The following is a 916,388-nucleotide window of genomic DNA, read 5'->3' as shown; positions in this document are numbered from 1 at the left end:
CGGCGACATCGTGAACATCGCCTCGGTCTCCGGCAAACGCCCGCTGGCGCGGCGCACTCCCTACTGCGCCTCGAAGATGGCCGTCATCGGGCTCACCACCACGCTCGCCGCCGAGGCGGGACCGCACGGCATCATGGTGAACTCCCTGTCCCCCGGGCCTGTTTCCGGCCCCCGGATGGAGCGCAACTTCAGGCTGGAGGCAGAACGCACGGGCAGCTCCCCCGCCCAGGCCGAGCAGGCGTTCGTGGCCCGCTCCGCCCTGGGGCGGATGGTGACCGAGGACGAGGTCGGCGAGGCCGTCACCGCGATGCTGCGCATGGGCGGTCTCTGCGGGGCCGACATCGACCTCTCGGCCGGGATGGTGGCCCGGTGACGGCGCGCGGCACACCCCGCCGCGGCCTCAAGCAGCGCCTTGCGGACGGCGAGCGGTTGCGGGGCGCCCTGCTGCGGCTCCCGTCGGAGACACTGGTGGAGATGGCGGGGGTCGCCGGACTCGACTACGTCGTGATCGACTGCGAGCACGGGCCGGCCGACCTGACCCTGCTCCAGCATCACCTCACGGCCGCGGCGGCACACGGACTGGACGTCCTGGTCCGCGTCGGTTCGGCCGAGCCGGCCCTCGCGCTGCGCTGCCTCGACCTGGGCGCCGCCGGGCTGATCCACCCCCACGTCGACACCCGCGAGGACGCCCGGCGTGCGGTGGCCGCCAGCCACTACCCGCCGTGGGGAGAGCGCGGTTTCGCCACGTACAGCAGAGCGGGCCGGTTCGGTACCGTCGGCGCGGCCGAGCATGTGGCCGCGTCCCGCGAGACCCTGGTCGTGGCGATGGTCGAGACGCGGCGCGCCTGCGACGCCGCCGACGCCATCGCCGCCACCGAGGGGGTGGACGCGGTCCTGGTGGGCCCCGCCGACCTCGCCGCCGACTGCGGCTTTCCGGACCCCGGCGTGGTCGACGCCCTGATCTCGCGGGCGCACGACGCGACGCGCGCCAACGGGCGGGCCGTCATGGCGATCGTGCCGGACCTCGACGCCGCCCGGGCCGCCGAGCGGCGGGGCGCACAGCTCGTCGTCTACAACATGGCCCACGTACTCATGGACACCCTGCGCTCCCTGACCGCGCCCGGGACGACGGACGCGACCGGGGACCCGGCCTGACGGGGCGAACCCTTGACGCCCCCCGCACGGATCCTTAGTGTTCACCAGCAGTTCATACGTATGCACACCTAACCTGCATCCTCATCCCCTCTCTCCCCCTCCCCCTGCGCGATCGGAGAAGCCATGTCCGCCGCAGCACCGGCCTCCCCAGCAGTCGGCTCTCCCCAGTCCGACACGGACAAGCGTCACGCGATACGCCGAGCCATCGGCGCCGGCAGCATCGGCAATTTCGTCGAACAGTTCGACTACGGCCTGTACGGCTACATGGCCCCCATCATGGCCCCGGCGTTCTTCCCCGAGAGCGACCGGACCGTGGCGGTGCTGGGCACGTACGCGATCATCGCCATCGCCTGCCTGTTCCGCCCGATCGGCGGCACCCTCGTGGGCCGCTGGGGCGACCGGGTCGGCCGCAAGAAGACCCTGTTGTGGACCATCGTCGCCATGGGCGTGACCACCGCCCTGATCGGCATGCTGCCCACGTACCAGCAGATCGGCATCGGTGCGCCGCTCCTGCTCCTGCTGCTCCGGGTCGTCCAGGGCGCGGTCTCGGGCGGCGAGTACGTGGGGGCCGTCGCCTTCATCGTGGAGTGGGCGGAGCCGAACCGCCGCGCCTACTACACGTCGTACGCCTCCAATAGTTGCTTCGTCGGCACCCTCGCCGGCGCCGGTACGGCGGCCCTGACCAGCTGGGTGTTCCAGGGCGAGGCCCTGGACTCGTACGGGTGGCGACTGCCGTTCCTGCTGGCGATCCCGCTCAGCCTGGTCGGGGTGTGGCTGCGTCGCCACATCGAGGAGACCCCGGAGTTCGTGCGCGCGACGGCGGAGGGCGCGGACGTCGTCAAGTCGCCGGTCCGTGAGGCGCTGCGCTCGCAGTGGCGGCCGATCCTGGTCTTCTGCGGGATCTCGATCATGCTCGCGATCCTGTCCTACAGCTGGGTCACGTTCTATCCGCAGTACCTCACCGACACGCTCGGTCTGCCGCGCTGGATGGGCCTGGCCTCGAACGCCATCTCCATCGCGGTCCTCATCCCCCTCCTGCCGCTGGCCGGCATGCTGTCCGACCGGATCGGGCGCAAGCCGATGCTGGTGACGGGTGCCATCGCCTGCATCGTGCTGGTCCCGCTCGCCTTCCGGGTGGGCGAGGAGGGCACCTTCGGGGCCGCGGTGGCCAGTCAACTCATCTACATCGTGCCGGAGTTCTTCCTCACCGGCATCGTCACCGTCTGCGCGGCCGAGCTGTTCTCCACGCGCACCAGGTTCAGCGCGAGCGCCATCGCGTACAACAGCTCGTTCTCCATCTTCATGGGCATCACGCCCTTCGTCGCGACGCTGCTGGTCAGCACCTTCGACACCATCTACGCCGTCTGGGCCTACCTGGCGGCGGGCGCCCTCCTGGCGCTGGTCGTCGTGAGCGCCTTCATGACGGAGACGTACCGGAGCCACCTGGGCGCGGACAAGTTCGCCGCCCGCCAGTGAGCGAGTCGGTACATACGCATTCAGTACATCCGCATTCACGCCCACCCGCACAGATGTCATCGATTCACAGGAACGGATAGCACCATGCCTCTCGACCCCGTCGCATACCTCCCCTACAAGGACCCGGACGACTTCATCCGCGAGGTGACCGATCGCATCTGGGTCGACCGGGACATCGCCCACATCGTCGACAACTACGAGCCCGACTCGATCGTGCACACCAGCCTCGGCACCGTCGTCGGCCGTGACGGCGTCATCGAGGGCACCACCATCCGCATGGGCAGCACGCCGGGCCACATCGGCCAGGCGGAGGACGTGGTCTGGGAGGCACGCGGCGACGACGCCTTCCTCAGCTCCCACCTGGTCTTCTCCGCCGACGAGCACCTGGTGGACGGCCGCAGCATCCGCATCCGCAAGCGCACGGTGGCCAACTGCCTTTACCGCAGGGGCCGGATGGTGGAGGAGTGGGTGGTACGCGACGAGCTGGCCGACTGCCTCCAGCGCGGCGTCGATCCCGCCGAGGCGGCGCGCCGGCTCACCTTCCAGGGCTACAGCGGCTCCATGCTCGACGAACCGCCGACGGACGTGCTGCTCGAAGGCGTCAGCGGCGCCCGCCAGGACGAGTACCGCCCTGAGTGCGAGATGGTGCTGCAGTTCATCGACGAGGTGTGGACGCGGCGCCAGTTGCACCGGGTCAACGACTTCATGGTCCGCGACCTGTTCCTGCACACGGTCGGCGACCGTACCGTCATCCGCCCCGAGCGCTACCAGAGCGACCTCCTCGCCATGGTCGGCCCCTTCCCCGACGCGCGGTTCGCCGTCCGGGACATCCAGACCAACCACTCCCCGCGCTACGCGGGCCTGCGCGTCGCCGTCCTGTGGACCATGCACGGCACCTACCGCGGCACCCCCGCCTTCGGCCCCCTCACCGGACGGCCGGTGACGGTGCTCGGGGTGTCGCAGTTCCTGATCCAGGACGGCCGCATCGTGAAGGAGGTCCGCGTCTACGACGAGATCTCGCTCCGCGCGCAGATCGACGCGGGACGCGAGGAGGGCCCTCAGGTGGAGGCCAACATCTACTGAGCCTCCCCCCTGCCGTGGGCGGCGCGGCGCTCGAGTGCCGGGCCGCCCCACGAGGTAGCGGTGGAGCACGGCCATCGGCTCGTCCTCGAAGCGGTGCGGGCCGACAGGGCCGGGCGAGGCCACGCTCTTGTGGACCACCACCTCGACCGTGGTCACCACGCGTCGGGTGGCGGCCTCGTAGGTCTCCACCTTCGCGAGGAGTTCGGGTGCCCTCGGGGCCTGTTCGGCCACGACGCGCAGGAGTCGCGGGACGTCGGCGGCTACTGCGGCGGGTTGAGCTTGCGGAAGTAGGTCCAGCTCGTCTCGTTCGGCTCGCTCCACTTCTCCGGGGCGTGTGCGAACTCCGGATGGCGGTCCGCGATGTACGCGCGGGTGCGCTCGGGAACCTCGGTGTAGGCGCCGAGCTTGCGGCCCCGGCAGTGGAAGGTGAGGCCGCCGGGCCGCTGTCCGCGGGCCATCCACGGGAGCCACGGGGACATCCGGGACCACGACATGGTCGCCGGGACACTGGGTGCGGGGCCCGCCAGGTCGGCACGGTCGGCGAAGAACTGGAAGAGCTCCAGAGCCCTGTACGTGTCGCCGGCCGAGTGGACCGGGTACTGGGCCACGGGCAGCGGCGAGGGGTAGGCGAGCGGGATCTCCAGGCTGAAGCAGACCTGTCCGCCGAGTTCGGTCGTCGGGACGGGGAAGGGTCGCCACTTCTGGTTCGCCGGATCGTTCCAGACGTGCACGACCGGCAGGTCCCGCCAGGTCTCCAGGATCTCGCGGCTGACGGGGTCGAGGTAGAAGGCGGCCTCACGGGTGAGCAGACGGTAGGCGTCCGGGCCTCCGTCGGCGTCCTGGACTAGGCGGGCGACGTTGACCCCCTCGAAACCGAAGAGACGCTCGTACGGCTCGTCGGGGGCCCAGGCGTACACGTCACCGGTCCACCAGTAGGTGACCTCCTCGCCGTCCAGCGAGGCACGGGTGCGGGCGAGGGCGCGGAGCTGTTCTGCGGGTGTCGTCATGGGAAGTACTCTGCGCGATCACCGCCGTGACGCGGCGCCGATCGCCCCGGCATGGCCCGGAATTGACCAGAAGGAAAGCTTCACCTGTCGGGTGACAGCGAGACGGACACCGGCCGCCGCCGGGGGTCGTCCGGGGTGCCGTCAGGGGTCGCTCGGGGGTCTCCCCGATGTTCCGCGCCCGGCCGGTCGGCAGTGTGGGGACATGACCTCAACGCACATGTCACGAAGGGCATTCGGGCACGTGGCGGTCGCCGGGACCGCCGCAGTGGCCACCGGCCTGGCACTGCACGGGCAACCCGCCGGTGCCGCGCCGATGTCGCCACAGCCGCTGCCGCCCTTGGACCCCGCCGCGCTTCAGGCGGTCATCGATGACCGCGCGGCCCCTCCGTCGACCGCGGCGCAGCTCCGGATCGGCGGGACGGCCGGCCACTGGCGCGGCACCTCGGGCCTCGCCGACCTCGGGAGCCGGCGTCCGGTGCGGGCGGGTGACAGGCTCCGGATCGGCAGCGTGACCAAGGTCTTCGTCGCCACGGTCGTCCTCCAGCTGGTGGCGGAGCGCCGGTTGACGCTGGACACGCCGGTGCGGCGGATCCTGCCGGGCCTGCTGCCGGACCAGTACGGCGCGATCACCGTGGCGCACCTGCTGAACCACACCAGCGGGCTGCCCGACCACGTCGGCATCCCGGAGCCGGAGACGGCCGAGGAGGTGTTCCGGCACCGCTTCGACCACTGGACACCGCGCGAGTGGGTGGCGACGGCGACGCACGGCCCGCTGAAGTTCGCGCCGGGTACCCGGCAGGAGTACCGCGGCATCAACTACGTGCTGGCCGCCCTGATCATCGACACGCTGACCGGGTGCCCGTACGGGGAGGCGGTGGCGGCCCGCGTCCTGCGCCCTCTGGGCCTGACCCGCACCTCCGTGCCGGGAGACGACCCGCGCATCCGTGGCCGGCATGTGCACGGATACCTCAGGACGGCGGACGGCAGGCTGCGGGACATCACCGAGTACGACCAGTCGTCGGCCCGGGGCGAGGGCGACATGATCTCCACGGTGGAGGACGTGGACCGGCTGCTCACCGCACTGTTCTCGGGCGAACTGCTGCCGCCACGACTGCTCCGGCTGATGTTCACCCTGCCCCCGGACGAGGTGCGCATGCTCGACGGCAGCCCGGCCCGCTACAGCACCGGACTCCAACAGGCCGCCGTCAACGGCGTCGTCCTGTGGGGCAAGACCGGCGAGACGTACGGCTACAAGAACGCCGCGTTCTCCACCCGCGACCTGCGCCGCCGCTTCGTCCTCGCCCACCACCCGACGACGGTCCGCGACGGTACGGAGAGCCAGATGATCGCCCGGGTCGCCGACCTGCTGACGCGGGAAGCCGGCGGCGCCGGGTGACGCCCTCCAGTCACGGTGGCGGCGACCCGGCGGACGGGCCGGTCTCCGGGGACGGGCGGAGGAAGGCGCGGGCCCGGGGTGTGTGCTGGTAGTGGACGTGCCGGCCGGAGCGGGTGCGGTGCACCAGGTCGGCGGCGAGGAGGCGGGTCAGGTGGAAGGAGACCGTCGCGGGGGCGAGGTGGTGCAGGGCGGCCAGCGCCGTGGTGGTGCGCGGTTCGGTCAGGCTGTGGAGAATCGCCAGTCGAGTGGCGCCGAGGACGGGCGCGATGCGCGGGCCCGGGTGGCGTGCGGCGCCCATGGGGACGGCGAGCTGGGCTTCCTCGCGTCGCAGGGGGGCGTGCAGACCGACCCGGTCCAGGAAGAGGCTCGGGATGAGCGTGAGGGGGTGCGTGCCGCCGACCTCGCCCTCGTAGGCCGAGGTGACCTGTAGTGCGCCGTCCTGCCAGCGCAGGGAGGAGTGCAGGGCCGCGAGGGCACCGCCGAGTCCCTCCCGGGCCGCGACGGCGCCATGCCGTTCCACGAAGCCCTCGAAGCTCGCGGTGGTCTCGGACCAGCGCGGTGCCATGGTCTTCGACCACAGCCAGTGCAACTCGCGGGCGAGACGCTCCCGCAGTTCGCTCTCGCCGACCTCGATCCTGGGCCGGACCCGCTCCTCGGCCCGTTCGAGCTGGCCTTCGCGCAGCCAGGGGCAGCGCCTGCCCCGCGCCTGTCCCCCGGCCAGGAAGGCGGTGAACTGGGTCCCCACCGTGCGCGTCGGGGTGGTGGCGACGGCGTGCAACTGGTCCTCGACGGACGGCAGGAAGGTGCGGGGCGCCGGAGTGAGCAGTTCCGGGAGGTAGGCGGTGTATCCGCGGGCCACGGCGGCGAGCGTCGGCAGCCGGCCGGAGGACAGCAGGGCCCCGACCCGACGGAGGGCGGGCGGAGGTCTCCGGACCTCGGACACCGCTACCAGCGCGGCCGCCAACTCCCCCACGGGTGACACGGCCCAGCGCAGACCGGCCAGCCGCTCGGCGGGCATGTGCACGCGAATCACGGGTCCGCTCCCCTGTGTGTCTCAACCCCGGTGAACGGTTCGTCGCAGACCGGCTTTCGAACCTGATCGAATCAACGCGTCAGGCAGGCGTTCGGTTCCTAGGCTCCGGGGACCACCATCACAGCCCTTGGAAAGGCATGACCCTGTGCACCAGCAGATGATCTTCGTGAACCTGGCCACCAACGACCTCGACGCGGCCAGGAAGTTCTTCGCCGAACTGGGCTTCGCCGCCGACGACAGCTTCAGCGACGACACGACGGCCGCGATTCCCCTCAGCGACACCATCAACGTCATGCTGCACACCCACCGCAAGTACGCCGAGTTCACGAAGAAGCGCATCGTGGACTCGACCTCGTCCAGCGAGGTGCTGCTCGCCCTGAGCGCCGCCAGTCGGGAAGAGGTCGACGCGCTGGTCGAGAAGGCGGTGGCCGCGGGGGGCTCGGTCACCGGTGAGCCCCAGGACCACGGCTTCATGTACGGCCGCGCCTTCGACGACCTCGACGGGCACACCTGGGAGGTGATGTGGATGGATCCGACGGCGGCGCAGGGGTGATTCCGGCGGTCGTCGCGGTCACTCCGACGCCGGGGCGTGCGGGCCGGTCGCCGGTGGTTCGGCCGGACGGTCCCGTCCGCCGTCGCGGCCGGACACCACCACGACCAGGAGACCCACGACGACGGCGGCGGCGACGAGGCGTCCGGCGGCTCGCGTCGTCCATCCCGCCCGGGACGCGCCCTCGCGCGTCCCGGGCGCGCCCAGTCGCTCGGCGCGCCGGGCGGGTCGCATCAGACGCAGCAGCAGCAAGGCTGCGACGGGGAGTTGCAACAGCCACAGCCCGGTGCGCGGCCACTCTCCGTACCAGACGTTGGTCCCGTACAGCAGGGTGTGCCAGACGCTCAGCACGTACACGACGACGACGAACCGGTGCAGTCGCCGCCAGGTGTTCGCGCCGATGCGGTGCCGGACGTAGAACAACAGGCCCAGCGGGACGGCCAGGTAAAGGGCGGCCTGGCCGATGGGGATGGCGATCCGGCCGGTGCCGGAGTCGTACCAGCCGGGCACGAAGCTGTCCGCGAAGGCGACCCAGAGCCGCTCGGCCCACCCCACCTTCGTTTCGTAGCGCACGAGTTCGGCCGCGAACATCAGCGCGTGCGCGAACATCAGGGCCATGGTGGTCAGGCTGGTCGTCCGATGCCAGCGTTCCAGCACCTGCCGGGAGACGGGCAGTCCGGTGGGGCGCGGTCCGGACAGCAGCAGTCCGAGCATCACCGTGCCCCACGCCCACAGCAGGCCGGACCAGCCGAAAGCCTGGCTGAGCAGGTACATCCAGTAGGTGCCCGGGTCGTCCATGAACGGCATGACCGCGACGGTGGCCGAGTCCCCCGACCCCATGCGTGCGTAGAGGAAGGCGAACACGGCCGCGGTGACCACCACCGCGGCGCCGGCGTCGGGCACCGCGGACCTCAGATCGCCCCGGAGGGCGGGGCGGTCGGCGGGACGGCGGTCGCGTCCGGTCCGCGCGGCGGCCGGCCCGTCCTCCTCGGGCCTCGCGTTGGACAGCATCAGGGACCTCCCGGGCGCCGCCGCCGCCGCGACGGTGCGCGTGCGTCGTGGGGCCATCAGTCTGGCCGACGGGACAGCGGGGCACCGAGTCGCGATCAAGCCAGTGCGCCGGGAGTGTGCGGCCGAAAAGGCACGGTGGCGCCGGTGCTTGGCGGCGCGCCGCGCTCAGCGGGAACCGTGGTTCGTGACCGGACAGCGCACGAAGGTGCTGCTGTTCTGGTCGATGAGCAGCCCTCGGCCGAGCTGTGGCGCGCCCCGCTGGGAGCAGTCGAGGCGCGCACAGACGCGACAGCCCATGCCGATGCGGGGTCGCGGCGGTGGCGTTGCCGAGCTCGAGGCCGCCCGAGCAGACAAGCCGGTGGGCGTGGCGGGTCTCGCAGCCGAGGCCGATGGCGTACAACCTGCCGGATTCGTTCCACGGGCCGCTGCGGCCGGCCCGATCTCATCGGTCTGGACACCGTCGGCGCGATCGCTGAGTCGCTGTACGACGGGTTCCGCGAGCAGGTGTACGCCCCGCCGCCGCTGCTCCAGCGCATGGTGGAGGCGGGACTCCTCGGCCGGAAGACCGGCCGGGGATTCCACACCTACGACCGGGTCCGACCGCCGGATTCCGGCGCGGCGCCGGTCGGGGTGGCGAGCCCGAGTTCGCGCTGGCCGAGGGGGGTGAAGAAGCGCTCGACGTCCGCGTCGGTGACGTCGGCGAGGGTGGCCGGCGTCCAGCGGGGGTTGCGGTCCTTGTCGATGATCTGGGCGCGGATGCCCTCGACCAGGTCGGGTGCGGTCAGTGCCGCGCAGGAGACGCGGTACTCCTGGTCCAGGACCCGTTCCAGGGAGCCGAGCCCGCGAGCGCGGCGTACGGCGGCCAGGGTGACCTTGAGGGAGGTCGGCGACCTGGTGAGCAGGGTCTCGGCGGCCTCCTTGGCGGCCGGATCGCCGTGGTCGTACAGCCGCCGCACGGCCTCCTCGACGCCGTCCGTCGCGTAGCAGGCGTCGATCCAGGTCCGGTGCGCGGCCAGGACACCCGGTGGGGGCGCCTGCGCGTACCGGGCCAGGGCCTCGGCGGCGGGCAGCTCGGCCAGCTCGTCGACGAGCTCGCCCAGCACGGCGGAGGGCACGTAGTGGTCGGCGAGTCCGCAGAGCAGCGCGTCGGCGGCGCCGATCTGCGTGCCGGTCAGGGCGAGGTGGGTGCCGAGTTCGCCGGGGGCGCGGGCGAGCAGGTGGGTGCCGCCGACGTCGGGGACGAAGCCGATGCCGGTCTCGGGCATGGCGATCCGGGAGCGTTCGGTGACGATCCGGACACCGCCGTGCGCGGAGATGCCGACGCCACCGCCCATGACGATGCCGTCCATCACGGCGACGTACGGCTTCGAGTAGCGGGCGATGCGGGCGTTGAGCCGGTACTCGTCACGCCAGAAGGCGGCCGAGGCGGTGCCGTCGCCGTCGCGGGCGTCGTCGTGAATGGTCCGGATGTCGCCGCCCGCGCACAGGCCGCGCTCGCCGGCGCCGGTGACGACGACGGTCTCGACGGCCGGGTCCCGCTCCCAGGCGGTCAGCGCCTCGTCGACGCGGAGCACCATCTCGTGGGTGAGGGAGTTCAGGGCCCGGGGCCGGTTGAGGGTGATGTGCGCGGCCCGGCCGGTGGTGTGCAGGAGGACGGGTGCGTCGGTGCCGTTCATCTCGACACCGTACTCGGCGGCACGCGATGAGAGGGCTCCGCCCACCGGCGGAGCCCCCTCCTGGCCGTCACCGGTCGCCGGCGAACCAGTCCTTCTGCGGGGTCTTGGCAGCGAGCGCGCCGCAGTTGGAGCCGTAGTTCCAGGCCTGCAGGTTGTCGATGACGCCGCCCCACTCCACGCAGGCACCCCGCGCGAAGGCGTACACCGGCCCCGCGTACGAGCGGTACTCGCCCGCGTCGTACATGTCCTCGCTGCTGTCGACGTTGCGCACGTAGGCCACCATGTACTTCGGTGCGCCGGTGCTGTTGCGGATGGTCACCGTGCAGTTCCTGCCCGTTGACGAGTTGTAGGTGAGGTAGACCGTGCCGGTCTTCCCGATCGGCATGGAGTTCACCACCTTGTAGCCGGAGCCGCAGACCCCGTTGTACGCGGCGGTCGCGCCGTTGGTGGCCGCGCCGGCGGCGGGGGCGGACACCAACAGCCCCGCTCCGATGGCCCCGACGGCGATCAACGACGTACCCACCGCTTGCATGGAACGCTTCATGGCACCTCGATCCGTGAATCGGACTGGCCTCCCCATGGTGTTACTGAAGCCACCCGTTGAGACCTTTGCGCCCGTTCGGTGGTTGTACGCCGTTGACGACTGTTTAAGGCCATTCGCGAAGAAGATCGCGGAGTGGCACCTACTTTCCGTGCGGGTCGGTCGCGTTGAGTGCGGCCACGACCTGGTCGTAGTCGCCGCGGGCCTCCCCGTAGCGCAGGAACTTCACGCGCTCGACCTGGATCTCCCGGGCGTCGGGCTCGGCCTCGATCAGGCCGACGACCTCCGCGACGAACTCGTCGAGCGGCATGGCGTGCTCGTTGTCCTCCTGGCCGGGCAGCAGCGCGGTGCGCACGGACGGCGGTACGAGTTCGACGACCTTCACCGAGGTGTCGGCCAGCTGGAGCCGGACGGACTCGCTGAGCATGTGGATCGCGGCCTTCGACGCGTTGTAGCTGGGCGTGACCTTGAGCGGTGTGAAGGCCAGGCCCGAGGAGACGGTCATGATCGTGGCGTCCGGGCGGGTCCGCAGGTGTTCGACGAAGGCGGCGATGAGCCGGATCGGGCCGAGCACGTTGGTCGCCACCGTGGCCTCCGCGGTGGCGAGGAAGGTGGCGGGATCGCGCCAGTCCTCGGCGTGCATCACGCCGGCCATCGTGACGAGTACGTTGAGGTCCGGATGGTCCGCGAGCACCTGCTTGGCGGCGGTCGCGATGCTCGCGGCGTCCGTGGTGTCGATCCGCACGGTGTCGATGCCGGGGTGGTCGGCCGCGATCCGTGCGAGCAGTTCGCCACGCCGCCCGCCGACGATGACCTTGTTCCCGCGCGCCTGCAGCTCGAGGGCGAGGGCGAGGCCGATACCGCTGGTGGAGCCCGGGATGAAGATGGTGTTTCCGGAGATGTCCATGCCTCGATCGTGGCCGGTGCGCGGGCCCGGGTGCAGAGACCGCTTGTCGGGGGATCGGCGATCCCTGGCTCACTCTTCGGCGCCGGACGACAATCGACCGCATGGACCGTGCAGCACTGGCCGACTTCCTGCGCAGCCGCCGTGAGGCGCTCCGACCGGAGGACACCGGACTTCCCACAGGCCCCCGCCGGCGGGCGAAGGGGCTGCGGCGTGAGGAGGTCGCCTCCCTGGCCGTGATGTCGACCGACTACTACACCCGGCTGGAGCAGCGGCGCGGCCCGCAGCCCAGTGAGCACATGCTGGCCTCGCTGGCCCGTGCGCTGCGGCTCACCGGCACCGAGCGCGACTACCTGTACCGGGTGGCCGGGCACAACGCGCCGACGTCACTGTCGGCCACCACCCATGTCGCCCCGGCACTCCTCAGGGTCCTCGACCGGCTCGACGACACCCCGGCGCTCGTCCTGACCGACCTGGGCGAGACGCTGGTGCAGAACCGGATGGCCGCGGCCCTGTTCGGGGACGCGTCCCGGCACACCGGAGCGGCGCGCAGCGCGATCTACCGCTGGTTCACCGACCCGGCGGAGCGTTCCCTCTATCCCGAGGCCGACCGGGACCGGCAGAGCCGCGCCCAGGTGGCGAACCTGCGCGCCGCCTACGGCCTGCGGGGTGCGCGGTCGCGGGCCGGCGAACTCGTACGGACGCTGGAGAAGGCGAGCGAGGAGTTCGCCGAGCTGTGGGCCCGGCACGAGGTCGCGCGGCGCTTCGAGGACCACAAGACGCTCATCCACCCGGAGCTGGGCCCGATCGAGGTGGACTGCCAGGCACTGTTCACCGAGGACCAGCAGCAGACGCTCCTGGTCCTCACCGCTCCCCCACGCACGGAGGGCTACGAGAAACTGCGCCTGCTGGCCGTACTGGGCCTCGACACCTTCACGGAGGCGGACCGCTGACCACGGGCCCACGCCCACTCACTCGCCCCCGCCGGCCCCTGCCAGCTCGTCCAGTTCGCGGACGATCGAGGCGCGCAGTACGTCATGTCGCGGACCCAGCCGGAACCGGTCGCCGCTCCACCGGTCCCGGGGATGCAGCCAGACGGGGGCCCCGATCAGGTCGGCCGGCTCCCAGTCGTAGCGCGGCCATACGTGCGCGTGCAGGAAGGGGTCCGTGTTGCCGAGGATCTCCAGGTTGACGCGGCGGAAGGCGGGGTCCAGGTGTCGGCAGGCACGTTCCACCGCTTCGCCGAGCCGGTCCATGTCGGACAGGAACGCCAGCCGTTTCGCCCTCGGCAGGTCGGAAAGCCGCTGCACATCCGGCTCGTCGACGAGGAGTACCGAGTAGCCCGGCAGGAACTGGACGTCCCCGATCACCGCGAACCCCGCCGCCAGTCGTCGCATCACGGTCGGGTTCTCACCCCTCAGCGCGGCCCCGATCCGATCCGTCCGCCAGTCATCAGCCATGGCCTGAACCTACCTTTGCCGCCACCGCCTCGACCCGGGGTCTGGAGCACTGACGCCGTGACCGCGGCCTCGAATCAGCCGTAGGGGCCGAGTCGGCCGAGGGTTTCCTCGGGGGTCGCGCCGGGGCGCGTCCACTGGGGAACGGGGCGGCTGGTCGGGCCAGGTGGCGTTGCCGCCCGCGTCCGAGCGCCACGAACAGCACGGCTCGCCGCCCTCGGGCCAGCCCTCGGGCTTGTCCTCCCACGCCTCGCCGCGACCGTACGGCGTGATGTCGAGCAGGGCGAGGGAGCCGTTGACCCGCTCGGTGCCGCGGCCCGTCGTGGAGTAGGTGAGGAAGACGCGGTCGCCCTCGCGCAGGTAGGAGGTGAGGTAGCCCATTTCGCCGCCGGCCGGTCCCTCCACACCGCGGACCGAGTACCAGGGCTGGGTGTAGCCCATGAACTCGACGTAGGCGGCGACCTCCTCCCAGCGGCCCGTGGTCACGACGGCGAACGAGACGCCGCGGGCGTTGAGGTAGACGGGGTCCTTCAGGTGCCAGACCGTGGTGGTGCAGCCCTCGCACTGCCCCTGGTGCGGTGCGCCGTCGTACCACATGTGTTTGTAGACCACGAGCTCGTCGCGGCCCTGGAAGAGGTCCAGGAAGGGGACCGTCCCGTCGGGTCCGACGACCTCGACCGTCCCGTCGAACTCGACCATCGGCAGCCGGCGACGGGCCGCCGCGAGGGCGTCACCGGCACGGGTGTGTGCCTTCTCGAGGACCAGCAGCTCGTCACGCGCGGCCTGCCAGGTGGTCTGGTCCGCCACGGGCGGACGGCCGGACGGCGCGGTGGTCGGGTCACTCGGCGTGTGCGTCATGGCATCCTCCGTGGTGTCTCGTGCCGGGCGGCGTCGCGCGCGGGCTGCGACGCTCACCGGGTTCAGACTCGCGCCGCGGCCGGAACTCATCGCGGATGCCGTTCACCAGGTTCATGGGCGCACCGCCCGACTGGACGGTGGTGGCCCCTGGCCACCGGGGTCCCGTGGTGGCTACAGCACCGTCGCCACGAGACGGCGGGCGTGGGCGGCGTCGAGGCCGTCGGGGCGGAAGAGGATGCGGTACATCAGGGGGGCCACGACGTGGTCGACGACCGTCTCGGTGTCGGGTGTCCGCTCGCCGCGCGCGGTGGCGCGGGTGAGGATGACGTCGATCTGCTCGGCGGCGTAGGCGGAGCACTGTCCGGCGTTGCTGCCGTCCGGATCGCCGAGCAGGGCGTCGCGTACGTAGGCGCGGCCGGAGGGGGAGGCCATCTCGTCCAGGAACTGCTCGGCCCACGCGGTCAGGTCGGCGCTCAGGTCGCCGATGTCCGCGGGTGCCGTCTCGGGGCGCAGCCGCTCGACCGCGACGTCGGAGAGCAGCTCCTGGAGGTCGCCCCAGCGCCGGTAGACCGTCGACGGCGTCACACCGGCGCGCTGGGCGATCATCGGGACGGTCAGGGCGTCCCGGCCCACTTCCGACGCGAGTTCGCGTACGGCGGCGTGGACCGAGGCCTGGACTCGGGCGCTGCGCCCGCCGGGGCGCACCATCGGGCGACTCATGGCTCCAGCCTAAAGCAAACGCGTTGCGTCTACGGGGCCCATATCCACGTCGCTCATGCCACCGGAGCCGGCTTGCGGGCGGGCATGGTCGCCTCGTACGCGCGACCCGCCCGCAGCAGCACGCTCTCGCCGAAGGGCCGGGCCATCAACTGCATGCCCACCGGCAGGCCCGCGGAGTCGTGGCCGACCGGAACGGACAGGGACGGGAGCCCGGTGATGTTGGCCGGGGAGGACAGCCGCACGTAGGCGTCGGAGACACTCTCGACGGTGCCGTCGGGCCAGGTGATGGTCTCGCTGCCGGCGGTCACGGCGGTGGCCGGGACCGTGGGGGCGGCGACGACGTCGACCTCGTCCAGCAGACGGGCCCAGGCCTGCCGCATGAGCGTGCGGGCGCGTTGGGCGCGCAAGTAGTCACCGGCGGGCATGAGTTCTCCGGCCTCGAGGAGGACGCGGACGTCCGCCTGGTACAGCTCGGGGACCGTGCGCAGGGTCCGTTCGTGGTAGGCGGTGGCCTCCGGCACCAACAGCCCCCAGTGGGTGGCCTGGACGTGGCGTGCCATCGGGATGTCCACGTCGACGAGGAGCGCGCCGAGGTCCTGGAGCCGGGCGATCGCGTGCCGTACGGCCGCCTCCACCTCGGGGTCGACGTGGTCGAAGTAGTAGTTGCCCGGTACGCCGACGCGCAGCCCGGTCAGGTCCGCGCCCTCGCCCGGCCGGTGGTCCGATCGTGGTGCGGGCACCGAGGCGGGGTCGCCGGGGTCGTGTCCGACCAGCGCCGGCAGGACCAGGGCCGCGTCCGCCACCGTCCGGGTGACGGGGCCGACGTGGTCCAGGGACCAGGACAGTGAGGTGACGCCGGTGCGGGGGACGAGGCCGTAGGTCGGCTTGAGCCCGACGACGCCGTTGAGCGCGACGGGCACCCGGATGGATCCGCCGGTGTCGGTCCCCAGGGCGAAGGTGGCGGCACCGGCCGCGACGGCGACGGCGGAACCGCCGCTGGAGCCGCCGGCGATCCGGTCGGGGGCCCAGGCGTTGCTGGTCTGCGGGGTGGTCAGGCCGTAGGCGAACTCGTGGGTGTGGGTCTTGCCGACCAGGACGGCGCCCGCGGCCGACAGACGCGCGGCCACGGTGCTGTCGCTCGGCGCGCTGTGGTCCGCGCGGACCCGGGAGCCGGCGGAGGTCGCGCTACCGGCGACGTCGATCAGGTCCTTCAGCCCCAGCGGGATCCCGTGCAGCGGTCCCCGGTGGCGTCCGGCCGCCATGTCCTCCGCCGCCCGGTGGGCGGCGCGGCGGGCCTGCTCGCCCACGACGGTGGCATACGCGTTCAGGTGCGGCTCCACCTCGTCGATCCGGTCGAGGACGGAGTCCACCAGCTCGACCGGGGACAGCCGTCGCGACCGGATCGCGTCGGCGGCGGCGGTCAGGGTCAGTTCATACGGCCGCATCGGGCTTCTCCTCCCCCGCGCGGTAGGCGGGTGCGGGCGGGGTGTCCCCGAAGTCGATCTCCCGGAGGGCCGCGACCACGGAGTGGATGTGGCCGGCTGTGGCCGCGACCGCGTCGAGGCGGTCGGCCGGAAGCGGGAGCCCTGCGCGGGCAGCCCAGTGGTACGCCTCGGACGGCGTGAGTTCATCGGCGGACACGGGCGTTTCTCCTGATCGGGTGGAGGACGAGCGACAAGCGCAACGCGTGTGCCGCTGCGCCAAAAGCCAACTGTTTGCTTTAGTCGACCATAGGACCTACGGTTCTTTAAAGCAAACGGATTGCTTTTAGCCTGCCGGGCGCCCTCACACCGTCCGGACACCGAACGAAGGACCGCGATCGACCATGCCGACTCCCTCCTGGACCGTGGGCGACGTCACCGTCCACCGCGTCGACGAGATCCCCCTGCCGCCCGCGACCGGCCCCTGGCTGCTGCCCGGCGCGACCACGGAGGTCGTCTCACAACACCCCTGGCTGCGACCCGACTTCGCCGACCCGGACGGCACCCTGCGCCTGGACAGTCACAGCTTCGCCTTCGTCGTGGACGGGCTGCGGGTCCTCGTCGACACCGGCATCGGCAACGGCAAGGAGCGGGCCAACCCCGCCTGGCACGACCTGCGCACGGACTTCGTCGAACGCCTCGCCGCCGCCGGATTCCCCCCGGACTCCGTCGACCTGGTGATCCTCACCCACCTGCACGCCGACCACGTCGGCTGGAACACGCGCGAGGTGAACGGCGCGTGGATCCCCACCTTCCCCAACGCCCGCTACGTCACCTCACGCACCGAGCGGGAGTTCTGGGCCACGTACGACATGGAGGAGGCCCGCCGGCAGATGTTCCGCGACTCCGTGATCCCCGTCGAGGAGGCGGGCCTGCTCGACCTCATCGACGTGCCGGGCGAGGGCGTCGGGATCACACCGGGCCTGCGCCTGGTCCCCACCCCGGGCCACACCCCCGGCCACGTCGCCGTAGAGCTGACCGCGCGGGGGCGGAAGGCGCTCATCAGCGGCGACTGCCTCCACCACCCCGTCCAGCTCGCCCGCCCCGGGATCGGGGCCTGCGTGGACATCGACCCGAAGCAGGCCGAGGCCACCCGCCGCCGGCTGCTGGGCGACCTCGCCGACACGGACACGCTGCTGCTCGGCACCCACTTCGCACCGCCCACCGCGGGCCGCGTCCGCACGCACGGGGACGCCTACCGTCTGGCGCCGGTGACGTAGCGGACGGCGGGGTCGGGCGGACGGTCCGCCGGGGCGATCTCTTGTGGTTACTCGGAAACCGTAGGAGAGTATGGGCGAATGAGTTCCAGACAGCTACTCAAGGGACTGCCCGAGGACGCCGACCTCAGGCGCGCGGACTCCCTCGCCCGGGAGATCTTCTCCGACGTCGCCAACAAGTGGGCGCTCCTCATCATCGAGGCGCTCGGTGAACGCACCCTGCGCTTCAGCGAGTTGCGGAACGAGGTCGAGGGCGTCAGCCACAAGATGCTCACGCAGAACCTCCGCATGCTGGAGCGCAACGGCCTGGTCGAGCGGACGGTGCACCCCACCGTCCCGCCACGGGTCGAGTACACCCTCACCGAGCCGGGGCGGGCGCTGCGCGCCACGGTCGACGCCATGTGCGGCTGGACCCAGCGGTACCTCGGCCACATCGAGGACGCACGCGGTCGCTTCGGCGGCTGACGGGCGCCAGGGGGGAAGGGCAGGCCGATGAAGGCGGTGGTCCAGGAGCGCTTCGGCCCGCCCGAGGTGCTGCGGGTCGAGGAGATCGACCGGCCCCGGCCGGCGGACGGTCAGGTGCTGGTACGAGTGCGCGCCGCCTCGGTGAACCCGTACGACTGGCACATGATGCGCGGGGACCCGTACGCGGCACGGCTGACGGGTGGCATGGGGTTCAGGCGTCCGAAGAGCCGGGTCGCCGGCATCGACGTCGCCGGGGTGGTGGAGGGTGTTGGCGCGGGTGTGGAGGGGCTCGGCCCCGGCAGCGAGGTGCTGGGCTTCTGTCCCGGTTCCTTCGCCGAGTACGGGTGCGGCCCCGCCGGGCTGCTGGTGCCCAAGCCGACCGGCCTCACCTTCGAGCAGGCCGCCGCCGTACCGATGGCCGCGGTCACCGCCCTGCGCGGCGTCCGGACCGTGGGCCGGGTCCGGTCCGGGCAGCGGGTGCTGGTCAACGGCGCGGGCGGCGGCGTGGGCACCTTCGCCGTGCAGATCGCCGCGGTGCTGGGCGCCGAGGTCACCGGAGTCTGCGGCGCCGGCAACGCCGACCTGGTGCGTTCCCTGGGCGCCGCGCACGTCGTCGACCACGCCCGACAGGACTTCACCGACGGAGGAGTTCGCTACGACGTGATCCTGGACAACGTGGGCAACCACCCGCCCGGCCGACTGCGCCGGGCGCTCACCCCCACCGGAGTCCTGGTGGCCAACGGGGGCGGCTCGCCCGGCCGGGTCTTCGGCGCGATCGGCTCCATGCTGAGGGTGACGGCGGCCAACGCCTTCACCCGGCAGCGGCTGGGTCCGATCCTCCCGGCGACCCCGGCCGGACCGGCGCGCGCGGACCTGCTCGCCGTCACCGCCCTCATCGAGGCCGGGCAGGTCGTCCCCGTGGTCGGCCGGACGTACGCGCTGGCCGACACGGCGGACGGCGTCCGCCACGTGGAGCGGGGCCACGCCCGCGGCAAGACCGTGATCGCCGTGTCCGGCGACGTCAGTGGAACCCCGTCCGGTCCGCCGTGACCTCGATGGTGTCCTTCACCATCGCCAGGGCCGCCCCCGTCGGACTCGACCGTCCACCGCTCACGGTCACGTCGCCCGCGTCCGGGCAGCCGAAGACCACGGCCTTCTCCGGCCCGGTGAGCGCGTGCAGCGGATCCCCGGGTTCCGTCTCCTCCAGGCGTACGTCCACGAGGAGGGGCCGGTCCAGGGAGGCGACGGCGACCGCCCGCAGGCGACGCGAGCGGGAGGACGCGCTCAGGGCCGCGCCGGCGGTGCCCTCGTCGACGGGCTGTGCGCGCACGCGCACCGACGCCGGGTCCCAGCCCCAGGCCAGTGCGGCGAGCAGCCGCACCTTGGTGGCGGAGTCCGCGCCGGACAGGTCGGCCGACGGGTCCGCCTCGGCGATCCCGCGCCGACGCGCCTCGCCCACCGCGTCGTCCAGCGAGTCGCCCTCGGCGAGGCGGTCGAGGACGAAGGTCACGGTGCCGTTGGGGCAGGCCCGGATGGTCCGGCAGCCCATGCCGCGCAGGGCGGTGCGCGACAGGTCGCCCGCGGGCAGCGCAGCCCCGGTCGCGCCGGAGATCCTGATCATGCCCCGCCCGGCGCGGGCCGCCGCACCGAGGTCTCCCCAGTGGGTGAGCAGATGGCTCTTGGTGGCCGTCACGACGTGGACGCCCCGGCGCAGCGCGGTGACCGCCTCGCGCGCGGCGAGCGCGCGCAGCTCGGGCGAGGAGGGCAGCGCCTGCGCGAACACGGCGGCGCCGGTCCGGTCGAGCGTCTCGTCCAGTGGCTCCGGCGGGTCCCAGGACGGGCGCGGTGGCACCGGCTGCCCGTCGTCTCCCAGCAGGCACTGGCCCGAGCTCGCGCGAACGGCGCGGACCACCGGGCGTACGCCGTGCAGGCGGGCGAGTCCGTCCCCGTGCCCGGCCAGGTGGTCGACGTACGCCCGGCCGACCGGGCCGTATCCGGAAAGGACCACGCCGGTCCGCGTCGCTTCGCCCATCGATCCGGGCTCCTCTCGCCTCGTGCCGCCGGTCCGCCGAGTGGCGCCCGACCCGGATGAGATCACACCATCGGAAGGGTGACGGCGCGAGGGCCCGGCGGGCCCTGCACGCCCGAACCGAATCGAACGAACCGAGGTGAGGACCGTTGGTGACCGAGTCCGTGCGGTACCCGAGTGCGATCGTGCCCGTCGGGCACGTGGAGCCCGTGCCGCGCCGTGTCCGTGGGCTGGTAGGCGGCCGTGCCGTCTTCGACACGCGGCGTGCGCTGTACGTCTGGGAGTGGCCCCCGTATCCGCAGTTCGGCATCCCGCTCGACGACCTGGCCGAGGGGGTGGTGCTGACCGCCGACGGCGAGACCCGGACCCTGGGTGCCTGGCCCGCCCGGCGCCACTCGCTGCGCTTCGGGTCCGAGGTCCGCGAGGCGGCGGTCTGGGTCTGGGACTACGAGGCGCCGGAGCGGGTGCGCGGCACCGTCCGCTTCGAATGGGAGGCGCTGGACAACTGGTTCGAGGAGGACGAGCCGGTCTTCGTGCATCCGCGGAGCCCGTACTCGCGGGTGGACGCGCTGCGCTCGTCCAGCAGCGTCCGCGTGGAGCTGAACGGCGAGGTGCTGGCGGACGCACCGCACTGCGTGACCCTGTTCGAGACGGGGCTGCCCACGCGCTACTACCTCGACCGCGCGTACGTCGACTGGACGCGGCTCCTGCCCTCGGACACGGTCACCCGCTGCCCGTACAAGGGGACGACGAGCGGCTACTGGTCCCTGCGCTCCGATCCCGGGGCCCACCCGGACCTGCTCTGGGCGTACGACTTCCCGACCCCGCAGGTCCAACGGATCGCCGGTCTGGTCGCGTTCTACGGCGAACAGGTCGACCTCCGCGTGGACGGGAGGCCGGGCTGACGTCCGGGTCAGTCCGCCCGCCCCTCCCCCGTGCCGCGCATGTCCACGACGGTGGCCGCGAAGGCGAGCGGGCCGGGGAGCAGCGGAATCAGTACGGGTATCGACCAGGCGAGCAGCGCGGCCAGCACCACCGCCGCGGCCAGCAGCAGGGTGCCGCGAGGGCCCGCGACGGAGCGCAGGAAGCCCTCGCGAGGCGAGAACCGGTGCGGGGCCGGCAGTGCGGTGGTGCGCAGGGCGACCACCGCCAGGCCGAGGGTGAGCAGAACCAGCGCCGGGGCCATGAGGCCCGCCCCGGGCAGGCTGCCGCGGATCAGCGCCGAGTCGACCAGCAGGGCGACGACCAGCAGCGGTACGGCCAGGCCGCCGGCGAGCGAGCGCGCTGTCAGGTGGGCGCGCAGGTGCCCCAGGTAGCCGCCCGCCCCTACGGACGCGCCGTCCTCCGCGGCCCGGCGCAGGGTCGCGGACGCGGCGGCGAAGGCGGCCGGCGCGGTGACGACGGGAAGGCAGGCGACGCTGGTGAGCACCCCCACCAGCAGCACGTCCGCGAAGAGGGTGAACCCGGCCGAGAAGACCTCCCCGGGTTCGCGGCGGTCGCCGGGCGGCAGGATCGGTGCCTGGGTCATGGTGTCAGCCCTTCAGTCCGGAGGTGGCCATGCCCTGCACGAGGTAGCGCTGGAAGACGAAGAAGAACAGCACGATCGGCAGCACGGAGATCACCGACATCGCGAACATGGGCCCGTACGCCGAGGTGCTGGACTGGTCGACGAAGCTGCGCAGGGCCAGGGTGATGGTGAACTTCTCCGGGGCGAACAGGTAGATCATCTGTGTGAAGAAGTCGTTCCACGTCCAGATGAAGGTGAAGATCGCCGTGGTGATCAGCGCCGGCCGGCTCAGCGGCAGCGTCACCGACCAGTAGGTGCGGAAGGCGCCGCAGCCGTCGATGCGGGCGGACTCCTCCAGCTCGCGCGGCAGTCCGCGCATGAACTGGACGATGAGGAAGACGAAGAACGCCTCCGTGGCCAGGAACTTCGGCAGGATCAGCGGCCAGTAGGTGTCCACCATGCCGAGCCGGTTGAAGATGATGTACTGCGGGATGAGCACGACGTGGTGCGGAAGCATCAGCGTCGCCACCATGAAGGCGAACATCACCTTGCTCATCCTGAAGCGCAGCCGGGCGAACGCGTAGGCGGCCAGCGAGCAGGAGAGCACGTTGCCGACCACCGCGCCGCCGGCGATCAGCACGGTGTTCCGGAGCAGCCGGGTCACGGGGACCCCGGACACGCCGTCGAGGGCGGTCGTGTAGTTCGACCACTCCAGGTGGCTGGGCCACAGGTCGAGGCTGGTCACCACCTCGTCCGCCGGCTTGAGCGACGTGGCGAGCAGCCAGGCCAGGGGGTACAGCAGGACGAGCAGGCCCACGACGGCGATCGTGTGCGGGATCCATCGCCTGGTGGTGAGGTTCATCGTCCCTCCTCGTCCGCGTAGAAGACCCAGGACCTGGACGTCCTGAACAGGATCAGGGTGATGATGCCGATGGCGATGAGCAGCAGCCAGGCCATGGCCGCGGCGTAGCCCATGTGGGAGGCGGTGAAGCCGCGTTCGTAGAGGTAGAGCGTGTAGAACATGGTCGAGTCGGCGGGGCCGCCCTCACCACCGCTGACCGCGAAGGCCGGAGTGAACACCTGGAAGGACTGGATCATCTCCAGGACCAGGTTGAAGAAGACCACCGGGGACAGCATCGGCACGGTGACGGAGACGAACTGCCGCCAGCGGCCCGCGCCGTCCAGCGCCGCCGCCTCGTACAGCTCGGGCGAGATCTGCTGGAGGCCGGCGAGGAAGATCACCATGGGGGCGCCGAACTGCCACACGGTCAGCAGGACGATGACGTAGATCGCGAGGTCGGGGTTGCCGACCCAGCCGCCGGTGTCGATGCCGACGGAGCCGAGGATGTCGACGACCGAGCCGCCGTCGTTGAACAGCGCGCGCCACACCAGGGCGATCGTCATGCTCGCCCCGAGCAGGGAGGGCGCGTAGAAGGCGGAGCGGTAGAAGGCGCGGCCCCGGCCGAGGTTCTTCAGGAGCATCGCCGCCCCGAGTGCGAGGAGCAGCTTGAGCGGGACGGCGACCACGACGTACAGCAGCGTGGTGCCGACCGACCGCCAGAACCGGGGGTCCTCGGTGAGCATCTCCTGGTAGTTGCGCAGGCCCACCCACTGCGGCGGGTCGAACAGGTTGTAGTCCGTGAACGACAGGTAGAGCGACACGGCCATCGGCACCAGCGTCAGCACCGCCGCGCCGAGCATCCACGGGGTCAGGAACACATAGGCGGGCCACTGCTGTTCGCGGCGGCGGGGGCGGCGGCGTTTGGCCGGCGGCCGCGACTGGGCCGGGCGGTCGGCGCGTGCGGGCGCCCTGGTCGACACTGTGCTCATGACCGCAGCTCCCGTTCGGCCTCGTCGATGAATTCCCGCGCCGCCTCGCGCGGCGAGGTCAGTTCGTACATCACGCGGTGGTAGGCGCGCTTGAACGCGGTCTGGATGGCGACGTCGCCCCGCGGCGGTGCGGGGGGCGGGGCGTCCAGACCGTACGACTCCATCTTCTGCGCGTACTCGTAGATCTCCTTCTCCGCGCCTTCGAGGGTCTTGGCGACGCGGGCGGCGATCGTCCGGTTGGGGGGTGTGGAGCGGGTGAAGCCGAGGATGTCGCCGGCCCGCTCGTCGTTGAGCAGGAAGTCGACCAACTCGGCTGCTTCCTCGGGGTGTTCGCTGTTGGACCCGACCCCGAGGAGCATGGAGGGCTTGAAGTACGCGCCCTGGCGTCCGTCGGCGGTGGGGACGGGTGCGAAGTGGACCTGGTCGCCGAGGAGTGCGGGGTACCCGGGGAAGGGCGCGTCCCAGGTGAAGTCGGCGGCGGCGAGCCCTCGGCCCATGGGCGACAGCTCGGTGGTGCTGGCCTGCGAGGTGTCCTTGGCCTCGGCGACGACACCTTCCTCGCGCAGCTTGTCGCAGAAGGTCCAGAACTCGGTGAGGTCGTCCTCGGTGAAGCCGAGTTCCGTCTGGCTCTTGTAGAGCTTTCCGCCGCGGCTGCGCAGCCAGTCCTCGAAGATGTCCTCGTTGACACCGTTGTCGTTGGCGCCCACCATGTCGCGTCCGTCGGGGGACTTCAGTCCCAGGGCGGCGATCCTCCGGTTGGCCTGCGCCCACTCCTCCCAGGTCCAGCCGGGCTGCGGGGTGGGGATGCCGGCCTTCTGGTAGACGGTGGAGTCGTAGGCGTAGCCGGTGATGCCGCGGCCCATCGGCAGGGCGTACTGCTTGCCCTCGAAGGTGCCCGTGCGGACGAACTCCTCGTCCATCTCGGAGGTGCGGATCGTGCCGTTCTCGACGGAATCGCCCAGCGGCAGGAGCGTGCCACCGCCCGCGTACTGGGAGATCTGCCGGTAGTCGAGCTGGGCCACGTCCGGGATGCCGCCGCCCGCCGCCTGGGTGGCCAGCTTCTGCATGTACGAGCCGAAGTCCGCGTTGGAGGTGCGGACCTCGACGCCGGGGTGTTCCTTCTCGAACAGCTCCACCGCCTTCCTGGTGCGTGCGGCGCGGTCGTCGTTGCCCCACCAGGAGAACGTGAGGGTGACGCCGCCGGACGACACGTCACCGGAGGAGGAGCACGCGCTGAGCGACGCCGTCAGTGCGGTGCTGAGACCGACGGCTGCCGCGGCCAGGACGGCCCGGCGGCTCAGGGGCCGGCGCCGGCCGCTTCGGGGCTCGGGCATGGGTGCCTTCCCAGGGTTGCGAGGACGGGTGGACGAGGGCGGGCGGCGGGCGGCGTGGACCGGGCCCGCCGGGACGCCGCAGGAGGCGGCCGGTGGGATGCCGGGGTGGGTGCCCGGTCAGATGCCGGGATAGACGGCCAGCCGGCCGCACATGCCGAAGCGGCCGCTCGCCCTGGGGCCGGTGGCGGACACCCGGGCCTCGGCCAGGTGCCCGTCGTCGTTGCCGCGCAGTGCGTCGAGTTGGGCCCGGGTGGCCTCGGCGGCGGCGTGCGCGCCGTCGAGCCAGCGCTGTTCCCAGTCGTCCAGGCGGGGCCGCACCAGGTCGGCCGCCGCCCGCTGGAACGCGGCCAGGGGCTCCGGGTCGCCCTTCTCGGTCGCCTCGCGCAACTCCAGGAAGCGCCGCGTCGCCAGATCACGGCGGGCGCGAGCGATCCGCGCCTGCTCGGCCTCGGGGGCGTCGGCGGGGATACGGACGGCTTCGGTGTACGCGTCGGCGTCGGTGAGCAGGTCCTGGGGCAGGGTGAGCACCGCGTCACCCGCCTCGGGCAGTCCGCTGTTCTGCATCACGACGGTGATCTCGAGACCGCCGTCGTTGACCAGGCGGTGGATCGTGCCGGGCGTGAACCAGGCGACCGTGCCGGGCTCCAGCGGCGTCTCCCGGAAACCCGAGGTGGTGAGGGTCTGCACGGCCCCCCGGCCCGCCGTGACCACGTACCCCTCGCTGCACGTGAGGTGCAGGTGCGGGGTGCCTCCGCCGGGCAGTCCCTCGACGGTCGGCCAGTCGTACACGGTCAGGCGGGAGACGCCCACCGCGCCGGGAAAGCCGTCGTACGCCGTGCTCACCACGTGAGTCCCTCCAGGTGTGCGGCGACCTGTGCGCGGTCCCAGGCGCCGTCGGCGACGACCACGCGGTAGGCGCGCGCGAGCGTCTCGCCGGGCGGGAGGACCAGCTCCTCGTGGAACGCCCAGGACGGGGCGACCGCGGCGAACGGGTCGCTGCGCACGAACCAGTGCGCCGGGTGCGTGCCCTTCTCTCCCAAGTGGTCGTTGGAGGGCGCGTGTTCGAAGACGACCGTGGCGTGGCCGTCGCGTCCGTCGTGCTCGCCGACGTAGGCGAGCCACGGGGCCTGGGTGCCCATCAGGTCGCCGTCGGAGGAGCCGGCGGACTCGGCGGACTCGGCGGTGAAGACCCGGCCGTCGCGGAAGGCGCGGGGGCCGCGCCAGAAGAGGCCGGTGTATCCGGCGGCCGGACGGCCGTGGGTGGTGGGGCTGCCGAACCGCAGGTCCTCGTCGCGCCGGTTGGTCACCGCAGACGTCCAGGTGAGCGTCCAGCTGCCGGTCTCGGTGTCGACGTCGCGCACCTCGACGCGGCGCTCCTCCTCGGCCCACAGTTCACCGTCGTGCGGGTGCCAGGTCAGCCGCTCGGCGATGACGGCGCGGTCGCCCGAGGCGCTGACCTCCTCGAAGGACACGTGGGCCATCGAGCCGACCTTCTCGGGCAGGGCGAGGTACCCGTCGCCGTGCACGTAGGTGTTGCCGCCCCACAGGTTCTGGCCCGACAGGTGGGAGGCGGTCAGCTGGAGTCCCTTGTGCCAACGGTGGTCGTTGGGACGGTAGTCGGTGACGAGACCCCCGGAGAGGGTGCGGACCGGGTGCAGGTACGGCTTCGGCGCCTCCCAGCCGGCCTCCGGCCGGTACACGTACGAGAACAGCTCGGTGCCGGCCGCCCCGTGGGCCACGGTGATCCGGTCGCCGTGGACGTGGGTCAGTGAGAGCGTCATGCCTGGTCCTCCTCCTCGCGGGTACCGGCCGGCGCCCAGCCCGGGGCGCCGCCGTGCAGTTCGGTGTAGTACGGGTCGCCGGGGCCGATGTCGCCCGCGCGCACGGTCGTGTCGGTGAACGCCGACTTGTACAGGGCGGTGATCAGCTCCAGCGTGCGACGGCCGCCCGCGCCGCTGGTCGCGTGGCGCCGGCCGTTCCTGATGTCGTCGACCAGGACGCGCAGCTGGGCCAGGTGCGAACTGGGTTCGTCGGCGCCGAAGTCGCGCCAGGCCGCCGCGGTCTCCTCGGGGACGCCGGGCGCGGGGATGATGCGCCAGTCGGCGTTGCGGTAGCCGTACAGGTGGGTCACCTCGACCGTGGCCAGTTCGCAGTCGATGCGTATCCGGCTGACCTCGTCGGGGCTCAGCACGCTGTTGACGAGGGTCGCGACGGCTCCGTCGGCGAAGCGGACCAGGGCGGTGGAGACGTCCTCGGTCTCCACGTCGTGCACGAGCCGGGCCGCCATGCCGCGCAGTTCGGTCCACGGGCCCATCAGGTCGAGGAGCAGGTCGGTCTGGTGGATGCCGTGGCCCATGGCCGGGCCGCCGCCCTCGGTGGCCCAACGGCCCCGCCACGGCACCGCGTAGTAGGCCTTGTCGCGGTACCAGGTGGTCTGGCAGTGGGCCACCAGCGGCCGGCCCAGCGCACCGCCGCGCAGCAGGGCGCGGACGTGCCGTGCGCCCGAACCGAAGCGGTGCTGGAACACGATGGAGGCGTACGGCGCCGCGTCGTCTCCCGACTCGGCCGCCTCGACGGCGTCGTAGTCGGCCAGCGAGGGGCAGGGCGGCTTCTCGCACCACACCCAGGCACCGGCCCGGAGCGCGGCCACCGACTGGTCCCGGTGCACGGCGGGCGGGGTGCACAGCACGACGAGGTCGGGACGCACCTCGGACAGCATCGCGTCGAGGTCCGTGGACGCGTGCGCGATCCCGTACTCGTCGGCGAACGCGCGCGCCGCATCGCCGTTCACGTCCACCGCGGCCACGATCTCCACCTCGCCGTCGGCGGCCAGTTTCTGCAGGGCGGGCAGATGGCTGGACCGCGCGATGGATCCCGTACCGACCACCGCCGTACGCAGTGGTGCGGGCGAAACGTGCGAAGACATGCGGACCCTCTCGTGAGCCGGACGGGCGAGCACTGCGGGCACAGTGGTGATGTGCTGAGGTGGGGCGGCCCCGGATACGGATCACCGGGCGGCAACCCGCTCGTAGCAACCGCTTGCTATCGTGTTCCAACGTTGTAACCGCCGTGCGTCCGCAAGGTCAACCCTCTGTCCGGAAAAGACTCGACGTCGTTTTCCGCGTCCTGACAAGTGGGGTCCACGGGGGCATAATCTGCGAAAAACTGGGTGAGGGGGACGGACAGTGGCCGCGGCGACACTCAAGGACGTGGCGGAGCGCGCAGGGGTTTCGATCAAGACGGTGTCCAACGTTGTACGCGGCGTCCCGCGGGTCTCGGACGCGACCCGTTCGCGGGTGCTGCGGGCGGTGGAGGAACTCGGCTACCGGCCCAATCCCTCGGCCCGCAGGCTCCGTACGGGCCGCAGCGGTCTGATCGCCCTGGTCGTCCCCGAGCTGGCCACTCCGTACTTCGCCGAACTCGCCCACCACGTGCGCAGGGAGGCCACCCTGCTGGGCCTGACCGTCCTGACGGAGGAGTCGCTGGGGGACACCGCGGAGGAACTGCGTCTGGCCAACGGGGTGGGCGCGTCGCTGCTCGACGGTGTGATCCTCTCCCCGCTGCGGGTCACCCCCGCCGAACTCGCCGCCGTCACGGACGAGTTCCCGCTGGTCCTGCTCGGTGAGCGCACCTATGGACGGGACCGGGTCGTCGCCGACCACGTCCTCATCGACAACGTCGCCGCGGCCCGGGACATCACGGCCCACCTGGTCGGGCTGGGGCGGCGCCGGATCGCCGCGATCGGCGTGGACCACCAGGGCTCGGCGACCAGCCGGCAGCGCCTTGAGGGGTACCAGCAGGCCCTGCACGCCGCCGGACTGCCCTTCGACCCGCGGCTGGCGCCCCGCGTGGAGGAGTTCGACCGCCGCAACGGCCTGCTGGCGATGCGCTCCCTCGTCCCCCTGCCCGCCGCCGATCGGCCCGACGCGGTCTTCTGTTTCAGCGACCTGCTGGCGATCGGCGCGCAACGCGCGTTGCACGAGGCCGGCCTGGACATCCCCGGCGACGTGGCGGTGGCCGGCATCGACGGCTCCGAGGAGGCGCGGTACAGCACCCCCTCCCTCACCTCCGTGGTCCCCGACAAGGCGGCCATCGCCGCACTGGCCGTCAAGTGCCTGGCGGCGCGCATACGGTCGCGGGCACCGCTGCCGTTCGAGGTTCATGTGGCGCCGCACTGGCTGGAGGCCAGGGAGTCCACGCTGGGCGGGTGTCACGCGGTCCGCGCCTGAGCGGTGCACATGATCGTGAGGGCAGAAATCCTTGCCCTCACCGCTGCGCAAGGGCGCTCGACGAGACACTGAGCGCCGCGACTCGTCCTCCTAGGCTCTGCGACCATGGACATCCCTAGACGCCTCGTCGAACTCCAGCTGGCCGTAGAGGCGGCAGAGAATCGCTACCGCAACAACTCCGGAGACAACGCCACGATCGCACTGGCCGTCTGGTCCGACGCCACCGCCGCACTGGTCCGGGGCATCACCGCCCTCTCCGAAGAGACGGGTGTACCGCGCCGGGAGCTGGAAGTGGCGGTGGAGCGCGCGGCACGGCCCCTGGCCCCGGCCCTGCCACCGGCGCCCCGCCCCGCGGGCGCGAAACGTGGCCGTCATGCCGCGGAGAGCGACGGGTAACGCGCCACACCTACGGTCGTCCGCCATGGACACGACGAGGGCGCAGGACGCGCGGGTGACGAGCGCGGCGCCGCACACGGCGGAGACCACCGGAGCGGAGCCCGGCCGGAAGACCGGACCGGGCACCGACCAGGCCGTACGGGAGACCCTGGAGGACTACACCCTGCGCTTCGCGCCGCGCAGTTACCGGCGCTGGAGCCCGATGGTCGTGGCCACCACCGCACTGGGCGGGATCGCCTACATGGCGGACTTCTCCATCGGCGCGGGCATCGGTCTCACCCATGGCACCGGGAACGCCCTACTGGCGATCACGGTGGCCGCCGTGGTCATCTTCGTCACCGGCTTCCCGCTCGCCTACTACGGCGCCCGCTACAACATCGACCTCGATCTGATCACCCGCGGCTCCGGTTTCGGCTACTACGGGTCGGTCCTCACCAGTGTCATCTTCGCCAGCTTCACCTTCATCTTCTTCGCCCTGGAAGGGTCGATCATGGCCCAGGGCCTGGAGTACGGCCTGGGGATGCCCCTGTGGCTGGGCTATCTGGTCTCCACCGTCATGGTGATCCCGCTGGTGATCTACGGCATGAAGGCGCTGAGCAGGCTCCAGGTGTGGACGACCCCCGTCTGGCTGCTGCTGATGGTCGCGCCGCTGGTCTACCTGGTCGCCACCGACCCCGGTTCGGTCGACCGCTTCCTCGCCCACGCGGGGACGGACGGCGACGGCGGGGTCAACACCGCTTCGGTACTGCTGGGCGCGGGCGTCTGCCTGTCGCTCATCGCCCAGATCGGCGAGCAGATCGACTACCTGCGCTTCATGCCGCCCAGGACCGAGGCGAACAAGCGCGGTTGGTGGACGGCGGTCGTCATGGCCGGGCCCGGCTGGGTGGTGCTGGGCGCGCTCAAGCAGGCCATCGGCGTCTTCCTCGCCGTGTACGTCCTGGCCGAGGTCGGGCCGGCCACCGCGACCGAGCCCATCCAGCAGTTCAGGAGCGCGCTGGACGCGATGCTGCCGTCCTGGACGGTGGTTCCGCTGGCGGTGGCGCTCGTCGTGATCAGCCAGATCAAGATCAACGTCACCAACGCCTACTCCGGTTCGCTGGCCTGGACGAACTCCTTCACCCGGGTGACCGGGAACTACCCCGGGCGTCTCGTCTTCGTCCTGGTCAACCTGGGCTTCGCCCTCGCGTTGATGGAGGCCGACATGTTCAGCTTCCTCAACAGCCTCCTCGGGTTCTACTCGAACTGCGCGATCGCCTGGGTGGTCACGGTGGCCACCGACATCGGCGTCAACAAGTACCTGCTCAAGCTGTCCCCGCACGCACCCGAGTTCCGGCGCGGCATGCTGTACGCCGTGAACCCGGTCGGAGTGGTGTCCTTCGTCGCCGCCTCCGGACTGTCCATCGCGATGTACTTCCACGCCCTGGGCGACGCCATGCAGCCCTACTCCCCCGTCGCCGCGGCGGTGATCGCCTTCGTGCTCACGCCCGTCACGGCCGTCGCCACCAGGGGCCGGTACTACCTGCGGCGCACCGACGACGGCATCGCGGAGCCGCCGCTGGACCCGGAGGGCAACCCCAGCGCGGTCACCCTGGAGTGCCACGTCTGCGGGGAGCGCTACGAGCGACCCGACATGACGGCCTGCCAGGCCCATGCCGCGTTCGTCTGCTCACTGTGCCTGAGCACCGACAAGGCAGCCGTCCACGTGCTGCCCCCGTCCCCGGCGTCCGCCTGAGCGGGGTCGTCCGTTGACAGTGGGGGCTAACAGCAATAGCTTGGAGCTAACAACGTTAGCCGCTGCTGGTTCACCACGGGGAGTGTCATGACCGAGTACCTGGCCGTCGACGGCGGCACGATCGCATACGAGGTGTCGGGCTCTGGGCCGCTGATCGTCCTCGCGCACGGCATGGGCGACAGCCGCGCCGCTTACCGTGCCGTGGTCCCGCCCCTGGTGGAGGCCGGTTTCCGGGTCTCCACGGTCGATCTGCGCGGCTGCGGCGAATCCAGCGTCGACTGGCCGGCCTGGAGCCGCACCGACATCGCCGGCGACCTGCTCGCCGTGGTGCGTCATCTGGGCGGCCCGGCCGTGCTCGTCGGCCACTCGATCTCCGGCGGCGCCGCCACGGTCGCGGCGGCCCGCGAGCCCTCGCTGATCACCTCGGTGGTGGAGCTGGCGCCGTTCACGCGAGCCCAGTCGGTCCGCCTCGGCGATCTGCGCGTACGGCGTGTGCGGCGGGGCATGCTGCGGCTGCTCGGCGCCGGCGTATTCGGCAGCCGGCCGCTGTGGCGCTCGTACCTCGACGTCGCCTATCCGGGCCCGAAGCCGGCCGACTGGGCGGAGCGGACGGGCCGGATCGACGCGATGCTGCGCGAGCCCGGCCGCATGAAAGCCCTCCAGGGCATGGGCCGCAGCACCCCGGGCGACGCCGGCGCGCAGCTGGCCAACGTGCGCTGCCCCGTCCTGGTGGTGATGGGCACGCTGGACCCCGACTGGGCCGACCCGCGCGCCGAGGGCACGGCCGTCGTCGACGCCCTCCCCCCGGGACTCGGGCGCCTGGAGATGATCGAGGGCGCCGGGCACTACCCGCACCACCAGTTCCCGGAGCGAGTGGTCTCCCTCGTCCTCGACTTCGTGCGGACGGACGCCGCGCGCGCCTAGGTGTGCCGTCCCGGGACGTTGTGACGGGCGTGCCGGACGCAGCCCCTCGTACCGGGCGCACTCGGAGCTTCGCCCGGTACGGCGAGAGTGCGTGCCGGGCGCCGCGGGGCTGAGGCACCTCCCGGCCGGAGGCTGGGGGGAAGGACTTTGCGGACACGACCTTGGCATCGTGCACGAGTGGCCGGTGTCCCGGGAGGCGACCACACTGGGGAGGGCGTGCCATCCGGAACCTCCGAAGGGAGGACGCCGCTGTGACCTCCTTCTCACCCGGCTTCCACGGACGCCCCCGCGCCCTCGCCGACCGGCTGCCGCCCGGTCAGTACCCCACCGAGTCCTTCCCGGTGCTCTCGGCCGGCCCGACGCCCCGCGTCCCGACCGAGACGTGGACCTTCACCCTCACCACGGAGACGGGTGCCACGCACAGCTGGACGTGGGACGAGATGATGGCGCTGCCGCAGCAGGAGACGGTGCACGACATCCACTGCGTGACCCGGTGGTCGAAGTTCGACACCCACTGGCGGGGCGTGCCCCTTACGGCCTTCCTCGACGACGTCGAGACCGCGGCCGACCACGTGGTGGCCGAGGCGTACGGCGGCTACACCACCAACCTCCCGTTGGAGGACGTCCTCGACGGCCGGGCGTGGGTGGCGCACACCTACGACGGCTACCCGCTCTCCCCCGAACACGGCGGACCCGCCCGCCTGCTCGTGCCACACCTGTACTTCTGGAAGTCGGCGAAGTGGGTGAGCGGCCTGCGCCTCACGGTCGAGGACGAGCCGGGCTTCTGGGAGTCGGTCGGCTACCACAACTACGGCGACCCCTGGCGCGAGCAGCGCAACTGGGGCGACTGAGCGTGGCGGGCCACTGGTTCGGTGCCCGGCTCGTGGAGCGCCGCGCGCAGACCGCGACCGGCCGCACCCTCGTCCTCGACGTACCCGGCTGGCCGGGCCACCTGCCCGGGCAGCACGTCGACGTGCGGCTGACCGCGGACGACGGCTACCAGGCCGTGCGCAGCTACTCCCTGGCCGCCCCCGCCGACGGGGAGCGGGTCGAGCTGGGCGTCCAGGCCGTCCGGGACGGCGAGGTGTCGCCCTACCTGGCCGACGTGCTGCCGACGGGCGCGCGGGTGGAGCTGCGCGGGCCGCTCGGCCAGTGGTTCGTGTGGCGGACCGGGCAGAGCGGTCCGGTGCTGCTGGTCGCGGGCGGGTCGGGGGTCGTGCCGGTCACGGCGATGCTCCGCGCCCACCGCGCGGTGCGCTCGGACAGTGCGTTCAGCCTGCTGTACTCGGTGCGCGGTCCCGACGAGGTCTGGTACCGCGAGGAACTCGCCGCCCGGGACGACCGGCTCGACGTGCGCGTCCTCTACACCCGGCGCGCGCCTCGCGGCGAGGTGAGACCGCCGGGACGTGTCTCGGCGGCCGACCTCGGCACGACGCCGACCGGGCCCGGGACCGTGTACGTCTGCGGCCCCACCGGCTTCGTGGAGTCCGTCGCCGACCTGCTCGTCGGTCTGGGGCGGCCCGCCGCCGACATCCGCACCGAGCGGTTCGGGTGAACCGCACGCACCCACGGGAGACGCTCATGGCACAGGACACCGGCCGTCCGTCCGGGACCCATCAAGACGGCAACCGCCTCGCCGGCCCCCTCTCGGAGATCCTGCGCGCGGAAGCCACCACCGCCTGGTGGCGCTGCCCCGACTGCGGCCGCTCGGGCCCGCTGGCCGAACTGCACGTCTACGGCCCGGAACCGGGCCTCACCGCCCGCTGCCCCGCCTGCTCACGCGTCGCCCTGCGCATGGTGCCCGAGGAGGGGCACATGTGGCTGAGCCTGGGCGGCGCGACCGGGGCCTTCCGGTTCCGCACGGCCTGACGCGGGGTCACGTCCAAGAGCACCGGCGGAGCGTGCCGGCCCGGAACGCTCAGCCGAGCGGCACGTCCGCGTAACGGCTCCGGACGGCATCCAGGGAGGCGAGAGCCGCGCTGTCGAGGGCGACTTCGCCCACCTCGATGTTCGCGACCAAGTGGGCGGCATCGGCGGTGCCCGGGATGAGCAGCACGTTGGGTGCATGGTGGAGCAGCCAGGCGAGACCCACCTGGGCCGGCGCGCGACCGAGGGACCGGGCCGCGGCGTGCACCGCGGGCTGACGGCCGCCGAGGACGACCCGTCGCGCACCGGCCGGCTCCTCGACCTCGTCATGGACGCGCTGCGTCCGCCGGTCCCGTCGCCGTGACGCCCTGAGCGGGCGAGACCACGGCAGGCACCGGGCACCGGCTCACAGCAGTCCGGCCTCCCTCGCCGTCCACACCGAGGGGACCAGGGGCCGGTAGCCGAGCTCGCGCCGGATGCGGTCGGTGGACAGCACGCCGTGCCAGGGATCCGTGGTCTCGCGGTCATGGACCTCCCCCGGCACGGGAAGACCGTTCAGCAGGAACAGGTCGACCGTGGTGACCGGGGCGTCGTCCGCGATGTTGTAGACGCCCCGCGCGCCCGGCGCGTACAGCAGCCTTCGGAGGCCCTGCGCCACGTCCACGTGGTGACCCATGTGCAGGCGCTGCATCGCGGGCCACCGCGGAGCCCACGCCATCACGTCGGTGAGATGCGGGTCGCCCTCGCCGTAGACGAAGGGCAGCCGGGCGATGCGCAGGTCCCTCAGGCCGTCCAGCCGGGCGAGCGCGCGCTCCGCCTCCCACTTGGACTCGGGATAGGCGCCCCACAGATGCGTGCCCGGCACGGTCTCGTCGCTCTCGACCAGCGGCCTGCCCCTCCCGGCGCCGTAGACCAGTCCGGTGCTGACCTGGACGAACCGCCCCACCCCCGAGGCGGCCGCCGCCCGGCCCAGCTCCACGGCGGCGTCGTGGTTGACCGCCCGCGCCTCCTCGTCCGGGACACCGCGGAACGCGGCGGCGACGTTGACCACCGCGTCCACGCCCGCCGTGGCCCTGCCCAGCACCCCCGTGTCGCGCAGGTCGCCCACCAGCACCTCGGCCCCGAGCGCGGCGAGACGCTCGCCGTGCGCCGCGTCCCGTACCAGCACCCGCAGCCGCTCTCCGGGGGCCGCGCTCTGCAGCAGCCTCGGCACGAACCGCCGTCCCACCTGCCCCGTCGCTCCCGTCACCAGGGTCAGCATGGCCGCCTCCTCATATGTCGTATCCATGTCCGAAGCGTGGCGCCGCCACGGCCGCGGCGGGAGAGACGCGGTCATCCAGGGAGCGGCTCTCCCTGGTTACCCGGCCCGGTCGGGAGGGATGCTGGAGCCATGGATCGCACCGGTCTGGCCGACTTCCTGCGGCGCGCCCGCACCCGTCTCAACCCGGGGGACGTGGGTCTCAGCGCCGGCCCACGACGCCGTACTCCCGGGCTGCGCCGCGAGGAGGTCGCGCTCCTGGCAGGGATGTCCACGGACTACTACGCGCGTCTGGAACAGCGGCGCGGGTCGCACCCCTCCCGGCAGATGCTGACCGCTCTCGCCCGCGCGCTGCGCCTCACGGACGCCGAGCGGGACCACCTGTTCCACCTCGCGGGCGAGGAACCGCCCCGGCCCGGTGGTTCCTCGGATCACGTCCGCCCGGGCCTGCTGCTGATCCTGGACCGCCTGCACGACCTGCCGGCCGCGGTCGTGAGCGACTGGGGCGTGATGCTGGCGCAGAACGCGATGTCCGTCGCCCTCACCGGTGAGCACACCGGCACGAACCTCATCCGGCGCTGGTTCACGGTCCCCGGCTCGCGGGACATCGCGCCACCGGAGAACCACGCCCAGCACACCCGGGCACACGTGGCGTGCCTGCGAGCCGTCACCGCGGCCCGCCCCGACGACCCGGGCCCGGCCGCCCTCGTGGCCGAACTCCGCTCCCGGTCGGCGGAGTTCGAGGCGCTCTGGCTGGAGCACGACGTGGTGGTGCGCCGCCCGTCGCCGAAGACCTTCGTTCATCCGGTCGTCGGCGTCCTCGATCTCGACTGCGAGGTACTGCTCAGCGACGGCCACAGCCAGCAGCTGATCGTCCACTCCGCGCGTCCAGGCACACCGGCGTACGAGCGGCTGGCACTGCTGCGCGTGATCGGTGTGCAGGACCTCGCCCCCGGCCGTAGGGAGGCGGTACGGGACGGCGGTACGGGGCCGAGGAGCCGGACCGGGCGGTGAGGGCCGCTGGGCGCAGCCCCCGGTCCGCGAACACGCGAACGCCCGCCCCGGGCCGTCCCAGGGCGGGCGAGAGGGCGGGCATGGGGCGGGGCACACCGGGTCCCGTCGCACAGGAGACCCGCTGACACGCCGCCCTTCGGTCAAGACCGTGACGACAGGGCTCAGTTGGTGGCCAGCATGCCCTCCCGCAGGCGTCCCAGGAGGCGCGAGATCAGCCGGGAGACGTGCATCTGCGAGACGCCGAGCCGCTCGCCGATCTCCTTCTGGGTCAGCTCCTCGACGAAGCGCCAGTGGATGATCTGCCGGTCCCGCTCGTCCAGCTCGGCGATCATCGGGGCGAGCGCGTGGAAGTCGTCCACGAGCGCCAGCGCGGCGTCGTCGGTGCCGATGAAGTCGGCCAGGGCCCCCTCGCCGTCCTCACTGCCACTGATGGCCGCGTCCAGGGACGAGGAGTTGTAGCCGTTGGAGGCCAGCCGCGCCTCGCGGACCTCCTCCTCCGGCAGGCTCATCAGCTCGGACAGCTCCCTGGTCGTGGGAGTGCGCCCGAGCCGGCTGCGCAGCTCCTCGGTGGCGCGGGCCAGCTGGACACGGGCCTCCTGAAGGCGCCTCGGGACGTGCACGGCCCACGAGGTGTCCCGGAAGAAGCGCTTCATCTCGCCGACGATGTACGGCACGGCGAATGAGGTGAACTCCACCTCGCGCGATATCTCGAACCGGTCGATCGCCTTGATCAGACCGATCATGCCGACCTGGACGATGTCCTCCATCTCCTCCGGGCCGCGGCTGCGGAACCGGCCGGCCGCGAACCGGACCAGCGACATGTTCATCTCTATGAGGGTGTTGCGCGCGTACTGGTATTCGGGCGTGCCCTCCTCCAGCACGGCCAGCTGGTCGAAGAACAGTCTCGACAGCTCCCGGGCGTCCTTGGGCGCCACTTTGGACGGATCCGCCACTTCCGGCATCGCGGCGCGGCACCCTGCCGCCTGCACGGTCGTCGCCATCATTCTTACCCTCCGCATCGCTCCGGCGGTCGCCGGACCGTGAAATTGACCTTGCAGGGCGTACCCCGCCCTTCCCACCCCATGCCTGCCGACTTCGTCCGTGAGTCGAGGCTCACGTCGGACGACGGTCCGACCAGGTGAGAGGCCTGCCGGCAGGCCCTCGTACGACCGGTGGGTCCGACCGGGGACCAACCCGCCTCGGACCCAGGTCTGATCCCTGCCTGGCCCACGGTCGGGGCTGAGGACGTCCGCACGGCCGATGTGCCGGCCGGAGCCGGTGCGCAGACTCGTCACGTGCCGGTCCGGCCCCCCACAGGAGGACACCTCATGCGCCGAAGTATGTCCCTGGCCCTCACCGCCGCAGCCTTGGCGGCCACCGCGCTGCCGGCGGCCGCCTCGTCGGCGGCCGACACCGGGACACCACCACCGAGCACCTTGGAGTGGGGCCCGTGCCCCGAGGGCGCCGACGTGCCGCGCCTGCGGTGCTCGACCCTCGAAGTCCCGCTGGACTACCGCGATCCGGACGGCCGGCGGATCGAGATCGCCGTCTCCCGGCTGGCGAGCGAGAAGCCGTCCCGGCGGCGTGGCGTCCTGATCACCAACCCGGGCGGTCCCGGCGGGTCGGGACTGACGTATCCGGCCGTCCTCGCCGCCTCGGGCCTACCGCGCAGCGTCCTCGACTCCTACGACATCATCGGCTTCGACCCGCGCGGGGTCGGCCGCAGCGCACCCGTGACCTGTGACCTGACGCAGGAACAGCAGTGGCGCGGCAACTTCCCTCCGTACGCGCGCACCGCGGCCGACGTGACCCGCGAGGTCCCGTACGCGCGGAAGATCGCCGAACAGTGCGCGAGCTCGCGGACGGCGTGGATGCTGCCGCACACCACCACCGCCAACACCGCGCGGGACATGGACCGCCTGCGCGCGGCCCTGGGCGAGAAGAAGGTCTCCTACCTCGGCGCCTCGTACGGCAGTTACCTCGGCGCGGTCTACGCGACGCTCTTCCCGCGGCGCGGCGACCGCATCGTCCTCGACAGCAACATGGGGCCCGGCGGGTACGACATCACGGCCATGCGGCTGCTCGCCCGGGGAATGGAGGACCGTTTCCCCGACTTCGCCGCGTTCGCCGCCGCCCACCCCGAGTACGGTCTGGGCTCCACGCCGGGGCAGATCAAGGCCAAGTTCTACGAACTGGTGGAGCGGCTGGACACCGAGCCCGTGCAGGGCGTCAACGGGATCGCCTTCCGCGGGCACACCTTCGAACAGCTCTACGCGGACGGCTCCATGCCGAAGCTCGCCGAGTTCTGGCAGGCGGTCGACACGGGTGCCGAACTACCGGTCCCCGAACCGCCCGCGACCCTGGAGAACCTGCTGGCCTCGCGCTTCGCCGTGGTCTGCGGTGACTCGCGCTGGCCGGGTGCGGTCCGCCAGTATCAGCGCAACGTCGCCGTCGACCGGCTCAAGTACCCGATGCTCGGCGGCTCCACGGCGAGCATCAACCCCTGCGCCTTCTGGCCGAGGGAGCGGACCGAACCGCCGGTGCGCATCACCGGCCGGGGGCCCTCGAACGTGCTGATGCTGCAGAACGAGCGCGACCCGGGCACCCCGCTGGCCGGCGCCCGGAAACTCCGGCGGGCGTTCGGCGAGCGGGCCACGATGGTGACCGCCGACCAGGGCGGCCACGGCGTCTATCCTTACGGCCGCAACACGTGCGCCAACGACGCGGCGACGGCCTTCCTGACCACCGGGGAACGCCCCGAGCGCGATCTCGCCTGCGCCGCCCGGCCGTAGTGCCGCCGGCCCTCAGGGTGCGGTGAGCCGCTTCACGACGGTCCCGGTGTCGGGGGCCGTCGTGAAGACGCCGTCGAGCCCCGAGAGTGTGAACAGACGCCGCACCGTCGGCCTGAGCGGCCCCGCGATGATCAGAGCGGGCAGCCGGCGGTGGGCGCGGAGAAGAGCGTTGAGGACGGCGGAGTCGCCGAAGACGAGCCCGGAGAGGTCGACTGCGGAACGTCACAGCGGCAGGCAGGCCACTATCGTCTTGCCGCCGCCGTGCGGCAGCGGCCGGACGTAGAGGGTGCGGCACAGACGGCTCGCCAGCGCCCAGCCGAAGCCGCCCGGCGTGCTGTGCTCCGCCTCCAGCACATGGGGCGAGAGCGGGCTGCGGTCGGTGATCTGGAGCATCAGCTCACCATGCACGACATGTGCGCTGAACGCCGTGAGACCGCCGCCGTGCCGGTTGGCGTTGGTCACCAACTCGCTGGTCACCAGCAGCGCGTCCGCCACCTCGGTGCCGGACGGCTCGCCCCGAACCCCGTAATGGTCGTCGAGCAGTCGCCGGACGGTGTCCCGCGCCTCACCCGCCGTCGTCGGCGGCGAACCTCCCGGAGCCCGCGGAACGAGCGGCGCCACCCCCTCGGGGGGTGTCCGCGTCAGATCCCCGCCGTGCGAATCCATCACAAACCTCCCGGTAGACCACCGGGAAAGCCATCCCGGCCCGATTTGTCCCTACCTCCTGCCCCCACCCCACCAGTTCAATGCCGGCCCCCGGCGTATCACGCTCGACATACGCCTGAAGGTGGGCACTTGACGGCTCGTGAGAGGATGGTGGGACAAGAGTCCGACCTTCCCTCTGGACCTGAGGGGGCCATCGGATCCGGGCGTTGCCCTCACCACGGGAAACCGGATCTGCCACCGCACGGCCGCGACCATCCGGCCGGGCTGTCGCAGGTGGTGGACTCACACGACCCCCATGAAGGGGGGCGAGCATGAGCATCCCCATCACAATTGACGGCGACCGTGCCGTGATATCTCCGCGCGGAGCGATCGACCAGGACACCCGCCCCGGACTGTACACCGCGGCGGACTCGCTGCCGGCCTCGGTCACCTCGGTGACCTGGGACCTGCGCGAGGTCGTCTTCATGGACTCCACGGGGCTGCACCTGTTGGAGGACCAGCACCGTACCGTCCGCCGGAGTGGCGGCAGCCTCACCCTGACCGGCCCGCAGCCCCAGCCGCTGCACCTGCTGCGACTGGCCGCACGGATGTACCCGGCGGGCCCGTGGAGCCCGCTTCTCGCCGGGCTCCCGCCGGCGGACGCGGCCTGAACCCGGCCGCACCCCGCCGCTCCTTGACGCTCGCCACGCCGTCGCCGCCGTCCGCCCGCCCCACCCTCCCGGTACCGTCCGGGACGCCGGGTCAGGCAGCCGGACGGGAGACGCGGCGCCCTCCCTGCCTACGCCGTCGGCCCACCGACACGGCGGCCGTCCCCTCCTGCCAGTCCTCCTCGGCCCTCTCCGCCGCCTCGCCCCGGTAGGCCGGGGCCAGGAAAAGGTTCTCCCACTGCGGCGCCGACGCCACTCGCTGCTCACTCAACCGTTCACGCATACGCACACCTTCACTCACCGGCGGACGACCGGCTGCGGGCCACGACCGCGCCCGCACGCGCGGCCACACCTCCGATGTCCCGCACACCGGCGTGTAAACGTCCGGTGGGCGCGCGGACACCGGACGTGACGAGACGCCATCGCCTCCGCCGAGCCCAACCACCCCTCGACACCCGCCATTTCCGCCTCCTCCACAACCATCCCCTCCCACCTCACGGGAACCCCCACCGGACGCCGCACTCCCGTGCGGGCAGTGGAGCCTGAACGTCGCCGAGCCGCTCGACAGGGCCGGCGGCGCCGACGACGGGCCGTACCTCCGCTGCTCCGACAGCCTCCCCCGAGGACGGCTGGTGCGGCCGGCTCGCCGGGGTGCGCGTGGAGACATCGAGCTGACCCGGCCCGCGGGTCGCCGACCCGTGGACAGCCCCCAACCTGCTGTGATGTGATCCGTGCGGCGGACGGACGGGTCCGTCCCCCCTCAGGCTCGAAAGTTCCGTACACATGCAGAAGACCAAGGCCGCACTCTGGGAATTCCTCCAGGGGCTCGGCAAGACGTTCATGCTCCCGGTGGCCCTGCTCGCGTTCTGCGGCATCATGCTCGGCATCGGCTCCTCCCTGTCCAGCGAGGCGGTCACTGACAACGTTGCCTTTCTGAGGGGCGAGGGCTGGCACCTCGTCTTCACCTGGATGGCCAACACCGGTCTGGTCGCCTTCACGTTCCTCCCGGTGCTCTTCGCGATGGCGATTCCGCTCGGTCTCGCGCGTGAGGACAAGGGGGTGGCGGCCTTCTCGGGTTTCGTCGGCTTCGCCGCCATGAACCTCGCGGTGAACTTCTATCTCACCGCGAAGGGCGTCGACTTCGAGGACGAGAAGGCGATCGAGCACTACGGCATAGCCGACGTGCTGGGCGTGCAGTCCATCGACACGGGACTGCTCGGCGCCGTGGCCGTTGGCATCGTTGTCAGCCTGCTCCACCGGCGCTTCCGTACCCAGCGGATGCCCGACGCGCTCGCCTTCTTCGGCGGGCTGCGCTTCGTCCCGATCGTCTCCGCCCTGGCCCTGAGCGTGCTCGGTCTCCTCATCCCGCTGGTCTGGCCGACGTTCAACGGCTGGATCACCGCCGTAGGCCGGGGCATCGGGCACACGGGGGTCTTCGGGCCCTTCTTTCTCGGCATGGGAGAGGTCCTGCTGCGGCCGATCGGGCTGCACCACATCCTGGTGGCCATGTTCCGCTTCACCGACGTCGGCGGCTCCGGTGCCGTCTGCGGCGACCACGTCTCCGGCGCCCTGAACATGTTCTACGCCCAGTTGGACTGCTCGGCCGCGCCGGGCTCCGCCGTCACGGACGCGACGCACTTCCTCTCCCAGGGCAAGATGGCGGCCTACCTGGGCGGTCTGCCGGGCGCCGCGCTGGCGATGTACCACTGCGCGAAGCGGCGGATGCGCCCGGAGATCAAGGCCCTGCTCGTGTCCGGCGTCGTCGCCTGCGTCGTGGGCGGCATCACCGAGCCGCTGGAGTTCCTGTTCCTCTTCGTCGCCCCGTGGCTGTACGCCGTCCACGCGGTCCTCGTCGGTCTCGGATTCCTCACGGCGGCCGTGCTCGGCGTCTACATCGGCAACACCGACGGCAACGTCATCGACTGGCTGGTCTTCGGCGTGCTCCAGGGCTCGACGACCAAGTGGTACCTGATTCCGGTCATCGCGGCGGTGTGGTTCGCGGTGTACTACTTCCTCTTCCGCTGGGCCATCAGGCGCTTCGACCTCAAGACTCCCGGCCGCGAGGACGACCCGGACGAGGGCGCCGAGAAGGACGCGGAGCAGCGGGACGAGGACGACGGCGCGGCGCCCGCCGGCTCCGCCGAGAAGGCCGCGCCCCCGCGTGAGCTGGTGGCGGGGAAGTACGACGCCGTCGCCATCCTCGACGCGATCGGCGGCGCCGACAACATCCGATCCCTGGACAACTGCATCACCCGCCTGCGCATGACGGTCGAGGACGCCGAACGGGTCGACGACGCACGGCTGAAGAAGCTGGGTGCCGTGGGGGTCGTCAAGCTCGACGCACACAGCGTGCAGGTCATCATCGGCCCGCAGGTGCAGTCGGTGAAGGACGCCATCGCCACGATGATCCCGGTGGGCTGACCATGGCCTCGTCACCGCCCTACGACTTCGACACGCCGGTGGACCGGCGCGGCACCTGGTGCACGCAGTGGGACTACGTCCAGGACCGGTTCGGCGTGCCGGACCTGCTGCCCTTCACGATCTCCGACATGGACTTCGAGACGGCCCCGGAGATCCTCGCCGCGCTCCGCGACCGCCTGGACCACGGAGTGCTCGGTTACTCGCGCTGGCGCCAGAGCGACTTCCTCTCCGCGATCACGCACTGGTACGCCACGCGGCACGGCACGGAGGTGGACCCGGATGCCATCGTGTACGCCCCTTCCGTCGTCTATCAGGTCTCGCAGCTGCTGCGCCTGTGGTCGCGGCCCGGTGACGGCGTGGTCGCGCACACCCCGATGTATGACGCCTTTCCGAAGACGGTGGCGGCCAACGGGCGCCGGCTGCGGGAGTGCCCCCTGGACGACTGGGAGGAGTTCGAACGGCTCCTGGCCCTCCCCGACACGGCCGTGCTGCTGCTGTGCTCGCCGCACAATCCCACGGGCCGGGTGTGGTCCGAGGCGGAGCTGGACCGGGTGGCCCGGCTGTGCGCGCGGTACGGCGTCGCGGTCGTCAGCGACGAGATCCACTCCGACCTGGCGTACGCCCCGCACGTGCACCGCCCGTGGGCCCGGCACGGCGGCGAGGGCCGCTGGGCCGTGCTCAGTTCGGCATCCAAGTCGTTCAACATCCCTGCGCTGAGCGGGAGTTACGGGATCATCGGCGACGCGCCCTCCCGCGAGGCGTATCTGCGGCAGCTCAAGGACGCCGACGGGCTCTCCTCCCCCGCGGTGCTGTCGCTGGTCGGGCACATCGCCGCGTACCGGAGCGGGGCACCCTGGCTGGACGCCCTGCGCGGGTACCTCGGGGGCAATCTCGCGATGGTCGCGGACCGGCTGCGCGCGGCGTTCCCGGCGCTGGGCTGGGAGCCCCCGCAGGCCGGGTACCTGGCCTGGATCGACCTGCGCCCCCTAGGGATCGACGACGACGCGCTCCAGCGCGAGTTGGTGGAGGTGGAGAAGGTGGCCGTCATGCCGGGGGCCGCCTACGGCTCCCCGGGTCTGGTACGGCTCAACGTCGGGTGCCCCCGGTCCAAGGCGGAGGCGGGCGTCGAAGCGCTGGTGCGGGCGGTGCGGCGGGTCGCATCCGATTCCCAATGAACATGATTTTCATGTAGCGTCGGGGACCGGCCCTGCTCCGTCGCGCGCCGGGCGCGCGGAGCTCCGTCGGCCGTCTCCCGAGAGGACCCGTTCCATGGCCGTTCCCAAGCGCAAGATGTCCCGCAGCAACACCCGCCACCGCCGCGCCCAGTGGAAGGCGAGCACGCCCGCCCTGGTGCCCGTGACGGTGGACGGGGTGACCCACCGGGTCCCGCAGCACCTGGTGCCCGCCTACCGTCGGGGCCTGCTGCGGCCGGAGGACTGAGCGCGGCCCACGAGGGCGCCGCACCGCCCCCGCGTTGCAGCCGCCCATGTCCCGGCGGACACTGGCCGGAACTGGCAGCCTGCCGGAGAGGGCCTGGACGATGGGTGACTACGCGGACCTTCCTGGCGTCAGGACCTGGTACGAGAGCGAGGGGACCGGCGATCCGCTGGTCCTGCTGCACGGCGGCTTCTGCACCAATGACACCTGGGGAGCGCAGCGCGCCGATCTCGCCGCCGCGTACCGTGTCCTGCTGCCCGAGCGGCGCGCCCACGGGCACACCCCCGACGTCGACGGGCCGCTGACGTACCAGGACATGGCCGACGACACGGTGGCGTTCCTGGAAACGGTGGTGGCCGCGCCCGCGCACCTGGTCGGCTGGAGCGACGGGGCCGTCGTCGCGCTGCTCGTCGCCCTCGCCCGGCCGGACCTGGTGCGCCGGGTCGTGCTGATCGGGGCCAACTTCCGGCCCGGCGGAGAGTGCTTCGTCGAGCCGGGCATGCTCGACGCGATGACGCCCGACAGTCCGGACATGGCGTTCTTCCGCGAGATGTACGAGCCCGTGTCGCCGGACGGTGCGGACCACTGGCCGGTGGTGGCGGTGAAGATGATCGACATGTGGCGCACCCAGCCGACCCTCACCGAGCGCGAGCTGGGCCGGATCACCGCGCCCACCCTGGTCGTGACCGGCGACGACGACCTGATGACGCTGGAGCACACGACCGCCCTGTACCGCGCGCTTCCCGACGCGCGGCTTGCCGTGCTGCCCGGTGCCTCCCACCTGGTGCCGCTGGAGAAGCCGGCCCTGGTCAACGGGCTGGTCCTGGACCACCTCGGGCAGGAGGCGGCGGTCGAGACGATGATGCCGGTCCGCCGCCGGAGCGGGTGACCCGGCGTCAGGGCCGGGCGACCGGGTCGAGGGCCAGGGCGGCGAACGTGGCCAGCCAGTGGTCGGTGGTGAAGTCGCCGCGCTCCACCGCCGGCATGCCCGCCGCGAGGTGTGCCTGCGCCGCCGCGTCCAGGCGGGCGCGGACGGGGCCGTCGGACAGGGCGTCCGCGAGGGCGCGCAGCGCCGCCGCACGGCTGAGCGTCAGGCCGAGCAGGTGGCCGATCTGCGGGTCGGCGTGGTCGGAGACCACCGGCACCTCCAGCAGCGGGCAGGGCGCACCGGAGGCGAGCGCGGGCAGGAAGCGGTCCAGCCATGCCGCGAACCGGTCTTGCGGCAGCACCCTGCGCATCGCGTCGGCCTCGGTCAGCGCCGGGGAGAGGAAGTCCTGTCCGGACGGCTCCCAGTGCGCGGGCGCGTCGTGGTCGTCGGCGAACCAGGTGAGCAGACGATCCCGGACGGCCCGGTCGGTCCCGGCGGACAGTTCCCCCGAGTCGAGCGCGAGGCTCAGCGCGAACGCGCTGTTGGGGTGGTTGCCGTGGCGTACGGGATAGGTGGCCTTGGGCAGCCAGCCGGCCAGCAGCTCGTCGACCGCGGTGACGGCGGGGGCCAGTACCCCGGTCCAGCGGGTGCCCGCCGGTCCGCCGTGGGCGCGGCACTCGGCGGCCAGGGCGAGCAGCCACGCCCAGCCGTAGGGCCGCTCGAAGGCGGGGTGGTCGCGGAGGTAGGTGGCCTCGGCGGCCAGGTTGTCGGGGGTGAGGTGGCGGTCCAGCGCGTCGAGGGCCGGTGCGGTGTCCGGCAGTTCGGGGGTGCCGCCGTGGCGGCGGAGCAGCCGGACGAGCAGCCAGTGCATGTGCACCGAGGAGTGCCAGTCGTAGGCGCCGTAGAAGGCGGGGTGCAGGGAGGTGGGCGCGGGGTTCTCCCGCGCGGAAGTGATCAGGTGGGCCGGGAAGTTGGGGTATGCGCGGGTGATGTTGGCCAGGGCGATCCTGGCGAACGGGGCCGCGTGGGCGCCGAGCGGCATCAGTGGGTGGCTCCTTCGGTGACTTTCAGGTCGTGCTCGGCCGGGGTGCGGGCCGCGGTGGCCAGCAGGGCGCGCAGACCGTGGGCGACGGTGGCGGGCGGCAGCGACGGGGCGGTGCCGTCGGCGACCTGTTCCGGCGCCCAGGGCACGTGCGCGAACCCGCCCCTCACGTGCGGGAACTCGGTGGCTATGAGGTGGCCGAGGCCGTAGGCCACGTGATTGCAGACGAAGGTGCCGGCCGTGTTGGAGACGGCGGCCGGGACGCCCGCCTCGCGCATCGCGGCGACGCACGCCTTGACGGGAAGGGTGGAGAAGTAGGCGGCGGGGCCGTCCGGGACCACCGGTTCGTCGATGGGCTGTCCGCCGGCGTTGTCGGGGATGCGTGCGTCGTCGACGTTGATGCCGACGCGTTCGACGGTGACGCCGGGGCGGCCGCCCGCCTGGCCCAGGCAGAGGACCAGGTCGGGGCGGGCCGCCCGGACGGCGTCGCGCAGGGCGTCGAGGGACTCGCCGAAGACGCAGGGCAGTTCGGCGGCGGTGACGGTGAGCCCGGCGGGCGGTTCGGCGGCCACCAGGGTCGCCGCCTGCCAGGACGGGTTCACGCGTTCGCCGCCGAAGGGGGCGAAGCCGGTAATGAGGACGCGGGTCATGGGCGTTCCTTGCCGTGCGGGTCGGGTGGCCGGGGTCAGAAGGCGAAGAGCGCCATGATGACGGTGCAGCAGCCGAGCAGGGCGATGCCCGTCGGCAGCTGTGCCTTGATCGGGCCGTACTGGTCCTTCAGTTCGAGCAGTGTGGCCGGGACGATGTTGAAGTTCGCGGCCATCGGGGTGCACAGGGTGCCGGCGAACCCGGCCAGCATGCCGATGGCGAGGACGGCCGGCTCGTTGCCGTGCATCTGCTGGATCAGTACGGGCCAGCCGATCGCCGCCGTCATGACGGGGAACGCGGCGAACGCGTTGCCCATGATGACGGTGAACAGGAACATGCCCACGCAGTACGCGATGACGGCGAGGTACTTGGAGTCGTCCGGGAGGACCTTGTTCATGATGTCGCCGACCTGATCGCCGACGCCGGCGACGGCGAAGATCGAGCCCAGCACGGCCAGCAGCTGGGGCAGCAGCAGGGCGGAGCCCATCGCCTCCAGCATGGAGCGGCCGGAGTGGACCGGGACGGACAGCTTCTTCTCGCCGGTGACCAGCATGCCGACGACGAGCGCGACGACGCAGCCGAGGCCGAGTCCCAGGAGGGTGGCCTTGCCGGTCTCGAACAGGCCGGACTCGTCCAGCACCGAGGCGCAGACGATGGCGACGAGCGGGATGGTCAGCGCCGGGACGAAGATCTTGTTGCCGAGCCGGGCGGCGGAGGCCTCGCGCTGCTCACCGGTGGTGGTGACCGGGACGCCCTTGCCGAGGAAGTTGAAGCCGGCGAGCACGATCAGGGCGAGGACCGCGACGCCGAGCGGTTCGGCGGGCAGGGTCCAGTCGCCGTTCTTCGCGGTGGCGTTGGCGACGCCGGTGCCGTAGGGAAAGGTGAGACCGAGCAGTCCCCAGAACGCGGCGGACGTCCACCGCTTGGGGTTGCTGCGGTCGGCGGCCATCTGCACGGCCATGACGACGAAGACGAGACCTATCAGCCAGTAGAGCCACTCGACCTTGATCACTTGTCGGCCCCCTCGGGAAGCGGCAGGTCGTGTTCGGCGGCGGCGACCGCCATCTCGCGCTCCAACTGCCGGTCCATGAGCAGCAGCCGGGCACCGTGGATGACGAAGGCGCAGACGGCCAGCGGGATCGCCCACAGGGCCAGCTGGGTCGGTTCGATGTCCTGGTGGTACGTCGAGTTCACGAAGCCGGTGATCAGGAGGATCGAGCCGATCGCGATGAAGCAGTCCTCGCCGAAGAACACACCCACGGTGTCGGCCGACGCCGAGTAGGAGCGCACCTTCTCGCGCCAGCGCTCGGGCAGCTTGGCCCCCGTGGAGCGTTCGGCGGCCGCCTCGGCCATGGGCGCGACCAGGGGCCGCACGGTCTGGGCCGGGCCGCCGATGCTGTTGAGCCCGAACGCCGCGGTGACCTGCCGGACCAGCAGGTAGACGGTGAGGAACCGGCCGGCGCTGAGCCGGCCCAGGCGCCCGATGAGATTTCGGGCCTGTTCGCGCAGGCCGTAGCGCTCCAGCAGGCCGATCACCGGAAGCACGATGGCGTAGACGGTGACCGAGCGGCTGTCGGCGAAGGACCGGCCGAAGGCCGCGAGGACCTCCAGAGGGTCCATCCTGCCGAGCAGTCCGGTGACGATACCGGCGACGCCCACCACGAGGACGGGGTTGCGGCGCGTGACGAATCCGAGGATCACCACGACCACACCGAGGAGAACGATCATTCGGTGGCCTTCTTCAGGCATGAGGGGGCGGGGCAGCACGGATCCGGAGCTTTCGGAGCCGTGGCTTCAGCGGTCCCCGGACCATAGCTCCAGATACGTGGCAGATGCACGGACACTAGCGATCGTTCAACGATCTAACAAGAGGTGGATTTCCCTCGTCCGCTTGGACGGCCACCATCGCGCCTTGTCGGATCGTTCAACGATCGTCTACTTTCGGCATGTGATCGACCTCAACGCAGACCTCGGCGAGGGCTTCGGCCGCTGGACCCTCACCGACGACGACGCCCTGCTCTCCGTCGTCACCAGCGCCAACGTCGCCTGCGGCTTCCACGCGGGCGATCCCTCCGTGATGCGGCGCGTCTGCGCCCTCGCCGCCGAGCGCGGGGTCCGGATCGGGGCGCAGGTGTCCTACCGCGACCTGGCGGGCTTCGGACGGCGCGCCATGGACGTACCGGCGGGCGAGCTGGCGGCCGAGGTCGCCTACCAGATCGGCGCCCTCAGGGTGTTCGCCGAGGCCGCCGGGTCCGAGGTGGCCTACGTGAAACCGCACGGCGCGCTCTACAACCGCACCGTCCACGACGCCGAGCAGGCCCGCGCCGTCGTGGCGGGGGTCCGGCTGGCGGGCGGCGCGCTGCCCGTGCTGGGCCTGCCGGGCTCGCGACTGCTCGACGCCGCCGGGGAGGCGGGGCTCACCGGTGTCCCGGAGGCCTTCGCGGACCGCGCCTACACCGCGCGGGGCACCCTCGTCCCCCGCGGTGAGGCGGATTCCGTGGTGACCGACGCGGACGCGGTGGTCGGCCGTGCGCTGGGGTTCGCGGTGCGGGGCGAGGTCGAGGCGGTGGACGGCACGACCGTCGCGGTCGCCGCCCGTTCGCTGTGCGTGCACGGCGACACCCCGGGCGCGGCCCGGATCGCGGCCCGGGTGCGCGAGGCACTGGAGGCGGCCGGGACCGGCATCGGGGCGTTCGCGTGACGGACGCCCGGTCCCGCTCGGCCCGCCCCGCCGGCCGCCACGCGCTCCTCGTCGAACTGCCCGACGCCGAACACACCGCGGCCTTCCACGCCGAAGTGCTGTCCCGGCGCGCCGCCGGGACCCTGCCGCCGGTGACGGAGGTGGTCCCGGGGGCACGGACCGTGCTGCTCGACGGGGTGCCGGACCCGGAGGCGCTGGGCCGCGAGGTCGCCGGGTGGGAGGTACCGCCGGTCCCCGACGACGACGGGGACGTGGTGGAGGTTCCCGTGCGCTACGACGGTCCGGACCTGGCCGACGTGGCGGCTCTGTGGGGAGTCGCTCCCGACGAGGTCTCCGCCCTGCACGGTTCCCGGACCTACCGGGTCGCGTTCTGCGGGTTCGCGCCCGGCTTCGGCTATCTCACCGGCCTGCCACCTCGCCTCCACGTCCCCCGCAGGGCCACACCGAGGACCCGCGTGCCGGCCGGCGCGGTCGCGTTGGCCGGCCCCTACAGCGCGGTGTACCCGCGCTCCACGCCGGGCGGCTGGCAGCTGATCGGTACCATGCCGGACCCGCGGCCGCTGTGGGATCCGGCGCGTGGGCGTGCGGCGCTCCTCACGCCGGGGACCCGGGTGCGATTTGTCACAGCGGACGGCGCCTCGAGGGAGGCAGCCGCATGACGGCCACGTTCACGACCGTGCGCGCCGGGGCGCTCACCACCGTGCAGGACGCGGGCCGGCCCGGCCACGCCCACCTGGGCGTGCCGCGTTCCGGAGCGCTGGACGCGCCGGCGATGCGCCTCGCCAACCGACTGCTGGGCAACGATCCGGACACCGCCGTCCTGGAGACCACGCTGACCGGGTGCGCCCTGCGGGCCGACCGCGGCGTCACCGTGGTCGTCGGCGGCGCGCCCTGCCCCGTGACCGTCGACGGGCGGCCCGCCGCCTGGGGCGCCCCGGTGCGGGTGCCCGCGGGCGCGGTCCTGGACGTGGGGGCGGCCGCCACGGGGGTCAGGTCGTACGTGGCCGTCGCCGGGGGCATCGCCGTCGATGCCGTCCTCGGCAGCCGCTCGACCGACCTCCTGTCCGGGCTGGGGCCTCTCCCTCTGCGGGACGGCGACGTCCTCCCGGTGGGCACGCCCGCACGAACGGTGCCGCCGCCCATGACCGCCCCCTGGCCAGGTCCGCCCGCCGAACTGGTCCTGCCGGTACGCCTGGGCCCCCGCGCCGACTGGTTCTCCCCGGCCGCCCTGCGCACCCTCATGTCGGCCGCCTACCGCGTCTCGCCGCACAGCAACCGCATCGGCCTGCGCACGGAGGGCCCGCCGCTGGAACGCGCCGCGACGGGCGAACTGCCCAGCGAGGGCATGGTTCTGGGCGCCGTTCAGGCCCCGCCGGACGGGCGCCCCGTGATCTTCCTGCACGACCATCCGACAACCGGGGGTTACCCGGTCGTCGCGGTCGTCGCGGAACCGGCCCTCGCGGCGGCGGCGCAGGCCGCGACCGGAACCCCGGTGCGTTTCACGCCCGGCTGACGGCTGCCCACCACTGACGCCCTATGGCGTACGCGCGTAGACCTCGGGCACCATCGTGCTGCACCGCATGCTCAACCACCCCACAGGAAGCATGACGTTCTGCATGGAGGTTCCATCATGAGGTCTCCAACCACGCGCATCCGGGCGGTCGTCACGGCGCTCGCCCTGGTCGCCGCACCGGGCGCGGTCGTCGTCGCCGGCGCCGGCGACGCCTTCGCGGCCACGAAGATCAGTCACGCCACCGCCACGTCGATGTTCCGCGACGTCGGCATCACCTGGTCGTCCTCCGGCAACTGCTCCAACCGGAACAACGGCACCTGTACGTCGTTCGACCAGCTCAACCTCGCCACCGCGCAGGGCGCGCAGACCCTCAAGCGGGCCAGCGGGTGCGCGCTGAACATCACCGGCGGTACCGAGACCGGGCACGCCTCAGGCACCTACTCGCACTGGAACGGCTACAAGCTCGACTTCGGCAAGTACACCTGTGTCGGCAACTACATCAAGAACACCTTCACCTACATCGGCCTGCGCGGCGACGGCGCTCCGCAGTGGCGGTCCGGTTCGGGCAACGTCTACGCCGACGAGGGCAACCACTGGGACGTCACCTACTACAACTGTGGCGGCTGCTGAGCCGTGACCGCGGTCGGCAGGGGGAGGCACGGTGCTTCACGTGGACTTCGACGAGGGCGCGTTGACCCGGATGCGCGTGGCCCGGGGCGCCGACCCGTTGTGGGAGACGGTGCTGAGCCTCCACCTGCTGCAGACCAGCCAGGAGCCCCTGGCCTACGACCCCTGGCGGCGCGAGGTGCGCGGCGCCCTGCACCGTGGTGGACTCGCCGGCGACGTACGGGCGTTGATGCGGCTGTGCCCGCCCACCGGGTACTTCCCGGACTTCCTGACGCCCGGTCGCGGCGACCTGGACCTGGCGCAGGGCGTGGACCGGGTGCGCTCGACACCCCGGAGCAGACTCGTCGCCGAACTCACCCGGCTCTGCGCGGACCCGCGCGGCCCGGTGCCGCGCAGTGTGCGGTGGGTGGCCTCCGGGGACGCGACCGCGCTGCGCTGGCTGGGCGGCACGCTGCGCCGCTACCACGCCGTGGCCGTGGCGCCCTACCTGCCCGTGATCCGTGCCCGGGCCGGGGAGGACCGCGCCCGGCGTGCCGAGGCGGCGCTGAGCGGTGGCGCCGAGGCCCTGCTCGCGAGTTACACGGACCTGCCGGGCTGGCGGCAGGACGGCACCCTGCTCGCCGCCCCCTACCCCGAGCCCCGGTCGCTCAGGCTGGGCGGGCGCCCGCTGACGTTGGTGCCCGCCTTCTTCTGCGTACGGACGCCGCTGGCCCTGGTGGACGAGTCGCTGCCGCCGGTGCTGGTGCACCCGCTGCGCCCGGAGCCGGGCTGGCTGCCGCGCCTGCGCGCCGGTGCGGCGAGGCCCTCCGTCGACCGGCTGACCGGGCCGTCGCGGGCCCGGATGCTGGAGTCGCTGGAGACGCCGATGACCACGACGTCGCTCGCCGCGGCGCTGTGCCTGGCACCGTCCACGGCGAGCCGCCACGCCGCCGTACTGCGTGAGGCGGGGCTGGTGGCGACCCGCCGCGAGGGCAACCGGGTACTGCACCGGCGTACCGCACTGGGGTCGGCGCTGCTGGACGGGGCCGTTCAGCAGGTGGGCACGCCGGGGAGCCATGAGTCGGCGACGTCGATGAAGATGTTGGAGACGTAGCCACCGTAGTCGGGCAGGTAGGACCAGGCGTCGTTGCTGTATCCGTCGTGGTTCACCAGCTCGCCGTGCACCTGGCAGCGGACCCGGACGGTCGTCGGTCCGGCCAGGCTCGCCACCCGGGTGGAGCCGGTGGTCGCCTGCTGACGGATGCTCACGTCGGTGCCCCAGGTCGGGAACGACGTGGTGTCTCCGCCGGCGTCGGTCCACAGGTAGGTGACGGTCACCCAGCCGTTGTCGTTGAGGCCCACGTTGTAGAAGGTGCCGTCGGCCAGGTCGATGCCGGCCGGATTGGCGACCTGGCGGCCGAACTCGTCGCGACCGCCGTTGTAGCCGTCCTCGTACGCCGCCTGTGCCTCGGGCCGGCCGCGCGGCAGGTCCTTCCACTGCTCGCGCTGCGTGGAGGGGTTCCAATGGTCGTCGTGCGTGTTCCACGGGCCGACGTCCCACACCGGCGCCGTCTCGCAGCGGGCGGGACCGCACACCTGCACCGAGTACTGTCCGCTGCCCTTGGGCGACAGGGCCCTCCGGGAGGGGAGCGCCACGAAGTGGTCGTTCGCCTTGATGACGTGGCCGTTGGCCGTGGTGTGGCCGACGAGGCCCTCGCGGGTGGCGTAGACGCGGGCGGAGAAGGCGGCGGCCGTCGGTGCGGACCCGGCTGAGACGCTGCCCGTGTCGTCCGCCGTCAGGGTCAGGGCGCGGACGGCGGCCGTGGCCTCGCCCTCGGCGTTCCACAGGGTGAGCCGGGCCTGGACGTCGACGACGTCGCGCGGCAGTCGCGCCGGGCTGCCGGCCGCCGCCCGCCGCCACTCGGTCCAGGTTCCGTCGGCGGCCCGTCCGCGCACGTCGACCTCGACGTCCGCCGCCTCGGGCACGGTCGCGTCGAGGTCCACGGTGACCCGGTTCACCGGCCGTTCCACGTGGTGGGTCTCCAGGACGGCGGAGGCGTAGCCGCGGTCCCGGTCCAGGGAGGCGGGGCTGACGGAGCCGTCCCGCACCCGCAGGGCGCCCTCCCCGTACCGCACGTTGACGTCGTCGCCGCCTGCCGGGGACAGGTCGGGGCGCCAGGACTCCGAGGCGGGCGCGGCGGTGGTGTCGGCGGCCGGCGCGGGAGCCGCGGCCAGTGCCGTGCCGGCGAGGGCGAGCAGGCACACGGTGCCGGTCAGGGCACGCGTGGGACGCGCCCCGCGGCGCGGGACGGAACCCGGGCGCGGGGTGGGAGGGGTCAGCATGTGGGCACTCCTGGGAGCCAGGCGTCGTCGACGTCGATGAAGATGTTGGACACGTATCCGCCGTAGTCCGGCAGGTACGACCAGGCATCGTTGCTGTAGCCGTCGTACTCGACGAGCCCGCCGTGGACCTGGCAGGCCACGCGGACGGAGGTCGGGCCGGGCAGACTCGCCACCCGGGCGGAGTCCGTCGTCGGCTGCTGACGGACGCTCACGTCCGTGCCCCACGTCGGGAACGGGGTGCCCGTGCCGCCGTCGTCGCCGCGGACCAGGCTCATGTAGTAGGCCCAGTCCCAGTGCGGGCCGGGGTCGGTGTGGTCGTTGCCGGGCACCTCGCTGTGTCCCACGATGTGCGCGCGGTCCCGGGGGATGCCGTACCTGTCGGTGAGGTGACGGGTCAGCGCCGCCGACGAGCGGTACATGGCGTCGGTGAACCAGGCGGGGTCGCTGACGTACCCCTCGTGTTCCACTCCCACGGAGTAGGGGTTGGCCGAGCGCGCGTGCCAGGCGGTGTCGCCCTCGCGGACGCTCTGGGTGATCTGGCCGTCGGAGGACCGCACCACGTAGTGGGCGCTGACCTGAGCCGACGGGTTCTGGAACCAGCTGATGGAGCCCGCGTAGGAGCCCTGCGTGACATGGACGACCACGGTGGTGATCGCCGAGTTGCGGCCCGCGGTGTAGTTGCCGGAGTACGCCGGGTTCCAGAGGGCCGGCGGGTAGTCGGCGGACGCGCTCGCCCCGGCACCGGTGTCGGTCCCGGCGTACTCTCCGCGCTGGGGCCGGACCTCGCGCGGGGCGACGGTGACCTGCTCGCCGCCGTCCACGCGGGTCCGGACGCCGTCGCCGAGGACGTCGTAGACGGCATCGGCGTACAGGCGCGCGGCGGCGTCGCTGCCGGAGGCCCCGTAGCGGGCGGCGGCCGGATACCAGGCGCCGAGGCGGTCCCGGTCCTCGGCGTCGAGGCCGGCCTCGTCGGCCAGGGCGCGCAGCACGGCGGCGCCGCCGCGGATGTTGGCGTCGCTGTCGCGTTTCAGGTCGGCGACGCTCTCGCCGGTGAGTCGTGCGGCTTGTTCCAGGGTGTGCCGTTCCGGGTTGCTGACCAGGTGCATCATGCCGTAGCCGTTGTCCTGGCTGGGCAGGCCGTCGTGGCCGTCCAGGCGGGTCTCGCCGTAGCCGACGGCGACCAGCAGGTCCCGGGGGACGTCGTAGGCGACGGCCGCGCGTGCGAATGCCTGGTTGACGGAGTCGTCCGGTGCGTTGGGCGCGGGTGCGGCGAGGGCCGGGGACGGCTGGCCGGTGAGGGCCAGTGCGGCCGCGGCGACCGCGGCGCACAGTGCGGTTCTCGCCCGTCCGGCGGGGAGTGAGGAGGACATGTGGGGGTGCTCCGCTCTCTCCGGTGCCCACGGGGTGTGGGGGCGGTTCGCGTGCGGCCGGGAGTCTTCTGCGGGCGGCCCGGCGGTGGCCGCGCGGGCACCGGGGGTGCGCGGCCGACCGGTCTCGCGAACGGGCCCGCGCGGGAGAGGAGTTCGCGCACACCGGTCGCCGCATGATGGATCGCCCGACTTGTCGTGAGCAAGTCATTGCAGCCTGAGCGAAAGACCGCGCCCCCGTGCTGTCCGCGCTCCCCTCAGCCGGCGCCGGGACGGACGACCACCGCGACGGCCTCGATCCGGCCGCTGTGTTCGAAGCGCAGGGTGAACGGCACCAGGTCTCCGTCGCGCCAGCCTTCCCGCGCCGGGACGGTCACGTCGCTGGTGTGCGGCGACATGTCGAGGGCGGCGCCCACGGGGACGGACGGCGCGTCCGTCCCCTGGCGGTACGCGGCTCCGCCGGGCGTCGTCCGGTGCCTGCTGAAGGTGATGTCCCCGGTGACCTCGGGGGGAGGTCACCTCGACCAGGCGGTCCTGCGCGCCCCCGCCATTGCCGATCGTGAAGAACGCGGCGGTCTCCGGGATTCCGGGCGAGGGCAGGTAGAGCCGGGCCTCGGTGACCTCGATGCGGGGAGGGCTGCCGGCGTGGCCGTACGCGGTCCAGACCGAGAGGGCGCCGAGCGCCGGGACGGCGGCGCAGAACGGGGCGAGGGCGGCCGAGGCCCGTACGACGAAGACCTGGCCCACCCGGAGGTCTTCGAGACGACGACGGGCGCGGTTAGGACGAAGCACCGCCGCGCACGTCATACCGCCGACGGCGATCTCGGTCACGACCTCGACGGAGACCGGTTCGGTGGCCATCAGTGTCCGTGCCCCCCGCCCATGTCCATGTCGTCCGTGCCGCCCTGGTCGCCGTCGCCGGTGCCGCCGTCCGTCGTTGCGGGACCGTGCATGCCCGGCGCGACCGGGCCGACGCTCCTGCCCACTCCGTAGGACACCGCGAACACCAGCACCAGCAGCACCAGGAACCCGCACAGCGCGGGTGGGGGAAGGTAGCTGCGCGGCGGGGCGGTCGCCGGACTGGATGCGGGGTGCCGGCTCTGCGTCATCTGTCCCATCTCCCGATCAGGTCGTACGGCTTCCGCCTGATCGGGCCGTACCGGTACAGGAGTCGGGACGATCCGGCTCCGGGTTCCGGGCGGGACGCGGGAAAATTGGTCTGCCCGTCGGCCGTGGCGACGGATGCAATGGCCAACGATCAACCGAGGAGACGTGGTCGCGTGAACACCCCCTTCGAAGCAGCGCGGGCCGGCGGGTCGTCCGTCCGGATCGGCGCCCTCGTTCCACTGACCCGGCCGGGCTGGGTCGAGGCGGGCCGCCATCTGCTCGCCGGCCTCGAACTGGCCGTGGACGAGGTCAACGACAGTGGCGGGGTGGCCGGTGGGCCGCTCGAGCTGGTGGTCCGGGACACCGCGGCCGATCCGGCGAAGGCCGCGGCGGCCGTGGAGGAGCTGGCCGGCCTGGGCGTGGCCGCCCTGGCCGGTGAGTACCACAGCGTCGTCGCCCGTGCCGCGGCTTCGAGAGCCGACGCGCTCGGCGTGCCGTACCTCTGCTCGTCGGCGGTACTGGACACGCTCACCGAACGGCCCACGGACCGGGTGGCGCGGCTCGCCCCGGCGCAGTCCCACGGGTGGCGCATCTACGGGGACTTCCTGCTCGGCGCGGGCCACCGCCGTGTCGCCGTGGCGACCCAGCCGAGTGTGTACTGGTCGTCCGGGACTCGCCTCCTGCGGGAGCACCTGGCTCCCCGCGGCGCCACCGTCACCGAGTTCGACATGAGCGCGCTCTCCCCCGCGGCCCTGTGCGACGCGCTCGCCGACCACGGCGCGACGGCCCTTCTCCTTCTGCTCGGCCACCCGGATCCGGCGGTCCCCGTGGTCAGGGCCGTGCGCCGCGACCCGCGACTGGCCGGGCTGACGCTCGGTGCCCCGGCCGGGCAGCCGGAGTTCGCCGAATGGGCCGGGGCGCTGGGCGCCGACGGTTCCGGGGTCCCGTTCCTGCGCTACCTGCCCGAGCGGCTCGGCCCGCTCGGCGCGCGGGTCGAGGCGGCCCTTCGCGCACGGCTGGACGAGGCGCCTTCCTTCGTCGCCTTCGAGGGCTACGACACGGTCGCCGTCCTCGCCGACGTGCTGCGCGGGGGCGGTGCGGAACCGGCGGGCACCGCCGGGTCCTGGTCCCGGGTCGACGTCGAAGGCACCCGGGGGCGGATCCGGTTCACCCGCACGCCCGGCATCGGCGTCGTGCAGTGGGCCTGGCCGCCGGTCCAGGTCGTGGACCGGGATCCGGCGCGCCCCGACCACTTCCGCGTCCTGCGCACCGGCTGAGCCCGCACGGAGCCGGCCGGCCCCACGCGTGACGGCGCCAGGACCCACCAGGGCAGTCCGGTACCGGGCATGAGGACGTGTCCCACGGCGGCGAGCACCACACCGACGGCCGCGAACATCGCGGCCCGCACGATGCGCAGAACCCCGCCGGCAGACATGACGCCTCGTCCTGGCACCCGGCGGGCGGGGCGTCCGGGGCGACGAAGGCAGGTGGGAGCGCACGCCTCAGGTGCCCGGCGACGAAACGGTGTGCGCCGCCTCACGGTCCGCGAGGGGCCGCGCGTCGTAGGTGACGCGGATGACGCCGTCCGCGTGCCGCTCCGTGGTCCCGCGCACGCCGAACACCTCGGCGAGGGTCTTCGGGGTCAGGACGTCCAGGACGGGTCCGGCCGCCACCACGGTTCCGTCGTGCAGGACGACCAGGTGGTCGCAGAGCCGGGGCGGCGAGGCCGAGGTCGTGGAGGACGGCGAGGGTGGTGATCCCGGTGGCGCGGATCAGGTCCAGCAGAGCGAAGCGGGCCCGGATGTCGAGGTGGTTGGTCGGTTCGTCCAGGACGAGCAGGCGCGGGCGCTGGACGAGCGCCCGTGCCAGCAGGACGCGTTGGTGCTCGACGCCGGCCAGTGAGGCGAAGTCCCGTTCTGCGTAGGGGCGTACGCCGCAGAGGTCGACGGCGTCGGCCACGGCCCGGTGGTCGGCGCCGTCGCGCCCCAGCAGCCCGCGGTGCGGGGCCCGGGCGAAGCCGGGCCGGGCCGGCAAATTATACAGGTTTATCTGTACAGCTGAGGCTGTGGAAGTTAACCTGTGCGCATGAGCGAGAACCAGTACCTGTCGCCGTCGGCGGTCGAGGCGTCCCGCGAGGTCCGCGCGGTCATCAGGCGTCTGCGGCGCCGCATCCTGAAGGCGTCCGAGGCGGAGGACATCACCGTGGGACAGGCGACCCTCCTCGCCCGCCTGTCCGACCGCGGCGGGGTCACGGCCAGCGAACTCGCCGCCGGCGAAGGGGTGCGGCACCAGTCGATGACGGCGACCATCGCTCCGCTGGCCGCCCTGGGACTGGTGGAGCGGCGGCCCGACCCGGACGACGGGCGGCGCCTGCTGATCACGCTGACCGCCGAGGGCCGTCGGCGGGTCGAAGAGGACCGGCAGGCACGCAAGGAGTGGCTCGCCGGCCAGTTGCAGGACAAGTGCACGGAGGAAGAGCGCCGGGCGGTGATCGCGGCCATGGCCGTCCTGGAGCGACTCACCCGTGACTGAGCAGACGGCGGCCCGGACGCGCGAGGAGGACCGGCCCGGCTTCGACCGGCGGCTGCTGCCGCCGATGCTGCTCGGTTCGGTCCTCAACCCGGTCAACTCGACGATCATCGCCGTCGCCCTCGTCCCCATCGGCAGCGCCCTGGGAGCGCCGGCCTCGCAGACCGCCTGGCTGGTCTCCGCGCTCTACCTGGCCACCTCGCTCGGACAGCCGGTCGTGGGCCGGCTCATCGACCTCTTCGGCCCGCGCAGGCTCTTCCTCCTCAGTACCGGCCTGGTCGGCGCGGCCGGAGTCGTCGGCGCCCTGGCACCGAACCTCGGCGTACTGATCGCCGCGCGGGTCCTGCTCGGCTTCGGCACCTGCGCCGGCTACCCCGCGGCGATGGCGCTGCTGCGTGGCGAGGCCGAGCGCACCGGGCGGGACAGTCCCGGCGGGGTACTGACCGCGCTGGCGGTCGCCAACCAGACCATCGCCGTCGTCGGCCCGCTGCTGGGCGGTCTGCTGATCGCCGCCGGGGGCTGGCGCACCACGTTCGCGCTGAACGTGCCCCTGGCCGTCGCCGCGGTGGTACTGGGGATGCTGCGCCTGCCCAAGCCGGCCGACGGGGCCGGGCGCCCGCGGCACGGACGGACGGCCGCGCAGCTCGACCTGCCCGGCATGGCGCTGTTCGCCGCGACGCTCGTCTCGCTGCTGCTCTTCCTGATGAACCTGCACCTGCGCGACTGGTACCTGATGGCGATCACCGTCGCCGCGGGCGCGGCCTTCGCGGCCCGGGAGCTGCGGGCCGCCACCCCCTTCATCGACCTGCGGGTCCTGGGCGGCAACACCCCGCTGCTCGCCACGTACGGGCGCGCGCTCGTGGCCTACGTCGTCGCGTACGCCTTCCGCTACGGCTTCACCCAGTGGACGGAGGAGGGCTTCGGGCTGTCGCCCTTCCGTGCCGGGCTGGCGCAGATCCCGATGTTCCTGCTGGCGATCGGCGTCTCGGTCGTCTCCGGGCGCAGCCGGAGTGTGCGCGGGAAGCTGCTGCTCGGCGCGGCGGGGCAGATCGTCGCCTGCGTGCTGATCCTCACGCTCACGGCTGAGAGCCCGCTGTGGATGCTGCTCCTGGTCGCCCTGGTCTTCGGCGTCCCGCAGGGGCTCAACAACCTGGCCTTGCAGAACTCGGTCTACTTCCAGGCCGATCCCGAGCGCACGGCGTCCTCCGCCGGTCTGCTGCGGACCTTCGCCTACGTAGGCTCCATGATCGCCTCTGCCGCGAGCGCGGCGGCCTTCGGGCAGCACGCGGACACCGGCGGCATGCACACGCTGGCCTGGGTCATGCTCGGCGCCGGGGTGGTGTTCCTCCTGCTGACCGTCTTCGACCGCACCCTGGGCCGCGGGACGGCACCGGACACACGGACGGCGTGAGGCTCACCGGCGCCGGCGCCCCCGACGACATGCGCCCGTGCACAGGGGACGGGACCGTGGTGCCCTTCCTGCTGTGGGACCCGGCCAAGCTCGGGGAGCCTGCGGGGCACGCCGCCGCCGCGCTCAGCGGACGTCCCCGCCGGGTGCCCCCGGGTTCTGGGAGCCCCCGGCGTTCAGGTGCTGCAAGGCCTCGACCAGCTCCTTGCAGGCCCGTTCCACCGACCGCCGGGTGTTGAGCTGCTCGCTGATCACCGCGGACAGCAGGAGCGCGGTGAGCCCCAGCGTGCCGTTGAACGCCTGGAGTCTCATCAACGTCTCGATGTCACTGAGCGCGCCGAAGGCGCCGACCTCCTCCCGGGCCACGACGGTGGCCGTCACCGAGGCGAAAAGGGCGCACGGTATGGCGCCCGCCAGCTGGAAGCGCAGCACGGAAAGGATCAGCAGGGGGTAGACCAGGAAGAGCAGGCTGACCGTGCTGTACATGATCAGCGGGACCAGTACGCCGACGACGACGGCGAGCCCCACGGCCTCGGTCCACCGGGCGGACGGCGGCGGCAGCCGCGCGCGGTGCAGGAGCAGCAGCAGCGGCGTGACGAGCACGACGCCCGTCGCGTCGCCGACCCACCACGCGAGCCAGACGAGCCAGAGGTCGCTCGACGGCAGCTTGTCCGACAGGACGAGCATCCCGACGCCCACCGCCGAACTGATCAGCATGGCCGTCAGCGCACCCAGGAAGACCAGCGACAGCCCGTCGCGCAGGCGGCTCAGGCTCACGCGGAAACCGACCGCCCGCAGCATCAGGTAGGAGCAGACGGGGGCCGCGGTGTTGCCGGCCACGATCCCGACGGCCGAGAGTCCGGGCCTGCCGAGGGAGACGATGACGAGCAGCGCGCCGAGCGCGATGCCGGGCACGCACCGTGGTCCGAAGAGCAGCAGACAGGCCACCGCGAGGCCGGTGGGCGGCCAGATGGGCGTGACGATCGCCCCGTCGGCGGTCAGCTGCTGCGACAGGCCCAGTCGCCCCGCCGCGTAGTAGAAACCGGCGACGAGCAGCGTCTCGCAGAGGAGGACGACCGGTCGCGGCCATGCACGGATATCCACCACGGAGCCATCAGACACCGGCCCCGGCCGGTCAGCGAGGTGAGAGGCGCCCCGTCCCGCCCTACGGCGTAACGGCGGGTCCGCCATGGCCGACGACGAGTACGGCGGCGTCGTCCTCGTGTCCGATCAGCTCGGCGTTCTTGAGCACGGCGGCCGCGAGGGACTGCGCATCCATGCCGGCGACGGCCGCGAGGCCCGCCAGCCGCGCCACCCTGTCGAGCCCGTCGTCGATGCTGAGGGACGGCCCCTCCACGACGCCGTCCGTGACCAGGACGAGCACGCCGCCCGCGGCGAGCCGGTACCGGGTCACCGGATACTCGGCCCCCTCCAGGACGCCCAGCGGCGGCCCGCCCTCGTCGTGGCAGACCTCGGCCCTGCCGTCCGCGGCGGCCCGGACACAGGGGATGTGGCCGGCCCGCGCGCTCTCCAGGACGCCCGTGGCCGGGTCGAAGCGGATGAAGGTGCAGGTGGCGAAGAGGTCCTTGTTCAGGGACAGGACGAGGTCGTTGGTCCAGGCGAGCAGGTCCCCCGGCTGACTCGTCACGGAGGCGAGCGCCCGCAGGCCGACGCGGACCTGGCCCATGAACGCCGCCGCGTCGATGGCGTGGCCCTGCACGTCACCGACGGAGAGCCCGACGCGGCCGTCGGGCAGCTCGAAGGCGTCGTACCAGTCGCCGCCCACGTTGAGTCCGGCGTACGCGGGCGCGTAGCAGGCGGCCAGGTGGAAGCCGGGGACCGTGGGAAGGTCGGCGGGCAGCATGTCGCGTTGCAGGGCGATCGCGAGCTCCATCTGGGACCTGCGCAGTTCGGCCAGCTCCCGGGCCTGAGTGGTCAGCGACGCCAGCCGGGCCAGCAGCTCTTCACCGTCAGGTGCGGGACGCTTGCGGAACATCGACCACTCCCGGACCAGGACGCCTCCGTACGGGCGTCAGCCACCCGCGGGCCTGGCCAGTGCAAGTGTGTCACCCGGCCCGGGGAAGGGCATGTCGGAGCGGGTCGCCGGGCGCGGCCGGGGGTGGGTCGCCCGGCGCGGCCCGGCGCGGTTCGACCAGCGCGGGCCGCAGCCGCACCCAGCAGGCACCGGGCACGTCCCGGTCCCCGCCCGAAGCGAACAACGGACACGCCCCGGCGTCCGGAAGGGCGCCCGGTTTCCGTACCCTTGCCGCATGCGTATGCGGCCCACTCTGAGCTGGACCCCGGGAGCGGACCTGCCGCCGGGCACGACGGACCTGGAGCCCGTCGCCGACGCGCTGGGCGCCGGTGGGGTGGTGGTGCTCAGCGGGGCCGGGATCTCGACGGAGTCGGGGATTCCCGACTACCGGGGCGAGGGCGGCAGCCTGAGCCGGCACACGCCGATGACGTACCAGGACTTCACCGGCAGCGCGGCGGCCCGGCGTCGCTACTGGGCCCGCAGTCACCTCGGCTGGCGCACCTTCGGCCGGGCGCGGCCCAACGCCGGGCACCGGTCCGTGGCCGCGTTCGGGGACCGGGGCCTGCTCGCCGGCGTGATCACCCAGAACGTCGACGGTCTGCACCAGGCCGCCGGCAGCGAGGACGTCGTCGAACTGCACGGCAGCCTGGACCGCGTCGTCTGCCTGACCTGCGGCGCGTTCAGCCCGCGGCGCGAACTCGCCCGGCGGCTGGAGGCGGCCAACCCGGGCTTCGAGCCGGTGGCCGCCGGGATCAATCCGGACGGCGACGCCGATCTCACCGACGACCAGGTCGGGGACTTCCGCGTGGTGCCCTGCGCACTGTGCGGCGGCGTCCTCAAACCGGACGTGGTGTTCTTCGGCGAGGCCGTCCCGCCCGCACGCGTGGAGCACTGCCGCGAACTGGTCCGGGGTGCCACCACTCTGCTGGTCCTGGGCTCCTCGCTGACGGTGATGTCGGGGCTGCGGTTCGTCCGCCAGGCGGCCCGCGCCGGCACGCCGGTGCTGATCGTCAACCGGGACCCGACCCGCGGTGACCGGGAGGCCGTCGTACGGGTCGCGCTCCCGCTGGGCGCGGCCCTCACCACCGTGGCCGGCCGGCTCGGGATCGCCGCCGACGACACCGCGACGGCCTGACCGGACCCGTCGAAGTCCCCGGCGTCACCCCCTTGACCGCGGTCCCTCCACTCCATATGGTCCTCGCACCTCACGAGGTACATCGATTAACCAATCGTTAACCGCTTGGTTGGAGACCCCCGCTGTGCGCTCTTCGCTGACTCGGCGCGACCTGTTCGCCGCCGGTTCCGGCCTGGCTGCGGCCGTTGCCCTGCCCGCTCTGTCCGGCTGTTCGTCGTTGGCGTCGGCGGACTCCGATCCGGACACCCTCGTCGTCCACACCCAGCTCGGCACGACCGCGCCGGGCTCCCCCACCTACCTCGCGGCCGTCGACCGCTTCCGCGAGGAGAACCCGGGGCTGAAGGTCAAGAACCTCGTCAACGGCGACGACCTCGGCCAGGTGTACGAGACCTCCCGGCTGGCCCGCAAGGAGGCCGACGTCGTGATGGTCAACCTCTACGACAAGACGCTGGCCTGGACGGACGTCGGCGCGACCGTCGACGTCCGCCCCTACCTCGACGACTGGGGGCTGCGCGACCGGGTGCTGCCCGCCGCCCTGGCCGACTGGACCGACGACGAGGGCCGGGTCAGGGCGTTCCCCTACTTCGCCACGAACTGGCCCGTCGCCTACAACCGCGCCCTGCTCGACCGGGCCGGCGTCGACGAGATCCCCACCACGGGGGACGCGTTGATCGCCGCGGCACGCAAGCTCCGCGCCAAGGGCATCGCCCCCGTGACCGTCGGCGGCAACGACTGGACCGGGCAGAAACTGATGGCGCAGATCATCCAGACGTTCCTGTCGCAGGAGGAGGCCCGGCACGTCTACTCCACCGGCGACTTCGGCGGCCGCGGCGCCCGCCGGGGCATCGAGTACTTCACGCACCTGCGCGACGCAGGAGTCTTCGCGGACAAGGCGCAGGGGCTCACGTCCGACTCGATGAACACGCAGTTCAACACCGAGGAGGCGGCGGTCCAGTCGGCGATGTCCTCGGCGCTCGCCAAGGTGCCGGAGAAGGTGGCCCGGCACACCGAGGTGGGCGGCTGGCCCCTGGCCGACGGCGCGGCGCACGAGGGCCCGACCGTCATCCGCGCCTACACCCTCATCGGTTTCTGGATCAGCCCCAACGGCGTGCGCAAGATCGAGCAGGTCGAGAAGTTCCTGCGGTTCATGTACCGGCCCGACACGGTGGCCCGGTTCGTGACGGAGAGCGGCCGGGACATGGCCCTTCGCACGGACGCCGTGAGTAACGACTTCCCCCTCGTGGGTGCGGCCCAGCGGCTCGGTTCCGAGGTGAGCCAGGTCCTCCTCCCCGACGTGTACGTGCCGCCCGCCGCAGCGCAGCAGCTGATCACCGCGACCAGCACGTCCTTCACCCGGGGCACCGGCGCGGCCCGCGTGCGCGCCGCCCTCGAGTCCGCGTACCGGTCCGCATGAACCGCCCGGTCCCCCTCGTATCCGCCCCCCGTACTCCGGGAGTCACCGCATGACGACGCTCACGACGACGCCGGACGGCAGCGCGGCCCGTCGGTCCGCACCCCCGCCCTCGCCCGCCTCCGCACCGCGCGGGCGCCGGCGGCAGGGCGGCACCGTCCTCGCGGTCCCCGCACTCGCGTGGTACCTCGTGTTCATGGTCGGGCCGCTGCTCGCGATCTTCGTGATCGCGGCCCTGCACTGGCCGGGCATGCTCCAGCCGGTGTCCTTCGCGGGCCTCGACAACGTCCGGGTGGTCCTGGACGACCCGGTGTTCTGGGACGCGGTCCGCAACACGGTCGTACAACTGGCCGTCGCCCTGCCCGTGATGATCGTGTGCGCGTACATGCTGGGGTACTACGTCGCCCAACGGCCGCCCGGGCACCGCGTCCTGCGGTACCTGCTCTTCATCCCGGGGCTGATCTCGACGCCCGCGAAGGCGATGGTCTTCTACGCCGCCCTGTCCCCGGACGGCCTGCTCAACGGGGCGTTGACGGGCATCGGCCTGGGTTCGCTCACCGACGCGTGGCTGGCCTCGCCCTCGACGGCGCTGGCGTGTCTGATCGCCCTGGACGTCTGGAGCGGCATCGGCTTCACCGCCGTCCTGTTCGCGGCCCGGCTGGGCAGTGTGCCGGACGAGCTGGGCGAGGCCGCACAGCTGGACGGGGCGGGCCACTGGCGGACGATGTGGTCGGTGCACTTCCCGGTGATCCGCGACTACGTGGGCGTGGTGACGATGCTCCAGTTCCTGTGGACGCTGTTCGGCTCGGCGCAGCACGTGCTGCTGCTGACACAGGGCGGTCCGGGGACGTCGTCCACCACCCTGTCGTTCCTCGTCTACCAGAAGGCGTTCATCGCCGCGGACCTCGGCTACAGCCAGACGGTGGGCGTCCTGCTCTTCCTCGCCGGCCTCGTCGGGCTGCTGACGATCCGCCGTGTCTTCCGCCAGAACTACTGATCGGAGCAGCACTCATGAAGCTCGGCAAGCGCTGGCTCCCGGCCCACGTCCTGGTGTGGACGTACGCGGTGCTGCTCGTCGTCCCGCTGTACTACTTCCTCGCCTCGGCGTTCAAGTCGAACGAGGAGATCTTCGCCCACCCCTTCGCCCCGCCCACCTCGCTGGGCCTGGACAACTTCCGGACCGCGTTCGACAGCGCCGACCTGGGGCTCGCGGTGGTCAACTCCGCGCTGGTGACGGTGTTCTCGCTGGCGCTGACGCTGCTGCTGGCGATCCCGGCCGCGTTCGCCCTGGCCCGTTCGACCGGGCGGCTGGCGGGGCTGGTGGAGAAGGTCTTCTCCCTGGGCTTCCTGATCCCCACCTTCGCCGCGCTCTTCCCCACCTTCCTGCTGGCGGCGGCCACCGGGCTGTTCCACACCCGGATCTTCATGGTGCTCTTCCTGCCGGCGACGGCGCTGCCGCTGTCGGTGGTGATCCTGGTGCAGTTCATGCGCACCATCCCGCCGGAGATGGAGGAGGCCGCCCGGCTGGACGGGGCGTCGACCTTCGCGGTGCTGCGCCACGTCTACACGCCGATGTGCCTGCCGGGCATCGCCACGGTGCTGCTGCTGAACTTCCTGACCTTCTGGAACGAGTACCTGTACTCGCTGGTCATCATCGGTCCGGACCCGGCGCAGCGCACGGTCCAGGTGGCGCTGCCCACGCTCAAGTCGATCACCGGCACGGACTACGGCGTCCTGACGGCGGGCACGGTGCTGACCCTGGTGCCGGTGTGGATCGTCTACACGGTGCTCCAGAAGCGCATGCAGCAGGCCCTGGTCAGCGGGGCGGTGAAGTCGTGAGCGTGTCCACCGAGCGGCCGGGCCGACGGCCGACGATCAAGGAGGTCGCCGCCGCGGCCGGCGTGTCGACCGCCGCCGTCTCGCAGGCGTTCAACAACAAGGGCCGGCTCTCCGAGGCGACGCGCCGCCGCATCCTCGACGCCGCGCTGGAGCTGGGGTGGAGCCCCAACGCCCCGGCGGCGGCGCTGCGCAACGCCCGTACCCGCAGCCTGGCCCTGGTGGTCCGGCGGCCCACCGACGTGCTGGGCTCCGACCCGCACTTCAGTGAGCTGATCACCGGCATAGAGGGCGAGCTGGCGCCGCGCGGCTACGGTCTGCTGCTGCACCTGGTGAGCGGTCATCGGGAGGAGTACGCGCTCTACGAACGGCTCGCGGCCGAGGGCCGGGTGGACGGGGCGGTGCTCACCGACGCCCGCGACGAGGACGCCCGCCCCGCCCTACTGGACCGGCTGGGGCTGCCCGCGGTGCTGCTGGGCGCGCCGGACGGCACGGGCGTCGTGCCGCGGGTCGGCCTGCGGGACCAGGGGGCGGGGATCGCCGAGGCCGTCGCACATCTGCTGGAGCTCGGCCACCGGCGCGTCGCCTACGTCAGCGGGCCACCGGAGCTCCAGCACACCCGGGTGCGCAGGGCCGCCTTCGAGGACGCCCTGCGCGCGGCCGGGCTGCGCCCCTTCGCGGTCCTGCCGACCGACTTCAGCGAGCGGCACGCCGTCGGAGCCACCGAGGCGCTGCTCGCGGCGGACGACCGGCCCACCGCGCTGGTGTACGCGAACGACTCGATGGCGGTGTGCGGCATCGGCACCGCGCAGCGCGCCGGGCTGGCCGTACCCCGGGACGTGTCCGTGGTCGGCTACGACAACCTGCCGCTCGGCAGCTGGCTCCATCCCCGGCTGACCACCGTCGACCAGCAGGTGCAGCGGGTCGGCGCGGCAGCCGCCCGCATGCTGCTGGCCCTGTGCGGCGAGCCGGTCGAGGAGACCGGCCTGGACGGGCGGCCGCGGCTGGTCGTCCGTGAGTCCACCGGCCCCGCCCCGCCCGGGGGCGGCGCCACGGGCCACCCCGGCTGACCCCACGGCCGCGACGCACCCGCGGCCACGCACCACCCGAACCCCCACCACGCGAGAAGGACCATGCGACGCGACAGCGCCCAGCTCACCCACCAGCCCGCCGTCCTGCCCTGGCTCGGCGCCAACTTCTGGTCCCGCACCGGCGGTCCGCTGATGTGGCGCAACTACGACCCGAAGACCGTCCGCGAGGAACTGCGCGTACTGGGCGACCACGGACTGAACATGACCCGGTCGTTCTTCTACTGGCCCGACTTCCACCCGGAGCCGGACCGCGTCGACGACGAACTGTGCGCGCGGTTCGACGACTTCCTGGACGCCCACCTCGAAGCGGGCATGGGGACGGTACCCACGTTCATCGTCGGCCACATGTCCGGTGAGAACTGGGACCCGGCCTGGCGCGGCAACCGCGATTTGTACGAGGACGTGTGGATGGTCGGCCGCCAGGCGTGGTTCGTCTCCCGCATGGCACGCCGTTTCAAGGACCACCCGGCGGTCGCGGGCTGGCTGATCACGAACGAGATGCCCGGCTACGGGCGGATCTACCAGGTGGACCCGCCGTCGGCCGACGTGGTGACCGCCTGGGCCCAGGCCATGTGCAACGCGGTGCGCGCGACCGGGGCGACGCAGCCGGTGTCGCTGGGCGACGGGGCGTGGGGCATCGAGGTCACCGGCCGCGACAACGGCTTCTCGCTGCGGGAGACCGCCGAGTACGTCGACTTCGTCGGCCCGCACGTGTACCGCTCCGACACCGACCGGCCGCGGCAGCACTACCGCGCGGCCTTCGAGTGCGAGCTGGCCGCGGTGACCGGGCAGCCCGTGGTGCTGGAGGAGTTCGGGCTGTCCACCGACACCGTCTCGGCCGCCAACGCGGGCCATTTCTACCGCCAGACCCTGCACAACTCGCTGCTGGGCGGGGCCACCGGCTGGATCGCCTGGAACAACACCGACTACGACGACCTGTGGGACCAGTCCCCCTACGACCACCACCCCTTCGAGATGCACTTCGGCATCACCGACTCCACGGGCGCGCCCAAGGAACCGCTGCGTGAACTGGCCGCCTTCGCCGACGTGCTGAAGGCCGTGGACTTCCCGAACTGCGCCCGCACGGAGGCCGACGCCGCGCTGGTGGTGCCCGCCTTCCTGGAACGCGGTTACCCGTACAGCCGCCCCGCCGACCGGCCGCTCATCTTCACGTCCCTGCACCAGGGTTACGTCACGGCGCGCGCCGCCGACCTTCCCGTCGCCCTCACGCGCGAGGCCGACGGGCTGCCCGGCGAGGCGTCGCTCTACCTGCTGCCCGCGACCCGGCAGCTCACCACGCGTACCCGCCGGGAGCTGGCCCGCCGGGCCGCCGACGGCGCCACCGTGTACCTGTCGTTCTGCTCCGGCGAGCACCCGGGCACGCGTGGCCCCTGGTTCGACGACCTGGACGGGCTCTTCGGGGTGGAGCTGCAGTTGTCCTACGGCGTCGCCGAGCCGATCGAGGACGACATGCTGGAGATGACGTTCACCGAGGACTTCGGCGGCCTGCGCGCCGGAGAGGTGCTGCGCTTCCCGGTCGCGGGGAACGAGGACAGCCGCGCCTACCTGCCCGTGGTGCCGCGCGCGGGCCGGGTCGTCGCCGTGGACGCGCACGGCCGGCCCGCCCTGGTGGTGCACGAGACCGGCACGGGCCGTACCGTGCTGGCCACCTACCCGCTGGAGCACATGGCGGCCCGGACGGCGCGCGTCAACCCGGATGCCACACACCGGCTGTACGCCGCGCTGGCCCGGGTGTCGGGCGCGCGGCGGCCCGTCACGGTGGCCGATCCGCACGTCTCGGCGGACGTCGTCGCGCACGCGGACGGCCGCCGCTTCGTCTGGCTGGTCAGTCAGAGCGACGGGCCGCTGGTGGTCCGCCCGGAGACCGAGGGGAAGCTGCACGGCCTGGCCGACGGCGAACCCGTGGAGGACGTGCGGATCGACGCGTACGGCGTCGCCGTCCTGGAGCTGCGATGACCGTCCCCCGCTACCTCGACCCGGCGGCGCCGGTGCCGGAACGCGTCCGCGACCTGCTGGACCGCATGACCCCGGCGGAGAAGGTGGGCCAGCTCAACCAGCGCATGTACGGCTGGCACGCCTACGAGCGCGGCCCGGACGGCCACCGCCTCACGGACGCGTTCCGCGAGGAGATCGCCGCCTTCGACGGCATGGGCGCGCTGTACGGACTCCAGCGGGCGGACGCCTGGTCGGGCGTCGGGCTCGAGGACGGCCTGGACGCCCGGGACGGCGCCCTGACGGCGGCGGCCGTCCAGCGGCACGTCAGGGACCACACCCGGCTGGGCATCCCCGTCCTGCTGGTCGAGGAGATGCCGCACGGCCACCAGGCGCTGGACGGCACGGTGCTGCCGGTCAACCTGGCGGCCGGCGCCACCTGGGATCCGGAGCTGTACGCGGATGCCGTGGCCGGCGCGGGCGCCGAACTGCGGGCCCGGGGCGCGCACGTCGCCCTGGTGTCCGCGCTGGACCTCGTACGTGATCCGCGCTGGGGGCGCAGCGAGGAGTGCTTCGCCGAGGACCCCTACCTCGCGGCACGGATGACCGAGGCGCTGGTCGAGGGTGCGCGGCGGGCGGGTGTCGCCGTGGTGCTGAAGCACTTCGCCGGCCAGGGCGCCACGGTCGGCGGGCGCAACAGCGCGGCGACGGAGCTGGGCCACCGCGAGCTGCACGAGATCCACCTCGCGGCGGCCCGGGCCGGGGTGGCGGCGGGCGCGGCCGGGGTGATGGCCGCCTACAACGAGTTCGACGGCGTGCCGTGCGTGGCCAACCGGTATCTGCTGACCGAACTGCTGCGCGACGAGTGGGGCTTCGACGGTGTCGTGATGGCGGACGGAACCGCGATCGACCGGCTGGTGCGGCTGACGGGTGACCCCGTGTCGGCAGCGGCCCTGGCCCTGGACGCCGGCTGCGATCTGGGTCTGTGGGACGACTGCTTCTCCCGGCTGGGCGAGGCCGTGGAACGGGGGCTGGTGTCCGAGGGCGCGTTGGACGCCGCGGTGGCGCGGGTGCTCACGCTGAAGTTCCGCCTCGGTCTGTTCGAGCGGCCGGGGCCCGAGGACGGGCCAGGGCGTCCCGGCCGGCCGGACGTCGGCGGCCTGGGCGAGCGGATCGCCCGTGCCTCGGTGACGCTGCTCGCGCACGAGGGCGGGGTCCTGCCGCTGTCCCGGGCCGCGCGGCGGATCGCGGTGCTCGGGCCCAACGCGGATTCCGTCGCCCAGCAGATCGGCGACTACACGGCACCGCAGCGGCCCGGTGACGGCGTCACCGTCCTGGACGGCATCCGTGCCGCCGTCACGCCCGGCACCGAAGTGGGGTACGCCCGTGGGTGCGAGCTGGTGGGGGACGACGTGTCGCGGGTGCCCGAGGCCGTGGCACTGGCCGCCGGCGCGGACGTCGCCGTGCTGGTGCTGGGCGGTTCCAGTGCCCGCACCGCCGGCACCGCCTTCGAGGAGAACGGGGCGGCCGTCACCGGGGCCGGAGCGCCGTCCGGCATGACGTGCGGTGAGGGCGTCGACCTCGCGGACCTTGCCCTGCCACCGGCGCAGCGGGCCCTGCTGGCCGCGGTGTCGGCGACCGGGACGCCGGTCGTGGTGGTGCTGGTGCAGGGCCGGCCGCACGCCCTGCCCGAGGTCGGCGCACCGGTCTCGGCGGTGCTGAGTACCTGGTACCCGGGGCCGCGGGGCGGGCGCGCCGTGGCCGAGGTGCTGTTCGGCGACGCCGAGCCGCGCGGGCGGCTGCCGGTGTCCGTGCCCCGCTCGGCCGCCCAACTGCCCGTCTTCTACAACGGCAAGGACCACCGCTACCGCGGCTACGTCGACCAGAGCGCGACGCCCCGCTACGCCTTCGGGCACGGACTGTCGTACACGAGCGTCGAGTACGGGGCGCCGCGCCTGTCGCGGGCCCGGGTCGCCGTGGACGCGCCCCGCCTGACCTGCCGGGTCGCCGTCCGCAACACCGGGACGCGGCCGGCCGACGAGACGGTGCAGCTGTACCTGCGCCGGGTGTCGGGAGGCACGTCCTGGCCACGGGTGCGCGAGCTGCGGGGGTTCGTCCGCGTGCGCCTCGCGCCGGGCGAGCGGGCCGACGCGGTCTTCGACGTGGACGCGGCGACGCTGGCGTCCGTGGGGCGCGACCTGCGCCTTGCCGTCGAGGCGGGCGTGGTCGAACTGGAGACGGGACCGGCGTCCGACCGCACCCGGGGGGCGCGTCTGGAGATCACCGACTCGGAATCGCACGCAACTTAGGCTAGCCTTCCCTTCATGGCGAAGGTTCGTCGGCTCACGCCCCAGCAGCCCGAGATGTTCCGCGCCCGCGTGGTGCGGACCGAGCGGGTCACCCCGTCCATGCAGCGCGTCACGGTCACCGGACCGGGGCTCGGCGACTTCCCGTGGTTGGGGTACGACCACTGGTTCCGCCTCTTCCTCCAGCTCCCCCACCAACGCACCCTCAGGCTCCCGGAGTTCACCGGCGCCCAGTGGTGGCAGCCGTACCTGGCCATCCCCGAGGCCGAACGGCCGCACTGCGCCAACTACTCCGTGGCCGGCTTCCGCCGCGATGGCGCGGAGATGGACATCGACTTCGTGGTCCACCGCGGGCCCACGGGCGAGATCGAGGGCCGGGCCGCGATCTGGGCCTGTGCCGCCCGGCCCGGCGACGCGCTCGCCGTGCTCGACCAGGGGATCCTCTTCGACTGCCCGCGGGACGCCTCCGAGGTCACCGTCGTGGCCGACGAGACGGGCCTGCCCGCGACGGCGGGCATCCTGCGCTCTCTCCCCGCCGACGCGGTGGGCCGGCTCATCCAGGAGATCCCCACCGCGGCCGACCGGCGCGAGCTGCACGCCCCGCCCGGCGTGACCGTCACCTGGGTCGTGCGCGAGGACAGCACCTCCGTCCCCGGCGTCGCCGCCCTGGGCGCACTGCGCCGGGTCACCCGCGCCGAGGCCACGGGGTACGCCTTCGTCGTCGGCGAGTCGACGCTGGCCACCGAGGGCCGCAGGCACCTGCACCGCCTCGGCCTGCCGAAGGAACGCATCACGTTCTCGGGCTTCTGGAAGCACGAGAAGGCGCGGGCCGCGGCCTGAGGGGTTCAGGACTGGGCGTCCTTGACCCGCTGGTAGTGGCGCCGGGCCTTCATCCGGTTCCCGCACTCGGCCATGGAGCACCACCGGGCGCTGTTGGGCTTGCTCCGGTCCAGCAGGAAGAGCCGGCACTCGGGGTTCCCGCACGGCTTGAGCCGTCCCGGCCTCGCCTCCTGCAGATGCGCCCAGGCCAGTACGGACTCCACCGCGAGACGCCGCGCCGCGGGCACCCGTAGCGACCACTCCAGCCTGCCGTCCTCGATGCCGGGCACGCTGTCGACCCCGTCGAGGAACCCGCGCAGGGACTCCGGCGCGCGCTCGCCCCGGACGACACCCTGAAGCGCGTCCCGCACCTCGGCGAGGAAGGCGATCTCCTCACGCGTCCCGGCCCCGCCGTGGTCGCGCACCCAGGCGCGGGCCTCGTCGGGCGCGCCCAGGGCGTCGTGCACAGTGCCCTCCACGACGGGCGTCGTATTGAGCAGCTCCAGGAGCCTCTCCTCGGCCGCCCTGTCGATCATCACATCCACTGCCTAACCCCTCTTCGCAGACTGACAGGTTACAGCCGTCCGCATATTCTAACCCCTTACATGCGCTTGACAGGTTATCCACGGGATGCTCCACTGAAGCTAACCACTTAAAGCCACCAAAGGGGTTACGATGAATGCCACCGTCCATCACCGCACCGCCACCATCGACGGCCTGGACGTCTTCTACCGCGAGGCCGGGGACCCGCAGGCGCCCGCCGTCGTGCTGCTCCACGGCTTCCCGACCAGCTCCCGCATGTTCCGGAACCTGATCCCGAAGCTCGCGGACACCTACCACGTCATCGCGCCGGACATGATCGGCTTCGGGCACTCGGCCATGCCCCGGGTCGACGAGTTCGACTACGACTTCGACTCCCTCACCGACGTGACCGTCGGCCTGCTGGACCACCTCGGCGTCGACCGGTTCGCGGTGTACGTGCAGGACTACGGGGCGCCCGTCGCCTGGCGGATCGCCACACGGTCACCGCGGCGCATCTCCGCGGTCATCACGCAGAACGGCAACGCGTACACCGACGGCTTCGTCAAGACGTTCTGGGACGGACTCTTCGCCTACACCGACCACCCGACCCCCGAGACCGAGGCGCCGGTCCGTGCGGCACTGTCCCCCGAGATGATCCGGTGGCAGTACGTGAACGGGGTGGCGGACCCGACCGTCGTCAGCCCGGACAACTGGACCGTCGACCAGGCCCTGCTCGACCGGCCGGGCAACGACGCCATCCAGCTCACGCTGTTCCGCGACTATCCGACCAACGTCGCTCTCTACCCCCGGCTCCACCAGTACTTCCGCGACTCCCAGGTGCCGCTGCTGGCCGTCTGGGGCGCCAACGACGAGATCTTCGGACCCGACGGAGCCCGCGCCTTCCAGCGCGACCTGCCGGACGCCGAGATCCACCTCCTCGACACCGGGCACTTCGCCCTGGAGAGCCACCTGGAGGAGATCACCGGTCACATCCGCGGCTTCCTCACCCGCGTCGCCCCCTGACCGGCGCCCGCCGAGCCGGGACCTCACGCGTGGCCGGCCGGGCGCCCCATGGCATAGGGGGCCAGGACGTCGGCCACCGTGCGGTTGCGCGGGACCGGGATGCCGAGACGGTCGGCGAGGTCCGCCACTCCCCCGCTGAGCCAGGGCAGTTCCAGGCGGTTGCCCTGCTCCAGGTCGTGGTGCATGGAGGAGGTCATGTCCGCGGGAAGCGTGTCGCAGAAGTCGAGTCGGTCGTCCGCGAACCCGCTGTCCAGCCGCACGCCGGACGCCTGGGCCACGGCCACCGTCTCGGCCATCACCTCGCGCAGCAGGCGGCGGCTCTCCTCGTGGGCCCGCACGACCCCGATGGGCCCGCGGACGGCCGTCGTGGTCGCCGACAGGCCGACCAGGAAGACGAACTTCTCCCAGACGACCCGCTCGATGTCGTCGCTCGTCTCCACGTCGATCCCGGCGTCCCGGAACGTGGCGAGTACGGCGTCACTGATCGCCTTCTGACCGTCGTGGTAGGGGCCGAGCACGATCCTCTGCAGCGTGCCGTTGTGGACCACGACCCCGGGCTCCCGGATGAACGCGGAGATGAAGCAGACACCGCCCAGGACCTGTTCGTCCGTCAGCCGGTCACGGAGGATGCCGTCCGCGTGCACCCCGTTCTGGAGGGACAGCACCGGCGCCATGTGCGCCGCCGACGACCGCAGTTGTTCGGCGACGTCCTCGGTGTCCCAGAGCTTGACAGCGACCAGGACCACGTCGGCGGGGCCGAGTTCGGAGATGCTCCCGACCACCGAGGCGGGCGGCGCCCGGAACTCGCCCAGCGGGCTGCGCACGACCAGCCCCGACCGGCGTATCGCTTCGAGGTGGGCGCCGCGGGCCACGAAGGTCACCTCGTTCCCGGCGGCGGCCAGCCGCGCTCCGAAGTACCCACCGACGCCGCCTGCCCCGATCACCGCGATGCGCATGAATCCGCCCGACTCCCCTTGGTAACCATTCGAACGGTTACTATCAAACCATGGACGGTGAGCAGCGGGACGCGCCTCGTCGAAGGGTCACCGCGCGACTCCGGGAGCTGCGTTTCGACGCGGGGGCCCTCTCCCTGAACCTCGTGGCGACGGTGGGCCGCAGGCCCGGCGTCCCGGTCGAGCGGATGGGGGACGCGGCACGCCTCGACGCCTGGTGCCGCGGCGTGGGAATGGTGCCGGCGGAGGGGCAGGACCCGCAGGAGATGCTGCGCTCGCTGCACGCCCTGCGCGCGGCGGCGTACGACATCGCCTCCTCCGCGCTCGACGGCCACCGCCCCCGGCCCGGGTCGGTGGACCTGGTCAACCAACTGGCCCGGAGCGAGCCGCCGGTGCCGCGACTGGAACCGGCGGCCGCCGGCGGCTGGGTCCCGAAGGACGGCCGGGCGCTCACCCGGGAAGCACTGCTGTCGCTCGTCGCACGGGACCTGATCGACCTCGTGACGGACGGGGCCCGAAGCTCCCGCCTCACCGCGTGCGCCTTCGAGGTGTGCCGGATGCTGTTCCTCGACTCCGGCGGCGGCAGGCCGCGCAAATGGTGTTCCATGCGGCGCTGCGGCAACCAGGCCAAGGCGGCCGGCCACCGGTCGAGGGCCGGCGGTCCCCGGTGAGCCGTCCGCTATGACTTCACGAAGGCCAGGAGGTCGGGATTGACGACCTCCGCGTGGGTCGAGTGCATGCCGTGCGGGAATCCCTCGTACGACTTGAGGGTGCCGTGCTTGAGGATCTCGGCGGACAGCGGCCCCGCGTCCGCGTAGGGCACGACCTGGTCGTCCGTGCCGTGCGCGACGAGGACCGGTACGTCGATCCGCTCGAGGTCCTCGGTGAAGTCGGTCTCGGAGAACGCCTTGATGCACTCGTAGTGGGCGTTGGCCGCGCCCCTCATCCCCTGGCGCCACCAGTTGTCGATGAGGCCCTGCGACACCTTCGCCCCCTCCCGGTTGAAGCCGTAGAAGGGCCCGGACGGCACCTCGATGTAGAACTGCGCTCGGTTGGCGGCGAGGGCCGCGCGGAACTCGTCGAAGACCTCGATCGGCGTGCCGCCGGGATTGGACTCGGACTTGACCATGATCGGGGGGACGGCGCTCAGGAGCACGGCCTTCGCGACCCGGCCCGGCTTGGCACGCGCCACGTAGTGCGCGACCTCGCCGCCGCCGGTCGAATGCCCGATGTGCACGGCGTTCTTCAGGTCGAGCGCGTCGGTCACGGCCGCCACGTCGGCGGCGTAGGTGTCCATGTCGTGGCCGGTCGCGGACTGGCCGGAACGCCCGTGACCGCGCCGGTCGTGGGCGATCACGCGGTAGCCGTGCGAGAGGAAGAACAACATCTGGTTGTCCCAGTCGTCCCCGCTGAGCGGCCAGCCGTGGTGGAAGACGATCGGCTGCGCGTCGCGCGGCCCCCAGTCCTTGTAGAAGATGGTGGTGCCGTCCGAGGTGGTGACCGTGCCCATTGCTGATCCTTCCGCGTCCGGGGCAGGAGAGAGTGCCGGACCCTGGCCGGGGCCGGAGGCCGTGGCCGAGTCCGTCCCCGCCACACTACGTCTATGTCGGACATGCCACATTTTCACCCGTAATGATGAGCCGACATTCGTACAAGACGCGCGACCGGGGCCGACCGCACCATCGCAGGCATGAAGGAGAACGGCACCCGCACTCACCTCTCGCACGGCCTGCACGTGGTGCGCGACGGCCCGCCACAGGCGCCGCCGCTGCTGCTCGTCCACGGCACCGGAGCCTCGGGCGCGTCCTGGGGCCCCGTGATCCCCGCACTCGCCGCCCGACATCACGTCGTCCGGGTCGACCTACCGGGCTGCGGTCAGTCCCCGCCCGCGGAGTCGTACGAGGTGCCCGCGCAGGCGGATCGCGTCGCGGCGCTCCTCGACGACCTGGGGCTTCGCTCCGTGACCGTGGCCGGGCACTCCAGCGGCGGGTACGTCGCGACGGCGCTCGCCGAGCGGCGCCCAGAACTGGTGGGGGCCGTAGCGCTGGTCAGCACGGGACCGGACATGGACGCGTTCCGCACGCAGCCGCTCGTCCTCCGCCTGCTGCTGGGCCCGCCGTTCGGCCGCCTGCTGTGGTCGCGCCGCACGGACGCGATGATCCGCAAGGGGATCGGCGCGACGGCCGCCCGACCCGTGGACGTCCCGGACGGGATGATCGACGATCTGCGGAACACCTCGTACCGGGCGTTCCGGACGCTGTCGCGCCGGAACATCGCGTACATCACCGAGCGCGCCGTGCCCGAGCGCCTCGCGGCGCTCCGCCTCCCGGTGCTGGCCGTCTTCGGCGACGCCGACCCCCGTTGGGAACCGGCGTCGGCACACCGGTACGGCGTCGTGCCCGGCACGCGGGTCGAGATGCTGCCGGGGGTGGGGCACCTTCCCCCGCTCGAAGCGCCCGCGGCGACCGCCGAACTGCTGCTGCGTTTCGCCGCGAGGGGCGCCGGCGCTCCGCCCGTCGCCCACTGAGACCTAGACTGGTTCCGTGTTGCCGCCGGACGCGCCACCCGACTGGACGAGCGTGGACATCGCCGTCCCGCGCCCCTCGGCCCGGCTGCCGGGCATCAGCATGGCCGGCTTTCGGCAGCCCGTCCCTTCCTTCACGGACATCGCGATGGTCGCGCACCCGTCCGTCACCCTGCTCATCGACCTGAGCGAGGGCGACGGCATCCGGTACGGCGCCCACGGCCGGCACCGTCACGGCAGCTTCGTCGCCGGTCTCCTCCCGGGCGAGCTGCGGGCGTCGGGACGGGTGGGCGAGTGCCTCCAGATCCGGCTGGAGCCCGCCGTGGCGACCGCCGTGCTGGGCTGGTCGACCGACCTCAGCGGGCGGGTCGAGTCCTTCGCCGACGTCTGGGGCCGGGACGCGGAACGGACCGAGGAGGAACTGCGCGCCGCGGGGTCGTGGGACGAACGGTTCGCCCTCGCGGCGCGCATGCTGCTCCGCCGGACGGCTCACCGGCGTCCGGTCGACCCGGAGGTCGCCCACACCTGGCGGCGGACGCTCACCGGCCGGGGGCGCGTACGGGTCGACGGCCTCGCCGGCGAGGTCGGTTGGAGCCGCAAGCACCTGTCGGCGCGTTTCACGGCCCAGCTCGGCATCACGCCCAAGCGCGCCGCGCGTCTCGTCCGCTTCGACCACGCCGCCCACCTCCTCGCGGCGGGCCTCACCCCGGCCGCCGCGGCCACGGAGGGCGGCTACGCCGACCAGTCCCACCTCCACCGCGAGGTGCGGGCGTTCACCGGTCTCACCCCCACCGCCCTGGCCGCCGCGCCGTGGCTGGCGATCGACGACGTCGCCTGGCCCGGCTCGTCACCGGGCCGGTCCGTCCCGCGTGCGGGTGTCACACGGCGTTGACCGGGTGCCGCACGACCGCGTCGAACAGGTAGCCCTGCGTGTTGTGGACGGTCGCGTCGGGCTGGGTCCGGCCCGCGCTGTCCGTCGCCCGCGCGAGCAGGGTGTACGGGCCCGGCGTCGCCGGGCGCCAGCGGGTGGACCAGCGGACCCAGCCGTCGCGCCGGGGCGCGTCGTGGAGCCGGGCCCTGTTCCAGGTGGCGCCTCCGTCAGTGCTGACGTCCACGCGGACGACTCCACCCGCGCCGGACCAGGAACGGCCGGTGAGCCGGTGGGTGACCCCGGCCGCCAGGTTCGCCGGCACGTCCAGCTCCCAGGCGCTCTTGACCGTCTGCCGGGTGAGCGGCGCGGTCCCCCCGTCCGGGTACGCGTCCCCGAACAGTCGGTAGAAGTCGGTGTTCCAGGGCGAGTACAGCGGCTCGGCGGAGACCTCGATGTCGCCGACCCACTTGATGGACGCGATGCCGATCCAGGACGGGACGAGGACGCGCACGGGGTGTCCGTGGTCGGGCGGCAGTGGTTCGCCGTTCATCTCGTAGGCGAGCAGGACGTCGTCGAGCGCCTTGGACAGCGGGAGCGGGCGGCGGACCCGTCCGAGGCCGGCGCCGTCGGCGGTGACGTAGTCGGCGTCGAGGCCGCGGGGCATCACGTCCACGGCCCGGCGGCTCAGCCCCGCGCGCCTGAGGACGTCCGCCAGGCGGACCCCGCGCCACCGGGCGACACCGATGGCGCCGAGGGCCCAGGACGTCCCGCCGACGGTCTGGCCCTGCTGACCGGTGAAGAGGCTGCGCCCGTTGCCCGCGCACTCCACGAACGCGCTGTGGGTGACGGACGGCAGTTTCCTCAGATCGGCCAGGGAGAAGTCGACGGTCCGGTCGCGGGTGAGGCCGTCGCCGTGCACGGTGAGGGCCCAGTCGGCCGCCGAGAGGACGGGGGTCGAGGTGTGATTGCGTACGAAGAAGCGGTCGTTGGGCGTGTGGTAACCGGTACCCGCGAGTGCGGCGAACCGTGTCTCGGCGTTCGTGCCGCGGACGGTGAACAGCTCCTCGGGCAGGGGCTTGACGATGCCGGGCGCCGTAGCGGCGGCACGGGCCGGTGTGCCCAGGGCCACGGGTGCGGCCCCGGCTGCTCCGGCAGCGGCGAGGAGCCGGAGCATGTCGCGCCGGGAGACGCCGTCGGCCCGGGCCTCGCCGGCCAGCCACTGGCGCAGTCTGCGGCGGTCGTAGGCGGATTCGTGGGTACGCATGACGGCCTGCCTTTCGCAGGGAGGGCGCGGGCGGTCCCGCGCGGAGACAAGAGGGTGCCCGCACGCAAGGCGGGCAGGGAGACGGCGGTACCGGTCCCGTGAGCGCGGCGGCGAACGGCCGTCTCCCCCGGGGAACTAAGCGGTGCGGATCAACAACAGCCGTGGAGCACGAGCACACGGAACCGCGGGGCGGCGAGGCGGCGTCGGCTGCGGATCATGGCGACATCGTACGGAAGGTGGGCTCTCCGTGGGCGCCGGTGTCGGGAAGTCGCGGGAAACAACGCCGCCTTCGCTTCTCGTCCGCCGGCTCCTCGGCGACGTAACGTCCGGCCGTATGGAATCCTCCTCCGTCACTTCCCGGCCCCGGGCGCGTGACCTCGGTGTCGTCATCGGGTCCGGCGCCCCCGGGCCCCGCAACGCCATCACCGACGTGCCGGGCGTCCGCGTCGGGCACACCACCGTGCGGCGGCCGCCGGACGTCCACAGCGGAGTCACCGCCGTCGTGCCCGACCTGGTCGGCCCCCTGACCCCGCTGCCGGCCGGGGTGTTCAGCGGCAACGGCTACGGCAAGCTCATCGGCACCACCCAGCTCACCGAACTGGGCGCGCTGGAGACCCCGGTCCTGCTCACCTCCACCCTGTCGGCCTTCCGGGTAGCGGACGCGCTGGTCGGCTGGATGCTGCGGCGGCCCGGATGCGAGGAGGTGCGCAGTCTCAACCCCGTGGTGGGCGAGTGCAACGACGGCTTCCTGTCGGACATCCGGGCACGTCCCGTCCACGAGGACCATGTGCGCGCCGCCCTGGACAGCGCCGCCGGCGGGTCCGTGGCCGAGGGGTGCGTCGGCGCCGGAACCGGCACCGTGGCGCTGGGTTTCAAGGCGGGTGTCGGCACCGCCTCGCGCACTCCGGAAGCGGGTGGCCGGCGCCGCACGGTGGGCGTCCTGGTGCAGGCGAACTTCGGCGGCACGCTCCGGGTGCTCGGCCGGACCCTCACCCCGCGCTCCCTGGGCGTCCTCGGGGCGGACAGTGCGGGGCCGGTCGCGGACGCGGGCTCGTGCATGATCGTGGTGGCCACCGACGCGCCGCTCGACGCCCGGCAGCTCACCCGGGTCGCCCGGCGCGCGGTGTTCGCGTTGGCACGCACCGGCGCCGCGTACAGCCACGGCAGCGGTGACTACGCCGTCGCCTTCGCCACCCGCCCGGGCGGCGCCCCGGTGGCCGACGCCGACCTGAACCCGCTGTTCGAAGCGGTGCTCGACGCCGTCGAGGAGGCGGTGCTCAACTCCCTGCTGGCAGCGACCACGACCACCGGCCTCGACGGCCGAACGGCCCCCGCGCTGCCGGCGGAGTCCCTGGTCCGCGCCCTCTCCGGCCCTCCGGCGCCGGGCGCCTGGACGACCAGAGGTTGATAGGCAAGCCGCTACTTGCCTATGGTGGGGCCATGACGCAGGATGTGTTCAAGGCCCTGGCCGACCCCACCCGTCGGCGCATCCTTGACGAACTGGCGGAACGGGACGGCCAGAGCCTGTTCGAGATATGCGCCCGCCTGACCACCAAGCACGGCCTGGGCCTGTCCCGGCAGGCGGTCAGCCAGCATCTGGCCGTGCTGGAGGCGGCGGGCCTGGTCATCCCGAGGCGTGAGGGCCGGTACAAGTTCCACGACCTCGACACCGAACCCCTGGAGCGCATCGTGACCCGATGGCTCAGACCCGACGCACCGGAGAGCACCCCATGAAAATCCATCTCACCAGCGTGTTCGTAGACGACCAGGAGAACGCCCTGCGCTTCTACACCGATGTTCTGGGCTTCGTGAAGAAGCACGACGTCCCCATGGGCACGGACCGGTGGCTGACCGTGGTCTCACCGGAGGCCCCCGACGGAACCGAGCTTCTGCTGGAGCCCTCCGGCCACCCCGCGGTGCGGCCCTACAAGGAGGCGCTGGCCCACGACGGCATCCCGGCCGCCTCCTTCGCCGTGGACGACGTGCCGGCGGAGTTCGACCGGCTGCGCGCGCTCGGGGTGCGCTTCACCCAGGAACCTCTGGAGATGGGGGCCATCACCACCGCGGTGCTGGACGACACCTGCGGCAACCTGATCCAGATCGTGCACAGCAAGTAGCGGAGCGCGTCACGTCCCCGGCGGGCGGAACCGGGGGCCGTAGTTGCCCCCGCCGTCCGGAAGGGCGGTCTCCATCAGCCTCAGCGCGGGGCCTTCCATCGCGCCCATGGCGCGGACGGCCGAGCGCAGGGTGCGCGGGTCCCCGTCGGTCCACGCCGCGTCCAGGGTGCTCAGCACCTTGGCGTAGGTGGTGTCGAACTGGTCGAGCAGGCCCTGGACGGCCGTGGACGCCCCGGACCAGCCGCCCGCCGGGACACGGGCCATGGGGCGCGTGGCGGGGAAGGGGACGGGGGCGCCGGTGAACTGCCAGCCGTCCTCCGTCTCGCGCAGCTGCCGCCCGTGGTAGATCTCGCCGAAGGCGTAGTAGTGGGCGGGGTGGTCGTCACCGAAGGCTTCCGCCGGGGAGCTGGCGGTGCCCTCGCCCTGCTCCTTGATGATCTCGATCGAGCGCTCGACGCCGTCGAGGTCGGTCACGGGTTCCATGACGTCGTTGCCGATGCGCTCGGAGAGCTGCCCCCGCGCCGTCATCCCGGGCTCCGCGGCCTTGAACGCGCCCAGCAGGGCGTCGTAGAAGTCACCGATGCTGGGCGCGTCCTCCACCTGCCGGGCGAGCGGCACGTCGGGGGCTTCGATCGCCATCATCACGTCGTGCACGTACGAGCGGGTGAGGCCCGACAGGTAGACGTTCACGTCGGCGCGCACCCCGCCGGGGAGCGGCCCGGGATAGGCGAGTGCCGCGTCCGCGATGCGTGGCCGGCCGCCGACGGCCACCAGCAGGTTGCAGACCACGCCCATGTGGTACATCTCGTCGGCGAGGATGCGCCGGATCAGCCGTGCCGCCTGGCTCGAGCGGTCCTCGATGGACCACCAGCCGCACAAGTACGGCGGGATCGTGGCGAGTTCGAGCGCCACGGCCACCTGCAGGGACTCCTTGAGCCACTCGACGTCCCGGCCGTCCTTGGGGACGGCGAGCAGCGACGCCACCGACGGGCAGGGGCCCGTGGCGACCGGGCAGCCGGCCGCCGGGACGGGAGCGGCCACCGCCGAGGGAGTGGCCGCCGCCACCGGAGCGGCCGCCGTCAGAGCGGCCGACGCCATGAAGGTCCTCCGCCCGAACGGGGCCCGTGCCCCCGACGATTCCGCGCGCACATCTGTCACCCGCTGCTCCCTCGCATGTCAATGGCGCCTCGGACCGAGGCGTCCGCTTTCCTCCGACGGCTGGCGAAACTAGCAGCGCGGACGCCGTTTCCCCGGCGCGCGCCGCCGAGTGCGGCCTCCCCCACCCGGTCGGCCGTATCGGTGGCGTGCCCGGCCGGGGCGGGCCCCGGTGGTCTCGGGGTCAGGAACCGGTCGTCGCGTCGGCCGGTTCCGGTCCGTCCGCCTGGGCGGGGCCGGGGCGCCGCGGGCCCCGGGCGAGGACGCAGACGGAGAGGACCGCCATGACGGCGACGCCCGCCCACATGGCCTGCTGCCGGCCGTCGACGAACGACTTCCGGGCCACGTCCGCCACCGCCCGCGTGCGCGGCCCCGCCCGGTGCGCGGCGTCGAGCGCGTTGGCGACCCCTTCGCGCGCGGTCTCCGCGGTCGCGCCGGGGACACCGTCGAGCCGGGCGTCGATGGCATTGCGGTAGCCCGCGGAGAGCAGGGCTCCGAGGAGGGCGACGCCGAGCGCGGTGCCGAATTCGCGGGTGACGTCGTTGAGCGCGGACGCGACGCCCTGGTGCTCACGCGGGAGGGCGCTGGTGATGGCCTCCGTGGAGGGTGTCATCGCGAGGCCCGTGCCCGCACCCATGGCGAGCATGCCGGGCAGGACGGACAGGTAGCCGCCGTCGACGGAGACGACGCCGGCCATCAGCGCGAGCCCGGCACCCGCCAGGAGGGTTCCGGAGGCCATGGCCGCCCGCGGCCGGCTCAGCCAGTCCACGCTCAGCCGCATCGAGACCGGCCATCGCCGCCTCGCCCTGGACCAGCTCGTCACCCTGGCCCGCGCACTGGACACGTCCCTCGACCAGCTCGTCGAGACCGCCGCCGACGACGTCGTCTCCTCCCCGATGATCGACGCCGCTCACGGGCTGATGCGGTGGCCCATCAAGGCCGAGCCCGGCATGACCGTCGTGCGCCGGCGCATGACCGAGCCCGCGTCCGACCATCCCGCGCGCATGCGGGCCCACCCGGGGCGCGAATGGCTGGTCGTCCTGTCGGGCACCGCGACGCCGCTCCTCGGCAACCGGCGGTTCCGGGTGGAGACCCACCAGGCGGCGGAGTTCCCCACCATGCTCCCGCACAGCATCGGCGTCGAGGGCGGGCCCTGCGAGATCCTCGGCATCTTCGACCGCGACGCCCGGCGCGGCCACCAGCCCGGCGAGACGGGGACCCCCGCACGGTGATCCTGGACCCCACGCAACACTCTTGACACGCTCACGTCGACCGCTTGTATGGTCTAGTCCAACAGAACTCGCCGCTCCGTTTGAGGAGTTGACCCCTGCCCGGGGCCGCACTCCCCGCGGGGACGGCGAGCGCGCGTCACCTTCGCGCCTCTTGGCCCCACCCACGAGAGGCCGTACTCGGCGTGCGCGGTCACCCCCACACACGACCGCGCGCCGCCCTGGAACGGCCTGATGTGAAGGAGTTCCGCATGCACGCACGCAGGAAGACCGCCGCGCTGATCGGCGCGGCCCTCGCTCCCGTCGTCGCCGTCAGCCTCCCCGCGTCCTCGGCGAGCGCACACGGCTACATCTCCGATCCGCCCAGCCGCCAGGCCCAGTGTGCCGCCGGCACCGTGTCCTGCGGTGACATCCAGTACGAGCCGCAGAGCGTCGAAGGGCCCAAGGGCCTGACCAGTTGCAGCGGCGGCAACAGCCGCTTCTCGGAACTGGACGACGACAGCAAGGGCTGGGCCGTCACCCCGGTGTCGAAGAACACGACGTTCTCCTGGAAACTCACCGCGCAGCACAACACCAGCACCTGGGAGTACTACGTCGGCGGGCAGCGGATCGCGCTGTTCGACGACGGCGGCGCCAAGCCCGGCGCGGTGGTGAACCACCAGGTCGACTTCGGCGGCCTCTCCGGCCAGCAGAAGGTGCTCGCCGTGTGGAACGTCGCCGACACGTCCAACGCGTTCTACGCCTGCATCGACGTCAACGTCGGCGGCTGACGGACCGATCGGAGCAGGGCGTGAGCGGTCGCACTCCCCCTGAGGGCCGCGACCGCTCCCCCTCCTCCCGCCCCTCCGTGCCGTTCCCCCCACCGAGCAGGAGTCGACAACCGTGCAGCACCGCAAACTCGCACTGCTGGCCGCCACCGGCGCGGCCGCCGCCCTCTGCAGCCTGACCCTGGCGCCGTCGGCCCTCGCCCAGAAGTCCGACGCCCCCGAGTCCGACGCACGGGCTGCCGCCGAATTCGTGCTCAGCGAGGCCCAGTTCAACCAGATGTTCCCGAACAGGAACTCGTTCTACACCTACAGCGGACTCACCGCGGCGCTCAGCGCCTACCCGGGGTTCACCAACACGGGCAGTGACACGGTGAAGAAGCAGGAGGCCGCCGCCTTCCTCGCCAACGTCAGCCACGAGACCGGCGGGCTGCAGTACGTGGTCGAGCAGAACGAGGCCAACTACCCCCACTACTGCGACGCCAGCCAGCCGTACGGCTGTCCGGCCGGCACCGCCAAGTACTACGGACGCGGTCCGGTCCAGCTCAGCTGGAACTTCAACTACAAGGCCGCCGGGGACGCCCTGGGCATCGACCTGCTCAACAACCCCGACCTGGTCCAGAACGACGCGGCCGTGGCCTGGAAGACCGGCCTCTGGTACTGGAACACGCAGAGCGGGCCCGGGACCATGACACCGCACGACGCCATGGTCAACGGCGCGGGATTCGGCGAGACCATCCGCGCCATCAACGGCAGCCTGGAGTGCAACGGGGGCAACCCCGGTCAGGTCCAGAGCCGGATCGACAACTACCAGCGCTTCACGCAGGCCCTCGGCGTCGAGCCCGGCGGCAACCTCAGCTGCTAGCCGAGGCCACCGGCCCCTCGCGATCAGCGGCACCACCGATCGCGAGGGGTCGCCGCGCTGTCGCCCCGGGGACGAGCGCCTCTAACCGGAGAGAGTGGCGCGCAGCCGCCACAGGTCGCGGAGGACCGCGATCTCGGACATGTGGTGGATGAACTCGAGGTTGGCGCCCGCCACCACGCTGATGTAGGGATCGTCCGGGTCGGACCCGTACGGGTACTGCGAGAAGCCGACCGTGTCGAGTTGCTCGTCGGTGACGGTGGCGACGTCGGCGCGCCAGCGGTCGATCAGCGACCAGAAGCGGGCGAGCGCCACGTCGGCGGAGGGAGAGAAGTCGACCAGCTGCCTCGGCTCCCGCCGGCGTTCGCCGAAGGTCCACTCCCACTGGCCCGCGAAGCAGGAGTGCAGGTGCCCGAGCCGCCAGGCGAGGGTGGTGAACGGCGCCTCGTCCGGGGGCGGTTCACCGGTGTGGGCGAGCACCTGCTCGACGCGCTCGACGCTCACGCTCCAGTCCACGGCGATCTTGGCGACCGACATGCCGCCGGCGGCCTGCCGCGCCACCTCGGCGTACTCGTTGGCCGGGATGTCCGGGGCACCCTTGTCCAGCACCCACTCACCCGGCCCGTACGCCCGGGGCGTCGCCGCTTCGGACCTGCGCCGGATCGACCAGCAGCCGCGTACCGGCTCCCACAGGTACTCCTCGTCGCCGAGTCCCGCCAGTCGCACCTGCGCCATCTCCCTGGCCTGGTCGAACTGGTCGAGCAGGCACCCCAACCGGTCGGTGCGCGCACTCTCGGTCTCCATGTCCGGCTCCCCTCGTGACACCCCGCGCCCTCACGGCGTTCAGGCGGAGGCTAGCGAGTCCCCACCGGGGGTGCGACCGGATTTCGGCGCCCGAGGAGTTCACGGGGACGGCGTGACCCCGGCCGCGGCGGGGCGGCCGTCGACGTAGGTGGCCACCACCTCGATGCCGCCGATGCGCGAGGCGTCGACGTGCCGCGGGTCGTCGCCGAGCACGGCCAGGTCGGCGCGCTTGCCCGGGGTGAGGCTGCCCAGGTCGTCCTCCCAGTGGCAGGCGTGGGCGCCGGCGACGGTGTAGGCGTGCAGGGCCTCGTCGACGGTGACGCCCTCGGCGGGGCCGATCCGCCGGCCGGACACGGAGGCGCGTTCGACCATGAACTGGACGGCGCGCAGCGGGGATCCGTCGGTGACGGGGCGGTCGGAGCTGCCGACCAGCGGGATGCCGTGGTCCAGGAACGCCCTGCCCCGGTAGAGCCACGGGGCGCGTTCCGCACCCATGATCGCGGCGTAGTCGTCGCCGAAGTAGCGCAGGAAGTTGGGCTGGACGACCGCGGTGACTCCGAGCCGGGCGAAGCGCGGGAGCTGGTCGGGGCGGATCAGCCCGGCGTGCTCGATGCGGTGCCGGGCGGCCTGCCGGGGGCGGAGGGTCTGGGCGCGTTCCAGCGCGTCCAGGGCGACGTCGGCCGCGCGGTCGCCGATCGCGTGGACGGCGAGCTGCCAGCCGGCGAGGTGTCCGTCGACGATGGTCCGGGCCAGCACGTCGGGGTCGTCCTGCAACTGGCCCGCGTGGTCGAGCCCTTCGTAGGGGCTGCTGAGCGCGGCGGTCCTGGCCATCATGCCGCCGTCGGTGAACACCTTCAGCGCGCCCACGGAGAGCCGGTCGTCGCCGAAGCCGGTGCGCAGTCCGAGGTCGAGGGCCCGGGGAATGCCGTCGGTCGCGTGGGCGTCGACGGGGTGCAGCCGGTCCGCGGACACCATGAGCTGCACCCGCAGCGGCAGCAGGCCCCGGTCCCGGGCGAGTTGGTAGGCGCCCAGCTCGACCGGGCTGTGGCCCAGGAGGGTGCCGCCGATGCCCGCTTCGGCGCAGGCGGTGACGCCCTCGGTGAGGCAGGTGCGCGCGGCCCGTCCGATCGCCTCGGCCAACTCGTCCTGGGCGTGCGGCAGGCGCAGGGCGCGGGCGGCGCCCATCGCGCCCTCGGCGAGGAAGCCGTTGTCGTGCGGGGTGCCGGCGGGGAGCAGGTCGAGAACGGCCGAGTTGACGGCACAGCCGTGCCCGGAGTCGTGCATCACGTAGAGCAGGTGTCCGTGGCTGACCCGGTCCAGTTCGGCGGCGGTCAGGTGGCGGCCGAGGGCCCGCTGGTCGTAGCCGGCGATGCTCACCCAGGAGCCGGGGGTGCCCTTGCGGGTGACGGCCTCCGCCACGACCGCGAGGGCGTCCTCGGTCCGGGTGAGTCCGGCGATGCTCGGGGTGCTCTGCTTGAACCCGGTCCAGGCCAGGTGTACATGGGCATCGATGAAGCCCGGCAGTACGGTGGCGCCCTGGAGGTCGACGACTTCGCGGACGGGCAGGGAGGTCACGGCCTCGTCCAGGCCGACGATCCGGCCCCGCCAGATCCCCAGGTCGTGGGCGACGGGGTGGTCCGGGTCCATGGTGAGGAAGCGCGCGTTCGTCAGTCTGGTGCAGAGCATCGGGGGTCGGGTCCCTCCTGAGGCGTTAGGTTAGGCTCGCCTAATGGATGGCGAGCTTAGCCGTCCCATTTTCCGCTCCACAAGGAGACGTTCATGAGGCTGCTGGGGGAAGAACCCTTCGCCGCGTACGGGCTCTCCGGCGCGCCCGGCACCGACGCCTTCTGGGCCGGAGCGCGGACTCCCGCGTCGTTGGCCGACGGCGACGGCTGGACGACCCTGTTCCTGCGGCGCGGCGGGGAGGCGGCCGGCATCGGCTTCGAGAGCTGGTCGGACCCGGTGCCGTTGCGCAGGTGGGGGCTCACGGACTGCTGGTACGCCGAGGTCCGCATGCCGGCGCGGCTGCGCGTGACGTACCAGTTCCTCGTGGGCGACGAGGCGTACGCGGACCCGTGCAATCCGGTGGGCGCGGGCGGCGAGCGGTCCATCGCCGCGACGCCGGACGCCCCGCCGCAGCCGCACTGGCCCGTGGTCGGCGCCGACGACGTCCTGCCCCTCCCCCGCACCCGGCTGCGCTGGACCAGCGAACGTCTCGGTGGGCGGCGCACCATTCGGGTCCACGAGGTGGGCGGGGGCGGGCCGGTGATCCTGCTGCTCGACGGGGACGACTGGCTGTATCTGCATCCGGCGGCGGCCGCCTTCGACTCGGCGGTCACCAGCGGCGAGATGCCGCCGGTCACGCTGGTGTTCCTGCCGGCCAAGGACCGGCAGACCGAGTTCGGGTGCCGGCCCGCCCTGTGGGAGGCGGTCCGGGACGAGCTGCTGCCCCTGGTGGCGGAGAGCGCCGTGCACGCCGACCCGGACCGGCTGGTGGTCGCGGGCCAGAGCCTCGGCGGACTGAGCGCGCTGTACGCCGCGCTGGAGTTCCCGGACCTGGTGTCCCGGGTGGCGTGCCAGTCGCCGTCGTTCTGGTGGACGCCGGACGCCGCGCACCTGCCGGACCCGCTGGGCGGCCCGGTCGGCGGCACCGTCGCGGCACGGCTGCGCAGCCGTCCGGACCTGTCCGGGCTCCGGATCGCGTTCGACGTGGGGGAGCACGAGACGCGGATGCTCCCGCACTGCTCCCTGGTGGAGACCCTGACCGAACAGGCCGGTGCGACGGTGCTCGTCTCCCGCTCGGCCTCGCACCACGACCGGGCGGGCTGGCGGCACGCCCTGCTCCGGGACGTCGCCTGGGCGCTCGCCTAGGGGTGTCGCCGAACTCAGGGCCTACGACGCGCCGACGACGGAGAGGTCGAGGGCGCGGTCGGCGTCGCGCGGGCGGAGGACCCGCATGATGCCCTCCAGCAGGTAGTAGTCGGCGTAGGGAAGGGATATCTCGACGCCGTCCTCGGCCGGGCGGTTGCGCGTGCAGCGGGCGACCACCGCCTCGGCCCGCGTCGACCGCCGCGTGAGACACGTCCGGGCCAGCGCGGTGAGCAGCCGCAGGGCGGTCTCGCGGTACTCCCGCCTGCCGGTGGCCGTGGCGAGGTCGAGCAGACCGCAGGCCATGACCGCACCGGCCGAGGCGTCCTTGACGTCGTACGGCTGCTGCGGCGCCCGGTAGTCCCACACGGGGACGTGGTCCTCGGTCAGGGCGCCCGTCGCGAAGGCGGCCAGGCCACGGGCGGTGGTCAGGAAGGCGCGGTCGCCGGTCCTGCGGTACATCGTCGTGAAGCCGTAGATGCCCCAGGCCTGGCCGCGCGCCCAGCACGACGTGGGGCTGTACCCCTGCACGGTGCCGGGGCCGACGGGCGCGCCGCTGTCCGGGTCGAAGTCGTAGACGTGCGGGGTCGATCCGTCGGGGCGGGGGAAGACCCGCTGCGTGGTCCTGGCGTGCTCGGTGGCGATGTCCAGGTACTTCCCGTCCCCCGTCTCCCGGCTCGCGAAGGCCAGCAGGTCGAGGTTCATCATGGTGTCGATGATGACCCGTCCCGCGTTCCCGGGGTCGGAGAGCGCGCCCCACGCTCGAATGAAGCGGCCGCGCGGGTTGTACCGCTGGATGAGGGAGTCGGCCGCCCTGATCGCCCCGTCCTTCCAGGCGGCGTCGCCCGTCAGACGCCAGGCAGTGACCCAGGACGGGTAGAAGAGGAAGCCCAGGTCGTGGGTGGAGGTGTCGTACCGGCGTGGCGCGAGTCCCCGCGCCGAGTCGAGCGCCAGGGTGCGGAAGTCCTCGTCGCCGCTATGGAGATACGCCATCCAGAGCGTCCCGGGCCAGAACCCGCCCACCCAGTCGCCGTTCTTGGAGTAGACCCACTTCTCGAACTTCGTCCCGACCGGGAAGTCGCTCACCCCCGGCGCGACGACGCGGAGCTTCGCGACGGCGTAGTCCGCCGCCTCCCGCAGGACGCGGTCGGTGGCCGGCGCGGGCGCCCCGGCGTCGACGGCGGCCGCGGTCTGCTGTGACAGGGCGTGAACGCCCACGCCACCGGTGGCCGAGGCCAGCACGGTTCGACGGGAAACACTCATGGGCGGTCGTCCTCCAACTGGGCGACGGGACCTGGGAGTTGTCCGAGCGTGGCACACGGCATCACGGGTGTACACCCTTGGGCGCCGTTCCTGTACATGAACGGAAGCGATCACTCAGGGATTGCGCGGGCGGTCTTTCCGACTCGGTACGGACGTGCCATGCTCCCCGGATCTCCACCGCGAACCTGATTCACATACATGTCTGACGGAGCAACGGAGAAGGGGCGGGTATGTCTCACGACAAGAGCCACGGCAGCGCGGGCGGTCACGCCGGGCCGGTCACCAGGCGGGGTCTGCTCGGCGGTGCCGTGGTCGTGGCCGCGGGCGCCGTGGCCGGGGCGGCGCCGTCGGCCCTCGCCGCGGCCGGGGCACCGCCCGGGGTGGTGCCGCCCCTGTGGCGTGAGTTCGCCCGGTCCCCCTTCACCCACCCCCAGATCCCCTTCGTCGGCCGGGCCGGCTGTCTCGGCGGGGCCGCACGGCTCCCCCGGCGCCCCGTGGTCGCCGACGTCCGCGACTTCGGTGCGGTGGCGGACGGCACGACCGACTGCGCCCCGGCGATCAATCGCGCCCTCGCCGTCGCCGGGCGGGCCGGCGGCGGCACGGTCACCCTGCCGCCCGGCACCCTCCGCATCGACGGCCTGATCCGCGTCGGCCACTCGAACGTCGTGCTGCGCGGCGCCGGCAGCGACCGCACGACACTGCGCGCCACCAAGCACCTCACCGAACTCGTCGGCGCCTACGGGTCCCGGTACGGCGGCGACAAGTCCTCCTGGTCCTGGGCAGGCGGCCTGATCTGGCTGGCCCCCGAGGCCCGCTGGAACTCCCTCACCGACGCCATCAGAGCGAAGGAGTGGCCGTTCGAGGGCTGGACCGGCAACCGGCGCGACGAGTGGCACACGCTGACCACCGTCGCCCCCGCCCGACGGGGCTCGTGGACGGTCCGGGTGAGCGCCCCCTCACGGCTCCGTCCCGGCGACCTCGTCCTGCTGCGACTCGCCGACGACGCGGACCACACCCTGCTCGCCCACATGGCGGGCGGCGGCCCGGGCGCCGAGTCCTACACCTGGGGCGACAAGACGAAGCTGACGTCGTACGTGCCCTACGAGTGGCCGGTCCGCCTCACGGAAGTACACGGCCGGCGCGTCACCCTGGAGCGCCCGCTGCCGCTCGACCTCCGCCCCGAGTGGGACCCCCGGCTGACGACCCACGTCGGTGAGTTGACCGGCGCCGGGGTCGAGGGGCTGACCCTGGAGGCGCCCGACGTTCCCCAGCAGCCGCACCTGCTGGACCGCGGGTACAACGGCGTCGTGCTTCAGTGCGCCTACGACTGCCGGGTGGACGACGTGACCGTGCGCCACGTCGACAACGGGTTCGGACTGGTCGCCGCCTCGGCGTGCACCCTGAGCCGCACCAAGGTGGCCGGGCGCGGTTCCCACCATCCGTACTTCTGCCGCGAGGGGTCCCACGACAACCTGATCGAGGACTTCACCGTCGAGGAACGCACCACGCCCGCCCCCGCCGGCACCCAGTTGCACGGCATCAACGTGGAGGGGCTCTCCTCGCACAACGTCTGGTCACGCGGTGTGATGGAGATGGGCACCTTCGACAGTCACCGCGGCATGCCCTTCGCGAACGTGCGCACCGACATCACCGTGGACAACAACGGCCGCCACGGCGGCGACGCGAGCGCGGGCCCACTCTTCGGAGCCCGTTTCGCCCACTGGAACATCAGGGTGACGAACGGCCGGGCCGGTCTGATGAAGATCGACGGTCTGGCTCCCTGGTCTGCCACCGTCGGGATCAACGAAGTGCGCGAGTTCGACCAGATCGACGTCCCCGACTTCGCCGGGGACCTGCACGCTCGCCTGGAGCTGTACGGCACGACCGGCGCCGTACGCCCGCGGAACCTGTACGAGGCTCAGCGCGGGCCGGAGCGGTAGGCCCCGCACACGCGTCGGGTGGGTGGCGTTCGCCACCCACCCGATACGACGGGACGTCCTCAGCTCTGCGGACGGCTACCGTGGTTGGCGCCGTTCTTGCGGCGGGCCTTCTTCTTGCGACGTCGCTTCGAGGACATCGAAACCTCCTTGCTACTCACTTTTGCCACGCTGTGCACCGGATTGTCGGCTCCGGTGATCACAGGACCCCTTTCCCGTCCGTGCCACGGCAAACATCCGGAACGGGTGTATCGGGAGACACACGTGCGAGACCGCCGAGACACATGGTCAGCGGGTCAGCGGGTCACCGCCAGGCGGTACTCCTCGTCGGTGGCGAGCAGGTTGCGGTGCGTGTCCTCGGCCGTGATGACGCCCTCGTCGAGGACGAGGACGCGGTCGGCGGCGTCCAGGAGGGCGGGGCTACTGGTGATCACCAGGGTGGTGCGGCCCCGGCGCAGCTTGGCGACGTTGCGGGCGATGAGCTGTTCGGTGACCGCGTCGACGGCCGTGGTCGGGTCGCGCAGGACGAGGACGTCGGTGTCGGCGGCGAGGGCGCGGGCCAGGGAGAGCCGCTGGCGCTGTCCCCCGGAGAGGTTGGCGCCGCGGTCGCGGACGGCGTAGTCGAGCCCTTCGCGGTGCAGGGCGACGACGTCGGTCAGCATCGACGCCTCGACCGCCTCGGGGACCGTCCGACCGGTGCCCGACGGGTCGATGTTCGTACGGAGGGTGCCCGCGAAGATCTCCGCGTCGTACGGGTTGACCAGCAGATGCTCGCGGACCGCCTCGACCGTGAGGTCGGCCAGGTCGCGTCCGCCGAGCCGCACGCTCCCGTCGTACCCGTCGGGCGGTACGTGCAGCGCCAGGACCGAGGCCAGGTCGGCGGCGGCGCTCGGCTGGTAGGCGGCGATCGCGACGAACTCGCCGGCGCCCACCCGGAACCGCACCTTGCGCAGCGTCCCGTGCCGTACGCAGTCGACCTCCAGGTCCGCGCCCGCGGCCGGCCGGCCCGTGCCCGGTGTGGTCACCGGCGGCGCGCTGAGCACCAGCGCCATCCGTTCGGCCGAGGCCCGGGCGATCATCACGTACTTCGGCATCTCCGAGAACAGCCTCAGCGGCTCCATGATGAACTGCGCGAGCCCCACGGCCATGACGAGTTCGCCGATGTTGATCCGGCCGGCGAAGGCCAGCCAGCCCGCCGTCAGGGTCACCGCGGCGGCGAGCACCGCGTTGAGGCCCAGCGCGGTGCCCGCGTAGACGCCGTTCACCCGGGCGACGGTGATGGACTGGTGCTTCGCCTCCGTGCTGACCCTCCGGTACGAACGGAAGGCGGCGTGGTTGCCGCCGAAGCCGTGCAGCGGACGGAGCCCGATGATCAGGTCCGCGACCTTGGCGCCCGCCCGGGCCACCCGGGCCTGCTGTTCACGGGTGCTGGAGCCGATCCGTCTGGACATGACGCTCAGGACCGACAGGATGGCGGCGGTCCCCACGATCACCAGCAGGCCGAGCCGGATGTCGGCCAGGCCGAGCGCGACCGCCGCGATCAGCACGGCGACCAGCGAGCTGATCAGCAGCGGCACCACCTCGATGATGTCGGCGGTCTGGTCGGCGTCCTCGGTGGCGATGGTCAGCACCTCGCCGGACTTGAGGTCGATGTCCTGGGCCACGGGCTGGAGTCCGCGACCCGCGACCCGCACCCGCCAGCGGTGCGCCTCGGTCGTGTTGGCCTTCTGGAGCACCCGCATCCCGTACCGCCACGACAGCGACACGGTCGTGATGATCACGGCCAGCGCGCCGATGGAGACACCGAGTCTGCCGGGGCTCAGGTCCCGCATGGTGTGTTCGACGATCAGTCCGAGCGCGATGGGGAAGGCGGTCTCGGCGGCCTGGTAGAGGCCCATGAGGAGGGTGCCCCAGGCCATGGCGCCGAGGTTGCGCCGCAGGGCGGTGCGGAGGATGTCGGACCCCTGGCGGGTCCGCTGCTTGTCAGGATTCTTCATCGAGGTGACGGGCAATCGCTTCCGGGGTTCGCAGGGTGAACAGATCGCGGATCGTGATCACTGGACCGTACTCCCGGCGGAGCAGTCCGGTCAGCCGTACCGCCAGCATGGAGTGCCCGCCGAGGGCCGTGAAGTCGCTGACCGCGCTCACCTCGTCGTCGTCCAGGTCCAGTGCCTCGGCGAAGAACTCGCACACGGTGGTCTCGGTCTCCGTCTCCGGGCCGCGCTCCCCCGCCGTGGTCAGCGCGCCCAGCGGCCTGGCCTCGGGCAGCGCCTTGGTGTCGGCCTTCCCGTTCACGGTCAGCGGGATGGCGTCGACCTGCGCGTAGTGCGTGGGGCGCAGGAAGTCCGGCAGCCCGGCGCCGACCTCGGCCGCGACCGCCGCCAGGTCGGCGCCGTCCAGCACGAGGTAGGCGGCGAGCCGGTGGGCGCCGTCGACCTGCGGGTCGGGCTGGGCTACGGCGGCGACGAACCGCACCGCCGGGTGCGCGGCGAACACGGCCTCGACCTCGCCGAGTTCGACCCGGTGGCCGCGGATCTTGACCTGCTGGTCGGTGCGGCCGAGGTACGTCAGGTTGCCGTCGGGGCGGCGCAGCACGAGGTCGCCGGTGCGGTACATCCGGGCGCCGGGGGCGCCGAAGGGGCAGGCGACGAAGCGGTGCGCGGTCTGCGCCGGCTGCCCGAGATAGCCGCGCGCGATGCCGATGCCGGCCACGTACAGCTCGCCGGGGACGCCGTCGGGCAGCGGCCGCAGCCACGGGTCCAGGACGTACACGTCCGTGTTGTCGATGGCGACCCCGACGACCGGGTCCTGGCATTCGAAGGTGCCGACGCCGAGGGTGTTGATGGTGTACTCGGTGGGCCCGTACAGGTTGTAGCCCACGGTCCCCTCGGTCTCGGCGAGCCGCTGCCACAGGGCCGGGGTGACGGCCTCGCCGCCCAGCAGCACCAGCGCGGGCCGGCGGGCCGGGTCGTCGAGCAGTCCCTCGGCGACCAGTTGCTGCGCGTAGGTCGGGGTCACGTTGATGACGTCGATGCCGTGCCGGAGGCAGTACTCGACCAGGCGGGGCGCGTCACGGCGCAGTTCCTCGTCGCAGATGTGCACCTCGTGGCCGTCGGCCAGCCACAGCAGTTCCTCCCACGACATGTCGAAGGCGAACGACACGGTGTGGGCGATCCGGAAGGTGCGGTGGCCGTGTTCGGCCAGTACCGGTTCGAAGATTCGGCGCTGGTGGTTGACCAGCATGTTGGTCAGCCCGGCGTACTCGGTCACCACGCCCTTGGGCTTCCCGGTCGATCCGGAGGTGTAGATGGTGTACGCGGGGTGCCGCAGCCGGTCCGGGTCGTCCGGCGCGAAGGTGCGGTACGGCTCCGCCTCGGGCAGCGGGCGGTCCAGCTCGATCAGGTCGCCGGTCAGCCGGGGCGAGACGGCGCTCACGGTGAGGATGACGTCCGGGCGGGCGTCCGCCACGATCGCGGCGATCCGCTCGTCGGGGTGGTCCAGCTCCAGCGGCACGTAGGCGGCACCGACGCGCAGTACGGCGAACAGGGCCACGATGTAGTCGAGCGAGCGCGGGACCGCGATGGCCACGTTCGTCTCGGGTCCGATGCCGCGCCCGGCGAGGACGCCCGCCACCGCGCGGCTGCGGTCGCGGAGTTCCGCGAAGGTCATCGTGGAGCCGTCGGCGACGAGCGCCACCCGCTGCGGGTCGTGGTCCGCCGCCCGGTCGAACCGGTCGACGACGGTGTCGGTGCCGACGTCGGTGCGTTCGACGGGGCGGGGCTCGGAGGCCAGGCCGCGCAGCGCGCCCACCGGGCCCGTGGACCGGGCCAGGTCGTCCAGGACTTGCAGGTAGTCGTCGAGTAGGCGCCGGGCGTTCGCGGTGTCGTGGTCGCGGTACTCCAGCTTGACGGTGAGCCGGTCTCCGGGGGTGACGACCCAGGTGAACGGATAGTGGGTCGAGTCATCGGCGCGCACGGAGGTGATGCCGTGCCGGGCGTTCATCTCGGCGAAGGCGTCCAGGTCGAGGAAGTTCTGGAGCACGAACAGGTTGTCGAAGAGGGTGTCGTGGCCGCCCGCCCGCTGGATCTCGCCGAGCCCGAGGTGTTCGTGCTCCATGGCCTCGACCCTGGCCGTCTGGACCGCCGTGAGGTAGTCGCGGACCGTGTCGTGCGGCCGGGCCCGGGTCCAGGTGGGCACGGTGTTGAGCAGCACGCCCACGATGTCGGCGAGCCCCTCGCCGTCGCGGCCGGAGACGGTCACGCCGAACACGGCGTCGGTGCGGCCGGTCCGGGCGGCCAGGAGCAGGCCGAACGCGCCGGTGAGGACGGTGTTCAGGGTGACCCCGTGCGTCCTGGCCGCCGCCCGCAGCAGTTCCGACTCCTCGGCGCCCAGGGTGTGGACGAGTGCGCGCGGCAGGTCGTCCGCGAGGGCCGGGGCGGGTCCGGCCAGCAGGGTCGGGCCGGGGAGCCCGGCCAGGTGCTCCGCCCAGAAGCGTTCGGAGGCGGCGGGGTCCTTGGCGGCGAGTGCCCGCACGTGGTCCTCGAAGCCGGGCGTGGCCGGGACCGCGACGGGGAGCGTGCCCGCGAGGACGGCCCGGTAGGCGTCGAAGAGGTCCCGCAGCACGATCTCGCGCGACCAGCCGTCCCACAGCAGCAGGTGGTAGCTGAGCAGCAGGCCGTCGCGGTCGTCGGGCAGGCGCACCACGGTCAGCCGGATCAGCGGTGGTTCGCCCGGGTCGAATCCCGTGTCCCGGTCGGCCAGCCGCAGGGCCTCGACCTCCGCGTCCGTGGCCGCGTCGACGGTGCGGACGCCGACCCGCCGTCCGGCGGCGAGGACCTGGACGGGGGCGCCGTCGTCGTCCGTGGTGAAGCGGGCGCCCACGGCCGGGTGCCGGGCGATCACGAAGGCCATCGCCTCGGCCAACGCGTCGGTGTCCAGACGCCGTTCGAAGGTGAAGTAGCTCTGGGCGACGTAGTGCCCGGTCGAGCCGGCCAGCTGGGCCTGGAAGAACAGGCCCCGCTGGAGGGGGGTGACCGGCGCGGTGCGCTCGGCGGTCCCGGCGGCGTCCGCGATCTGTTCGAGTGCCGTCAGCCAGTGCCCGGTGATCGCGTCGGGTACGCCCTTTGCGAGGGTGAACTCCGCGTGCAGGGCGCCGGTGGCCGCGTCGGTCCACGCGTTCACCTCGACGGCGTACGGGCTGTGACCGTCCTCGCCGGTCAGGCGGGGCGCCTCGGATTCACCACCGCGGCCCAGGTAGTTGAACAGCACCTGCGGGTGGGTGTCGAAGAGCGGGGCGGTCTGCGGATTGAGGTACCTGAGCCGGCCGTAGGCGGCGTGCGCGTCCTCGTCGGGCTGCCGTTCGGTGATCTCGTGCGCGGCGGCGACGGGGTCGCTGTGCGGGGTGAGCCGTACCGGCGCGATGGCGGTGAACCAGCCGACGGTGCGGGTGTAGTCGTGGTGTGCGAGGGCCGGGGCGCGGCCGTGCCGCTCCAGGTCGATCGCCAGGTCGGTGGGCGACGCCTGGACTCGGGTGAGCGCTGTGCGCAGCGCGCCGCACAGCAGCTCGGTGAGACCGAGGCCGAGTGCGGCGGGCGCGGTACGTGTCAGGCGTTCGCTCACCTCGGGCGGGAGGACGGCCGTGGTCTCACGCAGCCCGGTGGCCGGGGGCAGGGGCCTGGGGGCAGCGAGTGTGGTGAGCCAGTGGTCCAGGTCGTCGACGTCGGTGGCGGCCCGGTACGTCAGCGCTTCGGCGTACTCGGCGTAGGAGGTGGTCGGCGGTGCCGGGGGCGTCCCGCGCAGGGCGCCGGCCAGGTCGTCCAGCAGGATCAGCCAGGACACGGCGTCCACGGCGAGGTGGTGCACGACGACGACCAGGGTGCGGCTCGCCTCCAGCCAGGTGAACGCGACGACCTCGCCGGACTCGGGGTCGAGCCGTCCGGCGGCCAGGTCGGCGGCGGCCGTCGCGTCGGTCCCGTCCGTGCGGACGACCGTCACCTCGCGGTCGGGCTCCGTGGTCAGGGACCACACGCCGTGCCGGACGCGCAGGCGCATCCTGAGCGCCGGGTGCGCGCCCACGACGGCCCGGGCGGCGCGTCGCACGTCGGCGGGTCCGGCTTCCTCGGGGACGGTGAGCGTCCTGGCCTGGGCGAACCGGGCGAGCGGGCCGCCCAGTCGGCGTTGCCGCAGGATGATCGGCGTGAGGGGCAGCGGGCCGTCCTCGCGGGGAGCGGGTGCGGGGGTCTCGGGGTGCGGGGCGCCGGTCGTGCCGAGGTGGTCGGCCAGGGCGCGCGGTGTCCTCAGCAGGAACACGTCGCGCGGGGTGATCGGCAGGCCGAGCGCCCTGGCCCGGTTGATCACGGTGATGGCGACGATGCTGTCGCCGCCGGCCGTGAAGAAGTCGGTGTCGGCGTCCACGGCCGCGCCGGGCAGCGTCTCGCTGAAGATGCCGACGAGCGGGGCGAGGGCGTCGGCGCCCGGGTCCGTCACCGGCGGCACTCCGGGCCGGCGGGCCCCGGCCGTGTCCTGGGGCGGCACCGCGTCGCGGTACGCCGCGGCGGCGCGCGCGGTCAGGGCCCCGCGGTCCAGTTTTCCGTTGACCGTCAGCGGGATCGCTTCCACTGGCAGCACCCGGCCCGGCACCATGTGCGCGGGCAGCTTCGCCGCCAGGAGGGCGGTGAGGTCGTCGGGCACCCGGCCCACGACGTGGGCCACCAGGTGGTCGCCGGTGTCCGCGACCGTGACGGCCGCGTCCACCACGCCGTCGAGGTCCCGGAGCGCGGACTCCACCTCGCCGGGCTCGATGCGGAACCCCTTGAGCTGCACCTGGTCGTCGGCGCGGCCCGCGAACTCCAGCTCGCCGTCGAGCGTGCGGCGGGCGAGGTCGCCCGTGTGGTACATGCGGGAGCCGTCACCGGCGAACGGGTCGGCCACGAAACGCCCGGCGGTGAGCCCCGGCCGGCCCAGGTAGCCCAGGGACACCTGGTCGCCGGCGACGTAGATGGCGCCCACCCGCCCCGGCGGTACCGGCCGGAGCCGGTCGTCGAGCAGGTGGGTGACCAGGCCGGGGATCGGGCCGCCGATGGGGCTGGCGTCGTCGCCGGGGCCGAAGTCCGCGTCGGTCAGGACCCGGTGGGTGACGTGGACCGTGGTCTCGGTGATGCCGTACATGTTGACCAGCTCGGGCGAAGCGGTGCCGTGCCGGTCGACCCAGCCGCGCAGGCGCCCGAGGTCCAGCGGTTCGCCGCCGAAGATGATCCTGCGCAGTGCGGGCAGCGGTACGCCGGCGTGCCGGTCGGCCTCGGCGAACTGGTGGAACGCGGACGGCGTCTGGTTGAGCACGGTCACCTCGCGCTCGCGGACCAGCCGGTGGAAGTCGACCGGGGAACGGGTCAGCGCGTAGTCGGGCACCAGCAGTTCGGCGCCGTGGGCCAGCGCGCCCCACAGTTCCCAGACCGCGAAGTCGAAGGAGAAGGAGTGGAACTGGACCCACACGTCGTGCGGGCCGAACTCCATGGCGGGCCGGGTGTGGGCGAGCAGGGTCACCACGGCGGCGTGCGGGACGACGACGCCCTTGGGCCGGCCCGTCGAGCCGGACGTGTAGATGACGTAGGCGGGGTCGCGCCAGTCGGCCTCGGGGCCCGGCCCGGTGCCGGCCGGTGCCGGTACGGGCTCCTCCCCCTGTACGAGCACCCGGGCCGTGACGCCCGCGCGGTCCAGCAGCCGGGAGAAGCGGTCGCGCTGTTCCGGGGCCACGAGGACGACCTGCGGCGCGGCGTCGGCCAGGACGTACTCCAGCCGCTCGTCCGGGTAGGCCAGGTCCAGCGGCACGTACGCTGCGCCCGCGCCGACCACCGCGACCAGGGCGACGACCTGCTCCGCGGAGCGCGGGACGGCGACGGCGACGCGCCCGCCCGGTGCCACGCCGGCCGCGCGCAGGACGGCGGCGAGATCGTCCTTGGCGTGCGCCAGTTCGCCGTAGGTGAGGGACCGGGTGGTGCCGTCGAGGGCGCACTGGGTGACGGCGGTGGCGGCGGGGTCGCGGCGTGCGGCGGCGTCGAAGAGCCCGCCCAGGGTGGCCGGGGTGACCGGTTCGACGCGCGAGGACGCCGCCATGGCGAGGTGGCCGACCGGGGTGTCCGGGCGGGTGAGCAGGCCGGTGAGGGTGCGGGTGAAGGCGTGCAGGATGCGTCGGGCCCGGGGTTCGCGCAGCAGCTCACCGTCGTGGATGAGGTTGAAGCGCGGTCGGCCGTCGGGGGTGCGTTCCACCACCAGCGTCAGGGGGTAGTGCGGGGCGCCCTCGTTCACGATGTCGGTGACGGCCAGCGTGTCGCCGGGTCGCCGCAGGTCCGCGGTGTCGGTCGCGACGTCGAACACCACGAGGGTGTCGAAGAGGGGGCCGGCGCCGGTCCGCCGGGTGATCCCGGCGAGGGGGACGTGCTGGTGCGGCAGGACCGCGCTCTGGTGCTCCCGGACGGCGGCGAGCAGGTCCCGTGCGGTCGTGGTGCCGGTCCACCGGGCGCGCAGGGGGATGGTGTTGATGAAGAGGCCGACCATGTCCTCGATGCCGGGCACGTCGGCGTCGCGCCCGGAGACCGTCGAGCCGAACACGACGTCGTCGCGGCCCAGGACGGAGCCCAGGGTCAGGGCCCAGGCGCCGTGCACGGCGACGCTGAGCGGCACGCCGGCCGCGCGGGCGGCGGCCTCGACGTCGGTCTCCGGCACCACGGCGGTGTCCGCGAAGCGGTCGGAGGGCGTGTGGCCCTCGGCGACCAGGGAGGGGCCGGGCAGTCCGGCGAGCTGCGAGCGCCAGACCCGGTCGCTCTCCTCGTCGTCGCGTGCGGCGAGGCGGCGCACGTGGTCGGGGAAGCCGCCGAGCGGGTGGACGGTGCCCGGCGCGTGGTACTCGGCGAGGAGGGTGCGCAGCATGGGCGGCACCGACCAGCCGTCGGCGATGATGTGGTGCACCGTCTGCACCAGGACGTGCCGGCCCTCGCCCGCGCGGACGAGGGTGTACCGCATCAGCGGGCCGGTGGCCAGGTCGAACCCGGCGCGGCGGTCGCGCTCGGCGTGCTCGCGGATCTCGTCGTCGGTGATGCCGGGGCGGTCGAGCACGGTGAAGGGCGCCTGGACGCCGTTCTCCAGGACGGAGACCACCCGGCCGTCGTCGAGGGCCACGAACCGTGCGGTCAGGTTCGGGTACAGGCTGAGCAGGCGGGTGGCCGCCGTGGCGAGCCGGTCGGTGTCGACCTCGCCGTCCAGGGTCAGCAGTTGCTGCTCGACGTAGCTGCCGTTCGCGTCGTCGTCGTAGACCGAGTGGAAGTACAGGCCCTCCTGCAGGGGGGTCAGCGGGAGGATGTCCCGCAGCGCGGGTCCGTCCAGGGTGTCGACGTCGGCCTGGGTGAGGGACAGGGGCCGGAAGTCGCTGGGTGTGTGGCCGCCTGCGTCGAGTGCGGCCAGGCCGCTCAGCGCGTCCAGGTAGTAGCCGCCGAGGGTGGTGATGTCCTCGTCGGTGAACATGCCGTCGGGCCAGGAGACGGTGGTGACGAGCTGGTACGCGCCGTCCGTGCCGGGTTCGGCGACGGCGTTGAACTCCAGGGCGCGCGGCAGGCGCATCCGCGGATCGCGCTTCTCGCCCAGCTGTTCCGTGTTGCGCGCCAGCTGCCACTCGCCGGAGCCTCCGGCTGCGAACCGGCCGAGGTAGTTGAAGAGCACCTGGGGTGCCGGTGCGTCGAAGGAGACTCCGGCCAGGTGGCGGAGGGCGCCGTAGGAGACGCCGTTGTCGGGTACGCGCGCGAGGTCTTCCTTCACCGCCTTGAGCGCGGTGGCCAGGTAGGCGGGTGCGGTCGGGTCGGGGGCGGTGCCGGGGTCCACGGTGACCGGGAAGAGAGTGGTGAACCAGCCGACGGTCCGCGAGAGTTCGGGCTCGAATCCGGCCGACGGAGCGACGAAACGTCCCTCGCGGCCGTGGCCCTCCAGCTCGATGTGCGCGAAGGTCTGGGACTGGCCGAGGTCGCGGCGCCACCGGGCGAGGGCGACGGCGAGTGCGGTCAGCAGGACGTCGTTGACGCCCGCGTGGAATCTGGCGGGTGTCTCGCCGAGGACGGCGGCGGTGGCACCCGCGTCGAGCGACACGGTGCGTACCCGTTCCCTCGCCACGGTGTCGGTCGCGGCCGGGGCGCGGCGGCCCAGCGGTTCGTCGGGGCCCGGCAGCGGGCGCCGGAAGGGAGCGCTGTCGGCGTCGAAGGCGGCGCGCTCGAGCAGCTGGGTCCAGCGCCGGAACGACGTCCCCTCGGGGGGAAGTTCGACGGCTGCGCCCGAGGAGAACTGCCGCCAGGCCGTGGCCAGGTCCTCCATGAGCACCCGCCAGGACACACCGTCGATCACGACGTGGTGGACGACCACGACCAGCTGCCGTGCCGCGCGCCGCCAGACGGCGCTCAGCATGGCGCCGGACTCGGGGTCCAGTGCCTCGGTGGCGAGGGTGACGCACGCGTCGAGGGGCCGGTCGCTCTCCTGCCAGAGGGCCGCGGCCGGGGCCGCGTCGGGGATGTCGAAGCCCCAGCGGTCGCCGCGCACCAGCCGCGCGCGGAGCATGGGGTGCCGGCCGGTCAGGGCGGTGAGGACCTCGTCGAGGGCGTCCGGCCCGAGGTCGGCCGGGGTGTTCAGGACGACCGACTGCACGAAGCCGTCGACGGCGTCGGTGGTCTCGCCGAGCCACTGCACGACGGGGGACCCCACCACGGTGCCGGTCGGGACGTCGCGGTGGTCCACGGCCGTGGTGTCCTCGCGGCTCGCCACGGCGGCCAGCGCTCCCACTGTGCTGTGGGTGAAGATCTGCCGTGCCGTGACGTAGAGGCCCGCCTCGCGCAGCGCGCCGAGCAGGGAGATCGCCAGGATGCTGTCCCCGCCGAGCTGGAAGAAGTCCTGGTCGACGCCGACCTCGTCCAGTCGCAGGAGCGCCGCGACCGCCGCGCACACCGCGCGTTCGTTCTCGGTGGCGGGCGGCACGGACGCCGCGGCACCGGTCACGGGCTCCGGCAGCGCGTGGCGGTCGATCTTGCCGTTGGCGGTGAGCGGGAACCCGGTCGTCACGACGATGTGGGTGGGCACCATGTACTCGACCATGTGCGCGCCGGCCCACGCCTTGACGTCGTCGGCACGGAGGTCCTCGTGGCCGGCGGCGGGGATGACGTAGCCCACGAGGTAGGTGCCGCCCGCGGCGTTCTTCCTGGCGACGACGCAGGTGTGGCGCACCCCGGGGTGTTCCGCGAGGCCGATCTCGACATCCTCGATCTCCAGGCGCATGCCGCGGATCTTGACCTGGTTGTCCGCGCGGCCGAGGAAGTCCAGCGAGCCGTCGGGGGCGTAGCGCGCGAGGTCTCCGGTCCGGTAGAGCCTGGACCCGTCGTCGGCGAAGGGGTTGGCCACGAACCGGGACGCGGTCAGGCCGGGTGCGCCCACGTACCCGCGGCCCAGGAGGAAGCCGCCGACGTACAGTTCGCCGCCGACGCCGACCGGGACGGGGCGCAGTTCGTCGTCGAGGACGTAGAGCTGGGTGTTGGGGTTGGCCTTTCCGATGGACGTCGACAGGCGTTCCGCCGCGCCCCGGTACACGACGTGGGAGACGCCGATGGTCGTCTCCGCCGGTCCGTAGCCGTGGTAGAGGGGGATGTCGAGCCGGGTGCGGAAGCGTTCGTACAGCTCGGGGGTCAGCACCTCGCCGCCGCACCACACGTGGCGCAGGCTGTCGAGTCGCCCGGAGTCGCCCGCCATCTCCAGCAGGACGTCCAGCATGGACGAGACGAGGTAGGTGAAGGTGACGCGCTGTTCGGCGATGACGCCGAGCAGATGGTGGGGGTCGCGTTCGCCGCCCGGGCGCAGGACCACGAGCCGGCCGCCGCGGACCAGCGGCAGGAAGATCTCGTTGACGGAGATGTCGAAGGACAGCGGCGCCTTGAACAGCGACACGTCGTCGGGGCCGAAGCCCAGGATGTCCTGGGCCTGCCACAGCAGCCGTTCGCTGATCGCCTCGTGGCGGATCATGGCGCCCTTGGGCCGTCCGGTCGACCCGGAGGTGAAGATGACGTAGGCGAGGGCGTCGCCCCGGACGGAGGTCTCCGGCGCCTCGGCGGGGTGGGCCCCGTGGCGCCAGTCGCCGAGGTCCACGGCGAGGGCCTCGGGTTCGTCCGGGGCGTGTTCGCCGGTGGCGTTGAGCTGTACGACGACCCCGGCGTCCTCGATGACGACGGCCCGGCGCTCGGCCGGCCAGTGCGGATCGAGCGGTACGAACGCGCAGCCCGCCCGGAGCACGCCGAGCAGCCCGACGACCATGTCGGCGGAGCGCTCCAGGGAGATGCCCACGGCGTCTTCCGCGGTGAGCCCGCTTCCGGTCAGCCGGTGGGCCAGCTGGGCCGACAGGGCCGCCGTCTGACGGTAGGTCAGTGAGCGGTGCTCGTCGACCACGGCGACGGCGTCCGGTCTGGTGCGGGCCTGGGCGAGGAACATCTCCACGAGCGTGGGACGCGCCCGGTCGGCGTCGGTGTCGTTCCAGGCGGCCAGGCTCGCCAGCCGGGCCGCCGGGCCGGAGGGGCCGATGGTGCCGAGGGGCCGGTCCGGGAAGTCGGCCAGGTCGTCGAGCGCGAGCTGCGCGTCGTCCGGTACGACGCCGTCCGGGAGGGTGATGCTCCGGCCGTCCGTCGCGACCTCCCAACCGCCGGGCGTGGCGCCTCCGTTGGCGACCCAGCCGAGCACGTCGCCGAAGAGGGTGCCCGCGGTGAGGTCGAGTCCGGCGGGGCTCCGGCCCGTCGCCCAGTACGACAGTCCGATGGCGCACGCCGCGGCGATGGTCCGGTCGGCGAAGTCCCCGGTGCGCCTGCGGATGTCGGTCAGGTGCCGGGGGGAGAGCAGTACGAGACGAGCGGTCGGTTCCATCATCGAAGAATCCACGCCCTTCCAAGGAATGAAGGCAGGCTAACCTAACTAAGGCTTGCCTAACCACCCTTGTCTAACTGCCCTCTCGCCAGGCCTGCCACAGCCGCGCGTACCGGCCGCCCAGCGCCACCAGTTCCTCGTGTGTCCCCTCCTCCACGACCCGCCCGGCGTCGAGGACCGCGATCCGGTCCGCCGCCATCGCCTGGGTGAGCCGGTGCGCCACGAACAGCGTGGTCCGGCCGGCGCACGCGGCGAGCACGGCACGTTCCAGCTCGGCGGCGCCCTCGCTGCCCGCCTCCGCCGTGGACTCGTCCAGCACCACCACGGGTGAGCGGCTCAACACCAGCCGGGCGAGGGCGACCTGGGCGACCTTGGTCACGTCGAGGCGCTCACCGCCCTCCCCCACCAGGGTGTCCAGTCCCTCGGGCAGGGTGTCGACCCACCTGTCGGCGCCCACCGTCCGCAGGGCGTCGATGAGTTCGGCGTCGGTGGCCTCCGGCGCGGCCAGCCGCAGGTCGTCGGCGAGCGGCCCGGAGAAGACGTGTGTCTCCTGGGTGAGGATGGTCACCAGGGACCGCGCCCCGGCCTCGTCCAGTCCGGCCAGGTCGGTCGGCCCGACCCGCACCGACCCCGCCTGCGGAGTCCCGATGCCCGCGATCAGCGCGGCCAGCGTCGTCTTCCCCGCGCCCGTGGCGCCGACCAGGGCGAGCGAACCACCGGCGGGGATCGTCAGGTCGACGTCCCTGAGCACCGGCTCCTCGGCGCCCGGGTAGGTGAACGTCAGCCCCTCCACCCGCACCGGGTGGGCGCCGGCCGCCGCGGGCCCGACGGAGGCGTCGCCCACCAGCCGGTCCTCGGCGTCCTCGCCCACCACCCCGACCAGCCGGGTCAGGCTCGCACCCGACTTCTGCGCCTCGTCGAAGGTGAACATGATGGCGCCCAGCGGGGTGAACAGCCGGTGGAAGAGCAGCGGGGCCGCCGACACCTCGCCGAGCGTCGCGGCGTCGGCCTCCAGCAGGGCGTACCCGACCACCAGGATGAGCGTCAGGCCGATGAACTCGGCGCGGTTCTCCCGGCCGACGAACCGTCCGAAGAACCGGAACACCTCGATCCCGAGATCGCGCACCCGCCACGACTCACGGGTGACCTGCTCGCGGAAGGCGCCCTCCAGCCGGTAGGCCCGCACCGTGTCGATGCCGTTGAGACCACTGATCAGGGCCTGGGCGCGGTCGGCCTGGGCCACCCGCTGCCGCTGGTAGAGCGGGGCCGAGCGCGGGAGGTACCAGCGCAGGGCCAGCGCGTACGCGGGCAGCGCGCCCGCGCCCGCGAGACCGAGCCGCCAGTCCAGGCCGAACATGCCGGCCGTGGCGATGACGACCAGCACCCCCGCCGAGAAGACCGTGGGGACGGCCGTACGGATGCCCTTGGAGAGGACGGCCACGTCGTCGCCGACGCGGGACAGCACGTCGCCGCGGCCGACCTGCTCGACACGGGCGCTGGGCATGGCCAGCACCGCGCGGACGGCGCCCTCCCGCAGCCGCGCGAGCAGGTCGGCGCCGAGCCGCCCGATCAGATACGTCGACACCGCGGTGGCGGCCGCGCCGAGCAGCGCGGCCGCCACCATCACGGCGCCGATCGTGACCAGGACCGAGCGCGACTCGCCGCCGACGACAGCGTCGACCACCTGGCCGAGCAGCAGTACCGGGAGTACCTGGAGAGCCGCTCCGGCCACCGTGGTGAGTGCCGTGGCGAGGGTCAGCCACGGCACCTCACGGCAGTGCGCCCCGACCCAGCTGGTGGCTTCGCGTCCGGTCGCCGTACGCAGGGCGGCCGGGGCGACCCGGGTGTCCGTGGCGCTCACACCTACCCGGCCGACTTGACGAGTTCGTCGACCGCGTACGGCATCGACAGCAGGGTGCCCTGGGAGATGGCCGCGCCGACCGCCGGACCCTCGCTGTCCAGCAGGTAGGTCACCTTGCCGTTCTTCACGGCGTCGAGGTTGGTGAAGAGCTTGAACTTCTTCAACGCGTCCTGGTCCGCCTTGTCGTTGATGACGAAGACACGGTCGACGTCGACCAGGTCGACGCGTTCGGGCGAGAGCGTGGTGTAGAAGTCGCCGCCGGCGACCTCGTCGATCTTGGTCTGGTACTTGAAGCCGATGCCCGTCAGCAGGCGTCCGCGCACGTCGGTGGAGGTGAAGGGGGCCACCGAGTCCTTGTACCAGGAGAGTGCGACGGCGGTCTGGTCCGCGAACTCGGGATGGGCCTTCTTGGCCGTGTCGAGCTTGCCCTGGATGTCGGCGACCATCTTCTCGCCCTCCTCGGCCTTGCCGAGGGCCTTGGCGATGTGCAGGGCGTTGTCCTGCCACGGGGCGCTGAACGGCTCCTTCTCCGCCTTGGTGCGTCCCACGGTCGGCGCGATCTTGGAGAGCTTGTCGTAGGCGGCCTGGTCGACCTCGGAGTACACCGCGATGATCAGGTCGGGGCGCAGTGCGGCGATCTTCTCGAAATTGGGGCCGGTGTCACCGTTCTTCATGACGACCTCGGGCTTGGTGTCGCCCCACTTCTCCTTCACCCACGGCCACTGGGTGTTGATGTCGGGGCTCTGACCGGCCGGGTTCGGGTACTGGTCGACCATGCCGACGGGCTTGACGCCGAAGGCCAGGACGGTCTGGTCGTCCGTGTAGCCGACGGTGACGACCCGCTCGGGCGCCTTGGCGACCTTCGTGGTTCCGAACGCGTGCTCCACGGTGACGGGGAACGCGCCGGCACCGGCGGTCGACTTGTCGCCGCCCGCGCTGTCCGACGAATCGTCCGAGTCGGAACCGCACCCCGCGAGGAGGCCGACGCCGAGCGCGGCGGCGGAGAGTGCCGCAGCCAGTCGTCGCCATGGCGTCATACGCGTCGTTCTGAGGAGCATCCGGAGATCCCTTGCTGTCGCGCCGTCCACTGCGCCCCGTTCTGAGGGCAGCAGACCTTATCGCGCCCGAGTGAGGTTAGCCTACCCTCACCGCGACAACTCTGGGGAAACGGGGTCCAGTTCCACGTGGGCCCGCCCGATGGGCACGATGAGGGGCCGGTCCCCCACGGGGTCGTCGATCACCTTGGCGCGCAGCCCGAAGGCCTCGTGCAGCAGTTCGGCGGTGATGACCTCCCGCGGATGCCCCTGGGCCAGGATCGCCCCGTCCCGCATCACGACGAGGTTGTCGCTGTAGCGGGTGGCGAGGTTGAGGTCGTGCAGCACCATGACGACCGTGCACCCGGACTCGTGCAGGTCGTCCACCAGGTCGAGCACGTCGATGGCGTGCGCCAGGTCCAGGTAGGTGGTCGGCTCGTCGAGGAGCAGCAGGTCGGTCCCCTGGGCCAGGGTCATGGAGATCCAGACGCGCTGGCGCTGACCGCCGGAGAGCGAGTCGACCGGACGGTTCGCGAGGTCGGACACCCCGGTCATGGCCAGTGCGCGACCCACCACGGCCGCGTCGTCCGACGACCACTGCCGGAGCCAGCTCTGGTGCGGGTGGCGGCCCCTGGCGACCAGGTCCGACACCGTCAGGCCCTCCGGCGCGACCGGTGCCTGCGGCAGCAGTCCGAGCTTCCTGGCGACGTCCCGGGTCCTGAGCCCCGCGATGTCCTCGCCGTCCAGCACGACCGTGCCGCTGGTCGGCTTCAGCAGCCGGGACAGGGTTCGCAACAGGGTCGACTTTCCACAGCCGTTGGGGCCGATGATGGTGGTGATCACCCCCGGCGGGATCGCCACGTCGAGCCCGTCGATGACCGGCCGGGCCCCGTACCCGACCGCCACTCCCCTGGCGGCCAGCCGCGTGGCGCCGACCGCCGTCCCGGCCCCGGTGATGGACTCAACGGCCACAAGGCCCCCCTCTATTAGGCTCGCCTTACTTTGTACCAGCTATCGGCGGTTCGCCCGCACCAGCAGGTAGACGAGGAAGGGACCGCCGATCGCCGCGGTGACCACACCGACGGGCAGCGAGACCGGCGGTGCCGTGCGCGCCACCAGGTCCGATCCGGTCAGCAGCAGGGCGCCCACCATGCCGGAGGCCGCCAGCGGCGGCGTCGGACACCTCGCCAGCCGCATCGCCACCTGGGGCGCCACCAGGGCCACGAACGGCACCGGTCCGGCCGCGCTCACGGCCACGCCGGCCAGCAGCACGGCGCACAGCAGCAGGACCGCGCGCACCGCCCCGTAGCGGACGCCGAGACCCGCGGCGATCTCGTCACCGAAGTGCATCGGCTTGAACTGGAAGGCGGCGCACGCCACGACGGCCAGGAGTGCGAGCGTGCACCAGAGCGCCACCCGCACCTCGTCCCAGGACCGGTTGTCCAGCGAACCCACCAGCCACGCCTGGGCCCGGGCCACATCCCTGATGTCGGCGGTGACCAGCAGCCAGGTCGTGATCGCCTGCATGACGGCGGTCACCGAGATGCCGATGAGGATCAGCCGGAAGCCGTCGATCCCGCGGCGCCACGCCAGGAAGTAGACCAGCAGGCCGGTCCCGAGCCCGCCCGCGAGCGCCGCCGCCGACAGGCCCACGGAGTCGACGACGGCCGTCGCGGCGCCGCCCGACACCGTCACCAGGAACACCGCCACCGCGCCCGCGCCGCTGGTGATGCCGAGGACGTCGGGGCTGGCCAGGGGGTTGCGCGCGATGGACTGGGTGAGCGCGCCGGACACCCCGAGCGCGATGCCCACCACGAGCCCGGCCAGCGCGCGGGGCATCCGCAGGTCCAGGATGACGAACTCGTCGACCTGCTCGCCCCGGCCGACGATCGTGGCGAGGACCCGGGGCAGCCCGATGGGGAAGTCCCCGACGCCGATGGACAGGCAGAACACCAGGAAGGCCGCCGCCGCCAGCAGCAGCGTGACGCCCGCGGTCCAGGGCCGCCACACGAACGACACACCGCCGAGCCGCACTCCCGGCGCCACCGACGCGCTCACGTCCGCCCCGCCCGGCCGCACGTCCGTCCCGTCTGCCTTCACGCCCGCCCCGCTCACGTGTTCTTGAACTTTCCGCGCCACACCAGTACGGCGAAGAACGGCGCCCCCAGCAGCGAGACGACGACCCCGGCGTCCAGTTCCCCCGGCCGCACCACCAGGCGCCCCACGATGTCGCAGACCAGCAGCACCACCGCGCCGAGCAGACCGGCGTACGGCACCAGCCAGCGGTAGTCCGGCCCGGTGAGGTACCGCGCGACATGGGCCACCATGAGCCCGAGGAAGGCGATGGGGCCGCAGGCCGCGGTGGCCGCGCCCGCCAGCAGGGTGATGGCGACGACGCCGGCCGTCCGGCTCCGCGCGACGTTCACCCCGAGCCCGCGCGCCACGTCCTCACCGAGGTTGAGGAGGTTGACGGCGGGCAGCGTGGTGAGCGCGAGCAGCAGCCCGGCGGCGATGAACGCGGACACCGGCCCGATGACGTCGAATCCGACGCCGGCCAGCGAGCCCGCGTTCCAGAACCGCAGCGCGTTCAGCGAGGCCTTGTCCGTCAGTGAGACCGCCGTGGTCATCGCCGCGAGGAAGACCGCGATCCCCTGGCCGGCCAGGGCGAGCGTCAGCGGGTTGCCGGCCCCCCGGCCGATGCTCGACAGCCCGAACACCACGGCACCGGCGAGCCCGGCGCCGAGGAACGCGAGCCAGACGTACAGGAACGGGTCGGTCAGGCCGAGCAGGGCGATCCCCGACACCACGGCGAACGAGGCGCCGGCGTTGATCCCCAGCAGCCCGGTGTCGGCGATCGGGTTGCGGGTGTATCCCTGGATCAGTGCCCCGGCGGCCCCGAGGGCGATGCCGGCCACGACCGCGAGGACCGTGCGGGGCACCCGCACGGTTCGCACGATGAGCCTGATCTCGGTGAGCCGCTGGTCGGCCTCGGGTGCGGCCGTCAGCCCGTGCCAGACCTCGGCGGGGGTCAGCGCCCGCGCGCCGACGGCCAACGAGGCCGCCGCCGCGAGCACGAGCAGCACCGCCAGTACGCCCAAACCGGCAACCCGTCGGCGACGGGCCTCCGTCGTGTCCCCGGGCGCGGGGCGCTCAACCGCAGTCGTGGTCATGGCGACGTACACTAACGCGCGCCGCCGCCGGCTCCGTCGGCGATGGTCCGGGCTTCGTCGGAGGCGGACTTCAGGTTCCGGTCGACCAGGGACTCCAGGATCTCGCCCACCCTGATCGCGGTGTTGGAGAGCAGCGACGACGTGATGCCGTGCGTGTGCTCCGTGCCGCCCTGGAGGTAGATGCCGCAGCGCAGTGCGGGGTCGGTGGCGACGCGGTAGTCGCGCTCGACGCGCACCAGGCCCTCGTCGTCGCGCAGGCAGCGGTCCGCGACCTCGCCGAGCAGCCCGAGGGGGTCGGCCGGGAGGTAGCCGGTGGCGAAGACCACGACGTCCGCGTCGAGGAGCGTCTCCTCGCCGGTGACCAGGGAGGTCACGGTGGCACGGACCCGGTCGGAGGTCTCCTTGACGTCGGTGAGCCGGGAGACGTTCAGGAAGCGCAGCCGCTCAGTGCCGAGGACCTTCTCCCGGTACATCTGCCGGTACAGGTCGTCGATCAGGTCGATGTCCACCACGGAGTAGTTGGTGTTGCCGTGGTAGTCCATCAGCCGGCGTTTGACGCTGCCGGGCGCGGCGAAGTAGTCGTCCACGGCGGCCGGGTCGAAGATCCGGTTGGCGAAGCCGCTGTCGTCGGCGGGACTGTAGCCGTAGCGGGCGAAGACCGCGCACACCTCGGCGCCGGGGAAGCGGCGGTGCAGGTAGGCGACGTTCTCGGCGGCGCTCTGCCCGGCGCCGACGACCACGAACCGGGAGGGCGTGGTGCCCTCCAACGCGTCGACCCGCGCCAGCAGTTCGGAGTTGTGCCAGACCCGGTCGCCGCGCTCGACGCCCTCCGGCATCAGGGGGCGCAGGCCGGTGCCGACGACGAGGTTGCGCGCGCGGTGCACCTCCAGTCCCTGGCCCGAACGGACCGTCACCTCGAGGTGGTCGACGGCTCCGTCGCGCTCCACGGGTGCGACACCGACCACCTCGTGGCCGTAGGAGACCTGGTCGTCGACCTTGGCGGCGGCCCACTCGAAGTAGTCGTGGAACTCCACACGCAGTGGGAAGAGGTTCTTGTGGTTGATGAAGTCGATCAGCCGGCCCTTGCTCTGCAGGTAGCAGAGGAAGCTGAACTCGCTGGCCGGGTTCCTCAGTGTCACCAGGTCCTTGAGGAAGGACACCTGCATCGTCGCGTCGTCGATCAGCATGCCGCGGTGCCAGCCGAAGCGGGGCTGCTGCTCGAAGAAGCGGGCGCTGACCGCCTCCTGACTGCCGGCCTGTGCGTTGTGCTCGCGGATCGCGATCGCCATGGCGACATTGGACGGGCCGAAGCCGATGCCAATGAGGTCGTGGACCAGCGGTGCGTCATCAGGAAGAACCTGTGACATGTCACTCCCATCGTGCGGGACAGTCGCCTGTGAGGCCTGAGGGGTGCCGGAATGGGACATGCCGACGGAGCTGCCCGCCGGAAACTTAGGTTAGCCTAAGCTAATGATCTGAAGCTGTCGATAGGGCGAACCGGAGGGCACGGCCACCAACTGGGGTGTTGCGCACCGACGTTGCACACTAAGGTACGCCTTGCTCAACTTGCCGGGTCAGCCCCTGCCTTGAGGAGGTACCCCATGCGGGTCGTCATGTTCGGTTACCAGACCTGGGGGCACCGGACCCTGCAAGCCCTCCTGGACTCCGAGCACGACGTGGTACTGGTCGTGACCCACCCCAAGAGCGAGCACGCCTACGAGAAGATCTGGAGCGACTCCGTCGCCGACCTCGCCGAGGAGCACGGCGTCCCGGTGCTGATCCGCAACCGCCCCGACGACGACGAGTTGTTCGAGCGCCTCAAGGACGCGGACCCGGACATCATCGTGGCCAACAACTGGCGGACCTGGATCCCCCCGCGCATCTTCGGGCTGCCCCGTCACGGCACGCTCAACGTGCACGACTCGCTGCTGCCGAAGTACGCCGGGTTCTCCCCGCTGATCTGGGCCCTGCTCAACGGCGAGTCCGAAGTGGGCGTCACCGCGCACATGATGAACGACGAGCTGGACGCCGGCGACATCGTCCGGCAGGAGGCGGTGCCGGTCGGACCGACGGACACCGCGACCGACCTGTTCCACAAGACGGTCGACCTCATCGCCCCGGTCACCGTGGGCGCCTTGGGTCTCATCGCCGCCGGGCAGACCGAGTTCACCAAGCAGGACCGGTCGCAGGCGAGCTTCTTCCACAAGCGGTCCGCCGAGGACATCCGGATCGACTGGAACTGGCCGGCCGAGGATCTGGAGCGCCTGGTCCGTGCCCAGTCCGAGCCCTACCCCAGCGCCTTCACCTTCCACCGGGGCAGGCGGCTGGAGGTGCTCGCCGCGGTGGTCTCGCAGGGCCGCTACGGCGGTACGCCCGGCCGCGTCTTCTACCGCGAGGGCGACGGCGTGGTGATCGTCGCCGGAGCCGACGCGCGGGCGGGCCGCTGTCACGGCCTGGCCATCACGCGGGTGCGGACGGAGGACGGCCGGGAGCTGTCCGCGGCCGAGTACTTCACCTCGATGGGCGGCTACCTGACCAGCCGTCCGTGACCGGCCTCGCATGACGGACGGGGCCCGGCCGTGCTGCCACGGTCGGGCCCCGCCGCGTAGGACCGGTCGCGGCCTCAGCCGCTCTTGCGCCGGAACGACCGCTGGCTGGCGGCCGGACCGTGGGTGCCGCGGATCTTCGCCACGTCGGCGTTCGCGGCGAGGGCCGCGGCCTCCGCCTGTTTGCCGCGCTTGCGCTCCAGGGCCTCGCGGAACTTGCCCTTCAGGTCGTACTGACCGTCCTCGTCGGGTGTCAGGGCGGGGCGCTCGTCCTCCGCCGGTTCCGAACCTGCCTGCGATGAAGACTCTTCAGTCATGACGACCTCCTGGGCTCGGACAATCAGGAGCACAGCTTGTCACGGCCGGCGACCCGGAACCACCGAAAATGTCCCGGGCCCGGCCGGAAGGGTCACCGTGTACTGACTCAGGTAGGTGTCCAGGTACGGCGAACGGTCACCGGGGGTGGCGACGTCGTCGGCCGGATCGTCGAGGGCGAGCCGCAGCCTGGCGTCACTGACCCGGATCGTCTCGCCGGAGGGAGTGTCCCGCCAGGACCCGGTCTGGACCGACCCGATCTCCACGGCCAGCACGTGCCCCGCGGCCAGGGTCCAGTCGGTGGCCTTCAGGTCGACGGTCAGGCGGCCGGAGTCCACCAGGGAGACCTGTTCGTCGAACATGACGGCGGTGCCGTCCGGGGCGACGTCGTACAGCTTGAGCATGACGTTGCCCTCGCCCTTCGCCTTCAGGGACAGCCGAGGGGTGCCGGTGACCCGTACGGGCCTCTTCAGCGGCTCGGACCACACGAAGAAGCTGGAGGCGACCTCACCGTCCCGCTGACGCTCCGCCAGCTCCGCGGCCAGTCCTTCCGGGGCCGGGCGCTCGATCGCGGGGGCGTTCTCCATGTCCCACCGGCCGGTCGGCTGCGGCGGTGCCGCGGGCGTCGGCCGCCCCGGTGCGGCCAGCGCCGCGCGGGCGGACGCCCCGCCGTCGTCGACGTAGGAGCCGTCGCCGAGCGGAAGGGTCACCGACCGCTCCGTGACCGGCCAGGTGCGCTGGGCACGCCAGGCGCCGGTGGAGTCCTCGACGGCGTAGGCCGGATAACGCACCGACGGCCGCACGCCCTTGAGGTACTGGTCGTAGAACGACAGGGTCTCGTCGTACCAGCCCTCGCGGCCCATCGCCAGGCGGCCGTCACCGGTGCGGTCCCCGCCGCGCACGTGGTCCCACTGGCCGACCCAGCCGCGCTCGGGGCCCCTGTGGTTGTCGAGGTACTCCTCCATCTCCTCGGGCTTGGTGTTGTTCTCGATGAAGCCCTGCGTGACGAACAGCGGGGTGTCGCTGCCCTTCGCCATCCTCGCCAGGTCGCGGGAGGTCCAGTGCTCGTCCCGCTGGTCGGATATCCGGTAGCCGGCCGAGTTCTCGGTCAGGCACTCCGGATGGCTCTCCTCGTGCCGCGCGGCCGCTTGGTAGCGCGGGTCGTCGTCCGGCATGGGCGCCATGGTGGCGATGGAGTTGTAGGCGTTGGCCGTTCCGGTCACGTTCGGGCGGGGCACGCCGTTGGAGTAGATGTACTGGTACATGTCCCACAGCGGCTCTTGGGCGACGACGGCCTTGAGCGCGCGCTGGTCCAGGTTGTTGCCGATGAGTCCGGTGACGGCGTCGTACGACTTGCCGTACATGCCCACCGCGCCGGTGGACCACGGCTGCCTGGACGCCCAGTCGATCGCCGCCCGGACGTCCGCCTGTTCGCCCGGGCCGCCCCAGTCGAGGCACCCGGTGGAGCCGCCGAAGCCGCGCAGGTCCACCATGACGAAGGCGTAGCCCTGGTCGAACAGGTCGGTGCCCTCGATGAAGTCCTGGAAGCGGGCGGACGGGCCGGTGTGGGTCCAGCCCTCCGGCCCGGTCTGGCCCGCGTGGGCGAAGTACGGGCCGACGGACAGGATCACCGGCACCTTCTCACGCCGTGTCAGCCCCTCGGGCAGCAGGACGTCGGCGTGGAGCCGGGTGCCGGAGCGGTCGGCGGACGGGAAGTAGTGCTGGGTCCAGACCGAGCCCTCCGGGACGCGGTCGTTCTCCTCGTGCGTGACGGGGTCGGCCGTGGTGGCGGCGGGCCGGGCCTCCTCCTCGTGCGCGGCGACGGCGGGGCCGGCTGGACCGGCGGTCAGGGCGAGGGCGGCGACCAGTGCCGAGGCGCCTCGGACGGCGGCGCGACGTGCTCTCACATGCTCCTCCTTGGACGGTGGGTGCAGGTGGTGCAGGTGGTGCAAGCGGTGCAGGTGGTACCGACGGTGCAGGCTGCTGTGCAGGTTTAGCAGTGAAGCCCTCGCACGTCGATGGGGCGTCCGACTCCGGCTCTGCCGTGGGCAGATGCCGGCCGTCCCGCTCACGCTCCCCGTGACCATGGGGAGATGGCGACGAACACGGTGGTGCTCCGTCTCGACCTGGGACATTTCATCCGGCCGGCCGAGGAGACCGGCGGGCCGCGGCCGCGCGTCGAGCCCGTGCTCGCGTATCTGGTGCGGCACGAGCGGGGGCTCCTCCTCTTCGACACCGGGATGGGTGACGCCGCCGCCGGGACCGAGGCGCACTACCGGCCCCGGCGGCGGGCGCTGCGGACGGCGCTGTCGGCGGCGGGAGTCGCCCCCGACGAGATCACCCTGGTCGTCAACTGGCACCTGCACTTCGACCACTGCGGCGGGAACCCCTGCTGGCCGGCCGGCCGATCCTGGTGCAGGCCCTGGAGCCGGCCACCGCCCGCGCGGGCGGCCACACCTTCGACGAACTCGTCGACTTCCCCGGCGCGCGCTGTATGAGGAGCCCACCGGCGAGGCCGAGGTGGGGCCGGGTGTCCGGATCGTCCCGGCCCCCGGGCACACCGCGGGGCACCAGTCGCTGGTCGTCGGGCGGGACGACGGCACCGTGATCCTCGCGGGGCAGGCACACGACTTCGGTCGGAGTTCGGCTCGGACCAGCTGGCCCGCGAGGCCGCGCCGCACGGCACGGCACCGCCGCTGCCGGAGTACCGGCCCTGGCTGGACCGGCTCGCCGGCTTCGACCCCCGGCGCGTCCTCTTCGCCCACGACTGCTCGGTCTGGGAACCCTCACGCCCGTCCGGAATCGCCCGCACCGCGAACCCTGCCTAGGGTTGAGGACGCCGACCGAACCGGAGATCTTGCCGATCGCGATCGCGGGAGAGTGGGGCGACATGGCGCGCGGTGTCGAATCGATCCGGCGGACCGCACTCGGTGCCGTCGGCGCCGTTCTGCTGGTGATCGGCGTCGCCCTCCTGGTGCTGCCCGGCCCGGGCCTGCTGCTCGTCTTCGCGGGGGTGTTGCTGCTCTCGCGCGCGATCCCGGCGCTGGACCGGTTCGTCGCCCCCGCCCGGGCGCGGGCGATGCGCGCCGCCGAGGAGAGCGTCTCCTCCCGCTGGCGGATCGCCGGGGCGGTGCTCGTGGGTCTGTTCCTCCTCGCCGCCGGCGTGGTGTGGGGCCTCTTCCCCGAGCTGCCGTTCTCCGGATGGGCCACCGGGGCGAGTCTGATCATCTCCGGCTGCGTCCTCTTCGCCCTGCTCGTGTGGAGTCACCGCCGCGTTCAGGCGCAGCGCCGGGAGGCAGAGCCTCCCGCGGACCGCGCGCGTTGACCAAACGGGACAGTGTTCCGTATATTAAACGGGACATTGTTTCGTTTCCTGCCGCGCGAAGGACACCTCACCGTGCACGCCACGCTTCCCACACCCGTGCTCTCCGTCGCCCCGGTCACGCTGCCCGCCCCCGGCCGCGCCGTGGACCTCCAGGTCCGGGTCTCCGCGCCTGTCACCGGCAGCGAGCTGCCGGTCGTGCTCCTCTCGCACGGACAGGGCCAGTCGAACCACCTCTCCTCCCTCAACGGCTACGCACCCCTCGCCCACTACTGGGCGGCACACGGCTTCGTCGTGATCCAGCCGACCCACCTCAGCTCCAGGAGCCTCGGCCTGGACCCCGGCACCCCCGGCGCACCCCTGTTCTGGCGCTCCCGCGCCGAGGACATGACGCACGTCCTCGACCGGCTCAACGTCCTGGAGGAGGCGGTCCCCCAGCTCTCCGGCCGACTGGACCGGGGCCGGGTCGCCGTGGCCGGGCACTCGATGGGCGGGCACACCGCGAGCCTGCTGCTGGGCGCCCGGCTCACCGATCCGGACGACGGCACGGAGGTGGACCTCACCGAGCCCCGCATCAAGGCGGGCGTCCTGCTGGCCGCGCCCGGCCGGGGCGGCGACGCCCTCAGCGGGTGGGCGGCGGCCAATCTGCCGTTCCTGCTGACCACGGACTTCTCCACGATGACGACGCCCGCGCTCGTGGTCGCCGGCGACAAGGACGACTCGCCCCACCTCACGGCCGGCGGGCCCGAGTGGCACGCCGACCCCTACTTCCTCGCCCCGGGCCCCAAGTCCCTGCTCACCCTCTTCGACGCCGAGCACGGGCTCGGCGGGATCGCCGGGTACGACGTCGCCGAGACCACCGACGAGAACCCCGGGCGGGTGGCCGCGGTGCAGCGGCTCACCTGGGCCTACCTGCGCGGCGCGCTGTACGCGGGGGACACGGCCTGGCGGTCGGCTTGCGCGGAGCTGACGGCCGGACCGAACGCGTCCGCGCGCCTCGAGTCCAAGTAGTAGCCCCAACCACGCTTCGGAGCAGCCCACTTCGAGCGCCGAGAACTTTGAACACATCGATGACAAAGTATGGACATGCCAAGCGGAAGTCTCCTACCTTTGCGGCGGAACCACCGTCCTGCCGCTCATGACCGGAGCGATTTCCGGCACGGTCCGGTCCCCACTCACTGGAGGACCAATGCCCCCACGGCTGTTCTCGCGCGCCCGAAGACACCTCATCCTCCTGCTGGCGTCAGCAGTGTCCGCCGGCGGCGTCCTGGCGGCCCCGGCCTCCTCCGCGGCCCCGGCGGACATCCCGCCGCAGGAACCCGGGGTCACCATGCGGGTGTTCGACGTCCAGACGCCCCTGAACGAGCTGTGCACCCTCAAACCGGGCCAGACCCCCAACCACGACAAGCTGATGCCGACGGTCGACTGGTCCAGTACGGCCGACTTCGGCGGCATCGCCGACAACTTCGTGACGGAGGCGTCCGGTTACCTGGTCGCCCCCCGCGACGGCACCTACGCGTTCCGGCTCGTCAGCGACGACGGCTCCCGGCTCACGCTGGACGGCGCCACGGTGATCGACCACGACGGCCTGCACGGCGCCGAGCCGAAGGACGGCACGGCCGAGCTCACCGCCGGCGCGCACCCGCTGCGCGTCGAGCACTTCGACCGCGGCGGCGGCCAGCAGCTGCAACTGTCCTGGATGCCGCCGGGAGAGAGCGGCTTCAGCGTCGTCCCGCAGGAGGCGCTGAGCACCGACGCCGGGGTCGTCCGGGTGACGGCGCCGGGCCGCAAGGAGTGCGAGGCGGGCACCGACACCCCCGGCGACGGTCTGCCGCTGAACTCGGTACGCCCCGACCTGACCCTCACCGACCTGCGCCCCGACGGATTCGAGCCCCAGGTCAGCGGCATGGACTGGCTGCCCGACGGACGTCTCGCGATCAGCACCTGGGGCGGCACCGACAACGTTGCCGGGGAGGTGTATCTCCTCGACAACGTCACCGGCGCGACCAGCCGCGACAAGGTCACCGTCAAGAAGGTGGCCGAGGGGCTGCGCGAGCCGATGGGCATCAAGTACGTCGACGGCGCGCTCTACGTGTCCCAGAAGCACGAACTCACCCGGCTGGTCGACGAGGACGGCGACGAGGTGACCGACGAGTACCGCACGGTCGCCACCTGGCCGTACGGCGGCAACTTCCACGAGTTCGCCTTCGGGCTGCTCTACCGCGACGGGTACTTCTACGTGAACCTCTCCGTCGCCATCGACCTCGGCGGCGCGACCACCACACCGCAGCCCGCGCCGGGCCGCGGGACGACGTACAGGGTCAGCAAGAAGACCGGGAAGATCAGCCCGGTCGCGGGCGGGCTGCGCACGCCCAACGGCATCGGCTGGGGCCCCGGCGGCGACCTCTTCGCCACCGACAACCAGGGCGGATGGCTGCCGTCCTCGAAGCTCGTCCACGTCAAGCAGGACCGCTTCTTCAACCACTACACCGAGCCCGCGGGCCCCTTCGAGAAGTCCCCGGTCACCGAACCGGTGCTGTGGCTGCCGCAGAACGAGATCGGCAACTCGCCCTCCACGCCGCAGTACGTGAGCAAGGGCACCTTCGCCGGTCAGATGCTGATCGGCGACGTCACCTACGGCGGCCTCCAGCGCGCCTACCTGGAGAAGGTGAGGGGCCAGTACCAGGGCGCCGTCTTCCGCTACACCCAGGGCCTGGAGGCCGGGGTCAACCGGATCTCCGTGGGCCCCGACGGCGCGGTCTACGCCGGCGGTCTCGGCGCGGACGGCAACTGGGGACAGGAGGGCAAGCTGAAGTTCGGTCTGCAGAAGCTGACGCCGAACGGCGGCAACACCTTCGACATCCAGAAGATGCGGGCCGTACCGGGCGGCTTCGACCTCACGTACACCCAGCCGGTCTCCGAGGAGACCGCCGCGGAACTCGCCGACCGCTACCGGGTCGAGCAGTGGGGCTACACGCCGACCGCCGACTACGGCGGCCCGAAGATCGCCGAGGAGGAGCTGGCCGTGCGGTCGGCGACCCTCTCCGGCGACGGGCGGACCGTGCGGCTGCGGCTGGACGGGCTCAAGCCGGACCGCGTGGTGCACGTGCGCTCCCCGCGTCCCTTCAGCTCGGAGTCCGGTGAGGCGCTGTGGAGCACCGAGGCCTGGTACACGCTCAACGAGATGCCCGGCAAGCAGCCCCCGCCGGCCACCCTGTACGAGGCCGAGGAGGCCCGCCTGACGGGCAAGGCCGGCATCGACACCGACCACGCCGGCTACTCCGGCAGCGGGTTCGTCGACCGCTACGCCACCGAGGGCGGGGTAGCCACGACGTTCGACGTGACCGTCCCGAAGTCGGGCACCTACGACGTGGGCCTGCGCTACTCCAACGGCCCGAACCCCTTCGAGGGCACCAAGTCGCTGTCCCTGTACGCCAACGGGAAGAAGGTGCGGCAGACGCGGCTCGAGTCCACCGGGGACTGGGACACCTGGTCCACGCGCACCGAGCGGCTGAAGCTGCGCGCGGGCCACAACACGGTGTCCTACCGGTACGACGCCGGGGACACCGGCCACGTCAACCTCGACCTGGTGACCGTGCACCCGCGGGGCGCCCGCGTCGCCCTGTTCGACGGCACCGCGGCCTCGCAGGAGCAGTGGCAGCACACGGACGGGCGGCGGGTGGCCTGGCCGCTCGCCGAGGAGAAGTCGATGGAGGTGTGCTGCGGTGACATCCGTACCAAGGACGCCTACCAGGACTTCAAACTGCACGTGGAGTTCCGCGTCCCCCTGCTGCCGCCCGACGTGACCGGCCAGGACCGCGGCAACAGCGGCATCTTCCTCCAGGACCGCTACGAGCTGCAGATCCTCGACTCCTACGGTGACACCACCCTGGACACCAACGAGGCAGGTGCGATCTATCTCAAGAAGGCGCCCGACACCAACGCGGCCGCGGCCCCGGAGACCTGGCAGACGTACGACGTCGTCTTCCGTGCCGCCCGCTTCGACGACGGCGGCCGCAAGACCGCCGACGCGCGGGTGACGGTGGTCTGGAACGGCCAGAAGGTCCACGACGACATCGTCCTCGACGGGCCCACCGCCTCCGGCCGGGCCGAGACACCGTCGGCCGGGGCGATCCGGTTGCAGGACCACGGGAACAAGGTCCGTTTCCGGAACATCCGGGTGGAACCCCTCACCTGACCGGCGAGCGTGCGGGGCGGCCCCTGACGGCCGCCCCGCACCTCCCGCTCCGGGTCGGAGGGCGTCGCTCGGTAGGGTGAGTGACCGAGGCCCTGCACATCGAACAAGGAGCGGCATGAGCGAGCCGGCGTCCATCGCCCTGCAACTGGAGATCGCCCGGGAACTCGAGGTCGCGGAGACCTTCGACGCCGACCGGGAGATCGAACGCCGGGTGGCCTTCCTGGCCGACCGGCTGACCTCCACCGGGCTGCGGTCCCTCGTGCTCGGCATCAGCGGAGGCGTCGACTCCACCACCGCGGGCCGGCTGTGCCAGCTCGCCGTGGAGCGGGCCCGGGCCGCCGGCCACGAGGCGCGCTTCTACGCGATGCGGCTGCCGCACGGCGTCCAGGCCGACGAGCACCACGCCCAGCTCGCGCTCTCCTTCATCCAGGCCGACCAGGTGCTGACCGTCGACGTGAGGCCCGCGAGCGACGCGGCGCTCGACGCCCTGCTCGCCGCCGACGTGGCGTTCCGCGACGACCACCACCAGGACTTCGTGCACGGGAACATCAAGGCCCGGCAGCGCATGATCGCCCAGTACGCGGTGGCCGGGGCGCACCAGGGCCTCGTCGTCGGCACCGACCACGCGGCCGAGGCGGTCTCCGGATTCTTCACCAAGTTCGGCGACGGCGCCGCCGACCTGGTGCCGCTGACCGGTCTCACCAAGCGCCGTGTGCGTGCCCTGGCGGACCGGCTGGGGGCGCCCGCCGAGCTGGTGGGCAAGGTGCCGACGGCCGACCTGGAGTCCCTCGCCCCCGGCAAGGCCGACGAGGACGCCCTCGGCGTCACCTACGAGGAGATCGACGACTTCCTGGAGGGCAAGCCGGTCAAGGACGAGGCCTTCCAGAGGATCGTCACCCGCTACCGTCAGACCGACCACAAACGCATGCTGCCGATCGCGCCCTGAGCGGCCGGTCTCAGACGGCCGTGGACGAAAGCGGGTACCGGACGCCGGTCAGCCGCTCCGACAGGTCCCACAGCCGGCGGCCGGTGGCTTCGTCGTCCGCCGCCGGCGACAGCCGTACCCGCGTCGGTCCACCCCTCAGCTCGCCCGGTCCGTCCGGGCCCATGAAGTCGCCGCTCAGCGCGCCCGGGTCGGTCGCCGCGTACAGCTGCGGGAGGGCGCCCCGCTCGGCGGACTGGGCCAGGGGGAGGAGAAGGCGGCCGAACAGGAACCGCACGGCGGCGACCGGCGCGCTCGTCTGCAGGCCGGTGGCGCTGTAGCCCGGGTGCGCGAGGACGCTGCGCACCGGGCTGCCCGCCCTGGCCAGTCGCCGGTGCAGCTCCCGTCCGAAGACGGCGTTCGCGAACTTCGACTGGTTGTAGAACCCCATGGGTGAGTAGTGGCGTTCACCGGTGAGGTCGTCGAGGAAGAGGCGCCCCTGCCGGTGGTTGGCGGACGTCACCGTCACCACGCGGGGGTCCCGCGCTCCGGCCAGCAGGTCGATCAGCAGGCCGGTGAGCGCGAAGTGGCCCAGGTGGTTGCAGGCGAACTGCGACTCGTGCCCCTGCGCGCTCAGTCGCCGGGGCGGCGCCATGATGCCGGCGTTGTTGACGAGCACGTCGACCCTCGGATGGTCGGCACGCACCCCCTGGGCGAAGGCCCGCACCGATTCGAGGTCGGCCAGGTCGAGCCGGCGCACCTCCAGGCGGCCGCCCGGCGTCCCGGCGGAGATCCGCGCGGCCGCCCGCCGTCCCTTCTCCTCGTCACGCACGGCGAGGATCACGTGTCCGCCCCGCTCGGCGAGGGCCCGGGTGGTCGCCAGGCCCAGGCCGCTGCCGGCTCCGGTGACGACGAACACCCGTGCGCTCTGGTCCGCGATCCGCTCGGTGGTCCAACATCGCTGTTGTGTCATGTGGCTCACCATGCCGCTGATGGCACCGAGTGTCAACAAGGTAACCCGGTGCCATGCGAGGCATGGGGTTACGATGAGCCGGTGAACACTCGCCCCGAAGCCAGCCTGGCCCAGCGCAAGCGTCAACTCGTCTCGGACGAACTGACCGAGGCGGCGCTGCAACTGCTGGCCTCGAAGGGGTTCGACGCGGTCACCATCGACGAGATCGCGAGCACCGCGGGAGTGTCCAAGAGGACGTTCTTCCGGTACTTCGCGTCCAAGGAGGACGTGGTCGTTCAGTTCCTGACCGACATGGGCGCCGGCATCCATCAGGAGCTGGCCGACCGCCCCACCACCGAACGCCCTTCCCTGGCGTTGCGGAACGCCCTTTCGGCCCCCATCGCCGCCTGCGCCGATCACTCGGACAGAGCACTGCGGGTGGTCCAGCTGATTCTGCGCACCCCGGCCCTGCACGCCCGCTTCCTGGAGCGGCAGGGACAGTGGCGCGAGGACCTGACGGCGGAGCTGGCCCTCCGTCCGGGCCCCGCCGCGGACGTCGACCTCTATCCCCAACTGGCCGCGGGGATGGCGCTGACCGCGTTCAACACCGTGCTGCACCGCTGGAGCGAGAGCGACGGCACCGAGGATCCGGTGGCACTGACCGAGCGGGCCTTCGCCGTCATCGCCCCGGCGCTCGACGCCGTCCGCCCGGAGGCGTGAGAGGAAACGCACGGCACCCGCGTACGAGGTGACCGCTCGTCACGCTTGTCCTCTATGTGCGGTTTGTCGGAAGTGACCTTAGTCTGTCCGAGGAGATGCTCGAACAGTCGACAGCCGGTCATGCCGGCGGAAGGTGAGCTTCCATGGCTGAGCGGCTCAAAAGACACGGTCTGATCGGTGAAGTGTCGGCCGAATTCGCCGGCACGATGATCCTTATCCTCTTCGGCTGCGGCGTGGTCGCCCAGGTCGCGGCGGGCGGTGCCCTCACCGACCCCGCCGGCGGCCTCGGGGACCACGACAGCATCGCCTGGGCGTGGGGCTTCGGTGTCACGCTCGGCGTCTATGTGGCGGCCCGGCTGAGTGGCGCCCACCTCAACCCGGCGGTGACCCTCGCCCTCGCCACCTTCAAGGGCTTCCCCTGGCGCAAGGTGCTCCCGTACGCACTGGCCCAGACGGCGGGCGCCTTCGTGGCGGCGCTCATCGTCCGCTGGAACTACAGCGAGGCCCTGGCGAAGGCCGACCCCGGGCTCACCATCAAGACGCAGACGGTGTTCTCCACCCTGCCCGCCAACGGCAACCCGGCGCTCCCGGTGCACGAGTGGGGCGCGTTCCGCGACCAGGTCATCGGCACCGCCATCCTGCTGCTGCTGATCCTGGCCGTCACGGACATGCTGAACACCCCGCCGGGCGCGAACCTGGGCGCCTTCATCATCGGCCTGATCGTGGTCGCGATCGGCATGGCCTACGGCACCAACGCCGGCTACGCCATCAACCCGGCCCGTGACTTCGGTCCCCGGCTGGCCAGCTTCCTCACCGGGTACGGGGGCGCGTGGCGAGATCAGTACGGAAATCTCTACTTCTGGGTGCCGATCCTCGGCCCGCTGATCGGAGGCGTGCTCGGCGCCGGTCTGTACAAGGTGTTCGTCGGCCGGTTCCTGCCGACCGCCGAGCCCGAACCGCCGGGGCGTGTCCCGGCATCAGAAGGCTGACACCGGCCGGAGAGGCGGCACAACCATGGCGGACTTCATCGGCGCGGTGGACCAGGGGACCACCAGCACCCGATTCATGATCTTCGACCACGGCGGCAACGAGGTCGCGAAGCACCAACTGGAGCACGAGCAGATCCTCCCGCGCTCCGGATGGGTGGAGCACGACCCGGTCGAGATCTGGGAGCGCACCAACTCGGTGATGCAGAACGCGCTGCGCAACGGCGGCCTGTCGGGCAGCGACCTGGCGGCCATCGGCATCACCAACCAGCGCGAGACCACGGTGGTCTGGGACCCCCGCACCGGGCGTCCCTACTACAACGCCATCGTGTGGCAGGACACCCGCACCGACGCCATCGCGGCCAACCTGGAGCGCTCGGGACGGGGCGACGTCATCCGCCGCAAGGCCGGGCTGCCCCCGGCGACGTACTTCTCCGGCGGAAAGATCCAGTGGATCCTGGAGAACGTCGACGGCGTCCGCGAGGCGGCCGAACAGGGCCACGCCGTGTTCGGCAACACGGACTGCTGGGTGCTGTGGAACCTGACCGGCGGTCCCGACGGCGGCATCCACGCCACCGACGTGACCAACGCGAGCCGCACCATGCTGATGAACCTGGAGACGCTCGACTGGGACGACGAACTGCTGGGCTTCTTCGGGATCCCGCGGAGCATGCTGCCCACCATCAACCCGTCCTCGCACCGGGAGGCGTACGGCACCACCCGGACCTCCCGGCCGCTGCGCGCCGCCGTTCCCATCACCGGCGTCCTCGGCGACCAGCACGCGGCGACCGTCGGGCAGGTCTGCTTCTCGCCCGGCGAGGCCAAGAACACCTACGGCACCGGCAACTTCCTGGTCCTCAACACCGGCACCGAACTGGTTCGTTCGGAGCACGGCCTGCTCACCACGGTGGCCTACCAGTTCGGCGACAGCCCGGCGGTCTACGCGCTGGAGGGCTCCATCGCGGTGACGGGTTCGGCGGTGCAGTGGCTGCGCGACCAGATGAAGATCATCAAGACCGCGGCCGAGAGCGAGGAACTGGCCCGTTCCGTCGAGGACAACGGCGGCATGTACTTCGTCCCCGCCTTCTCCGGCCTGTTCGCCCCCTACTGGCGCTCCGACGCCCGAGGCGCGATCGTCGGGCTCGCCCGGTACAACGACAACGCGCACCTGGCACGGGCGACGCTGGAGGCCATCTGCTACCAGAGCCGCGACGTGGTCGTGGCCATGGAGCAGGACTCCGGCGTCCACCTGGACGTGCTCAGGGTCGACGGCGGTGTGACCGCCAACGACCTCTGCATGCAGATCCAGGCCGACGTCCTCGGCGTCCCGGTCAGCCGCCCGGTCGTCGCGGAGACCACCGCGCTCGGCGCGGCCTACGCGGCGGGGCTCGCGACGGGCTTCTGGCGGGATACCGACGAACTGCGCACGCACTGGCGCGAGTCGAGGCGCTGGGAACCCCAGTGGTCCGAGGAGCGGCGCGCGGAAGGTTACGCCGGCTGGAAGATGGCCGTGGAGCGCACCCTCGACTGGGTCAAGGTGCCCGAGAGCTGAGCACAGCGCGGGTTCCCGCGGAGACCCTCACGCCCGGGGACGGCGGGGCTTGCCCATAGGGTGGCCCCCATGTCTGCCAGATTGAGTTCCGCGAGGACCCGCGCCGCGCTGCGCACCGGCGCCCGCGTCTCTGCCGAGTTGCTGCTCATACTCGTCATGCTCGCGGTGGCCCTGTGGCTCCTCGGCCGCATGTGGTCGGTCGTGTGGCCCCTGATAGTCGGCCTGCTGTTGACCACGCTGACCTGGCCCGCGGCCCGCTTCCTGCGCCGGCACGGCTGGCGCCCCGCGCTCGCCGCGGCGACGGTCACGGTCGGGTTCCTGCTCGCCCTCCTCGGCATCGTGGCGCTGATCGCGGTACCGATGTCGTCCCAGACCGGGGAGTTGACCGACGGTGTGGTCGAGGGCATCGAGCGGCTGCGCGAGTGGGCCGCCGGTCCGCCGCTGAACATCGGCGACGATCAGATCACGGGTGCGCTCGACTCGGCCATGGCCCGCCTCCAGGACAGCGTCGGCAGTGTGGTGACCGCCGTGACCACGGGGGTGAGCGTCGTGGTCAACGGTCTGATCACCGCGGTGCTGGGCCTCTTCCTGATGTTCTTCTTCCTCAAGGACGGACCGCGGTTCCTGCCGTGGCTCACCCGTCAGCTGCCCGGCCGGCTGGCCACCGACGTCCCGGCCGTGGCCCTGCGTGCCTGGGAGACCCTGGGCTCCTTCGTCCGCTCGCAGGCACTGGTGGGCCTGCTCGACGCGGTCTTCATCGGACTCGGGCTGTGGATCCTGGGTGTGCCCCTGGTCCTGCCGCTGGCGGTGCTGACGTTCGTGTCCGCGTTCGTGCCCATCGTGGGAGCCCTGTTCGCGGGCTTCGTCGCGGTGCTCATCGCGCTGGTGTCCAACGGGCTGACGGACGCGCTGCTCGTGCTGGCGATCATCGTCGTCGTACAGCAGTTGGAGGGCAACGTGTTCCAGCCCATCATCCAGAGCCGCGGCCTCGGTCTGCACGCGGCGGTGATCCTGCTGGCGGTGACGCTGGGCGGCAGCCTGGCCGGGATCGTGGGCAGTCTGCTCGCGGTGCCGATCGCGGCGCTGATCGCGGTGGTCTGGAACTACGTGCGCGAGCAACTCGTCGAACCACCGGAGGAACCCGCTCAGGCACCGGCGGCGCCTGCGGGGGCCTGAGCGGCCGGGCGGGCGGCGGCGGGCGGGAAACCGGTCGCCGCGGCGGCACGGGTGCTGTTGGCTTGCGGTCATGGAGCTCTTCACCAGCTCATGGGCGGCCCTGCGCACGGCCGTCGCCGAGCTCGCCGACGAGGACTTCGCACGGCCGTCCGGCTGCACCGGCTGGCTCGTCCGGGACCTGGTGTGCCACCTGGTCATCGACGCCCAGGACGTGCTGATCACCCTGGCCACCCCGGCCTCGGCGGAGCCGACCCGGTCCGCGGCGACCTACTGGAACGTCGTCGAGACCCCCACGGGCGACGACCCGTTGGACGCGCTGACCGTCCGGCTGGCAGCCGCCTACCAGGAGCCGTGGCTGCTCACGTTCCATCTGGACGACGTGGGTTCGGCCGCCGGCCGCGCCGCCGGACTCGCGGACCCCGCCGCCCGCGTGGAGACCCAGGACCAGGTGCTCACAGCGGGCGACTACCTCTCGGCATACGTCCTGGAGTGGTCGCTGCACCACCTCGACCTCGTCGCCCACCTCCCGGAGGCGGCCGCGCCTCCCGCCGAGGCGCTGGCCGGGGCCCGGGCGCTGCTGGAGCGGGTCGTCGGGGAGGAGTTCCCCCGGTCGTTCGGCGACGCGGACGCGCTGCTGGTGGGCACGGGCCGGCGTGCCCCGACCGCGGCGGAGACGACGGCACTGGGCGGGCTCGCCGCGCGGCTCCCCTTCGCGCTGGGCTGAGACGGCACCGGTACCCCGTCCCGTCGTCCGACGGGGGCCAACCGATCGGACGACGGACACCGAGGCCTGCGGCGGCTCCGGCGCCCGGGAACTGGTCAAGCTCGCGTCACTGTCCCGCGCGCCGGCGGAGGCGCTGCGCCGCCGCGACGTGGACGACCTGACCGCGGAGCTGACGGCCGAGACCGCGGTCACGGTCCTGTAGGTGGCCGTCGGGCGCTGGATGAACGGGCCCGTGGAACGGCCGGTGCGCGAACTCGTCGACGACTGCCTCGACGTGCTGCGCGCCCTGCTCGCCGGCCGCGGCGCCGGTTAACTCCGCGGCCCGGTGCGCCGCCGGGTGGCGTGGAGGGTGCCGAGCAGGTCGAGGGCGTGGGCGCTCGGGCCGCCGGGCTCGGCGTGGTAGATCACGAGCTGCTGGCCGGGTGCGTCGCGCACGTCGAAGGCCTGGTAGGTGAGGGCGAGGGCGCCGACCTCGGGGTGGCGGAGGTTCTTGGCGTCCTGGGTCTTGCCGCGCACGGCGTGGGCGTTCCACAGGCGGGTGAAGTCCGCGCTGTGCTCGGTGAGGGTGCCGACCAGACGGCGCAGCCGTGGGCTGTCCGGATCGAACCCGGCCGCCTGGCGCAGGTTGGCGACGGTGGCCTGGGCCGCCCGCTCCCAGTCTGCGTAGAAGGCCCGGCCCGCGGGGTCGAGGAACACCATGCGGGCCAGGTTGTCGGCCGGCTCGAACGGCTCGAAGAGGGCTTCGGCCAGGGCGTTGGCTGCCAGCAGGTCCAGGGTGCGGCTCAGCACGAACGCCGGGGTGTGCGGGTAGCCGTCCATCAACTGGCGCAGCGCGGGACTGACTTCCTCCGCGGCGAAGGCGGGGGGTGCCTCGCCCGGTGCGCCGCCGACGAGGCGGAACAGGTGTGCCCGGGCGTCGGTGTCCAGGCGCAGGGCGCGGGCGAGGGCGTCGAGGACCTGGGGGGAGGGGTTGCGTTCGCGGCCCTGTTCCAGGCGGGTGTAGTAGTCGCCGTTGACTCCGGCGAGGACCGCGACCTCCTCGCGGCGCAGCCCGGCGACCCTGCGGGTGCCGTGGCTGACCATGCCGACGTCCCGCGGCCGCAGTCCGGCCCGGCGTGCGCGCAGGAACTCGCCCAGGTGGTTCTCGTCCATGGCGTCCAGGTTAGGCGGCGGCCCCGGTCCCTGCCCGGGTGTGTCGCACCCAGGCAGGGACCGTCCTGGCACCTGGCCGCTGACCTGCACAGACTCGGTGGAGCAAGGCCGGAAACCGAGAGGACGCACTGTCATGACACACATCGCGAAGGTCGTACTGGTCACCGGGGCGAGCAGCGGGATCGGTGAGGCGACGGCCCACCGCCTGGCCGCCGACGGCCACCGGGTGTTCCTGGGCGCCCGCCGCACCGACCGGCTGGAGAAGCTGGCCGGGCGCATCACGGCCGAGGGCGGCACGGCCGCCTTCCGACGGCTGGACGTCACCGACGCCGCCGACGTGCGGGCGTTCGTGTCGGCCGCCGCCGAACGCTGGGGCCGGGTGGACGTGCTGGTCAACAACGCCGGGGTGATGCCGCTCTCGCCGCTCGCGGCCCTGAAGGTGGACGAGTGGGACCGGATGATCGACGTGAACGTGCGCGGGGTCCTGCACGGCGTCGCGGCCGCGCTGCCGGTCATGCGGCGGCAGGGCGGCGGACACGTCGTGAACATCGCGTCGGTCGGCGCGTACGAGGTGGTGCCCACCGCCGCCGTGTACTGCGCGACCAAGTTCGCGGTGCGGGCCCTGTCCGAGGGGCTGCGCCAGGAGTCGGACGGAAGCATCCGGGTGAGCGTCGTCTCCCCCGGCGTCACCGAGTCGGAGCTGGCCGCCTCCATCTCCGACCCGCGTGCGCGGAAGGACATGGAGACCTACCGTTCGGTGGCCCTCCCCGCCTCCGCCATCGCGGACGCCGTCGCGTTCGCCGTGTCCCGGGCCGCCGGGGTCGACGTCAACGAGATCGTCGTACGCCCGGCGGGCAGCGCCCAGTAGCCGGGTGGGCCCAAACCTGCGGGTCAGCTCCAGGCCCGCCGCTCCGCGCCGCGGGGGTCGTCGACCGGCGTCCATTCCGCGTCGATGCGCATGGTCGTCCGGCGCCGGGTGTCGTAGGCGTCCCAGCCCGGGTCGCCGGTGCTCGCGAACCTGATCCAGGCCGCGTGCGTGCGGGCGGCGAGGTCCGCCGGTGGTTCGTCGGGGCCGAGCAGACGGCCGGGTCCGCGCAGCTCCGGCAGGCCGGTGCGGTCGAAGACGAAGGGCAGTTCCATGGTGTGGGTGGCGCCGAGCAGTCCGTCCAGGGCGTGCGAGCGCCAGGCGAACTCGTAGGCGTGGGTGGAGGAGGCCGGATGCGCGGCGTGCGCGTCGGCCAGGGCGCGGCTGCCGGCGCCGAAGAGGGCGTCGCCCATGATGGCGGACCGCAGTTCGCCGGGGCTCGCTCCGGGGCGTGCCGTGCGGTACGTCCCGACGAGCCGCGCCGGGTCCGGGTGCGAGCGCGCGGCCGTGGCGTCGACGTCGTGGGCGTCGGAGGTGGTGTACCGGTCGACGGGAACCAGGTAGAGGTTGCCCTCCTCGCTGTTGGTTCCGATGAGCAGGTCGGTGCCCGCACCGGCCCCCGCGGCGACGGACAGCGCGGGCTGGGTGTCGAGGACCAGGCTGAAGGGGCTGAGGCCGAGCAGCGGGTCGCGGTGGGTCGGGGTCCGCAGGTCGAGGCCGGCCAGGCCGTCCGCGGCGTCGACCAAGCGGTCGTCGGGGATCTCCGCGAAGGCGTCGGCCCGGGGCGCCACGCCGAGGGCGTCGGCCGCCGCCGCGGTGACGCGGGCGGCCTGCTCGGTGGTGAACGCGCCCAAGCCGCTGCCGCTCTGGACGATCGCCCGGCGCAGGAGCCCGGCGGCCCCGGGGTCGGCGAGGACACCGCCCACGATCGTCGCCCCGGCCGACTGGCCGAAGAGGGTGACGCGGTGCGGGTCTCCGCCGAAGGCGGCGATGTTCTCGTGCACCCACCGCAGTGCGGCGACGACGTCCAGCAGGCCGCGGTTGGCGGGCGCTCCGGGGAGGTCGAGGAATCCGGCGATGCCCAGCCGGTAGTTGAGGGTGACGAGGACGACCCCGTCGCGGGCGAACGCGGACCCGTCGTACATCGGGGACCGGGTCGATCCGGCGACGAATCCCCCGCCGTGGACGAACACCATGACGGGCAGGGCGCCGCTCGTGATCTCGGGCGTCCACACGTTGACGGTCAGGTGGTCGTCGCCGGGGATCCGGCCGGGGCCGAAGTAGGCCGACATGTCGACACGGCCGAGTCTGCGCTCGGCCTGCGGTGCGGTGGGCCCCGGCCGGGTGGCGTCGCGTACGCCGTCCCAGCTCTCGTGCGGCCGTGGCGGTGCGAAGCGGCCGGGGCCCCGGGGCGGGGCGGCGTAGGGGATGTTCAGGAAGACGGCGGTGCCGTCCTTGAGGGTTCCGCGTACGGCGCCCCGGTCCGTGGTCACGACGGGGTCGTGGTGGTTCACTTCGTGCCCTTCCGGTGGTCTCGGCGCTGCTCGGTGTACGGGTCGAAGGGCGCCCAGCCCTTGATGGCGAACTTGTCCGCGTCGCGCACCACTTCGGCGGCCCCGTGGCCGGCCAGGTGTGCCGGGAACAGGAGGGCGTGGTGGTCGGCGGCCCAGCCCAGGAGCCTGCGGCGGGTGGCGCGGGCGACGGCGGGGTCCTCGCAGAAGCAGCTGTTGTGGTCCGGTTCGAGGATCTGGACCGGAGAGTGCAGCAGGTCCCCGACGAAGAGCGCGCGGTCCGTCCCGGAGTCGAGGGTGAGCACGCTGGAGCCCGGGGTGTGACCGGGGGCCGGGTCCAGCCGCAGGTTGCCGTCGATCCGGTGGCCGCCCTCCCACAGCACGGTCTGTCCGGCCCGGTGCACCGGGGCCACGCTGTCCTCGAACACGTTCTGGTTGCCGCGGCCGAGCAGCGGACGGTGACCGTTCTCGGGGTTCCAGAATTCGAAGTCGTCGCGCGGCATCAGATACGTGGCGTTCGGGAACGTGGGCACCCAGTTCCGCCCGTCCAGATACGTGTTCCAGCCGACGTGGTCGATGTGGAGATGCGTGTTGATCACGACGTCCACGTCCTCCGGTTGGACGCCGGCCCGTGCGAGGTTGGCGAGGAAATCGGTGTCGAGCCGGCTCCAGACCGGCGCGTAGGGGCGTTCCTTGTGGTTGCCCACACCGGTGTCGACGAGGATGTTCCTGCCCTCGCTGCGCAGCAGCCAGGTCTGGATCGCCGAGTTCACGATGTTGGTCCGGGAATCCAGGAAATGCGGTTCGAGCCAGTCCCGGCGGCGGTCCCACACGTCTTTCGGGACTTCCGGGAAGAACGTCTCGGGTGTCATTTCCACGGGCCCGAAGTATTCCCACACCCGGGTGACACTGACCTTCCCGAGTTCGATCCGTTCCATGACGCTCCTTGGTGAGGCGAGGACATTACGGGGCCCGACCGAAAACCTACGGAGGCTCCGACGGGCGCGGTATCCGTCACCTGACTGCACCCGCGCCGGGCAGCCGACGCCGCTTGTAGCCTTGGCGGCGTGGACGAGCGCGCAGGGAAGGCGGGTGCCGCCGCGGACCCGGGGCCGGACACCGGCGAGCCGGTCGTGGGCCGGGACGCGGAGTGGGCACGCCTCCTTCGTGCGGTGGACCCGGCGTCGCCCGAGCGGGTGCTGCTGCTCCTGGGCGAGGCGGGCACGGGCAAGAGCACGCTGCTGGACTCCGTGGCGCGGCGGGCCGCGGCGAGCGGTGCGCGCGTGCTGCGGGCCACCGGGAGCGAGTCGGAGTCGGACCTCGCGTTCTCCGCGCTGCACCAACTGCTGCGGCCGGTGCGCGCCGAGGCGGAGCGCCTGCCGGAAGGACAGCGCGCGGCGCTGGGCGGCGCCCTCGGCGCGGGGCGGGACGCGGCGCCGCCCGACCTCATGCTCGTCGGCGTGGCCGTCCTGAACCTGCTCTCCGAGCTGGGCGGGCCCTCCCCCGTGCTGGTGCTCCTCGACGACGCGCCGCTGTTCGACCGCGCCTCCCTCACCGTGCTGTCCTTCGTGGCCCGGCGGCTGGCGGGCGAGTCGGTGACGATGCTGGTCGGTGCCCGTACGGGCGAACACCTCCCGGGCTTCGACGGGCACACGCCGGTCCTCGGCCTCGGACCGCTGGACGACGCCTCGGCCCACCGTCTCCTGGACCTCCAGCCGCGGAGTCCCGCCGGCCGGACCCGGGCGCGGGTCCTCGACCAGGCCGTCGGCAACCCGCTGGCGCTGGTGGAACTGGCGAGGTCCGCCCGGGACCCGGACCGGGAGCCGCCGCCCGCCGGACCACTGCCGCTCACCGACCACCTGGAGCGGGTCTTCGCGGCCCGTCTCGACGGCCTCCCCTCCCCCACCGCACGGGCCCTGCTGCTCCTGGCCGCCATGGACACCGGCGACTCCGCGCTCGCCCTGCCGGCCGGGCTGCCCGGTGCCGGGGACGACGCGTGGCTGCCCGCCGAGGCGGCCGGGCTGATCCGGCGGACCGGCTCCGGTCTCCGGTTCCGCCACCCGCTGATGCGGTCCGCGGTGTATCACGCGGCGTCCTCCGAGGCCCGCCGTGCGGCGCACCTGGCCCTGGCCGACCTGCTGCGTACCGAGCCGGACCGGCGTGCCTGGCACCGTGCCGCCGCCGCCCCGCACGCGGACGCGGACGTGTCGGCGGACCTGGTGCGCACCGCCGGGCGGGCCAGCCGCCGGGGCGGCCACGCGGCGGCGGCGAAGGCGCTGCAACGGGCCGCCGAACTCGCCCCGCGCCCCGAGGACGGCGCCCGGCTGCTGGTGGCGGCCGCCCGGGCGGCGGTGCTCACCGGGGACCTGTCCTGGGTCGAGGAACTGGTCGCGGCCGTCCGTGCGCGCACGGACGACGTGGGCCTGCGGGCCGAGGCGGCCGCGCAGGCCGGGCGGCTGGCGGTGCTGACCGCGCGTCACTCCGCGGTCTTCGCCCGGCTGACCGACACCGCCGAGGGGCTGGCCCGCTCCCGGCCCGCCGCCGCGCTGGATCTGCTGACGGACGCCGCGGTGGTCCGCTTCTACGCCGGACGCGCAGACCAACTGCACCGGCTCGAAGAGGTGTTGGCGGAGCTGCCGGAGGACGTGCCGGACCCGTGGCCGGGCGTCTGGGTCAGGGCCGTGTCCGACCCCTTCGGGAGCCGGGCGTGGCTCGTCCCCCGACTGCCCCGGCTGGCCGACGAGTCCGCGGGCCGGCCCGAACGGCTCACCGCGGTGGGCGTCATGGCGTGGCTCATGGACGAGACACCGCTCGCCGTCCGCGCCTTCGACGAGGCCTTCGACCACTGGGAGGCGCACGGGGCGCTCCCCGACGGCATGGGCGGCGCGGCGGCCTGGGCCTATCTGGAACAGGGGCGCTGGGGACGGGCCCGCGAGGCATGTGCCCGCGTCACCGCGGTCGGCTCGGCGCTGGGCCTGGACCACGCCGTGGCGTGCGCGGCCGCGGTGGACGCGATGCTGCTCGCCCTCCAGGGGGACAGTGAGCCGGCGCGCGCCCGGGCGGCGGACGCGCTCGCCCTCGTCGATCCGCTGGAGAGCCGCTCGGTCGCGGTCTACGCCCGGCGCGCGCTCGCGGCCGCCGCGGCGGCCGACGGTGCCCACGAGACGGCGTACGACCAACTGCGCGCGGTCTTCACGGCGGACGGCTCCCCCGTGCACTACCACGCGTCCTACCCGGCGCTCGCGGACCTGGCCGCGGCCGCCGTGCGCGCGGGGCGGCGCGAGGAGGCCGCCGCGATCGTCGAGCGCGCCGCGCGCGCACTCGCCGGGAACGCCTCTCCCCGTCTGCGCGCCCTGACCGAGCGGGCCCGCGGTCTCCTCGCGGACCCGGAGGACGCCGAAGCCCGCTTCCGGGCGGCCCTCGCCGACCCGGACTCGGCGCACCGGCCCTTCGAGCGCGCGCAGGCCCTGCTGGACCTAGCCGAGTGGCTGCGCCGCCGGCGGAGGATCACCGAGGCGCGTGCGCCGCTCGCCGAGGCCCTGGAGACCTTCCGGCGGCTGGGCGCGCGCCCCTGGGCCGAACGGGCCCTGGCCGAGTCGCGGGCCGCCGGACTCGACGTCGCCGGCACGGACCCCGGCTCGCTGGCCGGGCTCTCTCCGCAACAGCGGCAGATCATCGGGCTCGCCGCCCGCGGGCTGACCAACCGTGAGATCGGCGAGCGGCTCTTCCTCTCCCCGCGCACGGTCGGCTCGCACCTGTACCGCAGCTTCCCCAAGCTGGGCATCACGGCCCGCTCGCAGCTCCGCGACCTCGTGGAGCGGGCGGGCGGCAACCGGTCGTGAGGCCGTGCGGCGTCCGGGCTACCGTCGACGTTCCCGGTACAGGTCGCGGAGCAGGGCGATCTCGGCCCCGTGATGGAGCACCTCCTGATCGACCCACCAGACGATGTCGGCGAACGGCTCCTCCGCGTCACTGCCGTGGGGGTACGTGGACCGGCCGACGGCGTCCAGTGCCGCGTCGTCGATGCTCAGCAGGGCCTTCCGCCAGGCCGCGGCGCCCGCCTCGAAAGCGGCGGCCCCCTCCTTCGCGCCGCCCGCGACGGCGTACACGTCGCGGGTGAGGTGCGGGTGCCCGCCGTGTGGTCGGCCCGCAGGAGCAGCATCTCGGCGAGGTGGCTGAGCCGCCAGGCGAGGGTCGTGAAGAGCGGCGGTGCGGGATGCGGGTGGGGCGCGGCGTCCCTGCCCCACTCACCGGTGCCGGTGAGCAGCGTGGCCCGCGGACCGGGCCTTCCGCCCGCCGCCGCACCGACCAGCAGCCCGGCACCGGCTCCCAGGAGAACTCCTCGTCCGTCACCGGAGCGACCGGCGTCCGGGTCCCGTCTCCGCTGTCCAGTCCGGGCCGGTCAGACGGCCGGTGAGGCGCTCGCACGCGAAGTCGAACTGTTCGATCAGGGGGATCAGACGGGGCCGTGTCATCGGACGCTCCTGCCGTGTACCGGACGGGGCCGGTGGGGAATTCGTGCTGCCGGCCCGCCGGCCTGGCACGACCGCCCCGCGTCGTGCGCCCGGATTTCCGCGGAGCCCTCGGTTCCGCCCGGGCTGTGGGTGAACCGGTGTACAGGGAAAGGCCGTTGCGACGTAGGTTGTGGGAAAGCACCCACGCCTCGGCTGAAAGACGGACCGCCACCATGAACGACCCTGCGACGACGCCCGGTCACTCGGCACACCAGAAGATCGACACCTCGGTGCCGCACTCGGCCCGGATCTGGAACTACTGGCTGGGCGGGAAGGACAACTACCCCGTGGACGAGGCGGCCGGCGACGCGTACACCGCCGTCTTCCCCGGCATCGTCACCATCGCCCGCAGCAGCCGGGCCTTCCTGCGCCGCAACATCACCCATCTGGTCGCCGAGGCGGGCATCCGGCAGTTCCTCGACATCGGCACCGGTCTGCCGACCGCCGACAACACCCACGAGGTCGCCCAGCGCCTCGCGCCCGAGGCGCGCGTCGTCTACGTGGACAACGACCCGATGGTCCTCGCCCACGCCCGCGCGCTGCTGTACTCCACCCCGGAGGGCGCGACCGCCTACATCGACGCCGACGTGCTCGACCCGGACACGGTCCTGGCGGCCGCCGCCGAGACCCTGGACCTCGACCGGCCGGTCGCCCTCATCCTCAGCAACATCCTGGGCCACGTCGCCGACTACGACCGGGCGCGTTCCATCGCCACCCGGCTGATGGACGCCCTGCCGTCCGGCAGCCACCTCTCGGTCAACGACGGCTCGCGGGGCACGGACCCGGAGTTCGAGCGGGCGCAGGACGCCTACAACGAGAGCGGCGCCGCGCCGTACATCCTGCGCACCGTCGACCAGATCACGGGATACTTCGACGGCCTGGAGCTCTTGGAGCCGGGCGTGGTTCCGGTGACCCTGTGGCGTCCCGAGGCCGGCGGCCCCGCCCCGGAGCCCATCGGCGAACACGGCGGTCTCGCGCGCAAGCCGTGACGCCACGCGCGGCGTCCGGCGCCGGGCACCCGACCGAGAGGAGCACTCCCTGATGTCCGCATGGCAGCTGCCCGAGTCGTACCGCAGCGGCTCGGGCACCGTGCGCTGGAACCGGCTGGGCGCCCCGGACGGGCGCCCGCTGGTCCTGCTGCACGGGACGCCGTTCTCCTCGTACGTCTGGCGTGCGGTGGCCCGTTCGCTGGCGCGTGACCACCAGGTGTTCGTGTGGGACATGCCCGGCTACGGGCTGTCCGAGAAGTTCCCGGGCCAGGACGTGTCGCTGGCGGCGCAGGGCAGGGTCTTCACCGAGCTGCTGGACCACTGGGACCTGGCTGAGCCCCTGGTCGTCGCGCACGACTTCGGGGGCGCCGTCGCACTGCGGGCCCATCTGCTGCACGACGCCCGCTACCGGGCGCTGGCCCTGGTCGATCCGGTCGCGCTGGCGCCCTGGGGGTCGCCGTTCTTCCGGCTGGTCCGCGAGCACGCCGAGGTCTTCGAGCAGCTGCCCCCGGCGCTCCACGGGGCGCTGGTGCGCGAGTACGTGGGTTCCACGGGCGGTCCCGGACTGCACCCGGCGGTGCTGGACCATCTCGTCCGGCCCTGGCTCGGCGAGACGGGGCAGCCGGCCTTCTACCGGCAGATCGCCCAGGCGGACCAGCGGTACACCGACGAGATCCAGGACCGGTATCCCCGGATCGGCGTACCGACACTGATCTGCTGGGGTGAGGACGACGCCTGGATTCCCGTGGCGAAGGGGCGCGAACTCGCCGCCGCCGTGCCAGGCGCTCGGTGGGAGCCGATCGCCCAAGCGGGTCATCTGGTCCAGGAGGACGCGCCCGCCGAGCTGACCGCCGCACTGCTCGGCTTCCTGCGCGACGTTCCCTGACGGCATACCGCAGGGCAGGGTGCCCGGAGACGCGCGGTCTCCGGGCACCCTGCCCTGTTCGGCAGTCTGCCGGTCAGGCGGGGGTGATGTTCTCCGCCTGCGGGCCCTTCTGGCCCTGGGTGATGTCGAAGGTGACGGCCTGGCCTTCCTGGAGCTCGCGGTAGCCCTGGGCGTTGATGTTGGAGTAGTGCGCGAAGACGTCGGGACCGCCGCCGTCCTGCGCGATGAAGCCGAAGCCCTTTTCAGAGTTGAACCACTTGACAGTTCCGCTGGCCATGCCTTTTGCCTTTCAGCCGTTATCGGATCCGCACCGCGCGAACCCGGAGGTGGTCGTCCTGGTCCTCCGGCATTGCACAGCAAACCGCCCGCACTCCGGGGCGGGCGGTCTGGGCGAACCACGACATCTGCTGCTGACGCTACACGGCATGTCCGAGCCCCACCAGTGAGTAAGGGGTGTGAGCGGCAACGATGTTGCGTACAGGGGCCCGGAAAGGCCGCCGTGCGGGTCCCCTCTGCGCCATCCGGGGGAGACGTCGGGGCGAGCGGACACCCCGGTTCCGTATGTGGTCTAGCTATGAGTAGTCCACCCACGGAGTCGGAGATCGATATGACCGTCAGGAAAGCGCTGGCCCTGGTGATCGGCGCTGCCGTGTGCACCGTCGTGCTGGGGACCGGCTGCGCCCGGCAGCAAGCGGACGCCTCCTTGCAGGACGCGCACGCGCCGGGCAGTTCGGCGGCCCAGCCGGTGTCCCCCCGCCCCGCTCCCCCGCGCCACTTCCCCCGCCCGCTTCCCGGGGTCGGGCCGGTCATGCGGGACCTGCTCCCGCCCGGTACGCGGCAGGCCCTGGTGGTCACCGGCGAGTCGGAGACCTCGTCGCAGGCGCGGGTGGTGCTCTACGAGCGGGATCCCGCCCGGGGCTGGCGGGCGGTCGCGGGTCCCTGGTCCGCGCACAACGGCCTGCGCGGCTGGACCGACGACCACGAGGCGGGCGACCTGCACTCACCCATCGGTGTCTTCGGCCTCAGCGACGCGGGCGGCCGGCTGCCGGACCCGGGCAGCCTGCTCCCGTACGACGAGGATCCGGAGTTCGCCGTGTCGGGCACCGGGCATCTGGGTGAGCCGCTGGAGGGGTCCTTCGACTACGTGATCGCCATCGACTACAACCGGGTGCCGGGCACCACCCCGCTGGACCTGACCCGCCCCGAGGGGGAGGACAAGGGCGGCGGCGTCTGGATCCACGTGGACCACGACGGGCCGACCAACGCCTGCGTGTCCCTGAGCGAGGAGCACATGCGCGCGTTGCTGACCGCCGTGGACCCGGACAAGGAGCCGGTGGTCGTCATGGGCCCGAGCGAGGTCCTGGCGCGGTAGCGCACCCCGCGAGCGTCCACCCCGCGTAGACGCCCGGTGCGAGAGGGCAACGGAGCACGACGTCACCGGACCGGGCCGGACGGACCGGTTCGGACGGTGCGGTCTTGACGGGACGGAGCGCGGTCGGCCTACTGGAGAGCCAACTGGGCGTATGCGGGGGACTGGACCAATGTCGGCCCGCGGTCCGCCCCGGCCGGGACTGAGGTCAGGAGTCCGACAGTGCGGCGTCGACGGGCAGCGGCGGCAGTCCTGCTGGCGTGGGCGCTGCTGTATCTCCTCACCCCCCGGCCGCCGGTGCTCGCCGAGGCGTCCGCGGAGCGTGCGGCGGTCACGGTCGCCGTGGTGGCCGACACCGCGGGGGAATCCGGCCCGTGCGAGGAGGACTCCCGGGCCCGTCACGTCGCCGTCCGCGCGCCGAGGGCCGCGGGCACGGCGGGCGCCGACGACGGGGACGCCGCCCGCGCCCCGGCACATGCCCACGCCGCCCGGCGGGACGGGACGGCGGCCGGCCGTCCGTATCCGGCCCGCGGGAGGGTGACCGACGAGGGCGCCCGGGGCGTGGCCGCACTGCGGCCGTTTCGCTGCTGAGCGAGGCGGTACCGAGCAGGCCTGCGCCGCGCGGCCCGGGTGACCACCCGCCGCGACCCGGCGTCCAGCAGGCCGTCGTGTGTCCTCTGTTCCGACGACGCAGGAGGCAGTCGCGTGTCCGGTAAGCGCATCGACGTGATCGGGCCGGGGCGGCTCGACGCGGACGACCACAAGATCTGGCGGGAGATCAGGGCCGCCTCCCGAGCACCGGCGAACCCGTTCCTGGACCCGGCGTTCACGACGGCCGTGGGGCTGGTCAGGCCGCGGGCCGAGGTGGCGGTCCTGCGGGAGGACGGCGTCCCGGTGGGGTACTTCCCGTACGAGCGGGGCTTCGCGGGCCAGGGGCGGGCCATCGGGCTCGGGGTGTCGGACAGCCAGGGCGCCGTGCTGCGGGAGGGCATCCGTCTCGACCCCCGCGCGCTGCTGCGGGCCTGTTCGCTGTCGTCCTGGGAGTTCGACAACCTGGAGTCGGACCAGGACATGTTCCTGCCGCACACGGCCGAGGCGCTGGCCTCGCCGGTCGTCGACCTGGGTGACGGCTTCGACCGGTACGCGCGGGCCCTGCGCGCCGGGTCGCCCGGGTTCCTGAAGCAGACCCTCGCCAAGGAGCGAAGACTCGCCCGGCAGGTCGGCGAAGTCCGCTTCGTGTACGACGAACAGGACCCCGCGGCGCTGGGCACGCTCATGCGCTGGAAGTCCGCGCAGTACCGGCGCACCGGCCGGCGCGACCGGTTCGCGCAGACCTGGATCAACGGGCTGGTGGAGTTGCTCGCCCGGAGCGAGGATCCCGGGTGCCGTGGTGTGCTGTCGGTGCTGCACGCCGGCGGCCGGCCGGTGGCCGCCCACTTCGGGCTGCGCTCGCCGACGGTCCTGTCCTGGTGGTTCCCGGCGTACGACCGCGCGTACGGCAAGTACTCCCCCGGCCTTCTGCTGCTGTTGCGGATGCTGGAGGCGGCGGCCGCGGACGGGATCGGGACGGTGGACCTGGGCAGTGGCCCGGCCCGCTACAAGGAGTCGTTCAAGACGCGCGACCTGCGGGTGTACGAGGGTGCGGTGGTGCGTCCCGGGCCGGGCGGCGCCGTCCACCGGATGCGTCGGGATCCGGTGCGGGCCGCCCGGCGCTTCGTGCGGGACCGGCCGCGGCTGGCGCGCACCGCGGCCCGGGCGCTGGAGGAGCTGGGCCGGGTGCGCGACCACTGACGCGGGCCGGGGGTGCGCGGCGGGGGTTCAGCGCACGGGCGGCATCTCGGTGGGCGTCGAGTCGAGGCCGGGCCTGCGCTCGCGCCAGGCACCCCGGGTGAAGTCGGGGATCTCGACCGGGCGGCCGCCCCGGGCCAGGGAGGTGACGCTCAGCGGGACCGGCGCGCACCAGGCGGCCGAGTCGTAGACGTCGATGTCCGGCACCAGCCCCACCCGCATGAGCTGGACCAGGCGCCACTGGAGGACGTAGTCCATGCCGCCGTGACCGCCGTTGTTCGCGGCGTCGTCGCCGACCTTCTGCCACAGCCAGTGGTCGTACTCCTTGCGGTAGGCCTCGAAGTCCCGCCAGGTGTGGCCGCTGTGGTCCGGTTCGACGTAGATCCGGGCACCGGTCGGGGCTGCTCCGGCGTAGTCCTCGACGATGCCCCGGCTGCCGGCGAGGGTGTTGATGCGGCTGTACGGGCGGGGCGAACTCACGTCGTGCTCCGCCCGGATGGTCCGGCCCCTCGCCGTTTCGATCATGCAGGTGACCAGGTCACCGTTGATGTAGTTCTCCTTCCAGGAGGGGTGGGCCCGGGGGACGAAACGCGCCCGGTAGTCGGCCAGGCCCTTCGGCGCGGTCGAGGTGGCGGTCAGGGTGGCCATGCGGTCGCCGCGGTTGACGTCCATGGCCGCCGCGATGGGCGCCAGACCGTGCATCGGGTAGAAGGAGGCGGTGCTGCGGGTGTGCCAGAGCCGGCGCCAGGAGTCGGTGTAATAGGTGTCGGAGAAGAGGAGTTCCCGCAGGTCGTGGAGGTAGCCTCCGTGACCGTTGGTGAGGTCTCCGAACAGGCCGTCGTGGGCCGCCTTCAGCATGGCCAGCTCGTTGCGGCCGTAGCTGCAGTTCTCGGACAGGAGCAGGTGCCTGCGGGTGCGCTCGGAGGTGTCCACGAGGTCCCACAGCTGGCGCAGTTCGGTCGCGACGGGGAGCTCCACCAGGGCGTGCTTGCCGCTGAGCAGGGCCGCTCTCCCCTGCTCGTAGTGGAACTCCCACGGCGTGGCGATGTACACGAGGTCGATGTCGTCGCGCCTGAGCATCCGGGCGTAGGAGTCGGCCGAGCCGCCGTATTCGGCGGGCCGCGGGTGGCCCTTGCCCGCCAGCCGGTCGGCGGCGCTCTTGGCGCGGTCGGCGCGGATGTCGCAGACGGCGGTCACCGTACAGCCGGGTACGGCGGCCCAGCCGGTGATCATGCCGCCGCCCCGGTTGCCGAGGCCGATGACGCCGACGCGGACGGTTCTGTGGGCCTCGAAGGGCACGCCGATCATCGACTTCTGGCCGGGCCGGCGGCGGGGCGGCGCCGGCTCGGCCGCCGACGCGGACGGGGCGGCCGCGGTCATCCCGGCGGCGGCCGCTCCGGTGGCGACGGCGGAGCCCAGCAGCAGTCGGCGTGAGACAGCGGGCTTTTCGGACATGACGGCAACACTCCTCGTGGGCGGTCGGCTGCACGGTGGGGGCGCGGACGGGCGTTGTCGAGCACTGTCGGGGCATGACTCTGCGACGTCAGCCCTGACATGTCAATACGTGCTCGATACAAAGCCGTTCCGAGCATCTCCACGCACCGGAGGGTGCTCTTCGTCGCATCTACATGCCGTCCTGGACCACTCCGCGGGTCGAGAGCGTGACGGGGTCCTTGGTGGTGAAGTCCCCGGGCGGGATGCCCGGATGGTGCCCCTGGCCCGGGGGCGGGGCCTGGTCGCGCGGGCCCAGGGTGAGGCGGGAGACGATGCGGTAGCGGTCGCCCCGGTAGAGCGAGTGCACGTACTCGACGGGGCGGCCCAGCGTGTCGGTGGTCAGGCGCTCGAAAAGGAGCGCCGGGGAGAGTTCGGGGACGTCGAGGAGGTCGGCCTCGGCCCGGGTGACCACGGTGGGCTCGATCGACTGGACGGCCTCGCTGACCCGGACGTCGTGCCGCTCGGCCAGGTGCGCGTACAGGTCGCCCTGCTCCAGTTCCTCACTGGTCAGGTCCGAGACGAGGTCGGCCGGTACGTGCAGGTACTCGATGGCCATGGGCACCCCGTCGACCAGTCGCAGCCTGGCCACGTAGTGGATCCGCGCCGCCGGCGACATGCGCAGCTTGCGGCCCACCCGGGCGCCCGCGGGGAGGGTGCGGACCTCCAGGAGCCTGCTGGTCCAGGCGCCCGCGGCCTGCAGGAGGCTGAAGGCCCGCCGGTCCGAGACCAGTTCCTGGGTGATCTTCTCGGCGGCGACGAACATGCCCCGGCCGTGCTCGCGCACCAGCAGTCCGGCGACCACCAGTTCGTCGACCGCGGCACGCAACGTGGGCCGGGACACACCGAGTTCGGCGCACAGGGTGCGTTCGGAGGGGATGGCGTCCCCCGGGCGCCGTTCCTCGACGAGTTCCAGGATCGCGTCGCGGACGCGCTCCCGCTTGAGCACCGCACCGGAGGCGGCGGCGTCGATCTCCATGCAGTACTCCCATAACTGGTCTACTGGTCAGCCGAGCTTACCTGTCCACCTCGCTCGTGATCCAGCCACCCGTCAGGCCTACACGGCTGAAATCCCGTACATACGCGAGGGGTTGACGCCCTCATTGGTCCATGCCACCTTCGACCAACGCCGACTGGTAAGCCCTGCGCCCCTTACTGGTCAAGTGTGGGTGCGTCGTCCCTTCCAGCTCTCCCAGAGGTGAACCGTGAAGTACCGCTCCCTCGCCCTGTTCTCCACGCTGGTGCTCGGTGCCGGGCTCGCCGCCTGTTCCTCCGGCGACTCCTCGGACGGCGCCGGGTCCGGCCGGACCGCCCTCGACGTGTGGCTCATGCGCGACAGCGTCTCGGCCGGCTTCCAGAAGGAGTTCGAGGCGGGCTTCGAGAAGGCCCATCCCGGCATTGACCTGAAGATCCAGATCCAGGAGTGGGAGGGCATCGGCGAGAAGGTCACGGCCGCACTGGCCAGCAACGACGCCCCCGACGTCATCGAGGTCGGCAACACCCAGGTCGCCCAGTACGCCCAGAGCGGCGGCCTCACCGACTTCTCGGACCGGGTGGACGAACTGGGCGGCGGCGACTGGCTGAAGGGGCTCGCGGAGCCCGGGTCGTACGACGGGAAGCAGTACGGCATCCCCTACTACGCCGCCAACCGGGTCGTCGTCCACCGCACCGACCTGTTCGAGAAGGCGGGGGTGGACCCCGCCTCGATCAGGACCAGGGACCAGTGGATCGCCGCCACCCGCAAGCTCGACGAGGGCGGCACCCAGGGGATCTATCTGCCGGGCCAGAACTGGTACGTCCTGTCCGGGTTCGTCTGGGACGAGGGCGGCGACCTGGCCGTGAAGTCGGGCGGCGGGTGGAAGGGCGGCCTCGACAGCCCCGGGGCGCTGCGGGCCATGGACTTCTACCAGCGCCTCCAGGCCCTCGGCAAGGGCCCCAAGGACTCCGACGAGTCCCAGCCGCCGCAGGCGGAGGTGATGGCCAAGGGGCAGGTCGCGCAGATCATCGCCGTCCCCGGCGGTGCCAAGGTCATCGAGGAGAAGAACCCCGAACTCAAGGGAAAACTGGGCTTCTTCCCGATCCCCGGCAAGACCGCGGACCGGCCCGGCGCGGTCTTCACCGGCGGTTCCGACCTGGTCGTCCCGGCCGTCGCCGCGCACCAGGAGGAGGCGTTCACCTTCATCCGGGAACTGACGGGCGACGTCTGGCAGAAGAAGCTCGCGGTCGCCATGAGCTACGTACCGAACAAGACCACGCTGGCGGACGCCGTCTCGGGCGACCCGGGGACCGCGGCCATGGCCGCCGGTGCCGCGAACGGACACGCCACGCCCAACACCCCGCAGTGGGCGGCGGTCGAGGCCAAGAACCCGGTCAAGGAGTACATGACCGCCGTCCTCACCGGCGAGGACGCCGCGTCCGGGGCCGCGAAGGCGTCCCGGACCATCACCGACACCCTCAACAGCGACTCCTGACCACGACCCCGACGACCCGAGGGAACAGGAGGCGCCGTGTCGACCGTCCGTGAGCGGAGCGTGCCGCGCGAGGCAGCCCGTCGCCGTCCGCCCGCCCCGTCCGGGCCCGCGCGGCGACGCGGCGGGTCGGGCCGGGGCTCGCCGTGGCCGTACCTGCTGATCGCGCCCGCCGTGCTGGGCATGGTCTACCTGCTGCTCTATCCGCTGGCCCGCGCGGTGCTCATCTCCGTGCAGGACTTCCGGCTGCGCCAGCTCATTCTGGGCGATGCCGAGTTCGTGGGGCTGCGCAACTACCGGACGCTGCTCGGCGACCCGGAGTTCTGGGAGGTGGTGCGCCGCACCTTCGTCTTCATGGCGGTCTGCGTGGTCGCGATCATGGTCCTGTCGACCCTGGTCGCGCTGATGACCGAGCGGCTGGGCAGGGTGGCCAGGACCGTGCTCCTCAGCTCCCTGGTCCTGGTCTGGGCGGTCCCGGTGGTCGCGGCCACCACCGTCTTCCAGTGGCTGTTCCACTCCGAGTTCGGCATCGTCAACGAGACCCTGACCGGCCTCGGCCTCGACTCGTACGAGGGATACACCTGGTTCGCGCACGGCGGCACCGCGTTCGCCATCGTGGTGGTGCTGATCGTCTGGCAGTCCGTGCCGTTCGCGGCGATCACGCTCTACTCGGCGCTGGTCACCGTGCCGGCCGAGCTGTACGAGTCGGCGCGCATGGACGGCGCGGGCGGCGCGCGCGTCTTCCGCTCCGTCACCTTCCCGCTGATCCGGCCGATCTTCATGCTCGTCCTGTCGCTCGAGGTCATCTGGACGTTCAAGGCGTTCGTGCAGATCTGGGTGATGACCCGGGGCGGCCCCGGCGAGGCCACCACCATCCTGCCGGTGTACGCCGTGCAGACCGCGCTGGCCGGGCAGCGCTACGACCTGGGGTCGGCCGCCTCGATGCTCACGGTGCTGCTGATGAGCGGCGTCCTCGTCCTGTACTTCCGCCAACTCTTCCGTCAGGAGGGCGAGCAGCTGTGAGCACCCCGCGCCCCTCACCGCGCCGCGCGCTGCGCCGCCTCCCGCTCAACGCGGCGGCCCTGCTCACCGTCGTGGTCTGCCTGTTCCCCGTGTACTGGATGGTCACGACGGCCCTCAAACCGTCCACGGACATCCAGTCGTACGACCCCCGGCTGATCCCCGGCGCGTGGACGCTCGACCACTTCCGGCGGGCCGTCGGCGCCGACGGGTTCGCGCTGTTCTGGCGCAACAGCATCCTGGTCACCCTCAGCGCCGTGCTCCTCGCCCTGCTGGTCGCCCTCGGCGCCGCCTACGCCGTGGCCCGGATGCGCTGGCGCGGGCGCCGGCAGTTCATGCTGGCGGTGTTCATCGCGCAGATGGCGCCCTGGGAGTCGCTGATCATCCCGATCTACATCATCTCCCGCGACACCGGCATGCTCGACCGCCTGCCGACGCTGACGCTCGTCTACTTCATGATCACACTGCCGTTCACGGTGGTGGTGCTGCGCGGCTTCATCGCGGGCATCCCGCCCGAGCTGGAGGAGGCCGCGCAGGTCGACGGGTGCACCCGGGGCGCCGCCTTCCGCAAGGTCGCGTTCCCGCTGCTGGCGCCCGGTCTGATGGCCACCTCGCTGTTCGGCTTCATCACCGCCTGGAACGAGTTCACCTACGCCAACTTCCTCATCATCAAGCAGCAGGACAGCCGGACGCTGCCGGTCTGGCTCTCCTCGTTCCAGTCGACCTTCGGCACCGACTGGGGAGCCACCATGGCGGCCTCCACCCTCTTCGCCCTCCCCGCGCTGGTCGTCTTCCTCGCCCTGCAACGCCATGTGACGGCCGGGCTCGCCTCGGGAGGCGTCAAGGGCTGACCCGCACGGCCCTCCCCGCCCTCCCCCACACGCCGCGCACCGCCGACCACCGGAGCCGTCCCGTGGACCTGCCACGCCCCGAACTGGCCCTCGTACCCCGCCCCCGACGTCTCTCCACCCGTGCCGGCCGCTTCCGCCTCGACGACACGACCCGGCTGCGGGTCACCCCGGGCGCCGGACCCGCCGCCGCCCTGCTGCGCACCCTCCTCGCCCCCGCCACGGGGCTGCCCCTGCCAACGGCCGCAGACGGCGCCTTCGTCCTCGCTCTCGACCCCGCCCTGACCGGCCTCGGCGACGAGGGCTACGGCCTGACCGTCAGCCCGCAGGGCGTCCTCCTGCGCGCCGCCCGCCCGGCCGGACTCCTGCGCGGCGTGCAGACGGTGCGGCAACTCCTGCCGTACGAGGCCCTGTCCGGGCGGCCGGTGCGCGGGGTGCCGTGGGAGCTGCCCGCGGTGGAGATCACCGACGTGCCCCGGTACGCCTGGCGCGGCTCCATGCTCGACGTGGCCCGGCACTTCCAGCCGGTGTCCTACCTGCGGCGCTACGTCGACCTGATGGCGCTGCACAAGCTGAACGTGTGCCATCTCCATCTCACCGACGACCAGGGCTGGCGGATGCCGGTGGCCGCGTATCCGCGGCTCACCGAGGTCGGCGGAGCGCGGGCGGAGTCGATGGCGGGGCCCGCGGGCAGCGACCGCTTCGACGGCGTCCCGCACGGCGGGTCCTACACCCGGGCGGAGCTGCGGGACCTGGTGGCGTACGCGGCCGACCGCGGTGTGAGTGTGCTCCCGGAGATCGGGTTGCCCGGGCATGTCCGCGCCGCGCTGGCCGCCCACCCCGAGCTGGGCACCGATCCCGGACGGCGTCTGGGCGTGTGGACGCACTGGGGGGTGTGCGACAACGTCCTGGGCACCGACGACCACGTCCTGGACTTCTTCCGCACCGTCCTGGACGAGGTGATGGACGTCTTCCCCTCGCCGTACGTCCACATCGGGGGCGACGAGTGCCCCACCGCCGAGTGGGAGCGCAGTGCGGCGGCGCGCGCCCGGACCGCTCGGGAAGGGCTGCCGGGCCCCCGCGCCCTGCACCCCTGGTTCATCGCCCGCATGTCCGAGCACCTGGTGCGGGCGGGCCGCCGGCCGGTCGTGTGGGCCGAGAACGGCGTCGCCCTCCCCCTGGACTGCACGGTGATGAGCTGGCGCGAACCCGGCCACGCGCACGCGGCGGCACGGCGCGGGCACGAGGTCGTGCACGCCGACCACCGTGCGACCTACTTCGACTACCCGCGCGGCCCCGGCCCCGGTGAACCGCCCGGACAGCCCGGCGGGATCGTCGACCTGCGGGCGGTGTACGACGTGGATCTCACCGCGCCCGCGCCGGAGGCCGCGTCCCGGGTGCTGGGCGCCCAGGGCCAGTTGTGGACCGAGTTCGTGCCCACCGGGGCGCACGTCGAGTACCTCACCTACCCGCGGCTGTGCGCGCTCGCCGAGCGGGTCTGGGACGGCGCGTCCGGCTGGCGGGACTTCACGTCCCGGCTGGCCGGGCACCGGGCCCGCCTGGACGCCCTGGACGTGCCGCACGCCGACCCGCCGGCCCCTGTGCCGACACTCCACGCCCCGAGCTTCACACCCCCCACGCTCCCGCACCCGCGGGAGCCCTGCCGAAAGGATTCCCGATGAGCAACCGACCCACCGGCCGTCTCACGAGCCGATCCACCGGCCGAACCGGCCCCGGGCGCGCCCGACTCGCGCTCGCCCTGGCGGCACTCCTGGGCGGCGGCGCCCTGACCGCCCTCCCCGCCCAGGCCGCCCCCGCGGCGGACGGCCTCAGCGTCCAGTACCGCACCAGCGCGGCCGGGGCCACCGCGGACCAGACGGAACCCTGGCTGAAGGTCCGCAACACCGGCTCCTCCCCCGTCCAGCTCAGCCAGGTGAAGGTCCGCTACTACTTCAAGGCCGACTCGCCGGGCGACTCCTACCGCTTCGCCTGCTCCTGGGCGGTGCGCGGCTGCTCGGTCGTCACCGGCACGTTCGGCACGCTGAGCAACCCGACGGCGACCGCCGACCGCTACCTGGAGATCGGCTTCACCCAGGCGGCCGGCACGCTGGCGCCGGGCGCGGACACCGGCGATCTCCAGCTGCGGTTCCACCGGACCAACTGGCAGACGGTCCGGCAGAGCGACGACTACTCCTTCAACGGCGCCCAGACGTCGTACGCGAACTGGGACAGGGTCACCGCTCAGCTCGCCGGTGCCACCGTGTGGGGCACGGCCCCCGAGGGCAACGACCCGACCGACCCCACCGATCCCACGGACCCGCCCGGCGACGGGCAGGCGCTGTTCGACGACTTCGACTACAGCTCGCACACCGACCCCGCGATCTCCGCGCACGGCTGGAGCGTGCGCGCCAACTCCGGCGGCCCGGGCGTCCCCGGCGCCACCTGGGACCCGTCGAAGGTCACCTTCGTGTCGTCCGGGGGCAACTCGGTGATGAACCTGGAGACCTCCACGGCGGGCACCGGCGCGTCCACCACCCACACCGAGGTCCTCACGCGGGCCACGAAGTTCCGGAACGGCACCTACGCCGCGCGCGTGAAGTTCTCCGACGCGCCGAAGTCGGGGCCCGACGGGGACCACCTGGTGCAGACGTTCTTCACCATCAACGACCTCAAGGCGCCGATGGCCGACGACTACGCCGAGTACGACTTCGAGTACCTGCCCAACGGGGGGTGGGGCGAGCCGGCGAACATCCTGTACACGACCTCCTGGGAAACCTACAACCCCGACCCCTGGCAGGCCGTCAACCAGCACTCCGAGCAGCGCCGGAGCTACGCGGGCTGGCACGACCTGGTCGTCACGATCGACGACAGCGCCATCACGTACTACGTGGACGGGCAGCACTTCGGCACCCACGACGCGCGGTATCTGCCCGAGCGGCCGATGTCGATCAACTTCAACCAGTGGCTGATCGACCTGAACGGCCAGACGTCGACGACAGCGCGCGCCTACGACCAGCAGGTCGACTACGTCCTGCACGTCAAGGACCGGGTGCTCACCCCGGCCCAGGTGGCCGCGAAGGTGGCCGGGTACCGGGACGCCGGTACGGACTTCGTGGACGAGGTCCCCGCCCCCTGACCCCTGGCGGGGACGGTCAGAACAGCCGCTCCTGGGCGGGTGCGGGCCGTCCCCGCCGGTTGCGGGGCCGGGTGCCCGGCGCGGGCGCCTCCTCCCCGAACAGGGGGGCGGTGCCGTACTCGTCCGGCTCGGCCGGCACGGTGGCGGGGCCGGTGCCCACGTTGAGGACCAGCGGGGCGTCCCGGTCGAAGTCGCCCGGTGTCATCGCCACCCACTCACGGTCCTGCCGCTCTCCCACGCACCGACACCTCTCTCGCGCCGCCCGCCGCGACCACGCGACGCTACCAGCCCCGCGACCACCCGGTGATCACGGCTCCGACCTGGCTCCCTCCCATCGTTCCCGGCGCTCCGCCGACCGACGCATCATGATTGTTTCTGCGCTGAATGATGGTTCTTCGATCAGCTTCGTGCACGGACTCTCTCATTTCGAACCCTTGACAGGGGCTGGATCCGGTCGATTTACTCCCGATCAACGCCGATGCCATGCGATCGGCGGCAGAGGTACGCCCAGCCGGTAGCTGGCTCGACGCCAGGAGTCCGGACTGAGTCGCCAGGACTGCCATGCGCGTCCGAGGCGGGGCCGTGCCCACCACCCTCCGGAGCTCGAACCATGAGCCGCACGCAGGTGCACACCTCGAAGAAGCCGGTTCTGGCGGGCGTTTGCGCCGCCGCCGTCCTCGCCACCGCCGCCGCCCTCGTCCCGGGCAGCACCCCGGCCGAGGCCGCGGTACCGGCCCCGCCCCCCGCGCACGCGGACTTCGACTACCAGATCGGCGGCGCCTACACCCCGCCGTCCGGCGTACGGGTCGTCAGCCGCGACCACACGGCCTCCCCCGCGGCGGGCCTCTACAACATCTGCTACGTCAACGCCTTCCAGGCGCAGCGCGGTGCCGAGGACGAGTGGGACGACGACCTGCTGCTGCGCGACGCGGGCGGCGACATCGTGTACGACACCGAGTGGAAGGAGGCCCTGCTCGACCTGCGCACCGCCGACAAGCGCGAGCGCGTCGCCGAGAAGATCGGCACCTGGATCGACAGCTGCGGGGAGAAGGGTTTCCAGGCGGTCGAGCCGGACAACTACGACAGCTACACCCGCTCGGAGAAGCTCCTCGACGCCGCCGACGCCCAGGCGTTCGTCAAGCTGCTCGCGGAGCGCGCGCACGCCGACGGGCTGGCCATCGGACAGAAGAACACCGTCGAACTCGCCGGGAACCGCGTGGCGAACGGTCTGGACTTCGCCGTGGCCGAGGAGTGCGGCGAGTGGGACGAGTGCGGCGACTACACGGCCGAGTTCGGCGACCACGTCATCGTCATCGAGTACACCGCCAAGGGCCTCTCGAAGGCCTGCTCCGGGTTCGCGGACACGCTCAGCATCGTCCGGCGCGACCTGGACGTCTCGCCGAAGGGCAGCAGCTCGTACGTCCGTGAGACCTGCTGACTTCACCCGACGGCCAGTCCTTGGAGGTACAGATGGATGCGGTCCGACGTGCCGCAGGACCCTCCCGCAGGAGGGTGCTGCGGTCGGCCGGAGGCGCGGCGCTCACCGCGGTCGCGGGCACCGCGCTGGCCGGCTGCGGAGCCGGTGGGGATGACGGCGTCGCCCCCGACGGCACGGTCACCATCGAGATGTGGCACGGCCAGGCCGACACCGCGAAGAAGGTCCTGCAGGGCCTGGTGGCCGACTTCGAGCGCAGCCACCCGCGCATCAAGGTGTCGATGGGCGGCGGGGTGCTGTCGGACGTGATGCTCCAGAAGGTGACCGCCGCCCTCGCCGCCGGGTCCTACCCGGACATCGCCTACATCTTCGGCTCGGACCTGGCGCGGGTGGCCCGCAGCCCGCAGGTCGTCGATCTGACCGAGGAGGTCGAGTCCGGTCCCGTGCCGTGGAAGAACCACTGGGCGGCGGCCCGGGAGGCCGTGACGATCAACGGGCAGGTCAGGGCCGCTCCGGCACTGCTCGACTCACTCGCCGTGGTCTGCAACAAGAAGCTGTTCCGCGAGGCCGGCCTGCCGCTGCCGGAGGCCGGCTGGAGCTGGCAGGACTTCGTCACCTGCGCGCGTCGCCTGACCGACAGCGGCCGAGGCCGGTTCGGCACCGGCTGGCCCGGCACGGGCGACGAGGACACCGTGTGGCGCCTGTGGCCGATGATCTGGGACCTCGGCGGCGACGTCGTCGACGACAGCGGCAAGGGCATCGGCTTCGCCGACTCCGGCACCCGCGCGCTGGAGGTGGTGGCCGACCTGGTCCGCGACAAGAGCGTCTACATCGACCCCAAGCCCGGCAGCGAGCAGATGTACCAGGTGTTCCTGTCCGGCCGCATGGGCATGGTGGTCACCGGCCCTTGGCAGCTGCCCGACGTCGAGCACGCGGAGATCGACTACCACGTCGCTCCACTGCCGACCTTCAGCGGGCGCCCGGTGACCATCTCGGGACCCGACACCTGGACCGTGTTCGACAACGGCGAGGCGCGGTCCCGCGCCGCCCGCACCTTCCTGGACTGGCTCTCGCGGCCCGAGCAGGACGTGCGCTGGGACATCGAGGCGGGCAGCCTCCCGCTCAGCCGCCGCACCGAGTCCCTGCCCGCCTGGCAGGACAAGGTCGCCCGCACCGAGGGCCTGGCCGTGTTCACCAAGGCCCTGGAGACGGCGCGCGTGCGCCCCGTCCACCCCGCGTACCCGGAGGTCTCGCAGGCGCTGGGGCAGGCGATCGTCGCCGTGCTCCTGGGGCGCGGCACTCCCGAGAAGGCGTTGCGCGCCTGCGCCGACGACGCCAACGCCGCCCTGCTCATACCGCGCTGAGGAGCCACACCGCCATGCCGCGCCTCCCCCAACCCATCACCCTCGCGGGTCCGCCGCCGGAGCCACGGGCCCTGCGCCGCAAGCGCCGGCGCGAGACGGGCACCGCCTGGGCCTTCGTCTCACCGGCGGTCCTCATCGTCCTGGGCCTGAGCATCGTGCCCGTGATCTGGTCGCTGCTGCTGTCCTTCCAGGCCAGTGACCTGGTGACGCCGAGCCGCTGGGTCGGCCTCGACAACTACCGCGCCCTCGCCCAGGACCCCAACTTCAGTCAGGCGGTCCGCAACACCCTGCTCTACACGGTCCTGTACGTGCCGCTGAGCATGTTCTTCGGACTGGTCCTGGCCCTGGTGCTGAACCGGCGTATCCGTCTGGTCGGCCTCTACCGCACCCTGATCTTCGTGCCGTTCGTCCTGTCGGCGACCGCGCAGGGCGTGCTGTTCTCCTTCATCCTGGACCCGGAGTTCGGCGCCGCCAACTCGGTGCTGCACCGCCTCGGCATCTCGTCGCAGGGCTTCCTCTCCGATCCGTCCCAGGCGCTGCTGGTGCTGGTGGCGATCACTCTGTGGAGTGGCACCGGGTTCTGTGTCGTCGTCTATCTCGCCGCCCTCCAGGACGTGCCGCAGTCCCTCGTCGAGGCGGCCCGCCTCGACGGCGCCGGCCGCCGGCACTTGCTGCGCCACGTCACGCTGCCCACCCTCACCCCGGTCACCGTCTTCCTGGTGGTGTGGCAGGCCATCCAGTCCCTCCAGGTCTTCGACCTCGTGTACGTCACCACCAAGGGCGGCCCGCTCGGCTCGACCACGGTGATCGTCTACTTCATCTGGGAGCAGGCGTTCAAGAACGCCACCGCCGGATACGGGGCCTCGGCCGCGTACGTCCTGGCCGTCGCCCTCGCCCTGGTCGCCGGGTCCGTCCGCATCGTCCGGCGTCGGGGACGCCACCGTCTCGAAGGGGCCCGATCATGACGGCGACCTCCACCCGGCCCGACACCGTCCACGCCCTCGCGGCGAAGCCCGCCACCGAACGGCGCCGGCGGCGGCTCCCGTTCAGTCCGTGGCACCTGCTGCTCGCGCCACTCGCCCTCACCTTCGCCGTGCCGCTGGTCTGGCTGCTGCTGAGTTCGGTGATGAGCAACGCGGAGATCAACCGCTTCCCGCCGGCCCTGTGGCCGTCCGGCATCGATCTGGGCGGCTACCGCTACGTGCTGGGCAACGCGATGTTCCCCCGCTGGTTCGCCAACTCGCTGATCGTCTCGGCCGTCACCGTCACCGCGAACCTCGTCTTCGGCTCGCTCGCCGGGTACGCCTTCGCCCGGATGCGGTTCGCGGGGTCCCGGGTGCTACTGGGGCTGATGCTCGCCACCATGGCGGTGCCGTTCCAGCTGACGATGATCCCGACGTTCCTGGTGATGAAGAAGTTCGGGCTCATCGACACCCTGGGCGCGCTGATCGTGCCGTCGCTGGTCACCCCGTTCGCGGTCTTCCTGCTGCGGCAGTTCTTCCTCTCGCTGCCCAGGGAGCTGGAGGAGGCCGCCTGGATCGACGGCTGCTCCCGGCTGCGGGTGCTGTTCCGCATCGTGCTGCCGCTGTCGCGGCCGGCGCTGAGCACGGTGGCCGTGCTCACCTTCCTCACCACGTGGAACGACCTGACCTGGCCGCTGATCGCGATCAACCACGACACGCAGTACACGCTCCAGCTGGGCCTGACCACCTTCCAGGGACAGCACCACACCCAGTGGGCCGCGGTCATGGCCGGCAACGTCATCACCGTGCTGCCGGTGCTGCTCGCCTTCCTCGGCGCGCAGAAGACCTTCATCCAGTCGATCACCTCCAGCGGTCTCAAGGGCTGACGTCCCGCCACGTCCCTGCCCTCCCGCACCGCAGTCACCTCCGTCATCCCAGGGAAGACCCATGCCGCACACCCTCGACCTGCTCGTCGTCGGCGACGCCAATCCCGACGTCGTCCTCGGGCCGCTCGACGCCCCGCTCGCCTTCGGGCAGCGCGAACACCTCGTGGCCGACGGCGCCCTCACCCTCGGCGGCTCCGCCGCGATCATGGCGTGCGGCGCGGCCCGCCTCGGTCTGCGGGTGGCGTTCGCCGGACGCGTCGGCGACGACGACGCGGGCCGCTACATGCGCGACAGCCTCCGCTCGCACGGCGTCGACACCACCGCCCTGTACACCGATCCGCGCCTGCCCACGCCGCTCACCGTCGTCCTGACCAGGGCCGAGGGGGACCGCGCCATCGTGACGGCGCCGGGCACCCTGCGGTCCACGACGGCCTCCGACGTCCCGGCCGACCTGCTGGCCGCGGCCCGGCACGTGCACGCCGCGTCGTACTTCCTGCTGCCCGGCCTCGCCGCCGGTCTGCCCGGCCTGCTGCGCACCGCGCGCTCGAACGGCGCGACGACCTCCCTCGACACGAACGACGACCCCTCGGGGCGCTGGGACCCGCCCGGTCTCGACGCCGTGCTCGCCCACACCGACTACCTGCTGCCCAACGCGGCCGAGGCGCGGCGGCTCGCCGGAGTCGACACCGCCGACCTCGGCGAGTCCGCCGCCGCCCTCGCGAAGCGAGGACCGACGGTCGTCGTCAAGAACGGGGCCGAGGGCGCCCTGTGCCACGACGGCCGCACCCTGCTCGCCACGCCGGGCATCCCGGCGCGGCCCGTCGACACGGTGGGCGCCGGCGACAGCTTCGACGCCGGGTTCGTCGCCGCCCTCCTCGCCGGGCTCGCCCTGCCCGACGCCCTCGAACTCGCCGCCGTCTGCGGCGCGCTGTCCACCCGCGCCCACGGCGGCACGACCGCCCAGCCCACCTGGGACGAAGCGTTCGCCCAGGTCACCCGTAACGGAGAGAACCCCGCATGAGCACCGCCCAGCCGACCGCCCCCAAGATCACCTTCATCGGAGCCGGCAGCGTCGTCTTCACCCAGGGCCTGCTCGCCGACCTCTTCGCGTTCGACGAGCTGAAGTCCGCGCACATCGCGCTGCACGACATCGACGCGGAGCGCCTGTCCACCGCGCGGGCCGCGGCCGAGTACATCGCCGCCGAACGCGGCGCCCGCCCCCGTGTCACCGCGCACGCCGACCGCCGCGAGGCCCTCGCCGGCGCCGACTTCGTCATCAACATCGTGCAGGTCGGCATGCGGGAGGCGACCCGCACCGACTTCGAGGTACCGGCCCGGTACGGGCTGCGCCAGACCATCGGCGACACCCTCGGCGTCGGCGGCATCTTCCGCGCCCTGCGCACCTTCCCGCTCCTCAGGGAGCTGGGGCGGGACATCGCCGAGCTGTGCCCGGACGCCTGGCTGCTCAACTACACCAACCCGATGGCGATGAACGTCCAGTACCTCGCCGAGGCGACCGGCCTGACGCGGGTCGTGGGACTGTGCCACTCCGTCTACTGGACCATCCAGAGCCTGTGCGATCTGCTCAAGGTCCCCTACGAGGAGGTCACCTACCGGGCCGCGGGCGTCAACCACCAGGCGTGGGTGCTCCGTCTGGAGCACGGCGGCAATGACCTGTACCCGCGGCTCGACGCCCTGATCGCCGAGGACGAGCAGTTGCGCCGGCGGGTCCGCGTCGACATGTACCGGCGCCTGGGCGCGTACCCGACCGAGACCAGCGAGCACTCCTCCGAGTACGTCCCCTGGTACCTGCACCACGACAGCGAGATCGACCGGCTGCGGCTGCCCGTCGGCGCCTACCTGGACATCGTGGACGAGAACGTCGCCGAGTACGAGCGGACCCGGGACGCGCTGGCCTGCGGCGCCCCGCTCACCGTCGAGGGCACCATGGAGTACGCCCCGCAGATCATCCACAGCATCGTGACCGGCACGCCCCGCACGATCTACGGCAACGTGCCCAACCACGGCCTGATCGACAACCTCCCCGCCCGCGGCGCCGTCGAAGTCCCGTGCCTGGTCGACTCCTCGGGCATCCAGCCCACCCGGATCGGCGCGCTGCCCCCGCAGCTGGCGGCCCTCAACCGCACCTACCTGAGCACCACCGACCTGGTGGTGCGGGCCGCGACGGAGGACGACCCGCGGCACATCAGGCACGCCGCGATGACCGACCCGGCGACGGCGGCGACGCTGCGGGTCGAGCAGATCTGGGAGCTGTGCGACGACATGGTCCGTGCCCACGGTGACCGGCTCCAGCCGGGGCTGCGGGCGGTGCTCGCACGCTGAGCCGACGCGACCGGCGCGACGAACACGACGAGGGACCAACACGACGAGGGAGGCGGGACGATGCCCCGAGTGACGCTGGCACTGGTCGGTGCCGGTCTGCGCGGGCTGACGTACGCACGCCACGCCCAGGCCACCGGCGCGGGCGAGGTGGTGGCGGTGGCCGAACCGGACCCCGTGCGCCGGGCCGCGGCCGGACGGGAGTTCGGCGTGCCGGCGCACCATCTGTACACCGGCTGGGAGGAGCTGGCGGGGCGGGAACGGCTGGCGGACGCGGCGGTGGTCGCCACCCAGGACCGCCTGCACACGGCGCCCGCGGTCCGGCTGGCGGGGCTCGGCTACCACCTGCTGCTGGAGAAGCCGATGGCGACCGGGGAGCGGGAGGCGACGGCCATCGCCGAGGCCGCGGAGCGGGCCGGAATCATGCTCGCGGTCTGTCACGTCCTGCGGTACACGCCCTACACGCGGGCCCTCAAGTCCCTGCTGGACAACGGCCGGATCGGCAGGCTGACGAGTGTGGAGCACCTGGAGCCGGTCGGCTGGTGGCACCAGGCGCACTCGTTCGTGCGCGGCAACTGGCGCCGAAGCGACACCTCGGCGCCGATGCTGCTCACCAAGGCGTGTCACGACGTGGACTGGCTGGTCCACCTCGTCGGCAGCGCCCCGCGGCGGGTCTCGTCCTTCGGCTCGCTCACCCATTTCCGCGCCGACGCCGCGCCCGCCGGTGCGGCCGCACGCTGCCTGGACTGCTCGGTCGAGGCGGACTGCCCGTACTCGGCCAAGCGGCTCTACCTCGGCTGTCTGGGCGACGCGGACAGCGAGTTCTGGCCGCTGTCGGCGGTGACGGACACCTTCACCGAGGAGGGCGTGGAGCGGGCGCTGCGCACCGGTCCCTACGGGCGTTGCGTGTACGCCTGCGACAACGACGTCGTGGACCACCAGGTCGTCGCCATGGAGTTCGCCGACGGCGCCACCTGCTCGTTCACCATGAGCGCCTTCACCCCGATGGGGCACCGGCGCACGCGGCTGCACGGCACGCACGGCTTCGCCGAAGGGGACGGGACGAGCATCCGGCTGGTCGACTTCCGCACGGGCGCCGAGTCGGTGGTCGATCCCGAGGTCACGGCGGGGGCTTCGGCGGCCGACGGGCACGGTGGCGGGGACGAGGCGCTGGTCGACGCGTTCCTCGACGCGGTCGCCACCGGTGACGCGAGCGCCCTGGCGTCGGACGCGGCCGCGAGTCTGGCGACCCACCGGGTCGTCTGGGCCGCGGAACGGGCCCGCCGTACTGGCGAGGTGGTCACGATCGGCTCGTGACGCGGACGCTTGGCGCGGCCCCGCGTACGGGGGATGACACGGGGCCGCACCAGCAAACTATCGAAGTAATCCGCGCCCGGCCAGACCCGGCGCCCCCGCGGTCGCCGCACTTGGCCGGCTCTGCCCGTTCGGGCAGCCCCTTCTGCCTCGGCGTCTCCTGACTCCCCGGCACCGCCGCGTTACCTTCCTCCGGTGAGCATCACGTCCCGGCGAGCGGCCAGGTGAACGACGAGCGGCTGACCGTGGCGGAGGCGACCGGCCACACGGACGAGGCAGCGCCGGAGCAGGCGGAGCAGCCCCCGAAGCGGAAGCGGAAGCGCCGGGCCCCCGGCCTCTTCACCCTGCTGCTGTTGCCGGCCCTGGTGACCGTCATCGGTGTGGCCTCCTTCCTCGCGCTGACGGGCGGACTGCCGAACCCCTGGCCCGACGACCCGGACTCGAAACGGTCCTCGGGAGTCGATGTCGACCCCTCCTACATCCCGTGGCTGCGCAAGGCGGCCTCGGCCTGCACCGTCCTCGACCCGTCCGTGCTCGCCGCCCAGATCGACCAGCTCTCCGGCTGGAGCGACGACACGGACGAACTGTCGGGGCAGAAGGGCATCGCCGCCTTCACCGACTCCGAGTGGCGGACCTGGGGCAAGGACGACGACGGCAACGGCAAGGCCTCGCCGCGCGAACCGGCGGACGCCATCATGGCGCTGGGCCGGCGGGACTGCTCCCTGGCCGAGGAGGTGACCGAGCTGCGCACCGAGGGCCGGGTCAACGGCGACCTCGTGGACCTGACGCTGGCCGCGTATGCGACCGGAACGGACGCCGTGACGAAGGCGGGACGCGTCCCGGCGGAGGCGGAGACCTATCTCGCCGAGGTCCACAAGCTCCTCCCCCGCTACGAGGCGCTCGACCGGGAGGACCCCGCCGGTGCGGGCGGGGCGGCCGGCGCCCTGCTGACCGCCCCGGTCAGCCCGCTCACCATCACCTCGCCCTACGGATCTCGCGAGCATCCGCTGACCGGCGTGACCAAGCTGCACACCGGCGTGGACTTCGCGGCGCCCCAGGGTGCGCAGGTCGTCGCCGCGCGTGGAGGGCGCGTGGTGTTCGCGGCGCCGACCAGCGCGTACGGCAACCGTGTCGTGGTGGACCACGGGACCATCCAGGGCAAACGGCTGGAGACGACGTACAGCCACCTGTCCGCCCTGGAGACCGCCGTCGGGCAGTCGGTGGAGGCCGGGACACCGATCGGCCGGGTCGGCTCCACCGGCCTGTCCACCGGCCCGCACCTCCACTTCGAGGTCGTCCTCGACGGCTACTACAACGACCCGCGGCCCTGGCTCGTCAGCGGCGGCTAGCCGCCGCCGGACAGGGAACTCCTTACAAGGGGGGCGGGTATGCCCTCTCCGCCCGGCGCGGTGTCACTCCCGCCGCGCGCGTTTGATCCGCCGGATACCGTCCAGGGACACAACATGACCCAGTCGAAGCACGAGACAGAACGAAAGTACGAGCCCGCCACCCGCGGCCCCGGCGGGCTGCCCGACCTCACCGGTGTCGGTCCGATCGCCTCGGTCACCGAGGCCGCGTCCGAGAAGCTGGACGCGGTGTACCACGACACCGAGGATCTGCGTCTCGTCGCGACCTCAGCCACGCTGCGCCGCCGGACGGGCGGTGCGGACGCCGGCTGGCATCTGAAACTGCCGCTGACCGGGGACACCCGGGAGGAGGTACGGGCCCCGCTGTCCGACGAGGTACCCCAGGCACTGCGCGAGCTGGCCCTGTCCCGCACCCGGGGCGCCCACCTGCGCCCGGTCGTCCGGATCCGCTCCACCCGGGCCGTGCGACACCTGCGCGACGCGGAGGGCAGGGTGCTCGCCGAGCTGAGCCTCGACGACGTGCGCGCCGACTCGCTGCTGCCGGGCGGCGGCCGTGCCGAGTGGAGCGAGCTGGAGGTCGAACTCGCGGACGGGACCGACGCCGGTCTGCTGGACCGCGTGGAGAAGAAGCTCCGCAAGAAGGGCGTCGTCCGGTCCGACAGCCCCTCCAAGCTGTCCCGCGCCCTGCGGGACACCGGATCGGGAACGGGGCGGGAGGTGCCGCACCCGGCCGCGGTGGCCGCCGCCTCCCCCGGCTCGTATGTGCTCGGGTATCTGCGCGAGCAGGTGGGCAAGCTGGTCGCCCTGGACCCGGCGGTCCGGCGCGACCTGCCCGACGCCGTGCACCAGATGCGCGTCACGTGCCGCCGTCTGCGCAGCTGCCTGCGCTCGTACCGGTCGGTGCTCGACCGGCGGACCACCGATCCGGTGCGCGCGGAACTCAAGTGGCTGGCGGGTGAGCTGGGAGTGGCGCGGGACCAGGAGGTACTGCGCGAACGCATCGGCACCGCGCTGGACGAGCTGCCCGACGACCTGGTGCTCGGCCCCGTCGCCGCCCGGCTGCGGGTGTGGGACGTGTCCCGCGGCGGCGACGCCCTGACCCGGACGCGCGAGGCCCTGGATTCGCCCCGCTACCTGCTGCTCCTCGACGCGCTGGAGGGGCTGCTGCGGGAGCCGCCGCTGCGGGCCAAGGCGTCGGGGAAGCCGGCCCGGACGATGGCGGCGGCGGTGCTGAAGGAGTACGGCCGCCTCGCCGGGCGGATGGAGCACGCCTTCGCGCAGGAGTCCGGCCCCGCGCGGGCGACGGCTCTGCACGAGGCCCGCAAGGAGGCCAAGAAGGTCCGCTACGCGGCCGAGGTCGCGCGTCCCGCGCTCGGCAAGCCCGTCGCCCGGCTCGGCAAGCGGGTCAAGAAGGTGCAGAAGGTGCTCGGCGAGCACCAGGACGCGGTCGTCGCCCAGGAAGCCCTGCGGGCGCTGGGCGTGGCGGCGCACGCCGCCGGCGAGTCCGCTTTCACCTGGGGGCTGCTGCACGGCAGGGAGCGGGCGGGCGCGGAGGCGCGGCGGCGGGAGCTGCCGGAGGTGTGGGGGACGGCCTCGGACCCGGCGCTGCGCGCTCCGCTGGAGCACTGAGCGCCGTCCGGCCCCTCGGAAGCAGTGCTTCGGAGGGGCCGCCGTCCGGCCCGTCTCAGTCCGTCGATTCCGGGTGGAGCCCTGGGCCGTCGCCGTGCTCCGCCAGGGGTGTCGGCGAGAGGTCGGCCGGTTCCTCGTCGGCCTCCAGCAGGGTGTCGGCGGGGCCCACGATCAGCGGGTCGGGCCGGCCCACGGCCCGGTGGTCCTTGGCGGGGTAGTCGCAGCGGTCCAGCAGGCTGCGCATCGCCTCCAGCCGGCCGCGGCGCTTGTCGTTGTTCTTGACCACCGTCCAGGGCGCGTGTTCGGTGTCGGTGGCCCGGAACATGTCGACCTTCGCGGCGGTGTAGTCGTCCCAGCGGTCCAGCGAGGCGAGGTCCGTCGGCGACAGCTTCCAGCGGCGTACCGGGTCGACCCGGCGGATCGCGAAACGGGTCCGCTGTTCGGCCTGGGAGACGGAGAACCAGAACTTCACCAGCAGGATGCCGTCATCGGTGAGCATGCGCTCGAACAGCGGCGCCTGCTGAAGGAATGCGCGGTACTCGTCCTCCGTGCAGAATCCCATCACGCGTTCGACGCCCGCCCGGTTGTACCAGGAGCGGTCGAAGAAGACGATCTCGCCGCGGGCGGGGAGGTGGGCGACGTAGCGCTGGAAATACCACTGCCCGGCCTCCCTCTCGGTCGGTTTGTCCAGTGCGACCACGCGTGCGCCGCGGGGGTTGAGACGTTCGGTGAAGCGCTGGATGGTGCCGCCCTTGCCGGCCGCGTCACGGCCTTCGCACAGCACCACGATCCGCTGTCCGGACTCCTTGACCCAGCGCTGCATCTTGAGCAGCTCGATCTGCAGGACCCGCTTCTCCCGCTCGTAGTCGGTCCTGCGCACCTTGCGGTCGTAGGGGTGGTTCTCCCGCCAGGTGTCGATGGGGGTCCGGTCGGCGTTGAGGAGGACCGGCTTCTCCGGTCTGCGCTCGTCGATCCGCAGGCCGTCGAGGAGGTCCGCCTCGGTGGGCTCTTCGCCGCGCCGCGTCCCGTCCTCGCGCCCCGCCCCGTCCCCGCTCACGCGGCGCGCTCCCGCCGGGGAAGCGCGCGCACGGCTGCGGCCGGTGTGCGGGCGGCGCGCACGCGGTACGTCGTCCGCGCCGGGTCGGCGACGGGATCGCCGAGGGTGATCCGCCCGGCGGCGTGCAGCGCGTCGCACTCGGCGGTGGGCAGCGCGACGTAGCAGCCGCCTCTGCCGGTGACGGAGTCCAGCGGACGCCAGTAGCTGTACCGGCGGCGCCCGCCCTCGCGCACGGTGACGAAGACGGGGGTGCGCGCGTCGGTGACTATCCGCAGGACCTCGGCCTCACCCTGGCCGAGCGGGGTGTGGCGTGCGGTCGCACGGGAGGCGGTGGTCCGTGGTCGGACGGCGTGAAGCGGCATCGGCATTGGCCCTTCCAGGTCAGTGACTCGAGACCGCCTACCCGGTCCGGCCGGTGTTGATCTCGGTTACCCGCATTCTGCGGCACCACACTGACAATGACGTGGTCGGCCCGCCGGAACTCCCAGGTCAGCCGAGAGCGGAGGCGCTCACGTGGCCGCCCGCTCGGCTCAGGGGGTGCGGATTGACCCGGGCGAAGCCCTCCTGGCGCTCGTAGGGGAAGTACGGGTAGGGGGCGGCCTTGGCGCTCGCGGTGTCGAGCCGGGCCACCTGGTCCTCGGTCAGGGACCATCCCACGGCGCCGAGGTTCTGCCTGAGCTGGTCCTCGTTGCGGGCGCCGATGAGGACCGAGGAGACGGTCGGGCGCCGCAGCAGCCAGTTGATGGCGATCTGCGGGACGGTCCGGCCGGTCTCCTCCGCGATGGCGTCGAGGCAGTCCGTGACGCGGAAGAGGAGGTCGTCCGCCACGGGCGGCCCGTAGTCGGCGGTGGCGTGCAGCCGGCTGCCGGGCGGCAGGGGCCGGCCGCGACCGATCCGGCCGGTGAGCCGCCCCCATCCGAGAGGGCTCCAGACGACGGCTCCGACTCCCTGGTCGACGGCCAGCGGCATCAGCTCCCACTCGTAGTCCCGTCCGACGAGGGAGTAGTAGACCTGGTGCGCGGCGTAGCGCTGGTACCCGTGGGCGTCCGCGTCGGCCAGCGACTTCATCAGCTGCCAGCCGCTGAAGTTCGAGACGCCGGTGTAGCGGAGCTTCCCGGCGCGTACGAGGTCGTCGAGGGTGGCCAGCACCTCGTGCACCGGGGTGCCCGCGTCGTAGGCGTGCAGTTGGAAGAGGTCGATGTAGTCCGTGCCGAGCCGGCGCAGGGCCTGGTCGACGGCTTTGATCAGACGCGTCCGCGAGGTGCCGGCGTCCCCCGGGCCGTCCCCCGTCGGCAGACCGGCCTTGGTGGAGATCAGCACCTGGTCGCGGCGCCCCTTGACGGCGGCGCCGAGCACTTCCTCCGAGGCGCCCGCGGAGTAGACGTCGGCGGTGTCGAACATGGTCACGCCCGCTTCCAGGCAGATGTCGACCAGCCGGCGTGCCTCGGCCGCGTCCGTGTCGCCCCAGGCGCCGAACAGCTCGCCGCGCCCGCCGAAGGTGCCCGCGCCGAAGCTCAGTGCCGGGACCATGAGCCCGGACGTTCCCAGTCTCCTGTGTTCCACAACCGCATCCCCTCGTCCGGCCGTCGCGCACGACGGCGGCTTTTAACGGGACTCTTGTTCCGTTAATGTGGGACACACGCTAACACCAGTCACCTCATTAATGGAACAGGAGTCCCGTTATGGCGCCCGAGAGCACAGGCCACGGCACCGTTCGGCCCGGCGGCCGCACCGCCCGGGTGCGGTCCGCCGTACTCCGGGCGGCCGGCGACGCACTGGCGGATCACGGACTGGCCGGCCTCGACCTGGCCGACGTGGCGCGCCGCGCGGAGGTCGGCAGGACGACGGTCTACCGCCGCTGGGGAACCCCGGCCCACCTGGTCGCCGACCTGCTCGCGGACATGGCCGAGCAGTCACTGCCCCGCACCGAGTCGGGCTCACTCCTCGGCGACCTGCGGGCGAACGCCCGGCTGGTGCAGCGCACGCTGGCCGATCCCCGCCAAGGCGCCCTGTTCAAGGCCGTCCTGGCGGCCGCCACCTGCGACCCGCAGACGGCGGCCGCCCTGCAGCGGTTCTACGAGGTCCGCGTCGCGGAGTGGGAGCCCTGCGCCCGGCAGGCGGTGGAACGCGGCGAACTCCCGGAGGCCACCGACACCCGCGAGGTGATCCGGGCCGTCTCCGCCCCCCTCTACTACCGCCTGCTGACCACCGACGACCCGCTCGACGAGGCGGCGGCCGACCGCGCCGCGGAGGCCGCCGCGACGGCGGCACGGGCCGGGGTCTTCACCCGGCCGACGACCTGACGGTCGGCCCGAACGGAGCCGCCCCGGCCGAAGAGTTGCCCGAACTCTTGCCCGGACTCTTGCCCGATCGAGGTCTCACTACTTAAATCACACCTTGAACTAAGCCGCCGCGTACTGCGGTTGGCGCTGGGCCACTCCTTGTCCGCACCCGCAGAAAGCCCACAGATGAGACTCAGATCCTTGGGTGTCGCGCTCGTCGCCACGGCGGCGCTCGTCACCCTTCCCGCGCCCGTCACGGCCACCGCGGCCGACACGCCCCTCTCCCAGGGCCGCACGGCCACGTCGTCGTCGGCCGAGAACGCCGGAACGCCCTCCGGCAACGCCGTCGACGGGAACGCGAACACCCGTTGGTCGTCGGCCGCGAGCGACGACCAGTGGCTCCAGGTCGACCTGGGCGCCACCGCCTCCGTCACCCGGGTCGTCCTCGACTGGGAGGCGGCCTACGGCAAGGACTACAGGATCCAGCTCTCCCCGGACGGGAGCACCTGGACCGACGCGAAGACGGTGACCGGCGGCGACGGCGGCACCGACACCCTGGACGTCTCGGGCCAGGGACGGTACGTCCGCATGCAGGGCGTTCACCGGGCCACCGACTGGGGTTACTCCCTGTGGGAGTTCCAGGTCTTCGGCACCACCGGCCCCGCCGCCCCCGGCTCCTGCGACAGCGCCGACGCCGCCCGCGGCAAGCCCGCCTCCGCCTCCTCCGTCGAGAACGCCGGGACACCCGCCGCCGCGGCCTTCGACGGCGACGCCGGCACCCGCTGGTCCAGCCAGGCCTCGGATCCGCAGTGGCTGCGGGTCGACCTGGGCGCGGTGCGCGACCTGTGCAAGGTGGACCTGCACTGGGAGGCCGCCCACGCCAAGGAGTTCCGGATCGAGGCCTCCTCGGACGGACAGAGCTGGCACACGCTGAAGAGCGTCACCGGCGCCACCGGGGGCAAGGCCTCCTACGACGTCAGCGGCTCGGGCCGGTACGTCCGCGTGTACGGCACCGCGCGTGCCACGGGCTACGGCTACTCGCTCTGGGAGTTCGCCGTGCACACCGGCACGACCGGCGCTCCACCGATCGAGGGCGGCGGCGACCTGGGCCCGAACGTCATCGTGGTCGACCCCTCGACCCCGAACCTCCAGCAGCGCTTCGACCAGGTCTTCGCCCAGCAGGAGTCGTCCCAGTTCGGCAGCGGGCGCTACCAGTTCCTGCTGAAGCCGGGCACCTACAACGGGATCAACGCCCAACTCGGCTTCTACACCTCGGTCTCCGGCCTGGGCCTCAACCCGGACGACGTCCAGCTCAACGGCGACATCACCGTGGACGCCGGCTGGTTCAACGGCAACGCCACCCAGAACTTCTGGCGTTCGGCCGAGAACCTCGCCATCCGGCCCGTCAACGGCACCAACCGCTGGGCTGTGGCCCAGGCGGCGCCCTTCCGCCGCATCCACGTCCAGGGCGGCCTCAACCTCGCCCCCAACGGCTACGGCTGGGCCTCCGGCGGCTACATCGCCGACTCGAAGGTCGACGGCACGGTGGGCCCCTATTCGCAGCAGCAGTGGTACACCCGCGACAGCTCGGTGGGCGGCTGGACCAACGGCGTCTGGAACATGACCTTCACGGGCGTCCAGGGCGCGCCCGCGAGCAACTTCGAGACCGGCCCGTACACCACGCTCGACACGACGCCGATCTCCCGCGAGAAGCCGTTCCTCCACCTGGACGGCGACGAGTACAAGGTGCGGGTGCCGGCCAAGCGCACCAACGCCCGCGGCGTCTCCTGGCCCGCCAACGCGGGCGGCACCTCGCTGCCGCTCAGCCAGTTCTACGTGGTCAAGCCGGGCGCGACGGCCACGACCATCAACGCCGCGCTCGACCAGGGCCTCAACCTGCTCTTCACGCCCGGCGTCTACCACATCGACAAGACCATCGAGGTCGACCGCGCCAACACCGTCGTGCTCGGCCTCGGCCTGGCCACGATCATCCCGGACGGCGGCGTCGACGCCATGCACGTGGCCGACGTGGACGGGGTGCGGCTCGCGGGCTTCCTGATCGACGCGGGCCCGCAGAACTCCGACACGCTGCTGCGGATCGGGGCGCCCGGTGCGAACGCCGATCACGCGGCCAACCCCACCACCATGCAGGACGTGTTCATCCGCATCGGCGGCGCGGGACCGGGCCGGGCCACCGACTCCGTCGTGGTCAACAGCGACGACGTCCTGATCGACCACACCTGGATCTGGCGGGCGGACCACGGTGAAGGCGTCGGCTGGGAGACCAACCGCGCCGACTACGGTCTGCGCGTCAACGGCGACGACGTCCTCGCGACCGGCCTGTTCGTCGAGCACTTCAACAAGTACGACGTGTACTGGAGCGGCGAGCGCGGCCGGACCATCTTCTTCCAGAACGAGAAGGCGTACGACGCCCCGAACGAGGCCGCCATCACCCACGACGGCATCGTCGGCTACGCGGCCTACAAGGTCGCCGACTCGGTGAACGAGCACGAGGCCGTGGCCCTGGGCAGCTACTGCAACTACACGTCCGATCCGGGCATCGTCCAGCACCACGGGTTCCAGGTGCCGGTCAAACCGGGCGTCAGGATGCGGAACCTCCAAGTGGTCTCACTCGGTGGCATGGGCCAGTACCGGCACGTCATCAACGACACCGGCGCGCCCACGTCGGGGACGAGCACCGTGCCGTCCAAGGTCACCCAGTTCCCGTGACCGGAGGGTAGGACGCGGCGGCCCGCGCGTCCGGGGGTGGGCCCCGGACGCACGGGCCGCCGGCGGGTCAGGCGAGTTGCACGAGCAGGTCGCCGCCCTCGACCTGCTGGATGCGGTTGATGGCGAGACGGCTCACCGTGCCGGCCTTCTGGGCGGTGATCGTGGCCTCCATCTTCATCGCCTCGATGGTGGCCACCGTGGCACCGGCCGTCACCTCGTCGCCCTCGGCGACGGCCAGGGTCACCACACCCGCGAAGGGCGCCGCCACGTGGCCGGGGTCGGTCCGGTCCGCCTTCTCGGTGACCGGGACGTCGGAGGCCGCCGAGCGGTCGCGGACCTGGATGGGCCGGATCTGCCCGTTGAGCGAGGACATCACGGTGCGCATGCCGCGTTCGTCGGCGTCGCCGACCGCCTGGAGTTCGATGAGCAGCCGGACGCCGGGGTCCAGGTCGACCGTGTACTCCTTGCCCGGGCGCAGCCCGTAGAAGAAGTCCTTGCTGTCCAGGACGCTGGTGTCGCCGAACGACGCCCGGTGGGTGTCGAACTCGCGCGCAGGCCCGGGGAACAGCAGCCGGTTGAGGGTCGCCCGGCGCTCCTTGGCCAGCCCCGTGCGGTCGTCGGCGCTCAGCTCGGGCACCGGCTTGGCCTCGGCCCGGCCCCGCAGCGCCTTGCTGCGGAACGGCTCGGGCCAGCCGCCGGGCGGGGTGCCCAGCTCGCCGCGCAGGAAGCCGACGACCGAGTCGGGGATGTCGAAGCGGTCCGGCTCCGCCTCGAAGTCCGCCGGGGAGACGCCGGCGCCCACCAGGTGCAGGGCCAGGTCGCCGACCACCTTGGAGGAGGGCGTGACCTTCACCAGGCGGCCCAGCATCCGGTCGGCGGCCTCGTACATCGCCTCGATGTCCTCGAAGCGGTCGCCGAGACCGAGCGCGATGGCCTGGGTGCGCAGGTTGGAGAGCTGCCCGCCGGGGATCTCGTGGTCGTAGACGCGGCCGGTCGGCGAGGCGAGGCCCGCCTCGAAGGGGGCATAGACCTTGCGGACGCTCTCCCAGTACGGCTCCAGGTCGCCGACGGCCCTGAGGTCGAGGCCGGTGGGCCGATCCGTGTGGTCGGTGGCGGCCACGATCGCCGACAGGGACGGCTGCGAGGTGGTACCGGCCATGGATGCCACCGCTCCGTCCACGGCGTCCGCGCCGGCCTGAATGGCGGCCAGGTAGGTGGCGAGCTGGCCGCCGGTGGTGTCGTGGGTGTGCAGGTGCACCGGCAGGTCGAACTCGCGGCGCAGCGCCGACACCAGGGTCGCCGCGGCCGGGGCGCGCAGCAGGCCGGCCATGTCCTTGATCGCGAGGACGTGCGCGCCGGCGTCCACGATCTGCTCGGCGAGGCGCAGGTAGTAGTCGAGGGTGTAGAGCCGCTCGGCGGGGTCGGACAGGTCGGCGGTGTAGCAGAGGGCCACTTCCGCGACGGACGTCCCCGTCTGCCGTACGGCCTCGATGGCGGGGCGCATCTGCTCGACGTCGTTGAGGGCGTCGAAGATGCGGAAGATGTCGATGCCGGTGGCGGCGGCCTCCTGCACGAAGGCGTCGGTCACCTCGGTCGGATACGGGGTGTAGCCCACCGTGTTGCGGCCGCGCAGCAGCATCTGGAGGCAGATGTTGGGCACGGCCTCGCGCAGGGCGGCCAGCCGCTCCCACGGGTCCTCGGCGAGGAAGCGCAGCGCCACGTCGTAGGTGGCACCGCCCCAGCACTCCAGGGACAGCAGTTCGGGCAGGGTGTGGGCGACCACCGGGGCGACGGCGAGCATGTCCTTGGTGCGCACCCGGGTGGCGAGCAGCGACTGGTGCGCGTCGCGGAAGGTGGTGTCCGTGACGCCGATGGTGGACGACTCGCGCAGCCGGCGGGCGAAGCCCTCGGGGCCCAGCTCGGCCAGCAGTTGCCGGGACCCGGCCGGGGGCTCCCCCGCGGGTACCGCGCGCAGCTTGGTCATCGGGTCGACCAGCTCGGGGCGCTCGCCGTGCGGCTTGTTCACGGTGACGTCGGCGAGGTAGGTCAGCAGCTTCGTGCCGCGGTCGGCGGAGTGCCGGGCGGTGAGCAGGTGCGGGCGCTGCTCGATGAACGAGGTGGTGACCCGGCCCGCCTGGAAGTCCGGGTCGTCCAGGACCGCCTGGAGGAACGGGATGTTGGTGGCGACACCGCGGATGCGGAACTCGGCCACGGCGCGCCGGGCGCGGTTCACGGCGGTGGTGAAGTCCCGGCCGCGGCAGGAGAGTTTGACCAGCATCGAGTCGAAGTGGGCGCTGATCTCCGTACCGGCGTGGGTGGTGCCGCCGTCGAGACGGATGCCCGAGCCGCCGGGCGAGCGGTAGGCGCTGATCTGCCCGGTGTCGGGGCGGAAGCCGTTGGCCGGGTCCTCGGTGGTGATGCGGCACTGGAGGGCGGCGCCGCGCAGGGTGATGTTCTCCTGCGCGAGCCCGAGGTCCGCCAGCGTCTCACCGGCGGCGATGCGCAGCTGGGACTGGACGAGGTCGACGTCGGTGACCTCCTCGGTCACCGTGTGCTCGACCTGGATGCGGGGGTTCATCTCGATGAAGACGTGGTTGCCGTCGCGGTCGACGAGGAACTCCACGGTGCCGGCGTTGCGGTAGCCGATCTGCCGGGCGAAGTTCACCGCGTCCGCGCAGATCCGCTCGCGCAGGGCGGGGTCGAGGTTGGGCGCGGGCGCCAGCTCGATCACCTTCTGGTGGCGGCGCTGCACCGAGCAGTCCCGCTCGAAGAGGTGGATGACGTCGCCCTGCCCGTCGGCGAGGATCTGCACCTCGATGTGGCGGGGCTCCACGACCGCCTTCTCCAGGAAGACCGTGGAGTCGCCGAAGGCGGAGGCGGCCTCCCGGGAGGCCGCCTCGATGGCCTCGCGCAGCTGCTCGGGGTCCTCGACCCGGCGCATGCCGCGCCCGCCACCGCCGGCGACCGCCTTGACGAACACCGGGAAACCGATGTCGTCGGCGGCGCGGACGAGTTCGTCCACGTCGGTGGAGGGCGCGGAGGAGCCGAGGACCGGTACGCCGGCCTCGCGTGCGGCGGCCACGGCACGGGCCTTGTTGCCGGTCAGTTCCAGGATCCTGGTGCTGGGTCCGACGAAGGTGATGCCGGCCTCTTCGCAGGCACGTGCCAGCTCGGGGTTCTCCGACAGGAATCCGTAGCCCGGGTACACGGCGTCGGCCCCGGCGCGGAGCGCGGCGCGGACGATCTCCTGCACGGAGAGATACGCGCGCACCGGGTGCCCCGGCTCCCCGATCTCATAGGCCTCGTCGGCCTTCAGCCGGTGCAGCGAGTTGCGGTCCTCGTGCGGGAAGACGGCGACGGTGCGCGCGCCGAGCTCGTAGCCCGCCCGAAACGCGCGGATCGCGATCTCACCGCGGTTGGCGACCAGCACCTTGCGGAACATTCTTGATCCCTTCAGCCTGCCGGGTGACGACACCATCGTGTCGGCGCCACCTCCGGTACGCCATGTGAGCCGGGCCACTCCCGGACCGGGGCACCCGGGCGGTGTGCCGTCGCGGACGTGGTCGCGTCAGACGTCGGAATCGATTCCGGTGACCAGCGTCGGTCCGAGCGGCGCGCTGTCGCGGTCCAGGCCTGCCGTGCGCAGGGCGGAGTCCGCGATCTCCTTGGCACGGCTCTCCGCGTGCGCGGCGGTGTCCGCCTCGACGGTGAGGCGAATGGTGAAGGTGCCGTCGTCGTTGACCGAGAGGGCGTCCAGGTCCTCCTCGTCTCCCAGGTGGGTCCCGTGCGGGTCGTCGGGGCGCAGGGCGCGGGTGAGCTCGTCCGTCGTGGCGTCCTGGACCGTACCGGTGAACGTGCCCGGCACCGAGATGACGTATGTCGTCATGGCACTCCTCCTTCTGATCCCCTCCGCCTACCCGGATAAGGCCGCGGGACCCGGCCGGAGGCGTTACGTCACCCCAGGGCGGCGGCGAGTCGGTGGCGCAGGCGGTCCACGCCGACCGGAGTGCGGAAGGGAGCCGCGACGGCGCAGCCCGGGAGTCCCGCCCTGGCCAGGGTGGACAGCAGGGCCCGGGGGCCGCTGTCGAGGTAGGTGGTGAATCCCGCCCGGCGCAGCGCGTGCAGCGTGCGGTGGAAGGCCATGGGCTCGGTGAGGTGGGCGGCGGCCACGGCGCGCAGCTGTGCCGGGGTGTCCAGGGGACGGTCCGTGACAGTCGTGTACACGGCGAGAGCGGGTGGTGCGACGGGCTGCGCGCGCAGGAGGCGGCGGAAGGACCGGTGGACGTCGGTGAGCAGGGGGTGGTGGTAGGCGGTGCGGCTGGTCAGCGGCGTGGCGCGGTGGCCGAGTGCGCGGGCCGCGCACGCCGCGGTGGCCAGTTGGTCGTCGGGGCCGGCCAGGACCGTCTGGGTGGGCGCGTTGCGGGCGGCGATCCGCACCCCGGCCAGCGCCTGGGTGCGCAGCAGCTCCGCTGCCCGGTCGGCGGTCAGGTCGGTGGACAGCAGGCCCGCCGCCGGCAGCGCGGCGTCGCGCAGCAGCCGGTCGCGCTGGTGCAGCAGCCGGACGCCTTGTTCCAGGGTGAGCGCCCCGGCGGCGGTGAGTGCCGCGAGGTCGCCCATGCTGTGGCCGAGCACCGCGTGGACGGGCCGGGCGACGAGGTCGAGCAGGAGGGCGGCCAGGGCGGTCACCGCGGTGTAGGTGGCCAGGTCGAAGGCGAGGGGGTCGGTGAGCAGGAGCTGGTCGGGGCCGGGCGCGCAGGGGTCGGTGAGGAGACGGGCGACGGGTGACCCGGCGGCGCCGAGGGCGGTGCTGTGGGCGTCCACCCTCCGCAGTACTTCCGCCACGGTCGGCAGGTCCCGCAGGTGGCGCAGCGCGCCGGGGAGGTAGGCCCCCTGGCCGGGGCACATCAGCACGGTGCGCGGTGTGCCTCCGGTGGGGGCCCGACCGCCGTGGCTCATGAGGCGCCGGTGAAGGCGAGTGCGACGTTGTGGCCGCCGAAACCCATGCTCGTGGTGACGGCCGCGAGGGGTCCGGAAGGCAGTGGCGCGGGGCTGGGTCCCACGACGTTCAGGTCGATCTCGGCGACCTCGGGGTCGAGGCGCTCGAGACTGCACGCGGGCGGGGCGGTCCGCTCGCGCAGCGCGAGCACGGTGAGGACGGCCTCGATGGCGCCGGCCGCCCCGAGGGTGTGCCCGAAGGCGGCCTTGGTGGCGCTGACCGCCACATGCTTGAGGCCCCCGGCGAAGATCCGGCGCAGAGCCTGTGCCTCGCCGAGGTCGCCGAGCGGTGTCGACGTGGCGTGGGCGTTGACGTGCCGGACCTGCCCCGGACGGAGACCGGCGTCGCTCAGGGCCTCGTCGACGGCGGCGGCGCAGCCCGTTCCGCCGGGCGCGGGCTGTGCGACGTGGTGGCTGTCGTTGGTGATGCCGGCTCCGGTCAGCCGGCCGTGTACGCGGGCGCCGCGGGCGGCGGCGTGCGCGACGCTCTCCACGACGAGCATGCCGGCGCCCTCGCCCATCACGAAGCCGTCCCGTTCGGCGTCGAAGGGTCTCGACGCGCCCTTGGGGTCGTCCAGGCGCCGGGAGAGTGCCCGCAGCCGCGCGAACCCGGCGAGGGCGAGCGGATGCAGGGCTGCTTCGGCACCGCCCGCGACGACGATGTCGGCACGGCCGTCCCGGATCATGCCGAGGGCCTGGGCGAGGGCCTCGGCGCCGGAGGCACAGGCGCTGACCGGGGCGTGCACCCCGGCCTTGGCGCCCACCATCAGTCCCACCTCGGCCGCCGGGTGGTTGGGCAGCATGACGGGGATGGCGCGCGGGCTCACCCGCCCCGGGCCCCGGGTCCGGAGGCGGTGGTCGTGCTCCAGGATGCTGGTGAAGCCGCCCAGCCCGGTCCCTACGACCACGGCCACCCGCGAACCGCCCGCGGAGAGGGACGAGGGGTCCTCGAATCCGGCGTCGCGCGTGGCCTCCCGCGCGGCGACCAGGGCGAACTGCGCCGAGCGGTCGCAGTGCGCCGCCTTGGCGGAGGGCAGGGCCGCGCCGGGATCGACCGCCGCGGGCGCCGCGAGGTAGGTCTGCGCGGGGCCGTCCGGCGTCGCGAATTCGACGCGCTCGATGCCGCACACGCCGTCCAGCAGGGCCCGCCAGGTGGTGGTGACGTCGCCGCCCAGCGCGGTCGTCATGCCCAGTCCGGTGACGACGGCGTCCCGCTCGTGGTGGGCCGGGCCGGCCGCGTGCCGTGGGCTCACGCGGTACCGCCCGCGGGAGCGGCGTCGCTCTTGGCCAGGTGGGCGGCGATCTGCCGGACCGTCGTGAGCTGTTCCGCCTGTTCCTGGGACACCTCGATCTGCCAGCGGTCCTCGATCGCGGCGATCAGCTCCAGCATGGCCAGCGAGTCGACGCCCAGGTCGTCCTTCAGGGAGGAGTCCGGTACGACTTCCTCCACGGACAGGTCCTCGACCGTGGCGGCCAGCAGTTCCCGCAGTTCGTCGAGCAGTTCTCGTTCCTCGGCGGTGGATGTCATCTCGGTTCCTCCTTCTCGTCCGGCGACCTGCCGGTAGCACGCCGACAGACTGTCCGGCCCTCCGGCACGGCAAGCGCTCCGCAGGGGGTGACGGCGGGGTGCCGGGAGCACGTGAGGGGCGTCGGCGGAACCCCCGTGTCCTCCCTTCACGTTGAGGCGCCCCGCCGCGGGGCGAGGGCGGCGGGCGGTGAGCGCGTAAAGAGACCGCGTAGACCGGCCGGCCGGGGCCGTCCGTTCCTCAGCGGACTTTGGCGGCTCTTTTAAGGCTTTCTGAAGATGACCTTCGAACGGTCGTTTGCCGCCGTTCGGGTCCTAGGCTCTCGAACACCCCCCACAGTCCCGGTGGGCGCGGTCGCGTCCACCGGGTCCGGGTGCGGGGTTCCGACAGCCGACAGACAAGCCGAGGTGTCCTGCGTATGGGTTCCCGCCGAGCCGCTCGCCCGTCCCGCTCCCACGCCCGCCCCCGCGGCGGGTTCCGGACCCGCGGTACCGCGCTGGTGCTCGGCGCGGTCACCCTGACGGCGGGCGTGGGGATCACCCTGGCGGTCGCGGACGGCGACGACGGCGGGGCCTCGGACCAGGTGAGCGCGAACGCCGCCGGACAGACGCCGGACGCCGAGGACGCGGCGGGCGGCGCGTCGCCCCTCACGTCCCCGTCGGCGAGCCCGAGCACCACGGCGAGCGGTTCACCGAGCGCGAGCGCGGAGCCGACGAAGCAGCCGAAGAAGACGGCGAGCCCGTCCACCAGCGCCGCGAAGGCGGACCCTCCCGCGTCCCGCACGCCCGAGAAGGCGACGGCGAAGAGCGGCGCCGACCGCTCGGCGGGCGGCGGCACGGGGTCGGACAGCGGGTCGGGTTCGGGTTCGGGCTCCGGTGGGCCGGGCGGGCCCGAGGCCCAGGTCCTCGCGCTGGTGAACAAGGAGCGGGCCGCCGCCGGCTGCTCGCCCGTCACCGCCAACGACAAGCTGACCCGGGCCGCGGACGACTACAGCGACGTCATGGCGAGCAGCGGCGTGATGTCCCACACGGGGCCGGACGGCTCCACCATGACGAGCCGCGTCGAGGCCGCGGGTTACCAGTGGTCCACGCTCGGCGAGAACATAGCCCGCGGACAGGCGGACGCGGCGGCGGTGATGGACTCGTGGATGAACAGCGAGGGCCACCGCGCGAACATACTCAACTGCTCCTTCAAGGAGCTGGGCGTCGGCGTCCACGTCGGTGACGGCGGCCCCTGGTGGACCCAGAACTTCGGCGCGAGCCGCTGACCCGCGTCACCGCTGAGCGTCCTCGCGGACGCCGGCCAGCACGAACGACACCCGCACCCGCGCACCGCCCATCGGCGCGCGGGTGATCGTCAGTTCACCGTCCGCCGCGCGGGCCGCCCGGGCCACGATGTCGAGCCCGAGCCCGGTGGAGCCGCCGACGCTGACGCCCCGGGTGAGCGCCGCCTCGGGATCCGCCACGCCCGGCCCGGCGTCGTCGACGGTGAGGAAGACGTACCGCTCCTGCCGCTCCACGAGCACCGTGAAGGCCGTGCCCTGCGGTGTGTGCCGGAAGACGTTGCCGATCAGGGCGTCGACGACGGCCGCGAGGTCGTCCTCGGGGAACGCGACCGGTGCCGGACGCGGAGTCAGGGAGCGCTGGTACGCCCGGCCCTGCTGGCCCGCGAGGACGGACCAGAACTCCAGGCGCGTCGCGACCACCTCGGCGACGTCGCACGGTTTCCCCGTGCCCGCCGCACCGCCGAGCTGCGCCGCGGCCAGGGGCGTACGCGCCGCCGCGATGATCGCGTCGAGCTCGCTCTCCAGCTGCCCGGCCGCTTCCGTGACCCGCCGGGCGCTCGGGGTCGCGCCCATCCGGTCGGCCTCCAGGTAGAGGGCGGTCAGCGGGGTGCGCAGCCGGTGGGAGAGGTCGGCGACCAGTTCGCGTTCCACGGCCAGCAGGTCCACGACCCGGTCGGCCATGCTGTTGAACGCCACTCCGGCCTCCTGCAGTTCGGGCGGCCCGTCCGGTTCCACCCGTACGTCGAGATCGCCGGAGCCGAGGGCCAGCGAGGCGCGCTTGAGGCCGCGCGAGGAGCGGACGACGCGGGCGCCGAGCCGGTCGGCGACCAGCACCGAGCCACCGACCAGGCCGAGGGCGAGCAGGGCCATGACGCCCCACGAGGCGGCGACGCCCCGGGTGAGGTCGGCGGCGGGGACGTACGCCTCGACGACCGCGACCCGGTCGCCGCGCAGGACGACGGGCTGGAGGTAGACCCAGCCGTCGTCGGTGTCGACGGCGAGCGTCTCGCGCCCCCGTACGGCCCGGTCGAGCGCGCTCTCGGGGGCGTGCGGGGTGCCGACGAAGCCGCCGTCGGGGAGCCGGACCACGAGTTGGTCGGACGAGCCCAGCTCGGCGACGGCCTGCTGCACGTCGGCGCGCCGGGTGGTGAGGGCGAGCACCGGCGACAGGGCGGAGGCGCGCTGCTCGGCGGCGGTGGTGACCCGGTCCCGGGCCTGTTCGCGCACGAGCAGGGCGAGCGGGATGAGGAACGACAGCGCCACCATCGAGGTGACGGCCAGGGCGATCCCGGCGAGGGCACGTCTCATGGCGAGCTGACCAGTTTGATTCCGATGCCGCGCACGGTGTGGAGATAGCGGGGCTTTCGCGCCTTCTCCCCCAGTTTGCGGCGGAGTGCGGAGAGGTGGACGTCCACCGTCTGGTCCTCCACGTACGGCTGCTGCCACACCTCGGCGAGTATCCGCTGCCGGGACATGACCTGGTCGGCGTTGGCGGCGAGGTAGGCGAGCAGGTCGAACTCGCGGCGGGTCAGGGGCAGTTCCCGGCCGGCGAGGTGCGCGGTGCGGGCGGTGGCGTCGATGCGCAGGTCGGCGACCTGGAGGACGGGCTGTCGCGCCGCGCGGACGTCGGCGGGCACCGAGCGGCGCAGCACGGCGGCGAGGCGGGCGGCGAGCTGGCCGCCGGAGAAGGGCTTGACCATGTAGTCGTCGGCCCCCGCGTTGAGCAGCCGGATCACCTCGGTGTCGTCGTCGCGCGCGGTGGCGACCAGCACCGGGACGCGGGAGATGCCGCGGATCATCCGCAGCACGTCGAGCCCGTCGAGGTCGGGCAGCCCGAGGTCGAGCACGACGATGTCCGGCGGGCTCTGGGTGATCTCGCGCAACGCCTCGAAACCCTGGTGCGCGGTCTTCACGGCGTAGCCGTGCCCGGTCAGGACCTCGATCAGCGCGGCCCGGATCACGGGGTCGTCCTCGACGACAAGTACGGAGGCCATGGGCAGGCACGTTAGCCGGTCCGTCACTATGGTGTCGTGTCCCGCCTTCTGCGCTACCTGATCATCTGGCTGTCGTGCACGGCGGCCAGTGTCACGGCCGTCATCATCACGATCCACTTCGTGGTGGGCTCGACCCGGCCGACGGCACCGGTCGCGCAGTCGGCACCGAAGGAGCCGCCGGCCTCCCCCGCGCCCAGGCCGTCCCAGACCGCGAAGCCCTCCCCCAGTGCCTCGCCCACCAGCCGGAAGCCCAGCCCGACGCCGTCCCGTACGAGCACGAAGCCGCCGAGCCCGACCGCGAAGCCCACGCCGACCGCGCCCACCACCTCCCCGCGGCCGCCGGGCGGCGGAGGCGACCCGGGGTGCGAGGAGGGCGGCGCGGGCGTGTACACGGTGCCTTCGGAGGGCGGCAAGGCGACCGTGCGGTTCGGCGGTTCCGGGGTGTGTCTGATCTCGGCGGTGCCGAACCAGGGCTTCACCGTGAGTACGGAGCAGAGCGAGCCGGAGAAGCTGACGGTGACGTTCTCGGCGAGCCGCCACCGCTCGGAGGTCACCGCGACGACGCGGCCGCAGAGCCAGGCCAACGTCCGTGAGGTGTCGTGGTGACGTCGGTCACGCCCTGGCGCAGTCGGACCCGTTCAGGCGGAACGCGGCCGGGGCGGTGTTGGCGGCGCCCTTCTCGGCCGTGAAGCCGAGGGTGACCGTGGAGCCGGCCGGGATGGTGGCGGTGTAGGAGGCGGGGGCGACGCTCACCGCGCCGGCGTTCTGGGTGGCGGTGCCGCCCCACATGTTGGTGACGGTCTGGCCGTCCGCGAAGGCGAACGCCAGCGTCCAGGGGGCGATGGCGGCGGTGCCGGTGTTGCGGACGGCGATCTCGCCCTGGAAGCCGCCCGGCCACTCGCCGACGACCCGGTATCCGACGGAGCAGGCCGCGCCCGGAGTGCCGCCCTCGTCGGTGGTGACGTCGACGGTGGCCGAGCGGGCGGAGCGGTTGCCCGCCGCGTCCCGGGCGTGGACGGCGAAGGTGTAGGCCGTGCCCGCGGTGAGGCCGGTCACCGTGGCGGTGGTGCTCGTGGACGCGGCGACCCGGATCTCGGCGCCGCCGGCGACGCGGACGACGTCGTAGCCGGTCACGCCGGTGTCGTCGGTGGACGCGGCCCAGGTGAGCGTGACCGACGTGTCCGTGACCGCGGAGGCGGCGGGCGCTCCGGGTGCCGTCGGGGCCTCGGTGTCGCCCGGGGTGCCGCCGCCGTAGACGGTGGCCTCCTCGGCGGTCTGGGCGATGCCGTTGACGCCGTGGAAGATGCGCTCGCCCCAGGAGCTGAGCCGGCCGGGGTCGAAGTCGAGGGCGAGGTCGAGGACCGGGTCGGTGTTGCCGCTCCAGGACCAGGCCAGGTAGCCGAGGCCGAGCTGCTCGGCGGTGGCCATCATGGTGTCCTCGTCCGGGTCGCCCCACTGGTCGGCGGGGCCGCCGAACTCGCCGATGAGGATGGGCAGTCCGGCGTCGACGAAGGCGTTCAGGTAGTCGGTGATCTCCTGGGCCGTGTCGTAGACGCTGTACATGTGGATCGAGAAGATCAGGTTGCCGGTGGGGTCGGCCTCGTACACGGACCGCGCGTTGGCCCGCATGACGCCCTGCCAGTCCTGGCCCCAGTTGGGCGCGTCCACCATGATCGTGTGCTGGAAGCCAGCGTCGCGCAGCTTCTCGACCGCCGCGACGGTCGGCCCGGTCCAGCCGGCGGGGTCGGTGTTGCCCCAGGGCTCGTTGCCGATGTTGACGACGACGTAGTCCTCCTGACCGGCCAGCACGTCCTTGAGGCCGATCCAGTAGTCGGCCGCGTGGTCGAGGGTGCCGGCCGCGGCGTCCTCGCCGTAGCCGGTGGTGTCGTGCACCTCCAGCACGCAGATCAGCCGGTTGGCCTTGCACTGTCCGACGACGGCGGCGACGTCCTCGGGGCTGTTCTCGCTCCAGCGGTGCCCGTCGGACAGGACGACGCGGACGGTGTTGGCGCCCAGCGCCTTCACGTCCGCGAGGGACTGCGTCTCGCCGGGGTACCAGGTGTGGGCGTGGTTGACCCCGCGCATGACGAAGTCGTTGCCATTGCCCTCCAGTAACCGGCCGTCGCCGATGTGCAGGCCGGTCCCCTGCGCGCCGACCGCCGACCGGGCCACTGCCGTGGAGGGGCAGAGAGCGCCGAAGAGGACCAGCCCGATCAGGGCTGCCAGCCCTGCCACGAGTCGGGCCAGGGGGCGCTTCGGCGTGTCTCGTCTTGCTGTACGCACGGCGACTCCAGGAGTAGTGCGGATACGGGAAGATGGGGAGCGTGGGAGCGCTCCCACACCACGACCCATCCACTCACTGCGCCGCGTACACGTCAAGACGTCGCACAGAAAACGCTTGCTCCGCCGTCCGGTGGCATCCGGACGGCGGGGCGGGCCGGCGCGGCGGCCGCGTCCGCGGGTCAGCCCTCTTCGCGCAGGCCCCAGGGAGAGCCGTACTCGGTGAGGAGGTCGAGGAAGGGGCGCGGCGGGAACGCCTCGGGACCGAGGACCCCGGTGCCCTGCCAGGCGCCGGTGGCGAGGAGTTCGAGGGCGACCACCGGGTTGACGGCGGTCTGCCAGACGACGGCCTGGGAACCGTACTCGCGCATCGAACACTCGTTGTCGACGACGTGGTACAGGTACACCTCGCGCGCCGCGCCGCCCCGGGTGCCCCTGACCCAGGTGCCGGCGCAGGTCTTGCCGGTCATCCGGTCGCCCAGGGTGGCCGGGTCGGGCAGGCAGGCGGCGACCACGTCGCGGGGGGACACGCCGACCGGGCCGTCCGCGCCGGGCACGGTCACCTTGGCGGTGGAGTCCAGGCCGAGTTCGTGGAGGGTCCGCAGCTTGGCGATGAAGTCCTCCCCGAGGCCGTACTTGAACGTCACGCGGCGGGTGTCCACCCAGCGCGGGATGAGCAGCACCTCCTCGTGCTCGACGTTCACGCACTCCACGGGGCCGATGCCCTCGGGGAAGTCGAAGGTCTCGGGCTCGCTGAACGGCGCGGTGGTGAACCAGCCGCGGTCCTTCTCGAAGACGACCGGCGGGTTGAGGCACTCCTCGATGGTGGTCCAGATGTTGAAGGACGGCGCGAAGTCGTAACCCTCGACGGTCAGGTTCGCGCCGTCGCGGACCCCGATCTCCTCGATGTCGTCGAAGAGTTCGTCGGCGGCGTACCGGGCGAAGACGTCGGACAGGCCGGGCTCCACGCCCATGCCGACCAGGGCGACCCGGCCGGACTCGTCCCAGCGGCCGGTCAGGGCGAACTGGTCGTCGCCGAGCTTCACACCGCACTCCTCGTGCGGGCGGGAGGGGTGCGGGACGGACAGCGACATCGCCATGTCGAGGTAGTGCGTCCCGGCCGCCAGCGCCGCCTCGAACAGGGGCATCACGAAGCGCGGGTCCGTCGCGTTGAGCACGACGTCGCAGCGCTGCTCGGTGAGCATCCGGCGTACGGACTCGCCGTCCGAGGCGTCCAGCCGCCGGGCGCTGAAACGGTCGCCGTCGTCGCCGAGCGCGGCGACCGCGGCCTCGGCACGGGCGAGGTCGTAGTCGGCCACGACCATGTGGGTCAGGAACCGCCTGCGGGCCGCGATCCTGGTGACGGCGGTACCGACACCGCCCGCGCCGACGAGAAGTACACGCATGTCGGACACCTTTCTGGCTCGTCACGGAAGACGGGCGCCTCCCGGGTACCCCCGATGGAACGGGAGCCCGAACGGTAAGGTCAACCGTGTTGGCATAAGGCTGCCGAGGTGGCGGTGAAGAGGAGGAGTGCGATGCCGAAGCCGGTGGTACGGGACGAGGCGCGGCGCAGGCGGCGGCCGACCCGGCAGGGCACGGTGCTGTCCGAGACGCTCATCGTGGACACCGCGCTGCGGCTGCTGCGCGAGCACGGCGGCAGCGGACTGACCGCGCGGCGCCTGGGTCTGGCGCTGGGCGCGGATCCGAGCACCCTCTACCGGTACTTCGCGGGGATGGACGACCTCACGCGGGCCATCGGCGACGAGCTGATGGGCCGGGCCCTGGAGAGCTGGACGGCGACCGGTCGGTGGCGTGCCGACCTGCGGGCCCTGGGCCTCGCCATCCACTCCGCCTACCTGGCCCACCCGCAGGCCGCCGTGCTCACCGCGAGCCGGGTCACCGGGCGTCCCCGGGAGATCGCGGTGGACGAGACCATCCTCGGCATCCTGCGCGGCGCCGGTCTGCCGGACGAGGACGCGGCCCGGATCTACCACACCTTCATCGACCAGAGCCTGGCCTTCGCGGCGCTCGACGCCGGGGCGCTCGCGCTGACGGAGGAGAGCCGGACCGCGGACGAGGACATGTGGGCCACCACGTACACGCGCCTGCCGGCGACGTCGCACCCCCACATCGCCGCCACGGCCCCACTCCTGGCCCGGCGGATGCCGCACAGCGCCTACCCGGTCGCCCTGGAGATGCTGCTGGACCACATGGCGGCGCGCCTGGGGCCGTGAGGGACGCGCCCTCACGGCGGAAGGACGGCTGGGCCCCGCTCAGTCCACCGTCACCACCACGGAGTGCCACCCGCTCGCGCCGTCCGGCACGGTCCTGGTGCGCTTCTCGGTCTGTACCTCGCCGGTGCGGTCGGTGGCCCGGACGGTCAGGGTGTGGCCGCCCTTCGTCGCCTTCCAGGAGTAGGACCACTGGCGCCAGGTGTCGCGGGAGTCCTCGGCGGCGAGGGTGGCCTCCTGCCAGGGGCCGTCGTCGACGCGGATCTCCACCTTGTCGATGCCCCGGTGCTGGGCCCAGGCGACGCCCGCGACCATCACCGTGCCGGCCTCGGGCCGGCCGAAGGGCTTCGGCGTGTCGATCCGGGACTGGGTCTTGATGGGGGCCTCGCGGGCCCAGTCGCGTTTGACCCAGTACGAGTCGTAGTCGTCGAACGTCGTCAGTTCGATGTCCTTGATCCACTTGCAGGCCGAGACATAGCCGTAGAGGCCGGGCACGAGCATGCGGACCGGGAACCCGTGCTCGAAGGGCAGGGGTTGGCCGTTCATCCCGACGACGAGCATCGCGTCGCGGCCGTCCATGACGTCCTCCACCGGGCTGCCGATGGTCATGCCGTCCGTGGAGCGGGCGACGAGCTGATCGGCGGGCCCGCCGGCCGACGGCGGCCTTACGCCGCACTCCTCCAGGAGGCCGGCCAGCCGGACGCCGATCCAGCGGGCATTGCCCACGTACGGGCCGCCGACCTCGTTGGAGACACAGGTGAGGGTGATGTCGCGTTCGATCAGCTCGCGCCGCAGCAGGTCGTCGAAGGTCAGGGTCTTCTCGCGGGTGACTCCCTTGCCGTGGACGCGCAGCTTCCAGGTCGTCGCGTCCACCTTGGGGACCACCAGGGCGGTGTCGACGCGGTAGAAGTCGCTGTTGGGCGTGAAGAAGGAGCTGACCCCGTCCACCCGTACCCGGGCGCGCCGGGGCACGGCGGGGGCGCCCGAGGCGGGCCGCGGGAGGGTGATGCTCTCGCGGGACGCGACGGCGTCGCGGCCGCCCGCGCCGCTCAGGGCCCGGCCCAGGACACCGGCCCCGGCCGAGGCGGCGGCAGCGGCGGTCGCCGCGATCACGAAGCGGCGCCGGTCCCAGTCCTCGCCCTGCCCCTCCGGGACGTCCCGGCCCGGTGCGGGCAGGCGGCCGGCGAGGAAGTACAGGAGAAGGGCGCCGACGACCCCGCCCAGCACGGAGGGCAAGGCGTCCGTGACACCCGTGGAGTCGGGCCGGCCGAGGGCGGCGGCGGCGCCGACGACGCCGAAGACCAGGACGCCCGCGGCTCCCGTACGCCGGTGGCGGAGGGCGAGCACGCCGAGGGCCAGGCCGAACAGCGTCAGGACGGCGAGGATGCCGAGCTGGAGGACCAGCTTGTCGTCGGCCCCGAAGGAGCGGATCGCCCAGTCCTTGACGGCGGCCGGCGTGCGGTCGATGGCGGCACCGCCGACCGCGACGACCGGACCGGCCTGCGGTCGCACGGCCACCGCCGCCAACTCGGCGGCGGCGAGCGCCGCGCCGCCCGCCAGCAGACCGCTCAGCGCCCCCGGTCCGAGACGCGTCCATGCTGGGGCCGGAAGATTCCGCGGGGTCCTGTCGTCGTCACTCACGTCGGTAATCCGGGGCCGGGCGGCGGGCGGATTGGTGACCGCGCGTGTCCGGCCCGAAGGCGAGGCGCAGGACCGAACGCATGGCGTGGCGTATCGCCGCGCGTGCCTCGTCGGTCCGGTCGATGGTCTCGAAGTTGTGGTGGCCGTGCGGTACGTCGACCACCTCCACGTCCGCGCCGTGGTCCTTCGCCGCCGCCAGGAACTCCTCCACGGTGGCGGCGATCTCGGGCATCTCCCGTCCCACCCGGGTGAGTACGAAGGGCGGCGCCCCGGCGTTCGCCAGCGCCCGCGCCGGGTGGAAGCGGGTGCCGGACAGGCCCCAGTTGGGCAGCGGGGCGAGGACCGGGTAGGTGGCGGCGACGCAGCGCAGCCACGCCGGGGGCGCGGCCAGCCAGTCGACGGTGAGCAGACCGCCGCCGGAGAAGAACCACAGCGCGATCCGGTCGGCGTCCACCCTGGGATCGCCCCGGACCAGTTCCACGGCGGCGGCGACGTCGGCGGCGGCCCGCTCGTAGTCGCCGAGGTCGTGCAGTCGGTGGTCGAGGAGCACCCCCACCGCGCCTTCCCCGGCCGCGTACCGGGCGTACCCGGTCAGTCCCGGCCAGCCGCGCGGTGTCGGGGTCGCGTCGGCGGGCACCGGGCCGCCGTGCACGAACACCACGGCGGGGCGCGGCTCCTCGGCGTCGGGCAGGTACAGGTCGACGTTGCCGTGCCGTTCCCGGGGGACTTCGGGGACGTCCAGCAGGAACGGCCGCAGGTGCGGGGGCGGTTCGGCGGCGTCGACGGGCGTCAGGCGGTGTCCCTCGCCGGCCGCGGCCCGCAGCAGTACGTCGACGAGTTCGGCCGGGCGGGAGAGCATCGGCCAGTGTCCGGTGGGGAGTTCGAAGAACGTCACGCGCGGGTCGGTCAGGGCGCGCAGCGCGGGGTCGCCGAGGCCCACCAGCATCTGGATCAGTTCGATGCTGGTGCCGTTGCCGGTGCAGAGCACTCCGGTGGAGGGCACCGTGTCGACGGCGCCGGTCAGCCGCAGCGGCTGGAGCAGGGTGCCGAGCGGCTGCGGGGCGGCCAGTGCGGTGAGCCGGTCCAGGGCCGCGGCCGGGACGCCCTCGGTGCTGCCCCAGCGCTGCCACGCGTCGTGGGCCGGGGGCGGCAGCGGTCCGTCGTGGCTCTCCTCCCCGCCCACCCGTTCGCGCAGGGACTGGTCGGGCACCGCGGCCAGCGCCGGGACGCCGTCCCGCGGCAGGCCCGAGTCGAGGTGCACGATCCGGGCGACGCGGTCCGCGCGCCGGTCGGCGGCGCCGACGGCCGGGTGGATGCCGTAGTCGTGCCCGACCAGGACGACCTTCCGGTCGGGCCCGGTCTCCACCGAGTCGATCACCGCGAGTACGTCCGCGATGTGGGTCTCCAGGTCGACGCCGGTGCCCGGCGCGGCGCGCGGCCCGTCGAGCCCGGTGAGGGCGACGGTGTGCGCCCGCGCGCCGGCGGCGGTGAGGCGCGCGGCGGTGTCCTGCCAGATGTGGGTGCCGGTGAACATGCCCGATACCAGGATGAACGTGGTCATGGTCGCTCCCTCGTCGCGGAGTCCGGTACGGCGTCGTCGCGATGCCGTACGTCCGCGGACCGTGCCGATCACCGGTCCGCGTTCGCCGGTACGGTAGGAACTCCCCCTGAGGGAGGTTCAAGTGGTCACGTCGTACGACGGTCTGTGCGGCATCGGCGAACTCGCCGAGCGGGCGGGTGTCACCGTCAAGACCGTCCGCTTCTACTCCGATCGCGATCTGCTGCCGGAAGCCTCCCGCAGCGCGGGCGGGCACCGGCGGTACGGCCCCGAGGCGCTCGACCGGCTGCGGTTGATCCGGTCGCTGCGCGCGCTGGGTCTGTCCGTGCCCGAGGTGCACCGGGTTCTCGAGGAGGAGGACGCGACCGGCGGGCCGGGCGGCGACGGCGGGACGCTGGAGGCCGCGGTCGCCGGACGGCTGCGCGAACTCGGCTCGGAGCTGCGGGCGATGCGGTGGCGGGAGGCGGCGCTGCGGCTGGTGCAGGAGTGCCCGCCGGGGGAACGAGCCGGCCGGCTGCGGCTGATCGGCGCCGTGTCCCTGCCGCCCAGCACGGCGCCGCTGGTCCGGTTCTGGCGCGGCTGGCTGCCGGCCCGCATGCCGGCGCCCGCGGCCGGGGCGTTCCTGGACGTGGCGGTTCCGCAGCCGCCCGACGACCCGGCCCCGGGCCAGCTCCTGGCCTTCGCCCGTCTCAACGCCCTCACGCTCGCCCCGTGCCCGGGCACCGCGCAGCCGCAGCCCGAGGCGCACCGGGTCTCCGGGGCCCGGGGTGCGGCCGTGCTGTACGCGGGGCTGGCGGAGGCGTACGAGCTGGCCGGTGTGCACCTGCGCCGGGACCGGGAGCCGCGTCCCGGCGAGGCGCTGGACGGTTTCGTCGCCGCGTACACGAGCGCCTACGGGGTCCGGGACACGCCGGGCTTCCGGCACCGGCTGGCCGGGCAACTCGCCGCCGACCCACGGCTCGACACCTACTGGGAACTGGTCTCCGAGGTGCGTACGCCGCCGGGCGGCAGGCCGGAGCCGACCCCCGGGGCCGCGCACGACTGGCTGCTCGCGGCGCTGGCCGCGGAGACCGGGGCGTTCGGGAAGACCAGGGAGGCCGTGGGTCAGGGCACGTCGCCGCGCCAGTCGAAGCGGCGTGGGTCCCCCGGCCTGGGGGCGTACGCGGAGCGGCCGCCCGCGCCGTAGTGGCCGATCTCGGTGGCCAGGGACACGCCCCGGCCGCGCTCCTGGTCGGCGAGGTCGGTGACGTCCAGCAGCAGGCCGTCCAGGGGACCGCCCACCAGTTGCGCGTACACGCGTCCGGCGCGTGGTCCGGGGCTGTCGTGGTCGGCGCCGTAGACCCTGCCCCGCATGAACTCCACTTCATCCATGACGCGCAGCCTCGCATCCGCCACTGACAACGGCCGGGTTCCCGGGGGCCGGGCTAGAGCGGCGGGGCGTCGAGGAGTTCCAGGAGGCAGCGGGCGGCCGCCTCGGCGGTGGCGGCACCGGTGGCGCCGGACGCGGTGGGGAACAGCCTGCCGTAGGCGGCCGCGCGGCTGAGCGCGCTGAGCCGCCAGGCGAGGCTCACCGCCCGCCGCAGGTCCGCCGTGCTCCGGCCGGCGCCGGTCCAGGGCTCAAGGTAGGCGTCGCGCAGGCGGGGCAGTACCCGCGGCCCGTGCTCCTCGAGGGCCCGGCGGGCGGGGACGGCCAGGCTCGCGAAGGGGTGGGAGACGACGGCGTCGCCCCAGTCGAAGAACGTGAACCTGCCGGGCCCGGGGCGGAACACCTGGCCGTCGTGCAGGTCGGCGTGGTCGAGGGAGTCCGGGACGCCCAGGGCCGTGAGCTCCGCGCACCAGTCCGGCAGGCGGGGGCGCAGTTCCCGCAGGCTCTGGCGTTCGTGCGGTGGCAGCGGGGTGTCGTCGACCCGGTCGAAGACGCCGGGCAGCGCGGTGACGGGAACACCGGGCACGCCCAGCCGCGTGATCCTGGGGGTGTGCGGGGTGAGGGCGTGCTGCACGGCCGCGTACTGGCGGACCAGTTCCTCCCACACACCGGGGCCGGTCGTCCCCCGTGCGAGGACGTCCCGGAAGAGCGGTCCTCCGTCGGGGAGCAGCGACCAGCCGCGGCGGGCGTCCACGGCCAGCGGCTCCAGTACCCGCCCGGGCACCCAGCGGGCCAGTGCCTCGGTCAGCGCGCCTTCGAAGGCACTGGCCGGCGGATTGGCCTTGAACCAGACCGCGTCACGGCCCTCGACGGGCACGCGTACCAGGACGGACCACGGGCGCAGCCGCACCCGCCACTCCCCCGCCGGTCGCAGGCCCCGCCCGGCCAGCGCGCCCGCGGTCCAGGCGAGCGCGTCGGTCCGCCAGGACCGCTCCTCCCAGGGGGTCACGGCATCCTGGTACCGCCCCCGCTCCACCACCACCGGCACATCACCGAGCATCCCGCCATCCCAGCACCGTGTGCCGCGGGCGGCCACCGATTTCCGCACCCGTCCGGGCCGGCCGGCCGGTATCGACCGGCCGGCCCGGACGCCGGTGGATCAGGCCAGGTCGAAGCGGTCCAGGTTCATGACCTTCACCCAGGCGGCGACGAAGTCCTGCACGAACTTCTCCTTGGCGTCGTCGCTCGCGTAGACCTCGGCCAGCGCCCGCAGCTCGGAGTTCGAGCCGAAGACCAGGTCGGCGCGGCTGCCCGCCCACTTGACCTCGCCCGTGTCGGCGTCACGGCCCTCGAACGTGGTCTGGTCCTCGGACGTCGACTTCCACGTGGTGCCCAGGTCGAGCAGGTTGACGAAGAAGTCGTTGGTCAGCACGCCGGGCGTCCGGGTGAGGGCACCGAGCTGGGACTGCTGGTGGTTGGCGCCCAGGACCCGCAGTCCGCCGACCAGTACGGTCATCTCGGGGGCGCTCAGGGTCAGCAGGTTCGCCCGGTCGAGCAGCAGGTACTCGGCCGGCAGTCGGTTGCCCTTGCCGTGGTAGTTGCGGAAGCCGTCGGCGACCGGCTCCAGCGCCTCGAACGACTCGGCGTCGGTGTGCTCCTCCGTCGCGTCGACGCGGCCCGCGGTGAAGGGGACCTCCACCTGGAAGCCGGCCTCCTTGGCCGCCTTCTCCACGGCGGCGGAGCCGCCCAGGACGATCAGGTCGGCGAGGGAGACCTTCTTGCCGCCGGAGTTGAACTCCTGCTGGACGCCCTCCAGAACCCGCAGCACCTGCGCCAGCTCGTCGGGCTCGTTGACCTCCCAGCCGCGCTGCGGCTGCAGGCGGATGCGGGCGCCGTTGGCGCCGCCGCGCTTGTCGCTGCCGCGGAAGGTGGACGCCGAGGCCCACGCGGTGGACACCAGCTGCGCGACGGACAGGCCCGACTCGAGGAGCTTGGTCTTGAGCGTCGCGACGTCCTCGGCGCCGATGGCCTCACCCTCGGGCTCCGGCAGCGGGTCCTGCCACAGCAGGGTCTCCTGCGGGACCTCCGGGCCGAGGTACAGGGACTTCGGGCCCATGTCGCGGTGGGTCAGCTTGTACCAGGCGCGGGCGAACGCGTCCGCGAATTCCTCCGGGTTCTCGTAGAACCGGCGGGAGATCGGCTCGTAGACCGGGTCGAAGCGCAGCGACAGGTCGGTGGTGAGCATCTTCGGGCGGTGCTTCTTCGACGAGTCGTGCGCGTCCGGGACGATCTCCGGGGCGTCCTTCGCCACCCACTGGTTGGCGCCGGCCGGGCTCTGCTCCAGCTCGTACTCGTACTCGAAGAGGTTCTTGAAGAACCCGTTGCTCCACTGGGTGGGGGTCGTGGTCCAGGTGACCTCCAGGCCGGAGGTGATGGCGTCCCCTCCCTTGCCCGTGCCGTGGGTGCTCTTCCAGCCCAGGCCCTGCTGCTCCATGGAGGCGGCCTCGGGGTCGTCGCCGACGGCGTCGGCGGGGCCGGCGCCGTGGGTCTTGCCGAAGGTGTGGCCGCCGGCGATCAGCGCGACGGTCTCCTCGTCGTTCATCGCCATGCGGCGGAACGTCTCACGGATGTCGCGGGCGGCGGCGATCGGGTCCGGGTTGCCGTTCGGGCCCTCCGGGTTGACGTAGATCAGGCCCATCTGGACAGCGCCGAGCGGGTTCTCCAGCTCGCGGTCGCCGGTGTAGCGCTGGTCGTCGAGCCAGGTGGTCTCGGGGCCCCAGTAGACGTCCTCCTCGGCCTCCCAGACGTCGGCGCGGCCACCGGCGAAGCCGAAGGTCTCGAAGCCCATCTGCTCCAGGGCGACGTTCCCGGTGAGGACCAGCAGGTCGGCCCAGGAGATGCTCTGGCCGTACTTCTTCTTGACCGGCCACAGCAGGCGGCGGGCCTTGTCGAGGTTGCCGTTGTCCGGCCAGCTGTTGAGCGGGGCGAAGCGCTGCTGGCCGGCGCCGGCGCCGCCGCGGCCGTCGCTGATGCGGTAGGTGCCGGCGCTGTGCCAGGCCATGCGGATCATCAGGGGGCCGTAGTGGCCGAAGTCGGCGGGCCACCAGTCCTGGGAGGTGGTGAGCACCTCGGCGATGTCCTGCTTCACGGCGGACAGGTCGAGGTTCCCGAAGGCCTCGGCGTAGTCGAACTCCTCACCGAGCGGGTTGGCCACGGCGGGGTTCTTGGCGAGGATCTTCAGGTTGAGCCGCTCCGGCCACCACTGACGGTTGCCGCCGCCCTGCGTGGGGTGCGCGGCCCGTCCGTGGGCGACCGGGCAGCCCCCCGTCTCCTCGGTTTTCGCGTCGGTGACGATGGCGTCGTGGTTCTCGGACATGGGAGGGAAATCCTTCCGAACGGGGCGGATCAAGGTGCTGGGGAACTGCCGGGGGTGGAGCAGTCGGGGCACAGGCCCCGGTAGATGACCTCGGCCTCGTCTATCGCGAAGCCGTGGTCGTCGGAGGCGGTCAGACAGGGCGCGTCGCCGACGGCGCAGTCGACGTCGGCGAGGGCTCCGCAGGACCGGCACAGGACGTGGTGGTGGTTGTCGCCGACCCGCCCCTCGAACCGCGCCGGGCTCCCGGGTGGCTCGATACGGCGCACGAGGCGTGCCGCGGTGAGCGCGTGCAGGGCCTCGTACACCGCCTGGAGCGAGACCTGCCCGACGCGTCGGCGCACCCCGGACGCGACCGCCTCGGCGTCGAGGTGGCCGCCCTCCCGGACCGTCTCCAGCAGCGCGACGCGGGCGGCGGTCACCCGCAGGCCCACCGCGCGCAGCTCGGCGGCGGTGGTCTGGTTCCGGGAGTGCCGGGATGCCGTCATGGCCGTGAACCTACTCCCTGGAACACGAATGACTCAAGGAAACGAACGATTCCATTCTTGGCTGTCGTCCAGGGCATCGTCCGGCACCGGCTGTCCGGGTCCTGTCCGGCCGGGGCCGGATGATCGTGGTAGACAACCTGCGTGGCGGGCACTGGCACGGGAGGCCCCACCCGCACGTGACGACAGGAATGAGTGGCCGGTGCTTCTGAAGACGTTCCGCTGGGCTTTCGCCGTCACCGCCCTCGGCCTGGCCGTGGGCGTGCTCTACGACGGCTGGACGGCGCTCGGCATCGTGGCGATCCTCTCCGTGCTGGAGGTCTCGCTGTCCTTCGACAACGCGGTGATCAACGCCGGGATCCTGAAGAAGATGAACGCCTTCTGGCAGAAGATCTTCCTCACCGTTGGCATCGTGATCGCCGTGTTCGGGATGCGGCTGGTCTTCCCGGTGGTGATCGTGGCGATCAGCGCGCGGCTGAGTCCGTGGAGCGCGGTGCATCTCGCGCTCACGGACAAGGAGCGCTATCAGGAGCTGGTGACGGACGCGCATCCGTCGATCGCCGCCTTCGGTGGCATGTTCCTCCTGATGATCTTCCTCGACTTCGTCCTCGAGGACCGGGAGATCAAGTGGCTCGGTTGGCTGGAGCGCCCGCTGGCCAAGCTCGGCAAGGTCGACATGCTGTCGGTCTGCGTCGCCCTGATCCTGCTGCTCGTCTCCGCGATCACCTTCGGCGCCCACGCCCACCAGCACGGCGGCATCCATGCCGACAAGACGGAGACCGTCCTGCTGGCCGGTGTCGGCGGTCTGATCACCTACATGGTCGTCGGCGGGCTCTCCGGCTTCTTTGAGCAGAAGCTGGAGGACGAGGAGGAGCGCGAGCACGAGGCGGAGCGGCGGGCGGAGCGCGGCGGAGGCTCCGGTTCACCGGTCAAGCTGGCCGGCAAGGCCGCGTTCTTCATGTTCCTCTACCTGGAGGTCCTGGACGCGTCGTTCTCCTTCGACGGTGTCATCGGCGCCTTCGCCATCACCAACGACATCGTGCTGATGGCCCTCGGACTCGGCATCGGCGCCATGTACGTCCGGTCGCTGACCGTCTACCTGGTCCGCCAGGGCACCCTCGACGACTACGTCTACCTGGAGCACGGCGCCCACTACGCCATCGGCGCCCTGTCGGTCATCCTGCTGGTGACCATCCAGTACGAGATCAACGAGATCGTCACGGGTCTGGTCGGCGTGGTCCTGATCGGCTCCTCCTTCTGGTCCTCGGTACGCCGCAACCGCGCGCTGCGGACCGCCTCCTGACGCTCCGGTCGGGTGCGCTACATTTTGCATCGCCTTGACCACGATCATTCGCGATCCCTCAACCCAACGGAGCCGGCTACCCCATGAGCGACATCGTCAACGGACTTGGCCGGGCCGCCGCTTACGGCGGCCTGGGTCTGGTCCTCCTGGTGCTCGGGATCGTCCTCGTCGATCTGCTGACCCCCGGAAAGCTCGGCCGGCAGATCTGGGAGCAGCGCAACCGCAACGCCGCCCTGGTGCTCAGCTCCGCGCTGCTCGGCATCGGGGGCATCGTCTTCACCTCCATCTGGACCACGTACGAGGACTTCGGCAAGGGCCTGGTGTCGACGGCGGTCTTCGGGCTGCTGGGGCTCGTCATGATGGCCGTGGCCTTCCTGGTGGTCGACCTGATCACCCCGGGGCGGCTGGGCGCGACGCTGGTCGAGCAGGAGCCGCACCCCGCGGTGTGGGTGACGGCGTCCTGCAACGTCGCGGTCTCCGCGGTCATAGCGGCGTCGATAGCCTGACGCCGCCGCCCGGTCACTGCAGGCGCCTGATGTCCCCGCGCACCCGGTAGAAGCCACCCGAGGCGGCGTGCAGCGCGTCGACCACGTACCGCGCGCCGGGCTCCCGTATCGCCCTCGGGAACTGGACGTTCCAGGAACGGTCGTACCCCTCCGACACCACGTGGATGCGGGTCCGGCCGTTCTCCTGGACGCACTCCACGACGACGGAGCCCGCAGGCGCCACGGCGACGGTCGTGACGGCGCCGGCCGCGGTGGCGGGCGCGTACGTCGGCAGGGTGGCGGCGAGCTTGACGTCGCGGGCGACGGGCACCGAGCCCCGCTCCGCCGCCCTCACCGCGGTCTCGCTCGCGTCCACGCAGGCCAGGGAGCCGTCCGTGGTGACCAGGAACAGCCGCTCGTCGCGGTACTGCATCGAGAGCGCGGAGCCGCCGCCGGTGCCCAGCTTCCACAGCCGCGTGCCGTCCCGGTCGAAGCAGTAGACCGAGGAGGCGGAGTCGCCCGCGAACACGTACCGGCCGCCGGGCGAGGTGGCGCAGGAGTAGACCGGGCTGTCGCAGCGGTAGGTCGCCTCGATGGTGCCGGTCGCCTTCGACAGCCGCTGGACCGTGTGACGCGCCGTGCCCGCGTACACGGCGTCGTCCTCCTGCCAGCCGAAGAGCACGGCCCCCTGGGTGGGCGTGTGCCACAACTCGGTGCCGCCGTCCGGGGCGTGGGCCGTCACACCGCGCGTGTGCCCGTGGTAGACGGCCCGGTCGTCGGCGCGCACCATCCAGGCGTGCTCACCGCGCCCGCCGCGCGCCCACTGGTGCTCGTCCTCGTGGTCGATGACGGTGAGGCGCCCGGCGCGGTCCGCGACGTTCAGCACGCCCTCGTGGATGTCGAGCCAGAAGATGTCGACGTCGGCGGCGATGTCGTAGGCGGCGAACGGGAGTTTGGACGACAGGTCGTACACCCGGCCGTCGTCGCAGCCGGCGTAGATCCAGAAGTCGTCGGCGACCAGGCACTTGACGCCGTCCGGCAGCTGGTAGTGGGCGAGGACCTCGCCGCCGTGCGCCAGGGTGTAGACGTCGCCCGACTGGTTGCCCACCCAGCAGCGCTCCTCGTCGATGTGGATGCCGAACGCGGCGGAGCCGGTGCGGAAGCGCCACAGGACCGGGGCGACCGCGCGGGCCGTGGAGGGCGCGGAGGCCACCTGCCGGCGGGTGACGGCGCGAGGCGCGCGCTGCCCCTGGACGGCCGGGGCGTACCCCTTGCGGACCTTCTCGCCTATCTTCTTCGCGGCGGCGGCCGCGGCCTTCTGAGCGGTGGGGAAGGTCGACGTCTGGGTCTGTCCGGCGGCGCCGATCCTGCCGTAGCGCACCGACACGACCTGTCCCTGGACGGTGACTTCGTAGAACTTGTGCGCGCTCCCGTCGTCCTGTGACAGCTCCAGGTACGTCTTCGACATGTCAGACCTCTCCCCGCCCGGTCCCGCGGCGTGTTCCGCGGGTCCCACTGCCTGAACCGTAGGAGATCCCACTGACAATCGGTCCGTCGACCGCGTGGCCCGGCCGTTCAGGAGACGGTCGTGGGCGGCGGGGCCCAGCGCCTGGTGCGGGCGGCGGCCCCGCAGACGCCGTACTCCTCTTTCAGATGTTCGGGGATGGCGTAGTGCATCACGCGTCCACGCGTCAGGGAGGACAGCTCCAGGACGGTGGTGAGATGGCCGAGCCGGTCCAGGGCCCACGAGCCGAGCGGTGAACGGTCCTCGATCGTCTCCAGGACGCCGAGGAGGTGCGGGGCGGCGCGCACCAGGGTGTCCCAGGCGGTGCTCGGTACGCCCAGCCAGTCGGCGCAGGTGTCACCTACGAGGTGGCGGATCAGCGCGGAGACGACCGGGTCGAAGAGGGTGCCCGGGACGACTTCCTCGTACAGGTCGATCAGCTGCCTCGTCAGGTGGACGCCCTCCTCGGAGGGGCCCATGTGGCGCAGCATGTACAGGTCGAGGAAACGGCGTGCCTCGTCGAGCGTGGCCGGGACCGCCGACTGGTCGACGCCGAGGATCGCGCCGACGACGCGCCAGGCGTAGAAGTAGGCCTCCGCTCCTTCGACGGACATGTGGATGCCGAGTCGGTGGAGGCTGTCCAGGACGAGCAGGGAGAAGAACATCTGCCCGCCGATCATGTCCTCCTGGCAGATCGGCACGCCGAGGGCCTTGGTGTCCCAGCGGTCCTCCCGCTTCAGGTGGTGACGGATGGCGGCGTGCAGCAGGCGTACCTTCTGGGCGGCCGGGATGAAGCGTCCGCCGGCCTCGAAGGCGTCCGGCTGCATGAGGTAGACGGTGAACTGGCCGGTCTCGGCCATGCGTTTGGAGGGGTAGTCCAGCCCGTGGGTGGCCGACAGCAGCCGGGCGACGTGGGGGACGACGTAGCAGGCGGGCATGGACGCGAACGACAGCGCGGTGGAGATGTGCACGTTGTTGTCGAGGAAGAAGGCGCGGGCTCGTTCCATCTCCTCCCAGTCGACCCAGTCGGGCGGCGTGCCGGTCGTCCGCAGGTACTCCCGGGCCACGCCGGGAAGGCCGTCCGGCAGTTGCTGACCGGTGGTGGAGACGTAGCGCATCAGCGAGTTGAACTTGCCGACTTCGCCGCGCTCGAACAGCGTGGCGACGACCGCGTCGGCCAGTTCGTCACCGCTGTGGCGCAGGGCGTCCATCGACGTCTCGGTACAGGTCATCGCGGGCTCCTCGTCAGTGCGTGCGGTCGGTGGCATGGAGGGCGAGTTCGCGCAGTGCCCGGCGGGCGTGCGGCGGTGTCCCTCCGGCGTCCAGGGCACGGGTGGCGCGCTCCACACGCGCGGCGATCATCCGCTCGATCCGTTGTGGCGCCTTCAGCTCGAGCATGAGACGGCGCACGTCGCGCAGATGGGTTCCGTCCAGGTCGTCGCGGCCCAGCAGGCCGCGCAGCCAGCCCCGTTGAGAGTCGTCGGCCGCCTTCCACGTCTCGGCCAGCAGAGCGGTCGGCCGGTGGCCGCGCACGTCGTCCAGGCCCGACTTCCCGGTGCGTTCCCGGTCCCCGAACAGGCCGAGCAGGTCGTCACGGAGCTGGAAGGCCTCCCCGAGCGGCAGGCCGTAGTTGCGGAAGGTGTCCCGCAACGCGGGGGCGGCACCGCCGAGCAGGCCACCGATGAGCAGGGGGTGTTCGACGGTGTACTTGGCGGTCTTGTACCGGACGACCTTCAAGGAGGTGTCGGTGTCCGGTCGTCCACCGGTGTGCAGGATCTCCAGGCACTCACCGGCGATGAGTTCCCGGGCGAGGGCGGCCCACAGGTCCCGGGCCCGCGCCAGATAGGCGGCCGGCAGACCACTCGTGGTGAACAACCGGCCCGCGAGGGCCATCAGGTGGTCGCCCACCAGCATGGCCAGGGACCGCGCGGCCGTGTGGGCCTCGTGGCGGCCGCCCCGGACGAGCACGGCTTCCAGGGCGACGTGGGCGGTGGGCAGGCCGTGGCGCAGGCGACTGTCGTCGATGAGGTCGTCGTGCACGATCGCGGCAGCGTGCACCAGCTCCATGGAGGCCGCCGCTCTGACCAGCGCGTCGCTTTCGGGCTGTCCGGTTGCCCGCCAGCCCCAGTAGCAGAAGGCCGCCCGCAGTCGTTTGCCGTGCCCGGCCGACGTCCGCAGCTGCTCGGCCACGGGCGCGAGAGCGTCGTCGACCGCCACGAGCAGGCGCCCCTCCTCGTCCAGGAAGTTCCGCAGGACGCCGTCGACGCGGGTTCTGAAGGCGTCCGGGTCCCAGCGCTCAGACATCGCCGCCGTCGGCCGTCCGCCGGGCCTTCACGTGCTGGGCCAGAACCTCCAGGTGGGCGGGGGGCACTCTCGTGTACCGGTCCAGGGCCAGTCTGCCCCGGGCCCGGAGGTCCCCTTCCACGTCGCGCACCAGGTCGGCGGTGTCCGAACGGCCGAGGAGCCCACGGAGCCCGCCCACCGCCGAGCCGACCGTGCTCACCGCCAGGTCGGCCAGGCCGGCGACCAGCAGCACGGCCCGTTCGTCCCTGCCCGAGCCCCGTCGTGTCGCGTCCGTCATGCTTCTCCCCACCGGTCACGTCATCGGCACGGATGCACCTGGTCGGCGGAGCATCCGGTCCGAGCATGGCCGGGCATACGGGGCGGAAGATCCTGAATACCCCTTTGAGTGACGTGGGGAACTGGTGTCAGGCGGCCCGCTCCACGCTCCACCCGGGCAGCCGCTCGAAGAACGCCACCGCGTCCTCGCGCCACCGCGGCCGCCAGCCCCGCGCCACCAGGCGGGCCTGCTCGGCGTACTGCGCCATCTCGGCGCGCATGCGGTCGGCGACCCCCCGACGCTCGCCGATCGCACGGATCTCGGCGACGGTCGCCGGCGTGCAGCCGGGGTCGCCCAGGGCCTCCCGCACGAAGTCCCGCTCGGGGCCGCTCACGGCGGACAGGAGCCGGACGACGGCGTAGGTGTGCCTGCCCTCGCGAAGGTCGGTACCGGTCGGCTTGCCCATCGTGTCCGCGTCGCCGAACAGGTCGAGGTAGTCGTCGCGCATCTGTCCGCAGATGCCGACCAGGCGCGAGTAGCGCCGCAACTCGCCCTCGTGGGCCGTCGGTTCCTCGCCCGCGGCGAGGAGCCCGAGGGTCATGGGGGCGAGGATCGAGTACCGGGCCGACTTGCGGTCGGCGACGTCGTGCAGCACCTCGTCGTCCGGGACCGTGTCGGTGAAGTCGCGTTCGAGGTCGGCGATCTGGCCCACGAAGGTGTCGGCCGCGGCCCGCGTCTGCACCTCGACCATGGCCTGGCGCACCTCGGCGGGCAGCCCGGCGTCCAGCAGCGCTCGCAGCGAGAGGGCGAGCGCGAGGTCGCCGGCGAGCACGGTGAGGGCGAGCGCCGCCCGCGGCTGCCCGGGGAACCTCTCCCGGTAGGCGTAGTACGTCGTCGGGCCGCCCCTGCGGGTCGCGCTGTCGTCGATCAGGTCGTCGTGGACGAGGCCGTGGGTCTGGAGCAGCTCCACGCTCAGGGCGGCGGCGTCCAGCCCCTCGACGGGCCCGTCGGTGACCAGCCGGGCGGCCTCGTGCAGCAGCACGACCCGCATCCGCTTGCCGCCGCGCAGGGACAGCTCACGCAGCAACTGCACGCACTCAGGGGTGAAGCGGCTGAAGGACGGCGCGTCCAGCGTCCGGGCGAGGTCGTCGAAGTACTCCGTGAAGAGCCTGTCGAACCGGCGCCCGTGGCGGGCGAGGCGGGCCGGCGGCTGCTCGGTCATGACGAAGTCCTCCTGAGGGCGGGCGAGTGACGCGCTCAGCAGTGTGTCAGCCGACGCTCGCGGCTCCGCCTGGCGGGCTGCCGTCCGGCACGGGCGACCGGTCCGCACCGTGAGCGCAAGGGGGCCCGGCCCCGCGATCGCGGGGCCGGGCCGGGGACACGGGGCCGCTCAGCCCTGCCGGGCCTTGAAGCGCGGGTCCTTCTTGTTGATCACGTAGGTCACGCCCCGGCGGCGCACCACCTGCGCGCCGGGCCTGGCCTTGAGGGAGCGGAGGGAATTGCGCACCTTCATGGGTTCCTCCTCGTTCCGTGCCGGGGCGGGGTCAGCGGTCCTCGCGGAACGCCACGTGCGCCCCCGCGACCGGGTCGTACTTGCGCAGCACGAGGCGGTCGGGGTCGTTGAGCCGGTTCTTGCGCGTCACGTAGGTGACGCCGGTGCCCGCCGTCGACTTCAGCCTGACGACCGGGCGTGCGGTACTGCGTGCCATGGGTGCTCCTTCCGACCGAGCCCGCGGTGTCCGTTCCTGTTCTGACCCGCGCATGTCAGTCGGACCTCAACACCGTCCCCCGCCGGTACATTCCCGCGGTCGAGGGGGCCTGATGGGCGGGGATCAGCAGTCCTGCCACAACCGCGTCATCACCCGCACCCCGAACCGCAGCCCCTCCAGCGGCACCCGCTCGTCCACGCCGTGGAAGAGGCGGCCGTAGTCGAGGTCGTGGGGCAGCTTCAGGCCCTTGAAGCCGAAGCAGCGGATGTCCAGCTTGGTAAAGGCCTTCGCGTCGGTGCCGCCCGGGTTGCAGTACGGCACCGGGTGGCCGTCGGGGTCCTCGGCGCGCACCGCGGCGCACATGGCGTCGACGAGGGGGCCGTCGAAGGACGTCTCCATCGCGATGTCGTGGTTGACCCACTGGCGGGACACCGAGGGCAGGAGCAGGGCGTCGATCGCGTCGACCAGTTCCTGTTCGTGGCCCGGCAGGAAGCGGCCGTCCACGCGGGCCGTGGCCCGGCCGGGGATGACGTTGGTCTGGTACCCGGCCGTGAACATGGTGGGGTTGGCCGAGTTGCGGAGCACGACCTGCACGAAGTCGGCCACGTGACCGAGCTTGGCCAGTTCGGCGTCCAGGTCCTCGGCGTCGAGGTCGAGGTCGATGCCCTGGAGGCGTGCGGCCTCGGCGAGCAGGGCGCGTACCGGCTCGATCAGCCGGACGGGGAAGGTGTGCCGGCCGATGCGGGTCAGGGACTCGGCGAGGTCGGTGACGGCGTTCTCGTCGTTCGGGGAGGAGCCGTGGCCGGCTCGGCCGCTGGCCGTCAGTTCCATCCAGGCCATGCCGCGCTGGGCGTTCTCGATCGGGTAGAGGCGCCGGGTGTCGTCCAGGGCGTAGCTGAAGCCGCCGCCCTCGCCGATCGCCTCGGTCACGCCGGCGAACAGGTCGGGCCGGTGCTCGACCAGCCAGTGGGCACCGAACCTGCCGCCCGCCTCCTCGTCGGCGAGGAAGGCGAGGACGATCTCGCGGGCGGGCCGGGTGCCGGTGCGGGCGAAGTGCCGGGCGGTGGCCAGCATGACGGCCACGGTGTCCTTCATGTCGATGGCGCCCCGGCCCCACAGGTAGCCGTCGCGGATCTCCCCGGAGAACGGCGGCACCCGCCATTCGGCCGGGTCGGCGGGTACGACGTCCAGGTGGCCGTGGACCAGCAGGGCGCCGCGTGCCGGGTCGGCGCCCGGGATGCGGGCGACGACGTTGGCGCGGCCGGGGGCGCTCTCCACCAGTTCGGAGGCGATGCCGGCCTCGGCGAGGAGTTCGACGACCCGGTCGGCGCAGGCGCGCTCGTCGCTGGTGGGGTTGGAGGTGTCGAAGCGGATCAGTTCCGCGCACAGCTCGACGACTTCCCGCTGCGCCTCCTCGGAGGCCGGGACGAGGGCGGGGGCGGTGGTGCTCACGGTGCTCCTACGGGGGCCGTGCCGGAGGCGGCCGGGGTGGGTTCGGTGGCGTCGTCGAGGGCGGTGGTGCCGTACGTCCTGATCCAGCCGGCCAGTCCGAGGGCGCAGTAGAGGACGAACGCGGTCAGCAGCGAGTTCAGGGCGGGGATGCCGCCGTCGTAGAACTTGCCGACACAGAAGGCGACCGCCCAGATGACCAGGGACATCGGCACCCAGGTCGGTGAGGTGGCGGGCAGGGTCCCGGCCTCGCGGGTGGCGTCCAGGGGCGCCCGCATGCGGCGCACGACCCAGTACTCGGCGACGATGATGCCGCCCACCGGCGGGATGGCGACGCCCAGCACGGACAGGAAGTCGGTGAAGTGGGTCATCATGCCGACGGCGGACAGCAGGGTGCCGGCGATGCCGAGGGCGATGGTGACCGCGCCCCGGTGCAGACGCCTGTTGAAGACGACCTGGAAGAAGTTGACGACGCCGAGGGAGGAGCCGTACAGGTTCCAGTCGTTGATCTTCGCGGTGGACATCAGGACGACGAGCACGCCGAAGACGCCGGAGGTGGAGAGCACGATCTGGGAGACCTGGCCGCTGCCGACCATGTGGCCGAGCAGGACGCCGGTCAGGCCGACGATGTACTCGGAGAGGATCATCGACGACGCGCTCTGCAGGAAGACGTGGCTGCCCTTGCGGTTGTAGCGGGTCATCTCCGGGGAGACGATCGCGCCGGTCATGAAGCCGCCCGCGATGGCGGTCGCCGCGACGGCGAGCGGGATGGTCTCGCCGGGCGCCGGCGAGTTGATCAGCTCGGAGAGCGAGTGGTCGCTCAGCGCGTCGGTCACCGACCAGGCGACCATCGCGAAGAACAGCGGGGTGACGATCTTCGCGAAGACGGCCATGTACTTGAAGCCGAAGATCACCAGGACGGTGATGCCGACCCCGGCCGCCACGCACCACAGCCACGAGGGGCCGCCGACCAGCGCGGAGACGCTGTCACCGAAGATCGTGTTCTGGACGCCGAACCAGCCGACCAGGCTGACCGAGATGACCAGACTGACCAGGGCCGAGCCGTTGCGGCCGAAGCCGGCCCAGCGGGTGAGCAGCGGGGTGGCCAGGCCCTCGCGCATGCCGGCCAGGCCGATCGCGAAGATGACGACCTCCAGGATCACCGCGCCGAGGGTGAAGGCGAGGAAGGCGTCCCCGAAGGTCATGCCGACGCCGATGGTGGCGCCGAGGGTGAACTGGGAGATGGAGCCGGACTGGGCGAGCCACTGGAGCAGCATCGTCCAGAAGCCGAGCCGCTTGTCGCGCGGGACGCGGGACAGGGCGTAGTCGTCGCTGCCGACGGCGCGGGTGGCGCCCGCCTCGGGCGCGGTGCCGGTGTTCTTGTGCGCGGCCATGATCACGACTCCCCGGGTTCGCGGCCGAGGGTCTGCAGCCGGGTCAGTGAGCCGTAACGGGACACGAGCGCGTCGAACTCCTGGTCGTCGTGGAAGTCGATCCGTCCGCCGCCGTAGGACTTCGCGGTCTCGACGGCGAACCGGGCCGCCGCCGCGATGTCCGTCTCGTGGCTGGCGCCCGTCTGACAGCCCGGCACGGCCGCCGCGGAGGTGATCGCGAGGCCGACGACCGGAGCGGCCGTCGCCGTGGCCGGCTGAAGAATCGAATTGATGTGGTGTACACCGTTACCGTACGGGGTGATGTCCTGGGTGGTCACCGGGTACGTGACCAACGGCTCACCGGTCACCACGGCCAGCAGCTCCCCGAGCTGCTCGCTGACCTTGAGCACCCAGCCCTCCTTGACGGTGGGCGACAGGGCGAGGCCCTTGTGGTTGATGATCCGGTTGCCCTTGGTGGTGTCGACGGAGAGCACGGCCTCCATCTCGCCGGTGACCTCGTGCCGGTTCATGGTCGCGATGTCGACGGGCGAGTCCATGAAGGGCACCGGGTCGTGCGGTGCCGTCGGGGCGTTCGGGCAGATGTGCGTGGCGATGATCACGTCACCGTCGAGCACGTCGCCGCGGCGGCGCATGTCGAGGAGCTTGGCGGCGGTGGCGAGCGCGGCGACCGCGCCGTCGGCGTCGGAGACCAGGCCGGTCGTCTCCGGGCGGGCCCCGATACCGCCGAGCCGCCCCACCACGCCCAGGGTGCGCGCCTGGCCGCCGCGGGTGCGGCCGTCCCGGCCGGGGATCCGCACGAGCACGAAGTCCGTCGAGCCGCGCTCGCCGGTGACGGTGGTGACCTCGGCACCGGAGCCCTCGGGCCCCGCCACGGAGTCGAGGTGGGCGGCGACGCGCTTGCCGTCGGCGTCGGGATCGTCCAGCAGATCCACGAGGTCCAGGACGTACTTCAACATGGGCAGTTCTCCTGATCCGCACCGGGAGCGGTGCTGACAGCAGGTTCGGGATCGACTAACGTTCTCCGCAACTGTTTCCCGTTATCTGCAATACGCGTCTGAATGGCGAGATGGAGAGGAGTCACCGTGGCCGACCCGCCGGTACAGCCCGCGGACCGGAAGACCCCGGCCGGGGCGCTTCAGACCGTCGACCGTGCCCTGCTGGTGCTGCTGGCCTTCGAGCGCACCCGGCCGGACTGGGGCGTCACCGAGATCGCCGCCGAGTTCGGCTGGGACACCTCGGTCGCCCAGCGCCTGCTGTCCACGCTCGCGGGCCGCGGCTTCCTGGTCTCCGACCCGGCGACCCGCCGCTACCGCATCGGTCCGACCGCCCTGCGCCTGGGCCGTCTCTGGGAGCGCTCGGGCTCCCTGGAGCTGCTCGCCGAGCCCGTCCTCCAGGAGCTGCGGGCGGCGACCGGCGACACGGTGCTCTTCTGCCTGCCCGACAACTTCCACATGCGCTGCGTCGCGGCCGTCGAGGGCGAGGAGGGGCCGCTGCGCTACTACCCGCTGGTCGGCGAGCTGTACCCGGCGCACGCCGGGGCCACCAGCAAGTCGTTCTACGCCTTCCTGCCCGACGACCAGCGCCACCGCCTGTTCCGCGGACGCCCCATGGCCCGCTTCACCGAGCGCACCGTCACCGACGCCGACCAGCTGGAACGCGAGTTCCGCCAGGTCCGCGCGCAGGGCTACGCCTGGACGGTCGGCGAGTACGACGCCGGCATCGGCACCGTCGCCCTGCCCGTGTTCCTCGGCGCGGAGCCCTACGGCAGCCTCAGTCTCGGCGCCGCCAAGGAGCGCTTTCCCGAGGGCCCCGAGGACCGTCTGGAGGTGCTGCGCCGGGCCGCCCGGCTGCTGGAGCAGCGCCTGACGCATCCGCCCCAGCACCACCGGCGCCCGCGCTCACCGCGCACCGCCTGACCCGCACCACCGATCCACCCCCGTCGACGAGGACCACCCCGTGAATCTCCTGCTCCTGTCCAACTCCACCCAGCACGGCCGCGGTTACCTGGAACACGCCATGGACACCGTGACCGGCTTCCTGCCCGCGGGCGGGCGACTGGTCTTCGTGCCGTACGCCCTCGCCGACCACGACGCCTACACCGCGCAGGTGCGAGGCGCGCTCGCCGGGGCGGGGATCGACGTGCGGGGCGTGCACGAGGGCGGCGACCCGCTCGCGAGGCTCGGCGAGGCGGACGCCGTGTTCGTCGGCGGCGGCAACTCGTTCCGGCTGCTCTCCGCGCTGTACCGCACGGGGCTGCGGGAGGCGCTGACCAAGGCCGTCGGCGCGGGACTGCCGTACATGGGTGCCAGCGCCGGCACGAACATGGCAGCGCCGTCGCTGCGCACCACCAACGACATGCCGATCGTCGAGCCGCCCTCCTTCGAGGCGCTCGGCCTGGTCCCGTTCCAGATCAACCCGCACTACCTCGACCCGGACCCGGCGTCCACGCACAAGGGCGAGACCCGCGAGGAACGGCTGACGGAGTTCCTGGAGGAGAACGACGTGCCGGTCCTCGGCCTGCGGGAGGGCTCCTGGCTGCGCGTCGACGGCGGGCGCGCGACCCTCGGCGGCGCGCGCGACGCCCGTCTCTTCCGCCGCGCCACCGCTGCCCGCGAGATCGAGGTGGGCGCCGACCTCTCCGAACTGCTCGACATCACCCCGGCGTTCGACTCGGGGGCGTAGACGGGCGCGCCCGCGCACGTCCCGGCGGAAACGCTAGCGGCGGATCTCCTTGATCTTCAGCATGCGGGTGATGACCTTGTCCAGCTCCTCGTCGTCGAAGACCTTCTTCCAGTCCTCGCGGACGATGGACTCACGGCCGTAGTCCATGGCGATCAGGCAGGCGTCCGAGAAGGGGTTGGAACCCTTCAGCGTGTTCGCCAGCGCGACCTGGGTGTGGCCGAGCAGCATCGCGCGGGCGGCCTTCTCCGGGACTCCGACCGTGTGGACGGTCTCGTGCAGCGCCTCGGTCAGCAGGGCGCCGACCATGCAGGCGATGGTCTCCACGAGGGTCGGCTCCAGCACGGCGAGCTGCTTGACGGTGACCCAGTGGACGTCGACGACCGGGGCGTACATGACCCGGATGACGGCGTCGGCGAGCTCCTGCTTGGTCTCGTCCCCGCCCTCGTAGGCGGCGACGACCTCCTGGGGCGCGGCGATGCCGCCGAAGGTGTCCTGCCACTCCTCCTTGGTGGTCCGTTCCAGGAACACCGAGGGGTGGCAGGGGTGTGCACAGGCGTAGTGGACGTCCTCGCGGACGTGCAGCAGGCCGGCGTAGGCGGCGGCCGGGTCGAGGGTGAGGACGACGGTGCCGGGCTTCATCAGCGGCACGAGTTCCTCGGAGACCTTGCCGAGAACCACGTCGGGCACGGCGAGGATGACGACGTCGGCCTCGGCGACGGCGTCGGCCGACTCGGTCAGTTCGCGGCCGAGGCCGCGGATCAGCTCCTGGCCCGCCGGCGACGCCTCGCTGAAGAGCACCCGGAATTCGCTCTCGACCAGGTTGTCGGAGACGCGCCGGCCCATCTTGCCGGCGGCCCCGATGACGGCGACGGTCGTGACGTCGGGCCGGGTGTGGATCTCGGTGGGCATTACTCGCTCCTCAGGAGGGTGTTGATGCTGTGCTGCGTCCACTGGTGTTCGAGCCGGGCGGTGGCGTCGTAACCGCCGTCCTGCCACGGGAGCCAGTGCTCCACGATCTGGTTGATGCCACGCTCCCCGGGGCGTACGGCGGCGACCATGCCGGCGTGGTCCAGGAGGCCCTCGCCGAGCGGGCAGCCGGCGTAGGTGAAGCCGACCCAGCCGTCGCGGCGGGTGAAGGCGAAGTCCTTGACGTGGATGTTGACCACGTACGGCGCGGTGGCGGCCACGACGTCGGCGGGGCGTTCCAGCCGGGCGACGCTGTTGCCCGGGTCCAGGACGATGCCGAGACGCGGGCTGTCGACGGCGCGTACGACGCTCACCAGATCGTCGGTGGCGACCTGCTCGTAGGTCTCCAGGCCGAGGGTCACGCCCGCGTCGGCGTAGCGGGGCACCGCCTCCTTCAGCAGGGCGACCGCCTCGGCGGTGTCCGGCCGGTGGTCGGCGGTGTTCAGCATGGAGCGGACCAGGGTGACCCCCAGTTCGCCCGCCATGTCGAGGTACGTGAGCAGGTGGCCGGGGCGGATGCCGCGGGTGCCGAGTTCCAGGGTGAGGCCGAGGTCGTCGGCGGTGGCGCGGAGGTCGGCGAGCCGCGCGCGGTCGTAGGTCTCGACGGGCGCGTAGTCGCAGATCTGGAAGACCCGGCCGCCGAGTTCCGCGGTGTCGCGCAGCATCGCGGGCAGGGTCATCGGCTCGGGGGCGAGGGCGGAGTGACGCCAGAAGTACGCGTAGGTGCTGATCCCGTACGCCATCACGCCACCGCCGCCGGGGCCGGGGCCGGGGAGCGGATCTCGTCGAGGACGGCCTCCACGTTCGCCGGGTCGTGGGCGAAGCGGCCCAGGAACAGGCCCTCGGCCGTGCCGGCCAGCCGGGTCAGCAGTCCCGGGCCCGCGCTGCCGCCGTAGATGACGGTGGAACCGGCGTGCCGCGGACGGCGGTCGAGCCAGTCGCGCAGGGCGGTGCAGACGGTCGCGATGTGCTCGGCGGAGGCGGGTTCGGGGGCGCCGATGGCCCACTGGGGTTCGTAGGCGAGGACGACCGCGCCGTCCAGGCCGTGCAGCAGGCGTTCCGCCTCGGCGACCGTGCGGGCCGCCGCGTCGGCCGGGCCGGCCTCGTCGCGTTCGCCGACGCACAGGACGGGCGTGAGGCCGTTGCGCAGGGCGGCGGCGGTCTTGGCGGCGACGACCGTGTCGCCCTCGCCGTAGAGGCGGCGGCGTTCGGCGTGGCCGACCTCGGCGTAGCGGCAGCCGATCTCCCTGAGGACGGGGCCGCCGACCTCGCCGGTGTAGGGGCCGCTGTCCTCGGTCGCGATGTCCTGGGCGCCGAGGGCGACGCCGTAGGGGGCGAGGATGCCGGTGGCGGGCACGAGGGCCGGGAAGGCGGGGAGCACGAAGAGGCGGGCGGCGCCGGAGGTGACGGCGGGGTGCCGCTCGGCGAGAGCGGCGATCCGGCGGGCCCAGTTCAGCGTCTGGTGGTGGCCGAAGTACATCTTCAGGCTCACCCCCAGCAGTACGGGGGACGGCGCGGGGGCGGGCATCAGGCGGCCGCCCCGTCGCCCGAGGCGGTCTCGTAGTCGCACATCAGCTGGACCTTGGCGGCCGACGCCGAGCTCTCGTCGAAGCGGTAGGTGAGCCATTCGGCGGCCAGGCGGCGGGCGAGTTCGAGGCCGACGACGCGCTGCCCGAAGGTCAGGATCTGCGCGTTGTTGGAGAGGACCGCCCGCTCGACGGAGAAGGAGTCGTGGGCGGTGACGGCGCGGATGCCCCTGACCTTGTTGGCGGCGATGGCGACGCCGAGCCCGGTGCCGCACACCAGCAGGGCGCGGTCGGCGTCGCCGCGGGCGACCATCTCGGCGGCGGCGATGGCGACCTTGGGGTAGGCGGTGTGGCCGTCGGCGTCGACACCCACGTCCGTGACGGCGGCGACCAGGCCGCTGCTCTCCAGGTCCTGCTTGAGGGCTTCCTTGTACTGGTAACCGGCGTCGTCGGACCCGACGACGATGCGGAGCTTGTCGGTCATCTCGGCTTTCCTCAGTGGTGGTCGTGGGGGTGGTCGAGCAGGGCGCCGTGGACGGCACGGGTGATCAGGGCGAGGGAGTGGGCGCCGGCGTCGGGGGTGCCGAGGGACTTCTCGGCGTGCGGTCGGGCCCGGCCCATGCGGGGCAGCAGGCGGGCGGTGGCGGCGGCCGCGTCGGTGGCCGTGGTGGCGGCGCGGTCCCAGGCTTCGGCGAGGGGCAGGCCCTCGGCCGTGGCGGCGGCCAGCGCGTCGGCGAAGGGCACGAGGACGTCGACCATGGTCTTGTCGCCGACTTCCGCGCCGCCGAGCCTGCGCACGGCCGCGGAGGCGTCCGCGACCCCGCCGGTGACGCGGGCGGCGTCCGGGGCGTCCCGGTCGCCGAGGGCGGTGCCGAGGGAGCGCAGGACGGTGCCCCACAGGGCGCCGGAGGTGCCGCCCGCCCGGTCGGCCCAGGCGTCGCCGGCGCGGGTCAGGACGGTGCCGGCGCCCGCGCCGCGCTCGTGGGCGTCGGCGGCGGCCCCGCGGGCGGCGGTGGAGCCGCGCAGCATGCCGATGCCGTGGTCTCCGTCGCCGGCGACGGCGTCGATCCGGCCGAGTTCGTCGGCGTGCGCCTCGACCACGGCGGCCACCGCGTCCAGAGCGGCCAGGACGGTGCGGGCGGCGTGCCGTGAGGCATCCGCGGCCGGGGGCGGGCCGGCGTCCGGGAGCGGGGCGGTCTCCGGGCGTACGGGGGTCCGCGGACGTACGGCGGTGCCGGGCTCGGCGGCGTCGAGGGCGCCCTTGCGGTAGGCGGGCGTGTCGGCGGGGGCCCGCCACAGCTCCTCCAGGCCCTCGTCCAGCCAGGTCAGGGTGAGGGAGACACCGGCCATGTCGAAGCTGGTGACGAGTTCGCCGACCTCGGGGTCGACGATCTCGACGCCCGCCTCGCCGAGCAGGGCCGCGACCTTGCGGTAGACGACGAACAGTTCCTCGTACTTGACCGAGCCGAGCCCGTTGAGGACGACGGCGGCGCGCTGTCCCGCCGGGCCGGGGACGTCCTCGGGGAGTTCCTTCAGCAGCGTCCCGACCAGGAGCCGCGCCGCCTCGTCGGCGGTGGGCAGGTCCTCCTCGCCGATGCCGGGCTCCCCGTGGATGCCGAGGCCGACCGCCATGCGGGCGTCGGGGACGGTGAACAGGGGGTGGTCGGCGCCGGGCAGGGTGCAGCCGGAGAAGGCGATGCCGAAGGACCGGGTGCGGGCGCCCGCCCGTTCGGCGGCGCGCACCACCTCGTCCAGGGGCAGGCCCTGCTCGGCCGCGGCGGCGGCGGCCTTGAAGACGGGCAGGTCACCGGCGATGCCGCGCCGCTTGGCCGACTCGTCCGGTCCCGCGCTGGAGATGTCGTCGGCGACGGCGAAGGTACGGGCGTCGATGCCGTCGGCGGCCAGCCGCTCGGCGGCCTGGCCGAAGTGCAGGACGTCCCCGGCGTAGTTGCCGTACATCAGCAGGACTCCGGCGCCGCCGTGCGCCGCCCGCGCCACGGAGCGGATCTGCTGGGCGGAGGGCGAGGCGAAGACGTTGCCGACGGCCGCGCCGTGCGCCAGGCCGCGGCCGACCAGGCCGGAGAAGGCCGGATAGTGGCCCGATCCGCCGCCGATCACCACGGCCACCTGGCCGGCCGGGGTGGCGGTGGCCCGGACGACTCCGCCGGTGACCGGCCGGACCCAGCGCCGGTGCGCGGCGGCGAAGCCCTCCAGCGCCTCGTCGGCGAAGGCGGCGGGGTCGTTGAACAGGCGGGTCATCGCACGGCCTCCTTGGCCTGGTGGTCGGGGGCGGGAGCCGGTTCGTCGGTGCGGTGGCGGGCGGCGAGCCACACCATCAGCGCGGCGGACAGCAGCATGAAGAAGCCGACGAGGTAGAGCGGTACGTAGTACGCGCCCGTCAGGTCCTTGAGCCAGCCGGTGATGTAGCTGGAGGCGAAGCCCGCCACGTTTCCGGCGGTGTTGATCAGGGCGATGCCGGCCGCGGCGGCGGCTCCGGTCAGGAAGCGGGAGGGCACCGACCAGAAGACCGGCAGGGCGGCGAAGATGGCGCAGGCGGTGACGGTGATCACGGCGACCGTGGCGGCCGGGGAGCCCATGTAGAGGGCGAGCGGGATGGAGACACCGCCGACGACGGCCGGTCCCGCCACGTGCCAGGTGCGGGTGCCGTGGCGGGTGGCGTGCCGGGTCCAGAAGAAGAGGACGACGGCGGCCGGCAGGTACGGGATGGCGGTGATCCAGGCCTTGTCCATCACGCTGAACGTGGTGTCGTACTGGTCCTGGAAGCCGTTGATGATCGTCGGCAGGAAGAAGGCGAGGGCGTACAGGCCGTACACGAAGCCGAAGTAGACGACCGCGAGGATCCAGACCCGGCCGCTGCTGAAGGCGGTCTTCAGGTCGCCCTTGGCGTGCTTGCTCTCGTGCCCGGCCTTCTGGGCGTTCTCGGCGGCGAGTTCGGCCGTCAGCCAGTCGCGTTCGGCCGGCGTGAGCCACTTGGCGTCGGCGGGCCTGTCGATCAGGTAGAACCAGGCGACGACGCCCAGGATGATCGCGGGCAGCGACACGAACAGGAACATCACGCGCCAGCCCTCGAGGCCGAACAGGCCGTGGCGGCCGATCAGCCAGCCCGCGAGCGGGGCGCCGAACACGGTGGTCAGCGGCTGGGCGAGGTAGAACAGGCCGAGGATCTTGGTGCGGTGGCGGGACGGCACCCACTGGCTGAGGAAGAGGATCGCGCCCGGGAAGAAGCCCGCTTCGGCGACACCGAGCAGAAAACGCAGCGTGTACAGCTGGCCGCTGCTGCTGACCCAGGTGAACAGCAGTGAGACGACACCCCAGGTCACCATGATCCTGGCCAGCCACCGGCGGGCCCCGAAGCGGTGCAGGGCCATGTTGCTGGGGACCTCGAGCACGATGTAGCCGAGGAAGAAGATCCCGGACGCGAAACCGAACTGGGCGGCGGTCAGGGCGAGGTCCTGTCCCATGCCGTTGGGTTCGGCGAACGAGACGGCCGTGCGGTCCAGGTAGTTCACGAAGAACATCAGCGCCACGAACGGGACGAGGCGGACTGAGACCTTCTTGATGGCAGTTCTCTCGACTGCCGCGGATGGCGCTTGGGCACCCATGGGCGACTCCTCGGCTCGCCCGGACAGCTCCGTCCGGGGTCGGTCACACCGGATGTCCGCCGCGGAAGGCGGCCGACCGGTTCGCCCTCACGCTATGCCTCGGATCAAAATTGGTCACCAATTTACCAGTGTGGCGAGCGTCATAGATCCCCTACTGGCCCAACTCTTGACAAATCGCAGCCATGGCCGGGGTGAACTGCCTGGTCAGCCGGGTCGGCGCGGCATCTGGTTGACTGGTGACCGTGACCAGTCAGCCTGATCAGCACAGCTCCGCGGCCGCTCCGGACCTCGCGCGGCTGCTGCGGCCCGTCGTGCGCGAGTCGTCCGTCAGTGAGGTCGCCAAACGGCTCCTCGACCACCTCTCGGCCGGTGACATCCGGCCCGGCACGCGGCTGCCCGCCGAGCGTCAGCTGGCCGAGGCGCTGGGTGTCGCACGCTCCAGCGTGCGCGGCGCGCTCTCCGCCCTGGACGTCCTCGGGATCATCGAGATCCGGCCGGGCTCCGGCTCCTACGTGCGCGAGGGCACCTCGGAGTTCCTGCCCCGCGCGATCAACTGGGGGCTGATGCTGGGCCAGCGCCGCACCCAGGACCTGGTCGAGGTGCGCACGTACATGGAAGGGGTGTCCGCCCGGCTGGCGGCGGAGCGCGCCGACGACGAGGACGTGGCACGACTGGAGGAGCACCTCCAGCACATGCGCGACGCGGGCGGCGACGTCACGGCGTTCATCGACGCCGACATCGCCTTCCACCTGGAGACGGCCCGCATCGCGCGCAACACCGTCCTCAGCGACATCCTGCACAGCATCAGGGCGCTGCTCCAGGTCTGGATGGAGCGCGTCAGCGACATCGAGGGCACCGTCAGCGGCACGCTCTGCGAGCACGACGCGGTGCTCCGGGCGATCCGCGCGCGTGATCCGGAGGCCGCGGACCGGGCGATGGCCGAACACATGCGGATGGCCAGCGCCCGGCTGCGCGCCTCGGTGGACGGCGGCGGCGCCTGACCGGGGCCTCGTCCCGTCCGCGGTCTGTCGGTGTCGTCGCGTCGTCAATAGCCTGGTGCCGTAAGGCCGTTGTCGACCGAGGAGTCCCATGTCCACCGCGCCGCAGGTCCCCGACATCCTCTCCCCCGAGTTCGCGGCGAACCCCTATCCGGTCTACCGGGCGATGCGGGAGAGCGCGCCCCTGGTCTGGCACGAGGCCACGCGGAGCTGGATCGTCTCGCGCTACGACGACGTGGAGCGTGCCTTCAAGGACCGGAACGGGCAGTTCACGACCGAGAACTACGACTGGCAGCTCGAGCCCGTGCACGGCAGGACGATCCTCCAGCTGAGCGGCCGGGAGCACGCGGTCCGGCGCGCGCTGGTCGCGCCGGCGTTCCGGGGCGCCGATCTCCAGGACCGGTTCCTGCCGGTGATCGAGCGCAACTCCCGCGAGCTGATCGACGCGTTCCGGCACACCGGACGCGCCGACCTGGTCGCCGACTACGCGACCCGCTTCCCGGTCAACGTCATCGCGGACATGCTGGGTCTGGACAAGGCGGACCACGACCGGTTCCACGGCTGGTACACGTCGGTCATCGCCTTCCTGGGCAACCTCTCGGGGGACCAGGAGGTGGCGGCCGCCGGTGCGCGCACCCGCGTGGAGTTCGCCGAGTACATGATCCCGATCATCCAGGAGCGCCGCGAGAATCCGGGCGACGACCTGCTGTCCTCCCTGTGCGCGGCGGAGGTCGACGGGGTCCGGATGAGCGACGAGGACATCAAGGCGTTCTGCAGCCTGCTGCTCGCGGCGGGCGGTGAGACCACGGACAAGGCGATCGCCAGTATCTTCGCCAACCTGCTCGCCCACCCGGAGCAGTTGGCCGCCGTGCGCGAGGACCGGACCCTGATACCGCGCGCCTTCGCGGAGACGCTGCGCTACACCCCGCCGGTGCACATGATCATGCGTCAGTCGGCGTCCGAGGTGGAGCTGAGCGGCGGCACCATACCGGCGGGCGACACCGTCACGTGTCTCATCGGCGCGGCCAACCGGGACGGGAGCCGCTACCGCGACCCGGACCGCTTCGACCTCCACCGCGAGGACCTGACCACGACGACCGCCTTCTCGGCCGCCGCCGACCATCTCGCCTTCGCGCTGGGCCGGCACTTCTGCGTCGGAGCGCTGCTGGCGAAGGCGGAGGTCGAGATCGGCGTGGGGCAGCTGCTGGACGCCATGCCGGATCTGCGGCCGGACGACGGCTTCGACGCGGTGGAGCGCGGGGTGTTCACCCGGGGCCCGCAGTCCCTGCCGGTGCGGTTCACGCCGCGCGCGGGCTGACGCGGGCACGCCCTGTCAGACCACCACGGGGGTGAACAGGGCGGGCAGGGCGGTGAGTCCGCGCATCCAGATCGACGGACGCCAGGTCAGTTCCTCGGGCTCCACCGCGAGGACGAGGTCGGGGAGGCGTTCCAGCAGGGTCTCGACCGCGGTGCGGGCGACGACGTCGGCGAGCAGCGGTGCCGGGTACGGGCACCGGTGCTCGCCGTTGCTGAAGGACAGGTGCGCGGAGTTCTCGGCGCCGACGTGGGCCTCGGGCCAGAGCTGCGGGTCGGTGTTGGCCGCGGCCAGGCCGAGGACGAGGCAGTCGCCGGCGCGGATCTGCCGGCCGCCCAGCTGGATGTCGTTCACGGCCCAGCGGCCGATGAAGTTCTGTGTGGGCGTGTCCAGCCACAGCACCTCGTTGAGCGCCTCCCCCACGCTGAGCCGCCCGCCCGACACGTTGAGGGCGAAGCGTTCGTCGGTGAGCAGCAGCCGTAGCGTGTTCCCGATCCAGTTGGCGGTGGGCTGCTGGGCCGCGGCGATGACGGAGATCAGGTCCTGCACCGTCTCCTCGTCGGTCAGGCCCGCCGGATGGGTCAGCATCCGCGAGGTGACGTCGGGGCCGGGCCGCAGGCGCTTGTGCCGGACCAGGCCGTGGATGCGCTCGCCCACACGCGTGTACGCCGCGACCGGGTCGTCGCCCTCCGCCGCGTCGAGGGAGACGCGCAGGTCCTCGACGAGGTGCTGGGTCTCGGCACCCCCGTGCGGCATCCCGCACATGCGTACCGCGGCGCGCATGGGCAGGGCGTGCGCGTAGGCGCTCATCAGCTCGGCCCGGCCGCTGCCGGCGAAGCCTGCGATGAGCCGGTCGGCGAGCTGCCGGCAGTCCCGGGCCAGCTCGAACTGGTCGACGCCGGCCAGGGCCTGGGTGATCACGTCGGCCCGGCGCCGGTGTTCCTCGCCCTCGGTGAACAGCACCGAGGGCTGATGTCCGACGTAGGGCATGAGCGGCCAGTCGGGCGGGATGCGGTCCCACTGGTTCCAGCGCCGCGAGTCCCGGGCGAACAGCTCGTCGTGGCTGGTCACGTAGCTGACCTCGGGGTAGCCGAGGACCAGCCACGCGGGTACCCCGCCGTCGAGGAGCACCGGTGCGACGGCGCCGTGCTCGCCCCGCAGTCCGCGGTACAGCTCCGACGGCGTCTGCTGGTACGCGAGACCGGCCAGCGGGACGGCGTCCGGGTGGGCGGGGCAGCCCGGCGCGGCGACGGGGTGCGGAGCGGGGTCGATGTCGGTCACGGTGCGCCCTCCTGGGCCAGGGCCAGTCGGTAGAGGTGGTCCACAAGGGTGACCAGCACGTGCTTGCCGGACGCGCGTACCCGGGCGTCGCAGTCGACCAGTGGTACGCGCTCCGGCAGCGCGAGGGCCAGGCGGATCTCGTCCAGGGAGTGCCGGGCGGTGTCGTCGTCGAAGCGGTTGACGGCCACGACGAACGGGGTGCCGTGGTGTTCCAGCCGGTCTATCGCGTACCAGGAGGCGTCCATGCGGCGGGTGTCGACGAGGACGACGGCGCCGAGGGTGCCGGAGAAGAGGCGGTCCCACAGGAACCAGAAGCGTTCCTGGCCGGGCGCGCCGAACAGGTACAGCACCATGCGGTCGTTGAGGCTGATCCGGCCGAAGTCGAAGGCCACCGTGGTGGTGGTCTTCGCGGTGACGTCGCCGGTCTCGTCGACGCCTGCGCCGGCCTGGGTCATCACCTCCTCCGTGTTGAGGGGCCGGATCTCGCTGACGGAGCGGACCAGGGTGGTCTTGCCGACGCCGAACCCGCCCACGACGACGATCTTCAGGCCGGTCTCCGCGGCGTCGGTCAGGGGTGTGCGGCCGGAGGCGGCGAGGTGCGCGGGGGCCGGCGTGTCAGAGGTTGCGGAGCCCATGGAGCACCTCCTGGAGAAGGGCGGTATCGGGGCGGTGCGACGCGGCGGACCGCCCCAGGCGCGGATGGCGGGCGGTGATCCTCCCGGTGGCGAGCAGGTCGCCGAGCAGGATGCGGACCACCGTGATCGGCAGTGCCAGTTCGGCGGCGAGTTCCACCACGGCCGTGGGGTGCCGGCACAGTTCCAGGATCCGGATGTGTTCCGACTGCATGCCGGCCGACGGTTCGCACTCGCCGACCACCAGGGTGACGAGGTCGAAGGAGTCGCCGGCGCGGCTGCGTCCGCCCGTGACCGTGTAGAGCCGGTCGGGTGCGCCGGTGTCCACGGGCCTGCGCGTCACGACGAGCCGCTCCCGCGGAGGGCGTGGCGCGGGGCGGCCCGCAGGTGCTCGCCGATCTGCTCGACCAACTCGGTCATCTGGTGGCCCACCACGCCGGGGTCGGCGTCCTCCACCGCGACGACGGCCAGGTGCGCGCCCTCGCCCGCCTCGACGATGAACAGCAGCCCTCCGTGGAACTCGGTCATGGAGTGCCGGACGCCACCGGTTCCGTTGCCGAACTCGACGGAGGCACCCTGGGCGAGGGCCTGGATGCCGGAGCAGATGGCGGCGAGCTGGTCGGCCCGGTCCAGGGTGAGGTGTTCGGTCCAGCAGAGCCGGAGGCCGTCGCGGGACAGGACGAGGGCGTGGCGGGTGCCGGGGGTGCTGTCCAGGAGGTTCTGGAGGAGCCAGGTGAGGCTGTTGTCGGTGGTCTGCATGATGGGTGAGGGGACGGTGGGTGCTGCTCCGGTCACCGGCCCGTTCCTCCAATCTCACGAACTCGGGGGCGAGGGGGCGCCGTTACGCGCCGTGCGGTGGGGCGCGCTGTCTACCCCGACGCGGGCGGTTCCGGCGTCGACGCCCCGCCGGCCGCCCCGGACCGGCGGCCGCGGTGGAAGGCACCGAAGCTGGACCCGGCGTCGCGGGACGCCGTCGCCGGCCGGTCGGTGGGCCGCGGGGCCGGGTCGCGCCGTTCGCGCTCTGCCTCGGCCATGGTCCGGCCCGGGGAGCGCACGGGCAGTCCGCCCGGCGTCGCGGACGGCGGGCGGGTTGCCGGCGCCTGCTCGGGAGGTACGGTCCGCTCGGCGTCCCGGACGTCCGGGAGGCGCGAGGCGGCCAGGGGCGCCTCCGCGGCGGGCGCGGGTCCGGGGACCGGGACGCGGGCCGCGCCGCCGAGGGTGCGGCCGGTCAGTGCGGGCCCCGGGTCCCGCTGCTGGGCGAGCAGTTGCGGTGGCACCAGGACGACGACGCCCGTGCCGCCGCGGGACGAGGGACGGTAGCTCACGCCGACGCCGTACTTGGCGGCGAGCCGTCCGACCACGGCCAGGCCGAGCCGGGTTCCCTGGAGCGAGGCCAGGTCGGTCGCCCGTCCCGACACGGCCTCCTCGGCATGGCGCATGGCGGCGTCGGCCATCTTGAGTCCGCTGTCCTCGATGGTGATGACGATCCCGGCGGTACGTTCCTCCACGTACACGTGGACCTCGTCGATGGGTGGCGAGAAGTTGGCGGCGTTGTCCATCAGTTCGGCCAGGAGGTGCATGACGCCCTCGGCCGCGTGGCCGGAGATCGCGGCGGTGGTGGAGCAGTGCATGCGGACGCGCTGGTAGGCGGCGATGCGGCCGACGGCACCGCGCAGGATGCTCTCCATCACGATGGGCTTGTTCCAGGCGCGGCTGGAGCGGCCGCCCATCAACAGGGCCAGGCGGTCGGTGATGAGGCCGAGCTGGGAAGTGCTGTGGTCGAGCCGCAGGAGGTCGCCCAGGACCTCCTCTCCGTGACGGTCCTGCATGTCCCGCAGGTCGGCGAGCATGCGTACGGCCTTGGCCTGGACACGGCCGAGGGACTTGGCGGAGGCGGCCTCGGCGGCCGCGGTGCGCCGTTCGCTGTGGGCCAGTTCCCGGACGAACAGTTCGGCGCAGGCACGCAGATGCGGCCGCCGGGGCCAGTCCAGCTCGGCGAGGACGGCCTCCGCCGAGGTGCCGCCGCGCAGTTTCCGCACCGCGGCGGGCAGGGTGCTGCTCGTCAGGTGTTCCAGCTCCCCGGTGGCGCTGCGCGTCTCACGGAGCGCCTCCTGGTGCCGGGTCTCGGCCTCCGTGGTGTGCCGTACGGCGTCGGCCATGAGGGAGGCGAAGCTCTGAACGACCTCACGCAGGTGCGGCCCGGGGGCGGGGGCGGTGCGGGCGACGGCCTCGTCGGCGCCGGCACCCTCGCGCACCTGCCGGGCGACGCCCGGCAGCGCGACGTTGACGAGGTGCACCAGGCCGGCGTTCTCCTGGGCGAGCCGGGCCTTGAGGGTGCCGATCTCGGCTCTGCGGTCGGCCGCGGTACGGCGGGCCCGTCCGACCAGGTGGGAGGCGAGGACCACGGTGACGGCGACGCAGAGCCAGGACGTCACGGCGAGGGTCGCGGTCCAGCCCCGGGCGGCATCGGGCGCCGCGGCCCAGGCGGCACCGGCGCCCGCGGCGGTGGCGGGCAGCACGACCAGGGCGACGGCGGGGGTGCGGTGGGGGGCATTCTGCGTCCGGGGCGGGGTGGGGGGTGCAGACACTGACATTCCGCGGTCCCTCTGGTCCTTGAGAGCGGGGAAGGGCCGATCGACATGGGTCGGCCCGCGGATCGGAGCCGTGCCACCGGGTTCCTGTTGATCACTCCGATGGGCTTTGGGCTCATGCTAGTCAGCGTCACGGACACGTATGCCCGACCCGCCGGGAACCCCACCGAGGAGCGAACTTCCCGCGCATCCCGCCGATCGAAAGCACCGATGTGATACGGGCGTTCGCACCCGGTCAGTGGCCTGCTCGCGCGGTGGCCGGACGGGCCGGGCCCGGACGCGGCGACACCATCTGGGTGACTGTGGGATGCGGTGGCGCGCGACAGCGGATCGTATGGGTGCCATGCGCAGACCCATAGCCGTGGCTTCAAGCCACTCACGCCTGCTCACGACAGGCGTGCTCCTCGCCTCCCAGTCACTCCTGCTGACCCTGTCGGCGGTCCCCGCGACCGCCGGAGACGCCGGGTCACCCGTCCGCGGTACCGCCTACATGGGCCGGGGTGTCCTCGCCCACGAAGGTGTCCAGGGGCGGCCCGTCGAAACCCGCGCCAGTCAGATCGAGGGCGTGGACGTCTCCAGCCACCAGGGCAACGTCGCCTGGTCGACCCTGTGGAAGAGCGGGGTCAAGTGGGCCTATGTGAAGGCCACCGAGGGGACCTCCTACCGCAACCCGTACTTCGCCCAGCAGTACGGCGGCTCCTACGACACCGGCATGATCCGCGGCGCGTACCACTTCGCGACCCCGGACACCTCCGGCGGCAAGGCCCAGGCCGACTACTTCGTCGACCACGGCGGCGCCTGGTCGAAGGACGGCAAGACCCTGCCGGGCGTCCTCGACATCGAGTACAACCCGTACGGGGCGACCTGTTACGGAAAGACCAAGGCCCAGATGGTGAGCTGGATCAAGAGCTTCGTGGACCGGTACGAGGCGCGCACCGGGCGCGAGGCCGCCATCTACACCTCCACCAACTGGTGGACGCAGTGCACCGGCAACTCCAGCGCCTTCGGCGCGAACAACCCACTGTGGGTGGCCCGGTACGCCTCGTCCGTGGGGGCCCTGCCGGCGGGCTGGGACTTCCACACGATGTGGCAGTACACCTCGACCGGAAAGACCGTCGGGGACCACAACAAGTTCAACGGATCGCTGGACCGCGTCAAGGCCCTGGCCAAGGGCTGACGGGGACCTGCCGTCGGGCGCCGGTCGCGGTGTCAGCGGCCGGCGAGGGGTTCCAGGATGCCGGCCACCTGCTCGCGCATCACGTCGCGGGCAGCGGGCGGCAGTCCGCCGAGATCCGTACCCTCCAGGGCGTCGACGGCCTCGTCGGCGCCCCCGTCGCACGCGGCGCTGCCGCCGACCACCTCGTAGCCGTCCCGGACGGCGACCCGCAGCCGGGGCCGGCCGTCGCCTTCGGTGTGCACGGCCGTGGCGACGACCAGCGGCGGCGGCCCGCCCGCCGCCGCGGGCTCCTTGCGGTAGCCGCTGGCGGTCGGGGTGCGCCAGCGCAGACCGAGCAGCAGGTGGCGCTTGGCCACCACCTCGGCCAGGTCGGTCTCGTAGGAGCCGTCGGAGCCCAGCACGGTGGCGCGGGCGTCCAGCACGAGGGCCGCGGGCAGCAGGCAACGCAGGGTGCTGCCCACGAGGTTGCCGCCGACCGTCGCCGCGCGGCGCACGGCTCCGGTGCCCACCGAGCCCGCCGCGCGGCGCAGCACCTCCGGCACCCGCTCGTCGATGCGGTGCAGCAGTACGGCCGCGCCCAGGGCCTCGGGTTCGAGGACGGTCGCCTCCGGCAGCTCGCGCAGGGACATGGCCAGTTCGGGGAAGCCGTCGCGTTGCCAGGCGGCCCACACGAGCGTGGCGCCGCCGACGGGCACCGCTCCGTCCGCCAGGCACTCCTGCGCCTCGGACACGGACGTGGGCAGACGCAAGTGCATGCTGATCGACCTGCTTTCCCGGCAGTCGGCGGTGGGACGACGAGGCGGCCCCCCGCCGCGTGATCACGGCCACCGTGATTGTCCGCACCGTCAACGGGGCGCGTACAGGGCTCACTCGGTTCCGATGTGCGCCCCCCACGCGCCGGTGCATCTCCTACGGGTGCGCTACGCGCGTCGTGCCAGGAAGACGAGTTCGCGGCCCCGGCGGTCGGGGGCGTCGCGCACCTCCCGGACCTCGAAGCCCCGACCGGTCAGGTCGGCCTCCACCTCAGCCCGGTCGCGGAAGCGCAACGTCGAGTCGGAGGTCAGCACTTCGCCGTCCGCGGTGAAGACGTAGGTCCAGCGGAAGGTGACCAGCGGGCCGCTCACGTCCAACAAGTCGCACCAGCTCTCCACCGCACCCGCGCCGGGGATCTCCACGACCCGGTGCGTGTGCTCGCGGTCCCACTCCTCCCAGGCGCGCCGGGCCGGGTCCCGTGTCTCGAACACCAGGTGCCCGCCGGGCCGCAGGGCCTCGTACGCCCCCTGGAGTGTCCCCTGCCACGCCCGTGGCCCGGTGATCGCCTGGGCGACGTTCGCCGTCATGGTCGCCAGGTCCGCCCGCAGCGGGGGCAGCGAGGCCGCGTCCCCCTCGATCCAGCGCACCCGGGCGGCGCCCGGCTTCCCCCGGGCCACGTCGAGGGAGGCCGCGGCGGGGTCCAGGCCGACCACCTCGATCCCCCGGTCGGCCAGCAGCAGGGCGAACACCCCCGTACCGCAGCCGATGTCCAGCACGCGCCGGGCGCCGAACTCGCCGGCCACGCGCAGGTACGCGTCCAGGTCGCCGCGATCGGTGTCCAGCGCGTCGTAGACGGCGGCGAGCCGCGGATGCCGGAAGCACTCGTCAGCCATACGGCCGACGATAACTCCCACTCGCGCGCGTGCGGTCGGCTCGCGTGCGTGCGGTCGGCTTCGCGCGCATGCGTGCGTACGTGCGTGCGGTCGGCTCGCGCGCGTCGCGCGCGTGCGTGCGGTCGGACGGAATCCCCGCCGGGTTCCCGGCCGGCCCCGCCGAGCCGGTGCGGTGGGAGCGGACGCGGGGAGCACCGGCGCACCGGGCGCCGTCCGGCGTGCCTCGGTGCGGGGCGCCGGTGCGCGTTCGCGGGGGTCGCAGGGGGTATCACCCAGGCGGGCCCCCGAGACCGCCGCCCCGGACACCCGCGCGGTCACCCGTCTCCCACGGAAGGCGCACCGACATGACCGAGCCTCACGGCCTGGAGCCCGTCGCGACGTTCTGCGGCAACTGCGACTGCGGCTGTCCCCAGTTGTTCGTCGACCCCCAGGCACCGGCGGAGCGGCGGGTCGTCCTGACCGACGACTTCGGCCAGCGCGTGCAGATGAGCGCCGACCAGTTCTCGTCGCTGGTCGACGACGCCAAGCAGGGCAAGCTGGACGGCGTCGCCCTGCCCTGACCGGTCCGCCGGACAGCCGCGGGGCCTTCCGGGTGAACGACCCCGCGCTTCCCCGGTCGGCCTCCGTCGACCGGGGAACAAGGACGGGCATGCGCGCACTCGTCATCAACTGCACCCTGAAGCCCTCCCCCGCGCCGTCCAACACCGAGGCCCTCGCCTCCACGGTCATCGCGGCCCTGAAGGGCCACGGAGCCGAGGTGGACGTCGTCCGGGCCGTCGACCTGAACCTGAGACCGGGCGTCGAGACCGACATGGGCGACGGCGACGACTGGCCCCAGGTGCACGAGAAGCTCCTGGCCTCCCAGATCCTGATCATCGGGTCGCCCACCTGGCTCGGCCGTCCGTCCTCCGTGGCCCAGCGGGTCCTCGAACGGATGGACGCCATGCTGAGCGAGACCGACGACGAGGACCGCCCCGTCGCCTACAACCGCGTCGCCGGCGTCCTGGTGACCGGCAACGAGGACGGCGCGCACCACGTCATCAGCGAGATCAGCGGCGGACTCGCGGACATCGGCTACACCATCCCGGGACAGGCCTGGACCTACTGGCACCTCGGTCCCGGGCCCGGACCCGACTTCCTCGACGACGAGCGCGGCCACGACTGGGCGCTCTCCACCGGCCGGGCGATGGCGTCCAACCTCGTGCACGCCGCGCGCGCCCTCGCCGCGCTGCCCGTGCCCGCCCCGCCGTCCTGACCTCGCAGGCCCTCGTACGGCGCCCATGGTCACCGACCTGGCCCGCGGGTGTCTGAGGGTCCCGATACGGGGCATTCGTGCATGAGCAACGACGTACGACACACATGAGGAGCTGAGGTCCGCCATGACGCACGACCTGACCCCGAAGTACACGGTCCCCGGCATCGAGCGCGAGGCCGCCGGACGGCTGATCGGTGTGCTGCGACTGCGCCTGCACGCCCTCAACGATCTGCACCTGACCCTCAAGCACGTGCACTGGAACGTCGTCGGGCCGCACTTCATCGCCGTGCACGAGATGATCGACCCGCAGGTCGACCAGGTACGTGACATGGCCGACGACGTCGCGGAGCGCATCGCCGCGCTCGGCGGTGTGGCACAGGGCACGCCCGGGGCCCTGGTGTCGGAGCGGAAGTGGGACGACTACTCCATCGGCCGGGCCGACGCGATCGCCCACCTCGGCGCGCTCGACCTGGTCTACACGGGCGTGGTGGAGGGCATGCGCGCGGCCGTCGAGGAGGCCGGCAAGATCGACACCGCCACGGAGGACCTCCTGATCGGCCAGCTCCGGGACCTGGAGCAGTTCCAGTGGTTCGTGCGGGCCCACCTGGAGAGCGCCGGAGGCACCCTGGCGACGGGCAGCGCGGAGTCCGAGAAGGAGGCGGCGGCCCGCGGCGCCGAGATCGGCTGACGGCCGGCCCCGCCGGACGCGGGGCGCGCCGGGCCCGCCGTGATCGGCGCCCGGCCGCCCCCTCGGACGGCTCGGCCCGGACGGTTCAGCGCCGGCCGAGCCGCCGTTCGCCTCGGCTGCCCTGCTCGTACGGCAGCTTGTAGTGCTCGAAGACCGCGCCCTCCTCCTCGGCCGCGAGCTCACCGTCCTGATCGATCCCCGGGGCGTCCTTGACCAGCGACTTGTCGTAGGTCACCTTCACATAGCCCGGTCCGACGGTGGCCTTCTCCACCGGCACGAAGACGAGACGACGCCGGGTCGGCAGCCCGACCGTGACCGTCGCGAACGCCGGGCGGTCGGTCAGCGTGTCGAAGTAGATGGACTCGAGAGTCCCGATCTTGCGGCCGTCGTGGTCGACGACGTCCTGGCCGCGCCAGTCACGAATGTTTTCGGCTTCAAACATGCCCACTCTCCCCTTCCGAGAACGCGCTCCCTCTCTAGTTCCCCGCTTCACACGTCTGTCGCGCCTCTGTCGCCCCACCGGCCCAGGACCTGTCCGGCACCGGCGAAAATCGAGGGGTGTGCGGCGCGTGACCCGGGGTAGGCGGTCCTTCGTCGGCCGACAAGGTGACGACGACGGGGGCCGATCGACAGGGAGGGCACATCATGGCGACGACGACCGCACAGGCGACGCACACCACCACGGACATGCCGGAGATCACGGACCCGTCCAAGGTGGCGCCCAAGGACGCGCGGGAGTTGTCGAAGCTCTTCTTCGAGCAGCTCACGGTGCTGGAGGAAGGCACTCCCGAATACCAGTACGCCCGCAACACCCTGATCGAGATGAACATGTCCCTCGTCCGCTTCGCGGCCGGCCGGTTCCGCAGCCGCGGCCCGGAGGAGATGGAGGACATCGTCCAGGTCGGCATGATCGGCCTGATCAAGGCGATCGACCGGTTCGAGCTCACCCGTGAGGTCGAGTTCACCTCGTTCGCCGTGCCGTACATCGTCGGGGAGATCAAGCGGTTCTTCCGGGACACCTCGTGGGCGGTGCACGTCCCGCGGCGGCTCCAGGAGGCGCGCGTCCAGCTGGCGCGGGCCACCGAGGAGCTGCGCAGCCGTCTGGGCCGCAACCCCACCACGCAGGAGCTGTCCGAGCTGATGAGCCTGCCGGAGGACGAGGTCGTCGAGGCCCGCCTGGCGGCCAACGGCTACAACTCCGCCTCCCTGGACGCCGCCATCAACGGCAGCGAGGACGGCGAGTCGGCGCTCGCGGACTTCATCGGCACCGACGACGCCGCTCTGGCGCTCGTGGACGACTTCCACGCCCTCGCCCCGATGATCGCCCAGCTGGACGAGCGCGACCGGCAGATCATCCACTGGCGGTTCGTCGAGGAGCTCACCCAGAAGGACATCGGCGAGCGGCTCGGCGTCTCGCAGATGCACGTGTCCCGGCTGATCTCGCGTCTGCTGGGCCGCCTGCGGGAGGGCATGCTCAGCACGACCTGAGCGGCTGATCGGCGGTGCGCCGCCTGAGCCGGGTCTCCGGCTCAGGCGGCGCTCTTCTTCTTGCGGCGGCCGCCGGCTCCGGTGAGCGCGTCGACGAGCTGGCCGCGGCTCATCTTCGAGCGTCCGGCGATGTCCTGTTCGGTGGCCCGCTGGTACAGCTCGGCCTTGCTCAGCTCCCGCAGTTCGGACCGCTTGGGCCGGGCCCCGCGAGAGGGGGCGGCGGCCTTCTTCCGCGGTGCGGACGGCCGCTTGCCGCCCGCGCCCCGCGCCTGTTCCAGGCTGCCCCGCAGTACGTCCATCAGGTCGACGACGTCGGTGGCCCGCGGTGCCTCCTCCGCGACGGCGATCTCCTCGCCCTCGGCCTTGGCCCGGACCAGCTCGCGGACCTTCTCCTGGTACGTGTCGCGGTAGCGGGCCGGGTCCCAGGGGCCGCTGAGGGCGTCGACCAGCCGCAGCGCCATGTCCAGTTCCTTGCCGCGGCCCACGCGGCCCGTCGGCAGCTCCGGCAGTTCCTCGACCGGGTCGCGGACCTCGTCGGCCCAGTGCAGCGTCTGGAGCAGCAGGACCCGGTCCTCGGCCCGGAGCGCGGTGAGGTACTGCCGGTTGCGCATCACGAAGGTGGCGACGCCGGCCTTGCCCGTCTCGGCGAGGGCGGTGCGCAGCAACTCGTAGACCTTGAGGTACTCCTCACCGCGCGGGGCGACGTAGTAGGTGCGGCCGAAGTACACCGGCTCGATCCGGTCCAGGTCGACGAAGTCGGTGATCTCCAGGGTGCGGGAGCGGCCCGGCGCGATCTCGTCGAGTTCGCCGGGCTCCACGACGACGTACTCGCCGTCACTCACCTCGAATCCCTTGACGATGTCGGCGGCGTCGACCTCGTCGCCGGTGCGCTGGTTGACCCGCCGGTTGCGGATCCGGTCCGAGGTGCCGCGCTGCAGCTGGTGGAAGTGGACCGTGTGGTCCTCGGTCGCGGTGAAGAGGCCGACGGGCACGGAGACCAGCCCGAACGTGATCACACCGGTCCAGATCGCCCGTGCCATGGCCATTCGCTCCTTCCGGTCCCGCACCGTCCGTGGGGGATCTCACGTTCCGCGTCACCGTGGCCCGGCTCCACTGGGCCGGGCCTGTCGGCGACCACCACAGCACACGTGATCCACCTGCTGTCCCGACACCCGGCCGACTGGAGCCCGTCCCGGTTCCGGCGCCGGCGCACCCAACACACCGTCTCCCGCATCGGGGAATGGCGCCACTGGTACGAACACGACCACCTGTCCCCTCAGGACATCGCCGACCGCGAAGGGACGAGCCCGGCCACCGTGGCGCTGTGCGAGGCGCACGTCGCGACGGCGTCGGGGCGCACGGCGGGACCTCAGCGTCGCTGGTGGGTGGGCTTTGCCGTCGGGGTGCGGGTGGCCGCCAGACCGGCGAGGAGCTTGAGGCGGCCTTCGGAGGTGCCGCCCGGTTCAGCGGTGTAGAGGCTCAGGTCGTGCACGGCCCGCTGGGACACCGGCAGATCCACGGACTGGTAGGTCAGCTCCAGCTCGCCGACGTCGGGGTGCTGGAGCCGCTTGACGCCGTCGTGGCGGATGCGGACATCGTGCGCCGCCCACAGGGTGCGGAAGTCCTGGCTGAGGGTGGACAGCTCGCCGATCAGTTCACGCAGGGGCCGGTCGTGCGGTTCGCGCCCGGCCTCGGCGCGCAGCAGGGCGACGGCGGCGGCGGCGCCCGAGTCCCAGTCGATGAAGAAGTCGTGGGAGGTGTCGTCGGGGAAGTGGTAGCGGGCGAAGTCGGGACGGCCGTGTCTGTCGGTGGTGGGGCTGTCGAACATCGGGGCGTGCAAGGCCCGGCCGAGGGCGCAAGACCCTCCCGGCCGACGCCGACCCGATCACGGGGAGCTTCTTCACCCTGCGCCGTGACCATGAGCCCGGCCACACCCACGGAGACCTGGAGGCTCTCGCTGAGCGGAGTGAGCAGGCCGATCGGCATCAGTTCGGTGGTGAGGAAGACGAACAGACTGGCGGTGATGGCAGCCACACCCAGCCATACCCGAGTCCGGGACGCCTGCTTACGCGACGCGGCGGAGGCGCTTGTGTCTTCTTGAAGGGTCATGTCATCTCTCCGGATGTGGTCAGACGTGGTACGCGCATGCCTCATGGAGCCCCGGCCCGGCGGGGAGGTCATGGCGCGGGGAGGTGCGAGTCGGTGGCACGGGCCGGAGCCGAGGGGGTCTCCTCGGACTTCGGTTCGGGTGGGCGCGGCCGGCCGAGCATGACCGCCAGGAAGATGACGGCCATGCCGGCGATCTGGAGGACGGACGGTGTCTGTTCCATGACGAGGTGGCCCAGCAGGGTCGCCACGACCGGGCTGCCCAGCGCGAGGAAGGAGACCGCCACGGCCGGCAGGCGCTCGATGCCGCGGAACCAGACGATGTAGCTCAGGACCGCGCCGAAGACGATGAGGTGGGCGAACCCGATGACGTTGGATCCGGTGAGACGGTCGGGCAGGTCTTCCAGCGACAGCCAGCAGGGCAGCAGGACCAGGCCGCCTGCCGTGAGTTGCCATCCGGTGAACGTGAGCAGGCCGACACCTTCCGGCCGGCCCCACCGTTTGGTCAGGACGATGCCCGAGGCCATGCACAGGGCTCCGCCGACTGCGGCGAGCACTCCGGCGGTGTCGAGCGACCCCGCTCCATCGAAGACGAGCAGCACAACGCCCCCGGTGCCCATCACGCAGGCCAGGGCGTGGACGACTCTGATCCTGTCACCGAGGAAGAAGGCGGCGAGGATCACGACGAACATGGGCTGTGCGGACATGATCACGGCGGCGATTCCGCCCGGAAGCCGGTAGGCCGCGACGAAGAGCAGGAAGTTGAAGGCGCCGATGTTCAGCACGCCCAGCACCAGCGCGCGCCACCACCAGACGCCGACCGGAATCTTCCGGCCGAGGGCCAGCAGGAACAGGCCGCCGGGCAGGGTCCGCACGGTGGTCGCCAGGAGCGGCCGGTCCGGTGGCAGCAACTCGGTGGTGATCAGGTAGGTGCTGCCCCAGACGGCCGGAGCCAGGGCTGTCAGGGCCACCGTGAGCCCGCTCTGCGTGCTCTTCATCGTGCCTCAAATCCCTTATGCACTACCGCGGTTGCCGACGTCGGTTGCATCACGGAGTGCCGGCCTCGGAACCGACCGGCTCGATCCCCGCGCGGTGCTCGGCCCGCAGCGGCTCGTCCCAGGAGGTGTCGTCCGCGGCCTCCATCAGGCCGGCGGACAGGCCCGCCTCCTCCGGGGCGGCGCGGATCATGTCGTGCCCGAGCCCGGCCTTCCCGTGGTGGATCAGGCGGCCCATGGCGTCGTAGAGGGGACGGGGCACCGCGTTGCCGTACCGGTGCTGTGCCGCAACGCACACGCGTACGCAGGCCCAGCCGTCGATCATGCCCTGGCGGTACCTCTCCGGGACCTCGCGACCCTGGTTGAGGACCTCGGTGCGCGGTGGAGCGGTCATGGCGGTCACTCGTCCTATCGGTGCTGCGGGCGCGAGGGCGCCAGGGTGTGCCCCGGCGGCGTGCGCCCGGGTGCGGGAGGCAGGGAGGGGCCGGCGGAAGCATGGCTCCCGGTCATGCCGCAGGACCTCAAGTCGACGGCCTGGACGGTGGAGTTGGCCCGAGGAGGAGGTTCCCGCCGTGTGCGTTGTCACCAGTGTCGGACCTGGAGCATCAATGAGTCCAACACATGCTTGTCACGCGATGCATCTCGAATCACGATGGATCGATGGAGCTTCAGCAGATGCGGTATTTGATCGCCGTGGCCGAGACGAACAGCTTCACGAGGGCTGCCCAGCGCTGCCTGGTGGTCCAGTCCGCGCTGAGCCACCAGATCGCGCGCCTGGAGAAGGAACTGGGTGCGCGACTCTTCGAACGCACCAGCCGCCGGGTCCGGTTGACCCCGGCGGGCGCTGCCTTCCTTCCCGCGGCCCGCCAGTGCCTGGACGCGGCGGAGCGGGCCGCCGCCGAAGTCGCGGCGGTCGTCGGGGAGGTTCGCGGACGCCTCGCGGTGGGGCTGATCCCCACCGTCGCCGCCGTGGATGTTCCGAACGTCCTCAAGGACTTCCACCAGCGCCATCCGAAGGCTCGGATCAGTCTCAGTGTGGGAGCGAGCGACGAGCTCGTCGAACGGGTCAGGCAGGGCGAGATCGAGGTGGCCTTCCTCGGCATCCCGGTCACGGCCCGCCCCCGGGGTGTCATGGCCCGGGAGCTGGCCCGGGAGCGGCTGGTCGCCGTGGTCTCCCCGGACCATCCGCTCGCCGGTGAGACCTCGGTCGACCTGCGCCGGCTGTCCTCGGAGGTGTTCGTGGACCTTCCGGCGAAGACCGCCGGCCGGGCGCAGCCCGATCTGGCCTTCACCGCCGCCGGCCTCACCCGCCATGTCGCCTTCGAGGTGACCAACGCGGACTACCTGGCCCGTTTGGTCGGCGCGGGCCTCGGCGTGGCCCTGCTCCCGCCGACGTACGTGGCGGGCCTGGCCGGGATGGCCACGATCGAGGTCACGGACGCACCGGCCCGCGCCGAGTACGTGATCTGGGGCCGGGAGGGCCTCACCCCGGCTGCCGCGGCCTTCCTGAAGCTGCTGGGCATCGAGGAGGAGGAACACGTACGGACGAGCGGTGCGCGCGCCGTCCCGAGGGGCATGCGGGGTGCCGCGCGCGTCAGCGCGTCGGAACACGACGTGAGTCACGAGAACCTCCACCGGGGCGGCCCGAACGGCCGGTAGCCCGCGCGGATCGGCCGCCGCCGGTATTCCCTGTGAGGAGGGGACGGCGGCCCCACCGACCCCGTCGACCGTCTCCCCCACCCAACGACGTCGAACGAAGGGGCGCCGCCCATGAGCCGGCACGTGAAGGTGATCAGCCGCGAGGAACACCTGCGTTTCGTCGCGGCCCGGCCGTCCGTGAGCCATCTCCAGACCCCCGCGTGGGGAGACGTGAAACCCGACTGGCGTGCCGAGAGCCTGGGCTGGTTCGACGAGGACGGCACTCTCGTGGGCGCCGGGCTGGTGCTGATGCGGCCGTTGCCGAGGCTGCGTCGCTGTCTGGCGTACCTGCCCGAGGGCCCGGTCATCGACTGGGGCGCCGCGGACCTGGAGGGCCTGCTGGAGCCGATGCTCGCCCATCTGCGCTCGCGGGGCGCCTTCTCGGTGAAGATGGGCCCCCCGGTGGTGGCCCGGCGCTGGAGCGCGGACGCGGTGAAGGCCGCGATCGCCGACCCGGGAGCCCGGCGCCTCGGTGATGTGGAGGCCACGGTGCGGGAGGCCGGGGCGGACGAGATCGCGGGACGACTGCGCGGGATGGGCTGGCGGCGCGCCGAAGCGGGCAGCGAGGACGCCTTCGCGGTGGGCCAGCCGCGCTACGTCTGCCAGGTGCCGCTCGCGGGTCGGTCGCTGGAGGATGTGCACAACGGCCTCAACCAGCAGTGGCGCCGCAACATCAAGAAGGCGGAGAAGGCGGGCGTGAAGGTGGTCCGGGGCGACCAGGAGGACCTGGGCGCGTTCCACGAGCTGTACGTCGAGACCGCGGAACGGGACCGGTTCGTCCCGCGGCCGCTCGACTACTTCCGGCGCATGTGGACCGCGCTGACGGCCGAGGACCCTGACCGTATGCGTCTCTACCTCGCCCATCACGACGGGGAGGTGCTGGCCGCGGCCACCATGCTGACCGTCGGGGAACACGTCTGGTACTCCTACGGCGCGTCCACCGCCCGCCGGCGCGAGGTGCAGCCCAGCAGCGCCCTGCAGTGGCGGATGATGTGCGACGCCCACGAAGGGGGCGCGGCCGTCTACGACTTCCGCGGCATCACCGACACCCTGGACGAGGACAACCACCTGCTGGGACTGGTGCGGTTCAAGGTCGGCGCGGGCGGGCAGGCGGTCGAGTACCTCGGCGAGTGGGACTACCCGCTCAACAGGGTGCTGCACAAGGCTCTGAGTCTGTACATGTCGCGCAGGTGAGGCGCGGGAGCGTGGGGGTGGGCGATGCCGCGGGTGCTCGTGGTGCAGAACCATGCCGGTGGCGGGCCGGGCCGGCTCGGTGACTGGCTGGTCGCGGAGGGGCTCTCGCTGGACGTGGTCCACGCTTACGCCGGTGCGCCACTCCCCCGGCGTGCGGAGCACGAGGGCGTGGTGGTGCTCGGCGGCGGCTATCTGCCCGACGACGACGAGCGGGCGCCCTGGCTCGCGCCGACCCGCGCGGTGGTCGCGGAGGCGGTGGAGCGGGGTGCCGCCGTGTTCGGGATCTGTCTGGGCGGGCAGTTGCTCGCCCGGGTCGCCGGTGGGACCGTGCGGGGCGACCACGGCGAACCGGAGTTCGGGAGCACGCCGCTGAGCCTGCGGTCCGAGGCCGGGGACGATCCGCTCCTGCGGGGGCTGCCGTCACGGGTGACGGCGGTCGAGCACCACAAGGACGCCGTCACCTCCCTGCCGCCCGGCGCCACCTGGCTGATGGAGAGCGAGCGGTGCCCGTACCAGGCGTTCCGCGTCGGTGAGCGGGCGTGGGGCGTGCAGTTCCATCCCGAGGCCGGGGCGGACCGGGTCCGGGCGTGGGACGCCGGGCGGCTCCGGGCGAGAGGACTGGACCCGGTGGAGCTGTCCCGCCGGGCGGAGCGCGACGAGCCCGCGGCCGAGGCGGTCTGGCACGAGGTCGCCCGGCGCTTCGCCGCGGTCGTCGGGGCGTGAGTGGCCGGGGTCAGCCGCTGAAGGCGCCCTGGTCGGCGAAGGCCAGCTCGGCGAAGCGTTCGCCCATGCTCCGGTGGGTGGCCGCGTCCGGGTGGAGGCCGTCGGGCAGGGGCAGCTCGGCGGTGTCGGCCTCGCCGTAGAGTTCGCGGCCGTCCAGGTAGTGCAGGTGCGGGTCGGTGGCGGACCGCTGCGCCACGATCCTGGCCAGCTCGTCCCGGATGACGTTCAGGGTCAGCTTCCCGCTCGCGCGCTCCGCCGGGTCGCCCGTGGCCACCCAGCTCATCCGTCCCTCGGCGACGCCGGAGAAGTCGGGGGCGAGGGGGCCGGGGGTGTCCTCGTGGACGGGGCAGAGAATGGGCGAGACGACCAGCAGCGGAACGGTGGGATGACCGTCGCGGATGGTGTCGAGGAAGCCGTGCACGGCCGGGCCGAAGGCACGCAGGCGCATGAGATCGGCGTTGACCACGTTGATGCCGATCTTCACGCTGATCAGGTCGGCCGGGGTGTCGCGCATGGCGCGCGCGGTGAACGGGTCGAGCAGGGCACTGCCGGCCAGTCCGAGGTTGACGAGTTCGACGCCGCCGAGAGTGGCGGCGAGCGCCGGCCAGGTGGTGGTGGGGCCCGCGGCGTCGGAGCCGTGGCTGATCGAGCTGCCGTGGTGCAGCCAGACCCTGCGGCCGTGGTCCGGGACGGGCTCGACGGGGGCGTTGGTGCGCAGGGCGACGAGTTCGGTCGTCTCGTTGTGCGGCAGCCAGATCTCGATGTCCTTGTCGCCCTCGGGCAGATCGGCGAAGCGCAGGGTGCCGACCGGGCCGCGCTCGACGTCCGTCGTGCCGGTGGTCATGTCGATGGTCAGGGTGTTGCCGCCCGCGACGGTGCCCCGGCCCGACGGGCGGCCGTCGACGAGCAGTTCGTAGACCCCCTCCGGGCGTGGCGGGGCGCCGACGTAGGACCGCTTGGTGGGCAGGGCGTCCAGTTCGAGCGCGGTGGCGCGGGTGCGCAGGACCAGGCGTACGCCGGAGGGCTGGGACTCGGCCATGGCCAGCTGTCCGTCGGTGTTCTGGGCGCGGGCCGCGGCGGGGAGCCGGTGGGGCAGCAGGCCGTGCTCCGTGCGCTCCAAGTCGAGGGCGCCCCGCAGGAGATCCCCGGTGAGGGGCGTGGTGATCCAGCCGTCCGTGGTGTGCATGTCGCCTCCGGCGATGGTGGTGCGTCGCGCTTTCCTTCGTCGATTATGCGCTTGCCTAATTCGATTAGGCAAACTGGGTGCCGCTCCGGTCGCGGGGCGTGCGGGGTGACCGTAGACAGGAGGTACGAGCGCGGGCCCCGAGGGAGGAGGCGGGAGGGCATGCGGCGCAGGAGCGGGCAGGGCGGGAAGGCCGGCGCCCCCGACACGGGCTCGGTCGAGTCGGTCCTCGACGAGCTGTACGCGACACCGCCGCCCGACTTCGTCTCCCGCCGCGAGGAGCGCGCCGCCGCCGCGAGGACGGACGGCCGCAAGGAGGACGCGCGGCTGATCCACGCCGCCCGCAGACCCACGCTCGCGGCCTGGGCGGCGAACCTGCTGGCCCGCTCCCAGCCGGAGGAGAGCCGACGGTTCCTGGAACTGGGGCAGTCACTGCGGGAGGCGCACCGCACCCTGGACGCCGCCGGACTCAGGGAGCTGTCGGCGCAGCGGCGGCGCATCGTCGCCGCCCTGTCCCGGCAGGCCGCGCACCTCGCCGACGAGGCCGGGCACCGGTTGTCCCAGGGGGCGCAGCGGGAGGTCGAGTCGACCCTGCGCGCGGTCCTCGCCGACCAGGACGCGGCCGACCGGTGGTCCGGCGGTCGCCTGGAGGTCGCGCTCACCCCGCCGTCGGAGTTCCCCTCGGACACCTCACCGGCCGCACCCGCGACACCCGCACCCGCGAAACCCGCACCGGCGCCCCGTAAGGAACCTGCCGGCACCGGGGCCAAGGACGAACTCGCCGAGCGGCGCCGCAAACGCCAGGAGGAGCTCGCCCGAGCCGAACAGGAGGCGGAGCGGGCCGCGGAACAACTGCGGGACGCACAGGCGCGGCAGGCGGACGCCGAGACGCTGCTCCGGCGGGCGGACGGGGAACACGACCGGGCCCGCGAGGCGGTGTCGGCCGCGGAGGACGAACTGCGCACGGCACGCGAGGACCTCGACCGGACCGGGCGGGAACGGCGGGACGCCGAGGAAGCGGCCCGTACGGCCCGGAAGTCGGCGACCGGGGCGGAGCGGGAGGCACGCGCGGCGGCGCGCCGGGTGGACCGTCTGGTCACGCGCGTCGGGCAGCGGGACACGTCCGACTGAGTATCCGTACTCATGATGTGTCCCACACGTCGCGGGAGGCTTGGGTCATCAGTCACCCGAGGGAGCCAATCGTGCGTACCGGCAAGCGAGTTCATCTGGTCCTGGCCTGTGTGGCCGCGGCGGCGGCCATGACCGGCTGCTCTGTCGAGGAGGCGACCTGCGGCGGCGGCGAGTACCCGGTCCTGTCCGTCGGCGGCACCGGCAGCGCATGTGTGTCCAACGACGAGGAACCGCCCAAGGGTTACACCCGGTACCCCGAGGGCAAGGTGCCCGAGCACGTCGGCGACGAGTGGGACACCTACTGGCAGACACACACCGTCGACGAGGACGGAAAGATCGTGGAGGTGCCCCAGGGCGGGTGAACGCGGGGCCATGTGTTCCGAACACACACACGAGATTGCGGCGGCACATACCACGTCGGCGGCCATACGTGGTATACCGGCCCGGCAGCAAACAGGGGAACAACAGACGCTGTTCGTCCGTACTATCTGTGTGTCCCGCCGTTCCTCACGAGCCTTCACGGCCGCGAATCGAGGAGAGTCACCCTCATGTCCGAGAGCACGACGCAGTCCGCCACCCAACTGGCGTCGCAGTACAGCGTCCAGGTCACCGACGACCTGGAGCGCAACGTCAAGGAGCAGGAACGTGTCAGCGCGGAGCTCACCGCGCTCCAGCAGCAGTTGGCCGCGCTGCAGCACGACCACGCCCTGCTGGTGAGCGTGCAGCAGGCGCTCGGCATCGCCGCGCCCGAGCCCGCGACCGGTGCGGCCACCGTGCCCGCGCCGCGCGACAGCGCCCCCGCCGAGCCGGCCACCCGCGGGCGTTCGCGCGGCAAGAAGGCCGCCACCGCGCCCAAGCGGGCCGCCGCACCGAAGCCGGGCGTCAAGCAGGCCACCAAGCCGTCGGCGACGAAGCCCGCCGCCAAGCAGGCCGCCAAGGCCGGCACCAAGCAGGCCGGCAAGGCGGCCACCAAGGCCGCCGCCAAGCCCGCGGCGAAGAAGGCACCCGCGCCGGCCACCACCCAGCCCACGCTCGTCGAACTGGTACGGACCCACCTCGTCGAGGCGAGCGAGCCGCGGTCCGCCGCGGAAGTCACCACGGCGCTGGGCAAGGCCCACGCCGAGCGCAACGTCAAGACCACGGTCGTGCGCACCACCCTCGAAGGGCTCGTCGCCAAGAACCTGGCCCAGCGCACCAAGCAGGGTTCCTCGGTCTACTACACCGCCACCGACGCCGCCGCGCCGAAGCAGAAGCAGGACACCGCGAGCGCGGAGCCGTCCGCGCAGGGCGGCAGCTGAGCACACCGACCCCCGGGGCGCGGTGCGGCGCGCGGCCGGGGGGAATCGGGGTGAGTATCGGTGGATGGGCTTTGTGCTGCCGGTGCTCTTCGCACTCGTCGCCGCGTTCAGCAACGCGCTGGCCACCGTGCTCCAGCGGCGTGCCGCGCTGAGCGTGCCGCAGTCACAGGGTTTCCGCCCGGGGCTCGTCCTCGACCTGCTCCGGCGGCCCGTGTGGCTCGGCGGCATGCTGGCCGTCGTGGTGGCCGGTGTGGGGCAGGCGGTGGCACTGGCGACGGGGCCGCTGTCACTCGTACAGCCCCTGTTCGTGCTGGAGCTTCCGCTGGCCCTGCTGCTCGCCTCGCTGATGACCGGCGGCAAGCTGCCCCAGGTCATGTGGCTCGCCGTGGGCGCGGTGGTCGTCGGGCTGGGTGTCGCGCTGGTCTCGGCGGCACCGGACCACGGCGAGGAGGACGTGCCGCTGGACCGCTGGGTGCCCGCGCTGGCGGCATGTGCCGGGGCGGCCGTGCTGCTCGCGGCGGCCGGACTGAAGCGGCCCGTCGGCAAGGCCCGCGCCGGATGCCTCGGCGCGGCCACCGCGGTGTGCTACGCGCTGACGGCCGGTCTGATGAAGGACTCCATGCGCGTCCTGGACTCCGACGGCGTGAACGGATTCCTGACCGCCTGGCAGACCTACGGGTTCGCCGTGGCCGGGGTGTGTGCCGTGCTGCTCCTTGAGCACGCCATGCAGGGCGGCCCGCTCGTCGCCTCCCAGCCCGCCCTGACCCTGGGCGACGCGACGGTCAGCCTGCTGCTCGGCGTGATCCTGTACCGCGAGGACGTGCGCGGTGACTGGTGGGTCGTGCCGCAGCTGCTCGGTGTGGGCCTGATCGTCATGGGTGTCCTCAGCCTGGCCCGGCGCGGCACCGACCTGCGTACCGCGCAGTGAACGGCGCCCCGGCCGGGATGCCCGCCTCCGCCACCTGAGGCACAGTGGTCCCAGTCGCCCAGCCACCCGGAGGGACGGCATGTCGCAGGCCGCTGCTTCCGACGCCGACGGCGCATCCCCGCCCACCGCCAAACTGCCGTTGTTCACCCTGACCGCCATGGTGGTCGGGTCGATGGTGGGCGCAGGTGTGTTCTCACTGCCGGGGCGGTTCGCCGAGGAGACCGGCGTCGCCGGGGCGCTCATCGCGTGGGCGATCGCCGGTACCGGCATGCTGATGCTGGCCTTCGTCTTCCAGTCCCTGGCCGTACGCCGGCCCGACCTCGACGCGGGTGTCTACGCGTACGCCAAGGCGGGCTTCGGCGAGTACCTGGGTTTCTTCGCCGCCTTCGGCTACTGGGCCAGCACCTGTGTGGGCAACGTGACCTACTGGGTCCTCATCATGTCGACCGTGGGCTCCGTCTGGCCGGCCCTCGGCGACGGGGACACCGCCCTCGCGGTCGTCCTGTCCTCCCTCGGGCTGTGGGCCTTCTTCTGGATCATCCGGCGCGGTGTGAAGGAGGCGACCGCCATCAACAAGGTCGTCACCGTCGCCAAGCTCGTCCCCATCGTCATCTTCGTCATCCTGGCCCTGGTCTACTTCGAACCGGGTGTGTTCGCCGACAACTTCGGCGGCGCCGACTACGCCGGTTCGCTGTTCACACAGGTGCGCGGCACCATGCTGGCCACCGTCTTCGTCTTCCTCGGCGTCGAGGGCGCCAGTGTCTACTCCCGGCACGCCAGACGCCGCTCCGACGTGGGCCGGGCGACGGTGCTGGGCTTCCTCAGCGTCTTCGCCGTCTTCGCGTCGGTCACCATCGTGTCGTACGGCATCATGCCGATGGACGAGATCGCCGGCCTGCGCCAGCCGTCCATGGCGGGCGTGCTGGAGTCGGCCGTCGGCACCTGGGGCAGGGTGTTCATCAGCGTCGGCCCGATCGTGTCGGTGCTGGGTGCCTACCTGGCCTGGACACTGATGGCGGCGGAGGTCCTCTTCGTCGCGGCCAAGGACGACGACATGCCGCGCTTCCTGCGCCGTGCCAACGCCGTGGACGTGCCCGTGCCGGCGCTGCTGATGACCTCGCTGCTCACCCAGGTGGTGCTGATCGCCACCAGTTTCTCGGACGACGCGTTCAACTTCGCGCTCAACCTGACCAGCGCCCTCTCCCTGGTCCCGTACCTGCTGGCGGCGGCGTTCGCGGTGCGGATCGGCAGCCGGGACGATCCGCGCACCGAGGGCGGCCGCACCTCCCGGCGGGAACTGACCTGCGCGGTCGTCGCGACCCTGTACACGGCGTTCTTGCTGTACGCGGCCGGTCTGAAGTTCCTGTTGGTGTCCTTCATCCTCTACGCCCCGGCGACCGCCCTGTTCGTGATGGCCCGCCGCGAAAGGGGCCGGCGGCTGTTCTCGCCCGGCGAACTGGTCGTCCTGGCCGTTTCCGTGGTGGGTGCCGTACTCGGTCTCGTCGCCCTGGCGGCCGGGTGGATCAGCCTGTGAATCCTTCTCAAGGAGGCAGTGTGACCAGCAACGAGAGCGCCGCGCAGCCCGCGCTCGGCGTCCACTCCGAGGTCGGCAGACTGCGCAAGGTCCTGGTCTGTTCGCCGGGTCTCGCGCACCGGCGGCTCACCCCCACCAACTCCGACGACCTGCTCTTCGACGACGTGATGTGGGTGGAGAACGCCCAGCGCGACCACGCCGCGTTCGTCGGCGAACTGCGCAAGCGCGGAGTGGAGGTGGTGGAACTGCACGACCTGCTGGCGCAGATCATGGCGGTCCCGGAGGCGAAGGCATGGCTCCTCGACCGGAAGATCGTCGCCAACCGGGTCGGCGTCGGCCTCGTCGACGCGACCCGCGCCTACCTGGAGACCCTGTCGCCCCGCGAACTCGCGGAGTACCTGGTCGGCGGTCTCGCCACCGGTGACCTGCCCGAGGACTTCCGCTCGCCGTACCTCGCGCTCGCCCGGGAGTCGACCGGCGCGCGCGAGTACCTGATGCCGCCGCTGCCCAACACCCTGTACACCCGCGACACCACCTGCTGGCTGTACGGCGGACTCACCCTGAACCCGCTCTACTGGCCCGCGCGGCACGACGAGACACTGCTCATGAAGGCGATCTACACCTTCCACCCCGACTTCAAGGGCTCGACGGTGTGGTGGGGCGACCCCGAACGCGACTGGGGGCAGGCCACCTTCGAGGGCGGGGACATCATGCCGGTGGGCAACGGCGTCGTCCTCATGGGCATGAGCGAGCGCACCTCGCGCCAGGCGATCACCCAGGTCGCAGGCGCGCTGCTCCGCAACGGCGCGGCCGAGCACGTCGTGGTCGCCGGGATGCCGAAGCTGCGGTCCGCCATGCACCTGGACACGGTGTTCACCTTCGCCGACCGCGACGTCGTCACCGTCTATCCGCGCATCATGGACGGGGTCCACACCTTCTCGCTGCGCCCCGCCGACCGGGCACCGGGCTTCGACGTCGTCGACGAGGGCACGACCCCCTTCGTCGACGTCGTCGCCAAGGCGCTCGGCCTGTCCACGCTGCGCGTGGTGGAGACGGGCGGCGACGCCTACGCCTCCGAACGCCAGCAGTGGGACAGCGGCAACAACGCCGTGGCGGTGGAACCGGGCGTGGTCTTCACCTACGACCGCAACACCGCCACCAACGCCCTGCTCCGCGAGGCCCGCGTCGAGGTCGTCCCGATCGTGGGCGCGGAACTGGGCCGCGGCCGGGGCGGGGGGCACTGCATGACGTGTCCACTGGTACGTGATCCGGTGGACTTCTGACCCGGGGCGCGACGGTAGTCCGCCGCCGGCCGGTCACGGTACTCCGTACGAGTGGTGCGATTCATGGCCCGGCCGTACGGTCGTACGGGGAAAGGAGAGCGGAGACAAGCGATCCCGAGACGGCTGGGAGCAGACATGGGCAGGAACCCGATGAGGGCCGCGGTCACGCTGTGCGCCGCCGCCGCGCTCGCAGTACCCCTGGGCACGGCCACCGCCGCACCGACGGCACCGGCCCGGCAGACGACGGACCCGGTGCTGGTGGACTGCGCCGGGCAGCCGGAGGTGCGGCCGGGGACGTTCATCCTGGCCTGCGGGGACGGCAACAGCCGCCTGGTGTCGATGCACTGGTACCGCTGGGACGCCGAGGCCGCGGTGGGCCGGGGCAGCAACGCCGTCAACGACTGCGACCCCTACTGTGCCGCGGGCGCGTTCCGCTCGTACCCCGTGACCGTCCGGCTCGACCGGCCCACGGCCTCGGACGGGGACCCGGGTGAGCGGCACTTCAGCCGGATCACCCTGACCTACACCGACGGCAGGCCGGACGGGTCGCCGCGCACGGTGACCCACCCGCTGCCGGGCTGACGGCCCCCCGGCGTCAGTCGGGAAGCGCGAGCCGGCAGGTGTCGCCCGGCTGGAGTCGCACCTCGCGGTCCGGCAGCCGTACGTCGATCGGCCGCGGTCCGGACTCGGGTACCGCGATCTCCAGCCGGCCGTGCTCCAGCCGGAACCGGACGCCCCAGTGGCCCTGGTAGCGGATGGAGAACCCGTACGAGGACAGTTCCGGCAGCGGCACCGGGTTCAGCCACAGGGCGCCCCCGCGGGTCTCCAGGCCGGTCAGGCCGCGCTGGACGAGGTCGAGGGTGCCCGCCATGGCGCCGAGGTGGATGCCCTCGCCGGTGGTGCCGCCCTGGAGGTCGGCGACGTCGCCCTTGAGCGCCTCCTGGCAGAAGGTCCAGGCTTCGGCGCGCCGGGCGCGGGCCAGGATCCAGCCGTGGACCAGTCCGCTGAGGGTGGAGCCGTGGCTGGTGCGGGCCAGGTAGTAGTCGACGGTGCGCCGCCAGATCTCCTCGTCCAGGTGGTAGCCCAGCCTGCCGAAGAGGGACAGGAGTTCGGCCGGCGAGAACAGGTAGCCCAGCATCAGCACGTCGGCCTGTTTGGACGCCTGGTAGTTGTTCACGCTGTCGTTCTCGGCCTCCAGGACGCGGTCGAGGCGCCGGATGTCGCCGTAGCGCTCGCGGTAGCCGTCCCAGTCGAGTTCGGCGAGGTCGCCGTATCCCTCGAACTGGCTGACGACGCCTTTGTGGAAGGGGACGTGGAGGGTGCGGGAGACGCTGTCCCACTGTTCGAGTTCGCCGTCGCCCAGGCCGGTGCGTTCGACGAGTTCGCGGCGGCGGGGTTCGGGGAGATCGGCCAGGACCTCCAGGGTGCGGGTGAGGACCCACGCGGCGGTGACGTTGGTGTAGGCGTTGTCGTCGAGGCCGGGGAGACGGGCGCCGGGGTAGGCCTCGTGGTACTCGTCGGGGCCGACGACGCCCCGGATGCGGTGGCGTCGGAGCCCGTCGTCCCAGACGGCGGAGTCGGCCCAGAAGCGGGCGATCTGGAGCAGTGTCTCGGCCCCCTTGGTGTGCAGGAACTCGGCGTCGCCGCTGGCCTCGCAGTACTGCCACACGTTGTACGCGATCGCCGAGCCCACATGGTGCTGGAGGTGGGAGTGGTCCGGCAGCCAGCGGCCGGAGCGCGGGTTGAGGTGCAGTTGCGGCGTCTCCTCCCGGCCGTCGCTGCCGCTCTGCCAGGGGTAGAGCGCGCCGCGCCGGCCGATCGCGCGGGCTGCGGCGCGGGCCCGTTCCAGGCGGCGGTGCCGGTAGTGGAGCAGGGCCCGGGACACCTCGGGGAAGTGGAGGTTGAGGTAGGGCAGGACGAACAGCTCGTCCCAGAAGACGTGCCCGCGGTAGGCCTCGCCGTGCAGTCCGCGCGCGGGTACGCCCACGTCGAGGTCGGCGGTGTGCGGGGAGAGGGTCTGGAGTACGTGGAAGAGGTGCAGGCGCAGGATGCTGCCCGCCTCACCGGGCACGTCGAGTTCGGCCCGGCGCCACAGCTGGCCCCAGGCGGTCCGGTGCGTCAGCAGCAGTTCGTCGAAGCTTGGGGCGGCGGCCACCCGGTCGATCGCGGCCTGGAGCGGGTCGCTGATCGCCGGGTCGTGTGAGGTGTGCAGGGCCACGATCTTGTCGACGGTGACGGTGCGGCCGGGTTCCGTGCGCGGGTTCGTGCGCTGGGTGACGCACAGGTGCTCGCGCGCCTGGGTGACGGGCGCCTCGGCGGTGGTGCGGGCCGCCATGCCCACCCGGATGTCCGAGGTGCGGGTGCGGCAGCGCAGCCACACGGTGCCGCCGTCGGCGCTTCCGGTGTGCACGTGGATCAGATGGCGGCCGTCCAGGTCCCGGTAGCGCGACACCCCGGAGTTGGTGACGCCGCCGTCGAGGGCCGACTCCACCTCCAGGTCGACCGGGCCGCCCTCCGCCGTGAACTCCGTTCGCAGGGCGGCGAGATGGGGATCGGCCATGTGGACCAGGCGCAGCTGCCGCACCGACAGCACGCGGCCCCCGCCCAGGCCGAAGCGGGTGCGGCGCTCCAGCACGCCCGAGTCCAGGTGCACGGTCTGGCGGTGGTCGAGGACTTCGGCGGTGTCCGGCGTGAGCCAGTTCTCCCCGGCGGGCCTGAACCGCAGGGGCAGCCAGTTGGGGAGGTTGACCATGTCCTCGTTTTCCACGTGCCCCACCTCGCGTCCGGCGACGGTGGAGGTGAGCCGGTTGTAGCAGCCGGCGACATAGGTGCCCGGGTAGTGCGTGTCGTCCGCGGCGCACTCGGGCAGCGCGCCGCGCGTGGCGAAGTAGCCGTTGCCGAGCGTGCACAGCGACTCGCGCAGCCGCTCCTCGCCGGCGTCGTAGTGGACGTAGTCCCAGGTCGACGGGGTGGCGGTCACCGCGGGCCCTCCCAGCTCCAGTCGGCGACCTCGGGCAGGTCCACCCCGTGTTCGCGGATCCAGTCGTGGTGCCGCTGCCGTACGTCCGCCATCCGCTGCCGTACGTCCGCGGCGCGCACGGCGAGGCCGGGCACCCGGTCGATGACGTCCATGACGAGGCGGTAGCGGTCCATGTCGTTGCCGACCACCATGTCGAACGGCGTGGTGGTGGTGCCGATCTCCTTGTAGCCGCGCACATGCAGGTGGGGGTGGCCGGTCCGCCGGTAGGCGAGCCGGTGGATCAGCCAGGGGTACCCGTGGTACGCGAAGATCACCGGCTTGTCGGCGGTGAACAGGCCGTCGTACTCGAAGTCGCTCATGCCGTGCGGGTGTTCGCCGCTGGGCAGCAGGCGGGCGATGTCCACGACGTTGACGACGCGCACGGCGAGCGAGGGCAGGTGGCGGCGGAGGAGCTGGGCGGCGGCCAGCACCTCCTGGGTCGGTACGTCACCGGCGCAGGCGAGCACCACGTCGGGTTCGCGGCCGCCGTCCTCGGTGCCGGCCCAGTCCCAGATGCCGGCGCCCCGCGCGCAGTGTGTCCTCGCCTCGTCCATGGACAGCCAGTCGAAGCAGGGCTGCTTGCCGGCGACGATCACGTTGACGTAGTCGCGGCTGCGCAGCGCGTGGTCGGCGACGGAGAGCAGGGTGTTGGCGTCCGGCGGCAGGTAGACCCGTACGGCCTCGGGGCTCTTGTTGAGGATGTGGTCCACGAAGCCGGGGTCCTGATGGGAGAAGCCGTTGTGGTCCTGGCGCCAGACGTGGGAGGTGAGCAGGTAGTTGAGCGAGGCGATCGGTGCCCGCCAGGGCAGGCGGCGGGTCACGCGCAGCCACTTGACGTGCTGGTTGACCATCGAGTCGACGATGTGGACGAAGGCCTCGTAGCAGGAGAAGAGGCCGTGCCGTCCGGTGAGGAGGTAGCCCTCCAGCCAGCCCTGGCAGGTGTGTTCGGACAGGATCTCCATGACGCGCCCGTGCCGGTCCAGGTCCTCGTCGACGGGCAGCGTCCGTTCCTGCCATGCCTTGCCGCTGGCGGCGTAGACGGCCTGGAGGCGGTTGGAGGCGGTCTCGTCGGGGCCGACGAGCCGGAAGTCGCGCCGGTCGGCGGTGGCGTCCATGACGTCCCGGAGCAGGTCGCCGAGGACGCCGGTGGGTTCGTGCGTGGCGGCGCCCGGCGCGTCCACGGTCACGGCGTACTTCTCCAGCGGGGGCAGGGGGAGTTCCCGCAGGAGCAGGCCGCCGTTGGCGTACGGGGTGGCGCCCAGCCGCCGGGTGCCCTCCGGGACGGCGGCGAGGACGGCGGGCCGCGGGGCTCCGGTGTCGTCGAACAGTTCCTCGGGCCGGTAGGAGCGCAGCCACCGCTCCAGTTGCGCGAGGTGGTCCGGGTCGGTCCTGACGCCGGAGAGGGGGACCTGGTGGGCACGCCAGGTGTTCTCCACCGGCAGTCCGTCGACCTCGGCCGGTCCGGTCCAGCCCTTGGGCGTGCGCAGCACGATCATCGGCCAGCGGGGGCGGTCGGTGGCCCCGCCCTCCCGGGCGGCGCGCTGGATGGCGGCGATGCGGTCCAGGGCGGTGTCCATGGCCCGCGCCGTGGCGCGGTGGACGGCGGCGGGGTCGTCGCCGCTGACGTGGAGCGGGTCGTGGCCGTAGCCGCGCAGCAGCGTGTCGAGTTCGTCCTCGGGGAGCCGGGCCAGGACCGTCGGGTTGGCGATCTTGTAACCGTTGAGGTGCAGGATGGGCAGGACCGCGCCGTCGTGCACCGGGTCGAGGAACTTGTTGGAGTGCCAGGAGGCGGCCAGCGGGCCCGTCTCCGCCTCGCCGTCGCCGATGACGCAGGCGACCAGCAGGTCGGGGTGGTCGAAGGCGGCGCCGTAGGCGTGCGAGAGGGAGTAGCCCAGCTCGCCGCCCTCGTGGATCGAGCCCGGCGTCTCGGGTGCCACGTGGCTCGGCACCCCGCCGGGGAACGAGAACTGCCGGAACAGCCGGGCCATCCCCGCCGCGTCCCTCCCGACGTCCGGGTAGGTCTCGCTGTACGACCCCTCGAGCCACGCGTTGGCCAGTACGGCGGGCCCTCCGTGGCCGGGCCCCCAGACGCACAGCGCGTCGAGGTCGCGCGCCTTGATCACCCGGTTGAGGTGGGTGTGGACCAGGTTGAGTCCCGGTGAGGTGCCCCAGTGGCCGAGGAGCCGGGGCTTCACGTGCTCGGGGCGGAGCGGTTCGGCCAGCAGGGGGTTGGCCATCAGGTAGATCTGACCGACGGAGAGGTAGTTCGCGGCGCGCCAGTGGGCGTCCAGGCCCGCGAGCTCCTCGTCGGTGGGCCCGGGGGGCGCCTGCTGCGTGTCGGCGGACATCGGGGGTCCTTTCCGGGTCGGGACAGCGGTCGGGCGGCGAGGGCGCGGGGTCCCGTGCACATCCCAACCCCGCGCCGACCGGCCGGGTACCCGAGCGGGCCGTTCGGGTCACGTCGCGTTCCGGACGGAGTGCCGGGAGGGCGCGCGGACGCGAGCAGCGCGGCCGTCACCGGCGCCGACCCCGGTGTCGGCCGCACTGCTGCCCGGTGTACCCCAACTTCGCCTCCGGACACAGAAGTTGCTCGTGCTCTGTGACAAAGAGCGGCATCGCGCCGACTGAACCACGCGTCAATTTTGCATACCGTGCATCTTTGCATACCATGCAACTTATGTCGGAGAAGAGTGCCGCGGGAGGCGGCCTGCGGGAGCGGAAGAAGCGGGCGACGCGTGCCGCCCTCGCCGAGGCCGCCGTACGCCTCGCCGCCGAGCACGGGGCGGAGAAGGTCACCGTCGAGGCGATCAGCGCCGCGGCCGGGGTGTCGGTGCGCACGTTCTTCAACTACTTCGACACGCGTGACGACGCCTTCGTCGTGATCGACGCGGACGCGGGGGCGCGCATGCGGCGCGCCGTCCTGGACGCGCCGCCCGCACTCTCCCCGCTGGAGGCCCTGCGCGAGGCCATGGCGGCGGAACTGGCCGAGGCGGAGCAACAGCACGAGCTGTGGCGACTGCACGCCGAGGTGCTGCACGCCTCGCCGCACCTCCTGGCCCGCGGCGTCGGCGCCCACATGGCGGCCGAGGCCGATCTGGCCGACGCGCTCGCCGAACGCCTCCGCGGCACCGGCGCCCAGGGGGCCGCGTCCGGTCTCTACCCGCGGCTGCTGGCCGCGGTGGCGGGCGCCGCGGTGCGGACCAGCGTGGAGCACTGGTCCACCCATCAGCAGGAAGCCGCCTTCATCGACGTCTTCCACGAGGTGTTCACCCTCCTCGCCGCCGGCCTGCCGGCACCCTCCGCGTAGCCTCCGCGCCGGGCTCGCGACCCACCACCACCACCGAAAGAGATGTCGTGACCACACCCCAGGCGCCCGCCGACGCGCCTCCCACCTCGATGACCCACCGGCAGATACTCCAGGCCATGTCCGGCCTGATGGCCGGCATGTTCGTCGCGATCCTGGCCGGCACGGTCGTGGCCAACGCGCTGCCCACGATCATCGCCGACCTGGGCGCCAGCCAGTCCTCCTACACCTGGGTCGTCACCTCCGAACTGCTGGCGATGACCGCGACGGTCCCGCTGTGGGGCAAGCTGTCCGACCTCTTCAACAAGAAGCTGCTGCTCCAGCTGTCGCTCGCCATGTTCGTCGTCGGCTCGCTGCTGGCCGGCTTCTCGCACGGTGTCGGCCTGCTGATCTTCAGCCGGGTCGTGCAGGGCATCGGCGCGGGCGGTCTGACCGCCCTCGCGCAGGTCGTGATGGCCTCCGTCATCCCGCCCCGCCAGCTGGGCAAGTACGCCGGCATCTTCGGTGCCGTCTTCGCCGTGGGCACGGTGGCCGGACCGCTGGTCGGCGGTGTCCTGGTGGACACCTCGTGGCTGGGCTGGCGCTGGTGCTTCTTCATCGGTGTCCCCTTCGCGCTGCTCGCCATCGCCCTGCTCCAGCGCACCCTGAGCCTGCCGACCACGCGGCGCGAGGTGCGCATCGACTGGCTCGGCGCCTTCCTGATCGTCGCCGGTGTCTGCGCGCTGCTCATCTGGGTGTCCCTGGCCGGCAACGAGTTCGACTGGGCCTCCTGGCAGACCGCCGCGCTGGCCGGTGGCGGTGTGCTGCTGCTGGTCGCCGCGGTCTTCGTCGAGGCCCGCACGCCCGAGCCGGTCATCCCGCTCGACATCTTCCGCAACCGCACCGTCACCCTGACCACGGTCGCCAGCCTCCTGGTCGGTGTCGCCATGTTCGGCGGGACCGTCTTCCTCTCGCAGTACTTCCAGGTCTCGCTGGGCAAGTCGCCGACCGTCGCGGGTCTGATGAGCCTGCCGATGATCCTCGGCCTGCTGGTGTCGTCCACCGTCGCCGGACAGGTGATCAGCCGGACCGGCAAGTGGAAGCGGTACCTGGTGGCGGGTGCGGTCACCATGGCCGTCGGCCTCGCGCTGCTGGCCACCATCGACGCCAAGACGCACTTCGGGCTGCTCAGCCTCTACATGGCGGTGCTCGGCGTCGGCGTCGGCATGCTGATGCAGAACCTGGTGCTGGCCGCCCAGAACGACGTGCCCGCCGCCGACCTGGGCGCCGCGACCTCCGTGCTGTCCTTCTTCCGCAGCATGGGCGGCACCATCGGGGTCAGCGTCCTCGGCGCGATCCTCGCCAACCGGGTCGCCAGTGAGATGACCAAGGGACTCAGCGGCGCGGGCATCACCGTGCCCGGCGGTGAGGCCTCGGGCGAGAGCAGCGTCCCGGACATGTCCACGCTGCCCGCGCCGATGCGGACGATCGTCGAGCACGCCTACGCCGTCGCCACGGCCGACCTGTTCCTCATCGCCACGCCGTTCGCGGTGCTCGCGCTGGTCGCCGTCGTGTTCATCAAGGAGAAGCCGCTGAAGACCACCAGCGGCATGGAGCGCCTGGCGGAGGAGGCGGCCGGGACGGACGCCGCCCCGGCCGGCAAGGACCCGGCGGCGCCCGTCGCCTGACCCGGCCGATCCCACGGGGCCGCCCGTCCGCTTCGGACGGGCGGCCCCTTCGTCGTGGAGGGGGTGTGTCAGCCGCGGGCCATCGCGATCGATCCGGCCAGCCGCTCACCCGCCTCGTAGATCATGTACGGCACCCCGCCGTCCGTGCCGAAGGAGGGCGCCGCGGCGCGGCCGTTCTCCGGCGCGGAGCCGCGGGAGTCGTAGAAGACGCCGAGGTGCCTGCGGAGCGAGAAGTCGTTGCCGACCTCGGTGATCATCAGGTCGCCGCCGCTCTCCTTGTCCTTGTTGTAGACGACATAGGTGCTGTTGTTCCGGTGCAGCAGGTGCGGTCCCCCCACGTTGACCGCGCCGACGTCGCCGTGGCGCACCAGGGGCTGCTGGGCGAACGACCAGGTGCGGCCGTCGGCGGACCAGCCCCAGCCGATGTCGCGGTGGTTGGTCGTGTTGTTCAGCATGAACACCATGACGTAGCGGGCGCCGCGCGAGGGCAGGTCGTGCCGGAAGACCCGCGCGTACGAGGTCTCCGTGGTGCCGGACGGCAGCATCGAGGTGGTCAGCACCACCTTGTCGTAGGTGAAGTTCACCCCGTCCTTGGAGCGGGCGAGGCGGGTGGTGGTGTTCTCCCCGTGGAAGTACAGCCACATCTCCCGCTCTTCCGCGTTCCACATGACGTGCGGCGAGGAGACGTGGCTGACGGAGTAGTGCGGCGACCACTTGTTGGAGACGATCGGGTTGTCCGGGTACTCCGTGAACGGTCCCTCCAGTGAGTCGCCGTAGGCCAGGCAGATGCCGCCGGGGGCGTCGTGCGGGGCGTAGTACAGGTAGTAGCGGCCCAGCCGGCCGCTCGCGGGCAGCCGGTCGTAGACACCCCGGACGGTCGGGAAGATGATCTCGCCGGTGGGGTTGTAGGCGAGCTGGGACGGCGTCAGCAGGGTGCGGACGTGGGTGTAGTCGGGGAAGCCGCCGGGCGCGGCGGAGGCGGCGGGTACGGCGGTGGCGCCCAGCGCGAGGGCGGCGCCGGTGACGGCCGTGCCCTTCAGGAACAGACGGCGGTCGAGGTGCGGCTCGTGCATGTCGACTCCTGGGGAGAGGGAGGGGTCAGAGGTACAGGGCGGCGGTGACGCACATGCCGCCGAGGGCGACCAGCCACACGTAGGGCAGGGTGCGGACCATGACCTGCTGCGGGCTGACACCCGCGTACTGGGCGGCCCACACCGTCTGCGTGCTGGTCGGGTCGGCCACGCCGAAGACCTGGTTGTACGAGGTGGCCATGCCGAGGACGGCGACGGCCGGGTAGATGCCGGTGGCGATGAGGACGCCCGCGATGCCCGCGCCGAGACCGAACACGTTCAGCGGGCCGCGGTACAGGCAGAGCGGTACCAGCAGGGTGAAGACGAGGACGAACAGCACCGGGTTCTGCGGGCTGACCGCCTTCATCAGCGGCTCCAGCGCCTCGACGGCGCCGGGGAGTTTGACGGCGGCGAGCAGGATGCCGATCGCGACGAACAGGGCGAGCGGGGGCGCCGCCACCTCGAAGCCGCCGTACAGGGTGCGCAGCAGCCGCTTGTTCATCTCGCCGGGCCGGGTGGTGGTGACCAGCGCGTAGAGCACGCCCGCGAGCAGGGAGGGGATGATGGCCACTTCCAGGCCGAGGGCCAGCACCAGCGGGACGGCGGGGGCGAGCAGCGCGTACCAGGGCGCGTCGCCGAGGCGTTCGCGGCGCGACGGCGGCCGGGCGGTCACCGACTTCAGGGACCATGCGTGCTCGGTGCCGCGCCGCCGGTTCTCGATCACCACGTAGGCGACGGCGGCGACCAGCGCGAACGGGAACAGCTTCACCATGAAGCCGCGCACCGTGTCGACCGGCAGGTCCAGCGCGGTGGAGAAGAACTGCCAGACGGGCAGTTCGAAGGGCACCCCGACCGCGATGCCCATCAGCACGGTCCCCGCCGCCGTCACCTTCGGCACGCCGACGGCGACCATGGCGGGGATGCCGATGATGCCGGCCAGCATCGCCGCGGGCGCCGATCCGGTGACCGTGCCGACGAGCGCGGAGACGGCCAGGACGCCCAGGGCGACGACGGTGGGACGGTCGCCGCCGAACTCCACGATCTTGCGGACGAGGGTGCCGGCGATGCCGGTCTCGTCGAGCAGTCTGCCCAGCCAGGAGCCGAGGATGATGGCGACCATGGTGGCCGCGAGCGCCGGGGCGCCTTCCTGGAGGACCGTGTCCAGGACGCTGTCCTCACCGGTCAGGGGGGCGCCGGAGAGGAAGGCGATGACCACGGCCAGCAGGACCAGGGCGAAGGCGGTGGGGAGCTTGCGGGTGAGCATCGCGGCGACGCCGGCCGCCATGACGAGGAGGATGACGACACCCATGGGTCAGTTCTCTCTTCTTGCGTCACGTGCGAGTGAGGTGAGGTTTCCGGTCTCGGCCTCGGCGGCCAGCGCGGCGGTCAGCAGCAGGGGGCTGCGGCCGAGTCCGCAGACGGTGCGGGCGTAGGCGTGCGCGGCCACCTCCTCGGCGCCGGCGACGTGGCCGGGCACCCGCAGGCGGCCCAGGCGCAGGGCGTGGTGGCCGAGGGCGCGCTTCAGGTCGGCGCGGGCGGGACCGTGGTGGAGGTGGGCGTGCACCGCCTCGTGGGCGAGGGCGGCGGCCCGTACGGAGCCCGCCGGGTACCAGGCGCGCCAGCCGCGGGCGTCGACGACGCCTTCGGCGAGCGCGATGGTGTCGGTGTACAGCTCGACCGTGGGCGGTCTGGAGGTGTAGCGGGCCAGCAGGCCGTGTGCGAGGCCGCCGTCGCTCTCCACGACTCTCGCCGCGCACGGGACGGGCGCGAGGGCGGAGCCGAACGCGTCGGCGGTGCGGGCCCAGTGGCGCAGCAGCTCCGGGTCGCGGTGCTCGTGGGTGGGGGTGGCCGCCAGCAGCCGTACCGCCCACCCGATGTCGTCCGTGGCGGCGGGGTCCGCCGTCGCGAGGGCGTCCTGGACGGTCATTCCCGCACCTCCAGGACGGCGACGACGGGTTCGTCGGCGGCGCGGGAGCGCAGCTCGCTCCGGGCGAGGGCGAGCAGCGGCGCCGGGTCGAGGACGCCGGAGAGGTCGGCGATGCGGGAGCCGACCAGCAGGCGCACGGCGGGGGCGCGGACGCCTCCGTCGCCGTAGGAGGTGGCCTCGGTCACCAGCTTGGCCAGCACCTCGGGGGCGCTCGCGACGGTGGTCGCCTCGACCCGGGCGTCGGCCGCGTGGTGGCGCACGACGCCGTCGGCGTCCACGACCCGCACCGGGTGGCGGACGGGGCGGAAGCGGCGGTGCACCTCGGTGCCGTAGACGGTGTGCGCGGGGGTACCCGCGAGCACGTCCACCTTGGACGGCTCGGTCCTGAGGCTGGTGGCGGCCAGGCGCAGCCGTTCCCCGTCGTCGGCGCGGTGGGCCCGGTCCTGGGTGCGCAGTTCGGTCGCGCCGGTGGCGATGGCGCGTACGACGTTGGTCTGCGGGTCGACGGTGACCTCGACCTCGACGCCGTCGGCGGCGGCGCCCTGTTCGACCACGGCACGTTCGGCCTCGGCGCGGACGGCGAGGATCTGCTCCTGGGTCGCGCCGGGCACGATCCGCTCGACCTGTTCGCGGACCAGGGCGAGGGCGACGCCGATGGGGCTGATGACCTCGTTGTTCCGGGCGATGCGGCCGGTCATGCCGGTGCGGTCGGCCAGGTGCGGGGTGACGGAGGCCGCGCCGCCGCCTCCCCCGACCAGGACGGCGGTGTCGGTGTCGAGGCGGTACTCGCGGACCAGGTCGTCCACGACGGCCTTCACCTGGTCGGTGCCGGCGTCCAGGAGCCGGGCGGCGGCGGTGGGCACGTCGGTGCCGAGGGCGGCGGCGAGCGGGGCCAGCGCGGCACGGGCGGTGCCGGGGTCGGCGTGCGCGAAGTCGCCCTCGGGGACCCGGCCGAGCGCGTTGGCGGCGCAGGTCATGGTGAGCGCGAACCGGCCGCCCGCGGCGTCGAGCACCGCGTAGTCGGCGGGGTCGCCGGGCAGCGGGCTGACCGTGGTGAGCGTCGCGTCCCGCAGGTCGGCCGGGTCGGCGAAGCAGGCGTACGGCAGGCCCGCGATGTGCGCGCTGCGCGGTCCGGTGCCGGTGACGCGGCCGCCGGAGACGCGCACCATGGAGCCGCCGCCGACGCCGACCGTGCGCACGTCGAGGGCGTTGAGGTACGAGGTGCGGCCGAGGATGGTGGCGTGGCGGACCGCGACCTTGCCGCGCTTGACGACGCTGATGTCGGTGGAGGTGCCGCCCGTCTCCAGGAACACGCCCTCGCTGACGCGCTCCTGCATCAGTGCCCCGGCCACCCCGGCCGCGGGACCCGACAGCACGGTCAGCAGGGGCCTGCGGCGCATCTCGTCGAGGGACATCACTCCCCCGTCGCAGCGCATCACCATCAGCGGCGCGGTGACGCCCGCCTTGGTGATGGAGGCGTCGACGAGGTCGGCGGTGGCCAGCATGCGCGGCAGGATCGCCGCGTTGACCACGGCGGTGCGGGTGCGCTTGCGCAGTCCGTACAGCGAGGTGATCTCGTGGGCCGCGGTGGTCGGAAGTCCGGTCGCGCGGGCCGCCTCGGCGACCGCGGTCTCGCCCTCGGGCCGGTCGACGCCGAACGGTTCGCTGGCCACGAGCGCCTCCGCGCCTGCCGCGGTGAGCCGTTCGACGGCGGTCCGTACGGCGGTCGCGTCGTCGGGGTCGGGCACGTGCGCGTAGTGCAGCGGCAGCCGTTTGCCGGGGGTGAGTTCGAGCTTGGCGAGCGAGGCCAGGCGGCGGGTGAAGTACGTCCCGCCGCCGGTGCCGATGCCGAGCAGGCCGACGGTGGCGACGTCGCCCTCCAGCAGGGCGTTGGTAGCCTGGGTCGTGCCGTGTGCCAGGAAGGCGACGTCGGCGGGTGCGTGTCCGGTCTGCGTCAACAGCCGGTCGAGCGCTTCGACGATGCCGTGAGCGACGCCGTCCTCGTGATGGTGGCTCGTGGGGACCTTCACCTGGCCCACGAGCCGGAGCGTCGTGGCGTCGACCGCCACGGCGTCGGTGAAGGTTCCGCCCACGTCGATGCCGACGCGGATGCGGTGGGTGGTCATGTCCGGGCACCTCCTTGTGCTGGGTCGGTCCGCACGCGGGCGGTCACCGGGCGGGGCAGGTGGAGCTGCCCCGCCCGAACTCGCCCCGCGCGCGGGGTCGTTCAGTAGCCCCTGACGTCGGGCCAGTGACGCTGCACGCCGCCGCGGTCGAGGACCTTGGCGAACTCGTCGTACCTCTTGTCCTCGGCCTGCACCTGGTGCGGCTCGACGTTCTCGGTGAGGCAGTGGGCGGCGAGGGCTCCGGCGACCTCGCCGATGTTCCACTCCACCGGGTGCAGCCGGTAGCAGCCGTTGGTGATGTGCGTGGTGCCGAGGTTCTTGCCGGCCGGCAGCAGGTTGCGCACCCGGCGCGGCACCAGCGCCCCGAGCGGGATCTCGAAGGGCACGGAGCCGATGTCGACGTAGTTGTCACCGCCGGTGGACGGGTGCAGGTCGATGCGGTAGTTGCCGACGCCCACGGAGTCCCGGTGGCGGGTACCGCCGTAGGGGCCGACCAGGTCGATGGCGACGTCGTGTTCGGTGACGGTGGTGACCGCCTTGATCCGGCGGGACTCGCGGACGTACGCCGCCTTGGCGAGCCCGTCGGGGGTGCCGGTCACGTCGGGTCGCGGACGCAGCCCGGGGAATCCGGTGCCGCCGTCGGGGCGGGGCGCCTCGGTCTGGAGCCAGTACAGCACCGAGAGGGACAACTGCCGTGCCTCGCGCAGGGCTTCGGCCTCCTGGCCGATGTAGGGCTTCAGCCAGTAGTCGTTGAGCGGCCAGTTGACGAGGGTGATGTCGGAGTCGAAGGCGCCGTCGGTGTGCAGCCTGCGGGCGAGGATGCGGCGGAAGCCCCACAGCTCCTTGTCGCCCGCGTCGGCGCTCTGGTCGGCGCTGACGGCCAGCGGGTCGAGATCGGGGTTGGGCTCGAAGGTGCGCGGCACCGGTTCCAGGGTGCGCGGGTCGGGGGCCTCGAAGCCGAGCAGCGGGCCGGGCCAGAAGTCGGGCCGGTAGGAGCGCCAGAAGTCGTAGTCTGCGGGGCGGTCGACGGTGTGGTCCTCGCCCTCGTGGTGGGAGAGGGCGAAGCAGACGGTGATGCCCTGCTGGTTGTCCGGCTGGGCGTGCACGGGGGCGTGGGGTTCGTCGAACTCGGCCCTGGACTCGGCCCCGTTCGCGTGCTCGACGCCCGCGAGGTGGAGGAGTTCGCCGGTCTCGGTGGCGTCCAGGACGTAGCGGGCGGGGACGGTGCGGCGGGTGCCGTCGCGCAGGTCCTCCAGGGTGACGGCGCGCACGACATCGTTGTCCGACGCGGCGGCCACGGGGCGGTGTTCGGTGAGGACGGTGAGGCGTCCGGCCGCCAGGTGCGGGGCGAGCATGCCCTCCAGGACGGCGAGGGCGGCCTTCGGCTCGTGGCACAGCTTGCTGACCCGCCCGGCGCCCGGGTTGAGGTCGGTGAGCGCCAGGGCCTCGGCGCGCAGGGGGTACCACTGGCGGTAGTACTGGCGGATGCCCTCGCGCAGTCGACGGTAGGTGGCGGTGGTGCCGAACTGCTCGACCCACGGGTGTTCGTCCGGCGGGACGGCCTGGCTGGTGAGCTGGCCGCCGATCCAGTCCGTCTCCTCGGTCAGGACGACGCTGCGGCCGGCCCGGCAGGCGGCGAGGGCCGCGGCGACGCCGCCGAGGCCGCCGCCGACGACGAGGATGTCGGGTTCCGGTATCACGCTGCTCCTCTGGTGGTGCGGTTCGTGCAGGGGATGGGGTGAAGGGCAATCAGGGACCAGCCGGTGGGCCGGCGGTGGTGCCCGGCCGGAAGGCGCAGGCGACGAGCGTGCCCCTGGCGGGTTCGCCCGCGACGCGGGCGGCGAGCAGCCGCACCGCCTCGGCGCCCAGCGTGGGGCGGGGGATGTCGAAGCCCATGGGGGCCGGTTCGTCGGCGAGGTCGGCGGGCGGGCTGCCGAGCAGTGCCAGCGACACCCGGCCGGGGCAGTCCAGGCCGGCCGCGTCGACGGCCGTGCGCAGCGCCCGCCAGGCGGTGCCGGTGTCGGTCTCCTCGGCGACGAACGCGGTCACACCGTCGGCCAGCCAGGCGCGGACGCGGTCGGCGGTGAGGTCGCGGCGCAGGTCGCCGGAGCGGAACACGGCGTCGGGGCCGGCGGGCAGTCCGCTCAATGACAGGCCGTCCAGGAAGCCGCGTTCGCGGTCACTGGAGGCGGGCGCCTCGTCGTCCTCGCGGACCAGCATGACCCGCCGGTGGCCGAGTCCGGCGAGGGTGGTGACGACCTCGCGGCTCGCGCTGACGTAGTCGGCGCCGACCCAGGCGAGGCCCTCCGCGTCGTCGGGGCGGCCGACGTGGACGACCGGGAAGTCGTCGGCCACCAGCCGGCGCAGTTCGTCCGCGGGGGCGTGGCGGCCCAGGAAGAGACAACCGTCCGCCAGCCGCACCCGGTTGAGCGCGCCGGCGCCGGAGGCGCCCGCTCCCCCGCTGCTGGAGCCGGTGAACAGCACCAGGTCGTAGCCCTGCGCCGCGGCCTCCTGCTCGACGCCGACGAGGAAGGGGTAGTACGAGTGCCGGACGTCGGTCGGGAAGGTCGCGGTGAAGCTGAAGACGCCGAGCAGGTTGTTGCGGGCGGCGGCGAGGCGGCTGGCGGCCGGGTCGGGGACGTAGCCGAGGCTGCGGGCGGCGTCGAGGACCTTGCCGCGGGTCTCCGCCGAGATCGGCCGGCCGGTCGCGATGTCGCGTCCGGAGAGCACCAGGGACACCGTCGCCTGCGACACACCCGCGAGCCGGGCGACCTCCGCCTGCCTCGGCCGGCCCCGTCGGCCGGGCGGCGCGGGGGCCCGCCCCGGCTTCGCCCGCCCTGTGGCTTCCTTCGCCACCACTGCTCCCCTCGGTCGCGTTAATGCGCATTACCTAATGCGCATTAACCAGTAATGTGAAGGAGCCCGGGCACGGGGTCAAGGGTTTGGACCGAGGAAAATGCCGTGCGCCGGCGGGAGGGAGTCCCGCCGGCACACGGTGTGTCGGATCAGTGCCGGATGGGTCGCGGGATCAGATACCGAAGGGCGCCGCGTACCGGACGGTCCCGGCGGGCAGCGGGTGGGCGGCGTCCAGCGTGAGGGCCATGAGGGCCTCGTCCGGGACGTCGATGGTCAGGCCGATGCCGTGGGCCGAGGCCCGGGTGAAGCCGAACCGGGGGTAGTACTCGGGGTGCCCGAGGACGACGACATGGTGCTCGCCGAGCCGCTCGGCCGCCGCCAGCGCGGCTCGGACGGCGGCCGCACCGGCGCCGCTCCGCTGCGATCCGGGCCGGACGGCGACGGGTGCCAGGCAGAGCGCCGGGTGCTCCCCGATGTGGCAGCGGGTCAGCAGAGCGTGGCCCACGGGGCGGTCGGCGTCGTCGACCGCGACCACGGACAGGCCCTCGATCCAGGCCCCGGGGTCGGCGCGCAGCGCGTCGACCAGGGCGGCCTCCTCCGGGGCGGGGAAGGCGGCGCGGACGATGTCGCGGACGACGGGGATGTCGGCGCCGGTCTCGGCGCGGGTGTGCCAGGTGTGAGGCATGACGGGACGGGGATCCGTTTCTGGTATCTGCGTTCGTGGGGTGCGGGGTCAGGCCGCCGCTCGGGACGCGAGGGAGATCCGGGCGCAGCGAAGGGCGGCGTCGAGCACGGTCATCAACCTCACCTCCCTTTCCTCCCGCTCCGTGGAGCCGATCGAACGCGAACGGGACCCAGTGTACCCGTGGGAGGGTGGGCGTCGGGCGAGGTCACCGCGTCCTTCGGCGGTCCGGCGACCAATCCGCCGGACGTCCGGCCCCGGATTACGCGGGGACATGCCCGCCCGTCGCGTTCTTTTGGAGAAACCGTCGTGAAGGAAGCCGTACACATCGGCAGAAATCCATCGTCACAGCCCGACCTGCAGCAGCTGATCCGTGAGGTGGCCCTCGGCGATCAGGAGGCCTTCGCCGCGGTGTACGACGCGATGGCGGGATCCGTGCTCGGGGTCGCCCGGGCGGTGCTGCGCGACCAGGCGCAGTCCGAGGAGGTCGCACAGGAGGTGCTGGTCGAGGTGTGGCGCACGGCGCCGCGCTACCGGCCAGAGCGGGGCACGGTGGTGAACTGGATCCTGACCCTGGCCCACCGGCGGGCGGTGGACCGGGTGCGGTCGGTGGAGGCCGCCGCGGCCCGCGACCACAGGGCCGCCCTGCTCGACCGTACGCCCGAGTTCGACGAGGTGACGGAACAGGTGGAGGCCCGGCTGGAGAGGGAGCAGGTGCGGCGCTGTCTGCGCACCCTGACCGAGATCCAGCGCCAGGGCGTCACGCTGGCCTACTACCGCGGCCTGACCTACCGGGAGGTGGCCGAGGCGCTCGCGCTGCCGCTGGGCACGGTCAAGACGCGGCTCCGTGACGGCCTCGTCCGACTCCGCGACTGCCTGGGGGTGAGTGCGTGATGCGCACCGAGGACCTGCACAGCCTGACGGGCGCCTACGCCCTGCACGCGCTGCCCGACGACGAGCGGGCCGCCTTCGAACGGCATCTGGCGCAGTGCGCCCCCTGTGAGCGGGAGACCGGTGAGTTCGCCGCCGCCACGGCCCGGCTGGGGCTGGCCGCGACGCTCGTGCCGGGCCCCGCGATGAGGGACCGGGTACTGCACCAAGTCGCGACCGTGCGCCAGGTCCCGCCGGGTGGCGGCACGGTCGGGAAGGCACGCCGCGTCGTACCCCGGGGGCGCGGTCTGGGCCGTTGGGCGCTGGCCGCCTGCCTGGCCGCCGCGGCGGGGCTGGGCGGCACGGCGGTGTGGCAGTACGAGCGGGCGCAGGACGCCGGGGAGCGGGCGGCACAGGCCGAGCAGCGGGCCGAGACCCTGGCCGGGGTACTGGCCGCGCCGGACGCCGAGTCGCGTACCGCCCGCCTGGCCGACGGGGCCACCGGGACCGTGGTGGTCTCCGGGGACCAGGACCGGGCCGTGTTCCTGGCCTCCGGCATGGCCGAGCCGCCGCGGGGCAAGGTGTACCAGCTCTGGTTCGACGACCACGGGGCGATGCGGTCGGCGGGCCTGATGGATCCGGGCCGGTCCAGTCAGGCGGTGCTGATGGAGGGAGCCGTCGACGGTGCGGGCGGCGTTGGCATCACCGTGGAACCGGCGGGCGGGTCGCCGCAGCCGACCTCCGACCCGGTCGCCCTGATGAGCATGCCGGCCTGATGAGCATGCCGGCCTGAACGGGGTGAGGGCCCGGGCGCGAGCCCTCACAGGGCGGTGACCGCGTCGCACGACCACACGGCGGAGACCACGGGCGTCATGAAGTGGGCGCGGAAGCAGGCCGGGAAGCCCTCGCGGTCGAGGAACTCGCCGAGGGTCAGCGCCTGGTCGGCGCGGTGGTCCTGCTGGGGCACTCCATGGGCGGCCGGGCCGCCCTGCGCGCCGCGGAGGCCGCCCAGGTACGGGGTGTGGCGGCCCTCGCCCCGTGGGTGCCGCCCGGCGAGCCGGTCGCCCAGCTGCGGGGCCGGCGGGTGCTCGTCCTGCACGGCAGCCGCGACCGCGTCACCGACCCGGCGGAATCCGCCAGGTACGTCTCCCGCGCCCGCACGGCGGGCGCCCGGGCCGACCTCCTCGTCGTGGCGGGCGGCGACCACGCCATGCTCCGCCACCACACCCACTGGCACCGCACGGCGACGACCGCGGTCACCGACCTGCTCACCCGGCTCGACCCGGACGACGCTCCGGGGCCGTCTCCGGCGGCCGGACGCTGAGCGTCGGACCCTCCCGCGGGGTGCCCCGCCGCGAAGCGCCGGGTGAGTCCGCGCGGGGACCGGCGGCGCGGCCGCTACCCCCTCAGCGTGCCCAGGAAGCGGACGTGCGGGCGGTCGTCGGGGCCGGTGCGGGTGACCTCGGCGTGGACGCCGTAGACCTCCGCGACCAGGGCGGCGGTCAGGACCTCCGCCGGTTCGCCGTGGGCCACGACACGCCCCTCGGACAGCACGACGAGGTGGTCGCAGTACATCGAGGCGAGGTTGAGGTCGTGCAGGGCGACGACGCTGGTGACGGGCAGGGCGACGACGAGGGCCAGCACGTCCAGCTGGTGCTGGATGTCGAGGTGGTTGGTGGGTTCGTCCAGCAGGAGTTCGCGTGGCTGCTGGGCCAGGGCGCGGGCGATCTGGACGCGTTGGCGTTCGCCGCCGGAGAGAGTGTGCCAGTGCCGGTCGGCCTGCCCGGTGAGACCGGTGCGCGCGAGGGCGTCCGCGACCACCTCCTCGTCGGCCGCCGACGCCGGTGTCCAGGCGCGGCGGTGCGGGATCCGGCCGAGCCGGACGACGTCGCGGACCGACACCTCCACCAGCGTGTCCGCCTGCTGTTCGACGACGGCCACACGCCGGGCGACGTCGCGGCGGCCCATCCGGTCCAGCGGGCGGCCGTCCAGGGTGACGACGCCGGAGGTGGGGGCGAGCACGCCGGCCAGCAGCCGCAACAGGGTGGACTTGCCCGACCCGTTGGGGCCGAGCAGGCCGGTCATGGCGCCGGGCCGGGGGCTGAGATCGACGCCGTCCAGGATCAGCCGCCCCCCGGCGGCGCGGGAGACCCGCTCGGCGCTCAGCGTCACCGTGCCCTCCGGGTGCGGTACAGGACGAGGACGAAGGCGGGTACGCCGATCAGCGAGGTCACCACGCCCACCGGGACCTCCTTGGGGGCGAGGACGGTTCGGGCCAGGGTGTCGGCCCACACCAGGAACACGGCCCCGGCGAGGGCGCAGACCGGCAGGAGGCGGGCGTGCCCGGGACCGGTGAACGCCCGCACGGCGTGCGGCAGCACCAGTCCGACGAAACCGATGGCACCGGCCGAGGCGACCAGGGCGGCGGTGAGCAGGGCGGTGGCGCACAGCAGGACCAGCCGGGTGCGGGCCACGTGGACGCCGAGGGTTGCCGCGGCGTCCTGGCCGAAGGCGAAGGCGTCCAGCGTCCTGCCGTGGCCGAGGCACACGGCGAGGACCAGCACCAGGACCGCCGTACCGGTCCACACGTCCGTCCAGCCGGCCCCGGCGAGCGAGCCGAGCAGCCAGAAGAGCACTCCGCGGGTGGTCTCGGAGTCGGCCGCGGTCATCACCACGAAGGAGGTGAGCGAGGAGAACAGCTGCATCGCCGCCACGCCCGCGAGGACCACCCGGTCCGGGGTGCCGCCGAGGCTGTGGCTGAGCACCATCACCAACGCGAAGGAGCACACGGCGCCGAGGAACGCCCCGCCGGGGACGGACAGCGCGCCGCCGCCCACGCCGAGCACGACGACCAGGACGGCGCCGGTCGAGGCACCGGAGGAGACGCCGAGCACGAAGGGGTCGGCGAGCGGGTTGCGCAGCAGGGACTGGAGGACGGCGCCGCACACGGCGAGTCCGGCGCCGCACACCGCGGCGAGCAGGGTCCGGGGCAGCCGCAGGTCCCAGACGATGCCGTCGCGGATGGGGGTGACGTCGGCGGCGGGGCCTGCGCCGAGATGGGCGACGATCACGGACCACACGTCGGCCACGCCGATGTCCGCCGGTCCGATGGTGACGGCGACGGCCACGGAGGCGCACAGGGCGACGACGCCGGTCAGCGCCCACAGGGGGTAGGCACGGCGGCCGGCCGTGCGTATGCCCGAGGCCGGCCGCTCCCCGGACGCGGCCCGGTCCTCGGACACGGCCCGGTCCTCGGATGCGGCCCGGTCCTCGGATGGCGCCCGGCTCGCGGACGTCACTGGGTGAGGCCGAACTCGCGCAGCGCGGCCGCCACCTGTTCGACGCCCTCGACGGTGCGGATGGTGGGGTTCATGGCCTGTCCGCTGAGCAGGACGTACCGCTTCTCGCGGACGGCCGTCATGTTCCGGGTGACGGGGTCGGACTCCAGGAACTCGATCTTCTTCGCGGCGGTCTCGGCCGTCTGCGACCTGCGGGTGAGGTCGCCGAGGACGAGCACGTCGGGGTCCCGGTCGGCGACGGTCTCCCAGCCGACCTGCGGCCATTCGTCGTGGGTGTCGTCCATGGCGTTCCTGGCCCCGACCGCGCGGGTCATCACGCCGGGGGCGCCGCAGCAGCCGCCCATGTAGGGCGACGTGGAGTTGGCGAACCAGTACATGAGGGTGACGTCGGAGGCGTCGACGCCGGACGTCGCCTTCTTCACCCGGGACTTCAGGTCGGCGACCAGCTTCTCGCCGCGTTCCTCGACGTCGAACAGCCGGGCCAGGTCGCGGACCTCGCGGTAGACGGTGTCCATGGTGAAGGGCTCGCTGCGGACGCCGTCGCCGTCGCCGCTGTTGTCCTTGCCGACGCAGTCGGACGGGGAGAGGTAGGCCGGCACGCCGAGTTCGCCGAACTGCTCGGGGGCGGCCACTCCCCCGGTGCCGAGGGTGGAGGCGAAGGAGGCGGCCACGAAGTCGGGTTCGGCGTCCAGGACCGTCTCGAAGGACGGCATGTCGTCGGCGAGCCGGGGCACGCCTTCGTTCGCCTTCTCCAGCCCCTTCATGACCGGGTCGGTCCACGTGGCGGTGCCCGCCATGCGGTCGGCCAGGCCGAGGGAGAGCAGGATCTCGGTGGTGCCCTGGTTGAGGGAGACCGCTCGCCGCGGAGGCGCGGCGACCTCGACCTCGCGGCCGCAGTCACGGACGGTGCGCGGGTAGCCGGCCGCCGGGTCCGGCGCGGCGGAGTCGCCGCCGGTGTCCGTCCCGGAACCGCAGCCGGTGGCCAGCAGGGCACCGGCCAGGAGCGGCACCAGGCCGCGGACGGCGCGGCGGGAGGTGGGGAGGCGTCGGAAGCCGACGGGGCGCGCTGCGCGCGAGGAGGCGGGCAAGGGGGATCCTCTGGCGTCGAGGGCTCGTACGCGAAGCCCGTTCGTACGGTGTGTCCCCGCGCCGTACGCGGCGCGGGTGCCAGCAGGTCTTCGGACTCGGGATCGACCGGGCGGGACGCCTTCCCGGGCGGCCTCCGCCGTCCAGTGGCCCGTGTCCCGCCCGTCACCCTCACCGCTGCGCGTCAGCTCCGGATTCGCACCGGATTCCCTGACCCACCAGGTGGGTTCGACTGGCTTCCGCAAGCTACCACAGGGCCCTCGCGCCGCCTGGGGCGGGCGGCTGCCTCACCCGCCCCCGGCGCCGACGCGCCCGACCGCGTCAGCTCTTGGGCATCAGGACGCTGTCGATGATGTAGACGTTGGCGTTGGCGGTCTTGACGTTGCCGCAGACCACGTTGGCGGAGTCGTTGACCTTGTAGACCTCGTCCGAGCCGGAGGTGGTGAGCTTGGACTTCTGCAGGGTGTCGAACGAGCCGTTCTCCAGGTCCTTGGGGGCGAGCTTCTGGCCCACGACGTGGTAGGTCAGGATGTCGGTGAGCATCGCCTTGTCGTTGAGGACCTTGTCCAGGTCGGCCTTCGGAATCTTGGCGAAGGCGTCGTTGGTCGGCGCGAACACCGTGATGTTCTCGGCGTTGTTGAGGGTGTCGACCAGACCCGCCTTCTTCACCGCCGACACCAGCGTGGACAGGGCCGGGTTGTTCGAGGCGGCGGTGGCGACCGGGTCCTTCGCCATGCCGTCGAACGAACCGGCGCCCTCCTTGGGCACGGTGGAGCAGGCCGGGCCGAACGGCTCGTCGGCGCCGGACATGCCCCCCGAGGTGTCCTCGGACTGCTCGTCGGTGGCCGCGGGGGCCGAGGACTCGGCCTGCGCGGAGTCCGAGGAGCCGCTGTCGCCGTCGTCGGAACAGGCGGCCAGCGACAGGGGCAGGACGGCGGCCGCGACGACGGCGACGGCGGAACGACGGATACGGGCGTTCATGGATATCTCCCTGCAAATCGGCAGCACTGAGGCAGCGCTGATGTAGTGATGTGGAGCTCGGTGCGCGTCGAGGTGGAGCGGTGGTCCGCTCGGTGAGCTGTCCGCCCGGCGAGCGGTTCCTATACGTGTGGGGGCCGAGCCGCCCTGCGTAACGCAGGCAGGGAGCGCAGGCGGGCGGTCCGCTGTCGGTGTGGTCCCGGTTCTTCCCTCACACGGGGAATCCGGAGCAGGGCGGCTTCCGGATTGGCCGATCACCCGATCGAGTGGGGAAGTTTCTCGGGCATCTCTGTGACCGGCGGATTTTCCCCCAGGGTGCCGTCAACATGACGGGGACTCAGACCGTGTCCTACGTGGTGATCGCTCGTTGGGCTGTCTATGGGGCGGGGTACGTGGAGTTGGATTGTTCCGGACGGGCTGTGGGAGATCGCCGAGCCGCTGATCCCGCCGTCGAAGGTGCGACCGCAGGGTGGCGGAACGCAGGACACACCTGATGAGACGCTGTTCGCGGCGATCATCTACGTGCTGGTCAGCGGTTGCGCCTGGCGGGCTCTGCCGCCGTGCTTCGGGATATCGAAGTCGACTGCGCACCGCCGGTTCCTGATCTGGTCCAGAGCCGGTGTCTGGGGCCGTCTGCACGAGGCCGTGCTGCACCGGCTCGACGACGCCGGCCTGATCGACGTCACCCGCGTCGTACTCGACACCGCCCACGTCCGGGCCAAAAAGGGGGCGAACACACAGGTCCGAGCCCCGTGGACCGGGGCAAGCCGGGTTCCAAGATGCACATCCTGTCGGACGCGAACGGCCTGCCCCTCGTTGTCGGTGTCTCCGCCGGCAACACCCACGACAGCGAAGGACTGAAGCCGATGGTGGAGGGTCACCAAACGAGACACGCCCCCATCGCGACCGCCACTTCAAGCCCCAGCGCCTGCACGCCGACAAGGCGTACGACATCCCCCACCTGCGGAAATGGTTACGCGGCAAGCGCATTGGCGTCCGCATCGCCCGCAAGGGCATCGAGTCCAGCGAACGATTAGGACGCCGACGCTGGGTCATCGAGCGCACCATGTCGTGGCTGTCCGGCTACCGCAGACTCAGCCCGCGCTACGAGCGCGACCCCCGCAACTACCTGGCATTTCTCGGCCTAGCCGCCGCCCTCTGCTGCTACAAACGACTCATCCGCCTCACCACGTAGGACACGGTCTCAGAGCGGGGTGGCGGCCCGCAGGATGAGGAACATGGTGACGGCGGAGTTCGCCGACGACATCGCCGACACGGCCGTTCCGGCGGCCGCGGCCCACGCGGCCAGTCCCACCGAGGTGAACAGTGAGGGCCAGGTGCGGACGGCGGGCGCGGGACCCAGCAGGGCCGCCACGCGGCGCGGCACGGGTCCGGGCGCCGCGAGGCCGGCCAGGGTCGCGACCGGGGTGCCCCGGGACACGAGGGCCGCCTTGCCGATCGCGGTCGCCACGGTGCGACGGTCGCCGACCACCTTGGCGGCCGCCTCGTCGGCCCAGCGTTCGGCCGTGTAGGAGACGGCGGTGCGCAGGGGGCGCAGGAACGGGTTGGCCAGCGCGGCGAGCCGGACGGCCAGCAGGAAGCGGTGGTGGCGGGCGGCGAGGTGGGCCCGCTCGTGGGCGAACAGCGCGCGCCGCTCGGCCGGTTCGAGGCAGTCGAGCAGCGCGGTGGTGACCACCACCCGGTCCCGGCCTCCGCCGGGCAGCGCGTACGCGTAGGGCACGTCGTCCGGCAGTACGGCCACGCCGGTGCCCCGCAGTCCGGCGAGGGCGCGGTGGGCCCGGCGGCGCACCCGGCCGTGCCGCCACAGCGCCCGGACCGAGACCAGGAGTACGGCGCACAGTGCGGGAATCGCCGCCTTGCCGACGACCTCGTCGTAGGGCACCGCCGCCCGCACCTCGGGGTCCGACCAGCCGTCGGGCAGCGGGTTGCCGGGCAGTTGCGCGGTGCCGACCACCATCACTAGCGCCAGGCACACGGTGCTGCACAGCGCCATGACGGCGGCGACCGCGGTGAGCAGCCGGGTCGCGGTGCGCGGGTGCAGACGCTGCTCGGCCAGCCGGGCGACGGGCCATGCCGTCAGCGGCAGGACCAGTGGCAGGAAGACGAAGACCCCCATGGCGGTGTCAGCCGTCCTCCGCGCCGTGCGCGTGCCCGAGCAGGTCGCGCAGCAGCCGCTCGTCGTCCGGGTCGAGGCCGGTGACGAAGCTGGCCAGCACCGCCTCCCGGTCGCTCTCGGCGTCCAGGACCTTGCGCATCCTGCGCGCGGCCAGACCGGCCTGGTCCGCGGGTGTCCAGGCGAAGGACCGGCCCGCCCGCTCACGGCTGACGGCACCCTTCTCCAGGAGCCGGGTCAGGATCGTGATCACCGTGGTGTAGGCGAGGTCGCCGCCCAGGCGCTCCTGCACCCAGCCGGCCGTCGCGGGCCCCTCCGCCTCGCGCAGCGCCGTCAGCACCAGGGCCTCCAGCTCGCCCTGACCCCGCCGCCGCGACCGCCGGTGATCCGTCACGGGCCGCCTCCTTCCGCCGCTGTGGCTCTCTGCGACAGCCATCGTATAGAAACCCGATTTCTACAGTGTTGTAGATTAAACGGTGGACACGCAGTCGGCACGACGAAGGAGAACGCAGTGGGAGTTTCCCTGGCCAAGGGCGGCAACGTCTCGCTCAGCAAGGAGGCGCCCGGCCTGACCGCCGTCCTGGTCGGTCTGGGCTGGGACGTGCGCACCACGACCGGCACCGACTACGACCTCGACGCCTCGGCGCTGCTCCTGGACGCCTCCGGCAAGGTGCTCTCGGACGGGCACTTCGTCTTCTACAACAACCTCACCAGCCCGGACGGCTCGGTCGAGCACACCGGCGACAACCTGACCGGTGAGGGCGAGGGGGACGACGAGGCGGTCAAGGTGAACCTGGTCGCCGTCCCGGCGGAGGTGGACCGGATCGTCTTCCCCGTCTCCATCCACGACGCGGAGAACCGCGGCCAGAGCTTCGGCCAGGTCCGCAACGCCTTCATCCGGGTCGTCAACCAGGCGGGCGGCCAGGAGATCGCCCGCTACGACCTGTCCGAGGACGCGTCGACCGAGACCGCCATGGTCTTCGGCGAGCTGTACCGGCACGGCGCCGAGTGGAAGTTCCGTGCGGTCGGGCAGGGTTACGCCTCCGGCCTCGCCGGCATCGCCGCGGACTTCGGCGTCGACATCTGACCCGTTCCCGGCCCGGTCACCGGTCCGTGGCGCAGCAGCCGCCCGCCCCACCGGGGGCCGGCGCGGTGTCGAGGCGGCAGAAGCAGGACGCCGCGACCGGCACGTCCGCGAGGGCGGCGGCGAGCCTCAGCTGCTGCGCCACGATCCGCGCCTCCCCCGCCCGGTCGAGCCGCACCAGGCACTCGTGGAGGCCGTGCAGCGCCCAGACGTTGCCCGGGTGCTGGAGGGCGCGGGGCAGGGTGTCGTCCAGCCCCAGGTCGGCCCGGTAGACCGCCTCGGCCTCCGCGACCCGGTCCTGTTCCAGGAGCAGGGCGCCGTACGCGTGCCGGGTGGGCTGCATCCAGCCCCACGGCTCGTCGTAGGGGAGGCTGTCGTCCAGGCCGATCGAGCGTTCCAGGGCGGCGAAGGCGGCGGCGTGGTCGCCCTTGCGGTACTCCAGTTCGCCGTCGAGCATGGCGGAGGCGATGGCGAGGATGTCGGCGCAGGTGTTGTTGAACAGCATGCGGGAGTCCGGCACCCGGGCGACCGCGTCGCGGAACAGGACGCGTTCGGCCTCCGCCTCGGCGATCCGGCCGGTGGCCGAGAGGGCGACGCCGCGGGCGTAGTGCAGCATCGCGGTGGTCACGCGGTACAGCCCCGGATCGGCCGGCATCGGCAGGGCGAGGATGTCGGCCCAGCGGCCGAAGCGGATCAGGACATGTACCCGCATGGCCAGGAAGCCCTCCAGCCAGTCTGCCATGGGCGGGCTCTGCACGCGCAGCAGCTCCTCGGGGACGGACGCCTCCAGTCGGGCGGCGGTGTCGAGGGCGATGTCGTACCGGCCCAGGAACATCGCGCCGTAGATCCTGAAGTGGTAGTTGTGCGTCCGGTAGAGGGTGTAGAAGTTCATCGCCCCGGCCCGCGCGCGGTACTTCTCGTCGGCGGCGATGGCGGCGCTGTTGTCCGACACCACGCGCCGGTAGTCGCCGCACAGCACTTCGAGGTGGGACGGCATGTGCAGGAGGTGCCCCGCGTCGGGGACCAGGCCGCGCAGCCGGTCCGCGACGGTGAGGGCCGCCTCGGGGGTCGGTGACATCTCCATCAGGTGGACGTAGAGGTGCAGGACACCGGGGTGTTCGAGTCCCCCTTCGGCGGCCAGGGCCCGATCGAGGACCTCCTTCGCCGCCAGGGTGCGGGCCCCCTCGGCGGGCAGCCCCGTGCGCAGGTCCCACAGCTGCCACGGCGTCAGGTTCATCAGGGCGTCGGCGTAGAGGGTGGCCACGTCGAGGTCGTCCGGGGCGAGCTCGTGGACGGCGCGCATACTGTCGGCAAAGGGCGGGTTCCAGACCGAGCAGTCCTCGACGGCGCGCGGCTGCGGGTAGCGGGCGCGCAGGGCGCCGATGAGGGCGCGTTCGACGGGGGTGGCCCGGCCTGCCTTGGCGTGGGCGTGTTCGACCGCGGCGTGCGCGCGGTCGACGGTCCGGGTCAGTTCGTCGGCGTCGAATGCCTCCCAGGGCTTGTTGTAGTTGGGGCCGAGGGCGTAGGCGATGCCCCAGTGGGCCATCGCGCAGTCCGGGTCGGCCGCCAACGCCCTCTCGAAGCACGCGACGGCCTCCTCGTGGTGGAAGGCGTACGTCCACACCAGCCCGCGGTCGAACCAGCGCTGGGCCTCGGGCGACGAGGTGGTCACGGGTCGGCCGTGGACGCCGAGGTCGTAGTAGTCCATGTACGGACGTATACCGCACTCCGGGACGGCCGCGGAGTACTGCGCGGAAGGTCGTGGCGCGCGGTGTCCCCGCCGGACGCGGCGCGCGCCGCGTCCGGCGGGGGTGGGGGGGGACCGGCGGGGGCGTGATCAGCCGAAGTCCACGTCACTGCAGAGGAAGTACGTCTGGTCCATGTGCGACGCCTGCCAGATCGTGTAGACGACGTGCCGGCCGCTCAGGCCCGACGTACTCACCGGGATCTCGTAGTTCTGACTGGGCGCGTAGCTGCCCGTACGCGCCACCTGCTGGAGGTCGCCCCAGGTCAGGGCCTGGGTGGTGGGGTCGAAGCCCTGCCGGGTGACGTAGACCAGGAAGTAGTCGGCGCCGTGGCTGGCCTGGTCGTACAGCTTGACGGTGAAGTCGTCGGCGACGTCCGTGGTCCGCCACGCGCCCACGGTGTCCAGGGAGTCGTAGCGACCGCTCTCGGTCCGGCCCCCGCTGCACAGCTGACCGTCGGGCACGACGGCCTGGAAGTCACCGGCGGAGCCGTTGCGGTAGAGGCCGTTCCAGTTCCACATGGCGTTCGGGTCGTCCTGCCAGGCCTGCCAGCACATGGGGTCTTCCTGTGCCATGGCGGGGTTCTGGAAGTCGTCGCCCCAGCGGTCCCAGCAGCCGTAGTTGCGGGACGCGGGGTCGACGACCGAGCCGTGGGCGAAGGCGGTGCCGCTCCACGGGATCAGGGTGAGGAGGACCGCGGCCAGGGCGCTGAGGGCGAGGGTCGTCGTGCGGCGGACCCGCTTCACCGGATGCGCCGCATTGTCGTGATCATGACAAGTCATGGTGTCTTCTTCCGTGGGGGGACAGTGTCCAGGCGGGGAGGGGGCGCACGAGTGGGAGCGCTCCCAAAGCCTCGCGGAGTCCAGGCTGCGCCCGCGTGCACCCCTTGGCAACATCCGAAACGAGCCAGTTCGCGCGAGGGGCGGGCGGGAGAAGTCCCGCCCGCCCGTCGTCGTACCGGTGCCGGAGTCCGCGTCAGAGCGCGCGCCGCCTGGAACGGATCAACAGCACGCAGCCGCCCGCGAAGAGGACGCCGCCGACCGCGGCGGGCCACAGTCCGAGGCCGGAGCCGGTCTCGGCGAGTCCGCCCTGCGCCTGGGGCTGCGTGGCGGCGCCGCCGCCGTTGCCCTGTGTGGCCTCGGGGGCCGGCACGGCGCCGCCCGCCTCGTCCGGGGCGTCGGCCGGTGTCGTGGCGGCCTTGGGCGCGGCGCTCGGGGAGGCGTCGGCGTCCTGGCCGGCGGCCGGGGGCGCGGACTGCTCCGCTTCGTTCTGTCCCTCGTCCTGTCCGCCGTTCTGCCCCTGGTTCTGCTCCTTCTGCCCGTCGTCCCGGCCGTCGTCCTGCCCGGGGGCCTTGCCGTCGTTCCCGCCACCGTTCTGGTCGTCGCGGCCGTCCTGACCGTCCTGGCCGCCGTCCTGGCCGGATTCCGCGGGTGCCGAGGCCGTGGCGGTCTGCTCGGCCGGGGGCGCGGAGGGCTGCTCGCCGCCGTCGCCGCCGGGCTGCTCCTCGCCCTTGCCGTCGTCCGGTGCCTCGGAGGCGCCGGGGTCCTCCCCCTGGCCCGGACCGGAGCCCGGCGGGGGCGTGTCCGCACCGCACTCGCGGCCGGAGTTGATGCAGTCCGTCATCTCCCGCATCAGGCCCTCGTCGAAGACGTTGATGAAGTCGCTGTGATCGGTGACGGGCTTGTGCAGCTGCTCGGGGAAGGAGTCCACGGCGAACAACGGGACCGTCCGGCCGCCGTCCTGGAGGCTGGGCGCGTCCACGTCGTACACGACCCGCTGGACCAGCCGCGGAACGGCCTTGAAGCCCTCCGGGCAGCCGCCGTCGGCGGTGGCGAAGGCCATGTGGGTGCGGTGGTTGGCGCTGTCGATGTTGCGGCCGTCCCAGCAGCTCTGGAAGGTGAAGGTGCGCACCACGTCGCTGCCGGAGGGGCAGAGCGGGTACTTGTCCTTCAGCTGGCGGTCCTCGAAGCCGGTGCAGCTCCAGGAGGCGTTCGCGTTGGCGTTGCCGTTGACGAACGCCTTCGCGTCACCGGTGATGATGCGCAGCAGCCGCGGCATCTCGGCGACCTTGCCGCGCTCGTTGCCCTCGAAGGTGAGCGTGACCTCGGCCGGTGTGACGATCTCGCCGGCGTTGCCCTCGATGCCGCCGCCGGGTGACTGGGCGTCCTGTTCGGCGGTGCCGTTCTGGAGCCGGACCACGGGCCAGTAGTACGAGGACTTGTCGCCCGGGTCGGCGCAGCTGGTGTCGGCCGCCGCCAGGTCCTCGTCGCTGGAGAGGGCGTCGTTGTCCTGGTTGCCGACGTAGTCGTGGAAGTGGTGGGCGCCGTTGCTGACGCCGGGCGCGGCGATGAGGTTGTCCGAGTTGAACAGGCCCTCGGCGTTGACACCGCAGCTGGTGCTGAAGGAGCCGTTCGACGCGTTCTTCTGGCGGGGCGCCTTCACCACGTTCGGCTGGACGGACTTGATGTCGACGTAGTCGGCCGCCACCGGGCCGTTGCCCGCCTGGCCGCCGTTTCCGGCCGCGCCGCCGTCACCCTCGCCCTGCTGCTGTCCCTGCCCCTGCCCCTGTCCCTGTTCTTGGTCTTGTCCCTGGTCCTGCTGCTCCTGCTGGTCCGGGCTGCCGCTCTGCGCCGGCTCCGTCGCGACCTCGGTGCGGCGCAGCGTGCACTCCGCGAGCGTGTCCAGTCCCTCGGGGCGGTCCCCGGCCTTGGCGACGGCGGCGGCGATGCGCTCGATGGTCGCCGCCCGGTCCTCCTTCAAGGGGTCCAGGATGGCGGCCTCGTCGAGGGAGCCGTCGTCCGCGGTGCGGGCGGCTTCCTGGAGTTGGCGGTACGCGGTGGCGATCTGCTCGTCGAGCTGGGCCAGTTCGGTGTCGACCTCCTGCCTGGCAGGTTCCGGCACGGTGGTCAGCCGCTCGGTCAGGTCGGGGCAGTCGACGGTCGCCGCGACTCCGGAACTGCCCAGGGGAACGGCGGTGTTGCCGGATTCGGTCGCGGAGGCGAAGACGTTCACGGCCACCAGGCCGCCGCCCCCCAGTATCAGCGCGACCGCTCCGAAGGTCGCGCGCCGCGCCCCGGTCGGGCGTCTGCGCCTGTTGTGTCCCAAGGCGTGCTCCTGTGTCGTGACGGACTCGGGCATGGGATGCCCCCGGCTCCATACGGAGGAGCGGGCCGGAGCGTTCAGCCGTCCCCGGGATTCTCAGGAATCCCTCACCTCGTGGGCGCGCCTGGGCGGGGCCTCGACTCGTGCGTCACACATCCGGCAGCCGCGCGGCAGGGGACGCGAGGCCGTGGCGGCCGCTCCCTCCACGGGCGTCGACACCCTCACCGGTGAGGGGCTGGCGCAGGCTCTCGCGGGGGCGGGCGCGGGCGGGGGCGTGGGCGTCGACGTGCCGGCGGCCGCGCCCGGTGGTCCGATCGAGCGGCTTGGGCATCGGACGGCAGCGGCAGGAGGATGGAAAGGGCAGGGACAGCGAGGGACGAACGGAACGCCACCACGAGTGATCCCAGGAGCCGCTGATGTCCGAGAAGCCGAGCGAGACACATCCGCCGGTGGTCGACCGTGCGACCTTCGAGCAGCGCCTGGAGGGGTTGCGGTCCAGGGAGAAGGCCCACACCCGCGAAGGGGACGCGATCGCCGCCGCGCGCCGCAGGCTCCCGATGGTCGAGGTGGCCGCGGACAGCCCTCTGCTGGGACCTGACGGCCCCGTGACGCTCCTGGACGCGTTCGAGGGGCGACGCCAGATGATCGCCTACTACTTCATGTGGTGGCCCGGGCGGCCGGCTGCCGATCAGTGCGAAGGCTGCACCTGGGTGCTGAGCCACGTGGGTGAGCCGGCCTACCTCCACTCCCGCGACATCACCTTCGCCGTGTTCTCCCAGGGGCGGAACGTCGGTTACGGATTCGCGGACGCGCAGACGTCGTACGGGGAGAGCCTGCGCTACCGCGCCTTCATGGGCTGGACGATGCCGTGGTACTCCGCGCAGCCCTCGCTCGAAACGCTCCTGGTCGGCCGGGAGCCGGGCCTGTTCCACCTGGTGTGCTACCTGCGTGACGGCGACCGTGTCTTCGAGACGTACTGGACCAGACGCCGTGGGGCGGAGGCGGTGGACTACAGCTACGCGCTCATGGACCTCACGGCGTTCGGGCGTCAGGAGCCGTGGGAGGACTCCCCGGCGGGCCGGCCGCGCCTCGGACAGGCCACGCGGACTCTCAGCGGGGCCCCGGACTGGCGGCCGCTCCGGGACGGACAGGGTGGACGTCCCACAGCACACTGGCCACGCGTCGACGCCGGCCGCTCCGACGACCTGGGGGCCACCGGCACCAGCCGGCCGGCCGATTCCGAGCACTGAGCCGCGCTGCGGGGCGGGAAGTGCCGGGGCCGCCGCAGGGGGACGGTGCGATCGGGGCGCTGTTCGCCCTTGAGGGGTCCTTGTCGGCGGCTCGGTCCCGGTGGAACGATGCGGACGGCACCGCCTCAGCGCAGCGAAGGGACCCGTCGTGACCGACGACCACAACCGGCCGCACCCCGCCGCCGCGTTCGACGCGCTGGGCGCCTCGTACGAGAAGGCGTTCGCCGGGTCGAGGACGCACCGGCGCTCGCTGGAGTGGCTGCTCGGGCGGCTCACGCAGGGCAGCCGGGTGCTGGACGTGGGCAGCGGGACCGGCCGCCCCACCGCCGAGACCCTCGCGGCCGCCGGCCACGACGTGCTGGGCGTCGACGTCTCGCCGGTCATGGTCGAGCTGGCGGCCCGGCAGGTGCCGGACGCCACGTTCCGGTGCGCCGACATCCACGACGTACCGCTCGAGGACGCTTCGTTCGACGCCGTTTGCGTGTACTTCTCGCTGCTCCAGCTGGACCGGCGGGAGCAGGCGGCGCTCATCGGGCGTCTGACGCGGGTGCTGAAGCCGGGGGGTTACCTGGTCCTGGCGACCGTGCCGCTGGACGTGGAGGGCGTCGACGCCGTCTTCATGGGACAGCCGGTGCGCGTGACCAGCTTCACCGCGCAGGCCCTCGCCACCGTGGCCGAGGAGGCCGGTCTTGAGGTGGTGACGGAGGAGGCGACGCTGTTCACGCCCGCCCACCCGGATGCCCGGCCTGAACCGCACCTCTTCCTGCACTGCCGCCGCCCCGCCGCCACCGCGCCGGACGCCTGACCCACCGGTCCCGCGGCAGGCGGCCGGCCCCGGCACCGCCCCGGATGGGGTAACCCCGCACGCGCGCACCGGGCCCCGCGGTCAAAGTGGGCAGCATGACAGAGCCTGGCGAGCGACGGCGCCGCACGACTTCCACCGCCACCCGCGAACGTCCCGCACGCGGTGCCCGGGACGCGGCCCGGCGTGCCGCGGACGCCCTCTCCGAGCTGATCCGGCACCACCTGGAGGGCGTCTCCGCGGTGTGCCGGAGCGAGGACGACGGGTGGATCGTCAACGTGGACGTGCTCGAAGTGGCCCGCATCCCGGACACCACCAGTCTGCTCGCCACCTACGAGGTCGAACTGGACTCCGCGGGCGACCTCGTGCAATACCGCAGGATCGCGCGCTACCGGCGCGGTGCCCAGGACCAGTGAGCCGACGGTGAGGCGCGTACCCGGAAGGACCACCGCATGATCACGTACGACGACGAGGTCATCTGCGCGCCCCGCGCCGGAACCCTCTACGACGTCCTCGAACTCATCCTCGACCGCGGCATGGTGATCGACGTCTTCGTGCGCGTCTCCCTGGTCGGCATCGAGATCCTCAAGGTGGACGCGCGCATCGTGGTCGCGAGCGTCGACACCTACCTGCGGTTCGCCGAGGCCTGCAACCGGCTGGACCTGGAGCACGACGCGCGCTCCAAGACCGTGCCCGAGTTGTTCGGCGGCCCGGTCGCCAAGTCCGTCGGCAGGGCGGGCGCGAAGCGGACGGCGCGCTCGCTGACCGACAAGGTGCGCGACGTCCTCGCGCCGGACGAGGAGGCGGACGAGGAGACGGACGAGGAGGAAGCACTCCCCCGCGGGCGCTCCTCGGCACGGCGCCGTACCGAGGAGGACCGCCCGCGCGACCGACCCCGCCGCCGCACCCGTAAGGAGGACACATGACCGCGCCCGTCACCGCCACCGCCCCCGGCACCGAGCTGAAGTCGCTCTACGTCTACGGCATCACGCCCGCCGGGATCCGCGCCCCCCGCTCCCCCGGGGTCGACGGCGCCCCGGTGCGGCTGCTGACCGACTCCGGCCTGTGCGCCGCGGTGTCGGACGCGCCGGCGCGGCTCCTGCCCCGGCGCCGCGACCTGCTGGCCCACCAGGCCGTCCTGGACGAACTGGCGGCGCAGGGACCGCTGCTGCCCATGCGGTTCGCCGTGCTCAGCCCCCGGACCGACACCCTGCTCGACCAACTGCGCGCCGACTCGGCCCACTTGACGCACCAGCTCGAAGAGGTGCGGGGATGCGTCGAACTCAACGTGAAGGGCACGGTGGTGCCGGGGCACTTCGCCGATCTGGTACGCCGGGACGAGAGCCTGCGATCCATGGCGCTGCGGACCCGGCGCCGTCCCGACTACGAGGCCAACGTCCGGCTGGGAGAGGCGCTCGCGCTCGGCGTACGCCGGGAGGCACGGCGCGCCGCGCGGGAGGTCCTGGACCGTCTGACACCGCTGGCGGTGTGCACGGCCGGGGGCACGACCGACGGCGATCAGGTTCTCAGCGCGTCGTTCCTGCTGCGCGCGGGCGACGAGCGCCGTTTCCGGGAGGCGGTGGACACGGTGGCCCGTGCCTGCGGTGACCGGCTGGCTCTCAGCGTGACCGGCCCCCTGCCCTGCTACAGCTTCGTCGAACCGAGTCCCGCGACGGCGGGGCGGTGACGGCGTGGGCATCGTGAGCGGGCTCCTCCTGCTGCCCCTCGCGCCGGTGCGCGGCACGGCGTGGATCGCCGACCACCTGCTCGAGGAGGCCCGGCGCCAGGTCCACGACCCGCGCGCCGTGCAGGCCAGGCTGGCCGCGCTGAACCGGGCCCTGGACGAGGGCGCCATCGACGAGGCGGCCTTCGAACGGGAGGAGGAGCGGCTGCTCGCCCGCCTCGAACGGGCCCGTCCGAGCGGCCGTACGACCACCATGGACCGAGCGCAGAGAAGGCACGTATGAGCGACAGCAAGACGGCCCTGGCGGCAGCCATGGCAGGCGGATACCTCCTGGGGCGCACGAAGAAGGCCAAGCTCGCCTTCGCCGTCGGCTCCTACCTCGCGGGACGGCGCATCGGCCTGTCGCCGGGCGACCTGCTGTCCCAGGGACTGGGCGGGCTCCAGCAGGCGCCGCAGATCCGCGAACTCACCGAGCAGCTGCGCGGGGAACTGCTGACCGCCGGGCGCGCGGCCGCCGGCGCCGCGGCGAACCGACGGCTCATCGGTCTCGCGGACTCCCTCCGCGACCGTACCGACGCGCTCACCGGCGAGGGCCGGAGGGACGACGGGGACGAGGAGGGCCCGGACGAGGACACGGAGGACGAGGACGCCTACTTCGACGAGGAGGACCAGGAGGAGGACCGCGAGCCCGAACCCGCGCCGCGTCGGCGTACGGCGAGGAAGGCTCCGCCGCGCAAGGCCGCGCCTCCCGCGAAGAAGACGGCCAAGAAGGCCGCGAAGAAGACCGCGAAGAGCCCGGCGAAGAAGGCAGCGCCCGCGAAGAAGGCGGCTCCCGCGAAGAAGACCTCCGCTTCACGCAGGCGGGGAGGGGGACGCGGATGACCCCCGACCGGCAGGACAAGGACACGCCGTCCCCTCTCGGGGGCCTCAAGGACGCTCTCGGCGGGTACCTCTCCGCCCGGGGGCACAGCCTCGTCGGCAAGGCGGGGGAACGGATCGGCGGCCTCACCGATCGCCTCACCGCCTCCGCAAACGGCAACGGCAACGGCAACGGCAACGGCGGAGACAACGGCGGCGGTGACGGCGGCTCCAAGCGCGGGGGCGGTGGCAAGAGCGGCGCCGGCAGTATCAAGGCGACGCACATCATGGAGGTCGTCGACATCGGCGTCCCCCTGCGCGTCGTCTACGACCAGTGGACCCAGCTCCAGGAGTTCAGCGACTTCACCAAGGGCGTCCGCAGCGTCAGCGCCGAGGACGAGGTGACCAGCAACTGGAACCTCAAGGTCGGCCCGTCCAGCCGGAGCTGGAAGGCGACCGTTCAGGAACAGGTCCCCGACGAGCGGATCGTGTGGACCTCCGAGGGCGCCAAGGGCAGCACGCGCGGCGTGGTCACCTTCCACGAGCTGGCGCCCCGGCTGACCCGGGTGGTCGTGGTCTGCGAGTACTACCCGTCGGGCTTCTTCGAGAAGACCGGCAACCTCTGGCGCGCCCAGGGACGCCGGCTGCGGCTGGACCTGAAGCACTTCGCGCGGCACGTGACGCTGGTGGACGAGGAGGAGGTCGAGGGCTGGCGCGGCGAGATCCGTGACGGCGAGGTCGTCCGGACCCACGAGGAGGCCCTGGAGGAGGAGAACGGCGACGAGGAGGACGAGTACGCGGACGACGAGGAAGAGGACGACGAGGAAGACGAAGACGAGGCCGAGGACGGTGACTACGAGGACGAGGACGAGGACGGCGAGTACGAAGACGATGAGGATGAAGAGGACGAGGACGAGGACGAGGACGAGGAAGACGACCGTGCCCGCCGACGCCGCTGACGGGGCGAGGAGCGTCCGGTGACCGACCTCGACCACCGGTACGCGGACCCGGACCCCCTGGCCTGCCCGCCCGCCACCGGGAGCCTCGCCGACCTCCTCGAACGGGTCCTCGACAAGGGCATCGTCATCGCCGGCGACATCAAGATCGACCTCCTCGACATCGAGCTGCTCACCATCCGGCTGCGGCTGTTCATCGCCTCGGTGGACACCGCGAAGAAGGCGGGCATCGACTGGTGGGAGACCGACCCGGCCCTGTCGTCCCGGGCCGCGCGGGACGCTCTCGTCGAGGAGAACGCGCGCCTGCGGGCCCGGCTCGACGCCCTGGACGATGCCCCGGAGCACGACGAGGAGGACGGCGTGGCGGCCGCGGTCGAGGAGACGTCGGGAGCCGCCCGGTGAGCGCGGACGCGGGAGTGGCACCCGGCATCGTCTGTGCCTTCGCCGTCACCGGTACCCCGCCGGACCCCGCCGCGCTCGCCTCGACGACCGGTCACGAGGAGGGCGGTCCGCTGCGCGTGCTCGACGCGGGCGGCGGTCTGTGCCTGGTCGTCCAGGACGTCCCCGCGGCCTTGTTCGACGAGGAGGCCCTGGCGGAACGCCTCAACCGGCCCACCGACCTGGAACGCTGCGCCCGCGCCCACCACCGGGCCGTCGAGGCAGCGGCGGGGCGGGGTGCGGTCGTACCCCTGCCGATGGCGACGCTGTACCGCGGCGACCGGTCGGCGGTACGGGCCGTCTCCGACCGGCGGCCGGTGCTGGAGGCGCTGCTCGACCGTCTCCGGAACCGCACCGAGTGGGCGGTGAAGGTGCACGCCGCCGAGGGAACGCCGGACCATCTCCCCATGGCCCCCGCCGACCCCGGCACCGGCTCCGGTGGCCGTGCCTACCTGAGCCGGGCCAGCTCACAGCGGCGCGTCCGGCAGCAGGCGCACGGGAGGGCGCGGGCCGAGGCGGAGGCCGTCGACGCGGAGCTGCGGCGGTACGCCGTCGCCGCGACCCGGCACCGGCCGCAGAGCGAGCGGCTGACGGGCCGCCGCACCCCGCAACTCCTCAACGCCGCCTACCTGGTGGAGGACGCCGACCGCGCCGCCTTCACCCGCGCTCTGGCCGGGCTCACCGCCGAGGGGCGGCATCCTGCCGTACGGGCCGACGCGTCGGGACCGTGGATCCCGTACTCCTTCGCGCGCTGGGACGAGGAAGACGAGGCACCGTACGCCCACCCCGGCCAGGAGGTCTCCGCATGACGGTCGCGGACACCCGTACGCCGGGGCCGGCACCCGTACCCTGGGGCGGCCCGGAACAGTACGCGCCGGTCGGGGTGCCCCTCGTCGACCTGCTGGACCGGGTGCTGGCGACCGGGGTCGTGGTCAGTGGCGACCTGGTCCTGGCCATCGCGGACGTGCCGCTGGTGCGGATCTCCCTGCACGCGCTGCTGGCGTCGGTGAGCGAGCGGGTGCCCGCTCCGTGGCCGGACAGCGGTCCGCTGTGACCGGGCGCCGGGAGCACTCCCTCGACCTGGACCCCGAGCGGGTCACGAACGACCTGGCCGCCCTGGTGCTCACGGTCGTCGAGCTGCTGCGCCAGCTCATGGAGCGCCAGGCCGTGCGCCGCTTCGACGAGGGCACCCTCAGCGCGGCGCAGGAGGACCGGCTCGGCACGGCGCTCATGCTGCTCGACGAACGGATGGACGACCTGTGCGCCCAGCACGGCCTGAGCCGTGCCGACCTGAACCTCGACCTGGGCCCGCTGGGTCCCCTCCTCGCTGATCCCGAACCCTAGGGCCCCCGGGAACGCGCGGGCACCCCGCACGAGCGATCGCTATGATGGCGAAGAATCGCTCAAACGAACATTCACGGGTGGGGAGACCTGATGCGGGAGCCGGTCGATCTCAGGCGCCAGCGGATCCTGGCGGCGGTGCAGGCGCGCGGTACCGCGCGGGTGCGGGACCTCGCCGACGAGTTGCAGGTCTCGGTGGTCACCGTGCGCCGGGACGTGGAGGAGCTGACGCGTGAGGGCCGGCTGGCGCGCGGGCACGGGGTCGTCCGGTCCACGCTGCCGGACCGGGAGGTGCCCGCGGAGCCCGGCGGGGCGGCCGGGGACCGGGTGGCGGTGGTGGTTCCGGTGCGGCACTCCTACCTCACCGAGACCCTGCACGGCGCGCGCACGGTCCTGGAGGAGTCGGGGCTGCGCATCGCCCTGCACCTCGCGCCGCAGGCCTCCGGCGCCGAACGGCCCCTGGTGGAGCGGGCGCTGGCGGACGGCGCGCAGGGGCTGCTGATCGCCCCGCGCTGGCGCGGCCGGGCCGAGGAGGCCGCCGACCACGAGTGGCTCGCCGGTACCGGGGTGCCGACGGTGCTGATGGAGCGCCGCCCGTGGCGGGGCAGCGCGCTGCACGCCCTGGACTCGGTGTGCTCGGACCACTGGTACGGCGCGCACCTGGCGGTGGAGCACCTGGTGGGCCTCGGTCACCGGCGCATCGTGTTCGCCACGCGGCACGACAGTCCGACCGCCCGGTCGCTGCGCGCCGCGTTCACCGAGATCGCCGGGGCGCACCCCCTGGTGGAACGGTGGGCGTGGACCCTCGTCTCGCCGGAGGCCGGGGTGGACGGGCCGTACACGGCGGACGAGACGGCCGAGCCGCCCGCGCTGACGCGCAAGCTGGGGGCGACCGCCATGGTGCTGCACGGCGACGTGGACGCGCTGATGATCGTCCAGCGGCTGGCGGAGGAGGGGGTGCGGGTGCCGGAGGACTGCTCGGTCGTGGCGTACGACGACGTGGTGGCCGGGCTGGGTTCGCCGCCGCTGACGGCCGTGGCGCCGCCGAAGGCCGAGGTCGGACGCATGGCGGCGGAACTGTTGCTCCAGCGGCTGTCCGAGCCGCCCGGGACCCGGCCGGGCCGGCGCGTCGAGCTGCTGCCGCGGCTGATGGTGCGCGGATCGACGAATACCTTTCCGAGCAGCTGACCGAGCTGCCGACCGCGCAGCCGCCCGAGTGAGCGTTTGATCGTTTCATTTTCTTCTGATCGATCTCTTGACCGTTTCGGTCGGGGCGTTCAGGATTCCCGTGTCCCGAACAGTCGTGGCCGCACCCCCGCGGACACGCAGGAGCCGCGGGAGGCGCCATGCCCGGACGACAGAGCCGTCGGTCCGTGCTCGCCGCGATGGCCGCCGTACCCCTGACAGGAGCCGTGAGCGCCTGCAGCGGGGGGAACGGGGCATCGTCGGCCCGCACCGGAACCACCACGCGCGTCACCTTCTGGTCCGCCCTGCGCGGCAGCCAGGAGGTGGTCGACGCCTTCAACCGCACACACCGCACCATCCAGGTCGACTTCCAGCAGATCCCCTCCGGCGGGCAGGGCGGTTACGCCAAGCTCAGCAACGCCGCCCGGGCGGGCAACGCGCCCGACGTCGCCACCATCGAGTATCCGCAGGTCCCGGGGTACGCCATCGACGGAGTCGCACGCGACATCACCGACCTGGTGAGCGAGCGCCTGCGCCGCAAGCTGCTGCCGCAGGCGCTCGGACTGACCACGTTCGAGGACCGCGTGTTCGCCGTGCCGCTGGACGTCGAACCCATGGTCATGCACTACCGCGCCGACCTGTTCGACCGCTACGGCCTCGACGTCGCGCGCACCTGGGACGAGTTCGCCGAGCAGGCCGCGACCGTGCGCCGCAAGGCACCGGACCGGCGGCTGGTGCTCTTCCCGACCGACGGCATGACGCAGTTCGCCTGCTACGCCTGGCAGGCGGGCGCCCAGTGGTTCGACACCTCCAAGGGCGCCTGGAACGTGTCCCTCGCCGACGCGACGTCCCGGCGGGTCGCGGACTACTGGCAGCGGCTCATCGACCGCGACCACGTCTTCATGAACGCGGTCGAGAGCCGGCAGTCCGACGCGCAGATCGGCAACGGGCTGGTCCTCACCCGGCTCAGCGGCGCGTGGGACGCCGGCGCGCAGATGAACGCGCGGCCCGGGCAGAAGGGCCAGTGGCGGATCGCGCCGCTGCCGCAGTGGGACCCCGGCAGCCCGTCCGCCGGCACGCACGGCGGGTCGACCTTCGCGGTCACCAAGGACAGCCGGCACCCCGAGGCCGCCATGGAGTTCATCGAGTGGCAGGTCTCCCACCCCGACGCGCTGCGCGCCCGCCTCTCCAGCGGCACCAGCAGCCAGTACCCGGCCGCACCCGACCTGGTGTCGGTGGGACGGGACGCCTTCGACCGCACGTACTACGGGGGGCAGGACATCTACACCCTGTTCGAGCAGGAGGCCGAGAAGATCGGCGAGCAGTGGCTGTGGGGGCCGCGGATGAGCGCGACCCAGAAGGTCATGCAGGACTCGTTCGCCCGCGTCGGCGGCGGCCAGGGCAGCCTCGTCGAATCGCTCCGCACCGCGCAGGAGGGCACCATGCCCGACCTGAAGGCCCTCGGCCTGTCCACCACCCAGCGCAGCACCTGAGCCGACGAAAGGCAGGTGACACCCATGACCACGACGACCCACTCACGGGTGCCGGCCGGCGCGACCCGCGCCGCCGCCCCGGAGCCCTCCACCTCCGGCATCCGCGCCCGCAGAGCCGCCAAGCGGCGCCAACTGGCCGCCTGCGGCGTCCTGATGACGCCGTTCTTCGCCCTGCTGGTCACCGTCTTCCTGATCCCCGTCGGTACCGCCGTCTACCTCAGCTTCTACAGCGACGACCAGCCCGGACTCGGCTTCGGCCCCGAGCGCACGGTCTTCGTCGGACTGCGCTCCTACGCCGCCGTGCTCACCGACCCCACCTTCCTCGGCGGGCTCGGCACGGTCGCCCTGTACTGCCTGATCTACATCCCGCTGATGGTGGTCGGCGCGCTCGTCCTCGCCCTGCTGCTGGACTCCGGCGTGGTCCGGCTGCGCGCCCTCGCCCAGCTCGGCCTGTTCCTGCCGCACGCGGTGCCCGGCATCATCGCCGCGCTGATCTGGCTGTACCTGTACACGCCCGGCATCAGTCCGGTCATCGAGCTGTTCGCCAAGGGCGACGTCACGATCGACTTCCTGGGCGTGCACACGGTGATCCCGTCCATCGTGAACATCGCGCTGTGGAGCAACCTCGGCTACAACATGGTGGTCTTCTACGCCGCTCTCCAGGCCGTCCCGCGCGAGGTGATCGAGGCGTCCGTCGTGGACGGCGCGGGGCCGGTGCGCACCGCGCTCCAGGTCAAGACGCCACTGGTGCGAGCCTCCATCGTGATGGTGGCGATCTTCACGCTGATCTGGGCGCTCCAGCTGTTCACCGAGCCGATGCTGCTCAGCCAGTCCTCCCCGATGATCAACTCCCGGTTCTCGCCCAGCATGTACATCTACGACGCGGCCTTCACCCGCAACAACTACAGTCTCGCGGCGGCCGCCTCGGTCGTCCTGCTGGTGTGCACCATCGCCCTGTCCTACGGCGTCACCCGCTTCACCAGCCGCGCCGACGCCGAGGAGGCCCGATGAGCGCCACCGACAGTTCGCTGCTCCGCCCGAGACTGCTGGGCCGCCTCACGGTCAACGTGGTGGTCGCCGTCTCCGTCCTCTACACGCTGCTGCCCGTGCTGTGGCTGGTGCTCGCCTCCAGCAAGACGCGGGACGCCCTGTTCAGCAGCGACCTGCTCTCCCTGAGCGACTTCTCGTTCCTGCAGAACCTCGGCGACCTGTTCGCCATGGACGGCGGGCTGTACGGCCGCTGGTACGTCAACAGCCTGCTGTACGCCGTCCTCGGAGCGGCCCTGGGCGCGCTGGTGAGCGTGGCCTGCGGCTACGCCTTCGACAAGTACCGCTTCCGGCACAAGGAGAAGCTGTTCGGGCTGGTGCTGGCGGCGGTCATGGTGCCGCAGACGGTCCTGGCGCTGCCGCTGTACCTGATGGCGTCCGAGGCCGGCCTGGTGAACACCTTCTGGGCGGTGTTCATCCCGGTGCTGTTCAACCCGTTCGGCGTCTACCTGGGCCGGATCTTCGCGCGTGGCTACGTGCCCGACGAGGTGCTGGAGGCGGCGCGCGTGGACGGGGCGGGCGAGCTGACCACGTACGTCCGGGTGGCGCTGCGGATGCTGGGGCCGGGCCTGATCACCGTCTTCCTCTTCCAGCTGACCGCGATCTGGAACAACTTCTTCCTGCCCATGGTGATGCTGTCCGACCAGGACCTGTATCCCGTCAGTCTCGGCCTGTACCAGTGGAACAGTTCGGCGTCCGTGTCGCCGGAGTACTACCCCGTGGTGATCATGGGTTCACTGCTCGCCGTACTGCCGCTCATCCTCGCCTTCGTGCTGCTCCAGCGATTCTGGCGCAGCGGCCTGACCGCCGGAGCCGTCAAGTGACCCCGTACGCCCCCGGACCCGGCTTCCGGCCCCGTGCCGCCGTGGCCATGTCCCCGGACGCCGCCTCGGCCGTCCTCGACCCCCAGTCGCTCGGCGCGTTCCGCCGGGTCTGCGAACTCGCGCCGTTCCCGGTGCTGGACGACCTGTCCACCCCGCGGGCCCGCTCGGTGCTGGCCGACGTGGACCTGCTGGTCACCGGCTGGGGCTGTCCGCCGCTGGACGCGGACGTGCTGAGGGCGGCTCCGGCGCTGCGGGCCGTGGTGCACACGGCGGGCAGTGTCCGCGGGCATGTCACCGACGCGTGCTGGCAGCGGGGCATCGAGGTCTCCTCGGCCGCCGCGGCCAACGCGCTGCCGGTCGCGGAGTACACCCTGGGCATGATCCTGCTCAGCGGCAAGCGGGTGCTGGAGCGGGCCCGCGACTACCGGGCCACCCGGACCCGGGGCAACTGGCTGCGCACCTCGCGCGGTGTCGGCAACTACCGGCGCACGGTCGGCATCCTGTCGGCCTCGCTGATCGGCCGCCGGGTCGTGGAACTGCTGCGGCCGCACGACATCGGGGTACTGCTGCACGACCCGTACGTCAGCGACGCGGAGGCCGCCGAACTGGGCGTGGAACGCGTCGAGTTGCCGGAGCTGTTCGCGCGCTGCGACACCGTCAGCGTGCACACCCCGCTGCTGCCCACCACCCGCGGGCTGGTCGGCCGCGCGCTGATCGAGTCGATGCCGGCCGACGCGGTGCTGATCAACACCTCCCGCGGGGCGGTCGTCGACCAGGAGGCGCTCACCGACGCCGTCGTGGCCGGCCGGATCCGGGCCGTGCTGGACGTCACCGACCCCGAGGCGCTGCCGCCGGACCATCCGCTGTGGGACTGCGAGCACGCCCTGATCACCCCGCACCTCGCCGGCTCCGAGGGCAACGAGTGGCGCCGCCTGGCCGACCTCGCGCTCGCCGAGACGACCCGCTGGGCGTCCGGAGCCGGCTTCCTCCATCCCGTACGACGCGAAAGGCTGGCGTTCCTGGCATGAGCATCCCGTTCGAACTGCCCACCGAGGACCGTGCGTCGAGCCCGTACACCGGCTGGACCCGGGCTCACTGGGAGGCCGTCGCCGACGGGCTGCTGTGGGCCGCGTGGCGCTGGAGCACCCCGGGCGGCGCCCTGCTCGACCTGCCGGGACGCCCGTCGCGTTCCGGTGTGCGCTCCGACGGCCTGGAGGGCTTCGCGCGGACGTTCCTCGCGGCCGCCTTCCGGGTCGCGGGCGCCGACGGCGCGGACCCGCACGACTGGCTGGGCCGCTACGCGCGCGGCCTCGCCTCGGGCACCCTCACCCCCGGCCGCGACGACACCGAGTCCTGGCCGCTGATCCTCGACCACGACGTGCAGGGCCAGCCGATGGTCGAGTCGGCGTCGGTCGCGCTCGGGCTGCGGCTGACCGCGCCGTGGCTGTGGAAGAACCTCGACGCCGGGGTCCAGGACCGGGTCGAGGAGTGGCTGCGCGGCGCGCTGCGGCACGTGCCGGCGCCGAACAACTGGTACCTGTTCCCGTACACGGTCGCCGGGTTCCTGGAGTCGGTCGGCCGCGGCGACGCGGAGACGGCCGCGGCACGGGAGCGGGCGCTGGAGCTGATGGAGGGCTGGTACCGGGGCGGGGGCTGGTACGCCGACGGCGACGGTCGCGCCTTCGACCACTACAACGGCTGGGCGCTGCACCTGTACCCGGTGCTCGACGCCCACCTCGGCGGCGACGCCGACGCCCTCGGCCGGTACGGGGAGCGGCTGCGGGCCCACCTGGAAGGGTTCGCCCTGATGTTCGGCGCCGACGGCGCGCCGCTGCACTACGGCCGCTCGCTCACCTACCGCTTCGCGGCGTCGTCCGCCGTGGGCCTTGGCGCGCTGACCGGGCACACCCCGCTGTCGCCGGGTGCCTCGCGGCGGCTGGTGAGCGGCAGCCTGCGGTACTTCATGGACCGCGGGGCGCTGAGCGACGAGGGGCTGCTGAGCCTGGGGTGGTTCGGCCCGCACGAGGCGACCCTCCAGCCGTACTCGGGACCGGCCTCCCCGTACTGGGCGTCGAAGGCCTTCGTGTCACTCCTCGCCCCGGCCGGCCACCCGCTGTGGACGGCGCCCGAGGGACCGGCGCCGGTGGAGGAGGCGGACCGCGTGCTCGCCCTCGCCCCGCCGGGGCTGCTGGTGCAGTCGACGCGCGAGGACGGGATCGTCCGGCTGCACAACCACGGCAGCGACCATGTCCGGCCGCACGAGGGCGAGTCGGCGGACCAGGACGACCCGCACTACGGCCGGCAGGCCTACTCGACCCGGACCGGCCCCACGGCCGGGGAGAACGCCGCGGACAACCACCTGTCGGTCGAGGTGGGCGGCCGGGGCAGCGTCCGGCGCCGCATCCACCCGCTCGGCGCCGGGCAGGGCGACGGCTGGGGCTGGGCGGCGTCCTGGCACCGGCCCGTCTTCACCGGCGGCGCCCCGATGGTGCCGGGGCTGCGGGTGGAGAGCGTGACGGTGGCCCGGGGTCCGTACGAACTGCGGGTGCACCGGGTCGTCGGGGCGCCGCGGGGGGCCCGGGTCACGCACACCGGGTGGGCCACCGGTCCCGAGGAGCCCCTGGTCTCCGCGCTGCACGGACTGCACGGCTGGCTGGCCGGGACCGAGACGGTGCGTGCCCCGCAGGGCACGGCGTACGTGCCGTGGGCCGAGCTGCCCCGGCTGTCCGGCGAGGCGGGCGGGACCTCCCTGCACGTCTGCCTGGCGGCACTCACCGGTGAGCCGGTGAACGTGTCGGTCGCCGACGCCGTCACGGAGGTCGTGCCGGCTGAGAGCCACGTCGACGTGGTCTGGGCGGACGACGGCGGCCGCACCCGGGTCTCGTTCGGTCCGGTCGCGGTGACGCACTCCGCAGACTAGGAGGTACGCGCGGGTTCCGTCAGCACGCGCAGGGCGCCGGGCAGTACCCGGGCGGTGACGGGGACGGCGGCCTCGACCTCTCCGTCGGCGCCGTAGGGTATCGCCCGGTCCGCCTCGATGCGGATCTCCCTGCCGCGCAGGACGCGGACCTGGGGGCGGTGGACGTGGGCGCCCGTCTCGAGTTCGTTCATCAGCTTGAAGAACAGCCACCGCGGCGCGTCGTGGATCATCACCACCTCCAGCAGACCGTCGTCCACCTCGGCAGCGGGCGCGATGAGCCGGTTGAAGCCGTAGTAGCCGGAGTTGGCGGCCACCACGGTGTAGCCGGTGAAGGCGTGCTCCTCGCCGTCGACCGTGACCCGGTAGCGGGTCGCGCGCCAGCCGGCGACGGCGCGCAGCGCGCCCGCGTAGTAGGAGGCCGTGCCGCGCAGCAGGCGCGCGCTGTTGGCGTGGTGGTTGGCGAGCGCGTCGACACCGGCGTAGACGCTGCCGAGCACGACGGCGCGGTCGTGGACGGCGGAGGTGACCTCGATGGTGTCGACGGAGCGGGGTTCGCCGTCGAGCAGTACCCGGGCGAGCCCGGCCGGGTCGGTGGGCAGCTTCAGCGCGCGGGCGAAGTCGTTGCCGCGCCCGGCCGGGACGAGGCCGAGCAGGGCCCCGGTGCCGCTGAGCGCGCCGCCGATCCCGCCCGCCATCCCGTCGCCGCCGACGGCGAGCACCACCCGGCCGCGGTCACCGGCGCGCCGGGCGAGTTCCCGGGCGTGCGCGAGGCTGTGGCTGTACTCGGCCTCCAGCCCGGCGCCCGCCTCCCGCAGCAGCCGGGCCACCCCGAGCAGCGCGGCGGCCGAGGTGGCGCCGCCCGCGGTGGGGTTGACGACGGCGGTGAACTGTCGCATCGATGTGCCTCCGGGCTGACGGATGGTGCCGGACTGTTGTCTCACGGGTGCGCGGGGTGCCGGTCGGCGGGGTCAGTCCGACGGCAGCAGGACGCCCGGGCTGAGCACGCCGGCGGGGTCCAGGCTGCGCTTGACCGCGCGCAGGGCCGCGATGCCGAGGGGGCCGGCCTCCTGGACGTACCAGTCGCGGTGGTCGGTGCCGACGCCGTGGTGGTGGGTGATGGTGCCGCCCGCGGCGAGGATCGCCTCGTTGGCCGCGTGCTTGGCGCGGGTCCAGTGCGCCACGGCGTCGTCGCCCTGGGCGGAGACGACGGTGAAGTAGAGGGAGGCGCCGTTCTCGTAGACGTGCGAGATGTGGCACATGACCAGCGGCGGGGTGCCGGCGTCGGTGAGGGTGCCGGTGAGCGCGTCGCGGACGGCGGCGTAGAGGGCGGGGACGCGGGACCAGTAGGTCGCGGTCTCCAGGGTCTCGGCGAGCGCCCCGGCGTCGAGCAGCGAGTCCCGCAGGTACGGCGCCGAGTAGCGGCCGTGGGCCCAGCGCTCCCCCGGCTCCTCGCCCGCGAAGGTGCCCCCGCTCTCACGCAGGACGGCGGCGGCCTCCTCGCGGCGGTGCGCGGTGTCCGCCTCGGTGCCCTCGAAGCCGACGACGGCCAGGCATCCGGCGTCCTGCCGGTCGAGGGAGGAGCCGAGGGCGTCGGGCTGGGCGAGGCCGATCAGGGTCTCGGTCTCGTCGGAGAGCCGCAGCACCGTGGGGCGCGGGCCGTCCTGGGCGAGCCTGCGCAGTGCGGCGGTGCCCGCGTCGAAGGAGGCGAAGCGCCAGCCCTCGTAGCGGCGGACCTCGGGCACGGGCCGCACGCGGACGGTGACGGAGGTGATGACGCCGAAGGCGCCCTCCGAGCCCAGTACGAGCTGACGCAGGTCGGGTCCGGCGGCCGAGCGCGGGGCGCGGCCCGTGACGAGGGTGCCTTCGGGGGTGGCGAGGGTGAGGCCGAGGACCATCTCGTCGAAGCGGCCGTAGCCGGCGGAGGCCTGTCCGCTGGAGCGGGTGGCTGCGAAGCCGCCGATGGTGGCCCACTCGTAGGACTGCGGGAAGTGGCCGAGGGTGTACCCGTGCGCGGCGAGCAGCGCCTCGGCCTCGGGGGCGCGCAGGCCGGGTTGCAGGCGGGCGGTGCGGGAGACCTCGTCGAGTTCGAGCAGGCGGTTCATGCGGCGCGGGTCGAGGGCGACGAAGGCGCCGCGGTGCCCGGGAGCGAGGCCGCCCACCACGGAGGTGCCGCCGCCGAAGGGGACGACGGGCAGCCGGTGCTCGGCACAGGCCTCCAGCACGGCCAGCACCTCGTCGTGGCCGTCGGGCAGGACCACGGCGGCCGGGGTGTCGGTGACGTCGCCGCTCCGCATCAGCAGCAGGTCGGGGGTGGACTTGCCGCGGGTGTGCCGCACGCGGGTCTCCGCGTCGGTGCGCACGTCGTCCGCACGGCCGCCGACCGCCGCCGTGAGGGCCCGGCGGGCGGCCTCGTCCAGGGGCGAGGCGGGGACGTCGATCTCCGCCAGCGGGAGCGGGGCGGCGTCGCGGGGCTTGACGCCGAGCAGTTCGCGCAGCAGCCCGGTCACCGTGTCCGGCAGCGATGTCGCCCTGGCCGGGTCGCCCCAGCCGTTCCACAGCATGTCCATGGCCTGTCGTCCTCACGGTCGCTTCGGGGGATGCCTGCCGCACCACCCGGCGGGGCGTTACACTGTTACACATGACGCCTAACCGTCACAACCACTCGGGCCGGCCGAACCCCTCGGACAACGACACGGTGCTCGACGCCGTGCGCGACTGCGTGATGGCCGTCGGGGTCCGCCGGACGACGATGACCGACGTCGCCCGCCGCGCCGGCGTCTCCCGGATGACCCTGTACCGGCGCTGGCCGGACGTGCGGTCCCTGGTCGGCGACCTGATGACCCGCGAGTGGATCTCGGTGGCGACCGGGGCGATCCCGGAGCCCCGGCCGGGCACCGGGACGCGCCCGCGCGTCGTCGAGGGGCTGGTGGCCGGGGTGGAGAGGTTCCGCGCGCACCCGCTCTTCCGCAAGATCGTCGACGTCGATCCCGAGCTGCTCCTGCCCTACGTCCTGGACCGGCGCGGAGCGAGCCAGGAGGCCCTGCTGGAGTTGCTGGAGGACGCGCTGGGCCAGGGCCACGCCGACGGTTCGGTGCGCCGGACGCACCCCGAGCGGCAGGCGCGGTCCGTGCTGCTGGTCGTCCAGTCCTTCGCCCTGTCGCTGCGGACCATGACCGACGAGGACGACGACGAGCTGACCTCCGCGGCCTTCCTCGCGGAGCTGCGGACCATCCTGGAGAGGACCCTCACCCCATGAGCCCCACCAGCAGCCCCGCCGGGGCCGCCTCCGCCTCCCTGTCCGCCGCACGGCGCGCCCGCGAGCTGGCCGACACCGTGGGCGGACCCGTCGTGGACGTGCTGGTCGTCGGCCTCGGCGCGACCGGCGCGGGGGCCGCCCTGGACGCGGCGGCCCGCGGGCTGAGCGTCGTCGCCGTGGACGCCCACGACCTGGCCTTCGGCACCTCCCGCTGGAGCTCCAAGCTCATCCACGGCGGCCTGCGCTACCTCGCCTCCGCACAGCTCGACGTCGCCCACGAGAGCGCGGTGGAGCGCGGGGTGCTGATGGAGCGCACCGCTCCCCATCTGGTGCGCGCCCAGCCCTTCGTGCTGCCGCTGACGCCGCTGGTCTCCCGCGGCCAGTCCGCGCTGGCGTGGGCCGGCTTCCGGGCCGGCGACACCCTGCGGCTCGCGGCGCGCACGGCCCGGGCCACGCTGCCCGCGCCGCGCCGGCTGTCCGCCGTGGAGACCCGGCACCTCGCGCCGGCCCTGCGCTCCGACCGGCTGCGCGGCGGCCTGCTGTCCTGGGACGGCCGGCTCACCGACGACGCCCGGCTGGTGACCGCGCTCGCCCGCACCGCCGCCGCCCGCGGCGCCCGGATCCTGACCCGGACCAAGGCGCTGGAACTGACCTCGTACGGCGCCCGGATACGCGACGAGCTGACCGGCGAGGAGGGTGTGGTGCGGGCCCGCGCGGTGATCAACGCCTCCGGGGTCTGGGCCGGCGGCCTGGTGGACGGCATCCGGGTCCGCCCCTCCCGCGGCACCCACCTCGTCCTGCGCTCCGAACACCTCGGCCCGCTCCCCGCGGGCCTACACGTACCGGTCCCCGGGGAGACCAACCGCTTCGTCCTGGTCCTGCCCCAGGGGGACGGCCGGGTCTACGTCGGCCTGACCGACGAACCCGTGGAGGGCGACGTTCCGGACGTGCCGGAGGCGCCCGAGACAGACGTCGGCTTCCTGCTCGACGTGCTCGGTTCGGTACTGGACGTCCCGGTGCACCGCGAGGACGTGGTGGGCACCTTCGCCGGTCTGCGTCCCCTGCTGGACACCACCTCGCCGGACCGGGCGGGCGGCGGGCCCCGCACGGCGGACGTCTCACGCAGGCACGCCGTGCTCACCTCGTCGGAGGGCGTGGTCACCGTGGTCGGCGGCAAGCTCACCACGTACCGGCGCATGGCCGAGGACGCCGTGAACGCCGCCGTCGCCGCCCGCGGCCTGACCGCGGGCCCCTCCCCCACCGCCGCCCTGCCCCTGGTCGGCGCCGCCGCCCCGCACGCCCTGGCCACGGTGCGGGCGCCGGACCGCCTGGTGCGGCGCTACGGCACCGAGGCGCCCGACGTGCAGGCCCTCGCCGCCCGGGACCCGCGGCTCGCCGAGCGGCTACTGCCGGGTCACCCCGTCACCGGCGCCGAACTGCTGTGGGCGCTGCGTCACGAGGGCGCCCTCGACGAGGCGGACCTCCTCGACCGGCGCACCCGCATCGGCCTGGTGCCGGAGGACCGCGCGGCGGCCCTGGACGCCGTACGGGACCTGGTCGGCGAGACCGTGGCGCGGCGGGACTGACGGCGGCCGCACCCGCGTCGATCCCGGTCAGGAGCCCTGCATACCGTCCTGGACGGCCTTGCGGACGTTCGCCTCGATCTTGTGCCGGGACCGGCCTCCCTCCTTGACGTACTCCGACATCGCGGTCCGCGCGTCCCGGTCCAGGTCGCGCCAGGCCCGCACGGCGGTCTCGTAGGTGTGGGACTGCCGCGGGGTCCACCGATGCTGCGTGGGAGGCCCGTACGAATCACGCAGTTCCTCGACCCGGTGCTGTGCCAGGTCCGCCGCGCGACGCTTGTGCACGAGCTCCTCGAATGTATGAGCCACCACACCTCGACGGTAGTCAGAGGAACGCCGTCGCGCGCGTCGAAACCGGGGGCCGACGGTCCCGTCGGCCCGGGTCCGCACAAGTGGACCCCGCGGACCGCGAAGACCCTTACCATCAAGCCACCAAGGACGGCCGGGCATATGCGAGAAGTGAGGGCAGCGTGGCGGACACCGAGGGACCGGCAGTACCCGAGCGGCTGCTGATCACCCGTACCACCACGGGCGACGGCGTCAGCATCGTCATCCTCGCCGGAGAGGTCGATCTCGACGGCAGCGGCCAGTTGCGCGACGTCCTGCTGTCCTCGGTGCAGTCGGCACCGGGCACGGTCGTCGACTTCGGCGAGGTGGGCTTCCTGGACTCCAGCGGCATCAACGCGCTCATATCCGCCCACCAGGAGGCCGAGTCCCGCGGGGTGTGGCTGCGGCTCGCGGCACCGCGGGACGCCGTCGAGCGGGTGCTGCGGCTGGTCGGCGTCGACGGGCTCATCGCCTGCTTCCCGAGCGTCGAACAGGCGCTGACCGACTGAGGGAGGAGGTCAGGTCAGCGGCAGGCGCGCGTACACGGTCTTCCCCTTGGCGTGCGGCTTGGTGATCACCTCGCCGCACAGGCGGGTCACGATCTCCAAACCGTGCCGACCGACCCGCAGGGGGTCGCGGGGCAGGAACGTGGGAAAGGCGTCCCCGGTGTCGGAGACCGCGATCTCCACCCGGTCGTCCACCAGGGTCAGCCTGAGCCGGCAGGGTCCTGGCGCGTGCCGCAGCGCGTTCGTCACCAGTTCGCTGGCGACCAGGCGGGCGGTGTCCAGGAAGGTGTCGGCCAGGTCGACGCCCAGCTCGGCAAGCCGGATGACGAAGCGGTGCACGACGTCCCGGGCGGCCGGGATCATCGCCGAACCGCCCCTGAACTCCACCACCGTGGACACGTCGGAGGTGTCCGCGGCATCGGGTCCGTGCGCCGGAGTCATACAGAGCCTCACCGTCCGGTCGGGGCCGTGTGGGGAGCGAGGTCCCGGACCCTCACGATACGCAAGGGCGAGGCTTTCCCGGTCCCTCTGTCCCAACTTCCGCCGGACACGCCGTTTTTCGGACAGGCGCGGCCCGGTGCGCCGGACCGCCCGGGCCCTCTCGGGCGGTGGGCGGTCCGGCGCACGGGACCGGTCAGGAGGCGGTGCAGCCGCCGACCGTGGGCGCGGCGCCGCTGCCGTTCTTCGCCACGGTGAATCCGAAGCTGGTCGACGCCCCGGCCGCCAGGGTGCCGTTCCAGCTCGGGCGGACGGTCATGACGGTGCCCGTCCAGGTGGGAGTGCCGTTCCAGAGGGACGAGACGGACTGCGGCGAGGGCAGGGTGACCGTCGCGGTCCAGGAGCTGATCGGCGCGTCGCCGGCCGTGATGGTGACCTGGCCGTTGTAGCCGCTGCTCCAGTCCGCGGTCCTGGTGTAGGCGGCCGTGCAACTCGCCGCGGGGTCGCCCGGGTCACCGGGACCACCCGGGTCGCCCGAGCCGCCCAGGGCGGTCAGGACGGCGTCGTAGGCGGGCTTCTTCCGGTAGTCGCCGTCGAAGAGCAGCGGGGTGCCGCCGCTGCGCCACGAGTACTTGTCGGTGACGCCCCAGACGGTGATGCCGGTGCAGCGGTCGACGGCGAGGCAGGCGTCGACCACCTTGGTGTAGCTGGCGGCCTGGGCCGATCCGGAGCCCTCGATGTCGAGCTCCGTGATCTGCACGTCGACGCCGAGGTCGGCGAAGCGCTGCAGGTTCTGCCGGTAGTCGGCGGGGACCGGGGAGGCGCTGTTGAAGTGGGACTGGAAGCCGACGCAGTCGATGGGCACACCGCGGGACCTGAAGTCCTTCACCATGGCGTAGACGGCATTGCTCTTCGCGTTGACGCCGTCGGTGTTGTAGTCGTTGTAGCAGAGCTTGGCGGCCGGGTCGGCGGCGCGGGCGGTGCGGAACGCCTCCTCGATGAAGCCGTCGCCGAGCCTGTCCTGGAAGGGCGAGCTGCGCCGGGCGCCGCTGCCGCCGTCCTGGAACGCCTCGTTGACGACGTCCCAGCTGTGGATCTCGCCCTTGTAGTGGCCCATCAGGCCGTTGATGTGGCCGTTCATCGCGGTGCGCAGGTCGGCGGCGCCCAGCGTGCCCACCCAGGAGGGCAGCTGGGAGTGCCAGACGAGGGTGTGGCCGCGCACGTCCATGCCACGGCTTCGGGCGTGGGCCACGACCCGGTCGGCGGCGGCGAAGGTGAAGGTGCCGCGGCTGGGTTCGGTGGCGTCCCACTTCATCTCGTTCTCGGGCGTCGCCGAGGTGAACTCGCGGTCCAGCGTGGCGGCGTAGTCGGCCTCGCCGAGGTGGTTCGCGGCGACGGCGGCGCCGAAGTAGCGGCCTTGGCCGGCCGCGGCGGACCCGAGCGTGTCGGCGGCTTCGGCTTCGGCGGTGTGGCCCGCGGTCGTCAGTGCGGCCACGGCCACGAGTCCGGCGCCGACCGTTCTCGCCAGGCATCTCAAAGGCATGGTCATGTCATCCCGTTCCTTGAATCGGTGTGCGGGGGCCGTTCGGAAGGGCGGAGATCATGGATCACGATCACGATCATGGATCATGATCGCCGAAACTTTCGGAATGCTTTCCGAATGTCGCGGGAGGAGGTTACGGATCGCCGTCCGCGGGGTCAACGCCCGGCACGCTCACCCGTGCGGACCGACCACGTGCGCGACCCGGGTGCGGTGGCGCATTCTTGCTGTGTCGCCCCGCGCGGCGGCGCACGGACGAGGTGGGGCCGATGAGTGCAGGCGCCGAGGAAGCGGACCGGACGCCCGGACGGCTGACGGCGCTGCTGATCGACGCCTGCGCCCGGGCGATCGACGCGGCCGGCGGCCGGGCGGGCGGGGTCTACCTGCCCTCCGGCACGCCCGGCCTCCTGCGGCTCGCCGTGCTCGCCGGACTGCCCGGGCGGTTGTTCCGGCCCTGGTGGCGCCTGCACGCCGACAGCCCGTTCCCGGTCGCCGACGCCTACCGGCTGGGTGTCCGCGTCGTGCTGCCCAACGCCGCGGAGACCATGCGCCGCTACCCGCAGTTCGCGGCCGGCCTGCCGTTCCCTTTCGGGTCGCTGTACGTGCCCGTCGCCGGGGCGAGGCGGACCTACGGGGTCCTGACCGTCCTGCGCCCCGCCGCCTCGGACGCCGCCGAGGTGCTGGAGGGCGCCGACCGGATGGCGGGGCTCGCGCAGGACCTGGGCGCGGCCCTGGAGCGCCTGGACGAGGACAGCGACGCGCCGCCGGTCCTCTGGGAGGGCGAACCGCTGTGCGTCCGGCCGCCCCCCGCCGGACGGCACCCGCAGCACGCCGGGAGCTTCGCCTGGGATCCGGTCACCGGCACCGTCACCCTCGACGAACCGCTGTGCCTCCTGCTCGGCATGCCCGCGGGCGCCGCCGGACCGACCACCGCGCTCGGGTCGCTCACCGCCGTCCTGTCGCCCGACGACGGGCACCGGCTCGCCGCGGCCCTGCGGGAGACCGCCGCCGGCCGGCCGCCGCGGCTGCCCCTGTACGTGCGTGCGGCGGACGGGGCGCTGCGCCTGGTCGAGCTGTGGCGGCCGCAGGCGGCCCGGGCCGACGGCGTGACCGTACGGGGAGCGGTCCGCGACCCCTTCGCCGGCACCGTGGCCGACGCCGCCGCCGACCTGCTGCCGGAGGGCGTTTTCTGCGTGGACCGGCTGGGCACGGTCGTCTACGCCAACCCGCGCGCCGCCCGGCTGCTGGGCCGACCCCGCGCCGGGCTGCTCGGCCGCTCGCTGTGGGAGGCCGTTCCCTGGCTGGACCAGGCCGCCTACGAGGACCATCTGCGCGGTGCGCTGCTCTCCCCCGACCCGGTCCGCTTCCACGTCCGGCGCCCGCCCGACGGCAGCCGCCGCAGCGCCCCGCAGCCCTTCGAGGGCGACTGGCTGGCCGTCTCCGTCTACCCCGGCCCCGACCTCCTGACGGGCACGCTCCGGCCCGCCAACCGGGTGGCCGACGCGTCGGCCGGCCTCATCCCCGGGCACGGGGTGCCGGAGGCGGAGCCCGAGGCCGGCGACCCCGCCCCGCCGATCGCCTCGACGGCCCCCGAGTACCGCCCGATCGTGCTGGCCGTCGCCCTGACCGAGGCGGTCACCGCACGCCAGGTGTCCGCCGTGGTCGTGCGGGAGCTGCTGTCCGCCTTCGGTGGCCGCCGGCTCGCCATCTACCTGCTCCAGGACCGCCACCTCCACCTGGCCTGGGAGACGGGTTTCCCGCCGGGCTTCCTCGCGCCCTTCGAGGGCGTCGCGCTGGACGCCCGGCTCCCCGGCGTCGAGACGCTGACCAGCGGCCGGCCGCTCTTCTTCGACTCCATGCAGGATCTGGCCGCCGCGTATCCGGGCATCCCGCTGGACGCCACGGAGGGCGCCCGCGCCTTCCTGCCGCTGATCGCCTCCGGACGCCCGGTCGGCTCCTGCATCCTCGGCTTCGACCGCGCGCGCGGCTTCAGTACCGAGGAACGCTCCGTGCTCACCGCGCTGGCCGGGCTGATCGCCCACGCGATGGAGAAGGCCCGGCGCTACGAGTCCGAGACCGCGCTGGCCCGGGGCCTCCAGGGAGTGCTGCTGCCCCGCCGGCTGCCCTCCCATCCCCTGCTGGAGACCGCCGGACGCTATCTGCCGGGCACCCAGGGCATGGAGGTGGGCGGCGACTGGTACGACGTCGTCGCCTCCGGGGACGGCATGGCCCTGGTCATCGGCGACGTGCAGGGGCACGGCGTGCAGGCCGCGGCCACGATGGGGCAACTCCGCAGCGCCGTACGCGCCTTCGCCCTCGGCGACCGGCCGCCCGACGAGGTGATGAGCGGCGTCAACCACCTGCTGGCCGACCTGGACCCGGGCCTGTTCGCGAGCTGCTGCTACATCCGGCTCGACCCCGCCACCGGACGGGCCCTCGCCTCCCGCGCGGGCCACCCGCCGCCGCTCCTGCGCCACCCGGACGGACGCACCGAGGCCCTGGACCTGCCCGGTGGGGTGGTGCTCGGCGTGGACTCCGGGGCGCCCTATCCGCTGACCGAGTTCCGCGTCGAGCCGGGTGCCGTCCTCGCCCTCTACACGGACGGGCTGGTGGAGCGGCCCGGCAGCGACATCGACGACGGCATCACCGCCCTGCGGCTGGCCCTGGCCAGAACGGGAGCGCCCGCCGCGCGACCCGGCAGGCGCGCGCTGGCCGGCGTCGCGGACCGCCTCATCGTGAGCTCCCGCCACGCGACGGACCGCGCCGACGACATCGCCCTGCTGCTCGCCACCCGACGTCCCCGCCCCGGGAGCCCTCGATGACCCCACCCACGGCCTCCCGTCCGGCGGACCCCGTCGGCACAGGGGGTGCCCCTCGCCTCACGGAGCCCGGCAGTGTAGACATGGGCACATGGTCCGACTGAGGGGTCGATCGGGAGAACGGTCACCCCGTCGTCCCAGCGGCCCGCTCGCCCGACACCGGAGGGACGCGGACCCGACACGGCGGGGGGCGGACGCGGGGCGGCGTCACCCGGCACTGCGCCGGGCGCTGTCCGGACGCAGCGTGGCCGCCCAGGTCTTCGTCATGAACGTGGTCATCGTGCTGCTGCTGGTGGTGGCCGCGGCGGTGGCGCTGGTGCTCCAGGTCCGGCACGACAGCACCGTGGAGGCCCGCAACCGGTCCGTCGCGGTGGCCGAGACGTTCGCCAACTCCCCCGGCATCCTCGCGGCGCTGCGCTCCCCCGACCCCACGGCTGTGCTCCAGCCCCGGGCCGAGGCGGCGCGCAAGGCGACCGGTGTGGACTTCGTGGTCGTCACGAACACCGACGGCATCCGCTACACCCATCCCAAGCCCGACCGCATCGGCCGGGAGTTCGTGGGAAACATCGCCCCCGCCCTGGCCGGGGAGACGGTGACCGAGGAGGTCGACGGGACCCTCGGACCGCTGGTCCAGGCCATCGTGCCGGTCGAGGAGCCCGACGGCACGGTCGTGGGCCTGGTCTCGGCCGGCATCACCACGGAGAACGTCGGCGGCGCCGCCGAACGGCAGCTGCCGCTGGTGCTGATCGTGGCGGCGGTCGGCATGGTCGTGGCGACGGCGGGTACCGCGCTCGTCAGCCGGCGGCTGCTGCGCCAGACGCACGGTCTGGGACCTCGCGAGATGACCCGGATGTACGAACATCACGACGCGGTCCTGCACAGCGTGCGCGAGGGCGTGCTCATCGTCGGCCCGAAGGGCCGGCTGCTGCTCGCCAACGACGAGGCCGAGCGCCTGCTCAACCTGCCCCCCGACGCCGAGGGGCGACACGTCCTCGACCTCGGTCTGCCGGCCGACACCGCGGAGCTGCTGGCCTCCGGCCGGGTCGCGACCGACGAGGTGCACCGGGTCAAGGACCGGCTGCTGGCGGTCAACCAGCGGCCCACGGACGTCCGGGGCGGCCCCGCGGGCAGCGTCGCCACCCTCCGCGACTCCACGGAGCTGCGGGCCCTGTCCGGCCGCGCCGAGACCGCGCGGGAACGCCTGGACATGCTGTACGACGCGGGCGTGGGCATCGGCACCAGCCTGGACGTCACGCGCACCGCCGAGGAGCTGGCGGAGCTGGCCGTGCCCCGGTTCGCGGACCACGTCAGCGTGGACCTGTTCGACGCGGTGCTGGCGGGCGGCCAGCCGGAGGGCGTCACGGCGCTGCGCCGCACCGCGGTCAGCGGGGCACCGGAGGCCCCGCTGTACCCGGTGGGCCGGCAGCTGCGCTACGTGGACTCCTCCCCGCAGGGCCGGACACTGCGGACCGGCACGCCGGTCCTGGAGCCCCGCCTCGACGTCGCGTCCGGCTGGCAGGCGCAGGACCTCGAACGCACCGCGCAGATCCTGGAGTACGGCATCCACTCGCTGATCACGGTGCCGCTGCGCGCGGGCACACTGGTGCTCGGGGTGGTCAGTTTCTGGCGTTCCGAGACGCCCGAGCCGTTCGACGAGGACGAACTGGCCCTCGCCGAGGAACTGGTCGCGCGGGCCGCGGTCTCCATCGACAACGCCCGGCGCTACACGCGCGAGCACAGCATGGCGGTGACCCTCCAGCGCAGTCTGCTGCCCCGCCGGATGCCGGACCAGAACGCCCTGGACGTCGCCTACCGGTACCTGCCCGCGCAGGCCGGGGTGGGCGGCGACTGGTTCGACGTACTGCCCCTGTCGGGCGCCCGGGTCGCGCTGGTGGTCGGCGACGTCGTCGGGCACGGGCTGCACGCGGCGGCCACCATGGGCCGGCTGCGCACGGCGGTGCACAACTTCAGCGCCCTCGACCTGCCGCCCGACGAACTGCTCGGCCTGCTGGACGAGCTGGTCGGCCGCATCGACCAGGACGAGCAGACCGACGACAGCACCGCCCCGGTCACCGGCGCGACCTGCCTCTACGCGATCTACGACCCGGTCGCCGGCACCTGTGTGGTGGCCCGGGCGGGCCACCCGCCACCCGCGCTGATCCGGCCCGACGGCGGCGTGGAGTTCCCCGAGGTGCCCGCCGGTCCCCCGCTGGGGCTGGGCGGCCTGCCGTTCGAGACGGCCGAGCTGCGGCTGGCGGAGGGCAGCCGGCTGGTGCTGTACACCGACGGGTTGGTGGAGGAACGGGGGCACGACATCGACGTCGGTCTGGCGCACCTGCGCCAGGCGCTGGAGACGGCCGGCGAGTCGCCCGAGGAGACCTGCCGGACCGTCCTGGACGCCCGGCTCCCGGACCGGCCGGGCGACGACATCGCCCTGCTCGTGGCCCGTACCCGCACCCTCGGACCCGACCACGTCGCCGAGTGGCAGGTGCCGTCCGACCCGGCGGCCGTCGGCGAGGTGCGCTCCCAGGTCACCCGGCAGCTCGCCGAGTGGGGTCTTGACGACCTGGCGTTCTCCACGGAGCTGATCCTGAGCGAGCTGGTCACCAACGCGATCCGGTACGGCGGTGAGACCGTCCACGTCCGGATGCTGCGCGACCGCAGCCTGGTCTGCGAGGTGTTCGACAGCAGCAGCACCTCGCCCCATCTGCGCTACGCGGCCATGACGGACGAGGGCGGGCGCGGGCTCTTCCTGGTCGCGCAGCTCGCCGAGCGCTGGGGCACCCGCTACACGCCGGCCGGCAAGGTCATCTGGGCGGAGCAGCCGATGCCGTGACCGTGGCGGGCGCCGCCGCCCTCGGTCCGTACCAATTTCGTGCCCGACGGGTGCCCAGTACGCCCCACGTCTGGTAGGAAACTTTCCTATCAGTGCCCGGCACTCCCAACCCCCCCACCACCGACTGGAGATTCCGTGAGGCACCCCTTCAGCGACCCCGCGCCCCGCGCGGGCCTCTCGCGCCGTACCGTGCTCGCCATGGCATGCGCGTCCCTGGCGACCATCCCCCTGCTTACCCCCTCGCGGGCCACGGCTGCGTCCGTGCGCGCGGCGGGGCTCGACGACCCGGCGAAGAAGGAGATCGCCATGCAGCTCGTGTCGAGCGCGGAGAACTCCTCGCTCGACTGGAAGGCGCAGTACCGGTACATCGAGGACATCGGCGACGGCCGCGGCTACACCGCGGGCATCATCGGCTTCTGCTCCGGCACCGGCGACATGCTCGACATGGTGGAGCTGTACAGCGACCGCAGCCCCGGCAATGTGCTCGCCCGCTATCTGCCGGCGCTGCGCCGGGTCGACGGTTCCGACTCGCACGAGGGTCTGGACCCCGGATATCCCGACGACTGGCGCCGGGCGGCGGGCGATCCCGAGTTCCGCCGCGCGCAGGACGACGAGCGCGACCGCGTCTACTTCGGCCCGGCCGTGCGTCAGGGCAAGGCGGACGGGCTGCGCACGCTGGGTCAGTTCGCGTACTACGACGCGATCGTCATGCACGGCGGCGGCGGTGACCGGCTGAGCTTCGGCAGCATCCGCGAGCGTGCCCTGGGCCGGGCCCGGCCGCCGGCCCAGGGCGGCGACGAGGTCACCTACCTGCACGCCTTCCTCGACGAGCGGGTGTGGGCGATGAGGCAGGAGGAGGCGCACAGCGACACCAGCCGGGTCGACACGGCGCAGCGCGTCTTCCTCCACGAGGGCAACCTGGACCTCGACCCGCCGCTGGACTGGAAGGTGTACGGGGACAGTTATCACATCGGCTGAGGGCGGCCCGTCCCCGGGCGACGAGCACGACGCGGGCCGCGGAGCCGGCCGTGTGCCGGACTCCGCGGCCCGCGCCGCGGGGGATGCGCCCCCGGTGTCAGTGCCGGAAGGCGTCCTTGCCCTTCTCCTTGGCCTGCCGGGCGTCCCCCTTGGACTGCTCGGCGCGGCCCTCGGCCGTCATCTTCTCGTTGCCGACGGCCCGGCCAACCGCTTCCTTGGCCTTTCCCTTGGCCTGCTCCATCTTGGCCTTGGACTTCTGGTTGTCGGCCACAGTGCCTCACCTCTCGGCGTTCGTGTGCGATGGTCTGCCCTGCGGGTGCCCACTGGGACGGCGTCAAACGTGCGCGGTGGCGGCAGGGGTGTTCGCGGGTCCCCGGGGTAGAGGACGGTCAGAGCAGGGACCGTCGTCGACTCGGAGGAACGTCATGGCCGGAATCCTGGACCGGATCAAGCGGTTCGCGCGCAGCCCGCAGGGGCGCAGGGCCACCGAGCAGGTGCGCCGCGCGGCCGCGGACCCGCGCCGCCGCGCGCAGGCCCAGCAGATGCTGCGGAGGTTCGGCAGCAAGCGGCGCTGACCGCGTCCGCACAAGGGGCCGTCCGGTCAGCCCTGACCGGCGTGGGTGTGGCTGTGGGACGTCTCCGGCGGGCAGCCCCGCTCGTCGCCCGGGCGGTCCCGGCGCCAGTCGCGGACCGCGACGGTCAGCGCGCACAGCATCGCGGCGACGCCGCACCCCACGGACAGGGCCACCGCCTCCTGGTAGTCCTCGTGGGTGGCGTTCAGCGTCAGGTAGAACAGGCCGGGAAGCGCGGCGGTGCCCACGGCTCCGCCGAGCCGCTGCCCCGTCTGGAGGGCGCCTCCCGCGGCACCGGCCATCCGCACGGGGACATCGCGCAGGGTCATCGTGATGTTCGGGGAGATCACACAGCCGCTCCCGAGACCGCCGAGCAACAGGGCCGGCACCGCGAACCAGACGGCTCGGTCCGGCGGCGCGAGCCAGAGCAGCAGGGCGGTGGTGCCCAGGCCCGTCATCACGGCGACGAGTCCCCAGACCGTCAGCAGCCTTCCCAGCCGCTCGACCAGCCGGCCCGCCACGGCCGCGGCGGCGGCCGATCCGACGGCGAACGGGGTGACCGCCAGGCCGGACATCAGGGGCGAGTAGCCCAGGCCGTTCTGGAAGAAGAGCGCGAAGACCAGCCACACCCCGCTGAACCCGACGAAGTACAGCGCGGCCAGGCCCGCGCCGGTGGCGTAGCCGCGGGTCTCGGTGAGCAGGCCGGGTTCCAGCAGCGGCTGCCCGCCGCGACGGGCGATCCGCCGCTCCCACCACGCGAAGGCCACCAGGACGGCGGCCCCCGCCGGGAACAGCCACCACACCCGGGTCAGGCCGCCGGACTCGGCGAGGACCAGCGGCAGCATCAGGGCGAGGATCCCGGTACCGAGGAGCGCCACGCCCACCGGGTCCAGCCGTCCGGGGCCGCCCGGAGCCACCCGGGGCAGCAGGCGGAAGCCCAGCACCAGCGCGACCACGCCGACCGGCACGTTCACGTAGAAGATCCACCGCCAGCCCTCAGGGCCGGCGAGGGCCAGGATCGCCCCGCCGACGACGGGTCCCACGGCGCTGGAGACGCCGACGGTGGCGCCGAAGAGCCCGAAGGCGCGTCCGCGTTCCGCGCCCTGGAAGAGTTGCTGGATCAGCGCCGAGTTCTGCGGTGCGAGGCTGCCCGCGGCGACACCCTGGAAGATCCGGGCGAGCACCAGCAGCCCGATGCCCGGCGCGGCTCCGGCGGCGGCGCTGAAGAGCACGAAGGCGGCGAGGGCGGTCAGGAAGACGCGGCGCCTGCCGAACGCGTCGCCGATCCGGCCGGCGGTCACCAGGGTCAGGGCGAAGGCGAGCGCGTAGCCGGAGACGACCCACTGCACGGACGCCGCCGACGCGTGCAGTCCCTGTTGCATGGAGGGCAGGGCGACGGCGACGATCGTCACGTCCAGGAGGGTCATGAAACCGGCGACCAGCGTGACCCAGAGGGCTCGCCACCGGTTCGGATCCGAGCTGTCGTCCGGACGCTGCACGCGGGCTCCCCTCGTGAGGCGGCACGGGACGCGATCAACCGGCGCCCCACGCATGCGTCACCCGTGACGAGGAGTTCAAACCCGACGGCAAAGCCCAACGATGAGATCCCATAAGCTGCACTTATGGCCTCATAGACTGGACCCGCGTACCGACTTAGGCTTGCCTTAGCTTAGGCTTCCCCGAGAGTCGATCTGTCACCGCTCGAAGGGAACCTGAACATGCCCCGCCCTCTGCGGGTAGCCATCGTCGGATCCGGCCCCGCCGGGATCTACGCGGCCGACGCCCTGCTCAAGTCCGAGGTGGCCGCCGACCCCGGCGTTTCCATCGACATCTTCGAGCGCATGCCCGCCCCGTTCGGACTCATCCGTTACGGCGTCGCGCCCGACCACCCGCGGATCAAGGGCATCATCACCGCCCTGCACCAGGTGCTCGACAAGCCGCAGATCCGTCTCTTCGGCAACGTGAACTACCCGACCGACGTCAGCCTGGACGATCTGCGGGCCTTCTACGACGGTGTGATCTTCGCCACGGGCGCCACGGCCGACCGCGACCTCAAGGTCCCCGGCTTCGAGCTCGACGGCTCCTACGGCGCCGCCGACTTCGTCGCCTGGTACGACGGCCACCCCGACTACCCGCGCACCTGGCCGCTGGAGGCCGAGAAGGTCGCCGTCCTCGGCGTCGGCAACGTGGCCCTGGACATCGCGCGCGTCCTGGCGAAGACCGCGGACGAGCTGCTGCCCACCGAGATCCCGCCGAACGTGTACGAGGGCCTCAAGGCCAACAAGGCGCTGGAGGTCCACGTCTTCGGCCGCCGCGGCCCGGCGCAGGCGAAGTTCAGCCCGATGGAGCTGCGGGAGCTGGACCACTCCCCCACCATCGAGGTCATCGTCGACCCCGAGGACATCGACTACGACGACGGCTCGATCGCGACCCGGCGCGGCAACAAGCAGGCCGACATGGTCGCCAAGACCCTGGAGAACTGGGCGATCCGCGACGTCGGCGACCGGCCGCACAAGCTGTTCCTGCACTTCTTCGAGTCGCCCTCCGAGATCCTCGGCGAGGACGGCAAGGTGGTCGGCCTGCGCACCGAGCGCACCGCGCTGGACGGCACCGGCAACGTCAAGGGCACCGGCGAGTTCAAGGACTGGGACGTCCAGGCCGTCTACCGGGCGGTCGGCTACCTGTCCGACCAGCTGCCCAAGCTGCCCTGGGACATCGACTCGGGCACGGTCCCGGATCAGGGCGGCCGGGTCGTCCAGGAGTCCGGCGAGCACCTGCAGTCGACGTACGTCACCGGCTGGATCCGGCGCGGCCCGGTCGGCCTCATCGGCCACACCAAGGGCGACGCCAACGAGACGGTGTCCAACCTGCTGGACGACTACAAGAACGGCCGTCTCCAGACGCCCGACTCGCCCGCTCCGGAGGCCGTGGACGCCTTCCTGGCCGAGCGGAACGTCCGCTTCACCACCTGGGACGGCTGGTACCGCCTCGACGCCGCGGAGAAGGCGCAGGGCGTGCCGTTCGGGCGGGAGCGCATCAAGCTCGTCGAGCGCGAGGACATGCTCCGCGAGAGCGGCGCCTGATCCGTCGTACCCGGGCCGCTTCGGCCCGGTGGCCGGGCCCGGCGGGGAGTCTCCCGCCGGGCCCGCGGCCGTCAGACCTCCAGCTCGCTCTCGATCCGGCGCAGTTGGTGGCGGGCCATCGCGAGGTTCGCGCGGCTCGCGTCCAGCACCAGGTAGAGGAACAGCCCGTTGCCGCCGCGCCCCCTGAGCAGGCGGATCATGTGGTACTGGGTGTTCAGGGTGATCAGGATGTCCTCGATCTCCTCCTTGAGACCGAGGTGTTCCATGGTGCGCAGTTTGGCCCGTACGACGTCGGTGTTCCCGGCGGCGGCGACCTCGAGGTTGAACTCCTTGGTCCCGCCCAGCGTGCCGAGCGCCATGCCGCTGGTGTAGTCGACCAGCGCGGCGGCGGTCGCTCCGTCGATGGAGCTGAGGCATTCCTTGAGCGAGGTCTCCAGGTTGGCCATGGTGGTTCCTTTCCGGACGTGATCGGTACGCGATCGGTGGTCAGGTCGGCCGGCGGTGGCCGCCGGCCTGGGGGGTCGGTCGGTGTGCGGGGCGCTGCGGGGTGCGCACCGGCAGGGTGCCGATGGGCCGGGCGGTGCCCGCGGCGGGGGGCGGGGCGGGTTCCACGGCGGCCGGGGCGCGGCCGCGGTCGTGGCCGATGTGGGCGGCGACCAGCTCCCCGATGCGGGCGCCGCTGCGCCGGCCCTCCAGGTGCAGCCGGCCCACGTTGACCCGCCCGTCGGCGAGCAGGGTGAGCACGGCGGCGGGACCGGCCGCGTAGGTGGCGACGTAGCCGTCCGCCCCGCGCAGCAGCAGCTCGCGGAAGCCGCCGCGCGAGGTGGCCTCGGCCATGCGGTGCGCGACGCCGAGGGCGGCGGCGGTGAGCGCGGCGAGACCCTCGGGTTCGGTGCCGGGCGCGTCGTGGGCGAGGACCAGTCCGTCCACGGTGGCCGCGAGTGACCCGGTCAGCTGGGGCACGCGGTTGCGCAGTCGGTGCAGTTCGTCCAGGACGTCGCTCTCGACGGCCAGTCGGGTAGCCGGAGGGCGTTGCCGCCCTCCGGCCCCCTCAGAACCGGACGTGCGGCTGTTCACCGCATCCGGCTCAAGCGGGCCCCTGGAGTCACGCGGGTCGGTCATCTTGCTTGGCCCTTCTGTGGTCGCCGGCGTGGTGCTGGCGATGGCAGTCGGCGTGTACGAGGCGAAGATTCGTCCGCTCGTCCGAGCCGCCGTCGCGCCGGTAGATGAAGTGGTGCTTGTGCAGCGGCTTCATCGATGCCGAGAACCACGCGGCCCACTCGCGGGGGTTGTCCGGTGTGTACTCGGCGTCGGGGATCAACGGCTGTTTGCACAGCGGGCAGATCCCCTTCTGGCGGGATGCGAGAGTGATGGTCCACCTGTCGGCGGTCCCGGGCACCCTTTTGCGTCGGCGGCTCGCCCAGTAGTCGGCCAGCGAGGGGTCGTCAGGGGAGTTGCCCTCCTTGACGATCACGTGCCGGACGATTCTGGTCCAGTTGAACTTGTAGAGATAGGTGCCGGTGTCCCGGTCACCGAAGACCCACTGGTCCTTCCGGGTCGAGTTGAAGACGCCGTAGTGCTTGGCCAGTCGCCAGCTCTTCGGCTTGTTCGGGTGGGAGTGCTTGACCCACTTCTGCGTGAGCGTCCACACGTAGAAGTCCAGGGACTTGAAGGTCTCCTTGGACACCACCGTCCGGTAGTAGGTGGCCCACCCCTTGATGATCGGGTTGAGCCTCCTCACCACGGCTCCAGCGTTCGCCCCTCGCAGGCCGATCACTTCACTGCGGAGCCGCTCCCGGACCCTCTTCACAGCCGCCTTGCTCGGCTTGATCAGCAGAGTCCCGCTGTACCGCCGGATGTTGAACCCGAGGAAGTCGAAGCCTTCTTCAAGGTGGAGGACCGATGTTTTCTCCTCGTTGAAGGCGCCCCCGCGCGGGGCCATCCAGACAGCCAGCTGCTCCTTGACCCGGTGCGCTTCGTCTTCGCTGTGGCAGAACACCGCGAAGTCATCTGCGTACCGGACCAGGACCGGAACGTCTCTTCGGGACTTGTGGGAACGTCCCTCTGTGAGGTGCCCGGCCGCCGTTTCCATGCCGTGCAAGGCCACGTTGAGCAGCAGCGGGCTGATCACACCACCCTGAGGGGTTCCCTCATCGGTGGGTGAAAACCGTCCGCAGTCCATCACTCCCGCCTTGAGCCACCCCCGGATCGCTTCCCGCGCTGGGAAGGTACCGATGAGGCTCATCAGGTGGTCGTGCGAAATACGGTCGAACGCCGCTGTCAGATCAGCGTCGAGCACCCATAGCCGCTTGGCCCGTTTCTGGCCTGCGATATTGAAGATGGCGCCGATCGCGTCATGACAGCCCCGGCCGGGGCGGAAGCCGTAACTCCGCTGTTCGAACCGGGCTTCCCACTCGGGTTCCAGTGCGTTCTTGACGCGGGCCTGGCGGACCCGGTCACGGATGACTGGAATGCCCAAGGGGCGCTGCCTTCCGTTGGCTTTGGGAATGTACACACGCCGGACGGGCAGGGGTTTTCCAGGCGAGCGTTCCGCTGTGGTCTCAGCGGCCAGCCGTCCTCGCGCGTTCGGAGTGAGCGCACGTTCCTGGTCGATCCCGGCCGTCCGACGGCCTGTGCTCTGCTGCGTCACCCGCTTCACGCTTACGAGCGTGTTCGAGTGGGAGCGCAGCATGAGCTTCTGCAAGTTTCGGACCTTCTTCAGGTCCCCTTCCTGCGCGGCTGTGAAGATGCGCTGCCTCAGTCGCCGTACCGACGCCTCTGCCTTGGCCCAGTCGATGCTGTGCCAGGTCTGGGCGTGGTCCTCCGGTCCGTTCGCCGTCGTGGGAGGCATCGCCGCCACGGCGGTCACTGCCACACCTTCCTTCGGCATCCAACTTGCCCTTCGGTTCGGGTCTCTTCGCAGTTCTTCTTCACGGGCCTACCTGATCCGCGTGGGCTCCCTTTCGGGCCGAGGCATCACCTCGTGTCCGACGAGTTATGGGACGCGGCTGAGGTCTCCACGTCCTTTTCCTCTGGGCTTTCGCCCTGTCGGCGTTCGCTTCTCGGATCATCCTGTCCCGCTGGAGGATTGGTCCTTCGTTGCCTCCGGCTTACCGGGATCACTCCCGGACTCCAACGGGGTTTCCACGTTCCGCTCCCACAAGATGCGACCGGGGTGGGCTCCCTCTTAATCCCGGGCCCGACGGTGTCCTCCCCCTTCGGCGCCAATCCTCTGGGGTCGTCGTGCGCTCTTCCGCGCCAGGGCCTGTCTGCCGCCGACAGCTCACCATCGACGCGGCACAGGAGTTACGAGATGTCGTCAAGGGTTCATTTTCATTAGCCCGTCCGGCCTTCCCCTCGCCTGTTGCGGTCCGATGGCCGTGCCGCTCTTGGGCTTGCGCTTCCGGCTTCACACCCCGCCGTTACCAGCGACGCATGCGGAAGTGGGGACGGACCTTGGACACTGGTCCGAGATGGCCTGCTCATGACCTCTTTTCCTCACACAGACCATCTACTTGGGTGGAGCGACTTCGTGTCGCACTGAGCAGTCTCCTTTCGGCACGCTGACGGCGCGCGCGGATCACAGGGCCTCCAGGGCGTGTCGGAGCCGTCGCAGCAGGGCGGTGTCCGGGTCGTCCCACACGGTGCCGCCCGGGTCGGGTCCCGGTGCGGGGGGCGGGGCGACGGGCGGCGGGGCGGCGACGACGAGGCCGTCGGCGGCCAGGCGGCGCAGTTCGACGAGGGTGTGGTACGTGCGGCAGGCGAGCGACGAGGCGATCTGCGCGGCGGTGCGCACGCCGTCGACCTGCGTCAGGGTCCGGCCGCGCCGCACCGGCAGGTCGGACCGGCCGGCGCCCGGCACCCGGGTCAGCGGGACGGTGTCGATGGCGGGGTCCGGCCAGATGCGGTCCAGCAGGGCGCGCCGGCGTCCGGACTCGCGGACGACCGCGTCCACCGGCACGGAGCGGACCGCGCCGAGCCAGTGCACCGCGCCGGGCCGGAAGCGGTGCGCGCGCGTGTCGTGGGCGAGGACGAAGTACGCGGCGTCGAACAGCGCGCCCAGGTGGCAGACCTCCAGCGCGCCGGCCGAGAGCCGTCCGCTGTCCACGAGCCGGTGTCCCACCCGGTGCTGGGCTCCGCCCCGGTCGACGGCGTCCCACCAGCCGTCGGAGGGGACCGCGCCGCTGCGGGTGAGCAGCGCGCCGAGGTCCGGGGTGAAGGCCGACTCGACGTGCACGACCCGGCCGGCCGAGAGGTAGACGATGCCCCGCTCGCCCGAGAGCGCGCCGGTCGCCCCCTCGGCGGCGAGCGCGCCGAGGGCGGCCGACGTCGTCTCCTGCGTGGCCCAGGTGGTGGTCACTCTGGTCATCCGAGCACCAGGCGGTCCGCCATCTCCGCCAGCCGGATGCGGGCCAGGGCGAGGTTTCCGTCGTCGCGGCCCAGCCAGAGGTGGAGGAAGACCGTGCTGTCGAAGGGGGTACTGACGAACCGGAGCAGGTGGTAGGCGTCGCCGGTGGTGGCGATCAGGTCCTCCACCGGGGGCGCCTTGCCCGGGTCGACGGCGGTACCGGTCTCGCCGGCCGCCAGGGAGCCGCTCTCGGCGATGTGCCGGGCCAGTTCGGCGGTCTCGGCCGCCGTGGCCTCCCAGTCGCCGCCCGGTGCCTCGCCGACGGCGCCCAGGGCGAGCCCGCTGATCCAGTCGACCAGCGACGCGCCCCGCGCGCCGGGCAGTCGCATGGCTTCCAGCAGACTCTCGTCGATTCCGGGCACGCCGGATCCCCTCCCCCTGCACGGCTGTACCGCGAACGTGACGCCGAGACTACGGAAAGTGCACGCGTCTGGTGAGCGCTTTGGCATTTTCCAGAGGAACGTGCACGCGCTCCGGCATACTGCGGTATTTCGGCCCCGACAGGGGCCGGTCGGTGCGTGCCGGCGGGGTGGGCGCGGGCAGGCCCGCCCCGATGCGGATGGTGGGCGGACCTGCCCGCGGGGCCCATTGTGCGGACGCCGGAGCCGTGCCGGCCACGGGTGAACCGGCGCCGTCCCGGGTGCCCGCCGCACACCCGGCGCGCGTCGGTCGGCACCCGAGGGGCGTGCCCCGGCCGGGACGGGCAACCCGAACCCCCATGGCCCGACTGCACCTTCCCCACATCCGTAAGCACCCCAAGGACGACCGAGCGGACGAGACGCCGGACGAGGCGGCGCCCGAGGACTACGGTCCGGACGCAGCCACCGAGCGCGCCGCCCCCGACTCCCCGGTCGAACTGCCGGGCCGCTCCTGGACCTCGCTGCTGCGGCGGGTGGTCGCCGAGTTCCAGGAGGACGAACTCACCGACCGGGCCGCGGCCCTGACCTACTACGGCGTGCTGTCCATGTTCCCGGCCCTGCTGGTGCTGGTCTCCCTGCTCGGCGTCGCCGGGCCCTCCGCCACCCAGGAGGTGCTGGAGAACATCCAGCAGCTCACGCCCGGTTCCGTGCGGGACATCGTCACCGACGCGGTGGAGCAGTTGCAGGCCAGGGCGGGGCTCGGCTCCGTGCTGGCGGTGGCCGGTCTGGCGGGCGCCGTCTGGTCGGCGTCCGGCTACGTGGCCGCGTTCATCCGCGCGGCGAACGCGGTCTACGACGTGCCCGAGGGGCGCCCGATGTGGAAGGTGCTGCCGCTGCGGGTGGCCCTGACCGTGGTGCTGCTGGTGCTGGCCGTGGTGAGCGCGCTCATCGTCGTGTTCACCGGCGGTCTGGCCCGGCAGGCGGGCACCGCGCTCGGCATCGGCGACACCGCGCTGACGGTGTGGTCCCTCGCCAAGTGGCCGGTGCTGGTCGTGCTCGTCACCTTCATGATCGCGATCCTGTACTGGGCCACGCCGAACGCCCGGGTCAAGGGCTTCAAGTGGGTCTCCCTCGGCAGTGTGGTCGCGCTGCTGATCTGGCTGGCCGCCTCCGCCGGGTTCGCCTTCTACGTGGCCAACTTCGGTTCGTACAACAAGACGTACGGGACCCTGGCCGGTGTCATCGTCTTCCTGGTCTGGCTGTGGGTGACGAACCTGGCCATCCTGCTGGGCCTGGAGTTCGACGCCGAACTGGCCCGGCAGCGGGTCATCGACGGCGGCCACCCGCCCGAGGAGGAGCCCTACGTGGAGCCGCGCGACACCAGGGCCTGGGACGACGCGGACCACCGGGAGGCCGCCCCGGGCAAGTGAGCCGGCGTGTCCCTAGGGCAGGATCGAGTCGACGTAGCCGCCGTCCACGCGGACGGCGGCTCCCGTCGTGGCGGAGGCGAGGGGGGAGCTGAGGTACACCACGAGGTTGGCGATCTCCTCCGGTTCGATCAGCCGCTGGAGCAGGGACTGCGGGCGGTGCTCGCGCATGAAGACGCGCTGCGCCTCGTCCCAGGGCAGCTCCCGGTCGACCAGTTGGTAGACGAAGTCCTCGACGCCCTCCGTGTGGGTGGGACCCGCGATGACGCAGTTCACCGTGACGCCACTGCCCGCGGCCTCCTTGGCGAAGCCGCGGCCGACCCCGAGCAGCGCCGTCTTGGAGACGCCGTAGTGGATCATCTCGGCGGGGACGACGACGGCCGAGTCACTCGCGATGTACAGCACCCGGCCCCAGCCCCGTTCCCTCATCCGGGGGAGATGGGCCCGCGTCAGCCTGACGCCCGCGAGGACGTTGATCTCGAAGTAGCGCCGCCACTCGTCGTCGCTGATCTCCAGCGCCGGCACCGCGCCGAAGACACCGAGGTTGTTCACCAGGATGTCGACGTCGGGCATCGCCTCCATGGCCCGCGCGGCGCCCTCCTCGGTGCCGAGGTCGGCCACGACCGGCACGAACACGCCGTCCGGCACCTCGGCCCGCAGTTTCGCGACGCCCTCCTCCAAGCGGCCCGCGTCGCGCCCGTTGACACCGACGGTGGCCCCGGCCCGGGCCAGGCCGGCGGCGATCGCCGCACCGATGCCCTGCGAGGATCCGGTCACCAGTGCGGTTCGTCCGCCGAGGTCGAGATTCATCGGGTCACTCCTTGTCGTGCCGTACGGTCGGTCGCGGTACTCCTGCCCACCCTCGCCCACCACCCACCCCCGCCGCTCCGGCCGCACCCCGCACCACGCCGCGGCCCGCCCGGTCGGCGGACCCCCGGCTGCTCCCCGCCGACCTGCGGCGTCGATACTTGCCTACGTCCGTGTCCCTGCTGCCCGATGGACCCATGCCACCCTCTCCCAGCGCCCGCCCCACGACTCCGCCCACGCTGTGGGCCGCCCGCGGCCGCCACGTCGGCTCCGCGGCCGAGGACACCGTCCGGCACACGCTGGAGCGGCTGAAGAAGGACCTCGTCCTCGACGACTTCCTGGAGCCTCCCGACGAGCCGCCGGCCGACGGGCTCCCCGGCCGCCGCGTCTTCGAGGCCCGCTGGAAGGTTCCCGAGGCCGTGACCGTCCGGGCCAGGCTGATCCTGGAGCCCGGCTCGGCGGGCGGTCAGGAGTGGACGCTGCTGGCCGAGGCGGAGGAGGCATGGGATCTCGAGTGGCCCTCCCCCGCCACCATGTTCTGGCCCGACGACCCGGACGTCACCTGGGACCGCGACGCCGCCACGGGACTGCGGCTGCGGGGCATCAACGCACTGCCGGACGACGACAAGGCCGTACGCCGGCTGATCAAGGAGTCCGGGCGCAGCCCCTGGAACATCCACGTCGTGGTGCACGAGGCGATGACCACCGACCACCGCGGCCGGGTGCCGCTGGCCCGGCGGCTGCCCCCCGGTCTGCGGCACCGGGTGGTCGAGCACCGCGCCGCGCCGCAGCAGCTGCGGGTCGTGAACTGGGCGCTGGAGGACTTCGGCGTCCAGGTGCCGCGCGGCGGCGCCGTGGTGCTGCCCGGCACCCCGGCCCCGGCCGACTACGACGCCGACGCGTTCTCCGTCCGCACGGTCTTCCTGGACGGCTCCGAGCCGACCGGGCTGATCGAGGCGGTGACGTCCTTCGACGCCCTGGACAGGCCGCTGCCCGACGACGCGGTGGCGGACCTCGCCTCGCTGCGGGAGGAGTGGCGGCTGCTGACCCTCCAGGAGGAGCTGGAGCGCGAGCGCAGGCTGGTGGCCATGTACGCCGAGGCGCTGGAGGCCATGACGCAGTCCCGGGACCTGTACCGGGAGGCGGCCGAACGCGCGGCCGAGGCGCTGGCCGGGTACCGGGAGTCGGCCGGGGCGGTTCCGGCCGCGCCGCCGCCCGCCGAGGCCTCCCCGGCGTCCCCGCTGCGGGGACTCACCCGCACGCTGGAGCGCTTCAGGGGCGCCGCCCGTCCGCCACGGCAGCAAGCGCGGACGGAGACGCCGCCCGGCACACCGCCCGGGGCGGAGAGCCGGGAGACGTCCCGTCCACCGGGCGGGACCACCGACTGAGGGCACCCTCACGTGTCATCCGGCGTCAGGTGGATACGCGGACGGCCACAGCACCAGGGCCCGTCCCGGAAGGTCATCGACGCCATGGACAGCCAGCACGAGAGCGACCCCGCCTCCCGCCCCCCGGAGTCCGCCCGCTCGCAGACCACGCTCCGGGTCAACGGGAAACCGCACACCCTCATCGTCGACCACCGCCGCGTCCTGCTGGACCTCCTGCGGGAGGATCTGGGGCTCGCGGGCGCCAAGAAGGGCTGCGACCACGGGCAGTGCGGCGCCTGCACGGTCCTGGTGGACGGCCGGCGCATGAACGGCTGCCTGCTCCTCGCGGTCGCCCTGGACGGCTGCGAGATCACCACCATCGAGGGCCTCGCGGGGGACGGCGAGGAGCTGCACCCGATGCAGCGGGCCTTCCTGGACCGCGACGCCTACCAGTGCGGATACTGCACCCCGGGCCAGATCTGCTCGGCGGTCGGCGTGCTCGCCGAGGCCGCGGCCGGCCACCCGTCCCACGTCACCGACCCGGCGACGCCCTCCGGGGAGCCGGTCGCGCTGGGCCGGGAGGAGATCCGGGAGCGGATGAGCGGCAACCTGTGCCGCTGCGGCGCGTATCCGCGGATCGCCGACGCGGTCGAGGACGTGATCCCGTGAAGCCCCTCGCGTACGTACGCGCCGACAGCGTCGACGAGGCCACCGAAGCGTTCGCGGCCCACCCCGGCGCCCGCTACCTCGGCGGCGGCACCAACCTCGTGGACCTCATGAAGCTCGGTGTGGAGACGCCGAGCGCCCTCGTCGACGTCACCCGGCTGCCGCTGGACACGGTGGAGGAGCTGCCCGACGGGGCGCTGCGGGTCGGCGCGACGGTCCGCAACAGCGACCTCGCCGCCCACCCCGTCGTCCGCGACCGCTACCCCGCGCTGTCCCAGGCACTGCTGGCGGGCGCCTCGGGGCAGTTGCGCAACGCCGCCACCACGGCCGGCAACCTGCTCCAGCGCACCCGCTGCCCGTACTTCCAGGACCCCTCCAAGCCCTGCAACAAGCGGGAGCCCGGCACCGGGTGCGGCGCCCTGGAGGGGGTGCACCGCGACCACGCCGTGCTGGGTCACTCCGACAAGTGCATCGCCACCAACCCGTCGGACATGGCGGTGGCGCTGGCCGCCCTCGACGCGCGCGTGGAGCTGACCGGCGCCGAGGGCACCCGGGTCGTGCCCGCCGCCGACTTCCACCGGCTGCCGGGCATGCACCCGGAGCGGGACACGGAGATCCGCCCCGGCGAGCTGATCACCGGCGTGGTCCTGCCCGCCGCCACGGCCGGTCTGCCCTCGGCGTACCGCAAGGCCCGCGACCGGGCGTCGTACGCCTTCGCGCTGGCCTCCGTCGCCGCCGTGCTGCACATCGACGACGGGGTGGTGGTGCGGGCCGGGATCGCCTTCGGGGCGCTGGCCCACCGGCCCTGGCGCGCGCGGCGTGCCGAGGACGCCCTGACCGGCGCCGCGCCCACGACGGCGGCCTTCGAGCACGCCGTCGACCTGGAGCTGGCCGCCGCCGAACCGCTGCGGGACAACGCCTACAAGGTGCCCCTGGCCCGCCGGCTCGCCCTCGACGTACTGGGCCGGCTCGCCCCGCCGGCCACGACCTGAACCCGGCGTCCCCGAGGAGAACCCCATGACCGCCACCGAGACCGTCCTGGGCGCTCCCGCCGAGCGCCGGGAGGGGCGGCAGAAGGTCACCGGCACCGCCCGGTACGCCGCCGAGTACGACGCCCCCGACCACGCCCAGGCCTGGCCCGTTCCGGCGACGGTCGCCCGGGGCCGGGTGACCGCCGTCGACACCGCCGCCGCGCTCGCGCTGCCCGGCGTGCTCGCGGTGCTCACCCACGAGAACGCGGCCCGCCTCGGGGACCCCGACGACCCCGTGCTGGCCGTGCTCCAGAGCCCGCGGGTGCCGCACCGGGGCTGGTTCGTGGGCCTGGTGGTGGCCGAGACGCTGGAGGCGGCCCGAGCGGGTGCCGCCGCCGTCCGCGTCACGTACGAGACCGAGGGCCACGACGTGACCCTCACCGCCTCGCACCCGGAGGCGTACGTCCCCGAGACGGCCAACGGCGGATACCCGGCCGTCACCGAACTGGGCGACCCGGACGCTGCCTTCACGTCCTCGGCGACCCGGCTCGACGTCGGGTACCGCGTGCCGCCGCTGCACAACCATCCGATGGAACCGCACGCCAGTACGGCGCGGTGGGACGACGACCGGCTGACGGTGCACTCCTCCAGCCAGGGCACCTCGGCCGTCCGCGCGGAACTCGCCCGGATGTTCGGCATGCCGGAGGACCGGATCACGGTGCGCTCGGAGCACGTGGGCGGCGGCTTCGGGTCGAAGGGCACGCCGCGCCCCGACGTGGTGCTCGCCGCGATGGCGGCGCGGGAGACCGGCCGTGCGGTGACCGTCGCGCTGCCGCGCCGCTACCTGCCCGCGGTCGTCGGGCACCGCGCGCCGACCCTGCACCGGCTGCGGATCGGTGCCGACGCCGACGGCCGGCTCACCGCCCTGACGCACGAGGTGACCACGTACACCTCGCGGGTGAAGGAGTTCGTGGAGCAGGCCGCGGTGCCCGCGCGCGTGATGTACGCAGCTCCGACGATGCGCACGCTCCACCGGGTGGCCCCGCTGGACGTGCCCACGCCGTCGTGGATGCGCGCGCCCGGCGAGTGTCCCGGCATGTACGCCCTCGAGTCGGCCATGGACGAGCTGGCCGTCGAACTCGGCGTCGACCCGGTGGAGCTGAGGATCCGCAACGAACCGGAGACCGAGCCCGAGAGCGGAAAGCCCTTCAGCAGCAGGCATCTGGTGGAGTGTCTGCGCGACGGCGCCCGCCGCTTCGGCTGGGAGGGGCGCGATCCGCGCCCGCGTTCCCGCGCGGCCGGCCCACTGCTGATCGGCACCGGGGTGGCCTCGGCCACCTATCCCGTCCTGGTGGGGCCCGGCGTGGCATCGGCGCGGGCGCTGCCCGGAGGCGGCTTCCTGGTCCGGGTCAATGCCACCGACATCGGCACGGGTGCCCGGACGGTGCTCGCGCAGATCGCGGCCGACGCCCTCGGCGCGCCGCTGGACGCGGTCCGGGTGGAGATCGCCGACAGCGACATCGGTTTCGGCTCGGTGGCCGGCGGTTCCTCGGGCACCGCGTCCTGGGGGTCGGCGGTGCACGCGGCATGCGTCCGGCTGACCGGTCTGCTGGCCGGGCGCTCGGAGCCGCTGCCCGAGGAGGGGCTGGTGGCCGAGGCCGACACCTCGGGCACGGTCGACGCCGAGAGTGCGTACGCCCGGCACGCGTTCGGCGCGCACTTCGCCGAGGTCGCCGTCGACACGGTCTCCGGCGAGGTACGGGTGACGCGGCTGCTGGGCGTCTTCGCCGCGGGGCGCATCCTCAACGCCCGCACGGCCCGCTCCCAGTTCATCGGGGGCATGACGATGGGCCTGGGCATGGCGCTGACCGAGGACAGCACGATGGACCCGGCGTTCGGCGACTTCACCCAGTCCGACCTGGCCTCGTACCACGTACCCGCGCACGCCGACGTCGTGGCCCCGGAGGCGTACTGGGTCGACGAGGCCGACGACCACCTCAACCCCATGGGCAGCAAGGGGATCGGCGAGATCGGCATCGTCGGCACGGCCGCGGCCGTCGGCAACGCCGTCCACCACGCCACCGGCATCCGCATCCGCGAACTCCCCCTCACACCGGACCGGGTACTCACCGCCCTCCTCGAACACGAGCATCCGGCGGGCATGCTGGGGGCGTGAGGACGGCCCACGGTCCGCGCCGGAAGCTCCTCCCGGCGCGGACCACGAGGTGGACGGGGTCAGTCCGCGGCGCGCGCCGCGGTGATCCGGCGGGGCGGTCGGTGCCGTCGGGTGGTGTCCTGTGAGGCCACCCGCACGCACAGGGCGGTGAGCGCGACGAGCGCGGCCGTCACGGCGACCGCCACCGCGACCCAGGTGGGGGCCAGCGTCAGGTCCGCGGCCCGGGAGACCGGGGACGACGGGGTCACGCTGCCGTAGAGCTTGGCCGCGGCCAGCGCCGCCGGCCCCACGACCGCCGCGGCGAGCAGCGCCACGGCCGGCCGCACGGTCAGCAGCAGGGCCAGCACCAGGCAGAGCGCCGACAGGCCGAGGGCGACGCCGTAGACGGGGGCCGAGGCATCGGCGCGGTGGAGGGGGAAGAAGGCCACGCCGCAGCCGGCCAGGACGGCGACGGTGAGCCAGGCGGGCCAGACCGGGCCGCGCGCGGACCGGCGGGCGGCGCGGTCGTCGCGGTGGGCGCGGCCTTCGGACGCGCGGTCGCGGTCCCGGCGGGCCGGGCGCGGTGTCCTGCGGCGCTCTCGGCCGCGGCGGTCCGCCGCGCCGAAGACGCGAGACCGTCGTGCCGGACGGTCGGCGGGCTCCCGCCCGTGGCTCTCGCGGCCGCCCTCCTCGTCGTCCGCGTCCTGGGCCGCCCGCAACTGCCGGGCGTCGGGCCGCTCCGGGCGTTCGTGTCCGTCCTCGGCGAGCCGGCCGATCAGGTCGACGAGTTCCTCGACGGGCCGGCCGGTGGCGGCGGCCCGTACGGCCTCCCGGCCGCAGTGCGGCTCCAGGGGCGTGCGGTGCAGCAGTGCCATCAGCCGGGTCACGTCCTCCACCGAGCGGCATTCGGCGGCGGCCCGGATCGCCTCGTCGGCGCTGTCCGGGTGGCGGGGCGGCCGGGTCAGCAGGCCGACCAGCCGGGTCACGTCCTCCACCGACCGGTTGACACCGACCGCGCGGAGCGCGTCGACGGTGGCCTGCGCGTACTGCGGGGACCGCTCCAGCGTGGTGATCAGGTCGACGACCTCGTCCAGCGGGCGGTCGGCCACGGCGGCGCGCACGAGGTCGCCGACAGGGTCCCCGTAGGAGCGCTCCTGCGTGCCGTCGGCGGCGCGTTCGAGGCGGCCGGCCTCGCGGGGGTCGGACTCGTGGCGGCCGGACCCGGGGTGGTCGGGGTCGAGGAGGTCGTCGTCGAGCATGTCGTCGTCGAGCAGGTCGGAGTCGGGGAAGTCGGAGTCGGGGACGTCGGGCTCAGGGCGGTCGGTGCCGTCGGCGCGGGGGTCGCCGAGGTCGGACTCCCAGACGTCCGCGTACCGGGCGTCCGCTTCCCGGACGGAGGAGTTCCGGGCGCCGGGAGCCCCGCCGGGTGGACGCGTCGTGCCCGTGCCCGTCGTCGTCTCCCCGGTGGGCAGGTCCAGGGCGGATATGGCGTATTCGGGCGAACGGGGTGATGAAGAGCCGGTGGTCATGGTCCCTCCGTGTGCTGGGGGTGCGGCCGCCCTGCGTCCCCGACATGCGACTCGCGCTGTGCTGACCATTACTAGGCACGTCCGGCGCGCGCTGCCACTCCGGGTGGGCCACAGGAATGAGAGACGTCACACACCGGTCTTGCCGTCGCCCCGAACGGGCATCCGGGAAAGTGGGTGCGCGCCGCGCAGCCCGAAGGAGGGGACCGGTGGACACGACGACAGTGGTGATCTTGGTGGCGGCGCTGCTCGCCGCGCTGGTCCTCGCGGCGGCGGTGGCCGTCCTGGTGCGGCTGGTCCGCACCCGACGGGACCTCAGACGAGCCGGGCTCCCCACGGGCCCGCGCTGGGTCTTCTGGGGCGCCGTCCTCTATCTGGTGCTCCCCGCGGACCTGGTGCCCGACCCGGTCTATCTGGACGACATCGGCGTACTGCTCCTCGCACTGCGTTCCGCACGCGGCTCTCTCGGCGGCCGGCGGGACGGCACGGACCGGCGACAGGGCACCGGCCCGCCCGGTGATTACGCAGCGTAAGGAAACCAATCACCCGTTCGATTCGTATAAGTCTCTGGAAGCCGAAGGAAGTCGGCGGACCAGGAGACGGCGCGATGGGGTCGTCAACTGATCGGCGCAGCACCGACTAGGGAGAGACGATGCAACCGTTCGCGCTCAACTACGCACGGCCCGCAGTGGAGTTGGAAGCCACCACTCCGTACGTCTACGACTCCGGGCTGCAGTTGAACGTGCTGTTGGACGGGCGGGTCGCCGCCTGCGACCACGCGCTGCTGAGGGAGTTGGGTACCACGACCTCAACCGCGGGGTCGAAGACCCACTTCGACGACTGAACACGGACCGCTGAGAATGACCGTGTTGATCCTGACCAGTGAAGAGGACGTCACCGCGGACATGGTGGTGGTGCACCTGAACGCGTCGGGAGTACCGGTGGTCCGCCTGGACCCCGCGGATCTGCCCGATTCCGTCGCGCTCTCCGGCGAGTTCGTGCACGGTGCCTTCCGGGGCCATCTGTCCTCGGGCGGCCGTCTGGTGAGCATCGGCGGGCTGCGGTCCGTCTGGGTGCGCAGGCCGGGCGGTGCGGCCACCCGGGCCGCCCAGCCGTCCGCGTGGCTGACCGAGGAGGCCGGTCAGGCGCTGTACGGCATGCTCCGCGGCAGCGGGGCACGCTGGATGAACCAGCCGGACGCGGCGCACCGGGCGCGCTACAAGCCCTGGCAGCTGCGTCTGGCCCAGCGGTGCGGGCTGCCCGTGCCGGCCACGCTGATCACGACCTTTCCGCGGGCGGCGCGCGAATTCGCCGAGCGGTATCCGGATCTGGTGGTCAAGCCCGTCTCGGGCGCGCACCCCCAGGATCCGCCCCTGGCGGTGCCGACCAGCCGGGTTCCGCCCGAGGCCGACTTCGGCGCCGTGGCGCACGGTCCGACGCTGCTGCAGCGCCGGGTCGCCAAGCGTGCGGACATCCGGCTGACCGCCGTCGGCGACGAGTTGCTGGCGGCCCGGAAGAGTGCCCTGGCGGAACCGGACACGGCCGAAGTGGACGTCCGCTTCGCGGAGTCCGGCGAGCCGTGGCGGCCGGTGGAGGTGCCGCCGCGGGTGGCCGAGACGGTCCGCGCCTATCTCCGCGCGGCGGGGCTCGCCTACGGGGCCCTCGACTTCGCCGAGGACGGCGACGGCACCTGGTGGTTCCTGGAGTGCAACCAGTCGGGGCAGTTCGGCTTCGTGGAGGTGGACACGGGCCAGCCGATCGCCCGCACCATCGCCGAGTGGCTGGCGCGGCCGGGCGCGGAGGACGCGATGGACGCGGACGGCCCGGGTACGACGGCCGCGGGGTGAGGTCTGGGCGGTGCCGCCTCGGCGCCGCCCGTCAGTGCGGGCGCGGGCCGGGCAGCAGGGCGGTGCGCTGCCAGCCGGCGCCCGGGGACGGCTGCCGCCCGGTGCCGGGCAGGTGACCGGGCGCGTGCAGCGGGCGCATGACCACCTCCAGCTCCCTGCTCACGCGCTCGGCATCCCGTCGCACCTGCTCGGGAACGTCACCGCGTTCGGCGACAAGTCGGTCGTAGATGGGGGAATCCTGGAACACCCGTCAACGTGCCTTTCGTGTCGTCCGCCCCCGTACGGGGGCGCGACTGAGCATTCTAGGCGCCCCTCCACCCGGGGGTGCGCATTCCACCCAGGAGGTGACAGCGGCTCAGGCGCCGGTCGTCGAACCGGGCCGGACGATCATGAGGACCGTCACCGTGGCCCACAGCAGGTTGAACAGGCCGGTGAACATGGCGAGCCGCGCCGTGCGGGCGTGTTCCACGGGCCGCCGGTCGGCCAGTTCCTCGAGCAGTTCCTCCTGGCGGGGCAGCACGAAGGCGATCAGGAGGCCGGCGGCGGCCGCGGTGAGGGTGATGGACGCGATGAGCCAGGCGTCACCGAGGACGCCCATGGCGGCCGCGGTGGCGAGGCCGAGGACCGGCACCGCGATGCCGAGTCCGGCGTAGACCCGGCAGATGCGGTGCAGCAGCCGGACGGTGCTCACGTCACCGGGGCCTGCCGCCTCCCCCGCCCCCGCTCCCGCGGGCAGGGCCACCGGCACCTTCCGGACGGCGGCCGGGTACATGCTGGCCGCGACGGTGACGGGCCCGACGGCGATGATGGCGGCCAGGACGTGGAGGGACAACAGGATCTTGGTCATCGGTCGGGGCTCCGGGGGCGGGATCGGTCGATGCGGTACTGGAAGGCCACGCTAGGAAGCGGACGCTTGATCCCACAGAGGCTGAAACGACAGCTTCCAACGGATTCTCGCCAACGCCCCCAGCAGGCCGTTTCCGGCACCGCGAGCGGACGGGCGGGGCCCGACACGGGGTTCTGCGTGCGGCGGGAATCCGCCTAGGGTGGCGGCCATGCACACCGTGGCGATCCTGGTCCTCGACGACGTGGTGCCGTTCGACATGGCGGCACCCATGCAGACGTTCGACTGGACGCGGCTGCCCGACGGGCGCAGTCCGTACCGGGTGATCCTGTGCGCGGAGTCACCGGAGGTGCGCACCGAGGGGCTCACCATGCGGATCGAACGCGGCCTGGAGGCGCTGGAGAGCGCGGACACGATCATCGTGCCGGGTCGCTCCGAGGAGTCCGGCCCGCCCTCCGAGCGCGTCCTGTCGGCGCTGCGGCAGGCCGCGGCCGCCGGTACGCGGATCGCGTCCGTGTGCGTGGGCGCCTTCGTGCTCGCGGAGGCAGGGCTGCTGGACGGGCTGCGCGCCACCACCCACTGGATCGCCGCGGCGGAACTGGCCCGGCGTCACCCCCGCGTCGACGTGCGGCCGGACGTGCTCTATGTCGACAACGGGCAGATCCTCACGTCGGCCGGGGCCGCGGCCGGGCTGGACATGTGCCTGCACATGATCCGCCGGGATCTGGGCTCGGCGGTCGCCGCGCACGCCGCCCGGATGTGTGTCGTACCGCTGGAACGGGAGGGCGGCCAGGCCCAGTTCATCATCCACGAGCATCCGCCCGTGCCGCGCGGCTCGGACCTGGAGCCGCTGCTGGAGTGGATCGAGGACAACCTGGCCGGGGAGGTCACCCTCGCCGCGATGGCGGCGCGCTCGGGCATGAGCGAGCGCACCTTCAGCCGCCGGTTCCGCGAGCAGACGGGGACCACTCCGCTGCAGTGGCTGCTGCGGGCGCGGGTGCGGCGGGCCCAGTACCTCCTGGAGAACGGCGACCACTCGGTCGAACGGATCGCCCGGCAGGCGGGGTTCGGCTCGCCGACGGCCTTCCGGGAGCGGTTCCGCCGGGTGGTCGGCACCACCCCGTACGCCTATCGGGCGGCGTTCCACGGGCGGCCGCCCACCGGGGCCGGGCGCCCGTAGGGCCCGCGCCGCGGACCGGGACGCTGCCTCTGGTCCGGTCCGTGGCGCGGGCCCCGGGTGCGGCGGGTCAGACGGCCAGCGACAGGCCGCGCTCCTCGTCGGGGTCCACCGTGGGGGCCTCCGCTGCCGTCCGCCCCTTGGCGAGCAGCAGTACGTCCGCCTTCGCCACCGCGTCGTGGACTCCGGTCGTCGCCATCATCACGCACAGCGTGTAGCTGACGTCCGCCAGCTCCCGCGCCGTCGCCGGGTTCTCCCTCTCCGCCTGAGCGATCCGCAGCGACGCGTACCGCGTCAGCAATTCCCTGACGACCTTCGGGTCGGGTTCGAGCACGAAGCGCCCCTCTCTCGATTTTCGCTCCGTATGCCCGAACCCGGTCGAAACAATCACATACACGGGTGCCGCTGCTCGCAATTGACGAGATCCTGTCGTCGGCTGTCCGGCCGCGACCCTCAATGTTCGACGAGTTGATGGAAAAGCGGTCACTGGTCAGGCGACCTGGCCGCCGTGCAGTGCCGTGTACGCCCCTCCCCTGGCCAGCAGTTCCTCGTGGGCGCCGGCCTCCTGGATGCGCCCCTCGCCCATCACCACGATCCGGTCCGCGCCCCGCACGGTGGACAGCCGGTGCGCCACGACGAACGTGGTACGCCCGCGCAGCAGCCGGGCCAGCGCCTCCTGCACCAGCGCCTCCGAACGGGTGTCCAGCGCGGAGGTCGCCTCGTCGAGGATCAGCACCCGGGGGTCCCGGATCAGGGCGCGGGCGATGGCGAGGCGCTGGCGCTGCCCGCCGGACAGCCGGGCCCCGTGCTCGCCGACCAGGGTGTCCAGGCCCCGGGGCAGCCGGTCGACGAACTCCAGGGCGTTGGCGTCGCGCAGGGCCGTTCGCACCGACTCCTCGTCGGCGTCGTCCATGCCGTAGGCGACGTTGTCCCGGATCGTGCCGTCGAACAGGATGGACTCCTGCGGCACCACCGAGACGAACCGTCGGTACGTGCGCAGGTCGAGGGTGCCCATGTCGGTGCCGTCGAGCAGCAGCCGGCCCGAGGTGGGCCGAAGGAAGCCGATGACCAGGTTGAGCACGGTGGACTTGCCGGCGCCTGACGCGCCCACCAGCGCGACCGTCTCGCCCGGTTCGACCGCGAGCGTGAAGTCCTCCACCGCGGGCCGGCCGTCGCCCTCGTAGAAGTGCGCGACACCTTCGAAGGCGACGGCGCCGCGCAGTCCGGTCAGCTCGTCCTTGCCCTCGTTGTCCTCCAGTTCCGGGGCCTGGAGCACCTCGCCGACCGAACGGACGGACTCCAGGCCCTTGGTGATGACCGGGGCGAGTGATGCCAGCGTGGTCGTGGAGGTGGTGAGCGTGGTCAGGAAGGCGCTGAGCATGACGACGTCGCCGGCGGTGACTCCCCAGACGTCGTAGTAGGAGATCAGCGCGGCACCCGCGAGCACCAGGACGCCGACCACGTTGAGGACGACCCAGGAGAGCGAGCCGAAGCGGCCGTTGACCAGGTCCAGGCGCAGGCCGGAGGTCAGCAGGCGGTCCAGGGTGCCGTCCATGCGGCGCAGCGCCTTGCCCTCCAGGCCGTGGGCGCGGGTGACCGGGATGAGCCGGGTCATCTCCGTGACCCGGGAGGACAGCGTCTCGACCTCGTGGCGGAAGTGCTCGTTGTGGGTGCGCAGCCGGGCCCGGAGCCGGGCGACGAGGAGGGAGGCGGCGGGTACGACGACGAGGAAGACGGGCAGGAACTCCGGGGTGCGCACGGCGATGATGACCAGGCCGCCGGTGAGCACGGTGAGCGCGCCGAGTCCGGTCTCGGCGGTCTGCTGCACCATCTGCTCCACCGTCTCCACGTCCCGGACGACCTTGGCCTGCAGGACGCCCGCGCTGACCCGGGAGTGGTAGCCGATGGAGAGCTGCTGCATCCGCGTGCACAGCGCGGAGCGCAGACCGGTGCCCATGCGGCGGACGCTGCCGTACAGGAGGCGCACGTACAGCAGGTGCAGCGGGTAGTTGACCAGCAGGATGAACATGATGATCCCGGTGCTGGTCCACAGGTCGCCGATCGGACCGTGCTGGACGACGGTGTCGATGATGGTCGCGGTGATGAGGGGCAGCAGCCAGATGGGGCTGTGCTTCACGGTGAACACGACGACCGCTCCGGCCAGTGGGCGGCGGTCGGCACTGAGCAGGTAGACGAGCGTGCGTATCGGGTGTTCGCCCCGGTAGCGGTGATCGAGCGGCTTTGCGGGTGGCGACGCCATCGGCGTGGTCCTCCAGGTGACCGAGTGGGGCAAGCGCTTACTCCGCGCGCTTTCCTACCCCGTCGGCAAGGAGTTCGCCACACCGTCCCGCGCCTTGGATCCCGTGCCTCCGGTCCCGCGTCCTGGAGGGGAGACCCGCGCCTTCTCCCCCGTGGAGGGCGCGGGTCTCAGTCTCCGAGCGTGCGGGCGAGTTCGGTCGTGGCGCGCGTGATCTCGCTGTCGTCGTCGGCCAGCAGCCGCTCCAGCCCGTCCCGCCGGGCGCGGACCGCCTGCCGCGCCGCGCGCTCCCACGCCACCGGGTTCTCACGGTGGTTGAGCAGTTTGGGGTAGGCGGTGGCGGTGGTCTCCCACTGCCGGGCGTCCGCGATGTTCTTGAGCAGCTGGATGATCTGCGCCCGGCAGCTCACCTGGGGCCGCTGTGCGAGCTCCCAGAGGAAGGGCACGGTGGCCGCGGTGGCCTGCTCCACGACGAAGCCGTACTGGCAGATGCGTTTCCGCAGGTCTGTGAGAGCGGCTCGGGCGGTCTCGGCATCACCCCAGGCGACCTTGCGCAGCAGCCGGGGAATGGCGGCGGCCGAGCCGCTGGAGTCCTGGATCTCACCCCAGGGCACGCCGTCGAGCCCGGCGAGAAGGGCGGCGGTGCGGTGCGAGCCGTGCGGCTGTCGGTCGGTGCGCCGGGTGCTCGGCTCGGGTGTCGGAGCGCTGCGCATGGTGGGGGGCCCTTCCGCGGCAGTCGGGGTCAGGTGAGGGGGCGGGTCGGCAACTTGGCCCAGACCGTCTTGCCCGCCGGAGGCCTCGGGGTCCAGCCCCACTCCTCCGCGAGCGCGTCGACGATGTACAGGCCGCGTCCGTGCTCCCGGAGTGCGGAGTCGTCGAACGGCTGGAACACGGGCGCGTCGTCCCCGGGGTCGGAGACGGTCAGCGTCAGGTGGCCGGGGTCCAGGGCGAGTCCCAGCCGGACCTCGGGCTCGCTGCCCGCCGCCGCCGAGGGAACGGCGTGCGCCACGGCGTTGGAGACGAGTTCGGTGATCACCAGGACCGCGTCGTCACCGCAGTGGTCGACGGACCACGCGCGCAGCGTGTCCCGGGTGAACACCCGGGCCCGGGCGAAGCCCTCCCCGCTGCACGCGACGCGCAGCACCGCGGAAGCCGGCCGATCGCCGCCCGGGACGGGGCACTTGGCGTACGGAGCGGTGAACGGGCGCGCGGCGCGTTCGCCGGGCGACCGGAGCCTTGGATGCGCAGGTGACGGCACTGCATCTCCCTGATGCGACATCAGAATCTGACGTCCACCGAGGGGTTGACGCCACGGCTATTATCCACGCTGAGAGCGCTCGCGTGCAATTGCACGAGAAATTGCGCGAAAAAATCGGATGGGAGCGCACGGGACCGGAAGTACTCGGTCCGCTCCCCCGAACGGCAAGGAGACCGCGGTGCCACCAGTGCGCAACGGAGTGCAGGCCAGCCTGTTGGACGCCTGCTGGAAGAAGAGTCGGCACAGCAACGCCGAGGGCAACTGCGTCGAAGTGGCCCTCGTGGACGGGGGCATCGCGATGCGCAACTCCCGCGATCCGGACGGCCCCGCGCTCGTCTACACCTCCGCCGAGGTGGCCGCCTTCCTGGCCGGGGCGAAGGAGGGCGAGTTCGACCACCTGCTGTGAGGCGGGGCAGCGGCGAGAAGCGGAGCCCAACTACCCTTTTTCCGCGGGTGGATGCGTCCGGACACGGTGGGATGAGATAGTCTTTCCCTCAAGTCTGCCGGTCTGCTGGGAGTCAGGATGTCCGCCGCGTCGCATCGCATCTCCCGTCTCGAACCCTATCTGGACCGGGCCGAGCCGGCTCCGACTCTGCTGAAGATGCTCGTCGGCGTTCAGCTGGCGGGCTTCCGCGAGGACGCCGGCCTCTCCCAGGACCAGGCGGCCCGCGCCCTCGGGTTCAGCCCGGCGAAGCTGTCGCGCATCGAGTCCGGCAAGGGCCGCAGGCCTCCGACGGAGACCGACGTCCGCGCGCTGCTGGAGAAGTACGGCACCGACCCCTACGAGGCCTCGGTCCTGCTCAAGCTGTTGCAGCGCGCCGGCGAACCGGGCTGGTGGCAGCGTTATGACAAGCGGCTGATGCCCGAGTGGTTCGACCGCCTGGTCGGCCTTCAGGAGGCCGCGGCCACCATCCGTACGTTCGAGATCCAGTACGTCCCCGGCCTGCTCCAGACCGCGGCCTACACCCGGGCCGTGGTCGAGCGCGGTCTGCCGAACGCGCCCGCCGGCGAGGTCGGCCGCCGCGTCGAGCTGCGTATGCGCCGTGCGGAGCTGCTGGCGCGCAAGGACGCGCCACAGCTGTGGGCGATCATCGACGAGTCGGTGCTGCTGCGCGTACTGGGCAGCCGCGAGGTCATGCGCGAGCAGCTCACGCACCTCGTCGACATGGCCCAGCGGCCCCATGTGACGCTTCAGGTCGTGCCGCTGGACGTGACCAACGCGTCGGCTCCCGCGATACCCGTCACCTATCTGCGCTTCGGCGGCGCCGACCTGCCCGACGTCGTCTACCTGGAGCACATCAGGAGCGCCAACTTCCTGGAGGACCGGGACGAGACCGAGGAGTACCGGGTCGCCCTGGACCGGCTCGCCGACGAGGCTCTGACCCCGCGCGAGACCCTGGACCTGCTGCGCCGGGCGATGGCGGAGCGCTACGCGGCGAAGTAGCGCCACGCACCAGGACGGTAGGCACGGAGGAGGGGCCCCGCACACGAGGTGCGGGGCCCCTCCTCCGTGCCGTTCGGGTGGGTCAGCGCAGGCGGCCCAGGCCGCCGAACTCGATCCACTCGTCAGTGAGCTGACGCGGCGCCACCTCGGTGTCCGGACGCCAGGTGGAGACCTCCACCAGGCCCGGCTCCAGGATGTCCATGCCCTCGAAGAACCCCTCGACGTCCTTCGGCTCGCGGACCCGGCCCCAATGTCCCTGCGTCGCCTGGTCCATGAACTCGGTGACGAACTTCCGCACCTCGGCGTCCTCGCTGACCAGTTGGCACATCACGGCGTAGCTGCCGGGGACGAGCCGCTCGGTCACCCGGCGGACGACCGCCAGAGGGCCGTCGGTGTCGCTGTCCGGGATGCAGTGGAACACCGAGTTGAACAGGACGGCGACCGGCTGCGAGAAGTCGATGAGCCGCTGGGTCTCCGGGTGGGAGAATATCTCGTCCGTCGACCGCATGTCGGCGTGGATGACGGCGGTCCGGTCGTTCTGGTCGAGCAGCGCCCGGCCGTGGACCAGCACCATCGGGTCGTTGTCGACGTAGACGACGCGGGAGTCCGGGGCGACGCGCTGGGCGACCTGGTGCACGTTGTCCTGGGTGGGCAGGCCGGATCCGTGGTCCAGGAACTGGCGGATGCCGTAGTCCTGGGCGAGGGTCCGGACGACCCGCTGGAGGAAGCGCCGGTTGTTCAGCGCGAGGCGGCGGGTGCTGGGGACGACCTTGTCGAGTTCGGCGACCGCGGCCCGGTCGGCCGCGTAGTTGTCCTTGCCGCCCAGGTAGTAGTCGTACATCCGTGCGGCCGTGGGCACGTTGGAGTCGATCTCCGTGGACAACTGCTTGTCGGCTTGCATCGTTCCCCCAGCTCCGTACGGGTGCCAACTGGACTGGCATGACAGAGAGTACATCCTAGGGACCGGGTGGTCAGCCAAACCAGGGGGCTGATCAAGTGGCCGTCAAAACCGTTGCTGTACAGCGGAGTTGACGGCCACGCGCTCCGGTCAGCCGCGGTTGGCCAGGTACGCGTCCGCACCGGGGGCCTTGTGGGCCTCCTCCACGCCGACCACTCCGCCGACGGCCTTCGCGTCGGGCTTCAGGACGTACGTCTCCCGGCTGGCCGGGGCGGTCACGAGGGTGAAGTCCTGCGGGGTGCCGAGACCGGTGTCGGCGTTCTTCTGGGAGCGGTGCGCCTTGACGACGTCCGCACGGGCGAGGCTGCCGCCCTCACACGCCTTCTTCAGGTCGGCGCCTATCAGTTTGGCGGCGTTGTAGCCGGAGAGCACGCCGGAGTCGACCAGTTCCCCGGGGTACTTCTTTCCGTAGTCGGCGACCATCTTCTTCACGCCGGGCAGGTCGGAGCTGACCGCCGGTGCCGCGCTGACCACGTGGACCATGGCCGCCAGGGCCGCCGCCGCGGGCGTCTTCATCAGCTGCGGGGCGTAGCCGGGGGCACTGCTGACGATCGGCACCTTCAGGCCGCGGGCGGCCGCCACGCCGGCCAGCGAGGCGGTCTGCGCGGGGCCCGCGCTGATCAGCACCGCCTTCACGCCGGCCTTGCTCAGCGCGGAGACCTGTGCGGACAGATCGGTGTCCGTGGCCTTGATCTTCTGCCCGACCACCTTCATCCCCGCCTCCTCGGCGGCCCACTCCGAGCCCTCCAGGGCGTTGGTGCCGTAGTCGCCCTCGAAGTACACGTGGCCGATGGTGTCGCCCTTGGCGAGCTTCTTGGTGCGGGTCAGGAAGTCGACGGCGGCGATCATGTCGAGGTCGTAGGTGGTGCCCAGGACCTGGACGGAGTCCCGGCCCAGCAGGGATGCGGCCCAGGCCTGCGGGAAGGTCAGCATGTGGTCCCGCTCGATGTCGTCCAGCAGGGCCGCGACCACCGGGGAGCCGATGACCTGGGGCAGGGCGACGACGTCCGGCGCGATGTCGGCGTAGGCGGTGACCGCCTTCTGCACGTCGTAACCGTGGTCCTTGACGACGATCTCGACCTGTCTGCCGCAGATGCCGCCCGCGGCGTTGGTCTCGTCGGCCCACATCTGCTGGGCCTGCACGATGCTCTTGCCGAGGGTGGCGTAGGGGCCGGTGAGGTCGGTGAGCGCCCCCAGCTTGATGGTCTTCTCGCTGACGCCGGGGCCGGCCTTGACGCCGTCCGCGGCGTCGTCGGTGCTCCCGCCGTCCGCCTTGGAGCTGCAGGCGGTGCCCGCGAGCAGCACGGCGGCCAGTGCCGCCGCCAGGGCGGCGGTCCGGGCGGTGCGGGGCCTGGGGTGCGTGACGTTCACGGGGTGTGCTCCTTGGCTCGTGCGGCGTTGGCGGTGGTGGTCGGGGAGGAGGGCGGGGCCCCGCCGTCGGGCGGGGCGGTGACGGACGGCCGGCGGCGCAGGCGGGCACGGGTGCGGCGGGCCAGTCCGTGCAGGCCGTCGGGGGCGTAGAGGAGGATCACGACGATCGCGGCGCCGTAGAGGTAGCGGGACGCCTCGGTCGGGCCGATCGATCCGCCGCCGGAGCCCGGGGTCGCCACCAGCGGCAGCTGGTCGGCGTAGCGGGTCATCAGCAGGGGCAGCGCGGTGACGAAGACGGCTCCCGCGGTGGCTCCGGCGACCGAGCCCAGTCCGCCGATGACGATCATGGCGAGGTAGTCGACGGAGAGGGCGAGGGAGAAGTAGTCGGGGACGACGCGGCGGAAGGAGAGCGCGAGCAGGACGCCCGCCAGGCCCGCGTACATGGAGGAGACGACGAACGCCGCCGAGCGGTACCGCGCCACGTGTACGCCCATCACCGACGCCGCGGTCTCGCTGTCGCGCAGCGCCACCAGGGCGCGGCCGGGCCGCCCGCGCAGCAGTCCGCGGGCGGTGAACCAGGTGACGGCGAACAGGACCAGGTCCAGGTACCAGAGCCGCTCCTCGGCACCGAACGGCACGCCCAGGAGCGTCAGTTCCGGGTCGGTCTCGGCGAAGGTGAACCCACCCAGCTCCAGCGGCGGCACCGAACGCCCGTTGAAGCCGCCGGTGACCGAGTCCGCGGTGAGCAGGACGTGGTGGCCGAGGAAGACCAGGGCGAGGGTGGCCACGCCCAGGTAGATGCCCTTGACCCGGCCGGCGACGGGACTGAACAGGCCGCCGGCCGCCCCGGCCAGGAGTACGGCGAGCAGCGCGGCGAGGGAGGGCGGCAGCCCGGGGCCGGGCTCGCCCGCCAGCCACACGTAGCCGTACGCGCCGACCGCGAGGAAGAAGGCGTGCCCGAGGGAGAGCTGGCCGGCGGTGCCGCTGAGCAGGCCGAGACCGACGGCTCCGATGGCGGCGGCCATCGAGAACAGGCCGATGCGCAGCCAGAAGGCGTCCAGGTAGAACGGCAGGGCGCACAGGAGGAGGGCGGGCAGGAGGAGGCCGCCGCGTCGCAGGAGACCGGAGAGTCGGTCAGACACGGGCCGCTCCCTTCGCCGCGAAGAGTCCGGCGGGGCGCACCAGCAGGACCAGCACCATCACGGCGTACGGCGCGACGTCGCCGAAGCCCTCGCCGAGGACGTGCAGGTCGGACTGGTAGCCGGCGACGAACGCCTCGGTGAGGCCGATCAGCATGCTGCCGACGAGGGCGCCGACCGGGGAGGCCATGCCGCCGAGGATGGCGGCCGGGAAGGCCTTCAGGGCGATCTGCCCGGTGGTGCGCTCGAGACCGGGTGCCGGGAAGGCGACCAGGAAGACCGCGGCGAGCGCGGCGAGGCCGCCGGCCAGGCACCAGGCGGCGGTGCGCACCCGGGTCAGCCGCACGCCCATCAGGGCGGCGGCCTCCGAGTCCTCGGCGGCGGCGCGCAGCGAGAGGCCCCACGGGGTGAACCGGAAGAGGGCGAAGGCGCCGCCGATGGCGAGGGCGGAGACCAGGATCGCGGCGACGCGGCTGTCGGCCACGGTCACCGGGCCGAGGTCGGTCACGGCGTCGCCCCAGGGGTCGCCGAGCGGCAGCAGGTCGCCGCCGATGCGCCGGGCCAGGTCGGTGACCAGGACGATGTCGATACCGATGGTGACGATGGTCTGGACGTGCGCGGCGTGCGGGTCGCCGCCGCCGACCGGCTGGAGCAGCAGCCGGTCCAGCGCCCCCGCCACGGCCGCCGTCACGAGGACCGCGACGGCCAGCGCCCCGGCGAAGCCGAGGTCGTCGTGGAGGACGGCGACGAGGTAGCCGCCGAGCAGCAGCAGGGAGCCGTGGGCGAAGTTCAGTACGCCGGACGCCTTGAAGATGGTGACGAAGCCGAGTGCGATCAGGGCGTAGACGGAGCCGAGGGCGAGACCGTTGAGGAGGTTGTCGAGGAAGCCGCTCATGCCGCGTCCTCTCCGGTGGTGCCGGTGCCGAGGTAGGCGCGCAGCACCTCGGGGTCGCGCCGGACCTCGTCGGGGGTGCCGTGGGCGATGGCCTTGCCGAAGTCGAGGACGGTGACCTCGTCGGCGAGCCGCATCACCAGTCCCATGTCGTGTTCGACCAGGACGACGGAGAGGCCGAGTTCGGCACGGATCTCCCGGACGACCTCGGTCATGCGGGCGCGTTCGGCGGCGTTCATGCCGGCCACGGGTTCGTCGAGCAGCAGGACACGGGGCTCCAGACAGAGGGCGCGGGCGAGTTCGACGCGCTTGCGGTCGCCGTAGGAGAGCAGGGCGACGGGCGAGGTGAAGTGGGGCCCGAGGCCGACGAGTTCGGCGATCTCCCGGGCCTTGGCGAGGTGATCGCGCTGTTCGCGCACGGCACGCGGCAGGCGCAGGGCGCTGGCGGCGAAACCGGCGCGGGACAGGGCGTGGCGGCCGAGCATCAGGTTGTCGGCGACGGTGCCCTGGGTGGTGACGATGTTCTGGAAGGTGCGTGCCACGCCGAGCGCCGCGATCCGGTGCGGGGCGAGGCGCGTCAGCTCGGCGTCGCCGAGTCGTACGGTGCCGGTGGTGGGGCGGTACAGACCCGACAGGACGTTGAAGCAGGTGGACTTGCCGGCGCCGTTGGGGCCGATGACGGCGTGCAGGGTGCCGGGGGCGACGGTGAAGGAGACGTCGTCGAGGGCGACGAGTCCGGCGAAGCGCACGGTCACGCCCCGGACGTGGAGCGCGTCGGGGGCGGTCACGCGGCCCCCTGGTCGTCGCTGGTCTCGCCCAGGTAGAGGCGGCGTACGGCGTCGGTCCGGGCGAGTTCCGCGGCGGGGCCGGAGAGCCGGACCTCGCCGACCTCCAGGACGTGTGCCTCTTCGGCGAGGGACAGGGCCATGCCGGCGTTCTGTTCGACGAGCAGGACGGCGGTGCCCTGGGCGTTGATCTCGCGGACGACGCCGGCGATGCGGTCCACCATCATCGGGGCGAGGCCGAGGGAGGGTTCGTCCAGGAGGAGCAGGCGGGGCGCTGCCATCAGGGCGCGGCCGATGGCCAGCATCTGCTGCTCCCCGCCGGAGAGCAGGCCGGCGGCCTGGCGGGTGCGCTCGGCGAGCCGGGGGAAGAGCGCGAAGACGCGGTCCCTGCCCTCGCGGACCTGGGCCGGGGCGCGTCGGCCGAGGCCGAGCCCGCCGGCCCGCAGGTTCTCGTCGACGGTGAGTCCGGCGAACACCCGCCTGCCCTCGGGCACCTGTACGACTCCGGCACGTACGGCGGCGACCGGGTCACGGCCGTCGAGTTCCGTGTGACCGTAGCGGACACGGCCGGCCGTGATCGCCCCTCGGTGCAGGCGCAGTGTGCCCGAGACGGCCCGCAGCAGCGTCGTCTTGCCGGCGCCGTTGGCACCGAGGAGCGCGACGACGGCGCCGTGCGGGACGGTCAGGGACACGGAGCGGAGGGCGGACAGTGCGCGCCCGTACGTCACGTCGAGGCTCTCGACGTGCAGCGCGGGCGCACCGTCCGGTGGTGCTGCGGGCATCGCGGCTCCTTGGGACCGGCCGAATCGGCACGGTGACGGGTGAATGGGGGGAGCTCACGACAGCACGGACACGGGTGCCCGTACAGGGCACCTGGGCCGGGTCGCTGCGGCGTCCCAGTCCGGGGGCGGAGAGTCTGTGCCGATGCCCAGGCAGGGGGGCTGCAGGGGTGCGGGATGGTGGGGCGGGTGGGGCCGCGGGAGCGGGCGGGAGTGCGGTGGCGGCGGCGAGGCCTGGCCGACCGCGGCGGAAGCCCGGCGGCCCGCGAGGCTGTGGGAACGGGTGGGTCCACGGCGGTGGGGCGGCTGGGCCCACCCGTGGGCGGGAGCGGGTCGGACCGCCCGGGGCGGTGAGCGGGGCAGGCCTGCCGCGGGGAGGCGGCGTACCCGTTCGCGCGCGGCGGGAGCGGGTTGTCGCTCGGCGCGCGGCGGCCGCGGGGCGGCGGGACCGGGCGGGGCAGCCGGCCCGCCGTGCGCGCGGCGGGCGGGGTCCGCCTCGGTGGAACGGTGGGGGTGGTGCGTGTGGGACGCGGATGGACGCTCAACGCCGCCGCCACGCCCACCGTCCGTGAGGGGTTCGGGCTCGCCCGGCTCAGTCGTGGAGTACCTGGCGTGCCGTCAGCGCCAGGCTGATCTCGACGACGTCGGCCGGGCGGGCCAGGGAGCGGCCGGTCAGTTGTTCGCAGCGGCGGAGGCGGTTGAGGACCGTGTTGCGGTGGCAGTAGAGGCGTTCTCCGGCCCGCTGGGCCGAACCGTCGCAGTCCAGCCACGTGGTGAGGGTGTCGAGCAGCACCTCTCGGTCGGCGGCCTCGAGGCGGAGCAGGGGGCCGAGCACCCGGTCCGCGAGGGCCCGGCCCAGCTCGGGGCTGGAGACGACCAGGGCGGCGGGAAGCTCATCGGCCAGCCGCACCGTGCCGCCGGCCGGCGGGCAGATCTCCAGGGCGGTGTCCGCCAACCTGCGGGCGTCGCCGACGGCGGCGAGCCCGTCGACCGGGCTGCCGACTCCGATACGCAGGCCGGGGAAGGGGCAGTGCGGTTCGGGGAGCCCGTCGTCGGCGTCCGTCAGGACGATGCCGTAGTCGACCTCCGCCCCCGCGTGCCAGTGGACGCGGGTGCCCGGCGGCAGGGCGGCGGCGCGGGCCGCGTCGGGACGGACGGTCGGTCCTCCGGCGACCGCGACCACGACGTACCGGCCCTGTTCCGGCAGGTCCAGCACCTGGGCGGCCTCCGGCAGGTCGGCGATGCGGCTGGTGCCGTCGAGCAGGCCGGCCGCCAGCAGCCGGGCCCGGTTCTCGCGGCGCCGGCCGAGCTGCCACTCGGTCTGCCGGTAGGCGTCCGCGACGAGCGTGCAGTGCTCGTCGACGAAGTTCCACACGTCGGCGGCCACGTGCACGAGCAGGCGGACGTCCTCCGGCGCGGTCCTGGACGTCTCCTCGACCAGCCGCTGCCACACCAGGGAGCCGCCGAGGCGGAAGGCGTGCAGCAGGGCGTCCAGCGGGAGGCCCTGTTCCGCGCGGGTGGCGCCGATCCGCCAGGAGCAGCGCCGGGCGGCGTCCCTTGCGCCGCGCGGGTCGAGCAGCGAAGCGACGCTGTGCCGCAGCGAGCGGTGGGCCTCCTGCCAGGTCGCCGAGGGATCCTTGGTGAGGGCCGTGCGGTACGCCGGTTCCTGTTCCTCCAGCAGGGCCACCAGCCGGTCGGTGAGGTCGGGCAGGTCGTCCAGCAGGGCGCGGGCGGCCCGGTGCAGGACGCGTACGGCGTCGGCGTCCATCAACGACGCGACGCTCGGTGTCCGCGGGCGTGGAACGGGCGTCAGCCCGATGCGGATCGCTGCTCGTGACCGTACGGCGTGCTGCATCGCGGTCCTCCCCAGGGCAGGGCTCGCGGAGGTGCCCCGCGGCGGGCCGTCCCGCCCGCGCCGGGCCTGCCCCCTGACTCGTCCTGCCCCGAAGGATGGCATACCGTCCGGTCGGTCCCTAGGGGCGTGCACCGGTCTTTTCGACGGGTTCGGCCTGTTCGGCCTGCTCGACCATGCGGGCCAGCTCCAGGCGGGAGCGTACGCCGAGCGCGGCGAAGACCTTGCGGAGGTGGTAGTCGACGGTGCGGGTGCTGACCGCCAGGGTCAGGGCGACCTCCCGGTTGGTGGCGCCCTCGGCGACGTGCCGCGCGATGCGCAGTTGCTGGGGCGTGAGACGGGTGAGGTTCCCGGTGTCCGCGCCGTCCGACAGCGCCCCCAGCGCGCGCAGCTCGCCGCGCGCCTGCGCCGCCCAGACGCCGGCGCCGCAGCGGTCGAAGCCGGCCAGCGCGGTTCCGAGCCGGCCGCGGGCCTCGCGGGGTCTGCGGCGGCGCCGCAGCCACTTGCCGTGGAGCAGCGCGGTGCGGGCCCGTTCGAAGTCGCCGCCCGCCTCGTCGTGCCGGGCGAGGGCGTGCCGGTAGAGGCCGTCCGCGCGGTCCGGCGGGGCGAGAAGGGCGTGGCAGCGGGCGAGTTGGGCGGCGGCCTGCGGGTCGGCGCCGAACGCCGCCCAGCCCGCGAAGTCCGTGAGCACCTCGCGGGTCTCCTCGTGGCGTCCGGCGAGGACCGCGGCCTCCACGAAGCACGGCACCGCGAGCCGCCACACCGCGAAGTGACCGCGTCCGGGTCCCGGCAGGACGAGGAGGCCGAGCCGGTCGGCGGCGTCGAAGGGGCGTCCCCGGCCGAGGTCGGCCCGGGCCGTCGCCCACTCCGCGAGGGTGGCCACCTGGGCCAGTCCGTGGCGCCGGGCGGTGTTCAGCGCGGCGGTGACGTGCCGGGCGACGACGTCCGGCTCCTCCTCGATCGACGCGGCGAGGGCGAGGATCGCCCGGTGGTGGGCGGCGGTGTTGCGCTGTCCGGTACGCAGGGCGGTGCGCAGTCCCTCCTCCGCGTGGGTGCGGGCCTGCGGGTGCCGCCCGGCGCGGAGTTCGGCGTAGGCGAGGTACTCCAGCGCCTGCGGCACCAGCGCGTCCGACCCGAACCGGCGGGCGGCGGCCAGCGCCCGGGCCCCGCCCCGGCGGGCGGCGTCCACGTCCCCGAGCAGCAGCGCGGCCGCCGCCGATCGCAGCAGCCCCTCGGGCCGGTCGTCGGTCCTCCCCCGCTCCACCACCTGCCCGAGCGGCGCGACGGCCCGGTCGATCCGCCCTTCGAGCATCGCCCGCATCCCGACGCGGTGCTCACGCACGACGGCTGCGAGGTGTCCTGCGGCGCGCAGGGGCGCGGGGTTCAGGTGGGCAGGGAGGTCGTTGTCCGGCTCCGGCTCGAGCGCCGCCAGGCACGCCGGCAGGTCGCCCGCCGCCCAGGCCGCGTCGGCGGCGGCCAGGGTGGCGGTGTCGGCGGCGGTGGGGGCGTCGGGGGCGAGGAGGGAGGCGGCGAGCAGCAGGGACTGGTGGGCGTCGCCGACGGGTCCGTCCCGCAGTTCCGTCAGTCCCCGCACCAGTTCGGCGCGGCCCCGGACAGCGGCGGGGGCGGCGCTGTCGCGGGCGGCGGTGAGCAGCGGGCGGGCCCGCTCGGGGCGGCCGGCGAGCAGGGCCTGCTCGGCCGCGGCCGTGTACCGCTCGGCACGCGTGGCCGCGTCGGCCGTCAGCTCGGCGGCACGGGCGTACGCCGTCGCGCGCAGCCCGTACGGCGCGGGCACCGTGCCGTCGGCCGCCGCCGCCAACCGGTCCGCGAGCCGGGGCGCGGGTGCCGGTCCGGCCAGTGACCAGGACCGGTGCAGCAGCGCCGGGAGCAGGTCGCCGCCCGTCTCCAGTACGTCGGCCAGCGCGCGGTGCGCGGCGCGGCGCCGGTCCGGCGCGGCGGTGGCGAGGACCGCGCGGCGGACCAGCGCGCCGTGGAAGCGCAGCCGGTCGCCGGTCAGGGCGAGTTGCTCCGGCAGCGGTGCCGGACGGGGGCCGGACCCGGGCTCCGGGCGCAGGCGGCGTACGGCGTCGAGGACCGTCCCGGCGTCGGCGTCCGGCCCGTCCGAGGCCCGCACGGCGGCCGCCACCGTCAGCAGCAGGTCCCGCGCGTCGCCGCACGGGCCGGTCGGCGCGTCGCCCGCCACCTCGGCGAGGGTCGCCGCGTCTGCCAGGGGGCCGGGCAGGGCCAGGTGCCCGCGCAGTTCGGCGGGTGACAGCCGGCGGACCAGGGCGTGCAGCAGGGCCGGGTTGCCCTCGGCCTCGGCCAGGAGCCGCTCGCGGACGGCCGGCGCCACGGCGCCGTCGGTCAGGTCGTCGAGCAGGTCGGCGGCCACCGGCGGGCTCAGCGGGTCCAGGCGGACGACGGGCAGGTGGGCGAAGTCCGGGTCGAGGGCCCGGTGTCCGGCGACGGTGAGGAGGACTCCGGTCGGGCCGGCGGGTCGCAGGCGCTGCGTCGCGCGGCTCAGCGCGATCCGGGCCGGGGCGTCGCACAGGTGGGCGTCGTCCACGCACACGAGCACCGGGGCCGGGCCGGGCACCTCCCGCAGGGTGTCGAGCAGGTGCTCGACGGTGGCGGGGGCGTCCGGTCCGGGCCCGGGCCCGAGGCGGAGTACGGGACCGGCCCGGAAGGAGCGGGCGGCCCATTGGAGCAGGGTGGTCCGGCCCAGTCCGGGTTCGCCGGTCACCACGAGGTGGCCGCCCCGGGCGGGCATGCCGTCCAACAGCGCGCGCACCGCGTCCTGTTGTGCGCTGCGGCCGTGGATCCGCACGGCCGTACGTACGGTCGTCTCTCCGGTCATCCCCGGGAGGTTACGCGCGCGTGACCTGGTGCGGAAGGCATCGGTCCGCAGTCGCCGGACGGCACCTCGGCTCTGCCACCTGCACCGGTGTGCCGGCGCCCAACCGGCAGGCGCACGGGCCGTGCCCCGGCACAGCGAACCGGCGGCGGCCGCGACGTCCCCGCGACCACCGCCGGCCGGTACCGGACGGACCGTCAGGAACGGTGCGGGCAGTTGCCGCGGTACTCCTCGATGGTCAGGCTCGGGCGGGGCAGCGGGCACAGGAACTGCTCGTAGCGGGTGTCGTTGTCGATGAACCGCTTGAGCCAGGAAATGCTGTACTTCGCGATCGTCGTGTTCGACGTGTTCGGCGAGAAGTGCGTGGCGTTGTTCAGCTCCAGGTAGGCGCGGTCCGTCCCGGACGGCAGGCCGGAGTAGAAGGGCTCGGCGTGGGAGGAGACCGGGGCGACCGTGTCGCCGTCGGCGCCGAAGATCAGCGTGGGTGTGCTGACCTCGGGCCAGCTCTTGTCCGTGTTCCAGGGGGTGAGCGGGATCGCCGCCTGGAGCGACGGCCGGGACTTGGCGGCCTCCAGGCTGCCGCCGCCGCCCATCGAGTGGCCCATGACGCCGAGCCGGCTGCTGTCGATCCGGCTGCGCACGGAGCTGCGTTCGGTCAGGTAGTCCAGGGCGGCGAGCAGTTGCCGGCCGCGGGAGTCGGGCTGGTCGAGGGTGGTGTTGGTGTCGATGGTGAACACGACGAAGCCCTGCGAGGCCAGCCGTGCGCCCAGCCAGGAGATGGAGGACTGGTACGCGGTGAAGCCCGGCGAGATCACGACGGCGCCGAACGTGCCGTCGCTGGTGCTGGTCGGGTAGTAGATGGTGCCGCCGCCGAAGCCGGTGACCGCGAGCGAGGAGACGCTGGTGTCCGCCACGGAGTACGGCCCGCGCAGTGCCTCGATGCTGGACTCGGTGGGGGCCGGGCCGCGCTCGTAGGGGTTGTCGGCGGCCTGGGCGCCGGGCCCGGTGAGGGTGCCGAGCGCGAGGACGGCGGTCACGGCCGCCGTGAGGCCGGCGAGCCGCCGCCGGGTGCTGCGGGACCCGGGCGCGGCGTGGGTGTGGGGGTTCTGCTGCACGAGGGATGGTCCTCTCTGTCGTGGCGAGGGGCCCGGCCGGTGGTCGCACACGTTCCGGGGCACGTGGGGTCGCGTCCCGGGACATCCGCCGGAGGGTGTCGCCGATGAGCTGGCGGTGCCACTGTCGAGGGGTGGTGCGGCCGGGGGGATCGGCAGAATCACCGGTCTCGTGCGGCGTGAAGGGCGATGCGGGGGCGACGTGAGGGCGACGCGGTGGGGCGGGCCGGGGCCGCCGGGGGTCCTCGTGGCGGGCCCGCGTCGGCCTCGGCCGGCACGCTGTCCGCGGGCGGGGCCGGTGTGACACGCTCGGCGTCGGCCGGGCTGTGACACGCCGGTCGTCATGGGAACGTCGGCGGGCCCCCCGAGCGGGGTCCGGCACCGTGGAGAGGCGACGGCATGCGTATCGGACTGCTCGGCACCGGCCCCTGGGCCGACATGGCACACGCCCCGGCTCTGGGCGGGCACGACGGCCTGGACTTCGTCGGGGTGTGGGGGCGGCGACCGGACGCCGCCAAGGAGCTGGCGGAGCGGCACGGCACCCGCGCCTACGACGACGTCGACACCCTGCTCGCCGACGTGGATGCCGTCGCCGTAGCGCTGCCCCCGGGCGTGCAGGCCGAGCTGGCCGTGCGCGCGGCACGGGCCGGGCGCCATCTCCTGCTCGACAAGCCGCTCGCGCCGACGGTGGCGCAGGGGCGGGCGGTGGTGGAGGCGGTGCGTGCGGCGGGCGTGGCCTCGGTCGTCTTCTTCACCGCCCGGTTCCAGCCCGAGACCGAGGCGTGGATCACCGAACAGGCCGAGAAGGACGGCTGGTTCACCGCGCGGGCGCAGTGGCTCGGCTCCGTCTTCGGCGGCGACGACAGCCCCTTCGCGCACTCGCCGTGGCGCCGGGAGAAGGGCGCCCTGTGGGACGTGGGTCCGCACGCCCTGTCCGTGCTGCTGCCGGTCCTCGGGGACGCCCGGCGCGTGTCGGCGGCGGTGCCGGGTTCCGGGGACACCGTCCATCTGGTCCTGGACCACTCCGGCGGGGCGTCGAGCACCCTCACGCTCAGCCTGACGGCGCCGCCCGCCGCGGCCGGGGCGACGGTGGAACTGCGCGGGCGGGCCGGTGTGACGCTTCTTCCGGAAGCCGTGGAGGGGCCGGTGCCCGCGCTGCGGCGGGCCGCGGACGCGCTGCTCGGAGCGGCCGGCGGTGGGCGGCCGTCACCGTGCGACGCCGCGTTCGGGCTGCGGGTCACGGAGATCCTCGCCGAGGCGGAGGCCCTGCTGACCGACCGCCGGTGACCCGGCTCAGCCGTCGTCGCCCGTCCGTTCGCACGGTTCGTCGCTCCATCGGAACCACGCGCGGTGGCCCTCGATGTGCGGCAGGAACCCGGCGACCGGGCCGTCCGGCGAAAGCGGCGCGCGCTTTGCCCCCTCACCGCAGTCGCGGGACCGCACCTGCCGGGTCTCGCCCCCGAACCCCGCATCGCCCGCGCCGCGCACGCCGGTGATCACCGGCCCGCCACCGGCGGACGGAAGTCGATCCGCTCGCGCACCACGGGGTAGCCGGCCTTGGCGAAGTTGGCGGCCATCGGATGGTTCCCCCGGTCCGTGGCGGCGGACACGAACTCGGCGCCCCGCTCCACCAGGACGTGGGTGCACTCGACGAGCAGGTCGTAGGCGTACCCCCGACCGCGGTGCTCCGGCAGGACGCCGATGAAGGCGACGCACGGGCCGGACGGATTGTGCGCGGGGATGTGGATGCCCGCGAGCTCGCCCTCCGCCGTGTACGCCACTTGCCACCACGCGCGCGGCGAGGGGCACCAGTGGAAGAAGTCCAGCTCGGCCTGGGCGGCCCGGTCGAGGCCGTGCTCCTCGATCTCCCTCAGCGCGTGGGCGTCGAGCGTGACGGAGTGGATGCGGCGCAGCGCGTCGAGGAACACCGCGTCGTCCGGTTCGGGCCGGAAGTCCAGGCGTCCGGGCCGGGCGGGGAGCCCGCACTCCGGGGTCCAGCGGTACAGGAAGCGTTCTACCAGGGGGACGTAACCGGCCGCCTTGGCCGCGGTGAGGCGGGCCTCGACGGCGGCCCGCAGGGCGGGGTCGTCGTGCCAGGTGCCGGGCGCGTTCAGTTCGAGTTCGACCTGCCAGGGGGCGGTGCGCAGGAGTTCGGCTCCCGCGTCCTCCTCGCCCTCGGCCACGTCGAACCAGTTGACGTTGACGGGTTCGGTGTCGTCGGGGCCGCCCCACCAGGCGGCGCGGGCGACCACGGTGCCGTCGCGCAGGGCGACCCGCTTCCAGTCGGGGCGGTGCCGGGTGAGCCGGTGGCCCTCACGGGCGGCCAGCGGGTCGGGCATGGCGTCGAAGAGAGCGACGTTGCTCGCGTCGAGTGTGCGGATGACCGGCTCGGTCACGGAACCTCCGGGGTGCGACGGGCGCTCGCGTGACCCGGACGGCCCCGCGTGGGCCGAACGGTACGGGAGCCGTACGCGAGCGGCCACCGGATTCGAGGCGGGAATTAAGCGGGCCTTAAGCACCGGTTAAGCGTTCCTCTCCGGCGACCCGGGCACCAAGTCCCATCAGGAACAACGCACTTGAGCGGACACGGAGCCGGTTGGCCGGCCCGTCTCCCGTGCGTACCATCGGCGCACCGCGTGAGAGCGCTCTCAGGAGCCCTGCCGGATCCCCACTCCCACGCCGTCTTGTCCCGATCACTCTGGAGACCCCCCCACATGACTCCTCGTCACCAGCGTCCGCTCGCCCGTCGCAAGCTGCTCGTCGCCCTCGGCGGAGCCGTCGTGGCCGCGCCCGTCGCGGCGGCCGTCGCCCCGCACGCCCTCGCCGGCGTCGGCTCGGACGACGCCGCGGACTCCCCCGCGACCAAGGCCGCCGGTGCCCTGCCGCTGACGATCGTCAACAGCACCGGCGCCTTCGGCAACGCGGACGTCCACGTCTACATCGTCGGCAACCTGGACGGCCGGCAGGTCCGCGTCACCCCCGACGGGTCCGTCGCCCCGGTGGCGCTGTCGGACAACGGCGCCGACGGATACACCGACTACGCCATCGGCCTCGCCGGCAGCGGTGAGACGAAGCTGAACCTGCCGTACCTCTCCGGGCGGATCTACGTGTCCCTCGGCGAGAAGCTGAAGTTCAAGGTGGTCGCGGACGGCGCCGGAAACCCCGCCCTCCAGTACCCGGCGGGCTGGGTCGAGTCCGACCCCAACCACGGCGTGCTGCACGACTGCGCCGAGTTCACGTACAACTCCTCCGGCATGTTCTGCAACACCACGATGGTCGACATGTTCAGCGTGCCGCTCGCCATCCGGCTGACCGGCGCCAAGGACCAGACCACCGGGACCGTGCGCCCGGGCGGACGGGCGGCGGTGTTCGACGCGCTGCGCCGGGTCGAGGAGTTCGCGCCGCTCGTCGTGGACGACACCCGGGTGATCGCCCCGGGGCACGGGCTGGACGCCGGTCTGTTCGCGAAGGACTACCTCGCCCCGTACATCGACGAGGTCTGGAGCACCTACACCGGCAAGGACCTGCGGATCACCACCAACGCCGGCACCTTCACCGGCCGGGTGCGCGGCGGGCGGCTGACCTTCGACGGTCCCGCCCAGGTGTCCTTCGCCAAGCCGTCCACCCGGGACGTGCTGTTCTGCGACGGTGCCCTCGCCGCGCCCAACGACGGCACGACCGGCCCCGTCGCGGCGGTCCTCGGCGCCGGTTTCAACCGCTCCACGCTGGTGTCCTCTGCCGAGCAGCCCACGACCGACCCGGCGACGTTCTACGGGACCGGCCTGACCAACCACTACTCCAAGGCGGTGCACGCGGCCACCGAGGACGGCAGGGCGTACGGCTTCGCCTTCGACGACGTGGCCGATTTCGCCTCGTACATCCAGGACACGGCACCGACCGGCTTCCGGCTCACGCTGACCGCGTTCTAACCACCCGCCGCGCGCCGCGGCCCGCGTGGTTCGGCGTGCGGGCGGCGGGGCGGCGTAGGAGCGTGGTGGTGTGCGAATGGTGTCCGGCCCGCCGCTGCGCCCGGGCGAGGACCGGCGGAACTGGCTCAGCGGGGCCCCGCCGCCCCGCTGGGTGCGGGTGCTGCCGCCGGCCCTCATCCTGCTGATCTGCCTGGCGACGCTGCTCAGTGACGACCGTCTGGACATCGGTTTCCTGCTGGGCGCCATCCCGCCGCTGGCCGTGCTGTCGTACAGCCCGCTGGCGACGGCCGCGCTGTGCGGCGCCGTGGTCGCGCTGCTGACCGTGCCGGTCTTCCAGCTCGACCGGCCGGGCGAGGCCGACCTGTTGACCGTCGTCTTCGTCGCGGTGCTGAGCGTGTTCGTGTCCTTCGTGCGCAGTCGGCGCGACGCCCAGCTGGGGCTGGAGCGCACGGTCGCCGAGGCCGCGCAGCGTGCGGTGGTGCCCCCGCTGCCCGAGCGGGTGGGGGCGGTGCGCTGCGCCGGGCTGTACCGGGCGGCGCAGCGCGGGACGCTGGTCGGGGGCGACTTCTTCGACGTGCGGGACGGCCCGTTCGGCGTACGGGTGGTGACGGGGGACGTGCAGGGGCACGGGCTGTCGGCGGTGTCGACGGTCGCCTCGCTGCTGGGCGCGTTCCGGGAGGCGGTGCTGGACCGGCCGGACCTCGCGTCGGTGGCGGGGCGGCTGGACCGCAGGCTGCTGGTGGACTCGGCGGACGCGCGGCACGCGGAGCTGTTCGCGACGGCCGCGCTGCTGGAGTTCTCCGCTGACGGCCTGGAGGCGCGCGTCGTGGTCTGCGGCAACCCGCCGCCGCTGCTGCTGCGGGACGGGCGGGCCACGGAGCTGGAGGTCGCCCCGTGGACGCCGCTCGGGCTCGGACTGGCGGACGCGGGAGCCATCGAGGTGTGCACGGTGCGGCTGCGCCCCGGTGACCTTCTCTTCCTCGCCTCCGACGGCGTGGTCGAGGCCCGCGGCGACGGCGGCGCCTTCTACCCGCTGGCCGAACGGCTGGCCGCGCTCGCGGGCGCCGATCCGTCCGCGCTCCCCGGGCTGGTCTGGGCCGACCTGCTGAGGTTCTGCCCGGACGTGCAGGACGACGTCACGATGCTCGTCCTCACCCCTGCGCCGCCCGCCCGGGGCTGACGCCCCCTTCGTGCTCGCCCTCCGCGTCGATGTGCGGGAGGATCCGGTCGAGCCACCGAGGAGTCCACCAGGCGTGCCGTCCGAGCAGCGTCATCACGGCGGGCACCAGGAGCAGGCGGACGATCGTCGCGTCGATGAGCACGCTCACGGCGAGGCCCAGGCCGAGCATCTTGACCACGATGTTGTCGCTGATGACGAACGCGGCGAAGACGCTCACCATGATCAGGGCCGCACAGGTGATGACCCGCGCGGTGATCTCCAGGGCGTGGGCCACCGAGTCCTTCGCGTTCCCCGTGCGCAGCCAGGCCTCGTGGACCCGGGAGAGCAGGAAGATCTCGTAGTCCATGCTGAGTCCGAAGATGATCGCGAACATCATCATCGGGACGTAGCTCTCGATGGGCACCGTGCCGGAGACCCCGAGCGCGGGTCCGCCCCACCCCCACTGGAAGACGGCCACCACGACGCCGTAGGAGGCGGCGATCGACAGCACGTTGAGGACGGCGGCCTTGAGGGCGACCAGCGGGCCGCGGAAGACCGCCAGGATGATCAGGAAGGCCAGCGCGACCACCACGCCGATGATCAGCGGCAGGCGTTCGGCGACGATGTCGCGGAAGTCCACCTGCGAGGCGGTGGCCCCGGTGACGTAGCCCTCGGCGTCCGTGCCGGCGACGGCGTCGGGCAGGGTGCTGTCGACCAGCCGGTTGGCCAGGTCGGTGGTGGCGGCGCTCTGCGTGGCGTCCTTCGGGTACACCGTGGCGAGCAGCACGTCGCCGTCCTGGGTGGGGGTCACCGGTGTCACCGCGGCCGTGCCGGAGACGCCGTCGAGGCTCTTGGTGACCTGCGAGGAGAGGTCCGAGCGCTGCGACTGGGGTACGCCGCTCTGGTCGACGACGACGGTCAGCGGGCCGTTGGAGCCGGGCCCGAAGGCGTCGGACATCAGGTCGTAGGCCCGCCGGTCGGTGAAGGACGTGGGGTCGGCGCCGTCGTCGATGTGGCCGAGCTGGAGGGAGAACACGGGGACGGCCAGCACGACGAGGGCCGCCACGCCCGCGGCCAGGAAGCGCCACGGCCGCCGCTCCACCCGCCGTGCGTAGCGGTGCCAGGTGCCGTGCGGTTCGGTGCCGGGCTCGGCGTCGGTCTCGGCGACCGGGCGGCGTACCCGCAGCCGGTCGATGTGCCGGCCGACGAGCCCGAGCAGGGCGGGCACCAGGGTCAGGGCGCCGAGGACGGCCGAGACGACGGTCACCGCGGCGGCGATACCGAGCTTGCCGATGAAGGACACCCCGGACGCGTACAGGCCAAGGAGCGCGACGATCACCGTGCAGCCGGAGACGAGGACCGCCCGGCCGCTGGTACCGGTGGCGTGACCGGCCGCCCGCACCGGGTCGGCGCCGTCCATGAGGTTCTGCCGGTGCCGGGTGATCAGGAACAGGGCGTAGTCGATGCCGACGCCCAGGCCGATCATGGTCGCCAGGGTCGGGGAGACGGTGGCGAAGGTGAACGCCGCCGCGAGCAGGCCGAGGCAGGCCAGCCCGCCGACCACCCCGATCAACGCGGTGACCAGGGGCGCGACCGCGGCGAGCACGCTGCCGAAGCCGATCAGCAGGACGACGACGGCGACGCCGAAGCCGATGAGTTCACTCACCCGGTCGTCGGCCGCCGGACGGGCCAGCTCACCGAGCGATCCGCCGTACTCGACCTCGGCGCCCGCCGAGCGCAGCGGGGCGACGGCGTCGTCCACGCCGTCGAGGTAGCCGTCGCCCAGCTGGGCGGGCTGGATGTCGAAACGGACGGTGACGTAGCCGGTGCGGCCGTCCGTCGAGACGGGGCCCACGTTCTGCTGGGAGGAACCGGACTGCGGGGTGGCGGTGAGCGGGTTCTGGGCGGACAGGACGTGCGGGAGCTTCCCCAGATCGCTCACGGTGGTGGACATCTGGGAGCTGAGCGAGGTCAGCCCTTTGTCGTCGTGCACGACGATCTGGCTGCTGTAGCCGCCGGCCGCCGGATCGTGCCGCTCCAGGACGTCCAGGCCCTGCTGGGACTGGGAGGAGGGCAGGTTGAAGTCGTCGGCGTAGTCACCGCCGAAGGAGCGGTTCGTCAGGGTCAGCGCGACCAGTGCGGCCAGCCAGGCGACGACGACGATCGCTCCGTGCCGGGCACACCACTCGCCCCACCGCCGCAGTCCTCCCCCGCCACCTGGCCCCCGTCCCGCGGCGCCGGTGCGCCTTCGTGCCATGGCCGTGGTCCTTCTGCCGGGCGACAGATTCGATCGGTCCGATGTCGCGTGCCCTCCATTACACGCCGGGGCACCCCCGGCGGCACGTCGGATCGTCCGGCACTCCGGATGCGCGGGAGGAATCCGCATTGAATGGTGTTATCGGGATATTCGGGACCGACAACAGCACGGCACCGAAGCAGCGATCCGGATCCGAGGAGCACCGATATGTCGACGTCACAGCCCGACGCCTCCCGACCGTCCGAAGCCCGTACCGGCGACGACCGCGCCACGCCGGACGACCTGCTCCACGCGCGCACCGGCACGGAGGTGTCCCCGGAGGACGTCGTCCTGGCGGCCGGCCGGGACGTCACGCCGGAGAACCTGGAATGGGCCAGGCGCAAGCTGGCCGACGAGGGCCCCGCGGCCCTCGACAAGCTGCTGCCCTGACCCTGCGGGCCCGGGTTCGCCCGGCCCCGGCGGGTCAGCCCGTCCGGCCGGGGCCCGTCCCGTCGTCCTCGGGGTCCGCGGACTCCGTCTCGTCCGGTACGACGTGCATGGCGGCCTCCTCGGCGCCGGCGGCTCCGCCGTCGATGCCCACGTCCTCGGCGACCGTCTCCTTGGTGGTGTCGGCGCGTACACCCTCGTCGGGGGCGACCAGGCGCCCCGAGCGTTCCGTGCCCGCCTCCGCGTCGACCGGTTCCCCCTCGCCGCCGGGTTGGTCGCCCACGCCGTCGCCGTCCGGCACCGCGACGTCGGGCACCTCCTCGGCGAGCCGCTCGTCGAGGCTCTCGCCGTCGTGCTGCTCGGCGGCCGTGGTGCCGTGCCGGTTGACGCCGAGGGGCTTCTCCGGCGGGGAGTAGCCCTCGTCGAGCGTGTCGTCGTAGGTCCGCTCGTCGACGGCGTCCTGGAGGTCGAGGGGCGCGGCGTCGGCCTGCTCCTCGTTGGTTCCGGTGGGCTGGTAGGCGTCGTCCGCCATGGGGTCGGTGCCCATCACTGCCTCCCTCTCGCGCTGCGTCGGACGTCTCGTTGCCCGGTTCGCGTTTCCCGATACGCGATCTCTAACCCGGGGGTGCGACGCGGACGCTCAGGTCGGTGATGCGGTGCGGGGTCCAGTCGCGGGCGTAGCCGGGCACGGTGCCGCCCGGGCCGGTGATCGCGGCGACCGGGATCCTGGTCGCGGTGTCCACGATCTCGGCGGCGGTGGTGTTCCCGTTGTTGCCGCTGGTCTCGCCGGACGAGCAGCCGGTGTAGTACCCGATGGGGATCGACTCGTGGCCGGTGATCAGGCAGGGCGGGCGCACCCCGAGCCGGTGCAGTTCGTCGGCGACGCGGGTCCAGTCCTGGCGGCTGTCGACGTTGCGGTTCACGGTGCCCACGAGAACGGCCGTCTGGGCCGCGAGATGCCCGGCCAGGGCGAGTGCCACCAGCGGCGCGAGCACCGGCCGCCACCGGTCGCGCCCGTTCCTGACCAGATGCCACAGCGCGTCGGCGACGGGGACGGCCAGCAGGGCGTAGGCGGGCTGGAGGAAGCGGGGCGCCGCGTACCCGATCATGAACAGGTACGGCAGCGCGGACGTCACGGCGCAGACGAAGGGGACCAGGGCCGTCGCGGTCCGCCGTGCCCGGACCGCGACGGCGACGCCGAGGGCGGCGACCAGCGGGAGCACCACCCACCACAGGGTGACCAGCGGGTTCGGCATCGCTCCGGTGCAGGGGCGGCACAGTCCACGGCCGCCCAGGCTGCGCAGCTGGTCGTCGACGGCGAAGTTCCAGCCGAGGCCGCCCTGGATCTCGGAGGCCCTCGACAGCCGCTCGCCGAGGCCGCCGTACCAGGCGTACGCCTCGATCACCCATTCAAGTCCCCCGGCGGCCAGGCCGCCCGCCAGCGCGAGCAGCAGCATCCAGTGGCGGCGTAAGAGGACGAGCAGCAGCAGGGGTACGGCCACCCAGACGGCGTCGGTCGGCCGCATCAGGGCCATCAGGAGGGCGCCGGCCGCCACGCCCCAGAGCGCACGCCGGCCGGACTCGCCCCGCAGGACCCGGAGGAAGCAGCCGACGCAGATCAGGGCGCCGACGGCGACCCAGTAGTTGGGCATGGCCTGCGGACCGTAGAAGAGGGTCACCCACAGGGTGGCGAAGAAGGCTCCGGCCGTGGCCAGGACGTGGGAGGGGAACAGGCCGCGCCAGGCGCGCAGCGCGAGATACAGGCCCAGGCCGGAGAGCACGGCCAGGTAGACGCGCAGCAGTTCGGTGGAGGCCGACCAGGAGGCGACGGGCGCCACCAGCAGGGGGACGCCCCGGGAACGCGGTGCGCTGAAGAAGGCGGCGGGGTGATGGGTGGTGACCTGGCTGACGTAGACCGTCTCGTCCCAGCCGAGGCCCATCGAGGGGTGGACCAGGACCAGTTGGGCGACGGTGAAGACGGCGGCCACCGCCGCGAGCAGGAGGTCCACGGGCAGGCGCCGGGGAGTGCCGGACGTCGCCGTCTCGCCCCGCCGTCCGCCGACGAGAATGGCGTTCGCGCCGCCGGCCATCGTGCACCCCTCACCCCCGCACCTCGCGGGGTCGCTCGGTCCTCACCTCCTGCCGCCCGTGGCGGGAGCCCGGAAACCCGGAAATCAAGGTCAAACTAACCTGCGGTCCAGCGAAGTGCAGGGTGGAACTCGGCCAGTCGGGCCGTGTCGTGCGTCACGGTGTCCGAGGGCTCGACGCCGTCCGGTCAGAGGTCGTTGGGGCGCCGGTGCAGGGGCTGTTCGGGTGTCGGGCGCCGCTTCGGCGCCGGGACGGGGAGGGTGACGGGACCGTCCCCGTTCACGTGGACCTCCGTCCCGTGGTGACGGATGGTCAGGGGATCGCCGGTCAGCAGCCTGTACGTGGCCCGGTCGGAGTCGATCTCCACGCTCAGGCACCGGCCGCGGAACTGGAGCCGGAAGGCGAGGCGGCTGAACTTCTCGGGCAGGCGCGGTGTGAACCGGAGGCTGTCGCCGTCCCTGCGGGTGCCGCCGAACCCGGCGACCAGGGCCATCCACGTACCGGCCAGCGAGGCGATGTGGAGTCCGTCGCGGGTGTTGTGCTCCAGGTCCGCCAGGTCCATCAGGGCGGCCTCGGCGGCGTAGTCGTAGGCCAGGCGCAGATGCCCGGTCTGGGCGGCGACGACGGCCTGGCAGCACGCGGACAGCGAGGAGTCCCGCACGGTCAGCGACTCGTAGTAGGCGAAGTTCGCGGCGATCTGGTCCTCGTCGCAGTGGGCGTCGAACCAACTGCCGCAGGTGTACATCGCCAGCACCAGGTCGGACTGTTTGATCACCTGCTTGCGGTACAGGTCGAAGTAGGGGAAGTGCAGCATCAGCGGGTACTGGTCCGCCTCGGTGGCGGCGAAGTCCCAGCGCTGGTGCCGGGTGAAGCCCGCGTGCTGCTCGTGGACGCCGAGCTCCTCGTTGTAGGAGATGTGCACGGACTCGGCGGCGTCCCGCCAGGCGGCGCTCTCCTCGTCGTCGACGCCGAGGTGGGTCGCCTCGTCCGGGTGGCGTTCGCAGGCGTCGGCCGCGGCGAGGAGGTTCGAGCGGGCCATGAGGTTGGTGTAGGTGTTGTCGTCGGCGATGGCGCTGTACTCGTCCGGGCCGGTGACGCCGTCGATGTGGAAGACGCCGTGGTGGTCGTGGTGGCCCAGGGAGCGCCACAGGCGTGCCGTCTCCACCAGGAGTTCCAGGGCGGTGTCGCGTTCGAAATCCGTGTCGCCGGTCGCCGCCGTGTAGCGCACCGCGGCGTGCGCGATGTCGGCGGCCACGTGGAACGCGGCGGTGCCGGCCGGCCAGTACGCGGAGCCCTCCGACCCGTCGATCGTGCGCCACGGGAAGGCGGCGCCGCGCAGTCCGAGTTGGGTGGCGCGGTCCCGGGCGGCGGGCAAGGTGTCCTGGCGCCAGCGCAGTGCCTCGGCGACGGCCTTGGGGGCGGTGTAGGTGAGCACGGGCAGCACGAACATCTCGGTGTCCCAGAACGCGTGCCCGTCATATCCGGAACCGGTGAGTCCCTTGGCCGGAATCGCCCGCTGTTCGGCGCGGGCCCCGGCCTGGAGGACGTGGAACAGGGCGAACCGCACCGCCTGCTGGATCTCCTCGTCGCCGTGCACCTCGACGTCCGCGGTGGCCCAGAAGTCGTCCAGGTAGGCGCGCTGTTCGGCGACCAGGCCGTCCCAGCCGCCGTGCGCGGCGGCGGCCAGCGCCGCCTCGACCTGGTCGCTCATCGCGGGCCGGGAGCGGGCGCCCGACCAGCCGTGGGCGACCGTCTTCTGCACCCGCAGCCGCTGTCCCGGCTCCAGGACGGAGGTGATGGTCAGCCGGGCCACGTCGTCGTTGCTCTCCACCCCGGTGTTGATCTCCCCGGGGGCGTCCACCACGTGGTCGGCGGCCACGGCGACCCTGAGCCCGCTCTCCCGGGTGCGGTGGACCAGACGCAACCGCGTGCCCAGGGCCAGGTGCTCCTCCGGCTCCAGCGGGGACTGGAGCGCCTTGGCCGCCCTGGGGTCGCCGTCGGGGTTGGGCAGGCTCTCGTTGGTGACGAGTTCGGACTGGATGACCACCCGGGTCCGGCTGTCGAGGGGCTCGACCTCGTACTCCACGGCGGCGATGGCGCGCTGGGTGAGGGAGACCAGCCGGGTGGAGCGCACTCGGATGGTCGTACCGGCCGGGGAGGTCCACTCGCAGGTCCGCTCCAGGACGCCGCGCCTGAGGTCCAGGGTGCGTTCGTGCTTGCGGAGCCGTCCGTAGCGCAGGTCGAAGGGTTCGTCGTCGACGAGGAGCCGCAGCAGTTTGCCGTTGGTGACGTTGATGACGGTCTGGCCGGCCTCGGGGTAGCCGTAGCCCGCTTCGGCGTACGGCAGCGGGTGCAGTTCGTACACGCCGTTGAGGTAGCTGCCGGGCAGGCCGTTGGGTTCGCCCTCGTCGAGGTTGCCGCGCCAGCCGACGTGTCCGTTGGACAGGGCGAAGACGGACTCGCTCTGGGCCAGGAGGTCGAGGTTGAGGGAGGTCTCGCGCACGCGCCACGGTTCCACGCTGTACGTCCGGTTGGTGATCACGCGCGGCCTCCCAGCTCGGCGAGGTCCTTGACGACGCGGTCGGCGCCGTGGGCGTAGAGGGCGTCGGTCTGGCCGACGCGGTCGACGCCGACGACGAAGCCGAAGTGTCCGGAGCGGCCCGCGTCCATGCCGGCCAGCGCGTCCTCGAAGACGGCGGCGCGGGACGGGTCGACGCCGAGGTCGCGGGCGGCGGCGAGGAAGGTGTCGGGGTGGGGCTTGCCCGGCAGCTTCCGTTCCCGGGCGACCACGCCGTCGATCCGCACGTCGAACAGGCCCTCGGCGTCGATGGAGTGGAGCACGTCCCGGGTGTTGGCGCTGGAGGAGACGATCGCGGTGGCGAGGCCGGCGGCGCGGACCGCGTCGATGTAGCGCAGGGTGCCCTCGTACGGCTCCACGCCGTCGTTGCGGATCTTCGCCAGCAGCAGTTCGTTCTTGCGGTTGCCGACGCCGTTGACGGTGGGCGCGTCCGGTGGGTCGTCGGGTCCGCCCTCTGGCAGATCGACGCCCCGGGAGGCGAGGAAGGAGCGGACGCCGTCGGCGCGGGGGCGGCCGTCGACGTACTCGTCGTAGTCGGAGTCGGAGAAGGGGCGGAAGTCCGCGCCGTCGCGCTCGCGCAGGAAGGCGTCGAACGTCTCCTTCCAGGCGGCGGCGTGCACCACCGCCGTCCTGGTGACGACCCCGTCGAGGTCGAAGAGACAGGCCTGGATGTCCTCGGGAAGTCCCAGCTGCGTACTCATACACCCCACAGTTCCCCGCCGGGGCCCGTCCCATCGGGTGACACACTGTGCGGTGTGCCGCTGACCTTCGACGACCTCCTCGCCCGTGCCCGCGCCCTCCCGTCCGGCGGACGGCGCGCGGTCCTGGGCATCGCGGGCTCCCCCGGCGCCGGGAAGTCGACGCTCGCCGAGCGTCTGGTGCGGGAGCTGAACGGCGCGGGAGAGCCCTGGGCGGCGCACGTCCCCATGGACGGTTTCCACCTCGCGGACGCCGAACTGGACCGGCTGGGCCGCCGGGACCGCAAGGGCGCGCCGGACACCTTCGACGCGGCCGGGTACGCGGCGCTCCTTGGCCGGCTGCGCGAGGAGGACGGCGACGGCATCGTGTACGCGCCCGGCTTCGAGCGGGTGCTGGAGCAGCCCGTCGCCGGGGCCGTGCCCGTGCCGCCGTCGGCGCGGCTGGTCGTGACGGAGGGCAACTACCTGCTCCTCGAGACCGGCGCGTGGCGGCGGGTGCGGTCCCGGCTCGACGAGGTGTGGTTCTGCGGGCTCACCGAGGCGGAGCGGATCCGCCGGCTGGTCGCCCGGCACGAGCGGTTCGGCAAGACCCCCGAACAGGCGCGCGCCTGGGCCCTCGGCACCGACCAGGCCAACGCGGACCTGGTCGCCGCGAGCGGGCACCGGGCGGACCTGGTGGTACCGGCGGAGGTGATGGGCGGCTAAGGCCTGTTGGGCGGGCGGGTCACTCCTCGGCGTAGTCGTCCGGGCGGACGTGCGCCTCCTCCAGGGCCTCGCGCAAGGTCCGGCCGGTGCCGCCCGGCGGGCGCGTCGGCTCGTCCTCGCGCCGGTCCGGGGCGGCTTCGGTGGTGTCGGTCTTCGGCCGGTTCTCTTCCGGGACGGTCATGACCGGGGCTCCTCGTCCGTGTCCGCGTGCTGTTCCGTGTCCGCGGGCCGCACGGGCCGGCGGGACCTTCCGTCGCGGCGGGTTCCCGGACGGCGCGCCGCTATCCCCCCTCCGTGGTGAGCTCGTCGGACCGCCGTGCCCACCACGGGGGGTGAGCTATGTTGACCTTCGTGGGAGACAAAGGAGGCGCACCCGTGCCATCGCCGCAGCAGGCACGCGCACAGGCATCGGCGATCACCTCGGGACGGGCGGCCCCGGAGGCGGCGGCCTCCCCCACCTCCCGGCTCCGGACGCTGTTCGACCGGCCCCGCCTCTCCCCGGGACAGCGGCGCATCGCCCAGTACCTGATCGAGCACCTGCACGAGGCGGCGTTCCTGTCGATCACCGACCTCGCCGACCGGGTCGGGGTGAGCCAGCCCTCGGTGACGCGGTTCGCGTCGGCGGTCGGCTTCAGCGGATACCCGGCGCTGCGCGAGCGGCTCCAGTCGATCGCGCTGGGCAGCCGGGGCACGGTGGCGGCCGAGGAGAACCGGGGCAACGAACTCCAGGCGGCCGTGGACGCCGAGATCGAGAACCTGGAGAACCTGCGGCGCGACTTCGCCGACGCGGACCGGGTGATCGACGTCGGCCGCAAGCTGGCCGCCTCCGCGCCGCTGACCGTCCTCGGGCTGCGCATCTCCGTCTCGCTCGCCGAGTACTTCGCCTACGCGGCCCGCCGGGTCCATCCCGACGTACGCCTGGTGACCCGGGGCGGCACCGTCGCCTACGACGCCCTGCTCCAGTCCCGGGAGGCGGGCGGCACCTGGGTGCTGGCGTTCTCCATGCCCCGGCACGCCCACGAGACCCTGGGCGCCGTACGCGTGGCACGCGGCGCCGGCCTCAAGGTGGCGCTGATCACCGACCTGGCGCTCGGCCCGGTGGTGGACGAGGCCGACGTCACCTTCGCCACCGGCACCGGTTCGCGGCTGGTCTTCGACTCGTACGCGGCGCCGGGCGTGATGTGCGCGGCGCTGCTCCAGGCCATGACCGACGCCGATCCGGAACGGACGCAGGCGCGGCTGGAGGAGTACGAGCAGGTCGCCGACCAGCACCACTTCTTCCTGCGGGACTGAGCCGCGGGGACGGGTCGTCTCCTCGACGAGGGGGCGGCGTGGAGATTGGTCGGCGCATACGGGGGCCATCCACGGCAAAGCAGGCATGAATGTTTTCATACGTCTTGCAAAGCGGATGGCATATATAAATACTGCTCACGGATCGCGACCCGGCCGTCCCGGACCGCGTCCACACCTGCCGCGAACATCTCCGGACGCCGATTCCTACCCGCTCCGGCGCACCGGGATGTTCCGGTCGGGCATCGCCTGCGCGAGCGCCCGCGGCGGTCCCGGTCGTCCCCTGGACCGGGACCGCCCCCACCCGTCGCCCACCCCGTCGACGCCGCACACCCGGAAGCGATGATCATGCCCCTGACGACCACGCGCATCAGCCCGGACTGGCCCTGCCAGGTCAAGGCCCCCGGCAGCTACGACTGGGAACGCTCGGCGGCCAAGTGGCTGCGCGAACTGGTGCCGGCCCGGTACGCCGGTTATCCGGCGCTGATCCGGCACCCCGTGCTGCTCGCCCGCCACGCGCAGATCCAGGTGCAGCACGAGATCCGGGTGGCGCGCACCGCGCTGCAGACCGCGCGGGCGGACCTGCCGCGGCTCGGTCTGCACGAGGGGGTCATCGAGCACACCATCAAGCTGTACGCGGCGGAGGTGCTCCAGTTGCAGCACATCGCGCGCAGCGTGCGGGCCGTCACCGAGGCCCTGGTCGAACGGGGCTCCGCCGGACGCTGACCCCGCGCCCGGGTCAGTCCACCGGGTGGCCGGGGCGGATGGCGCGGGCGTCGTCGAGGCGCAGCAGCGGTCCGGCGGACGTCTCGCGCCCGCCCCACTCGACCGGTTCGAGGACGAAACCCACGTGGTCGCCCCCGGGTGCCCGCGCCACCACCCGCCCGACGAACCACGCCTCGGCGTCCTCCAGCACGACGGCCCCGCCGTACCCCTCGCGCCGGCGGACCCCCTGGAACTTGTCGACGTCGTCGCCGGTCCGCCCGCCGAACAGCTCGGCGGTTCCGCGCTGGTCGCGGGCGAGGAGATGCACGGCCAGGACGTCGGCGGACGACGCCACCCGGTAGGTCCGGTTGACCTCGGAGAGCCACACGACGTACCGGACGGGGTCGATGGAGCACTGCGAGGAGAACCCGACCAGGCACCCCGCCCGCTCCCCGCCCGCCGCGGCCGTCACCACGCACATGTCGGGGTCGAGCCGGTGCAGGAAGACGTCCATGGCGGCCATGACCGCCATGCTAGGTCCTGTCGGCCTCGGCGGGCCGGGTCGCCAGGAGCCGCCGCAGGGCGGTGCGCAGGGCGCCGACGAACGCGTCGCGGCCCGGTTCGTCCAGGGCGTCGAGCGACAGGTACGGGTTGAGGTCCTCCAGTTCGACCAGCAGCAGCTCACCGCCGGGCGCCCGGCAGGCGTCCACGCGCTGGACGCCGTGGTCGACGCCGTTCCACTCGATGAACCGCCGTGCGAAGTCGAGGTCGGCCACGGTGGCGTCGTACGGCTCCAGTTGCCAGCGCCGTTCGGGACGCGGTGCGTACAGGGCGTACTGGAAGTCGTGGTCGACGAAGTAGAAGGACACCTCGTAGGCGAAGTCCACGCGCGGCTGGACGAGCAGCTCCCCGGCGCCGGTGCCCAGCGCCTCGCGCACCCGGCTCGCGGGCACGATCCCGAGGCCCGCCGAGTCCGCCCCGAGCCTGGGCTTGACGACGTACTCGTCGGCAGCGGGCAGCAGGTGCAGGTCCTCGGCCCGGTCGGCGGTGGGGATGACCGGGAACCCGGCGGCGGTCAGGTCGAGCAGGTACTGCTTGCCGGCCATGTCGGCCCGGCCGGTGAGCTGGTTGTAGACGAGGGTTCCGCGCTCGGCCGCCCGCTCGCGGAAGGCGTCGTACGCGGCCTTGTGGCCCAGCACCGGGCCGCTGTTGCGGACGACGACGGCGTCGAAGGCGTCCAGCAGCGCGGCGGCGTCCCGCGGATGGCACAGGGCCAGGTCGAACTCCTCGCGCAGCCGGGAGGTCAGGAAGATGTCCTCGTCGCAGTAGCGCCGTCCGCGTGCCTCGTAGGCCAGGTCGGTGACGTACAGGAGGCGGGGGCGGGCGGACGGCATGCGGACTCCTCGTTGCTGATCGGAAGTGATCGTATGCGACCGGGAGCGCCCGGCGACGAGCGCACTCAGTTCCCTCTGCCGGCTGCACTCAGTGCCATGCTCGTCGGTGAGCTGCTACGTTCCCCCTCATGAGCACCAGCAGTGCGGCGCCCCGCCGCGGGGACGGGACGGACGCGCCGGGTGCCCGGCCGCCGATGCGGGAGGCGCTGGTCGCGGCGGCCTTCCGGCTGTTCCTGGAGCGCGGCTACGAACAGACCACCGTCGACGACATCGTCGCCCTGGCCGGCGTCGGACGGCGGTCCTTCTTCCGCTACTTCCCGTCCAAGGAGGACGTGGTCTTCCCGGACCACGAGCGGTGCCTGGCAGACATGACGGCCTTCCTGGCGGCCTCGCCCGAGGACGCCGACCCCGTGCGGCGGGTCTGCGACGCCGCCCGTCTGGTACTGCGCATGTACGCCGAGAACCCGGACTTCTCGGTGCAGCGCTACCACCTCACCAAGCAGGTCGCCGGGTTGCGCGCCTACGAGCTGTCGGTGGTGTGGCGCTACGAGCGGGCCCTCGCCGAGTATCTGCGCGGGCGCCTGGGCGGACGGCCGGACGGCCGCCTGCGCGCCGACGTGATCGCGGCCGCGGTGGTCGCGGCGCACAACAACGCCCTGCGGAGCTGGCTCCGTTCGGACGGGCGGGACGACGCGGGCGCCGCGGTGGACCACGCGCTCGGCTATGCCCAGTCCACGTTCGGAGACGTTCCGGTGGCACCCCGGGGCGGGTCGCCCGAGGACCTGGTGGTCGTGGCCGCGCGACGCGGGACGCCCCTGTGGCAGGTCCTCCGGGAGATCGAGACGGCCTTCACGGACGACCGAACACCCAATTGAGGGTACGGAGTGCCTTTACGTGTGACACTGAGTGCCATACGCTCGTCGCGTGCACGGTGGCACGGACCAGCCGCGCACACGCGTGCCCGGTGACCGCGCACGCGGGATTCCGGCCCGAGTGCAGGGAGTTGGCCAGCGTGTACCACCACTCAGGAAACGTCGCTCAGCGGACAGCCGGCTCCCCGACGGGCGTGCTGGATCCGCAGACGCCCGACACCGAGGCCGTCTTCTTCCAGCGCTGCACCTGGTGCGGCACCGCGATGTACCACCGGGTGCTGTGCCCGGTCTGTCGCGGCAGCGAGCTGCGCACCGAACGCAGCGAGGGCACCGGCACGGTGCGCCACGCCACGGTGGTGCACCGCAACAGCCCCGCCGCGCGCAACGTGTCCCTGATAGAGATGGCCGAGGGCTTCGTGCTGCGCGGCCGCGTCATGGGCCCGCTCATCGGCATCCACAGCGGCGACCGGGTGCGCCTGTCCACGGCCAAGGACCCGGTGCGGGGCGAGCCGGTCTTCCAGCTGGTCGACGAGCCGTACCGGGCCTGGACCTGAGGGGCGGTCAGGGCCCGGGCGGGGCGGGCGTGATGCGGATGCCCAGGGTGCCGTCCAGCCCCCGGCGCAGCCGGCTGCCGAAGAGGGTGAGCCTGCCGAGGACGCCGTACTTGCGGGCGAGCAGTTTCCGGTAGCGGGCGGTGGTGGCCGCGTCGCAGATCTCCGCCGTCCCCGGCACCTGGTCGCCGGTGGGCCGGCCGCGCACGTCGCAGGGACCGATCAACACGTCGGCGCGGTTGCGCACGCGCTTGACCTTCCAGGAGTCGGCGGCGGTCCAGACGCCGAGCGCGTCGCCGTCCCGTACGACCCACACCGGGGTGGCCACCTGGGTGCCGTTCTTCCGGTAGGTGGTGACCAGCAGGTACTTGCCGGCGCCGAGCCGGTCCAGTGACGCGTCGTCCATGGTCCCGAAGTCTAGGCCCGGGCCCCCGGTTCACACCGTCCGCCCGGCACCCCGTCCTTCACCCCAGGGCTGCCCGCATCCGCCGCACCGCCTCCGTGATCACCTCCGGCGAGGTCGCCAGGTTGAGCCGCAGGTGCCCCGCCCCTCCGGTGCCGAAGGGGATGCCGGAGCTGAGGGCCACCCGCCCCCGGTCGAGGAAGACCCGCGCCGGGTCGTCGCCGAGACCGAGCGCGCGGCAGTCGAGCCATGCCAGGTAGGTCGCCTCCCCGGCGCGGTGGACGACCCCGGGGAGCTGCTCGGCGAGCAGGCCGGTGAGCAGCCGCCGGTTCTCGTCGAGCCCCGCGAGTACCGCGTCCAGCCAGTCGGTGCCGTCGCGCAGGGCGGCGGTGTGGGCGAGCACACCCACGTGGCTCGGCCCGTGGCCGACCTCCTCCGGCATCCGGGCCAGGTCGTCGGCGGCGCCGGGGCCGGCGAGGGCGAGCGCCGCCTTCAGCCCGGCCAGGTTCCAGCCCTTGGACGCGGACATCAGCGCGAGCCCTTGCCCGGCGCCGGGGACGCTCAGGTAGGGCACGAACCGCGCGTCCCCGGTGACGACCGGCGCGTGGATCTCGTCGGCGACGACCCGGACGCCGTGGCGCTCCGCGAGGGCGGCGACGGCGGCCAGCTCGTCGGCGGTGTGCACGGTGCCGGTCGGGTTGTGCGGGCTGCACAGCAGGTAGGCGGCCCGCCCACCGCCGGTCACGGCCCGCCGGAACGCCTCCTCCAGCGCCCCGAGGTCGATCCGCAGGTCGGGGCCGAGCGGCGCCTCGACGATCCGCCGGTCCATGTGGCCGACGAACTGGTAGAACGGCGGGTACACGGGCGGGTTGACGATCACGGGGTCGCCGGGCCCCGTGACGAGCTTGAGCATCTCGACGACGCCCAGCATCACGTCGGGCACGATCGCCGTGCGCTCCACCGCCAGGTCGTCCCAGCCCCACCTCTTGCCGGCGAAGTCCGCGAGGGCCTCGGCGTAGGCGGTGCCGGCGGGGTAGCCGGTGTCGCCGAGTTCCATCGCCTCGGTGACCGCGCGCACGACGGCGGGGGCGAGCGGCACGTCCATCTCGGCCACCCACAGCGGCAGTACGTCGGCGGGGTGGGTGCGCCACTTCATGCTCGTACGGCGGCGCAGCTGGTCCAGGGTGAGGGCGCGCAGGGGGTCGGGGTCACCGGGCCGGTCGTGCGGGATGCGGGTCATGGGGCACAAGATAGGCCGCCCCGCCGGAGCGGGGAAACAAGGCCGCCGGCCCGGTGAACACCGGCGTGTCCGTCCCCGTATGGGAGGAGGGCGCTCGACGTCCGGAGGCCCCCGCGGTGGTGACACCGCGTGTCGGGGTTCGGGAGCGCACGCATGAGGCACGCACGACGACGCATGGTCCGGCGAGTGGCACGGCTGGCGGCCGTCGGCGGACTGCTGGTCGGGGGGACGATGGTCACCCGGGCCGTGGCGAGCGAACCGCCCGACGGGTCGGCGGCGCCGCGCACCCTGGCGCAGACGGCGTCCGGCGCCGGTGCCGGCCTGGTGTCGGATCTGGGCGACGAGCGCACGGCGGGCCACTGGGTCGGTGCCGACGGGCGGCCGGTCGTCGCGGTCACCGACGAGCGCACGGCGGAGACGGTGCGGCGGGCCGGTGCCGAGGCGAAGGTCGTGCGGCACAGCATGTCGGAGCTGAGGACGGCGACCTCGACGCTGCGTTCGGCGCCCCGGGTGCCGGGCACGGCGTGGGCGCTCGACTACCGGTCGAACGAGGTGGTGGTCCGCGGTGACCGCACCGTCTCCACGTCGGACTGGTCGCGGCTGACGGGGGTGGCACAGGGCATCGGCGGCTTCGTCCGCATGGAGCGCACCGAGGGGGCGTTCACCACGCGTCTGAACGGCGCGGTGCCGATCCTGTCCACCGCGGGGCGCTGTTCGGCGGGGTTCAACGTGACCGACGGGCGCAGTGAGTTCATCCTGACCGCCGGTCACTGCGGGCCGACGGGGTCGGTCTGGTTCGGTGACGGCGGCGGTGACCGGCAGGTCGGCAAGACCGTCGCGGGCAGCTTTCCCGGGGACGACTTCTCCCTGGTGGAGTACGCGAACGGCAAGGCGGGCGACGGCGCCGACGTGGTGGCGGTGGGCGACGGCAAGGGGGTGCGGATCACGGGCGTCGGCGAACCGGCCGTCGGACAGCGGGTGTTCCGCAGCGGCAGCACCAGCGGGCTGCGGGACGGGCAGGTCACGGCGTTGGACGCGACGGTCAACTATCCGGAGGGCACGGTCACCGGGCTGATCGAGACCGACGTGTGCGCCGAACCCGGGGACAGCGGTGGGCCGATGTTCTCCGAGGGCGTCGCGCTGGGAGTGACCTCGGGCGGCAACGGCGACTGCGCGAAGGGCGGTACGACGTTCTTCCAGCCGCTGCCGGAGGCCATGGAGTCGCTCGGCGTCCGCCTGATCGTGGCCGGGCAGGAGGGGTCCGGGCCGGGCGCCGCGCCCTCGGCGCCGGCCGCCGGTGGCGGCGCTCCCGGCGCCGCGGCACCGGGGGCGGCGGCTCCCGTGACGGGCGTCGACGGCTCGACGCTGCTCGCCCGGCTGACGGACCGACGCAACGTGGGCCCGGGTCTGCTGGTCGTGGCGGGCAGTCTCATGGCCCTGGTGGCCACGCGGTGGATCCGCGCCGAGGCGGACCGCAAGGCGTACCGGCGGCACTACTCGGCGACGTGGGGCTGAGCCGGGGGCGACGAGAAGGGCGCCCGCGTGGGGCGGACGCCGCGGGCCGGGGGCGCAGAAGCGCCGAGGAGGCTCGGACGGCGGTCAGGCGGCCTTCGCCGCCTCCGGGGCCGCGTTGGCCCACTCCATGACGAGCCGCTGGTACTCCGCGCGCTGCTCGACGCTCAGTGTCCCGCCCGACCTGAGCCAGAGGGCCCGGATCTCCTCGTTGACCTCGGCAGCCGATCGCTCGGAGGAGGGTTCAACAGTGGTGGACATGCTGTGAAGCATACGGCGACGGACGTGAAGACGATGTGAGCAATCGCGAGCCAAACGGACATATCGGACCGTGTTGCTGGTCACGTCGTATGACTCATCTGTCAAGGCCCACCTGCGAGTTCGTTGCCGCCGCATGTGTTCCACCGCACACGGATGCCGACTTCAGGCCTGCGCGGCCCCCAGCACCAGTACCTGGATGGCCAGTACGGCCGCGCCGCGCGCCCAGTCGTGGAAGTCGGACACCTTGGTCTCCAGGGCGACCGGCGCGGCCCGCGGGTGCCGGTTGTCGCGGACGGCGTCCTCGACCACCTTTCCGGCCACGTCCATCAGCCCCACCCCCTCCCCCGCGAGCAGGATCTTCTGCGGCATCACGAAGTTGGCGATCTGGGCCACCAGGGTGCCCAGGGCGCGTCCGGCCTCCTCGATCACCCGGGCGGCCATGGGCTCCTCGGCGGCGGCGGCCGCGAGGATCTCCTCCCAGGTCAGGTCGTGTCCGGTGGCCGCCCGGACCTGGTAGCGGATGTTGGGGATGGTCAGCAGCGACACCGCGCTGCCGCGCCGCCCGTCGGGGGTGAGCGGGCCGTGCGGGTCGACGATCCAGTGGCGCCCGAAGCCCCGGTCCTCGTCCCCCGCGTACGGCACCCGCCTGCCGCCGAGCACGAGCCCGTAGCCGATGCCGGCGCCGATGGTGAGGACGACGAACCGGTCCAGACCGCGCCCCGCCCCGAACCAGGTCTCGGCCTCCACGAAGGCGGCCGTGTCGTTCTCCACGACGACCGGCAGCCCGGTCCGCTCCTCGACGAGTGCGGCGAGCGGCACACTCCGCCAGCCCAGGAAGGGTGACTCGCCGACCACGGCACGGTCCTCGACGAGTCCGCCGACACCGACGCCGATCCCGGCGACCCCGGGGCGCCCGCGCGACAGCTCGTCGGTCATCCGCGCCAGCAGCGCGGCGACCTCGGCGGGATCGCGGGTGGTCAGCGGCCGGTCGTGCCGGGCGACGATCTCACTGCGGAGGGTGGTAACAACGCCGTACACCATGTCCTGGGTGATCTTGAAGCCGACGAAGTAGCGGGAGTCCGCGACCACGTCGAGCGGCTGGGACGGGCGCCCCTGCCGCACCTCGGCCACCCCGCCCGACTCGGGGACCTCCACCAGCAGTCGCGACTCGATGAGCGGCTTGGTCAGCCGGGTGAGGCTGCCGGGTGACAGGCCCAGCCGCCGGGCGATCTCGGTCCGGGACAGCGGGCCGTGCACGAGCACCTCGATCGCCACGGAACGCTCACCGGGGCTCAGCGGGGGCCAGCTGGAAGCGGCTGCGGTCATCAAGATCGAACCTCTTTTTTCCGTACCGGAAACAACATGGCCAGACTACGACCGGACAGCCGGCCCGGAAAAGATGTTTGCACGCCCCTTGACGGCTTAATTGTTCCGCCTCAAAAGTATGTGACGCCAGGACGAGCCGCCGCCCCTGCGAGGGAGTCCCCCGATGACCGTCGTCTCCAACAGTCCGCCGTCCCGCCTACGGGGTGACGGACGCCTCGCCGTCCTGTTCGTCGCACCGGCGCTCCTGGGCTTCGTGGTCTTCCTCCTCTGGCCGACCCTGCGCGGCGTCTATCTGAGCTTCACCAGCTTCAACCTGCTGACTCCCGCGGAATGGGTGGGCCTGGACAACTACGTGCGGATGGTCCACGACCCCATCTTCTGGGACTCGCTGCGGGTGACCGTCGTCTACGTGGTCGTCAACATCGGGGTGCAGACGGTCTCGGCCCTGGCCATCGCCGTCCTGCTCCAGCGGCTGACGCAGTCCTCGGTGCTGCGCGGGATCGTGCTCACGCCGTACCTGATGTCCAACGTGGTGGCCGGCGTCGTCTGGCTGTGGATCCTGGACACCCAGCTCGGCATCGGCAACGAGATCGTCGCGGGCCTGGGTCTCGACCGCATCCCGTTCCTCGCCGACGAGACCTGGGCGGTTCCGGTCATCGCCCTGATCAACGTGTGGCGGCACGTGGGCTACACGGCGCTGCTGCTGTTCGCGGGGCTCCAGGCCATCCCCAACGACATGTACGAGGCCGCGAAGGTGGACGGCGCGAGCGAGTGGCGGATGTTCTGGCGGATCACGATGCCGCTGCTGCGGCCGGTCCTCGCGGTCGTCCTGATCATGACGGTGATCGGCTCGTTCCAGGTCTTCGACACGGTCGCCGTGACCACCGCCGGCGGCCCGGCGAACGCCACCAACGTGCTCCAGTACTACATCTACGGCGCTGCCTTCGGCCGCTTCCAGTTCGGCTACGCCTCGGCCATGTCCGTAGCGCTGCTCGTCGTGCTGAGCGCCATCACCTTCGTCCAGTACCGGCTCACCCGGGCCGGACAGACCGACCTCGGCTGACCGGGAGGAGACCGAGATGACCGAGACGACCTCCGTGGCCGGCCCGCCCCCGGTGACCCGGACGGCCACCGCGGCCGGCCCCGCGACGGCACGGCGCGACGGGCGCCGCCTCTCCCCCGGGCGGATCGTGGCCTGGACGGTGATGGCCGCGATCGTGCTCATCACCGTGCTGCCGTTCTACTGGATCCTGCGCACCGCGCTGTCCACCAACACGGGCCTGGCCGCGCACCCGGCCGGCCCGCTGCCGGTCGACCCGACCGCCGGCGGCTTCGAACGGGCCCTGGGCCTGCAGTCCGCCGAGGAGGCGATCGCGCAGGGCGGCGCGGGCGGCGGGCTCAAGTTCTGGCGGTACCTGCTCAACTCGGCACTCGTCTCGACCCTGATCACCGTCTGCCAGATCCTCTTCTCCGCGATGGCCGCCTACGCCTTCGCCCGGCTGCGCTGGCGGGGCCGGGACACGGTGTTCGCCCTCTTCCTGGCCGGGCTGATGGTGCCGGCCGTCTTCACCCTGCTGCCGAACTTCGTTCTCATCAAGGAACTCGGCCTGGTGGACTCGCTGCTGGGCATCGCCCTGCCGACGATGTTCATGACGCCCTTCGCGGTGTTCTTCCTGCGGCAGTTCTTCATGAACGTCCCCCGGGAGGTCGAGGAGGCGGCCCTGCTGGACGGCGCGGGCAAGGTGCGGGTCTTCTTCCGGGTCCTGCTGCCGATGGCGTCGGCACCCGTCCTGACGCTGTCCGTACTGACCTACATCACGTCCTGGAACGACTACTTCTGGCCGCTGATGGTCTCCTACAGCGACAGCTCCCGCGTGCTGACCGTGGCGCTGGCCGTCTTCCGCGCCCAGAACCCGCAGAGCGGCACCGACTGGTCGGGGCTGATGGCGGCCACGCTCATCGCGGCACTGCCGATGCTGCTGCTCTTCGGCGTCTTCGCGCGCCGCATCGTCGGCACCATCGGCTTCACCGGCATCAAGTGAGGGGACGGGCATGCGATTTCGTACGGTCGCGGCGCTGACCGGGGCGCTGACACTGTCCCTGGTGAGCGGCTGCGCGCAGGGCGGCTCCACCGGGGGTTCCGGGAACACGGTCACGTACTGGCTGTGGGACGCCAACCAACTGCCCGCGTATCAGGCGTGCGCGAAGGACTTCGAGCGGCGCAACCCGGGCCTGGACGTGAAGATCACGCAGATGGGCTGGGACGACTACTGGACCAAGCTCACCGCGAGCCTCATCGCCGGCACCCAGCCGGACGTCTTCACCGACCACGTACAGAAGTTCGGCCAGTTCGCCGACCTGGAGGTGCTGGAACCGCTGGACGGCCTCGGCATCGAGGACGCCGACTACCAGCCGGGCCTGGCCGCCGGCTGGCTCGGCCGGGACGGTCACCGCTACGGCGCCCCGAAGGACTGGGACACCGTCGCCCTCTTCTACAACGAGGGGATGGCGAAGGACGCCGGACTCAGCGCCGACGAGCTGAACGGCCTCTCCTGGAACCCCGAGGACGGCGGCACCTTCGAGAAGGCCGTCGCGCACCTGACCGTGGACGAGCGGGGCAGGCGGGGCGACGAACCCGGCTTCGACAAGGACCACGTCAAGGTCTACGGCCTCGCCTCGGGCGGCGGCGGGGACGGCGACGGCCAGACCACCTGGAGCTCCTTCGCCGCGTCCGCGGGCTGGACCTACACCGACCAGGAGCGGTGGGGCACCGAGTACCGGTACGACGACGCCACCTTCCAGTCGGTCGTCGACTGGTACTTCGGGCTGGCGGACAAGGGCTACATGGCCCCGCTCAGCGACTACAGCTCCAAGTCCAACCCGGCCAACGCGCAGGTGGCCGCGGGCCGGGCGGCGACGGCCTTCGACGGGGCGTGGATGATCTCGACCTACGCCGGTCTCCAGGACATGGACATCGCGACCGCGGTCAACCCGGCCGGCCCGACCGGCGAGCGGGCCACGATGATGAACGGCCTCGCGGACTCCGTCACCAAGAACGCCCGCAACAAGCCGGGCGCCCTGAAATGGGTGAAGTACCTGGCCTCCGAGGAGTGCCAGAACACCGTGGGCCGGTACGGCATCGTCTTCCCGGCCACGCCGGAGGGCACCGACGCCGCCGTCGCGGCGTACGAGAAGAAGGGCGTCGACGTGTCGGCCTTCACGCGTCCCGTCGACGACACGGAGGGCTTCCGGACCTTCACCTACCCGATCACGGACAACGCCGCGGACGTGCTGGCCCTCATGCAACCCGCCATGCAGGACGTCTACGGCGGCGGCAAGCCGGTCGGCAGCCTCGACGCGACCAACGACCAGATCAATCTCATCCTCGACCAGTGAAGGGCATCCCCTCCATGACGTTCTCCCTCGGCATCGTCGGTGCCGGCCAGTTCTCCGGCCAGTTCGCCAGGCTGTTCCTGGCCCACCCAGGTGTGCGCGACGTGTACGTCACCGACCTGCTGCCGGAGCGGGCCGAGCGGCTCGCCGCCGCCGAAGGCCTCGCCGGCACCTTCCCCAGCTACGAGGCGATGCTGGAGTCCCCGGCGGTCGACGCCGTCGCAATCTTCACCCAGCGCTGGACCCACGGCCCGCTGGTCCTCCAGGGCCTGGGCGCGGGCAAGCACGTGTACTCGGCGGTCCCCATGGCGATCAGTACGCAGGAGATCGCGGAGATCATCGACGCGGTCAAGGCGACCGGCCTGACGTACATGATGGGTGAGACCAGCCAGTACAACCCGGCGACCGTGCACGCCCGCAACAAGATCGCCGAGGGGGCCTTCGGACGGCTCTTCTACGCCGAGGGCGACTACGTCCACGACATGGACCTGGGCTTCTACGAGGCGTACCAGTACAGCGGCGGCGAGGAGTGGAAGGCCACCGCCAGCTATCCGCCGCTGCTGTACCCGACGCACTCGGTGGGCGGGGTGCTGGGCGCGTGGGGGACGCACGCGGTGAGCGTCTCGGCGCTCGGTGTGGTGGACGAGCGCGGCGACGGCGTCTTCGACCGGTCGGTCAGCCGGTTCGACAACGACGTGTCCAACGCGACGGCGCTGTTCGAGGTGGCCGGCGGCGGGTCGTTCCGCACCAACGAGTTCCGCCGGGTCGGCTACCCCTCGCACATCCGGGAGTCCCGTTTCCGGTTCTTCGGCACGGAGGCGAGCATGGAGCAGCTGGCGACCGTGGCGCTGTGGCAGGACAAGACCGGGGTCGAGGACATCAGCGAGTTGCTGGAGCCCAAGCCGACCATGGCGCCGGACGACCCCTCGCTCCAGCACATCGCGCCGGAGCTGCGGGCCGCCTTCACCTCGGGTTCGGCGCCGGTGCACGACCGGGCGCGGCTGCCCCGGGCGTTCGACCACCTGCACAACGGCCACGAGGGCAGCCACCATTTCCTGGTGGACGACTTCGTGACCGCCGTGAACTCCCGGACCCTGCCGTCCGTGAACGCGTGGGTCGCCGCCCGCTACACCCTGCCGGGCATCGTCGCGCACGAGTCCGCGCGGCAGGGCGGGGTCAGGCTGGAGATCCCGGACTTCGGGGACGCGCCCCGGCCGTGAGGCCGTCGCGCGAGCCGGGTGCCCGTCGGTCTCAGGTGCCCGGCTTGCGGCCGTACACGTAGACGTCGTCGTTCTTCTTCAGCAGCGACCAGTACTTCTTGGCGTCGGTCTTCGTCATGTTGACGCAGCCGTGCGAGCCCGGCGGGCTCCACACGCTGACGCCGACGGAGTGGAAGGCCTGGCCGCCGTCGAAGAACTGGCTGTAGGGCATCGGCACGTCGTAGATGGTCGAGTGGTGGTTGAGGTTGCGCCAGTAGACCTTCTTCAGGCCGGTGCGGGTCTCGTAGCCGTTGCGGCCGGTGCGGACCGGCACGGGGCCGTAGACCAGCTTCTTGCCGTCCTGGATCCAGCTGAGCTGGAGGGTGAGGTCGACGCAGGCGATACGGCCCTTGTTGACCGGGCATTTGCCGGATTTGTTCGGGTTCTTGCCGACGGCCTTCTGCTTCGTCATCAGGTCCATCACGCCCCACGTGATGGGGCCCGCGTAGCCGGCGTTCGGCGTGATGCCGTGCTTGGTCTGGAAGGCGCGGATGGCCTGGCAGTCGGCGGTGGACTGCTTGCCGTCGGCCGTCCGGCCGAGGAACTTCTCCACCTTCTTCTGGTACGGACCCGTCGTCGCGGTGCAGCTCGCGGCCTGGGCCGGCGCGGCCGTGATCACGAGCGTGAGCGGTGCCACCAGTGCGGTGACGCCGAGTGCGACGACTCCTCGTCTGCGTATGTCCCCCATGGCCGGCCTTTCCCGAAGCGGTGAGGTGGTGGGAGGTCGCCGTGGTGCGCCCCCTGCCTGATAGACAGCCGCCGGGCGGATTCGGTTGCCCTGCCGCGCCCACTGGCCACGAAAGCGTGACAAACGCCACCGGGTTTGCGCCATCCCTCAGTCCGTCCCGCCCCACGCGCGCATGGCCTGCCGGAACCCCGTGTTGACCGCGGTCAGACCGCCGTCGACCGCCAGCGTGGTGCCGGTGATCCACGACGCGTCGCGCGAGGCCAGGAAGGCGACGGCCGCCGCGATGTCCTCCGGCTCGCCGACCCGGCCCAGCGGGTACAGGTCCCGTACCGCCGCCAGTTCCTCGTCCCGGCCCTCCCAGGCCGTGGTGCGCACCGTGCCCGGCGTCACGAGGTTGACGCGGACGCCGCGCGCGGCGGCGTGTCCGGCGAGGGTGCGGGTCAGCGAGCCGAGGCCGGCCTTGGCGGCGCTGTAGGCGTGGTTGCCGAAGTCCTGGACGCCGTTGACCGAGCCGACGCTCACGATCGCGCCGCGTCCGGTGGCCGCGAGGTGGGGCAGCGCGGCCCGGCAGCAGCGGTAGGCGCCGGTGAGGGTCACGTCGAGGTCGCGGGCCCAGACCTCGTCGGGTTCGTCCTCGAAGAGCGGGGCGTCGGGGGTGCAGGCGTAGGCGTTGTTGACCAGGACGTCGAGTGCGCCGAAGGTGTCCACGGCGTGCGCGACGGCCGCTTCGACGGACGCCCGGTCGCCGACGTCGCAGGCGAACGCCTCGGCGGTGAGTCCCTGTTCGGTCAGCGCGTCCGCAGTGCGCCGCGCGGCGGGCAGGTCGATGTCGGTCAGCAGCACCTTCGCCCCCTCGGTCGCCAGCCGGCGTGCGGTGGCCGCGCCGATGCCCCGGGCGGCGCCGGTGACGAGTACTCCGTGGTCCGTGAAACGCCTGATGTCCGTCATGGGCCCGACCGTAGTGCCGGGGCGATCACCGGGCGGTTACCGTGCCGCCATGTCCGAATTTCTGCAGCAACTCCCCGCGCTCCTGGGTGTCGTGATCGGCGCGCTCGGTTCGTATCTCGCCGTGGTCCGCAGTGACCGGGCCCGGCTGCGGCGGGAGACCGAGGCCCGCTGGGAGGAGCGCAGGCTGGCGGTGTACGCCGACTACGCGCGGGTCCTGAAGACCTCGATCACGCTGACCTACCGGATAGCCGCCCACCTCGGCAACGACCCGCACCCGCACCCCCTCGACCCGCGCGATGCCGCCGCCGCGCAGGCCGAGGCGGCGGCATCGCGGGATCCCGCCGGGGAGGCGCTGCTGCTGCTGGGCAGCAGGCAGGTGGTGGAGAAGGCGCGGGTGTGGGTCGTCGCGGTGCTGGACATGGAGCGTTTCCTGCGCGAGGAGACGCGTGACCCCGCCGCCTGGCAGGCCCTGCTGGAGCGGCACCGGGCCGCGCGGGAGGGCTACTACGCGGCGGTGCGCGAGGATCTGGCCCTGCCGCCGGGGCACGGTGCCCGGTGGGTGCTGCCGCCCGTCAGCGATACCCGGTGACGTCGGCCGGACGGCCGGCGTCCTGCACCTCGACGAGGTAGCGCCAGGCGTCCGGGCGGCTGCCGTCGAGGTCGGTGAAGCCGTACTCCTGGGCGAGCCCTCCGCTGGAGAGGGAGCGGCCGTTGAACCGCGCCACGGCCGGGTCGGTGGCCAGCGCGGCCACGGCCCGGCCCACGTAGCGGGGCGTCTCGGAGATGGCGAAGTGTGGGACGCGGTCGAGGGCGTCGCGCCAGTTGTCCTCGCGTACGCCGAAGTGGTCGAGCATGATCTCGGAGCGCAGCCAGCCCGGGGTCAGCGCCACGGCGGTGGCGCCGCGCGGTCCGAGTTCGTGGCCGAGCGCGAAGGCCATGCGCACGACGGACGTCTTGGCCAGGTCGTAGAAGAAGGAGTTGCGGTAGTGGTCGCGGTTGTAGTCGTCGGTGCCGTCGGTGACCTCGACGACCAGTCCGCCCGACCCGCGCAGCAGCAGCGGCAGGGCGTGGTGGCTGGTGACGGCGTGCGTCTCGACCGCGAGGCGCAGCAGCCGCAGTCCTTTGTCGAGGTCGTGCTCCCACACGGGGCTGGCCCACTCGAAGAGGTTCTCGCCGCCCCAGATGTCGTTGACCAGGATGTCGAGGCGCCCCTGCTCGCGGGAGACGCGGTCGACGAGCCGGGCGACCTGCTCCGGTTCGAGGTGGTCGGTGGGCACCGCGACGCCGTGCCCGCCGGCCTCGGTGACCAGGTCGGCGGTGTCCTCGATGGTCTCGGGGCGGTCGTACTCCGAGCGCCGGCCGCGGGTGCTGCGGCCGGTGACGTAGACGGTGGCACCGGCCGCGCCCAGTTCGACGGCGATGCCCCGTCCGGCGCCCCGGGTGGCTCCCGCGACGAGTGCGACCCTGCCCGCCAGCGGACTTTTCGGTGACTGTGCCATGTCCGGCTTCCCGTTCCTCTCCCGCACGAATGCTGTCGAGTCCGAGGGTGCCCGGGAAGCCGGACATCTTCTGTCACCTTTTCCGCGTGTCCCGCACGGAGGTCAGTGCCCCCGGTCGATCCACTCCTTCAGGTGCGGGGCCTCGGCGCCGATGGTGGTGGCGTCGCCGTGTCCGGTGCGGACCTCGGTCTCCGGCGGGAGCACCAGCAGCCGGTCGCGGATCGAGTCGATGATGGTCGGGAAGTCGGAGTAGGACCGGCCGGTGGCGCCGGGTCCGCCCTGGAAGAGGGTGTCACCGGTGAAGACGGTCCCGAGGCCGGGGTCGTACAGGCAGACCGCGCCGGGGGCGTGTCCGGGGGTGTGCAGGACGGTCAGGTCGGCGCCGGCGGCCTCGATGACCTGGCCGTCGGTCAGCCAGGCGTCGGGGTCCCGGTCGGGGTGGGTCTGCCGCCACAGCGGCAGGTCGTCGCGGTGCAGCCAGATGGTGGCACCGGTGCGGTCGGCCACTGCGGGCGCCGCGCCCACGTGGTCGTTGTGACCGTGCGTGCAGACGATGGCGGTGAGGCGCCGGTCGCCGACGGCCTCGGCGATCGCCTCGGCGTCGTGGGCGGCGTCGATGACGACCACCTCGTGGTCGTCGCCGACCAGCCAGACGTTGTTGTCGACGTCCCAGGTGCCGCCGTCGAGCTTGAACTGGCCGGAGGTGATGAGGCGTTCGATGCGCGCGGACATCAGAGCACCACCACCGAGCGGAGCACGTCGCCGGCGTGCATGCGGTCGAAGGCCTGCTCGACCTCGTCCAGCCGGATGGTCTCGGTGACGAACTTGTCCAGCGCGAGGCGGCCCTGGAGGTGCAGGTCGATGAGCATCGGGAAGTCCCGGGAGGGCAGGCAGTCGCCGTACCAGGAGGACTTCAGCGCACCGCCGCGCCCGAAGACGTCCAGCAGCGGCAGTTCCAGCTTCATCTCGGGCGTCGGCACACCGACCAGGACGACGGTGCCGGCCAGGTCGCGGGCGTAGAAGGCCTGCCGGTAGGTCTCGGGACGGCCGACCGCCTCGATGACGACGTCGGCGCCGAAGCCGCCGGTCAGTTCGCGGACGGCCTCGACGGGATCGGTCTCGCGGGAGTTGACGGTGTGGGTGGCGCCCATGGAGCGGGCGGTCTCCAGCTTGCGGTCGTCGATGTCCACGGCGATCACCTTCGCGGCCCCCGCCAGGTGGGAGCCGGCGATGGCCGCGTCGCCGACGCCGCCGCAGCCGATGACGGCGACGGTGTCACCGCGCCCGACGTTGCCGGTGTTGATGGCGGCGCCGATGCCGGCCATCACCCCGCAGCCCAGCAGACCGGCCACCTGCGCGGAGACGGCCGGGTCGACCTTGGTGCACTGCCCGGCGGCGACCAGGGTCTTCTCCGCGAAGGCGCCGATGCCGAGGGCCGGGGACAGCTCCTGCCCGGTCGAGGCCAGGGTCATCTTCTGCTCGGCGTTGTGGGTGTCGAAGCAGTACCAGGGGCGACCGCGCAGACAGGCCCGGCAGGTGCCGCACACGGCACGCCAGTTGAGGATCACGAAGTCGCCGGGGGCCACGTCGGTGACGCCCGCGCCGACCGACTCCACGACACCGGCGGCCTCGTGGCCGAGCAGGAAGGGGTAGTCGTCGCTGATACCGCCCTGCTTGTAGTGCAGGTCGGTGTGGCACACCCCGCAGGCCTGGACCTTGACCACGGCCTCGCCGGGGCCGGGATCGGGCACGACGATCGTCTCGATCCGGACCGGCTCGTCCTTGCCCGGTGCGATCACGCCGCGTACTTCCTGCGCCATGCTTGTGACCCTTTCCTCGGCCGTTCAGCGTCCCTCCCGACCCTACGCGCAACAGATCGGTAAGGGGGGCTTCGGCGCCCTGCCGGGCCCACGTAGCCTGAGGCGTCGCCCGCCTGCCGAGGGAGTCCCGTGAGCGCCGCCGATCCGGAAGCCGGTCCGCCCGCCTGGCGGCTTCTCCTGTCGTACGTACGGCCGCACCGGCGCGCCCTGTTCGCGGGCGCCCTGCTCTCGCTGGTCACGGGCGGCACGGGGCTGCTGCTGCCGCTGGTGGCGCGGGAGCTGATCGACGACCTGGCCCACGACCGGGCCATCACCGGTGCGCTGCTGGCCATGTCGGGGCTCGTGGTCGCCAACGCGGCACTCGGGGCGCTCGGTTCGTACGTGCTGCGGCGCACCGCCGAGTCGGTGGTGCTCGGGGCGCGGCGCACGCTGTCGTCGTATCTGCTGCGGCTGCGCGTCTCGGCGGTGGACCGCACCGAGCCCGGCGACCTGATGGCCCGGATCACCTCCGACACCACCCTGCTGCGCGAGGTCACCACCGACTCCCTGATCGGCGTGGGCACCGGCGGGCTCACGCTGGTGGCGACGCTGGTGATGATGGGCGTGGTCGACCCGGTGCTCCTCGGGGTCACGCTGGCGGTGGTCGTCGGGGCCGGCCTGGTGCTGGGCCTGATCGTGCCGCGCATCAACCGGGCGAGCCGCCGGGCGCAGGACGCGGTCGGGGTGATGGGCGCCGCGTTGGAGCGGATCCTGGGCGCGCTGCGCACGGTGAAGGCGTCCGGCGCCGAGCCCCGGGAGGAACGGGCGCTGCACGAGGCCGCCGAGGAGTCGTGGCGGCAGAGCGTGCGGGCCGCCAAGTGGTCGGCCGCCGCGGGCAACACGGCGGGGCTGGCGATGCAGATCGCGTTCATCACGGTGCTCGCGGTGGGCGGGGCGCGGGTGGCGACGGGCGCGATCGACGTCGGCACGCTGGTGGCGTTCCTGCTGTTCGTCTTCTATCTGATGTCACCGATACAGGAGGTCGTCGGCGCGGTCACGCAGTACCAGACGGGCCGGGCGGCGCTCGCCCGGATCCACGAGGCGATGCGGCTGCCCGCCGAGCCGACGCTCCACCCCGCTCCGCTGCCCTCGCCGGGCGCGGAACCGGCGTCCGTCGCCTTCCGCGACGTCCGCTTCCGGTACGCCGACGATCTGCCGTACATCCACCACGGGGTGACCTTCGACGTGCCGGGCCGGGGGCTGACGGCGTTCGTCGGCCCGTCGGGGGCGGGGAAGACCACCGTGTTCTCGCTCATCGAGCGGTTCTACGACCCGGGGTCCGGGGAGATCACGCTGGACGGCCGGAGTCTGGCGGACTGGGAACTGGCCTCGCTGCGCGCCTCGATCGGCTACGTGGAGCAGGACGCCCCGGTGCTGTCCGGTTCGCTGCGGGACAACCTGCTGCTGGGCAGTCCCGAGGCGGACGAGGACGCCGTCCGTACGGTCCTCAAAACCACCCGCCTCGACGCTCTGGTCGCCCGGCTGCCGAACGGTCTGGAGACACTGGTGGGGCACCGCGGCACCAAGCTGTCCGGCGGTGAGCGCCAGAGGGTGGCGATCGCCCGCGCGCTGCTGCGCCGCCCACGGCTGCTGCTGCTCGACGAGGCCACCTCGCAGCTGGACGCGGTGAACGAGGCGGCGCTGCGCGACACGGTGGCCGAAGTGGCCCGTACGACGACGGTGCTGGTCGTCGCCCACCGGCTGTCCACGGTGACGACGGCCGACCGGATCGTGGTGATGGACGCGGGGCGGGTCCGCGCGGTCGGCACGCACCGGGAACTGGTCACCGCGGATCCGCTGTACGCGGAGCTGGCGGCGACCCAGTTCCTGGCGGCCGGCGGCTGAGCGCGCCGGCCTCAAGGGCTCAGCCCAGGGCGGGGACGGCACCGAACAGCGGCGACACCAGGTCGGTGACCTGCTGGAGCTGGTCGAGGTCGTTGAGCCGGTTCAGCTGCTGGGAGGGGAGCGGCACCTGGGCGCGGTCCTCGGCGGGCATGTCGTTGACCGCGAGCGAGTCGAGGGTGCTGGTCACGCTGAGCTTCTCGGTGCCCAGCGGGCCCCCGCCTGCCGCGCTCGCCATCGGGGCGGCGAGAGCGGTGACACCGGCGGCGAGCCCGACAACGGCGACGATACGTCGTGTGGAGATCATGCCGTGAGCAACGCCGACGGGCCGCGGGCGGACACGGGCGGCCCACTCCACTCACCCGTGAGGCGCAATGGTCCGGCCGCGATTGCCCCGGGAGCCCGGACGGAGGAAGCTCGGAGGAGAGGGCCACGACGGCCCGTCACCCCTTCGGGCCCGGTCCCTCGAAGGAGGTCGTCATGGGTACCACCACAGGCCGGGGCTTCGACGCCGAAGCGCTGCGCCGGGGCATCGAAGGAGACTCGGCGGACCCACTCGTGTCGCTGTACGCGCCGGACGCCCGGGTCCGCATCGTCGACCGGTACGACCAGCCGAGCCGTCCCAAGGTGCTGCACGGCCGGCAGCAGATCGCCGAGATGCTCGACGACGTCTACAGCCGTGACATGACCCACCGGATGGAACGCTGTGTCGTCCAGGGTGACAACGTCGCGTTCACCGAGGAGTGCACGTACCCGGACGGTGTGCGGGTCCTCGCCGAGTCGATGCTGTCGTTGCGGGACGGGGAAATCGTGGAGCAGACCACCATCCAGGCCTGGGACGAGTAGCCCGGGGCGCCGCGGTCAGCGGGTCCAGGCGCGGTACTCCATGACGTCGCCGGCCCGCACGCCGTACTCGGGCTGGTCCGCGGTGAAGGTGGTCTCCAGGCCGAGGACGGCGCCGGTGGCCGGGTTCACGATCAGCATGCGGCGCACGCCGGTCCCCTCGTACACGTAGGCGTGGCCGGGCCGGCCGAGGCGGTCGGTGACCCGTCCGGCAGGACGCAGCCCGCCGTCGTCCGCCAGGAGCCGGGTGAGCGCCGCCGACTCGCGGGCGCCCAGGGTCCAGTTGTCGAGCAGGAGCGCGGTGGCGTCGAGCATTTCGGGGGTTTCGAGGGTCTCGCCGTGTTGTGCCTCCTCCAGGTAGGCGCGCAGGCGTGCGGCGTCGTGCGGCGGCGGGGACTCGGGCGGGGCGTCGCTCCAGCTCGGCGGGTGGGTCCGGCGGCTGATGACGTGGCCGTCCTCGACCAGGCGGGGCGTGCCGTCCTCGTCCTCGCCGAGGACCGGGCGTCCCGGGTGGCGCGGATCGGTGGCCACGACCAGCTCGGTGGAGCGGCCGTCGGCCGTCCAGCGCACGACGCGCTCCTCGGGGAGCGTGACCGGGGGTGCGTCGTCGGACATGCCCAGGCTCCAGGACCGCACGTGCGTGCCCTTGCGCAGTGCGGGTCCGCCGTCCGCCGCGGCCCGTTCGGCACGGTCGGCGAGCCGGTCCAGCGGCAGGGGCCTGGCGTCGGCGAGCACGGCCAGCGGTCGGGGCGCGGCGACGGCGGGCGCGGTGGTGGGGCCGCCGAGCAGCAGCGCCGACACGGTCACGGCGACGACGGCACCGGCGGCCAGGGCCCAGGTCACGCGGACGCGGCGCCGGGCGGGCCGCGCGCACCACCGGGGCGGCCGGTCCGGGGTCGCCGGCAGCCCGTGCAGCAGCCCTTCGAGGTGGCGTTCGGCGCGGGGGCCGAGGGGGCCGTCGCCGAGGCGCGGGGCGTCGGCGGGGACCGGGTTGGCGCGGCGCAGGAGGTCGAGTTCGTCAGCCATGGCCGTGTTCCTTCGCGGGGATGGCGTCGGCGGTGGTCGCCGGGTGCGGGGGCCGCCGTGCGGCGTGCGGGACGGCCGTCGAGGGCCGGCCCATGCGGTCGATCTCCGTTCTCAGCCGGGCACGGGCGCGGTGCAGCCGCATCGACGCGGCCCGGCTGCCGCAGCCGAGGGCGACGGCCAGTTCGTCCACGCCGAGTTCCTCCCAGGCGGTCAGCCGCAGCACCTCCTGGTCCTTGTCCGGGAGCCTGGCCAGCGCCTCGTGCACCCAGCCGCCGGGCGGTTCCGCCTCGGGTCCGGAGGTGAGGTGCCGGCCGTGCGCGGCGTGGTCGTTGCCGAGCCGGTCGAGGAGCCGGCGTCGGCGGCCCCGGCCGCGCACCGCGTTGGCCAGGCAGTTGCGTGCCACCCCGTACAGCCAGGGCAGCGGGGTGTGCGGCAGCTCGGCGCGGCGGCGCCAGGCCACCGTGAACACCTCCGCCACCACTTCCTCGACCTCGCCGGTGCGCCCGTCCAGCCGTCGCGCCACATAGCGGCTGACCGCCCAGTAGTGCTCGCGGTAGGCAGCGGCGAAGATCTCGTCGTTGCTCATGTCGTGTTCGTGTCCGGCACCCTCGTGATCGTCACAGGTGATTTCGTGACGCTCGTCTCGTCGTACGAGTGTGACGTCCCCGCGGGGCGCGGACACAGGCGGGGCGTGAGGAACCTCAAGAGCATCAAGTGGCTGACGACCACTGACCACAAGACGATCGGCACGCTGTATCTGGTGACGTCGTTCGCCTTCTTCTGCATCGGCGGCGTGATGGCGCTCTTCATGCGCGCCGAGCTGGCCCGGCCGGGTCTGCAGATCATGTCGAACGAGCAGTTCAACCAGGCGTTCACGATGCACGGCACGATCATGCTGCTGATGTTCGCGACGCCGCTGTTCGCCGGCTTCACGAACTGGATCATGCCGCTGCAGATCGGTGCGCCGGACGTGGCGTTCCCGCGGCTGAACATGTTCGCCTACTGGCTGTACCTGTTCGGCTCGACCATCGCGGTGGGCGGGTTCCTGACCCCGCAGGGCGCGGCCGACTTCGGCTGGTTCGCCTACTCCCCGCTGTCCGACGCGGTGCACTCGCCCGGCATCGGCGGCGACCTGTGGATCATGGGTCTGGCCTTCTCCGGCTTCGGCACCATCCTCGGCGCGGTCAACTTCATCACCACGATCATCTGCATGCGCGCGCCCGGCATGACGATGTTCCGGATGCCGATCTTCACCTGGAACGTGCTGCTCACCGCGGTGCTGGTCCTGCTGGCCTTCCCGGTGCTGGCCGCGGCCCTGTTCGCGCTGGAGGCGGACCGCAAGTTCGGTGCGCACATCTTCGACTCGGCCAACGGCGGGGCGCTGCTGTGGCAGCACCTGTTCTGGTTCTTCGGCCATCCCGAGGTGTACATCATCGCGCTGCCGTTCTTCGGCATCGTCAGTGAGATCATCCCGGTCTTCTCCCGCAAGCCGATCTTCGGTTACACGGGTCTGGTCGCGGCGACCATCGCGATCGCGGGTCTGTCGGTGACGGTGTGGGCGCACCACATGTACGTCACGGGCGGCGTGCTGTTGCCGTTCTTCTCCTTCATGACCTTCCTGATCGCGGTCCCGACCGGTGTGAAGTTCTTCAACTGGATCGGCACCATGTGGAAGGGCTCGCTGTCCTTCGAGACACCGATGCTGTGGTCCACCGGCTTCCTGATCACGTTCCTGTTCGGGGGCCTGACGGGGGTGATGCTGGCGTCGCCCCCCATCGACTTCCACGTCTCGGACTCGTACTTCGTGGTGGCGCACTTCCACTACGTGGTGTTCGGCACGGTGGTGTTCGCGATGTTCGCGGGCTTCCACTTCTGGTGGCCGAAGTTCACCGGCAAGCTGCTCGACGAGCGCCTGGGCAAGATCACGTTCTGGACGCTCTTCGTCGGCTTCCACGGCACGTTCCTGGTCCAGCACTGGCTGGGCGCGAACGGCATGCAGCGCCGGATCCCGGACTATCTGGCGGTGGAGGGCCTGACCCCGCTGAACACCGTCTCCAGCGTCTTCTCCTTCCTGCTCGGCATGTCGCTCCTGCCGTTCTTCTACAACGTCTGGAAGACGGCCAAGTACGGCGAGCCCGTCGGTACTGACGACCCCTGGGGTTACGGCCGTTCGCTGGAGTGGGCGACGTCCTGCCCGCCGCCGCGGCACAACTTCCTCACCCTGCCGCGCATCCGCAGCGAGTCGCCCGCCTTCGACCTGCACCACTCCCCCGCCGCCGGGGCGGAGCGGGAGCTGACGCTCCGGTGACGGGCAAAGGCGTCCGCCCGACGGCCGCCCGGGCGCTCATCAACGAGATCGAGGGGCACCTGCTGGTGGCCGCCACCCGCGAGGAGGGGCGGACGGCCGCCGCCCGTTTCTCCGCCTCCCTCGACCTGCTGACGGGGCATCAGCTCCGGCAGGTGGAGGACCGCTTCGAGGCCGAGTACCTCGCGCTCAGCCGTGCCTCCTGGCAGCGCACGGCCGAACGTGCCGGGCGGCTGCGCGGGGAGTACGAGGCGCGGTACCGGGCGCTGCGGCGGCGGTTGCTGACCGGGTGCCTGCTGGGATGGTGCGCGGTCCTCGGGTGCGTGGGCACGCTGCTCCTGGGACGGGCGTAGCCGCCCGGTGCCACGGCTCAGCGCCGGGGCAGCCTGTGCAGTTCCACGTCCGCGAGCCGGCCGTCGGCGACCGAGGCCGTCATGTAGGTGCAGTACGGCTGGCGGCGCCGGTCCGTCGGCGAGCCCGGGTTCAGCAGGCGCGGGCCGCCGGGCGCGGTGGTGTCCCACGGGATGTGGCTGTGCCCGAAGACGAGGACGTCGAGGCCGGGGAAGCGCGCGGCGCAGCGGGCCTCGCGCCCCTGGGCCGCGCCCGTCTCGTGCACGACTCCGAAACGCAGGCCGCCGAGGTCGGCGTACGCCACCTCGGGGAGGCGGGCGCGCAGTCCCGGTCCGTCGTTGTTGCCGTACACCGCGACGAGCCGTTGGCTGCTGCTCTCCAGCAGATCGAGGGTGGCCGTGTCGACCCAGTCCCCCGCGTGCAGCACGACGTCGGCGCGCGGGATCTCCGCCAGCAGGGGCGCCGGCAGTTCCCTCGCCCGCTTGGGCAGGTGGGTGTCGGACATGAGGAGCAGACGCACGGGTCCAGGGTAGCAATCAACAGGTAAAACTGTGCAGTCTTAACTGGACAGTCTTAGCTGTAGAAATTAGCGTGCCGGTATGGAGGCGAAAGGTCTCCGGCGTTCCGCGAAGCATCCGAAAGGCACCCCCTGATGGCCGTCACCACCCTCGACCCCCGCACCGCCCTCGTCGTGATCGACCTCCAGGCGGGCACCGTCGCCGCACCGACCGAGCCCTTCGGCGGGGCCGACGTCGTCGCCCGGAGCGTCGAGCTGGCGAACGCGTTCCGCGCCCGTGACCTGCCCGTTGTCCTGGTCCGGGTCTCCTTCGCCGCCGACGGGGCGGACGCCGTGCCCGGCCGCACGGAGACCGGACCCGGCGGGGCCCGGCCCGAGGGCTGGGACGTCGTCGTCGACGAGCTGGCCGGGCACCCCGGCGACCTCACCGTCACCAAGCGCAACTGGGGCGCCTTCCACGGCACCGGCCTCGACGTCCAGCTGCGCCGCCGCGGGGTCACCCAGATCGTGCTGACCGGCATCGCCACCAGCATCGGCGTGGAGTCCACGGCCCGCGCCGCCCACGAGCACGGCTACCACGTCACGCTCGCCACCGACGCGATGAGCGACATGAACGCGGAGGCGCACCGCAACAGCGTCGAGCGGATCTTCCCGCGGCTCGGGGAGACGGGCACGACGGCGGAGATCCTGGAGCTGCTGGCCAAGGGCCACTGAGCCCCTCGACCCTCACTCCGCGCCGACGCGCCGCTTCAGCGGCTCCCACCAGGCCCGGTTGTCCCGGTACCAGGCGACGGTTCCGGCCAGCCCGGCCGCGAGGTCCCTGCGGGGACGGTAGTCCAGCTCGTCGCGGGCCTTGCCCCAGTCGACCGAGTAGCGCAGGTCGTGCCCCTTGCGGTCCTCGACGTGCACGACCCGGTCCCACCCGGCACCGCAGGCGTCGAGGAGCAGGCCGGTGAGGTCGCGGTTGCTCAGCTCGGTGCCGCCGCCGATGTTGTAGACCTCGCCGGCCCGGCCCCGGGTACGCACCAGGTCGACACCCCGGCAGTGGTCGTCGACGTGCAGCCAGTCGCGTACGTTGCGCCCGTCGCCGTAGAGCGGCACGCTCAGCCCGTCCAGGAGGCGGGTGACGAACAGCGGCACGATCTTCTCGGGGAACTGGTGCGGGCCGTAGTTGTTCGAGCACCGGGTCACCCGTACGTCCAGGCCGTGGGTGCGGTGGTACGAGAGGGCCAGCAGGTCGCCCGAGGCCTTCGAGGCGGAGTAGGGGGAACTGGGCCGCAGCGGGTGCTCCTCGGTCGCCGAACCGGTGTCCACGGAGCCGTAGACCTCGTCGGTGGAGACGTGCACGAAGGGGCCCACACCGTGCCTCAGGGCCGCGTCCAGCAGGGTCTGGGTCCCGACGACGTTGGTGAGGACGAAGTCCGCGGCGGCGTCGATCGAGCGGTCCACGTGCGACTCGGCGGCGAAGTGCACCACTTGGTCGGCGTCGGCCATCAGCTTGTCGACGAGTCCGGCGTCACGGATGTCCCCGTGCACGAAGTGCAGCCGGGGGTGGCCCACTTCGAGGTTGGTGAGGGTGCCCGCGTAGGTGAGGCCGTCCAGCACCGTGATGTGCGGCGCTCCGGGAGCGTCGGAGGCGAGGAGCGTCCGGACGTACCGGGAGCCGATGAAGCCGGCGGCGCCGGTGACCAGGAGGTGCATGAACGGTGCCTTGCTGCGGTCGGGAGGAGGTACGGGACGGTACCGACGTTACCCACGTGCCCCCTGTGGTCCGCTGCCGGGCGGGCTCAGTCCTCGCCCCGCACGATGTTCGACTCCTGGCCCGTGCGCGGTGCGCGGGGAACTCCGCGGTCCTCGACGGCGGGTATGCAGGTGCGCATGGCACCCCTGGCGCGCAGCCGACGGGCCTTCGACCAGCCCGTCTCCGGCCTCCGGACGACGATGTGCTCGCTGGTGTCCGTTCTCACGGGGTTTCATCCTCCTAGTGTCCGTTCTGTCTGCCTTCCTCGGGTCCCCGGGCAGGAGGCCGCGAAACACCGGGCACACGGGCCACACGGCCACTACGGGCCCGGTGTGGCGCGGGTCACCACTCGCGTGCGGCGTTCAGCAGGTGGTCCCGGACGAGGGGCACGTGCGGGTTGTCGAAGGCGCCGGGGCGGTGCACCAGGTAGGCGGTGTTGATCGGCGCGTCCTCGGGTTCGTCGAGCAGGGCGAGCGCGCCGGAGTCCAGTTCCGCGGCGCACAGGTACCGCGGCAGGACGCTGAACCCGGACCCGGCGGCGACCATCGCGACGACCGCCCGCAGGTCGGGGACGGAGACGGCGGCCCGGCAGGTCAGGCGCCGGCCGAAGACGTGCCGCCAGTAGCGGCGGACGATCGGGAGGTCCTCGGCATAGCTGATCAGGGGGGCCTCGTGCAGGGCACCGGGTCCCTCGGCGGCGAGGGCGGGCCGCAGCCGGTCGGCCAGGGCCGGGGCGGCGACCAGGACGAACTCCTCGTCCGCCAAGGGCACCGCGGACAGTCCGCGGCCGCGCGGGCGGCTCGTGGCGATCACCAGGTCGTGCCGCCCGGCCCGCAGCTCGTCGAGGAGCGGGTCGGTCAGACCGGGCCCCACTCGCAGCCGTACGCCGTCGGCGACCAGGCCGGAGAGCGCGGGCAGGGCACGGGTGGAGAGCAGTTCGGCGGGTCCGGCCAGGTGGACCGGCCCGGGCCGGGTGCGGCCGGTCGGGTCGTGCCCGGCGGCCGCCGCGAGCGCGTCGAGGGGCCCGGCGACACGCGCGGCGAGTTCGTCCGCCACCGCGGTCGGGGCGACTCCGCGCGGCAGTCGCTCGAAGAGTTCGCGGCCGGTCTGCCGCTCCAGGGCGCGCATCTGCGTGGTGACGGTCGGCTGGGACAGGCCGAGGAGCTGGGCCGCGGCCGTGAAGGACCCGGCGCGGTGGACCGCGAGGAAGGTCCGCAGCAGGTTGAGGTCGGGCGGCGCGGCGGCCGGGGTCGTGGCGCCGGCGGGGTCCGTCGCGGGGTCACTGTGTCGCACCCCTGAACCCTACGGCGGTACGGCAGGACGCTGCCATACGGATTCCTATGGCTGTCATCGGCCGTGGCATTGGCGATGCGCAGGGCTCGGGCCCTAGTTTCGGACGCAGCGCCGCGTACGACGGATCGCGGCCCGTCCTTCCGGGAGACCCCACATGTCGAAGATCCTCTTTGTCCTCACCGGCGCCGACCACTGGACGCTGGCCGACGGCACCCGGCACCCGACGGGCTTCTGGGCGGAGGAGGCCGTCGCCCCGTACGAGGCGTTCACCGCCGCCGGTCACGAGGTCGTCGTGGCCACGCCGGGCGGGGTCGTGCCGCCCGTCGACCGGGCGTCGCTGGCCCCCGAGGTCAACGGCGGCCAGGAGAACGCCGACCGGATCTCCCGCGCACTGGAGGGCTTCACGGAGCTGCGGCACCCGGTGAGCCTCTCCGAGGTCCGGCTGCGGGACTACGCGGCGGTCTTCTACCCCGGCGGCCACGGCCCCATGGAGGACCTCGCCGTCGACGCCGACTCCGGCCGGCTGCTGACCGAGGCGCTGCGTGCCGGGACCCTGCTCGGAGTGGTCTGCCACGGCCCGGCCGCGCTGCTGGCCGCCGTGGACGCCGAGGGGGCCAATGCCTTCGCGGGCCTGGAGGTGACCGCGTTCACCAACGAGGAGGAGACGCAGGGCGGCCTCGCGGAGCGGGCCTCGTGGCTGCTGGAGGACCGGCTCGGCCAGGCCGGGATCGTCGTCCGCGCGGCCGAGCCGTGGGCCCCGCACCTGGTCGCCGACCGGAACCTGGTCACCGGCCAGAACCCGGCGTCCGCCGCCCCGCTCGCCGAAGAGCTGCTGAAGCGGCTCGGCTGAACCGGCAGGGGGACGCTCACGGGTTCAGCGGGATCTCGCTCCAGACCAGCTTGCCCCCGCCGACCGGCAGCGTCCCCCACGTCGCCGACATCGCCTCGACCAGGAGGATGCCGCGCCCGCCCGTGGCCTCCCAGCCGATGCTGGTCGGCTTGACCGGCGTACGCGGTGAGGCGTCGGCGACCGCCACCCGCATCCGGCCGCCGATCAGGGCGAGGTCGAGCCGGACCCGGCCGTCGGTGTGCACCAGGGCGTTGGTGACCAGCTCGGAGACGATCAGGAGCACCGCGTCGATGCCGTCGTCGGGCACGCCCCAGGAGCGCAGCGTGCGCCGGGTGAAGCGGCGGGCGTGCCGCACGGCCTCCGGCAGCCGCCACACGGACCAGCTCTCCCGCAGCGGGCGCAGGGCCATCCCGTCGTAGCGCACCAGGAGCAGGGCGACGTCGTCGCTGCGTCGGGCGTTGCCGAGCAGCGCGTCGGCGACGAGCCCGAGGTGGGCGGGGTCCGACGCGGCCAGCGCGTGCGCGAACCGGTCCATTCCCTCGTCGATGTCGGCGTCGGGGGACTCCACGAGACCGTCGGTGGTGAGGGCGATCAGCGTGCCGGGCCGCAGCCGCAGCGCGCTCATCGGGAAGGCGGCCTGCGTCACCACGCCGAGCGGTGGGCCACCGGGCACCTCGGCGATGTCCGTGCTGCCGTCGGGGTGGCGCAGCACCGGCGGCAGATGACCGGCCCGGACGCACCAGGCCGAGCCCTCCTCCATGTCGAGGTCGACGTAGACGCAGGTGGCGAAGAGGTCGGTCTCCATGCCCGTCAGCAGCCGGTTGGCGCGGGAGACCACGACGTCCGGCGGGTGGCCCTCGACGGCGTAGGCGCGCAGGGCGGTGCGCATCTGGCCCATCAGGGTGGCCGCGCCGGCGCTGTGGCCCTGGACGTCGCCGATCACGAGGGCGACGTGGTGGTCGGGCAGCGGGATGACGTCGTACCAGTCGCCGCCCAGCTCGAGCCCGGCCGTGCTGGGCAGGTACCGGGCGACGGCGACCGCGCCGGGCAGCTTCGGCAGCCGGCGCGGCAGCAGCTGGCGCTGGAGCATGCCGACGAGTTCGTGCTCGGCGTCGAAGGCGCGGGCGCGGGTCAGGGCCTGTCCGGCGAGGCCGGCGGAGGCGGTGAGCAGGGCGCGCTCGTCGGGGCCGAAGTCGTGCGGGGTGTCCCAGCCGATCAGACAGGCGCCGGCCATGCGGCCGGCGGCGGGCAGCGGCAGTACGGCGAGGCCGCCGGGGCCGACGTCGGCGAGGGCGGGTTCCAGGTCGCCGGTGCCGGCGGGCCAGATCCGGGCGCGTCCCTCGCGCAGCGCGGCGGCGAGGGTGGGCATGGCCCGGACCGGCGCGTCCGGCCACTCGGTGCGCCACTCCAGCCGCCACAGCTCGGGCCAGGACTCCGGTTCGGGCGGGTCCAGGACGGTGACGACGAGCCGGTCGTTCTCCAGCTCGGCCAGGGCGATCCGGTCGGCGCGCAGCGGTCTGCGCAGGGCGGCGACCACGGCCTGGCCGACGTCGCGGACGGTACCGGCGGTGGCCAGCGCGGCGGCGAGCCGCTGCACGCGGGCCACGTCGGTCACGTCCGGGCGCAGGGTCGATGCGTCGGCGACGGTGCCCACCAGGCGGGTCGGACGCCCCTCGCCGCCGGGCAGCAGGCGGCCACTCAGCCGGAGCCACTTCGGCGGGCCGGCCGGTTGCAGCACCCGGAACTCCAGCTCGCGGTCGCCGATGGTCATGTGGTCGGACTCGGTCACCGACATCAGGGACGGCAGGTCCTCCGGCACGGTGAGGCCGAGCAGTGTCTCCACCTTGCCGTCGAACTCGCCGGGGGCGAGCCCGAACAGGCGCAGGATGTCGTCGCCGACCTCGACGCGGCCGGTGTCCATCGCCAGGCTGAAGGAGTCCGGCAGCAACTCCTCGTCCTCCTCGGCTGCCTCGGCCGGGGCGGGACAGGTCAGTGCCTCGGCGACCAGTTCGAGGCAGGCCCGGTCCTCCGCGTCGAACCCGCCGGGGCGCTCGGTCAGGGCGAGCAGGCAGCCGCCGCCGTCCCCGCGCACCGGCAGGGTGGCGAGGGAGAAACCGCTGGAGGGCACGTGCCGCGACTCGGCCGATCCGGCGAACTCCTCGGGGCCGACCCACACCGCCTCGCCGCCGCGGTGGGCGTCCGCGACCGGGGAGCCGCCGGAGGCCGGGTAGCTGTCGCGTACTCCGTACAGGGTCCGCGGCACACCGGCCGAGGCGGACAGGCAGAGCAGCTCGGGGTCGTCGCCGGGGGTGTAGAGGGCGGCGAGGGAGGCGCCCGCGAAGACCAGCGCCTGTTCGAGGATCCGGCGGGGCCGCTCCTCCTGCTCCGGGCCGGACGCGATCGCCTTCAGGGCACCCTCGGCACGCAGCGTCCTCGATCCGCGTTCCGCAGCGCCCTGTCCGACCACCTCGCCATTACAGCGCTTATAGGACATCCGCGCAGCCCTTGGGGCCGGCCTGAATGGTCAGGCGGGCCCTGAGGCCCGGGGAGCGGCGAGCAATGGTCCGATGACGCGAAGGGGCGGCCCGGTCCTCCCGCCGGAGGTCCGGACCGCCCGTCGGTGTGCGGTCAGCCGGTGAGACCGGAGCCGTCGTCGGCACCCGTCCCGTCGTCGGCGCCGCCGACGCCGCTGCCGGTACCGGCACCCGCGTCGCCGGCGCCCGCGTCACCTGCGCCCGCGTCACCACCGGCCTGCTCGCCACCTGCCTCCTCACCGCCGGCGGCGTCGCCGCCCCCGGCCTCCTCGCCGCCCGCCTCTCCACCGCCGGCCTGGTCGCCCGCGCCTCCCGCCGCGTCGCCGCCGAGGGTGGCGCCGACCGCCTCCAGGGCGGTGGTGACCGGCTGGAAGAACGTCTCGCCGCCGACCGTGCAGTCACCGCTGCCGCCGGAGGTCAGGCCGATCGCCTGTCCGTCCTGGGTGAACAGGGAGCCGCCGCTGTCGCCGGGCTCGGCGCAGACGTCGGTCTGTATGAGGCCCGTGACCGTGCCCTCGGGGTAGTTGACGGTGGCGTCCAGGCCGAGGACCTGACCGTCCGCCAGTCCGGTCGTGCTGCCCATGCGGAAGACCTGCTGACCGACCGTCGCCTCGGCGGCCTGGCCGATCGCGAGGGTCTGGTCGCCGAGATTGACCTCGCTCGGCGCCTCGGTCGCCGGGTCGTCGTACTTGACGAGGGCGAAGTCGCCCTCGCCCGGGAAGACCGCCTGGTCGACGGTGCCGATCGGCGCCCCGTCCTGGGCGTCGGACCACTGTTCGGCGGCGACCCCGCAGTGACCGGCCGTCAGGAAGGCCGGGGAGCCGTCGCCGGCGGTGACGTTGAAGCCGAGGGAGCAGCGCGCGCCGCCGCCGAAGACGGCGTCGCCGCCCGAGACGAAGGTCCGGAAGGTGCCGGCGGACTTCTCCAGGGTGGCCATGCCGGAGCCGAGGCCCTGGACGGTGGACTCCAGCTTGTCCCACTTCTCGCCGGTGACGGTGGAGTCGGCGGTCACCAGGATCTTGTTGGTGCGGGGGTCGATCGCCCAGGAGGTGCCGGGGATGGTCGCCTCGGACTTCAGTGTCGACGCGCCGCCGCGCAGCTCGCCCATGCTGTTGTCGACCTCGCGGACGTCCGCGCCCGCCTTCTTCGCCTCCACGATGACCTGGTTGTTGTCACCGGGTACGACGTTCACCACGAGCTGCTGCTCGCCGGTGTCGTAGTACGAGCCGGCGAAGGCGTCGCCCAGCATCCCGGCGAGTTGGGAGGCGAGATCCGACGCGTCCGCCGCCTTGAGGGTCCTCGGCGCGACCGCGGCGTCCGAAGACCCGCCGTCCTGGGAGGCGTTGGCGTTCGGGAGGAGGATGGCGGCCGCGCCGAGCGCCACCACACCGCCCGCCGCCATCGCGGCCCTGCGCTTCGGAATTCGCTTGTGACTCAACCTACTCGACCTCCTGGGACCGGGACGGTGCCGCGGTCCGGCAGCTGTTGGGGGGGCGCCCGGACGGCAGTTGGTACGCACGCACCCGGCGGGGCGTTCAGCCGGACCCTCCGATCCCGACCGGTCGGCACCCTCCGCGCCCGAGCGGACACGCACGGTGCCGATCACGGAGCGGAATCCCTGCTTCAGCGAATCTGCACATCGAATGCCCAACCCGGTCACCCCGGCTGGGGGATCTGCACAACCGCGCGGCGCCACCCATGCCTTTGGGGCGGGAGTGTCCCAATCGGTCCGGTGCGGGCAAGGGGTCGCGCGGGGTGATGTCGCCCGCGGTGTGAAGAAGTGGCCGCGAAGCCGTGCACGCGCGTGCACCTTTGGGTGCCCCTTGGTCGCAAGAGCCCTGATGGGAGGGGGTGAGTGATTGGAAGCCCGGACCGGCCGCGTGCTTTGATCCATCGCACCGCGGGAGCCGCGGAGGCTCCGGAAACGGGCGTCCGGCACCCGCGGTCGCGGCCGTCATCTGTCCCCAGAGGGGGCCGCTCCCCCCTTGTGAAAATGGCTATACGAAGGGAAGTTCCATCATGAACTCCACCCCCCAGGTTGAGACCGTCGAGATCTCCGACGCGGACCTCGACAACGTCTCCGGCGGCCTGAACGTGAACGCCGTCGGCACCGTCACCGGCCTGGTGGACGGCATTGCCCCGGTTTCCGGTCTGCTCAACACGGCCGTCGGCACCGTCGAGGGTGTCACCGGCCTGAACACCGCCCCGGTCACCGGCCTGGTCGCCGGTCTCTGAATCGCGCCCCTGTGCCGCTGAGTCCCGGAGCCACCCAGGCTCCGGGACTTTTCGGCCGTTCCTCACAAGCATCTCCGGCCTCCGGGGCGTCCCCTCGCAGGCTTTCTCCGGGAATCACTGGGATACGTCCGACGTGCAGTTCCGCCAGCAGGCCCTCTCCAAGCTCCAGTCACCGGAGGAACTAGACCTTCCGGTGCGTTTCGCCCGCCCGCAGGGCTGGCTGGTGCTGTCCGTGACCGTGGTCGCGATGGCCGCCGCGTCCGTGTGGGCGGTGGGCGGCTCGGTGACCTCCACCGTCGGCGCACCCGCCATCCTCACCCACGGGCAGGGCAGTTACCTCCTGCAGAGCCCCGTCTCGGGGCAGGTCACGGCGGTCCTCGCGCGCCCGGGCCAGCGGCTCGCCGCCGACTCCCCCGTGCTGAAGGTGCGGACCGCCGACGGCGAGAGCGTGGTCCGCGCCGTCGACGCCGGACGGGTCAGCGCCCTCGCGGCGACCGTCGGGCAGATCATCCGGACCGGCGCGAACGTCGCCTCCGTCGAGAAGGTCGCCGACCCCGGCGATCCGCTCTACGCCACCGTCTACGTACCCGCCGAGAAGGCCGCCGCGATCCCCGCGCACGCCTCCGTCGACCTGACCGTCCAGTCGGTGCCGACCCAGCAGTACGGCGTCCTGCACGGAAAGGTGAAGTCGGTGGACCGCTCCGCGCAGTCGGCGCAGACCATCTCCGCGTTCCTCGGGGACAGCCAGCTCGGCGAGCAGTTCACCGAGGACGGCAGGCCGGTGGCCGTGACGGTCCGGCTGGACACCTCCAAGTCCACGAAGAGCGGCTACGCGTGGTCGTCCGCCGACGGGCCGCCGTTCGAGCTGACCTCCATGACCATGGCAACCGGTTCCATCCGGCTCGCCGACCAGCGTCCCGTCGATTGGCTGCTGCCGTGAGCACCGCACAGGAGACCCGGGGCCGGCGCCGGGCCGCCCCGCCGGGGCGCCGCGCGCCCAGGAGCAGCGCGAAGACCGTCCGCACGCCCACCGTGCTCCAGATGGAGGCCGTCGAGTGCGGCGCCGCCTCCCTCGCGATGGTGCTCGGCCACTACGGCCGGCACGTTCCGCTGGAGGAGCTGCGCATCGCCTGCGGTGTCTCCCGCGACGGCTCGCGCGCCAGCAACCTGCTGAAGGCGGCGCGCGGTTACGGTCTGACGGCCAAGGGCATGCAGATGGACGTGGCCGCCCTCGCCGAGGTGACGACGCCGGCCATCCTGTTCTGGGAGTTCAACCACTACGTCGTCTACGACGGCATCGGGCGCCGCTTCGGCCGGCGCGGGGTGTTCATCAACGACCCGGGCAAGGGCCGCCGCTTCGTGACCCTGGAGGACTTCGACGGGTCCTTCACCGGGGTCGTGCTGACCATGGAGCCCGGCGAGGACTTCACCCGGGGCGGCCGCAAGCCCGGCGTGCTCGGCGCGATGCCCGCCCGGCTGCGCGGCACCGCGGGCACGCTGCCCGCCGCCGTGCTGGCGAGCCTGCTGCTGGTGGCGGTCGGGGCGGCGGTGCCCGCGCTCAGCCGCACCTACATCGACATGTTCCTGATCGGGAAACAGACCTCGCTGCTCGGCGTGCTGTTCGCCTCGATGGGGGCCTGCGTGCTGCTCACGGTGGTGCTGACCTGGCTCCAGCAGGCCAACCTGCTGCACGGCCGCATCATCTCCTCCACTCTCTCCAGCGCCCGCTTCCTGCGCCATCTGCTGCGGCTGCCGGTGACGTTCTTCTCCCAGCGCAGCCCGGCCGACCTGGTGCAGCGGCTCCAGTCCAACGACGCCGTCGCCGAGACGCTGGCCCGCGACCTCGCCGCCGCGGGTGTGGACGCGATCGTCGTCGTCCTGTACGCCGTGCTGCTGTACACGTACGACCCCCAGCTCACCTTCGTCGGCATCGGGGTGGCGCTGCTCAACATCCTCGCGATGCGGATCGTCATCCGGCTGCGCGCGACCCGTACGGCGAAGCTGCGGGCGGACACGGCACGGCTGACCAACACCGCGTACACCGGCCTCCAGCTGATCGAGACGATGAAGGCGACCGGCGGCGAGGACGGCTACTTCCGCAAGTGGGCGGGGCAGCACGCCACCACCCTGGAGGAGCAGCAGCGGCTCGGGGTGCCGAGCGCCTGGCTGGGTGTGGTCGCGCCGACGCTGGCGACGCTCAACAGCGGTCTGATCCTGTGGATCGGCGGCATGCGGGCGGTCGAGGGGCACATCTCGGTCGGTCTGCTGGTCGCGTTCCAGGCGCTGGTGGTCCGCTTCACGGCCCCGCTGACCCGGCTGAACGGCGTCGCGGGCCGGATCCAGGACTTCGCGGCGGACGTGGCGCGGCTGAAGGACGTGGAGAACTTCCGGGCCGACCCGCTCTACGACCGTCCCGGCGGCGCCGACTCCACCCGGCGGCTGCGCGGACAGGTCGAGCTGCAGAACGTCTCCTTCGGCTACAACCCGCTCGACAAGCCCCTGCTCACCGGCTTCGACCTCACCGTCGGGCCGGGGCAGCAGGTGGCCCTGGTGGGCGGCTCGGGCAGCGGCAAGTCCACGGTGTCCCGGCTGATCTCGGGCCTCTACGCCCCCTGGGACGGTGTGATCCGCATCGACGGGCAGCGGCTGGAGGACATCCCGCGCGGGGCGCTGGCGTCCTCCGTCTCCTTCGTCGACCAGGACGTTTTCCTCTTCGAGGGCTCCGTGCGCGACAACATCGCCCTGTGGGATCCCTCGGTCCCCGACAGCGCGGTGGTGGACGCGCTCAAGGACGCCGCACTGTACGACGTCGTGATGCGCCGGCCGGGCGGCATCCACAGCCCGGTCGAGCAGGACGGCCGCAACTTCTCCGGCGGGCAGCGCCAGCGGCTGGAGATCGCGCGGGCGCTGGTGCGCCGGCCGAGCATCCTCGTCCTGGACGAGGTGACCAGCGCGCTGGACGCCGAGACCGAGCAGGTCGTCATGGACAACCTGCGGCGACGCGGCTGCGCCTGCGTGGTGATCGCGCACCGGCTCAGCACCGTGCGGGACAGCGACGAGATCGTCGTGCTGGCGCACGGCACGGTCGTGGAGCGCGGCCGGCACGGGGAACTGGTGGCGCACGGCGGCGCCTACGCGGCACTGGTCAGGGAGCGCTGAGATGACGACCGTGCACGAAGGACAGGGCGACCTCGTCCTCGGGGCGCTCGGTTCGCTGGGCACCCGCGTGGACTGCGCCGGGTTCAACCGCCTCGACCTGGAAGGCCCCCAGGTGCTGTGGCTGGTGGTGTCCGGCGCGGTCGACCTGTTCGCGGTCGACGCCGGGGAGCAGGGCCACTGGCACCACCTCGGGCGTCTGGAGGCGGGCTCGGTGCTGCTCGGGCCGGTCGCCGGGCCGCAGCACACGCTGGTCGCGCGTCCGCTGCGGGACTGCGTGGTGCACCGCATCGGGCTGCGCGAGCTGTACCAGCCGGCGAACACGCAGACCTGGTCGTACGACGAGTACGGCAACCCCCAGTACGTGCCGCCGACGACGAGCCCGCTGGAGTACGGGCTCGCCCTGGGGGTGGGCCGGGGACTGACCGTGCTCTTCCAGGCGCCGATGGCGAGCGAGCGGGCGGCGGCGCCCACCGACGACGACGTGTTCTGGATGCAGGTGCCGCCGGGCAGCGTGCAGTACGGGTCGCTGTATGGCGAGGAGGCCGCCGCCGACCTGCTGATGGACCCGGCGCTGTGGCAGAGCCTGGTCGACCAGCAGCACCGGCTGCTGACCACGCTCGACCGCTGGATCGAGCAACTGGAACGCACCCACGAGACCCGGACGGCGGCCGGCATCAAGGCCGGTGAGGCGGTGCGCGCGCAGGCCGACCGGACGCTGCTGGCGTCGATCGGCAAGCGGTCGGCCGGGCGCACCACGGCCGCCGACGCCGACGCCACGTACGCGGCGTGCCGGCTGGTCGCCGGTGCCGCCGGCATCGCGCTCGCCGAGCCCGCGCAGAACGGCACCGAGAGCGAGCGGCTCGATCCGGTGGAGCGGGTCGCCCTGGCCTCGCGCGTACGCACCCGCGGCGTGCGGCTGGAGGACGGCTGGTGGCGGGACGACGTGGGTCCGCTGGTCGGGCACCGCACCCTGTCGGGGGCTCCGGTGGCGCTGCTGTGGCGGCGCGGCGGCTATGTGGCCGTGCATCCCGGGACCGGCCGGGAGACCCCGGTGGAGAAGGCGAACGCCGAGGAGTTCGAGCCGCGCGCGGTGATGTTCTACCGGCCGCTGCCCGAACGCCGGCTCAGTCCGCTGCGGCTGCTGCGGTTCTGTCTCCAGGGCACCCGCCGTGATCTGACCGGTCTGCTGCTCGCCGGGCTGGTGACGGTGGCGCTCGGCGCGCTGGTGCCGGTCGCGACCGGCAAGGTGCTCGGTGAGTTCGTGCCGAAGGCGCAGACCGGGCTGATCGTGCAGGTGTGTCTCGCGGTGATGCTGAGCAGTGTCGTCGCGGCGGCTTTCATGCTGATGCAGAACCTCACCATCCTGCGCCTCGAGGGCCGGATCGAGGCGACCCTCCAGCCCGCCGTGTGGGACAGGCTGCTGCGGCTGCCGACGAAGTTCTTCACCGAGCGGTCCACCGGCGAGCTGGCGAGCGCCGCCATGGGCATCAGCGCGATCCGCAGACTGCTGGCGGGCGTCGGTCCGACGGTGGCGCAGTCGGTGACCGTCGGGGCGATGAACCTGGGGCTGCTGCTCTGGTACAGCGTGCCGATGGCGCTCGCGGCGATCGGCATGCTGGTGGTCGTCGCCGGTGTCTTCCTGGCGCTCGGGCTGTGGCAGGTGCGCTGGCAGCGGCGGCTGGTCAAGCTCACCAACAAGCTGAACAACCAGGCGTTCCAGACCCTGCGCGGGCTGCCGAAGCTGCGGGTGGCCGCCGCCGAGAACTACGCCTACGCGGCGTGGGCGGAACGCTTCGCGCACAGCCGCGAGCTCCAGCAGCGGGCGGGACGGATCAAGAACCTCAACGCGGTGCTGGGCGCGGTGTACCTGCCGCTGTGCACACTGCTGATGTTCATGCTGCTGGCGGGTCCGGCGCGCGGTTCGATGTCGGCCGCGGAGTTCCTGACCTTCAACGCCTCGGTGACGATGCTGCTGACCTCGGTCACGCAGCTGACCGGCTCCTTCGTGTCGGCGGTGGCCGCGCTGCCGCTGTTCGAGGAGATCCGTCCGGTGCTGGACGCGACACCCGAGGTGCGCACCGCCAGCACCCGTCCGGGTCCGCTGTCCGGCGGGATCGAGGCGCGGCGGCTGTCGTTCCGGTACACCGACGACGGGCCGCTGGTCCTGGACGACGTGTCCTTCGAGGTGCGGCCGGGCGAGTTCGTGGCGGTCGTCGGCCCCAGCGGCTGCGGCAAGTCGACCCTGCTGCGGCTGCTCATCGGCTTCGACCGGCCGCTGTCGGGCAGTGTCCTGTACGACGGACAGGACCTGGCCGCGCTGGACCAGTCGGCGGTGCGGCGGCAGTGCGGGGTGGTGCTCCAGCACGCGCAGCCGTTCACCGGATCGATCCTGGACGTCATCTGCGGTACCGAGCCGTACACGCCGGAGGAGGCGATGGCGGCGGCCGAGATGGCGGGGCTGGCGGAGGACATCAAGCGGATGCCGATGGGCCTGCACACCATCGTGTCGGGCAGCGGTGCCGTCTCCGGGGGCCAGCGGCAGCGGCTGATGATCGCGCAGGCGCTGATCCGCCGGCCGCGCATCCTCTTCTTCGACGAGGCGACCAGCGCCCTGGACAACGAGACGCAGCGCACCGTGATCGAGTCCACCAAGGCGCTCAACGCGACCCGGATCGTCATCGCGCACCGGCTCTCCACGGTGCTGGACGCCGACCGCGTGATCGTGATGGAGGACGGGAAGGTCGCCCAGCAGGGGCCGCCCGCCCAGTTGCTCGCGGACACCGGCGGCCGGCTGCACGAGCTGGTGCGGCGGCAGCTGGCCTGACCGGCCGGCGGGCCGCCCGGTTTCCGGTCGTGCCGTCCCGGACCGCGTTGGACCGGCGCTCGGATGGGTACGTGGCCCCTCATGCGGATCAGCGTGGTGGATGTGGGGTCGAACACGGTCCGGCTCATGGTGGCGGACGCGGAGGGCGGGGTGCCGCTGCCGGTGCACACCGAGAAGTGGCGACTGCGGCTGTCGGAGCAGGTCAAGCCGGGTGCCCCGGTCCCGGAGGAGGCCGTGGAGCGGCTGGTGGCGGCGGTGGCCGAGGCGAGCCGGACCGCGGACCGGTGGGGGGCGTCGAACCCGCCGGCCTTCGCGACCGCCGTGGTGCGTGCCGCGCCGAACCGGCAGGAGGTGCTGCGCGCCGTGCGCGCCCGCACCGGGGTGGCCCTGTGCACCCTGCCCGGCGAGGTGGAGGCGGAGCTGACGTTCCTCGGGGCCCGGCGCTGGATGGGCTGGCGGGCCGGGCCGCTCGCGCTGCTGGACATCGGCGGCGGATCGCTGGAGGTCGCCTTCGGGCGCGGCCGGCTGCCCGGCTTCGTGGCCTCGCTGCCCCTGGGCGCGGCGCGGCTCACCCACGAGTTCCTGGCGGGCGGCCAGGACCCGGCGTCGCCGGAGCAGATCAGGGCGCTGCGCCGCAAGGTCCGGCATCAGCTGCGGGACGTCGCGGCGCGGATCCGCTGGGAGGGCCCGCGTACCGCGGTGGCCACCTCCCGGACCTTTCAGCAGCTGGGACGGCTGTGCGGGGCCTCGCCGGGCCGGCACGGGCCGTTCGTGGAGCGGCGGATGCGCTGCGCGGACCTCGGGGACGCCGTCGGCAGGCTGGCCGCCCTGTCCGCCGCCGAGCGGTCCCGGCTGCCCGGCATCTCCGCACCGCGGGCCGCGCAGAGCGTGGCCGGGGCGGTGGTCGGGCACACGGCCATGAAGCTCACCGGAGTGGACGCGGTCACGCTGTGTCCCTGGGCGATCCGCGAGGGCATCCTGCTGCGCCACATGGAGGAGGGCCCGTCCTGGTGGAAGGAGGTCGTCCGCCTCAGCGACGAGGCCGCGGCGCAGCCACCGGCGCCCCTCCGCGTCGCGTCCACGCCGGGCTGACCGCGGTCCAGGTGCCACGGAGGTCTCCGGGGGTACTCGCGGCGCATGGAGTACGACGACGAGGGACCACCGCTTCCGGCAGCCCGGGGCCCGCTGTCCGCGGCCGTCGGTGCGTGTCTGCTCGGGACCGGGCCGCCGCCCGGCCCGGAGGAGGCCGCCACCGCCGACGCGTACGGTGACGATCTCCAGCTCGCGCTGTACCAGTGCTACGAGCTGCACTACCGGGGTTTCGCCGGTGTCTCCCCCGCCCTGGAGTGGGATCCCGGCCTGTTGCGCCTCCGAGCCGCGCTGGAGCGGCGCTTCCTGGCCGCACTGCGGGCCGACACGCCGGTCCACGACAGCGTGGAGGACGCGATCGGGGCGCTGCTCGTCGAGCCCGTGCACGGGGAGGGCGTCAGCCATTTCCTGCGCGACGAGGGAGAGTTGTGGCAGCTGCGGGAGTACGCGGCCCAGCGCTCCCTGTACCACCTCAAGGAGGCCGACCCGCACGCCTGGGTGCTGCCGCGGCTGTGGGGGCGCGCGAAGGCGGCGATGGCGGCGGTCGAGTTCGACGAGTACGGCGGCGGCCGCGCCGACCGGGTGCACGCCCACCTGTTCGCCCGTCTGATGACGGACCTGGGGCTGGACACGACGTACGGACGCCATCTCGACGCGGCCTCGGCCGAGTGCCTGGTCACGGTGAACATGATGTCGCTGTTCGGCCTGCACCGGGCGCTGCGCGGGGCCCTGGTGGGTCATTTCGCGGCGGTGGAGATCACGTCCTCGCCCGGCTCCCGGCGGCTCGCGGAGGCGATGCGCCGCACCGGCGCCGGGCCGGCCGCCGAGCACTTCTACGACGAGCACGTCGAGGCGGACGCGGTGCACGAGCAGATCGTGCGGCACGAGGTGATCGACGGCCTGCTGGAACAGGAGCCGCACCTCGCGGCGGACGTCGTGTTCGGTGTCGACGCCACCTGTCACGTCGAAGACCTGTTCGGTGCCCGGCTGCTGGCCGACTGGCGGGCCGGACGGTCGTCACTGCGCGTCCCGCTCCCCGGACCGGCTCACCAGGATTCCGGCATTTCCTTTATTTCATGACCTTCTGGGTACCTGACTGACGTGAATTTCATGGTGCTGCCGGGCGTCTACGCCCCCCAGGAGGACACCGCCCTGCTGGCCGGGGTGCTGTCCGGTGAGTCGTTTTCCCCGGGTGCGGCGGTCCTCGACGTGGGGACCGGCACCGGTGCGCTCGCGCTGGCCGCGGCGGTGCGGGGCGGCCGGGTGACCGCGGTGGACGTGTCGTGGCGCGCGGTGTGGGCCGCGCGGCTGAACGCCGCCCGTGCGGGGCTGCGGATCCGCGTCCTGCACGGCAATCTCTTCACCCCGGTGCGCGGCGCGTCGTTCGACCTCGTGCTGGCCAATCCGCCGTACGTGCCCTCCCCGGCCGGCGGGCGTCGCCCGCGCGGTGCGGCCCGGGCCTGGGACGCGGGCCGCGACGGGAGGCTGGTGCTGGACCGGATCTGCCGTGAGGCGCCCGCCATGCTGCGGCCCGGCGGAGTGCTGCTGCTCGTGCAGTCGGGGCTCAGCGATCCCGGCCGCACCGTCGCTCTGCTGCGCGAGGCGGGACTGAAGGCCGCGGTGGTCCGGCGGCGGCGGATCGCGTTCGGTCCGGTGGTGCGCGGCCGGGAGCGCTGGCTGCGGCAGCGCGGACTGCTGCCCTTGGCCGAGAACGAGGAGGAGTTGGTGGTCGTCCGTGCCGAACTCCCCGTCTGACGACGCCCGTACGCCCGGTGCCGCTCGCCGGGTCAAGGTCCAGCGGCAGGGGCCGCTCCTGGTGGAGGGCCCGGTGGAGGTGGAACTGGAGGACGGGACCACGGTGTTCTCCGACCGCTTCCGGGTCGCGCTGTGCACCTGCCGGCGCAGCCGGCGCTTCCCCTGGTGCGACACCAGCCACCGCGCCAGATCCGCCGGGCCGGGCGACGGGCCGACGGCGGACTGAGTCCCGCTGTGACGCTCGCTCGTACCGGGAGGACGGCGGACGGCCCCACTCCGTCCGCCGCCCCCGGTGCGGGACCGCGGGCCCGTACGGTGGCGCTCGCACTCCCCAGTAGCGAGCAGCCAGTCACGCCGCACGGGCCGGGCGGCCCCGGTCCCTCAGAACGTGAAGACGCTCGCGCTGCCCGCGTTCTTCACGCACTCGTTGGCGAAGGTCCGCTCGTAGGAGAGGCGCCGGCCCTGCCAGACTCCGTCGACGGTGACGGTCACGGGGGCGTACTCCCGCGTGCACATCACCCCGTCGGCGGCGGACAGGGCGTCGAAGTCGCCACCGGCGTGGCGGAGTTCGGCGCAGGCCGCGTCGGCCGCGGGGTGGGTCCCGGTGGCCGTCGGGGCGCAGGTGAGAGTGACCGCGCGGAGCGGTGAAGTGGTGGCAGCGCTCTCTCCGTGACCCACCGTCAGCACCAGGGCCGAGGGGGCGTAGAGCGACGCGGGGGCGGGGGCCGGGGAGGCGAGTGACGCCCCGGCGAGGGGCCCGCAGACGGCGGTGGCCGTCAGGCCCAGAGTCGCTGCCCAGCGCGCGGTGTTCCGCATTGTGTGCATCCTTCCGCTCTTTCGAGGGTGTTGATGCCGGCCCGGCTCGGTTGGTGCCGGAACGGCGAGCGCGAGTCTGCCGAGTCCGGCACCGAAACTCATCTCGACCCCCTGGATTTCGGTAACCTTGCGTATTGAATCAGTGGCTCGAAGTCACAGAATTCGAACGTTCCAAGTCCGGAACAGAGCGGTTCTTGATCGGTTCTTGAGGCTTGAACTGGCCGAATGGCGTGATCCAAGCGTTCGCCAATCGGCCTGAAACACCCCCGAAACATGCCTGTTCACCCTGGCGGACGACCCCGGCATACCAGCGAGTACGGTGCTGGCGACGCGAACTCGACGACGAGAGGCGACGTGGGATGGCGAAGCACTGGGCGGACTTCCAGTACGAGATCTACCTGAACGGCATGACGGGGGCCGTGCCGAGGCTCCCCACCGACCTGACCCGGCTGGAGGAGCTGGCCGAGCACCGGCTGGGCCCCGGCCCCGTCGGGTACGTCGCCGGCAGCGCGGGGGACGGCAGCACCGCACGCGCCAACCGGGCGGCGCTGGACCGGCGGCGGATCGTCCCGCGCATGCTGCGGGACGTGCACGAGCGCGACCTCTCGGTCGAGGTGCTGGGGCGGCCGCTGCCGGCGCCGCTGGCGCTGGCCCCGGTGGGCGTCCTGTCGATCATGCACCCGGACGCGGAGCCGGCGGCGGCCCGGGCCTCCGCCGCGCAGGGCGTGCCGTACATCCTGTCCTCGGCGTCCAGCACGCCCATGGAGCAGGTGGCCGAGGCGATGGGCGACGCCGAGCGCTGGTTCCAGCTGTACTGGCCCAAGGACCGCGAGGTGGCCCGCAGTTTCCTGGACCGGGCGAAGGCGGCCGGGTACGGCGCGCTGTTCGTCACGCTGGACACACCGCTGCTGTCCTGGCGCCCGCGCGACCTCGACCGGGCGTATCTGCCGTTCCTGCACGGCGTGGGCACCGCGAACTACTTCTCCGACCCGGCGTTCCTGGCGGGTCTGGCCAAGCCGGTGCACGAGGATCCGAACGCGGCGGTGATGCATTTCGTCGGCATGTTCTCCGATCCCGCCAAGTCCTGGCCGGACCTGGCGTTCCTGCGGGAGAACTGGGACGGGCCGATCGTCCTCAAGGGCGTCCTGCACCCGGACGACGCCCGGCTCGCCGCCGACGCCGGAATGGACGGCGTGGTGGTGTCCAACCACGGCGGCCGCCAGGTGGCCGGCGCGGTCGCTGCGGCCGACGCGCTGCCCCGGGTGGCGGAGGCGGTCGGCGACCGGCTCACCGTGCTCTTCGACAGCGGCGTCCGCACCGGCGACGACGTCTTCAAGGCACTCGCGCTCGGCGCCCGCGCGGTGCTCCTCGGCCGCCCCTACGTCTACGGTCTGGGCCTGGACGGACAGGCGGGCGTCGAGCACGTCGTCCGCTGCCTGCTCGCCGAACTCGACCTCACCCTGGCCCTGTCCGGCCACGCCTCCCCGGCCACCCCGGGCCCCGCCGACCTCGTCGAGGGCCCGGTGTAGTCCGACGGCGACGGCGCCCGGACGGACCACACCCGGCCTCGCCGGCCGCCCGACGGGCTCAGCCGCCGGGCAGTTCCACCGAGCGGGCGGGCGGGCCGTCGGTGCGGGCGATCGACAGGGAGCCCTCCGCCGTCGGCAGCGGGTCGCTGCGCCAGCGCTGGACGTCCGAGCCGTCGTGCAGCTTGACCACGACGTCGGCACCGGGTGCGACGGCGGTGGCGGCGAGGGCGAGCTGCCGCTCCCGGCGCGGGATCAGCCGCCCCCGGTCGGTCAGGTCGTACCGCACGTCGTCGCCCCGCTCGGTGCCCTCGTCGGCGCAGGTACCGAGAATGACGACTCCGGCGTCCGCCTGCGAGTCGAGACACAGCCCCGGGTCGGCGACGCTGCGCAGCAGCCCGTCGTCCTCGTAGGTCCACTGCTGGGTCCACGCCTCGGAGCACGCCGCCAGGCGGGCGCCCGTCCCGGCCTTCGGCTCGCCGCGGACGTCGAGGCACAGGTCGGCGCCCACGTTCCGCAGCCGGGTCCGGTCGGCGCCCGTGGGCAGCCCGGCCGCGCCGGGCGGTTTGGGGCGGCTGGTGGCGGACGTCTCGCCGTCGCCGCCGACGGCACTGGTGGAGGCGGCCGGATCGGCGCCGCCGCCGTCGTACGACCACACACTGACCACCAGCACGATGGCGAGCACTCCGGCGGAGGCGGCGCCGAGCTGCCGGAGCGGCGACCGGCCGGAACCGGGACGGCCCGGGGCCCGGCGCACGGGGACGGGGATGCGGGCCAGCAGCCCGGTGCGTCCGCCCCGGTGCCGGGCGGAGCCCTTGGTGAGGCCGCCCAGCGTGGCCCGGCCGGGACGGGAGTCGAGATAGCGCCGGGCTCCCCAGCCGAGCACCGCTTCGGCGATCAGCGTGCCCAGTTCCCGCTCGAAGTGGCCGAGTTGATCGGCCGCGTGCCGGCAGTGGCGGCAGTCGACCAGGTGCTTGCGGACATCCGGCAGCAGGGCTCCGCCCCGGCGGATCGGCACGTCGAGCAGGCGGCTGTGGAAGCGGCAGTCCTGGCTCGGCGCGAGCTGCCTGTGGGCGTGCAGACAACCCTCGCGGAATTTCTCACGCGCTTGTTCGAGGGTGGCCGACGCGGTGTCGGTATCCATGCCGAGGAGACCGGCTGGGACACTTATGGACTCGCCTTCGACCTCCGTGTGCCACAGCAAACAACGGGCCGGTCCGGGAAGGGAGGAGAATGCCCGCGCGGCCAGGGTCCGGTTTTCCGGGGTCAGGGACTTGGCCGCCAGCATGCCGCGTCCGCCGGCGGGCTTGAGCAACTGCGGCAGTACACCGGAGGTGTCCGGGTCGGCGGCCCACTGGCGGACCGTGTCGCGCACGGCGACCAGCAGGCGCGGACGCAGCGCGGTGGCCGGCTCGCCCTCGGCGAGACGGTCCAGCACCCGGTGCCAGGCGGCGGCCGTGACCATGGCGGTGACCTGGGTCGACGTGGCGAGGCAGATGGTCGCGTAGTCGTGCGCGGGCTGCCAGTGGCGTGCCATCAGCAGCGCGGCTACCCGGGCGGCCTCGTTCTCCGGGCCGTCCCTGAGCCGCGCGGCCAGCAACTCGTCGGACGCCCCGGGATCCCCGCCCGGGGGCGGGTACGCGGGACGAGGGGGGTGGGGGGTGGGCACTGAGATGTTCCTTCCCACGCGCTGTGACTCAGACGTTCCGATCGCCGAAAAGGGACCCCGGATTGGTGTGTACCTCTTGGGCGCGGTGTGGGGAGCGTGAATTCGCCATGGCGAAATCGAACCTGGTCCTTCAAAGCGCGTGCGAGACCCGGCCTTTACCCCCCGCACGGGTGCTTCACTCTCGCACAAACCACTCATGGTCAACAAGGCGAGCGGGCAACATCGGCTCGCCTTTGAAAGAAGGTCAGATTCCGTCGCAACTCATGAAACGCGCAACGACTTTCCGTATTCTCCGCGCGCGCGTGCGAACCCCGGGTCAGATCTGCCAGGAGCGCAGCCGGTCCGCCGCGGCGTAGACGTCGGCCTTGCCGGACATCAGGTCGCGCGCGAGGTCGACCAGGGCGCCGTAGGGCGGGTCGATGCCGGTGCCGGCGGCGAACATGTAGGCCACGGCCGTCGCACAGGCGAAGCGCGCGTTGGCCGAGGGCAGCGGCTTGAGGACGGCGAGGGTGTGCAGCAGCGCGGCGGCCCGCCAGGCCGGGTCGGAGTCCACCCCGAGGCGGGGCGGGTCCACGCGGTGCCGGGCGACGGCGGCCACCAGTGCGGAGAAGTCGTTGACCGTGGGCTGCTCCGGCAGCACTTCCTCGTGGCGCTGAAGCAGCCACGGCACGTCGATGTGCAGGACCGGGGACATGGGTCAGGCGGCCCGCCCCTCGCCCCGGACGGGCGGTGCTTCGTCGTCGGGAAAGGCGGCCGCGAATTCGTCGGCGTGGGCCGAGAAGAACCGGCGGAACGCCTCCGCCCCCTCCTGCAGTGCCCGGTGCCGGGCTATGTCGGCGGCGGCCGCGTCCCGCACGAGCGCCTTCATCGACGTACCGCGTTCCTTGGCGATCTGCCGCAGGTCCTCGAGCTCGCGGTCGCTGAACTCCACGTTCAGAGCTGGCATGCCCCCACGGTACCGCTCCGGTACTGACCCGTAAATAGACCCAGGTCAGAGCCACAAGGAGGCGGTACCGCGACGGGCATGCAGGCGGTCAGCCCTGGTCCGCCACGAAGGAGGCCATCCGGGCCAGCGCGGCGTTCCAGTTGATCGTGTGCTCGTTGGTCGACCAGGACTGGATGTCGTCGATGAAGCAGAACTGGCCGACACAGCCCTGGAGCTTGCTCTGCGCGTAGGGGTCCTGAATGCTCGAGTTCGGCCCGCCGGACAGGGTGCCGTCGGGCGGGCTGGGCAGCGCGGGGTCGAGCTGGTGGGCGTACCAGCGGCTGTGCTGGTTGTGCGCGTTGACCTCGCCGTACCCGGTGACGTACGACATGTTCAGCGCGTTGCGGCCCAGGATGTAGTCCATGCTCTGGACGGCGCCGTCACGGTACTTGGAGCCGCCGGTGATGTCGTAGGCGGTGGCGAGGACGACGGCGTTGTTCAGGACCTGGTGGCTTGAGCCCCAGTCGTACAGGTTGCCGTCGGGCGCGTAGGGCATGCCGTACGGGTGCGCCCGCAGGGTCGCCAGGTAGCCGTCGGCGCCGCGGACGACGGAGCGGCGCACCTCGTCGCGGCCGGGGAGCCGGTTCGGGACGGTCGCCAGGTCCAGCCGGGCGGCCGCCGCCGTGCGCGCCCAGTCGAAGCCGATCGGGCCGAAGATGTCGGCGGTGTGGACCGGGGAGTTCAGCACGTACTCCTTGAAGTCCCGCTCCCCCGTGGTCAGGTACAGCTCGGCCGCGGCCCAGTAGAACTCGTCGTCGACCCGGCTGTCGGGGTAGGCGCCGCCGCCGATGCCGTCGCTCTCGTCGGCGAGCACGTCCGGGTGGGCCAGCGCCGCCGCCCAGGCGGTGCGGGCGGCGTCCAGCGCCTTCGCGGCGAAGTCCCGGTCGTACGAGCGGTACAGGCGGGCCGCCTGTGCGGCCGTCGCCGCCAGGTTCAGGGTCGCCGCGGTGGTCGGCGGGTGGAGTTCGCGCTTCTGCGGGTCGTCGCTCGGCAGCAGCGGCAGCCCGGTCCACTGCTCGTCGTGGATCTTGTGATGGGCCATGCCGGCCAGCGGCTGCCCCTCGGGTACCTGCATCTTCAGCAGGAACTCCAGTTCCCAGCGGGCCTCGTCGAGGACGTCCGGCACCTTGTTGCCGCTCTCGGGGATGTCGAGGGTGCCGTCACCGAGCTTCGCGGGTTCCCCGGTCCGGGCGTGCAGCGAGCGCTCGTGGGTGCTCAGCAGCTCCCAGGTGGAGATGCCGCCGTTGACGACGTACTTGCCGTGGTCGCCGGCGTCGTACCAGCCGCCGGAGACGTCGAGGCTGTAGTCGCACACGCCGGGCTGGCAGGGCACCTCGGTGTCGCCCAGGTTGGGTGCCACGCCCACGTGCCCGGCGGGGCGGCCGTAGCCGGGGCGGAGTCCGTCGCTGATGGCGACGCCGCTGCGCTGCGTGTAGTAGTACTTCGCGGAGTCGGTGCGCAGCCGTTCGTAGGCGGCCGTGCCGATGTCGAACGGGCGGCTGGTCTCGCCGTCGGCGGTCAGCGTGTAGCCCTCGCCGCGTTTCCTGTGGCCGCCGAAGTCGATCGAGTGAACGTTCTGTCCGGAGGAGGCGTCCACGCCGCGCGGCGTGCTGCGGCCGTGGGCGACGACCCGGCCGCCGGCGTCCTTGAGCTGCCAGGGCAGGGCGGCGGTCGCGTCGGTGACGAGGGTGGCGTTCTTCGGTCCGGCGGGCAGGTAGCCGACCTGGTTGACGCGGACCCGCGGTCCGGTGTCGGGGACGTGCGGCTCGGGCTCCACGCCGCCCAGCAGGGACACGTCGTCCACGCAGAACCGCCAGGCGTCGGGCGTGCCGCCGAGCTGGAAGCCGACCTGGCCCTGGGTGGTGTCGACGGGCGAGGTGAAGGTGTACGCGTAGGTGTCGCCGGAGACGCTGAGCTGCGGGCTGACCTCGTAGTACGTGTCGTACGGGGCGACCGACAGGCCGACGATCGCGCGGACCACGTGGTCGGCGGGCGTGCCGGTCGCGGTGAAGGAGAACCGGTACGACTCCCCCGCGACCAGGGTGATGTCGTTCTGGCCGATCGCGGCGTCCCAGCGGTTGCTGGTGCCGCCGGGCGCGTCGGCGCACAGGCGGCCGTCGGACACCGCAGCCGTGACGTTGCTGCCGGCCCACCAGGATGCGGTGCCGTTGTCGAAGGTGCCGTTGCTGACCTGCTCGGTCTCGTCGGCCCCGGCCGGTGCGGCGGGCAGCGCGGTGACGGCCGCAGCCAGCAGGGCCGTCAGGGAGATGAGCGCGGTTCTGCGTCTTTTCACGTCCGGGCTCCTCGGGGGAGGTGGCGCTCGCCGTGATGGGAGCGCTCCCAAATGCGGTCGCAGGCCATGCTTGTGGCAGACATGACATGCCGTCAACGGTCCGGACGGAACTGGTTTCCCGTCCGGACCGGCGCGTGACGGCTCAGACGGCGGGCGCCTCCAGGCGGCTGACGCGGATGGCGCCCCGCACCTCTCCGGGGTGCCGGCTGGTCAGCGTGAGACGGACACCCGAGCCCCGTACCGCGTCGAAGGTGACCACGGTGGGCGCGTCGGACGACGTGGCCCAGTCGGTCTCGGTGCCCCCGGCCGCCCGCCAGGCGCGGCCGTCCCAGACGGCGACCTCGACGGCCGCGGGCAGGCTGTGCGCGTCGTCGACCGTGAAGGAGACCTCGATCCGGCCGTAGCGGCGGGTGCGGCCGTGGGCGAGCGAGATCCAGTCCTCTGGGCGGGCGCCGTCGAAGGCGGGCAGCAGGGCGGTGGCCGCCTTGCGGAAGCCGTTGGACCAGCCGGTCGCGGGGTCACCGTCGATCATGGCGGCGGGGAGGGTGTCGGGGCGGCCGGAGTAGCTCGCGTCCGCGTGCGGGTGGTCCACGGGCGCGGGGTGCTCGGGGCGGAACTCGGGCGCGGGTGTGGTCGCCGGGTCCGGCGCCCGCCGGGCGCCCACGGTCGCCGTGCCCGTGCGCAGGCCGTGCGCGCGGGCGGACACCCGCAGCACGCCGGGCCGGGTGCCGGAGCGCACGATGGCGAGCGCCTTGCCGTGGAAGGCGGTGCGGGTACTGGCCTGGTAGCGCTCGGCGCTCTCCTGGCGGCCGTTGTCGAGTCCGGCCAGTGAGCCGCCCGCGACGTCGAAGGTGATCAGGTGCTCGGCGCCGGGCACCAGCACGCCGTGCCGGTCGACCACCTCGGCGGTCACGAAGACCAGGGACCGGCCGTCGGCGGCGACGGTCTCGCGGTCCGGGGTGAGGCGTACGGCGTGTGCCTCCCCGGCGGTGCGCAGGACGTCGGTGGCGACGGTCCTGCCCTCGCGCCGGGCGACGGCCTTCAGCTCCCCCGGCTCGAAGGGCACCCGCCAGGTCAGGTGGAGCTTGCCGGCGCTGCCGGTGGGGCTGGTGTAGCTGCCCGGGTAGGGGCCGTCGGTGAAGGTCTTGTCGTCACCGGTGGCCTCGGTGGTCTCCAGGTACGTCCGGCCGTCGGCGGTCCGCTTGGTGTCGAACCGGCGGGTACCGAGGGACCGCCCGTTCAGGAACAGCTCGACCGTGTCGACGTTGGCGTACGCCCATACCTCCACGGTGTCGCCCTCGCGGTGGTTCCAGGTCTCCGGCAGCAGGTGGACCATGGGCTCGTCCGTCCACTGGCTGCGGAACAGGTGGTACATGTCCTTCGGGAAGCCGGCGGTGTCGACCGCGCCGAAGAAGGACGCCTTGACCGGGAAGACGTCGTACGGCGTGGGTTCCCCGATGTAGTCGATGCCGGACCACAGGAACTGGCCGGCGAACCACCTGCGGTCCCGGTCCTTCTTGTGGCCGTACTCGCCGCTCATGGTCCAGGAGGCGAGGTTGTTGTCGTAGGACGAGGTGGCCCGGCGTCCCGGGGTGTGGTTCTCGCCGGTGTTCAGGCGCTCCGGCTCCTGGTAGGTGCCGCGCGTGGAGGTCTCGGACGACGACTCGGACTCGAAGAGGAAGAGGTGCGGGTAGGCCGCGTGCAGGTCGTCGACGGACTTGGCGGTGTTGTAGTTGAGGCCCAGTCCGTCCAGCTTGGCCAGCATGAGGTCGGCCGCGGAGCCCTTGGCCGGCATTCCGCGGTACTTGTCGGAGCCGATGACGAGCGGCCGGGTGGCGTCGGCGGCCCGGATCGCGTCGATGATCCGGTCGGCCATGGCGAGTCCGGCGGTGGAGGTGGAGTCGGGGACCTCGTTGCCGATAGACCACATGACGACGGCGGGCGAGTTGCGGGCCGCGAGCACCATCTCGGTGGCGTCGCGCTCGCACCACTCGTTGAAGAAGCGGCCGTAGTCGTAGGGGTTCTTGCCGGTGCGCCAGCAGTCGAATGCCTCCACCAGCATCACGATGCCCAGTTCCTCGCAGACCTCGATCATCTCGGGCGAGGGCGGGTTGTGGGAGGTGCGGAAGGCGTTGACGCCCATCGACTTCATGATCGTCATCTGGCGGCGGATCGCGTCGGCGCTGACGGCGGCGCCGAGTGCGCCGAGGTCGTGGTGGAGGTCGACGCCCTTGATCTTGGCGTACCTCCCGTTGAGGTGGAAGCCCTCCTCGGGGTCGACGCGGCAGGTGCGGATGCCGAAGGGGGTGCGGTAGGTGTCGACGGTCCGGCCGGCGACGCGCAGTTCGGTGTGCAGGATGTACCGGTGCGGGTCCGCGAAGTCCCAGGTCCGGGGGCGGGCGACGGTGAGTTCGTGGGTCTCGCTCGCCTCGTCGGTCACCCGGGCCGTGGAGGCGGCCCGGGCCACCGTGCGTCCGTCGGCGTCCTCGACGGACGACCTGACCTCGACCTCGCGCGCGGCGCCCGAGGTGTTGACGACGGCCGTCTCCACCCGGACGACGGCGCGTTCCGCGCTCACCCGGGGCGTGGTGACGTACGTGCCCCAGCGCCGTACGTGCACGGGCTCGGTGACCACGAGGCGGGCCTCGCGGTAGATGCCGCTGCCGGAGTACCAGCGGCTGCTCGGCAGCCGGTTGCGCACCTGCACCGCGAGGACGTTCTCGGTGCGGCCGTCGGTGTGCACCAGGTCGGTCAGGTCGAGGGCGAATCCGGTGTAGCCGTAGGGGTGGCGGCCGGCCTCCCGGCCGTTGCAGTGGACGCGGGCGTCCATGTAGACGCCGTCGAACTCGACCGAGATCCGCTTGCCGGACAGGGCTGGCGGCAGGGTGAAGGCGAGCCGGTACCAGCCGAGGCCGCCGGGCAGGAAGCCGGTCCCGCTGGTGGTGCCGTGCTCGGTGGTGGGCGTCTGTTCGATGCTCCAGTCGTGCGGGACGGCGACCTCCCGCCATGCCGCGTCGTCGTACGCGGGGTCGGCGGGGGCGGTGGAACCGTCGGCGGCCCCGTCGGGATCGGCGAGCCGGAAGCGCCAGCCGTCGCGCAGGGCGACGGTCCGGCGGCCCGGGGCACCACCCGTCGCGTCCGCGGCCGACGCCGTGGGGGCGGCGAGGACCGCCCCGGCCGCGGGCGTGGCCGCGGAGGCGATCAGTACCGATCTGCGCGTGACCGTCATGACGCATCTCCCTCATCGGGGCCCAGAAGTACTCACAACTGATCGTGACCAAACAGATTCTGACGTCCTGGCATACGCGCTCGTCAAGGCCACGGAAAGCACTTTCTGTCGCGGGTGTCCCGACCCGCCCGGTGGCCCCGCGGCCATGGAGCAGCGTGGGCCCGGTGGTTCGGGTCCGCACGGGGCCCGGACGCACTAGGCTGGGAAGCAGGTGACGCGCTGTTCACAGTGGGTGTGCGCAATGGAGTGGCGACGATGAGTCCGGTCAACCCGTTCGACGATGCCGCCACCGCCCGCGTCGTAGTGGACGACTCCGGCACCTTGCGGGAGTGGAACGAGGGCGCCCACCTGCTGCTCGGCCACCCCGCCGCCGACGTCGTCGGACGCCCCGCCGCCGCGCTGCTGGCCGACGGCGCCGAACCCGCTCCCCCCGGCCTCGACGCCGACCAGTGGAGCGGCACCCTGGAGCTGCGGCACCGGGACGGGCACACCGTGTCGGTGTGGGTGCTCGCCCACCGCAGACCGTCGCAGGACGGCTCGCCGGACACCTGGCTCGCCGCGGCGCCCCTGGAGGTGAACCCCGAGCCTGCGGACGACCCTCTGGTCAGAGCGGCGCTCACCCAGTCACCCTGCGCCATGATGATCTTCGATGACCGGCTCCTGCTGCGCGGAGTAAACGACGCGATGGCACAGCTCGTGGGACTTCCGCGGGACGGGCTGCGCGGCCTGCGGGCCACCGACATCAGCAGCCGTCGGCAGAACAGCGAACTCGAGCGGCACATGCGGCAGGTCCTGGAGACCGGCCGCCGGTCCGACATGCAGACCCATCTCAGGGCCGTCGGCGAGAGCCGCGCCCACGCGTGGAACGCGCGGGTCGCACCCCTGACCGCCCCGGACGGCCGCGTGATCGGCGTCTGCGTGAGCGCCCACGACTTCACCGAGCAGCACCTCGCCCGGCAGCGGCTGCAACTGGTCAACGAGGCCAGCGTGCGCATCGGCAGCACCCTCGACGTCACCCGTACGGCACAGGAACTGGCGGACGTGTGCGTGCCCGCACTCGCCGACCTCGTCACCGTCGACCTGCTGGACCCGCGCGAGAACGGCGGCGAGCCCGCCACCGTGGTCGAACCGCCGGTGGCATTGCGCAGGACGGCCCAGCGGTCGGTCACCCCGGACCACCCGCCGGCGGTGGCCGAGACCGGCGAACTGGACGTCTACCCGGCCGGTTCGCCACAGGCCGAGTGCCTGCTCTCGGGCCAGGCGATCGTGGCCTCGGAGACCTCCGGCGACCTCGAACACTGGCTGGAGTGGGACCCGGTCCGGCTCCAGCGGGTGCGGGAGTTCGGCGTCCACTCCCTGATGTCGGTGCCGCTCCAGGCCCGCGGCACCACCCTCGGCGTGGCGGTCTTCACCCGGTTCCGGCGCCCCTACCCGTTCACCCACGACGACGTCCTGCTGGCCGAGGAGGTCACCGCCCGCGCCGCCGTCTGCATCGACAACGCCCGCCGCTACTCCCGCGAGCGCGAGGCCACGCTCACCCTCCAGCGCAGCCTGCTCCCCCGGTGGCTGCCGCCCACCGCCGCGGTGGAGGCGGCCTCCCGCTACCTGCCGGCCGCCCGCGCGGGAGTCGGCGGCGACTGGTTCGACGTCATCCCGCTGTCCGGGATGCGGGTGGCCGTGGTCGTCGGGGACGTCGTCGGCCACGGCATCCAGGCGTCGGCGACGATGGGCCGGCTGCGCACCGCCGTCCGCACCCTCGCCGACATCGACCTGACACCCGAGGAACTGCTCACCCACCTCGACGACCTGGTGGTCCGGCTCTCCGAGGAGTCGGGCGAGGACAGCGCGGGCGAGGTCGGCGCCACCTGCCTGTACGCGGTGTACGACCCGGTCTCGCGGCAGTGCGCCCTGGCCCGGGCCGGGCATCCGGCGCCCGTCCTGGTACCGCCCCACGGACCGCCCCGGCTGCTCGAGCTGCCCTCGGGGCCGCCGCTGGGCGTGGGCGGGCTGCCGTTCGAGTCTGCTGAGCTGGAGCTGCGCGAGGGCAGCGTGCTGGCGCTCTACACCGACGGCCTGGTCGAGAGCCGGGACCGGGACGCCGACGCCGGCCAGTCGCTGCTCCGCGAGGCGCTGTCGACCCCGGCCGACTCCCTGGACGTCACCTGCGACCGCGTGCTGCGCACCCTGCTCCCGTCGGGCAGCGCGGCCGACGACGTGGCACTGCTGCTGGCCCGCACCCGGGGGCTGCCCGCCGGACAGGTCGCCACCTGGGACATCCCCGCCGACCCCTCGCTGGTCGCCCCGGTGCGCAAGCAGGTCCTCGAACAGCTGTCCACCTGGAGCCTGCTGGAGGCGTCCTTCACCGCCGAACTGGTGGTGAGCGAGCTGGTCACCAACGCCATCCGGTACGGCTCCCCGCCCATCCGGCTGCGGCTGATCCACGACGCGGCCACGCTGATCTGCGAGGTCTCCGACACCAGCCACACCGCGCCCCACCTGCGCCGGGCCAAGACCTGGGACGAGGGCGGGCGCGGCCTGCTGCTGGTCGCCCAGCTCACCCAGCGCTGGGGCAGCCGGCACACGACCGACGGCAAGACGATCTGGGCGGAGCTGGGGCTGCTCGACGAGGAATGAGGCCCCCGTTTCCCGGGCGGTGTGACGGGACACCCGTGGGGAACAGGGCGTACGGCGCCGCGTCGGGGCGCGCTGTGCGCGAGACCTGACGGGAGTGTGGAAAGCGATGGCGAACACGTCCCAGCCGCTGCGCCGGACGGCCCTGCTCGCGAGCGGGGCCGCGCTTCTCGGCCTGCTGAGCGCCTGCGGCACCGAGAGCGGTACGTCGAGCACCCCGCGGCCCGCCGAGTCCGCCCGCACGACCGGTACGGACCCCGGGGCCGCGACGGACCCCGGTACCGCGACCGACACCGCGCCCGCGGTCGGCGCCGCGCCGAGCGACACCGCGGGGTCGGCCTCCGCCTCGGGCCGTACCGACGGCCGCTGCCACACCTCCGAGCTGCGCGCCACGGTCGGCCGCGTCGACCCGGGCGCCGGCCAGCGGAACTTCCCGGTGGTGCTGACCAACACCGCCGACCGCACCTGCACGTTGTACGGCCATCCCGGCGCCGCCTTCCTGGACGCGTCCGGCAAGCAGTTGGGCCCGGACCCGGAACGCACGCCCGCCTCCCCGCGCACCGTCACGCTGACGCCGGGCGAGAGCGCCTGGGCCGGGCTGTCGTTCTCCAGCCCGCAGATCAGCGGCGCCCGCACGGCCACCCCGGCGGCCCTGCTCGTCACCCCGCCGGACGAGCACGATCCCCTCAAGGTGAAGTGGACGGCCGGTGAGGTCCCGGTGGGCGGCGACGAGTCGTCGGTGTCCGTCACCGCCCTGGAGGCGGGCACGGGCCCCTGAGGCGCCCGTTGCGGGATCAGTGGCCGGCGATCGGGTGGGGCGCGTAGGGGCGCTCCAGCTCCTCGGTCTCCTTCTCACTGAGCGTCAGTTCCACCGCTGCCACGGCGTCCTCGAGGTGCCCCGGCTTCGACGCGCCGACGATCGGCGCGGTCACCGTGTCCTGGTGCAGCAGCCAGGCGAGGGCGACCTGGGCGCGCGGTACTCCGCGCTCGGCGGCGATGCGGGTGACGGCCTCGACCACGGCTCGGTCGCCCTCCTGGTAGAGGGTGCTGCCGAAGTTGTCGGTGGCGCTGCGCTCGGTGGCGGTGTCCCAGTCGCGGGTGAGCCGGCCGCGGGCGAGCGGGCTCCAGGGCAGCACGCCGACGCCCTGGTCCGCGCAGAGGGGCAGCATCTCGCGCTCCTCCTCGCGGTAGACGAGGTTGTAGTGGTTCTGCATCGACACGAACCTCGTCCAGCCGTGCCGCTCGGCGGTGTACTGCATCTTGGAGAACTGCCAGGCGTACATCGAACTGGCCCCGATGTAACGGACCTTGCCCGCCTTCACCAGGTCGTGCAGGGCCTCCATCGTCTCCTCGACCGGGGTGTCCTGGTCGTAGCGGTGGATCTGGTAGAGGTCGACGTAGTCGGTGCCCAGCCGCCGGAGGCTGTGGTCGATCTCGGTCATGATCGCCTTGCGGGACAGGCCGGCCCCGTTGGGTCCGGGACGCATCCGGCCGTTGACCTTGGTCGCGAGCACGATGTCGTCACGGCGGGCGAAGTCTCGCAGCGCCTTGCCGACGATCTCCTCACTGGTGCCGTCGGAGTAGACGTTGGCGGTGTCGAAGAAGGTGATGCCGGCCTCCAGCGCCTGCCGGACGAGCGGACGCGATGCCTCCTCGTCGAGCGTCCACTCGTGCGTGCCGCGGTCCGAGACTCCGTACGTCATGCAGCCCAGGCAGATCCGCGACACGTCCAGGCCCGTCGAACCGAGCTTCACGTACTGCATCGTTGCTGCTCCTGTCTTCCGGATCATCCGTACCAGGGCGAGCGTACGTCTTCGCGCGCGCTCGAACCCCGGCCCCGATATTCCGCCGATAACGCCCACGGCTAGCTTTTCGGCGTCCCTGTCGCGTCCGGTGAAAGGCATCCCGTGAAGAAACTGGCCTCCGCCCTCCTCGCCGCCGTGTTCCTCGGCGGCATGTCCGTCGCCGCCGCGCCCGCGGCCTCGGCGGCCACCGCGCCGGGCGCCACCGCGTCGGCGGCGCCCGGCTGCGTCACCGAGACCCAGAAGGTGAGCAAGGGCTACGGAACGATCACCGTCTGTGTCAACGAGGACGGGACCGCCCGGGCCTACGGCGACCTCCACTGCACCGCGTTCGGCGCCGTCCTGGTGATGTGGGACGTCGCCTGGCAGACGACCTCCGGTGTCAAGATCTCGAACGTGGCGACCGCCGGCTGGGGCGACGACGACGTCGTGTTCGACGTCGACCCCGCGGCCGGCGACGACGGGATCACCGGGATCACCGGGGTGGACGACATCGTCCTGTCCACGATCTACATGTGATCCCCGGCCCGCGCGGGCACGGTGTCAGCCCACCCGCTCCGACACGGTGATGGCGCCGACGGGGCACGCGCGGGCGGCCTCCCGCACCAGGGCGCTGCCGCCCCCGTCCTCCCGGCCGGGGCGGAGCGCGCTGTAGCCGTCGTCGTCCTGGGTGAAGACCTCCGGGGCGGTCAGGGCGCACTGCCCCGCCCCGATGCAGGTGTTCCGGTCGATACCGATGTGCATGTGCGGACCCTCCTACCAGGCCACGGGGAGTTCCAGCATCCCCTGGATCGTGTCGCCGGGCTTGAAGGGAATCTCCTCCGCCGGGGCGGCCAGGCGCAGTTCGGGCAGCCGCTCGAAGAGGCTGCGCAGGGCGATCTCCAGTTCGGCGCGGGCCAGGTTCTGGCCCAGGCACTGGTGGATGCCGAACCCGAAGGCGACGTGATGGCGGGCCGGACGGTGCCAGTCCAGGGCGTCCGGCTCGGGGTAGACCGTCTCGTCCCGGTTGATGACGGAGGTGGCGAAGACGACCCCGTCTCCGGCCCGGATGGTCAGCCCCTCCACCTCGATGTCCTCGACGGCCGTCCGGAGCAGCCCGTCCGCGATCGAGAGCACCCGCATCAGTTCCTCGACGGCGCCGGGCAGGAGCCCGGGATCCGCGCGCAGTTCGGCCAGGCGCCCGGGGTTCCGCAGGAGCGTGAAGGTGCCCAGGGAGATCATGTTGGCGGTGGTCTCGTGGCCGGCGACCAGTAGGATGACCGCGAAGGCGATCAACTGGTCACGGTCCAGGGCCCCTTCGCTCAGCTGCTGCCGGACCAGGTCGTCCAGCAGACCCTCGCCGGGCTCCTTCCGCTTGCGGTCGACCAACTCCCCCAGGTACGACTCCAGTCGGTCGCGCGCCTCGAGGGTGTCTTCGGGCCGGGGGCCGCGCAGCAGCCGGCGGGACTGCTCCTCGAAGAAGTCGTGGTCGGCGTAGGGGACGCCGAGCAGCGCGCAGATCACCATCGAGGGCACCGGCAGCGCGAAGGCCGGCACCAGGTCGGCGGACCGGCCCTGCGCGATCATCGCGTCGAGCCGTTCGTCGACGATCTCCTGGATGCGCGGGCGCATGGCGGCGGCGCGCTTGAGGGTGAACTCCGGGATCACCATCCTGCGTTGGGCGCGGTGTTCCGGGTCGTCGACGCCGAGCAGGGCGGGACTGCGCCCCCGTACCGCGGTGAGCCGTGCCGAGGTGGCGGGGAAGCCGTCGCGGGTGCGGTCGGTCGACAGGCGCTGGTCGGCCAGCAGCCGGCGGGCGGTGGTGTGTCCGGTGACGAGCCAGACGGGGCGGCCGTCGAAGAGGGTGACGCGGGCCAGCGGGCGGGTGGCGCGCAGTGGGTCGTAGGCGGCGGGCGGGTGGTAGGGACAGGTCCGGTCCTGCGGGAAGGCGACGGGGTGCGTCGTGTCCGTGTCCGTCATGGAAGACCTCGCAGACGAAGAGTGCGTCGTGCCGATCTTCATTAGATGCCTCGGGCATCTATGCGGCGACGCCAAGTTCGGCCAGATCGGTGACGGGGGCAGACTGGCCGGGGATCACCGGGTGCGGGGCGCCAGGCGGGCCCCGCGGGGCCGGGCGCGCCGGGTTCGTGGCGCGATCGGGCCGTCCGGGAGCGCCGATCGCCCGCCGGATCCGGCCGGGCGGCACGGTGCCCGGTGGTTCGGGGGCAGGATGCGGTATGGATGGGACGGGTCCGCACCGGTCGGTGACGTACACCGGGCCGGTCGTCGGCCCGACGAAGCGACTGAGCGACTGAGCGACTGAGCGACGACGGAACGGATGCACACATGCCTCTGGACGGCGAGTACGAACCCAGCCCGACGAAGTGGGTGCGTGAACAGGTCGAGCTGTACGAGAGCTCGGGCGGCACGAAGGGCACGACCCTGCAGAACACGGGCCTGCCCGTGATCGTGCTGACCACCCGGGGCGCCAAGAGCGGGAAGATCCGCAAGACGCCGCTGATGCGGGTCGAGCAGGACGGCACGTACGCCGTGGTGGCCTCCCTGGGCGGCGCCCCCAAGCACCCGGTCTGGTACTTCAACGTGAAGTCCGATCCCCACGTGGAACTGCAGGACGGCCCGGTGCGGCGCGACATGACGGCCCGTGAGGTCACCGGCGTGGAGAAGGCCGAGTGGTGGGAGCGAGCGGTCGCGGCGTACCCGCCGTACGCCGACTACCAGAAGAAGACGGACCGGGAGATTCCCGTCTTCGTCCTGGAGCCGGCCGACGGAAGCTGATCCGGGCGCACCGGATTCCCGGCGACGGCGTGCATGGAGCGCCGGATTCCGGGCACCCGAGGGTCAGGCCCCGCCGCGTTCCCCCGTCGCGGCGGGGCTTTCCGCTGCCTCGCGCGCGGGGCGGTCGGTGACGTCGAGGAAGATCTCCCCCGCCTCGGGAACGGTGTGGGCGATGGAGCGCTTGATGCGCACCGCGGCCTCCTCCACCCGTTCGCTGTCCATGCCCGGCATCAGGTCGACGCGCGCGGCCACCAGGGTGGAATCCAGGCCGGTCTTCATGGTGAACAGCGCCTCGACGCTGTCGATCTCCGGCTGCGCCTCCAGCAGGGCGCAGATCCGGCCGCTGGCCTCGGGGTCGGCGGCCTCGCCGATCAGCTGGTCGCGGGCCTCGCGGCCCAGCCGGTAGGCGACGTACACGAGCAGTCCGCCGATCGCGAGCGAGGCGCAGGCCTCCCAGACCACCTGGCCGGTGACCATGTGCAGGACCATGCCGGCCATGGCCAGGGTCACCCCGAGCACCGCGGTGCCGTCCTCGGCGACGACCGTGCGCAGGGCCGGGTCGCGCAGCCCGGTGGCGATGCCGCCCTGGCCCCGGACCTGGTACAGGGCCCGCAGCAGCGAGGCACCCTCGGCGAGCAGGGCGACGCCGAGCACGACGAGTCCGGCGACGTAACCGCTCAGTTCCTCGTCGGCGCCGCTGCGCAGGGCCTCGACGCCCTGGTAGAAGGAGAAGCAGCCGCCCATGACGAAGATGCCGACGGCCGCGAGGAGCGACCAGAAGAAGCGTTCCTTGCCGTAGCCGAAGGGGTGCTTGCGGTCGGCGGGGCGGCGGCTGCGGCGCAGGGCGGCGAGGAGGAAGACCTCGTTCATGCTGTCCGCCACCGAGTGCGCGGCCTCCGACAACAGCGCGGGCGATCCCGCGAGGAATCCGCCGATCGCCTTGGCGACGGCGATCACCAGATTGGCCGCGAGGGCGACCAGCACGGTGATGCGTGTCTTGCGGTCCGCCTTCGTCTCCGCGCTCACGTCCCCTCCGTCACTGCCGTCCCCGTCCTTCCCGTAGTCCACTCGGCCGCCCTCGCGGCCCGGCTTCTCCTGCGCGGCTGTCCCAGTCACGAAGGGCCGAATGCCCGTGGCGGCAGCACTCACACCCGGCCTTGTGGGTGGCCCACCAGTGCCGACGGCCGAAAACGGGGAACGCGTCCACCAGGGCACCCGGAAGACTGGAGGCAGGCCCATGAGCGGTGACGGCGGGACGCCGGGCAACAGCGGGTACGGCAGGAAGCCGTTCAAGCGGTCCAAGAGCCACTTCGCGGACCGGATCACCGCGGACGGCCGCGACGGCTGGCCGGTGGAGTCGGGCCGGTACCGCCTGGTGGTCAGCCGAGCCTGTCCGTGGGCGAGCCGGGCCCTGGTCTCGCGGCGGCTTCTCGGGCTGGAGGACGCCCTGTCGCTGGCGGTCGCCGATCCGATCCAGGACGACCGCAGCTGGCGGTTCACGCTGGACCCGGACGGCCGCGACCCGGTCCTCGGCATCCGCTACCTGGGCGAGGCCTACGACCGGCGGGAGACCGGCTATCCGGGCGGGGTGAGCGTTCCCGCGATCGTGGACGTGCCCACCGGGGCGCTGGTCACCAACGACTACCAGCGGATCACCCTGGACCTCGCCACCGAGTGGACTTCGCTGCACCGGCCGGGCGCACCCGACCTGTATCCCGAGTCGCGGCGCGACGAGATCGACGAGGTGATGGCCGGGGTCTACGAGGACGTCAACAACGGCGTGTACCGGGCGGGCTTCGCGACCGGCCAGGAGGAGTACGAGGCCGCGTGCGCGGGCGTGTTCCGGCGGCTGGAGCAGCTGGCGCCCCGACTGGAGCGGCAGCGCTATCTGGTCGGTGACACCGTCACCGAGGCCGACATCCGGCTGTTCACGACGCTGGTCCGGTTCGACGCCGTCTACCACGGCCACTTCAAGTGCAACCGCTGGAAGCTGGCGGAGCACCCGGTGCTGTGGGGGTACGTCCGCGACCTGTTCCAGACGCCCGGGTTCGGGGACACCGTCGACTTCGACCACATCAAGCGCCACTACTACCAGGTGCACACCGGCATCAATCCGACGGCGATCGTGCCCCTGGGCCCGGACCTCGCCGGCTGGCTCACGCCCCACCACCGGGAGGAGCTGGGCGGGCGGCCGTTCGGTGACGGCACTCCGCCGGGGCCCGTCCGGGCCGGCGAGGAGGTGCCGGTACCGGGCCGGCCCTGACCCTTCCGCACACACCACGCACCCCACGCAAGGAGAGATACGCATGGCGAAGGTCAAGAAGAAGAAGCTCCCGCTCGCCTACAAGCCCGTCGGGTTCGCGCTCGGCTGGGTGGGCGGCACGCTGGCCGGGATGGCGTTCCAGAAGACCTGGAAGCTGATCCGGCACGAGGACGACGCGCCCGACGCGCTGGACCGGGACCGCGGCTGGGGCGAGATCCTGCTGGCCGCCGCGATCCAGGGCGCCATCTTCGCGGCGGTGCGCAGCGCCGTGGACCGTACGGGCGCCAAGGCCATCGAGCGCTCGACCGGTGTGTGGCCGGTCGACAAGGGCGGAAGGGACTGACCGCGTCGCAGTCCCCTCCTCCCCGCTCCCCCGCGACGGCGCCCGGCAGGCTGTGGTCAGCCCTGCTTGGGTGCCGTCGGCGCGGTGGACAGGCGCACGGTGAAGGAGTGCCCCGCCGGGTCGGAGAAGCCGCGCTCCTCGTGCGGACCGGCCGGGTCCTTCGCCTCCACGGGGCGTCCGCCGAGCCCCACGATCGCGCGTTCGGCCTCGTCCAGCTCCGCCACCACGAAGTCCAGGTGGACCTGGAGGGAGTTCTCGGGACGGGGCCAGCTCGGCGGGGTCGCGTTGACGTCCCGCCGGAAGGCCATGCGGAAGCCGCGCGGGCCCTCGATCTCGACCCGGTTGGCGGTCGCCTCGGTCTCTTCCGCCCCCAGCAGGCCCTTGTAGAACTCGGCGAGCTTCTCGGGCTCGGCGCAGTCGAGTACCACGACGCCCGCGTTGACCGTTGCCATGTCTCCTCCGAAGGATTCCGGGCGCGGGGCCGACGTGCTCCGTGCCCTCTACCTAGCTGATATCCCGGCGGGGCCGATTCAGTCGGCGACGGCGGGCTCCTGAGGCGGGGTCATGGCCGTCCTGGGTCGACGCATCCCCCTGCCGACCAGGGCATCCGGATGCCGTGCCGCCCAGGGAATGACACGATCTCGTCGGAGGTTGCAGACCGTGCCCCTGGAACCACTCCCTATTCTGCGAGGTTCTCGATGAACACCATGCGCGCCATCGGCCAGGACGTCCTCGGCGGCCCCGAGGTCCTGAAGGAGGTACGGCCCCCGCGCCCCGAGCCGCGCCCGAACGAGGTGCTGGTGCGGGTGCGCGCCGCCGGAGTGAACCCGACCGACTGGAAGCACCGGGCGAACGGCGGCTTCCTCGGTGAGCCGCCCTTCGTACTGGGTTGGGACGTCTCGGGCACGGTGGAGGCGGTGGGGATCGGCGTGGCCGCCTTCGCGCCCGGCGACGAGGTCTTCGGCATGCTCTCGTACCCCTTCGGCCACGGCTCCCACGCGGAGTACGTCACCGCTCCCGCACGCACCTTCACGCACAAGCCGGCCGGGATCGACCACGTCCAGGCGGGCGCGCTCCCCCTGGTGTCGCTGACGGCGTGGCAGGCGCTGGTGGAGCGGGCCGACGTCCGGCCGGGACAGCGGGTGCTGATCCACGCGGCGGCCGGCGGTGTGGGCCATGTGGCGGTACAGATCGCCAAGGCCCGGGGCGCCCATGTGATCGGCACCGCCAGCGCGGGCAAGCACGAGTTCCTGCGCTCCCTGGGCGCGGACGAGACCGTGGACTACCGGGAGACGGACTTCACCGAGGCGGTGAAGGACGTGGACGTCGTGCTGGACACGATCGGCGGCGACACGTCCCTGCGCTCGCTGCGCGTACTGCGCCCCGGCGGGGTGGTGGTCTCGATCCTGCCGGTCGGGTCGGACGAGTTCTTCGAGGAGGCCGGGCGGCTCGGCGTGCGCGCGGTGCGGATGCTGGTGGACGCCGACCGGGCGGACATGGAGGCGATCGCGGCCCTGGTCGAGGCCGGGAAGCTGAAGGCCACCATCGAGAAGACGTTCCCGCTGGCCGACGCGGCCGAGGCGCACGCGCTCGGCGAGACCGGCCGCACGACGGGCAAGATCGTTCTCGTTGTCGACTGATCGACCCGGCTGTGAGATTTCGATGACATATGTCAATCGAACATGCTCATATTCGCTCGATCGGGGTAACTTTTCGTGCGGGCTGGCTGGTTGAGCCCTCCGGAAACAGGCCGGAAGCAGGCCGGAACAACCTGGAGGCAAGTTTCGTGCGGCAGGAATCGGCGTCGCCCACCCGGCATCTGCGCGTGCGCCACGACCGGGGGCACACGGTGCTGGAGTTCCACGGCGAGATCGACATCGCGTCGGCCGCGGAGATCACGCCCCATCTGGACCGGGAGACCCGGCGCCCCGGCGCCCGGGTCGTCCTGGACCTCGGCGGGATCGAGTTCTTCGACTGCTCCGGCCTGCGGCTGCTCCACCGGGCCCGCGGCCAGGTGCTCGACGGAGGCGGACAGGTCCACCTGGTGTGCGCCCACCCGCTGACCCTGCGGATGCTGCGGATCACCGGCCTGACCCGGCTGCTGCCGCCCCGGCCGACACTGGACGAGGTGCTGGGCGTCAGCCTGCCGGCCGCGCGTCGAACAGGGCGCTGACCGACTCACCGTTGTGGATGCGGCGCACGGCCTCGGCCAGTGCCGGGGCGATGGACAGGATCCGCAGCTTGTCCGTGTGGTCGTCGACGGGCACCGGCACGGTGTTGGTGCACACGATCTCCAGCACGTCCGGCTGCTCGCTGAGCCGCCCCAGCGCACCGGCCGCGAACAGCCCGTGCGTGCAGGCGAGGCGGATGGTGCGCGGACCCGACTCCCGGAGCCGGTCCAGGAGTTCCAGCACCGTACTGCCCTTGGCGATCTCGTCGTCGAGCACGATGACGTCACGCCCGGCGACGTCCCCGATCACGGCGCTGATGCTGACCCGGTCGTCGGCGTACCGCTGCTTGGCGCCGGCCGCCACCTGGGCGCCGAGCATCCGGGCGAAGGCGGCGGCCTCCTTGGCGTTGCCCAGGTCCGGCGAGACGACGGTGGTGCGGGACAGGTCGTACTGCCGGAAGTGCGCGGCCAGTTCCCGCAGCGCGTGCAGGTGGTCGACCGGGACCGGGAAGAAGCCGTGCACCTGGGGCGAGTGCAGGGTCATCGCGAGGACCCGGCCGGCGCCGGCCGCGACCAGCAGATCGGCGACCAGGCGGCCGCCCAGGGAGATGCGCGGGGCGTCCTTCTTGTCGGATCGGGCGTAGGAGTAGTGCGGCATGACGACGGTGATGCGGCCGGCCGACGCGCCGCGGGCCGCGTCGCACATCAGCAGCAGCTCGACCAGATGCTCCTGGACCGGCTTGACCAGCGGCTGGACCAGGAAGACGTCCCGCTCCCGGCAGTTGGCAAGGAGCTGCACCTCCAGGCAGTCGTTGGCGAACCGGCTGACCCGGGTGGGGCTGAGCGGCACCCCCAGCTGTGCGCAGACCTCCTCGGCCAGCTCGGGATGGGCACTACCGCTGAACACGGCGATGTCTCGCACGGCCCGCTCCTCGCGTGATCCTGTCCGGCCGGGATCCTCAGCTTACGGAAATCCGGTTGCGCCGGCCCGGGCAGCCGACGGCATGATGGCGCCGTCCGTGTTCTCCCAGGTCCCTGGGACCTCTCAGGTCAGGATCCCCCGCATGCGCCGACTCCTCGGAATCCCCCAGTGCCCCTTCCGGCCCACGGTTCCCGAGGACGCGACCGCTCATGCACCCCACGCACACCCTGAACATCGGCATTCTGGCCCACGTCGACGCCGGTAAGACCAGCCTCACCGAACGGCTGCTCTTCGACCACGGCGCGGTCGACCGGCTCGGCAGCGTCGACGCCGGTGACACCCGTACGGACGACGGCGGCATCGAGCGGCGCCGCGGCATCACCATCCGCTCCGCCGTCGCGGCGTTCACCGTCGGCGACACGCAGGTCAACCTGATCGACACCCCGGGACACTCCGACTTCGTCGCCGAGGTCGAGCGGGCCCTGGAGGTGCTCGACGGCGCGGTGCTGCTGCTCTCCGCCGTGGAGGGGGTGCAGGCGCGGACCCGCGTGCTGCTGCGCACCCTGCGACGGCTGCGGCTGCCCACGCTCGTGTTCGTCAACAAGGTCGACCGGGCCGGGGCGCGGCCCGAGGGCCTGCTCGACGACGTGCGGCGCCTGCTGACTCCGCACGTCGCGCCGCTCACGGCGGTGACGGGCGCGGGCACCGCCGACGCCCGGGTCGTGGCCCGCCCGCCGGACGAGCGGACCGCCGAGGCGCTCGCCGAGGTCGATCCGGACATCCTGGCGGCCCTGGTGGACGGTCCCGAGCCGACGCCGCACGATCTCGCCACGGCCCTCGCCGCCCGCACCGCCGACGGCTCCCTCCACCCGCTGTACCACGGCTCCGCGCTCGGCGGTCAGGGCGTCTCCGAACTGGTCGAGGGCCTGGTCTCACTGGTCCCGGCGGCCGCCGCACCGGTACGGGCCGCCTCCACGGCGCCACGCGGTACGGTCTTCGCCGTGCGCCCGGAGCCCGGCGGCGGACGGACGGCGTACCTGCGCCTTTACGACGGTGAGGTGCGCCCGCGCGAGCGGCTGGCGTTCCTGCGGCGCGAGGCCGACGGCCGGACCATCGAGGTCTCCGGCCGGGTGACCCGCCTCGACGTCGTCGGCGGGGGCGCCACGCTCACCGCCGGGAACATCGCCGCGCTCACCGTGCCGGGCGGCCTGCGCGTCGGCGACCGGCTCGGCGACCTCACCGACCGTGCGCCGCAGTTCGCGGCGCCGACGCTGCAGACCCTGGTCCGGGCGCGGCGCCCGGAGCAGGCGGCGCCGCTGCGCTCCGCGCTGCTCGCGCTGGCCGACCAGGACCCGCTGCTGCACGCCCGCCCGGCGGCGTCCGGCGCGACGGCCCTGCTGCTGTACGGCGAGGTCCAGATGGAGGTGCTGGCGGCGACGCTGGCCGAGGATTTCGGTGTCGAGGCGGAGTTCACGCCCGGCCGGGTGCGGTTGCTGGAGCGACCGGCCGGGACGGGTGAGGCGGCGGAGGAGATGCCGTGGCTCGACCACACCCGGTACTGGGCGACGGTCGGACTGCGGGTCGAGCCGGGTCCGCGCGGCTCGGGCGTGGTGTTCGCCCACGAGACGGAGCTGGGCGCCCTTCCCCGCGCCTTCCACCAGGCGGTGGAGGAGACCGTCCACGCCTCGCTGCTGACCGGGCCGGCCGGGGCGGCGGTCACCGACTGCCGGGTGACGCTGATCCGCTCCGGTTTCAGCTCGCCGCTCAGCACCGCGGCCGACTTCCGCGGGCTGACACCGATCGTGCTGCGCCGCGCCCTGCGCCGGGCGGGAACCGTGCTCTACGAGCCGTACCACGCCTTCGAGGCGGAGATCCCGCCGGACGCGCTGGCCGCCGTGACGGCTCGGCTCGCCGCGCTGGGCGCCGACTTCACCGGCACGACGGGCGGCGACCCCGCCTGGATCCTCACCGGCGAGCTGCCGGCCCGGCGGGTCCGGGAGGCCGAACTGCGACTGCCGGGACTCACCCACGGGGAGGCGGTGTGGTCGTCCCGCCCCTGCACGGACCGCCCGCTGAAGCGGCGGCGCTGAGCCGTCGTACGCCCCGCCGTACCCCCGCCCCCTGCCCTCGTCCCCCAACTGTTCTGTCTGGCGGGGGAGATGGGGGGCATCAGGGTCAGTAGGAAGGAGGGCCGTCGCCATGACGACTCCCGTCAAGAATCCCACGCGTCCCGTCGAGAGGCCCGCGAGGCGCATGCCCGGCTGGGCGAAGGTGCTGACCGCGGTCGTGGTGGTCCTCGCCGTGCTGTTCGCGGGGCTCCGGCTGAGCGTCATACCGGGCCTGAACGACCTGTTCGGCACCGAGACCAAGGACCGCTCGGGCCCCGCGCTGCTCAAGTCCATCCAGGACATCAGCCATTACGAGGCAGCCTCCGGCAACTTCCAGGTCGTCGTGGACCTGGAGAAGGACACCAAGTTCCTGCCCGACGCCGTCCGCGGCTCCCGCACCCTGTACGTCGGGGCGGGCACCGTCGACGCCTACGTCGACCTCGGGAAGGTGGGCGAGGACGACGTGACGGTCAACGACGACCGGACGTCCGCCACGCTGCGGCTGCCGCACGCCGCGCTCGGCGAGCCGGCCCTGGACCCCGACCGCTCGTACGCGGTGTCCAAGCAGCGCGGACTCCTCGACCGCCTCGGCGACCTGTTCTCGGACAACCCGAACAGCGAGCAGGCCGTGCAGAAGCTCGCGGCCCGGCACATCGGCGAGGCCGCCAAGGACAGCGAGCTGAAGACCCGCGCCGAGAGCAACACCACGGCGATGCTCCAGGGTCTGCTGCGCTCCCTCGGCTTCAAGGAGGTGCGGGTGGCCTACGGGACCTGAGCGGACCCCCCGGACCGCCGGGCATCCTCGGCGGTCCGGGGGGTAATAGCTCCGCCACGCGGGGATGTCGACTACTGGAGGAATCAAATGGCTCGTGCCGCCTCAGGGCTGCGTTTTCCGCCTCGCCCCCGCGCCGGCAAGGCGCAGGCGAAGGACGCCGACCAGCACGAACGGCGCCCGCTCCCGCTGCCGCTGCGCCTGCTGGCGACACTGTGCGCGTTCGTCTTCATGGTCGCGTTCGCCGTGGTGCTGGCCCGGCTGACCCTGAACCCCTCCCCCGCGTCCGAGGCGCTGACGCACACCAACCTGCATCCCGGGCGCTCGCTGCAGGCGTACCTGGACCAGCCGGCGCTGCGTGACGCCGTCAAGCAGGTCGGCGGGAACATCCTGCTGGGCGTGCCGTTCGGCGTGCTGGTCCCGGTCGTCGCCCCGCGCACGCGCGGGCTCCTGAAGGTGCTGCTGCTGACCGCGGTGGTGATGCTGCTGGTGGAGTTCGCACAGGGCGCCCTGGTCACCGGGCGGGCCTTCGACATCGACGACGTCATCCTCAACACCAGCGGTGCGCTGATCGGTTACCTGCTGCTGGGTCGGCGGATGAGCCGCGCGGTGCACGCGCGCAAGGTGCGGAAGGCCCGCACGTGAGGGTTCTTCAACCGCGCGAACAACCCTGCGGGCCTTTGGTGTGCTCGTAGACGTCGCCGCCGTAGCCGCGCCGCGCTCACCAGGACGGTCCACGCATGCGCCCGTCGAACCCTCCTGGTCAACCCCGTTCACCGGGCCGAGTCCACGGATCGTCCCGGATTGACCGACGCCTGACCGGTCAATCCGGGATCGAGACGAGTCCTCACGGAGACTGTTCACCATGAACGTCCCGCGTCTGCCGTCGCTACTGGGGGTGTTCGCGCACCCGGACGACGAGAGCCTCCTGGCCGGCGGCGTGCTCGCCCAGCACCACTCCGACGGCGCCCGTACCGCGTCGTCACCGCGACCTGGGCGCCCGACAGCCGCCGCACGCCCGAACTCATCGACGCGCTGCGTGTCCTGAGCGCCGGCACCCCACGCCTGCCCGGCTACGACGACGCACGCAATCCCGAGGCAGCCCCCGGCCGGCCTCGACTCGTCGACGCTCCCCTCGACGAAGTGGTCAGCCGCTCGTCACCCACATCCGAGGCTTCCGACCCGACATCGTCGTCGGGCACGACGCCCTGGGCCGGCTGACCGGCCATCCCGACCACGTACGCACGCACCAAGTCACCCTGCTCGCCGTCGAGGCGGCCGGCCTCGCCCACCTGTACCCCGAAGCGGGCCCGCCCCGGCAGCCAACGGCCCTGTACGCGGCCACGCACCCCGAGTCCGGTGTGGGCCCGCTCGGCCCGCTACGCGAAGGGGCGGGCAAATCCATCCTTGCGGTGCCGGACTCGTACGTGACCACCAGCGTCGACGTCACACGCTGGGCCGACCTGAAGTGGCGGGCGATCCTCGCGCACCGCGGCGAAGTCACACGCAAGCGGTCTCTGCCCGGCATCCTCGCCCGCCTTCCCGAAGCCGACCGCAACCGGATCTCGAGACCGAGCACTTCACCCGCCTCACCCCCGGCCCTGGAGGCGCCGTGAGGGGAACGAGTCTCGTGGGGTAGCGACTCCGAGTCCGGCCGCAGCGGATGATCGACAGGAGAGCTACCGCACTCGCGGGCGGCATGTCGCACGGGAGGTCGCGGCATACCTCGACGTAAAGCTGACCATCTGCACGAAGTGCTCCGTGGGTACACGGGGCCTGGCACCACCCGGCCGACGAAGCAGCCCGAGGAGTAGCAGTGCACCATTTCGCGGCGCCGGCGACGGCGATCTACCTGCCTGACTCGGGGAGCCTGCCACCATGGGTGGGGATCGTCCTGGGCGCCGTGGTCGTCGCGGTGGCCGGCCTGCGGCTGTACCGGCTTTGGCGGTCGTGGCGGCGACGCCGCTAGCGGCCGTACCCCGCGCCGGAAGTGAGTCCGCCCCCGGCCGGGGGAGCCACGGGTTGGCATTGAGCCGGGGGCGGTGAGGGCCACAGGGAGGAACCCTCACCTGGGCTTCCCGGCGGCCGGCCGGGGCGGACGCAGGGCGCAGCGGGATTCACCCGCGTGAGTGACCTGGCTCGCGGCGGATCGACAGCCGCTCCGCGTGCACGCCCGGCAGGGCGCCGTGGGGCTGCCCGCCATCCCCGTGCCGGTATGGCTCCCACGCACCCCCCTCGCCCCCCCGTCGGCCCCGAGGGTGACGAGACCGGGGCGCGCCCGGTGCAGGCTCCGGGCTCTGTAGTACATACTTCCGGCTTGTCCTCTCGGGCGGTGTACCCTGTCAGGGATCACATGCGGCGGGGCTCTCCGCCGTCCCCATCGACGCGTTCGGCGTCGACGCGCACCGCGCGCCCCGGCCGGAAGGAGGCGAGAGACATGGACCGTTCTGAAGCTGTTGCGGCCATAGTTGCCCCCGGCCGTGTGCCCTCGTTCCTCTGCGGCGCGCGGTAAGAATTCCCAAGCCACTCCCTGCGGCATCTGCCTGAGTTGCCTTCACCCGTGCGGTCTGCGTACGGGGTCGCAGGGCTACGCGCCCATGGACGGGGCTCCTCGCCGGTCGCCATGACGTCGGCCTGCTCCGAAGTCGCCTCAGCGGCACGCGGACGCCCTGTCCCTCGGCAGGCCCGTCGTAGACCGGTGAAACAGCAGCACTCCTGACCACACGCGAGCAGCCCACGCACGGGCCGGCCCGCACGTCGGCATGCCCTCCTGCCGGCGGCCGCCATGCCGCTCAGGGCGACGCTGCTCCGCCCGACCCGCGCGACGCCCCCTGCCCGGCTGACTCGACAGCACCCTGACCCGAAATGTGATCACCATGAGAGAACGTCACCACAGGGCATCCGCCTCTGACGGAACGGCCCCCGACAGCGCGTCAACCGACCCGCACTTCCCCGACGGGTCCACGGATGCCGGCCGGCCACCAGCGACGGCCCGCGTCTCCGACACCCCCACCACGGCCGCACCCGATCCCAAGCGCTGGTGGGCACTCGTCCCCATCTCACTCGCGCAGCTGATGGTGATCCTGGACGGGACCATCGTGAACATCGCCCTGCCCTCCGCTCAGCGCGACCTGGCCATCTCGGACTCCGGCCGGCAATGGGTGATCACCGCCTACACGCTGGCCTTCGGCGGTCTGCTGCTGCTCGGCGGCCGCGTGGCCGACCTGGTGGGCCGCAAGCGCACCTTCCTCATCGGCCTCATCGGCTTCGCCGCCGCCTCGGCGCTGGGCGGTGCGGCGGTCGATCCCTGGACGCTTTTCGCGGCGCGTGCCCTTCAGGGCGTGTTCGCTGCCCTCCTGGCACCCTCCGCACTGTCGCTGCTGACGACGACGTTCACCGAGCCCGGGGACCGCGGCAAGGCGTTCGGTGTCTACGGCGCGCTGGCGGGCGGCGGCAGCGCTCTCGGCCTCGTGCTGGGCGGCCTGCTGACCGAGTACCTGAACTGGCGCTGGTCCCTGTACGTCAACGTGCCCATCGCCGTGGCCGCGTTCCTCGGTGCTCTCGCCTTCCTGGAGCACCGCCCCAGCCTTCCGGGCGTACGCCTGGACGTGTCCGGCGCGCTGCTGGGCTGCGGCGGACTCCTCGCCATCGTGTACGGCGTCAGCGAGACCGAACTCCGCGGCTGGACAAGTCCGCTGATCCTCTCCCCACTCGCGGGCGGCACTGTCCTGCTCGCCGCCTTCGTGGTGCGACAGAGCCGCGGGGACAGTCCGCTGCTGCCCCTGCGGATCCTGAAGGACCGCACCCGGATGGGGGCGTTCGTCACGATGGGCCTGGCCACGGCCGGCATGTTCGGCGCATTCCTGTTCCTGACGTACTACTTGCAGGCCGTCCTCGGCTACTCGCCCGTCAAAACGGGGCTGGCGTTCCTGCCCATGTCGGCGGCGATCGCCGTGGGTGCGGCACAGGTCGCGGCCCGGCTGCTGCCGCGCACGGCGCCGCGGGTGCTGATGACGTCCGGCATGGTGCTGGCGGCCGCGGGCATGGTGGTGCTGACTCGTCTGGACGTGCACTCCACTTATGTCACCCACGTCCTGCCCGCGCTTTTGGTGCTCGGCCTGGGAATGGGCCTGACGTTCATGCCGGTCTACGCGACGGCGACGGCCGGAGTGGCGCCGGAGGACTCGGGCATCACGTCCGCGACGGTCACCACCTTCCAGCAGGTGGGCGGTTCCCTCGGCACGGTGCTCCTGAACAGCATCGCCGCGAGCGCCGCCGCCCGATACGTCGCCGGGCGACTGCGGGGCCCGGACCCGAAGGATCCGGTCGCAGCCGAAGGCATGGTGCACGGCTTCACCGTTGCGAGCCGGTGGTCGGCGGGCCTCCTGCTGCTCGCGGCTCTGGTGGCGGCGTGCGCGGTCACGGCCAGGGCCCCCAAGCGCTCTGAGCGCGAAATGAGGGCCTAGCCCGGCACCGCCGTAGCTCACGTCCGCCGTCTCCCCTCTCCTCGACCCTCGACTCGTCCGGCAACCGAAGGAACCCACGTCATGAATCCCCTGACCGAACACGACATCCGCACCTCGTTCGTCAACTGCTCCAAGGGAGAGGCCAAACGCCTCCCCCTGCCCAAGGACCTGGCCGACATCGACCACTGGGGCGACCTGGACTTCCTGGGGTGGTGCGATCTGTCGGCGCCCGCCCGCAGCTACCTCGTCGCCGAACGCGAGGGCGTACCGGTCGGCGTGACCCTGCGCTCGTCGTCCGCCACCCGCGGATTCCTGCGCCGCAGCATGTGCTCGCTCTGCCTGACGACCCACCCCGGCAGCGGCGTCGCCCTGATGAGCGCCCGCAAGGCGGGATCGGCCGGGCGGGAGGGAAACTCCGTCGGCCTCTACATCTGCACCGACCTCGACTGTCCGCTCTACGTACGGGGCAAGAAGAAGCCCGCACCCGGCGGACGGATGGAGGAGACCCTCACCGTCGAGCAGCAGATCGACCGCACCCGCGCCAACCTCGACGCGTTCCTGGACCGGCTCTTCAGCTGAGGCGGCCCGGCACCGTCCGGCCACATCTCGGTGATGGGCCGCATGCGGAGGTGATCGTCTTCCTGGTCGCGCCGCCGACCACGACACCGCGCTCGACTTTGGCGCGAATTTGGTCCGTACCAACGTCTTGACCACCCCTTATCTCACTACTTGAATCAAGAGGCGACACCTCAACCCCCCACCTCGGTCGGCGCCCCTCCCCGGACGCCGTACGGAAGGGAGAGCCGTGGTCCGTCCACGCCTGCTCCGCAGATGTCTCCTCGCCGCCGCCCTGTCCGCGGGGCTCGCCGCGTCCCTCGTGTCGGGCCCCGCACAGGCGGAACCCGATTCCCGTGCCGCCGACGCCGCGGCCGCCGCCGTGACGTTCTCCGACACCTTCGACGGCCCGGCCGGTTCGGCCGTCGACTCCTCGAAGTGGCAGATCGAGACCGGCGACAACGTCAACAACCACGAACGGCAGTACTACACCGCGGGCAACCGGAACGCCTCGCTGAACGGCCAGGGCCAGCTGGTCATCACGGCCCGCAAGGAGAACCCCGCCAACTACCAGTGCTGGTACGGCACCTGCCAGTACACCTCGGCCCGCCTCAACACCTCGGGCAAGTTCACGGCGCAGTACGGACATGTCGAGGCCCGGATGAAGGTGCCGCGCGGGCAGGGCATGTGGCCGGCGTTCTGGATGCTCGGCACCCCGGTGAACTGGCCGGACTCCGGCGAGATCGACATCATGGAGAACGTCGGTTTCGAACCCTCCACCGTGCACGGCACGATCCACGGCCCCGGCTACTCGGGCGCGGGCGGCATCGGCGCCGGCTACACCCTGCCGGGCGGCCAGGCCTTCGCGGACGGCTTCCACACCTTCGCGGTCGACTGGGCGCCCGACTCGATCACCTGGTCGGTGGACGGCAACGTCTACCAGCGGCGCACCCCGGCCGACCTGGGCGGGAAGCAGTGGGTGTTCAACCGTCCGTACTTCCTGATCCTCAACCTGGCGGTCGGCGGCTACTGGCCCGGCGACCCGGACGCCTCCACGGTCTTCCCGCAGTCGCTGGTGGTGGACCACGTGTCGGTGACGACGAGCGACTCCGGCACCGGCGGCGCGATCCGGGGTCTGGCCGGCAAGTGCGTGGACGTCGCCGCGGCGGGGACCGCCAACGGCACCCCCGTACAGCTCTACGACTGCAACGGCACCGCCGCCCAGCGGTGGACGGTGGGCTCCGACGGCACGATCCGGGCGCTGGGCAAGTGCCTGGACGTCAACGCGGGCGGCACGGCGGACGGCACGGTGGTCCAGCTGTGGGACTGCAACGGCAGTGCCGCCCAGCGGTGGGTCGTCACCGGCGCCCGGGACATCGTCAATCCGCAGGCCGACAAGTGCCTCGACGTCACCGGCGACAATGCGGCCAACGGCACCCGGCTGCAGATCTGGACCTGCTCGGGCGGCGCCAACCAGAAGTGGACGGTCGGCTGAGCCGCCCCCGAAGGGCCCGGGCCCGTCCCTCCTAGTGCACTGTCCAGGTGAACTTGTCCCCACCCACCCAGCGGACCACGTCCGGGTCGTCGAGGTCGTGGACCGTGATGCCGAAGGCCGCCGCGGCCTCCAGTACGTCGGTGACGGCCCTGGCCTCACCGACGACCTGGCCGTCGATCTCCACGATCCGGAACGGAGGCGTGCCCGGCTGCACCCGGAGCACGAGGATCCGCGGAGCGCCGATGTGCGGGCTGTCGATTTCGGTCATGCCTCGAGGGTAGGCCGCAACGCGCTGGCGCGAGGATCGGACCGGGCCGGGGTGCGGGTCCCGGGACGCTGGGGAACCCTGGACGTGCGGAGGAGGTCGCGGGAGGAGGTGCGGATGGAGCCCGTCGAGGCACTGGAGCGGATCGCGTTCCTCCTGGAGCGCTCCCAGGCGCCCACCTACCGGGTCCGCGCCTTCCGCACCGCCGCCCGGGTGCTCGGCGGGCTGAGCGCCGACGAGCTGCGCGAGCGGGCCGGGTCGCTGGAGTCGATGAAGGGCATCGGCCCCAAGACGGCGCAGGTGGCACGCGAGGCGCTGGCCGGGCGGACGCCCGGCTACCTGGAGAAGCTGGAGAGCGAGCCGGAGGCCCCGCGCGCGGAGGGCGGCGAGGCGCTGCGGGAGCTGCTGCGCGGCGACTGCCATCTGCACTCCGACTGGTCCGACGGCGGCAGCCCGATCGAGGAGATGGGCCGCACCGCCGCCGCGCTCGGCCACGCGTGGGCGGCGCTGACCGACCACTCGCCACGGCTGACGGTGGCGCGCGGGCTCTCCCCCGAGCGGCTGCGCGAGCAACTGGACGTGGTGGCCGGGCTGAACGAGACCTGGGCGCCGTTCCGGCTGCTGACCGGCATCGAGTGCGACATCCTCGAGGACGGTTCGCTGGACCAGGAGCCGGAGCTGCTGGAGCGGCTCGACGTGGTGGTGGTGTCCGTGCACTCCAAGCTGCGGATGGACGCCCGCAGCATGACCCGCCGCATGGTGAAGGCCGTGCGCGACCCGCACGCGGACGTCCTCGGGCACTGCACCGGGCGGCTGCTGAGCGGGCGGGGCCGGCCCGAGTCGGAGTTCGACGCGGACGAGGTGTTCGCCGCCTGCGCGGAGTCCGGCACCGCCGTGGAGATCAACAGCCGGCCCGAGCGCCTCGACCCCCCGCGGCGGCTGCTGCGCCGCGCGGTGGCGGCGGGCGTGCTGTTCTCGGTCGACACCGACGCGCACGCGCCCGGCCAGCTGGACTGGCAGATCAACGGGTGCGCGCGGGCGGAGGAGTGCGGGGTGCCGCCCGAACGGGTCGTCACCACCTGGTCCCTGGACGACCTGCTGGCCTGGACGCGGGAGGGCCGTACGCCGTCCGGCGTGGCCGGCGGGTGACGTGGTACCCGGCGGGAGGCCGGTGACCGCCGCCGGCCGGAAAGCGAGGGCGCATGGACCGCGCAGCGGTGTTCGACGTCGACGGGACCCTCGTCGACACCAATCATCTGCACGTCGTCTCCTGGTGGGAGGCGTTCCGGCAGGCCGGGCACGAGGTGTCGATGCACGCCCTGCACCGGGCCGTCGGGCTGCCCTCCTCGGACCTCGTGGGGCGGCTGCTGGGCGAGGACCGGGACAGGGACCGGGACGCGGAGCTGAGCGCCGCGCACAAGGCGCTCTACGGGCAGTACTTCGACCGCCTGCCCGCGCTGCCGGACGCCGGGAAACTGCTGCGCCGCCTGGCCGGCGACGGCTGGACGGTGGTGCTCGCCACCTCCGCCGGCGGCGCGGAGCTGGGTGCGCTGCGGCGGGCGATCGACGCGGACGACGCGATCGCGGCCACCGCGAGCGCGGACGACGTGGAGGCGGGCAAACCGTCGCCGGAGCCGGTCGAGCACGCCCTGGAGCTGGCCGGGGTGCCCGCGGAACGGGCCGTTTTCGTGGGCGACACGGTGTGGGACATGCGCGCCGGCAGCCGCGCCGGGGTGCGCTGCGTAGCGGTGCTCTGCGGCGGTCTGCCCCGCGCCGACCTGGAGGAGGCGGGCGCCGACGCCGTCTACGCCGATCCGGCCGAACTGCTGGCCTCCCTGGACCGGAGCCCGCTCGCCTGAGGCGCCGTGCCGTGACACACCTCACCCGGGGGAAGGGCCGGACGGAGGAACACCGGACGCCGCTGTCCCGTTGCAGAGGGCGTGGGTACGGATGGGACAGTGTCCCCGGGCCTCACCTATTGCCCACAGGGACGATCGTTCGGCTGAAGCCCTGTGGAGCCCTTCGCCGAGAGGCGACCGCCATCCGTACCCGCCTCAGAGCCGCCCCGGCCGTGATTCCCCCGTCGCGGTCGGGGCTTCCTTCTGTCCGCGCCCGAGTCCCGCGTGCCTTTCCGGCGCGCTGGGTACCCGGTCACCTCGTGCGGCGAACGGCCGGGAGGAGCGCAGGGTGAGCGGTGGAGCGGGAAGCAGGATCGTGGTCACGGGTGCCACCGGCAACGTGGGCACCAGCGTGGTGAGGCTTCTGTCGGAGGATCCGGAGGTGGGGTCCGTCCTGGGGCTGGCCCGGCGGATCCCCGGGTGGTCGCCGGAGCGGACGGAGTGGGCCGCGGTCGACCTGGCCTCGGACCGGGCCGACCTGAGCGCGCACTTCGCGGGCGCCGACGCGGTGGTGCACCTCGCCTGGGCCTTCCAGCCGACGCACGACCCGGCGACGACCTGGCGCACGAACGTCCTCGGCTCCATCCGGGTCTTCGAGGCGGTGGCCGCCGCCGGGGTGCCGGCGCTGGTGCACGCCTCGTCGGTGGGAGCGTACTCACCGGGGCCGAAGGACCGCGCGGTGGACGAGTCGTGGCCGACGCACGGCTGGCCGGACGCGGCATACTGCCGGGAGAAGGCCTACCTGGAACGCACCCTGGACATCTTCGAGCGGGACCACCCGGGGATCAGGGTGGTGCGGATGCGTCCCGCGTTCCTGTTCAAGCGGGAGTCGGCCAGTGAGCAGCGCCGGATCTTCGGCGGCAGGTTCCTGCCGGGCCCGGCGGCCCGCCCCGGGGCGCTGCCCTTCCTGCCGGACGTCCCCGGTCTGCGGGTGCAGGCGCTGCACACCGACGACGCGGCCCACGCCTATCGGCTGGCGGTGCGCTCCGAGGACGCGCGGGGTCCCTACAACCTCGCCGCGGAGCCGGTCGTGGACGCGGAGGTGCTGGGCGAGATGTTCGGTGCGCGTCCGGTCCGGCTGCCCCGGACCGCGGCCCGTTCGGCGATCGCCGCCGCGTGGGGGCTGCGGCTGCTGCCGGCGTCGCCGCACCTGTTCGACGCGGTGCTGCGGCTGCCGCTGATGGACTGCACGCGGGCTCGGGTGGAGCTGGGCTGGCGCGCGACGCGTTCGGCCACGGAGGTGCTGGAGGAGTTCCTGGACGGCCTGCGCGAGGGCGCGGGCGCGGACACGGCACCGATGCGGGGACGCAAGGTCGGCTGAGCGGCGCCCGCCCCGTGGGGGCGCGGCACGCTTCAGGGGGCGGGCACCTGGCCCGCCCCCTGATCCGTCTTCGTGCGCCGTCAGCCGGAGGACTCGTCGGGCACCGGGTGCTCCGGGTGGACCGCGGCCGAGTGCGGCGCGCCCTGGCGACCGGTTCCGGCCTCGTCCGTGTCGGGGACGTCGTCGGCGGGTTCGGCAGCGTCCTCGCCACTCTCCTCGCCGCCGGTCCCGGTGTCCTCGTCGCGGCCCGCCGCGTCCGCCGGGTCGCCCTGCAGGTGCTCGCGCTGCTCGCGGGTGGGCGCCGCGGCCTCCCACGGGTCGTCGCCGGTCCCGGCTTGCTGGTCCGGCAGGTCCCGGGGAACGGGGGCGCCGTCCTCGCCCGGACCCTCCTGGCGGTGGTCGGTCACTGCGCGCTCCTTCCGGTGGTGCTCCTCCACGTCCGGCCGCACCGGGTACCCCGCGCCACCTCGCGTAACCTCAGTGCGGCGTCCGCTCCTCCAGCGCCGTACGCCAGGCGGGGACCGGGTATTCGGGGGCCGGCTCGGGGCGTCGGCCGCCGCGCGCGAAGAAGTCGGCCAGGGGCAGGATCGCGGCGCCCACGGTGACGGCGTCCGGGCCGAGCCGCCCCAGGTCGACCGTCACCTTCCGGGCCGGGTGGCGCAGCGCGTACGACACGGCGTGGCGGCGGACGGCGGGCAGGAAGCGGGTGCCGAGCTGGAGGCCCGCCCAGCCGCCGATGAGGATGCGCTCGGGCTGGAAGAGGTTGATCAGGTCGGACAGGCCGGCGCCCAGGTACTCGGCGGTCTCCTCCAGGACGGCGAGCGCGACCGGGTCGGGCGCCTCGCCCTCCGGCGGATAGGCGGCGGCGAGCATGGCGGTCAGGGCGGTCTCCTCGTCGGCGCCCCCGGGCACCGAACCGCCCTCCTCCCGCCAGCGGGCCAGCAGCGACTCGGCGCCCGCGTACGCCTCCAGGCAGCCGAGCGCGCCGCAGCGGCAGCGGCGTCCCCTGACCCGGACCGTCAGGTGCCCCCATTCGACCGCCCGGCCCTGCTCGGCCTCGGGCGTGACGAGGCTGGCGCCGACGCCGGACCCGAAGAGGACGACGACGGCGTTGCGGGCACCGCGTCCGGCGCCGAACCACATCTCGGCCTGGCCGAGGGTCTTGGCGCCGTTGTCGATGAAATGGGGAACGGTGTCGGGCAGCGGGGACCCGGCGCGCAGCAGGGCCTCCAGCGGGACCGCGTCCCAGCCGATGGTCTGGCCGTGCACCACGGCGCCGAGGTCCTCGGTGTGCTCGACGATGCCGGGGACACCGATCCCGGCGCCGAGCAGCCGCTCCGGCGGGAGACCGGCCGCGGCCAGCACCTCGGCGATGCCGTCGCGGATGTGGCCGACGATGACCTCGACGTCGTAGCCCTGCTGGGTCAGCGGGCGTTCGGCGCGGGCGAGTTCGGTGAGCGTCAGGTCGAACAGTTCGACGCGCACCCGGGTCTCGCCGACGTCCACGCCGATCATGTGGCCGCTGGCGGGGGCCACCCGCAGCAGGGTGCGGGGCCTGCCGCCGTCGGAGTCGACGCTGCCGGCCTCCTCCACCAGGCCGTCGGCGACGAGGTCGGCGACGACGTTGCTGACGGAGCCGGAGCTGAGTCCGGTCGCCGGGCCCAGTTCGAAGCGGCTGAGCGGTCCGTCGAAGTAGAGCCGCTGGAGTACGGCCGTACGGTTGGCCCTTCTCAGGTCGCGCACCGTGCGCCCGTTCCGCCCCGCCATGTGGCTCCTTCCGTACCGTGCCCGGTGTGCAACATACCTCTGACGCGCGGCAGCACGCGACTTCCCTCTGCCCTTAATTCATGCTATGAAATCCCGCTCGCCGAAATGCGGTGGCCCTTCCGCTGGCGACTATCTACGCTAGGCGAAAACCTAGGGCATCTAGGTTTGGCCATCCAGGTCTTCCACTCCGGCACCCGAAGGGGAGGCTCCCCCATGAGAGCACTCGTCGAGCAGGACATCCGCACCTCTTTCATCAACTGCTCCAAGGGAGAGGCGAAGCGCCTGCCCCTCCCGCGCGATCTCGGCGAACGCCCCTGGGACGATCTCGACTTCCTCGGCTGGCGGGATCCCGGGGCACCCGACCGCAGTTATCTGGTCGCGGACCTGGACGGACGGCTGACCGGCCTGTCGCTGCGGTTCCAGCAGGCCCGGGCCGGTTACTTCCAGCGCAGCCTGTGCGCGCTGTGCCTGACCACCCACCCCCGGGGCGGCGTGTCGCTGATGACGGCGCGCAGGGCCGGGGCGGCCGGACGCGAGGGCAACTCGGTCGGCCTGTACATGTGCACCGACCTGGCCTGCTCGCTGTACCTGCGGGGCAGGAAGGTGTCGCAGAGTGGCGCCCGTTTCGAGGAGAGCCTCACCCTGGAGGAACAGATCGAGCGGACCCTGGGCAATCTGTCCGCCTTCCTCGCCAAGGTGACCGCCTGACGAGCGCGGCCAACGCCGACGCAGGCCGCCGTACGGCGCGTAGGAACCACTCCCATCCCCTTTGTCCGGTTACCGTCCTGTCCGGAACACGTTCGAGGCGCCCGGGGAAGGGAACAGCCCGAGGATGCGTGATGTACGGGAGGCCGCGAAGTCGGCTCTGCGGCGGGTGAAGTGGCTCAGGGACCCCATGGTCGTGCAGGCCCTGCGCTCGGCCGCCGCCGCCTCGATCGCCTATGTCATCGCGGTGCGGCTGAGCCCGGACAAGTCGGCGGCACCGCTCACCGCGCCCCTGACCGCGCTTCTGGTCGTCCAGGTCACGCTGTACGCCACGCTCAAGATGAGCTTCCGCAGGGTGAACGCCGTGGTGGCCGGAGTGCTGGTCGCCATCGCCTTCAGCCAGTTGGTCGGGCTGAGCTGGTGGAGCCTGGCCCTGCTGATCGTGGCGGCGCTGGGCGTCGGGCATCTGGTGCGGGCGCACGAGTTCGTGGCCGAGGTGGCGATCAGCGCGATGCTGGTGCTCGGTGTGACCTCGCACGGCAGCCTCGCGTGGGCCCGGGTGGTGGAGACCCTGATCGGGGCGATCGTCGGACTGTCCTTCAACCTGGTCCTCGCCCCTCCGGTCTGGGTGGAGCAGGCGGGCGAGTCCATCGAGGAACTGGCCCGGCGGGTGCGCCAGCTGATGCTGCGTATGGGCGAGGAGGCCGCCGACAGCACGCCGTTCCACGAGGCGGCGGCCCGGCTGCACGAGGCGCGCCGGCTGGACCACGACATCGGGGAGGTGGACGAGGACCTGCGGCAGGCCGAGGACAGTCTGCGGCTCAACCCCCGGGTGCGGGAGGGACTGCTGCACCGGGTGGTGCTGCGCACCGGTCTGGACACCCTGGAGATCTGCACGGTGGTCATGCGGGTGCTCGCGCGCAGCTTCACCGACCTCGCGAAGGAACGTGAGCCCGAGCCCCTGTTCCCACCGGAGACGGGCGCCACCATCCAGCAGTTGCTGTCCGAGATCGCCGACGCCGTGGTGAGCTTCGCGGTGCTGGTCACCACCAGCGCCAGCGAGAACGCCGAGTCCGCGGAGGAGCGCCTCTCCAGCGAGCTGCGCCAGGCGGCGGCCACCCGGGACCGGCTGGCCGAACTGCTCCTGGAGGAGGTCAGGCGCGACTCCCGACAGTGGCAGCTGCGGGGCGCGGTGCTGGCCGAGGTCAACCGGATCATCGACGAGATGGACACCGAGCACCGCTCGCGGCGGCTCCTGGAGGAGCTGGACCGGCACACGCGCGAGCTGCGTGAACGCATGCCTCGGCTGACCCGGCTGCGGGACCGGGGACGGGCGGTGCTGCGGAAGCGGAACCGCAGCGGCGCCGCGCGGCGTTCCCCTTGAGGAAGAGCGGACGACGACGAGGGGGCGTACGGATGACCGACACCAGCGTGCGGATCGACGGGAACCGGCTGCTGCTGCCGGGCGGGGCCGCGGTGCGGTTCATCCGCACCCTGCGGCTGCCCGAGCAGGGCACCCACCCGCTGCCGCCCGGGCTCGGCGAGTTCCCGGTCCGCCGCGTCGCCGACTACGCAGACACGGTCCCCGAGTCCTGGCGGGCCCGCGGCGGCGTGATGCTGCCGGTGTACCTGCGGGAGGCCATGTGGCTGAGTTTCGCGGGCACGCGGGAGCCCACCGCGCTCCAGGTCGGGGTGGGCAAGGTGTGCGCGGTCTCGGGCAGGCCCTGGAGCGCCCGGCTGTCCCGCGATCCGCAGAACTACGTGGTCCTGCCCCGCCAGCCCTGGCTGGACGGCATCAACTCCGGGACGGGCACGGTGCGGCAGTTCGTGGCGGTGCCGCTCGGCATGGGGGCGACCGTCGAGGGCCAGGTCACCGGCGAGGAGGTCTGGGGCGGGGTCCAGTTGCAGGACTTCCGTCTCAACGACCGGGAACGGGAGCGGTGGCGGGAGGCGGAGCGGCGGCGCGCCGAGTTCGCGCGCCGGGCGGCCCCTCCCGGTGGTGCCTTCGGGGCGGCGATGCCGGCTCCGGCCGCCCCCGGCGCGGCCGCCGCCTACGGGGGCGCGGCCCGGTCCCGGTCCGCGCCCGCGATGGGGCTGGGCGTCGGCGGGTCCATGCGCCAGGAGGTGTACCGGGACGAACGGCCGCTGGAACACTGGGCCGACAGCCCGGCGGGCCGGGTCTTCGTGCACCTGGTGACGCCGCCGGAGTGGCGTCGGGTCACGGGCGAGGAGCCGCCGCCGTCCCCGGTGGACCGGGCCGCGTACACACGGGCGGGCCTGCCCTGGTACGACTACTACGACCAGGACTCCCAGGACCTCGCGCCCACCGAGCCGCTGCGGGACGTCAAGCCGGTCGGCGAGTGGCTCGGGGACGACCACGAGCCGTGGCAGGCACCCGGGCAGCAGCAGGTCCGGCCGTTGAAGGACGCGCAGGGCAAGCCGGTGGAGGACGGGGACTGGTAGGAGGCGGCGGGCCGGTGGGAGAGCCAACGGGAGCGATGCGAGGAGCAGGCGCGTGAGCGGTGACGGCTGGAGCAGGCGGCGGTTCGTCGGGCTGCTCGCCCGGACGGCCGGGGCGGCGGCGCTGCCCGCGGCGGCGGGGTGCGGCGGTGCGCCGGACCCGTCGTCTCCGGCGCCCTCCCCGACACCCACGGCGCCGGGCGCGGGCGCCTCGGGCAGACAGGGCGACTCCACCGGCCCGCGCCCGCTGTACATCGGCACGTACACCTCGGCCGAAGACGGCGGCAAGGGCGTCGGCCTCGCCGACTACGACCCCGGCACCGGGCGGACGACCGGCCGTGGCGTCCTCACCGGCGTCGGCGATCCCTCGTACCTCGCGGCGCATCCCGACGGGCGCACCCTGTACGCGGTGAGCGAGCGCGAGGAGGGAGCGGTGACCGCCGTCCGGCTGTCCGACCGGACGGTCCTGGGCAGCCGGAGCACCGGAGGCGCCGCGCCCTGTCACCTGTCCGTGCATCCGGGCGGGCGCTGGCTGCTCAGCGCCAACTACGGTTCGGGCAGTGTCGCCGTGCACCCGATCGACGCCTCGGGCGCGCTCGGGGAGCGCACCGACCTGGTGGCCCACTCCACTCCCCCGCCCGGCCCCGGACAACAGGGGCCGCACGCGCACCAGATCGTCACCGCTCCCGACGGCGGCCACGTCCTCGCGGTGGACCTCGGCACGGACACCGTGTACACCTACCGGCTGGACGAGGCGTCGGGCAGGCTCACCGAGGTCGCGCGGGCCCGGACCCGGCCGGGTGCCGGACCCCGCCACCTCACCTTCCACCCCGGCGGCCGCCACGCCTACCTCGCCAACGAGGTCGACGACACGGTCGCGGTCTGCTCCTACGACCCCGGGACGGGCCGCCTGACCGTCGGCGAGGCGCAGTCCACGGGCACGGGGTCCGGCACCAATCACCCGGCGCAGATCCTGGTGACGGCGGACGGCTCGCACGCCTTCCTCGCCAACCGGGGGCACAACAGCCTCGCGCGCTACGCGGTGGAGGCGGACGGCGCCCGGCTGCGGCTGCTCGGCACGGTGCCGGTGGGCGGCGACTTCCCGCGGCAGATCGCCTTCTCCCCGGACGGCGGCCTGCTCTTCGCGGCGAACCAGAGATCCGGCACCGTCAGCGTCTTCCGCGTGTCCGAGGGCGGTGAACTGCGCTCCGCCGGGGAGCCGTTCGCCTCACCCGTCGCCGTCTGTGCGCTGCCGCTGTAGGGCCCGGGGGCAGGAGGCGGCGCTCGCCTGCGACAGCAGCACGTGCACCCGCTCCGTGAGCTGCCCGATGTCGTCGGCCGGCGCGTGGAAGGGCAGGCGTACGTCGCCGTGGGCGCGGGCGCGCTCGATGCGCAGGGTCAGCCCGTGCCGGTCGACGGCGAGCGGCCGCACCCGGACCGCGCCGTGCAGGCTGTCGGCCTCGACCAGCCGGGTCAGGCGCTCCACCGCGTCGCCGTGGCAGTCCGCGAGGTGGGTCAGCAGCCGGGCCTCGGCCGACGCCAGCGGGTCGGGCTCGGCGGCGGCGAACTCGTCGAGGTCGACCACCACCGAACCGGACGGCCGCCGCAGCACCACACGCGTGGGCCGGAACGCCAAGTGCCCGTCCGCCACGGCGAACCACCCGGCGAGCCAGAGCCGGGCCCTGATCCGGCCCCGCACCGGGACGGGCGCCACGTCGGCGAACTCCAGCACGGCGGACGGCTCTCCGCGCGGCGCGCAGATCGCCGCCCCGAGCAGGGCGCTGTCCTCGGGCACGTGCAGGAACACCTGGCCGTCGTCGCCGACCGTGTGCGCGCCGACGAACTCCTCGCGGCCGCCTTCCGCGGTCACCGCGCAGGACCAGGCGGCGGCGAGTACGGAGCGGGCCTGCTCCGCCGCGGCAGGCGCGGCCGTCCAGGCGTGGCTGTCACCCATCCTCAACCTCCGTCATCATTTCATTAGGTAAGGCTCACCTAACCTATCGGAGTTCGAGGCGTGCGCCAACCAGGACGCGTGATCTTTGCGAGACCTTTTCAGCGTGCCGGACGGCGCACGTCAGCGGCCCGGGGGCGCGTTCCGGAGTGCAACGCGGGCGCTCAGGGGGCGATGGCGCCGAGCAGCGCCCGCGCACACAGGTCGCGCACCTGCTCCCGGTCGGGCTCCGGATCCCGCAGCCATTCCAGGCAGACCGCGGTGGTGAACGCCAGCCAGCCGCGCACCGCGAGCCGCACGTCGCCGCGCTCCTCGAAGGCCGGGCCGAACTCCGGGTCGGCGGCCAGGGCCGCGAGGATCTGCCGCTCCTGCGCGGCGAGCGCCTGCCGGTAGACCCGGCGCACCGCCTGGTCGCCGGTCGCGTCGGCGCGATGGAAGGCGCGGTAGCCGTGCGCGTGGGCGCGGACGTACTCCAGGTACGCGTCGAGCCCCGCGGTGAGCTGCTCGCGGACCGGTACCCCCGGCACGGCCGCCGTCATCCGCAGCATGCGCTCGCTCTCGCGCTCGACGACCGCCGCGAAGAAGTCCCGCTTGGCCGGGAAGTAGTGGTACAGCAACCCGCGGGAGACCCCGGCGATCTCGGCGACCTGCTCGATCCAGACCTCGTCGTACGGGCTCTCCGAGAACAGCCGCGCCCCCACCGACAGCAACTGCTCCCGGCGCTCGCCGGTGCTGAGCCGGCGGCGTGTGCGCTCGCCCTGTTTCGCGGCCATGTCCGCACCTTACTTGACGCCGGTTCAACAACGGGACGAGACTGGGAGCCGCTATTGAATCCATGTACAACACGCTTGCCCCAGGTGGGCAACACGCCGCCGCGTCAAGGGAGATCGCGCATGGCCCGGACGACGAACGAGACGGCCCGGGACGGCCTGCCCAAGGGCTTCCGCAGCGCCGAGCTGGGCTGGCCCGAACTGCGCCGCATACCCCGGCCGCCGTACCGCGTCCCCCTGCTGGGGGACGTGATCGGGGCGAGCCGGCGCACACCGATGCAGGACTCGCTGCGGTACGCGCGGCAGCTGGGGCCGATCTTCCGGCGGCGGGCCTTCGGCAAGGAGTTCGTGTTCGTCTGGGGCGCCGGGCTCGCCGCCGACCTGGCGGACGAGTCGCGCTTCGCCAAGCACGTGGGGCTCGGCGTGGCCAACCTGCGGCCGGTGGCCGGGGACGGCCTGTTCACGGCGTACAACCACGAGCCCAACTGGCAGCTCGCGCACGACGTGCTGGCGCCCGGCTTCAGCCGCGAGGCCATGGCCGGATACCACGTGATGATGCTGGACGTGGCCTCGCGGCTCACCGACCACTGGGACCGGGCCCGGGCCGCGGGACGGGCGGTGGACGTGCCGGGCGACATGACCAAGCTGACGCTGGAGACCATCGCGCGCACCGGGTTCGGGCACGACTTCGGGTCCTTCGAGCGCTCCCGCCCGCACCCCTTCGTCTCCGCGATGGTGGGCACGCTCACCTACGCGCAGCGGCTCAACACGGTGCCCGCGCCGCTCGCCCCCTGGCTGCTGCGCGACGCCGGCCGCCGCAACGCCGCCGACATCGCCCACCTCAACCGCACCGTGGACGACCTCGTCCGCGAACGCCGGGCCGCGGCGGGCGGCGAGGGCGACCTGCTCGACCGGATGCTGGAGACGACCCATCCCGTCACCGGTGAGCGGCTGTCACCGGAGAACGTCCGCCGGCAGGTCATCACCTTCCTGGTCGCCGGGCACGAGACCACCTCGGGCGCGCTCTCCTTCGCCCTGCACTACCTCGCCCAGCACCCCGACGTCGCCGCCCGGGTCCGGGACGAGGTGGACCGCGTCTGGGGCGACACCGAGGCACCCGGCTACGAGCAGGTGGCCAGGCTGCGCTACACGCGCCGGGTGCTGGACGAGTCGCTGCGGCTGTGGCCGACCGCCCCCGCCTTCGCACGGGAGGCCCGCGAGGACACGGTGCTGGGCGGCGCGTACCCGATGCGGCGCGGGGCCTGGGCACTGGTGCTCACCGGGATGCTGCACCGCGACCCCGACGTGTGGGGCCCGGACGCCGAGCGCTTCGACCCGGACCGCTTCGACGCGAAGGCCGTACGGTCGCGCGCCCCGCACACCTTCAAGCCGTTCGGGACGGGGGCGCGGGCCTGCATCGGGCGGCAGTTCGCGCTGCACGAGGCGACGCTGGTCCTGGGTCTGCTGCTGCGCCGCTACGAGCTGCGGCCCGAGCCCGGTTACCGGCTGCGGGTGACCGAGCGGCTGACGCTGATGCCGGAGGGGCTGCGGCTGCGGCTGGAGCGGCGCACCGCGTCCGGCGGTCCCGGCCCGGCGCCGGAGGGCGGCGCCCGCACCGAGGCCACCGACGACGCCGGGGACGCCGCGTCAGCGGCCCGCTGTCCAGTGCACCGGGCGGGTGACTGAGTCCGGCAGCCTGGTACCGGCTCCGCCCCGGGCCGCGGTGAGCTGCGGCTGGGTCAGGAAGAAGGCTCCCGTCAGGTCCGCGTCCGTCAGGTCGGCGTCACGCAGGTCCGCGCCGATCAGGTCGGCGCCCCGCAGGTCCGCACCGGTGAGGTCGGCGGCGATGAGGTAGGCGCCGCGCAGATCGGCCCCGGCGAGGTCGGCGCCCCTGAGGCGGGCGCCCATCAGGTCGGCGTTGCGGCGGTTCTTCTTCCGGCCGCGGGTGCCGGACCGCATCAGTTCGCTGGCGCGCAGCAGGAGCGCGTTGACCCGCTGCCGGTGCGCGGCCACATCGAGGGCCGCCAGTTCCTCGGGGGTCCCGTCGGTGAGCCGCTCGGTCTCCGCCAGGGCGCGGCGCAGGTCGGGGTGGACCGGGCGGGCGGCGGGCAGGGTGAGCGCCTCGGTCAGGTACCAGAGCAGTTCGTGCAGCTGGCGGACGACCGGGAAGACGTCGAAGACGAGGCGGGCGCGCTCCGGCGGGCCGGTGCGCCAGTCCTGTCCGCCGAAGGTGACCTGCGAGACCTGCTGCCCGGCGCCGAAGCAGTCGTAGACCGTGCAGCCGGTGAAGCCGCGGTCCCGCAGCTCGGCGTGGATGCCGCAGCGGTGGTCGGTGCCGAGGTTCGGGCAGGGCTTCCCCGCGTCCTTGTCGATGGCGAAGTCCGCCGAGCGGGCGAACGGAAGGGCCACGCAGCACAGACCGAAGCACTGCCCGCAGTCGGCGCGCAGCGCGGCCCGGTCCACCGTGTGTTCTCGCATGTCACCGAGGATACGGGCCGTCGGCACGCCCCCCGTGCCGACGGCTCCCGGCCCCGGTCAGGCCTCCAGCGCGGAGAGGTCGAGGCGGGCCAGCCGCTCGGGGTCGGAGAGGATGTACAGGCCGGTGATGAGCCCGTCGGCGACGGTGACGTACGTGACCGACCGCGGACGTCCCTCGGTGACGGCGACGGTGCCCACCGCGCCGTTGACCAGGGCGAGGCGTGCCGCCCCCGCGAGGTGGCGGAAGTGGAAGGCGCCGGTGGCGACCGTCCGGGCGCCGGCGACGACCTTGGACGCGGCCGGGCCCCGGCCCAGCGCACCGGCGTCTGCGCGCAGCACCACGTCCGGGTGGAGCACGGACACCAGCGCCTCGAAGTCCCCGGCGCGGCTCGCGGCGAGGAACGCCTCCACCGCCCGGCGCTGCCGGCCCAGGTCCGGGTCGGCGGCGGGGGTGGCGTCCCGCACCCGGCGCCGGGCCCGGCTGGCCAGCTGCCGGGTGGCGGCCGGGCTGCGCTCGACGATCCGCGCGATGTCGTCGAAGGGCACGGCGAACATGTCGTGCAGCACGAACGCCAGCCGCTCGGCCGGTTCCAGGGCCTCCAGTACCACCAGCAGGGCGATGCCCACCGAGTCGGTGTGCAGGGCCTCCTGCTCCGGATCGGCCTGCGGCAGCGCCCGCACCACCGGGTCGGGCACGAAGGTGTCGAAGCCCTCGGCCATCGGCTCCTCGCGGCGCGCGGTCCGGGAGCGCAGCAGGTCCAGGCAGACCCGCCCGGTCACCGTGGTCAGCCAGGCGCCCAGGTTGTCGATGCCGTCGGCGCCGGTGCGGTCGAGGCGCAGCCACGCCTCCTGCACGGCGTCCTCCGCCTCGGCCGCCGAACCGAGCATGCGGTAGGCGACCGCCTTCAGCTGCCCCCGGTGCTCCTCGAACCGCTCGGCGAGCCGCCCCTGCCCCGGCTCACCCCACTCCCCCGCCATGCCGCTACCGCCCGAAGACTTCGAAGGTCACCGCCGGCTTTCCGCCGAACCGCTCCCCCGCGGACTGGGCGAAGCCGGTGAGGAAGCCGCGCACGTACGTCTCCGGGTCCTCCTCGGTCAGCACCTCGATGTACGTCCGGTGTTCGAGCAGCGAGCGCACCGCGCGCTCCAGGCCCGGCGTGGCGTCCACGGCGTGCGTGGGCGAGGCGGAACCGGCGACCGCGACCCAGCGCACGCCGTCCCAGGGTTCGAGGCCCCGCTCGGTCAGCTCGGGGAAGATCCACCGGTTGCCCGCGTCGGACGCCGCGTCCAGCGTGGCGCGGCCCACGGCGACGTGGTCCGGGGTGTTCCAGGCGACGCCGCCCCAGGTGTCCCGGTGGTTGAGGGTGATGACCAGCTCGGGCCGGTACCGGCGGATCGCGGCGGCGATGTCGCGGCGCAGCGGAACGCCGTACTCGATGACACCGTCCCGGTGGTCGAGGAACTCCACCTCGCGCACGCCGACGACCGCGGCGCTCGCCCGCTGCTCCCGTTCGCGCAGCGGGGCGCACTCGGCGGGCGCCATGGTGTCGATGCCCGCCTCGCCCCGGGTGGCGAGCAGGTAGGTGACCTCCCGGCCCTCGTCGGTCCAGCCGGCGATCGCCGCCGAGCAGCCGTACTCCAGGTCGTCCGGGTGGGCGACGACGGCGAGAGCGCGGCTCCAGTCGCCGGGCATGGGCTCCAGTTGCGTGATCGTCGGCTCCGTCATGCCCGCACACTAACCCGCGCCGCCGGCATCCCACCCGGATATTCGGCCGCGCTCCGGTCAGGCCTCGTCGCGGGCCAGCGCGAGCAGCCGGTCCAGGACGCGGGGGCCGCCGGCCCGGACGCCGTCGTGCTCGAACTCGTCGGTCACCCAGGTGCGCAGTCCGCGGATCGCGCGGGCGGTGGTCAGGGCGTGGGCGGTGTCGACGTACATGTCGTCGTGGTAGACGGCCGCGGCGGCCGGTACCTCGTTGGCGGCGAGGCGGGCGCGGTCGTACAGGGGCGTCCAGTCGGTGCGGGCGGCGAGCAGGCCGGCGGTCTCGCGCAGCGGGCGCAGCGCCGGGTCGCAGTCGAACATCCAGGGGTGGACCGACTCGCCGGTGAACATCAGCGGTTCGTCGCCGGCGAGTGCCTTGGCCGCGTCGAAGCGGGGGAACTCGGCGCGGACCCGCTCCGCCGACCAGTCGGTGGGGCGGCCGTCCTGGCCGTAGATGGCCTCGTGGACGAGGGCGTACAGCGGGTGGCCGGCGTACGACAGCAGGCCCTGCACCTGCTCCTGGAAGTCGTCGGAGAGTTCGTGTCCGCCCGGGGTGCGGACGAACGCGTCCTCCAGGAGGAAGTGCAGGCGGTGGCTGCCCTCGCTGCCGCCGAGCAGGATGCCGAGGGACTGGAAGGCCTCGACGGTCAGCCGGTAGCCGCCCGGCAGGACCACGTCGTGGGTGAGCAGGTGGTCGGCGATGCGGCGGGCGCGTTCGACGTCCTGCGGGTAGCGGGCGTAGTGCGCGGCGACCTTGCGTTCGACACGGGGGTAGGCGGCCCGGTAGATCTCGTCGGCGTGGGCGTCCAGAGAGGGCAGGCCGCCGGTGATCAGGGCGGTGCTCAGGCCCTCGGGGGCGAGCGACAGGTAGGCGACGGTGCAGAAGCCGCCGAAGCTCTGGCCGAGGACGGTCCAGGGGGCGCCGCCGGTGACCTGGGGGCGGATGGCCTCGCAGTCGCGGACGATGGCGTCGGCGCGGAAGTGGGTGAGGTAGTCGGCCTGCTCGGCCGGGCCACCGCGCAGCGGGAGGGTCTGGCGGTTGGCCGGGGTGGAGGCGCCGGTGCCGCGCTGGTCGAGGAGCAGGACGCGGAACTCCTTGAGGGCTCGGCCGAGCCAGGCGGGACGGCCGATGAAACGGTTCGCCCCGAAGCCGGGACCGCCCTGGAGGTAGACCAGCCACGGAAGGTCCTGGTGCGCCTTGTCGCTCGCGACGGCCTCGCGCGCGTACAGCTCGATCGTCTCCCCGGAGGGGTCGCGGTGGTCGAGGGGCACGGTGAAACGGCGGTCGGTGAGGACGACACCTGGCTGGCGGTAGCTGACGCTCAACGGGGCTCCCGGAACGGACGGATGTGACGGTCGGATTTCTCGGCCGTGTCCCAGTTCAGCACACGGTCTTGCGGCGGCGGACCCCCGGGATCATGAAATCGTTCCGGGCGGCCGGTCAGCGGGCGGCGAGGCTGGAGCGCCGCACCACCAGTTCGGGCTGGAGTACGACCCTGCGGTGCGGGTGGGTCCGGTCGGTGCCGTCCAGCTCCGTCTCCTCCAGGAGCAGCTCGGCCGCCATCGCGCCCATGGTGACGGCGGGCTGGCGCACGGAGGTGAGCGGGACGGCCGCCGCGGCGGCGAACTCGATGTCGTCGTAGCCGACGATCGCGAGGTCGTCGGGGACGCTCACCCCGGCCGCGTACAGGGCCTGGAGGACGCCCAGGGCGAGCAGGTCGTTGGCGCAGAAGACGGCGGTCGGCCGGTCCGCGAGCCCGAGCAGGCGGGCGCCGGCGTCGCGCCCGGCGGAGACGTCCAGGCGTTCGGTGGGCAGTTCGCGCAGTGCGTCGGGGCCGAGGCCGGCCTCGGCGAGCGCGGCGAGGGCGCCGGTACGGCGGTCGCGCACCTGGTTGAGTCCCGGCGGGCCGCTGACGTAGGCGATGGAGCGGTGTCCGGCGTCCACCAGGTGGCGCACGGCCAGCGCGCCGCCGGCGACGTCGTCGACGGAGACCGAGCACTCGGTGGTGCCCTCGGCGACCCGGTCGACGAGCACGAAGGGGATGTTGTGGCGCCGGAAGCCCGCGATGTTGCGGCCGGTGGCGTCGGCGGGGGTGAGCAGGACGCCCCGGACCCGCTGCTCGGCGAAGAGCGAGAGGTACTCGGCCTCCTCGCCGGGGTTCTGGGCGCTGTTGCAGACCATCACGCCGAGCCCGGCGTCCCGCGCCGCCCGCTCGGCGCCGCGCGCGACGTCGACGAAGAAGGGGTTGCCCATGTCGAGGACGAGCAGCCCCATGATCCGGCTGCGGCCCGCGCGCAGCTGGCGCGCGGACTCGCTGCGGACGTAGCCGAGCCGGTCGATCGCGGACAGCACCCGCGCGCGGGTCTCGGTCGCGACGGTGTCGGGCCGGTTGATGACGTTGGAGACCGTGCCCACGGAAACTCCGGCGGCGCGGGCGACGTCCTTGATACCCACGGAATGGGCCATCGGGCAGGGACCTCCGAGGTCGGGCCGGGTACGGGTGGGCGGCCGCAGGCCCTTCACACTACCTGCGCCGCCCCGGGAAGAGTCTTCTCAGGCGAGGTGGAACACCTCGGTGAGGGGCTTCATCGCCTCGTCGGGACGCGTCCCGTCCAGGGACTCGAAGAGCGGCCCCATCTCCGCCTGCCACCGGGCGTTCACCTCGGTGGCCTCCATGCCGGCCCGGGCCGCGGCGAAGTCCTCGGTCTCCAGGTAGCCGACGAGCAGGCCGTCGTCGCGCAGGAAGAGCGAGTAGTTGTGCCAGCCGGTGGCGGAGAGCGCCTCGCACATCTCCGGCCACACGGCTGCGTGGCGTTCGCGGTACTCCGCGATGCGGTCCCGGCGGACCTTGAGCAGGAAACAGACGCGTCGCATGAAGTACCGCTCCCGTACGCGAGGTGGAGGCTAGAAGTTGAACCGGTCGACGTTCTCGGCGGTGAACACGGTCGGCTTGCCGAGGTTGATCACGCCGTCCTTGCCGATGGTGTACTCGCCCATGGCGCCGGCCTTGAAGGTCTCGCCCTCCTTGCCGGTGATCTGCCCGGAGGACAGGGCGACGGCGGTGCGCGCGGCCAGTTCACCGAGCTTGGCCGGGTCCCACAGCTCGAACGCCTCGACGGTGCCGTTCTTGACGTACTTGCGCATGTCGTTGGGCGTGCCGAGGCCGGTCAGCCTGACCTTGCCCTTGTACTTGGAGCCGGACAGGTACTGGGCGGCGGCCTTGATGCCGACGGTGGTCGGGGAGATGATCCCCTTCAGGTTCGGGTGCTCCTGGAGCAGGCCCTGGGTCTGCTGGAAGGACTTCTGCGCGTCGTCGTCGCCGTAGGCGACCGTGACCAGCTTGATGTCCTTGTACTTCGGGTCCTTCAGCTCGTCCTTCATGATGTCGATCCAGGCGTTCTGGTTCGTCGCGGTCTGCGCGGCGGAGAGGATCGCGATCTCGCCCTTGTTGCCGATCTGCTCGGCGAGCAGCTGCACCTGGGTGCGGCCGAGGTCGTCGGCGGACGCCTGGGAGATGAAGGCGTTGCGGCACTCGGGGTTGGTGTCCGAGTCGTAGGTGACGACCTTGATCTCGTTCTTCATGGCCTGCTTGAGCGCGGTGCACAGGGCGCCCGGGTCCTGCGCGGAGACGGCCATGGCGTCGACCTGCTGCTGGGTGAGCGTGTTGACGTAGGAGACCTGGCCGGCGGTGTCGGTGCCGCTGGAGGTGCCGACCTCCTTGTAACTGGAGCCGAGTTCCTTCAGCGCCTTCTCGCCGCCCTTGTCGGCGACGGTGAAGTAGGGGTTGTTGACCTGCTTGGGCAGGAAGCCGACGGTCAGCCCCTTCTTCGTCTCGGCGTTGGGATCGGCCTTCCCGGCGGTGGCGGCCTTGCCACCCTCGTCCTTGACGTCCTCCTTGGTGGTGCCACCGCAGGCGGTGGCGGCGAGGGCGAGGGAGGTGACGGCGGCCAGGGCCGCGCAGGTACGGCGGAGCGATTGCTTGCGCATAGTGGGTTCCTTCGTGAACGAGGTGACTGAGGCGCGCCCCGAAGGGGCGCGGGGCGGTGTCGATGTGCGGCTCCGCCGCGTGGTCGCGACCAGCCACAGACGGCCCGCAGCATGTGAACGGCGCGGCTACGTCAGCCTCTGCGCCCTTGCCAGTGAAACCTGCCGTGCAACCCGGGGCCCCAGCACGGACAGAACCAACAACACACCGGTCACGACAATCTGCGACTGCGCGGAAACATCCTGAAGACTCATCACGTTCTGCAACGCCCCGAGCAGAAACACCCCGGCGATCGCGCCGCCCAACGTGCCCTTCCCGCCGTCGAAGTCGATGCCGCCCAGCAACACGGCCGCGACGACGGACAGTTCGAGCCCCGTGGCGTTGTCGTACCGCGCACTCGCGTAGTGCAGCGCCCAGAAGACCCCGGTCAGCGCGGACATCAGCCCGGTCAGCGTGAAGAGGATCAGCTTCTGCCGCCGGACCCGGATCCCGGCGAACCGCGCGGCCTCCTCGCTGGCGCCGACCGCGAACAGCGCCCGGCCGAACGGCATGGCGTGCAGGGCGACCACGGCGATGGCCAGCAGCACGAGGAACGGCAGGAAGGCGTACGGGACGAACGTGTCGCCGATCCGGCCGGACGCGAAGTCCAGGTACTGCGACGGGAAGTCGGTGACCGCGTCGGAGCCGAGCACGATCTGCGCGATGCCCCGGTAGGCCGCCAGGGTGCCGATCGTCACGGCGAGGGAGGGCAGGCCGAGCCGGGTGACCAGCAGCCCGTTGACCAGGCCGCAGACGACGCCGAGCAGCAGGCAGATCGGGATGATCGCCTCGATGGTCATGCCCTGGTTCCACAGGGCGCCCATCACCGCGCCGGACAGACCGGCGGTGGAGGCGACCGACAGGTCGATCTCTCCGGAGACGACGAGCAGGGTCATCGGCAGGGCGATGAGCGCGATCGGCAGGGTGTTGCCGATGAGGAAGGACAGGTTGAGGGCGTTGCCGAAGCCGTCGACGAAGCCGAAGGAGAACAGCAGCACCACGATGAGGAGGGCGCCCACGGCCCCGTCCCACCGCAAAGAGGCGGACCGGCGGATCGCTCGCGCGATTGAGCTGTCAGCCATGGCGGGCGTTCCTCTTCTTCAGGGCGTTGGCCACGCGCAGCGCGACGATCCGGTCGACGGCGATGGCGAGGATGAGCAGGATGCCGTTGATGGCCAGCACCCACACGGAGCTGACCCCGAGCGCGGGGAGCACGCTGTTGATCGAGGTCAGCAGCAGCGCGCCGAGGGCCGCGCCGTAGACGCTGCCGGAGCCGCCGGTAAAGACGACGCCGCCGACCACCACCGCGCTGACGACGGTCAGTTCGTAGCCGTTGCCGGTGCCGGAGTCGACGTTGCCGAAGCGCGCCAGGTAGAGGGCGCCGGCGAGGCCGGCGAGGGCACCGCAGAAGGTGTACGCGGCGAGGATCCGCTTGCGCACGGGGATGCCGGCCAGCCGGGCGGCCTCCGGGTTGGAACCGAGCGCGTACAGCTCCCGTCCGCCGCCGAAGTGCTTGAGGTAGTACGCCGTGGCGACCAGCACGGCGAGCGCGATCAGCGCCAGCCACGGCACGGCCCAGATGCCGCCGGAGCCGAAGTCGACGAAGCCGCCGGGCAGGTCGGCCGCGGTGATCTGGCGGGAGCCGACCCAGATGGAGTCGATGCCGCGGATGATGTAGAGGGTGCCGAGGGTGACGACCAGCGCCGGGACCTGGCCGAGGCTGACGAGCAGGCCGTTGAGGAGGCCGAAGCCGACGCCCGTCAGGACCGCGAGGACCACGGCGACGAACGAGTTGCCGCCGCCCTGGAGGTACGTACCGGCGGTGAAGGCGCTGATGCCGAGGGTGGAGCCGACCGACAGGTCGACGTTGCGGGTGATGACGACCAGCGACTGGCCGGTGGCGACCAGCACCAGGATGGTCGCGTTGAGCAGCAGGTCCTTGATGCCCTGTTCGGACAGGAACTCGCTGTTGCCGGCCTGGGTGACGCCGATCATCACCAGGAAGACCAGCAGGATGGCCAGTTCGCGCATCTTGAAGATGCGGTCGACCAGCCGGGTGGCGCCGGCCTTGGGGATGTCGGCCACGGGGCTCCGGTCGGGTGCGGTCACCGTCATGCGGCTGCCCTCCCCGTGGCTGCGGCCATCACGGTCTCCTCGGTGGCGTCGGTGCGGGGTATCTCGGCGGTCAGCCGCCCCTCGTGCATCACGAGGACGCGGTCGGCCATGCCGAGGACCTCGGGCAGGTCGGAGGAGATCATCAGTACGGCCACGCCGTCGGCGGCCAGTTCGCTCAGCAGCCGGTGCACCTCGGCCTTGGTGCCGACGTCGATGCCGCGGGTCGGCTCGTCGACGATCAGCACCTTGGGTCCGGTGGCCAGCCACTTGGCCAGGACGACCTTCTGCTGGTTTCCGCCGGAGAGGGTCGAGACGGTGTCGGCGATGCGGGCGTACTTGACCTGGAGCCTGACGGCCCAGTCGAGGGAGCGGCTGCGTTCGGCGCCGCGGTCCATGAACCCGCCCCGCACCGTCGTACGGAGCCCGGTGAGGCCGATGTTGCGCTCGATGGACATGCCCATCACCAGGCCCTGCGCGCGCCGGTCCTCCGGGACGAGGGCGAGGCCGGCGGCCATCGCGGTGGACGGGGCGCCGTTGACCAGCGCCCTGCCGTCGACCTCCACCGTCCCGGCGTCCCAGCGGTCGACGCCGAAGACGGAGCGGGCGACCTCGGTGCGCCCGGCGCCGACCAGTCCGGCGAGCGCGACGATCTCACCGCGGCGCACCTCGAAGGAGACGTCGGTGAACACGCCCTCGCGGGTCAGCCGGCGCACGCTGAGGGCGACTTCGCCGGCCCGGACCTCCTGCTTCGGGTACAGCTCGTCGAGGTCGCGGCCGACCATGCGGCGCACCAGGTCGTCCTCGGTCATGCCGTCCAGCGGCTCGCTGGAGATCCGGGCGCCGTCCCGCAGCGTGGTGACACGGGCGCAGATGCGGAAGATCTCCTCCAGGCGGTGGGAGATGAACAGCACGGCGGCGTCCTGCTCGCGCAGGCTGCGTACGACGCCGAAGAGCCGGGCCACCTCGCTGCCGGTGAGGGCGGCGGTCGGCTCGTCCATGATCAGGACGCGGGCGTCGAACGAGAGGGCCTTGGCGATCTCCACGATCTGCTGGTCCGCGATGGACAGACCGCGCGCGGGACGGTCGGGGTCCAGCTCGACGCCGAGGCGCCGCATCAGGTCCGCGGTGGCGTCGTGGGTCGCCCGGTGGTCGATGCGGCCGAGGGCGCGCCGGGGCCGGCGGCCCATGAAGATGTTCTCGGCGATCGACAGGTCGGGGAAGAGGGTGGGCTCCTGGTAGATCACGGCGATGCCGGCGTCGCGGGCGTCGCCGGGACCGTGGAAGACGACCGGCGCGCCGTCGAGCAGCACCTGGCCGGCGTCCGGCCGGTGCACGCCGGCGAGCGTCTTGATGAGGGTCGACTTTCCGGCACCGTTCTCGCCGGCGAGGGCGTGCACCTCGCCGGGGAACAGTTCCAGGGAGACGTCCCGCAGCGCGCGGACCGCGCCGAAGGACTTGGAGACGTCCCTGAGCGCCAGAACCGGGGCCGTACCCGTGTCGGACGGGTGGGTCATTGGGGGCTCCTCGACGACGCCGGCGGGACGGCCCTCACGGCGTCGTGAAAGGTTTCAACTCGGTTGCCGGGGACGTTAGGCAGCGAGGCCATGGCACGTCAATGGTTCCGGGTCGAAAAACTTGCGAAGACCAAAGGTCACGACCGAGTCACGGCCAGCGGGGTCGGCCGGAAGGGTTGACACCCCTTCGGGCGACTCATAGCTTCGCGTTCTGAATCGTTTCACAGTTGGTCGTGCGCACAGCGGGCCACGACCCGACGTCACAGGAGCCCCGAAGTGACCGAACCAGCCGCGGTGAAGGCAGCGCTCAAGACCCAGGCCGTCGAGACGCCGTCGTGGGCGTACGGGAACTCGGGCACCCGCTTCAAGGTGTTCGCCCAGGCCGGCGTCCCGCGCGACCCGTTCGAGAAACTGGACGACGCGGCCAAGGTGCACGAGTTCACCGGCGTCGCCCCGACCGTGGCCCTGCACATCCCGTGGGACCGGGTCGGGAACTACGCCGCGCTGGCCAGGCACGCCGAGGACCGCGGGGTCCGGATCGGCGCCATCAACTCGAACACCTTCCAGGACGACGACTACAAACTGGGCAGCATCTGCCACCCCGACGCGGTCGTGCGCAGGAAGGCCGTCGACCACCTGCTGGAGTGCGTCGACATCATGGACGCCACCGGGTCCCGGGACCTGAAGCTGTGGTTCGCCGACGGCACGAACTATCCGGGTCAGGACGACATCCGGTCCCGGCAGGACCGGCTCGCCGAGGGACTGGCCGAGGTGTACGAGCGGCTCGGCGAGGGCCAGCGGATGCTGCTGGAGTACAAGCTCTTCGAGCCGGCGTTCTACACGACGGACGTGCCGGACTGGGGCACGGCGTACGCGCACTGCCTGAAGCTGGGCGAGAAGGCGCAGGTCGTGGTCGACACGGGGCACCACGCGCCGGGCACGAACATCGAGTTCATCGTGGCGACGCTGCTGCGGGAGGGGAAGCTCGGCGGGTTCGACTTCAACTCGCGCTTCTACGCGGACGACGACCTGATGGTGGGCGCGGCCGATCCGTTCCAGCTGTTCCGGATCATGTACGAGGTGGTGCGTGGGGGCGGGTTCTCGTCGGACGTGGCGTTCATGCTCGACCAGTGCCACAACATCGAGGCGAAGATTCCGGCGATCATCCGGTCGGTGACGAACGTGCAGGAGGCCACGGCGAAGGCGCTGCTGGTCGATGCGGGGGCGCTGGCCGCCGCGCAGGCCGCCGGGGACGTGCTGGAGGCCAACGCCGTGCTGATGGACGCGTACAACACGGACGTGCGTCCGCTGCTTCGTGAGGTGCGGGCGGAGATGGGTCTCGACCCCGAGCCCATGAAGGCGTACCGCGCCTGCGGGTGGGCCGAGAAGGTCGTCGCCGAGCGGGTCGGTGGGCAGCAGGCGGGGTGGGGGGCGTAGGCGTCCGCCGGGTTCGTGTTGTTCGCGGGCCGCGGGTTGTTCGTGGTTGATCGCGCCCACGCGGCGGAGCCGCACATCGAAACTGTCCCGCGCCCCTGACGGGGCGCTTCTCCCTCCCTCTCTCGTAAGGACTGGAAGACATGGCTGTCCACCCCGAAGCCGCCGCACTCCTCGCCCGTTCGCATCGGCTCGGTGCGGATCCGCGGAACACCAACTACGCGGGTGGCAACGCCTCCGCGAAGGGCAGTGGGACCGATCCCGTCACGGGGGGTGATGTCGAGCTGATGTGGGTCAAGGGGTCCGGTGGGGATCTCGGTACGCTCACCGAGGGCGGGCTCGCGGTGTTGCGGCTGGACCGGATGCGGGCGCTCAAGGACGTCTACCCGGGCGTCGGGCGTGAGGACGAGATGGTCGCCGCCTTCGACTACTGCCTGCACGGCAAGGGCGGCGCGGCGCCCTCCATCGACACGGCGATGCACGGGCTGGTCGAAGCCGCGCACGTGGACCACCTCCATCCCGACTCCGGGATCGCGCTGGCCTGCGCGGCCGACGGCGAGAAGCTGACCGCCGAGTGCTTCGGCGACACCGTGGTGTGGGTGCCGTGGCGGCGGCCCGGATTCCAGCTGGGGCTGGACATCGCGGCGGTCAAGGAGGCCAATCCGGGGGCGATCGGGTGTGTGCTCGGCGGGCACGGCATCACCGCCTGGGGCGACACCTCCGAGGAGTGCGAGCGCAATTCGCTGCACATCGTCCGCACCGCGGAGCGGTTCCTCGAGGAGCGCGGGAAGGCCGAGCCGTTCGGGCCGGTGATCGAGGGCTACGAGGCGTTGGCCGACGGCGACCGGCGGGAGCGGGCGGCGGCGCTGGCGCCGTACGTGCGCTCTCTCGCCTCCCGGGACCGGCCGCAGGTCGGCCACTTCACCGACGCGGACGTGGTGCTCGACTTCCTCGCGCGTGCCGAACACCCGCGGCTCGCCGCCCTCGGCACCTCCTGCCCCGACCACTTCCTGCGCACCAAGGTCCGCCCGCTGGTCCTGGACCTGCCCCCGAGCGCCCCGCTGGACGAGACGGTGGCGCGGCTGAAGGAGCTGCACGCCGCCTACCGCGAGGAGTACGCCGCCTACTACCACCGGCACGCCGAACCCGGTTCGCCCGCGATGCGCGGCGCCGACCCGGCGATCGTGCTGGTGCCGGGCGTCGGCATGTTCAGCTTCGGCAAGGACAAGCAGACCGCCCGGGTGGCCGGCGAGTTCTACGTCAACGCGATCAACGTGATGCGCGGCGCGGAGGCCGTGTCGGCGTACGCGCCGATCGAGGAGACGGAGAAGTTCCGCATCGAGTACTGGGCGCTGGAGGAGGCCAAGCTCCAGCGGATGCCGAGGCCCAAGCCGCTGGCGACACGGATCGCGCTGGTCACCGGCGCGGGCAGCGGGATCGGGAAGGCGATCGCGCGACGGCTGGCCGACGAGGGCGCCTGCGTGGTGGTGGCCGACCTGAACGCCGGGAACGCGGCGGAGGTGGCCGAGGAGCTGGGCGGGGCGGACCGGGCCGTCGCGGTGACCGTCGACGTCACCTCCGAGGAGCAGATCGCCGACGCCTTCAGGGCGGCGGTGCTCGCCTTCGGCGGCGTCGACCTGGTGGTCAACAACGCGGGGATCTCCATCTCCAAGCCGCTGCTGGAGACCTCCGCCAAGGACTGGGACCTCCAGCACGGCATCATGGCCCGCGGCTCCTTCCTGGTCTCGCGCGAGGCGGCGCGGGTGATGACCGCGCAGGAACTCGGCGGCGACATCGTCTACATCGCCTCGAAGAACGCGGTCTTCGCCGGGCCGAACAACATCGCCTACTCCGCGACCAAGGCCGACCAGGCCCACCAGGTGCGGCTGCTCGCCGCCGAGCTGGGCGAGCACGGCATCCGGGTCAACGGCGTCAACCCGGACGGTGTGGTGCGCGGTTCCGGCATCTTCGCGGGCGGCTGGGGCGCCCAGCGGGCCGCCGTGTACGGGGTGCCGGAGGAGAAGCTGGGCGAGTTCTACGCGCAGCGCACACTGCTCAAGCGCGAGGTGCTGCCCGAGCACGTCGCGAACGCCGTGTTCGCGCTGACCGGCGGCGACCTGACCCACACCACCGGCCTGCACGTCCCGGTGGACGCCGGCGTGGCCGCCGCGTTCCTGCGATGAGCGGTGCGAGGGACGCCGGCACCAAGGCGTACGCCGCGGTCGACCTCGGCGCGTCCAGCGGGCGCGTCATGGTCGGCCGCGTCGGCCCCGACCGGCTGGAGCTGACCGAGGCGCACCGCTTCCCCAACCGTCCGGTCCGCACGCCCGAAGGGCTGCACTGGGACATCCTGGGGCTGTACGCCGGCGTGCTGGACGGCCTGCGGGCGGCGGGGCCGGTGGACTCGGTGGGCGTCGACAGCTGGGCCGTCGACCACGGCCTGCTCGACGCGGACGGAGGGCTCCTCGGCAACCCGGTGCACTACCGCGACCCCCGCACCGAGGGCGTCGCGCAGCGGGTGTGGGAGACACTGCCCGCCCGGGAGCTGTACGCGGCGACCGGGTTGCAGTACGCGCCCTTCAACACCCTGTACCAGCTCGTCGCCGCCCGCGGCACGGCCCGGTTCGCGGCCGCCCGGCGACTGTTGCTGGTGCCGGACCTGCTGACCTACTGGCTGACCGGGGAACAGGGCACGGAGCTGACCAACGCCTCCACCACCCAGCTGATCGACCCCCGCACCCGGGACTGGTCGCGGGAGGTGGCGGACCGGGCGGGCATCGACCTCGGCCTGTTCGCGCCGCTGCGGCGGCCGGGAGAAGCGGCGGGCCTGCTGCGGCCCGAGGTGCTGGAGGAGACGGGGCTCACCGGGCCCGTGCCGGTGACGGCGGTCGGCTCGCACGACACCGCGTCCGCGGTGGCCGCCGTACCGGCCGCGGACGAGCGGTTCGCCTACATCTGCACCGGCACCTGGTCGCTGGCGGGTCTGGAGCTGACCGCTCCCGTCCTGACCGAGGAGAGCCGCGCCGCCAACTTCACCAATGAGCTGGGGCTGGACGGCACGGTCCGCTACCTGCGCAACATCATGGGTCTGTGGCTGCTCCAGGAGTGCGTACGGGCGTGGGGCGAGCCCGATCTGGGCGGACTGCTGCGCGCGGCGGCACGGGTGCCCGCGCTGCGGTCGGTGGTGGACGCGGGCGACCCTGCGTTCCTGGCGCCCGGGCGGATGCCGGAGCGGATCGCCGAGGCGTGCCGTGCCTCCGGACAGCCCGTGCCCGCGTCGCCCCCCGAGGTGACCCGCTGCATCCTCGACTCGCTGGCGCTGGCCCATCGCAGGGCGGTCGAGGACGCCCAGCGGCTCGCCGGGCACCCGGTGGACGTCGTGCACGTCGTCGGCGGGGGCACCCGCAACGCGCTGCTGTGCCAACTGACGGCCGACGCCTGCGGACTGCCCGTGGTGGCGGGGCCGACGGAGGCCGCCGCACTCGGCAACGTCCTCGTGCAGGCGCGCGCCCACGGCCTGGTGGACGATCTCGCCGGAACACGGCGGCTGCTGGCCCGCACACAGTCGCCGACCCGCTACGAGCCGCGCGGTGGCACGGCACGCTGGCGGGCGGCCGAGGCCCGACTCGCCGACCGGTGAACCGGGACTCCCCCGGCGCCGCCGTGCGGACTAACCTGCACCCATCATTCATCCGATGATCGAACACGAGGAGTCGCGATGCGTGTCGCCCTGTTCCTGACCTGCGTCAACGACACGCTCTATCCGGACACCGGCCGTGCCGTGCTGAGACTGCTCACCAGACTGGGCGTCGACGTCGACTTCCCGATGGGGCAGACCTGTTGCGGGCAGGCGCACTACAACACCGGTTACCGGCACGAGGCCGAGCCGCTGGCCCGGCGATTCGCAGACGTCTTCGCGGAGTACGACGCGGTCGTGACGCCGTCGGGTTCGTGCGGCGCGATGGTGCGGGAGCTGTATCCGCGCATGGGTGAGCGGGCGCGCGCGGAGGGGCGCGGGGACACGCTCGCGGCGACGCTGGCGCCGGTGGTGCCGAAGACGTACGAGCTGACGGAGTTCCTCGTGGACGTGCTCGGGGTGACGGACGTCGGGGCGTACTACCCGCACACGGTGACCTACCACCCGACCTGCCACGGGCTGCGGAGCCTGGGCCTGGGCGACCGGCCCCGGCGGCTCCTGGAGGCGGTGAAGGGCCTGGAACTGCTGGAGTTGCCGGGGGCCGAGGAGTGCTGCGGCTTCGGCGGCACCTTCGCCGTGAAGAACTCCGACGTGTCGGCGGCGATGGGCGCGGACAAGGTGCGCAACGCCGAGTCGACGGGCGCCGACGTGCTGTGCGCCGCGGACAACTCCTGTCTGATGCACATCGGCGGGACGATGACGCGGCTGCGCACGGGCATGCGCCCGGTGCACATCGCGGAGATCCTGGCGAGCACGGAGGAGGCGGCGGCCGTATGAGCGGGACCTATCTGGGGATGCCGGCCTTTCCCGAGGCGGCGCGGGAGGCCGTGGGCAACACCACGCTGCGCGGCAATCTGCGCCACGCCACGCACACCATCCGGGACAAGCGGGCCCGCGCGGTCGCGGAACTGGACGACTGGGCGGAGCTGCGCGAGGCCGGGAAGCGCGTCAAGGACCACACCCTGCGCCATCTCGACCGGTATCTGGTGCAGGTGGAGGAGGCGGTCACGGCCGCGGGCGGGACGGTGCACTGGGCCGCCGACGCGGACGAGGCCAACGAGATCGTCGCCCGGCTGGTCGAGGAGACCGGTGAGAGCGAGGTCGTCAAGGTCAAGTCGATGGCGACGCAGGAGATCGGTCTCAACGAGGCGCTGGAGGCCCGGGGCATCCACGCCTACGAGACCGATCTGGCCGAGCTGATCGTGCAGTTGGGCAAGGACCGGCCCTCGCACATCCTGGTGCCGGCCATCCATCGCAACCGGGGCGAGATCCGGGACATCTTCCGCTCCGAGATGAGCGAGTGGGGTCGCCCGGCGCCCGAGGGCCTGACCGACACACCGGCCGAACTCGCGGAGGCGGCGCGGCTGCACCTGCGGGAGAAGTTCCTGCGGGCCAAGGTCGGCATCTCCGGCGCCAACTTCATGGTCGCCGAGACCGGCACGCTGGTGGTCGTGGAGTCCGAGGGCAACGGACGGATGTGCCTGACCCTGCCCGAGACGCTGATCTCGGTCGTCGGCATCGAGAAGATCGTGCCGACCTGGCGGGACCTGGAGGTCTTCCTCCAGACCCTCCCCCGCTCCTCGACCGCCGAGCGCATGAACCCGTACACCTCCATGTGGACGGGCACCAGGGACGGCCGGGCCGGGGAAGGGGACGGCCCGCGCGCCTTCCACCTGGTCCTGCTGGACAACGGCCGCACCGACACCCTCGCCGACGAGGTCGGCCGCCAGGCGCTGCGCTGCATCCGCTGCTCGGCCTGCCTGAACGTGTGCCCGGTGTACGAGCGGGCCGGCGGCCACGCCTACGGCTCGGTCTACCCGGGCCCGATCGGCGCCATCCTCAGCCCCCAACTGCGGGGCACGGGCAGCGAGATCGACGCCTCCCTGCCCTACGCGTCCTCGCTGTGCGGTGCCTGCTACGAGGTGTGCCCGGTCGCCATCGACATCCCCGAGGTGCTGGTGCATCTGCGGGAGCGGGTGGTGCAGGGCGGGCCCGCGGTGCGGGGAGGCAACCGGGTCGTGCTGAAACCGGCGAAGGGCCACGCCGCCGAACGGGCGGCGATGCGGGCGGCGCGGTGGGCCTTCACCCGTCCGGGGGCGCTGCGGACCGGGCAGCGGCTGGCCTCGCGCAGCCGCCGTCTGCATCCGCGCACCCTGCCGGGCCCCGGACGGGCGTGGAGCGGCAGTCGCGATCTGCCGCCGGTGCCCCCGGAGCCGTTCCGGGACTGGTGGCAGCGCACGCACGGCGGAAGGAACGAGACGAAGTGAGCAGCAGGGAACGCATCCTGGGCCGGGTGCGGCGCGCCCTCGCCAACGCGCCGGCCGACGAGGTGCCCGTCGCACGGGACTACCTGCGCGAGCACGGGCGGCGGACCACCGGGCAGACGGTGGAGCTGCTCGCCGAGAACCTCGCGGACTACCGGGCGATCGTGCACCGGTGCGCGGACGGTGAGCTGCCCGCGCTGCTGGCCGGTCTGCTGTCGGCGCGCGGCTCGCGGAGCGTGGTGGTGCCGCCGGGGCTGCCGCCGGGCTGGCTGGCGGAGGCGGGGGCGCGCCCGGTCCCGGACGAGGCGGCGAGTACGGCGCCGGAGCTGGACCTGGTGGACAGCGTGGTCACCGGCTGCGCGGTCGCCGTCGCCGAGACCGGCACGATCGTGCTGGACGGCTCGCCCGACCAGGGGCGCCGGCGCATCACCCTCGTGCCCGACCACCACATCTGCGTCGTGCGCGTGCCCGACCAGGTGGTCTCCTCCGTCCCGCAGGCCCTCGAACGCCTCGACCCGGCCCGTCCGCTGACGTGGATCTCCGGTCCGTCGGCGACCAGCGACATCGAGCTGGACCGGGTCGAGGGGGTGCACGGTCCGCGCACCCTGGAGGTGGTGCTGGTGGGCGGTCAGCCGAGCGGGAACGTCACCTCGTAGCGCCCGGAGGGCAGCCGGTAGGCCACGGCGCCGTCCTCGGCGCCCAGGTACTCCACGCCGTCGACCCGGGCCAGCGGGGTCCGGCCCGCGCGGACGCCGTCCGGGTCGGGCGTGGGAAGGCGCAGGGTGGCGGTGGAGTTGGCGGGGACGGCGGCCCGGTGGTGGACCGTGCGTCCGCGTACGGTCCACTCGCTGCGGATCTCGCCGTACGGCGACAGGTGCGAGCCGGTGACGTGCTTGATGCGGCCGGTGGGATCCAGGTGCGGGCGCAGCCGGAAGTGCCGGAAGCCCGGGTGGTCCGGCTCGCGGGCGATGCCGGCCATGGACTCGTACATCCACTCCAGGACGGCGCCGTAGGAGTAGTGGTTGAAGGAGTTCATCTCGACCGGTCCGAAGCCGTCCTCCTTCGAGTACGAGTTCCAGCGCTCCCAGATGGTGGTGGCGCCGTTGTCGACGGAGTACAGCCAGGACGGCATCGCGTTCTGGTGGAGCAGCGCGTACGCCAGGTCGGCGCGGCCCTCGTCGGTGAGGACCGGGGCGAGCACGTTCACGCCGAGGAAGCCGACGGAGAGGGTGTTCTCGGCGTACTGGACGCGGGTGCTCCCGGGGTGGGCCTCCTTGTAGGCGGCGTCGTTGCCGATGTTCTCCGCGAGCAGGCCGACGAGGGCCCGGCGCTGTGCCTCGGTGTCGTAGAAGCCGAGTTTGAGGACCCAGAGCAGGGCGGTCTGGCTGTCGTCCTCGGGGTCGGGGCCGTTGATCGGTTTGCCGCCGCGGCTGGAGCGGACGGTGACCTTGTCGTCCGCCGTGTCCAGGTAGGTGGTCATGAAGGCGCGGCGGATACCGGCGAAGAGGCGGTCGTAGGTGTCGGCCTCGCCGGCGCGGCCGGTGGCGCGGGCCATGTGGGCCATCAGGCGGACGCTGTAGCCGTAGTAGACGTCGCTCATGAGCTGGGTGCCGGTGCTCTGCGGGGCCAGCCAGTCGGCGAACAGGGCGCCCTGGCCGGTGTGGCCGTCGGCGCTGCGGCCGCGGATCCAGTCGACGTAGCGGGTCATCGCCTCCCAGCTGCGGTCGACGACGGTGCGGTCGCCGGTCATCTGCCACACCGTCCACGGGACGACCACTCCGCAGTCGGCCCAGCCGCTGACCGGTTGCGCGGCGTTGTAGCGGTTGCCCGGTGAGACGGCGGTGAACTGGGCGCCGTCGACCCCGTAGATCCGCTGGGAGTCGATCAGGTTGTCCTGGAAGTGGCTCAGGAAGGTGACCGCGTCGGCGTTGTAGAGACCGGTGGCGGCGAAGACCTGGGTGTCGCCGGTCCAGCCGAGGCGTTCGTCGCGCTGCGGGCAGTCGGTGGGCACCCAGAAGTAGTTGCCGCGCTGTCCCCAACGGACGTTGCTGATCAGCTGGTTGACCTTGGCGTCGTCGGTGGCGACCGTGCCGGTGTCGTGGACGGCGGAGGTGGCGACCCGGCCGGTCAGCGCGGTGATCGTGACCTCGGCCGTGGTCGTGACGGAGACGTAGCGGAATCCGTAGAAGGTGAGGGAGTCCTGGTGCGTCTCGCCGTTCGGGTCCCCCTTGAGGACGTAGGTGCTGGTGGCCTTGGCGGAGCGCAGGTTGGCCCGGTAGACGGAGCCCTCGGGGCCGTCGGCGCCCGCGCTGGAGTCGTTGAGCATCTCGCCGAAGGTGAGGACGACCTGGGCGCCGGACGGGCCGCGCAGGCTGTAGCGGGGGACGCCGACCATGTTCTGGCCGAGGTCGAGGACCGCGGTCTCGCCGGGCCGCAGGACGACCTGCGCGCGGGCGGCGCGGCCGGGGTCGGTGACGGTGCGCTCGGGGTCTGCGACGACGCGGCCCCTGCCGTTCGGGCTGCCCTCCTGGCCGGTGACGCCCGTGTGGACCGTGACGGAGCGCGGGCGCAGGTCCCACTCGGGCACGATGCGGGCCGATTCGCCGGGATGGGCGACGACTTGGGCGTCCGGGAACCGGGCGGCGAGGTCGTGTTCGGCGACCTCGGCCCAGCCGGAGGTGTCGTAGCCGCCCGCCGCCCAGCCGGGCAGCTCCCGGCGGGCGTCGTAGGTCTGGCCGTCGTAGATGTCGTCGGCGCGCCAGGGGCCGGTGTCGATGGCGCGCCAGCCGTCGTCCGGGGCGGTGACGACGCTCTGCGTGGTGCCGTCGGTGTAGCGGATCAGCAGTTTCGCCTTCAGGGCGAGCGGGTTGCCGTCCGCCGAGTAGTACGTGCTGCCCTCGGAGACGCGGCTGTTGTACCAGCCGTTGCCGAGCACCGCGCCGAGGGTGACCTGCGAACGGTCGGCCGTCACCAGGTCGGTGACGTCGTAGGTGAGGTAGTCGACCCGGGCGTCGTAGTTGGTCCAGCCCGGGGTCAGCAGTTCGGTTGTGCGGCCGTCGCCGTGCGGCACCTCGACGCGCCGCCCGTTGACGTACGCGTCGTACACGCCGAGCGCCGAGACGTACAGCCGGGCCTCGGCGACCCGGGCGCGGCGCAGCGGCTCCTGGCGGCGCAGGACCGGGGCTCCGGCGCTGTTCGGCGCTTTGCCGGCCATGCCGATCCAGCGGGCGCCGTCCCAGTGGGTGACGCCGTCGGTGCCGAGCAGGCCGGTCTCGAAGTGGGCGGCGGGGGCGGTGCGGGCGCGGCCGTGCTCGTCCCAGACCGTCACCGTCCAGTGGTAGCGGGTCGTGGCGCGCAGTCCGGGCCCCGCGTAGGGCACGGCCACCGAGTCGGGCGAGGTGACGCGGCCGCTGTCCCACACGTCCGTGCGGCCCGCGGCGAGGCGGCGCGGGTCGGTGGCCACCAGGATCCGGTACGCGGTCTGCCGGCGGCCCCGGGCGGTGGAGTGCGTGCGCCAGCCGAAGCGCGGGCGGGGCGCGTCGGTGCCGAGCGGGTTCGTGCGGTGTTCCGTGGTCAGGCCGGTCACCGAGGTGCCGCCCCCGTCGGCGGGGGTCTCGGCCGGTGCGGCCGTGGCGGGGGATGCGGCGCCCGTCTGGTAGGCCACGACCGCCGGCAGCGCGCCGAGTGTGGTGGCCAGGACCGTTCTGCGCCGCACCGTGGTGCGCTCCTCGTGCTCTCCGTGCACTCCGTCCTCCATGCCGTCATCCCTTTCGGCCGTCGGTATTCCCGGGGAGTTGTATCGATTCAGAGCGAACGACGGCGAACCTAGTGACAGTTCTGGCAGGTGTCCACGGGTCGAACCGAAATATCTCGACCGCTGCACTTCAGACGACTTTTGAAACTTTTCAAAACCGGATTGAACCGTTCATCCTCCGACGGGACGTCACCGGTGAGCGGCGGGCCGCGCCCGCGTCCAGCGTGAGGTCGTGATCCGGTTCGAGGACGTCACCAAGCGCTGTCCGGACGGGACGACGGCCGTGGACGGCCTGAGTCTGGAGGTGGCCGAGGGCGAACTGGTCACGCTCGTCGGCCCGTCGGCCTGCGGCAAGACGACCACGATGACGATGGTCAACCGGCTGACCGAGCCGACCTCGGGGCGCATCCTCGTGGACGGCGAGGACGTGGCGAGTGTCGATCCGGAGCGGCTGCGGCGGCGGATCGGGTACGTCATCCAGCAGGTGGGGCTCGTCCCGCACCGGACGGTGCCGGACAACACGGCGACGGTGCCGGCGCTGGTCGGCTGGAAACGGGCGAAGGCGCGGGAGCGGGCCGCCGAACTGCTGGACCTGGTGGGCCTGGACCCGGCCCAGTTCGGACCGCGCTATCCGGACGATCGTGGTCACGGCCGGCACGGGTCCGGCCGCCCAGCGGCGGCGGCGCGCCAGCACCGCGAGCGGCAGGGCGACGACGAGCGCGACGAAGACCGAGGCGGCGGTCGGCTCCAGGTGCTGGAGCACGGCGTCGAGGAGGATCTCACGGCGGGTGCTCAGCTACTCCCCGCAGATCCACTCGTTGCGCGCGAGACAGTCGTCCGGAGGTGCGGTCACCTCGCCTCCCCATTGCATCGGTCCCGCACGGGGGCGGGCGCGTTGTGGTGGCCCGTACGGGCGCCGGCCACCGGGCGGTGGTGTCGCTGAGTACACCCCCCGATACGGGTTCTGCGCCCAGTGTGGCCCGGCCCGCCGCTCCGTAGCGTCTTCGACGAGGCACCGCACAGGGCGTGCCACACGGAAGGTGATGACGATGTTCCGTTCCCGCACACGCGGCGGCCACGACCAGGGCCCCGCCCCCGAGGCCCTCCGGCTCGTCAAGGTGACCCGGACCTACGGCTCCGCGGAGAACGCCGTGACCGCCCTGGACGGAGTGACCCTGAGTCTGGCCCGCGGCACGTTCACGGCGGTCATGGGACCGTCGGGCTCGGGCAAGTCCACGCTGCTGCAGTGCGCGGCGGGGCTCGACCGGCCGGACAGCGGCATCGTGTGGGTGGACGGCGCGGAGCTGACCGGAGGCACCGAGGCGGAGCTGACCAAGTTCCGGCGCGGCCGGGTCGGATTCGTGTTCCAGCAGTACAACCTGCTGGACACGCTGACGGTCGCGCAGAACACGGTGCTCCCGCTCAAGCTCGCCGGACGCCGCGTCGACCGCGGCCGGGCCCGCGAGATCCTGACCACCGTCGGCCTCGAGGACCGGCTGGGGCACCGCCCCGCCCAGCTCTCCGGCGGTCAGCGGCAGCGGGTGGCGATCGCCCGCGCCCTGGTCACCGAGCCCCGGGTGATCTTCGCCGACGAGCCGACGGGCGCGCTGGACACGCGCAGCGCCCGGCAGGTGATGCTGCTGCTCCAGGAGGCGGTTCGGGTGCACGCGCGGACCGTGGTGATGGTGACGCACGACCCGGTCGCCGCCTCGTACGCGGACTCGGTGGTGTTCCTCGCCGACGGACGGCTGGCGGGGCGGATGGACGCGCCGACCCCGGACGCGGTCGCGGAGCGGCTGGCGCACCTGGGCGACACCGTGACGGCGGGGGTGTGAGCGATGCTGGTACTGGCCCTTCGGTCGATCCGGCAGCGCCCCGGACGGTTCCTCGCGACGCTGCTGTCCGCCTTCCTGGGCGCGGCGGTCATCATGACGTTCAACTCGATGCACGACACGGCCGGGCAGGACGGCGTCGACGCGGTCAGCTCAGAGACGCTGGGCACGGCTGCGGGCGTCGTCGGCGGCTACGGCACCCTGCTGGTGTTCTTCGCGGTGGCGTCCACGCTGACGGTCAACGTGCACCAGCGCACCGCCGAACTGGAGCTGCTGCGCTGCTCGGGGGCGACCCCGGCGCAGATCAAGCGGATGGTCGTGGGTGAGGCGGTGGCCGTGGCGCTGGCGGGCGCCGCGCTGGCGGTCGGCCCGGCGATGCTCGGCGGGCGGGCGCTGCTGGAGATGTTCCAGGACAGCGGGCAGGTCGCGCACTCCGTCGACTACTCCTTCGGCCCGATCGCGCTGGTGAGCGGCGTGGACATCACGCTGCTCGCCGCCGCGGGCGCCGCCTTGCTGGCGGTGCGGCGGGTGACGCGGGGCAGCAGGGAGCGGGCCGGGGCCAAGCGGTTCCTGGCGTACGCCGCGCTGGTCACCGGCGTCGCGGGCGCCGGCTCCACCTTCCTGTTCTCCGCGACGGACGAGATGCTGATGGCGCCGCCGGCCTACGGGGCGATCCTGCTGTCGGTCGGTCTGGCGCTGCTCTCGCCCGGGCTGCTGCGGGGCGTGCTGGACCGGCTGCCACTGATCGGCCCGAGCGGCTGGCTGGCCGTCCGCAACCTGCGCGAGCGGTCCGAGCACCTCGCCGGGATCCTGGTGTCGCTGATCCTGTTCACGGCCGTGTCGACGGCGACGCTCACCATGCAGGCGGTGGAGAGCGACGCGGTGGCGGCGTCGGGGCTGGTCAAGTCGGTCGACGCGAAGAACCTGGAGACGCTGAACCTGACGGTGGTCGGCATCATCGCGGTGTTCGTCTGCGTGATGCTGGTGAACTCGCTGTACGCGGCGACGACGTACCGCTCCCGTGAGTTCGGGCAGCAGCGACTGGCGGGCGCGACTCCCGGGCAGGTGCTGCGCGTGGTGACCACCGAGGGCGTCGTCCTGACGCTCACCGGGGTGTTCTTCGGCACGGTGGCCGCGCTGGCCGGCGTGGTGCCGTTCACGGTGGTCCGCACGGACGCGGTGCTGCCGGACCAGTTCGTCGGCGTCTGGCTCGCGATGGTCTCGGTGTCGGCGGCGGTGACGCTGGGGACGAGCGTGGGCACGGCCCGGCGGGTGCTGCGCACGCCGGCGGTGGGGGCGGTGACGCTCGCCGCGTGAGCCGGGCACGGAAAGGGAGGGGCGGCCCACGGTCGCCCCTCCCTTCGGTCTTCCCGTGACAGCGCAGGTGAACAAGCGCTTAGATAGAGGCTTGTACGCAGCGGCTGCACACACCGCACCAGAGCTGGAGGCCCCCGGTGTTCACTTCCGTCGACGACGTCTCCGCACGCCTCGCCGAGACCGGCTACCTGGCGTCGCCCGCGGTCGCCACGACCGTCTTCCTCGCCGCCCGGCTCGGCAAGCCGCTGCTGGTGGAGGGCCCCGCGGGGGTCGGCAAGACCGAGCTGGCCAAGGCCGTGGCCCGGGTCTCCGACGCCCGGCTGGTACGGCTCCAGTGCTACGAGGGCGTCGACGAGTCCCGGGCCCTGTACGAGTGGAACCACGCCAAGCAGCTGCTGCGCATCAGCGCCGGCCGCGACGAGAGCTGGGACGAGGCGCGGACCGACATCTTCGGCGAGGAGTTCCTGCTCACCCGGCCGCTGCTGACCGCGATCCGCGGGGACGACGCCAAGGTGCTGCTGATCGACGAGACCGACAAGGCGGACGTCGAGGTCGAGGGCCTGCTCCTGGAGGTGCTGAGCGACTTCCAGGTGACCGTGCCGGAGCTGGGCACCATCACCGCGACCCGCCGCCCCTTCGTCGTCCTCACCTCGAACGCGAGCCGCGAGCTGTCCGAGGCGCTGCGCCGGCGCTGCCTGTTCCTGCACATCGGCTTCCCGGAGGAGGATCTGGAGCGGCGGATCGTGCAGATGAAGGTGCCGGGACTGGACGAGGCCCTGGCCGGTTCAGTGGTGCGGCTGGTGGGTGCGCTGCGTGCCATGGACCTGCGCAAGGTGCCGTCGGTCGCCGAGACCATCGACTGGGCGCGCACCCTGCTGGCTCTCGGCGCGGACACCCTGGACGAGACCGTCGTACGGGACACCCTCGGCGTCGTCCTCAAGCACCAGGAGGACGTCCTTCGGGCCGCCGCCAAGCTCGACCTGGACGCGCTGTGACCACGGGCGTGACCGAGCGGCTGACGTCGCTGGTGGCCGCGTTGCGGGCCCACGGTGTGCGGGTGGGCACCGGGGAGAGCGTGGACGCGGCGCGGGCGGTGGAGTCACTCGGTCTCGCGGACCGGGAGCTGCTGCGCGAGGGCCTGGCGGCGACGCTGCTGCACACCGCGGACCAGCGGCGGGTGTTCGACCCGGTCTTCGACGTGTACTTCCCGCGCGGCGTCGGCGGCCCGGGCACCGGTCCCGCCGACCGGGAGGCACTGCGCGACCGGCTCGCCGCGGCGCTCGCCGACGACGACCGGGCGCTGCTGGCCCGGCTGGCCGGGGAGGCGGTGGACGGGTTCGGCGCCTACGGTTCCTCCGGTGCGGGCGGCGGCCCGGGCACACCGGGCTCCTCCCCCGGTTCGGACGGCTGGTCCTCGCACCAGACGCTCGACCGGCTCCGTCCGCAGACGCTGCTCGCCCGGGTGAGGGACGACGTGCGGGCGCGGGGCGGTGCCCCGGGGTTCACCGACCGGCTCCTCGAGGACGAGATCCGGCGCCGCATCGAGGTCTTCCGGCGCATGGTGGCCGCGGAGGCCCGGCGCCGGGTCGCGGAGCGGCGCGGACGCGACGAGATCGCCCGGCGGGCGGTGGCCCCGACGCCGGACCGCGTCGACTTCCTGCTCGCCGGGCAGGCCCAACTGGCCGATCTGCGGCGGACGGTGCGGCCGCTGGCCCGCAAGCTCGCCACCCGGCTGACGGCCCGCCGGCGCCGCGCGTCCCGCGGCAGCATCGACCTGCGGCGCACGCTGCGCGGGTCGCTGTCCACGGGCGGCGTGCCGATGAAGCCGGTGCTGCGCCGACGCCGTCCGGTACGGCCCGAACTGGTGCTGCTGTGTGACGTGTCGGGGTCGGTGGCGGGATTCTCGGACTTCACGATGCTGCTGGTGCAGGCGCTGCACGACCAGTTCGCCAAGGTGCGGGTGTTCGCCTTCGTCAACCGGATCGACGAGGTGACCGGGCTGCTCGCGCACGGCCGCGCGGACCCGGAGGGGCTGGGGGCCCGGATCGGTGCGGAGGCGCGGCTCACCGGATGGCACGGCAGCAGCGACTACGGCGTCGCGCTGGGCGAGTTCGCGGAGCGGTACGCCGACGCGGTCGGCCCGCGCACGACGGTCTTCGTCCTCGGCGACGCCCGTACCAACATGAGCGATCCGAACCTGCCCGCCCTGCGGCGGATCACCGAGCGCTCGCGACGCAGCTACTGGCTCAACCCGGAACAGCGCTCCCGCTGGGGCACCGGCGACTCGGCGGCCCCGGCGTACGCCGGGCTGATCGAGATGCACGAGTGCCGCAACGTCCGTCAACTCGGCGCGCTGGTCACCCGGTTGCTGCCGGTGTGAGGCCCGGGAGCTGTCCGGGCGATCACGCCGTCGGCCGTCTTCGTGCGCCCAATGGTCTCGTAGATGCTGCAGCGGGTGGCCCCGCCGAGTGTGATGTCAGTTGGTGCCCGCCGTGCCACCCGCCGACAACGGCCGCTCGTACCTGGTCAGGACCACGCCGCCGGGAAACGTCCGGGTCTCCACCAGGTTCAGGTTCGCCCAGTTGTCCAGTGCGGTGAAGAACGGTGTGCCGCCACCCACCAGGACCGGATGGGTGACGATCGTGTACTCGTCGACCAGCCCGGCCCGCATCGCCGCCCCGGCGAGCGCCGCGCCGCCGACCCTCATCGGCCCACCGTCCCCGGCCTTGAGCCGGGCGATCTCCGCGACCGCGTCGCCGGTGACCAGGCGCGTGTTCCAGTCGACCGTGTCGAGCGTCGACGAGAACACCACCTTCGGCGTGTCCCGCCAGTTCCGAGCGAACTCGATCTGCGCCGCGGTGGCGCCCGGCTGCCGGTCGCCGGTCGGCCAGTAGGCGCTCATGGTCTCCCAGAGCTTGCGCCCGTACAGGAACAGGCTGATCGCCCGCTCCTCGTCGAGCCACCACTGGAACAGCTCGTCGCTCGGCTCGCTCCAGCCGATGTCGTCGCCGGGCGCGGCGACGTAGCCGTCCAGGGACAGGTTCATGCCGTAGAGCAGTCTCCGCACAGCGCCGGCCTTCCGTCAGTCGGTCTCGGAAGTCTAGACGGGCCGCGACCCCGGCGGGCGTCCTGGAAGGGAGGCGCGGGCGATGGTGCCCGCGGTGAGCGTGGCCGGCATCTCCCGCAGGGCGGTCACGAAGTCCAGCTTGAACGCGGTGAGCGAGGGGTCGGCTTCGTACGCGGCGAGCATCGCCGGGGAGGGCCGTGCGTGCGTCCACACGGCGCCGACGGCCATGATCATGGCCGCGCTGTCGGGCAGGTTCATCGGCCCCGCCGGACGGGACCAGACCTCCGGCACCCCCAAGCCCGCCAAGCTCCCCACGGGCGCCGACGACCCCGCGGAGGGCAGGCGCCCGTGGGCGGCGAGCGAGCAGCTCACAGGCGTCCCCTTCGACCTGTGAGCCCGGGGCCGCCCTCCGGGGCCCGCGCCTTCACAAGAAGCGCGCTCAATCCGCCTTGGCGTACTCCTTCGCCATGGCGCCGGCGAAGTCGTACACGACGCACTGTCCGTCGCCGACGACCCAGGCGTCGTGGCCCGGTGAGCAGACGAACACGTCACCCGGGCCCACCTCGCTCTCGGTGCCGTCGTCCATGTGGATGTGCATGCGTCCCTCCACCACGTAGCAGTTGTGGTGGATCATGCAGCTGTCGGTGCCCGCGATCGGCGCCACCGACTCCGACCAGCGCCACCCCGGCTCGAAGGTGGCGACGGCGAAGTCGAGTCCCTCCATGTGCACGGCCTCGATGTGACCGCGCGGGAAATCGCGGCGCTCGTCGGGCTTGTCGAGTGTCTTTGCCTGCAACATGACACTCCTCCTTTTCCTGGCCGTCCCTGGGCCCACCATTCCATCGTCCGCCTGTCAAGTCGGCGACGCCATCCGGGGGGGGCGGATGCGGTCAGCCGGGCGCGCCGCAGAGTTCGGCGAAACGGGCGGCGTCCACGTTTCCGCCGGAGAGGATCACGCCCACCCGGCGGGGCAGGGCGTCGATCCGGCCGTTCAGCAGGGCGGCCAGCGGGGTGGCGCCGCTCGGTTCGAGGACGGTCTTCAGTCGCTCGAAGGCGAACCGCATCGCGTCCCGGATCTCGTCGTCGGAGACCAGCACGACACCGTCGAGCAGCCGCCGGTTCACGGAGAACGTCAGCTCGCCCGGGGTGGGCAGCGCCTGGCCGTCGGCGATGGTGCGCGGGACCGGCACGGTGACGCGCCGGCCGGCCGCCAGGGAGCGCCGGGTGTCGTCACCGGCCTCGGGCTCGACGCCGATCACCCGGGTGGCGGGGTGCAGGCCCTTGACGGCGGTGGCGCTCCCGGCGATGAGTCCGCCGCCACCGACCGGTGTGACCAGCGCGTCCAGGTCGCCGGTCTCCTCGACGAGTTCGAGGGCGGCGGTGCCCTGTCCGGCGATGACGTCCGGGTGTTCGTACGGCGGGATCAGGGTGAGGCCCCGGTCGGCGGCCAGCGCCTCGGCGATGGCCACGCGGTCTCCGGTGTAGCGGTCGTAGGTGACGATCTCAGCGCCGTATCCCGCGGTGGCCGCGCGCTTGGAGGGCGGCGCGTCCTCGGGCATGACGATCACCGCGGTGGTGCCCAGCTCGCGTGCGGCGAGGGCGACCGCCTGGGCGTGGTTCCCGGAGGAGTAGGCGGCGATGCCCCGGGACAGCTGCTCCGGCGTGAGGCGGGAGGCCGCGTGATAGGCGCCGCGGAACTTGAAGGCGCCGACCCGCTGGTGGTTCTCGCACTTGAGGAAGACCTCGGCGCCGACGAGGGCGTCCAGGGTGCGGGAGCGCAGCACCGGGGTGCGGTGCGCGACGCCCTCGATGCGGGCGGCGGCGGCCCGTACGTCGTCGAGGGTGACCGGCGGGGTGGTGGTCGTCACGGGTGTCCTCCGGTGGGGTCGGCGGCCGGGCCGCTCACGGCGCGGGCCTGGGAGAGGTAGTGGTAGGCGGAGGCCCGGGAGATGCCGAGCCGGGCGGCGACGTGCTCGACCGAGCGGCGTACGGCGAACACGCCGCGCCCGTCCAGGTCGCGGAAGAGCTCCAGGCGCTGGGCGCGGTCCAGCGCCGCCCAGCCGGCGCCACGGCGCAGCGGGTGGGCGTCCACGATCGCCTCGACCACCGCGTCGATGTCGTCGCCGAAGGTGGTGGCCGGCGGATCGGCGGGGGTGCCCGCGGTCCCGGCCAGGGAGCCGAGCAGGGCGTGCGCCCGGTCGACGGCGGTGACGTCCAGGTTGACGCACAGGGCGCCGAACACGGCGCCCGTGGAGTCGCGCAGCACCATCGTGGAGGACTTCAGCAGGGTGCCGCCGTCCGTGCGCGTGACGTAGTTCAGCTCGTCCCGGGCCTCGTCGCCGCGGGCCAGGACCCGCATGCCGATCTCGCTCATCGCCCCGCCGACCGTCCGTCCGGTGACCGAGCCGGCGACCGCGACCACCGACCGCTCGGGGTCCCGGTAGTCGTGCAGGACCGCCTCGCAGACCGGCCCGAACGTGGCGGCGATCCCATCGACGACCGGGCGCAGGGTGGCGAGGACCGCGTCGCGCTCGGCGTCCAGCGCCGTTTCGCTCATCAGGGGCTCCTTGCTCGGACTCCAACGAGTCCTCAGACTACACGTCCAGCCTCTGGACTGACAGTCCAACCCCGACCCGCGCCACGGCGGTCCTGTCATTGGGCCGCCGGCTCTGGCACCCTTCCCGGCACCTCGCACTGTCCGAGCCCTTCGTACGGAGGTCGCTTCCGCCATGCCCAAGGACGCCAGGTCCCCGAAGAAGCTGCGCAGCAACCGCGCGGCGCTCACGCACAAGGTCGGGTACGCGCTGCGCCACCCCGAGCGGGTCGGCCCCTACGTCCGCCGGGCCGGGCGGGACGCGTGGCTGCGACTCAGGCACCCCGACCACGCCGGCTACTACCGGGCCGTGATGGCCTCCGACACCCGCCGCGACCCCGAGGCCGCGGTCGGCAGCCGGAGCCACGACCGCTGGCTGGCGCTCGGGCAGATGCAGTTCGACTACCTCGTCGAGCACGGACTCCGTCCGGAGCACCGCATGCTCGACATCGGCTGCGGCAACCTGCGCGGCGGCTGGCGCTTCATCGACCACCTCGACGCCGGCCACTACTACGGCATCGACATCTCGCCGGACATCCTGATCGCCGCCAAGAGGACGCTGACCGAGCGCGGACTCCAGGCCAAGCTGCCCCACCTGACCCTCACCGGGGACCTCACGCTGGAGTTCCTGCCCGACGGCCACTTCGACGTCGTCCACGCGCACAGCGTCTTCTCGCACTCCCCGCCGGGCGTCATCGACGAGTGCCTGCGCAACGTGGGCCGCGTCCTGACCGACACCGGGTTCTTCGACTTCACCTTCGACCGCACGGAGGGCACCGAACACCAGGTGCTGCGCGAGGACTTCTACTACCGCACGGACACCCTGCTCACGCTGGCCGCCCAGCACAACCTGCACGCGCGGTTCATGGAGGACTGGGAGAAGCGCCCGCACGGCCAGTCGAAGATCAGGGTGAGCCGCTCACCGCTGCCGTTCTAGGGCCCGCCGCGTCGCCGCCGGAGCCGGACACCGTGGGTCCGGCTCCGGCGCCCGCGCGTACCTCCTCCTGTGTGATCACTCCGCAAGCCCTGTCCGTTTCAGGTGTTTTGTCTGCTTAGCATGCGGGGTCCGCCACGCCCCGTACGAGAGGACACCAGATGGCGCCCACGGGCCGTCACAGCGCACTGGCCGAGCACGCGTTCTCGCCGCACGACGCGGTGCTGCGTGCCGCCGCCCGGCACCTCGGCCGCAGGCGCTTCCTCACCGTGACCGCGGCCACCGCGGCACTCGCCTTCGCCACCAACCGGCCGGCCCGCGGCGCGGTCGCCGCCCGCGAGCGCGAGGCCGCGCGGATCACCAAGGACCCCTTCACCCTCGGCGTCGCCTCAGGAGACCCGATGCCGGACTCGGTGCTGCTGTGGACCCGGCTGGCGCCCGAGCCGTTCCTGGAGGACGGCGGGATGGGCACCGAACGGGTCACGGTCGAGTGGGAGGTGGCCTTCGACGAGTACTTCGCGGCGGTCATGCTGCGCGGCACCGCCGAGGCGCACGCCGAGTACGCCCACAGCGTGCACGTCGACGTCAAGGGTCTGACCCCCGGCACGGTCTACTACTACCGCTTCCGCGCCGGCGCCTGGCTCAGCCCGGCCGGCCGCACCCGCACCGCACCGCCGGCGAGCAGCGCCACGTCGGGTCTGAGGATCGCGACCGTCGCCTGTCAGGCGTACCAGGACGGCTACTACACGGTGCACCGGCACGTCGCACAGGACGACGTCGACGTGGTCTTCCACCTCGGCGACTACCTGTACGAGTACGCGGTGAACTCGGCGGGCGGCGAGCGCAACTACACCGACGTCACGCTGCCCGACGTGTTCAACCGCGAGACGATGACCCTCGCGGACTACCGGATGCGGTACGCGCTCTACAAGAGCGACGAGGACCTCCAGGCCGCGCACGCCGCGCACCCGTTCGTCGTGACCTGGGACGACCACGAGACCGAGAACAACTACGCCGGGGGAATTCCCGAGAACGAGGTCCCGCCGGAGGAGTTCCTGCTGCGGCGGGCCGCCGCCTACCGCGCGTACTGGGAGAACCAGCCGCTGCGCGCCGAGCAGCTGCCGCAGGGACCGGACGCCCGCCTGTACCGCCGGCTGCACTGGGGCACGCTCGCCCAGTTCGACTTCCTCGACACCCGCCAGTACCGCTCCGACCAGGCGTACGACGACCGGCCGCACGCCCCCGGGCCCGAGTCCGACGACCCGGCGCGCACCATGACGGGCGCCGCGCAGGAGCAGTGGCTGCTGGACGGCTGGCAGGGCTCGACCGCGCTGTGGAACGTGATGCCCCAGCAGGTCTGCTTCTCGCAGCGCAAGTTCGACGACACCGCCGACGCCGCGCTCTCGATGGACGCCTGGGACGGCTACCGCGCCTCGCGCGACCGGGTCGTCGCCGGGGCGAAGGCGGCCGGGATCGACAACTGGCTGATCCTCACCGGTGACGTGCACGTGGGCTACGCCCTGGACGTCAAGGAGGACTTCGACGACCCGGCGTCCGCCACCGTCGGCACCGAGATCACCTGCACCTCGGTGGCCAGCGGCCGGGACGGCGTGGAGCAGCCCGCCAACTGGGACCTGTACCTGCGGGCCAACCCGCACATGAAGTTCTACAACGGCAAGCGCGGCTACGTCCGGGTGGAACTGGACCGTCAGGCCGCCCACCTGGACTTCCGGACCGTGTCCGCGATCAGCACGCCCGGCGCCGCGATCACCACGGCCGCGTCCTTCGTCACGGAGGCGGGCGCACCGGGTCTGAAGCCCGCCTGAGCCCCCGGGCCGGCGGACGGGCGGGTGCCGCGCGTACTGCACTTGGCACCCACCGCGTCCCCCATCGCGCGAAAGACGGCCGGGGCCGGTGTCGCCGCCGGTCCTACCGGCAAGGCCTGTGACTTCGTCGCAGTCGCACCGTGACCCACGGTCGCGCACCGAACACCGCTGTCTCGCACAGCCCTCGAAGGAGGCACATCGCATGGTCGGCAGACACGCCGCGCGCAGCCGCCGCGCCGCCCTCACCGCGCTCGGCGCCCTGGTCCTGACCGCACTCCCCTCGGCCGCGTCGGCCGCGCCGCTCCCCGCTCCCGGCGCGCAGCCCACCGCCGTCCGGACGCCCGCCCCGGCGGCACCGTCGGCACGGATGCTGCGCGCGATGGAACGCGACCTCGGGCTGGCGCCCGGGCAGGCGGCGGCACGGCTGGCCAACGAGCAGGAGGCGGGTACGCGCGCGGGCATGCTGCGCAACACGCTGGGCGACCGCTTCGCGGGGGCCTGGGTGAGCGGCGCGACCTCCGCCGAACTGACCGTCGCCACCACGGACGCGGCGGACACCTCCGCCATCGAGGCGGGCGGCGCCAAGGCGGCGGTCGTCGAGCGGGGCCTGGCCGAACTCCGCTCGGTCAAGGAGAAGCTGGACGCGTCCGCCGTCCGGATGCGGACCCGGCAGACGCCGGTCTGGTACGTCGACGTGAAGACCAACCGGGTCGTGGTCCAGGCCACCAGCCGGTCCGCGGCGGACACCTTCGTCGAGTCCGCCGGTCTGGCGGGCCAGGACGTGGGCGTCCGGATCTCGACGAACCAGCCACGGCTGTTGACGGACCTGGTCGGCGGCGACGCCTACTACATCAACGACCAGGCCCGCTGCTCCATCGGGTTCGGCGTCACCAAGGACGACCAGCAGGGCTTCGCCACGGCCGGGCACTGCGGCGACCCGGGCGCCACCACCACCGGGTTCAACGAGGCCGCCCAGGGCACCTTCCAGGCCTCGACCTTCCCCGGCAAGGACATGGCCTGGGTGGGCGTCAACTCGGACTGGACGGCGACGCCGGACGTGAAGGGCGAGGACGGCGCGAAGGTGCAGATCGCCGGCTCGGTGGAGGCGCTCGTGGGTGCCTCGGTGTGCCGCTCGGGCTCCACCACGGGGTGGCACTGCGGCACCATCCAGCAGCACGACACGAGTGTCACGTACCCGGAGGGCACCGTGAACGGGCTCACCGAGACGACGGTGTGCGCCGAACCCGGCGACTCGGGCGGCCCCTACGTCTCGGGCACCCAGGGCCAGGGCACCACGTCCGGCGGCTCCGGTGACTGCACCAACGGCGGGACCACCTTCTACCAGCCGATCAACGCGCTGCTGAGCGACTTCGGCCTCACCCTGAAGACCACCTCGGCCGCGGCCGGGACCCCCGCGCCGCCGCAGGACAACGCGGCGGCGGACGCGTGGGCCGCGGGCCGCGTGTACGAGGCGGGCGCCACGGTCTCCTACTCGGGCGCGCGCTACCGGTGCCTGCAGGGCCACCAGGCGCAGGGCGTGGGTTCGCCGGAGAGCACCCCGGCCCTGTGGCAGCGGGTCTGACGAACCGGCGGCCGCCGCGAGGCGGTCCTGGGCGCGGGGCCGCCGCTGAACGCGGCCCCGCGCCTACCGCTGCGTCTGCTCCGTCTGCTCTGTCTGCTCTGTCTGCGCGAGGAAGGCGTAGGCGCCCGCGATGAAGGGGTCAGCGGCGCGGAAGCGTCTGCCGCACACCGCCGCCAGGGCCGTGCCCGTGTCGGGGCGGAAGCCCAGGAACGCCTGCTGACCCAGGGTGGCCCCGCTGTGGAAGTACATCGGCCCGCCGTCGGTGGGGTGCCGGAACCACGCCACCGTGTGCACGTGCCGGTGCCCCAGGCCCCGCCGCAGCACGGGTACGCGCACGGCGCCCAGCGCTCCGGCGGCCGGTGAGCCGGCCGGGTCGAGGTGGGCCTCGAGGAAGGTGAGCAGGTCGTGCGGGGTGGACCGGACGGCCCCGGCCGCCTGGAAGCCGCCCGCGTCGAACGGCGGAACGAGGGTGCGGCCGTCCTTGCCGTGCCCCACGGCGTCGGTGCCGGGGCCCTCGGCGCGCAGGGCGGTGCCGCCGAGGCCGAGCGGTTCGAGGACCTGACGGGTGAGCAGGTCCTCCCAGGGCGTCCCCAGAACCGCGGCGACCGCGTGTCCGAGCACGGAGACGCCGTAGTTGGAGTAGTGCCAGCGGGTTCCGGGACGGTGCCTGGGCCGGTGGTGCAGGAAGGTGTCCGTCAGCCGCTCCGCCGGGTAGCGCGCGTAAGGATTGGTGCGCCAGGCGGGCAGGCCGGAGCGCAGGAAGCCTGCCGGGAGGGCGGGCAGTCCCGCCGTGTGGGTGAGGAGGTGGGCCAGCGTCACGGGGTGCGGGCCGGCCGGGCGGCCCGGGTCCAGGCAGGTGACGGCCGCCTCGCCGCCGGTGAGCGCGCCGCGCCGCACGAGCCGGGTCAGCAGCAGTCCGGTGAACGTCTTGGAGGCCGACCCGATCTCGTAGCGCAGGTCCTCGCGGGGGGCGTCGGGGGGCGGTGCGGTGCCGCCGCCGACCAGGGTGCGCCGGCCGTGCCGGGAGACGGCGAAGACGACGTCGGGGGCGTCGCAGGCGGCGACGGCCTCGGCCAGCCGCTCGCGCAGGGCGGCGTCGGCGGCGGGTGCGGGCGGCGCCTGCGGGCCCGCCGGGAAGTCGCCCGCGTCGTCGGGGTCGCCCGGCCAGGGCGTGGGACGGCCCGTCACGACGCCGTGTGCGCCAGCTCGCTGAGCGCGCGAGAGGTGGCGAGCAGGGAGGCGAAGGCGGCGACCAGGGTCGGGTGGTAGACCAGGTCGAACAGCGATTCGGGGTCGCCCTCGGGCATGGTGCGTACGGCGGGCATGGCGCCGTCGGGCTGCTGCGCGGCGGCGAAGCCCCGCCAGGCTGCCTCGTCGAGGGTGGGACGGGGCAGGCAGGCGTCGACCACGAGCAGTTCGCCGAGCAGGTCCCAGCGTTCGAGGTCCAGCCAGTCGTCGATCCACACCGGCAGCCAGGTGGCGAGGTACTCGGCGACGGAGGGCGGCAGCCCGCCGGGGTTCTCGCCCCAGTCGGTCAGGTGGAAGACGGTGTGCGTGATGTCGTACGCGGTGTGGCCCTCGACCGTCCAGGGCTCGGGGGTCCCGGCCAGCCAGGTGGTGGCGACCAGGTCGGCCTCGGGCGGCCGGGCGGCCAGGCCGAAGCGGCGCTGGAACGCGGACAGGCCCAGGCGCCGGGTCGGCGTCACCGGGAACCGCGCCCAGCTGTCCAGCCGGTGGTTGAGGACCGTGGCCTCCTCCACCTCGGGCTGGCTGTAGCCCAGCTCCTTGAACGGCAGGTACACCTCGAAGGGGACGGGCGAGAAGGGCTCGATCCGCTGGCCGCGCACCAGCATCCGGCCGCCGTCCAGGGTCTCGCGCCAGGTGTGGTCGAGCAGTTGGCGCGCGAGCTGGGCCTGCCGGGAGCCGGCGACGCCCTCGCGGAAGAGCACCTTGCAGATCAGGGCGAGTTCACCGATCGGCTTGAACCGCTCCAGGAAGCCGGTCTCGGGGTCCACGTCCTGCTCCAGGCGGAAGCCGTCGCGGTGGGCCCAGAGCCACTCCAGCGCGCCGGCGCCGACGCCGTGGATCAGGCGGGTGTCCGTCATCCCGGCACTCCTTGTCCGGCGTGGTCCGTGTCCCGCAGCCGTGCGGTGGTGAGGGCGGCCGCGAACACGGCCATCAGGGTGGAGTGGTAACAGTCCGTGAAGTCATAGGGGTCGCTTCCCGCGTGCTCCCCGGCGGCGTCCTGCAGGGCGCCCTCCTCGGGGATCGCGCCGGACGTGTCCTGGGCGGCCGCGACGCGCGGCCAGGCGTCCTCCAGGACGGCCGGCTCCGGCGGGTGCGGCAGGCTGGCGGCGACCGCCAGCAGTTCGCAGCTCAGGTCCCACATCCGGGCCTCCAGGCAGGTGTCGAGCCAGGGCGGCAGCCAGTGCGCCAGGTAGTCCGCGAGATCGGACGGCACGCCCTGGGCGCTGCGCCCCCAGTCGGTGAGGTGGAAGACGACGTGGGTGAGCGCGTAGCCGGCCGCGCGTTCGAAGGTCCACGGCTCGGGCAGGCCGCCCAGCCAGGTCCGGCCCAGCGCCTGCGGGAGCCGCCCGTGCGGGTGGATGCCGCTGTGCCGCTCGGCCTCCAGTACGCCGAGCCGCCGGGTGGGGTACTGCTCGGTCAGCCGCCAGCCGCGGGTTCGGGCCACCACCGCGGCGGACGCCTCGTAGCCCGGGTGGCGGAATCCGGCCGAGGCGAAGGCGGCGTACACCTCCAACGGGTAGGTGGCGAACGGCTCCAGCGACTGCATCAGCGGGAACAGCTCGCCCCGGTGGGTCTGCTGCCAGGCGAAGTCCAGCAGGTCGGACACCCGGCCGTGCAGCGGGTCCGGTGGTGGGGTGCACAGGGACACGGAGGCGCAGACCCGGGTCAGTTCGCCCAGCGGTTTCCAGGTCCGGTTGACCTGGCCCTCCGCCGCGAGCGCGTCCTCGCCGAGCGCGAAGCGGTCGCGGTGGTCCCACACCCAGTCCAGGGCCGCCTCCTCGACGCCCCGGACGCTCACAGGAGGACTCCGGCGGGCATCAGCCGCGCCGCCTCCAGTTGGAGCGCCACCCTGGGATCCGAGCCGCCCATCAGGCGTACGAAGTCGAGTCCCGCTTCGAGGCCCAGGCTCTCCGGCACCCCGTCCAGGAGGGTGAGCCAGCGTCCGGCTCCGGCCGCCTGCCGCCAGTCCCGGCGGCGTACCGCCCGGACGAAACCGCGGGCGACGTCCACCGGGCGGCGCCGGGCCAGGCGGGTCACCGCGCACTCCTCGCCGGGCAGCGCGAGCGGCGCGAGGACCGCGAGCTGATGGGTCAGCACCTGCCAGCCGGCCTCGTCGAGCCAGCCGGTGCCGGGTTCCGCACCCGGCTCGCCGGCGGTCGGACCGGGCGGCGGCTGGTCGAGCCGGCGCAGGGCACGGGCCATGGCCCAGTGGCTCCACACGACGGTGGGCGCCGCGTCGGGACGCGGCGGATGGGCCGTGACGGCCTCCTTGAACACCGCGAGTTGCCCGGGGTCGGGCGGAACGCGCAGGAGGACGGCGGGCAACAGCGTGTCGGCGCCCAGAACGCGTACCGCGGCACGCGCGACGCCCTCACCGGCGCCGCCGGTCGTCAGGGTGCTGCCCGCTCGCACGTGGTCTCCGCTCCGAAGAGCGGAGACCACGTCGGAAGCGAGGTCCAGCACCGCGCCCTGCAGGAGGGCCGATGTGCTCGACTGCTCCATTTCACTGCTCCCGTCGGTCCGTCAACCCTTCTTCGGGCGCGGGGCCGGCGGCGAAAGCAGCAGACTGCCGCCTCCCGACTGGAGGGCGAGCGCGGCGCACTCGCGACTGTCACGGAAGACTCCGTCAGCCTCGGCGGGGTCCAGTACCGCGTCGATCTCGATGTTCTCGGTGCGGGTGACTTCCTCGAGCACCTTGTCCTTGGAAGGCATTTCACCATCTCCCTCTGGTAGCCAAATGGCCTTCACACCCAAGGGTGTCCGGTGAGTCCCAAAACATTCCTCTCTTCTCAAAATTCCCAGAAGATAACTTATTCAACAAATGCGACATACGAGGCGCCGCGGGGTGCTCACGCCCGTTGCAGGCGCCACACGTTGTCCTCGCGGAAGCCCTCGGCACCCTCCGGCGAGACGCTCGGACGGCGGACGGTCTCCGCCGTCTCGACGGTCCACTCGCCGTCCGGCAGGGCGAGTTCGGCGAGGACCCCGTCCAGGGTGGGGAAGACCGCGTCGAAGGGCGGCTCCGTCTGCCAGGAGGGCCAGCCGCCGTGCATCACGACCAGCAGCGTGCCGCCGCGCGCCACGGCCCGCGCCGCGGCGTCCAGTACCGCCCGCTGGTCGAAGGCGACCGGGGACTGCAGGTACTGCGCGTTGACCAGGTCGAACGCGCCCTCAGGGAAGGAGAGTCCCAGCTCGTGACGTTCCCAGGCGACCCGGTCGCCCACCCCGGCCTCGGCCGCGTGCCCGGCGGCGCGTTCGAGGGCGGTGCCGGAGATGTCCACGCCGGTGACCCGCCAGCCGCGGGCGGCCAGCCACACGGCGTCCGCACCTTCACCGCAGCCGAGGTCCAGCGCGGTCCCGGGCGTGAGGCCGCTCGCCTCGCGGACCAGCAGGCCGTTGGGGCGGCCGCTCCAGACCCGGTCGGTGTCGCGGTAGCGGGCCTCCCAGAACTCCGCGGCGGGGGCGGGGAGGGGCAGGTCGGTCATGGTGCCTCCTGGGCGGCGGTCGGACGCGTCTGCGACACGGGACGCACGCCGTGTGCACACGCCCGTACGCAGGCTGCACCGGCCGCCCCGGCGACGCCAAAGGCGTTTGCCGGACCGGCAAATCCCGGCCCTCGCGTGTCAGCGGGCGAGCGCGTCCGCCTCGGCGTCTCCCGGCTCGGTACGCAGCCACACGGTCCGCCGCGGGAAGGGCGTCTCGATGCCCGCGTCGTCCAGCGCGTCCTTGACCCGGCGGCGCAGTTCGCGGGTGACGCCCCACTGCTGGAGCGGCACGGTCTTGACCGCGAGGCGCACCAGCACGCCCTCGGCGTCAAGGGACTGCACGCCCCACACGGCGGGGTCCTCCAGCAGGACGTCCGCGAATTCCGGTTCGTCGCGCAGCGCGCGGCCGGTCTCCTCCAGCACGCGGTAGACCGTGTCGAGGTTCGCGTCGTGGGCGACGGCGACGTCCAGGACGGCCCGCGCCCACTCCTGGCTGTCGTTGCGAACCCGCAGGATCTCGCCGTTGCGGATGTGCCACAGGCCGCCGTTGAGGTCGCGCACGTGGGTCAGCCGCAGGCCGACGTGCTCCACCTCGCCGATGGCCTCCCCGAGGTCGACGGAGTCGCCGACGCCGTACTGGTCCTCGACCATGATGAGCAGGCCGGACAGGTAGTCGGCGACGAGGCTCTGCGCGCCGAAACCGATCGCCAGGCCGACCACTCCGGCGCTGGCGAGCAGCGGACCGAGCGCGATGCCGACCTGGTCGAGCACCATGGCCACGCCGACCATGAACAGCACGATGGTCACGACGCTGCTGAGCACCGAGCCGATGGTGCGGGCCCGCTGTTCGCGGCGTTGCCGCGCCCGGGACCGGTCGCGGTGCAGGACGGCGGCACCGCGGCCGGACCTGCGTGGCCTGCTCCGCTCGGCCTCGCCCGCCGGTGGTTCCAGGACCCGCTGGACGACCCGGGTGATGGCCCGCTTGGCCACCGCGCGCAGCACCAGCAGGACCACGACGATGAGCGCGATGCGCAGGGGTATCCCGATGAGCGCCTCGGTGTGGTCGCCGAACCAGTCCGACCAGGAGGCCGCCAACTGCGTGTCCGTGCCCTGGCCGGTGGGTGGGAAGGTGTGCGACATCGGCTCGACTGCTCCGTTCTTCGGGGGTGACGTGTCCGCCGTCGGGGCCGCCTACCCGTCCGAGGACCGAACATGACGGCCGGTGAGTCGCGACACACCCACCCTCCTTTCCGCCACTTGCCCCGTATGTCCGACAGTTGCGTCATCTTCACTCGGTACCGGCCCATCACCGGCGTCCGCCGGGTCACCCGAGGGGAGTCGTCCACAGCGGAGGGGGACCCGCGCCGTGGTTTACGTTGCCGTCCTGCTGTTGCCCGGAGTCGGGCTGCTGCTGTTCACCATGACGTATCTGGAGGACCGGCTCTTCGCCGAGCCGGTCCCGGCCCGGCACGCCCGGCGCCGCCATCTGAGACTCCTGCTGGGCGGCCGCGGCCAGGACGCCCCGGCCCGCCTCCCCGGACCGGCCGCGCCGCGCTCCGCGGAACGGGACGCCGCCGCCTGATCCCGGTGCGCGCACCCCGCCGAGCGGTATCGCGGCGCCTCGGGCGATGCTGTTCCCGACGGGACACACGCGGCTCGGACGAGGAGATCGGATGGACACCGGGGAACGGCACGACGCGGACGAGGAGTTCGTCGGGTTCTGGCGGGAGCGCCGGGTGTGCTTCCTGTCGACGCCGCGCGCTGACGGGAGCCCGCACCTGGTCCCGGTCGGAGTGACGTACGACCACACCACGCGCACGGCCCGGGTCATCACCGGCCGGGGCACCGCCAAGGCCCGCAACGTGCTGCGGGCGGGGTCCGCCGTCGTCGCCGTGGGGCAGGTGGACGGCAGACGCTGGTCCACGCTGGAGGGCGTCGCGACCGTGCGGGAGGACGCCGGGTCGGTCCGCGACGCGGAGGTCCGGTACGCGGCCCGCTACCGGCAGCCCCGGGAGAACCCGGAGCGGGTCGTCATCGAGATCGAGGTGCGGCGCTTCCTCGGCACGGTGCGGCCCGTCGCGGGGGCTCCCGGCGCGTGACGTCCCGCCCGGGTCACTCCGTCCCGGGCGGTGTGCGGTGGCCGAGCCGGCTCGGCCACCAGGCGACGCGGCCGATGTCGCGGGCGAGCGCGGGCACCAGCAGGGAGCGCACCACGAGGGTGTCCAGCAGTACGCCGAAGGCCACGATGAAGGCGATCTGCACCAGGAAGGCCAGCGGGATCACCCCGAGCGCGGCGAAGGTGGCGGCGAGGACGACACCGGCCGAGGTGATCACGCCGCCGGTGGCGGTCAGGCCCCGCAGGATGCCCTCCCGTACCCCGTGCCGCAGCGACTCCTGGCGCACCCGGGACATCAGGAAGATGTTGTAGTCCACGCCCAGGGCGACCAGGAACACGAATCCGTACAGCGGGACGGAGGCGTCCGTGCCGCTGAAACCGAACACGTGGGTGAAGACGAGGGCCGAGATGCCCAGGGTGGCCAGGAAGTTCAGCGCCACCGTGGCCACCAGCAGTACCGGCATCAGCAGGGAGCGCAGCAGGGCGATCAGGATGACCAGGATGATGGCGAGGACCACGGGCACGATGAGCGTGCGGTCGTGTTCGGCGGTGCGCTGGGTGTCGTACTGCTGGGCGGTGTAGCCGCCGACCAGGGCGTCCGCGCCGGGCACCTCGTGGACGGCGGACCTGAGCCGGGCCACCGCGCTCTTGGCGGCGTCGCTGTCGGCCGGCGCCTGGAGCGTCGCGTCGATCCGCACCTGGCCGTCGACGACCCTCGGCTCCCCGCCCCCGGGGCGGCCGGAGGCGGTGACCGGGGCGGCGGAGGCGACGCCGCGGGTGTCGCGGGCGGCCGTGAGGACCGGATCAAGACGGTCGGCGTCGGCGATGATCACGGCGGGGTTGCCCGAGCCGCCCGGGAAGTGCCGGGCCAGCGTCTGCTGGGCGGAGACCGAGGGCGCGTCGTTGACGAAGATCTCGTCCAGCGGGACGCCCCGGGAGGTCAGGGTCGGCGCGAAGGCGGCGCAGGCGATCAGCGCGGCCAGCGAGATCGCCCAGATGCGGCGCGGGGCCCGGTCCACCCGTTCGGCGACGCGGTGCCACAGGCGGTGCCCGGCCTCGGGGTCGCCGGTCCGTACCGGCTTGGCCGGCCAGTAGGCGGCGCGGCCGAGCAGCACCAGCACGGCGGGCAGGAAGGTGAGCGTGCTCAGCACCGCGCAGACGATGCCGATGGCGCCGACGGGTCCGAGCGCGCGGTTGTTGGTGAGGTCGCTGAGCAGCAGCGCCAGCAGGCCCAGGGCGACGGTCGCCGCGCTGGCGACGACGGCGCCCCAGGAGGCCCGCAGCGCGGCGAGGACGGCGCCGAACCGGTCGGGGTGCCGGGCGAGTTCCTCGCGGAAGCGGGCGGTGAGCAGCAGCGCGTAGTCGGTGGCGGCGCCGATGACCAGGATCGAGAGGATGCCCTGGACCTGCCCGTCCACGCGCACGATGCCGCGGTCGGCGAGGGCGTACACGATCGCGCAGGCCAGGCCGAGGGCGAAGACCGCGCCGAGGATGATGACCAGGGGCAGCAGGACGCTGCGGTAGACGAGCAGCAGGATCACCAGCACGGTGATCAGGGCGACGCCGAGCAGCAGTCCGTCGATGCCGGAGAAGGCGTCGGAGAGGTCGGCCTGGGAGGCGGCCGGTCCCGCGAGCTGCGCCTCGGTGCCGGGCACCTTCCCGACGGCTTCCTGGACGCGTTCCAGGGCGTCGGGCAGTGCCTCGCCGAGGTCGGGCCTCAGCTGGACGACGGCCTGGAGCGCCTCGCCGTCCTCGGAGGGCAGCGCCGGTGACGGGGACCCCACGACGCCGGGTTCGCCCTCGACGGAGGCGACCGACCGGGTGGCCGCCGCGCGGTGCTCGGTGACGGAGCCCCCGTCGTCCGCGGTCCACACGACGATCACCGGGAGCGTCTCGTCCTGCTGGAACGCCTTCTGGGCGTCGACGACCTTGGTGGACTCCGCGCTGCGCGGCAGGAAGGCGGCCTGGTCGTTGGTGGCGACCTCGCCGAGCTTCCCGGCGTACGGGCCGAGCGCTCCGCCGATGCCGAGCCAGGCCAGGAGCAGGACGACGGGGACGAGCCAGCGGGCGCGTCGGGTGGGGATGGACATCGGTCTTCAGGTCTCCTGGTCTCCGGCGGCGAGGAAAGTAACTCGATCATAAACAATCTCAATGATTGAACTACTGATGGCCTCGTGACACACCGCACTTCTGCCCCGACGCGTCCTCCGGATGCGGCGGACGGCGGTCGATCAGCCGGCGTCGGACCGTACGAGACCCAGTTCCTGGTTCATCGCCGCCAGGAAACGCACCACGACCGCCAGTTCGTCCTCGTCGAAGCGCGAGCGGGCCGACGCGGCGGCCTCGGCCAGCGGCCTGAAGTACGTGCGGGCCGCCGCCCGCGCTTCCGGCACGTAGTGCAGATGAACGACCCTGCGGTCGGCGCTCTCCCGGACCCGGCGCACGTGCCCCGCCCGCTCCAGCCGGTCCACGCACGCGGTCACCGCGCCCGAGGTGAGCCCTAGGTGCTCGCGCAGCCGGCCCGGCGTCATGGGCTCGGGCGAGTCGAGGATCGCCGCGAGCGCCTGCACGTCGGTGGCGTGCAGGCCCTGGCCGCCGGCGAAACCGTGCACGAGGCGGTTGATCTCGCCGTTCATCCGCCTCAGGTGCGAGGCGAGGACGTGCAGGTCACTCGCCTCGGGACCGGCCCCGGTCCCCCGTTCGTGCGCGTGCTGCCCGCGCTGGTTCGCTGTCGCCACGCGATCAGCGTATAGAAGGGTCAACCTGGGGACCCGCGCATCCATCACCGTGCGCCCGCGGGAAGTGATCACGTGACGACTGTCCCGTGAGAGACGGAGCCCCATGAGTGCAGAACGCGACCGCGCGAGCGGCGAAGGCCCGGGTGAGGGCGGCGGAACGAACCTGCGCTGCCTCGTCACCGGCGCCACCGGCTATGTCGGCGGGCGACTCGTGCCGGAGCTGCTGGGCGCCGGCCATCGGGTGCGGTGCCTGGCCCGCTCGCCCGAGAAGCTGCGCGACCACCCGTGGGCCGGCGAGGCCGAGGTGGTGCGCGGCGACGTCCTGGACGCCGACTCGGTGTCGCGGGCGATGGAGGGCGTCGACGTCGCCTACTACCTGGTGCACGCGCTGGGCAGCGGCGACGACTTCGAGGAGACGGACCGGCGCGCGGCGCGCACCTTCGCCGAGCGGGCCGAGGCGGCCGGCGTGCGGCGCATCGTCTATCTCGGCGGCCTGACCCCCTCCGACGTGCCGGAACGGGAACTCTCCCCGCACCTGCGCTCCCGCGCCGAGGTCGGCCGCATCCTCCTGGCCTCCGGTGTGCCCACGACCGTGCTGCGCGCCGCGATCGTCATCGGCTCCGGTTCGGCCTCCTTCGAGATGCTGCGCTACCTCACCGAGCGGCTGCCGGTGATGGTCACGCCCAGCTGGGTCCACACCCGCATCCAGCCGATCGCCGTCCGGGACGTGCTGCGCGCGCTCGTCGGCAGCGCGCGGATGCCGGCGGACGTGTCCCGCGCCTTCGACGTGGGCGGGCCGGACGTCCTGACCTACCGGGAGATGATGGTCCGCTACGCCGAGGTGGCACAGCTGCGCAAGCGCCTGATCGTCTCGGTGCCGATGCTGTCACCGGGCCTGTCCAGCCACTGGGTCGGCCTGATCACGCCCGTCCCCGCCTCGATCGCCCGCCCGCTCACCGAGTCGCTGCGGCACGAGGTGGTGTGCCGGGAGAACGACATCCTGAAGTACGTGCCCGCGCCGCCGGGCTGTCCGCTCGGCTTCGACGACGCGCTGCGGCTGGCCCTGCAACGCGTACGGGACGCCCAGGTCACCACCCGCTGGTCGTCCGCTTCGGTGCCCGGGGCGCCCAGCGACCCGCTGCCCACCGACCCCGACTGGGCGGGCGGCAGCCTCTACACCGACCACCGCACGCTGACCGTCGACGCCTCGCCCGCCGCGCTGTGGCGGGTCATCGAGGGGATCGGCGGCGACAACGGCTGGTACTCCTTCCCGCTGGCCTGGGCGGTACGGGGCTGGCTCGACCGGCTGGTCGGCGGGGTCGGCCTGCGCCGCGGCCGCCGGGACGCCGCGCGCCTGCGGGCCGGCGACTCGCTCGACTTCTGGCGGGTGGAGGAGATCGTCCCCGGCCGGCTGCTGCGGCTGCGCGCCGAGATGCGGCTGCCGGGCCTGGCCTGGCTGGAGATGTACGCCGACACCGACGACGAGGGCCGGACGCGGTACCGCCAGCGGGCGCTGTTCCATCCGCACGGGCTGGCCGGGCACGCCTACTGGTGGAGCGTGTGGGCCTTCCACGCCGCGGTGTTCGGCGGCATGGCCCGCAACATCGCCCGGGCCGCCACCCGTGGCCCGGCGGCCCGATGAGACCGCCGGGCGTCGCCCCCGCCCGGTCCGGCGGCCCGACCCCCCTGCGAGGAGCGTCATGACCACGTCGGTCGTCCTGTTCACCCGCGACCTGAGGCTGCACGACCATCCGCCGCTGCGCGCGGCCCTCGACGGGTCCGCGGCCGTCGTACCGCTGTTCGTCCGCGACCGGGCCGTCGACGCGGCCGGATTCGCCGCGCCCAACCGGCTCGCCTTCCTCGCCGACTGCCTGCGCGACCTGGACGCGGGGCTGCGGGAGCGGGGCGGGCGGCTGATCGTCCGCTCCGGCGACCTGGTCGAGGAGGTGTGCTCGGTGGCCGGCGAGGCGGGGGCCGACGAGGTGCACATGGCGGCCGACGTCAGCGGGCACGCCCACCGGCGCGAGGAGCTGCTCCGGGACGCCCTCGGGGCGCGGGGCTGCCGACTGCACGTGCACGACGCGGTGACGACCGTGCTGGCGCCGGGGGCGGTCACGCCGGCCTCCTCCGACCACTTCGCCGTCTTCACGCCGTACTTCCGGCGCTGGAGCGAGTGCTCCGTCCGGGACGCGCTGGCCGCGCCCCGCAAGGTCCGGGTCCCGGACGGCGTCGACTCGGAGCCGCTGCCGAGCCGAAGCGACCTCACGGGACTGTCCCCGGGGCTGTCGGCCGGCGGCGAGGAGGAGGCCAGGAAACGTCTGACGGCCTGGCTGCGCGACGGCATCACCGGCTACGCGGAGCGGCACGACGACCTGGCCGGTGACGACACCTCGCGCCTCTCCCCGCACCTGCACTTCGGTGCCCTCTCCCCCGTCGAGCTGGTGCACCGCGCCCGCGACAAGGGCGGTGCCGGCGCCGAGGCGTTCGTGCGGCAGGTCGCCTGGCGGGACTTCCACGCCCAGGTGCTGTCCGCGCGGCCGCATGCCTCGACGGCCGACTACCGCACCCGGCACGACCACTGGCGCACCGGTGCCCGGGCCGACGAGGACATCGCCGCCTGGAAGGACGGGCGCACGGGCTACCCGGTCGTCGACGCGGCCATGCGCCAGTTGCGCCACGAGGGCTGGATGCACAACCGGGCCCGGCTGCTGACCGCCAGCTTCCTCACCAAGACGCTCTACATCGACTGGCGGGTGGGCGCCCGGCACTTCCTGGACCTGCTCGTGGACGGCGACGTGGCCAACAACCAGCTCAACTGGCAGTGGACCGCCGGTACCGGCACGGACACCCGCCCGCACCGCGTCCTCAACCCCACGGCCCAGGCACGGCGCTTCGACCCGGACGGGGCGTACGTGCGGCGGTGGGTGCCCGAACTGGCGGGTCTGGAGGGGCGGTTGGTCCACGAGCCGTGGCGGCTGACGGGCCGGGAGCGCGCGAAGTACGACGCCTACCCGGACCCGGTCGTCGACCTCGCCGAGGGCCTGGACCGCTTCAAACGGGCCCGCGGACGCGACTGAACGACAGCGCGGACACTTTCAGCGGTCAGCCGTTGCCGTCAGCCGTGAGGCAGCCGTCAGGTGGGAGGGGCATCGGGGCCGGCCGTGTGGTCCGGGTGGTTCCGGGTGCGGCGGGCCTCCTTCAGCTCCGCCTCGTACAGGTGGTCGCGGCCCTCGGCGAGCCGGTCCACGGCCTCGCGCTCCAGGTCCCTGAACGGCTCGTAGTAGGTCCGGTCGTACGCCTCGACGACCTGGAACGTCCAGTGGCCGGGGATGACGTTGCGGCCCAGGATCTCCGTGCGGACCCGTTCCGCCCACTCCGGGTGCCCGGCGGCGCGCAGGAGTTCGACGGCGCGGTCCAGCTCGAAGTCGGCCGAGCCGGTCAGCTGGTGGAAGGCGAACAGGTGCCCGCGGGCGCACTCGGTCGTCTCCAGGGCCTTGGACAGGGAGCCCAGCGCCTCCACGGTCTCGTCACTGACGCCCTCGGGGCGCCGGTGCGCATCTCCCATCGGGTGTGTCTCCTTCCGGCGGGCGCGACGGCGTGTCACGCGAGGGGGTCGTGGCCCCAGTTCATGAGCGAGTAGCGCCACCTGGACTCCTCGACGTCGCCCGACGGTCGCTGGGCCAGATGCCGGCGGACGTAGCCGACGACCTTGCGCATGTGCTCGTAGTCGTCGTCCGAGAGGTCCTCCTTGTTCGTCCGCTGGATCCGCACGATCCGGCGGCCGGACGCGTGTCCGGTGGACTCGCCCCCGTCCTGGTGGTGACCGGCGTCCTGGGACTCGTCTGTCTCCAGCCACGCCTCCAGATCGGCCGGCGCCATGTTCACCAGCTCACGGAAGCCGTCCCGGATCTCCTGCAGCTCGTCACCGTCCATCTCGCCTCACTTCTTCTTCAGCGCCGACGGCTTGTGCACCGCCGATCCGCCCGACTTGTCGCTGCGGACCTTGTACTGCGGGTCGTCGGGCGAAGCGTCCACCGTGCGGCCCGCGGCCTCCGTGCGCTTGGTGATCTTCTTCTCCACCTCGCCCTCGGCCCGGGAGCCGTGGCTGCTCCAGGTGACCTTGTCGCCCTTCTCCAGGTCCTCGCCCTTGCCCCGGTTCCTCGCCATGGCGCCACTCCTTCGTCCGCAGGCCCCCTCCGCTTCCCCACCTGGGTTCCCAGCCGGGGGCGGGCCACTCGGGAGACGACCCGTTCAGCGGCGGAACTATCCTGGTCGCGGCCCGGGCACCGCCGTCCGGAGCCCCTCTCCTCGCCGCCGTCGTTCCAGGAGCAGCCCGTTGAACACCAGCACCGCGACCCCGGACAGCTACTACGAGCGGATCGACGAGCACCGCTACAAGCCCACCTCGCGCGCCGGCGGGGCGTGGAGCGCGGACGAGCAGCACTTCAGTCCGCTCGGCGGACTGATCGTGCACGCCGTCGACCGCCACCTGGCCGGGCGGGAGGGTGCGGCCATGTCCCTGAGCCGGATCAGCTTCGACATCCTCGGCCGCCCGGCGCTGGACGAGTGCGAGATACGGGTGGAGACCGTCCGCCCCGGCCGCACCATAGAACTGGTCGAGGCGACCGTGCTCATCGCGGGCCGGTCCGTGACCCGGGCCAGGGCGTGGCTGCTGGCCGACGTGGACACCGGTGCCGTGGCGGGCGGCGGCGCGGACCGGCTCGCCGCGCCGGAGACCCTCGCCCCCTGGCCCATGGACACCGCGTGGCCCGGCGGATACATCGCCTCCCTGGACGTGCGCCCCGTGGCACCGCCGCTCCCGGGCCGTACCACCGCCTGGGTCTCCACCGGCCTCGACCTGGTCGCCGGGGAGACGGCGAGCCCGCTGGCCTCCTACGTCACCCTGGTGGACACCGCCAACGGCATCGCCGTACGGCAGTCGCCGAGGGAGTGGATGTTCCCGAACGTCGACCTGACCCTGCACCTGCACCGCGCGCCCCGCGGCCCCTGGACCGGCCTGGACACCACCGTCGTCTTCGGCCCCACCGGCCAGGGCATCACCAGCACCGTGCTGCACGACGTCGACGGCCCCGTGGGCCACGCGCAGCAGATGCTGACCGTCCGCCCACTGGGGTGAGCCGCCGGCGGCGGAGCGCGGGGACGGTCACGAGGGTGTGAGGACCAGCCGCCCCCGCACCTCCCCGGCCTCCAGCCGGCGGTGGGCCTCCGCCGTCATCGACAACGGCAGCCGATCGGCGACACGCGGCCGCCACGGCGTCTCCGTGAGTACGCCCACGACTCCCTCGGCCGCCTCGGCGAGGTCGGCGGTCGTGGCGTTGCTGATGGCGAAGCCCACGATGCTCGCGTCCCTGGTGTAGAGCCGGCTCACCGGCAGCGGGGAGGGCCCGCCGCCCAGCCCCACCATCGCGACCAGCCGTCCGCCCATGGCCAGCGATTCCACGGCGTCGGCGAGCACTCCGTGCCCCGACGTGTCGAGGTGGACGTCGTAACCGTCGGGCGCCGCCCGGCGCACCCGCTCGGCGAGGTCGGGCGACCGGTGGTCGAGGACCTCGGCGGCGCCCAGCTCCCGGACCGACGGCGCGTCCTCGGCACGTGCCGAGGCGACCACCCGGGCCCCGGCGCGGGCGGCCAGCGCCACCGCCGCGCCGCCGACGTTCCCGGCGCCGCCGCCGACGTACACGGTCTGGCCCGCCCGCAGCCGTCCGTGCCGGAACAGCGCCAGCCAGGCGGAGGCCGCCGGGTGGGCGGCGGCCACGAGGTGTTCGGCGGCGATGCCGGGCGGCGCCGCGTAGAGGCGTTCGGCGGCGACCGCCGCGTACTCGGCGAAGGAGCCCTGCCGGCCCGCGTGGCCCAGGCTGTTGCACCACACGCGCTGCCCGGGGGTGAAGCCCGCCGCGCCGGAACCGGCCAGGGCGACCTCGCCCACCAGGTCGCGGCCGACGACGAAGGGCAGCGGCAGCGGTGTGGCGTAGGCGCCGGACCGTACGAAGGTGTCGACGGGGTCGACCGCCACGGCCGACACCCGCACGAGCACGTCGGTGGGTCCCACCGGCGGCACCGGGAGGGGGCCGTGGCGGATGGCGTCGGCCGGACCGACGGCGTCGATGTACGCCGCCCGCATCACGTCGAGGACTGTGCCGTTCATGACGTCATGCTACGAACCGTCCCCTCCCGTCGCAGCCCGCCGGGGCGGCGGCGAAGCCGGCGTCCGCGGCGCGTCGGCCCCCAGGGTTTGAGGACCGAGATCACCGTCATGAAGACGTAGGCGGACAGTGAGACGACCGGCCCGAACAGCACGTCCCCGGCGTCCGGCAGTGACTCGCCCGCGGCGACGGCGGTGAACGCCGCGTTCACGCCGGGACGCAACGCGAAGACCGTGGCGGTCGTTGTGGCCAGGGTCAGCCAGAACTTGGTGAACACCCACCGGTGCCGGGCCAGGCCCCACGCCGTGCCCAGGGCCAGCACCACTCCGCTGACCAGGGTGAGGACGGCGAGCGGCAGCAGCAGCCAGTCGGCGAACAGCTTCATGCCGCGGACACCGGCCTCCACCGTGTCGGGGGACGCGGTGGCGGCCGCGGTCAGTCCGAGGGCCAGCAGCCCGAGGGTGAGCCCGAGCCAGCCGGCGGAGGCGACGACGTGGACGACTAGGAGGGCCCGGCGTGCGGGTCGGCTGAGTTTCACCCCACCCACGCTGCCGGGGCCCGGGCGCGAAGACGTCCGGCGACGGGAGTAACCGCGGCTACTGAGCCGGGCGTAGACGGCGGGGTCCGCGGTGCCTCGGCCGGAGCAGCCGGAAACGCGGGGTTGCCTGTGAATTAACGGCAGACCGCGGAATGCGGAATGCCGCGATATCTCGATCGAATTCCGTCGGAATACCACTCCATCCGTACCTGACCGCACATCTGCATCTCTATGCTGATCACGCTTCGCCGAAAGGGTGCGGAGAAATTCTGGGGGGGGATCTCGTATCCCTGTGACGAAAACCGAGGAATTCCTGTGAGACGTACGACCTCTGTCCTGCTGTCCCTGAGCGCCCTGGTGGCGGCGTCCGCACTGGCCGCTCCCGCGGCTGCGGCCGCACCGGTGGGCGACCGGCCGGCCGCCGCGCCCGCCGGCTGGGAGGCGGTGGACGCGTCCGCGCTGGCGCGCATCACCGACGACGCGGACGCCCGACGGGCCCCGCTCGCCGCCGGAGACAGCGCCTCGGCGGCGGCCGCGGAGCCCGAACTGCTGGCCGTGCAGTCGGTCCGCAACAACCGCTTCGTGGCGACCGAGGCGAGCTACCCCGCCCCGAACACCGGCGTGCAGCGCGCCCGCTCCGCCGAATTCGGCGGTTCGTGGGAGAGCTTCGCCTTCGAGTGGGACGAGGCCACCCAGACCTACGCGCTGCGGTCCCTCGCGAACAACCGCTACGTGGCGGTGGAGAAGAACTACACCGGCAACGCGCGGAACGTCCTGCGCGCCCGTTCCACGAGCGTGGGCGGCTGGGAGCGGTTCGTCCTCTTCTACAACGAGGGCCTTGACCGCTACGCGCTTCAGTCCACGCTGAACGGGCTCTTCGTCACCATGGAGAACGGCTACACCGGTTCGCTCCAGTACGCGCTGCGCGCCCGCTCCGCCGAGATCACGGGTTCGTGGGAGGAGTTCGTCCTGTACGACATCGGCGCCTGAGGCAGGCGTCCGTCCGGCCGCGTCAGGGCCGGGCGGGCGCCTTCCAGTCCTCGTCGGTGAGGTCCAGCAGCGCCTCGATCGTGGCCGCGTCGGGCAGGGGCCCGTGGTCCCCGACCACGCGCAGCGCGGACGCCGCCGTGATGTGGCCGAGGCGCAGGGCCCGGGTCAGGCCGGCGCCTCGCCACAGTCCGGCGAGGAATCCGGCGGCGAACGCGTCTCCCGCGCCCACCGGTTCGACGACGTCCGTCCTCAGGGCGGGCACCGCGCACGCCCCGTCCTCGGTGAACGCGGTCGCGCCCCGCCCGCCGTCCTTGACGACGAGGACGCGAGGGCCGCTCAGCAGCCCGCGGACATCGGCGGCGGTCAGCCCGGCGCCCCACAGGTCCTGTGCCTCGTCGAGGCCGACGAAGGTGATGTCGGCGCGGTCGGCCAGGCCGCGGAGTACCGAGGGAGCGGTGTCCGGCGGCCACAGCGCGGCGCGGTGGTTGACGTCGAAACTGACCGCGTGGGGACGCTCCGCACGCGGCGCGTGCAGCGCCCGTTCCACCAGGGCCCGGCAGGACCCGGACAGTGCCGGGGTGACGCCGGTCAGGTGCAGGAGGGCGGCCCCGCCGAGCCGGTCGTCGTCCAGGACGCCGGGGCCCAGGGCGGAGGCCGCCGAGCCCTGCCGGTAGTAGTGCACGCGGGTACCCTCGGCGCCCGGGTCCTTCAGCAGCAGGCCGGTCGGCCGGGCCGGGTCGGTCCGCACGCCCGAGACGTCCACGCCCGCCTTCCCCACGGCCGCCCGCACCCGTCGGCCGAGCGCGTCGTCCCCGACGGCCGACAGCCAGGAGACGGGCAGCCCGTGGTCGGCGAGGTACATGGCGACGTTCGACTCGGCACCCGCCACCGAGAGACGCACGGACTCGGCGCTGTCCAGGGTGTCGGACGGGGCGGGCGACACGGCCGCCATGGTCTCCCCCACGCAGACCACGGGACCCGGTGCGGGACGCCGGGGGCTCACGGCGCTCATGTCCGCGCCCCCGACGCCGTGACCCGGGGCGCGGGACGGCCGGCGACCGGTGCCACCGCTTGGGGGGTGCAGGGCGACTGGGCCGGTGTCCGCGTCGGCGCGCCGCCCGGGCCGGGTGCGCCGGTCACGGCCGGGCCTCCCGGACGGCGGCGCGGAAGGCGCGGGCGCGGGCGCGGAGGTCGTCGAGGCTGCCGCCGTCCGCGGCGTCGCCGATCAGCGGGGAGCCGACGCCGACGGCGGTGGCGCCGGCCGCCAGATGGGCGCGGGCGGCCACCTCGTCGACACCGCCGACGGGCACGAGCGGTTCGTGCGGGAAGGGACCGCGCAGCGCCTTGACGTAGTCGGGACCGCCGGCCTGGGCGGCCGGGAAGATCTTCAGTGCCGTGGCGCCGAGGGTGCGTGCCGTGAGGATGTCGGTGGGCGTCATGACGCCGGCCAGCACGGGCATGCCCAGCTCGCGGGCGGCGGGGACGCCCTCGCCCAGACCGGGGGTGACGGCGAAGTCGGCGCCGGCCCGGTGGGCGGCCCGCGCGTCGTCGGCGGTGAGGACCGTGCCGGCGCCCAGCGGCCGGTCGGGGCCGAGAGCCTCCCTGGCGCGCTCGATGACCCGGAGGGCGTCCTCGCCGGTCAGTGACACCTCGATGAGGTCCACGCCCTCCTCGGCCAGGGTCAGTACGGTGCGCAGCGCGGCGTCGGCGTCGGCTCCGCGCACGATGGCGACGAGTCGGTGGGCGGCCAGGGCCGCTCGCAGATCCACAGGAGGTCTCCTTCTCAGAGTGTTACGGGTCGGGCGTCGCGCAGCGGCGGCCGTCGGCCAGGGTAGGGCGCCGCCGGAGCGCGCCGGGGGCCGGGACCCCGGTCGCGTGATCGGACCTCACCACTCGGCGAACGATCCGTCGGCGTGCCGCCACACCGGGTTGCGCCAGGCGTGCCCGTCGCGGTCGGCGGCGCGTACGGCCTTCTCGTCGATGTCGATGCCCAGGCCGGGCGCGTCGCTGCGGGGCGCGTGGCCGTCCTCGAAGCGGAAGGGCTCGGTGTCCACGAGGTAGGTCAGCAGGTCGGCGCTCTTGTTGTAGTGGATGCCCCGGCTCTGTTCCTGGATGAGGAAGTTCGGCGTCGCGAAGGCGACCTGGAGGCTGGCGGCGAGGGCGATCGGGCCGAGCGGGCAGTGCGGGGCGAGCAGGGCGCCGTAGGTGTCGGCGAGCGAGGCGATGCGGTGCACCTCGGAGATGCCGCCGGCGTGCGAGAGGTCGGGCTGGGCGACGGCGACGCCCGCGGCGAGCACGGGCAGGAACTCGCTCCGGCCGTAGAGGCGTTCGCCGGTGGCGAGGGGGATGTCGGTGGCCGCGGCGAGCCGGGACAGCAGGTGGCTCTGCTCGGGGACGACCGGTTCCTCGACGAACAGCGGGTGCAGCGGCGCGAGTTCCGCCAGGACCCGGCGGGAGCTCGCGGCGGTGAAGCGGCCGTGGAAGTCGACGGCGACGTCGCGGTCCGGTCCGAGGGCCTCGCGGGCGGCGGCCACCCGGTCGACGACGGCCGCGGTCTCGGCGGGGGTCGTCAGGGGTGAGACGGCTCCGGCGCCGTTCATCTTCACCGCGGTGAAGCCGGCCTCCACCTGGGCGGCGATCTGCTCGGCGAGCGCGGCGGGCTCGTCGCCGCCGACCCAGGCGTAGACCCGGACCCGCTCGCGCACGGGGCCGCCCAGCAGGGCGTGCACGGGTGCCCCGTAGGTCTTGCCGGCGATGTCCCACAGGGCCTGGTCGAGGCCGGCGACGGCGCTCGACAGGACGGGGCCGCCGCGGTAGAAGCCGCCCTTGGTGAGGATCTGCCAGTGGTCCTGGATGCGCAGGGGATCCTTGCCGATCAGTTGCTCGGCGAGGACGTCGACGGCGGCGCGGACGACCTCGGCGCGGCCCTCGACGACGGGTTCGCCCCAGCCGACCACGCCGTCGTCGGTTTCGACGCGGCAGAACAGCCAGCGCGGCGGGACCAGGAACGTCTCGATGCGGGTGATCTTCACTTAGTGGGGCTGCCTTTCCGTGTGGCCGGCGTTGCCGGTAACGCCTGTGCTGTCGGGGTCGCGCAGGTCATCGGGGTTGCCGATGCGCTCCTGGTCGCGGCCGGCCTGATCGAGCAGGGCTCGCATGGCCGCCTCCGCCGCCCGCGGGTCGCGGTCGCGGACGGCGTCCAGGACCGCCCGGTGGGCCGGTACCGGGTCGCCGCTGTGCGGGGAGCTGTGCACGATGCGGTCGCGGTGCGCGAGCCCGGACGAGATCACCATCTCCATGCGTTCGAGGAGTTCGTTGTGGGTGGCGGCGAGCAGGGCGCGGTGGAACGCGAGGTCGGCCGCCACGGCGCGGGCCGGGTCGGGGTCCTCCTCCCCCATCGCGGCCAACGCGGCGTCCAGCGCGGCGAGGTCGTCGTCGGTGCGGCGGCCGGCGGCGAGGCGGACGGCGGCCGGTTCCACGATGGCCCGCACCTCGGCGAGGTCGCGCAGCAGTGCGAGGTCGGAGCCGGCGCTGCCGCCGCCCTCGAACTGCCAGCGCAGGACGTCGGCGTCGAGCAGGTTCCAGTCGGCGCGGGAGCGGACGAAGGTGCCGCGCTTCTGCCGGGCGTCGACCATGCCCTTGGCGGCCAGCACCTTCAGCGACTCGCGCAGCGCGGTCAGGCTCACGTCCAGCTCGCTCTGGAGCGCGACCAGGTCGAGCGTGGCCCCCTCGGGGATCCGTCCGCCCAGGATGCGGCGGGCGAGGGCTTCCACGGTCTGGCCGTGTACGCCGCGGCGGGCGTAGGGCGTCATGTCGTACGGCCTCTCCGGTACGGGGCGGGGTCAGGTGCTCGTCGACGGTGGCCCCGATTATTACTAAATTAATCAGAGAGTGCGACAGTAACTCCATCCGGTTGCAGGCAGGCGCCACGTTTTGCCCCATTCCTCCCGGTAACCCGTCTGGAGGACATCCAGATGCGACGAGGTGAGAACCATGCTGGTGCTGGGTCTCCTGCTGATGGCGGGCACCGCCGCCTTCACAGGCCTGCTGATCGCGGACAACCTGTCCGGCGGTCCGGACTACACGGTGGCCCTGATGGGGACCGAGCCCTTCACGATCAGCACGCTGGGGGCGTTCCTCGGGGGTATCGCGCTGACCCTGATCTTCGGCCTGGGCATGTGGATGCTGCTGGCCGGGACGGTGCTGGCCCGCCACCGCAGCAAGAAGCGCCGCACGGACCGGCTGGCCGCCCGGCAGGCCTACGCGGAGCGCGACGAACTCGCCGGCCGCCTGGAGGGCCAGGACGCCGGCGCCGCCCCCACGGCCGAGCCTGCGGGGCATCGCCGGCCGTCCCTCCACCGGCCGGGGTGGCTCCGGCCGCACGGCCACTGACCTCGGTGCGCCGCGGCGACCGATTCACGCATGCGGCGTCGGCCGGTAGACCAGCTCCTGGATGTGGCCGTCGAGCGTTCGCCGGTCGATCAGTTCGAGATCGAAGTCGTCCGCGCCCTGGAAGACCGGGTCGAGCCCGCTCTTCCCCGTGATCACCGGGAACAGCGTCACCTGGACGCGGTCGACGAGGCCGGCGGCCATCAGGGCCCGGTTCATCGACAGGCTGCCGTGGGAGCGCAACGGCACCTCCGACTCCTCCTTGAGCCGGGCGACGACGTCGACGGCGTCACCGCCGGCGATGGTCGCGTCCGGCCAGTCGAGGGGCCCCTCCAGCGTGGTCGACACCACGGTCGTCGGCAGGTTCCGCATCCGGGTGACCCAGGGGTCACGCACGTCGGACCCCTCGGTGCTCTCGGCCAGCATCTGGGCGAACGCCCGGTACGTGTTGGCCCCGAAGACCATCCGCTGCTCCTCGTCGTACAGCGCGAGGCGGTGGTCGAGGAGCTCGGGGCCCTGCTTGCCCCAGTAACCGGTCCAGTCGCCCCCGGCGGCACCGAAGCCGTCGAGGCTGGAGAAGACGTCGAACGTGTATGTGGTGGTCATGATCGGCTCCTGAACTGCGGTTGGGGTTGACGGCGTCCTGGAGATGCAGACCGGCGATCGGGGCACAAGTCATCGGCCGGGAGCGCAGCGGACGACGGCCGGTCCACCGGCAGGCCGGGTCCAGAGCCGGTTGCCGCGCCGCTAGTCGCACCCCGCGCCGCCGTGATCGACAAAGTCGGCGACGGCCCTCTCCAGCGCGCGGAACGGGAGGAGGGCGAGCGGCAGGCCCGCCGCGCAGCCGATCGCGAGCCGGCCCGCGACGGCCACCGGACGGTCGAGTACCGTCCCCGCCCAGGCGCCGCCTCCCGCGCCCACCGTGGTGAGCAGGCCGGGCAGCGCGGGCGGCAGCATCTCCACCCGTACCGGGCGGCGCATGCGGGGTGTCGCGGGCACGGTACCCGCTCGGGGGTTAACCCCACCCCGCATCCTCCCGGGGGCCCCCTCGCACCTGCTCCCCCGCCGTGGCCATCCTGGTACGGCGCCGACACCGGCGACCTCGACGACCAAGGAGTCCACGTGATCAAACGCAGGCGAGCACGAGGCGGCTTACTCACTCTGGCCATGGCCATGGCCATGGCCATCGGGGTCGCGGGGAGCGCGTCGGCAGGCAGCGCCGCCTCGGCCTCCCCCACGTCGGACCATGCCCGGACCTCGGACCACGCCCGGCTGCGCGCCGCCCTGCACCGCATCACCACGGTCGACGGTGCGCCCGGAGCGCTCGCCGAAGTACGCACAAGGCGCGGCGGCCGTACGGTGCTCACCAGCGGAGTCGCCGACGTGCGGAGCCGCACGCCGGTGCGTGGTGACAGCAGGTTCCGGCTCGGCAGCATGACCAAGCCGTTCGTGGCGACGGTCCTGCTGCAGTTGGTGGGAGAGCGGCGCGTGCACCTCGACGCGCCGGTGGAGCGCTACCTGCCCGGCGTCGTCCGCGGGCACGGGAACGACGGACGGGCGATCACCGTCCGGCAACTGCTCCAGCACACCAGCGGCGTACCCGACTTCCTCCAGTACCTCCGCCCGCAGGAGATCGTCGCGGACCCGCTGGCCCACCGCGACACCCGCGAACTCCTCGACATCGCGCTCGCCCACCCCCCGACCTTCGAACCGGGGACCGGCTGGCGCTACTCCAACACCGGCTACCTCGTCATCGGCATGATCATCGAGAAGGTCACCGGCCGTTCCTACGGCGACGAGATCCGGCGACGCGTCATCAGGCCGCTGCACCTGCACGACACCTTCGCGCCGGGCGACGCCTCCGGCATCCCCGGACCGCACCCGCGCGGGTATGCACGGCCCGGCCCGGACGCGCCGCTCGTGGACGTCACCGCCGTCAGCCCGACGATCGGCGGCGCGGCCGGCGAGCTGATCTCCAGCGCCTCCGACGTCAACCGGTTCATGGCGGCACTCCTGCACGGCGCGCTGCTGCGCCCGGCACAGCAGCGGGAGATGATGCGGACCCGTCCGACCGGCGGCTCGGACGGCCGGGCCTACGGCCTCGGTCTGGAGAGCTCGCCGCTGCCCTGCGGCGGTCTCTACTGGGGACACACCGGTGACTTCCTCGGCTACGAGACGGCCACCGGCATCGCCGGCGGCCGACAGGTGACCGTCATGGCGAACCTCGGCCCGGGCGCCTCGGACGCGCAGAGCGACGACATCGAAGCGGCCGTCGAGACCGCCCTGTGCGAAGGCCGCCGCACCTCACGCCACTAGGGTCCGTCTTCAAACGGATCTTGCCCAGAGCAGGAGTGACGCGAGACTGACCGCTGCCTCGTACGAGGTGGCGGTCTTGTCGTACCTGATGGCGATGCCGCGATTACGCAGGTAGGAACGGAAGCCTCGGGAGCTGTAGTCCTCGTAGGCGACGACCTGGTCGGGTCTGCGTCGTGGGCGGCCGAGGCCGGTGCGTGGGACCCGGATCCGTTCCAGGAGGAGACGTGCGCAGACGCTGTCGTGGCGTTCGCCTGGGGTGAGCAGGACGGCGAGGGGACGGCCGCGGCCGTCACAGGCGAGGTGGATCTTGACGGTCAGTCCTCCTCGGGATCGGCCGAGGGCGTGATCGTCCGGTTCGTCCTGCCGATGCCGCCCCCTTTTCGGCCGATGGCCGCGGCGTGCTGGTGGGCGCGGACGATGGTGGAGTCGATCTGGACGAGCCAGTCGATGTCGCCGGCCGCGTCCGCGCGGGCCTGGATCTGCTGGAGAGCCCGGGTGAACACGCCGTCCAGGGCGTAGCGGCGGAAACAGGTGTGGATCGTCTTCCATGGCCCGTAGCGCTCCGGCAGGTCACGCCAGGAAACCCCGGTCCGGATCTTGTAGACCATCCCGTCGAGGACCTGCCGGTCCTCCACGCGCGGCCGCCCCGTCGCAGCCCGCGGCATGAGTGGAGCAAGCAACTCCCACTCCTGGTCCGTGAGTTCATGACGACGAACCACCACACCATGATCCACCACCCGGATGACCTTTGAAGACGGACCCTAGTACTCCAGTACGGTTTCGTGATCTACCCGCTGGCTGCGGGGGCGAGCGGTCGTCGGTAGTCGCCACGTCGGGTCGTGGCATGGTGCCGCGTAAGGCTGCGGCGCCCCTGAGGATGACGGTGGTCGGCGCTCCGACGCACATCCAGGACGAGTTGCAGTGAATGGCGCATTCCGGTGGTTCAGTGCGCCGGAGGGAATGTAGCGTCGCGATCATGGAATCGCTGATAGGCACCACCACTGACCAGGCGCCGGCGAACCCGGCCGCGACGGATGACATGCTGGCCACCCAACCGATCGGCTACTGGAGCGGCTTGGCCCATACGACCGTCACGCGGTATCTGCGTGACGCGATGGCCAAGCTCGACGTCACGCAGCCGCAGTACTGGGTACTCAACCGCGTGAGCGGCGGCCCTGCGGCGCCGAGCCGCGAGGAGGTCGTCGCGCAGCTGACGCACCTTGCCGACGGCCCGCACGAGATCGCCAGGGTCGTCGACCAGTTGCTCCACCGCGAATGGCTGCGGATCGACGACGGGCAGCGCCTGCACCTCACGGATGCCGGGGAGGCCGCCAGAGCGCGGCTCCGTGAGCTGGCGACCGAGGTACGCGCCGTAGTCCACAAAGGCATCAGCGACGATGAGTACGTGGCCGCGCTCAAGGTGCTTCGCACGATGGTGGCCAATGTCGAGGGCAACGGGGCTTCTGGTAATCCGTTCTGATCTGGCGGTCTCGTGACGAACCCGGCTGGGAACGCGTGCGGCCACGCGTGATCATCGGGGGTTCTGTGGACTCCTGAAGATCGTGCGGTGGCCGCGGGCTATAGCACAGACCCTGCCCGCTGGCGGGTGATGTTCGACCAGGTCATGGTCCGGATCGCGGGCCGGTTCGGGCGAGTTGAGCCCCGGGCCACGGCCCGCGCCTACCTGATCGGACTACTGTCGAGCGTCGAGCGGAAGAACTGTCGGCAACTGGCCGAACAGGCCGGCCACGCCCGGCCCGGGCCGATGCAGCGCCTGCTGCGCGACGCCCGCTGGGGCGCCGGTGCCGTCCGAGACGACCTGCGTGCCTACGCCGTCGAACACCTCGGCGCCGACGGCGTTCTCATGGTCGACGAGACCGGCTTCCTGAAGAAGGGCCGGGCCTCGGCAGAAGTGCAGAGGCAGTACACCGGCACCGCGGGACGCATCGAGAACGCCCAGGTCGGTGTGTTCCTCGCCCTGGCCACCGAGCGGGGACGGGCCCTGATCGACCGTCGGCTCTACCTGCCCGAGCACTCCTGGTCCGGTGATCCCGAACGCCGCACCGCGGCCGGCATACCCGAGACGGTGCAGTTCGCCACCAAGCCCCGTCTGGCCTGGGAGATGATCGCTGCTGCGCTGGACGCCGCCATCACCGCCTCCTGGGTGACCGGTGACGAAGCCTACGGCCAGGACCCCCGGCTCCGCGCTGCCCTGGAAGCACGCGGCACCGGCTACGTGATGGCGGGCCCCGATCCGATCACGCTGACCGTCCCGGAGATCCGACACCTACTCGTCGCCGTCTTCGAACAACCAGCCGTGACCGTAGCCGGACTGCTGAACTGGTCCAACTGGCGTCGGCGCCACCAGGCAACAGCCCGACGCAGCCACCACCGACGACGAACCGCTGGCGAACCCGCTGGATAGATCACGAAACCGTACTGGAGTACTAAGACTCGGTAGCCAGGCGCACCCCCAGCCCGACCAAGAGCGCCCCGGAGACCTGTTCCATCCGGCGCCGAACGGAGTGCCGCTGAAGCACTCCTCCGACACGTCCGGCTAGCCAGACCAACGGTAGGTACCAGATCAAGTCGACCACGGCCCAGATCACCGAGAAGGCGAGCAGCGTCGGAAGAACAGGGGCTCCATGTGGCACGAACTGCGGCAGGAAGGACACGGCGAACACGCCGGCCTTCGGATTGGCGAAGTTGGTGACGAGGCCCTGCCAGTACGCCCGCCGAAGCGGCACCGCGGCTGTTTCCGCTGGTCCCTGATCCGGCTGTCCAGCTCGCCTCGCCTGCCACAAGGCACGCGCTCCCATCCACACCAATACCGCGGCGCCGACAATCCGGATGACGTCGTAGGCGACCTGCGAGGCCAGCAGCAGGGCGGAGAGACCGAAGGCCGCGGCCAGGCCCCACAGCAGCACTCCGCACTCGTTACCCAGGACCGTGGCCATGCCGGTCCGCCGGCCGTTCACCACCGCTCGGCGCAGGATCACGACCGTGCTTGGCCCTGGGACCATGGCGACCAGGAAGGCCGCACCGACGAACGCAACGACGGAAGTCATCATCGAGGCAGCATCGCCAAGCGCGTTGATGCGCCACAAGGCTCTTGTCGGCCCAGCTGCGGACGTGTTCCGCAGATCGTCCGTCAAGGCGGAGACCAGGGTTCACGCCGCGGAGAAGGCGCGGAATCGGATGGACACGGCTCGGTACGGTGGCCGATGATCTCCAGCATGATCCGGGCCGCCACTGTGAACGACATCGCGGAGATCCGCGCGATGATCCGCGAACTCGCTGAGTACGAACGGGCTGCCGAGCAGGCCCAAGCAACCCAGGAGCAGCTCCGCGACGCGTTGTTCGGAGAACACCCCGCTGCTGCCGCACTGATCGCTGAGGACGATGAGACGGGGCAGGCCGTGGGCTATGCCCTGTGGTTCCCCCGCTTCTCGACCTGGACCGGCACGCGCGGCATGCACCTGGAGGACCTCTACGTGCGGTCGCACGCCCGAGGTGGAGGACATGGCAAGGCTCTGATCGCCGCATTGGCCGCGATCTGTCAACAGAACGGCTACGAGCGCTTCGAGTGGTGGGTCCTGGCCTGGAACGAACCGACGATCGACTTCTACAAGTCGCTCGGCGTGGAGCTGCTGAACGAGTGGACGGTATGTCGGCTGAGCGGTGAACCACTCAAGGAACTCGCTGCCCAGGCCCCGGCAGTCCTCAACCAGGCCCCGGCCCTGTAGGACGGGGGGTCATGCAACCTCCTGTCGCAGTAGTGATCGAAGCCCACCGGACACTGGAAGGGCTCGTGGCCGGACTGAGCGACCAGCAGGTCGCCGAGGCGTCTGCCCTTCCGGGTTGGTCACGCGGCCACGTCCTCGCGCATCTCACCGACAACGCGAGAATGTTCGCCCGTCTCGCGGAACATGCCCTGCGCGGTGAACTTGTAGCGGGCTACGACGGCGGGGTCGACGAGCGCAACGCGATCATCGAGACGACGGCTGGCCGCAGCGCAGCCGAGCACCGCGCGCAGCTCGCCGCGCACACGGCCGGGCTAGAGGCATTCTGGGCACGCGCCACCGACGTGGACTGGAGCCGTCCGGTAACGTTCCGCAACGCGAACCTTGCCGCAACCGTCTTCGCACGCTGGCGCGAGGCATGGATCCACATGGTCGATCTGGAACTCGGCGTGCGACCGGACGACTGGCCCGAGGACCTGGCCGCACACACCATCGACTTCCTCCTCGACCGCCTTCCGGCAGGCGCACGCGTCCGTGCCGAGGACGTGGGCCGCCAGTGGTCCGTCGGCGACGGGCCGCCGGGCACGGTGGTTACGGGAGGCCTGCGCGACCTGGCGGCCTGGCTGGCCGGACGTACGCCCGTTGTGTCACCAGTGGCGGCGGAGGAGTTGCCTGCTCTCGGACCCTGGCCGCCCCACCCTCCACAGCGCTTGGACCGCCTGTGACGTCGTCACCGGGCTGGGTGTGGGGCACGCCGATCTCGGGCCCGAACGGCAGAAAGGATTGCCTGTGGCGCCCCGTAACCGCGTGCCCGTGGCCGGCCGACAGCCGAATTCCGTTCTCGGAAGGAAGGAGTGCCATGCTTGCCGACATTGTTTGGTGGGACCTGTCCGCCTCCGGACAGACCATCGAGTCCATGCGTGAATACCTGCGTGAGGAATCCGTCGCCGCGTTCTCCGAGGTGCCCGGGCTTCGCTTCAAGATGTGGCTCTCCGATCCGGACACCAACCGGTGGGGAGCCGTTCTGTTGTGGGAGTCGGAAGAGGCGTCCCAGCAGGCGCTGCCGAGCCGGGCGCTCGAACTCATCGGCTACCCACCGCAGATCGCGCACGGGTTCGACGTGGAGGCCACGACCGAAGGTCGATACGAAACGCAACGACTCGCCCTGCAAGGGCTGGCCTTCGCCGAAACAACGCAGAGGAAATCCAGCTGACGGGCAACCAGAGGGGACAGCAGGTCCTGGCCCTCCGCTTGTTTCGCCGCATCCACGGCTCACGCGTACCTCAGACAACGCCACGCCCTCAATGCGCTCAAGAAGTCGTCGTCGTGATTGCAAGCGGCCCGAGCTGCTGACTGCGAGGCGTCAGCGCAGTGCAACCACGCCCGCATGGACGGCACGCATGGCCCGCTCGGGTGTCTCCTGACTGTCGCCGACCGGAGCCACGTAGTCGATGACGGCGCGCGCGGCGTCCTCCCCGAGGATTCGGGTGATCACCCACGTGGCGAGATGCTGGGACGCCAGGCAACCGCCCGCCGTAGTGATGTTCCCCTCGGCGTGGAACGGCGCGTCCAGCACGGTGACGCCGCAGCCTTCGACGGAGGCTCGGCGCTTCATGTCCGTGCAAGCCGGCATGCCTTCCAGCAACCCGAGCCGGGCGAGCACCAGCGCACCGGAGCACTGTGCACCGATCAGCACAACGTCGGCTTCAGTCACGAACTCCATCGGGGCGGGACGCCCGGCATCATCGGCAGCACCGGCTGGGACCGGTCCAGGGCCTGGATCTGCGACTTCTCGTCGACACAGAACACCAAGGCCCGCTCGGGCGGGTCCAGATAGAGGCCGACCACGTCGTGGACCTTGTCGACGAAGTACGGGTCCGTCGACAGCTTGAACGTCTCGGTGCGGTGTGGCTGCAGGCCGAAGGCCCGCCAGATCCGCGACACGGTCGACTGCGACAGACCCATCTCCGAGGCCATCGCCCGCGTCGACCAGTGCGTGGCGTTCTTCGGCGTCGACTCCAGCGTCCGCTTCACCACTGCGGCGACCTGCTCATCGGTGACCGTCCGGGGCCCGCCGGACCGCGGCATGTCACCCAGCCCGGCGATCCGGTGTTCGACGAACCGCTTCCGCCAGCGGCCGACCGCATGCGGTGTCGAACCGAGCTGTGCGGCCACGTCCTTGTTGGACGCGCCGGTCGCACAGGCCAGGATGATCCGGCAGCACAAAGCCCACGCCTGCGGAGTGCAACGGCGCCGCACCCACCCCTCCAGCGCAGCCCGCTCCTCATCCGACAGGATCAGCTCGACCTTCGGCCGCCCAGTACGCGCCACCAGGCAACCCTACATATCTGAACAGAATTCCTGACTCAGAAGACCAGTTCCGCTTTCTGCCCGGCGCGACCCGGTCGGGCAGACTCCGGTGACCCGTTCGCCTCCCACGACTGCCCTTACGAACCTCAGCCCGCACGGCCGGTCATCCCGCAACGCCGCAGCCAGCAGCGCTACGCGCGGGTAACCGCGGCTCGGTCCGGGCCGCCCCGAACTCTCCATCATCTGCTCACAACCCCTCTACCCGGTCGACACGCCGGGGTGCGTAGCCTCTGAGCGCGTCGTCCGCTTGCGAGGGATGACGTCACCGAGTTAAGTCTTGCCCAATGATTGATGTTCAGTTGTGAGGTACCCGGGCACTCTGAGGCACGTGAAAGAAGACAGCAGCGTGGAAGGCCGACCCAAGGACATGACGTTCAGAACACCGTCAGCCCCCGCGCGAGGCGCCGCGTGACGCTCGGCACCCACCGTGCCCACCTCGACGGGTATGACAGTCCCCCCACTCCGCAGGCCGCGAACGAGCCGTTCCACCAGCCGCAGCAGGGCACCCTCCCCCAGCCGCTGGGCCCGCACGAGTGCGATCTCGTCCGCCGCAGCGTCGCGGTGGTCGAGCCGCAGGCCGGGGAACTGGCCGTGTACTTCTACGCCATCCTCTTCGTGCGCTACCCCGAGGTCCGTTCCCTCTTCCCGGAGAACATGGACGTCCAGCGGGACCGCCTGCTGCGCGCCCTCCTGCGGATCGTTGACCTGGTCGACTCGCCCGAGCACCTGGCCCAGTTCTGCGCCCGCCTGGGGCGCGACCACCGCAAGTTCGGTGCCGTGACGGCGCACTACGCCGCGGTGGGCGAATGCCTGCTGGAGACGCTCGCCCGGTTCGCCGGCCCCTCGTGGACCCCGGAGATCGCCCTGGCCTGGCAGCGGGCCTACGGGATCGCCTCCGAGACGATGATCCTGGCCGCGGACAACGACACCCGGCTCCGGCCCGCCGTGTGGAACGCCCAGATCGTCGGCCACCGTCACCTGGGCAACGCACTGGCCGAGGTCACGGTGGCCACCGACCCCGTGTATCCGTACCAGGCGGGCCAGTTCGTCAGCATGGAGACACCGTGGCGGCCCCGGGTGTGGCGGCACTACTCACCGGCCAACGCCCCCCGGCCCGACTCGACCCTGACCTTCCACGTCCGGCACGTCGCCGGCGGCCATGTCAGTCACGCCCTGGTGTACCGGGCGCGGATCGGCGACATGGTGCGTCTGGGGCCGCCCGAGGGTGACATGGTGCTGTCCGCGCCCTCCGGCCGCGATCTGTTGCTCGCCGCGGGAGGCACCGGACTCGCCCCCATCAGGGCCCTGATCGAGGAGATCGCGAACGACCCGCACCGGCTCCAGGGCCGCCACGTGAACCTGTTCGTGGGCGCGCGCACCGGCAACGAGCTGTACGGGCTCGACGAGATGCTGCGCCTGTCCCAGCGGCACCACTGGCTGACGGTCCGGGCCGCCGTTTCCCACGAGCACATTCCCGGCGCCGAGGGCTCCCTGCCGGACGTCATCGCCGCCTCGGGCGCCGGAGCCCACACGGAGGCCTACCTCAGCGGGCCGCCCGGCATGATCGCTGCCGCGCGGCAGGTGCTCCTGCGGTGTGGGCTGCCTCCCGCCCAGATCCACCACGACCCGCTGGGCGTCCCGGTACTGGACGCCCCTCTGGATCCAGGCCACCCGGCGAAGGAAGAGGACAACCGCATATGAACGACCGGCCCGCAGGCCGCCCCGGCTCCGCCGGCGAACGCCTCCTGCAGAGCCACCTGGGTACGGCCGACCGGGCCGCGACCTTCTACGACCGGCAGGTCCAGCCCCATCTCACCGATCAGATGCGCGACTTCGTCGGGCGTCAGACCATGGTCTTCCTCTCGACCGCCGACGCCGGCGGCAACTGCGACACCGGGTTCCGGGCCGGGCCGCCCGGGTTCGTCACCGTCCTCGACGAACACACCCTGACCTACCCCGAGTACCGGGGCAACGGGGTCCACGCGGGCAACGGGAACATCCTGGAGAACCCGCACATGGGCATGCTCTTCATCGACTTCACCCACCATCACATAGGGCTGCACGTCAACGGGTCGGCCCAGTTGGTGGGTGACGCCGAGCAGCGTCGCGTGTACCCGCACCTCCCCATCGACTCGGCGCACGGCCGGCAGCCTGCCGTATGGGTGCACCTGAGGGTGGACGAAGCCTACGTGCAGTGCTCGAAGTACATCCCCCACCTCGAACCCGCTCCCCGGCCCCGGGGGCTGGCGGCGGACCGCCCCAAGGACAGCGACTACTTCGTCCCACCGGTGGCCGGTCGCGGGGAGTCCCGGACCTACCGTCCGGCTCCCACTCTGCCGATGGGACACTAGGCTCGGGCGGCACGTCCGGACAGGTCCACGGCGCCCGGGCGGGAGGCCGGCGACCTCGTGCCGGCGCCCGGGAAGGCTCCCCTGGCCTGTCGGTCACGCCCCGGACAGGGCAGGGCGCCCTATGACGATCATGGCGGCGTCGTCGTCCAGGTGGCCGTCGACGTGGTGGAGCAGGTCGCGCCGGAAGCGGCCGAGGAAGGCGTCGGGATCGTTCTCGGTCCAGCCGGTGATGCGCTCGGCCAGCGGATAGAAGGTGCCGGCGGAGTCGCGCGCCTCGGTGACGCCGTCCGTGTACAGGAGCAGCAGGTCGCCCGGCTCGAACGGGAAGCTTTCGACGTGGTAGCGGGGATTCACCAGGTGGCCCAGGCCGAGCGGGGGCGCGGGGTGCAGGACGCTCATCGTCACCGGCCGCCCGTCGCGGACGACGACGGGCGGTGGATGGCCGCAGGAGACCATCCGGACCCGCCCGTCCCGGTCGGGGATGTCCAGCACGGTGGCGGTGATGAATCCCTCCCCGTGGCGGCCCGGCTCCGCGAGGTCCCCGCTCACGCTCCGGTCCAGGTGCCTCACCAGCTCCCCCAGCCCCGCCCGGCGGCCGGCCATGACACGGAACGCTCCCAGCAGCAGGGCGGCGTCATTGACGGCGGTCAGTCCCTTGCCCTGCACGTCTCCGACGATCACCCGGGTACCGGATTCGGTGCGGACCGCCGCGTACAGATCCCCGCCGATCTGGGCCTCGGCCTCCGCGGCGAGGTAGAGCGAGGCAGTGCGCAAGGGGCCGAGCCGGCTGGGCAGCGGCGGCAGGACGACGCGCTGGGCGGCCTCGGACACGTACCGGACCTGCCTCAGCTCCTTCGCCCGGCGCTCCCGCACGACACAGAAGACGACGAGGCTGGCGCCGACCAGGATCAGGGCGAGGATCTGTGCCTCGTGGTTGGCCGAGAGCAACTCGTTGGGGTCGCGCACCACCCCGATGGCCGTCTGCGCGATCACCGCAAGCGCGGCCACCAGGGCCACCGTCCGGGGCCCGCCGAACAGGGGCGTGATCGCCGGGGCCGCGACGAGCAGCGGCCCCAGATGGATGTGGGGCGGCGCGAGCACGTCGACCACGGACACCGCGACGATCCACGCGATCGGGATGGCGACCATCGGCCGCCTCGCGCGCACCGGCCGGCGAGGCTCTCCGAGGCGCTGCGACATGTCTCCTCTCTACACCGTTCCCGGTCTTCCCGCACCGGCGGAGAGGGCCGGAGCGACCACCCGTACGGGCGCACTTCGGTGCGGGTACGGCAAGCCTCTCCCCGCGATGTCAATCGGACTGGATGATCGATGCCGCCCGTCCGTCGCCGCGTGCGGCGCGCGCCCGGCCCGACACGTCGCCGTTGGAGGATGCCCGCATGTTCCGTTCGACGCGTGCGGCGCCGGCCTCCGTGGAGGACGACCTCGCGGGCCGGGACGACGGCGTCCGTACACCCCCCACGCGCACCGTCGTCCTGGTGACGGTGACGGCGACGGTGGTGACGATCGTCCTCGGTGTGCTGACCGGGACCGCCGTCCTCCTGCTCGGGCTGCTGGTGTTCCTGCCGGCCTTCGCCGCCGCGCTGTGCACCCCGGGCCAGACGGCCATGGTCGCCACCTGGGTGAGCGTCGTCGTGGTCGTGCCCGTGGCCCTGTCCGGGGAACGGATCGCCGACCGGGTGGTGCTGGCGCTGTTCGCCGTCGGCTTCGGCGCGCTGGCCGTATACGCGTCCCGGCTGCGTGTCTCGCGCGAGGGGGCGATGGTGCGGCTGCGGTCGACCGCAGCCGCGATGCAGCGGCAGATCCTGCGGCCTCTCCCGCTCCTCACCGACGACGTACTCGTGGACGGCGTCTACGAGCCGGTGCAGCAGGACAAACTCGTCGGGGGCGACATCTACGACGTGGCGGCCACACCCTGGGGTACCCGGGTGCTCATCGGCGACGTCCAGGGCAAGGGGCTCGCAGCCGTCGGCATGGCGATCGACGTGGTCGGCGCCTTCCGCGAAGCCGCCCACCGCGAACCGACGGTGACGGCCCTCGTCGACTCGCTCGAGGCGGCGGTGGTCCGCCACAACGACTACGCGGAACAGCGCGGCGAGCCGCAGCGATTCGTCACCGCCGCCGTCCTGGGGGTGGACGCCGGCACCGAGACCCAGCTCGTCACCTGCGGCCACGTCCCGCCGTACCTGCTGCACGACGGGACCGTCACCGCCGTCGGCGCGGGGACGGAGCACACCCCGCTCGGCCTCGCGGACCTGGTCGAGGAGGCGCGCACGGTGTCCTGGTTCCCGTTCCCGGCCGGAGCGACCCTGCTGCTGTGCACCGACGGCCTGACCGAGGCCCGCTCGGCCGGGGGCGCCTTCTATCCTCTGGAGTCGCGCCTCTCCGACCGCGCCGACATCACCGCGGGCCGGCTCACCGAGTCACTCGTCGACGATGTCCACGCCTTCACCGCGGGCGCCCAACAGGACGACCTGGCGGTCCTCGCCGTCCGCCGCTCCCCGAGCCGGGTACCGGGGTAGCCCGGTACCCGGACCCGTCCCCGCACGAGGGTCTACTCGTCGATCGCCGCCCCGAACCGCGCGTTCGCCGTCGGCGCCCCGAGACGTGCCCCGTCGTAGGTCCACGTGCCCTGGGCGACCAGACCCGAGGACGACGCGGGTACGACCCATATGAAGCCGTCGTCGGTGTTCTCGCCCGGTGCCGCCGCCAGGAGCCCGAAGAGGCGGTCCTTGTTGGCGTCGATGAGCCGGACCTGGCCGCCCCAGCGGTCCGACTTCTCGGCCGCGCCGGGGATGGCGGCGAGCTGCTGGTCGAAGCTCTTCACCCCTACGCCGCTGAAACCGGTCGGGTCGCCGCGCAGTACCCACACGGCACCCGCGTCGGCCACGCTGCCGATGTCCTCGCCGGGCGCGCCGACGGCGAGGTCCGGGTGGCCGTCGCCATCGGTGTCCCCGGCCGACAGATCGGCGCCCCACTGGTCGCCCGCCTCCGCGGTACCGGGCACGCCGGGCGAGTCCTGGGTCCAGTACTGCGCCGGCTCCGGTTCGAGCCCCGACAGGTCGCCGCGGCCCAGATAGAGGGTGATCCCGCCGCCCTTCGGTGCGCCGGCCCCCGTGTCACCGATGACGAGGTCGTCCTGCCCGGTGCCGTCCCAGTCGCCGGAGACGACGGCCGGACCGCCCGGGAACGTGCCCCCGTCACCGAGTGCGCCGATGTCCGGCGCGCCGTGCAGCACGTGCACCGTGCCGGCGCCCGGTTGCTGCCCGGTGGTGATGCCGGAGACGGCCAGGTCGGCCCAGGAGTCCTCGTTGTAGTTGCCGTGGCTGAGGCTGCGGAACTCGAAGCCGCTGCTCCGCGGTGCGAAGTCCGTCGCCCGTATGCCGCGGTCCGACATCGTCGGTCGCTGCGCCTCCTGGCCGGGTGTGAGGGTGAAGAACAGCAGGGCGTCGTCCTCCAGGACGGCGATCGAGTCCCGCGGGTCGGCGTTCGGGTCCGCCGGGTCGGGGGCGGAGTACCGGGCCGCTTCGACGGCCCGCCCGAAGTGGGCACCCGCCCGCGGGTCGTCGTTCTCCAGCCAGGTGCTGTCGGATCCATGCAGTCCGGTCGGCGACCCCCAGAAGATGACGGCGCCGCCCGCGTCGGACAGGCCGGTGAGATCCTCGCCCGGGATACCGACGACGGCGTCGTCGTACCCGTCGTTGTCCAGGTCACCGGAGGCGACGGCCCCGCCGAAGCCGTCGCCGGCCTCGGCACCTCCGGGAACGCCGGACACGTTCTGGTGGAGCACGCTCTTCCTCGTCGTGCCGAGACCGCCCGACGAGCTGTACTGCACGGTGACGTAGCCGGCGCCCGAGGCACCGCCCACCGTCGCACCGGGGGCGCCGGTCAGCACGTCGTCGAAACCGTTGCCGTCGTAGTCGCAGTTGCGCTGCTGCCACCCGATGGACGGGAAGGGAACGGCAGCCGGGGCGGCCTGGGCCGCGGGGGCCGCGGCGACCACGCCGCCGCCGAGGGTGAGGAGTGCGGTGGCCGTGACGGCCGCCTGTCTGAGGTGACGCACAGGAAATCTCCCTGGTCTCCGAAACTTCCCACGGCCACGGGCCGGCCGCGTCGCGGGCGAGGAGGTGCAGCCCCTCGCCTCCGGCACGGAAGGGGGGTGCGACCGTGTGCGTCTCCCGCCGTCGGGCGGTGCGGAGAGGCACGGACCTTGCTGCGTACACCAAGAAGACATCCGCACTTCGTCAAAGGTTGTGCACGGGGCTTCGGGCAGGGGTGACCGGTCAACGCCGCTTCTGCCGACCTCGCCGCACTCGCCGGCGCCCGGCGGCACTCCCCGCTACCGGACACGTGCCGCGGCGGGCCTCAGCCGAGCCGGCTCTTCAGCCACCTCAGGACATCGGGTGTGACCGGGTCGGTGATGTCCGCGAACTCGCCGTGTCGCTTCAGGAACTTGGCGACATAGGGACAGACGGGAACGACACGCATTCCGCACGCGCGCACGTCGGCCAGTGCCTGCCGGACCAGTTGCGTGCCCAGCCCTTGGCCGGCGAAGGCGTCGTCGATCTCCGTGTGGAAGAAGACGCGCTGCTCACCCAGGTCGCGGTACGCCGTCAGTCCGGCACGTCGGCCGTCGACCAGGATTTCGTACCGGCTGTCGTCGTCCGCGCGCTCGACGGTGGTGGTGGAGGACTCGCTCACGGTGGACCTTTCAACGGGAAGTTCAGCGGGTCGGCGGGTTCCGGCGGGGTGTGAGGACGGCGTTCGGCAGGGCCGGTGCGGGAAGTCTGCCGCCGGGCGAGTCCTCGACGGCTCCGAAGCGGTCCGAGGAAGCCTCCCAGTCCTCGCGGGCCTTCGCGATGTCCTGGTGGCTGCGTCCCACGAAGTTCCACCACATGACGATCTCCTCCCCGAAGGGAGTACCTCCGAGGAGGATGGCCCGCGCCGGGGTGTCGCTCTCGTTCACCATCGTCAGGGTGTCCGCGCCGCGCGGGACGTAGCCGAGTTCGGCAGGCCGCAGCACCGTGTCGATGAGGCGGATGTCCCCGCCGTCCACGAGGAGGCCGTGCTCGAACGCCGTGTCGACGGCGAGTGAAAGCGTCCTCCGGGGTTCGATGACGATCTCGGCGCCGAGCAGTGGTGTGAAGGCCCGGACCGGGGAGGTCCGGCCGGCGAGCGAGCCCAGGAAGACCCTGATCGCTGCCCCGCCGACCCGGGTGAGTCCGGGGGCGTAGTGCTGGAAGTCCCGGGCGGTGTGACGGTGCTCCTCGGGCAGTGCGATCCACAACTGGACGCCGTGGAGGACCACGGTGTCCGGCGTGGAGTTCTCCGAGTGGGCGATGCCGTATCCCCCGGTCATGAGGTTCATCTCGCCGGGCCGTATCAGGGAGTGGGTGCCGAGGGTGTCGCGATGCTCGACCTCTCCGCTGAACAGCCAGGTGACCGTCTGAAGTCCGGTGTGGGGATGGGGAGGCAGGTCCATGCCGCCCGCCTCCGCGACCTGGTGCGGTCCGTAGTGATCGGCGAAGCACCAGGCCCCGATGAGTGTGCGCTCCCGTTGGGGCAACGTCCGACGCACGCGCATCGCGCGCGGGCCGCCGAGGGGGACTTCACGCGCCGACAGGACGTCGACCCGGGAGGACCCCGCAGGCCGGTCGTCTTCGGCGGACGCACCGCAGCGCAGCGGCTTGGCGTCGACTTCCGGGTTGCTCACCGAGAGCACCTCCCACCAGATTTGGTTGTCACATCAACTATGATGCCACGGAGGCAGAACGATCACCACAACGCCCGTACGGCCCCGGGCCATTCGAGCACGCCCCGAAGGAGACTCCGACGTGAGCAACCAGCCCCACGACTCCGCACGCCGCAGGATCTTCATCGACAAACAGAGCCCCAAGGCCTTCCACGCCCTGGTGCAGGTGTCGGAGGCGGTCCGGGCCACGGCCTCCGAGGCCGGACTCGACCGCGTCGCGGTGGAGCTGATCAACGTACGCGTGTCGCAGATCAACGGCTGCGCCTACTGCCTCGACGTACACACCAAGGCGGCCCTGCGCATCGGTGAGTCGCCGCGGAGACTCGGACTCCTCAACGCATGGCGGGACGCCGGCCTCTTCACCCCCTCGGAACGCGCCCTCCTGGCGCTGGCCGAGGCAACGACCGATCCCGCGAACGCCACGATCCAGGATTCCGCCTACGCGGCCGCCCGGCAGGTTCTCTCCGACGACCAGATATCGGCCGCGATCTGGGTGGCGGTCACCATCAACGCGTTCAACCGTGTTTCGATCATGAGCAAGCACCCCGTTGCGCATCCTGACACCAAGTAGAGGAGGCGGGCCTCCATCACTGCCCGCAAGGCCCCGCGCGGTCGCAGTACGGCCGGAGGCGACTCCGCCCGCAGCCGCACAGCACGACCCTGGTCTCGGCACGGACGCCTTCAGGTGTCTCCACACTCAGCTCCCCCCGCACGAGCAACTGACCGGCGGCGCCGCCGGTGATCGTGGTGGGCCGTTCAGGGGCTTCCCCCGCGCCCTCCGCCGGCTCGTACTGGAGCGCACCCGAGGGACAGCGCCGCACCACCTCCGCCAGGCGCTCGGCAGTGGCCCTCTCCGGCTGGATCCACGGTCGCTTGGCCGGGTCGAAAACCTCGGGCAGGCCGCCGACACATTCAGCGGCGTGGAGACAGCGCCCGGCCTCGAAGGTCACCGTGATGGACTCCGTCCGGTACGCCTTCTGCGCGGATTCGCCACTCATACCGTCTCCCCCGTCCGTGCCCGGCCCTCAGTCACTGACCTTGCTGCGGGACTGGTACAGCAGGTCCTGGTACTCGGGGTGCCTGCTGATCCAGCCCGCGAAGAAGGGGCAGGTGGCCAGCACCCGCAAGTTCGCGGCGCGCGCTTCGTCGAGGGCGGTGCGGACGAGCGCGGACCCGACGCCCGCACCCTCGTACTCCGCTTCGACCTCGGTGTGCACGAACGCCACGAGCTCCGGCGTACGGATGTACTCCGCGACGCCCGCCACCTTGGACTCCCCACCGACGCGGGCCTCGTAGCGCTTCGCCTCGGGCACATCACTCACTTCGACGGTCATGCGTCCTCCTCATGCGGGTGCTTGCGCGCGGCTCGGCAGCATCGCGCCGGCCAGGGCATCACCCTAACCCCAACAGGTTGATGCATCAACTTAATCTTGACGATGGCGTCCTCGACGAGAGCCACATGACCTTCACTGTCAGTAGATGAGCTGTCAACGATTTCGTTAGACTGGCCCCATGGACGCACCGCCACGCTGGCTCGACCCGGAAGAGAAGGTCGCCTGGGACAACTTCATCCGCATGCAGGAGACACTCATCGGACGGCTGTCCCGACGCGTCCAGGCCGACTCGGGCATGTCGGCCTCCGACTACATCGTTCTCGCCAGTCTCACCGAACGAGGCAACGGTCGGATGCGTCTGCTGGATCTGGCCAAGACCGTGGAGTGGGAGAAGAGCCGGATGTCCCATCAGGTCACCCGGATGGCCAAGCGCGGGCTCGTGGCCAGGGAGGAATGCCCCGACGACGGACGCGGGGCGTTCATCGTGGCCACACCGGCCGGCTACGAGGCGATCGAGGAGGCGGCACCCCAGCACGTCGAGCACGTCCGCCGCCTCTTCGTCGAGGCCCTGACCCCGCATCAGCTCAGTACGCTCGGCCGGCTCTCCAAGCGCGTCCTGGACCACATGGAAAAGCTGCCGGACTGAGCGGCCAGAGCGGTCCCATCGCCCTGGACCACGCGGCGGCAGGCCACCTCACCCGGGCGCGAGGGCCGCCACCCCTCCATGCCAACACCATGGGGTTGCCGTTCGGTCAGGCCTCCTCGATGGCTCCGGTGAAGTGGTGGAGTCCGCCGTCGACGGTCACGCTAGGCCCGGTCTTTGCCATGACCGAGGGAGAAGTTCACGGCGTCGGTGACATCGACATCGAGTTCACCATCCAGTCGATCTCCAAGGCGAGCCGTTCGTCCATGCGTTGGCCCTCAACGAGGCGGGGCTCGGTGGATCAACGGGTGGGGAACGCGTCGGGAGTACGGACGCGGTCACGGATCCAGGCGCCGGCGGGCTTCAGCGAGGAGGTGCCGGCCCACGGCCCGTTCCTGTCGCAGGTGCCGGTCTTGAAGACGGCACCGGAGCGCTGGTCGTCGGAGAAGTTCCAGTTCACCCAGCTGATCTTCTTGCTCGCCATGAGGTCGAGGTAGCGCTGGGACATGGCGAAGTCGTTGCTCCCCTCGCCGGCGTAGTTCTGCGTCCCGAACTCGGTGACGAAGACCGGGAGGGCGTCGGCCGCCCGGGACAGGGTCGCCAGGTACTCGTCACGGTGCGAGTAGGCGTAGAAGTGGAACGTGTACATGATGTTGGCGGCGCGGACGGGGTTGTTGACCACCTCGGACTCGTCGGCGCCCTCGGAGACGCCGAACGAGGACCAGGCGCGCGTGCCGACCAGGACCGGGGCGTCGGCGTCGATGGCGCGGATGGTCGGGATGATCTGCTCGGCGTAGCTCTTGACGCGGGACCAGCTCACGCCGCTGGGCTCGTTGGCGATCTCGTAGATGATGTTGTTCTTGTTCTTGTTGCGGTTGGCGATCTCGGTGAAGAACTGCCGGGCCTTGCCGAGGTTGGCGTTCGGGTCGCCCGGAGTGAGCATGTGCCAGTCGACGATCACGTACATGCCGCGGTCGGTCGCCTGCTGGACGAGGGAGTTCGCCAGGTCGGTGAAGCGCTTCGGGTCGGTTTCGTAGCCACCCTCCTGCACGTAGGTGGAGACCCGCAGGACGTCCGCCTTCCAGTCCTGGGCGAGGGCGTCGAGCGAACCGCCGGTCAGGCAGTGCGGGTACCACTGGGTGCCGTGACTGCTCATGCCGCGCAACTGGATGGGGTTGCCGCGGCTGTTGCACAGTTTGGTGCCGCAGACCCTGAGCCGGCCGTTGGCACCGACGGGGGTTTCCGCGGTGGGCGCGGCCGCCGGCACCTGCCGTGCGGTGGTGGCACCGGTGGCGGGAGCCACGCCCAGGAGCAGGAGCAGGGCGCTGCCTGCGACGCCTGCCGCCACAGAGGATCGCCATGAGGTGCGGTGTGCGTGCATACGAACTCCTTTCACAGGAGTGTCTGATAGGAAACTTTCCTAATCACAGGGAAGCAAGAGCCGCCCTTCTCATCAAGAGTGCCGACGGCATCAGGCGGACAGGGCATTCACAGCGCCCTGTGAATGGGACACATCCACCGGAGGTCACGTCGTCCGGCCTTGACGCCTCGGAGGAGCACCCCTACTTTCCTCTAAGCCTGATTCACATCGGTAATTACTGGTCAGCTATATGAACTGCGACCAAGAGCCATGTCCAGGACTCAGGAGGTCCCCCATGCGCACGCGCTCCCGCTCGCTGCTCACCTCCCTGCTCGCCGTGACCGGCGGGCTGGCCCTGCTCCCCACCCCGGCCCCGGCCCTCGGGTCGGCGGCCGTCATCGAGGTCTCCACCGCCGCCCAGTTGAAGTCGGCGCTCGCGGCGGCCGCGCCCGGCGACACGATCCGGCTCGCCGACGGCACGTACACGGGCAACTTCAAGGCCACCCGGGCCGCCACCGCGGGTTCCCGCATCACGCTCACCGGCTCGTCCAGGGCGGTGCTCACCGCCGGCGGCTACGGCCTCCACCTGAACGCGGCCTCCTACTGGACGGTCCACGGGGTGACGGTGACCGGCGGCCAGAAGGGCATCGTGATCGACGCCGCGCGCGGGGTGGTCGTGGACGGCGTGACGGTCCACGGCCTGGACATGGAGGGCGTCCACTTCCGCAAGTCCAGCGCGGACGGCGTCATCCGCGACTCGCGCATCCACGACACCGGCAACGACGGGCGCGGCATGGGCGAGGGCGTGTACGTCGGCACGGCGAACACGCTCTCCGACAGGAGCGACAACGTGCAGATACTGAACAACACCATCGGACCCGACGTCGGCGGCGAGAACATCGACGTCAAGGAGGGCACCACCGGGACCCGGATCATCGGGAACACGTTCGACGGCGGCGGCCTCACCGGCGTCCACTACGACGACTCGTGGGTGGACGTGAAGGGCAACGACGTCGTGGTGGAGAACAACACCGGCACCCGGACCACGAACGACGGCTACCAGACGCACACCCAGCAGCCGGGCTGGGGCTGCGGCACGGTCTTCCGCAACAACAGGTCCGACCTGAGCGGCGCCGGCGGGTCCACCAGGCTGGCCGTCAACGTCACGAACTCCGCCTCCGGTTGCAGTACCACGGTGCACGCGAGCAACACCGTGACCGGCGGCCGGGGGCTGACCAATATCGCCGTGACGCCCTGACACCGGCACCGTGAGGGGGTGGCGCCGGCCCTCTCACGGTGCCCCGCCCGCGGCCGGGGCGGGGTCAGCCCGCTATGGAGTCAAGTTGCTCGGCGGCCGGGCGAAGTGCCCACAGATCGCCGCCGGGTGGCGTTTCCAGCAGGCGCAGGGCACGCCGCGCGGCGCCGTCGCCGGCGTCCGCGGCCGCGTGCACGACGTCGCTCGCCGCGAACCGGTGGAACTCGAGCTCGGGGTGGGGCCAGGCCTCGCGGCCCGTGGCGGCGGGCAGCAGGTACCGCACCGCCGCGAACAGGCTCTGCCCCTGCGGGCCCCGGTGCGCCCAGAGGTCCACCCCGACGTTCTCGCCGATCGCCGCGAGCCGGGTGTAGGCGACGAGGTCGAAGGTGGAGTAGTGCCAGCTCCTGGTCCGGGCGAGCTCCAGCGGCTGGCTGCCGTCCGCCGCGATCTGGGCGTCCACGCGCTTGGCGGCGGCCTCGCGCACGGTGCGGCGGGCCAGTTCACGGTCGCCCGTGGCGTACGCGAGTCCGGCCACCAGCATGTCGTAGAAGGTGCCGTGGTTGTTGGCGGCAGCGGCCTCCTGCTTTCCGAAGTCGCTGTTGCGCAGCCAGCCCAGGAAGTCGCTGTTCCACTCCCCCATCGCGTCCCGGTCGGCGCGGGTCCACGACGGCGCACCCGTCTCCAGGAGGGCCGCGGCGTCGACGACGGACGTGTAGGACTGGGAGAAGTCGATGATGCCGATGGCCCGGCCGTCGTACTTGCAGGGGATGAACTGGGCGTGGTCCAGGTTGGGGTTCATCCGGGTGGCCGGGGAGAGGAACCAGGTCCGCAGGATGTCCGCCGCCTTGCGCGCGTACTGCCGCTCGCCGGTGTAGTACCAGGCGAGCGCGAGGTCGTACGAGGAGTCGAAGACCTTCTCCAGGTCCTGGCGGTCGGTACCCGAGTCCACCTCGGGGTTCCGCTCGCCGTCGCGCTGGACGTAGGGGCAGCCCCACGGATTGTCGGCGGTCGGGGTCCGGCTGGGCCACCAGTAGGGGGCCTGGCTCAGATAGTCGTGGACGTCACCGCCGGGTGCCGGTCGCGGCTTGTCGACGACGGTCCAGGGGCCCTGGTCGAGCCACTGATCCGCCCTACGGGTCAACTGCCCAACGGCAGTGCGAAGTTCACGGCCACCGAGCGCGAGCCGGATCTTGGCGTACCGCATGCGTTCACCCGGCAGGACGACGGTCTTGGGAGCACGGGCCACCGCGTGGACCGCGGAGGCCGGCTGCTCGGACATGGCCGGCCGCGCGGACGCGGCCGGGCCGACCAGCCCGACGAGCGTCGCCGCCGCCAGTAGGGCCGTGATCGGCCGGAGTCGTCTACCCATCGCTCTCCGTTCATGAACATGAATGAGGTTCACGATTAAGGACGAGCAGAGACTAGGTGCGCCCTCCGGGTTTGGCAATGCGTCGCGCATCGGGGACCGGTTCGGCCCGCGGTGACGACGCTCCCGACCGGATCGGCGCCCGGCCGTGCCGCACCCCCCGCGAAGTCGGGTACTCGTCAGTCATGGCCAGTCTGACCATCCATGCGGTGGGACCGATCGACGCCGACACGGCGTGGCAGCGGTATGCCCGGCTGGACGCGTGGGCCTCGTGGGCTCCGCAGATCAGGTGTGTGCACGCGGACCGCCGCCTGCTCGTTCCAGGGCTCACCGGTCAGGTGGAGTCGGTGGCCGGGATCAAGGTTCCCTTTCGGGTCGAGGCGGTCGACGACGTACGGCGTACATGGTCCTGGCGAGTCCGGGTCGGGCCGGTGGGGATCCGGCTGCATCACCGGGTGCACGCCCGGGAGGACGGCTGCCGCACCGATCTCACCATGAACGGGCCCGGGCTCGTGCTGGCCGGCTACACGCCACTCGCCCGTTTCGCCCTGCGTCGACTGGTGCGACCGTGAGGCGGGGGGGCCGGGGGTGCTGCGGCACTCCGTCACCACATGCCGGTCCCCGGCGCGCCCTTGAAGGGGCCCCGCACCTCAGCCGTGATCCAGCCGCCGTAGAAGTCGCCCCTCTGCGCGCCGACCACTTGGTCGCCGACCGTGCAACGGTCCATCCGCCCGGGGTAGAAGGCGACGAATCCGGCGATGCGCTCGTAGCCGGGTGCGGGAGTGGGATAGCTCCATGCGGCACTGAAACGCCGGTCGTTCTCCACCAGGACGTCCCAGTACGTCGCCTCGCCCTTCCACTCGCACCAGGTGGGTGCCGCGGCCGCCGGGCACAGGAGGTGAGGGGTCACGTCCGACGGCGGTACGTAGAAGACCGGGGGGTGACTCGTTTCCAGCACCTGGACGGCCTGTCGTGTCTCGGCCACCACCTGACCCGCGCACTCGACGCGAACCACACGACCGTCCTCCCGGAGCGCGGGCGGCCTCGGGTAGTCCCACACGGACTCCGGCTCGGGGGAGGCGGAGGGGGCCGGACGTCCTCCAGGCGAAGGATCCAGGTAGAGCTGGTCCTCGTAGCACCACGCCCACTCCTCGCCGGGCGCCAGGGAACGCACCACCGGATGACCGCTGTCGTCGAAGTGGGCACTGGCGTGAGCGCCGGGAGAGCTGTCGCTGCACCCGACGTGGCCACAGGTCAGGCAGTGTCGCAGGCCGATCTGGTGCCGCCCGCGCGCCGCGCACGGCAGGCACACCTCGCTGAGGGGCGCCGGCTCGGGGAACGGCGTTCGGGTGTGTGCACACAGACGGCCGTCCGGGCGGCCGCCGTCGGGACGGGGCTCCCACCTCGGCCCCGTCTCCGCCTCCGTCCCACTCTGTGTCGTCCCCGCCTCCGCCCGATGCGGTCGGTTCCGGCTTTCCATCTCCGCACCTTCCCGTCCTCCCCGCCGAGTCATCCCCGACTCACTGCTGCCTCGCCTCTGCTTCGCCCGTGGTCGGCGTGCCGGATGCGGTGGGCGGCCAACCGCGCGTGACGCGGCAGCGGAGCGCCGCCCAGGCGAGGGCGAAACCAAGGGTGCCGGCGTCAGGGCAGGGCCACCGGGTAGGGCTCGTCGAAGTCCGCCGAACGGCTGACCTCCTCCCAGGCTGCCGCCTCCGCCGTCTGGCGGCGGGAGTGGTCCAGGGCCATCGTCGCCGCGTTCACGCCGAGGGGAAGGTGACCGGGGACCTCCTCGCGGTGGACGGTACGCACGATGATCTCGGCGGCCCGCCGCGGGTCCCCCGCCGCGCCGTCCGTGCTCCGGCGCACCCGGCGGTTCATCTCGCCGACGGTCGCGTCGTACGCCTGTGGGATGTCGTGGACCGTCATCGACGAGCCGGCCCAGTCGGTGGCGAAGCCGCTCGGCTCGACGACCATCACCCGCACGCCGAAGGGCGCCGTCTCCGCCGCCAGGACGCGGCTGAAGCCGTCGACCGCGAACTTGGCCGCCTGGTAGGAGGCGATGCCGGGCGACCCTCCGACCCTGCCGCCGATCGACGAGAACTGCACGACCGTGCCCGCCCCCTGGCGGCGCAGGGTGGGCAGGGCGGCCTTGGTGACGTTGTAGACGCCCCAGAAGTTGGTTTCGAACTGGGCGCGGAAGTCGGCGTCGTCCGAGGTCTCGATCGGCGACACGTTCGCGTACCCGGCGTTGTTCACGAGCACGTCGATCCGCCCGAAACGGTCCACGGCCGCGTCGACCGCGCGGCTCGCGGCCTCGGGGTCGGTGACGTCCAGGGCCAGGGGCAGCACGCGCTCGCCGTACGCGCCGAAGGCGTCGGTGAGGACGTCGACGCGGCGCGCGGTGGCCACGACCAGGTCACCCGCTTCCAGGGCGGCGGTGGCCAGCGCGCGCCCGAGACCTCGGGAGGAGCCGGTGATGAACCAGACCGGCCGCTCGCCGCCGCCCGCCGTCCCGGTGCTGTTCATGAAGGTGTTCGCGTCATCACTCATACCTTTAGTGAAACACCGTTGCCGTATTAACGCAACGCCGTTTCACTAATGGCTCCTATGATGGGCGCATGACTGATCAGGCCGCCTTCCAGCGGGCCCGCAGCGTCCAGGCGAAGCAGGCCCGTGAGACCGCGATCCTCGAGGCGGCCCGCGCCCTCGGGGCCCGGCGCGGCATCCGGGAGGTCACGCTCACCGACATCGCCACCGAGGTCGGCATGCACAAGTCGGCGCTGCTGCGCTACTTCGAGACGCGGGAGCAGATCTTCCTCGACCTCACCGCGGAGGGCTGGCGCGAATGGTCCGCCGCGCTGCGGGGGCGCCTCACGGCATGCGAGCGGGGCGCACCGGCGGCGGTCGCCGACGCCTTCGCCGCCACCCTGTCGGCACGGCCCCTCTTCTGCGACCTGCTGGCCCAGGCGCCGCTCAACCTGGAGCGGAACGTGTCCCTTGAAGCCGTTCGCACCTTCAAGCTCGGCACGCTGGAGGAGGTCGCGCGGATCGGCGCCGAACTGGACCGACTGCTCGGCCTGAGCGAGGAGCAGGCCGTCGACACAGTCGCCACCGCGACCTCCATGGCCGGAGCCCTGTGGCAGATGGCCACACCCCGCGCGGCCCTGCGGGAGCTGTACGCGAGCGAACCGCAGCTCGGCCACGCCGTCGTGGAGGTGGAACCCCGGCTGCGCCGCGTCCTCACCGCCCTGCTCATCGGCATGAACGACGAGAGCGGCACCCGCACGAACTGATCCGCCGCGGACTTTCGCGAGGACGGGGTCCGCCCGCCGCCGACTACTTGACGGCGGCGTCCGGGGAGGCTTCGTGGTCCGTGGTGTCGCGCACGCCGAGGCGGAGATGTTCCACGTGGTAGAGGGCCTGGTCGAGAAGTTCGGCCACGTGGTCGTCGTAGAGGGCGTAGACGATGGAGCGGCCGTGCCGCTCGCCGGTGACCAGGCCGAGGTTGCGCAGCAGCCGGAGCTGATGTGAGCAGGCGGAGGCCTCCATGCCGACGGCTTCGGCGAGTTCGCCGACCGCGCAGGGACCTTCCTGGAGGCGGGCCAGGATGTAGAGCCGCGAGGGCGTGGCGAGGGCCTGCAGTGTCGCCGCGACATCGGCGATGCCGACCGCTTCGAGGCGCTCGCGGGTGCCGGCGCTGCTGGCGGTGTCGCGTCCATGGCCCATGCCTTCATCATACCGATGACACATGAAGAGCTGTTCAGATGTTCCTGTACGGTGGAGGTGTCGTTCTCTCCCACCCGCGAAGGGTTCTCCCGGCATGTCTTCTGTTCTGGATCAGCGCTACGCGCGGACCGCCGGTTCCGGGCGCCCACAGCCGCCCCGGCGTCGTACGCGGCTGCTCGCGCTGCCGGAGGCACGCTGGGCGCTCGCGGCGCTGGTGTTGTTCCTCCTCGCGCTGCCCGTCGACCTGCTCGGCGGCCCCGCGTGGCTGTGGGGCACCCTGTTCACCGCGGCCTGCGTCACCGGGGGCTGGGAGCCGGGCTGGGAAGGTCTGAAGGCCCTGAGGCACAAGACGCTCGACGTGGACCTGCTGATGGTCGTCGCCGCCGCCGGGGCCGTCGCGATCGGCCAGGTCCTCGACGGAGCGTTGCTGATCGTCATCTTCGCCACCTCCGGCGCCCTGGAAGCGGTCGCCACCGCGCGGACCGCCGACTCCGTACGGGGCCTGCTCGACCTCGCCCCCGCCACCGCCGCCCGCCTCCTCCCGGACGGCACCGAGGAGACGGTCGGCGTCGAGCGCCTGATGGTCGGCGACACCGTCCTGGTCCGGCCCGGCGAGCGGTTGGGCGCGGACGGCCGGGTCGTCGACGGAGCCAGTGACGTCGACCAGGCCACCATCACCGGCGAGCCGCTCCCGGTCACGAAACAGGCCGGGGACGAGGTGTTCGCCGGCACCGTCAACGGCACGGGGTCCCTGCGCGTGCGCGTCGAGCGCGATCCGTCGGACTCGGTCATCGCGCGGATCGTGAAGATGGTCGAGGAGGCCTCCAGGACCAAGGCCCCCACCCAGCTGTTCATCGAGAAGATCGAACAGCGGTACTCGCTCGGCATGGTGATCGCGACCCTCGCCGTCTTCGGTGTTCCGCTCACCCTGGGCGACACCCTGTCGTCGGCACTGCTGCGGGCCATGACATTCATGATCGTGGCCTCGCCGTGCGCGGTCGTCCTGTCCACCATGCCGCCGCTGCTGTCCGCGATCGCCAACGCCGGGCGCCGCGGCGTCCTCGCCAAGTCCGCCGTCGTGATGGAACGCCTGGGCCAGATCGACACCGTCGCCCTGGACAAGACCGGGACCCTCACCGAAGGCACCCCGCGCGTCACCGACGTGCACCCCCTGCACGGCAGCGGACTGGAGCCGGACACGCTTCTGGCGCTGGCGGCATCCGCCGAGCACCCGAGCGAACACCCGCTCGCCCGGGCCGTCGTCGCCGCCGCCCGCGAACGCGGCCTCCCCCTGGCCGACGCCAGGGACTTCACCGCCACCCCGGGCCAAGGCGTCACCGCCCTCATCGGTGGCCGCACCATCACGGTCGGCTCCCCCGCCCGGCTGCTGGACGCCGTCGCCCACCCGTCGCAACTCGGGGTGGCGGCCGAGTTGGAGGAAGCCGGACGGACGGCTGTCGTCGTCCTGCGCGACCAGGAGCCGGTGGGCGTGCTCGGCGTCGCGGACCGGCTGCGCCCGGACGCGGCGGCCACGGTCGCCGCCCTGACCCGGCTGACCGGCCGGACTCCCGTACTGCTGACCGGAGACAACGAGCGCGCCGCCCGGCGTTTGGCCGCCGAGGTGGGCATCACCGACGTCCGTGCCCACCTGCTGCCCCAGGACAAGGTCGCCGCCGTCAAGGCGTGGGAGGCTCAGGGTCGCCGCGTGCTGGTCGTCGGCGACGGCGTGAACGACGCGCCCGCTCTGGCAGCCGCGCACTGCGGGATCGCCATGGGCAAGGCCGGCTCCGACCTCGCCCTGGAAACCGCGGACGCAGTCGTGGTCCGCGACGAACTGGCCGCCGTCCCCTCGGTCGTGCAGCTCTCCCGCACCGCACGCCGCCTCGTCGTCCAGAACCTGGCCATCGCCGGAACGTTCATCGCCGTCCTGGTCCTCTGGGACCTGACCGGCACCCTCCCCCTGCCGCTCGGCGTCGCCGGCCACGAGGGCTCCACCGTCATCGTCGGCCTCAACGGCCTGCGCCTGCTGCGGGAGACCGCCTGGCCCCGGCTCGTCCGGGAGACGGCCTGAGTGGAGACCGCCCTTGAGAAATCCGGATCGGGGCAGGCGGGATGCGAGGGGCCGGAGCCGAGCCTCCAGAGCGGGAAGGGGCTTGCGGTGTTCGAGGGTTTCGCCACCGAGACGGTGGACGTCGGCGAGGCATCCGTCTTCGTGCGGTACGGAGGAGATGGACCGCCCCTGCTGTTGTTGCACGGCCATCCCCGTACTTCGGCGACCTGGCACCGCGTCGCGCCCCTCCTGGTCCGGCGCGGCTTCACCGTGGTCTGCCCCGACCTGCGCGGCTACGGCCGCTCCCGCGGCCCCGCCCCCGCCGCCGACCACGCCCCGCATTCGAAGCGTGCCGTGGCCGGGGACATGGTCGAGGTCATGCGAGCACTGGGGCACCGGCGCTTCGGGCTCGCCGGCCATGACCGCGGGGTGCCGGTGGCCCTTCGGCTCGTGCTGGACCACCCGGAGGCGGTGACCCGGGTGGCTTTCCTGGACGGGATACCCCTCAGCGAGCATCTGGCCCGCGCCGACGCACGGTTCGCCACCGCGTGGTGGCACTGGTTCTTCTTCGCCCAGCCGGAGATCCCCGAACGCGTCATCAACGCCGACCCGGACGCCTGGTACCGCGGCGACGCACAGGTCATGGGACAGGAGAACCACGACGAGTGGCGGGCCGCCACGAGGAACCCGGACGTCGTCCGCGCGATGCTGGAGGACTACCGCGCCGGGCTCACCGTGGACCGCCGCCACGAGGAGGAGGACCGGGCCCGGGGCACACGGATCCACTGCCCGGTCCTGGTTCTGTGGTCACTGCGGGACGACCTGGAGGACCTGTACGGCGACCCGCGCGCCATCTGGCACGACTGGGCCGACGACGTGCGCGGCCAGGGCATCGACGCGGGCCACCACGTCGCCGAGGAGGCCCCCGGCCCACTCTCCGCCGCCTTGGGCGACTTCTTCTCCCTCTGACTCCCGCCGACTCGTCCTGCCTCCCGATGTGGCCCGGACACCGTGATCAGCGTGTCCTGGCCGCCGTGCCCCCAGCAGATGTCGAGGCGGTTGAAGTCGTACGTCCACTCGTCCCGAACCGTGTGCGGCGAGACGCGGTCACCACGGCTGCTGCTCTTGTCCGACCGGAGCGGACACCTGTCCTGCTTCGACGGCCATGACGGCCAGGAACTCCCCCGAGTCGGCGCCTCGAGGCGTAGACCTCGCCGGCCGCGTCGCGACCCTGACCATTGCCAGCGTGGTACGGGAGACGTCCGTTGCTGGGCCGGTGCCGGTGCACGGGGGCCCGGTGGCTACGCTCGGCCCTCCGTGAAGCCGGAGTGGAGGAGAGCAGACCGTGCGCAGCGCCACCGTGACGCCCGAAGGCAGCCGGATCCGCTGGGTCGAGGTGCCGGGGCAGGAGCCGCCCCGCGTCTACGTCCATGGACTGGGCGCCACGTCGCCGGCCTACTTCGCTGAGGTCGCGGTTCATCCGCTGCTCGCCGGACGCCGGTCACTGCTGGTCGACTTGCTCGGGCACGGCATCAGCGACCGGCCGACGGAATTCGACTACACCCTGGAATCCCACGCCGATGCCCTCGCCACGGCCCTGACCGGCGCGGGTGTCGTGGGCGCCGAGCTGGTCGCGCACAGCATGGGTGGCTCGGTGGCCATCGTCCTGGCCGCCCGGCACCCCCGGCTGGTCTCCCGCCTGGTCGTGGTCGACGGCAACCTCGACCCGATCCCGCCCGCGCTCGGCTCGGCGGGCAGCAGCGGCATCGCCGCCTACTCCGAGGAGGAGTTCCTGGCGGGCGGCTGGGAGGAGGTCCGGGACCGGGCCGGTTCCCTCTGGTGGTCCACGATGCGCCTGGCAGGCCGGGAGGCCCTGCATCGCAGCGCGGTGCACCTCACCCGCGGCACCGTCCCCACCATGCGTGAGCTTCTGCTGGACCTGAAGATCCCCCGTACCTACCTGCTGCCCGAGGCCGACGGCCCGCTCCCGGGCACCGACGTGCTCACCGAAGCCGGCGTAGCCGTGGTCCCGGTCCCCGACTGCGGGCACAACATCATGCTGGACAACCCGGAAGGCTTCGCCCACGCCACCGCGGAGGCCCTTTCGGACGGCTTCCAGCGCTAGGCACCAGGTGCACATTGCCGGCGGTCACGTTCTGGAATCGCCCGGCGACCTCGAACTTCGATTCGATTACCATCTCATCCGTGCATGAGAACCCACCTGTTCGGCGACGCGGCCGCTCCCGCCGAGAGCAACGACGTCGCCGCCGGGCCAGGCGACGCCGCATGACGTGGACCGTGACGTCGGTCGTGATCCTTGTCAGCGGCGCCACCACCTATGCCATCACCCGGAGCGACCCCGGTGACTCGTCCGCGCTCGACCGGGCGAAGGCTCCGTCCCCAACGGCCGTCTCGGCCCGGGCGAAGGCGGGCGAGGCACCTGCGGACGCTCCGAAACCGCCGCCGTCGCCCGCCCCGTCACAGAAGTCGTTCGATCTCGGACCGGCTCTGGCCCCCGTGACCGCGCTCTTCGGCGACAACCGGATGTCCGTGGCGATGCTGGATGTCGAGAGCGGTGCCATGGCGACGTACGGACACGACGCCTTCGACACCGCCAGCGTCGTGAAGGTGGACATCCTCGCGACCCTCCTGCTCCAGGCCCAGGACCAGGGGCGGAGGTTGAGCACCGAGGAGCGCGCCCAGTCCGCTGCCATGATCCAGAAGAGCGACAACGACTCCACCAGTGCCCTGTGGACCCGGATAGGCAGTGCTCGGGGGCTCGACGCGGCCAACGAACGGCTCGGCCTGCTCCAGACGCGGGGCGGTCACGGGACCGTCTGGGGCATCACCCAGACCACGGCGGAAGATCAGATACGCCTGCTCCAGTCCGTGTTCGGCGACAAGTCGCCCCTGAGCGAGGCGTCGCGTACCTACATCCAGGACCTGATGCGGCACGTCGTGGGAAGCCAGACCTGGGGCGTGTCCGCAGCGGCCGACTCGGGCACGACCGCCCTGAAGAACGGGTGGCTCAAGCGGACTCAGACCAAGAAGTGGGACGTCAACAGCATCGGCCGGATAGAGCATGAGGGCCACGTCTATCTGATGGCGGTACTTCTCAACGGCTGCAGCACCCAAGAGGTCGGCATCAGCATCGTGGAGCAGGCGGCGCGCGCGTCCGTGACGGCGTTCTCCCGAAAGCTCGGGGAGACGTCGGCCAACTGACGGCCCCCTGGAAACCGGCCGAGACTCACCGCGTGTCCGGCGACGACGTCACGCGGGGTCGGCGCCGGCCAGGACGAGTGAAAGGCGGTCGCTCGCCCCCTCGACGAGACGGACCGGGATCTCCCACTCCTCCTCGTGTACGTGGCAGGCCGGGTACGGGATGTCCGGGTCGTCGTCGCAGGACGCTGCCGTCGCGGAGACGTGCAGCACGCCCTCGGTCACCGACGGGTTCAGGTCGAGGGAGCGGGACAGGCCGGTGCCCGATCCCTCGCCCGCACACAGCAGTTCGGGTGGGGTCGCCGAGACCACGAGCCGAGTCGCGGGCCCGTAGCGCAGGTCCAGCTTCTGACCGGTGGGCGCCCGGAAGGCCACCTCCAGGCGCAGGGTGCCCGGCGCCGCTTCCGTCGTCTCCCGCCGTACGCCGTCACCGGGCCCCGCGCCCAGGACCTCCTGCGGCAGCCGAAGCCGGGTCAGCCGGTGCCGGGCCGACTCGACGACCAGGATGTCGTCGCCGACGACCACGGCGTCACTGGGCTCGCGCAGATCGGTCGCCAGCGTGGTCACCTCACCGGTGGGCGGTTCGTAGCGGCGCAGGGAGTGGTTGTAGGTGTCGGCGACGGCCACCGAGCCGTCCGGCAGGGCCGTGACGCCCAGGGGATGCTGGAGCAGTGCCCGGGCGGCGGGGCCGTCGCGGTACCCGAAGTCGAAGAGTCCGGTGCCCACCGCCGTGCGGACCGTGCCTTCGCGGTCCACCCAGCGCAGGGCGGAGGTCTCTGCGTCGGCCACCCAGAGCCGGTCCTCCGTCGCGGACAGCCCGGACGGCTGCGCGAACCAGGCCTCGGGACCGGGCCCGTCGACCAGTCCCTCGTTGCCGGTCCCGGCGGTGACGGCCACAGCCCCGTCCCGCGGATCGTAGGCCCAGAGCTGGTGCATCCCGGCCATGGCGATCCACACCCGGCCGTTCCATCGCGCGACGTCCCAGGGCGAGGAAAGGCTCACGGCACGGGCGGCCCCGCGGGTGGGCCCGCCCGGCCTTCCCTGCCTGCCGGTCCCCGCCAGAGTGGTGACGTCGCCGGTGGCGGGCTCGTACCGGCGCAGCGCGTGGTTGACGGTGTCGGCGACGACGACCGAGCCGTCGGCGAGCAGGGCGAGTCCCTGCGGCTCACTGAACTCTGCCCGCTCGGCCGGGCCGTCCGTGAATCCCCGCCTCCCGCTGCCGATCCGCCGCACGAGACTCTCCCCGTCCCCGGCAAGTTCCACCAGCTGATGCCGGGTGGTGTCGCTGACCAGGAAGGTGCCGGAGGGCAGGAGCACGCCCTTGCCCGGAAAGCGCAGGGCCGTCGGCTCCGGCCGCGGCGCCACGTACGGGGCGTCGCCGCGCCACAGGGTGCCCTTGGCCTCGTGCTGGACCTCCAGTTCCTCGACCAGCCGCTGGATGGCGGGTGCGTGTCCCTCACCCGCGTACTGGGCGACGACATAACCCTCGGGATCGATCACGGCGAGGGTGGGCCAGGCGCGTACGGCGTACTGCTTCCACGTGACCCGTTCCGGGTCGTCCAGGACGGGATGCTCGACGCCGTGGCGCTCGACGGCGTCCAGGACTGCCCGGTGTTCGGCCTCATGCGTGAACTTGGGCGAGTGCACACCCACGATCACCACGGTGTCCCTGTGCCTCTTCTCCAGCTCGCGCAGTTCGTCCAGGGCGTGCAGGCAGTTGATGCAGCAGAACGTCCAAAAATCGACAACAACGCACTTACCTCGCAGGTCGGCGAGGGTGAGTTCCTTGCCACCGGTGTTCAGCCAGCCCCCCTTCCCGACCAGCTCGGGGGCACGGACACGGGCACGGCGGGGCGCAGGCGCGGGGGTTGGCGCCGGGGCAGCGTCGTTCATGCTTCAAGGTTGCCATCCTGTATGAACGTCGGATCACACGCGTACGGCAGTGCCTACGACACAGGGGGCGGCGGATGGCTGTGGATGGGAACGCTGCCGACGGGCGCTGCGGCGGTGTCGGTTTCCGCCAGCCTCGCCCAATGGATCTCAATGCGTTGCTCGGGGATGATCCGCTGACCGCGCACTCCCTTGCTCACCTCAACCCGGTCTATGGCGAGCGACAACCGACTGCGCCGGTCTTCGTTCGTCGCATCAGCCCATGCCTCACGCAAGGTGAGGCCGTCGAGCATCGGCGACACGTCCACGGCGACTCCCTCGTCAGCGTCGCACGACTCGACGCCTACGCCGCACGAGAGGCTCTGCACCACCCCGTCGCCGCGTCAGCCCTGGCCGAGCAGGCGACCGGAGCGCTGACCGCGGTGATCGCCGCGGCCGGACTGGGAGCCGGCGCTCTGTCCGCCCCCGACCACGAGGCCCTTACGGGCGCGGTCGGCCACGCCGAGAGGGAGCTGGAAAAGCTGCTGCAGGCCGATTCCCATACCGGTTAGGCGGGGGTCACCTGCGCTGCCGAGACGTACTGCCCACGTGGTGTGGCGGTGTCGGCGTTTCGGCCATTTCCTGCCCGCAGCCGCTCCAAGCCAGACCAGGGACAGGACGCCTGCAGGTTCCACGAACGCAGGGAATCACGGGCTTTCCAGCACGACCGAATGACGTGTGTTCGATATCGCAACCGCGTCGTTAGACCTCACGACCTTGCCGCCGCGACCGTCCCAGGGGGAACGATGACCTCGGCCATTACGCAGGACCAGCCGCCACAACCACCCAAGGGAACCGCGCCGGACAGCGAACATCAGGACGCCGGTGTTCGAGAAGAGGAATACCTGTACCGCGACGAGTCGAGGCTCCAGGCCGGGTCCCTGCTGACCTCCCGCACCATGGCGCGGCGCCTGCCCTCACTGGTGCGGCGCTCGGTGCGGATGGCCTGGCGCGTGGACCGCGGCGCGACCGTCGGCCTCTTGATGTGCCAGATCGGTACGGGCGTCCTCGCGGCCCTCGGCCTCCTGGCCGTCACGGGCACGATCACCGCGCTGGTCTCCTCAGGCGACATCACCGAGCGGCTGTGGGACGCCGCCCCGCAGCTTGCCGTGATCGCCGCCGCCGCCGGCCTGCGCGCGCTGATGGGCATCGCCGTCGTCTGGCTCACCGGGCGTCTGCGTCCGGTGCTCGGCCGGGCGGCGGAGCTGACGATGATCGAGGCCGCGCTCGGCGCGGAACTGGCCGCCAACAACAAGCCCGGCTACAACGACGCCTACGACATCGCCGACCGCGGCGCCCAGGTCACCCCCGACCTCGTAGAAGAAGCCCAGGACGTCCTCGCGGCGACCGCCACGCTCGCGGCCGGCGCCACCGTCCTGACCGTCCTGCACCCCCTGCTCCTCCCCCTGCTCTTCCTCGCCTGTCTGCCGCAGGCCGCCGCGTACGTGCGCTCCGCACGCGTGCTCTACCTCGCCGGGCTGGAAACCTCCGGGCGGCGCCGGATGCTGAGCAAGCTCCGCTGGCACATGGCCTATCAGGAGTCCAGCGAGGAAATGCGTGCCTGCCTCGCCGGCCCCTTCCTGATCGGCCGGTACCGGCGGCTCGCCGCCTCGGTCAACGCCGCCGAGCGCAAGGCCGCGAACACAGGTGCGTGGATGGGGCTGGCCGGAGCCGCGGCCGGCGGGATCGCCTCGACCGCGGTGTGGGCAGCGCTGCTATGGCTCCTGGCCTCCGGGCAGATGAGCCTGGCGGCCGGCGGTGGCGCCGTCTTCGCCCTTCAGACCGCCACCGGCTCAGTGCGCGGCATCATCAACGGCGGAGCCCGCCTGGTACGCACCGGCTGGTACGTACAGGACTGGCAGAACTTCCTCGACAACGCTCACGGCCAGGCCATGATCGACTCACGCGGCACCGCGTCAATCCCCGCGGCCCCGGAACGCTTCGAGGTCCGTGACGTCACCTACCGCTACGACGGCGCCCCCAAGGACAGCCTGAGCAACGTCTCCCTTTATGTGAAGCGCGGCGAGATCGTGGCGCTGGTCGGGGAGAACGGCTCCGGCAAGACGACCCTCTCACGCCTGCTGTGCGGGTTGCTGCTGCCCACCGAGGGCGACGTGGCCTGGGACCACACCTCCACCACGGACCTGGACCCCTGGAGGTCGTGGGAGCACGTCGCGCTGGTCCCGCAGAAGTTCACCTACCTGCCACTGACGATGCGCGACAACATCACCTTCGGGCAGGGCGACACCAGCGACGCCGCCCTGCTCGCCGCGTGCGAGGCGTCCGGCGCAGCGGAGATGCTTCCCCACCTCCGCTCGGGCCTCAACACCCTCCTGACCAGCGAGTGGTTCGGAGGACAGCAACTCTCCGGCGGGCAGTGGCAGCGCCTGGTCCTCACCCGCGCGTTCCATCGGCAGGCAGCGCTGCTGGTGATGGACGAACCCACGGCCGCCCTCGACGCCCGCGCCGAGCACCGCATCTTCGCCGGCCTGCGCGAACTGGCCAAGGACCGCGCCGTCCTGCTGATCACCCACCGCCTCACCAACGTGGCCGTCGCCGACCGGATCGTAGTCCTGGACCAAGGGCAGATCGTCCAGGAGGGCACCTACGCCCAACTCACACAGCAGCCAGGGCTGTTCCGGGCCCTGTGGGATCTGCAGCGCCGGATGAGCGGCGACGCCTCCTGATCACCGGGCCGCGCCGGGCCACCGGTCCGCCGGATAGAGGCACCAGCCCGTTCCCGATGCTCCCTCCGCCCCACGTCCCTGCGAGGTAGTCCACATGTCGTTGTCGCACCACCACATCCGCACCACCCTCGATACCTACCTCGCCCGTCACCCTCACGAACGCGAGCAGCTCAGCGCCCTCCTGGACGCCCTCGACCGGCCTGGCGAGGACATCGCCAGCCGCTCGACCTTCACCGGGCACGTCACCTGCGGCGCGATCGTCGTCGACCAGCTCGGCCGCATCCTGCACGTGCTGCACCTGGCCAGCGGGAAGGTCCTCGTCCCCGGCGGACACACTGAACCCACCGACGACTCCCTGGCAGCGGCGGCTCTCCGCGAACTGCACGAGGAGACCGGGATCCCGGCTCGGGCCGTCACGCCGTGGCCGGGCTACGAGACCGTGCCGCTGGACATCGACATCCACGACATCGACGCCCATCCGGGCAAGGGCGAGCGCGCACACCAGCACTTCGACCACCGGTTCCTCTTCCGCCTGCAGACGACCGAGGTGTCGATCGTGCTGCAGGAAGAGGAGGTCGGCGGCACAGAGTGGCGTCCCGTGGACCGGGTAACATCCCCGACACTGCGCAAGAAGCTGCTCAAACTGCCGCTCCAGGTCGAACCGGAGACGGCCAACGCCTCCGCCCTGATCTACAACGACCGCGGCGAGTACCTGCTCCATCTCCGCGACTACTTCCCCGGACAGATCTGGGAGCCGGGCATGTGGTCCCTGCTGGGCGGCGGCCGAGAGCCCCAGGACGCCACCCTGGAACACACCCTGCGGCGCGAACTGGCCGAGGAAGCCGGCCTCGATCTCGCCGACCTGTCCCCGTTCGCCACCGAGTACGCCTCCCACGACGACGGCACGACCGTACCCATCGCCATCTACGCCAGCCGCTGGAACGGCGACCCGCGCGAACTCCACCTGACCGAAGGAGTCATGCTCGCCTGGTTCGCCCCCGACAACCTCCACCGCCTGCGCATCGCGGAAACCACCAGCGACCTCGTACGGCGCCACGCCGCCGGCCACCCGCCGATGCGGAGCGGACCCGAGCCCGAGCCCAAGCCCGAGGAACAGCGCCTGGCGTCACCTCACGGCACGGTCCCCAACATCATCGGCGTCCACCTCTACCTGGAACGCCCCGACGGGACAGTGTTGCTCGGGCTGCGCCACCCCGACTCCGCGTTCGCGCCGTCCACCTGGCACGTCCTGGCCGGCCACTGCGAACAGGAGAACGCCATCGACTGCCTGATCAGGGAGGCAATGGAGGAAGCCGGGCTGCACATCGAGCGCCAGGACGTCGAACTCGTCCACGTCGTCCACCACATCGGCCAGCCCAGGAACCCGCCCCGCATGGGCCTGTTCTTCCGCGCCCGTACCTGGAGCGGCGAGCCGGTGCTGCGCGAGCCGGACAAGTGCACCCAGTGGAAATACTGGGATCCCACCGCCCTTCCCGACGACCTCGTCCCCTACACCCGACTGGCCATCGAGAAGATCCAGAACGGCGAGCTGTACAGCGAGACGGGCTGGCCCGCATGACCAGCGCAGCCAGTCGCGTGCCCACTGCGACAGCGACCGGGCGTCCAGACACCCGCCTCGTAGTAATCCGTGGCAACTCGGCGTCCGGCAAGTCGAGCGTGGCCCAGGGCCTGCGAGATCACTACGGCCGCGGTATCGCGATCGTGGGCCAGGACGTGATCCGTCGGAACGTACTCAGGGAACACGACACCGCGCGCGGCGCCAACATCGCCCTGCTGAGCACGATCGCCCGCGCAGCCCTCGACGCCGGCTTCCACGTCGTCCTCGAAGGGATCCTGTACGCCGACCGCTACGGCCACATGATCACGTCTCTGGTACGGGACCACCGCGGCGTCTCCAGGTGCTACTACCTGGACGTGCCGCTGGAAGCGACGTTGCTACGACACGCGTCAAAGACGGATGCCGCCTACCTGGCGCACGTCACCGACGACCACCTCACCTCCTGGTACCGCGAGCTGGATCTGCTGCCCGGCGGTCTGGAAACCGTGATCCCGGCCGACAGCACGCTGCGGGACACCGTCGCCCGGGTCGTGCGCGAGACCGATCTGACCGCTGCCGCCCCCACCTCGCCACCTCAGCGCAATCCGTCACAAGGAGACTCGATGACTCCTCCGGTGTTGATGTCCGATCCGCAGGTCGCGGCGATCCCCGTGCGCGAGTGCGGAGAGCCACTCGTCGACGTACGCGACCACAACTTCCGCGTTGACCCCCGCAAGCAAGACCCTCTAGGCGCGTTCGCCCACGTCCGTGAAGGCATCCTGGCCCGGTTGAAGCATGCCCGCTCGCTCCTGCCCGCCGGCACCGACCTGCTGTTCATCGAGGGCTACCGGCCGCTGGCCCTCCAGCAACGCTACTTCACTGACTACCGGAACGAGCTGGCCGCCGCCCACCCTGACTGGGCATCTGAGCAGCTGCACCAGGCCGCCAGCCGGTACGTGTCGCCGCCAGAGATCGCGCCTCACTCCGCGGGAGCGGCCGTGGACGTGACCCTCGTGGACCAGGACGGCCACGAACTCGACCTCGGCACCCGCGTCAACGCCTCTCCCGAGGAGAGCGACGACGCATGCTTCACACACGCCCCGAACCTCAGCGAACACGCGCGCCACCACCGCACCTTGCTGCTCAACGCCATGGAAGGCGCGGGATTCACAAACTACGGGACCGAGTGCTGGCACTTCTCGACAGCAGACCGGTACGACGCCCTGAGGTGGCAGGAGCCGCACGCACGCTACGGACCGGTCGAACTGCCGTAGCACCCCCGCGGATTCGTCCGCGTCGCGCCTCACGGCCGCGACGGGCGGAAAGCATCGAACGGAGGCATGCATGCCTGACGACACCCAGCAGGCGGTCCCGCCTGTGCCGAGCCCGGCGGCCGGAGATGAACCGCCCGAGCACCACATGCACCTGCTCGGGCGGTACTACCGCCAGGTGGAGGCAGGGCGCAAGACCATCGAAGTGAGGGTGGCCACCCCGAACAGGCGCGCCATCAGCGTCGGCGAGACAGTCGTCTTCCACGACCGGGACACAGGCCGGGAACTTGACGTCATCGTGCAGCGGGTCACCCCGTACCCCTCCTTCGATGACCTGCTCCGCTCGGAGGACACCGCACTTATCAATCCGGACGGGTCGCCCGACGAGCTGCTCGCCGACCTCCGCGGCATCTACCCGCCGGCCAAGGAAGCCCTCGGCGTTCTCGCCCTCGCCTTCGACCACCGTCCTGCCCGGCCCGGCCGCCCCCTGCCGATGGCAGCCGAGGAGTACGCGCAGACCGTCCCCCACCACACGGTGTACGGCTGCCTGTACATCCGCGACGAACACGACCGTCCGGTCCAGCTCCGTTCGGTCTACGGCCCGAGACTCTGGCAGTTCCCAGGCGGCAACCTGGATGCCCCGGGTGAAGATCCCCTGCAGACCGCCCGGCGGGAGACGGTCGAGGAGACCGGCCTGGAGCTCGCTCTCAACACGCCGACCCTGCTCCTGACGCACTTCCTCCACGCTGGACCGCGCCAGCCGCTGAACAAGGTGGGGCTCATCTTCGACGGAGGCCAGCTGACCGCCGACCAGCTCGACCGGATTCGCCTCGACCCGGCGGAACACGACATGTGGGCCGTCCACGACCTCCCGATCTGGCAAGAGCTGATGGCCCCGCGCGCCTTCGCGCGCCTCGACGCCATCGAACGAGCCCGACGCGGCGAGGGACCCGCCTACCTGATCACACACACCTGACCCCCAGAACACTCGCCCACCAGGAGGCAACCGTGCCCGCCGAGGACACCAACACCCGGGCCTGGCAGATCTACGGCCGGCGCCAATTGGCCCGCGCCTACACCCCGCCCGTCCCCACCCGGCTCGGCTGGACGCCCTGGGAAAGGATCAGCCCAGGTACGGCTTCTCGCGGTGTTCCAGGAAGTGCTGGATCCTGATCCGTTGGGTGTGGTGCATCGGCAACTGCTCGATCTCTTCCGGCGGCACGAACCGGAGTTCGGTGGACTCGTCGGAGATAGCCAACTGACCGCCGGTGATGCGGGCGGTGAAGCAGACGTTGAACTGGCGGCGGACCTCGCCGTCGGTGTAGGCGATGATGTGTTTCGGGTCGGTGTAGGTGCCGACCAGGCCGGTGATCTCTACGTCGAGGCCGGTTTCTTCCTTGACCTCGCGGACGGCCGTGCCTGGCAGGGAGTCGGTGAGGTCCATTCCGCCTCCGGGCAGGGCCCATAGGTCGTTGTCGCGGCGGCGCTGGAGGAGGATGCTGCCGTGGTCGTCTGTGACGACGGCGGATGCGGCGACGACCATGCTGTTCGGCTTGGGCGCGTTCGGGTCGTCGTAGTACTCGGTGCGGGCCACGGTCAGCCTTCCGCTCGTACGGGGGTAGCTGTCGTCCACACGGCGTCGAAGCTCTCGGCGTAGGTGTCGAACATGCCGCCTGCCTCGTGTCGGCGAAGATGCCATACGGGGGCGGCGTAGGCGTTGACACCCCAGACGTGTGCGTTGACGAGTTGCTGGTCGTCGGCGCGGTAGAGGGAGTTGTAGAGCGTGGTGCTGTGGGTGCGGACTTCGATGCCGGGGGTGCCGGCGAGGGGCCTGTAGTGCATGAGCGCGAGGCGACAGCACCGGCACACCCCGGCCCCGACGGTTCGAACCCCTCACCGCCGACGAAGCCCGCCAGTTCCTCGCGGCCGCGCGCGGACACCGGCTTCATGCCCTGTTCGAACTCGCGCTTCACACCGGACTCCGCAAAGGCGAACTCCTCGGCCTCCTCTGGGAGGACCTCGACCTCGACCGGGGCACCGCTGCCGTCCGCCGCACCTTGCAGCGCACCAACACGGCCGGACTCACCACGTTGCCCACCAAGACCCGGGCCTCCGAGCGCCGCATCGCCCTCCCCGCCCGCTGCCTCCAGTCGCTAAAGCACCACCACGAGGAGCAGCAGCGCGAACGGCACACGGCAGGCACCGAGTGGCAGCACAACGGGTACGTGTTCACCACGCCTCATGGCAGGCCGATCGACCCGACCAACCTCACCCGGACCTTCACCACGCTCCTCCGCAGGGCCAGCCTCCGCCGCATCCGCTTCCACGACCTCCGCCACTCGACCGCCACCCTCCTCCTGGAACAGGGCGTCGAACTCGTCGTAATCAAGGAACTCCTCGGCCACGCCCACATCGGCGTCACCGCCACCGTCTACGCCCACGTCCGGCTCCGCCTCCAGCGCGACGCCATCGACACCCTCAACTCCGCCCTTGACGGCCCTGCCAACGACGAGTCGACCCGCGACGACGGCGACGACCCGCCGCTGTGCGGAGCCACCGTCCGCTGACGTTGCCGTCAACTACTGCCGTCACCGCATGCAGAAGCCCCGCCAGGGCGCACCTGGCGGGGCTTCATTTTTGCTGACGCTAACGGATCTTCTTCTTACCCGTGTGCCTAAGCGCCTGTCACTCCGCAAAAACCGGATTAAGCCAGACCGACACCAGATCACCGTTGTCGACACCCAAGACAGTTCCGCTAGCGATTTGGACGAACTTAGCGTCGGTGGCATCGTTCAGGCGAATGGCAACCCACCCGGAGAAAGGATCATACGAAACCCGCCACCTGTCTCCAGGAACCTCGAAAGAAACCCCAGGCTCGAAAGAGTGGTCCGACGAGATGAATACCCGCCCGGGATTGAACTGTGGAGCAGTCAACTTGGCCACCACACCCCGAACGTTCGGAAAGTACCCCCAGGCGAACAGGACTTCCCGGGATTCAATATCGACCTCAAGTTGGAGCGTGCCGATCAGCACACTCGCAACCCCCTCCGAGCCGAGCCTCTCACTCAACGACTCCCCGCTCTGCGCACTGAAGGAGAATCCGTACTCGGACTCGCCGTAAGTGAGGACACCATCAAGAGGAGATCCGTCTTGGATGGAGAATTTCATTTCGGGCTAGCCTTTTGTGCTCTTGAAGAGGAAGTGGACGATTCTGTTGGAATTTGCGTCGATGTTGAGCTCCCAGATCCCGCTGCTTCCGTTCATCGATCCAGGCGTTCTCCACTCGACAACTCCAGGAGGGGTACAACTGATGACCGTCCCTCGCGTGCTGCTTTACATGACCGGGTCGCACTGAGAGAAACAGACCCCTCGTCCGGAGGGATGAGCGGGTGCGATCGCAAATCAGGCATCCGAGAGAGTCACGGGCACACGGACTTCTTCGAGGCACCGACCGCATCGTGCGCGCCAGCGCGTTCGACCTCACGTCGAAGCCGCACCGGAGCGCTCCGGTGCGGCTTCGACTGATCCGGACAGAGACCCCGCTAGGACGGACCTTGGCGGGGCCTCGCCCTAACACCCGCGTATCACTCATCAAGATCCGGACCAGGTGCGGACCGAATCACCCTGGCACTTGACGTTTCCACTCTTTGACACAGGTCAGAGGCGAGGTCAGGCGTGTACCACCAGCAGACGAAGAACCTGCCAGTCACTCTCCGGCACAGCTTCCTCGGATCGGACCGAGCACGCGCTGCCGAGGGTCAGCGGCGACACCAGTGCCTTGTGGGATCCCCACAAGGCAGCAGCGCGAACAGCACTGCCCTTCTCCAACGCCCGACTCGATCGCCGGGCAGGTCAGCATTGGCCCGACCCCTACCAATCCTGCTAACACCCAGGCGATCGCCGGAAACGGGCAAAGGGTCCTTCAACCTGACCTGATGGCACGTCAGCAAAGTCAGCATTGAGTCAGGAAGTGTCTTGCCACAGCTGCCCACAGACAGCCACACCGTGGGATCGCCAACCACTCCGGCCTGAGGCCGGCGAGCTGTTCAGAAGCTTTCCGGCAGGCGGGCCGAAAGCAACGAGGATTGCTGGCAGCCTACACCCCGGCGGTCAGCAAAATCGACGCATTACCGCAGGTCAGCGCATCCTTCCGCGCGGTTTCAACGGCACCGCCGGCAGCGCCGGGGCGGGCAGTGGAGCCCCGTCGTAGCCCTTCACCTCGCCGAAGCGCGTCCCTTCCATCCAGTCCCGGCGCGCCTGCTCGATCTCCTCCTGGGAGCGCCCGATCCAGTTCCAGAACATGATCAGCTCTTCCTCGAACGGCTCGCCGCCCAGCAGCATCAGGCCCGCGTCCGAGTCGGCGCGCAGGGGGAGTTCGTCGCGGCCGCAGCCGAGGTAGAGCATCGAGCCGGGCACCAAAGGCACGCCGTCGACGTGGGCCTCGCCGGACATGGACAGGACGGCGTACTCGAAGTCCCGTTCCAGGGGGAGGCGTACGTCCGTGCCGCCGGCGAGGGTCAGGTCGGCGCCGACGAGTGGGGTGTACGTCGTGCCCGGGGACGTGGTGCCGTCGAGGGTGCCCAGGAGCAGGGTGGCCGACAGGCCGGGGGCGGTGACCAGGGGCAGTTCGGCGTGGTACTCGAAGTGCGGGTCGGCGTGGCGGTGGGCGTCCGGGAGGGCGACCCACAGCTGCGCGCCGTGCAGGCGGCGGGCGTGCGGGCGGGGGCTCTCCTCGGAGTGGCTGATCGCGCGGCCGGAGGTCATCAGGCCCAGCTGCCGTGGGTGGATGGTCTGGAGGCTGCCGGTGGAGTCGCGGTGCAGGACCTCGCCCTCGTGCAGCCAGCTGACCGTCTGGAGGCCCATGTGCGGGTGCGGAGGCACCTGCATGCCGGGCTCGTCGGCGATGTCGTCGGGACCGTAGTGGTCGACGAAGCACCAGGCCCCGACCATGCGGCGGCCGAGGTTGGGCAGCAGTCGGCGGACCTCGGTGGACTCGCCGAGCTTGACGTTCCGAGGGCTGAGGAGTTCGCGCACGGGTTCCGTCACGACGAAGCCGCGGCCGCCGCACAGGCTGGGTACCGCCGCGCGATCAAGATTGCTCATGCCGCCCAACCTAGCCCCGGACGGCCCCGCGCGTCAGACGGTCGCCGGGGCGTCACCTTCGCGGGACGGCGGCCGGCCCGCATCGAAGTGGTGGAATGTTCAACCACCGGTCGTGGTTGCAGGGTGTCGAAGGAGGTCACGAGTGGACATGACGTACTACGACCACGGAACGCCGGCCGAGCGCTGGGAGCGCGCGCGGATGTTCTTCGACGCCAAGGACTACGCCGCCGCCGCGCGCGTCCTGGACGGCCTGGTCGGGGAGGTGCCCGAGCAGACCGGACCGCGCCTGCTGCTGGCGCGCTCCTACTACCACTCGGCGCAGCTGCGGCGGGCCGAGTCCGAGCTGCGGATCCTCGTCGAGCGCGACCCCGTCGAGCAGTACGCGCGGCTGATGCTGAGCCGGACCCTCGAACGGCAGGGGCGGCAGGAGGAGGCCGACGCCCAGCTGCGGATCGCCGCCGCCCTGGCGGGTGACTTCGCCGGGCGCTGAGCGGCGGCCGCGCAGTGGACGCGGGTGAAGCGGCGGATACGGCGGATGCGGCGGAGCGCGGTGCAGGGCATCGGTGCTCCGCCGCCCCCGTCAGACGCCGGCCGCCGCGTCTTTCGTCCGGGTCCGGCGTTCCCGCCGGTGGGCGATCTCGCCGAGTACGACGTCCAGCGCGACGAAGGCGGCCAGGGGGATGCCCAGCAGCGGGACGAAGTAGCCGAGCACCGCGACCGCCGCCAGCAGCGGGACGAGGAGCAGCGGCGGGACCTGCTGCCACGCGCCGCGCGGGATCGGACGGCCGAAGGCGGAGCCCCGGCCGCGCCGCCACCACATGCGGTAGCCCCAGACGATCAGCAGGATCAGGGACGCGGCGAGGAGCATCAGGCCGATCTGGTTGGGCAGCCCGAACAGGCTGCCGGTGTGCAGGTCGATGCCCCAGCGGCTGAGCTTGGCGAGCACCGGGTAGTCGGCGAAGCGGAGAACGTCGGTGACCTCGCCCGTCGCCGGGTCCACGGCGACCGAGTCCTGCTTCTCGGGCCAGCTGCGCTGCACCTGCTTGACGACGTAGGCGGAGGACGCGTCGGCGGGCGGCACGATCTCGACGGGGTCGCCGAGGCCCTTCGCGCGCGCGGCGGCGAGGACCTTGTCGAGGCCGACGCCGTGCGCCGCGTCCCCGCCGGCGCCGGCCGCCGCGCCGTGGCCCGAGTGCTCGCCGCCCCCGGTGGCCGACGCCGACACGGACGGCGTGGTCTGGTCGAGCGAGACGCGCAGGTCCTCGATGTTCGCGCCGGCGTACGTCGACCAGGTGAGGCCGGTCGCCGAGAGGAAGATGAACCCGGCCGCGGCCCAGGCGCCGACCGTGCCGTGCAGACCCAGGGTGCGGCGCCGGCCCGTGGTGCCGCGCACCTTGCGCCGGGACCGGCGGCGGGAGAACCACAGCACCAGACCGGCGCTCGCGATCACCCACAGCCAACTGGCGGCGAACTCGCTGTACAGCCGCCCGGTCTCCCCCAGGTGCAGGTCGCGGTGGAACTCGTCGATCCAGGTGCGCAGGGGCAACGCCCCGCTGGAACCGTACTGTTCGAGGGCGCCGCGCACCTTCGCCGTGTACGGGTCGACGAAGACCGCGAGCGTGTGGCCGGGGTCGACGCCCTCGACGCCGGACAGCATCACCCTGGTGGTGGCGTCGTCCTCGGGCGAGGGGCGTACGGCCGACACGGCGCCCTCGGGGTGGGCCTGCCGGGCGGCGGCGACCTGCTCGGATATCGGCAGCTTGCGCTCGCCCACGTCGTCGACGGTCAGTTCGTGGGCGTAGACCAGCTTCTCGGCCTGGAAGGAGGCGGCGTAGAGCAGGCCGGTGACCGCCGCGACCAGCAGGAAGGGGGCCACGAAGAGACCGGCGTAGAAGTGCAGGCGCAGGACCAGGGGGCGCAGGGTGGACCATCTGCCGCGGGTGGGCGGTGGCGCGGCCGTGGCCGGGGACTCGTCCGTCGAGGCCGGGGAGGTGGTGGTCATCGGTGGGCGCTCCGGGGACGTCGTGGGGAGGGGACGGTCCCAGTGGTCGGTTCGGACGCGCGTCGGGTTCCCGGCCCCTTAAGTGGCGTGCGTCACACGGGCGGAGTCGGTGGGGGCGGTGGCCGTGGCATGCTGGCGCGATGGGAACTCCGCGTGAACGCTCCCCTCTTGCCGAGCGGGTCGAGGAACTGCTCGCCCCCGGCGGCCCGTTGCCGATCGTCGAGGCGGGTGATCCGGTGTTGCGCCGTGCGGCCGAGCCGTTCGACGGGCAGTTGCCGCCCGCGCTGCTGGCGCGGTTCGTCGAGGCGCTGCGGCTGACCATGCGCGCGGCGCCGGGCGTCGGACTGGCCGCGCCGCAGGTGGGGGTGGGGCTGCGGATCGCGGTGATCGAGGACCCGGCACCGGTGCCGGAGGAGGTGCGGGTGGCGCGCGGGCGGGTGCCGCAGCCGTTCCGGGTGCTGGTCAATCCCTCGTACGAGCCCGTCGGCGGCGCGCGGGCCGCGTTCTTCGAGGGCTGTCTGAGCGTGCCGGGCTGGCAGGCCGTGGTGGCACGCCCCGCGCAGGTGCGGCTGCGGGCGACGGACGAGCGCGGGCTCGCGGTGGACGAGGTGTTCTCGGGGTGGCCGGCCCGGATCGTGCAGCACGAGACGGATCATCTGGACGGCGTGTTGTACCTGGACCGGGCCGAGTCGCGGTCGCTGTCGTCGAGCCGGGCCGTGGCCGGTCTGTGGGCGCAGCCGACGCCGGAGCGGGCCGCGGCGGCGCTGGGGTTCGAGCTGCCGGGTCCGGCGGTCTGACCGGCCGCCGGACCCGGCGGACGCCGTCAGTTGTCGCGGTACGCCTCCAGGAGCCGCAGCCACACCTCGCTGATCGTCGGGTACGACGGGACGGCGTGCCACAGGCGGCTGAGGGGCACCTGGCCGACGACGGCGACGGTCGCGGAGTGGATCATCTCGCCGACGCCGGGGCCGACGAAGGTGACGCCGCGGATGATCTCGTCCTCCAGGTCGACGACCATGCGGGCGCGGCCCTTGTAGTCGTCGCCGTAGAGGCTCGCGCCGGCCACGGTGCCCAGGTCGACGTCGACGGCGCGGACCCGATGGCCGGCCTGTTCCGCCTCGGCGAGGCTCAGGCCGACGGAGGCCGCCTCGGGGTCGGTGAACACCACCTGGGGTACGGCGGCGTGGTCGGCGGTCGCGGCGTGCGCGCCCCACGGGTCGGACTCCAGGATCGGCACCCCGGAGGCGCGGGCGGCGATGGCGGCGCCCGCGACGCGCGCCTGGTACTTGCCCTGGTGGGTGAGGAGGGCGCGGTGGTTGACGTCGCCGACGGCGTACAGCCAGTCGTGGCCGCCCACCCGGAGGCTGTCGTCGACGGACAGCCAGGAGCCCGGTTCCAGGCCGACCGTCTCCAGGCCGATGTCGCCGGTGCGGGGCACCCGGCCGGTGGCGAAGAGGATCTCGTCGGCCTCGATGCTCTCGCCCGTGTCGGTGACGGCGACGACGGTGCCGTCCTCGCGGGTGACCGACCGGACGGAGGTGCCGGTGCGGAGGTCCACGCCGGCCTCGGTGAGCGCCTCGGCGACCAGTTCTCCGGCGAAGGGCTCCATCCGGGCGAGCAGCCCGCCCTCGCCGCGCACCAGGAGGGACACCCGGGAGCCGAGGGCCTGCCAGGCGGTGGCCATCTCGACGGCGACCACGCCGCCGCCGACCACGATGAGCCGGCCGGGAGCGCTCTCGGCGCTGGTTGCCTCGCGGCTGGTCCAGGGGCGCACGTCGGCGAGCCCGGGCAGGTCGGGCAGGGCGGCGGCGCTGCCGGTGCAGACGGCGACGGCGTGCCGGGCGGTCAGCACCCGGCGGGTGCCGTCGGGTGCGGTCACCTCCACGGTGCGCGGCCCGGCGAGCCGTCCCAGCCCGCGGTAGAGGTCGGCGCCGATGCCCTCCACCCACTGGACCTGGCCGTCGTCCTTCCAGTGGGAGGTGAATCCGTCACGGCGGGCGAGGACCGCCGCGGTGTCCAGGGTGCCCTGCGCCGAGTCGGCGAGGCCGGGCAGGCGGCGGGCGTCCGCGCGGGCGAGGACCGGGCGCAGCAGGGCCTTGCTGGGCATGCACGCCCAGTAGGAGCATTCGCCGCCGACCAGTTCGCTCTCCACGATCGCGGTGGACAGACCGGCCGCCCGGGTGCGGTCGGCGACGTTCTCCCCCACGGGGCCCGCGCCGATCACGACTACGTCGTACGCGATGGAATCCGATTGCGTCATGGGGTCAGTCTGGTGGGTGGTGTGCGACGTGGCCACATGGGTACGTGCGCGGAATACCCACCAGGTCGGCAGTGTTGTGCCGACGGTTGTACCCCGATTCAGGAAGAGGGATCACCTCATGACCAGCACCGTGGAACTCACCAAGGAGAACTTCGACCAGACGGTCACGGACAACGAGTTCGTTCTGATCGACTTCTGGGCGTCGTGGTGCGGTCCGTGCAAGCAGTTCGCACCCGTCTACGAGAAGGCGGCGGAGGCCAATCCCGACCTGGTGTTCGGGAAGGTGGACACCGAGGCGCAGCCGGAGCTGGCTCAGGCCTTCGGGATCCAGTCGATTCCGACGCTGATGATCGTCCGGGACCAGGTGGCCGTGTTCGCGCAGCCGGGCGCGCTGCCCGAGGACGCCCTGACGGACGTGATCGGCCAGGCCCGGAAGCTGGACATGGACGAGGTGCGCAAGGCGGTCGCCGAGCAGCAGGCGCAGGCCGACGGCGAGAGCGGCCAGTAGGACGGGTTCAGCTCGACTCGCGGTGGACCACCGCCGCGCCCAGCACCTTGTGACGCTCGGGCGCGGCGCCGGGGTCCTGGACCGCGCGGTCGACCAGTGCGGCCAGGTCACGGCCGGAGGGCAGCTCCAGGTGGACGGTGCTGAGCCGGGGCCGGAGCAGGCGGCCCAGCATCAGGTCGTCGGCCCCGATCACGGCCGCGTCGCCGGGTACGGCGAGGCCGGTGTCCTGCAGGGCCCGCATCAGCAGCATCGCGTACTCGTCGTTGTACGCGAACACCGCGTCGAGACCGAGGGAGCCCCAGCGTGCGGCCAGCCGGGCGGCGTCCCGCTCCTCGTAGGCGAGGGGCAGCTCGGTGACGGTGGCGTCGGTGCCGCGCACGGCACGGCGGGCGCCGTCGAGGCGGGGCACCGAGAAGACGTCGAGGCCGTGTTCCGCGGGCACGACCACGCCGATGGCGCGCCGGCCCCGGTCGTAGAGGTGGCGGACCGCGCCGTGTCCGACGCTCTCCTGGTCCGTGAGCAGGGCGTGCGCTCCCTCGACCGCCTCGGGGCCGAGGGTGACGACCGCGCGGGCGCCGGAGCGCCTGAGGACCTCCACCCCCTGCGGGTCCAGATCGGCGCCCGGCACGAGGACGGCGACCGGGCGCAGCTCCGCCCAGGCACGGGCGGCCTCGTAGCCGTGCAGCCCGACACTGCCGTACTGCACGACCGTGTAGTCGAGGCGGGCCAGGGCCCACTGGAGTTCGCTGAGGAACCGGCTGTAGAGGGGGCCCGCGGGGAAGGACGGCGCGGGCATCAGGACCATCCGGCTGTGTCCGGCGCGCAGGGAGCGGGCCGCGGCGTGCGGGACGTATCCCAGCTCCCTGGCCGCCTCGTGCACGCGGCGGCGGGTGGGTTCGCTGATCCGGACGGCGCCGGTGTTGTTCAGGACGTAGGAGACGGTCGCGCGCGAGACGCCGGCCAGCCGGGCCACATCGGCGCTCGTGGGCACGGAGCGCGGTGCGAGGGACTCGGCGGCGGACGGTTTCGGTATCTGCACCATGACGTACGGCATCTTGGCAGAAGCCGGATACGGGGCTCCGGTCGGGGCTCAGACGACCGGGGGCTCGGTGCGGGTGACCCGTGCGACCAGGTCCAGCCAGCCCTCGCGCAGCCGCTCCGAGGGCATCCCGCACTGTTCGGTGAGGTGGTGGATCAGGGCGACGTCGAGGTAGGCGAGCAGCGTGTGGGAGAGCAGCTCACTGTCTCCGTCCGGGACCGCCTGCCGCAGCAGCAGGGCCAGGTGACCGCGTAGGAAGCGGCGCGGCGCGAAGGTGTGGCGGCGCTCCGCGCTGGGCTCCGCGGCCAGTTGCAGGTCCAGTTCGTCGATCGAGCGGCGCAGCATCGCGCAGCCGAAGGCGCGCAGCCGCTCGACGGGCGGGGCGCCGGGGCCGAGCGGCGGCGGTCCGCTGAGCAGGGCGGCCTGGAACTTGCGCTCGGAGTGGTCGAGGAGGGCCGCGAGCAGCCCGGTGCGGTCGCCGAAGCGGCGGAAGACCGTCCCCTTGCCCACCGAGGCCGCGGCGGCCACCGCCTCCATGGTGACGCCGGCCGCGCCGTGCTCGGCGACCAGCCGCTCGGCGGCCTCCAGCAGCCGGGCTCGGTTGCGGGCGGCGTCGGCGCGCAGGCAGGGCTCGTCCTCGAACGGCCCCGGGCCGAGTTGGAGCAACTCCAACTCGGTCTGGCCGACGGTCTCTTCGGACTTCGGGAAGGGCGGCGGGGCGGCGGACATGAACCCAGCGTAAAGCATGGGAAGAAAACTGGACCGCGGTCCGTTTGAGATGTTAGAACTTAAACGGACCCCGGTCCGGATCTATCGCGGCAATCGTTTCAGTGGGAGTACTCATGTCTGTCCGCATCCTTGCGCTCGTCGGCAGCCTTCGCGCCGGTTCGCACAACCGCCAGCTCGCCGAGGCGGCCGTCAGGTTCGCGCCGGAGGGCGCCGAGGTGCAGCTGTTCGAAGGGCTCGCCGACATCCCCTTCTACAACGAGGACGTCGACGTGGAGGGCAGCGTCCCGGCCGCCGCCGCGAAGCTGCGCGAGGCCGCCCAGGCCTCCGACGCCTTCCTGCTCTTCTCCCCCGAGTACAACGGCACCATCCCGGCCGTCCTGAAGAACGCCATCGACTGGCTGTCCCGCCCCTTCGGCGCGGGCGGCTTCGCCGGCAAGCCGGTCGCCGTGGTGGGCACCGCCTTCGGCCAGTACGGCGGTGTGTGGGCGCAGGACGAGGCCCGCAAGGCCGTGGGCATCGCCGGTGGCAAGGTGATCGAGGACCTCAAGCTGTCCATCCCCGGTTCGATGACGCGCTTCGCCGAGACCCACCCGTCGGACGACGCCGAGGTGGCCGCCCAGCTGACGGAGGTCGTCGCCCGCCTGCACGGCCACGCCGACGAGGCCGTCGCCGCCTGAGCGGCACCCAGGACGCGTACGGGACCGGAGCAGGGCTGGCTCCGGTCCCGTACGCGTGTGTGCCCGGCCTGCGTGACCGGCGTGTGTCAGGCCACCGCCTCGGCGGCCAGCGTGCGCAGTTCCGCCAGCGCCTCCGCGACCGCCGGCCGCCGGTGACCACCGCTCCGTGTGCAGGTCAGCAGCTTGCGGTGCGGGCGGTCCGCGCAGGGCACCCGGACGATCGGCAGCTCGGGGGTCAGCTGGGCCAGCCGGGGTATCAGCGCCACGCCGAGCCCGTGCGCGACCAGGTGGGCGGTGACGTTCCAGTCCAGCGCGTGGTGCACCACGTCGGGGGTGAACCCGGCGGCCCCGCACGCCGACATCACGTGCGGGCGGCAGGTGCTCTGCGGCACCGGCGCGATCCACGCCTCCTGCGCCACGTCCGCGAGGTCCGCCCCGGCCCGCCCGGCGAGCGCGTGCCCCTCGGGGACGACCAGGTCGAACGGGTCGTCCAGGAGCGGACGCTGGTCGAAGCGCGCGTCCGACCGCGTCGGGTTGGACGGCGTCGCCTCCACCACCGCCAGGTCGCTCTCCCCTTCGAAGAGCAGGTCGAAGCTCTCCGCCACCTCGACCTCCCGGATCCGGACCGACAGCCGGGGGTGCCGTTCGCGCAGCCGCGCCGCCATGGGCGCCAGCAGCACGGAGACGGCGACCGGGAACCCCGTCACCCGCAGCGGCCCGGCAGGGGCGCCCTCCCCCGCCCGCAGACCAGTTCGGCCTCGTCCCAGCGTGCCTCGATGGCGTCGGCGTGCGCGAGCAGGCTCTCCGCGGCCGGGGTGAGCCGCACTCCGCGCCCCTGCGGTTCCAGCAGGTCCACGTCCAGGTCCCGGGCGAGCTGCCGGATCTGCTGGGAGGCGGCGGAGGGGGTGAAGTGCAGGGCGCGGGCGGCCGCGGTGACGGTGCCGTAGTGGGAGACGGCGCGGAGGACGTGCAGCCTGCGCAGATCAATCATGAAGCGCACGCTTCACGGTGGTGTCCGTAAAGTCAACCTGGACGTGAACGGATACGGAGCCGCACTCTGGCTGTGTCGCGGCGGTCGACGCGGCGTCACGTTCCGCCGGCCCCGCCGGCGCACCAACGAGGCACGAGGAGTCGCCATGCCCTGCACGACCGGTGTCGTCTGCCCGCACTGCGGGTGGCCCGACGGTGCCGAGCCCTTCCAGGTGCTGTCCGCGCATCCCACCGAGGCGGGCGGCACCCTGTGGACCCGGTGCGCCTGCGGCTCGCTCCAGGCCCGCGTCGTCGACGGCGGCGGCAGCCGCGTCGTCTCGCGCGGCCGGCCGTCGCGAGCGCGCTGCTGACCCGACGCCCGGCCCCGCGGACTAGGGCTGTTCCTGCCGCCGTGTGGCCCACAGGCTCGTCGCCGTGGTGATGGCGAGGACGAGCACGATGAAGCCGAGCGAGAACGGGATGCTGATCTCGGGGACGTGCACGCCGGACTCGTGCAGGGCGTGCAGCACCAGCTTCACGCCGATGAAGCCGAGGATGACCGACAGACCGTACGAGAGGTGGACCAGCTTCTTCAGCAGGCCGCCGATGAGGAAGTACAGCTGGCGCAGGCCCATCAGGGCGAACGCGTTGGCCGTGAACACGATGTACGGGTCCTGGGTCAGTCCGTAGATGGCGGGAATGGAGTCCAGGGCGAAGAGGATGTCGGTGAAGCCGATGGCGAGCATCACGACCAGCATCGGCGTCATGACCCGCCGGCCGTTCTCCTCCACCCACAGCTTGGTGCCGTGGTAGCGGTCGGCGACACCGAAGCGGCGCTCGATCGACTTCAGCAGCTTGTTCTCCTCGTACTCCTCGTCGTGCCCACCCTTGCGGGCGTCCTGGATCAGCTTCCACGCGGTCCAGATGAGGAAGGCGCCGAAGATGTAGAACACCCAGGAGAAGGCGGAGATGATCGCCGCGCCGGCCGCGATGAAGGCGGCGCGCAGGACGAGGGCCACGATGACGCCGACCATCAGCACGCGCTGCTGGTACTGCGAGGGGACCGCGAACTTCGCCATGATCAGGACGAAGACGAAGAGGTTGTCGACGCTGAGCGACTTCTCGGTGATGTAGCCGGCGAAGAACTCGCCGCCCGGACCGCCGCCGCCGACCAGGATCAGCCCCACCCCGAACAGACAGGCCAGGATCACCCAGACGGCGGTCCAGATCCCGGCCTCCCGGATCGAGACGTCGTGCGGCTTGCGGCCGATGAAGAAGTCTGCGGCGATCAGGACGCACAGGCCCGCGACGGTCAGCAGCCAGACGCTGAGGGAGACGTTCACCGGTGCTCCTCGGGCGGGCGGGGGCGGGAAGCGCGTACGGGTTCTCCGTCAGGGTGTTTCCGGGATGCGGTCCGGGCAACCCCGGCCGCGCGTCCGGCCCGCGCACCGGTGTGGTCAGCTCGCCCAGTCCAGCAGGCGGTCCCGCGTCTCGGGGGCGCGCAGATGGGCCAGCGAGGCCTTCTCCAGCTGGCGGACGCGTTCCCGGGTGAGGCCCACGTGCTGGGCCACCTGGTGCAGGGTGCGGGGGCGGCCGTCGTGCAGGCCGTAGCGGAGGCTGAGGATCAGGGCCTCGCGGGGTGCCAGGGTGCCGACGGCCTCCCGCAGCTCCGCCGCGAGCGCCTGGAACTCGGCGACCTCCGGGGCCCGCAGCACCTCGGTGTCCGGGATGAGGTCGCCGACGACGGTCTCGCCGGTCTCGTCCACCGGGGTGTCCAGGCTGACCGCGTCCCGTCCGACCCGGCGCAGCCAGACGACCTTGTCGGCGTCGATGCCGCTCTCGGCGACGACCTCCTCGGTGGTCGGTTCGCGGTCGAGCCCTGCGCGGAGCTTGCGTTCGACCTTGGCGAGCTTCTGGAGCTGCTCCACGACGTGGACCGGCAGCCGTACCGTGCGCGCGTGCGTCGCCAGGCCACGCTCGATGGCCTGGCGGATCCACCAGGTGGCGTACGTGGAGAACTTGAAGCCCTTGGTGTGGTCGAACTTCTCCACGGCCCGGATCAGTCCGAGGTTGCCCTCCTGGATGACGTCGAGGAGGGGCAGCCCGCGGTGGGCGTGGCGCTTGGCCATCGACACGACGAGCCGCAGGTTGGCCCGCACCATGTGGTCCTTGGCCGCCTGGCCGTCGTGGACGGTCTCCTCCAGCGCGCGGCGCGTTCCGGGCGTGGGGGCGGGTTCGCCGGTGTCGGCCGACTCCAGTTCCTCCCTGGCCCGGACGCCGGCCTCGATGCGTACGGCGAGCCGTACCTCTTCCTCGGCGGTCAGCAGGGGTGTGGCGCCGATCTGGCTCAGGTACTGGCCGAGCAGGTCGGGTTCCTCGTCGGGTTCCGGGATCCGGCTGCGCAGCCGCGCGGTGCGGGCGGTGGCGCGGCGGTCCTCCCCCGTGTCCGCCCGGGGGGTTCGTGCCAGGGGGGCCATGTCGCTTCCTCCGTCCCTGCCGGGCGCCGGGCCGTCGCGCCGCCGGCGCCCGGGTACGTCAGTGGCCGGGTGCGGCCCGGCTGATGTCCGCCAGCGCGGAGTGCGGGTCGTCGGCGGTGGCGAGGTCGCCGAGGGTGACCACGCCGACCGGGACGCCGCCGTGCTCGACGACGGGGAGCCGGCGCACGGCGTGGTGCCGCATCAGTTCGGCGGCGTGGTCGGTGGTGTCGTCCGGGTCGAGGGTGACGACGGGCGGCGGCGTGCACACCGCGCCGACGGTGGTCTCGTCGGGGTCCCGGCCGTCGGCGACGCCGCGGATCACGATGTCGCGGTCGGTGAGCATGCCGAACAGGTCGCAGTCGTAGGTCACCAGGACGTCGCCGACGTTCTCCTCCCTCATCAGCCGGGCGGCCCGCGCCACCGTCGTCATGGGTTCGACGGCCACCGCGGCCGGTGACATCACGTCTCGGATGCGCCGTGTCATGATCGCGCCTCCTGGGCGTCGCTACGGGGTTCCGCACGGCCCGGGTCGATCAGGGCCAGGCCGATGTCGGGGTGGTGGGTCTTGGCCAGTTCGGCCGGGCTGTCCCGCACGACGACCTCCAGCGTCGGCCAGACCCGGCCGGACAGCAGGTGCCCTCCGCGGGTGGAGCCGTCGGAGAGGCCCAGTACGGCGTGCAGGTGCGGGGTGGGCCCCTGGTCGGCCACGGCGACGTCGCCGATCAGCGACGGCACCTCGCACTGCTCCTCCACCGGGATGCGCCGGTAGTCCTTCGCCCGCCGGTCGAACCAGCCGACGACCGCCTCGGAGAAGGCGCCCACGGCGGTGACCTGGGACGCGCCGAGCGACCGGTCGCGGGCGAAGGCGCCGAGTTCGGCGACCGCGTCCTCTCCGGCCTCCAGCACCACCACGTACACCGCGGACGGACCCTCCTGCACCTGCTGCCACTTCATGCGCTCCGGGTACCCGACGCGGATCCGGGCAACCGGGCGTCGGCCGACCGCGAGGAACCCGCGATGTTCACGCCGATCCCGCTGTCGCCGGCGCCCGCCTGATCGCCGCGAGCCAGTCGTCGACCGGCCCGAAGGTGAGCAGCCCGCTGCCCGCGCCCGCGAGTTCGCCGGCCGCGGGCAGCAGCCGTGCGTGGGTGCGCTCCAGGGCCGCGCGGTCGCCGAGTCGGAGGGCGAGCGCGGCCTCGGCGCAGCACAGTGCCTCGTACAGGAGGTCGGGCGGCGGCTCCGTCAGGGCGGCGAGGGCCGTTCGGGCCTCGGCGGTGCGGCCGTCGGCGAGGAGGGCGAACGGCTCGGCCCACGGGCGGTACGGTCCCCAGTCCGCGCCCGGGTCCACCTCGGCCGCCCGGCCGTGGGCGAGGCGCAGGCCGAGCAGGGCGAGGGGAAGCAGTCCGCGTTCGAGGCCGGGCATGCCCGCGCCGTCGAGCCGGGTGGCGGCGGCGCGGTATGCGGCCGCCGCGATGTCGTACGGGCTGCCCGAGGCGGCCAGGCGCAGGGCCCCGTACCAGTCGGTGAAGACGGCGACCAGCGGCCGGTCGTGCCGTGCGGCCAGGCGGTCCACGGCCGTGGCCTGCTCGTCGGCGGCGGTGAGGTCGGCGAGGGCCGAGCGGGCCTGGAGGCGGATCAGGTGGCCGAGGACGGTGTGGTTGACCAGGCCGTGCCGGGTGCCGAGGGCGACGAGTTCGGCGCCGAGGGCGTCGCGGCGGGGGGCCAGTCCGGCTCTGGTGCAGGACTGCATGAAGACACCGTTGAGGGCGAAGGCGAGCAGCGCCGGGTCGTCCAGGCGGCGGGCGACACGCTCGGCCTCGGCCGCCGCGCGCGGACCGCGCTCGGATCGTACGCCCCGGGACTCCAGGGCGACGGTGGCCAGCAGGCGGCAGCGCGCCGCGTCGGCGGTGGCGTCGTCGGGCAGGGCGGCGAGGGTGCGTTCGGCCGCCGCGACGATCCGGCGGGCGCTTTCGGGGTCGTCGCCGCGGGTCCAGACGGCGGGAACGTCGTAGGCGCCGATCACCCGGGCCGTCAGCTCCGCGTCGCCCGTCTCCTCGGCCGCCGCGATCGCCGCCGTCCGGTGCTCCCGGGCGGCCTCCAGACCGCCGCCGCCGGTGACGGCGAGGGTGCGCAGCAGGCCGACGGTGGACTCCAGACGGGCGTGCGCGCCGGCGGCGACGGTGCGGTCGTACGCCTCGGTCGCCGCCGCCCACAACCGGGCCGCCGCGTCCGCCGGTTCACCGGGCGGGTCCAGTTCCGGGTCCTGGGCGAGGATGCGGGCCTCCAGGCGGCGCAGCCGGGGACCGGGGTCGAGACCGAGCTGTCCGGCCAGCCGGCCGCGGGCCCGGCGCAGTACGGCGAGGGCGTCCCCCTGACGGCCGGTCCGGTACAGGGCCAGGGCGAGCAGGCGCCAGGCCTCCTCGCGCCAGGGGTGCCCGGTGAGGTGCGCGTCCAGGTCGGGGACGGCCTCGGCGGCCCGGCCCAGGTCCACGAGAAGTTCCGCCCGGCGTTCCACGGCCCGCAGCCGCAGTTCGGTGAGCCGGGAACGCTCGCCGCGCGCCCACTCCGCCCCGCTGAACTCGGCGTACGCGGGCCCCCGCCACTCCTCCAGGGCCGCCCGGAGCCGCTCCGGTGCCTGCGCGGCGGGCCCGCGCTCGGCCTCGGCGACGGCCGCCTCGAAACGCCACGCGTCCACGGAGTCGGGCGCCGCGCGCAGGGTGTATCCGGGGCCTTCGGTGACCAGCAGCCGGGCCGGGGCGCGTGGCGGACGGTCGGGCTCCAGGGCCCGGCGCAGGTCCCCGACGAAGGTGCGCAGCGCTCCCACGGCTCGCGGCGGGGGTGCCTCCCACAGGTCCTCCACCAGGCGGGCGACGGGCACGACCCGCCGTCGGGCCAGGACCAGCCGGGCCAGTACGGCGCGGTGCCGGGGGCCCTTGAGGGCGAGCGGGTCGCCGCCGCGCCCGGCCGTGACCGGTCCGAGCACACCGAACGTGACCGCTTCCATGTTCCGTCCGTTCCGATCCGCCTCGCCCGTGCGAGCACCACGGTACGCGTGCTGATCGGTTGCTGATCCGGGCCCGGCAGGCTCGGAGGCAGTCACCGGCACGACGTACGGCGGAGGACACGGCGTACGGCACGAGAGAGGCACGGCCCACCCATGACACCGACCATCCCCGACTTCACCCACGAGCGCGTCACGGTCGCCGACGGTGTCGCCCTGCATGTTGCGGTCGGCGGCTCCGGCAGCCCGGTCGTGCTGCTGCACGGCTTCCCGCAGACCCATCTGATGTGGCGGCACGTCGCCGCCGACCTCGCGGCCGACCACACGGTCATCTGCCCCGACCTGCGCGGCTACGGCGCCAGCGACAAGCCGTCCGATCCCGACGGCACCGCCTACTCCAAGCGGACCATGGCCGCCGACGTGGTCGCCCTCGCGCGGGCGCTCGGGCACGAGCGGTTCGCGCTGGCGGGGCACGACCGGGGCGCGCTCGTCGCGGTGCGGGCCGGGCTCGACCATCCCGACGTGGTGACGCACCTGGCGGCGCTGGACGTGCTGCCGACCCTCGACATGTGGGACGTCCTGCACGGCACCACGGCGGCGGTCGGCTTCCACCTGTATCTGATGGCGCAGCCGCCGGGCCTGCCGGAGCAGCTCATCGGCGCCGCGCCGGACGCGTTCTTCGGTCACTTCCTCGACGTCTGGACCCGCGACCCGGGGGCCCTGCCCGCCGACGTCCGGGCCGCGTACCTCGAGGCGTCCCGTGCGGCGGTGCCCTCCGTCGTGGCCGACTACCGGGCCTCGGCCGGCATCGACGTCGAGCACGACCGGGCCGACCGGGAGCGGGGCAACAGGCTCCGGATGCCGGTGGCCGTGCTCCAGCAGGACTGGGGCGCGGCCCTCGGTTACGACGCCGCCGCGTTGTGGCGGGCCTGGGCGCCGGATCTGTCGCACGACACCGTCGACTGCGGGCACTTCATGGCGGAGGAGGCGCCCGGCGAGGTCACGGGGGCGCTGCGGAATCTGCTGGCGCGGTAGGGGCACACCGGGGTGCTGACGGCTCGGTGTTCGCACCCCGCCGAGGCACAACTGCCAGTTGTACTGCATCGGTGGTCGGTTGTTTGATCCGGGGGCGTTGCCTCGCTTGGATGTCGGGCGTGACGGAATCGGGTGCGGCGCAATCGGGCGGGACGGGCGGCGGGTCGCTGGGGCGGGGGTTCGGGTGGCTGTGGGCCTCGTACGCCGTCAGCACCTTCGGCACGCGGCTCGCGTTCGACGCCTTCCCGCTGATCGCGGTCCTGGCACTGAACGCGGGTCCGGCGCAGGTGTCGGCACTGGCGGCGGCCGGTCTCGCGGTGGGCGCGGTGGTGGCGGTGCCGCTGGGTCCGTGGGTGGAGTTCCGGCGGAAACGGCCGGTCATGATCGCGACGGATCTGATCCGGTGCGCGGTGCTGCTGACCGTGCCCGTCGCGTTCGCGTTCGGGCGGCTCGGCTTCGCCCAGTTGCTGGTCGTGTCGGTGGTCGTCGCCGCGGCCGACATCACGTTCCGGGCGGCCGCCGGTTCCTGTCTCAAGTCGCTGGTGCGGCGGGAGGACCTGCTGGCCGCGAACGGCCGCTTCGAGGCGACGACCTGGACCGCGACGATGCTCGGGCCGCCGGTCGGCGGGGCCGCCGTCGGTCTCTTCGGGCCCGTGGTGACGGTGGCGGTCGACGCGGCCGGCCATCTGCTGTCGGCGCTGGGCATCCGTGCGATCGGCCGCGGGGAACCGCTCCCCGGGCACGCGGGCCCCGCCCGGACTTCCCGGCTGCGGTCCAGGGACCTGCTGGAGGGGTGGCGGTACGTCCTCACTTCGCCCGCGCTGCGTCCGCTGTTCTTCAACACGGTCCTGGTCAACGGCCTCATCATGGCGACCGCGCCGCTGCTGGCCGTCCTCATGCTGGGCGATCTGGGCTTCGCGCCCTGGCAGTACGGGCTCGCCTTCGCGGTGCCGTGCGTCGGCGGCCTGATCGGCTCCCGGCTGGCCGGACCGCTCGTGGCGCGCTTCGGGGAGCACCGGGTGCTGGTCACCAGCGGGGTGCTGCGCGTGTGCTGGCCGGTGGGGCTGGCCTTCGTCGGCCCGGGTGTGCCGGGTCTGGTCCTGGTGATGGCCGTCGAGTTCGCGCTGATCACGTCGGTGGGGGTGTACAATCCGGTGTCGGCCACGCGCCGGCTGGAACTGACCCCGCCGGACCGGGTCGCGCGCACCCTGACCGCCTGGACGATCAGCGGCAAGCTGACGACCGCGGCCCTGACCGCCCTGTGGGGCCTCCTGGCGGCGCTGACCGGCCTGCGCACGGCGGTCGCCCTGGCGGGCGTGCTGCTCCTGGCGACGCCCTTGCTGCTGCCACGCCGGGGCGTGGGGTCCGGCCCGGAGGGGGGCCCGGGCTCCGACACGGCCTCGGCCCCGCAATCGGGCGCGGATCCGGACCCGGGGCAGGGGGCCGGTTCCCCGAGCCCGGTCGCGTAGCCCCGTCGAGGACCGGGAACTCCCCGCGGACGGCGGAGAACGGGGCGGGCAGTCGAAGCCGTACGCGACCGCTGCCGCCGCGAGACGGCGGCACCGATCCCGACAGCGGACCCGGCCCCGGACTCGCCCGGCAACGGGCTCCCCCGAACCGGCGGCCCAGCGCTCCCGAACACGCCCCCACAACGACGGCGCCCGAGCGCGGCACGCGCAAGATCCCGCCCAGAACGAGCAACCCACTCCCCTACCCCGGCGGCACAGCCCGCCCCAGAACCGGAAACTCCCGCCGCGCCGACGCGAACAACGCCGGGCAGTCCGAGCCGTACGCCACCGCCGCCGCGAAGACCGCGCCGATCGCGGCACGCAAGGGGTCCGGGTCGGCGGCGGCGCGCAGCGCGGGCAGGGCCATGGGCCGCCGTAGTGGGCTGCCCTGGCAGTCGGTGGACGGGTGCACCGCTGCCGCGGCGATGCGCTCGTCGGTGAAGAAGCGGTCCCAGACCTGGCAGGGGTCGTCGAACGGGGGCGGCAGGGGCGCTCCCCGGTCCAGCGCGGCCAGCGCGGCCGATATCCAGTCGAGGTCGGCCAGCCCGGCCGCGGTGAGGGCACGGTGCGCCGCCCACCGCGCGAGACTCCGCTGCGTCGCCGGACTCGCCGCGTCGACGGCGTCGAGGAGGTCCCGGTCCAGCGGTACGAGCCCGCGCGCGTCGGCGCCGACCTCGCGCACCCGGCGGCTGGGCAGCCGGCCGCCCCAGGAGCGGAGCTCGGCACGCTCACGCTCGGTCGGCGCCCCGCACCGAGGGGCGGGCAGCGCGCGGGCGTACCGGTGCCGGTCCCGGGCGCTGCGCGAGGTCTGCCGGACGACCAGGTCCGCGGCGGGCGGGGCCGGCCAGAACTGGAGCAGATAGTGACCGACGGGCCCGGCAGCCGCGGTGGCGCGGAGGTCGGCCGCCTCACCCCGGTCGAGGCCGCGCCCGCAGTAGCGCACCCGGTGGTCGGCCGGTGGCAGGTCCACCTCGCAGAGCGCCGCGTGTCCGCAGGGCAGGACGGCCGTCGACGCGGAGACCGGGCGGAAGGACGCCTCCACGACCTCCTCCCAGCCGTCGTCGAGGGGCGGCGGCGCCCGGTGCACCTCGACGGTCAGGCCGACCCTCCCGGTGCACGGCCCCGTGTCCAGCAGGAGACAGCCCGGGACGGCCGCGCCGCACAGACCGTTGGTCTGTCCGGCACAGGCCTCCGACGGCACCGGGCCGTACGGGTCCAGGCGGCTGTCCACGTGGAACCGTCCCTGGACGACCGGCAGTTCACCTCGGTACACCGTCCGCACGCCCCATCCCCCTCACATCCGGCACATCCGGCTCCCTGAAGCCACCAGTATGCGGAGGGGGACTGACAACGGGCCGGTTCAGCGGGCCCCGGGCACGTCCTCCGTGACGCCGTTCAACGGCGAGGACGGGTCGCTCCCGTAGGGGCGGGTGAAGGCTTCCATGCCGTGCCCCGACGGGTCGGTGAAGTACACGCCCCGGCCGCCGTCGTTGCGGTTGATCCGGCGCGGGTGCCGGCCGGGCGGGTCGGCCTGGATGGGAACCCCGTCCGCCACGAGCCGGGCGAGGATCGCGTCGAACTCGTCCTCGGAGACGAGGAACGCGTAGTGCTGCACGGGGATGTCGATGTCGACGGTGGCGAAATCGAGGGTGACGCCGTTGGCGGTCGTCACGGGCAGGAACATTCCGGCCGGTTCGCCGACCTCCAGACCCAGGATTCCGGCGAGGAAGTACGCGGACCGCTCCCGGTCGCGGGAGAGGACGATGGTGTGGTTGAACTGGACTGACACGGGCCAATGCCTCCACGGGCATCCGCGGCGCCTCCATGCCTCACCCGGACGGTGACCGACACGCGATGCCGCGCGGTGGATCTTATAGCCCTGATCCGCCCCCGGGACACCCCTCACGTGTCCCCCATCCGTCCCCCGGTCGCCCCGGACTTGTCCCTGACTTGTCCCTGAGATGTGTCAGGAATCTTTGACAGGTCTCCGCGCCCCCTGTCAGCCTTCACTGACAGGTACGACGGAAAGGGGCCGCGATGCCCGAGGTCCCACCTCCGGCACCGACCGGCGACGAACTGCTCAAGGTGCTCTCCGCCCTCGGCAACCCGCACCGCATGCGGATCGTCGCGGCGCTCCTGGAGAGCCGGAACTACGTCAGCGCGCTGGCCCGGCTGATCGGCATGGGCCGCCCGCTGCTGCACATGCACCTGCAACGGCTGGAAGCGGCGGGGCTGGTCGTCGGCACGCTGGAGGTCGGAGAGGACGGCAAGTCGATGAAGTACTACGACGTCACCCCGTTCCTCTACGAACTGACCCCGCATGTCGTCGCGCAGGCGGCCGCGACGCTCACCGAGACCACCGACCCCGGCCGCACCGCCGGCCGGACCGCGAAAGAGGAAGCGAAGTGAACGAGGACGTGGTGACTCTCGCCGCAGGAGCCGAGGAACTGGGGGTCCTGGTCGGTGCCGTGGGCGCGGCCGGGTTCTTCGGTCTGATGATCGTGATCGTCTGGCAGGTCGCGGCCACCTGGCGGGCCCGGATGCTGGCGGCGCGCGAGGAGCAGTACAAGGAGCTCGCCGCGAGGTACGCGCGGCTCCTGGAGGACACCGTGGAGCTGCAGCGCCGCACGGCGGAGGAGCAGCGGCAGACCCTGGACGAGCTGACGCAGACCCGGCTCGCGGTCGGCTCGATGGAGAAGATGATGCGCGAGATCGAGTAGCCGCCGCAGACGTACGGCCGGGAGCGGCAACTCCCGGCCGTACCACGGCGGAACACCCCGGACATCGTCCGATGTCACACCCGAGACACACATCCGTCCCGTACACCGCGGCAGGTCGACACACCTTCAGCGCCGCGGTGCGGGTCCCGTGCGCCCCGCGCCGGTCACCGACCGGCGGGCGCGTTCCCCATGAAGGAGATTACTCATGCGTGCGCTGTTGCGGCGTGTCGCCCGTGCGCCCGGTGGGCGGCGCGGCAAGTGGTTCGTCCTGGCGGCCTGGCTGATCGTGGCCGTCGCCCTGGGGCCGCTGGCCGGCCGTCTGGGCGATGTCGAGGACTCCAGCGCCAACGCCTTCCTGCCGCACGGCGCGGAGTCCGCGCGGGTCAACACGGAGCTGGAGCGGTTCCGTACGGACACGCTGATGCCCGCGGTGGTCGTCCACACCGGTACGGGCGCGCAGGCGCAGGCGGCCGCCGACCGTCCGGTGCTCGCCCGGTACGCGGCCGAGGGCGAGGAGGTGTCGCCGCCCGTCCCGTCGGAGGACGGAGACGCACTGATGACGGTGGTGCCGCTGGACGGCGAGGACGACATCACCGCGAAGATCGACGAACTGCGCGACCAGGTGGGCGCCAACGCGCCGCCCGGCGTGGACGTCGTCGTGGGCGGCCCCGCCGGCTCGCTCACCGACCAGGTCGCCGTCTTCGACAGCCTGGACTCCACCCTGATGATCGCCACCGGGCTGGTCGTGGCGGTGCTACTGCTGATCACGTACCGCAGCCCCGTGCTCTGGCTGCTGCCCCTGCTCTCCGTCGGTTTCGCGGCGGTGCTCACCCAGGTCTGCACCTACCTGCTGGCCCGGTACGCCGGACTGCCGGTGGACCCGCAGAGCGCGGGCGTGCTGATGGTGCTGGTCTTCGGCGTCGGCACCGACTACGCGCTGCTGCTCATCGCCCGCTACCGCGAGGAGTTGCACCGCCACGCCGACCGGCACGAGGCGATGCGGATCGCGTTGGTCCGTTCGGGTCCGGCGGTTCTGGCCTCGGCCGGCACCATCGCGGCGGGCCTCGCCTGCCTGGGCTTCGCGGACATCAACTCCTCCCGGTCGCTGGGCCTGGTGGGCGCCGTGGGCGTGGTGTGCGCCTTCCTCGCGATGGTCACCGTCCTGCCCGCCCTGCTCGTGCTCACCGGCCGCTGGGTGTTCTGGCCCTTCGTGCCGCGGGAGGGCACGCCCGCCCGCCCGTCGCGCACCGTGTGGTCCCGCGTCGGGGCCGCGGTGGCCCTGCGTCCCCGCTGGTCGTGGCTGATGTCGGTGGCCGTCACCGGGGCCCTCGCACTCAGCGTGGCCGGCATCTCGATGGGGCTGACCCAGGCGGAGATGTTCCAGGACGAGCCGGAGTCCGTCGCCGCCCAGGAGCGGATCTCGGCGCACTACCCGTCCGGTGCCTCCGACCCGGCGAAGATCGTCACGGCCACCGGGCAGGCAGACGCGGTGCGGCGGGCCGCGGCGGACGTCGAGGGCGTGGCCCGCGTGGAGCCGGGCGGCGACCGCAGCCCGGACGGCACGCTCACGCTGCTCTCCGTCGTCCTGGCGGACACCCCGGACAGCGAGCGCGCCGAGGACACCGTCGACGCCCTCCGGGACGCCGTGCACGGGGTCGCGGGGGCCGACGCCCTGGTCGGCGGCACCACCGCGCAGAACCTGGACACCCAGCGGGCCGCCGGCCGCGACCTGACGACGGTCGTCCCGATCGTGCTCCTCGTCGTGCTGGCCGTCCTGGTGTGGCTGCTGCGCGCCCTGGTCGCGCCGGTGCTGCTGCTGGCCACCGTGGTGCTGTCGTACCTGGCGGCGCTGGGCGCCTCGAACCTGCTCTTCGAGCACCTGCTGGGCTTCGCGGGCGTCGACTGGTCGATACCGCTGATGGGCTTCGTGTTCCTGGTCGCCCTGGGCATCGACTACAACATCTTCCTGATGCACCGGGTGCGGGAGGAGACAGCCCGGCTCGGGCACACCCGCGGCGTGCTGGAGGGCCTGACCAGCACCGGGGGTGTCATCACCTCGGCCGGTGTCGTCCTCGCCGCGACCTTCGCGGTGTTCGCGGGGCTGCCGCTGGTGACGATGGCGCAGATGGGCGTGCTGGTCGGGATCGGGGTCCTGCTGGACACGTTCCTGGTCCGTACGGTCCTGGTGCCCGCGCTCGCCCTGGACCTGGGCCGCTGGTTCTGGTGGCCGGGAAGGCTTTTCCACCGCGGAACCGGGGACGAAGTGCCGTACGCCGGAGCGGAGTCGCCGCCCGCGCCCGAGCGGGTCTGAGCGGCGTACGCGAGCGGATGCGACGGGTGCGGGAGAGTGCACGCCCGCGCCCGTCGCGTGCCGCACCGGTCAGCCGGACGCCTGGTCGCTGTCCTTCAGCGAGCCCCAGCCGTGCCAGCGCTCCACCTCGATCCAGGCGCTGACCCGGGGGCGCTCCCGGTTCGGGTACGGCTTGCCGGTGTACTGCGTGGAGAGCCGGTCGATGCCCGTGAGGTCCTCGTCGTCGCGCATCTCGGTGACGCGGCCGATGAGGGTGACGTGCGTGTACCAGTCGTCGTCCGCGAGGACGGTGAGGGTGACGCGCGGGTCTCGGCGCAGGTGGCCCAGGCGGACGCGCCCGGCGTCGAGGTTGACCAGCACGCGGCCGTCGTCCTCCCACAGGTACCAGGTGGCCGTGGAGACGGGCGCGCCGTCCGAACGGAGGGTCGCCATGACGGCCGGGTTGGGACGGCGCAGCAGTGCGACGGCCTCGGGCGGCAGCGGTGGCTTGGACATGCGGACTCCTTCTCGTCCTCGTGTACGCCGAGATCGGCTCGGCGTCGCGGTCTCGGGTTCCCCGGTACCCCGGGCACTCAGGGGGACGACTTCTCCTCGAAACTGGCGAAGTACGCCGCCGCCATGTCCTCGTCGCCGTGCCCCTGCGCGGCGGCGCGTGCCAGGCGTTCCGCGCCGGCTGCGGCGAGGTCCAGGCGGACGCCGTTGGCCTCACCGGCCTCGACGATGAGCCGGGCGTCCTTCTCGGCGGTGCCGACCGCGAACTGGGCGGGTGTCAGCGCGCCGTCGCGGATCAGGCCCGCCTTGGCACGCAGATAGCCCATGTCGAGGGGCCCGCCGGCGATGGCGTCGAGGAAGGCGTCCGGGTCCACGCCCAGGGCCTTGGCGAGCGAAAGGCTCTCGCCCGCCGCGTTGTTGACGGCGAGCACCCAGCTGTTGGCCACCAGTTTCAGCCGGGTCGCGGTGCCGGCCGCGCCGTCCTCACCCGTCCACACGGTGCGGGAGCCGACGGCGTCGAACACCGGCCCCACCCTGTCCCGGGAAGCGGCCGGACCCGCGGCCAGCACCAGCAGCTGACCGGCCTCCGCGGGCTGCCGGGTGCCCAGAACGGGCGCGTCGACGAAGAGGAGGCCGTGCTCGTGGGCGAAGGCGGCCAGGTCGGCGACCGCGTCGACGCCGGCGGTGGTGGACTGCGCCCACACCGTGCCGGGCCGCAGACCGGGTACGGCGCGCCCCATGACGTCGAGCGCGGCCGGGCCGTCGTACAGCATGGTGAGGACGACGTCCGCGCCCCGTACGGCCTCCTCGGGGTCGGCGGCGACGTACGCGCCGTCGGCGGCCAGCGGCTCGGCCTTGTCCCGGCTGCGGTTCCAGACGCGGACGGTGTGTCCGGCGCGGGCGAGATTGCGGGCCATCGCGGCACCCATGATGCCGGTGCCCAGGACGGTCACGGTGAGCTGGTCGGTCATGACGTCGCTTTCTGACTCGTGCGGTCGCGGCCACGCCCCCGGGCGGCGGAAGCGGGGGCCCGGTGATCAGCCTGCCACCCGATCACGAACGGCGCCGACCCGAGGCGGGCGAGCCGGGGGACCACCCTCGGGCGCCCGAAGGGCGGCGACCGGGGGCCGGGGGCACGGCGTCCGCGGGACACGGCGGCCGGATGGGGGCCGACAGGCCACGGCGGGCAGCCGGGACACGACGAGCGGCCGGCGAGCTGAGGCCGGCAGTCAGCGGCTCCACGGGCGGCCGGGGCGCCGGGACGGCCCGTCGCGGGTCCCCTCACGGGCCTTCGGCGGCGTCCCGTACGGTACGGCCCGTGAGCGCCTCTACCGACGACATCGACAGCGACGGTGACACCGTCCCCGGCCGTTACGGTCCCTCCGCGACCACGGAGGCGGACCCCGGGAGGGTGGGCCGGGTCCGTACCGAGTACTCCCCCGCGCACGACGGCGATCCCGATCCCGGCGAGATCGTCTGGACGTGGGTGCCTTATGAGGAGAACGACGGCAGGGGCAAGGACCGCCCCGTCCTCGTCGTCGCCCGCGAGGCGGCCGGCACCGTGCTGGCGGTGCAGTTGTCCAGCAAGCGGCACGAGGGGGACCGGGAGTGGGTGCGGATCGGGAGCGGGCCGTGGGACCGCTCCGGACGGGACTCGTGGGTCGACGTGGACCGGGTGCTGAGGCTGCACGACGCGGGCATGCGCCGCGAGGCGTGCGCCCTGGACCGGATGCGGTTCAATCTCGTACGGCAGCGGCTCCGGGAGCGCTACGGCTGGAGCTGAGGCGCCCCCGGCCGCCGGTCACCCGCCCTCGGGAAAGGCGCGCGCGAACGCCTCCCGGACCGTGCCGCCCGGCGTGCGGTCCAGGATGCCGAACGTCACCCGTTCGAACGCGGTGGCGAAGCGTGCGCCGGGCCCGAGCAGCGTCCGGAACGCGCCGGCCACCTGGGCCGGGTCGTTGCGGAACACCCCGCAGCCCCAGGCGCCGAGCACCAGCCGCCGGTACCCGTGGGCCACGGCCGTCTCCAGCACCCGCTCGGCGCGCACGGACAGGGCGGCCGGCAGTTCGGCGGCGCGTTCCGGGGCCGTGCGCAGCACGACGCCCGCGTTCGGCGCGGCGGAGGTCAGGAATCCGGCCCTGTACGGCTCGTCGAGCAGGCGGCCGCGGTCGTCCCGGAAGACGGGCACGCCCGGGGAGTGGATGACGCGGTCCGTGTAGAACGGGTCGCGGTGGGCGCGGTGGTGGTCGTAGAACTCGCGCGCCCGCAGCAGGCAGGTGTACAGCGCGGAGCCCCGGCACAGGGCCTCCTCCTGCGCCTGGGCGCCGTTCAGGTAGCCGCCGCCGGGATTGCGGGCGGAGGCGAAGTTGAGCACGGCGACCTCGCCGCCGAGCCGCCGGGCGGCCTCCAGGCTGCTCTCGCCGGTGACTTCGAGGACGGTCCGCACCGGGGTGGGAACGCCTGAGATCACGGGCTCCGGCCCGTACATCCGCGTGCCCTCGCGGGCCCGTTCGACCGCCGCGCCGACCGGCACCTCGCGGCCGTCGGCCGTGCGGTAGCTCCCGGCCGCCACGATCTGCTCGGTCTGCTGGGCGAGACCCCGCAGGCGCGCGCTCACGGCGCCACCCCCGTGGACGCCCTGACCACGCGCCGCGTGGTCTCCCCCGTCGTGCTCATGCGGGAATCCTGGGTGATGCTGGTGGTGCGTCGCAACGGAGTTTTGCTGTCGGCAGACGCCGGGGAAAGTCCCCGGAAACAACCGGGTCGCGGACATTACCGATCCGGAACGTCCCGAAATGCATCCTTGTGCGGACCGGCACGAGGGTCTTGGGTGGGACGAGTGTGCCGACCCGGCCCACCTGATCATGGGTCGGCGGCATGGTGGAATCTCAGGAGGATCCCGACATGTCCGATTCGGTTGGTGGCTGCATCCGGCCACGTACCGCCGTCAGTGAGGCCGAGGTCGAGGCGCTGGTCCACGGCATCTGCTTCAAGACCGGTCCGCCCAGGCTCCTCGGCGTCGAGGTGGAATGGCTGGTCCACGAGCTGCGCGCGCCGCGGCTCCCCGTATCACCCGAACGGCTCCAGGCGGTGTACACCGCGCTGCGGGCCGTGCCCCTGAGGTCGGCGCTGACCGTCGAACCAGGTGGCCAGCTGGAGCTGAGTTCGCTCCCCGCGGCCTCCCTGATGGAGTGCGTCCGTACCGTCTCCGCCGACCTGGACGCCGTGCGCGCGGTCCTGCGCGAGGACGGCCTCGCCCTCGTCGGCCTCGGCCACGATCCCTGGCACGCGCCCCGCCGTTTCCTGCGGCAGCCGCGCTACGACGCGATGGAGACCTGTCTCGACCGTACCGGCCCCGCCGGGCGGTTCATGATGTGCACCTCCGCGTCCGTGCAGGTCTGCGTGGACGCCGGGCAGGAGGAACCCGGCCCGCTGGGGTACGTACGCCGCTGGTGGCTGGCCCACCAGCTGGGCGCGGTCCTGGTGGCCGCGTTCGCCAACTCCCCGCTGGCCGGCGACCGGCCCACCGGCTGGCGGTCCACCCGGCAGCTGCGATGGGCCCAGATCGGCGCCGCCCGGGCCGGCGGCCCTCCGCTCGACTCCGACCCGCGCGGCGCCTGGACCCGGCACGTCCTGGACGCGCCGGTGATGTGCGTGCGCAACGACGGCGGGCCCTGGGACGTTCCGGAGGGCATGACCTTCCGGGAGTGGACCCGGAACCGGGCGCCGAGGCCGCCGACCCGGGAGGACCTCGACTACCACCTGACCACGCTGTTCCCGCCGGTCAGGCCGCGAGGCCACCTGGAGCTGCGCATGATCGACGCGCAGCCGGGGGACGACGGCTGGATCGTGCCGCTGGCCGTGACGGCGGCGCTGTTCGACGATCCGGAGGCCACCGAGACCGCCTACCGGGCCGTCAAGCCGCTGGCCGAGCGCACCCTCGGCCTGCCCGGCCCGCACAACCCGCTGTACGAGAACGCCGCGCGTGACGCCCTCACCGATCCGGAGCTGCGGGAGGCGGCCGTCACCTGCTTCACGGCCGCGCTCGACGCGCTGCCCCGGCTCGGCGCCACGACCGGGGTCACGGACGCCGTCGCCGGGTACCTGGAGCGTTACGTCCGCAGGGGCCGCTGCCCCGCCGACGATCTGCTGGACCCGCCGGACGGCGCGAGCCGTGGCCCGCACGGGAGGGAGACCCGCTCATGACCGATCCCGCCATGGACACCGCCACCGACACCCCCACCGCCGCCGACCCCGGCGACGGGGACGCGCTGCGCGAGCGGGCCCTGTCCGCGCTGGTCCGCGCCCGCGCCCGCACCACCCTGCTGACCAGCTGCGTGGAGGGCCCCGACCTCACCGGCCAGGTGTCGCCGCTGATGTCCCCGCTGGTCTGGGACCTGGCGCACATCGGCAACCAGGAGGAGCAGTGGCTGCTGCGCGCCGTCGGCGGGCAGGAGGCGATACGGCCCGAGATCGACAGCCTGTACGACGCCTTCGAGCATCCGCGCGCCGAACGGCCCCGGCTGCCGCTGCTGTCGCCCGCCGAGGCCCGCGGGTACGCCGCCGATGTGCGCGGACGGGCGCTGGACGTGCTGGAGGGGACCGAGTTCCACGGGACCCGGCTCACCGAGGCGGGGTTCGCCTTCGGGATGATCGCCCAGCACGAGCAGCAGCACGACGAGACGATGCTGATCACCCACCAGCTCCGCAAGGGCCCGCGGGCGCTGACCGCCCCGGACCCGGACCCGGCGGGGCTGTTCACCGGCCCGTCGGAGGTCCTGGTGCCCGGGGGCCCGTTCACCATGGGCACCTCGACCGAGCCGTGGGCGCTGGACAACGAACGCCCCGCGCACCGGCGGGAAGTGGCGCCGTTCTTCCTGGACACCACGCCGGTGACCAACGGCGCGTACCGGGCGTTCATCGACGACGGCGGCTACGACGACCCGCGCTGGTGGGCGCCGGAGGGCTGGGACCACATCCGCCGGCACTCCATCACCGCCCCGCTGTTCTGGCGCCGGGACGGCGGGCAGTGGCTGCGGCGCCGCTTCGGGGTCACCGAGGTGGTGCCGGCCGACGAGCCGGTGCTGCACGTGAGCTGGTACGAAGCCGACGCGTACGCCCGCTGGGCCGGCCGCCGGCTGCCCACCGAGGCCGAGTGGGAGAAGGCGGCCCGGCACGACCCGGCCGGCGACCGCACCGCCCGCTACCCGTGGGGCGACGCCGATCCGGGCCCGGAGCACGCCAATCTCGGCCAGCGCCATCTGCGCCCGGCGCCCGCGGGCAGCTACCCGGACGGTGAGTCGCCGCTCGGCGTCCGGCAGTTGATCGGCGACGTGTGGGAATGGACGTCGAGCGACTTCGCCCCGTACCCGGGCTTCCGGGCGTTCCCGTACAAGGAGTACTCGGAGGTGTTCTTCGGTCCCGAGTACAAGGTGCTGCGCGGTGGTTCGTTCGCCGTGGACGCGGTGGCCTGCCGGGGCACGTTCCGCAACTGGGACTATCCGATCCGGCGGCAGATCTTCTCCGGGTTCCGCACCGCGCGGTCGGCGGAGGTCGCCTGATGTGCCGGCACCTCGCGTACGTCGGCCCCGAGGAGCCGCTCGGCCGGCTTCTGGTGGCGCCGCCGCACGGCCTGTACCGCCAGTCGTGGGCGCCCCGGCACCAGCGGTACGGCACGGTCAACGCCGACGGGTTCGGCGTCGGCTGGTACGCCGCGGGCGACCCGGAGCCGGCCCGGTACCGGCGGGCCGGGCCGATCTGGGCGGACCAGTCCTTCGCCGACCTGGCCCGGGTGGTGCGCACCGGGACGCTGCTGGCCGCCGTTCGGGACGCCACGCTCGCGGGCGCCGACGCGGAGGCCGCGGCCGCGCCCTTCGCGGCGGACACCTGGCTGTTCAGCCACAACGGAGCCGTGACCGGCTGGCCGGGCTCGCTGGCGGGGGTGGCCGGGACACGGCCGGCCGAGGAGCTGCTGTCACTGGAGGCCCGCAACGACTCGGCGCTCGTGTGGGCGCTGGTGCTGGCCCGGCTGCGGGCCGGGGACGACGCGGGCCGGGCGCTGGCCGAGACGGTGCTGGAGGTCGCCGCGGCGGCACCCGGCTCCCGGCTCAACCTGCTGCTCACCGACGGCGCCGCGATCACGGCGACCACCTGGGGCGACACCCTCTGGTACCTGACCCGCCCCGGCGGCGGCACGGTCGTCGCCTCGGAGCCGTACGACGACGACCCGCACTGGCAGGAGGTTCCCGACCGCACGCTGCTCGTGGCGGGCCGCACGGAGGTGCAGCTCACCCCGCTGAAGGAACCGGGCGATCCCGCCCCCGCAGACGCTTTCGCCTCTCCCAAGGAGCCCCGCACGTGAGCCAGTTCCGACTGACCCGCACCCTGCCCGAGGACGCCACGGGTGCCGCCCTGCGCGCCGACGTCCTGGCGGGCCTGACGAGCACGCCCAAGTGGCTGCCGCCCAAGTGGTTCTACGACGCGCGGGGCAGCGAGCTGTTCGAGGAGATCACCGCGCTGCCCGAGTACTACCCGACCCGGGCCGAGCGGGAGATCCTCGTCGACCGGGCCGGCGAGATCGCCGCGGCGACCGGCGCCCGGACTCTGGTGGAGCTGGGTTCCGGCTCCTCGGAGAAGACCCGGTTCCTGCTCGACGCGCTGACCGGCCTGCGCGGCTACGTGCCGGTCGACGTCAGCGAGAGCGCCCTCACCCAGGCCGGGGAGGCGATCGTCGCCGAGCGGCCGGACCTCCGGGTGCACGCGCTGATCGCCGACTTCACCGGCGGGCTGACGCTTCCCGACACGCCGGGGCCCCGGCTGGTGGCGTTCCTCGGCGGCACGATCGGCAACCTGCTGCCGGAGGAACGTGCCGCGTTCCTGTCCGCCGTACACGCCCTGCTCTCTCCCGGGGACGCCCTGCTGCTGGGCACCGACCTGGTCAAGGACGAGGGGGTGCTGGTCCGGGCGTACGACGACGCGGCCGGGGTGACCGCCGAGTTCAACAAGAACGTGCTCTTTGTGATCAACCGGGAGCTGGACGCCGACTTCGCTCCCACCGCCTTCGAGCACGTGGCGCGGTGGAACGCCGAGCGGGAGTGGATCGAGATGCGGCTGCGTTCGCGCGCCGCGCAGACGGTCAAGGTCCAGGCGCTCGACCTGGCCGTGGACTTCGCGGACGGGGAGGAGTTGCGTACCGAGGTGTCCGCGAAGTTCCGGCGGGAGGGCGTGCGGGCCGAACTCGCCGCGGCCGGGCTGGATCTGACCCACTGGTGGACCGACGGCGAGGACCGGTTCGCGCTGTCGCTGAGCGTGGTGCGCTGAACCCGCGCGGGCTCAGCGGGCGTTGACGTCCAGCAGTTCGGTGATGCGGTCGGAGGCCCGGCGGGCCTCCGACTTCGCGTCGGACCCCGAGAGCACCTTGGTCATGTAGCCCTTGATCGGGTTGTCCGCCTCCACGGCGCCCCAGCGCGGCGTGCCGGGGGTGGCCCGGCCCTGGGCCGCGCCGGCCGCCATCGCCTCGGCACCCTCCTCACCGGCGACGGCCTTGGCGAGGGACGCCTTGTTGGGGACGTAGTTCATGGTGCGGGCCAGGTCAGTGTTCCACTTGGCGCCGGCCAGCGCGTCGACCACGGCGAGGGCGCCCTCGTGTTCGTCGGCGTTCTTCGGGACGACGAGGTCGGAGCCGCCGGTGAAGACGGCGCCGGGCTCGTCGGCCGTCTTGCCGGGCACCGGGAAGAAGCCCAGCTTGCCCTTGAGTTCGGGGTTCGCGCGGACGATGGACTGGGCGAGGCCCGGAACCGCGACGATCTGCGCGACCTGCCCCTTGGCGAACACGTCGCCCTGCGGGGGGTGTTCCTCGTCGGCGTCGACCGGCCCGTCGCCGAGGGCCTGCAGTTCCCGGTAGAAGTCCATGCCGCGCAGGGCGGCCGCGGAGTCCAGGTCGCCCGTCCACGTGCCGCCGTTTCCGGCCTGGGTGGCCAGCTCGCCGCCCTCGTCCCAGATGAAGCCGGAGAGCGTGTACCAGTCCTGTCCGGCGAGGTAGATGCCCTGGCGGCCGTCGGCGTCGAGCTTCTCGGTGGCGGTGATCCACTCCTCGCGGCTGCGGGGCGGCTCGGCGACGCCGGCCTGCTCGAAGAGGTCCTTGCGGTAGATGACGACGCGGTTGGCGGCGTACCAGGGGATGCCGAACTGCTGGGACATGTACTGCCCGGGTTCGGCGAGGCCCGGCAGCCAGTCGCGGATGCCCCAGTCGCGCATCGACTCGAGGGTCAGGTCCTGGAGCCGGCCGCCCTCCGCGTACTGCGGCACCTGGGTGTTGCCGACCTCGATGACGTCCGGCCCGTCCGTGCCGTCGCCCTTCAGCGCGGTCTGCACCTTGTCGCCGATGCCGGTCCACTCCTGGATGCGGATGTCGAGGTCGAGTTCGGGGTTGTCCTTCTCGAAGTCCTCGGTGAACCGCCGCAGGAAGTCCTGCGAGGCGCTGTCCTTCATCAGCCACACGGTGACGGTGCGCCGCTCGCTCCCGCCGTCCTGCGAGATCAGCCCGCAGCCGCTGAGCAGGGAGGCGGACACACAGACAAGGGCGAGGGGGCGTCGTCTCACGAGGGGTCCTTCTGTCTGACGGACAGGGGGCGGAGGCGGACAGGGGTGTCCTGCGCACGCGAAGGGAGACCCGACATGGGGGGCGAGCCCGAGGCTCGAACGGGTGTCTGGAATTTTGGTATGTACCAATAGGAGGGGTCAAGGGGGTGACGCAGGGTTACCCACCCGGGAGGGCGACACCTCGCGCTCCGCCATGACTTGGGGCACGGTGGAGTGACGCATGACACACCGCCGCCCCCGCGGAAGGGAGCACCCGCATGTCGAACCACACCTACCGGGTCACCGAGATCGTCGGCACCTCGCCGGACGGCGTCGACCAGGCCGTCCGCAACGGCGTCAGGCGCGCCCAGCGGACGCTGCGCAACCTGGACTGGTTCGAGGTGACCCAGGTGCGCGGCCAGATCGAGGACGGCGAGGTCGCGCACTGGCAGGTCGGCCTCAAGGTCGGTTTCCGCCTGGAGGAGTCGGACTGAGCGCTCGGCGCCTCACCGGACGTCAGGTGCGCCCCTCGCGCTCCTGCGCCACCCGCAGCGCGGCCGAACGCTCCGCCCAGCGCGCCCGGACGACGGCGAAACCGGCCCGCTCGGCGTCGTCGCAGACCAGCTCGTCGTCGTCGACGAGGACCCGGACCTCGCGGGTGCGGGCGAGCCGCCGCAGGATCTCCAGCTTGGTGCGCCGGGCGGGCCGCCGGTCGGCGTTGCCCCGCATGTGCACGGGCCCCTCGGGCAGGCCGTGCGCGGCCAGCCAGTCGAGCGTGTCGCGGCGGCAGCGCTCGGGCCGCCCGGTCAGATAGACGATCTCGCACTCCTCGGCGCGCTCCCGCACGAGCGCGACGCCCTCCGCGAGCGGCGGATCGTGCGGGGCGGCGGCGAAGAACGCGTCCCAGTCGCGCGGCCGGCGCTCCAGGAAGCGCTGCCGGTGCGCGGTGTCCGCGAGGGTGTTGTCCAGGTCGAACACGGCCACCGGGGGCCTGCTGCTGTCGGTCACCCGACCACACTAGAACGCGGCACCGGGAATCTGTGCGGGCCCCGGACGTTGAACCGGATGTGACCTCGACGATCGCCACCACGCGCTTCTCCGTCCTCGACCGCTCCCGCATCCGGGCCGGCCGGACCGCGGCGGAGGCGCTGCGGGACACCGTGGAGCTGGCGCGGGAGGCGGAGCGGCTCGGTTACCACCGGTTCTGGGTGTCGGAGCACCACGGCGTGCCCGGAGTGGCGGGCTCGGCGCCGACCGTGCTCGCGGCGGCGGTGGCCGGCGCCACGAGCCGCGTACGCGTGGGCACCGGGGGCGTGATGCTGCCCAATCACCGGCCCCTGGTGGTGGCCGAGCAGTTCGGCGTGCTGGAGTCGCTCTTCCCCGGCCGGATCGACATGGGGCTGGGCCGCTCGGTGGGCTTCACCGACGGGGTCCGCCGGGCGCTGGGCCGCGACAAGGACGACGCCGACGACTTCGCGGGGCAACTGGCCGAGCTGCTGGGATGGTTCCGCGGCACCTCCCCGACCGGCGCGCACGCCCGCCCCGCCGAGGGGCTGACCGTTCCGCCCTTCGTCCTGGCGATGGGCGAGGGCGCGGCCGTGGCGGCCCGCGCGGGCCTGCCGATGGTCATCGGCGACCTGCGCGACCGCGACCGCATGCGCCGGGGCATCGACCGCTACCGCGCCGGGTTCCGCCCCTCCGAGTGGAGCCCGGAGCCGTACGTCGTCGTGTCCGGCACCGTCGCCGTGGCCGGCACCCCCGAGGCGGCCCGGCGGCTCCTGGTACCGGAGGCCTGGTCCATGGCCCACGCACGCACCCGCGGCACCTTCCCGCCGCTGCCCCCGGCCGAGGAGGTCGAGGCGCGGACGATGACCGCCAAGGAACGCGACCTGTACGAGTCCGGGCTCGCCGGGCACGTCGCCGGCACCGAGGAGCAGGTCGCCGACGCGCTGGAGACACTGGTGAAGGAGACCGGCGCCCAGGAGGTGCTGGTGACCACCAGCACGTACGACCGCGGGGCGCTGCTGGACTCCTACCGGCGGCTCGCCCGCGTCGTCGGCGCGGGGACGTCCGCCGCTCCGGCGTAGAATCGCGGGGTTTGTCCCCCGCATTCCCCGCCGTGGCCGAAGACCGCCGTGACCGAAGACCGTACGGAGTTCCCCGCGATGCACAGCCCCCACGACCCGTACGTCCGGGTGCGCGACGCCCGCGAGCACAACCTGAAGGGCGTGGACGTGGACGTCCCCCGGGACGTGGTCGCGGTCTTCACCGGTGTCTCCGGGTCCGGGAAGTCGTCGCTGGCCTTCGGGACGGTCTACGCGGAGGCGCAGCGGCGCTACTTCGAGTCGGTCGCGCCGTACGCCCGCCGGCTGATCCACCAGGTCGGAGCGCCGAAGGTGGGCGAGATCACCGGGCTGCCGCCCGCCGTGTCGCTCCAGCAGCGCCGCGCGGCTCCGACGTCCCGTTCCTCGGTGGGCACCGTCACGAACCTCTCCAACTCCCTGCGGATGCTCTTCTCACGCGCCGGCGACTATCCGCCGGGCGTCGAGCGGATGGACTCCGACGCCTTCTCGCCGAACACGGCGGCCGGGGCCTGCCCCGAGTGCCACGGGCTCGGCCGGGTGCACCGCACGACCGAGGAACTGCTGGTCCCGGACCCGGCGCTGTCGATCCGGGACGGCGCGATCGCCGCGTGGCCGGGCGCCTGGCAGGGCAAGAACCTGCGGGACGTCCTCGACGCGCTCGGGTACGACGTGGACCGGCCCTGGCGCGAGCTGCCCCCCGCCGAGCGCGAGTGGATCCTGTTCACGGACGAGCAGCCCGTGGTCACGGTGCACCCGGTGCGCGACGCGGGACGCATCCAGCGGCCGTACCAGGGCACGTACATGAGCGCCCGGCGGTACGTGATGAAGACGTTCTCGGACTCCAGGAGCGCCACACTGCGGGCGAAGGCCGAGCGCTTCCTCACCAGTACGCCCTGTCCCGTCTGCGGCGGCGGGAGGCTGCGGGCCGAGTCGCTGGCGGTGACCGTCGGCGGCCGGACCATCGCCGAACTGGCCGCGCTGCCGCTCACGGAGCTGGCCGGGGTGCTGCCGACCGAGGGCGAGACGGCGAAGGTCCTCACCGGCGACCTGGTCTCCCGCATCACGCCCGTCGTCGAGCTGGGCCTCGGCTATCTGAGCCTGGACCGGCCGACGCCCACCCTGTCGGCGGGCGAGCTGCAGCGGCTGCGGCTGGCGACGCAGCTGCGCTCCGGGCTCTTCGGGGTGGTGTACGTCCTCGACGAGCCGTCGGCGGGGCTGCACCCGGCGGACACCGAGGCGCTGCTGACGGTGCTGGAGCGGCTGAAGGCGGCCGGCAACTCGGTGTTCGTGGTGGAGCACCACCTCGGCGTGATGCGCGGCGCCGACTGGATCGTGGACGTCGGCCCGCTGGCGGGCGAGCACGGCGGGCGGGTGCTGTACAGCGGCCCGGTCGCCGGACTGGCGGAGGTCACCGGGTCCGCGACCGCCCGTCATCTCTTCGACCGCTCCCCCGCCCCCGTACGCCGGGCGCGGGCCTCCCGGGGCACCTTGACGGTCGGTCCGGTCACCCGGCACAACCTGCGCGGGGTGACCGCGGACTTCCCGCTCGGTGTGCTCACCGCGGTGACCGGCGTCTCCGGCTCGGGCAAGTCGACGCTCGTCGGCGAGATCACCGAGGACCTGCCGGGGGTGGGGCGGCTGGTCTCCGTCGACCAGCGGCCGATCGGACGCACCCCGCGCTCCAACCTGGCCACGTACACGGGCCTGTTCGACGTCGTGCGCAAGGCGTTCGCCGCCACCGACCAGGCCCGGGAGCGCGGGTACGGCGTGGGCCGCTTCTCCTTCAACGTGCCGGGCGGGCGCTGCGAGACCTGCCAGGGCGAGGGGTTCGTCAGCGTCGAGCTGCTGTTCCTGCCGAGCACGTACGCGCCGTGCCCCGACTGCGGCGGGGCGCGCTACAACCCCGGGACACTCGAAGTGGCGTACCGGGGACGGAACATCGCCGAGGTCCTCGACCTCACGGTGGAGGACGCGGCGGAGTTCTTCGCGGACACTCCGCCGGTGGCGCGGAGCCTGGCCGCGCTGCTCGACGTCGGGCTCGGCTATCTGCGGCTCGGTCAGCCCGCCACCGAGCTGTCCGGCGGGGAGGCGCAGCGCATCAAGCTGGCGAGCGAACTCCAGCGGGGCCGCCGCAGCCACACCCTGTACCTCCTCGACGAGCCGACGACCGGCCTGCATCCAGCGGATGTCGAGGTGCTGATGCGCCAGTTGCACGGTCTCGTGGACGCCGGGCACACGGTGGTCGTCGTGGAGCACGACATGACCGTGGTGGCGGGCGCCGACCACGTGATCGACCTCGGGCCGGGCGGCGGTGACGCGGGCGGGCGGATCGTCGCCGCGGGGGCGCCCGGCGAGGTGGCGCGTGCCGACGGCAGTGCCACCGCGCCCTATCTGGACCGGGCCCTGGACGGCGGGACGCGCCGGTGAAGCCGGTTCACCGGCGCTCGTTCTCGCGGTGAGGGCGGGGGACGGTCACTCGCGGCCCCGGGGAATGTCGTCCTCGTCGATGGACTCGGTCTCGGCCTCGATCCGCTCCTTGCGGACCTGGCCGCGCACCGTCTCGTTCTCGGTGTGCTCCTCCATGGTCATGCGGACGCGCTCCACCGGGACCGCCTCGGTCTCCACGACGGGGCGTTCCGCGTGCAGCGTGACCTCGTGCTCTGCCTCGCTGATCTCCGGCCCGGACAGCGCGTCGCCACGGTTGGCGTCCGTGATCGGCTCGCGCACCACACGCACTTCCTCGTGCTTCAGGGGCACGGTCTGCTGCACCTCTTCGGTGACCACGTACTTGCGCAGCCTGGCGCGGCCCGTCTCACGTCGTTCGACGCCGACGTGCATCTGCTCCTCGGAACGGGTCATGGCCTCGTCCTCGCGCAGGCCCGTACGGTCGGGGGCGTCCCGGCGTCCGGCCATTCCGGCCGCGCTGCCCGTGCCCATGTCCGTTCCGGTGCCGATGCTCGTGTCGTGGCCCATGCCCGTGTCACGGCCCATGTCCGTGTCACGGCCCATGTCCGTGTCGCCGGTCCCACGGGTCGTGCCCGCCAGACCCGCGGCACCCGCCGCGCCGGCGGCTCCTGCCGTGCCCGCCGGTCCGGGACCGGCGGCCCAGCGGCCGTCGTCGGTCCGCTCGGCCTCGGACAGCACGCTGTCCCAGTTGATGCCGTAGTAGTCGTAGAGCCGGTGTTCCTCGGTCTCCGACAGATGGCCGCCCGCGTCGACGTCGACACTGGGCGCGCCCTTGACCTGGTCCTTGCCGTAGGGAACCTCTAGGTGGTCCTGCACCAGCGCGGCGTCGCGGATGGGCACGAAGGACTCGCTGGAGCCGAACATGCCCGTCTTGACGCTCACCCACTCGGGACGCCCGGTCATGTCGTCGAAGAAGACATGCTTGGCGTCGCCGATCTTGTTGCCGTCCCCGTCGTAGACCGGTTGGTCCAGGACGTTGGCGATCTCTTCACGGGTGATCATCTGCCATCACCCTCCTTTCGAGTGCCTGCCTTCCGGTTGTCCGCATCCAGCGCTACGGAAACGGCACATACCTCATAAAACACACATACTTTTCGAAGGTGCTTTCCCCAGGTGACCGTGCGGGTCGGCGGGCGGAGCCGTCCGCTGGGCCGCCTCCGCCAGGGAGCGGCGGTCGTGGTGGCGGCCGGGCGGTACGACGGGGCACACCTCCACCTCGGCGGTCAGCCCGCGGGCCGACGCCACCCGCCACATGGAGGCGAGCAGGGTCTCCGTGCCGACGAACGCCGGTGCCGTGCTCACCTCCCGCTCCCCGGCCCGGTACCGAAGACGCACCGGCTGGACCGGCACCCCGGCGTCCAACGCGGCCTGGAACACGGCCCGGCGGTAGGCACCCCCGGCGCGCCCGCACCAGGTGCTGCCCTCGGGGAAGGCGGCGACGGCGGCGCCCGCGCGCAGGGCCAGCGCGAGCGCGGCGACCGTGTCCGGCAGCGCCCGCAGCCGCTCGCGTTCGATGAACAGCACCCCGCCGCGTGCGGCCAGCGCGCCCGCCACCGGCCAGCCCCGGATCTCGCTCTTGGCCAGCATCCTGGCGGGGCGTACGGCGGCCAGCAGCGGGATGTCGAGCCACGAGACGTGGTTGGCGACGAGGAGCAGCCCGCCCGCGGGCGGGGCGGCACCGGTGACGCGGACCCGCACACCCGCGGCCCGCACCACCCACCGGGACCAGTACGCCACCACGACGGACGGCACCCACCGCCGGACCGGCGTCAGCACGACCGCGACCGCGGCGAGGACCAGCACGGCGACCGCGGCGAGCCGCAGCACGGCGCGCGGTACGGTCACCGCGGCCCGGGACGGGTCCACGCAGGTCGCCGGGGTGCAGGGGGCGACCGGCAGCCAGGCGCTCATCAGGCCGGGACGAGCGAGAGGAAGTGCCGCAGGTAGCGCGGGTCGACCCGGCTCATCGGCAGCAGCACGTACAGGTCGGCGACGCCGAAGTCCACGTCGTGCGCGGGTTCCCCGCAGACCCAGGCGCCGAGGCGGAGGTAGCCGCGCAACAGGGCGGGCAGTTCGGTGCGGGCGGCGGGCGCGGCCGCGCGCGGGATCCACGGCAGCAGCGGCCGCACCCGGTATTCCTCGGGCGCCAGGTTCTTGGCCCGCACGCGGTCCCAGGTGCCGGCGGCGAGCGATCCGCCGTCGGCGAGCGGGAGCGAGCAGCAGCCCGCCAGCCACTCGTGGCCCCGGTCGGTCATGTAGCGGGCTATGCCGGCCCAGATGAGCCCGATGACGGCGCCGTCACGGTGGGCCGGGTGCACGCAGGAGCGGCCGACCTCGACCAGCCCGGGCCGGATCGCGTCGAGCGCCGTGAGGTCGAACTCGCTCTCCGCGTACAGCCGTCCGGCGACCGCCGCGCGCTCCGGGGGCAGCAGCCGGTAGGTGCCGACGACCTGCCCGGTCGTCTCCTCGCGCACGAGCAGGTGGTCGCAGTACGCGTCGAAGGGGTCGACGTCGTGCCCGGGCTGCGCGCTCGCCAGCAGCGCGCCCATCTCCCCGGCGAAGACGTCGTGCCGCAGCCGCTGAGCGGCCCGCACGTCCTCCTCGTCGCGGGCGAGGGCGACCGTGTAGCGGTGGGGTGCGGCGGGCATCGAGGGACGGTCTGCGGTCAGTACGCCGGTCATGGGTGCTCTCCTGGTCGCGGTGCGGGTCCGCCACAGTTCTTCCGACGCCGGCTGTACTGCGCGTGACCAGTGCCGGGAGAGCGGATGTGCGCTTGCTGAATGCCGGGAGCGAACGCGAGACGGGGCCGGGGGGAGCACCTCCCCCGACCCCGCCCGTCCGCACGTGACGGCGAACGTTCGTCCGGCTAGCGCCTGCCCGCCCTGCGGGTGGCCCGCAGCCACTCCTTGTTCATGCTGGTGATGGACATCAGCGGAATGCCCTTGGGGCAAGCAGTCGCACACTCACCCGTCAGCGTGCACCCGCCGAACCCCTCCTCGTCCATCTGCCCCACCATGTCCAGCACCCGCGTCTCCCGCTCGGGCGCCCCCTGCGGAAGGACGTTGAGATGGTTCACCTTCGCGGAGGTGAACAGCATCGCCGCTCCGTTCGGGCACGCCGCGACACACGCCCCGCACCCGATGCACTCGGCGTGCTCGAAGGCGAAGTCGGCGTCCGGCTTGGGCACCGGCGCGGCGTGGGCCTCCGGCGCGGCGCCGGTCGGCGCGGTGATGTAGCCCCCGGCCTGGATGATCCGGTCGAAGGCGGACCGGTCGACGACCAGGTCCTTCACGACCGGAAAGGCCGACGCCCGCCACGGCTCGATGTCGATCGTGTCGCCGTCCTGGAAGGACCGCATGTGCAGCTGGCAGGTGGTGGTGCGCTCGGGTCCGTGCGCGTCACCGTTGATGACCAGCGAGCAGGCGCCGCAGATGCCCTCGCGGCAGTCGTGGTCGAAGGCGACGGGGTCCTCGCCCTTGAGGATGAGTTCCTCGTTGAGGGTGTCGAGCATCTCCAGGAAGGACATGTCGCGGGAGATCCCGTCCACCTCGTACGTGGACATGGCGCCGTCGGCGTCGGCGTTCTTCTGCCGCCAGACGCGCAGGGTGAGCTTCATGCGTAGCTCCGCTGGGTGGGGTGGACGTACTCGAAGACCAGGTCTTCCTTGTGCAGGGTGGGCGCGTCGCCGGTGCCGGTGAACTCCCAGGCGGCGGCGTAGCCGAACTCGTCGTCCTTGCGGGCCGCCTCGCCGTCGGGGGTCTGGGACTCCTCGCGGAAGTGGCCGCCGCAGGACTCGGAGCGGTGCAGCGCGTCGAGGCACATCAGCTCGGCGAGCTCCAGGTAGTCGACGACGCGGTTGGCCTTCTCCAGGGACTGGTTGAACTCCTCGCCGGTGCCCGGGACCTTGATACGGCGCCAGAACTCCTCGCGGATCTGCGGGATGCGCTCCAGCGCCTTGCGCAGGCCGGAGTCGGTACGGGCCATGCCGCAGAACTCCCACATCAGCTCGCCCAGTTCGCGGTGGAAGGAGTCCGGGGTGCGGTCGCCGTCCACGGAGAGGAGCAGGTTGAGCCGGTCCTCGGTCTCGGCGACCACCTCCTGCACCGCCGGATGGTCGTCGTTCACCTCGTCCTTGTGCGGGTTGCGGGCGAGGTAGTCGTTGATGGTGGCCGGAAGGACGAAGTAGCCGTCCGCCAGGCCCTGCATGAGCGCGGAGGCGCCGAGCCGGTTGGCCCCGTGGTCGGAGAAGTTCGCCTCGCCGATCGCGAACAGACCGGGGACGGTGGTCTGGAGGTCGTAGTCGACCCACAGACCGCCCATCGTGTAGTGCACCGCGGGGTAGATCCGCATCGGCACCCGGTACGGGTCCTCGTCGGTGATCCGCTGGTACATGTCGAAGAGGTTCCCGTACTTGGCCTCGACCGTCTTGCGCCCCATGCGCTCGATCGCGTCGGCGAAGTCCAGGTACACGCCCTGGCCGCCGGGGCCGACGCCCCGGCCCTCGTCGCAGACGTTCTTCGCGGCGCGGGAGGCGATGTCGCGGGGGACGAGGTTGCCGAAGGACGGGTAGATGCGCTCCAGATAGTAGTCGCGCTCGTCCTCGGGGATCTTGTTCGGCGGCCGGTCGTCGCCCTTGGCCTTCGGCACCCAGATCCGGCCGTCGTTGCGCAGCGACTCGCTCATCAGCGTGAGCTTGGACTGGTGGTCGCCGGTGCGCGGGATGCACGTGGGGTGGATCTGCGTGAAGCAGGGGTTGGCGAAGTAGGCGCCGCGCCGGTGCGCCCGCCAGACGGCGGTCGCGTTGGAGTTCATGGCGTTGGTCGACAGGTAGAAGACGTTGCCGTAGCCACCGCTGGCCAGCACGACGGCGTCCGCGAAGTAGGTGTCGATCTTCCCGGTGATCAGGTCCCGGGCGACGATGCCGCGCGCCCGCCCGTCCACGACGACCAGGTCGAGCATCTCGGTGCGCGGGTGCATCTCGATGTTGCCGGCCGCGATCTGCCTGCTGAGCGCCTGGTAGGCGCCGAGGAGCAGCTGCTGGCCCGTCTGGCCCCGCGCGTAGAAAGTGCGGGAGACCTGGACGCCGCCGAAGGAGCGGGTGTCGAGGAGGCCGCCGTACTCGCGGGCGAAGGGCACGCCCTGCGCGACGCACTGGTCGATGATCTCGACCGAGATCTGCGCCAGCCGGTGCACGTTGGACTCGCGGGAGCGGAAGTCTCCGCCCTTGACGGTGTCGTAGAACAGGCGGTGGATCGAGTCACCGTCGTTGCGGTAGTTCTTCGCGGCGTTGATGCCGCCCTGCGCGGCGATGGAGTGCGCCCGGCGCGGGGAGTCCTGGTAGCAGAACTGGACGACGTGGTAGCCCTGTTCGGCGAGGGTGGCGCCGGCGGAGCCGCCCGCGAGGCCGGTGCCGACGACGATGACGGTCTGCTTGCGCCGGTTGGCGGGGTTGACCAGCTTCGCCTCGAAGCGGCGCGTGTCCCAGCGCTCGCTGACCGGACCCTCGGGGGCCTTGGTGTCGGCGACCGGCTCACCGGTCGTGTAGTCGGCGTAGGTTGTCATGTCAGCTCACCACTCCGGTCATGACGCCCACGGGTACGGCGACGAAGCCGACCGTGAGCAGCAGCGCGAGGACGTTCGCGATGGTCTTCAGGGCGCGGTCGCGGGTGCGGCTGCCGACGCCGAGGGTCTGGGCGGCGCTCCACAGACCGTGCCGGACGTGGAAGCCGAGGGCGACCACGGCGGCGATGTAGACGACGTTCCCGTACCACGTGGAGAACGTGTCGATGATGTTCTGGTACGGGCGCAGGTGCTCGTAGCCGCCCGGGTGCACGGTGCCGGTCGTCAGGTCGAGGATGTGCCAGACGATGAACAGGCCGAGGATGATCCCGCCCCAGCGCATCGTGCGGGTGGCGAAGCTCTTGCCCGCCTTCTTGTTCGCGTACTTGGTGGGGCGCGCCTTGATGTCGCGGCGGCTCAGCTGGTACGCGGAGGTGGCGTGGGCGACCACGGCGGCCACGAGGACGACACGGATCAGCCAGAGCGTCCACTCGTAGTGCATGAACGGCTCGCCGACGGTACGCAGCCAGTGGGCGTAGTGATTGATCTCCTCCGGCCCGAAGAAGATCTTCAGGTTCCCGATCATGTGGGCGACCAGGTAGAGCAGCATGACGAGACCGCTGACCGCCATCACTGTCTTCTTGCCGACGGTCGAGTCCCACACGGTGCGCGCCATGGACGGCCGTCGGTCCGTCCGCGTTGCCAGAGCCATGTCACAGGACGTTACGGGGAGGGTGCCCCATCGGTCCAAGACATGGTCTGCCTGGATTCCATAGGCATTCCCTATCGACGGCGTATGCTCGCCGTATGCAGCTGCAACAGCTCCAGTACTTCGTGGCGGTCGCCGAGACGCGGCACTTCACGCGCGCCGCGGAGGCGGTCCACGTGGCGCAGCCGTCGCTCTCCCAGCAGATCAAGGCGCTGGAGCGGGAGCTGGGCGCGGACCTGTTCCTGCGGGCCCGCGGCAACATCACCCTCACCGACGCCGGGGAGGCGCTGCTGCCGCTGGCCCGGCGCATCCTGGCCGACGCGGACACCGCGCGGCACGAGGTGCTGGAGCTCGTGCAACTGCGTCGCGGCCGGGTCCGGCTGGGCGCGACGCCGAGCCTGTGCACGGGCCTGCTCCCCGACGTGCTGCGCGCGTTCCACGACCGGTACCCCGGCATCCAGTTGCTGATCGAGGAGGGCGGCTCGCTCGACCTGGTCCGGGAGCTGGCGCGCGGCGCGCTCGACCTCGCGCTGGTCGTGCTCCCCCTGCCCACCGCCTCGCCGGCGCTGACCACGGTGGAGCTGCTGCGGGAGGACCTGGTCGTGGTGTCGTCCCCGGAGTCGGCCCGGCCGGGCGGGGGACGCCGGGCCGTGGACATCGCGGACCTGGAGGGCGAACGCCTGGTGATGTTCCGGCACGGCTACGACCTGCGGGAGCTGACCGTCGCCGCGTGCCGCTCCGCGGGGTTCGAGCCGGACTTCGCGGTGGAGGGCGGGGAGATGGACGCGGTGCTGGGATTCGTCCGGGCGGGGCTGGGGATGGCGGTCGTCCCCCGCATGGTCGCGGCCCGCTCCGGCCGCGGACTCCGGGTGACACCACTGGCCCGGCCCGGGCTGCACCGGACCATCGCGCTGGCGCACCGCAGCGATGTGGCTCCGCCGCGGGCGGCTCGGGAGTTGCAGCGGATGCTGCTCGAAAGGTGACGGTTCCTGTTTGCGAGCCCCGGGGGCGCCGTTGGTGGTCAGCGCCGTCCGGGGCCGCGGGTGCGTTGTGGCTGGTCGCGCCCACGCGGCGGAGCCGCATGATGTCAGAGCCCCGCGCCCCTTTGGGGTGCTAGCCGGTCGCGTCCACCAGGGCCAGTTGGTGGAGCCGGTCCGGTGGGCCGGGGCGGGCGTAGTACCAGCCCTGGGCCGTGTCGCAGCCCAGTATGCGCAGCTGTTCCGCCTGGGCGCCGGTCTCCACGCCCTCGACGGTGACCGAGAGGTCGAGGCTGTGGGCCAGGGCGACGATGCCCTCGACGATCTTGAGGTCCACGGGGTCGGCGGGGAACCGCTGCATGCTCTGCGTGAAGGAACGGTCCAGCTTGAGGACGCTGACCGGCAGCCTGCGCAGGTTGGCGAGGTTGGAGTAGCCGGTGCCGAAGTCGTCCAGGGCGATGTCGACGCCCATCTCGGCCAGCCGGCGCAGCGGCTTGAGCAGGTCGTCGTCCGCGCCGATCAGCGCCGACTCCGTCACCTCCAGACACAGCGCGTCGGGCGCGACCCCGGTCCGCTCCAGGATCTCGACGGTGTCCTGGACCAGGCCCGGGTGGGTGAGCTGGCAGGGCGAGAGGTTGACGTTGATGCGCAGCGGGCCCGCCGCGGTCGTCTCGCCGTACCGTTCCCGCCAGGCTCGGGCCTGCCGCACGGACTGCTCCAGGACCCAGCGGCCCAGCGGCACGATCAGCCCCGTGTGCTCGGCGAGCGGGATGAACCGGTCAGGGCCGAGCACCCCGTGCTGCGGGTGCAGCCAGCGCACCAGCGCCTCGGCGCCGCGCACACTGCCGTCGCCGAGGTGGACCAGCGGCTGGTACTCGATGAAGAACTCGCCGCGCTCCAGGGCGGCCGGCAGCGCGGTGGTGAGCCCGTGCCGGGTGATGACGCGCGCGTCGGCCTCCGGGTCGGCCAGCTCGAAGCGGTTGCCGCCCGCCGACTTGGCCCGGTACATGGTGATGTCGGCGCTGCGCAGCACCTCCGCCGGGCTGCGTTCGCCCGCCGGGCCCTCGACGATGCCGATGCTGCCGCGCACGGTCAGTTCGCGCCCGTCGACGCTGATCGGGGCGAGCAGCGCGTTCATGATGCGGCCGGCCAGCTCGTCGACCTCGTGCCGGGTGTCGGGGCCGGTGGTCAGGGCGACGAACTCGTCGCCGCCGAGCCGGGCGACCATCTCGCCGGGCGCCGTGGCGCAGGCCTGGAGCCGGTCGGCGACCTCCACCAGCAGCCGGTCGCCGGCCGCGTGGCCGAGGCTGTCGTTGACGGTCTTGAAACCGTCGAGGTCGAGGTAGCACAGGCCGAAGCGCTGGCCCGGGCCCGCGTTCAGGGCCTTCTCGAGGCGTTCGAAGAAGAAGCTCCGGTTGGGCAGCCCGGTGAGCGCGTCGTGCGTGGCCTCGTAGCGCAGCCGCAGGTTGAGCAGCCGCCGCTCCGTGGTGTCCTCCATCAGCGCCAGCTGGTACTGCGGGTGGCCGTCGGCGTCCCGCAGCAGGGAGACGGTCAGGTTGGTCCACAGAACCGTGCCGTCGGGCCGGTAGAAGGCCTTCTCCACGTGGTAGTGCTCGCGCATGCCGCGCACCAGCTCGTCGTAGAGCCGCCAGGTCTGCGGCGCGTCGTCGGGGTGCGTCCACTCGGTCGCCCTGCGGCCGCCGAGCGTCGGGTCGGCGATTCCGAACATGCGCATCAGGGCGTCGTTGACCTGGAGGACGTTGCCGTCCAGGTCGGCGATGCCGATGCCTATGGCGGCACCCTCGAAGACCGCGCGGAAGCGGGCCTCGCTGGCGTGCAGCGCCTCGGCCACCACGCCCTGCGCCTTCAGGGCGGCCTGCGCGATGGCCTCCTGTTCGGCCAGGGTCCTGGCCCGCAGCGCCCCGGCGAACCCGGCGGCCATGGCGTGCTGGAGCCGCGCCGAACGGGCCCGCAGGTCCTCGGGGTCGCCGTCCTCGCCGCAGTAGAGCACCAGGTAGGCGTCGACGCAGTCGAGCGTCCGGGCGAGCGCCTCGGGGTCGGTGCAGTGGGCGTCGACGAGTGCGGCGCCGACCGCCCGGGCCTCGGCGGCGTCGAAGCCGCGGGCGCGCAGCACCTCGCTCAGCCGGCGGGCCAGCGGCAGCAGTTCGTCCTCGAACTCGGGCCGGGTGGACGACGTCGAGGTCACCGGGAACACGGCCCGGCTCCAGATCGTCGCGAACCTGCGCAGTCTGTCCTCCGGCCCGTCCGGCTCCGCCCTCACGCCGTACGTCCCACGCCGGCGAACCCGGAGAACGCGTACGGGTCCTCGTCCTCCGGCGACCCCTCGGGCCGCCAGCGCGGCATCGGAACCAGTCCGGGTTCCACCATGTCGTACCCCTTGAAGAACCGCGCGATGTCGTCGCGCGAACGCATGATCAGCGGATTGCGGATGTCCCGGTACACGTCCACCGCTCCCCCGGCCCGCTCGGCGGGCAGCGGGATTCCCTCGTACGAGGCATGCGTGAGCACGAGCAGGCTGCCGGGCGCGAGCGCGTCGCTCAACTCGGCCACCGCCGCGTACGGGTCGTCCGCGTCTTCCACGAAGTGCAGTATGGCAACCAGCAGGAGGGCGACCGGTCGATTCAGGTCGATCAGCCCCCGCACCTGGGGGCTGTTGAGGATCTCCCCCGGTTTGAGGAGGTCCGCCGCCACCACCGCGGCGTCGTCGTTGCCCGCCAGGACGGCCTCGCTGTGGGCGACCGCCACCGGGTCGTGGTCGACGTACACGACGCGGGCGCCGGGGCGCGCGCGTCCGGCCACCTCGTGGACGTTGCCGAAGGTGGGGATGCCGGAGCCGATGTCCAGGAACTGGTCGATGCCCTGTCCGGCCGCGAAGCGCACGGCGCGGCGCATGAACGCCCGGTTCGCCTGCATGATCTTGGGGAGCCCCGGCAGGAACTCCATGGCGCGGCGGGCGGCTTCCCGGTCGACCTCGAAGTTGTGCGAACCGCCCAGGTAGAAGTCGTAGATCCGGGACACGCTGGGCACCGAGATGTCGATGCTGCGGGGGGCCCAGGCGGGACGCTCCATCCAGTTCTCCAAGGCGTAGCCGGTCCGGTGTTCGAGCTGAGGCTACTGATCGCCCGCCAAAGGAGCGAGCCCAAACGGAAATTGACCGTCCGTTCCCGGTCACTGCCTGCGGCACATGCGGGGCTCCAAGGCACATCAAAGCGCACGAACGGGACCGTCCCCTCCGTCTGGGTACGGAGGGGACGGCCCGCTGCGCGCGCCGAGGGTGGGGGCCGCTACTTTTTCGGCGCGCCGACCGGCTTCCCGTCGGGCTTGACGGCGTACCAGGTGCCGCCGACGCCCTGCCCGTTGGTGTCGCCGGCCTTCTTGTCGCCGGCGAAGGTGTAGATCGGCCAGCAGTCGATCGTCTGCTGGGCGGCGCCGTCGGGCCGGGTGAAGCTCATCAGGCCCTTCTTCTCCACGCCCTTGGTGTCGTTGGCCTCGACGGGGGCGACGACCGGCCACTTCTCCAGGCAGGCGCCGGTGCACGCCGAGACGGGCTTCGGCCAGGCCTCGTCCTTCATGAAGCGGTAGACGGTCATGCCGTTCTTGTCGACGACGATCTCGCCGAGCTTCGGGTCCTCGCGGGTGGAGAGCCCGGCCAGGTCGGCGGCCTTGGCCTTCTTGCCGTCGGCGGCGAGCGCGAACCACTTGCCGCCGACCCCCTGGCCCTTGGCGTCCCCGGCGGCGGCGTCCTTGGCGTAGCGGTACGCGGGCCAGCCGCCGATGGTCAGCTGCTTGCTGCCGTCGGGGCGGGTGACCTCGCCGAGCAGGTCCTTGTCGATGCCCTCCCCGGCGAGGGCGTCGTCCGCGGCCACCGGCGGCCAAGTGGTGGCGCAGTCGTTCTCGCAGGTCGTCTTGGGCGGCTGGGCGGTGTCGGCGTCGAAGCGGTAGAGGGTGTGGCCCGCTCCGTCGGTCACCACCTCGCCGATCTCGGCGTTCGTGGACACGGACAGCTTGCCCGCGGGCTCCGGCGCGCTCGCCGAACCCTGGGGCTTGGCCGAGCCGTTGCCGATTCCGTCGCCGGCCCCCGCCCCGATGTCGCCGACGTCGCCGGGCGCGGCCGTGGCGCCCACGTTCTGGCTGCCGGTGGGGGCGGCGCCGTCCTGGCCGCACGCCGTCGTCAGCGCCAGCACCACCGCAGCGCTCGCCACGAGTGAGGCGCTCCGCCAGGAGGTCTTCATCGTCAATCCCCGATCATCGTGAAGGTGTTGCGGCTCCCGTCCGGGCCGCCGCACGACACTGGGTACGCACGGGGGTGCCGGTTGTGTTCAACGGAGGGCGGGGATTCTTTCCGGCGGCCACCGCTCGCCGGTGTCGTACACGGGTGCGGGGCCCGGCGAGGGCGGGCCGGCGGAGGTCAAACCGCTGGTCGGTCCGTGTCCCTCCTTCGGGGCAATCACCGGGCACTCGGGTGTGGACCGGCGCGCCAGGCTCCATGATCTGCGTCGTGCATGGACCCGAACCGACCCGATCCGCCGCCGGCGGACGGGTGTTGGCCCTGGTGACGCTGACGTTCACGCTCGTCGGCGTGCCTGTCGGGCCCGCGCAGGCGGACGCCTGCGCCTACGCGTCGACCGGACCGGACGGTGCGCACGCGGTGGCGGTGGCCGGGAGCAGCGCCTCCTGGCCCACCTTCCCGCCGTGCCCCAAGCCCACGCCGACGCCTACACCCACGCCGACACCCACGCCGACGCCTACACCGACTCCCGAGCCTCCGCCCCCGAAACCCACTCCCCCACCGCCCCCCGCCCCGAAGCCTCCGCCGTCGCCACCCCCCGCCAGACCGGAACCGCCGCCACCGCCCCAGCCGCGACCGGCCCCCGCACGGCCCACGCCGACGCCGACGCCGAGCCCCACCCCCAGGCCGGCCCCTCCCCCGGCACCCGCCCCCTCCCCGTCCGCCACGCCCGAACCCCGCCCGTCGCTGAGTCCGGTGCACTACCCGCGCCATCGCGCCGCCCGGCCGGCGCAGCGGTCCTCGCGCGGTGCCACGTCGCCGCTCGTCTTCGTCCTGCTCATCACGGTGCCCGCGGTGGTCGCCGTCGCCGCGCTCCGTGCGCGCTGAATCCTGGAGGCCTCTCTTGCCGGAATGGCTTGTTCTCACCCTCGCGATGCTTGCCGCCTGCGCCGTGGTGGTCGTCATCACCCTCCTACGGCACCGCACGGCCTCCGACGACGAGGACATCACCGAGACCCCGGACGTCATCGAGTACATGACGATGTGGATCGGGGTGGTGTACGCCATCGTCCTGGGCCTGGCCATCGCCGGTGTCTGGGAGGCGCGCAGCGCCGCCCAGGACAACGTGCAGACGGAGGCCGTCGCGCTGCACGAGATCTCGGAACGCGTCCGGTCCTATCCGCCCGACGTCCGTGACCGCATCCGGGAGGATGTCAACGCCTATGTCGGACACGTCGTCACCACCGAGTGGAAGGCCATGGCCGACCGCGGCGAGGTGACCGAGCGCGGCACCGAGCTGCTCGACCGGGTCCGTGCGGACGTCACCGACTACGAGCCGAGGTCGGACTTCGAGGCCCAGGCGTACCAGCCTCTGGTGGACCAGGTGGCCGCGGTGGACCAGGCTCGCAGCGCCCGCGCTCAGTCGACGGGCGAGACGATGCCGGGGGTGGTGTGGTTCGGGCTGATCGCCGGGGGCGTCATCACGATCGGGATGGTCTTCGCCCTCCAGATCCGGCGCACCACGCGCGAGCTGGTCCTCGCCGGTCTGTTCTCGGCGCTGATCGCGTTCCTGCTCTTCCTCATCTGGGACTTCGACGCCCCCTTCAGCCGAGGGGTCGCCGCGTCGACCGATCCGTTCCTCAGCCTCTTCCCCGAGGTGAGGGGCTGAGCCTGGCCAGGGGACGTCGAGGCGTCCGACACGCCGTCACCGTCCCCTGAGCGGCCCACAAGGTTGCCCCATTCGCGCGACTGCGATCGCGCCCCCGGGTCCCGTTTCCTAGCGTTTCGGACATCGAGGTGCGTTTCTGGCGCGAGCGGAACAGGTCCGCCGCCGCTCCTCGGGGACCCGGAGGATTCACCATGCGCGCGATACCCGTCGCCTCGGTCGCACTGCTGGGGGTCGCCGCCCTCTCCGCCTGCGTACCGGCCGGGGCCGCCGTGGGCGGACACGACTCGACGTTCGGCTTCACCGTCACCCCCGCGACCGTCGCCCCCGGCGACGAGGTCACCCTGGGGGTGAGCCGCAGCGACGCCGGGTGCCGCGGACGGGTCACGGTCACGTCGCCGGTGTTCGACACGGTGACCATCCCGCGGGACGACTACTCGGCGACGGCACGGGTGCACCACGACGCCCGGCGCGGGGCGGTCTACCAGGTGGCGTTCGCCTGCAGGCACAGGACCGGCACCGTGGACCTGACCATCGCGGGCGGCTCGCACCACTGGACGCCCGAGTCCCACCACCCCAAGGGCGTGCACGCCGGTGAGGGCGGCAGCATCGCCGGGCTCGACGTGAAGAAGCTCGGGCTCGGTGCCGCGCTCGTGGCCGGCTCGGTGGGCGTCGCGTACCACCTCTCGCGCCGCCGCTCCGGCGAGGACGGAGCCTGACCTCCGCGCACAGGGTGCTGCGCCCGTGACCCTCACCGCGCGCACGGTGCTTCGCCCCGGATCCCGCGAGGGTCCGGGGCGAAGCACCGTGCGCGTGCGGACGGGCGGACGGGAAGGCGTCAGATGCGCCGCTCCGAGCGGCGGCGCAGCCAGAACAGGCCACCGCCGGCGACGGCCGCCGCGACGAGCCCGCCGCCGATCGCGATGTCCGTCGACGTCGCCCCGTCGGTGCTGCTGCCGCCGATGCCGCCGCGGACACCGCCGATGACCGTGAAGGCGGCCGGGCGGGTGAGCCGCCTGCCCGAGCAGTTGACGGTGATGTCGTACGAGCCCGGGCGGGCGTCCTGCCTGATGGTGGCGGTGCCCCGGGACGTCTCGTTGGCTCCCCTGACCGGGGTCAGGTGGGTGGTCCGGAAGGCGTCCGAGGTCATCGTGCCGCCCTGCGGGCAGCCGTCGACCGTGACGGTCATCTGTCCGCCGCGGGCGATGACGCTGGGCAGTGCGACGATGTTCCTGGGCTGGTTGTGGTCGCCGCCGGCGGTGGCCGTGGGGGCGGCCAGCCCGAGGACAGCGACCGCGGCGCCGGCTGCCGCGAGGGCACGAGTGTTGCGCATCTGATCCTCCGCGGAAGACGCCCCGGGTCCCGTTCCCGGTCGATCGGCGAGAAAGCGCCTCCCAGAAAGACCCTCAGTTGCCTTGCGCGGGGCCGCATTTCGGGAATGGTCCGTACTGGTGAGGGGCGTACCGGGCGACAACCGCGCCATTGGATATCGCCGCAGGTCACACACCGTCAGAAATTTCCTGCCGCCGTGTCCCGGATGGCGCACGCGAGGAGGCGCCCGCCACCCGTTCGCCGCCGCCCCGTCGCCGGTCCCCCGCGCGGCGCTTAGCGTGCTGCCATGCGCGGATGATCCGGCGACGGCCGGGTCGAGAGGGGATGGAGAATGTACGACTCCGAGTTGGCCGAAGAGGAGGAGCGGCGGAGGAGGCGCGCTCCCTGGGGCGTCATAGCGCTTGTTCTGCTGACCGGCCTCGCGCTCATCCGGAACGGCTCGGGGGAATTCGACGTGGGCCCGCCGCAGCCGGCGTCCGCCGCCGCCTCGGACACCCGCGTGGCGGCCGGTGACGGCGCGGCCAAGGGAGTGGCGCCGCTGGCGTACGCGGTGCCCGACCGGGTCGCGATCCCCGGCATCCAGGTCGACGCGCCGATCATGCCGGTCGGTCTGGACGCGGACGGCTGGGTGGACGCGCCGCCGCCCGAGGACCCGAACCTGGCCGGCTGGTTCACCGGCGCCGTCGCTCCCGGGGAGAAGGGCACCGCGGTCGTCGTCGGTCACGTCGACAACCAGCAGGGCCCGGCCGTCTTCTACGGGCTCGGGGCGCTGAAGAAGGGCAACAGGGTCGAGGTGCACCGCCAGGACGGAAAGACGGCGGTGTTCGAGATCTACGGCATCGAGGTGTTCGAGAAGAACAACTTCCCCGGCGACCGGGTCTACGCCTCGAAGGGCAGCCCCGAGCTGCGGGTCATCACCTGTGGCGGCGGTTTCTCCAAGCAGAACGGCTACGACGGGAACGTCGTCGCCTTCGCCCGCCTGGTCGAGGCCCGCTGAGCGGCCCCGGCCCGGCGGGCCCGGCGAGGTCAGACGTGGCTCCGCCGGGGGACGGTGAGGTGGTAGCCGGAGTCCAGCAGCTCGGGCAGGTAGCGCCGCAGGGCGCGGACGCTCTGTGAGCGGTTGCCCCCGGCGTCGTGGGAGAGCACCACGACGCCGGGGGCGGCGCCGTCCTCGACCCGTTCGACGATGGTGCGGGTGCCGGGGGTGGTCCAGTCGAGGGTGTCCACGGTCCAGGCCAGCGGCTCCATGCCCAGCTCGGCGCCGAGCCGGAAGGCCTTGCGGTTCCACGCCCCGTACGGCGCCCGGAACCAGCGGGGAGGCTCGCCGTAGGCCTTGTCGATCACCTCGCTGGTGCGCTCCATCTCGGAGCGGATACGGCGCCGGGAGAGGGTGGTCAGCAGCGGGTGGGACCAGGTGTGGTTCCCGACCACGTGTCCCTCGTCGGCCATGCGGGAGAGCAGGCCCCGGTTGAAGTCGGCCATCTCCCCGCACACGAAGAACGTCGCGCGCACGTCGTACTTGGCCAGGGTGTCCAGGATGTCCGGCGTGTACTCGGGGTGGGGTCCGTCGTCGAAGGTGAGCAGCATGGTGCGGCCCCGGCCCGTCATGCGCAGGATCGGCTCGCTGCGGACCGGTGGCCGCCCGGGTGCGGCGCCGGGCGCGCCGTATCCCGTCAGGGGCTGGAGGCGGTAGGCGGAGGGTTTGAGGGGGCCGCGCCGCGGGGGGCCGGGAGCGGGCGCGGCCGGCGGGGCAGGGCCGTTTCCGAGGCCCGCGGCGAGTGCGCCGGCGGTACCGGCAGCCGCGGCTGCCGCGGCGCCGGCGAGCAGCCTCCGGCGCGAGAGCAACTGATCCTTCTGCATGACTCATCACTCGCCCGGTCACGGACCGGCGCACCTGTGCGACACCGGTGCGGCGGCATAGAACCACCCGCCCGGCCCAAGGTCATCGACGACTCCGATAACCTCACCGCGTGACGGAACAGCACTCCCATCAGTTCGAACGGGGCACGGACGGGCCGAAGGTCATCGTCGCCGGTGTCGACGGCTCCGACTCCTCGCTGAGGGCGGCCGCCTACGCCGGTGGCCTGGCCCGGCGCCAGGGTGCGCTGCTCGCGGTGGTGTACGTGCAGCCGATGCTGGCCGGGGGCGCGGCGCTCGGGGCGCCGGTGGCGGAGACGACGGACGAGATCGCCGAGGACCTGGTGGCCCAGATCCGGGAGGCGACCGAGCGGGTGAAGGGGATATTCGACGTCCGCTGGGAGTTCCACACGTTCCGCGGCGACCCCTACAACGGTCTGGTGGCGACCGCCGACCAGCTGAAGGCGGACGCCGTGGTGGTGGGCGCCTCCGAGCAGGCGGGCCACCGCTTCGTCGGCTCCGTCGCGGTACGGCTGGTGAAGGCGGGGCGCTGGCCGGTGACCGTGGTGCCGTAACGGCTCCCGGACACGGTGTGCCTCGCGGCTTCCGTAGCGGACTTGGGTGAGTCATCATGATCCACCGTCAGCCGTTTGCCGTTCACGAAGAGGTGAGGCGCATGGCCCGGTTCCGCATGGGTGAGGGAGTTCTCCGCCGCAAACCCATCGAGTACATCGAGGAGACGGAGAGCGGCGGGGGCCTGGTGCGCTCGCTGGGCTTGTGGCAGCTGACGGCGATCGGCGTGGGCGGCATCATCGGGGCCGGCATCTTCACGCTGGCCGGCACGGTCGCCAACGGCACCGCGGGTCCCGCGGTCCTCGTGTCCTTCCTCATCGCGGGCGTCGCGAGCGCGGCGGCCGCGCTGTCGTACGCCGAGTTCGCCGGGCTGATCCCGAAGGCCGGCTCCGCCTACACCTACGGCTACGCCGTCCTCGGGGAGCTGGTGGGCTGGTTCATCGGCTGGGACCTGCTGCTGGAGTACACGGCGATCGTGGCGGTGGTCGCCATCGGCATCTCCGGCTACTTCAGCTTCCTGGTGGGCGAGATGGGCGCCGACCTGCCGAACTGGATGCTGGGTGCGCCCGGCACCGGGGACGGCCACCGGATCGACCTGTTCGCGGCCGTGCTCTGCCTGCTGATCGCCTATCTGCTGACTCTGGGCATCAAGAACGCGGCCCGGTTCGAGATGGTCGTGGTGGTACTGAAGGTACTGGTGGTGCTGCTGGTGATCGCGGTCGGTGTCTTCCACATCAACACCTCGAACTACAACCCGTTCTTCCCGTACGGGGTCGGCGGGGCGTTCACGGGTGCCGCGACGGTGTTCTTCGCGGTCTTCGGCTACGACGCCATGTCGACGGCGGCCGAGGAGTCCAAGGACGCCCAGCGGCACATGCCGAAGGCGATCATCTACTCCCTGGTCATCTCGATGGTGCTGTACGTGGCGGCCTGCCTGGTCCTCACCGGTATGCAGAACTACAAGGACATCGACCCGGAGAGCGGCTTCTCCACGGCGTTCAAGTCGGTGGGCCTGGGCGGGCTCGCGGACGTCATCGCGGTGGGCGCGATCATCGGCATCCTGACCGTGATGTTCACGTTCATGCTGGGCGTCACCCGCGTGTGGTTCTCCATGTCGCGGGACGGTCTGCTGCCCAAGTGGTTCGCCAAGACGCACCCGACGCGGCACGTGCCGACCCGGGTCACCTGGATCGTCGGTGTCGCCTCGGCCGCGATCGCCGGGTTCCTGCCGATCGGCGAGGCGGCCGAGCTGACCAACATCGGCATCCTGCTGGCGTTCGTGGTGGTGTGCGCGGCGGTGATCGTGCTGCGCTACCGCCAGCCGGACCTGCCGCGCACCTTCCGCACCCCGTGGATGCCGTTCGTGCCGGCGGTCGGCATCGTCTTCTCGATCTGGCTGATCACGTTCCTGCAGTGGCAGACCTGGGCGCGGTTCGCCGTGTGGTTCCTGGTGGGTCTGGTGATCTACTTCGCCTACTCGTACCGGAAGTCGGAACTGGCGCGCCGTTAGAGGGTGCGCAGGAAGCCCGTGACGATCTCCTCGAAGACCTCGGGCCGCTCCATGTTCGGGTAGTGCGCGGCGCCTTCGACGAGGGCGGAGCGGCCGTCCGGGACCGTGCGGGCGAGCCGTTCCGCCTCGGCGATCAGGTCGGGCGCGTCCAGGGCGCCGTTGACGGCGAGCACCGGGACGTCGATCTTCGGGACGCGGGCCCAGGTACCGGTGAGGGGCACGTGGTGGTTCTCCTCGTCCGGGGTGTGCTTGGCGAGGGTGCCGAGGGCCATCTCGCGCAGCCGGCGCAGCACGTCCGGGTCGACGTCGCCGGGACCGCGGTGCTCTCCGGGCACGAAGCGCAGGAACGCGGCGAGCCAGCCCTCGACGTCGCCGGCGCCCAGGGCGCGCGCCTGCTCGGCCCGGACCTCCCGCACCCACGGGTCGGTGTACTCGAACTCGCTGGTGGCGGCCCCGCAGGCGACCACCGCGCGGACCAGCTCCGGGTACTCCAGCACGGTGTCGGTGGCGATGGCTCCGCCCATCGACACACCGACGAGCACCGCGGGCCCGGCATCGAGGTGGCGCAGCAGGGCGGCGAGGTCGTCGGCCCAGCGGAAGGGCCGGGTGGCGTTGGCGGAGGCGCCGTGGCCGCGGACGTCGGGTGCGATCACCCGGTGTCCCGCCGCCGCCAGGGCCGGAATCTGGGCGTCGAAGATCCGGTGGTCGGCGAACCCGGAGTGCAGCAGGACGACCGGGTCCCCGGTACCGGTGTCGAGGTAGGCGAGGTCGCCGTCGGCGGAGGCGAAGAAGAGCGGGTCTGCAGCGGCATTCATGACAACCAAGGTGTCATGATACCCGCGCTTTGGCAACCGAGGTGTCATGATGGCGGGGTGAACGACATGGACGCACCACTCCCCCCGGACGCGCTCGCCCGGCGGCTCACCGAGGTGTACGACCTGGTCGGGCCCCTCTACCGGCGGGCGCAGCGCGGCGTCGAGCAGGGCCTGGCCGCGGACGGCCTCTCCGTCGGCGTCCGCGCCGTGCTGACCCTGCTGCACCGGGGCGGGCCGATGACCGTGCCGCAGATGGGCCGGGCCCAGTCGATCAGCCGTCAGTTCGTCCAGCGGATGGTCAACGACGCGGCGGCCGCCGGCCTGGTGGAGAGCATCCCGAACCCGGCGCACCGCCGGTCGTCGCTGATCCGGCTGACCGCCCGGGGCGGGGACACGATCACCGGTGTCCTCGACCGGGAACACCTGCTGCTGCGCGAGGTCGGCGGCGGCCTCACGGACGCCGACGTCACCACCTGCCTGCGGGTGCTCGGGGCGATGCTGACGGCCCTCGACGACGTCGACGACTCCTGAGCTACTCCCCCATCACCAGCCCGTCCTCGGCCGCGCCCCGGCCGAGGACGACGTCGCGGATCCGGTCGCGCACCCCGCGTACCTCGGCACCCTTCTCCAGCGCCCGGTTGAGGTTCACCACCCGGCCGGCGTCGACGTCGAACAGTTGCGGGACGAACTCCGCCTTCGTCACCCGCCAGCGTTCGCCGGACCGGGCGGGCGGGGCGAAGGTGAAGCGGCCGATGGTCGACTGGTTGCCGCGCGGATCGTGGCCGCCCGAGTCGTTGATCATCTCGCCGGCGATCTGGTCGCCCATGCCGTAGATGACCCAGGTGCCGTTGACCTTCTCGTACGCCTGCGGGACGTGGGCGTGGGTGCCGAGGATCAGGTCGATGTCGGGGCGGTCGCCGGTGCGTGCCGCGGTGAGGCCCTCGGCCAGGGCCAACTGGTCGCCGTCGGGCTCGTCCTGCCACTCGGTGCCCCAGTGCATGGACACGACGACGACGTCCGCGCCGGCCCTCCGGGCGGTCCGGGCGTCGGCGATGATCCGTGCCTCGTCGATCATGCCGACCGCCCAGGGCTGCCCGTCGGGCAGGGGGTGGCCGTTGGTGTGGAGGGTGTAGGCGAGGTGCGCGACCTCGGCGCGGCCCACGCGCAGGACCGTCGTGGTGCGCGACTCGTCCTCGGTGCGCGCCGTCCCGGCGTGCCGCACCCCGGCCCGGTCGAGGGCGTCCAGGGTCCGGCGGATGCCTTCGGCGCCGTCGTCGACGCTGTGGTTGGAGGCGGTGGAGCAGCCGTCGTAACCGGTGGCGGCCAGCGCCTTGGCCACCTCGGGCGGCGACTTGAAGAGGGGGTAGCCGCTGTAGTCGCCGTGGGCGCCGTACACGGTCTCCATGTGGCACAGGGCGAGGCCGGCCCGCGAGACGACGGGCCGGGCGCCGGCCAGCATGGGGCCGAAGTCGTGGCCGGTGCCGCCGGCGTCGAAGCGGGCCCGCTCGATGATCGTGTCGTGCGGCAGGACGTCGCCGGAGGCGACCAGCGTGAAGACGCCGGTGTCCGCGGCGGACGGGGCCGGTGCCGGTCGCTTCGGCGGTTCGTGGTCGCGGGCCTGGCAGGCCGCGCCCGCGGTGAGGAGGGCGGTCAGGGCCAGAGCCACCTGACGACTGCGTGTGATCATCCGTTCACTCCGCTGAGGTCGCACACACCGAGGAATAGTCACATTTACTTACAAACAGGTAATGAGGTTCATGGCGTCACAGGCGGCTGCGACACGCTCATTAGCCCGTCCGGCGTGCGCGAACGGGGTGCGCGACCGGTCGGGCCGGGTGCGCCGACCGTTCGTCGTACCGTTCATCGACGCGATCGACCGTCCGTCGCACATCCGTGCGCGCGCCCTGTCCCCGGGCGGCGCCCTGCGGTGGCATACGGCCATGACGGCCGGAATCACCCTGACGGACAGGACGCACGGGACGACCGCCGAGCACGAGCTCGCCGCACTGCAGCGCGAGCACGGCCGGCCGCTCTTCGCGCTGCTGCTGCGGCTCAGCGACGGCGACCGGCAACGCGCCGAGGACCTGGTGCAGGAGACCCTGGTCCGCGCCTGGCAGCACCCCGAGGCACTGCGCGCCGAGAACTTCGACTCCGTACGGCCCTGGCTGCTCACCGTGGCCCGGCGGCTCGCCATCGACGCGCGCCGGGCCCGGCAGGCCCGCCCGGCCGAGGTCGGCGACGCCGTACTGGAGAACGCGCGCGTCTGCGCCGATCACGCCGAACGGGCCGCCGCGGCCCTCGATGTGCGCGAGGCTGTGAAGACACTCACTCCGGAGCACCGTGAAGTCCTGGTGCTGGTGTACTTCCAGGGGGCCAGTGTGGCGGAAGCCGCCGCGGCCCTCGGCATCCCACCCGGTACCGTGAAGTCCCGCGCGTACTACGCGTTGCGCGCCCTGCGCAGGGTGCTACCGGGTTACGCCGCCGACCTGCGGTGAAACCGGCCCAATGGTCAAACCTCCGTAAAGCGCCTTGCCTGGGACCCCGGTTGAGTAATCGGCTGTCCTCATCCGTGTTCCGGACGGGGGCCCATGACCCGGGTCGGGCGACGCGCACGCACCGGAGGAAGGCAGGAAGGGATGCTGCACAGAGGTCAAGAGAGCACGGACGGCACCGGTGGGGGCGAACTGACCGTCCCCATGGCGTGGTTGTACGCCGAGTACATCGCCGACGAGCTGCTGCGGACGGGCGACCTGATGCCGCCCACGTCCTTCGAGTTCCGCGCCGGGCGTGACGCGCTGGCGCTGACGGTCTTCCTGTCCGACACGGAGAACGAGCTGAGCGGCATCCGGGTCGTCACCCACCTGGAGACGTGGCTGTCGCTGACGGCCTACGACCAGCCGTGGCACGAGTGGGTGCGGGTGCGGCTGGCCGAGGTCACGGCCGACGCGGTCGCCGCTCGCCGGCACTCGCCCGACCTGGAGCTGGCCCGGGCGGCCTGGCGGTGGCTCCAGGAGACCGAACTGCTCGCCCCGGACCTGAACGCGGTGCCCGGCGGCGCGGGGGTGACCGGCGAGGACGAGGGGCCGAAGGTGTGGACGCCGGCCTGGCAGCTGGGGCTGCCGCTCGGCCATCTCGCCATCCATTTGTTCTAGCCGTCCGGACCGGCCCGCGAACTTCTCGGGAGGCGGACCAATCCGCGCCCCCGGCCGCTCCGAACACCTTGGCCGCGATTCTGCCGTGGCTTGAGTGATTCGGCCGTCCGGTGCGTACGGGTGGGAGCAAGGAGTAACCCCACCCGCACCCAACGGCACGAGGATTCGGCATGAGGTCCCTGGAAAGGCATCGTGACGTCGGCGCCTACGCGCTCGGCGTGCTGGACGAGGCGGAAGCGTTCCGCTTCGAGGACCACCTCATGGAGTGCCCCCGGTGTGCGGCCCAGGTGACCGAATTCGGCCCTGCCACCCGCCAGTTGATGCTCTACCGGCGCGCGACACCGCGCCTCGTCCACCCTCTGACCAGGCCCGGGCCGCGGCTCCTGGACCGCCTGCTGTCCGAGGTGGCCACCCGTCACCGGGCCGGCCGCAGGCGGGTGCTGTACGCCCTGGCCGCCGCGGTCGTGTGCGCCGTGGCCGCGCCCGGCGCCGTGCTCTACGCGAGCCAGGGCGAGCGGGCGGTGCCGCTCAGCGCGACCGACGAGCGGTCCGGCGTGTGGGCGCGGATCACCGCCGAGGAAGAGGTCTGGGGCACCGACGTCATGCTGGAGGTCAAGGACGGGGCGGGGCCCCGGCCCTGCCGGCTGGTCGCCGTGGGCCGCGACGGCACGGAGCAGACGATCACCAGCTGGAACGTGCCCGGGCACGACGACCGGCCGAACACCATGCGCGGCGGAGCCGCCCTGCACCCCGACCAGATCGCCCGCTACGAGGTGCGGACCGCGCACGGCGAGCACTTGGTGACGCTGCCCGCCGGGTGACCGTCACTTCAGCAGCCGGGACATCCGCCGGTCCGCGAGCGGCTTGCCGCCGGTCTGGCAGGTCGGGCAGTACTGGAGCGAGGAGTCGCTGAAGGAGACCTCGCGGACGGTGTCGCCGCACACCGGGCAGGGCTCGCCGGTGCGGCCGTGCACCCGCAGCCCGCTCTTCTTCTCGGCCTTCAGCCGTCCCGCCGCGATGCCCCGGGAGCGGTCGACCGCCTCGGTGAGCGTGGCACGCAGGGCCGCGTACAGGCGCGCGGTCTCCTCGTCGGTGAGCGAGGCGGCCAGCTTGAACGGGGACATCTTCGCCGCGTGCAGGATCTCGTCGCTGTACGCGTTGCCCACGCCCGCGATCAGGCTCTGGTCGCGCAGGGCGCCCTTGAGCTGCCGCCGCTCGTCCCGGAGCAGCCCGGCGAGGCGGGCCTCGTCGAAGTCGTCGGCGAGCGGGTCGGGGCCGAGACGGGCCACGCCCGGCACCTCCTGCGGGTCGGCCACGACGTACACCGCGAGCCGTTTCTGCGTGCCCGCCTCCGTCAGGTCGAAGCCGGCGCCGGTCTCCAGGGCGACACGCAGGGCGAGGGGTCCCTTGCCCGGCCGGGGCATGCCGCTGGGGAGGCTGTCCCGCCAGTGCAGCCAGCCGGCCCGGGCGAGGTGGGTCACCAGGTGCGGGCCGCCGTCGGTCGCGACGTCGAGGAACTTGCCGTGGCGGCGCACCGCGGCCACCTGGTGGCCCTCCAGGGCGGTGAGCGGAGGGTCGTACGTCTTCAGGACGCTGATCGCCACGGGCAGGACCCTGACGATCTCGCGCCCGGCGAGATGCTCGGTGAGGAAGTCCCGGAGCGCCTCGACCTCGGGCAGTTCTGGCATACGTCAAGAGTGCCACCGGGGACCGGCAACGCCCGCGGATTCAGCCCGCCCCGTGCGCCGTGCGGTGGGTCACCGTGAACTCGGCCCACACGCACTTGCCGCCGCCGCGCGCCTCCACGCCCCAGGCGTCGGCGAGCGTGTCGACCAGGAGCAGTCCCCGCCCGGAGACGCCCTCGTCCCCGGCGTCCCGGCGGCGCGGCAGGGCGCTGGAGGAATCCTCGACCTCGACCCGCAGCCGCCGGTCGGTGCCGGTGAGCAGCCGCAGGGTGACGATCGCGGAGCCCTCGGTGTGCATGAGGGCGTTGGTCATCAGCTCGTCGGCCACCAGTTCGATCTCGTCGCTCTGCCCCTTGGCCCCCCAGGACCGGACCGCGGCGCGGACCATGTGCCGGGCCTCGGTGAGGCCCTCGGGGTCGCCCGGTGACACGTGCTGCTGGACGCGGCCGAAGGTCCGGGGCGCGCCCAGCCCGTGGCGGCGCAGCAGGAGCAGCGCCACGTCGTCGTCGCCGCGCCGTTCGTCGGCCACGTCGATGAGCCGGTCGGCCAGGTCCCGCACGTCCGGCGGGCCCGCGGTGATCAGGGCGGCGAGGACGTCCATCCCCTCGTCGAGGTCGGCGCCGGGCTGCTCGACCAGCCCGTCGGTGCACAGCAGCAGGGTGTTGCCCGGGTCCAGCTCCAGGGTGGCGACGGGGTAGGCCAGGCGCCCGAACTCGGCGGACAGGCCGAGCGGCAGCCCACCCTCGACGCGGACGTGCCGGCAGGTCCCGTCGCCGTACCGCAGCAGGGGGTCGAGGTGCCCGGCGCGGACCACCTGGACCACGCCGGTGCCGAGGTCCGTCTCGGCGTAGAGGCAGGTCGCGAAGCGGTCGGTGTCGAGTTCGTGGAGGAAGACGGAGGCCCGTGCCATCACCGTGGCCGGCGGGTGGCCCTCGGCGGCGTAGGCGCGCAGCACGATGCGCAGCTGGCCCATGACGGCGGCGGCGTGCGTGTCGTGCCCCTGGACGTCGCCGATGACGGCGCCGACCCGCCCGCCGGGCAGCGGGATCAGGTCGTACCAGTCGCCGCCGATGTCGCGTCCGAGGGCGCCCCCGATGGAGGCGGCACGGTAGCGGACGGCGACGTCGCAGCCGGGGACGCTGGGGATGGTGCGCGGCAGCATGGCCTGCTGGAGGCCCTCGGCGAGGTCCATCTCCTGCTCGTAGAGCATGGCCCGCTGGAGGCTCTGCGCGATGCCGCTGCCGAGCGCGACCAGCACGTTGCGGTCCTCGGCGGAGAAGCCGTGCCGGTCGCTGTAGAGCAGCCCGATGGCTCCGATCGGCCGGCCCTGGGCGATCAGCGGCAGATAGGCGGCCGCCGTGATGTCGAGGTGGGTGATGTCCTTCCACAGCAGGGGGTAGCGCTCCGCGAAGTCCTCCGGCGACTCGATGAAGCGGGGGCTGAGGGTCCGTACGGCCTCGCTCATCGGGTAGGGCTCGTCGATCCGGGTGACCCGGGTGCCGGGGACGAAGCTGTTGTCGGGGCCGTCGGCGACCAGCCGGATGCGGCCCGCCTCGACCAGGCCCATCACCAGGCTGGTGGCGCCGAGCCGGGTGAGGCCGTGGGTGTCCCGCAGGACCTCGATGACCTCGTCCACCGTGCGGGCGTGCGCGAGGGCGGCCGTGGCGAGCTGGACGACGTTGGTGAGCCGGCGACGGGCCTCGTCCTCCGCGGCCTGCTCGCGGCGGGCCTCGATGTCGCCGATCTCCTGGGTGGCGTCCCGCACGATGCCGATGATCCGGCGGGGGCGGCCGGTCTCGTCGCGGCGGATGTAGCCCTGGGTGCGGGTCCAGCGCAGGGTGCCGTCGCGGCGGCGCAGCCGGAAGTACGTGCCGTAGTTCTCGCTGCCGTCCTTCATCGCCCGGGCGACGATGGCGTCCAGACGGCTGCCCTCCGCCGCGGGCACACGCACGGCCAGGGTTTCGGGGCGCCCGTCGAATTCGTCCGGGCGCACATCGAACACCTCGTGGGCCTGGGCGTCCATGTGGAACAGCCCTGTGTCCAGGTCCCAGTCGAAGCTGCCCATGCGGTTGAGCGCCAGGATCGGGTCCGGGTGGGCGGGCCAGTCGTCCGGGACTGACAGGGCACTCGCTCCCCGATCAGCCATGGTCCCCACCTTGCCAGGATTCACCCGATTCTTCGACTCCTGGTCCACCGCCCGGGGGCGGGGCAGGCCCCGGCCGAGCGGGGTACACGGTGCGTGGACGAGAGGAGCCCGCCCCGTGGAGTGGTTCACCGCACCCGACTACTGGCTGAGCCGGCTGGTCTTCCAGCGGGCCCTGGCCGTGGTGTACCTGGTCGCGTTCCTGACGGCGGCGCTCCAGTTCCGGGCGCTGATCGGCGAGCGCGGGCTGCTGCCGGCGTCCCGGTTCGTCGAACGGGTGCCGTTCAGGCGGGCGCCGAGCCTCTTCCAGCTGCGCTGCTCGGACCGGTTCTTCGCGGGCTGCGCGTGGGCGGGGTGCGCGGTGTCGGCGGCCCTGGTGGCGGGGCTGGACTCGCTGCTGCCGCTGTGGGGCGCGATGCTGCTGTGGCTGGTGCCGTGGGTCCTGTACCTGTCGATCGTCAACGTCGGGCAGACCTGGTACTCGTTCGGCTGGGAGTCACTGCTCCTCGAGACCGGTTTCGTCGCCGTGTTCCTCGGCAACGACGAGGTGGCGCCGCCGGTCGTCGTGCTGTTCCTGCTGCGCTGGCTGCTGTTCCGGGTCGAGTTCGGGGCGGGGCTGATCAAGATGCGCGGCGACGAGTGCTGGCGCAAGCTGACCTGTCTGGACCACCACCACGAGACCCAGCCGATGCCGGGTCCGCTGAGCTGGTTCTTCCACCACCTCCCCCGGCCCCTGCACCGCGTCGAGGTGGCCGCGAACCACGTCACGCAGCTCCTGGTGCCCTTCCTGCTGTTCACCCCGCAGCCCGTCGCGACGGCCGCCGCCGCGCTGATGATCGCGACCCAGCTGTGGCTGGTGCTGTCGGGCAACTTCTCCTGGCTGAACTGGATCACCATCGTGCTGGCCCTGTCGGTGGTGCGGTACCCCGGCGACACGCCGTCCGTGGCGGCGGCACCGCTCTGGTACGAGATCGTGGTCCTGGCGGTGGCGGCGCTGCTGGTGTTCCTCAGCCACCGCCCGGTGCGCAACATGATCTCCCGCCGGCAGGTGATGAACCGCTCCTTCGACTCGCTGCACCTGGTCAACACCTACGGCGCCTTCGGAACCGTCAGCCGGATCCGCTACGAGGTGGTGGTCGAGGGCACGGCCGACGAGGTGGCCCGGGAGGACTCGGAGTGGCGGGAGTACGAGTTCAAGGGCAAACCCGGTGATCCACGCCGCTGGCCGCGTCAGTTCGCGCCCTACCACCTGCGCCTCGACTGGCTGATGTGGTTCGCCGCGCTGTCGCCCTCCTACGCCGGGGCGTGGTTCGGCACGTTCGTGGAGCGGCTGCTGGAGAACGACCGGGCCACCCTGAAGCTGCTGCGCCACTCCCCGTTCCCGCCGGACGCACCACCCCGCTTCGTGCGCGCCCGCCTCTTCCGCTACCGGTACACGACGTGGCGCGAGCTGCGGGAGACGGGCGCGTGCTGGGAACGGACCTATGTGCGCGAGTACCTGCCGCCGACCCGGCTGGCCCGGGTGCCGGAGCGGTCGTAGCGGCGTGGGCCCGGCCCACCGGCCGGCGGACCGGGCCCACGGGGTCCGCTAGGGGCGCCTGAGCCGCAGGGTCATCAGCTGGAACGGACGCAGCCGCACGGCGATCCGGTCGCCGTCGGTCTCGACGGCGTTCTCCGCCTCGGCGAGCGGGCGCTCCAGGAGGTCGGTGACCTCGACCCCGGCGACCGGGAAACCGGCCGTCAGGGTGGCCCGGACGCGGCCGCCGTGGGCCTCGTGGAAGCGGACCACGACGTCGCCGCTGCCGTCGTCGGCGAGCTTGACGGCGGTGACCACGACCGCGTCCCGGTCGGCCGACACCAGCGGCGCGACCTCCCCGGCGCCGGTGACGCGCCGCTCTGGCAGGTTGATCCGCCAGCCCTCGCGCACCGCGTCGCCGATGTCCGCGCCGGGCACCAGCGCGTGCCGGAAGCGGTGCACGCCCTGGTCGGTCTCGGGGTCCGGGAAGCGCGGGGCGCGCAGCAGGGACACCCGGACCGTGGTGGTCGTACCGGCGTCGCCGTCGGTGCGGACGGTGCGGGTCACGTCGTGGCCGTACGTCGAGTCGTTGACGACGGCCACCCCCCAGCCCGGCTCCGCCAGGTGGACGAAGCGGTGGTTGCACGCCTCGAACTTGGCCGCCTCCCAGCTGGTGTTGGTGTGGGTCGGCCGGTGGAAGTGCCCGAACTGGGTCTCCGACGCGTACCGTTCGGCATGCACGTCGATCGGGAAGGCCAGCTTGAGGAACTTCTCCGTCTCGTGCCAGTCGACCTCGGTGTCCACCTCGAGGCGCCGCTCCCCCGGCGCCAGGGTCAGCACCTGGGTGACGCGGGAGGAGCCGAAGGAGCGGACGATCCGCACCGAGGCGCCGTCGTCCCCGGGGGCGGTCTCGTCGACGTCGGTGAGGTCGGTGACCGTGTTGCGGTAGAACTCGTCGACGTCCCAGGCGTCCCACATGTTCGGGAAGTCGGGGTGCAGCTGGAGCAGGTTGCCCGCGGTGCCCGGCGCGATGGTCTCGCGGTCGGCGGCGATGTCGTACGCCGACACCACCAGCCCCCGGCCGTCGATCTCGACCCGGAGCAGCCCGTTGTCCAGGACGTGGCCGCCTTCGGGGCGGGGGGTGACCTCGGTGCGGCCCTCGGCGGCGGGGGCCGCGGCGGCGCCCGCCTGGACGCCGGACCGGGTGTGCGGGGCGGAGTTGAAGACCAGCGGGGTGTCGCCCTGCCCGGCCAGGGCCCGCTGGGCGGCGTCGATGACGGCGTTCAGCTCTTCGGCGACGCGGTCGTAGGTCGCGCGGGCCTCGCGGTGCACCCAGGCGATGGAGGAGCCGGGCAGGATGTCGTGGAACTGGTGCAGCAGGACCGTCTTCCAGATGCGGTCCAGGTCGTCGTACGGGTAGGGGAACCCGGCGCGCACGGCCGCGGTGGCCGCCCACAGTTCGGCCTCCCGGAGCAGGTGTTCGCTGCGCCGGTTGCCCTGCTTGGTCTTGGCCTGGCTGGTGAGGGTCGCGCGGTGCAGTTCGAGGTACAGCTCGCCGACCCAGACGGGCGGCTGCGGGTTCTCCGCCTCGGCCTTCTCGAAGAAGGCGTGCGGGGTCTCCCAGATGACCGTCGCCGAGCCTTCTAGGTCGCGCAGGCGGACCGCCTTGGCGACCATCTCGCGGGTGGTGCCGCCTCCCCCGTCGCCCCAGCCGGTCGGGGCGAGGGAGTGCCGGGCGACGCCCTTGTCCTTGAAGTTGCGGGCCGCGTGCGCGATCTCGCTGCCCTTCATGGAGCAGTTGTACGTGTCGACGGGCGGGAAGTGCGTGAAGATCCGGGTGCCGTCGATGCCCTCCCAGCGGAAGGTGTGGTGCGGGAACTTGTTCGTCTGCGACCAGGAGATCTTCTGCGTCAGCAGGTACTTGGCGCCGGCCGCCTTGATGATCTGCGGCAGCCCGGCCGCGAAGCCGAAGGTGTCCGGCAGCCACGCCTCGTCGTTCTCGACGCCGAACTCGTCGAGGAAGAACCGCTTGCCGTGCACGAACTGCCGGGCCATCGCCTCGGAGCCAGGCATGTTGGTGTCCGACTCCACCCACATGCCGCCGGCCGGTACGAACCGCCCGTCGGCGACGGCCTTCTTCACCCGGGCCCACACCTCGGGCCGGTGGTCGCGCACCCACGCCCACTGCTGCGCCTGGGACATGGCGAAGACGAAGTCCGGCTCGTCCTCCAGGAGAGCGGTCATGTTGGAGGTGGTGCGGGCGACCTTGCGCACGGTCTCGCGCAGCGGCCACAGCCACGCCGAGTCGATGTGCGCGTGGCCGACGGCGCTGATCCGGTGGGCGGACGGGACGGCGGGGGCCGACAGGACCTCGGTGAGGCGGGAACGGGCCTGCCCGGCGGTGCCGTTCACGTCCTGGAGGTCGATGGCGTCCAGCGCCTTGTCGATCGCGCGCAGGATCTCCCAGCGGCGCGGCGAGTCGACCGGCAGCTCGGCCATCAGCTCACCGGCGACCTCCAGGTCGAGCACCAGGTTCCACACCGTCTCGTCGAGGACGGCGAGGTCCATGCGGGCGAGCCGGTACTGCGGCTCGCTGCCCGCCGTGTCCTTGTCGCCGAGTTGGGTGGGCACGAAGGGGTGGTAGTCGAGGATGACGGGGTTGGAGGCGGCCTCGACGTGCAGGCGCACCTCCTCGCCGCCCTCGACGGGGGCGCCGATCCGCACCCACTGGTTGCGCGGGTTGAGGCCCTTCACGGGGGTGCCGTCGGGCCGGTAGACCAGGCCCTCGCACTGGAAGCCGGGCATGTTCTCGTCGAAGCCGAGGTCGAGGATCGCCTCGACGGTCTTCCCGGCCCATTCCTTCGGGACGGTGCCGGTGACACGGAACCAGCTGGTCCCCCAGGGCGCGCCCCAGCGGGCGCCGACCTGGATGGGCTCGGGTTCGGCGGCGAGTCCCTCCTCGACCGGGACGGGCTCGCCGGGCGCGTGCCACACCGCCACGTCCAGTGGCACGGACTCGGGGTAGAGGGCGGGGCGGACGCGCTCGTCGAGGACGCGCTTGAGGCGGGCTTCGACCAGGTTGCGGTCGTCATGCATGCGGGGTGCTCCTGGTTGACGGGGCGGGTGCGGGCGGTGTGGGGGGTTACCAGGTGTGGGTCGCGGTGGCGGGCCGGGATGTGGTGTACAGCTCCCCCACCGCGCGTGGTTCGAACCGTGCGGAGGTCACGGGCGCGCGCCTTCCTGGCGGACGCGGAGTCCGTGCGGGGTGGGCGACACCTGGTCGGGCGTGACGACCTCGGTGATGCCGCGGGCCGCGAGGTGTCCGGTGTCGGCGGCGCGGGTGTCCAGGACGGTGGTGGGGCGGGCGCCGTCGGCGACCAGGTGGAAGAAGGCGTCGAAGACCGGGCCGCCGGGGGCGCAGGCGGAGCGTGCCGCCGGCTCGGCGGGGACGACGAGGGCGGTGGTGCGCGGGGCGGGGGCGGGGTGGGTCCCCTCGCGGGCCGCGAGGGCCGCGCGGGCCAGGACCCGGGCCGTGTCCTTGGGGCGGCGGTCGTTGGTGAGCAGTCCGAGGCCGTACTCCAGCTCGGGGAAGTCGGCCAGCTCCCGGGACACGTCGTGCGAACACCACCAGGTGACGCCCCACAGGTCGGGGCAGTCCAGGGCGTTCGCGACGGTCGCCTCGGTGAAGGCGGCGGCGTGCTCGGCGGGGACGAGGGGCGCGGGGGCGCCGACCTCCTGGAGCCAGACCGGGCGGCGGGGGTCGTCGGCCCACGCCTTGCTCAGCTCGATCAGGTAGGCGGCGTGGTGCTCGCTGGGCACGGAGGTGCGGCCGTGGCGCTGGGCGGTGCCGTTGAAGACCCACGAGTGCACGGCGGTCGCCGCGCCCCGCCGGGCGGCCTGAGCCGGCGTGAAGGGCTGGTCGTCCTGGTACCAGGTGGCGTCGTACTCGGCGTGCAGGTGCATCCCGCCGGGGGCGCCCTCCTCGCAGGCGGCGAGCATCCGCTCCAGCCAGGCGTCGATCTGGTCGCTGGTGGCGCGGTCCGGGTCGGGGTGGGGTGCGGCGGAGAACTGGTTGACCTCGTTGCCGAGGGTCATGCCGAGGAAGTTGGGCCTGCCGGCCAGCGCGGCGGCGAGGGTGCGCAGGTAGGTGGCCTGTCCGTCGATGACCTCGGGGTCGGTGAAGAGGTTGCGGCGGTGCCAGGTGCGGGTCCAGGCCGGTACGTAGTCGAAGCTGCTCAGATGGCCCTGGAGGCCGTCCACGTTGACGTCGAGGCCGCGTTCGCCGGCCGCGTCGACCAGCTCGACCAGGTGGCCTACGGCACGCTCGCGGATCAGGGAGCGGTTGGGCTGGAAGTACGGCCACAGCGGGAAGACGCGGACGTGGTCCACGCCGAGCGCGGCGACCGAGTCCAGGTCGGCACGGACGGAGTCGAGGTCGAAGTCGAGCCAGTGGTGGAACCACCCTTCACTCGGGGTGTAGTTGACGCCGAAGCGCACGGCAGGGGGCATGCGGTGTCCTTGTGGAGAGGAAATACGTGGATCAGCCCTTGACCGCGCCCTCGCCGACGCCGCGGAAGAAGTACCGCTGGAGGCAGGCGAAGAGGGCGATCAGCGGCGCCACGGCGATGATCGTGCCGGCGGCGACGAGGCGTTCGTCGTTGGCGAAGGTGCCGTGCAGGTAGTTGAGGCCGATGGTCAGGGTGAACTTGGACGGGTCGCTCAGCACGATCAGCGGCCACAGGAAGTCGTCCCAGGCGCCCATGAAGGCGAAGATCGCGACGACCGCGAGGGTGCCCTTGACCGACGGCAGCGCGATCCGGCAGAACCGCTGCCAGACGTTGGCGCCGTCGACGTAGGCGGCCTCCTCGATCTCGTAGGGGAGGTTGAGGAAGGCGTTGCGCATGAGCAGGACGTTCAGGGCGCTGACGCAGCCGGGCAGCAGGACGCCGACCAGGGTGTTGTTGAGTCCCAGCTCCCGCATGGTGGTGAACTGGGCGATGATGATGCCCTCCACCGGCACGAGCATCGCCAGGATGAACACCAGGGTGGCGACGCGCCGACCGCGGTAGCGCAGCCGGGCCAGGGCGTATCCGGCGAGGGCGGCGCCGACGCAGTTCGTGACCACGTTGGCGGCGGCGACCTTCAGCGAGTTCAGCGCGTAGTCCCAGACGGGGATGGTCTCGGCGACCCGCTCGTAGTTGTGCAGGGTGGGGTCGGAGGGCAGGAACTTCGGCGGCGAGCTGAAGATGTCCTCCGTCGGGCCCTTCAGCGAGGTCGACAGCTGCCACAGGAACGGGCCGATGGTCAGGGCGAGGACGCCGAGCAGGAGCAGGTAGCGCAGGACGAGTTCCCAGACCCGTACGCGGCGGCCGTGCTCGTCGGTGATCCGGGGCTCGCGTTCCCGCGCGGTGGCCCGGGGCTTCTCCGCGGGCCGGGTCCTCTCCAGGACGCTCACGACTCCTCCTTCCGGTCGGCGCGCAGGACGAGCAGCATCAGGGCGACGGTGACGACGAAGACGACGACGGAGATGGCGGAGGCGTAGCCGACCCGGCCGGTCAGGCCGGTGCCGGTGCGCTGGACCAGCATGACGAGGGTGGTGTCCTCGCCGGCCGGGCCGCCGCTCGGGCCCGCCATCAGGTACACCTCGGAGAACACCTTGAAGGCGGCGACCGAGGACAGCGCGGCGACCAGCACCATGGTGGAGCGGACGGCGGGCACGGTGACGGTGAGGAAGCGGCGCACCGCACCCGCGCCGTCCACGGCGGCGGCCTCGTGCAGTTCGCGCGGGACGTTGGCGAGCGCCGCCAGGTAAATGATCATGTAGTAGCCGAGGCCCTTCCAGACCGTGACGGCCATGGCGCTGAGCAGGATCAGCCACTGGTCGCTCAGAAAGCCGATCGGACTGGCGCCGACCGTCTCCAGCAGGGAGTTGACCAGACCGCGCTCGTCGAGGAGCCAGACCCAGATCAGCCCGACGACGACGATCGAGGCGACCACCGGGGTGTAGAAGGCGGAGCGGAAGAAGGTGATGCCGGGGATGTTCTTCTGCACGAGCAGGGCGAGCAGCAGCGGCAGCAGGACGAGCGCGGGGACGACCCCGAGGACGTACAGGGTGCTGTTGCGCAGGCCGGTCCAGAACATGTCGTCGTGCAGCAGCTCGCGGAAGTTGGCGAGACCCACGAACTCGCCCGGGACCAGGGTCCGGCGGTCGGTGAAGGAGTTGACGAGCGTCGAGACGAACGGGTAGAGGATGAACGCGCCGGTGATCAGCAGCCCGGGGGCGGCGAACAGCCAGGGGCTGGAAGGCAGTTGGCGCCGTACACGTCGGGTGCCGGTGACGGTGGGACTCGCCATGACGTCTCAGCCCTGCTGCTGGAGGAGCCGGTCGCACGCCTTGACAGCGTTGTCCAGGGCCTCCTCGGGGCTCTGCTTGCCCTGGAGCGCCTTGGCGACCTCGTTGCGCAGCTCGGTCTTCATCTGCTCGCTGAACAGCACCGGCGTGTAGTTGACCGCGTCCTTCAGCGACTTGGCGGCGGCGACGCGGACACGGGTCTCGTCGGTGCCGTCCTCCTTGGTGAAGTACGGGTCGTCCAGGGAACCGGCGGTGCTCGGGAAGATGGCGACCTGCTTGGCGAACGACATCTGGTGCGCGGCGTCGGTGACGAAGTGCGCGAAGGCCACCGCGGCGGGCTTGCGCTGGCTCTGCGCGTTCACCATCAGGCCCATCACGTACATGTTGACGTGGCCGGTGCTGGTGATCTGGTCGGTGATGCCGATGTTCTTGTACAGGTTCGGCGCCTGCTTCTTGAAGTTGGCGAGGTCGAGCGCGCTGCCCGGGTTCATCGCCACGGCCCCGGTGAGGAACTTCTTGCCCGAGGACTCGGGGGTGGCGGTCAGCGCCTGTGAGTCGAGCGCCTTGGCCTCGTACAGCTCCTTGTACCGGGTGAGGAGCTGGACGCCCTTGGCGTCGTTGAACGTGAAGGCGGTGCCCTCCTTGTTCATCAGCGGTACGCCGTAGCGGCCGAAGTCCTCGATGGTGGGGACGTTGGCGAGCGTGGCGACGTCGCCGCCGGTCTTGTCCGCGATCCTCAGTGCGGCGTCGAAGACCTCGTCGTACGTCTTCGGCGGCTGCTCGGGGTCGAGTCCGGCCTTCTCGAAGAGGGACTTGTTGTAGAAGAGCGGGCCGGTGTTGAGGTACCAGGGGAAGGCGTACGTGCCCTCCATGCCCGGTATCCGGTGGCTGGCCCAGGCGCCCTCCAGGTACTCCTTCTCGTACTGGCCGGCGGCCTTGTCCAGGTCGAGGGCGAGGCCCGCCTTGGCGAGCGGGGCGACGAGGTCCGGGGAGACGTTGACGACGTCGGGCAGGGTGCCGCCGGCGGCGTCGGCGCTGATCTTGTCGGCGTAGCCCTCGCCGGGCTGGTCGACCCACTTGACCTCGGTGCCCGGGTACTTCTTCTCGAAGTCGGCGATCAGGTCCTCGAAGTAGGGCTTGAAGTTGGCCCGCAGGTTCCAGGTCTGGAAGGTGATGTCGCCCTCGACCTTGCCCGAGGCGTCGGTCGAGCCCCCGCCGTCACCTCCGGAACCGCAGGCACTGAGCGGGAGGACGAGGGCGGCGACGGCGGCGACGGCGAATGTTCTGCGCGAGGTGGGCACGGTGACACGTCTCCTGAAGGACGTCGGCGGCTGGATGGCAGCGACCATGCACGGCGCGTTCGGGGAAAGTCAATGGATTCACGGGAACTAATGCGATTGAGGCGACATTAGTCCAGGTCAGAGCGGTGCACAGAACCACTTGGCAGATTCGACTAATGCGCTTTAGGATCTTTTCACTCAAGCGCTTTAGCTTGCCCTGACCAGAAGGCGCTTTCGTTCACGTTCCGAAGAAGGGAGCGCGCATGCCGGCCAAGCGGCCCGCCGCGCGCCGGCCGACGATGAAGGACATCGCTCGGCGGGCCGGGGTATCCGAGAGCGCGGTCTCGTTCGCGCTGAACGACCGGCCGGGGGTCTCCGAGATCACCCGGGACCGGGTCCGCCGGGTCGCCGAACAACTCGGCTGGCGGCCCAGCACGGCCGCACGGGCGCTGTCCGGGGAGGGCGCGGCGACCGTCGGCTTCGTACTGGCCCGGCCCGCGCACACCCTGGGCGTGGACTCCTTCTTCCTGCAACTGGTCTCCGGCATCCAGGAGGTGCTGGCGCGGCGTCATCTGGGCCTGCTGTTCCAGGTGGCGCGGGACGTCGAGGACGAGTGCGCGGTCTACCGGCGCTGGTGGGCCGAACACCGGGTGGACGGCGTCCTGGTGGTCGACCCGCGCACCGACGATCCGCGCCCCGACCTGCTCGACGGACTCGGGCTGCCCGCCGTGGTGATCGGCGGCGCGCCGGACGAACGCCATCCGGGACTGTCGACGGTGTGGGCGGACGACGCGGGCGCGATGGCCGCGCTGGTGGACGGGCTGTACGCGCTCGGCCACCGGCGGATCGCGCACATCGCCGGTCTGCCCGGCCTCGCCCACACCGAGCGACGGATCCGTGCCCTGCGGGCCGAGGCCGGGCGGCGGGGCCTGACCGAGGTCGAGTCGGTGACCACCGACTACTCCGACGCGGAGGGCGCCGCCGTGACCCGCCGGGTCCTGGAGGCCCCCGCCGCGCCGACCGCGCTGATCTACGACAACGACGTGATGGCCGTCGCCGGGGTCGCCGCCGCGGCCGAGCTGGGGTTCTCGGTGCCGGCCGACGTGTCCGTGGTGGCCTGGGAGGACTCGGCGCTGTGCCGCATGGTCAAGCCGTGGCTGTCCGCCCTCTCCCGGGACAGCGTGGAGTTCGGCCGGACGGCGGCGACCGAGCTGACCGCCCTGCTGGACGGCGGCCCGGCCCGCACGGTGCGGGTGCCGGTGCCGCGGCTGATCGAGCGGGACAGCACGGGCCCGGCCCGGTCGTCCTGAGCCGGGCGGCCCGGGGTTGCGCCGGGGCCTCGACGCGGAGGTGGACGGAGGGGCAGAGTGCTGTCTGCGTACTCGCCGGTAATCCCGTTCCACCGCACCCCGAGGAGCCCTCGTGACCGACTGGGCAGGCCGCACCGCCGCAGAGATCGCCGCCGCCGTCCGCGAGAAGCGGACCACCCCCCGCGAGGTGGTGGCGGAGCACCTGGCCGTGATCGAGCGGCTCGACGGCCGCGTCGGCGCCTTCCGCACGGTGCGCGCCGAGGCGGCGCTCGCCGAGGCCGAGGAGACCGGGGCCCGGGGAGATCTCGGCGAACTGCCGCTGGCCGGCGTACCGGTGGCGGTCAAGGACAATCTCGCGGTGCGCGGCGAGTCCACCCGGGTCGGCTCGGCGGCGACCCCGGACACGCCGGCCGGGGCCGACCACGTCACCGTCGCGCGGCTGCGGGCGGCCGGCGCGGTGGTGGTGGGCCTGACCAACGTGCCCGAGCTGTGCGTGTTCGGCACCAGCGAAGGCGTGCACGGCACGGTCCGCAACCCGTGGGACCCGGCCCGCTCAGCGGGCGGTTCCTCGGGAGGGAGCGCCGCCGCGGTCGCCGCCGGGATGGTGCCGCTCGCGCTGGGCAACGACGGCATGGGTTCGCTGCGGATACCGGCGGCCAACTGCGGTCTGGTCACCCTCAAGCCGGGCCACGGCGTGGTGCCGGCCGGCATCGGCGAGGGCGACTGGTTCGGCATGTCCGAGAACGGGCCGCTGGCCACCACCGTCGAGGACGCCCGCCTCATGTTCGCCGTCCTCGCGGACACCTCCGCGCCCCGCCGGGCGGACTCCGGCGCCCTGCGCGTCGCCGCCTCCCTGCGCAGCCCCCTGGCGGGTGTCACCGTCTCCCGCCCCTACGCGGACGCCGTCCGGGAGGCTGCCGGGGTGCTGATGCGGGCGGGGCACCTGGTGCGGCGGGCGGACCCGTCCTATCCGGCGTCGCTCAGCGTGACCGCGCTCACCCACTGGACGGCGGGTACGTCGGTGGACGCCCGCAACCTCGACCGGCGGCGGCTGGCCCGGCGCACCCGGGTGCACGCGGCTCTCGGGCGGCCCTTCGTCCGCAGGGTCACCACCGGCGCGGCCCGTGACGCGCTGCGCGGGCGCCTGGAGCCCTTCTTCGCGGAGTACGACGTCCTGCTCACGCCCGCGCTGGCCCGCCGCTCCCCCAAGGCGGGCCCTTGGCACGAGCGGGGCTGGCTGCGCAACATCGCCGCCAACTCGGCGTACTCGCCCTTCACTCCGCCGTGGAACCTCACCGGCTGGCCCGCGATGACGGTGCCGGTCGGCTCCCTGCCGTCGGGCGCCCCCTGCGCCGTCCAGTTGGCCGGGCGTCCCGGGTCGGAGGCGGCGCTGCTGGAGCTGGCGGAGCGGATCGAGGCGCTGCGGCCCTGGCGGCGGACGGCCCCGGTGGAGTGACGGGGCGGTCCACCGGGCTACAGGGCGCGGTGCATGATGTGCAGGCCGACCAGGCCGTGGCGCGGGTGGTCGAAGGCGTCCGGCACGGTGCCCAGGATCGTGAAGCCCAGCGAGGTCCACAGCCGCACGGCGGGGTTGGTCTCGACGACGGCGTTGAAGACCATGCCCCGGTACCCCTCGGCGCGGGCGGCGGCCAGGACGTGTTCGGCCAGGGCCCGGCCGGTACCGCGGCCGGCCCGGTCCGGGTCGACCATGAAGCCGGCGTTGGCGACGCGGGCGGCGGGGCCCCCGTAGTTGGGAGTGAGGTAGGCGGAGGCGACGACGGCGCCGCTGTCGTTCTCGGCGACGTAGACGCGTTTGGCGGGGTTCATCCACAGGGACCGGGCGTCCTCCTCGGACGTGTCCCGGTCCCAGGCGTAGGTCTCGCCGGCGGCGACGATGCGGTGCCAGAAGGGCCAGATGCGCGGCCAGTCGCCGGGGGCGGCTTCCCTGATCAGCATGGGCGTGAGTCTCGCACGCCCATGCGTCCGGCGGCTGCCAGGGGGCGGCGCGGGCTCAGTCCACGCTGGGCAGGATGTGGGGCTCGGCCAGATCGTCCTCGTAGCCCGCGAGGCGGATCGGGGCGGACCGCGCCCACACGTCGAGGCTGCCGATCTCGCCGGGCCGGCGGCGCGCACGCTCGGTGCGTTCCTTGGGTCGCTGCTCTGGGCTCGTCGTCGTCTCCGGTGTCACCGCGCACTCCTTATGTGTCGGATCACCCTCGGGGCCTGTCGGCCAGTCTTCCGCCCGGCACCAGGCCCCCGCTCGGGTGTGGGTCGAGATGCACTACAGACGCGGTGGCGCCGGTACCTCGCAGGAGAGCAGACCGCTGTGTCACCGGCTGCCCCCGGACGGACCTCGGGTGTGGGTAGTGCCCTGTGCTGCGGTCCGTCCGACCCAGACTAACCAAATGAGCGGGGGTGCGCTCTATGGGGCTCAAAACATGGGAGAACCATTGCCCTTCGTCGCGCGCGCAGTTGGCACCAGTCTGCCGGGATTCCTCCCCATCCGCACGGTGCGGTGCTCACCCGTTCGGCCCAACCGCCGACCGCTCCTTCGAATGTCGGCGGCCACGGTCGCGCCGTTCAGTCGCCGTTGGCTGCGGCGCAAGCTCGCCATGGTCTGCTGCCCGTCGGCAACGGCTGTCTCGCGGGAGGACCGGGACATGGAACTGCGCAGCGTCGAGGAGCTGATGGACCTGCTGTACGCCTGCCGGGGCGAGCGGTCCGGGGAGTACGGCGGTGAGACCGTGGACCTGCACGGGCACGCGCTGCGGACCGCGGCGCTGCTGCGGCGGCGCCGGCCCGCCGACAAGGAGCTCCAGGTCGCCGGTCTGGTGGCGCCCGTGGGCCGGCTGCTGTGGCCCGGCGCCCCGGCCGTCCGGACCGCCGACGCGGTACGGCCGCTGCTGGGCGCGCGCGTCTCCCGGCTGCTGCGCCGGGCCGCCCACCCGGAGGCGTGGGCGCACGACGACGACCTGGCCGGCCTGCACCAGGCGGCCGAGGAGGCGCGCACCGCCGTCTTCGACGCCGGGGTCCTGGAGGACTGGCGCACCGTGCTGGAGCTGACGGCGGCCCGCAACTCGCGTCTGGGCGCCGTGGACTAGGGGTGTCGTTTCGACCAACGACCCCCCTGGGACCTGACCGGCCCCTTGGTCACCACTTGCCGGGCGCGTAGTCCTTGAGGAAGACGCCGTACAGGTCCTCGCCCGCCTCGCCGCGCACGACGGGGTCGTAGACCCGGGCCGCGCCGTCGACCAGGTCGAGCGGGGCGTGGAAGCCGGCCTCGGCCAGGCGGAGCTTGTCGTAGTGCGGACGCTCGTCGGTGATCCAGCCGGTGTCCACGGAGGTCATCAGGATCCGGTCGGTGTCGAACATCTCCTGGGCGCTGGTCCGCGTCACCATGTTCATCGCGGCCTTGGCGGCGTTGGTGTTGGGGTGCCCGGCGCCCTTGTAGCCGCGGGCGAACACCCCCTCCATCGCGGAGACGTTGACGACGTAGGCGCGGCCGTTGGGCGCCCTGCGCGCGGCCTCGGCCATCGAGGGCCGGAGGGCGCTGATGAGGATGAACGGCGAGGTGTAGTTGCACAGCTGGGTCTCCAGCAGCTCCACCGGGGAGATCTGCTCGATGGTCTGCACCCAGGTGTTGGAGTCGACGACGTCCGGGACGAGACCGCCCGCGTCGATGGCGGTGCCCTCGCGGTGCCGGACCACGCTGGCGTGGCCGGCGACCAGGGCGAGGTCGGCCACCTTCTGCGCGTCGAGCCCGGAGGTGCCGACGGGCAGCGCGGTCAGCCCGTCCACCGCACCGGAGTTGAAGGCGCCGATGACGTGGTGGGCGGGCAGCTCACCGGCGGGCAGCGGGGCATCCTCGCCCTCGACGAGCGCGGCGTACGCGGAGGGCAGGCGCCGCACGGTCTGCGTGGCGTTGTTGATCAGGATGTCGAGCGGTCCCGGCTCGGTGACCCGCTCGGCGAGGGCCACGGCCTGCGCGGGGTCGCGCAGGTCGATGCCGACGACCTCGAGGCGGTGCAGCCAGTCCGCGGAGTCGTCCATGGCCTTGAAGCGGCGGATGGCGTCCTTGGGGAAACGGGTGGTGATCGTGGTGTGCGCGCCGTCGCGCAGCAGCCGCAGCGCGATGTACATGCCGATCTTGGCGCGGCCGCCGGTGAGCAGCGCGCGCTTGCCGGTGAGGTCGGCGCGGGCCTCGCGGCGCTCGCGGTTCTCGGCGGCGCACGTCTGGCAGAGCTGGTGGTAGAAGTAGTCGACCTCGACGTAGCGCTGCTTGCAGATGTAGCAGGAGCGGGGGCGCTGCAGTATCCCGGCGATCCGCCCCTGCTCGGTGCGGGAGGAGGGCAGCAGGCCCTCCGTCTCGTCGTCGATGCGCTCGGCGGAGCCCGTGGCGGTGGCCTCGGTGACCGCCTTGTCGTGGGCGGTCTTGGCGGCCCGGCGGTCCTGGCGGCGGCGCTGCTTGACCATGCGGTAGATGTGCGAGGTGGCCCGGCGCACCCGGATCGCGTCCGGGTGGTCGACGTCGAGCCCGTCGAGTTCCTCCAGCACGCTCAGGCAGACGGCCAGCCGCTCCGGGTCGATCCCGGGGCCGTACACCGCCTCGTCCGTGCTCGCCGCACCGTCCTGTGTCACCGTCATCGCCGCTGCCGTTCCCTGGGTCACCGTCGCGGCGCTCCATGACGCGACCGCTGTCGAACAGCGGATTTTATTCAGCGCCGGGCCCGGAACCAAACCCGCCGGGGTCAGGGACCGCACGCCGTGAGCAACGTCTCCACCTCCTCGGCGAGGGCGAGCGCGAACCGGTCGAGGTCGGGCAGCGCCTTCGCGTCCGCGACCAGGCCGTAGTGGACCTGTCCGCGGTACGTCGAGACGGCCACCGCCAGGGAGTGGCCACGGGCCAGCGGCGCCAGCGGGTAGACCTCGGTGAGCGGGTGGCCGCCGAGCCGCAGCCCGAGGCTGGGCAGGGGCACGCTGGTGACGAGGATGTCGAACCAGAGCCGGGCGGCGCCCGAGACCAGCGGGCCGCCGAGCCGGTGGCCGAGCGCCGGGACGTGGTCGGCGAGCAGTGCGACGGCTCCGGCGCCCCGGCCCGGTCCGGCGTCCTTGTTGCGGTCCATGGCGGCCCGGACCGTGCCGAGGCGCGACAGCGGGTCGGGGTCGGCGACCGGAAGCCGTATCAGGTACCCGGAGAGCCGGTTGCCCTGCGGGTGGGCGGTGCGCGGGCGGCGCTTGGAGACGGGGATCAGGGCGCGGGGCGCGACGCCCTCGCTGCCGTCGCCGCGCTCGTCCAGCCAGCGGCGCAGGGCGCCGGCCACGACCGCGATCAGTACGTCGTTGACGGTGCCGCCGGTGGTCTTGCGCACGTGGTGCACGTCGTCGAGGTCGACCGCCACGCCCGCGATCCGCCGGGTGCCGGAGGAGTCGGCGGTGAGCGCGGCCGAGGAGCGCACGTCGAGGGTGGACAGGGCCGCGGCGGCCCCGATGTCCAGCGCGCGGCCCGCGTCGGACAGGACGCCGCGCAGCCGGTCCGGCAGGGTCCGCACGTCCGGCAGGAGCCCGCGCGGGGGCTGCTCGGGGCGGGGCCGGGGGGCGGGGAGGTCCATCGGATCGAGAACGCCCGCGGCGAGGGTGAGGGCGCGCAGGCCGTCGGCGAGGGCGTGGTGGAACTTGAACAGCACGGCGAAGGAGCCGCCGTCCGCGCCCGGCAGGACGTGCGCCTCCCACGGGGGCCGGCCGCGTTCCAGGGGCCGTTCCATCAGGCGGCCGGCCCGGGCGTGGAAGTCCGTGGTCGGGGCGTGCAGCCGTACGTGGTCGAGCGGGTCGAAACGCGGGTCGGGTTCGCGGGTGGCGCCGCCGAACGCGAACGGGCGGCGCAGCGCCAGCGGCGGCTGCCAGGTGTCCCGGATCCGCATCCGCAGTCCGGGCACCGCGGGCGCGCGGGCGGCGAGCAGGTCGGCCGCGAGGGCGCCGGCGGTGGGCGACTGGGCCTCGAAGACGCCGAGCGCGCCGAGGTGCATGGGGTGCTCGGGGGACTCGATGTTCCAGAACGCCAGGTCGAGGGGAGCGAGCGGATCGGGAGTCAAGGGTCTGCCTCGCAGGGACGACGCGTCGACAACGGGTGGACAAGCAGTCAATCGTCCTCCGACGATTACGGTCAAGTACGATCAAGCTACGCACAGTTAACAAGAGATTAAAGTCCCGCCCCTTTTGGCAGGGGCGGGACTGCTGGGACTCATGGGGCGTCTGTGCTCACGTCAGCGGCGGTGGCACCGCCTGTGCCGAGGTTCCCCACCCGGACGGGTGCGGGCCGACCGTGAAAGCGAGCGACCGGACGGAGCGCAGGGCGTCGGTCGTGAGGTACGTCCGGTCGTAGGCCGCGCCGTCGGTGCGGGCCGACTGGACGTACCGATCCGTGTCCGAGGTGCCGGGCGCCGTGACGGTCAGGGCGCCGCGCGGGTAGTAGCGGCGGTCGAGGGTGAGGTCGACGCGGTCGAAGACCGGGGTGGACAGGCCCCAGGTGTCGTAACCGGGCTGGATCGGGAAGATCCCGATCGAGGACAGCACGTTCCAGGCGGACATGGTGCCCAGGTCGTCGTTGCCGGTCATGCCGGTCGGCGTGTCCGTGAACAGGGTGAGCGCCGCGTGCACCACGTCGGTGGTCTTCCAGGGCTGCCCGGTCGACAGATAGGTGTACGGGGCGATCAGGTCGGGCTCGTTCTGGGGGTTGTACTTGTCGGCGTTGTAGTAGTCGTACGGCCCGTTCACCCACACCTCGCGGGCGGTCTTCGCCGGGTCCGCGAGCAGCTGGTCGTAGGCGAAGAAGGAGTCGAGCCGGTCGTTGGCGGCCTCGGTCCCGCCGATGAGGTCGATCATGCCGGGCAGGTCCTGCGGCACCAGCCACTGGTACTGCCAGGACGTGCCCTCGTGGAAGCCCTCGCTCTGCGCCGGGTCGGCCGGCCCGGTGAAGGCGCCCTCGGCGTCGCGGGCGCGGAAGAACCCGGTCGAGGGGTCGAAGACGTCGCGGTAGCTCTGGGCCCGCTCGGCGTACCGCTTCGCGTCCGCGTGGTGGCCGAGGTCGCCGGCCATCCGGGCGAGCATGGCGTCGGACAGGGCGTACTCCAGGGTCGCGGAGGCGCCGTGGTCGTAGTCGGAGTCGCCCGGCTTGGCGTGCGGGCGGCCCTTGACGTACGGCGCGAAGCCGTCGGCGAGGTACTCGCGGTTGGCCTCCCGGCCGACGGCCGGCGAGTCCGCGGGCGGCACCCCGTCGGCGTTCTTCCTCAGCGCGCGGTAGGCCCGCTCCTCCCAGCCGTGCAGCAGGCCCTGCTGGTAGGCGTTGGTGAGGAAGGGCGTCACCGGGTCGCCGGTCATGATGTTGGTCTCGACCGTGCCATAGCCCCACTTGGGCAGCCAGCCGCTCTCCTCGTCGATCTTGATGACGGAGATCGCCATGTCCCGTGCCTCCCGGGGCGCGAGGAGGGCGAGGAGCTGGGACTGGGTGCGGTAGGTGTCCCACAGGGACCAGTTCTGGTAGTACGTGAAGCCCTTGGCGCGGTGGACCTCCTGGTCCCAGCCGGTGTAGCGGCCGTCGACGTCGCTGCCGACGTTGGGCGCCAGGAAGGACCGGTACAGGGACGAGTAGAAGGTGCGGCGCAGGGTGTCGTCCCCGCCCCGGACCCGGACGTCGTCGAGCCGCTTCTCCCAGGTGCGCTGCGCGCCGTGGCGCACGGCGTCGAAGGAGCGTCCGCCCTCGGCGCGGAGGTTGAGCGCGGCGCCCCGCGCGTCCACGTAGGACAGGGCGGTGGTGGCCTCGACGGCGCGGTCCTTCGTGGTGTCGAAGCGGACGTAGGCCCCCTCGCCGCCGGTCTTCGAGCCCGCGGTCACGGTGCCGTCGTCCCAGGTGCCGTGGGAGGCGAAGGGCCGGTCGAAGCGGGTGATCGTGTAGACGGTGTAGGGCTCGGTGTCCTGGCAGAAGCCGCTGCCGGTGATCGCGGTCCGTACGGTGCGGCTGTCGAGCACCTCGACCTTGGTGGAGATGTTCTTGTGCAGCGACTGGCCCGCGTTGAGCAGGACGTTGGCCTTGCCGGTGGCCGGGAAGGTGTAGCGCTGCACTCCGGTGCGTTCGGTGGCGGTCAGCTCCGCTTCGACGCCGGAGTCGAGGCCGACGCGGTAGTAGCCGGGACTCGCCTCCTCGTCCTCGTGGCTGAAGGAGGCGGCGTACTTCGCGTAGTCCGTCTCGGTGACGTCGCCGGTGGTCGGCAGCACCGGCAGGTCACCGCCGAGGCCGCAGCCGACGCCGGAGAGGTGGACCAGGGAGAAGCCGCGGATGTGGGTGTCGGAGTGGTCGTAGCCGGTGTTGTGGCCGGTGTCCGGCGAGAACTGCACCATGCCGAAGGGCACGGCGGCGCCGGGATAGGTGTTGCCCTCGTTCTCCGTCCCGATGAACGGGTTCACCAGGTCGGTCAGGTGCTGGTCGGCCGTCGGGGCGGCCTGCGCCGCCGGGGCGGTGAGCAGCGCGGACGCTGCCACCACCCCGGCCACGCAGAGCCGCAGACGCCGGGTGACTCTCATGTGCGGTGCCCTCCGGAGGTTCTGCCGTGCGGTTCGTGGTGCGGGTGCTCAGCCGGTGCAGCCCGCCGGGGCGGGCTGCGACGCGTCGCGGATCAGTGCCTCGTGGGCGGCCTTCACCCGCTCGACGTCCGGCTTGAGGACCTTGCGGTCGTACGTCGTCAGGCCGTTCAGCTCGCCCTCGACGTCCGAGATCTGGGTGTAGACGGCGCCGTTGCCGCCCCGGCAGGCCAGGGCGCGGACCTCGTCGAGCTTGGTGAGGTAGTCGTCCGTGTAGGTCTGCGGGTCGACGTCGACGTACGACTGCTGCACGGACCAGGCGTGACCCGGTACCGCGAGGCCCAGGCCGCCGTACTCGCCGGAGACCAGGGCGCGTTCGCCGTCCGGGGACGGCGGCAGGGCGGGGCTCGGGTAGCCGTGCTCGTCCATGATGTCGCCGGCGCCGCCGTCGGCCCCCAGGTTCAGGCCCGACTGGTTGTTGACGAGGCGGGTCGGGTCCCAGGCCTTGGCCTGTTCGGCGACGCGTTTGATGTCGTACTGGCCCCAGCCCTCGTTGAAGGTGACCCACATGATGACCGACGGGTGGCTGACGTGTTCGTCGATCATCTCCTTCATCTCGCGTTCGTACTCGGCGCGGGCGGCGGCCGACGGGTTCTTCCCCGCGGTCATCGCGGGCATGTCCTGCCACACCAGCAGGCCCAGCCGGTCGGCCCAGTAGAACCAGCGGTCGGGTTCGACCTTGATGTGCTTGCGCACCGAGTTGAAGCCGAGTCGCTTGTGCAGCTCGAGGTCGTGGGCGAGGGCCTCGTCGGTGGGAGCGGTGTGCAGGCCGTCCGGCCAGAAGCCCTGGTCCAGGGTGGCCATCATGAAGACCGGTTCGCCGTTGAGCACGGTGCGGGGTACGCCGTCCACCTTCTCGACGGCGATGGAGCGCATCCCGAAGTAGCTCTCGACGCGGTCGTGTCCGACGGTGACCTTCAGGTCGTACAGGAATGGGTCGTCGGGCGACCACAGGCGCGGGTCGCGGATCCGCAGGGTCAGCGGCTCACCGGTGCGGCCGCTCACCGTGGCGACCTTGCGGTGCCCGGCGTACGCCGTCGCCCTGACCGGAACGCCGTCGCGCACGCCCTTCGGCTCGACGGTCAGGGTGCCCGCCGCCCCGTCCACGTGCGGGGTCAGCTTGAGGGATTCGGCGTGGTCGCGGGCGACCGGTTCCATCCAGACCGTCTGCCAGATGCCGGAGCTGGGCGTGTACCAGATGCCGCTCGGGTCCAGGCGCTGCTTGCCGACCGGGGGGTTCTCGCCGTCCGCCGCGTCGGTCGGGTCGTAGACGCCGACGATCAGCTCCTGGGCGCGGCCCGGCTTCAGCGCGTCGGTGACGTCGGCGCTGAACTTGTCGTAACCGCCCTTGTGGTCGGCGACCTTCGTGCCGTTGACGTACACCTCGGACTGCCAGTCGACGGCACCGAAGTTGAGCTTGAGGCGCTGTCCGGAGCCGATGTGCCAGTCGCGGGGCACGGTGAAGGTGCGGCGGTACCACATGCGGTCCTCGTGCCGCTGGATACCGGAGAGCTGGGACTCCACCGGGTACGGGACGAGGACGCGCTCCTTCAGGTCCTTGCCGACCGGCGGAGTCTCACCGGCCTCGGCGGCGGCGAACTGCCAGCGTCCGTTGAGGTTCTGCCACTCGTCCCGGGTCAACTGCGGTCGCGGGTACTCCGGGAGGGCGTTGTCCGGTCCCACCTCGTCGGCCCAGTCGGTACGCAGCTCGTAGGTGGAGTGGTTGCCGCCGCTGCTCCAGAAGGCGTTGACAACGTTGCCAACGGCGTCGGTGAGGCCGCCTTCGCCGTCGTAGCGGACGTCGGCGGTGCCGGGCGCGTCGCCGTTCTTGTTGCCGACGACGGGTTCACCGAGGGCGACGAGCAGGGCACTGGGGTCGGCCGGGTCGACCTTCGCCTCGCCGAGGGGCCACTTGGCGCCGCCGATCACCGCTTCGAGGTGGTCGGTCAGACCGCCGGGGGCGGCGGCGAGGGGGCTCGCGAAGTCCAGCCTGAGGGTGCGGCCGGTGGACTGGACGGTGGTCGCCGTGGCGCCGTTGTAGTCGAAGCCGTCGGGCAGGCGGAAGGCCGACTGCGGGATCGCCTCCTTGGCGCCGCCGGGCTCGGTCCAGCGCAGGTGCAGGTTGGAGCCGCCGAAGTGCTCGAAGTACTCCAGCTTGATGTCGTAGGACTGCCCCGCCGTCAGCTCGACGGGCGCGGAGGTCTGTTCGCGGTCCCAGTCGTCGACCCAGTGGTCGACGGCGAGCCGGCCTCCCACCCAGAGGCGGAAGCCGTTGTCGCCCGTGATCGAGAAGGTGTGGGCGCCGGTCGTCTCCGGGACGAGCTTGCCGGTCCAGCGGACGCTGACGTCGTCCGACTGCCCGGTGGCGAAGGCGAGTCGCGGCTCCAGGGTGCCGAAGTCGACCTGCGGGTCGAAGCCGGTGGCCTTGAGCTCGTGGAAGTCGAAGGCGCCGGGGGCGGACTGGGTGTAGTACTCGCCCTTCAGACCCTGGATCTCGTCGGCGGCCGCGTCCGCCGCGTGCGCGGCCGGTACGGCGGCGAGACCCGCCGCGCCGAGCGCGGCGACGAGGAGCAGCGCGAGTTTGTCTCTGAGTCGTTTGGTGCGCACGGACCCTCTCCTTGGGAACGGGTGGTGGCCGATGGCTCATGACATCGATGTCATACAACGATGTAACAGCAGCAGAGGCATGACAACACGGATTCCGCTTCGCGTCCAGGGACATGACAACAGCCCCAGGGGCCCGCCAACCGTCCGGCCGTCAGGGCACCCGCTGCGCCTTGCCGAGCGCGATCACGCCGCCCCTGGAGACCGTGTACAACTCGCCGTCCCGGTCCGGGTTGACGCCGATCGTCGCTCCCGGGGGCACGTCGACGTTCTTGTCCAGCACCGCCCCGCGCACCACCGCGCCCCGGCCGATGTGCACGTTGTCGTGCAGCACCGAGCCCTGGACCACCGCACCCGGGTCGACCACCACGCCCGGCGAGAGCACGGAGCGGGTGACCTGTCCGCGGATCAGGCAGCCCGCGCTGATGATCGACTCGCTGGCGATGCCGCCGGCGTTGAAGCGGGCGGGCGAGAGCTGCGCGGAGTGGGTGTAGAGGGGCCAGTCCCGGTTGTAGAGGTTGAACGCGGGCCGTTCGGCGATCAGGTCCATGTGGGCGTCGTAGTAGGCGTCGAGGGTGCCCACGTCCCGCCAGTACCCCTGGTCCCGGGTGGTCTCCCCCGGCACGTGGTTGGCGCTGAAGTCGTAGAGGGCGGCCTCGCCCCGGTCGGTGAGCTCGGGCAGGATCGAACCGCCCATGTCGTGCACCGAGTTCTCGTCCCCGGCGTCCCGGTGCAGGGCCTCGACGAGGGCCTTGGTGGTGAAGACGTAGTTGCCCATCGAGGCGAAGACGCACTCGGGGTCGTCGGCGAGTCCGGGCGGGTTCTCGGGCTTCTCCAGGAATTCGGTGACGGTCTGGCCGTCGGAGCCGGGAGTGATCACGCCGAAGGACGACGACTCGCCGCGTGGGACACGGATCCCGGCGACGGTCACGCCGGCGCCGGACTCGATGTGCTGGGCGACCATCTGCCGCGGGTCCATCCGGTACACGTGGTCGGCGCCGAACACCGCGACGTACTCGGGCTGTTCGTCGTGCACGAGGTTCAGGGACTGGAGGATCGCGTCGGCACTGCCCAGGTACCAGCGCGGGCCGAGACGCTGTTGCGCGGGGACCGGGGTGACGTAGTTGCCGAGCAGGCTGGACATCCGCCACGTGGTGGTGATGTGCCGGTCCAGGGAGTGCGACTTGTACTGCGTGAGGACGCAGATCCGCAGGATGTCGCCGTTGACCAGGTTGGACAGTACGAAATCGACCAGCCGGTAGGTGCCGCCGAAGGTGACCGCGGGTTTGGCGCGGTCCGCGGTCAGGGGCATCAGTCGCTTGCCCTCTCCGCCCGCCAGCACGATGCCGAGCACCGAAGGACCTCCACGACGCATGGGCCGCTCCCCTCACCCTCGTTCACCCTCGGCTGCCCCCGGGCGGGACGCCTAAGCCTGCTTGAGGATCTCCTCGTAGAGCCGGACCGTGCGGCGGGCGACCGCGTCCCAGCCGAACTCCTCCACCGCCCGCTCGCGGCCCGCCTCACCCATCCGCCGGGCGGTCGCCGGGTCGCCGAGGACGGAGTCCAGCGCCCGCGCGAGGCCCGCCTCGAACGCGTCGTCCCCTCCCTCGGTCCTGGGGACGAGCACACCCGTTTCACCGTCCGCCACGACCTCGGGGATGCCGCCGACCCGGGAGGCCACGACCGGCGTGCCGCAGGCCATGGCCTCCAGGTTGACGATGCCCAGCGGTTCGTACACGGAGGGGCAGACGAACACGGCGGCGTGCGTGAGGAGTTGGATCACCTCCGGGCGCGGCAGCATGCGCGGGATCCAGTGCACGCCCTCGCGGGCGCGGCTCAGCCCGGCGTAGAGGTCGCGGAACTCCTGGTCGATCTCGGGAGTGTCGGGGGCGCCGGCGCACAGCACGACCTGGGCGGCCGGGTCGATGTCCCGCACCGCGCGCAGCAGGTGCGGGACCCCCTTCTGGCGGGTGATGCGGCCGACGAACAGGACGTACGGGCGGGAGCGGTCCAGGCCGATCCGGTCCAGGGCGTCGGTGCCGGGGTCGGGCCGGTAGAGGGTGGTGTCGATGCCGTTGTGCACGACGTGCACGCGGGCGGCGTCCAGCGCGGGGTAGCAGCCGAGGATGTCCTCGCGCATCGCTCCGGACACGGCGACGACGGCGTCGGCGGACTCGACGGCGGTGCGCTCGGCCCAGCCGGACAGCTCGTAACCGCCGCCGAGTTGCTCGGCCTTCCAGGGGCGCAGGGGCTCCAGCGAGTGGGCGGTGACCACGTGCGGGATGCCGTACAGGAGCTTGGCGAGGTGGCCGCCCAGGTTGGCGTACCAGGTGTGGGAGTGGACCAGTTCGCGGCCTTCGAGGGCGGCGGTCATGGCCAGGTCGACGGAGAAGGTGCGCAGCGCGTCGTTGGCGCCGTCGAGCGCGGACCAGGGGCGGTGGCGCAGCACGCCGTCGGTGCGGCCCTCACCCCAGCAGTGCACGTCGAGGTCGACGAGGCGGGCGAGTTCCCGGGCGAGGAACTCGACGTGGACACCCGCGCCCCCGTACACGTCCGGCGGGTACTCCCGGGTCAGCAGTCCCACACGCACCCGGAACCTCCCGTCTTCGCGGCTGGTCCCTTCATGGTCACCCAGACGCGGCGCCTTAGGAAGAGCGCGGGGCCTGCGGAGACCGGGAAGATCCCGGCAGCGGCGATCCCGGCGGCTGCGATCCCGGCTGCCGCGCTCCCGGCTGCCGCGCTCCCGGCAGCGGCGCTCCCGGCTGCCGCGCTCCCGGCTGCCGCGCTCCCGGCGGCTGCGATCCCGGCGGCTGCGATCCCGGCGGCTGCGGGAAGCAGCAGTCGCCGCACACGCCGGCTCCGGGCACCCGGTAGTACAGGCAGCAGCTGCGGCGCCGGAAGGCCGTGCCGGTGAGGGTGCCGGTCCCGGCGAGCAAGGGGTGGACGAGCAGTCCGGCGGTCAGGGCCCCGGCCCGCCCGGCCGCGTCCGTACGGCCGTGGCGGCGGGCCCAGCGGTCCAGTTCCCGGCCGGCGCCTGCCAGCGCGGAGGCCGCGTTGCCCCACAGCAGCCCGGTGGCGACGCCGTACCTGTCGTGCACGGCGGCCGTCAGGGGCGCCAGGTGGGCGGTGAGCACGACGTCCGCGAGGGCGGTGGTGTCCGCCGGCCGCGCGGACCGCACCTCGGCGAGCCAGAGGTCGTCGGGGGCGGTGGCGTCGGGGTCCCAGCGCAGCAGGTCCGGGGCGAGGTCGGGGACCCGGCCCGTGAGGGCGGCGCAGGCCAGCGCCACCGACCACAGGCGGGCCGCGAGCCCCTGCTGGGCGACGGAGGCGGCGACCCGGGCCTCGGGGGCGCGGAGGGCGTCCGCCACCCTCCGGACGCGGTGGGCGAGGGGGTCGGCCAGGAGGTCGCCCGGCGGGCCGCCGGGCGGAACCGGAACATGAACGTCCGGGCTGGTGTCCCCGTAATCCGGTGCATAGGCGTGCGCGAGGGCGGGAAGGGGTCGGGGCGGCAACGGCCGGGACGCGTGCAGGACGAAGAAGCCGCCGAGCGGGCGGAGTGCGGCGAGGGCGGGGTCGAGGTCCACGGAGAGCAGTACTATCAAGCCCCGTAGGGGTCGCGACCAGGGGTACCTGACGAAAGTCGCCCACCCTGGGGAGGACGAGGGGGTCGTCGTACTCCATCGGTAGTAGGACCCAATGAAGTCTCAGGGACGACGACGGGAAGACCCTGAGGCGGCATCGTGTTGTCCATGGAAGACGACCGTTCGCCGCGCCGGGCCCAGTGCCCCCGCCTCACGCAGAGGATCAGCCGATGAGCGCCCTCGCGTTGTCCGTGCTGCTGTCGCTCGTCTCCGCCGTGGCGTACGCGGGCGGAGCGATCGTGCAGGAGCAGGTCGCGGCGTCCTCCTCGGCGGCTCAGTACGCCCCTGTGCGCCGGCCCGGCTGGTGGGCGGCGGTCGCGCTCAACGGCCTCGGCGGCCTGCTGCACGTCGTGGCGCTCGCCCTCGGTCCGCTCAGCCTGGTGCAGCCGCTCGGGGCGCTGACCATCGTCTTCGCGCTGCCCATGGCGGCGCTGTTCGTGGGCCGCAAGGCCGGTGCGACGGCCTGGCGCGGCGCGCTCATGGCCACGGTCGGCCTCGCCGGTCTGCTCTCCCTGGTCGGCGCGGCCGACGCGCAGTCGCTGGACACCGCTCAGCGGATCGGCGCCGCCGTCGTCACCGGCGCGGTGATCGTCGCACTGATGATCGCCGCCCGGGCCGTGCACCGGCACCCGGCGGTCCGCAGCATCCTGCTGGCGGTCGCGTCCGGCATCGCGTTCGGCATGTCCTCGGTCTTCACCAAGACGGTCGCGGTCGACTGGAGCGGCGGGGTGTCCGCCGCCGACCTGCCGTCCATGGCCGTGATCGGCGTGCTCGCCACGGCGGGCATGGTGCTGTCGCAGGCCTCCTACCGGGGCGCCGGCCTCGCCGCCCCGCTCGCCACGCTGACGGTGGTGAACCCGGTGGTGGCCGCGGTGGTCGGCATCACGATGTTCGGTGAGACCTTCCGGTACGGCACCACCGGCACCGCGCTCGCCCTGAGCTGCGGCGTGGTCGCGGCGGGCGGACTGATCCTGCTGACGACGGAGCGGATCGCACGGGAGTCGGCCTCCGCCGGGGAGAGCGAGGCGCCGGCCGCCGAGCAGCCCGCGGCGCTTCCCGCCGCGGACGGGGCGGAGCCGGTCGCGGTACCGACGGGTCCGGTCGCGGTACCGACAGGTCCGGTCGCGGTACCGACAGGTGCAGCCGTGGTACCGACGGGTCCGGTCCCGGCATCCGTCGCGGCGGAGGCGGCGGGCGTTCCGGTGGCCCGTTTGTCCGAGAAGGTCCTGGTGCCCTCCCCGGTGTCACCGCCGGTGCCGGCCGCCGCCCCCGCCAAGGACCCCGCGAAGGAGCTGTACGCCGCGCGGAGCCGGGCGGAGAGCGACGACGCCACGCTCTCCTACGGCCCCTTCTACGGCGGCCCGTTCGTCCCGCCGCCCGTGTTCAGCCGGCGCCGGGTCCGGGTCAGATCCTGACTCCTCCGGCCCGCAGGTACGCCAGCGGGTCGACGTCGGAACCGAAGCCGGGCCCCGTCCGCACCTCGAAGTGCAGATGCGGGCCCGTGACGTTGCCGGTGGAGCCGGAGCGTCCGATGCGCTGCCCGGCGCCCACCGACTGTCCGTCCCGGACGGAGATCGCCGAAAGGTGGGCGTACTGCGAATAGCGGCCGTCGCTGTGCCGGACGACCACCTGGTACCCGTAGGAACCGCCCCAGCCCGCGCTGACGACCCGCCCGGCCGCGACCGACCTGATCGAGGTGCCGGTGGGGACGGGGAAGTCGACGCCGGTGTGGTAGCCCTTCGACCAGGAGGAACCCGACTGGTGGTAGGGCGTGCCGACGGCGCCGTCGACGGGAGCGACGACGGCGCGGTGCGTGGTGGCCTTGTCCTCGCTGGTCTTGGTCCTGGCCTTGCTGGTGCCGCTGTCGGAGGAGGACTTCCCGGGATCCTTCCGCTGCTCCCGCTCCTGCTGCTTCCGCGGCTTCTCCTGCTTCGGCCGCGGTGTGGCGGTCCCGGAGCCGGTGCGGGGGGCGGTGCCCGCCGTCCCACCGCGCAGCGACAGGCGCTGACCCGGCAGGATCAGGTCGGGGTCCGCTCCGATGGCGTCGCGGTTGGCCTCGTACAGCCCCTGCCAGCCGCCGCCGACCCGGTGGGTGTCGGCGATGCCGGAGAGGGTGTCGCCGGTGACCACCGTGTACATGCGGCCCTTGCCGGCCCGGGACTGCGGCGTGGTCTGCGGCTGGATGTCCTTCACCGAGTCCGCCTTGGCGGCGGGCTTCTTGGCGGACTTCTCGGAGGGCGTGCCGGCGGACTTCTCGTCCCCCGCTCCCCCGGCCGGCCGGATGTCCGGCGTGTCGCCGCCACGGGTCAGTCCGGCCCGCTGCGAGCACACCGGCCAGGCGCCGGGTCCCTGTCCGTCGAGCACCTTCTCGGCGATGGCGATCTGCTGGTCCTTGGTGGCCAGGTCGGCACGCGGGGCGTACCGGGTGCCGCCGAAGGCCTCCCAGGTGGACTGGGTGAACTGCAACCCGCCGTAGTAGCCGTTGCCGGTGTTGATGTCCCAGTCGTCGGTGGACTCGCAGGCGGCGACCTTGTCCCAGGTCTCCACGTCGGCCGCCTGGACCGTGCCGGTACCGACGAGCGGGAGGGCCAGACCCGCGCCGCCCGCGGTGACGGTCAGTGAGGCGCGGTTGATCCTGTTCGGCTGATACCGGCGGTGCCGGCCGCGTACGGCCATGGAGGTCCCCCTCGACATTGCGTCAGGAGGGGCAAAAGTAAGCGCCCCGAACAGGCCATGACAAGACGGCAATCGGCCGGTTCGTCCCGCCAAGTGGCGTGGAATGAATACCCGTTGGCCGGATGCGGCGTCCGCCCGCTGAGACGCGGGGCGCGTTCCGCGCGTACTGGAGTCCGCCGGGCCAGAAAGTGCGACCGGCGAACGGGCACGTCAGGATGGTCACGGGGCGGAACCGGCCATACTGGCGGACACGACCGGCACCACCGACACCAAGGTCACTAGGAGCCATCCCAATGAGCAGTACAGCGCAGATCGGCGTCACGGGTCTCGCGGTCATGGGCCGCAACCTCGCCCGCAACTTCGCCCGCAACGGCTACACGGTCGCGTTGCACAACCGCACGGCGTCGCGCACGCACGCGCTGGTGGAGGAGTTCGGCGGCGAGGGCGACTTCGTCGCGACCGAGACCGCCAAGGAGTTCGTGGCGGCGCTGGAGCGGCCCCGACGCCTGGTGATCATGGTCAAGGCCGGTGACCCGACCGACGCGGTGATCCAGGAGTTCGCCCCGCTCCTGGAGCCGGGCGACATGATCATCGACGGGGGCAACGCCCACTTCGCGGACACCAGGCGCCGGGAACGCGAACTGCGCGAGCAGGGCATCCACTTCGTCGGCACGGGCATCTCCGGCGGCGAGGAGGGCGCGCTGCACGGCCCGAGCATCATGCCGGGCGGCTCGAAGGAGTCGTACGGGTCGCTGGGCCCGATGCTGGAGAAGATCTCCGCGAAGGCGGCGGACGAGGCGCCCTGCGTGACGCACGTGGGCCCCGACGGTGCCGGGCACTTCGTGAAGATGGTGCACAACGGCATCGAGTACGCCGACATGCAGCTGATCGGCGAGGCGTACCAGCTGCTGCGCGACGTCGCCGGGTACTCCCCCGCGCAGATCGCCGACATCTTCCGCACCTGGAACACCGGCCGGCTGGACTCGTACCTGATCGAGATCACCGCCGAGGTGCTGTCGCACGTGGACGCGGAGACCGGCAAGCCGTTCGTGGACGTGGTGGTCGACCAGGCGGAGCAGAAGGGCACGGGCCGCTGGACGGTGCAGATCGCGCTGGACCTGGGCGTGCCGGTGTCCGGTATCGCGGAGGCCGTCTTCGCCCGGTCGCTGTCCGGGCACGCGGCGCTGCGGGAGGCCTCGCGGGGGCTGGAGGGTCCGAAGGCGTCGGCGCTCGGCGAGTCGGAGGCGGCCGCCTTCGCCGACCGCGTCGAGCAGGCCCTGTACGCGTCGAAGATCGTCTCGTACACGCAGGGCTTCCACGAGATCGCGGCGGGCAGTGAGGAGTACGGCTGGGACATCGACCTGGGCGCGGTCTCCGCGATCTGGCGCGGCGGCTGCATCATCCGCGCGGCCTTCCTGGACCGCATCCGCGCCGCGTACGACGCCCGACCCGACCTGCCGAGCCTGCTGTCGGACGAGACGTTCGCGCAGGAGATCGCCGCCGCCCAGGACGACTGGCGCGAGGTCCTGGTCGCCGCGACCCGGCAGGGCGTGCCGACGCCCGGGTTCGCCGCCGCCCTCGCCTACTACGACGCGCTGCGCGCCGAGCGGCTGCCCGCGGCGCTGACGCAGGGGCAGCGGGACTTCTTCGGCGCGCACACGTACCGGAGGACGGACCGGGACGGCGCGTTCCACACGCTGTGGGGCGGGGACCGGTCGGAGGTCACGGCGTAACGCGCAGCGGGGCGGGGCGGGGCAGGCCGAAGGGGCCGGTGGACGGCCGCGGTGAGACCGCGGTGAGATCGCGGTGAGTGAGACCGCGACGAGACGCGGTGAGACCGCGGCGGGACTCGTCCACCGGCCCCTTCGCCTTGGTTGCCCCGGTCGGCTCGGGCGTCCCTCAGGTGAGGGGCGGTCCCGGTTCCGGGCTGGGCACCGGCTCCGGTCCCGGCGGGATCGGTGACGGCGAGGGCTCGGGAGGCCCCGGCGGCTGCGGTGTCGGCTGCGGGCCGGGCCCCGGGGGCTGCGGCGTGGGTTCCGGGCCGGGCCCCGGGGGCGGAGGCGGCGGGGTCGGTTCCGGGCCCGGGCTCGGTGGCGGCACCGGGTCGGGGTGCGGCTGTGGGGGCTCCGGGTCCGGACCTGGTGAGGGCCCCGGAGTGGGCCCCGGCGGAACGGGATCCGGATACGGGTTCGTCATGGCGCTGTCCTCCGGCCAGTCGTCGACGTCGGCTCTGGACTTGTCCCCCGCCTACCCGACGCCCGCCGCCGCACTCACTCCCCCGCATGAACCCCCGGGCCCAGGTGGCCGAGGCGCGCCGCCTCCGCTCCGGCGGCCAGTCCGGGCGCGGGGCTGGCGAGCACCGGGAGGCGGGTTCGGGCCGAGTCCCGGGCCGGCGCCATGGATGCCTGGGCCAGGACGATCACGTCGGCACCGGTGACGGCCTCGGCGGCCTCGGCCACCAGCCGCAGAAAGCCCTCGGTGTCACCGGCCTCGAACCGCGCCCAGGCGCCCTCGACCAGCCGGGTCCGCAGCCGCACGGCACGGCCGGCGCGCCGGGACTCCTCCTCGACCAGGGCCGCCGTCGGAGCGAGCGTGCTCTCCAGGGCGGCGAGGACGACGACGCGTGGGCCGGCGGCCACCGCGGCGGCGGCCATGGGCCGGTCGACCCGCAGCACGGGCACCCCGGCCTCGTCGGCGGCGCCCTCAGCGACGGCACCGATGGTGGAGCAGGTGCACAGCACGGCCCTCGCCCCCTCCCCCACGGCCCGCCGCACCACGCCACGCACGGCGTCCGTCACCGCCTCGGGCCCCTCGCGCCGCGCCCGTTCCAGCAACCCGGCGTCGACGTGATGCCGCAGCTCCAGACCCGGGTGCGCCGCGTCGCGCAGGGCGTCGAAGACCGGGACGTGGACGGGCGAGGTGTGCAGCAGTGCCAGCAAGCGCGCGCTCCTTTCGTCCCTCGCCCTCGTCGGTTGTCTACCGTCCAGTTCAGAAGCGCTCGGGATTCGCCACGAGCCACTCCTTGGCCGCGCGCAGCAGCTCCGGATCGGCGGCGGGCGCCTCTTCGGGATGGCGCTCGGCCCACTTCACGACGTAGGGGCAGAGCGGAGCGACGGCGACGCCCTCGCGGCATGCCAGGGCGTACAGCTCACGCGCCAGCGAGCCCGCGATGCCGCGGCCCTCATGCGCCGGTTCGACGACGGTGTGGACGGGGACGAGGGCCCGCTCGGGAGCGTCCAGGACGAAGTACTCGACCCGGCCGACGACCTCGCCGGCCGCGAACGCCTCCAGCCGGCCCGCCGCCCGGTCGTCACGGATCTCGATGTCGCTCACGGTCACGCTCCTCGTCCCCTGGATCGGTACGTCAGACCGACACGGCCTGCGGGCTGCGCTCCTGGTCCGAACCGGGCACCGGCTCGGACGCGTCGGCACCCAGGGCGACGATACGGTTGTCGCCGTCCACGTGCACGACCCGCGGCCGCAGCGCCCGGGCCTCGGCGTCGGTGACCTGGGCGTAGCTGATGATGATCACCAGGTCACCGGGGTGCACGAGATGCGCGGCGGCCCCGTTGATCCCGACCACCCCGGACCCCCGCTCCCCCTCGATGACGTACGTCTCCAGCCGGGCCCCGTTGGTGATGTCCACGATGTGCACCAGTTCCCCGGGCAGCAGGTCGGCGGCGTCGAGCAGATCGGCATCGATGGTCACGGAACCGACGTAGTGCAGGTCGGCCTGGGTGACGGTGGCGCGGTGGATCTTGGACTTGAACAGAGTACGCAGCACTTGGGACTCCTCTGAGACGGCTCCCTGCCTGCTTTCTGCAGGTCAAGGGCGTCCTCGACTTTACACCGACACCCCCGTTCGATGTTTGTGAGGAACATCGCTCCGGTCGGGCTGGACGGCTTTCCCACCTGGGCTTTCCCTTCGCACCGGCACCTGTTGGGACGATCGCCCCGGAACGTGCGGGGACTCATGCTGACCGGATGCCGACTTACCTGATGAGCCATCAGGCATGCGGGAGACTCCTCTGCACACACGGATGACGTGCGCCCAAGCACCACCGATCTGTCGGGCACCGACCTCGCTCTGGCTCACGGAGCACGGCTCCTTTGACCATCAACCGGTCGACGCTCGACCGCTCCGAAAGTCGGCTCGCTGGGCCCTGCCGCCCGAGGCCCCTCGGCAACGCGGAACTCGCGAGCGAGGCCAAGGCGCCGACGCCGGCCCGCCCGGGCCGAAGCCAAGGTCACGCGCCTCTGCGCACTTGCGTGCGCCGTTCCTCCCTTCCGTACGGTCCAGCCCGATGGTGAACCGCTTGCGCACACCGTGAAGGAGGGCTGTTGAAGCCGACCGAGGAAGTACTCCTAGACCTGACCCGACCCTCGAACGTATCCGTCCACTCGGACGATGCGCTCGTCGGGAAGGTGACGGCCGCCATCGCGGCGGACGACAAGAAACGCAAGGAGAATGTGCTCGAGCCGCTCCGCCGGAAGCCCGCCCTCGTCCCTATCCTGCCGACGGAGCTGCCCCGGCAGTTCGAAGTGACCCTCTGGGACGTGCTGCACACCCTCGCCCGGGCCACTGCCCTGTCGTGGCGGGGGGCGGGCCGGGGGCTGGCGGAGCACTGGGGCGCACTCAAGTACACCCAGGCCTTGGCCGGCGGTCGTGACTCCTTCCTCGGCCTCACCGACGAAGGCCACCGCATCGCGGACCACTACAAGTCGCTGCAGTCCGGCGAGCTTGGCGTCGGATTCGCACTCACGCTCGCCGAGCACATGCTGGGCAGCCGCTTCCCCGACCATTCGGTGACAATCGTCCCCGCCGACACGGCGTTACGCGCGGGCTGGGCCCTCAACAGCAGGGACAAGGGCGAGAAGGTGAAGTACCGCTACCGGCCCCAGTACTTTGCCGAGGTCTGGCGGCCGGGCGAGCCGCCCCTCGTCATCCCCCTCGTCTGCAAGGGCAACCACAGCGACTCCGCCACCTCCGCCGACCAGCTGGCCTCCGCCTCGGCCCATGCCGAAGCAGTCCACATCGGCGCGTGGAACGAGACCCCCGGTCTGCTGTTCAGTACACAACTCCCTACGGACGGCGGCACGATGACCGTCCACGCCCTCAAGGCACCGGGCAGTGGCGGGCGACTGTCCCCGGCAGAGGGCCGGGAAGCGAACCTGAACGCCCCGCCGTTCCAGGCGAACGTGATGCCGCACATCCACCCGCCGGCCGAGGGCCTGATGGCACCGGAGCCCGTACGGGGCTGCCACGTGCAGCCGAAAGACTACGCCTGGTTCCAGGAGGCCCTGGCCCACACCACCGCGGCGGGCCTCATGGCCTTCACCGGCTCCGGCCACGCAACCGCCCGCCACCTGACCGACCGGCAGGGCCGCAAACGCTTCACCGGTCTCGAACACGCGGCCAGCATGAGCATTCAGGACGCGGCCCACACCCTCTTCGGCACCGAGTACGTCGGCACCGACCACGTCTTCCGACTCAACGGCCCCCGCGCCGAGGCGTTCTCCGGCGTGGACAAGGAAGTCTTCCGACTTCTCGCCAGAGGCGACGTCGAGGAGTACCGCGCCCTCGTCCACGCGAGCCGCGACGTCCGCCCCTCCCTCACCTTCGACAAGAACTGGGGCGGCCCCGTCTCCGTCCACGCCGACGGCTCCGTTTTCGCCCTGCGACTGCTGCCGGGGCAGAACGAGGAACCCGGCGCGTGCTCGACTCGCTAGCGCGCCTCTGAGACGACAGGTCCGTCCGGACGGCCTCTGGGCGGACAACCAAACCACCTGACGGCCAGGTGCGTGGGCCTCGACTCGCGGTGACGGTGTAGGCGCGGGCGATGCAACGCATGGCCTCGCTTACCCACCCCGAAGGACGGCAGCGTCACCCGAACCTGCATCAGACCCACCGTAGGAGGCGGCACTGACAATCGAAGGGCGCGCCGGACGTCGCGGTGAGCGTCCCCGCTCCCCCCGCCTCCGAGGCGGCGCCCGGGCAACTTTTCCAGATCTAACCTCAGCACCGCGCCGAGTCGATACCGTGTCGCTCCAGTCGGCTGGAGGGGGCTCACATGAAGGGGTGGGCCCGAGAGGGCCGGACCGACGCCTACAAGGCGCTGAGCGAGGCCGTGGCACCGGAGCACCGGGTGCACTACCACGGCCGGATGATGTCGCTTCTGCCGGCAGACGTCTGCCGGGGGGACAGCACGGGTCCCGAGCCGATGCTGTCAGCACTGGTAGTCAATGGATCCAGCCGGAAGCCTTCCGACCAATTCTTCGAGCTGGCCGTTACCAAGTTCCACCATCGGGACCCTGACTGGGCCTGGGAGTGGGAGCGGGATGCAGTATTTGACCGTTATCGCAGCCCGGTTTCGCCTTGAGTCCACTGCGGCGTATCGCTCGGCTGCCCTGTACATCCGCCGTGCGGGGCAGCCACCCACTGTGGACGGCTCCCGGGTTAACACTGCCGACTACACCGCATCCTCTCGCTGCAACGGCGGTAGAGGGAATGGACGCGTGACCGCCTCTCAGGCGTTCTCGTCATGAATCCGCGCACCCAGATCCTCCGCCCACTCCAGCGCCCACGCCTTGAGTTCTTCGATCTGCCGGGAGGTGAGCCCGTAAGCGGTGTAGTCCTCATCCTCGTACCAGTCCGCGCCGACGAGCCGGTCCCGGAGGTCTTCGAGGCTGAACTGGTCGTGGGCGCGACGCCGGCCCAGGGATTCGAGGTCGGCGGTGGAGCGATGGCGGGAGGCAGCCTGGACGTCGATGAGGTCGCGGACGGTGCCGCGGTCGGCGAGGGCACGGACCTTGGTGCCGATCACGTCATCGAGGGAAAGCACCGGGCCGTAGGGGGTCTGGGCAGGCGGAGCCCAGAACGCCTCCTTGAGGACGTCGACCTCGCACTCCTCGCCGGTGTCCCGATCGGTGACGAGGAACCGGCCGCTGAGCGGATCGGTCTGGACGTGCGTGGTCCGCCATCCGCGCGCGCTGAGGCCTGCCGTGAGTGAGGCGACGATCTCATGCATCGGAGCGGGATTCTCGGTGGCGACGTCGAGGTCACGGCTGAAGCGTTCGACCAGGCCGTGGGCCTGCACGGCGTATCCGCCGGTGAGGACCAGCGGGTAAGGGGAGCCGAGGTCGAGGATGTCGGCGAGGAGACGCTCTTGGAGCGGAGTGAGCTTCACGCGGCGGTCGTGTCGGCCGGAGCGGCGCGGAGCAGCTCGGGGAAGGCGTCCTCCCAGACCTCGCGGATGTAGGGACTGATCAAGCGCCGCAGCACGGGCCACTGCTCGGCGAGCAGCCGGTGGTGCAGGAGTGCCACCAGGTCCTCACTCAGTCCTTCGGCGAGGACGGTCCGGTACAGCGTCATGCGGGATTTCGGACGGTCAAGGCTGTAGCTCGTCCGCCCGGACCAGACGATGTGGAGCGGCAGGGCCACGTCGCCCTCGACGGGGCCGGCCAGCTCCTGCAAGCGCTCGGGCAGTCGGCTGCGGTAGCGGTCCCGCAGCACCTCGGCGCGGGGGGCGGTGATCGTCGTGTCCATGCATCCAGTATCGCTGCTGCGAGGCGGCGGCATGGCGGATACGGAGGTCCCCTGTCGTAAGGACAGGTCAGGCGGCCGCCCGCCCTTCCCTCGGACATCTCCCTCAGTGGTCGCTCAGCGCATCATGGTCTACCCGTGCAGCCACCAGGTGACGCGGCAGCCGGCTGCCCTGCAGACCTGGGACCGGCTCCGAGCGCGGGCGCGGGTGATCATGACGCAGCAGGTCACGCGGAGGGCCGCCGCGGCGGAGTCGGCTGCGGCTTCGGTCTCGGAAATGACGACGGTGCCGAAGCCGAGGCCCATGACGCCAGCGCAGGGGACGAGAAGGACACCGGGGCGGCCGAGGTCGCGGTAGCGGCCGGAGGGGGCAAGCGGCATCCATAAGGCACGCCGCTTCGGCCCCGACAGCCCACTCACTCAGGACACGTGCCGGGGACGTGCTGTCGAGTAACTCAGCGAACCTCCCAACCGGGAGCCAGGCACCTGTGTCCAGGTCCCCCATCATGGCGGCCACCTGGTCAAGCCGGCTGGAACGCTCCCGCGCCCGATGCTGACCGTTTGCTGACCTGAGCGGAGCTATCAAGCCTCTGACCTGCACAAACACCCAGATACTAGATCTTGGACTTGAACATGGTCCGGAACATGGCGAGACTCCCGATTCGTCCGCTCCCTGCCTGCTTCTGCAGGTCAAGGGCGTTGCCGGGAGACCACATGGACGGGCATGCCGGGTCAGCTGCCGCCGGGTGTTGAAGGACTCACACCGGCACATGGCCGGCCTTCCCGACTCCCGCGCCACAAGCCGAGTGCTCCGCGACCGAGCACGTCGCCCTCACCGGGCCGTGCTGTTCGCGAGGGTCGCCGCCGTGGCGGCGGCGGCCCTCGCGACCATCAGCGATGTCTTCGTGCAGGGCCGGTCAGGCCCGGGTCCAGCGTTGGTTGCTGCCGTTCGAGCAGGAATAGAGCTGGATCAGGGTGCCGTTGGCGGTGGCGCCCCCGACGGCGTCGAGGCAGAGGCCGGACTGTACGCCGACGATGGATCCGTCGGAGTTGAGGCGCCACTTCTGGTTGTCGCCGCCCCAGCAGCTGTAGATCTGCACCTTGGCGCCGTTGCCGGTGCCGGCGGCGTCCAGGCACTTGTCGCCGTAGACCCTGAGCTCACCGGCGTCGGTGTACGTCCACTGCTGGTTGGTGCCGTTGTGGCAGTCCCACAACTGGACCTGGGTGCCGTCGGTGGTGCTGCTGTTGGGCGTGTCCAGGCAACGGCCTGAAGCGACGCTCTTGATCGTTCCGCCGTCCGCGGGCGGTGTGGTGGAGCCGCCGTTGAGTGCGTTGAGGACGGCGGTGTAGGCGGGCTTCTTGCTGCCGTCGTTGTTGAACAGCAGCGGCGTCTGCTCCGCTCGCCAGGAGTCGCTGTCGCGCACACCCCAGACGGTGACACCGAGGCAGCGCGAGACGGCCAGGCAGTCGTTGACCACGTTGGCGTAGGTCGAGGCAGAGGCACCCTGGATGTCGAGCTCGGTGACGGCCACGTCGACGCCGAGAGCGGCGAAGTTCTGCAAGGTGGTCCGGAAGTTGCTGTTGTAGGGGCTGCCGCTGTTGAAGTGTGACTGGAAGCCGACGCAGTCGATCGGCACGCCGCGCTGCTTGAAGTCCCGCACCATGGCGTACATGGCCTGGGTCTTGGCCCAGGTCCAGTTCTCGACGTTGTAGTCGTTGTAGCAGAGCTTGGCGGACGGGTCGGCGGCGCGCGCGGCGCGGAAGGCGACCTCGATCCAGTCGTTGCCGGTGCGCTGCAGGTTGGAGTCGCGTCGCGCTCCCGAACTTCCGTCGGCGAAGGCCTCGTTCACGACGTCCCACTGCGTGATCTTGCCCTTGTAGTGGTTCATCACGCCGTTGATGTGGTCGATCATCGCCTGGCGCAGCGCACTGCCGCTGAGGCTCTGCATCCAGCCGGGCTGCTGGGAGTGCCAGGCCAGGGTGTGGCCGCGCACCTCCTTGCCGTTCTGTACCGCCCAGTTGTAGACGCGGTCGGCGGCGGTGAAGTTGAACTGGCCCCGCTGCGGTTCGGTGGCGTCGATCTTCATCTCGTTCTCGGCCGTCACCGAGTTGAACTCGCGGGCTGCGATCGTCGCGTACGTCGAGTCGCTCAGCCTGTTCGCGGCGATGGCGACGCCGAAGTAGCGGCCGCTCTGCGCCGCCGCGGCACCGAGCGTACTCTCGGCGGCTTGAGCGGGCGGCGGCGCGACCAGTGCGGCGACCACACCCAGGACGCCGGCGACCAACGCCAGCAGCAGAACGCGGGTTTTCCGCCGGACAACGGGTCCGGGAAGGGCATATGAGCCCATGACTGTGCCTCCAAGGCGGGAATGACGGGATCACCGGACACCGCGGTCATGGGACCCGGGTGGGTCTCAATCGGCACGGACGGGCCCGGTCGCCGGCGAATGAGGTACGCCGGGCGGCAGCGGTCTTTCGACCCAGGCACGGGTGTACTCCAGCGCGGCTCAGCCGGGAGGCCGTCACACGGCGTCGCATCCCTCTCCGACTGCACGGAGAGTCAGGATGTGTCGGTGCGAGCCTCATCGGAACGAAATGCGGAGTGGCGCAGGTGCTTTGGCGCGCGGATCTCTCGGGCGGTCGTGCACGGCTCTGCATACGGCACAGTCCGCCCAGGACCCGCACAGTTCGACATCTCGGCCTTCGGTCGGGTTGCCAGACAGATGATTGAGGAGGTGTCGGTGGCTCGTCAATCCTCTTGCATCGGAAACATTTCCGCTTCCGATCGCAACTTTCGGAGACCCACCCCAAGCCGGTGGAACCCCTGGACCAGCGAGCCGCTGTCGCCGACCACCTGGTGGTCCGCAGGTGACGCACATGCTCATCACGCTCGGCGAGGAGCTGTTTGCGGACAGATCGGCGACAGCCCTTGACCGGAGGTCTCCACCTTCCTAGCTTGTGGCGTCACAGATCCGAGAGCGAACCGAAAGTTTCGAATCCTCTGCGCCCCGGCGCGGCTGCCGCTCCGCGGTTCATCGGCGGCGCCCCACCCCGCCCCCAAAGGAGGCCCTCTGATGTGGCTTCGCCACCCGTCCCCGGTCCGCTCAAGACGCTTACTCGGGGTTCTCGCGCCCTTGCTTCTGGTGGCGGCCTTCCTCGGCGCCCAGCCCGCCGAGGCCGCGACCATAGACCCCAACGCCTCGTACGTGCTGGTCAACCGCAACAGTGGCAAGGCCCTGGACGTCTACAACATGGCGACCGGTGACGGCGCCCGCATCACCCAGTGGACCAAGAACGACCAGAACCAGCAGCAGTGGCAGTTCGTCGATTCCGGAGACGGCTACTACCGCATCAAGTCCCGCCACTCGGGCAAGGTACTGGACGTCCACAACTGGTCCACCGCGAACGGCGGCTCGATTGTGCAGTGGACCGACCTGAACGGCACCAACCAGCAGTGGCGACTGGCCGACAGCTCGGACGGCTACGTGAGGCTCGTCTCGCGGCACAGCAACAAGGCCCTCGAAGTACAGGGCGCCTCCACCGCCGACAACGCGAACATCGTCCAGTACGACGACTGGGGCGGCACCAACCAGCAGTGGCAGCTCGTCAAGGTCGGCGCCGACACCCCCGGCTCGTGTGACCTCCCGTCGAACTACCGCTGGACGTCGACGGGCGCGCTGGCGCAGCCCAAACAGGGGTGGGTCTCGCTCAAGGACTTCACCGTCGCCCCCTACAACGGCAGACAACTCGTCTACGCCACCACGCACGACACGGGAACGAGGTGGGGTTCGATGAACTTCGGCCTGTTCACCAACTGGTCGGAGATGGCCTCGGCCGGCCAGAACACGATGAACAACTCCACCGTCGCACCCACGCTCTTCTACTTCGCACCGAAGAACATCTGGGTACTCGCCTACCAGTGGGGCGGGACCGCCTTCTCCTATCGGACGTCGAGCGACCCCACCAACCCGAACGGCTGGTCGTCCGAGCAGGTGCTCTTCTCCGGAAGCATCTCCGGCTCCGGAACGGGTCCCATCGACCAGGCACTCATCGGTGACGGCACGAACATGTACCTGTTCTTCGCCGGCGACAACGGCAAGATCTACCGGGCCAGCATGCCGATAGGGAACTTCCCGGGCAGCTTCGGCTCGACCTCGACGGTGATCATGAGCGATACGACGAACAACCTGTTCGAAGCCCCGCAGGTCTACAAACTGCAGGGTCAGAACCGCTATCTCATGATCGTCGAGGCGATCGGCTCGCAGGGCCGGTACTTCCGCTCGTTCACGGCTACCAGTCTGAACGGCTCCTGGACACCTCAGGCCGCGACCGAGAGCAACCCCTTCGCCGGCAAGGCCAACAGTGGCGCCACCTGGACCAACGACATCAGCCACGGCGAGCTGATCCGCACCAGCGCCGATCAGACCATGACCGTCGATCCCTGCAATCTGAAACTGCTTTACCAGGGACGCAGCCCCAACTCCGGCGGTGACTACGGTCTCCTGCCCTACCGTCCGGGTCTGCTGACCCTGCAGCGCTGACGGCAGGACGCGGGTCCGGCTCGGAGGGGGAGCCGGTGTGGCGGGCCCGGCGGAAGGCCCGGCCCGCCACACCGTGATCCGAAGGGCCGTGTCCTCTCTCCGCCCGCGCGGTGAAGAAGGAGAGTCACCCGGCAATCGCGCCGAGGCCGCCCCGGTCTGGACGGTGGTCAGGAGCGAAGGCGCTCGACCTGAAGTCGGGCCGGCGATTCTCACGACCATGGCAGTGGCCCGTCCGGTGACTCTTGGCGGTGGCACAGGACGGGCGTCAAGGACGACCGCCTCCTTGAGCGACTTGGCCTTGCCGACGGCCGGAAGCCCCGGGCCGCCAGGGCGCGCCTACCGAGGCTGGGTCCGGGCATCGCCTACGTGAGTGGGGGACTCCGGGTGCGTTTACGCTGCTCCCTCCAAACTGCCGACGCAGACCTGCTCACCCGTTCGGTCGCGATCTGCTCGCACACCTTGCAGGACTCCAAGTCAGACGGGACCAGTGGAGGCCCTGGGTGAGGGGCCCACCTCGGGGTACGCGGAAGGTCCTCGGGCAGCCCGCCCGGTGGACCGCATCCGGTCTGAAAGGAGTACGTCATGCCGCAGGGGTCCGGCAAGAAGCGTGAGCGTCAGTACGAGCACGTCAAGGAAAGCGCGGAGAAGCGCGGCACCTCCGAGGGCCGTGCGAAGGAGATCGCGGCGCGCACCGTGAACAAGGAGCGAGCCCGTTCAGGCGAGTCGGAAACGGCAAGCAAGACTTCCACGCGGGACAGGAAGTCCGCCTCACAGCGTGGCGGCGAGCGCTCCCACAGTGGGCCTCAGGGTCCGACGAAGGACCAGCTCTACGCGGAGGCCAAGAAGCGCAACATCGACGGCCGGTCGTCCATGAACAAGCAGCAGCTGGCCAAGGCCCTGGGCCGCTGAACGAAACCTGCGGCGTCCGCAGGAAGCCTGGGTGCCCGCCGTCCCGGTCGGCGGTCACCACGCGATCAAGGAGACCCATGAGCACCCACCATCCGAAGCACCGGCCCGCCCAGGACCAGGAGCACACCGCCACCGCCGCCGACGAGATGCTGCACGAGGTGGAGGAAGCCGAGACGAGCGTGGTGGACGACGGGCCACGGCGCGGCAGGGACGGCGAGGCGGCAGACGCGCTGTCGCCGAGCGAGGACGCGCAGGGAGACGGCCGGCATCGCGACGCCTGAGCGCTTTCCGGCGATGCCGACTCCAGTTGCACGGTCGACCAGACCGTCGCAGCCCCCGGGCGCCACCGTGCCAAAAGTCGTCCGGAGCTCGGCGGTCAGGGCCTGAGCAGCGTCTTGATCATCCCGTCTTCCTTGTCCTGGAACATCTGGTACGCCTTGGGGCCCTCTTCCAGGGTCATGTGATGGGTGGCGAAGTCGTCGACCCCGAGGGGGTCCTCGTCGGTCAGCAGCGGCAGCAGCTCGTCCACCCAGTGCTTGACGTTGGCCTGCCCCATGCGCAGCTGGATCTGCTTGTCGAACATGGTCAGGATCGGCATGGGGTCGAGCGAGCCGCCATAGACACCGACCACCGAGAGGGTGCCCCCGCGCCGGACGATGTCGATCGCAGCGTGGAGGGCGTTGAGCCGGTCGATGCCGGCGCGGTCCATGACTTTCTCGGCCACGGCACCGGGCAGCAGGCCGACGCCCCACTGCGCCGCCTTGGCCACGGGCGCTCCGTGTGCCTCCATGCCCACGGCGTCGATGACGGCGTCCGTGCCACGCCCCTCGGTCAGGTCGCGGATCTTGTCTCCCAGGTCCTTGCCGTACCGGCGCAGGTCCAGGGCTTTGACACCGTCCGCGTGTGCGCGGCTGAGCCGCTCGGGCACCAGGTCCACCCCCACGACGAGACTCGCGCCGCGGTGCAGCGCCATCCGGGCGGCCATGGCACCGATGGGTCCGAGCCCCAGGACGGTCACGGTGCCGCCGGGCGGGATGTCTGCGTACTCCACGGCCTGCCAGGCGGTGGGCAGGACGTCGGAGAGAAAGACGAAGCGATCGTCCGCAGGGCCTTCCGGCACCTTGATGGGAAGGGTGTTGCCGAACGGCACCCGCAGGAACTCCGCCTGCCCCCCGGGTACTTGGCCGTACAGCTTGCTGAACCCGAAGAGCGCCGCGCCCGTGCCACGTTCCTTGACCTGGGTGGTCTCGCACTGGGAATGCAGTCCACGGTCGCACATGAAGCAACGTCCGCAGGAGACGTTGAACGGCACCACCACACGGTCGCCCGCCGACAGTCCGGTGACTTCTTGGCCGACCTCCTCGACGATGCCCATCGGTTCGTGCCCCAGGATGTCGCCGGGATCGAGGTAGGGCCCCAGGACCTCGTACAGATGGAGATCGGATCCGCAGACACCCGTTGACGTCACCCGCACGACGACGTCCGTCGGATCCTCGAGCACAGGGTCGGGGACTGTCTCCACGCGGACATCCCGCTTGCCGTGCCAGGTGAGTGCTCGCATCGGGGTCTCCTCGGGTAGCAGCGACGCTTGGCTCCTTGCGGGTCTCCCGTGGGGGCGACGCCATGCGCGCGCACGGCCTGGGCCGGCGACCGATACACATCCGCACCAATCCACGGGCGCAAGGGGCGGGCCACACGTCGGGCCCTGCGCCCGGCCGCACGTCTACCCTAGCCAGAGCCTGGCGGAACCGCCCCCGGAGGCGACTCGGCGTGTACTCGCCGTCGGGCAGCTCCCCGCAGCCGAGGGGTCGGACATGATGCGAGAGATTTCGACTCCGCTTGCGCAGCGCGTAGACCTCGCGGGCAACTCTGCTCACGGCCGGGCGAGAAGATGCGTCCCGGCAAGAGCCAGGGGCCGAGCCGACGCCATGCGGCCCCGCACGAGCAGACTCGTGTCCCATGGGTACCGGTCTCCTATGGGCGACATCTTCGTGGGCACGTGCTCGTGGACCGATCCGGCACTGGTGCGCAGCGGCTGGTATCCGGCCGGGCAGCGCGACGCCGAGGGGCGACTGCGGTACTACGCAGAGCGGTTTCCGGTCGTCGAGGCCGACGCGTCGTACTACGCCCTGCCTCAAGAACGGGTCAGCCGGATGTGGGTGGAGCGCACGCCGGACGGATTCACCTTCGACGTAAAGGCGTTCTCCTTGTTGACCGGGCACCCCACCCGCGAGGCGGTGATGCCGGGCGGGATGCCGGCCGACGCGCAGGACGGCGGCGTGCTCGACGAAGTGTGGTCGCGATTCGCCGAGGGAGTAGGGCCGTTGCGGCGGGCCGGACGGCTTGGCAGCGTGCTGTTCCAGTTCCCCCGGTGGCTGCGGCCCGGCGCCCGGGCCGAGCGGATCCTGACGCAGACCGCGCGGCGGACGGCCGGCTGGCCGGTCGCTGTGGAGTTCCGGCATCCCGACTGGTGGCGTGAAGGACAAGCCGAGTTGACGCACGCCCTGCTCGCGGACCACGGCATGACCGCCGTCGCCGTCGACATGGTCCAGGGCCTGCCCTCTTCCCTGCCGCCAGTCGCACCCGTGACTGCGTCGCGACTGGCCGTCGTGCGGTTCCACGGACGCAGCGCCTCTTGGGGACGAGGGAGCAAGGAGGACCGCTTCCGGTACGCCTACTCGCGGGACGAACTCGCATCGTGGACCTCCCGGTTGCGTGAACTGGCCGGGCAGGCGCAGCAGGTCCACGTGCTGTTCAACAACTGTTGCGGAGACGCCTCGGTGCGGGCGGCCGAGCAAATGGCCCGCCTGCTGCGCTAAGGGCTGTCTGACCGGGCCGGACTCACATTCGGCGCCACGTGCCTCGGCACCCGCTCACAGGAGGTCGCGTGGTACAGACTCGTTCCACGTCCGGAGGAAGACCCGCCGTGGGCCCTCGTACGCATCCAGGGTCGCCGAGACGTGGAAATCCCGATCATCACAGGAGGGTTCGGTGTGGGTGACGATCTCCGTGTCCCAGTCATCCCGGTGGAAACGCATGGTCCAGGTGGACTCCCCGGTCGCGGAGGTGAAGTCGTCGGCCACCACCCCGTACCGCTCGACCGCCCGGCGCCCCACCTCCAGGTCGACGTCGTCGTAGCGGACCGTCCCGGCGTCCTTGACGATTTCCAGGACGGACCCGTACGTGACCAGTTCGCGGCGTACTTCCCACTGCTGCTCCGGCGGGGTCACCTGGGTGGTGCGCAGCGCAGGGGTCCCCTCGGACGGGCCGCGGCGGCGGCCAGGCCAGCGGCGAGTAGGAGGTCGACAAGGACAGGCGGATCCGATGACCCGCGGGAAACGCCTGGGCGACGCTGTTGAGGTGCACGCCGGCGCGATACCGACGCCCCGGCTCCAGCGCCGTCGGTGCGTCACCGCCGTCGCGGCGGGTCAGGTTCAGCAGGCCGTAGGTAATGCGAGTCGCACGTGACCGTTCACGCCGGAATCCCGGACCTGGGCGGCGGACGCATTGAGCGCGGCATTCAGGTCCAGCACCCGTTCAGGCTGGGCAGACTCCTGTTCGGTCGGCGGCTCGCGGTGCTCGCGTTTCGCCACGGTGATCTCGCTGAGCGCCTTGGTGTACACGTCCTCGAGCCCCGGAACGGTCGGATCGTCCACCGTCATCGTGTCCATCAGCGCGAGCGCACCGCCTGGCGCAGCTCAGTCCTTCGCCGTCTGCCCGTCGCCCGGCCCGGCGGATCTGGCGCGGTGGCTGGTGTCGCACCAGGGGAAGCGCCGGCTGCGCCGGCCGTCCGCGCACAGCAGCGCGTCGACGGCGTACGGACACCCTGACAACTCTCAGGTGCCGCCTGCTCCCCCTCGTCCCTAATGTTCGAGTTGTTCTCCAGGTCCCGGCCTCATCACGGGGTTCCTTCCACAGACAGGAAGAGACGACTCTCATGCGCCTGCTACGTTCCACCCTCGCCACGGTCGCGGCGCTGTGCACGGTCGCGACCGGTGTCGTCCTCGCCCAGCCCCCGCAGCCCGCCGCGGCCGCGGCCTCCGACTGCGTGGGAGGCAAGCGCGGCTTCCGCGACCACCCGGACAACGCCTCGGGCGATGCCAAGAAGCCGCAGCAATTCTGGGTCGGCAACGTCCACTTCACGCTCGAGAAGGGCGTCTACGGCAGCACGCAGATCGGCTTCGGCAAGATCAGCGGTCAGACCCGGCCCGGCGACAAGGTCTGGATGGACTGGAAGGCAAACGGCTGGGACAACGCCGACTCCGTGTCCCCCTGGCTCCAGTGCGGCCCCTTCACGGTCCGGTCCGCGGGACAGAGCCTGACCACGCCCTTCCGGCGAACCAGCACCGACCCCGCGTACCAGTTCCGGGTCTGTGGCTCGCTGGTCACGGCACCCGCGGCCAGATGCTCCGCCTGGTGGTAGACAGCGCCGGCTCGTGGGGACCCGGCACGACGCAGACACCGGAATCGCAGGGCGGGTCAGCCAATTCTTCCGATGCCGAGTGTGGTCTCGCGAGGCAGCATGCCTGAGCCCAGGACCTCCAGCCAGAGCGGGCCGAGGAGTTCGGCGAGCTTCGTGGTGTCCTCGTCGCCGAGGGTTTGCCAGGGGGCAGCGGCGAGTTCGTCGGTGCGCCGCTCGACCTTCGCACGCAGGGCACGGCCCGCGTCGGTCGCGGTGTGGTCGGCGTTCAGCAGTCCTCGGGCGCGGAGCCGTTCACGGGCGGCCGCCCACTCCTGCTCGTTCCAACCGCGACTGGCGAAGACATCCGTCGCAGCCGCGCCGATCGCGGCGAACGACACCAGCGCCTCCACCGAGTCGAGGCCCGCGGTCAGGAGGGCGGCGAGATGACCGTCGCCGCGGTGCTCGCGCAGGATCGTCGCGGCCTGCCACAGCACGAGGTGCGGCTCCTGGGGCCAGGGCAGCGCGGCATTGGCGGCGGCGAGCGGTCGGCCCTCGGTGTGTACGGCCTCCGCCGCCCGGCGGGCGAGTGCGGCGGCCTCCGCGACTTCGGGGCCGTCCGTCCGCGCACCGAAGAGAGCGCGGTACGCCCGGTCGATGCCGCGCATCCGGGCATGGACCACCTTGTCCGGTGCGGCGACGTCCCAGGCGGCGGGGATGTGTTCGGCGACCATGCGCGGGCTGAAGCTGTAGAACGCGGAGGCCACCTGACGAGATCCGGGGGCCCCGAGCGGCGCCGCCCGCAAGGCGAAGTAACTCGGCCAGCGCTCACCGGTGTCGTAGCCGAGTGACTCGACCTCCTCGAACACCTGTGGCGCGAAATAGAGGACGGCGTGCAGGGGCTCCAGGAGGTGCCACATCTGCCTTGTACGGCCATGGTCGTTGCTCAACGTGGCTCCCCTTATTCGCTGCTCTTGCATGTTGTCATTGCCCAGATTGAGAGTGCCTTCGACCTCTCATCTTGTCAATGACTAGATTGCGCTAAGCTGTTCCCATGCCCACCGAGCGCTCCTACCACCACGGAGACCTGCGACGGGCCGTGCTGACCGCGGCCCTCGACGTCATCGCGACCGAAGGACCGGCAGCCCTGTCCCTGCGCGACCTGGCCCGCCGCGCGGGCGTTTCCCATGCCGCGCCCGCACACCACTTCAAGGACCGCGCGGGGCTTCTCACCGCCATCGCCACCGAGGGCTACGGCTTCCTGTCCGCCGCGCTCGGCGAGGCGGAGGACCTGCGCGACCTGGGCGTCCGGTACGTGGGCTTCGCCGCCGCGCACCCAGCGCACTTCCAGATCATGTTCCGACCGGAGCTCCTGCGCCCCGACGACCCGGAACTCCTCGCGGCGCGCCGACAGACGCGGAGCATGCTCCGTACGGCCGTGGAGGGCCATGGTGAGGATCCGGCCGTCAGCTTCATGGCGGCCTGGTCGATGGCCCATGGTTTCGCGACGCTGCTGCTCTCCCACAACCTTGACGGTCTGCTGGACGGACGCGACCCCGAAGACACCTTCGGGGCGCTGGCGGGCGTGATGTTCGGCCCGACGGGATCCCCGCGGTCGTGAAGTCGACCTGACGCGGATCACTCCACCTGCGGAACAACTCGGCCGTCTGCGTGGCCACCTGTCGTTGAGCGCGGGTCGACTCCGTCCGGTGCGGCTGCCTGTTGCAGGAGGGCTCGTATCAGTGTCATGGCCTGGGGCAGGGTGCGGCGGCTGATGGCGGCGACGCCGATGTGCCGGGTCGGCGTCGGCGCCACGATGGGGACGGTGCGTACTCCCGCTACTGGAGGGGTCAGCGCGATGGAGGGGATCAGCGAGATTCCCAGGCCCGCGGCGACGAGCGAGCGGGCGAAGAAGTAGTCGGTCGTCGTGCTGCGCACCTCCGGGTCGAATCCGGCACGTTCGGCGTAACGGCGCAGGTAGGTCTCGGTCTTGAGGCAGCCCAGCACCCAGGGTGCGGCGGCCAGCTCGGCGATGTCGAGTGAGTCCCGGCCGGCCAGGGGGTGGGTATCGGGCAGGACCACATGCAGAGGGTCTTCGAGGAGTGGCGTCCACACCAGGCTGGAGGCCGGGCCGAGCCGGCCGGGCAGCGGGCCGTCGAAGTGGTAGGCGAGTGCGAGGTCCACGGCGCCCTGGCGGACCAGGGGCAGACTGTCCTCGGGCTCGGCTTCCCTGACGTGGACCACGGTGTCGGGGTGGGCGGCGGCCAGGCGGGTGAGTGCGCCGGGCAGGAGGAGCCTGCCGCCGCTGGTGAAGGTGGCGATGGTGATCTGGGTGCGACCGCTGTCGAGTTGATCGACCTGCCGCTGGGCGTGTACGAGCTCCGCGGCGACCGACTCGGCGGCCCCGACCATGATCCGTCCGGCCGGGGTCAGAGTGACTCCGCGGGTACTGCGTGCGACGACCTGGGCGCCGAGGCTGCGCTCGAGTGCGGCCACGTGCTGGGAGACGGCTGAGGGGGTGAGGTGGAGGGCCGCGGCCGCCCGGTTGAAGCTGCCGTGTTCGGCCACACTCCGCAGGACACGGAGCCGCTGCACATCGATCAACAGTAATCCTTAACACGTAGCCAGTAATTGGGCACTTCTACTGAAGACTGTAGGTCTTCAGGATGGCCACATGAAGAAGATCTGCGTGATCGGCGGGAGCCGCTATTTCGGCAGCGTTCTGGTGCAGCGCCTGCAAACGACGGGCCACCGGGTCACTGTGATCAACCGCGGCTCCACCCCTCCGCCGGCAGGGGTCGAGCACCTGGTTGCCGACCGTGACGACGAGGCCGGCCTGATCGCCGCGCTGGGATCTCGCACCTTCGATGTGGTGGTGGACCAGGTCTGCTACACCCCGGTGCAGGCCGCGATCGCCGCCCGTGCCTTCAGCGGCCGCACCCGGCGTTACGTCATGACCTCCACGATCGAGGTCTACGACCCGGCGACCGCCGCACTGCCCGCGGTCCCGCCCGGGACATCGGTACCCGAGGAGATGGTGGATCCGGCCACCTGGCTGGTCCGGATGAACCTTCCCTGGCACGACCCGGCGTACCTGCGGGCGCATTACGCCGAGGGCAAGCGCCAGGCGGAGGCCGTCTTCACCCGGCACCACGGGTTCGCTTTCGCCGCAGTCCGCAGCGCCCACGTCCTCGGTGGCGGCGCGGCGGAGTTCACCGGTCGGCTCAGCCACTACACCGAGCGCATCACCCAGGGTGCACGGATCACCGCGCATGCCGAGGCGCTGCCCACCGTCTTCGTCCACTACGAGGAGTTGGCGGAGCTGCTGGCGTGGGCTGCCACGCTCACCGATGCCACCGGCCCGGTCAACGCCTGCTCCGACGGGCTGCTCGACGTCTATGGCCTTGGTGCCGTCATCGCCGCACAGAGCGGCCGGAAGGCTGTGTACCGCAGAGTCGCCGCGGGCGAGCCGGCCTCGCCGTTCTCCTTCGACCGTCACTACGCCATGAGCAACGCCCGCGCGAGGGGACTGGGCTTCCCCTTCTCCCACATCACCCACTGGCTCCCCGACGCCGTCGCCGAAGCCCTCGCCGTCACCGCCTCCCCCACCTCCTGAGAAACGGACACGCCATGCTGTACCGCACCATCGGAGACACGGCCGTGAGCGCCGTCGGCCTGGGCGCCATGCCCCTGTCCATCGAGCACCGCCCGGACGAACAGCGGGCCGTCGCCACCATCCACGCCGCCCTGGACGCCGGGGTCACGCTCATCGACACCGCCGACAGCTACCACTGGCACCCCGGCGAAACCGGCCACAACGAGCTCCTCATCGCCCGCGCCCTGTCCCGATACGGCGGGGACACCTCCCGCCTGATCGTCGCCACGAAGGGCGGGCGCGGTCGCCCCGGCGACGGCAGCTGGACCGTCGACGCCACGCCCGACCACCTCAAGCGCGCCGCCGAGGCGTCCCTGAAGCGCCTGGGCGTGGCGGCCATCGGCCTGTACCAGCTGCACAAGCCGGACCCGGCCGTGCCCTGGGCGGAGTCCGTAGGGGCACTGCGCGAGCTGCTCGACGCCGGCACCATCCGCGCAGCCGGGATCTCCAACGTCGGCGCCGACCAGATTCACGAGGCGCACGCGATCCTCGGCGACGGCCTCGTCTCCGTACAGAATCAGTACTCACCAGCGGTTCGCGACAGCGAGCCCGAGCTGCGGCTGAGCACCAAATTGGGACTGGCCTTCCTGCCCTGGAGCCCCCTGGGCGGCATCTCCCGGAGTTCCCTCGACGACACCCGCGGTCCGACCGCGGCGAGCACAGCCTTCCACCGCATCGCGGACGTGCGCGGCGTCAGCCCCCAGCAGATCGCCCTGGCCTGGCTGCTGGCCCGATCCCCAGCAGTGATCCCGGTGCCGGGCGCCAGCCGCCCGGCGTCGATCCAGGACTCCGCCGAGGCGGCCGAGCTGGAGCTGAGCGAGGCGGAACTGCGCCTGCTGGACGACCGCTTGCCCGGCTGAACCTGCGCCACTCGCTGTAGGAGGGCCGTCCCCGGTTCGACCCCTGCGCGAGGGCCGAACCCGTTTCTCAGGCCGGTTCGGCGTTGAGGGCGCGGCCGGCCGGGGTGCGGGTGTGGATCCAGGCGGGCAGGGCGGTCAGGGATCCGACGGCCAGGAGGACACCGAGTGCGGCGGCGAGCAGCCATGTCGTCGGGGGCATGGCCATCTCGGGGCTGACCAGCCAGTACACGACCAGTCCGCTCGGCATGCCCACCACCAGCCCGGGCAGAGCGGGCAGGAGTTGGGCGGCGCACAGGGCCGTGACCACCTGGCGGGGGGTGGCGCCGAGGGTGCGGGTGATGGCCAGGGCGCGTCGGGCCTGCACGGCGGTGCTCCAGCCGAGGAAGATCGTGTTGAGCGCGGACAGCGCCACCAGGACGAGGGTGACGCCGTGCAGCGCCTGGCTGGTCACGAGGTTGCGTGCCGCGAGGGGGTTGTCGGGCGCGTAGGCGGTACTGGTGTCGGGTGCCGCGTGGAAGGCGAGCACCGCGGTGATCAGCAGGCTGGTGGTCGCCGTACCGAAGGCGGTCAGGAAGGCGCGGCCGGGTCGGCGGGCGAGCAGCCGGATGCCGACCAGGAGCGCGGTGGGCAGGTACGCCGTCATGGCGTTCAGCCGTGGGTGGTGGGTGGACAGATGCGCCGAGTCGGCCAGGGAGTGGACGGTGCTGGAGCGGGCGGCGCGGACGACGGGGCCGAGCGTGCCGGCCAGCGAGACGAGGACGGCGAGGAACACGGCGGCCACGACGGTGTCGGTGGTCGGGCCGCTGACGGTGTTGAGCAACCCGGCGCCGGGATCGGCCAGTTCGGGCGCGGCCAGGGTCCCGGCGGTCAGTCCGAGGGCGGTGGCCACCACGGTCAGCAGCAGGTACTGAGCCAGCAGGACGGCGGCGACATGGCCGGGGCCCGCGCCGACGGCCTTGAGCAGCCCGGCACGACGGTTGTCGCGGGTGGCGCGTACGGCGGCGAGCGCGGCGAGGGTGACGAGGGCGGCCGAGGCGAGCAGCCAGCCGCCGACGACCAGGGCGGGCTGAGCGAATTTGATCATGCTCGCGTCGGTACGGAGGATGCCCTGCCAGTGGTGGGTGTTGACCCATTCGGGGCCCCTGCGCTCGTCGGTGAAGACGGTTTCCCGCCATGCCAGGGTCGCGGCCGGGTCCTTCAGCTTCAGATGGAACAGGTGAACGCCCGACGTGTCGCCCGCGGCGGCGCGGGTGTCGGCGGCGGTGAGCCAGATCCTGCCGCCGCCGTAGTCGGACGTCCCGGGCCCCTGGGCCCAGTCGTTCCAGGGATAGACCGGGGTGGCCGCGCTGATGGCGAGGCCCACGACGGGGTAGTCGCGTCCGCTGATCGTGACGCGGTCGCCGACGTGCAGGTCGAGCGTCTGCGCGAAGCCCCGCTCGACCACCGCTCCGCCGGCACGCACCCACGAACCGGAGGTCACCAGCGGCTGGTCGACCTTGGCCGGTTCGTCACCGCGTCCCTCGATCGCGGAGCGCGCGGTGTGGCCGTTCGTCCGGATCTTGGTCTCGAAGGCGAAGACCGGATCGGCCTGCTCGGCCACCCCGGGGGTCCGCTCCAGCCGTCCGGCCAGGCCGGAGGGGTCCTTGGCCGTCGTGATGGCGACGATGTCGGGGCCCTCGGTGGCCTCGCGCGTCTTCAGGTAGGCCGTGGTGACGGCGTCGTTGGTCGAGAGCCCCAGGGTCAGCGAGGCGATGGCGGCGGTGACGGCGACCACGAACATCACGGACTCACCGGGACGGCGACGCATGTCGCGCACGGCCAGACGCCAGATCAGCAGCAGGCGTCCCACGGTCAGCCCTCCCAGCTCAGCAGCGCGCCGAACTCGTTGCCGCTGCCACCGCCGCCCAGGCGGGTGTCGCCGGCCAGCGTGCCGTCGCGCAGGGAGACGACGCGGTCCGCCGTGGCGGCCACCCGCTCGTCATGGGTGACCGTGATCAGGGTCTGCCCGCCGGCGCGCAGTTCGTCGAAGAGCCGCAGGATGTCGTGGGTCGCGGCGCTGTCCAGGTTGCCGGTGGGCTCGTCCGCGAGGACCACCAGCGGCTCGTTGACCAGGGCACGGGCGATGGCGACCCGCTGCCGCTGGCCACCGGACAGCTCTGAGGGCAGATGCCGGGCCCGGTCCGTGAGCCCGACCCGGTCCAGGAGATTGACGGCGCGGTTCCGGGCGGCCCGCGGCGAGGCGCCGGCCAGCAGCGCGGGCAGCTCGATGTTCTCCGCGGCGGTCAACTCGTCCATCAGATGGAAGTCCTGGAAGACGAAGCCGACGGCGCGGCGCCGCAGCCTGGCCAGCGCCCGCTCGCCGAGCTCGTCGATGCGCCGCCCGCCGAGCCAGACCTCGCCGTCACTGGGCCGGTCGAGCCCGCCGAGGAGCTGGAGCAGCGTCGACTTGCCGCAGCCGCTGGGCCCGGTCACGGCGAGCGTCTGCCCGGCGGGTACGTCGAGGTCGACGCCGTCGACCGCCCACACCGCGCTCTCGTCCTCACCGTAGACCCGCGTCAGACCGAGGGCCCGCAGTACCGGTGCGCGCACGTCGCCCCCGACGCCGGACCCGTGCCCCACCGGTGCCGGGCCCGGACCGTCGTCCGCGCCCCCGCGCCGTGAGCGGCCCCTGGCCCGCCGACCGTCGTTCGTCATCCGAATGCTCCGCCTTTCCCACGCGGGGCGCGGGTGGACCAGGTCCGCTCGCACGCCTCCAGCCAGCGCAGATCGGCCTGCAACCGGAGTGCGATGCCCTCCAGAAGCAGCCCGGCCTCTGAATCCGTGTCCTCCAGGAGAGCGGCGTGCTGGGCTTCGGCGAGGCTGCGCAGCAGTTCCCGCCGCCGTGCCTCGACGAGCGCGACCGGGTCGGCCAGACCAGAGACACCGGCGGCCACCAGCTTCAGGTGGAACTCCGCCACGTCCGCTTTGGGGCCGCCGCCTTCGGTCATCCACGCGGCCGCCCGCTCCTGCCCGGTGGCGGTCAGCGCGTACACCTTGCGTCGCGGGCCGCGCACCGGCACGTCCTCACGTTCCTGGACGACCAGTCCGGCCTTCTCCAGGCGGGTGAGCGTGACGTAGATCTGCCCCGCGTTCAGTGTCTCTCCCAACGGTCCGAGCGCCGCCGCCAGCCGCCTGCGCAGGTCGTAGCCGTGCGACGGCTCCTTGACCAGCAGCGCCAGCACCACGTCCTGCACCAGACCGCCCTCCTCAGCGACCACCAATAGATAGCGGTTATACAAAGAGGCGTCAAACCAATCCGGTCAACGCCGTTCGACGGAGGCGCCGGCTCTTGGGGATGTTGCCCCGAAGCCCCGGGCGGGGAGCGGGAGATGAGTGGAGGGGGATGGGAGGGGAGCAGGCGGGGCGGAGACGAGCCGCGAACAGCCGCCGAGGCGCAACTGGAGTACTACGCCATGCTCCAACGCATGGGCGACACACTCTAGACACGAAAGCCAACAGGTCTCAACAATGGTCCGTACCCCCGTTCGTCGTAACGAGACGGCACCGTGCCCCCGGCGGTGGGAAGGCGCTCATGGTTCACCCGTGGCTCAGTTCTGCTGTCAGACCACCGCGACCGTCCCGTCAGTTACGGCTTCGCGCCGCCGGCACCGACAGAGACAAGGTCCTGTCGAGAGCCGACCGTCGCTGACTCTCTCCACGCCCTTCAAGCGTCACGACGCCCTTCAAGCGTCACGACAGAGCTGTGTCCTGAGTGATTCCTCCGCGGGAGTGAAGAAACTTGAACGAGGCACGTACCGGATTACTAGACGAAGCGGACAGCGGAACGGCCGACGATTCGATTCGGGCCACCAACGGGGTGGGGTCGTACGCAGCGGGAGTTCAGACGATTCACATCTCCTCCTTACTGCCCGGCGACTCACCGCGTTCGACGGGGCAGAGCGAGGAACACGTCACCCGGCTGGCGGAGTTGGACGAGCCGCTGCCCCCCATCCTGGTCGATCGCCACAGCATGCGGGTGATCGACGGCATGCACCGGCTGCTCGCCACGCTGTTACGGGGGCAGGAGAGGATCGAGGTCGAGTTCTTCGACGGGACTCCCGAGGACGCCTTCCTCCGTGCCGTCACGGCCAATGTGACACACGGTCTCCCCTTGTCGCACGCCGACCGCAAAGTGGCGGCAGCACGCATCATCGCCTCACACCCCCACATGTCCGACCGCGCCATCGCCCGCGCCTCCGGTCTGGGGACGAAGACGGTCGCGGCCATCCGGCGCGATTCGGCCGACCCGCTGACCCAGGTGAGCGCCCGGGTCGGCAGCGACGGCAGGACACGCCCGCTCAACCGGGCCGAGGGGCGCCTCAGGGCCGCGGAGGTACTGGCCCGGCGTCCGGACGCCTCGCTGCGGGAGGTGGCGCGGATCGCCGGAATCTCACCGGCGACCGTGAGCGACGTACGCAAACGCCTTGCGGTCGGCGAACTGCCCGTACCGGAGAGATGCGGCACGCCCGGTCGCCGGGAGGACGGAGCGGAAGCGGGCTCGGGATCCGATGCCGGCACGGAGCAGGACCTCGGTCACGACGCCGGGCGGAAGCTGCGGCGGCTGGAGCAGGCGGATCCCACACCGGTCCTCAGAAAGCTATTGCGGGATCCTTCCCTACGCCACAACGAGGACGGCCGGAATTTGCTGCGCCTGTTGCAGCAGAACGCGATGACCATGTCCTCCGAACTGAGCGTCGCCGTACCGGCCCACTGCCGGGAACTCGTCGTGAAGCTGGCCCGGCAGTATGCCGAGGCCTGGTACGAGTTCGCCCGCGAACTGGACGAGCGGACACAGACCAGGACACGCAAGCAGGCGTGAACCGAGCCTTGACGCGGCCGACTTCAGGTCGAGAGGGGGGCGGCAGCGGGCCTTCGCCGTCGGGGTGGCCGGACTATTGCACGGGGTGACCGACCAGGCTGTCGCACGGAGTGATCGACTGGTCCGTCACACGGGTTGATCAAGAGGTCGCCCGGTGGATGGTCGCCAGCCAGGCGTGGGCCTCGCCGCCGAACCGCGGGGCGATCGCGAAGGTCGTCCCCGCGATGTCGGCCACCCTCCACCCCTCCGCGAATGCCTCGACCAGCTCCTCCTGCCGTACCCGGCGCGGACCGAGCGCACCGGCCTGGCGATCACTGAAGCACATCAGATAGCACGTGCCTCCCGGCTCCGTCACCGACGCCAGACTCTCCACGTAGCGTCGGCGCTCCTCGTCGTCGAGGACGTGGAACATCCCGACGTCGACGACCGTGTCGAAGGACGTTCCGAGGCCGGCGAGGTCGAGCACGTCGCCGACCTCGAAGCGAGCAGACACCCCGCGCTCCTCGGCCTTCCGCCGCGCTCTGCCGACAGCGGTCGCCGAGCAGTCCACGCCCGTGGCGTCAGCGCCCTGGAGAGCAGCCAGCAGTGTGTGGTCCCCTGTGCCGCAGCCCGCGTCGAGCACCCGCCCGGACGACAGCAGACCGGCCTCCGCGAGACGCACCACCGCCGCCTGCGGGCGGCCGACCTCCCACGGCGCGAGTTCCGCCGCCCGGTATATCGACTCCCAGTCGGCCGAGCGTGTCGCCATGTCGTCGCCTCCGTCTGTCGTTCGCTTTCGTGGGTTCGCTGACGTCCCGCTAGCGGCCAAGGTCTTCCGGGTCGGCGGAGTTCTCCCGGCCCAGCCAGTCGGAGATACCGCGCCAGACCTGCGCCAGCACCTCCGGGCGCGCCATCTCCGTGTGCCTGCAGGGAAGATGGGCCTCCGTCACCTGGCCGGACACGTTCTCCTCCCAGGCCGCCGCGCCGGGGGCGGCGTCCTCCGGCTTTCCTTCACCGGCGGACAGAAGAAGCAGGTCGCCGTCGAAGACACCCAACTCGTGCTGCCGCAGGAGCCTGGCGGCGTTCTGGAACATGCGCAGGTTGCCGGGCCTGCGATGCCTCTCCTCACCCTCGAACTCCGACTCGGACCCCGCCGCGCCGCGATCCGGGCCGGGCGCGTCTTCCCTCGCTTCGTCGCCGGACCTCTCTTCGCCCTGCTTCGGTGGCACCGCGTCCAGGGAGACCAGCGCCCCGACTTCCTGGCCGGCCGCCCGCAGCTGTACCGCGATCTCGTGGGCGATGATGCCACCGAACGACCAGCCCAGCAGGTGGTATGGGCCAGTCGCCTGGACCGACCGCATGTACCGGATGTAGTCCGCCGCCATCTCCTTGACCGAGCCCGCCGGATCGCCCGAATCCCGGACGCCCCGGGCCTGGAGCCCGTAGAGCGGATACTCCTCCGGCACGTACTGGGACAGCGGCATGTAGCACCAGCTAAGTCCGCCGGCCGGGTGTACGCAGAAGAACGGCGGCTTGCTTCCGCCGGGCCGGATGGGGAGGAGCACGTCCAGTTCGTTGCCCGCGTAGGGCAGGTCGAGGCGGGTGACGAGGCCGGCGGGGGTCGGGGCCTCGAACACGGCGCGGACCGAGAGGTTGAAGCCACGCAGGCGCAGTCGTTGGACCAGCGCCACGGCCAGGAGTGAGTGTCCGCCGAGGTCGAAGAAGTTGTCGTCGACGTTGACGCGTTCGACACCGAGGACTTCGGCGAAGGCCTCGCACATCGCGTCTTCCGCGGCCGTCGCCGGGGCACGTCCGGTGTCGGCTGTGGCGTATTCGGGGGTGGGGAGTGCGGCTCGGTTGAGTTTGCCGTTGATGGTCAGAGGGAGTTCGGGCAGAGAGACGTAGGCTGCGGGGATCATGTAGGCGGGGAGGCGGGCGGCGGTGTGGGCTCGCAGGTCGGCGGTCAGGGTGGTGGTGGCTGGGTCGGTGGTGTCGTGGTGACTGGGGTCGATGGTGGTGGTATCTGGGTCGGTGGTGTCGTGGTGACTGAGGTCGATGGTGGCTGCAGCTGGGTCGGTGGCGGTGGTTTCGGGGACGATGTAGGCGATCAGGCGGGTGTCCCCGGGAATGTCCTCACGGGCGACGACGGCCGCCTGGGCCACCCCGGGATGCGCGGTCAGCACCGCGGCGATCTCACCCGGCTCGATCCGGTGCCCCCGCACCTTCACCTGATCATCCGCCCGCCCCGCGAACACCAGCCGGCCCTGCGCCGTCCACCGCGCCAGATCCCCCGTCCGATACATCCGCTCACCCACACCCCCGAACGGACACGCCACAAACCGCTCCCCCGTCAGCCCCGGCCGCCGCAGATACCCACGCGCCAGACCATCACCCGCCACATACAACTCACCCACCACCCCCGGCGGCACCGGCTCCAACGAACCATCCAGCACAAACACCCGCGTACTGAACACCGGCCCACCGATCAACACCTCACCCGCATCCGGATCACACCGCCACAACGTGGCATCCACCGTCGTCTCCGTCGGCCCATACGAATTGAACATCACCCGCCCCCGCGACCACCGCGCCATCACCTCCGGCGGACACTCCTCACCCGCCGTCACCACCACCACACCCGGATCCACATCACCCTCGTCCAACAACGCCAACACCCCCGGCGGCAACGTCACATGCGTCACCCCCTCCCGCGCCAAAAACCCCGCCAACTCCCCACCCAACCGCTCCTCCTGCGGCACCACCACCAACGCCGCACCCGTCAACAACGCCATCGACCACTCCCACCCGAACGTGTCAAAACCCGCCGACGCAAACTGCGCCACCCGACACCCCGGACCCACACCCAACAACCCACGATGACCCGCCACCAGACCCGCAAACCCCCCATGCGACACCACCACACCCTTCGGCACCCCCGACGACCCCGACGTATACAACACATACGCCGCCCCACCAGACCCCACCACCACCGGATCCAACACCCCATCCACCACCGACCCCACCACAAGACCCCCACCACCCACCTCCACCACCGGCACCCCACCCGGCACCCCACCCGCCAGCACACCACTGCTCACCACACACACCGGCCCCGCATCCGCCAGCATCCACGCCCGCCGCTCCACCGGATACGACGGATCCAGCAACAAATACGCACCCCCCGCCCGCAACACCCCCAACAACGCCACCACCAAATCAACCGACCGCTCCAACAACACCCCCACCACCGACTCCGGCCCCACACCCCGACCCGCCAACACCCCCGCCAACCAACCCGCCCGCTCATCCAACTCCCCGTAAGTCAGACTCTCCTCACCACACACCACCGCCACCGCACCCGGATCCCGCACCACCCACTCCCCAAACAACTCCACCACCGAACCCACCACCCCCACCACAGGCACATCATTCCACTCACTCAAGATCTGCTCGCGAACGAGCGGTGACACCACGGCGACCTCACCCAGAGGTGTCTCCGGTGCACCCTCCAGCGCCTCGACCAGGCTTTCGGCAGCGTTCTGCAGCAGCGCGCACACCAGCTCCGGATCCCCCGGCGCCACCGCATCAGCCGTCAGCCCGAACGCGGCCCCCAGATCATCCACCGACACCGACAACGGATAGTTCGTCCGGTCCTCGGTCGACAGCATCGCCACCCCGGCAAGACCACCACTCCTCCCACCACCCCCGCCACCCCGACGAGGCTGACCGCCATGACGGTAGTTGAGCAGGGACGTGAAGAGCGGGGCTGCGGCGGGGACGCCGCTGGCCTTCTGCGCCAGGGCGAGCGGAGCGTGCTCATGCACCAGCAGGCCGGCCAACTGGGCCTGCATCGCCCGCACCGCACCCACCGCATCAAGACCTGCCATGTTTACCCGCACGGGAAGGGTGTTCATGAACGGTCCGGGAATCCGGTCCGCGCCCCGCCCGGAGTTCATCCGGCCCAGCAACACCGTCCCGAACACCACATCCGAGCGCCCCGCCAGACTCGCCACCACCCGCGCATACGCGACGTGGAACAACGTCGCCGGACTCACCCCCAGACGGCGGGCCTGTTCCCGCACCCGCTCTCCCAGTCCGTCATCCACCCGCAGCCGCGCCTGCTGCACACCCGTGCCGTCGCCGCGCGTATCGGCCAGGCCGAACGGCAGCGTCGGCTCCGTCACGTCCCTCAGCAGCTCGGCGAAGAACTCCTCGTGCTCCGCGCGGGAGACCCCCAGTCGGGCCTGGGCCACGAAGTCACGGAACGGCAGCGGCTCAGGGAGAGCATCGCTGCGCCCGGCCATGAACGCCGCGACCTCGCCCAGCACCACCTGCAGTGCGGTGTGGTCCTGGAGCAGGTGATGCACCTGCACCAACCCGAGCCACCGCTCACTGCCCGGCTCGGCCGCCACGTGTACGCGCAGCAACGGTGCCCGTCGCAGGTCCATCCAGCGTCCGGCGAGTGCGAGCAGCTCAGCCTGCGGGTCACCGCCCCCGGTCAGGGCGACCTCGGTGACCGGGACAACCGCACGTTTCCGAACCACCTGCAACGGCTCGGGCAACGCCTCCCACACCAGCCCGGTGCGGTAGATGTCGTGCCGGTCCACGACCCGCTGCAACGCCGCCAGGAACGCGTCCAGCCGCTCACGACTGTCAAAGCCGAGCATCATCGGCACGAGGTACACGTCCGCCTCACCCGGGCCGGTGAGCAGGTGGTGGAAGAAGATGCCTTCCTGCAAAGGTGCCAGCGGATACACGTCGGCGACGTTCGCCGCGCCGCCCTCGACCGACGCGCAGACCAAGTCGATCTGCGCCGCCGTCAGCTCCACCAACGGCAGCATCTCCGGCGTAATCACCTCCACACCCTGCTCAGGGATGCCATTCGGAGGCACCTCCACCACACCCCCGCCACTGCCGGCAGCAGCCAACGCCCCCGGCGTCGGCGCCTCGAACAACACCCTCACCGACACCCCGAACCCACGCTCACGCAACCGCTGCACCAACGACACCGCCAGCAACGAATGCCCACCCAACTCGAAGAAGTTGTCCTCCACCCCTACACGGTCGACACCCAGGACATCCGCGAACACCCGGCACACCAGCTCCTCAGCCACCGTGGCGGGGCCCCGCCCCCCGGCAGACGAATACTCCGGCGCGGGGAGGGCCGCCCGGTCCAGCTTCCCGTTCACCGACAACGGCAGCCGGTCGAGCACCACGACGGCAGAAGGCACCATGTACTCCGGCAACCGCGCGCTCCCAAAGGCACGCACTTCGCCGGACAGTTCGTCGCCCCATCCACCATCACCGTCGGGCACGACGTACGCGACGAGTCGCTCATCACCCTGGGTGTCCTCGCGGGCGACCACCACCGCTCGAGCCACCTCGGGATGTGCCGCCAGGACGGCCTCGACCTCACCCGGCTCGACCCGGAAGCCGCGGACCTTCACTTGGTCATCCGCACGGCCGACAAACACCAGCTGCCCGTCCGCGGTCCACCGCGCCAGGTCACCGGTCCGGTACATCCGCTCACCCGCACCACCGAACGGGCAGGCCACGAACCGCTCCGCCGTCAGCCCCGGTCGCTCGTGGTATCCGCGTGCCAGACCCGTGCCGGCCACATACAGCTCCCCCGCCACACCTGGCGGCACCGGCTCAAGGAACCGGTCCAGGACATAGACGCGGGTGTTGTCGACCGGTCGGCCGATCGGGACAGTCCCACCTGCCGCCTCACTCGTACCGCCGTGCCATGACGTCGAGTCGACCGTGGTCTCCGTCAGCCCGTAGACGTTGTGCAACTCCACGTCCAAGAGGCTCGTAACCCGTTGACGCAGAGCGCCAGTCAGCGCCTCACCACCGCTGAACAGCATCCGCAGACTCGTGCAATCGACCGCGGCGGCCTCGGCGACGAACACCGACAGCTGGGAAGGTACGAAGTGTGCGGCGGTGACTTCCTCACGCCGCATCAACTCCGCCAGGTAGGCCGGATCACGGTGCCCCTCCGGCGCGGCGATCACCAACGCCGCCCCGGACACCAACGGCCACCACAGCTCCCAGACCGACGCGTCGAACCCGAACGGCGTCTTGTGGAGCACTCGGTCCGACGCCTCCAGCCCGAACACCCGCTGTGCCCAGAGGAGGTGGTTGACCAGGCCGCCGTGGGTGACCACCACGCCCTTCGGCCGCCCCGTCGATCCGGACGTATACATCACGTACGCCGCGTGCCCGGCCGTCAGGACCGGACGCGTCCAGTCATCCCTCCCAGCCGGCTCCGCCTCGTCGACGGCAAGCACGGGGACATTCAGATCTGCCGGAAGTTCACCAGCGTGCGCCCGCGTCGTGAGCACGCAGGACGGACGGGCGTCGGTCAGCGTGAACGCGAGCCGTTCAGAGGGATGGTCCGGATCGACGGGGAGATAGGCAGCACCGGCCTTCCACACCGCCAGCAGAGTCACTACCAGCTCGACCGACCGCTCCAGCATGACCGCCGCCACCGACTCCGGTCCCACACCTCGATCGGCCAGCAGCCCCGCCAGCCGGTGCGCCCGCTCATCCAACTCCCCATACGACACACGTTCATTTCCATCCACGACCGCGACAGCGCTCGGGTCCCGCAGCACCTGATCCTCGAACAGCGTCAGCCAGGTCGTCTCCGGCTTTGGTACGACGGTGTCGTTCCAGCCGGCCACCACCTGGTGCCGTTCCGCCTCCGACAGCACCCGGACCTGCCCCACCCGAGCCTGCGGGTCCGCGGCCACCAGCGACAGGACCTTCACCAACCGCTCAGCGACCGCATCCACGGTCCCCGCATCGAACAGATCCGCCGCCCCGGTAACCGACCCCCGCAACCCCACCGGGCGACCCTCAGCGTCAGTCACCTCACCCAATGACACATCGAGATCGAACTTCGCCACCCGCAGACCGCCGGCCACCGGCGCTACCCGCAGATCGGGGAGGTCCAGCCTGGCCTGGCCCAGATTCTGGAGATTGAGCATGACCTGGAACAGCGGATGCCGCGCGAGAGAACGGTCCGGTGCCAGCACCTCAACCAACCGCTCGAAGGGCACCTCCTGGTGCTCCAGCGCCGCCAGGCTTGTCTCCCGCACCCGCCCCAACAGCTCGCCGAAGGTCGGGTCCCCCGACACATCCGTACGCAGCACCAGCGTGTTGACGAAGAAGCCCACCAGGTCGTCGAGGGCCTGGTCGGTACGGCCGGCCACCGCCGTGCCGACGGGAATGTCCTCGCCCGCACCCAACTTCGACAAGAGCACGGCCAGCGCGGCCTGCACCACCATGAACAGGGTCACGCCCTGCTCCCGCGCCAGCGCCGTCAGCTGCGCGTGCACCTCCGCCGGGACCACCAGCGACGCCGTGTGGCCCCGGTGCGAGGCCACCGCCGGCCGCGGCCGATCCACCGGCAGCGCCAGCTCCTGCGGTGCCCCGGCCAGCGCGTCCCGCCAGAAATCCACCTGGCCGGCCAGCACACTGCCCGGATCACCCTCATCACCCAGCAGCTCCCGTTGCCACAGGGTGTAATCCGCGTACTGCACCGGCAACGGCTCCCAACCGGGCGCACGGCCGTCATGCCGTGCCGCGTACGCCACCGAGATGTCCCGCGCCAACGGCCCCATGGACCATCCGTCCCCCGCAACGTGATGCACGACCACGACCAAGACGTGCACGTCCTCATCGATCCCCACCAACAGCGCCCGCAGCGGCACCTCCGCGCCGAGGTCGAACCCGTGCCCGGTCTCCTCCACCACCAGGTCCGCCACCTCACCCTCGGCCACCCGCGCGACCCGCAGCACCTCACCCACCTCACCGACAGTCAGAACCTGCTGATACGGCTCCCCGTCCACCACCGGGAACACCGTCCGCAGCACCTCATGCCGCCCCAGCACATCACCGAACGCCGCCCGCAGCGCGACCACATCCAGCACACCCTCCAGCCGCAGCGCGATCGGGATGTTGTACGTCGCACTCGGCCCCTCCAACTGCGCCAAGAACCACAACCGCCGCTGAGCAAAAGACAACGGCACCCGCTCAGGCCGCTCCCACGGCACCAACCCCACCCGCGCCGCATCCGCACCCGCAATCCGCGCCGCCAACCCCGCCGGCGTCGACGCCTCGAACAACTCCCGCACACCCACCTCAACCCCGAACACCCCCCTCAACCGCGACACCAACCGCATCGCCAACAACGAATGTCCACCCAACTCGAAGAAGTCCTGCTCAACCCCCACCCCCTCCAGACCCAGCACCTCACCAAACACCTGACACATCAGTTCCTCGGCCACCGACACAGGGGCACGCCCAGTGTCGAGCACCGCAAACTCGGGGGTGGGGAGTGCGGCTCGGTTGAGTTTGCCGTTGATGGTCAGAGGGAGTTCGGGCAGAGAGACGAAGGCTGCGGGGATCATGTAGGCGGGGAGGCGGGCGGCGGTGTGGGCTCGCAGGTCGGCGGTCAGGACGGCAGTGTCCGGCACGGTGGCTGCGGCTGGGTCGGTGGCGGTGGTTTCGGGGACGATGTAGGCGATCAGGCGGGTGTCCCCGGGAATGTCCTCACGGGCGACGACGGCCGCCTGGGCCACCCCGGGATGCGCGGTCAGCACCGCGGCGATCTCACCCGGCTCGATCCGGTGCCCCCGCACCTTCACCTGATCATCCGCCCGCCCCGCGAACACCAGCCGGCCCTGCGCCGTCCACCGCGCCAGATCCCCCGTCCGATACATCCGCTCACCCACACCCCCGAACGGACACGCCACAAACCGCTCCCCCGTCAGCCCCGGCCGCCGCAGATACCCACGCGCCAGACCATCACCCGCCACATACAACTCACCCACCACCCCCGGCGGCACCGGCTCCAACGAACCATCCAGCACAAACACCCGCGTACTGAACACCGGCCCACCGATCAACACCTCACCCGCATCCGGATCACACCGCCACAACGTGGCATCCACCGTCGTCTCCGTCGGCCCATACGAATTGAACATCACCCGCCCCCGCGACCACCGCGCCATCACCTCCGGCGGACACTCCTCACCCGCCGTCACCACCACCACACCCGGATCCACATCACCCTCGTCCAACAACGCCAACACCCCCGGCGGCAACGTCACATGCGTCACCCCCTCCCGCGCCAAAAACCCCGCCAACTCCCCACCCAACCGCTCCTCCTGCGGCACCACCACCAACGCCGCACCCGTCAACAACGCCATCGACCACTCCCACCCGAACGTGTCAAAACCCGCCGACGCAAACTGCGCCACCCGACACCCCGGACCCACACCCAACAACCCACGATGACCCGCCACCAGACCCGCAAACCCCCCATGCGACACCACCACACCCTTCGGCACCCCCGACGACCCCGACGTATACAACACATACGCCGCCCCACCAGACCCCACCACCACCGGATCCAACACCCCATCCACCACCGACCCCACCACAAGACCCCCACCACCCACCTCCACCACCGGCACCCCACCCGGCACCCCACCCGCCAGCACACCACTGCTCACCACACACACCGGCCCCGCATCCGCCAGCATCCACGCCCGCCGCTCCACCGGATACGACGGATCCAGCAACAAATACGCACCCCCCGCCCGCAACACCCCCAACAACGCCACCACCAAATCAACCGACCGCTCCAACAACACCCCCACCACCGACTCCGGCCCCACACCCCGACCCGCCAACACCCCCGCCAACCAACCCGCCCGCTCATCCAACTCCCCGTAAGTCAGACTCTCCTCACCACACACCACCGCCACCGCACCCGGATCCCGCACCACCCACTCCCCAAACAACTCCACCACCGAACCCACCACCCCCACCACAGGCACATCATTCCACTCACTCAAGATCTGCTCGCGAACGAGCGGTGACACCACGGCGACCTCACCCAGAGGTGTCTCCGGTGCACCCTCCAGCGCCTCGACCAGGCTTTCGGCAGCGTTCTGCAGCAGCGCGCACACCAGCTCCGGATCCCCCGGCGCCACCGCATCAGCCGTCAGCCCGAACGCGGCCCCCAGATCATCCACCGACACCGACAACGGATAGTTCGTCCGGTCCTCGGTCGACAGCATCGCCACCCCGGCAAGACCACCACTCCTCCCACCACCCCCGCCACCCCGACGAGGCTGACCGCCATGACGGTAGTTGAGCAGGGACGTAAACAACGGAGCCGAAGCCGGTACCGCACTGCCCCTCTGCGCCACGGCGAGCGGAGCGTGCTCGTGCACCAGCAGGCCGGCCAACTGGGCCTGCATCGCCCGTACCGCACCCACCACATCAAGACCCGCGAAATCCATCCGTACCGGCAGCGTGTTCATGAACGGGCCCGGAGTCCGGTCCGCACCCCGCCCGGAGTTCATCCGGCCCAGCAACACCGTCCCGAACACCACATCCGACCGCCCCGCCAGACTCGCCACCACCCGCGCATACGCCACATGGAACAACGTCGCCGGACTCACCCCCAAGCGGCGGGCCTGGTCCCGGATGCGCTCCGCCACGGAGTCGTCCACCCTCCACCGCGCCGACCTTACCGTCGACCCGTCCCCATGGGTATCAGCCAGGCCGAACGGCAGCGTCGGCTCCGTCACATCACCCAACAGACCTGAGAAGTACTCCTCGTGCTCAGCACGCGATACTCCCAGCCTGGCCTGGGCCACGAAGTCCCGGAACGGCAGCGGCACCGGCAACTCGTCCCCGCGGCCGGCCATGAACGCCCCGACCTCGCCCAGCACCACCTCCAGCGCCGTATGGTCCTGCAACAGGTGATGAACCTGTACCAACGCCACCCATCGACCCGGCCTCCCCGGCTCGGCCGCCACGTGCGCCCGCAGCAACGGTGCCTGCCGCAGGTCCATCCATCGACCGGCTACCGCCAACAGCTCAGCCTTGGCATCTCCGCCGTCCGACAACGACACCTCGGTGACCGGAATGACCGCACGCTTCCGGACCACCTGCAATGGCTCCGGCAGTCCCTCCCACACGAGCCCGGTGCGGTAGATGTCGTGCCGGTCCACGACCCGCTGCAACGCCGCCAGGAACGCGTCCAGCCGCTCACGGCTGTCGAATCCCAGCACCATCGGTACCAAATAGACGTCTGCCGCACCGACCCCGGCCAGCAGGTGGTGGAACAGGATGCCTTCCTGCAAAGGTGCCAGCGGATACACGTCGGCGACGTTCGCCGCGCCGCCCTCGACCGACTCGCAGACCAAATCGATCTGCGCCGCCGTCAGCTCCACCAACGGCAGCATCTCCGGCGTAATCACCTCCACACCCTGCTCAGGAATCCCATTCGGAGGCACCTCCACCACACCCCCGCCACTGCCGGCAGCAGCCAACGCCCCCGGCGTCGGCGCCTCGAACAACACCCGCACCGACACCCCGAACCCACGCTCACGCAACCGCTGCACCAACGACACCGCCAGCAACGAATGCCCACCCAGCTCGAAGAAGTTGTCCTCCACCTCCACCCGCTCCACACCCAGGACATCCGCGAACACCTGACACACCAGCTCTTCAGCCACCGTGGCAGGACCCCGCCCACCTGCAGACGAATACTCCGGCGCCGGCAGCGCGGAACGGTCCAGCTTCCCGTTCACCGACAACGGCAGCCCGTCGAGCACCACCACCGCCGACGGCACCATGTACTCCGGCAACCGCTCAGCCGTAAAGCGCCTCAGGTCACCGCCCAGCGGGCCGTCGCCCTCGGGCACGACGTAGGCGACCAGCCGCTTGTCACCCGGCACATCCTCACGCGCGACCACCACCGCCTGACCCACCCCGGGATGCGTGGCCAGGACGGCCTCGACCTCGGCCGGCTCCACCCGGAACCCACGCACCTTCACCTGATCATCCGCACGGCCCACGAACATCAACTGCCCGTCCACCGTCCACCGCGCCAGGTCACCAGTCCGATACATCCGCTCACCTGAATCGCCGAACGGGCACGCCACGAAGCGTTCCCCGGTCAGGCCCGGTCGCTGGTGATACCCGCGGGCCAGCTGCACACCGGCGACATACAGCTCCCCCGCCACCCCAGGCGGCACCGGCTCAAGGAACCGGTCCAGCACATACACCCGCGCATTCGCCACCGGCCCACCCACCGACGGCACACCCACCCCACCCCGCGGCACCCGCCCGGCGGTGACCATCACCGTCGCCTCCGTCGGCCCATACGTGTTCACCAACACCCGGCCACCACCCGCCCACACCCGCGCCACCTCACCCGACAACAGTTCACCGCCCACCAACACCCGCCCCAAACCGGGCACCCCCGCCGGATCGACCACACCCAGGAGGGAAGGCACCACACTCGCGACCCCCACCCCTTCCCGCACCACCAGATCAGCCAACAACCCCACATCCGCCCGCTCCGCCTCCGACGCCACCACCAGACGCCCACCCGACGCCAACACCACCGCAACATCCAGCACCGAACCGTCAAACCCAAACGACGCAAACTGCAACACACCCACCCCAGGCCCAGCACCCAGCACCGGACCCAAAGCCGCCACCAAACCCACCACCGCACCCTGAGACACCACCACACCCTTCGGCACACCCGACGACCCCGACGTAAACATCACATACGCCGCCACATCCCGCCCACCAAGCAAAGGACGCGCCACCGCAGCGAACGCCATCCCCGGATCATCCAGACACACCACCGGCACACCCAGCCCATCCGGCAACCCACCGGACAAAGCCCTGTCGGTCACCACACACACCGGCCCCGCCTCCGCCAACACCACACCCACCCGCTCCACCGGATACGACGGATCAACAAACACATACGCACCCCCCGCCTTCCACACCCCCAACAACGCCACCACCACATCAACCGACCGCCCCAACACCACACCCACCACCGACTCAGACCCCACACCCCGACCCGCCAGCACACCCGCCAACCGACCAGAACGCTCATCCAACTCCCCATAAGTCAACGACTCCTCCCCACACACCACCGCCACCGCACCCGGATCCCCCACCACCCGCTCCGCGAACAACTCCACCCACGTCACCTCAGGCACCGGCTCGACAGCGGCATTCCACCCCGCCACCACGTCATACCGCTCCACCTCCGACAACACCTCAACCTGCCCCACCCGAACCTGCGGATCCTCAACCACAACCGACAGGACCCTCACCAACCACCGACCGATCCGCTCCACCGTCCCCGCATCAAACAGATCCACCGACCCCGTAACCGACCCCCGCAACCCCCCAGGACAACCCTCACCATCAACCACCTCACCCAACGACACATCGAGATCAAACTTCGCTGCCCCCTGTCCGACAGACGCCGGCGCCACCCGCAGCCCAGGCAGGTCAAGCTTCGCCTGGCCCAGATTCTGTACCGCCAGCATGACCTGGAACAGCGGATGCCGCGCCAGCGAACGGTCCGGTGCCAGAACCTCCACCAACCGCTCGAAGGGCACCTCCTGATGCTCCAAAGCCGCCAGACTCGTCTCCCGCACCCGCCCCAACAGCTCACCGAACGTCGGATCCCCCGACACATCCGTACGCAACACCAGCGTGTTGACGAAGAACCCCACCAGATCGTCGAGGGCCTGGTCCGTGCGGCCGGCGACCGCCGTGCCGACGGGAACGTCCTCCCCCGCTCCCAACTTCGACAAGAGCACGGCCAGCGCGGCCTGCACCACCATGAACAGCGTCACGCCCTGTTCCCGCGCCAACGCCGTCAGCTGCGCGTGCACCTCCGCCGGGACCTCCACCCTCACCGTGTGACCACGATGTGACGCCACCGTCGGCCGCGACCGGTCACCCGGCAGCGCCAGTTCCTGCGGTGCCCCGGCCAGCGCGTCCCGCCAGAAATCCACCTGGCCGGCCAGCACACTGCCCGGATCACCCTCATCACCCAGCAGCTCCCGCTGCCACAGGGTGTAGTCCGAGTACTGCACCGGCAACGGCTCCCAACCCGGGGCCTCACCCGCACACCGCGCCGCATACGCCACCGAGATGTCCCGCGCCAACGGCCCCATCGACCACCCATCCCCCGCAACGTGATGCACCACCACCACCAACACATGCACATCCACCCCAACCTCAACCAACAACGCCCGCAACGGCACCTCAACCCCGAGATCGAACCCGCGCCCGGTCTCCTCCGCCACCAGACCCGCAACCTCCCCCTCACCAGCCCGCACAACCCGCAGCACCCCACCCACCGCCGAAGGCGCCAACACCTCCTGATACGGCTCCCCGTCCACCACCGGGAACACCGTCCTCAACACCTCATGCCGCCCCAGCACATCCTCCAACGCCGCCCGCAGCGCACCAACATCCAGCGCACCCTCCAACCGCAACGCAACCGGCATGTTGTACGTCGCACTCGGCCCCTCCAACTGCGCCAAGAACCACAACCGCCGCTGAGCAAACGACAACGGAACCCGCTCAGGCCGCTCCCACCGAGCCAAGCCCACCCGCGCACCACCCGCACCTGCAATCCGCACCGACAACCCCGCCGGCGTCGGAGCCTCGAACAAGGCCCGCACACCCAACTCCACCTCGAACACCGACCGCACCCGCGACACCAACCGCATCGCCAACAACGAATGCCCGCCCAAGTCAAAGAAGCTGTCCTCCACCCCCACTCGTTCAAGGCCGAGGACGTCCGCGAACACACCGCACATCAGCTCTTCGGCCACCGACGCGGGTGCCCGCCCGCCACCGGCCCCCGTGTACTCCGGCGCCGGCAGGGCCGCCCGGTCCACCTTGCCGTTCACCGAGAACGGCAACCCGTCCAGTACCACTACCGCGGACGGGACCAGGTGGTCCGGCAACCGCTCACCCACGTACGCGCGCAACCGCGCAGACAGGTCGTCACGCACACCGTTGCCACTCCTGGGAACCACATATGCGGTGAGCCGCTTGTCACCGGACGTGTCCTCTCGGGCGATCACCACCGCCTGAGCCACACTCGGATGGGCAGCCAACACCGCCTCGACCTCACCCGGCTCGATCCGGAAGCCACGCACCTTCACCTGGTTGTCCGCCCGGCCGATGAACACCAGCTGCCCGTCCTTGGTCCACCGGGCCAGGTCCCCCGTCCGGTACATCCGCTCACCCGGCGCACCCAGCGGGCACGCTACGAACCGCTCCCCGGTCAGGTCCGGCCGACCGTGATACCCCCGGGCCAGCCCGGTCCCGGCCACGTACAGCTCACCCGCAACCCCGGGCAGAACCGGCGACAGACCAGCGTCGAGCAGGTAGATACGCGTGTTGTCCATCGGTCGGCCGATCGGCAGCACCGACGGGACCGCATCGGCGTCCCCAACCAGGATCTGGGTAGCACACAGGGTGATTTCGGTCGGCCCGTACACCTGCCGCACCGCAGCCCCTGGAGCAGCCGCCAGCACCGCCGACACCGCTGCCGACGGAACCACGTCCCCACCTGTCAGCACCTCGCTCACCCCGGCGAAGCACCCGGGGTCCTCCTCCACCAGCATCCGCAGCAGTCCCGCGGTCACATGCACACGGTCGAGCCCGTACTCCGCTACCAGCGACCGCAACACACCAGCATCCAACTTGCCGGCCGGAGCCAGTACCACCGCTCCCCCAATAGCCAGCGTCACCCATGTCTCAAGCACCGACGCATCGAACTCGTACGGACCGTGCCCCAGCATCCGCCCCGGTTGTCCCCAGCACTGATCCACCACCAACTCAGCCAGATCCCGCTGGGTCACCACCACACCCTTCGGCCGCCCCGTCGATCCGGACGTGAACATCACGTATGCCGCCGCTCCGGGCTCAGTCGGCACCGGCACGCCCGTAGGCTCCACCTGGGCCAGTTCCGTGACTACCGCCGGGTCGTCCACCGCCACCACCGGCACCGGCGGAGCAGCAGGCAACCCAGCGGTCAGGCTGCTGACCGTGACCATGCACACGGGCCCGGCCTCCGCCACCAGCAACGCCACGCGCTCTTCCGGATAGGAGGGATTGATGAACAGATAGGCGCCCCCTGCCTTCCACACCCCCAACAGCGCCACCACCGCATCCACGGACCGCTCAAACATCACCCCCACCACCGACTCCGAGCCCACCCCTCGCGCCCTCAAGACACCCGCCAACCGAGAGGCCCGCTCATCCAACTCCCCGTACGACAACTCCACCTCCCCACACACCACCGCCACCGCACCCGGATGCCGCGCCACCTGCTCCGCGAACAACTCCACCCACGTCGCATCAGGCACCGGCTCGGCGGTGTCGTTCCAGCCGGTCACCACCTGGTGCCGTTCCGCCTCCGACAGCACCTGGACCTGCCCCACCCGAGCCTGCGGGTCCGCGGCCACCAGCGACAGGACCTTCACCAACCGAGCAGCGACCGCATCCACGGTCCCCGCATCGAACAGATCCGCCGCCCCGGTAACCGACCCCCGCAACCCCACCGGGCGGCCCTCACCATCAGTCACCTCACCCAATGACACATCAAGATCAAACTTCGCGACACCCAACCCACCCGACACCGGCGCCACCCGAAGACCCGGGAGGTCCAGCCTTGCCTGGCCTTGATTCTGCAGAGTGAGCATGACCTGGAACAGCGGATGCCGCGCCAGCGAACGGTCCGGCGCCAGAACCTCCACCAACCGCTCGAACGGCACCTCCTGATGCTCCAAAGCCGCCAAGCTTGTCTCCCGCACCCGCCCCAACAGCTCGCCGAAGGTCGGATCCCCCGACACATCCGTACGCAACACCAGCGTGTTGACGAAGAAGCCGACGAGATCATCCAGCGCCTGATCCGTACGGCCGGCCACAGCCGTACCGACGGGAATGTCCTCGCCCGCACCGAGCCGGGACAGCAGCACGGCCAGCGCGGCCTGCACCACCATGAACAGGGTCACGCCCTGCTCCCGCGCCAACGCCGTCAGCTGCGCGTGCACCTCCGCCGGGACCACCAGCGACGCCGTGTGGCCCCGGTGCGAGGCCACCGCAGGCCGCAGCCGATCTCCCGGCAGCACAAGCTCCTGCGGTGCCCCGGCCAGCGCATCTCGCCAGAAACCCACCTGGCCGGCCAGCACACTGCCCGGATCACCCTCATCACCCAGCAGCTCCCGCTGCCACAGGGTGTAGTCCGCGTACTGCACCGGCAACGGCTCCCACCCCGGGGCCTCACCCGCACGCCGTGCCGCATACGCCACCGAGATGTCCCGCGCCAACGGCCCCATCGACCACCCATCCCCCGCAACGTGATGCACCACCACCACCAACACATGCACATCCACGCCGACCTCAACCAACAACGCCCGCAACGGCACCTCAACCCCGAGATCGAACCCGCGCCCGGTCTCCTCCACCACCAGACCCGCCACCTCCCCCTCGCCAGCCCGCACAACCCGCAGCACCCCACCCACCGCCGAAGGCGCCAACACCTCCTGATACGGCTCCCCGTCCACCACCGGGAACACCGTCCTCAACACCTCATGCCGATCCAGCACATCCTCCAACGCCGCCCGCAGCGCGGCCACATCCAGCGCACCCTCCAACCGCAACGCAACCGGCATGTTGTACGTCGCACTCGGCCCCTCCAACTGCGCCAAGAACCACAACCGCCGCTGAGCAAACGACAACGGAACCCGCTCAGGCCGCTCCCACGGCGTCAGGTTCACTCGCGCCGCATCCGCACCCGCGATCCGCGCAGCCAAGCCCGCCGGCGTCGGAGCCTCGAACAGGGCCCGCACACTCACCTCGACCCCGAACACCGACCGCACCCGCGACACCAAGCGCGTCGCCAACAGTGAATGCCCACCCAGCTCGAAGAAGTGGTCCTCCACACCAACCCGCGTCAGGCCCAACAGCTCCGCGAACACACCACACAGGATCTCCTCGACCGCGGTCGTCGGCCCCCGCCCACCCTCGGACGTCCCGTACTCCGGGTCGGGCAACGCCGCTCGGTCCACCTTGCCGTTCACCGACAGCGGCAACTCGTCCAGCATCACCACCGCGGAGGGCACCATGTACTCCGGCAGCCGCCCGTCGGCGAAGGCCCGTACCTGCCCAGCCAAGTCATCGTCATCATCCGCACCGGCACCGTGAGCGGCGACCACATACGCGGTCAGTCGCTTGTCACCGAGGCCGGCCTCGCGTGCGACCACCACCGCCTGACTCACCCCCGGATGCGCCGCCAGCACGCCCTCCACCTCACCCGGCTCGACCCGGAAGCCGCGGACCTTCACCTGATCATCCGCACGCCCGACGAACACCAGCTGCCCGTCCGCACTCCACCGCACCAGGTCTCCAGTCCGGTACATCCGCCCACCCGGCACACCGAACGGACACGCAACGAACCGCTCACCCGTCAGCCCAGACCGCCCCTGATACCCCCGCGCCACCCCCATACCCGCCACATACAACTCACCCACAACACCCGCAGGCACCGGAGACAGACCATCATCAAGCACATACACCCGCGTGTTCTCCAACGGCCGCCCCATCGGCAACACCCCCGGCACCAACCCCACATCCCCCACCACCCACTGCGTCGCACACAACGTCACCTCCGTCGGCCCATACAAATGCCGCACCAAAGACTCCGGAGCAGCCCCCAACACCCCCGACACCGCAGACGACGGCACCACATCCCCACCCGTCAACACCTCACCCACCCCAGCAAAACAACCCGCATCCTCCTCCACCAACACCCGCAACAACCCCGCCGTCACATGCACCCGATCCAACCCACCACCCCCACCAACGACCGCAACACACCACCATCCACCTCACCCACCGGCGCCAACACCACCACCCCACCACCAGCCAACGTCACCCACAACTCAAACACCGACGCATCAAACGCAAACGGCGCCCACCCCAACACCCGACGCCCCACCACCTCACCCCAACACCCATCCACCACCAAACCCACCACATCCCGCTGACACACCACCACACCCTTCGGCACCCCCAACGACCCCGACGTATACATCACATACGCCGCCACACCCCCCAACCCACCCACACCCAAGTCCCCCCCATCCAACCCAACACCAGCCCCCACCCCCACCACCCGCACCCCACACTCCCCCGCCACCCCACCAAACACCCCGCCACCCGAACCCACATCCGCCACCGCAACCCGCACACCACAATCCCGCAACACCACACCCACACGCCCCGCCGGCCACCCAGGATCCACCGGCACATACGCCCCGCCCGCCTTCCACACAGCAAGCAGAGCAACCACCAGATCAACCGACCGCTCCAACGACACCGCCACCACACACTCCGCACCCACCCCCTCACCCACCAACACCCGCGCCAACCGATTCGCACGAGCATTCAACTCCCCATACGACACACCCACCCCACCCTGCTCCACCGCCACCGCACCCGGATCCCGCACCACCTGCCGCTCGAACAGACCCACCACCGTCTCCTCGGGCACCACACGATCGGTGTCGTTCCACTCCACCAACACCCGCTCACGACCCGCCGGCGCCAACACCTCCACCGCACGCAACGGGGTCCGTGGCGCTTCCTCCAGGGCCGTGACCAGGCTCTCGACCGCCGTCTGCATCAAGTCACATACGAGCTGCGGGTCGCCGGGCGCGACCACACCGGTCGTCAGCCCGAAGCCGACCCCCAGATCATCGACCGAGACCGCCAACGGATAGTTCGTTCGATCCTCACCCAGCAGCACCCTCATGCCGGCCACCCCACCCGGCCGTGTGTCGCCGGACTGCGGCGCGTCCGACCGCACTCGATTGCTGTGGCGGTAGTTGAACAGCGCCGTGAACAACGGAACGGACGTCGGGACGTCGCTGGCCGCCTGGGCCAGGGCGAGGGGCGCGTGCTCGTGCACCAGCAGGCCGGCCAGCTGGGCCTGCATCGCCCGCACCGCACCCACCACATCCGTATCCGCGACGTCCATCCGCACCGGCAGCGTGTTCATGAAGGGCCCAGGGATCCGCTCAGCTCCCACCCCGGCGTTCATCCGGCCGAGCAACACGGTCCCGAACACCACGTCCGACCGGCCGGCCAGTACGGCCAGCACCCGCGCCCACGCCACATGGAACAACGTCGCCGGGCTCACCCCGAGCCCACGCGCTCGCTCCCGCACCCTCTCCGCCAGGGAGTCGTCAACCATCACGCGTGCCTGCTGGGCGCCGGTGCCGTCCCCGCGGGCGTCGGCCAGGCCGAACGGCAGCGTCGGTTCCGTCACGTCCCTCAGCAGCTGGGCGAAGTACTCCTCGTGTTCCGCGCGGGACACACCCAGCCGCGCCTGGGCCACGAAGTCGCGGAAGGGCAGCGGTACCGGCAGGGTGTCCCCACGCCCGGTCATGAGGGCCGCGACCTCACCCAGTACCACCTCGGACGCTGTGTGGTCCTGCAGCAGGTGGTGCACCTGCACCAGTGCCACCCACCGCTCGCTGCCCGGCTCCGCCGCCACGTAGACGCGCAGCAGCGGCGCCCGTCGGACATCCATCCACCGGCCGGCGATCGCGATGAGCTCCGCCGCCGGGTGCCCTCCGTCCGTCAGCGTCGCCTCTGTCACCGGAACGACCGCGCGCCGCCGCACCACCTGCACCGGCTCGGGCAGGCCTTCCCACATCACGCCGGTGCGGTAGATGTCGTGCCGGTCCACCACCTGCTGCAACGCGGCCAGGAACCCGTCCAGCCGCTCACGGCCGTCAAAGCCCATGGCGAGAGAGCGGAGGTACGGATCCGCCTCCCCCGGATCGGCGAGCAGGTGGTGGAAGAAGATGCCCTCCTGCAAGGGCGCCAGCGGGTACACGTCCGCCACGTTGCCCGCTCCGCCGTCGACCGCCGCACACACCAACTCCACCTGCGCGGCCGTGAGCTCCACCAACGGCAGCATCTCGGGCGTGATGGCCTCGGCGCCGTCCGGAATGCCGTTCGGCGGCACCTCCACAACCGGTCCGTTGCCGGCATCGACCAACCCGGCCGGTGTGGGTGTCTCGAAGAGCGCCCGCACCGAGATCCCCAGTCCCCATTCGCGCAGCCGGGACACCAACGACACCGCGAGCAGCGAGTGGCCGCCCAGTTCGAAGAAGTTGTCGTCGACCCCGATCTGCTCCAGGCCCAGCACCTCGGCGAAGACCGCGCACACGACTTCCTCGACCACCGAGGCCGGCCCGCGTCCCTTGCCACCCGCGATCCCGTAGTCGGGTGCAGGCAGCGCCGCCCGGTCCAGCTTTCCGTTCACCATCAACGGCAACTCGTCCAGCACCACCACCGCGGACGGCACCATGTACTCCGGCAGTCTCTGCGCCGTGTGGGCGCGGAGCTCAGCGGCCAGACCAGCGCCCACACCACCGCCGTCCTCGGCGACGACGTACGCCGTCAGTCGCTTGTCGCCGGAGGTGTCCTCACGGGCGATCACCACCACCTGGTCGACGTCCGGATGCGCGGCCAGTACGGCCTCGATCTCACCCGGTTCGATCCGGTACCCATGTACCTTCACCTGGTCGTCCGCCCGCCCGACGAACACCAGCTGCCCGTCGATCGTCCATCGGACCAAGTCTCCCGTCCGGTACATCCGCTCACCCGGCCCGCCGTACGGGCACGCCACGAACCGCTCCGCGGTCAGGCCGGGACGACCGAGATATCCGCGGGCCAGCTGCACGCCCGCCACGTACAACTCACCCACCACGCCCGGCGCCACCGGGCGCATCCATCCATCCAGGACGAAAGTCCTCGTCGTGGCGAACGACCGCCCGATCGGAACCGAACCCGCACCTCCGTCGCCCTCACCCGCACCGATCTCGTAGTGCGCGCAGCCGACCGTAGCCTCCGTCGGCCCGTAGTGATTCACGACGGCCAGCCCCGGGTGCGCCTCGCGCCACCGCTCCACCAGGCTCCAGCTCAAGGCCTCGCCGCCCACCATCAACTGATCCGTCGGGACACACGCCTCCGGCAACGCCTCCAGCACGGGCAGGTGGCTTGGCGTCACCTTCAGGAAGCCCAGACGGCGCTCACCCAGCACCGCCGGCAGACCCTCATCGAGCCCGGACACGAACACACACCCACCGCTCACCAACCCTCCGAACAGACCCGTCACACCCGCGTCGAATGACACCGACGCGTGCAGCAGACTGCTCTCCCGCACCCCCGGATAAGCCTCCACACACCAGGCCACGTAGCCGGCCAGCGCCCCATGCGACACCACCACACCCTTCGGCCGACCCGTCGACCCCGACGTATAGATCACATACGCCGCATGCCCCGACTCGACCCGCACCGGCTCCATCAGCTCACCGGCCGTCACCGCCTCATCCACCACCACCCCAAGGCCCTCCGGCAGTCGCCCGACCAGCCCGTCACTGGTCACCACACACACCGGGCCCGCGTCCTCCAACATCATCGTTACGCGATCCGCGGGATACTCCGGATCGATCGGCAGGTACGCACCGCCGGCCTTCCACACCGCCAACAACGCGACCACCACGTCCACCGATCGCTCCAGCATCACCCCCACCACCGACTCCAACCCCACCCCACGCACCCTCAGCACACTCGCCAACCGAGACGCCCGCTCATCCAACTCCTCATAGGACAACTCCACCCGCCCATCCACCACCGCTACCGCACCGGGATCCCGCACCACCCGCTCCGCGAACAACTCCGGCACCACGCCTGAGGCCTCCACCACGCCAGACTCATTCCACCCAACCAACACCCGCTCCCGCTCACCCTCCGACAACACCTCGAGCCCATGCAGCTCTGTGCCCGGCGCGTTCTCCAAGGCCTCGACGAGACTCTCGACCGCCGTGTGCATCAACCCGCACACCAACTCGGGATCACCCGGCTCGAGGGCGTCCACCGTCAGCCCGAACCCAGAGCCCATGTCGTCCACCGCCACGGTCAACGGGTAGTTGGTGCCTCCCCTCCGGTGCACCACGGACACGCCGGCCAATCCGACCCTGTCACCGCCGTTCGGCAGAGCACCCCACCGCTGGCTGTTGCGGTAATTGAAAATGGAGGTGAACAGCGGGGCGCGCGCGGGGACGCTGCTGGCCTTCTGCGCCAGGGCGAGGGGAGCGTGTTCGTGCACCAGCAGGCCGGCCAGCTGGGCCTGCATGGCCCGCACCGCACCCACCACGTCGTCCTCGGCGACATCGGCCCGGACCGGCAGGGTGTTCATGAACGGGCCCAGATTCCGATCCGCACCCCGCCCGGCGTTCATGCGGCCCAGCAGCACGGTCCCGAACACCACGTCCGTCCGGCCGGCGAGGCTCGCCAGGACTCGCGCATACGCCACATGGAACAACGTCGCCGGACTCACGCCGAGCTGACGGGCCTGCTCCCGCACCCGTCCCACCAGCTCGGCATCCACGCTCAGCCTCGCCTGCTCCAAGTCGGAGCCGTCACCACGAGCATCGGACAGGCCGAACGGCAGCGTCGACTCCGTCACGTCACCCAACAGCTCCGTGAAGTACTCCTCGTGCTCCTCACGGGAGACCCCCAACCGGGCTTGGGCCACGAAGTCACGGAACGGCAGGGGTGCCGACAGCTCGTCGTCGCGCCCCTCCATGAACGCCGCGACCTCTCGAAGCACCGCTTCCAGTGCGGTGTGGTCCTGGAGGAGGTGGTGCACCTGCACCAGACCCATCCAGCGGTCGCCACCCTCGCTGGTCGGCTCCGCGGCCACATGCACCCGTACCAGCGGCGCGTCTCGCAGGTCGATCCACCGCCCGGCGATGGCCCGTAGCTCCGCCACCGGGTCCCCGTCGCGCGACAGGGTCACCTCCGTCACCGGGACAACGGCACGCCGCCAGACCACCTGCACCGGCTCGGGCAGCCCCTCCCACACCACCCCGGTCCGGTAGATGTCGTGGCGCCCCACCATCCGCTGCAACGCCGCCAGGAACCCGTCCAGCCGCTCACGGCTGTCAAAGCCCAGCACGATCCCCTCGAAATAGACATCCGTCCCACCAGGACCGGCCAGCAAGTGGTGGAAGAAGAAGCCCTCCTGCACAGGTGCCAGCGGGTACACGTCCGCCACGTTCGCCGCGCCGCCCTCGACGGACGCGCAGACCAGGTCGATCTGCGCCGGCGTCAGCTCGACCAACGGCAGCATCTCCGGCGTGATGACCTCCGCGCCCTCCGGAATCCCGTTGGGCGGCGCCTCCACCACACCACCGCCACCGGCACTCGCTGCCGCAGCCAGCGACGCCGGTGTCGGCGCCTCGAACAATGCCCGTACCGACACGCCGAAGCCGCGGTCACGCAGTCGGGACGCCAGGGTCACCGCCAGCAGGGAGTGCCCGCCCAGCTCGAAGAAGTTGTCCTCCGCTCCCACCCGTTCCAGCCGCAGCACCTCTGCGAACACCCCGCACACGACCTCTTCCAGCACCGTGGCAGGACCTCGACCGTTCACATCCGAGCTGAACTCCGGCGCCGGCAGCGCGGCCCGGTCCACCTTGCCGTTCGCCGTCAACGGCATGCCGTCGAGCACCACCACCGCCGACGGCACCATGTACTCCGGCAGCCGCTGCCCCACGGATGCGCGCAGCTCAGCCGTCAGTCCGTCATCATCCTGGTCGCCCTCGCGGTCGGCGGCGACGTAGGCCACCAGGCGCTTGTCCCCCGGGACGTCCTCACGGACCAGCACCACCGCCCGGTCCACCGCGGGATGCGCCGCCAGCACGGCCTCCACCTCACCCGGCTCAATCCGGTAGCCACGCAGCTTCACCTGATCATCCGCACGCCCGACGAACACCAGCTGCCCGTCCGCGGTCCACCGGACCAGATCCCCCGTCCGGTACATCCGCTCACCCGGCCCGCCAAACGGACACGCCACGAAACGCTCCCCCGTCAACCCCGGACGGCCCAGATACCCGCGGGCCAACTGCATCCCCGCCACATACAACTCACCCACCACACCCGGCGCCACCGGCTCCAGGAACCGGTCCAGCACAAACGTCCTCGTCGTCGCAAACGACCGACCGATCGGAACCGAACCCACACCCACACCCTGATCGGCACCAATCACGTAATGCGCCGAACCAACCGTCCCCTCCGTCGGACCGTAGTGATTCACCACCACCACACCCGGATGCGCCTCACGCCACCGCTGCACCGCATCCCAGCCGAGGGCTTCGCCGCCCACCATCAACTGGCCCGTCGGAACACACTCCCCCGCCAACGCCTCCAGCAACGGCAGATGGCTCGGCGTCACCTTCAAAAAGCCCAGACGACGCCCACCCAGCACCCCCGGCAGACCCTCATCCAGCCCCGACACGAACACACACCCACCCGACACCAACGCCGCAAACAACCCCGTCACACCCAGATCAAACGACACCGACCCATGCAGCAGACTGCTCTCCCGCACCCCCGGATACGCCCCCACACACCACGCCACATAACCCGCCAACGCCCCATGCGACACCACCACACCCTTCGCCCGCCCCGTCGACCCCGACGTATACATCACATACGCCGCATGCCCCGGACCCACCACGGCCTCAGCCGACACCACCGGCCCCTCACCCACCGCCTCATCCACCAACACCGCCAGACCCTGCGGCAACCCACCCGCCAACTCCGCACTGGTCACCACACACACCGGACCCGCATCCTCCAACAACCACGCCACCCGCTCCGCCGGAGACTCCGGATCAACCGGCACATACGCACCCCCCGCCTTCCACACCCCCAACAACGCCACCACCACATCCACCGACCGCTCCAACAACACCCCCACCACCGACTCAGGCCCCACACCCCGACCCCTCAACACACCCGCCAACCGAGACGCCCGCTCATCCAACTCCCCATACGACAACACCTCCCCCACACCCACCACCGCCGGCGCATCCGGATCCCGCGCAACCTGCTCCCCGAACAACCCCGGCACCACACCCGACACCCCCACCACACCCGACTCATTCCACCCAACCAACACCCGCCCCCGCTCACCCTCCGACAACACCTCAACCTCACTAAGCCGCACATCCCCCGCCACCACCGACAACACCCGCACCAACCGCTCAGCAAACGCCTCCACACTCACCCCATCGAACAAATCCACCGACCCCGTAACCGACCCCCGCAACCCCCCAGGACGCCCATCACCATCGACCAACTCACCCAACGACAAGTCGAGATCAAATTTCGCTGCCGCCAGCTGCGCCCCCACCGGCACCACTCGCAGCCCCGGCAGCTCCAGACCCGCCCCATCCACGTTCTGCAGAGTGATCATCACCTGGAACAGCGGATGCCGCGCGAGCGAACGGTCCGGTGCCAGCACCTCAACCAACCGCTCGAAGGGCACCTCCTGATGCTCCAGCGCCGCCAGGCTTGTCTCCCGCACCCGCCCCAACAGCTCACCGAACGTCGGGTCCCCCGACACATCCGTACGCAGAACCAGCGTGTTGACGAAGAAGCCCACCAGATCGTCGAGGGCCTGGTCGGTACGGCCGGCCACCGCCGTACCGACGGGAATGTCCTCGCCCGCACCCAACTTCGACAAGAGCACGGCCAGCGCGGCCTGCACCACCATGAACAGCGTCACGCCCTGCTCCCGCGCCAGCGCCGTCAACTGCGCGTGCACCTCCGCCGGGACCACCAGCGACGCCGTGTGACCCCGGTGCGAGGCCACCGCCGGCCGCGGCCGATCCACCGGCAGCACCAGCTCCTGCGGTGCCCCGGCCAGCGCATCCCGCCAGAAGCCGACCTGGCCGGCCAGCACACTGCCCGGATCACCCTCATCACCCAGCAGCTCCCGCTGCCACAGGGTGTAATCCGCGTACTGCACCGGCAACGGCTCCCAACCGGGCACACGGCCGTCACGCCGTGCCGCGTACGCCACCGAGATGTCCCGCGCCAACGGCCCCATCGACCACCCGTCCCCCGCAACGTGATGCACTACCACCACCAACACATGCACACCCACGCCGGTCTCCAGCAGGAGCGCCCGCAGCGGCACCTCAACCCCGAGGTCGAACCCGTGCCCGGTCTCCTCCACCACCAGGTCCGCCACCTCACCCTCGGCCACCCGCGCCACCCGCAGCACCTCACCCACCTCAGCGACAGTCAGAACCTGCTGATACGGCTCCCCGTCCACCACCGGGAACACCGTCCGCAGCACCTCATGCCGCCCCAGCACATCACCGAACGCCGCCCGCAGCGCGACCACATCCAGCGCACCCTCCAGCCGCAGCGCGATCGGGATGTTGTACGTCGCACTCGGCCCCTCCAACTGCGCCAAGAACCACAACCGCCGCTGCGCAAACGACAACGGCACCCGCTCAGGCCGCTCCCACGGCACCAACCCCACCCGCGCCGCATCCGCACCCGCAATCCGCGCCGCCAACCCCGCCGGCGTCGACGCCTCAAACAACTCCCGCACACCCACCTCAACCCCGAACACCACCCTCAACCGCGACACCAACCGCATCGCCAACAACGAATGCCCACCCAACTCGAAGAAGTTGTCCTCCACCCCCACCCGCTCCACACCCAGGACATCCGCGAACACCTGACACACCAGCTCTTCAGCCACCGTGGCAGGACCCCGCCCACCGGCAGACGAATACTCCGGCGCCGGCAGCGCGGAACGGTCCAGCTTTCCGTTCACCGACAACGGCACCCCGTCGAGCACCACCACCGCCGACGGCACCATGTACTCCGGCAGCCGCTCAGCCGTAAAGCCCCTCAGGTCACCGTCCAGCGGGCCGTCGCCCTCGGGCACGACGTAGGCGACCAGCCGCTTGTCACCCGGCACATCCTCACGCGCGACCACCACCGCCTGACCCACCCCGGGATGTGCCGCCAGGGCGGCCTCGACCTCGGCCGGCTCCACCCGGAACCCACGCACCTTCACCTGATCATCCGCACGGCCCACGAACATCAACTGCCCGTCCACCGTCCACCGCGCCAGGTCACCAGTCCGATACATCCGCTCACCCGCACCACCGAACGGACACGCAACGAAGCGTTCCCCGGTCAGGCCCGGACGCTGGTGATACCCGCGGGCCAGCTGCACACCCGCGACATACAGCTCCCCCGCCACCCCCGGAGGCACCGGCTCAAGGAACCCGTCCAGCACATACACCCGCGCATTCGCCACCGGCCCACCCACCGACGGCACACCCACCCCACCCTGCGGCACCTGCCCGGCGGTGACCATCACCGTCGCCTCCGTCGGCCCATACGTGTTCACCAACACCCGGCCACCATCCGCCCACACCCGCGCCACCTCACCCGACAACAGTTCACCGCCCACCAACACCCGCCCCAGACCGGGCACCCCCGCCGGGTCCACCACACCCAGGAGGGAGGGCACCACACTCGCCACCCCCACGCCTTCCCGCACCACCAGATCCGCCAACAACCCCACATCCGCCCGCTCCGCCTCCGACGCCACCACCAGACGCCCACCCGACGCCAACACCACCGCAACATCCAGCACCGAACCGTCAAACCCAAACGACGCAAACTGCAACACACCCACCCCAGGCCCAGCACCCAGCACCGGACCCAAAGCCGCCACCAAACCCACCACCGCACCCTGAGACACCACCACCCCTTCGGCACACCCGACGACCCCGACGTAAACATCACATACGCCGCCACATCCCGCCCACCGAGCAAAGGACGCGCCACCGCAGCGAACGCCATCCCCGGATCATCCAGACACACCACCGGCACACCGAGCCCATCCGGCAACCCACCGGACAAAGCCCTGTCGGTCACCACACACACCGGCCCCGCCTCCGCCAGCACCACACCCACCCGCTCCACCGGATACGACGGATCAACAAACACATACGCACCCCCCGCCTTCCACACACCCAACAACGCCACCACCACATCAACCGACCGCCCCAACACCACACCCACCACCGACTCAGACCCCACACCCCGACCCGCCAGCACACCCGCCAACCGACCAGAACGCTCATCCAACTCCCCATAAGTCAGCCTCTCCTCCCCACACACCACCGCCACCGCACCCGGATCCCCCACCACCCGCTCCGCGAACAACTCCACCCACGTCACCTCAGGCACCGACACCACACCACTGTTCCAGCCATCCACCACCTGCCCCCGCACCGACGACGGCAGCACACCCACACCACCCAACACCGCCCCCGGCGCAACCTCCAACGCCCCCACCAACTCCCCCACCGCCATCTCCACCAACTCACACACCAACCCGGCATCCCCCGGAGCCACCGCATCAACCACCACCGCAAACCCAGACCCAGACCCAGACCCGAGATCATCCACCGCAACCGCCAACGGATAATTCGTCCGCTCCCGCGCGAACAACAACTCAACACCCGAAGCACCACCACGCACCGAAGCGCCAGCGTCCGCCGACGGGCCGCCGTGGCGATAGTTGAACAGTGAGGTGAACAACGGAGCCGAAGCCGACACCGCACTGACCTTTTGGGCCAGCGCGAGCGGGGCGTGCTCATGCACCAGCAGGCCGGCCAGCTGGGCCTGCATCGCCCGCACCGCACCCACCACATCCGTATCCGCGACGTCCATCCGCACCGGCAACGTGTTGATGAACGGGCCAGGAATCCGCTCCGCCCCCACCCCCGCATTCATCCGACCCAGCAACACCGTCCCGAACACCACATCCGACCGCCCCGCCAGACTCGCCAGCACCCGCGCATACGCGACGTGGAACAACGTCGCCGGACTCACCCCCAACCCACGCGCACTCTCCCGCACCCGCCCCGCCAGCCCGTCATCCACCACCAACCGCGCCTGCTGCACACCCGTGCCGTCGCCGCGCGTATCGGCCAGGCCGAACGGCAGCGTCGGCTCCGTCACGTCCCGCAGCAGCTCGGCGAAGTACTCCTCATGCTCCGTCCGTGAGACCCCCAGCCGGGCCTGCGCCACGAAGTCCCGGAACGGCAGCGGCACCGGCAACTCATCCCCGCGTCCCTCCATCAACGCCGCGACCTCGCCCAGTACCACCTGCAATGCGGTGTGGTCCTGGAGCAGGTGGTGCACCTGCACCAGCCCCAGCCACCGCCCCGTCCTCCCGGGGTCAGCCGCCACATGCACCCGCAGCAACGGCGCCTGCCGCAGATCGATCCACCGTCCGGCGAGCGCTTGCAGCTCAGCCTGCGGATCCTCGCCCTCCCCGGTCAGGACCACCTCGGTGACCGGAACCGCCGCACGCCTCCGAACCACCTGCACCGGCTCCGGCAGCCCCTCCCACACCACCCCAGTGCGGTAAATGTCATGCCGGTCCACCACCCGCTGCAACGCATCCAAGAACCCGTCCAGCCGCTCACGACTGTCAAAGCCCAACACCATCGGCACCAGATACACATCCGCCTCACCCTGCCCGGCCAGCAGATGATGGAAGAAGATGCCCTCCTGCAACGGCGCCAGCGGATACACATCCGCCACGTTCGCCGCCCCACCCTCCACCGACGCGCACACCAAATCGATCTGCGCCGCCGTCAGCTCCACCAACGGCAGCATCTCCGGCGTAATCACCTCCACACCCTGCTCAGGAATCCCATTCGCAGGCACCTCCACCACACCCCCACCACTGCCCGCAGCAGCCAACGCCCCCGGCGACGGCGCCTCGAACAACACCCTCACCGACACCCCGAACCCACGCTCACGCAACCGCTGCACCAACGACACCGCCAGCAACGAATGCCCACCCAGCTCGAAGAAGTTGTCCTCCACCCCTACACGGTCGACGCCCAGGACATCCGCGAAGACCTGGCACACCAGCTCTTCAGCCACCGTGGCAGGACCCCGCCCAGCGCCAGACGAAAACTCAGGAGCCGGCAGCGCGGAACGGTCGAGCTTCCCGTTCACCGACAACGGCAACTCATCCAGCACCACCACCGCCGACGGCACCATGAACTCCGGCAGCCGCTCCTCCGCAAACCTCCGCAGATCATCACCCTCCGCACCCTCATCCGCGAGGACCACATACGCGACCAGCCGCTTGTTCCCCGGAGCATCCTCGCGTGCGACCACCACCGCCTGGCCCACGCCCGGATGCGCCGCCAGGACGGCCTCCACCTCACCCGGCTCGACCCGGAACCCACGGATCTTCACCTGGTCGTCCCCACGGCCGACGAACATCAACTGCCCGTCCGCGGTCCACCGCGCCAGGTCACCGGTCCGGTACATCCGCTCACCCGCACCACCGAACGGACACGCAACAAACCGTTCGCCCGTGAGCCCAGGCCGCCCCTGATACCCCCGCGCCACCCCCGTCCCCGCCACATACAACTCACCCGCAACACCCGGAGGCACCGGCTCCAGGAACCGGTCCAGGACATAGACGCGGGTGTTGTCGACCGGTCGGCCGATCGGGGCACTCCCGCCCAGCGCTTCACCCGGGCTGCTATGCCAAGACGTCGAATCGACCGTCGTCTCCGTCAGCCCGTACAGGTTGTACAACTCCACACCGAGAAGATCGGTGACGCGCTCATGCAAAGCACCCGGCATCACCTCACCGCCGCAGAACAGCATCCGCAGGCTCGCGCAATCGACCGCTGCGGGTTCGGCGACGAACACCGACAGCAACGAAGGAACGAACTGCGCGACAGTTACTTCCTCACGCCGCATCAACTCCGCAAGGTAGGCCGGATCACGGTGTCCCTCCGGTGCGGCAATAACCAACGCCGCCCCGGACATCAACGGCCACCACAGCTCCCAGACCGACGCGTCGAACCCGAACGGCGTCTTGTGGAGCACTCGGTCCGACGCCTCCAGCCCAAACACCTGTTGCATCCACATCATGTGGTTGACCAGGCCGCCATGAGTGACCACTACGCTCTTCGGCCGCCCTGTCGATCCGGACGTATACATCACATACGCCGCGTGCCCGGCCGTCAGGACCGGACGCGTCCCGTCCGTGGCCGGCGCTGCATCCCTCTCAGCCGGCTCCGCCTCGTCGACGGCGAGCACGGGGACGGTCACATCTGCCGGAAGTTCACCAGCGTGCGCCCGCGTCGTGAGCACACAGGACGGACGGGCGTCGGACAACGTGAACGCGAGCCGTTCAGAGGGATAACCGGGATCGACCGGAAGGTAGGCGGCACCGGCCTTCCACACGGCCAGCAGCCCCGCCACCAGCTCGACCGACCGCTCCAGCATGACCGCAACCACCGACTCCGGCCCCACACCCCGATGGGCCAGCACCTTCGCAAGTCGGCTCGCCCGCTCATCCAACTCCCCGTACGACAAACGCTCATCTCCACACACCACCGCAACCGCACCCGGGTCTCGAGCCACCTGTTCCGCAAACAGCTGAGCCAGCGTGGTGTCTGAAACCCTGGTGGCGGTGTCGTTCCAGCCCGCCAGCATCTGCTCGCGCTCAGCACCGGAAAGGAGCGCGATCTCGCGCAACGGTCCTTCCGGAGCTTCTTCCAGCGCAGTGATCAGTCCGTCAAGGGCGGTATGCAGCGATGCGCACACGAGTCCCGGATCACCCGGAGCGATCACATCGGTCGTGAGTCCGAACCCTGAACCGTCGTCATTCACCGCCACGGCCAAGGGATAGTTCGTGAGGTCCTGGCTGTGTACCAGATCCACGCCGGCCAAGGCGCGTCGGCCGCCCTGAGTGGAAGTGGAAGCCGTGCCAGACTGAGGACCGCGACGGTAATTCAGCAGGGACGTGAACAGCGGGGCTGAGGCCGGAACGCCACTGGCCTTCTGTGCCAGGGCCAGCGGGGCATGCTCATGCACCAGCAGGCCGGCCAGCTGCCCCTGCATCGCCCGCACCGCACCCACGACGTCCAGGCCCGCCACGTCCATCCGCACCGGAAGCGTGTTCATGAACGGCCCCGGCACCCGGTCCGCACCCCGCCCGGCATTCATCCGGCCCAGCAACAACGTCCCGAACACCACATCCGACCGCCCGGCCAGACCCGCGAGCGCCCGCGCCCACGCCACATGGAACAACGTCGCCGGGCTCACCCCCAGCCCGCGAGCCTGCTCCCGCACCCGCACCGCCAGCCCGTCATCCACCCTCAACCGCGCCGACCGCACACCCGTGCCATCCCCACGAGCATCGGCCAGACCGAACGGCAGCGTCGGCTCCGTCACATCACCCAACAGCTCAGCGAAGAACTCCTCATGCTCCGCCCGCGAAACCCCCAACCGCGCCTGCGCCACGAAGTCACGGAACGGCAGCGGCACTGGGAGCCCATCCCCGTTGCCGGACATGAACGCCTCAACCTCACTCAGCACCACCTCCGCAGCGGTGTGGTCCTGCAGCAGGTGGTGCACCTGCACCAGCCCCAGCCACCGCCCCGTCCTCCCCGGCTCAGCCGCCACATGCACCCGCAGCAACGGAGCCCGCCGCAGATCCATCCACCGCCCAGCGACCGCCAACAGCTCAGCCTGCGGATCACCGCCCTCCCCGGTCAGGACCACCTCGGTGACCGGAACCGCCGCACGCCTCCGAACCACCTGCACCGGCTCCGGCAACCCCTCCCACACCACCCCAGTCCGGTAAATGTCATGCCGGTCCACCACCCGCTGCAACGCATCCAAGAACCCGTCCAGCCGCTCACGACTGTCAAAGCCCAACACCATCGGCACCAGATACACATCCGCCTCACCCTGCCCGGCCAGCAGATGATGGAAGAAGATGCCCTCCTGCAACGGCGCCAACGGATACACATCCGCCACGTTCGCCGCCCCACCCTCCACCGACGCGCACACCAAATCGATCTGCGCCGCCGTCAGCTCCACCAACGGCAGCATCTCCGGCGTAATCACCTCCACACCCTGCTCAGGAATCCCATTCGCAGGCACCTCCACCACACCCCCACCACTGCCCGCAGCAGCCAACGCCCCCGGCGACGGCGCCTCGAACAACACCCGCACCGACACCCCGAACCCACGCTCACGCAACCGCTGCACCAACGACACCGCCAGCAACGAATGCCCACCCAACTCGAAGAAGTTGTCCTCCACCCCCACCCGCTCCACACCCAAAACCTCCGCGAACACCCCACACACCAGCTCCTCAGCCACCGTGGCAGGACCCCGCCCAGCGCCAGACGAATAGTCCGGGGCGGGGAGCGCTGCCCGGTCCACCTTCCCGTTCACCGACAACGGCAACTCATCCAGCACCACCACCGCCGACGGCACCATGAACTCCGGCAACTGAGCGCCTACATGGGAACGCAAGTCCGCCGCTGCTACCTCCCCAGCAGTAAGAACCACATATGCGACGAGGCGCTTGTCACCCGGCGCATCCTCACGCGCGACCACCACCGCCTGACTCACCCCAGGATGCGCCGCCAGGACCCCCTCCACCTCACCCGGCTCGACCCGGAAGCCGCGGACCTTCACCTGATCATCCGCACGCCCGACGAACACCAGCTGCCCGTCCGCACTCCACCGCACCAGGTCTCCAGTCCGGTACATCCGCCCACCCGGCTCACCGAACGGACACGCAACGAACCGCTCACCCGTCAGCCCAGACCGCCCCTGATACCCCCGCGCCACCCCCATACCCGCCACATACAACTCACCCACAACACCCGCAGGCACCGGAGACAGACCATCATCAAGCACATACACCCGCGTGTTCTCCAACGGCCGCCCCATCGGCAACACCCCCGGCACCAACCCCACATCCCCCACCACCCACTGCGTCGCACACAACGTCACCTCCGTCGGCCCATACAAATGCCGCACCAAAGACTCCGGAGCAGCCGCCAACACCCCCGACACCGCAGACGACGGCACCACATCCCCACCCGTCAACACCTCACCCACCCCAGCAAAACAACCCGCATCCTCCTCCACCAACACCCGCAACAACCCCGCCGTCACATGCACCCGGTCCAACCCACCACCCCCCACCAACGACCGCAACACACCACCATCCACCTCACCCACCGGCGCCAACACCACCACCCCACCACCAGCCAACGTCACCCACAACTCAAACACCGACGCATCAAACGCAAACGGCGCCCACCCCAACACCCGACGCCCCACCACCTCACCCCAACACCCATCCACCACCAAACCCACCACATCCCGCTGACACACCACCACACCCTTCGGCACCCCCAACGACCCCGACGTATACATCACATACGCCGCCACACCCCCCAACCCACCCACACCCAAACCCACACCCGGATCCACCCCCGCCAACTCCACCACCACACCCGGATCATCCAGACACAACACCGGCACACCCAGACCACCCGGCAACCCCCCGACCAGCTCCCGAACCGTCACCACACACACCGGCCCCGCATCCCCCACCATCAACTCCAACCGCTCCGCCGGATACGACGGATCAAGCGGCACATACGCACCCCCCGCCTTCCACACACCCAACAACGCCACCACCAAGTTAACCGACCGCTCCAACAACACCCCCACCACCGACTCAGGCCCCACACCCCGACCCCTCAACACACCCGCCAACCGAGACGCCCGCTCATCCAACTCCCCATACGACAACACCTCCCCCACACCCACCACCGCCGGCGCATCCGGAGTCCGCGCAACCTGTTCCGCGAACAACTCCACCCATGTGACATCAGGCACCGGCACATCCGTGTCGTTCCAGCCCTCCACCACCTGAAGGCGCTCAGCGTCGGACAGGACCTGGACCTGACCAAGCCGTATCTGCGGCGTGGTCACCGCAACTGTCAGCACCCGCACCAACCAGCGTCCGATCCGCTCCACGGTGTCAGCGTCGAACAGGTCGGCCGATCCCGTCAGCGACCCGCGCAGCCCCCCAGGACGCCCCTCGCCGTCAACCACCTCACCCAAGGACACATCAAGATCAAATCGAGAGGGCAGTATATGATCCATCACCATCTGGGCACGCAGACCGGCGAGCTGGAGCGTGGCCTGACCCGTGTTTCGAACGCTGAGCATCACCTGGAACAACGGGTGTCGAGCGAGAGACCGATCTGGTGCCAGCAGCTCCACGAGCCGCTCGAACGGCACGTCCTGGTGGTCGAGGGCAGCAAGACTCGTCTCGCGCACCCTTGCCAGCAGCTCACTGAAGGTCGGGTCGCCTGACATATCGGTGCGCAGGACGAGAGTGTTGACGAAGAAGCCGACCAGGTCATCCAGTGCCCGATCCGTGCGTCCGGCAACCGCTGTACCGATCGGGATGTCATCGCCCGCACCCAGCCGCTCCAGCAGCACGGCCAGAGCGGCCTGCACCACCATGAACAGCGTGACGCCCTGCTCCCGCGCCAGCAATGCCAGGCGAGCATGCACGTCCGCCGGGACTTCGAGTGTCACCGTGTGACCGCGGTGCGAGGCCATCGCCGGCCGCGGCCTGTCGAACGGCAGGGCCAGTTCCTGGGGCGCCCCCCCGAGCGCTCGACGCCAGTAGCCCACCTGCTCCGCCAGCACACTGCCCGGATCGTCCTCGTCACCGAGCACTTCCCGCTGCCAGAGCGTGTAGTCCGCGTACTGCACCGGCAGCGGCTCCCAGCCGGGCGCGCGACCGTCACACCGCGCCGCATACGCGACAGAGATGTCCCGCGCCAACGGCCCCATTGACCAGGCGTCCCCCGCGATGTGATGGAGCACGACCGCCAGCACATGCCTGTCCGCACCGGTCTCGATCAGTAGCCCACGCAGTGGCACCTCGGTCGACGGATCAAACCCACGCCCAGTCTCCTCCGCAACCAGATCCGCGGCCTCCCCCTCGGTGGCCCGCCTGACCCTCAACACCTCCCCCACTTCATCGGCGGCCAGTATCTGCTGATACGGCTCTCCGGAAAGGGAAGGGAATACCGTCCGCAGCACCTCATGCCGGGAGATCACGTCGCTCATTGCCGCCTGCAAGGCCCCGATGTTCAGGGCACCCTCGAGACGCAGCACAACCGGCATGTTGTAGGTCGCGCTCGGCCCCTCCAACTGCGTCAGGAACCACAACCGCCGCTGGGCGAAAGACAACGGAGTAGTCATCGGGCTTCCCCCTCCTTACGCATGGGCCGCAGAGGCGGCCGGGCAGGTTTCCGCTCACTTCCAAGTCGCACCGCGAGTGCCGCCGGCGTCGGCGCCTCGAACAGCGTCCGCATTTCTACCTCGGCCCCGAGGACCGCCCGTATCTGAGAAACCAGGCGGGTCGCGAGCAATGAGTGTCCGCCGAGTTCGAAGAAGTCGGCGTCCGCCCCGACCCGGTCCAATCCGAGCACCGTCGCGAATGCCTCGCACAAGAGGCGTTCTTCCCGTGTGGCCGGCTCACGGCCGCCGCCTGGGGCTCCGTGTTCCGGAGCGGGCAGGGCAGCACGGTCGAGCTTGCCATTCGTGGTCAAGGGGAAATGTGGCAGGGAAACGAACGCGGAGGGAACCATGGAGCCAGGAAGCCGCCCGGCGGCAAATGCCCGAAGCTCAGTGGTCAGGTCCTCGCCCGCCCGAGTTCCCTCTTCGTCCGCCGGCACGATGTAGGCGACGAGCCGCACATCCCCCGGCACATCCTCACGCGGAACAACCACCACCTGCCCCACCCCCGCATGAGACCCCAACACCCCCTCCACCTCACCCGGCTCAACCCGCACCCCCCGCACCTTCACCTGACCATCCACCCGCCCCACAAAAGCCAACTCCCCACCCCCAACCCACCGCACCAAATCCCCCGTCCGATACATCCGCTCACCCACACCACCAAACGGACACGCCACAAACCGCTCCCCCGTCAACCCAGCCCGCCCCACATACCCCCGAGCCAACCCCACCCCCGCGATATACAACTCCCCCACCACACCCGGCGCCACCGGCCGCAACCACCGATCCAACACAAACACCCGCGTATTCCAAATAGGACCACCAATCAACGGCACCACCACACCCGAACCCGAACCCGAACCCGAACCCCCACCAGAAACCCCACCCGAACCCGACCCCGGCCACACCCACGCCGTCGAATCCACCGACGTCTCCGTCGGACCATACAAATTATGCAACTCCGCACCACACAACCCCACAAACCGCTCCGCCAACACCCCCGACAACACCTCACCCGAACACACCACCCGCCGCAAAGAACCCCAACCACCCACCACACCCCCCTCAACAAACACCCCCAACATCGACGGCACAAAATGAACCGTCGTCACCCCCTCACCCTCAATCAACCCCGACAAATACACCGGATCCCGATGCCCACCCGGCCGCGCCAACACCAACCGCGCACCCACCACCAACGGCCACAACAACTCCCACAACGACACATCAAAACCCACCGACGCCTTATGCAACACCACATCATCAACACCCAGACCAAACCGCCCCTGCATCCACAACAACCGATTAACCAACCCCCCATGCGACACCACCACACCCTTCGGCACCCCCGACGACCCCGACGTATACATCACATACGCCGCACCACCCGACCCCACCGCACCCACCACACCAGCCCCCACCCCATCAGCCCCCACCGCACCAGCCCCCACCTCATCCACACACACCACCGGCACCGACACACCCCCCAACAAACCCCCCACCAACCCACGACACGACACCACACACACCGCCCCCGCATCCCCCACCACCCAACCCACCCGCTCCGCCGGCACCTCCACATCCACCGGCACATACACACCCCCCACCTTCCACACCGCCAACAACGCCACCACCAAATCAACCGACCGCTCCAACACCACCCCCACCACCGACTCAGGCCCCACCCCAAGACCCCTCAACACACCCGCCAACCGATCCGACCGCACATCCAACTCCCCATACGACACCCGCTCATCACCACACACCACCGCCACCGCACCCCGATCCCGCCCCACCACCTCCCCGAACAAACCCAACACCGACACATCCCCCAACACCACACCCGTGTCATTCCAGTCCGTGACGACTCGCTCTCGATCGAGCGGCGACAGTGGATCGACCTCATACAGAGGCGTCTCAGGTGCTACCTCCAGAGCCGCGACCAAGGCCTCGACCACCGTCTGGATCAATCCGCACACCAGCTCCGGGTCCCCCGGGTCCACCACATCGGCCTTCAGCCCGAACCCGTCCCCCAGGTCATCCACCGAGACGGTCACCGGATAGTTCGTCCGGTCCTCGGCTGCCGACAGAACCGTCAGACCGGCGGTTCCGTCAGACTTCGAGTCCCCCGAGTGCACGCGCCGTGCACTGTGGCGGTAGTTGAGCAACGACGTGAACAGCGGGGCTGAGGCCGGGACGCCGCTGGCCTTCTGTGCCAGGGCCAGTGGGGCATGCTCATGGACCAGCAGGCCGGCCAGCTGCCCCTGCATCGCCCGCACCGCACCCACCACATCCGTATCCGCGACGTCCATCCGCACCGGAAGCGTGTTCATGAACGGCCCCGGCACCCGGTCCGCACCCCGCCCGGCGTTCATCCGGCCCAGCAACAACGTCCCGAACACCACATCCGACCGCCCGGCCAGACCCGCGAGCGCCCGCGCCCACGCCACATGGAACAACGTCGCCGGGCTCACCCCCAGCCCGCGAGCCTGCTCCCGCACCCGCACCGCCAGCCCGTCATCCACCCTCAACCGCGCCGACCGCACACCCGTGCCATCCCCACGAGCATCGGCCAGACCGAACGGCAGCGTCGGCTCCGTCACATCACCCAACAGCTCAGCGAAGAACTCCTCATGCTCCGCCCGCGAAACCCCCAACCGCGCCTGCGCCACGAAGTCACGGAACGGCAGCGGCACTGGGAGCCCATCCCCGTTGCCGGACATGAACGCCTCAACCTCACTCAGCACCACCTCCGCAGCGGTGTGGTCCTGCAGCAGGTGGTGCACCTGCACCAGCCCCAGCCACCGCCCCGTCCTCCCCGGCTCAGCCGCCACATGCACCCGCAGCAACGGAGCCCGCCGCAGATCCATCCACCGCCCAGCGACCGCCAACAGCTCAGCCTGCGGATCACCGCCCTCCCCGGTCAGGACCACCTCGGTGACCGGAACCGCCGCACGCCTCCGAACCACCTGCACCGGCTCCGGCAGCCCCTCCCACACCACCCCAGTCCGGTAAATGTCGTGCCGGTCCACCACCCGCTGCAACGCATCCAAGAACCCGTCCAGCCGCTCACGACTGTCAAAGCCCAACACCATCGGCACCAGATACACATCCGCCTCACCCTGCCCGGCCAGCAGATGATGGAAGAAGATGCCCTCCTGCAACGGCGCCAACGGATACACATCCGCCACGTTCGCCGCCCCACCCTCCACCGACGCGCACACCAGGTCGATCTGCGCCGCCGTCAGCTCCACCAACGGCAGCATCTCCGGCGTAATCACCTCCACACCCTGCTCAGGAATCCCATTCGCAGGCACCTCCACCACACCCTCGCCACCAGCACCGGCCGCAGCCAAGCCTGCCGGGGTCGGCGCCACCAGCAGCGCCCTCACCGACACCCCGAACCCACGCTCACGCAACCGCTGCACCAACGACACCGCCAGCAACGAATGCCCACCCAACTCGAAGAAGTTGTCCTCCACCCCCACCCGCTCCACACCCAGAACCTCCGCGAACACCCCACACACCAGCTCCTCGAGGACCGTCGCAGGACCCCGCCCACCAGCGGACGCATACTCAGGCGCCGGCAACGCCGAACGGTCTACCTTCCCGTTCACCGACAAGGGCAGCTCATCGAGCACCACGACGGCAGAGGGCACCATGTACTCCGGCAACCGCTCAGCCACAAAGCTGGGTACATCACCATTCAAGGTGCCGTCGTCCTCGGGCACGACGTAGGCGACGAGGCGCTTGTCACCCGGCGCATCCTCACGAGCGACCACCACCGCCTGACCCACCCCCGGATGCGCCGCCAGCACGGCCTCCACCTCACCCGGCTCGACCCGGAAGCCGCGGACCTTCACCTGATCATCCGCACGCCCGACGAACACCAGCTGCCCGTCCGCACTCCACCGCACCAGGTCACCAGTCCGGTACATCCGCCCACCCGGCACACCGAACGGACACGCAACGAACCGCTCACCCGTCAGCCCAGACCGCCCCTGATACCCCCGCGCCACCCCCATACCCGCCACATACAACTCACCCACAACACCCGGAGGCACCGGCTCCAGGAACCCGTCCAGCACATACACCCGCGTGTTCTCCAACGGCCGCCCCATCGGCAACACCCCCGGCACCAACCCCACATCCCCCACCACCCACTGCGTCGCACACAACGTCACCTCCGTCGGCCCATACAAATGCCGCACCAAAGACTCCGGAACAGCCCCCAACACCCCCGACACCGCAGACGACGGCACCACATCCCCACCCGTCAACACCTCACCCACCCCAGCAAAACAACCCGCATCCTCCTCCACCAACACCCGCAACAACCCCGCCGTCACATGCACCCGATCCAACCCACCACCCTCCACCAACGACCGCAACACACCACCATCCACCTCACCCACCGGCGCCAACACCACCACCCCACCACCAGCCAACGTCACCCACAACTCAAACACCGACGCATCAAACGCAAACGGCGCCCACCCCAACACCCGACGCCCCACCACCTCACCCCAACACCCATCCACCACCAAACCCACCACATCCCGCTGACACACCACCACACCCTTCGGCACCCCCAACGACCCCGACGTATACATCACATACGCCGCCACACCCCCCAACCCACCCACACCCAAACCCACACCCGGATCCACCCCCGCCAACTCCACCACCACACCCGGATCATCCAGACACAACACCGGCACCGACACCGCATCAGGCAGCATCCCGGCCACACCACTCACCGTCACCACACACACCGGCCCCGCATCCCCCACCATCAACTCCAACCGCTCCGCCGGATACGACGGATCAAGCGGCACATACGCACCCCCCGCCTTCCACACACCCAACAACGCCACCACCAAATCAACCGACCGCTCCAACAACACCCCCACCACCGACTCAGGCCCCACACCCCGACCCCTCAACACACCCGCCAACCGAGACGCCCGCTCATCCAACTCCCCATACGACAAATCCACCTCCCCACACACCACCGCCACCGCACCCGGATCCCGCGCCACCTGCCGCTCGAACAGACCCACCACCGTCTCCTCGGGCACCACACGATCGGTGTCGTTCCACTCCACCAACACCCGCTCACGACCCGCCGGCGCCAATACCTCCACCGCACGCAACGGTGTGTCAGGACCGGCCGCTATTTCGTCAGTGAGGTTGTCGATGACCGTATGCAGCAATTGGCACACGAGGTTCGGGTCTTCCGGAGCAACTACGTCGGTCGTGATGGCGAACCCCGTCCCCAAGTCATCCACCGATACGGCCAGCGGATAGTTGGTGGACTCCCGGCTGTAGACCATCTCCACGCCATTGAGCTGGTGCCGACCCTCGTCAGAAGGCAGCTCGGCCCGTTGACGACCGTGGCGGTAGTTGAGCAAGGAGGTGAACAACGGCGCCGAGGCCGAGGCCGCACTTGCCTTCTGCGCAAGCGCGAGCGGGGCGTGCTCGTGCACCAGCAGGCCGGCCAGCTGAGCTTGCATCGCCCGCACTGCACCCACGACGCCCAAGGCCGCCACGTCCATCCGCACCGGAAGCGTGTTCATGAACGGGCCAGGCACCCACTCCGCACCAGCGCCGGCGTGCATCCGGCCCAGCAGGACGGTCCCGAACACCACGTCCGTCCGGCCGGCGAGGCTCGCCAGAACTCGCGCCCACGCCACGTGGAACAACGTCGCCGGGCTCACCCCGATCGTGCGCGCTGCCTCGCGCACCCGCGCTGCCAGCCCGTCATCCACCCGCAGCCGCGCCGACCGCACACCGGCGCCGTCACCATGAGCGTCGGCCAGGCCGAACGGCAGCGTCGGTTCCGTGACGTCACCCAGCAGCTGGGCGAAGTACTCCTCATGCTCCGCGCGGGACACGCCCAGCCGCGCCTGGGCGACGAAGTCCCGGAAAGGCAGCGGCACGGGCAACTGGTCCCCGCGTCCCTCCATCAACGCCCCGACCTCACCCAACACCACGTCCAACGCCGTGTGATCCTGCAACAGGTGATGCACCTGGACCAACCCAAGCCACCGTTCCGTTCCAGGATCCGAAGCTACGTTCACCCGCACCAAGGGCGCCTGTCCCACATCCATCCACCGTCCGGCGACAGCCAGTAGTTCATCGACGGGATCCCCGTCCGGCGACAACCTCACCTCGGTCACAGGAACGACGGCACGCCGCCAGACCACCTGTACCGGTTCGGGCAGCCCTTCCCAGATCACGCCGGTGCGATAGATGTCGTGCCGGTCCACCACCTGCTGCAACGCGGCCAGGAACCCGTCCAGCCGTTCACGGCTGTCAAAGCCCAGCACCATCGGCACCAGATACGCATCCGCCTCACCCGGCTCGGTGATCAGGTGGTGGAAGAAGATGCCCTCCTGCAACGGCGCCAGCGGATACACGTCCGCCACGTTCGCCGCGCCGCCCTCGACCGACGCGCAGACCAGACCGATCTGCGCCGTCGTCAACTCGACCAACGGCAGCATCTCCGGCGTGACCACCACCGCCCCTTCCGGAATCCCGTTCGGAGGCACTTCCACCACACCTGCACCGCTGCCGGCAGCTGCCAGCGCCGCCGGCGTCGGCGCCTCGAACAGCACCCGCACGGAGACGCCGAAGCCGCGGTCACGCAGCCGGGACGCCAGGGTCACCGCCAGCAGGGAGTGCCCGCCCAACTCGAAGAAGTTGTCCTCCACCCCCACCCGCTCCACACCCAGCACCTCTGCGAACACCTGACACACCAGCTCCTCGAGGACCGTCGCAGGACCCCGTCCACCGGCCGACGCATGCTCGGGGGCCGGCAAGGCGGCCCGGTCCACCTTCCCGTTCGCCGTCAACGGCATCCCGTCCAACACCACCACCGCCGAGGGCACCATGTACTGCGGCAACCGCTCAGCCACCAAGCCCCGCAGGTCACCACCACCGACGGCCTGACCGTCCGCGACGACGTAGGCCACCAGACGCCTGTCCCCCGGGACGTCCTCACGGACCAGCACCACCGCCCGGTCCACCGCGGGATGCGCCGCCAGCACGGCCTCCACCTCACCCGGCTCAATCCGGTAGCCACGCAGCTTCACCTGATCATCCGCACGCCCGACGAACACCAACTGCCCGTCCGCGGTCCACCGGACCAGATCCCCCGTCCGGTACATCCGCTCACCCAGCCCGCCAAACGGACACGCCACGAAACGCTCCCCCGTCAACCCCGGACGGCCCAGATACCCGCGGGCCAACTGCATCCCCGCCACATACAACTCACCCACCACACCCGGCGCCACCGGCTCCAGAAACCGGTCCAGCACAAACGTCCTCGTCGTCGCAAACGACCGACCGATCGGAACCGAACCCACACCCACACCCTGATCCGCACCAATCACGTAATGCGCCGAACCAACCGTCCCCTCCGTGGGGCCGTAATGATTCACCACCACCACACCCGGATGCGCCTCACGCCACCGCTGCACCACATCCCAGCTCAACGCTTCGCCGCCCACCATCAACTGGCCCGTCGGAACACACGCCCCCTCCAACACATCCAGCAACGGCAAATGGCTCGGCGTCACCTTCAAAAAGCCCAGACGACGCCCACCCAACACCCCCGGCAAACCCTCATCCAGCCCCGACACGAACACACACCCACCCGACACCAACGCCGCAAACAACCCCGTCACTCCCAGATCAAACGACACCGACCCATGCAGCAGACTGCTCTCCCGCACCCCCGGATACGCCCCCACACACCACGCCACATAACCCGCCAACGCCCCATGCGACACCACCACACCCTTCGCCCGCCCCGTCGACCCCGACGTATACATCACATACGCCGCATGCCCCGGACCCACCCTCGCCGGCTCCACCAACCCACCATCCGCCACCGCCTCATCCACCAGCACCGCAAGACCCTGCGGCAACCCACCCGCCAACTCCGCACTGGTCACCACACACACCGGACCCGCATCCTCCAACAACCACGCCACCCGCTCCGCCGGAGACTCCGGATCAACCGGCACATACGCACCCCCCGCCTTCCACACCCCCAACAACGCCACCACCACATCCACCGACCGCTCCAACAACACCCCCACCACCGACTCAGGCCCCACACCCCGACCCCTCAACACACCCGCCAACCGAGACGCCCGCTCATCCAACTCCCCATACGACAACACCTCCCCCACACCCACCACCGCCGGCGCATCCGGAGTCCGTACCACCTGCTCCCCGAACAACCCCGGCACCACACCCGACACCCCCACCACACCCGACTCATTCCACCCAACCAACACCCGCCCCCGCTCACCCTCCGACAACACCTCAACCTCACTAAGCCGCACACCCCCCGCCACCACCGACAACACCCGCACCAACCGCTCAGCAAACGCCTCCACACCCACCCCATCGAACAAATCCACCGACCCCGTAACCGACCCCCGCAACCCCCCAGGACGCCCATCAATCGTGGTCTCCCTCAGGGTCAGGTTCATGTCGAACCGCGACGCCACCTGCCCGAAGGGAACTGGCACAGCTCGCACACCGCCCAGCTCAATGCTGGGTTCAGCGTTGTTCTGGAGAGTGAGCATGACCTGGAACAGCGGATGCCGCGCGAGAGAACGGTCCGGTGCCAGCACCTCCACCAACCGCTCGAACGGCACCTCCTGGTGCTCCAGCGCCGCCAGGCTTGTCTCCCGCACCCGCCCCAGCAGCTCACCGAAGGTCGGGTCTCCCGACACATCCGTACGCAGAACCAGCGTGTTGACGAAGAAGCCCACCAGATCGTCGAGGGCCTGGTCGGTACGGCCGGCCACCGCCGTACCGACGGGAATGTCCTCGCCCGCACCCAACTTCGACAAGAGCACGGCCAGCGCGGCCTGCACCACCATGAACAGCGTCACGCCCTGCTCCCGCGCCAGCGCCGTCAGCTGCGCGTGCACCTCCGCGGGGACCACCAGCGACGCCGTGTGGCCCCGGTGCGAGGCCACCGCCGGCCGCGGCCGATCCACCGGCAGCGCCAGCTCCTGCGGTGCCCCGGCCAGCGCGTCCCGCCAGAAATCCACCTGGCCGGCCAGCACACTGCCCGGATCACCCTCATCACCCAGCAGCTCCCGCTGCCACAGGGTGTAATCCGCGTACTGCACCGGCAACGGCTCCCAACCGGGCGCACGGCCGTCACGCCGTGCCGCGTACGCCACCGAGATGTCCCGCGCCAACGGCCCCATCGACCACCCGTCCCCCGCAACGTGGTGCACTACCACCACCAACACATGCACACCCACGCCGGTCTCCAGCAGGAGCGCCCGCAGCGGCACCTCAACGCCGAGGTCGAACCCGTGCCCGGTCTCCTCCACCACCAGGTCCGCCACCTCACCCTCGGCCACCCGCGCGACCCGCAGCACGTCTCCCACCTCAGCGACAGTCAGAACCTGCTGATACGGCTCCCCGTCCACCACCGGGAACACCGTCCGCAGCACCTCATGCCGCCCCAGCACATCACCGAACGCCGCCCGCAGCGCGACCACATCCAGCGCACCCTCCAGCCGCAGCGCGATCGGGATGTTGTACGTCGCACTCGGCCCCTCCAACTGCGCCAAGAACCACAACCGCCGCTGCGCAAACGACAACGGCACCCGCTCGGGCCGCTCCCACGGCACCAGGCTCACCCGCGCCGCATCCGCACCCGCAATCCGCGCCGCCAACCCCGCCGGCGTCGACGCCTCAAACAACTCCCGCACACCCACCTCAACCCCGAACACCACCCTCAACCGCGACACCAACCGCATCGCCAACAACGAATGTCCACCCAGCTCGAAGAAGTTGTCCTCCACCCCCACCCGCTCCACACCCAGGACATCCGCGAACACCTGGCACACCAGCTCTTCAGCCACCGTGGCAGGACCCCGCCCACCGGCTGTCGAATACTCCGGCGCCGGCAGCGCGGAACGGTCCAGCTTTCCGTTCACCGACAACGGCACCCCGTCGAGCACCACCACCGCCGACGGCACCATGTACTCCGGCAGCCGCTCAGCCGTAAAGTGCCTCAGGTCACCGTCCAGCGCGTCGTCGCCCTCGGGCACGACGTAGGCGACCAGCCGCTTGTCACCCGGCACATCCTCACGCGCGACCACCACCGCCTGGCCCACCCCGGGATGTGCGGCCAGGGCGGCCTCGACCTCGGCCGGCTCGACCCGGAAGCCGCGGACCTTGACCTGGTCATCCGCACGGCCGACGAACATCAGCTGCCCGTCCGCGGTCCACCGCGCCAGGTCACCAGTCCGATACATCCGCTCACCCGCACCACCGAACGGGCAGGCCACGAAGCGTTCCCCGGTCAGGCCCGGACGCTGGTGATACCCGCGGGCCAGCTGCACACCGGCGACATACAGCTCCCCCGCCACCCCTGGCGGCACCGGCTCCAGGAACCGGTCCAGCACATACACCCGCGCATTCGCCACCGGCCCACCCACCGACGGCACACCCACCCCACCCTGCGGCACCTGCCCGGCGGTGACCATCACCGTCGCCTCCGTCGGCCCATACGTGTTCACCAACACCCGGCCACCATCCGCCCACACCCGCGCCACCTCACCCGACAACAGTTCACCGCCCACCAACACCCGCCCCAGACCGGGCACCCCCGCCGGGTCCACCACACCCAGGAGGGAGGGCACCACACTCGCGACCTCCACCCCTTCCCGCACCACCAGATCCGCCAACAACCCCACATCCGCCCGCTCCGCCTCCGACGCCACCACCAGACGCCCACCCGACGCCAACACCACCGCAACATCCAGCACCGAACCGTCAAACCCAAACGACGCAAACTGCAACACACCCACCCCAGGCCCAGCACCCAGCACCGGACCCAAAGCCGCCACCAAACCCACCACCGCACCCTGAGACACCACCACCCCCTTCGGCACACCCGACGACCCCGACGTAAACATCACATACGCCGCCACATCCCGCCCACCGAGCAAAGGACGCGCCACCGCAGCGAACGCCATCCCCGGATCATCCAGACACACCACCGGCACACCCAGCCCATCCGGCAACCCACCGGACAAAGCCCTGTCGGTCACCACACACACCGGCCCCGCCTCCGCCAGCACCACACCCACCCGCTCCACCGGATACGACGGATCAACAAACACATACGCACCCCCCGCCTTCCACACCCCCAACAACGCCACCACCACATCAACCGACCGCCCCAACACCACACCCACCACCGACTCAGACCCCACACCCACGCCAGCCAACACACCCGCCAACCGGCCAGAACGCTCATCCAACTCCCCATAAGTCAACGACTCCCCACCACACACCACCGCCACCGCACCCGGATCCCGCACCACCCGCTCCGCGAACAACTCCACCCACGTCACCTCAGGCACCGGCTCGACAGCGGCATTCCACCCCGCCACCACCTCATACCGCTCCACCTCCGACAACACCTCAACCCGCCCCACCCGAACCTGCGGATCCTCAACCACAACCGACAGAACCCTCACCAACCACCGACCGATCCGCTCCACCGTCCCCGCATCAAACAGATCCACCGACCCCGTAACCGACCCCCGCAACCCCCCAGGACGCCCCTCACCATCAACCACCTCACCCAACGACACATCAAGATCAAACTTGGCTGCCGCCAACTGCACCCCCACCGGCGTCACGCTCACACCTGGCAACTCCAGACCCGCCCCATCCACGCTCTGCAGAGTGAGCATGACCTGGAACAGCGGATGCCGCGCCAGCGAACGGTCCGGCGCCAGCACCTCAACCAACCGCTCGAACGGCACCTCCTGATGCTCCAAAGCCGCCAGACTCGTCTCCCGCACCCGCCCCAGCAACTCACCGAACGTCGGATCCCCCGACACATCCGTACGCAACACCAGCGTGTTGACGAAGAACCCCACCAGATCGTCGAGGGCCTGGTCGGTACGGCCGGCGACCGCCGTGCCGACGGGAATGTCCTCCCCCGCACCCAACTTCGACAAGAGCACGGCCAGCGCAGCCTGCACCAGCATGAACAGCGTGACGCCCTGCTCCCGCGCCAACGCCGTCAACTGCGCGTGCACCTCCGCCGGGACGACAACCGACACCGTATGGCCCCGGTGCGACGCGACTGCCGACCGCGGCCGATCCACCGGCAGCACCAACTCCTGCGGAGCTCCCGCCAGCGCATCTCGCCAGAAATCCACCTGGCCGGCCAGCACACTGCCCGGATCACCCTCATCCCCCAGCAGCTCCCGCTGCCACAGGGTGTAATCCGCGTACTGCACCGGCAACGGCTCCCAACCAGGCACACGGCCGTCACGCCGCGCCGCATACGCCACCGAGATGTCCCGCGCCAACGGCCCCATCGACCACCCATCCCCCGCAACGTGATGCACCACCACCACCAACACATGCACATCCACCCCGACCTCAACCAACAACGCCCGCAACGGCACCTCCACCCCGAGATCGAACCCGCGCCCGGTCTCCTCCACCACCAGACCCGCCACCTCCCCCTCACCAGCCCGCACAACCCGCAGCACCCCACCCACCGCCGAAGGCACCAACACCTCCTGATACGGCTCCCCGTCCACCACCGGGAACACCGTCCTCAACACCTCATGCCGCCCCAGCACATCCCCCAACGCCGCCCGCAGCGCGGCCACATCCAGCGCACCCTCCAACCGCAACGCAACCGGCATGTTGTACGTCGCACTCGGCCCCTCCAACTGCGCCAAGAACCACAACCGCCGCTGCGCAAACGACAACGGCACCCGCTCAGGCCGCTCCCACGGCACCAGGCTCACCCGCGCCGGGGCTGCCTCCGCGATCCGGAGTGCCAGCCTGGCGGGGGTCGGAACCTCGAACAGGAGCCAGATGCCCGCCTCGACACCCAGCCTCGAACGAATGCGGCTCACCAATCGCGTGACAAGGAGGGAGTGGCCCCCCAATTCGAAGAAGTCGTCGTCAGGGCCCACCGTGTCCAGGCCCAGGACGTCGGCGAAGATCTCGCAGAGGATCCGCTCCTCCTCCGTGGTGGCCTCACGCCCCCCTCCGGCCACCGCGTACTCCGGCGCCGGCAACGCCGCCCGGTCCACCTTTCCATTCACGGTCAGCGGCAGCCTGGTCAGCTCGACCACCACCGCGGGGACCATGTACTCCGGCAGTTCTTCGCCGACAAAGCCACGCAGCTCGGCACTGAGCCGGCCGTCCACGCCACCCATGCCCGAGTCCTCGTCCGAGACCTCGTCCGGGCGCGCGCCCTCGCCCTCCCCCGCGCCCTCGGGCACGACGTAGGCGACCAGGCGCTTGTCACCCGGCACATCCTCACGCGCGACCACCACCGCCTGACCCACCCCAGGATGCGCCGCCAGGACCCCCTCCACCTCACCCGGCTCGACCCGGAAGCCGCGGACCTTCACCTGATCATCCGCACGCCCGACGAACACCAGCTGCCCGTCCACCGTCCACCGCACCAGGTCACCAGTCCGGTACATCCGCCCACCCGGCACACCGAACGGACACGCCACAAACCGCTCACCCGTCAGCCCAGACCGCCCCTGATACCCCCGCGCCACCCCCATACCCGCCACATACAACTCACCCACAACACCCGCAGGCACCGGAGACAAACCATCATCAAGCACATACACCCGCGTGTTCTCCAACGGCCGCCCCATCGGCAACACCCCCGGCACCAACCCCACATCCCCCACCACCCACTGCGTCGCACACAACGTCACCTCCGTCGGCCCATACAAATGCCGCACCACCACCCCAGGAACAGCCCCCAACACCCCCGACACCACAGACGACGGCACCACATCCCCACCCGTCAACACCTCACCCACCCCAGCAAAACAACCCGCATCCTCCTCCACCAACACCCGCAACAACCCCGCCGTCACATGCACCCGATCCAACCCACCACCCCCCACCAACGACCGCAACACACCACCATCCACCTCACCCACCGGCGCCAACACCACCACCCCACCACCAGCCAACGTCACCCACAACTCAAACACCGACGCATCAAACGCAAACGGAGCCCACCCCAACACCCGACGCCCCACCACCTCACCCCAACACCCATCCACCACCAAACCCACCACATCCCGCTGACACACCACCACACCCTTCGGCACCCCCAACGACCCCGACGTATACATCACATACGCCGCCACACCCCCCAACCCACCCACACCCAAGTCCCCCCCATCCAACCCAACACCAGCCCCCACCCCCACCACCCGCACCCCACACTCCCCCGCCACCCCACCAAACACCCCGCCACCCGAACCCACATCCGCCACCGCAACCCGCACACCACAATCCCGCAACACCACACCCACACGCCCCGCCGGCCACCCAGGATCCACCGGCACATACGCCCCGCCCGCCTTCCACACAGCAAGCAGAGCAACCACCAGATCAACCGACCGCTCCAACGACACCGCCACCACACACTCCGCACCCACCCCCTCACCCACCAACACCCGCGCCAACCGATTCGCACGAGCATTCAACTCCCCATACGACACACCCACCCCACCCTGCTCCACCGCCACCGCACCCGGATCCCGCACCACCTGCCGCTCGAAGAGGCCCGACACAGTCTGGGGCTCCGCGGTCGTGTTCCACCCGCCGAGGATCTGTCGCCGCTCCGCGTCAGTGAGGATGTCGATCTGCCGCACCCGTGCCTGAGGTTTGGCGACGACGCCGGCCAGGACACGTGCGAACCGCTGACCGATGGTGGCCGCGGTAGTCCGGTCGAACATGTCGGCCGCGACCGTCAACGAACAGCTCAGGCCGGCCGGGCGGTCGTCGTCGTCACGCGTCTCGGTCACGGTGACGCTGAGATCGAACTTGGCCGGCTTGCCCTCGGGCAGCTGGGCCTCCGTCTGAATGCCGGGCAGCTCGAGTGCCGCCTCGTTTGCCTGCTCGACGGTGAGCATGACCTGGAAGAGGGGGTGCCGAGCGCGTACCCGGGTTGGGGCGAGCACTTCGACCAGCCGCTCGAACGGCACGTCCTGGTGGTCGAGAGCGGCCAGGTCGTGTTCACGTACCCGGGCCAGTACGTCGGTGAAGCTCGGGTTGCCCGTCAGGTCGGTCCGCAGGACCAAGGTGTTGACGAAGAAGCCGACCAGCCCGTCCAGCGCCTGGTCGGTTCGTCCGGCCACCGCGGTGCCGATCGGGATGTCCTCGCCCGCCCCCAGCCGGGACAGCAGTACCGCCAACGCCGCCTGTACCACCATGAACGACGTGACACCCTGCTCCCGTGCCAGCGAGGTCAATTCCTGGTGCACGGCGGCCGGGAGGTGGAACGTGATCGCGTGTCCCCGGTGGGAGGGCACCGTCGGACGTGGGCGGTCCGTCGGCAGCCGCAGCTCCTCCGGGGCACCCTGCAGTGCCTCATGCCAATAGGCGATCTGGGTTGCCTCCAGGCTTTCCGGATCATCCTTGTCGCCGAGCAGTTCGCGCTGCCACAAGGTGTAGTCCGCGTACTGCACCGGGAGTGGCAGCCACTCCGGCTCCTGGTCCTGGCGCCGCGCCGCGTAGGCGGCCGACAGGTCCCGGGCCAGCAGGTCCGTCGACCAGCCGTCCCCTGCGACATGGTGGATCACCACCACCAGCCGGTGGGCATCCGTCCCGCCGCGGATCAGCAAGGCACGCAGGGGGATCTCGGATGCGAGGTCGAACCCACGGCCGATCTCCGCGGCCACCAGGGCAGCGGTATCTCCTTCGCTCGTGACTTCAGTGGTCCGCAGGATGCGTCCCACCCCGTCCACGTCCAGCACCTGCTGGTACGGCTCGTCGTCGTGAGCGGGGAACACCGTACGCAGCACCTCGTGCCGAGCGATGACATCGCCGAGCGCTGCCTCCAGTGCCTCGGTGTCGAGTTGCCCACTCAGACGCAGTATCACCGGCATGTTGTAGGTGGGGCTGGGCCCCTCCATCTGCGCCAGGAACCACAACCGCCGCTGCGCGAACGACAACGGCACCCGCTCAGGCCGCTCCCACCGCACCAACCCCACCCGCGCACCACCCGCACCCGCAATCCGCACCGACAACCCCGCCGGCGTCGACGCCTCGAACAAAGCCCGCACACCCAACTCCACCCCCAACACCACCCGCACCCGCGACACCAACCGCATCGCCAACAACGAATGCCCACCCAACTCGAAGAAGTTGTCCTCCACCCCCACCCGCTCCACACCCAGCACCTCCGCGAACACCCCACACACCAACTCCTCCAACACCGACACCCCACCCCGCCCACCACCAGCCCCACCCACCCCGCCGACCCCATATTCCGGAACCGGCAACGCCCTCCGATCCACCTTCCCGTTCACCGACAACGGCAGCCCGTCGAGCACCACTACCGCAGACGGCACCATGAACTCCGGCAACCTCCCCGCCACCCACCCCCGCAACCGCGAACCCAACCCCTCCGCAACCTCCGACCCCTCCACCACCACATACGCAACCAAACGCCTATCCCCCGGCACATCCTCACGCGCCATCACCGCAGCCTGAACCACCCCCGGATGCGCGACCAACACAGCCTCGACCTCACCCGGCTCAATCCGGAAACCACGGATCTTCACCTGGTCATCGGCCCGCCCCATGTGCATCAGCCGCCCATCAGCAGTCCACCGGCCCAGATCACCGGTCCGATACATCCGCTCACCCGGCATGCCATACGGGCATGCCACGAAACGCTCGGCCGTCAGGCCTTCCCGGCCCGCGTATCCCCGTGCCAGTTGGCCACCGGCGACGTACAGCTCGCCGGTGGCGCCTGGCGGGAGCAGCTTCAGGTGCCGGTCCAGGACGAAGACCCGCAGACCCGGAATCGCCCGCCCGACCGCACTTCCCCGCGAGGCTCCGGCGCCGGCACCGGCACCCGCACCCACACCCGCACCCGCACCCGCGGGCGGCTTCACGACCTCAACCGTGACGTGCACCGTCGTCTCGGTGATTCCGTACATGTTCACCAGCGTCGGTTCGTCGGACCGATGACGCGTCCACCAGCTGTCCAGCCGCTCCACGTCCAGCGCCTCGCCGCCGAAGACGACCCACCGCAACGAGGACCAGTCCGCGGTCGCGGGCCCGGATTCCTCGGCGCGCATCAACTCGTAGAAGGCCGAGGGGGTCTGGGACAGTACCGTCACCCGCTCCTCGGCCAGCAGCCGCAGGAACGCGTCGGGGGACCGCGACACGTGGTACGGCACCACCACGAGGCGGCCTCCGTGCAGCAAGGCACCCCAGATCTCCCACACCGAGAAGTCGAACGCGAAGGAGTGGAACCAGGACCACACATCGTCGGCTCCGAAGCCGAACCGCCGGCGCAGTGCGCCGAACAGCGTCGCAACGTTGTGGTGCGTCACCAGCACACCCTTCGGTGCGCCCGTCGACCCGGACGTGTAGATCACGTACGCCGGGTGCTCCTCGGCCGTCTTCGTACCCGGCCGGTCCGCCGCCCCGCGCAGATCCGCGGACGACTCCGTCGCGAGGGCGGCCGTCGCATCGAGGTCGTCCAGCACCAGGGCCGGGACCACCAGACCAGCGGGCAGCACATCCAGGAGCGTGCCGGTGGTCAGCACGCACACCGGCTCCGCGTCCTCCAGTACGTACGCGATCCGATCCCGGGGATAGGCGGGATCGACCGGCAGGTAGGCGCCGCCGGCCTTGAGTACGGCCAGCAGGGCCACGACCAGTTCCGCGGACCGGTCCATCAGCACCGCCACCACGGACTCCGGCCCCACCCCACGCCGTGTCAGGACCCGTGCCAGTCTGTTCGCCTGCTCGTTCAGTTCCCCGTAGGTCATCCTCTGGTCACCGGAGACCAAAGCCACGGCTTCCGGCGTCCGTGCCGCCTGTTCCTCGAAGAGTCCGGGCAGCGTCACATGCGCTGCGACCGGCACGCCAGCGTCCGACTCGCGCTCCCGCTCCCGCTCCTGCTCCTGCTCCTGGAGAAGCAGGCTGCGCTCGTCCTCGGACAGGACATCGATCTCATGGAGGCGTACGTCCGGATCGGCGGCCACCGTCGTCAGCAGGCGGTTCAGCCGGTGCCCGAATGCCGTGACGCTCTCCGCGTCGAACAGGTCCGCCGCTCCGACGACCGAGCCCCGCAGGCCCATGGGCCGACCGTCCTCGAAGACCTCCGTCAGCGTCACGTCGAGATCGAACTTTGCCGGCAGCGGTCGGCCGGTGTATGCCTCGGCCCTCACGCCAGGCAGGTCGAGGATCGCGGGGTCGTTGTTCTGGAAGGTGAGCATGACTTGGAACAGCGGATGGCGTGCCATGGAGCGCGGCGGAGCCATGAGTTCGACCAGCCGCTCGAACGGCAGATCCTGGTTCTCCAGCGCTTGCAGGTCGCGTTCGCGTACCCGGTCAAGGACCTCGGCGAAGGTGGGCTCGCCGTGCAGATCCGTACGCAGCACCAGGGTGTTGACGAAGAACCCGACCAGACCGTCCAGGGCCTGGTCGGTGCGCCCGGCCACCGCGGTGCCGATCGGGATGTCCTCCCCGGCGCCCAGCCGCGACAACAGGACCGCCAGACCGGCCTGGACGACCATGAAGAGCGTGACACCTCGTCGGCGGGCCAGGGAGGCGAGCTCGGCATGTGCCTCCGCCGGAATATCCAGTGGCATCGTGTGCCCTCGGTATGAGGCCTCCGTCGGCCGCGGCCGGTCCGTCGGCAGGTTCAGCTCCTGCGGTGCCCCCGCCAGCGCCTGCCGCCAGTGGCCGACCTGGGAGGCGAGGAGGCTGTCCGGATCGTCCTCCTCCCCCAGCAGGTCCCTTTGCCAGAGGGTGTAGTCCGCGTACTGCACCGGCAGCGGTTCCCACCCGGGCGCACGCCCCTCGCACCGCGCCGCGTATGCCGTCGAGATGTCCCGTGCCAACGGCCCCATGGACCAGCCGTCTCCCGCGATGTGGTGGAACACCACGACCAGCACCGACGAGGCCGGACCGGTGTTGACCAGCAGGGCCCGTACGGGGATTTCGAGCGCGAGGTCGAAACCGTGGCCGATCTCGGCCGCCACCAGTTCCGCGGCCCGCTCTTCGTCGGTGGCCTGGGCGACCCGAAGGACGTTCCCGACCTCGGCGAGGTCCAGCACCCGCTGGTACGGCTCGTCATCGTGAGCGGGGAAGACCGTACGCAGCACCTCGTGGCGCGCCAGCACGTCCCCGAGCGCCGACCTGAGCGCGCTTACGTCGACCTGTCCGGACAGCCGCAGTGCCGTCGGCATGTTGTAGGTGGGGCTGGGCCCCTCCATCTGCGCCAGGAACCACAACCGCCGCTGCGCGAACGACAACGGCACCCGCTCAGGCCGCTCCCAAGGCGTCAGGCTCACCCGGGCCGCACCCGCACCCGCGATCCGCGCCGCCAACCTCGCCGGCGTCGACGCCTCGAACAACTGCCGGACACCCAACTCCACCCCCAACACCACCCGCACCCGCGACACCAACCGCATCGCCAGCAACGAATGCCCACCCAACGCGAAGAAGTCCTGCTGAACCCCCACCCGCTCCACGCCCAGCACCTCCGCGAACACCCCACACACCAACTCCTCCAACACCGACACCCCACCCCGCCCACCACCAGCCGCACCCACCCCACCAACCCCATACTCCGGAACCGGCAACGCCCCCCGATCCACCTTCCCGTTCACCGACAACGGCAGCCCACCCGACAACACCACCACCGCAGACGGCACCATGAACTCCGGCAACCTCCCCGCCACCCACCCCCGCAACCGCGAACCCAACCCCTCCGCAACCTCCGACCCCTCCACCACCACATACGCAACCAAACGCCTATCCCCCGGCACATCCTCACGCGCCATCACCGCAGCCTGAACCACCCCCGGATGCGCGACCAACACAGCCTCGACCTCACCCGGCTCAATCCGGAAACCACGGATCTTCACCTGGTCGTCCGCCCGCCCCATGAACACCAGCACACCGTCCGCACGCCACCGCACCAGGTCGCCGGTCCGGTACATCCGCTCACCGGCACCGCCGTACGGGCATGCCACGAACCGCTCTCCGGTCAGCCCCGGACGATGGTGGTAACCGCGGGCCAGCGGCAGGCCCGCTACATACAGTTCACCGGCGACCCCGGGCGGGACCGGCCGCAGGTACCGGTCCAGCACGTACAGGCGAGTGTTGGCGACGGGGCCTCCGATCGGCGGGACCGTCTCCTCCTCGCTGGAGCAGCGGTGCCAGGTCACCGCGATGCAGGTCTCGGCCGGTCCGTAGCCCTGGACGAGGTCGACGTGCGGGAACAGCGCGAAGGCCCGGTCTCGCAGGGCTCCGGGCACCGCCTCACCGCCGCTGGCCAGCTGCCGCAGGGAGGACAGGCCGGACACGGTCGGCTCCTCCAGGACCCCGGCCAGGGCCGAGGCGATGAGGTGCAGCACCGTCACGTCGTGGCGCCGTACCAGTTCCACCAGGTGAGCGGGGTCGGCCGTGCTCCCGGTAGGCGCGATGACCAAGCTCGCGCCGATCACCAAGGGACAGAAGGTCTGCCACACCGAGGGGTCGAAACCCATGGGTGCGGTGAGCATCAGCCGGTCCGTCCGGTCCCATCCGAACTCCGCGACACGGGCGAGTACGTGATTGACCACTGCCGCGTGGGTGACCGTGACTCCCTTCGGGGTGCCGGTGGAGCCGGAGGTGTACATCACGTACATCGGGTGGGCGGGGAGGAGCAGGGGGCGCTCACCGCCGCCCGCACCGGCTTCGGTGTCCTCGGCAGGGTCAGGGCCGTTCCCGATACGGTCCCCGATGCCGTGTCCGTCGACCGTGAGCATCGGCAGGCCCAGTCCGGCGGCCCCCTCCTCCCGCCACGAGGCGCGGGCGATCACGCAGACCGGACGCGCGTCGGCGAGCAGGAAGGCGACGCGTTGTTCCGGGTACGCCAGGTCAACGGGCAGGTATGCGCCGCCGGCCTTCAGCACCGCCAGCAGGGCCACGACCAGGTCGATCGAGCGGTCCATCGCGACCGCCACCACCGACTCCGGGCCGACACCCCGGTCCACCAGCACCCGGGCCAGTCGTGACGCCCGATCGTCGAGGTGGGCGTAGCCGATCTCCTCCTCCCCGCAGATCACCGCCGGTGCGTCGGGGGTCCGCGCCACCTGTCGCTCGAACAGGTCCACCACCGTCACGTCGGGCAGCGTCTTCGTGGTGTCGTTCCACCGTTCCAGGACCCGCGAACGATCCCGGGGTGCCAACACCTCCACCGCGGGGAGCGGCGTGGACGGCGCCTCCTCCAGCCCGGTGATCAGGCTCTCGAGGGCGGTGTGCAGCGACGCGCACACCAGCTCCGGATCGCCCGGTGCCGCCGTCCCGGCCGTCAACACGAACCCGGTCCCGGAGTCATCGACCGAGACCACCAAGGGGTAGTTCGTCCGGTCCTCGGTCGACAGGACCGTCATGCCGGCCATCCCGCCGGCGTGCGTGTCGTCCCCGGGCACGCGGTTTCCGTGACGGTAGTTGAACAGCGTGGTGAACAGCGGCACCGAGGCCGGTACCCCGCTGGCCACCTGCGCCAGGGCGAGAGGAGCGTGTTCGTGCACCAGCAGGCCGGCCAGCTGCTCCTGCATGGCCCGCACCGCGCCAAGGGCGTCCAGATCAGCTACGTCCATCCGCACCGGCAGGGTGTTCATGAACGGGCCGGGAATCCGCTCGGCCCCCGCCCCCGCGTTCATGCGGCCCAGCAGCACGGTCCCGAAGACCACGTCCGTCCTGCCCGCGAGGCTCGCCAGAACTCGCGCCCACGCCACGTGGAACAACGTCGCCGGACTCACCCCCAGCGCACGCGCCCCCTCTCGTACCCGCCGCGCCAGCAGGTCGTCCACCGCCATCCGCACCCGCTGCACATCGGAACCGTCGCCATGGGCATCGGCCAGACCGAACGGCAGCGTCGGCTCCGTCACTCCGCCCAACAGCTCCGCGAAGTGCGCCTCATGCTCCGCGCGGGACATCCCCAGCCGCGCCTGGGCAACGAAGTCCCTGAAGGGCAGCGGCACCGGCAACTCGTGCCCGCGCCCGTCCAGCAGCGCGACGACCTCGCTCAGCACCACCTCCAGAGCCGTGTGATCGCGCAACAGATGGTGGACCTGCACCACTGCCAACCAGCGCCCCGTCGCCGGGTCGGCCGCCACCACCACCCGAAGCAACGGCGCCCGCCGCACGTCCATCCACCGCCCGGCGACCTCCAGCAGCTCGGCCGCCGCGTCGCCGTTCCCGGGCAGGACGACCTCTCTGACCGGGACGGCGGCACGCCGCCAGACCACCTGTACCGGTTCGGGCAGCCCTTCCCAGATCACCCCGGTGCGATAGATGTCGTGCCGGTCCACCACCTGCTGCAACGCGGCCAGGAACCCGTCCAGCCGCTCACGACTGTCGAAGCCCAGAGCGAGTGAGAGGAGATAGGGGTCTGCGTCCCCTGAGTCGGTGATCAGGTGGTGGAAGAAGATGCCCTCCTGCACAGGTGCCAGCGGGTACACGTCCGCCACGTTCGCCGCGCCGCCCTCGACCGACGCGCAGACCAGACCGATCTGCGCCGGCGTCAGCTCGACCAACGGCAGCATCTCCGGCGTGATGACCTCCGCGCCTTCCCCGGGGATCCCGTTCAGCGGAACGTCCACCGCACCGCCGCCACCGGTTCCCGCGGCCGCAGCCAGCCCGGCCGGCGTCGGTGCCATCAGGAGTGCCCGCACGGAGACGCCGAGCCCGCGCTCGCGCAGCCGGGACGCCAGGGTCACCGCCAGCAGGGAGTGCCCGCCCAGCTCGAAGAAGTTGTCCTCCACCCCCACCCGCTCCACACCCAGCACCTCTGCGAACACCCCACACACCAGCTCCTCGAGGACCGTCGCAGGACCCCGTCCACCGGCCGACGCATGCTCGGGGGCCGGCAAGGCAGCCCGGTCCACCTTCCCGTTCGCCGTCAACGGCATCCCGTCCAACACCACCACCGCCGACGGCACCATGTACTGCGGCAACCGCTCAGCCACCAAGCCCCGCAGGTCACCACCACCGACGGCCTGACCGTCCGCGACGACGTAGGCCACCAGACGCCTGTCCCCCGGGACGTCCTCACGGACCAGCACCACCGCCCGGCCCACCGCGGGATGCGCCGCCAGCACGGCCTCCACCTCACCCGGCTCAATCCGGTAGCCACGCAGCTTCACCTGATCATCCGCACGCCCGACGAACACCAGCTGCCCGTCCGCGGTCCACCGGACCAGATCCCCCGTCCGGTACATCCGCTCACCCGGCCCGCCAAACGGACACGCCACGAAACGCTCCCCCGTCAACCCCGGACGGCCCAGATACCCGCGGGCCAACTGCATCCCCGCCACATACAACTCACCCACAACCCCAGGCGCCACCGGCTCCAGGAACCGGTCCAGCACAAACGTCCTCGTCGTCGCAAACGACCGACCGATCGGAACCGAACCCACACCCACACTCTGATCGGCACCAATCACGTAATGCGCCGAACCAACCGTCCCCTCCGTCGGACCGTAGTGATTCACCACCACCACACCCGGATGCGCCTCACGCCACCGCTGCACCGCATCCCAGCCGAGGGCTTCGCCGCCCACCATCAACTGGCCCGTCGGAACACACTCCCCGCCAACGCATCCAGCAACGGCAGATGGCTCGGCGTCACCTTCAAAAAGCCCAGACGACGCCCACCCAGCACCCCCGGCAGACCCTCATCCAGCCCCGACACGAACACACACCCACCCGACACCAACGCCGCATACAACCCCGTCACACCCAGATCAAACGACACCGACCCATGCAGCAGACTGCTCTCCCGCACCCCCGGATACGCCCCCACACACCACGCCACATAACCCGCCAACGCCCCATGCGACACCACCACACCCTTCGCCCGCCCCGTCGACCCCGACGTATACATCACATACGCCGCATGCCCCGGACCCACCACGGCCTCAGCCGACACCACCGGCCCCTCACCCACCGCCTCATCCACCAACACCGCCAGACCCTGCGGCAACCCACCCGCCAACTCCGCACTGGTCACCACACACACCGGACCCGCATCCTCCAACAACCACGCCACCCGCTCCGCCGGAGACTCCGGATCAACCGGCAGATACGCACCCCCCGCCTTCCACACCCCCAACAACGCCACCACCACATCCACCGACCGCTCCAACAACACCCCCACCACAGACTCAGGCCCCACACCCCGACCCCTCAACACACCCGCCAACCGAGACGCCCGCTCATCCAACTCCCCATACGACAGCGTCTCCCCCACACCCACCACCGCCGGCGCATCCGGAGTCCGTACCACCTGCTCCCCGAACAACCCCGGCACCACACCCGACACCCCCACCACACCCGACTCATTCCACCCAACCAACACCCGCCCCCGAACACCCTCCGACAACACCTCAAGCCCACGCAGCCCCGTGCCCGGCGCGCTCTCCAAAGCCTCGACGAGACTCCCGACCGCCGTGTGCATCAGCCCGCACACCAACTCGGGATCAGCAGGCTGAAGTGCATCGGCCGTCAGCCGGAACCCATTCCCCGTGTCATCCACTGCCAAGGCCAGCGGATAGTTGGTGACACCTCTCCCGTAAAGCATCGTCACGCCGTCGATGCCGTTCAGATCACCGTCGCCGGGGTGCTCACCCGACAGCTGGGTGTGGCGATAGTTCAGCAGGGAGGTGAACAGCGGGGCTGAGGCCGGGACGCCGCTGGCCTTCTGCGCCAGGGCCAGCGGGGCATGCTCGTGCACCAGGAGGCCGGCCAGCTGGGCCTGCATCGCCCGCACCGCACCGATGACATCCTTATCAACGTGCACCCGGACCGGCAGAGTGTTCATGAACGGACCCGGGATCCGGTCCGCGCCTAGCCCGGCATTCATCCGGCCCAGCAGCACAGTCCCGAACACGACGTCCGTCCGGCCGGACAAACTCGCCAGCACTCGCGCCCACGCCACATGGAACAACGTTGCCGGAGAGACACCCAGACCATGGGCCCGCTCCCGCACCCTGTAGGCCAATAGGTCATCCACTGCCAGCCGCGCCCGCTGCACACCGGAACCATCACCACGAGCATCGGCCAATCCGAACGGCAGCGTCGGCTCTGTCACATCGCCCAACAGCTCCGCAAAGAACTCCTCATGCTCCACACGCGAAACCCCCAACCGCGCCTGAGCCACGAAGCCACGGAACGGCAGCGGCTCTGGGAGACGGTCACCGTCCTCTGTCATAAACGCCGCCACCTCGCCCAGCACCACCTCCAACGCGGCGTGGTCCTGCAACAAGTGATGCGCCTGCACCAACGCCACCCACCGGCCCGGCATCCCCGGCTCGGCCGCAACGTGCACCCGAACCAGGGGCGCCCGCCGCAGGTCCATCCACTCACCCGCCACCGACAGCAGCGCCGCGGCCGGGTCTCCACCACCCTCCTGCAACGTCACCTCGGTCACCGGAACGACCGCACGGCGGGCGACCACTTGCACCGGTTCAGGCAGCCCCTCCCACACCAGCCCGGTGCGGTAGATGTCGTGCCGGTCCACGACCCGCTGCAACGCCGCCAGGAACCCGTCCAGCCGCTCACGACTGTCGAAGCCCAACACCATCGGCACGAGGTACACATCCGCCTCACCCGGGCCGGCCAGCAGATGATGGAAGAAGATGCCCTCCTGCAACGGCGCCAGCGGATACACATCCGTCACGTTCGCCGCCCCACCCTCCACCGACTCACACACCAAATCGATCTGGGCGGCTGTCAGCTCCACCAACGGCAGCATCTCCGGCGTAATCACCTCCACACCCTGCTCGGGAATCCCGTTCGCAGGCACCTCCACCACACCCTCGCCACCAGCACCGGCCGCAGCCAAGCCTGCCGGGGTCGGCGCCACCAGCAGCGCCCTCACCGACACCCCGAACCCACGCTCACGCAACCGCTGCACCAACGACACCGCCAGCAACGAATGCCCACCCAGCTCGAAGAAGTTGTCCTCCACCCCTACACGGTCGACGCCCAGGACATCCGCGAAGACCTGGCACACCAGCTCTTCAGCCACCGTGGCAGGCCCCCGCCCACCTGCAGACGAATACTCCGGCGCCGGCAGCGCGGAACGGTCCAGCTTCCCGTTCACCGACAACGGCAGCCCGTCGAGCACCACCACCGCCGACGGCACCATGTACTCCGGCAACCGCTCAGCCGTAAAGCGCCTCAGGTCACCGCCCAGCGGGCCGTCGCCCTCGGGCACGACGTAGGCGACCAGCCGCTTGTCACCCGGCACATCCTCACGCGCGACCACCACCGCCTGACCCACCCCGGCATGTGCGGCCAGGACGGCCTCGACCTCGGCCGGCTCGACCCGGAACCCACGCACCTTCACCTGATCATCCGCACGGCCCACGAACATCAACTGCCCGTCCACCGTCCACCGCGCCAGGTCACCGGTCCGATACATCCGCTCACCCGCACCACCGAACGGACACGCCACAAACCGTTCCCCGGTCAGCCCCGGACGCTGGTGATACCCACGGGCCAGCTGCACACCCGCGACATACAGCTCCCCCACCACCCCTGGCGGCACCGGCTCAAGGAACCCGTCCAGCACATACACCCGCGCATTCGCCACCGGCCCACCCACCGACGGCACACCCACCCCACCCTGCGGCACCCGCCCGGCGGTGACCATCACCGTCGCCTCCGTCGGCCCATACGTGTTCACCAACACCCGGCCACCACCCGCCCACACCCGCGCCACCTCATTCGACAACACTTCACCGCCCACCAACACCCGCCCCAGACCAGGCACCCCCGCCGGATCGACCACACCCAGGAGGGAAGGCACCACACTCGCGACCCCCACGCCCTCCCGCACCACCAGATCCGCCAACAACCCCACATCCGCCCGCTCCGCCTCCGACGCCACCACCAGACGCCCACCCGACGCCAACACCACCGCAACATCCAGCACCGAACCGTCAAACCCAAACGACGCAAACTGCAACACACCCACCCCAGGCCCAGCACCCAGCACCGGACCCAAAGCCGCCACCAAACCCACCACCGCACCCTGAGACACCACCACACCCTTCGGCACACCCGACGACCCCGACGTAAACATCACATACGCCGCCACACCCAACCCAGCACCCACCACAGAACCCACCACCGGCGCAGACTCCACCCCCGGATCATCCAGACACACCACCGGCACACCCAGCCCATCCGGCAACCCACCGGACAAAGCCCTGTCGGTCACCACACACACCGGCCCCGCCTCCGCCAGCACCACACCCACCCGCTCCACCGGATACGACGGATCAACAAACACATACGCACCCCCCGCCTTCCACACCCCCAACAACGCCACCACCACATCAACCGACCGCCCCAACACCACACCCACCACCGACTCCGGCCCCACACCCCGACCCGCCAGCACACCCGCCAACCGACCAGAACGCTCATCCAACTCCCCATAAGTCAGCCTCTCCTCCCCACACACCACCGCCACCGCACCCGGATCCCCCACCACCCGCTCCGCGAACAACTCCACCCACGTCACCTCAGGCACCGACACCACACCACTGTTCCAGCCATCCACCACCTGCCCCCGCACCGACGACGGCAGCACACCCACACCACCCAACACAGCTCCCGGCGCAACCTCCAACGCCCCCACCAACTCCCCCACCGCCATCTCCACCAACTCACACACCAACCCGGCATCCCCCGGAGCAACCGCATCAACCACCACCGCAAACCCAGACCCAGACCCAGACCCGAGATCATCCACCGCAACCGCCAACGGATAATTCGTCCGCTCCCGCGCGAACAACAACTCAACACCCGCAGCACCACCACGCACCGATCGCCCGTCATGCCGGTAGTTGAACAACGACGTGAACAACGGAGCCGACGCCGGGACACCACTCACCCTCTGCGCCAGGGCCAGCGGGGCATGCTCATGCACCAGCAGGCCGGCCAACTGCCCCTGCATCGCCCGCACCGCACCCACCACATCCGTATCCGCGACGTCCATCCGCACCGGCAACGTGTTGATGAACGGGCCAGGAATCCGCTCCGCCCCCACCCCCGCATTCATCCGACCCAGCAACACCGTCCCGAACACCACATCCGACCGCCCCGCCAGACTCGCCAGCACCCGCGCATACGCGACGTGGAACAACGTCGCCGGACTCACCCCCAACCCACGCGCACTCTCCCGCACCCGCCCCGCCAGCCCGTCGTCCACCACCACCCGCGCCGACCGCACACCCGTGCCGTCACCATGAGCATCGGCCGACCCAAAGGGCAGCGTCGGCTCCGTCACATCGCCCAACAGCTCAGCGAAGAACTCCTCATGCTCCGCACGCGAAACCCCCAACCGCGCCTGCGCCACGAAGTCCCGGAACGGCAGCGGCACCGGCAACTCATCCCCGCGTCCCTCCATCAACGCCGCGACCTCACCCAGCACCACCTCCAGCGCCGTGTGGTCCTGGAGCAGGTGATGCACCTGCACCAACCCCAGCCACCGCCCCGAACCACCGGGCTCGGCAGCCGCATACACCCGCAGCAACGGTGCTCGCCGTACGTCCATCCACTGCTCTGCGTTCGCCAACAACTCCGCGGCCGCATCACCGCCTTCCGACAACGTCACCTCGGTTACCGGAAGCTGGGCACGGCGCAAGACCACCTGCACCGGCTCGGGCAACCCCTCCCACACCACTCCCGTGCGGCAGATGTCATGCCGGTCCACCACCTGCTGCAACGCCGCCAGGAACTCGTTCAGCCGTTCGCGAGAGTCGAAGGCCAGCGCCATCTGCATCAGATACGCGTCCGCCTCACCCGGCCCGGCGAGGAGATGATGGAAGAAGATGCCCTCCTGCAACGGCGCCAGCGGATACACATCCGTCACGTTCGCCGCCCCGCCCTCGACCGCCGCGCACACCGACTCCACCTGCGCGGTCGTCAGCTCGACCAGCGGCAGCATCTCCGGCGTGACCACCTCCGCGCCCTGCTCGGGGATGCCGTTCGGCGGCACCTCGACCGCACCACCACCGCTGCTCGACGCGGCCAGCGCCGCCGGTGTCGGCGCCTCGAACAGCACCCGCACCGACACCCCGAGGCCCCGCTCGCCCAGCCGCTGCACCAGCGAGCCCGCCAACAGCGAATGCCCGCCCAGTTCGAAGAAGTTGTCCTCCACCCCCACCCGATCCACACCCAGCACTTCCGCGAAGGCCTGGCAGACAAGCTCTTCAGCCACCGACGCGGGACCCCGCCCACCGGCAGACGAGTGCTCCGGTGCCGGCAGCGCCGCCCGGTCCAGCTTCCCGTTCACCGTAAACGGCAGTTCGTCCAGGACCAGCACCGCCGACGGCACCATGTACTCCGGCAACCGTCGGCTCACGTGTGCACGCAACATCCCGGGCAGTGCCTCGGCTTCGGCCTCGCCGACCTCCCTGTCGGGGACGACATAGGCGACGAGCCGCACATCCCCCGGCACATCCTCACGCGGAACAACCACCACCTGCCCCACCCCCGCATGAGACCCCAACACCCCCTCCACCTCACCCGGCTCAACCCGCACCCCCCGCACCTTCACCTGACCATCCACCCGCCCCACAAAAGCCAACTCCCCACCCCCAACCCACCGCACCAAATCCCCCGTCCGATACATCCGCTCACCCACACCACCAAACGGACACGCCACAAACCGCTCCCCCGTCAACCCAGCCCGCCCCACATACCCCCGAGCCAACCCCACCCCCGCGATATACAACTCCCCCACCACACCCGGCGCCACCGGCCGCAACCACCCATCCAACACAAACACCCGCGTATTCCAAATAGGACCACCAATCAACGGCACCACCACACCCGAACCCGAACCCGAACCCGAACCCCCACCAGAAACCCCACCCGAACCCGACCCCGGCCACACCCACGCCGTCGAATCCACCGACGTCTCCGTCGGACCATACAAATTATGCAACTCCGCACCACACAACCCCACAAACCGCTCCGCCAACACCCCCGACAACACCTCACCCGAACACACCACCCGCCGCAAAGAACCCCAACCACCCACCACACCCCCCTCAACAAACACCCCCAACATCGACGGCACAAAATGAACCGTCGTCACCCCCTCACCCTCAATCAACCCCGACAAATACACCGGATCCCGATGCCCACCCGGCCGCGCCAACACCAACCGCGCACCCACCACCAACGGCCACAACAACTCCCACAACGACACATCAAAACCCACCGACGCCTTATGCAACACCACATCATCAACACCCAGCCCAAACCGCCCCTGCATCCACAACAACCGATTAACCAACCCCCCATGCGACACCACCACACCCTTCGGCACCCCCGACGACCCCGACGTATACATCACATACGCCGCACCACCCGACCCCACCGCACCCACCACACCAGCCCCCACCCCACCAGCCCCCACCGCACCAGCCCCCACCTCATCCACACACACCACCGGCACCGACACACCCCCCAACAAACCCCCCACCAACCCACGACACGACACCACACACACCGCCCCCGCATCCCCCACCACCCAACCCACCCGCTCCGCCGGCACCTCCACATCCACCGGCACATACACACCCCCCACCTTCCACACCGCCAACAACGCCACCACCAAATCAACCGACCGCTCCAACACCACCCCCACCACCGACTCAGGCCCCACCCCAAGACCCCTCAACACACCCGCCAACCGATCCGACCGCACATCCAACTCCCCATACGACACCCGCTCATCACCACACACCACCGCCACCGCACCCCGATCCCGCCCCACCACCTCCCCGAACAAACCCAACACCGACACATCCCCCACCACCACACCCGTGTCATTCCACTCGGAGAGCACCTGGTGGCGCTCCGATTCCGAGAGCAGCTGCAAGCGGCCGACCGGCTCCGTGGGGGGAGCCTCGGTCAGCTGTTCCAGGGCGTTCAGGAAGCGGCGGGCGATGTCCTCGGCCGCTTCGGCGCTGTAGGCCTCGGGGTTCACGTCGACGGCGATCTCGAAGCCGGCGTCGGTCGAGCGGTCGTAGATGGAGATCTGGACGTCGTCGACCGGTCCGCTGGAGATGTTGTGGGCCGTTGCCGTGCAGTCTCCGAACGTGACCTGGTAGTCGAACGACATGACGTTGAGGATCGTGCCGAAGACGGGGCCCGATCCCACGCGGTGCAGGTCCTTGAGGATGTCCATCTGGTGGTAGCGCTGGTGCTTCAGTGAGGCACGGACGTTGCGCGAGGTGGCCCGTACGAGGTCGGCCAGCGTGGCGCGGGGGTCCAGTCTGGAGCGGACGGGGACGATGTTGGTGGTGGTGCCCGGGATTCCGCGCAGGCGGTTGTTGGCGCGTCCCAGGACGGGGATGCCGAAGGTGAGATCGTCGGCTCCGGTGATCTGGTGCAGGCATGCGGCGCCGGCGGTGATCGCGAGTCCGGCCAGGCTGGTGCGGAGTCTCCGTGCGGACGACCTCATGCGGGCCGCCTGGTCGCGGTCGACCTCGACCAAGTGCCTGCGGCGCAGGAATCTGGCCCTGCGTACGGGCAGGCCGCTGATGGTGGCCGTGCGGGGGCAGTCGGCGAGCAGGTCGAGCCAGAAGCGCCGGTCCTCCTGGAATTCTTCCGACTGGCGGTATCTGCGGTCCTCCTCCAGGAGGAGTGCGGAGGACTCCAGGACATCCTCGGACTCGGCGGGGTCCTCGCCGGCGAGCAGGGCGGCGTAGATGTGCGACAGCCTGGCGACGAGCACGGTGGCGCTGAAGCCGTCTCCGACGAGGTGGTGGGCGCACATGTACCAGAAGTAGCGCCGCTCCGCGATCCGGAAGACGGCGTGGGTGGCGAGGGGGCCGTTCGCCACGTCGAGGGAGCGGTTCATGTCGGTGCGCATCCACTCGACCGCGGCCGCGGCGGGGTCGGCGGCGGAGGAGACGTCCATGACGTGGATGGGCAGGCGGTCCGGCGGCATCCAGTGCTGCCTGGCCTCCGTGCCGGTGCCGCGGAAACAGGCGTGGAGGGAGTCGCATTCGCCCAGGAGCCGGCGCAGTGCGGCGACGAAGACCTCGACATTCAGGTCGCCCCGGATGTCGAGGTATTCGGCGATGTTGAAGATCGGGTCCACGGGTTCGAGTTGGAGTGCGTTCCAGATGGCGAGTTGCCCCGTCATCAGCTCCTGGCCGTTTTCCGCGTCATGGGACATACCTGACCTGACCTCCTCGGCTTTCGACTGCCCGTGAGCGGCACAGGAGCCGGCTGCTCGGCCGGCTGACAACTCGTGGTGCGGAGCGGTGGAGCTAGTTGTTCTCCATGGCCTTGATCAGGCTGTTGGGGCGGAGGTCGGTCCAGTTGGTCTCGATGAAGTCCATGCATTCCTGGCGGCTGGACTCACTGAGGATCACCTCCCAGCCGGCCGGTACGTCGATGAAGGCGGGCCACAACGAGTGCTGCCCCTCGTCGTTGACGAGCACGAGGTAGGTGGCTTCCGGGTCCTCGAAGGGGTTGGTCATTTACGTTTCCCTCTCTGGCTGCTGACGGCATGAAAGACGTAGACATGAAAGGACGTAAAATCGCGCGGTGACGTTCAGTCGTCGTGCTTTCGCAGGAATTCCAGGATGGCGGAGTTGATCTCTTCGGGGCGTTCCAGGTAGCCGAGGTGTCCGCAGGAGGGGATCTCGACGTAGTCGCAGTCCGGGATGGCGTCGGCGACTTCGGCGCCCAGGTGCGGTGGTGTGATGAGGTCGTCGGAGAAGGCGATGACGCGGCAGGGGACGGTGGTGTCGCGCAGGGCGGGTCGGCGGTCCTCACCGGTGAGGCCGGCCCAGGACTGGCCGCCGCCCATGTGCCGGCCGCCGTCCGCGATCTGGAACGTTTCGAGCCAGAGGGAGATCGCGTCGTCGTTGTCGAGGGTCTTCGGTGAGAACATCTCGAAGACCGTCGTGGCGGCGTAGTACTCGGGTGGCAGGGTGATCCCTGAGTCGGTGAGGGCGCGGTGTGCCATGGCGTGCGCGGTCCGGGCCGTGTCGGAGCGTGCCTTGGTGGCCATGAGGACGGCGCAGTGGACCAGGTGCGGCGAGGTGATCAGCAGTTCCTGGGCGATCAGGGCGCCCAGGGAGACGCCGACGATCCGGCAGGGTGCGAGGTCCAGTCCTTCGATCAGTCCTCGGGTGTCTTCGGCCAGGTCGGCGAGTGAGTACTTGCCGGGAGGGCTGTCGGACGGCGGGATTCCGCGGTTGTCGAAGGTAATGGCCTCGTAGCCCGCGCGTACCGCGGCCGGGGTCTGGTGGACGGTCCACACGCGTCCGGCGGCACCGGAGCCCATGATGTAGAGCACCGGTGTGCCCGCTCCCTGGCGTTGGTAGGCGAGGCGGACACCGTTGGTCAGGAGTTGCGGCATGCCCGCACCGCTTCCGGCGTCGTCACCGCCGGCCGTTCGGAGGACCGGTCGTGGTGGGGCTGTCTGTCCTGGTGCCGCCTTCGGCGCCGGGCCGGGTCTTCGCCGGTCTGTCGCGGTCGGCGTGCGTCGTCGTCGCGTATGGGTGGCATGGCCTGGCTCACGAGCGAGAATTCCTCCCCCATTACCTGCGCGCACGGTGGGCTCGTCGTCCGGGGAGCCCACCCCGGGGGAATACTGTCCTGCCGAACGGATCGACGCAATACGTCGATCCGTTCGCCGCCCCAGGTCGGCGTCCTGGCCGGGCCACGTTGGTTGAAGTGTTCAACTGGGGCGTGGCGCCACTTGAACGGCCGTATGGGCGGGCGTGGTTGTCAGGACGCGGGGCCGCTCGGGCGCCGCGCCTCGTGCTCGATGAAGTCGCCGAGTCGCTGGATGCCCTCCCTGATGTGATCCTCGGTCAGGTAGCTGGTGGAGAGGCGGATGCTGTGGCCGCCGCCGCCGTGGGGGTGGAAGTAGGACATGGGTGTCCAGATGACGCCGAAGTCCTGGGCCGAGCGGGCGAGGGCCTCGTTGTCGGCGCTGAAGGGGACCCGCACGGTCAGGAAGAAGCCGCCTTCAGGGCTGTTCCACCGGACTCGGGTCGCCTCTCGGACGCCTGGTGGGAAGCGTTGTTCGAGCCGGTGGAGGGTGGAGCGCATGGTGCCCTGGTAGTAGGCCGAGGCTTCTTTGTTGAGTTCGGCGACCTGTCCTTCGGCGGCGAGCAGCATGCCCGCCACCGCGGCCTGGCTCAGTGGGGACGTGTTGACGGTCACCATGCTCTTGATCTTGGCCAGTTCGTCGGCCAGGAGGCCGGTGCGGCCGTGTGCGTCGTGGACGGGCTGGTCGGCGACGGCGTAGCCGACGCGCGCGCCGGGGAAGAGCGTCTTGGAGAAGGATCCGAGGTGGACCACGCGGTGGCGGCGGTCGAGGGATTTGAGGGTGGGCAGGCGCGGGGCGCCGCTCACCAGGCGGTAGGGGCTGTCCTCCAGGAGCAGGATGTCGTGTCGGTCGGCCAGGTCCAGCAGTGCGTGCCTGGTGGCCAGGGGCATGGTGGTGCCGGAGGGGTTGGAGTGGTCGGGTACGACGTAGAAGGCCCGGGGGCGGCGTCCGAGGGCTCGCTGGGCTTCCAGTGCTGCTTCCAGGTCGGCGGTGTGCAGGCCGCTCTCCTGCTCCTCGACCGCGATCAGTTCGACGTCCAGGAGGCGGGCGGCGCCGGTGATGCCGACGTAGCAGGGGCTGGCCACGAGGAGTACGTCGTCGCGGTCGGCGATGAGGGCCCGTACGGCGAGGAGCATCGCCTCCTGGCAGCCGACGGTCACGACGATGGATTCCGGGGGGACGTCGATGTCCTCGTCGCGGCGCAGTGAGTCGGCGACCAGCTCGCGGATGCGTCCCGCGGTCGGGCCGTACTGGAACATCGCGTCGCGGACGGCTTCGGGTGAATTCCCGTTGTCCGCGAGGTGGTTCAGATATCGCTGGATGTGTTCGAATATCTGGCGGGTGTCGAAGAATCCGTCGTAGGGCCGGCCGGGGGCGAAGGAGATGGCGTCCGGATATCGCAGGGTGATTTCGTTGAGGAAGTTCATCGTGTCCAGCGTCGGGTCGGAGACGCTGCCGTGCAGGTCGGCCCGGTGGAGGTGGGCCCCGCTCACGACGGCCCCGTTCACGTCGGATTCCGCGGGAATCGGCCGGGTCGGTGTCGCGGGTGGATTCTCGGTCGTCAACGTCACCCTCCTGGAGCGTGAAACCTATGGCGGTGCGTTCGCGCGGACGCTAACAGCAGGCACCGGGCGCCGCCAGTGAAGGGCCGGGGCCCCAACCGCCCTGCCTGTGTTGTCAGTCGGAGTCACGGCGGGCGATACTCGGCTGGCACATCTGCCATGGAGGGTGGGTACGTCTCGTCGCCCATGACGGAGGAGGTACGCGCCCCATGCTTGGAGGCCCCGGGCCGATACGGCTGCGCCTCGGTGATTCGGTCACCCGCCAGCAGATCAAGCCCGGCACGCTGGGCCGGATCATTCCCTACGCGAAGCCGTACCGGTGGCGGCTGGTTCTGCTGATGTTCGTGACCGCGACCGACGCGGTCATCACGGTGTCCATGCCGTTGATCCTCAAGGTGATCATCGATGACGGTGTCATGCCGGGCCGGGTCTCGGTGGTGGTCACGCTGTCCCTGGCGATCGCCGGGCTGGCGGTGCTCGACGCGCTGGTGCTGTTCGTGCAGACCAGGTGCTCGGCCCAGATCAGTCAGGGTCTCATCTACGATCTGCGGACCGAGGTCTTCCGCCATGTGCAGCGGCAGCCGATGGCCTTCTTCACCCGGGCGCAGACCGGGTCCCTCGTCAGCCGGCTGAACACGGATGTCATCGGCGCCCAGCAGGCGGTGACGACGCTGTTGTCCCAGGCGGTGTCCACTCTGCTCACGCTGGTGCTCGTCCTCGCGGCCATGCTGTACCTGTCCTGGCAGTTGACGCTGGCCGCGCTGGTGCTCATTCCGCTGTTCCTGCTGCCCGGCAAGGTGATCGGGAAGCGGCTGCAGCGGCTCACCAGGCAGCAGATGCAGTTGGACGCCGAGGCGGCCTCCATGATGAACGAGCGCTTCAACGTGTCGGGTGCGCTGCTCGTCAAACTGTACGGGCGGCCGGAGGAGGAGGCCGGCCTCTTCGCGGACCGGGCCGGGAAGGTCCGGGACATCGCGACGGTCACGGCGGTGTACGCGCGTTCGTTCTTCATCCTGATGGGGTTGCTCACGTCGCTGACCACCGCCGTCATGTACGGGCTCGGGGGGCGCCTCGTCATCGACGAGGTGTTCCAACTGGGCACCATGGTCGCGCTGGTCACTCTGCTGGCCCGGCTGTACGGGCCGGTGAACCAGCTGTCGAACATGCAGGTGAGTGTGTTGACGGCGTTGGTGAGCTTCGACCGGGTGTTTGAGGTGCTGGACCTGGAGCCGATCATCAAGGAGCGTCCCGGGGCTCGCCCGCTGGTGCTCGCGTCGGACGCCAGCGCCCCGGAGATCGAGTTCGAGGGGGTGTCGTTCTCGTACCCGGCCGCCGACAAGGTCTCCCTGGCGTCGCTGGAGTCCATCGCGTCGGCGGTTCCCGAGCGTGCGGTCCCGGCGCAGGTGCTGGACCGGGTGAGCTTCCGCGCGCCCGCCGGTCGGCTGACGGCGCTGGTGGGGCGTTCGGGGTCGGGCAAGACGACGGTCACCCGGCTGGTGCCCCGGCTGTACGACCCCGATGTGGGGACGGTGCGCATCGGTGGTGAGGACGTCCGGGACCTGACGCTGGCCTCGTTGCGGGAGACGATCGGGGTGGTCAGTCAGGAGGCCCATCTGTTTCACGACACGATCCGGGCCAACCTGGCCTATGCCCGGCCGGACGCGACGGAGCGGGAGATCGTCGAGGCGTGCCGGGCGGCGCAGATCTGGGAGCTGGTGTCCTCGCTGGCGGAGGGTCTGGACACGGTGGTGGGTGATCGCGGCTATCGGCTCTCTGGGGGTGAGAAGCAGCGGATCGCCCTGGCCCGGCTGCTGCTGAAGTCTCCCGCGGTCGTGGTGCTGGACGAGGCGACGGCGCACCTGGACTCGGAGTCGGAGGCGGCCGTCCAGCGAGCGCTGGCGACCGCGCTGGAGGGCAGGACGTCGCTGGTGATCGCGCACCGGCTGTCCACGGTCCGCGACGCCTCCCAGATCCTGGTCATCGACGAGGGCCGGATCGCCGAGCGCGGAACGCATGAGGAGCTGCTCGCCGGCGGCGGGCTCTACGCGGAGGTGTACCGCACGCAGTTCGCCCCGCAGAAGTCGGCGGCGGCCGGGTCCTAGCCGGCCGCCGCGATCTTCTTCCTACGGGGTCCTCTACCGTTTCGGGGTCCCCTACCGTTTCGGGGTCCCCTACCGTTTCGGGGTCCGCTACCGTTTCGGGGTCTCCTCGCGTTTCGGGGTCTGCCAGGACAGCCCGTCGGGTGAGCCTATGAGTCCGCCGGGGAAGAGTGGTGTCTCGTCCTCGGCGTCGTCTCCCAGCATGGCGTGGCTCTGGACCTGGCCGCCCTGTCGCATGGCGTTTCGGACCACTTCGGACCGGAAGAGGGGAACCATGGTCCCTCCGTCGTCCGCGGCGACCTGGTCGACCGCGCCGGAGAACTCCGCTGATCTGGACTTGAGTTGGGCCGAGGTCGTCCGGCCGTCGGTGAGCGTCGCCTCTCCGGAGGCGACGCCGCCGACGAGGTCGATGAAGGACTCGAATTCCGCCGCCGAGCTGCCGGTGACCTTCTTCGCCCGCCAGAAGTACGACGCCTCGCTGACGTTCATGTCGTAGAAGGAGACGAGGAACTCGTAGAAGACGCTGTACTCGCGGCGGTAGCGGGCCTCGAACTCGCGGAAGGCGTCCTGTTCCCCGACCGTGCCGGCCAGGACGCTGTTGATGGAGCGGGCGGCGAGAAGCGCGCTGAACGTGGCGAGGTGGACCCCGGAGGAGAACACCGGGTCCACGAAGCAGGCGGCGTCACCGATGAGGACCATTCCGGGACGCCAGTAGGACGTGGCCTGGTAGGAGTAGTCCTTGCGCACCCGCAGCCGCCCGTACTGGCCGGTGCGGACGCGTTCGGCGTCGGCGAGGTACTCCTTGACGAGGGGGCATTCGTCGATCAGGGCGCGCAGTGCCGCCTCGGGGTCTCCCTGGACCTTCTGCGCCATGTCACGGCGTACGACGGCGCCGACGCTGGTGAGTTCGGGGCTCAGGGGGATGTACCAGAACCAGCCGCTCTTGAAGGCCGCCGAGAGGATGTTGCCGGAGTTGGGTTCCGGGAGTCGCTTGCCGCCGGTGAAGTAGCCGAAGAGGGCGAGGCTGCGGAAGAACTCCGAGTAGTTCCTGGTGCCGGCGACGTTGGTGAAGAGGCGGCTGGTGTTGCCGGAGGCGTCGATGACGTACCGGCTCGTGATCTCGTGCCGCTCGCCGGCCTCGTCGCTGTAGCCGACGCCGCTCACCCGTTCGCCGTCCTCCAGGACGCGGTCGACGGCGGAGCCCTCGCGGACGTCCACGCCGAGGCTGCGGGCGTGGTTGAGGAGGATGTGGTCGAACTTCGAGCGTTCGACCTGGTAGGCGAAGGAGGAGGGGCCCGCCATCCTGGGCGAGACCGAGAAGGAGAAGGTCCAGGGGTCGGGTCGCGACCCCCAGCGGAAGGTGCCGCCGCGTTTCCTGGTGAAGCCGGCGGCGGCGAGTTCGTCCGCGACGCCCGTGAGGCGGCAGACTCCGTGCACCGTGGCCGGCAGCAGCGATTCGCCGATCTGGTACCTGGGGAACCTCTCCTTCTCCAGGAGCACCACCCGGTGTCCCCGCAGGGCGACGAGTGCGGCGGCGGTCGAGCCGCCCGGGCCGCCTCCCACCACGACGACGTCGGCCTCTTCCGTCCGTGCCCGTGTCTGCCCCATCACGGTCCTCCGCTCGTCTCAGGTGGCCGGTTCCGGGTCCGCGGCACGCTGTCGGTCGACCGCCTCGTAGAGGGCCTTGATGTTGTTGCTGCCGAAGGTGCGCCCGCCGCGCCGGTCGATCAGCTCGTAGAAGAGGGTGCCCCGGGGGTGCCGTGACTCGGTGAAGAGCTGGAGCAGCAGGCCCCAGTGGTCGCGGTCGGCGAGGATGTTGAGTTCGCGCAGCTCGTCCAGGGGCACGCCGAGGGCACCGATCCGCTCGGGCAGCGCGTCGTAGTAGCGGGAAGGTGTCGAAAGGAAGCGGACGCCGCGTTTCGTGCAGTCGCGTACGGCCTCCGCTATGTCTTCGGTGAGGAAAGCGATGTGCTGCACGCCGGCGCCGTCGTGGGCGCGGACGAATGCGTCGATCTGCCCCGGCTCCCGCGTGGTGTCCGGTTCGATAATGGTCAGGGTTACTTTTCCGGATTCGCTCTGCACCACTTTGGAATCCATCGCCTGGGAACCGACGATGATGCGTTCCTCGAAAGTCTGCGAGAATCCGAATATCGACTGGTAGTCGCGCACCGTGCGGTCCAGTTCGCCGGCGGGGACGCACACGGCGAGGTGGTCGATGGTCCGCAGCAGTCCCGGCGCGGTGGCCCCGGGAGGTTCCTCGACGAGGAGGCCGGGGGCGAAGGGGCCGGCGGGGTCCGTCCGCTCGACGAACCGCTGGACGACGTCGCCGAACCCGCTCACCGACGCGGTGGCGACGCGCGTTCCGTCGCCCTTGAGTTCGGCGGGGAGTTCCACCGCGGCCGCTCCGCGCTCCACGGCTTCGGTGAACGCCGCGTGGGCGTCGGCGGTCGTGACGGCGATGACGGCGACTCCGTCGCCGTGGCGCTCCACGTAGGCGGCTGCCGGGTGGTGCTCGTCCAGGGCCGTCGTCAGCAGGAGGCTGATCCCGTGCTGGCGCAGCAGCACCGACCGGCAGCCGGTCAGGCCGGTGTCGGGGCCGCCGCGACCGCATACCTGGAAGCCGAACGCGTCGCGGAGGAAGTCGGCCGAGCTGTCCACATCGGCCACATAGCATTCGAGATGATCGATAGCGCCAATATCCATGGGAACCCTCCGGTATCCGAATGGCGTCGGTGCACGCTACCTGAGGATCACTGCCGCTGGGAACGACGGCCGACGGGCGTAAAGTGAAATGCTCGGCTTTCGCTTCGATTTCCGGACGGGTGGCGGGCGTTGTCGAGTTTGCACGCATTGACGCCGGGACGGCAGCTCAATACGCTGCGGATGTGTTTCCTGTTGCCGTCAGCGATGAAATGCTCCGCTCCCTGCTCCGGGAGGCGGGGGACGTGGAGGCGGACCTCGACGCCCATCTCTCGGCAGCGGGATTCGACGGCCTTCCGCGGCACGGGCCCTTCGTGCTGGGTGCCATGGCGTTCCGGGGCGGGGCGGCCGGGGACCTCAAGCGCGTGCTGGGCATCGGCGACCGGCAGGCCGGCGAGACGGTGGACGCGCTGACCACGCACGGGTACCTGGAACTGCGGGTGGACCGGGCCGACCGCCGACGGGTGCGGCTCGTCCTGACCGACCGCGGACGCGCCGCCGCCCTCTCGCTGTGGACGTTCCTCCGGACGGCGCGGTGGCGCCGGTTCGACTTCCGGTCCGGTGACATCGTCATCAGCACCCCCGCCAAGAGCGGCACCACGTGGATGCAGATGATCTGCGCCCTGCTGGTCCTGCGGACTCCGGACCTCCCGGCGCCGCTGCCTCAACTGTCGCCCTGGCTGGACGACATGGCGCGTCCGTGCGACGAGGTGTTCGCCGCGTTCACCGGTCAGTCGCACCGGCGGCTGATCAAGACCCATACGCCGCTGAGCGACGTCGTGACGGCGCCGGACGTCACCCATGTCGTCGTCGCCCGGCATCCGCTGGACACCGCTGTCTCGCTGTACCACCAGAGCGGCAACCACGACCGGTCCGGCGGTGTGCCGGGGCCCGGGGGCCCGCGTCGGGAGCGGCAGGTGGCACCGCGGGAGTGGCTGGCCCGGTGGGTGGAGGAGGATCCCCCGCGCGAGGGGCAGCCGTCGTCCCTGCGGGGTGTGCTGTGGCATCTGTCGGACGCCTGGTCCCGCCGTACCGACGGCGGGATCCTCCTGTTCCACTACGAGGATCTGTCGGCCGACCTCTCGGGTGAGATGGCCCGACTGGGCCGGCATCTCGGGGTCCCCACCGGAGGCGCCGGCTGGGACGATCTGGTCGCGGCCGCCTCGTTCGACCGGATGCGCGCGGCCGCGGACCGGATCCAGCCCCTGGGGACGACCCGTGACAACCGGGCCTTCTTCCGGCGGGGTGGGTCCGGGTCCGGCACGGCCCTGCTGACCGGCGACGAGCTGACGAGGTATCACGCCAGGGCGGCCGCACTGGCACCGCCCGACTTCCTCGCGTGGCTGCACCGCCGGTGAGCGGGGGTCACGGCCGCCGGGCGCGGGTCACGGCCAGTCGGTCAGGTCCGTCGAGTAGCCCAGGTCCGCAGCGAGGGACAGCACGTCGGGGCTGTTCAGGGCGTCCTTGAGGACGTCGTAGTTGCCGTACCACTTCGCGCGCCGCGGCAGCGTGAGGGCGTTCATGGGGGTCATCCCCCGCACCGCCGGGGCCAGCAGGGGTGCGCGGTCCGTGCCGAGCCAGCTCGCCAACTCGTCGATGGCGCGGGTGCGTTCGTGAGCCGTGCCGATCAGGTCCTCGTACTGGAGGCGGAGGACGTCGATGTCCTTGTTCCGCGCCGCGAAGTCGAGGATGGCGGTGTGCGAGCAGCGCCACTGGGTGGCGCAGACCTCCTCCAGCGGGGATTCGGTGAGGTCCTGCCAGCCCGGCGGGAAGTCGAGCTTCCACCAGTGACGGCTCCACGGCCGTCCCGGTTCGGTGTATCCGGCGATGTTCAACGGGGTGCCGACCCTGGCGTTGAAGAACCAGTGCGACAGCCATGCCTCGCGGTAGCTGCTGATCGCGGCGCCCGGGTTGCGGGTGAGGTGGATGATCCTCATGCGGGCCCGGGGGAAGAACTCCCTGAGGGCACCCAGTTTGTAGACGTTGACGGGGGTCTTGGTGATGACGGTCCGGCTCTCCACCTCCTGCCGCGTCGCCCTCTTCCAGGGTTTGGGCAGGGCGAGGGGCGCGAATTCGAGGACGGTGTCGCCGTGCGGTCCGGCCGGCCGGGGCGCCTCCGGGAGGATGCCGTTGATCTCAGCCGCAGAGACGTCGGCGTAGTACGGGTTCGCGTACGCGTACCGTGTCGTCAGCATCTTCAGCAGGGTGAGGCCGACCGCGCGGGTGGGGTCGCCGCTGCCGTCGTCGAGGCCGCCGGGCGGTTGGTCCGCGAGCGCCTTCGCCAGCATGGATTCGACCTCGGCGAGGCTGAGAGGTGCCGTGGGCCACTGCACGATCCAGCGCCACAGGACGTCCTGGGCGAACCGCGACCAGTCGATGGCGTCCCAGTCGCTCACGGGGTTGCCCACGTCGCTGCCCAGTTCGTGCTCGATGAGGGCGACGTCTCCGGTGAGGCCGGAGAGCCGTTCGGAGTCGGCGCCGTTCTCCGGGTGGGTCCACCCGGCCAGGCGCAGGACGGGCTGCATCTCGGCCTGGAAGTGCAGGAGGTCCTCGGCGCCGCGGAGGAGTTCCGTCAGCAGTGTGGTGCCGCCCCGGAAGGGGGAGGCGATGACCACCAGATCCGTGACCGCCGTCCTGAAGTCCTCCACCGGTGTCCGCACGGTGCGCAGTTCGTCCAGTCGGCGGCGTGCGGTGGCGACGACCGCATCGGGGGGGCCGGTTTCCGCTTCCGTGCCTGCCGGTTCGGCCGGTTCGGGCTGGTGACTGCGCACCGCGTTCCTCCAGTTCTGCGCGCGGGTGGGCGCGCGTCGACGAAGACGTCCCGGACGGCTCGTGGCCGTGCGGGACGGGTCATGTGGCTCGGCCGCCGAAGCGGGCCGCTTTGTCCCGCACGTCGTCCGCGTGCAGCCGCAGCGCCTGACGCAGGGCGAACTCGGCGACGTAGGCGCGGAACACGTCGGGGGGTTCCTCGGCGAGGTTGAGCATGCTGCGGTTCGGGACGGCCGCCGGGGCGCGCAGCCGCTCGGCCGCCCGGTCGACGGCGGCGTCGATCTCGTCGGGTTCCACGACCTCGTCGATCAGCGCGTGTGCCTGGGGGGACGTCGCCCAGATGCGCCGTCCGCCCAGGATGACCTGGCGGGCGAGGCGCGATCCGGCGACGCGGCCGAGCCGTAGGTTCGACACGCCGGGGACGATGCCCTCGCGTGCGGCGGGGAGGCTGACGTAGGCGTCCGAGCCGGCGATCACGTGGTCGAGGACGAGCAGGAGCTGGCAGCCTCCCCCGATGGCGAAGGTGTCGACGGCGCCGATCCAGGGCTTCTCCACCGTGGCCGACCGCCAGTCGTCGTCCCGTTCGACGAGTACGCCCCGGACGAGTTTGCTGATGTAGCCCAGTTCACGCCGCAGCAGGAAGTCGACCAGGGTGATCTCCCCGGCGTGCAGGCTCTTGAGGTTGATGCCGGCGCTGAAGACCCGTCGTCCGCGGTAGCGGGGGTGTGTCATGGTCCCGCCGCGCAGGACGCCGACCTCCACGTCCGGGTCGAGCAGGGCCAGGTCGACGGCCGTCTCCATGTCGTCGACCTGGCGGTTGTCCTCGGCGTTCAGGCAGTCGTCCCGGCACATGGTCAGGTGGGCCACGCCGTCCCGGCGCTCCAGAAGCACCGAGTGGGTCTCGACGAATCCGGTCCGGCGGAACTCCGGCAGCAGGGCCAGGGCGCGCTCGGTGGGGCGGAGCATCGACGACTGCAGGTGCGGGCCGGCGTCCGGTGCGCGCAGGACGCCGCGCAGGAAGATGCCCTGGTCGATCTCGGTCGGGACCAACGCGGGGAACGTCTTGGCCGTGTCGGCCATCAGCCGGTCGAGGCGCGGGTGCGCCGAGCGCCCGTCGGTGAGCCGGTCGTAGAGGGCCTCCGCGTGCCGTTCCATGATCTCGACCCGCAGTTTCCTGGCCCGGTCCGAGGTCGCGGAGTCGTCGGTGAGCCGGGCCAGATCCCGGCGTACGTCGGCGTCGAGCCCGTCCGGCGCCTCGGACGCCCCGGCCGTCATCGGCCAGCTCCCGCGGCGGCCTGGCGGAGCGTCCGGTCGCAGGCCGCCAGGTGGGCGCCGAGAGCGTCCTCGAAGCTGGTGGTGACGGCGTCGTGCATCAGCTGCCGTCTGATGGCCAGTTCGCGGCCGGAGCGGAGGCGGGCCGCCGCGACGGCCTCGGTCAGCGCGGGCAGGGGCGCGTCGACGAGGTCGTGGACGAGGTCGAGGGCCAGCGCTCGCGACGCGCTCAGGGACTCCCCGAACAGGACCGCGCGCCGCACGGCCGCAATGCCGGCCTGTTGCACGAGCCGGTGCAGCGCCATGCCCGGCCAGGTGGCCGCGCCGCTCAGCGAGACCTCGAGGCGGGTGTCGGGGGTCGCGATGCGGTGGTCGGTGGCGAGGAGCGCGTCGAGGGCGGGGCCGCCGACCGCGCCGGAGGCGACCGCGATCGTTGTCGCGGGCAGCCGTTCGAGCCGTCGCAGTGCCCGTTCCCACTTGCTGACCAGGGCGACATCGGCCTCGGTCCGCGTGCCGTCCGGTACGCCGGTGACGGCCACGGCGAGGAACCCGTCGCGCTCGGCGACGGCGCAGGCCTCCTCCACGGCGCGCACGGAGGCCGCCGTGAGGTGTGCGGAGCCGTCGATCTCCAGGTGGAAGCGCACGCCGGTCACCATTGGATCAGCGCCGTCTCGATGGTGGAGCCGGGCCCCATGGTCATGAGGACGCCGTATTCGCCGGGGGTGGCCACCTGTTCCTCCAGGAGACGCTCGTAGGAGAACAGGAACGACCCGCTGGAGACGTTCCCGTAGTCGCGCAGGACTCCGGTGGTGTGCCGGACGGCGTGGCGGCTCAGGCCGAGGTTGACGACGACCGCGTCGATGACCTTCTTGCCGCCCGAGTGCACCAGCCAGTGGCTGATGTCGTCGCGGAGCAGGCCGGTTCCGGCCAGCAGGCGGTCGGTGACCTCTTCGGCGTGCGCGCCGATGACGTAGGGGATCTGCGGGTCGAGGAAGAAGCTGAACCTGCCCAGGTCCCGGTCCCAGTCGTACCGCATGGCGTCCACCGCGTCGGGGATGATGTGGCTGGCGAACCGGAGGATGCGCGGGCCGTCCGCGCCCGCGCCGTCCGGGTGCGCGGGGGACACGGGTTCGCCGGCGATCAGCGCGACCGCCGCGGCTCCGTCGCCGAAGAGGCTGTTCACCACGGCCGTCCGCATGGTGGTGTCCATGGCGTAGGCGGCCGAGCACGCCTCCGAGCACAGGACCACGGCCAGTTCGCCGGGGTTGGCCACCGACCAGCCGGCGACCAGGTTCAGCGCGTTCAGGCCCGCGTTGCATCCCATCCCGACGATGTCGGAGCGGCTGCAGTCCCGGCCGATGCCCAGTTCACGGATGATCAGTGCGCTCAGCCCCGGGGTCAGGAGTCCCGTCGAGGTGACGCAGCACAAGTGACGCACGTCGGCGAGGCTCGCGCCGGCCCGCTTCAGGCAGGCTTCGAGGGCGCGGATCCCGGACTCCACGGCGTGGGTTTTGTGCTTGTCGAGCAGATCGCCCTGCTGCTCGCCGACGGGGCGGCCGTCGGCGCCGGGCGGGGGGAGTACCAGGTGACGTCGCTCGATGGCGCTGTTGAGGAAGACGCCTCGCGCCCTGGCGTCGGTGATCTCGAAGGTGTCCAGCACTTCCTGCTGCGAGTACGAGGTCGGCGGCACGGCGGTGCCCACGCCGACGATCCGGGCCCGGACGGTCATCGGAAGGTCCACCCCCACATGCGACGCTTACTGCGGACAAGCCGCTTGACGGTCCAGCCGGACATCACCCACTCCTCTCTCTTTCTTCGCTCTTCGCTCTTCTCTCTGTTCTCTCTGTTCTCTCTGGTCTCTTTGGTTGCTGCTCCGGTCACGCGGGCGAGGTGCTGACCAGTTCGGGGGGCACGGCGGCCACGGAGGCGGTGCCGGTGAGGGTCATGGCGTCGGTGAGTTCGTCGACCAGCAGGTCGAGCGTCCGCGCGACGCCCTCCTCGCCGTCCACGGCGAGTCCGTACAGCACGGGACGGCCGAGGAGGACGGCGTCCGCGCCCATGGCACGGGCGGCCAGGACGTCGGCGCCGCGGCGCACGCCCCCGTCGAGGAGGACGGGACACGCCTCCGACACCGCGGCCGCGACTTCCGGCAGCGCGTCCAGGGACGCCGGTACGCCGTCGAGTTGGCGTCCGCCGTGATTCGAGACGATGATTCCGTCCACCCCGGCGGTGACCGCGCGTGCCGCGTCCGCGCCGGTGAGGATCCCCTTCAGCACGATCGGCAGCCGGGTGACCGACCGCAGCCACTCGACCCAGCCCCAGTCCTGCGCCGGGTCGAACTGGGTCAGGGCGTGGCCCGCCGGGCTGTCGAAGCCGTCGCCGTCGAGGTTGGCGGGTCCGACGCCCGGGGGCAGCCGGAAGCCGTTGCGCAGGTCGCGCAGCCGCCGGCCGAGACGGGGGGTGTCGACGGTGAGGACGACCGCTTCGAACCCGGCGTGCTCCGCACGTTCCACGAGCCGTCGGACGGTGGCGCGGTCGCGCAGACAGTACGTCTGGAGCCAGAGCGGAGCGCCGGCCGCGGCGGCGAGGTCCTCGAAGGTGCGGCCGGCGAACATGCTGACGACGACGGGGACGCCGCGGCGCGCCGCGGCCCGGACGGTGGCGGCCTCGCCCTCCGGGTGCGCCAGGGTGTGGTAGGCCATCGGCGCGACGGCCAGCGGGACCGCCCACGGGCGGTCGAGGATCTTGGTCTGGAGTTCCGGGGCGGTGACTCCGCTCAGTACCGTGGGCCGCAGCCGTACCCGGTCGAAGGCGGTGGTGTTGGCCAGTAGGGTGCGTTCCTCACCGGCGCCGCCGTCCAGGAAGTCCCAGACCGGTGGGTCCAGCCGTTCGCGCGCCAGTCGGGCGTAGTCGCCGAGCGAAAGCCGCATCAGATCCTTCCCCGATCAAAGCAGCACGCAGCGAGTTCCTGGAGGAGCGCTTGAGTATCGCCTGTCGCCGCTCCTCCCGTCCAAGCCGTTCATGTGCGTCGCGCGGCGATCCGCTGCGCCAGTCCGTCCTCGGCGAGTGCGTCCTTCGTCAGGCGCCAGTGCGGGCGGGCGCCCACCAGAGGGCGGTCCGTCGCGAGGCGGCGGCGCCCGCCGCCGGTGATGTTCAGCAGGACGACCGCGTCCCGGTCGACCTTCCCCTGGGCCACCGCGTCGCGCAGGCAGGCGACCGCCACACCCGCGGCGGGCTCGATGTCGATCCCTTCGAGTTCGCGGAACATGTTCCGGGCGACCACGACGGAGGCGTTGTCGGCGACCAGGACGTCGCCGTCGCTGTCGCGCAGCGCGTCGTGCACGCCCGCGCGGATGCTGTAGGGGGGTGCCCAGTTCGTCAGCTCGTCGGCATGCACCTTGGCGATGGACTCCCTGAACCCGTCGGTGAGTTCGGGTTCCCTCACGGTCTCCCCCATGCGCCAGGCGTCGTGGATGGGGGTGAACGGCAGGTTCTGGCACAGCATGAGTCTGGGCAGCGGAAGTCCGCCGGCGGCGACGCCGATCCGGCGGGCGGCCTCGAGGACCGCGATGGCGCCGGTGCCGCTGCCCACCGCCTGGAAGTAGTGCGACGGCAGGCATCTCATTTCCTCATACGCCGTCAGCAGTACGGCCGCCAGGCCGTCCCGGCGGCCGACGTTCTTCACGCCGCCCTCGGCCAGGAAGGGCGGCAGGCGGGAGATCGAGGAGGCGAGTGCGATGGCGTCGGGATAGTCGCCGTCGTCGATGACCACGAGCGTCACACACGGGTCGAGGGTGCCGGGGAACCGCAGCCGGCCCAGGCCCTTGCCGGAGACGACGATCAGGCAGGGCACGCGCTGCCGGGAGCAGACCCAGGCGAACGCGGCGGCGGTGTTGCCCGACGAGGCGACGGTCAGGACGTGCTCCCGGCCCGGGAGCCGGCCGAGCACCGTGAGGGCCTCGAACTCCTTGAAGGTGCCGGTCTCGAGCGAGGCGCCGCGTTCCGGCCAGTAGCCGTTGAACGCGATCCACAGCCGTGGCAGTCCCAGGGCGGCGGCGAGGCCCTGGCTGCGGTACACGGCGCCCCGGCCCGTCGATCGGAGGGCGCGGACGACGGGCAGCCACTCCCGGTAGCGGAAGAGTCCGTCGTACTCCTGGTCGGGGGTGAACCGCGGGTTGGCGTACTCGGTTCTGAGCAGCGCGGGCGGATGGTCCCGCGGGCAGTCCAGGATCAGGCCGTCGTCGGGCCGGCGGTCGCCGCACAGCGAGCACACGAGTACGTAGTGCCGGTCCCCGGCCGCGGCCTTCCCGTCCCTACCGCGCCGCCCGTTCCCGGCCATGTGCCCACCTTTCGCCGACCACTTGGACATGGCTCGAATGCGGAGGTTTCGGGTGTCGCGGTGCGCCGGTCAGCGTACGGCAGCCGGGCCGTGCGATCCATGAGTACGCCGCCCGGCACACCCACTCAACGGTTGCGTGTTCAACTGACGCCCGGCCCCACTTGAACGTCCCGGTCCGCACTCGCCGCGGTCCGGAGTTACCATCCTGTCGAGTCGTTGGGGCCCAGAGGTGCGAGAAGGTGTGTGGTTGAGATGGCGGTAGGCAGGGTTGTCAGGTTCGACGGGGTGCGGGGCTACGGGTTCATCGCCCCCGAACACGGCGGGGAGGACGTCTTCCTGCATGCCAATGATCTGCTGATCCCGGAGACGTCCGTGCGTTCCGGGGCCTGGGTGAAGTTCGAGGTGGAGGAGGGCGACCGCGGGCTGAAGGCGTCGTCCGTCCAGCTGGCCGACGGAGCGCCGCCGTCCGTGGCACCGGCGCAGGTCGCACCGCTGCGGTCCGCCGCGCCGGCGCATTCGCCGATGCCCTCGTTCCACGAGGCGGAGGAGCCGACGTGTGATGTGCTGGGCGCCGCGGAGTTCACCCACGAGATGACGGAACTGATGCTGAGCGCGGCTCCGTCGCTGTCCGGGGAGCAGATCCTGCGGCTCCGGCAGCGGCTGGTCGAGTACGGCAGGAAGCACGGCTGGGTCGAAGGCTGAGCGCATGGGAGAGGGCCCCACGGATGCGCGTCCGTGGGGCCCTCTCCCATGCTCCGGGAGTGGCGGGGGTCAGGTGCGCCAGGTGTCGTCGAGGCTGGTCCTCGTGGAGGTGACCGTCGCGGTGCGGTTGGCGCCGCCCTCCCAGGTCACGTTGCCCGCCTCGTCCTTGCGGACGTACTTGTACTCGAACGACGTGCCCTCGGGGAGTTCCACGTCCCGCTTCCACACCGGACGGGCGGCGGAGTCGAGCTCGAGGGCGTTGCCCGGATTCCAGTTGCCGAGTTCCGGACGGTTGCCGGTCACGTAGATGTTCTGGCCCCACCTGGTGGTGGCGTTCACGGCGAAGGAGGCGCCGGAGGTCACCGGGTCGGGGCCGGGTCCGCCGTCGCAGGTGTGGGCGTCGACGTGCAGCGCGGGGGCCGTGCCGGCGGCGAGGGTGGCGGTGAAGCGGCCGGCGGTGTCGACCGTGACGCCCTTGCCGGTCTGGACGTCGCAGTAGTTACCGGCCGGCAGCGAGGTCTGGAACGTGCGGGTGAGCGGGGCGCCCTCGTGGTTGAGGGCGACGTACGCCTTGGAGCCGCGCCCGAACGCGATCCGGTCGCCGCCGTCGTCCCACAAGTCGGTCACGGCCTGGCCGCGGGCGGTGTTGCGGAGGGCGACCATGGCCGCCGAAGTTCCGGCGGCGAGTGCGAGTGCCGCGGCGGTGGTTCTGCGCGCTCTGTCGGTGCACCCGTACATGGAATCTCCCGTGTGAGGGTGCGGGTGCGGGTGTCCGGGGTGCCTGCCGATGGCTGACTGGGGAGTCGACACCCTTGCAAAGGGTTTCTGAAAGATGACTGCAAGATGTTGCGGTGGTGACCGCATGGGCACCGTCAGTAGTGGTCAACCCCCTTGGATGCTCCTTCCGCCCGGGACGTGACACCCTCTCAGCAAGGCTTTCTGAAAGTTTCCATCGCCCGGAACTTGATCCACCGGTTCCGTCGTCCTGACAGCGAGGACGAGGGAACGAGGAGCGATGACCGGGCGGGCGAAGCGTGGGTGGAGCTGGCGGCGCGGGCGGGCAGGGGCCGGGGTGGCGGTGTTCACCGCCCTGCTGCTGGTGTTCCACGGCCTGGTTCCCCACCGGCCCGGCGGGCTGGGCAGCCTCCTGGAGTCCTTCCTGCCGTGGCTCGGCGTGCTGGTCGTGGTGCTGCTCCCGCCGGCCCTGCTGCGCCGTTCGGCTCTCGCGCTGGTCGCCCTGCTGCTGCCGGTGGCCGCCTGGACGTACCGGTTCGGCCCGCTGCTGCTGCCCGCGCCGGAGTCCGGCGCCGACGACCTCGTGGTGGTGCAGCACAACGTCAGCGACGAGAACACCGACCCGGCGGGAACGGCCCGCGCACTGGCCGGTGCGGAGCCCGACCTGATAGCGCTCCAGGAGCTGGTGGCGCCGGCCCGGGCGGTCTACGAGAAGACCCTCGCCCGGGACTACCCGTACCGGACGGTCCGGGGCACGGTCGGACTCTGGTCGAAGCATCCGCTCAGCGGGGCCCGACCGCTGGACATCAGACCGCGGGGCATCACGGAGGAGTGGGAGCGCGGGCTGCGGGCCGTTGCGCACACACCGCGCGGCGAGGTCGCCGTGTACATCGCCCATCTGCCGTCGGTCCGGGTCGGGCTCACCGGCCTCGCGTCGTCCTGGCGGGACGAGAGCGCCGGGCTGCTCGGCGACGCCGTCGCGGCCGAGCAGTCGCGCAGGGTGGTCCTGCTGGGCGACCTCAACGGCACCGTCGACGACCGGGCACTCGATCCGCTGACCAGCGAGCTGAACGTGCCCGAGCGGGGCGTCGCCCTCAGCTTCCCCGCCGCCTTCCCGATGGCCCGGATCGACCAGGTGATGGCCCGCTCCGCGACGGTCGGCCGGATCCGCACCCTGTCCGCCACCGGCAGCGATCACCTTCCGGTCCTCGCGCGGGTCACTTGGGACTGAGCGGGGCATACCACCTGAATCAGTGCGCAGCCCGCCCAATGCGACCGCCGAGCAAGCCGCTTGCGGTGCTTGCGTTAGCCTTTCGTGTGTGACGCGACGACTTGCTCAGGTGGCGAAGAAGGTTGGGGTCAGCGAGGCCACGGTCAGCCGGGTACTCAACGGCAAGCCCGGGGTTTCCGACGCGACCCGGCAGGCCGTGCTGAGCGCGTTGGACGTCCTGGGGTACGAGCGGCCCACCCAGCTGCGGGGCGAACGGGCCCGGCTGGTCGGGCTGGTGCTGCCCGAGCTGCAGAACCCGATCTTCCCGGCGTTCGCCGAGGTCATCGGCGGTGCGCTCGCCCAGCAGGGGCTGACGCCGGTGCTGTGCACCCAGACCAAGGGCGGCGTCTCCGAGGCCGACTACGTGGAACTGCTGCTCCAGCAGCAGGTCTCGGGTGTGGTCTTCGCGGGCGGGCTGTTCGCGCAGGCGGACGCCCCGCACGACCACTACCGGCTGCTGGCGGAGCGCAACATCCCGGTGGTGCTGATCAACGCGTCGATCGAGAACCTCGACTTCCCGTGCATCGCGTGCGACGACGCGGTGGCCGTGGAGCAGTCCTGGCGGCACCTGGCGTCGCTGGGCCACGAACGCATCGGCCTGGTGCTCGGCCCGTCCGACCACATCCCGTCCCGCAGGAAGCTGGCCGCAGCGCGGGAGGCGGCCGGGGCCGCGCACGCCGAGCTGCCGGACGAGTTCGTGGAACGCGCCATGTTCTCCCTGGAAGGCGGCCAGGCCGCCGCCGCCCGCCTCCTCGAACGCGGCGTCACCGGCATCATCTGCGCCAGCGACCCCCTCGCCCTCGGCGCCGTCCGCGCCGCCCGACGACGCGGACTCCACGTCCCCCACGACGTCTCCGTCATCGGCTACGACGACAGCGCCTTCATGACCTGCACCGAACCACCCCTCACCACCGTCCGCCAACCCATCGAAGCCATGGGACGCGCCGCCGTCGACCTCCTCTGCGCCCAGATCCAAGGCACCGAAGTCCCGCACGGCGAGCTGCTCTTCGAACCGGAACTCGTCGTCCGCGGCTCCACCGCGCAGCCGTCCGCCGACTGACCGCAGACCTCTCTCCCCTCCCCCCGCCCGCAAATTCCTTGCGGGAAATGGCAGCGGCTTGCGGTTCTCCGACGGAGCCCGTGAAAGTCGCTGATCCGGGACATCACCCGGGACTTCCCCGCACCTCACCGCGGCCACTCCGGTCCGCCGTGCGCCGAGTTCGTGCCGCACATCCTGTAGACGACCCAACAGTTCTCTGCAACTCTCTGAGCGCTCAACGTAAATGACAGAGAACATTCAGGAACGAGGCGGAGATCGGGGACAGATGAGAATCCGGAACTGGAGATCACGTGCTCTGTGCACGGTGGTCGCGACCAGTCTCCTGGCGCTGGGCGGCCCACTGCTGTCGGCCACGGCGGCAGGCGGACCCAACATCGCCGTGGGGGACGCCACGGCGGCGAGCAGCGCGCACGGCGAGTACAACGCCGCCAACATCACCGACGGCAACCAGGGTTCGTACTGGCAGAGCGGCGGCGGCAGCCTCCCGCAGTGGGTCCAGACCGACCTCGGCACCACGGAGCGGATCGACGAGGTGGTCCTGAGACTGCCCGCCGGCTGGGAGCGCCGCGACCAGACACTCGCCCTCCAGGGCAGCGCCGACGGTACGAGCTTCAGCACCCTGAAGGGTTCCGCCACCTACCGCTTCGACCCAGGGTCGGGCAACACGGTCACCGTGAGCTTCCCCGCGACCAGGACGCGGTTCGTGCGGGTCGAGATCACGGCCAACACCGGCTGGCAGGCGGCGCAGCTCTCCGAACTGGAGGTGCACGCGGCCGGGGAATCGTCGACGAACCTCGCCGCGAACCGGACTCTGACGGCGAGCAGTTCCACGGGGGCGTACACGGCCGGCAACGGCAACGACGGCAACAAGGCCACCTACTGGGAGAGCGCCGACAACGCGCTGCCGCAGTGGATCCAGGCCGACCTCGGCGCCTCCCGCAGGGTCGACCGCGTGGTGCTGCGGCTGCCGGACGGCTGGGGTGCCCGAAGCCAGACCCTGAAGATCCAGGCGAGCGAGAACGGCACGGACTTCAGCGACCTGACCGCCGCCAAGGCGTACACCTTCGACGCGGCGGGCGGCCAGTCGGCGACGGTCGCCTTCGACGCCACGACCGCCCGCCACGTGCGCGTCCTGGTGACCGCGAACACCGGCCAGCCGGCCGCCCAGGTCTCCGAACTGGAGGTCTACGGCCCGGCGAGCGGCGACACCCAGGCCCCGACCACCCCCTCGAACCTCGCCCTCACCGAGCCGGCGACCGGCCAGATCAGGCTGACCTGGAACGCGTCCTCGGACGACACGGCCGTCACGGGGTACGACATCTACGCCGACGGCGACCTGCTGACCTCGGTCGGCGGGAACGCCACCACGTACACCGACATCCGGCCGGGCGACGCGACGGTCACCTACCACGTGCGGGCCAAGGACGCGGCCGGCAACGTGTCGGGCAACAGCAACACGGTCACCCGGCGCGGCGACAACGGCGACACGCAGGCGCCCACCGCGCCGTCGAACCTCGCCCTCACCGAACCCACCGCCGGTCAGGTGAGGCTGACCTGGAGCGCCTCCACCGACAACAAGGGCGTCACCGGGTACGACATCTACGCCGACAACAAGCTCCGCAAGAGCGTCGCGGGCGACGTCACCACCTACACCGACACACAGCCCGTCGCCGCGAACGTGACGTACTCCGTGCGGGCCAGGGACGCGGCCGGCAACGTGTCCGGCGACAGCAACTCCGTTCTCCGCAACGGCACCAGGGACGGCTCGAACCTGGCCGTCGGCAAGCCGATCAGCGCCTCGTCCGTGATCCACACGTACGTCGCCGAGAACGCCAACGACAACAGCACGTCGACCTACTGGGAGGGGGCGGCGGGCAGCTACCCGAACACACTGACCGTCAAGCTCGGCGCCAACGCCGACATCAGTGCCGTCGTGCTCAGGCTCAACCCCGACACCAGTTGGTCCAAGCGCACCCAGAACATCCAGGTGCTCGGGCGCGAGCAGGCGGCCTCCGGGTTCACCGGCCTGGTGGCCGCGAAGGACTACGTCTTCGACCCGGCGAGCGGCGGCAACAGTGTGACCGTGCCCGTCGACGGCCGGGTCGCCGACGTGCAGCTCAGGTTCACCTCCAACACGGGGGCGACGGCCGGGCAGGTCGCCGAGTTCCAGGTGATCGGCGCCCCCGCGCCCAACCCCGACCTGGAGGTGACGCAGCTGGCCACCTCGCCCGCCTCGCCCGTCGAGTCGGACGAGATCACCGTGACGGCCACCGTCCGCAACAGCGGCGCCGCGGCCAGTCCGGCCGGCAAGGTCGCCCTGAGGCTGGGCGACACCAAGGTCGCCACCGCCTCCGTAGGCGCGCTCCAGGCGGGAGCCCAGAGCACGGTCAGCGCCTCCCTCGGGGCGCGCGACGCCGGCTCGTACGAGCTGAGCGCGGTCGCCGACGAGGCCGGCGAGATCATCGAGCAGAACGAGACCAACAACACCTACACGCGTCCGGAGCCGCTGGTCGTCAAACCGGTCCGGAGTTCCGACCTGGTCGCCGCGACCGTCACCACCTCCCCTTCCAGCCCGGCCGCCGGTGACGACGTCACGTTCAAGGTCGCGCTGCGCAACCAGGGCACCCAGGACTCCGCGGGCGGCGGCCACGGGGTGACGCTCACCCTGGTGGACTCCGACGGCGCCACCGTCAAGACGCTGACCGGCGCGCACTCCGGTGTCATCGCCGCCGGTTCGACGAGTCCCGCGGTGAGCCTCGGCACCTGGAAGGCGGCCAACGGCTCGTACACGTTGAAGGTGAAGGTGGCCGACGACGCCAACGAACTGCCGGTCAAGCGGGAGAACAACACCTCCACGCAACCGCTGTTCGTCGGGCGCGGCGCCAACATGCCGTACGACATGTACGAGGCGGAGGACGGCACGGTCGGCGGCGGTGCCACCGTGACCGGACCGAACCGGACCATCGGCGACATCGCCGGGGAGGCCTCCGGCCGCAAGGCGGTCAAGCTCGACGCGACCGGTGAGTACGTCGAGTTCACCACCCGGGCCGCCACCAACACCCTGGTGACCCGCTTCTCCATCCCGGACGCGCCGGGCGGCGGCGGCATCGACTCCACACTCAACGTCTACGTCGACGGCGTCCTGAAGAAGGCGCTGCCGCTGACGTCGAAGTACGCCTGGCTCTACGGCAACGAGGCCTCGCCCGGCAACTCCCCCGGCGCGGGCGCGCCGCGTCACATCTACGACGAGGCGCACCTGATGCTGGGCGAGACCGTCCCGGCGGGCAGCAGGATCCGGTTGCAGAAGGACGCCGCGAACAACACCGACTACGCGATCGACTTCGTCAACCTGGAGCAGGTCGCCCCGGTGGCCAACCCCGACCCAGCGGCGTACGCGGTGCCGGCCGGGTTCACGCACCAGGACGTGCAGAACGCGCTCGACCGGGTCCGCATGGACACCTCCGGCAAGCTGGTCGGTGTGTACCTGCCGGCCGGGGACTACCAGACGTCGAGCAAGTTCCAGGTGTACGGCAAGGCGGTGAAGGTGGTGGGCGCCGGTCCGTGGTTCACCAAGTTCCACGCGCCCACGACACAGGACAACACCGACGTGGGCTTCCGGGCCGAGGCGAGCGCGAAGGGGTCGTCGTTCGCGAACTTCGCCTACTTCGGCAACTACACCAGCCGCATCGACGGTCCGGGCAAGGTGTTCGACTTCTCCAACGTGTCGGACATCGTGATCGACAACATCTGGAACGAGCACATGGTGTGCCTCTACTGGGGCGCCAACACCGACCGGATCACGATCAAGAACTCCCGGATCCGCAACATGTTCGCCGACGGTGTCAACATGACCAACGGCTCGACCGACAACCTGGTGTCCAACAACGACGCCCGGGCGACCGGTGACGACAGCTTCGCACTGTTCTCGGCGATCGACGCCGGCGGCGCGGACATGAAGAACAACCTGTACGAGAACCTCTCGACGACGCTGACCTGGCGTGCCGCGGGTCTCGCCGTCTACGGCGGCTACAACAACACCTTCCGCAACATCCACATCGCGGACACCCTGGTCTACTCCGGCATCACCATCAGTTCGCTGGACTTCGGCTACCCGATGAACGGTTTCGGCACCGACCCGACGACCTTCGAGAACATCTCGATCGTCCGCGCCGGCGGCCACTTCTGGGGACAGCAGACCTTCCCCGGCATCTGGGTGTTCTCCGCGTCGAAGGTGTTCCAGGGGATCCGGGTCAACAACGTCGACATCGTCGACCCGACGTACAGCGGCATCATGTTCCAGACGAACTACGTGGGAGGGCAGCCGCAGTTCCCGATCAAGGACACCGTCTTCACCGACGTGTCCATCACCGGCGCGCGCAAGAGCGGTGACGCGTTCGACGCCAAGTCCGGCTTCGGCCTCTGGGCCAACGAGATGCCCGAGCCGGGGCAGGGGCCCGCGGTCGGCGAGGTCACGTTCAACGGTCTGAGGCTGGAGGGCAACGCCGTGGACGTCCGGAACACGACGTCCACCTTCAAGATCAACCGCAATCCGTAGACCGAGCGGGCCACACCGGCCCTTGTCGGTCAGACTACTGACTGGCGCAAGCCTCTTGCAGAGGCTTGCGCTAGTCTTGCGTCTGTGACGCGACGACTTGCTCAGGTGGCGAAGAAGGTTGGGGTCAGCGAGGCCACGGTCAGCCGGGTACTCAACGGCAAGCCCGGGGTCTCCGAGGCGACCCGAAGGTCCGTGCTCAGCGCGTTGGACGTCCTGGGCTACGAGCGGCCCACCCAGCTGCGGGGCGAGAGAGCGAGGCTCGTGGGGCTGGTGCTGCCGGAACTCCAGAACCCGATCTTCCCGGCGTTCGCCGAGGTCATCGGCGGTGCGCTCGCCCAGCAGGGACTGACGCCGGTGCTGTGCACCCAGACCAAGGGCGGCGTCTCCGAGGCCGACTACGTGGAACTGCTGCTCCAGCAGCAGGTCTCCGGCGTCGTCTTCGCCGGCGGCGGGCTGTTCGCGCAGGCGGACGCCCCGCACGACCACTACCGGCTGCTCGCCGAGCGCAACATCCCCGTCGTGCTCATCAACGCCTCCATCCCGGATCTGGACTTCCCGTGCATCGCGTGCGACGACGCGGTGGCCGTGGAGCAGTCCTGGCGGCACCTGGCATCCCTGGGCCACGAACGCATCGGCCTGGTGCTCGGCCCGTCCGACCACATCCCGTCCCGCAGGAAGCTGGCCGCAGCGCGGGAGGCGGCCGGGGCCGCGCACGCCGAACTGCCGGACGAGTTCGTGGAACGCGCCATGTTCTCCCTGGAAGGCGGCCAGGCCGCCGCCGCCCGCCTCCTCGAACGCGGCGTCACCGGCATCATCTGCGCCAGCGACCCCCTCGCCCTCGGCGCCGTCCGCGCCGCCCGACGACGCGGACTCCACGTCCCCCACGACGTCTCCGTCATCGGCTACGACGACAGCGCCTTCATGACCTGCACCGAACCACCCCTCACCACCGTCCGCCAACCCATCGAAGCCATGGGACGCGCCGCCGTCGACCTCCTCTGCGCCCAGATCCAAGGCACCGAAGTCCCGCACAGGGAGCTGCTCTTCGAACCGGAACTCGTCGTCCGCGGCTCCACCGCGCAGGTTGGGGCCCGGTAGCGGATCCTCAACTTCTTCGGCTGACTGTCAAGCAATTACGAAATCAGCGCGAGATATTGCGTTCACTTGTTCGCGGTGGTTGAGTGAGCGGCGCCCCACAACGCATCGGCGGTGGGGCGCCTTCCACGTTCATGCCCGAAGGGGACCACCCATGAGAAGTGCTCGGTTCCGCCGTACTCGCCGTGCCGGCGCCATCACGCTCGTCTCCGCTCTCACCCTGACCGCTCTGGCCGCCTGCGGCACGAGCAGCAGTGACGACGGCGGCGGTTCCGAAAGCGGCAACGGGTCCTCCGACCCGGCTGCTCCGCTGGACCCGAAGACCAAGGTCACGATCACCATCGACTGCATGCCGCCGACGGCGAAGGCGGCCGAGCTGAAGGAGTGGAAGGAGGACGTCAAGGAGTTCAACAAGACCTACCCCAACGTCACCATCGAGGGCCGCTCCACCCCCGGCCAGTGCCTGGAGCCGCCGCGCTTCACCGCGATGCTCAAGGCCAAGTCGCAGCCCGACGTCTTCTACACCTACTTCACCGACCTGCCGCAGGTGCTGGACAACGACGGCGCCGAGGACATCACGGCGTACGTCAACGACAAGACGGTCCCCGCCCTCAAGGACATCGACCCGAACGTCCTGGGCTCGCTCAAGCACGAGAACAAGCTCTACGGCCTGCCCACGAGCAACTACACGATGGGCCTGCTGATCAACCGCAAGCTCTTCGAGAAGGCCGGTCTGGACCCGGACAACCCGCCGCGCACCTGGGACGAGGTCCGCACCGCCGCGAAGAAGATCGCCGGTCTGGGCGACGGTATCGCCGGCTTCGGCGAGTACAGCGCGGGCAACACCGGTGGCTGGCACTTCACCGCCCAGATGTACAGCCGTGGCGCCCAGGTCGTCGACGAGAGCGGCAAGAAGGCGGCGTTCAACAACGAGACGGGCAAGCAGGTCGCCGAGAACCTCCACGCCATGCGCTGGGAGGACGAGAGCATGGGCAAGACCCAGCTGCTCAAGTGGGGCGACCTCCAGAAGCAGATCGCCACCGACAAGCTCGGCATGTTCCTCGCCGCACCGGACGACATCACCTACATGGTCCAGCAACTCGGCGCCGACTACGCGAACTTCGGCATGGGGCCGATTCCGGGTGAGAAGAACACGCTGGCCGGCGGCAACAACTACATGGTCAAGAAGGGCATCTCGTCCGACAAGATCAAGGCGGCCGTCGCCTGGCTGAACTTCCAGAACCTCACCGTCGGTGAGGGTCAGTTCAACTGGGCCCGCAAGAAGACCGACAAGCTCCCGGTCGGCCTCCCGCAGCCCAACTTCTGGCTGAACGAGTCCAAGACGAAGGACGACGCGGCCCGCATCGAGCACGCCACGATGCCGGTCGAGAACTTCAAGGCCTTCATGGACGACCCGGTGCCGGGCATGGCCGAGCCGCCGAAGGCGCAGGAGGTCTACAAGGTCCTGGACAACGTGATGTCCGGCATCCTCACCAACAAGGACGCCGACATCGACAAGCTGCTCTCCAGCGCGGAGAAGCAGGTCGACCAGGTTCTGGCCACGCAGTGACCGGCTCCCTCGGGGGGCGGGCCGCACCGCCCCCCGGGGCCCATGAGATCAGTCCCAAGGAGCGACGATGTCGGCCCCCAGCCTGACCCCGAGCAAGGCGGCGAGAGCCAGCCACGCCCAGCCGCCGGTGGACGGCCCGCCCCCGCGCGGCGGGTCCTTCGGCAGGAGCCTGAAGCGCAACCTCACCGCGCACGGCTTCCTGATCGGAGCGGTCCTCTGCTTCGCGTTCTTCTCCTGGTACCCGATGGTCCGGGAGTTCCTCCTCGCCTTCCAGAAGACGGACCAGGGCGAGGTCTCCTGGGTCGGCCTGGACAACCTGCGAACGGTCTTCAACGACCCGGCCTTCTGGCAGGCGTGGCGCAACACGCTGCTGTTCACCGTGCTGGCCCTGGTCCTCGGCTTCGCGGTGCCGTTCGTCGTCGCGCTCGTCATCAACGAACTCAGGCACGGCAAGGGGTACCTGCGGCTGCTGGTCTACCTGCCGGTGATGCTCCCGCCGGTCGCCGCGGTCCTGCTCTTCAAGTACCTGTACGACCCCGGTTACGGGCTGCTCAACGAACTGCTCGGCTCCGTCGGGCTGCCCGAGCAGCAGTGGCTCCAGGACCCCGACCTCTCGATGCTGTCCGTGGTCATCGCGTCGACGTGGATGAACATGGGCGGCGCGGCGCTCATCTACCTCGCCGCGCTCCAGGGCATCCCGGGCGAGCTGTACGAGGCGGCGGAGCTGGACGGGGCCGGACTGCTGCGCAAGGTCTGGCACGTGACGATCCCGCAGACGCGGCTCATCCTCTCGCTGATGCTGCTGATGCAGATCATCGCCACCATGCAGGTCTTCGTGGAGCCCTTCCTGCTCACCGGCGGGGCCGGGCCGGAGGGCTCGACCACCACCGTCGTCTACCTCATCTACCAGTACGCCTTCAACTTCAACAACTACGGCGCCGCGGCGGCCCTCGGCCTGCTGCTCCTCGTACTGCTGGCCGGTTTCTCGGCGGCGTACGTGAAGCTCAACCGCGCCGAGGACGAGTAGGCCGGGGGAATCCACCGATGTCCACACGCACGCTCATCTCGCCGGCCCAGCTCGCCCGGCCCCGCGGCAAGGTCCTCTACTGGATGACGTTCGGCGGTGTGATCACGCTGTTCACCGTGGTGTTCCTGGGCCCCATGTACTGGATGGTCTCCAGCGGGTTCAAGGACACCCAGGAGGTCGTCCGGACCCCGCCGACGCTGGTGCCCGAGTCCTTCGAGCCGGACAACTACTCGCAGGCCTGGAACGTCATGGACCTGGCCGGCCTGCTGGGGAACACGCTGTACTACGCGTTCGGCGCGCTCGCCTTCCAGCTGGTGCTCGACGTGGCGGCGGCCTACTCGCTGTCCAAGCTCCGGCCGGTCTTCGGCAAGGCCATCCTCGGCATGATGCTGGCGACGCTGATGATCCCGGCGACCGTCCTGGTCGTGCCGCAGTACCTGACGGTGCTCGACGTGCCGATCTTCGAACGCAACCTGCTGAACACGCCGTGGGCGATCTGGCTGCCCTCGGTGACCAACGCCTTCAACATCTTCCTGCTGAAGCGGTTCTTCGACTCGATCCCCAGGGAGCTGCTCGACGCCGCCGCGATGGACGGCGCCTCCCCGATGCGCACCCTGCGGTCGATCGTCCTGCCGATCTCGCGGCCGATCCTCGGCGTGGTGTCCATCTTCGCGATCGTGGGCGTCTGGAAGGACTTCCTCTGGCCCATGCTGACCCTGCCCGACCCGGCCAGGCAGACCCTGAACGTGGGGATCTACTCGCTGTCCAACGGTGTGCCCGTCAACGTGCTGATCGCCGCGCTGACCATGGCCTCACTGCCCACGCTCATCATCTTCCTGATCTTCCAGCGCAACATCATGAGCGGACTCACCGCCGGAGGGCTCAAGGGCTGAGGCACCGCGCCCCCGCCCTCCTCCGCCCCGCCGGCTCGTCCCGTCAACCTTCGCCGCCGGCCCGTCCGACGCCCCGCACCGTCCGGGCCGGCGGCGAAGATCCACCCTGCCCGAAAGGACCGTCACGTGGCAGCCCCCACCTCGCACCGCACCGAAGACTGGTGGCGCGACGCCGTCATCTACCAGGTGTACCCCCGCAGTTTCGCCGACGGCGACGGCGACGGCACCGGTGACCTCGCGGGCGTCCGGGCGCGACTGCCCTACCTCGCCGAACTCGGGGTCGACGCCGTCTGGTTCACGCCCTGGTACGTCTCCCCGCTCGTCGACGGCGGCTACGACGTCGCCGACTACCGCACCATCGACCCGGCCTTCGGCACCCTCGGCGAGGCCGAGAAACTCATCGCCGAGGCACGGGAGATGGGTATCCGCACCATCGTCGACATCGTCCCCAACCACGTCTCCGACCAGCATGCGTGGTTCCGGGCGGCGCTGGCCGCCGGTCCGGGCAGCGCGGAGCGGGAGCGGTTCCACTTCCGGCCGGGCCGCGGCGAGAACGGTGAACTGCCGCCCAACGACTGGCCCTCCCAGTTCTCCGGCCGCACCTGGACCCGGGTGCCGGACGGCGAGTGGTACCTGCACCTGTTCACGCCGGAGCAGCCCGACCTCAACTGGGCCCATCCGGAGGTACGCCGGGAGCACGAGGAGATCCTGCGGTTCTGGTTCGAGCGCGGGGTGGCGGGTGTCCGCATCGACTCCGCCGCGCTGCTCGCCAAGGACCCCGCGCTGGCGGACTTCGTGGAGGGCGTCGACCCGCACCCGTACATCGACCAGGACGAGCTGCACGACATCTACCGCTCCTGGCGGACCGTCGCCGACGTGTACGGGGGCGTCTTCGTGGGCGAGGTGTGGCTGCCCGACGCCGAGCGCTTCGCGCGCTATCTGCGGCCCGACGAGCTGCACACCGCCTTCAACTTCAACTTCCTGTCCTGCCCCTGGGACGCGGGGCGGCTGCGTCGGACCATCGACGACACGCTGGCCGAGCACGCTCCGGTCGGCGCCCCCGCCACCTGGGTGCTGTGCAATCACGACGTGACCCGGACGGTGACCCGGTACGGCCGCGAGGACACGGGTTTCGACTTCGCGAAGAAGGCGTTCGGGACCCCGACCGACCCGGCCCTCGGCACCCGGCGCGCCCGTGCGGCCGCGCTGCTCACGCTGGCCCTGCCGGGCTCCGTCTACCTGTACCAGGGGGAGGAACTCGGTCTGCCCGAGGCCGACGTCCCGCGCGGGAGCATCCAGGACCCTATGCACTTCCGCTCCGGGGGGACCGATCCGGGCCGGGACGGCTGCCGGGTACCGCTGCCCTGGGCGGCCGACGCCCCGTACTGCGGTTTCGGCTCCGAGACCGAGCCCTGGCTGCCGCAGCCGGAGGGCTGGGCGCGGTACGCAGCGGACCGGCAGGCCGCGGATCCGGGGTCGATGCTGGCGCTCTACCGCGAGGCGCTGCGGCTGCGGCGCTCCACCGAAGGCTTCGGTGACGGTCCGCTGGACTGGCTGCCCGCCCCCGACGGGGTCCTCGCGTTCCGGCGCCCTGGCGGTCTGGTGTGCGTGGTCAATCTGTCGGCCGCGCCGATCGAGCTGCCCGCGCACCGCTCCCTGCTGCTCGGCAGCCGGCCGCTGGACGAGGACGGCCGGCTGCCCGTCGACACCGCGGTGTGGCTGCGCGGCTGAGCCGTCCCGGGCCGGTTCCCCGGTCGGCGCTCCCCCGCCGATCGGGGCCTCGCCGTCGCCCCTCGACCCGGGGCGAGGCAGAATCGGGGGCAGGAGGCCGTGGGAGGAGGCGAGGCGTGCGGGAGCGACCGTGGCTGAGCGGGGTGCGCCGCCCCCCGAATCCCCTCGTGAGCGGGCACCGGGCGGCGCGGGGGGCGCTGCGGTCGATGACGGAGGCGCTGGGCGCGCGGCGCCGGCTGGCCTGGCTGAACGCGGCGGACCTGAGTATCGGCACCACGCTCGACGTGCGGCGGACGGCGGAGGAGCTGGCAGACTTCATCGTGCCGGAGCTGGCCGACGGCGCCGCGGTGGACCTGCTGGACTCGGTACTGCGGTTCCAGGAGGGCGACCGGGTCCCCGGAGGGGACGCGCCGCGGCTCAGGGCCATGGCGGTGTCGGAGGTCGAGGGCCTGAACCTCGCGCCCGATCCCGTGGGCGAGCTGTCGGTGCACACCGCCGACCGGCTGGGGCAGCGGTGCCTCACCACGCGTCGGCCGGTGCTGGTGACCCGGATGACGCGGGCGGACTTCGCCGTGATCGCGCCCTCGCGCGAGTCGTCGGACATCATGCGCCGGGCGGGCGTCCACTCGTACCTGGCGGTGCCGCTGATCGCCCGCGGGGTGCTGCTGGGGCTCGCCGACTTCGTACGGGCCGGCCACCGGGCGCCGTTCAGCCGGACCGACGTGGCCCTGGCCATGGAGCTGGCGTCCAAGGCCGCCGTGTACATCGACAACGCCCGGCTCTACGGTCGCGAGCGCGAGCACGTGGTGACGCTGCAGCGAGCCCTGCTCCCGCGGTCCAGCCCGAGCACTCCCGGGCTCGACGTGACCTCGTGCTACGACCCGGCGACGGACCCGGCCGCGGTGGGCGGCGACTGGTTCGACGTGGTCGCGCTGCCCAGCGGACGAACCGCCCTGATGGTGGGCGATGTGATGGGGCGTGGTCTGGCCGCCGCCGCGACCATGGGTCGGCTGCGGACGGTGGCCCGGACCCTGATGGCGCTGGACATCGCGCCCGAGCGGCTGCTGGCCCGCCTCGATCTGGCCGCCCGCGACCTGGAGGAGGACCAGGTCGCCACCTGTCTGTGCGCGGTGTACGACCCGTACGGCGGCACCTTCCGCGTCTCCAGCGCCGGTCACCCGCCGCCGCTGCTGACCGGGCCCGACGGTGACTCCGCGTTCCTGGAGGTGCCCGCGGGGGCGCCGCTGGGGGCGGGGGTGATCCCGTACGACGTGGTCGAGCGGCGGGTGCCCGAGCGGAGCCGGCTGACGCTGTTCACGGACGGGCTGGTCAGATCGCGCACGGCCGATCTGGGCACGCAGTTGGAGCGGTTGCGCGTGGCGGTCGGCGAGGGCCTGCCCGCCGACGGCACCGAATGCCGGGCGGTCTCCGAGCGGATCGGCGGTGACCGGTCGGACGACGCGATCGTCCTGGCGGCCCTCGCCCTTCCGCTCGGTCCGGAGTGCGACGTGTACGTGCGCCCGCTGCCGCCGGACGGCAAGGCCGCGGGACAGGCCCGTACGGCGGTGCGCGAGCAGTTGGAGCGGTGGGGTCTGGAGGAACTGGTCGACACGACGGAGCTGGTGGTCAGCGAGTTGGTCGGCAACGCCCTGCGGTACGGGAACGCCCCGGGTGAGCTGCGGCTGCTGCGGCACGAGCGGCTGTCGGTGGAGGTATCGGACTCCGGCCCCGACCTGCCGCAGATCCAGCACGCGGACGTGAGTGACGAGAGCGGGCGGGGTCTGCAGCTGATCAACATGCTGTGCCGGCGCTGGGGTTCGTGCCGCACCCCTGACGGCAAGGTGGTCTGGGCGGAGCAGGACCTGCCGGTGCGGGCCGGGGTGTCCGGCCCGCGGTAGGGCCTGTCCGGCAATTCCCGTCGTCGCCCGGAAGGCAGACGGGAATGGTCGGACAGGCCCTGGCGGCTACGCGGCCTTGTCCATCGTCCGGCGGGCGAACTGGCTGCGGTGCAGCTGGGCGTAGCGGCCCTGGGCGGCCAGGAGTTCCTCGTGGGTGCCGCTCTCCACGATGCGGCCGGCCTCGACGACCAGGATCCGGTCGGCCGCGCGGACGGTGGACAGGCGGTGCGCGATCACCAGGGCGGTCCTGTCCGCCAGGGCTTCGGTGAGGGCCTCCTGGACGGCCGCCTCGGAGGTGTTGTCGAGGTGGGCGGTGGCCTCGTCGAGGATGACGACGCGCTGTCGGGCGAGCAGCAGCCGGGCGATGGTCATGCGCTGGCGTTCGCCGCCGGAGAGCCGGTAGCCGCGCTCGCCGACCACGGTGTCGAGACCGTCGGGCAGGGACCGGACGAGGTCGGTGAGCCGGGCGCGGCGCAGCGCGTCCCACAGGTCGTCCTCGCTCGCCCCCGGGCGGGCCAGCAGCAGGTTGGCGCGGACCGTGTCGTGGAAGAGGTGGCCGTCCTGGGTGACCATGCCGACGGTGTCGCGCAGCGAACGGGCGCTCAGGTCGCGGACGTCGACGCCGCCGACGCGCACGGTGCCGCCGTCGGTGTCGTACAGGCGCGGCAGCAGTCCGGCGATGGTCGACTTGCCGGCGCCGGAGGAGCCGACGAGGGCGACGGTCTGTCCGGGTTCGGCGCGGAAGGAGAGGCCGTGCAGGACCTCGTCGCCGCCGCGGGTGTCCAGGGAGGCGACCTCTTCGAGGGAGGCGAGGGAGACCTTGTCGGCGGCCGGGTAGCCGAAGCGGACGTCGTCGAACTCGACGGCGACCGGGCCGTCGGGGACCGGGCGGGCGTCGGGCTTCTCGTCGATGAGCGGGGTCAGGTCCAGCACCTCGAAGACCCGCTCGAAGCTGACGAGGGCGCTCATGACCTCCACGCGGGCCCCGGCGAGCGCGGTGAGCGGCGCGTAGAGGCGGGTGAGCAGCAGGGCCAGGGCGACGACGGCGCCGGGGTCCAGGCTGCCGCGCAGGGCGAGGAAGCCGCCGAGGCCGTAGACGAGGGCGAGGGCCAGGGCGGAGACGAGGGTGAGCGCGGTGATGAAGGCCGCCTGTGCGGTGGCGGTGCGCACTCCGATGTCGGCGACGCGGCGGGCCCGGTCGGCGAATTCGTCCGACTCGTCCTCGGGGCGGCCGAAGAGTTTGATCAGGGTGGCGCCGGGTGCCGAGAACCGCTCGGTCATCCGGGTGCCCATCGCGGCGTTGAGGGCGGCGGCCTCGCGCTGCATGCGGGCCATGCGGCGTCCCATCCGCCGGGCGGGGAGCACGAACACGGGGAGCAGCGCGAGGGCGAGCAGGGTGATCTGCCAGGACAGGGTGAGCATCACGGCGAGGGTGAGCACGAGGGTGACGAGGTTGCTGACGACGCCGGACAGGGTGTTGCTGAAGGCGCGCTGGGCGCCGATGACGTCGTTGTTGAGCCGGGAGACCAGCGCGCCCGTACGAGTACGTGTGAAGAACGCGACGGGCATGCGCTGCACATGATCGAACACGGCCGTGCGCAGATCGAGGATGAGCCCCTCCCCCAGCGTCGCCGAGATCCTGCGGGAGAGGATGCCGAGCACCGCCTCGGCGACCGCGATGAGGGCGATGAGCAGGGCGAGGCGGACGACCCTGCCCTCGTCGCCGCCCGACACGATCGCGTTCACGACGCGTCCGGCCAGGACGGGGGTGGCGACGGCGAGGAGTGCGGTCACCACCCCGAGCAGCACGAACCGGACGATGCGGGTGCGGTGCGGGTGGGCGAAGGCGCCGATGCGGCGCAGCGTGGCGCGGGCGAGGGGCCGGCGCTCCTGCTCGGCGTTCATGACGCTGTGCAGTTGGGTCCAGGCCGTGGTTTCCATGCTCATGCGAAGGACGGTAGGACCTCAAGCAACCTTGAGGTCAAGTCGGCGGCGCCCGCGGTCCGTAAGCCGTCGTCCGCGCGTCGTCCATCCGTAGTTGGCGCGGCTGGGGGAATGTCTTGTGGTGTGACGACAGCGGTACGACTCCCACGACGTCCACGCCTCCCCGAGAAGCCGCTCCTGCGGCGGGTTCCGGTCCGCCGGATCCTGTGCGTGCTTCCGCTGCTGCTGGTCACCGTGGTCGCGGTGCGGCACCGGTCGGTGCTCGCCGAGGGCTTCGGTCATCTCGCCACGGCCCGCTGGCCGTGGCTGCTGGCGGCGGCCGGCGCGACCTGTCTGACCTGGGTGGCCGCCGCCTGCACCCGGCAGGGCGCGGTGGTGGAACGGCTGCCCCGACGGCGGCTGCTGGCCACGCAGTTCGCGGCGGGCGCGGCCAACCACCTGCTGCCGACGGGCCTGGGCGCGAGCGCGGTCAACCTGCGGTTCATGGCGGTGTGCGGGCTGCCGCTGGCGCGGTCCTCGGCGGCTCTCGCCCTGTATCTGCTGGCGGAGAGCGTGGGCCGGCTCGCCCTGCTGGGCGTTCTGTTCCTCCTGTTCCCCGGCGCGCTGCGGCTCGGCACGCTGCTGCCCGAGGGAGCGGTGGGGCCGCTCCTGGCGGTCGTGGGTGTGGTGCCGGTGGTCGCGGCGGGGGTGCTCGTGCTGGTGCCGCGGCTGCGCGGGGCGGTGGTCTCGTTCCTGCGGACGGCGCTCGGTGAGGCCCGCTCGGTGCACCGTCTCCCGGCGCGGGCGGTGGCCCTGTGGGGCGGCGCGCTCGCGTTCCCCGCGCTGCAGGCGTCCGCGCTGGTCCTGGTGGGCCTGTCGCTGGGGCTGCCGGTGCCGGTCGCGCACATGGCGGTGGCGTATCTGGCGGCGACCGTCGCGGTGGCGCTGGTGCCGACGCCGGGCGGTATCGGCTCGGTCGAGGCGGCGCTGGTCGTCGCGCTGGTGGCGGCGGGCGGTCCGGCGGCGGTGGCCACGGCGGTGGTGCTGGCGTTTCGGCTCCTGACGGTCTGGCTGCCGCTGCTGCCGGGGGCGTTGACGCTGGCCGCGCTGGTGCGGATGCGGGTGATCTGAGGGCCGCCGGCGCTCCGGGTACCGGTCAGGCGACGGTGACGCGTACCGGTCCGCCGCCGGGGTCGACCCGGTGCGTCCAGCGGGCCGTCAGGGTCAGCGGGCGGTGCGGGACGGCGGTGGTGAACGGGAGGCGGGCGCGGTGCAGCGGGCGGCCGTCCTGGGTGACGTACAGGACGGGGCGGGGCAGTGGGATCGCGGTGCGCAGGAGGTAGGGGAGGCGGTCGGCGGGGGTGACGCGGTTCGGGGTGACGCGGAGCAGGGGTGGCCCGGCGAGGAGGGGGACGGCGGCGGGCCGGTCGTCCGGCGCGTGTGTGCCGAGCCGGTCGTGTACGGCGGTCGCGGCGTGGGCGCCTTCGCGGGCTGCGGTGGCGGCGCTCTCGACGGCGTGCAGCACACTGCCGGCGGCGAAGACGCCGGGGCGGGTGGTCCGCAGGGCGCCGTCCACGGCGGGGCCGCCGGTGCCGGGGTCGAGGATCAGCGCGCCGCGCCGGGCGAGTTCGTGCTCGGGGACGAAGTCGCCGGTGAACACGACGGTGTCGCAGCGGAGGGTGGCCGTGCGGCCGTCGCGGTGGCGGACGCGCACGCCCGACAGGCCTCCGTGGCCGAGGAGTTCGGTGACCGTGGTGCCGGTGAGGACCGGAGTGCGGTGCCGCAGCCGGGTGTTCAGGGTCAGCGCGGGGCGGGCCGGGGCCCGGGGCAGCTCCGTGAGCAGTGCCACCACCTCGGCTCCGGCGGCGCGTACGGTGTCGGCGGCGGCGTGCGAGACGGCTTCCGCGCCGACGATCACCGCGTGGTCGCCGATGTGCTGCCCGTAGTGGTGCACGGCCCGCTGGAGTTCGCCGGTGGTGTAGACGCCGGCGGGGCGGGTGCCGGGGACGAGGCGGGCGGCGCGGGGGCGTTCGCGGGCGCCGGTGGCGAGGAGGACGGCCCGGGCGGCTATGGTCTCGGCGCCCCGGGGTCCGACGGTGGCGAGGGTGCGGGGACCCGCCCAGTCGAGGGCGGTGACGCCGGTCCGTACGTCGGCCCCCGCGCGGACCGCCGCGTCGGCGAGCAGCCGGGCGTGGGCGGGGCCGGTCCGCGTGTGCGGCCAGGTGCCGAAGCCGCGGTGCGCGCAGTGGACCGGCGCTCCCCCGGGCCACCGCTCGCGCTCCAGGACCTCGACGCGCGCGCCGGACATCGCGAGCTGGGTCGCGGCCACGAGGCCGGCGGGGCCCGCCCCCACCACCAGGACGTCGACCTCACGAGTCATCGCCGTGCCTCCTCGAACAGTTCCCGGAGCGCCGCCCCGCAGTGGAAGCCCTGGCAGCGGCCCGCCCGCGCGCGGGTGCGGCGGCGCAGTCCGTCGAGGCCGCGGGGCGGGATCGTACTGGCGAGGGCGTCGCGGATCTCGCCCCGGGAGACGCGCTCGCAGTGGCAGACGAGGACGCCGTACTCCGGGTCGGCGGCGACCAGGTCGGGCCGTTGGTGGGGGCGCGGGCACGTCTCGCCGAGGGAGGGCATGCGGACCGGCTCCGGGGGGCGTTGCGGACCGAGGTCGAGTCCGGTGCCGGCGAGGAGGCCGGTGACGTGCTCGGCGATGGCGAGGGAGGCGGTGAGGCCGGTGGAGCGGATGCCGCCGACGGTGACGCAGCCCTGGCCGGGGTGGGCGGTGATCCGGTAGTCGTCGTGCTCGGTGGCGGCGCGCAGGCCTGCGTAGACGGCGGTGACCTCCTCCTCCAGCAGCGCGGGGAGGATACGGCGGCCCTGCTCGCGCAGGCGGTGCAGGCCCTCGGCGGTGGACTCGGTGGCGCCCTTGTCGTCGAGGTCCTCGGCGGTGGGCCCGAGCAGGACGTTGCCGTGCACGGTGGGGGCGACCAGGACGCCCTTGCCGAGCGCGGTGGGGACGGGCAGGAGGATGTGCCGGACGAGTGCGCGGGCGAACGTGTCGTGGACGATGAGCTGGCCCCGGCGCGGGGTGACGGTGAAGTCGTCGTGGCCGAGTTGCCGGTCGAGGGTGTCGGCGTGCAGTCCGGCGGCGTTGACGAGGCGGCGGGCGCGCACGGTGCCGCGCGGGGTGGTCAGGTGGTGGACGCCGTCGTGGTGTCCGGCGTGTGCCACAGGCGCCTCGAGGTGCAGGTGGACGCCGGCCCGGACCGCCTGGGTGGCGTACGCCAGGGTCGTCGTCCACGGGCAGATGACGCTCTCGCCGGGCACGTGCAGGGCGCCGAGCGCGCCGGGTCCGAGGTGGGGTTCGCGGGCGTAGAGGTCGGCGGGGCCGAGGACGCGGGTGTCGTGGTACTCGTTGCGCGCGGCCTTCTCGGCGAGGCGGGGCAGGGCGGCGAGCTGTTCCTCGTCCCAGGCGACGAGCAGCGCGCCCACGGGCTCGACGGGGATGCCGGACTCGGCTGCGTACGCGGCGAGTTCGCGGGAGCCGGTCCGTACGAGCCGGGCCTCCAGGGAGCCGGGCACGGCGTCGAAGCCGGTGTGCAGGATGGCGGTGTTGGCCTTGGAGGTGCCCTGTCCGACGTCGTCCCGCGCCTCGACGAGCGCGACACGCAGCTCCGGATGGTGCGCGAGCCGACGCGCGATCGCGCACCCGACCACTCCGGCACCGACGATCACCACGTCGTACGGGTCCTCGGGCAGCGCGCCGGAGACGGTGACGGTGGTCATGCGGGGCTCCGTCCGGTACGGGCGCCCGTCACGAGGGGTTCCCGGCGAACGTCACGCCGACGGCGACGGCGCGCGTCATGCCGGGGCCCCCGGCGAGCAGCGCGTGGACGGCCCTGCGGAAACGCGTGCGGCGGAAGGCCGGTCCCGTCGGCGGTGACGCGGACGAGCCCGCAGGACCTTCCCCGGCGCACCTCGGCCCCGGCACCCACCCGATGCCCCTCATGCCGGCCCCCGGGCCAGCAGCACGTCGACCGCCCCGCGGAAACGAGCGCGGCGACAGGCGGCCTCGTCGGAGGTGACGCGGGGCTCGTAGACGGTGGTCGGGCCGGTGGCGGGCAGTGCGGAGGCGAGCGTCAGGGCCGGGTCCGCGCCGAGGCGGGCCAGCGCTCCCACGCCGAGCGCGGTGGCGTCCGGCAGGGCGGACACCTCCACGGGGAGTTGCAGGAGGTCGGCCTGGGTCTGCATGAGGAGCGCCGAGCGGGTGAGTCCGCCGTCGACGCGGAGCACCTTCAGGGGGGTGCCGAGGTCGCCGGCCGCCGCGTCGGCGAGTTCGGCGACCTGCGCGGCGATGCCCTCGCACAGGGCGCGCACCAGGTGGCCGGGGGCGGTGTCCAGGCCGAGACCGGTGAGCGAGCCGCGCAGGTCGCCGCGCCACCAGGGGGCGGCGAGGCCGGCCAGCGCGGGGACGAAGGTGACGCCGCCGCTGTCCGGCACGGTGGCGCCGACGGGGTCGAGATCGGCGGCGCCGGAGATGACGCCGAGGCCGGTGAGCCAGCGCACGGCGGAGGCGGCCGTGTACACCTGTCCGTCCAGGCAGTACTCGGTGCGTCCGCCCAGCCGCCAGGCGACGCAGCCGGCCAGGCCCGAGGCGCCCCGTCGCGGGGTGTCGCCGGTGTGGGCGAGGAGGAACGCGCCGGTGCCGTAGGTGCACTTGGCGGTGGAGGGCTCGGTGACGCGCTGGGCGAGCAGGGCCGCCTGCTGGTCGACGGCGAGTCCGGTGAGCGGGATTTCGGGTCCGAAGACGCTGGTCGTGCCGACCGGGGCGGCGTTGTCGACGACGTCCGGAAACGGCTCGTCGGAGAGGCCGTACAGCTCCAGGGCGCGGGGCGACCAGTCGGCGCGGTCGAGGTCGAGGAGCTGGGTGCGGGAGGCGGTCGCGGCGTCGGTGACGTGGGCGCCGGTGAGCCGGTGGATCAGCCAGCTGTCGGAGGTGGAGATCCGGCCGTCGCGGGTGAGGTGGCGTCGGATCCAGGCCATTTTCGGCGCGGCGAAGTACGGGTCGAGCGGCAGGCCGCTCAGGTGGCGCAACTCGTCGGCCCGAGGTGAGAGTTCGGTGCAGATCGGTTCGGCCCTGCGGTCCTGCCAGACCAGGGCGCGGGTGAGCGGGCGGCCGGTGTCCGGGTCCCAGGCGAGGACGGTCTCGCCCTGGTTGGCCAGGCCCAGCGCGGTGACGGGCCGCCCCGCCTCGGCGAGGGCCTGATGGCCGGCGTCGACCACCGAGCCGTACAGCTCCTCCGGGTCCACCTCGACCAGGCCGCCCGGCAGGTGGCGGGGGTGGACCTCGGCGAAGCCGGTGCCGACGACGCCGCGTTCGGGGCAGATCACCAGGGCCTTGGTGCCGGACGTGCCCTGGTCGACGGCGAGCACCGCACCGGTCATCGCGTCCCTTCCCGCCTCCCCCGCCGAGGGCCTCGGCGATCACTGCGGGCCAGCCTGCCGCCGGGTGCGGACCCGCGTCAAGGGTGGCCGACGGGCAGCCAATTCGCCCTGGTGGGAGCTGATTTGCACGGCTGCGCCGAAACCGAACAGAGGCGGAACCTCCGCCTCTATAGTGTCCGCCGACCGCACGACCGCTTCACCGCCGCCCAGGGGAGGGCTGTTTGTCACGCCACGCTGCCGTCCCGCCCGTACCACTCCCGGCAGCGGGCGCATGATGGCCAGGGACGGGGCCCAGCCCGCCTACGACCCCGCGGGCCACGACACCGGACTGCGCTCCGCCCTCCAGGAGCTGCGGGCCGGGCGCTGGATGTCGATGCGCGCCCTGCTCGACGAGACCACGTCCTGGTCGCGGTGGACGCAGCGCACCCAGGTGCTGGCCGCGTCCGCCGCCGGTACCGACGTGGTGCGGGCCTGGCTCACCGAGGAGCCGCACAGCGTACCGGCCGCGGTGATGCACGCCCGGGTCGTCGTGGAGCGCGCGCTGCGGGCGCACCGCGAGGACCACCCGCGCACGCGGGAACTGTGGCTCCAGGCCTGGCACGCCTGCGACGCGGCGACCCGTTCGGCGCCGTACGACCCGGTGCCGTGGGTGTGCCTGCTGGCGCTGGCCCGGCTGGACGAGGAGCAGCGCTGGGACGAGCACCGGATGGCGCCGCCGGAGCCCATGCTGCCGGCGGGGCCGTGGGGCCTGCTCGCACAGGCCGGCAAGCGGGACCCGTACAACCGCGAGGCGCACCACCGGATGCTCCAGTTCCTGTATCCGCGGGGCGGCTCCGAACGGCTCGCGCAGGCGGCGGGGTTCGCGCAGTGGGCGGCGGGGTCGGCGCCGCCCGGCTCCGCGCTGCACATGCTGCCGCTGTACGTGCGGGTGGAGCGTTACCGGCGTTCGGGCGGGCGGGAGGCCGCCCTCGACCTGCACTGGGTGGCGGAGGACGCCACCCGGGAGGCGCGGCAGGCGTACCACTCCTGGTTCGCCCTGACCCCCCACGACGAGCGGTCCCAGCTGGACATGAACCACCTGGCGCACGCCCTGTGGGGCGCCCTGCGGTTCTCGGAGGCGGACCGGGTGTTCGACGCGATCGGCCCCTACTGGACGCCGCAGCCCTGGGCCTGCCGGGCACCGGGGACGGGCTCCTCCCAGCGGGCGGTGACGGTCTTCCTCCAGGCCCGGACGCGCAGCCGCTCGGCCGCCCACGGCGGTGGCCGCCAACCCTGACCCCCCACACCCTTCCGTTCCGGAGGTTTCGTATGTCCCGCCCTTCCGAACCGTCCGTCCCGGGGCCGCGCGCCGGGTCCGGCGCCGCGACCGACGAGGAGCAGCGCCTGCGCGAACTCGGCTACCGGCCGGTGCTGGCCCGCCGCATGGGCGGCTTCGGCAACTTCGCGATCAGCTTCTCGGTGATCTCGATCCTGTCCGGCTGCATGACCCTGTACGGCTTCGGCATGGGCACGGGCGGCCCCGCCGTGATGCTGTGGGGCTGGGCGGGCGTCGGCCTGTTCGTGCTCTGCGTCGGGATGGCGCTGGCCGAGGTCACCAGTGCGTATCCGACGTCCGGCGCGCTGTACTACATGGCCGACCGGCTCGGCGGACGCCGCTGGGGCTGGTACACGGGCTGGCTGAACCTGCTGGGGCTGCTCGGCGCGATCGCCGGGATCGACTACGGGGCGGCCCTGTTCACGGGCGCGTTCCTGAACCTCCAGTGGGGCTTCGAGCCGACGCCGGAGAAGACGATGCTGATCTTCGTCGTGATCCTGATGCTGCACGCCACCCTCAACCTCTTCGGCGTGCGGCTGGTCAGTGTCCTCAACTCGGTGAGCGTGTGGTGGCACCTGGCCGGTGTGGCGCTCATCGTCGGCGCGCTGGTGATCGTCCCCGACCACCACCAGTCGCCGTCCTTCGTCTTCACCGAGTTCGTCAACGACACCGGCTGGGAGAACCCGCTGTACGTGGCCGCGATCGGCCTGCTGCTGGCGCAGTACACGTTCTCCGGCTACGACGCCTCGGCCCATCTGTCCGAGGAGACGTCGAACGCCTCGGTGTCGGCGGCGCGCGGCATCGTGCGGGCCATCTGGGTGTCGTGGCTGGCGGGTTTCGTGCTGCTGGCCGGACTGACCTTCGCGATCCAGGACTACGCGGCCACGCAGAACACGGCGACCGGGGTGCCGCCCGCGCAGATCCTCCTGGACGGCCTGGGCACGGACGGCGCGAGCGCGCTGCTGCTCGTGGTGATCGTGGCGCAGCTGTTCTGCGGCAACGCCGAGGTGGCCGCCGCCAGCCGCATGGTGTTCGCGTTCAGCCGGGACGGTGCCCTGCCCGGCTCGGCCCTGTGGCGCAAGGTCTCCGCCCGCACCCAGACGCCGGTGGCCGCGGTGTGGCTGTCGGTGGTGGTGGCCGGTCTGCTGGCCGTGCCGTCCCTGTACTCGGCGACGGCGTACGGCGCGGTGACCGCGATCAACGTCATCGGCATCACCCCGGCGTACGCCATCCCGGTGCTGCTGCGGCTGCGGGCGGGCGACCGGTTCACGCCGGGGCCGTGGAACCTGGGCCGGTGGAGCAGGCCGGTGGGCTGGGTCGCGGTGGTGTGGGTGGCGTTCGTCACCGTGCTGTTCTGCCTCCCCCAGTCGTCGCCGGTGACGGTCGACACGATGAACTACGCGGCCGTCGCCCTGGTCGTCGTACTGGTTTTGGCCACGGTGTGGTGGTTCGTCGCCCGTCGGTCGTACGGCACTCCGACGACCGCGGCGTACGGCGACGACCGTGAGCAGGCGGAACTCGCCGAGGGGATCGTCTGAAACACCTCTCCCCGCCCCTGTGCGCGGTACGGAACACCGCTCGGGATACGGCAGGATGAGCCCTCGCGCCGGTCGAACTGCCTTGCGACCGGCGCGAACGCACATCCCGGAATCCAGTAGCCATCGAGTGATCGAGCAGGTGACGACGTGACGCGAGCTCACATCCTGCCGTCGGCGGGGAACTTCGCCGCGGCCGAGCCCCGTGGAGGTGGCCGGTGACCGGTGACCTGACCATGGACCACCTGGTGCCCGCGGGCATCGCGCTGGGGTCGGGCCTGCTGGGTGCGTTCCTGCTGCGGATGCTGCTGCGCTGGCTGGCCGGCCACGCGGGGCGCACCCGCTGGAGCGGCGACGACGTCATCGTGGCCGCGCTGCGCACGATGGCGCCGTGGGTGGCGGTCTCCGCCGGCGCGGCCGGTGCGGCGGCGGCGCTCCCGCTGACGCGGGCGGTGCAGCACAACGTCAACCAGGTACTGACGGTCCTGCTGATCTTCGTGGCGACGGTGACGGCGGCGCGGCTGGTCGCCGGTCTGGTGCGGTCGGTGACGACGTCCCGTTCCGGGGTGGCCGGGTCGGCCACGATCTTCGTCAACATCACCCGGATCCTGGTGCTGGCCATCGGCTTCCTGGTGATGCTGCAGACGCTGGGCATCTCCATCGCGCCGCTGCTCACCGCGCTGGGCGTGGGTGGTCTGGCGGTCGCGCTGGCCCTCCAGGACACGCTGGCCAACCTCTTCGCGGGCATCCACATCCTGGCCTCGAAGACCGTGCAGCCGGGTGACTACATCCAGCTCAGCAGCGGCGAGGAGGGGTACGTCGAGGACATCAACTGGCGCCAGACCACCGTCCGTGACCTGTCCAACAACCTGGTCGTGATCCCGAACGGCCAGCTCGCGCAGTCCAACATGACCAACTTCATGCGGCCGGAGCAGCGGCTGACCATCCTGGTCCAGGTCGGTGTCTCCTACGACAGTGACCTGGAACACGTGGAGCGGGTGACGATCGAGGTGGTCGCCGAGGTGATGGCGGAGATCACCGGCGCGGTGCCCGAGCACGAGCCCGCGGTGCGCTTCCACACCTTCGGCGACTCGCGCATCGGCATGACGGTGATCCTCGGCGTCGGCGAGTTCAGCGACCAGTACCGGATCAAGCACGAGTTCATCAAGCGCCTGCACCGGCGCTACCGCACGGAGGGCATCCGCATCCCGTCGCCCGCCCGGACGGTCGCGCTCCAGCAGGGGGCCGTGGTGTTCCCGCAGCAGCGGACGGGAGAGCCCGACGACGCCCCGCACGCCGGATTCGTCCGGAATCTCCCGTCGAACCCCAGTCGAGTCGACGCCGAGCACGAGATATCTTGATGTCGAGCAATGTTGCAGACGTGGAGCGGAGCACCCGGTGACTGACTCGACCATCATCTACACACACACTGACGAGGCCCCGGCCCTGGCGACGTATTCGTTCCTGCCGGTGGTCCGGGCATACGCCTCGCAGGCGGGTGTCGCCGTCGAGACCCGCGACATCTCGCTGGCCGGCCGCATCATCGCCGTCTTCCCGGAGTACCTGACCGAGGACCAGCGCATCCCGGACGCCCTCGCGGAACTCGGTGAGCTGGCCAAGACGCCCGCCGCCAACATCATCAAGCTGCCGAACATCTCGGCGTCCATCCCGCAGCTCAAGGCGGCGATCGCCGAGCTCCAGGGCCAGGGCTACGCGCTGCCGGCCTACCCGGACGACCCGAAGACCGACGAGGAGCGCGACATCCGCGCCCGCTACGACAAGGTCAAGGGCTCCGCGGTCAACCCGGTCCTGCGCGAGGGCAACTCCGACCGCCGCGCCCCGGCCTCGGTGAAGAACTACGCCAAGACCCACCCGCACCGCATGGGCGCCTGGACCGGCGACTCCAAGACCAATGTCGCGACCATGGGCGAGAACGACTTCCGCTCCACCGAGAAGTCCGTGGTGATCGCCGAGGACGGCGCGCTGCGGATCGAGCTGGTCGGCGACGACGGCACCACCACGGTGCTGCGCGAGTCGGTACCCGTGAAGAAGGACGAGGTCGTCGACGCCTCCGTGCTGCGCGTCGCCGCCCTGCGCGAGTTCCTGACCGCGCAGGTCGCCCGTGCCAAGGCCGAGGGCGTCCTGTACTCCGTGCACCTCAAGGCCACGATGATGAAGGTCTCCGACCCGATCATCTTCGGCCACGTGGTCCGCGCCTTCTTCCCGAAGACCTTCGCGAAGTACGCCGACAAGCTCGCGGCGGCCGGTCTCACCCCGAACGACGGCCTGGGCGGCATCTACAAGGGCCTGGAGTCCCTGCCCGAGGGCGCCGAGATCAAGGCCTCCTTCGACGCGGAGCTGGCCGAGGGCCCGGAGCTGGCCATGGTCGACTCCGACAAGGGCATCACCAACCTGCACGTGCCCTCGGACGTCATCATCGACGCGTCCATGCCGGCCATGATCCGCACCTCGGGCCACATGTGGGGCGCGGACGGCCAGGAGCACGACGCCCTCGCCGTCATCCCGGACTCCTCCTACGCCGGCGTGTACCAGGCCGTCCTCGACGACTGCCGGGCCAACGGCGCCTACGACCCGTCGACCATGGGCTCGGTCCCGAACGTCGGCCTCATGGCGCAGAAGGCCGAGGAGTACGGCAGCCACGACAAGACCTTCGAGATCCCCACCACGGGGACGGTCCGCCTGGTCGACGCCGACGGCAACGCGGTGCTGGAGCAGACGGTATCCGCCGGTGACATCTTCCGCGCCTGCCAGACCAAGGACGCCCCGATCCGCGACTGGGTGAAGCTGGCCGTCACCCGCGCCCGCGCCACCGGCGACCCGGCCGTCTTCTGGCTGGACGAGGGCCGCGCCCACGACGCCAACCTGATCGCCAAGGTGAAGGCCTACCTGCCGGAGCACGACACCGAGGGCCTGGACATCAAGATCCTCTCCCCGGTCGAGGCGACCAAGCTGTCGGTGGAGCGCATCCGCCGCGGCGAGAACACCATCTCGGTCACCGGCAACGTGCTGCGCGACTACCTGACCGACCTCTTCCCGATCCTGGAGCTGGGCACCAGCGCCAAGATGCTGTCGGTCGTCCCGCTGATGGCGGGCGGCGGCCTCTTCGAGACCGGTGCCGGCGGCTCGGCCCCGAAGCACGTGCAGCAGCTGGTCAAGGAGAACTACCTCCGCTGGGACTCCCTCGGCGAGTTCTTCGCCCTGGTGCCGTCCCTGGAGCAGTACGCCGAGGCCACCGGCAACACCAAGGCCCGGGTCCTCGCCGACGCCCTCGACCGTGCCACGGCGACCTTCCTCAACGAGGACAAGTCCCCGACCCGTCGCGTCGGCGGCATCGACAACCGCGGCAGCCACTTCTTCCTGTCCCTGTACTGGGCGCAGGAGCTGGCCAAGCAGACCGACGACGCGGAGCTGGCCAAGGCCTTCGCCCCGCTCGCCGAGACGCTCACCGCCGCCGAGCAGAAGATCGTCGACGAGCTGAACGCCGTCCAGGGCAAGCCCGCCGAGATCGGCGGCTACTACCAGCCCGACCCGGCCAAGGCCGCCGAGATCATGCGCCCGTCGGCCACCTGGAACGAGGCGCTGGCGTCCCTCGCCTGATCCTCATCCGTTCCCGGGCACCCCGTCTCCCTCCCAGGGAGACGGGGTGCCCGTCTGTGCCGACCGAGACTTGGAGCCGCCCCGTGACCGACGCCCCGCCCGCCTTCGAGCTGCTGCCCGGCGCTCCCGGGTCCCCCGTGATCCTCCACGTGCCGCACTCCTCCCGCGGGATCCCCGCCGACGTCCGCACCGGCATCGTGCTCACGGACGCCGCGCTGGAGCGGGAGCTGGACCACATGACCGACGCGCACACCGCCGAGATCGCCGAGCGGGCCGCAGGACTGGCCGGCCTCACGCCCTGGCGGTTCGTGAACCGGACGTCGCGACTGGTCGTCGACCCGGAGCGGTTCCCGGACGAACGGGAGGAGATGGCCGCCGTCGGCATGGGCGCCGTGTACACGCGGACCTCGCACCGCGAGGTGCTGCGCGCCGCCGGCACCGACCCCGGGCCGCTGGTCGAGCGGTATTTCCGGCCGTACACGCGGGCGATGACCGAGGCGGTCGCCGACCGGCTGGCGGCGACCGGGCGGGCCGTGGTCATCGACGTGCACTCCTACCCCACCGAGCCGCTCCCCTACGAGCTGCACGGCGAGGGCCCGCGCCCGGCGGTCTGCCTCGGCACCGATCCGTTCCACACCCCGCCCGGGCTGCTCGCGGCGGCCCGGGCGGCGTTCGAACCATGCGGGGAGACGGGCCTGGACAGCCCCTTCGGCGGGACGTACGTACCGCTGGACTTCTACGGGCGGCGGCACGAGGTCCGCGCGCTCATGGTGGAGATCCGCCGGGACACCTACATGACCGAGCCCGGCGGCCCGGCCGGGCCCGGCCTGCCCCGCCTCGCGCGGTCACTCGCGGCACTGGTGGACGCCTTGCCCGTCTGACCTCGGCGACCGCGGCCGGGTCAGGCGCGCAGCCACTCGGTGACGACCACCTCGCCGCCGGTCCGCAGCCGCAGCGCGAACGGGCCCGCGGGCGGGGCGTCGCCGGTGAACCGGCCCATGTCGTCGGCGGTCAGCCGGGCGTGCGCCCGCGGGCCGCTCAGCACCTCGATCCCGGCCGGGCCCGGCGGCAGCACCTGGCCGATCAGCCCGTCCACGGTGACCTCCACGTCGACGGTCACCCCGTCGCTGCGGAAGGTCAGCATCCGCGGCGGGTCCGTCTCCCCCCGGACCGGGATGGCGTCGACCAGGGAGTCGAAGGTCAGCTCGGCGACGCGGGCGTCGAGGTCGTGCAGCGCGAAGGCGTCGACGGCGACCTGGCGCAGGCCGGCCGGAACCGGGTCCAGGATCGCGGCCGCCTGCCGCAGCTCCTCCTCCAGCAGGCCGTCCTCCGGGTCGTTGTCCGCGAACGCCCCCTCGGGAAGTCCGTCGCGGGGCTCGGCGAAGTCGTCGAGCCCGTCGAAGTCGTCGTGCCGGTCGCTCATACCGTCCCCCGTGTCTCCAGCCGGGCCCGCAACCGGCGCAGGCAGCGCTGGCGCATGGGTCCGATGCTGCCCACCGCGATCCCCAGCGCGGCGGACACCTCCTGATAGCTGGGCGGCGGCGAGGCGATCAGCACCCGCAGCAACTGGCGGCACCGCTCGCCCAGTTCCTCGAACTCCTGCCACAACCGGCGCACCCGCTCGGTCTGCGCGGCGGCCTCCTCGGAGTCGAGCACCGACTCCTCCGGCGTACGGTCCTCGCTCGGCCGGTCGAGCAGCTGCGGGTCGTCCGTCGGCGTCCACCGCTTCGAGGCCCGCAGCAGCTTCAGGCACTCGTGGCGTGCCGTGCTCGCCAGCCAGGAGCCGGTCTTCTCCGGTTCGCGGATCCGCCCCAGGTGCTGGGCGAACCGGAACCAGGCGGTCTGGTACGCCTCGTGCGCGTCGGCGTCGGACAGCCCGTGCGCCCGCACGACGGACCACACCAGCGGGCCGAGCCCGTCCACCAGTGACTTCCAGGCCGCCGCGTCCCCGTCGGCGGCCGACTGGACGAGCGCCCCGACATGTGCACGGTCCACGGTCCCACCCCTCGTGTACGACACGTCATCGTACGCCGTGGAGCGAGTGCTTCCGGCCGCCGTCAGGACGCTCACGACCCGCCGTCCGACGGGTCGACGGTGACCGGGTGCCAGGTGGGCGGCAGCAACGCGGGAACGTGCGCGCCCCGCACCTCCGCGTACTCGGTGTTGGCCGCGAGGAGCTGCGTCCGGGCCGCGCGCGGGTCGGTCTCCTTGTGCGCCGTCATGTGGGCGGCGACGAGACCCGCGACCACGGGGGTGGCGAACGAGGTGCCGCTCCACTGCGCGTGCCCCTCGAACATCACCTGGTCCGGCTTGGCGGGTGCCTCGCCCGGCTCGCTCAGCACCCCGTTGTGCCGGGGGTACTGGCAGGTGCAGGGATAGGCGAACCCGAACCGGCAGGCGTCGTAGGTGGAGTGCTGGTAGACGTACGGCACGGGGGTCCCGAAGCCGGTCAGCGCGCTGGTGAGGCGCTCGCCCGGGGCGTAGACCTTGACCCAGCCGCCGTGGTTGCTGAAGCAGGCGCCGAACTCGCCGTCGGAGCGCAGCGCGCCGACCGACAGCACCGAGTTCTCCCAGCCGGGCAGGTCGGCGTAGGCGGCGGGCCAGAACGGCGTGGCGCTGGCGTTGTTGCCGGCGGCGGCGACGAGCAGGGTGCGCTGGTCGCGCAGTTCCTCCATGAAGGCGTGCAACCCGAGCAGGCCGTCCACGCGGCCGTTGGAGGTGCCGGCGGAGAGGCTGAGGACCTCGGGCCAGCCGCCTCGGTCGACGGCCTCGAAGAGCTTCTCGCCCAGCTCGGACTCCAGGATGGCCCCGGCGTCGTTGAGCGTGCCCAGGACGGTCACGTCGGTGTTGGGGGCGACGGCGGCGACGAGCCCGGCGATGAAGGTGCCGTGGCCGACGTACTGCAGCAGGACGCCGTCGTCGTCGCACTCCTTGAGCTGGGCGTCGCCGTCGGTGTGGGCCAGCAGCGGGTAGGAGCGGTAGTCGTTCATGAGGCCGGTGTCGATGACGAGGACGCCCACGGCGGTCTCCTCGTCGTACGGCGTCCCGTCGGCGGCCGGGTTCGGCGGCTCGCTGACCGGGACGGGTACGGGTTCGTCGCCGGGGCAGGCGTTGACAGCGATGGAGACGACGTGGTTGCGGCTGATCAGCCGGCGGCCCGCGCGGCCCTCCACGGTCCGCAGGGAGCGCAGGGCGTGGGCGACGGTGGAGTCGGTGCCGCGGTCGCCCTCGTCCGCCTCGCCGACCCGGATGCGGGTGATGCCGGTGCGGTTGGTCTCGGGGCCGGTGCGGCGCACGGAGTCCGAGGTGAGTCCGGACATCGCGGTGAAGTGGTCGCGCACGGTGTCCTCGACGATGCGGGCCTCCTCGCCGTCGCGGGCGAGGACGACGCCCTTCTCGTAGAAGAACTCGGCGGAGTCGTCCGGGCCCATCGCCAGCGGGATGTCCGGCATCGAGCGCTGGATCTGGTCGAACTGCTCGTGGAATCGCTGTGGTGCCATGGCATGTCCTCCACGTCGGCGGCGGTGACGGCGGTCGTGGCCGCGTCCGGCTGCGGTCCGGCTGCGGTCGGGGCCGCGTTCGTCAATCAGAGTCCCGGGGCGGCCGATTGATACAGACTCGAACCTGTGGGGTGTGGTTCCGGAGCACTACCATCCGTGGGGTGACGGCGGGAAACGACTCGGTTCTCCAACTGCTGCCCATGGTGTTCGCCGCCCCCAACGAAGCGCTGGCGCGGGCGGAGGAACTGCTCGCGGCCGATCCGTCGCCGCTGCACGCCTCGGTCGCCCACCAGGTGATCGGCATCTGGCAGCGGGACTTCGGCGACACCCGGCTGGCCCTGGCCCACCTGCGGCGCGCCCGGGATCTGGCCTCCCGCGCGGACTCGCCCGAGCGGGAGGCGGACGTACTGGCCACGCTCGGGGTCGCGTTGGTGCATTCCGGGCGCACGCGGGAGGGGCTGGCCGCGTTCGAGCGGGGCGTGGCACGCGGGACCGGGCACACCAGGGCGCGGGTGCTGTTCAGGCGGGCGTACGTCTGGTGGGTGCTCGGGCGGCACGGCGAGGCGCTGGAGGACGTGCGGCGGGCGATCCCGGTGCTGCGGCAGGCGGACGACGTGATCTGGACGGCGCGGGCGCTGACGCTGCGGGCGACCGTGCACCTGGCGCTGGGCTCGGTGGAGCGCGCGGACGCCGACTTCACGGCGGCGGAGCGGCTGTGGGACACGACCGGCCAGGAGCACGACAAGGCGGACGCGGTGGAGAGCCGGGGGCTCGCGGCGTTCCGGTCCGGTGATGTGCCGGCGGCGCTGCGGCTGCTGGACGAGGCGGAGGAGCGGTACGCGAAGCTGGGCACGCCGACGTTCATGCTCACCATCCGGCGGTGCGAGGTGCTGATGGCGGCGGGGCTGGCCACGGAGGCGCTGGCCGAGGCGGACGCGGCGACGGCCGCGCTGGACGGGATCGGCGGGCAGTCCACCCGCAGGGCCGAGTTGCTGCTGGTCGCCGCGCGGGCGGCCCGGCTGGCGGGCGAGCCGCGGACCTCGCTGGCGCGCGCGGCTCTGGCGGTGCGGCTGTTCGCCGGGCAGCGGCGTACCTGGTACGAGACGCACGCCCGGCTGGTGCTGCTGGAGGCCCGGGTCGCCACGGGGCGCGCGTCGGGGCGGCTGGTCGCGGACGCGGCGGCGGTGGCCGAGCGGCTGGCCGCCTTCGGGGCGCCGGCCGCGCCGGAGGCGTCGCTGCTCGCGGGCCGGATCGCGCTCGGCCTCGGCTGGACGGCGGACGCGGAACGGCATCTGGCCGTCGCCGCGCGCAGCCGGCACGGCGGGCCGCCGCTGGCGCGGATGACCGGCTGGGCGGCGCAGGCGCTGCGGGCCCGGGCGGCGGGGTCGGCGCGCGGGGTGCTGGAGGCCTGCCGACGGGGCTTGGACGTGCTCGACGACCACCGGATGACGCTGGGCGCCTCGGAGCTGCGGGCCCGGGCCACGGCGCAGGGGGCCGAACTGGCGGCGCTCGCGCAGGAGGCCAGTCTGGTCTCGGGCGGGCCGCGGCGGCTGCTGGTGTGGAGCGAGCGCTGGCGGGCGACCGTGCTGACGGCGCCGCCGACCCGGCCGCCGGCCGATCCCGCGCTGCTGAGCGGCATGACGGCGTTCCGGGAGATCGCCGCCCGCGCGGAGGAGGCCCGCACGGACGGCGGCCGGCCCGTCCCCGCGCTGGAGCGCGAACAGCGGCGCCTGGAGCGGGAGATCCGCTCCCGCACCCTGCACATGCGGGGCGGGGCGCCCGGCGACGGCAACCGGTTCGACGTCGGGCGGCTGCTGCGGCGGCTGGGGGACGACGTACGGCTGGTGGAACTGGCCGTGCTCGACGGGCGCGTGCACGTGCTGCTGTGCGGACAGGGGCGGGTGCGGCGGTTCGAGGCCGGGCTGCTGGCGGAGGCGGAACGGGAGGCGGAGCACGTGCAGGCCGGGCTGCGGCGGCTGGCCCACCCGGGGGCGGAGGCGCGGCTGCCCCTGGTGGAGGCGGCGGGCGCGCGCCTCCAGGAGCTGCTGCTCGGCCCCGCCGCGGCCCACCTCGGCTCCGGTCCGGTGGTGGTGGTCCCGCCCGGCCGCCTGCACCGGGTGCCGTGGGCCCTGCTGCCCGCGCTGCGCGAGCGGGTGCTCAGCGTGTCGCCGTCGGCGAGCAGCTGGCTCCGCGCGAGTGACACGGCCCCACCGCCCGGCGGCCGCCAGGTCCTGGTCCGCGGCCCGGGACTGGCGAGCGGCGGCGCCGAGGTGACGGAGCTGGCGGAGCGGTACGGGGCGCCGGGGGCGCCGGGGAGGGCAACTCCGGGCGTGGCGGCACCGGACGCGACGACGCCGGGCGCGCCCGGCACCGGCACGTACAGGGGGCCGGAGGGCCGCACGGACGGGACGCCGGACCGCGCCGACGGGACGCCCGACCGCACGGGCCGGGGGCTCGGCCCGGCCAACGGGTACGGCGTCCCGGGCGGCGGGGCCGGGGCCCCCGACCTTCCCGTGCCACGGCCCACCGTGCTGGAGGGCGACGCGGCGCGGGTGCCGCGGGTGTTGCGGGAGTTGGACGGGGCCGCGTTGGCGCACATCGCCGCGCACGGCACCTTCCGTGCGGACAGCCCGCTGTTCTCGTCGCTGCGCATGGCGGACGGGCCGCTCATCGTGCACGACCTGGAGCGCCTCGACCGCAGCCCGTACCGGATCATCCTGTCCTGCTGCGACACCGCGCGGTTCGCGTCCGTCGGCGCGGACGAGTTGCTCGGGCTGGTCACCGCGCTGCTGCCGCTGGGTACGGCAGGCGTGGTGGCGTGCAGCGCGCCCGTCAACGACGCCGCGGTGGTGCCGCTGATGCTCACCCTGCACAAGGGCCTGGACGCCGGTCTGTCGCTGGCGGAGGCGCTGCGTGACGCGCGGGCCGCGCTGCCGGGCGACGCGGTGCACCAGGCGACCGGCTGGGCCTTCTCGGCGTTCGGGGCGGCCTGAGACCTCGCCGCCGGCCACGTCAGGCAGGCTGGGACTCGGGCAGGTCCATCAGCCAGGGCAGGGCGCCGCGGTCGCCGGCGCCCAGGCGGGTGTAGGCGCCGTAGAGGTGGTTGCCGACGGTGCGGACGGAGAGGGTGAGGCGCTCCGCGATCTGCCGGTTGCTCAGCCCCGCGGCGGCCAGCGTGACGATCTGCCGCTGGCGGGCGGTGAGTTCGCCGAGCACCAGTCCGGACAGGGCCGGGGTCCGGGCGCCCTGGCAGCGCCTGGCGAGGGCGGCGGCGCGGGTACGGGCGGTACGAGCGGCGCGCGGGTCGCGGTGGGCGGGCACCGCCTGGGCGTGCGCCTCGGCCGCGAACAGCAGGAAGCCGCGCCGCTCCAGTTCCTCGGCCACCCGGTCGAGCGCGGGTCCGTCCTCGCGCGCGAGGGCGTCGGCGTGCTCGGCGAAGACGCCGGTCAGCCGCCCGGCGGCCCGGTCGGGGGCGCCGAGCCGTACGGCGTCGTACGGGTCATCGGAACCGGCCGCGCGGACGGCCCCGTCGAGGTCGCCGCGCGCGGCGGCGGCCCAGGCGGCCGCGCCGTGGCTCCCCGTCGGCGCCTCGCCCGACTGGGCGGTGGCCAGGCCGAGTTCATGGAGGCAGGAGGAGTCGTCGATGCTCGTCCGCAGTCCTTCCCGGGCCCACGCGGCGGCCTCGCTCAGCCGCCCGCGCAACCGGGCGAACCGGGCGCGCAGCGCCGCGTACCCGGCGGGCAGCTGCGCTCCCTCGGCCGCCAGCCACTCCCCCACGGGCGTCTCCAGCTCCCGTACGTCGGCCTGTTCGATGCGCAGCGCGAGGGCGGCCCGCTCCGCCTCCAGGGCGGGGCCGCACTGGTCGGGGGTGCGGGCCAGGCGCCGGGCCCGCAGCCGTCCCGCGGCGGCGCGCAGGACCGGGCCGTGCAGGGGGTGGGCAAGCCGGGCGGTGCCCCGGTCGTCGACCGTGACCAGGCCGTCCGCCTCCAGGCGCTCCAGGATCCGTACGTCGAGGGCGTCCGGGTCGAGGGGCAGGGGCTCGGCGAAGGCCAGGCGTTCGAGCGTCTCGCGCTCCTCGGCGCCCTCGCGGTCGAGGAGGTGCGCGGTGCGCTCCCGCACCCCCACGGTGATCGGTACGGGCCCCCGCCAGGCCCGCTGGTCCGTTCCGGGCACCGGCACGAGCAGGCCGTGCTCCCGCACGGCGGTCAGCAGGTCGCGCAGCAGCCGCAGGTCCCCCCGGCACAGGCGGTGCAGCCGGTCGGCGGTGAGGGGTCCCAGGTTGGTGCCCGCCCCCGCCGTGAGGAGTTCGGCGGTCTCCTCGCGGGGCAGCGGTTCCAGGGCGAGGCGCGGCAGCAGTTCGCCGGACCACAGCCGGGACACCGCGCCCGGTACGGCGGCGCCCTCGGTGGCGACCACCAGGAGCCGGGTGCGGCCGTGCACGGCGAGTTGGTGCACCAGGGCGGCGGAGGCGCTGTCGAGCAGGTGCGCGTCGTCGACCAGCAGCAGCCGTACGCCGGACAGCAGGTGTACCGCGCGGTGCAGCGTGACGCCTTCGGGCAGCAGGTGGGCGAAGGCGGCGAAGGGGATGTCCCGGGTCTCGGGCGTGCCGGCCGCGCGGGCGCAGTCCAGGCCGCGCAGGGCCTCGGTCACGAGCCGGGTCTTGCCGAAGCCCGCCGGGCCCGTCACCACGAGGCCGCCCCGTCCGGCGGCCACGGAGCGGCGCACCAGTTCCAGTTCGTCCGTCCGCCCGGTGAACGGCCAGGGCGTCCGAAGCGTCTTCGCGTCGCGCAGAGAAGTCGTCACGACAACATGAGTCGGCTTACTCATCCCTGATACAGGGTGACTTGAGTACCCCCCGACTCAGGCGCCGGATCCCGGCCGGACGGCAGTCTGGGGGCCATGACCGCACGCTACTGCTCGCTCGCGCAGCAGCCGCTCCCCGCGTTCGCGCCGGGGCTGGCCGCCGAGCGTGTCGCCGCGCTCGTGGGCGGGCAGCGGATGTGGGTCGACGGAACCGTTCTGCACTACTGCTTCCTGGGCGGCGACACCGACGACTCGGTGGTCCCGATGCGGGGGTCCGGCCGGCCGCGGCGGGAATCGTGGGTGGGGACCGAGGAGCAGCGGGACGTGGTGCGCGACTGCTTCCGGGAGTGGCGGGACCTCGGCATCGGGGTCGGTCTCACCGAGGTGCGGGACCGCTCGGAGGCGGAGCTGCGCATCGGCTTCCAGCCCGGTGACGGATCCTGGTCGGTGATCGGCAAGGACGCGCTCCGGGTCGGTCTGAACGACCGCACGATGAATTTCGGCTGGGACCTGACCGCGCCGGGTGAGCGCGCGACGGCACTGCACCAGATCGGGCACGCGCTCGGCATGCTGCACGAGCACCAGAGCCCGTTCGCGGGCATCCTCTGGGACGACGAGGCGGTCTACGCAGAGCTGGCGGGCCCGCCCAACCACTGGAGCCGGGAGCGGACCTTCCACAACATCCTGCGCAAGCTCGACGGCGACGAGGCCAACGGACCGGTCTGGGACCCGCAGTCGATCATGGAGTACCCCTTCCCGTCGGGTCTGATACTGGAGCCCGAGCACTACCGCTCGGGACTCCAGCCGCCCGGCACCCTGTCCGCGGCCGACAAGGAGTTCGCCCTGCGCTGGTACCCGCCCACCGGCCGGCCGGGTCCGCTGGTGCCGTTCCGTTCGGTGCCGCTCGGCCTCGGGCCCGGCGAGCAGGCCGACTTCCGGCTGGACCCGCCGGAGACCCGCGAGTACACCGTGGGCACCTTCGGGGACAGCGACGCCGTCGTCGTGGTCTTCGAGGAGCGGGACGGCGTGCCCCGCTTCCTCGTGGGACAGGACGACGGCGGCACCTCCCGCAACGCCACCATCAGGGCCCGTTTCGTCAAGGGCCGCCGCTATGTCGTCCGGGTGCGCCTGTACTCCTCGTGGGGTGCCGGCGAGACCGCGGTCATGTGCTGGTGACCGCGGGACTCAGGGACACCCGGGCGCCGCGGCCACAGTCCGGCACCGGGGGCCGGCCGCCGTACGCCACCTTCGGGGGAGGGTGACGTACGGCGGCACATGCCGTGTCCGCCGCTGGGGGGCGGCGGACACGGCGTTCACTGGTTCGCGGCGGGGATCGCGGGACTGTCCGCGAGGCGGCCGCCGAAGGCCGGGTGGGCGATGAGGGTCCTTACGTGGGACCACAGGATCCAGGAGAGTGACGGGACAGATCTCGTCCAGGCCGAGGAGGCTGTGCACGACCGCGATGCCCAGACAGCCGTCGTGGCCGGACGTCAGGTGGAGGCGGTAGCGGCGCGGCACTGCGTAGTGGCCGCCGCGCGGGTCGCGGCCGACCGGCGCCCCCGGGGGGCGTCAAGAGGGGGTCCGATCGGGTAGTACCCGTGAGGGAGTCCGGCAGTAGAGTTCGGGCCATGTCCTCACATGTGGAGAATCTTGCCGATTCCCCTTTGTCCAGACTGGCTTCACTGGGACTACGGCTCCCAGCGGTCAGCGCCCCCAAAGGCTCGTACGTCCCCGCCGTCGCGAGTGGCCGGTTCGTCTTCGTGGCGGGCCAGATCCCGTTGACGGGCAACGACCTGGTGCAGGAGGGCCACGTGGGCGCCGGGGTGTCCCTCGACCAGGCCCGGGGACTGTGCCGACGGTGCGCCCTGTCATCCCTGGCCGCGGTGCACGCGGAAGTAAGCCTCGAACGTGTCTCCCGCATCGTCAAAGTCACCGGGTACGTTGCAGCGGCGCCGGGCTTTCACGACCTGGACAGGGTGGTGGACGGAGCGAGCGAACTCTACGAAGCGGCGTTCGGCTCACGAGGGAAGCACGCGCGCTCCGTCGTAGGTGTGGCGGACCTGCCACTCCGGGCACCGGTGAAGATCGAGGCTCTGGTCGAGATCGCCCCGTGACCGGAGCGGGCCTCAGATGGGCACGGCCGTACCGGTGATGCCGATTCCCGTCCCCGGCTCTTCCGGGATGTCGACCGTGATGGAGCTCGGGCGGCCCATGTCGTGGCCTTGGAGCACTGTCACCTCGGCGGGGAGAGGGATCAGTCGACGGTCCCTCAGGTAGCCGCCGAGGGCCGCTGCCGCCGCGCCCGTGGCCGGGTCTTCGAAGACTCCGCCCGTCGGGAAGGGGTTGCGAGCATGGAAGACCGTGCTGCTTTCCCGCCAGACGAGATTGACCGTCACCCAACCGTGTCGCTCCATGAGCCGGGTCAGCTTCGGCATGTCGTAGTCGAGGCGGGCCAGCCGGGAGCGCGTGGCCGCCGCCAGGACCAAGTGCCATGCCCCCGCGTACGTGGCCCGAGGCGGGAGGCGCAGGTCCAGCTCTGACGCCTCCCAGCCCAGGAGGGCAAGCAGATCCTCGATCTGGGCGTCGGTCACCCCTGCGGTTCGCGGCGGAACACTCGTCAGGGTCGCCGTGCACCACCCAGCGGCGTCCACCGCGGTGCGCACGCCGATGACGCCGGCCTTGGTGCGCAGCTTCAAATCGCCCACGCCGTGGCGATGGGCGTAGGCGACTGCTGCCGCGATGGTGGCGTGCCCGCAGAAGGGGACCTCGATCCCAGGGCTGAAGTAGCGTACGTCGAACTCTGGGCCGTCGGCCGGAAGAACGAAGGCCGTTTCCGAGTAGCCGACTTCCTTTGCGATTGCGGCCATATCGGCCGAACTGAGCCCTTTGGCATTCAATACCACGCCGGCCGGATTACCGCCCCACGCTTCCTTCGTGAACGCCGAATAGCGAAGTACTTCCATTTCCACCATATCGCATCTTTCATTCGCGCCGCGGGTGTCAAATGCCCCGCAGCGGACGCTCATCCCCAAGCCAACAACTCTCCAGTGACGGCCACACCGACAGAGAATCCGAGTGCTATGCGCCGTCCACCGTGGCTGGGCTTCACTGCATGATAGTTTCGCGAGTCGAAGAGCAGGCCGTCCCCCACAGCGGCCCGGACCTCGATCGACTCCGCATCTCGTACGCATTCACTGGTGAATCCGTAGGAGCCCTGCGGTCGGAATTCCTCATCTCTGGGATGCCAGCGATGACGCCAGATCACGGTCTCACCGCCGGACTCGGGAACGGACAGGTAGAGATTGAAGGCCAGTTGCGCCAGGAGCGGCGCCTCGAGCAGTTGATCGGTGAACTCACGTGCCGAGTCGTCGTAGTGCACCAAGAATCCCTGCGGCGCTTCGCGTGCAACGCCCGCGCCCATCTCACGACCCTCGTGCCGCCCGACACCGACCCTGCCGGGCCAGTCGGCACCGACGGACTGTCGCGCCATTTCCCACGGATCCAGCGGCAGGGACAAGCTGCCCCAGGCCGCGCGAGACCGCTCAAGAGCGGGCCAGTACTCCGCAGCGATCCCACCGTCGGACCGATAATCGCTGACGCCGACACCGAAACGCATGACGGCCGGCTGGACGCGCTCCGCACCGTACTGGTCGAAGTCCGCCCCCGACAGAGCACGAACGATCTCGCCGCACACCGCCCCGGGAAGGAGGTTCGGCACCTGCACCGCGGCGCAGCGCCCCGAGACCAGGTCTGCGATGTGGTGGCGGGTGAACCCTGGGGCGGTGACCACGCGGAAGAAGGGGTCACGCACGTACGTGGATGTGATGAGCGAATCGCTGGTCATGGCGATGTCCCGTCTCAGCTGATGAAGCCGGCCACCGGGCCACTATCCCAGGAGTAACGCGGGGCTGTAAGCCAACTTTGCGTCGCGCTCGAGCGCCCGGTGATCCTCCTCGATGGACTCCAGTGCGATGCGGCGTGCCGATTCCAACTGCTCGGGGTCGGCATCGCTGTCGACGTCCGGTGGTGTTGAACCCGGAGAACTGGGTTCCGAGTGGTAGGAGTTCATACAGCAAGCTCCCTAACGAGAGGTCGAATTACGCTGCGTGTCCATCAGTTCACTCACAGGGTGATGGACAGCGATGCTAGGCGCAAGAGCCCATGAGAGTGGGGCGCTTGAGAAAGTCGATCATTCTTCTGTTTTTGGTCGAGGCCGACCGAGCACATCTTCGATCGAATCGAGAAGTTTCTGATTCCGGATCGTTTCCGGATGTGTTGATCCGAGTACCTGCTTCCGGTCTGTCAAGAGACTCGCCGTCTCGGTGTGCGCACGGCGGAGTTGCCCCTGAATCAGGAGGAGCTGACACAGCGTGTGTCGGAGCGTCATGACCAGCACGGAGTTGGACCGCTGTGTGGTGTCCTCCAAGGCCCGGCGGATCATCTGCTCCGCCTCCTCGTGCCGCTGGGTCTGCATCAGACAGCGCGCGAGGTTCTGACGGATACGGAGCGTCTCCATCGTGGACGGTGACCACTTGTCGAGGCTGATCTGCAGGATCTCGCGCAGCGCAGCCTCTGCTTCTGAGGTGCGCCCCAGAGCGAACATAGCCCGGGCGAGGCTGTGCCGCACGGCGACCGTGTCGGAATGGTCCGGTCCGTGGACGACTAGCTCGGCCTGCACGATGGACCGGAGATGGGGTTCTGCCTCCTCGAAGCGGAACTGCTCCAGGATGCTGCGTGCGAGCTTGTGGCGACTGGCCAGGGTACGAGGGTCGTCCAGCCCCAACAACCCCTGACGGCGGGCAACGACCCTGCGCAGTTCGGCCTCTGCCGTCGGATAGTCACCGCTCTCCAGCGCGATGCGAGCCTTTTCATGACGTATCCCGAGAATTTCCTCGTCACCCGGGTTGAACCCGATGGCTTCGCAGTTGTCGAGAACGACGTCGGCCAGTTCGTGGGCCGGCCTGAGCAGTCCCACCACGATCAGGTAGCGCAGGTTCCGGCGCGCCAGTTCCAGGGCCCGGCGCAGCACTTCGTCGTCGATGACGTGCCGACCACCGGTGAGACACGCTCGTACGACCTCCATCACGTGGGGTGCGATCGCGGTCCAGATGTCCCAGCTCTGCGGCTCATCCGGTGGCGACCAGCGCGTGACGTCCGACAGCAGATCAACGATGAGGCCGTAGTACTCGGATCTCCGATGCTCGATCTGCGGGTCGGCTCGCAGAAGGGCGTGCACCACAGGGTGCAGGCTCAGGCTGTGCGTGAGGTGGCTGCTCTCGGCCTCCGGACGGCTGATGCGCTCGATGAGTCCGAGGTCGTCCAATCCTTTGAGTACACCGTTGCGCCGACCGCGGGTGAAGTCGGGCAGCAGTGGCGACTCCTGGACGACGCGGCTCTCCAGGAGGGGCCGATACGGGATCGGAGCGATCCCCAGGCAGGCGAGGGCCCGCAACAGGGGTGCTGCCTGTGGAAGCCCCTGGTGAGCCAAGAGATCCAACGCGATGCCGCAGACCTGTGTCATCGCGGACATGCCCAGCATCTCTTCCAACCCCCTGGCCGCCGTCCCGGGGGGCGAAGAGCTCCGGGCCTCGAAACTCTCGCGATAGCTGTCGAAGTCGTGGATCACCGGGTCGTCGAGCGATGGGGAGCCCTGGTGCACGGAGTTGAGATACGAAGCGGCCCCGTGCAAGGCCAGCGGCAGCCCTCCCAATGCCACGGAGAGCCGACGTGCCTTTTCCCGTGAGCCACCCTGAGGGGCAGCGGCCACGAGCAGTTCGGCTCCGTCCTCGTCCCCCAGGAGCGGGACCTGATGGACACGGCAGGGCGGGAGCCAGGACGCGGCGGATCGGTCCCGGCTCGTGAGGATGACGAGCCCGTCGGCGCGTTCGGGCTGACGCACCCAGCCAACGCCCTCGGCCACCTGCCGCGCCTCGGGAGCGAGCCGGTCAGGCGTGTCGGCGTTGTCGATCACGAGCAGCCACGGGTCGGTGCAGGCCTCAAGGTAGCGCCACACCAGGTCGATGGAGCTTCCCTCGCCCCGGAATGCCTGTTCCACCTCTCCGGTGGGCACACCGAGCTGGTGGGCGACCTCCCGCATACAGGTGTTGATCTGAGGCACCGTCACCCACCACACGCGGCGCGTTCTCTCGGCCTGGCGGACCGCTTCCAGCGCGATACGGCTCTTGCCGGACCCTCCCAGACCGGCCAGAACGTGGATCCTGGGCCCCTTCTCGGTCGTCGGGGCCATCAGGTCGGCGATGATGCTTCGCGGTCGTTGACCGTGCAGTTTGATCCGCCGCCGTCCGTAGGGAGGGCTGACCGACACGCCACCCTGTTGTTGCGGCAGAAGCATCTGCCGCCCCTGGCCTGGCTGACCCTCCTCGGGTTGCAGTTGAGACGGCATGGTCGGCTCTCCGGCTGCGGTGGGCTGTGCCGCCTTGGCCGCCAGAATCCTGGTCAGGGTCTGCTTCACCGCCTCGTAGGAGGCCGAACGGTGATCGCGCGGCTGGACGAGCTGCAGGTGGTCACCCGGCACGGTGGCACCGACGGGGAATTCCGCTCTCGCCTCCTGCGCGGGAACGACCTCGTCCTCGCTTCCGCCGTAGGCGTGGATGGGGATGGAACAGTTGCTCCCGGTGCTGCGTTCGGCACGCACGACGGTCCGCATGACGGCTTCCCGTGTTGCCACGACCTCCCGGCGGTACGTTCGTAGCGCCCGCCCTTGAGCCTGGCGCACCAGAAACGGGACCCGGCGTGCAGGGTGGACTGCCGGCGAGCCGTTGTTGGGACAGCCGAACATGACGATCTGGGCTATGCGGTTCAGCGCGAACCCACGTCCTTCGCCGAACGTCCGGGTCAGGAAGCGCTGCACGATCAACCCGCCCTGGCTGTGGCTGACCAGGACGACGAGCCCTGTCGGGGGAATCTGTACGCGGAGGTAGTCGTCGAGCAATTTCGCGGCGTCGTCGTAGGCCGAGATCACGCGCTCCCTGCGCAGCATCCGCACCGGGCTCTCATAGGGGAAGCAATGCACCGCCACCCGACGCAGGTCGTCGTCGGCCGCGAGGAGTTTTCGGAACTGGTCCCACAGATCGGCCGACGTGAACAGACCATTTACGAACACCACGTGAACGACCTTCGGGATCTTCACTCCCACCGGCACAGCGATCAACCGCCTTCCCCCTGCGGCGGTTGGAGTGGTCCCCTATTCACCAACCGCACTAACAGCCAGTTATACCCGGTGACGGCACGTACGACCTCAGGTGTGCGACGCATCGCTCCTGATCGACTTTCTTCTTGCAGAGATGCGCCCCTGGCGATCATGCTCGATCACTGGAGAAGCGCACACATGAGTGGAGGGGGCCGATCAGACCACTCTGATCGGACCCCTCTGCAACGACTCATCCGAGTGGGGACGACAAAACGGTACGGTCTCAACGGCGCCCTGATCCAATTCCGCATCTGCTCGAACGGAAGCAACCAACGCTGGACCCGTACCTGACGGAGCAGCCTTACCGCATCCACATCGCCGACCGACTGCGCGAGAAGGCGTCCAAGGGCACCGCCCCCAACGCCCACCCCCTTGAGCACCTCCAGACCGTGGCCGCCGAACTCCACAGCCGCCCACGCAAAACGCTCGGCTGGGAACCCCAGCCGAGCGCCTCGCTAAGCTACTGGACCTAGCCAGCTGACCAGCAGTGTTGCAACGACCCCTCGAATTCGCCCGAAGACGGGGCCCGTAAGCGGTTGTGCGCCGGACAGAGGTCAGCCACTGACCGTGATGGTGGAGCTTCCACTGCTCTGATAGCCCTCGGTGGCCATGATCATGTAGTACTTGAACTGGCCCATGTTCATGCCCGCGCGCGCCCAGGCGTCGAAGTGGTTGCCGGTGGTGATGGTGCCGGAGCCGCTGGTCACCTTCGACTGCCGGACACTCCAGTACTGCTGGAAGGTCTTGGTCCCTTCCACGGAGGGAGCGTTGTACCGGGTCGTCTGGTAGATGTCGTAGGTGCCGCCGTCACTGGAAACGGTGCCCCGGTACGTACCGGTGGGCCGGTAGCTGCCCCAGTTGTCGACGATGTAGTACTCCACCAGCGGGTTCGAGGTCCAGCCGTAGAGGCAGCCGTAGCCGTTGCCCGACGGGTTGAAGTAGCCGTTGTAGCGGACCGTCCTGCGTCCGCCGGTGCTCCAGCCCTTGCCGGCCACGAAGTTGCCGCAGTTGGTCCACCGGGTGCTGTAACTGCCGCCACCGTTGAGCGTCATGGAGACGGAGCCGCCACCGTCGGTCCAGAACGAGTAGTACATGCCGTCGGTGCCGGTCTGGTTGGTGGTGATGGTGGTGGCGGCGTGGGCGGTGCCGGGCAGCAGCAGCCCGGACGCGGTGGCGAGCGCGAGGGTGCCGGCGCCACCGAGGAAGCCTCGTCGGCTCACTCCGTCGAAGGGGCCGGGGTTCTGCTTGATCCGGTTGTGCTGCGTGCCGTCCTGTTGCATGCGTTCTCCTGATGAAGGCTGGTGGGGGCGGGCGACTTCTGTCGCCCGCGGCCTTGCCGGAACCACGGCGGGGACGCCCGGCCGTCACACCGTGACAACCGACCGCCGCACCCGGCCACGTGGCACGAGCGGACTGGCGGTCTCCTGCCGTTCAGTGGCCACAGTTTTCGTAGAGCGCCATGACCCTGTCAATACTTTCGACACGCTTTCGGAAATGTTCCCCACGCAAGAAGAGGCTGCGACAAACGCTCTTTTGCAGGTCACAGCACTCCCTGTACGAACTGCCACAGGAGAATGGATGCGATACTGGAGGGATGGCGCGCAATCATACGCACAGCTTCCGAAAGTTTCGAAGTCCAAGACGTGAGCCGACCACAGAGAAGAACGGCATTACCGGCGCCTACGCCGCTGGACGCGGGGAGGGGGCCACCGCCCCGCCGGACCATTTCCAGCGAAAGCGCCACCACCCGCATCACCCCCGGCCAGGTGCCGACGACGTTCTCCTCGGCTTCCACGCGGCGGGCGTCGATCCGCTGGACCTCAGGATGCGCAACGGAGACTTCAGGCCCGGCCTCTGCGGTGAGCGGGCCGGGGGACCTCGTTGGACTCTCGGCACCCGGCGGCTCGAAGGGAGGACTCCCCCGTGCCCATGTACGACAATCCGGTGATCAGCGGGTTCCACCCCGATCCGAGCGTGTGCCGGGTCGGCGGCGACTACTACCTGGTGTGCTCCAGCTTCGAGTACTTCCCCGGGCTGCCACTGTTCCACAGCAAGGACCTCGTGCACTGGGAACAGATCGGCAACGTGCTCGACCGGCCCGGGCAACTGCCGTTGCCCCTCCCCGGCGCCAAGGCATCCGGAGGCCTCTACGCCCCGACCATCCGTCACCACGACGGCCGCTACTGGGTCATCAACACCAACGTCGACGGTGGCGGCAACTTCGTCGTCTCGGCCGAGCGGCCCGAAGGGCCCTGGAGCGACCCCGTGTGGATCGACCTGACCGGGATCGATCCCGACCTGGCATGGGAGGAGGACGGCACCTGCTGGTGTGCCTTCTCCGGCCCCGAAGGGGGCGTCAACATGGCCAGGATCGACCCGGTCAAGGGCGAGGTGCTGGAGAAGCCCTTCGCCACATGGTCGGGCAGCGGCCTCAAGTACCCGGAGGCGCCGCACCTCTACCGCATCGGCGACTGGTGGTACCTGCTGATCGCGGAAGGCGGCACGGAACGCGGTCACAGCGTGTCCGTGGCCCGCGGCCGCTCGCCGCGCGGTCCCTGGGAAGGGGCGCCCGACAACCCCCTGCTGTCCCACAGCGGTACCGCCCGCTCCATCCAGAACACGGGCCACGCCGACCTGGTGGAGGCTCCCGACGGCGGCTGGTGGATGGTGCTGCTGGGTGTCCGTCCCCGCGGCTTCACGCCCGACGTGCACGTGCTCGGCCGCGAGACGTTCCTGACCCCCGTGGAGTGGGACCGGGACGGATGGCCCGTCGTCACGCCCGTTCCCGTGAGCCATGCGGCCCCTGGTGGCGCCTGGCACCCCCTCCCGGCCCCGCCCGCCCGTGACGACTTCGACGGGTCCGCTCTCGCACCGCACTGGATCTCGCCGTTCGCCCGCCCGGACAGCTCCTGGTCGCTCACCGAGCGGCCGGGCTGGCTGCTGCTCGGCGCCACCGGCCCATCCCTCGACAGCCCCGGGTACACCTTCATCGGGCGGCGCCAGCAGCACCACGACTGCCGCGTCACCGCCCTGATCGACCCGGGTACGGGATGCGGCGGTCTCTGCGTACGCCTCGACGAGGCCCACCACTATGAGGTGGAGGCCGGGGGCGGGGAGGTCCGTGTCGTCGCCCGGATCGGGCCGCTGCGCCAGACCGTGGCCCGCCGACCGGTACCGGCCGGGCCGCTGCACCTCGCCGTGACGATCCGGACGTCTGGCCTCGTTCCCGCGTCGCCCGAACTCACCGACGGCGGGACCACGGGGCCCGACACCATCGCCTTCGGGCTCGGCGAACCCGACGCCCCGGACGCCCGGCCGCTCGCCGAACTGGACGGGCGCTACCTGTCCACCGAGGTCGCCTGCGGCTTCACCGGCCGTGTGATCGGCATGTACGCCACCGAGGGCACGGTCGCCTTCGACTGGTTGGAGTACGTCCCGGCGCCGTCCGTGTAACGCCCATGAACGGCCGTCGGTCTGTTCCGACGTCGGCGGACCGACCCGCTGTCCCCCCGACCCCGCACCCCCCACCGGAAAGGAGACCCGCTGGAAGGCGTGGGCGAAGTGCGCGTGCGGGCTCCCGCCGGAACGGCGTCGAGATCGGTAGGGCGACCGCTGCGGCGCCTGCACGACGCCGGCGCGGCTGACGCCCGTGTCGAGTGGCCCCGTGCCATGACCGCCCGCTACCGGGTTCCCAGTCTTGACCCCACGTCCGCGGAGGTTCTCTGCGGGGACGTCTCGTCAACGGCTTGTGGCGACGCACCGTGCGCGACGAGGAGCACGTGGCCTGCTACCCGCGTTCCGGGGGCTCTTCGGACGGCGGCGCCGTCGAGGCGCGTACCACGAGTTCGGTGGCGAGCTCGATGTGGTGGGACTCGACCTTCTCGCCGTTGGCGAGTCGGAGCGCGGTACGCAGGGCGGCACCGCCCATCTCCCGCAAGGGCTGACGCACCGTGGTGAGGGGCGGTGAGGACATCCGGGCGAGGCTCGTGTCGTCGAAGCCGACCACGCTCAGGTCTTCCGGCACGCGCAGGCCTCGGCCCCGGGCGGTCTCGACGACCCCGACGGCGATCTCGTCGTTGCCTGCGAAGATCGCCGTCGGTGGCTCCTGCAGGTCCAACAGTGCCGCGGCTCCGAGCAGTCCCGTCTCGTGCGTGAACTCTCCCGGCTGGACGTAAGCCTCCGGTACCTGGGCCCCTCCCGCCTCGATCGCGGCGCGGTAGCCGTGCATGCGGGCCTGGTTGCACACGGCCATGGCGGGCCCGCCGAGGTAGGCGACGCGGCGGTGACCCAGGGAGAGCAGGTGCTGCGTCGCGGTCAGCCCGCCGGCGAAGTTGGTGGCCCCGACGCTGTTCACCCGGTTGTCCGGCAGATGCAAGGGGTCCAACACGACCAGCGGCAGCCCGGACCGGGCCAGCTCGTTGAGGTGCGCCGTGGTGTACACGCTGGTGACCGCGATGACGGCACGGCGCCCGGCGGAGACCAGGTCCCGGGCCCAGTGCGGGGCACTGGACGCCTTGCTGATCACCACCGAAGCCCCCAGTTCGGAGGCGGAGTCGATGATCCCTTCCAGGGTTTCGGCGACGTACGGCTTCAGGCCGCCCTTGAACTGCACCTCGATGGTCGGGCTTTCGACGGCCTCGGTGTGGCGGAACACGGGGGCGAGGTAGTCGTGTTGGTGCAACAGCTCCTGCACCCGGGTGCGGGTCTGCGGCGCCACGTCACCGCGACCGTTCACCACTTTGGACACGGTCGCGACGGAGACCCCGGCCGCTTGGGCGATGTCCGCCAAAGTGGTGCGTCTCGCGTTCGGTCGCATCGGTTCCCTCCCGTATTCGTCCACCGGTGTGGTGAGTCTCCGGTCGGGCCGGCAACACGGGTGGAACCGGTCAACAGTACGGCACCCGCGCCACGAGCCCGCTCGGGAGGTGCCGACAAGCCCCGCGGCCTCGACCGGTCCGGAAGCAGGACCGAGCGCCCCTTCGGCACGATCTGACCAGCATCTACGGTGCTCAAGGAAAGATCACCGCCTCAACTGCCTACCCCGAGTCAGGCAGTTTCGAAACACTTTCGAGATAGGTCAGGCACCCCCGGGCGCCGTAGTGTCCTGAAAATGCGGGGTCCGAAGCCGCCTCCAGAAGGCATGCGCACGTCCCTTGACAGGCCATCAGCCCGAAACCTAATTTGCACGAACAGAGTTCGGAGAAGGTTCTTTCGAAAACCTTTCACCATGACTCACGAGAAGCCGGTGACTCTCGAGTGCGGAGAAAAGACATGGCGCTCTCCCGACGTACCCTCCTCGGCCTGGCCGCCGCTGTACCGGCCTCAGCGGCACTGGCGGCCTGCGGCTCGTCCGGCCCCGGCAAGAGCGATGGTGGGGCCACGTACTGGTACCTGAACGGCCAGCCACAGGAAGGCGTCCGAGGCGGCGCGGTGGACGCGTTCAACAAGGCCCATCCCGACAACCAGATCGATGACACGACGTTCCAGAACGACGCGTACAAGACGAAGATCAAGACCGCCATCGGTGCCGGACAGGCGCCCACCATCATCTGGGGCTGGGGCGGCGGGACACTGCGCACCTACGCGGAAGCGGGCCAGGTCGAGGACCTCACGTCGTGGTTCGACGAGCACTCCGAGGTCAAGAAGGGGCTGTTCCCTTCCTCGTTCGACGCGGCGACCGTCAACGGCAAGATCTACGCGATCCCGTGCGAGACCGTGCAGCCGATCATCCTCTACTACAACAAGAAGGTGTTCGACCAGGTCGGCGTGGAGCCGCCGGAGTCCTGGGACGACCTCATGGCTCTGGTGCCCAGGTTCAACGCGAAGGGCATAGCACCGCTCTCCCTGGGTGGCCAGTCCCGATGGACGAACATGATGTGGCTGGAGTTCCTGTTCGACCGCATCGGCGGTCCCGAGGTGTTCCAGGCGGTCATCGAGGGCGAGAAGGACGCCTGGTCGAACCCGGACGCCATCACCGCGCTGACCAAGGTGCAGGACCTGGTCGAGGCCGGCGGGTTCATCAAGGGGTTCTCCTCCATCACAGCGGACTCCAACGCCGACCAGGCGCTGCTGTACACCGGCAGGGCCGCGATGATGCTGCACGGTGCATGGTCGTACGGCATCCAGCAGGCCGACGGCGGAGACTTTGTCTCCAGCGGCCAACTGGGCTACATGAACTTCCCGCCCGTCGACGGCGGAAAGGGTGATCCGAGCAACGCGGTCGGCAACCCCGCCCAGTACCTGTCCATCTCCTCGAAGGCCACCGACGAGGAGAAGAAGACCGCCAAGGACTTCTTCGCGACCGGTGTCCTCCAGGACGCCGAGGTGAAGGCCTGGATCGACAACGGGTCGGTTCCGGTCCGGTTGGGCACGGAGAAGCTGCTGGCCGCCTCCAAGAGCGCCGACTTCCTCCAGGTCAACTACGGCATCGCCACCAAGGCCAAGACGTTCGTGCAGTCCTGGGACCAAGCGCTCAGTCCGACGGCCGCCGAGACCCTGCTGGACAACATCGTCAAGTTGTTCCAGCTGTCCCTCTCCCCGGAGCAGTTCGCCGGCAACCTCAACGCGGTCACCGGCAAATGAGTTCGCTCACGGGCCATCCGCCGCACCGCCGACCGCGCAGCATTCTGCCCTGGCTGGCGACACCGGCGCTGGTGGTCTTCGTCGGCTTCGCCGTGGTCCCGCTCGTCGGAGTCTTCGCTCTGAGCTTCACCACCTGGGACGGGATCGGCGCCATCCACCAGTCGGGGCTGACCAGTTGGCGTGCGGTGCTCACCGACCCCGGGCTGCCGCACGCCCTCTGGGTGACCTTCATGGTGATGGCGGTGTCGTGGGTCGTCCAGACGCCACTGAGCATTCTGCTCGGCACGTTCCTCGCGGGCCGCCAGCGCTACCGTGCGGTGCTCGGCGTGGTGTACTTCGTCCCTCTGATGCTCAGCTCCGCGGCCATCGCCATCGCGTACAAGGCCCTGCTGGACCCCAACTTCGGCCTCGGGGCCGGGCTGAAGCTCCCACTGCTCAGCCAGGACTGGCTGGGACGGCCTGGGCTCGCCTTCGGCATCGTCGTCTTCGTCGTCTCCTGGCAGTTCGTCCCGTTCCACTCCCTGATCTACCAGGGTGGTGTCCAGCAGATTCCGAAATCCCTCTACGAAGCAGCCCAGTTGGACGGAGCCGGTCGGATTCGGCAGTTCCTCAGCATCACGCTGCCCCAGCTGAGGTACACCATCATCACCTCGTCCACTCTGATGGTGGTCGGGTCGCTGACCTTCTTCGACCTCATCTTCGTCCTCACCGAGGGCGGTCCCGGCGACGCCACCCGGGTCCTGGCACTGGACATGTACAAGCGGGGTTTCCAGGCCAGCCTGATGGGACCGGCCAGCGTCATCGCGGTCATCCTGGTCCTGGTGGGGCTGGCCCTCGCCCTGCTGCTGCGCCGGCTCGGGGGCCGCGACGCCGGGGCGAGCCAACTCGAGGGAGCCTGAGGTGACCACCACGCTGTCCGAGACACGACGACCCCACAAGGCCGCACCGGGCGAACGGCAGCGCCACTCCCTCCGGGCGGCACGCCGACGCAACTGGGCCGGGGGCCTGGCCGGATGGCTGTGGCTCGTCGTCGTGGCCGTACCTCTGTACTGGACCCTCATCACCAGTCTCAAGGCCCAGAGCCGCTACTACGCGAGCAACCCGCTGGTGCCTTCGGGCGACCCCACACTGGACAACTACCGACTGGTCATCGAGTCCGACTTCCTGCGCTACTTCCTGAACAGCGTCGTGGTCACCGCGGGCGCCGTGGTACCGGCGGTCGTGTTCTCCTTCATGGCGGCCTACGCGATCGTACGGGGCTGGCGCATGCGGTTGCTGCGCGCGATGAACGGGCTGTTCCTCATGGGCCTGGCCATCCCGCTGCAGGCGACGGTGATCCCCGTCTACCTGATCATCATCAAGTTGCAGTTGTACGACACCCTGCTGGCGCTGATCCTCCCGTCGATCGCGTTCGCCATCCCGCTGTCGGTGCTGGTGCTCGCCAACTTCATCCGAGACGTACCCGACGAACTGTTCGACTCGATGCGGGTCGACGGCGCCACCGAATGGACGACGCTGTGGCGGCTGGCGGCACCGCTCACCCGGCCGGCCATCCTCACCGTGACCATCTTCAACGCCCTGACCATCTGGAACGGGTTCCTGCTGCCACTGGTGCTCACTCAGAGTCCCGAACGCCGGACCCTGCCGCTCGCGCTGTGGACCTTCCAGGGCCAGTACGGGGTCAACGTCCCCGCCGTTCTCGCCGCCGTCGTCCTCACCACACTGCCCGTCCTGATCCTCTACGCCTTCGGCCGCCGCCAACTGCTGAGCGGTCTGACCGCCGGATTCAGCCGATGACCGACGCGGGCCCGGGACGGTGCCGGAACCCGGACATGGCCCGTCCCGCATCGAGTCCCGCTCGTCTACTTGTTCGCCCGTCGCACCCAGGTCGAGGGTCCGCGGGCCGTGGGAGGGAAAGTGAACGCCAACGTGGCCGTAGACAACACCGCCGGAGTCTCCCGCTGGAACGACACCACCTCTTCCGTCACCGCGCGAGTCGAAGCCCTGATCGACGCGATGACACTTCAGGAGAAGACCGCCCAGCTGTACGGAGTCTGGGTGGGCGCCTCCGATCAGGGCGGTGAAGTGGCCCCCCACCAGCACGACATGGAGGAGGCCGTCGATCTCGACGCGCTCCTGCCCACCGGACTGGGCCAGCTGACCCGGCCCTTCGGCACGGTCCCGGTAGACCCCGCTCTGGGTGCGCTCTCCCTGGCCCGCACCCAGACCCGGATCGCCGCCTCGAACCGATTCGGCATCCCCGCTCTCGCGCACGACGAGTGTCTGGCCGGCTTCGCCGCCTGGGGGGCGACGGCCTACCCCGTCCCGCTGTCCTGGGGCGCCACCTTCGACCCCGACACGGTGCGGCGCATGGCCTGTGCCATCGGGCGGGACATGCGTGCCGTCGGCGTTCACCAGGGACTCGCGCCCGTCCTGGACGTCGTGCGCGATGCCCGCTGGGGCCGGGTCGAGGAGACCATCGGCGAGGACCCGTACCTCGTCGGCACCGTCGGAACAGCGTATGTGCAGGGTCTTGAGTCGGCCGGGATCGTCGCCACCCTCAAGCACTTCGTCGGCTACTCGGCCTCGCGCGCCGGGCGTAACCTCGCCCCCTCCTCCATGGGCCCGCGGGAGCGCGCCGACGTCCTGCTGCCCCCCTTCGAGATGGCGATCCGTGAAGGCGGCGCGCGTTCGGTGATGACTGCCTACACCGACACCGACGGCGTCCCCTCCGCGGCCGACGAGGAGCTGCTCACCGGGCTGCTGCGCGACACGTGGGACTTCGACGGCACCGTCGTCGCCGACTACTTCGCCATCGCCTTCCTCAAGACCCTGCACGGCGTCGCGGCCGAGTGGGCCGACGCCGCCGGCCTGGCACTGCGGGCGGGCGTCGACGTCGAACTGCCGAACGTCAAGGCCTACGGCCCGCCCCTTGCCGACGCGGTCGCCGACGGCCGTGTCCCGGAGGCGTGGGTCGATCGGGCCGTTCGCCGGACACTCACCCAGAAGGCGAGGCTCGGCCTGCTCGATCCGGACTGGAATCCCCTGCCGGCCGCACTCGAAGGGGCAGACCTCGACTCTCCGGCCGCCCTGCGCGGCCGAACCGACCTGGACACTGCGGAGAACCGCGCGCTGGCCCGCACGGTCGCCGAGGAAGCCGTCGTGCTGCTGAGCAATGACGGCACGCTGCCGCTCGAAAGGCCACGCCGCATCGCCCTGCTCGGCCCCAACGCCGACGAGGCGGTCGCCGTACTGGGCTGCTACTCCTTCCCTCAGCACATCGGCGCCCGTCACCCCGGGACCCCGCACGGCATCGAGTTGCCCACGCTGCGCGATGCCCTCGCCGTCGAGTTCCCCGACGCGGAGATCACGGTCGCCCGCGGCACCGGCATCGACGACGGAGACCTCACCAGCCTGGGCGAAGCCGCCCGGGTGGCACGCGAGGCCGACATCGCCCTGGTGGTGCTCGGCGACCGCGCCGGGCTCTTCGGGCGCGGCACCAGCGGCGAGGGGTGCGACGTGGAGACGCTGGCGCTGCCCGGGGCTCAGCAGCAACTGCTCGACGCCCTGCTGGACGTGGAGACGCCCTTGGTCACGGTGCTGCTCGCGGGACGACCGTACTGCCTCGGCCGCGCCGTGGAGGAGTCCGAGGCGATCGTGCAGTCCTTCTTTCCCGGTGAGGAGGGCACTCACGCGATCGCCGGTGTGCTGAGCGGCCGCGTCAACCCCTCCGGACGGCTCCCGGTCAGCGTGCCGCGCGGGCCGGGCTCCCAGCCGACCACCTATCTGGGAGCGAAGCTCGCCCACGCCGGCGAGGTGTCCAGCATCGACCCGACGCCGGCGTTCGCCTTCGGTCACGGCCTGTCCTACACGCGGTTCCACTGGACGGACCTGACCGTGGACGCCCGGGAGGCTCCGACGGACGGCGAGTTCACCCTCGCCTTCACCGTCCGCAACACCGGCGCACGGTCGGGAACCGAGGTCGTCCAGCTCTATCTCCACGACCCGGTGGCCTCCGTCGTCCAGCCGGTACAGCGCCTCGTCGGTTATGCCCGGGTCCACCTGGAGCCGGGCGAGGCCCGGCGTCTGCGTGCCACCGTCCCGGCCGATCTCGCATCATTCACCGGACGAGACGGGCGGCGTGTGGTCGAGCCGGGCGAGCTGGAGCTCAGGTTGGCCGCTTCCAGCGCGGATCCACACCTGATCGCCGGGGTCACGCTGACCGGCTCCGAACGCCACCTGGACCACACGCGACGCCTGCGCTCCGTGCTCGAGCAGGAGCCGACCGCCCGGGCATGAGCCGGGCGAGCCGGGCCGCCCGGAACCCGTCGGTCTGCCGCTCCGGGTCTGGTGGGTCCTCGATGTTCACAGGACGCCGCGCCGAGCCAGGCTGCGCGTCAGCGCTCGTACACCGAACGTCCACGGCGCGGCCTGCTCGCTGGCGACGACGGTGTTGACCAGAGCGCCGAGTCGCGGGCTGGAGATCCGCACGATGTCTCCGTACTCGTGCGTGAAGCCCATGCCGGGTGCGTTTCGGTCTTCGGTGGGGGCGAACAGCGTGCCGGTGAACAGCGCGAACCCGTCCGGGTACTGATGGTGCGATCCGTACGTGGCGGCCACCAGGTCCAGTACGTCGCGGCTGATCCCCCGCATCGTGCTGTTGCCGTGCAGTACGTAACCGTCCGTGCCGTCGACCCGCAGGTCGACGTCGAGCCCGCGTACGGTGTCGAGGACGAAGCCCTCGTCGAACAGGCGGACGAACGGGCCGATCGCGCACGACGCGTTGTTGTCCTTCGCGCGTGCCAGGAGCAGGGCGCTGCGTCCCTCGATGTCGCGGAGATTGACGTCGTTGCCGAGCGTCGCACCGCGTACCCGCCCGCGCGAGTCCACGACGAGGACGACCTCTGGCTCGGGGTTGTTCCACACCGAGGCGCCGAGCACGCCGATGTCGGCGCCGACACCGACCGCGGACAGGACCGGCGCCTTGGTGAACACCTCCGGGTCCGGCCCGATGCCGACCTCCAGGTACTGCGACCAGAGTCCTTCGGCTACGAGCAGTTCCTTGACCTTGTCCGCCGCGGGTGATCCGGGACGGATGCCGTCGAGCGCGCCGCCCACCACCTGCTCGACGCGGGTCCGCATCCGGTCGGCCTGCGCCCGGTCGCCGCCCGTGCGCTCCTCGATGACGCGTTCCAGCAGGCTCCGGGCGAAAGTGACGCCGGCGGCCTTGATCACCTGCAGGTCGACGGGGGCGAGCAGATGGGGAACGTCACGGCGGCCGGTAGGCGCCGCGAGCAACTCGTCCAGGCGCCAGACTTGTCCTCCGTCGGCCTCGCGGACGACTGCCGCCGCGTCCTCGCGTTCCATGAGGTCGGAGACGGTGGGAGCGACGGCCGTCAGGTCGACCACACGGTCGCCGCGGACCGCGGCCACGCACGGCCCGTCGTGTTCCGGGGCGTGGACGCGGGCGACGAGGGTTGCGCGGTCGGCGTCCTCGGGCAGGACGGAGCCGCTGGTGAGGACCGGGCGAGCGCGGGATGCATCCGATTCCACCATCAATGCTCTCCTGGGTTGGGGGGTGGCCTGGGGCGGTCTCAGTGGGAGTCGCGAGGGACCTCGTGTCCACGGCTGCCGCGCAGGAACCCGAAGTCGGCTCCGCGGTCGGCCTGTTCCACGTTCTGCGTGTACAGCCAGGTGTAGCCGCTGTCGTACCGCTCGGCGGGTGACCTCCACCCTTGCCGGCGCCGGGTCAGCTCGACGTCGTCCACGTCGAGGCGCAGGGTGCGGTTCGGAACGTCGAGGACGACGGGGTCTCCGTCGCGCACCAGGGCGAGAGGTCCGCCGACGGCGGCCTCGGGCGCCACGTGCAGGACCACCGTCCCGTACCCGGTGCCGCTCATCCGGCCGTCGCAGACCCGCACCATGTCGGTGACGCCGGCCTTCAGCAGCTTGGCGGGGAGTGGGACGTTGGAGACCTCGGGCATGCCGGGGTAGCCCTTGGGACCGGCGTTGCGGATGACGATGACGGAGTTCTCGTCGATGTCGAGATCCGGGTCGTCGGCCACCTCGTGGTAGGCCTCCGGGGAGTCGAAGACGCGCGCGGGGCCGCGGTGGACGAGCAGGTGCGGTGACGCGGCGGACTGCTTGATCACGGCCCCGTCGGGACAGAGGTTGCCGCGCAGGACCGCGATTCCGGTGCCGGCCGGCTGGAAGGGGGCGTCGAGGCGGGTGATGACGTCGGAGTCGACGCGTTCGGCGTGCTCGGTGTTCTCGGCGACGGTGCGTCCGGTGACTGTGATCTGGTCGCCGTGCAGCAGGTCGCCGCCGAGCAGCTCGGCCAGGACGGCCGGGAGGCCGCCCGCGTAGCAGAAGTCCTCCATGAGGTACGTACCGCTGGGCATCAGGTTGACCAGCGTCGGCACCGCACGGGCCAGATCGTCGAAGTCCGACAGGCTCAACTCGACGCCGACGCGGCCCGCGAGGGCGGCGAGGTGGATGATGGCGTTCGTGGAGCCGCCGATGGCCGCGTTGACCCGGACGGCGTTCTCGAACGCCTCCCGGGTCAGGATCCGCGAGGGGCGCAGCTCCTCCTCCACCATCCCCACGATGCGCTGCCCGGCCGCCTGCGCGGTCTCCATCCGGCGGGAGTCGACCGCGGGCCAGGCCGCCGAGCCCGGCAGCTGCATGCCGAGCGCCTCGGCCACGCAGGCCATCGTCGAGGCGGTCCCCATCGTCATGCAGTGCCCGTTGGAGCGGGCCATGCAGCCTTCCGCGAAGAAGCACTCCTCCTCGGTCATCCGGCCGGTCTTGAGGTCTTCCTCGAACTTCCAGACGTGGGTGCCGGATCCCACGTCCTGGCCCCGGTACTTGCCGTTGAGCATCGGCCCGCCGGTGACCATGACCGCGGGCAGGTCGACGCTGGCCGCGCCCATGAGCATGGCGGGTGTCGTCTTGTCGCAGCCGGACAGCAGCACGACACCGTCGAGCGGGTTGGCCCGGATCAGCTCCTCGACCTCCATGGCCATCAGGTTGCGGTACAGCATGGCGGTGGGACGCATCAGCGTCTCGCCGGTGGCCATGGTGGGAAACTGCAGCGGCAGGCCGCCCGCCTGCCACACGCCGCGCTTGACGGCTTCGGCGACGCGCGTCAGATGGGCGTTGCACGGGGCCAGTTCGGAGGCACTGGTCGCGATACCGATGACCGGCCGCCCGTCGAACACCTCGTGTCCGAAGCCCTGGTTGCGCATCCAGGAGCGGTACAGCATCCCGCTCCGGCCCCGTGCGCCGAACCATGCCTGGCTGCGGCGACTTGTCTGCTGACCATCCGTCATTCAGGCACTCCCGTGGCTCTGGCGTCGTCCGCTTCGCGAGGGGCGTTGTCGGGCGGAGGCCCGTAGGCCGTACCCTGTCACGCAATCATTAAATGATTCGATGAATGGCGTCCAGGGGGAGGCGGAGATGGCGGGGCATTTCCTGACCACGCAGCAGCGCGTGGTCGACGAACTCGGACGGCACATCGTGGAGGGCGCGTGGGAGCCGGGGGATCCGCTGCCTGTCGAGGACGCGCTCGCGGCCGATATCGGCGTCAGCCGAGGGGTGTTGCGGGAGGCGGTGAAAGCACTGGTCGCCAAGGGCATGCTGAGCGTGCGTCCGCGCACCGGCACGCGCGTGCTGCCGCCGGAGCACTGGAACCACCTGGACCGTGACGTGCTGCGCTGGAAACAAGCCGGGGACGCCACAGCTCTCCTGCGCGACACGGGTGAACTGCGTCGGATCGTCGAGCCGGAGGCCGCCCGGCTCGCCGCCGACCGGGCGGGCCCCGACGACGTACGCGTGCTGTACGAGTCCCTGGCGTCCATGGAGGCAGCGGCGGCGGCTCCCGGCCGCCGCGGGTACGTCGAGGCGGACATCGCCTTCCACCGGGCCCTGCTCGACGCCGGCGGCAACCGTCTCCTCGGCTCGCTGGGCCGCGCTGTCGAGATCGCACTGGAACACAGTTTTCTCATCAGCACGCAGACCCCCGGCGCGGTGGAAGGCTCATTGCCGGGTCACCGCGCGGTGGTGCAGGCCGTCGAGGCCCGCGACCCCGCGGCCGCGTCGGATGCCGTCCTGGCTCTGATCGATGCCGCCGAACAGGAGATCGCCCAGTCGCCCGGACTGCCGCGCGGCACCCCGGGCGAGGCCGTCTGACGTGACGGGCGAGCCGACGAACAGGGCGGCCGGCGCCCCGGGAAGCGCCGTCCGCACGGCGGGCGTCGGGTCCGGCACACCGGAGTGTTGACCTGGTTCGCCGATGCCGGAGTCCAGGTACACGTCCTCCGCCGGATCGCCGGCCACGGCTTGCTGGCCACCACCCAGCGCTACCCACATCCCGACGCACACAAGATGACGGCTGCAGGGACGGCCCTGTCCGCACACCTCGGCGGACTCCGCACACCTCGCTCGCTGCCGAGCCCGATCGTCGTGACCCGCCGACCCCGGTCAAGGGCGCCGGTCCCCAACCGGTCTCCAAGAATGAGGGCCGGTTTCGGAAACCTCCGAAACCGGCCCTGACCCGCGACTGTCTCCAGTCGGGACGACAGGATTTGAACCTGCGACCCCTTGACCCCCAGTCAAGTGCGCTACCAAGCTGCGCCACGTCCCGGTGCGCGATCCGCGGATTCCCGTGATCGCGCTGGTCAACCCTACCTCATCCGGGGAAGGCAACACCGTCGGTTCGCGCCGGACCGTACCGATGATCACATCGCGAGACGGTTTTGCGTCATGTGCCCGACCAGGCGTTACCTCGCACGGTGCGAACCGAACGACCCGAACAGGCCAGTACCGACGTCACCGCCGACCGCTCCGCGCGGCGGGCCGTGACCGTCTTCCCGATCCTCGTCCTCGTGGCCGGCGCGCTCGGCCTGCTGCTCCCCGGAGGTTTCACCGGGTGGAGCGAGGCCGTGCCGTACCTGCTGGGCGTCGTGATGTTCTGCATGGGCATCACCATGACCCCGGAGGACTTCCACGGGGTCGCCAAGCGTCCCTGGGCGGTGGCGCTGGGGCTGGTCGCGCACTACGTCATCATGCCCGGGCTCGGCTGGGCCGTGGCCCACCTGCTCGACCTCCCCCCGCAGCTCGCGGCCGGCGTGATCCTGGTCGGCTGCGCGCCCAGCGGCACGGCCTCCAACGTGGTGACGTACCTCGCTCGCGGTGACGTCGCCCTCTCCGTCTCCGTCGCCACCGTCTCGACGCTGGTCGCGCCGCTGGTCACCCCGCCGCTGACGCTGCTGCTGGCCGGCGAGTACCTTCCGGTGGACGCCGGGTCCATGGTCACCGACATCCTCAAGACGGTCCTGCTGCCGGTCCTCGCGGGCGTCGTCGTGCGGCTGCTCGCGGGGCGGTACGTGCAGCGGGCGCTGCCGGCGCTGCCCTGGCTGTCGGCGCTGACGATCGCCGTGATCGTCGCGGTGGTCGTGGCGGGCAGCGCGGACGCCATCAAGTCGGCCGCCGGGCTGGTGTTCGTCGCGGTGGTCCTGCACAACGGCCTCGGCCTGGCGCTCGGTTACGGAGCGGGCCGCCTCGGCCGCCTCGGTGAGCCCGCCAGCCGGGCGATGGCCTTCGAGGTGGGCATGCAGAACTCCGGCCTCGCGGCATCCCTGGCCACGGCCCACTTCAGCCCCCTGGCGGCCCTCCCCGCGGCGGTCTTCTCCGTCTGGCACAACATCTCCGGTGCCCTGACGGCCGCGTGGCTGTCACGCCGGGGGCGATAGGGCGACGGCGGTCGGCCGGGTCGACCGTCGACGGGCCTCGGCACGGATTCCGGCTCCGGGCACGCACCGGGGGCGGCCGCCGCCAGTGGGACCCGCCGTCCAGGTCGCGCTACGCCTCCTCTGGTCCCCCGGCGGGTACGGCGCGGGGCACCGCCCTACCGGGACACACCGCCCGCGCAGGAGCACCCGCACCCGCACCAAGCCCCCGGCCGCGGGCGTTCAGTGCGCGGCGATCAGATCCTTGTCACCGCGACTCGCGGCAGCCTCGTGCCGTGACGTGCGCAGGGCCGCGATATGTGGAAGGACGCGATGGTCCGCAGGCCCCACGCCTGCCCCTTGGCGCGCTCGGCCTCGGTCCAGGTGACGAGCGGCCAGTCGGGCGCCAGCACCAGCCGCGTGAGCGGGTTGCACAGCTCGATGCGGTTGCCGCCGGGCTCGTAGACGTACAGGAAGAACGTCTGCTGGACGGCGTGCTTGTGCGGCCCCGTCTCGATGAACACACCGGTGTCGATGGCGAGGTCTGCGGCGCGCAGGATGTCCTCGCGGGTGTCGGCCGCGAAGGCGATGTGGTGCAGGCGCCCGGAGGAGCCGGACCAGTCCTCGGTGTGGACGACGTCGTACGACTTGTCGGTGTAGGTCAGCCGGCGGGCGGCGATCCGCCCGGAGTCGAGACGGATCTGCTCGGTGGGCCGGGCGCCGAGGAGCTGTTCCTGGAACTCGGCGCTGGCGAGGACGTCGGCGGCGAGGAAGTTGACGTGGTCGAGCCGCCGTACGCCCACGCCCCGTGAACAGCTGGGCGTGGCCGACGTGGGCGATGTCACGAAGCGGCGGAGTCAATGGGCCCTCCAGGGCGTTGGGCGGGGATCGGCGCCGCCGCGGACCGGGGGAAGACGGTGCCGTCGAAGATCTTGCGCGCGGTCCGTACGACGGCGGTACGCCGGACCACGGGGGGACCGGGGTCGACCTGGACGTCGACCTCCAGGAAGCCGGTGGGGTGTTCCACCCGCACTCGGTCGCCGGATTCGGGGAGTCGTGCGATCCCCTCCCCCACCCCGCCGGGCAGCCGCAGGCCCGCGGCGACGCTCGCCGCGCCGAGGACGCCGATGGAGGTGTGGCAGCGCACGGGGATGAAGGTGCGCGTGGCTACCGCGCCGCCGTCCCGGGGCGGGGCCAGCAGGGTGAGCTTGGGCACGGTGGTGCCCTCGACGTCGCCGAGGCCCATCAGGCGCCCGGCGGCCGACCGTATCTCGCGCAGGCGGCCGGCGAGCACCGCGTCCCCCTCCAGTTCCGCGGGCGTCTCGTGGCCGCCGACCCCGAGCGCGGCGGCCGGGATCAGCACGACCGGCATGCCGTTGTCGACGCAGGTCACCTCGGTGCCGGCGACGGTGTCCCGGACGTTGCCCGTGGGCAGCAGCGGGCCGGTGCCCTGCGGGAACTCGATGACGACCGCGGCGGCGGTCCCGGGCACCCCGGATATCGCCGCGGTGCCGGTGGGGTCGACCCGCCCGCCCGGGGTCGGGAAGGTCGCGACGGCGAGTTCACCGGTGTTGAGCATCCGGATGCGTACGGACGTCTCGGTGTCCCCGGCCGGGACGAGTCCGCGCTCCACGGCGAACGGGCCCACCCCGGCGAGGATGTTGCCGCAGTTCTGCCGGTCGGTGACCTCGGGCGCGTCCACGGCGACCTGGAGGAACAGGTAGTCGACGTCGGCGTCCGGGTCGGCCGAGCCGGAGACCACGGCGACCTTGCTGGTCAGCGGGTGGGCGCCGCCGAGCCCGTCGATCTGGCGCGGGTCGGGGCTGCCCATGACCCGCAGCAGCAGGGCGTCGCGGGCGGCGGGTTCTGCGGGCAGGTCGTCGGCGAGGAAGTAGGCGCCTTTGGAGGTGCCGCCGCGCATCAGTGTGCAGCGCACCGCCTCGGGGGCGCTCATGACGGCTCCCCGGCGGCGGACGTGTACTCCTCGTACGACTGGTAGGTCACGCCGAGTTGCGCGAGTTTCGCACGCAGTCCGTAGCGGTCCAGGCCCAGTTGGCCTTCGAGGAAGGCGGCGCGGGCACCGGCCTCCTTCGCCTCGCGGGCCTCGGACGCCTCGGCGGTCCGCCGGGCCCGTTCGCGGGGGACGACCACCACGCCGTCGTCGTCGGCCACGATCACGTCGCCGGGGCGGACGACCTGGCCGTCGACGGCGACCGGGACGTTGACGGAGCCCCCGGTGGCCTTGACCGTGCCCTGGGCACTGACCGCGCGGGACCATGCGGCGAAGCCCATCTCCCGCAGCTCCTGGGTGTCGCGGATCCCGGCGTTGATCACCAGGCCGCGTACGCCGCGCCGTTGGAGGGCGGTGGCGAACAGTTCGCCGAACATGCCGTCGGTGGAAGGGGAGGTGGTGGTGACGACCAGGACGTCGCCCTCGCCGCACTGCTCGACGGCGGCGTGGATCATCAGGTTGTCGCCGGGCCAGCCGAGGACGGTGACGGCGGTGCCGGCGATCCGTACGCCCTGCTGGACCGGGCGCAGTTCCGGCCCGAGCAGTCCGGTGCGGCCCATCGCCTCGCTGACCGTGGCCACTCCGTACCCGGCGAGCGCCGCGACGTCGGCGGCGTTTGCCTTCGGGGGGTTGGTGACGACGACGCCGCTCATGCCAGCTCCTTCGCGATCTGCGGGTAGGGGCGCATGTACGCCTCGGCCATGGTCGTGTGGGCGAGTCCCAGGTTGGGGCCCGCGTTGCGCTTGAGCTGGACACCGCGGCGGACGGCGAGGTCGGTGTAGTAGTCCCACAGGTGCCGCTGGGCGGCGAGGCACTCCATGGCCTCGCGCTTGGTCTCCCACACCTCGGTGATGTCGAGCAGCACCTCGGGCCGGAAGCCGCTCATCTCGGGCTGGTGGGGCTCGAAGTAGAAGACGGGCGGGGCACCGATGATCTCGCCCTCGGCCGGGTAGCCGATGGCCTGGGCGAGGAGGCGGGCCTGGAGGGCGAGGCGGTTGGCGGCCGGGTGGTCGCCGTTGTAGGGGTCCTCGGCGGGGTGGGTGAGCACGACGTCGGGCTGGGTGGCTCGGTAGACCTCGACGAGCCGGTCGGTCAGTTCGGGGGTGGCGGTCAGCGGGTAGTCGCCGGCGTCGAAGAAGCGGACCTCGGCGCCGAGGGCGGCGGCGGCCCGCTCGGCCTCGTCCCGGCGGAGTGCCTTGATCTCCGCCAGCGTCTTCCCCTCCCGCCAGGCCTTGGCGGACTCGCCGCGCTCGCCGAAGGTCAGGCAGGCGATGGTGACCTTCTCCCCGCGTGCGGCGGCCAGGGCGATGGCGCCGCCCGCCCGCCACACGAAGTCACCGGCGTGCGCGGTGACGACGAGGGTCGAACGGGCGAGTGTCGAACGGGGGACGGCGGCGGGCGCGTTGCCGTGGGTCATGCTCGGGTCTCCTTGCTGGACGGGGCGCCCGCCTCGGTGTGTGCGTCAGTCGCGCAACGCCTCGATCACACTGGTGAGGTGGGCCCGGACGGCCGCCTCGGCGGCCTGGGGGTCCCTGGCCTCGATCGCCTCGATCATGGCCAGGTGCTCGTTCAGGGATTGCTGTGGGCGCCCGGGGCGCAGCGCCAGCTGGAAGCGGTGGCGCACCAGTTGGGCGTTGAGCCGTTCCAGCAGTTCCACCGCCGTGTGCTGGCCGGAGAACTCCCGGATCCTGGCGTGGAGTTCGTGGTTGAGATCCGAGTAGGTCAGCGGTTCGCCCGCGGCCACGGCCCTGCGCATCGCCGAACCCAGCTCCTTCAGCTGGGCGAGTTGCCCGTCGTCGACGGCCGCGGCGGCCTTGGCCGCGCAGAGCCCTTCGAGGACCAGGCGGCATTCGGTGATGGCGACCGCCTCCTCCACGGTCACCACCCGTACGCGTGAACCGCGGTTGCGGATGCGCTCGACGAGCCCCTGGGCCTCCAGGTCGATCAGCGCGGCCCGGATACTGGCCCGGGTCACACCGAACTGCTCGGCGAGTTCGTTCTCCACCAGCCGCTGCGCGGGTGCCATGTCGCCGCGCAGGATCGCCTGCCGCAGCTGGCCGAGCGCAAGCTGTTTGGCCTGCTCCCCGGTGCCCGGACGGGCTTGGTTCGGCATGGTCGCCCTCCCTGAGTGAGTGCTTGTCGAACGTAAATCTAGCCAACAAGATTGTCAACAATTTTGTTCGCATTGACGGAGTGTCGTGGCACCCGGCCGGTTTCCGCACACCCTGTCTCCCCCGTGCCGCCGTGCGTCCCGGCTAGCGTCGCGGCATGACCCACAGCTTCGTCGTCCACGTGCCCGACGCGGAACTCGAACCCGAGCCGCTCTCCCCCGACCAGATCGTGTCCGGTGCCCCCGAGGTGACGGGCAAGGTGGTCTGGGAGTCGGCGGACGGCAGGCAGGTGCGGGGCATCTGGCAGATCACACCGGGCGTGGTCACCGACACCGAGGCGGACGAGCTGTTCGTCGTGCTCAGCGGCTCGGCCACCATCGAGGTCGCGGGCGGCCCGACGCTGAGGGTCGGGCCCGGCGACCTGGCCGTGCTGCGCGAGGGCGACCGCACGACGTGGACGGTGCACGAGACGCTGCGCAAGGCGTACGCGATCAACCTCGGCGGCTCCTGAGGGCCACAGGTTTGTCCTGTCAAAAGGTTGACATGATGCCGACGCCCGCCCAGGGTGGCCTGGACAGATCACGGACAGGTCCGAAGAGGGGCTCTCATGGTCGACGCACTCGGGGTCGCCGTCGTCGGTTTCGGCTGGATGGGCCGGGTGCACACCCAGGCGTACGCCCGTGTCCGGCACCACTACCCGCGGCTCGCCCTGCGGCCGGAGCTGGTGGCCGTCGCGGAGGAGGTGCCGGGGCGGGCCGAGGAGGCCGCCGAGCAGTTCGGGTTCGCGTCGACGACCCGTGACTGGCGGGAGGTGGCCGCCGACCCGCGCGTGGGCGCGGTCAGCATCACCGCGCCGAACTTCCTGCACCGCGAGATCGCCGTGGCGATGGCGGAGGCCGGCAAGCACATCTGGATCGAGAAGCCGGTCGGCCTGACCACCGGCGACGCCCGCGCGGTCGCGGACGCGGTCGCCGCGGCGGGCGTCCAGGGCGCGGTCGGCTTCAACTACCGCAACGCGCCCGCAGTGGAGGCCGCCCGCGACCTCATCGCCACCGGCGGGATCGGCACCGTCACGCACGTCCGCATCCGCCTCTTCAGCGACTACGCCGCCCATCCCGAGTCCGCGCTCACCTGGCGCTACGAGCGTGAGCGCGGCGGCAGCGGGGTGCTCGGCGACCTGGCCTCGCACGGCGCCGACCTGGCCCGTTTCCTGCTCGGCGACATCGCGTCCGTGACCGCGGACACGGCGATCTTCCTGCCCGAGCGGGCCCGGCCCACCGCCGCGACGGCGGGTCACTCACGGGCCGCGGGCGGCGAGTTGGGGCCGGTCGAGAACGAGGACTACGTCAACTGCCTGCTGCGCTTCGCGTCCGGCGCCCGGGGTGTCCTGGAGGCCTGCCGGGTCTCGGTCGGGGAGCAGAACAACTACGGCTTCGAGGTGCACGGCACCACGGGCGCGGTGTTCTGGGACTTCCGCCGCATGAACGAGCTGGGCGTCAGCCGGGGCACGGGGTACCAGGACCAGCCGGTCTCCACGGTGTACGTCGGGCCCGGGCACGGCGAGTTCGCCGCCTTCCAGCCGGGTGCCGCGAACGCCATGGGCTACGACGACCTCAAGGTGGTGGAGGCGTACCGCTTCCTGCGCTCGGTCGCGGAGGGCGTGCCGCACGGCGCCGGCCTGCCGGACGCCGTGCACAGCGCCGCCGTAGTGGAGGCGATGGCGCGGTCGGCGCTGAGCGGCGGCTGGGTCACTCCCGAGGTTCCCGGCTGACCGCGGGCGGGTGACTCGCCCGCACCGCCCACCTGCCGATCATGGCCTTCACCGGGGGCAGGACGAGCCAGCCCCACATGGCCGCGGGGCCGATCGCGAGGGCGAGCGGGACGCTGAGCGCGAACACCACGACCGACGCGGCGAGATCCAGACCGTAGATCAGGAAGCCCTCCTCGGGGACGGTGTCGCCGCGCAGCCAGGGCCGGGCGGCCAGTAGCGCGACCAGGGCGAGGTGCGAGGCGCCCAGGGAGGCCACCGCCGCCGCGTAGATGGCGACGGAGGCCGGCTCGTGGCCGTACTCGGAGATGAGCGTGGTGGGGAAGGGCACGAGGGCGGCGACGCCGAGGCCGAGCAGCGACAGCGTGATCACCTGGCCGTCGACCCGCTCGACGAAGCGGAAGATGCGGCGGTGGTCGCGCCAGAACAGACCGAGCACGACCACGCTCAGCGCGTACGCCCCCAGGTTGGGCACCAGTTCCCGCAGTGCGTCGCGGTACGCCGCCGGGTCGAGGCCGCGGGGCACGGAGAAGTCGAGGACGAGCAGGGTGATGGCGATCGCGAAGACGCCGTCGGCCAGCGCCACCACCCGCTCGGGTCCGCCGACCGGAGTCGATTTCCACATGCCCCCGACGGTAGGAGCGGCACCGCGCGGGGCGGCGTCACACGCCCGGGACGCCACCCCACGTCACACGGCCGCGGTGCCGGGCGGCATGTTGTAGGGGGTGACCACCTGGATCGCGGAGGGCAGGGACGGGCCCGCGGGCGGCAGTGCGCCGTGGGCCCGCATCACCGTGCGGCAGGCCTCCCGGAGGTCCTGCCGCAGGTCGTGGTGGAGTACGGCGGACAGGCGGTGCTCGCGCAGCAGGCGGGTGTTGTCCTGGTCGAGGTCGTGGGCGACGAACACCGCGCAGGTGCGGCCCAGGTCGGCGAAGGCCCGCAGGGTGGCGATGTTTCCGCCGCCGATCGAGTAGACCGCGCGGATCTCCGGATCGCGTTCCAGCGCGGCCCGGACCAGGTCGTACTGGGTGGCGTCCAGTCCCTGGCCCCCGGCGATCTCCACGAGGGCGCGCTCGGGGTGCCGGGCGCGCATGACGGCGCGGAAGCCCATCTCGCGCTCCTCCTCGTTGCGGAAGAAGCCGCTGCTGAGACTGGTGAGGACGTTGCCGGGACGGTCGCCTAGCCACTGGCCCGTCAGATGGGCGGCGGTCGCGCCCGCCGCTCGGTTGTCGATGCCCACGTAGCCGAGCCGGGAGGCGGCGGGCAGGTCCGTCACCAGGGTCACGACGGGGACCCCCGCCGCGGTCAGGCGGCCCACCGCGGCGGCGACCTCGGGGACGTCCGGCGCCTTGAGGATCACCCCCTGCGAGCCGCGCCGGGCGATCCGGTCCAGGACGGCGGTCAGCCCGCCGGCCGGGCCGGTCTCACGGAAGTGGAAGCGCGAGCGCACGACGGCGGGGTGCAGGGAGGGCAGTTCGGCCTCCAGCGCGGCGCGCACGGCGGTCGAGAAGCGCTCGGGGGACTGCATCACTATGTCGATCATGAAGGTGCGGCCGACCAGCCGGACCTGGGTGCGCTGCCGGTCCAGGTCGGCGATGGCCCGGCGCACCTCGTCCGCCGTGGACGCACGCACCCCGCCGCGCCCGTTGAGCACCCGGTCGACCGTGGCCTCGCTCAGCCCCGCCTGACGTGCGATCTCCCTGATCGGGAAGGGATGGCCCATGTCCGGCTCCTCCAGTCCCCGCGCGGGCGTCTTGAGGGGTTTTTGATGGCTGACTGCTGGTTGTTCGCGCTCTTTGTCAGGACAAGAATGACAGCACCGTGCCGCCCCTGTCAGCGAAAGGACGACGAAGTCCGCGGTGGCAACCGGCCACGGCAACCACGCACAAGGAGCAGCGAAAGAACATGCGTATCGGAATCCTCGGCCTCGGCCGCATCGGTGCCTTCCACGCCGAGACCCTCTCCGGACTCGACGCCGTCGACTCGCTGGTCGTCGCCGACCCGTTCGCGGACGCCGCGCGGGCCGCCGCCGACCGGTTCGGCGCCGAGATCGCCGCCTCGCCGGAGGCGCTGCTGGCAGCCGGCGTGGACGGTGTGGTGGTCGCCGCGGCGACCGACGCCCACCCCGCGCTGATCGTGGCCGCCGTCGAGGCCGGCGTGCCGGTCTTCTGCGAGAAGCCCGTCGCCCGGACCATGGCGGAGGGCGTCGACGTGCTCAAGGCGGTCGCCGGCCGCGACGTGCCGGTGCAGATCGGCTTCAACCGGCGCTTCGACGCCGGGTTCACCGCCGCCCGGGAGGCGGTGCTGGGGGGCGAGCTGGGCAAGCTGCACACGGTGCGGTCGACCACGCTGGACCCGGCGCCGCCGCCCGCCGCGTACGTCGCCGCCTCCGGGGGCATCTTCCGGGACTGCTCGGTGCACGACTTCGACATCATCCGGTGGGTGACCGGCCGCGAGGTGACCGAGGTGTACGCCGTCGGCGGCAATCGGGGTGCCGAGTACATCAGGGAGGCGGGCGACGCCGACACCACCGGCGCGGTCCTCACCCTGGACGACGGCACGATCGCCGTGGTCTCCAACAGCCGTCACAACGCGCGTGGGCACGACGTCCGCATGGAGCTCCACGGCTTCGCCGACTCCGTCGCCGTCGGCCTGGAGGACAGGCTGCCGCTGCGGTCCGTCGAGCCCGGCGTGACCTTCCCGGCGGGCACGCCGCACGACTTCTTCATGGACCGGTTCACCGCCGCCTACCGCGCCGAACTCGGCGCGTTCACCGAGGTCGTCGCGGGTGGGCGGCCCTCGCCCTGCACGATCGAGGACGCGCTGGAGGCCGGCTGGATCGCCGAGGCGTGCACCCTGTCGCTGCACGAGCACCGCCCCGTGACCATCGCGGAGGTGCGGCGCGGCTGAGCCGGGGCGGGCCCGAGGAGACGAGGGGGCCCAGGGATCGACGGATCGAGTCACCTACGAGCCGGCGGGGTCAGCCCGTCGGCTCGCTGATGTTCACCATCCAGGGGATGCCGAACCGGTCGGTGCACATGCCGAAGACGTCGCCCCACATCTGCTTCTCCAGCGGCACGGAGACGGACCCGCCGGCGGACAGCTTCTCCCAGTAGCCGCGCAGCTCGGCCGCGTCGTCGCCGCTGAGGCTCACCGAGAAGTTGGTTCCCGGCGTGTGGTCCATCCCGGGCGGGGTGTCGGCACCCATCAGAGTGAAGCCGCTCGGGGTCTCCAGCATGGCGTGCATGATCTTGTCGGTGTAGGCGGGGTCGGGCATGCCGGCCGAGCCGAAGGTGTTCAGCGCGAGGGTGCCGCCGAACACCTGCTCGTAGAACTCCATCGCCTGTCGGGCGTCGCCGTCGAAGCTGAGGTAGGGGTTGAGTCGCGAGGTCATGACGCCTCCCGGGTCGGGACGAAAGTGCCAGTGCTGCGCACGCTAGCGCCCACCACCGACAACGGCCCGCCGAGCGGCGCACCGGCGGGACCCGCCCGCCGGCGCGGTCGGCCTCAGGCGCCGCAGGAGCGCAGGAACTTCCGGGTACGCACCGCGATGGGGAGCGGCTTGTCCGGCTCGCACGGGTACATGTCCTGCTCGACGATGGCGAACAGGTCCACGTCCAGTTTCTGGGCGGCGGTCAGCACCGGGCCCAGCTCCGGCACACCGGCCGGCGGTTCGCACATCACCCCGCGCTGCACGGCCGGCCCGAAGGGCACCCCGCCCGCCCGCACCTCGGCGAGGATCTCCGGGTCGACCTGCTTGAGGTGCAGGTAGCCGATGCGTTCGCCGTAGGTCTCGATCAGTTTGACGCTGTCGCCGCCGCAGTAGGCGTAGTGGCCGGTGTCCAGGCAGAGGTTGACCAGGCCGGAGTCGGTCGCGTCGAGGAAGCGCTCGACGTGCTCCTCGGTGTCGATGTGGGTGTCGGCGTGCGGGTGGACGACGATGTCCAGGCCGTAGGTGTCGCGCACCTCGCGGGCGAGGCGTTCCATGCCCTGGGTCAGGTGGGTCCACTGCTCGCCGGTCAGCTCCGGCGGCTCCAGGATCTCGGCGGTCTTGTCGTCGCGCCAGAAGGACGGGATGACGACCAGGTGCTCGGCGTCCATGGCCCGCGTCAGGGCGGCGACGCGGCCGACCTGTTCCCAGGTGGCGTCCCACTCGGAGGGGCCCCGGTGCAGCCCGCAGAAGATGGTGCCCGCGGAGACCTTGAGCCCGCGCCGGGTCACCTCGTCGGTGAGCCGGGCCGGGTCGGTGGGGAGGTAGCCGTAGGGGCCCAGCTCGATCCAGTCGTACCCGGCCTCGGTGACCTCGTCCAGGAAGCGTTCCCAGGGCACCTGCTGAGGGTCGTCGGGGAACCAGACGCCCCAGGAGTCGGGGGCCGAGCCGACGCGGATGCGGTCCAGGGCAGCGGGCATGTCAGGTCTTCCCTTCGACGGTGTGCGGTGCGTCGGTGACGGGTGGCGTGTCCCCCGACACCGTGTCCTGCGCCTTCTCCTCCTTCGGCTTCTCCCCCTTCGGCTCCGCGTCGGGCAGCGCCTCCACGTCCACCCCGCCGACCTGGGCCAGCTCGTGCTTGAGGGCGGCCAGTTCGGCGCCGCCCGCCATGTGGTTGGTGAGCTGTTCGAGGGTGATGCCCGCGCGGGCGGCGCTGAGTTCGAGGGTGCCCAGGCGCAGCACGCTGAAGTGGTCGCCGACCATGTAGGCGTGGTGGGGGTTGTGGGTGATGAAGATGACGCCGAGGCCGCGTTCGCGGGCCGCGGCGATGTACTTGAGGACCACGCCGGACTGCTTGACGCCGAGGGCGGCGGTGGGCTCGTCGAGGATGAGGACGCGGGCGCCGAAGTAGACGGCGCGGGCGATGGCGACGCTCTGGCGCTGGCCGCCGGAGAGGGTGCCGATGGGCTGCTCCAGGTCGTCCAGGACGATGCCCATGTTGCGCAGTTCCTCGTCGGCGGTCCGCTTCATGCGGGCGATGTCGAGGCGGCGCAGGGGCCAGGGGCCCCTGGTCATCTCGGAGCCGAGGAAGAAGTTCCGCCACACCGGCATCAGCGGGATGGTGGCGAGGTCCTGGTAGACGGTGGCGATGCCCCGGGCGAGGGCGTCGCGGGGGGTCGTGAAGCGCACCGGTTCGCCGTCGACGAGGAACTCGCCCTCGGTGTGCTGGTGCAGCCCGGAGATGATCTTGATCAGGGTGGACTTGCCCGCGCCGTTGTCGCCGAGCACGCAGGTCACCCGGCCGGGGTGGACGGCGAGGTCGACGCCGTGCAGGGCGCGGATGTTCCCGTACGCCTTGCCCGTGCCGCGCAGTTCGACGATCGGGCCGTCCTGCCCGGGTGCGGGGTCCGTGCGGACGGCACCGTCGGTGCCGGGGGTCTTGGTGGTCATTTCCGTCACCTCCGGGTCGCCGCGCGGCGGACGTACAGGTTGATCAGGACGGCGCCGAGCAGCATCACGCCGAGGAATGCCTTGAACCAGTCGGGGTTCCAGCCGGCGAAGACGATGCCCTGGTTCACCATGCCGAACATGAAGGCACCGAAGACCGGGCCGATGGCGGAACCGTAGCCGCCGGTGAGCAGACAGCCGCCGATCACGGCCGCGGCGATGTAGATCAGCTCCTGGCCGACGCCCTCGCCGGACTGCACGGTGTTGAAGGAGAACAACTGGTGCATGCCGACGAACCAGGCCCCGAAGCCGACCAGCATGAACAGCGTGATCTTGGTGAAGGTGACGGGTACGCCGACCGCGCGGGCGGAGTCCTGGCTGCCGCCGACCGCGAAGATCCAGTTGCCGTACTTGGTGCGGAGCAGCACCCAGGTGGCCAGGGCGGCGAAGACCAGCCAGTAGAAGACGGTGATCTTCACCTCGACGCCGCCGATGTCGAAGGAGGAGGCGAAGACGGCCTTGGCCTGGTCGAAGCCGTCCATGTCGCTGATGTCGTCGGTGGCAACGTTGCCGGTGACGAGTTTGGTGACGGCGAGGTTGACGCCCTGGAGGATGAGGAAGGTGGCCAGCGTCACGAGGAAGCTCGGCAGGCCGGTCTTCATCAGCACCCAGCCGTTGAACGCGCCGACGGCGAGGGAGACGACGAGGGCGACGATCACACCCATCCAGACGTTCACGGTCAGCTGGTAGCTGAGCATGCCCGCGGTGAGCGAGGAGGCGACCACGGCGACACCGGCCGACAGGTCGAACTCGCCGCCGATCATCAGCAGGGCCACCGGCAGCGCCATGATGCCGATGGTGGACGACTGGTAGAGGACCGTCGCCATGGAGCCGCCGTCGCGGACCGAGGGGGCGGCGATCAGGAAGAAGACGAACACGGCGACGGCGCCGAGGAAGACCCCGACCTCGGGCCGGGCGAACACCCGCACCGCCACCGAGCGCTCGCGGGTGCGCCCGTCGGTCTCCTTGGGGCCGGGGGCCGGCGGTGTGGTCACCGCCGGCTCAGCCTGTTGGGCCATGCTCATCACCGGGTGCCCTTCGAGGCGAACTCGGCGACGGCCTTCACGTTGGACTCGTCGACGAAGGCCGGGCCGGTCAGCACCGGCTGCTCACCGCCGCCGCTGTAGTTGCCGTTGTTCTTGTAGAGCCACAGTCCGTCGACGGCCAGGTAGCCCTGGAGGTAGGGCTGCTGGTCGACGGCGAACGCGATGTCGCCCTTCTCGATGGCGCCGGTCAGCTCCTTGTTGAGGTCGAAGGTGGCGACCTCGGCCTCGCTGCCGGACTCGTCCACGGCCTGCACGGCCGTCATGGCGAAGGGGGCGCCGAGCGTGACGAGGTGGTCGATGTCGCCGTCCTGCTTGAGCTTGGCGGTGACGGTCGACTTCACCGAGGGCATGTCGGTGCCGTTGACGTAGAGGTTCTCGATCGAGCCCTCGAAGGTCTTCTTCACGCCCTCGCAGCGCTGGGTCAGGCCGACGTTGCCCTGCTCGTGGATCACGCAGACGGCGTTCTTGGCGCCGTCCTCGTTGAGCCGCTTGCCGAGCGCCTCGCCGGCCACGCTCTCGTCCTGGCCGAAGAACTCCATCAGGCCGAGCTTCTTCCAGTCGGCGAGACCGGAGTTGAGCCCGACCACGGGTATGCCGGCCTTCTCCGCCTTGCCGAGGACGCTCTTCAGGGCGTCCGGCTTGGCGAGGGTGACGGCGATGCCGTCGACCTTCTGGTCGATCGCGTTCTGCACCAGGTTGGCCTGGTTGCCCGCGTTCGGGTCGGCGGAGTAGACGAGCTTGACGTTGTCCTTGGCGGCCGCGGCCTCGGCGCCCTTGCGGACGATGTCCCAGAAGGTGTCGCCGGGCGCCTGATGGGTCACCAGGGCGACGGTCATACGGGGAGTGTTCGCCTTGCCCGCGGAGGCGCCCGAGTCTCCCTCCTCGTCGGCCTTCTTCCCGCCCGAGCTGCTGGAGCAGCCGGCGAGGGTCAGGGCCGCGGCGGCGGCGAGGGCCACGGCAGGGGCGAATCTGCGGGAGCGGGCGTGCGAAGAGCGGTCCATCTTTCCTGCACCTCACTGTGCGACTGTGCGACGGGAAGCCGTGTGCCAGACCAGAGAAGAACGGCTGTAGCGCTGGGACCGGATACAAGCCCTTGGGGCGCCCGCTGTCAATACTTTGTCAAGACATCATTTCACTCACAGGTCCGAATGTAAGTACAAACTATTGACAGCGTCGTCCAGGAGTCATACACCTGGGAGGCGGCAGGCCCCCGCCCAGCCCGAGGAGCGTCGCACATGGCCGAGTCAGTCCCGCGTTTCGATCTGATCACGATGGGCCGCATCGGGGTCGATCTCTATCCCTTGCAGACGGGCGTACCCCTGGCGGAGGTTGAGACCTTCGGCAAGTTTCTCGGCGGCTCGGCCTCGAACGTGGCGGTCGCCGCCGCCCGCCTCGGCCGCGCCACGGCCGTCATCACCCGGACCGGGGACGACCCGTTCGGCGGCTATCTGCACCGCGCGCTCCGGGAGTTCGGCGTCGACGACCGCTGGGTCACCCCCGTGGCCGCCTACCCGACCCCCGTGACCTTCTGCGAGATCTTCCCGCCGGACGACTTCCCCCTGTACTTCTACCGCCGCCCCAAGGCCCCCGACCTGGAGATCCACCCGGAGGAGCTGGACCTGGACGCGATCCGCGCCGCCCGCATCTTCTGGATCACCGGGACGGGGCTGAGCGAGGAGCCGAGCCGCGCGGCGACCCTGGCCGCACTCGCCCACCGCGCCAAGTCCGGCACCACCGTCTTCGACCTCGACTGGCGGCCGATGTTCTGGGCCGACCCCGACCAGGCCCGCCCGTACTACGCCGAGGCGCTGCGGCACGCGACCGTCGCGGTCGGCAACCTGGACGAGTGCGAGATCGCCACCGGCGTCCGCGAGCCGCGGGAGTGCGCCGAGGCGCTGCTGGCCGCCGGTGTGGAACTGGCCGTCGTCAAGCAGGGGCCGAAGGGCGTCCTGGCCGTGCACCGCGACGGCCGCAGCGCCGAGGTGCCCCCGGTACCGGTCGAGGTGGTCAACGGCCTCGGCGCGGGCGACGCGTTCGGCGGCTCCCTCTGCCACGGTCTCCTCTCCGGCTGGGAGCTGGAGCGGATCATGCGGTACGCCAACGCCGCCGGCGCCCTCGTCGCCTCCCGACTCGCCTGCTCCTCCGCGATGCCCACCGGGGCCGAGGTCGACGACCTCCTCGCGCGAGCCACTCCCTGAACGGAGCTTCGTCTTGTCCCTCAGCATCCCCGACCTCACCGCGGTCAGAGCCCGGCGTCCGGAGGCGGTCGCCGAGGCCGCGGCCCGCCGTACCCGCCGGCCGCTGATCGGCGACTCCGGCCGGCTGATGATCGTGGCGGCCGACCATCCGGCCCGCGGCTCGCTCGGCGTCGGCGACCGCCGGCTCGCCATGGCCAACCGGGCCGACCTGCTGGAGCGCCTGTGCACCGCGCTGTCCCGGCCGGGCGTCGACGGCGTGCTCGCCACCGCCGACGTGCTGGACGACCTGCTGCTGCTCGGGGTGCTGGAGAACAAGGTCGTCATGGGGTCGATGAACCGCGGGGGTCTCGCGGGCGCCGCCTTCGAGATGGACGACCGCTTCACCGGTCACCGCGCCGAGGACATCGCCCGGCTGCGCTTCGACGCGGGGAAGCTGCTGCTGCGCGTCGACTACGACGATCCGGGCTCGCTGGCCACGATGGAGGCCGCCGCCCGCGCCGTGGACGCCATGGCGGAACGCAGGCTGCCGCTGTTCGTGGAGCCGTTCATCTCCCGGCGGGTCGACGGCCGGGTGCGCAACGACCTGTCCGCCGAGGCCGTCACCCGCTCCGTCGCCATCGCCTCCGGCCTCGGCGGCACCTCGGCCTACACCTGGCTGAAACTGCCCGTCACCGACGACCCGGAGGACATGGGTGAGGTCCTGGCGACCTCCACGCTGCCCGCCGTCCTGCTCGGCGGCGACATAGGCGGCTCGCCCGCCGACCAGACGGCGGCCTACGAGCGCTGGCGCAAGGCGCTCAGGCTGCCCACCGTGCAAGGCATGGTCGTCGGCCGCTCGCTGCTCTACCCGGCCGAGGGCAGCGTCGAACAGGCGGTGGACACGGCCGTCGGACTGCTGTGACCGAGAAGAGGCGGAGGAGTAGGCGATGACGTATCACCTTCCAGCGGGCAAGGCGGCGGCGGACGGCCCGTACGCCGTGGACGTGACGCCCGAGAGCGCCGGCTGGGGCTACGCCGGCCTGCGGGTCCTGAACCTGCCGCCCGGCGGCGGCCACACCTTCGACAGCGGCGAGAGCGAGTGGATCGTCCTGCCGCTGAGCGGCGGCTGCACCGTCGCCACCGCCGACGACTTCGGCCAGGAGACCTTCGAACTCACCGGCCGTGACAGCGTGTTCAGCGGCGTCAGCGACTTCGCGTACGTACCCCGCGACGCGCGTACGACGGTGACCTCGACCGGCGGCGGCCGCTTCGCCCTCACCGGCGCCCGCTGCACCCGCCGCCTGCCCGCCCGGTACGGCCCGGCGTCCTCGGTGCCGGTGGAGCTGCGCGGCACCGGGAACTGCTCGCGGCAGGTCAACAACTTCGGTGCGGCCGCCCGCGCCGGAGGCGCGGATGAACAGGGATTCGAGTGCGACAAGCTGATCGCGGTCGAGGTGCTCACCCCGGGCGGCAACTGGTCGTCCTTCCCCCCGCACAAACACGACGAGCACCGGCCCGGCGAGGAGTCGGTGCTGGAGGAGATCTACTACTTCGAGTTCGCGGATCACGACGGCACCCCCGGCCTCGGCTACCAGCGGGTCTCCCCGTCCGGACGGGGCAAGGGCACGGACGTGCTGGCCGAGGTGCGAAACGGCGACGTGGTCCTCATCCCCGACGGCTGGCACGGACCGTCCATGGCCGTCCCCGGACACCACATGTACTACCTGAACGTCATGGCGGGCCCGGCGGCCGAACGCGCCTGGCTGATCTGCGACCACCCCGAGCACGCCTGGATCCGCGACACCTGGCCGGACCAGGCCGTCGACCCCCGACTCCCCCTCTACACCGCACCGGAGAGGTCCGCATGAGCGCCACCGGCACCCGCCGACTGACCACCGCCCAGGCCCTGGTGCGCTTCCTGGCCGCGCAGTACACCGAACGCGACGGCGTACGGCACCGCCTGATCGCCGGTACCTGGGGCATCTTCGGCCACGGCAACGTGGCGGGCGTCGGCCAGGCCCTCGTCGAGTACGGCGGCGTCATGCCGTTCCACCAGGGGCGCAACGAACAGGCCATGGTGCACGCCGCCGTCGGGTACGCCCGGCAGCTCAACCGCCTCTCCGCACAGGCGGTGACGACGTCCATCGGCCCCGGCGCCACCAACCTGGTCACCGGCGCGGCCCTGGCGACCGTCAACCGCCTGCCGGTCCTGCTCCTGCCGGGCGACTACTTCGCCTCGCACGCCGCGGGCCCGCTGCTCCAGCAGCTGGAGCACCCGGTCGAGGCCGACGTGTCGGTCAACGACGCCCTGCGTCCCGTCTCCCGTTACTTCGACCGGATCAACCGCCCCGAGGCGCTGCTCGCCTCCGCGCTCCGGGCGATGCGCGTGCTCGCCGACCCCGCCGAGACCGGCGCGGTCACCCTCGCGCTGCCGCAGGACGTGCAGGCGGAGGCGTTCGACTGGCCGGAGGAGTTCTTCGCCGACCGCGTCTGGCGGGTACGGCGGCCGGCACCCGACCCCGAGGAGCTGGCCGAGGCCGTCCAGGCGCTCCGCGCCGCCCGGCGCCCGCTGATCGTCGCGGGCGGCGGCGTCCACCACAGCGAGGCCGAGACGGCGCTGACGGCGCTGGTCGACGCCACCGGCATCCCGGTCGCCTCCACCCAGGCCGGCAAGGGCGCCCTGCGCCACGACCATCCCGCCGACCTCGGCGGCATCGGCCACACCGGCACCGCCGTCGCCGACGACCTGGCCCGCACCGCCGACCTGGTGATCGGCGTCGGCACCCGCTACTCGGACTTCACCACGGCCTCCGGCACCCTCTTCCAGAACCCGGACGTCCGCTTCCTGAACCTCAACATCACCGCCTTCGACGCCCACAAGCTCGCCGCCCGCGCCCTGGTCTGCGACGCGCGGGCCGGGCTCACCGCGCTGACCGAGGCGCTGTCCAGCCCCAGCCACCGGGTGTCGTCGTCGTACGAGGACGAGTACCGGGCCGGCCGGACCCGCTGGGAGGAGAAGGTGCGGGCCGCCTTCCGGGCCGACGACGACAGCGCCGTGCCGACCCAGACGCAGGTGCTGGGCGCGCTGGACGCGGTGGTCGGCGACGAGGACGTGGTGATCAACGCGGCCGGTTCGCTCCCCGGCGACCTGCACAAGCTGTGGCGGTCCCGCTCGCCGCGCCAGTACCACCTGGAGTACGGCTACTCCTGCATGGGCTACGAGATCCCGGCCGCGCTCGGCGTCCAGCAGGCCGCGCCCGGCACGGCGGTGTGGGCCCTGGTGGGCGACGGCACGTACCTGATGAACCCGACCGAGATCGTCACCGCCGTGCAGGAGAACCTGCCGGTCAAGCTGGTCCTGGTGCAGAACCACGGCTACGCCTCGATCGGCGGCCTGTCCGAGTCGGTGGGCGCCGAGCGGTTCGGCACCGACTACCACCACCGCGCCGCCGACGGCACCTTCACCGGCGCCCCGCTCCCCGTCGACCTCGCGGCCAACGCGGCCAGCCTCGGCATGGACGTGCTGCGCGCCAAGACCGTGCGGGAGCTGCGCGAGGCGCTGTCGACGGCCCGCGCGGCGACCCGCCCGACCTGCGTCCACGTCGAGACCGTAGCGGCCCGCGACGCCCTCCCGGCCGAGGCCTGGTGGGACGTGCCGGTGGCCGAGGTGTCGGCCCGCGAGCCCGTCAACGACGCCCGCGCGCGGTACGAACACGCGGTCGCCGACCGCCGCCACCACCTCTGACACCCCGTCATCCACGCAACGGAGGTACGTCCATGGCGAAGACCGGCGACCGGGCACGTGCCGTGACCGCCCCCGCGCTGAGCACCCTGGACTTCGCCCTCGACCGGAGCAGTCCCGTGCCGCTCTACCACCAGCTGGCCCAGCAGCTGGAGGGGGCGATAGAACACGGCGTCCTCGCGCCGGGGAACCTGCTGGGCAACGAGGTCGACCTCTCGGTCCGCCTGGGCCTGTCCCGGCCGACCGTCCGGCAGGCCATCCAGTCCCTGGTGGACAAGGGCCTGCTGGTCCGGCGGCGCGGCGTCGGCACCCAGGTGGTGCACAGCCAGGTCAAGCGCCCGCTGGAGCTGAGCAGCCTGTACGACGACCTGGAGGCGGCCGGGCAGGGTCCCGGCACCCTGGTGGTGCGCAACGAGGGCGTCCCGGCCCCCGCCGAAGCGGCGGCGGCGCTCGGCGTCGCGGAGGGCGACGAGGTCACCGTGCTGGAGCGGCTGCGCCTCACCCACGGCCAGCCGGTGGCGCTGCTGTGCAACTACCTTCCGGCGGGGCTGCTGGAACTCGACGGCACACGGCTGGAGTCGACCGGCCTGTACCGGCTTATGCGCGCGTCCGGGATCACCCTGCACAGCGCCCGCCAGACCGTCGGCGCCCGCATCGCCACCCGTGAGGAGGCCGAGCGCCTCGACGAACGGGAGGGAGCCGCGCTGCTGACCATGCAGCGCACCGCGTACGACGACACCGGGCGCCCGGTCGAGTACGGGACGCACATCTACCGCGCGTCCCGGTACGCCTTCGACTTCCAGCTGCTGGTCAGGACCTGACGCCCGACCCCGGCCGGCCGGGCCGGTCTCAGAAGGTGAGCCGGAACAACGCCCCCGCGCCGGGCGCGCGCTCGGCGGTGAGTTCGGCGCCGTGGGTGCGGGCGATCTGACGGGCCATGGCCAGCCCGAGGCCCGAACCGGGCAGCGCGCGGGCGGACGGTGCCCGGTAGAAGCGGTCGAAGATGTGCGGCAGGTCCTGGTCGGCGATGCCGGGGCCGTGGTCGCGCACGGTCAGCTCCCGTTCGGTCAAGGCGACCTCGACCGTGCCGCCGGGCGGGCTGAACTTGGCCGCGTTGTCCAGCAGGTTGCCGAGCAGCCGGGCCAGCCGGGCCGGGATGCCGGGGCGCAGCAGGCCGGCCGTGCGGTCGGTGACGTCCAGGGTGAAGGTGATGCCGGGCCAGCGTTCGCGGGCGCGGGTCAGGGCGTGCCGGGTGAGCGCGGCGAGGTCGATCTGTTCGAGGAGCGGCTGCGGTTCCTCGTCCCGGGCCAGCTCGATGAGGTCGTTCACCAGGGTGGTGACGTCCTCCAGCTGCCGGACCAGGGCGCCGGCCGCCCGCTCGCGCCGGTCGGCGGGCAGGCGGTCGGCGCGAGTGAGGAGTTCGGCGTTGGTGCGCAGCGCGGTCAGCGGGGTGCGCAGCTCGTGCGAGGCGTCGGCGATCAGCCGGCGCTGTGCCGTCACCGACCGCTCCAGCTCGTCGAGCATCGTGTTGAAGGTCGTCGCGAGCCGGGTGATCTCGTCGTCCCAGTGTCCGCCGGGCCCCGGCCCGGCGGGCAGGTCGATGCGGTGTCGCGGGTCGCGGGTGGCGGCGACCCGCTCCGCCGTGGCCGTGAGCCGGGTGACGGGGGCGAGGCCGGTCCGGGAGACGGCGTAGCCGAGCAGCCCGGCGACGACCACGCCCGCCGCGCCGATGCCGCTCAGCAGCCACGCGGCCTGGTGCACGCCGCGCTCGGCCACGTCGGAACGGAGCGCGACCTGGACGGCGGTGCCGTCACCGAACGTGGTGGTCAGCATGCGCGCGGGGTGCCCGTCGACGGTGACGTTCCGGTAGTACGGCGCGCGGCCGCCGGCCGCCACCTCGCGGACGGCCGGGGACACGGGCAGGACGTACGGCTCGGCCGGGTCGTCGGCCGGATCGGGCGGCACCGTCTGGGCACAGGCGGGGGCGCCCAGGAAGCGGCACTCACCGCGGTGCACGGTCGGCCCGTCCTCCCGGCTCTGCTGGGCGACGAGGGTGGCCGACTGCGCGAGGTTCTGGTCGACCTGCTGGTAGAGCTTGTAACGCAGGACGAAGAACGCGGCCGTGCACACGCCTACGGTCACGAGGACGACGGCCGCCGAGGCCGCCAGTGCCAGCCGGGACCGCAGCCGGCGCGGGCGCGGCAGGAGAAGCCACGGCCCGTTCACGCCGCGCCCAGGCGGTAGCCGACCCCGTGCACGGTGTGCACCAGGCGCGGCTCGCCCTCCGCCTCCAGCTTGCGGCGCAGGTAACCGACGTAGACGGCGAGCGAGTTGGAGCCGGGGCCGAAGTCGTGTCCCCAGACCCGTTCGAAGAGGGTCTCCCGGGTGAGGACCTGCCCGGGGTGGAGCAGCAGCTGCTCCAGCAGCGCGCACTCGGTCCGGCTGAACTCGACGGCCCGCTCGCCGCGGCGTCCGGCCCGGGTCTGCGGGTCCACCACCAGGTCGGCGTACGACAGGAGGTCGCCCGGCTCCTGGGCGCCGGTGTCCGCCCGGCGCAGCAGGGCCCGCACCCGGGCGGTCAGCTCGTCCAGCGCGAACGGCTTGACCAGGTAGTCGTCGGCGCCGGCGTCCAGCCCGTCGACGCGTTCGCTCACCGAGTCCAGCGCGGTCAGCACCAGCACCGGCGTCCGGTCGCCGATGCCCCGCAGGCGGCGGCAGAACGCCAGGCCGTCCAGGACCGGCATCATCACGTCGACGACCACGGCGTCCGGCTGCCAGGCGGCGACCTCGGAGAGGGCCGCGAGGCCGTCGGCGGCGCCCCTCACGGCGTAGCCCTCGACGGTGAGGCCGTCCTCGACGGCGGCCCGCACCTCGGGCTCGTCGTCGACCACCAGAATTCTCCTCAGCACGCGCCCAGCCTGCCAAAGGAGTGTCTTAAAACCTTCTTAGGCCGGCTTGTGACCGTGGCGGCCATGTTCGGATCCTCGTCCTCCGGCCCGGCCCACGTGCCGCCCGCCGGACCTCACAGTCCCCCGCCCCGGCTGTCCGTGGTGATCGGCGCGGGCGGTACCGGTGGGCACATCTACCCCGGTCTCGCCCTCGCCGACGCGCTGCGCCGCGCCGTACCGGCCGCGGAGATCTCCTTCGTCGGCACCACCCGGGGCCTGGAGACCCGGCTCATCCCGCAGGCCGGGTACCGGCTGCACACCGTCGACATGATCCCCTTCGACCCGAGCCTCGGCGCCCGGCGCTACCTGCTGCCCTCGGCGCTGGTGCGGTCCGCCGGGCAGTGCCGGACGGTACTGCGCGAGCAGCGGGCCCAGGTGGCGGTCGGCATGGGCGGCTATCCGAGCGCCCCGGTGATCCTCGGGGCCCGCTGGTCGGGCCTGCCGAGCCTGATCCACGAGTCCAACGCCGTACCGGGCCGCGCCAACCGTTTCGCCGCCCGGCTCACCCCTCACGTCACGGTCGCCTTCGACCGCTCCCGTTCGGGCCTGGCCGGCGGCGAGAACGCCCGCGTCGTCGGCATGCCCATCGCGGCTGCCCTCGCCGGGCTGGACCGCGACGCCCGGCGCCCCGAGGCACGGCGGGCGCTGGGGGTGCCGGACGGGGCGCGGCTCGTCGTCTTCAACGGCGGCAGCCTGGGCGCCGCGCGGCTCACCGAGGCCGCGACGGAGCTGGCCCGGCGCTGGCGGCGGCGCACCGACGTCCACCTGCTGATCAAGACCGGGCCGGACGCGCTGGAGGAGGCCGGGTTCCGGCTCGCGGGCAGCCGGGTGGCCCGCGTGGTGCCCTACCTGGACCACATGGACCAGGTGTACGCCGCCGCCGACCTGGTGGTCTGCCGGGCCGGTTCGGCGACGGTCGCCGAACTCGCCAGCACCGGCGTGCCCGCGGTGCTCGTGCCCTACCCGCACGCGCCCGGCGACCACCAGACGCACAACGCGCGGGTGCTGACCGACGCCGGGGCCGGCCTGCTGCTGTCCGACGCCGAGACCTCGGCGGCGCGACTGGCCGAACTGATCGAACCGCTGCTGGCCGATCCCGCCCGGCTCGCGGCGATGGAGTCGGCCGCCGACCCCGGCCCGCACGCGTACGCCGCCGACCTGCTCGCCGCCGAGGTACTGCGCCTCGCCGGCCACCCCCTGCCGACCCTCGCCCCCTTGGAGCACACCCCATGAACCACACCCCCGACTGGACCGGCCGCGAGGTCCTGGTCACCGGAGCCGAGGGTTTCATCGGCTCGGCCCTGGTCGACCTGCTCGTCGCCCGGGGCGCCCGGGTCCGGGCGTTCACGCACTACAAGCCGTACGCCGAGAAGGGCCACCTCGCCCACCTCCTCGGCCACCCGCTGGTCACGACGGTCACCGGCGACGTCCGCGACGCCGGCCGCGTGATGGACGCCGTCGACGGCTGCGACACCGTCTTCCACCTCGCCGCCCTGATCGGCATCCCGTACAGCTACGACTCGCCCGGCGCCTACGTCCAGACGAACGTCGTCGGCACCGAGAACATCGCCGAGGCCTGCCGGCGCCACCAGGTGCGCCGCATGGTGCACACCTCCACCAGCGAGGTGTACGGCACCGCCCGCACGGCGCCGATCAGCGAGAGCCACCCGCTGCAGCCGCAGTCGCCGTACTCCGCCTCCAAGATCGGCGCCGACATGATGGCGCTCTCCCACTGGCACGCCTTCGAACTGCCGGTCACCGTGGTGCGCCCCTTCAACACCTACGGCCCCCGGCAGTCCGCCCGCGCGGTGATCCCCGCGATCCTCGCCCAACTGCACTCCGGGGCCCGCACGATCAGGCTCGGCTCACTCACGCCCACCCGGGACTTCACCTACGTCACCGACACGGCGCGGGGCTTCATGGCGATGGCCGACTGCGACCGGGCTCTCGGGCAGGTGGTCAACCTCGGCTCGGGCCGGGAGATATCCATCGGGGACCTGGCGCAGGCCCTCACCGTCGCCGCGGGCACCGACGCGGAGATCGTCGTGGACCCCGCCCGGCTGCGCCCGAGCGGCAGCGAGGTCCAGCGTCTCCTGTCCGACAACTCCCGCGCCCGCCGGTGGGCGGGCTGGGAGCCGCAGGTCGGCCTCGCGGACGGGCTGCGCCGGACGTCGGCGTGGGTGAAGGAGCACCTGGACCTGTTCGCGGCGGAGCGCTACCAGGTCTGACCCGGCGGCCCCGCGGCCGTGGCGGCCGGGAATGTGAGAAGGACCTCCGCGGGCTCATGCCCGCGGAGGTCCTTCTTCGGTCACCGTCGGGACGACAGGATTTGAACCTGCGACCCCTTGACCCCCAGTCAAGTGCGCTACCAAGCTGCGCCACGTCCCGGTGCCCACGCGCGGTGCGACCGCGCGATCACGCGACAGCACCTTACCGCACCCACCGGGCCACGCCTAAGCGGGACGGGCGGGGGACAATCGGCCGTATGGACAGCACAGCATCGGACCGCCCGGCCGACGCCCGCGACCGGGACGAGGAGGGGCGGGCGCGCAACGCCCGGCCGCGCGACGGGCTGGGGCGCCCGCTGCCGTACGGCGCGGACGGCGTCGCCCGTCAGCCGGAGGGCGTCGTGCGGTCGCCGGACGCGACGGTCGCCGAGGCGCAGCGGCTGCTGGACGAGGGGAAGCCGTTCCACGCGCACGAGGTCTTCGAGGACGCCTGGAAATCGGGCCCCGAGGAGGAGCGGCAGCTGTGGCGCGGGATGGCCCAGCTGGCGGTGGGGCTCACGCACGCGGCCCGCGGGAACGGCACCGGCGGGGCCAGGCTGCTGCGGCGCGGGGCGGGCGCCGTGACGGAGTGGGCGGCGTCGGACACCGGACGGGAACGGCCGTACGGGGTGGATCTCGGCGCGGTCGCCGGGTGGGCCGTGGAGCTGGCGGGGGACGTGGAGGACGGCGCGTCCGTGGACGCGGGGGCCCGGGCGCCGCGGCTCCGGGGCTGACCCGCACGTGCCGGGCCGGCGGCCCGGTCCGGGGGCTGTCGGTGGCGTACGGCAGACTCGTGGGGTGCGGAAGATTCATGTGATCGGTATCGGTGCGGGCGACCCCGACCAGCTGACCCTGCAGGCGGTCAGGGCGATGCGCGGCACGGACGTGTTCTTCGTCCTGGGCAAGGGCGAGGTGAAGGACGACCTGGTGCGGCTGCGCCGGGACATGCTGGAGACGCACGTACCGCAGGGCACGTACCGGGTCGTCGAGGCCCGTGACCCGGAGCGGGACCGGAGCGCGGAGGGCGCGGCGTACTCCCCCGCCGTCGAGGACTGGCGCCTGGCCCGCGCCGGCATCTACGAACGGCTGATCGCCGAGGAGCTGGGCGAGGACGAGAGCGGCGCGTTCCTGGTGTGGGGCGACCCGTCGCTGTACGACAGCACGCTGGGCATCCTGGAGGAGGTCCTGGGACGCGGCACGGTGGCCTTCGCGTACGACGTGGTGCCCGGCATCAGCAGCGTCTCGTCACTGGCCGCCCGGCACCGGACGGGGCTGAACCGGGTGGCGCGGCCGGTGCAGATCACCACCGGGCGGCGGCTCGCGGAGGGCTTCCCCGAGGGCGTCGACGACGTCGTGGTGATGCTCGACGCCCACCAGACCTTCCGGCGGTACACGGACCAGGACCTCGACATCTACTGGGGCGCCTACCTGGGCACCCCGGACGAGATCCTCGACTCGGGTCCGATCGCCGAGGCCGGCCCGCGCATCGAGCGGCTGCGCGCCGAGGCGCGGGAGCGCAAGGGCTGGATCATGGACACGTACCTGCTGCGGCGGCGTTCCGGCGACGCGTAGGGGGGTGTCCCCCGGCCACGCCCTCGCGCGTACCCGGGCGGACCGTCCCCACATGCGTGGCCGCTGCACGGGTGTGATCGTGACCTGGTGACAGTCGCCGAGGAAGCATCACGGACCGCCGCCGTACAGCCGCCCGTGCTGGACCGGCGGCGGCGCAACGTCGTCTTCGTCACGATCATGCTCGGGCTGCTGCTGGCGGCCCTGGACCAGACGATCGTCGGCACCGCGCTGCCGACGATCGTGTCGGACCTGGGCGGCGCCTCGCACATGTCGTGGGTGGTGACGTCGTACCTGCTCGCGGAGACCGTGGCGACGGTGCTGGTCGGCAAGTTCGGCGACCTGTTCGGCCGCAAGGTGGTCTTCCAGGTCTCGGCGGTCGTCTTCATCACCGGGTCGTTCCTGTGCGGACTGGCGACCAGCATGCCGCTGCTGATCACGTGGCGGGCGATGCAGGGCATCGGCGCGGGCGGCCTGATGGTGACGGCCATGGCGCTGATCGCGGACGTGATCCCGCTTCGGGAGCGCGGCAAGTACCAGGGCGCCATCGGCGCGGTGTTCGGGGTCTCCACGGTCATCGGGCCACTGTTGGGCGGGCTGTTCACCGACCACCTCTCGTGGCGCTGGGCGTTCTACGTCAACGTGCCCATCGCGATCGCCGTCGTGATCGCCGCGGCCCGCACCATCCCGGTGGTGAAGTCGGCCGTCCGGCCCGTCATCGACTACCTGGGCATCGCGCTGGTCGCGGTGGGCGCGAGCGCGCTGATCCTGGCGACCAGCTGGGGCGGCAACGAGTACGCGTGGAGCTCGGGCGTGATCCTGGGCCTGTTCGCGGGCGGGCTGGTCGCGCTCGCGCTGTTCTGCCTGGTGGAGCTGCGGGCGCCCGAACCGATGCTGCCGATGCGGCTGTTCGCCAACCCGGTGTTCACGGTCTGCTCGGTGCTCAGCTTCATCGTCGGCTTCGCGATGCTCGGCGCGCTGACGTACCTGCCGACCTACCTCCAGTACGTCGACGGCGACTCGGCCACCGTCTCCGGCGTGCGGACGCTGCCGATGGTGGCGGGGCTGCTGATCGCCTCGGTCTTCAGCGGCAGCGTCGTCAGCCGGACGGGACAGTACCGGCTGTTCCCGATCGTGGGCACGCTGGTGATGGGCGTCGGCCTGTACCTGATGTCGCTGATGGACCCGTCGACCGGCGCCGTCCTGGAGTCGCTGTACATGTTCGTGCTGGGCACCGGCATCGGCCTGTCCATGCAGGTGCTGATCATCGCCGTGCAGAACACCGTCGACTACGCCGACCTCGGCACCGCGACCTCCGGCGTCACCTTCTTCCGCACCCTGGGCAGCTCCTTCGGCACCGCCGTGTTCGGCACCATCTACGTCAACGCCCTCGGCCCCAACCTGCGCGAGGGCGTCGCCGAGGCCGCCCGCACGGGCGCCGCCGACCCGTCGGCGATCGGCCGTGCGGCGACCAGTCCGGAGGGCGTGCACGGACTGCCTCCGCAGACGTCGGCACCGATCGTCGGCGCCTACGCGGACACCATCCAGACGGTGTTCCTGTGGACGGTGCCGATCGCGGCGCTCGGCTTCCTCGTCTCCCTGTTCCTCAAGCAGGTACGGCTCCGCGACAGCGCCCGCGCGGGCTCCACCGACATGGGCGAGGGCTTCGGCTCACCGCACGACGCCGACAACAGGCGCGCCCTGGAGGCGTCCGTCGGAAAGATCATCGGCGGTACGGAGCTGGACACCGCGCGCCGGATCATCACGGACAGCGACACCCGCCTCGACGTCGCCGGCGCCTGGGCCGTCATGCAGGTCGAGCTGTTCACGCGCCTGGTCGGGCACGCCGGCCTGGGGCTGATCGCCGCCCGCCGCCGGCTGCCGCCGGAAGTGCTGCTGCCGGTCTTCGACCGGATGGTGGAGGAGGGTTTCCTGGCCCGTCACGGCTCCCTGTTCTCCCACACCGACGCGGGGGCCCGCGAGGCCCTGGTCATCGGGCGGGCGTGGGCCACCTGGCTGGAGGGCCGGGTGGAGCAGGACATCGGCAAGCCCACCGGCACCGAGCTGCGCGCCGCCGTCGACGCCATCGCCAAGCGCCTGCTGGTCGAGGACCTGAGCAACGGCCTGCCGCGGCGCCTCACGCCAGCAGGAGCTGCAGACCACCCACGATCGTCGCCGCGATCACCAGACGCTCGAACAGGCGCTGGTTGATCCGGGTCACCGCCCACTTGCCGAGGAACGCGCCGGGCACCACGAACACGACCAGCGCGGCGTCGAGGAGCAGCGAGCGGCCGTCGATCAGGCCGAGGCCGGCACTGAAGGGCACCTTGGAGACGTTGACGATCAGGAAGAAGAACGCCGACGTGCCCAGGAAGCCGAGCTTGCGGAAGCCGGCGGAGAGCAGGTACATCGACATCACCGGGCCGCCCGCGTTGGCGACCATCGTGGTGAAGCCGCCGAGGACGCCGTAGGAACGGGCCTTGACCCGGCCGGCCCGCGCGGCCGTACCGTCGTCCCCGGGCGGGTCGGACGCGTCGGCCCGTCTCCTGCGCCACACCGTCACCCCGGCCATGAGCAGCAGGATCACGCCGATCGAGGTCCGGACGATCGCGTCGTCCGCCCACACCAGGAACAGGGTGCCCACGGCCACGCCGACCCCCACGGCGGGGAACAGCCGCCACAGCGTGGGCCAGTGCGCGTGCCGCCGGTAGGTGAGGACGGCCAGGACGTCCCCGGCGATCAGGACGGGCAGCAGGATGCCGGTGGAGGCGCGGGCGGGAAGGACCGCGGCGAAGATCGCGAGACTGACCGTGTTGGCCCCGCTCACGGCGGTCTTGGAGAAGCCGACGAGCAGGGCCGCGAAGGCGAGCGCCGCGAACTCCCAGCCGGTGAGGTGCCAGAGCGTCATGGTGTCCATTGCGGCCACTGATGCTATGCGCACTCAACCGGTTCGCGTAAGCACCGTCTCGCCAGTCGGTCCTTAGCGGGCCGGCGGTCCCTGGTGCGGGGCGTGGTCCACGTAGCGGGCCCGCAGTTCCCGCTTCAGCACCTTCATGCTCGGCCCGAGCGGCAGCGCGTCCGCGAACTCCACCCGGCGCGGGTACTTGTACCGGCCGAGGTGTCCCTTGGACCACTCGGTGATCCCGGCCGCGTCCGGCGTCGCGCCCGGCTCGGGGACGACGACGGCGCACACCTCCTCGCCGTGGAGTTCGTCCGGGAGGCCGATGACGGCGACGTGCGCGATGCCGGGGTGGCGCATCAGCACCTCCTCGACCTCCCGCGGGTAGACGTTGTAGCCGCCCCGGATGATGACGTCCTTCTTCCGGTCGACGATGCGCAGGAAGCCCTCGTCGTCCTTGGTGCCGAGGTCGCCCGTGCGGAACCAGCCGTCGACCAGCGCCTCGGCGGTGGCCTCCGGGCGGCCGAGGTAGCCGGAGAAGACGTTGTGGCCGCGTACGACGACCTCGCCCAGCTCACCGGGCGGCAGCAGGACGACGCGGCCCTCGACGTCCGCGTGGGCGATCTCCACGTCCACGCCCCACAGCGGGTGGCCGATGGTGCCGGGCCTGGTCCCGAACACGGGCTGGTTCACGGCCGCCGCGGGCGAGGTCTCCGACAGCCCGTACCCCTCGTGGACGCGCGCGCCGAACGCCTCCTCGAACCGCTCCAGCACCGCCACCGGCAGCGAGGCGCCGCCGGAGACGCACACCCTCAGGTCGGGCAGGGCGCCGGCGTCGCGCGCCGCGGCGGCGAGGGCGACGAACATGGTCGGCACCCCGTGGAAGGTGTTGACCTTCTCCTCGACCATCAGCTCGATCGCGCGCGCCGCGTCGAAGCGGGGCAGCAGGACGAGGGTGGCCCCGGCCCGCCAGGTCGAGTTGAGGGAGACGGTCTGGCCGAAGGCGTGGAACAGCGGCAGCGCGCCGAGCGCGATGTCGTCGGGCCGGATGTCGTTGGCGTCGAAGGCGTTGACGGTCGCGTTCATCACCAGGTTGAAGTGGCTGAGCACCGCGCCCTTGGGGACACCGGTGGTGCCGCTGGTGTAGAAGACCACGGCCGGGTCGTCGGCGTCGCGGGTGACGTACGTCGGCAGCGGCTCGGCGTCGGCGGCGAGCGTGCCGAACTCGTCGCCGAGGGTGATCACCCGTACGCCCGTCTCCCGCGCGGCGGCCGTGCCCGTCTCGGCCTGGGCGGGGTGGCACAGCAGCAGCGTGGCGCCGCTGTCGCGCAGGACGTGCTCGACCTCGGCGGCCGACAGCAGCAGGTGCACGGGCACGACGACGCCACCGGCGGCGGCGATCGCGTAGTACGCCTGCGGGAAGTCGGCGGTGTTCGGCGCCATCAGCGCGACCCGGTCCCCCGGCCGGACGCCGAGGCCGGTCAGCGCGCCGGCCTGCGCCCGCGCACGCCGCCACACCTCGGCGAAGGAGAGCCGCAGGCCGCCCTCGACCAGCGCCTCCTTGTCGGGACGGCGCCGGGCGTTCTCGGCGAGGATGGCGGCGACGGAGAGGGTTGCCATGGGGTGTTGCTCCGTTCCTTGCTGCGGCTCTGCGGAGAGGTGCGGCGTACCTGCGGCTAGGGGCTGTCTGGCCATTCCCGTCGTCGCCCGCGGGGCAGACCGGAATTGTCAGACAGCCCCTAGTGCCGTTCGACGAGCACCGCGCTGCCCTGCCCCACGCCGACGCACATGGTGGCCAGCCCGCGGGCCGCTCCCGTGCGGCGCATGCGGTGGAGCAGGGTGGTGAGGATGCGGGCGCCGGAGCAGCCGAGCGGGTGGCCCAGCGCGATGGCGCCGCCGGTGGGGTTGACCAGGCCGGGGTCGATGCCGAGCTGGTCGACGCAGGCGAGGGCCTGGGCGGCGAACGCCTCGTTGAACTCGGCCTCGGCGAGGTCGTCGACGCTCCAGCCGGCCCGGGCGAGGACCTTGCGGGTGGCGGGCACCGGGCCGATGCCCATGACGTCCGGGTGGACGCCGGCCGAGCCGCCGGCGACGTAGCGTCCCAGCGACTCCATGCCCAGGTCGTTCAGGGCCTCCTCGCTGACCAGGAGGAGTCCGGCGGCGCCGTCGTTCATCGGGGAGGCGTTGCCCGCGGTGACCGTGCCGCCGGGGCGGAAGACGGGCTTGAGGCGGCCCAGCTTCTCCAGCGAGGTGTCCTCGCGGACGCATTCGTCGGCGTCGACGACCACGCCGTCGGGACGCTCGACGGAGAGGATCTCGTCGTCGAAGTACCCGTTCTTGCGGGCCTCGGCGGCGAGCTGGTGGCTGCGCAGGGCGAACTCGTCCTGGCGCTCGCGCGAGATGCCGTACCGCCCGGCGACCTCCTCGGCGGTCTCGCCCATCGCCAGCAGTCCGTGCAGGTCCTTCATCGCCGGGTTGACCAGGCGCCAGCCGAGGCGGGTGTCGACGGTCTCGATGCGGTGCGGCAGCGCCTCGTCCGGGCGGGGCAGCACGAAGGGGGCGCGGCTCATCGACTCGGAGCCGCCCGCGAGCACGACGTCCGCCTCGCCCGCGGCGACGGTGCGGGCGGCGGTGGTGACGGCCTCCAGGCCGGAGGCGCACAGCCGGTTGACGGTGGCGCCGGGGACGGACTCGGGCAGGCCCGCGAGGAGGGCGGCCATCCGGGCGACGTTGCGGTTGTCCTCGCCGGCCTGGTTGGCGGCGCCCCAGTACACGTCGTCGACGCGGGCGGGGTCGAGCGCGGGCACGTCGGCGACCAGGCCCCGGATCACGGCGGCGGCGAGGTCGTCGGGCCGCACGGAGGACAGGGCGCCGCGCAGCTTGCCGATCGGGGTGCGGCGGGCGGCCGCGAAGTGGACGGGACGCACGAGGGGACTCCTGACCGTCGTCGCCCGGTCGCCGGACGGCACGCCGCCGGACGAGGGGCACACGACATTAATTAGCACTGCTAGTTTTGGACTATAGACCGCCGGACCGCTCCCTGGGAAGATCCTCCGATGACCTTCACCGACACAGCCGGAGGAGCCATGGCCGAGGCCCGCGCACACGACCTGCCCGGAACACGGGGACGGATCACCGCCCGCGAGTGGCCCGCCGACCGGCCCAGGTACGTGGCGCTGCTGGTGCACGGCTACGGCGAGCACGTCGGGCGCTACGAGGAGGTGGCCGGTGTCCTGGCCGGACACGGCGCTGCGGTCTGGGGTCTCGACCACACCGGACACGGCCGGTCCGACGGCGAGCGGGTGCTGGTCGAGGACTTCGAGGACGTGGTCACCGACGTGCACTCCGTGGCCGCACGGGCCCGCGCCGCCCACCCGGACCTCCCGTTCGTCGTGATCGGCCACTCCATGGGCGGCCTGATCGCCTCCCGCTACGCCCAGCGCCACCCCGGCGGGCTGACCGCGCTGGTGCTGTCCGGGCCGGTCATCGGCGACTGGGAGCTGCCGCGCCGGCTGCTCGCCCTGCCGGAGATCCCCGACATCCCGATCAGCCCGGCCTCGCTCTCCCGGGACCCGGCGGTCGGCGCTGCGTACGCGGCGGACCCGCTGGTCTGGCACGGCCCGATGAAGCGGCCGACCCTGGAGGCCTTCGTACGGGCCCTGGGGAAGGTGGCCGAGGACGGCGACGTCGGCCCGCTGCCCCTGCTGTGGGTGCACGGGGACGACGACCGCCTGGTGCCGCTGCCGGGCAGCCGCCCGGGCGTCGAAGCGCTGAGCGGCGGCGACCTGACCGAGCGGATCTATCCGGGCGCCCGGCACGAGCTGTTCAACGAGACCAACCGCGCCGAGGTCTTCGCCGACGTCACCCGCTTCCTGGACGGCGTGCTCGCCCGCTGACCGGGCGGCGCGTTTGCCGCTGCACCCCTCGGGCACCCGCGCCTACGCACGTACGCACGACGAACTGAGGGGCACCTCATGGCCGACGCCCTGGAACTCGACGCACTGTGGGCGGACTTCCACCGCGTGGTGAACATGACCTCCGCGGAACTCGCGGACTGGCTCCGGATACGCGACTCCGGTGAGCTGACCGAGCCGCTGCCGGACGACGCGGGACCGCCGCTCGGCCGGCACGTCCTGTCGATCCTCCAGAAGCGGCGCACCGACCTCACGGAGGACGACCTGGGCGCGATGCGCGAGGTCGTGGACACCGTGACGGAGCAGGCGGACCTGGAGAACGAGCCCCGGTCCGACGACACCGCGCTCCGGCACCGCCTGATGACGGTCGGCCACGACCCGCTGAAGCCCTAGGGGGTTGCGTGAGCCCCGGCCAACGCCAGATCGTGCGCGCGCTCGTCGACGCGCACGGGCGGACGTACGCCGAGGAGGCGGGCATCCGGCTCAAGGACACCCCGCAGCCGCTGTACCGACTGCTGGTCCTGTCCCACCTGCTGAGCGCCCGCATCCGCGGCTCGATCGCGGTGGCCACCGCGCGCGCCCTGTACGACGCGGGGCTGCGGAACCCGCGGCGCATGGCCGACGCCGACTGGCAGGAGCGGGTGGACGCCCTCGGCCGGGGCGGCTACCGGCGCTACGACGAGCGCACCGCCTCCCAGCTCGGCGAGGCCGCCGAACTGCTGACCGAGCGGTGGGGCGGCGACCTGCGCCGGCTCCGCGAGGAGGCGGACGGCGACCTCTCCGAAGTACGGCGGCTGCTCCGGGAGTTTCCCGGAGTGGGTCCGACCGGGGCGGACATCTTCCTGCGCGAGGCCCAGCTCGTCTGGCCGGAGGCGGGCCCCACCCTGGACCGCAAGGCCCTCCAGGGCGCGGAACGCCTCGGCCTGCCGTCCGACCCGGACCGGCTCCTCGGCCTCGCCGGGACGACGGAGCCGGCCGTCCTCGCGGCCGCGCTGGTGCGCGCGGCGGTGGACAAGGACGTCGCCGAGGACACCCTGGAACGCGCGGGCTGAGCCCGGCCGCCCGGCCCGGCGTCACGTCACCCGAACAGCCCCGTGCGCTGGTGGGCCCGCGGCCGCGGTGATGCGCTGAGGACACCGTTCCCGTCCCAGGAGGCATCCCGCGATGAGCCGTCGACCGTCCCGCCCCGCCCGCCTCGTGGTCTCCGCCCTGACGGCGGGCGCGCTGCTGACGGCCGCGGCCTGCTCGGACGAGGCCGGCGGGTCGGGCGCGGCCTCGGACACCGCCGCGGAACGGGCGCGGCCGGCCTCCCCCGCCGCCGAGCGGACCCGCGCGGCACAGCCCACCGGATCCCCCAAGACCCCCGCCCCCACCCTCACCGAGTCCGGCGCGAAGGCCGCGCTGCTCACGGAGGGCGACCTGGAGGGCGACTGGAACCAGGTCCAGGACGCGGACAAGTGGCGCGACCAGATGCTCGTCGGCGCGGTCGACGTGTCCGACTTCCTCACCGCCAGGACGGACGCCTCGGACTGCCAGGAACTCCTCGACGGGCTCTACGGCGAGAAGCTGCTGGGCGAGCCGTCGGGACCGTCGGCGGTCACCGGCTTCGAGCAGGGCGACTCCCGCCTCCTGGACCAGGTGGCCGGCTACGACCGCGGCGGACTGGACGACCGCCTGGAGTGGATGGGCTCCCTGCCCCAGAAGTGCGACCAGTTCACCGCGACCGACTCCGAGGGCGAGAAGCGCACGGTCCAGGTGACCGAGGCGTCGGTGCCCGAGGTGGGCGACGCCCGTGAGGGCCTGCGCGTGACCGTGCAGGGCTCCACCGGCGGCGGTCCGGCCACGCTCAGCCTGGACGTGGCCGTCGTACGCGTCGGCACCTCCGCCCTGACCGTGACCGGCGGCGGCCTCGACGGCGACCAGGCCGACGCCGTCGAGCAGGGGGTGCGGCAGGGCACCGACCGCCTGAAGACCGTCCTGGACGGCGGGACGCCCTCCCCGCAGCCCACCCCCATGACCTGACCCCGACTCCCGCGCCCCGCCCCGCGTCCGCCGACACGGTGCGGGGCGGCGCCGTGTGCACGGATCCGGCGAAACCCGGACAGCGTGATCACCGGACGGCACAATGGTGGCGTCGGACGGCGCACGCGCGAAGGAGCCCGAGACGTGAGCGAGAGCGACCCCGTGCCCGGCGGGCGCCCGGGCGAGACCGAGCGGGCCACCGCGCTGAGCGGTGAGCTGTCCGGCCAGGGGGTGCACGGTGTGGTGCTGGCGTACGTCGACACGGCGGGGATCGCCCGGGTGAAGACCGTGCCCACCGCGCGGCTCGCCTCGGCCGCCGCGTGGGGCGTGGGCATGTCCCCGGTGTTCGACACGTTCCTGGCGGACGACTCGATCGTCGCCACGGACGTCCTCGGCTCCCCGGACGGCGACCTGCGCCTCCACCCCGATCTGGACCGGCTGACCGTGCTGGCGGCGCAGCCCGGCTGGGCATGGGCGCCGGTCGACCGGATCACGCAGGAGGGCGGGCCGCACCCGGCGTGCGCGCGCACCGTCCTGCGCCGGACCGTCGCGCACGCCGCCGAGCGGTACGGCGTCCGGTTCAAGGCCGCGATCGAGATCGAGTGGTCGGTGGGCCGGGGCGACGCGGACGACGACGCCTTCGTCCCGGCCGTGTCGGGACCGGCGTACGGCGCCACCCGCCAGATCGGGCTCAGCGACTGCGCCGCCGACCTGCTGGCGGCTCTCGCGGCCCAGGGCGTGGACGTGGAGCAGCTGCATCCCGAGTACGCGGCGGGGCAGTTCGAGGTCTCGGTGGGTGCCCTCGACCCGGTGGCGGCGGCCGACCGCAGCGTGCTGGTCCGGCAGACGATCCGGGCCGTGGCCCAGCGGCACGGGCTGCGGGTCTCCTTCGCCCCGGCGGTCCTCGGGCGGGGCGTCGGCAACGGCGGGCACATCCACCTCTCCGCCTGGCGGGACGGGACCAACCTGCACGCCGGCTCCACCGGCCGGTACGGCATGACCGCCGAGGCCGAGTCCTTCGTCGCCGGGGTGCTGGGCCACCTGCCGGCACTCACCGCGATGACCGCGCCGAGCCCGGCCAGCCATCTGCGGCTCCGCCCCTCGCAGTGGGCGGGCGTCTTCACCTCCTGGGGCCGGGAGACCCGGGAGGCGGCCCTGCGGGTCGTCACCGGGAGCGCCGGGGAGCAGGGCCGGGCGGCGAACCTGGAGGTGAAGCCGGTCGACCTGGCCGCCAACCCGTATCTCGCGCTCGCCTCGGTGATCGCCGCCGGACTGGACGGACTCGCGTCGTCCGCGCCGCTGCCCGAGGAGATCACCGGCGACCCGGCCCGGCTGGACCCCGCCGACGCGGCGGCCCGAGGGGTGCGCCGGCTGCCGGTCTCCCTCGCCGAGTCGGTGGCGGCGTTCCGCGCGGACGACGTACTGCGGACCGCGCTGGGGCCGGTCCTGGCCGACGCGGTGACCGCCGTACGGCAGGGGGAGATCGATGCGGTCGACGGGCTCGACGACGACCGGGTGGCGGCGGCCTACCGCTGGAAGTACTGACATGGCCGGCGGCCCCGTCCACGAGAGCCTCGCCGCGCTGGAGCTGGTGGACCACCACTGCCACGGCGCCGTCACCGGCGACCTGGACCGCGAGAGCTTCGAGTCCCTCCTCACCGAGGGCGAGCGATGGCCCGGCGTGTCCCCCTTCGACAGCCCCGTCGGCCTCGCCGTGCGCCGTCACTGCTCTCCCCTGCTGGACCTGCCGCGCCACGCGCCCGCGGACGTGTACCTGGCCCGGCGGTCCGAACTGGGCGCGGCCGAGGTGAACCGGCGGTTCCTGCGGGCCGCGGGCACGGGCGTGTTCTGCGTGGACACGGGCTACGCCCCGCACCGGGTGACCGGGCCGGCCGAGCTGGCGCGCGCGGCGGACGCAACGGCGTACGAAGTGGTGCGACTCGAGCAGGTCGCGGAGGCGGTGGCGGCGGGCGGTGTCGAGCCGGACGCGTACGCGGAGGCGTTCCGCACGGCCGCGTGGGAGGCGGTGCGGCGGCCGGGCGTGGTGGGTGTCAAGTCGGTGGCGGCCTACCGGACGGGTTTCGGCCTGGACCCGGCCCGTCCCTCGGCCGAGGAGGTCACGGGGGCGGCCCGGCGGTGGCTCGCGCGCGGCGGCCGACTCGACGACCCGGTGCTCGTCCGGCACCTGCTGTGGACCGCGGTGGACCTGGGGCTGCCGCTGCAACTGCACACCGGGTTCGGCGACGGCGACATCCGCATGCACCGCGTGGACCCGACCCTGCTGACCGACTGGCTGCACCTGACCGCCGGCACGATCCCCGTCCTGCTGCTGCACTGCTGGCCCTACCAGCGCCAGGCGGCGTACCTCTCGGCGGTCTTCGAGCGCGTGTACCTGGACGTGGGCCTCACCCTGCACCACGTCGGCCCCGCGCGGGCGGGCGCGATCCTCGCGGAAGCGACGGAGATCACCCCGTTCCGGAAGCTCCTGTACAGCTCCGACGCCTATGGTGTGGCCGAGTTCCATCACCTCGGGGCGGTCGCGTTCCGGCGGGGACTGGCGGGGCTGCTCCAGGAGCGGCTGGACGCCGACGAGCTGGCCCTTCCGGACGCGCTGCGCCTCGCGCGCTGGGCGGGCCGGGACAACGCCCGCCGGGTCTACCGGCTGCCCGGGGGCCCGATGGACGACGGCTGAGCGGCGTGGGACCGGTCACAGTCCCGCAGCGCCGCCCGGGAAGCAGGAACGGCTGAAAGTATGATCAAGCGATGTCTGACATGACCGAAACCACGCCGGGCTGGCTGACGACCGACGAGCTGGAGATGGCACGTGCCCGCATGCCGATCCTGTACGTCGAGGCGGTGCCCGTCCGCGTCGACGACAGCGGCGAAGTCACCAGCGTCGGCCTGCTCCTGCGCATCGGCCCGGACGGGACGGTCAGCCGGACGCTGGTCTCCGGCCGGGTGCTCCACCACGAGCGGGTCCGGGACGCCCTCCTGCGCCACCTGGAGAAGGACCTGGGCCCGGTGGCGCTGCCCCGGGTGCCGTCCTCGCTCCAGCCGTTCACTGTGGCCGAGTACTTCCCGACGCACGGTGTGACGCCGTACCACGACCCCCGGCAGCACGCGGTCTCCCTGGCCTACGTGGTGCCGGTCACCGGTGACTGCCGGCCCCGGCAGGACGCGCTGGACCTGGTCTGGTTCGACCCGCGCGAAGCCCTGTCGGAGGCGGTGCGCGGCGAGATGCCGGGCGGGCACGGGGTGCTGCTGAAGCAGGCGCTGGCGCATGTGGGCTGCGTGGACTGAGGCGCGGGTGGCGGCGTGCGGCCGCCACCTCGCCCGCACGCGAAGAAGGCCTTCGCGGACTGCTGTCCGCGAAGGCCCTTCGCCGTGTCGGGACGACAGGATTTGAACCTGCGACCCCTTGACCCCCAGTCAAGTGCGCTACCAAGCTGCGCCACGTCCCGTTGCCCGTCTGACCTGGGGTTTCCCCCGGCCGAACGCGCAGGAAAACCATACCGCACTCGGGCCCGTGGTCGCGCATCGCTTTTCGGGGGCGGGTACCGCGGTCAGCACTTCTCGGCCCGGGACGGCCGAGCCTTCCGCGCCGCCCGTCCCGGGCCGGCCGTGGCCGCGTCGACCCGCACCAGGCCGCGCACCGCCGGTATCAGGAGCAGGGCCGCGCAGACGGCGAAGCTGGTCGCGCCGGAGACGAGCAGCACGTGGTCGGCGCCCAGGGCCGAGGCGGCGGGCCCGGCGAGGGCCTGGCCGACGGGCATCATCGCCAGCGAGCCCGCGACGTCGTAGGCGTGGATGCGGTTGAGGACGTCGGGCGGCACCTGGGTCTGCACGCTGGTCGCCCACATCACCCCCCAGAAGGACATCCCGGCCCCGGCGACGGCGGCCCCCGCGGCCATCGCGGGGACGTCGAGCCCGGCGCCGACGCTCGCCGGGAAGGCGGCGAAGCCGACGAGGGCGATCGCCCCGGCGCGGAGCATGCGGCGGGGCCGCAGCCGCAGCGCGACGAGGCCGCCGACGACGGTGCCGGCGCCCAGGGCGGAGTTGACCAGGCCGTAGGCGCGTGCGCCGTGCTCCTGGACCACCTCGGTGGCCACGAGGGGGACCGTCGGGCCCCAGACGGCGATCATGTAGACGCACCAGACGGCGATGACGCCCCACAGCCACCGGCGGGAGCGGAATTCGTGCCAGCCCTCGACGAGGTCGGCGCGGAAGGCCTTCGTCCGCGGACCGGTCGCGGTCCGGCCGCCCGGGGCGAGCGGGGGCAGCCGGAGCAGCAGCAGGCACCCGGCACTGACCGCGTACGTGGTGGCGTGGGCGGCGAAGACCCCGCCGGGTGAGGCGAAGCCGACCAGGAGGCCGGCCACGGCGGGACCGGCGAGCTGGGCGGCGGACTCGGCGACGCGTATCGCGCCGTTCGCGCCCTGGATGTCGGCGGCCAGGCGGGGCACGGTGCTGGCGACGCCGGGCTGGAAGACGGCGCTCGCGACACCGTTGACGAACCCGATGGCGCAGATCTGCCAGAGCACGACGTGTCCGGAGAAGAAGAGGACGGCGGCCAGCGCCTGGGTGCCGAGCCGCACCAGGTCCGCGCCGATCATCAGCCTGCGGGTGCTGAAGCGGTCCGCGAGGACTCCGCCGAAGACGACCAGTCCGGCGAAGGCGGCGGCGGTCGAGGCCATGGCGAGGCCGACCGCGCCCGCCCCGTACCCGTGCTGCAGCAGACCGGCGGCGAGCGCGACGGGCAGCATGGTGTCGCCCAGCCGGGCGATGGCCCGCGCGGCGAAGAACAGCGCGAAGTCGCGCGACCAGACGGCTCGCGCCGCCGTCGCCTCCTCGTGCGTGGACTGCGAGGCCGTCCCGGCCATCCCGCGCTCCCCTCCCCGGCCGCGCCGTACGCCCGACAGCCGGAGCCCCCCTCCGGCCCCGGCTGCCACGCGGTCCCCGGATCATGCCACGGGGCACCGACAACGCCCGAGGGATTTCTAGTCCCCGGCCGGCAGCCCCAGTCGTGGATGGGCCTCCAGGAGGCGGGGCGGGGCTGCCTGGCGCCAGGAGTCGGCGAGGATGTCGCGCAGTTCGTCCTCGCTCTCCAGGGCCGCGAGCCGGGCCCGGACCCAGGCGAACTGCGCCTCGTGCCCCGCGATCCAGAACTTCCCGGGCTCGGCCAGCACCAGTTCGTCGCGCTCCTCCTTGGGGCAGCGCACCGCGATGGAGGTCTCGTCCTCGGGCAGCGTGGCGAACATCTTCCCCGCGACCCGGAACGTGGGCATGCTCCAGGCGGTCTTCTCCGTGGTGTCCGGCAGGGACAGGGCGACACGGCGTACGTCTTCGGCGTCCGGCATGTCAGGCACGCTATCCGCCGCCACTGACAATCACCCGGCGGCGGCGGGGACGCCGACCTGCTTGTAGTAGAGCGTCGTCGGCCGCAACTCGCCGCCCGGGTCCGCCGCGTAGCCGGGGATGGTGCCGGCCCGGGTCCACCCGGCGGAGCGGTAGAGGTGTTCGGCGGGGCTGCCGGTCTCGGTGTCCAGGTGGAGCAGGGTGAGGCCGGCCGCGGCGGCCGACTCCTCGGCGGCCGTCAGCAGCCTCCGTCCCACGCCCCGGCCGCGGACCGCCCGGGACACCATGAGCTTCACCAGCTCGGCGCGGTGGCGGCTGTTGGGCTTGTCGGGCAGGGCGAGGCTCACGGTCCCGCACACCCGCTCCCCCTCGTGCGCCACCCAGACGGCCAGCTCCCCGGCGGCCACCGCGCGGACCCTGGTCCGCCACCATGCGAGCGCCGGGCCGCGTTCCAGCGGCGCGAGGAAGCCGACCGACGCGCCGCCGTCCACGACGTCGGTCAGCAGGTCCGCCAACTCCTCCAGCAGCACGGCCAGTCGGCGCTCGTCGACACGGCTGACGATCACGGCAGCACCACCGCCAGCACGTAGCGCGTCTCCTCCGGGCCCGCGCAGCGGAACCTGGTCGGCCCCCACACCCGCATCCGCAGGCAGTCCCCGGTGCCGAGGTGGTGCGCGACGTCCTGGGTGGTCACCTCCAGGTCGCCGCCCAGCACCCAGACGTGCTGCTCCAGGCCGGGGACGGGCGGCCGGTCGTAGGCGATGTCGGCGCCGGGGGCGAGCCGTCCCTCGACCAGTTCGCCGCGCAGTCCGGCGTGCGGCGGGGACACCGAGCGGCGCACGAAGCCCGCGGTCCTGTCCTCCCAGCGGGGCTGCTCGTCCGCCCGGACCAGCAGCGCGGGCTCCGCCTCGACCTCGCCGAGCAGCCGCGACATGGTCCGGCCGTAGACCGCGCACAGGCGGTTCAGCTGGGCGGCGGTGGGGCTGGTCTCCGCGCGCTCGGCCCGGGACAGCGTGGACCGGCTCACTCCGCTGCGCTCCGCCAGCTCCCCCAGCGACCAGCCGTGCTCGGCCCGCAGTTCGGCGAGGCGGGCGGCGAGCCGGGCGTCCACGAGGTCGGCAGCCCCGTCGTCGTCTCTCATATCAGGGAGGCTATCCCTCATGTGAGACGAGCGCGTTACGGAAGCCTCACGCCCGGGCCACCTCGTCGAGCGCGTCGAGGACCGGCCGGATCAGCGGGTGCTCCTCGGCCCCCCGACGCACGGCCGCGAAGACCCGGCGGGTGGGCGCGACCCCGTCGACCGGGCGGACGACCACGCCGGTGAGGTCGGTGCCGTGCAGCGCCGAGCGCGGGACCAGCGCGACACCCGCGTCGGCCGCGGCGAGCGAGACCACCGCGCGGAAGTCGTCCGAGGAGTGCTCCATGCGGGGCTGGAACCCGGCGCTCTCGCAGGCCAGCACGACGACGTCGTGGCACGGGTTGCCCGGGTAGGGGCCGATCCACGGGTCCTTGGCCAGCTCCGCGAGCGGGACCTCGTCGGCGCCCGCGAGGCGGTGGGACACCGGGACGACCGCGTCGAAGGGCTCGGCGTACAGCGGGACGTGGGTCAGCCGCGGGTCGTCGGCGGGCGGCGCCCCGCGGTACTCGACGGCGACGGCCACGTCGACCTGCCGGTCCAGGACCATCGGCAGGCTGGCGTCGCCCTCGGCGTCCTGGACGCGGATGCGGATGCCGGGCGCGGTCTCGGCGAGGCGGGCCAGCGCGGGCGCGACCACCAGGGCGATGCCGGTCGCGAAGGAGGCGACGGTGACGGTGCCGGCGGCGCCCGAGCCGTAGGCGGCGAGTTCGGCCTCGGCCCGCTCCAGCTGGGCGAGGACGGCGTTGGTGTGGTTCAGCAGGATCTCGCCCGCCGGGGTCAGCCGGACGCCCTTGGCGCCGCGCTCGACCAGGCGGTGGCCGGTCTCCTGCTCCAGGGCGGCCAGCTGCTGGGAGACCGCGGAAGGGGTGAGGTACAGCGCGGCGGCAGCCGCCGTCACGGTGCGGTGGTCCGCCACCGCTCGGAGGATGTGCAGCCGCCGCGCTTCGATCACGGGATCGATTCTCTCAGGTCACCGGCGTTCAGGCGGCGAGCTGCTCCCGCGCCGCGACGAAGGCGTCCACCGCGCGGTTCACGTCGGCCGTGGAGTGCGCGGCGGAGAGCTGTACGCGGATGCGGGCCTGCCCCTGCGGCACGACCGGGTACGAGAAGCCGATGACGTAGACGCCGCGCTCCAGCAGCAGCTCGGCCATGCGGCCCGCCTCGGAGGCGTCGCCGATCATCACCGGGGCGATGGCGTGGTCACCGGGGAGGATGTCGAAGCCCTCCTCGGTCATCCGGCTCCGGAAGAGGGCGGTGTTCTCGGCGAGCCGGACGCGCAGGTCGTCGGCCGACTCCAGCAGGTCGAGGACCTTCAGGGAGGCGGCGGCGATCACCGGGGCCAGGGTGTTGGAGAAGAGGTAGGGCCGGGACCGCTGGCGCAGCAGGGCGACGATCTCGGCGCGGGCGGCGACGTAGCCGCCGGAGGCGCCGCCGAGGGCCTTGCCGAGGGTGCCGGTGATGATGTCGACGCGGTCCATGACGCCGTGCAGCTCGGGGGTGCCGCGGCCGCCGGGGCCGACGAAGCCCACGGCGTGCGAGTCGTCGACCATGACCATGGCGTCGTAGCGGTCGGCGAGGTCGCAGATCTCTCCGAGGGGGGCGACGTAGCCGTCCATCGAGAAGACGCCGTCGGTGACGATCAGCTTGCGCCGGGCGTCGTCGGCCGCCTTGAGCTGGGCCTCCAGGTCGGCCATGTCGCGGTTGGCGTAACGCAGGCGCTTCGCCTTGCTGAGGCGGATGCCGTCGATGATCGAGGCGTGGTTGAGGGCGTCGGAGATCACCGCGTCCTCGGGGCCGAGGAGGGTCTCGAAGACGCCGCCGTTGGCGTCGAAGCAGGAGGAGTAGAGGATCGTGTCCTCCTGGCCGAGGAACGCGGAGAGCCGGCCCTCCAGTTCCTTGTGCACCTCCTGGGTGCCGCAGATGAAGCGGACGGAGGCCATGCCGTAGCCCCAGCGGTCCAGCGCCTCGTGGGCGGCGGCGACGACCTCGGGGTGGTCGGCGAGGCCGAGGTAGTTGTTGGCGCAGAAGTTGAGGACCTCGCCGGGGCGGCCGCCCGCCGTGACGTTCACCGTCGCCGACTGGGGGGTGCCGATCACGCGCTCGGGCTTGTGCAGACCGGCGGCGCGGATCTCGTCGAGGGTGGCGCGCAGGTCGTCGCGCACGGAGTCGAACATCTGAGAAGCTCCTAAGCTCCTGGGAAAGCGGGTGACTTACGCGGTCCAGTCGAGGATGACCTTGCCGCCCCGGCCGCTCGCGGCGTCGGCGAACGCGGCCTCGAAGTCGCGGTGGGAGTACCGGCCGGTGATCACCGGGGCGAGGTCGAGGCCGCCTTCGAGCAGCACCGACATGGCGTACCAGGTCTCGAACATCTCGCGGCCGTAGATGCCCTTGACGGTGATCATCGAGGTGACGATCCGCGCCCAGTCGACGGGGAACTCCTCGGCGGGCAGGCCGAGCATGGCGATCCGGCCGCCGTGCGTCATGTTGGCGATCATGTCGCGCATGGCCTCGGGGCGGCCGGACATCTCCAGACCGATGTCGAAGCCCTCGCGCAGGCCGAGTTCGCGCTGCCCGTCGGCGATGGTGGCCTGCGACACGTCCAGCGCGAGACTCACCCCGACCTTGAGCGCCAGGTCCAGGCGTTCCTGGCTGACGTCGGTGATCACGACGTTGCGTGCCCCGGCGTGCCGGGCGACGGCGGCGGCCATCAGGCCGATCGGTCCGGCGCCGGTGATCAGCACGTCCTCGCCGACCAGGGGGAAGGACAGCGCGGTGTGCACGGCGTTGCCGAACGGGTCGAAGATCGCGGCGACGTCGAGGTCGACGGGGACGCGGTGCACCCAGACGTTGGCGGCGGGCAGGGCGACGTACTCGGCGAACGCCCCGTCGCGGCCGACGCCGAGCCCGACGGTGGCGCGGCACAGGTGGCGGCGGCCGGCCAGGCAGTTGCGGCACTTGCCGCACACCAGGTGCCCCTCGCCGCTGACCCGGTCGCCGGCCTTGATCTCGGTGACGTCCCGGCCGGTCTCGACGACCTCGCCGACGAACTCGTGCCCGACGACGAGCGGTGTGCGGATGGCCTGCTGCGCCCAGCCGTCCCAGGCCCGGATGTGCAGGTCGGTGCCGCAGATGCCGGTGCGCAGCACCTTGATGAGGACGTCACCGGGTCCCACGACGGGCTCGGGCACGTCCGCGAGCCACAGACCGGGCTCCGCCTTCTCCTTGACCAGCGCCTTCAACGCTACGGCTCCTGACGGGTGAGACCCCGGGACCGCGCACGCCGAAGCGGCCCGCGTCCGGGGAGGGGAGGGGAATCGCACTGCAATCTGCCGTACGACACCGCCCCGGGTCCATCGAGCCTTTCTTAAGCCCGGCCGCAGCTTTCCTTCACGCCGCCCGCCCGCCGTCCCGCGGTCTCACAGCGGGAGTCCGTCCTGCGCGCTGCGCTCGATGCGGCGTACGAGGTCGGCGGCCGTCGACTTGATCGTCGCCAGGCCCGCGGTGCCCCAGGTCCGGGGCCGTACGTCGGCGGCCGAGACCGTGCCCAGGACGGTGCCCGTGCTGTCGATGAGCGGGGCGCCGAGGTAGGAGCGGATGCCGAACTCGTCGACGACCGGGTTGCCGGCGAAGCGCGGGTAGTCGCGTACGTCCTCCAGGACGAGGGCCTTGCGCCGGACCACCACGTGCGGGCAGAAGCCGTGGTCGCGGGGCTGGACGCGGCCGAACTCCGGACTGGTCCCGTCCCCCCGGGTCACCGGCGGGATGTCGGGGACCCGCAGGCCCGCGAAGAACTGTCCGTCCTCGACCAGGAAGTTGACCATCCCGTACGGGGCCTCGGCAAGGCCGGCGAGGTGCGCGGCGAAGGTGTCGAGTGCGGGGTCGGGGCGTTCCACCAGACCGAGCAGGCGCAGCCGTCGTACCCGGGCGGGGGCCTCCCGGTCCTCGGGGGTGAGCAGCAGGCGTCCGGCCGGGCGCGGCGGGTCGTAGGTCATGGGCGGGCTCCGGCGCCGTACCCCGTGGTGGGGGCCGGCGTGTGGGCGATGAGATGGCGTACGAGGGTGAGCAGGGTCTGCACACCGGAGCTGGAGATCCGGGCGTCGCAGCGGACGATGGGGATCTCGGGGTGCAGGTCCATGGCGGCGCGCACCTCCTCGGGGTCGTAGCGGTGGGAGCCGTCGAACTCGTTGATCGCGACGACGAAGCCGAGGCCGCGTTCCTCGAAGAAGTCGACGGCGGCGAAGGACTCCTCCAGCCGGCGGGTGTCGGCGATGATCACGGCCCCGAGCGCGCCCTCGCACAGCTCGTCCCACATGAACCAGAAGCGTTCCTGGCCGGGCGTGCCGAACAGGTACAGGACGTGCGCGGGGTCGAGGGTGATGCGGCCGAAGTCCATGGCCACGGTCGTTTCGAGTTTGTTCTCGATTCCGTCGAGGTTGTCGGTCGCGGCGCTGACCGTGGTGAGCAGTTCCTCCGTGCTCAGCGGCGCGATCTCGCTGACGGCGCCGACGAAGGTCGTCTTGCCGACGCCGAATCCGCCCGCCACGAGGATCTTCAGGGCGGTGGGGAACGGGTCGGCGCCTTCGCCGTGGACGTGGTCAGAGCTGTCGTCGTAGTCCATCGAGCACTGCCTCCAGAAGGGCCCGGTCCGTGGGGTTGTGGTGGAACGCGGCGGGGGGTTTGGTGGTCAGCGCGCCGCAGTCGACGAGGTCCGAGAGCAGCACCTTGGTGACCGCCACCGGAAGCCGCAGGTGCGCGGCGAGTTCGGCGACGGGGAGCGGCGCCCGGCACAGGTCGAGTACCTGCGTGTGCTCGGGTCCGAGGTAGCCCAGGGGGGTCGTCCCCGTGGCCATGACCTGGGACATCAGGTCGAGCGCGACGGTGGGCCGGGTACGGCCGTTGCTGACGGTGAAGGGACGCACCAGCCGTCCGGCGGCGTCGTCGAGCCAGGGCCCGTCGCCGGCCGCGGCCACCCTCAAGGCCTCATCGCCGGTGGTTCGACGGCGTGCTGCCGGGGCGCGGTGACCAGGTAGGGGCGGACGCTCTTGACCAGCATGGCCATCTCGTAGCCGAGCACGGCGGCGTCGGCCTCCCGGCCGGCCAGGACGGCGAGGCAGGTGCCGGATCCGGCGGTGGTGACGAAGAGCAGCGTCGAGTCGAGTTCGACGACGACCTGCCGCACCTCCCCGCCGTCGCCGAAGCGGACGCCGGCGCTGCGGCCGAGGGAGTACAGGCCGGAGGCCAGGGCCGCCATGTGGTCGGCGCTGTCGGCGTCGAGACCGTGGACGGACTTCACCAGGCCGTCGCAGGACAGGAGCACCGCGCTGCTCGTGTGCGGAACGCGCTGCACGAGGCCGCTCATCAGCCAGTCGAGGTCGGACACTTGGCCGGTCGGCGCATCGCTCGCCATGGTGGATCGACTCCTTGGGGTACGAAGATCTGTGGGGGCGTTCATCCGGACTGGTCCCGGGGGGTCGGCTCCAGGTGCGGTGCGGCCGGGTGGGGTGGCGCGGTGGGGGCGGGCGCCGGGTGGACGGCGTCCGTGCGGACCGGCTCCAGGGAGGTCGGCTCCCGGTGCTGCTGGGTCTCGGCGAGACCGATGCCCCGCTGGAAGGCCGCCATCAGGCCGGGGTCGTGACCGGTGTACGGCTCGGGTTCCTGGCGCGGTGCCGGGCCGCCGCGCAGTTGGGGTGCGAGGTGCTCCTGGGCGCGGCGGCGGGGCAGTTGGGGTTTGCCCATGGTGCCGCGCACCGCGCTGTGGCGCGGGACGGGCGGGGTGGCCGCGTGTTCGGCGATGACCCTGCGCTCGTCGGGGCGTACGCCGGGGACGGCGGCGGCCGGGGTGGGCCGGTTCTGCCGCGTACCGCGCACGGGCAGCGGCAGGGGTTCGCCTTCGGCGGCGGTGCGGCCCCGGGCGGGGCGGGGCACCGCGGGCGCGGTCGTGGAGGGTGCGACGGCGGCCTGTACGGCGGTCGTTGGCCCGGCGGCGGGGGCGGCGGGGGCGGCGGGGACCGCCGCAACCGTCGGTGCCATGGGCGGTGGCTGCTGCCGGGGCGGCGGTACGGGGACCGGTTCGGCGGCGGCCGCCTCCGCCGGCCGGGCCGTGCCGCCGGGGAGCCGGCCGGGTTCCGTGCCCAGCAGGGCCTGCGGTACGACCAGTACGGCCTGGACACCGCCGTAGATGTTGGTCTGGAGCCGGACGGTGATGCCGTGCCGCTTGGCGAGCTGGGAGACGACGAACAGGCCGATGCGGCCGTCCGCCAGCAGGTGGGCGACGTTGACCTGGTCGGGGTCGGCGAGCAGGGCGTTCATCCGGCTCTGCTCGGCGGTGGGCATCCCGAGTCCGCGGTCCTCGACCTCGACGGCGAGGCCCGAGGTGACGAGGCTGGCCCGCATCAGCACCTGGGTCTGCGGGGCGGAGAACAGGGTGGCGTTCTCGACGAGTTCGGCCAGCAGGTGGATGACGTCGGCGACGGCGTGGCCGCGCAGGGTCCCGTCGATCGGCGGCACCAGGCGGACCCGGGAGTACTGCTCGACCTCGGCGATGGCCGAGCGGAGCACCTCGGTCATGTCCACCGGGTTGCTCCACTGACGGCGGGAGACGGCGCCGCCGAGCACGGCGAGGTTCTCCGCGTGGCGGCGGATGCGGGTGGCGAGGTGGTCGACGTGGAAGAGGCCCTTGAGGAGGTCGGGGTCCTCGATCTCGTTCTCCAGCTCGTCCAGGATGGAGATCTCGCGGTGCACCAGCGACTGGAGGCGCCGGGCGAGGTTGACGAAGACCTCCAGCTTCTGTTCGCTGCCCGCCTGGCTGGAGAGCTGGGCGGCCCGGACGACGGCGGTGACGGCGCCGTCGTGGGCGCGGGAGAGGTCGGCGGCGAGCAGTTCGAAGTCGTCGGCGTCGGCGGGCGGCCCGCCCCGCGGTTTGCGCCGGGGCGGCGGCTCGCCGCGGCGCAGCGCCTCGACCACGGCACGCAGGTCGCCCTCCTGGCGTGCGGTGCCTCGGCGCAGCGCGCCGACGCGTTCGTGCACGGAACGGGCGGCGCGGTCGGCGGCGACGGCGGCGATGACGACGGCCGCGGCGGTCACCGAGACGGCGCCGGCGAGGACGGCCCACAGGACGGGGCCGGGCCGGATGCCGGTGGAGCGGACGGTGAACAGGACGACCGCGCAGCCGCTGAGGGCGACCGCGACCGGCGGCAGCACGGCGAGACGCAGGAGTTGCGGCCGTATGTGGGTCTCGGGCAGCGCGGGGGCGGTGCGGGGGGCCGGCCGGCCGTGCCGCCCGCCCTCGCGGCGGTCTGCTCGCGCGGCCGGGGCGCGGAGGTGAGACATCGGGGTCCTCGTACTGGTCCGTCGGTCTGGGTGCTCGCGCGTGGTGACGGAGGTGCCACGCGGGCAGGCGTCGTCGCTGCGTCGACTGAACGGACCGGGGGATCCGGCTCTACGTCGCCCGACGGACACTGACAGTAGTCGCCTGCCCCTCATGTGCGGTGGGCAGTTGCCAAAGTCCCCCGGGCAACGTCCTGCTCTGGTATGAGCCCTCGTACGACAGCCCGATAAGCCGGTGAAGCACCCGTTCCGGAACGGTCGAGGACCGGTCGGACTCGATCAGAATCGGTCACTGTCGGTAGCCGGACTTCCGCATCCCCGACTCCGACCCCGGCAGCCGGGGGTGCCCCAGCCGGGGATCACCCCGTCGTTCCCGTCCCGGACCGCGCGGCCTGGGCGATGAGCAGGGCGACGTCGTCGTGGTCTCCGCTGTGGCGCAGGCTGTTCAGGAGGAGGTCGCAGGTGGCGTCCAGCGAGCGGCCGGGGAGGACGGCGAGGACGTCCTGGAGGGCTTCCAGGCGGGCGTCGATGGGCTGGTCGCGGGTCTCGACGAGGCCGTCGGTGTAGAGGACGAGCTGGTCGCCCGGCCGGAAGGGGATCGAGGTGGTGGCGAAGGGGATGCCGCAGCCGCCCAAGGGGGCGCCGGTGGGCAGGTCGAGCAGTTCGTGGACGCCGTCCGCGTGGCAGTGGACCGGTGGCAGGTGGCCGGCCAGGGAGATGTGGCACTGCGCGGTGTGCGGGTCGAAGACGGCGTAGACGCAGGTCGCGAGGGTGCCGAGACCGTCCGTGATGTGGTCGAGGTGGTTCAGGACCTGGGCGGGGGGCAGATCGAGATCGGCCAGGGTTCTGGTGGCGGTGCGCAGCTGCCCCATCGATGCTGCGGCCCCGACACCGCTGCCCATGACGTCGCCGACGACGAGAGCGGTCTTGTCGCTGCTCAAGGGGATGACGTCGAACCAGTCGCCGCCGATCTCGATGGTGGCCTGGGCGGGACGGTAGCGGTAGGCGACGTCGAGGCCCGGCCGTTGTGGAGGAGGGTGGGGCAGGAGGCTGCGTTGGAGCGTGAGGGCGGTGCGGCGCTGTTCCTCCACGGCGCGGTACCGGTCGGTGACGTCGACGCTGGAGGTGGCCACGCCCAGCACTTTCCCGTTGGGGGACTCGAGCCGGTAGAAGGAGACCGACCAGGCGTGGTCGTTGTCCGGGTCGGCCGCGGTGCGGCCGACGGTGTACTGGTCCAGGACCGGGGTCCCGGTGGCCAGTACGTCGCGCATGGCCGCCTCGAAGGACTCGTCGAGGAAGGGCAGCACCTCGTGGACGTGGCGTCCGAGGTGCTCGGCGGCCGGCACGCCGTTCATCCGCTCCTCCGCGGGATTCACGGAGATGTACCGCAGATCGGTGTCCAGCATGCCCAGCCCGATCGGCGACTGGGACACCAGCTGTGCGGACAGCGACAGGTCCCGCTCCATCTGCCGCACCGTCGCCTGGTCCGCGGCCAGCCCCAGGGCCCAGTAGTCGCGCTGGTCGTCCTGCAACCGCATGTTGCGGAACTCCACCGGGCGCACGCTGCCGTCCTTGTGGCGGACGGGAAAGACCCCTGCCCAGCTCTCGCCGTCCTCCATGACCTGGGCAAACAGCGCCAGGACGGTGTCCAGCTGCTCCTCGTCGATCAGGAGGTCGGCCGCGTACCGGCCCAGGGCCTCCTCGGCGCTGTAGCCGAAGAGGATCTCGGCCTGCGGGCTCCACAGGTCGACCCTGCCTTCGGCGTTGAGCAGGATCGCGGCGACGTTGAGTACGTCCAGCAGACCCCCCGGCCTCGACGCCGCCACACCCGGCGTCCCAGGGTCCTCCCGGAACGGTTCGGTCGTACCCATGCCCAGAACTCCTCCCGGCCAGTGACCGGACGGTCGGGTGGCGGCCACCGGAGCGCACGCCGGTGTCAGTGGCCCCGCCACTCCATCGTCCTCCCTCCGCCACCGGCTCGCCTGCTCCGGCTGCGAAGCGGGACGATGTCCCTCTGCCGGCATTACGTCGGCAGGGACGAGGCACCGGAAGATGTCACCGCTCACCGGCGAGGTCGAGATCACCGATGCTCGTCCCGGGCGCACCCTCGGCACTCCGCGGACGCCGCCACGCGTGCGCGATCGGCTCCGACACCGCCCGCCACCACGCCTCCACCGGCACCTCCCCCGCCGGCTCGAACGGCTCCCCCGGCCGCGGGAACGCCACCGCCTGGCCGGCCTCCTCGGCCGCGTCCTTCGTCCACTCCCCCGGCTCCGCCCACGCATGCGGCGCGAGGTTGAACGTCCCCCAGTGGATCGGCAGCAGCACCCCGGCCGGAGCGCCTCCCTGGAGGTCGAGGTGGGCCCGCAGCCCCTCGGCGGGCGTCATGTGGATGTCCGGCCAGAACCGGGAGTACGCGCCGAGCTGGATCATCGTGGCGTCGAAGGGGCCGTGCGCGGCGCCGATGTCCCGGAAGCCGTCGAAGTAACCCGTGTCCCCGCTGTGGTGGACGCGGTGCTCCTCCCCGGCGACGACCCACGACGCCCAGAGGGTGTGCTGGGTGTTGCGCAGCCCCCGCCCGCAGAAGTGGCGGGCCGGCGTAGCGGTCAGGGTGAGGCCGGCGACGCGCGTCGACTCGTGCCAGTCCAGCTCCCGCAGCCGGTCGGCGGGCACGCCCCAGTGTTCGAGGTGGGCGCCGACCCCGAGCGGCACGGCGAACAGGGTGTCCGTGCCGGCCAGCGCCTTGATCGTGGGCATGTCCAGGTGGTCGTAGTGGTCGTGGGAGATCACGACGACGTCGACCGGGCCGAGGGCGGCCAGGGGGACGGGGGCGGGGTGCAGCCGCTTGGGCCCGGCGAAGGGGAACGGGGAGCATCGCTCGCCCCACACGGGGTCGAAGAGCACCCGTCGGCCGTCGATCTCGGCGAGCACGCTGGAGTGCCCCATCCAGGTCAGTCGGAGTCCGGTGGCGGGCGGCCGGGCGAGGTCGGCGAGGGTCGTGGCGTGCACCGGGATCGGGCCCCGGGGGGCGCGGCGGAGCCGGGACTCCCGGTCGAAGTAGATCTTGGCGAACTCTCGGGCCGATCCGGAGGGCCGGGTCCGGGCGGTGCCGCCGGGGTTCTGGAAGACGCCGTCACGGAAGTGCGGCGATCTGCGGATGCGCGCCATGCGCTCACCGGTCGGGTCCGCGCCGAAGGCCGCGGGCCGGGGCGTACGGAGCCCGGAGCTCGGGGAACGGAATCCGGCCACGGTAACCTCCAGGTGGAGTAGGTCAGGCTCTCATTATGGTCGTCTCGTGTGACACCGACTGATCTTGTCCGGAGCTTGGGGGGACGGGGCGTGGTGAGAGTCCGGTTGAGTGTGGCCGAGCGGCGCGAGGAGCTGCTGCGCGCGGCCGTCGAGCAGATATCGGCGCGGGGTGTCGCGGCGCTGCGGATCGCCGACGTGGCGTCCGCGCTCGGGGTGAGCAACGCGTTGGTGCTCTACCACTTCTCCACGAAGGAGAAGCTGGTCGCCGCCGCCTTCGCCCGTGCCGCCGAGGACGATCTGGCTCATCTGCACGGACTGCTCGGCCGCCGGACGTCGGCGCTGCGCCGCTTGCGGGCCGCCGTGCGGTGGTACGCCCCGACGGGGCAGGCCAAGGGCTGGCGGCTGTGGATCGAGGGCTGGGCGGCGGCGCTGCGCGAGCCCGCGCTGCGGGACGTCACGCGGGATCTGGACCGCCGGTGGAAGGCCGCGATCGCCGAGGTCATCGCCGAGGGGGTGGCCGCCGGGGAGTTCCCCTGCCCGGACCCCGAGGGCGCGGCCCTGCGGCTGACAGCGCTCCTCGACGGGCTGGCCGTGCAACTGACGTCGTACACGGGCACGGTGTCGCGGGCCCGGGCGCGGGAGTGGACGGACGAGGCGCTCGCCCGGGAACTGGGTCTGCCTCGGGAGGCGTTGGGCGCCCCCCGCCGCTGACCCGCCGCCGGCCTCGCCGTACCCCGTCCGCAGCCGGCCTCCGCAACCGGCCCGCCCGCACGGCGCCCTCACGCCACCGAGGCGATCCGCGTCTTGATGTCGTCCGGCGACAGCGCCCCCTTGGCGGTCACGTGGTCGCCCGAGGACTGGCCGCGCAGCCGGCGTCCGATCCACGGCACCAGGTACTCGCGTGCCCAGTGCACGTCGTCCCGGCGGACGTCCAGCGCACCGCGGTAGGGCAGCGGCGGCCAGGGCTGGTCCGGGTCGGCGGGCACGGGCAGGCCGAGGGCCTGTCCGGCGCGCAGCGCCACCCGCGTGTGCCCCTCCGGGGACAGGTGCAGGCGGTCGGCGTCCCACGCCCTGCGGTCCTGGACGCTGCGGAGCGACCAGAGGTCGAGCACCGGGCAGCCGTACCGGTCGGCGATGGCGCGGACGTGTCCGTTGTACGTGGCGATCTTGCCGCGCAGATGCCTGAGCACGGGCACGCCGCGGGTGTCGAACCCGGTCGTCACGAGGACGGTGCCGGCCGCTTCGGCCAGCGCGGCCACCGCCCGCTCGAACCGCTCGGCCACCTCGTCGGGGTCGGTGCCGGGCCGGAGGATGTCGTTGCCGCCAGCCGCGAACGAGACGAGGTCCGGCGCGAGTTCGGCGACTCGGGGGACCTGTTCGGCCGCGATCTGGTCGAGCAGCCTGCCGCGCACGGCGAGGTTCGCGTAGGTGAAGTCGCCCTCGGGGCGCCGGTCCGCGAGCAGTACGGCGAATCGGTCGGCCCAGCCGACGAACGCCCCGTCGGGGCCGCGGTCGCCGACGCCCTCGGTGAAGCTGTCCCCCAGCGCCACGTACGACCCGATCACTGCTCTGCTGTCATTCTTCGAATCGTCTGCCACATCGGGTCATGATTCACCTTGGAATGTGACCTACGCGACCGTAGGCAGGGGTTGACGGTCGGTGAGAAAGGCCACGCCTAAAGGCTTGGTCAATTGCGGAATACACCGAAGGCCGGACCCGGGGATCGGGGTCCGGCCTTCGGTGGCGTGGGGGCCGCGCCCTGGCCGTGCGTCAGAGAGAGACGCCGTGCGAACGCAGGAACGCGACCGGGTCGATGTCCGACCCGTAGTCCGGCGTGGTGCGGATCTCGAAGTGCAGGTGCGGACCGGTCACGTTGCCGGTGGCACCCGAGAGGCCGACCTGCTGGCCCGCCGTCACCGACTGGCCGGCGGAGACGGAGAGGGAGGAGAGGTGGGCGTACTGGGCGTAGTGGCCGTCGGCGAGCTGGATGACGACCTGGTTGCCGTACGCACCGCCGGGGCCGGCGGAGACGACGGTGCCCGCACCGACGGCCTTGAGCGGGGTGCCGGTCGGGACGACGAAGTCGGTGCCGGTGTGGTAGCCGCTGGACCACATGCTGCCGGACTGGTGGTACGGGGTACCGACGGTGCCGCCCGCGACGGGGGAGGTGTAGCCGCTGCTGGTGCCGGCGTCCGAGGTGGAGGCCTTCTCGGCGTCCGTGGACTTCTCGGCCGGCTTGGCGGCGGGCTTCTCCGCCTCCGCCGGCTTCTCGGCGGCGGGCTTCTCGGCGGCCGGCTTCTCCGACTGGGCGGCCTTGGCGCCGACCGAGAGCTTCAGGCCGGGGTGGATCAGCGACGGGTCCGAACCGATGGCCTCGCGGTTGTCCTCGTACAGCTTCTTCCAGCCGCCGTCGACGTTCTGCTCATCGGCGATCCGCGAGAGGTAGTCGCCGCTCTTGACGGTGTAGGTCCGCGCGTCCGAGTTCTTCTCGGTGCCACTCGCGGCGGCCTTCTGCGCCGTCGTCGCGACGGACTGCACGGACTGCTCGGAAACGGAGTGCGCGGGGGCGGCGTTGGCGCCGGCGGCCCCTATCAGGGGGAGCGCGAGCACGGCGCCACCGGTTCCGGCGACGGCGATGGTGCGGGTCAGGCGCATGGCCCTGGTACGGCGGTGCTTACCCTTCGCGGGCATGGCGAATTCCTCTCCGGCGCCTGCGAGGTGAGCTGTCGGGTTCGGGCTGGAGATGCCCGGCCGCGCCGAAACGCGGCTTCACCCCAAGCCGTTCCGGGAACCGGAACAGGCATTCGTACCTGTGGGTCCCCCGCTCCTGCCGGGTACGGGTGGTGGATGAGAGTGGGCTCCGGTCGGCGGCAGGATTAGGCGTCCGTCCGGATCGGTGGTGAACGTAAGGGACCAAGACGCACCCGGACAAGCGAAGAGTTCCACCGGAAGGTGTTCCGATTGATCCTTTACTGGTATATCCGGTCACACTCCGTCGATTCGGGGAATGGCGTTTCGAGTGAACGTCCTTGAAAACCGGCTTGATTACGTGAACATGACGGACGACGCACGGTTACGGATATGACGCTGCTCACGCGCCACTTCTCCACCCTTTCGCATTTCGGCGTCAGTTGGAATTAAGGCGTCAATTCGGACAGAAAGCCCGAGGCATCCCTTAATGCCCTGTGGACAACTCATCGGCGCAGACAGGGGATGCCGTATCGTCGAGGCGAGCCCGCCGCCGAGCAGCGTCGGCGGGGCGGAGTGGGAGGAGTCCCCGTGACGCAGCAGGTCCCGTCGACCGAACCCGAGCTGACCGGTGTGCGCAATTTCCGGGACGTCGGCGGACTGCCGGCCGTGGACGGGCGACGGGTGCGGCAGGGCGTGCTGTTCCGCAGCGGCCACCTGGCGCACGCCACCGGGGAGGACGCCGCCTTCCTGGCCACCCTCGGCCTGCACACCATCTTCGACTTCCGCAACGCGGCCGACCAGAAGCTGGAAGGCCCCGACGTCGAGCTGCCGGGCGTGCGCAATGTGAACCTGCCGCTGAGCGACCCGGCCGACGGCGCCGAGTTCTGGAAGATGGTCCGCGACGGCGACCTCCACCAGCTGCACGAGATCCTGGCCGACGGCAAGGGTGCCCAACGGATGATCGCGTCCTACCGCACGATCATCACGGAGCGCACGGCGGAGCACTCCCGGGTTCTGCACGCGCTCGCCGAGGACAGCGTCCCCGCCCTGATGCACTGCGCGGCCGGCAAGGACCGCGCGGGCCTGTCGATCGCGGTCACGCTGCTCGCGCTCGGCGTCGAGCGCGATGCCGTCCTCGACGACTACCTCAAGTCGAACGCGACGCACCGCCGCTACAAGGTGCGCCGCGGCAGCTCCGCCGCCTCGGCCTACTCCCCCGAGGTCATGGAGCTGCTCAGCCCCCTGTTCGACGCCCGCGCCGAGTACCTGGCGGCCGCCTTCGACACCGTCGAGGAGACCTGGGGCGGCGTCGACGCCTACCTGGAGCAGGGCCTGCACCTCACCCCGGCGACCCGGGAGCGGCTGCGCGAGCGGATGCTGGACTGATCCGGTACGGCACCGGTCCGCACGACCGCTAGCGGCCGGCGCCCACCTCGAAGAGCAGGTAGAGGAAGCCGCCGAAGACGTGTCCCAGGGCGATGTAGATGAGCAGCCGCACCCACAGGGCACGCGGGAACTTCTCCTCCATGGACGTCACGACATCTCCCCGGGGGTCGTCGGGCCGAGGCACAGCGTGGCCGTCGGGCTCTGCAGCAGGGTGTGGACGAAGAGCAGCTCGACCCCTTCTGGGTCCTGTGCGGCGATCCGGTGCGGGGTCAGCGAGTCGAAGTGGGCGCCGTCCCCCACGCCGAGCCGGTGCTCGGTGTCCCCGAGGCGCAGCCGCAGGCGGCCCCTGAGCACGTGCAGCCACTCCTCGCCGGGGTGCACCCGCACGATGTCGCCCTGGGAGCCGTACGGCACCTCGACGCGCAGGGCCTGCATGCCCCGGCCCGGCGCTCCCGCCCGCCGGTACGTCCAGCCGCCCGCGGCGGTGGGCTCCATCTCGGCGGCGCGGATCACCGCGTCCGGGTCCGCGGGCGCCTCCCCCAGCAGTCCGGCGACGGTCGTACCGTAGACGCGGGCGAGGGCGAGCAGCATCGGCAGCGAGGGCTGGCGCTGCCCGGTCTCCAGGCGGGAGAGGTGGGCGGGCGACAGTCCGGCCGCGCGGGCCGCCGCCTCCAGGGTCAGGGCGGCCCGCCGCCGCAGCTCACGCAGCTGGGGCGCGACGGCGGCGACCGCCCCGTCGGCCGGTCCGGTCTCGGAGGAGCTCAGGCTCATGGCTCCATTCAGCCCGAACTTTGCCCACCGGGCAAATTTGTTGCCTCTCAGGCAAAAACTCCGAGGCGAATGGGCCGCCGGGCGGCCACCGACGGACTCAGCGGTGCGCCACCGCCTGCTTGACCAGCGTCTTGCCGAAGTCCCACATCAGACCGCCGCCGTTGTGCGCGTCGTCCATCACCTCGGTGAAGGCGTCGACGAACCGGTCCACGTCCGCGGTGTCGATGATCAGGGGCGGGATCAGTTTGATCACCTCCAGGTGGTCGCCGGAGACCTGGGTGAGGATCCGGTGCCGCTGCAGCAGCGGCACCACCACCATCTGCGCGAAGAGGCCCTTCCGGGCGGCCTGGAGCATGGTCCAGCGGCTGCGCAGCTTCAGGGACCGCGGCCGGCCGAACTCGATGCCGATCATCAGCCCGCGGCCCCGGACGTCGGCGAGCAGCTCGTAGCGGTCCACCAGCGCCGCCAGCCGGGACTTCAGCCGCTCCCCCACCGCGGCGGCGTTCGCCACGATCTCCTCGTTCTCCATCACCGAGAGCACGGCGAGTCCGGCCGCCATGGCCTGCGCGTTGGACCCGAAGCTCGCCGAGTGGACCTGTACGCGGTCCATCGAGGAGTACACCTTCTGGAAGATCCAGTCCTTGCCCAGGGTGGCGCCCACCGGCACGTAGCCGCCGGACAGCGCCTTGGCCACGCAGACCAGGTCGGGCTCGACGCCGTCCTCGTGCTGGAAGGCGTAGAACTTCCCGGTCCTGCCCAGGCCCGTCTGCACCTCGTCGGCGATCAGCAGTGCCTTGTGCCGGTGCAGCAGGTCCTGCGCGGCCCGCAGGTAGCCGGGCGGGGCCTCGTGCACGCCCTTGCCCTGGATCGGCTCCACGACGAGCGCGGCCACGTCTCCCTGCCGCAGTTCGCGCGCCAGGGCGTCCAGGTCGCCGAGCGGGACCGCGGTGTCGGGCAGCAGCGGCGCGAAGCCCTTGCGGAAGCCGTCCTCGCCGTTGACGGAGAGCGAGCCGGTGGTCAGTCCGTGGAAGGCGTGGGTGCAGTACAGGATCCTCGGCCTGCCGGTCGCGTACCGGGCGAACTTCAGCGCGGTCTCCACCGCCTCGGTCCCGCTGTTGCCGAAGAAGACCCGGTCCAGGTGCGGGCTGTACGAGAGCAGCCGCTCGGCCAGGAGCCCGGGCAGCGGCGGACAGTCGAAGCGGGTCAGGTCGGCGAGCGAGGCATCCAGGACGTCGTGCAGCGCCTTGCGGACGACCGGGTGGTGGCGGCCCAGGCCCATCACCGCGAACCCGGCGAGCATGTCCAGGTAGTCGTTGCCGTCCGCGTCCCAGAAGTGCGCGCCCTCGGCCCGCTCGTAGACCTTGTCGAAGCCGATGGTGTGCAGCATGCGCGGCAGCTGGTGGTTGAGGTGCCTGGCGTGCAGCTCGTACCGCTCGGCCCCGCGCTCGGCCAAGAGCGCGGCGAGGTCGAACTCCTTGGTCATTCAGTTCTCTCCTTGCGCAGGCATGACGTTCCGTCCGTCCCCGGGGGTTTCCACCGCTCGCCGCCCGACGGCCAGGCTCGCGCTGATCCGGCCGGCGATGTCGACCGGGGTGAGGCCGATGTCCGCGAGCACCTCGGCGCGTTTGGCGTGGGCGAGGAACTGGTCGGGGACGCCGAAGCGGCGTACGGGCACGTCGGCCTCGGCGTCGCCGAGGGCCAGCGCCACCGCCGAACCGACCCCGGCCGCCCTGCTGTTGTCCTCGACGACGGCGACCAGGCGGTGCCGGGCGGCCAGTGGGGCCAGCTCCGGGTCGACGGGCTTGACCCAGCGCGGGTCGACGACGGTGCATCCGATGCCGCGCGCCTCGAGCAGTTCCGCGGCCCCGAGGCAGACGGGCGCCATCACACCGACGGCCACCAGCAGCACCTCGGGCCGGTCCGCGGCGTGCAGGACGTCCATGCCGCCGACCCGGCCCACGGCGGGGACGTCGGGGCCGACGGACTCCTTCGGGAAGCGCACCAGGGTCGGCGCGTCGTCGACGGCGACCGCCTCGCGCAGCTGGGCGCGCAACTGGCCGGCGTCGCGCGGGGCGGCGATGCGCAGCCCGGGGACGACCTGGAGGACGGACATGTCCCACATGCCGTTGTGCGAGGGCCCGTCGGTGCCGGTGACGCCGGCCCGGTCCAGGACGAAGGTGACCCCGCAGCGGTGCAGCGCCACGTCCATCAGCAGTTGGTCGAAGGCGCGGTTGAGGAAGGTGGCGTAGACGGCGACGACGGGGTGGAGTCCGCCCGTGGCGAGGCCGGCCGCGGACACGGCGGCGTGCTGTTCGGCGATGCCGACGTCCCAGACCCGGTCGGGGAACCGTTCGGCGAAGGGTGCCAGGCCGACCGGGTGCAGCATGGCCGCGGTGATCGCCACGACGTCGTCGCGCTCCGCTCCGATCCGCAGCATCTCCTCGCCGAACACGGAGGTCCAGGACGGCCCGCCCGCGGGGACGAGCGGTGCGCAGGTGAGCGGGTCCATCGCGCCGACGGTGTGGAAGTGGTCCTCCTCGTCGCGCAGGGCGGGTTCGTAGCCCCGGCCCTTCTCCGTGAGGCAGTGCACCAGCACCGGTCCGTGGAAGCGTTTCGCGCGCCGCAGCGCCGACTCGACGGCCCCGAGGTCGTGTCCGTCGATCGGGCCGAGGTACTTCAGCCCCAGGTCCTCGAAGAGTCCCTGCGGGGCGAAGGCGTCCTTGAACCCCTTCTTGGCGCCGTGCAGGGCCTCGTAGACGGTGTGGCCGACCACCGGGGTGCGGTGGAGCACGTCCTTGCCCCAGGCCAGCATCCGCTCGTAGCCGTCGGTGGTGCGCAGCGTCGCGAGGTGGTTGGCGAGGCCGCCGATGGTCGGGGCGTACGAGCGTTCGTTGTCGTTGACCACGACGACGAGCGGCCGGTCCCGGGCGGCCGCGATGTTGTTCAGGGCCTCCCAGGCCATGCCGCCGGTGAGCGCGCCGTCGCCGATGACGGCGACGACGTGGCCGCGCTCTCCGCGCACGTCGCGGGCCTTGGCGAGGCCGTCGGCCCAGCCGAGCACGGTGGAGGCGTGGCTGTTCTCGATGACGTCGTGCTCGGACTCCTCGCGGGACGGATAGCCGGACAGGCCGCCCTTGCCGCGCAGTTTCGAGAAGTCCTGACGCCCGGTCAGGAGCTTGTGTACGTAGCTCTGGTGGCCGGTGTCCCACAGGATGCGGTCGGCCGGCGACTCGAAGACCCGGTGCAGGGCGACGGTGAGTTCCACCACGCCCAGGTTGGGTCCGAGGTGACCGCCGGTGCGGGCGACCGCGTGCACCAGGAAGTCACGTATCTCGTCGGACAGTTCACCGAGTTCCGCCTCGGACAGCGCCTTCAGGTCGCGTGGTCCCCGGATGTTCTCCAGAATCGTCACGCTCGGGCCCCCTTCGGTCCGTGCTGTTTCAGCTCACGGTGACGGCCGGCTCCCCCGACGCGCCGTCCTTCTCCATCTGCTCGGCGATCCTCATCGCCTCCTCGATGAGGGTCTCCACGATCTTCGACTCGGGGACGGTCTTGACGACCTCGCCCTTGACGAAGATCTGCCCCTTGCCGTTGCCGGAGGCGACACCGAGGTCGGCCTCGCGGGCCTCGCCCGGTCCGTTGACGACGCAGCCCATCACGGCCACGCGCAGCGGCACCTCCATGCCGTCGAGCCCGGCGGTGACCTCCTCGGCCAGCTTGTACACGTCGACCTGGGCACGCCCGCACGAGGGGCAGGAGACGATCTCCAGCCGGCGTTCCCGCAGCCCCAGCGACTGGAGGATCTGGATGCCGACCTTGATCTCCTCGACCGGCGGGGCGGAGAGGGAGACGCGGATGGTGTCGCCGATGCCCTGGGAGAGCAGCGCGCCGAAGGCGACCGCCGACTTGATGGTGCCCTGGAAGGCTGGGCCGGCCTCGGTCACGCCGAGATGCAGCGGGTAGTCGCACTGGGCGGCCAGCTGGCGGTAGGCCTCGACCATCACGACCGGGTCGTTGTGCTTCACCGAGATCTTGATGTCGCGGAAGTCGTGCTCCTCGAAGAGCGAGGCCTCCCACAGCGCGGACTCGGCCAGCGCCTCCGGGGTCGCCCTGCCGTACTTCTGGAGCAGCCGGCGGTCCAGGGAGCCCGCGTTCACGCCGATGCGGATCGGGGTGCCGTGGTCCTTCGCGGCCTTGGCGATCTCGCGCACCTTGTCGTCGAACTGCTTGATGTTGCCCGGGTTGACGCGGACCGCCGCACAGCCCGCCTCGATCGCCGCGAACACGTACTTGGGCTGGAAGTGGATGTCGGCGATCACCGGGATCTGCGACTTCCGCGCGATCACCGGGAGCGCGTCCGCGTCGTCCTGGGTCGGGCAGGCCACCCGGACGATCTCGCAGCCGGACGCGGTCAGCTCGGCGATCTGCTGGAGCGTCGCGCCGATGTCCGACGTACGCGTCGTCGTCATCGACTGCACGGACACCGGGGCGCCGCCCCCGACGGCCACCGGCCCGACCTGGATCCGCCGCGACACGCGCCGCTCGGCGATCGGCCGGACCGGTACCTCGGGGACCCCGAGGGAGATGGCGGTCACGACGTCACTCCCGGTTCGAGGAGACGGTCTCGCGCATGGCGCGCAGGGACTCCTTGAGGGACCCCATGGTGGCCAGGACGGCGGTCGGCTCGTAGCCGCAGTGCGCCATGCAGTTGGCGCAGCGCGGGTCCTTGCCGCGGCCGTACTTGTCCCAGTCGGTCTCCTCGATCAGCTCCCGGTACGTGGGCACGTATCCGTCGCTCATCAGATAGCAGGGGCGCTGCCAGCCGAAGAGAGAGTAGTTCGGGATCGCCCAGGCGGTGCAGGGGAAGTCGACCTTGCCCTCCAGGAAGTCGAGGAACAGCGGCGAGTGGTTGAGCCGCCAGCGGGCCCGGTTGCCGCCCGAGAAGGCCTTCTTGAACAGCTCGCGGGTCTGCTCCACGCCCAGGAAGTGCTCCTGGTCGGGCGCCTTCTCGTAGGCGTAGGCGGGCGAGATCATCATCTCGTCGACCTTGAGGTCGTCGTTGAGGAAGTTCAGCACCTCGACGATGGTCTGCGGGGTGTCGGTGTTGAAGAAGGTCGAGTTGGTGGTGACCCGGAAGCCACGCCGCTTGGCCTCCTTGATGGCCTCCACGGCCTCGTCGAAGACGCCCTCCTTCGCCACGGACTCGTCGTGCCGCTCGCGCAGGCCGTCGATGTGGACCGCGAAGGCGAAGTAGGGAGAGGGCTTGAACTTGTCCATCTTCTTGCGCATGAGCAGTGCGTTGGTGCAGAGGAAGACGTACTTCCGCTTGGCCACCAACTGGCGCACGATCTCGTCGATCTGCGGGTGCATCAGGGGTTCGCCGCCGGCGATGGAGACCATCGGCGCTCCGGATTCGAGCACCGCCCCGACGGCCTGTGCGACCGGCATGCGCTGCTTGAGCACCCCGGCCGGGTGCTGGATCTTCCCGCACCCCTCGCACTTCAGGTTGCAGGCGAAGAGCGGCTCCAGTTCCACGATGAGCGGGAACTTGTCCCGTCGGCGGATCTTCTGTTCGGCCAGGTATGTAGCGACCTTGACGGACTGGCGCAGCGGCATGGCCATCTGGGCTCACCTCCGGGGGAGCAGCAAAGAACGGTGCCATTCGAAAAATGCGGGAAGAACGGATCGAAGAACGCGGAAGGCTGATATTCCTCCGCGCACGGTGCCGATCCGGACGAGTTCGTGTTCCGGAGCGTCCACGACCACACGAACGGCCGCAACGGGGCGCTCGCCCGCCCGTACGGCGCTCAGGAGCGTGGCCGCGGACTCCATGTCGACGGCGATGGCGCCGGTCGCGAGCAGGTCGGCGCGCTCGGGGCCGCGGACGACGTGGTCCGAGCCGGTCAGCGGCCCGGTGTGGACGGTGCGCCCCGGCACGGCTCGCGCGAGTTCCTTGACGAGCCGGTCGGTGCCGACGCACGCGACGGTGGAGCGCGGGTCCCGGGTCTCCTCGGCGACGACCAGGTCGCCGGGGTGCATGCCGGGGGCGAGTCCCGCGCAGAAGCCCGTGGCGAGCACGGCGGCGGAGCCGAGCGCCGGGTCGGCCAGGACCCGGGCGACCGAACGCTCGGCGGCCCGGGGGCCCATGCCGGTACGCAGGACGGTGACCGGCCCGCCCGCACCACCGCGGTCGCCGGTGCGCAGGGCGAGGTGCTCGATGCCGAGCGCGCAGGCGATCAGCAGCGGGGACGACGGGCCGGGCTGCGGGTTCATCAGCCGCCCTTCACCTCGGCCGTGGACGTGGCGTCCGCGGACCGCTCGGCCACGGGGGCCGGGCGTGGCTTCTCGGCGAAGGGCTCCCCGTGGACGTACCGGCCGAGCGCGGTGAGCGGGAAGACCTGGCGGTAGAGGTGGTAGTTGATGGAGAAGTCCCAGGGGAAGCCGGTGCCGGTGAAGTACGGCTCGTCCCAGGAGCCGTCCTCGCGCTGGGTGGCGGCGAGCCAGGCGGCGCCGCGTTCCACCGCGCCGGACTCCCGCTCCCCCGCCGCGAGCAGGGCCATCAGCGCCCACGCCGTCTGCGAGGCGGTCGAGGCGCCCCGGCCGCTCCACTCCTTGACGTACCGGTAGGAGCGCAGATCCTCGCCCCAGCCGCCGTCGTCGTTCTGGACGGACTCCAGCCAGGTCACCGCGCGGCGGATCGCCGGGTGCGAGGTGGGGACACCGGCCGCGGTGAGGGCGGGGACGACGGAGCCGGTGCCGTAGACGTAGTTGACGCCCCAGCGGCCGAACCACGAGCCGTCCTGCTCCTGTTCGGCGAGCAGCCACTGGATGCCGCGCCGGGTGCGCGGGTCGTGGGCGAGCCCCTCGACGGCGAGGCTCTCGACGACGTGCGCGGTGACGTCCGCCGACGGCGGGTCGATGACCTCGCCGAAGTCGCAGAACGGCAGCCGGTTGGGGAAGGGGCTGGTGTTGTCGACGTCGAACGCGCCCCAGGCGCCGTTCTTCGACTGCATGCCGAGGTTCCAGCGCACCCCGCGGCCGATGGCCTTCTCCACCCGTTCCGGGTCGTGGTGGCTCACGCGGCGCAGCGCGAGGACCACCTCGGCGGTGTCGTCGATGTCGGGGTAGTTGTCGTTGTGGAACTCGAAGGCCCAGCCGCCGGGCGGGAGGCCGGGCCGCTTCACCGACCAGTCGCCGGGGCGGACGATCTGCTCGCCGAGCATCCAGTCGGCGGCCTTCACCAACTGCGGGTGGTCGGCGGGCACCCCCGCGTCGGCGAGCGCGATGGTGGCCAGGCAGGTGTCCCACACCGGGGACTGGCAGGCCTCGATCATCCGGGCGCCGTCCTCGCGCCACACGGCGAAACGGTCCAGCGACTCCAGGCCGGCGCGCATCACGGGGTGTTCGAGGTCGTAGCCGAGCAGGTACAGGGCGATGACCGAGTACACGGCCGGCGGCTGGATGCCACCCCAGCAGCCGTCGTTCTCCTGGCGCTCGATGATCCAGCGGGCGGCGGTGTTCATGGCGGCCCGGCGCAGCCGGCGCGGGGCGACCTTGCGGTAGGCGTGCAGCGCCTTGTCGATGCGCTGGAAGGCGCCGTCCCAGCTCGCCGCCGGGGCCAGGGGCCGCGGGGGGTTGGGCAGGGCGGGGTCGGTGTGCAGTTCGTCCAGCGGGAAGGGGGCGGGACGCACCGGCCGCTTCGCCGAGACGATCGTGAGCGGCACGATGGTCTGCCGGGCCCAGCAGCCGAAGTCGTAGATGTTGAGCGGTACCCAGGTGGGGAAATAGATGAGTTCCGGCGGGAGCTCCGGCAGGTCGTCCCACTTCCACCAGCCGAACAGGGCGAGCCAGATCCGGGTGAAGACGCGGGAGGCCGCGATGCCGCCGCGGCCGCGGACCCACGCCGACGCCTTCGCCATGTGCGGCGCGTCGGGGACGTCGCCGGCCAGGCGGAGGGCGACGTAGGCCTCGATGGTGGCGGACAGGTCGCCGGGGCCGCCGTAGAAGGTGGCCCAGGCGCCGTCCTCGCGCTGCTCGCCGCGGATGAACAGGGCGGCGGCGCGGGTGGTCTCCTCGTCCTGGATGCCGAGGAACTGACGCAGCAGCAGGTCCTCGGCGTCCATCGTGACGTTGGTCTCGAGGTCGCCCTTCCACCAGCCCTGGGCGTCCTGCCGGGAGAGCAGGAAGTCCGTGGCGCGCCGGACGGCGCGGGCGGCGGCTTCTGGTACCCCGGCCGCCGCGGCGGGGACGGTGATGTCGGTTTCGCTGGCCGAGGGCGCGAGGGGCTTCAGGGCCGCCCCGGTGCTTCCGTCGGTCGTCGCTGTCATGGCTTCCCCTTCGTGCAGTGTGCATACGGTGCTCTGCTTGGGTCCGCCGTCGGCCGGTGCCTGTCCGTCGAGGACACCGGCCGGCGACTACGCGAGGGCTATTCGACCGATAGTGATCATCTCTTTCGTACGACGACGAAGTCGGCGAGCGCCGCGAACCTGTCCCGCACCCGCTCGGGCATGTCCACGGCGTCGAGGGCTTCGATGGCGATGGTGTGCTGGCGGCGCGCCTCGTCGGCGGTCCACTCGCGCCCGCCCGCCTCCTCGATGAGGGCGGCGCGGGCCGCGAACTCCTCCTCGGAGAAGTTCGCGAAGTCACTGGCCTTGGCGTCGGCCGCGAGGATCTCGCCGAGCCGTTCGGAGGCCGGGCCGCCCGCGGCGAGGGCGGCGACGACCGGGAGGGACTTCTTGCGCTGGCGCAGGTCGCTCCAGGTCTGCTTGCCGGTCGCCCCCGGGTCGCCCCAGATGCCGAGCAGGTCGTCGACGGCCTGGAAGGCGAGGCCCAGGTGATAGCCGTACTTCTCCAGGGTGTCCGCGGTGCGCTCGTCGGCGCCGCCGAGCACCGCGCCGATGGAGCTGGCGGAGGCGAGCAGGGCGCCGGTCTTGTTGCCCTCCATCTCCAGGCACTCCTCGACGCTGACGCGGTCGCGGTGCTCGTAGGAGATGTCCTGGGCCTGGCCGTCGATCAGGGCGCGGGTGGCGCTGGTGAGACGGCGGGTGGCGCGGCCGGCCTCGACGGTGCCCAGTTCGAGCAGCACCTCGTTGGCGAGGGCGAAGAGGGCGTCGCCGACCAGGATGGCCTGGGCGGGGCCGTGCACCTTCCAGACGGTGTCGCGGTGGCGGCGCTGCTCGTCGCCGTCCATCAGGTCGTCGTGCAGCAGGGAGAAGTTGTGCACCAGCTCCACGGCCACCGCGCCGGGCACGCCGACCTCGGGCGCGGCGCCGGTGACCTCGGCGGAGAGCACGGCGAGCGCGGGGCGTACGGCCTTGCCGCCGTCGCCGTCCGCGGGGTTGCCCTGGGCGTCGATCCAGCCGAAGTGGTAGGCGGCGACGGTGTCCATGGGAGGCGCGAGGCGGTCGACGGCCGCCCGCAGGACCGGCGTGGCCAGGGTCCGGCCGCGCTCCAGCAGCGCGGTCACGTCCACCGTGGTCCTCGGAGCGGCCTTCGGGCCGGGGGGCGCGGTGGGCACAGTCTTTCCTCCAGTTGCGGTACCGGGAGTGCGGGAGTCGGCCCCGCGCGGGTCGGCTCTCATGCCGCCTCCTCGAAGAAATCGGGAAGGAGTCCGCGGGACCGGCCCAGGGCGCCGAGAGCGGCGCCCGCCGCTCCGACACCGCTGCGAACCGCACTCTCCATGGTCGCGGGCCACCCGGTGGCGGTCCACGCTCCGGCCAGGTAGAGGCCGGGTGCCTTGGTGCGGGCGCCGGGCCGGAGGCGGCCGACGCCGGGGGCGGGGGCGAACGTGGCGGTGCGCTCCCTGGTCACGAAGAAGTCCTTCACCCCGGCACCGCGGCTGCGCGGCAGCAGCCGCTCCAGTTCGGGCAGGTACCGCTCGCGCAACGTGGCCACGGGCTCGTCGATCTCGTCCTGCGCGGTCGACTGCGACAGCGCCAGGTACTGACCCTCCTTCAGCCCGGAGGCCTCGGTACGGTCGAACACCCACTGCACCGGGGTGCCGAGCGCCGTGAGGAACGGCGTGGCGAGCACCTTGCGGTCGTAGATCACGTGGATGTTGAGGATCGGCGCGGTGCCGATCTCCAGCAGGTTCTCCGGGGCGTCGAGGGCGCCGTCCGGCAGCAGGTCGTGCGCCTCGCGCTGCGGTACGGCGAGGACAACGGCGTCGGCGTCGAGCGTCTCGTCGGGAACCTGAACGCTCCAGCCGCCGTTCTCCTTCGCCCGGAGGGAGGTGACGCGGGTACGGACCTCGGTGCGCACGCCCGCGGCGTCGAGCGCCCTGCGGGCCAGCCGGTCGTGCAGTTCGCCCAGCGGGACGCGGGCCCAGCCGATGTCGGCCGCGCCCGGGTCGGACAGCAGACCGGTCTTGAACACCATCGCGGCGAGCCCCAGTGAGGCGTCCCCCGCCACCGCGTTGAGGGTGGCGACCCCGACCAGGTCCCACAGGGCCTCGACGGCCCGCGCCGACTGACCGTGCGCGGCCAGCCAGCTGCCGAAGTCCTGGGTGTCCAGGGCCGGATCGGCGAGGTCGAGCCCCTTGAGCGCGAGCGCGGCCCGCCCGACGGCGGCGCGCTCGGCGAGCGAGAGATGGGGGTACGTCGCGAGGCTGCGCCCCAGGTGCAGGGGGACGGGCAGCGCGTCGCGGCGCAGTCTGCCGAGCCGGCGTCCCTCCGGCCTCGCCACGTCGAGGACGGGCACGTCGAGGCGGTCCTGCACCGGAGCGAGCGCGGTGCCGCCGATGCGGTCGAGGAACCAGCGGTAGGCGGTGCAGCAGCGCAGGTAGACGTGCTGGCCGTTGTCGACGGTGAGGTCGCCGCGCCGGAAGGAGAAGGCGAGCCCGCCCAGGCGGGGCCGCCCTTCGAGCAGGGTGACGCGCACGCCGGCGTCGGCGAGCGCGAGCGCGGAGGTCACCCCGGCGAGGCCGCCGCCGACCACCACGGCGTGCGCGCCGGGACGGAGGGCGGTGACGTCCGCGACCTGCCCCCCGTCACGCGTGCCGTTGGCGTGCGTCATCGTGCGCCCTTCCCTGTCCGGTCGCCGCGGTGTTTGAACGGCGTACGGCCGACCGTCTCAGTCAGGGACGCCGACCGCCACCGGAGGGTTGCCCACCGGTGCACGGCGGTGGTCCGGTCAGGGGCCGGCGTGTCGCGTGTGCCGGGTGTGTCCATCAGGCGCGCCTCCTGACGGCCCGGCGGGTGACGTGCCGGGTGTCCAGTCCGGACAGGCCGCGCACGGCGACGTACGCCTTTTCGCGGCCGGGGAGCGAGACGCGGCCGCGCAGCACGGCCTCCGGGTCGCGCTCGATGCGGTCGAGGAGCCGGCGGTAGATGCCGGCCATGGCGGCCACGCAGGCCCCGCTGCGCCGGTCGAGCAGGGGGAGCAGCCGGTAGCCCTCGGCGAACAGGGCTCGGGCCCGGCGCACCTCGAAGTGCACGAGGCCCGTGAAGTCGGAGCCCGCGGGGGACGTCGGCCCGTTGAACCCGGCCGAGCAGCCGAACTTGGCGAGGTCGTCGGCGGGCAGGTAGGTCCGTCCGCCCTCGGCGTCCTCGCGGACGTCCCGCAGGATGTTGGTGAGCTGGAGTGCGAGGCCGAGCGTGTCGGCGTACTCGGGCGCGCGGTCGGCTCCGTGCGCCCCCGGCTCGGTGCCGAACACGCCCAGGGAGAGGCGTCCGATGGCGCCCGCGACACAGCGGCAGTAGGTCCGCAGGTCGTCCCAGGTCTCGTAGGTCTCGCCGCGTACGTCCATCTGGACGCCGTCGATCAGTTCGTCGAGGCCGCCGAGCGGGATCGGGAAGGCCCGCGCGGCGTGGGCGAGGGCGACGGCGACCGGGTCGGTGTCGTCCTCGTCGACCGCGCCGTCGTGGATCCGGGCGAGCACCGACCGGGTCTCGTCCAGTCGGGCGACCTTGACGTCGTCCGCCAGCGCACCGTCGCCGATGTCGTCGACGCGGCGCGAGAACGCGTACAGCGCCGACATGGCCCGTCGCTTCGGCGTGGGCAGCAGCCGGATGCCGTAGGCGAAGTTGCGTGCCTGCTGGCCGGTGACGGCCTCGCAGTAGCTGTAGGCGGCGAGCACCGGCGCCGGCATGTTCGCTGACGGGTCCACGGTCCCGATCACCCCTCTCCTCGCAGGGCCAGCCCCGCCTCGCGCAGCAACCGGAGCTTGCCGGGCTTGGGCGGGCCGGGAAGTACGTCGTGATCCGCGTCGGCGATCGCCCGCAGGGCGGCCCTGCCCCCCGCCACGAACCCCGCGAGCAGCAGACGCAGCCTGCCGTGGACGCTGCCGACCAGAGGGGCGCCCTCGTCCAGCAGGTCGTGGGCGCGCCGGGCCTCGTAGGCGAGCAGGGCGCGCACCGACGCGTTGGCGGTGGGCGCGGCGAGGTCCGCCTCCTGGACGTGGAAGCGCTTCATGTCCTCGGCGGGCAGGTAGATCCGGTCCCGGCCGAGGTCCTCGGCGACGTCCTGGAGGTGCTCGACGATCTGCAGGGCGGTGCAGACGGCGTCGGAGCGGCGGATCCGCTCGGGCGTCGCGGTGCCGGTGACGGCGAGGACGAGGTGGCCGACCGGGTTGGCGGACAGCTCGCAGTAGGCGAGGAGGTCGTCGTAGGTCTCGTACCGCCGTACGAGCTGGTCCTGACGGTTGGCGGCGATCAGGCCGAGGAAGGGTGCGGGGGTCAGCGAGCGGCGGCGGACGGTGGGCCGCAGGCGGCGCAGCAGCGGGTGGCGGGGGGTGCCGTCGAAGACCCGGTGCAGGTCCTCCTCGAAGGCGTCCAGCATCAGCACGCGGTCGTCTGCGCGGTCGTCGGGGACGCCGAGGAGACGGGCGTCGGCGCCGCCCGGCGCGAGGTCGCCGTCGCCGATGTCGTCGACGAGACGGGCGAAGCCGTACACGGCCATGAGGTCGGTGCGCCAGTCGCGCGGCAGGAAGAAGGGGGCCACGGGGAAGTTCTCGTCGGCGGCCTTGGCCAGGGTGCCGCGCTCCGCGTCGACGGCGCACGCTTCGGGGAGCCGGGGAGTTTCCGTAGCCATTGCCGTCACATCTCCCGTTCTACACTGCCGCACCAATACACACTATTTCGGACACGCCGCCCGGCCGCCCGCGGGCAGGCCCGGTGGAGGGTGTCGGGCATTATCGCCCCATGTGCCGCGATTCAGGACCGGTCCAGCTTACGTTGTACAACTCACGGACTTCCCGCGGGGTGCTCGGCGCATCACAACAACACACCGATTCACATCAAGATTCCTGAGAACACCAGGAGTTGACGGTTCCTTTGCACGCGCGTGGGCCCCGCCGGAAGACGGCGGGGCCCCGGCGTGTCGGCCTACTTGCCCGTGAACTTCTCGTACTCCTTGAGCACCTCGTCCGTCGGGCCGTCCATGCGCAGTTCGCCGCGCTCCAGCCACAGGACGCGGTTGCAGGTGTCGCGGATGGACTTGTTGTTGTGGCTGACCAGGAAGACGGTGCCCGCCTCCTTCTTCAACTCCCGGATGCGCTCCTCGGAGCGGGTCTGGAACTTGCGGTCGCCGGTGGCCAGCGCCTCGTCGATCATCAGGACGTCGTGGTCCTTGGCGGCGGCGATGGAGAAGCGCAGCCGGGCGGACATGCCGGACGAGTAGGTGCGCATCGGCAGGGTGATGAAATCGCCCTTCTCGTTGATCCCGGAGAAGTCGACGATGTCCTGGTAGCGCTCCTTGATCTGCTCGCGGGTCATGCCCATGGCCAGGCCACCGAGGATGACGTTCCGCTCGCCGGTCAGGTCGTTCATCAGGGCCGCGTTCACGCCGAGCAGCGAGGGCTGGCCGTCCGTGTAGACCTTGCCGCGCTCGGCGGGCAGCAGGCCGGCGATGGCCCGCAGCAGCGTCGACTTGCCGGAGCCGTTGGAACCGATGAGGCCGATGGCCTCGCCGCGGTAGGCGGTGAAGGAGACGCCCCGCACGGCGTGCACCTTGCGCACGCCCCGCTCCTCGCCGCGCTTGATGATCCTGCTCAGGGCGGCGGTCGCGCTGCCCTTGCCGGTCTTGGCGCCGTTGACCCGGTAGACGATGTGCAGCTCGTCCGCGATGACCGTCGGCACCCGCTCGCCCTGCTGCTGCTCAGCCACGGCCGTACCTCTCCTCCGCCTTCCAGAAGTACACGAAGCCGCCCACGGCGAGGACCACGGCCCAGCCGAGCCCGACCGCCCAGACGTGCGGCGGCAGGTTCTCGGAGCCGTACCCGTCGATGAGCGCGAAGCGCATCAGGTCCATGTAGATCGCGGCCGGGTTCCACTGGAGGACGTCCGAGATCCAGGACGGGTGCTCCTCCAGCATGATCGGGATGGAGAACATGACGCCCGAGGCGTACATCCAGGTCCGCATGATGAACGGCATCAGCTGGGCGAGGTCCGGGGTCTTGGCCCCCATGCGCGCCACGATCAGCGCCAGGCCCACGTTGAAGAGGAACTGCAGGACGAGCGTCGGCACCACCAGCAGCCAGGACAGCTTCGGGTAGCTGCCGAACCCGATCACCACGGCGAACATCACGATCATCGAGGCCAGCAGCTGCTGGAGCTGCTGGAGCGCGAACGAGATCGGCAGCGAGGCGCGCGGGAAGTGCAGCGCGCGCACCAGGCCGAGGTTGCCGGAGATCGCGCGGACGCCCGCCATGGCCGAGGACTGGGTGAAGGTGAAGACGAACACACCCGTCACCAGGAACGGGATGTACACGTCCTTCGGCATGCCCTTGCCCGCGTTCAGGATCAGGCCGAAGATCAGGAAGTAGACGAGCGCGTTGAGCAGCGGGGTGGCCACCTGCCACAGCTGGCCGAGCTTGGCCTGGCTGTACTGGGCGGTCAGCTTCGCCTGGGAGAAGGCGAGGATGAAGTGCCGCCGGCCCCAGAGCTGACGGACGTACTCCACGAGGGACGGCCGGGCACCGCTCACGGACAGCCCGTACTTGGCGGCGAGCCGGGCCGGTGGGAGGCCCTCGTCGGGCGCCACGGGCTTGGTCATGGCGACCGTGCCGTCGTGCGTTGTCTCACTCACTGGTGGATACTTTCGTCTTCGGAATGCTCGGCCGCGCGGGCCTGGCACGGACCTGTTGGCCCCGGTCGGGGCCGGAACGCTCTCGGGTACGAGCTTGTCAGATCACCGGAGGGCGGCCCAGCCGGGTCAGGCGCCACACCGTACGCCACCGCATGGGCCGGCGGGGACCGCACGGGGTCGCCCAGCCCTCCCGGAAACCGCCGAACCAGGCCTTCAGCGCAGGTCGCGAGGGGCGGCGCAGCAGGGTGAGCAGCATCCAGACGCCCAGGTACACCGGGACCAGGAGCGCGGGCAGGTTGCGACGGGCGAGCCAGACGCGATTGCGGGCGACCATGCGGTGGTAGACCGCGTGCCGGGAGGGAGCGGTCGTGGGGTGGTTGAGCACCATGTCCGACCGGTAGTCGATCATCCAGCCCGCGTCGAGCGCCCGCCAGGCCAGGTCGGTCTCCTCGTGGGCGTAGAAGAACGCGTCCGGGAGGCCGCCGACCTGGGTGAGGACGCGGGTGCGCACGGCGTTGGCGCCGCCGAGGAAGGTGGTCACCCGGGAGGAGCGCATCGGGTCCGAGGCGCGCAGCCGGGGGACGTGCCGCCGCTGGGTCTCGCCGGTGTCCGGGTCGGCGATGCGGAAGCTGATGATGCCCAGCTCGTCGTCGGCCGCGAACGCCTCGCGGCACAGCTCGGCGGTGTCGGTGCGGGCGAGCAGACCGTCGTCGTCGAGGAAGAGCAGGACGTCGACGTCGCTCCCGCCCGGTCCGAAGGCCTCGATGCCGACGTTGCGGCCGCCGGGGATGCCCAGGTTCTCGGGCAGCTCGACGGTGCGCACGCCGTCCGGCACCTCCGGGACGGGCGAGCCGTTGCCGACGACGACGACCTGGACCGGGTCGCCGTCCTGCTTGGCGACCGAGTCGATCAGGGCCCGCAGCTCCTCGGGACGGTTGCCCATCGTGATGATGACGGCGCCGACCTTCATGGGCGCGCTCACTTCAGCCTGCTGGAGGCGAGGATGGACACCAGGTGCAGCAGGGTCTGCAGCAGCGCGATGCCGGCGAGTACGGCGGTGCCGAGGCGGGTGAAGAAGAGGTCGCCGCGGCTCTCGTCGACGATCGCGAGGACGAGGATCAGCAGGGACGCCTCGATGCCGAGGATCAGCCGGTGGAACTTGAGCGCCCCGGCGGCCCGGCGGGCCAGCGCCATGCCGGAGGAGCGCGGCTCGGAGGCGGCCTCCGCCACCGGCGCCTTGCCGGTCTGGTGCCGGGCCACGCCGACGAGGTCGGTCTCGGCCTTGATCAGGATGGCGCCGAGCGCGGCCAGGGTGCCGAGGAAGGCCCACAGCCAGTCGATCCGCCCGGTGCCGAACACGTCGGCGGCGCGCAGACCGAGGCCGACCAGGACCGCGGCGTCGGTCAGGTAGGCGCCGACCCGGTCCAGGTAGACACCGGCGAGCGAGTACTGCTTGCGCCAGCGGGCGATCTCGCCGTCGACGCAGTCCAGCAGCAGGTAGAGCTGGACGGCGACGACGCCGAGCACGGCGCCCGTGATCCCCGGCACCAGCAGGGCCGGGGCCGCGAGCACGCCGCAGACGGTCATCAGGTACGTGAGCTGGTTGGGCGTGATCCTGGTGTTCACCAGGTAGCGGTCGATCCGCAGCGAGACCTCGCGCATGTAGAGGCGTCCCGCCCAGTGCTCACCGCTGCGCCGGTCCTTGACCCCCGCGGGATGGACGACCGGACGTAGTTCAGCTACCGATGGCCTTGACATAGTCGGCGTACAGGTCCTTGATCTGGTCGGTTTTCAGGTCGAGGTGCTCGAGGATCGTGTAGCGGCCGGGCCGGGTCTGGGGGGCGTACTCCACGGCCCGGAAGAACTCCTGGGGTGTGAAGCCGATCTCCTCCGGCAGTACCGGCAGCCCGTGCCGGCGCAGCACCTCGGCCATGTGGGCGGACTCCTCGTGGGCACCGCGCAGGTACATCGCGAAGGCCGCGCCCAGTCCGCACTGCTCGCCGTGGGCGGCCGCGCGGGTGGGGAAGAGCAGGTCGAGGGCGTGGTTGATCTCGTGGCAGGCGCCCGAGGACGGCCGCGAGTCGCCCGACACCGACATGGCGATGCCGCTGAGCACCAGCGCCTCGGCCAGCACCTGGAGGAACTCGTTGTCCCCGATGCCGCCCGGGTGCCGGAGCACGGCCTCGCCCGCCTGGCGGGCCATGGCGGCGGCCAGGCCGTCGATCCGCTCGCCCTTGACCCGGTTCGCCAGCTCCCAGTCCGCGATCGCGGAGACGTTGGAGACGGCGTCACCGATGCCGGCGCGCACGAAGCGGGCCGGGGCCGCGCGGATGACGTCCAGGTCGATGACGACCGCGATCGGGTTCGGCACGCCGTAGGAGCCGCGGCCCGCGTCGTTGTCCAGGGTGGCGACCGGCGAGCACAGACCGTCGTGCGCGAGGTTCGTGGGCACGGCGACCAGCGGGAGGCCGATGCGCGCCGCGGCGAACTTGGCACAGTCGATGATCTTGCCGCCGCCGAGGCCCACGACCGCGTCGTAGTGGCCGCCCTTCATGGCGCCGGCCAGGTTGATCGCGTCGTCCAGGGTGCCGCCGCCGACCTCGAACCAGTCGGCGCCGGGCAGGGAAGGAGTGACGCGCTCACGCAGCCGGGCGCCGGAACCGCCGCTGACGGCGACGGCGAGCTTGCCCGAGTGGGAGATGCGCTCGTCGGCGAGCACGGCTCCCAGGTCGTCGAGGGCACCCGCGCGGATGTCCACGACGACCGGCGACGGGATGAGCCTCGTCAGTACTGGCACGCGATCTCCCGGCCCTTGGCGAGGTCGTCGTGGTTGTCGATCTCGACCCACTTGAGGTCGCCGATCGGCGCCACGTCGATCTTGAAGCCGCGGTTGACCAGCTCCTGGTAGCCGTCCTCGTAGTACAGCTGCGGGTCGCGCTCGAAGGTGGTCTTCAGCGCGTCGGCCAGGTCGGCGGCGGCATCGCCCTCGATGAGGGTGACGCCGATGTACTCGCCGGTCGCCTCCGCCGGGTCCATCAGCTTGGTGATGCGCTGGACGCCCTTGTCGGGGTCGACGACGACCTTCATCTCCTCCTCGGCGAGGTTCTTCACCGTGTCGAGGGCGAGGATGATCTTCTTGCCGTCGCCGCGGGCGGCGAGCAGGGTCTTCTCGACGGAGACCGGGTGCACGGTGTCGCCGTTGGCGAGGATCACGCCGTCCTTGAGGGCGTCACGGCCGCACCACAGGGAGTAGGCGTTGTTCCACTCCTCGGCCTTGTCGTTGTCGATGAGGGTGAGCTTGACGCCGTACTTCTGCTCCAGCGCCTCCTTGCGGTCGTACACGGCTTCCTTGCGGTAGCCGACGATGATCCCGACCTCGGTCAGGCCGACCTCGGCGAAGTTCGCCAGCGTCAGGTCCAGCACCGTGATGCTGTCCTCCGCACCCTCGGGGCCGACCGGGACCAGTGCCTTGGGCAGGGTGTCGGTGTAGGGGCGCAGACGGCGTCCGGCGCCGGCCGCCAGCACGAGGCCGATCATGCGGGTTCTCCTTCGTCGTGTACGGCGGGTGCGCCGACCTTGTGGGCGGCGACCCAGAAGCGGATGCTCTCCACGAGCACCACGAGTGCCACGGCCACGGCGAGGACCGTGAGCGCGACCTTGAACTGTGTGGCGGTGAGCAGCACGGCCAGCGCGGTGATCACCAGCGTGCGGCCCTCGTGCCCCCCGGTCGTCCGCACCAGCCACTGCGGCGGCGCGCCCGCGTCGCCACGGATGCGGTAGACCGTGTCGTAGTGATGGTAGGCGACCGCGGCCACCAGCCCGAAAGCCGCCGGAAGCGCCCCGTTCACGTCGGCTTTCGCCGCCAGTGCCAGGACGGTGCCGTACTCGGCGGCCCGGAAGAACGGCGGGACGAGCCAGTCGAGGGCGCCCTTGAGGGGGCGGGCGACGGCCAGGGCGGAGGTCAGCACGTAGACGATCGCGCCGAGGAGCGGCCAGGGGCCGCCGAAGTCGGTGAAGACGGCCGTCGCGACGACGGCGAGGCCGCCGAGCAGGGCGAGCGCGGGGGCGGCGAAGCCGGGGAGCCGGCGGGCGGTCTTCGCGAGGCCCTTGGCTCCGGCCTCGGCGAGCGGGCCGGAGTCCGCGAGGTCGGCCAGCGCCTTCGCGGCCCGGTCGGTCCGTGTCGCCTTCCTGGTCAGCGAGCGCAGGACCCGGCCCGCCGTGGTGTACGTCGCGGCGAAGGCGCAGCCGATCAGCAGCGCGTAGAAGGTGATCCGGGGGGTGGTGACCGCGGTCAGGACGGCGATCATGGCCCAGCGCTCGCCGATGGGCAGGACGATCATGCGGCGGAGCCAGACCGTCCAGCCGACGCTGTCGAGCCGGTCGGAGAGGGCGGCGGTGGGGCTGGTGTTGGCGGCGGCGTCGTGGTTGGCCTCGTTGAACGAGAAGTCGACGACGTGCCGGCAGGTCTGGAGGACCATCGCGCCGAGCGCGAGGGCCCACACGTCGTCGCCGCCGCGGGCGGCTCCGAGGGCGAGGCCCGCGTAGTAGGCGTACTCCTTGGCGCGGTCGAAGGTGGCGTCCAGCCAGGCGCCGAGCGTGGAGTACTGCAGGGAGTAGCGGGCGAGCTGCCCGTCGGTGCAGTCGAGGACGAAGGACGCGATCAGCAGGACGCCGGCGGCGACGAAGCCGCCGCGGGTGCCGGTGGCCGCGCAGCCGGCCGCTATCAGCGCGGTGAGCAGTGAGGCGGTGGTGACCTGGTTGGGGGTCAGTCCGCGCCGGGCGCACCAGCGGGCGATGTAGCGGGAGTAGGGGCTGATGGCGAAGGTGGTGACGAAGCCGTCGCGGGCCTTGACCGCCGACTTCAGGCGTACGGCCTCGTCGTCGACGGCGGCGACCGCCTGCCGGGCCTCGTTGCGGGCCTGCGGGTCGCCGGGGACGGCGGCGACGAGGCTGCCCAGTTCGGGGCGGTGCACGGTGGCGCCGTCGGCGTCGAGGGCGGCGGTGATCCGGTCGGCGAGGTTGTCGACGGCGAGGGCCGTGCCGCCGCCCGCGGAGTTCTCGCGGGCCATCGCCCGGGTCAGCGCCTGGCGTCCGTCGGGGCGGGCGGTCACCGCGCCCGGGACGGCGGCCAGCGGGAAGCGCGGGTCGGTGAGGCCGAGGCGCAGGGCGTGCGGGTGGCCCACGAAGCGGGCGTCGACGACGGCGACCCGTTCCGCGGCCGGGACGCGGGCCAGCAGCGTCTCGGTGTCGGCGGCGCCGGAGGCGTGCTGCACGTCGAAGCCCAGGGACCGCAGTTCGCTCTCGATCGACGAACCGGGGACCGGCTGACCGGTGAGGATGGCGGTCGGCAACCGAACTCACTCCCTGGTGCCCGGTGCCTGGAACGCCGGGCCTGTGCATGGTGGGACGCCCGTGCCGGTGGCACCCGGGCGGCGTGTCGGCAGAGGCTATCGGATGCCGGGAACGCCGTGTTCACCGCCCGTTTCACAGTCGGTCGGCGCCGCTTGCACCCGCCTTTGCCGCGATCATCATCGTGGATCCGGGGGCCCGCTCACAAACCGCACACCCAGACCGGGCATCACGGACATCGCTCAGTGTCCGCGAGTGCTCGCGGAGGGTCAGGCCGGCACGCGCGCCGGCCGTTCGGCCAACTGGCGCAGACGGCGCTCCCGAGCGTCGCCCGCCCTCTGACCTGCATAACGTTTGCGCAGGTCAGGGCACATGACAACGGTGTTCAGTGCCGCGTTGCCGGATACCCCCTACCCGTAGTTGACTGTCCTCCGGAGGCCGGACGACGACAGATCAGGGAGGCGGCTTTCCCATGGGGGCAGGGCACGCGCACGGGGCGCCGGCCGGCGCGACGGCGACGGCCGCGTACCGCGGCAGGCTGCGGGTGGCGCTGGGGATCACCCTCACCGTCATGGTCGTCGAGATCGTCGGCGGGGTGCTGGCCGACTCGCTGGCCCTGATCGCCGACGCGGCGCACATGGCGACGGACGCCCTGGGCCTGGGCATGGCGCTGCTGGCCGTGCACTTCGCGAACCGGCCGGCCAGTGACCGGCGCACCTTCGGCTACGCCCGCGCCGAGATCCTCGCCGCCCTGGCCAACTGCGTGCTGCTGCTCGGCGTGGGCGGGTACGTGCTGTACGAGGCGATCGAGCGGTTCGTCACACCCGCCGGCACCCAGGGCGGACTGACCGTCGTCTTCGGCGCGATCGGCCTGGTGGCGAACCTGGTGTCGCTGTCGCTGCTGATGCGCGGCCAGAAGGACAGCCTCAACGTGCGCGGCGCCTTCCTGGAGGTGGCGGCCGACGCGCTGGGGTCCCTCGCGGTGATCGTCTCGGCGCTGGTGATCCTGGCCACGGGCTGGCAGCCGGCCGACCCGATCGCGTCGCTGCTGATCGGTCTGATGATCGTGCCGCGCACGCTGCGGCTGCTGCGCGAGACCCTGGACGTGCTCCTGGAGGCGGCCCCCAAGGGCGTGGACATCGGCGAGGTGCGCGCCCACATACTGGCGCTGGACGGCGTCGAGGACGTGCACGACCTGCACGCCTGGACGATCACCTCGGGCCTGCCGGTGCTGTCGGCGCACGTGGTGGTGAGCGGCGAGACGCTCAGCGCGATCGGCCACGAGAAGATACTGCACGAGTTGCAGGGGTGCCTCGGCGACCACTTCGACGTGGAGCACTGCACCTTCCAGCTGGAACCCGGCGGGCACGCCGAGCACGAGGCGCGCCTGTGCCACTGAGGGCACCGCACTGAGAGTCCTGGGGGCGCGAGCGCGCGGAAACGCGCCGCCCAGGGCCCCGGTCCGCCGTGCGGTCGCTCCCGGTGACCCGTGCCACCCGCCGTGGTCACGCAGCGGAGGTTCCCGGACGGCGCTGCCGGGCACGATCACCCGTCGAGCCCCCTCCCGCGGCGGCGCGTGGGACATGCGGGTACGCCGGTAAGTCCCGGGAGTGCCGGATTCGTACGGCACACTTGGGGCGCGAGGACCGATGTGAAGGATGGGTATGCCGATCACTCCTGCCACCGCGACGCACAGTTCGTCGAACGGCACCGCAGACGCGATTTTGCTGGAACTGGTCGACGAGAACGGCGTGACGATCGGCACCGCGGAGAAGCTCTCCGCGCACCAGCCACCTGGGCAGCTGCACCGCGCCTTCTCCGTGTTCCTCTTCGACGAGCGGGGCCGGCTGCTGATCCAGCAGCGCGCGCTCGGCAAGTACCACTCCCCCGGTGTGTGGTCCAACACGTGCTGCGGTCACCCCTATCCGGGAGAGGCGCCGTTCGCGGCGGCGGCCCGGCGGACGTACGAGGAGCTGGGCGTCTCGCCGTCCCTGCTCGCGGAGGCCGGCACGGTGCGCTACAACCACCCCGACCCCGCCTCCGGGCTGGTCGAGCAGGAGTACAACCACCTCTTCGTCGGCCTGGTCCAGGCGGAGCTGCGGCCCGACCCCGAGGAGGTCGCCGAGACGGCCTTCGTCTCGCCGGCCGAGCTGTCCGAGCGGCACGGACGGGACACCTTCTCGGCGTGGTTCATGACCGTGCTGGACGCCGCCCGCCCGGCCGTCCGCGAGCTGACGGGCCCGTCGGCCGGCTGGTGAGCCCTACGGCAGGGGGTGCTTGAGCGGCAGCGCGGCCCAGATCACCTTGCCGCCGGTCGTCGTGTGGACCACGTCGCAGGCTCCGCCCGACTCCCGGGTCAGCTCGCGGACCAGCAGCAGCCCGCGCCCGCCCGTCCGCCCGTGGTCGGTCTCCAGGGCGGTCGGGCGGTAGGGGTGGTCGTCCTCCACGGCGACCCGCACCCAGTCGGGCCCGACGGCGACCTCGACGGCGAGCACCGGGGACAGCACCGCCGCGTGCCGGACCGCGTTCGTGACCAGCTCCGAGACGATCAGCAGCAGCGCCTGGGTCACGTCGTCGGAGACCGGCACGCCCTGGCGCACCAGAAGGTCCCGCACGGCGTGCCGGGCCTGCGGCACGGAGGCGTCCACCGCGGGGGCGGTGAACCGCCAGACCCCTTCGTACGGCAGCGGCCCGGCGGGCCCGGTCTCGTCCATCGTCCGGTCGCCACCCTTGGGCTCGATAGTCACCACACCCCTGAGTGTTGGTAACGCGTCGCTCCGCATCGGAGGACTGAACGCAAGTCAGCAGGTATCGAGCGGTTCTGACCGCCTGCGGAAGACACGGTCGCTCCTGGGACCGTTCCTGTCCCCAGTTGCCCGCCTGCTCGGACCGGGAGAGTCGCCGGATAGCATCCGGCCCATGGAGCCGCAGCTGCTGCACGGGGTCGCCGACTCGGTCGCCACCGTCGTCGTCCACCACCCGGCCAAGCGCAACGCCATGACGGCCGCGATGTGGCGCGCGCTGCCGCCGCTGCTGGACGACTTGGCCGCGGATCCGGCGGTACGGGTGCTGGTGCTCACCGGTGAGGGCGGGACGTTCTGCGCGGGCGCCGACATCTCGACGCTGCGGGAGTCGCCGGAGCGGGCGCAGCGGCTGGCGGTGCTCGCCGAGGAGGCGCTCGCCGCGTTCCCCAAGCCGACGCTCGCGGCGGTCCGCGGTCACTGCGTCGGCGGCGGGGCCCAGTTGGCGGCCGCCTGCGACCTGCGCTTCGCCGAGGAGTCGGCGCTGTTCGGGGTGACCCCGGCCAAGCTCGGCGTGGTGTATCCGGCGTCCGCGACCCGGCGGCTGGTCGCGCTGACGGGTCCGGCGGCCGCGAAGTACCTGCTGTTCAGCGGGGAGTTGATCGACGCGGCGCGGGCCCTGCGCACCGGCCTGGTCGACGAGGTGCTGCCGGAGGGCGAGCTGGACAAGCGGGTCGCGGAGTTCACCCGCGTTCTGGCGTCCCGCTCGCTGCTGACGCAGGCCGCGGCGAAGGAGTTCGCGAACGGGCGCACGGACCGGGACGCCCACTGGGCCGAGCAGGCACGCGGCAGCGGCGACACCGCCGAGGGGGTCGCCGCCTTCCTGGAGCGCCGGCCGCCGCGGTTCGGCTGGAACGGGCCTACGTCAGGGTGAACCGGCTCCGGCCGCGGAACTCCTCGACGAGGTGCGCGGGCGCCTTCTGCGGCGACCCGGCGTCGTAGGGCGGCTGGGGGTCGTACTCGGTCAGCAGCTGGACCGCGCGCGCGTGGTCGTCGCCGGCGATCCGGCCGAGCAGCGTCAGGCCCATGTCGATGCCGGAGGAGACGCCGGCCGCGGTGACGTACTTGCCGTCGGTGACCACCCGCTCCCCGGTCGCCTCGGCACCGAAGCGGCCGAGGTGGTCCAGGGCCAGCCAGTGCGAGGTGGCGCGGCGTCCGCGCAGCAGCCCGGCGGCGGCCAGCAGCAGGGAGCCGGTGCACACGGACGTGGTCCAGGTGCTGGTGGCGTCGGCGGTGCGCAGCCAGTCCAGGAGGGTCTCGTTCTCCATCTGCGGGGTCTGCCCGGGGCCGCCGGGGACGACGACGATATCGGGGCTCGGTACGTCGGCCAGGGTGCGGTCGGCGGTCAGCGCGAGGGTGCCGGTGTCGGTGCGGACGGGGCCGGTCCGTTCGGCGACGAAGACGGTCTCCGCGTCGGGGAGGCGGCCCAGGGTCTCGTACGGGCCCACGGCGTCCAGGGCGGTGAAGCGGTCGAAGAGGACGATGGCGATCTGCACGGGGTTCCTTTCGCGGTCGGTCGGCGGGTGCCGGGGCGCGCGGGTGGGCCTCAGCGGGCCGGCGCGGGACGGAAACGGCGGCGGTACTCCGCCGGGGAGGTGCCGAGTGCCTTGACGAAGGCACGGCGCATGGCCTCGGGGGTGCCGTAGCCGCTGGCCCGGGAGACCTGCTCGACTCCGTCGCCGGTGTCCTCCAGGAGCCGGCGGGCGTGTTCCAGCCGGATGCGGTCGACGTAGCGGCCGGGCGTCGTACCGGTCTCCGCCCGGAAGGCGCGGGCGAAGTGGCGCGGCGAGAGGCCGGCCCGGGCGGCGAGGGTCTCCACGCCCAGATCGGAGCCGGGGTGTTCGGTGATCCACTGCTGGAGTTCCCGCAGCGGCTCCCGGCGCGCGGTCTGGGCGGCGAGCTGGGCGCTGAACTGGGCCTGGTTGCCGGGGCGGCGCAGGAACACCACCAGGTGGCGGGCGATGGTCAGGGCGGTGTCCCGGCCCAGGTCCTCCTCCACCAGGGCGAGGGCGAGGTCGATGCCGGAGGTGACGCCGGCGGACGTGGCGACGTGGCCGTCGCGGACGTAGATCGGGTCGGGGTCGACCTGCACCGCCGGGTGCTCGCGGGCGAGCCGGTCGCAGTAGGCCCAGTGGGTGGTGGCGCGGCGGCCGTCCAGGAGGCCCGCCCCGGCGAGCAGGGCCGCCCCGGTGCAGACGGAGACCAGGCGCCGGACGTGCGGTCCGTGTGCGCGCAGCCAGTCGGTCAGGCGGGGGTCGGGACTCCGGGTGCCCTGCCCGCCCGGCACGACCAGGGTGTCCGGGTCCGGCACGTCGGCGAGCGACCGGTCCGGTACGACGGTCAGACCGCTGGACGTGCGCACGGGGGCGCCGTCCAGTGAGGCGGTGCTGATGCGGTACGTCCCCGGGGTGTGCCGCTCGGCGCCCGCGAAGACCTCCACGGGGCCGGTGACATCGAGGCTCTGGACCTGGTCGAAGAGGACGACGAGGACGGTTCGCTGCGCCATGCCCCGATTCTTCGCCCACCCCGGCGATGGCCGCAATGACGAGCATCCCACCTTTCCTGCCATGCGCGCTCACCCGTGGAGAACGTACTGAGCGGTTGGTAACGTGCGTGGCATGACAACTGCCGCCGTCGACACCCGCGCCGCACGCCGCTGCCACAACACGCTCAACTCGCTGCACTCGACGCACTACTTCTCGCCCGACACGGGCCGGGAACTGGCCGCCCTCGGGGTCACCGACCCACGGGCCGTCAACTTCGCGGTGCGCGCCGCCGCGCTGGGCGCGGCCGGGGCCGGCGCGGTGACGGCCGCCTTCTACAACTACAAGTACGAGCTGGTCGCCCGGCACGTGCCCGCCGTCTGGGAGAAGGTCACGCCGGAGCAGGCCCTGGCGGCCCGCTCGCGTGCCGTCGACGCGACCCTGCGCCGCCTGCTGGGCGAGCCGGTCCTGGCCTCGGCGGAGATGGCGGAGGCGGCCGAGTTGGCCCTGCGTGCCGCCGAGGGCTGCTCGCGCGGCGGCCGTCCGCTCTACTCGGCGCACGCGGACCTGCCGGTGCCCGACGCGCCGCACCTGGCGTTCTGGCACGCGGCGACCCTGCTGCGCGAGTACCGGGGCGACGGCCACCTCGCCGCGCTGCTGGCCGCGGACCTGGACGGTCTGGAGGCGCTGGTGACGCACACCGCGACCGGCCGCGGCATGGCCCCGAAGTGGGTCCTGTCCACCCGGGGCTGGACCCAGGAGGAGTGGGACGCGGCGAGGGAACGGCTGCGCGGGCGCGGGCTGATCGACGACGCCGGCGAGCTGACCGAACGGGGAGCGGAGCTGCGCGACGAGATCGAGCGGGAGACGGACCGGCTCGACACCGCGCCCTACGCGCACCTGGGCGCGGAGGGCGTGGCACGTCTGACGGAACTCGCAACGCCCTTCGCGCGCGCGGCACTCGGCGCGGGTGCCTACCCCGCGGATCTCTTCGGCAAGGGCTGAGGACACGCCCGGGCACGCGCACAGGCATGGCGGGCGGGTTCGGAGGTACCCGTTGGCTCCCGGCCACCGGGCCGGGAGACGAAAGGGGCTTCTCGTGTTCCGTGCCATCGCAGACGTGCTGCGCCAGATCGGTGGCGCAGTCGCCACCGTGGTGACGCTTCCCTTCCGGGCCGTGGCCCGGCTCTTCGGCGGGGCGTCGTCCTCCGCCCGCGGCCGCAAGGCCTGATCCACCGCCCGGTGTGGGGGCGGTTCCGACCGGCCGGGACGGCGCCCTGATCCCCGATTGTCGGTGCCACCTGCCACAATTGCCGCGCAACCTCAGTGAGAAGGCGGTACGGGATCGTGACGACACCCGGGTCCAGCGGGCCCATGGCAGTAGGGTCCATCGAGAGCAGGATCGCCGAGGAGCTCGGCGTACGGGAGCGGCAGGTGAAGGCCGCGGTGGAGCTGCTCGACGGCGGCTCGACGGTGCCCTTCATCGCCCGCTACCGCAAGGAAGCGACCGAGATGCTCGACGATGCGCAGTTGCGCACGCTCGAGGAGCGGCTGCGCTATCTGCGGGAGCTGGAGGAGCGGCGGACCGCGATCCTCGACTCGGTGCGCGAGCAGGGCAAGCTCACCGAGGAGCTGGAGGCGCGCATCCGCACGGCGGAGACCAAGGCCCGCCTGGAGGACGTCTACCTGCCGTTCAAGCCGAAGCGGCGCACCAAGGCGCAGATCGCGCGGGAGGCGGGTCTGGAGCCGCTGGCCGAGGGCCTGCTGGGTGACCCGACCGTCGACCCGCACGCCGCGGCGGGCGCGTTCGTCGACGCCGGCAAGGGCGTGGCGGACACCCAGGCCGCCCTCGACGGCGCCCGGTCGATCCTCACCGAGAAGTTCTCGGAGGACGCCGACCTGATCGGTGAGCTGCGCGAGCGGATGTGGGGGCGCGGACGGCTCGCCGCCAAGGTCAAGGACGGCAAGGAGGAGGCCGGCGCCAAGTTCGCCGACTACTTCGACTTCGCCGAGCCGTTCACCGCGCTGCCCTCGCACCGGGTCCTCGCCATGCTGCGCGGCGAGAAGGAGGACGTGCTCGACCTCGTCCTGGAACCCGAGGAGGCCTCCGACGGGCCGTCGTCGTACGAGGGCATCGTCGCGAGCCGGTTCGGGATCGCCGACCGCGGCCGGCCCGCCGACAAGTGGCTCTCCGACACCGTCCGCTGGGCCTGGCGCACGCGCATCCTGGTGCACCTCGGCATCGACCTCAGGCTGCGGCTGCGCACGGCCGCCGAGGACGAGGCGGTGAACGTCTTCGCGGCGAACCTGCGCGACCTGCTGCTGGCCGCCCCGGCGGGCACCCGCGCGACGCTGGGCCTGGACCCCGGCTTCCGTACGGGGGTGAAGGTCGCCGTGGTCGACGCCACCGGCAAGGTCGTCGCCACCGACGTGATCCACCCGCACGTCCCCGCCAACCGGTGGGACGAGGCGATCGCCAAGCTGGCCCGGCTCGCCAAGGAGCACTCCGTCGACCTGGTCGCCATCGGCAACGGCACGGCGTCCCGCGAGACCGACAAGCTCGCCGGAGAGCTGATCACCAAGCACCCCGAGCTGAAGCTCACCAAGGTGATGGTGTCCGAGGCCGGAGCCTCCGTGTACTCGGCCTCCGCCTTCGCCTCGCAGGAGCTGCCGGACATGGACGTCTCGCTGCGCGGCGCCGTGTCGATCGCCCGGCGGCTCCAGGACCCGCTGGCCGAGCTGGTGAAGATCGACCCGAAGTCCATCGGCGTCGGCCAGTACCAGCACGACCTGTCCGAGGTGAAGCTGTCACGCTCCCTGGACGCGGTGGTCGAGGACTGTGTGAACGGCGTGGGCGTGGACGTGAACACGGCGTCCGCCCCGCTGCTCTCCCGCGTCTCCGGCATCACCTCCGGCCTCGCCGAGAACATCGTCTCGCACCGCGACGCGAACGGTCCGTTCACCTCCCGGACCGAGCTGAAGAAGGTCTCGCGGCTCGGGCCCAAGGCGTACGAGCAGTGTGCGGGCTTCCTGCGGATCCGCGGCGGCAGCGACCCGCTGGACGCGTCCAGCGTGCACCCCGAGGCGTACCCGGTGGTGCGCCGGATGGTGAAGACCGCCGGGCAGGAGGTGGCCGGCCTGGTCGGCAACACGTCGGTGCTGCGGTCGCTGAGGCCGGCCGACTTCGTGGACGAGACGTTCGGTCTGCCGACGGTCACCGACATCCTTCGGGAGCTGGAGAAGCCGGGGCGCGACCCGCGGCCCGCCTTCAAGACGGCCACCTTCAAGGAGGGCGTGGAGAAGCTGTCCGACCTGTCGTCCGGAATGGTGCTGGAGGGCGTCGTCACCAACGTCGCCGCGTTCGGGGCGTTCGTGGACGTCGGTGTGCACCAGGACGGGCTGGTGCACGTGTCCGCGATGTCGAAGACGTTCGTGAAGGACCCGCGGGACGTGGCCAAGCCCGGCGACATCGTCAAGGTCAAGGTGCTGGACGTCGACATTCCGCGCAAGCGGATCTCGTTGACGATGCGGCTCGACGACGAGGCCGCCCCGCAGGGCGAGCAGAAGAAGGAGCGCGGGGGCAGCAGGCCGCCCAGGCAGCGGCAGCAGCGGCAGGGCTCCGGTGGTGGCGGTGGAAAGGGTCGATCCTCGGCCGCGCCCGCTCCGTCCAACGGGGCGATGGCCGACGCGCTGCGGCGGGCCGGGCTGGCGTAGGCCCCCGGCGTGGTGGCGGGGGCGGGCCGCTCAGGCCGACGTCTCCGTCACCTTGCCGTCCGCCACCTCCAGGCGGCGCGTCACCCGTACCGCGTCCAGCATGCGGCGGTCGTGGGTGATCAGCAGGAGCGTGCCCTCGTAGGCGTCGAGGGCCGACTCCAGCTGCTCGATGGCCGGCAGGTCGAGGTGGTTGGTCGGCTCGTCCAGGACCAGCAGGTTGACGCCCCGGCCCTGGAGCAGGGCGAGGGCCGCCCTGGTGCGCTCGCCGGGTGAGAGGGTCGACGCGGCGCGCATGACGTGGTCCGCCTTGAGGCCGAACTTGGCCAGGAGGGTGCGGATGTCCGCCGGTTCGGTTTCGGGGACGCCGGTGCGGAAGGCGTCCAGCAGGGTCTCGGGCCCGTGGAAGAGCTCGCGGGCCTGGTCGACCTCGCCCAGCAGAACGCCGGAGCCGAGCGCCGCGTGTCCGGCGTCGAGCGGGACCCGGCCCAGGAGGGCACCGAGCAGCGTGGACTTGCCCGCGCCGTTCGCCCCGGTCACCGCCACCCGGTCCGCCCAGTCGACCTGGAGGGAGACGGGGCCGAGGACGAACCCGCCGCGCCGTACCTCGGCGTCGCGCAGGGTGGCCACGACCGCGCCCGAGCGGGGCGCCGAGGCGATCTCCATGCGCAGGTCCCACTCCTTGCGCGGCTCCTCCACGACCTCCAGGCGTTCGATCATGCGCTGGGTCTGGCGGGCCTTGGCGGCCTGCTTCTCGCTGGCCTCGCTGCGGAACTTGCGGCCGATCTTGTCGTTGTCGTTGCCCGCCTTGCGCCGGGCGTTCTTGACGCCCTTGTCCATCCAGGAGCGCTGCGTCTGGGCCCGGTCCTGGAGGGCGCCCCGCTTGTCGGCGTACTCCTCGTACTCGTCGCGGGCGTGCCGCCGGGCCACGTCCCGCTCCTCCAGGTACGCCTCGTAGCCGCCGCCGTAGAGGTTGATCTGCCGCTGGGCCAGGTCGAGTTCGAGGACCTTGGTGACGGTGCGGGTGAGGAACTCGCGGTCGTGGCTGACGACGACGGTGCCCGCGCGCAGGCCGGTGACGAAGCGTTCGAGGCGCTCCAGGCCGTCCAGGTCGAGGTCGTTGGTCGGCTCGTCGAGCAGGAAGACGTCGTAGCGGGACAGGAGGAGGGAGGCGAGGCCGGCCCGGGCCGCCTGGCCGCCGGACAGCGAGGTCATCGGCTGGTCGAGGCCGACCGTGAGGCCCAGCGCGTCGGCGGTTTCCTCGGCGCGCTCGTCGAGGTCGGCGCCGCCGAGGGAGAGCCAGCGCTCCAGGCTGGTCGCGTAGGCGTCGTCGGCGCCGGGGGCTCCGTCGACCAGGGCCTGGGTGGCCTCGTCCATGGCGCGCTGGGCCTCGGTGACGCCCGTACGGCGGGACAGGAAGCCCCGGACGGTCTCACCGGGGCGGCGCTCCGGCTCCTGCGGGAGGTGACCGACGGTGGCGGTCGGCGGGGACAGGCGCAGTTCGCCCTGTTCCGGCGCGGTCAGCCCGGCGAGCATCCGCAGGAGGGTGGACTTGCCCGCGCCGTTGGCCCCGACGAGGCCGATCACGTCGCCGGGTGCGACGACGAGGTCGAGCCCGGTGAACAGGGAGCGGTCGCCGTGGCCGGCGGCGAGGTTCTTGGCGACGAGGGTGGCAGTCATCAGGCCCACGATCCTAACGGCGTCGCGGGGGCGGATCAGCCCGGTTCCGGGCGCGCCACCGCCGTCACCAGCACGCTTCCCGAGGCGCGCGCCACCACGAAGGCCTCCCCCTTCACCGCCTTCGCGTCCAGCGACAGCCGGTGACCGCCCGGTGCGAGGACGCCGTCGAAGACCTCGTGAACGTGGGTGCGGTGGAGCCGGTCGAGGCGGTACGCGGTGAGCCGGACCCGGCAGGCCGAGGTGACCTCGACGTCCGCGGCGGTGCGGGTCGCGGTCAGGCGGGTCAGGCGGCGTCGCTCGGCCGGTCCGCGGTCCAGGGCGTGTTCGATCTGCGCGACGAGCAGCGGGACGATCGGGGCGAGCCCGTCGACCTCGGTCACGTCCGCGCCGGCGTCCGCGAAGGCCCGGCGCGCGGCGGCCCGCGCCTCCTCGGTGACCGCGCGTCCGAAGGCGACGGCGCCGTAGGTGCGCAGCTCGTCGGCCGGGACCGCACCGGCGTCCTGGGTGATGTCGGCGCCGATGCCGATGGCGCGCAGCGCGGCGGCCGGCCTGGCCAGGAGGGCGGTGCGGGCGTCGATCAGCAGGACCCGGCGGCGGGACCGCGCGGGGCCGTCGAGCACGGCGGCGAGGGCGGCGCGGTACTCGGCGCCCTCGAAGCGGTAGGGGCCGATGCCGCGGTAGGAGTTGCGTTCCAGGTCGGCGTGGTCGCCGGTCTGCCAGGCGAAGTCCCGCCAGACGAAGTCGCCGCCGTCCCGCAGGATGACGGCGGTCACCGCGCCGCAGCCCAGGTCCTCGCACTCGGGGCAGCCGTAGATCACGTAGCGGCCGCCGGGCAGCGGCGCCTCGGTCTCCAGGAGCAGGCCGCGCACCTGTGCGGCGAAGATCGCGGGCGGCACGTCGGAGGCGAGCGGGGAGACGGCGTCCAGGTCGGAGAGCCGGAACAGCAGGGGCCGTCCGTCGACGACGAAGTCCACGAAGTCGCGGTGGACCTGGACGTCGCCGTCGGCGCGGACGGCACCGGCGCGCGTCGCCGGGGCCAGACCGAAGGTCGTGTACTCGGCAGCCATGCGGTGAGTATTCCCGGGCCGGGGCCGTTCCGAGCCCGGCATCGGGCCTTCCGCTACCGTCCCCGTGTGGAAACCGAACTGGATGACGAAGTCGTCGTGGTCGGCGGCGGGGTGACCGGTCTGACGACGGCCGTCGTGCTCGCCGAGCGCGGCAGGCGGGTGCGGCTCTGGACGCGGGACCCCGTCGAGCGGACCACCTCGGTGGTCGCGGGCGGGCTGTGGTGGCCGTACCGGATCGAACCGGTCGCGCTGGCGCAGGCGTGGGCGCTGCGCTCCCTGGACGTGTACGAGGAGCTGGCGGCGCGGCCCGCGGAGACCGGCGTACGCATGGTCGAGGGGGTGCTCGGCGAGACCCGGCCCGAGGAGGTGGGCGCGTGGGCGGCGGCCCGGCTGCCGGGACTGCGCGCGGCGCGGGCCGATGAGTACGCGGGGCCCGGGCTGTGGGCGCGGCTGCCGCTCGTCGACATGTCGACTCATCTGCCGTGGCTGCGGGAGCGGCTGGTGGCAGCGGGCGGTGTGGTGGAGAGGCGCCCGGTGGCCTCACTGGCCGAGGCCGACGCACCGGTCGTGGTGAACTGCACGGGCCTCGGCGCCCGGGAGCTGGTGCCGGACCCGGCCGTGCGTCCGGTGCGCGGGCAACTGGTCGTCGTGGAGAACCCCGGCATCCGGAGCTGGCTGGTCTCGGCCGACGCGGACTCCGGGGAGACGACGTACTTCCTGCCGCAGCCCGGCCGGCTCCTGCTGGGCGGAACGGCCGAGGAGGACGCGTGGTCCACCGAGCCGGATCCGCGGGTGGCGGAGGCGATCGTACGGCGGTGCGCGGCGCTGCGGCCCGAGATCGCCGGGGCGCGGGTGCTCGGGCACCTGGTGGGGCTGCGGCCGGCCCGGGACGCGGTACGGCTGGAGCGCGAGACGCTGGCGGACGGGCGGCTGCTGGTGCACAACTACGGCCACGGCGGCGCCGGTGTGACGGTGGCCTGGGGCTGCGCGCAGGAGGCGGCCGGGCTGGCCACCCCCTGACACGGGCGGGGGCGGGCCCCGTGCGGGGCCCGCCCTCGGTCTCGCCCTCGGTCAGTGGTGGTGCTCGCCGATCGGGTCGCCCTCCACGTCCGTTCCGGCGCCGGGTCCGATGCGGATCTCGTACTCGCCCTCGTACCGCTTGTGACCCTCGATGACGGCCAGTTCGACGGCCTCGGCGGCCATCTCGCCGCGCACGATGAGGGGGTCGCGGCGCAGGTCGCGCATGAGCGCGACGCACATGAAGATCATCACGATGACGAAGGGTGCCGCCGCGAGGATCGTGAGGTTCTGGAGACCGGTGAGCGCGTCTCCCTCGCCGCTGCCGACCAGGAGCATGATGGCGGCGACCGCTCCGGTCACGACGCCCCAGAACACGACCGTCCAGCGGCTGGGTTCGAGTGCGCCCTTCTGCGAGAGGGTGCCCATCACGATCGAGGCCGCGTCGGCACCCGAGACGAAGAAGATGGCGACCAGGATCATCACCAGCAGGCTGGTGGCCGTGGCGATGGGGTACTCCTGGAGCACGGCGAAGAGCCTGCCCTCCGGGGTCGTCTCGTCGCCGAGCCGGTTCTGCTCCTGGAGCCTCATCGCCGATCCGCCGAAGATCGCGAACCAGATCAGGCTGACCGTGCTGGGGACGAGGATGACGCCGCCGATGAACTGCCGGATGGTCCGGCCCCGGCTGATGCGGGCGATGAACATGCCGACGAAGGGCGTCCAGGAGATCCACCACGCCCAGTAGAAGACCGTCCAGCTGCCCAGCCAGTCCGCGACGCCCTCGCCACCGCTGATCTCCGTGCGGCCCGCCATCGCGGGCAGGTCGCCGAGGTAGCCGAAGATCGACGTCGGCAGCAGATCGAGGATGAGGATGGTCGGGCCCGCCACGAAGACGAACACGGCCAGGAGCAGTGCCAGCACCATGTTGGTGTTGGACAGCCACTGGATGCCCTTCTCGACGCCGGAGATGGCGGAGGCCACGAACGCCACCGTCAGCACCGCGATGATGCCGACCAGCAGTCCGGTGCTGACCTTGTCCATCCAGTCGAGCTGCTCCACGCCCGAGCCGATCTGGAGCGCGCCGAGGCCGAGCGAGGCCGCGGAGCCGAAGACCGTCGCGATGATGGCCAGGATGTCGATGACCCGGCCGCTCACGCCGTTGGCGTGCTTCTCCCCGATGAGCGGTGTGAAGACCGCGCTGATGGTCTGCCGGCGGCGCCTGCGGAACGTGCTGTAGGCGATGCCGAGACCGACCACCGCGTAGATCGCCCACGGATGGAGCGTCCAGTGGAACAGGGTGGTGGCCATGGCCGTCGTCATGCGGTCGCCGTTGTCGGCGGGGTCGGTGCCGGGCGGGGCCGTGTCGAAGTGTGCCAGCGGCTCGCTCACGCCCCAGAACATCAGGCCGATGCCCATGCCGGCGCTGAACATCATGGCGATCCACGACACGGTCCGGAACTCGGGCTCCTCGCCCTCGGCACCGAGATGGATGCGGCCGTACCGGCTGGCCGCGAGCCAGAGGGCGAAGACGACGAAACCGGAGGCGGCCAGCACGAACGCCCAGCCGCCGTTGTGCATCAGACCACTGAGCATGGTGCCGGAGGCGTCCTCCAGCGAATCGGTGCCGGCCGCGCCCCAGACGACGAAGGCCAGGGTCAGGACCGCGGTGACACCGAAGACGACGCGGTCGGTCTGGGGCTTGCGTTCGTGCCCCGGCAGGCCCGCCTCGGACCCCGGTAGTGTCCCTCTTTCGTGCTGTTCCTTGTCACTCGGGTCCTGCGTCACAGACGGCACCTTTCAAGTCGGTGAGGCTGAGAATAGTCCTCCGTTACGCCCTTACCACGTGCGACGCGGAACTCACCTCCTCAGCAGCGGGTGTCGGGTTCACCCGCCGTCAAGTGGTACGCCGCCCGCTCGTCGAGGAGCAGCGGCACGAGGGCGCGCAGCGGCTGGCGCAACGATACGTAGGCGCCCTCCTCCCCCCTCGAACGCACTTGTACACCGTGCAGGGCCAGCTCGTCCCGAATGTCCTTGTACTGGGCAAGTGTCAGCCGGTAGCCGCAGGGCGGCGCCTGGATCACCTCGGCGGGTTCGGCCGGGTCGTTGTCCGCGCCGCCGACGTACACGGGCCCGGTGTCGGTGCGGCCGGCCCGGCGGGCGGCGTCGGTGGCCGCCTCGACCTGTCCGCGCCGCCGGTCCGCGAAGCGGAACAGGCCGTCGAGCGCCGCGAGCTGGGAGTGCACCCGGCGCCGGTTGTTGAGGGCGGGGTCCGCCTGTTCGGCGTCGGTGAGCGCGTCCACGCGGCTCTCGATGAGCAGGCCGACCGAGTGCTTCACGCCGGACATGTTGCGCAGGATGCGTTCCTGGCCGTCGCCGGCGGTCTGCTTGACCGGGTCGCCGGTGACCGGGTCGGTCCAGATGCCGTAGGTGCCGGTCGAGTAACCGGCTTCCCCGGCGGCGGGACGGACGTACGCCCCGGACAGGGTGCGGGCCTCGTCGTGGACCCGCGGGTGGGTGTTGAGGTTGCGGGGCCAGAGGTCGAAGAGGTCCTCGTCGTAGTACGGGGGTGTGGCGCCGTACTCGTGCAGGTCGTAGAGGACGTCGGGGCGCCGGTCGCGGACGACGGCGGCCAGGGCGCGGGCCTCGGCGGTCTGCAGGGCGAGGTGGTCGCGGTTGATGTCGACGCCGTCGCTGTTGCCGCGGGTGTCGGCGGCCCGGCCGTCGGGGTTGGCGGTGGGCAGGACGAGCACGGTGGTGCGGTCCAGGAAGTGCCGGGTCCGGCGGTCGGTGGCGTACGCCAGGTCGCGGACCGTGGACAGGCACGCCTCGCGGCCGGAGGGCTCGTCGCCGTGCTGGCTGCACACGAGGAGCACCGTGTTCGGTGCGGCGGGCCTGCCGATGGTGACGAGGCGCAGCGGCCGGTCCTGCTTCGTGGTGCCGATGCGGTCGACGTCGACCCGGCCGCTCGCTCGGTCGGCGGCGGCCAGCAGCTCCTGCTCCTCCGCCTGGGTGGTCCAGCGGGCGCCGTTGCTCCGCTCGAAGCCGGTGCGGGGCGGGTGGTGCGCGGCGTCGGCGGCGTGGGCCGGTGCGGTGAGGAGGGACGCGGCGAGCGCCGCGGTGGTCACGGTGAGGGTGCGCAGCCGGCTCATCGGGCTCCCTTCGGGACGCGGTGGGGCGTGTGCGGTGGCGCGTTCACGCCGTCGAGGGGAGTCGGTGCCGCGGTGGCGCCGGCCGGGCCGGCGGTCGCCCGGGCGAAGGCGTCGGGGCCGCCGACGAACGGTACGCGGGCCGACGTTCGGGAGAGGTCCAGGGTGAGGGTCGGCGTGTCGGCGGGCGGGTCGATGAGGCCCTTGTCGGTGCCCGCGACGATGAGGGCGAGACGGTGACCGGCCGGGACGACGTGGTCGGTGGCCGCCAGGTCGAGCGTCATGGTGTACGCCTTGCCCGGGGTGAGCGGGCGGCCGTGCCACGCGGAGGCGTGGTTGCCGAGGTCGGCCCAGCCGCGGCTGACGACGGTGTGGTCCACGTCGGTGGTCTTCGCGGCCGTCTCCAGGTAGCAGGAGCTGTCGCCCGTGGTCCGCGGTCCCCAGCAGGTGCGGTCGGTGAGGGTGGTGATGCCCTCGCCCTCGGTGGCGTAGTCGCGGATGGTGTCGGGGCCGAGGTCGACGAGTACGGCGGACAGGTGGGCGGTCGGGGCGCTGGACCGTGCGGTGACGGTGACCTGGGAGGCGCCGGACAGGCGCAGGTCGCGGGTGAGCGGTCCGGTGACGAAGCCGGCCTTGGCCGGTGTGGGCGCGTCGATGTGCGCGGCCCAGTCGGTCTCGCTCAGCGCGGGGTCGTCGGTGAAGGTCTCGGTGCCGCGGTCGCGGTGCAGGCCGAGGGTGCCGACGCCCGGTCGGGCGCCGTCGGCCGGGCGCAGGGTCGTGGTGGCCGTGGCGCGCGGCGGCCAGGTCCGCGACGTCTCCCACCGGTCGGGCCCGCGTTCGATGTCGGCCATGGGCTCGCGGTCGATGCCGTTGTCGTGGCCCAGGAGTTCGTGGTCGAACCAGCGGTGCAGGGTGTCGACCCAGTCGGCGCGGCGGAAGTCGAAGGGGTCGACGTGACCGGTCTGGGAGAGCCAGATCTTGCGCTCGACGCCGTGCTTCGCGAGGGCGTTCCACCACGGGCCGACGTGCTGCGTGCGGACGTTGAGGTCCTGCATGCCGTGGACGAGGAAGACGCTGGCCTTCACCTTGCCCGCGGCCTTCACGTAGTCGCGCTCGGTCCACAGCCGGGTCAGGTCGCCGCTGCGCGGGGCGCCGTCGACGAGCCGCTGCTGGACGGCCTCGCAGCGGGCTCGGGCGTCGGGGCTTTCGACGTAGTCGGAGAGCCAGTCCGGCCCGGAGTCGTAGAGCGGGGCGCCCTGGCTGAAGTAGTAGTCGTACCAGGAGGAGATGGCGGCGATCGGGACGATGGTCTCCAGGCCCTCGACGCCCGTCGCGGCCACGCCGTTGGCGATGGTGCCGTCCCAGCTCTTGCCGATCATGCCGGTCTTCCCGTTGGTCCACGTCGCCTCGGCGCGCTCGCCCCCGGTGCGGCTGGTGTACGCCTTCGCGCGGCCGTTCAGCCAGTCGACGACGGCCTTCGCGGACCGGATGTCGGAGCGTCCGCCGACGTCGACGCAGCCGTCGGAGCGGTTGGTGCCGGCCAGGTCGACACCGACGAAGGCGTAGCCGCGGGGCACGAAGTAGTTGTCGTAGTACAGCGGCATCCCGACGACGTCGCCGTCCGCGTCGTATGTCTTGTTCTGGCTCTCGTTGCCCCGTCCGCAGCAGGAGTAGTACGGGCTGGCGTCCATGATGACGGGGATCTTCCGGCCCCGCTGGGCGGGTTCGCGCGGGCGGACGATGTCGACGGCGACGCGGTCGTCCTCGCCGTCGCCGTCCCCGTCGTAGCCGGTGTCCACCCAGACGGCCTCGCGAACGGCGTTCGCGTAGGAGTAGACGGGTTCGCTCTGCCGCGGTGCGGGGTGCGCCGTCGCGGCGGGCGTGAGGAAGGTTGCCAGGAGTGCGGCGGTGGCCGCCGTCGCGAGCGGTCTCCAGATCGTGAAGCGCGTGCGTATCGGCATGCGCGGACGGTACATCGGTCAACTCCCGCGCAGAAGAGGGCAACGGGTGACTCATGTCGGCCGGATGGCGATCGTGTGACAGGGGTGGCCGTGGACATGACGGTGTCCACAGGGGCTGAATAGGCTGCGAACAGACCTCGTGCCCCTACGACTTGGAGCTTTCGTGCACCGCAGAATCATCGTGCCGGGCGCACTGGGCGCCGCCTCCCTCATGCTGGCGATCCCGGCGTCGGCGGCGGCCCACTCCCCCGGCGCTCCGGGCATCGGCGACCCCTACTACCCGGCCTACGGCAACGGCGGATACGACGTCTCCCACTACGACCTGCGCCTGAAGTACCAGCCGGCCACGGACCGGCTGGAGGGGACGGCCACGATCCTGGCCCGCACCACCGAGGACCTGTCCCGGTTCAACCTGGACTTCCTGCTGGACGTCGGCGAGGTACGGGTGAACGGCGCGAAGGCGTCGTTCACGACCTCCGGCGAGCAGGAGCTGGAGATCACCCCGGCGAAGCCGCTGGAGAAGGGGACGGCCCTCACCGTGGTCGTCCGCTACAGCGGTGTGCCGTCCTCGAAGGAGGCGTTCGGCTTCACCAGTTGGCACCGCACCCCGGACGGCGGCGTCGCCGCGAACGAGCCCGAGGCCGCGGCTTGGTGGTTCCCCAGCAACGACCACCCGCGGGACAAGGCCACCTACGACGTGTCCGTGCAGGTGCCGGACGGAACCCAGGCGATCTCCAACGGGACACTCCAGTCCACGAGTTCACGGCTCGGCTGGACCCGCTGGAACTGGCGGTCAGACAAGCCGCAGGCCACGTACCTCGCCACGCTGGCGGTCGGGAGGTTCGACCTCACCACCGGGACGACCGAGAGCGGCGTCCCGGTCGTCAACGCCTACAGCAAGGACCTGGGCGCCAACGACGGCGCGGCGCGGGCCAGTGTGGAGCGGACCGGGGAGATCGCGGACTGGCTGACCGGCTACTTCGGGCCGTACCCCTACAACGCGCTCGGCGGGTACGTGCCGAACACGGACACCGGGTACGCGCTGGAGACGCAGACCCGGCCGTTCTACAGCCCGCGGCAGTTCGCGAACGGGTCGAACGTGTCCGTGGTCGTGCACGAGCTGGCCCACCAGTGGTACGGCGACCTGGTGTCCGTGCGCGGCTGGAAGGACATCTGGATCAACGAGGGCTTCGCCCGGTACGCCCAGTGGCTGTGGTCCGAGCACGAGGGCGAGGGCACGGCGCAGGAACTGGCCGACTACACGTACGCCTCGCACCCGGCCGACGACCCGTTCTGGACGGTGCGGCCCGGTGACCCCGGGCCGGAGAACCAGTTCGACCTCGCCGTCTACGACCGGGGCGCGCTGGCCGTCCAGGCGCTGCGGAACGAGATCGGGGACGAGGACTTCTTCGCCGTCCTCAAGGGGTGGCCCGCGCGGTACGCCCACGGCAACGCGTCGGTCGCCGACTTCCAGCGGTACGCCGAGGAGGTCTCCGGCAAGCCGCTGGCCGCGCTGTTCGACACGTGGCTGTTCCAGCCGTCCAGGCCGGACGCCCCGGCGGCGCGCGCGGCGTCCCTCGCGCCGGCCTCGGACACGCCGGCGCAGCCCCGGTCGTGGCGGAGGATCGCCGCGACGAACGACGTGCACGGGCACTGACGGCCCGAGCGCGGTGGGCGGGCGGGTCTCAGGCGGCGTCCCCGTGGTCGTAGACGGTCACGGGTATGCCGCGCCCGGCCAGACGGCCGGTGACGAGCGGTTCGACCCGGGACCACTTGCCGCCGGCCAGACCGCAGCCGATGCGCGGCATGTGCACGGACGCGTCCAGCTCGGCCGCCTTGTCGGCGAGGCGGCCGAGCGCCGTGTCGATCGCGTCGTAGCGCACGGGGACGCCCTTGCTGCCGGTCCTCGTGCCGCGCTGGCCGATCAGGTTGGCCACCCAGAGGTACCGTTCGACCTGGACGAACTGGGCCGCGCCCAGTGCGAAGTCGTTGGACGCGCGGTCGCGGTGCCAGGCACGGTAGGCCGCCTCCGGCTCCGGCCAGCGGCGGGACAGGGCCAGGACGAAGCCCTTGCCCCAGCCCCCGAGGTCGTTGCAGACATGGGCGATCACCTTGACGCCCTTGACCGACGGAACGGTGGCGTCACCCCGGACATACCTGATCTCCGACATGACGCCACCGTAGAGGCCACCACCGACAGTGGCGGTGGTATGGGGTTCCCGCTACCCGGTGGGCCCGCCGGGCTTCTGCAGTTCGGCGTTCCGCGCCACCCGGCGCCGGACGCCGAACCAGCCCGCCACCAGCATCACCGCGATCACGGGCACGAGCAGCACGGTCTTGCGGCCGACCTCGTGGTCGTTCCACATCAGGACGATCACGGCGAGCAGGAAGGCGATCGTGGCGATCTCGGTGACCGGGCTGCCCGGCAGGCGGAAGTGCGGTCGTTCGACCAGGCCCGCGCGCGCCCGGCGGACGAAGACCAGGTGACAGATCATGATGATCACCCAGGTGCTGATGATGCCCAGCGAGGCGACGTTCAGCACGATCTCGAAGGCCTTGCTCGGCACCAGGAAGTTCAGGCCGACGCCGAGGACGCAGACCGCGCAGGTCAGCAGGATGCCGCCGTAGGGCACCTGGCTGCGGCTCATCACGCCGGTGAACCTGGGCGCGGAGCCGGACATCGCCATGGAGCGCAGGATGCGGCCGGTGGAGTAGAGGCCGGAGTTCAGGGACGACATCGCCGCGGTGAGGACGACGAGGTTCATCACGTCGCCGGCGGCGGGGACGCCGATCTTCGACAGGACGGTGACGAAGGGGCTCTGGTCGCCCGAGTAGACCGAGCTGGGAAGCAGCAGCGCCAGCAGGACGACCGAGCCGACGTAGAAGAGGGCGACGCGCCACATGATCGAGTTCACCGCGCGGGGGACGATCTTCTCCGGCTCGGCGGTCTCGCCGGCCGCGACGCCGACCAGTTCCAGGGCCGCGTAGGAGAAGATCACGCCCTGCATGACGAGGACCACGGGCATCACGCCGTGCGGGAGGATGCCGCCGTGGTCGGTGATCATGCTGACGCCCGGGGTCTGGCCGCCCACGTCGTGCTGGGTGGCCAGCAGGAAGATGCCGATCAGCATGAAGCCGACGAGGGTGGCGACCTTGATGATCGCGAACCAGAACTCCATCTCGCCGAAGATCCGGACCGAGATGAGGTTGACGGCCAGGACCACCGCGAGGGCGATCAGGGCGAGCGCCCATTGCGGGATGCTCGTGAACATACTCCAGTAGTGCGTGTACAGCGCGATCGCGGTGATGTCGGCGATGCCGGTGGTCGACCAGTTCAGGAAGTACATCCAGCCGGCGACGTAGGCGCCCTTCTCACCGAGGAACTCGCGCGCGTACGACACGAAGGACCCGGAGGAGGGCCGGTAGAGCACGAGTTCGCCGAGGGCCTTGACGACGAAGAAGGCGAAGACGCCCGCGACGAGGTAGGCGATCGCGAGCGCCGGGCCCGCGTCGCGCAGGCGGCCGCCGGCGCCGAGGAAGAGGCCGGTGCCGATCGCGCCGCCGATCGCGATCATGTTCACGTGACGGGCCTTGAGGCCCTTGCTGTATCCGGCGTCGCCCGCGTCCGCGGGGATGGTCCCGGTCGCCTGGGGATGGGCGGCGACCTGTGCCGTGTCGACGGCGTCCTTGCTCACGGGTGGTTCCACTCTCTGGTGCGCCCGGGCGGGATACGCCCAGGTCGTCCGTACAGTGACGAGGCCCGCACCACCCTTCGCGGCACAGACCGAGGCAGCACCTTCCCCCGACGCTGCGTCGCCATGCGGTGGCTCATGTCACACAGCGTGACTTCTCACAAGATCCGTCGGCGGTCTCCACCCGGTGCGCAAGAGGTTTCACAGCACTGGTGAGACAGCGATACTGCTGCACATGACGACGACCGACGCCGGGGAGCCGACCCTCACGATCGACGAGCTGGCCGCGCGGGCCGGCGTCACCGTGCGCACGGTCCGCTTCTACGGCACCAAGGGGCTGCTGCCGCCGCCGGTGATCGGGGCGCGCCGGGTGGGGCACTACGGCCGTGAGCACCTGGCCCGGCTGGCACTGATCGAGGAGTTGCAGCACCGGGGGATGACCCTGGCCGCGATCGAGCGGTACCTGGCGCAGCTGCCGCCCGACCTGAGCGAGCACGACCTGGCGCTGCACCGCGCGGTGGTGGCCTCCTGGGCGCCGGAGACGGTGGAGAGCGTCACGCGCGGGGAACTGGACCGGCGCGCGGGCCGGCCGCTGACCGACGAGGAGGTGGACCGGCTGGCGGCGATGGACGTGGCCGTCCGGGACGCGGACGTCCCGGACGGCGACCTGTACCGGGTCGACACCGGGCTGCTCCGGCTCGGCGTCGAGCTGCTCGACGTGCCCTTCTCCCCCGAGACGGTGCTCGCGGCCCGCACCGCTCTCCTGGAGCACTCCCGCGCCGCCGCGCGTGACCTGTCGCGGCTGCTGCGCGACGCGGTCGCCGAAAGCGGGGCGCGGGACGTGCGGTCCCTGTCCGCGCACATGCACCCGCTCGTCGTGCAGGCGCTGCTGACCACCTTCCAGCGGTCGCTGCGGGAGGAGATCCGGGAGTGGATCGACGGGGGCGGCGAGGAGGACCGCGCCGCCCCGGGCTGAGGCGTTCCTCAGCGGCCGTCGGTGAAGACCTCCCCCTTGTCCGCCTTCTCCACCAGCAGCGCGGGCGGCGTGAAGCGCTCGCCGTAGCGGTCGGCCAGCTCACGCGCGCGTGCCACGAAGCCGGGCAGCCCGCCTTCGTAGCCGTTGATGTACTGCAGGACGCCGCCGGTCCAGCCGGGGAAGCCGATGCCGAGGATCGAGCCGATGTTGGCGTCGGCGACCGAGGTCAGGACGCCCTCCTCCAGCAGCCGGACCGTGTCGAGGGCCTCCGAGAAGAGCATGCGCTCCTGCATGTCCCGGAACGGGATCTCGTACCCGGGCCTGGTGAAGTGCTCCCGCAGGCCCGGCCAGAGGGCCGCGCGCTTCCCGTCCTCGCCGTACTCGTAGAACCCGGCGCCGCCGCTGCGGCCGGGGCGCTCGAACTCGTCGACCATGCGGTCGATGACGGCCTCGGCGGGGTGCGGGGTCCAGGTGCCGCCGGCCTCCTCCACGGCCCGCCTGGTCTCCTTGCGGATCTTCCGCGGGAGGGTGAGCGTCAGCTCGTCCATCAGGGAGAGCACCTTGGCGGGGTAGCCCGCCTGGGCCGCCGCCTGCTCGACGGAGGCGGGCTCGACGCCCTCGCCGACCATCGCCACGCCCTCGTTGATGAAGTGGCCGATGACCCGGGAGGTGAAGAAGCCGCGCGAGTCGTTGACGACGATCGGCGTCTTGTTGATCTGCCGGACCAGGTCGAAGGCGCGCGCGAGCGCCTCGTCGCCGGTCCGCTCGCCCTTGATGATCTCGACGAGCGGCATCTTGTCGACCGGCGAGAAGAAGTGCAGCCCGATGAAGTCCACCTGTCGCTCGACGCCCTCGGCCAGCGCCGTGATGGGCAGCGTGGAGGTGTTGGAGCAGAGCAGGGCGTCGGGGGCGACGACGCTCTCGATCTCCTGGAACACCTTGTGCTTGAGCGAGGTGTCCTCGAAGACGGCCTCGATGACCGCGTCGCACCCGGCGAGGTCGGCGGCCTCGGCGGTCGGCGTGATGCGGGCGAGCAGGGCGTCGGCCTTCTCCTGGGTCGTGCGCCCCTTGGCGACGGCCTTGGCGCACAGCTTCTCGGAGTAGCCCTTGCCCTTGACGGCGGCCTCCAGCGCGACGTCCTTGAGGACGACGTCGATGCCCGCGCGTGCGCACGAGTAGGCGATGCCGGCGCCCATCATGCCGGCGCCGAGGACGGCCACCTTGGTGACCTTCCGGGGCTCGATGCCGCGGGGGCGGTTGGCGCCGGAGTTGACGGCCTGGAGGTCGAAGAAGAACGCCTGGATCATGTTCTTCGAGGTCTGTCCGGCGGCCAGCTCGACGAAGTAGCGGGCCTCGATGACCTGGGCGGTCTCGAAGTCGACCTGGGAGCCCTCGACGGCGGCGGCCATGATGTTGCGCGGCGCCGGGTAGGGGGCGCCGGCCGTCTGCTTGCGCAGGTTGGCGGGGAAGGCGGGCAGGTTGGCCGCGAACTTCGGGTGCGACGGGGTGCCGCCGGGGATGCGGTAACCGGGCTTGTCCCAGGGCTGGGCGGACTCCGGGTTGGCGTCGATGAAGGCGCGGGCCCTGGCGAGCATGTCGTCGCGGCTCTCGGCGACCTCGTCGACCAGGCCGTTCTCCTGGGCGCGGCGCGGGTTGTACTGGGTGCCCTGGAGGAGCACCTTGAGCAGCGCGTCGGTGATGCCGAGCATGCGGACGGTGCGGACGACTCCGCCGCCGCCGGGGAGGAGGCCGAGGGTGACCTCGGGACAGCCGATCTTGGAGCCGGGTGCGTCGAGGGCGACGCGGTGGTGGCAGGCGAGGGCGATCTCGTAGCCGCCGCCGAGGGCCGCGCCGTTCATGGCGGCGACGACGGGCTTGCCGAGGGTCTCGATGCGGCGCAGGTCGCGCTTGATGGCCATGCCGCCGTCGAAGAGGTCCTGGGCGGTCTCCGGGGTGACGCGGATCAGGTCGCGCAGGTCGCCGCCGGCGAAGAAGGTCTTCTTGGCCGAGGTGACGATGACGCCGCGGATCGAGTCCTTCTCGGCCTCCAGGCGGTCGGTGACCGCCGCGAGGGACCGGCGGAACGCCTGGTTCATGGTGTTGGCGGACTGGCCGGGGTCGTCGAGGACGAGGGTGACGACGCCGGTGTCGTCCTGTTCCCAGCGGATGGTGGTGGGCTCGGTGCTCATGAGGGTGTGCTCCAGGGAATCCGTCGGGAGGGGATCAGACGCGCTCGACGATCGTGGCGATGCCCATGCCGCCGCCCACGCACAGGGTGGCGAGGCCGTACCGCTTGTCCTGGCGCTCCAGTTCGTCCACGAGCGTGCCGAGGATCATCGCGCCGGTGGCGCCGAGGGGGTGGCCGAGCGCGATGGCGCCGCCGTTGACGTTGACCTTGTCGAGGGACAGGCCCATGTCCTTGACGAAGCGCAGGACGACCGCGGCGAACGCCTCGTTGATCTCGATCAGGTCGATGTCGTCGATGGTGAGCCCGGCCTTGGCGAGCGCCTTGCGGGTGGCCGGGGCGGGGCCGGTGAGCATGATGGTGGGCTCGGAGCCGGACACGGCGGCCGAGACGATCCGGGCGCGCGGGCGCAGGCCGTAGCGGTCGCCGACCTCCTGGGAGCCGATGGCGACCAGGGAGGCGCCGTCCACGATGCCGGAGGAGTTGCCCGCGTGGTGGACGTGGTCGATCTTCTCGACCCAGTGGTACTTCTGCAGCGCGACGGCGTCGAAACCGCCGAGTTCGCCGATGTCGGCGAAGGACGGCTTGAGGCCCGCGAGGGAGTCGGCGGTGGTGCCGGGGCGCGGGTGTTCGTCGTGGTCGAGGACGGTGAGGCCGGCGCGGTCCCGCACGGGGACGACGGAGCGCTCGAAGCGGCCGTCCTTCCAGGCGGTGGCCGCGCGCTCCTGGGAGAGGGCCGCGTACTCGTCCACGTCGCGGCGGGAGAAGCCCTCGATGGTGGCGATCAGGTCGGCGCCGATGCCCTGCGGCACGAAGTTGGTGGCGAGGTTGGTCATCGGGTCGTTGAACCAGGCGCCGCCGTCCGAGGCCATCGGCACCCGGGACATGGACTCGACGCCCCCCGCGAGGACCAGGTCCTCCCAGCCGGAACGCACCTTGGCGGCGGCCAGGTTGACGGCCTCCAGGCCCGAGGCGCAGAAGCGGTTCTCCTGGACGCCGGCCACGGTGTCGGGCAGTCCCGCGGCGATGGCGGCGATGCGGGCGATGTCGGAGCCCTGGTCGCCGACGGGACCGACGACGCCGAGGACGACGTCGTCGACCGCGGCGGGGTCCAGGTCCGGGAAGCGGGCGCGGATCTCGTGGATGAGGCCGACGACCAGGTCGACGGGCTTCGTGCCGTGCAGGGCGCCGCTCGCCTTGCCGCGTCCGCGCGGGGTGCGGATCGCGTCGTACACGTACGCTTCGGTGGTCACTGGCAGGCCTTTCACTGAGGGTTCTTCACAGGGCTGTTCGGGTGAGGGACACGAGTCGGTCCGCCCTCGCGGGGCAGGTCCCAGTCGCGGGCCACGGCGTCGGTGTCGGCGCCGGGCAGCACGGGCCCGGTGCGGACGGCGGTGGGGGTCGCGGAGAAGCGGGGTGCGGGGGCCGGCTGGGTGAGGCCGTCGTGGTCGGTGAAGGTGGCGCGGGCGGCGAGGTGGGGGTGGTGCGGTGCCTCGCGCAGCGTGAGGACGGGGGCCACGCAGGCGTCGGAGTCGGCGAACACGGACGTCCACTCGTCGCGGGTGCGGGACGCGAACCGGTCGGCGACGGCCGCGCGCAGCTCGGGCCAGCGGGCCGGGTCGTCGCGGGCGGGCGCCAGGCCGGGGATGCCGAGCAGCTCCATGAACTCGGTGTAGAAGCGCTGCTCCAGGGCCCCGACCGCCATGTACCGGCCGTCGCCGGTCTCGTAGGTGCCGTAGAAGGGGCAGCCGCCGTCGAGGAGGTTGGCGCCGCGCCGGTCCTGCCAGGCGCCGGCGGCGAGCATGCCGTGGATCATCGAGGAGAGGTGGGCGGTGCCGTCGACGATCGCGGCGTCCACGACCTGGCCGGTGCCCGTCGCACGCGCGTGGTGCAGGGCGGCGAGGACCCCGACGACCAGGTAGAGGGAGCCGCCGGCGTAGTCGCCCAGGAGGTTGGCGGGGACGGCGGGCGGGCGGCCGGGGTCGCCGATCATGCCGAGGGTGCCGGTCAGCGCGATGTACCCGATGTCGTGACCGGCGCGTTCGGCGAGCGGGCCCTCCTGGCCCCAGCCGGTCATCCTGCCGTACACGAGGCGCGGGTTGCGGGCGTGGCAGGGCTCGGGGCCCACGCCGAGCCGTTCGGCGACGCCCGGGCGGTATCCCTCGATCAGCACGTCGGCGCGTTCGGCGAGGGCGAGGACCCGCTCGGGGCCGTCCGGCGCCTTGAGGTCGACGAGCACGGAGCGCTTGTTGCGGTTGGTGACGTCGTGCGCCGGGTCGACGCCGAGTCCCGGGCCGCCGGGGCGGTCGACGCGTACGACGTCGGCGCCGAGGTCGGCGAGGAGCATGGCCGCGAACGGCCCCGGGCCGATGCCGGCCAGCTCGACCACGCGCACACCGGAGAGCGGGCCCTCGCCCGTGGCCCGGGCCGGTGTCCTGGCTTTCGGCATCGCATCCCCGCTCTGTGACACAACCGATGTAACACCAGTGATGCTAAGAACGTGTTCCACTGGGCACAAGACCCGGACGAGCAAGCGCTTAGCCCATTATGCGCCGCGGGCGTCCAGCCGCACCGCCAGCCGACGGGGAGCCACGGTGCGGTAGCTCTCCTCCACCCAGTCGCGGAGCAGCCCGGCGTCGGGGGCACCCCGGTCCTGCAACGGGACGCTCACCCAGCCCGACCTGCCCAGGCCGTACCCCGCGGGTTCGGCGCCGGGACAGGACAGGGCATGGGCATGCGCCTCCTCGCCGGTGAGCTTGAGGGTGATGCCCAGGGGGTGGCTGCCGTCGGTCACACCGAGGAAGACGAACACCTTCTTGTTGACCTTCGCGACGGACTCGCCCCACGGGAACTCCTCCACGGCGTCCGGCATGCCGAGGGCGAACTCACGGACTTTCTCCCATTTTTTCAGGGCACTCCTGGGCACGGCCACGCGATGCCTCCGGGGTCGTCGACGGACTCCACGCTCCTCACGCTAGCCTCAGCCACCGGCAACGGCGCGTGCTGCGGACCCGGGGATTGCCGACGGGTGACGAAGGGATGTCATGAGCAGGCTGAAAAGGGCCGACCGGCCGTACGACATCGTGCTCTTCGGAGCGACGGGGTTCGTCGGAGAACTGACCGCGCGGTATCTCGCCGCGCACGCCCCCGAGGGGCTGCGCTGGGCGATCGCCGGCCGCGGCGAGGAGAAGCTGCGCCGGCTGCGCGACCGGCTGCCGGGCGCGCCGGACGCCGGCGTGCTGCGGGCGGACGTGTCCGATCCGGACTCGCTGCGCGAACTCGCCGGACAGGCGCGCGTGGTGGCCACCACGGTCGGCCCCTACGTCCAGTACGGCGACGCCCTGGCCGCCGCCTGCGCGGACAGCGGCACGGACTACCTCGACCTCACCGGCGAGCCGGAGTTCGTGGACCTCACCTACGTGCGCCACGACGCCCGCGCGCGGGAGACCGGCGCCCGTCTGGTGCACGCCTGCGGTTTCGACTCGATCCCGCACGACCTGGGCGTGTACTTCACCGTGCGGCAGCTGCCGGAGGGTGTGCCGCTCACCGTGGACGGCTTCGTGAGCGTCGACGCGACCTTCTCCGGCGGCACCTTCGCCTCCGCGCTCGGCCAGTTCGCGCGCGGGCGGCAGCTGCGGGCCGCGGCCGTAGAACGCCGGCGGCACGAACCGCGTCTGGTGGGCCGCCGTGCCGTCACGCCGACGGGCACGCCGCGCTTCGCGGGTGAGGTGGGGGCCTGGGCGCTGCCGCTGCCGACCATCGACGCGCAGGTCGTACGGCGCTCCGCGAAGGCCCTGGACCGCTACGGCCCCGACTTCCGCTACCGCCACTACGCGGCCGTCCGGCGTCTGCCGGTGGCGGTGGGCGGAGTGGCGGCCGTGGGCGCGCTGCTGGCGGTGGCTCAGGTCCCGCCCGCGCGGCGCTGGCTGTCCGGGCGGCTCAAGCCCGGTGAGGGCCCGAGCGCCGAGAAGCGCGCCAAGAGCTGGTTCTCGGTCCGCTTCGTCGGCGAGGGGGGCGGGCGCAAGGTGTTCACGGAGGTCGCGGGCGGCGACCCGGGTTACGACGAGACGGCGAAGATGTTCGCCGAGGCGGCGCTCTGCCTCGCCCTCGACGAACTGCCGCCGACGTCCGGCCAGGTCACCACGGCCGTCGCGATGGGCGACGCGCTGACCGAGCGGCTGGTGGCGGCGGGCATCCGCTTCCGGGTGGCCGCGACCCACTGAGGGGCCCCTCGTTCGGCCGGGGCGGGGATCATCCCGTCCAGCCGACGATCGTGTAGATCATTCCGCCGACCCAGGCCAGCCCCGCCACCACCGCCAGCGCCAGCCCCGCGAGGGCGGTCCGGCCGACGGGGCGGCCGGGGCGGGCGGGGTACTCGGGTGTCCGGCGTGTCGTCATGCGGTCCAGCCTGCCGGGGCGGCGGGTGACGGCACATCCGTACGGATACTCAGGCGACCTGGGCGGTCCCGCCCAGCCGCCCTGCCCGCGCTTTGAGGCTTTCCCGCCCGTCTCGACCGGCACGACCGGTGCGACGCGGCCGAAGTCTCCACGGGAAGTTCAATGAAACCCTTGAGGGTATGAAGTTCCTTCTCGAAGTCACCATGGACGAGGGCGCGGTCGCCGAGGACCCCACCGGCGAGCTGCAGCGCATCCTGCGCTACTGGGGCGGCAACCTGCACCACTACGCGCTGCGGCCCGGCGACGGTTCGCCGATCCACGACTCGGCGTACCAGGAGGTGGGCCGCTGGAGCGTCGAGGGTCAGGCCGGGTAGGCGGCGGCCCGCAGCGCCGCGCGGCACAGGGCGTCGGCCCTGCGAGTGGTCTCCGGCAGACGGAAGGCGGGCGCCAGGGCCAGCGTGTGCGCGCAGGCGTTGCCGAGGCTCACCCGGTGACCGACGGAGACGAAGACCGGCTTCACGCCGTCGCGCGTGCGCACCGCGCGCCCGACCTCCTCGGCGCCGGCGAGCAGCGGGGACGTACTGCCGCGCGGGGCGGCCGGCTCGTCGTACGTGAAGGTGAAGGGGTTCTTGGCCACGCCGATGGTGGGCAGGCCGGTGAGCACGCCCAGGTGGCTGGCGAGGCCGAAGCGGCGCGGGTGGGCCAGGCCGTACCCGTCGCAGACGACCAGGCCGGGCGGGCACGGCAGGGCGTCCAGCGCGGCGCGGACGGTCGGGATCTCCCGGAAGGCGAGCAGGCCCGGGACGTAGGGGAAGGAGATCCGTCCTACGGCGGTGGCCTCCGCGACGACGGCGAGGGTCGCGGCGTCCAGCACGACGGCCGCCGCCGCGACCACGTCCCGTTCGTCGTCGTAGGCCACGTCGACGCCGGTCACCGTGCCCGTACCGGGCGGCGGGCCGGTCTCGTCGAGGACGACCCGCGCGCGCAGCCCGTCCTGGACGGCGCGCGCCCGCTCCTCGGTCGCGGGCCAGTCGGCGGGGGTCTGCACGGTCACGGGCGTCATGGTGGGGGCAAGCCTAGGGGAGCCCGCAGTAGGCTCGCGATCATGTTCGTACTGGAGCTGTCCTACACCGCCCCGCTCGAAGCCGTCGACGCCGTCCTGGCGGACCATGTGGCCTGGCTGGACGAGCTGTACGGGCAGGGCGTGTTCCTGGCGTCCGGGCGCAAGGAACCCCGCGACGGCGGGGTGATCATCGCCGTCGCGGAGGACCGTGCGCGGATCGAGGAGATCACCGCGGGCGACCCGTTCGTCCGGGCCGGTGTGTGCGCGTACCGCGTCACGGAGTTCGTCGCCACGAAGACGGCCCCGGCGCTGGAGCCGTACCGGGAGACGCTCGCCTAGAGGGCGGTACGGCTCACTTGCCGAGGGCGCGTCGCAGATCGCTCTTGTTCATGTTCGAACGGCCGTGCACGTTGCGGCGCTTGGCCTCTTCGTAGAGCTGGTCGTACGTGGGCCCCTGCGGTCCCTCGCCGCGGCCCGACCGCCGGCCGCCCCGCTCGCTCGGCGACATGTCCCGGGTCGACGTGCGACTGGCGGTCTTCGACTCGCCCGACCGGGCGCGCTCCTTGTTGACCGTCCGGGCCGCGATCTCCTTGGCGCGGCCGGTGCTCTCTCCGCGGTCCTCGGCGCTGTCCTTGATGTGCTCGTACTGACGTTCGCGTTTGGTGCTGGAACCGCGCGGCATGTCCGCTCACTTCCTCTCACGTTCGGCGAGCGGGTACCCACATCACGGACCAACACCCCTCCCCGTCCGGCGTCACCACTCCAGGCGGGCGGCCCTGCCCTGCTCGCCGGCGGCCCAACAGCCCAGGTCGGGCGTGCAGTCCACGGTGTCGTAGGAGCCGGTGTCGACGGTGCGCCAGGTGCGGCCGCCGTCCGTGGTGAGGTCGGTGCCGGTGGGGCCGACCGCGAGGGCGGCGGTGCGGCTGTGCGGGAGCCAGGCGACGCCGGAACGGTAGGCCGGCGGCGGCCCGTCGGCGGGGCGCCAGGTGCGGCCGGCGTCAGCGGTCCGTGCCGCCGCCCGCGGCGAACTCTGGTCGGGGCGGTAGTCGCCGCCGACCGCGAGGCCGTGGGCCCGGTCGCGGAAGGCGAGGGCGAAGACGCCCCGCGCCGGGTCGCCCGCCGGGATCGGCGCGTCGGTGGCCGTCCAGGTCAGCCCCCGGTCGGCGGAGTGCAGCACGCGCGCGCGTGCGGCACCGCCGGTGGCCAGCCACACGTCCCTCGGACCGGAGGAGACCAGGCACTGGCCACTGGCCGCGAACCCGGCCTCGCCGTCCTGCGCGGCCGGCATGCCCCGGTCCGGGAGCACCTTCCAGGAGCGGCCGCCGTCGCGGGTGGACAGGATGCGGAACTTCCCGTCCACCGGGTCGCTCATGGCGAGTCCGTGCCGGGAGTCGAAGAAGGTGAGGCAGTCGTAGAAGGCCCGCGCGTCGGTGTTGCGGAAGGACTCCGTCCAGGTGGCTCCGCCGTCGGCGGTGCGGTAGACCCTGGACGCCTCGCCCTCTCCGATGGCCAGGACCACGGCCCGGCGGGCGTCGAAGGCCTCGACGTCCCGGAACTCCAGGTCGCCGGCGCCCGGCGGGGAGACGTCGCGCCAGGTGTCACCGCCGTCGGTGGTGCGCAGGACGGTGCCCCCGGAGCCGGCCAGCCACGCGGTGTGCCGGCTGACGGCGGCGAGCCCCCGGAACCGGGCGTCGGGCGCCCCGGTGCCCTTGAGCTCCCAGTGCGGCCGGTTCCGCTCCCCGTGCGACGGCTGGCCGGCCTGCGCCGGTACGGTCGTCAGCGCGGCCAGCGCCGCCGCGCAGACCGCCCCCGCGAGCGCCCTGCGCCCCGTGCGCCCGCGAACGGTTCGAATCGGCCGTACCGTGCCTCGCGTGCTTCCCAAGCGCCTCATGGCGGGCGAAGCTAGCCCACCGGGGGTGAGCCGTCCAGAGGACCTGCCCGGCACGCGCGTGGCGCAAGTGCCGTACGGGGCGGGCGAGGAGAGCCGAGTCACGCCGGTGCATGAACGCGGTGACAGAGGTCACTCGATGCTCGTGTGCACGGATCGGCTGTTTCCCACGTCTCTTCAAGTGCCCGGCCCGCACCACCCCGAGAGCCCGTCCAGCCGTCACGAGGGAGCAAGGCGTTGTCCACCGTCATCGAGCAGCCGGTCGAGGCGCGTCTCGTCGCCGCCGCACCGCGCATGCCGAGCATTCCCGCCACCCTGCACTACGACCGCGGCGACCCCTTCGCCGTCCGCATGACCTTCCCGGCCCCGGCCACCCTGGAGGGCGTGGAGGTCTGCTGGACCTTCTCCCGCGAGCTGCTCATCGCGGGGATGCGGGAGCCGGACGGCCACGGCGACGTGCGGGTGCGCCCGTACGGGTACGACCGCACCGTCCTGGAGTTCCACGCGCCCGAGGGCACCGCCGTGATCCACGTGCGTTCCGGCGAGCTGCGCCGGTTCCTGGCGGCCACGGGCGAACTGGTGCCCGTCGGCATGGAGCACCTCCACCTCGACCTGGAGCACGACCTGGCGGAGCTGCTGCGCGGCAGCTGCTGACCGGCCGTCGCCCCCGGCCCGCCTCCGCGCCCCGACCTCTCAGCGCCCCGACGACGCCACGGCCCGGGCGCTCTCCGCGCTCACCGCGCCCCAGACCTCTCCCACGATCTTCCGCAGCCCGGGTGCCGCCGCCCCGCCCCGCTCGGTCAGCTCGGCGATGCGCTCCTTGCGGCGCCCACCGTCGGCCGCGCCGTGTCCGGCGCCGGCCGGGAGGCCGGGTGCCGCGGCGGCGACGAGCACGGCCGCGGCCGCGTCGCGCTCGGACACCTCCCCGGCCGGGATCCGGCCCTCCAGCACCTCCCGCGTCTCCTCGCGGAGCGCCTTCGCCACGGCCGGGCGCGCCAGGACGTGCTCCACGGACGGGAACACCCCGAGCACCCGCTTCTTCTCGGCCCGCAGGTAGCCCTCGGCCACCAGTTGCTCCCGGACGGCGTCGAAGGTGACCCGCGCGTGCAGCGCGACCCACGTCCGCCACCGGTGCGGCAGCGACTCGCGGACCAGCTCGAGCAGCCCGTCGAGGACCGCGTCCCCGGTGCGGGAGTCCAGGTCGACGGGGGTGGCGATGCCGTCGTCGTCGGTGAGCAGGCCGCGCCGGGCCAGTTCGGTGAGCGCGCCGGCGCGCACCAGGTGGTGGACCCGGGCGGTGTCCGCGGCCCCGGACCTCGTGGGGTCCCAGGCCAGCAGGCAGAGCCGGGCCGGCAGTGAGAGCGGGCCGTTGGGCACGGGGCCTCCTCGGGGCCGTGGGACCGGGTGCGCGGAAATACGTTGACAGCGCACCCGGTCCCTCGTACGGTGTATATCGCTTCTGTTGCCGCCGATTGGAGAAGGACGTTGCTCGTCTGAGGTCCTGAGACACCGCGACACACCTCACGTGTGTGTACGCAGCGTGTGACCTCGGCGTTCGAGCCGTCCCCTCGCGGAGCAGGGCTTTTTTCATGCCCGGCCACTCCCCCGGGGCTCCTCCTTCTCTCGTCCGACGGCGGTCGCCGCCCTCCCGGTGTCTCGATACGCGTTTGCCCCTGACGGCTTCAAGCAACCGCGGAGACCCGTATGTCTACATCCATCACTTGTACGTCCCTGTCCTTCGCCTGGCCCGACGGCACGCCCGTCTTCGAGGGACTCGACACCGCGTTCGGCCCCGGCAGGACCGGGCTCGTCGGCGTCAACGGGGCGGGCAAGTCCACCCTGTTGAAGCTGATCGCCGGGCAGCTCACGCCGGCCGACGGCCTCGTCCGCGTCACCGGCGAGGTCGGCCACCTGCCGCAGAACGTCACCCTCGACACCGCGCTGCGGGTCGACGAGGCACTCGGCATCGCCGCGCGCCGGGCCGCGCTGCACGCCATCGAGGCCGGTGACGTGGCCGAGGAGCACTTCGAGACGGTCGGCGACGACTGGGACGTCGAGGAGCGCGCTCTGGCCACCCTCGGCGAACTCGGGCTCGGCCACGTGGGGCTCGACCGCACCGTCGGCGAGGTCTCGGGCGGCGAGTCGGTACTGCTGCGGCTGGCCGCGCTGCTGCTGCGCCGGCCCGACGTCCTGCTCCTGGACGAGCCCACCAACAACCTCGACCTGTACGCCCGCAGGCGCCTGTACGCCGCCGTCACCTCCTGGCCGGGCGTCATGGTCGTGGTCAGCCACGACCGGGAACTGCTGGAACTGGTCGACCAGATCGCCGACCTGCGCTCCGGCGGCATCACCTGGTACGGCGGGAACCTCTCGGCGTACGAGGAGGCCCTGGCCGTGGAGCAGGAGGCGGCCGAACGCATGGTGCGGGTCGCCGAGTCCGATCTGCGCAAGCAGAAGCGGGAACTGGCCGACGCCCAGGTCAAACTGGCCCGCCGCAAGCGGTACGGCCAGAAGATGTGGGACCAGAAACGCGAACCGAAGATCGTCATGGGGGCGCGCAAGCGCGCGGCACAGGAGTCCGCGGGCAAGCACCGCATCATGCACGAGGAGAAGCTCGCCGAGGCCAGGGAACGCCTCGACGACGCGGTGGAGGCCGTGCGGGACGACGACGAGATCCGCGTCGACCTGCCCTACACGGCCGTCCCGCCGGGCCGGTCCGTGCTCACCCTGCGCGAACTGGAACTCCGCTACGGCGCGCGGGTGGAGGGCGGCTTCGATCTGCACGGTCCCGAGCGGATCGCGCTGATCGGGCGCAACGGAGCGGGCAAGACCACGCTGCTGCGCACGGTCGCCGGAGAGCTGGCGCCGGTGGCGGGCGAGGCGACGGCGCACGTGCCGCTGCGGTTCCTGCCACAGCGCCTCGACGTGCTCGACGGGGAGCTGACCGTCGCCGAGAACGTGGCCCGGTTCGCGCCGGGCGCCACCAACAACCGGATCCGGGCGCGGCTGGCCCGCTTCCTGTTCCGCGGCGCCCGCGCCGACCAGAAGGCGGCGACCCTCTCCGGCGGCGAGCGGTTCCGGGCGGCGCTGGCCGCGCTGATGCTGGCCGAGCCCGCGCCGCAGCTGCTGATGCTGGACGAGCCGACGAACAACCTGGACATGGCGAGCGTGCGGCAGCTCATCACCGCCCTGGAGTCCTACGAGGGGGCGCTGATCGTGGCCAGTCACGACATGCCGTTCCTGGAGTCGCTGGGCATCACCCGCTGGCTGCTGTTCGAGGAGGGGGAACTGCGGGAAATCCAGCCAGAAGCTGTCGGGTATCCCGCCTAGCGTCACTCGCATGAGCGAGTTCATCAGCATCACCGGAGCCAGGGAGAACAACCTCCAGGACGTCACCCTCCGCATCCCGAAGGGCCGGCTGACCGTGTTCACCGGCGTTTCGGGGTCGGGGAAGTCGTCGGTCGTCTTCGACACCATCGCCGTCGAGTCGCGGCGCCAGCTGAACGAGACGTTCACCTGGTTCGTGCGCAACCGGCTGCCCAAGTACGAGCGGCCGCACGCGGACGCCCTGGAGGACCTCTCCCCCGCGATCGTCGTCGACCAGCGGCCGGTGGGCGGCCACTCGCGGTCCACGGTCGGCACGATGACCGACATCCACTCGGTGCTGCGGGTGCTGTTCTCCCGGCACGGCACCCCCAGCGCCGGCGGGGCGACGGCGTACTCGTTCAACGACCCGTCGGGCATGTGCCCCGGTTGCGACGGCCTGGGCCGCACGGTGCGGCCCGACTGGGACCGCATCCTCGACCCCGCCAGGTCGCTGGCCGACGGGGCGGTCCGCTTCCCGCCGTTCGCGGCCGGGACCTGGCAGGGGCAGGCGTACACCAACACCGACGAGCTGGACCCGGACCGCCCGGTCGGCGACTTCACGGACGCCGAGCGGGCCTTCCTGATGCGCGGGCGCCCCGGCAGCAAGGTCACCGTCAACGGCTCGGGCGGCACCTGGACCACCGAGTACGAAGGGCTCGCCGACCGCTTCGAACGGCTCTACCTCAAGCGGGACCTGTCGGGCATGAGCGAGAAGACCAGGGACCTCGTACGGGGGTTCCTGGTGGAGGGCGCCTGCCCCGAGTGCGGCGGGGCCCGGCTGAACGCGGCGGCGCTCGCGGCCCGGATCGACGGGCACTCCATCGCCGACTGCTCCGCCATGCAGGTCACCGACCTGATCGCCGTACTGAGGCGGATCGACGACCCGGTGGCGCTGCCGGTCGCCGGTGCCGCCGTCGCGGCACTGGAGCGGGTCGAGGCGATCGGCCTCGGCTATCTCAGCCTCGGCCGGGAGACCTCCACGCTCTCCGGCGGCGAGGGACAGCGGCTGAAGACCGTGCGGCACCTCGGCTCCAGCCTGACCGGGATGACGTACATCTTCGACGAGCCCAGCGTCGGGCTGCACCCGCGCGACGTCGGACGCTTGGGCGACCTGCTGCTGCGGCTGCGCGACAAGGGCAACACCGTGCTGGTCGTCGAGCACGACCCGGACGTCATCGCGCTGGCGGACCACGTGGTCGACATGGGGCCGGGGGCCGGCGCCGACGGCGGCCGGGTGGTGTTCGAGGGGACGCCGGACGGGCTGGCCGCGTCGGACACGCTCACCGGGCGGTGCCTGGGCCGCCGTACGGCACTGAAGGCGGAGCCGCGGGAGGCGGACGGGCGGCTGTGGGTGAAGGGCGCCGGCCGGCACAACCTGCGGGACGTGACGGTGGCCTTCCCGACCGGGGTGCTCACCACGGTCACCGGGGTGGCCGGGTCGGGCAAGAGCACGCTGGTCGCGGAGCTGACCGCCGCCCACCCGGACGCCGTGGTCGTCGACCAGTCGGCCATCGGCGTCTCCGCGCGGTCCACCCCGGCGACCTACCTCGGGATCATGGACACGGTACGGAAGCTCTTCGCGCGGGAGACGGGCACCGAGCCGGGCTTCTTCAGCTTCAACTCGGCGGGCGCGTGCGACACCTGCGAAGGCCGCGGGGTCATCCACACCGACCTCGCGTTCATGGACCCGGTGACGACCACCTGCCACGACTGCGAGGGGCGGCGCTTCCGGGAGGAGGTGCTGCGGCTGACGGTCGACGGGAGGTCGGTCGCCGACGTGCTGGCGATGACCGCGGGCCAGGCGCTGGACTTCTTCGCCGACCCGGGCCTGCGGCGGCGGCTGCGCGCCCTGCACGACGTCGGTCTCACCTACCTCACCCTCGGACAGCCGCTGTCCACGCTCTCCGGCGGCGAGCGGCAGCGGATCAAGCTGGCCACCCGCCTGCACCGCACCGGCGCGGTCTACGTCCTGGACGAGCCGACCACCGGACTGCACATGTCGGACGTCCAGGGGCTGCTCGCGCTGCTGGACCGGCTGGTCGACACCGGCAACACGGTGGTGGTCGTGGAGCACAACCTGGACGTGGTCGCGCACGCCGACTGGGTCGTGGACCTCGGCCCCGACGGCGGCCGGGACGGTGGCCGGGTGCTCTTCGAGGGCACCCCGCGGGACCTGCTCGCCGCCCGCGGCTCCAGCACGGCGGAGCATCTCAGGAGGGCTACGAGCGGCTGACGGGGGTTCCGTCCGCACGCGTCCC

At 72.1% G+C, this 916,388-nt stretch carries 776 protein-coding genes, 3 tRNA genes, 28 pseudogenes and 2 riboswitches (1 of these 809 running past the window's edge); of the genes and pseudogenes, 369 read left to right on the top strand and 438 right to left on the bottom strand.

Features of this window, described 5'->3' with window-relative positions:
• The 4 genes from OIE75_RS39385 to OIE75_RS39370 all read left to right on the top strand — a co-directional run.
• Window positions 1-373: the 3' portion of an SDR family NAD(P)-dependent oxidoreductase gene (locus OIE75_RS39385; protein WP_329473798.1), read on the top strand. Its footprint begins 422 nt before the window's first position; the window shows 373 of its 795 coding nt (coding positions 423-795); the start codon falls outside the window, past its left edge; its stop codon occupies window positions 371-373.
• Entirely contained in the window at window positions 370-1,155 is a 786-nt protein-coding gene (locus tag OIE75_RS39380; RefSeq protein ID WP_307017178.1) for an HpcH/HpaI aldolase family protein, read from the top strand. Before OIE75_RS39385 ends, OIE75_RS39380 begins: the two co-directional genes overlap by 4 nt.
• A 123-nt stretch (window positions 1,156-1,278) precedes the next feature.
• Window positions 1,279-2,631, top strand: coding sequence for an MFS transporter (locus tag OIE75_RS39375; RefSeq protein ID WP_329473797.1), 1,353 nt, complete (start codon window positions 1,279-1,281; stop codon window positions 2,629-2,631).
• Window positions 2,632-2,715: 84 nt separating this feature from the next.
• Window positions 2,716-3,714, top strand: coding sequence for a nuclear transport factor 2 family protein (locus tag OIE75_RS39370; protein WP_329473796.1), 999 nt, complete (start codon window positions 2,716-2,718; stop codon window positions 3,712-3,714).
• A gap of 260 nt (window positions 3,715-3,974) precedes the next feature.
• On the opposite strand, the gene OIE75_RS39365 is transcribed toward OIE75_RS39370, so the two are convergent.
• Window positions 3,975-4,721: a DUF1838 family protein gene (locus tag OIE75_RS39365; RefSeq protein ID WP_329473795.1), complete on the bottom strand. Its 747-nt coding sequence runs from the start codon at window positions 4,719-4,721 to the stop codon at window positions 3,975-3,977.
• A 202-nt stretch (window positions 4,722-4,923) separates the two neighbouring features.
• Between OIE75_RS39365 and OIE75_RS39360 the strand changes: the two genes are divergently transcribed.
• Complete coding sequence (locus OIE75_RS39360) at window positions 4,924-6,117, top strand: serine hydrolase domain-containing protein (RefSeq protein ID WP_329473794.1); 1,194 nt, start codon at window positions 4,924-4,926, stop codon at window positions 6,115-6,117.
• 10 nt (window positions 6,118-6,127) lie between these two features.
• On the opposite strand, the gene OIE75_RS39355 is transcribed toward OIE75_RS39360, so the two are convergent.
• The gene (locus OIE75_RS39355) at window positions 6,128-7,150 is read right to left on the bottom strand and encodes an ArsR/SmtB family transcription factor (RefSeq protein ID WP_329473793.1); all 1,023 of its coding nucleotides are present in this window, start codon (window positions 7,148-7,150) and stop codon (window positions 6,128-6,130) included.
• Between the two features lie 145 nt (window positions 7,151-7,295).
• Between OIE75_RS39355 and OIE75_RS39350 the strand changes: the two genes are divergently transcribed.
• Window positions 7,296-7,703 (top strand): VOC family protein, encoded by a 408-nt coding sequence (locus OIE75_RS39350; protein WP_329474160.1) that lies wholly within the window; start codon window positions 7,296-7,298, stop codon window positions 7,701-7,703.
• Between the two features lie 18 nt (window positions 7,704-7,721).
• On the opposite strand, the gene OIE75_RS39345 is transcribed toward OIE75_RS39350, so the two are convergent.
• Together OIE75_RS39345 and OIE75_RS39340 are read right to left on the bottom strand one after the other, a co-directional pair.
• The gene (locus OIE75_RS39345; protein ID WP_307017166.1) at window positions 7,722-8,711 is read right to left on the bottom strand and encodes a ferric reductase-like transmembrane domain-containing protein; all 990 of its coding nucleotides are present in this window, start codon (window positions 8,709-8,711) and stop codon (window positions 7,722-7,724) included.
• A 165-nt stretch (window positions 8,712-8,876) separates the two neighbouring features.
• Window positions 8,877-9,135, bottom strand: a pseudogene (locus tag OIE75_RS39340) (short-chain fatty acyl-CoA regulator family protein); the annotation flags it as partial.
• A gap of 14 nt (window positions 9,136-9,149) precedes the next feature.
• Between OIE75_RS39340 and OIE75_RS39335 the strand changes: the two are divergent.
• Window positions 9,150-9,305, top strand: a pseudogene (locus OIE75_RS39335) (3-hydroxyacyl-CoA dehydrogenase family protein); the annotation flags it as partial.
• Here the strand turns inward: OIE75_RS39335 and OIE75_RS39330 are convergent.
• The 3 genes from OIE75_RS39330 to OIE75_RS39320 all read right to left on the bottom strand — a co-directional run bounded on the left by OIE75_RS39330 (window position 9,296) and on the right by OIE75_RS39320 (window position 11,835).
• The gene (locus OIE75_RS39330; RefSeq protein WP_329473792.1) at window positions 9,296-10,387 is read right to left on the bottom strand and encodes an enoyl-CoA hydratase/isomerase family protein; all 1,092 of its coding nucleotides are present in this window, start codon (window positions 10,385-10,387) and stop codon (window positions 9,296-9,298) included. The pseudogene OIE75_RS39335 and the gene OIE75_RS39330 sit on opposite strands and share 10 nt — an antisense overlap.
• A 67-nt stretch (window positions 10,388-10,454) precedes the next feature.
• Window positions 10,455-10,919 (bottom strand): spore-associated protein A, encoded by a 465-nt coding sequence (locus tag OIE75_RS39325; protein WP_329474159.1) that lies wholly within the window; start codon window positions 10,917-10,919, stop codon window positions 10,455-10,457.
• A gap of 151 nt (window positions 10,920-11,070) precedes the next feature.
• Entirely contained in the window at window positions 11,071-11,835 is a 765-nt protein-coding gene (locus OIE75_RS39320) for an SDR family oxidoreductase (protein WP_307017162.1), read from the bottom strand.
• A 101-nt stretch (window positions 11,836-11,936) separates the two neighbouring features.
• On the opposite strand from OIE75_RS39320, the gene OIE75_RS39315 reads away from it, so the two are divergent.
• Window positions 11,937-12,785: a helix-turn-helix transcriptional regulator gene (locus tag OIE75_RS39315; RefSeq protein ID WP_329473791.1), complete on the top strand. Its 849-nt coding sequence runs from the start codon at window positions 11,937-11,939 to the stop codon at window positions 12,783-12,785.
• An 18-nt stretch (window positions 12,786-12,803) separates the two neighbouring features.
• On the opposite strand, the gene OIE75_RS39310 is transcribed toward OIE75_RS39315, so the two are convergent.
• From OIE75_RS39310 to OIE75_RS39290, 5 genes and pseudogenes are all read right to left on the bottom strand, one after another.
• Window positions 12,804-13,292: a diadenosine tetraphosphate hydrolase gene (locus OIE75_RS39310; protein ID WP_329473790.1), complete on the bottom strand. Its 489-nt coding sequence runs from the start codon at window positions 13,290-13,292 to the stop codon at window positions 12,804-12,806.
• Between the two features lie 74 nt (window positions 13,293-13,366).
• Window positions 13,367-14,147: pseudogene (locus tag OIE75_RS39305) on the bottom strand (DUF899 family protein).
• A 171-nt stretch (window positions 14,148-14,318) separates the two neighbouring features.
• Window positions 14,319-14,867: a TetR/AcrR family transcriptional regulator gene (locus OIE75_RS39300; protein ID WP_329473789.1), complete on the bottom strand. Its 549-nt coding sequence runs from the start codon at window positions 14,865-14,867 to the stop codon at window positions 14,319-14,321.
• Window positions 14,868-14,920: 53 nt separating this feature from the next.
• Window positions 14,921-16,312, bottom strand: a complete 1,392-nt coding sequence (locus OIE75_RS39295; RefSeq protein WP_329473788.1) for an amidase — start codon at window positions 16,310-16,312, stop codon at window positions 14,921-14,923.
• Entirely contained in the window at window positions 16,299-16,508 is a 210-nt protein-coding gene (locus OIE75_RS39290; RefSeq protein WP_307017150.1) for a hypothetical protein, read from the bottom strand. Before OIE75_RS39290 ends, OIE75_RS39295 begins: the two co-directional genes overlap by 14 nt.
• A 184-nt stretch (window positions 16,509-16,692) precedes the next feature.
• On the opposite strand from OIE75_RS39290, the gene OIE75_RS39285 reads away from it, so the two are divergent.
• From OIE75_RS39285 to OIE75_RS39275, 3 genes are all read left to right on the top strand, one after another.
• Window positions 16,693-17,568: an MBL fold metallo-hydrolase gene (locus OIE75_RS39285; RefSeq protein ID WP_329473787.1), complete on the top strand. Its 876-nt coding sequence runs from the start codon at window positions 16,693-16,695 to the stop codon at window positions 17,566-17,568.
• Window positions 17,569-17,646: 78 nt separating this feature from the next.
• Complete coding sequence (locus tag OIE75_RS39280) at window positions 17,647-18,030, top strand: winged helix-turn-helix transcriptional regulator (RefSeq protein ID WP_329473786.1); 384 nt, start codon at window positions 17,647-17,649, stop codon at window positions 18,028-18,030.
• A gap of 27 nt (window positions 18,031-18,057) precedes the next feature.
• On the top strand, window positions 18,058-19,080 hold the full coding sequence (locus tag OIE75_RS39275; RefSeq protein WP_329473785.1) for an NAD(P)-dependent alcohol dehydrogenase: 1,023 nt from the start codon (window positions 18,058-18,060) through the stop codon (window positions 19,078-19,080).
• Here the strand turns inward: OIE75_RS39275 and OIE75_RS39270 are convergent.
• A complete protein-coding gene (locus OIE75_RS39270; RefSeq protein ID WP_329473784.1) occupies window positions 19,052-20,062 on the bottom strand; it encodes a homoserine dehydrogenase in 1,011 nt (336 codons plus the stop codon). The genes OIE75_RS39275 and OIE75_RS39270 overlap by 29 nt on opposite strands.
• 146 nt (window positions 20,063-20,208) lie before the next feature.
• On the opposite strand from OIE75_RS39270, the gene OIE75_RS39265 reads away from it, so the two are divergent.
• A complete protein-coding gene (locus OIE75_RS39265) occupies window positions 20,209-20,964 on the top strand; it encodes a DUF427 domain-containing protein (protein ID WP_329473783.1) in 756 nt (251 codons plus the stop codon).
• 8 nt (window positions 20,965-20,972) lie between these two features.
• Here the strand turns inward: OIE75_RS39265 and OIE75_RS39260 are convergent, their stop codons facing one another.
• From OIE75_RS39260 to OIE75_RS39230, 7 genes are all read right to left on the bottom strand, one after another.
• A complete protein-coding gene (locus tag OIE75_RS39260; protein ID WP_329473782.1) occupies window positions 20,973-21,587 on the bottom strand; it encodes a hypothetical protein in 615 nt (204 codons plus the stop codon).
• A gap of 4 nt (window positions 21,588-21,591) precedes the next feature.
• Window positions 21,592-22,428: a carbohydrate ABC transporter permease gene (locus tag OIE75_RS39255; protein ID WP_307017136.1), complete on the bottom strand. Its 837-nt coding sequence runs from the start codon at window positions 22,426-22,428 to the stop codon at window positions 21,592-21,594.
• Window positions 22,425-23,396 carry a carbohydrate ABC transporter permease gene (locus OIE75_RS39250; protein WP_329473781.1) on the bottom strand — a complete coding sequence of 324 codons (972 nt, stop codon included), beginning with the start codon at window positions 23,394-23,396 and terminating at the stop codon, window positions 22,425-22,427. The genes OIE75_RS39255 and OIE75_RS39250 overlap by 4 nt, the downstream gene beginning before the upstream one ends.
• Window positions 23,393-24,730, bottom strand: a complete 1,338-nt coding sequence (locus tag OIE75_RS39245; protein WP_329473780.1) for an ABC transporter substrate-binding protein — start codon at window positions 24,728-24,730, stop codon at window positions 23,393-23,395. Before OIE75_RS39245 ends, OIE75_RS39250 begins: the two co-directional genes overlap by 4 nt.
• 117 nt (window positions 24,731-24,847) lie before the next feature.
• Complete coding sequence (locus OIE75_RS39240) at window positions 24,848-25,573, bottom strand: cupin domain-containing protein (protein WP_443078432.1); 726 nt, start codon at window positions 25,571-25,573, stop codon at window positions 24,848-24,850.
• Window positions 25,570-26,511 carry a PmoA family protein gene (locus tag OIE75_RS39235; protein WP_329473777.1) on the bottom strand — a complete coding sequence of 314 codons (942 nt, stop codon included), beginning with the start codon at window positions 26,509-26,511 and terminating at the stop codon, window positions 25,570-25,572. Before OIE75_RS39235 ends, OIE75_RS39240 begins: the two co-directional genes overlap by 4 nt.
• Entirely contained in the window at window positions 26,508-27,656 is a 1,149-nt protein-coding gene (locus OIE75_RS39230; RefSeq protein ID WP_329473776.1) for a Gfo/Idh/MocA family protein, read from the bottom strand. Before OIE75_RS39230 ends, OIE75_RS39235 begins: the two co-directional genes overlap by 4 nt.
• A 259-nt stretch (window positions 27,657-27,915) precedes the next feature.
• On the opposite strand from OIE75_RS39230, the gene OIE75_RS39225 reads away from it, so the two are divergent.
• The 7 genes from OIE75_RS39225 (at window position 27,916) to OIE75_RS39195 (ending at window position 33,880) form a co-directional block, all read left to right on the top strand.
• A complete protein-coding gene (locus OIE75_RS39225) occupies window positions 27,916-28,959 on the top strand; it encodes a LacI family DNA-binding transcriptional regulator (protein WP_329473775.1) in 1,044 nt (347 codons plus the stop codon).
• A 105-nt stretch (window positions 28,960-29,064) separates the two neighbouring features.
• Window positions 29,065-29,355: a hypothetical protein gene (locus tag OIE75_RS39220; protein ID WP_240999968.1), complete on the top strand. Its 291-nt coding sequence runs from the start codon at window positions 29,065-29,067 to the stop codon at window positions 29,353-29,355.
• A gap of 25 nt (window positions 29,356-29,380) precedes the next feature.
• Entirely contained in the window at window positions 29,381-31,087 is a 1,707-nt protein-coding gene (locus tag OIE75_RS39215; protein ID WP_329473774.1) for a purine-cytosine permease family protein, read from the top strand.
• An 87-nt stretch (window positions 31,088-31,174) separates the two neighbouring features.
• Window positions 31,175-32,011, top strand: coding sequence for an alpha/beta fold hydrolase (locus OIE75_RS39210; protein ID WP_307017120.1), 837 nt, complete (start codon window positions 31,175-31,177; stop codon window positions 32,009-32,011).
• 251 nt (window positions 32,012-32,262) lie between these two features.
• The gene (locus OIE75_RS39205) at window positions 32,263-32,862 is read left to right on the top strand and encodes a molybdopterin-dependent oxidoreductase (protein ID WP_329473773.1); all 600 of its coding nucleotides are present in this window, start codon (window positions 32,263-32,265) and stop codon (window positions 32,860-32,862) included.
• 2 nt (window positions 32,863-32,864) lie between these two features.
• Window positions 32,865-33,566, top strand: a complete 702-nt coding sequence (locus OIE75_RS39200; protein WP_329473772.1) for a ferredoxin reductase — start codon at window positions 32,865-32,867, stop codon at window positions 33,564-33,566.
• A 26-nt stretch (window positions 33,567-33,592) separates the two neighbouring features.
• Entirely contained in the window at window positions 33,593-33,880 is a 288-nt protein-coding gene (locus OIE75_RS39195) for a DUF6510 family protein (protein ID WP_307017114.1), read from the top strand.
• A gap of 49 nt (window positions 33,881-33,929) precedes the next feature.
• Here the strand turns inward: OIE75_RS39195 and OIE75_RS39190 are convergent.
• Window positions 33,930-34,154 (bottom strand): annotated as a pseudogene (locus OIE75_RS39190) (aldo/keto reductase); the annotation flags it as partial.
• On the opposite strand from OIE75_RS39190, the gene OIE75_RS39185 reads away from it, so the two are divergent.
• A complete protein-coding gene (locus OIE75_RS39185) occupies window positions 34,077-34,241 on the top strand; it encodes a hypothetical protein (RefSeq protein ID WP_307017112.1) in 165 nt (54 codons plus the stop codon). The pseudogene OIE75_RS39190 and the gene OIE75_RS39185 sit on opposite strands and share 78 nt — an antisense overlap.
• Window positions 34,242-34,283: 42 nt before the next feature.
• Here the strand turns inward: OIE75_RS39185 and OIE75_RS39180 are convergent, their stop codons facing one another.
• Window positions 34,284-35,138: an NAD-dependent epimerase/dehydratase family protein gene (locus tag OIE75_RS39180; protein WP_329474158.1), complete on the bottom strand. Its 855-nt coding sequence runs from the start codon at window positions 35,136-35,138 to the stop codon at window positions 34,284-34,286.
• A gap of 129 nt (window positions 35,139-35,267) precedes the next feature.
• Here OIE75_RS39180 and OIE75_RS39175 point away from each other — a divergent pair, with 129 nt between their 5' ends.
• Window positions 35,268-36,149 carry a helix-turn-helix transcriptional regulator gene (locus OIE75_RS39175; RefSeq protein ID WP_329473771.1) on the top strand — a complete coding sequence of 294 codons (882 nt, stop codon included), beginning with the start codon at window positions 35,268-35,270 and terminating at the stop codon, window positions 36,147-36,149.
• 161 nt (window positions 36,150-36,310) lie between these two features.
• Here OIE75_RS39175 and OIE75_RS39170 read toward each other — a convergent pair whose 3' ends face one another.
• Window positions 36,311-37,153: an RNA polymerase sigma factor SigF gene (locus OIE75_RS39170; protein WP_393564243.1), complete on the bottom strand. Its 843-nt coding sequence runs from the start codon at window positions 37,151-37,153 to the stop codon at window positions 36,311-36,313.
• 324 nt (window positions 37,154-37,477) lie between these two features.
• Between OIE75_RS39170 and OIE75_RS39165 the strand changes: the two genes are divergently transcribed.
• Window positions 37,478-38,941, top strand: a complete 1,464-nt coding sequence (locus tag OIE75_RS39165; RefSeq protein ID WP_329473769.1) for an alpha/beta hydrolase — start codon at window positions 37,478-37,480, stop codon at window positions 38,939-38,941.
• A 222-nt stretch (window positions 38,942-39,163) separates the two neighbouring features.
• Here OIE75_RS39165 and OIE75_RS39160 read toward each other — a convergent pair whose 3' ends face one another.
• Window positions 39,164-39,607, bottom strand: coding sequence for an ATP-binding protein (locus OIE75_RS39160; protein WP_329473768.1), 444 nt, complete (start codon window positions 39,605-39,607; stop codon window positions 39,164-39,166).
• Between the two features lie 311 nt (window positions 39,608-39,918).
• Between OIE75_RS39160 and OIE75_RS39155 the strand changes: the two genes are divergently transcribed.
• Window positions 39,919-40,257: an STAS domain-containing protein gene (locus OIE75_RS39155; protein ID WP_307017103.1), complete on the top strand. Its 339-nt coding sequence runs from the start codon at window positions 39,919-39,921 to the stop codon at window positions 40,255-40,257.
• Between the two features lie 91 nt (window positions 40,258-40,348).
• On the opposite strand, the gene OIE75_RS39150 is transcribed toward OIE75_RS39155, so the two are convergent.
• Window positions 40,349-40,537 (bottom strand): hypothetical protein, encoded by a 189-nt coding sequence (locus OIE75_RS39150; protein ID WP_329473767.1) that lies wholly within the window; start codon window positions 40,535-40,537, stop codon window positions 40,349-40,351.
• A 500-nt stretch (window positions 40,538-41,037) separates the two neighbouring features.
• On the opposite strand from OIE75_RS39150, the gene malX reads away from it, so the two are divergent.
• The 4 genes from malX (at window position 41,038) to OIE75_RS39130 (ending at window position 45,001) form a co-directional block, all read left to right on the top strand.
• Complete coding sequence (gene malX / locus OIE75_RS39145; protein ID WP_329473766.1) at window positions 41,038-42,675, top strand: maltose/glucose-specific PTS transporter subunit IIBC; 1,638 nt, start codon at window positions 41,038-41,040, stop codon at window positions 42,673-42,675.
• A 2-nt stretch (window positions 42,676-42,677) separates the two neighbouring features.
• Window positions 42,678-43,850: a MalY/PatB family protein gene (locus OIE75_RS39140; RefSeq protein ID WP_329473765.1), complete on the top strand. Its 1,173-nt coding sequence runs from the start codon at window positions 42,678-42,680 to the stop codon at window positions 43,848-43,850.
• Between the two features lie 94 nt (window positions 43,851-43,944).
• Complete coding sequence (gene rpmF, locus OIE75_RS39135; protein WP_125491536.1) at window positions 43,945-44,115, top strand: 50S ribosomal protein L32; 171 nt, start codon at window positions 43,945-43,947, stop codon at window positions 44,113-44,115.
• A 100-nt stretch (window positions 44,116-44,215) separates the two neighbouring features.
• Window positions 44,216-45,001, top strand: coding sequence for an alpha/beta fold hydrolase (locus OIE75_RS39130; RefSeq protein WP_307017093.1), 786 nt, complete (start codon window positions 44,216-44,218; stop codon window positions 44,999-45,001).
• A 7-nt stretch (window positions 45,002-45,008) separates the two neighbouring features.
• Here the strand turns inward: OIE75_RS39130 and OIE75_RS39125 are convergent, their stop codons facing one another.
• From OIE75_RS39125 to OIE75_RS39110, 4 genes are read right to left on the bottom strand one after another with little or no spacing between them, the layout of a single operon-like run.
• On the bottom strand, window positions 45,009-46,022 hold the full coding sequence (locus OIE75_RS39125; protein ID WP_329473764.1) for a DUF2891 domain-containing protein: 1,014 nt from the start codon (window positions 46,020-46,022) through the stop codon (window positions 45,009-45,011).
• Window positions 46,022-46,672: a pyroglutamyl-peptidase I gene (pcp, locus tag OIE75_RS39120; protein WP_307017089.1), complete on the bottom strand. Its 651-nt coding sequence runs from the start codon at window positions 46,670-46,672 to the stop codon at window positions 46,022-46,024. Before pcp ends, OIE75_RS39125 begins: the two co-directional genes overlap by 1 nt.
• Before the next feature lie 35 nt (window positions 46,673-46,707).
• The gene (locus OIE75_RS39115) at window positions 46,708-47,682 is read right to left on the bottom strand and encodes a DUF979 domain-containing protein (protein WP_307017087.1); all 975 of its coding nucleotides are present in this window, start codon (window positions 47,680-47,682) and stop codon (window positions 46,708-46,710) included.
• The gene (locus OIE75_RS39110; protein WP_307017085.1) at window positions 47,679-48,398 is read right to left on the bottom strand and encodes a DUF969 domain-containing protein; all 720 of its coding nucleotides are present in this window, start codon (window positions 48,396-48,398) and stop codon (window positions 47,679-47,681) included. Before OIE75_RS39110 ends, OIE75_RS39115 begins: the two co-directional genes overlap by 4 nt.
• A gap of 220 nt (window positions 48,399-48,618) precedes the next feature.
• On the opposite strand from OIE75_RS39110, the gene OIE75_RS39105 reads away from it, so the two are divergent.
• The 5 genes from OIE75_RS39105 (at window position 48,619) to OIE75_RS39085 (ending at window position 52,604) form a co-directional block, all read left to right on the top strand.
• Window positions 48,619-49,371 carry a LamB/YcsF family protein gene (locus tag OIE75_RS39105; RefSeq protein WP_307018298.1) on the top strand — a complete coding sequence of 251 codons (753 nt, stop codon included), beginning with the start codon at window positions 48,619-48,621 and terminating at the stop codon, window positions 49,369-49,371.
• A complete protein-coding gene (locus OIE75_RS39100; RefSeq protein ID WP_329473763.1) occupies window positions 49,368-50,030 on the top strand; it encodes a 5-oxoprolinase subunit B family protein in 663 nt (220 codons plus the stop codon). Before OIE75_RS39105 ends, OIE75_RS39100 begins: the two co-directional genes overlap by 4 nt.
• Window positions 50,027-50,884 (top strand): biotin-dependent carboxyltransferase family protein, encoded by an 858-nt coding sequence (locus OIE75_RS39095; RefSeq protein ID WP_329473762.1) that lies wholly within the window; start codon window positions 50,027-50,029, stop codon window positions 50,882-50,884. The genes OIE75_RS39100 and OIE75_RS39095 overlap by 4 nt, the downstream gene beginning before the upstream one ends.
• 117 nt (window positions 50,885-51,001) lie before the next feature.
• A complete protein-coding gene (locus OIE75_RS39090; protein WP_329473761.1) occupies window positions 51,002-51,514 on the top strand; it encodes a hypothetical protein in 513 nt (170 codons plus the stop codon).
• 31 nt (window positions 51,515-51,545) lie between these two features.
• Entirely contained in the window at window positions 51,546-52,604 is a 1,059-nt protein-coding gene (locus OIE75_RS39085; RefSeq protein ID WP_329473760.1) for a winged helix-turn-helix domain-containing protein, read from the top strand.
• Here the strand turns inward: OIE75_RS39085 and OIE75_RS39080 are convergent.
• The 4 genes from OIE75_RS39080 to OIE75_RS39065 form a co-directional block, all read right to left on the bottom strand.
• Window positions 52,541-53,833, bottom strand: a complete 1,293-nt coding sequence (locus OIE75_RS39080; RefSeq protein ID WP_329473759.1) for a hypothetical protein — start codon at window positions 53,831-53,833, stop codon at window positions 52,541-52,543. The genes OIE75_RS39085 and OIE75_RS39080 overlap by 64 nt on opposite strands.
• Window positions 53,827-55,203, bottom strand: coding sequence for an N-acetylmuramoyl-L-alanine amidase (locus OIE75_RS39075; protein WP_307017074.1), 1,377 nt, complete (start codon window positions 55,201-55,203; stop codon window positions 53,827-53,829). The genes OIE75_RS39080 and OIE75_RS39075 overlap by 7 nt, the downstream gene beginning before the upstream one ends.
• A 254-nt stretch (window positions 55,204-55,457) precedes the next feature.
• Window positions 55,458-55,616 carry a hypothetical protein gene (locus OIE75_RS39070; RefSeq protein ID WP_329473758.1) on the bottom strand — a complete coding sequence of 53 codons (159 nt, stop codon included), beginning with the start codon at window positions 55,614-55,616 and terminating at the stop codon, window positions 55,458-55,460.
• Window positions 55,617-56,060: 444 nt separating this feature from the next.
• A complete protein-coding gene (locus OIE75_RS39065) occupies window positions 56,061-56,309 on the bottom strand; it encodes a hypothetical protein (protein WP_329473757.1) in 249 nt (82 codons plus the stop codon).
• A 171-nt stretch (window positions 56,310-56,480) separates the two neighbouring features.
• On the opposite strand from OIE75_RS39065, the gene OIE75_RS39060 reads away from it, so the two are divergent.
• A complete protein-coding gene (locus tag OIE75_RS39060) occupies window positions 56,481-57,584 on the top strand; it encodes an ABC transporter substrate-binding protein (RefSeq protein ID WP_329473756.1) in 1,104 nt (367 codons plus the stop codon).
• Window positions 57,585-57,809: 225 nt separating this feature from the next.
• On the opposite strand, the pseudogene OIE75_RS39055 reads toward OIE75_RS39060, so the two are convergent.
• Window positions 57,810-58,407: pseudogene (locus tag OIE75_RS39055) on the bottom strand (ABC transporter ATP-binding protein).
• Between OIE75_RS39055 and OIE75_RS39050 the strand changes: the two are divergent.
• Both OIE75_RS39050 and OIE75_RS39045 read left to right on the top strand, forming a co-directional pair.
• On the top strand, window positions 58,393-58,839 hold the full coding sequence (locus OIE75_RS39050; protein ID WP_307017066.1) for a MarR family winged helix-turn-helix transcriptional regulator: 447 nt from the start codon (window positions 58,393-58,395) through the stop codon (window positions 58,837-58,839). The pseudogene OIE75_RS39055 and the gene OIE75_RS39050 sit on opposite strands and share 15 nt — an antisense overlap.
• A 64-nt stretch (window positions 58,840-58,903) precedes the next feature.
• Window positions 58,904-60,247, top strand: a complete 1,344-nt coding sequence (locus OIE75_RS39045; protein WP_329474157.1) for an MFS transporter — start codon at window positions 58,904-58,906, stop codon at window positions 60,245-60,247.
• A gap of 123 nt (window positions 60,248-60,370) precedes the next feature.
• Here OIE75_RS39045 and OIE75_RS39035 read toward each other — a convergent pair whose 3' ends face one another.
• Entirely contained in the window at window positions 60,371-61,351 is a 981-nt protein-coding gene (locus tag OIE75_RS39035) for an MASE1 domain-containing protein (protein ID WP_329473755.1), read from the bottom strand.
• Between the two features lie 58 nt (window positions 61,352-61,409).
• The gene (locus OIE75_RS39030) at window positions 61,410-62,240 is read right to left on the bottom strand and encodes a PP2C family protein-serine/threonine phosphatase (protein WP_307017062.1); all 831 of its coding nucleotides are present in this window, start codon (window positions 62,238-62,240) and stop codon (window positions 61,410-61,412) included.
• A 274-nt stretch (window positions 62,241-62,514) separates the two neighbouring features.
• On the opposite strand from OIE75_RS39030, the gene OIE75_RS39025 reads away from it, so the two are divergent.
• From OIE75_RS39025 to OIE75_RS38990, 8 genes are all read left to right on the top strand, one after another.
• The gene (locus OIE75_RS39025) at window positions 62,515-63,414 is read left to right on the top strand and encodes an NAD-dependent protein deacetylase (RefSeq protein ID WP_329473754.1); all 900 of its coding nucleotides are present in this window, start codon (window positions 62,515-62,517) and stop codon (window positions 63,412-63,414) included.
• 124 nt (window positions 63,415-63,538) lie between these two features.
• Window positions 63,539-64,828 (top strand): ABC transporter substrate-binding protein, encoded by a 1,290-nt coding sequence (locus OIE75_RS39020; RefSeq protein ID WP_329473753.1) that lies wholly within the window; start codon window positions 63,539-63,541, stop codon window positions 64,826-64,828.
• 49 nt (window positions 64,829-64,877) lie between these two features.
• Window positions 64,878-65,822, top strand: a complete 945-nt coding sequence (locus tag OIE75_RS39015) for a carbohydrate ABC transporter permease (RefSeq protein WP_125493806.1) — start codon at window positions 64,878-64,880, stop codon at window positions 65,820-65,822.
• A gap of 14 nt (window positions 65,823-65,836) precedes the next feature.
• Entirely contained in the window at window positions 65,837-66,664 is an 828-nt protein-coding gene (locus OIE75_RS39010) for a carbohydrate ABC transporter permease (protein ID WP_307017056.1), read from the top strand.
• Window positions 66,661-67,731, top strand: a complete 1,071-nt coding sequence (locus tag OIE75_RS39005; protein ID WP_329473752.1) for a LacI family DNA-binding transcriptional regulator — start codon at window positions 66,661-66,663, stop codon at window positions 67,729-67,731. The genes OIE75_RS39010 and OIE75_RS39005 overlap by 4 nt, the downstream gene beginning before the upstream one ends.
• Window positions 67,732-67,794: 63 nt before the next feature.
• A complete protein-coding gene (locus OIE75_RS39000; RefSeq protein WP_329473751.1) occupies window positions 67,795-69,729 on the top strand; it encodes a glycoside hydrolase 5 family protein in 1,935 nt (644 codons plus the stop codon).
• Entirely contained in the window at window positions 69,726-72,014 is a 2,289-nt protein-coding gene (locus OIE75_RS38995; RefSeq protein ID WP_329473750.1) for a glycoside hydrolase family 3 N-terminal domain-containing protein, read from the top strand. Before OIE75_RS39000 ends, OIE75_RS38995 begins: the two co-directional genes overlap by 4 nt.
• Window positions 72,015-72,029: 15 nt before the next feature.
• A complete protein-coding gene (locus tag OIE75_RS38990) occupies window positions 72,030-72,851 on the top strand; it encodes a siderophore-interacting protein (RefSeq protein ID WP_329473749.1) in 822 nt (273 codons plus the stop codon).
• Between the two features lie 5 nt (window positions 72,852-72,856).
• On the opposite strand, the gene OIE75_RS38985 is transcribed toward OIE75_RS38990, so the two are convergent.
• On the bottom strand, window positions 72,857-73,366 hold the full coding sequence (locus OIE75_RS38985) for a CGNR zinc finger domain-containing protein (protein ID WP_329474156.1): 510 nt from the start codon (window positions 73,364-73,366) through the stop codon (window positions 72,857-72,859).
• Window positions 73,367-73,505: 139 nt separating this feature from the next.
• Here OIE75_RS38985 and OIE75_RS38980 point away from each other — a divergent pair, with 139 nt between their 5' ends.
• The gene (locus OIE75_RS38980; protein WP_329473748.1) at window positions 73,506-74,375 is read left to right on the top strand and encodes an alpha/beta fold hydrolase; all 870 of its coding nucleotides are present in this window, start codon (window positions 73,506-73,508) and stop codon (window positions 74,373-74,375) included.
• 23 nt (window positions 74,376-74,398) lie between these two features.
• On the opposite strand, the gene OIE75_RS38975 is transcribed toward OIE75_RS38980, so the two are convergent.
• Window positions 74,399-75,331 carry a ketopantoate reductase family protein gene (locus OIE75_RS38975; protein WP_329473747.1) on the bottom strand — a complete coding sequence of 311 codons (933 nt, stop codon included), beginning with the start codon at window positions 75,329-75,331 and terminating at the stop codon, window positions 74,399-74,401.
• A gap of 50 nt (window positions 75,332-75,381) precedes the next feature.
• On the opposite strand from OIE75_RS38975, the gene OIE75_RS38970 reads away from it, so the two are divergent.
• Window positions 75,382-75,999 (top strand): CGNR zinc finger domain-containing protein, encoded by a 618-nt coding sequence (locus OIE75_RS38970; RefSeq protein ID WP_329473746.1) that lies wholly within the window; start codon window positions 75,382-75,384, stop codon window positions 75,997-75,999.
• 8 nt (window positions 76,000-76,007) lie between these two features.
• Here OIE75_RS38970 and OIE75_RS38965 read toward each other — a convergent pair whose 3' ends face one another.
• Entirely contained in the window at window positions 76,008-76,838 is an 831-nt protein-coding gene (locus OIE75_RS38965; RefSeq protein ID WP_307017042.1) for an alpha/beta fold hydrolase, read from the bottom strand.
• A 180-nt stretch (window positions 76,839-77,018) separates the two neighbouring features.
• Here OIE75_RS38965 and OIE75_RS38960 point away from each other — a divergent pair, with 180 nt between their 5' ends.
• Together OIE75_RS38960 and OIE75_RS38955 are read left to right on the top strand one after the other, a co-directional pair.
• A complete protein-coding gene (locus tag OIE75_RS38960; RefSeq protein ID WP_329473745.1) occupies window positions 77,019-77,855 on the top strand; it encodes an alpha/beta hydrolase in 837 nt (278 codons plus the stop codon).
• Window positions 77,856-77,955: 100 nt separating this feature from the next.
• The gene (locus OIE75_RS38955; RefSeq protein WP_329474155.1) at window positions 77,956-78,744 is read left to right on the top strand and encodes a helix-turn-helix domain-containing protein; all 789 of its coding nucleotides are present in this window, start codon (window positions 77,956-77,958) and stop codon (window positions 78,742-78,744) included.
• Here the strand turns inward: OIE75_RS38955 and OIE75_RS38950 are convergent.
• Window positions 78,731-79,987, bottom strand: a complete 1,257-nt coding sequence (locus OIE75_RS38950) for a sulfite oxidase (protein WP_329473744.1) — start codon at window positions 79,985-79,987, stop codon at window positions 78,731-78,733. The two genes, OIE75_RS38955 and OIE75_RS38950, sit on opposite strands and share 14 nt — an antisense overlap.
• 334 nt (window positions 79,988-80,321) lie before the next feature.
• Here OIE75_RS38950 and OIE75_RS38945 point away from each other — a divergent pair, with 334 nt between their 5' ends.
• Genes OIE75_RS38945 through OIE75_RS38935 form a run of 3 tightly spaced genes read left to right on the top strand, consistent with a single transcriptional unit; the run spans window position 80,322 to window position 82,104 of the window.
• Window positions 80,322-81,395, top strand: a complete 1,074-nt coding sequence (locus OIE75_RS38945) for a P1 family peptidase (protein ID WP_329473743.1) — start codon at window positions 80,322-80,324, stop codon at window positions 81,393-81,395.
• 32 nt (window positions 81,396-81,427) lie between these two features.
• Complete coding sequence (locus OIE75_RS38940) at window positions 81,428-81,721, top strand: ArsR/SmtB family transcription factor (protein WP_307017037.1); 294 nt, start codon at window positions 81,428-81,430, stop codon at window positions 81,719-81,721.
• Entirely contained in the window at window positions 81,718-82,104 is a 387-nt protein-coding gene (locus OIE75_RS38935) for a VOC family protein (RefSeq protein ID WP_122619280.1), read from the top strand. Before OIE75_RS38940 ends, OIE75_RS38935 begins: the two co-directional genes overlap by 4 nt.
• A 9-nt stretch (window positions 82,105-82,113) precedes the next feature.
• Here OIE75_RS38935 and OIE75_RS38930 read toward each other — a convergent pair whose 3' ends face one another.
• Window positions 82,114-83,202: a ferritin-like domain-containing protein gene (locus OIE75_RS38930; protein WP_329473742.1), complete on the bottom strand. Its 1,089-nt coding sequence runs from the start codon at window positions 83,200-83,202 to the stop codon at window positions 82,114-82,116.
• Window positions 83,203-83,331: 129 nt separating this feature from the next.
• Window positions 83,332-84,007: pseudogene (locus OIE75_RS38925) on the bottom strand (MFS transporter); the annotation flags it as partial.
• Here OIE75_RS38925 and OIE75_RS38920 point away from each other — a divergent pair.
• The 3 genes from OIE75_RS38920 (at window position 83,997) to OIE75_RS38910 (ending at window position 86,117) form a co-directional block, all read left to right on the top strand.
• On the top strand, window positions 83,997-84,491 hold the full coding sequence (locus OIE75_RS38920) for a helix-turn-helix domain-containing protein (protein ID WP_329473741.1): 495 nt from the start codon (window positions 83,997-83,999) through the stop codon (window positions 84,489-84,491). The pseudogene OIE75_RS38925 and the gene OIE75_RS38920 overlap by 11 nt on opposite strands.
• 248 nt (window positions 84,492-84,739) lie before the next feature.
• The gene (locus tag OIE75_RS38915; RefSeq protein WP_161329375.1) at window positions 84,740-85,258 is read left to right on the top strand and encodes a lytic polysaccharide monooxygenase auxiliary activity family 9 protein; all 519 of its coding nucleotides are present in this window, start codon (window positions 84,740-84,742) and stop codon (window positions 85,256-85,258) included.
• Window positions 85,259-85,370: 112 nt separating this feature from the next.
• A complete protein-coding gene (locus tag OIE75_RS38910) occupies window positions 85,371-86,117 on the top strand; it encodes a chitinase (RefSeq protein ID WP_329473740.1) in 747 nt (248 codons plus the stop codon).
• 81 nt (window positions 86,118-86,198) lie between these two features.
• Here OIE75_RS38910 and OIE75_RS38905 read toward each other — a convergent pair whose 3' ends face one another.
• Both OIE75_RS38905 and OIE75_RS38900 read right to left on the bottom strand, forming a co-directional pair.
• Window positions 86,199-86,918 (bottom strand): DinB family protein, encoded by a 720-nt coding sequence (locus tag OIE75_RS38905; RefSeq protein ID WP_329473739.1) that lies wholly within the window; start codon window positions 86,916-86,918, stop codon window positions 86,199-86,201.
• Window positions 86,919-87,017: 99 nt separating this feature from the next.
• Window positions 87,018-88,604 (bottom strand): amidohydrolase, encoded by a 1,587-nt coding sequence (locus OIE75_RS38900; protein ID WP_329473738.1) that lies wholly within the window; start codon window positions 88,602-88,604, stop codon window positions 87,018-87,020.
• A 93-nt stretch (window positions 88,605-88,697) separates the two neighbouring features.
• Between OIE75_RS38900 and OIE75_RS38895 the strand changes: the two genes are divergently transcribed.
• A complete protein-coding gene (locus OIE75_RS38895; RefSeq protein ID WP_329473737.1) occupies window positions 88,698-89,789 on the top strand; it encodes an alpha/beta hydrolase-fold protein in 1,092 nt (363 codons plus the stop codon).
• A gap of 21 nt (window positions 89,790-89,810) precedes the next feature.
• On the opposite strand, the gene OIE75_RS38890 is transcribed toward OIE75_RS38895, so the two are convergent.
• Complete coding sequence (locus OIE75_RS38890) at window positions 89,811-91,049, bottom strand: glucuronyl hydrolase (RefSeq protein ID WP_329473736.1); 1,239 nt, start codon at window positions 91,047-91,049, stop codon at window positions 89,811-89,813.
• Between the two features lie 230 nt (window positions 91,050-91,279).
• Here OIE75_RS38890 and OIE75_RS38885 point away from each other — a divergent pair, with 230 nt between their 5' ends.
• Complete coding sequence (locus OIE75_RS38885; RefSeq protein WP_329473735.1) at window positions 91,280-92,989, top strand: glycosyl hydrolase family 28-related protein; 1,710 nt, start codon at window positions 91,280-91,282, stop codon at window positions 92,987-92,989.
• A gap of 59 nt (window positions 92,990-93,048) precedes the next feature.
• On the opposite strand, the gene OIE75_RS41660 is transcribed toward OIE75_RS38885, so the two are convergent.
• The 9 genes from OIE75_RS41660 to OIE75_RS38845 form a co-directional block, all read right to left on the bottom strand.
• Window positions 93,049-93,126: a 50S ribosomal protein bL37 gene (locus OIE75_RS41660; RefSeq protein WP_370443954.1), complete on the bottom strand. Its 78-nt coding sequence runs from the start codon at window positions 93,124-93,126 to the stop codon at window positions 93,049-93,051.
• A gap of 156 nt (window positions 93,127-93,282) precedes the next feature.
• The gene (locus OIE75_RS38880; RefSeq protein ID WP_329473734.1) at window positions 93,283-94,983 is read right to left on the bottom strand and encodes an ABC transporter ATP-binding protein; all 1,701 of its coding nucleotides are present in this window, start codon (window positions 94,981-94,983) and stop codon (window positions 93,283-93,285) included.
• Window positions 94,970-105,919: a non-ribosomal peptide synthetase gene (locus OIE75_RS38875; protein WP_329473733.1), complete on the bottom strand. Its 10,950-nt coding sequence runs from the start codon at window positions 105,917-105,919 to the stop codon at window positions 94,970-94,972. Before OIE75_RS38875 ends, OIE75_RS38880 begins: the two co-directional genes overlap by 14 nt.
• A 70-nt stretch (window positions 105,920-105,989) precedes the next feature.
• Window positions 105,990-107,777 carry an ABC transporter ATP-binding protein gene (locus OIE75_RS38870; RefSeq protein WP_329473732.1) on the bottom strand — a complete coding sequence of 596 codons (1,788 nt, stop codon included), beginning with the start codon at window positions 107,775-107,777 and terminating at the stop codon, window positions 105,990-105,992.
• A gap of 2 nt (window positions 107,778-107,779) precedes the next feature.
• Window positions 107,780-108,835 carry an iron-siderophore ABC transporter substrate-binding protein gene (locus OIE75_RS38865; RefSeq protein WP_329473731.1) on the bottom strand — a complete coding sequence of 352 codons (1,056 nt, stop codon included), beginning with the start codon at window positions 108,833-108,835 and terminating at the stop codon, window positions 107,780-107,782.
• 87 nt (window positions 108,836-108,922) lie between these two features.
• Window positions 108,923-109,783 (bottom strand): ABC transporter ATP-binding protein, encoded by an 861-nt coding sequence (locus tag OIE75_RS38860; RefSeq protein WP_329473730.1) that lies wholly within the window; start codon window positions 109,781-109,783, stop codon window positions 108,923-108,925.
• 39 nt (window positions 109,784-109,822) lie between these two features.
• The gene (locus OIE75_RS38855; protein ID WP_443078431.1) at window positions 109,823-110,911 is read right to left on the bottom strand and encodes a FecCD family ABC transporter permease; all 1,089 of its coding nucleotides are present in this window, start codon (window positions 110,909-110,911) and stop codon (window positions 109,823-109,825) included.
• An 11-nt stretch (window positions 110,912-110,922) separates the two neighbouring features.
• A complete protein-coding gene (locus tag OIE75_RS38850) occupies window positions 110,923-111,981 on the bottom strand; it encodes a FecCD family ABC transporter permease (RefSeq protein ID WP_329473729.1) in 1,059 nt (352 codons plus the stop codon).
• Between the two features lie 11 nt (window positions 111,982-111,992).
• Complete coding sequence (locus tag OIE75_RS38845; protein ID WP_329473728.1) at window positions 111,993-113,348, bottom strand: lysine N(6)-hydroxylase/L-ornithine N(5)-oxygenase family protein; 1,356 nt, start codon at window positions 113,346-113,348, stop codon at window positions 111,993-111,995.
• 234 nt (window positions 113,349-113,582) lie between these two features.
• Between OIE75_RS38845 and OIE75_RS38840 the strand changes: the two genes are divergently transcribed.
• Entirely contained in the window at window positions 113,583-114,530 is a 948-nt protein-coding gene (locus OIE75_RS38840; protein ID WP_329473727.1) for a methionyl-tRNA formyltransferase, read from the top strand.
• A gap of 74 nt (window positions 114,531-114,604) precedes the next feature.
• Here OIE75_RS38840 and OIE75_RS38835 read toward each other — a convergent pair whose 3' ends face one another.
• Complete coding sequence (locus tag OIE75_RS38835; protein ID WP_125492057.1) at window positions 114,605-114,844, bottom strand: DUF5302 domain-containing protein; 240 nt, start codon at window positions 114,842-114,844, stop codon at window positions 114,605-114,607.
• A gap of 39 nt (window positions 114,845-114,883) precedes the next feature.
• Entirely contained in the window at window positions 114,884-116,749 is a 1,866-nt protein-coding gene (locus OIE75_RS38830) for a CocE/NonD family hydrolase (protein WP_329473726.1), read from the bottom strand.
• Window positions 116,750-116,935: 186 nt separating this feature from the next.
• Here OIE75_RS38830 and OIE75_RS38825 point away from each other — a divergent pair.
• The 5 genes and pseudogenes from OIE75_RS38825 (at window position 116,936) to nadE (ending at window position 123,308) form a co-directional block, all read left to right on the top strand.
• A pseudogene (locus OIE75_RS38825) lies at window positions 116,936-117,670 on the top strand (N-acyl homoserine lactonase family protein).
• A 62-nt stretch (window positions 117,671-117,732) separates the two neighbouring features.
• Window positions 117,733-118,167, top strand: coding sequence for a PGPGW domain-containing protein (locus tag OIE75_RS38820; RefSeq protein WP_307018291.1), 435 nt, complete (start codon window positions 117,733-117,735; stop codon window positions 118,165-118,167).
• Between the two features lie 48 nt (window positions 118,168-118,215).
• On the top strand, window positions 118,216-119,175 hold the full coding sequence (locus OIE75_RS38815; protein WP_443078477.1) for an alpha/beta hydrolase family protein: 960 nt from the start codon (window positions 118,216-118,218) through the stop codon (window positions 119,173-119,175).
• A 178-nt stretch (window positions 119,176-119,353) separates the two neighbouring features.
• Window positions 119,354-122,362: a family 16 glycoside hydrolase gene (locus OIE75_RS38810; protein WP_329473724.1), complete on the top strand. Its 3,009-nt coding sequence runs from the start codon at window positions 119,354-119,356 to the stop codon at window positions 122,360-122,362.
• 115 nt (window positions 122,363-122,477) lie between these two features.
• Entirely contained in the window at window positions 122,478-123,308 is an 831-nt protein-coding gene (nadE, locus tag OIE75_RS38805) for an ammonia-dependent NAD(+) synthetase (protein ID WP_329473723.1), read from the top strand.
• A 10-nt stretch (window positions 123,309-123,318) separates the two neighbouring features.
• On the opposite strand, the gene OIE75_RS38800 is transcribed toward nadE, so the two are convergent.
• Window positions 123,319-124,257 (bottom strand): oxidoreductase, encoded by a 939-nt coding sequence (locus OIE75_RS38800; protein ID WP_307017016.1) that lies wholly within the window; start codon window positions 124,255-124,257, stop codon window positions 123,319-123,321.
• Window positions 124,258-124,338: 81 nt separating this feature from the next.
• Here OIE75_RS38800 and OIE75_RS38795 point away from each other — a divergent pair, with 81 nt between their 5' ends.
• The 5 genes from OIE75_RS38795 to OIE75_RS38775 all read left to right on the top strand — a co-directional run bounded on the left by OIE75_RS38795 (window position 124,339) and on the right by OIE75_RS38775 (window position 129,394).
• Window positions 124,339-124,956 (top strand): TetR family transcriptional regulator, encoded by a 618-nt coding sequence (locus OIE75_RS38795; protein WP_307017015.1) that lies wholly within the window; start codon window positions 124,339-124,341, stop codon window positions 124,954-124,956.
• A 143-nt stretch (window positions 124,957-125,099) separates the two neighbouring features.
• Complete coding sequence (locus OIE75_RS38790) at window positions 125,100-125,945, top strand: MIP/aquaporin family protein (RefSeq protein ID WP_307017014.1); 846 nt, start codon at window positions 125,100-125,102, stop codon at window positions 125,943-125,945.
• Between the two features lie 25 nt (window positions 125,946-125,970).
• Window positions 125,971-127,494, top strand: a complete 1,524-nt coding sequence (glpK, locus tag OIE75_RS38785; RefSeq protein WP_307017013.1) for a glycerol kinase GlpK — start codon at window positions 125,971-125,973, stop codon at window positions 127,492-127,494.
• Window positions 127,495-127,563: 69 nt separating this feature from the next.
• Window positions 127,564-128,670, top strand: a complete 1,107-nt coding sequence (locus OIE75_RS38780) for an AI-2E family transporter (protein WP_307017012.1) — start codon at window positions 127,564-127,566, stop codon at window positions 128,668-128,670.
• A gap of 70 nt (window positions 128,671-128,740) precedes the next feature.
• The gene (locus OIE75_RS38775; protein ID WP_329473722.1) at window positions 128,741-129,394 is read left to right on the top strand and encodes a maleylpyruvate isomerase N-terminal domain-containing protein; all 654 of its coding nucleotides are present in this window, start codon (window positions 128,741-128,743) and stop codon (window positions 129,392-129,394) included.
• A gap of 309 nt (window positions 129,395-129,703) precedes the next feature.
• On the opposite strand, the gene OIE75_RS38770 is transcribed toward OIE75_RS38775, so the two are convergent.
• The gene (locus OIE75_RS38770; RefSeq protein ID WP_329473721.1) at window positions 129,704-130,546 is read right to left on the bottom strand and encodes a helix-turn-helix domain-containing protein; all 843 of its coding nucleotides are present in this window, start codon (window positions 130,544-130,546) and stop codon (window positions 129,704-129,706) included.
• Between the two features lie 133 nt (window positions 130,547-130,679).
• Here OIE75_RS38770 and OIE75_RS38765 point away from each other — a divergent pair, with 133 nt between their 5' ends.
• Window positions 130,680-131,414, top strand: a complete 735-nt coding sequence (locus tag OIE75_RS38765; protein ID WP_329473720.1) for an SDR family oxidoreductase — start codon at window positions 130,680-130,682, stop codon at window positions 131,412-131,414.
• 23 nt (window positions 131,415-131,437) lie between these two features.
• Here the strand turns inward: OIE75_RS38765 and OIE75_RS38760 are convergent, their stop codons facing one another.
• Window positions 131,438-132,925: a carboxylesterase/lipase family protein gene (locus tag OIE75_RS38760; RefSeq protein ID WP_307017008.1), complete on the bottom strand. Its 1,488-nt coding sequence runs from the start codon at window positions 132,923-132,925 to the stop codon at window positions 131,438-131,440.
• Complete coding sequence (locus OIE75_RS38755; RefSeq protein WP_329473719.1) at window positions 132,922-133,860, bottom strand: MBL fold metallo-hydrolase; 939 nt, start codon at window positions 133,858-133,860, stop codon at window positions 132,922-132,924. Before OIE75_RS38755 ends, OIE75_RS38760 begins: the two co-directional genes overlap by 4 nt.
• A gap of 129 nt (window positions 133,861-133,989) precedes the next feature.
• Here OIE75_RS38755 and OIE75_RS38750 point away from each other — a divergent pair, with 129 nt between their 5' ends.
• The gene (locus OIE75_RS38750; RefSeq protein WP_329473718.1) at window positions 133,990-136,764 is read left to right on the top strand and encodes a helix-turn-helix transcriptional regulator; all 2,775 of its coding nucleotides are present in this window, start codon (window positions 133,990-133,992) and stop codon (window positions 136,762-136,764) included.
• 18 nt (window positions 136,765-136,782) lie between these two features.
• Here the strand turns inward: OIE75_RS38750 and OIE75_RS38745 are convergent.
• A pseudogene (locus OIE75_RS38745) lies at window positions 136,783-137,397 on the bottom strand (DinB family protein).
• Window positions 137,398-137,609: 212 nt separating this feature from the next.
• Here OIE75_RS38745 and OIE75_RS38740 point away from each other — a divergent pair.
• Window positions 137,610-138,425 carry an SAM-dependent methyltransferase gene (locus OIE75_RS38740; protein WP_329473717.1) on the top strand — a complete coding sequence of 272 codons (816 nt, stop codon included), beginning with the start codon at window positions 137,610-137,612 and terminating at the stop codon, window positions 138,423-138,425.
• Window positions 138,426-138,477: 52 nt separating this feature from the next.
• Complete coding sequence (locus OIE75_RS38735; RefSeq protein ID WP_307017004.1) at window positions 138,478-139,311, top strand: alpha/beta fold hydrolase; 834 nt, start codon at window positions 138,478-138,480, stop codon at window positions 139,309-139,311.
• A 73-nt stretch (window positions 139,312-139,384) separates the two neighbouring features.
• Here OIE75_RS38735 and OIE75_RS38730 read toward each other — a convergent pair whose 3' ends face one another.
• Complete coding sequence (locus tag OIE75_RS38730) at window positions 139,385-139,588, bottom strand: cold-shock protein (RefSeq protein WP_003978336.1); 204 nt, start codon at window positions 139,586-139,588, stop codon at window positions 139,385-139,387.
• A gap of 330 nt (window positions 139,589-139,918) precedes the next feature.
• On the opposite strand from OIE75_RS38730, the gene OIE75_RS38725 reads away from it, so the two are divergent.
• The 3 genes from OIE75_RS38725 to OIE75_RS38715 all read left to right on the top strand — a co-directional run bounded on the left by OIE75_RS38725 (window position 139,919) and on the right by OIE75_RS38715 (window position 142,471).
• Window positions 139,919-140,683, top strand: a complete 765-nt coding sequence (locus OIE75_RS38725; protein ID WP_329473716.1) for a hypothetical protein — start codon at window positions 139,919-139,921, stop codon at window positions 140,681-140,683.
• A 219-nt stretch (window positions 140,684-140,902) separates the two neighbouring features.
• On the top strand, window positions 140,903-141,271 hold the full coding sequence (locus tag OIE75_RS38720) for a hypothetical protein (RefSeq protein WP_329473715.1): 369 nt from the start codon (window positions 140,903-140,905) through the stop codon (window positions 141,269-141,271).
• Between the two features lie 114 nt (window positions 141,272-141,385).
• Window positions 141,386-142,471 (top strand): GNAT family N-acetyltransferase, encoded by a 1,086-nt coding sequence (locus OIE75_RS38715; protein WP_307017001.1) that lies wholly within the window; start codon window positions 141,386-141,388, stop codon window positions 142,469-142,471.
• Between the two features lie 27 nt (window positions 142,472-142,498).
• On the opposite strand, the gene OIE75_RS38710 is transcribed toward OIE75_RS38715, so the two are convergent.
• Window positions 142,499-143,923 (bottom strand): Gfo/Idh/MocA family protein, encoded by a 1,425-nt coding sequence (locus OIE75_RS38710; protein WP_329473714.1) that lies wholly within the window; start codon window positions 143,921-143,923, stop codon window positions 142,499-142,501.
• A gap of 169 nt (window positions 143,924-144,092) precedes the next feature.
• Window positions 144,093-144,938: a GntR family transcriptional regulator gene (locus OIE75_RS38705; protein WP_329473713.1), complete on the bottom strand. Its 846-nt coding sequence runs from the start codon at window positions 144,936-144,938 to the stop codon at window positions 144,093-144,095.
• A 226-nt stretch (window positions 144,939-145,164) separates the two neighbouring features.
• On the opposite strand from OIE75_RS38705, the gene OIE75_RS38700 reads away from it, so the two are divergent.
• The 5 genes from OIE75_RS38700 to OIE75_RS38680 all read left to right on the top strand — a co-directional run bounded on the left by OIE75_RS38700 (window position 145,165) and on the right by OIE75_RS38680 (window position 151,431).
• The gene (locus tag OIE75_RS38700; RefSeq protein WP_329473712.1) at window positions 145,165-146,430 is read left to right on the top strand and encodes an extracellular solute-binding protein; all 1,266 of its coding nucleotides are present in this window, start codon (window positions 145,165-145,167) and stop codon (window positions 146,428-146,430) included.
• Between the two features lie 36 nt (window positions 146,431-146,466).
• The gene (locus tag OIE75_RS38695; RefSeq protein ID WP_329473711.1) at window positions 146,467-147,450 is read left to right on the top strand and encodes a carbohydrate ABC transporter permease; all 984 of its coding nucleotides are present in this window, start codon (window positions 146,467-146,469) and stop codon (window positions 147,448-147,450) included.
• Entirely contained in the window at window positions 147,447-148,298 is an 852-nt protein-coding gene (locus tag OIE75_RS38690; protein ID WP_122619235.1) for a carbohydrate ABC transporter permease, read from the top strand. The genes OIE75_RS38695 and OIE75_RS38690 overlap by 4 nt, the downstream gene beginning before the upstream one ends.
• A 62-nt stretch (window positions 148,299-148,360) precedes the next feature.
• A complete protein-coding gene (locus OIE75_RS38685; RefSeq protein WP_329473710.1) occupies window positions 148,361-149,977 on the top strand; it encodes a beta-N-acetylhexosaminidase in 1,617 nt (538 codons plus the stop codon).
• Window positions 149,974-151,431 (top strand): cellulose binding domain-containing protein, encoded by a 1,458-nt coding sequence (locus tag OIE75_RS38680; protein WP_329473709.1) that lies wholly within the window; start codon window positions 149,974-149,976, stop codon window positions 151,429-151,431. Before OIE75_RS38685 ends, OIE75_RS38680 begins: the two co-directional genes overlap by 4 nt.
• A gap of 16 nt (window positions 151,432-151,447) precedes the next feature.
• Here the strand turns inward: OIE75_RS38680 and OIE75_RS38675 are convergent, their stop codons facing one another.
• Window positions 151,448-151,669 (bottom strand): hypothetical protein, encoded by a 222-nt coding sequence (locus OIE75_RS38675; RefSeq protein ID WP_161327279.1) that lies wholly within the window; start codon window positions 151,667-151,669, stop codon window positions 151,448-151,450.
• 372 nt (window positions 151,670-152,041) lie between these two features.
• On the opposite strand from OIE75_RS38675, the gene OIE75_RS38670 reads away from it, so the two are divergent.
• The 9 genes from OIE75_RS38670 (at window position 152,042) to OIE75_RS38630 (ending at window position 162,729) form a co-directional block, all read left to right on the top strand.
• Window positions 152,042-152,869, top strand: a complete 828-nt coding sequence (locus OIE75_RS38670; protein WP_329473708.1) for an endo alpha-1,4 polygalactosaminidase — start codon at window positions 152,042-152,044, stop codon at window positions 152,867-152,869.
• 32 nt (window positions 152,870-152,901) lie between these two features.
• Window positions 152,902-154,230 carry an ABC transporter substrate-binding protein gene (locus OIE75_RS38665; RefSeq protein ID WP_307016993.1) on the top strand — a complete coding sequence of 443 codons (1,329 nt, stop codon included), beginning with the start codon at window positions 152,902-152,904 and terminating at the stop codon, window positions 154,228-154,230.
• A gap of 14 nt (window positions 154,231-154,244) precedes the next feature.
• Window positions 154,245-155,195: a carbohydrate ABC transporter permease gene (locus OIE75_RS38660; RefSeq protein WP_307016992.1), complete on the top strand. Its 951-nt coding sequence runs from the start codon at window positions 154,245-154,247 to the stop codon at window positions 155,193-155,195.
• Complete coding sequence (locus OIE75_RS38655) at window positions 155,192-156,079, top strand: carbohydrate ABC transporter permease (protein ID WP_307016991.1); 888 nt, start codon at window positions 155,192-155,194, stop codon at window positions 156,077-156,079. Before OIE75_RS38660 ends, OIE75_RS38655 begins: the two co-directional genes overlap by 4 nt.
• A gap of 61 nt (window positions 156,080-156,140) precedes the next feature.
• Window positions 156,141-157,100, top strand: coding sequence for a carbohydrate kinase family protein (locus OIE75_RS38650; protein WP_329473707.1), 960 nt, complete (start codon window positions 156,141-156,143; stop codon window positions 157,098-157,100).
• The gene (locus tag OIE75_RS38645; protein ID WP_329473706.1) at window positions 157,097-158,422 is read left to right on the top strand and encodes an alpha-glucosidase/alpha-galactosidase; all 1,326 of its coding nucleotides are present in this window, start codon (window positions 157,097-157,099) and stop codon (window positions 158,420-158,422) included. The genes OIE75_RS38650 and OIE75_RS38645 overlap by 4 nt, the downstream gene beginning before the upstream one ends.
• Before the next feature lie 60 nt (window positions 158,423-158,482).
• Entirely contained in the window at window positions 158,483-159,736 is a 1,254-nt protein-coding gene (locus OIE75_RS38640) for a Gfo/Idh/MocA family protein (RefSeq protein WP_307016988.1), read from the top strand.
• A 221-nt stretch (window positions 159,737-159,957) separates the two neighbouring features.
• On the top strand, window positions 159,958-161,082 hold the full coding sequence (locus OIE75_RS38635) for a M23 family metallopeptidase (protein WP_329473705.1): 1,125 nt from the start codon (window positions 159,958-159,960) through the stop codon (window positions 161,080-161,082).
• A gap of 114 nt (window positions 161,083-161,196) precedes the next feature.
• The gene (locus OIE75_RS38630) at window positions 161,197-162,729 is read left to right on the top strand and encodes a CYTH and CHAD domain-containing protein (protein WP_329473704.1); all 1,533 of its coding nucleotides are present in this window, start codon (window positions 161,197-161,199) and stop codon (window positions 162,727-162,729) included.
• Window positions 162,730-162,784: 55 nt separating this feature from the next.
• Here the strand turns inward: OIE75_RS38630 and ppk2 are convergent, their stop codons facing one another.
• The 3 genes from ppk2 to OIE75_RS38615 form a co-directional block, all read right to left on the bottom strand.
• Window positions 162,785-163,786 carry a polyphosphate kinase 2 gene (gene ppk2, locus OIE75_RS38625; RefSeq protein ID WP_329473703.1) on the bottom strand — a complete coding sequence of 334 codons (1,002 nt, stop codon included), beginning with the start codon at window positions 163,784-163,786 and terminating at the stop codon, window positions 162,785-162,787.
• A complete protein-coding gene (locus tag OIE75_RS38620; protein WP_307018287.1) occupies window positions 163,783-164,148 on the bottom strand; it encodes a hypothetical protein in 366 nt (121 codons plus the stop codon). The genes ppk2 and OIE75_RS38620 overlap by 4 nt, the downstream gene beginning before the upstream one ends.
• Before the next feature lie 127 nt (window positions 164,149-164,275).
• Window positions 164,276-165,349 (bottom strand): aldo/keto reductase, encoded by a 1,074-nt coding sequence (locus OIE75_RS38615; protein ID WP_307016985.1) that lies wholly within the window; start codon window positions 165,347-165,349, stop codon window positions 164,276-164,278.
• Between the two features lie 119 nt (window positions 165,350-165,468).
• Between OIE75_RS38615 and OIE75_RS38610 the strand changes: the two genes are divergently transcribed.
• Both OIE75_RS38610 and OIE75_RS38605 read left to right on the top strand, forming a co-directional pair.
• Window positions 165,469-166,089 carry a TetR/AcrR family transcriptional regulator gene (locus tag OIE75_RS38610; protein ID WP_329473702.1) on the top strand — a complete coding sequence of 207 codons (621 nt, stop codon included), beginning with the start codon at window positions 165,469-165,471 and terminating at the stop codon, window positions 166,087-166,089.
• 165 nt (window positions 166,090-166,254) lie between these two features.
• Window positions 166,255-168,798 carry a discoidin domain-containing protein gene (locus tag OIE75_RS38605; protein WP_329473701.1) on the top strand — a complete coding sequence of 848 codons (2,544 nt, stop codon included), beginning with the start codon at window positions 166,255-166,257 and terminating at the stop codon, window positions 168,796-168,798.
• A gap of 67 nt (window positions 168,799-168,865) precedes the next feature.
• Here the strand turns inward: OIE75_RS38605 and OIE75_RS38600 are convergent, their stop codons facing one another.
• From OIE75_RS38600 to OIE75_RS38580, 5 genes are all read right to left on the bottom strand, one after another.
• Complete coding sequence (locus OIE75_RS38600; protein WP_307016982.1) at window positions 168,866-172,240, bottom strand: pyruvate carboxylase; 3,375 nt, start codon at window positions 172,238-172,240, stop codon at window positions 168,866-168,868.
• A gap of 126 nt (window positions 172,241-172,366) precedes the next feature.
• On the bottom strand, window positions 172,367-172,684 hold the full coding sequence (locus tag OIE75_RS38595) for a hypothetical protein (RefSeq protein ID WP_307016981.1): 318 nt from the start codon (window positions 172,682-172,684) through the stop codon (window positions 172,367-172,369).
• A 68-nt stretch (window positions 172,685-172,752) separates the two neighbouring features.
• Window positions 172,753-173,754: an ACP S-malonyltransferase gene (locus OIE75_RS38590; RefSeq protein ID WP_329473700.1), complete on the bottom strand. Its 1,002-nt coding sequence runs from the start codon at window positions 173,752-173,754 to the stop codon at window positions 172,753-172,755.
• Window positions 173,751-175,046: a beta-ketoacyl-[acyl-carrier-protein] synthase family protein gene (locus OIE75_RS38585; protein ID WP_329473699.1), complete on the bottom strand. Its 1,296-nt coding sequence runs from the start codon at window positions 175,044-175,046 to the stop codon at window positions 173,751-173,753. Before OIE75_RS38585 ends, OIE75_RS38590 begins: the two co-directional genes overlap by 4 nt.
• A complete protein-coding gene (locus tag OIE75_RS38580; protein ID WP_307016978.1) occupies window positions 175,043-175,321 on the bottom strand; it encodes an acyl carrier protein in 279 nt (92 codons plus the stop codon). The genes OIE75_RS38585 and OIE75_RS38580 overlap by 4 nt, the downstream gene beginning before the upstream one ends.
• A gap of 416 nt (window positions 175,322-175,737) precedes the next feature.
• Here OIE75_RS38580 and OIE75_RS38575 point away from each other — a divergent pair, with 416 nt between their 5' ends.
• Window positions 175,738-176,586, top strand: a complete 849-nt coding sequence (locus OIE75_RS38575) for a CAP domain-containing protein (RefSeq protein ID WP_329473698.1) — start codon at window positions 175,738-175,740, stop codon at window positions 176,584-176,586.
• 6 nt (window positions 176,587-176,592) lie between these two features.
• Here OIE75_RS38575 and OIE75_RS38570 read toward each other — a convergent pair whose 3' ends face one another.
• The 5 genes from OIE75_RS38570 to OIE75_RS38550 all read right to left on the bottom strand — a co-directional run bounded on the left by OIE75_RS38570 (window position 176,593) and on the right by OIE75_RS38550 (window position 182,284).
• Complete coding sequence (locus OIE75_RS38570; RefSeq protein WP_329473697.1) at window positions 176,593-177,912, bottom strand: sensor histidine kinase; 1,320 nt, start codon at window positions 177,910-177,912, stop codon at window positions 176,593-176,595.
• Entirely contained in the window at window positions 177,909-178,598 is a 690-nt protein-coding gene (locus OIE75_RS38565) for a response regulator transcription factor (protein ID WP_163016167.1), read from the bottom strand. Before OIE75_RS38565 ends, OIE75_RS38570 begins: the two co-directional genes overlap by 4 nt.
• Window positions 178,599-178,651: 53 nt before the next feature.
• A complete protein-coding gene (locus OIE75_RS38560; RefSeq protein ID WP_329473696.1) occupies window positions 178,652-179,182 on the bottom strand; it encodes a hypothetical protein in 531 nt (176 codons plus the stop codon).
• A gap of 28 nt (window positions 179,183-179,210) precedes the next feature.
• Window positions 179,211-180,881 (bottom strand): cellulase family glycosylhydrolase, encoded by a 1,671-nt coding sequence (locus tag OIE75_RS38555; protein ID WP_329473695.1) that lies wholly within the window; start codon window positions 180,879-180,881, stop codon window positions 179,211-179,213.
• 179 nt (window positions 180,882-181,060) lie between these two features.
• Window positions 181,061-182,284 (bottom strand): saccharopine dehydrogenase family protein, encoded by a 1,224-nt coding sequence (locus OIE75_RS38550; protein WP_329473694.1) that lies wholly within the window; start codon window positions 182,282-182,284, stop codon window positions 181,061-181,063.
• A 132-nt stretch (window positions 182,285-182,416) separates the two neighbouring features.
• Between OIE75_RS38550 and OIE75_RS38545 the strand changes: the two genes are divergently transcribed.
• Complete coding sequence (locus tag OIE75_RS38545) at window positions 182,417-183,115, top strand: TetR/AcrR family transcriptional regulator (RefSeq protein ID WP_329473693.1); 699 nt, start codon at window positions 182,417-182,419, stop codon at window positions 183,113-183,115.
• 39 nt (window positions 183,116-183,154) lie between these two features.
• Here OIE75_RS38545 and OIE75_RS38540 read toward each other — a convergent pair whose 3' ends face one another.
• Window positions 183,155-184,753 (bottom strand): molybdopterin-dependent oxidoreductase, encoded by a 1,599-nt coding sequence (locus OIE75_RS38540; RefSeq protein ID WP_329473692.1) that lies wholly within the window; start codon window positions 184,751-184,753, stop codon window positions 183,155-183,157.
• Window positions 184,746-186,314, bottom strand: coding sequence for an alpha/beta fold hydrolase (locus OIE75_RS38535; RefSeq protein WP_329473691.1), 1,569 nt, complete (start codon window positions 186,312-186,314; stop codon window positions 184,746-184,748). Before OIE75_RS38535 ends, OIE75_RS38540 begins: the two co-directional genes overlap by 8 nt.
• Before the next feature lie 121 nt (window positions 186,315-186,435).
• On the opposite strand from OIE75_RS38535, the gene OIE75_RS38530 reads away from it, so the two are divergent.
• Complete coding sequence (locus tag OIE75_RS38530) at window positions 186,436-187,497, top strand: helix-turn-helix domain-containing protein (RefSeq protein ID WP_307016970.1); 1,062 nt, start codon at window positions 186,436-186,438, stop codon at window positions 187,495-187,497.
• Here the strand turns inward: OIE75_RS38530 and OIE75_RS38525 are convergent.
• From OIE75_RS38525 to OIE75_RS38510, 4 genes are all read right to left on the bottom strand, one after another.
• Window positions 187,416-187,682, bottom strand: coding sequence for a hypothetical protein (locus OIE75_RS38525; RefSeq protein ID WP_329473690.1), 267 nt, complete (start codon window positions 187,680-187,682; stop codon window positions 187,416-187,418). The genes OIE75_RS38530 and OIE75_RS38525 overlap by 82 nt on opposite strands.
• A 53-nt stretch (window positions 187,683-187,735) precedes the next feature.
• Window positions 187,736-188,737, bottom strand: a complete 1,002-nt coding sequence (locus OIE75_RS38520) for a phosphotransferase (RefSeq protein ID WP_329473689.1) — start codon at window positions 188,735-188,737, stop codon at window positions 187,736-187,738.
• 99 nt (window positions 188,738-188,836) lie between these two features.
• Complete coding sequence (gene katG, locus OIE75_RS38515; protein WP_307016968.1) at window positions 188,837-191,053, bottom strand: catalase/peroxidase HPI; 2,217 nt, start codon at window positions 191,051-191,053, stop codon at window positions 188,837-188,839.
• A gap of 29 nt (window positions 191,054-191,082) precedes the next feature.
• Window positions 191,083-191,538: a Fur family transcriptional regulator gene (locus tag OIE75_RS38510; RefSeq protein ID WP_307016967.1), complete on the bottom strand. Its 456-nt coding sequence runs from the start codon at window positions 191,536-191,538 to the stop codon at window positions 191,083-191,085.
• A 199-nt stretch (window positions 191,539-191,737) separates the two neighbouring features.
• Here OIE75_RS38510 and OIE75_RS38505 point away from each other — a divergent pair, with 199 nt between their 5' ends.
• Together OIE75_RS38505 and OIE75_RS38500 are read left to right on the top strand one after the other, a co-directional pair.
• Window positions 191,738-192,838 (top strand): DUF475 domain-containing protein, encoded by a 1,101-nt coding sequence (locus OIE75_RS38505; protein ID WP_329473688.1) that lies wholly within the window; start codon window positions 191,738-191,740, stop codon window positions 192,836-192,838.
• An 83-nt stretch (window positions 192,839-192,921) separates the two neighbouring features.
• Entirely contained in the window at window positions 192,922-193,344 is a 423-nt protein-coding gene (locus tag OIE75_RS38500) for a DUF350 domain-containing protein (protein WP_125491085.1), read from the top strand.
• Between the two features lie 13 nt (window positions 193,345-193,357).
• On the opposite strand, the gene OIE75_RS38495 is transcribed toward OIE75_RS38500, so the two are convergent.
• From OIE75_RS38495 to OIE75_RS38450, 10 genes are all read right to left on the bottom strand, one after another.
• Window positions 193,358-194,791, bottom strand: coding sequence for a WGR domain-containing protein (locus tag OIE75_RS38495; RefSeq protein WP_329473687.1), 1,434 nt, complete (start codon window positions 194,789-194,791; stop codon window positions 193,358-193,360).
• Between the two features lie 107 nt (window positions 194,792-194,898).
• Complete coding sequence (locus OIE75_RS38490; RefSeq protein ID WP_329473686.1) at window positions 194,899-196,059, bottom strand: oxygenase MpaB family protein; 1,161 nt, start codon at window positions 196,057-196,059, stop codon at window positions 194,899-194,901.
• Window positions 196,060-196,072: 13 nt separating this feature from the next.
• On the bottom strand, window positions 196,073-197,131 hold the full coding sequence (locus OIE75_RS38485; protein ID WP_329473685.1) for a polyprenyl synthetase family protein: 1,059 nt from the start codon (window positions 197,129-197,131) through the stop codon (window positions 196,073-196,075).
• Window positions 197,124-197,408 (bottom strand): polyprenyl synthetase, encoded by a 285-nt coding sequence (locus OIE75_RS38480; RefSeq protein WP_125491081.1) that lies wholly within the window; start codon window positions 197,406-197,408, stop codon window positions 197,124-197,126. The genes OIE75_RS38485 and OIE75_RS38480 overlap by 8 nt, the downstream gene beginning before the upstream one ends.
• A 127-nt stretch (window positions 197,409-197,535) precedes the next feature.
• Entirely contained in the window at window positions 197,536-198,609 is a 1,074-nt protein-coding gene (locus tag OIE75_RS38475; protein ID WP_329473684.1) for a polyprenyl synthetase family protein, read from the bottom strand.
• 168 nt (window positions 198,610-198,777) lie between these two features.
• Window positions 198,778-198,900 carry a type B 50S ribosomal protein L36 gene (gene ykgO / locus OIE75_RS38470; protein WP_114533933.1) on the bottom strand — a complete coding sequence of 41 codons (123 nt, stop codon included), beginning with the start codon at window positions 198,898-198,900 and terminating at the stop codon, window positions 198,778-198,780.
• 31 nt (window positions 198,901-198,931) lie between these two features.
• The gene (gene rpmG / locus OIE75_RS38465; RefSeq protein WP_307016961.1) at window positions 198,932-199,096 is read right to left on the bottom strand and encodes a 50S ribosomal protein L33; all 165 of its coding nucleotides are present in this window, start codon (window positions 199,094-199,096) and stop codon (window positions 198,932-198,934) included.
• Between the two features lie 123 nt (window positions 199,097-199,219).
• Window positions 199,220-200,548 carry a M20/M25/M40 family metallo-hydrolase gene (locus OIE75_RS38460; RefSeq protein WP_329473683.1) on the bottom strand — a complete coding sequence of 443 codons (1,329 nt, stop codon included), beginning with the start codon at window positions 200,546-200,548 and terminating at the stop codon, window positions 199,220-199,222.
• Window positions 200,545-201,939 carry a cytosine permease gene (locus OIE75_RS38455; protein WP_329473682.1) on the bottom strand — a complete coding sequence of 465 codons (1,395 nt, stop codon included), beginning with the start codon at window positions 201,937-201,939 and terminating at the stop codon, window positions 200,545-200,547. The genes OIE75_RS38460 and OIE75_RS38455 overlap by 4 nt, the downstream gene beginning before the upstream one ends.
• 2 nt (window positions 201,940-201,941) lie before the next feature.
• Window positions 201,942-202,895 (bottom strand): DUF1177 domain-containing protein, encoded by a 954-nt coding sequence (locus tag OIE75_RS38450; RefSeq protein WP_329473681.1) that lies wholly within the window; start codon window positions 202,893-202,895, stop codon window positions 201,942-201,944.
• Between the two features lie 126 nt (window positions 202,896-203,021).
• Here OIE75_RS38450 and OIE75_RS38445 point away from each other — a divergent pair, with 126 nt between their 5' ends.
• Together OIE75_RS38445 and pepE are read left to right on the top strand one after the other, a co-directional pair.
• On the top strand, window positions 203,022-203,855 hold the full coding sequence (locus tag OIE75_RS38445) for an IclR family transcriptional regulator (RefSeq protein ID WP_329473680.1): 834 nt from the start codon (window positions 203,022-203,024) through the stop codon (window positions 203,853-203,855).
• Window positions 203,856-203,895: 40 nt separating this feature from the next.
• Window positions 203,896-204,621, top strand: coding sequence for a dipeptidase PepE (gene pepE / locus OIE75_RS38440; RefSeq protein ID WP_329473679.1), 726 nt, complete (start codon window positions 203,896-203,898; stop codon window positions 204,619-204,621).
• A 33-nt stretch (window positions 204,622-204,654) separates the two neighbouring features.
• On the opposite strand, the gene OIE75_RS38435 is transcribed toward pepE, so the two are convergent.
• From OIE75_RS38435 to OIE75_RS38410, 6 genes are read right to left on the bottom strand one after another with little or no spacing between them, the layout of a single operon-like run.
• A complete protein-coding gene (locus OIE75_RS38435) occupies window positions 204,655-205,530 on the bottom strand; it encodes a phosphogluconate dehydrogenase C-terminal domain-containing protein (RefSeq protein WP_307016956.1) in 876 nt (291 codons plus the stop codon).
• Window positions 205,530-206,330: a sugar phosphate isomerase/epimerase family protein gene (locus tag OIE75_RS38430; protein WP_329473678.1), complete on the bottom strand. Its 801-nt coding sequence runs from the start codon at window positions 206,328-206,330 to the stop codon at window positions 205,530-205,532. Before OIE75_RS38430 ends, OIE75_RS38435 begins: the two co-directional genes overlap by 1 nt.
• The gene (locus OIE75_RS38425) at window positions 206,330-207,115 is read right to left on the bottom strand and encodes a triose-phosphate isomerase (RefSeq protein WP_329473677.1); all 786 of its coding nucleotides are present in this window, start codon (window positions 207,113-207,115) and stop codon (window positions 206,330-206,332) included. The genes OIE75_RS38430 and OIE75_RS38425 overlap by 1 nt, the downstream gene beginning before the upstream one ends.
• Window positions 207,115-207,597, bottom strand: a complete 483-nt coding sequence (locus OIE75_RS38420) for a ribose-5-phosphate isomerase (protein WP_122619189.1) — start codon at window positions 207,595-207,597, stop codon at window positions 207,115-207,117. The genes OIE75_RS38425 and OIE75_RS38420 overlap by 1 nt, the downstream gene beginning before the upstream one ends.
• A gap of 11 nt (window positions 207,598-207,608) precedes the next feature.
• Window positions 207,609-209,372 carry a dihydroxyacetone kinase family protein gene (locus tag OIE75_RS38415; protein WP_329473676.1) on the bottom strand — a complete coding sequence of 588 codons (1,764 nt, stop codon included), beginning with the start codon at window positions 209,370-209,372 and terminating at the stop codon, window positions 207,609-207,611.
• Entirely contained in the window at window positions 209,369-210,736 is a 1,368-nt protein-coding gene (locus OIE75_RS38410) for an MFS transporter (RefSeq protein WP_329473675.1), read from the bottom strand. The genes OIE75_RS38415 and OIE75_RS38410 overlap by 4 nt, the downstream gene beginning before the upstream one ends.
• Before the next feature lie 236 nt (window positions 210,737-210,972).
• On the opposite strand from OIE75_RS38410, the gene OIE75_RS38405 reads away from it, so the two are divergent.
• Complete coding sequence (locus OIE75_RS38405; RefSeq protein WP_329473674.1) at window positions 210,973-211,737, top strand: FadR/GntR family transcriptional regulator; 765 nt, start codon at window positions 210,973-210,975, stop codon at window positions 211,735-211,737.
• An 88-nt stretch (window positions 211,738-211,825) separates the two neighbouring features.
• A complete protein-coding gene (locus tag OIE75_RS38400) occupies window positions 211,826-213,052 on the top strand; it encodes a cytochrome P450 (protein WP_329473673.1) in 1,227 nt (408 codons plus the stop codon).
• A 15-nt stretch (window positions 213,053-213,067) separates the two neighbouring features.
• Here the strand turns inward: OIE75_RS38400 and OIE75_RS38395 are convergent, their stop codons facing one another.
• The 5 genes from OIE75_RS38395 to OIE75_RS38375 form a co-directional block, all read right to left on the bottom strand.
• Entirely contained in the window at window positions 213,068-214,330 is a 1,263-nt protein-coding gene (locus OIE75_RS38395) for a cytochrome P450 (RefSeq protein WP_307016949.1), read from the bottom strand.
• Window positions 214,327-214,965 (bottom strand): GTP-binding protein, encoded by a 639-nt coding sequence (locus OIE75_RS38390; RefSeq protein ID WP_307016948.1) that lies wholly within the window; start codon window positions 214,963-214,965, stop codon window positions 214,327-214,329. Before OIE75_RS38390 ends, OIE75_RS38395 begins: the two co-directional genes overlap by 4 nt.
• A complete protein-coding gene (locus OIE75_RS38385; RefSeq protein ID WP_307016947.1) occupies window positions 214,946-215,305 on the bottom strand; it encodes a DUF742 domain-containing protein in 360 nt (119 codons plus the stop codon). Before OIE75_RS38385 ends, OIE75_RS38390 begins: the two co-directional genes overlap by 20 nt.
• Window positions 215,302-215,721 (bottom strand): roadblock/LC7 domain-containing protein, encoded by a 420-nt coding sequence (locus tag OIE75_RS38380; RefSeq protein ID WP_122619181.1) that lies wholly within the window; start codon window positions 215,719-215,721, stop codon window positions 215,302-215,304. The genes OIE75_RS38385 and OIE75_RS38380 overlap by 4 nt, the downstream gene beginning before the upstream one ends.
• A gap of 110 nt (window positions 215,722-215,831) precedes the next feature.
• On the bottom strand, window positions 215,832-217,556 hold the full coding sequence (locus OIE75_RS38375; protein ID WP_329473672.1) for an ATP-binding protein: 1,725 nt from the start codon (window positions 217,554-217,556) through the stop codon (window positions 215,832-215,834).
• Window positions 217,557-217,896: 340 nt separating this feature from the next.
• On the opposite strand from OIE75_RS38375, the gene OIE75_RS38370 reads away from it, so the two are divergent.
• Window positions 217,897-218,730 (top strand): lysozyme, encoded by an 834-nt coding sequence (locus OIE75_RS38370; protein WP_307016945.1) that lies wholly within the window; start codon window positions 217,897-217,899, stop codon window positions 218,728-218,730.
• Between the two features lie 32 nt (window positions 218,731-218,762).
• Here the strand turns inward: OIE75_RS38370 and OIE75_RS38365 are convergent, their stop codons facing one another.
• Entirely contained in the window at window positions 218,763-219,485 is a 723-nt protein-coding gene (locus OIE75_RS38365) for an FAD binding domain-containing protein (RefSeq protein ID WP_329473671.1), read from the bottom strand.
• A 165-nt stretch (window positions 219,486-219,650) separates the two neighbouring features.
• A complete protein-coding gene (locus OIE75_RS38360; protein ID WP_307016943.1) occupies window positions 219,651-220,376 on the bottom strand; it encodes a class I SAM-dependent methyltransferase in 726 nt (241 codons plus the stop codon).
• 344 nt (window positions 220,377-220,720) lie between these two features.
• Here OIE75_RS38360 and OIE75_RS38355 point away from each other — a divergent pair, with 344 nt between their 5' ends.
• From OIE75_RS38355 to OIE75_RS38345, 3 genes are all read left to right on the top strand, one after another.
• Complete coding sequence (locus OIE75_RS38355) at window positions 220,721-220,936, top strand: hypothetical protein (RefSeq protein WP_307016942.1); 216 nt, start codon at window positions 220,721-220,723, stop codon at window positions 220,934-220,936.
• 89 nt (window positions 220,937-221,025) lie between these two features.
• Window positions 221,026-221,631 carry a flavodoxin family protein gene (locus tag OIE75_RS38350; RefSeq protein WP_307016941.1) on the top strand — a complete coding sequence of 202 codons (606 nt, stop codon included), beginning with the start codon at window positions 221,026-221,028 and terminating at the stop codon, window positions 221,629-221,631.
• Window positions 221,632-221,755: 124 nt separating this feature from the next.
• Window positions 221,756-222,319, top strand: a complete 564-nt coding sequence (locus tag OIE75_RS38345) for a Dps family protein (RefSeq protein ID WP_122619177.1) — start codon at window positions 221,756-221,758, stop codon at window positions 222,317-222,319.
• 85 nt (window positions 222,320-222,404) lie between these two features.
• On the opposite strand, the gene OIE75_RS38340 is transcribed toward OIE75_RS38345, so the two are convergent.
• Entirely contained in the window at window positions 222,405-222,761 is a 357-nt protein-coding gene (locus tag OIE75_RS38340) for a PRC-barrel domain-containing protein (protein ID WP_329473670.1), read from the bottom strand.
• Between the two features lie 203 nt (window positions 222,762-222,964).
• Between OIE75_RS38340 and OIE75_RS38335 the strand changes: the two genes are divergently transcribed.
• Entirely contained in the window at window positions 222,965-223,807 is an 843-nt protein-coding gene (locus OIE75_RS38335) for an RNA polymerase sigma factor SigF (protein ID WP_122619175.1), read from the top strand.
• Between the two features lie 41 nt (window positions 223,808-223,848).
• On the opposite strand, the gene ku is transcribed toward OIE75_RS38335, so the two are convergent.
• The 4 genes from ku to OIE75_RS38315 all read right to left on the bottom strand — a co-directional run bounded on the left by ku (window position 223,849) and on the right by OIE75_RS38315 (window position 227,302).
• Window positions 223,849-224,847 (bottom strand): non-homologous end joining protein Ku, encoded by a 999-nt coding sequence (gene ku / locus OIE75_RS38330; protein ID WP_307016938.1) that lies wholly within the window; start codon window positions 224,845-224,847, stop codon window positions 223,849-223,851.
• Window positions 224,848-225,176: 329 nt separating this feature from the next.
• Complete coding sequence (locus OIE75_RS38325; protein WP_329473669.1) at window positions 225,177-225,647, bottom strand: MmyB family transcriptional regulator; 471 nt, start codon at window positions 225,645-225,647, stop codon at window positions 225,177-225,179.
• Window positions 225,648-225,984: 337 nt separating this feature from the next.
• Window positions 225,985-226,911 carry an EamA family transporter gene (locus OIE75_RS38320; RefSeq protein WP_329473668.1) on the bottom strand — a complete coding sequence of 309 codons (927 nt, stop codon included), beginning with the start codon at window positions 226,909-226,911 and terminating at the stop codon, window positions 225,985-225,987.
• 49 nt (window positions 226,912-226,960) lie between these two features.
• Window positions 226,961-227,302, bottom strand: coding sequence for a mycothiol-dependent nitroreductase Rv2466c family protein (locus OIE75_RS38315; RefSeq protein WP_329473667.1), 342 nt, complete (start codon window positions 227,300-227,302; stop codon window positions 226,961-226,963).
• Between the two features lie 266 nt (window positions 227,303-227,568).
• Between OIE75_RS38315 and OIE75_RS38310 the strand changes: the two genes are divergently transcribed.
• The 3 genes from OIE75_RS38310 to OIE75_RS38300 all read left to right on the top strand — a co-directional run bounded on the left by OIE75_RS38310 (window position 227,569) and on the right by OIE75_RS38300 (window position 230,523).
• Window positions 227,569-228,567, top strand: a complete 999-nt coding sequence (locus tag OIE75_RS38310) for a LysR family transcriptional regulator (protein WP_329473666.1) — start codon at window positions 227,569-227,571, stop codon at window positions 228,565-228,567.
• A 111-nt stretch (window positions 228,568-228,678) separates the two neighbouring features.
• Window positions 228,679-229,800 (top strand): lipid II:glycine glycyltransferase FemX, encoded by a 1,122-nt coding sequence (locus OIE75_RS38305; RefSeq protein WP_329473665.1) that lies wholly within the window; start codon window positions 228,679-228,681, stop codon window positions 229,798-229,800.
• Window positions 229,801-229,824: 24 nt separating this feature from the next.
• Window positions 229,825-230,523 (top strand): type 1 glutamine amidotransferase, encoded by a 699-nt coding sequence (locus OIE75_RS38300; protein WP_329473664.1) that lies wholly within the window; start codon window positions 229,825-229,827, stop codon window positions 230,521-230,523.
• Between the two features lie 10 nt (window positions 230,524-230,533).
• On the opposite strand, the gene OIE75_RS38295 is transcribed toward OIE75_RS38300, so the two are convergent.
• Window positions 230,534-231,709, bottom strand: coding sequence for a GDSL-type esterase/lipase family protein (locus OIE75_RS38295; protein WP_329473663.1), 1,176 nt, complete (start codon window positions 231,707-231,709; stop codon window positions 230,534-230,536).
• Between the two features lie 159 nt (window positions 231,710-231,868).
• On the opposite strand from OIE75_RS38295, the gene OIE75_RS38290 reads away from it, so the two are divergent.
• The 7 genes from OIE75_RS38290 to OIE75_RS38260 all read left to right on the top strand — a co-directional run bounded on the left by OIE75_RS38290 (window position 231,869) and on the right by OIE75_RS38260 (window position 238,462).
• The gene (locus OIE75_RS38290) at window positions 231,869-232,837 is read left to right on the top strand and encodes a hypothetical protein (RefSeq protein WP_329473662.1); all 969 of its coding nucleotides are present in this window, start codon (window positions 231,869-231,871) and stop codon (window positions 232,835-232,837) included.
• Window positions 232,838-232,908: 71 nt separating this feature from the next.
• On the top strand, window positions 232,909-233,199 hold the full coding sequence (locus OIE75_RS38285; RefSeq protein WP_443078430.1) for an SCO0607 family lipoprotein: 291 nt from the start codon (window positions 232,909-232,911) through the stop codon (window positions 233,197-233,199).
• A gap of 186 nt (window positions 233,200-233,385) precedes the next feature.
• Complete coding sequence (locus OIE75_RS38280; protein ID WP_307016929.1) at window positions 233,386-234,135, top strand: hypothetical protein; 750 nt, start codon at window positions 233,386-233,388, stop codon at window positions 234,133-234,135.
• A gap of 64 nt (window positions 234,136-234,199) precedes the next feature.
• Complete coding sequence (locus tag OIE75_RS38275) at window positions 234,200-235,063, top strand: DMT family transporter (protein ID WP_329473661.1); 864 nt, start codon at window positions 234,200-234,202, stop codon at window positions 235,061-235,063.
• A gap of 79 nt (window positions 235,064-235,142) precedes the next feature.
• Window positions 235,143-236,597: a basic amino acid/polyamine antiporter gene (locus tag OIE75_RS38270; protein WP_329473660.1), complete on the top strand. Its 1,455-nt coding sequence runs from the start codon at window positions 235,143-235,145 to the stop codon at window positions 236,595-236,597.
• A 20-nt stretch (window positions 236,598-236,617) separates the two neighbouring features.
• Complete coding sequence (locus OIE75_RS38265; protein ID WP_329473659.1) at window positions 236,618-237,880, top strand: arginine deiminase; 1,263 nt, start codon at window positions 236,618-236,620, stop codon at window positions 237,878-237,880.
• Between the two features lie 135 nt (window positions 237,881-238,015).
• The gene (locus OIE75_RS38260; protein WP_307016925.1) at window positions 238,016-238,462 is read left to right on the top strand and encodes a hypothetical protein; all 447 of its coding nucleotides are present in this window, start codon (window positions 238,016-238,018) and stop codon (window positions 238,460-238,462) included.
• A 13-nt stretch (window positions 238,463-238,475) separates the two neighbouring features.
• Here OIE75_RS38260 and OIE75_RS38255 read toward each other — a convergent pair whose 3' ends face one another.
• A complete protein-coding gene (locus OIE75_RS38255) occupies window positions 238,476-240,860 on the bottom strand; it encodes a glycoside hydrolase family 65 protein (RefSeq protein WP_329473658.1) in 2,385 nt (794 codons plus the stop codon).
• On the bottom strand, window positions 240,857-243,247 hold the full coding sequence (locus OIE75_RS38250) for a phosphoketolase family protein (protein WP_307016923.1): 2,391 nt from the start codon (window positions 243,245-243,247) through the stop codon (window positions 240,857-240,859). The genes OIE75_RS38255 and OIE75_RS38250 overlap by 4 nt, the downstream gene beginning before the upstream one ends.
• Window positions 243,248-243,567: 320 nt before the next feature.
• Here OIE75_RS38250 and OIE75_RS38245 point away from each other — a divergent pair, with 320 nt between their 5' ends.
• Both OIE75_RS38245 and OIE75_RS38240 read left to right on the top strand, forming a co-directional pair.
• Complete coding sequence (locus OIE75_RS38245; protein WP_329473657.1) at window positions 243,568-244,206, top strand: TetR/AcrR family transcriptional regulator; 639 nt, start codon at window positions 243,568-243,570, stop codon at window positions 244,204-244,206.
• Window positions 244,207-244,295: 89 nt separating this feature from the next.
• Window positions 244,296-245,870 (top strand): MDR family MFS transporter, encoded by a 1,575-nt coding sequence (locus OIE75_RS38240; protein WP_373463100.1) that lies wholly within the window; start codon window positions 244,296-244,298, stop codon window positions 245,868-245,870.
• Window positions 245,871-245,938: 68 nt separating this feature from the next.
• On the opposite strand, the gene OIE75_RS38235 is transcribed toward OIE75_RS38240, so the two are convergent.
• The 7 genes from OIE75_RS38235 to OIE75_RS38205 form a co-directional block, all read right to left on the bottom strand.
• The gene (locus OIE75_RS38235) at window positions 245,939-246,943 is read right to left on the bottom strand and encodes a twin-arginine translocation signal domain-containing protein (RefSeq protein ID WP_329473656.1); all 1,005 of its coding nucleotides are present in this window, start codon (window positions 246,941-246,943) and stop codon (window positions 245,939-245,941) included.
• A gap of 25 nt (window positions 246,944-246,968) precedes the next feature.
• Complete coding sequence (locus OIE75_RS38230; protein WP_307016919.1) at window positions 246,969-248,249, bottom strand: TRAP transporter large permease subunit; 1,281 nt, start codon at window positions 248,247-248,249, stop codon at window positions 246,969-246,971.
• A 3-nt stretch (window positions 248,250-248,252) separates the two neighbouring features.
• Window positions 248,253-248,867, bottom strand: a complete 615-nt coding sequence (locus OIE75_RS38225) for a hypothetical protein (protein WP_329473655.1) — start codon at window positions 248,865-248,867, stop codon at window positions 248,253-248,255.
• A complete protein-coding gene (locus OIE75_RS38220; RefSeq protein WP_329473654.1) occupies window positions 248,864-250,993 on the bottom strand; it encodes a hydantoinase/oxoprolinase family protein in 2,130 nt (709 codons plus the stop codon). The genes OIE75_RS38225 and OIE75_RS38220 overlap by 4 nt, the downstream gene beginning before the upstream one ends.
• A gap of 101 nt (window positions 250,994-251,094) precedes the next feature.
• Entirely contained in the window at window positions 251,095-252,693 is a 1,599-nt protein-coding gene (locus OIE75_RS38215) for an FAD-dependent oxidoreductase (protein WP_329473653.1), read from the bottom strand.
• A gap of 49 nt (window positions 252,694-252,742) precedes the next feature.
• Entirely contained in the window at window positions 252,743-253,852 is a 1,110-nt protein-coding gene (locus tag OIE75_RS38210; RefSeq protein WP_329473652.1) for a LacI family DNA-binding transcriptional regulator, read from the bottom strand.
• 169 nt (window positions 253,853-254,021) lie between these two features.
• The gene (locus OIE75_RS38205) at window positions 254,022-254,534 is read right to left on the bottom strand and encodes a GNAT family N-acetyltransferase (protein ID WP_329473651.1); all 513 of its coding nucleotides are present in this window, start codon (window positions 254,532-254,534) and stop codon (window positions 254,022-254,024) included.
• 306 nt (window positions 254,535-254,840) lie between these two features.
• Here OIE75_RS38205 and OIE75_RS38200 point away from each other — a divergent pair, with 306 nt between their 5' ends.
• The 3 genes from OIE75_RS38200 to OIE75_RS38190 all read left to right on the top strand — a co-directional run bounded on the left by OIE75_RS38200 (window position 254,841) and on the right by OIE75_RS38190 (window position 256,725).
• Complete coding sequence (locus OIE75_RS38200) at window positions 254,841-255,425, top strand: sigma-70 family RNA polymerase sigma factor (protein WP_329473650.1); 585 nt, start codon at window positions 254,841-254,843, stop codon at window positions 255,423-255,425.
• Window positions 255,425-256,177 carry an anti-sigma factor gene (locus tag OIE75_RS38195; RefSeq protein WP_329473649.1) on the top strand — a complete coding sequence of 251 codons (753 nt, stop codon included), beginning with the start codon at window positions 255,425-255,427 and terminating at the stop codon, window positions 256,175-256,177. The genes OIE75_RS38200 and OIE75_RS38195 overlap by 1 nt, the downstream gene beginning before the upstream one ends.
• A gap of 101 nt (window positions 256,178-256,278) precedes the next feature.
• Window positions 256,279-256,725, top strand: coding sequence for an alpha/beta family hydrolase (locus OIE75_RS38190; protein ID WP_443078429.1), 447 nt, complete (start codon window positions 256,279-256,281; stop codon window positions 256,723-256,725).
• A gap of 74 nt (window positions 256,726-256,799) precedes the next feature.
• Here the strand turns inward: OIE75_RS38190 and OIE75_RS38185 are convergent, their stop codons facing one another.
• The 4 genes from OIE75_RS38185 to OIE75_RS38170 form a co-directional block, all read right to left on the bottom strand.
• Complete coding sequence (locus OIE75_RS38185; RefSeq protein ID WP_329473648.1) at window positions 256,800-257,573, bottom strand: ABC transporter ATP-binding protein; 774 nt, start codon at window positions 257,571-257,573, stop codon at window positions 256,800-256,802.
• Window positions 257,570-258,643: a FecCD family ABC transporter permease gene (locus OIE75_RS38180; protein WP_443078428.1), complete on the bottom strand. Its 1,074-nt coding sequence runs from the start codon at window positions 258,641-258,643 to the stop codon at window positions 257,570-257,572. The genes OIE75_RS38185 and OIE75_RS38180 overlap by 4 nt, the downstream gene beginning before the upstream one ends.
• A 53-nt stretch (window positions 258,644-258,696) precedes the next feature.
• Window positions 258,697-259,713: an ABC transporter substrate-binding protein gene (locus OIE75_RS38175; protein ID WP_443078476.1), complete on the bottom strand. Its 1,017-nt coding sequence runs from the start codon at window positions 259,711-259,713 to the stop codon at window positions 258,697-258,699.
• Window positions 259,714-259,852: 139 nt separating this feature from the next.
• Window positions 259,853-260,038, bottom strand: a riboswitch (cobalamin riboswitch).
• 69 nt (window positions 260,039-260,107) lie between these two features.
• Complete coding sequence (locus OIE75_RS38170) at window positions 260,108-260,767, bottom strand: fasciclin domain-containing protein (protein ID WP_329473647.1); 660 nt, start codon at window positions 260,765-260,767, stop codon at window positions 260,108-260,110.
• Between the two features lie 375 nt (window positions 260,768-261,142).
• Between OIE75_RS38170 and OIE75_RS38165 the strand changes: the two are divergent.
• Window positions 261,143-261,959: pseudogene (locus tag OIE75_RS38165) on the top strand (IS5 family transposase).
• A 9-nt stretch (window positions 261,960-261,968) separates the two neighbouring features.
• On the opposite strand, the gene OIE75_RS38160 reads toward OIE75_RS38165, so the two are convergent.
• Window positions 261,969-262,901, bottom strand: a complete 933-nt coding sequence (locus OIE75_RS38160) for a M56 family metallopeptidase (protein ID WP_307016909.1) — start codon at window positions 262,899-262,901, stop codon at window positions 261,969-261,971.
• A 7-nt stretch (window positions 262,902-262,908) separates the two neighbouring features.
• Window positions 262,909-263,292, bottom strand: coding sequence for a BlaI/MecI/CopY family transcriptional regulator (locus OIE75_RS38155; RefSeq protein ID WP_161327483.1), 384 nt, complete (start codon window positions 263,290-263,292; stop codon window positions 262,909-262,911).
• A 117-nt stretch (window positions 263,293-263,409) separates the two neighbouring features.
• Here OIE75_RS38155 and OIE75_RS38150 point away from each other — a divergent pair, with 117 nt between their 5' ends.
• Complete coding sequence (locus OIE75_RS38150; protein ID WP_329473646.1) at window positions 263,410-263,985, top strand: TerD family protein; 576 nt, start codon at window positions 263,410-263,412, stop codon at window positions 263,983-263,985.
• A gap of 16 nt (window positions 263,986-264,001) precedes the next feature.
• Here OIE75_RS38150 and OIE75_RS38145 read toward each other — a convergent pair whose 3' ends face one another.
• The 4 genes from OIE75_RS38145 to OIE75_RS38130 all read right to left on the bottom strand — a co-directional run bounded on the left by OIE75_RS38145 (window position 264,002) and on the right by OIE75_RS38130 (window position 269,160).
• Entirely contained in the window at window positions 264,002-265,690 is a 1,689-nt protein-coding gene (locus tag OIE75_RS38145) for a hypothetical protein (RefSeq protein ID WP_329473645.1), read from the bottom strand.
• Window positions 265,691-265,819: 129 nt separating this feature from the next.
• Entirely contained in the window at window positions 265,820-266,509 is a 690-nt protein-coding gene (locus OIE75_RS38140) for a lytic polysaccharide monooxygenase auxiliary activity family 9 protein (protein ID WP_307016905.1), read from the bottom strand.
• A gap of 193 nt (window positions 266,510-266,702) precedes the next feature.
• The gene (locus OIE75_RS38135; RefSeq protein ID WP_329473644.1) at window positions 266,703-268,865 is read right to left on the bottom strand and encodes a DUF1996 domain-containing protein; all 2,163 of its coding nucleotides are present in this window, start codon (window positions 268,863-268,865) and stop codon (window positions 266,703-266,705) included.
• Window positions 268,866-268,977: 112 nt separating this feature from the next.
• Window positions 268,978-269,160 (bottom strand): hypothetical protein, encoded by a 183-nt coding sequence (locus tag OIE75_RS38130; protein WP_329473643.1) that lies wholly within the window; start codon window positions 269,158-269,160, stop codon window positions 268,978-268,980.
• Between the two features lie 85 nt (window positions 269,161-269,245).
• On the opposite strand from OIE75_RS38130, the gene OIE75_RS38125 reads away from it, so the two are divergent.
• The 18 genes from OIE75_RS38125 (at window position 269,246) to OIE75_RS38040 (ending at window position 283,627) form a co-directional block, all read left to right on the top strand.
• Window positions 269,246-270,079 carry a DUF899 family protein gene (locus OIE75_RS38125; protein ID WP_329473642.1) on the top strand — a complete coding sequence of 278 codons (834 nt, stop codon included), beginning with the start codon at window positions 269,246-269,248 and terminating at the stop codon, window positions 270,077-270,079.
• Window positions 270,080-270,227: 148 nt separating this feature from the next.
• Entirely contained in the window at window positions 270,228-270,884 is a 657-nt protein-coding gene (locus OIE75_RS38120; RefSeq protein ID WP_329473641.1) for a class I SAM-dependent methyltransferase, read from the top strand.
• Between the two features lie 95 nt (window positions 270,885-270,979).
• Window positions 270,980-271,297, top strand: coding sequence for a gas vesicle protein GvpO (locus OIE75_RS38115; RefSeq protein WP_307016900.1), 318 nt, complete (start codon window positions 270,980-270,982; stop codon window positions 271,295-271,297).
• Between the two features lie 36 nt (window positions 271,298-271,333).
• Window positions 271,334-271,807, top strand: coding sequence for a gas vesicle structural protein GvpA (locus OIE75_RS38110; RefSeq protein ID WP_329473640.1), 474 nt, complete (start codon window positions 271,334-271,336; stop codon window positions 271,805-271,807).
• On the top strand, window positions 271,804-272,568 hold the full coding sequence (locus tag OIE75_RS38105; RefSeq protein ID WP_329473639.1) for a GvpL/GvpF family gas vesicle protein: 765 nt from the start codon (window positions 271,804-271,806) through the stop codon (window positions 272,566-272,568). The genes OIE75_RS38110 and OIE75_RS38105 overlap by 4 nt, the downstream gene beginning before the upstream one ends.
• A 4-nt stretch (window positions 272,569-272,572) precedes the next feature.
• The gene (locus OIE75_RS38100) at window positions 272,573-272,848 is read left to right on the top strand and encodes a gas vesicle protein GvpG (protein WP_307016897.1); all 276 of its coding nucleotides are present in this window, start codon (window positions 272,573-272,575) and stop codon (window positions 272,846-272,848) included.
• A complete protein-coding gene (locus OIE75_RS38095; protein ID WP_329473638.1) occupies window positions 272,845-273,447 on the top strand; it encodes a hypothetical protein in 603 nt (200 codons plus the stop codon). Before OIE75_RS38100 ends, OIE75_RS38095 begins: the two co-directional genes overlap by 4 nt.
• The gene (locus tag OIE75_RS38090) at window positions 273,444-274,382 is read left to right on the top strand and encodes an SRPBCC family protein (protein WP_329473637.1); all 939 of its coding nucleotides are present in this window, start codon (window positions 273,444-273,446) and stop codon (window positions 274,380-274,382) included. Before OIE75_RS38095 ends, OIE75_RS38090 begins: the two co-directional genes overlap by 4 nt.
• Window positions 274,383-274,400: 18 nt before the next feature.
• The gene (locus tag OIE75_RS38085; RefSeq protein WP_307016894.1) at window positions 274,401-274,781 is read left to right on the top strand and encodes a gas vesicle protein; all 381 of its coding nucleotides are present in this window, start codon (window positions 274,401-274,403) and stop codon (window positions 274,779-274,781) included.
• Window positions 274,778-275,626, top strand: a complete 849-nt coding sequence (locus OIE75_RS38080) for a GvpL/GvpF family gas vesicle protein (protein WP_329473636.1) — start codon at window positions 274,778-274,780, stop codon at window positions 275,624-275,626. The genes OIE75_RS38085 and OIE75_RS38080 overlap by 4 nt, the downstream gene beginning before the upstream one ends.
• Window positions 275,623-275,871, top strand: a complete 249-nt coding sequence (locus OIE75_RS38075; RefSeq protein ID WP_125490951.1) for a gas vesicle protein — start codon at window positions 275,623-275,625, stop codon at window positions 275,869-275,871. The genes OIE75_RS38080 and OIE75_RS38075 overlap by 4 nt, the downstream gene beginning before the upstream one ends.
• Window positions 275,868-276,161 (top strand): gas vesicle protein K, encoded by a 294-nt coding sequence (locus tag OIE75_RS38070; RefSeq protein ID WP_122619131.1) that lies wholly within the window; start codon window positions 275,868-275,870, stop codon window positions 276,159-276,161. Before OIE75_RS38075 ends, OIE75_RS38070 begins: the two co-directional genes overlap by 4 nt.
• Before the next feature lie 90 nt (window positions 276,162-276,251).
• A complete protein-coding gene (locus tag OIE75_RS38065) occupies window positions 276,252-277,346 on the top strand; it encodes a substrate-binding domain-containing protein (protein WP_329473635.1) in 1,095 nt (364 codons plus the stop codon).
• 158 nt (window positions 277,347-277,504) lie between these two features.
• On the top strand, window positions 277,505-278,836 hold the full coding sequence (locus OIE75_RS38060; protein WP_307016891.1) for an ABC transporter substrate-binding protein: 1,332 nt from the start codon (window positions 277,505-277,507) through the stop codon (window positions 278,834-278,836).
• A 24-nt stretch (window positions 278,837-278,860) separates the two neighbouring features.
• Window positions 278,861-279,847 (top strand): carbohydrate ABC transporter permease, encoded by a 987-nt coding sequence (locus OIE75_RS38055; RefSeq protein ID WP_329473634.1) that lies wholly within the window; start codon window positions 278,861-278,863, stop codon window positions 279,845-279,847.
• A complete protein-coding gene (locus OIE75_RS38050; protein WP_122619129.1) occupies window positions 279,844-280,707 on the top strand; it encodes a carbohydrate ABC transporter permease in 864 nt (287 codons plus the stop codon). Before OIE75_RS38055 ends, OIE75_RS38050 begins: the two co-directional genes overlap by 4 nt.
• Entirely contained in the window at window positions 280,704-281,735 is a 1,032-nt protein-coding gene (locus OIE75_RS38045) for a hydroxyacid dehydrogenase (protein ID WP_329473633.1), read from the top strand. The genes OIE75_RS38050 and OIE75_RS38045 overlap by 4 nt, the downstream gene beginning before the upstream one ends.
• On the top strand, window positions 281,732-283,627 hold the full coding sequence (locus OIE75_RS38040; RefSeq protein ID WP_329473632.1) for a DUF2264 domain-containing protein: 1,896 nt from the start codon (window positions 281,732-281,734) through the stop codon (window positions 283,625-283,627). The genes OIE75_RS38045 and OIE75_RS38040 overlap by 4 nt, the downstream gene beginning before the upstream one ends.
• Here the strand turns inward: OIE75_RS38040 and OIE75_RS38035 are convergent.
• Both OIE75_RS38035 and OIE75_RS38030 read right to left on the bottom strand, forming a co-directional pair.
• Window positions 283,624-284,523 (bottom strand): diacylglycerol kinase family protein, encoded by a 900-nt coding sequence (locus tag OIE75_RS38035; RefSeq protein WP_329473631.1) that lies wholly within the window; start codon window positions 284,521-284,523, stop codon window positions 283,624-283,626. The genes OIE75_RS38040 and OIE75_RS38035 overlap by 4 nt on opposite strands.
• Before the next feature lie 72 nt (window positions 284,524-284,595).
• The gene (locus OIE75_RS38030) at window positions 284,596-286,194 is read right to left on the bottom strand and encodes an FAD-binding oxidoreductase (RefSeq protein WP_329473630.1); all 1,599 of its coding nucleotides are present in this window, start codon (window positions 286,192-286,194) and stop codon (window positions 284,596-284,598) included.
• A 71-nt stretch (window positions 286,195-286,265) separates the two neighbouring features.
• Here OIE75_RS38030 and OIE75_RS38025 point away from each other — a divergent pair, with 71 nt between their 5' ends.
• Together OIE75_RS38025 and OIE75_RS38020 are read left to right on the top strand one after the other, a co-directional pair.
• Window positions 286,266-286,883: a TetR/AcrR family transcriptional regulator gene (locus OIE75_RS38025; protein WP_329473629.1), complete on the top strand. Its 618-nt coding sequence runs from the start codon at window positions 286,266-286,268 to the stop codon at window positions 286,881-286,883.
• Complete coding sequence (locus OIE75_RS38020; protein WP_329473628.1) at window positions 286,880-288,469, top strand: glycerol-3-phosphate dehydrogenase/oxidase; 1,590 nt, start codon at window positions 286,880-286,882, stop codon at window positions 288,467-288,469. The genes OIE75_RS38025 and OIE75_RS38020 overlap by 4 nt, the downstream gene beginning before the upstream one ends.
• 27 nt (window positions 288,470-288,496) lie before the next feature.
• Here OIE75_RS38020 and OIE75_RS38015 read toward each other — a convergent pair whose 3' ends face one another.
• Window positions 288,497-288,751, bottom strand: coding sequence for a hypothetical protein (locus tag OIE75_RS38015; RefSeq protein ID WP_307016883.1), 255 nt, complete (start codon window positions 288,749-288,751; stop codon window positions 288,497-288,499).
• Between the two features lie 185 nt (window positions 288,752-288,936).
• Between OIE75_RS38015 and OIE75_RS38010 the strand changes: the two genes are divergently transcribed.
• On the top strand, window positions 288,937-289,302 hold the full coding sequence (locus tag OIE75_RS38010; protein WP_329473627.1) for an STAS domain-containing protein: 366 nt from the start codon (window positions 288,937-288,939) through the stop codon (window positions 289,300-289,302).
• A gap of 9 nt (window positions 289,303-289,311) precedes the next feature.
• Here OIE75_RS38010 and OIE75_RS38005 read toward each other — a convergent pair whose 3' ends face one another.
• Window positions 289,312-289,740: an ATP-binding protein gene (locus OIE75_RS38005; RefSeq protein WP_307016881.1), complete on the bottom strand. Its 429-nt coding sequence runs from the start codon at window positions 289,738-289,740 to the stop codon at window positions 289,312-289,314.
• A 193-nt stretch (window positions 289,741-289,933) separates the two neighbouring features.
• On the bottom strand, window positions 289,934-291,286 hold the full coding sequence (locus OIE75_RS38000) for an endo-1,4-beta-xylanase (protein ID WP_329473626.1): 1,353 nt from the start codon (window positions 291,284-291,286) through the stop codon (window positions 289,934-289,936).
• A gap of 260 nt (window positions 291,287-291,546) precedes the next feature.
• On the opposite strand from OIE75_RS38000, the gene OIE75_RS37995 reads away from it, so the two are divergent.
• From OIE75_RS37995 to OIE75_RS37985, 3 genes are all read left to right on the top strand, one after another.
• Window positions 291,547-294,099, top strand: a complete 2,553-nt coding sequence (locus tag OIE75_RS37995; protein WP_329473625.1) for a SpoIIE family protein phosphatase — start codon at window positions 291,547-291,549, stop codon at window positions 294,097-294,099.
• 88 nt (window positions 294,100-294,187) lie between these two features.
• A complete protein-coding gene (locus OIE75_RS37990; protein ID WP_329473624.1) occupies window positions 294,188-296,932 on the top strand; it encodes a SpoIIE family protein phosphatase in 2,745 nt (914 codons plus the stop codon).
• Window positions 296,933-297,067: 135 nt separating this feature from the next.
• Window positions 297,068-297,910, top strand: a complete 843-nt coding sequence (locus OIE75_RS37985) for a chitosanase (protein ID WP_329473623.1) — start codon at window positions 297,068-297,070, stop codon at window positions 297,908-297,910.
• A gap of 97 nt (window positions 297,911-298,007) precedes the next feature.
• On the opposite strand, the gene OIE75_RS37980 is transcribed toward OIE75_RS37985, so the two are convergent.
• Window positions 298,008-298,181 carry a CsbD family protein gene (locus tag OIE75_RS37980; RefSeq protein WP_307016876.1) on the bottom strand — a complete coding sequence of 58 codons (174 nt, stop codon included), beginning with the start codon at window positions 298,179-298,181 and terminating at the stop codon, window positions 298,008-298,010.
• 154 nt (window positions 298,182-298,335) lie between these two features.
• Here OIE75_RS37980 and OIE75_RS37975 point away from each other — a divergent pair, with 154 nt between their 5' ends.
• Window positions 298,336-298,485 carry a hypothetical protein gene (locus tag OIE75_RS37975; protein WP_185832574.1) on the top strand — a complete coding sequence of 50 codons (150 nt, stop codon included), beginning with the start codon at window positions 298,336-298,338 and terminating at the stop codon, window positions 298,483-298,485.
• A gap of 26 nt (window positions 298,486-298,511) precedes the next feature.
• Here OIE75_RS37975 and OIE75_RS37970 read toward each other — a convergent pair whose 3' ends face one another.
• Window positions 298,512-299,981: an MFS transporter gene (locus OIE75_RS37970; RefSeq protein ID WP_307016875.1), complete on the bottom strand. Its 1,470-nt coding sequence runs from the start codon at window positions 299,979-299,981 to the stop codon at window positions 298,512-298,514.
• Window positions 299,982-300,200: 219 nt separating this feature from the next.
• Between OIE75_RS37970 and OIE75_RS37965 the strand changes: the two genes are divergently transcribed.
• Window positions 300,201-301,565, top strand: coding sequence for an FAD-dependent oxidoreductase (locus tag OIE75_RS37965; protein ID WP_307016874.1), 1,365 nt, complete (start codon window positions 300,201-300,203; stop codon window positions 301,563-301,565).
• A 71-nt stretch (window positions 301,566-301,636) separates the two neighbouring features.
• Here OIE75_RS37965 and OIE75_RS37960 read toward each other — a convergent pair whose 3' ends face one another.
• From OIE75_RS37960 to OIE75_RS37940, 5 genes are all read right to left on the bottom strand, one after another.
• Window positions 301,637-302,011, bottom strand: a complete 375-nt coding sequence (locus OIE75_RS37960; protein WP_307016873.1) for a hypothetical protein — start codon at window positions 302,009-302,011, stop codon at window positions 301,637-301,639.
• 40 nt (window positions 302,012-302,051) lie between these two features.
• Window positions 302,052-302,579, bottom strand: coding sequence for a roadblock/LC7 domain-containing protein (locus tag OIE75_RS37955; protein ID WP_329474151.1), 528 nt, complete (start codon window positions 302,577-302,579; stop codon window positions 302,052-302,054).
• A gap of 91 nt (window positions 302,580-302,670) precedes the next feature.
• Window positions 302,671-304,416 carry a group II intron reverse transcriptase/maturase gene (gene ltrA, locus OIE75_RS37950; RefSeq protein WP_329474150.1) on the bottom strand — a complete coding sequence of 582 codons (1,746 nt, stop codon included), beginning with the start codon at window positions 304,414-304,416 and terminating at the stop codon, window positions 302,671-302,673.
• 729 nt (window positions 304,417-305,145) lie between these two features.
• Entirely contained in the window at window positions 305,146-305,934 is a 789-nt protein-coding gene (locus tag OIE75_RS37945; protein ID WP_329473622.1) for a hypothetical protein, read from the bottom strand.
• On the bottom strand, window positions 305,931-306,335 hold the full coding sequence (locus tag OIE75_RS37940; protein ID WP_307016870.1) for a hypothetical protein: 405 nt from the start codon (window positions 306,333-306,335) through the stop codon (window positions 305,931-305,933). The genes OIE75_RS37945 and OIE75_RS37940 overlap by 4 nt, the downstream gene beginning before the upstream one ends.
• 356 nt (window positions 306,336-306,691) lie before the next feature.
• Here OIE75_RS37940 and OIE75_RS37935 point away from each other — a divergent pair, with 356 nt between their 5' ends.
• On the top strand, window positions 306,692-307,762 hold the full coding sequence (locus OIE75_RS37935) for a YihY/virulence factor BrkB family protein (RefSeq protein WP_329473621.1): 1,071 nt from the start codon (window positions 306,692-306,694) through the stop codon (window positions 307,760-307,762).
• A gap of 12 nt (window positions 307,763-307,774) precedes the next feature.
• On the opposite strand, the gene OIE75_RS37930 is transcribed toward OIE75_RS37935, so the two are convergent.
• On the bottom strand, window positions 307,775-308,569 hold the full coding sequence (locus OIE75_RS37930; protein WP_307016868.1) for an SDR family NAD(P)-dependent oxidoreductase: 795 nt from the start codon (window positions 308,567-308,569) through the stop codon (window positions 307,775-307,777).
• 194 nt (window positions 308,570-308,763) lie between these two features.
• On the opposite strand from OIE75_RS37930, the gene OIE75_RS37925 reads away from it, so the two are divergent.
• From OIE75_RS37925 to OIE75_RS37910, 4 genes are all read left to right on the top strand, one after another.
• Window positions 308,764-309,954, top strand: a complete 1,191-nt coding sequence (locus tag OIE75_RS37925; RefSeq protein WP_307016867.1) for a hypothetical protein — start codon at window positions 308,764-308,766, stop codon at window positions 309,952-309,954.
• A gap of 84 nt (window positions 309,955-310,038) precedes the next feature.
• Window positions 310,039-310,602 (top strand): 2Fe-2S iron-sulfur cluster-binding protein, encoded by a 564-nt coding sequence (locus OIE75_RS37920; RefSeq protein WP_329473620.1) that lies wholly within the window; start codon window positions 310,039-310,041, stop codon window positions 310,600-310,602.
• On the top strand, window positions 310,599-311,591 hold the full coding sequence (locus tag OIE75_RS37915) for an FAD binding domain-containing protein (RefSeq protein ID WP_329473619.1): 993 nt from the start codon (window positions 310,599-310,601) through the stop codon (window positions 311,589-311,591). Before OIE75_RS37920 ends, OIE75_RS37915 begins: the two co-directional genes overlap by 4 nt.
• Before the next feature lie 25 nt (window positions 311,592-311,616).
• Window positions 311,617-313,746, top strand: coding sequence for a xanthine dehydrogenase family protein molybdopterin-binding subunit (locus tag OIE75_RS37910; RefSeq protein WP_329473618.1), 2,130 nt, complete (start codon window positions 311,617-311,619; stop codon window positions 313,744-313,746).
• 59 nt (window positions 313,747-313,805) lie between these two features.
• Here OIE75_RS37910 and OIE75_RS37905 read toward each other — a convergent pair whose 3' ends face one another.
• Window positions 313,806-315,254, bottom strand: coding sequence for a hypothetical protein (locus OIE75_RS37905; RefSeq protein WP_329473617.1), 1,449 nt, complete (start codon window positions 315,252-315,254; stop codon window positions 313,806-313,808).
• 206 nt (window positions 315,255-315,460) lie between these two features.
• Here OIE75_RS37905 and OIE75_RS37900 point away from each other — a divergent pair, with 206 nt between their 5' ends.
• The 3 genes from OIE75_RS37900 (at window position 315,461) to tgmB (ending at window position 317,098) form a co-directional block, all read left to right on the top strand.
• Window positions 315,461-315,784 (top strand): YkvA family protein, encoded by a 324-nt coding sequence (locus OIE75_RS37900; protein ID WP_329473616.1) that lies wholly within the window; start codon window positions 315,461-315,463, stop codon window positions 315,782-315,784.
• 119 nt (window positions 315,785-315,903) lie between these two features.
• Window positions 315,904-316,095 (top strand): putative ATP-grasp-modified RiPP, encoded by a 192-nt coding sequence (gene tgmA / locus OIE75_RS37895; protein ID WP_003978169.1) that lies wholly within the window; start codon window positions 315,904-315,906, stop codon window positions 316,093-316,095.
• 16 nt (window positions 316,096-316,111) lie between these two features.
• A complete protein-coding gene (tgmB, locus tag OIE75_RS37890; protein ID WP_329473615.1) occupies window positions 316,112-317,098 on the top strand; it encodes an ATP-grasp ribosomal peptide maturase in 987 nt (328 codons plus the stop codon).
• Window positions 317,099-317,129: 31 nt separating this feature from the next.
• Here the strand turns inward: tgmB and OIE75_RS37885 are convergent, their stop codons facing one another.
• Complete coding sequence (locus tag OIE75_RS37885) at window positions 317,130-317,345, bottom strand: hypothetical protein (protein WP_125494200.1); 216 nt, start codon at window positions 317,343-317,345, stop codon at window positions 317,130-317,132.
• Window positions 317,346-317,453: 108 nt separating this feature from the next.
• Window positions 317,454-317,945: a hypothetical protein gene (locus OIE75_RS37880; protein ID WP_307016860.1), complete on the bottom strand. Its 492-nt coding sequence runs from the start codon at window positions 317,943-317,945 to the stop codon at window positions 317,454-317,456.
• Window positions 317,946-318,153: 208 nt separating this feature from the next.
• Between OIE75_RS37880 and OIE75_RS37875 the strand changes: the two genes are divergently transcribed.
• Window positions 318,154-319,122 (top strand): GlxA family transcriptional regulator, encoded by a 969-nt coding sequence (locus OIE75_RS37875; protein WP_329473614.1) that lies wholly within the window; start codon window positions 318,154-318,156, stop codon window positions 319,120-319,122.
• 67 nt (window positions 319,123-319,189) lie between these two features.
• Here OIE75_RS37875 and OIE75_RS37870 read toward each other — a convergent pair whose 3' ends face one another.
• The 4 genes from OIE75_RS37870 to OIE75_RS37855 all read right to left on the bottom strand — a co-directional run bounded on the left by OIE75_RS37870 (window position 319,190) and on the right by OIE75_RS37855 (window position 322,655).
• Window positions 319,190-319,453: a DUF5133 domain-containing protein gene (locus OIE75_RS37870; RefSeq protein WP_329473613.1), complete on the bottom strand. Its 264-nt coding sequence runs from the start codon at window positions 319,451-319,453 to the stop codon at window positions 319,190-319,192.
• 156 nt (window positions 319,454-319,609) lie between these two features.
• Window positions 319,610-321,379 (bottom strand): ABC transporter ATP-binding protein, encoded by a 1,770-nt coding sequence (locus OIE75_RS37865; protein ID WP_329473612.1) that lies wholly within the window; start codon window positions 321,377-321,379, stop codon window positions 319,610-319,612.
• 167 nt (window positions 321,380-321,546) lie between these two features.
• Window positions 321,547-322,089 (bottom strand): hypothetical protein, encoded by a 543-nt coding sequence (locus OIE75_RS37860; RefSeq protein WP_329473611.1) that lies wholly within the window; start codon window positions 322,087-322,089, stop codon window positions 321,547-321,549.
• 29 nt (window positions 322,090-322,118) lie between these two features.
• A complete protein-coding gene (locus tag OIE75_RS37855) occupies window positions 322,119-322,655 on the bottom strand; it encodes an ATP-binding protein (RefSeq protein ID WP_443078427.1) in 537 nt (178 codons plus the stop codon).
• 157 nt (window positions 322,656-322,812) lie between these two features.
• Between OIE75_RS37855 and OIE75_RS37850 the strand changes: the two genes are divergently transcribed.
• Both OIE75_RS37850 and OIE75_RS37845 read left to right on the top strand, forming a co-directional pair.
• Window positions 322,813-323,040, top strand: a complete 228-nt coding sequence (locus OIE75_RS37850) for a DUF397 domain-containing protein (RefSeq protein ID WP_114531800.1) — start codon at window positions 322,813-322,815, stop codon at window positions 323,038-323,040.
• Between the two features lie 117 nt (window positions 323,041-323,157).
• Window positions 323,158-324,078 carry a helix-turn-helix domain-containing protein gene (locus OIE75_RS37845; protein ID WP_307016855.1) on the top strand — a complete coding sequence of 307 codons (921 nt, stop codon included), beginning with the start codon at window positions 323,158-323,160 and terminating at the stop codon, window positions 324,076-324,078.
• A gap of 82 nt (window positions 324,079-324,160) precedes the next feature.
• On the opposite strand, the gene OIE75_RS37840 is transcribed toward OIE75_RS37845, so the two are convergent.
• The 9 genes from OIE75_RS37840 to bdeA all read right to left on the bottom strand — a co-directional run bounded on the left by OIE75_RS37840 (window position 324,161) and on the right by bdeA (window position 335,823).
• The gene (locus OIE75_RS37840; RefSeq protein WP_329473609.1) at window positions 324,161-324,979 is read right to left on the bottom strand and encodes an SAM-dependent methyltransferase; all 819 of its coding nucleotides are present in this window, start codon (window positions 324,977-324,979) and stop codon (window positions 324,161-324,163) included.
• 147 nt (window positions 324,980-325,126) lie between these two features.
• Window positions 325,127-326,407, bottom strand: coding sequence for an ABC transporter substrate-binding protein (locus OIE75_RS37835; RefSeq protein WP_307016853.1), 1,281 nt, complete (start codon window positions 326,405-326,407; stop codon window positions 325,127-325,129).
• Entirely contained in the window at window positions 326,404-327,549 is a 1,146-nt protein-coding gene (locus OIE75_RS37830; RefSeq protein WP_329473608.1) for a branched-chain amino acid ABC transporter permease, read from the bottom strand. Before OIE75_RS37830 ends, OIE75_RS37835 begins: the two co-directional genes overlap by 4 nt.
• On the bottom strand, window positions 327,542-328,441 hold the full coding sequence (locus tag OIE75_RS37825; protein ID WP_307016851.1) for a branched-chain amino acid ABC transporter permease: 900 nt from the start codon (window positions 328,439-328,441) through the stop codon (window positions 327,542-327,544). Before OIE75_RS37825 ends, OIE75_RS37830 begins: the two co-directional genes overlap by 8 nt.
• On the bottom strand, window positions 328,438-329,226 hold the full coding sequence (locus tag OIE75_RS37820) for an ABC transporter ATP-binding protein (RefSeq protein WP_307016850.1): 789 nt from the start codon (window positions 329,224-329,226) through the stop codon (window positions 328,438-328,440). Before OIE75_RS37820 ends, OIE75_RS37825 begins: the two co-directional genes overlap by 4 nt.
• Window positions 329,223-330,005, bottom strand: a complete 783-nt coding sequence (locus tag OIE75_RS37815; protein WP_329473607.1) for an ABC transporter ATP-binding protein — start codon at window positions 330,003-330,005, stop codon at window positions 329,223-329,225. Before OIE75_RS37815 ends, OIE75_RS37820 begins: the two co-directional genes overlap by 4 nt.
• 589 nt (window positions 330,006-330,594) lie before the next feature.
• Window positions 330,595-331,857: a PucR family transcriptional regulator gene (locus OIE75_RS37810; protein WP_329473606.1), complete on the bottom strand. Its 1,263-nt coding sequence runs from the start codon at window positions 331,855-331,857 to the stop codon at window positions 330,595-330,597.
• A gap of 118 nt (window positions 331,858-331,975) precedes the next feature.
• Entirely contained in the window at window positions 331,976-334,711 is a 2,736-nt protein-coding gene (locus OIE75_RS37805; RefSeq protein ID WP_329473605.1) for a LuxR C-terminal-related transcriptional regulator, read from the bottom strand.
• A gap of 194 nt (window positions 334,712-334,905) precedes the next feature.
• On the bottom strand, window positions 334,906-335,823 hold the full coding sequence (gene bdeA, locus OIE75_RS37800; protein WP_307016846.1) for a bis(hydroxyethyl) terephthalate hydrolase: 918 nt from the start codon (window positions 335,821-335,823) through the stop codon (window positions 334,906-334,908).
• A 396-nt stretch (window positions 335,824-336,219) separates the two neighbouring features.
• Here bdeA and OIE75_RS37795 point away from each other — a divergent pair, with 396 nt between their 5' ends.
• The gene (locus OIE75_RS37795; protein ID WP_329473604.1) at window positions 336,220-337,107 is read left to right on the top strand and encodes a Gfo/Idh/MocA family protein; all 888 of its coding nucleotides are present in this window, start codon (window positions 336,220-336,222) and stop codon (window positions 337,105-337,107) included.
• A gap of 6 nt (window positions 337,108-337,113) precedes the next feature.
• Here the strand turns inward: OIE75_RS37795 and OIE75_RS37790 are convergent, their stop codons facing one another.
• Window positions 337,114-337,320 (bottom strand): hypothetical protein, encoded by a 207-nt coding sequence (locus OIE75_RS37790; protein WP_329474174.1) that lies wholly within the window; start codon window positions 337,318-337,320, stop codon window positions 337,114-337,116.
• A complete protein-coding gene (locus OIE75_RS37785; protein ID WP_329473603.1) occupies window positions 337,317-338,216 on the bottom strand; it encodes a GNAT family N-acetyltransferase in 900 nt (299 codons plus the stop codon). The genes OIE75_RS37790 and OIE75_RS37785 overlap by 4 nt, the downstream gene beginning before the upstream one ends.
• A gap of 318 nt (window positions 338,217-338,534) precedes the next feature.
• Here OIE75_RS37785 and OIE75_RS37780 point away from each other — a divergent pair, with 318 nt between their 5' ends.
• Window positions 338,535-339,749, top strand: coding sequence for a glycoside hydrolase family 64 protein (locus tag OIE75_RS37780; protein WP_307016842.1), 1,215 nt, complete (start codon window positions 338,535-338,537; stop codon window positions 339,747-339,749).
• Between the two features lie 76 nt (window positions 339,750-339,825).
• Entirely contained in the window at window positions 339,826-340,929 is a 1,104-nt protein-coding gene (locus OIE75_RS37775) for a PP2C family protein-serine/threonine phosphatase (RefSeq protein ID WP_307018278.1), read from the top strand.
• Here the strand turns inward: OIE75_RS37775 and OIE75_RS41655 are convergent.
• Window positions 340,901-341,866 (bottom strand): MMPL family transporter, encoded by a 966-nt coding sequence (locus tag OIE75_RS41655; protein WP_443078475.1) that lies wholly within the window; start codon window positions 341,864-341,866, stop codon window positions 340,901-340,903. The two genes, OIE75_RS37775 and OIE75_RS41655, sit on opposite strands and share 29 nt — an antisense overlap.
• 141 nt (window positions 341,867-342,007) lie before the next feature.
• A pseudogene (locus tag OIE75_RS41650) lies at window positions 342,008-343,165 on the bottom strand (MMPL family transporter); the annotation flags it as partial.
• Window positions 343,166-343,372: 207 nt separating this feature from the next.
• On the opposite strand from OIE75_RS41650, the gene OIE75_RS37765 reads away from it, so the two are divergent.
• The gene (locus OIE75_RS37765) at window positions 343,373-343,594 is read left to right on the top strand and encodes a hypothetical protein (protein ID WP_307016840.1); all 222 of its coding nucleotides are present in this window, start codon (window positions 343,373-343,375) and stop codon (window positions 343,592-343,594) included.
• A 34-nt stretch (window positions 343,595-343,628) separates the two neighbouring features.
• Here OIE75_RS37765 and OIE75_RS37760 read toward each other — a convergent pair whose 3' ends face one another.
• From OIE75_RS37760 to OIE75_RS37745, 4 genes are all read right to left on the bottom strand, one after another.
• The gene (locus OIE75_RS37760) at window positions 343,629-344,138 is read right to left on the bottom strand and encodes a DUF5709 domain-containing protein (protein ID WP_329473601.1); all 510 of its coding nucleotides are present in this window, start codon (window positions 344,136-344,138) and stop codon (window positions 343,629-343,631) included.
• A gap of 67 nt (window positions 344,139-344,205) precedes the next feature.
• Window positions 344,206-345,681, bottom strand: a complete 1,476-nt coding sequence (locus tag OIE75_RS37755; protein WP_329473600.1) for a hypothetical protein — start codon at window positions 345,679-345,681, stop codon at window positions 344,206-344,208.
• Between the two features lie 185 nt (window positions 345,682-345,866).
• Complete coding sequence (locus OIE75_RS37750; protein ID WP_329473599.1) at window positions 345,867-348,221, bottom strand: glycoside hydrolase family 65 protein; 2,355 nt, start codon at window positions 348,219-348,221, stop codon at window positions 345,867-345,869.
• Window positions 348,218-348,958 carry a beta-phosphoglucomutase family hydrolase gene (locus OIE75_RS37745; RefSeq protein WP_307016836.1) on the bottom strand — a complete coding sequence of 247 codons (741 nt, stop codon included), beginning with the start codon at window positions 348,956-348,958 and terminating at the stop codon, window positions 348,218-348,220. Before OIE75_RS37745 ends, OIE75_RS37750 begins: the two co-directional genes overlap by 4 nt.
• A gap of 54 nt (window positions 348,959-349,012) precedes the next feature.
• Here OIE75_RS37745 and OIE75_RS37740 point away from each other — a divergent pair, with 54 nt between their 5' ends.
• Window positions 349,013-349,660, top strand: a complete 648-nt coding sequence (locus OIE75_RS37740; RefSeq protein WP_329473598.1) for a nucleoside/nucleotide kinase family protein — start codon at window positions 349,013-349,015, stop codon at window positions 349,658-349,660.
• A gap of 19 nt (window positions 349,661-349,679) precedes the next feature.
• On the opposite strand, the gene OIE75_RS37735 is transcribed toward OIE75_RS37740, so the two are convergent.
• On the bottom strand, window positions 349,680-349,841 hold the full coding sequence (locus OIE75_RS37735; protein WP_329473597.1) for a hypothetical protein: 162 nt from the start codon (window positions 349,839-349,841) through the stop codon (window positions 349,680-349,682).
• Window positions 349,842-350,035: 194 nt separating this feature from the next.
• On the opposite strand from OIE75_RS37735, the gene OIE75_RS37730 reads away from it, so the two are divergent.
• Window positions 350,036-350,953 (top strand): MurR/RpiR family transcriptional regulator, encoded by a 918-nt coding sequence (locus OIE75_RS37730; protein WP_161328879.1) that lies wholly within the window; start codon window positions 350,036-350,038, stop codon window positions 350,951-350,953.
• Window positions 350,954-351,292: 339 nt separating this feature from the next.
• Complete coding sequence (locus OIE75_RS37725; RefSeq protein WP_185832296.1) at window positions 351,293-351,676, top strand: hypothetical protein; 384 nt, start codon at window positions 351,293-351,295, stop codon at window positions 351,674-351,676.
• Window positions 351,677-351,689: 13 nt separating this feature from the next.
• Here OIE75_RS37725 and OIE75_RS37720 read toward each other — a convergent pair whose 3' ends face one another.
• Both OIE75_RS37720 and OIE75_RS37715 read right to left on the bottom strand, forming a co-directional pair.
• The gene (locus OIE75_RS37720) at window positions 351,690-352,178 is read right to left on the bottom strand and encodes a flavin reductase family protein (RefSeq protein WP_307016829.1); all 489 of its coding nucleotides are present in this window, start codon (window positions 352,176-352,178) and stop codon (window positions 351,690-351,692) included.
• Window positions 352,179-352,188: 10 nt separating this feature from the next.
• Window positions 352,189-353,049, bottom strand: coding sequence for a hypothetical protein (locus tag OIE75_RS37715; RefSeq protein WP_329473596.1), 861 nt, complete (start codon window positions 353,047-353,049; stop codon window positions 352,189-352,191).
• 128 nt (window positions 353,050-353,177) lie between these two features.
• On the opposite strand from OIE75_RS37715, the gene OIE75_RS37710 reads away from it, so the two are divergent.
• Window positions 353,178-353,924, top strand: a complete 747-nt coding sequence (locus OIE75_RS37710) for a TetR family transcriptional regulator (protein WP_329473595.1) — start codon at window positions 353,178-353,180, stop codon at window positions 353,922-353,924.
• Window positions 353,925-354,061: 137 nt separating this feature from the next.
• Entirely contained in the window at window positions 354,062-354,475 is a 414-nt protein-coding gene (locus OIE75_RS37705) for a Zn-ribbon domain-containing OB-fold protein (RefSeq protein ID WP_307016825.1), read from the top strand.
• A gap of 7 nt (window positions 354,476-354,482) precedes the next feature.
• Here the strand turns inward: OIE75_RS37705 and OIE75_RS37700 are convergent, their stop codons facing one another.
• Window positions 354,483-354,878 carry a PPOX class F420-dependent oxidoreductase gene (locus OIE75_RS37700; protein WP_161331493.1) on the bottom strand — a complete coding sequence of 132 codons (396 nt, stop codon included), beginning with the start codon at window positions 354,876-354,878 and terminating at the stop codon, window positions 354,483-354,485.
• Between the two features lie 58 nt (window positions 354,879-354,936).
• Window positions 354,937-356,115 (bottom strand): MalY/PatB family protein, encoded by a 1,179-nt coding sequence (locus OIE75_RS37695; RefSeq protein WP_329473594.1) that lies wholly within the window; start codon window positions 356,113-356,115, stop codon window positions 354,937-354,939.
• Between the two features lie 153 nt (window positions 356,116-356,268).
• On the opposite strand from OIE75_RS37695, the gene OIE75_RS37690 reads away from it, so the two are divergent.
• Window positions 356,269-357,630, top strand: coding sequence for a S1 family peptidase (locus OIE75_RS37690; protein ID WP_329473593.1), 1,362 nt, complete (start codon window positions 356,269-356,271; stop codon window positions 357,628-357,630).
• An 84-nt stretch (window positions 357,631-357,714) separates the two neighbouring features.
• Here OIE75_RS37690 and OIE75_RS37685 read toward each other — a convergent pair whose 3' ends face one another.
• On the bottom strand, window positions 357,715-357,900 hold the full coding sequence (locus OIE75_RS37685; RefSeq protein WP_125491770.1) for a hypothetical protein: 186 nt from the start codon (window positions 357,898-357,900) through the stop codon (window positions 357,715-357,717).
• Window positions 357,901-358,050: 150 nt separating this feature from the next.
• Window positions 358,051-359,214 (bottom strand): ROK family transcriptional regulator, encoded by a 1,164-nt coding sequence (locus OIE75_RS37680; RefSeq protein WP_329473592.1) that lies wholly within the window; start codon window positions 359,212-359,214, stop codon window positions 358,051-358,053.
• A 163-nt stretch (window positions 359,215-359,377) separates the two neighbouring features.
• On the opposite strand from OIE75_RS37680, the gene OIE75_RS37675 reads away from it, so the two are divergent.
• From OIE75_RS37675 to OIE75_RS37660, 4 genes are read left to right on the top strand one after another with little or no spacing between them, the layout of a single operon-like run.
• A complete protein-coding gene (locus OIE75_RS37675) occupies window positions 359,378-360,277 on the top strand; it encodes a carbohydrate ABC transporter permease (protein ID WP_329473591.1) in 900 nt (299 codons plus the stop codon).
• Between the two features lie 16 nt (window positions 360,278-360,293).
• Window positions 360,294-361,256, top strand: coding sequence for a carbohydrate ABC transporter permease (locus tag OIE75_RS37670; protein ID WP_329473590.1), 963 nt, complete (start codon window positions 360,294-360,296; stop codon window positions 361,254-361,256).
• A 10-nt stretch (window positions 361,257-361,266) separates the two neighbouring features.
• Window positions 361,267-362,610: an ABC transporter substrate-binding protein gene (locus tag OIE75_RS37665; RefSeq protein ID WP_307016816.1), complete on the top strand. Its 1,344-nt coding sequence runs from the start codon at window positions 361,267-361,269 to the stop codon at window positions 362,608-362,610.
• 14 nt (window positions 362,611-362,624) lie between these two features.
• Window positions 362,625-363,827 (top strand): Gfo/Idh/MocA family protein, encoded by a 1,203-nt coding sequence (locus OIE75_RS37660; RefSeq protein ID WP_307018276.1) that lies wholly within the window; start codon window positions 362,625-362,627, stop codon window positions 363,825-363,827.
• A 31-nt stretch (window positions 363,828-363,858) separates the two neighbouring features.
• Here OIE75_RS37660 and OIE75_RS37655 read toward each other — a convergent pair whose 3' ends face one another.
• Complete coding sequence (locus OIE75_RS37655; protein ID WP_307016814.1) at window positions 363,859-364,554, bottom strand: L,D-transpeptidase family protein; 696 nt, start codon at window positions 364,552-364,554, stop codon at window positions 363,859-363,861.
• Window positions 364,555-364,701: 147 nt separating this feature from the next.
• Complete coding sequence (locus OIE75_RS37650) at window positions 364,702-365,502, bottom strand: SDR family NAD(P)-dependent oxidoreductase (protein WP_307016813.1); 801 nt, start codon at window positions 365,500-365,502, stop codon at window positions 364,702-364,704.
• A 49-nt stretch (window positions 365,503-365,551) separates the two neighbouring features.
• On the opposite strand from OIE75_RS37650, the gene OIE75_RS37645 reads away from it, so the two are divergent.
• Complete coding sequence (locus OIE75_RS37645; protein WP_307016812.1) at window positions 365,552-366,091, top strand: hypothetical protein; 540 nt, start codon at window positions 365,552-365,554, stop codon at window positions 366,089-366,091.
• Here the strand turns inward: OIE75_RS37645 and OIE75_RS37640 are convergent.
• The 3 genes from OIE75_RS37640 to OIE75_RS37630 all read right to left on the bottom strand — a co-directional run bounded on the left by OIE75_RS37640 (window position 366,075) and on the right by OIE75_RS37630 (window position 368,821).
• On the bottom strand, window positions 366,075-367,001 hold the full coding sequence (locus OIE75_RS37640) for an SDR family oxidoreductase (RefSeq protein WP_329473589.1): 927 nt from the start codon (window positions 366,999-367,001) through the stop codon (window positions 366,075-366,077). The two genes, OIE75_RS37645 and OIE75_RS37640, sit on opposite strands and share 17 nt — an antisense overlap.
• A 102-nt stretch (window positions 367,002-367,103) precedes the next feature.
• Window positions 367,104-367,733, bottom strand: coding sequence for an MBL fold metallo-hydrolase (locus OIE75_RS37635; protein WP_329473588.1), 630 nt, complete (start codon window positions 367,731-367,733; stop codon window positions 367,104-367,106).
• Window positions 367,733-368,821, bottom strand: a complete 1,089-nt coding sequence (locus OIE75_RS37630) for an S-(hydroxymethyl)mycothiol dehydrogenase (protein WP_307016808.1) — start codon at window positions 368,819-368,821, stop codon at window positions 367,733-367,735. Before OIE75_RS37630 ends, OIE75_RS37635 begins: the two co-directional genes overlap by 1 nt.
• A 129-nt stretch (window positions 368,822-368,950) precedes the next feature.
• Between OIE75_RS37630 and OIE75_RS37625 the strand changes: the two genes are divergently transcribed.
• Window positions 368,951-370,705 (top strand): ABC transporter ATP-binding protein, encoded by a 1,755-nt coding sequence (locus OIE75_RS37625; RefSeq protein WP_307016806.1) that lies wholly within the window; start codon window positions 368,951-368,953, stop codon window positions 370,703-370,705.
• Between the two features lie 19 nt (window positions 370,706-370,724).
• Here the strand turns inward: OIE75_RS37625 and OIE75_RS37620 are convergent, their stop codons facing one another.
• A complete protein-coding gene (locus tag OIE75_RS37620) occupies window positions 370,725-371,009 on the bottom strand; it encodes a hypothetical protein (protein WP_307016804.1) in 285 nt (94 codons plus the stop codon).
• Window positions 371,010-371,182: 173 nt separating this feature from the next.
• On the opposite strand from OIE75_RS37620, the gene OIE75_RS37615 reads away from it, so the two are divergent.
• Entirely contained in the window at window positions 371,183-371,548 is a 366-nt protein-coding gene (locus tag OIE75_RS37615; RefSeq protein ID WP_307016802.1) for a nuclear transport factor 2 family protein, read from the top strand.
• Window positions 371,549-371,563: 15 nt separating this feature from the next.
• Here the strand turns inward: OIE75_RS37615 and OIE75_RS37610 are convergent, their stop codons facing one another.
• Together OIE75_RS37610 and OIE75_RS37605 are read right to left on the bottom strand one after the other, a co-directional pair.
• Window positions 371,564-372,571, bottom strand: coding sequence for a CU044_5270 family protein (locus OIE75_RS37610; RefSeq protein ID WP_329473587.1), 1,008 nt, complete (start codon window positions 372,569-372,571; stop codon window positions 371,564-371,566).
• Window positions 372,564-373,157, bottom strand: coding sequence for an RNA polymerase sigma factor (locus OIE75_RS37605; protein WP_329473586.1), 594 nt, complete (start codon window positions 373,155-373,157; stop codon window positions 372,564-372,566). Before OIE75_RS37605 ends, OIE75_RS37610 begins: the two co-directional genes overlap by 8 nt.
• A gap of 105 nt (window positions 373,158-373,262) precedes the next feature.
• Between OIE75_RS37605 and ctaD the strand changes: the two genes are divergently transcribed.
• Both ctaD and OIE75_RS37595 read left to right on the top strand, forming a co-directional pair.
• A complete protein-coding gene (gene ctaD / locus OIE75_RS37600; protein WP_329473585.1) occupies window positions 373,263-374,879 on the top strand; it encodes an aa3-type cytochrome oxidase subunit I in 1,617 nt (538 codons plus the stop codon).
• On the top strand, window positions 374,876-375,229 hold the full coding sequence (locus tag OIE75_RS37595; protein ID WP_307016797.1) for a hypothetical protein: 354 nt from the start codon (window positions 374,876-374,878) through the stop codon (window positions 375,227-375,229). The genes ctaD and OIE75_RS37595 overlap by 4 nt, the downstream gene beginning before the upstream one ends.
• A 17-nt stretch (window positions 375,230-375,246) precedes the next feature.
• Here the strand turns inward: OIE75_RS37595 and OIE75_RS37590 are convergent, their stop codons facing one another.
• Window positions 375,247-375,747 carry a metallophosphoesterase family protein gene (locus OIE75_RS37590; RefSeq protein WP_307016796.1) on the bottom strand — a complete coding sequence of 167 codons (501 nt, stop codon included), beginning with the start codon at window positions 375,745-375,747 and terminating at the stop codon, window positions 375,247-375,249.
• 132 nt (window positions 375,748-375,879) lie between these two features.
• Between OIE75_RS37590 and OIE75_RS37585 the strand changes: the two genes are divergently transcribed.
• Window positions 375,880-376,458: an isochorismatase family protein gene (locus tag OIE75_RS37585; RefSeq protein WP_329473584.1), complete on the top strand. Its 579-nt coding sequence runs from the start codon at window positions 375,880-375,882 to the stop codon at window positions 376,456-376,458.
• Window positions 376,459-376,470: 12 nt separating this feature from the next.
• Here OIE75_RS37585 and rfbB read toward each other — a convergent pair whose 3' ends face one another.
• The 3 genes from rfbB to OIE75_RS37570 all read right to left on the bottom strand — a co-directional run bounded on the left by rfbB (window position 376,471) and on the right by OIE75_RS37570 (window position 378,778).
• A complete protein-coding gene (gene rfbB / locus OIE75_RS37580; RefSeq protein WP_329473583.1) occupies window positions 376,471-377,445 on the bottom strand; it encodes a dTDP-glucose 4,6-dehydratase in 975 nt (324 codons plus the stop codon).
• A gap of 86 nt (window positions 377,446-377,531) precedes the next feature.
• The gene (locus OIE75_RS37575; protein ID WP_122615197.1) at window positions 377,532-377,711 is read right to left on the bottom strand and encodes a hypothetical protein; all 180 of its coding nucleotides are present in this window, start codon (window positions 377,709-377,711) and stop codon (window positions 377,532-377,534) included.
• Between the two features lie 116 nt (window positions 377,712-377,827).
• Window positions 377,828-378,778 (bottom strand): LysR family transcriptional regulator, encoded by a 951-nt coding sequence (locus tag OIE75_RS37570; RefSeq protein ID WP_393563934.1) that lies wholly within the window; start codon window positions 378,776-378,778, stop codon window positions 377,828-377,830.
• 154 nt (window positions 378,779-378,932) lie between these two features.
• On the opposite strand from OIE75_RS37570, the gene OIE75_RS37565 reads away from it, so the two are divergent.
• Window positions 378,933-379,628: a type 1 glutamine amidotransferase domain-containing protein gene (locus tag OIE75_RS37565; protein WP_307016789.1), complete on the top strand. Its 696-nt coding sequence runs from the start codon at window positions 378,933-378,935 to the stop codon at window positions 379,626-379,628.
• A gap of 16 nt (window positions 379,629-379,644) precedes the next feature.
• Here the strand turns inward: OIE75_RS37565 and OIE75_RS37560 are convergent, their stop codons facing one another.
• Both OIE75_RS37560 and OIE75_RS37555 read right to left on the bottom strand, forming a co-directional pair.
• The gene (locus tag OIE75_RS37560; protein ID WP_329473582.1) at window positions 379,645-382,122 is read right to left on the bottom strand and encodes a SpoIIE family protein phosphatase; all 2,478 of its coding nucleotides are present in this window, start codon (window positions 382,120-382,122) and stop codon (window positions 379,645-379,647) included.
• Window positions 382,123-382,256: 134 nt separating this feature from the next.
• Window positions 382,257-383,600, bottom strand: coding sequence for a S1 family peptidase (locus tag OIE75_RS37555; RefSeq protein WP_329473581.1), 1,344 nt, complete (start codon window positions 383,598-383,600; stop codon window positions 382,257-382,259).
• A 581-nt stretch (window positions 383,601-384,181) separates the two neighbouring features.
• Here OIE75_RS37555 and OIE75_RS37550 point away from each other — a divergent pair.
• The 8 genes from OIE75_RS37550 to OIE75_RS37515 all read left to right on the top strand — a co-directional run bounded on the left by OIE75_RS37550 (window position 384,182) and on the right by OIE75_RS37515 (window position 393,450).
• The gene (locus OIE75_RS37550) at window positions 384,182-384,397 is read left to right on the top strand and encodes a hypothetical protein (RefSeq protein ID WP_003978108.1); all 216 of its coding nucleotides are present in this window, start codon (window positions 384,182-384,184) and stop codon (window positions 384,395-384,397) included.
• A gap of 133 nt (window positions 384,398-384,530) precedes the next feature.
• The gene (locus tag OIE75_RS37545; protein ID WP_161328609.1) at window positions 384,531-385,337 is read left to right on the top strand and encodes an HlyD family efflux transporter periplasmic adaptor subunit; all 807 of its coding nucleotides are present in this window, start codon (window positions 384,531-384,533) and stop codon (window positions 385,335-385,337) included.
• Window positions 385,334-387,556, top strand: coding sequence for an NHLP family bacteriocin export ABC transporter peptidase/permease/ATPase subunit (locus OIE75_RS37540; protein ID WP_329473580.1), 2,223 nt, complete (start codon window positions 385,334-385,336; stop codon window positions 387,554-387,556). The genes OIE75_RS37545 and OIE75_RS37540 overlap by 4 nt, the downstream gene beginning before the upstream one ends.
• A 1-nt stretch (window position 387,557) precedes the next feature.
• On the top strand, window positions 387,558-390,380 hold the full coding sequence (locus OIE75_RS37535) for an NHLP bacteriocin export ABC transporter permease/ATPase subunit (protein ID WP_307016777.1): 2,823 nt from the start codon (window positions 387,558-387,560) through the stop codon (window positions 390,378-390,380).
• 81 nt (window positions 390,381-390,461) lie between these two features.
• On the top strand, window positions 390,462-391,472 hold the full coding sequence (locus OIE75_RS37530; protein ID WP_307018272.1) for a Ppx/GppA phosphatase family protein: 1,011 nt from the start codon (window positions 390,462-390,464) through the stop codon (window positions 391,470-391,472).
• Between the two features lie 45 nt (window positions 391,473-391,517).
• The gene (locus OIE75_RS37525) at window positions 391,518-392,549 is read left to right on the top strand and encodes an iron-containing redox enzyme family protein (protein WP_307016776.1); all 1,032 of its coding nucleotides are present in this window, start codon (window positions 391,518-391,520) and stop codon (window positions 392,547-392,549) included.
• 30 nt (window positions 392,550-392,579) lie between these two features.
• A complete protein-coding gene (locus OIE75_RS37520; RefSeq protein ID WP_329474148.1) occupies window positions 392,580-393,224 on the top strand; it encodes a HemK2/MTQ2 family protein methyltransferase in 645 nt (214 codons plus the stop codon).
• Window positions 393,205-393,450 carry a CDGSH iron-sulfur domain-containing protein gene (locus OIE75_RS37515; RefSeq protein WP_307016775.1) on the top strand — a complete coding sequence of 82 codons (246 nt, stop codon included), beginning with the start codon at window positions 393,205-393,207 and terminating at the stop codon, window positions 393,448-393,450. The genes OIE75_RS37520 and OIE75_RS37515 overlap by 20 nt, the downstream gene beginning before the upstream one ends.
• A 155-nt stretch (window positions 393,451-393,605) precedes the next feature.
• Here OIE75_RS37515 and OIE75_RS37510 read toward each other — a convergent pair whose 3' ends face one another.
• Window positions 393,606-394,040: a protease inhibitor gene (locus tag OIE75_RS37510; RefSeq protein ID WP_329473579.1), complete on the bottom strand. Its 435-nt coding sequence runs from the start codon at window positions 394,038-394,040 to the stop codon at window positions 393,606-393,608.
• Between the two features lie 359 nt (window positions 394,041-394,399).
• Between OIE75_RS37510 and OIE75_RS37505 the strand changes: the two genes are divergently transcribed.
• On the top strand, window positions 394,400-395,569 hold the full coding sequence (locus OIE75_RS37505; RefSeq protein ID WP_329473578.1) for a lactate 2-monooxygenase: 1,170 nt from the start codon (window positions 394,400-394,402) through the stop codon (window positions 395,567-395,569).
• Window positions 395,570-395,627: 58 nt separating this feature from the next.
• On the opposite strand, the gene OIE75_RS37500 is transcribed toward OIE75_RS37505, so the two are convergent.
• The 5 genes from OIE75_RS37500 to OIE75_RS37480 form a co-directional block, all read right to left on the bottom strand.
• Complete coding sequence (locus tag OIE75_RS37500; protein WP_329473577.1) at window positions 395,628-397,235, bottom strand: RICIN domain-containing protein; 1,608 nt, start codon at window positions 397,233-397,235, stop codon at window positions 395,628-395,630.
• Between the two features lie 316 nt (window positions 397,236-397,551).
• On the bottom strand, window positions 397,552-397,929 hold the full coding sequence (locus tag OIE75_RS37495) for a toxin Doc (RefSeq protein WP_307016769.1): 378 nt from the start codon (window positions 397,927-397,929) through the stop codon (window positions 397,552-397,554).
• Between the two features lie 3 nt (window positions 397,930-397,932).
• Entirely contained in the window at window positions 397,933-398,181 is a 249-nt protein-coding gene (locus OIE75_RS37490; protein ID WP_307016768.1) for a hypothetical protein, read from the bottom strand.
• Window positions 398,182-398,269: 88 nt separating this feature from the next.
• Complete coding sequence (locus OIE75_RS37485; RefSeq protein WP_329473576.1) at window positions 398,270-400,513, bottom strand: glycoside hydrolase family 9 protein; 2,244 nt, start codon at window positions 400,511-400,513, stop codon at window positions 398,270-398,272.
• 142 nt (window positions 400,514-400,655) lie between these two features.
• Entirely contained in the window at window positions 400,656-403,742 is a 3,087-nt protein-coding gene (locus OIE75_RS37480; protein WP_329473575.1) for a glycoside hydrolase family 2 TIM barrel-domain containing protein, read from the bottom strand.
• Window positions 403,743-403,997: 255 nt separating this feature from the next.
• Here OIE75_RS37480 and OIE75_RS37475 point away from each other — a divergent pair, with 255 nt between their 5' ends.
• Complete coding sequence (locus tag OIE75_RS37475) at window positions 403,998-406,376, top strand: SpoIIE family protein phosphatase (RefSeq protein ID WP_329473574.1); 2,379 nt, start codon at window positions 403,998-404,000, stop codon at window positions 406,374-406,376.
• 106 nt (window positions 406,377-406,482) lie between these two features.
• The gene (locus tag OIE75_RS37470; protein ID WP_307016763.1) at window positions 406,483-407,151 is read left to right on the top strand and encodes a DUF4232 domain-containing protein; all 669 of its coding nucleotides are present in this window, start codon (window positions 406,483-406,485) and stop codon (window positions 407,149-407,151) included.
• 16 nt (window positions 407,152-407,167) lie between these two features.
• Here the strand turns inward: OIE75_RS37470 and OIE75_RS37465 are convergent, their stop codons facing one another.
• The gene (locus OIE75_RS37465) at window positions 407,168-408,136 is read right to left on the bottom strand and encodes an aldo/keto reductase (protein WP_329473573.1); all 969 of its coding nucleotides are present in this window, start codon (window positions 408,134-408,136) and stop codon (window positions 407,168-407,170) included.
• A gap of 144 nt (window positions 408,137-408,280) precedes the next feature.
• Between OIE75_RS37465 and OIE75_RS37460 the strand changes: the two genes are divergently transcribed.
• Window positions 408,281-408,694 carry a hypothetical protein gene (locus OIE75_RS37460; protein ID WP_307016761.1) on the top strand — a complete coding sequence of 138 codons (414 nt, stop codon included), beginning with the start codon at window positions 408,281-408,283 and terminating at the stop codon, window positions 408,692-408,694.
• A 24-nt stretch (window positions 408,695-408,718) separates the two neighbouring features.
• Here OIE75_RS37460 and OIE75_RS37455 read toward each other — a convergent pair whose 3' ends face one another.
• Both OIE75_RS37455 and OIE75_RS37450 read right to left on the bottom strand, forming a co-directional pair.
• On the bottom strand, window positions 408,719-408,919 hold the full coding sequence (locus tag OIE75_RS37455; RefSeq protein WP_122615216.1) for a ferredoxin: 201 nt from the start codon (window positions 408,917-408,919) through the stop codon (window positions 408,719-408,721).
• A gap of 12 nt (window positions 408,920-408,931) precedes the next feature.
• Entirely contained in the window at window positions 408,932-410,134 is a 1,203-nt protein-coding gene (locus OIE75_RS37450) for a cytochrome P450 (RefSeq protein ID WP_307016759.1), read from the bottom strand.
• Window positions 410,135-410,500: 366 nt separating this feature from the next.
• On the opposite strand from OIE75_RS37450, the gene OIE75_RS37445 reads away from it, so the two are divergent.
• Window positions 410,501-410,950 carry a nitroreductase family deazaflavin-dependent oxidoreductase gene (locus tag OIE75_RS37445; protein ID WP_307016757.1) on the top strand — a complete coding sequence of 150 codons (450 nt, stop codon included), beginning with the start codon at window positions 410,501-410,503 and terminating at the stop codon, window positions 410,948-410,950.
• A 63-nt stretch (window positions 410,951-411,013) separates the two neighbouring features.
• On the opposite strand, the gene OIE75_RS37440 is transcribed toward OIE75_RS37445, so the two are convergent.
• Window positions 411,014-411,934 carry a cation diffusion facilitator family transporter gene (locus OIE75_RS37440; RefSeq protein WP_373463096.1) on the bottom strand — a complete coding sequence of 307 codons (921 nt, stop codon included), beginning with the start codon at window positions 411,932-411,934 and terminating at the stop codon, window positions 411,014-411,016.
• Between the two features lie 253 nt (window positions 411,935-412,187).
• On the opposite strand from OIE75_RS37440, the gene OIE75_RS37435 reads away from it, so the two are divergent.
• On the top strand, window positions 412,188-413,213 hold the full coding sequence (locus OIE75_RS37435) for a glutathione S-transferase family protein (protein ID WP_125494399.1): 1,026 nt from the start codon (window positions 412,188-412,190) through the stop codon (window positions 413,211-413,213).
• Window positions 413,214-413,256: 43 nt separating this feature from the next.
• Window positions 413,257-413,556, top strand: coding sequence for a DUF4235 domain-containing protein (locus tag OIE75_RS37430; RefSeq protein WP_307016751.1), 300 nt, complete (start codon window positions 413,257-413,259; stop codon window positions 413,554-413,556).
• Window positions 413,557-413,612: 56 nt separating this feature from the next.
• Here OIE75_RS37430 and OIE75_RS37425 read toward each other — a convergent pair whose 3' ends face one another.
• Window positions 413,613-414,008: a VOC family protein gene (locus OIE75_RS37425; RefSeq protein ID WP_125493151.1), complete on the bottom strand. Its 396-nt coding sequence runs from the start codon at window positions 414,006-414,008 to the stop codon at window positions 413,613-413,615.
• Window positions 414,009-414,254: 246 nt separating this feature from the next.
• Between OIE75_RS37425 and OIE75_RS37420 the strand changes: the two genes are divergently transcribed.
• A complete protein-coding gene (locus tag OIE75_RS37420) occupies window positions 414,255-415,196 on the top strand; it encodes an NADP-dependent oxidoreductase (protein ID WP_307016749.1) in 942 nt (313 codons plus the stop codon).
• Between the two features lie 146 nt (window positions 415,197-415,342).
• Window positions 415,343-415,729, top strand: coding sequence for an anti-sigma factor antagonist (locus tag OIE75_RS37415; RefSeq protein WP_122615223.1), 387 nt, complete (start codon window positions 415,343-415,345; stop codon window positions 415,727-415,729).
• Here the strand turns inward: OIE75_RS37415 and OIE75_RS37410 are convergent.
• Window positions 415,695-416,648 carry a ribose-phosphate diphosphokinase gene (locus tag OIE75_RS37410; protein ID WP_307016748.1) on the bottom strand — a complete coding sequence of 318 codons (954 nt, stop codon included), beginning with the start codon at window positions 416,646-416,648 and terminating at the stop codon, window positions 415,695-415,697. The genes OIE75_RS37415 and OIE75_RS37410 overlap by 35 nt on opposite strands.
• Window positions 416,649-416,857: 209 nt before the next feature.
• On the opposite strand from OIE75_RS37410, the gene otr(A) reads away from it, so the two are divergent.
• From otr(A) to OIE75_RS37370, 8 genes and pseudogenes are all read left to right on the top strand, one after another.
• Window positions 416,858-418,738, top strand: a complete 1,881-nt coding sequence (gene otr(A) / locus OIE75_RS37405; RefSeq protein ID WP_329473572.1) for a tetracycline resistance ribosomal protection protein Otr(A) — start codon at window positions 416,858-416,860, stop codon at window positions 418,736-418,738.
• Between the two features lie 109 nt (window positions 418,739-418,847).
• Window positions 418,848-419,531, top strand: coding sequence for a DUF4230 domain-containing protein (locus tag OIE75_RS37400; protein WP_307016746.1), 684 nt, complete (start codon window positions 418,848-418,850; stop codon window positions 419,529-419,531).
• A gap of 87 nt (window positions 419,532-419,618) precedes the next feature.
• The gene (locus OIE75_RS37395; RefSeq protein WP_307016744.1) at window positions 419,619-420,173 is read left to right on the top strand and encodes a VanZ family protein; all 555 of its coding nucleotides are present in this window, start codon (window positions 419,619-419,621) and stop codon (window positions 420,171-420,173) included.
• 220 nt (window positions 420,174-420,393) lie between these two features.
• Window positions 420,394-421,167: pseudogene (locus tag OIE75_RS37390) on the top strand (PIG-L deacetylase family protein).
• Window positions 421,168-421,344: 177 nt separating this feature from the next.
• Window positions 421,345-421,497 (top strand): hypothetical protein, encoded by a 153-nt coding sequence (locus OIE75_RS37385; RefSeq protein ID WP_329473571.1) that lies wholly within the window; start codon window positions 421,345-421,347, stop codon window positions 421,495-421,497.
• Window positions 421,498-422,404: 907 nt separating this feature from the next.
• Window positions 422,405-423,994: an MFS transporter gene (locus tag OIE75_RS37380; RefSeq protein WP_329473570.1), complete on the top strand. Its 1,590-nt coding sequence runs from the start codon at window positions 422,405-422,407 to the stop codon at window positions 423,992-423,994.
• Between the two features lie 81 nt (window positions 423,995-424,075).
• Window positions 424,076-424,573, top strand: a complete 498-nt coding sequence (locus tag OIE75_RS37375; RefSeq protein WP_329473569.1) for an FBP domain-containing protein — start codon at window positions 424,076-424,078, stop codon at window positions 424,571-424,573.
• A gap of 226 nt (window positions 424,574-424,799) precedes the next feature.
• The gene (locus OIE75_RS37370) at window positions 424,800-426,044 is read left to right on the top strand and encodes a glycoside hydrolase family 16 protein (protein WP_307016739.1); all 1,245 of its coding nucleotides are present in this window, start codon (window positions 424,800-424,802) and stop codon (window positions 426,042-426,044) included.
• Window positions 426,045-426,075: 31 nt separating this feature from the next.
• Here the strand turns inward: OIE75_RS37370 and OIE75_RS37365 are convergent, their stop codons facing one another.
• Window positions 426,076-426,312, bottom strand: a complete 237-nt coding sequence (locus tag OIE75_RS37365) for a hypothetical protein (protein ID WP_161331518.1) — start codon at window positions 426,310-426,312, stop codon at window positions 426,076-426,078.
• A gap of 114 nt (window positions 426,313-426,426) precedes the next feature.
• On the opposite strand from OIE75_RS37365, the gene OIE75_RS37360 reads away from it, so the two are divergent.
• From OIE75_RS37360 to OIE75_RS37350, 3 genes are all read left to right on the top strand, one after another.
• Window positions 426,427-427,458, top strand: a complete 1,032-nt coding sequence (locus OIE75_RS37360; protein ID WP_307016738.1) for a PHP domain-containing protein — start codon at window positions 426,427-426,429, stop codon at window positions 427,456-427,458.
• A gap of 53 nt (window positions 427,459-427,511) precedes the next feature.
• Window positions 427,512-428,168 (top strand): HAD family hydrolase, encoded by a 657-nt coding sequence (locus OIE75_RS37355; protein WP_329473568.1) that lies wholly within the window; start codon window positions 427,512-427,514, stop codon window positions 428,166-428,168.
• Window positions 428,169-428,496: 328 nt separating this feature from the next.
• Entirely contained in the window at window positions 428,497-429,528 is a 1,032-nt protein-coding gene (locus OIE75_RS37350) for an SDR family oxidoreductase (protein ID WP_307016735.1), read from the top strand.
• An 80-nt stretch (window positions 429,529-429,608) separates the two neighbouring features.
• Here OIE75_RS37350 and OIE75_RS37345 read toward each other — a convergent pair whose 3' ends face one another.
• Together OIE75_RS37345 and OIE75_RS37340 are read right to left on the bottom strand one after the other, a co-directional pair.
• Entirely contained in the window at window positions 429,609-429,935 is a 327-nt protein-coding gene (locus tag OIE75_RS37345) for a hypothetical protein (protein ID WP_307016734.1), read from the bottom strand.
• 70 nt (window positions 429,936-430,005) lie between these two features.
• Window positions 430,006-431,295 carry an ROK family transcriptional regulator gene (locus OIE75_RS37340; protein WP_307016733.1) on the bottom strand — a complete coding sequence of 430 codons (1,290 nt, stop codon included), beginning with the start codon at window positions 431,293-431,295 and terminating at the stop codon, window positions 430,006-430,008.
• Between the two features lie 213 nt (window positions 431,296-431,508).
• Here OIE75_RS37340 and OIE75_RS37335 point away from each other — a divergent pair, with 213 nt between their 5' ends.
• From OIE75_RS37335 to OIE75_RS37320, 4 genes are all read left to right on the top strand, one after another.
• The gene (locus OIE75_RS37335) at window positions 431,509-432,003 is read left to right on the top strand and encodes an FBP domain-containing protein (RefSeq protein WP_122615235.1); all 495 of its coding nucleotides are present in this window, start codon (window positions 431,509-431,511) and stop codon (window positions 432,001-432,003) included.
• A 124-nt stretch (window positions 432,004-432,127) separates the two neighbouring features.
• Complete coding sequence (locus tag OIE75_RS37330; RefSeq protein ID WP_307016732.1) at window positions 432,128-433,384, top strand: FUSC family protein; 1,257 nt, start codon at window positions 432,128-432,130, stop codon at window positions 433,382-433,384.
• A 32-nt stretch (window positions 433,385-433,416) separates the two neighbouring features.
• A complete protein-coding gene (locus OIE75_RS37325) occupies window positions 433,417-434,463 on the top strand; it encodes a hypothetical protein (RefSeq protein ID WP_329473567.1) in 1,047 nt (348 codons plus the stop codon).
• A gap of 52 nt (window positions 434,464-434,515) precedes the next feature.
• Window positions 434,516-435,721, top strand: a complete 1,206-nt coding sequence (locus OIE75_RS37320) for a lactonase family protein (RefSeq protein ID WP_329473566.1) — start codon at window positions 434,516-434,518, stop codon at window positions 435,719-435,721.
• Here the strand turns inward: OIE75_RS37320 and OIE75_RS37315 are convergent.
• Window positions 435,689-436,414, bottom strand: a complete 726-nt coding sequence (locus tag OIE75_RS37315) for a DUF2470 domain-containing protein (RefSeq protein ID WP_307016728.1) — start codon at window positions 436,412-436,414, stop codon at window positions 435,689-435,691. The genes OIE75_RS37320 and OIE75_RS37315 overlap by 33 nt on opposite strands.
• Before the next feature lie 161 nt (window positions 436,415-436,575).
• The gene (locus OIE75_RS37310; RefSeq protein ID WP_329473565.1) at window positions 436,576-437,184 is read right to left on the bottom strand and encodes a TetR/AcrR family transcriptional regulator; all 609 of its coding nucleotides are present in this window, start codon (window positions 437,182-437,184) and stop codon (window positions 436,576-436,578) included.
• A 120-nt stretch (window positions 437,185-437,304) separates the two neighbouring features.
• On the opposite strand from OIE75_RS37310, the gene OIE75_RS37305 reads away from it, so the two are divergent.
• A complete protein-coding gene (locus OIE75_RS37305; protein ID WP_329473564.1) occupies window positions 437,305-438,867 on the top strand; it encodes a cytochrome P450 in 1,563 nt (520 codons plus the stop codon).
• Here OIE75_RS37305 and OIE75_RS37300 read toward each other — a convergent pair.
• From OIE75_RS37300 to OIE75_RS37255, 10 genes are all read right to left on the bottom strand, one after another.
• Window positions 438,829-439,659 carry a pentapeptide repeat-containing protein gene (locus OIE75_RS37300; protein WP_307016724.1) on the bottom strand — a complete coding sequence of 277 codons (831 nt, stop codon included), beginning with the start codon at window positions 439,657-439,659 and terminating at the stop codon, window positions 438,829-438,831. The genes OIE75_RS37305 and OIE75_RS37300 overlap by 39 nt on opposite strands.
• A gap of 57 nt (window positions 439,660-439,716) precedes the next feature.
• Window positions 439,717-440,637, bottom strand: coding sequence for an RNA polymerase sigma factor SigJ (sigJ, locus tag OIE75_RS37295; protein ID WP_307016723.1), 921 nt, complete (start codon window positions 440,635-440,637; stop codon window positions 439,717-439,719).
• A gap of 4 nt (window positions 440,638-440,641) precedes the next feature.
• Complete coding sequence (locus OIE75_RS37290; RefSeq protein WP_329473563.1) at window positions 440,642-441,385, bottom strand: PIG-L deacetylase family protein; 744 nt, start codon at window positions 441,383-441,385, stop codon at window positions 440,642-440,644.
• Window positions 441,386-441,442: 57 nt separating this feature from the next.
• On the bottom strand, window positions 441,443-442,744 hold the full coding sequence (locus OIE75_RS37285) for an alpha/beta fold hydrolase (protein ID WP_307016720.1): 1,302 nt from the start codon (window positions 442,742-442,744) through the stop codon (window positions 441,443-441,445).
• 115 nt (window positions 442,745-442,859) lie between these two features.
• Entirely contained in the window at window positions 442,860-443,885 is a 1,026-nt protein-coding gene (locus tag OIE75_RS37280) for a LacI family DNA-binding transcriptional regulator (protein ID WP_307016718.1), read from the bottom strand.
• Between the two features lie 87 nt (window positions 443,886-443,972).
• On the bottom strand, window positions 443,973-444,293 hold the full coding sequence (locus OIE75_RS37275; RefSeq protein WP_122615244.1) for an L-rhamnose mutarotase: 321 nt from the start codon (window positions 444,291-444,293) through the stop codon (window positions 443,973-443,975).
• Window positions 444,294-444,323: 30 nt separating this feature from the next.
• On the bottom strand, window positions 444,324-445,406 hold the full coding sequence (rhaS, locus tag OIE75_RS37270; RefSeq protein WP_329473562.1) for a rhamnose ABC transporter substrate-binding protein: 1,083 nt from the start codon (window positions 445,404-445,406) through the stop codon (window positions 444,324-444,326).
• 126 nt (window positions 445,407-445,532) lie between these two features.
• A complete protein-coding gene (locus OIE75_RS37265) occupies window positions 445,533-446,525 on the bottom strand; it encodes an ABC transporter permease (RefSeq protein ID WP_329473561.1) in 993 nt (330 codons plus the stop codon).
• Window positions 446,518-447,558 carry an ABC transporter permease gene (locus OIE75_RS37260; protein WP_329473560.1) on the bottom strand — a complete coding sequence of 347 codons (1,041 nt, stop codon included), beginning with the start codon at window positions 447,556-447,558 and terminating at the stop codon, window positions 446,518-446,520. The genes OIE75_RS37265 and OIE75_RS37260 overlap by 8 nt, the downstream gene beginning before the upstream one ends.
• The gene (locus tag OIE75_RS37255; protein ID WP_329473559.1) at window positions 447,555-449,072 is read right to left on the bottom strand and encodes a sugar ABC transporter ATP-binding protein; all 1,518 of its coding nucleotides are present in this window, start codon (window positions 449,070-449,072) and stop codon (window positions 447,555-447,557) included. Before OIE75_RS37255 ends, OIE75_RS37260 begins: the two co-directional genes overlap by 4 nt.
• A gap of 276 nt (window positions 449,073-449,348) precedes the next feature.
• On the opposite strand from OIE75_RS37255, the gene rhaI reads away from it, so the two are divergent.
• The 6 genes from rhaI (at window position 449,349) to OIE75_RS37225 (ending at window position 457,123) form a co-directional block, all read left to right on the top strand.
• Entirely contained in the window at window positions 449,349-450,509 is a 1,161-nt protein-coding gene (rhaI, locus tag OIE75_RS37250) for an L-rhamnose isomerase (protein ID WP_307016713.1), read from the top strand.
• A 140-nt stretch (window positions 450,510-450,649) separates the two neighbouring features.
• Window positions 450,650-452,689 (top strand): bifunctional aldolase/short-chain dehydrogenase, encoded by a 2,040-nt coding sequence (locus OIE75_RS37245; protein WP_329473558.1) that lies wholly within the window; start codon window positions 450,650-450,652, stop codon window positions 452,687-452,689.
• Window positions 452,686-454,146: a rhamnulokinase gene (locus tag OIE75_RS37240; RefSeq protein WP_329473557.1), complete on the top strand. Its 1,461-nt coding sequence runs from the start codon at window positions 452,686-452,688 to the stop codon at window positions 454,144-454,146. Before OIE75_RS37245 ends, OIE75_RS37240 begins: the two co-directional genes overlap by 4 nt.
• A 78-nt stretch (window positions 454,147-454,224) precedes the next feature.
• Window positions 454,225-454,980 carry a (Fe-S)-binding protein gene (locus OIE75_RS37235; RefSeq protein ID WP_307016709.1) on the top strand — a complete coding sequence of 252 codons (756 nt, stop codon included), beginning with the start codon at window positions 454,225-454,227 and terminating at the stop codon, window positions 454,978-454,980.
• Entirely contained in the window at window positions 454,977-456,470 is a 1,494-nt protein-coding gene (locus OIE75_RS37230) for a LutB/LldF family L-lactate oxidation iron-sulfur protein (RefSeq protein WP_329473556.1), read from the top strand. Before OIE75_RS37235 ends, OIE75_RS37230 begins: the two co-directional genes overlap by 4 nt.
• Entirely contained in the window at window positions 456,467-457,123 is a 657-nt protein-coding gene (locus OIE75_RS37225) for a LutC/YkgG family protein (RefSeq protein WP_329473555.1), read from the top strand. Before OIE75_RS37230 ends, OIE75_RS37225 begins: the two co-directional genes overlap by 4 nt.
• Here the strand turns inward: OIE75_RS37225 and OIE75_RS37220 are convergent.
• Window positions 457,096-460,224 (bottom strand): family 78 glycoside hydrolase catalytic domain, encoded by a 3,129-nt coding sequence (locus tag OIE75_RS37220; protein ID WP_329473554.1) that lies wholly within the window; start codon window positions 460,222-460,224, stop codon window positions 457,096-457,098. The two genes, OIE75_RS37225 and OIE75_RS37220, sit on opposite strands and share 28 nt — an antisense overlap.
• A 229-nt stretch (window positions 460,225-460,453) precedes the next feature.
• On the opposite strand from OIE75_RS37220, the pseudogene OIE75_RS37215 reads away from it, so the two are divergent.
• A pseudogene (locus OIE75_RS37215) lies at window positions 460,454-460,859 on the top strand (ATP-binding cassette domain-containing protein); the annotation flags it as partial.
• Here the strand turns inward: OIE75_RS37215 and OIE75_RS37210 are convergent.
• Window positions 460,856-461,074: pseudogene (locus OIE75_RS37210) on the bottom strand (ABC transporter permease); the annotation flags it as partial. The pseudogenes OIE75_RS37215 and OIE75_RS37210 overlap by 4 nt on opposite strands.
• A 190-nt stretch (window positions 461,075-461,264) precedes the next feature.
• On the opposite strand from OIE75_RS37210, the gene OIE75_RS37205 reads away from it, so the two are divergent.
• The 4 genes from OIE75_RS37205 to OIE75_RS37190 all read left to right on the top strand — a co-directional run bounded on the left by OIE75_RS37205 (window position 461,265) and on the right by OIE75_RS37190 (window position 465,750).
• On the top strand, window positions 461,265-462,056 hold the full coding sequence (locus OIE75_RS37205) for an ABC transporter ATP-binding protein (RefSeq protein WP_329473553.1): 792 nt from the start codon (window positions 461,265-461,267) through the stop codon (window positions 462,054-462,056).
• Window positions 462,057-462,059: 3 nt separating this feature from the next.
• On the top strand, window positions 462,060-463,370 hold the full coding sequence (locus OIE75_RS37200; protein ID WP_329473552.1) for an ABC transporter permease: 1,311 nt from the start codon (window positions 462,060-462,062) through the stop codon (window positions 463,368-463,370).
• Between the two features lie 137 nt (window positions 463,371-463,507).
• On the top strand, window positions 463,508-464,365 hold the full coding sequence (locus OIE75_RS37195; RefSeq protein ID WP_329473551.1) for an AAA family ATPase: 858 nt from the start codon (window positions 463,508-463,510) through the stop codon (window positions 464,363-464,365).
• On the top strand, window positions 464,362-465,750 hold the full coding sequence (locus tag OIE75_RS37190) for a VWA domain-containing protein (protein ID WP_329473550.1): 1,389 nt from the start codon (window positions 464,362-464,364) through the stop codon (window positions 465,748-465,750). Before OIE75_RS37195 ends, OIE75_RS37190 begins: the two co-directional genes overlap by 4 nt.
• A 96-nt stretch (window positions 465,751-465,846) precedes the next feature.
• Here OIE75_RS37190 and OIE75_RS37185 read toward each other — a convergent pair whose 3' ends face one another.
• Together OIE75_RS37185 and OIE75_RS37180 are read right to left on the bottom strand one after the other, a co-directional pair.
• Window positions 465,847-466,437, bottom strand: coding sequence for a dihydrofolate reductase family protein (locus OIE75_RS37185; protein ID WP_329473549.1), 591 nt, complete (start codon window positions 466,435-466,437; stop codon window positions 465,847-465,849).
• Window positions 466,438-466,470: 33 nt separating this feature from the next.
• Window positions 466,471-466,671: a hypothetical protein gene (locus tag OIE75_RS37180; RefSeq protein WP_329473548.1), complete on the bottom strand. Its 201-nt coding sequence runs from the start codon at window positions 466,669-466,671 to the stop codon at window positions 466,471-466,473.
• Between OIE75_RS37180 and OIE75_RS37175 the strand changes: the two genes are divergently transcribed.
• A complete protein-coding gene (locus OIE75_RS37175; protein WP_329473547.1) occupies window positions 466,670-466,831 on the top strand; it encodes a hypothetical protein in 162 nt (53 codons plus the stop codon). The two genes, OIE75_RS37180 and OIE75_RS37175, sit on opposite strands and share 2 nt — an antisense overlap.
• A 45-nt stretch (window positions 466,832-466,876) precedes the next feature.
• Here OIE75_RS37175 and OIE75_RS37170 read toward each other — a convergent pair whose 3' ends face one another.
• From OIE75_RS37170 to OIE75_RS37160, 3 genes are all read right to left on the bottom strand, one after another.
• Window positions 466,877-467,236: a cupin domain-containing protein gene (locus OIE75_RS37170; protein WP_122615267.1), complete on the bottom strand. Its 360-nt coding sequence runs from the start codon at window positions 467,234-467,236 to the stop codon at window positions 466,877-466,879.
• Window positions 467,237-467,327: 91 nt separating this feature from the next.
• Window positions 467,328-468,305, bottom strand: a complete 978-nt coding sequence (locus tag OIE75_RS37165; RefSeq protein ID WP_307016694.1) for a pyridoxal-phosphate dependent enzyme — start codon at window positions 468,303-468,305, stop codon at window positions 467,328-467,330.
• Window positions 468,302-468,994, bottom strand: coding sequence for a helix-turn-helix transcriptional regulator (locus OIE75_RS37160; protein WP_307016692.1), 693 nt, complete (start codon window positions 468,992-468,994; stop codon window positions 468,302-468,304). Before OIE75_RS37160 ends, OIE75_RS37165 begins: the two co-directional genes overlap by 4 nt.
• A gap of 172 nt (window positions 468,995-469,166) precedes the next feature.
• Here OIE75_RS37160 and OIE75_RS37155 point away from each other — a divergent pair, with 172 nt between their 5' ends.
• The 3 genes from OIE75_RS37155 to OIE75_RS37145 all read left to right on the top strand — a co-directional run bounded on the left by OIE75_RS37155 (window position 469,167) and on the right by OIE75_RS37145 (window position 473,372).
• The gene (locus tag OIE75_RS37155; protein ID WP_329473546.1) at window positions 469,167-469,967 is read left to right on the top strand and encodes a class I SAM-dependent methyltransferase; all 801 of its coding nucleotides are present in this window, start codon (window positions 469,167-469,169) and stop codon (window positions 469,965-469,967) included.
• A 158-nt stretch (window positions 469,968-470,125) separates the two neighbouring features.
• Window positions 470,126-471,790, top strand: coding sequence for an alkaline phosphatase D family protein (locus tag OIE75_RS37150; RefSeq protein WP_307016689.1), 1,665 nt, complete (start codon window positions 470,126-470,128; stop codon window positions 471,788-471,790).
• Between the two features lie 202 nt (window positions 471,791-471,992).
• A complete protein-coding gene (locus OIE75_RS37145) occupies window positions 471,993-473,372 on the top strand; it encodes an alpha-lytic protease prodomain-containing protein (protein ID WP_307016688.1) in 1,380 nt (459 codons plus the stop codon).
• A gap of 63 nt (window positions 473,373-473,435) precedes the next feature.
• On the opposite strand, the gene OIE75_RS37140 is transcribed toward OIE75_RS37145, so the two are convergent.
• The 7 genes from OIE75_RS37140 to OIE75_RS37110 form a co-directional block, all read right to left on the bottom strand.
• A complete protein-coding gene (locus tag OIE75_RS37140) occupies window positions 473,436-474,560 on the bottom strand; it encodes a serine hydrolase domain-containing protein (protein ID WP_329473545.1) in 1,125 nt (374 codons plus the stop codon).
• Complete coding sequence (locus OIE75_RS37135; RefSeq protein WP_307016686.1) at window positions 474,557-475,477, bottom strand: DUF6895 family protein; 921 nt, start codon at window positions 475,475-475,477, stop codon at window positions 474,557-474,559. The genes OIE75_RS37140 and OIE75_RS37135 overlap by 4 nt, the downstream gene beginning before the upstream one ends.
• Window positions 475,474-476,418 carry a DUF6895 family protein gene (locus OIE75_RS37130; protein ID WP_122615273.1) on the bottom strand — a complete coding sequence of 315 codons (945 nt, stop codon included), beginning with the start codon at window positions 476,416-476,418 and terminating at the stop codon, window positions 475,474-475,476. Before OIE75_RS37130 ends, OIE75_RS37135 begins: the two co-directional genes overlap by 4 nt.
• Complete coding sequence (locus tag OIE75_RS37125) at window positions 476,415-477,122, bottom strand: hypothetical protein (protein ID WP_329473544.1); 708 nt, start codon at window positions 477,120-477,122, stop codon at window positions 476,415-476,417. The genes OIE75_RS37130 and OIE75_RS37125 overlap by 4 nt, the downstream gene beginning before the upstream one ends.
• 21 nt (window positions 477,123-477,143) lie before the next feature.
• Window positions 477,144-477,332: a hypothetical protein gene (locus OIE75_RS37120; protein ID WP_122615275.1), complete on the bottom strand. Its 189-nt coding sequence runs from the start codon at window positions 477,330-477,332 to the stop codon at window positions 477,144-477,146.
• A gap of 137 nt (window positions 477,333-477,469) precedes the next feature.
• Window positions 477,470-478,105, bottom strand: a complete 636-nt coding sequence (locus tag OIE75_RS37115) for a class I SAM-dependent methyltransferase (protein WP_307016683.1) — start codon at window positions 478,103-478,105, stop codon at window positions 477,470-477,472.
• Window positions 478,106-478,243: 138 nt separating this feature from the next.
• Window positions 478,244-479,245 (bottom strand): mechanosensitive ion channel family protein, encoded by a 1,002-nt coding sequence (locus OIE75_RS37110; RefSeq protein WP_307016682.1) that lies wholly within the window; start codon window positions 479,243-479,245, stop codon window positions 478,244-478,246.
• 226 nt (window positions 479,246-479,471) lie between these two features.
• On the opposite strand from OIE75_RS37110, the gene OIE75_RS37105 reads away from it, so the two are divergent.
• Entirely contained in the window at window positions 479,472-479,687 is a 216-nt protein-coding gene (locus tag OIE75_RS37105; RefSeq protein ID WP_307016681.1) for a hypothetical protein, read from the top strand.
• 91 nt (window positions 479,688-479,778) lie between these two features.
• A complete protein-coding gene (locus tag OIE75_RS37100) occupies window positions 479,779-480,204 on the top strand; it encodes a PPOX class F420-dependent oxidoreductase (RefSeq protein WP_125490592.1) in 426 nt (141 codons plus the stop codon).
• A 13-nt stretch (window positions 480,205-480,217) separates the two neighbouring features.
• Here OIE75_RS37100 and OIE75_RS37095 read toward each other — a convergent pair whose 3' ends face one another.
• Together OIE75_RS37095 and OIE75_RS37090 are read right to left on the bottom strand one after the other, a co-directional pair.
• Window positions 480,218-482,311, bottom strand: a complete 2,094-nt coding sequence (locus OIE75_RS37095; protein ID WP_329473543.1) for an MMPL family transporter — start codon at window positions 482,309-482,311, stop codon at window positions 480,218-480,220.
• A gap of 141 nt (window positions 482,312-482,452) precedes the next feature.
• Window positions 482,453-482,959: a MarR family winged helix-turn-helix transcriptional regulator gene (locus OIE75_RS37090; protein WP_307016678.1), complete on the bottom strand. Its 507-nt coding sequence runs from the start codon at window positions 482,957-482,959 to the stop codon at window positions 482,453-482,455.
• Window positions 482,960-483,062: 103 nt separating this feature from the next.
• Between OIE75_RS37090 and OIE75_RS37085 the strand changes: the two genes are divergently transcribed.
• The gene (locus tag OIE75_RS37085) at window positions 483,063-484,601 is read left to right on the top strand and encodes an SDR family oxidoreductase (protein ID WP_329473542.1); all 1,539 of its coding nucleotides are present in this window, start codon (window positions 483,063-483,065) and stop codon (window positions 484,599-484,601) included.
• A gap of 58 nt (window positions 484,602-484,659) precedes the next feature.
• Complete coding sequence (locus tag OIE75_RS37080) at window positions 484,660-486,036, top strand: cryptochrome/photolyase family protein (protein WP_329473541.1); 1,377 nt, start codon at window positions 484,660-484,662, stop codon at window positions 486,034-486,036.
• Window positions 486,037-486,092: 56 nt separating this feature from the next.
• On the opposite strand, the gene OIE75_RS37075 is transcribed toward OIE75_RS37080, so the two are convergent.
• The 3 genes from OIE75_RS37075 to OIE75_RS37065 are packed head-to-tail and all read right to left on the bottom strand — an operon-like array spanning window position 486,093 to window position 487,126.
• On the bottom strand, window positions 486,093-486,524 hold the full coding sequence (locus OIE75_RS37075) for a hypothetical protein (protein WP_307016675.1): 432 nt from the start codon (window positions 486,522-486,524) through the stop codon (window positions 486,093-486,095).
• A 35-nt stretch (window positions 486,525-486,559) separates the two neighbouring features.
• A complete protein-coding gene (locus tag OIE75_RS37070; protein WP_234955734.1) occupies window positions 486,560-486,892 on the bottom strand; it encodes a DUF3140 domain-containing protein in 333 nt (110 codons plus the stop codon).
• A 6-nt stretch (window positions 486,893-486,898) separates the two neighbouring features.
• Window positions 486,899-487,126: a DUF2945 domain-containing protein gene (locus tag OIE75_RS37065; RefSeq protein ID WP_307016674.1), complete on the bottom strand. Its 228-nt coding sequence runs from the start codon at window positions 487,124-487,126 to the stop codon at window positions 486,899-486,901.
• Between the two features lie 169 nt (window positions 487,127-487,295).
• Here OIE75_RS37065 and OIE75_RS37060 point away from each other — a divergent pair, with 169 nt between their 5' ends.
• Window positions 487,296-488,096: a thioesterase family protein gene (locus OIE75_RS37060; protein WP_329473540.1), complete on the top strand. Its 801-nt coding sequence runs from the start codon at window positions 487,296-487,298 to the stop codon at window positions 488,094-488,096.
• A 27-nt stretch (window positions 488,097-488,123) separates the two neighbouring features.
• On the opposite strand, the gene OIE75_RS37055 is transcribed toward OIE75_RS37060, so the two are convergent.
• The gene (locus tag OIE75_RS37055; RefSeq protein WP_329473539.1) at window positions 488,124-489,125 is read right to left on the bottom strand and encodes an NADPH:quinone reductase; all 1,002 of its coding nucleotides are present in this window, start codon (window positions 489,123-489,125) and stop codon (window positions 488,124-488,126) included.
• Complete coding sequence (locus tag OIE75_RS37050; protein WP_307016670.1) at window positions 489,122-489,661, bottom strand: DUF2269 family protein; 540 nt, start codon at window positions 489,659-489,661, stop codon at window positions 489,122-489,124. The genes OIE75_RS37055 and OIE75_RS37050 overlap by 4 nt, the downstream gene beginning before the upstream one ends.
• 315 nt (window positions 489,662-489,976) lie before the next feature.
• Here OIE75_RS37050 and OIE75_RS37045 point away from each other — a divergent pair, with 315 nt between their 5' ends.
• Window positions 489,977-490,651 carry a fascin domain-containing protein gene (locus tag OIE75_RS37045; RefSeq protein ID WP_329473538.1) on the top strand — a complete coding sequence of 225 codons (675 nt, stop codon included), beginning with the start codon at window positions 489,977-489,979 and terminating at the stop codon, window positions 490,649-490,651.
• Window positions 490,652-490,673: 22 nt separating this feature from the next.
• Here OIE75_RS37045 and OIE75_RS37040 read toward each other — a convergent pair whose 3' ends face one another.
• The 4 genes from OIE75_RS37040 to OIE75_RS37025 all read right to left on the bottom strand — a co-directional run bounded on the left by OIE75_RS37040 (window position 490,674) and on the right by OIE75_RS37025 (window position 494,463).
• Window positions 490,674-491,663: a sugar kinase gene (locus tag OIE75_RS37040; RefSeq protein WP_329473537.1), complete on the bottom strand. Its 990-nt coding sequence runs from the start codon at window positions 491,661-491,663 to the stop codon at window positions 490,674-490,676.
• 124 nt (window positions 491,664-491,787) lie between these two features.
• Window positions 491,788-492,420 carry a bifunctional 4-hydroxy-2-oxoglutarate aldolase/2-dehydro-3-deoxy-phosphogluconate aldolase gene (locus tag OIE75_RS37035; RefSeq protein WP_307016667.1) on the bottom strand — a complete coding sequence of 211 codons (633 nt, stop codon included), beginning with the start codon at window positions 492,418-492,420 and terminating at the stop codon, window positions 491,788-491,790.
• Window positions 492,421-492,537: 117 nt separating this feature from the next.
• A complete protein-coding gene (gene dgoD / locus OIE75_RS37030; protein ID WP_329473536.1) occupies window positions 492,538-493,683 on the bottom strand; it encodes a galactonate dehydratase in 1,146 nt (381 codons plus the stop codon).
• Entirely contained in the window at window positions 493,684-494,463 is a 780-nt protein-coding gene (locus tag OIE75_RS37025; protein WP_307016666.1) for a FadR/GntR family transcriptional regulator, read from the bottom strand.
• A gap of 181 nt (window positions 494,464-494,644) precedes the next feature.
• Here OIE75_RS37025 and OIE75_RS37020 point away from each other — a divergent pair, with 181 nt between their 5' ends.
• Complete coding sequence (locus tag OIE75_RS37020; RefSeq protein ID WP_307016665.1) at window positions 494,645-495,043, top strand: hypothetical protein; 399 nt, start codon at window positions 494,645-494,647, stop codon at window positions 495,041-495,043.
• A gap of 24 nt (window positions 495,044-495,067) precedes the next feature.
• Here the strand turns inward: OIE75_RS37020 and OIE75_RS37015 are convergent, their stop codons facing one another.
• Both OIE75_RS37015 and OIE75_RS37010 read right to left on the bottom strand, forming a co-directional pair.
• Window positions 495,068-495,646, bottom strand: a complete 579-nt coding sequence (locus OIE75_RS37015) for a dihydrofolate reductase family protein (protein ID WP_307016664.1) — start codon at window positions 495,644-495,646, stop codon at window positions 495,068-495,070.
• A gap of 141 nt (window positions 495,647-495,787) precedes the next feature.
• A complete protein-coding gene (locus tag OIE75_RS37010) occupies window positions 495,788-496,039 on the bottom strand; it encodes a hypothetical protein (protein WP_329473535.1) in 252 nt (83 codons plus the stop codon).
• A gap of 168 nt (window positions 496,040-496,207) precedes the next feature.
• Between OIE75_RS37010 and OIE75_RS37005 the strand changes: the two genes are divergently transcribed.
• Window positions 496,208-497,356: a serine hydrolase domain-containing protein gene (locus OIE75_RS37005; protein WP_329473534.1), complete on the top strand. Its 1,149-nt coding sequence runs from the start codon at window positions 496,208-496,210 to the stop codon at window positions 497,354-497,356.
• Window positions 497,357-497,365: 9 nt separating this feature from the next.
• Here OIE75_RS37005 and OIE75_RS37000 read toward each other — a convergent pair.
• Window positions 497,366-498,075: pseudogene (locus OIE75_RS37000) on the bottom strand (IS5 family transposase).
• Between the two features lie 257 nt (window positions 498,076-498,332).
• Between OIE75_RS37000 and OIE75_RS36995 the strand changes: the two are divergent.
• Window positions 498,333-498,836 carry a MarR family winged helix-turn-helix transcriptional regulator gene (locus tag OIE75_RS36995; RefSeq protein WP_329473533.1) on the top strand — a complete coding sequence of 168 codons (504 nt, stop codon included), beginning with the start codon at window positions 498,333-498,335 and terminating at the stop codon, window positions 498,834-498,836.
• Between the two features lie 144 nt (window positions 498,837-498,980).
• Entirely contained in the window at window positions 498,981-499,781 is an 801-nt protein-coding gene (locus OIE75_RS36990) for an IS701 family transposase (protein ID WP_443078474.1), read from the top strand.
• 22 nt (window positions 499,782-499,803) lie between these two features.
• On the opposite strand, the gene OIE75_RS36985 is transcribed toward OIE75_RS36990, so the two are convergent.
• A complete protein-coding gene (locus OIE75_RS36985; protein ID WP_307016656.1) occupies window positions 499,804-500,427 on the bottom strand; it encodes a LysE family translocator in 624 nt (207 codons plus the stop codon).
• 165 nt (window positions 500,428-500,592) lie between these two features.
• Between OIE75_RS36985 and OIE75_RS36980 the strand changes: the two genes are divergently transcribed.
• The 3 genes from OIE75_RS36980 (at window position 500,593) to OIE75_RS36970 (ending at window position 502,312) form a co-directional block, all read left to right on the top strand.
• Window positions 500,593-501,102, top strand: a complete 510-nt coding sequence (locus OIE75_RS36980; protein ID WP_329474146.1) for a GNAT family N-acetyltransferase — start codon at window positions 500,593-500,595, stop codon at window positions 501,100-501,102.
• Window positions 501,103-501,113: 11 nt separating this feature from the next.
• Window positions 501,114-501,824, top strand: a complete 711-nt coding sequence (locus OIE75_RS36975; protein WP_329473532.1) for a maleylpyruvate isomerase family mycothiol-dependent enzyme — start codon at window positions 501,114-501,116, stop codon at window positions 501,822-501,824.
• Between the two features lie 134 nt (window positions 501,825-501,958).
• On the top strand, window positions 501,959-502,312 hold the full coding sequence (locus OIE75_RS36970; protein ID WP_329473531.1) for a hypothetical protein: 354 nt from the start codon (window positions 501,959-501,961) through the stop codon (window positions 502,310-502,312).
• Between the two features lie 150 nt (window positions 502,313-502,462).
• Here the strand turns inward: OIE75_RS36970 and OIE75_RS36965 are convergent, their stop codons facing one another.
• Window positions 502,463-502,903, bottom strand: coding sequence for an AraC family transcriptional regulator (locus OIE75_RS36965; protein WP_443078473.1), 441 nt, complete (start codon window positions 502,901-502,903; stop codon window positions 502,463-502,465).
• Window positions 502,822-503,430: pseudogene (locus tag OIE75_RS36960) on the bottom strand (IS630 family transposase); the annotation flags it as partial. The pseudogene OIE75_RS36960 and the gene OIE75_RS36965, both read right to left, overlap by 82 nt.
• A gap of 447 nt (window positions 503,431-503,877) precedes the next feature.
• Here OIE75_RS36960 and OIE75_RS36955 point away from each other — a divergent pair.
• Window positions 503,878-505,170, top strand: coding sequence for a globin domain-containing protein (locus OIE75_RS36955; RefSeq protein ID WP_329473530.1), 1,293 nt, complete (start codon window positions 503,878-503,880; stop codon window positions 505,168-505,170).
• Window positions 505,167-505,820 carry a pyridoxamine 5'-phosphate oxidase family protein gene (locus OIE75_RS36950; protein ID WP_307016652.1) on the top strand — a complete coding sequence of 218 codons (654 nt, stop codon included), beginning with the start codon at window positions 505,167-505,169 and terminating at the stop codon, window positions 505,818-505,820. Before OIE75_RS36955 ends, OIE75_RS36950 begins: the two co-directional genes overlap by 4 nt.
• A 93-nt stretch (window positions 505,821-505,913) precedes the next feature.
• On the opposite strand, the gene OIE75_RS36945 is transcribed toward OIE75_RS36950, so the two are convergent.
• A complete protein-coding gene (locus OIE75_RS36945) occupies window positions 505,914-507,020 on the bottom strand; it encodes a PP2C family protein-serine/threonine phosphatase (protein ID WP_329473529.1) in 1,107 nt (368 codons plus the stop codon).
• Window positions 507,021-507,217: 197 nt separating this feature from the next.
• On the opposite strand from OIE75_RS36945, the gene OIE75_RS36940 reads away from it, so the two are divergent.
• Window positions 507,218-508,360, top strand: coding sequence for a PP2C family protein-serine/threonine phosphatase (locus OIE75_RS36940; RefSeq protein ID WP_329473528.1), 1,143 nt, complete (start codon window positions 507,218-507,220; stop codon window positions 508,358-508,360).
• A gap of 32 nt (window positions 508,361-508,392) precedes the next feature.
• Here the strand turns inward: OIE75_RS36940 and OIE75_RS36935 are convergent, their stop codons facing one another.
• The 3 genes from OIE75_RS36935 to OIE75_RS36925 all read right to left on the bottom strand — a co-directional run bounded on the left by OIE75_RS36935 (window position 508,393) and on the right by OIE75_RS36925 (window position 511,551).
• Window positions 508,393-509,901: an FG-GAP repeat protein gene (locus OIE75_RS36935; RefSeq protein WP_329473527.1), complete on the bottom strand. Its 1,509-nt coding sequence runs from the start codon at window positions 509,899-509,901 to the stop codon at window positions 508,393-508,395.
• A 302-nt stretch (window positions 509,902-510,203) separates the two neighbouring features.
• Complete coding sequence (locus OIE75_RS36930; RefSeq protein ID WP_329473526.1) at window positions 510,204-510,539, bottom strand: GNAT family N-acetyltransferase; 336 nt, start codon at window positions 510,537-510,539, stop codon at window positions 510,204-510,206.
• A 22-nt stretch (window positions 510,540-510,561) separates the two neighbouring features.
• The gene (locus OIE75_RS36925; RefSeq protein WP_329473525.1) at window positions 510,562-511,551 is read right to left on the bottom strand and encodes a pirin family protein; all 990 of its coding nucleotides are present in this window, start codon (window positions 511,549-511,551) and stop codon (window positions 510,562-510,564) included.
• Window positions 511,552-511,672: 121 nt separating this feature from the next.
• Here OIE75_RS36925 and OIE75_RS36920 point away from each other — a divergent pair, with 121 nt between their 5' ends.
• A complete protein-coding gene (locus OIE75_RS36920; protein ID WP_329473524.1) occupies window positions 511,673-512,161 on the top strand; it encodes a carboxymuconolactone decarboxylase family protein in 489 nt (162 codons plus the stop codon).
• A 16-nt stretch (window positions 512,162-512,177) separates the two neighbouring features.
• On the opposite strand, the gene OIE75_RS36915 is transcribed toward OIE75_RS36920, so the two are convergent.
• Entirely contained in the window at window positions 512,178-512,588 is a 411-nt protein-coding gene (locus tag OIE75_RS36915) for a (4Fe-4S)-binding protein (RefSeq protein ID WP_329473523.1), read from the bottom strand.
• 27 nt (window positions 512,589-512,615) lie between these two features.
• The gene (locus OIE75_RS36910) at window positions 512,616-512,924 is read right to left on the bottom strand and encodes a GNAT family N-acetyltransferase (protein ID WP_307016644.1); all 309 of its coding nucleotides are present in this window, start codon (window positions 512,922-512,924) and stop codon (window positions 512,616-512,618) included.
• 178 nt (window positions 512,925-513,102) lie between these two features.
• Between OIE75_RS36910 and OIE75_RS36905 the strand changes: the two genes are divergently transcribed.
• Window positions 513,103-513,570 carry a MarR family winged helix-turn-helix transcriptional regulator gene (locus OIE75_RS36905; protein WP_307016642.1) on the top strand — a complete coding sequence of 156 codons (468 nt, stop codon included), beginning with the start codon at window positions 513,103-513,105 and terminating at the stop codon, window positions 513,568-513,570.
• Between the two features lie 298 nt (window positions 513,571-513,868).
• Here OIE75_RS36905 and OIE75_RS36900 read toward each other — a convergent pair whose 3' ends face one another.
• Window positions 513,869-514,948: a glycoside hydrolase family 5 protein gene (locus tag OIE75_RS36900; RefSeq protein WP_329473522.1), complete on the bottom strand. Its 1,080-nt coding sequence runs from the start codon at window positions 514,946-514,948 to the stop codon at window positions 513,869-513,871.
• A 274-nt stretch (window positions 514,949-515,222) separates the two neighbouring features.
• Between OIE75_RS36900 and OIE75_RS36895 the strand changes: the two genes are divergently transcribed.
• Complete coding sequence (locus OIE75_RS36895) at window positions 515,223-516,185, top strand: right-handed parallel beta-helix repeat-containing protein (protein WP_329473521.1); 963 nt, start codon at window positions 515,223-515,225, stop codon at window positions 516,183-516,185.
• 64 nt (window positions 516,186-516,249) lie between these two features.
• Here the strand turns inward: OIE75_RS36895 and OIE75_RS36890 are convergent, their stop codons facing one another.
• On the bottom strand, window positions 516,250-517,551 hold the full coding sequence (locus OIE75_RS36890) for an alginate lyase family protein (protein ID WP_443078426.1): 1,302 nt from the start codon (window positions 517,549-517,551) through the stop codon (window positions 516,250-516,252).
• A gap of 182 nt (window positions 517,552-517,733) precedes the next feature.
• Between OIE75_RS36890 and OIE75_RS36885 the strand changes: the two genes are divergently transcribed.
• Window positions 517,734-518,120, top strand: a complete 387-nt coding sequence (locus OIE75_RS36885) for an SRPBCC family protein (protein WP_329473520.1) — start codon at window positions 517,734-517,736, stop codon at window positions 518,118-518,120.
• A 32-nt stretch (window positions 518,121-518,152) separates the two neighbouring features.
• Here the strand turns inward: OIE75_RS36885 and OIE75_RS36880 are convergent, their stop codons facing one another.
• The 3 genes and pseudogenes from OIE75_RS36880 to OIE75_RS36870 form a co-directional block, all read right to left on the bottom strand.
• Window positions 518,153-518,608 (bottom strand): DUF427 domain-containing protein, encoded by a 456-nt coding sequence (locus tag OIE75_RS36880; protein ID WP_443078472.1) that lies wholly within the window; start codon window positions 518,606-518,608, stop codon window positions 518,153-518,155.
• Between the two features lie 60 nt (window positions 518,609-518,668).
• Window positions 518,669-518,911, bottom strand: a pseudogene (locus OIE75_RS36875) (UBP-type zinc finger domain-containing protein); the annotation flags it as partial.
• A gap of 278 nt (window positions 518,912-519,189) precedes the next feature.
• Window positions 519,190-520,074 (bottom strand): SDR family NAD(P)-dependent oxidoreductase, encoded by an 885-nt coding sequence (locus OIE75_RS36870; RefSeq protein WP_329474142.1) that lies wholly within the window; start codon window positions 520,072-520,074, stop codon window positions 519,190-519,192.
• 92 nt (window positions 520,075-520,166) lie between these two features.
• Between OIE75_RS36870 and OIE75_RS36865 the strand changes: the two genes are divergently transcribed.
• Complete coding sequence (locus OIE75_RS36865) at window positions 520,167-520,841, top strand: TetR/AcrR family transcriptional regulator (protein ID WP_307016637.1); 675 nt, start codon at window positions 520,167-520,169, stop codon at window positions 520,839-520,841.
• 43 nt (window positions 520,842-520,884) lie between these two features.
• Here the strand turns inward: OIE75_RS36865 and OIE75_RS36860 are convergent, their stop codons facing one another.
• A complete protein-coding gene (locus OIE75_RS36860; protein ID WP_329473519.1) occupies window positions 520,885-521,274 on the bottom strand; it encodes an ArsR/SmtB family transcription factor in 390 nt (129 codons plus the stop codon).
• 94 nt (window positions 521,275-521,368) lie between these two features.
• On the opposite strand from OIE75_RS36860, the gene OIE75_RS36855 reads away from it, so the two are divergent.
• From OIE75_RS36855 to OIE75_RS36840, 4 genes are all read left to right on the top strand, one after another.
• Complete coding sequence (locus OIE75_RS36855) at window positions 521,369-523,345, top strand: heavy metal translocating P-type ATPase (RefSeq protein ID WP_329473518.1); 1,977 nt, start codon at window positions 521,369-521,371, stop codon at window positions 523,343-523,345.
• Window positions 523,346-523,432: 87 nt separating this feature from the next.
• Window positions 523,433-524,293 (top strand): alpha/beta fold hydrolase, encoded by an 861-nt coding sequence (locus OIE75_RS36850; protein ID WP_307016633.1) that lies wholly within the window; start codon window positions 523,433-523,435, stop codon window positions 524,291-524,293.
• Between the two features lie 376 nt (window positions 524,294-524,669).
• Window positions 524,670-525,449 (top strand): alpha/beta fold hydrolase, encoded by a 780-nt coding sequence (locus tag OIE75_RS36845; RefSeq protein WP_307016631.1) that lies wholly within the window; start codon window positions 524,670-524,672, stop codon window positions 525,447-525,449.
• 80 nt (window positions 525,450-525,529) lie between these two features.
• A complete protein-coding gene (locus tag OIE75_RS36840) occupies window positions 525,530-526,546 on the top strand; it encodes a serine hydrolase (RefSeq protein WP_307016630.1) in 1,017 nt (338 codons plus the stop codon).
• A gap of 48 nt (window positions 526,547-526,594) precedes the next feature.
• Here the strand turns inward: OIE75_RS36840 and OIE75_RS36835 are convergent, their stop codons facing one another.
• Window positions 526,595-528,436, bottom strand: a complete 1,842-nt coding sequence (locus OIE75_RS36835; protein WP_329473517.1) for an NHL domain-containing thioredoxin family protein — start codon at window positions 528,434-528,436, stop codon at window positions 526,595-526,597.
• A 140-nt stretch (window positions 528,437-528,576) separates the two neighbouring features.
• Between OIE75_RS36835 and OIE75_RS36830 the strand changes: the two genes are divergently transcribed.
• The 5 genes from OIE75_RS36830 (at window position 528,577) to OIE75_RS36810 (ending at window position 534,964) form a co-directional block, all read left to right on the top strand.
• Window positions 528,577-528,984, top strand: a complete 408-nt coding sequence (locus OIE75_RS36830; RefSeq protein WP_329473516.1) for a hypothetical protein — start codon at window positions 528,577-528,579, stop codon at window positions 528,982-528,984.
• Window positions 528,985-529,218: 234 nt separating this feature from the next.
• The gene (locus OIE75_RS36825) at window positions 529,219-531,159 is read left to right on the top strand and encodes an ABC transporter ATP-binding protein (protein ID WP_329473515.1); all 1,941 of its coding nucleotides are present in this window, start codon (window positions 529,219-529,221) and stop codon (window positions 531,157-531,159) included.
• 94 nt (window positions 531,160-531,253) lie between these two features.
• On the top strand, window positions 531,254-532,738 hold the full coding sequence (locus OIE75_RS36820) for an NUDIX domain-containing protein (protein WP_329473514.1): 1,485 nt from the start codon (window positions 531,254-531,256) through the stop codon (window positions 532,736-532,738).
• Window positions 532,735-533,991, top strand: a complete 1,257-nt coding sequence (locus OIE75_RS36815; protein WP_329473513.1) for a M15 family metallopeptidase — start codon at window positions 532,735-532,737, stop codon at window positions 533,989-533,991. The genes OIE75_RS36820 and OIE75_RS36815 overlap by 4 nt, the downstream gene beginning before the upstream one ends.
• Before the next feature lie 70 nt (window positions 533,992-534,061).
• Window positions 534,062-534,964, top strand: coding sequence for an NUDIX domain-containing protein (locus OIE75_RS36810; RefSeq protein ID WP_329473512.1), 903 nt, complete (start codon window positions 534,062-534,064; stop codon window positions 534,962-534,964).
• A 147-nt stretch (window positions 534,965-535,111) separates the two neighbouring features.
• On the opposite strand, the gene OIE75_RS36805 is transcribed toward OIE75_RS36810, so the two are convergent.
• Both OIE75_RS36805 and OIE75_RS36800 read right to left on the bottom strand, forming a co-directional pair.
• Window positions 535,112-535,582 carry an NUDIX domain-containing protein gene (locus OIE75_RS36805; RefSeq protein ID WP_329473511.1) on the bottom strand — a complete coding sequence of 157 codons (471 nt, stop codon included), beginning with the start codon at window positions 535,580-535,582 and terminating at the stop codon, window positions 535,112-535,114.
• A 2-nt stretch (window positions 535,583-535,584) separates the two neighbouring features.
• Window positions 535,585-535,851 (bottom strand): annotated as a pseudogene (locus OIE75_RS36800) (XRE family transcriptional regulator); the annotation flags it as partial.
• On the opposite strand from OIE75_RS36800, the pseudogene OIE75_RS36795 reads away from it, so the two are divergent.
• Window positions 535,833-536,555 (top strand): annotated as a pseudogene (locus tag OIE75_RS36795) (site-specific integrase); the annotation flags it as partial. The pseudogenes OIE75_RS36800 and OIE75_RS36795 sit on opposite strands and share 19 nt — an antisense overlap.
• A 118-nt stretch (window positions 536,556-536,673) precedes the next feature.
• Here OIE75_RS36795 and OIE75_RS36790 read toward each other — a convergent pair.
• A complete protein-coding gene (locus OIE75_RS36790; protein ID WP_329473510.1) occupies window positions 536,674-537,156 on the bottom strand; it encodes a hypothetical protein in 483 nt (160 codons plus the stop codon).
• Window positions 537,157-538,125: 969 nt separating this feature from the next.
• Window positions 538,126-539,091 carry a pirin family protein gene (locus OIE75_RS36785; protein WP_329473509.1) on the bottom strand — a complete coding sequence of 322 codons (966 nt, stop codon included), beginning with the start codon at window positions 539,089-539,091 and terminating at the stop codon, window positions 538,126-538,128.
• Between the two features lie 142 nt (window positions 539,092-539,233).
• Between OIE75_RS36785 and OIE75_RS36780 the strand changes: the two genes are divergently transcribed.
• Complete coding sequence (locus tag OIE75_RS36780) at window positions 539,234-539,581, top strand: tetratricopeptide repeat protein (protein WP_307016626.1); 348 nt, start codon at window positions 539,234-539,236, stop codon at window positions 539,579-539,581.
• Between the two features lie 90 nt (window positions 539,582-539,671).
• Here OIE75_RS36780 and OIE75_RS36775 read toward each other — a convergent pair whose 3' ends face one another.
• On the bottom strand, window positions 539,672-541,093 hold the full coding sequence (locus OIE75_RS36775; RefSeq protein WP_329473508.1) for a PepSY-associated TM helix domain-containing protein: 1,422 nt from the start codon (window positions 541,091-541,093) through the stop codon (window positions 539,672-539,674).
• A gap of 140 nt (window positions 541,094-541,233) precedes the next feature.
• On the opposite strand from OIE75_RS36775, the gene OIE75_RS36770 reads away from it, so the two are divergent.
• A complete protein-coding gene (locus OIE75_RS36770) occupies window positions 541,234-541,890 on the top strand; it encodes a peptide deformylase (protein WP_307016624.1) in 657 nt (218 codons plus the stop codon).
• A gap of 26 nt (window positions 541,891-541,916) precedes the next feature.
• Here OIE75_RS36770 and OIE75_RS36765 read toward each other — a convergent pair whose 3' ends face one another.
• Window positions 541,917-543,353, bottom strand: coding sequence for a dihydrolipoyl dehydrogenase family protein (locus OIE75_RS36765; RefSeq protein ID WP_329473507.1), 1,437 nt, complete (start codon window positions 543,351-543,353; stop codon window positions 541,917-541,919).
• A 118-nt stretch (window positions 543,354-543,471) separates the two neighbouring features.
• Here OIE75_RS36765 and trxA point away from each other — a divergent pair, with 118 nt between their 5' ends.
• On the top strand, window positions 543,472-543,861 hold the full coding sequence (trxA, locus tag OIE75_RS36760) for a thioredoxin (RefSeq protein ID WP_234955653.1): 390 nt from the start codon (window positions 543,472-543,474) through the stop codon (window positions 543,859-543,861).
• Window positions 543,862-543,868: 7 nt separating this feature from the next.
• Here the strand turns inward: trxA and OIE75_RS36755 are convergent, their stop codons facing one another.
• Together OIE75_RS36755 and OIE75_RS36750 are read right to left on the bottom strand one after the other, a co-directional pair.
• Window positions 543,869-544,903, bottom strand: coding sequence for a LacI family DNA-binding transcriptional regulator (locus OIE75_RS36755; RefSeq protein ID WP_329473506.1), 1,035 nt, complete (start codon window positions 544,901-544,903; stop codon window positions 543,869-543,871).
• Window positions 544,904-544,951: 48 nt separating this feature from the next.
• Window positions 544,952-545,629 carry a TetR/AcrR family transcriptional regulator gene (locus OIE75_RS36750; protein WP_329473505.1) on the bottom strand — a complete coding sequence of 226 codons (678 nt, stop codon included), beginning with the start codon at window positions 545,627-545,629 and terminating at the stop codon, window positions 544,952-544,954.
• Window positions 545,630-545,742: 113 nt separating this feature from the next.
• On the opposite strand from OIE75_RS36750, the gene OIE75_RS36745 reads away from it, so the two are divergent.
• Entirely contained in the window at window positions 545,743-546,306 is a 564-nt protein-coding gene (locus OIE75_RS36745; RefSeq protein WP_307016620.1) for an NAD(P)H-dependent oxidoreductase, read from the top strand.
• 86 nt (window positions 546,307-546,392) lie between these two features.
• Here the strand turns inward: OIE75_RS36745 and OIE75_RS36740 are convergent.
• Window positions 546,393-547,297: pseudogene (locus tag OIE75_RS36740) on the bottom strand (LysR family transcriptional regulator).
• A gap of 145 nt (window positions 547,298-547,442) precedes the next feature.
• Between OIE75_RS36740 and OIE75_RS36735 the strand changes: the two are divergent.
• Window positions 547,443-547,646, top strand: coding sequence for a hypothetical protein (locus OIE75_RS36735; RefSeq protein ID WP_329473504.1), 204 nt, complete (start codon window positions 547,443-547,445; stop codon window positions 547,644-547,646).
• Between the two features lie 21 nt (window positions 547,647-547,667).
• On the opposite strand, the gene OIE75_RS36730 is transcribed toward OIE75_RS36735, so the two are convergent.
• The 5 genes from OIE75_RS36730 to OIE75_RS36710 all read right to left on the bottom strand — a co-directional run bounded on the left by OIE75_RS36730 (window position 547,668) and on the right by OIE75_RS36710 (window position 552,756).
• Entirely contained in the window at window positions 547,668-548,618 is a 951-nt protein-coding gene (locus tag OIE75_RS36730) for a TerC family protein (RefSeq protein WP_329473503.1), read from the bottom strand.
• 114 nt (window positions 548,619-548,732) lie between these two features.
• Window positions 548,733-549,752: a sigma-70 family RNA polymerase sigma factor gene (locus OIE75_RS36725; protein ID WP_329473502.1), complete on the bottom strand. Its 1,020-nt coding sequence runs from the start codon at window positions 549,750-549,752 to the stop codon at window positions 548,733-548,735.
• 58 nt (window positions 549,753-549,810) lie between these two features.
• Complete coding sequence (locus OIE75_RS36720; RefSeq protein ID WP_122615329.1) at window positions 549,811-550,236, bottom strand: CBS domain-containing protein; 426 nt, start codon at window positions 550,234-550,236, stop codon at window positions 549,811-549,813.
• Complete coding sequence (locus tag OIE75_RS36715; RefSeq protein WP_329473501.1) at window positions 550,233-550,706, bottom strand: PPC domain-containing DNA-binding protein; 474 nt, start codon at window positions 550,704-550,706, stop codon at window positions 550,233-550,235. Before OIE75_RS36715 ends, OIE75_RS36720 begins: the two co-directional genes overlap by 4 nt.
• Before the next feature lie 67 nt (window positions 550,707-550,773).
• Complete coding sequence (locus OIE75_RS36710; protein WP_329473500.1) at window positions 550,774-552,756, bottom strand: BTAD domain-containing putative transcriptional regulator; 1,983 nt, start codon at window positions 552,754-552,756, stop codon at window positions 550,774-550,776.
• A 153-nt stretch (window positions 552,757-552,909) separates the two neighbouring features.
• Here OIE75_RS36710 and OIE75_RS36705 point away from each other — a divergent pair, with 153 nt between their 5' ends.
• The gene (locus tag OIE75_RS36705; protein ID WP_307016609.1) at window positions 552,910-553,788 is read left to right on the top strand and encodes an alpha/beta fold hydrolase; all 879 of its coding nucleotides are present in this window, start codon (window positions 552,910-552,912) and stop codon (window positions 553,786-553,788) included.
• 110 nt (window positions 553,789-553,898) lie between these two features.
• The gene (locus OIE75_RS36700; RefSeq protein WP_329473499.1) at window positions 553,899-555,257 is read left to right on the top strand and encodes an MFS transporter; all 1,359 of its coding nucleotides are present in this window, start codon (window positions 553,899-553,901) and stop codon (window positions 555,255-555,257) included.
• 241 nt (window positions 555,258-555,498) lie between these two features.
• On the opposite strand, the gene OIE75_RS36695 is transcribed toward OIE75_RS36700, so the two are convergent.
• Both OIE75_RS36695 and OIE75_RS36690 read right to left on the bottom strand, forming a co-directional pair.
• Window positions 555,499-556,578: a hypothetical protein gene (locus OIE75_RS36695; protein ID WP_329473498.1), complete on the bottom strand. Its 1,080-nt coding sequence runs from the start codon at window positions 556,576-556,578 to the stop codon at window positions 555,499-555,501.
• A 78-nt stretch (window positions 556,579-556,656) separates the two neighbouring features.
• Window positions 556,657-557,085, bottom strand: coding sequence for a VOC family protein (locus OIE75_RS36690; RefSeq protein WP_307016606.1), 429 nt, complete (start codon window positions 557,083-557,085; stop codon window positions 556,657-556,659).
• Between the two features lie 248 nt (window positions 557,086-557,333).
• On the opposite strand from OIE75_RS36690, the gene OIE75_RS36685 reads away from it, so the two are divergent.
• The 3 genes from OIE75_RS36685 (at window position 557,334) to OIE75_RS36675 (ending at window position 560,327) form a co-directional block, all read left to right on the top strand.
• Window positions 557,334-557,705: an ArsR/SmtB family transcription factor gene (locus tag OIE75_RS36685; RefSeq protein WP_122615338.1), complete on the top strand. Its 372-nt coding sequence runs from the start codon at window positions 557,334-557,336 to the stop codon at window positions 557,703-557,705.
• A complete protein-coding gene (locus OIE75_RS36680; protein ID WP_307016605.1) occupies window positions 557,702-558,016 on the top strand; it encodes a hypothetical protein in 315 nt (104 codons plus the stop codon). Before OIE75_RS36685 ends, OIE75_RS36680 begins: the two co-directional genes overlap by 4 nt.
• Window positions 558,017-558,221: 205 nt before the next feature.
• Window positions 558,222-560,327 (top strand): MMPL family transporter, encoded by a 2,106-nt coding sequence (locus OIE75_RS36675; protein ID WP_329473497.1) that lies wholly within the window; start codon window positions 558,222-558,224, stop codon window positions 560,325-560,327.
• Window positions 560,328-560,396: 69 nt separating this feature from the next.
• Here the strand turns inward: OIE75_RS36675 and OIE75_RS36670 are convergent, their stop codons facing one another.
• Entirely contained in the window at window positions 560,397-560,822 is a 426-nt protein-coding gene (locus OIE75_RS36670; protein ID WP_234955614.1) for a PPOX class F420-dependent oxidoreductase, read from the bottom strand.
• Between the two features lie 77 nt (window positions 560,823-560,899).
• Window positions 560,900-561,820 (bottom strand): annotated as a pseudogene (locus OIE75_RS36665) (NAD(P)-dependent oxidoreductase); the annotation flags it as partial.
• Window positions 561,821-562,137: 317 nt separating this feature from the next.
• Between OIE75_RS36665 and OIE75_RS36660 the strand changes: the two are divergent.
• Entirely contained in the window at window positions 562,138-562,602 is a 465-nt protein-coding gene (locus OIE75_RS36660) for a type II toxin-antitoxin system PemK/MazF family toxin (RefSeq protein WP_307016603.1), read from the top strand.
• A gap of 18 nt (window positions 562,603-562,620) precedes the next feature.
• Here the strand turns inward: OIE75_RS36660 and OIE75_RS36655 are convergent, their stop codons facing one another.
• Window positions 562,621-563,436 carry a TIGR02452 family protein gene (locus tag OIE75_RS36655; RefSeq protein ID WP_307016602.1) on the bottom strand — a complete coding sequence of 272 codons (816 nt, stop codon included), beginning with the start codon at window positions 563,434-563,436 and terminating at the stop codon, window positions 562,621-562,623.
• 287 nt (window positions 563,437-563,723) lie between these two features.
• On the opposite strand from OIE75_RS36655, the gene egtA reads away from it, so the two are divergent.
• From egtA to egtD, 4 genes are read left to right on the top strand one after another with little or no spacing between them, the layout of a single operon-like run.
• Complete coding sequence (gene egtA, locus OIE75_RS36650; RefSeq protein ID WP_307016601.1) at window positions 563,724-565,025, top strand: ergothioneine biosynthesis glutamate--cysteine ligase EgtA; 1,302 nt, start codon at window positions 563,724-563,726, stop codon at window positions 565,023-565,025.
• Window positions 565,022-566,380, top strand: a complete 1,359-nt coding sequence (gene egtB, locus OIE75_RS36645; protein WP_443078425.1) for an ergothioneine biosynthesis protein EgtB — start codon at window positions 565,022-565,024, stop codon at window positions 566,378-566,380. Before egtA ends, egtB begins: the two co-directional genes overlap by 4 nt.
• Complete coding sequence (egtC, locus tag OIE75_RS36640) at window positions 566,380-567,180, top strand: ergothioneine biosynthesis protein EgtC (RefSeq protein ID WP_307016600.1); 801 nt, start codon at window positions 566,380-566,382, stop codon at window positions 567,178-567,180. Before egtB ends, egtC begins: the two co-directional genes overlap by 1 nt.
• The gene (egtD, locus tag OIE75_RS36635; protein WP_307016599.1) at window positions 567,177-568,139 is read left to right on the top strand and encodes an L-histidine N(alpha)-methyltransferase; all 963 of its coding nucleotides are present in this window, start codon (window positions 567,177-567,179) and stop codon (window positions 568,137-568,139) included. Before egtC ends, egtD begins: the two co-directional genes overlap by 4 nt.
• A gap of 12 nt (window positions 568,140-568,151) precedes the next feature.
• Here egtD and OIE75_RS36630 read toward each other — a convergent pair whose 3' ends face one another.
• Entirely contained in the window at window positions 568,152-569,420 is a 1,269-nt protein-coding gene (locus OIE75_RS36630) for an extracellular solute-binding protein (RefSeq protein ID WP_307016597.1), read from the bottom strand.
• 257 nt (window positions 569,421-569,677) lie between these two features.
• Between OIE75_RS36630 and OIE75_RS36625 the strand changes: the two genes are divergently transcribed.
• On the top strand, window positions 569,678-569,893 hold the full coding sequence (locus OIE75_RS36625; RefSeq protein WP_122615348.1) for a dodecin: 216 nt from the start codon (window positions 569,678-569,680) through the stop codon (window positions 569,891-569,893).
• A 22-nt stretch (window positions 569,894-569,915) separates the two neighbouring features.
• Here OIE75_RS36625 and OIE75_RS36620 read toward each other — a convergent pair whose 3' ends face one another.
• The gene (locus OIE75_RS36620; RefSeq protein WP_307016596.1) at window positions 569,916-570,407 is read right to left on the bottom strand and encodes a phosphatase domain-containing protein; all 492 of its coding nucleotides are present in this window, start codon (window positions 570,405-570,407) and stop codon (window positions 569,916-569,918) included.
• Between the two features lie 59 nt (window positions 570,408-570,466).
• Between OIE75_RS36620 and OIE75_RS36615 the strand changes: the two genes are divergently transcribed.
• Both OIE75_RS36615 and OIE75_RS36610 read left to right on the top strand, forming a co-directional pair.
• Window positions 570,467-571,486 (top strand): LLM class flavin-dependent oxidoreductase, encoded by a 1,020-nt coding sequence (locus OIE75_RS36615; RefSeq protein ID WP_329473496.1) that lies wholly within the window; start codon window positions 570,467-570,469, stop codon window positions 571,484-571,486.
• A 78-nt stretch (window positions 571,487-571,564) separates the two neighbouring features.
• Window positions 571,565-573,910: an excinuclease ABC subunit UvrA gene (locus tag OIE75_RS36610; protein ID WP_329474140.1), complete on the top strand. Its 2,346-nt coding sequence runs from the start codon at window positions 571,565-571,567 to the stop codon at window positions 573,908-573,910.
• A gap of 45 nt (window positions 573,911-573,955) precedes the next feature.
• Here OIE75_RS36610 and OIE75_RS36605 read toward each other — a convergent pair whose 3' ends face one another.
• From OIE75_RS36605 to OIE75_RS36580, 6 genes are all read right to left on the bottom strand, one after another.
• Complete coding sequence (locus OIE75_RS36605) at window positions 573,956-574,951, bottom strand: PRC and DUF2382 domain-containing protein (RefSeq protein WP_329473495.1); 996 nt, start codon at window positions 574,949-574,951, stop codon at window positions 573,956-573,958.
• Between the two features lie 72 nt (window positions 574,952-575,023).
• A complete protein-coding gene (locus tag OIE75_RS36600) occupies window positions 575,024-575,860 on the bottom strand; it encodes a lysophospholipid acyltransferase family protein (RefSeq protein ID WP_307016592.1) in 837 nt (278 codons plus the stop codon).
• Window positions 575,860-576,630, bottom strand: a complete 771-nt coding sequence (locus OIE75_RS36595; protein WP_329473494.1) for a GNAT family N-acetyltransferase — start codon at window positions 576,628-576,630, stop codon at window positions 575,860-575,862. The genes OIE75_RS36600 and OIE75_RS36595 overlap by 1 nt, the downstream gene beginning before the upstream one ends.
• Before the next feature lie 185 nt (window positions 576,631-576,815).
• Window positions 576,816-577,565 carry a succinate dehydrogenase/fumarate reductase iron-sulfur subunit gene (locus tag OIE75_RS36590; RefSeq protein ID WP_307016588.1) on the bottom strand — a complete coding sequence of 250 codons (750 nt, stop codon included), beginning with the start codon at window positions 577,563-577,565 and terminating at the stop codon, window positions 576,816-576,818.
• Window positions 577,562-579,511: a fumarate reductase/succinate dehydrogenase flavoprotein subunit gene (locus OIE75_RS36585; RefSeq protein WP_307016586.1), complete on the bottom strand. Its 1,950-nt coding sequence runs from the start codon at window positions 579,509-579,511 to the stop codon at window positions 577,562-577,564. Before OIE75_RS36585 ends, OIE75_RS36590 begins: the two co-directional genes overlap by 4 nt.
• A gap of 1 nt (window position 579,512) precedes the next feature.
• Window positions 579,513-580,184, bottom strand: a complete 672-nt coding sequence (locus OIE75_RS36580; protein WP_307018256.1) for a succinate dehydrogenase — start codon at window positions 580,182-580,184, stop codon at window positions 579,513-579,515.
• Between the two features lie 131 nt (window positions 580,185-580,315).
• Between OIE75_RS36580 and OIE75_RS36575 the strand changes: the two genes are divergently transcribed.
• Window positions 580,316-581,200 carry a LysR family transcriptional regulator gene (locus tag OIE75_RS36575; RefSeq protein WP_307016585.1) on the top strand — a complete coding sequence of 295 codons (885 nt, stop codon included), beginning with the start codon at window positions 580,316-580,318 and terminating at the stop codon, window positions 581,198-581,200.
• 130 nt (window positions 581,201-581,330) lie between these two features.
• Here OIE75_RS36575 and rmdA read toward each other — a convergent pair whose 3' ends face one another.
• From rmdA to OIE75_RS36560, 3 genes are all read right to left on the bottom strand, one after another.
• Window positions 581,331-583,475 (bottom strand): cyclic Di-GMP phosphodiesterase RmdA, encoded by a 2,145-nt coding sequence (gene rmdA, locus OIE75_RS36570; RefSeq protein WP_329473493.1) that lies wholly within the window; start codon window positions 583,473-583,475, stop codon window positions 581,331-581,333.
• Complete coding sequence (locus OIE75_RS36565) at window positions 583,472-584,284, bottom strand: SAM-dependent methyltransferase (RefSeq protein ID WP_307016583.1); 813 nt, start codon at window positions 584,282-584,284, stop codon at window positions 583,472-583,474. The genes rmdA and OIE75_RS36565 overlap by 4 nt, the downstream gene beginning before the upstream one ends.
• A gap of 215 nt (window positions 584,285-584,499) precedes the next feature.
• On the bottom strand, window positions 584,500-585,447 hold the full coding sequence (locus tag OIE75_RS36560) for an SCO0930 family lipoprotein (protein ID WP_329474139.1): 948 nt from the start codon (window positions 585,445-585,447) through the stop codon (window positions 584,500-584,502).
• 752 nt (window positions 585,448-586,199) lie between these two features.
• Between OIE75_RS36560 and OIE75_RS36555 the strand changes: the two genes are divergently transcribed.
• The 3 genes from OIE75_RS36555 to OIE75_RS36545 all read left to right on the top strand — a co-directional run bounded on the left by OIE75_RS36555 (window position 586,200) and on the right by OIE75_RS36545 (window position 587,828).
• A complete protein-coding gene (locus OIE75_RS36555) occupies window positions 586,200-586,331 on the top strand; it encodes a hypothetical protein (RefSeq protein WP_307016582.1) in 132 nt (43 codons plus the stop codon).
• Between the two features lie 16 nt (window positions 586,332-586,347).
• Window positions 586,348-587,112, top strand: coding sequence for a bestrophin-like domain (locus OIE75_RS36550; RefSeq protein ID WP_329473492.1), 765 nt, complete (start codon window positions 586,348-586,350; stop codon window positions 587,110-587,112).
• A 191-nt stretch (window positions 587,113-587,303) separates the two neighbouring features.
• The gene (locus OIE75_RS36545; protein ID WP_307016579.1) at window positions 587,304-587,828 is read left to right on the top strand and encodes a hypothetical protein; all 525 of its coding nucleotides are present in this window, start codon (window positions 587,304-587,306) and stop codon (window positions 587,826-587,828) included.
• 119 nt (window positions 587,829-587,947) lie between these two features.
• Here the strand turns inward: OIE75_RS36545 and OIE75_RS36540 are convergent, their stop codons facing one another.
• A complete protein-coding gene (locus OIE75_RS36540; RefSeq protein WP_163015695.1) occupies window positions 587,948-588,442 on the bottom strand; it encodes a hypothetical protein in 495 nt (164 codons plus the stop codon).
• Between the two features lie 330 nt (window positions 588,443-588,772).
• Here OIE75_RS36540 and OIE75_RS36535 point away from each other — a divergent pair, with 330 nt between their 5' ends.
• Complete coding sequence (locus OIE75_RS36535) at window positions 588,773-589,438, top strand: class F sortase (RefSeq protein WP_307016578.1); 666 nt, start codon at window positions 588,773-588,775, stop codon at window positions 589,436-589,438.
• A 29-nt stretch (window positions 589,439-589,467) separates the two neighbouring features.
• On the opposite strand, the gene OIE75_RS36530 is transcribed toward OIE75_RS36535, so the two are convergent.
• Entirely contained in the window at window positions 589,468-590,301 is an 834-nt protein-coding gene (locus tag OIE75_RS36530) for a polysaccharide deacetylase family protein (protein WP_307016576.1), read from the bottom strand.
• A gap of 110 nt (window positions 590,302-590,411) precedes the next feature.
• Here OIE75_RS36530 and OIE75_RS36525 point away from each other — a divergent pair, with 110 nt between their 5' ends.
• Window positions 590,412-590,873, top strand: coding sequence for a universal stress protein (locus OIE75_RS36525; protein WP_307016575.1), 462 nt, complete (start codon window positions 590,412-590,414; stop codon window positions 590,871-590,873).
• Window positions 590,874-590,974: 101 nt separating this feature from the next.
• Window positions 590,975-592,381 (top strand): amino acid permease, encoded by a 1,407-nt coding sequence (locus OIE75_RS36520; protein ID WP_307016574.1) that lies wholly within the window; start codon window positions 590,975-590,977, stop codon window positions 592,379-592,381.
• Here OIE75_RS36520 and OIE75_RS36515 read toward each other — a convergent pair.
• A complete protein-coding gene (locus OIE75_RS36515; protein WP_307016573.1) occupies window positions 592,378-593,196 on the bottom strand; it encodes an alpha/beta fold hydrolase in 819 nt (272 codons plus the stop codon). The genes OIE75_RS36520 and OIE75_RS36515 overlap by 4 nt on opposite strands.
• Before the next feature lie 57 nt (window positions 593,197-593,253).
• Between OIE75_RS36515 and OIE75_RS36510 the strand changes: the two genes are divergently transcribed.
• On the top strand, window positions 593,254-593,727 hold the full coding sequence (locus OIE75_RS36510; protein ID WP_125494135.1) for a MarR family winged helix-turn-helix transcriptional regulator: 474 nt from the start codon (window positions 593,254-593,256) through the stop codon (window positions 593,725-593,727).
• A gap of 1 nt (window position 593,728) precedes the next feature.
• Here OIE75_RS36510 and OIE75_RS36505 read toward each other — a convergent pair whose 3' ends face one another.
• A complete protein-coding gene (locus tag OIE75_RS36505; protein ID WP_329473491.1) occupies window positions 593,729-594,883 on the bottom strand; it encodes a CapA family protein in 1,155 nt (384 codons plus the stop codon).
• 253 nt (window positions 594,884-595,136) lie between these two features.
• On the opposite strand from OIE75_RS36505, the gene OIE75_RS36500 reads away from it, so the two are divergent.
• The 3 genes from OIE75_RS36500 to OIE75_RS36490 all read left to right on the top strand — a co-directional run bounded on the left by OIE75_RS36500 (window position 595,137) and on the right by OIE75_RS36490 (window position 597,169).
• Window positions 595,137-595,691: a sigma-70 family RNA polymerase sigma factor gene (locus OIE75_RS36500; RefSeq protein WP_161331174.1), complete on the top strand. Its 555-nt coding sequence runs from the start codon at window positions 595,137-595,139 to the stop codon at window positions 595,689-595,691.
• Between the two features lie 141 nt (window positions 595,692-595,832).
• Window positions 595,833-596,348, top strand: coding sequence for a hypothetical protein (locus OIE75_RS36495; RefSeq protein ID WP_122615367.1), 516 nt, complete (start codon window positions 595,833-595,835; stop codon window positions 596,346-596,348).
• A gap of 170 nt (window positions 596,349-596,518) precedes the next feature.
• Window positions 596,519-597,169: a zf-HC2 domain-containing protein gene (locus OIE75_RS36490; protein ID WP_329473490.1), complete on the top strand. Its 651-nt coding sequence runs from the start codon at window positions 596,519-596,521 to the stop codon at window positions 597,167-597,169.
• A 3-nt stretch (window positions 597,170-597,172) separates the two neighbouring features.
• On the opposite strand, the gene OIE75_RS36485 is transcribed toward OIE75_RS36490, so the two are convergent.
• Together OIE75_RS36485 and OIE75_RS36480 are read right to left on the bottom strand one after the other, a co-directional pair.
• The gene (locus OIE75_RS36485) at window positions 597,173-598,036 is read right to left on the bottom strand and encodes an Fpg/Nei family DNA glycosylase (protein ID WP_307016569.1); all 864 of its coding nucleotides are present in this window, start codon (window positions 598,034-598,036) and stop codon (window positions 597,173-597,175) included.
• Window positions 598,037-598,076: 40 nt separating this feature from the next.
• The gene (locus tag OIE75_RS36480; protein WP_329473489.1) at window positions 598,077-600,179 is read right to left on the bottom strand and encodes a SpoIIE family protein phosphatase; all 2,103 of its coding nucleotides are present in this window, start codon (window positions 600,177-600,179) and stop codon (window positions 598,077-598,079) included.
• A 115-nt stretch (window positions 600,180-600,294) separates the two neighbouring features.
• Here OIE75_RS36480 and OIE75_RS36475 point away from each other — a divergent pair, with 115 nt between their 5' ends.
• Entirely contained in the window at window positions 600,295-601,716 is a 1,422-nt protein-coding gene (locus OIE75_RS36475) for a lipase maturation factor family protein (protein ID WP_329473488.1), read from the top strand.
• A 48-nt stretch (window positions 601,717-601,764) separates the two neighbouring features.
• On the opposite strand, the gene OIE75_RS36470 is transcribed toward OIE75_RS36475, so the two are convergent.
• From OIE75_RS36470 to OIE75_RS36450, 5 genes are all read right to left on the bottom strand, one after another.
• The gene (locus OIE75_RS36470; RefSeq protein ID WP_329473487.1) at window positions 601,765-604,788 is read right to left on the bottom strand and encodes an alpha-mannosidase; all 3,024 of its coding nucleotides are present in this window, start codon (window positions 604,786-604,788) and stop codon (window positions 601,765-601,767) included.
• A gap of 126 nt (window positions 604,789-604,914) precedes the next feature.
• On the bottom strand, window positions 604,915-606,201 hold the full coding sequence (locus OIE75_RS36465; RefSeq protein WP_329473486.1) for a glycoside hydrolase 5 family protein: 1,287 nt from the start codon (window positions 606,199-606,201) through the stop codon (window positions 604,915-604,917).
• Between the two features lie 31 nt (window positions 606,202-606,232).
• Window positions 606,233-607,147 (bottom strand): carbohydrate ABC transporter permease, encoded by a 915-nt coding sequence (locus OIE75_RS36460; protein WP_329473485.1) that lies wholly within the window; start codon window positions 607,145-607,147, stop codon window positions 606,233-606,235.
• Window positions 607,144-608,046 carry a carbohydrate ABC transporter permease gene (locus OIE75_RS36455; RefSeq protein WP_307016562.1) on the bottom strand — a complete coding sequence of 301 codons (903 nt, stop codon included), beginning with the start codon at window positions 608,044-608,046 and terminating at the stop codon, window positions 607,144-607,146. Before OIE75_RS36455 ends, OIE75_RS36460 begins: the two co-directional genes overlap by 4 nt.
• Before the next feature lie 6 nt (window positions 608,047-608,052).
• Window positions 608,053-609,345 (bottom strand): ABC transporter substrate-binding protein, encoded by a 1,293-nt coding sequence (locus OIE75_RS36450; protein WP_307016561.1) that lies wholly within the window; start codon window positions 609,343-609,345, stop codon window positions 608,053-608,055.
• A gap of 242 nt (window positions 609,346-609,587) precedes the next feature.
• Here OIE75_RS36450 and OIE75_RS36445 point away from each other — a divergent pair, with 242 nt between their 5' ends.
• Both OIE75_RS36445 and OIE75_RS36440 read left to right on the top strand, forming a co-directional pair.
• Window positions 609,588-610,634, top strand: a complete 1,047-nt coding sequence (locus OIE75_RS36445) for a LacI family DNA-binding transcriptional regulator (RefSeq protein ID WP_125495636.1) — start codon at window positions 609,588-609,590, stop codon at window positions 610,632-610,634.
• A 112-nt stretch (window positions 610,635-610,746) separates the two neighbouring features.
• Window positions 610,747-612,090 (top strand): amidase, encoded by a 1,344-nt coding sequence (locus OIE75_RS36440; RefSeq protein ID WP_329473484.1) that lies wholly within the window; start codon window positions 610,747-610,749, stop codon window positions 612,088-612,090.
• A 17-nt stretch (window positions 612,091-612,107) separates the two neighbouring features.
• On the opposite strand, the gene OIE75_RS36435 is transcribed toward OIE75_RS36440, so the two are convergent.
• Together OIE75_RS36435 and OIE75_RS36430 are read right to left on the bottom strand one after the other, a co-directional pair.
• On the bottom strand, window positions 612,108-612,590 hold the full coding sequence (locus OIE75_RS36435; RefSeq protein ID WP_307016559.1) for a GNAT family N-acetyltransferase: 483 nt from the start codon (window positions 612,588-612,590) through the stop codon (window positions 612,108-612,110).
• A gap of 55 nt (window positions 612,591-612,645) precedes the next feature.
• Window positions 612,646-612,822, bottom strand: coding sequence for a hypothetical protein (locus OIE75_RS36430; RefSeq protein WP_122615378.1), 177 nt, complete (start codon window positions 612,820-612,822; stop codon window positions 612,646-612,648).
• A 472-nt stretch (window positions 612,823-613,294) separates the two neighbouring features.
• Between OIE75_RS36430 and OIE75_RS36425 the strand changes: the two genes are divergently transcribed.
• On the top strand, window positions 613,295-613,735 hold the full coding sequence (locus OIE75_RS36425; protein ID WP_122615379.1) for a hypothetical protein: 441 nt from the start codon (window positions 613,295-613,297) through the stop codon (window positions 613,733-613,735).
• A 49-nt stretch (window positions 613,736-613,784) separates the two neighbouring features.
• Here OIE75_RS36425 and OIE75_RS36420 read toward each other — a convergent pair whose 3' ends face one another.
• The 7 genes from OIE75_RS36420 to OIE75_RS36390 form a co-directional block, all read right to left on the bottom strand.
• Window positions 613,785-615,278, bottom strand: a complete 1,494-nt coding sequence (locus tag OIE75_RS36420) for an SDR family NAD(P)-dependent oxidoreductase (RefSeq protein ID WP_307016558.1) — start codon at window positions 615,276-615,278, stop codon at window positions 613,785-613,787.
• A 104-nt stretch (window positions 615,279-615,382) separates the two neighbouring features.
• Entirely contained in the window at window positions 615,383-616,723 is a 1,341-nt protein-coding gene (locus OIE75_RS36415) for a wax ester/triacylglycerol synthase family O-acyltransferase (RefSeq protein ID WP_307016557.1), read from the bottom strand.
• 166 nt (window positions 616,724-616,889) lie between these two features.
• A complete protein-coding gene (locus OIE75_RS36410) occupies window positions 616,890-619,208 on the bottom strand; it encodes a GH92 family glycosyl hydrolase (RefSeq protein WP_329473483.1) in 2,319 nt (772 codons plus the stop codon).
• 48 nt (window positions 619,209-619,256) lie between these two features.
• Complete coding sequence (locus OIE75_RS36405) at window positions 619,257-621,872, bottom strand: PA14 domain-containing protein (RefSeq protein ID WP_329473482.1); 2,616 nt, start codon at window positions 621,870-621,872, stop codon at window positions 619,257-619,259.
• A 151-nt stretch (window positions 621,873-622,023) separates the two neighbouring features.
• A complete protein-coding gene (gene glgC / locus OIE75_RS36400) occupies window positions 622,024-623,244 on the bottom strand; it encodes a glucose-1-phosphate adenylyltransferase (protein ID WP_307016554.1) in 1,221 nt (406 codons plus the stop codon).
• 51 nt (window positions 623,245-623,295) lie between these two features.
• On the bottom strand, window positions 623,296-624,459 hold the full coding sequence (gene glgA / locus OIE75_RS36395; RefSeq protein WP_329473481.1) for a glycogen synthase: 1,164 nt from the start codon (window positions 624,457-624,459) through the stop codon (window positions 623,296-623,298).
• Window positions 624,460-624,514: 55 nt separating this feature from the next.
• Complete coding sequence (locus tag OIE75_RS36390; protein ID WP_329473480.1) at window positions 624,515-625,471, bottom strand: (2Fe-2S)-binding protein; 957 nt, start codon at window positions 625,469-625,471, stop codon at window positions 624,515-624,517.
• Window positions 625,472-625,680: 209 nt separating this feature from the next.
• Between OIE75_RS36390 and OIE75_RS36385 the strand changes: the two genes are divergently transcribed.
• Entirely contained in the window at window positions 625,681-626,925 is a 1,245-nt protein-coding gene (locus OIE75_RS36385; protein ID WP_329473479.1) for a DMT family transporter, read from the top strand.
• On the opposite strand, the gene OIE75_RS36380 is transcribed toward OIE75_RS36385, so the two are convergent.
• On the bottom strand, window positions 626,915-628,186 hold the full coding sequence (locus tag OIE75_RS36380) for a transglycosylase family protein (RefSeq protein ID WP_329473478.1): 1,272 nt from the start codon (window positions 628,184-628,186) through the stop codon (window positions 626,915-626,917). The genes OIE75_RS36385 and OIE75_RS36380 overlap by 11 nt on opposite strands.
• Before the next feature lie 293 nt (window positions 628,187-628,479).
• Here OIE75_RS36380 and gndA point away from each other — a divergent pair, with 293 nt between their 5' ends.
• Window positions 628,480-629,919, top strand: coding sequence for an NADP-dependent phosphogluconate dehydrogenase (gndA, locus tag OIE75_RS36375; protein WP_234955514.1), 1,440 nt, complete (start codon window positions 628,480-628,482; stop codon window positions 629,917-629,919).
• Between the two features lie 537 nt (window positions 629,920-630,456).
• Here the strand turns inward: gndA and OIE75_RS36370 are convergent.
• From OIE75_RS36370 to panD, 3 genes are read right to left on the bottom strand one after another with little or no spacing between them, the layout of a single operon-like run.
• On the bottom strand, window positions 630,457-631,125 hold the full coding sequence (locus tag OIE75_RS36370) for an aspartate/glutamate racemase family protein (RefSeq protein ID WP_329473477.1): 669 nt from the start codon (window positions 631,123-631,125) through the stop codon (window positions 630,457-630,459).
• Window positions 631,126-631,174: 49 nt separating this feature from the next.
• Window positions 631,175-631,519, bottom strand: a complete 345-nt coding sequence (locus OIE75_RS36365; RefSeq protein ID WP_329473476.1) for a GNAT family N-acetyltransferase — start codon at window positions 631,517-631,519, stop codon at window positions 631,175-631,177.
• A gap of 31 nt (window positions 631,520-631,550) precedes the next feature.
• Entirely contained in the window at window positions 631,551-631,970 is a 420-nt protein-coding gene (gene panD / locus OIE75_RS36360; RefSeq protein ID WP_329473475.1) for an aspartate 1-decarboxylase, read from the bottom strand.
• A gap of 557 nt (window positions 631,971-632,527) precedes the next feature.
• Here panD and OIE75_RS36355 point away from each other — a divergent pair.
• A complete protein-coding gene (locus tag OIE75_RS36355) occupies window positions 632,528-633,916 on the top strand; it encodes a hypothetical protein (protein ID WP_329473474.1) in 1,389 nt (462 codons plus the stop codon).
• A gap of 797 nt (window positions 633,917-634,713) precedes the next feature.
• Here the strand turns inward: OIE75_RS36355 and OIE75_RS36350 are convergent.
• The 4 genes from OIE75_RS36350 to OIE75_RS36335 form a co-directional block, all read right to left on the bottom strand.
• On the bottom strand, window positions 634,714-635,373 hold the full coding sequence (locus OIE75_RS36350; protein ID WP_329473473.1) for a nucleotidyl transferase AbiEii/AbiGii toxin family protein: 660 nt from the start codon (window positions 635,371-635,373) through the stop codon (window positions 634,714-634,716).
• Complete coding sequence (locus tag OIE75_RS36345; protein ID WP_329473472.1) at window positions 635,370-635,732, bottom strand: hypothetical protein; 363 nt, start codon at window positions 635,730-635,732, stop codon at window positions 635,370-635,372. The genes OIE75_RS36350 and OIE75_RS36345 overlap by 4 nt, the downstream gene beginning before the upstream one ends.
• A 129-nt stretch (window positions 635,733-635,861) precedes the next feature.
• Window positions 635,862-636,110, bottom strand: coding sequence for a hypothetical protein (locus tag OIE75_RS36340; RefSeq protein ID WP_329473471.1), 249 nt, complete (start codon window positions 636,108-636,110; stop codon window positions 635,862-635,864).
• A 536-nt stretch (window positions 636,111-636,646) separates the two neighbouring features.
• On the bottom strand, window positions 636,647-638,077 hold the full coding sequence (locus OIE75_RS36335; RefSeq protein ID WP_307016520.1) for an endo-1,4-beta-xylanase: 1,431 nt from the start codon (window positions 638,075-638,077) through the stop codon (window positions 636,647-636,649).
• A 726-nt stretch (window positions 638,078-638,803) separates the two neighbouring features.
• Between OIE75_RS36335 and OIE75_RS36330 the strand changes: the two genes are divergently transcribed.
• The 3 genes from OIE75_RS36330 to OIE75_RS36320 all read left to right on the top strand — a co-directional run bounded on the left by OIE75_RS36330 (window position 638,804) and on the right by OIE75_RS36320 (window position 641,460).
• A complete protein-coding gene (locus OIE75_RS36330) occupies window positions 638,804-640,270 on the top strand; it encodes a non-reducing end alpha-L-arabinofuranosidase family hydrolase (RefSeq protein ID WP_329473470.1) in 1,467 nt (488 codons plus the stop codon).
• 582 nt (window positions 640,271-640,852) lie between these two features.
• Entirely contained in the window at window positions 640,853-641,179 is a 327-nt protein-coding gene (locus OIE75_RS36325; RefSeq protein ID WP_307016517.1) for a plasmid stabilization protein, read from the top strand.
• Between the two features lie 77 nt (window positions 641,180-641,256).
• Entirely contained in the window at window positions 641,257-641,460 is a 204-nt protein-coding gene (locus OIE75_RS36320) for a hypothetical protein (protein WP_307016515.1), read from the top strand.
• A 95-nt stretch (window positions 641,461-641,555) separates the two neighbouring features.
• Here the strand turns inward: OIE75_RS36320 and OIE75_RS36315 are convergent, their stop codons facing one another.
• The gene (locus OIE75_RS36315) at window positions 641,556-642,740 is read right to left on the bottom strand and encodes a zinc-dependent alcohol dehydrogenase (protein ID WP_307016513.1); all 1,185 of its coding nucleotides are present in this window, start codon (window positions 642,738-642,740) and stop codon (window positions 641,556-641,558) included.
• 415 nt (window positions 642,741-643,155) lie between these two features.
• Between OIE75_RS36315 and OIE75_RS36310 the strand changes: the two genes are divergently transcribed.
• The gene (locus tag OIE75_RS36310; RefSeq protein WP_307016511.1) at window positions 643,156-643,998 is read left to right on the top strand and encodes a DUF72 domain-containing protein; all 843 of its coding nucleotides are present in this window, start codon (window positions 643,156-643,158) and stop codon (window positions 643,996-643,998) included.
• A gap of 54 nt (window positions 643,999-644,052) precedes the next feature.
• Here the strand turns inward: OIE75_RS36310 and OIE75_RS36305 are convergent.
• Together OIE75_RS36305 and OIE75_RS41645 are read right to left on the bottom strand one after the other, a co-directional pair.
• Window positions 644,053-644,641 (bottom strand): annotated as a pseudogene (locus OIE75_RS36305) (CocE/NonD family hydrolase C-terminal non-catalytic domain-containing protein); the annotation flags it as partial.
• Window positions 644,614-644,850, bottom strand: coding sequence for a hypothetical protein (locus tag OIE75_RS41645; RefSeq protein WP_373463037.1), 237 nt, complete (start codon window positions 644,848-644,850; stop codon window positions 644,614-644,616). The pseudogene OIE75_RS36305 and the gene OIE75_RS41645, both read right to left, overlap by 28 nt.
• A 266-nt stretch (window positions 644,851-645,116) precedes the next feature.
• Here OIE75_RS41645 and OIE75_RS36300 point away from each other — a divergent pair, with 266 nt between their 5' ends.
• On the top strand, window positions 645,117-645,602 hold the full coding sequence (locus tag OIE75_RS36300) for a hypothetical protein (RefSeq protein WP_307016509.1): 486 nt from the start codon (window positions 645,117-645,119) through the stop codon (window positions 645,600-645,602).
• A 56-nt stretch (window positions 645,603-645,658) separates the two neighbouring features.
• Here OIE75_RS36300 and OIE75_RS36295 read toward each other — a convergent pair whose 3' ends face one another.
• Window positions 645,659-646,498 (bottom strand): SCO6745 family protein, encoded by an 840-nt coding sequence (locus OIE75_RS36295; protein WP_443078471.1) that lies wholly within the window; start codon window positions 646,496-646,498, stop codon window positions 645,659-645,661.
• Window positions 646,499-646,632: 134 nt separating this feature from the next.
• On the opposite strand from OIE75_RS36295, the gene OIE75_RS36290 reads away from it, so the two are divergent.
• Window positions 646,633-647,199 carry a TetR/AcrR family transcriptional regulator gene (locus tag OIE75_RS36290; protein WP_329473468.1) on the top strand — a complete coding sequence of 189 codons (567 nt, stop codon included), beginning with the start codon at window positions 646,633-646,635 and terminating at the stop codon, window positions 647,197-647,199.
• A gap of 17 nt (window positions 647,200-647,216) precedes the next feature.
• On the opposite strand, the gene OIE75_RS36285 is transcribed toward OIE75_RS36290, so the two are convergent.
• Window positions 647,217-648,182 (bottom strand): LysR family transcriptional regulator, encoded by a 966-nt coding sequence (locus OIE75_RS36285; RefSeq protein ID WP_329473467.1) that lies wholly within the window; start codon window positions 648,180-648,182, stop codon window positions 647,217-647,219.
• A gap of 70 nt (window positions 648,183-648,252) precedes the next feature.
• Between OIE75_RS36285 and OIE75_RS36280 the strand changes: the two genes are divergently transcribed.
• Window positions 648,253-649,194, top strand: coding sequence for an NAD-dependent epimerase/dehydratase family protein (locus OIE75_RS36280; protein WP_329473466.1), 942 nt, complete (start codon window positions 648,253-648,255; stop codon window positions 649,192-649,194).
• A gap of 14 nt (window positions 649,195-649,208) precedes the next feature.
• The gene (locus OIE75_RS36275; RefSeq protein ID WP_329473465.1) at window positions 649,209-650,093 is read left to right on the top strand and encodes an aldo/keto reductase; all 885 of its coding nucleotides are present in this window, start codon (window positions 649,209-649,211) and stop codon (window positions 650,091-650,093) included.
• A 67-nt stretch (window positions 650,094-650,160) separates the two neighbouring features.
• Here the strand turns inward: OIE75_RS36275 and OIE75_RS36270 are convergent, their stop codons facing one another.
• From OIE75_RS36270 to OIE75_RS36260, 3 genes are read right to left on the bottom strand one after another with little or no spacing between them, the layout of a single operon-like run.
• Window positions 650,161-651,942: an ABC transporter permease gene (locus OIE75_RS36270; RefSeq protein ID WP_329473464.1), complete on the bottom strand. Its 1,782-nt coding sequence runs from the start codon at window positions 651,940-651,942 to the stop codon at window positions 650,161-650,163.
• Between the two features lie 2 nt (window positions 651,943-651,944).
• Entirely contained in the window at window positions 651,945-652,787 is an 843-nt protein-coding gene (locus OIE75_RS36265) for an ABC transporter ATP-binding protein (RefSeq protein WP_307016500.1), read from the bottom strand.
• Window positions 652,784-653,350, bottom strand: a complete 567-nt coding sequence (locus OIE75_RS36260) for a PadR family transcriptional regulator (RefSeq protein WP_307016499.1) — start codon at window positions 653,348-653,350, stop codon at window positions 652,784-652,786. Before OIE75_RS36260 ends, OIE75_RS36265 begins: the two co-directional genes overlap by 4 nt.
• A 521-nt stretch (window positions 653,351-653,871) precedes the next feature.
• Here OIE75_RS36260 and OIE75_RS36255 point away from each other — a divergent pair.
• The gene (locus tag OIE75_RS36255) at window positions 653,872-654,951 is read left to right on the top strand and encodes a ParB/RepB/Spo0J family partition protein (RefSeq protein ID WP_307016498.1); all 1,080 of its coding nucleotides are present in this window, start codon (window positions 653,872-653,874) and stop codon (window positions 654,949-654,951) included.
• A 139-nt stretch (window positions 654,952-655,090) separates the two neighbouring features.
• On the opposite strand, the gene OIE75_RS36250 is transcribed toward OIE75_RS36255, so the two are convergent.
• The 10 genes and pseudogenes from OIE75_RS36250 to OIE75_RS36210 all read right to left on the bottom strand — a co-directional run bounded on the left by OIE75_RS36250 (window position 655,091) and on the right by OIE75_RS36210 (window position 727,071).
• A complete protein-coding gene (locus tag OIE75_RS36250; RefSeq protein ID WP_307016497.1) occupies window positions 655,091-655,699 on the bottom strand; it encodes a class I SAM-dependent methyltransferase in 609 nt (202 codons plus the stop codon).
• Between the two features lie 49 nt (window positions 655,700-655,748).
• Window positions 655,749-673,637: a non-ribosomal peptide synthetase gene (locus tag OIE75_RS36245; protein ID WP_329474138.1), complete on the bottom strand. Its 17,889-nt coding sequence runs from the start codon at window positions 673,635-673,637 to the stop codon at window positions 655,749-655,751.
• Window positions 673,628-673,894 carry an AMP-binding protein gene (locus OIE75_RS41640; protein ID WP_443078470.1) on the bottom strand — a complete coding sequence of 89 codons (267 nt, stop codon included), beginning with the start codon at window positions 673,892-673,894 and terminating at the stop codon, window positions 673,628-673,630. Before OIE75_RS41640 ends, OIE75_RS36245 begins: the two co-directional genes overlap by 10 nt.
• Window positions 673,895-674,044: 150 nt before the next feature.
• Window positions 674,045-685,342, bottom strand: a pseudogene (locus OIE75_RS36240) (condensation domain-containing protein); the annotation flags it as partial.
• An 89-nt stretch (window positions 685,343-685,431) separates the two neighbouring features.
• Window positions 685,432-691,839: pseudogene (locus OIE75_RS36235) on the bottom strand (amino acid adenylation domain-containing protein); the annotation flags it as partial.
• Entirely contained in the window at window positions 691,836-715,526 is a 23,691-nt protein-coding gene (locus OIE75_RS36230) for a non-ribosomal peptide synthase/polyketide synthase (protein WP_329473463.1), read from the bottom strand. The gene OIE75_RS36230 and the pseudogene OIE75_RS36235, both read right to left, overlap by 4 nt.
• Entirely contained in the window at window positions 715,526-724,171 is an 8,646-nt protein-coding gene (locus OIE75_RS36225) for a non-ribosomal peptide synthetase (RefSeq protein ID WP_329473462.1), read from the bottom strand. The genes OIE75_RS36230 and OIE75_RS36225 overlap by 1 nt, the downstream gene beginning before the upstream one ends.
• A gap of 94 nt (window positions 724,172-724,265) precedes the next feature.
• Window positions 724,266-724,478 (bottom strand): MbtH family protein, encoded by a 213-nt coding sequence (locus tag OIE75_RS36220; RefSeq protein WP_122616379.1) that lies wholly within the window; start codon window positions 724,476-724,478, stop codon window positions 724,266-724,268.
• 74 nt (window positions 724,479-724,552) lie between these two features.
• Window positions 724,553-725,365: an alpha/beta fold hydrolase gene (locus OIE75_RS36215; RefSeq protein ID WP_329473461.1), complete on the bottom strand. Its 813-nt coding sequence runs from the start codon at window positions 725,363-725,365 to the stop codon at window positions 724,553-724,555.
• Window positions 725,366-725,736: 371 nt separating this feature from the next.
• A complete protein-coding gene (locus OIE75_RS36210) occupies window positions 725,737-727,071 on the bottom strand; it encodes an aminotransferase-like domain-containing protein (RefSeq protein WP_393568083.1) in 1,335 nt (444 codons plus the stop codon).
• A gap of 263 nt (window positions 727,072-727,334) precedes the next feature.
• Between OIE75_RS36210 and OIE75_RS36205 the strand changes: the two genes are divergently transcribed.
• Complete coding sequence (locus tag OIE75_RS36205; protein WP_329473460.1) at window positions 727,335-729,227, top strand: ABC transporter ATP-binding protein; 1,893 nt, start codon at window positions 727,335-727,337, stop codon at window positions 729,225-729,227.
• 87 nt (window positions 729,228-729,314) lie between these two features.
• On the opposite strand, the gene OIE75_RS36200 is transcribed toward OIE75_RS36205, so the two are convergent.
• Window positions 729,315-730,832 carry a tryptophan 7-halogenase gene (locus OIE75_RS36200; protein ID WP_329473459.1) on the bottom strand — a complete coding sequence of 506 codons (1,518 nt, stop codon included), beginning with the start codon at window positions 730,830-730,832 and terminating at the stop codon, window positions 729,315-729,317.
• Between the two features lie 18 nt (window positions 730,833-730,850).
• Window positions 730,851-731,927 carry a 4-hydroxyphenylpyruvate dioxygenase gene (hppD, locus tag OIE75_RS36195; RefSeq protein WP_329473458.1) on the bottom strand — a complete coding sequence of 359 codons (1,077 nt, stop codon included), beginning with the start codon at window positions 731,925-731,927 and terminating at the stop codon, window positions 730,851-730,853.
• A 182-nt stretch (window positions 731,928-732,109) separates the two neighbouring features.
• Between hppD and OIE75_RS36190 the strand changes: the two genes are divergently transcribed.
• On the top strand, window positions 732,110-733,282 hold the full coding sequence (locus tag OIE75_RS36190) for a sulfotransferase domain-containing protein (protein WP_329473457.1): 1,173 nt from the start codon (window positions 732,110-732,112) through the stop codon (window positions 733,280-733,282).
• A gap of 27 nt (window positions 733,283-733,309) precedes the next feature.
• Here the strand turns inward: OIE75_RS36190 and OIE75_RS36185 are convergent, their stop codons facing one another.
• From OIE75_RS36185 to OIE75_RS36160, 6 genes are all read right to left on the bottom strand, one after another.
• Window positions 733,310-734,695 (bottom strand): sulfotransferase, encoded by a 1,386-nt coding sequence (locus tag OIE75_RS36185; RefSeq protein ID WP_329473456.1) that lies wholly within the window; start codon window positions 734,693-734,695, stop codon window positions 733,310-733,312.
• Between the two features lie 79 nt (window positions 734,696-734,774).
• On the bottom strand, window positions 734,775-735,968 hold the full coding sequence (dpgC, locus tag OIE75_RS36180; protein ID WP_307016486.1) for a (3,5-dihydroxyphenyl)acetyl-CoA 1,2-dioxygenase DpgC: 1,194 nt from the start codon (window positions 735,966-735,968) through the stop codon (window positions 734,775-734,777).
• Window positions 735,965-736,609 (bottom strand): enoyl-CoA-hydratase DpgB, encoded by a 645-nt coding sequence (gene dpgB / locus OIE75_RS36175; RefSeq protein WP_329473455.1) that lies wholly within the window; start codon window positions 736,607-736,609, stop codon window positions 735,965-735,967. The genes dpgC and dpgB overlap by 4 nt, the downstream gene beginning before the upstream one ends.
• Window positions 736,610-736,614: 5 nt before the next feature.
• Window positions 736,615-737,694, bottom strand: coding sequence for a 3,5-dihydroxyphenylacetyl-CoA synthase DpgA (gene dpgA, locus OIE75_RS36170; RefSeq protein WP_329473454.1), 1,080 nt, complete (start codon window positions 737,692-737,694; stop codon window positions 736,615-736,617).
• 148 nt (window positions 737,695-737,842) lie between these two features.
• On the bottom strand, window positions 737,843-738,895 hold the full coding sequence (locus OIE75_RS36165; RefSeq protein WP_329473453.1) for an alpha-hydroxy acid oxidase: 1,053 nt from the start codon (window positions 738,893-738,895) through the stop codon (window positions 737,843-737,845).
• An 89-nt stretch (window positions 738,896-738,984) separates the two neighbouring features.
• A complete protein-coding gene (locus tag OIE75_RS36160) occupies window positions 738,985-740,304 on the bottom strand; it encodes a cysteate synthase (RefSeq protein WP_307016482.1) in 1,320 nt (439 codons plus the stop codon).
• A 252-nt stretch (window positions 740,305-740,556) separates the two neighbouring features.
• Between OIE75_RS36160 and OIE75_RS36155 the strand changes: the two genes are divergently transcribed.
• Window positions 740,557-741,006 (top strand): cold-shock protein, encoded by a 450-nt coding sequence (locus OIE75_RS36155; protein WP_307016481.1) that lies wholly within the window; start codon window positions 740,557-740,559, stop codon window positions 741,004-741,006.
• A gap of 69 nt (window positions 741,007-741,075) precedes the next feature.
• Here OIE75_RS36155 and OIE75_RS36150 read toward each other — a convergent pair.
• Window positions 741,076-741,675 (bottom strand): annotated as a pseudogene (locus tag OIE75_RS36150) (carbohydrate-binding module family 20 domain-containing protein); the annotation flags it as partial.
• A 346-nt stretch (window positions 741,676-742,021) separates the two neighbouring features.
• Between OIE75_RS36150 and OIE75_RS36145 the strand changes: the two are divergent.
• From OIE75_RS36145 to OIE75_RS36105, 9 genes are all read left to right on the top strand, one after another.
• Window positions 742,022-742,972: an endonuclease/exonuclease/phosphatase family protein gene (locus OIE75_RS36145; protein WP_329473452.1), complete on the top strand. Its 951-nt coding sequence runs from the start codon at window positions 742,022-742,024 to the stop codon at window positions 742,970-742,972.
• An 88-nt stretch (window positions 742,973-743,060) separates the two neighbouring features.
• The gene (locus OIE75_RS36140; protein ID WP_234960505.1) at window positions 743,061-744,071 is read left to right on the top strand and encodes a LacI family DNA-binding transcriptional regulator; all 1,011 of its coding nucleotides are present in this window, start codon (window positions 743,061-743,063) and stop codon (window positions 744,069-744,071) included.
• 265 nt (window positions 744,072-744,336) lie between these two features.
• A complete protein-coding gene (locus tag OIE75_RS36135; protein ID WP_329473451.1) occupies window positions 744,337-748,626 on the top strand; it encodes a discoidin domain-containing protein in 4,290 nt (1,429 codons plus the stop codon).
• Between the two features lie 84 nt (window positions 748,627-748,710).
• Window positions 748,711-749,724 (top strand): LacI family DNA-binding transcriptional regulator, encoded by a 1,014-nt coding sequence (locus OIE75_RS36130; protein ID WP_307016478.1) that lies wholly within the window; start codon window positions 748,711-748,713, stop codon window positions 749,722-749,724.
• Between the two features lie 151 nt (window positions 749,725-749,875).
• Window positions 749,876-751,291, top strand: coding sequence for an extracellular solute-binding protein (locus tag OIE75_RS36125; protein ID WP_329473450.1), 1,416 nt, complete (start codon window positions 749,876-749,878; stop codon window positions 751,289-751,291).
• Between the two features lie 67 nt (window positions 751,292-751,358).
• Window positions 751,359-752,318, top strand: coding sequence for a carbohydrate ABC transporter permease (locus OIE75_RS36120; RefSeq protein WP_307016476.1), 960 nt, complete (start codon window positions 751,359-751,361; stop codon window positions 752,316-752,318).
• 17 nt (window positions 752,319-752,335) lie between these two features.
• Window positions 752,336-753,211, top strand: a complete 876-nt coding sequence (locus OIE75_RS36115; RefSeq protein ID WP_329473449.1) for a carbohydrate ABC transporter permease — start codon at window positions 752,336-752,338, stop codon at window positions 753,209-753,211.
• Window positions 753,212-753,337: 126 nt separating this feature from the next.
• Window positions 753,338-754,942: a glycoside hydrolase family 13 protein gene (locus OIE75_RS36110; RefSeq protein WP_307016473.1), complete on the top strand. Its 1,605-nt coding sequence runs from the start codon at window positions 753,338-753,340 to the stop codon at window positions 754,940-754,942.
• 116 nt (window positions 754,943-755,058) lie between these two features.
• Window positions 755,059-756,840, top strand: a complete 1,782-nt coding sequence (locus OIE75_RS36105; protein ID WP_329473448.1) for an ATP-binding SpoIIE family protein phosphatase — start codon at window positions 755,059-755,061, stop codon at window positions 756,838-756,840.
• A 66-nt stretch (window positions 756,841-756,906) separates the two neighbouring features.
• Here the strand turns inward: OIE75_RS36105 and OIE75_RS36100 are convergent, their stop codons facing one another.
• On the bottom strand, window positions 756,907-758,787 hold the full coding sequence (locus OIE75_RS36100; RefSeq protein WP_329473447.1) for an ABC transporter ATP-binding protein: 1,881 nt from the start codon (window positions 758,785-758,787) through the stop codon (window positions 756,907-756,909).
• A gap of 207 nt (window positions 758,788-758,994) precedes the next feature.
• On the opposite strand from OIE75_RS36100, the gene OIE75_RS36095 reads away from it, so the two are divergent.
• Window positions 758,995-759,894 carry a lysylphosphatidylglycerol synthase transmembrane domain-containing protein gene (locus tag OIE75_RS36095; RefSeq protein ID WP_307016469.1) on the top strand — a complete coding sequence of 300 codons (900 nt, stop codon included), beginning with the start codon at window positions 758,995-758,997 and terminating at the stop codon, window positions 759,892-759,894.
• Between the two features lie 25 nt (window positions 759,895-759,919).
• Here OIE75_RS36095 and OIE75_RS36090 read toward each other — a convergent pair whose 3' ends face one another.
• The 3 genes from OIE75_RS36090 to OIE75_RS36080 all read right to left on the bottom strand — a co-directional run bounded on the left by OIE75_RS36090 (window position 759,920) and on the right by OIE75_RS36080 (window position 764,205).
• Complete coding sequence (locus OIE75_RS36090) at window positions 759,920-761,143, bottom strand: NAD(P)/FAD-dependent oxidoreductase (RefSeq protein WP_329473446.1); 1,224 nt, start codon at window positions 761,141-761,143, stop codon at window positions 759,920-759,922.
• Window positions 761,140-762,546 (bottom strand): FAD-dependent oxidoreductase, encoded by a 1,407-nt coding sequence (locus OIE75_RS36085; RefSeq protein WP_329473445.1) that lies wholly within the window; start codon window positions 762,544-762,546, stop codon window positions 761,140-761,142. Before OIE75_RS36085 ends, OIE75_RS36090 begins: the two co-directional genes overlap by 4 nt.
• 219 nt (window positions 762,547-762,765) lie before the next feature.
• Window positions 762,766-764,205 carry an FGGY family carbohydrate kinase gene (locus OIE75_RS36080; RefSeq protein WP_329473444.1) on the bottom strand — a complete coding sequence of 480 codons (1,440 nt, stop codon included), beginning with the start codon at window positions 764,203-764,205 and terminating at the stop codon, window positions 762,766-762,768.
• Window positions 764,206-764,479: 274 nt separating this feature from the next.
• On the opposite strand from OIE75_RS36080, the gene OIE75_RS36075 reads away from it, so the two are divergent.
• The 5 genes from OIE75_RS36075 to OIE75_RS36055 all read left to right on the top strand — a co-directional run bounded on the left by OIE75_RS36075 (window position 764,480) and on the right by OIE75_RS36055 (window position 771,554).
• Window positions 764,480-765,481, top strand: a complete 1,002-nt coding sequence (locus OIE75_RS36075; RefSeq protein WP_329474134.1) for a hypothetical protein — start codon at window positions 764,480-764,482, stop codon at window positions 765,479-765,481.
• Window positions 765,482-765,513: 32 nt separating this feature from the next.
• Window positions 765,514-767,058, top strand: a complete 1,545-nt coding sequence (locus OIE75_RS36070) for an amino acid permease (RefSeq protein WP_329473443.1) — start codon at window positions 765,514-765,516, stop codon at window positions 767,056-767,058.
• A 215-nt stretch (window positions 767,059-767,273) separates the two neighbouring features.
• Window positions 767,274-768,416: a mechanosensitive ion channel family protein gene (locus OIE75_RS36065; RefSeq protein ID WP_329473442.1), complete on the top strand. Its 1,143-nt coding sequence runs from the start codon at window positions 767,274-767,276 to the stop codon at window positions 768,414-768,416.
• Window positions 768,417-768,453: 37 nt separating this feature from the next.
• Window positions 768,454-770,673, top strand: a complete 2,220-nt coding sequence (locus OIE75_RS36060) for an NADP-dependent isocitrate dehydrogenase (protein WP_307016462.1) — start codon at window positions 768,454-768,456, stop codon at window positions 770,671-770,673.
• Window positions 770,674-770,756: 83 nt separating this feature from the next.
• Window positions 770,757-771,554 carry an N-formylglutamate amidohydrolase gene (locus OIE75_RS36055; RefSeq protein WP_329473441.1) on the top strand — a complete coding sequence of 266 codons (798 nt, stop codon included), beginning with the start codon at window positions 770,757-770,759 and terminating at the stop codon, window positions 771,552-771,554.
• Window positions 771,555-771,574: 20 nt separating this feature from the next.
• Here the strand turns inward: OIE75_RS36055 and OIE75_RS36050 are convergent, their stop codons facing one another.
• The 3 genes from OIE75_RS36050 to OIE75_RS36040 all read right to left on the bottom strand — a co-directional run bounded on the left by OIE75_RS36050 (window position 771,575) and on the right by OIE75_RS36040 (window position 774,173).
• Window positions 771,575-772,096, bottom strand: coding sequence for a hypothetical protein (locus OIE75_RS36050; RefSeq protein WP_329473440.1), 522 nt, complete (start codon window positions 772,094-772,096; stop codon window positions 771,575-771,577).
• The gene (locus OIE75_RS36045; RefSeq protein ID WP_307016459.1) at window positions 772,093-772,668 is read right to left on the bottom strand and encodes an RNA polymerase sigma factor; all 576 of its coding nucleotides are present in this window, start codon (window positions 772,666-772,668) and stop codon (window positions 772,093-772,095) included. Before OIE75_RS36045 ends, OIE75_RS36050 begins: the two co-directional genes overlap by 4 nt.
• Window positions 772,669-772,739: 71 nt before the next feature.
• On the bottom strand, window positions 772,740-774,173 hold the full coding sequence (locus tag OIE75_RS36040) for a S8/S53 family peptidase (RefSeq protein WP_329473439.1): 1,434 nt from the start codon (window positions 774,171-774,173) through the stop codon (window positions 772,740-772,742).
• Window positions 774,174-774,373: 200 nt separating this feature from the next.
• On the opposite strand from OIE75_RS36040, the gene OIE75_RS36035 reads away from it, so the two are divergent.
• Window positions 774,374-777,166, top strand: coding sequence for a CHAT domain-containing protein (locus OIE75_RS36035; protein ID WP_329474133.1), 2,793 nt, complete (start codon window positions 774,374-774,376; stop codon window positions 777,164-777,166).
• A 19-nt stretch (window positions 777,167-777,185) separates the two neighbouring features.
• On the opposite strand, the gene OIE75_RS36030 is transcribed toward OIE75_RS36035, so the two are convergent.
• Window positions 777,186-779,000 carry a LuxR family transcriptional regulator AbsR2 gene (locus OIE75_RS36030; protein WP_329473438.1) on the bottom strand — a complete coding sequence of 605 codons (1,815 nt, stop codon included), beginning with the start codon at window positions 778,998-779,000 and terminating at the stop codon, window positions 777,186-777,188.
• Between the two features lie 72 nt (window positions 779,001-779,072).
• Between OIE75_RS36030 and absR1 the strand changes: the two genes are divergently transcribed.
• Complete coding sequence (gene absR1 / locus OIE75_RS36025; protein ID WP_307016455.1) at window positions 779,073-780,152, top strand: beta-glucuronidase AbsR1; 1,080 nt, start codon at window positions 779,073-779,075, stop codon at window positions 780,150-780,152.
• Between the two features lie 216 nt (window positions 780,153-780,368).
• On the opposite strand, the pseudogene OIE75_RS36020 reads toward absR1, so the two are convergent.
• Window positions 780,369-780,562 (bottom strand): annotated as a pseudogene (locus tag OIE75_RS36020) (glutathione S-transferase family protein); the annotation flags it as partial.
• 42 nt (window positions 780,563-780,604) lie between these two features.
• On the opposite strand from OIE75_RS36020, the gene OIE75_RS36015 reads away from it, so the two are divergent.
• A complete protein-coding gene (locus OIE75_RS36015) occupies window positions 780,605-781,090 on the top strand; it encodes a RidA family protein (RefSeq protein ID WP_307016454.1) in 486 nt (161 codons plus the stop codon).
• A gap of 12 nt (window positions 781,091-781,102) precedes the next feature.
• On the opposite strand, the gene OIE75_RS36010 is transcribed toward OIE75_RS36015, so the two are convergent.
• The 4 genes from OIE75_RS36010 to OIE75_RS35995 all read right to left on the bottom strand — a co-directional run bounded on the left by OIE75_RS36010 (window position 781,103) and on the right by OIE75_RS35995 (window position 786,138).
• Window positions 781,103-781,939, bottom strand: a complete 837-nt coding sequence (locus OIE75_RS36010) for a PhzF family phenazine biosynthesis protein (protein ID WP_329474132.1) — start codon at window positions 781,937-781,939, stop codon at window positions 781,103-781,105.
• Window positions 781,940-781,998: 59 nt separating this feature from the next.
• Window positions 781,999-782,820 (bottom strand): 2OG-Fe(II)-dependent halogenase WelO5 family protein, encoded by an 822-nt coding sequence (locus OIE75_RS36005; protein ID WP_329473437.1) that lies wholly within the window; start codon window positions 782,818-782,820, stop codon window positions 781,999-782,001.
• Between the two features lie 42 nt (window positions 782,821-782,862).
• The gene (locus OIE75_RS36000) at window positions 782,863-783,045 is read right to left on the bottom strand and encodes a hypothetical protein (RefSeq protein WP_307016451.1); all 183 of its coding nucleotides are present in this window, start codon (window positions 783,043-783,045) and stop codon (window positions 782,863-782,865) included.
• Between the two features lie 120 nt (window positions 783,046-783,165).
• On the bottom strand, window positions 783,166-786,138 hold the full coding sequence (locus tag OIE75_RS35995) for an alpha/beta hydrolase (protein ID WP_307018241.1): 2,973 nt from the start codon (window positions 786,136-786,138) through the stop codon (window positions 783,166-783,168).
• 374 nt (window positions 786,139-786,512) lie between these two features.
• On the opposite strand from OIE75_RS35995, the pseudogene OIE75_RS41635 reads away from it, so the two are divergent.
• Window positions 786,513-786,667 (top strand): annotated as a pseudogene (locus OIE75_RS41635) (IS30 family transposase); the annotation flags it as partial.
• A gap of 73 nt (window positions 786,668-786,740) precedes the next feature.
• Here the strand turns inward: OIE75_RS41635 and OIE75_RS35990 are convergent.
• Window positions 786,741-787,466, bottom strand: coding sequence for a glycoside hydrolase family 11 protein (locus OIE75_RS35990; RefSeq protein ID WP_307016450.1), 726 nt, complete (start codon window positions 787,464-787,466; stop codon window positions 786,741-786,743).
• 649 nt (window positions 787,467-788,115) lie between these two features.
• Between OIE75_RS35990 and OIE75_RS35985 the strand changes: the two genes are divergently transcribed.
• Window positions 788,116-789,639 (top strand): glycoside hydrolase family 43 protein, encoded by a 1,524-nt coding sequence (locus OIE75_RS35985; RefSeq protein ID WP_329474131.1) that lies wholly within the window; start codon window positions 788,116-788,118, stop codon window positions 789,637-789,639.
• Window positions 789,640-789,973: 334 nt separating this feature from the next.
• Here the strand turns inward: OIE75_RS35985 and OIE75_RS35980 are convergent, their stop codons facing one another.
• Complete coding sequence (locus OIE75_RS35980) at window positions 789,974-791,002, bottom strand: LacI family DNA-binding transcriptional regulator (RefSeq protein ID WP_329473436.1); 1,029 nt, start codon at window positions 791,000-791,002, stop codon at window positions 789,974-789,976.
• Between the two features lie 455 nt (window positions 791,003-791,457).
• Between OIE75_RS35980 and OIE75_RS35975 the strand changes: the two genes are divergently transcribed.
• The 4 genes from OIE75_RS35975 to OIE75_RS35960 all read left to right on the top strand — a co-directional run bounded on the left by OIE75_RS35975 (window position 791,458) and on the right by OIE75_RS35960 (window position 797,067).
• Complete coding sequence (locus tag OIE75_RS35975; RefSeq protein WP_307016448.1) at window positions 791,458-792,768, top strand: extracellular solute-binding protein; 1,311 nt, start codon at window positions 791,458-791,460, stop codon at window positions 792,766-792,768.
• Window positions 792,765-793,667, top strand: coding sequence for a carbohydrate ABC transporter permease (locus OIE75_RS35970; RefSeq protein ID WP_307016446.1), 903 nt, complete (start codon window positions 792,765-792,767; stop codon window positions 793,665-793,667). The genes OIE75_RS35975 and OIE75_RS35970 overlap by 4 nt, the downstream gene beginning before the upstream one ends.
• Before the next feature lies 1 nt (window position 793,668).
• Window positions 793,669-794,565 (top strand): carbohydrate ABC transporter permease, encoded by an 897-nt coding sequence (locus tag OIE75_RS35965; protein WP_307016445.1) that lies wholly within the window; start codon window positions 793,669-793,671, stop codon window positions 794,563-794,565.
• Between the two features lie 120 nt (window positions 794,566-794,685).
• On the top strand, window positions 794,686-797,067 hold the full coding sequence (locus tag OIE75_RS35960; RefSeq protein ID WP_329473435.1) for a glycoside hydrolase family 3 N-terminal domain-containing protein: 2,382 nt from the start codon (window positions 794,686-794,688) through the stop codon (window positions 797,065-797,067).
• A 66-nt stretch (window positions 797,068-797,133) separates the two neighbouring features.
• Here OIE75_RS35960 and OIE75_RS35955 read toward each other — a convergent pair whose 3' ends face one another.
• Window positions 797,134-798,324, bottom strand: a complete 1,191-nt coding sequence (locus OIE75_RS35955) for a fumarylacetoacetate hydrolase family protein (RefSeq protein ID WP_373463034.1) — start codon at window positions 798,322-798,324, stop codon at window positions 797,134-797,136.
• 38 nt (window positions 798,325-798,362) lie between these two features.
• Window positions 798,363-800,099, bottom strand: a complete 1,737-nt coding sequence (locus tag OIE75_RS35950; protein ID WP_329473434.1) for an IlvD/Edd family dehydratase — start codon at window positions 800,097-800,099, stop codon at window positions 798,363-798,365.
• Window positions 800,100-800,199: 100 nt separating this feature from the next.
• On the opposite strand from OIE75_RS35950, the gene OIE75_RS35945 reads away from it, so the two are divergent.
• Both OIE75_RS35945 and OIE75_RS35940 read left to right on the top strand, forming a co-directional pair.
• Window positions 800,200-800,958: a FadR/GntR family transcriptional regulator gene (locus OIE75_RS35945; RefSeq protein WP_329473433.1), complete on the top strand. Its 759-nt coding sequence runs from the start codon at window positions 800,200-800,202 to the stop codon at window positions 800,956-800,958.
• A gap of 69 nt (window positions 800,959-801,027) precedes the next feature.
• Window positions 801,028-801,240 (top strand): annotated as a pseudogene (locus OIE75_RS35940) (site-specific integrase); the annotation flags it as partial.
• Window positions 801,241-801,338: 98 nt separating this feature from the next.
• Here the strand turns inward: OIE75_RS35940 and OIE75_RS35935 are convergent.
• Window positions 801,339-801,412 (bottom strand) — tRNA-Pro (locus OIE75_RS35935).
• A 148-nt stretch (window positions 801,413-801,560) separates the two neighbouring features.
• Between OIE75_RS35935 and OIE75_RS35930 the strand changes: the two genes are divergently transcribed.
• The gene (locus tag OIE75_RS35930; RefSeq protein ID WP_329473432.1) at window positions 801,561-802,520 is read left to right on the top strand and encodes a bile acid:sodium symporter family protein; all 960 of its coding nucleotides are present in this window, start codon (window positions 801,561-801,563) and stop codon (window positions 802,518-802,520) included.
• 233 nt (window positions 802,521-802,753) lie between these two features.
• Here the strand turns inward: OIE75_RS35930 and OIE75_RS35925 are convergent.
• The 5 genes and pseudogenes from OIE75_RS35925 to OIE75_RS35905 all read right to left on the bottom strand — a co-directional run.
• Window positions 802,754-803,308 (bottom strand): annotated as a pseudogene (locus tag OIE75_RS35925) (VOC family protein); the annotation flags it as partial.
• 29 nt (window positions 803,309-803,337) lie between these two features.
• Window positions 803,338-804,450 carry a 4-oxalomesaconate tautomerase gene (locus OIE75_RS35920; protein WP_329473431.1) on the bottom strand — a complete coding sequence of 371 codons (1,113 nt, stop codon included), beginning with the start codon at window positions 804,448-804,450 and terminating at the stop codon, window positions 803,338-803,340.
• Window positions 804,447-805,160, bottom strand: a complete 714-nt coding sequence (locus OIE75_RS35915; protein WP_329473430.1) for a 4-carboxy-4-hydroxy-2-oxoadipate aldolase/oxaloacetate decarboxylase — start codon at window positions 805,158-805,160, stop codon at window positions 804,447-804,449. The genes OIE75_RS35920 and OIE75_RS35915 overlap by 4 nt, the downstream gene beginning before the upstream one ends.
• Window positions 805,157-805,924 (bottom strand): PIG-L deacetylase family protein, encoded by a 768-nt coding sequence (locus tag OIE75_RS35910; protein ID WP_329473429.1) that lies wholly within the window; start codon window positions 805,922-805,924, stop codon window positions 805,157-805,159. Before OIE75_RS35910 ends, OIE75_RS35915 begins: the two co-directional genes overlap by 4 nt.
• 45 nt (window positions 805,925-805,969) lie before the next feature.
• Complete coding sequence (locus OIE75_RS35905; RefSeq protein WP_307016435.1) at window positions 805,970-806,620, bottom strand: GntR family transcriptional regulator; 651 nt, start codon at window positions 806,618-806,620, stop codon at window positions 805,970-805,972.
• 155 nt (window positions 806,621-806,775) lie between these two features.
• On the opposite strand from OIE75_RS35905, the gene OIE75_RS35900 reads away from it, so the two are divergent.
• Window positions 806,776-807,129 (top strand): cupin domain-containing protein, encoded by a 354-nt coding sequence (locus OIE75_RS35900; RefSeq protein WP_161331824.1) that lies wholly within the window; start codon window positions 806,776-806,778, stop codon window positions 807,127-807,129.
• A 96-nt stretch (window positions 807,130-807,225) separates the two neighbouring features.
• Window positions 807,226-808,389, top strand: a complete 1,164-nt coding sequence (locus OIE75_RS35895) for a Gfo/Idh/MocA family protein (protein ID WP_329473428.1) — start codon at window positions 807,226-807,228, stop codon at window positions 808,387-808,389.
• Here the strand turns inward: OIE75_RS35895 and OIE75_RS35890 are convergent.
• Entirely contained in the window at window positions 808,367-809,011 is a 645-nt protein-coding gene (locus OIE75_RS35890; protein WP_329473427.1) for a TMEM175 family protein, read from the bottom strand. The two genes, OIE75_RS35895 and OIE75_RS35890, sit on opposite strands and share 23 nt — an antisense overlap.
• Before the next feature lie 63 nt (window positions 809,012-809,074).
• Window positions 809,075-810,109 carry a LacI family DNA-binding transcriptional regulator gene (locus OIE75_RS35885; protein WP_307016432.1) on the bottom strand — a complete coding sequence of 345 codons (1,035 nt, stop codon included), beginning with the start codon at window positions 810,107-810,109 and terminating at the stop codon, window positions 809,075-809,077.
• Between the two features lie 182 nt (window positions 810,110-810,291).
• Between OIE75_RS35885 and OIE75_RS35880 the strand changes: the two genes are divergently transcribed.
• Complete coding sequence (locus OIE75_RS35880; protein WP_329473426.1) at window positions 810,292-811,296, top strand: Gfo/Idh/MocA family protein; 1,005 nt, start codon at window positions 810,292-810,294, stop codon at window positions 811,294-811,296.
• 70 nt (window positions 811,297-811,366) lie between these two features.
• Here OIE75_RS35880 and OIE75_RS35875 read toward each other — a convergent pair whose 3' ends face one another.
• The 5 genes from OIE75_RS35875 to OIE75_RS35855 form a co-directional block, all read right to left on the bottom strand.
• The gene (locus tag OIE75_RS35875) at window positions 811,367-811,780 is read right to left on the bottom strand and encodes a VOC family protein (protein WP_125491451.1); all 414 of its coding nucleotides are present in this window, start codon (window positions 811,778-811,780) and stop codon (window positions 811,367-811,369) included.
• 113 nt (window positions 811,781-811,893) lie between these two features.
• The gene (locus OIE75_RS35870; RefSeq protein WP_329473425.1) at window positions 811,894-812,796 is read right to left on the bottom strand and encodes a sugar phosphate isomerase/epimerase family protein; all 903 of its coding nucleotides are present in this window, start codon (window positions 812,794-812,796) and stop codon (window positions 811,894-811,896) included.
• Window position 812,797: 1 nt separating this feature from the next.
• Window positions 812,798-813,766, bottom strand: coding sequence for an ATP-binding cassette domain-containing protein (locus OIE75_RS35865; protein ID WP_329473424.1), 969 nt, complete (start codon window positions 813,764-813,766; stop codon window positions 812,798-812,800).
• Window positions 813,767-813,771: 5 nt separating this feature from the next.
• Window positions 813,772-814,848, bottom strand: a complete 1,077-nt coding sequence (locus OIE75_RS35860; protein WP_307016427.1) for an ABC transporter permease — start codon at window positions 814,846-814,848, stop codon at window positions 813,772-813,774.
• A complete protein-coding gene (locus OIE75_RS35855; protein WP_329473423.1) occupies window positions 814,848-815,870 on the bottom strand; it encodes a sugar ABC transporter substrate-binding protein in 1,023 nt (340 codons plus the stop codon). Before OIE75_RS35855 ends, OIE75_RS35860 begins: the two co-directional genes overlap by 1 nt.
• Before the next feature lie 234 nt (window positions 815,871-816,104).
• Here OIE75_RS35855 and iolC point away from each other — a divergent pair, with 234 nt between their 5' ends.
• Genes iolC through OIE75_RS35830 form a run of 5 tightly spaced genes read left to right on the top strand, consistent with a single transcriptional unit; the run spans window position 816,105 to window position 821,609 of the window.
• Window positions 816,105-817,067 (top strand): 5-dehydro-2-deoxygluconokinase, encoded by a 963-nt coding sequence (gene iolC / locus OIE75_RS35850; RefSeq protein ID WP_307016425.1) that lies wholly within the window; start codon window positions 816,105-816,107, stop codon window positions 817,065-817,067.
• Window positions 817,068-817,080: 13 nt separating this feature from the next.
• Complete coding sequence (locus OIE75_RS35845; RefSeq protein WP_307016423.1) at window positions 817,081-817,968, top strand: Cgl0159 family (beta/alpha)8-fold protein; 888 nt, start codon at window positions 817,081-817,083, stop codon at window positions 817,966-817,968.
• Between the two features lie 25 nt (window positions 817,969-817,993).
• Window positions 817,994-818,914, top strand: a complete 921-nt coding sequence (iolB, locus tag OIE75_RS35840) for a 5-deoxy-glucuronate isomerase (protein WP_329473422.1) — start codon at window positions 817,994-817,996, stop codon at window positions 818,912-818,914.
• The gene (gene iolD, locus OIE75_RS35835) at window positions 818,911-820,791 is read left to right on the top strand and encodes a 3D-(3,5/4)-trihydroxycyclohexane-1,2-dione acylhydrolase (decyclizing) (RefSeq protein ID WP_329473421.1); all 1,881 of its coding nucleotides are present in this window, start codon (window positions 818,911-818,913) and stop codon (window positions 820,789-820,791) included. The genes iolB and iolD overlap by 4 nt, the downstream gene beginning before the upstream one ends.
• A 32-nt stretch (window positions 820,792-820,823) precedes the next feature.
• Window positions 820,824-821,609 carry a GntR family transcriptional regulator gene (locus OIE75_RS35830; RefSeq protein ID WP_329473420.1) on the top strand — a complete coding sequence of 262 codons (786 nt, stop codon included), beginning with the start codon at window positions 820,824-820,826 and terminating at the stop codon, window positions 821,607-821,609.
• Window positions 821,610-821,637: 28 nt separating this feature from the next.
• On the opposite strand, the gene OIE75_RS35825 is transcribed toward OIE75_RS35830, so the two are convergent.
• Together OIE75_RS35825 and OIE75_RS35820 are read right to left on the bottom strand one after the other, a co-directional pair.
• Window positions 821,638-823,014: a sensor histidine kinase gene (locus OIE75_RS35825; RefSeq protein ID WP_329473419.1), complete on the bottom strand. Its 1,377-nt coding sequence runs from the start codon at window positions 823,012-823,014 to the stop codon at window positions 821,638-821,640.
• Window positions 823,011-823,697, bottom strand: a complete 687-nt coding sequence (locus OIE75_RS35820; RefSeq protein ID WP_329473418.1) for a response regulator transcription factor — start codon at window positions 823,695-823,697, stop codon at window positions 823,011-823,013. The genes OIE75_RS35825 and OIE75_RS35820 overlap by 4 nt, the downstream gene beginning before the upstream one ends.
• Before the next feature lie 141 nt (window positions 823,698-823,838).
• Between OIE75_RS35820 and OIE75_RS35815 the strand changes: the two genes are divergently transcribed.
• Both OIE75_RS35815 and OIE75_RS35810 read left to right on the top strand, forming a co-directional pair.
• Entirely contained in the window at window positions 823,839-824,969 is a 1,131-nt protein-coding gene (locus tag OIE75_RS35815) for a UDP-N-acetylglucosamine--N-acetylmuramyl-(pentapeptide) pyrophosphoryl-undecaprenol N-acetylglucosamine transferase (RefSeq protein WP_329474130.1), read from the top strand.
• Window positions 824,966-825,964 (top strand): GDP-mannose 4,6-dehydratase, encoded by a 999-nt coding sequence (locus tag OIE75_RS35810; protein ID WP_329473417.1) that lies wholly within the window; start codon window positions 824,966-824,968, stop codon window positions 825,962-825,964. Before OIE75_RS35815 ends, OIE75_RS35810 begins: the two co-directional genes overlap by 4 nt.
• A gap of 86 nt (window positions 825,965-826,050) precedes the next feature.
• Here the strand turns inward: OIE75_RS35810 and OIE75_RS35805 are convergent.
• A tRNA-Pro gene (locus OIE75_RS35805) sits at window positions 826,051-826,124 on the bottom strand.
• A gap of 97 nt (window positions 826,125-826,221) precedes the next feature.
• Between OIE75_RS35805 and OIE75_RS35800 the strand changes: the two genes are divergently transcribed.
• The 3 genes from OIE75_RS35800 to OIE75_RS35790 all read left to right on the top strand — a co-directional run bounded on the left by OIE75_RS35800 (window position 826,222) and on the right by OIE75_RS35790 (window position 829,783).
• Complete coding sequence (locus OIE75_RS35800) at window positions 826,222-826,737, top strand: DUF309 domain-containing protein (RefSeq protein WP_329473416.1); 516 nt, start codon at window positions 826,222-826,224, stop codon at window positions 826,735-826,737.
• A 64-nt stretch (window positions 826,738-826,801) separates the two neighbouring features.
• Window positions 826,802-827,575, top strand: coding sequence for a precorrin-6A synthase (deacetylating) (gene cobF, locus OIE75_RS35795; protein ID WP_329473415.1), 774 nt, complete (start codon window positions 826,802-826,804; stop codon window positions 827,573-827,575).
• Window positions 827,576-827,662: 87 nt separating this feature from the next.
• Window positions 827,663-829,783: an MDR family MFS transporter gene (locus OIE75_RS35790; protein WP_329473414.1), complete on the top strand. Its 2,121-nt coding sequence runs from the start codon at window positions 827,663-827,665 to the stop codon at window positions 829,781-829,783.
• Here OIE75_RS35790 and OIE75_RS35785 read toward each other — a convergent pair.
• From OIE75_RS35785 to OIE75_RS35775, 3 genes are all read right to left on the bottom strand, one after another.
• Window positions 829,710-830,489, bottom strand: coding sequence for a sulfite exporter TauE/SafE family protein (locus OIE75_RS35785; protein ID WP_329473413.1), 780 nt, complete (start codon window positions 830,487-830,489; stop codon window positions 829,710-829,712). The genes OIE75_RS35790 and OIE75_RS35785 overlap by 74 nt on opposite strands.
• A 63-nt stretch (window positions 830,490-830,552) precedes the next feature.
• Window positions 830,553-832,091, bottom strand: a complete 1,539-nt coding sequence (locus OIE75_RS35780; protein WP_329473412.1) for a long-chain-fatty-acid--CoA ligase — start codon at window positions 832,089-832,091, stop codon at window positions 830,553-830,555.
• Between the two features lie 119 nt (window positions 832,092-832,210).
• Window positions 832,211-833,398 (bottom strand): thiolase family protein, encoded by a 1,188-nt coding sequence (locus OIE75_RS35775; RefSeq protein ID WP_329473411.1) that lies wholly within the window; start codon window positions 833,396-833,398, stop codon window positions 832,211-832,213.
• Between the two features lie 159 nt (window positions 833,399-833,557).
• On the opposite strand from OIE75_RS35775, the gene OIE75_RS35770 reads away from it, so the two are divergent.
• The 7 genes from OIE75_RS35770 to OIE75_RS35740 all read left to right on the top strand — a co-directional run bounded on the left by OIE75_RS35770 (window position 833,558) and on the right by OIE75_RS35740 (window position 839,707).
• Entirely contained in the window at window positions 833,558-834,367 is an 810-nt protein-coding gene (locus OIE75_RS35770) for an alpha/beta hydrolase (RefSeq protein WP_329474129.1), read from the top strand.
• Between the two features lie 78 nt (window positions 834,368-834,445).
• Window positions 834,446-834,778, top strand: coding sequence for a DUF3140 domain-containing protein (locus tag OIE75_RS35765; protein WP_122616441.1), 333 nt, complete (start codon window positions 834,446-834,448; stop codon window positions 834,776-834,778).
• Between the two features lie 8 nt (window positions 834,779-834,786).
• Window positions 834,787-835,437: an endonuclease gene (locus OIE75_RS35760; protein WP_329473410.1), complete on the top strand. Its 651-nt coding sequence runs from the start codon at window positions 834,787-834,789 to the stop codon at window positions 835,435-835,437.
• A 112-nt stretch (window positions 835,438-835,549) separates the two neighbouring features.
• Window positions 835,550-836,407, top strand: coding sequence for a hypothetical protein (locus tag OIE75_RS35755; RefSeq protein WP_329473409.1), 858 nt, complete (start codon window positions 835,550-835,552; stop codon window positions 836,405-836,407).
• Between the two features lie 144 nt (window positions 836,408-836,551).
• Window positions 836,552-837,952 carry a glutamine synthetase family protein gene (locus OIE75_RS35750; RefSeq protein ID WP_329473408.1) on the top strand — a complete coding sequence of 467 codons (1,401 nt, stop codon included), beginning with the start codon at window positions 836,552-836,554 and terminating at the stop codon, window positions 837,950-837,952.
• Window position 837,953: 1 nt separating this feature from the next.
• Window positions 837,954-839,099, top strand: coding sequence for an amidohydrolase family protein (locus OIE75_RS35745; RefSeq protein WP_329473407.1), 1,146 nt, complete (start codon window positions 837,954-837,956; stop codon window positions 839,097-839,099).
• 80 nt (window positions 839,100-839,179) lie between these two features.
• Window positions 839,180-839,707: an NUDIX hydrolase family protein gene (locus tag OIE75_RS35740; RefSeq protein WP_181849552.1), complete on the top strand. Its 528-nt coding sequence runs from the start codon at window positions 839,180-839,182 to the stop codon at window positions 839,705-839,707.
• An 87-nt stretch (window positions 839,708-839,794) separates the two neighbouring features.
• On the opposite strand, the gene OIE75_RS35735 is transcribed toward OIE75_RS35740, so the two are convergent.
• From OIE75_RS35735 to OIE75_RS35665, 15 genes are all read right to left on the bottom strand, one after another.
• A tRNA-Pro gene (locus OIE75_RS35735) sits at window positions 839,795-839,868 on the bottom strand.
• A gap of 102 nt (window positions 839,869-839,970) precedes the next feature.
• Window positions 839,971-841,287: an MFS transporter gene (locus OIE75_RS35730; RefSeq protein ID WP_329473406.1), complete on the bottom strand. Its 1,317-nt coding sequence runs from the start codon at window positions 841,285-841,287 to the stop codon at window positions 839,971-839,973.
• Window positions 841,288-841,404: 117 nt separating this feature from the next.
• Window positions 841,405-841,764 (bottom strand): MmcQ/YjbR family DNA-binding protein, encoded by a 360-nt coding sequence (locus tag OIE75_RS35725; RefSeq protein WP_329473405.1) that lies wholly within the window; start codon window positions 841,762-841,764, stop codon window positions 841,405-841,407.
• A gap of 30 nt (window positions 841,765-841,794) precedes the next feature.
• On the bottom strand, window positions 841,795-842,328 hold the full coding sequence (locus OIE75_RS35720) for a GNAT family N-acetyltransferase (RefSeq protein WP_329473404.1): 534 nt from the start codon (window positions 842,326-842,328) through the stop codon (window positions 841,795-841,797).
• Entirely contained in the window at window positions 842,325-842,903 is a 579-nt protein-coding gene (locus tag OIE75_RS35715) for a helix-turn-helix domain-containing protein (RefSeq protein WP_329473403.1), read from the bottom strand. The genes OIE75_RS35720 and OIE75_RS35715 overlap by 4 nt, the downstream gene beginning before the upstream one ends.
• 46 nt (window positions 842,904-842,949) lie before the next feature.
• Window positions 842,950-843,852 (bottom strand): LysR family transcriptional regulator, encoded by a 903-nt coding sequence (locus tag OIE75_RS35710; RefSeq protein WP_307016400.1) that lies wholly within the window; start codon window positions 843,850-843,852, stop codon window positions 842,950-842,952.
• A gap of 28 nt (window positions 843,853-843,880) precedes the next feature.
• Complete coding sequence (locus OIE75_RS35705) at window positions 843,881-845,074, bottom strand: glycine C-acetyltransferase (protein WP_329473402.1); 1,194 nt, start codon at window positions 845,072-845,074, stop codon at window positions 843,881-843,883.
• A 36-nt stretch (window positions 845,075-845,110) separates the two neighbouring features.
• Window positions 845,111-846,139: an L-threonine 3-dehydrogenase gene (tdh, locus tag OIE75_RS35700; protein WP_307016397.1), complete on the bottom strand. Its 1,029-nt coding sequence runs from the start codon at window positions 846,137-846,139 to the stop codon at window positions 845,111-845,113.
• Between the two features lie 177 nt (window positions 846,140-846,316).
• Complete coding sequence (locus tag OIE75_RS35695; protein WP_122616452.1) at window positions 846,317-846,892, bottom strand: GAF domain-containing protein; 576 nt, start codon at window positions 846,890-846,892, stop codon at window positions 846,317-846,319.
• Window positions 846,889-847,518, bottom strand: coding sequence for a GTP-binding protein (locus tag OIE75_RS35690; protein WP_161332606.1), 630 nt, complete (start codon window positions 847,516-847,518; stop codon window positions 846,889-846,891). Before OIE75_RS35690 ends, OIE75_RS35695 begins: the two co-directional genes overlap by 4 nt.
• Complete coding sequence (locus OIE75_RS35685; RefSeq protein ID WP_161332607.1) at window positions 847,496-847,870, bottom strand: DUF742 domain-containing protein; 375 nt, start codon at window positions 847,868-847,870, stop codon at window positions 847,496-847,498. Before OIE75_RS35685 ends, OIE75_RS35690 begins: the two co-directional genes overlap by 23 nt.
• 2 nt (window positions 847,871-847,872) lie before the next feature.
• Window positions 847,873-848,307, bottom strand: a complete 435-nt coding sequence (locus OIE75_RS35680; RefSeq protein ID WP_307016396.1) for a roadblock/LC7 domain-containing protein — start codon at window positions 848,305-848,307, stop codon at window positions 847,873-847,875.
• A gap of 41 nt (window positions 848,308-848,348) precedes the next feature.
• On the bottom strand, window positions 848,349-850,229 hold the full coding sequence (locus OIE75_RS35675) for a sensor histidine kinase (protein ID WP_329473401.1): 1,881 nt from the start codon (window positions 850,227-850,229) through the stop codon (window positions 848,349-848,351).
• Between the two features lie 356 nt (window positions 850,230-850,585).
• Window positions 850,586-852,097, bottom strand: a complete 1,512-nt coding sequence (locus OIE75_RS35670) for a SpoIIE family protein phosphatase (protein ID WP_329473400.1) — start codon at window positions 852,095-852,097, stop codon at window positions 850,586-850,588.
• Between the two features lie 184 nt (window positions 852,098-852,281).
• Window positions 852,282-853,475 (bottom strand): MBL fold metallo-hydrolase, encoded by a 1,194-nt coding sequence (locus OIE75_RS35665; RefSeq protein WP_307016393.1) that lies wholly within the window; start codon window positions 853,473-853,475, stop codon window positions 852,282-852,284.
• Window positions 853,476-853,565: 90 nt separating this feature from the next.
• On the opposite strand from OIE75_RS35665, the gene OIE75_RS35660 reads away from it, so the two are divergent.
• On the top strand, window positions 853,566-854,186 hold the full coding sequence (locus OIE75_RS35660) for a TetR/AcrR family transcriptional regulator (RefSeq protein ID WP_329473399.1): 621 nt from the start codon (window positions 853,566-853,568) through the stop codon (window positions 854,184-854,186).
• A gap of 68 nt (window positions 854,187-854,254) precedes the next feature.
• Here OIE75_RS35660 and OIE75_RS35655 read toward each other — a convergent pair whose 3' ends face one another.
• Both OIE75_RS35655 and OIE75_RS35650 read right to left on the bottom strand, forming a co-directional pair.
• On the bottom strand, window positions 854,255-855,040 hold the full coding sequence (locus OIE75_RS35655; RefSeq protein WP_125494709.1) for an SGNH/GDSL hydrolase family protein: 786 nt from the start codon (window positions 855,038-855,040) through the stop codon (window positions 854,255-854,257).
• Window positions 855,041-855,245: 205 nt separating this feature from the next.
• Complete coding sequence (locus OIE75_RS35650) at window positions 855,246-856,166, bottom strand: M23 family metallopeptidase (RefSeq protein ID WP_329473398.1); 921 nt, start codon at window positions 856,164-856,166, stop codon at window positions 855,246-855,248.
• Between the two features lie 2 nt (window positions 856,167-856,168).
• Window positions 856,169-856,328: riboswitch (cyclic di-AMP (ydaO/yuaA leader) on the bottom strand.
• Window positions 856,329-856,754: 426 nt separating this feature from the next.
• Here OIE75_RS35650 and OIE75_RS35645 point away from each other — a divergent pair.
• A complete protein-coding gene (locus OIE75_RS35645) occupies window positions 856,755-857,552 on the top strand; it encodes a tyrosine-protein phosphatase (protein WP_329473397.1) in 798 nt (265 codons plus the stop codon).
• A gap of 28 nt (window positions 857,553-857,580) precedes the next feature.
• Here the strand turns inward: OIE75_RS35645 and OIE75_RS35640 are convergent, their stop codons facing one another.
• The 20 genes from OIE75_RS35640 to OIE75_RS35545 form a co-directional block, all read right to left on the bottom strand.
• Complete coding sequence (locus OIE75_RS35640; RefSeq protein ID WP_307016389.1) at window positions 857,581-857,703, bottom strand: DUF6126 family protein; 123 nt, start codon at window positions 857,701-857,703, stop codon at window positions 857,581-857,583.
• Entirely contained in the window at window positions 857,700-858,317 is a 618-nt protein-coding gene (locus OIE75_RS35635) for a helix-turn-helix domain-containing protein (protein ID WP_307018231.1), read from the bottom strand. Before OIE75_RS35635 ends, OIE75_RS35640 begins: the two co-directional genes overlap by 4 nt.
• A gap of 103 nt (window positions 858,318-858,420) precedes the next feature.
• Entirely contained in the window at window positions 858,421-859,806 is a 1,386-nt protein-coding gene (locus OIE75_RS35630) for an aspartate aminotransferase family protein (protein WP_307016388.1), read from the bottom strand.
• The gene (gene dxs, locus OIE75_RS35625; RefSeq protein WP_329473396.1) at window positions 859,807-861,735 is read right to left on the bottom strand and encodes a 1-deoxy-D-xylulose-5-phosphate synthase; all 1,929 of its coding nucleotides are present in this window, start codon (window positions 861,733-861,735) and stop codon (window positions 859,807-859,809) included.
• A gap of 28 nt (window positions 861,736-861,763) precedes the next feature.
• Window positions 861,764-862,918, bottom strand: a complete 1,155-nt coding sequence (ispG, locus tag OIE75_RS35620; protein WP_329473395.1) for a flavodoxin-dependent (E)-4-hydroxy-3-methylbut-2-enyl-diphosphate synthase — start codon at window positions 862,916-862,918, stop codon at window positions 861,764-861,766.
• Window positions 862,919-862,922: 4 nt separating this feature from the next.
• The gene (gene hpnH / locus OIE75_RS35615; protein WP_073728153.1) at window positions 862,923-863,945 is read right to left on the bottom strand and encodes an adenosyl-hopene transferase HpnH; all 1,023 of its coding nucleotides are present in this window, start codon (window positions 863,943-863,945) and stop codon (window positions 862,923-862,925) included.
• A gap of 6 nt (window positions 863,946-863,951) precedes the next feature.
• Complete coding sequence (locus tag OIE75_RS35610; protein WP_161327271.1) at window positions 863,952-864,596, bottom strand: phosphorylase family protein; 645 nt, start codon at window positions 864,594-864,596, stop codon at window positions 863,952-863,954.
• Entirely contained in the window at window positions 864,596-866,650 is a 2,055-nt protein-coding gene (shc, locus tag OIE75_RS35605) for a squalene--hopene cyclase (RefSeq protein ID WP_329473394.1), read from the bottom strand. The genes OIE75_RS35610 and shc overlap by 1 nt, the downstream gene beginning before the upstream one ends.
• A gap of 116 nt (window positions 866,651-866,766) precedes the next feature.
• The gene (locus OIE75_RS35600) at window positions 866,767-867,903 is read right to left on the bottom strand and encodes a polyprenyl synthetase family protein (protein WP_307016382.1); all 1,137 of its coding nucleotides are present in this window, start codon (window positions 867,901-867,903) and stop codon (window positions 866,767-866,769) included.
• Window positions 867,900-869,336: a hydroxysqualene dehydroxylase HpnE gene (hpnE, locus tag OIE75_RS35595; protein WP_329473393.1), complete on the bottom strand. Its 1,437-nt coding sequence runs from the start codon at window positions 869,334-869,336 to the stop codon at window positions 867,900-867,902. Before hpnE ends, OIE75_RS35600 begins: the two co-directional genes overlap by 4 nt.
• A complete protein-coding gene (locus OIE75_RS35590) occupies window positions 869,333-869,491 on the bottom strand; it encodes a DUF6380 family protein (RefSeq protein WP_307016379.1) in 159 nt (52 codons plus the stop codon). Before OIE75_RS35590 ends, hpnE begins: the two co-directional genes overlap by 4 nt.
• A complete protein-coding gene (gene hpnD, locus OIE75_RS35585; RefSeq protein WP_329474128.1) occupies window positions 869,491-870,411 on the bottom strand; it encodes a presqualene diphosphate synthase HpnD in 921 nt (306 codons plus the stop codon). The genes OIE75_RS35590 and hpnD overlap by 1 nt, the downstream gene beginning before the upstream one ends.
• 26 nt (window positions 870,412-870,437) lie before the next feature.
• On the bottom strand, window positions 870,438-871,352 hold the full coding sequence (hpnC, locus tag OIE75_RS35580) for a squalene synthase HpnC (protein WP_307016377.1): 915 nt from the start codon (window positions 871,350-871,352) through the stop codon (window positions 870,438-870,440).
• Window positions 871,353-871,645: 293 nt separating this feature from the next.
• Window positions 871,646-872,425, bottom strand: a complete 780-nt coding sequence (locus tag OIE75_RS35575; RefSeq protein WP_161331127.1) for an ABC transporter ATP-binding protein — start codon at window positions 872,423-872,425, stop codon at window positions 871,646-871,648.
• Complete coding sequence (locus OIE75_RS35570; protein WP_307016373.1) at window positions 872,418-873,347, bottom strand: ABC transporter permease; 930 nt, start codon at window positions 873,345-873,347, stop codon at window positions 872,418-872,420. Before OIE75_RS35570 ends, OIE75_RS35575 begins: the two co-directional genes overlap by 8 nt.
• A gap of 97 nt (window positions 873,348-873,444) precedes the next feature.
• A complete protein-coding gene (locus OIE75_RS35565; RefSeq protein WP_122620669.1) occupies window positions 873,445-874,317 on the bottom strand; it encodes a glycosyltransferase family 2 protein in 873 nt (290 codons plus the stop codon).
• Between the two features lie 8 nt (window positions 874,318-874,325).
• Window positions 874,326-875,105: a CDP-alcohol phosphatidyltransferase family protein gene (locus tag OIE75_RS35560; protein WP_307016371.1), complete on the bottom strand. Its 780-nt coding sequence runs from the start codon at window positions 875,103-875,105 to the stop codon at window positions 874,326-874,328.
• Window positions 875,083-876,144, bottom strand: a complete 1,062-nt coding sequence (locus OIE75_RS35555) for an iron-containing alcohol dehydrogenase family protein (RefSeq protein ID WP_234956957.1) — start codon at window positions 876,142-876,144, stop codon at window positions 875,083-875,085. Before OIE75_RS35555 ends, OIE75_RS35560 begins: the two co-directional genes overlap by 23 nt.
• The gene (locus OIE75_RS35550; protein WP_307016369.1) at window positions 876,132-876,884 is read right to left on the bottom strand and encodes a phosphocholine cytidylyltransferase family protein; all 753 of its coding nucleotides are present in this window, start codon (window positions 876,882-876,884) and stop codon (window positions 876,132-876,134) included. The genes OIE75_RS35555 and OIE75_RS35550 overlap by 13 nt, the downstream gene beginning before the upstream one ends.
• Window positions 876,881-878,698, bottom strand: a complete 1,818-nt coding sequence (locus OIE75_RS35545; protein WP_307016367.1) for a DUF5941 domain-containing protein — start codon at window positions 878,696-878,698, stop codon at window positions 876,881-876,883. The genes OIE75_RS35550 and OIE75_RS35545 overlap by 4 nt, the downstream gene beginning before the upstream one ends.
• Window positions 878,699-879,168: 470 nt before the next feature.
• On the opposite strand from OIE75_RS35545, the gene OIE75_RS35540 reads away from it, so the two are divergent.
• Together OIE75_RS35540 and idi are read left to right on the top strand one after the other, a co-directional pair.
• Entirely contained in the window at window positions 879,169-880,095 is a 927-nt protein-coding gene (locus OIE75_RS35540) for a cation diffusion facilitator family transporter (protein WP_329473392.1), read from the top strand.
• 265 nt (window positions 880,096-880,360) lie between these two features.
• Window positions 880,361-880,954: an isopentenyl-diphosphate Delta-isomerase gene (gene idi / locus OIE75_RS35535; RefSeq protein WP_329473391.1), complete on the top strand. Its 594-nt coding sequence runs from the start codon at window positions 880,361-880,363 to the stop codon at window positions 880,952-880,954.
• A 3-nt stretch (window positions 880,955-880,957) separates the two neighbouring features.
• Here the strand turns inward: idi and OIE75_RS35530 are convergent, their stop codons facing one another.
• Complete coding sequence (locus OIE75_RS35530) at window positions 880,958-881,410, bottom strand: ATP-binding protein (RefSeq protein ID WP_329474127.1); 453 nt, start codon at window positions 881,408-881,410, stop codon at window positions 880,958-880,960.
• A 205-nt stretch (window positions 881,411-881,615) separates the two neighbouring features.
• On the opposite strand from OIE75_RS35530, the gene OIE75_RS35525 reads away from it, so the two are divergent.
• A complete protein-coding gene (locus tag OIE75_RS35525) occupies window positions 881,616-882,371 on the top strand; it encodes an enoyl-CoA hydratase/isomerase family protein (protein ID WP_329473390.1) in 756 nt (251 codons plus the stop codon).
• Here the strand turns inward: OIE75_RS35525 and OIE75_RS35520 are convergent.
• On the bottom strand, window positions 882,358-882,993 hold the full coding sequence (locus OIE75_RS35520) for a DJ-1/PfpI family protein (protein ID WP_307016358.1): 636 nt from the start codon (window positions 882,991-882,993) through the stop codon (window positions 882,358-882,360). The two genes, OIE75_RS35525 and OIE75_RS35520, sit on opposite strands and share 14 nt — an antisense overlap.
• 50 nt (window positions 882,994-883,043) lie before the next feature.
• On the bottom strand, window positions 883,044-884,003 hold the full coding sequence (locus tag OIE75_RS35515; RefSeq protein WP_307016356.1) for a GlxA family transcriptional regulator: 960 nt from the start codon (window positions 884,001-884,003) through the stop codon (window positions 883,044-883,046).
• A 112-nt stretch (window positions 884,004-884,115) separates the two neighbouring features.
• Here OIE75_RS35515 and OIE75_RS35510 point away from each other — a divergent pair, with 112 nt between their 5' ends.
• The 3 genes from OIE75_RS35510 (at window position 884,116) to OIE75_RS35500 (ending at window position 887,694) form a co-directional block, all read left to right on the top strand.
• Window positions 884,116-884,985, top strand: coding sequence for an SCO6745 family protein (locus OIE75_RS35510; RefSeq protein ID WP_307016354.1), 870 nt, complete (start codon window positions 884,116-884,118; stop codon window positions 884,983-884,985).
• Window positions 884,986-885,079: 94 nt separating this feature from the next.
• On the top strand, window positions 885,080-885,211 hold the full coding sequence (locus OIE75_RS35505; RefSeq protein WP_307016352.1) for an LPFR motif small protein: 132 nt from the start codon (window positions 885,080-885,082) through the stop codon (window positions 885,209-885,211).
• 143 nt (window positions 885,212-885,354) lie between these two features.
• Window positions 885,355-887,694 carry a Tex family protein gene (locus OIE75_RS35500; RefSeq protein WP_307016350.1) on the top strand — a complete coding sequence of 780 codons (2,340 nt, stop codon included), beginning with the start codon at window positions 885,355-885,357 and terminating at the stop codon, window positions 887,692-887,694.
• 30 nt (window positions 887,695-887,724) lie between these two features.
• Here the strand turns inward: OIE75_RS35500 and OIE75_RS35495 are convergent, their stop codons facing one another.
• Together OIE75_RS35495 and OIE75_RS35490 are read right to left on the bottom strand one after the other, a co-directional pair.
• Window positions 887,725-889,371 carry an ABC-F family ATP-binding cassette domain-containing protein gene (locus OIE75_RS35495; protein ID WP_329473389.1) on the bottom strand — a complete coding sequence of 549 codons (1,647 nt, stop codon included), beginning with the start codon at window positions 889,369-889,371 and terminating at the stop codon, window positions 887,725-887,727.
• A gap of 35 nt (window positions 889,372-889,406) precedes the next feature.
• Window positions 889,407-890,438 carry an oxidoreductase gene (locus tag OIE75_RS35490; protein WP_329473388.1) on the bottom strand — a complete coding sequence of 344 codons (1,032 nt, stop codon included), beginning with the start codon at window positions 890,436-890,438 and terminating at the stop codon, window positions 889,407-889,409.
• A gap of 66 nt (window positions 890,439-890,504) precedes the next feature.
• Here OIE75_RS35490 and OIE75_RS35485 point away from each other — a divergent pair, with 66 nt between their 5' ends.
• Window positions 890,505-891,458, top strand: a complete 954-nt coding sequence (locus OIE75_RS35485; RefSeq protein WP_329473387.1) for an FAD-dependent oxidoreductase — start codon at window positions 890,505-890,507, stop codon at window positions 891,456-891,458.
• Window positions 891,459-891,509: 51 nt separating this feature from the next.
• Here the strand turns inward: OIE75_RS35485 and OIE75_RS35480 are convergent, their stop codons facing one another.
• The 3 genes from OIE75_RS35480 to OIE75_RS35470 form a co-directional block, all read right to left on the bottom strand.
• Window positions 891,510-893,240, bottom strand: a complete 1,731-nt coding sequence (locus OIE75_RS35480; RefSeq protein ID WP_307016343.1) for a BCCT family transporter — start codon at window positions 893,238-893,240, stop codon at window positions 891,510-891,512.
• A gap of 80 nt (window positions 893,241-893,320) precedes the next feature.
• Window positions 893,321-894,604, bottom strand: coding sequence for a M14 family metallopeptidase (locus tag OIE75_RS35475; RefSeq protein WP_329473386.1), 1,284 nt, complete (start codon window positions 894,602-894,604; stop codon window positions 893,321-893,323).
• A complete protein-coding gene (locus tag OIE75_RS35470) occupies window positions 894,601-896,562 on the bottom strand; it encodes a Xaa-Pro dipeptidyl-peptidase (RefSeq protein ID WP_329473385.1) in 1,962 nt (653 codons plus the stop codon). The genes OIE75_RS35475 and OIE75_RS35470 overlap by 4 nt, the downstream gene beginning before the upstream one ends.
• Window positions 896,563-896,725: 163 nt before the next feature.
• Between OIE75_RS35470 and OIE75_RS35465 the strand changes: the two genes are divergently transcribed.
• A complete protein-coding gene (locus OIE75_RS35465; protein WP_307016337.1) occupies window positions 896,726-898,219 on the top strand; it encodes a M1 family metallopeptidase in 1,494 nt (497 codons plus the stop codon).
• A 28-nt stretch (window positions 898,220-898,247) separates the two neighbouring features.
• Here OIE75_RS35465 and OIE75_RS35460 read toward each other — a convergent pair whose 3' ends face one another.
• Together OIE75_RS35460 and OIE75_RS35455 are read right to left on the bottom strand one after the other, a co-directional pair.
• Window positions 898,248-898,733: a macro domain-containing protein gene (locus OIE75_RS35460; protein WP_307016335.1), complete on the bottom strand. Its 486-nt coding sequence runs from the start codon at window positions 898,731-898,733 to the stop codon at window positions 898,248-898,250.
• Window positions 898,734-898,784: 51 nt separating this feature from the next.
• Window positions 898,785-900,257: an amino acid permease gene (locus OIE75_RS35455; protein ID WP_329473384.1), complete on the bottom strand. Its 1,473-nt coding sequence runs from the start codon at window positions 900,255-900,257 to the stop codon at window positions 898,785-898,787.
• Between the two features lie 232 nt (window positions 900,258-900,489).
• On the opposite strand from OIE75_RS35455, the gene OIE75_RS35450 reads away from it, so the two are divergent.
• On the top strand, window positions 900,490-901,230 hold the full coding sequence (locus tag OIE75_RS35450) for a MerR family transcriptional regulator (RefSeq protein ID WP_307016331.1): 741 nt from the start codon (window positions 900,490-900,492) through the stop codon (window positions 901,228-901,230).
• Window positions 901,231-901,238: 8 nt separating this feature from the next.
• Here OIE75_RS35450 and OIE75_RS35445 read toward each other — a convergent pair whose 3' ends face one another.
• The 4 genes from OIE75_RS35445 to OIE75_RS35430 all read right to left on the bottom strand — a co-directional run bounded on the left by OIE75_RS35445 (window position 901,239) and on the right by OIE75_RS35430 (window position 906,347).
• The gene (locus OIE75_RS35445; RefSeq protein WP_307016329.1) at window positions 901,239-903,419 is read right to left on the bottom strand and encodes a 3-hydroxyacyl-CoA dehydrogenase NAD-binding domain-containing protein; all 2,181 of its coding nucleotides are present in this window, start codon (window positions 903,417-903,419) and stop codon (window positions 901,239-901,241) included.
• A gap of 34 nt (window positions 903,420-903,453) precedes the next feature.
• Window positions 903,454-904,668 carry an acetyl-CoA C-acetyltransferase gene (locus OIE75_RS35440; RefSeq protein ID WP_329473383.1) on the bottom strand — a complete coding sequence of 405 codons (1,215 nt, stop codon included), beginning with the start codon at window positions 904,666-904,668 and terminating at the stop codon, window positions 903,454-903,456.
• Window positions 904,669-904,679: 11 nt separating this feature from the next.
• Window positions 904,680-905,864 carry a CaiB/BaiF CoA transferase family protein gene (locus OIE75_RS35435; protein ID WP_329473382.1) on the bottom strand — a complete coding sequence of 395 codons (1,185 nt, stop codon included), beginning with the start codon at window positions 905,862-905,864 and terminating at the stop codon, window positions 904,680-904,682.
• Between the two features lie 96 nt (window positions 905,865-905,960).
• The gene (locus OIE75_RS35430; protein WP_329473381.1) at window positions 905,961-906,347 is read right to left on the bottom strand and encodes an MmcQ/YjbR family DNA-binding protein; all 387 of its coding nucleotides are present in this window, start codon (window positions 906,345-906,347) and stop codon (window positions 905,961-905,963) included.
• A gap of 112 nt (window positions 906,348-906,459) precedes the next feature.
• Here OIE75_RS35430 and OIE75_RS35425 point away from each other — a divergent pair, with 112 nt between their 5' ends.
• Window positions 906,460-907,638, top strand: a complete 1,179-nt coding sequence (locus OIE75_RS35425; RefSeq protein ID WP_329473380.1) for a saccharopine dehydrogenase family protein — start codon at window positions 906,460-906,462, stop codon at window positions 907,636-907,638.
• Between the two features lie 28 nt (window positions 907,639-907,666).
• On the opposite strand, the gene mmpA is transcribed toward OIE75_RS35425, so the two are convergent.
• Window positions 907,667-907,813, bottom strand: a complete 147-nt coding sequence (gene mmpA, locus OIE75_RS35420; protein ID WP_307016319.1) for a morphogenic membrane protein MmpA — start codon at window positions 907,811-907,813, stop codon at window positions 907,667-907,669.
• A 179-nt stretch (window positions 907,814-907,992) separates the two neighbouring features.
• Here mmpA and OIE75_RS35415 point away from each other — a divergent pair, with 179 nt between their 5' ends.
• Window positions 907,993-908,187, top strand: a complete 195-nt coding sequence (locus OIE75_RS35415) for a hypothetical protein (protein WP_307016317.1) — start codon at window positions 907,993-907,995, stop codon at window positions 908,185-908,187.
• On the opposite strand, the gene OIE75_RS35410 is transcribed toward OIE75_RS35415, so the two are convergent.
• Complete coding sequence (locus OIE75_RS35410) at window positions 908,175-908,876, bottom strand: endonuclease V (RefSeq protein WP_329473379.1); 702 nt, start codon at window positions 908,874-908,876, stop codon at window positions 908,175-908,177. The genes OIE75_RS35415 and OIE75_RS35410 overlap by 13 nt on opposite strands.
• A gap of 42 nt (window positions 908,877-908,918) precedes the next feature.
• Between OIE75_RS35410 and OIE75_RS35405 the strand changes: the two genes are divergently transcribed.
• A complete protein-coding gene (locus OIE75_RS35405) occupies window positions 908,919-909,215 on the top strand; it encodes a YciI family protein (RefSeq protein WP_307016313.1) in 297 nt (98 codons plus the stop codon).
• A 13-nt stretch (window positions 909,216-909,228) separates the two neighbouring features.
• Here OIE75_RS35405 and OIE75_RS35400 read toward each other — a convergent pair whose 3' ends face one another.
• Window positions 909,229-909,558, bottom strand: a complete 330-nt coding sequence (locus OIE75_RS35400; protein ID WP_307016311.1) for a plasmid stabilization protein — start codon at window positions 909,556-909,558, stop codon at window positions 909,229-909,231.
• Window positions 909,559-909,630: 72 nt separating this feature from the next.
• The gene (locus OIE75_RS35395; protein WP_443078424.1) at window positions 909,631-910,767 is read right to left on the bottom strand and encodes a WD40/YVTN/BNR-like repeat-containing protein; all 1,137 of its coding nucleotides are present in this window, start codon (window positions 910,765-910,767) and stop codon (window positions 909,631-909,633) included.
• A 234-nt stretch (window positions 910,768-911,001) separates the two neighbouring features.
• Between OIE75_RS35395 and OIE75_RS35390 the strand changes: the two genes are divergently transcribed.
• Window positions 911,002-911,418, top strand: a complete 417-nt coding sequence (locus tag OIE75_RS35390; RefSeq protein ID WP_307016307.1) for an SsgA family sporulation/cell division regulator — start codon at window positions 911,002-911,004, stop codon at window positions 911,416-911,418.
• 39 nt (window positions 911,419-911,457) lie between these two features.
• Here the strand turns inward: OIE75_RS35390 and OIE75_RS35385 are convergent, their stop codons facing one another.
• A complete protein-coding gene (locus tag OIE75_RS35385) occupies window positions 911,458-912,141 on the bottom strand; it encodes a GOLPH3/VPS74 family protein (protein WP_307016305.1) in 684 nt (227 codons plus the stop codon).
• Between the two features lie 327 nt (window positions 912,142-912,468).
• On the opposite strand from OIE75_RS35385, the gene OIE75_RS35380 reads away from it, so the two are divergent.
• Window positions 912,469-914,094 carry an ABC-F family ATP-binding cassette domain-containing protein gene (locus tag OIE75_RS35380; protein ID WP_329473378.1) on the top strand — a complete coding sequence of 542 codons (1,626 nt, stop codon included), beginning with the start codon at window positions 912,469-912,471 and terminating at the stop codon, window positions 914,092-914,094.
• 10 nt (window positions 914,095-914,104) lie between these two features.
• A complete protein-coding gene (locus OIE75_RS35375) occupies window positions 914,105-916,363 on the top strand; it encodes an excinuclease ABC subunit UvrA (RefSeq protein WP_329473377.1) in 2,259 nt (752 codons plus the stop codon).
• The last annotated feature ends 25 nt before the right edge of the window (window positions 916,364-916,388 follow it).

Source organism: Streptomyces sp. NBC_01723 (assembly GCF_036246005.1).
GTDB lineage: Bacteria > Actinomycetota > Actinomycetes > Streptomycetales > Streptomycetaceae > Streptomyces.
The sequence above is the reverse complement of the archived record's forward strand: the minus strand, read 5'-3'. Positions and strand labels throughout refer to the sequence as shown.

Coding starts and splice junctions, on each gene's coding strand:
- OIE75_RS39375 (WP_329473797.1), top strand. CDS start 1,279: ATGTCCGCCGCAGCACCGGCCTCCCCAGCAGTCGGCTCTCCCCAGTCC.
- OIE75_RS39370 (WP_329473796.1), top strand. CDS start 2,716: ATGCCTCTCGACCCCGTCGCATACCTCCCCTACAAGGACCCGGACGAC.
- OIE75_RS39365 (WP_329473795.1), bottom strand. CDS start 4,721: ATGACGACACCCGCAGAACAGCTCCGCGCCCTCGCCCGCACCCGTGCC.
- OIE75_RS39360 (WP_329473794.1), top strand. CDS start 4,924: ATGACCTCAACGCACATGTCACGAAGGGCATTCGGGCACGTGGCGGTC.
- OIE75_RS39345 (WP_307017166.1), bottom strand. CDS start 8,711: ATGCTGTCCAACGCGAGGCCCGAGGAGGACGGGCCGGCCGCCGCGCGG.
- OIE75_RS39330 (WP_329473792.1), bottom strand. CDS start 10,387: ATGAACGGCACCGACGCACCCGTCCTCCTGCACACCACCGGCCGGGCC.
- OIE75_RS39325 (WP_329474159.1), bottom strand. CDS start 10,919: ATGCAAGCGGTGGGTACGTCGTTGATCGCCGTCGGGGCCATCGGAGCG.
- OIE75_RS39320 (WP_307017162.1), bottom strand. CDS start 11,835: ATGGACATCTCCGGAAACACCATCTTCATCCCGGGCTCCACCAGCGGT.
- OIE75_RS39315 (WP_329473791.1), top strand. CDS start 11,937: ATGGACCGTGCAGCACTGGCCGACTTCCTGCGCAGCCGCCGTGAGGCG.
- OIE75_RS39310 (WP_329473790.1), bottom strand. CDS start 13,292: ATGGCTGATGACTGGCGGACGGATCGGATCGGGGCCGCGCTGAGGGGT.
- OIE75_RS39300 (WP_329473789.1), bottom strand. CDS start 14,867: ATGAGTCGCCCGATGGTGCGCCCCGGCGGGCGCAGCGCCCGAGTCCAG.
- OIE75_RS39295 (WP_329473788.1), bottom strand. CDS start 16,312: ATGCGGCCGTATGAACTGACCCTGACCGCCGCCGCCGACGCGATCCGG.
- OIE75_RS39285 (WP_329473787.1), top strand. CDS start 16,693: ATGCCGACTCCCTCCTGGACCGTGGGCGACGTCACCGTCCACCGCGTC.
- OIE75_RS39280 (WP_329473786.1), top strand. CDS start 17,647: ATGAGTTCCAGACAGCTACTCAAGGGACTGCCCGAGGACGCCGACCTC.
- OIE75_RS39275 (WP_329473785.1), top strand. CDS start 18,058: ATGAAGGCGGTGGTCCAGGAGCGCTTCGGCCCGCCCGAGGTGCTGCGG.
- OIE75_RS39270 (WP_329473784.1), bottom strand. CDS start 20,062: ATGGGCGAAGCGACGCGGACCGGCGTGGTCCTTTCCGGATACGGCCCG.
- OIE75_RS39260 (WP_329473782.1), bottom strand. CDS start 21,587: ATGACCCAGGCACCGATCCTGCCGCCCGGCGACCGCCGCGAACCCGGG.
- OIE75_RS39255 (WP_307017136.1), bottom strand. CDS start 22,428: ATGAACCTCACCACCAGGCGATGGATCCCGCACACGATCGCCGTCGTG.
- OIE75_RS39250 (WP_329473781.1), bottom strand. CDS start 23,396: ATGAGCACAGTGTCGACCAGGGCGCCCGCACGCGCCGACCGCCCGGCC.
- OIE75_RS39245 (WP_329473780.1), bottom strand. CDS start 24,730: ATGCCCGAGCCCCGAAGCGGCCGGCGCCGGCCCCTGAGCCGCCGGGCC.
- OIE75_RS39235 (WP_329473777.1), bottom strand. CDS start 26,511: ATGACGCTCTCACTGACCCACGTCCACGGCGACCGGATCACCGTGGCC.
- OIE75_RS39230 (WP_329473776.1), bottom strand. CDS start 27,656: ATGTCTTCGCACGTTTCGCCCGCACCACTGCGTACGGCGGTGGTCGGT.
- OIE75_RS39220 (WP_240999968.1), top strand. CDS start 29,065: ATGGACATCCCTAGACGCCTCGTCGAACTCCAGCTGGCCGTAGAGGCG.
- OIE75_RS39215 (WP_329473774.1), top strand. CDS start 29,381: ATGGACACGACGAGGGCGCAGGACGCGCGGGTGACGAGCGCGGCGCCG.
- OIE75_RS39210 (WP_307017120.1), top strand. CDS start 31,175: ATGACCGAGTACCTGGCCGTCGACGGCGGCACGATCGCATACGAGGTG.
- OIE75_RS39195 (WP_307017114.1), top strand. CDS start 33,593: ATGGCACAGGACACCGGCCGTCCGTCCGGGACCCATCAAGACGGCAAC.
- OIE75_RS39185 (WP_307017112.1), top strand. CDS start 34,077: ATGGTGGAGCAGCCAGGCGAGACCCACCTGGGCCGGCGCGCGACCGAG.
- OIE75_RS39180 (WP_329474158.1), bottom strand. CDS start 35,138: ATGCTGACCCTGGTGACGGGAGCGACGGGGCAGGTGGGACGGCGGTTC.
- OIE75_RS39175 (WP_329473771.1), top strand. CDS start 35,268: ATGGATCGCACCGGTCTGGCCGACTTCCTGCGGCGCGCCCGCACCCGT.
- OIE75_RS39170 (WP_393564243.1), bottom strand. CDS start 37,153: ATGATGGCGACGACCGTGCAGGCGGCAGGGTGCCGCGCCGCGATGCCG.
- OIE75_RS39165 (WP_329473769.1), top strand. CDS start 37,478: ATGCGCCGAAGTATGTCCCTGGCCCTCACCGCCGCAGCCTTGGCGGCC.
- OIE75_RS39160 (WP_329473768.1), bottom strand. CDS start 39,607: ATGGATTCGCACGGCGGGGATCTGACGCGGACACCCCCCGAGGGGGTG.
- OIE75_RS39155 (WP_307017103.1), top strand. CDS start 39,919: ATGAGCATCCCCATCACAATTGACGGCGACCGTGCCGTGATATCTCCG.
- OIE75_RS39150 (WP_329473767.1), bottom strand. CDS start 40,537: ATGCGTGAACGGTTGAGTGAGCAGCGAGTGGCGTCGGCGCCGCAGTGG.
- malX (WP_329473766.1), top strand. CDS start 41,038: ATGCAGAAGACCAAGGCCGCACTCTGGGAATTCCTCCAGGGGCTCGGC.
- OIE75_RS39140 (WP_329473765.1), top strand. CDS start 42,678: ATGGCCTCGTCACCGCCCTACGACTTCGACACGCCGGTGGACCGGCGC.
- rpmF (WP_125491536.1), top strand. CDS start 43,945: ATGGCCGTTCCCAAGCGCAAGATGTCCCGCAGCAACACCCGCCACCGC.
- OIE75_RS39130 (WP_307017093.1), top strand. CDS start 44,216: ATGGGTGACTACGCGGACCTTCCTGGCGTCAGGACCTGGTACGAGAGC.
- OIE75_RS39125 (WP_329473764.1), bottom strand. CDS start 46,022: ATGCCGCTCGGCGCCCACGCGGCCCCGTTCGCCAGGATCGCCCTGGCC.
- pcp (WP_307017089.1), bottom strand. CDS start 46,672: ATGACCCGCGTCCTCATTACCGGCTTCGCCCCCTTCGGCGGCGAACGC.
- OIE75_RS39110 (WP_307017085.1), bottom strand. CDS start 48,398: ATGATCGTTCTCCTCGGTGTGGTCGTGGTGATCCTCGGATTCGTCACG.
- OIE75_RS39095 (WP_329473762.1), top strand. CDS start 50,027: ATGACGGCCACGTTCACGACCGTGCGCGCCGGGGCGCTCACCACCGTG.
- OIE75_RS39090 (WP_329473761.1), top strand. CDS start 51,002: ATGAGGTCTCCAACCACGCGCATCCGGGCGGTCGTCACGGCGCTCGCC.
- OIE75_RS39080 (WP_329473759.1), bottom strand. CDS start 53,833: ATGCTGACCCCTCCCACCCCGCGCCCGGGTTCCGTCCCGCGCCGCGGG.
- OIE75_RS39075 (WP_307017074.1), bottom strand. CDS start 55,203: ATGTCCTCCTCACTCCCCGCCGGACGGGCGAGAACCGCACTGTGCGCC.
- OIE75_RS39065 (WP_329473757.1), bottom strand. CDS start 56,309: ATGACGCAGAGCCGGCACCCCGCATCCAGTCCGGCGACCGCCCCGCCG.
- OIE75_RS39050 (WP_307017066.1), top strand. CDS start 58,393: ATGAGCGAGAACCAGTACCTGTCGCCGTCGGCGGTCGAGGCGTCCCGC.
- OIE75_RS39045 (WP_329474157.1), top strand. CDS start 58,904: ATGCTGCTCGGTTCGGTCCTCAACCCGGTCAACTCGACGATCATCGCC.
- OIE75_RS39030 (WP_307017062.1), bottom strand. CDS start 62,240: ATGTTCCGCAAGCGTCCCGCACCTGACGGTGAAGAGCTGCTGGCCCGG.
- OIE75_RS39025 (WP_329473754.1), top strand. CDS start 62,515: ATGCGTATGCGGCCCACTCTGAGCTGGACCCCGGGAGCGGACCTGCCG.
- OIE75_RS39015 (WP_125493806.1), top strand. CDS start 64,878: ATGACGACGCTCACGACGACGCCGGACGGCAGCGCGGCCCGTCGGTCC.
- OIE75_RS39010 (WP_307017056.1), top strand. CDS start 65,837: ATGAAGCTCGGCAAGCGCTGGCTCCCGGCCCACGTCCTGGTGTGGACG.
- OIE75_RS39000 (WP_329473751.1), top strand. CDS start 67,795: ATGCGACGCGACAGCGCCCAGCTCACCCACCAGCCCGCCGTCCTGCCC.
- OIE75_RS38995 (WP_329473750.1), top strand. CDS start 69,726: ATGACCGTCCCCCGCTACCTCGACCCGGCGGCGCCGGTGCCGGAACGC.
- OIE75_RS38990 (WP_329473749.1), top strand. CDS start 72,030: ATGGCGAAGGTTCGTCGGCTCACGCCCCAGCAGCCCGAGATGTTCCGC.
- OIE75_RS38985 (WP_329474156.1), bottom strand. CDS start 73,366: ATGATCGACAGGGCGGCCGAGGAGAGGCTCCTGGAGCTGCTCAATACG.
- OIE75_RS38980 (WP_329473748.1), top strand. CDS start 73,506: ATGAATGCCACCGTCCATCACCGCACCGCCACCATCGACGGCCTGGAC.
- OIE75_RS38975 (WP_329473747.1), bottom strand. CDS start 75,331: ATGCGCATCGCGGTGATCGGGGCAGGCGGCGTCGGTGGGTACTTCGGA.
- OIE75_RS38970 (WP_329473746.1), top strand. CDS start 75,382: ATGGACGGTGAGCAGCGGGACGCGCCTCGTCGAAGGGTCACCGCGCGA.
- OIE75_RS38965 (WP_307017042.1), bottom strand. CDS start 76,838: ATGGGCACGGTCACCACCTCGGACGGCACCACCATCTTCTACAAGGAC.
- OIE75_RS38960 (WP_329473745.1), top strand. CDS start 77,019: ATGAAGGAGAACGGCACCCGCACTCACCTCTCGCACGGCCTGCACGTG.
- OIE75_RS38955 (WP_329474155.1), top strand. CDS start 77,956: ATGGCCGGCTTTCGGCAGCCCGTCCCTTCCTTCACGGACATCGCGATG.
- OIE75_RS38950 (WP_329473744.1), bottom strand. CDS start 79,987: ATGCGTACCCACGAATCCGCCTACGACCGCCGCAGACTGCGCCAGTGG.
- OIE75_RS38945 (WP_329473743.1), top strand. CDS start 80,322: ATGGAATCCTCCTCCGTCACTTCCCGGCCCCGGGCGCGTGACCTCGGT.
- OIE75_RS38940 (WP_307017037.1), top strand. CDS start 81,428: ATGACGCAGGATGTGTTCAAGGCCCTGGCCGACCCCACCCGTCGGCGC.
- OIE75_RS38935 (WP_122619280.1), top strand. CDS start 81,718: ATGAAAATCCATCTCACCAGCGTGTTCGTAGACGACCAGGAGAACGCC.
- OIE75_RS38930 (WP_329473742.1), bottom strand. CDS start 83,202: ATGGCGTCGGCCGCTCTGACGGCGGCCGCTCCGGTGGCGGCGGCCACT.
- OIE75_RS38920 (WP_329473741.1), top strand. CDS start 83,997: ATGGCCGCCCGCGGCCGGCTCAGCCAGTCCACGCTCAGCCGCATCGAG.
- OIE75_RS38915 (WP_161329375.1), top strand. CDS start 84,740: ATGCACGCACGCAGGAAGACCGCCGCGCTGATCGGCGCGGCCCTCGCT.
- OIE75_RS38905 (WP_329473739.1), bottom strand. CDS start 86,918: ATGGAGACCGAGAGTGCGCGCACCGACCGGTTGGGGTGCCTGCTCGAC.
- OIE75_RS38900 (WP_329473738.1), bottom strand. CDS start 88,604: ATGCTCTGCACCAGACTGACGAACGCGCGCTTCCTCACCATGGACCCG.
- OIE75_RS38895 (WP_329473737.1), top strand. CDS start 88,698: ATGAGGCTGCTGGGGGAAGAACCCTTCGCCGCGTACGGGCTCTCCGGC.
- OIE75_RS38890 (WP_329473736.1), bottom strand. CDS start 91,049: ATGAGTGTTTCCCGTCGAACCGTGCTGGCCTCGGCCACCGGTGGCGTG.
- OIE75_RS38885 (WP_329473735.1), top strand. CDS start 91,280: ATGTCTCACGACAAGAGCCACGGCAGCGCGGGCGGTCACGCCGGGCCG.
- OIE75_RS41660 (WP_370443954.1), bottom strand. CDS start 93,126: ATGTCCTCGAAGCGACGTCGCAAGAAGAAGGCCCGCCGCAAGAACGGC.
- OIE75_RS38880 (WP_329473734.1), bottom strand. CDS start 94,983: ATGAAGAATCCTGACAAGCAGCGGACCCGCCAGGGGTCCGACATCCTC.
- OIE75_RS38875 (WP_329473733.1), bottom strand. CDS start 105,919: ATGATGGAACCGACCGCTCGTCTCGTACTGCTCTCCCCCCGGCACCTG.
- OIE75_RS38865 (WP_329473731.1), bottom strand. CDS start 108,835: ATGCTCCTCAGAACGACGCGTATGACGCCATGGCGACGACTGGCTGCG.
- OIE75_RS38850 (WP_329473729.1), bottom strand. CDS start 111,981: ATGACCACGACTGCGGTTGAGCGCCCCGCGCCCGGGGACACGACGGAG.
- OIE75_RS38845 (WP_329473728.1), bottom strand. CDS start 113,348: ATGTCACAGGTTCTTCCTGATGACGCACCGCTGGTCCACGACCTCATT.
- OIE75_RS38840 (WP_329473727.1), top strand. CDS start 113,583: ATGCGGGTCGTCATGTTCGGTTACCAGACCTGGGGGCACCGGACCCTG.
- OIE75_RS38835 (WP_125492057.1), bottom strand. CDS start 114,844: ATGACTGAAGAGTCTTCATCGCAGGCAGGTTCGGAACCGGCGGAGGAC.
- OIE75_RS38820 (WP_307018291.1), top strand. CDS start 117,733: ATGGCGCGCGGTGTCGAATCGATCCGGCGGACCGCACTCGGTGCCGTC.
- OIE75_RS38810 (WP_329473724.1), top strand. CDS start 119,354: ATGCCCCCACGGCTGTTCTCGCGCGCCCGAAGACACCTCATCCTCCTG.
- nadE (WP_329473723.1), top strand. CDS start 122,478: ATGAGCGAGCCGGCGTCCATCGCCCTGCAACTGGAGATCGCCCGGGAA.
- OIE75_RS38800 (WP_307017016.1), bottom strand. CDS start 124,257: ATGACACAACAGCGATGTTGGACCACCGAGCGGATCGCGGACCAGAGC.
- OIE75_RS38790 (WP_307017014.1), top strand. CDS start 125,100: ATGGCTGAGCGGCTCAAAAGACACGGTCTGATCGGTGAAGTGTCGGCC.
- glpK (WP_307017013.1), top strand. CDS start 125,971: ATGGCGGACTTCATCGGCGCGGTGGACCAGGGGACCACCAGCACCCGA.
- OIE75_RS38780 (WP_307017012.1), top strand. CDS start 127,564: ATGTCTGCCAGATTGAGTTCCGCGAGGACCCGCGCCGCGCTGCGCACC.
- OIE75_RS38775 (WP_329473722.1), top strand. CDS start 128,741: ATGGAGCTCTTCACCAGCTCATGGGCGGCCCTGCGCACGGCCGTCGCC.
- OIE75_RS38770 (WP_329473721.1), bottom strand. CDS start 130,546: ATGGACGAGAACCACCTGGGCGAGTTCCTGCGCGCACGCCGGGCCGGA.
- OIE75_RS38765 (WP_329473720.1), top strand. CDS start 130,680: ATGACACACATCGCGAAGGTCGTACTGGTCACCGGGGCGAGCAGCGGG.
- OIE75_RS38755 (WP_329473719.1), bottom strand. CDS start 133,860: ATGGAACGGATCGAACTCGGGAAGGTCAGTGTCACCCGGGTGTGGGAA.
- OIE75_RS38740 (WP_329473717.1), top strand. CDS start 137,610: ATGAACGACCCTGCGACGACGCCCGGTCACTCGGCACACCAGAAGATC.
- OIE75_RS38735 (WP_307017004.1), top strand. CDS start 138,478: ATGTCCGCATGGCAGCTGCCCGAGTCGTACCGCAGCGGCTCGGGCACC.
- OIE75_RS38730 (WP_003978336.1), bottom strand. CDS start 139,588: ATGGCCAGCGGAACTGTCAAGTGGTTCAACTCTGAAAAGGGCTTCGGC.
- OIE75_RS38725 (WP_329473716.1), top strand. CDS start 139,919: ATGACCGTCAGGAAAGCGCTGGCCCTGGTGATCGGCGCTGCCGTGTGC.
- OIE75_RS38710 (WP_329473714.1), bottom strand. CDS start 143,923: ATGTCCGAAAAGCCCGCTGTCTCACGCCGACTGCTGCTGGGCTCCGCC.
- OIE75_RS38705 (WP_329473713.1), bottom strand. CDS start 144,938: ATGGAGATCGACGCCGCCGCCTCCGGTGCGGTGCTCAAGCGGGAGCGC.
- OIE75_RS38680 (WP_329473709.1), top strand. CDS start 149,974: ATGAGCAACCGACCCACCGGCCGTCTCACGAGCCGATCCACCGGCCGA.
- OIE75_RS38670 (WP_329473708.1), top strand. CDS start 152,042: ATGAGCCGCACGCAGGTGCACACCTCGAAGAAGCCGGTTCTGGCGGGC.
- OIE75_RS38665 (WP_307016993.1), top strand. CDS start 152,902: ATGGATGCGGTCCGACGTGCCGCAGGACCCTCCCGCAGGAGGGTGCTG.
- OIE75_RS38660 (WP_307016992.1), top strand. CDS start 154,245: ATGCCGCGCCTCCCCCAACCCATCACCCTCGCGGGTCCGCCGCCGGAG.
- OIE75_RS38655 (WP_307016991.1), top strand. CDS start 155,192: ATGACGGCGACCTCCACCCGGCCCGACACCGTCCACGCCCTCGCGGCG.
- OIE75_RS38650 (WP_329473707.1), top strand. CDS start 156,141: ATGCCGCACACCCTCGACCTGCTCGTCGTCGGCGACGCCAATCCCGAC.
- OIE75_RS38645 (WP_329473706.1), top strand. CDS start 157,097: ATGAGCACCGCCCAGCCGACCGCCCCCAAGATCACCTTCATCGGAGCC.
- OIE75_RS38640 (WP_307016988.1), top strand. CDS start 158,483: ATGCCCCGAGTGACGCTGGCACTGGTCGGTGCCGGTCTGCGCGGGCTG.
- OIE75_RS38630 (WP_329473704.1), top strand. CDS start 161,197: ATGACCCAGTCGAAGCACGAGACAGAACGAAAGTACGAGCCCGCCACC.
- OIE75_RS38620 (WP_307018287.1), bottom strand. CDS start 164,148: ATGCCGCTTCACGCCGTCCGACCACGGACCACCGCCTCCCGTGCGACC.
- OIE75_RS38610 (WP_329473702.1), top strand. CDS start 165,469: ATGGCGCCCGAGAGCACAGGCCACGGCACCGTTCGGCCCGGCGGCCGC.
- OIE75_RS38605 (WP_329473701.1), top strand. CDS start 166,255: ATGAGACTCAGATCCTTGGGTGTCGCGCTCGTCGCCACGGCGGCGCTC.
- OIE75_RS38600 (WP_307016982.1), bottom strand. CDS start 172,240: ATGTTCCGCAAGGTGCTGGTCGCCAACCGCGGTGAGATCGCGATCCGC.
- OIE75_RS38595 (WP_307016981.1), bottom strand. CDS start 172,684: ATGACGACATACGTCATCTCGGTGCCGGGCACGTTCACCGGTACGGTC.
- OIE75_RS38590 (WP_329473700.1), bottom strand. CDS start 173,754: ATGAGCCACGGCGGTCGGGCCCCCACCGGAGGCACACCGCGCACCGTG.
- OIE75_RS38580 (WP_307016978.1), bottom strand. CDS start 175,321: ATGACATCCACCGCCGAGGAACGAGAACTGCTCGACGAACTGCGGGAA.
- OIE75_RS38575 (WP_329473698.1), top strand. CDS start 175,738: ATGGGTTCCCGCCGAGCCGCTCGCCCGTCCCGCTCCCACGCCCGCCCC.
- OIE75_RS38570 (WP_329473697.1), bottom strand. CDS start 177,912: ATGAGACGTGCCCTCGCCGGGATCGCCCTGGCCGTCACCTCGATGGTG.
- OIE75_RS38565 (WP_163016167.1), bottom strand. CDS start 178,598: ATGGCCTCCGTACTTGTCGTCGAGGACGACCCCGTGATCCGGGCCGCG.
- OIE75_RS38550 (WP_329473694.1), bottom strand. CDS start 182,284: ATGCGTGTACTTCTCGTCGGCGCGGGCGGTGTCGGTACCGCCGTCACC.
- OIE75_RS38545 (WP_329473693.1), top strand. CDS start 182,417: ATGCCGAAGCCGGTGGTACGGGACGAGGCGCGGCGCAGGCGGCGGCCG.
- OIE75_RS38535 (WP_329473691.1), bottom strand. CDS start 186,314: ATGACCACGTTCATCCTGGTATCGGGCATGTTCACCGGCACCCACATC.
- OIE75_RS38525 (WP_329473690.1), bottom strand. CDS start 187,682: ATGGATGAAGTGGAGTTCATGCGGGGCAGGGTCTACGGCGCCGACCAC.
- OIE75_RS38520 (WP_329473689.1), bottom strand. CDS start 188,737: ATGCTCGGTGATGTGCCGGTGGTGGTGGAGCGGGGGCGGTACCAGGAT.
- katG (WP_307016968.1), bottom strand. CDS start 191,053: ATGTCCGAGAACCACGACGCCATCGTCACCGACGCGAAAACCGAGGAG.
- OIE75_RS38510 (WP_307016967.1), bottom strand. CDS start 191,538: ATGACGGCATCCCGGCACTCCCGGAACCAGACCACCGCCGCCGAGCTG.
- OIE75_RS38500 (WP_125491085.1), top strand. CDS start 192,922: ATGAGCGACATCGTCAACGGACTTGGCCGGGCCGCCGCTTACGGCGGC.
- OIE75_RS38495 (WP_329473687.1), bottom strand. CDS start 194,791: ATGTCGAAGACGTACCTGGAGCTGTCACAGGACGACGGGAGCGCGCAC.
- OIE75_RS38490 (WP_329473686.1), bottom strand. CDS start 196,059: ATGACCTGTACCGAGACGTCGATGGACGCCCTGCGCCACAGCGGTGAC.
- OIE75_RS38485 (WP_329473685.1), bottom strand. CDS start 197,131: ATGTCTGAGCGCTGGGACCCGGACGCCTTCAGAACCCGCGTCGACGGC.
- OIE75_RS38480 (WP_125491081.1), bottom strand. CDS start 197,408: ATGACGGACGCGACACGACGGGGCTCGGGCAGGGACGAACGGGCCGTG.
- OIE75_RS38475 (WP_329473684.1), bottom strand. CDS start 198,609: ATGACCGAGCAGCCGCCGGCCCGCCTCGCCCGCCACGGGCGCCGGTTC.
- ykgO (WP_114533933.1), bottom strand. CDS start 198,900: ATGAAGGTGCGCAATTCCCTCCGCTCCCTCAAGGCCAGGCCCGGCGCG.
- rpmG (WP_307016961.1), bottom strand. CDS start 199,096: ATGGCACGCAGTACCGCACGCCCGGTCGTCAGGCTGAAGTCGACGGCG.
- OIE75_RS38455 (WP_329473682.1), bottom strand. CDS start 201,939: ATGGCCGCGCACAAGAACACCGGCACCGCGCCCGAGGCGGGCGCCACC.
- OIE75_RS38450 (WP_329473681.1), bottom strand. CDS start 202,895: ATGTTGAAGTACGTCCTGGACCTCGTGGATCTGCTGGACGATCCCGAC.
- OIE75_RS38435 (WP_307016956.1), bottom strand. CDS start 205,530: ATGCCCACCGAGATCCACACCCGGCCCGACGTCACGACCGTCGCCGTC.
- OIE75_RS38430 (WP_329473678.1), bottom strand. CDS start 206,330: ATGGCGTACGGGATCAGCACCTACGCGTACTTCTGGCGTCACTCCGCC.
- OIE75_RS38425 (WP_329473677.1), bottom strand. CDS start 207,115: ATGCCCGCCCCCGCGCCGTCCCCCGTACTGCTGGGGGTGAGCCTGAAG.
- OIE75_RS38420 (WP_122619189.1), bottom strand. CDS start 207,597: ATGACCGACAAGCTCCGCATCGTCGTCGGGTCCGACGACGCCGGTTAC.
- OIE75_RS38415 (WP_329473676.1), bottom strand. CDS start 209,372: ATGACCCGCCTGTTCAACGACCCCGCCGCCTTCGCCGACGAGGCGCTG.
- OIE75_RS38410 (WP_329473675.1), bottom strand. CDS start 210,736: ATGGGTGCCCAAGCGCCATCCGCGGCAGTCGAGAGAACTGCCATCAAG.
- OIE75_RS38400 (WP_329473673.1), top strand. CDS start 211,826: ATGTCCACCGCGCCGCAGGTCCCCGACATCCTCTCCCCCGAGTTCGCG.
- OIE75_RS38390 (WP_307016948.1), bottom strand. CDS start 214,965: ATGGGCTCCGCAACCTCTGACACGCCGGCCCCCGCGCACCTCGCCGCC.
- OIE75_RS38380 (WP_122619181.1), bottom strand. CDS start 215,721: ATGCAGACCACCGACAACAGCCTCACCTGGCTCCTCCAGAACCTCCTG.
- OIE75_RS38375 (WP_329473672.1), bottom strand. CDS start 217,556: ATGTCAGTGTCTGCACCCCCCACCCCGCCCCGGACGCAGAATGCCCCC.
- OIE75_RS38370 (WP_307016945.1), top strand. CDS start 217,897: ATGCGCAGACCCATAGCCGTGGCTTCAAGCCACTCACGCCTGCTCACG.
- OIE75_RS38365 (WP_329473671.1), bottom strand. CDS start 219,485: ATGCACTTGCGTCTGCCCACGTCCGTGTCCGAGGCGCAGGAGTGCCTG.
- OIE75_RS38360 (WP_307016943.1), bottom strand. CDS start 220,376: ATGGCTGACGAGTGCTTCCGGCATCCGCGGCTCGCCGCCGTCTACGAC.
- OIE75_RS38355 (WP_307016942.1), top strand. CDS start 220,721: ATGACCGAGCCTCACGGCCTGGAGCCCGTCGCGACGTTCTGCGGCAAC.
- OIE75_RS38350 (WP_307016941.1), top strand. CDS start 221,026: ATGCGCGCACTCGTCATCAACTGCACCCTGAAGCCCTCCCCCGCGCCG.
- OIE75_RS38345 (WP_122619177.1), top strand. CDS start 221,756: ATGACGCACGACCTGACCCCGAAGTACACGGTCCCCGGCATCGAGCGC.
- OIE75_RS38340 (WP_329473670.1), bottom strand. CDS start 222,761: ATGTTTGAAGCCGAAAACATTCGTGACTGGCGCGGCCAGGACGTCGTC.
- OIE75_RS38335 (WP_122619175.1), top strand. CDS start 222,965: ATGGCGACGACGACCGCACAGGCGACGCACACCACCACGGACATGCCG.
- ku (WP_307016938.1), bottom strand. CDS start 224,847: ATGGCACGGGCGATCTGGACCGGTGTGATCACGTTCGGGCTGGTCTCC.
- OIE75_RS38320 (WP_329473668.1), bottom strand. CDS start 226,911: ATGAAGAGCACGCAGAGCGGGCTCACGGTGGCCCTGACAGCCCTGGCT.
- OIE75_RS38315 (WP_329473667.1), bottom strand. CDS start 227,302: ATGACCGCTCCACCGCGCACCGAGGTCCTCAACCAGGGTCGCGAGGTC.
- OIE75_RS38310 (WP_329473666.1), top strand. CDS start 227,569: ATGGAGCTTCAGCAGATGCGGTATTTGATCGCCGTGGCCGAGACGAAC.
- OIE75_RS38305 (WP_329473665.1), top strand. CDS start 228,679: ATGAGCCGGCACGTGAAGGTGATCAGCCGCGAGGAACACCTGCGTTTC.
- OIE75_RS38300 (WP_329473664.1), top strand. CDS start 229,825: ATGCCGCGGGTGCTCGTGGTGCAGAACCATGCCGGTGGCGGGCCGGGC.
- OIE75_RS38295 (WP_329473663.1), bottom strand. CDS start 231,709: ATGCACACCACGGACGGCTGGATCACCACGCCCCTCACCGGGGATCTC.
- OIE75_RS38290 (WP_329473662.1), top strand. CDS start 231,869: ATGCGGCGCAGGAGCGGGCAGGGCGGGAAGGCCGGCGCCCCCGACACG.
- OIE75_RS38280 (WP_307016929.1), top strand. CDS start 233,386: ATGTCCGAGAGCACGACGCAGTCCGCCACCCAACTGGCGTCGCAGTAC.
- OIE75_RS38275 (WP_329473661.1), top strand. CDS start 234,200: ATGGGCTTTGTGCTGCCGGTGCTCTTCGCACTCGTCGCCGCGTTCAGC.
- OIE75_RS38270 (WP_329473660.1), top strand. CDS start 235,143: ATGTCGCAGGCCGCTGCTTCCGACGCCGACGGCGCATCCCCGCCCACC.
- OIE75_RS38260 (WP_307016925.1), top strand. CDS start 238,016: ATGGGCAGGAACCCGATGAGGGCCGCGGTCACGCTGTGCGCCGCCGCC.
- OIE75_RS38250 (WP_307016923.1), bottom strand. CDS start 243,247: ATGTCCGCCGACACGCAGCAGGCGCCCCCCGGGCCCACCGACGAGGAG.
- OIE75_RS38245 (WP_329473657.1), top strand. CDS start 243,568: ATGCAACTTATGTCGGAGAAGAGTGCCGCGGGAGGCGGCCTGCGGGAG.
- OIE75_RS38240 (WP_373463100.1), top strand. CDS start 244,296: ATGACCCACCGGCAGATACTCCAGGCCATGTCCGGCCTGATGGCCGGC.
- OIE75_RS38235 (WP_329473656.1), bottom strand. CDS start 246,943: ATGCACGAGCCGCACCTCGACCGCCGTCTGTTCCTGAAGGGCACGGCC.
- OIE75_RS38230 (WP_307016919.1), bottom strand. CDS start 248,249: ATGGGTGTCGTCATCCTCCTCGTCATGGCGGCCGGCGTCGCCGCGATG.
- OIE75_RS38225 (WP_329473655.1), bottom strand. CDS start 248,867: ATGACCGTCCAGGACGCCCTCGCGACGGCGGACCCCGCCGCCACGGAC.
- OIE75_RS38220 (WP_329473654.1), bottom strand. CDS start 250,993: ATGACCACCCACCGCATCCGCGTCGGCATCGACGTGGGCGGAACCTTC.
- OIE75_RS38205 (WP_329473651.1), bottom strand. CDS start 254,534: ATGCCTCACACCTGGCACACCCGCGCCGAGACCGGCGCCGACATCCCC.
- OIE75_RS38195 (WP_329473649.1), top strand. CDS start 255,425: ATGCGCACCGAGGACCTGCACAGCCTGACGGGCGCCTACGCCCTGCAC.
- OIE75_RS38170 (WP_329473647.1), bottom strand. CDS start 260,767: ATGAACGCCCGTATCCGTCGTTCCGCCGTCGCCGTCGTCGCGGCCGCC.
- OIE75_RS38160 (WP_307016909.1), bottom strand. CDS start 262,901: ATGGGGGTCTTCGTCTTCCTGCCACTGGTCCTGCCGCTGACGGCATGG.
- OIE75_RS38145 (WP_329473645.1), bottom strand. CDS start 265,690: ATGGACTACTACGACCTCGGCGTCCACGGCCGACCCGTGACCACCTCG.
- OIE75_RS38140 (WP_307016905.1), bottom strand. CDS start 266,509: ATGACTTGTCATGATCACGACAATGCGGCGCATCCGGTGAAGCGGGTC.
- OIE75_RS38135 (WP_329473644.1), bottom strand. CDS start 268,865: ATGCCCGAGTCCGTCACGACACAGGAGCACGCCTTGGGACACAACAGG.
- OIE75_RS38130 (WP_329473643.1), bottom strand. CDS start 269,160: ATGCCCAAGCCGCTCGATCGGACCACCGGGCGCGGCCGCCGGCACGTC.
- OIE75_RS38125 (WP_329473642.1), top strand. CDS start 269,246: ATGTCCGAGAAGCCGAGCGAGACACATCCGCCGGTGGTCGACCGTGCG.
- OIE75_RS38115 (WP_307016900.1), top strand. CDS start 270,980: ATGACAGAGCCTGGCGAGCGACGGCGCCGCACGACTTCCACCGCCACC.
- OIE75_RS38110 (WP_329473640.1), top strand. CDS start 271,334: ATGATCACGTACGACGACGAGGTCATCTGCGCGCCCCGCGCCGGAACC.
- OIE75_RS38105 (WP_329473639.1), top strand. CDS start 271,804: ATGACCGCGCCCGTCACCGCCACCGCCCCCGGCACCGAGCTGAAGTCG.
- OIE75_RS38095 (WP_329473638.1), top strand. CDS start 272,845: ATGAGCGACAGCAAGACGGCCCTGGCGGCAGCCATGGCAGGCGGATAC.
- OIE75_RS38090 (WP_329473637.1), top strand. CDS start 273,444: ATGACCCCCGACCGGCAGGACAAGGACACGCCGTCCCCTCTCGGGGGC.
- OIE75_RS38075 (WP_125490951.1), top strand. CDS start 275,623: ATGACGGTCGCGGACACCCGTACGCCGGGGCCGGCACCCGTACCCTGG.
- OIE75_RS38065 (WP_329473635.1), top strand. CDS start 276,252: ATGCGGGAGCCGGTCGATCTCAGGCGCCAGCGGATCCTGGCGGCGGTG.
- OIE75_RS38060 (WP_307016891.1), top strand. CDS start 277,505: ATGCCCGGACGACAGAGCCGTCGGTCCGTGCTCGCCGCGATGGCCGCC.
- OIE75_RS38055 (WP_329473634.1), top strand. CDS start 278,861: ATGACCACGACGACCCACTCACGGGTGCCGGCCGGCGCGACCCGCGCC.
- OIE75_RS38050 (WP_122619129.1), top strand. CDS start 279,844: ATGAGCGCCACCGACAGTTCGCTGCTCCGCCCGAGACTGCTGGGCCGC.
- OIE75_RS38040 (WP_329473632.1), top strand. CDS start 281,732: ATGAGCATCCCGTTCGAACTGCCCACCGAGGACCGTGCGTCGAGCCCG.
- OIE75_RS38035 (WP_329473631.1), bottom strand. CDS start 284,523: ATGCGACAGTTCACCGCCGTCGTCAACCCCACCGCGGGCGGCGCCACC.
- OIE75_RS38030 (WP_329473630.1), bottom strand. CDS start 286,194: ATGGACATGCTGTGGAACGGCTGGGGCGACCCGGCCAGGGCGACATCG.
- OIE75_RS38025 (WP_329473629.1), top strand. CDS start 286,266: ATGACGCCTAACCGTCACAACCACTCGGGCCGGCCGAACCCCTCGGAC.
- OIE75_RS38020 (WP_329473628.1), top strand. CDS start 286,880: ATGAGCCCCACCAGCAGCCCCGCCGGGGCCGCCTCCGCCTCCCTGTCC.
- OIE75_RS38005 (WP_307016881.1), bottom strand. CDS start 289,740: ATGACTCCGGCGCACGGACCCGATGCCGCGGACACCTCCGACGTGTCC.
- OIE75_RS38000 (WP_329473626.1), bottom strand. CDS start 291,286: ATGACCATGCCTTTGAGATGCCTGGCGAGAACGGTCGGCGCCGGACTC.
- OIE75_RS37995 (WP_329473625.1), top strand. CDS start 291,547: ATGAGTGCAGGCGCCGAGGAAGCGGACCGGACGCCCGGACGGCTGACG.
- OIE75_RS37990 (WP_329473624.1), top strand. CDS start 294,188: ATGGTCCGACTGAGGGGTCGATCGGGAGAACGGTCACCCCGTCGTCCC.
- OIE75_RS37975 (WP_185832574.1), top strand. CDS start 298,336: ATGGCCGGAATCCTGGACCGGATCAAGCGGTTCGCGCGCAGCCCGCAG.
- OIE75_RS37965 (WP_307016874.1), top strand. CDS start 300,201: ATGCCCCGCCCTCTGCGGGTAGCCATCGTCGGATCCGGCCCCGCCGGG.
- OIE75_RS37960 (WP_307016873.1), bottom strand. CDS start 302,011: ATGGCCAACCTGGAGACCTCGCTCAAGGAATGCCTCAGCTCCATCGAC.
- ltrA (WP_329474150.1), bottom strand. CDS start 304,416: ATGCCTCCCACGACGGCGAACGGACCGGAGGACCACGCCCAGACCTGG.
- OIE75_RS37945 (WP_329473622.1), bottom strand. CDS start 305,934: ATGACCAGAGTGACCACCACCTGGGCCACGCAGGAGACGACGTCGGCC.
- OIE75_RS37935 (WP_329473621.1), top strand. CDS start 306,692: ATGGCCCGACTGCACCTTCCCCACATCCGTAAGCACCCCAAGGACGAC.
- OIE75_RS37930 (WP_307016868.1), bottom strand. CDS start 308,569: ATGAATCTCGACCTCGGCGGACGAACCGCACTGGTGACCGGATCCTCG.
- OIE75_RS37925 (WP_307016867.1), top strand. CDS start 308,764: ATGCCACCCTCTCCCAGCGCCCGCCCCACGACTCCGCCCACGCTGTGG.
- OIE75_RS37920 (WP_329473620.1), top strand. CDS start 310,039: ATGGACAGCCAGCACGAGAGCGACCCCGCCTCCCGCCCCCCGGAGTCC.
- OIE75_RS37910 (WP_329473618.1), top strand. CDS start 311,617: ATGACCGCCACCGAGACCGTCCTGGGCGCTCCCGCCGAGCGCCGGGAG.
- OIE75_RS37905 (WP_329473617.1), bottom strand. CDS start 315,254: ATGACCACCGGCTCTTCATCACCCCGTTCGCCCGAATACGCCATATCC.
- tgmA (WP_003978169.1), top strand. CDS start 315,904: ATGCAACCGTTCGCGCTCAACTACGCACGGCCCGCAGTGGAGTTGGAA.
- tgmB (WP_329473615.1), top strand. CDS start 316,112: ATGACCGTGTTGATCCTGACCAGTGAAGAGGACGTCACCGCGGACATG.
- OIE75_RS37880 (WP_307016860.1), bottom strand. CDS start 317,945: ATGACCAAGATCCTGTTGTCCCTCCACGTCCTGGCCGCCATCATCGCC.
- OIE75_RS37875 (WP_329473614.1), top strand. CDS start 318,154: ATGCACACCGTGGCGATCCTGGTCCTCGACGACGTGGTGCCGTTCGAC.
- OIE75_RS37865 (WP_329473612.1), bottom strand. CDS start 321,379: ATGGCGTCGCCACCCGCAAAGCCGCTCGATCACCGCTACCGGGGCGAA.
- OIE75_RS37860 (WP_329473611.1), bottom strand. CDS start 322,089: ATGCGCAGCGCTCCGACACCCGAGCCGAGCACCCGGCGCACCGACCGA.
- OIE75_RS37855 (WP_443078427.1), bottom strand. CDS start 322,655: ATGTCGCATCAGGGAGATGCAGTGCCGTCACCTGCGCATCCAAGGCTC.
- OIE75_RS37845 (WP_307016855.1), top strand. CDS start 323,158: ATGTCCGCCGCGTCGCATCGCATCTCCCGTCTCGAACCCTATCTGGAC.
- OIE75_RS37840 (WP_329473609.1), bottom strand. CDS start 324,979: ATGCAAGCCGACAAGCAGTTGTCCACGGAGATCGACTCCAACGTGCCC.
- OIE75_RS37825 (WP_307016851.1), bottom strand. CDS start 328,441: ATGAGCGGCTTCCTCGACAACCTCCTCAACGGTCTCGCCCTCGGCTCC.
- OIE75_RS37815 (WP_329473607.1), bottom strand. CDS start 330,005: ATGCCCGCAGCACCACCGGACGGTGCGCCCGCGCTGCACGTCGAGAGC.
- OIE75_RS37810 (WP_329473606.1), bottom strand. CDS start 331,857: ATGCAGCACGCCGTACGGTCACGAGCAGCGATCCGCATCGGGCTGACG.
- OIE75_RS37805 (WP_329473605.1), bottom strand. CDS start 334,711: ATGACCGGAGAGACGACCGTACGTACGGCCGTGCGGATCCACGGCCGC.
- OIE75_RS37795 (WP_329473604.1), top strand. CDS start 336,220: ATGCGTATCGGACTGCTCGGCACCGGCCCCTGGGCCGACATGGCACAC.
- OIE75_RS37780 (WP_307016842.1), top strand. CDS start 338,535: ATGACTCCTCGTCACCAGCGTCCGCTCGCCCGTCGCAAGCTGCTCGTC.
- OIE75_RS37775 (WP_307018278.1), top strand. CDS start 339,826: ATGGTGTCCGGCCCGCCGCTGCGCCCGGGCGAGGACCGGCGGAACTGG.
- OIE75_RS41655 (WP_443078475.1), bottom strand. CDS start 341,866: ATGTCCGACGCCTTCGGGCCCGGCTCCAACGGCCCGCTGACCGTCGTC.
- OIE75_RS37765 (WP_307016840.1), top strand. CDS start 343,373: ATGTCGACGTCACAGCCCGACGCCTCCCGACCGTCCGAAGCCCGTACC.
- OIE75_RS37760 (WP_329473601.1), bottom strand. CDS start 344,138: ATGGGCACCGACCCCATGGCGGACGACGCCTACCAGCCCACCGGAACC.
- OIE75_RS37755 (WP_329473600.1), bottom strand. CDS start 345,681: ATGGCCGGCGGCGCGAACGCCATTCTCGTCGGCGGACGGCGGGGCGAG.
- OIE75_RS37745 (WP_307016836.1), bottom strand. CDS start 348,958: ATGAGTACGCAGCTGGGACTTCCCGAGGACATCCAGGCCTGTCTCTTC.
- OIE75_RS37735 (WP_329473597.1), bottom strand. CDS start 349,841: ATGACCGTCCCGGAAGAGAACCGGCCGAAGACCGACACCACCGAAGCC.
- OIE75_RS37725 (WP_185832296.1), top strand. CDS start 351,293: ATGATCATGCCCCTGACGACCACGCGCATCAGCCCGGACTGGCCCTGC.
- OIE75_RS37720 (WP_307016829.1), bottom strand. CDS start 352,178: ATGGCCGCCATGGACGTCTTCCTGCACCGGCTCGACCCCGACATGTGC.
- OIE75_RS37715 (WP_329473596.1), bottom strand. CDS start 353,049: ATGCCGTCCGCCCGCCCCCGCCTCCTGTACGTCACCGACCTGGCCTAC.
- OIE75_RS37710 (WP_329473595.1), top strand. CDS start 353,178: ATGAGCACCAGCAGTGCGGCGCCCCGCCGCGGGGACGGGACGGACGCG.
- OIE75_RS37700 (WP_161331493.1), bottom strand. CDS start 354,878: ATGGACGACGCGTCACTGGACCGGCTCGGCGCCGGCAAGTACCTGCTG.
- OIE75_RS37695 (WP_329473594.1), bottom strand. CDS start 356,115: ATGACCCGCATCCCGCACGACCGGCCCGGTGACCCCGACCCCCTGCGC.
- OIE75_RS37690 (WP_329473593.1), top strand. CDS start 356,269: ATGAGGCACGCACGACGACGCATGGTCCGGCGAGTGGCACGGCTGGCG.
- OIE75_RS37685 (WP_125491770.1), bottom strand. CDS start 357,900: ATGCTTCACAGCATGTCCACCACTGTTGAACCCTCCTCCGAGCGATCG.
- OIE75_RS37680 (WP_329473592.1), bottom strand. CDS start 359,214: ATGACCGCAGCCGCTTCCAGCTGGCCCCCGCTGAGCCCCGGTGAGCGT.
- OIE75_RS37675 (WP_329473591.1), top strand. CDS start 359,378: ATGACCGTCGTCTCCAACAGTCCGCCGTCCCGCCTACGGGGTGACGGA.
- OIE75_RS37670 (WP_329473590.1), top strand. CDS start 360,294: ATGACCGAGACGACCTCCGTGGCCGGCCCGCCCCCGGTGACCCGGACG.
- OIE75_RS37665 (WP_307016816.1), top strand. CDS start 361,267: ATGCGATTTCGTACGGTCGCGGCGCTGACCGGGGCGCTGACACTGTCC.
- OIE75_RS37660 (WP_307018276.1), top strand. CDS start 362,625: ATGACGTTCTCCCTCGGCATCGTCGGTGCCGGCCAGTTCTCCGGCCAG.
- OIE75_RS37655 (WP_307016814.1), bottom strand. CDS start 364,554: ATGGGGGACATACGCAGACGAGGAGTCGTCGCACTCGGCGTCACCGCA.
- OIE75_RS37650 (WP_307016813.1), bottom strand. CDS start 365,502: ATGACGGACATCAGGCGTTTCACGGACCACGGAGTACTCGTCACCGGC.
- OIE75_RS37645 (WP_307016812.1), top strand. CDS start 365,552: ATGTCCGAATTTCTGCAGCAACTCCCCGCGCTCCTGGGTGTCGTGATC.
- OIE75_RS37640 (WP_329473589.1), bottom strand. CDS start 367,001: ATGGCACAGTCACCGAAAAGTCCGCTGGCGGGCAGGGTCGCACTCGTC.
- OIE75_RS37635 (WP_329473588.1), bottom strand. CDS start 367,733: ATGTCCGCGCGCATCGAACGCCTCATCACCTCCGGCCAGTTCAAGCTC.
- OIE75_RS37630 (WP_307016808.1), bottom strand. CDS start 368,821: ATGGCGCAGGAAGTACGCGGCGTGATCGCACCGGGCAAGGACGAGCCG.
- OIE75_RS37620 (WP_307016804.1), bottom strand. CDS start 371,009: ATGATCTCCACACGACGTATCGTCGCCGTTGTCGGGCTCGCCGCCGGT.
- OIE75_RS37615 (WP_307016802.1), top strand. CDS start 371,183: ATGGGTACCACCACAGGCCGGGGCTTCGACGCCGAAGCGCTGCGCCGG.
- OIE75_RS37610 (WP_329473587.1), bottom strand. CDS start 372,571: ATGGCTGACGAACTCGACCTCCTGCGCCGCGCCAACCCGGTCCCCGCC.
- OIE75_RS37605 (WP_329473586.1), bottom strand. CDS start 373,157: ATGAGCAACGACGAGATCTTCGCCGCTGCCTACCGCGAGCACTACTGG.
- OIE75_RS37585 (WP_329473584.1), top strand. CDS start 375,880: ATGGCCGTCACCACCCTCGACCCCCGCACCGCCCTCGTCGTGATCGAC.
- rfbB (WP_329473583.1), bottom strand. CDS start 377,445: ATGCACCTCCTGGTCACCGGCGCCGCCGGCTTCATCGGCTCCCGGTAC.
- OIE75_RS37565 (WP_307016789.1), top strand. CDS start 378,933: ATGTCGAAGATCCTCTTTGTCCTCACCGGCGCCGACCACTGGACGCTG.
- OIE75_RS37560 (WP_329473582.1), bottom strand. CDS start 382,122: ATGTCCTATAAGCGCTGTAATGGCGAGGTGGTCGGACAGGGCGCTGCG.
- OIE75_RS37550 (WP_003978108.1), top strand. CDS start 384,182: ATGAACTCCACCCCCCAGGTTGAGACCGTCGAGATCTCCGACGCGGAC.
- OIE75_RS37535 (WP_307016777.1), top strand. CDS start 387,558: ATGACGACCGTGCACGAAGGACAGGGCGACCTCGTCCTCGGGGCGCTC.
- OIE75_RS37530 (WP_307018272.1), top strand. CDS start 390,462: ATGCGGATCAGCGTGGTGGATGTGGGGTCGAACACGGTCCGGCTCATG.
- OIE75_RS37525 (WP_307016776.1), top strand. CDS start 391,518: ATGGAGTACGACGACGAGGGACCACCGCTTCCGGCAGCCCGGGGCCCG.
- OIE75_RS37520 (WP_329474148.1), top strand. CDS start 392,580: ATGGTGCTGCCGGGCGTCTACGCCCCCCAGGAGGACACCGCCCTGCTG.
- OIE75_RS37510 (WP_329473579.1), bottom strand. CDS start 394,040: ATGCGGAACACCGCGCGCTGGGCAGCGACTCTGGGCCTGACGGCCACC.
- OIE75_RS37505 (WP_329473578.1), top strand. CDS start 394,400: ATGGCGAAGCACTGGGCGGACTTCCAGTACGAGATCTACCTGAACGGC.
- OIE75_RS37495 (WP_307016769.1), bottom strand. CDS start 397,929: ATGTCCCCGGTCCTGCACATCGACGTGCCGTGGCTGCTTCAGCGCCAC.
- OIE75_RS37490 (WP_307016768.1), bottom strand. CDS start 398,181: ATGCCAGCTCTGAACGTGGAGTTCAGCGACCGCGAGCTCGAGGACCTG.
- OIE75_RS37480 (WP_329473575.1), bottom strand. CDS start 403,742: ATGACGGTCACGCGCAGATCGGTACTGATCGCCTCCGCGGCCACGCCC.
- OIE75_RS37475 (WP_329473574.1), top strand. CDS start 403,998: ATGAGTCCGGTCAACCCGTTCGACGATGCCGCCACCGCCCGCGTCGTA.
- OIE75_RS37470 (WP_307016763.1), top strand. CDS start 406,483: ATGGCGAACACGTCCCAGCCGCTGCGCCGGACGGCCCTGCTCGCGAGC.
- OIE75_RS37465 (WP_329473573.1), bottom strand. CDS start 408,136: ATGCAGTACGTGAAGCTCGGTTCGACGGGCCTGGACGTGTCGCGGATC.
- OIE75_RS37455 (WP_122615216.1), bottom strand. CDS start 408,919: ATGCACATCGGTATCGACCGGAACACCTGCATCGGGGCGGGGCAGTGC.
- OIE75_RS37450 (WP_307016759.1), bottom strand. CDS start 410,134: ATGACGGACACGGACACGACGCACCCCGTCGCCTTCCCGCAGGACCGG.
- OIE75_RS37445 (WP_307016757.1), top strand. CDS start 410,501: ATGCCTCTGGACGGCGAGTACGAACCCAGCCCGACGAAGTGGGTGCGT.
- OIE75_RS37435 (WP_125494399.1), top strand. CDS start 412,188: ATGAGCGGTGACGGCGGGACGCCGGGCAACAGCGGGTACGGCAGGAAG.
- OIE75_RS37430 (WP_307016751.1), top strand. CDS start 413,257: ATGGCGAAGGTCAAGAAGAAGAAGCTCCCGCTCGCCTACAAGCCCGTC.
- OIE75_RS37425 (WP_125493151.1), bottom strand. CDS start 414,008: ATGGCAACGGTCAACGCGGGCGTCGTGGTACTCGACTGCGCCGAGCCC.
- OIE75_RS37420 (WP_307016749.1), top strand. CDS start 414,255: ATGAACACCATGCGCGCCATCGGCCAGGACGTCCTCGGCGGCCCCGAG.
- OIE75_RS37400 (WP_307016746.1), top strand. CDS start 418,848: ATGACGACTCCCGTCAAGAATCCCACGCGTCCCGTCGAGAGGCCCGCG.
- OIE75_RS37395 (WP_307016744.1), top strand. CDS start 419,619: ATGGCTCGTGCCGCCTCAGGGCTGCGTTTTCCGCCTCGCCCCCGCGCC.
- OIE75_RS37380 (WP_329473570.1), top strand. CDS start 422,405: ATGAGAGAACGTCACCACAGGGCATCCGCCTCTGACGGAACGGCCCCC.
- OIE75_RS37375 (WP_329473569.1), top strand. CDS start 424,076: ATGAATCCCCTGACCGAACACGACATCCGCACCTCGTTCGTCAACTGC.
- OIE75_RS37365 (WP_161331518.1), bottom strand. CDS start 426,312: ATGACCGAAATCGACAGCCCGCACATCGGCGCTCCGCGGATCCTCGTG.
- OIE75_RS37360 (WP_307016738.1), top strand. CDS start 426,427: ATGGAGCCCGTCGAGGCACTGGAGCGGATCGCGTTCCTCCTGGAGCGC.
- OIE75_RS37355 (WP_329473568.1), top strand. CDS start 427,512: ATGGACCGCGCAGCGGTGTTCGACGTCGACGGGACCCTCGTCGACACC.
- OIE75_RS37340 (WP_307016733.1), bottom strand. CDS start 431,295: ATGGCGGGGCGGAACGGGCGCACGGTGCGCGACCTGAGAAGGGCCAAC.
- OIE75_RS37335 (WP_122615235.1), top strand. CDS start 431,509: ATGAGAGCACTCGTCGAGCAGGACATCCGCACCTCTTTCATCAACTGC.
- OIE75_RS37330 (WP_307016732.1), top strand. CDS start 432,128: ATGCGTGATGTACGGGAGGCCGCGAAGTCGGCTCTGCGGCGGGTGAAG.
- OIE75_RS37325 (WP_329473567.1), top strand. CDS start 433,417: ATGACCGACACCAGCGTGCGGATCGACGGGAACCGGCTGCTGCTGCCG.
- OIE75_RS37315 (WP_307016728.1), bottom strand. CDS start 436,414: ATGGGTGACAGCCACGCCTGGACGGCCGCGCCTGCCGCGGCGGAGCAG.
- OIE75_RS37310 (WP_329473565.1), bottom strand. CDS start 437,184: ATGGCCGCGAAACAGGGCGAGCGCACACGCCGCCGGCTCAGCACCGGC.
- OIE75_RS37305 (WP_329473564.1), top strand. CDS start 437,305: ATGGCCCGGACGACGAACGAGACGGCCCGGGACGGCCTGCCCAAGGGC.
- OIE75_RS37300 (WP_307016724.1), bottom strand. CDS start 439,659: ATGCGAGAACACACGGTGGACCGGGCCGCGCTGCGCGCCGACTGCGGG.
- sigJ (WP_307016723.1), bottom strand. CDS start 440,637: ATGGCGGGGGAGTGGGGTGAGCCGGGGCAGGGGCGGCTCGCCGAGCGG.
- OIE75_RS37290 (WP_329473563.1), bottom strand. CDS start 441,385: ATGACGGAGCCGACGATCACGCAACTGGAGCCCATGCCCGGCGACTGG.
- OIE75_RS37280 (WP_307016718.1), bottom strand. CDS start 443,885: ATGGCCCATTCCGTGGGTATCAAGGACGTCGCCCGCGCCGCCGGAGTT.
- OIE75_RS37275 (WP_122615244.1), bottom strand. CDS start 444,293: ATGCGACGCGTCTGTTTCCTGCTCAAGGTCCGCCGGGACCGCATCGCG.
- rhaS (WP_329473562.1), bottom strand. CDS start 445,406: ATGCGCAAGCAATCGCTCCGCCGTACCTGCGCGGCCCTGGCCGCCGTC.
- OIE75_RS37265 (WP_329473561.1), bottom strand. CDS start 446,525: ATGGCTGACAGCTCAATCGCGCGAGCGATCCGCCGGTCCGCCTCTTTG.
- OIE75_RS37260 (WP_329473560.1), bottom strand. CDS start 447,558: ATGACGGTGACCGCACCCGACCGGAGCCCCGTGGCCGACATCCCCAAG.
- OIE75_RS37255 (WP_329473559.1), bottom strand. CDS start 449,072: ATGACCCACCCGTCCGACACGGGTACGGCCCCGGTTCTGGCGCTCAGG.
- OIE75_RS37245 (WP_329473558.1), top strand. CDS start 450,650: ATGGCTGTCCACCCCGAAGCCGCCGCACTCCTCGCCCGTTCGCATCGG.
- OIE75_RS37240 (WP_329473557.1), top strand. CDS start 452,686: ATGAGCGGTGCGAGGGACGCCGGCACCAAGGCGTACGCCGCGGTCGAC.
- OIE75_RS37235 (WP_307016709.1), top strand. CDS start 454,225: ATGCGTGTCGCCCTGTTCCTGACCTGCGTCAACGACACGCTCTATCCG.
- OIE75_RS37230 (WP_329473556.1), top strand. CDS start 454,977: ATGAGCGGGACCTATCTGGGGATGCCGGCCTTTCCCGAGGCGGCGCGG.
- OIE75_RS37220 (WP_329473554.1), bottom strand. CDS start 460,224: ATGGAGGACGGAGTGCACGGAGAGCACGAGGAGCGCACCACGGTGCGG.
- OIE75_RS37205 (WP_329473553.1), top strand. CDS start 461,265: ATGACGATGTTCCGTTCCCGCACACGCGGCGGCCACGACCAGGGCCCC.
- OIE75_RS37200 (WP_329473552.1), top strand. CDS start 462,060: ATGCTGGTACTGGCCCTTCGGTCGATCCGGCAGCGCCCCGGACGGTTC.
- OIE75_RS37175 (WP_329473547.1), top strand. CDS start 466,670: ATGGCCGCGCTGTCGGGCAGGTTCATCGGCCCCGCCGGACGGGACCAG.
- OIE75_RS37180 (WP_329473548.1), bottom strand. CDS start 466,671: ATGATCATGGCCGTCGGCGCCGTGTGGACGCACGCACGGCCCTCCCCG.
- OIE75_RS37170 (WP_122615267.1), bottom strand. CDS start 467,236: ATGTTGCAGGCAAAGACACTCGACAAGCCCGACGAGCGCCGCGATTTC.
- OIE75_RS37160 (WP_307016692.1), bottom strand. CDS start 468,994: ATGAGCGAAACGGCGCTGGACGCCGAGCGCGACGCGGTCCTCGCCACC.
- OIE75_RS37155 (WP_329473546.1), top strand. CDS start 469,167: ATGCCCAAGGACGCCAGGTCCCCGAAGAAGCTGCGCAGCAACCGCGCG.
- OIE75_RS37150 (WP_307016689.1), top strand. CDS start 470,126: ATGGCGCCCACGGGCCGTCACAGCGCACTGGCCGAGCACGCGTTCTCG.
- OIE75_RS37145 (WP_307016688.1), top strand. CDS start 471,993: ATGGTCGGCAGACACGCCGCGCGCAGCCGCCGCGCCGCCCTCACCGCG.
- OIE75_RS37135 (WP_307016686.1), bottom strand. CDS start 475,477: ATGACGGACACCCGCCTGATCCACGGCGTCGGCGCCGGCGCGCTGGAG.
- OIE75_RS37125 (WP_329473544.1), bottom strand. CDS start 477,122: ATGGAGCAGTCGAGCACATCGGCCCTCCTGCAGGGCGCGGTGCTGGAC.
- OIE75_RS37120 (WP_122615275.1), bottom strand. CDS start 477,332: ATGCCTTCCAAGGACAAGGTGCTCGAGGAAGTCACCCGCACCGAGAAC.
- OIE75_RS37115 (WP_307016683.1), bottom strand. CDS start 478,105: ATGACCGACCTGCCCCTCCCCGCCCCCGCCGCGGAGTTCTGGGAGGCC.
- OIE75_RS37110 (WP_307016682.1), bottom strand. CDS start 479,245: ATGTCGCACACCTTCCCACCCACCGGCCAGGGCACGGACACGCAGTTG.
- OIE75_RS37100 (WP_125490592.1), top strand. CDS start 479,779: ATGGACACCGGGGAACGGCACGACGCGGACGAGGAGTTCGTCGGGTTC.
- OIE75_RS37095 (WP_329473543.1), bottom strand. CDS start 482,311: ATGTCCATCCCCACCCGACGCGCCCGCTGGCTCGTCCCCGTCGTCCTG.
- OIE75_RS37085 (WP_329473542.1), top strand. CDS start 483,063: ATGAGTGCAGAACGCGACCGCGCGAGCGGCGAAGGCCCGGGTGAGGGC.
- OIE75_RS37080 (WP_329473541.1), top strand. CDS start 484,660: ATGACCACGTCGGTCGTCCTGTTCACCCGCGACCTGAGGCTGCACGAC.
- OIE75_RS37075 (WP_307016675.1), bottom strand. CDS start 486,524: ATGGGAGATGCGCACCGGCGCCCCGAGGGCGTCAGTGACGAGACCGTG.
- OIE75_RS37070 (WP_234955734.1), bottom strand. CDS start 486,892: ATGGACGGTGACGAGCTGCAGGAGATCCGGGACGGCTTCCGTGAGCTG.
- OIE75_RS37065 (WP_307016674.1), bottom strand. CDS start 487,126: ATGGCGAGGAACCGGGGCAAGGGCGAGGACCTGGAGAAGGGCGACAAG.
- OIE75_RS37055 (WP_329473539.1), bottom strand. CDS start 489,125: ATGAACGGCACAGTCCTCGACGTGATGCGGGCGGCGTACATCGACGCC.
- OIE75_RS37040 (WP_329473537.1), bottom strand. CDS start 491,663: ATGAGCGCCGTGAGCCCCCGGCGTCCCGCACCGGGTCCCGTGGTCTGC.
- OIE75_RS37025 (WP_307016666.1), bottom strand. CDS start 494,463: ATGACGCCCTACGCCCGCCGCGGCGTACACGGCCAGACCGTGGAAGCC.
- OIE75_RS37020 (WP_307016665.1), top strand. CDS start 494,645: ATGCTGGTGCTGGGTCTCCTGCTGATGGCGGGCACCGCCGCCTTCACA.
- OIE75_RS37015 (WP_307016664.1), bottom strand. CDS start 495,646: ATGACCACCACATACACGTTCGACGTCTTCTCCAGCCTCGACGGCTTC.
- OIE75_RS37005 (WP_329473534.1), top strand. CDS start 496,208: ATGGCCATGGCCATGGCCATCGGGGTCGCGGGGAGCGCGTCGGCAGGC.
- OIE75_RS36995 (WP_329473533.1), top strand. CDS start 498,333: ATGGAATCGCTGATAGGCACCACCACTGACCAGGCGCCGGCGAACCCG.
- OIE75_RS36990 (WP_443078474.1), top strand. CDS start 498,981: ATGGTCCGGATCGCGGGCCGGTTCGGGCGAGTTGAGCCCCGGGCCACG.
- OIE75_RS36985 (WP_307016656.1), bottom strand. CDS start 500,427: ATGATGACTTCCGTCGTTGCGTTCGTCGGTGCGGCCTTCCTGGTCGCC.
- OIE75_RS36980 (WP_329474146.1), top strand. CDS start 500,593: ATGATCCGGGCCGCCACTGTGAACGACATCGCGGAGATCCGCGCGATG.
- OIE75_RS36975 (WP_329473532.1), top strand. CDS start 501,114: ATGCAACCTCCTGTCGCAGTAGTGATCGAAGCCCACCGGACACTGGAA.
- OIE75_RS36970 (WP_329473531.1), top strand. CDS start 501,959: ATGCTTGCCGACATTGTTTGGTGGGACCTGTCCGCCTCCGGACAGACC.
- OIE75_RS36950 (WP_307016652.1), top strand. CDS start 505,167: ATGAACGACCGGCCCGCAGGCCGCCCCGGCTCCGCCGGCGAACGCCTC.
- OIE75_RS36945 (WP_329473529.1), bottom strand. CDS start 507,020: ATGTCGCAGCGCCTCGGAGAGCCTCGCCGGCCGGTGCGCGCGAGGCGG.
- OIE75_RS36940 (WP_329473528.1), top strand. CDS start 507,218: ATGTTCCGTTCGACGCGTGCGGCGCCGGCCTCCGTGGAGGACGACCTC.
- OIE75_RS36915 (WP_329473523.1), bottom strand. CDS start 512,588: ATGAGTGGCGAATCCGCGCAGAAGGCGTACCGGACGGAGTCCATCACG.
- OIE75_RS36910 (WP_307016644.1), bottom strand. CDS start 512,924: ATGACCGTCGAAGTGAGTGATGTGCCCGAGGCGAAGCGCTACGAGGCC.
- OIE75_RS36905 (WP_307016642.1), top strand. CDS start 513,103: ATGGACGCACCGCCACGCTGGCTCGACCCGGAAGAGAAGGTCGCCTGG.
- OIE75_RS36900 (WP_329473522.1), bottom strand. CDS start 514,948: ATGCACGCACACCGCACCTCATGGCGATCCTCTGTGGCGGCAGGCGTC.
- OIE75_RS36895 (WP_329473521.1), top strand. CDS start 515,223: ATGCGCACGCGCTCCCGCTCGCTGCTCACCTCCCTGCTCGCCGTGACC.
- OIE75_RS36890 (WP_443078426.1), bottom strand. CDS start 517,551: ATGGGTAGACGACTCCGGCCGATCACGGCCCTACTGGCGGCGGCGACG.
- OIE75_RS36885 (WP_329473520.1), top strand. CDS start 517,734: ATGGCCAGTCTGACCATCCATGCGGTGGGACCGATCGACGCCGACACG.
- OIE75_RS36870 (WP_329474142.1), bottom strand. CDS start 520,074: ATGAACAGCACCGGGACGGCGGGCGGCGGCGAGCGGCCGGTCTGGTTC.
- OIE75_RS36865 (WP_307016637.1), top strand. CDS start 520,167: ATGACTGATCAGGCCGCCTTCCAGCGGGCCCGCAGCGTCCAGGCGAAG.
- OIE75_RS36860 (WP_329473519.1), bottom strand. CDS start 521,274: ATGGGCCATGGACGCGACACCGCCAGCAGCGCCGGCACCCGCGAGCGC.
- OIE75_RS36855 (WP_329473518.1), top strand. CDS start 521,369: ATGTCTTCTGTTCTGGATCAGCGCTACGCGCGGACCGCCGGTTCCGGG.
- OIE75_RS36835 (WP_329473517.1), bottom strand. CDS start 528,436: ATGAACGACGCTGCCCCGGCGCCAACCCCCGCGCCTGCGCCCCGCCGT.
- OIE75_RS36830 (WP_329473516.1), top strand. CDS start 528,577: ATGGATCTCAATGCGTTGCTCGGGGATGATCCGCTGACCGCGCACTCC.
- OIE75_RS36825 (WP_329473515.1), top strand. CDS start 529,219: ATGACCTCGGCCATTACGCAGGACCAGCCGCCACAACCACCCAAGGGA.
- OIE75_RS36820 (WP_329473514.1), top strand. CDS start 531,254: ATGTCGTTGTCGCACCACCACATCCGCACCACCCTCGATACCTACCTC.
- OIE75_RS36815 (WP_329473513.1), top strand. CDS start 532,735: ATGACCAGCGCAGCCAGTCGCGTGCCCACTGCGACAGCGACCGGGCGT.
- OIE75_RS36810 (WP_329473512.1), top strand. CDS start 534,062: ATGCCTGACGACACCCAGCAGGCGGTCCCGCCTGTGCCGAGCCCGGCG.
- OIE75_RS36790 (WP_329473510.1), bottom strand. CDS start 537,156: ATGAAATTCTCCATCCAAGACGGATCTCCTCTTGATGGTGTCCTCACT.
- OIE75_RS36785 (WP_329473509.1), bottom strand. CDS start 539,091: ATGAGCAATCTTGATCGCGCGGCGGTACCCAGCCTGTGCGGCGGCCGC.
- OIE75_RS36775 (WP_329473508.1), bottom strand. CDS start 541,093: ATGACCACCACCTCCCCGGCCTCGACGGACGAGTCCCCGGCCACGGCC.
- OIE75_RS36770 (WP_307016624.1), top strand. CDS start 541,234: ATGGGAACTCCGCGTGAACGCTCCCCTCTTGCCGAGCGGGTCGAGGAA.
- OIE75_RS36765 (WP_329473507.1), bottom strand. CDS start 543,353: ATGACGCAATCGGATTCCATCGCGTACGACGTAGTCGTGATCGGCGCG.
- trxA (WP_234955653.1), top strand. CDS start 543,472: ATGACCAGCACCGTGGAACTCACCAAGGAGAACTTCGACCAGACGGTC.
- OIE75_RS36755 (WP_329473506.1), bottom strand. CDS start 544,903: ATGGTGCAGATACCGAAACCGTCCGCCGCCGAGTCCCTCGCACCGCGC.
- OIE75_RS36750 (WP_329473505.1), bottom strand. CDS start 545,629: ATGTCCGCCGCCCCGCCGCCCTTCCCGAAGTCCGAAGAGACCGTCGGC.
- OIE75_RS36745 (WP_307016620.1), top strand. CDS start 545,743: ATGTCTGTCCGCATCCTTGCGCTCGTCGGCAGCCTTCGCGCCGGTTCG.
- OIE75_RS36735 (WP_329473504.1), top strand. CDS start 547,443: ATGCCCTGCACGACCGGTGTCGTCTGCCCGCACTGCGGGTGGCCCGAC.
- OIE75_RS36725 (WP_329473502.1), bottom strand. CDS start 549,752: ATGGCCCCCCTGGCACGAACCCCCCGGGCGGACACGGGGGAGGACCGC.
- OIE75_RS36720 (WP_122615329.1), bottom strand. CDS start 550,236: ATGACACGGCGCATCCGAGACGTGATGTCACCGGCCGCGGTGGCCGTC.
- OIE75_RS36715 (WP_329473501.1), bottom strand. CDS start 550,706: ATGAAGTGGCAGCAGGTGCAGGAGGGTCCGTCCGCGGTGTACGTGGTG.
- OIE75_RS36710 (WP_329473500.1), bottom strand. CDS start 552,756: ATGGAAGCGGTCACGTTCGGTGTGCTCGGACCGGTCACGGCCGGGCGC.
- OIE75_RS36705 (WP_307016609.1), top strand. CDS start 552,910: ATGACACCGACCATCCCCGACTTCACCCACGAGCGCGTCACGGTCGCC.
- OIE75_RS36700 (WP_329473499.1), top strand. CDS start 553,899: ATGTCGGGCGTGACGGAATCGGGTGCGGCGCAATCGGGCGGGACGGGC.
- OIE75_RS36685 (WP_122615338.1), top strand. CDS start 557,334: ATGCCCGAGGTCCCACCTCCGGCACCGACCGGCGACGAACTGCTCAAG.
- OIE75_RS36675 (WP_329473497.1), top strand. CDS start 558,222: ATGCGTGCGCTGTTGCGGCGTGTCGCCCGTGCGCCCGGTGGGCGGCGC.
- OIE75_RS36670 (WP_234955614.1), bottom strand. CDS start 560,822: ATGTCCAAGCCACCGCTGCCGCCCGAGGCCGTCGCACTGCTGCGCCGT.
- egtA (WP_307016601.1), top strand. CDS start 563,724: ATGTCCGATTCGGTTGGTGGCTGCATCCGGCCACGTACCGCCGTCAGT.
- egtB (WP_443078425.1), top strand. CDS start 565,022: ATGACCGATCCCGCCATGGACACCGCCACCGACACCCCCACCGCCGCC.
- egtC (WP_307016600.1), top strand. CDS start 566,380: ATGTGCCGGCACCTCGCGTACGTCGGCCCCGAGGAGCCGCTCGGCCGG.
- OIE75_RS36625 (WP_122615348.1), top strand. CDS start 569,678: ATGTCGAACCACACCTACCGGGTCACCGAGATCGTCGGCACCTCGCCG.
- OIE75_RS36610 (WP_329474140.1), top strand. CDS start 571,565: ATGCACAGCCCCCACGACCCGTACGTCCGGGTGCGCGACGCCCGCGAG.
- OIE75_RS36605 (WP_329473495.1), bottom strand. CDS start 574,951: ATGATCACCCGTGAAGAGATCGCCAACGTCCTGGACCAACCGGTCTAC.
- OIE75_RS36600 (WP_307016592.1), bottom strand. CDS start 575,860: ATGAGCGCCTGGCTGCCGGTCGCCCCCTGCACCCCGGCGACCTGCGTG.
- OIE75_RS36595 (WP_329473494.1), bottom strand. CDS start 576,630: ATGACCGGCGTACTGACCGCAGACCGTCCCTCGATGCCCGCCGCACCC.
- OIE75_RS36590 (WP_307016588.1), bottom strand. CDS start 577,565: ATGAAGCTCACCCTGCGCGTCTGGCGGCAGAAGAACGCCGACGCCGAC.
- OIE75_RS36585 (WP_307016586.1), bottom strand. CDS start 579,511: ATGACAACCTACGCCGACTACACGACCGGTGAGCCGGTCGCCGACACC.
- OIE75_RS36580 (WP_307018256.1), bottom strand. CDS start 580,184: ATGGCGCGCACCGTGTGGGACTCGACCGTCGGCAAGAAGACAGTGATG.
- OIE75_RS36575 (WP_307016585.1), top strand. CDS start 580,316: ATGCAGCTGCAACAGCTCCAGTACTTCGTGGCGGTCGCCGAGACGCGG.
- OIE75_RS36565 (WP_307016583.1), bottom strand. CDS start 584,284: ATGGAGCGTCCCGCCTGGGCCCCCCGCAGCATCGACATCTCGGTGCCC.
- OIE75_RS36560 (WP_329474139.1), bottom strand. CDS start 585,447: ATGAAGACCTCCTGGCGGAGCGCCTCACTCGTGGCGAGCGCTGCGGTG.
- OIE75_RS36545 (WP_307016579.1), top strand. CDS start 587,304: ATGCGCGCGATACCCGTCGCCTCGGTCGCACTGCTGGGGGTCGCCGCC.
- OIE75_RS36540 (WP_163015695.1), bottom strand. CDS start 588,442: ATGCGCAACACTCGTGCCCTCGCGGCAGCCGGCGCCGCGGTCGCTGTC.
- OIE75_RS36535 (WP_307016578.1), top strand. CDS start 588,773: ATGTACGACTCCGAGTTGGCCGAAGAGGAGGAGCGGCGGAGGAGGCGC.
- OIE75_RS36530 (WP_307016576.1), bottom strand. CDS start 590,301: ATGCAGAAGGATCAGTTGCTCTCGCGCCGGAGGCTGCTCGCCGGCGCC.
- OIE75_RS36520 (WP_307016574.1), top strand. CDS start 590,975: ATGGCCCGGTTCCGCATGGGTGAGGGAGTTCTCCGCCGCAAACCCATC.
- OIE75_RS36515 (WP_307016573.1), bottom strand. CDS start 593,196: ATGAATGCCGCTGCAGACCCGCTCTTCTTCGCCTCCGCCGACGGCGAC.
- OIE75_RS36505 (WP_329473491.1), bottom strand. CDS start 594,883: ATGATCACACGCAGTCGTCAGGTGGCTCTGGCCCTGACCGCCCTCCTC.
- OIE75_RS36500 (WP_161331174.1), top strand. CDS start 595,137: ATGACGGCCGGAATCACCCTGACGGACAGGACGCACGGGACGACCGCC.
- OIE75_RS36495 (WP_122615367.1), top strand. CDS start 595,833: ATGCTGCACAGAGGTCAAGAGAGCACGGACGGCACCGGTGGGGGCGAA.
- OIE75_RS36490 (WP_329473490.1), top strand. CDS start 596,519: ATGAGGTCCCTGGAAAGGCATCGTGACGTCGGCGCCTACGCGCTCGGC.
- OIE75_RS36485 (WP_307016569.1), bottom strand. CDS start 598,036: ATGCCAGAACTGCCCGAGGTCGAGGCGCTCCGGGACTTCCTCACCGAG.
- OIE75_RS36480 (WP_329473489.1), bottom strand. CDS start 600,179: ATGGCTGATCGGGGAGCGAGTGCCCTGTCAGTCCCGGACGACTGGCCC.
- OIE75_RS36470 (WP_329473487.1), bottom strand. CDS start 604,788: ATGCATGACGACCGCAACCTGGTCGAAGCCCGCCTCAAGCGCGTCCTC.
- OIE75_RS36465 (WP_329473486.1), bottom strand. CDS start 606,201: ATGCCCCCTGCCGTGCGCTTCGGCGTCAACTACACCCCGAGTGAAGGG.
- OIE75_RS36455 (WP_307016562.1), bottom strand. CDS start 608,046: ATGGCGAGTCCCACCGTCACCGGCACCCGACGTGTACGGCGCCAACTG.
- OIE75_RS36445 (WP_125495636.1), top strand. CDS start 609,588: ATGCCGGCCAAGCGGCCCGCCGCGCGCCGGCCGACGATGAAGGACATC.
- OIE75_RS36435 (WP_307016559.1), bottom strand. CDS start 612,590: ATGCTGATCAGGGAAGCCGCCCCCGGCGACTGGCCGCGCATCTGGCCC.
- OIE75_RS36425 (WP_122615379.1), top strand. CDS start 613,295: ATGGAACTGCGCAGCGTCGAGGAGCTGATGGACCTGCTGTACGCCTGC.
- OIE75_RS36420 (WP_307016558.1), bottom strand. CDS start 615,278: ATGACGGTGACACAGGACGGTGCGGCGAGCACGGACGAGGCGGTGTAC.
- OIE75_RS36410 (WP_329473483.1), bottom strand. CDS start 619,208: ATGAGAGTCACCCGGCGTCTGCGGCTCTGCGTGGCCGGGGTGGTGGCA.
- glgC (WP_307016554.1), bottom strand. CDS start 623,244: ATGCGTCGTGGAGGTCCTTCGGTGCTCGGCATCGTGCTGGCGGGCGGA.
- OIE75_RS36385 (WP_329473479.1), top strand. CDS start 625,681: ATGAGCGCCCTCGCGTTGTCCGTGCTGCTGTCGCTCGTCTCCGCCGTG.
- OIE75_RS36380 (WP_329473478.1), bottom strand. CDS start 628,186: ATGGCCGTACGCGGCCGGCACCGCCGGTATCAGCCGAACAGGATCAAC.
- gndA (WP_234955514.1), top strand. CDS start 628,480: ATGAGCAGTACAGCGCAGATCGGCGTCACGGGTCTCGCGGTCATGGGC.
- OIE75_RS36345 (WP_329473472.1), bottom strand. CDS start 635,732: ATGGACACGACGATCACCGCCCCCCGCGCCGAGGTGCTGCGGGACCGC.
- OIE75_RS36340 (WP_329473471.1), bottom strand. CDS start 636,110: ATGCCGCTTGCCCCCTCCGGCCGCTACCGCGACCTCGGCCGCCCCGGT.
- OIE75_RS36335 (WP_307016520.1), bottom strand. CDS start 638,077: ATGGGCTCATATGCCCTTCCCGGACCCGTTGTCCGGCGGAAAACCCGC.
- OIE75_RS36330 (WP_329473470.1), top strand. CDS start 638,804: ATGTGGCTTCGCCACCCGTCCCCGGTCCGCTCAAGACGCTTACTCGGG.
- OIE75_RS36325 (WP_307016517.1), top strand. CDS start 640,853: ATGCCGCAGGGGTCCGGCAAGAAGCGTGAGCGTCAGTACGAGCACGTC.
- OIE75_RS36320 (WP_307016515.1), top strand. CDS start 641,257: ATGAGCACCCACCATCCGAAGCACCGGCCCGCCCAGGACCAGGAGCAC.
- OIE75_RS36315 (WP_307016513.1), bottom strand. CDS start 642,740: ATGCGAGCACTCACCTGGCACGGCAAGCGGGATGTCCGCGTGGAGACA.
- OIE75_RS36310 (WP_307016511.1), top strand. CDS start 643,156: ATGGGCGACATCTTCGTGGGCACGTGCTCGTGGACCGATCCGGCACTG.
- OIE75_RS41645 (WP_373463037.1), bottom strand. CDS start 644,850: ATGGACACGATGACGGTGGACGATCCGACCGTTCCGGGGCTCGAGGAC.
- OIE75_RS36300 (WP_307016509.1), top strand. CDS start 645,117: ATGCGCCTGCTACGTTCCACCCTCGCCACGGTCGCGGCGCTGTGCACG.
- OIE75_RS36295 (WP_443078471.1), bottom strand. CDS start 646,498: ATGTGGCACCTCCTGGAGCCCCTGCACGCCGTCCTCTATTTCGCGCCA.
- OIE75_RS36290 (WP_329473468.1), top strand. CDS start 646,633: ATGCCCACCGAGCGCTCCTACCACCACGGAGACCTGCGACGGGCCGTG.
- OIE75_RS36280 (WP_329473466.1), top strand. CDS start 648,253: ATGAAGAAGATCTGCGTGATCGGCGGGAGCCGCTATTTCGGCAGCGTT.
- OIE75_RS36275 (WP_329473465.1), top strand. CDS start 649,209: ATGCTGTACCGCACCATCGGAGACACGGCCGTGAGCGCCGTCGGCCTG.
- OIE75_RS36265 (WP_307016500.1), bottom strand. CDS start 652,787: ATGACGAACGACGGTCGGCGGGCCAGGGGCCGCTCACGGCGCGGGGGC.
- OIE75_RS36250 (WP_307016497.1), bottom strand. CDS start 655,699: ATGGCGACACGCTCGGCCGACTGGGAGTCGATATACCGGGCGGCGGAA.
- OIE75_RS41640 (WP_443078470.1), bottom strand. CDS start 673,894: ATGTATACGTCGGGGTCGTTGGGGGTGCCGAAGGGTGTGGTGGTGTGT.
- OIE75_RS36230 (WP_329473463.1), bottom strand. CDS start 715,526: ATGGTGGGCGGCGAAGCCCTCGGCTGGGATGCGGTGCAGCGGTGGCGT.
- OIE75_RS36225 (WP_329473462.1), bottom strand. CDS start 724,171: ATGTCCCATGACGCGGAAAACGGCCAGGAGCTGATGACGGGGCAACTC.
- OIE75_RS36220 (WP_122616379.1), bottom strand. CDS start 724,478: ATGACCAACCCCTTCGAGGACCCGGAAGCCACCTACCTCGTGCTCGTC.
- OIE75_RS36215 (WP_329473461.1), bottom strand. CDS start 725,365: ATGCCGCAACTCCTGACCAACGGTGTCCGCCTCGCCTACCAACGCCAG.
- OIE75_RS36205 (WP_329473460.1), top strand. CDS start 727,335: ATGCTTGGAGGCCCCGGGCCGATACGGCTGCGCCTCGGTGATTCGGTC.
- OIE75_RS36200 (WP_329473459.1), bottom strand. CDS start 730,832: ATGGGGCAGACACGGGCACGGACGGAAGAGGCCGACGTCGTCGTGGTG.
- hppD (WP_329473458.1), bottom strand. CDS start 731,927: ATGGATATTGGCGCTATCGATCATCTCGAATGCTATGTGGCCGATGTG.
- dpgC (WP_307016486.1), bottom strand. CDS start 735,968: ATGACGGCCGGGGCGTCCGAGGCGCCGGACGGGCTCGACGCCGACGTA.
- dpgA (WP_329473454.1), bottom strand. CDS start 737,694: ATGACCGTCCGGGCCCGGATCGTCGGCGTGGGCACCGCCGTGCCGCCG.
- OIE75_RS36165 (WP_329473453.1), bottom strand. CDS start 738,895: ATGCGGCTTTCGCTCGGCGACTACGCCCGACTGGCGCGCGAACGGCTG.
- OIE75_RS36160 (WP_307016482.1), bottom strand. CDS start 740,304: ATGGCCGGGAACGGGCGGCGCGGTAGGGACGGGAAGGCCGCGGCCGGG.
- OIE75_RS36155 (WP_307016481.1), top strand. CDS start 740,557: ATGGCGGTAGGCAGGGTTGTCAGGTTCGACGGGGTGCGGGGCTACGGG.
- OIE75_RS36145 (WP_329473452.1), top strand. CDS start 742,022: ATGACCGGGCGGGCGAAGCGTGGGTGGAGCTGGCGGCGCGGGCGGGCA.
- OIE75_RS36135 (WP_329473451.1), top strand. CDS start 744,337: ATGAGAATCCGGAACTGGAGATCACGTGCTCTGTGCACGGTGGTCGCG.
- OIE75_RS36125 (WP_329473450.1), top strand. CDS start 749,876: ATGAGAAGTGCTCGGTTCCGCCGTACTCGCCGTGCCGGCGCCATCACG.
- OIE75_RS36120 (WP_307016476.1), top strand. CDS start 751,359: ATGTCGGCCCCCAGCCTGACCCCGAGCAAGGCGGCGAGAGCCAGCCAC.
- OIE75_RS36115 (WP_329473449.1), top strand. CDS start 752,336: ATGTCCACACGCACGCTCATCTCGCCGGCCCAGCTCGCCCGGCCCCGC.
- OIE75_RS36100 (WP_329473447.1), bottom strand. CDS start 758,787: ATGAGCATGGAAACCACGGCCTGGACCCAACTGCACAGCGTCATGAAC.
- OIE75_RS36090 (WP_329473446.1), bottom strand. CDS start 761,143: ATGACTCGTGAGGTCGACGTCCTGGTGGTGGGGGCGGGCCCCGCCGGC.
- OIE75_RS36085 (WP_329473445.1), bottom strand. CDS start 762,546: ATGACCACCGTCACCGTCTCCGGCGCGCTGCCCGAGGACCCGTACGAC.
- OIE75_RS36080 (WP_329473444.1), bottom strand. CDS start 764,205: ATGACCGGTGCGGTGCTCGCCGTCGACCAGGGCACGTCCGGCACCAAG.
- OIE75_RS36075 (WP_329474134.1), top strand. CDS start 764,480: ATGGCCAGGGACGGGGCCCAGCCCGCCTACGACCCCGCGGGCCACGAC.
- OIE75_RS36070 (WP_329473443.1), top strand. CDS start 765,514: ATGTCCCGCCCTTCCGAACCGTCCGTCCCGGGGCCGCGCGCCGGGTCC.
- OIE75_RS36050 (WP_329473440.1), bottom strand. CDS start 772,096: ATGAGCGACCGGCACGACGACTTCGACGGGCTCGACGACTTCGCCGAG.
- OIE75_RS36040 (WP_329473439.1), bottom strand. CDS start 774,173: ATGGCACCACAGCGATTCCACGAGCAGTTCGACCAGATCCAGCGCTCG.
- OIE75_RS36035 (WP_329474133.1), top strand. CDS start 774,374: ATGGTGTTCGCCGCCCCCAACGAAGCGCTGGCGCGGGCGGAGGAACTG.
- OIE75_RS36030 (WP_329473438.1), bottom strand. CDS start 779,000: ATGAGTAAGCCGACTCATGTTGTCGTGACGACTTCTCTGCGCGACGCG.
- absR1 (WP_307016455.1), top strand. CDS start 779,073: ATGACCGCACGCTACTGCTCGCTCGCGCAGCAGCCGCTCCCCGCGTTC.
- OIE75_RS36015 (WP_307016454.1), top strand. CDS start 780,605: ATGTCCTCACATGTGGAGAATCTTGCCGATTCCCCTTTGTCCAGACTG.
- OIE75_RS36010 (WP_329474132.1), bottom strand. CDS start 781,939: ATGGAAGTACTTCGCTATTCGGCGTTCACGAAGGAAGCGTGGGGCGGT.
- OIE75_RS36005 (WP_329473437.1), bottom strand. CDS start 782,820: ATGACCAGCGATTCGCTCATCACATCCACGTACGTGCGTGACCCCTTC.
- OIE75_RS36000 (WP_307016451.1), bottom strand. CDS start 783,045: ATGAACTCCTACCACTCGGAACCCAGTTCTCCGGGTTCAACACCACCG.
- OIE75_RS35990 (WP_307016450.1), bottom strand. CDS start 787,466: ATGCAACAGGACGGCACGCAGCACAACCGGATCAAGCAGAACCCCGGC.
- OIE75_RS35985 (WP_329474131.1), top strand. CDS start 788,116: ATGTACGACAATCCGGTGATCAGCGGGTTCCACCCCGATCCGAGCGTG.
- OIE75_RS35980 (WP_329473436.1), bottom strand. CDS start 791,002: ATGCGACCGAACGCGAGACGCACCACTTTGGCGGACATCGCCCAAGCG.
- OIE75_RS35975 (WP_307016448.1), top strand. CDS start 791,458: ATGGCGCTCTCCCGACGTACCCTCCTCGGCCTGGCCGCCGCTGTACCG.
- OIE75_RS35970 (WP_307016446.1), top strand. CDS start 792,765: ATGAGTTCGCTCACGGGCCATCCGCCGCACCGCCGACCGCGCAGCATT.
- OIE75_RS35955 (WP_373463034.1), bottom strand. CDS start 798,324: ATGGTGGAATCGGATGCATCCCGCGCTCGCCCGGTCCTCACCAGCGGC.
- OIE75_RS35950 (WP_329473434.1), bottom strand. CDS start 800,099: ATGACGGATGGTCAGCAGACAAGTCGCCGCAGCCAGGCATGGTTCGGC.
- OIE75_RS35945 (WP_329473433.1), top strand. CDS start 800,200: ATGAATGGCGTCCAGGGGGAGGCGGAGATGGCGGGGCATTTCCTGACC.
- OIE75_RS35920 (WP_329473431.1), bottom strand. CDS start 804,450: ATGAGCGCCCCCGAGGCGGTGCGCTGCACACTGATGCGCGGCGGCACC.
- OIE75_RS35915 (WP_329473430.1), bottom strand. CDS start 805,160: ATGAGCGGCGTCGTCGTCACCAACCCCCCGAAGGCAAACGCCGCCGAC.
- OIE75_RS35910 (WP_329473429.1), bottom strand. CDS start 805,924: ATGACCCACGGCAACGCGCCCGCCGCCGTCCCCCGTTCGACACTCGCC.
- OIE75_RS35905 (WP_307016435.1), bottom strand. CDS start 806,620: ATGCCGAACCAAGCCCGTCCGGGCACCGGGGAGCAGGCCAAACAGCTT.
- OIE75_RS35900 (WP_161331824.1), top strand. CDS start 806,776: ATGACCCACAGCTTCGTCGTCCACGTGCCCGACGCGGAACTCGAACCC.
- OIE75_RS35895 (WP_329473428.1), top strand. CDS start 807,226: ATGGTCGACGCACTCGGGGTCGCCGTCGTCGGTTTCGGCTGGATGGGC.
- OIE75_RS35890 (WP_329473427.1), bottom strand. CDS start 809,011: ATGTGGAAATCGACTCCGGTCGGCGGACCCGAGCGGGTGGTGGCGCTG.
- OIE75_RS35885 (WP_307016432.1), bottom strand. CDS start 810,109: ATGGGCCATCCCTTCCCGATCAGGGAGATCGCACGTCAGGCGGGGCTG.
- OIE75_RS35880 (WP_329473426.1), top strand. CDS start 810,292: ATGCGTATCGGAATCCTCGGCCTCGGCCGCATCGGTGCCTTCCACGCC.
- OIE75_RS35875 (WP_125491451.1), bottom strand. CDS start 811,780: ATGACCTCGCGACTCAACCCCTACCTCAGCTTCGACGGCGACGCCCGA.
- OIE75_RS35870 (WP_329473425.1), bottom strand. CDS start 812,796: ATGCCCGCTGCCCTGGACCGCATCCGCGTCGGCTCGGCCCCCGACTCC.
- OIE75_RS35865 (WP_329473424.1), bottom strand. CDS start 813,766: ATGACCACCAAGACCCCCGGCACCGACGGTGCCGTCCGCACGGACCCC.
- OIE75_RS35860 (WP_307016427.1), bottom strand. CDS start 814,848: ATGAGCATGGCCCAACAGGCTGAGCCGGCGGTGACCACACCGCCGGCC.
- OIE75_RS35855 (WP_329473423.1), bottom strand. CDS start 815,870: ATGGACCGCTCTTCGCACGCCCGCTCCCGCAGATTCGCCCCTGCCGTG.
- iolC (WP_307016425.1), top strand. CDS start 816,105: ATGGCCGAGTCAGTCCCGCGTTTCGATCTGATCACGATGGGCCGCATC.
- iolB (WP_329473422.1), top strand. CDS start 817,994: ATGACGTATCACCTTCCAGCGGGCAAGGCGGCGGCGGACGGCCCGTAC.
- iolD (WP_329473421.1), top strand. CDS start 818,911: ATGAGCGCCACCGGCACCCGCCGACTGACCACCGCCCAGGCCCTGGTG.
- OIE75_RS35830 (WP_329473420.1), top strand. CDS start 820,824: ATGGCGAAGACCGGCGACCGGGCACGTGCCGTGACCGCCCCCGCGCTG.
- OIE75_RS35810 (WP_329473417.1), top strand. CDS start 824,966: ATGAACCACACCCCCGACTGGACCGGCCGCGAGGTCCTGGTCACCGGA.
- OIE75_RS35800 (WP_329473416.1), top strand. CDS start 826,222: ATGGACAGCACAGCATCGGACCGCCCGGCCGACGCCCGCGACCGGGAC.
- OIE75_RS35785 (WP_329473413.1), bottom strand. CDS start 830,489: ATGGACACCATGACGCTCTGGCACCTCACCGGCTGGGAGTTCGCGGCG.
- OIE75_RS35780 (WP_329473412.1), bottom strand. CDS start 832,091: ATGGCAACCCTCTCCGTCGCCGCCATCCTCGCCGAGAACGCCCGGCGC.
- OIE75_RS35770 (WP_329474129.1), top strand. CDS start 833,558: ATGGCCGAGGCCCGCGCACACGACCTGCCCGGAACACGGGGACGGATC.
- OIE75_RS35765 (WP_122616441.1), top strand. CDS start 834,446: ATGGCCGACGCCCTGGAACTCGACGCACTGTGGGCGGACTTCCACCGC.
- OIE75_RS35755 (WP_329473409.1), top strand. CDS start 835,550: ATGAGCCGTCGACCGTCCCGCCCCGCCCGCCTCGTGGTCTCCGCCCTG.
- OIE75_RS35745 (WP_329473407.1), top strand. CDS start 837,954: ATGGCCGGCGGCCCCGTCCACGAGAGCCTCGCCGCGCTGGAGCTGGTG.
- OIE75_RS35740 (WP_181849552.1), top strand. CDS start 839,180: ATGACCGAAACCACGCCGGGCTGGCTGACGACCGACGAGCTGGAGATG.
- OIE75_RS35730 (WP_329473406.1), bottom strand. CDS start 841,287: ATGGCCGGGACGGCCTCGCAGTCCACGCACGAGGAGGCGACGGCGGCG.
- OIE75_RS35725 (WP_329473405.1), bottom strand. CDS start 841,764: ATGCCGGACGCCGAAGACGTACGCCGTGTCGCCCTGTCCCTGCCGGAC.
- OIE75_RS35715 (WP_329473403.1), bottom strand. CDS start 842,903: ATGAGAGACGACGACGGGGCTGCCGACCTCGTGGACGCCCGGCTCGCC.
- OIE75_RS35705 (WP_329473402.1), bottom strand. CDS start 845,074: ATGTTCGACTCCGTGCGCGACGACCTGCGCGCCACCCTCGACGAGATC.
- OIE75_RS35695 (WP_122616452.1), bottom strand. CDS start 846,892: ATGACCTACGACCCGCCGCGCCCGGCCGGACGCCTGCTGCTCACCCCC.
- OIE75_RS35690 (WP_161332606.1), bottom strand. CDS start 847,518: ATGGACTACGACGACAGCTCTGACCACGTCCACGGCGAAGGCGCCGAC.
- OIE75_RS35680 (WP_307016396.1), bottom strand. CDS start 848,307: ATGGCGAGCGATGCGCCGACCGGCCAAGTGTCCGACCTCGACTGGCTG.
- OIE75_RS35675 (WP_329473401.1), bottom strand. CDS start 850,229: ATGTCTCACCTCCGCGCCCCGGCCGCGCGAGCAGACCGCCGCGAGGGC.
- OIE75_RS35670 (WP_329473400.1), bottom strand. CDS start 852,097: ATGGGTACGACCGAACCGTTCCGGGAGGACCCTGGGACGCCGGGTGTG.
- OIE75_RS35650 (WP_329473398.1), bottom strand. CDS start 856,166: ATGCCCGCGAAGGGTAAGCACCGCCGTACCAGGGCCATGCGCCTGACC.
- OIE75_RS35630 (WP_307016388.1), bottom strand. CDS start 859,806: ATGACCAAGGAGTTCGACCTCGCCGCGCTCTTGGCCGAGCGCGGGGCC.
- hpnH (WP_073728153.1), bottom strand. CDS start 863,945: ATGGCCATGCCGCTGCGCCAGTCCGTCAAGGTCGCTACATACCTGGCC.
- OIE75_RS35610 (WP_161327271.1), bottom strand. CDS start 864,596: ATGAACCCGCAGCCCGGCCCGTCGTCCCCGCTGCTGATCGCCTGCGCG.
- shc (WP_329473394.1), bottom strand. CDS start 866,650: ATGACAGCGACGACCGACGGAAGCACCGGGGCGGCCCTGAAGCCCCTC.
- OIE75_RS35600 (WP_307016382.1), bottom strand. CDS start 867,903: ATGAGAGCCGACCCGCGCGGGGCCGACTCCCGCACTCCCGGTACCGCA.
- hpnE (WP_329473393.1), bottom strand. CDS start 869,336: ATGACGCACGCCAACGGCACGCGTGACGGGGGGCAGGTCGCGGACGTC.
- OIE75_RS35590 (WP_307016379.1), bottom strand. CDS start 869,491: ATGGACACACCCGGCACACGCGACACGCCGGCCCCTGACCGGACCACC.
- hpnD (WP_329474128.1), bottom strand. CDS start 870,411: ATGCCGGCGCCGGTGCTCGCCGCCTACAGCTACTGCGAGGCCGTCACC.
- hpnC (WP_307016377.1), bottom strand. CDS start 871,352: ATGGCTACGGAAACTCCCCGGCTCCCCGAAGCGTGCGCCGTCGACGCG.
- OIE75_RS35565 (WP_122620669.1), bottom strand. CDS start 874,317: ATGAAGGTCGGCGCCGTCATCATCACGATGGGCAACCGTCCCGAGGAG.
- OIE75_RS35560 (WP_307016371.1), bottom strand. CDS start 875,105: ATGTCAAGGCCATCGGTAGCTGAACTACGTCCGGTCGTCCATCCCGCG.
- OIE75_RS35550 (WP_307016369.1), bottom strand. CDS start 876,884: ATGATCGGCCTCGTGCTGGCGGCCGGCGCCGGACGCCGTCTGCGCCCC.
- OIE75_RS35540 (WP_329473392.1), top strand. CDS start 879,169: ATGGGGGCAGGGCACGCGCACGGGGCGCCGGCCGGCGCGACGGCGACG.
- idi (WP_329473391.1), top strand. CDS start 880,361: ATGCCGATCACTCCTGCCACCGCGACGCACAGTTCGTCGAACGGCACC.
- OIE75_RS35530 (WP_329474127.1), bottom strand. CDS start 881,410: ATGGACGAGACCGGGCCCGCCGGGCCGCTGCCGTACGAAGGGGTCTGG.
- OIE75_RS35525 (WP_329473390.1), top strand. CDS start 881,616: ATGGAGCCGCAGCTGCTGCACGGGGTCGCCGACTCGGTCGCCACCGTC.
- OIE75_RS35515 (WP_307016356.1), bottom strand. CDS start 884,003: ATGGCGCAGCGAACCGTCCTCGTCGTCCTCTTCGACCAGGTCCAGAGC.
- OIE75_RS35510 (WP_307016354.1), top strand. CDS start 884,116: ATGACAACTGCCGCCGTCGACACCCGCGCCGCACGCCGCTGCCACAAC.
- OIE75_RS35500 (WP_307016350.1), top strand. CDS start 885,355: ATGGCAGTAGGGTCCATCGAGAGCAGGATCGCCGAGGAGCTCGGCGTA.
- OIE75_RS35495 (WP_329473389.1), bottom strand. CDS start 889,371: ATGACTGCCACCCTCGTCGCCAAGAACCTCGCCGCCGGCCACGGCGAC.
- OIE75_RS35490 (WP_329473388.1), bottom strand. CDS start 890,438: ATGGCTGCCGAGTACACGACCTTCGGTCTGGCCCCGGCGACGCGCGCC.
- OIE75_RS35475 (WP_329473386.1), bottom strand. CDS start 894,604: ATGAGCCGGCTGCGCACCCTCACCGTGACCACCGCGGCGCTCGCCGCG.
- OIE75_RS35470 (WP_329473385.1), bottom strand. CDS start 896,562: ATGCCGATACGCACGCGCTTCACGATCTGGAGACCGCTCGCGACGGCG.
- OIE75_RS35460 (WP_307016335.1), bottom strand. CDS start 898,733: ATGTCGGAGATCAGGTATGTCCGGGGTGACGCCACCGTTCCGTCGGTC.
- OIE75_RS35450 (WP_307016331.1), top strand. CDS start 900,490: ATGACGACGACCGACGCCGGGGAGCCGACCCTCACGATCGACGAGCTG.
- OIE75_RS35445 (WP_307016329.1), bottom strand. CDS start 903,419: ATGAGCACCGAGCCCACCACCATCCGCTGGGAACAGGACGACACCGGC.
- OIE75_RS35435 (WP_329473382.1), bottom strand. CDS start 905,864: ATGCCGAAAGCCAGGACACCGGCCCGGGCCACGGGCGAGGGCCCGCTC.
- OIE75_RS35425 (WP_329473380.1), top strand. CDS start 906,460: ATGAGCAGGCTGAAAAGGGCCGACCGGCCGTACGACATCGTGCTCTTC.
- mmpA (WP_307016319.1), bottom strand. CDS start 907,813: ATGACGACACGCCGGACACCCGAGTACCCCGCCCGCCCCGGCCGCCCC.
- OIE75_RS35415 (WP_307016317.1), top strand. CDS start 907,993: ATGAAGTTCCTTCTCGAAGTCACCATGGACGAGGGCGCGGTCGCCGAG.
- OIE75_RS35410 (WP_329473379.1), bottom strand. CDS start 908,876: ATGACGCCCGTGACCGTGCAGACCCCCGCCGACTGGCCCGCGACCGAG.
- OIE75_RS35405 (WP_307016313.1), top strand. CDS start 908,919: ATGTTCGTACTGGAGCTGTCCTACACCGCCCCGCTCGAAGCCGTCGAC.
- OIE75_RS35400 (WP_307016311.1), bottom strand. CDS start 909,558: ATGCCGCGCGGTTCCAGCACCAAACGCGAACGTCAGTACGAGCACATC.
- OIE75_RS35395 (WP_443078424.1), bottom strand. CDS start 910,767: ATGAGGCGCTTGGGAAGCACGCGAGGCACGGTACGGCCGATTCGAACC.
- OIE75_RS35380 (WP_329473378.1), top strand. CDS start 912,469: ATGTCTACATCCATCACTTGTACGTCCCTGTCCTTCGCCTGGCCCGAC.
- OIE75_RS35375 (WP_329473377.1), top strand. CDS start 914,105: ATGAGCGAGTTCATCAGCATCACCGGAGCCAGGGAGAACAACCTCCAG.